General features: G+C 71.7%; 537 protein-coding genes, 1 tRNA gene and 23 pseudogenes. 263 read left to right on the forward strand and 298 right to left on the reverse strand.

What is annotated here, in order from left to right; translation table 11 throughout:
• Positions 1-385: 385 nt before the first annotated feature.
• A complete protein-coding gene (locus ACIPFH_RS17185) occupies positions 386-1,516 on the forward strand; it encodes a hypothetical protein (RefSeq protein ID WP_401827330.1) in 1,131 nt (376 codons plus the stop codon).
• A 204-nt stretch (positions 1,517-1,720) separates the two neighbouring features.
• The gene (locus tag ACIPFH_RS17190) at positions 1,721-3,895 is read left to right on the forward strand and encodes an FUSC family protein (protein ID WP_401827332.1); all 2,175 of its coding nucleotides are present in this window, start codon (positions 1,721-1,723) and stop codon (positions 3,893-3,895) included.
• Here ACIPFH_RS17190 and ACIPFH_RS17195 read toward each other — a convergent pair.
• The 3 genes from ACIPFH_RS17195 to ACIPFH_RS17205 form a co-directional block, all read right to left on the reverse strand.
• Positions 3,869-4,405, reverse strand: a complete 537-nt coding sequence (locus tag ACIPFH_RS17195; RefSeq protein WP_401827334.1) for a phosphate-starvation-inducible PsiE family protein — start codon at positions 4,403-4,405, stop codon at positions 3,869-3,871. The genes ACIPFH_RS17190 and ACIPFH_RS17195 overlap by 27 nt on opposite strands.
• A 67-nt stretch (positions 4,406-4,472) precedes the next feature.
• Positions 4,473-5,585, reverse strand: coding sequence for a Gfo/Idh/MocA family protein (locus ACIPFH_RS17200; RefSeq protein ID WP_401827335.1), 1,113 nt, complete (start codon positions 5,583-5,585; stop codon positions 4,473-4,475).
• The gene (locus ACIPFH_RS17205) at positions 5,570-6,250 is read right to left on the reverse strand and encodes a ThuA domain-containing protein (protein ID WP_401827336.1); all 681 of its coding nucleotides are present in this window, start codon (positions 6,248-6,250) and stop codon (positions 5,570-5,572) included. Before ACIPFH_RS17205 ends, ACIPFH_RS17200 begins: the two co-directional genes overlap by 16 nt.
• A 436-nt stretch (positions 6,251-6,686) precedes the next feature.
• On the opposite strand from ACIPFH_RS17205, the gene ACIPFH_RS17210 reads away from it, so the two are divergent.
• Both ACIPFH_RS17210 and ACIPFH_RS17215 read left to right on the forward strand, forming a co-directional pair.
• Complete coding sequence (locus tag ACIPFH_RS17210; protein WP_401827338.1) at positions 6,687-8,918, forward strand: tetratricopeptide repeat protein; 2,232 nt, start codon at positions 6,687-6,689, stop codon at positions 8,916-8,918.
• A 201-nt stretch (positions 8,919-9,119) separates the two neighbouring features.
• Positions 9,120-10,718: a phytoene desaturase family protein gene (locus tag ACIPFH_RS17215; protein WP_401827339.1), complete on the forward strand. Its 1,599-nt coding sequence runs from the start codon at positions 9,120-9,122 to the stop codon at positions 10,716-10,718.
• A 12-nt stretch (positions 10,719-10,730) separates the two neighbouring features.
• On the opposite strand, the gene ACIPFH_RS17220 is transcribed toward ACIPFH_RS17215, so the two are convergent.
• Complete coding sequence (locus ACIPFH_RS17220; RefSeq protein ID WP_401827340.1) at positions 10,731-11,570, reverse strand: SDR family NAD(P)-dependent oxidoreductase; 840 nt, start codon at positions 11,568-11,570, stop codon at positions 10,731-10,733.
• Between the two features lie 54 nt (positions 11,571-11,624).
• Between ACIPFH_RS17220 and ACIPFH_RS17225 the strand changes: the two genes are divergently transcribed.
• The 4 genes from ACIPFH_RS17225 (at position 11,625) to ACIPFH_RS17240 (ending at position 17,005) form a co-directional block, all read left to right on the forward strand.
• A complete protein-coding gene (locus ACIPFH_RS17225; RefSeq protein WP_401827341.1) occupies positions 11,625-12,476 on the forward strand; it encodes a helix-turn-helix transcriptional regulator in 852 nt (283 codons plus the stop codon).
• 102 nt (positions 12,477-12,578) lie between these two features.
• The gene (locus tag ACIPFH_RS17230; RefSeq protein WP_401827343.1) at positions 12,579-13,688 is read left to right on the forward strand and encodes an NAD(P)H-dependent flavin oxidoreductase; all 1,110 of its coding nucleotides are present in this window, start codon (positions 12,579-12,581) and stop codon (positions 13,686-13,688) included.
• Positions 13,685-15,238, forward strand: a complete 1,554-nt coding sequence (locus tag ACIPFH_RS17235) for an acyl-CoA synthetase (RefSeq protein ID WP_401827344.1) — start codon at positions 13,685-13,687, stop codon at positions 15,236-15,238. The genes ACIPFH_RS17230 and ACIPFH_RS17235 overlap by 4 nt, the downstream gene beginning before the upstream one ends.
• A 270-nt stretch (positions 15,239-15,508) precedes the next feature.
• Positions 15,509-17,005: an acyl-CoA synthetase gene (locus ACIPFH_RS17240; RefSeq protein WP_401827345.1), complete on the forward strand. Its 1,497-nt coding sequence runs from the start codon at positions 15,509-15,511 to the stop codon at positions 17,003-17,005.
• Here ACIPFH_RS17240 and paaK read toward each other — a convergent pair.
• A complete protein-coding gene (gene paaK, locus ACIPFH_RS17245) occupies positions 17,000-18,301 on the reverse strand; it encodes a phenylacetate--CoA ligase PaaK (protein ID WP_401827347.1) in 1,302 nt (433 codons plus the stop codon). The two genes, ACIPFH_RS17240 and paaK, sit on opposite strands and share 6 nt — an antisense overlap.
• Positions 18,302-18,478: 177 nt before the next feature.
• On the opposite strand from paaK, the gene ACIPFH_RS17250 reads away from it, so the two are divergent.
• The gene (locus ACIPFH_RS17250) at positions 18,479-19,348 is read left to right on the forward strand and encodes an alpha/beta fold hydrolase (RefSeq protein ID WP_401827348.1); all 870 of its coding nucleotides are present in this window, start codon (positions 18,479-18,481) and stop codon (positions 19,346-19,348) included.
• Between the two features lie 216 nt (positions 19,349-19,564).
• Here the strand turns inward: ACIPFH_RS17250 and ACIPFH_RS17255 are convergent, their stop codons facing one another.
• On the reverse strand, positions 19,565-21,169 hold the full coding sequence (locus ACIPFH_RS17255; protein ID WP_401827349.1) for an acyl-CoA synthetase: 1,605 nt from the start codon (positions 21,167-21,169) through the stop codon (positions 19,565-19,567).
• A gap of 197 nt (positions 21,170-21,366) precedes the next feature.
• Here ACIPFH_RS17255 and ACIPFH_RS17260 point away from each other — a divergent pair, with 197 nt between their 5' ends.
• The 6 genes from ACIPFH_RS17260 to ACIPFH_RS17285 all read left to right on the forward strand — a co-directional run bounded on the left by ACIPFH_RS17260 (position 21,367) and on the right by ACIPFH_RS17285 (position 26,613).
• Positions 21,367-22,167, forward strand: coding sequence for a crotonase/enoyl-CoA hydratase family protein (locus ACIPFH_RS17260; protein WP_401827351.1), 801 nt, complete (start codon positions 21,367-21,369; stop codon positions 22,165-22,167).
• Positions 22,168-22,322: 155 nt separating this feature from the next.
• The gene (locus ACIPFH_RS17265; RefSeq protein WP_401827352.1) at positions 22,323-23,267 is read left to right on the forward strand and encodes a Zn-ribbon domain-containing OB-fold protein; all 945 of its coding nucleotides are present in this window, start codon (positions 22,323-22,325) and stop codon (positions 23,265-23,267) included.
• Positions 23,264-24,334 (forward strand): thiolase domain-containing protein, encoded by a 1,071-nt coding sequence (locus ACIPFH_RS17270; RefSeq protein ID WP_401827354.1) that lies wholly within the window; start codon positions 23,264-23,266, stop codon positions 24,332-24,334. Before ACIPFH_RS17265 ends, ACIPFH_RS17270 begins: the two co-directional genes overlap by 4 nt.
• On the forward strand, positions 24,331-25,497 hold the full coding sequence (locus tag ACIPFH_RS17275) for a thiolase domain-containing protein (RefSeq protein ID WP_401827356.1): 1,167 nt from the start codon (positions 24,331-24,333) through the stop codon (positions 25,495-25,497). Before ACIPFH_RS17270 ends, ACIPFH_RS17275 begins: the two co-directional genes overlap by 4 nt.
• A gap of 83 nt (positions 25,498-25,580) precedes the next feature.
• Positions 25,581-25,823 (forward strand): DUF397 domain-containing protein, encoded by a 243-nt coding sequence (locus tag ACIPFH_RS17280; RefSeq protein ID WP_356261487.1) that lies wholly within the window; start codon positions 25,581-25,583, stop codon positions 25,821-25,823.
• Between the two features lie 292 nt (positions 25,824-26,115).
• Complete coding sequence (locus ACIPFH_RS17285) at positions 26,116-26,613, forward strand: hypothetical protein (RefSeq protein ID WP_062646030.1); 498 nt, start codon at positions 26,116-26,118, stop codon at positions 26,611-26,613.
• Positions 26,614-26,623: 10 nt separating this feature from the next.
• On the opposite strand, the gene ACIPFH_RS17290 is transcribed toward ACIPFH_RS17285, so the two are convergent.
• Both ACIPFH_RS17290 and ACIPFH_RS17295 read right to left on the reverse strand, forming a co-directional pair.
• A complete protein-coding gene (locus ACIPFH_RS17290; RefSeq protein WP_401827359.1) occupies positions 26,624-28,546 on the reverse strand; it encodes an N-acetylmuramoyl-L-alanine amidase in 1,923 nt (640 codons plus the stop codon).
• 243 nt (positions 28,547-28,789) lie between these two features.
• Entirely contained in the window at positions 28,790-29,929 is a 1,140-nt protein-coding gene (locus ACIPFH_RS17295; RefSeq protein ID WP_356248068.1) for an aminoglycoside phosphotransferase family protein, read from the reverse strand.
• Positions 29,930-30,161: 232 nt separating this feature from the next.
• Between ACIPFH_RS17295 and ACIPFH_RS17300 the strand changes: the two genes are divergently transcribed.
• Positions 30,162-31,673 (forward strand): hypothetical protein, encoded by a 1,512-nt coding sequence (locus ACIPFH_RS17300; protein ID WP_401827360.1) that lies wholly within the window; start codon positions 30,162-30,164, stop codon positions 31,671-31,673.
• A 25-nt stretch (positions 31,674-31,698) separates the two neighbouring features.
• Here the strand turns inward: ACIPFH_RS17300 and ACIPFH_RS17305 are convergent, their stop codons facing one another.
• The gene (locus tag ACIPFH_RS17305; protein WP_401827362.1) at positions 31,699-33,087 is read right to left on the reverse strand and encodes a PP2C family protein-serine/threonine phosphatase; all 1,389 of its coding nucleotides are present in this window, start codon (positions 33,085-33,087) and stop codon (positions 31,699-31,701) included.
• A gap of 349 nt (positions 33,088-33,436) precedes the next feature.
• Here ACIPFH_RS17305 and ACIPFH_RS17310 point away from each other — a divergent pair, with 349 nt between their 5' ends.
• A complete protein-coding gene (locus ACIPFH_RS17310) occupies positions 33,437-33,850 on the forward strand; it encodes an SsgA family sporulation/cell division regulator (RefSeq protein ID WP_356248062.1) in 414 nt (137 codons plus the stop codon).
• Positions 33,851-33,863: 13 nt separating this feature from the next.
• Here the strand turns inward: ACIPFH_RS17310 and ACIPFH_RS17315 are convergent, their stop codons facing one another.
• Positions 33,864-34,889 carry a Gfo/Idh/MocA family protein gene (locus tag ACIPFH_RS17315; RefSeq protein WP_401827364.1) on the reverse strand — a complete coding sequence of 342 codons (1,026 nt, stop codon included), beginning with the start codon at positions 34,887-34,889 and terminating at the stop codon, positions 33,864-33,866.
• Positions 34,890-35,018: 129 nt separating this feature from the next.
• Positions 35,019-36,113, reverse strand: coding sequence for a chemotaxis protein (locus ACIPFH_RS17320; RefSeq protein WP_356248058.1), 1,095 nt, complete (start codon positions 36,111-36,113; stop codon positions 35,019-35,021).
• Between the two features lie 352 nt (positions 36,114-36,465).
• On the opposite strand from ACIPFH_RS17320, the gene ACIPFH_RS17325 reads away from it, so the two are divergent.
• From ACIPFH_RS17325 to ACIPFH_RS17345, 5 genes are all read left to right on the forward strand, one after another.
• Positions 36,466-38,175, forward strand: a complete 1,710-nt coding sequence (locus ACIPFH_RS17325; protein WP_401827365.1) for a fatty acyl-AMP ligase — start codon at positions 36,466-36,468, stop codon at positions 38,173-38,175.
• 142 nt (positions 38,176-38,317) lie between these two features.
• Positions 38,318-52,201 carry an SDR family NAD(P)-dependent oxidoreductase gene (locus tag ACIPFH_RS17330; protein ID WP_401827367.1) on the forward strand — a complete coding sequence of 4,628 codons (13,884 nt, stop codon included), beginning with the start codon at positions 38,318-38,320 and terminating at the stop codon, positions 52,199-52,201.
• 432 nt (positions 52,202-52,633) lie between these two features.
• Complete coding sequence (locus ACIPFH_RS17335; RefSeq protein ID WP_401827368.1) at positions 52,634-55,024, forward strand: thioester reductase domain-containing protein; 2,391 nt, start codon at positions 52,634-52,636, stop codon at positions 55,022-55,024.
• Positions 55,021-56,250, forward strand: coding sequence for an alpha/beta hydrolase (locus ACIPFH_RS17340; RefSeq protein ID WP_401827370.1), 1,230 nt, complete (start codon positions 55,021-55,023; stop codon positions 56,248-56,250). Before ACIPFH_RS17335 ends, ACIPFH_RS17340 begins: the two co-directional genes overlap by 4 nt.
• Positions 56,217-56,999 (forward strand): alpha/beta fold hydrolase, encoded by a 783-nt coding sequence (locus ACIPFH_RS17345; RefSeq protein WP_356248048.1) that lies wholly within the window; start codon positions 56,217-56,219, stop codon positions 56,997-56,999. Before ACIPFH_RS17340 ends, ACIPFH_RS17345 begins: the two co-directional genes overlap by 34 nt.
• Here ACIPFH_RS17345 and ACIPFH_RS17350 read toward each other — a convergent pair.
• Positions 56,986-58,545 carry a glutamate synthase-related protein gene (locus ACIPFH_RS17350; RefSeq protein WP_401827372.1) on the reverse strand — a complete coding sequence of 520 codons (1,560 nt, stop codon included), beginning with the start codon at positions 58,543-58,545 and terminating at the stop codon, positions 56,986-56,988. The genes ACIPFH_RS17345 and ACIPFH_RS17350 overlap by 14 nt on opposite strands.
• Positions 58,546-60,165 carry an alpha/beta hydrolase gene (locus ACIPFH_RS17355; protein WP_401828045.1) on the reverse strand — a complete coding sequence of 540 codons (1,620 nt, stop codon included), beginning with the start codon at positions 60,163-60,165 and terminating at the stop codon, positions 58,546-58,548.
• Between the two features lie 320 nt (positions 60,166-60,485).
• Between ACIPFH_RS17355 and ACIPFH_RS17360 the strand changes: the two genes are divergently transcribed.
• On the forward strand, positions 60,486-61,181 hold the full coding sequence (locus tag ACIPFH_RS17360; RefSeq protein ID WP_401827374.1) for a chaplin: 696 nt from the start codon (positions 60,486-60,488) through the stop codon (positions 61,179-61,181).
• A gap of 206 nt (positions 61,182-61,387) precedes the next feature.
• Here ACIPFH_RS17360 and ACIPFH_RS17365 read toward each other — a convergent pair whose 3' ends face one another.
• Complete coding sequence (locus tag ACIPFH_RS17365) at positions 61,388-62,809, reverse strand: MFS transporter (protein WP_401827376.1); 1,422 nt, start codon at positions 62,807-62,809, stop codon at positions 61,388-61,390.
• A 106-nt stretch (positions 62,810-62,915) separates the two neighbouring features.
• On the opposite strand from ACIPFH_RS17365, the gene ACIPFH_RS17370 reads away from it, so the two are divergent.
• On the forward strand, positions 62,916-63,314 hold the full coding sequence (locus tag ACIPFH_RS17370) for a MerR family transcriptional regulator (RefSeq protein ID WP_401827377.1): 399 nt from the start codon (positions 62,916-62,918) through the stop codon (positions 63,312-63,314).
• A 40-nt stretch (positions 63,315-63,354) separates the two neighbouring features.
• Positions 63,355-64,131, forward strand: a complete 777-nt coding sequence (locus ACIPFH_RS17375) for a GNAT family N-acetyltransferase (protein ID WP_401827378.1) — start codon at positions 63,355-63,357, stop codon at positions 64,129-64,131.
• 172 nt (positions 64,132-64,303) lie between these two features.
• Here ACIPFH_RS17375 and ACIPFH_RS17380 read toward each other — a convergent pair whose 3' ends face one another.
• The gene (locus ACIPFH_RS17380) at positions 64,304-64,744 is read right to left on the reverse strand and encodes an SPW repeat protein (protein ID WP_401827379.1); all 441 of its coding nucleotides are present in this window, start codon (positions 64,742-64,744) and stop codon (positions 64,304-64,306) included.
• 265 nt (positions 64,745-65,009) lie between these two features.
• Positions 65,010-65,603 carry an RNA polymerase sigma factor gene (locus ACIPFH_RS17385; protein WP_401827381.1) on the reverse strand — a complete coding sequence of 198 codons (594 nt, stop codon included), beginning with the start codon at positions 65,601-65,603 and terminating at the stop codon, positions 65,010-65,012.
• Between the two features lie 138 nt (positions 65,604-65,741).
• Here ACIPFH_RS17385 and ACIPFH_RS17390 point away from each other — a divergent pair, with 138 nt between their 5' ends.
• Positions 65,742-66,707: a MerR family transcriptional regulator gene (locus ACIPFH_RS17390; RefSeq protein ID WP_401827382.1), complete on the forward strand. Its 966-nt coding sequence runs from the start codon at positions 65,742-65,744 to the stop codon at positions 66,705-66,707.
• 334 nt (positions 66,708-67,041) lie between these two features.
• Here ACIPFH_RS17390 and ACIPFH_RS17395 read toward each other — a convergent pair whose 3' ends face one another.
• Complete coding sequence (locus tag ACIPFH_RS17395) at positions 67,042-67,737, reverse strand: type 1 glutamine amidotransferase domain-containing protein (RefSeq protein ID WP_401827384.1); 696 nt, start codon at positions 67,735-67,737, stop codon at positions 67,042-67,044.
• Positions 67,738-67,900: 163 nt separating this feature from the next.
• Between ACIPFH_RS17395 and ACIPFH_RS17400 the strand changes: the two genes are divergently transcribed.
• Positions 67,901-68,821 carry a LysR family transcriptional regulator gene (locus tag ACIPFH_RS17400; protein ID WP_401827386.1) on the forward strand — a complete coding sequence of 307 codons (921 nt, stop codon included), beginning with the start codon at positions 67,901-67,903 and terminating at the stop codon, positions 68,819-68,821.
• Between the two features lie 7 nt (positions 68,822-68,828).
• Here ACIPFH_RS17400 and ACIPFH_RS17405 read toward each other — a convergent pair whose 3' ends face one another.
• Both ACIPFH_RS17405 and ACIPFH_RS17410 read right to left on the reverse strand, forming a co-directional pair.
• Complete coding sequence (locus ACIPFH_RS17405; RefSeq protein ID WP_401827387.1) at positions 68,829-70,202, reverse strand: cryptochrome/photolyase family protein; 1,374 nt, start codon at positions 70,200-70,202, stop codon at positions 68,829-68,831.
• 453 nt (positions 70,203-70,655) lie between these two features.
• The gene (locus tag ACIPFH_RS17410) at positions 70,656-72,179 is read right to left on the reverse strand and encodes an SDR family oxidoreductase (protein ID WP_401827389.1); all 1,524 of its coding nucleotides are present in this window, start codon (positions 72,177-72,179) and stop codon (positions 70,656-70,658) included.
• A 123-nt stretch (positions 72,180-72,302) separates the two neighbouring features.
• On the opposite strand from ACIPFH_RS17410, the gene ACIPFH_RS17415 reads away from it, so the two are divergent.
• The 8 genes and pseudogenes from ACIPFH_RS17415 (at position 72,303) to ACIPFH_RS17450 (ending at position 78,239) form a co-directional block, all read left to right on the forward strand.
• Complete coding sequence (locus ACIPFH_RS17415) at positions 72,303-72,851, forward strand: MarR family winged helix-turn-helix transcriptional regulator (protein ID WP_401827390.1); 549 nt, start codon at positions 72,303-72,305, stop codon at positions 72,849-72,851.
• A 73-nt stretch (positions 72,852-72,924) separates the two neighbouring features.
• Positions 72,925-73,092, forward strand: coding sequence for a hypothetical protein (locus tag ACIPFH_RS17420; RefSeq protein WP_356248023.1), 168 nt, complete (start codon positions 72,925-72,927; stop codon positions 73,090-73,092).
• A 441-nt stretch (positions 73,093-73,533) separates the two neighbouring features.
• A complete protein-coding gene (locus ACIPFH_RS17425) occupies positions 73,534-73,611 on the forward strand; it encodes a putative leader peptide (protein WP_350786652.1) in 78 nt (25 codons plus the stop codon).
• 289 nt (positions 73,612-73,900) lie between these two features.
• Complete coding sequence (gene ssuE, locus ACIPFH_RS17430) at positions 73,901-74,455, forward strand: NADPH-dependent FMN reductase (protein ID WP_356248021.1); 555 nt, start codon at positions 73,901-73,903, stop codon at positions 74,453-74,455.
• Positions 74,456-74,462: 7 nt separating this feature from the next.
• Positions 74,463-75,198 (forward strand): annotated as a pseudogene (locus ACIPFH_RS17435) (acyl-CoA dehydrogenase family protein); the annotation flags it as partial.
• 51 nt (positions 75,199-75,249) lie between these two features.
• Positions 75,250-76,392 (forward strand): LLM class flavin-dependent oxidoreductase, encoded by a 1,143-nt coding sequence (locus tag ACIPFH_RS17440; RefSeq protein WP_401828047.1) that lies wholly within the window; start codon positions 75,250-75,252, stop codon positions 76,390-76,392.
• A 142-nt stretch (positions 76,393-76,534) separates the two neighbouring features.
• Positions 76,535-76,975, forward strand: coding sequence for a peptidoglycan-binding protein (locus ACIPFH_RS17445; RefSeq protein WP_401827392.1), 441 nt, complete (start codon positions 76,535-76,537; stop codon positions 76,973-76,975).
• Between the two features lie 223 nt (positions 76,976-77,198).
• Positions 77,199-78,239 (forward strand): hypothetical protein, encoded by a 1,041-nt coding sequence (locus tag ACIPFH_RS17450; RefSeq protein ID WP_401827394.1) that lies wholly within the window; start codon positions 77,199-77,201, stop codon positions 78,237-78,239.
• On the opposite strand, the gene ACIPFH_RS17455 is transcribed toward ACIPFH_RS17450, so the two are convergent.
• On the reverse strand, positions 78,204-79,232 hold the full coding sequence (locus ACIPFH_RS17455) for an acyl-CoA dehydrogenase family protein (protein ID WP_401827396.1): 1,029 nt from the start codon (positions 79,230-79,232) through the stop codon (positions 78,204-78,206). The two genes, ACIPFH_RS17450 and ACIPFH_RS17455, sit on opposite strands and share 36 nt — an antisense overlap.
• Before the next feature lie 98 nt (positions 79,233-79,330).
• Between ACIPFH_RS17455 and ACIPFH_RS17460 the strand changes: the two genes are divergently transcribed.
• The 7 genes from ACIPFH_RS17460 (at position 79,331) to ACIPFH_RS17490 (ending at position 85,181) form a co-directional block, all read left to right on the forward strand.
• Positions 79,331-79,681 (forward strand): YciI family protein, encoded by a 351-nt coding sequence (locus tag ACIPFH_RS17460; protein WP_356248013.1) that lies wholly within the window; start codon positions 79,331-79,333, stop codon positions 79,679-79,681.
• Positions 79,681-80,880, forward strand: a complete 1,200-nt coding sequence (locus tag ACIPFH_RS17465) for an RNA polymerase sigma factor (RefSeq protein WP_401827398.1) — start codon at positions 79,681-79,683, stop codon at positions 80,878-80,880. The genes ACIPFH_RS17460 and ACIPFH_RS17465 overlap by 1 nt, the downstream gene beginning before the upstream one ends.
• A 132-nt stretch (positions 80,881-81,012) precedes the next feature.
• Positions 81,013-82,338: an aldehyde dehydrogenase family protein gene (locus ACIPFH_RS17470; RefSeq protein WP_401827400.1), complete on the forward strand. Its 1,326-nt coding sequence runs from the start codon at positions 81,013-81,015 to the stop codon at positions 82,336-82,338.
• A 267-nt stretch (positions 82,339-82,605) separates the two neighbouring features.
• Positions 82,606-82,770 (forward strand): hypothetical protein, encoded by a 165-nt coding sequence (locus tag ACIPFH_RS17475; RefSeq protein WP_356248007.1) that lies wholly within the window; start codon positions 82,606-82,608, stop codon positions 82,768-82,770.
• On the forward strand, positions 82,767-83,333 hold the full coding sequence (locus ACIPFH_RS17480) for a sigma-70 family RNA polymerase sigma factor (protein WP_356248005.1): 567 nt from the start codon (positions 82,767-82,769) through the stop codon (positions 83,331-83,333). The genes ACIPFH_RS17475 and ACIPFH_RS17480 overlap by 4 nt, the downstream gene beginning before the upstream one ends.
• A complete protein-coding gene (locus ACIPFH_RS17485) occupies positions 83,330-84,196 on the forward strand; it encodes a hypothetical protein (RefSeq protein ID WP_401827402.1) in 867 nt (288 codons plus the stop codon). The genes ACIPFH_RS17480 and ACIPFH_RS17485 overlap by 4 nt, the downstream gene beginning before the upstream one ends.
• A 55-nt stretch (positions 84,197-84,251) precedes the next feature.
• Positions 84,252-85,181: an aldo/keto reductase gene (locus ACIPFH_RS17490; RefSeq protein ID WP_401827403.1), complete on the forward strand. Its 930-nt coding sequence runs from the start codon at positions 84,252-84,254 to the stop codon at positions 85,179-85,181.
• Positions 85,182-85,467: 286 nt separating this feature from the next.
• Here the strand turns inward: ACIPFH_RS17490 and ACIPFH_RS17495 are convergent, their stop codons facing one another.
• The gene (locus ACIPFH_RS17495) at positions 85,468-85,926 is read right to left on the reverse strand and encodes a pyridoxamine 5'-phosphate oxidase family protein (protein WP_401827405.1); all 459 of its coding nucleotides are present in this window, start codon (positions 85,924-85,926) and stop codon (positions 85,468-85,470) included.
• 340 nt (positions 85,927-86,266) lie between these two features.
• On the opposite strand from ACIPFH_RS17495, the gene ACIPFH_RS17500 reads away from it, so the two are divergent.
• Together ACIPFH_RS17500 and ACIPFH_RS17505 are read left to right on the forward strand one after the other, a co-directional pair.
• On the forward strand, positions 86,267-86,662 hold the full coding sequence (locus ACIPFH_RS17500) for a VOC family protein (protein WP_401827406.1): 396 nt from the start codon (positions 86,267-86,269) through the stop codon (positions 86,660-86,662).
• A 27-nt stretch (positions 86,663-86,689) separates the two neighbouring features.
• Positions 86,690-87,760 carry an adenosine deaminase gene (locus ACIPFH_RS17505; RefSeq protein WP_401827408.1) on the forward strand — a complete coding sequence of 357 codons (1,071 nt, stop codon included), beginning with the start codon at positions 86,690-86,692 and terminating at the stop codon, positions 87,758-87,760.
• On the opposite strand, the gene ACIPFH_RS17510 is transcribed toward ACIPFH_RS17505, so the two are convergent.
• Together ACIPFH_RS17510 and ACIPFH_RS17515 are read right to left on the reverse strand one after the other, a co-directional pair.
• A complete protein-coding gene (locus ACIPFH_RS17510) occupies positions 87,742-88,257 on the reverse strand; it encodes a DUF664 domain-containing protein (RefSeq protein WP_401827409.1) in 516 nt (171 codons plus the stop codon). The genes ACIPFH_RS17505 and ACIPFH_RS17510 overlap by 19 nt on opposite strands.
• Before the next feature lie 25 nt (positions 88,258-88,282).
• Positions 88,283-89,167: a LysR substrate-binding domain-containing protein gene (locus tag ACIPFH_RS17515; protein WP_356247991.1), complete on the reverse strand. Its 885-nt coding sequence runs from the start codon at positions 89,165-89,167 to the stop codon at positions 88,283-88,285.
• Between the two features lie 123 nt (positions 89,168-89,290).
• Here ACIPFH_RS17515 and mgrA point away from each other — a divergent pair, with 123 nt between their 5' ends.
• The gene (mgrA, locus tag ACIPFH_RS17520; protein ID WP_401827411.1) at positions 89,291-90,283 is read left to right on the forward strand and encodes an L-glyceraldehyde 3-phosphate reductase; all 993 of its coding nucleotides are present in this window, start codon (positions 89,291-89,293) and stop codon (positions 90,281-90,283) included.
• Here mgrA and ACIPFH_RS17525 read toward each other — a convergent pair.
• Together ACIPFH_RS17525 and ACIPFH_RS17530 are read right to left on the reverse strand one after the other, a co-directional pair.
• Complete coding sequence (locus tag ACIPFH_RS17525; protein WP_401827413.1) at positions 90,273-90,560, reverse strand: DUF1905 domain-containing protein; 288 nt, start codon at positions 90,558-90,560, stop codon at positions 90,273-90,275. The genes mgrA and ACIPFH_RS17525 overlap by 11 nt on opposite strands.
• Before the next feature lie 87 nt (positions 90,561-90,647).
• Positions 90,648-91,046: a nuclear transport factor 2 family protein gene (locus ACIPFH_RS17530; protein ID WP_401827415.1), complete on the reverse strand. Its 399-nt coding sequence runs from the start codon at positions 91,044-91,046 to the stop codon at positions 90,648-90,650.
• Between the two features lie 307 nt (positions 91,047-91,353).
• On the opposite strand from ACIPFH_RS17530, the gene ACIPFH_RS17535 reads away from it, so the two are divergent.
• From ACIPFH_RS17535 to ACIPFH_RS17550, 4 genes are read left to right on the forward strand one after another with little or no spacing between them, the layout of a single operon-like run.
• A complete protein-coding gene (locus ACIPFH_RS17535; RefSeq protein WP_356247983.1) occupies positions 91,354-91,764 on the forward strand; it encodes a hypothetical protein in 411 nt (136 codons plus the stop codon).
• Between the two features lie 51 nt (positions 91,765-91,815).
• Positions 91,816-94,155, forward strand: a complete 2,340-nt coding sequence (locus tag ACIPFH_RS17540; protein ID WP_401827416.1) for an FHA domain-containing protein — start codon at positions 91,816-91,818, stop codon at positions 94,153-94,155.
• Between the two features lie 9 nt (positions 94,156-94,164).
• On the forward strand, positions 94,165-94,710 hold the full coding sequence (locus tag ACIPFH_RS17545) for a hypothetical protein (RefSeq protein WP_401827418.1): 546 nt from the start codon (positions 94,165-94,167) through the stop codon (positions 94,708-94,710).
• Complete coding sequence (locus ACIPFH_RS17550) at positions 94,710-95,681, forward strand: serine/threonine-protein kinase (protein ID WP_401827419.1); 972 nt, start codon at positions 94,710-94,712, stop codon at positions 95,679-95,681. Before ACIPFH_RS17545 ends, ACIPFH_RS17550 begins: the two co-directional genes overlap by 1 nt.
• A 62-nt stretch (positions 95,682-95,743) precedes the next feature.
• On the opposite strand, the gene ACIPFH_RS17555 is transcribed toward ACIPFH_RS17550, so the two are convergent.
• Positions 95,744-97,012, reverse strand: a complete 1,269-nt coding sequence (locus ACIPFH_RS17555; RefSeq protein ID WP_401827421.1) for a streptophobe family protein — start codon at positions 97,010-97,012, stop codon at positions 95,744-95,746.
• Positions 97,013-97,208: 196 nt separating this feature from the next.
• Between ACIPFH_RS17555 and ACIPFH_RS17560 the strand changes: the two are divergent.
• Positions 97,209-98,468: pseudogene (locus ACIPFH_RS17560) on the forward strand (DUF6777 domain-containing protein); the annotation flags it as partial.
• A 314-nt stretch (positions 98,469-98,782) separates the two neighbouring features.
• Positions 98,783-99,235, forward strand: a complete 453-nt coding sequence (locus ACIPFH_RS17565) for an ATP-binding protein (protein ID WP_356251390.1) — start codon at positions 98,783-98,785, stop codon at positions 99,233-99,235.
• 43 nt (positions 99,236-99,278) lie between these two features.
• On the opposite strand, the gene ACIPFH_RS17570 is transcribed toward ACIPFH_RS17565, so the two are convergent.
• Positions 99,279-100,166 carry an RNA polymerase sigma factor SigF gene (locus ACIPFH_RS17570; protein ID WP_401827423.1) on the reverse strand — a complete coding sequence of 296 codons (888 nt, stop codon included), beginning with the start codon at positions 100,164-100,166 and terminating at the stop codon, positions 99,279-99,281.
• A 207-nt stretch (positions 100,167-100,373) separates the two neighbouring features.
• Here ACIPFH_RS17570 and ACIPFH_RS17575 point away from each other — a divergent pair, with 207 nt between their 5' ends.
• On the forward strand, positions 100,374-100,796 hold the full coding sequence (locus tag ACIPFH_RS17575) for a helix-turn-helix domain-containing protein (protein ID WP_401827425.1): 423 nt from the start codon (positions 100,374-100,376) through the stop codon (positions 100,794-100,796).
• Positions 100,797-100,817: 21 nt separating this feature from the next.
• Here ACIPFH_RS17575 and ACIPFH_RS17580 read toward each other — a convergent pair whose 3' ends face one another.
• Both ACIPFH_RS17580 and ACIPFH_RS17585 read right to left on the reverse strand, forming a co-directional pair.
• On the reverse strand, positions 100,818-101,420 hold the full coding sequence (locus ACIPFH_RS17580; RefSeq protein WP_356251382.1) for an ATP-dependent Clp protease proteolytic subunit: 603 nt from the start codon (positions 101,418-101,420) through the stop codon (positions 100,818-100,820).
• 1 nt (position 101,421) lies between these two features.
• Positions 101,422-102,060 carry an ATP-dependent Clp protease proteolytic subunit gene (locus ACIPFH_RS17585; RefSeq protein ID WP_401827427.1) on the reverse strand — a complete coding sequence of 213 codons (639 nt, stop codon included), beginning with the start codon at positions 102,058-102,060 and terminating at the stop codon, positions 101,422-101,424.
• A gap of 368 nt (positions 102,061-102,428) precedes the next feature.
• Between ACIPFH_RS17585 and ACIPFH_RS17590 the strand changes: the two genes are divergently transcribed.
• Positions 102,429-102,911: a VOC family protein gene (locus ACIPFH_RS17590; protein ID WP_401827429.1), complete on the forward strand. Its 483-nt coding sequence runs from the start codon at positions 102,429-102,431 to the stop codon at positions 102,909-102,911.
• Here ACIPFH_RS17590 and ACIPFH_RS17595 read toward each other — a convergent pair.
• The 4 genes from ACIPFH_RS17595 to ACIPFH_RS17610 are packed head-to-tail and all read right to left on the reverse strand — an operon-like array spanning position 102,908 to position 107,313.
• On the reverse strand, positions 102,908-103,828 hold the full coding sequence (locus tag ACIPFH_RS17595; RefSeq protein ID WP_401827431.1) for an aminoglycoside phosphotransferase family protein: 921 nt from the start codon (positions 103,826-103,828) through the stop codon (positions 102,908-102,910). The two genes, ACIPFH_RS17590 and ACIPFH_RS17595, sit on opposite strands and share 4 nt — an antisense overlap.
• Before the next feature lie 44 nt (positions 103,829-103,872).
• A complete protein-coding gene (locus tag ACIPFH_RS17600; RefSeq protein ID WP_401827433.1) occupies positions 103,873-104,751 on the reverse strand; it encodes a geranyl diphosphate 2-C-methyltransferase in 879 nt (292 codons plus the stop codon).
• Between the two features lie 50 nt (positions 104,752-104,801).
• Positions 104,802-105,854 carry a family 2 encapsulin nanocompartment cargo protein terpene cyclase gene (locus tag ACIPFH_RS17605; protein WP_401827435.1) on the reverse strand — a complete coding sequence of 351 codons (1,053 nt, stop codon included), beginning with the start codon at positions 105,852-105,854 and terminating at the stop codon, positions 104,802-104,804.
• A 16-nt stretch (positions 105,855-105,870) separates the two neighbouring features.
• A complete protein-coding gene (locus ACIPFH_RS17610) occupies positions 105,871-107,313 on the reverse strand; it encodes a family 2B encapsulin nanocompartment shell protein (protein WP_401827436.1) in 1,443 nt (480 codons plus the stop codon).
• Between the two features lie 315 nt (positions 107,314-107,628).
• Here ACIPFH_RS17610 and ACIPFH_RS17615 point away from each other — a divergent pair, with 315 nt between their 5' ends.
• Both ACIPFH_RS17615 and ACIPFH_RS17620 read left to right on the forward strand, forming a co-directional pair.
• A complete protein-coding gene (locus tag ACIPFH_RS17615) occupies positions 107,629-108,429 on the forward strand; it encodes a VOC family protein (RefSeq protein ID WP_401827438.1) in 801 nt (266 codons plus the stop codon).
• A 59-nt stretch (positions 108,430-108,488) separates the two neighbouring features.
• Positions 108,489-109,208 (forward strand): ribonuclease H, encoded by a 720-nt coding sequence (locus tag ACIPFH_RS17620; protein ID WP_401828049.1) that lies wholly within the window; start codon positions 108,489-108,491, stop codon positions 109,206-109,208.
• A 15-nt stretch (positions 109,209-109,223) separates the two neighbouring features.
• Here the strand turns inward: ACIPFH_RS17620 and ACIPFH_RS17625 are convergent, their stop codons facing one another.
• From ACIPFH_RS17625 to ACIPFH_RS17635, 3 genes are all read right to left on the reverse strand, one after another.
• The gene (locus tag ACIPFH_RS17625) at positions 109,224-109,676 is read right to left on the reverse strand and encodes an SRPBCC family protein (RefSeq protein ID WP_356251360.1); all 453 of its coding nucleotides are present in this window, start codon (positions 109,674-109,676) and stop codon (positions 109,224-109,226) included.
• A gap of 88 nt (positions 109,677-109,764) precedes the next feature.
• On the reverse strand, positions 109,765-110,592 hold the full coding sequence (locus ACIPFH_RS17630) for a tyrosinase family protein (RefSeq protein WP_401827440.1): 828 nt from the start codon (positions 110,590-110,592) through the stop codon (positions 109,765-109,767).
• A 50-nt stretch (positions 110,593-110,642) separates the two neighbouring features.
• The gene (locus tag ACIPFH_RS17635) at positions 110,643-111,011 is read right to left on the reverse strand and encodes a tyrosinase cofactor (RefSeq protein ID WP_401827442.1); all 369 of its coding nucleotides are present in this window, start codon (positions 111,009-111,011) and stop codon (positions 110,643-110,645) included.
• A 355-nt stretch (positions 111,012-111,366) separates the two neighbouring features.
• On the opposite strand from ACIPFH_RS17635, the gene ACIPFH_RS17640 reads away from it, so the two are divergent.
• The 3 genes from ACIPFH_RS17640 (at position 111,367) to ACIPFH_RS17650 (ending at position 114,832) form a co-directional block, all read left to right on the forward strand.
• Positions 111,367-112,578, forward strand: a complete 1,212-nt coding sequence (locus ACIPFH_RS17640) for an FAD-dependent monooxygenase (RefSeq protein ID WP_401827443.1) — start codon at positions 111,367-111,369, stop codon at positions 112,576-112,578.
• 113 nt (positions 112,579-112,691) lie between these two features.
• Positions 112,692-114,176 carry an MFS transporter gene (locus ACIPFH_RS17645; protein WP_401827445.1) on the forward strand — a complete coding sequence of 495 codons (1,485 nt, stop codon included), beginning with the start codon at positions 112,692-112,694 and terminating at the stop codon, positions 114,174-114,176.
• Between the two features lie 86 nt (positions 114,177-114,262).
• Positions 114,263-114,832: a TetR family transcriptional regulator gene (locus ACIPFH_RS17650; RefSeq protein WP_401828051.1), complete on the forward strand. Its 570-nt coding sequence runs from the start codon at positions 114,263-114,265 to the stop codon at positions 114,830-114,832.
• Positions 114,833-114,923: 91 nt separating this feature from the next.
• Here the strand turns inward: ACIPFH_RS17650 and ACIPFH_RS17655 are convergent, their stop codons facing one another.
• The gene (locus ACIPFH_RS17655; protein WP_401827446.1) at positions 114,924-116,648 is read right to left on the reverse strand and encodes a cholesterol oxidase substrate-binding domain-containing protein; all 1,725 of its coding nucleotides are present in this window, start codon (positions 116,646-116,648) and stop codon (positions 114,924-114,926) included.
• Between the two features lie 136 nt (positions 116,649-116,784).
• On the opposite strand from ACIPFH_RS17655, the gene ACIPFH_RS17660 reads away from it, so the two are divergent.
• Positions 116,785-117,768, forward strand: a complete 984-nt coding sequence (locus ACIPFH_RS17660; RefSeq protein ID WP_401827448.1) for an aldo/keto reductase — start codon at positions 116,785-116,787, stop codon at positions 117,766-117,768.
• 168 nt (positions 117,769-117,936) lie between these two features.
• Positions 117,937-118,362, forward strand: coding sequence for a DUF6328 family protein (locus tag ACIPFH_RS17665; RefSeq protein ID WP_401828053.1), 426 nt, complete (start codon positions 117,937-117,939; stop codon positions 118,360-118,362).
• 6 nt (positions 118,363-118,368) lie between these two features.
• On the opposite strand, the gene ACIPFH_RS17670 is transcribed toward ACIPFH_RS17665, so the two are convergent.
• Entirely contained in the window at positions 118,369-119,433 is a 1,065-nt protein-coding gene (locus ACIPFH_RS17670) for a hypothetical protein (protein WP_401827449.1), read from the reverse strand.
• Between the two features lie 120 nt (positions 119,434-119,553).
• A complete protein-coding gene (locus ACIPFH_RS17675) occupies positions 119,554-120,525 on the reverse strand; it encodes an LLM class F420-dependent oxidoreductase (protein ID WP_401827450.1) in 972 nt (323 codons plus the stop codon).
• Between the two features lie 98 nt (positions 120,526-120,623).
• On the opposite strand from ACIPFH_RS17675, the gene ACIPFH_RS17680 reads away from it, so the two are divergent.
• Positions 120,624-122,090: a serine hydrolase domain-containing protein gene (locus ACIPFH_RS17680; RefSeq protein ID WP_401827451.1), complete on the forward strand. Its 1,467-nt coding sequence runs from the start codon at positions 120,624-120,626 to the stop codon at positions 122,088-122,090.
• On the opposite strand, the gene ACIPFH_RS17685 is transcribed toward ACIPFH_RS17680, so the two are convergent.
• The 10 genes and pseudogenes from ACIPFH_RS17685 to ACIPFH_RS17730 form a co-directional block, all read right to left on the reverse strand.
• Entirely contained in the window at positions 122,079-123,731 is a 1,653-nt protein-coding gene (locus tag ACIPFH_RS17685) for a serine/threonine protein kinase (protein WP_401827452.1), read from the reverse strand. The genes ACIPFH_RS17680 and ACIPFH_RS17685 overlap by 12 nt on opposite strands.
• A gap of 303 nt (positions 123,732-124,034) precedes the next feature.
• Positions 124,035-124,994: a threonine/serine dehydratase gene (locus tag ACIPFH_RS17690; protein ID WP_401828055.1), complete on the reverse strand. Its 960-nt coding sequence runs from the start codon at positions 124,992-124,994 to the stop codon at positions 124,035-124,037.
• A gap of 128 nt (positions 124,995-125,122) precedes the next feature.
• The gene (locus tag ACIPFH_RS17695) at positions 125,123-126,178 is read right to left on the reverse strand and encodes a polyprenyl synthetase family protein (RefSeq protein ID WP_401827453.1); all 1,056 of its coding nucleotides are present in this window, start codon (positions 126,176-126,178) and stop codon (positions 125,123-125,125) included.
• A gap of 410 nt (positions 126,179-126,588) precedes the next feature.
• Positions 126,589-127,608, reverse strand: a pseudogene (locus ACIPFH_RS17700) (tetratricopeptide repeat protein); the annotation flags it as partial.
• Positions 127,609-127,754: 146 nt separating this feature from the next.
• The gene (locus tag ACIPFH_RS17705) at positions 127,755-129,254 is read right to left on the reverse strand and encodes a CAP domain-containing protein (protein ID WP_401827455.1); all 1,500 of its coding nucleotides are present in this window, start codon (positions 129,252-129,254) and stop codon (positions 127,755-127,757) included.
• A gap of 457 nt (positions 129,255-129,711) precedes the next feature.
• On the reverse strand, positions 129,712-132,750 hold the full coding sequence (locus ACIPFH_RS17710; RefSeq protein ID WP_401828057.1) for a BREX system ATP-binding domain-containing protein: 3,039 nt from the start codon (positions 132,748-132,750) through the stop codon (positions 129,712-129,714).
• Positions 132,751-132,850: 100 nt separating this feature from the next.
• Positions 132,851-133,204, reverse strand: coding sequence for a UBP-type zinc finger domain-containing protein (locus ACIPFH_RS17715; RefSeq protein ID WP_401827456.1), 354 nt, complete (start codon positions 133,202-133,204; stop codon positions 132,851-132,853).
• The gene (locus tag ACIPFH_RS17720) at positions 133,201-134,676 is read right to left on the reverse strand and encodes an ATP-binding protein (protein WP_401827457.1); all 1,476 of its coding nucleotides are present in this window, start codon (positions 134,674-134,676) and stop codon (positions 133,201-133,203) included. Before ACIPFH_RS17720 ends, ACIPFH_RS17715 begins: the two co-directional genes overlap by 4 nt.
• Positions 134,673-136,349 (reverse strand): FAD-dependent oxidoreductase, encoded by a 1,677-nt coding sequence (locus ACIPFH_RS17725; RefSeq protein ID WP_401827459.1) that lies wholly within the window; start codon positions 136,347-136,349, stop codon positions 134,673-134,675. Before ACIPFH_RS17725 ends, ACIPFH_RS17720 begins: the two co-directional genes overlap by 4 nt.
• Positions 136,350-136,492: 143 nt before the next feature.
• Positions 136,493-136,849 (reverse strand): VOC family protein, encoded by a 357-nt coding sequence (locus ACIPFH_RS17730; RefSeq protein WP_356251312.1) that lies wholly within the window; start codon positions 136,847-136,849, stop codon positions 136,493-136,495.
• Positions 136,850-136,911: 62 nt separating this feature from the next.
• Here ACIPFH_RS17730 and ACIPFH_RS17735 point away from each other — a divergent pair, with 62 nt between their 5' ends.
• Positions 136,912-137,784, forward strand: a complete 873-nt coding sequence (locus tag ACIPFH_RS17735) for a universal stress protein (protein ID WP_401827462.1) — start codon at positions 136,912-136,914, stop codon at positions 137,782-137,784.
• A gap of 1 nt (position 137,785) precedes the next feature.
• Here the strand turns inward: ACIPFH_RS17735 and ACIPFH_RS17740 are convergent, their stop codons facing one another.
• The 3 genes from ACIPFH_RS17740 to ACIPFH_RS17750 all read right to left on the reverse strand — a co-directional run bounded on the left by ACIPFH_RS17740 (position 137,786) and on the right by ACIPFH_RS17750 (position 140,781).
• Entirely contained in the window at positions 137,786-139,021 is a 1,236-nt protein-coding gene (locus ACIPFH_RS17740; protein ID WP_401827464.1) for a DUF4032 domain-containing protein, read from the reverse strand.
• Positions 139,022-139,030: 9 nt separating this feature from the next.
• The gene (locus tag ACIPFH_RS17745; RefSeq protein ID WP_401827465.1) at positions 139,031-139,780 is read right to left on the reverse strand and encodes an MBL fold metallo-hydrolase; all 750 of its coding nucleotides are present in this window, start codon (positions 139,778-139,780) and stop codon (positions 139,031-139,033) included.
• A gap of 371 nt (positions 139,781-140,151) precedes the next feature.
• The gene (locus ACIPFH_RS17750; protein ID WP_401827467.1) at positions 140,152-140,781 is read right to left on the reverse strand and encodes an alpha-ketoglutarate-dependent dioxygenase AlkB; all 630 of its coding nucleotides are present in this window, start codon (positions 140,779-140,781) and stop codon (positions 140,152-140,154) included.
• Positions 140,782-140,922: 141 nt separating this feature from the next.
• Here ACIPFH_RS17750 and ACIPFH_RS17755 point away from each other — a divergent pair, with 141 nt between their 5' ends.
• Together ACIPFH_RS17755 and ACIPFH_RS17760 are read left to right on the forward strand one after the other, a co-directional pair.
• Positions 140,923-141,579: a TetR/AcrR family transcriptional regulator gene (locus ACIPFH_RS17755; protein ID WP_356251298.1), complete on the forward strand. Its 657-nt coding sequence runs from the start codon at positions 140,923-140,925 to the stop codon at positions 141,577-141,579.
• 28 nt (positions 141,580-141,607) lie between these two features.
• Positions 141,608-143,281, forward strand: a complete 1,674-nt coding sequence (locus ACIPFH_RS17760) for an FAD-binding dehydrogenase (RefSeq protein ID WP_401827468.1) — start codon at positions 141,608-141,610, stop codon at positions 143,279-143,281.
• A 12-nt stretch (positions 143,282-143,293) separates the two neighbouring features.
• Here ACIPFH_RS17760 and ACIPFH_RS17765 read toward each other — a convergent pair whose 3' ends face one another.
• A complete protein-coding gene (locus tag ACIPFH_RS17765) occupies positions 143,294-143,653 on the reverse strand; it encodes a DUF488 domain-containing protein (RefSeq protein ID WP_401827470.1) in 360 nt (119 codons plus the stop codon).
• A 151-nt stretch (positions 143,654-143,804) separates the two neighbouring features.
• Here ACIPFH_RS17765 and ACIPFH_RS17770 point away from each other — a divergent pair, with 151 nt between their 5' ends.
• The 3 genes from ACIPFH_RS17770 to ACIPFH_RS17780 all read left to right on the forward strand — a co-directional run bounded on the left by ACIPFH_RS17770 (position 143,805) and on the right by ACIPFH_RS17780 (position 147,990).
• Complete coding sequence (locus ACIPFH_RS17770) at positions 143,805-145,223, forward strand: M1 family metallopeptidase (protein WP_401827471.1); 1,419 nt, start codon at positions 143,805-143,807, stop codon at positions 145,221-145,223.
• Between the two features lie 194 nt (positions 145,224-145,417).
• On the forward strand, positions 145,418-146,116 hold the full coding sequence (locus tag ACIPFH_RS17775; RefSeq protein ID WP_401827472.1) for a response regulator: 699 nt from the start codon (positions 145,418-145,420) through the stop codon (positions 146,114-146,116).
• The gene (locus tag ACIPFH_RS17780) at positions 146,113-147,990 is read left to right on the forward strand and encodes a sensor histidine kinase (RefSeq protein ID WP_401827473.1); all 1,878 of its coding nucleotides are present in this window, start codon (positions 146,113-146,115) and stop codon (positions 147,988-147,990) included. The genes ACIPFH_RS17775 and ACIPFH_RS17780 overlap by 4 nt, the downstream gene beginning before the upstream one ends.
• A 141-nt stretch (positions 147,991-148,131) precedes the next feature.
• Here ACIPFH_RS17780 and ACIPFH_RS17785 read toward each other — a convergent pair whose 3' ends face one another.
• Both ACIPFH_RS17785 and ACIPFH_RS17790 read right to left on the reverse strand, forming a co-directional pair.
• The gene (locus ACIPFH_RS17785) at positions 148,132-148,380 is read right to left on the reverse strand and encodes a WhiB family transcriptional regulator (RefSeq protein WP_401827475.1); all 249 of its coding nucleotides are present in this window, start codon (positions 148,378-148,380) and stop codon (positions 148,132-148,134) included.
• 103 nt (positions 148,381-148,483) lie between these two features.
• Positions 148,484-149,701 carry a saccharopine dehydrogenase family protein gene (locus ACIPFH_RS17790; RefSeq protein ID WP_401827477.1) on the reverse strand — a complete coding sequence of 406 codons (1,218 nt, stop codon included), beginning with the start codon at positions 149,699-149,701 and terminating at the stop codon, positions 148,484-148,486.
• Between the two features lie 147 nt (positions 149,702-149,848).
• Here ACIPFH_RS17790 and ACIPFH_RS17795 point away from each other — a divergent pair, with 147 nt between their 5' ends.
• Positions 149,849-150,556: a TetR/AcrR family transcriptional regulator gene (locus ACIPFH_RS17795; protein WP_401827478.1), complete on the forward strand. Its 708-nt coding sequence runs from the start codon at positions 149,849-149,851 to the stop codon at positions 150,554-150,556.
• Here ACIPFH_RS17795 and ACIPFH_RS17800 read toward each other — a convergent pair.
• Positions 150,546-151,448: a LysR family transcriptional regulator ArgP gene (locus ACIPFH_RS17800; protein WP_401827480.1), complete on the reverse strand. Its 903-nt coding sequence runs from the start codon at positions 151,446-151,448 to the stop codon at positions 150,546-150,548. The two genes, ACIPFH_RS17795 and ACIPFH_RS17800, sit on opposite strands and share 11 nt — an antisense overlap.
• Positions 151,449-151,525: 77 nt before the next feature.
• On the opposite strand from ACIPFH_RS17800, the gene ACIPFH_RS17805 reads away from it, so the two are divergent.
• Both ACIPFH_RS17805 and ACIPFH_RS17810 read left to right on the forward strand, forming a co-directional pair.
• Positions 151,526-152,140 (forward strand): LysE/ArgO family amino acid transporter, encoded by a 615-nt coding sequence (locus ACIPFH_RS17805; RefSeq protein ID WP_356257545.1) that lies wholly within the window; start codon positions 151,526-151,528, stop codon positions 152,138-152,140.
• Positions 152,141-152,323: 183 nt separating this feature from the next.
• Complete coding sequence (locus ACIPFH_RS17810) at positions 152,324-153,652, forward strand: MFS transporter (RefSeq protein ID WP_401827481.1); 1,329 nt, start codon at positions 152,324-152,326, stop codon at positions 153,650-153,652.
• A 22-nt stretch (positions 153,653-153,674) separates the two neighbouring features.
• Here ACIPFH_RS17810 and ACIPFH_RS17815 read toward each other — a convergent pair whose 3' ends face one another.
• From ACIPFH_RS17815 to ACIPFH_RS17825, 3 genes are all read right to left on the reverse strand, one after another.
• On the reverse strand, positions 153,675-154,130 hold the full coding sequence (locus ACIPFH_RS17815; protein WP_401827482.1) for a cyclic nucleotide-binding domain-containing protein: 456 nt from the start codon (positions 154,128-154,130) through the stop codon (positions 153,675-153,677).
• A gap of 314 nt (positions 154,131-154,444) precedes the next feature.
• Entirely contained in the window at positions 154,445-155,923 is a 1,479-nt protein-coding gene (locus ACIPFH_RS17820; RefSeq protein WP_401827484.1) for an aminotransferase class I/II-fold pyridoxal phosphate-dependent enzyme, read from the reverse strand.
• A 59-nt stretch (positions 155,924-155,982) separates the two neighbouring features.
• Complete coding sequence (locus tag ACIPFH_RS17825; protein ID WP_401827485.1) at positions 155,983-156,243, reverse strand: hypothetical protein; 261 nt, start codon at positions 156,241-156,243, stop codon at positions 155,983-155,985.
• A gap of 502 nt (positions 156,244-156,745) precedes the next feature.
• Between ACIPFH_RS17825 and ACIPFH_RS17830 the strand changes: the two genes are divergently transcribed.
• The 5 genes from ACIPFH_RS17830 to ACIPFH_RS17850 all read left to right on the forward strand — a co-directional run bounded on the left by ACIPFH_RS17830 (position 156,746) and on the right by ACIPFH_RS17850 (position 159,944).
• Positions 156,746-157,162 carry an ATP-binding protein gene (locus tag ACIPFH_RS17830; protein ID WP_401828059.1) on the forward strand — a complete coding sequence of 139 codons (417 nt, stop codon included), beginning with the start codon at positions 156,746-156,748 and terminating at the stop codon, positions 157,160-157,162.
• Positions 157,163-157,385: 223 nt separating this feature from the next.
• Positions 157,386-158,204 carry a SigB/SigF/SigG family RNA polymerase sigma factor gene (locus ACIPFH_RS17835; protein ID WP_401827486.1) on the forward strand — a complete coding sequence of 273 codons (819 nt, stop codon included), beginning with the start codon at positions 157,386-157,388 and terminating at the stop codon, positions 158,202-158,204.
• A gap of 44 nt (positions 158,205-158,248) precedes the next feature.
• The gene (locus tag ACIPFH_RS17840; protein WP_401827487.1) at positions 158,249-158,494 is read left to right on the forward strand and encodes a DUF5133 domain-containing protein; all 246 of its coding nucleotides are present in this window, start codon (positions 158,249-158,251) and stop codon (positions 158,492-158,494) included.
• A 153-nt stretch (positions 158,495-158,647) separates the two neighbouring features.
• Complete coding sequence (locus tag ACIPFH_RS17845) at positions 158,648-159,484, forward strand: DUF1206 domain-containing protein (protein WP_401827488.1); 837 nt, start codon at positions 158,648-158,650, stop codon at positions 159,482-159,484.
• 28 nt (positions 159,485-159,512) lie between these two features.
• A complete protein-coding gene (locus ACIPFH_RS17850) occupies positions 159,513-159,944 on the forward strand; it encodes a hypothetical protein (RefSeq protein WP_356257521.1) in 432 nt (143 codons plus the stop codon).
• Between the two features lie 16 nt (positions 159,945-159,960).
• Here the strand turns inward: ACIPFH_RS17850 and ACIPFH_RS17855 are convergent, their stop codons facing one another.
• A complete protein-coding gene (locus ACIPFH_RS17855) occupies positions 159,961-162,198 on the reverse strand; it encodes an FUSC family protein (protein WP_401827489.1) in 2,238 nt (745 codons plus the stop codon).
• A 29-nt stretch (positions 162,199-162,227) separates the two neighbouring features.
• Complete coding sequence (locus tag ACIPFH_RS17860) at positions 162,228-163,604, reverse strand: NAD(P)/FAD-dependent oxidoreductase (RefSeq protein ID WP_401827490.1); 1,377 nt, start codon at positions 163,602-163,604, stop codon at positions 162,228-162,230.
• 234 nt (positions 163,605-163,838) lie between these two features.
• On the opposite strand from ACIPFH_RS17860, the gene ACIPFH_RS17865 reads away from it, so the two are divergent.
• Positions 163,839-164,327, forward strand: a complete 489-nt coding sequence (locus ACIPFH_RS17865) for a MarR family winged helix-turn-helix transcriptional regulator (RefSeq protein ID WP_401827491.1) — start codon at positions 163,839-163,841, stop codon at positions 164,325-164,327.
• A 6-nt stretch (positions 164,328-164,333) separates the two neighbouring features.
• Here ACIPFH_RS17865 and ACIPFH_RS17870 read toward each other — a convergent pair whose 3' ends face one another.
• From ACIPFH_RS17870 to ACIPFH_RS17895, 6 genes are read right to left on the reverse strand one after another with little or no spacing between them, the layout of a single operon-like run.
• Positions 164,334-166,070 (reverse strand): PP2C family protein-serine/threonine phosphatase, encoded by a 1,737-nt coding sequence (locus ACIPFH_RS17870; protein WP_401827493.1) that lies wholly within the window; start codon positions 166,068-166,070, stop codon positions 164,334-164,336.
• Complete coding sequence (locus ACIPFH_RS17875) at positions 166,067-167,173, reverse strand: SpoIIE family protein phosphatase (RefSeq protein ID WP_401827494.1); 1,107 nt, start codon at positions 167,171-167,173, stop codon at positions 166,067-166,069. Before ACIPFH_RS17875 ends, ACIPFH_RS17870 begins: the two co-directional genes overlap by 4 nt.
• Positions 167,173-167,619, reverse strand: coding sequence for an anti-sigma regulatory factor (locus tag ACIPFH_RS17880; protein ID WP_401827496.1), 447 nt, complete (start codon positions 167,617-167,619; stop codon positions 167,173-167,175). The genes ACIPFH_RS17875 and ACIPFH_RS17880 overlap by 1 nt, the downstream gene beginning before the upstream one ends.
• Entirely contained in the window at positions 167,616-168,020 is a 405-nt protein-coding gene (locus ACIPFH_RS17885) for an STAS domain-containing protein (RefSeq protein ID WP_401827498.1), read from the reverse strand. The genes ACIPFH_RS17880 and ACIPFH_RS17885 overlap by 4 nt, the downstream gene beginning before the upstream one ends.
• Complete coding sequence (locus ACIPFH_RS17890; protein WP_401827500.1) at positions 168,017-168,916, reverse strand: STAS domain-containing protein; 900 nt, start codon at positions 168,914-168,916, stop codon at positions 168,017-168,019. Before ACIPFH_RS17890 ends, ACIPFH_RS17885 begins: the two co-directional genes overlap by 4 nt.
• A 5-nt stretch (positions 168,917-168,921) precedes the next feature.
• The gene (locus tag ACIPFH_RS17895) at positions 168,922-170,199 is read right to left on the reverse strand and encodes a PP2C family protein-serine/threonine phosphatase (protein WP_401827501.1); all 1,278 of its coding nucleotides are present in this window, start codon (positions 170,197-170,199) and stop codon (positions 168,922-168,924) included.
• 105 nt (positions 170,200-170,304) lie between these two features.
• Between ACIPFH_RS17895 and ACIPFH_RS17900 the strand changes: the two genes are divergently transcribed.
• Entirely contained in the window at positions 170,305-170,778 is a 474-nt protein-coding gene (locus ACIPFH_RS17900) for a MarR family winged helix-turn-helix transcriptional regulator (RefSeq protein WP_401827503.1), read from the forward strand.
• A gap of 165 nt (positions 170,779-170,943) precedes the next feature.
• Here ACIPFH_RS17900 and ACIPFH_RS17905 read toward each other — a convergent pair whose 3' ends face one another.
• The 4 genes from ACIPFH_RS17905 to ACIPFH_RS17920 all read right to left on the reverse strand — a co-directional run bounded on the left by ACIPFH_RS17905 (position 170,944) and on the right by ACIPFH_RS17920 (position 179,605).
• Positions 170,944-171,333, reverse strand: coding sequence for an STAS domain-containing protein (locus ACIPFH_RS17905; protein WP_401827505.1), 390 nt, complete (start codon positions 171,331-171,333; stop codon positions 170,944-170,946).
• A 508-nt stretch (positions 171,334-171,841) separates the two neighbouring features.
• Complete coding sequence (locus tag ACIPFH_RS17910) at positions 171,842-174,349, reverse strand: SpoIIE family protein phosphatase (RefSeq protein WP_401827507.1); 2,508 nt, start codon at positions 174,347-174,349, stop codon at positions 171,842-171,844.
• A 55-nt stretch (positions 174,350-174,404) separates the two neighbouring features.
• Positions 174,405-178,415 (reverse strand): HAMP domain-containing protein, encoded by a 4,011-nt coding sequence (locus tag ACIPFH_RS17915; protein WP_401827508.1) that lies wholly within the window; start codon positions 178,413-178,415, stop codon positions 174,405-174,407.
• Between the two features lie 302 nt (positions 178,416-178,717).
• Positions 178,718-179,605, reverse strand: coding sequence for an RNA polymerase sigma factor SigF (locus tag ACIPFH_RS17920; protein ID WP_401827510.1), 888 nt, complete (start codon positions 179,603-179,605; stop codon positions 178,718-178,720).
• A 199-nt stretch (positions 179,606-179,804) separates the two neighbouring features.
• On the opposite strand from ACIPFH_RS17920, the gene ACIPFH_RS17925 reads away from it, so the two are divergent.
• The gene (locus ACIPFH_RS17925; protein ID WP_356259866.1) at positions 179,805-180,176 is read left to right on the forward strand and encodes a PRC-barrel domain containing protein; all 372 of its coding nucleotides are present in this window, start codon (positions 179,805-179,807) and stop codon (positions 180,174-180,176) included.
• 74 nt (positions 180,177-180,250) lie between these two features.
• Complete coding sequence (locus ACIPFH_RS17930; protein ID WP_401827511.1) at positions 180,251-180,658, forward strand: ATP-binding protein; 408 nt, start codon at positions 180,251-180,253, stop codon at positions 180,656-180,658.
• 69 nt (positions 180,659-180,727) lie between these two features.
• Here the strand turns inward: ACIPFH_RS17930 and ACIPFH_RS17935 are convergent, their stop codons facing one another.
• Together ACIPFH_RS17935 and ACIPFH_RS17940 are read right to left on the reverse strand one after the other, a co-directional pair.
• Positions 180,728-181,174 carry an ATP-binding protein gene (locus tag ACIPFH_RS17935; RefSeq protein WP_401827513.1) on the reverse strand — a complete coding sequence of 149 codons (447 nt, stop codon included), beginning with the start codon at positions 181,172-181,174 and terminating at the stop codon, positions 180,728-180,730.
• A gap of 185 nt (positions 181,175-181,359) precedes the next feature.
• Entirely contained in the window at positions 181,360-183,264 is a 1,905-nt protein-coding gene (locus ACIPFH_RS17940) for an AMP-dependent synthetase/ligase (RefSeq protein ID WP_401827515.1), read from the reverse strand.
• A gap of 198 nt (positions 183,265-183,462) precedes the next feature.
• Between ACIPFH_RS17940 and ACIPFH_RS17945 the strand changes: the two genes are divergently transcribed.
• A complete protein-coding gene (locus ACIPFH_RS17945) occupies positions 183,463-183,696 on the forward strand; it encodes a DUF6480 family protein (RefSeq protein ID WP_401827516.1) in 234 nt (77 codons plus the stop codon).
• Between the two features lie 29 nt (positions 183,697-183,725).
• Here the strand turns inward: ACIPFH_RS17945 and ACIPFH_RS17950 are convergent, their stop codons facing one another.
• From ACIPFH_RS17950 to ACIPFH_RS17975, 6 genes are all read right to left on the reverse strand, one after another.
• On the reverse strand, positions 183,726-184,814 hold the full coding sequence (locus tag ACIPFH_RS17950) for a glutamate--cysteine ligase (RefSeq protein WP_401827518.1): 1,089 nt from the start codon (positions 184,812-184,814) through the stop codon (positions 183,726-183,728).
• Between the two features lie 58 nt (positions 184,815-184,872).
• Entirely contained in the window at positions 184,873-187,077 is a 2,205-nt protein-coding gene (gene glgB / locus ACIPFH_RS17955; protein ID WP_401827520.1) for a 1,4-alpha-glucan branching enzyme, read from the reverse strand.
• A gap of 5 nt (positions 187,078-187,082) precedes the next feature.
• Positions 187,083-188,444: a maltokinase gene (locus ACIPFH_RS17960; protein WP_401827521.1), complete on the reverse strand. Its 1,362-nt coding sequence runs from the start codon at positions 188,442-188,444 to the stop codon at positions 187,083-187,085.
• Positions 188,445-188,472: 28 nt separating this feature from the next.
• Positions 188,473-190,209, reverse strand: coding sequence for a maltose alpha-D-glucosyltransferase (gene treS / locus ACIPFH_RS17965; RefSeq protein WP_401827523.1), 1,737 nt, complete (start codon positions 190,207-190,209; stop codon positions 188,473-188,475).
• 32 nt (positions 190,210-190,241) lie between these two features.
• Entirely contained in the window at positions 190,242-192,197 is a 1,956-nt protein-coding gene (locus tag ACIPFH_RS17970; RefSeq protein ID WP_401827525.1) for an alpha-1,4-glucan--maltose-1-phosphate maltosyltransferase, read from the reverse strand.
• Between the two features lie 74 nt (positions 192,198-192,271).
• Complete coding sequence (locus tag ACIPFH_RS17975) at positions 192,272-192,571, reverse strand: DUF5133 domain-containing protein (protein ID WP_356266188.1); 300 nt, start codon at positions 192,569-192,571, stop codon at positions 192,272-192,274.
• Between the two features lie 295 nt (positions 192,572-192,866).
• Here ACIPFH_RS17975 and ACIPFH_RS17980 point away from each other — a divergent pair, with 295 nt between their 5' ends.
• Together ACIPFH_RS17980 and glgX are read left to right on the forward strand one after the other, a co-directional pair.
• Positions 192,867-193,379, forward strand: a complete 513-nt coding sequence (locus ACIPFH_RS17980) for a pep a2 (RefSeq protein WP_401827526.1) — start codon at positions 192,867-192,869, stop codon at positions 193,377-193,379.
• 35 nt (positions 193,380-193,414) lie between these two features.
• The gene (gene glgX, locus ACIPFH_RS17985) at positions 193,415-195,550 is read left to right on the forward strand and encodes a glycogen debranching protein GlgX (protein WP_401827527.1); all 2,136 of its coding nucleotides are present in this window, start codon (positions 193,415-193,417) and stop codon (positions 195,548-195,550) included.
• 21 nt (positions 195,551-195,571) lie between these two features.
• Here the strand turns inward: glgX and ACIPFH_RS17990 are convergent, their stop codons facing one another.
• Positions 195,572-196,375 carry a VOC family protein gene (locus ACIPFH_RS17990; RefSeq protein ID WP_401827529.1) on the reverse strand — a complete coding sequence of 268 codons (804 nt, stop codon included), beginning with the start codon at positions 196,373-196,375 and terminating at the stop codon, positions 195,572-195,574.
• Positions 196,376-196,475: 100 nt separating this feature from the next.
• Between ACIPFH_RS17990 and ACIPFH_RS17995 the strand changes: the two genes are divergently transcribed.
• Positions 196,476-196,811 (forward strand): ANTAR domain-containing protein, encoded by a 336-nt coding sequence (locus tag ACIPFH_RS17995; protein WP_401827530.1) that lies wholly within the window; start codon positions 196,476-196,478, stop codon positions 196,809-196,811.
• A gap of 3 nt (positions 196,812-196,814) precedes the next feature.
• On the opposite strand, the gene ACIPFH_RS18000 is transcribed toward ACIPFH_RS17995, so the two are convergent.
• Positions 196,815-197,606, reverse strand: a complete 792-nt coding sequence (locus tag ACIPFH_RS18000; protein ID WP_401827532.1) for a SigB/SigF/SigG family RNA polymerase sigma factor — start codon at positions 197,604-197,606, stop codon at positions 196,815-196,817.
• Between the two features lie 255 nt (positions 197,607-197,861).
• Between ACIPFH_RS18000 and ACIPFH_RS18005 the strand changes: the two genes are divergently transcribed.
• The 3 genes and pseudogenes from ACIPFH_RS18005 (at position 197,862) to ACIPFH_RS18015 (ending at position 199,808) form a co-directional block, all read left to right on the forward strand.
• Complete coding sequence (locus tag ACIPFH_RS18005) at positions 197,862-198,317, forward strand: MarR family winged helix-turn-helix transcriptional regulator (RefSeq protein ID WP_401827534.1); 456 nt, start codon at positions 197,862-197,864, stop codon at positions 198,315-198,317.
• Positions 198,257-199,095 (forward strand): annotated as a pseudogene (locus tag ACIPFH_RS18010) (ATP-binding cassette domain-containing protein); the annotation flags it as partial. The gene ACIPFH_RS18005 and the pseudogene ACIPFH_RS18010, both read left to right, overlap by 61 nt.
• Before the next feature lie 191 nt (positions 199,096-199,286).
• The gene (locus ACIPFH_RS18015) at positions 199,287-199,808 is read left to right on the forward strand and encodes a hypothetical protein (protein ID WP_356258940.1); all 522 of its coding nucleotides are present in this window, start codon (positions 199,287-199,289) and stop codon (positions 199,806-199,808) included.
• 33 nt (positions 199,809-199,841) lie between these two features.
• Here ACIPFH_RS18015 and hemC read toward each other — a convergent pair whose 3' ends face one another.
• The 8 genes from hemC to ACIPFH_RS18055 form a co-directional block, all read right to left on the reverse strand.
• Positions 199,842-200,777: a hydroxymethylbilane synthase gene (hemC, locus tag ACIPFH_RS18020; RefSeq protein WP_401827535.1), complete on the reverse strand. Its 936-nt coding sequence runs from the start codon at positions 200,775-200,777 to the stop codon at positions 199,842-199,844.
• Between the two features lie 128 nt (positions 200,778-200,905).
• Entirely contained in the window at positions 200,906-201,373 is a 468-nt protein-coding gene (locus ACIPFH_RS18025) for a GNAT family N-acetyltransferase (protein WP_356258934.1), read from the reverse strand.
• Positions 201,370-201,888 (reverse strand): hypothetical protein, encoded by a 519-nt coding sequence (locus tag ACIPFH_RS18030; protein ID WP_401827537.1) that lies wholly within the window; start codon positions 201,886-201,888, stop codon positions 201,370-201,372. Before ACIPFH_RS18030 ends, ACIPFH_RS18025 begins: the two co-directional genes overlap by 4 nt.
• A 78-nt stretch (positions 201,889-201,966) precedes the next feature.
• The gene (locus tag ACIPFH_RS18035) at positions 201,967-202,743 is read right to left on the reverse strand and encodes an NPP1 family protein (RefSeq protein WP_401827539.1); all 777 of its coding nucleotides are present in this window, start codon (positions 202,741-202,743) and stop codon (positions 201,967-201,969) included.
• A 154-nt stretch (positions 202,744-202,897) separates the two neighbouring features.
• On the reverse strand, positions 202,898-203,857 hold the full coding sequence (locus ACIPFH_RS18040) for an ATP-dependent DNA ligase (protein WP_401828061.1): 960 nt from the start codon (positions 203,855-203,857) through the stop codon (positions 202,898-202,900).
• Between the two features lie 20 nt (positions 203,858-203,877).
• Complete coding sequence (locus tag ACIPFH_RS18045) at positions 203,878-204,360, reverse strand: LuxR C-terminal-related transcriptional regulator (protein WP_401827541.1); 483 nt, start codon at positions 204,358-204,360, stop codon at positions 203,878-203,880.
• A gap of 82 nt (positions 204,361-204,442) precedes the next feature.
• Complete coding sequence (locus ACIPFH_RS18050; protein ID WP_401827542.1) at positions 204,443-205,642, reverse strand: histidine kinase; 1,200 nt, start codon at positions 205,640-205,642, stop codon at positions 204,443-204,445.
• A gap of 236 nt (positions 205,643-205,878) precedes the next feature.
• Positions 205,879-206,919, reverse strand: a complete 1,041-nt coding sequence (locus ACIPFH_RS18055) for a zinc-binding dehydrogenase (RefSeq protein ID WP_401827544.1) — start codon at positions 206,917-206,919, stop codon at positions 205,879-205,881.
• Between the two features lie 725 nt (positions 206,920-207,644).
• On the opposite strand from ACIPFH_RS18055, the gene ACIPFH_RS18060 reads away from it, so the two are divergent.
• The 4 genes from ACIPFH_RS18060 (at position 207,645) to ACIPFH_RS18075 (ending at position 211,863) form a co-directional block, all read left to right on the forward strand.
• Positions 207,645-208,163, forward strand: a complete 519-nt coding sequence (locus ACIPFH_RS18060; protein ID WP_401827546.1) for a MarR family winged helix-turn-helix transcriptional regulator — start codon at positions 207,645-207,647, stop codon at positions 208,161-208,163.
• A 386-nt stretch (positions 208,164-208,549) separates the two neighbouring features.
• Positions 208,550-208,948: a hypothetical protein gene (locus ACIPFH_RS18065; protein WP_401827547.1), complete on the forward strand. Its 399-nt coding sequence runs from the start codon at positions 208,550-208,552 to the stop codon at positions 208,946-208,948.
• The gene (locus tag ACIPFH_RS18070; protein WP_356259711.1) at positions 208,945-209,412 is read left to right on the forward strand and encodes a peroxiredoxin; all 468 of its coding nucleotides are present in this window, start codon (positions 208,945-208,947) and stop codon (positions 209,410-209,412) included. The genes ACIPFH_RS18065 and ACIPFH_RS18070 overlap by 4 nt, the downstream gene beginning before the upstream one ends.
• A gap of 108 nt (positions 209,413-209,520) precedes the next feature.
• Positions 209,521-211,863: a SpoIIE family protein phosphatase gene (locus tag ACIPFH_RS18075; protein ID WP_401827549.1), complete on the forward strand. Its 2,343-nt coding sequence runs from the start codon at positions 209,521-209,523 to the stop codon at positions 211,861-211,863.
• Between the two features lie 328 nt (positions 211,864-212,191).
• On the opposite strand, the gene ACIPFH_RS18080 is transcribed toward ACIPFH_RS18075, so the two are convergent.
• Positions 212,192-213,022, reverse strand: coding sequence for an aldo/keto reductase (locus tag ACIPFH_RS18080; protein ID WP_401827551.1), 831 nt, complete (start codon positions 213,020-213,022; stop codon positions 212,192-212,194).
• A gap of 193 nt (positions 213,023-213,215) precedes the next feature.
• Here ACIPFH_RS18080 and ACIPFH_RS18085 point away from each other — a divergent pair, with 193 nt between their 5' ends.
• On the forward strand, positions 213,216-214,211 hold the full coding sequence (locus tag ACIPFH_RS18085; RefSeq protein ID WP_401827552.1) for a TauD/TfdA dioxygenase family protein: 996 nt from the start codon (positions 213,216-213,218) through the stop codon (positions 214,209-214,211).
• Positions 214,212-214,217: 6 nt separating this feature from the next.
• Here ACIPFH_RS18085 and ACIPFH_RS18090 read toward each other — a convergent pair whose 3' ends face one another.
• A complete protein-coding gene (locus ACIPFH_RS18090; protein WP_401827553.1) occupies positions 214,218-215,252 on the reverse strand; it encodes an LLM class flavin-dependent oxidoreductase in 1,035 nt (344 codons plus the stop codon).
• Between the two features lie 68 nt (positions 215,253-215,320).
• The gene (locus ACIPFH_RS18095; RefSeq protein WP_401827555.1) at positions 215,321-216,826 is read right to left on the reverse strand and encodes a metallophosphoesterase family protein; all 1,506 of its coding nucleotides are present in this window, start codon (positions 216,824-216,826) and stop codon (positions 215,321-215,323) included.
• A gap of 310 nt (positions 216,827-217,136) precedes the next feature.
• On the opposite strand from ACIPFH_RS18095, the gene ACIPFH_RS18100 reads away from it, so the two are divergent.
• Positions 217,137-218,246: an LLM class flavin-dependent oxidoreductase gene (locus ACIPFH_RS18100; protein ID WP_401827557.1), complete on the forward strand. Its 1,110-nt coding sequence runs from the start codon at positions 217,137-217,139 to the stop codon at positions 218,244-218,246.
• A complete protein-coding gene (locus ACIPFH_RS18105) occupies positions 218,243-219,643 on the forward strand; it encodes an NtaA/DmoA family FMN-dependent monooxygenase (protein ID WP_401827558.1) in 1,401 nt (466 codons plus the stop codon). Before ACIPFH_RS18100 ends, ACIPFH_RS18105 begins: the two co-directional genes overlap by 4 nt.
• On the opposite strand, the pseudogene ACIPFH_RS18110 reads toward ACIPFH_RS18105, so the two are convergent.
• Positions 219,603-219,991 (reverse strand): annotated as a pseudogene (locus ACIPFH_RS18110) (hypothetical protein); the annotation flags it as partial. The gene ACIPFH_RS18105 and the pseudogene ACIPFH_RS18110 sit on opposite strands and share 41 nt — an antisense overlap.
• Positions 219,992-220,287: 296 nt before the next feature.
• The gene (locus ACIPFH_RS18115) at positions 220,288-221,136 is read right to left on the reverse strand and encodes a class I SAM-dependent methyltransferase (RefSeq protein ID WP_401827560.1); all 849 of its coding nucleotides are present in this window, start codon (positions 221,134-221,136) and stop codon (positions 220,288-220,290) included.
• Positions 221,137-221,550: 414 nt separating this feature from the next.
• Between ACIPFH_RS18115 and ACIPFH_RS18120 the strand changes: the two genes are divergently transcribed.
• Complete coding sequence (locus tag ACIPFH_RS18120) at positions 221,551-223,956, forward strand: M4 family metallopeptidase (RefSeq protein WP_401827562.1); 2,406 nt, start codon at positions 221,551-221,553, stop codon at positions 223,954-223,956.
• A gap of 92 nt (positions 223,957-224,048) precedes the next feature.
• On the opposite strand, the gene ACIPFH_RS18125 is transcribed toward ACIPFH_RS18120, so the two are convergent.
• The 4 genes from ACIPFH_RS18125 to ACIPFH_RS18140 all read right to left on the reverse strand — a co-directional run bounded on the left by ACIPFH_RS18125 (position 224,049) and on the right by ACIPFH_RS18140 (position 227,600).
• A complete protein-coding gene (locus ACIPFH_RS18125; RefSeq protein ID WP_401827564.1) occupies positions 224,049-225,269 on the reverse strand; it encodes a glycoside hydrolase family 64 protein in 1,221 nt (406 codons plus the stop codon).
• Positions 225,270-225,426: 157 nt separating this feature from the next.
• Entirely contained in the window at positions 225,427-226,182 is a 756-nt protein-coding gene (locus ACIPFH_RS18130; RefSeq protein WP_401827566.1) for a dienelactone hydrolase family protein, read from the reverse strand.
• A gap of 140 nt (positions 226,183-226,322) precedes the next feature.
• On the reverse strand, positions 226,323-226,943 hold the full coding sequence (locus ACIPFH_RS18135) for an L-threonylcarbamoyladenylate synthase (protein WP_401827567.1): 621 nt from the start codon (positions 226,941-226,943) through the stop codon (positions 226,323-226,325).
• A 9-nt stretch (positions 226,944-226,952) separates the two neighbouring features.
• Positions 226,953-227,600 (reverse strand): TetR/AcrR family transcriptional regulator, encoded by a 648-nt coding sequence (locus ACIPFH_RS18140; RefSeq protein ID WP_401827569.1) that lies wholly within the window; start codon positions 227,598-227,600, stop codon positions 226,953-226,955.
• Positions 227,601-227,891: 291 nt separating this feature from the next.
• Between ACIPFH_RS18140 and ACIPFH_RS18145 the strand changes: the two genes are divergently transcribed.
• Positions 227,892-229,427: a helix-turn-helix domain-containing protein gene (locus ACIPFH_RS18145; protein ID WP_401827570.1), complete on the forward strand. Its 1,536-nt coding sequence runs from the start codon at positions 227,892-227,894 to the stop codon at positions 229,425-229,427.
• Positions 229,428-229,543: 116 nt separating this feature from the next.
• On the opposite strand, the gene ACIPFH_RS18150 is transcribed toward ACIPFH_RS18145, so the two are convergent.
• Genes ACIPFH_RS18150 through ACIPFH_RS18175 form a run of 6 tightly spaced genes read right to left on the reverse strand, consistent with a single transcriptional unit; the run spans position 229,544 to position 234,931 of the window.
• Entirely contained in the window at positions 229,544-230,767 is a 1,224-nt protein-coding gene (locus tag ACIPFH_RS18150) for a cytochrome P450 (protein ID WP_401827572.1), read from the reverse strand.
• Positions 230,764-232,008, reverse strand: coding sequence for a cytochrome P450 (locus ACIPFH_RS18155; protein ID WP_401827573.1), 1,245 nt, complete (start codon positions 232,006-232,008; stop codon positions 230,764-230,766). The genes ACIPFH_RS18150 and ACIPFH_RS18155 overlap by 4 nt, the downstream gene beginning before the upstream one ends.
• Entirely contained in the window at positions 232,005-232,631 is a 627-nt protein-coding gene (locus tag ACIPFH_RS18160; protein WP_401827575.1) for a GTP-binding protein, read from the reverse strand. Before ACIPFH_RS18160 ends, ACIPFH_RS18155 begins: the two co-directional genes overlap by 4 nt.
• Positions 232,600-232,965 (reverse strand): DUF742 domain-containing protein, encoded by a 366-nt coding sequence (locus ACIPFH_RS18165; RefSeq protein WP_356255968.1) that lies wholly within the window; start codon positions 232,963-232,965, stop codon positions 232,600-232,602. Before ACIPFH_RS18165 ends, ACIPFH_RS18160 begins: the two co-directional genes overlap by 32 nt.
• Positions 232,962-233,384 (reverse strand): roadblock/LC7 domain-containing protein, encoded by a 423-nt coding sequence (locus ACIPFH_RS18170; RefSeq protein ID WP_401827576.1) that lies wholly within the window; start codon positions 233,382-233,384, stop codon positions 232,962-232,964. The genes ACIPFH_RS18165 and ACIPFH_RS18170 overlap by 4 nt, the downstream gene beginning before the upstream one ends.
• Positions 233,381-234,931 carry a sensor histidine kinase gene (locus ACIPFH_RS18175; RefSeq protein ID WP_401827577.1) on the reverse strand — a complete coding sequence of 517 codons (1,551 nt, stop codon included), beginning with the start codon at positions 234,929-234,931 and terminating at the stop codon, positions 233,381-233,383. The genes ACIPFH_RS18170 and ACIPFH_RS18175 overlap by 4 nt, the downstream gene beginning before the upstream one ends.
• Positions 234,932-235,379: 448 nt before the next feature.
• Between ACIPFH_RS18175 and ACIPFH_RS18180 the strand changes: the two genes are divergently transcribed.
• Entirely contained in the window at positions 235,380-235,607 is a 228-nt protein-coding gene (locus ACIPFH_RS18180) for a hypothetical protein (protein WP_401827578.1), read from the forward strand.
• Positions 235,608-235,647: 40 nt separating this feature from the next.
• On the opposite strand, the gene ACIPFH_RS18185 is transcribed toward ACIPFH_RS18180, so the two are convergent.
• Entirely contained in the window at positions 235,648-236,115 is a 468-nt protein-coding gene (locus ACIPFH_RS18185) for a hypothetical protein (protein WP_401827579.1), read from the reverse strand.
• Between the two features lie 233 nt (positions 236,116-236,348).
• Here ACIPFH_RS18185 and ACIPFH_RS18190 point away from each other — a divergent pair, with 233 nt between their 5' ends.
• Positions 236,349-236,585, forward strand: coding sequence for a hypothetical protein (locus ACIPFH_RS18190; protein WP_401827580.1), 237 nt, complete (start codon positions 236,349-236,351; stop codon positions 236,583-236,585).
• A 295-nt stretch (positions 236,586-236,880) separates the two neighbouring features.
• Here the strand turns inward: ACIPFH_RS18190 and ACIPFH_RS18195 are convergent.
• The 3 genes and pseudogenes from ACIPFH_RS18195 to ACIPFH_RS18205 all read right to left on the reverse strand — a co-directional run.
• A pseudogene (locus ACIPFH_RS18195) lies at positions 236,881-237,051 on the reverse strand (DUF3500 domain-containing protein); the annotation flags it as partial.
• 82 nt (positions 237,052-237,133) lie between these two features.
• Complete coding sequence (locus ACIPFH_RS18200; RefSeq protein WP_401827581.1) at positions 237,134-237,547, reverse strand: ArsR/SmtB family transcription factor; 414 nt, start codon at positions 237,545-237,547, stop codon at positions 237,134-237,136.
• 156 nt (positions 237,548-237,703) lie between these two features.
• Positions 237,704-238,078, reverse strand: coding sequence for a hypothetical protein (locus ACIPFH_RS18205; RefSeq protein WP_189918668.1), 375 nt, complete (start codon positions 238,076-238,078; stop codon positions 237,704-237,706).
• Positions 238,079-238,439: 361 nt separating this feature from the next.
• On the opposite strand from ACIPFH_RS18205, the gene ACIPFH_RS18210 reads away from it, so the two are divergent.
• Positions 238,440-239,339, forward strand: a complete 900-nt coding sequence (locus tag ACIPFH_RS18210; RefSeq protein WP_401827582.1) for an alpha/beta hydrolase — start codon at positions 238,440-238,442, stop codon at positions 239,337-239,339.
• Positions 239,340-239,650: 311 nt separating this feature from the next.
• Here the strand turns inward: ACIPFH_RS18210 and ACIPFH_RS18215 are convergent, their stop codons facing one another.
• Positions 239,651-240,226, reverse strand: a complete 576-nt coding sequence (locus tag ACIPFH_RS18215) for a hypothetical protein (RefSeq protein ID WP_401827583.1) — start codon at positions 240,224-240,226, stop codon at positions 239,651-239,653.
• A gap of 290 nt (positions 240,227-240,516) precedes the next feature.
• On the opposite strand from ACIPFH_RS18215, the gene ACIPFH_RS18220 reads away from it, so the two are divergent.
• The 6 genes and pseudogenes from ACIPFH_RS18220 to ACIPFH_RS18245 all read left to right on the forward strand — a co-directional run bounded on the left by ACIPFH_RS18220 (position 240,517) and on the right by ACIPFH_RS18245 (position 247,568).
• A complete protein-coding gene (locus tag ACIPFH_RS18220) occupies positions 240,517-241,371 on the forward strand; it encodes an ABC transporter permease (RefSeq protein WP_401827585.1) in 855 nt (284 codons plus the stop codon).
• Complete coding sequence (locus ACIPFH_RS18225; RefSeq protein WP_401827587.1) at positions 241,368-242,255, forward strand: carbohydrate ABC transporter permease; 888 nt, start codon at positions 241,368-241,370, stop codon at positions 242,253-242,255. The genes ACIPFH_RS18220 and ACIPFH_RS18225 overlap by 4 nt, the downstream gene beginning before the upstream one ends.
• A gap of 36 nt (positions 242,256-242,291) precedes the next feature.
• On the forward strand, positions 242,292-243,941 hold the full coding sequence (locus ACIPFH_RS18230; RefSeq protein ID WP_401827589.1) for an extracellular solute-binding protein: 1,650 nt from the start codon (positions 242,292-242,294) through the stop codon (positions 243,939-243,941).
• A 52-nt stretch (positions 243,942-243,993) separates the two neighbouring features.
• Entirely contained in the window at positions 243,994-245,049 is a 1,056-nt protein-coding gene (locus ACIPFH_RS18235; RefSeq protein ID WP_401827591.1) for a LacI family DNA-binding transcriptional regulator, read from the forward strand.
• Between the two features lie 22 nt (positions 245,050-245,071).
• Positions 245,072-246,998 (forward strand): annotated as a pseudogene (locus tag ACIPFH_RS18240) (DUF2264 domain-containing protein).
• A gap of 117 nt (positions 246,999-247,115) precedes the next feature.
• Positions 247,116-247,568, forward strand: a complete 453-nt coding sequence (locus ACIPFH_RS18245) for a flavodoxin family protein (RefSeq protein ID WP_401827593.1) — start codon at positions 247,116-247,118, stop codon at positions 247,566-247,568.
• 21 nt (positions 247,569-247,589) lie between these two features.
• On the opposite strand, the gene ACIPFH_RS18250 is transcribed toward ACIPFH_RS18245, so the two are convergent.
• The 3 genes from ACIPFH_RS18250 to ACIPFH_RS18260 form a co-directional block, all read right to left on the reverse strand.
• Complete coding sequence (locus tag ACIPFH_RS18250) at positions 247,590-248,141, reverse strand: precorrin-3B C(17)-methyltransferase (protein ID WP_401827595.1); 552 nt, start codon at positions 248,139-248,141, stop codon at positions 247,590-247,592.
• A 60-nt stretch (positions 248,142-248,201) separates the two neighbouring features.
• Positions 248,202-248,669 carry a hypothetical protein gene (locus ACIPFH_RS18255; RefSeq protein ID WP_401827597.1) on the reverse strand — a complete coding sequence of 156 codons (468 nt, stop codon included), beginning with the start codon at positions 248,667-248,669 and terminating at the stop codon, positions 248,202-248,204.
• A 142-nt stretch (positions 248,670-248,811) separates the two neighbouring features.
• Positions 248,812-250,758, reverse strand: coding sequence for an NAD-binding lipoprotein (locus ACIPFH_RS18260; protein WP_401828063.1), 1,947 nt, complete (start codon positions 250,756-250,758; stop codon positions 248,812-248,814).
• Positions 250,759-251,202: 444 nt separating this feature from the next.
• Here ACIPFH_RS18260 and ACIPFH_RS18265 point away from each other — a divergent pair, with 444 nt between their 5' ends.
• Together ACIPFH_RS18265 and ACIPFH_RS18270 are read left to right on the forward strand one after the other, a co-directional pair.
• Complete coding sequence (locus tag ACIPFH_RS18265) at positions 251,203-253,473, forward strand: M4 family metallopeptidase (protein ID WP_401827598.1); 2,271 nt, start codon at positions 251,203-251,205, stop codon at positions 253,471-253,473.
• A 273-nt stretch (positions 253,474-253,746) separates the two neighbouring features.
• Positions 253,747-253,908: pseudogene (locus tag ACIPFH_RS18270) on the forward strand (cation/H(+) antiporter); the annotation flags it as partial.
• A gap of 262 nt (positions 253,909-254,170) precedes the next feature.
• Here the strand turns inward: ACIPFH_RS18270 and ACIPFH_RS18275 are convergent.
• A complete protein-coding gene (locus ACIPFH_RS18275) occupies positions 254,171-254,875 on the reverse strand; it encodes a hypothetical protein (protein WP_401827600.1) in 705 nt (234 codons plus the stop codon).
• A 153-nt stretch (positions 254,876-255,028) separates the two neighbouring features.
• On the opposite strand from ACIPFH_RS18275, the gene ACIPFH_RS18280 reads away from it, so the two are divergent.
• Entirely contained in the window at positions 255,029-255,301 is a 273-nt protein-coding gene (locus tag ACIPFH_RS18280) for a hypothetical protein (protein ID WP_401827601.1), read from the forward strand.
• 28 nt (positions 255,302-255,329) lie between these two features.
• On the opposite strand, the pseudogene ACIPFH_RS18285 reads toward ACIPFH_RS18280, so the two are convergent.
• Positions 255,330-256,089 (reverse strand): annotated as a pseudogene (locus ACIPFH_RS18285) (alpha-amylase); the annotation flags it as partial.
• A gap of 124 nt (positions 256,090-256,213) precedes the next feature.
• Between ACIPFH_RS18285 and ACIPFH_RS18290 the strand changes: the two are divergent.
• The 3 genes from ACIPFH_RS18290 (at position 256,214) to ACIPFH_RS18300 (ending at position 258,459) form a co-directional block, all read left to right on the forward strand.
• Positions 256,214-256,516, forward strand: a complete 303-nt coding sequence (locus ACIPFH_RS18290; RefSeq protein WP_401827603.1) for a hypothetical protein — start codon at positions 256,214-256,216, stop codon at positions 256,514-256,516.
• A gap of 191 nt (positions 256,517-256,707) precedes the next feature.
• Positions 256,708-257,544, forward strand: a complete 837-nt coding sequence (locus ACIPFH_RS18295; RefSeq protein WP_401827605.1) for a chitosanase — start codon at positions 256,708-256,710, stop codon at positions 257,542-257,544.
• A 465-nt stretch (positions 257,545-258,009) separates the two neighbouring features.
• Positions 258,010-258,459, forward strand: a complete 450-nt coding sequence (locus ACIPFH_RS18300; protein ID WP_401827606.1) for an ATP-binding protein — start codon at positions 258,010-258,012, stop codon at positions 258,457-258,459.
• A gap of 33 nt (positions 258,460-258,492) precedes the next feature.
• On the opposite strand, the gene ACIPFH_RS18305 is transcribed toward ACIPFH_RS18300, so the two are convergent.
• Entirely contained in the window at positions 258,493-259,002 is a 510-nt protein-coding gene (locus ACIPFH_RS18305; RefSeq protein WP_401827608.1) for a molybdenum cofactor biosysynthesis protein, read from the reverse strand.
• Positions 259,003-259,087: 85 nt separating this feature from the next.
• A complete protein-coding gene (locus ACIPFH_RS18310; RefSeq protein WP_401827610.1) occupies positions 259,088-260,413 on the reverse strand; it encodes an alpha/beta fold hydrolase in 1,326 nt (441 codons plus the stop codon).
• Positions 260,414-260,754: 341 nt separating this feature from the next.
• On the opposite strand from ACIPFH_RS18310, the gene ACIPFH_RS18315 reads away from it, so the two are divergent.
• The 3 genes from ACIPFH_RS18315 (at position 260,755) to ACIPFH_RS18325 (ending at position 264,291) form a co-directional block, all read left to right on the forward strand.
• Entirely contained in the window at positions 260,755-261,402 is a 648-nt protein-coding gene (locus ACIPFH_RS18315) for a hypothetical protein (protein ID WP_401827611.1), read from the forward strand.
• A 49-nt stretch (positions 261,403-261,451) separates the two neighbouring features.
• Positions 261,452-262,519, forward strand: coding sequence for a helix-turn-helix domain-containing protein (locus ACIPFH_RS18320; protein ID WP_401827613.1), 1,068 nt, complete (start codon positions 261,452-261,454; stop codon positions 262,517-262,519).
• Positions 262,520-262,809: 290 nt separating this feature from the next.
• Positions 262,810-264,291, forward strand: coding sequence for an MFS transporter (locus ACIPFH_RS18325; RefSeq protein WP_401827615.1), 1,482 nt, complete (start codon positions 262,810-262,812; stop codon positions 264,289-264,291).
• Positions 264,292-264,310: 19 nt separating this feature from the next.
• Here the strand turns inward: ACIPFH_RS18325 and ACIPFH_RS18330 are convergent, their stop codons facing one another.
• Entirely contained in the window at positions 264,311-265,009 is a 699-nt protein-coding gene (locus tag ACIPFH_RS18330) for a 2-phosphosulfolactate phosphatase (protein WP_401828065.1), read from the reverse strand.
• Positions 265,010-265,242: 233 nt separating this feature from the next.
• Here ACIPFH_RS18330 and ACIPFH_RS18335 point away from each other — a divergent pair, with 233 nt between their 5' ends.
• The 4 genes from ACIPFH_RS18335 to ACIPFH_RS18350 all read left to right on the forward strand — a co-directional run bounded on the left by ACIPFH_RS18335 (position 265,243) and on the right by ACIPFH_RS18350 (position 271,239).
• On the forward strand, positions 265,243-266,103 hold the full coding sequence (locus ACIPFH_RS18335; protein WP_401827616.1) for a DUF1932 domain-containing protein: 861 nt from the start codon (positions 265,243-265,245) through the stop codon (positions 266,101-266,103).
• A gap of 47 nt (positions 266,104-266,150) precedes the next feature.
• A complete protein-coding gene (locus tag ACIPFH_RS18340) occupies positions 266,151-266,591 on the forward strand; it encodes a hypothetical protein (RefSeq protein ID WP_401827617.1) in 441 nt (146 codons plus the stop codon).
• A 294-nt stretch (positions 266,592-266,885) separates the two neighbouring features.
• Positions 266,886-269,918, forward strand: a complete 3,033-nt coding sequence (locus ACIPFH_RS18345) for a glycosyl hydrolase (protein ID WP_401827619.1) — start codon at positions 266,886-266,888, stop codon at positions 269,916-269,918.
• Positions 269,919-270,198: 280 nt separating this feature from the next.
• Positions 270,199-271,239, forward strand: a complete 1,041-nt coding sequence (locus ACIPFH_RS18350) for a YihY/virulence factor BrkB family protein (protein ID WP_401827621.1) — start codon at positions 270,199-270,201, stop codon at positions 271,237-271,239.
• A gap of 8 nt (positions 271,240-271,247) precedes the next feature.
• Here the strand turns inward: ACIPFH_RS18350 and ACIPFH_RS18355 are convergent, their stop codons facing one another.
• The 3 genes from ACIPFH_RS18355 to ACIPFH_RS18365 all read right to left on the reverse strand — a co-directional run bounded on the left by ACIPFH_RS18355 (position 271,248) and on the right by ACIPFH_RS18365 (position 275,019).
• A complete protein-coding gene (locus ACIPFH_RS18355) occupies positions 271,248-272,027 on the reverse strand; it encodes a polysaccharide deacetylase family protein (protein ID WP_401827622.1) in 780 nt (259 codons plus the stop codon).
• Positions 272,028-272,216: 189 nt separating this feature from the next.
• On the reverse strand, positions 272,217-274,151 hold the full coding sequence (locus ACIPFH_RS18360) for a glycoside hydrolase family 5 protein (protein ID WP_401827624.1): 1,935 nt from the start codon (positions 274,149-274,151) through the stop codon (positions 272,217-272,219).
• 295 nt (positions 274,152-274,446) lie between these two features.
• On the reverse strand, positions 274,447-275,019 hold the full coding sequence (locus tag ACIPFH_RS18365; RefSeq protein ID WP_356252950.1) for a hypothetical protein: 573 nt from the start codon (positions 275,017-275,019) through the stop codon (positions 274,447-274,449).
• A 439-nt stretch (positions 275,020-275,458) separates the two neighbouring features.
• Between ACIPFH_RS18365 and ACIPFH_RS18370 the strand changes: the two genes are divergently transcribed.
• The gene (locus ACIPFH_RS18370; RefSeq protein ID WP_401827625.1) at positions 275,459-276,724 is read left to right on the forward strand and encodes a molybdopterin-dependent oxidoreductase; all 1,266 of its coding nucleotides are present in this window, start codon (positions 275,459-275,461) and stop codon (positions 276,722-276,724) included.
• 319 nt (positions 276,725-277,043) lie between these two features.
• On the opposite strand, the gene ACIPFH_RS18375 is transcribed toward ACIPFH_RS18370, so the two are convergent.
• Genes ACIPFH_RS18375 through ACIPFH_RS18385 form a run of 3 tightly spaced genes read right to left on the reverse strand, consistent with a single transcriptional unit; the run spans position 277,044 to position 278,835 of the window.
• The gene (locus ACIPFH_RS18375) at positions 277,044-277,997 is read right to left on the reverse strand and encodes a class I SAM-dependent methyltransferase (RefSeq protein ID WP_401827626.1); all 954 of its coding nucleotides are present in this window, start codon (positions 277,995-277,997) and stop codon (positions 277,044-277,046) included.
• Positions 277,994-278,611, reverse strand: a complete 618-nt coding sequence (locus ACIPFH_RS18380) for a DUF2064 domain-containing protein (RefSeq protein WP_401827628.1) — start codon at positions 278,609-278,611, stop codon at positions 277,994-277,996. The genes ACIPFH_RS18375 and ACIPFH_RS18380 overlap by 4 nt, the downstream gene beginning before the upstream one ends.
• Positions 278,608-278,835, reverse strand: coding sequence for a hypothetical protein (locus ACIPFH_RS18385; RefSeq protein WP_401827630.1), 228 nt, complete (start codon positions 278,833-278,835; stop codon positions 278,608-278,610). The genes ACIPFH_RS18380 and ACIPFH_RS18385 overlap by 4 nt, the downstream gene beginning before the upstream one ends.
• Positions 278,836-279,109: 274 nt before the next feature.
• Here ACIPFH_RS18385 and ACIPFH_RS18390 point away from each other — a divergent pair.
• From ACIPFH_RS18390 to ACIPFH_RS18405, 4 genes and pseudogenes are all read left to right on the forward strand, one after another.
• A pseudogene (locus tag ACIPFH_RS18390) lies at positions 279,110-279,438 on the forward strand (cytochrome P450); the annotation flags it as partial.
• A gap of 184 nt (positions 279,439-279,622) precedes the next feature.
• Positions 279,623-280,330 (forward strand): hypothetical protein, encoded by a 708-nt coding sequence (locus tag ACIPFH_RS18395; protein WP_401827632.1) that lies wholly within the window; start codon positions 279,623-279,625, stop codon positions 280,328-280,330.
• Positions 280,327-280,668 (forward strand): hypothetical protein, encoded by a 342-nt coding sequence (locus ACIPFH_RS18400; protein WP_401827634.1) that lies wholly within the window; start codon positions 280,327-280,329, stop codon positions 280,666-280,668. The genes ACIPFH_RS18395 and ACIPFH_RS18400 overlap by 4 nt, the downstream gene beginning before the upstream one ends.
• The gene (locus ACIPFH_RS18405) at positions 280,665-281,435 is read left to right on the forward strand and encodes a metallophosphoesterase (RefSeq protein ID WP_401827636.1); all 771 of its coding nucleotides are present in this window, start codon (positions 280,665-280,667) and stop codon (positions 281,433-281,435) included. Before ACIPFH_RS18400 ends, ACIPFH_RS18405 begins: the two co-directional genes overlap by 4 nt.
• Positions 281,436-281,608: 173 nt before the next feature.
• On the opposite strand, the gene ACIPFH_RS18410 is transcribed toward ACIPFH_RS18405, so the two are convergent.
• From ACIPFH_RS18410 to ACIPFH_RS18420, 3 genes are all read right to left on the reverse strand, one after another.
• A complete protein-coding gene (locus ACIPFH_RS18410; RefSeq protein WP_356252969.1) occupies positions 281,609-282,106 on the reverse strand; it encodes a peptidylprolyl isomerase in 498 nt (165 codons plus the stop codon).
• Between the two features lie 139 nt (positions 282,107-282,245).
• A complete protein-coding gene (locus tag ACIPFH_RS18415) occupies positions 282,246-283,724 on the reverse strand; it encodes a glutamate-cysteine ligase family protein (protein ID WP_401827637.1) in 1,479 nt (492 codons plus the stop codon).
• Between the two features lie 80 nt (positions 283,725-283,804).
• Positions 283,805-284,752 (reverse strand): hypothetical protein, encoded by a 948-nt coding sequence (locus tag ACIPFH_RS18420; protein ID WP_401827638.1) that lies wholly within the window; start codon positions 284,750-284,752, stop codon positions 283,805-283,807.
• 201 nt (positions 284,753-284,953) lie between these two features.
• Here ACIPFH_RS18420 and ACIPFH_RS18425 point away from each other — a divergent pair, with 201 nt between their 5' ends.
• On the forward strand, positions 284,954-286,573 hold the full coding sequence (locus ACIPFH_RS18425; protein ID WP_401828067.1) for an MFS transporter: 1,620 nt from the start codon (positions 284,954-284,956) through the stop codon (positions 286,571-286,573).
• A 329-nt stretch (positions 286,574-286,902) separates the two neighbouring features.
• Here ACIPFH_RS18425 and ACIPFH_RS18430 read toward each other — a convergent pair whose 3' ends face one another.
• Complete coding sequence (locus ACIPFH_RS18430) at positions 286,903-288,093, reverse strand: MFS transporter (protein WP_401827639.1); 1,191 nt, start codon at positions 288,091-288,093, stop codon at positions 286,903-286,905.
• A 368-nt stretch (positions 288,094-288,461) separates the two neighbouring features.
• Here ACIPFH_RS18430 and ACIPFH_RS18435 point away from each other — a divergent pair, with 368 nt between their 5' ends.
• Positions 288,462-289,967, forward strand: coding sequence for a glycoside hydrolase family 3 N-terminal domain-containing protein (locus ACIPFH_RS18435; RefSeq protein WP_401827640.1), 1,506 nt, complete (start codon positions 288,462-288,464; stop codon positions 289,965-289,967).
• Positions 289,968-290,207: 240 nt separating this feature from the next.
• On the opposite strand, the gene ACIPFH_RS18440 is transcribed toward ACIPFH_RS18435, so the two are convergent.
• Positions 290,208-291,239, reverse strand: a complete 1,032-nt coding sequence (locus ACIPFH_RS18440; RefSeq protein ID WP_401827641.1) for a glycosyl hydrolase — start codon at positions 291,237-291,239, stop codon at positions 290,208-290,210.
• 268 nt (positions 291,240-291,507) lie between these two features.
• On the opposite strand from ACIPFH_RS18440, the gene ACIPFH_RS18445 reads away from it, so the two are divergent.
• Both ACIPFH_RS18445 and ACIPFH_RS18450 read left to right on the forward strand, forming a co-directional pair.
• Entirely contained in the window at positions 291,508-292,536 is a 1,029-nt protein-coding gene (locus ACIPFH_RS18445; protein ID WP_401827642.1) for an N-acetylglucosamine kinase, read from the forward strand.
• Between the two features lie 23 nt (positions 292,537-292,559).
• Positions 292,560-294,953 (forward strand): glycoside hydrolase family 3 N-terminal domain-containing protein, encoded by a 2,394-nt coding sequence (locus ACIPFH_RS18450; RefSeq protein ID WP_401827643.1) that lies wholly within the window; start codon positions 292,560-292,562, stop codon positions 294,951-294,953.
• Here ACIPFH_RS18450 and ACIPFH_RS18455 read toward each other — a convergent pair.
• From ACIPFH_RS18455 to ACIPFH_RS18480, 6 genes are all read right to left on the reverse strand, one after another.
• Positions 294,917-295,795: a carbohydrate ABC transporter permease gene (locus tag ACIPFH_RS18455; protein ID WP_401827644.1), complete on the reverse strand. Its 879-nt coding sequence runs from the start codon at positions 295,793-295,795 to the stop codon at positions 294,917-294,919. The two genes, ACIPFH_RS18450 and ACIPFH_RS18455, sit on opposite strands and share 37 nt — an antisense overlap.
• Entirely contained in the window at positions 295,792-296,763 is a 972-nt protein-coding gene (locus ACIPFH_RS18460) for a carbohydrate ABC transporter permease (RefSeq protein ID WP_401828069.1), read from the reverse strand. The genes ACIPFH_RS18455 and ACIPFH_RS18460 overlap by 4 nt, the downstream gene beginning before the upstream one ends.
• Positions 296,764-296,822: 59 nt before the next feature.
• Positions 296,823-298,193: an extracellular solute-binding protein gene (locus ACIPFH_RS18465; RefSeq protein ID WP_401827646.1), complete on the reverse strand. Its 1,371-nt coding sequence runs from the start codon at positions 298,191-298,193 to the stop codon at positions 296,823-296,825.
• A 160-nt stretch (positions 298,194-298,353) separates the two neighbouring features.
• Positions 298,354-298,980, reverse strand: a complete 627-nt coding sequence (locus ACIPFH_RS18470) for a peptidyl-prolyl cis-trans isomerase (RefSeq protein ID WP_401828070.1) — start codon at positions 298,978-298,980, stop codon at positions 298,354-298,356.
• 131 nt (positions 298,981-299,111) lie between these two features.
• On the reverse strand, positions 299,112-303,377 hold the full coding sequence (locus ACIPFH_RS18475; protein WP_401827648.1) for an NEW3 domain-containing protein: 4,266 nt from the start codon (positions 303,375-303,377) through the stop codon (positions 299,112-299,114).
• Between the two features lie 106 nt (positions 303,378-303,483).
• Complete coding sequence (locus ACIPFH_RS18480) at positions 303,484-304,368, reverse strand: MurR/RpiR family transcriptional regulator (protein WP_356258699.1); 885 nt, start codon at positions 304,366-304,368, stop codon at positions 303,484-303,486.
• Between the two features lie 181 nt (positions 304,369-304,549).
• On the opposite strand from ACIPFH_RS18480, the gene ACIPFH_RS18485 reads away from it, so the two are divergent.
• Positions 304,550-305,338: a sugar isomerase domain-containing protein gene (locus ACIPFH_RS18485; RefSeq protein ID WP_401827649.1), complete on the forward strand. Its 789-nt coding sequence runs from the start codon at positions 304,550-304,552 to the stop codon at positions 305,336-305,338.
• 67 nt (positions 305,339-305,405) lie between these two features.
• Here the strand turns inward: ACIPFH_RS18485 and ACIPFH_RS18490 are convergent, their stop codons facing one another.
• Entirely contained in the window at positions 305,406-305,813 is a 408-nt protein-coding gene (locus tag ACIPFH_RS18490; protein WP_401827650.1) for a hypothetical protein, read from the reverse strand.
• 317 nt (positions 305,814-306,130) lie between these two features.
• Between ACIPFH_RS18490 and ACIPFH_RS18495 the strand changes: the two genes are divergently transcribed.
• Positions 306,131-307,777: a sigma-70 family RNA polymerase sigma factor gene (locus ACIPFH_RS18495; protein WP_401827651.1), complete on the forward strand. Its 1,647-nt coding sequence runs from the start codon at positions 306,131-306,133 to the stop codon at positions 307,775-307,777.
• Between the two features lie 33 nt (positions 307,778-307,810).
• Here ACIPFH_RS18495 and ACIPFH_RS18500 read toward each other — a convergent pair whose 3' ends face one another.
• Positions 307,811-308,707: a hypothetical protein gene (locus ACIPFH_RS18500; RefSeq protein WP_401827652.1), complete on the reverse strand. Its 897-nt coding sequence runs from the start codon at positions 308,705-308,707 to the stop codon at positions 307,811-307,813.
• A 70-nt stretch (positions 308,708-308,777) separates the two neighbouring features.
• Positions 308,778-309,590 (reverse strand): hypothetical protein, encoded by an 813-nt coding sequence (locus tag ACIPFH_RS18505; protein WP_401827653.1) that lies wholly within the window; start codon positions 309,588-309,590, stop codon positions 308,778-308,780.
• A 305-nt stretch (positions 309,591-309,895) separates the two neighbouring features.
• Between ACIPFH_RS18505 and ACIPFH_RS18510 the strand changes: the two genes are divergently transcribed.
• The 5 genes from ACIPFH_RS18510 to ACIPFH_RS18530 all read left to right on the forward strand — a co-directional run bounded on the left by ACIPFH_RS18510 (position 309,896) and on the right by ACIPFH_RS18530 (position 316,092).
• Positions 309,896-311,140: a hypothetical protein gene (locus ACIPFH_RS18510; RefSeq protein ID WP_401827654.1), complete on the forward strand. Its 1,245-nt coding sequence runs from the start codon at positions 309,896-309,898 to the stop codon at positions 311,138-311,140.
• A gap of 144 nt (positions 311,141-311,284) precedes the next feature.
• On the forward strand, positions 311,285-312,241 hold the full coding sequence (locus tag ACIPFH_RS18515; RefSeq protein WP_401827655.1) for a GlxA family transcriptional regulator: 957 nt from the start codon (positions 311,285-311,287) through the stop codon (positions 312,239-312,241).
• Between the two features lie 169 nt (positions 312,242-312,410).
• Positions 312,411-313,409 (forward strand): type I glyceraldehyde-3-phosphate dehydrogenase, encoded by a 999-nt coding sequence (gene gap, locus ACIPFH_RS18520; protein WP_401827656.1) that lies wholly within the window; start codon positions 312,411-312,413, stop codon positions 313,407-313,409.
• A gap of 228 nt (positions 313,410-313,637) precedes the next feature.
• Positions 313,638-314,432, forward strand: a complete 795-nt coding sequence (locus tag ACIPFH_RS18525) for a class I SAM-dependent methyltransferase (protein WP_401827658.1) — start codon at positions 313,638-313,640, stop codon at positions 314,430-314,432.
• Between the two features lie 337 nt (positions 314,433-314,769).
• Positions 314,770-316,092 carry a cytochrome P450 gene (locus ACIPFH_RS18530; RefSeq protein WP_401827660.1) on the forward strand — a complete coding sequence of 441 codons (1,323 nt, stop codon included), beginning with the start codon at positions 314,770-314,772 and terminating at the stop codon, positions 316,090-316,092.
• 226 nt (positions 316,093-316,318) lie between these two features.
• Here ACIPFH_RS18530 and ACIPFH_RS18535 read toward each other — a convergent pair whose 3' ends face one another.
• Positions 316,319-318,469, reverse strand: a complete 2,151-nt coding sequence (locus tag ACIPFH_RS18535) for an FUSC family protein (protein ID WP_401827661.1) — start codon at positions 318,467-318,469, stop codon at positions 316,319-316,321.
• A gap of 332 nt (positions 318,470-318,801) precedes the next feature.
• Between ACIPFH_RS18535 and ACIPFH_RS18540 the strand changes: the two genes are divergently transcribed.
• Entirely contained in the window at positions 318,802-319,119 is a 318-nt protein-coding gene (locus tag ACIPFH_RS18540; protein ID WP_356258669.1) for a hypothetical protein, read from the forward strand.
• A gap of 163 nt (positions 319,120-319,282) precedes the next feature.
• Here ACIPFH_RS18540 and ACIPFH_RS18545 read toward each other — a convergent pair whose 3' ends face one another.
• Positions 319,283-320,206 carry an SGNH/GDSL hydrolase family protein gene (locus ACIPFH_RS18545; RefSeq protein WP_401827662.1) on the reverse strand — a complete coding sequence of 308 codons (924 nt, stop codon included), beginning with the start codon at positions 320,204-320,206 and terminating at the stop codon, positions 319,283-319,285.
• A gap of 188 nt (positions 320,207-320,394) precedes the next feature.
• Entirely contained in the window at positions 320,395-321,009 is a 615-nt protein-coding gene (locus ACIPFH_RS18550; RefSeq protein WP_401827664.1) for a TetR/AcrR family transcriptional regulator, read from the reverse strand.
• A 111-nt stretch (positions 321,010-321,120) separates the two neighbouring features.
• Between ACIPFH_RS18550 and ACIPFH_RS18555 the strand changes: the two genes are divergently transcribed.
• From ACIPFH_RS18555 to ACIPFH_RS18570, 4 genes are all read left to right on the forward strand, one after another.
• Positions 321,121-321,855, forward strand: a complete 735-nt coding sequence (locus tag ACIPFH_RS18555; RefSeq protein WP_401827665.1) for an SDR family oxidoreductase — start codon at positions 321,121-321,123, stop codon at positions 321,853-321,855.
• A 389-nt stretch (positions 321,856-322,244) separates the two neighbouring features.
• Positions 322,245-323,936 (forward strand): cytochrome c oxidase subunit I, encoded by a 1,692-nt coding sequence (gene ctaD / locus ACIPFH_RS18560; protein WP_401827666.1) that lies wholly within the window; start codon positions 322,245-322,247, stop codon positions 323,934-323,936.
• Positions 323,937-323,955: 19 nt separating this feature from the next.
• Entirely contained in the window at positions 323,956-324,303 is a 348-nt protein-coding gene (locus ACIPFH_RS18565) for a cytochrome C oxidase subunit I (protein WP_401827667.1), read from the forward strand.
• Between the two features lie 443 nt (positions 324,304-324,746).
• On the forward strand, positions 324,747-325,802 hold the full coding sequence (locus ACIPFH_RS18570) for a LacI family DNA-binding transcriptional regulator (protein ID WP_401827668.1): 1,056 nt from the start codon (positions 324,747-324,749) through the stop codon (positions 325,800-325,802).
• A 69-nt stretch (positions 325,803-325,871) separates the two neighbouring features.
• Here ACIPFH_RS18570 and ACIPFH_RS18575 read toward each other — a convergent pair whose 3' ends face one another.
• From ACIPFH_RS18575 to ACIPFH_RS18595, 5 genes are all read right to left on the reverse strand, one after another.
• Complete coding sequence (locus ACIPFH_RS18575) at positions 325,872-326,345, reverse strand: hypothetical protein (protein ID WP_401827670.1); 474 nt, start codon at positions 326,343-326,345, stop codon at positions 325,872-325,874.
• Positions 326,346-326,534: 189 nt separating this feature from the next.
• On the reverse strand, positions 326,535-327,581 hold the full coding sequence (locus ACIPFH_RS18580) for a DUF5914 domain-containing protein (protein WP_401827672.1): 1,047 nt from the start codon (positions 327,579-327,581) through the stop codon (positions 326,535-326,537).
• Positions 327,578-328,606: a phytoene/squalene synthase family protein gene (locus tag ACIPFH_RS18585; protein ID WP_401827673.1), complete on the reverse strand. Its 1,029-nt coding sequence runs from the start codon at positions 328,604-328,606 to the stop codon at positions 327,578-327,580. The genes ACIPFH_RS18580 and ACIPFH_RS18585 overlap by 4 nt, the downstream gene beginning before the upstream one ends.
• Positions 328,603-330,144, reverse strand: coding sequence for a phytoene desaturase (locus tag ACIPFH_RS18590; RefSeq protein ID WP_401827674.1), 1,542 nt, complete (start codon positions 330,142-330,144; stop codon positions 328,603-328,605). Before ACIPFH_RS18590 ends, ACIPFH_RS18585 begins: the two co-directional genes overlap by 4 nt.
• A complete protein-coding gene (locus tag ACIPFH_RS18595; RefSeq protein ID WP_401827675.1) occupies positions 330,141-331,490 on the reverse strand; it encodes a polyprenyl synthetase family protein in 1,350 nt (449 codons plus the stop codon). Before ACIPFH_RS18595 ends, ACIPFH_RS18590 begins: the two co-directional genes overlap by 4 nt.
• A 639-nt stretch (positions 331,491-332,129) precedes the next feature.
• Between ACIPFH_RS18595 and ACIPFH_RS18600 the strand changes: the two genes are divergently transcribed.
• The 4 genes from ACIPFH_RS18600 to ACIPFH_RS18615 all read left to right on the forward strand — a co-directional run bounded on the left by ACIPFH_RS18600 (position 332,130) and on the right by ACIPFH_RS18615 (position 336,414).
• Positions 332,130-333,323: a lycopene cyclase family protein gene (locus ACIPFH_RS18600; protein ID WP_401827677.1), complete on the forward strand. Its 1,194-nt coding sequence runs from the start codon at positions 332,130-332,132 to the stop codon at positions 333,321-333,323.
• A 40-nt stretch (positions 333,324-333,363) separates the two neighbouring features.
• Complete coding sequence (locus tag ACIPFH_RS18605) at positions 333,364-334,095, forward strand: methyltransferase domain-containing protein (protein ID WP_401827679.1); 732 nt, start codon at positions 333,364-333,366, stop codon at positions 334,093-334,095.
• A gap of 158 nt (positions 334,096-334,253) precedes the next feature.
• Entirely contained in the window at positions 334,254-335,756 is a 1,503-nt protein-coding gene (locus tag ACIPFH_RS18610; protein ID WP_401828072.1) for an FAD-dependent oxidoreductase, read from the forward strand.
• Positions 335,757-335,913: 157 nt separating this feature from the next.
• The gene (locus ACIPFH_RS18615) at positions 335,914-336,414 is read left to right on the forward strand and encodes a VOC family protein (RefSeq protein WP_401827680.1); all 501 of its coding nucleotides are present in this window, start codon (positions 335,914-335,916) and stop codon (positions 336,412-336,414) included.
• A gap of 314 nt (positions 336,415-336,728) precedes the next feature.
• Here the strand turns inward: ACIPFH_RS18615 and ACIPFH_RS18620 are convergent, their stop codons facing one another.
• From ACIPFH_RS18620 to ACIPFH_RS18645, 6 genes and pseudogenes are all read right to left on the reverse strand, one after another.
• On the reverse strand, positions 336,729-338,255 hold the full coding sequence (locus tag ACIPFH_RS18620; protein WP_401827681.1) for a hypothetical protein: 1,527 nt from the start codon (positions 338,253-338,255) through the stop codon (positions 336,729-336,731).
• 170 nt (positions 338,256-338,425) lie between these two features.
• Entirely contained in the window at positions 338,426-339,628 is a 1,203-nt protein-coding gene (locus ACIPFH_RS18625; RefSeq protein WP_401827682.1) for a hypothetical protein, read from the reverse strand.
• A 123-nt stretch (positions 339,629-339,751) separates the two neighbouring features.
• Positions 339,752-340,263: pseudogene (locus ACIPFH_RS18630) on the reverse strand (SigE family RNA polymerase sigma factor).
• A 410-nt stretch (positions 340,264-340,673) separates the two neighbouring features.
• On the reverse strand, positions 340,674-341,168 hold the full coding sequence (locus ACIPFH_RS18635) for a MarR family winged helix-turn-helix transcriptional regulator (RefSeq protein ID WP_401827684.1): 495 nt from the start codon (positions 341,166-341,168) through the stop codon (positions 340,674-340,676).
• Between the two features lie 417 nt (positions 341,169-341,585).
• On the reverse strand, positions 341,586-342,701 hold the full coding sequence (locus ACIPFH_RS18640) for a LacI family DNA-binding transcriptional regulator (protein ID WP_401827685.1): 1,116 nt from the start codon (positions 342,699-342,701) through the stop codon (positions 341,586-341,588).
• Positions 342,702-342,815: 114 nt separating this feature from the next.
• Positions 342,816-343,829 carry a hydroxyacid dehydrogenase gene (locus ACIPFH_RS18645; protein WP_401827687.1) on the reverse strand — a complete coding sequence of 338 codons (1,014 nt, stop codon included), beginning with the start codon at positions 343,827-343,829 and terminating at the stop codon, positions 342,816-342,818.
• 450 nt (positions 343,830-344,279) lie between these two features.
• Between ACIPFH_RS18645 and ACIPFH_RS18650 the strand changes: the two genes are divergently transcribed.
• The 3 genes from ACIPFH_RS18650 to ACIPFH_RS18660 all read left to right on the forward strand — a co-directional run bounded on the left by ACIPFH_RS18650 (position 344,280) and on the right by ACIPFH_RS18660 (position 348,702).
• Positions 344,280-344,951 carry a LysE family translocator gene (locus tag ACIPFH_RS18650; RefSeq protein WP_401827689.1) on the forward strand — a complete coding sequence of 224 codons (672 nt, stop codon included), beginning with the start codon at positions 344,280-344,282 and terminating at the stop codon, positions 344,949-344,951.
• Between the two features lie 706 nt (positions 344,952-345,657).
• Positions 345,658-346,029 carry an amphi-Trp domain-containing protein gene (locus tag ACIPFH_RS18655; RefSeq protein ID WP_401827691.1) on the forward strand — a complete coding sequence of 124 codons (372 nt, stop codon included), beginning with the start codon at positions 345,658-345,660 and terminating at the stop codon, positions 346,027-346,029.
• A gap of 549 nt (positions 346,030-346,578) precedes the next feature.
• Entirely contained in the window at positions 346,579-348,702 is a 2,124-nt protein-coding gene (locus tag ACIPFH_RS18660; protein WP_401827693.1) for a SpoIIE family protein phosphatase, read from the forward strand.
• A 417-nt stretch (positions 348,703-349,119) separates the two neighbouring features.
• Here ACIPFH_RS18660 and ACIPFH_RS18665 read toward each other — a convergent pair whose 3' ends face one another.
• From ACIPFH_RS18665 to ACIPFH_RS18685, 5 genes are all read right to left on the reverse strand, one after another.
• Positions 349,120-350,298 carry a spore photoproduct lyase family protein gene (locus ACIPFH_RS18665; RefSeq protein ID WP_401827694.1) on the reverse strand — a complete coding sequence of 393 codons (1,179 nt, stop codon included), beginning with the start codon at positions 350,296-350,298 and terminating at the stop codon, positions 349,120-349,122.
• Positions 350,299-350,395: 97 nt separating this feature from the next.
• The gene (locus ACIPFH_RS18670; RefSeq protein WP_401827696.1) at positions 350,396-350,830 is read right to left on the reverse strand and encodes an ATP-binding protein; all 435 of its coding nucleotides are present in this window, start codon (positions 350,828-350,830) and stop codon (positions 350,396-350,398) included.
• Between the two features lie 99 nt (positions 350,831-350,929).
• A complete protein-coding gene (locus tag ACIPFH_RS18675) occupies positions 350,930-353,224 on the reverse strand; it encodes an FtsX-like permease family protein (RefSeq protein ID WP_401827698.1) in 2,295 nt (764 codons plus the stop codon).
• Between the two features lie 3 nt (positions 353,225-353,227).
• Positions 353,228-353,977, reverse strand: a complete 750-nt coding sequence (locus ACIPFH_RS18680; protein ID WP_401827700.1) for an ABC transporter ATP-binding protein — start codon at positions 353,975-353,977, stop codon at positions 353,228-353,230.
• On the reverse strand, positions 353,974-354,489 hold the full coding sequence (locus tag ACIPFH_RS18685) for a PadR family transcriptional regulator (RefSeq protein ID WP_356247813.1): 516 nt from the start codon (positions 354,487-354,489) through the stop codon (positions 353,974-353,976). Before ACIPFH_RS18685 ends, ACIPFH_RS18680 begins: the two co-directional genes overlap by 4 nt.
• Before the next feature lie 124 nt (positions 354,490-354,613).
• On the opposite strand from ACIPFH_RS18685, the gene ACIPFH_RS18690 reads away from it, so the two are divergent.
• The 5 genes from ACIPFH_RS18690 to ACIPFH_RS18710 all read left to right on the forward strand — a co-directional run bounded on the left by ACIPFH_RS18690 (position 354,614) and on the right by ACIPFH_RS18710 (position 361,313).
• Positions 354,614-355,882, forward strand: a complete 1,269-nt coding sequence (locus tag ACIPFH_RS18690; protein WP_401827701.1) for an ABC transporter substrate-binding protein — start codon at positions 354,614-354,616, stop codon at positions 355,880-355,882.
• Positions 355,883-356,042: 160 nt separating this feature from the next.
• The gene (locus ACIPFH_RS18695; RefSeq protein WP_401827703.1) at positions 356,043-357,725 is read left to right on the forward strand and encodes a glycoside hydrolase family 13 protein; all 1,683 of its coding nucleotides are present in this window, start codon (positions 356,043-356,045) and stop codon (positions 357,723-357,725) included.
• Between the two features lie 52 nt (positions 357,726-357,777).
• Positions 357,778-359,106 carry an ABC transporter substrate-binding protein gene (locus ACIPFH_RS18700; RefSeq protein ID WP_401827704.1) on the forward strand — a complete coding sequence of 443 codons (1,329 nt, stop codon included), beginning with the start codon at positions 357,778-357,780 and terminating at the stop codon, positions 359,104-359,106.
• Between the two features lie 6 nt (positions 359,107-359,112).
• Entirely contained in the window at positions 359,113-360,471 is a 1,359-nt protein-coding gene (locus ACIPFH_RS18705) for an ABC transporter permease subunit (RefSeq protein ID WP_401827706.1), read from the forward strand.
• Positions 360,468-361,313, forward strand: a complete 846-nt coding sequence (locus ACIPFH_RS18710) for a carbohydrate ABC transporter permease (protein WP_401827707.1) — start codon at positions 360,468-360,470, stop codon at positions 361,311-361,313. Before ACIPFH_RS18705 ends, ACIPFH_RS18710 begins: the two co-directional genes overlap by 4 nt.
• Before the next feature lie 556 nt (positions 361,314-361,869).
• Here the strand turns inward: ACIPFH_RS18710 and ACIPFH_RS18715 are convergent.
• The 6 genes from ACIPFH_RS18715 to ACIPFH_RS18740 all read right to left on the reverse strand — a co-directional run bounded on the left by ACIPFH_RS18715 (position 361,870) and on the right by ACIPFH_RS18740 (position 368,234).
• Complete coding sequence (locus ACIPFH_RS18715) at positions 361,870-363,687, reverse strand: protein kinase (protein ID WP_401827708.1); 1,818 nt, start codon at positions 363,685-363,687, stop codon at positions 361,870-361,872.
• A 335-nt stretch (positions 363,688-364,022) separates the two neighbouring features.
• The gene (locus ACIPFH_RS18720) at positions 364,023-364,376 is read right to left on the reverse strand and encodes a hypothetical protein (RefSeq protein ID WP_356247799.1); all 354 of its coding nucleotides are present in this window, start codon (positions 364,374-364,376) and stop codon (positions 364,023-364,025) included.
• 469 nt (positions 364,377-364,845) lie between these two features.
• On the reverse strand, positions 364,846-365,442 hold the full coding sequence (locus ACIPFH_RS18725; RefSeq protein ID WP_401827710.1) for a hypothetical protein: 597 nt from the start codon (positions 365,440-365,442) through the stop codon (positions 364,846-364,848).
• A 360-nt stretch (positions 365,443-365,802) separates the two neighbouring features.
• Positions 365,803-366,291: a carboxymuconolactone decarboxylase family protein gene (locus tag ACIPFH_RS18730; RefSeq protein WP_401827711.1), complete on the reverse strand. Its 489-nt coding sequence runs from the start codon at positions 366,289-366,291 to the stop codon at positions 365,803-365,805.
• Between the two features lie 239 nt (positions 366,292-366,530).
• On the reverse strand, positions 366,531-367,040 hold the full coding sequence (locus ACIPFH_RS18735; RefSeq protein WP_401827712.1) for a DinB family protein: 510 nt from the start codon (positions 367,038-367,040) through the stop codon (positions 366,531-366,533).
• A gap of 144 nt (positions 367,041-367,184) precedes the next feature.
• Positions 367,185-368,234 (reverse strand): LacI family DNA-binding transcriptional regulator, encoded by a 1,050-nt coding sequence (locus ACIPFH_RS18740; protein ID WP_401827713.1) that lies wholly within the window; start codon positions 368,232-368,234, stop codon positions 367,185-367,187.
• Between the two features lie 98 nt (positions 368,235-368,332).
• Here ACIPFH_RS18740 and ACIPFH_RS18745 point away from each other — a divergent pair, with 98 nt between their 5' ends.
• From ACIPFH_RS18745 to ACIPFH_RS18765, 5 genes are read left to right on the forward strand one after another with little or no spacing between them, the layout of a single operon-like run.
• Positions 368,333-369,628: an ABC transporter substrate-binding protein gene (locus ACIPFH_RS18745; protein WP_401827715.1), complete on the forward strand. Its 1,296-nt coding sequence runs from the start codon at positions 368,333-368,335 to the stop codon at positions 369,626-369,628.
• Positions 369,625-370,569 carry a carbohydrate ABC transporter permease gene (locus ACIPFH_RS18750; protein WP_401827717.1) on the forward strand — a complete coding sequence of 315 codons (945 nt, stop codon included), beginning with the start codon at positions 369,625-369,627 and terminating at the stop codon, positions 370,567-370,569. The genes ACIPFH_RS18745 and ACIPFH_RS18750 overlap by 4 nt, the downstream gene beginning before the upstream one ends.
• Before the next feature lie 8 nt (positions 370,570-370,577).
• Entirely contained in the window at positions 370,578-371,444 is an 867-nt protein-coding gene (locus ACIPFH_RS18755) for a carbohydrate ABC transporter permease (protein ID WP_401827718.1), read from the forward strand.
• Entirely contained in the window at positions 371,444-373,222 is a 1,779-nt protein-coding gene (locus ACIPFH_RS18760) for a DUF2264 domain-containing protein (RefSeq protein WP_401827720.1), read from the forward strand. The genes ACIPFH_RS18755 and ACIPFH_RS18760 overlap by 1 nt, the downstream gene beginning before the upstream one ends.
• Entirely contained in the window at positions 373,219-375,873 is a 2,655-nt protein-coding gene (locus ACIPFH_RS18765) for a discoidin domain-containing protein (protein ID WP_401827721.1), read from the forward strand. Before ACIPFH_RS18760 ends, ACIPFH_RS18765 begins: the two co-directional genes overlap by 4 nt.
• Positions 375,874-375,945: 72 nt before the next feature.
• Here ACIPFH_RS18765 and ACIPFH_RS18770 read toward each other — a convergent pair whose 3' ends face one another.
• The 4 genes from ACIPFH_RS18770 to icmF all read right to left on the reverse strand — a co-directional run bounded on the left by ACIPFH_RS18770 (position 375,946) and on the right by icmF (position 383,964).
• Entirely contained in the window at positions 375,946-377,220 is a 1,275-nt protein-coding gene (locus ACIPFH_RS18770; protein WP_401827722.1) for an alginate lyase family protein, read from the reverse strand.
• A gap of 186 nt (positions 377,221-377,406) precedes the next feature.
• Entirely contained in the window at positions 377,407-379,104 is a 1,698-nt protein-coding gene (locus ACIPFH_RS18775) for a glycosyl hydrolase family 28-related protein (protein WP_401827723.1), read from the reverse strand.
• 749 nt (positions 379,105-379,853) lie between these two features.
• Positions 379,854-380,714: a 3-hydroxybutyryl-CoA dehydrogenase gene (locus tag ACIPFH_RS18780; protein ID WP_401827725.1), complete on the reverse strand. Its 861-nt coding sequence runs from the start codon at positions 380,712-380,714 to the stop codon at positions 379,854-379,856.
• Between the two features lie 19 nt (positions 380,715-380,733).
• A complete protein-coding gene (gene icmF / locus ACIPFH_RS18785) occupies positions 380,734-383,964 on the reverse strand; it encodes a fused isobutyryl-CoA mutase/GTPase IcmF (RefSeq protein WP_401827727.1) in 3,231 nt (1,076 codons plus the stop codon).
• A 319-nt stretch (positions 383,965-384,283) separates the two neighbouring features.
• Here icmF and ACIPFH_RS18790 point away from each other — a divergent pair, with 319 nt between their 5' ends.
• Positions 384,284-385,372 carry an FAD-dependent oxidoreductase gene (locus ACIPFH_RS18790; protein WP_401827728.1) on the forward strand — a complete coding sequence of 363 codons (1,089 nt, stop codon included), beginning with the start codon at positions 384,284-384,286 and terminating at the stop codon, positions 385,370-385,372.
• A gap of 391 nt (positions 385,373-385,763) precedes the next feature.
• Here the strand turns inward: ACIPFH_RS18790 and ACIPFH_RS18795 are convergent, their stop codons facing one another.
• The 11 genes from ACIPFH_RS18795 to ACIPFH_RS18845 all read right to left on the reverse strand — a co-directional run bounded on the left by ACIPFH_RS18795 (position 385,764) and on the right by ACIPFH_RS18845 (position 409,299).
• On the reverse strand, positions 385,764-388,871 hold the full coding sequence (locus tag ACIPFH_RS18795; RefSeq protein ID WP_401827730.1) for an alpha-N-acetylglucosaminidase TIM-barrel domain-containing protein: 3,108 nt from the start codon (positions 388,869-388,871) through the stop codon (positions 385,764-385,766).
• A 21-nt stretch (positions 388,872-388,892) separates the two neighbouring features.
• Positions 388,893-389,798, reverse strand: a complete 906-nt coding sequence (locus ACIPFH_RS18800) for a beta-glucosidase (RefSeq protein WP_401827731.1) — start codon at positions 389,796-389,798, stop codon at positions 388,893-388,895.
• Positions 389,795-390,739: a hypothetical protein gene (locus tag ACIPFH_RS18805; RefSeq protein ID WP_401827733.1), complete on the reverse strand. Its 945-nt coding sequence runs from the start codon at positions 390,737-390,739 to the stop codon at positions 389,795-389,797. The genes ACIPFH_RS18800 and ACIPFH_RS18805 overlap by 4 nt, the downstream gene beginning before the upstream one ends.
• A gap of 5 nt (positions 390,740-390,744) precedes the next feature.
• Positions 390,745-392,196, reverse strand: coding sequence for an alpha-L-fucosidase (locus ACIPFH_RS18810; protein WP_401827734.1), 1,452 nt, complete (start codon positions 392,194-392,196; stop codon positions 390,745-390,747).
• 8 nt (positions 392,197-392,204) lie between these two features.
• Positions 392,205-394,352, reverse strand: a complete 2,148-nt coding sequence (locus tag ACIPFH_RS18815) for a GDSL-type esterase/lipase family protein (protein WP_401827736.1) — start codon at positions 394,350-394,352, stop codon at positions 392,205-392,207.
• Between the two features lie 9 nt (positions 394,353-394,361).
• Positions 394,362-395,642, reverse strand: coding sequence for an SGNH/GDSL hydrolase family protein (locus tag ACIPFH_RS18820; protein WP_401827737.1), 1,281 nt, complete (start codon positions 395,640-395,642; stop codon positions 394,362-394,364).
• Complete coding sequence (locus tag ACIPFH_RS18825) at positions 395,642-399,361, reverse strand: beta-galactosidase (protein WP_401827738.1); 3,720 nt, start codon at positions 399,359-399,361, stop codon at positions 395,642-395,644. The genes ACIPFH_RS18820 and ACIPFH_RS18825 overlap by 1 nt, the downstream gene beginning before the upstream one ends.
• Complete coding sequence (locus ACIPFH_RS18830) at positions 399,358-403,011, reverse strand: beta-galactosidase (RefSeq protein WP_401827739.1); 3,654 nt, start codon at positions 403,009-403,011, stop codon at positions 399,358-399,360. Before ACIPFH_RS18830 ends, ACIPFH_RS18825 begins: the two co-directional genes overlap by 4 nt.
• Positions 403,008-404,873, reverse strand: coding sequence for a glycoside hydrolase domain-containing protein (locus tag ACIPFH_RS18835; protein ID WP_401827740.1), 1,866 nt, complete (start codon positions 404,871-404,873; stop codon positions 403,008-403,010). The genes ACIPFH_RS18830 and ACIPFH_RS18835 overlap by 4 nt, the downstream gene beginning before the upstream one ends.
• A 127-nt stretch (positions 404,874-405,000) precedes the next feature.
• Positions 405,001-407,961 carry a TIM-barrel domain-containing protein gene (locus tag ACIPFH_RS18840; protein ID WP_401828074.1) on the reverse strand — a complete coding sequence of 987 codons (2,961 nt, stop codon included), beginning with the start codon at positions 407,959-407,961 and terminating at the stop codon, positions 405,001-405,003.
• Positions 407,962-408,399: 438 nt separating this feature from the next.
• Entirely contained in the window at positions 408,400-409,299 is a 900-nt protein-coding gene (locus tag ACIPFH_RS18845) for an SIS domain-containing protein (RefSeq protein ID WP_401827741.1), read from the reverse strand.
• Between the two features lie 195 nt (positions 409,300-409,494).
• Between ACIPFH_RS18845 and ACIPFH_RS18850 the strand changes: the two genes are divergently transcribed.
• From ACIPFH_RS18850 to ACIPFH_RS18860, 3 genes are read left to right on the forward strand one after another with little or no spacing between them, the layout of a single operon-like run.
• Positions 409,495-410,754 (forward strand): extracellular solute-binding protein, encoded by a 1,260-nt coding sequence (locus ACIPFH_RS18850; RefSeq protein ID WP_401827743.1) that lies wholly within the window; start codon positions 409,495-409,497, stop codon positions 410,752-410,754.
• A 26-nt stretch (positions 410,755-410,780) separates the two neighbouring features.
• Positions 410,781-411,725, forward strand: coding sequence for a carbohydrate ABC transporter permease (locus tag ACIPFH_RS18855; RefSeq protein WP_401827744.1), 945 nt, complete (start codon positions 410,781-410,783; stop codon positions 411,723-411,725).
• 56 nt (positions 411,726-411,781) lie between these two features.
• Positions 411,782-412,609, forward strand: coding sequence for a carbohydrate ABC transporter permease (locus ACIPFH_RS18860; protein ID WP_401827745.1), 828 nt, complete (start codon positions 411,782-411,784; stop codon positions 412,607-412,609).
• A gap of 80 nt (positions 412,610-412,689) precedes the next feature.
• Here ACIPFH_RS18860 and ACIPFH_RS18865 read toward each other — a convergent pair whose 3' ends face one another.
• On the reverse strand, positions 412,690-413,478 hold the full coding sequence (locus ACIPFH_RS18865; RefSeq protein WP_401827746.1) for a DeoR/GlpR family DNA-binding transcription regulator: 789 nt from the start codon (positions 413,476-413,478) through the stop codon (positions 412,690-412,692).
• Positions 413,479-413,675: 197 nt separating this feature from the next.
• On the opposite strand from ACIPFH_RS18865, the gene ACIPFH_RS18870 reads away from it, so the two are divergent.
• The 3 genes from ACIPFH_RS18870 to ACIPFH_RS18880 all read left to right on the forward strand — a co-directional run bounded on the left by ACIPFH_RS18870 (position 413,676) and on the right by ACIPFH_RS18880 (position 416,449).
• Positions 413,676-414,536, forward strand: a complete 861-nt coding sequence (locus ACIPFH_RS18870) for a ketose-bisphosphate aldolase (protein ID WP_401827748.1) — start codon at positions 413,676-413,678, stop codon at positions 414,534-414,536.
• 302 nt (positions 414,537-414,838) lie between these two features.
• On the forward strand, positions 414,839-415,708 hold the full coding sequence (locus tag ACIPFH_RS18875; protein WP_401827750.1) for a hypothetical protein: 870 nt from the start codon (positions 414,839-414,841) through the stop codon (positions 415,706-415,708).
• Positions 415,709-415,942: 234 nt separating this feature from the next.
• Positions 415,943-416,449: a DUF6584 family protein gene (locus ACIPFH_RS18880; RefSeq protein WP_401827752.1), complete on the forward strand. Its 507-nt coding sequence runs from the start codon at positions 415,943-415,945 to the stop codon at positions 416,447-416,449.
• Positions 416,450-416,692: 243 nt separating this feature from the next.
• Here the strand turns inward: ACIPFH_RS18880 and ppk2 are convergent, their stop codons facing one another.
• The 3 genes from ppk2 to ACIPFH_RS18895 form a co-directional block, all read right to left on the reverse strand.
• On the reverse strand, positions 416,693-417,496 hold the full coding sequence (gene ppk2, locus ACIPFH_RS18885; RefSeq protein WP_401827753.1) for a polyphosphate kinase 2: 804 nt from the start codon (positions 417,494-417,496) through the stop codon (positions 416,693-416,695).
• Between the two features lie 854 nt (positions 417,497-418,350).
• Positions 418,351-418,827 carry an FMN-binding protein gene (locus tag ACIPFH_RS18890; RefSeq protein WP_401827755.1) on the reverse strand — a complete coding sequence of 159 codons (477 nt, stop codon included), beginning with the start codon at positions 418,825-418,827 and terminating at the stop codon, positions 418,351-418,353.
• Positions 418,828-418,834: 7 nt separating this feature from the next.
• Positions 418,835-420,196 (reverse strand): ferric reductase-like transmembrane domain-containing protein, encoded by a 1,362-nt coding sequence (locus ACIPFH_RS18895; RefSeq protein WP_401827756.1) that lies wholly within the window; start codon positions 420,194-420,196, stop codon positions 418,835-418,837.
• 250 nt (positions 420,197-420,446) lie between these two features.
• On the opposite strand from ACIPFH_RS18895, the gene ACIPFH_RS18900 reads away from it, so the two are divergent.
• The 3 genes from ACIPFH_RS18900 (at position 420,447) to ACIPFH_RS18910 (ending at position 423,362) form a co-directional block, all read left to right on the forward strand.
• Entirely contained in the window at positions 420,447-421,196 is a 750-nt protein-coding gene (locus tag ACIPFH_RS18900; RefSeq protein WP_401827758.1) for a response regulator transcription factor, read from the forward strand.
• Positions 421,193-422,767, forward strand: a complete 1,575-nt coding sequence (locus ACIPFH_RS18905; protein ID WP_401827759.1) for a sensor histidine kinase — start codon at positions 421,193-421,195, stop codon at positions 422,765-422,767. Before ACIPFH_RS18900 ends, ACIPFH_RS18905 begins: the two co-directional genes overlap by 4 nt.
• A gap of 268 nt (positions 422,768-423,035) precedes the next feature.
• Positions 423,036-423,362, forward strand: coding sequence for a hypothetical protein (locus ACIPFH_RS18910; protein ID WP_401828076.1), 327 nt, complete (start codon positions 423,036-423,038; stop codon positions 423,360-423,362).
• Positions 423,363-423,578: 216 nt separating this feature from the next.
• On the opposite strand, the gene ACIPFH_RS18915 is transcribed toward ACIPFH_RS18910, so the two are convergent.
• The 5 genes and pseudogenes from ACIPFH_RS18915 to ACIPFH_RS18935 all read right to left on the reverse strand — a co-directional run bounded on the left by ACIPFH_RS18915 (position 423,579) and on the right by ACIPFH_RS18935 (position 427,002).
• Entirely contained in the window at positions 423,579-423,857 is a 279-nt protein-coding gene (locus tag ACIPFH_RS18915; protein ID WP_401827760.1) for a GlsB/YeaQ/YmgE family stress response membrane protein, read from the reverse strand.
• Positions 423,858-424,021: 164 nt separating this feature from the next.
• A pseudogene (locus ACIPFH_RS18920) lies at positions 424,022-424,265 on the reverse strand (AI-2E family transporter); the annotation flags it as partial.
• A 76-nt stretch (positions 424,266-424,341) separates the two neighbouring features.
• A complete protein-coding gene (locus ACIPFH_RS18925) occupies positions 424,342-424,695 on the reverse strand; it encodes a VOC family protein (protein ID WP_401827761.1) in 354 nt (117 codons plus the stop codon).
• Positions 424,696-424,876: 181 nt separating this feature from the next.
• Positions 424,877-425,791 (reverse strand): AAA family ATPase, encoded by a 915-nt coding sequence (locus ACIPFH_RS18930; RefSeq protein ID WP_401827763.1) that lies wholly within the window; start codon positions 425,789-425,791, stop codon positions 424,877-424,879.
• Between the two features lie 2 nt (positions 425,792-425,793).
• The gene (locus ACIPFH_RS18935) at positions 425,794-427,002 is read right to left on the reverse strand and encodes an RNA ligase (RefSeq protein WP_401827764.1); all 1,209 of its coding nucleotides are present in this window, start codon (positions 427,000-427,002) and stop codon (positions 425,794-425,796) included.
• A gap of 334 nt (positions 427,003-427,336) precedes the next feature.
• Here ACIPFH_RS18935 and ACIPFH_RS18940 point away from each other — a divergent pair, with 334 nt between their 5' ends.
• The 3 genes and pseudogenes from ACIPFH_RS18940 to ACIPFH_RS18950 all read left to right on the forward strand — a co-directional run.
• A complete protein-coding gene (locus ACIPFH_RS18940; RefSeq protein ID WP_401827765.1) occupies positions 427,337-428,869 on the forward strand; it encodes an MFS transporter in 1,533 nt (510 codons plus the stop codon).
• Positions 428,870-429,017: 148 nt separating this feature from the next.
• On the forward strand, positions 429,018-429,869 hold the full coding sequence (locus ACIPFH_RS18945; protein ID WP_401827767.1) for a hypothetical protein: 852 nt from the start codon (positions 429,018-429,020) through the stop codon (positions 429,867-429,869).
• Positions 429,870-429,873: 4 nt separating this feature from the next.
• Positions 429,874-429,936, forward strand: a pseudogene (locus ACIPFH_RS18950) (hypothetical protein); the annotation flags it as partial.
• Between the two features lie 336 nt (positions 429,937-430,272).
• Here ACIPFH_RS18950 and ACIPFH_RS18955 read toward each other — a convergent pair.
• Positions 430,273-430,719, reverse strand: a complete 447-nt coding sequence (locus ACIPFH_RS18955; RefSeq protein ID WP_401827768.1) for a hypothetical protein — start codon at positions 430,717-430,719, stop codon at positions 430,273-430,275.
• 601 nt (positions 430,720-431,320) lie between these two features.
• On the reverse strand, positions 431,321-432,259 hold the full coding sequence (locus ACIPFH_RS18960; protein ID WP_401827769.1) for a GNAT family N-acetyltransferase: 939 nt from the start codon (positions 432,257-432,259) through the stop codon (positions 431,321-431,323).
• A 227-nt stretch (positions 432,260-432,486) separates the two neighbouring features.
• Here ACIPFH_RS18960 and ACIPFH_RS18965 point away from each other — a divergent pair.
• A tRNA-Met gene (locus ACIPFH_RS18965) sits at positions 432,487-432,560 on the forward strand.
• A gap of 175 nt (positions 432,561-432,735) precedes the next feature.
• Here ACIPFH_RS18965 and ACIPFH_RS18970 read toward each other — a convergent pair.
• On the reverse strand, positions 432,736-433,554 hold the full coding sequence (locus ACIPFH_RS18970; protein ID WP_401827771.1) for an SDR family oxidoreductase: 819 nt from the start codon (positions 433,552-433,554) through the stop codon (positions 432,736-432,738).
• Positions 433,555-433,755: 201 nt separating this feature from the next.
• Positions 433,756-434,232 (reverse strand): MarR family winged helix-turn-helix transcriptional regulator, encoded by a 477-nt coding sequence (locus ACIPFH_RS18975; RefSeq protein WP_401827773.1) that lies wholly within the window; start codon positions 434,230-434,232, stop codon positions 433,756-433,758.
• 112 nt (positions 434,233-434,344) lie between these two features.
• On the opposite strand from ACIPFH_RS18975, the gene ACIPFH_RS18980 reads away from it, so the two are divergent.
• From ACIPFH_RS18980 to ACIPFH_RS18990, 3 genes are all read left to right on the forward strand, one after another.
• Positions 434,345-435,436 carry an epoxide hydrolase family protein gene (locus ACIPFH_RS18980; protein WP_401827775.1) on the forward strand — a complete coding sequence of 364 codons (1,092 nt, stop codon included), beginning with the start codon at positions 434,345-434,347 and terminating at the stop codon, positions 435,434-435,436.
• 188 nt (positions 435,437-435,624) lie between these two features.
• Positions 435,625-436,080, forward strand: coding sequence for a hypothetical protein (locus tag ACIPFH_RS18985; protein WP_401827776.1), 456 nt, complete (start codon positions 435,625-435,627; stop codon positions 436,078-436,080).
• A 273-nt stretch (positions 436,081-436,353) separates the two neighbouring features.
• Entirely contained in the window at positions 436,354-436,785 is a 432-nt protein-coding gene (locus ACIPFH_RS18990; protein WP_401827777.1) for a GNAT family N-acetyltransferase, read from the forward strand.
• A 196-nt stretch (positions 436,786-436,981) separates the two neighbouring features.
• Here ACIPFH_RS18990 and ACIPFH_RS18995 read toward each other — a convergent pair.
• From ACIPFH_RS18995 to ACIPFH_RS19005, 3 genes and pseudogenes are all read right to left on the reverse strand, one after another.
• A pseudogene (locus tag ACIPFH_RS18995) lies at positions 436,982-437,269 on the reverse strand (ABC transporter substrate-binding protein); the annotation flags it as partial.
• A 155-nt stretch (positions 437,270-437,424) separates the two neighbouring features.
• Complete coding sequence (locus ACIPFH_RS19000; RefSeq protein ID WP_401827778.1) at positions 437,425-437,829, reverse strand: cupin domain-containing protein; 405 nt, start codon at positions 437,827-437,829, stop codon at positions 437,425-437,427.
• Positions 437,830-437,905: 76 nt separating this feature from the next.
• Entirely contained in the window at positions 437,906-438,226 is a 321-nt protein-coding gene (locus ACIPFH_RS19005) for a carboxymuconolactone decarboxylase family protein (protein WP_401827779.1), read from the reverse strand.
• Between the two features lie 371 nt (positions 438,227-438,597).
• Between ACIPFH_RS19005 and ACIPFH_RS19010 the strand changes: the two genes are divergently transcribed.
• Positions 438,598-438,864 carry a contact-dependent growth inhibition system immunity protein gene (locus ACIPFH_RS19010; RefSeq protein ID WP_401827780.1) on the forward strand — a complete coding sequence of 89 codons (267 nt, stop codon included), beginning with the start codon at positions 438,598-438,600 and terminating at the stop codon, positions 438,862-438,864.
• Here the strand turns inward: ACIPFH_RS19010 and ACIPFH_RS19015 are convergent.
• The 8 genes from ACIPFH_RS19015 to ACIPFH_RS19050 all read right to left on the reverse strand — a co-directional run bounded on the left by ACIPFH_RS19015 (position 438,785) and on the right by ACIPFH_RS19050 (position 446,274).
• Positions 438,785-439,870: a serine hydrolase domain-containing protein gene (locus tag ACIPFH_RS19015; protein ID WP_401827782.1), complete on the reverse strand. Its 1,086-nt coding sequence runs from the start codon at positions 439,868-439,870 to the stop codon at positions 438,785-438,787. The genes ACIPFH_RS19010 and ACIPFH_RS19015 overlap by 80 nt on opposite strands.
• Positions 439,867-440,394 (reverse strand): ArsR/SmtB family transcription factor, encoded by a 528-nt coding sequence (locus ACIPFH_RS19020; RefSeq protein WP_401827784.1) that lies wholly within the window; start codon positions 440,392-440,394, stop codon positions 439,867-439,869. Before ACIPFH_RS19020 ends, ACIPFH_RS19015 begins: the two co-directional genes overlap by 4 nt.
• 138 nt (positions 440,395-440,532) lie before the next feature.
• Positions 440,533-441,225 carry a response regulator gene (locus ACIPFH_RS19025; protein WP_401827785.1) on the reverse strand — a complete coding sequence of 231 codons (693 nt, stop codon included), beginning with the start codon at positions 441,223-441,225 and terminating at the stop codon, positions 440,533-440,535.
• Positions 441,226-441,248: 23 nt separating this feature from the next.
• On the reverse strand, positions 441,249-442,448 hold the full coding sequence (locus tag ACIPFH_RS19030) for a sensor histidine kinase (RefSeq protein ID WP_401827787.1): 1,200 nt from the start codon (positions 442,446-442,448) through the stop codon (positions 441,249-441,251).
• Positions 442,449-442,586: 138 nt separating this feature from the next.
• Entirely contained in the window at positions 442,587-443,354 is a 768-nt protein-coding gene (locus ACIPFH_RS19035; RefSeq protein WP_401827789.1) for a DUF4232 domain-containing protein, read from the reverse strand.
• Positions 443,355-443,722: 368 nt separating this feature from the next.
• Positions 443,723-444,622 carry an NAD-dependent protein deacetylase gene (locus ACIPFH_RS19040; protein WP_401827791.1) on the reverse strand — a complete coding sequence of 300 codons (900 nt, stop codon included), beginning with the start codon at positions 444,620-444,622 and terminating at the stop codon, positions 443,723-443,725.
• Positions 444,623-445,087: 465 nt separating this feature from the next.
• Positions 445,088-445,663 carry a putative immunity protein gene (locus ACIPFH_RS19045; RefSeq protein ID WP_401827793.1) on the reverse strand — a complete coding sequence of 192 codons (576 nt, stop codon included), beginning with the start codon at positions 445,661-445,663 and terminating at the stop codon, positions 445,088-445,090.
• Complete coding sequence (locus ACIPFH_RS19050; RefSeq protein ID WP_401827794.1) at positions 445,660-446,274, reverse strand: putative immunity protein; 615 nt, start codon at positions 446,272-446,274, stop codon at positions 445,660-445,662. The genes ACIPFH_RS19045 and ACIPFH_RS19050 overlap by 4 nt, the downstream gene beginning before the upstream one ends.
• An 89-nt stretch (positions 446,275-446,363) precedes the next feature.
• Between ACIPFH_RS19050 and ACIPFH_RS19055 the strand changes: the two genes are divergently transcribed.
• On the forward strand, positions 446,364-447,104 hold the full coding sequence (locus ACIPFH_RS19055) for a MerR family transcriptional regulator (protein WP_401827796.1): 741 nt from the start codon (positions 446,364-446,366) through the stop codon (positions 447,102-447,104).
• A gap of 236 nt (positions 447,105-447,340) precedes the next feature.
• Here ACIPFH_RS19055 and glpK read toward each other — a convergent pair whose 3' ends face one another.
• Positions 447,341-448,858, reverse strand: a complete 1,518-nt coding sequence (gene glpK / locus ACIPFH_RS19060; RefSeq protein ID WP_401827797.1) for a glycerol kinase GlpK — start codon at positions 448,856-448,858, stop codon at positions 447,341-447,343.
• Between the two features lie 25 nt (positions 448,859-448,883).
• Positions 448,884-449,729 (reverse strand): MIP/aquaporin family protein, encoded by an 846-nt coding sequence (locus ACIPFH_RS19065; RefSeq protein ID WP_401827798.1) that lies wholly within the window; start codon positions 449,727-449,729, stop codon positions 448,884-448,886.
• A 515-nt stretch (positions 449,730-450,244) separates the two neighbouring features.
• On the opposite strand from ACIPFH_RS19065, the gene ACIPFH_RS19070 reads away from it, so the two are divergent.
• Complete coding sequence (locus ACIPFH_RS19070) at positions 450,245-450,793, forward strand: DUF1062 domain-containing protein (protein ID WP_401827800.1); 549 nt, start codon at positions 450,245-450,247, stop codon at positions 450,791-450,793.
• Between the two features lie 228 nt (positions 450,794-451,021).
• Here the strand turns inward: ACIPFH_RS19070 and ACIPFH_RS19075 are convergent, their stop codons facing one another.
• On the reverse strand, positions 451,022-451,801 hold the full coding sequence (locus ACIPFH_RS19075; protein ID WP_401827802.1) for an NPP1 family protein: 780 nt from the start codon (positions 451,799-451,801) through the stop codon (positions 451,022-451,024).
• 246 nt (positions 451,802-452,047) lie between these two features.
• Here ACIPFH_RS19075 and ACIPFH_RS19080 point away from each other — a divergent pair, with 246 nt between their 5' ends.
• Positions 452,048-455,827, forward strand: coding sequence for a hypothetical protein (locus tag ACIPFH_RS19080; protein WP_401827804.1), 3,780 nt, complete (start codon positions 452,048-452,050; stop codon positions 455,825-455,827).
• Between the two features lie 114 nt (positions 455,828-455,941).
• Here ACIPFH_RS19080 and ACIPFH_RS19085 read toward each other — a convergent pair whose 3' ends face one another.
• Together ACIPFH_RS19085 and ACIPFH_RS19090 are read right to left on the reverse strand one after the other, a co-directional pair.
• Positions 455,942-457,189, reverse strand: coding sequence for an MFS transporter (locus ACIPFH_RS19085; protein WP_401827806.1), 1,248 nt, complete (start codon positions 457,187-457,189; stop codon positions 455,942-455,944).
• Positions 457,186-457,575, reverse strand: a complete 390-nt coding sequence (locus ACIPFH_RS19090) for a hypothetical protein (protein ID WP_401827807.1) — start codon at positions 457,573-457,575, stop codon at positions 457,186-457,188. The genes ACIPFH_RS19085 and ACIPFH_RS19090 overlap by 4 nt, the downstream gene beginning before the upstream one ends.
• Before the next feature lie 206 nt (positions 457,576-457,781).
• On the opposite strand from ACIPFH_RS19090, the gene ACIPFH_RS19095 reads away from it, so the two are divergent.
• Positions 457,782-461,129 (forward strand): AfsR/SARP family transcriptional regulator, encoded by a 3,348-nt coding sequence (locus ACIPFH_RS19095; RefSeq protein ID WP_401827808.1) that lies wholly within the window; start codon positions 457,782-457,784, stop codon positions 461,127-461,129.
• 124 nt (positions 461,130-461,253) lie between these two features.
• Here ACIPFH_RS19095 and ACIPFH_RS19100 read toward each other — a convergent pair.
• A pseudogene (locus tag ACIPFH_RS19100) lies at positions 461,254-461,406 on the reverse strand (LysR family transcriptional regulator); the annotation flags it as partial.
• A 243-nt stretch (positions 461,407-461,649) separates the two neighbouring features.
• Between ACIPFH_RS19100 and ACIPFH_RS19105 the strand changes: the two are divergent.
• Positions 461,650-462,825, forward strand: coding sequence for a N(5)-(carboxyethyl)ornithine synthase (locus tag ACIPFH_RS19105; protein WP_401827810.1), 1,176 nt, complete (start codon positions 461,650-461,652; stop codon positions 462,823-462,825).
• 36 nt (positions 462,826-462,861) lie between these two features.
• Here ACIPFH_RS19105 and ACIPFH_RS19110 read toward each other — a convergent pair whose 3' ends face one another.
• The 3 genes from ACIPFH_RS19110 to ACIPFH_RS19120 all read right to left on the reverse strand — a co-directional run bounded on the left by ACIPFH_RS19110 (position 462,862) and on the right by ACIPFH_RS19120 (position 465,142).
• Positions 462,862-463,383 (reverse strand): ATP-binding protein, encoded by a 522-nt coding sequence (locus tag ACIPFH_RS19110; protein WP_401827811.1) that lies wholly within the window; start codon positions 463,381-463,383, stop codon positions 462,862-462,864.
• 216 nt (positions 463,384-463,599) lie between these two features.
• The gene (locus ACIPFH_RS19115; RefSeq protein WP_401827813.1) at positions 463,600-464,523 is read right to left on the reverse strand and encodes an RNA polymerase sigma-70 factor; all 924 of its coding nucleotides are present in this window, start codon (positions 464,521-464,523) and stop codon (positions 463,600-463,602) included.
• Positions 464,524-464,668: 145 nt separating this feature from the next.
• The gene (locus ACIPFH_RS19120; RefSeq protein ID WP_356261680.1) at positions 464,669-465,142 is read right to left on the reverse strand and encodes a carboxymuconolactone decarboxylase family protein; all 474 of its coding nucleotides are present in this window, start codon (positions 465,140-465,142) and stop codon (positions 464,669-464,671) included.
• A gap of 136 nt (positions 465,143-465,278) precedes the next feature.
• Here ACIPFH_RS19120 and ACIPFH_RS19125 point away from each other — a divergent pair.
• From ACIPFH_RS19125 to ACIPFH_RS19145, 5 genes and pseudogenes are all read left to right on the forward strand, one after another.
• A pseudogene (locus ACIPFH_RS19125) lies at positions 465,279-465,362 on the forward strand (hypothetical protein); the annotation flags it as partial.
• A 177-nt stretch (positions 465,363-465,539) separates the two neighbouring features.
• Complete coding sequence (locus tag ACIPFH_RS19130) at positions 465,540-466,229, forward strand: hypothetical protein (protein ID WP_401827814.1); 690 nt, start codon at positions 465,540-465,542, stop codon at positions 466,227-466,229.
• Between the two features lie 259 nt (positions 466,230-466,488).
• Positions 466,489-467,091, forward strand: coding sequence for a sigma-70 family RNA polymerase sigma factor (locus tag ACIPFH_RS19135; RefSeq protein ID WP_401828078.1), 603 nt, complete (start codon positions 466,489-466,491; stop codon positions 467,089-467,091).
• A 58-nt stretch (positions 467,092-467,149) separates the two neighbouring features.
• Positions 467,150-467,262: pseudogene (locus tag ACIPFH_RS19140) on the forward strand (iron ABC transporter permease); the annotation flags it as partial.
• A gap of 235 nt (positions 467,263-467,497) precedes the next feature.
• A complete protein-coding gene (locus tag ACIPFH_RS19145; protein WP_401827816.1) occupies positions 467,498-468,025 on the forward strand; it encodes an alpha/beta hydrolase in 528 nt (175 codons plus the stop codon).
• 202 nt (positions 468,026-468,227) lie between these two features.
• Here the strand turns inward: ACIPFH_RS19145 and ACIPFH_RS19150 are convergent, their stop codons facing one another.
• A complete protein-coding gene (locus ACIPFH_RS19150) occupies positions 468,228-469,175 on the reverse strand; it encodes a hypothetical protein (protein WP_401827818.1) in 948 nt (315 codons plus the stop codon).
• Positions 469,176-469,731: 556 nt separating this feature from the next.
• Between ACIPFH_RS19150 and ACIPFH_RS19155 the strand changes: the two genes are divergently transcribed.
• The 3 genes from ACIPFH_RS19155 (at position 469,732) to ACIPFH_RS19165 (ending at position 475,456) form a co-directional block, all read left to right on the forward strand.
• Positions 469,732-470,181 carry a spore-associated protein gene (locus tag ACIPFH_RS19155; protein ID WP_356258846.1) on the forward strand — a complete coding sequence of 150 codons (450 nt, stop codon included), beginning with the start codon at positions 469,732-469,734 and terminating at the stop codon, positions 470,179-470,181.
• An 803-nt stretch (positions 470,182-470,984) separates the two neighbouring features.
• Complete coding sequence (locus ACIPFH_RS19160; protein WP_356258850.1) at positions 470,985-471,353, forward strand: hypothetical protein; 369 nt, start codon at positions 470,985-470,987, stop codon at positions 471,351-471,353.
• 170 nt (positions 471,354-471,523) lie between these two features.
• Positions 471,524-475,456 (forward strand): helix-turn-helix domain-containing protein, encoded by a 3,933-nt coding sequence (locus tag ACIPFH_RS19165; RefSeq protein ID WP_401827820.1) that lies wholly within the window; start codon positions 471,524-471,526, stop codon positions 475,454-475,456.
• Between the two features lie 262 nt (positions 475,457-475,718).
• Here the strand turns inward: ACIPFH_RS19165 and ACIPFH_RS19170 are convergent, their stop codons facing one another.
• Complete coding sequence (locus ACIPFH_RS19170) at positions 475,719-476,729, reverse strand: NADP-dependent oxidoreductase (protein ID WP_401828079.1); 1,011 nt, start codon at positions 476,727-476,729, stop codon at positions 475,719-475,721.
• 111 nt (positions 476,730-476,840) lie between these two features.
• Here ACIPFH_RS19170 and ACIPFH_RS19175 point away from each other — a divergent pair, with 111 nt between their 5' ends.
• Positions 476,841-477,470, forward strand: coding sequence for a TetR/AcrR family transcriptional regulator (locus ACIPFH_RS19175; protein WP_401827822.1), 630 nt, complete (start codon positions 476,841-476,843; stop codon positions 477,468-477,470).
• 748 nt (positions 477,471-478,218) lie between these two features.
• Here the strand turns inward: ACIPFH_RS19175 and ACIPFH_RS19180 are convergent.
• Entirely contained in the window at positions 478,219-479,460 is a 1,242-nt protein-coding gene (locus tag ACIPFH_RS19180) for a GNAT family N-acetyltransferase (protein WP_401827824.1), read from the reverse strand.
• 196 nt (positions 479,461-479,656) lie between these two features.
• Positions 479,657-481,174 (reverse strand): hypothetical protein, encoded by a 1,518-nt coding sequence (locus tag ACIPFH_RS19185; RefSeq protein WP_401827825.1) that lies wholly within the window; start codon positions 481,172-481,174, stop codon positions 479,657-479,659.
• Between the two features lie 470 nt (positions 481,175-481,644).
• Here ACIPFH_RS19185 and ACIPFH_RS19190 point away from each other — a divergent pair, with 470 nt between their 5' ends.
• Positions 481,645-482,217, forward strand: coding sequence for a dihydrofolate reductase family protein (locus tag ACIPFH_RS19190; RefSeq protein WP_401827827.1), 573 nt, complete (start codon positions 481,645-481,647; stop codon positions 482,215-482,217).
• Positions 482,218-482,402: 185 nt separating this feature from the next.
• Here the strand turns inward: ACIPFH_RS19190 and sigJ are convergent, their stop codons facing one another.
• Positions 482,403-483,317 (reverse strand): RNA polymerase sigma factor SigJ, encoded by a 915-nt coding sequence (gene sigJ, locus ACIPFH_RS19195; protein WP_401827829.1) that lies wholly within the window; start codon positions 483,315-483,317, stop codon positions 482,403-482,405.
• A 102-nt stretch (positions 483,318-483,419) separates the two neighbouring features.
• Here sigJ and ACIPFH_RS19200 point away from each other — a divergent pair, with 102 nt between their 5' ends.
• Together ACIPFH_RS19200 and ACIPFH_RS19205 are read left to right on the forward strand one after the other, a co-directional pair.
• The gene (locus ACIPFH_RS19200) at positions 483,420-483,818 is read left to right on the forward strand and encodes a hypothetical protein (RefSeq protein WP_401827831.1); all 399 of its coding nucleotides are present in this window, start codon (positions 483,420-483,422) and stop codon (positions 483,816-483,818) included.
• 571 nt (positions 483,819-484,389) lie between these two features.
• Positions 484,390-485,583 (forward strand): PP2C family protein-serine/threonine phosphatase, encoded by a 1,194-nt coding sequence (locus tag ACIPFH_RS19205; RefSeq protein WP_401827832.1) that lies wholly within the window; start codon positions 484,390-484,392, stop codon positions 485,581-485,583.
• Positions 485,584-485,789: 206 nt separating this feature from the next.
• On the opposite strand, the gene ACIPFH_RS19210 is transcribed toward ACIPFH_RS19205, so the two are convergent.
• Positions 485,790-487,508, reverse strand: a complete 1,719-nt coding sequence (locus tag ACIPFH_RS19210) for a SpoIIE family protein phosphatase (protein WP_401827833.1) — start codon at positions 487,506-487,508, stop codon at positions 485,790-485,792.
• A 679-nt stretch (positions 487,509-488,187) separates the two neighbouring features.
• On the opposite strand from ACIPFH_RS19210, the gene ACIPFH_RS19215 reads away from it, so the two are divergent.
• Positions 488,188-489,033, forward strand: a complete 846-nt coding sequence (locus ACIPFH_RS19215; protein WP_401827834.1) for an RNA polymerase sigma factor SigF — start codon at positions 488,188-488,190, stop codon at positions 489,031-489,033.
• Positions 489,034-489,122: 89 nt separating this feature from the next.
• On the opposite strand, the gene ACIPFH_RS19220 is transcribed toward ACIPFH_RS19215, so the two are convergent.
• Together ACIPFH_RS19220 and ACIPFH_RS19225 are read right to left on the reverse strand one after the other, a co-directional pair.
• Complete coding sequence (locus ACIPFH_RS19220; protein WP_401827836.1) at positions 489,123-489,569, reverse strand: ATP-binding protein; 447 nt, start codon at positions 489,567-489,569, stop codon at positions 489,123-489,125.
• Positions 489,570-489,885: 316 nt separating this feature from the next.
• Positions 489,886-491,280, reverse strand: a complete 1,395-nt coding sequence (locus ACIPFH_RS19225; RefSeq protein ID WP_401827838.1) for a M1 family metallopeptidase — start codon at positions 491,278-491,280, stop codon at positions 489,886-489,888.
• Between the two features lie 509 nt (positions 491,281-491,789).
• On the opposite strand from ACIPFH_RS19225, the gene ACIPFH_RS19230 reads away from it, so the two are divergent.
• Positions 491,790-493,037, forward strand: coding sequence for an MFS transporter (locus tag ACIPFH_RS19230; protein WP_401827840.1), 1,248 nt, complete (start codon positions 491,790-491,792; stop codon positions 493,035-493,037).
• On the opposite strand, the gene ACIPFH_RS19235 is transcribed toward ACIPFH_RS19230, so the two are convergent.
• Complete coding sequence (locus ACIPFH_RS19235; protein ID WP_401827841.1) at positions 492,996-493,655, reverse strand: hypothetical protein; 660 nt, start codon at positions 493,653-493,655, stop codon at positions 492,996-492,998. The two genes, ACIPFH_RS19230 and ACIPFH_RS19235, sit on opposite strands and share 42 nt — an antisense overlap.
• 344 nt (positions 493,656-493,999) lie before the next feature.
• Between ACIPFH_RS19235 and ACIPFH_RS19240 the strand changes: the two genes are divergently transcribed.
• Together ACIPFH_RS19240 and ACIPFH_RS19245 are read left to right on the forward strand one after the other, a co-directional pair.
• The gene (locus ACIPFH_RS19240; protein WP_401827843.1) at positions 494,000-495,046 is read left to right on the forward strand and encodes a histidinol-phosphate transaminase; all 1,047 of its coding nucleotides are present in this window, start codon (positions 494,000-494,002) and stop codon (positions 495,044-495,046) included.
• Between the two features lie 5 nt (positions 495,047-495,051).
• A complete protein-coding gene (locus tag ACIPFH_RS19245; protein ID WP_401827845.1) occupies positions 495,052-496,758 on the forward strand; it encodes an aldehyde dehydrogenase family protein in 1,707 nt (568 codons plus the stop codon).
• 15 nt (positions 496,759-496,773) lie between these two features.
• Here ACIPFH_RS19245 and ACIPFH_RS19250 read toward each other — a convergent pair whose 3' ends face one another.
• Positions 496,774-497,274, reverse strand: a complete 501-nt coding sequence (locus ACIPFH_RS19250) for an Lrp/AsnC family transcriptional regulator (protein ID WP_401827847.1) — start codon at positions 497,272-497,274, stop codon at positions 496,774-496,776.
• A 120-nt stretch (positions 497,275-497,394) separates the two neighbouring features.
• Here ACIPFH_RS19250 and pdhA point away from each other — a divergent pair, with 120 nt between their 5' ends.
• From pdhA to ACIPFH_RS19325, 15 genes are all read left to right on the forward strand, one after another.
• Positions 497,395-498,531: a pyruvate dehydrogenase (acetyl-transferring) E1 component subunit alpha gene (pdhA, locus tag ACIPFH_RS19255; protein WP_401827848.1), complete on the forward strand. Its 1,137-nt coding sequence runs from the start codon at positions 497,395-497,397 to the stop codon at positions 498,529-498,531.
• Between the two features lie 5 nt (positions 498,532-498,536).
• Complete coding sequence (locus ACIPFH_RS19260; protein ID WP_401827850.1) at positions 498,537-499,556, forward strand: alpha-ketoacid dehydrogenase subunit beta; 1,020 nt, start codon at positions 498,537-498,539, stop codon at positions 499,554-499,556.
• The gene (locus ACIPFH_RS19265) at positions 499,553-500,980 is read left to right on the forward strand and encodes a dihydrolipoamide acetyltransferase family protein (RefSeq protein ID WP_401827852.1); all 1,428 of its coding nucleotides are present in this window, start codon (positions 499,553-499,555) and stop codon (positions 500,978-500,980) included. Before ACIPFH_RS19260 ends, ACIPFH_RS19265 begins: the two co-directional genes overlap by 4 nt.
• Positions 500,981-501,058: 78 nt before the next feature.
• Entirely contained in the window at positions 501,059-502,771 is a 1,713-nt protein-coding gene (gene paaN, locus ACIPFH_RS19270; protein ID WP_401827853.1) for a phenylacetic acid degradation protein PaaN, read from the forward strand.
• On the forward strand, positions 502,764-503,945 hold the full coding sequence (locus tag ACIPFH_RS19275) for a thiolase family protein (RefSeq protein ID WP_401827854.1): 1,182 nt from the start codon (positions 502,764-502,766) through the stop codon (positions 503,943-503,945). The genes paaN and ACIPFH_RS19275 overlap by 8 nt, the downstream gene beginning before the upstream one ends.
• Positions 503,942-504,703 (forward strand): enoyl-CoA hydratase/isomerase family protein, encoded by a 762-nt coding sequence (locus tag ACIPFH_RS19280; RefSeq protein WP_401827855.1) that lies wholly within the window; start codon positions 503,942-503,944, stop codon positions 504,701-504,703. The genes ACIPFH_RS19275 and ACIPFH_RS19280 overlap by 4 nt, the downstream gene beginning before the upstream one ends.
• On the forward strand, positions 504,700-505,566 hold the full coding sequence (locus ACIPFH_RS19285) for a 3-hydroxyacyl-CoA dehydrogenase family protein (protein ID WP_401827857.1): 867 nt from the start codon (positions 504,700-504,702) through the stop codon (positions 505,564-505,566). The genes ACIPFH_RS19280 and ACIPFH_RS19285 overlap by 4 nt, the downstream gene beginning before the upstream one ends.
• Complete coding sequence (locus tag ACIPFH_RS19290) at positions 505,557-506,408, forward strand: enoyl-CoA hydratase/isomerase family protein (RefSeq protein WP_401827859.1); 852 nt, start codon at positions 505,557-505,559, stop codon at positions 506,406-506,408. Before ACIPFH_RS19285 ends, ACIPFH_RS19290 begins: the two co-directional genes overlap by 10 nt.
• 37 nt (positions 506,409-506,445) lie before the next feature.
• On the forward strand, positions 506,446-507,420 hold the full coding sequence (gene paaA, locus ACIPFH_RS19295; RefSeq protein WP_401827860.1) for a 1,2-phenylacetyl-CoA epoxidase subunit PaaA: 975 nt from the start codon (positions 506,446-506,448) through the stop codon (positions 507,418-507,420).
• A complete protein-coding gene (paaB, locus tag ACIPFH_RS19300) occupies positions 507,417-507,743 on the forward strand; it encodes a 1,2-phenylacetyl-CoA epoxidase subunit PaaB (protein ID WP_401827862.1) in 327 nt (108 codons plus the stop codon). The genes paaA and paaB overlap by 4 nt, the downstream gene beginning before the upstream one ends.
• A gap of 10 nt (positions 507,744-507,753) precedes the next feature.
• Positions 507,754-508,620 carry a 1,2-phenylacetyl-CoA epoxidase subunit PaaC gene (paaC, locus tag ACIPFH_RS19305; protein ID WP_401827864.1) on the forward strand — a complete coding sequence of 289 codons (867 nt, stop codon included), beginning with the start codon at positions 507,754-507,756 and terminating at the stop codon, positions 508,618-508,620.
• Positions 508,614-509,156, forward strand: a complete 543-nt coding sequence (gene paaD / locus ACIPFH_RS19310; RefSeq protein ID WP_401827865.1) for a 1,2-phenylacetyl-CoA epoxidase subunit PaaD — start codon at positions 508,614-508,616, stop codon at positions 509,154-509,156. Before paaC ends, paaD begins: the two co-directional genes overlap by 7 nt.
• Positions 509,156-510,283: a 1,2-phenylacetyl-CoA epoxidase subunit PaaE gene (gene paaE / locus ACIPFH_RS19315; protein WP_401827867.1), complete on the forward strand. Its 1,128-nt coding sequence runs from the start codon at positions 509,156-509,158 to the stop codon at positions 510,281-510,283. Before paaD ends, paaE begins: the two co-directional genes overlap by 1 nt.
• Positions 510,284-510,477: 194 nt before the next feature.
• Complete coding sequence (locus ACIPFH_RS19320; protein WP_401827868.1) at positions 510,478-511,218, forward strand: VOC family protein; 741 nt, start codon at positions 510,478-510,480, stop codon at positions 511,216-511,218.
• A gap of 242 nt (positions 511,219-511,460) precedes the next feature.
• Positions 511,461-512,105, forward strand: coding sequence for a dihydrofolate reductase family protein (locus tag ACIPFH_RS19325; RefSeq protein WP_401827870.1), 645 nt, complete (start codon positions 511,461-511,463; stop codon positions 512,103-512,105).
• 369 nt (positions 512,106-512,474) lie between these two features.
• Here the strand turns inward: ACIPFH_RS19325 and ACIPFH_RS19330 are convergent, their stop codons facing one another.
• The 7 genes from ACIPFH_RS19330 to ACIPFH_RS19360 all read right to left on the reverse strand — a co-directional run bounded on the left by ACIPFH_RS19330 (position 512,475) and on the right by ACIPFH_RS19360 (position 520,786).
• Positions 512,475-512,897: an STAS domain-containing protein gene (locus ACIPFH_RS19330; protein WP_401827871.1), complete on the reverse strand. Its 423-nt coding sequence runs from the start codon at positions 512,895-512,897 to the stop codon at positions 512,475-512,477.
• A gap of 436 nt (positions 512,898-513,333) precedes the next feature.
• A complete protein-coding gene (locus tag ACIPFH_RS19335; protein WP_401827873.1) occupies positions 513,334-513,717 on the reverse strand; it encodes a hypothetical protein in 384 nt (127 codons plus the stop codon).
• A 288-nt stretch (positions 513,718-514,005) separates the two neighbouring features.
• Positions 514,006-515,169: a hypothetical protein gene (locus tag ACIPFH_RS19340; protein WP_401827874.1), complete on the reverse strand. Its 1,164-nt coding sequence runs from the start codon at positions 515,167-515,169 to the stop codon at positions 514,006-514,008.
• A 198-nt stretch (positions 515,170-515,367) separates the two neighbouring features.
• Positions 515,368-518,763, reverse strand: coding sequence for a hypothetical protein (locus ACIPFH_RS19345; protein ID WP_401827875.1), 3,396 nt, complete (start codon positions 518,761-518,763; stop codon positions 515,368-515,370).
• 307 nt (positions 518,764-519,070) lie between these two features.
• The gene (locus ACIPFH_RS19350; RefSeq protein WP_401827876.1) at positions 519,071-520,183 is read right to left on the reverse strand and encodes a PP2C family protein-serine/threonine phosphatase; all 1,113 of its coding nucleotides are present in this window, start codon (positions 520,181-520,183) and stop codon (positions 519,071-519,073) included.
• Positions 520,180-520,500, reverse strand: coding sequence for a hypothetical protein (locus ACIPFH_RS19355; protein WP_401827878.1), 321 nt, complete (start codon positions 520,498-520,500; stop codon positions 520,180-520,182). The genes ACIPFH_RS19350 and ACIPFH_RS19355 overlap by 4 nt, the downstream gene beginning before the upstream one ends.
• Complete coding sequence (locus ACIPFH_RS19360) at positions 520,484-520,786, reverse strand: hypothetical protein (RefSeq protein ID WP_401827879.1); 303 nt, start codon at positions 520,784-520,786, stop codon at positions 520,484-520,486. The genes ACIPFH_RS19355 and ACIPFH_RS19360 overlap by 17 nt, the downstream gene beginning before the upstream one ends.
• A gap of 1,287 nt (positions 520,787-522,073) precedes the next feature.
• Here ACIPFH_RS19360 and ACIPFH_RS19365 point away from each other — a divergent pair.
• The 3 genes from ACIPFH_RS19365 to ACIPFH_RS19375 all read left to right on the forward strand — a co-directional run bounded on the left by ACIPFH_RS19365 (position 522,074) and on the right by ACIPFH_RS19375 (position 524,406).
• A complete protein-coding gene (locus ACIPFH_RS19365; protein WP_356251434.1) occupies positions 522,074-522,370 on the forward strand; it encodes a hypothetical protein in 297 nt (98 codons plus the stop codon).
• A 564-nt stretch (positions 522,371-522,934) separates the two neighbouring features.
• Positions 522,935-523,447: a hypothetical protein gene (locus tag ACIPFH_RS19370; protein WP_401827880.1), complete on the forward strand. Its 513-nt coding sequence runs from the start codon at positions 522,935-522,937 to the stop codon at positions 523,445-523,447.
• A 302-nt stretch (positions 523,448-523,749) separates the two neighbouring features.
• Positions 523,750-524,406, forward strand: a complete 657-nt coding sequence (locus ACIPFH_RS19375) for a hypothetical protein (protein ID WP_401827882.1) — start codon at positions 523,750-523,752, stop codon at positions 524,404-524,406.
• 153 nt (positions 524,407-524,559) lie between these two features.
• Here ACIPFH_RS19375 and ACIPFH_RS19380 read toward each other — a convergent pair whose 3' ends face one another.
• On the reverse strand, positions 524,560-525,855 hold the full coding sequence (locus tag ACIPFH_RS19380) for an MFS transporter (protein ID WP_401827883.1): 1,296 nt from the start codon (positions 525,853-525,855) through the stop codon (positions 524,560-524,562).
• Positions 525,856-525,988: 133 nt separating this feature from the next.
• Between ACIPFH_RS19380 and ACIPFH_RS19385 the strand changes: the two genes are divergently transcribed.
• Together ACIPFH_RS19385 and ACIPFH_RS19390 are read left to right on the forward strand one after the other, a co-directional pair.
• The gene (locus ACIPFH_RS19385) at positions 525,989-526,924 is read left to right on the forward strand and encodes a LysR family transcriptional regulator (protein ID WP_401827884.1); all 936 of its coding nucleotides are present in this window, start codon (positions 525,989-525,991) and stop codon (positions 526,922-526,924) included.
• A 163-nt stretch (positions 526,925-527,087) separates the two neighbouring features.
• Positions 527,088-527,411, forward strand: a pseudogene (locus tag ACIPFH_RS19390) (response regulator transcription factor); the annotation flags it as partial.
• A 72-nt stretch (positions 527,412-527,483) separates the two neighbouring features.
• Here the strand turns inward: ACIPFH_RS19390 and ACIPFH_RS19395 are convergent.
• Positions 527,484-528,332, reverse strand: a complete 849-nt coding sequence (locus tag ACIPFH_RS19395; protein WP_401827885.1) for an SDR family oxidoreductase — start codon at positions 528,330-528,332, stop codon at positions 527,484-527,486.
• A 232-nt stretch (positions 528,333-528,564) separates the two neighbouring features.
• Between ACIPFH_RS19395 and lexA the strand changes: the two genes are divergently transcribed.
• A complete protein-coding gene (lexA, locus tag ACIPFH_RS19400; protein WP_401827887.1) occupies positions 528,565-529,236 on the forward strand; it encodes a transcriptional repressor LexA in 672 nt (223 codons plus the stop codon).
• 160 nt (positions 529,237-529,396) lie between these two features.
• Here the strand turns inward: lexA and ACIPFH_RS19405 are convergent, their stop codons facing one another.
• Positions 529,397-530,737, reverse strand: coding sequence for a hypothetical protein (locus tag ACIPFH_RS19405; RefSeq protein WP_401827889.1), 1,341 nt, complete (start codon positions 530,735-530,737; stop codon positions 529,397-529,399).
• Positions 530,738-531,006: 269 nt separating this feature from the next.
• Between ACIPFH_RS19405 and ACIPFH_RS19410 the strand changes: the two genes are divergently transcribed.
• On the forward strand, positions 531,007-531,399 hold the full coding sequence (locus ACIPFH_RS19410) for an SgcJ/EcaC family oxidoreductase (RefSeq protein ID WP_401827891.1): 393 nt from the start codon (positions 531,007-531,009) through the stop codon (positions 531,397-531,399).
• Positions 531,400-531,600: 201 nt separating this feature from the next.
• On the opposite strand, the gene ACIPFH_RS19415 is transcribed toward ACIPFH_RS19410, so the two are convergent.
• Together ACIPFH_RS19415 and ACIPFH_RS19420 are read right to left on the reverse strand one after the other, a co-directional pair.
• Positions 531,601-531,981, reverse strand: coding sequence for a VOC family protein (locus ACIPFH_RS19415; RefSeq protein WP_401828081.1), 381 nt, complete (start codon positions 531,979-531,981; stop codon positions 531,601-531,603).
• Positions 531,982-532,311: 330 nt separating this feature from the next.
• Positions 532,312-532,821: pseudogene (locus tag ACIPFH_RS19420) on the reverse strand (GNAT family N-acetyltransferase); the annotation flags it as partial.
• A gap of 26 nt (positions 532,822-532,847) precedes the next feature.
• Between ACIPFH_RS19420 and ACIPFH_RS19425 the strand changes: the two are divergent.
• Positions 532,848-532,904 (forward strand): hypothetical protein, encoded by a 57-nt coding sequence (locus tag ACIPFH_RS19425; protein WP_401828083.1) that lies wholly within the window; start codon positions 532,848-532,850, stop codon positions 532,902-532,904.
• A 282-nt stretch (positions 532,905-533,186) separates the two neighbouring features.
• On the opposite strand, the gene ACIPFH_RS19430 is transcribed toward ACIPFH_RS19425, so the two are convergent.
• The gene (locus ACIPFH_RS19430) at positions 533,187-534,044 is read right to left on the reverse strand and encodes a helix-turn-helix domain-containing protein (protein WP_401827892.1); all 858 of its coding nucleotides are present in this window, start codon (positions 534,042-534,044) and stop codon (positions 533,187-533,189) included.
• Positions 534,045-534,144: 100 nt separating this feature from the next.
• On the opposite strand from ACIPFH_RS19430, the gene ACIPFH_RS19435 reads away from it, so the two are divergent.
• Positions 534,145-534,717 (forward strand): YceI family protein, encoded by a 573-nt coding sequence (locus ACIPFH_RS19435; RefSeq protein WP_401827894.1) that lies wholly within the window; start codon positions 534,145-534,147, stop codon positions 534,715-534,717.
• Between the two features lie 56 nt (positions 534,718-534,773).
• On the opposite strand, the gene ACIPFH_RS19440 is transcribed toward ACIPFH_RS19435, so the two are convergent.
• The gene (locus tag ACIPFH_RS19440; RefSeq protein ID WP_401827895.1) at positions 534,774-535,418 is read right to left on the reverse strand and encodes a carboxymuconolactone decarboxylase family protein; all 645 of its coding nucleotides are present in this window, start codon (positions 535,416-535,418) and stop codon (positions 534,774-534,776) included.
• A gap of 208 nt (positions 535,419-535,626) precedes the next feature.
• Here ACIPFH_RS19440 and ACIPFH_RS19445 point away from each other — a divergent pair, with 208 nt between their 5' ends.
• Positions 535,627-537,261, forward strand: coding sequence for an alpha/beta hydrolase (locus ACIPFH_RS19445; protein WP_401827896.1), 1,635 nt, complete (start codon positions 535,627-535,629; stop codon positions 537,259-537,261).
• A 404-nt stretch (positions 537,262-537,665) separates the two neighbouring features.
• Positions 537,666-538,523: an endonuclease/exonuclease/phosphatase family protein gene (locus tag ACIPFH_RS19450; protein WP_401827897.1), complete on the forward strand. Its 858-nt coding sequence runs from the start codon at positions 537,666-537,668 to the stop codon at positions 538,521-538,523.
• Positions 538,524-538,701: 178 nt separating this feature from the next.
• Here the strand turns inward: ACIPFH_RS19450 and ACIPFH_RS19455 are convergent, their stop codons facing one another.
• Positions 538,702-539,298, reverse strand: a complete 597-nt coding sequence (locus ACIPFH_RS19455) for an NADPH-dependent FMN reductase (RefSeq protein ID WP_401827898.1) — start codon at positions 539,296-539,298, stop codon at positions 538,702-538,704.
• 112 nt (positions 539,299-539,410) lie between these two features.
• Here ACIPFH_RS19455 and ACIPFH_RS19460 point away from each other — a divergent pair, with 112 nt between their 5' ends.
• Complete coding sequence (locus tag ACIPFH_RS19460; RefSeq protein ID WP_401827899.1) at positions 539,411-540,247, forward strand: helix-turn-helix domain-containing protein; 837 nt, start codon at positions 539,411-539,413, stop codon at positions 540,245-540,247.
• An 89-nt stretch (positions 540,248-540,336) separates the two neighbouring features.
• Here ACIPFH_RS19460 and ACIPFH_RS19465 read toward each other — a convergent pair whose 3' ends face one another.
• Complete coding sequence (locus ACIPFH_RS19465) at positions 540,337-541,020, reverse strand: hypothetical protein (RefSeq protein WP_401827900.1); 684 nt, start codon at positions 541,018-541,020, stop codon at positions 540,337-540,339.
• A 383-nt stretch (positions 541,021-541,403) separates the two neighbouring features.
• Positions 541,404-542,285, reverse strand: coding sequence for a LysR substrate-binding domain-containing protein (locus ACIPFH_RS19470; RefSeq protein ID WP_401827901.1), 882 nt, complete (start codon positions 542,283-542,285; stop codon positions 541,404-541,406).
• Positions 542,286-542,356: 71 nt separating this feature from the next.
• Between ACIPFH_RS19470 and ACIPFH_RS19475 the strand changes: the two genes are divergently transcribed.
• The 4 genes from ACIPFH_RS19475 to ACIPFH_RS19490 all read left to right on the forward strand — a co-directional run bounded on the left by ACIPFH_RS19475 (position 542,357) and on the right by ACIPFH_RS19490 (position 545,910).
• Positions 542,357-543,562, forward strand: coding sequence for a thiolase family protein (locus tag ACIPFH_RS19475; RefSeq protein ID WP_401827902.1), 1,206 nt, complete (start codon positions 542,357-542,359; stop codon positions 543,560-543,562).
• A complete protein-coding gene (locus tag ACIPFH_RS19480) occupies positions 543,559-544,254 on the forward strand; it encodes a 3-oxoacid CoA-transferase subunit A (protein WP_401827903.1) in 696 nt (231 codons plus the stop codon). The genes ACIPFH_RS19475 and ACIPFH_RS19480 overlap by 4 nt, the downstream gene beginning before the upstream one ends.
• Positions 544,251-544,922, forward strand: coding sequence for a 3-oxoacid CoA-transferase subunit B (locus ACIPFH_RS19485; RefSeq protein ID WP_401827904.1), 672 nt, complete (start codon positions 544,251-544,253; stop codon positions 544,920-544,922). The genes ACIPFH_RS19480 and ACIPFH_RS19485 overlap by 4 nt, the downstream gene beginning before the upstream one ends.
• 106 nt (positions 544,923-545,028) lie before the next feature.
• A complete protein-coding gene (locus tag ACIPFH_RS19490) occupies positions 545,029-545,910 on the forward strand; it encodes a GNAT family N-acetyltransferase (RefSeq protein ID WP_401827905.1) in 882 nt (293 codons plus the stop codon).
• Between the two features lie 126 nt (positions 545,911-546,036).
• Here ACIPFH_RS19490 and ACIPFH_RS19495 read toward each other — a convergent pair whose 3' ends face one another.
• Positions 546,037-546,474, reverse strand: a complete 438-nt coding sequence (locus tag ACIPFH_RS19495; RefSeq protein WP_356256331.1) for an Lrp/AsnC family transcriptional regulator — start codon at positions 546,472-546,474, stop codon at positions 546,037-546,039.
• An 86-nt stretch (positions 546,475-546,560) separates the two neighbouring features.
• Between ACIPFH_RS19495 and ACIPFH_RS19500 the strand changes: the two genes are divergently transcribed.
• The 3 genes from ACIPFH_RS19500 (at position 546,561) to ACIPFH_RS19510 (ending at position 549,558) form a co-directional block, all read left to right on the forward strand.
• The gene (locus ACIPFH_RS19500) at positions 546,561-547,469 is read left to right on the forward strand and encodes an SMP-30/gluconolactonase/LRE family protein (RefSeq protein ID WP_401827907.1); all 909 of its coding nucleotides are present in this window, start codon (positions 546,561-546,563) and stop codon (positions 547,467-547,469) included.
• A 138-nt stretch (positions 547,470-547,607) separates the two neighbouring features.
• Entirely contained in the window at positions 547,608-548,438 is an 831-nt protein-coding gene (nadE, locus tag ACIPFH_RS19505; RefSeq protein ID WP_401827909.1) for an ammonia-dependent NAD(+) synthetase, read from the forward strand.
• A gap of 160 nt (positions 548,439-548,598) precedes the next feature.
• The gene (locus ACIPFH_RS19510; protein ID WP_401827910.1) at positions 548,599-549,558 is read left to right on the forward strand and encodes a DUF1152 domain-containing protein; all 960 of its coding nucleotides are present in this window, start codon (positions 548,599-548,601) and stop codon (positions 549,556-549,558) included.
• Positions 549,559-549,792: 234 nt separating this feature from the next.
• On the opposite strand, the gene ACIPFH_RS19515 is transcribed toward ACIPFH_RS19510, so the two are convergent.
• From ACIPFH_RS19515 to ACIPFH_RS19525, 3 genes and pseudogenes are all read right to left on the reverse strand, one after another.
• Positions 549,793-550,779 carry an Ig-like domain-containing protein gene (locus ACIPFH_RS19515; RefSeq protein ID WP_401827912.1) on the reverse strand — a complete coding sequence of 329 codons (987 nt, stop codon included), beginning with the start codon at positions 550,777-550,779 and terminating at the stop codon, positions 549,793-549,795.
• A gap of 241 nt (positions 550,780-551,020) precedes the next feature.
• On the reverse strand, positions 551,021-551,776 hold the full coding sequence (locus tag ACIPFH_RS19520; RefSeq protein WP_401827914.1) for a LysR family substrate-binding domain-containing protein: 756 nt from the start codon (positions 551,774-551,776) through the stop codon (positions 551,021-551,023).
• 25 nt (positions 551,777-551,801) lie between these two features.
• Positions 551,802-551,903: pseudogene (locus tag ACIPFH_RS19525) on the reverse strand (LysR family transcriptional regulator); the annotation flags it as partial.
• A 137-nt stretch (positions 551,904-552,040) separates the two neighbouring features.
• Here ACIPFH_RS19525 and dmpI point away from each other — a divergent pair.
• Positions 552,041-552,223 carry a 4-oxalocrotonate tautomerase DmpI gene (gene dmpI / locus ACIPFH_RS19530; RefSeq protein ID WP_401827916.1) on the forward strand — a complete coding sequence of 61 codons (183 nt, stop codon included), beginning with the start codon at positions 552,041-552,043 and terminating at the stop codon, positions 552,221-552,223.
• Positions 552,224-552,369: 146 nt separating this feature from the next.
• Here the strand turns inward: dmpI and ACIPFH_RS19535 are convergent, their stop codons facing one another.
• Complete coding sequence (locus ACIPFH_RS19535) at positions 552,370-552,741, reverse strand: MerR family transcriptional regulator (RefSeq protein WP_401827918.1); 372 nt, start codon at positions 552,739-552,741, stop codon at positions 552,370-552,372.
• Between the two features lie 53 nt (positions 552,742-552,794).
• Positions 552,795-553,829, reverse strand: a complete 1,035-nt coding sequence (locus ACIPFH_RS19540; protein ID WP_401827919.1) for an MDR family NADP-dependent oxidoreductase — start codon at positions 553,827-553,829, stop codon at positions 552,795-552,797.
• Positions 553,830-554,229: 400 nt separating this feature from the next.
• Here ACIPFH_RS19540 and ACIPFH_RS19545 point away from each other — a divergent pair, with 400 nt between their 5' ends.
• The 3 genes from ACIPFH_RS19545 to ACIPFH_RS19555 all read left to right on the forward strand — a co-directional run bounded on the left by ACIPFH_RS19545 (position 554,230) and on the right by ACIPFH_RS19555 (position 556,704).
• Entirely contained in the window at positions 554,230-554,823 is a 594-nt protein-coding gene (locus tag ACIPFH_RS19545; protein WP_401827920.1) for a VOC family protein, read from the forward strand.
• Between the two features lie 690 nt (positions 554,824-555,513).
• On the forward strand, positions 555,514-555,846 hold the full coding sequence (locus ACIPFH_RS19550) for a MerR family transcriptional regulator (RefSeq protein WP_401827922.1): 333 nt from the start codon (positions 555,514-555,516) through the stop codon (positions 555,844-555,846).
• A 60-nt stretch (positions 555,847-555,906) separates the two neighbouring features.
• Entirely contained in the window at positions 555,907-556,704 is a 798-nt protein-coding gene (locus ACIPFH_RS19555; protein ID WP_401827923.1) for a hemolysin III family protein, read from the forward strand.
• Positions 556,705-556,817: 113 nt separating this feature from the next.
• Here ACIPFH_RS19555 and ACIPFH_RS19560 read toward each other — a convergent pair whose 3' ends face one another.
• Entirely contained in the window at positions 556,818-557,204 is a 387-nt protein-coding gene (locus ACIPFH_RS19560) for a hypothetical protein (protein WP_401827924.1), read from the reverse strand.
• A 565-nt stretch (positions 557,205-557,769) separates the two neighbouring features.
• Here ACIPFH_RS19560 and ACIPFH_RS19565 point away from each other — a divergent pair.
• Together ACIPFH_RS19565 and ACIPFH_RS19570 are read left to right on the forward strand one after the other, a co-directional pair.
• Positions 557,770-560,094: a glycosyl hydrolase family 95 catalytic domain-containing protein gene (locus tag ACIPFH_RS19565; protein WP_401827925.1), complete on the forward strand. Its 2,325-nt coding sequence runs from the start codon at positions 557,770-557,772 to the stop codon at positions 560,092-560,094.
• A 204-nt stretch (positions 560,095-560,298) separates the two neighbouring features.
• Positions 560,299-560,589, forward strand: coding sequence for a hypothetical protein (locus tag ACIPFH_RS19570; protein ID WP_401827926.1), 291 nt, complete (start codon positions 560,299-560,301; stop codon positions 560,587-560,589).
• A 78-nt stretch (positions 560,590-560,667) separates the two neighbouring features.
• On the opposite strand, the gene ACIPFH_RS19575 is transcribed toward ACIPFH_RS19570, so the two are convergent.
• The 3 genes from ACIPFH_RS19575 to ACIPFH_RS19585 form a co-directional block, all read right to left on the reverse strand.
• On the reverse strand, positions 560,668-561,420 hold the full coding sequence (locus tag ACIPFH_RS19575) for a hypothetical protein (RefSeq protein WP_401827928.1): 753 nt from the start codon (positions 561,418-561,420) through the stop codon (positions 560,668-560,670).
• A gap of 234 nt (positions 561,421-561,654) precedes the next feature.
• Positions 561,655-562,056 (reverse strand): hypothetical protein, encoded by a 402-nt coding sequence (locus ACIPFH_RS19580; protein WP_401827930.1) that lies wholly within the window; start codon positions 562,054-562,056, stop codon positions 561,655-561,657.
• Between the two features lie 152 nt (positions 562,057-562,208).
• Entirely contained in the window at positions 562,209-562,916 is a 708-nt protein-coding gene (locus tag ACIPFH_RS19585) for a helix-turn-helix domain-containing protein (RefSeq protein WP_401827932.1), read from the reverse strand.
• Positions 562,917-563,145: 229 nt separating this feature from the next.
• Between ACIPFH_RS19585 and ACIPFH_RS19590 the strand changes: the two are divergent.
• Positions 563,146-563,451, forward strand: a pseudogene (locus ACIPFH_RS19590) (hypothetical protein); the annotation flags it as partial.
• Here ACIPFH_RS19590 and ACIPFH_RS19595 read toward each other — a convergent pair.
• Positions 563,447-564,829 (reverse strand): MFS transporter, encoded by a 1,383-nt coding sequence (locus ACIPFH_RS19595; protein WP_401827934.1) that lies wholly within the window; start codon positions 564,827-564,829, stop codon positions 563,447-563,449. The pseudogene ACIPFH_RS19590 and the gene ACIPFH_RS19595 sit on opposite strands and share 5 nt — an antisense overlap.
• A 240-nt stretch (positions 564,830-565,069) precedes the next feature.
• The gene (locus tag ACIPFH_RS19600; RefSeq protein WP_401827936.1) at positions 565,070-566,245 is read right to left on the reverse strand and encodes a cytochrome P450; all 1,176 of its coding nucleotides are present in this window, start codon (positions 566,243-566,245) and stop codon (positions 565,070-565,072) included.
• A gap of 230 nt (positions 566,246-566,475) precedes the next feature.
• Between ACIPFH_RS19600 and ACIPFH_RS19605 the strand changes: the two genes are divergently transcribed.
• The 10 genes from ACIPFH_RS19605 (at position 566,476) to ACIPFH_RS19650 (ending at position 580,011) form a co-directional block, all read left to right on the forward strand.
• Entirely contained in the window at positions 566,476-566,793 is a 318-nt protein-coding gene (locus ACIPFH_RS19605) for a hypothetical protein (RefSeq protein ID WP_401827937.1), read from the forward strand.
• A 279-nt stretch (positions 566,794-567,072) separates the two neighbouring features.
• Entirely contained in the window at positions 567,073-568,059 is a 987-nt protein-coding gene (locus ACIPFH_RS19610) for a hypothetical protein (RefSeq protein ID WP_401827939.1), read from the forward strand.
• A 63-nt stretch (positions 568,060-568,122) separates the two neighbouring features.
• The gene (locus ACIPFH_RS19615) at positions 568,123-569,970 is read left to right on the forward strand and encodes an HSP90 family protein (protein WP_401827940.1); all 1,848 of its coding nucleotides are present in this window, start codon (positions 568,123-568,125) and stop codon (positions 569,968-569,970) included.
• 2 nt (positions 569,971-569,972) lie between these two features.
• The gene (locus tag ACIPFH_RS19620; RefSeq protein WP_401827941.1) at positions 569,973-572,912 is read left to right on the forward strand and encodes a hypothetical protein; all 2,940 of its coding nucleotides are present in this window, start codon (positions 569,973-569,975) and stop codon (positions 572,910-572,912) included.
• A gap of 644 nt (positions 572,913-573,556) precedes the next feature.
• A complete protein-coding gene (locus tag ACIPFH_RS19625; protein ID WP_401827943.1) occupies positions 573,557-574,117 on the forward strand; it encodes an RNA polymerase sigma factor in 561 nt (186 codons plus the stop codon).
• The gene (locus ACIPFH_RS19630) at positions 574,114-574,932 is read left to right on the forward strand and encodes a zf-HC2 domain-containing protein (protein WP_401827945.1); all 819 of its coding nucleotides are present in this window, start codon (positions 574,114-574,116) and stop codon (positions 574,930-574,932) included. Before ACIPFH_RS19625 ends, ACIPFH_RS19630 begins: the two co-directional genes overlap by 4 nt.
• Positions 574,929-575,762, forward strand: coding sequence for an ABC transporter ATP-binding protein (locus ACIPFH_RS19635; RefSeq protein ID WP_401827946.1), 834 nt, complete (start codon positions 574,929-574,931; stop codon positions 575,760-575,762). Before ACIPFH_RS19630 ends, ACIPFH_RS19635 begins: the two co-directional genes overlap by 4 nt.
• Positions 575,759-577,153, forward strand: a complete 1,395-nt coding sequence (locus ACIPFH_RS19640) for a hypothetical protein (RefSeq protein WP_401827948.1) — start codon at positions 575,759-575,761, stop codon at positions 577,151-577,153. The genes ACIPFH_RS19635 and ACIPFH_RS19640 overlap by 4 nt, the downstream gene beginning before the upstream one ends.
• Positions 577,150-577,725, forward strand: a complete 576-nt coding sequence (locus ACIPFH_RS19645) for a hypothetical protein (protein ID WP_401827950.1) — start codon at positions 577,150-577,152, stop codon at positions 577,723-577,725. The genes ACIPFH_RS19640 and ACIPFH_RS19645 overlap by 4 nt, the downstream gene beginning before the upstream one ends.
• A 729-nt stretch (positions 577,726-578,454) precedes the next feature.
• Positions 578,455-580,011: a polysaccharide lyase family 1 protein gene (locus tag ACIPFH_RS19650; RefSeq protein WP_401827951.1), complete on the forward strand. Its 1,557-nt coding sequence runs from the start codon at positions 578,455-578,457 to the stop codon at positions 580,009-580,011.
• Between the two features lie 365 nt (positions 580,012-580,376).
• Here the strand turns inward: ACIPFH_RS19650 and ACIPFH_RS19655 are convergent.
• Positions 580,377-580,559, reverse strand: a pseudogene (locus ACIPFH_RS19655) (WhiB family transcriptional regulator); the annotation flags it as partial.
• Between the two features lie 449 nt (positions 580,560-581,008).
• Here ACIPFH_RS19655 and ACIPFH_RS19660 point away from each other — a divergent pair.
• Positions 581,009-581,998 carry an aldo/keto reductase gene (locus ACIPFH_RS19660; protein WP_401827952.1) on the forward strand — a complete coding sequence of 330 codons (990 nt, stop codon included), beginning with the start codon at positions 581,009-581,011 and terminating at the stop codon, positions 581,996-581,998.
• Positions 581,999-582,250: 252 nt separating this feature from the next.
• Here the strand turns inward: ACIPFH_RS19660 and ACIPFH_RS19665 are convergent, their stop codons facing one another.
• The 7 genes from ACIPFH_RS19665 to ACIPFH_RS19695 form a co-directional block, all read right to left on the reverse strand.
• A complete protein-coding gene (locus ACIPFH_RS19665; RefSeq protein ID WP_401827954.1) occupies positions 582,251-583,105 on the reverse strand; it encodes a family 16 glycosylhydrolase in 855 nt (284 codons plus the stop codon).
• Between the two features lie 412 nt (positions 583,106-583,517).
• Complete coding sequence (locus ACIPFH_RS19670; protein WP_401827955.1) at positions 583,518-583,871, reverse strand: DUF805 domain-containing protein; 354 nt, start codon at positions 583,869-583,871, stop codon at positions 583,518-583,520.
• 416 nt (positions 583,872-584,287) lie between these two features.
• Complete coding sequence (locus tag ACIPFH_RS19675) at positions 584,288-584,947, reverse strand: DUF5825 family protein (protein ID WP_401827956.1); 660 nt, start codon at positions 584,945-584,947, stop codon at positions 584,288-584,290.
• Positions 584,948-585,005: 58 nt separating this feature from the next.
• Positions 585,006-586,958, reverse strand: a complete 1,953-nt coding sequence (locus ACIPFH_RS19680) for a RiPP maturation radical SAM C-methyltransferase (RefSeq protein WP_401827958.1) — start codon at positions 586,956-586,958, stop codon at positions 585,006-585,008.
• 93 nt (positions 586,959-587,051) lie between these two features.
• Entirely contained in the window at positions 587,052-587,174 is a 123-nt protein-coding gene (locus ACIPFH_RS19685) for a hypothetical protein (protein ID WP_266720057.1), read from the reverse strand.
• Positions 587,175-587,251: 77 nt separating this feature from the next.
• Positions 587,252-589,081: an alpha/beta fold hydrolase gene (locus tag ACIPFH_RS19690; protein ID WP_401827960.1), complete on the reverse strand. Its 1,830-nt coding sequence runs from the start codon at positions 589,079-589,081 to the stop codon at positions 587,252-587,254.
• On the reverse strand, positions 589,074-590,501 hold the full coding sequence (locus ACIPFH_RS19695; protein ID WP_401827961.1) for an MFS transporter: 1,428 nt from the start codon (positions 590,499-590,501) through the stop codon (positions 589,074-589,076). Before ACIPFH_RS19695 ends, ACIPFH_RS19690 begins: the two co-directional genes overlap by 8 nt.
• Before the next feature lie 1,163 nt (positions 590,502-591,664).
• Between ACIPFH_RS19695 and ACIPFH_RS19700 the strand changes: the two genes are divergently transcribed.
• Entirely contained in the window at positions 591,665-592,726 is a 1,062-nt protein-coding gene (locus ACIPFH_RS19700; RefSeq protein ID WP_401827962.1) for an NAD(+)/NADH kinase, read from the forward strand.
• A gap of 637 nt (positions 592,727-593,363) precedes the next feature.
• Here ACIPFH_RS19700 and ACIPFH_RS19705 read toward each other — a convergent pair.
• The 3 genes from ACIPFH_RS19705 to ACIPFH_RS19715 all read right to left on the reverse strand — a co-directional run bounded on the left by ACIPFH_RS19705 (position 593,364) and on the right by ACIPFH_RS19715 (position 595,735).
• On the reverse strand, positions 593,364-594,488 hold the full coding sequence (locus ACIPFH_RS19705) for a S8 family peptidase (protein ID WP_401827964.1): 1,125 nt from the start codon (positions 594,486-594,488) through the stop codon (positions 593,364-593,366).
• Between the two features lie 91 nt (positions 594,489-594,579).
• Entirely contained in the window at positions 594,580-594,708 is a 129-nt protein-coding gene (locus ACIPFH_RS19710) for a hypothetical protein (protein ID WP_401827965.1), read from the reverse strand.
• 55 nt (positions 594,709-594,763) lie between these two features.
• Positions 594,764-595,735: a Clp protease N-terminal domain-containing protein gene (locus tag ACIPFH_RS19715; protein ID WP_401827966.1), complete on the reverse strand. Its 972-nt coding sequence runs from the start codon at positions 595,733-595,735 to the stop codon at positions 594,764-594,766.
• 68 nt (positions 595,736-595,803) lie between these two features.
• Between ACIPFH_RS19715 and ACIPFH_RS19720 the strand changes: the two genes are divergently transcribed.
• The gene (locus ACIPFH_RS19720; protein WP_401827967.1) at positions 595,804-596,163 is read left to right on the forward strand and encodes an excisionase; all 360 of its coding nucleotides are present in this window, start codon (positions 595,804-595,806) and stop codon (positions 596,161-596,163) included.
• A gap of 320 nt (positions 596,164-596,483) precedes the next feature.
• On the opposite strand, the gene ACIPFH_RS19725 is transcribed toward ACIPFH_RS19720, so the two are convergent.
• The gene (locus tag ACIPFH_RS19725; RefSeq protein WP_401827969.1) at positions 596,484-597,128 is read right to left on the reverse strand and encodes a dihydrofolate reductase family protein; all 645 of its coding nucleotides are present in this window, start codon (positions 597,126-597,128) and stop codon (positions 596,484-596,486) included.
• Between the two features lie 475 nt (positions 597,129-597,603).
• On the opposite strand from ACIPFH_RS19725, the gene ACIPFH_RS19730 reads away from it, so the two are divergent.
• Complete coding sequence (locus ACIPFH_RS19730) at positions 597,604-597,915, forward strand: NIPSNAP family protein (RefSeq protein ID WP_356254133.1); 312 nt, start codon at positions 597,604-597,606, stop codon at positions 597,913-597,915.
• A gap of 245 nt (positions 597,916-598,160) precedes the next feature.
• On the opposite strand, the gene ACIPFH_RS19735 is transcribed toward ACIPFH_RS19730, so the two are convergent.
• Entirely contained in the window at positions 598,161-599,849 is a 1,689-nt protein-coding gene (locus ACIPFH_RS19735; protein ID WP_401827971.1) for a DUF885 domain-containing protein, read from the reverse strand.
• A gap of 134 nt (positions 599,850-599,983) precedes the next feature.
• Here ACIPFH_RS19735 and ACIPFH_RS19740 point away from each other — a divergent pair.
• Positions 599,984-600,340: pseudogene (locus ACIPFH_RS19740) on the forward strand (PLP-dependent transferase); the annotation flags it as partial.
• 307 nt (positions 600,341-600,647) lie between these two features.
• On the opposite strand, the gene ACIPFH_RS19745 reads toward ACIPFH_RS19740, so the two are convergent.
• The 10 genes from ACIPFH_RS19745 to ACIPFH_RS19790 all read right to left on the reverse strand — a co-directional run bounded on the left by ACIPFH_RS19745 (position 600,648) and on the right by ACIPFH_RS19790 (position 609,417).
• Positions 600,648-601,319: a CoA transferase subunit B gene (locus ACIPFH_RS19745; RefSeq protein ID WP_401827973.1), complete on the reverse strand. Its 672-nt coding sequence runs from the start codon at positions 601,317-601,319 to the stop codon at positions 600,648-600,650.
• Positions 601,316-602,098: a CoA transferase subunit A gene (locus ACIPFH_RS19750; RefSeq protein WP_401827975.1), complete on the reverse strand. Its 783-nt coding sequence runs from the start codon at positions 602,096-602,098 to the stop codon at positions 601,316-601,318. The genes ACIPFH_RS19745 and ACIPFH_RS19750 overlap by 4 nt, the downstream gene beginning before the upstream one ends.
• Before the next feature lie 16 nt (positions 602,099-602,114).
• Complete coding sequence (locus tag ACIPFH_RS19755) at positions 602,115-602,423, reverse strand: SDR family NAD(P)-dependent oxidoreductase (protein WP_401827977.1); 309 nt, start codon at positions 602,421-602,423, stop codon at positions 602,115-602,117.
• Positions 602,424-602,532: 109 nt separating this feature from the next.
• A complete protein-coding gene (locus ACIPFH_RS19760) occupies positions 602,533-603,285 on the reverse strand; it encodes an SDR family NAD(P)-dependent oxidoreductase (protein ID WP_401827978.1) in 753 nt (250 codons plus the stop codon).
• Complete coding sequence (locus tag ACIPFH_RS19765) at positions 603,282-604,253, reverse strand: fumarylacetoacetate hydrolase family protein (protein WP_401827979.1); 972 nt, start codon at positions 604,251-604,253, stop codon at positions 603,282-603,284. Before ACIPFH_RS19765 ends, ACIPFH_RS19760 begins: the two co-directional genes overlap by 4 nt.
• Positions 604,254-604,348: 95 nt before the next feature.
• Entirely contained in the window at positions 604,349-605,287 is a 939-nt protein-coding gene (locus ACIPFH_RS19770; protein ID WP_401827981.1) for a VOC family protein, read from the reverse strand.
• 13 nt (positions 605,288-605,300) lie between these two features.
• Positions 605,301-606,305 carry an amidohydrolase family protein gene (locus ACIPFH_RS19775; protein ID WP_401827982.1) on the reverse strand — a complete coding sequence of 335 codons (1,005 nt, stop codon included), beginning with the start codon at positions 606,303-606,305 and terminating at the stop codon, positions 605,301-605,303.
• Positions 606,302-607,432, reverse strand: coding sequence for an FAD-dependent oxidoreductase (locus tag ACIPFH_RS19780; protein ID WP_401827984.1), 1,131 nt, complete (start codon positions 607,430-607,432; stop codon positions 606,302-606,304). The genes ACIPFH_RS19775 and ACIPFH_RS19780 overlap by 4 nt, the downstream gene beginning before the upstream one ends.
• A gap of 24 nt (positions 607,433-607,456) precedes the next feature.
• Positions 607,457-608,419, reverse strand: coding sequence for a cyclase family protein (locus ACIPFH_RS19785; RefSeq protein ID WP_401827986.1), 963 nt, complete (start codon positions 608,417-608,419; stop codon positions 607,457-607,459).
• Entirely contained in the window at positions 608,416-609,417 is a 1,002-nt protein-coding gene (locus tag ACIPFH_RS19790) for a fumarylacetoacetate hydrolase family protein (RefSeq protein WP_401827988.1), read from the reverse strand. The genes ACIPFH_RS19785 and ACIPFH_RS19790 overlap by 4 nt, the downstream gene beginning before the upstream one ends.
• A gap of 126 nt (positions 609,418-609,543) precedes the next feature.
• Here ACIPFH_RS19790 and ACIPFH_RS19795 point away from each other — a divergent pair, with 126 nt between their 5' ends.
• Together ACIPFH_RS19795 and ACIPFH_RS19800 are read left to right on the forward strand one after the other, a co-directional pair.
• Positions 609,544-610,539, forward strand: a complete 996-nt coding sequence (locus ACIPFH_RS19795; RefSeq protein WP_401827990.1) for a LysR family transcriptional regulator — start codon at positions 609,544-609,546, stop codon at positions 610,537-610,539.
• A gap of 303 nt (positions 610,540-610,842) precedes the next feature.
• Positions 610,843-611,712: an MBL fold metallo-hydrolase gene (locus ACIPFH_RS19800; protein ID WP_401827991.1), complete on the forward strand. Its 870-nt coding sequence runs from the start codon at positions 610,843-610,845 to the stop codon at positions 611,710-611,712.
• 28 nt (positions 611,713-611,740) lie between these two features.
• Here the strand turns inward: ACIPFH_RS19800 and ACIPFH_RS19805 are convergent, their stop codons facing one another.
• Together ACIPFH_RS19805 and ACIPFH_RS19810 are read right to left on the reverse strand one after the other, a co-directional pair.
• Entirely contained in the window at positions 611,741-611,959 is a 219-nt protein-coding gene (locus ACIPFH_RS19805) for a hypothetical protein (protein WP_401827993.1), read from the reverse strand.
• Positions 611,960-612,080: 121 nt separating this feature from the next.
• The gene (locus tag ACIPFH_RS19810; protein WP_401827994.1) at positions 612,081-612,758 is read right to left on the reverse strand and encodes an SDR family NAD(P)-dependent oxidoreductase; all 678 of its coding nucleotides are present in this window, start codon (positions 612,756-612,758) and stop codon (positions 612,081-612,083) included.
• Between the two features lie 148 nt (positions 612,759-612,906).
• On the opposite strand from ACIPFH_RS19810, the gene ACIPFH_RS19815 reads away from it, so the two are divergent.
• Positions 612,907-613,611, forward strand: coding sequence for a TetR/AcrR family transcriptional regulator (locus ACIPFH_RS19815; RefSeq protein WP_401827996.1), 705 nt, complete (start codon positions 612,907-612,909; stop codon positions 613,609-613,611).
• Between the two features lie 800 nt (positions 613,612-614,411).
• Here ACIPFH_RS19815 and ACIPFH_RS19820 read toward each other — a convergent pair.
• From ACIPFH_RS19820 to ACIPFH_RS19850, 7 genes are all read right to left on the reverse strand, one after another.
• Complete coding sequence (locus tag ACIPFH_RS19820; protein ID WP_401827998.1) at positions 614,412-615,620, reverse strand: serine hydrolase domain-containing protein; 1,209 nt, start codon at positions 615,618-615,620, stop codon at positions 614,412-614,414.
• 414 nt (positions 615,621-616,034) lie between these two features.
• A complete protein-coding gene (locus ACIPFH_RS19825; RefSeq protein ID WP_401827999.1) occupies positions 616,035-616,196 on the reverse strand; it encodes a hypothetical protein in 162 nt (53 codons plus the stop codon).
• A 643-nt stretch (positions 616,197-616,839) separates the two neighbouring features.
• A complete protein-coding gene (locus ACIPFH_RS19830) occupies positions 616,840-617,490 on the reverse strand; it encodes a disulfide bond formation protein DsbA (RefSeq protein WP_401828000.1) in 651 nt (216 codons plus the stop codon).
• A gap of 13 nt (positions 617,491-617,503) precedes the next feature.
• Positions 617,504-617,854 carry a DoxX family protein gene (locus ACIPFH_RS19835; protein WP_401828001.1) on the reverse strand — a complete coding sequence of 117 codons (351 nt, stop codon included), beginning with the start codon at positions 617,852-617,854 and terminating at the stop codon, positions 617,504-617,506.
• A 59-nt stretch (positions 617,855-617,913) separates the two neighbouring features.
• Positions 617,914-618,960, reverse strand: coding sequence for a methyltransferase (locus ACIPFH_RS19840; RefSeq protein WP_401828003.1), 1,047 nt, complete (start codon positions 618,958-618,960; stop codon positions 617,914-617,916).
• Positions 618,961-619,066: 106 nt separating this feature from the next.
• On the reverse strand, positions 619,067-619,996 hold the full coding sequence (locus tag ACIPFH_RS19845) for an NADP-dependent oxidoreductase (protein WP_401828004.1): 930 nt from the start codon (positions 619,994-619,996) through the stop codon (positions 619,067-619,069).
• Positions 619,997-620,063: 67 nt separating this feature from the next.
• Entirely contained in the window at positions 620,064-620,540 is a 477-nt protein-coding gene (locus tag ACIPFH_RS19850; RefSeq protein WP_356262955.1) for a luciferase family protein, read from the reverse strand.
• A 156-nt stretch (positions 620,541-620,696) separates the two neighbouring features.
• Here ACIPFH_RS19850 and ACIPFH_RS19855 point away from each other — a divergent pair, with 156 nt between their 5' ends.
• Positions 620,697-621,062 (forward strand): winged helix-turn-helix transcriptional regulator, encoded by a 366-nt coding sequence (locus ACIPFH_RS19855; RefSeq protein WP_401828005.1) that lies wholly within the window; start codon positions 620,697-620,699, stop codon positions 621,060-621,062.
• A 402-nt stretch (positions 621,063-621,464) separates the two neighbouring features.
• Here the strand turns inward: ACIPFH_RS19855 and ACIPFH_RS19860 are convergent, their stop codons facing one another.
• The 7 genes from ACIPFH_RS19860 to ACIPFH_RS19890 form a co-directional block, all read right to left on the reverse strand.
• Complete coding sequence (locus tag ACIPFH_RS19860) at positions 621,465-622,145, reverse strand: FMN-dependent NADH-azoreductase (protein ID WP_401828007.1); 681 nt, start codon at positions 622,143-622,145, stop codon at positions 621,465-621,467.
• A gap of 4 nt (positions 622,146-622,149) precedes the next feature.
• A complete protein-coding gene (gene pheA / locus ACIPFH_RS19865) occupies positions 622,150-623,067 on the reverse strand; it encodes a prephenate dehydratase (RefSeq protein ID WP_401828008.1) in 918 nt (305 codons plus the stop codon).
• A gap of 9 nt (positions 623,068-623,076) precedes the next feature.
• Positions 623,077-623,481 carry a nuclear transport factor 2 family protein gene (locus tag ACIPFH_RS19870; protein ID WP_359125260.1) on the reverse strand — a complete coding sequence of 135 codons (405 nt, stop codon included), beginning with the start codon at positions 623,479-623,481 and terminating at the stop codon, positions 623,077-623,079.
• 16 nt (positions 623,482-623,497) lie between these two features.
• Positions 623,498-624,418 (reverse strand): NAD-dependent epimerase/dehydratase family protein, encoded by a 921-nt coding sequence (locus ACIPFH_RS19875; RefSeq protein ID WP_401828010.1) that lies wholly within the window; start codon positions 624,416-624,418, stop codon positions 623,498-623,500.
• A gap of 29 nt (positions 624,419-624,447) precedes the next feature.
• Positions 624,448-627,195 carry an alpha/beta fold hydrolase gene (locus ACIPFH_RS19880; protein WP_401828084.1) on the reverse strand — a complete coding sequence of 916 codons (2,748 nt, stop codon included), beginning with the start codon at positions 627,193-627,195 and terminating at the stop codon, positions 624,448-624,450.
• A gap of 657 nt (positions 627,196-627,852) precedes the next feature.
• Positions 627,853-628,533: a response regulator transcription factor gene (locus ACIPFH_RS19885; RefSeq protein WP_401828086.1), complete on the reverse strand. Its 681-nt coding sequence runs from the start codon at positions 628,531-628,533 to the stop codon at positions 627,853-627,855.
• 971 nt (positions 628,534-629,504) lie between these two features.
• The gene (locus ACIPFH_RS19890) at positions 629,505-630,152 is read right to left on the reverse strand and encodes an HAD family hydrolase (protein WP_401828012.1); all 648 of its coding nucleotides are present in this window, start codon (positions 630,150-630,152) and stop codon (positions 629,505-629,507) included.
• 347 nt (positions 630,153-630,499) lie between these two features.
• Here ACIPFH_RS19890 and ACIPFH_RS19895 point away from each other — a divergent pair, with 347 nt between their 5' ends.
• A complete protein-coding gene (locus tag ACIPFH_RS19895; RefSeq protein ID WP_401828014.1) occupies positions 630,500-632,419 on the forward strand; it encodes an ABC transporter ATP-binding protein in 1,920 nt (639 codons plus the stop codon).
• 338 nt (positions 632,420-632,757) lie between these two features.
• Here ACIPFH_RS19895 and ACIPFH_RS19900 read toward each other — a convergent pair whose 3' ends face one another.
• From ACIPFH_RS19900 to ACIPFH_RS19910, 3 genes are all read right to left on the reverse strand, one after another.
• On the reverse strand, positions 632,758-635,091 hold the full coding sequence (locus ACIPFH_RS19900; protein WP_401828015.1) for a M4 family metallopeptidase: 2,334 nt from the start codon (positions 635,089-635,091) through the stop codon (positions 632,758-632,760).
• An 804-nt stretch (positions 635,092-635,895) separates the two neighbouring features.
• Positions 635,896-637,371 carry a LuxR C-terminal-related transcriptional regulator gene (locus tag ACIPFH_RS19905; protein ID WP_401828016.1) on the reverse strand — a complete coding sequence of 492 codons (1,476 nt, stop codon included), beginning with the start codon at positions 637,369-637,371 and terminating at the stop codon, positions 635,896-635,898.
• Positions 637,372-637,631: 260 nt separating this feature from the next.
• Positions 637,632-638,219 carry a TetR family transcriptional regulator gene (locus ACIPFH_RS19910; protein ID WP_401828018.1) on the reverse strand — a complete coding sequence of 196 codons (588 nt, stop codon included), beginning with the start codon at positions 638,217-638,219 and terminating at the stop codon, positions 637,632-637,634.
• A gap of 255 nt (positions 638,220-638,474) precedes the next feature.
• On the opposite strand from ACIPFH_RS19910, the gene ACIPFH_RS19915 reads away from it, so the two are divergent.
• Positions 638,475-639,677 (forward strand): IS701 family transposase, encoded by a 1,203-nt coding sequence (locus ACIPFH_RS19915; protein ID WP_401828019.1) that lies wholly within the window; start codon positions 638,475-638,477, stop codon positions 639,675-639,677.
• 70 nt (positions 639,678-639,747) lie between these two features.
• On the opposite strand, the gene ACIPFH_RS19920 is transcribed toward ACIPFH_RS19915, so the two are convergent.
• The 3 genes from ACIPFH_RS19920 to ACIPFH_RS19930 form a co-directional block, all read right to left on the reverse strand.
• On the reverse strand, positions 639,748-640,506 hold the full coding sequence (locus ACIPFH_RS19920; protein ID WP_401828020.1) for an SDR family NAD(P)-dependent oxidoreductase: 759 nt from the start codon (positions 640,504-640,506) through the stop codon (positions 639,748-639,750).
• A gap of 62 nt (positions 640,507-640,568) precedes the next feature.
• Positions 640,569-641,423 (reverse strand): NAD(P)H-binding protein, encoded by an 855-nt coding sequence (locus ACIPFH_RS19925; protein ID WP_401828021.1) that lies wholly within the window; start codon positions 641,421-641,423, stop codon positions 640,569-640,571.
• Positions 641,420-642,043: a ScbR family autoregulator-binding transcription factor gene (locus ACIPFH_RS19930; RefSeq protein WP_401828023.1), complete on the reverse strand. Its 624-nt coding sequence runs from the start codon at positions 642,041-642,043 to the stop codon at positions 641,420-641,422. The genes ACIPFH_RS19925 and ACIPFH_RS19930 overlap by 4 nt, the downstream gene beginning before the upstream one ends.
• Before the next feature lie 153 nt (positions 642,044-642,196).
• Between ACIPFH_RS19930 and ACIPFH_RS19935 the strand changes: the two genes are divergently transcribed.
• A complete protein-coding gene (locus ACIPFH_RS19935; protein WP_401828025.1) occupies positions 642,197-643,144 on the forward strand; it encodes a ScbA/BarX family gamma-butyrolactone biosynthesis protein in 948 nt (315 codons plus the stop codon).
• A gap of 80 nt (positions 643,145-643,224) precedes the next feature.
• Here the strand turns inward: ACIPFH_RS19935 and ACIPFH_RS19940 are convergent, their stop codons facing one another.
• The 4 genes from ACIPFH_RS19940 to ACIPFH_RS19955 all read right to left on the reverse strand — a co-directional run bounded on the left by ACIPFH_RS19940 (position 643,225) and on the right by ACIPFH_RS19955 (position 648,264).
• Positions 643,225-644,442: an MFS transporter gene (locus ACIPFH_RS19940; protein ID WP_401828027.1), complete on the reverse strand. Its 1,218-nt coding sequence runs from the start codon at positions 644,440-644,442 to the stop codon at positions 643,225-643,227.
• Positions 644,443-644,600: 158 nt separating this feature from the next.
• Positions 644,601-645,197: a TetR/AcrR family transcriptional regulator gene (locus ACIPFH_RS19945; RefSeq protein ID WP_401828028.1), complete on the reverse strand. Its 597-nt coding sequence runs from the start codon at positions 645,195-645,197 to the stop codon at positions 644,601-644,603.
• 51 nt (positions 645,198-645,248) lie between these two features.
• Positions 645,249-646,523, reverse strand: coding sequence for a GNAT family N-acetyltransferase (locus ACIPFH_RS19950; RefSeq protein WP_401828029.1), 1,275 nt, complete (start codon positions 646,521-646,523; stop codon positions 645,249-645,251).
• Positions 646,524-646,596: 73 nt separating this feature from the next.
• Complete coding sequence (locus ACIPFH_RS19955; protein WP_401828031.1) at positions 646,597-648,264, reverse strand: FAD-dependent oxidoreductase; 1,668 nt, start codon at positions 648,262-648,264, stop codon at positions 646,597-646,599.
• A gap of 315 nt (positions 648,265-648,579) precedes the next feature.
• On the opposite strand from ACIPFH_RS19955, the gene ACIPFH_RS19960 reads away from it, so the two are divergent.
• From ACIPFH_RS19960 to ACIPFH_RS19985, 6 genes are all read left to right on the forward strand, one after another.
• Positions 648,580-649,335: an SDR family NAD(P)-dependent oxidoreductase gene (locus ACIPFH_RS19960; protein ID WP_401828033.1), complete on the forward strand. Its 756-nt coding sequence runs from the start codon at positions 648,580-648,582 to the stop codon at positions 649,333-649,335.
• A 71-nt stretch (positions 649,336-649,406) separates the two neighbouring features.
• Entirely contained in the window at positions 649,407-650,318 is a 912-nt protein-coding gene (locus ACIPFH_RS19965) for a zinc-binding dehydrogenase (RefSeq protein WP_401828034.1), read from the forward strand.
• Between the two features lie 283 nt (positions 650,319-650,601).
• On the forward strand, positions 650,602-651,039 hold the full coding sequence (locus tag ACIPFH_RS19970; protein WP_401828035.1) for a flavin reductase family protein: 438 nt from the start codon (positions 650,602-650,604) through the stop codon (positions 651,037-651,039).
• An 8-nt stretch (positions 651,040-651,047) separates the two neighbouring features.
• Positions 651,048-652,484, forward strand: coding sequence for an FAD-binding oxidoreductase (locus ACIPFH_RS19975; protein ID WP_401828037.1), 1,437 nt, complete (start codon positions 651,048-651,050; stop codon positions 652,482-652,484).
• Between the two features lie 28 nt (positions 652,485-652,512).
• Positions 652,513-653,715: an acyl-CoA dehydrogenase family protein gene (locus ACIPFH_RS19980; protein ID WP_401828039.1), complete on the forward strand. Its 1,203-nt coding sequence runs from the start codon at positions 652,513-652,515 to the stop codon at positions 653,713-653,715.
• Between the two features lie 66 nt (positions 653,716-653,781).
• Positions 653,782-654,330, forward strand: coding sequence for a cupin domain-containing protein (locus ACIPFH_RS19985; protein ID WP_401828040.1), 549 nt, complete (start codon positions 653,782-653,784; stop codon positions 654,328-654,330).
• Positions 654,331-654,464 lie beyond the last annotated feature (134 nt).

The raw sequence follows: 654,464 nt of genomic DNA on the forward strand, positions 1-654,464 counted from the left end.
AGCCAGGGCCGGTTGACTCGGCCCATCCCGCCCATCCCGCCCACCAGCCGCCCCGACGCCGGGCAGGACGCAGCGTTGTGCCTCGCAGGCGTTCTGGATTTTCCCGCGTTGCAGGGCTCTGCCGGACTCCGACTCCCGGGCCGGACACCGAAGCGGGGTGGTCGGTGACGCGGCGTGCGTGCCGGGGTGATGCCAGAGCGGGTGTTCGCGGTGGCGGACGCGATCGTGGCCCGGTGGGAGCAGGCCCTGTGCTGGGAAGACGAGGAGATCTGGCCGTATTGCCTGCACTGCTGCCGGAGGCCGGCGTGTCACGCGGCGTCGACGTTACCTCGGCGGCGTCCGTGGGCACTTGGGATCGCGGGGCAGCCGACGAGAGGGTCCAGTCATGAGGGTGTCGTCTCAGGGCGTTACGGTCGTGGCTCTCCTGGCGGATCCGGACGCGCCGACGGAGATCGCGCAGCGCATGGCCCGGACACTTTCTGCTCGGCTCGCCGACAAGTCGGGCGAGGGACGACGGTTCGACGTCAAGGTGGTCAGTGAGCCCTTCACCGCAGGGACCGAGGACCCGCCCACCTTGATGCACCGGATCATGGACCGCGTGAGTGCGGAGAACTGGGACATCGTCGTGGCCCTCACCGACCTTCCGCTGCACTCACACGGGCGCAAGCTCGCTGTGAATCTGAATCACGAACACGGCTTGGCGCTGCTCTCTCTTCCTTCACTGGGGGGCCTGCGGCTGCAGACGAGGGCCCGGCGGGCCGTCGAAGAAGCCGTGCTTGGCTTGGCGGGTCCGCAAACCACTGAGGCTGAAGGACCTCCGCGAAGTCAGCCGCTTCTGGGGCCCTTCGTCAATCGTCTCGCACCTATTCATCCGGGCCCGATCGGTGAGGAGACCGACGATCTTCGGTACGTCGTCAGCGGGCCGCGCGGTTACCTGCGGGTGCTCGTCGGTATGGTCCGCGCCAACCGGCCGTGGCGGTTGGTGCCGGGCTTGTCGAAAGCCCTGGCGGCCGCACTCGCCACAGGAGCGGTCGCCACCGTGAACTCCACCGTCTGGAGCCTGGCTGAGACCCTGAGCGTGCCACGCCTCGTGATCGCCACGGTCGGATCTGTCGCGCTCATGATCGGCTGGCTGATCATAGACGCGGAGCTGTGGCATCGGTCAGCAGAGAGCTCGCCGGAGGCGAGGCAGAGGGCGCGGCTCTACAACGCCTCGACGGTCGTGACCGTGGCCATCGGGGTGCTCGTCTGCTACGTGGGTTTGATGGTCATCAACTGGGTGTGGGCGCTGTTCATCCTCAACGACCAAGTGTTCGCTTCCGTGACACGAACCCCACTGCACGCCGAGGAGTACTTGACGCTGTCCTGGTTCGTCGCTTCGGTCGCCACCGTGGGCGGCGCGCTGGGATCAGGCTTGGAGAGCGACGATGCGATCCGGGCGGCCGCCTACTCCAAGCGCGAACAGGAACGTCGTCACATGCTCCAGGACGACCACGTTGACCAGCCCTCGAAGTGAACCGATACCGGCACAACCAGCAGCGCGATGTGCGCCGGCGGGTTGATCATGGCGATGACGGGGCGGCTGTTGTCCCGGTAGGGCAGGGCCGTCACCCCTTATCGGTGGACGTCGGTCCGGGGCGCGCGTCCGAGCGCGGTGCCGTCAGGAGGCGGCGGAGCGGCCGACGCGCCCCGGCAGAGCGTTCCGACTAGGCTCACACCCGTGAGGTGGCTGCGGACCTTCGGGGAGGTCTTTCGATCCGGGCTCACGATCGAGGAGACGCGGCTGGAGCCCCTGCTCGCCCTGCGCGCGGCTGCTGGGGTGGCGATCGTCATCGGGCTGGCGCTGTGGCTGGTTTCCCCTGCGTACGCCGCGTCCGCCGCCCTCGGTGCCTACTCCGCGGGTGGGGCCACCTTCCAGCGCACCTGGCGTCCGCGCAAGGTGATCGCGCTCGGCGCGGGCGCGGGTCTGGCGCTCAGCACGTTCGTGGGCTACCTGGCGGCGGGGCGACTCGTGACGCTCCTCCCGCTGCTGGCCGTATGGGCTTTTGCCGCGGGGATGGCATGGGCCCTCGGGTCGACCGCTGGGATCGTCGCAGCGACGACGGTCGGCAGCATGCTGGTGACCATCACCCTGCCGACGAGCGTCGGGCGAGCCCTGGAACACGCCGGGGTCATCGCGCTCGGAGGCGTGGCGCAGGCCGTGCTGATCCTGCTGTTCCCGATCCGCCGTTGGGGGGCGCATCGTGACGCGCTCGCCGACGCCCTGGCCGCCGTGGCGGACTACGCCCGCCGGCTGCGGCACGACCCGGCCGCCCCGTTCGACCCGGTGCCTTTGACAACGGCCCGGGACGCGGCCGCCGTGACGCCGTCACAGGCCCGCACCCGTCCCCCGGTCCTCCACGGCCCCCGGGGCCTCGCCGAGCGCATTCTGCCGGTCGTCGCCGCGCTCGCCGACCCTGACGTCGGCGCCCCGGCGGAGGGACCCGGGCGGGACCGCGCACGGGAGCTGCTCGACACGGCCGCCGACGTCCTGGACGCGGCCGCCCGTTCGATCCGCCGCGGCACTCCCGCCGAGGTGCCGCCCGGGAGCGCGGACGTCCTGCGCGTCGACGAGGAACACGAGGTGCTGGAGGGGCCCGCCCGGCAGGCCGCCGAACGGCTCGTGGAACTGCTCGCCGAGGCGTCGGAGATCGCCGGGAGCGGCGTCGCGCGCGACAAGGCGCCTACGCCGTCCGGCCCCGCGAGCGCCCAGTTCCTGGTGCGCCCGACAATGTTCCAGCTGCTCCCGGTCGTCGTCCGGGCGGTCCGCCGTGAGCTCAGCCGGGACTCGCCCGTGTTCCGGCACGCCGTCCGCCTGGCGGCGGTGGCCACGCTCGGCTATCTCATCGCTTCCCGGCTACCCGTGGGCCACGGCTATTGGGCGCCCATCGCCTCGGTGATGGTGATGCGGCCCGATTTCCACCGGACGTACGCGCGTGCGGTGGGCCGTCTCGCCGGGACCCTGGCGGGGGTCGCGCTCGCCACCGGGATGGTGCGGGCTCTGGGCCCGGACGCCCATGTGTTCGGTGCGCTGGCGGTGGTCTCGGCGGCCCTGTCGTACACGCTGATCCGTACCGGCTACGCCTACTCCCAGTGCTTCACTGCCGCGTACGTCGTCTTCCTGCTCGGCATGGGGGGCCAGGCATGGGAGCAGACGGTCCCGGAGCGGGTGGTGCTCACCCTGCTCGGCGGGGCCCTGGCCATGCTGGCATACGTGGTGTTCCCCGCATGGGAGACCCCCCGGCTGCCGAGCCGGCTGGCGGACTGGCTCGCCGCCAACGGCCGTTACGCGGCCGCAGTGCTCCGCAGCTACGCCGAACCGACCCGGGAACATCGAGCCGACATGCGCAGGGCCCTGCTGGCCAGCAGGGAGGCACGCGCCGCCTGGCAGGAGGCCTACGACCAGGCAAGGCAGGAACCGGTCCGCCCCAGAGGTCTGACATCGCGCGAGGCGGAGGAGGCGCAGGAGGCGCTCAAGGGACTCGACCGGGCGGCGATGCTCATGGAGAGCCATGTCCCGCAGGCCGACATCCGTTTCGCCCCCGAGGCGGAGCGACTCGCCGAGGCTCTGGAGGCGGACACCGCGCAGGCGGCAGTCGACGTGCGCGAGCACAGGAATCCGGACTGGGGGCGCGTGGAAGAAGCGCTCCACGCGTGGGATGGAGCCGCCGCCGGGGACCGGAGCCCGGTGCTACGGCGCGGGGCGGAACTGCAGAAGCGGGCCCTGGAGGACCTCACGACAGCCGTAAACCGCACACCCCTGGAACGGGACGTCGGCTCCGCTCGCGAGGAGCAACGGGTGCGGGCGGCCGTGGCTGAAGGTGACGGATCAGGACCCGCGCACCGGAGTGGGTGACGGCTCCGGCGACGGGGAACGCCGAGCCTCCTGGAGCGGGAAGTAGTCTCCCGGCCGCGTCGAGCGCCGCCACACGTACACCGCTGTCGCCATCACGAGGATCAGCCCCGCCAGGATGAGCAGTTCGATCCCCTCGACGTTCCACCGGAAGGACTTCTCCGCCTCGGCCGTCACGATGAGCACCCTGCGGATGCCGGCAATCAGGCCGACGACGAGGAACGGCTCCGCGTCGAGGGTCCGGTTCCTGATGGTGAGGCGGACGGTGTGGAGCAGCTCGGCCACGATGAACAGCACCAGGCTGCTGTCCAGGGCGGAGAGAACGACCGTCTCCCCGCGGTACGGCCCCTGGACCGACCGGATGACGTCATGGACAACCTCGACGGTCAGGAGCCCCGCGAGCAGTACGAGGAGCGCCGCGACGACGAGGTGGATGCCGTCCTCGATGAGCTGCAGGAGGCCCTGTACCCGGCCGCCCTCGATCTTCGGGAGAATGGGTCGCACATTCAGCATGCTAAGGGTGCTCCGGCCCGCAGGCGCGGCGTGCTGCCGAACTACCGTCGAAGCCGCACGTACTGGATCAGGCGGCGGGAACGGTGTCCGGTGTCTGCGGGGTGAGCTCCACGCGGGCGGGTCGTTCGCAGGTCGAGGCCACCGGCAGGGAGGTGCCGGTCCGGGCGGCGTCCAGCAGGGTGAGCATCACGTCCAGCACATGAGCTGCGAGGTCGCCCGAGGCGCGGTGCGGGCGCCCAGCGCCGAGCGCGTCAGCGAGGTCGGCGAGGCCGATGCCGCGCCCCCCGAACCGGTGGCCGGCCGAGACCGGCAGAACCTCCCAGTCGCCGCCGCGGTGCAGTTCGACGTTGCCGCCGAAGCCGTTGGGGTCGGGTACGGACAGTGATCCGCCGGTGCCGTGGACTTCGATCGACGGCAGCCGGGCGGCCTGTATGTCAAAGCTCATGAGCAGGGTCGTCAGGGCGCCGTCGGCGTGTTCCAGCACGCCTGTGACATGTGTGGGGATCTCGACGGGGAAGCGCTGTCCGGCCCGTGGCCCGCTGCCGATCCGGCGTTGGGCGCGGGGGCGGGAGGCCGCTCCGGTGACGCGGACGACCGGGCCGAGCAGGTGGACCAGGGCGGACAGGTAGTACGGGCCCATGTCGAGCAACGGGCCGCCGCCGGGCTGGTAGTAGAACTCCGGGTCGGGGTGCCAGCGTTCGTGTCCTGGCGTGGTCATGCAGGCGGTGGCGGCGATCGGGCGGCCGATCAGCCCGTCGTCGACGGCCTGGCGGGCGGTCTGGAGCCCGGTGCCGAGAACCGTGTCCGGTGCGCAGGCTACCCGCAGCCCGCCGACCTGCGCCGCTGCGAGCACGTCCCGTGCCTCTTCGCGGGTGGCTGCCAAAGGCTTCTCGCCGTACACGTGCTTGCCCGCCGACAGCGCGAGCAGGGCGACCTCCGCGTGGGCGGCGGGAATGGTCAGGTTGAGCAGGACGTCGACGTCCTGTCGGTCCACCAGGTCGGTGATCGAGGCTGCCACGGCGACCTCGCCCGGGGCGAGGGCCGCCGCAGCCTCGGCCCGCTCCAGGTCGAGATCGGTGACGGCAGTGAGCCGCACACCGTCCAGGCGCGTCAGCGTGTCGAGGTAGGCGCCGCTGATCCGTCCCGCGCCCACCATGCCGATTCTCAGCGGCCGGCCCACAGCAGTCCCCTTTCGGTGATCGTCCTTACCTCAGGTACGTCGAAGTCGTCCGGTTTGTGGCCGATGGCCGAGACGAAGACCCGCCCCGCCCCCCAGGTCCGGGTCCACACCACGGGCATGTCCACGGGCCGTACCCGCTCGTCGCCGGCCGCGAAGACCGTGGTCGCGAGGATGTCGTTGAGCGGGTCGGTGGCCAGCCAGTACTGCTCGGTGCGCACCCGGAAGTCGCCAAGCCCGGTCGTCACCGGGTGGTTCGTGTGCTCCGGGGCCAACCGCACTTCATAGTCCCTGAATTCGGGCGGGTGCATCAGGAACTGGCCGCCGGTGAGCAGTTGGTAGCCGAGATCACCGCGGAACGAGTCGACGATGCCGCCGTGCCAGCCGGCCAGGCCGGTGCCCGCGCGTACGGCGGCGGACAGGCCCTCGCTCTGCTGGGGGGTGATCTCGCCCATCGTCCAGCACTGCACCACCAAATCGGTGGCGGCGAGCAGCGCGGCGTCCTCGTACACCTCCAGGGTCTCGGCGGTCTCGACGGCGAAACCCCTGCTGAGCAGGAAGGGCAGGAACAGGTCGGTGATCGTCACGGGCTGATGGCCCTGCCAGCCGCCGCGGACGACGAGCGCCCTCCGGGTCGGCCGTGGGCCGTCGACGCCGGGTGATGTCATGGACGTTGTCCTCAGGGTCGGGTTCGGGCACGGCGGTGGGGTGGTGGTCGAACCAGTCGAAGGCCGTGCGCTGCCTTCGGTGGCGTACATACCGATCACACGGCCGATGAAACCGGTGCCTTCCTGTGTCGGCGAAAAGTGGCCCACGAGTTGGTGCCCCGGCCGGTCGAGGGCCGGTCGCGGTCGGCGTCAGCCGTCCGGGGCGGTCGGCCGGCGACCAGGAGCCCCCGCCACCGGCGCCAGGGAGTTGCGTACCATGGGCGCGCTGCCGCGCCGCGTTCCCGCACGGGTGCGATGGCGACACCCGACCAGCTCTGTTCCGCGGGCATGGCGAGGCTCGGCCCCGAAGCTCGGCCGGCCCCGTTCAAAGTCGGGCCATAGACAGCCATACTGGACCGGCCAGGGGAGGGCCGGAAGGCAACGGGGGCGGCGCACTATGGCGGAGAGCAAGCTGATCCAGGGCCGGTACCGGCTGCTGGACCTGATCGGGCGCGGCGGCATGGGCGAGGTGTGGCGCGCCCGCGACGAGTCCCTCGGCCGACAGGTCGCCGTGAAGTGTCTCAAACCGATCGCCCCGCACCACGACCCGTCCACCGGGCGCGTCCTGCGTGAGCGGTTCCGGCGTGAGGGCCGGGTCGCCGCCGGGCTCCAGCACCGCGGGGTGACGGTCGTCCACGACTTCGGCGACAGTGACGGCGTCCTCTTCCTGGTCATGGAGCTCCTCGACGGCAGCAACCTGTGTCAGCTGCTCGACGACAACGAGCGCCGTCCGCTGTCCGTCCCCGAGGTCGTGGAGATCGCCGACCAGGTCGCCGCGGCCCTCGCCTACACGCACCGGCAGGGCATCGTGCACCGCGACCTGAAACCCGCGAACATCGTGCGGCTGGCCGACGGCACGGTGAAGATCTGCGACTTCGGAATCGCCCGCCTCGGCCACGACATCGGCTTCACCTCCCGCCTCACCGGCACCGGCATCGCCATGGGCACCCCGCACTACATGTCCCCGGAGCAGATCGGTGGGGAGGAGGTCGACCGGCGCAGCGACCTGTACTCGCTGGGGTGCGTGCTGTACGAGATCGCCACCGGGGCCCCGCCGTTCGACCTGGAGGACCCCTGGTCGATCCTCGTCGGCCACCGGGACACCCCGCCCGTGCCGCCCCGCGAACACCGCCCCGACCTGCCCGAACACCTCGACCGGATCATCCTGGACCTGCTGGCGAAACGACCCGAACAGCGCCCCCAGGACGCCCGTGACATCGTCCGGCGCATCGCGGCCGGCCGTACCGCGCCCGGGTACGTGCCGACCCTGGTGACACCCCGGCCCGAGCTGCGGCCGTCCGGCCCCGCCGGCCGCGAGGCGCGGCTGCCGTCCTGGACGCAGGGCATGACCACCGGTCACAAGGCCACCGGCGCCGGACTGCGGATCGTGCCCCCGGACGCGGGGGCGGCCCTGACCGGCGAGTGGATCCCCCGGCCGGCGCTCGGCGCGGTCCCCGCCCCGCCGGCGCCGGACACGCCGTCCCCGCAGGCGCTCACCGCGCTCGCCGCACGGCACGGCGCCGGGCTCAGCCTGGGCCGCCTCGGCCGCTGGGCGGAGGCCGGGGAGGTGCACCGCGCCGTAGCCGCCGAACGCGCGCATCTGCTCGGCGCCGACCACCCCGAGACCCTCGCCAGCCGCTACGAGGTCGCCTTCACCCTGAGCCGCACCGGCCGCGCCGCCGACGCGCTGCGCGAGTACCAGGAGATCGCCGCCGCCCGGACCCGGGTGCTCGGCGCCGACGACGCCGACACCCTCGCCACCCGCCAGGAGATGGCCTACGTACTCGGCCGGCTGGGCCGCCACTTCGACGCCCACCAGGTCTACACCTCGGTCCTCGCCGCCCGGGTCCGCACGGCGGGCGCCGACCACCCCGACACCCTGCGCTGCCGCCACAACCTCGCCTTCAACCTCAGCAGGCTCGGCCGTCTGGAGGAGTCGCACCGGATGGCGAGCGAGGTGGCCGTCGCCCGCGCCCGCGTGCTCGGCCCCGCCCATCCGGACACGCTGGTCACCCGTTACGAAGTCGCCTACGCACTGGGTCAGTTGGGGCGCTGGCCGGAGGCTCTCCAGACCTACCGCGAGGTCGCGTCGGCCCGCGCTCGGGCCCTCGGCCCGGACCACCCCGACACCCTCGCCGCCCGCTACGAGACCGGCATCAGCCTGGGCCGCCTAGGCCGCAGCGCGGAGGCGCTCCAGCTCTACCGCGACCTCGTGGAGGACCGCACCCGCATCCACGGCCCGGCGCACCCCGAGACCCTGCGGGCCCGCCACGGTCTCGGCGTCAACCTCGGACGGCTGGCCCGCTGGGAGGAGGCTCTCGCCGAGTCCCGGGACGTGTGCGCGATCCGTGAGCGCGTCCTGGGTGCCGACCACCCCGACACGCTCGTCAGTCGCCGCGAGGTCGCCGTCGGCCTGGGCTGGCTGGGCCGCTGGACCGATGCCCTGACCGAGTACCGGCGGGTGTCGGCGGCCCGCGAGCAGGTTCTGGGCGCCGACCATCCCGACACCCTCGCCAGCCGCAACGACGAGGCCCACTGCCTGGAACAGCTCGGCCGGGGCCAGGAGGCGGTCGAGCTGTACCGGAGGGTGGCGGTGCTACGGCAGCAGCGGGCGGCCGGCGGGGCGTAGGCGCGGGCGGCGCGCCGCGCGGCGGGGGAGCGCAGGTCTTGCGGTGAGATTGCGCAGCCGGTGGTGGGTGGGGCGGCACGGTCTGCCGGTGTCGGCCAGGCGCCGGTGAGCGCGTTGTGTCCATTGGTCCTGGATCACCATCCGCGTGAGCGGCCGTGACCACCTCTGGCCGACCTTGATCGGCTCGTGTTACGAAGAACCATGCCAGCTCACGAGGGACACCAGGGACACCAGGATCACCGGGGACGCGGCGCCTACGACGCCGTGATCGTCGGCGGCGGACACAACGGACTGGTCGCCGCCGCCTATCTGGCCCGGGCCGGCCGGTCCGTGCTGGTCCTGGAACGGCTCGACCACACCGGGGGCGCCGCCGTCTCCACCCGCCCGTTCACCGGCGTCGACGCCCGGCTCTCACGCTACTCGTACCTGGTCAGCCTGCTGCCGCGGAAGATCCTGCGGGACCTGGGGCTGGACTTCCGTCTCCAGGGCCGCACCATCTCCTCGTACACCCCCGTCGAACGCGGCGGACAGCCCACCGGACTGCTCGTGGGCGGCGGCGAGGAACGCACCCGCCGGGCGTTCGCCCGGCTGACCGGCGGCGAGCGCGAGTACGCGGCCTGGGAGCGCTTCTACGCCATGACCGGGCGCGTGGCGGGGCGGGTCTTCCCCACCCTCACCGAACCCCTGCCCACCCGGGACGAGCTGCGCCGCCGCGTCGACGACGAGGAGGCCTGGCGCACCCTGTTCGAGGAGCCCGTCGGCGTCGCCGTCGAGGAGCGCTTCGCGGACGACCTGGTGCGGGGGGTGGTCCTCACCGACGCCCTCATCGGGACCTTCGCCGACGCCCACGATCCCTCCCTGAAGCAGAACCGCTGCTTCCTCTACCACGTGATCGGCGGCGGCACCGGTGCCTGGGACGTCCCGGTCGGCGGAATGGGCGCCCTGACCGACGCCCTCGCCGCCGCAGCCCGGGACGCCGGCGCCGTCCTGGCCACCGGGCACGAGGCGGTACGCGTCGACACGGACGGCCGTACGGCGGAAGTCACGTACCGCACCGCCGACGGTGAGGGCGTCGCCGCCGCCCGGCACGTCCTGGTGAACGCCTCCCCGCAAGCGCTCGCGGCCCTGACCGGCGACGAGCCGCCCACCCCCGCCGAGGGCGCACAGCTCAAGGTGAACATGCTGCTCACCCGTCTGCCCAGGCTGCGGGACAGCTCCGTCGACCCGCGTGAGGCGTTCGCCGGGACCTTCCACATCGCCGAGGGCTACGAGCAGCTCGCCGCCGCCCACGCCCAGGCGGCCGCAGGTGAGCTGCCCGCCGCCCCGCCCTCCGAGATCTACTGCCACTCCCTGACCGATCCCACCATCCTCGGACCGGACCTCGTGGCGCGGGGCCACCAGACGCTGACCCTGTTCGGTCTGCACACGCCCGCCCGGCTCTTCGCACGGGACAACGACGCCGTGCGCGAGGAGCTTCTGAGGGCGACGCTCGCCCAGTTGGAGGCCCACCTCGCCGAACCGCTCGCCGACTGTCTGGCCACCGACGCCGACGGCCGCCCCTGCATCGAGGCGAGGACCCCGCTGGACCTGGAACGCGATCTCGGGCTGCCCGGCGGCAACATCTTCCACCGCGACCTGGCCTGGCCGTACGCCCAGGAGGGCACCGGCCGCTGGGGTGTGGAGACCCGGCACGCCAACGTGCTGCTGTGCGGAGCGGGCGCGGTGCGCGGGGGAGGGGTGAGCGGGGTGCCGGGCCACAACGCGGCGATGGCGGTGCTGGAGGCCCCGGCCGCCGGCTGAGGGGCCCGGGGCTCAGGCCCGCATGCCCCCGTCGACCCGCAGGACCGTGCCGGTGACGTACGAGGCCCGGTCGCTCAGCAGCCAGGCGGCGGCCTGGGCGACCTCCTCCGGGTCGGCGGGGCGGCCCAGCGGGGTGAGGGCGTTGAGCCGGTCGACGATCCCGGGGGTGTTCGTCTCCCAGGCGTCGATCATCTCGGTCAGCGTCGTACCGGGCGCGATGGCGTTGACCCGGATCCCCTCGGGGCCGTAGGTCGCGGCGGCCGACGCGGTCAGGCTGTTCAGCGCCCGCTTGGCCGCGCCGTACACGGGAAGCGCCGGGTTGGCCATCAGACTGCCGACGCTGGAGGTGTTCACGACGGCACCGGTCCGCGAGGTGGCACGGATCGCCGCGATCTGCGCCTTCATCGCGAGCCAGGGCCCCTTGAGGTTGACGGCGAGGACGTGGTCGAAGTCGCTCTCCGGCAGCTCGTCCATCGGACCGGGCGGCTGCATGGCCGCCGCGTTGTTGAAGGCGACGTCCAGCCTGCCGAACAGCTCCACGGTCCGGTCGACGGCGGCCCGGACGCTGGCCGGCTCGGCCAGGTCGCAAGGCACGTACTCCGCGGTGCCGCCGGCCGCCCGGATCTCCTCGGTCACCGCCTTGAGCTGGGTCTCCGTGCGGGCCGTGAGGAGCACTCGGGCGCCCTCCCGGGCGAACAGCCGTGCCGCGGCGGCGCCGATGCCGCGGCCGGCACCGCTGACGAAGGCGACCTTGCCGGCGAGCAGGCCCGGGGCCGGGTGGGAAGTGGGGGTGGTCGTGCCGGTCGTGGTGTGGGTCATGCCGACGAGCCTGCGCCGGGCCTCGGCGCGCATCCAGGCACCACCGGTACCTGGCTCGGCGCACGGCCTACCGCGCACACTCGGGACGTGGACCGACGAGAACTGGCCGACTTCCTGCGCGGCCGACGCGAACGCATCACCCCCGCCGACGCGGGGCTGCCCGCCGGGCCGCGTCGGCGCACCCCCGGACTGCGCCGCGAGGAGGTGGCCCAGCTGGCGTTCATCTCGACCGAGTACTACACCCGCCTGGAGCAGGCCCGCGCCCCGCACCCGTCCCGCGAGGTGCTGGCCCAGATCGCCCGCGCCCTGCGCCTGTCGGACGCCGAGCGCGACCACCTCCACCACCTGGCGGGCACACCGCCCGGGCCCGCGCCCGGTCCCTCGCGCGAGGTGCGGCAGAGCATCGTCGACCTGCTGCACCGGCTGCCGCAGGCCGCCGCGATCGTCCTGTCGGCGACCTACGAGGTCATCGCCTGGAACGCGCTGGCCGCCGCCCTGATGGAGGACTTCTCGGCTCTGCCGCGCCGGGACCGCAACCTCGTCCGGCGGGCCTTCCTGGAGCCCCGGCGCGGCGGTGCCCGGCTGTACGGCGTGTCCGACGTCGAGGAGTTCGCCCGGACGGCGGCCCAGCACCTGCGCGCCGCCGCCGCCCGCTACCCGGGGGATCCCGAACTGACCGCGCTGATCAGCGAACTGCTCACCGGCAGCGAGGAGTTCGCCGAGTTGTGGGCGGCCCACGAGGTGTCCGCGCGGCCCACCCTGTGCAAGACCTTCGACCACCCCCTGGTCGGTCCCGTCAGCGTCGACTGCGACGTCCTGGACATCACCGACCGGGACCAGCGGGTGGTCATCTACACGGCCGCCCCGGGCTCGCCGTCCGAGGAGGCGCTGCGGCTGCTGTCGGTCGTCGGCACCCAGCGGATGGACGTACCCGGCTGAGGCACCGGTCTGCCACCGCTGCCGGGACGGCCGTCCCAAGAAATCTGACGGAGTATCAGAAAGAGGCTTCCGTCGTCGCACCGGCTGCGGCATCCTGCGCCCATGCAGACGGAGCTGAGCAAGCAACTGGGCATCGAGCACGCCGTCTTCGGCTTCACGCCGTTCCCCGCCGTCGCCGCCGCCATCAGCCGCGCCGGCGGATTCGGTGTGCTCGGAGCGGTCCGCTACACCGCGCCCGACGACCTCAAACGCGACCTCGACTGGATCGAGGCGCATGTCGACGGCAAGCCGTACGGGCTCGACGTCGTCATGCCCGCGAAGAAGGTCGAAGGGGTCACGGAGGCGGACGTCGAGGCGATGATCCCCGAAACGCACCGGCAGTTCGTACGGGACACCCTCGCCAAGTACGGGGTGCCCGAGCTGGCCGAGGGCGAGGCGTCCGGCTGGCGCATCACCGGCTGGATGGAACAGGTCGCCCGCAGTCAGCTCGACGTCGCCTTCGACTACCCGATCCGGTTGCTGGCCAACGCCCTCGGCTCCCCGCCCGCCGACATCGTCGCCCGCGCCCACGAGCGGGACGTGCTCGTCGCCGCGCTCGCGGGCAGCGCGCGGCACGCGCTCAAGCACAAGGAGGCGGGCATCGACATCGTGGTGGCGCAGGGCTACGAGGCCGGCGGCCACACCGGTGAGATCGCGTCGATGGTGCTCACTCCGGAGGCCGTGGACGCCGTCGCCCCCCTCCCCGTCCTCGCCGCGGGCGGCATCGGCAGCGGCCGCCAGATCGCCGCCGCCTTCGCGCTCGGCGCCCAGGGCGTATGGCTCGGCTCCCTCTGGCTGACCACCGCCGAGGCCGACCTGCACTCGGCCGCCCTGACCCGCAAGCTCCTCGCGGCGGGCTCCGGCGACACGGTCCGCTCCCGCGCCCTCACCGGCAAGCCCGCACGCCAGCTGCGCACCGAATGGACCGACGCCTGGGACGCCGGCGACGGGCCGGGAACCCTTCCGATGCCGCTCCAGGGCCTGCTCGTCGCCGACGCCGTCTCGCGCATCCAGAAGTACGAGATCGACCCCCTGCTCGGCACGCCCGTCGGCCAGATCGTCGGCCGGATGAACGAGGTCCGCAGCGTCGGCGCCGTCTTCGACGACCTCACCCGCGGTTTCGAGCAGGCCGTGGACCGCGTCAACCGCATCGCCGGAAGGAGCGGCAAGTGACCAGCACACCCCCCGCGGGCTTCTGGGCCCAGGCGGCCCAGGACCCCGACCGTACGGTCCTGATCGCGCCCGACGGAGAGAAGTGGAGCGCCGGACGCCTGCACGCCGCCGCCAACCGGCTCGTGCACGGACTGCGCGCCGCCGGACTGGAACGCGGCGACGCCTTCGCCGTCGTCCTGCCCAACTCGGCGGAGTTCTTCGCCGCCCACCTCGCCGCCACCCAGGCCGGCTTCTACCTCGTCCCCGTCAACCACCACCTGGTGGGACCGGAGATCGCCTGGATCGTGTCCGACTCCGGCGCCAAGGTCCTCCTCGCCCACGAGCGGTTCGCCGACCAGGCACGCCGGGCCGCCGACGAGGCCGCCCTGCCCGCCACCCACCGGTACGCCGTGGGCGAGGTCGAGGGCTTCCGCCGGTACGCCGAACTCCTCGACGGACAACCGGAGTCGGCGCCCGCCGACCGCACCCTCGGCTGGGTCATGAACTACACCTCCGGCACGACGGGACGCCCGCGCGGCATCCGGCGCCCCCTGCCCGGCAAGCTGCCCGAGGAGGCCTATCTCGGCGGATTCCTCGGCATCTTCGGCGTCCGGCCGTTCGACGGCAACGTGCACCTCGTCTGCTCGCCGCTCTACCACACGGCCGTGCTCCAGTTCGCGGCCGCGTCCCTGCACATCGGCCACCCTCTGGTGCTGATGGACAAGTGGACGCCGCAGGAGATGCTCCGCCTCATCGACGCCCACCGGTGCACCCACACCCACATGGTCCCGACCCAGTTCCACCGCCTGCTGGCCCTCCCGGCGGACGTACGGGCGCGCTACGACGTGTCGTCCATGCGGCACGCCATCCACGGCGCCGCGCCCTGCCCGGACCATGTGAAGCGGGCGATGATCGACTGGTGGGGCACCTGCGTGGAGGAGTACTACGCGGCCAGCGAGGGCGGCGGCGCCTTCGCCACGGCCGAGGACTGGCTCAAGAAGCCCGGCACGGTCGGGAAGGCCTGGCCCATCAGCGAGCTGGCGATCTTCGACGACGAGGGCCACCGCCTGCCGCCCGGTGCACTCGGTACCGTGTACATGAAGATGACGACCGGAGGCTTCGCCTACCACAAGGACGAGGACAAGACGAAGAAGAACCGCATCGGCGACTTCTTCACCGTCGGCGACCTCGGCGTCCTCGACGAGGACGGTTACCTCTTCCTCCGCGACCGCAAGATCGACCTGATCATCTCGGGCGGCGTCAACATCTACCCCGCCGAGATCGAGTCCGCGCTGCTCGCCCACCCCGCCGTCGCCGACGCCGCCGCCTTCGGCATCCCCCACGACGACTGGGGCGAGGCGGTCAAGGCCGTGATCGAACCGGCCCCCGGCCACGAGCCGGGACCCGCTCTCGCCGCCGCCCTCCTCGACCACTGCGCCGACCGGCTGGCCGGTTACAAGCGCCCCAGGAGTATCGACTTCATCACCGAGATGCCCCGCGACCCCAACGGCAAGCTCTACAAGCGACGGCTGCGGGAGCCCTACTGGGAGGGTCGGACGCGGCCCGTGTGAGCGGGACCGAGGAGGCGTGGGGCCCGCCCCCGGGGGGAGGGGCGGGCCCCGGTGCCGTTGTGTGCCGCCCCGAACGGCCCCCCGGTGCGGACCGCGACATCGACCGAAGCCGGGTGAGGGCGCTCGCCGGCCCGGGGGTCAGTCATCCGCGAACAGACCATCGTCGGCATCGGCGTGTGCCCGACGGCCGCACGGGCGTGGCGGGAGCCGTGGCCCGAGGGGCCGCCGACGACTTGACCTGCCCGGGTCGCCGTCCGAGGATCATTGGTCATGACGCCCGGACATGGCAGCACCGTCGACGGGGTGCTGCGGCGCAGCGCCCGCCGCACCCCGGCGCGGGTCGCGGTGGAGTACCGCGACCGCACCTGGACCTACGAGGAACTCGACGAGGCCGTCTCGCGCGCGGCGGGCGTCCTGCTCGGCGAGGGCCTGGCCCCCGGCGACCGGGTCGGTGCCTACGGCCACAACTCCGACGCCTACCTCATCGCCTTCCTCGCCTGTGCCCGCGCCGGTCTGGTGCACGTGCCCGTCAACCAGAACCTGACCGGCGAGGACCTGGCGTACATCGTCCGTCAGTCGGGCAGCGCGCTGGTCCTCACCGACCCGGACCTGGCCGGGCGGCTCCCGGACGCCACGAGGGAGTTGGCGCTGCGCGACGCGGAGGACTCACTCCTCGCCCGACTGCCCGAGGCCCCCCTGTACGACGGTCCCGAGCCGCGCACCGAGGACCTGGTGCAGCTGCTCTACACCTCGGGCACCACGGCTCTGCCCAAGGGCGCCATGATGACCCACCGCGCCCTGGTGCACGAGTACCTGAGCGCGATCACCGCCCTCGACCTGAGCGCCGGCGACCGCCCCGCGCACTCGCTCCCGCTGTACCACTCGGCGCAACTGCACGTGTTCCTGCTGCCGTACCTCGCGGTCGGCGCCACGAACATCATTCTGGACGCCCCCGACGGCGACCGCCTCTTCGACCTGATCGAGGCGGACCGCGTCGACAGCCTCTTCGCCCCGCCCACCGTGTGGATCGGCCTCGCGAACCGCCCCGACTTCACGACCCGCGACCTGAGCGGGCTGCGCAAGGCGTACTACGGGGCGTCGATCATGCCGGTGCCCGTCCTGGAACGCCTGCGCGAACGCCTCCCCGGGCTGGGCTTCTACAACTGCTTCGGCCAGAGCGAGATCGGCCCGCTGGCCACCGTCCTCGCCCCCGACGAGCACAAGGGCAGGCTGGACTCCTGCGGGCGCACGGTCCTGTTCGTGGACGCCCGCGTCGTCGACGAGAGCGGCGAGGACGTCCCCGACGGCACCTCCGGCGAGATCGTCTACCGGTCCCCGCAGCTCTGCGAGGGCTACTGGGACAAACCCGAGGAGACCGCCGAGGCCTTCCGCGACGGCTGGTTCCACTCCGGCGACCTCGCCGTGCGCGACGCCCACGGCTACTTCACGATCGTCGACCGCGTGAAGGACGTCATCAACTCCGGTGGCGTCCTGGTCGCTTCCCGCCAGGTCGAGGACGCTCTGTACACCCACGAGGCGGTCGCCGAGGCCGCCGTGATCGGCCTGCCCGACGAGAAGTGGATCGAGGCGATCACGGCCGTGGTCGTCCCGCGCGGCGAGGTGACCGAGGAGGAACTCGTCACCCACGCCCGCGAGAACCTTCCTCACTTCAAGGCCCCGAAGCGGGTGCTGTTCGTGGACGAGCTGCCACGCAACGCCAGCGGCAAGATCCTGAAGCGGGAACTGCGCGAACGGTTCGGCTCATGAGTCCCGCGGCCGCAGATCCGCGATCCGCCTGATCTTGCCGACCGACCGCTCCAGCGACTCCGGGTCGACGATCTCGACGGCGACCGACACACCGATGCCGTCCTTCACGGCCGCCGCGATGGTGCGCGCGGCCGCGTCGCGGTCCTCGGGGGTGGCGTCGGGGCGGGCCTCCGCGCGGACCGTGAGGGCGTCGAGGCGGCCCTCGCGGGTCAGACGGAGCTGGAAGTGGGGCGCCACGCCCGGGGTGCGGAGCACGATCTCCTCGACCTGGGTCGGGAAGAGGTTCACTCCGCGCAGGATGACCAGGTCGTCGCTGCGGCCGGTCACCTTGCGCATGCGCCGGAAGACGCGTGCCGTGCCCGGCAGCAGACGGGTCAGGTCACGGGTGCGGTAGCGGACGACCGGCATCGCCTCCTTGGTGAGCGAGGTGAAGACCAGCTCGCCCTCCTCGCCCTCCGGGAGCACCTCGCCGGTGATCGGGTCGACGACCTCGGGATAGAAGTGGTCCTCCCAGATGTGCAGGCCGTCCTTCGTCTCCACGCACTCCTGTGCGACCCCGGGACCGATCACCTCCGACAGCCCGTATATGTCGACGGCGTCGATCGCGAACCGGTCCTCGATCTCCTGGCGCATCCGTTCCGTCCACGGCTCGGCGCCGAAGACGCCCACCCGCAGCGACGTGGAGCGCGGGTCGACGCCCTGGCGCTCGAACTCGTCGAGCAGCGTGAGCATGTAGGACGGGGTCACCATGATGATCCGGGGCTCGAGATCCAGGATCAGCCGCACCTGACGGGACGTCATGCCGCCGGACGCCGGGATCACCGTACAGCCGAGGCGTTCGGCGCCGTAGTGGGCGCCGAGGCCCCCGGTGAACAGGCCGTAGCCGTACGCCACATGGACCGTGTCGCCGGGTCGGCCGCCCGCGGCACGGAGCGAACGGGCCACCATGTCGGCCCAGATGGACAGGTCGGAGTCCGTGTAGCCGACGATGGTCGGGCGACCGGTCGTGCCGCTGGAGGCGTGAATGCGGCGGACGCGGTCCCGGGGCACGGCGAACATCCCGTACGGGTAGTGCTCGCGCAGGTCGGCCTTGGTGGTGAAGGGGAAGCGGGACAGGTCGCCGAGGTCGCGGCAGTCGTCGGGATGGACCCCGGCCTTGTCGAACGACTCCCGGTAGAAGGGCACGTTGGCGTACGCGTGGCGCAGTGAGGCCCGCAGCCGTTCCCGTTGCAGGGCGCGCAGGGCGTCCTCGTCGAGGCGCTCGCCCTCGTCCAGCGGGTTGCTCGCGTCCGTCATGGGGTCTTCTCCCTCGTCACCCTCGTCGAACCATGTCAATACGGGCGACCGATCATTCGGTCGATCTCGTTCACGATCAGTAATCCAGGCCCACGGGCCCCGGGCAAGAGGGCGGTGGTGAATTTCGCCCGGGAGAACTCCGTTGCGTGCGACGCGGCCGCCGTCGAGGATCGGGGCATGCCGACCTTCACCGCGCCGGACGGGACCGAACTCGCCTACCACCTGCGGGGCGAGGGCGAGCCGCTCGTCGTGCTGCCCGGTGGCCCCATGCGCGCCTCCGCCTACCTCGGCGACCTCGGCGGTCTCACCGCCCACCGCCGGCTGGTCCTCCTCGACCTGCGCGGCACCGGAGACTCCGCCGTCCCGGCCGACCCGGCGACGTACCGCTGCGACCGGCAGGTCGACGACGTCGAGGCGCTGCGCGCCCATCTCGGACAGGAGCGGATCGACGTGCTCGCCCACTCGGCGGGCGGCAGCCTCGCGCTGCTGTACGCGGCCCGGCACCCGAGGCGGGTCTCCCGGCTCGCGCTGATCACCGCGACGCCGTGGGCCCTGGGCCGGCCGGCCACGGCCGAGGACCGGCTGACGGCGGCGCGGCTGCGCGAGGACGAACCATGGTTCGCCGCCGCGTTCCCCGCGTTCGAGGCATGGCTCGCGGGCGAGGGCGATCCCGACTGGTCCGCCGTCGCGGCGTTCTTCCACGGCCGCTGGGACGCCACCGCCCGCGCCCTCGAGGCGGCCACGGACGAGCAGACCAACGCCGAGGCGGAGGAGCGCTTCTTCGGCCCGGGCGCCTTCGACCCTCCCGCCCTGCGCACCGCCCTCGCGGCGGTGACCGCCCCGGTGCTGGTGCTCGCCGGCGAGATGGACGGCGGGCCCCGGCCCGAACTCGCCCGGCTCGTCGCCGACGCCTTCCCGAACGCCGAGTTCGCCGTACAGCCCCGGGCCGGCCACTACCCGTGGCTGGACGACCCGCGGTGGTTCGCCGGACGCGCCCGCGCCTTCCTCGACGGGGTTCCGGTCGCCGCCGGGATGCCGCCCGCCTGAGCCGAAGGTGGTTCACCGGCGAACGGTCGCCCACCGCCGCGCGGTGACGAGGACCCGGGCAGCGGTGTCCGGCCGGCCCATTCCCCCTGCCCGCCACGGCGGCGCCGATCCCGGGGAGGGGGCGGGCGTCCGGCTGACGGTCACGCCCTGGAGCTGACGCCTTCGAACCGACGCCCCCGAACCGGAACCCGGGGACACGCGTCCGGACGGGTGGGGTCAACGGTCCTCGGCGACCGCCACCTCCCGTGCCCACCGGTAGTCCGCCTTCCCGCTCGGCGAACGGCGGATGGACTCCGTGACCACCAGCTGACGCGGGATCTTGTAGCCGGCGAGCCGGGAGCGGCAGTGGCCCTGGATGTCCTCCAACGAGGGCGGCGCGGCACCGTCGCGCACCTGCACGACCGCCGCCACATGGTTGCCCCACGTCGAGTCGGGAACCCCCGCCACCAGGGCGTCGTACACGTCCGGATGCGACTTCAGCGCCTGCTCGACCTCCTCGGGGTAGACCTTCTCGCCCCCGGTGTTGATGCACTGCGAGCCGCGCCCCAGGACGACGACCACGCCCTCCTCGTCGACGGTCGCCATGTCACCGAGCAGGACCCAGCGTTCGCCGTCCTTGAGGAAGAAGGTCTCGGCCGTCTTCGCCGGGTCGTTGTAGTAACCGAGGGGCACGTGACCGCGCTGGGCGACCCGTCCGACCTCGCCCGCGGCGACCGGTTCGTGGGTGGCCGGATCGACGACCCGGGTGCGGGAGTTGACACGGACACGGAAGCCGCGCTCGGGACCCGAGTCCTCCGTCGCCGTGCCGTTGAAACCCGACTCCGACGAACCGAAGTTGTTCAGCAGCATCGCGTTCGGCAGCAGCGCCCGGAACTGTCGGCGGACCGTGTCCGACATGATCGCCCCGGACGAGGACACGCTGAACACCGACGAGCAATCGGTGCCTCTCAGCGGACCTTCGAGCGCGTCGATCAACGGCCGCAGCATCGCGTCGCCCACCAGGGAGATGCTGGTGACCTTCTCCTTCTCGATCGTCCTCAGCACCTCCTCCGGCACGAACTTGCGGTGGATCACGACACGTTGACCGAAGTTGAAGCCGATGAACGCGGTGAGGGTGGAGGTGCCGTGCATCAGCGGCGGGGTGGGGAAGAAGGTGATTCCCGTACCGCCGGCGGCGACCCGCTCGGCGATCTCCTCCGGCTTCTTCACCGGTTCCCCGGTCGGCGAGCCGCCCCCCAGCCCGGAGAAGAACAGGTCCTCCTGACGCCACATCACACCCTTGGGCAGGCCGGTCGTGCCGCCGGTGTAGATGATGAACTGGTCGTCGCCCGAGCGGGCCGGGAAGCCGCGCGCGGGCGAGCCGCTCGCCTCGGCGTCGGTGAAGGAGGCGATGCCCTCGCCCGGCGGCCCGACCCGGATCAGATGCCGCAGCGCCGGCGTCTGCGGCAGCGCCGTCGCCACCCGGTCCGTGAACTCCGCGTCGAAGACGAGCGCCACCAGATCCGCGTCCCGGTAGAGGTAGACCAACTCCTCTTCCACATACCGGTAGTTGACGTTGACCGGCACGATCCGCGCCTTGAGGCAGCCCAGCACCGTCTGGAGGTACTCGACGCCGTTGTACAGGTGCAGACCGAGGTGCTCGCCGGGGCGGATGCCGCTGTCGAGAAGGTGGTGGCCGATCCGGTTGGCCGCGGCGTCCAGCTCCGCGTACGTCAGACGGCGTTCCGCGCCCGTGCCGGGGTGGTCGACGTACACGAGCGCCTCACGGTCCGCCGCCACGTCGACGACCGACTCGAACAGGTCGGCAATGTTGTACTCCACCGCTCCTCCTGACCGGGCACCTGGTTCCCTGACGGTTCGTCGGCCATCTGAGCAAAGGGCACGGCAACTGGGAAGAGCTCGCGCCAATAAATCTGACTGACTGTCAGAAAACCCTTGAACTGCCATCACGCCTCCTGCAACCTGTTCTCGTTCTGGACGCGGCACCAAGGGACAGGACCTACCGAGGGGAGACGCCGATGGGCGGTACGGAACACCTCACCGTGCAGCGCGAGGGCGCCACACTGGTGCTCACGCTCAACAGGCCCGAGGCCAGGAACGCGCTCTCGCTGGCCATGCTCGTCGGCCTGTACGACGGCTGGCTGGAGGCCGACGAGGACGACTCGATCCGCTCGATCGTGTTCACCGGCGCGGGCGGCTCCTTCTGCGCCGGCATGGACCTCAAGGCCCTGGCCGGCCAGGGCATGGAGGGCGAGCAGTACCGCGACCGGCTCAAAGCCGATCCCGACCTGCACTGGAAGGCGATGCTGCGCCACCACCGCCCCCGCAAGCCGGTGATCGCCGCCGTCGAGGGGTACTGCGTGGCGGGCGGCACCGAGATGCTCCAGGGCACCGACATCCGCGTCGCCGGCGAGTCCGCCACCTTCGGCCTCTTCGAGGTCAGACGCGGCCTCTTCCCGATCGGCGGCTCGACGGTCCGCCTGCCACGCCAGATCCCGCGCACCCACGCCCTGGAGATGCTGCTGACCGGCCGGCCCTACACCGCCCGGGAAGCCGCCGACATCGGCCTGGTCGGGCACGTCGTCCCCGACGGCGAGGCCCTGGAGAAGGCGTTGGAGATCGCCGAACGGGTCAACGCCTGCGGCCCACTTGCCGTGGAGGCCGTGAAGGCGTCCGTGTACGAGACCGCCGAGTTGACCGAGACCGACGGGCTCGCCGCCGAACTGGCCCGCGGATGGCCCGTGTTCGACACCGCCGACGCCAAGGAAGGCGCCCGCGCCTTCACGGAGAAGCGGCCGCCCGTCTACAAACGCGCGTAGCGCTCCGCGGTGGTACGTCGAACACCGTGGGCCGTCCGTGGCCGGTCGCGCCCGCGCGAGCCGCACATGCAGCCGCCCGCGCCCCCTTGGGCGGGTCGACTCACCCCCGCTCGGCAATCCCCTGTGCGCAGGTCCTCGAAGGAGGCAAGCACCCGATGCCCGAAGTCCTCAAAGCGCCCCTCGTCGTCGAGTTTCCCTTCACCCGGTCGCTCGGCCCCGTCCAGAGCGCCTTCCTCACCGGCCTGCGCGAGCGGGTCGTTCTCGGCGTGCGGACCTCCGACGGCCGAACCCTGGTCCCACCCGTCGAGTACGACCCCGTCACCGCCGACGAGATCCACGACCTGGTCGAGGTGGCACCCACCGGCACGGTCACCACCTGGGCCTGGAACCACGCGCCCCGCCGCGGCCAGCCCCTCGCCACCCCCTTCGCCTGGGCCCTGGTCCGCCTCGACGGCGCCGACACCGCCCTCCTGCACGCCCTCGACGCCCCCGGCGCCGACGCCGTCCGCACCGGAATGCGCGTCCGGGTCCGCTGGGCCGAGGAACGCACCGGCGCCATCACCGACATCGCCTGTTTCGAGCCGTACGACGGCGAACCCGGCCGGCCGACCGGCGCCTTGGCGGAGTCCGCAGGCGAACGGGTCACCGGCATCGTCGCCCCCGCCCGCCTCGACTACACCTACTCGCCCGGCCGCGCCCAGTCCGCCTACATCGCCGCGCTCTCCACCCGGCGCACGGTCGGCGAACGCTGCCCGTCCTGCCGCAAGGTGTACGTCCCGCCCCGCGGGGCCTGCCCCACCTGCGGCGTCCCGACCGCCGAGCAGGTCGAGGTCGGCCCGCGCGGGACCGTCACCACCTTCTGCATCGTCAACATCAAGGCGAAGAACCTCGACATCGAAGTGCCCTACGTCTACGCCCACATCGCCCTCGACGGCGCGGGCCTCGCGCTGCACGGACGCATCGGCGGCATCCCCTACGACCAGGTGCGCATGGGCCTGCGCGTCGAACCCGTGTGGACGGAAGGCGCCCGCTACCCCGACCACTACCGGCCGACCGGCGAGCCCGACGCGGACTACGACGTCTACAAGGAGCTGCTGTGACCCGCGACGAATCCTCAGGCGTCCGCGACATCGCGGTGGTGGCCTTCGCGCAGACCGACGTCCTGCCCACCACCGACGAGCTCTCCGAGGTCGAGATGCTCATGCCGGTCCTGCACAGCGTGCTGGAGCGGACCGGTCTGAAGACCGCGGACATAGGCTTCACGTGCTCCGGCTCCAGCGACTACCTCGCCGGCCGCGCCTTCTCCTTCACCCTCGCCCTCGACGGCGTCGGCGCCTGGCCCCCCATCTCCGAGTCCCATGTCGAGATGGACGGCGCCTGGGCCCTGTACGAGGCGTGGACCAAGCTGCTCGCCGGCGACGCGGACACCGCGCTCGTCTACGCCTACGGCAAGTCCTCCCCCGGCTCCCTGCGCGACGTGCTCACCCGGCAGCTGGACCCGTACTACGTCGCCCCGCTGTGGCCCGACTCCGTCGCCCTCGCCGCCCTCCAGGCGCAGGCGTTGATCGACGCGGGCGCCACCGACGAGAGCGCCCTCGCCGCGATCGGGGCCCGCAGCCGACAGGCCGCCACCGCCAACTCCCACGCACAGCTGGCGGGTTCGGTACGGCAGGGGGACTACGTGGTACGACCATTGCGCACCGGAGACTGCCCGCCGATCGGCGACGCCGCCGCCGCGGTGATCCTCGCGGCGGGGGAGCGGGCCCGGGAGCTCTGCGAGCGGCCCGCCTGGATCCGCGGCATCGACCACCGGATCGAGGCCCACGCCCTGGGCGTGCGCGACCTCACCGACTCGCCGTCCGCCCGGCTGGCGGCGGAGAAGGCCGGAGCGTTCGAACGGCCGGTCGACACCGCGGAGTTGCACGCGCCGTTCAGCGCACAGGAGGTCGTCCTGCGTACCGCGCTGAAGCTCGGCGACGACGTCCGCGTCAATCCGTCCGGCGGCGCCCTCGCCGCCAACCCGATGATGGCCGCCGGCCTGATCCGCATCGGCGAGGCCGCCGCCCGCATCCACCGGGGCGAGTCCGACCGCGCCCTCGCCCACGCCACCTCCGGCCCGTGTCTCCAGCAGAACCTGGTCGCCGTACTCGAAGGGGAACCGCGATGAGCAAGGAGCCCGTGGCCGTCGTCGGCATCGGCCAGACCAAGCACGTCGCGGCCCGCCGGGACGTCTCGATCGCCGGACTGGTCCGGGAGGCCGCCCGGAGTGCCCTGGCCGACGCGGAGCTGACCTGGGCCGACATCGACGCCGTCGTCATCGGCAAGGCCCCGGACTTCTTCGAGGGCGTCATGATGCCCGAGCTGTACCTCGCCGACGCGCTCGGCGCGGTGGGCAAACCGATGCTCCGGGTGCACACGGCAGGCTCCGTCGGCGGGTCCACGGCGCTCGTCGCCGCGAACCTCGTCGCGGCCCGCGTCCACGGCACCGTGCTGACCCTCGCCTTCGAGAAGCAGTCCGAGTCCAACGCCATGTGGGGACTGTCCCTGCCGATCCCCTTCCAGCAGCCGCTGCTCGCCGGGGCGGGCGGATTCTTCGCCCCGCACGTACGGGCGTACATGCGGCGCAGCGGCGCCCCCGACACCGTCGGGTCGCTGGTGGCGTACAAGGACCGGCGCAACGCGCTGAAGAACCCCTACGCCCACCTCCACGAGCACGACATCACGCTGGAGAAGGTCCAGGCCTCGCCCATGCTCTGGGACCCGATCCGCTACTCGGAGACCTGCCCCTCCTCCGACGGCGCCTGCGCGATGATCCTCACCGACCGGGCCGGCGCCGCCCGCGCGCCCCGGCCGCCCGCCTGGATGCTCGGCGGAGCGATGCGCAGCGAACCGACCCTGTTCGCCGGCAAGGACGCCGTGTCGCCGCAGGCCGGCAAGGACTGCGCCGCCGACGTCTACCGCCAGGCCGGCGTCACCGACCCCCGCCGGGACATCGACGCCGTCGAGATGTACGTCCCGTTCTCCTGGTACGAGCCCATGTGGCTGGAGAACCTCGGCTTCGCCGACGAGGGCGAGGGCTGGAAGCTGACCGAGGCCGGGGTGACGGAGCTCGACGGCGACCTGCCCGTCAACATGTCGGGAGGCGTCCTGTCCACCAACCCCATCGGCGCCTCCGGCATGATCCGCTTCGCGGAGGCGGCGCTCCAGGTACGCGGTCAGGCCGGGGAGCACCAGGTGGAGCGGGCCGGGAAGGTTCTCGGACACGCCTACGGCGGTGGCTCGCAGTTCTTCTCCATGTGGCTCGTGGGAGCGCGGCCACCGGAGTCCTGAAAGGTCCCCCTCACGTGCTCTGTCGGCGTCCCGAACCGATCGCTAGGCTGACCCGCGGACGACGAACCGGGAGGAGCACGGACGTGGCCGAGAGCACCATCCAGCAGCAGCCGCTCACGGGCTGGGACAAGCCGGAGCTGGACCTCAGCAACGCCGAGTGGCAGTCCACCAGCCGGGGGCGGGGGGATGTCCAGATCGCCTTCGTCGAGGGATTCATCGCGATGCGCAACAGCGGCCGCCCCCAGAGCCCTTCCCTGATCTTCACGCCCGCCGAGTGGGGCGTGTTCGTGTCGGGGGCGCGGGAGGGGGAGTTCGACCTGACCTGAGCCCGGTGCCGGCCGGACGGCCGGTGAGCGGAGCCGGGGTGTTCCGCGCCGCTTTCCGGACGTGACCTCGTACGCCGTGCCGGGGCCCGGACGGGGCCCCGGGCGGTCAGGGTGCGTCGGAGACCCCGCCGCCGACCGGGGCATGACGCCGCCCCGGGCGGCGCCGTGTCCGCGGTGGCGGGAGGGCCGGCCCTCGACAGCTGAGCCCCGGCCGATCGTGAAGCGTGCCCGGAGGGCGAACCGCGTCCCTCCCGGCGATCGCGGGAGGGCGCTGTCCACGTACCATGGCCGCATGTCGTTCCTCCGCCGCCGCAGCGCCACTCCCGCCGGGCCCGACTTCGACGTACTGGCCATGGATCCGGGCGACTGGCCCGGCAATCTGGGCGCCGGGCTGCTGCCCGCCCCCGACGGCAGCTGCCAGGGCGTCTTCCTGCGCTACGACCTCTTCGGCGGCCGCGGCCCCGCGATGATCATCGGCAACCTGCCCGAGGGCTCCCCGGCCCGTGAGGTGGAGGAGGGCGAGGTCCCGTTCGAGGTGGCCCAGCTGCTGCTCGCGCTGGAGAACGACGAGGAGGTGACCGTCGTCGGCACCGAGGACATGCCGGTGATGCAGGGCGACAACCTCCTCATCGTGCGCCGCCTCAAGCTCTCCGAGGGCCGGATCTCCTGCGTGCAGTTCGACCGCAGCGACAACGTCCTGGTGACCATCGCCGCCTGGGACCGCCCCATCACCGACGACCTGTACGCCCTGCTGAAACCGCTCCCGGCGGAGCTCTTCCAGCAGGGCTGAGGCGCGGCGGCTACGACGGCGACGACGTCAGCTGTACGTCGGCGGCCCGCACGAAGGCCACCCGGTGGCCGTACTGGATCTCGTAGTACAGATCCTTGCCGATGACGACCCGGTGCGAGCCGGTGGCGAACGTGACCGCGTAGTAGTACTCGCCCGGCACCTTGTCGCCGACCACGTACTTCTGGCCCTTCGGCAGCGTGTACGGGAGCGGTGAGACCGCCTGGGCCGGCACGCCCGCCGGGTAGGCGGACGCCTCCGGGTAGGCCCGGCCGTAGACCGGAACGCTGTCGCGGCCGTCCTTGGGCGTGACCACCTGGCCCCTCGCGGGTACCGCCGTCGGCTGCTCCTTCGGGTTCCTGAACCACGCCTTCTGCCCCAGGTACCAGATGGCCGTCCAGTCACCCCACTGGCCGGCCACCGCGTACTGCTGGCCGGTGGAGACCCGTGAGGAGAGGTCGTTCACGCCGGTGGTCGGGGCCGAGCCCTGGCCGACGTCCTTGATCAGGGCCGACTTCTCGTCGTGGTCGGAGTGCAGCCGCACCGCGCTGGAACCGTGGGCCGCGCACGGCTCGCCCTTCCCGACACAGCCGGTGTACACCGGCCGGTTGGCGTTGTAGTCCGGCCGGATCGTCACCAGGCCGCCGCCGCTCCTGCGGGCCGTCGCCGTGAGAGGCCGGTCCAGCAGCTCGAAGTAGTGCCGCCAGTCCCAGTACGGGCCCGGGTCGGTGTGCATCCCGGAGACGGTCGCGGTGGTCGGCCCGGGCACGGTGTCGTGGCCCAGGATGTGCTGCCGGTCCAGCGGAACGCCGTACCGCGCGGCCAGGTACTTCACCAGGCGCGCCGACGACCGGTACATGGCCTCGGTGTACCAGGCGTCCGGCTGGGCCAGGAAGCCCTCGTGCTCCAGGCCGATCGACTTGGCGTTGACGTACCAGTTGCCCGCGTGCCAGGCCACGTCCTTGGCCTTCACATGCTGGGCGACATGGCCGTCGGTGGAGCGCAGCGAGTAGTTCCAGGACACGTAGGTGGGGTCCTGGACCAGGTCCAGCACTCCCTGCCAGCCGCCCTCGGTGTCGTGCACGACGATGTACTTGATGCTCGGCGCGGCCGGCCGGTCGCCGAGGTCGTGGTTGCCGTAGTCGTTGTCGCCGAACTGCTCGTAGGGCGCCGGGATCCACTCGCAGGACACCGTCGCCGGGCACTCGGTGCCCGCCGCCGAGGCCCTGCGCAGGCCCGTCCTCCGCAGCTGGGCCGTTCGCGGTGCGAGGTCGGGCCGGGCGGCCAGGGTGATCGGCTCGCCGGTGTCCGTGGTGCGTTCCTCGCCGGTGCGCAGCACGGCGTAGACGTCGTTCGCGTAGGTGGCGGCCGTCGTGCTGTCGTCCGCGCCCGAGAACCGCGCCACCGCGCCGTACCAGTCGGCCGGGTCGGCGCTCAGGGGTTCGCCCAGGTTCTTCTGCGCGGCGGCGAGGAGCGCGGCACCACCCGCGATGTTGACCGCCGGGTCCGTACGCAGGTCCGCCGCGCTCAGCCCGGTCAGCTCCGCCGCCCGCGGCAGCGTCTTCAGCCGGGCCGGGAGCTCCTCGCGGGCCGGGAGCACCGCGTGCGAGACGCGGGCCGGACGGGCGGAGTCGCCGCGGGCGTCCTCCGTGCCCCCGCTGTGGTGCGGGGCCGCGGCGAGCGCCGTACGGGCGTCGGTGAGGTGCATCGGGCCGTAGCCGCCGGTCACGCTCGGCGCTCCGGGGTGCGCGTCCCAGCGGGACTGGAGGTAGGAGACGCCGAGCAGGAGGCTCTGCGGCACGTGGTACTCGGCGGCCGCGGCGGCGAAGGCCCGCCGAAGGGTGTGGGTGGTGGTGTTGCCGGTGGCGGGGGAACCGGTGGCGTCGGCAGGCGTTGCCGCGCCGAGCAGGGGGAGCAGCAGAGCCGCCGACGCCATGGCGCCTGCGGCTCTAGGGGTACGTCTGCCTGGTCCGGGGTGGGTGACGGGTTTTCGCAAGGCGGCCTCCTGGGACGGGCGAGCGTGGCGTGCGGGGCCGGACATGAGTCACCTGATACCGGCTTGCCGACAACCCGTCAATCATGCGCACACGGAGGAGATTCCCCTCGTCAAGACACCGCTGACGCACCCTCGGGGTCCGCGGCGCGCCCCCGTTCAGGCGCACCGCCGATCCCGGACCCCTCAGCGGGTGCCGACCGCGGCGCGTACGGCCCGGCGGGCCAGCTGGCAGTCGTCGTGCAGCCGTCGCAGCAGCAGGCGCTGTTCCTCGCCGGTCGGCACGCCACCCGGTCGGGGCGCCCCCGGGGCCGTCGGAGCGGCGTCGTGCATCGACCGCTGGACGGCCGTCTCGTAGGTACGGATCTCGCGGGTCAGGACCAGCATCAGGTTCACCAGGAAGGCGTCCCGCGAGGCCGGACCCGCCGACTGGGCGATCTGGCTGATCTGACGGCGCGCCACCGGCGCGTCGCCCAGCGCCGACCACAGCGTCGCCAGGTCGTAGCCCGGCAAGTACCATCCCGCGTGCTCCCAGTCCACCAGCACTGGACCGGCCGGTGAGAGAAGGATGTTCGACAGGAGGGCGTCGCCGTGACAGAACTGGCCCATGCCCTGCCGGCCCGCGGTGGCCGCGATGCCGTGCAGCAGCTTCTGGAGGTCGCCCATGTCCCGGTCGGTGAGCAGACCCAGCTCGTGGTAGCGGGAGATACGGGCGGCGTAGTCCAGCGGCGCGTCGAACGTCCCCGCCGGGGGCCGCCAGGCGTTGAGCCGGCAGATGGCGCCGAGCGCCGCGCGGATGTCCGCCCGCGGCGGGGCCTCGGTGGGATGCCGTTGCAGTGCCGCCACCCGGCCGGGCATCCGCTCGATCACCAGTGTGCAGTTGTCCGGATCCGCCGCGATCAGTCTCGGCGCCCGCACCGGGGGGCGGTGCCGGACGAACGTGCGGTATGCGGCTATTTCGTGCCGGATCCGCTCGGCCCATACGGGGGAGTGGTCGAGTAAGCACTTGGCGACCGCCGTGCTGCGCCCGGTGGTACCGACCAGAAGTACCGAGCGTCCGCTGCGGCGCAGCACCTGGACCGGGGCGAACTCCGGGCAGATCCGGTGCACGGACGCGATCGCCGTGCGCAGTTGGGCGCCCTGCGGGCCGGAAAGGTCGAGTCTTCCGCTGAGTGGTTGGGTGCCCAGCCCCGCGGGGCGTCGGGCCGGCCCCGCGCCGAGCGTGGGAGCCGCCGACCGCGCGGGGTCGAGGTAGGGGCCGCCGCCGCCCGGGCGGGTGTGCAGCGACCGGGGCGGGGCGGACACGGAGGACGATGCTGCGTACATGGGAGAAACAGATCCCTTCGTGTGCCGGACGTCAGAGCGCTGCCCCGACCGGTCCTTTCGGGTGCACCCTGGGGAATGTCCCTCGGTGACCGGGTCGGGGTGGCGCTTTCCTACCTGACACCCGTCGCCCAGTGGCACACCATCTGGCGGACCCTGGCGAACCCTGGCGAATAGTCGCCCGGCAACTTTCACGGGGCTACTGTCAACTCAGCCGAGAACCTGGGGGCTTGATGTGAGCGGACAACCCAACACCCGTCTCTCGGACCTGTTCGGCCTGGCCGGCTGGTCCAAGGGTGAACTCGCGAGGCTGGTCAACCGGCAGGCGGCGGCCATGGGCCACCCCCAGCTGTCGACCGACACCTCCCGGGTGCGGCGGTGGATCGACATGGGAGAGATCCCGCGCGATCCGGTGCCGCGGGTGCTGGCGGCCCTGTTCACCGAGCGTCTCGGCCGTGTCGTGACCATCGAGGACCTCGGTCTGGTCCGGCACGGGCGTACAGGGAAACGGCCCGGCGGCGGGAGTGTGGAACACCCCGACGGTGTGCCGTGGGCGCCCGAACGGACTGCTGCAGTCCTCACCGAATTCACGGGAATGGACCTCATGCTCAACCGACGCGGCTTGGTGGGCGCGGGTGCCGCGCTCGCAGCGGGATCAGCTCTCAGCAGTGCCATGTACGAGTGGCTGCACACCGACCCCACCCTCTCCACCGACGCTCCTGTCATCGACCACCCCCTCCTCCACCATGCCGACCCCGCCGGGTTCGACCGCTACGAGGCCGCCCCCATCGGAACGGAGGAGGTGGACGAACTCGAACGTTCGGTGGAGGTGTTCCGGGCCTGGGACGCCGCCCGCGGGGGCGGGTTGCAACGCAAGGCCGTGGTGGGCCAGCTCAACGAGGTGGGCGGCATCCTCGCCTACCATCACCCCTCCCATCTCCAGCGGCGCCTGTGGGGCGTCGCGGCGAACCTCGCCGTCCTCGCGGGCTGGATGTCGCACGACGTCGGTCTGGAGCCCACGGCCCAGAAGTACTTCATCATCGCCGCCCATGCCGCACGAGAGGGCGGTGACCGGCCGCGGGCGGGCGAGGCGCTCTCCCGGGCGGCCCGTCAGATGGTCCACCTCGGCCGGCCCGACGAGGCCCTCGACCTGATGAACCTCGCCCAGTCCGGTTCCGGCGACAACGCGCTGCCGCGCACCCGGGCGATGTTCCACACCATCGAGGCCTGGGCGCAGGCGTCGATGGGCAAGGGCCAGGCCATGCGCCGTACCCTCGGCCGCGCGGAGGACCTCTTCGTCTCCGACAAGGGCGACGTCACACCGCCGTCCTGGATGCAGACCTTCAAGGACGAGGATCTGTACGGCATGCAGGCGCTGGCCTACCGCACGCTGGCCGAGTTCGAGCCGCAGGCGGCCGCGCACGCCCAGTACTACGCGGAGAAGGCGCTCGCGCTGCGCGTCGACGGGCGGGAGCGGTCGAAGATCTTCGACCATCTGTCCATGGCGTCCGCCTGTTTCATCGCGGATGACCCCGAACAGGCGGACCGGTTCGCGCGGTTGGCCCTGATGTCGATGGGATCCAACTCGTCCCGGCGTACCTGGGACCGGCTGAGCCAGATGTACCGGCTCACCGCGGAGTACGCCAACTACCCGAGGATCAGCGAGCTGCGCGAGGAGATCAGGCTGGCGTTGCCGAGGCAGAAGGGAACCAAGGGAAGCAAGGGGGGCAACGGCGCTCAGGTATGAGGGGCCCGCAGCCGGTCGGGTCAGTTCACCGGGTGACCCGGGCGACGAGGACGCATGCGTCGTGCGCGCGTTCGCTCTCGCCGCACTCCTCCACGACCATCCGCACGCAGTCCCGGGCGGTGCGCGCCCTGTCCAGGCGGGGGGCCAGGCCGAGGAGACGGTCGGCGGGCGCCAGTCCGTCGGTGTGCAGCAGGAGCAGGTCGCCCTCTTCGAGGGTCTCCTCGGCCTGCCCGTACGCGGCGCGTGCGGTGGCGCCCAGGAGTACGCCCTCCGGTGCGTCCAGTCGGCGTCCCGTCCCGTCGCGGAACAGCAACGGGACGGGGTGGCCGGCCTGCGCCCACATCAGGGTGCGGGTGTCTGGACGATAGCGGCAGCAGACCGCGCTGCCCAGAGCCGGTTGGGCGGTGGCGTCCAGTAACTGGTTGAGCCAGGCCATCAGTTGGGCCGGCCGGGTGCCCGCCATGGCCATGCCGCGCAGAGCGCCCAGCATCATCGCGGTGTTCGAGGCGACGGTCGGGCCGTGTCCGGTGAGATCACCGACACTGAGCAGTGTCTGGCCGTCGGAGAGTTCGAGCGCGTCGTACCAGTCGCCGCCGATCTGTGAAGTCGTGGCGGCGGGCAGGTAGTGGGCGGCGAGGTCGAGTGAGCGTGGGCCCTGGTAGGGGAGGCACAGGGCGCCGCGCCACGGTGGCAGCACCGCCTCGTGCAGTTCCACGGCGAGCCGGTGTTCGGTCTGGGCCCGGTGCCGCTGGCGCTGGAGCGAGTCACGGCTCTCGCTCACCGCCCGCTGGCTGCGGCGGAGTTCGCTGACGTCCCGCAGTACGGCCCACATCGAGGCGGTGCCGCCCTCGGGGTCGAGCACGGGCTCGCCCATCATGTGCACGGTGCGGTTCTCGCCGTCCGGGCGCACGATGCGGAACTCGCCGTCGATGGGCCGGGCGTCGACCAGGCAGTCCGTGACCATCGCCGTGAGCTTCGGCCGGTCCTCGTCGTGGACGAGCGCGGGCAGTTCGTCGAGGGTGAGCGGGGGAGCGGCGGGGTCGCGGCCGAGGATCCCGTAGAGCTCCTCGGACCAGACGGCCTCGTCCGTCAGCAGGTTCCACTCGGCGCTGCCGACCCGGCTGAGCAACGACTCGTGCCGGGACGCCGTGGGTGCGGGCTCGGTGGCGGGCACGGGCGGCGGGCCGTCCCGCAACTGGGCCAAGTGCATGTCGAGGTCGTCGAGTTGATGCAGCGCCAGATCGTAGAGCGCGCGCTGCCAGCGCCCCTGTGGGTCCGCCGAGTCGCTCCGGGTGTCCTGTCGTACCGCGTCCATGTCGCCCTTGAGCCGACGTGTCTGCGTGATCAGCGCGTCGACCGAGCCGCGCCCCGGCGGCTGGGCGGCTGAGCGATCCGCGGAGACATGGGGCGGCATGACGCACTCCGATGCGGGACGGTACGGCGAAGGCTGACACAAGGGCCGTTACGACTGTTGCACAGCCCGCGACGGCGTGTAAGGGATTTGGCAACACACGATTCGGTGGTGCTTCTGGCATATGCCAGAGTCTTCGGGCGGGTGCGGCGAGAGGTGGTCGGCAGGTGCCGGAAGGGGGCCAAGTCGTAGGTGACGTAAGTGACTTGGGGGACACCTGAGGGGGTCGAGGTGACCATCGTTCGCGTGTTCGGTGGGCGGATGTTCCAGGCCTGGGGTCCTGTGATGCAGGTCACATGAATTGGAGACCACTTTCGCGTAATGCAAGGGGCCCCCGCGAAGTCGTACATGCATGGACATCACTCTTGAACAACCTGTCCGCGCCCGGCTGATCACCGCGGAGGACCAGGAGCTGCCCGTGCCCGCCACACTGCGCTACGACTCCGCCGACCCGTTCGCGGTGCACGTCGACTTCCCGCCGGAGGTGTCCCTCGCGGGCGAGGCGGTCACCTGGACCTTCGGCCGCGCCCTGCTGGAGCAGGGGGTGAGCGGTCCGGCCGGAAGCGGTGACGTGCACATCTGGCCCTGCGGGAGGGCCCGTACGGTGGTGGAGTTCCACTCCCCGCTCGGCCTGGCCCTGCTCCAGTTCGACACGGGAGCCCTGCGCCGGTTCCTGCTGCGCAGCTACGCCGTGGTCGCGGCGGGCCGGGAGGATGTCGGCGCCGCCGTCGACCAGGGCCTCGAAGCCCTGCTCGGCAACGTCTGAGCCCCGCCGGGTGTCAGTGACCGCCCACGGTGTACAGGCCGGGGCGCGGGGCGATTTCGACGGCGACACGGGTGCCGCTCTCCAGGGCCCGGATGCCGGCCTCGGCGACGGCGGAGGCCGCGTAGCCGTCCCAGACGGTCGGGCCGGCGACCCGGCCGCGCCGGGTGGCGTCCACCCATGCCTGCACCTCGCGGTCGTAGGCGTCCACGAACCGCACGAGGTAGTCCTGGGGCACGTCCGCACCGGCGGTGCCCCGTGCGGTGACGAGCATGCCCTGGTCGTCGCCGATGCGCGCGCTGCCCGCCTCGCACACGGCCTCGCAGCGCACCTGGTACCCGAAGCCGCAGTTGACGAAGACCTCCACGTCGACCAGGGCGCCCCCATCGGTCTCGAAGAGCGCGAACTGAGGGTCGAGGAGGCCCTGCGGGGCGCCGGACGAGGGGCGCGGGCGCAGCACGGTGACCGCGGTCAGCTCCTGGCCGAGCAACCAGCGGGCGGCGTCGATCTCGTGCGACACCGAACTGTCGATGAGCATCGCACTGGTGAAGCCGGGCGGAGAGGAGACGTTGCGGTGGACGCAGTGCAGCATCAGCGGCCGACCGAGCCGCCCGTCGTCCAGCAGGGCCTTGAGCCTGCGGTACTCGACGTCGTAGCGCCGCATGAACCCGATCTGCGCCAGCCGCCGGCCCAGTCGGGCCTCCTCCTCCAGTACCCGCAGTGCCCCGGCCGGGTCCGGCACCATGGGCTTCTCGCACAGCACCGGAAGCCCCCGGGCGAAGGCCGCGAGCAGCGCTTCCTGGTGCGCGGGGCCGGGCGAGGCGATCAGGACGGCCTCGACCCCGGGCGCGTCGAGCGCGGCCTCCGCCTCCGGGTGCACCGTCACCCCGTCGATCCCGGCCACGGCCTCCTTCGCGCGTGCGGCGTCGGGATCGGCCACGGCGACGACCCGCGCCCCGCTCACGACGCGATCGAGGCGGCGTATGTGGTCGGCCCCCATGTGTCCGGCACCCAGTACGGCCACGCCCAGCAGGTCACCCACGCGTACTCACCCTCCCGGTCGACGATCACGCCGAAGCGTACGCCGCCGGGCAAAGCCGCTGAACAGGGCCCTGACGAGGCCAACGACGTCGACCCCGAGAGGCCTGGACGGGCCGCCGCCGAGCGGGTCTCAGTACCGCAGCACCCCTGCCATCCCGTCCGCGTCGCCCAGCGTGCCGTCGGGCACGAAGCGCACCTCGGCGCCCGTCTCCAGGCACTGCTCGACGATCTCGTCGACGATGTCCTCGCGGGCGTCCAGATCGCCGCTCGCGGCCGGGACGAGATGGTCGCCGCCGTCGCGGACCGTGACGCGGTAGTTCTCCTCCACGGCCAGCAGCCGGACCCGGCCCTCCCGGGCGTTCTGCCAGAGCTCGTCGACGCCGGCCGCGAACGTCTTGTGCCCGCGGGCCGAGTCGAGCTCCCGGGCGACGGTCGCGGTGTCGCGGCGGGCCTCCGCGTCGTGCAGCGGGCGCACGGCCTGCCACACGGCGTCGGGCGTGCCGTGGGAGAGTCCGCCGTGCGGGACGGGTACCGCGTCCCGGGCCGCTCCGCCCAGCTCGTCGAGGAGCGACAGCGCCGCCTGCTCGCCCGTGACGTACAGCGGCCGCGGGTCCTCGCGCATCAGTGCGCCCAGGGCGGTGTCGGCGTCGCGCAGGAAGCGACGGGTGTCCTCGTCGCGGAAGGTGCTGGGCAGGTCGCCGGTCCGCTCCATGCGCTCGGCGTCGAAGTTCTGCTGACGCCTGACCAGCGGGAAGCCGCCGGCGTGTTCCTCGGTGACCCGGTCGGCGCCGCCGTTCCACAGCGTGACCCGGTCGGCGGAGACCGACAGCACCCAGAACGGCCGTTCGGCGGCCTGGGCGGAGACGAGGTTGCGGGTGAGGAAGGTGTCGGAGAGCACGACGCGCTCGGGGACGGCACGGCCCAGGGACCACACCTGGTGCTCGCCCGGAGCGGCGTAGATGACCAGCCCGTCCTCGCTGTGCGCCAGGTCGACCTCGGCCAGGGCCCGGTCCAGTTGGTCGGCGACGTCGGCGCGCCGCTCCCGGGTGACCGCCGGGTCGCTCTCCAGCTGCTTCTTCGCCTCGGCCACGACATTGCGCAACCGGACCCGGTCCTGGGCGTTCTCGGGTTCCCGTCGATGGGTCGGCGTCAGCACGGACACCGCGGGATAGGGCCGCGGGCGGCGCAGTTCCGAGAGGGTCGCGGGGCTGAGTGCGTGCTCCATATCAGCACCATAGGACTGATTCACCCCGAGGGCATTTGGGGGATCGCCGGGATCGCCGGGTGGCTGAAACGTGCCGCCTGCCGGTTTGAGTGCCGGGATTCGATCCGCAATGATCACGTAAAGTTCAAGTTCTGGCCTTGAAGGATCACTTGGGCTCAACTCTGTTGGATACGCAGGGTTTACATATGTTCGACGCGCTGTACGGGTGAGCTTGATAGGGTGTTACTCATCAGTAGCAAACCGGGTGGGGCAGCGGGGATTTTATGACGGACCATCATGAATGCCCACTCGGTGGCGAATTGCGAACTCCCGTGCCCGTGCCTCCACATCCAGACAGGTGAGACTCGTCAACATGGCTCGTTCCCTGGTCGATCTGCTGACCACGCACGCCACGCACCAGCCTGAGCGGACCGCCTATCGCTATCTCGCCACGGGGGACTGTGACGGTGAGGTCCAGGAGCTCTCCTACGCCCGCCTGGCCACTCGCTCCCGGGCCGTCGCCGCCTGGCTCCAGGAGCGCGGCCTCGCCGGCTCCCGCGCGATGCTGCTCTACCCCCCGGGCCCCGAGTTCATCTGCGGCTACCTCGGCTGCCTGTCGGCCGGAGTCGTCGCCGTACCCGGAGTGCCCCCGCAGGGCCGCTCGCAGAACCACCGCGCCCTGACCCGGACGAAGCGCCTCATCGCCGACTCGGACGCCAAGGTGATCCTGGGCGGCCGCGAGGTGATCGCCGCCCTCGGCCGCCTGGCGGAGCACCTGCCCGAGCTCGCCGGGATCACCTGCGTCGCCACGGAGGACATACCCGACGAGACGGCCGCCTCCTGGCGCGAACCGGATCTGACCGCCGACTCGGTCGCCTTCCTCCAGTACACCTCCGGCTCCACATCCGCCCCGCGCGGCGTCGTCGTCACCCACGGCAACCTGATGGACAACGAGCGCGTCATCACCGAGCGCATGGGCCACACCCCGGACGTCATCGCCCGGTACGGCCACGAGATGTTCGTCAGCTGGCTGCCCGTCTACCACGACATGGGGCTCATCGGCCCGGTCCTGAACACCCTGTACCTCGGCGTGACCGCCACCCTCTTCTCGCCCCTGCACTTCCTCCAGCGCCCCGAGCGCTGGCTCGCCGCGATCAGCCGCTACCGTCCGCACACCAGCGGCGGCCCCAACTTCGCCTACGAACTCGCGCTCAAGCACGCCACGCCCGAACTCCTCGACGGCCTCGACCTGAGCTCCTGGCAGGTCGCCTTCAACGGGGCCGAGCCGGTGCGCGCCGCCACCCTGCGCCGCTTCACGGAGACCTTCGCCCCGGCCGGCTTCCGCGGCGAGGCCCTGTACCCCTGCTACGGCCTGGCCGAAGCGACCCTCATGGTCACGGGCGGCACGGTCGGCACGCCCCCGGTCCTCCTGGAGACGGAGGCAGGCGCGGCCGACGCCGCCGCGGTCGGCTGCGGGCGGCCCGGTGACGGCGTCACCGTCGTCATCGCCGATCCCGAGGAGCGGCAGGAGCGGCCCGAGGGTCGGATCGGCGAGATCTGGGTGCGGAGCGCGAGCGTCGCCAAGGGGTACTGGCGCAACACCCTCGCCACCCGCGAGTCCTTCCGCGCCACACTGCCCGGCCACGAGGGGCGTTTCCTGCGCACCGGCGACCTGGGGTTCCTGCGGGACGGCGAGCTGTTCGTCACCGGCCGGCTCAAGGACCTCATGGTCATCGACGGACGCAACCACTACCCGCAGGACCTCGAACTCTCCGCCGAGATGACCCACCCCGCGCTGCGCCCCGGCTGCACCGCCGCGTTCTCCGTGGACAGCGGCGTCGAGGGCGAGCGGCCGGTCGTGATCGCCGAGTTGGCGCCGGAGGCGGTCGGCGAGTCGGAGCGGATCACCGATCTGATCCGGGCCGCCGTCGGCGACGCCCACGGCCTGTCCGTGCACGACGTCGTTCTCGTCCACCCGGGCACCATCCCCAAGACGTCCAGCGGCAAGATCCAGCGCCGGGCCTCGCGCACCGCCTACCTCGACGGCACCCTCTCGCCGGTCGGAGTCACCGCCGCCGTATGACAAGCCGCCGCCGGTCCGCTCGCCCGGGCCGGCGCCGGTCTTCGGACCCACGTCCCGTTCACGCCGTACGCCCGCGCGCAGTCGCGCGTCCCACGCCGTACGCAATCCGCCGCGCACCCAGTTCACGAGGACTCCTTTCCAGATGCCTGCGAACGCGTCTCATCACCCGAGCACCGAGCCGTCCTCGACGACGGCCGAAGCCGTCCGCGCCTGGCTGGCCGCGGCCGTGGCCGAGGCGGCCGGTCTCGACCCGCGACGTGTCGACCCGCACCGGCCGATCGCGGAATTCGGCCTCGGCTCACGCCAGTTGGTGACCCTCGGCAGTGAGCTCGCCGAGCGGATCGGCCGCCCCCTGGAACCCTCCCTCGTCTTCAACCACCCCACGATCGCGGCGATCACCGACGCCCTCTTCGAGAAGGAGCGGCCCGCCGCCGGACAGGCGCCCGAGCGGGACGGGTCCGCGCGCCCCGGCGGCGACATCGCCATCGTCTCCATGGCCTGCCGCTTCCCCGGCGGAGCCGACGACCCCGAGGCGCTGTGGCGGCTGCTCGACGCCGGCCAGGACGTCATCTCCGAAGTCCCCGCGGGCCGTTGGGACACCCAGGGGCTGCTCGACCCCGACCCCGAGGCCACCGGTAAGGCCTACACCCTGCGCGGCGGCTACCTCGACGGCATCGACCGCTTCGACGCGTCGTTCTTCGGGATCTCCCCGCGCGAGGCCGCCGCCATGGATCCCCAGCAGCGGCTCCTGCTCCAGACCACCTGGGAGACGTTCGAGCGCGCCGGGATCGTCCCCGACACGCTGAGCGGCAGCAACACGGGTGTCTACGTCGGCCTGTACGACAGCGGATACCTGGCCGCGGCCTCCCTCGGACAGCTCGACGGACACGTCGGCACCGGCTCGGCCGCCAGCGTGGCCTCCGGGCGCATCGCCTACACCCTCGGCCTCCAGGGGCCCGCGGTCACCGTCGACACCGCGTGCTCCTCCTCGCTGGTCGCGCTGCACCTGGCGGCCCGGGCGCTCGCGGCCGGCGAGTGCGACCTCGCCCTGGCGGGCGGCGCGACGCTGCTGGTGACTCCGCGCGGCCACGTCGAGTTCAGCAGGCTGCGCGGGCTGTCGCCGTCGGGTCGGTGCAGCCCGTTCTCCGTCGACGCGGACGGCGTGGTCTGGGCCGAGGGCTGCGGCCTGGTGCTGCTGAAGAGGCTCGACGACGCGCGCCGGGACGGCGATCGTGTCCTCGCCGTCGTCAAGGGCTCGGCCCTCAACCAGGACGGCCGCAGCCAGGGCCTGAGCGCCCCCAACGGACCTGCTCAGGAACGGGTGTTGAGGGCCGCTCTCGAGGCCGCCGGGCTCGGGCCGCACGACATCGACCACGTCGAGGCCCACGGCACCGGCACCCGGCTCGGCGACCCGATCGAGGGCAACGCGCTCGCCGCCGTCTTCGGTCCCGGCCGGCCCGCCGACCGCCCGCTGGGCGTCGGCTCGCTGAAGTCGAACATCGGACACACCCAGGCGGCGGCGGGCATCGGCGGTGTCATCAAGACGGTGCTGGCCCTCGGCCACGAGCGCATGCCGGCCTCCCTGCACGCACACCGGCCGACCGAGCACATCGCCTGGGACGGCGGCGGCCTGCGGGTCCAGGCCACGGGCGAGGCGTGGCCACGCCGCGCCGACCGGGTACGGCGGGCGGGCGTGAGCGCGTTCGGCATCAGCGGCACCAACGCGCACGTGGTGCTGGAGGAGGCACCCCAGGACGACGCCCTGCCGGTCGACGCCCTGCCCGCCGACGTCCCGTCGTCCCGCGTGCGGGCTGACGCCGAGGTGCCGGTCGTCTCCCTGCTCGACGCCGAGGTGCCGGTCGTCTCCCTGCTCGACGCCGAGGTGCTGGTCGGCGCCCTGCCCGGCGGTGAGTTGTCGGCCCGTGCCCTGCGCGACAGTGAGCCGCTCGCCGCCGCCCTGCCCGGCCGGGAGCAGTCGGGGCAGACCTGCTTCCCCCTCTCGGCCCGTAGCCTCCCCGCTCTGCGGGGACAGGCCGCGCGCCTCGCTCAAAGCCTCGGTGAGCGGCCGGAGTCGCCCCTTCCCGCCGTAGCGGCGACGCTCGCCCTCCACCGCACCCACTTCGAGCACCGGGCGGTCGTCCAGGCCGGGGATCGCGACGAACTCGTCGCCGCACTGGGTGCTTTGGCCGACGGCCGGCCCGACCCCGACCGTACCGTCGGGCCCGGACAGGCCCTCCCGGCCGGGAAGGTGGCCTTCGTCTTCCCCGGCCAGGGCGCCCAGTGGACCGGCATGGCCCGCGACCTGCTGGCCGCCGACCCGGTGTTCGCGGACGAACTCGACCGCTGCGACGGTGCGTTGCGCCCCTTCACCGACTGGTCGGTCGCGGCCGTGCTGCGCGGCGACGCGGGCAGCCCCTCCCTGGACCGCGTGGACGTCGTCCAGCCCGTCCTGTTCGCCGTGATGGTGTCCCTCGCGGCCGTGTGGCGGGCCCGCGGGATCCGCCCGGACGCGGTGATCGGGCACAGCCAGGGCGAGGTCGCCGCGGCCTGCGTCGCCGGGGCCCTCAGCCTCAGCGACGCCGCCGCCGTGGTCGCGCTGCGCAGCCGGGCGCTGACCGCGCTGTCCGGCGCCGGCACCATGGCCGTCGTCGCCCTGCCCCGGACCGAGGTCGAGGAGCGCCTCGCCGGTCTCGACGGACGGGTGTCCGTGGCCGCCGTCAACAGCGACCGCTCCACCGTCGTCGCGGGCGAGACACAGGCACTGCTCGGCCTGCTCGAGGACCTCGAGCGCGAGCAGGTGTTCGTTCGCCGCCTCGACGTCGACTACGCCTCCCACAGCAGCCAGGTCGAACCGGTGCGCACGGAGATACTCGACGAACTCGACGGCGTCACGACGTACCCCGCGTCCGTAGCCTGGTACTCCACGGTCACCGGCGGGCCCGTCACCGAGGAACTCGAAGCCGACTACTGGTACGCCAACCTGCGTGAGCCCGTGCGCTTCGCGCCCACCGTCGAGCGCATGGTGGCCGACGGTCACCGCTTCTTCGTCGAACTCAGTCCGCACCCCTCCCTGTTGACCGCCCTGCGCACGATCGACGAGGACCTGGTCGTCGTCGGCTCCCTGCGCCGGGACGTGGACGCTTCGGCCTGCCTGGACCGCGCGGCCGCCGAACTCCACGTCCACGGGCGCCGGATCGACTGGCGCCGCCTGGTCCCGGGCACGGATCCGGTGGAGTTGCCGACGTACGCCTGGGACACCCAGCGGTACTGGACCGAGCCCGAGTCGAGTGGCGGTGGCGCGGGGTTGTTCGACCGCGCGGCCCACCCGTTGCTCGGCATCCAGCTCCAGTCGGCCGACGCGTCCCGCTGGACCTTCCGCGGCGAGTGGTCCCCGGCGACCGCCGAGTGGCTGCCCGACCACGCCGTCTTCGGGCGGACCGTCGTCTCCGGCACGACCCTGCTCGAACTCTGCCGCGCGGCCCTCGCGACGGCCCGGCCCGACGAGCCCGGCGACCTGACCGGCCTGCTCCTTCTCGCTCCGCTCACGCTGCCCGCCGCGGGCACGGTCGAGGTCTCCGTCGAGGTCGTCGTCGAGGGACCCGGTGCGGAGGTCTCCGTGCACAGCCGGCCGCGCGGCCAGGAGGCCGCCGGCTGGACGCTGCACGCCACCGCCTCTGCCGCCCCGGCCGTCCCACAGCCGGCGGACCGGCCTCCGGTGTGGCCCAAGGGCGTCGACCCGGCCTGGACCCCGGAATCGTATGAGCGGCTGGCCGGTCTCGGCCTCGGCTACGGACCCGCCTTCCAGGGGGTACGGGAGGCTGTGCGCACCGGTGACGGCGAGCTGGTCGCCCGGCTGTCGCTGCCGACCACGGCGCGGGACGTCGCCGACCCGTACCCGGTCCACCCGGCACTACTGGACGCCGCGCTGCACGTGGCCGCCGCGCTCGACGCCACCGACGGACGGGTGCTGCTGCCCGTCGCGGTGGGCCGCTGCGTCCTGCCGCCCGGTGGCGCGACCGACCTGACCGTCACCGTCCGCCGGACCGGAGCCACGGCGACCGACCTCACCCTCGACGTCGCCCTGTGGGACACCGACGGCTTTCCGGCGGGCCGCCTGGAGGGCGTGCGGCTGCGCGCCGCCACCCCGGCGGACCTGAGCACCGGACCGGGGAACGCCCGGCATCTGTACGAGGTCGCGTGGACGGCCGTCGATCCGGTGGAAGCGGGCCACGGGCAGTGGACGGTGGTCGGCGCTCCCGAGGTCCTGCCCGGGTTGGCGGCGGCCGGGATCCGGGTGAGCGACTCGGGCGCCGACGTGGTCGTACGGTTCTGGCCGCGATCCGACGGCACCGCCGAACCCGCGTCGGTGGCACAGGAGTTGGCAGCCGTCGCGCTCGCCGAGCTTCAGGCGCTCATCGCCCTCCCGCCCGGCCGGGCACCCGCCCGGACCGTGTGGGTGACGCGGGGCGCGATCGCGGCCGGTGAGGGGGACGCCGTACCGGGCCTCGCACAGTCCGTGCTCTGGGGCCTGGCCCGCAGCGCCCGCACCGAGCATCCGGACCTCGCGCTGAGCCTGCTCGATCTCGACGGCCAGGAAGGCGCAGAGGACGCCCTGATCGCCGCCGCGGCGCACCCGGACGAGCCCGAACTGGCGCACCGTCGAGGTCTGTTGCTGGCCCCACGGTTGGTCCGGGCCCGCACCGTCGAGAGCGGGGCAGTGCCCGTCGACGGCACCGTTCTGATCACCGGCGGACTGGGCGCCGTCGGCCTGCACATCGCCCGGCTGCTCGCCGAACGGGGCGTACCCCGACTGCTGTTGACGTCCCGGCGGGGGGCCGACGACCCCCAGGCCGCTTCGGCCGTCGCCGAACTGGCCGGTCTCGGCACCGAGGTGGAGGTCGTGGCGTGCGACGTCACGGACCCGGTCGCTCTGGCCCACGTCGTCGCCGGCGTCGGTGCGCAGGTCCCGCTGCGCGGGGTCGTGCACTGCGCCGGGCTCCTCGACGACGGGGTGATCACCGAACTGACCCCCGAGCGCCTCGCCCGGGTGCTCGGTCCCAAGGCCGACGGCGCCGCCCACCTGCACCGGCTCACCGCGGAACTGCCCCTGGAGATGTTCCTGCTGGTCTCCTCGGCCGCCGGTGTCCTCGGCAACGCGGGCCAGGGCAACTACGCGGCCGCCAACGTCTTCCTCGACCAGCTCGCCCACCACCGGCGCGCCCAGGGCCTGCCCGGCGTCTCGGTCTCCTTCGGCGCCTGGGCCGGCGAAGGCCTCGCCGCCGAGCACGCCGACCTGGGGCGCATGGCCCGCCTCGGCCACCGCGCCCTCACCCCCGAACAGGGCCGGGACCTCGTCGAACTCGCCCTGGAACGCGGCACGCCCCACGTGGTGGCCTGGGTCATCGACCTGCCGCGCCTGCGCCAGGCCGTGGCCGGGGACGCTCTGTGGCGGGTCCTGCTGCCCGCACCCCGCACCGCCGCCGGACAGGGCGGTGGTCTCGCCGAACGGCTCGCCGCGCTGCCCGAGGCCGAACGCGCCGAACGCCTCCTGGCCCTGGTCCGCGAGGAGGCCTCCCGCGCCCTCGGGCTGCGCTCGGCGGAGGCCGCCCGCCCCGACCAGCCGCTGCGCGAACTCGGCATGGACTCGGTGACGGCGGTCGAGTTGCGCAACCGCATCAGCGTCCGGCTCGCCACCAAACTCCCCGCCACCCTGCTGTTCGACCACCCGACCCCGGCCCGGCTCACCGCCCACCTGCTCGACAGCGTGATCGGCGGAGCGCCCCGGAGAACGGCCGGCCCCCGTCCGGCCCGCACCGCGACCGCCGCGACGACCGACGAACCGATCGCGATCACGGCCATGGCCTGCCGCCTGCCCGGCGGGGTGGACGACCCCGACGCCCTGTGGCGACTGGTCGCGGACGGCCGGGACGCCGTCGGCCCCTTCCCCGCCGGACGCTGGGACGTGGAGTCCCTCTACGACCCCGACCCGGACGCCCCCGGCAAGTCGTACGCCCGGGACGGCGGCTTCCTCGACGACATCGAGTCCTTCGACGCGGGCTTCTTCGGCATCACCCCGAAGGAGGCCGCCGCCATGGACCCGCAGCAGCGGCTGCTCCTCGAGACGGCCTGGGAGGCCCTGGAGCGGGCAGGCATCGTGCCCGCCGCCCTCGCCGGCAGCACGACCGGCGTCTACGTCGGCATGTTCGGCAGTGACTACCTGTCGGGCTCGCGCCTGGACCAGCTCGACGGGTACGTCGGCACCGGCTCCGCGCTGAGCGTGGCCTCCGGACGGCTCGCCTACGCACTCGGCCTGCACGGACCCGCGCTCACCGTCGACACGGCCTGCTCGTCCTCGCTGGTCGCCACCCACCTCGCGGCCCAGGCGCTCAGGTCCGGGGAGTGCGACCTCGCGCTCGCCGGCGGTGTCACGCTGATGGTCACCCCGCAGACCTTCGTGGAGTTCAGCCGCCTGCGCGGCCTCTCCGCCACCGGACGCTGCCGCTCCTTCTCCGACGACGCCGACGGCGCGATCTGGGCAGAGGGCGCCGGCATGCTCGTACTGAAGCGGCTGAGCGACGCCCGACGCGACGGCGACGAGGTGCTCGCCGTGCTGCGCGGCACCGCCGTCAACCAGGACGGCCGCAGCCAGGGCCTGTCCGCGCCGAACGGACCCGCGCAGGAACTGGTGCTGCGCCGGGCCCTGGAGCTGTCCGGGCTCGCGCCCGCCGACATCGACTACGTCGAGGCGCACGGCACCGGCACCACCCTCGGCGACCCCATCGAGGCCAACGCGCTCTCCGAGGTCTTCGGCACCGGACGGCCGCAGGACCGGCCGCTGTACCTGGGATCGCTGAAGTCCAACATCGGCCACGCGCAGGCCGCTTCGGGCGTTGCCGGACTGATCAAGGTCGTCCAGTCGCTGCGCCATCGCACCCTCCCGGCCACCCTGCACGCGCAGACCCCCAGCCGGCACGTCGACTGGGACGACAGCGGACTGCGGCTGCTCCAGGAGGCGCGGCCCTGGACGGCGCCGGGGGAGCGGGTTCGGCGCGCGGGCGTCAGCGCCTTCGGCATCAGCGGGACCAACGCGCACGTCATCGTCGAGGAGGCACCGGCCGCGGAGCGCCCGGATTCTCGCCCCGAGGACGAAGTCGTGCCCGGTGCACAGCTGTTCGTGCTCTCCGGACGCACCGAGACCGCCCTGCGGGGACAGGCCGCGCGACTCGCCGCGTATGTCACCGAGGACACGGCCCTGCCCGACCTCGCCCACACCCTGGCCCGGCACCGCAGCCACTTCGAGCGGCGCACGGCCGTCGTCGCGGGCGACCCGCACGAACTGAGCGCCGTGCTGGGCGCGTTGGCGGCCGGCCGGGCGCCTCTGGTAGGGCCCCGCGAGGAGCGGACCGGAAAGGTCGCCTTCGTATTCGCCGGGCACGGCGGACAGTGGGCCGGTATGGGCCTGGAGGCGATGGCCGAATCGGCGGCGTTCCGCGAGGAGCTGACCCGCGTCGACGAGGCGGTCCGACGACACGTCGGCTGGTCCGTGCTCAACGTGCTGCGCGCGCCGGAGGAGTTCTCGCCGCTGGCACGCACCGAGTACCTCCAGCCCGTACTGTTCGCCGTCAACGCCTCCCTCGCCGCCGCGTGGCGCGCCCTCGGGGTGACCCCGGACGCCGTCGTCGGACACAGCCTCGGTGAGATCGCCGCGGCCTACAGCGCCGGCGCGCTCACCCTCGACGAGGCCGTGACCGTGGTGACGGGACGGGCCCACGCCGTCGTCCCCCTGGTCGGGCACGGCGGCATGATCGCCGTCGAACTTCCGCACCAGGAGGTCGGGGAACTGCTCGCGCCGTACGAGGGGCGGCTGTTCGTCGGAGCGCTCAACAGCGCCCGCTCCACCGCGGTCTCCGGAGCCGCCGACGCGCTCGCCGAGCTGCGCGCGCACCTGGAGGAGCGCGGGGTCACCGTCCGCACGCTGTCCACGCCGTTCGCCTCGCACACCCCGCTCATGGAACCGCTGCGCGAGGAACTGCTCGACCGGTTCTCCGGTGTCCGGGGCGCGCGGACGGACACCCCGCTGTACTCGGCCGCGCTGGCCGAACCCGTGCCCGGAGACCGGCTGGACGGCGCGTACTGGTACGCCAACCTCCGGGAGCCTGTCCGCTTCGCGGACACCATCGCCCGCATGCTGGACGACGGCTACCGCTACTTCGTCGAGCTCAGCCCGCACCCCTCACTCACCGGCGCCATCGAGGCGGTGGCGGCCGAGGCCGGCGTCGACGCCGTCGGCGTCTGCTCGCTCCGCCGCCAGCAGGGCGGACACGGCGTCCTGCTGCGCCGGGTCGGCGAGCTGTACGCGGCCGGTCACGAACCGGACTGGACGACGCTGTTCCCCCAGGGCCGCCGACTCGACCTGCCCACCTACGCCTTCACCCGTGAACGGCACTGGCTCGCCCCCGCACCGGCCGGCGCGACCGGCGCCTCCCCGCTGCTCGGCACCCACGTCGAGGCCAGCGACGAACCCGACCGGCACCTCTTCCAGAGCGAACTGGACCTGCGTGACAGCCGGTTCGCCTACCTCACCGACCACCGGGTCACCGGCGAGGTCTGGCTGCCCGGCGCCGCGTTCCTCGACATGGCCCTGGAGGCCGCGGCCGCGCTGTCGGACGGCGGCGAAGCACGACTGGCGGACGTGCGGTTCGTCAAGCCGCTGCGCCTCGCCGAGGACCGCCCCGTACGGCTGCAGCTCGCGCTGCGGCCCGCCGAGGACGGCGCCCGGGAGTTCACCATCGCCTCGACGGCCGCCGGTGACCGGCGCTGGGAGCAGCACGCCACGGGACGAGTCGTGGCGGACGCGCCCGTCGGCACGGCCACCCTGGACGAGATACGCGAGCGCTGCACGGAGGACGTCGAACTGTCGTCCGTATACGCCAAGTTGAGTGCTCTCGGCATCGACTACGGACCCGCCTTCCGCAACCTGGAATCCGGCCGACGCACCGGCGCCGCCGCGCTCGGCCGGCTCACCGGCCGGCCGGCCGCCGGACACCTCCTCCACCCCGCCGTCCTCGACGCGGCCTTCCACGCCGCCGCGCTGCCGGGCGACGCCCCTGAAGGGCGGGCGTTCGTGCCCGCCGGGTTCGGCCGGATCCGCCACACCGGTCGGCGCACCGCACCCGCGTGGGTGACCTGCGAACTGCGCTCGGTGGACGGGGACAGCGCCACCCTCGACCTGCGCGTGTGGGACGAGGACGAACAACTGGTCCTGGAGGCGGAGGAGTTCCGCCTGGCCGCTCTCTCACCGCTGGACAGAGCCCTCTTCGAGACCCGCTGGCAGCTCCGCCCCGATCCGCAGGACGCGCCGGTCGAGGAGGGCTGGCTGGTCCTCGCCGACGGGACGGGGGTCGGCAGTGACCTGGCCGCGCGCCTCGGCTCGTCCTCCGTCCCGTTCGTCGTCGCCCGCCGGGGCACGGAGTTCGCGGTGGAAGGCCCCGGCCGCTACGTTCTCGACCCCGCCGACCCGCGGCACCTGGCCCGACTGCTCGACGAGGCGTACCCCGACACCCTGCCCGCCCGGATCGTGCAGCTCACCGCACTCGACGCACCGGCGGTCATGGACGCGCACACCGCCGAAGAGGCCGCCCGGCTCGGCTGCCTGAGCACGCTGCACCTGGTGCGCGCGCTCGCCGAACGGCCGCGCGGCCGGGCCCCGCGCCTGTTCACCGTCGTCCGGGGCACACAGGCCGCCGGTGACAGCGAGCAGGTCGCACACCCGCAGCAGGCGCTCGCCTGGGGATTCGGTCTCGCGGTGGCACAGGAGCACCCCGAGCTGGCGGTCACGCTGGTGGACCTCCCGGCGGTGGGCGGCGCGGACGCGCTCTGGATCCAGCTGCGGCACGCCGACGACGAACGGCTCGTCGCCCTGCGGGAGTCGGGCCGGCTCGTACCGCGCCTCGCCCGCACCCGGCCGGACGACACGCATGACCTCACACTCGACGGAGTCCACCTGATCACCGGCGGTCTGGGCGGCCTCGGCCGGGTCGTCGCCGAACGGCTGGCCGGCCGCGGGGTCCGCCGCCTCGCGCTGCTGAGCCGCGGCACGCCCGACCCGGACACGGTTCGCTGGATACGAGGACTGGAGGAGCGCGGAGTCACCGTGCACCTGGCCCGCGCCGACGTCGCCGACCGCGACGGACTCGCCGCCGCCCTGGACGCCGTACGACGCGAAGCCGGGCCGCTCGCCGGGATCGTGCACGCGGCCGGTGTCCTGGACGACGCCACCGTGGCGAACCTGACCGACGAACGCGTCCTGCGCGTGCTCGCCCCCAAGGTGCTGGGCACCGCCCTGCTCACCGAACTGGCCCCCGAGGCGGAGAACCTGGTGCTGTTCGCCTCGGCGGCCGGACTGCTCGGCTCGGCCGGACAGAGCCCCTACTCGGCGGCCAACGCCTTCCTCGACGCCTGGGCCCACCACCTCTCCCGCACCGGCCGACGGGCACTGAGCCTCGACTGGGGCGCCTGGTCCGGCGTGGGCATGGTCGCCGGGTCCGGCACCCGGGCCGCCGAGACCGGCCGCTCCGGGCTGCTCGCCTTCTCCCCGCAGGAGGGCGGGGAGCTGTTCGACCGGGTCATGTCCACCTCGCGCCGACAGCTGGCCCCGCTCGCCCTGGACCGGGAGATGCTCGCCCTCGCCCCCGACGTGGCCCGCGCCCGCCCCCTCCTGGCCGACCTCGTCACCGCTCCCACGGGCCCCGGCGACGCGGACGGCCTGGTGAAGAAGGTCTTCGCGGCGACCACCGACGAGGAGCGCGTCACCTGGCTCGAAGCCTATGTGCGCGCCCGCGTCGGCGAGGTGTCCGGCGGCGTCGTGGACGACACCGCGAGCGCCGCGCTCAAGGAACTGGGCCTGGACTCCCTCATGCTGGTGCGCCTGCGCAACGCCTTCGCCCGCGAACTGGGCGTCGAACTGCCCACCGCCGAGATGTTCGCCGCGGCCGACATCCGGGGGCTGGCGAGCACACTGGCCGCGGCCCTGCCGGAACGACCGGTGCCGGAAGAGGCCGCGTCCCCCGTTCAGGAGGTGCCGGAGACCGAACTGCGGCCCGTCACCCGTGACGTCGTACGTCTTCTGCGCAGCGCCTCGCCGGGCATGCCGCAGGCGGCCCACGCCGTCGGCCTCGCCGTACGGCTCACCTCGCCCACCGACCGGGAGACACTGACCGGCATCGTCACCCGCCTCGTCGCGCGGCACGCGGCCCTGCGCACGGGCGTCGTCACCGGCTCCGACGGACGACAGCTGCGTGTCGTCCGGGAGTTGGCGGAGCCGCCGCTGCACTGGACGACCGTGAACGCCGAGCCGGACGCGGCGGAGCGGCTCCGGACGCTGCTGGAATCGCCGTTCGACCTGGCGACCGCACCTCTGTGGCGGTTCCAGCTGCTCGACGGCGCGGCAGGCGGCCAGATCCTGGTCTTCGGCGCCCATCACGCCGTCAGCGACCTCCAGTCCCTGCTGCTCGTCGCCGGGGAGATCGACGCCGAGCTGTCCGGCGCCGCGCTCGGCGGCGACGTCAGCAACCGGGACGTCCACCTCCTGATCGAGGCCCAGCGGACGGGCGCGAGCGGCGCGACGGCGGGCGGGGGCACAGCCACGGCCGAATGGCGCGAGGCCTTCGAAGGCAGCGAACGCCTCGACCTCGACCTCTCCGGCCCGCGCCCCGCCGAGCGGTCCTACCGGGCCGGCAGCGTCACCGTGGCCCTCCCCGACGGCCTCATGGACCGGGTGACGACATCCGCGAGCGGCCTCGCCGTCACCCCCGCCGCCTTCTGCCTCGGCACCCTGACCGTCCTGCTGGCCCGCAGGCGCGCGAAGGAGAGGTTCGTGCTCGCCGTGCCGGTGGACACCCGGATCCACGCCGACGCCTTCGACGCGGTGGGCTTCTTCGGCGTACCGGTGCCGTTCCCGGCCGAGGCGCGGCCGACCGAGCCGGTGGCGGACGTACTGCGCCGCACCGACGGGCGGCTGCGACGGCTCCTGGCGAAGGGCGCCATGTTCTCGGACGTCCTGCCCACGCTGGCCCGCCAGGACCTGCACCGGGCCAACGCCCCGCTGGTGGAGGTCTACTTCAACTACGTCCGCTACGGCAGCCGCCTCGACCGGCTCGAGGTGCTGCCAGCCGGGACGGGGTACACCGACCTCGACCTGATGATCACGATGACACCGGACGCGGGCCGGATCCGTCTCGACCACAACCTCGACATCCTGGACGCGGCGGACACGGCCGCACTGGGGGAGGAGTTCCTGAGGCTGCTGGACGAGGCGGTGGAGGACACGGCGGCCCCGGTACGGACGCCGCAGGATCCGACGACTGCCGCCGCTGCCACGACTGCCGTGGCGGTGACGGTCCCCGCGCCGACGGCTGCGACGGTCTCGGCGCCGACACCCGCGTCCGGCCCGACCCTCGCCCTCGCCGCCACCTTCGCCCTCGGCAACCTCCCGCTGATGTGCCGGGCGGCACTCGGGGACGGCGCTGCCGCGGTCGCCGAGGCCCCCTACCACCAGGTGCTCGCCGCCCTGCGTGACCCCTCCGGAGTCTTCGCCGACCCCGCCACGGCGGCGGGGGTCGTGCTGCTGCGGGCGCGGGACCTGGAACGGTTCGGCCCGGTGGACGACGCGCTCCTCGCCGCACTGCGGACGGAGTACCCGGCCGCGCTGCGAGCCGTCGTCGAGCGCACCCGCAAGCCACTGATCGTCGGGTTCCTGCCCTCCTCCGTCACCGGCGACGACGACGGACGGCTCGCGCAGTGGGAGCGCGAGATCGCCGCCGAGCTGACCGGCCTGCCCGGTGTCGCGGTGCTCGCCGCGGACCACTGGACCCGTCGGCACGCCGTGGGGGAACGCTTCGACGAGCGCACCGAACGGCTCGCCCACCTCCCCTTCACCCCGGAGTTCCAGGCGGCGGTGGCGCTGTCCCTCGCCGAGGTCGTACGGGCGGTGCTGCGGCCCGCGCCCAAGGTGATCGCGGTCGACGGCGACGAGACCCTGTGGAGCGGAGTGGCCGGGGAGAGCGGCCCCGACGCCGTGGACCTGTCCGGGCCCCGTGCCCTCCTCGCGCGCAGGCTGTTGCGGTGGCGCGAGGCGGGGGCGCTGCTGGCCCTGGTCAGCAACAACGACGAGGAGACCGTGCGGGCCGTTCTCGACCGCCCCGACAGCGTGCTGAAGCCCGAGCACTTCAGCGTCCTGTCCGCCGCCTGGGGGCCGAAGCCCGCCCGGCTGACGGAGGCCGCCCGCACACTCAACCTCGGCGTGGACAGCTTCCTGTTCCTCGACGACAACCCGGCCGAGATCGGCAGGATGCGCTCGGCGCTGCCCCAGGTCCTGGCGGTCACCTGCCCACCGGAGGCCGAACTGGAGCGGTTCCTCGACCGGTTGTGGCCGCTGGTCCCGGCCGCGGCGACCGCCGAGGACGTGTTGCGGGCCGGGTTCTACGACCAGGAACGGGAGCGGGACGCCGTCCGTGAACACGCGGGGTTCGAGGACTTCCTCGACCAGCTGCAACTCGAGGTCGGGATCCGGGCCCTCGGCGAGGACGACGTGCAGCGCGCCGAACAACTGGTGCGCCGCACGAACCAGTTCACCCTGCGCGCCCGCTCGTCCGACGGCGGTGACCTCGACCGGTGGCGACAGCTCGGCGAGGTGTGGACCGCGGCGGCCCGCGACCGCTTCGGCGACTACGGCCAGATCGGCCTGCTCGCGGTCCGCGTCGAGGGCGACCAACTCGACCTGCTGGCCTGGCTGATGAGCTGCCGGGCGCTCGGACGGGGCGTGGAGGAACGCCTGCTGGCGTGGCTCGCCGACCGCGCCGACGAACTCGGCTGCACGAAGGTCCGGTTGACGGCGGAGCGCACGGCGCGCAATGCGCCGGCCCGGCGGATCGTGGCCGCGCTCGGCGGCGGAGACCAGGACGACGAGTTCCTGGAGACGGTGGCCACGCCGGAACACCTGCGGGCCTTCCGGTCCTGGCAGCAGTGACGCGGCCCGGCGGCGTGGCCGGCACGGACGGCAGCAGTGGCAGTAGTGGCAGCAGTACCGAAAGGATCGTGCACACCGTGAAGGGCTCCCATGCGTGACATGAACGAGGACGCGGCGGCGAACGCCGGGCAGCGGGCGACCGCCGAGTCGATCGAGGGGGGCGACGAGGGGCTCAGCGTGACCGACCTGCTGGCCATGGTCGCGACCACCGCCCCGGCGGAGCCGGCGACTTCGGCCGCACCCGCGGCTTCGGAGGCATCCGCGGTTTCGGCTGCATCTGCGGTTCCGGAGGCACCCGCGGTTCCGGAGGCACCTGTGGATTCGGCTGTATCTGCGGCTTCGGAGGCCCCGGCCGCATGGTCCGTGCCGGCCGCCTCGGCCCCGGCGACTGGACCGGCCGCATCGTCCGTACCCGAGGCTCCGGCCACGGACGTGGCTCCCGTCCCGGACGTGGACGGGCTGGCCGCCGCCATCGCCACCGCGGCCGGGCGCTACCTGCCCGAGGGCCGGCTGTCCCCGGACGCCGACTTCTTCGACGCGGGGGGCAGCTCCGTGCACGCCGTGGAGCTCGCGGCGGAACTGGAGCGCGACCTGGGCGTGGAGCTGGACCTGGACGACGTGTTCGCCGACGCACGGCCGATCAGCCTGGCCCGACGCTGGCTGGAGGCCGCCGGCCTCCCGCCCGGCGTTACGCCCGGCCTCCCGACCGGCGTGGCGCCCGGCGTTACGTCCACCGTCGCCTCCGGCGTGGTGCCCGCTGCCCGGCCGGTCGGGAGCGCTGCCGCGCCCACCGCCGCAGGCGCCCTCCCGCCCTCCGGGGCAGCGGCCCTCCCGTCCTCCGGGCCGACGGCTCTCCCGCTCTCCGCGGCGGGCACCCGGCCGGCGCCCGCCCCGAGCGTGCTTCCGGTCCCGGCCCCCCGGACCTCCCAGCCGGTCACCACCCTCCCGCTGCCCGCATTCCCCGCCTTCGACGACGGCCCGCACTCCCGTGCCCGCCAGGAGGACCTCGACCGGATCCTGGCCGACCTGGCCCTCGCCGACCGGCTCCCGTTCACCCGCTCGCCCGAGCCGCTGCCGCCCCGCCGGATCCTGCTCACCGGCGCGACCGGCTTCCTCGGCGGCCACCTGCTGCTGGACCTGCTGCGGCACAGCGACGCGCACGTCTACTGCCTGGTGCGCGGGGCGGACGAGGAGGCGGCGACCACCCGGCTCGGCGAGCAGTTGCGGAGCTACCGGCTGCCCTGGAACTCCGAGATCCGCCGCCGGGTCACCGTCCTCCCCGGCGACCTGCGCCGGCCCCGTCTCGGCCTGTCCGACGAGCTGTGGCACACCCTCGCCCGGGAACTGGACAGCATCGTGGGCGTCGCGGCGGCGGTGGACTTCCTGCGCGGCTACCAGTCCCTGCGGACCGGCAACGTCCTCGGCACCCTCACCCTCGCCGAACTCGCCGCCACCGGACGCCCCAAGCCGCTGCACCACATCTCCTCGATCGCGGTGTTCAACGAGGTCGGCATCACCTCCATGGGCGAGGACGACCCCTTCGCCCACGTGGACCGGCTCATCGCTGGCTACGACCAGTCCAAATGGGCCGCCGAGGCCGCCCTGCGCCGCGCCCGCGACCATGGTCTGATCGTCTCCGCCCTGCGCCCCGGCGGCATCGGCGGCCACAGCAAGACCGGCGCCTACAACCCCCAGGACCTCAGCAGCGGCCTGATCTCGGCCTTCGGCCGCTTCCGCACCGTACCGGCGTTCCGCTACCTCAACGTGGCCCCGGTCGACTGGGTCAGCCGTGTCGCCGCCGCCGTCGTCTGCGAACCGGACGCCTGGGGCTTCGACTACAACCTCACCGGCGTCCCCAACACCCTCGATGACGTCGTCCGGGACATGGCGTTCGGCGGCATGCACGTCCGGGTGCAGGACTGGGACGAATGGCGCGCCGACACCCTGTCCCGTCTGGAGGCCGAGCCCGTCCCCGAACTCGGCTTCCTCGCCCGGGTGTTGCAGAGCCCCACTGCCCTGAAGCTGTGCGAGGCCACCCTCAAGGGTCCGGCCGCCGTCGCCGAACGCACCGACGCCCTGGTCGAGGCCCTGGGCCTGCCGCCCGCCGCGCGCTACGACGCCCAGGCCCAGCTGAAAACGTTCGAGAGGCTCGCCGACGACGGCCTCGGCCGCCTGCCCGACAGGGACGACCAGCCGTACCTGTGGTTCGCCGAGACCACCGAGGGCAGCGTCCGCGCGCTCGACGGCGGCACGGACGACACCCCCTGCTCGATGTCCCTCACCCTCTCCATCGCGAGCATGTACCAGCTGGTCAAGGAGCGCCGGGTGGATGTCACCGGCGAGGTCACCTGCCCGGCGATCCACGCCCGACCCCTCACCGTCGTCCACGGCGACGTCTGGGTCCGCCCCGACGAGGGCATCCCGCGGCAGCACGGCCTGAAACACCAACTCCTGCGTTATCGACTCCGGTTGCGGGACGAGGACGGCGAACTCTGGTGGCTGGAGGGCCGCAAGTACGCCCGCGCCCGCCGCGACCTCTGGCACCAGACCCGCGCGCTCACGGTCGAGGCCGGCCGCGAGGGAGAAGCCGCCACGCTGACCGGGGAGGTCGTCGTTCCGGCCGACTCCTACGTGCGTGACCAGATCGACGGCATCAAGGTCGCCCCGCACCTCACCAGCCAGGAGAAGCGCGCCGCCAAGCTGACCTGGCTCGCCTGGTTCGGCCTGGAGATGGGCCGCGGACTGCTCGGCCCCTTCGCCCGGGCCGCCGCGGATCTGCTCGACCTGCGCCGCACCCCGAACCTCACGGAGCAGCACCGATGATCTTCAGGACGACTCCCACCACCAGGCCGGCGCTCCGCAAGGTGAGGACGACCGCCGCCCTGCGCCCCTTGCGCCACCGCCTCGACCCGGCCCGCGTCGAGGAGATCCCGTTCCGCGCGCCCGACGGCGTCCGCCTCGGCCTGACCCGGATCGACCCCGGCGACACCGGCCGCCCCGCCGTGCTGCTCCTGCACGGCCATACCGCGTCCGCCGACATGTTCCTGCTCCCCGAGACCCGCAACCTCGTCGACTCGCTCCTCGACGACGGCTACGAGCCCTGGCTCCTGGACTGGCGCGGCAGCTGCCGGCTGCCCTACAACGAGACCGGGCACCGGTACACGTACGACGACGTGGCGCTGTACGACATCCCGGCCGCGGTCTCCCGCATCCGGGAAGCCATCGGCGACCGCCCCCTGTTCGTCGTGGCGCACTGCATCGGCTCCCTCACCCTCTCGCTGAGCATGACGGCCGGACTCGTGCCCGGGCTGGCCGGAGTGGTGTCCCAAGGCGTCTTCCTGACGCCGAAGTTGGCGGGACGGACCTCCCTGCGGATGTCCGTCGCAGGGGAGTTGCTGAAGACCCGGATCGACCACATCCCGGTCGACTTCCGCAAGGTCGGCCTGTGGTCCAAGTACACCCCTCTGTTCGCCCTGGCCTCGCGCAAGGCGAGCTGCCCCGACCCGACCTGCCAGATCCTGCACAACTCGGCCTGGGGGACCGGAGCTTCGCTGTTCGTCCACGAGAACATCGGCGCGGCCACCCATGACCGGCTCGCCGAGCTGCTCGGACCCGCGCCGCTGTGGATCCTGCCCCACCTGCGCCGCATCGAGCTCGCCCGCAGCGTGGTCCGGTGGCACGAGACCGACCAGCGCTACCGTGCCCTGCCGCCGAACGCCCTCGACGCGGCCGCCCGCATCGACACGCCCGTCCTGCTCCTGGCCGGCAGCGAGAACGGACTGTGGCTGGACTCCCAGCGGCTCTGCCGCGACGTCCTCGCCCACCGGCAGCCCCAGCTGGACGTGCGGTACACGGAGATTCCGGGTACGGCCACCTCGACACCTTCCTCGGCCGGGGCGCCGCCCTCGACGTCTTCGGACACATCCTCGAATTCCTGGGCGAACGACGGTGACGGCGCCCCCGGTCGCCGGTTACCGTACGCGTCAGTAACCAGGACCGCACCGCAGGAGGCACCATGCCGCAGCTCGAAGTCGCCGGCGCAGCACTGACGTACGACGACGAGGGCCCGCGCGACGGCGACGGCGTGCCCCTGGTGTTCGTGCACGGCTGGACGGCGAACCGGCACCGCTGGGACCACCAGGTGGCGCACTTCGCCGAGAAGCGCCGGGTGATCCGGTTCGACCTGCGCGGGCACGGCGAGAGCAGCGGGGCGGGCGTGAAGACGGTCGAGGAGCTGGCGGGGGATCTCCTCGCCCTCCTCGACCACCTGGAGATCGAGCGGTTCGTGCTGGTCGGCCACTCGATGGGCGGGATGATCTCGCAGACCATCGCCCTCTCCCACCCCGAGCGGGTGGAGCGCATGGTGCTGGTGAACTCCATCGGCCGCATGACCTACAGCCGGGGCAGGGGCCTGCTGATGGGCGTCTCCACCCTCGTCCCGTTCAAGCTGTTCGTCGCCGCCAACATCCAGCGCGCCTTCGCGCCCGGCTACCCCCGCGAGGAGATCCGCGCGTACGTCAAGGCCTCCGCGGACACCCCGCGCGAGGTCGTCATGACGCTGTACGGCGCCATGCGTGCCTTCGACGTCCTGGACCGGGTCGGGGAGATCCAGGCCCCGACCCTGATGATCCACGGCTACCACGACATCCAGCTCCCGGTGAAGCAGATGCTGCGCATGGCGAAGGCCTATCCGGACGCCACCGTCCGCATCCTCGACGCGGGCCACGAACTCCCCGTCGAGAAGCCGGCCGAGCTGACGGCGGCGATCGACGCCTTCGTCACCGTCAAGCCTTCGTAGCCCGGGCCGGCCCCGTAGCCCGTGGCCCTCCGGCCGGCTGGTCGAAGCTGTCCGGGTCCGCCGCCTTCCAGTCCGACTCCCAGGACCGCGGTGGTCCCGCGAGCAGTTCTCCCGGCGCGAGCCACTCGTACAGCTCCGCGTACGAGGACGTCGTGCCCGGGCCCGTCCGCCGGACCAGGTGGCCGGGTGTGAGCTCGGCCGGCGCGCGGACGCCCATGGCCGCCATGATCCGGACGGCGTCACGGACCGTCTCCCGCTGGTAGCGCCGCACCTGCCGGGCCTTGTCGGCCACGTCGAGGGCGCGTGCCCGCAGCGGATCCTGGGTCGCGACGCCGGCCGGGCAGGCGCCCGTGTGGCAGCGCCGGGCGCCCACGCAGCCGACGGCGCGCATCATCGCGCGGGCCGCGTTGGTGTAGTCGGCGCCCTGCACGAGGCGCTTGACGATGTCCGGACCGGTGGCCACCCGGCCGCTCGCCCCGATCCGGATCCGGTCCCGGAGCCCGACGCCGACCAGCGCGTTGTGCACGGTGATCAACCCCTGGGTGAGCGGCATGCCGAGATGCCCGGCGAACCCCGCCGGCCCGGCGCCGGAGCCGCCCTCCGCCCCGTCCACCACCACGAAGTCGGGTGTCAGACCCTCCGCCGCCATCGCCCTGCACACCGCGAGGAACTCCCGCCGCGACCCCACGCACAGCTTGAACCCGGTCGGCTTGCCGCCCGCCAGCTCACGCAGCCGGGCCAGGAACAGCACCAGTTCACGCGGTGTCGAGAACACCTGGTGGAAGGGCGGCGACACCACCGTCTCACCCACCGGGACCTTCCGCTCCGACGCGATCTCGGCGCTCACCTTCACGCCGGGCAGCACCGCGCCGCTGCCCGCGAACGCCCCCTGGGACAGCTTCACCGACACGCACTTCACCTCGGGCAGCGCCGCCTTGTCCGCGAACTCCCGCGCGTCGAAACCGCCGTCGGCGCCGCGGCAGCCGAAGTAACCCGTCCCGATCTCCCAGACGAGGTCGCCCCCGCCGCGCAGATGGTGCTCCGACAGCCCGCCCTCTCCGGTGTCGTGCGCGAAACGGCCCAGCGCGGCACCCCGGTTGAGGGCGAGGACCGCGCGCGACGACAGCGCCCCGAAGCTCATCGCGGACACGTTCAGCAGCGCCATGTCGTAGGGCTGGGTGCAGTGCGGCCCGCCCACGCGCACCAGCGGCGGTTCCGCGGCCGGCGCGACCGGCCGCAGCGACGGCACCAGATACTCGTACACGCCCCCGTCACTCCCGTCGCTCCCGTCGCCCCCGAACGGCTCCCGCGCGCCGGTGCCCGCGGAACGCAGGCGTACCTGCTCCGTCGGAAACAGCAGATGTCCGACCAGGGGGTAGCCGCGCAGCACGGAGCGACGGCGCTGGAGCAGGTCCCAGGCGCCCAGGCAGACCGCCGCCAGCAGCGGTCCGGCCGCGAGCCACCACCACGTGGACAGGGTGCGCGCGGCGACCGCAGCCGTGGCCGCGAGGACCCCGACGAGCAGCAGCGGCAGGAACCGGCGCACTCAGTCGTCGTCCTCGTCGGGCCCGCAGGAGCTGCCGCTCGGCGGGAGGGAGCCGTACAGCAGGAAGTCGTCGACCTTGCGGTGGACGCACTTGGACGACCCGTACCCGGTGTGGCCGTCGCCCTTGTTGTCCAGCACCACGGCCGGGGAACCGAGGCGCTTCGCCGTCTCCTCGGTCCACCGGTACGGCGTCGCCGGATCGCCACGCGTGCCGACCAGCAGCATCTTCGGGGCGCTCAGGTCCTTCACGTCGTCGCGTATGAAGTCGGTGCCCTTGGGACGGCCGTAGCACATCAGGACCTCGGTGAGTCGGTACTGGCCGAAGACCGGTGAGGCCTTGTCGTACGCCGCCCGCAGCCGTTTGAGGTCCGCGGTGACCTGCGCGGCCGTGGGGCGGTCCGGGTCGTCGGCGCAGTTGATCGCCATCAGCGCCGCCGGCAGGTTGTCGAGGGGCACGTCCTCCTCGTCGACGAGCGCCCCGGGGGAGGGGTCGGCACGGCCCGCGGCCCGGAGCGGCAGCGGAAGCGGGAGGGCGAATCCGCCGGTCGCGAACCCCAGGACCCCACTGGCGTCGCCGCTCTCGATGAGCTGGGCGAGCGCCCGCTCCAGCAGCGGCCACAGCTCCCGGCTGTACAACCCCTGCCCGAGGGCGCCGACGAGGTCCTGGCCGGAGAAGTCGTCACCGAAGTCCGTCGGCACCGGATCATCGTCGAGCGAGCGCACGAGCCGGACGACCTCCTCGCGGGCCACGCGCGGATCCTGGCCGAACGGGCACGCGATGTCCTTCGCGCACCAGCCGACGAAGTCGTCCAGCGCCACCTGCTGACCCCGGGCGCCCGCTATGCCCTGCTCCGTGAGCGGCTCGGTCAGCGTGTCGACGCCGTCGAGGACCACCCTGCCCACCTTGTCGGGGAACTGTGCGGCGTAGACCGCGCCGAGCCGGGTGCCGTAGGAGAATCCCAGGTAGTTGAGCTTCTTGTCGCCGAGCGCCTCGCGCATCACGTCCAGGTCCCGTGCCGCGTCGATGGTTCCGATGTGCGGCAGGACCGGTCCGGAGTGCTCGGCGCAGTCGGCGGCGACCTGCTTCAACCGGGTGAGCAGCGCGTGTGGGTCGGTGAGGGCCGAGTCGCCGTCCAGGGAGGCCAGACCGCTGTCCTCGCCGTCCCCGCAGCTGACGGGGGAGGAACGGCCGACGCCCCGGGGGTCGAAGGCGACCACGTCGTAGCCGTCGGTGAGGTCCATGAACTCCTTGCCGCCGTAGGCGAGTTCAGGAACGCCTGGACCTCCGGGACCGCCGAAGTTGAGGACCACCGAGCCGCGCTTCTCGCCGGTGGCCCGGTAGCGGGCGAGCGCGAGGTCGAGGGTGCCGGTTCCGGGGCGGTCGTAGTCGAGGGGGACGGTCAGTTCGGCGCACTGGAGGTCTTCGGGCATGCCGTCTCCCTCGCACGCCGACCACGCGACTTTCTGTCCGTAGAACCGGGACAGGTCGGGACGGTCGCCTCCGTCGGTGTTCCGGTCCGCGGTCGCCGTCGGCAGGCCCGCCCCCAGCAGGGTCAGTGCGGCGGTCGCGGCGAGCGCGCAGTGTCGCAGCCCGGGCCGCGTCGGCAGCTTGGCCAGCATCAGTGCCTCCAGGGACGCCCTCAGCGGTCCGGGAACGGCGCCCTCGCTCACGATAAGCGGCCTGCTGACGAGCCGCCTCCGGGCGGGCGGGGCCTCACCCGCGCCCCCTCACGGGTACCGACCCGGGTGGTGCGGTTCCCCGCGCGGGTTTGACACCCCTTCGACGAGAGCGCCCGAAGGAGGGACCCCCCCCAAGGGGGTGAAAAGACGGTCAGGCATAACCCCGACGGTTCACCGGCGTTCTATCGGATGCGGGCGAGTGCCCGCGATCCATGTCTGGAAGGCAGGGACCCATGAGACGGGTTACCCGAACCGGTGTGATGGCCGTCGCCGCAGTGTCCGGCGCGATGGCCGTGACACTGCCCGCACACGCCGACTCCTCGGCGAACGGCTACGCGGCCGGCTCGCCCGGACTGATCTCCGGCAACGGTGTCCAGCTGCCGGTGAACGTCCCCGTGAACCTGTGCGGGAACACGGTGAACGTGGTGGGCGTGCTGAACCCCGCCGCGGGCAACACCTGCGCCAACGAGGGAGGGGCCGCCGCTTCCGGGCCGCACGCCGACTCGTCCGGCGTCGGCGCGACCGCGCAGGGCGCCGCGCAGGACTCCCCGGGCGTCGTCTCCGGCAACGGCGTCCAGTTGCCGGTCCACCTCCCGGTGAACGTCAGCGGCAACGGCGTGAACGTCGTCGGCATCGCGAACCCGGTGTTCGGCAACGAGTCCGTCAACGGCTCCGGCGAGAAGCAGCCGGAGCGGCCGGAGCGGCCGGAGCGGCCCGCCGAGCCCGCGCCGCAGGCACCGACCCGGCACAACCCGCCCTCGGAGCCCCAGCACCAGGGCCCGCGGGCCGTCCCGCCGGCCCCCGCTCTCGCACTGCCGAACCCGGCGCCCGAGGCCGTGGGCTCGCTCGCCCACACGGGAGCCGACGCCACCCTGCCCGCCCTCGTCGGCAGCGCGGCCCTGCTGCTCGGCGGAGTGGCCCTCCAGCGCCGGTTCCGCCCACGCCCGGAGCGCTGAGTCGCCTCACGACGGACGACACGCAGGCCCCCTCGGCCGCAGAGGGCAGCGACGGGGGCCTGCGGTGACACCCGGCCCGGGGGCTCCGGTGGCAACGCCGGAACTGGCCTCAGGTCGGACGACATGCAGGCCCCCTCGGCCGCAGAGAGCAGCGACCGGGGCCTGCGGCAGTGGCGGTGCCGGACGGCATGCCTCGGTATCGAGGGTCAGGACGGCGTACGGCGGGGTCGGCCGGCAGGGGCCGCGGCGGTCCGGCCGGGGCCTGTGTCGGCCGCGCCGGGCGCAGTGCCCTCGGCGTCGAGGGTCGGGGCCGACGCAGTGCCCTCGGCGCCGAGGGCCGGGGCCGTGCCGGCGGGCTCGGCCGGGAGGAGTCTGCGTCTGCGTCGTACGGCTCCCCCGGACGGCCGAAATGATCTCCGATCGTCGGCCCGGGCTCGGCCCCGTGCCGCCGGAAAGGCGTGCCGACGGCCCAGCGCGACCGCGGTGAGGGCCAACGCGACCAGGGGCAGCGCCGTCCACGGCAGGGCCCCCGCGCCCAGCGCCTCCAGGACGACACCTCCGGTCAGCGAACCCCCGGCGATGCCCGCGTTGTACACCGTGGTCTGGAGGGAGGTCGCCACGTCCGAGGCGGCGGGCCCCGAGGCGTTCACCAGCGCGGTCTGGATCAGCGTCGGCGCCCCGCCGAAGGCCACCCCCCACAGGGCGACCGACACCAGCAGTACGGCGGGCGCCCCGGCGTACCGGCCGAGCGCGAACATGACCGCCGCGCAGAGGGCGAGCGCGCCGAGCAGCGTGGCGCGTGGGCGCCGGTCCACGAGCAGGCCCGTCCCCCAGATCCCGGCGACCGTGGACGCCCCGAACACCAGCAGCACCACATCCGTACGTCCGGACCCCGCGTGCGCGGTGAAGGGCGCGAGGTACGTGTACAGCACCTGGTGACCCAGCAGCAGGAACAGCGTGACGGACAGGATCACCGGGATTCCCGGCAGCAGGGCGACCCGGGTGAGCGGCACCCGCGCGCCCCGCGCCTCGCCCGGGAAGTCCGGGACCCGCCACCGCACCCAGCCCACCAGCAGCACCGCCAGCCCGGACAGCAGCCCGAACGCCGCACGCCAGCCCACCACCTCGGCCAGCGCCGTCCCGGCGGGCACCCCCAGCGACAGTGCGAGCGTGATGCCGGCGAGCACGACCGCGATCGCCCGGCCGCGTCGCCCGGCCGGCACCATCCGGGCCGCGTACCCGGCGAGCATCGCCCACAGGGTGCCGCCCATGACACCGGCCACCAGGCGCGCGGCGAAGGTGAGGCTGTAGGACGAGGACAGCGCGACCACCGCGTTGCTCAGCGCGAAGCCCAGCAGGGTGCCGACGAGGACCGGCCGGCGCGGCAGACCGCGCATCAGCGCCGTCACCGGGATCGCCGCCACGAACGACGCCACCGCGTACCCGGTGACCAGGAATCCCACCCGGGCCTCGGGGACGCCGAGCGCCGGCGCCATGCGCGGCAGCAGCCCGGCGGGCAGCAACTCGGTCACCACTGCGGTGAACGCGGCCGTGGACAGGGCGAGCAGCCCCGGCCAGGGCAGGGACGCGGGCACACCGGTGCCCTTGACCATGGATGTGGTGGACATGCGACCATGGTCGAACGTTCACATCAGTGTGAAGGCAAGCGCGGGCGTGCGAGCCGTCCCGGAGCGACGGTCCGGAGCGACAGGCGCGGCCATGATCGGAGCGGGCATGAAGATCGGCGACCTCTCCCGCCGAACCGGCGTCCCCACCCGGCTCCTGCGCTACTACGAGGAGCAGGACCTGCTCCACCCCGACCGCGGCGCCAACGGCTACCGCTTCTACGGGGAGGCGGCCGTCCGGGACGTCCAGCAGATCCGCGGACTGCTCGACTCCGGCCTCACCACCGAGATGATCCGCGCGATCCTGCCGTACCTGTCCGGCCCCGAAGAGATCATCCTGCCCGCCGAGCACCTCACCCCGCGGACCGCTGCCCTCCTCGAGAGCCACATCGACCGCATCCAGGCGCGGATCGACTGTCTGGCCCGCAACCGCGACCGGCTGAGCACGTACCTGGCGGCGGTGCGGCCGGACGGCGTGGGCGCGCCCCGCTCGTCGCCGCACCGGTAAATCCGTTGTGGGGGCCGAGCCGGGGTGCTGGAGTGAACGCATGGATCATGCCGCGGTACTCGCCCTGTACGACCGGGACATGCGCGAAGGCGCGCGCCCGGAGAGCTTCGACGCCCGCGTCGAACGGACCGGGAGCGTGGTCCGCCATGTCGGCGGTGAGGGCGGTTGGAGCGGTGTGCTCTGGTCGGACCTGGACTCCGCCGACGCCGACGCGGTGATCGCGGAACAGGTCGCCTACTTCACCGGCCTCGGCCACCAGTTCGAGTGGAAGCTGCATGGGCACGACCGTCCGGCCGACCTCGGCCGACGGCTCACGGCGGCCGGTTTCACGGCCGACCCGGAGGAGACCCTGATGATCGGCGAGACCAGCGACCAACTGGTGGACGCCGAACCGCCCGAGGGCGTCCGTATCGTCCCGGTCACCGACCGGGCGGGCATCGAGCTCATGGTCGAGGCGAACGAGAAGGCCTTCGGTCACGACGGCTCCTGGCTGCGGGACCTGCTGCTCGCCCGCCTCTCCGCCGACCCGGATGCGATCGTGGCCCTCCTCGCGATGGCCGGGGACGTGCCGGTGAGTTCGGCGCGGATGGAACTCATCCCGGGGACGAGGTTCGCGGGCCTGTGGGGCGGTGGCACCGTCGAGGCCTGGCGCGGCCGGGGCATCTACCGCGCCCTGATCGCCCATCGCGCCCGGATCGCCGCCGACCGCGGCTACCGCTACCTCCAGGTCGACGCCTCCGACCAGAGCCGCCCGATCCTCGAACGCCTGGGCTTCGCACCGCTGAGCACCACGACGCCGTACGTGTACGCGCGGTAGGGCCGACCCGGGGCGCGCGGTGGGGCCGACGACCGGGGTCGATGTCGCGGGCGAGGGGGCGAGGGGGCGAGGGGCTAAGGGGGCGTTGGGGCGTGTGGGGGGCACGGCACGACGGCCGGGTCGGTCCGCGTGGGCGGATCGACCCGGCCGTCGTCCGGGTGGAGAAGCGGCTCTACGGCTTCGGGGGGCTCTTCGCCGCCGTGGCGATGCACATCAGGCCCAGGACCAGGGCCAGGGCGCCGATGATGATGTTGTTGACCACGACACCGGCGTCCGGGCTGTCGCCGACGATCCACGGCGCGACGATCATCCAGATGCCCGCCGCGCACATGGCCCAGCTCAGGCCGTACATCCGCGCGGGAGCCGCGGTGAATCCGAGGCCCAGCAGTCCGATCGCGATCCCGACGATCAGATTGTGGGTCATGAGCGCCGGCTGGCTGGCGGTGTAGTGGAGTATCCACGGGGACACCGCGCAGTACAGGCCGAGCAGGAACACCGGCCCGTCGACGAGCGCCACATCACGGCCACCGAGCATGCGGGCGTACCGCGCCTGCATCTCGGAGACATCGGGGTGCGTCGACATGTCACCTCTGGTGGGCGAGACGTTGGCCATGATTCGTCTCCTTCGACTTTCGGGCCCGACCGCTTCGGAGCGGTGTGCGGTAGGTGCCGCGCCTCTCCATTCTGCTCTTATTCAGTCTTTATGTGTAGAGGTAGGAGCCACTGTCGGGATATGCGTATGTCCGTCCCGGACGGCAGGGTCGATACCTCCGTCACTCCGCTCCCGCCGCCAGAACCTTTCGAGGAGGGAACGCAAGTGCAGCGTTTGTGCGTCGAAATCTGGTCCGCCGTGGGAACGCGTGCGCGGAAGGGGTGGCTCAGCCCAGGGGCTCGGGCTCCAGGAGGCCGCGCAGCCGCCGCATACCGCGTCGGGCGTGGCTCTTGACCGTGCCCAGGGACCAGCCCGTGCGCTCGGCGATCTGTGTCTGCGTCAGATCCTCGTAGAACGCCAGTCGCAGCACTCGCTGCTGGGGGGCCGGGAGCCGGGCGAGCTCGCCGCGCACCAGCACGCGCTCGAGGATCTCCTCGGGACGTCCGTGGCCGGGGTCGCGCAGGGCCAGCCGGGAGCCGGCCGCGGTGACGAGTTCCTGGCGGCGGGTCCGGGCGGCCAGCGCGTCCGCGATCTTGCGCCGGGTGATGCCCACGATCCAGCCCCCGAGCGCGCCGCGTTCGGGCCGGTAGCCCGCGCGACCGCTCCACACCCCGAGGAACACCTGCTGTGTGACGTCCTCGGCCTCCCGGGCGTCGCCCAGGGAACGCCGGGCGAGCGAGTGCACCAGCGTGCGCCAGCGGCGGTACACGGCGGTCAGGGAGGCTTCGTCTCCCGACGCCAGGCCCCGGGCGAGTTCCTCGTCGGTGAGCGACTCCTCGGTGGGGGCGGGACAGGGCACGGCGGTCGGATGCGGGCTCATGACGTCGGCTCCTCACGTCGGTAGGCCTGCGCTCAGGCCGTTCCGGGGTGTCCTCGGGTCGGACCCCGTTGACGCCATCCTGTGAGCCGGGTACCGGGCGTCTCAACACGCATCGTTTCTGCGTCGTATCGTCGACCCATGAGCGCATTCCCGAGCCCTGACGACGCCGGACTGACCACCGGGGCCCTGGCCCGCCGACTGGGCGTGGCGCCCACCACCCTGCGTTCGTGGGACCGCCGCTACGGCATCGGGCCCGCCGTCCGCGCCGACGGGCGGCACCGGCGCTGGCGGCCGGACGACGTGGCCGTCCTGGAGACGATGTGCCGGCTCACCGCGTCCGGGGCGCCGCCCGCCGACGCGGCCCGAGCGGCGAAGGAAGCGGCGCTCCCGCCGGCCGCGGAACCGGTGGGTACGGTTGCCGTGCGGCCGGCCGGGGCCGGTGTCATCCCGTTCGGCGGCGACGTCCGCCAGGAGTGCCGGGGACTGGCCCGCGCCGCCGTGCGGCTCGACGCGTCGGCCGTGGCGGAGCAACTGGACACGGCCCTCGAACGGCACGGACTCACCGTGGCCTGGCAGGAGGTGATGGTCCCGACGCTGCACGCGGTGGGACGCAAGTGGGCCTCGTCCGGCGACCGGTACGTCGAGGTGGAGCACCTGCTGTCCTGGCACGTCTCCACGGCCCTGCGCCGCGCCACCCGCCCTGTGGTGACGGGCGACGCGGCGGGCGGGCCGGGCCCGGTGGTGCTGGCCTGTGCGCCGGGCGAGCAGCACAGTCTTCCACTGGAGGCGCTCAACGCGGGGCTCGCTCAACTCGGCGTCCCCACCAGGATGTTCGGGGCGGCCGTGCCCGTCGAGGCGCTGACCGCGGTGGTGCGGCGGCTGGGCCCGGCGGCCGTGGTGCTGTGGGCCCAGGCGCGCTCCACCGCGAGCCTGCCCCTGGCCCGGCACGTCGCGGAGACCCGCTGGGGCGTCACCGGAGCCCGACGCGCCCCGGCCGTGGTGCTCGGCGGCCCCGGCTGGGCCGGCCGCCCCACTCCCGGCCTGCCCCGCCCGACCGGCCTGGGCGACGCCCTGACGATGCTCGCGGGGGCGTACGGCGCCTGACGAGACGCAGACGCCCCGCCGGGCCCCGCGGGGCTCCGTCCGGCCTCGCCCCGCCCTGCCCGGTCTGCCGCGCCGCCCCGGGCCTCCCGACTCGCCTGACTCTGCCCAACTCACGGCGGCCCTTGAAACCTGCCCGGTCTGCCCGCGCCGCCCCGCAGCCACTGGACGACCGGCCTGCACCTCACCCTCCCGCAGGCCGGCACCCCGCCCGCAGGCCAACAGCGAAACCCGCAGGCAGGCACCGAACCCGCAGGCCGGCACCGAGCCCACGGCCGCAGCGAAGGCGCAGGTGCGCATCGGGCCGATCGGCGTACCCGTTCGAGTCGGCTCGGGTTCAGCTCAGCTTCTTCAGCAGTTCCGTGGCGAGCGGGGCCGACGAGGCGGGGTTCTGGCCGGTGACCAGATTGCGGTCCACCACCACGTACGGTGCCCACGGCTCGCTGACCTGTACATCCACGCCGGCCTCGGTCAGCCGGTCCTGGAGCAGCCACTTGGCCTTGTCGCCGAGACCGGCCTGGTGCTCCTCCGCGTTGGTGAACGCGGCGACCCGGTACCCCGCGAAGGCGTTGGAGCCGTCCTCGCTGACCGCGGCGAGCAGGGCCGCGGGGCCGTGGCAGACGACACCCAGGGGCTTGCCCGAGGCGAGGGCGTCGACCAGGAGCCGGCCGGAGACGGCGTCGACGGCCAGGTCTTCCATCGGGCCGTGTCCGCCCGGGTAGAAGACGGCCGCGTAGTCGCCGAGGGCCACGTCCTCCAGGCGCACGGGCCGGCGCAGCTCCGTCATGGCGTCGAGCGCGGCGGAGATCCGGTCGGCGGCCTCCTGACCGCCGTTGGCCTCCGCGGCCAGGCTGCCCTTGTCCACGGTGGGGACGACACCGCCGGGCGTGGCGACGACGACCTCGTGGCCGGCCGCCCGGAACGCCTCGTAGGGAGCGACGGCCTCCTCCGCCCAGAAGCCGGTGGGGTGCTGTGCGCCGTCGGCGAGCGTCCAGTGGTCGGCGCCGGTCAGCACGAAGAGGATCTTGGCCATGGGTGAACTCCGGGGGGTGTCGGTGCCGGCGGCCGGATCTCGGACCGCCGACGGGTAGGTGCCTGTCGAAGTCGAACCTAGGCGGTCGACGGATAGGGAGCCAATGAGGATTCCCATGTCAGGCATTGGGATTCCTATGGGTGAGGAAGGAATACTGGGGCCGGTGGAGCACACCGACGGCCGGCAGGCGGATCACCTGGATCTGAACCTGCTGCGCACCTTCCTCGCCGTGTACCGCTCGGGCTCGTTCACCGGTGCCGCTCAGTTGCTGGGTCTGTCCCAGCCGACCGTGACCACGCAGATGCGCGCACTGGAGCGGCAGGCCGGACGCGAGCTCTTCGAACGGCTTCCGCGGGGCGTCTCGCCGACCGCCGTCGCCGACGAGCTGGCGGCTCGCGTCTCCGCGCCGCTCGACGAGCTGGCCACCGTGGCCGGCCCGGACCCGGTGGCCGGGCGGACCGACCCGGTGCACCTCGCAGGCCCCGCCGAACTGCTGTGCACCCGTGCGCTCCCGGCGCTGGCGCCCCTGGTGGCCGGGGGAGTCCGGCTGCGGGTGGCCACCGGCCTGACCGACGCGCTGCTCGACGAACTGCGGGCGGGACGGCACGACCTGGTCATCGCGACCACCCGGCCGCGCGGCCGCACCCTCACCGCGGTCCCGCTGACGGACGAGGAGTTCGTCCTGGTCGCCGCACCGGGCTGGGCCGACCGGCTCCGAGAACCACTGGCCGCCGACGGGCCGGCGGCACTGCACTCCGTCCCGCTGGTCACGTACGCCGAGGACCTGCCCATCGCGCGCCGCTACTGGCGGCACGTCTTCGGCCGACGCCTGGCGGGCTCCGCCGCGGTGACCGTGCCGGACCTGCGCGGCGTGCTGGGCGCGGTCGTCGCGGGGGCGGGGATCACCGTCCTGCCCCGCTACCTCTGCCTGGGCGAACTGGCCTCCGGTGCCCTCGTCCCGCTGCACGAGCCGCCGGACCCGCCGATCAACACGACGTTCCTCGTCCGGCGGCCCGGGGCGGTGGAGAACCGGGACGTGGCCCGGGTCCGCGACCTCCTGCTGAGCACGGCGCCCGACTGGTGAGGCTCGCTCAGCTACGCTCCCGGGCCTGCCTGAAGCGAGCGAGTCCCGCGGCGAGCCCGACGATCGGATCCGGGTAGTCGAGCGCCGCCCGGTCCGCCTCCGGCAGCTTCCAGGGCTCGTGCACCGCGGACGCCGCCACGCCGTCGAGCGCCGGCAGCCAGCGCCGTACATAGGCCCCGTCGGGGTCGTACCGCTTGGCCTGGGTGACCGGGTTGAGGACCCGGTTGGGCCGCGAGTCGGTGCCGGTCCCGGCCATCCACTGCCAGTTGAGCTGGTTGTTGGCCACGTCCCCGTCGACCAGCAGGTCCAGGAAGTGCCGGGCGCCGACGCGCCAGTCGACGTACAGCGTCTTGGCGAGGAAGCTCGCGGTCAGCAGCCGGCCCCGGTTGTGCATCCACCCCTCGTGGCGCAGCTGCCGCATCGCCGCGTCCACCACCGGATAGCCGGTACGGCCCTCCCGCCACGCCTCGATGTCCTCGCGCGCCGTCCGCTCCGAACGCCAGCGGTCGCGTTTGGTGCGGTAGTCGGCGCTCGCCGCGTCGGGCCGGGCCGCCAGCACCTGGCGGTGGAAGTCGCGCCAGGCCAGCTGCCGCACGAACGCCTCGGCTCCCGGCCCGCCCGCCCGGCGGGCCCGGTGCACGAGCTCCACCGGGGACAGGGTGCCGAAGTGCAGATGGGGCGAGAGCCGGGACGTCGCGTCACCGGCCAGGTCGTCGTGCCGGTCCTCGTAGGCGCCGATGCCGTGCCGCAGCCAGGAGGCGACCCGCTCGCGGCCCTCCTCCTCGCCTCCCGCGGCCAGCCCCGGCGACAGCCCGGACAGCCCCGCGCGGGTGGGCAGCTCCTCCGAGCCGACGACGTCCGGGACCCGCACGGTCCGGGGCGCGGCGAGCGGCTCGCGCAGCCGCCACTGCGACCAGTGCCGGAAGTAGGGCGTGAAGACGGCGAAGTGGTTCGACGAGGCAGGGGTCACCACCCCGGGATCGACGGCGGTCGTCACAGCGTCGTGCACATGCAGCCGCACGCCTTCCGCCTCCAGGGCGCGCCGCAGCCGTTCCTCGCGGCGCCGGGCGTGCGCGCTCGCGTCGGCGGCCAGGTGGACCTCGTCCGCGTCCGCCTCACCGGCCACCCGGCACACCTGCTCCACCAGGTCACCGGAGCGCAGGACGAGGCGGCCGCCCCGTTCGCGCAGCCCCGCGTCGAGATCACGCAGACAGTCCGCGAGGAACGCCAGCCGGTTCGGCACGGCGAACCCGGCCTTGTCCACCGCCCGGTCGCGCACGAACAGCGGAACCACCTGCCGCGCCCCGTCGAGGGCCGCGCACAGCGGCGGGTGGTCGTGCAGACGCAGGTCCGCGGTGAACAGGACGAGGGAGACGTTCATGGACGGGCTCCGGGACAAGAGACGGGCTCCGGGCCAGGCTTCGGCACGGGAACAGGGGTACGCGGGGGCTTCGGAGCAGAGGTTCGGGACGGCGTTCGTGACCGCGGTTCGGACCGGATCCCTGTCGTGACGGCGGGGTTCGGACGATGCATTGCTTCCGGGAAGCGGCGCCCCGTGGATGCACGGGCGGCAAGTCGGACGGTGCCCGGCGGAAGCAGGGGCGGTCGGCCAAGCGGTGGCCGGTGGAATACGGGCGGTCGGCCGGACGGTGCCCGGTGGAAGCACGGGCGGTCGGCCGGAACGGTGTCCGCGTCCGTACCCAGCCGCAGCCGTACCCAGCCCCAGCCGTACCCAGCGCCAGGCGTATCCGCCCCAGGCGGGTCCGGCGGGTCCGGCAGGTCCGGCGGGTCCGTGCCGAGCGGGCGCGTCCCGGTCGTATGCGGCCGGTCATCCCTACGGGGCCCGCTCCCGTGGGCGGTCCGTCGCCTCCGCCGACGCCGCCCGGGCGATGTTGCGGGCCATGCCGCCGAAGACGAGGGCGTGGAACGGGGAGACGCTCCACCAGTAGGCGTGGCCGAGGAGCCCGTGCGGATGGAACAGCGCGCGCTGACGGAAGCGGGTGCGGCCGTCGGCGTCCGTCTCCGCGTACAGCTCCAGCCAGGCCAGACCCGGCAGCCGCATCTCGGCCCGCAGCCGGAGCAGATGCCCGGGTTCGATCTCCTCCACCCGCCAGAAATCCAGTGAGTCGCCCACCCGCAGCCGGGCGGCGTCCCGGCGGCCGCGGCGCAGCCCCACCCCGCCGGCCATCCGGTCGAGCCAACCCCGGACGGCCCAGGCGAGTGGGAAGGAGTACCAGCCGTTGTCGCCGCCGATGCCTTCGATCACCCGCCACAGAGAAGCGCGCGAGGCGTCGACGGGCAGTGCGCGCACGTCGGTGTAGAGGCTGCCGCCGGCCCAGCCGGGGTCGGTGGGCAGCGGGTCGCTGGGGGCGCCCGCGACCGACGCGGAGGACCACCGAGTGGCGACCCGCGCGTCCCGCACCCTGCGCAGGGCGAGCCGGACCGCCTCGTCGAAACCGAGCGGATGACCGGGCGGGTCCGGCACGTACCGCACGAGGTCGCGCTCGTGACAGACCACCTCGTGCCGCAGCGACTCGGTGAGCGGCCGGGCGATCGAGGCCGGTACGGGGGTCACAAGCCCGACCCAGTGGCTGGACAGACCGGGGGTGAGCATCGGCACGGACAGGATGAGCCGACGGGGCAGTTCGGCGACGGCGGCGTAGCGGAGCATCATCTCGCGGTACGTCAGGACGTCCGGTCCGCCGAGGTCGAAGGCCCGGCTGACGTCGTCCGGCATCCCGGCGGAGCCGACGAGGGCGCGCAGCACGTCGCGGACGGCCACGGGCTGGATCCGGGTGTGCACCCAGCTGGGCGTGACCATCACCGGCAGCCGCTCGGTCAGGTAGCGCAGCATCTCGAAGGAGGCCGAACCCGAGCCGATCACGACCGCGGCCCGCAGCACGGTGGCGGGGACGCCCGAGTCCAGCAGGATCCGCCCCACCTCGGCGCGTGAGCGCAGGTGCGGCGACAGGTCGCGCTCGGGTACACCGGCCGGTGTGAGGCCGCCGAGGTAGACGATGCGGCGCACTCCCGCCGCCCTGGCCTGTTCCCCGAAGATGTGTGCCGCCCGCCGGTCCGTCTCCTCGAAGTCCTCTCCGGTACCCAGCGCGTGCACCAGGTAGTACGCGACGTCGACGCCCCGCAGGGCGGCCGCGACCGACCTGGCGTCCGTGACGTCCCCGCGCGCGGTCTCGACGTCGCCGGCCCAGGGGTAGTCGCGCAGCCGGTCGGGGGAGCGGGCCAGGCAGCGCACCCGGTGACCCGCCGCCAGCAGCTCGGGCACCAGGCGGCCGCCGATGTACCCGGTGGCGCCGGTCACCAGGCAGAGCGTTCCGGTGCCGCGGCCGTCTCCGGTCATGTGCCTCGCTCCTTCACGTGGATGGCCCCCTCGCAGATCGCTTCCACGCGCGGCGGGGCCGCGGATGCGACAGGGGCTTGTGCGCACGAACGAGTGATCGCGGACGGCGACTACGCTGGCCCCGTGGCCACAGCGAACGACCGTGAGGGACGGGTGCCGGGACAGCCGTCCGAGGCGTCCGAGGCGCCGACCGACCTGCATGCCTTCGCCGTTCGGCTGCGGCGGATGAACGGCGAGATCAACCGGCTGGTGCACGGCTTCGCGGGCGACCAGGGACTGCACGCGACGGACGTCCAGGCGCTCGCCGCGATCCTGGACGCCGAAGATCCGATGACGCCGAAGCGGCTGCGTGAACACCTGGGGCTCACCTCCGGCGCCGTCACCGCGTGCGTGGACCGGCTGGAGCGCGCGGGGCACATCCGCCGGGTCCGGGAGAGCGCCGACCGCAGGGTGGTCCACCTGTACTACGCGGCCGACGCCCGGTCGGCGGCCCGCACCTACTTCCGCCCGCTGGCCGAGGCGACCCGGGCCGCGCGCTCCCGTTTCACCGAGGAGGAGCTGTCGGTGGTTCTGCGGTTCCTCACCGCGATGGGCGAGGGTCCGGCCTGGTGGCCCGGTCGGCTCAGTCGCGGGCGCGGCAAGGCGGATGACGATCCGTCGGCACGGCTCTGAACATGCCCGGGCCGATCCGGGGAAGCGGAGTACGGAGAGGTTGTCCGTTTCGCATCGGGAGGTGTCTGCCGCTATGGGCGCGAAGGTCTTGGAGCGTTTCCCCGCAGGATCCCCGCGAGGGTCGTGGCCGGCGGAGGAGTACGCGGCGCGGCGACGGGCCGAGGGGGAGCCCGCGACCGTGGTCATGGACCTGAAGTCGGATGCCTTCCTCGTCGTGGTCCCGTGGGGCGACGAGGACTGAGCCCCCGGAGGCGGGGCGGTGCGGGCGTGATGCGGACGGTCCTCAAACGGCCGGTCCTCCCGGGCTCCCGCCCGTCGCCGCCCGGCGCAGCCCCGCCACCCCTGAACCGCGCGCCTCGCGGCCGGACGGCCACCGCCTCGGTGGTCCGACGCCTGGGATCCACCCCGGGTTCACGCTCCAGGTTCCGCCCGGTCTCACTCGACGCGACGCGGGCTGGGAACGGCGTGGTGCCTCGGCGGCCCGACGGAGAGGACGAGCCGGGTGACCACCGCGGTGCATTCCAGCCGTTCCTTTCGCACGACGGAGCAATGCGGTCCCGTTCGAAGCGGGTTCAAGGGTTTCCCTGTCACAGCTTCGTGAATTCGATGGTCCGCGATACGAGACCGGTCGGGTTTGCCTTGACTGCCGTCGCCGACGGCTGCCACGATCGAGGACATGAAGATGCGACTGGACCTCACGCGGCGACGCCATGTCGACCTCGCGCGCGTCTCCAGCGCCTCCTGTTGCGCCGCGGCCTGATCCCTTCTTCGCGATCCGCCGCGCTTTTTTCTTTCCCGCCTGAATTCACCGCGCCTCCCCACCCCTTCGGGTCCGCACGCCCTTAGAGGCCAGTTGCGCCCCGTGAATTCGGTGTGCCCGAAAAGATTCCGCGCCCACACGCTCCACGACCCCGTCGCCCACGAACGCCACGAGGTCGGCCGCTGGGTACTCGAGGGCGAACTGCCCGAACTCACCTGGTACTCCTGACCACTCCCACCCGGGTGCCCTGCCAAGCCGAGGCTCCCCGGGCTCCTTCGAAAGAGGACCCATGGCCACCGTCCTGTCCGTCTCCGGCAGCCCTTCCGCCTCCTCCCGCACCGGCCGTCTGCTGCGCCACCTCGACGAGCGGCTCGCCGCCCAGGGGCACGAGGTGATTCCGCTCGACGTCCGTACGATCCCGGCCGAGGCCCTGCTCGGCGCGGACTTCCGCCACCCGGCGATCGTCGAGGCGACCGAACTGGTCGCGCGCGCCGACGGGGTCGTCGTGGGCACCCCGGTCTACAAGGCGTCCTACTCCGGCGTCCTCAAGGCGCTTCTCGATCTGCTCCCGCAGTACGCGCTCACCGGCAAGACGGTCCTGCCGCTGGCCACCGGGGGTTCGACCGCCCACGTCCTGGCCATCGACTACGCCCTGCGCCCGGTGCTCAACTCCATGGGCGCGGCCCATATCGTGCAGGGCTGGTTCACCCTCGACAAGGACATCACCGCCCACGAGGACGGATCCATCACCATCGCCCCGGCCGCCACCGAGGCGCTCGCCCAGGTCGTCGACCAGTTCTCGGCCGCGCTCGGGCGGACACCGTACCTGGCCGCGGCGAGCTGAGCGCACGATGTCCGCCCAGGTCGTCGCCGACGACGACGAGGTTCTCGCCGTGGCCGCTTCGCCGGTCACGGAGTTCCGCGCGGGAGCCGCCACGCGGGATTGCGAACGACGCCTGCCACGAGCCGAGTCGGACCGGTCGTCCGCCTCCGCGCTGCCCGACGTCACCGTCCCCGACGGCCACGGCGCGGCGGACGGGAGGGCCCGGACCCTCGCGGAGATCCTCCGCCTGCTCGGCACCGTCGACGCCGGCCTCGCCCAGTTGCCGCAGAGTCATCGCCGCGGGCGCGCTCGCCGAGGCGGCCGACTCCGGGCGGACGAAGAGCCGGCCGTGGTTCGAGAGCGGTGTCGAGACGGCCGCCGAGGATCCGCGGCCCCGGTCCACTCGGGATTCGTCCGCTGATCCAGCGCTTCGGTGAACTCGCCCTCCGGGTACGGGCGTCGGAGGCCCTGCTTGGCAGGTCGTCCGGGCGGCCGACATGGCACCCGCCGATCTCGCCGACGACACGGCCGAGGCGTCCCTCGCGGTCGCCGCCGCGAATGTGCGGTCGGCGCGGGCGGCCGTGGAGGTGTCGCGCGCCCCGGTCGAGGTGTCCGGCGCCCGGTCCGCCGTCAACTCACCCGATCCGCACCGGCACGGGCGTGACGCCCGCACGCACACCCCGCACGACCCGAGCTGCTGGAAGATCCAGCGCATCGGGCGGTTCGGGCCGAACGGCACCCGGCCGCCGTGCCACGGCCTGCTCCAGCCCGGCCGGCCCGCCCCGACAGACGGACATTCCCGATCGGAGACCCAAGTGTCCCTCGTGTTCCACTGGTTCCTTCCCACCAACGGTGACAGCCGCCATGTCGTCGGCGGCGGCCACGGCACCCCCGCCACCGCCTCCGGAAGGGACCGACCACCGACGGTCGCCTACCTGAGCCAGATCGCCCGCGCGGCGGAGGACCTCGGTTTCGTCGGTGCGCTCACCCCGACCGGGGCCTGGTGCGAGGATGCCTGGCTGACCACGGCGATGGTCAGCCAGCACACCGAGCGGCTCAAGTTCCTGGTCGCGTTCCGGCCCGGCTTCGTCTCGCCGACGCTCGCCGCGCAGATGGCGTCCACCTTCCAGCGGCAGACCGGCGGACGGCTCCTGCTCAATGTCGTCACCGGCGGCGAGAGCCACGAGCAGCGGGCCTACGGCGACTTCCTGGACAAGGCCGACCGCTATCGCCGTACCGGTGAATTCCTCCAGGTCGTCCGGGAGTTGTGGGAGGGCAAGACCGTCGACCTGAAGGGCGAGCACCTCCGGGTCGAGGACGCGAAAATGGCCCGGGTGCCGGATCCGGTGCCCGAGGTGTACTTCGGCGGGTCCTCTCCGATCGCCGGCGAGGTCGCCGCGAAGTACGTGGACGCCTACCTCACCTGGGGCGAGCCGCCGGCCAGGGTCGCGGAGAAGATCGCCTGGGTCAGGGGGCTCGCCGCGAAGGAGGGGCGGACGCTGCGGTTCGGCATCCGGCTGCATGTCATCACCCGGGACACCTCGGAAGAGGCCTGGGCGGTGGCGAACCGGCTGCTCGCCGGATTCGACCCGGAGACCGTGAGGTCCGTCCAGACCGGGCTGGCGCGCAGCGAGTCCGAGGGACAGCAGCGGATGCTCGCGTTGCACAGCGGCAGCCGGGACGGGCTGGAGATCCACCCCAACCTGTGGGCCGGGATCGGGCTGGTGCGCGGGGGAGCGGGGACCGCGCTGGTGGGCAGCCATGAGGAGGTAGCCGGGCTGATCAAGGAGTACGCGGCGCTGGGGATCGAGGAGTTCGTGCTCTCCGGGTATCCGCATCTGGAGGAGGCGTACTGGTTCGGTGAGGGTGTGCTGCCACGGCTGGCCGCGGAGGGACTGTGGAGGCATCCGTTCCGCGCGGACGTCGCCCACTCGGCGCAGGTGCCCTTCACGAGCTGAGGCGGCCTTTTCGTCCACACGGCGGCCGCACGGTAATTTCGTGGGCCATTCAATCGAATATTCAACTGGCGAATATTCAACTGGCCCTGCCCGATGGGCTGTCCTGTCGAATTCTTCTCGATTGTTCATTAGCATGGTCCGTATGAATGCGACACCGGAGTTCTATGTGGTAAGGGAGGGCGACACGCTCTCCGAAATCGCGGGCATGTTCCATGTGACACTGGCCCAGGTCAGGAAGTGGAACCCCCAGATCAAGAATGCCAACCTGATTCACCCGGGACAGCGGGTCCGCGTGACGGAGCCGACCGCGGTGCCGGTCGACGACGACGAGCCCTTCCCGGGCAAGGACTTCTTCCAGTCGTCCGTGAGCAGCCCGATCATCGAGGTCATGGGCTGGCGCCTCATCGATGAGGGCTGCTCCGCGTATCCCGACGAGCCCGACCTCCAGTGGAGCGAGGCCGACCGGAAGTCCTACGCCAAGTGGCAGCGGAAACTCGGCTTCATCGGCAGCGATGCCGATGGCATTCCGGGGCGGGCCTCGTGGGAGAAACTCCATGTACCCGCGCTCCACATGAGCGAATAGCCCGCCCGAGCGGCGACGGAGATCGGCAATGGATACCGCCGTGGCGGTCTCGGAGGACCTCCGGGCCCGTGCGCGCCGAGGGCTCGCGGCAAAGCTGCGTCCCCGACCGCCGCGGTCGCCCTGGCGGGCACGGGCCAAAGCCCGCCTCGCCTATCTCGAAGTGCAGTTGAAATGCGAAGAAGCCAGGCCTTGTCCCGACGGCCGCAAGGCCCTCATCGAGGGAATGAAAGGCCATCTCGAAAGGGCCCGGGCCGCGGCGGACGAGAGATTCGGATGGCGGCGGCCGTGGTCGGGTTCGACCGCCCGCGAAGGCGTCTGGTCGAATCTGCGCAGCGCCGATGTGCTGTTGCTCCAACTGGTGCCCGGCGCGGAGGCCGTCGGCCGCGCCGGCGAGGTCATGGCGTTGGTGAAACGCCATTTGGACAAGGACAACCCACAGCGCATCAGGCTCGCCCAGCGGATCCGGCACATCCTCTCCGGTGACCTGACGCCGAGCGACCGGGAACTCATGGTCCGGGCGCTCGACGGGGCGTACAGCAGCCTGGACGCCGAACTGGCCCGGGTCCGCAGCCTGCGCAACATCCTGTGGACCGCCACGTTCGTCGTCCTTCTCGGCGTGACGGGCCTCGCCCTCTACGGCTGGTTCTCGCCCAGCTCGCTGAGCCTGTGCTTCACGCCCAAGGCCGGTCCCGGTGACGTGAACGGGATGGATGTGGTGTGCCCCAGCATGGACTATCCGGACGTGAAGCCGGGCAAGCCTCCCAGCAGCCACGCCCTGCCGAGGGACATCCTCACCGTCGAGATCGCCGGGCTGGCCGGCGCGGCACTCACCGTCATCGCCTCACTGCGACACATCCGGGGCACCAGCGCCCCCTACATGCTGCCTCTGGCGTCGGCGGTGCTGAAGTTCCCCACCGGCGCCCTGTCGGCCTTCCTCGGCGTGCTGCTGATCAGGGGTGCCTTCGTCCCGGGGCTCAGCGACCTGGACAGCAGAGCCCAGGTCCTCGCCTGGGCGGCGGTCTTCGGCGCCGCCCAGCACCTGGTGACCCGTCTGGTCGACGACCGGGCGCAGATGACGCTGTCGGAGGTGGGCAAACCCTCCGGCGCGACCGTCGACCCGGAGGCTGTCGCGGTCGGGGCGGCCGACAGGGGCGAGGAGACCGGGACACCGCGGTCGCCGGCCGGGGACGCGGCCGACGAGGGTTCGCACGGCGAACCGGGCGAGACGTCAGGCGGCCAGCGCGCCGAGGTGGGCCGCGCGTGACTCCCGCGTCTGGCCCTGCACCAACAGGAACAGGGCCTCGCGCGCCAGGCGCTGGGCCCTGCCGGTCAGCAGCATCGAGCGGCCGCCTCCGGTCACCACCGCCGCCGTGGTGGCGGCCTGCATCACCTGGTATGCCTGGGTCCTGAGGACCAGCCGCTCCGCGTGGTGCTCGTGCGGGGCCGCATGGTCGGCCAAGCCGTAAGCCTCACCGCGGAGCTCGGCCAGGCGGGTGCGCAAGGGGGTCGCCGTGTCCTCGTCCAGCAGGGTGAGAGCCGCCTCCGTGAGACCGAAGACCGCCGGGTTGGCGTTCACCGTCTTCGCGCGGTCCGTCGCCGCCCACTGTTCGTACGGAGTGCGCAGCACGACCGCCTCCTCCGGGAGCCACAGGCCGTCCAGTTCCAGCGACACCGTCCGGGCCGCGGTGAGGGCGGCCAGGCGCATCGGAGCCGAGGCCCGCAGGCCCGGCTGCTCCCGCGCCTCGGCGAAGGCGAACAGCGCCTCGTCCGAGTCGGTGACTCCGGCGAGAAGCAGCACGTCGTTCAGGCCCCACCCCGTGTACCAGGGGACCGTGCCGTCGAAGCGCCAGCCGGTCCGCTCCCGGCCGACCCGGACGGGGATGCGCGGGTGCGCCCGCAGGTGCGCGTACGCCACCCCGGACAACACCTCTCCGGTCGCCAGCCGGCCCAGCAGGCGTTCGCGTACCGCGCCCTCGCTCCCGGCCAGCGTCAGCACCGGTGTGTGGTGCTGCGTCTGCACGAACCAGGTCGAACAGCACGCGCCGGCCAGGATCTCCGCCGTCTCGCGCACCACCGCGGCGGGTGCCGCGGCCCCGCCGTACTCCTTCGGCGCGTTCAGCCCCAGCAGGCCCGAGCGCCTGATCTCCGCGAGGTGGCTCATGGGGACCTCTCCCCGGTCGACCTGTTCGGCGTGCGGGACGAGGAGGTCGTCCGCGAGGCGGCGGGCGCGGGTGACGAGGGGGTGCGGTGCGGTCATGGGCGGGATTCTTCCGGTTCCCTCGGGTGGGGTGTCGATCCGGGGGACCGCCGTTCGTGTAGGAGGTGACACGACGGCACGACCGCATGGAGGACGTCATGAAGCACTACCTGCTCAGCGTGATCACGCCCAGCGAGGGCGAACCCCCCTCGGCCGAGGGGATGGCGGAGATCAGCCGCAACCTCGAGACGTTCCACCGGGAACTGCGCGAGGCCGGTGCCTGGGTGTTCGCCGGAGGACTGCACGGACCGGAGACGGCCACCGTGCTGCGGCCGGGCGGCGGTGAGGTCCTCGTCACCGACGGGCCGTACGCCGAGGGCAAGGAGTATCTCGGCGGGATCTGCCTGATCAAGGCGCCGGACCTCGACGCCGCCCTGCACTGGGGCCGGCGGGCGACGTGGGCGACCACCCTTCCCATCGAGGTGCGCCCCTTCATGGGCGAGGCCTGATGCCGCTCGACGTCGAGGCCGTGTTCCGAGCCGAGTACGGCCGCGCCGTCGCCGTCCTGGTCCGCCATCTGGGCGACATCGACCTCGCCGAGGAAGCGGTCCAGGACGCCTTCACCACGGCCGTGCGGCGCTGGCCGGAGACCGGTGTGCCGCCGAGCCCGGCCGGCTGGATCATCACGACCGCCCGCAACCGGGCCGTCGACCGGCTGCGCCGGGAGTCCACCCGCACCGCCCGGCACGCCGAGGCCGCTTTGCTGCACGCCGCCGACCCGCCCGCCGAGGAGGGCCCCGTGCGCGACGACCGGCTCCGTCTGATCTTCACCTGCTGCCATCCCGCACTGGCCCGGCAGGCCCAGGTCGCCCTCACCCTCCGCCTCCTCGGCGGGCTCACCACCGCCCGGCTCGCCCGCGCCTTCCTCGTCCCCGAGCCCACCATGGCCCAGCGCCTGGTCCGCGCCAAGGCGAAGATCCGGGACGCCCGCATCCCCTACCGCGTCCCTCGCGACGCCGACCTGCCCGACCGCCTGGAGGGCGTGCTCGCCGTCGTCTACCTGATCTTCAACGAGGGGTACGGGGGTGACCCGGACCTGTGTGCCGAGGCCCTGCGCCTCGGGCGGCTCCTCGCCGAGCTGATGCCGGACGAGCCCGAGGCCACCGGCCTGCTGGCGCTGATGCTGCTGGTCCAGTCCCGCCGGGCCGCGCGGGAGGACGCCGACGGCACGCTCGTACCGCTGCCCGAGCAGGACCGCGGCCGATGGGACCGGGACCAGGTCGCCGAGGGGCAGTCACTCGTCCGCCGCTGTCTGCGCCGCGACCGGCCGGGGCCGTACCAGGTCCAGGCCGCGATCCAGGCCGTCCACAGCGACGCGCCGACCGCCGCGGACACCGACTGGCGGCAGATCCTGCGCCTGTACGACCAGCTCATGGACCTCGCCCCGAGTCCGGTCGTGGCACTGAACCGTGCGGTCGTCGTGGCGGAGACACAGGGGCCGGGCCGTGCCCTCGACCTCGTCGACGGGCTGGACCTCGGCGGCTACCACGTGTGGCACGCGGTCCGCGCCGACCTGCTGCGCCGGCTGGGCCGGGTCGCCGAGGCCGTGGACGCCTACGGGGCCGCCCTCGCGCTGAGCGAGAGCCCGGCGGAACAGACCTTCCTCGACCGGCGCAGACGCGCACTCGTCGGAGGCGCCGACGAGTAGTCGCGTCCGGGAATGCATGCGGGACGCGAAAGGTTGGCATATACATCGAGCTTCCCGCTCGCACCGAGGACGAGCGGACCGCTCGCCACGACAACCCAGGGCCGCGAGGCCCGTGCACCCCAGCGAGGCACCGTGACCAGCGCCGCCACTCCCGAGCAGCCCGCCGACGTCGTAGCCCGACTGCGCGCCACGTTCCGCACCGGACGCACCAGGCCCGTCGCGTGGCGCACGGGGCAGCTGCGCCGCCTGCGCGAGCTGCTCACGGAGCAGGGCGCCGAACTGGCCGCCGCGCTCCACGCCGACCTGGGCAAGAGCTCCACCGAGGCGTACCGCACCGAGATCGACTTCACGGTCCGGGAGATCGACCACACCCTCGACCACCTGGACGCGTGGCTGCGCCCCGAGTCCGCCCCGGTCCCGGCCCATCTCGGCGCCGACGCGAGTGCCTGGACGCAGTACGACCCGCTCGGCGTCGTCCTCGTCATCGCGCCCTGGAACTACCCCGCCCAGCTGCTGCTCGCCCCGCTGGTCGGCGCCCTCGCCGCCGGCAACGCGGTGGTCGTCAAGCCCAGCGAGCTCGCCCCCGCCACCTCCGCCGCGCTGGCCCGACTGCTGCCGGCCCACCTCGACACCGACGCGGTCGCCGTCGTCGAGGGCGGGATCCCGGAGACCACGGCCCTGCTCGCCGAGCGCTTCGACCACATCTTCTACACCGGCAACGGCGCCGTCGGCCGCATCGTGCTGCGCGCCGCCGCCGAGCACCTCACCCCCGTGACCCTCGAACTCGGCGGCAAGTCGCCCGCGTTCGTCGACCGCGACGCCGATCTCACCGTCGTCGCCGACCGGTTGGCCCGCGGCAAGTTCCTGAACGCCGGCCAGACCTGTGTCGCCCCCGACTACGTCCTCACCGACCCGGAGACGGCCGTCGCCCTCGAACCCCTGCTGACGCGCGCGGTCGAGACCCTCTACGGCACAGACCCGCAGACCTCGGCCGCCTACGGCCGCATCATCAACGAACGCCACTTCGACCGGCTCACCGGTCTGCTCGACTCCGGCCGGATCGTGGTCGGCGGCGGCAACGACCGTACGGACAAGTACCTCGCGCCCACCGTCCTCGCCGACGTCGACCCCAAGTCGCCCGTGATGCGGGAGGAGATCTTCGGCCCGATCCTGCCGATCGTCACCGTGGGCGACCTGGACGAGGCGATCGCCTTCGTCAACGACCGCGACAAGCCACTCGCTCTGTACGTCTTCACCGAGTCCGACGACACCCGCGGCCGCATCGCCGCCGAGACCTCCTCCGGCGGCCTCGGCTACGGGCTGCCGCTGGCCCATCTCACCGTCTCCGACCTGCCGTTCGGCGGGGTGGGCGAGAGCGGCATGGGCAACTACCACGGGCGCTACTCCATCGAGACGTTCAGCCACCGCAAGGCGGTGCTGGAGAAGCCGCTGCACTGAGCGGAGCGGAGCGGAGGGGCGCGGGCGGCGGGGGTGCGCGTACGAAAGCGGGCGGGAGTGGGCGGAAGTAGCCCGCCAAGCGGCAGCCGGGGAACGGGTATTAGCCCGGAACGGCACGGTCCGTAGTCCGAAACGGCCAATTCCATCGGACTTTCGAATCCGGCATGCACGAAACGGCCCCGCCGCACGCCGTGGAGGCAGAAGGTGTGACCGATGCCTTCCGGGGTCCATGAGCCCCGCACCGCCAGCGGAAGGACCGAAGGGTCCGTGAACGACCAGTTCGAACAGCTCGCCCGCGACGTGGCGTTGTCCGTGCTAGCCCTCCGGGTCTTCGGGCCCGGCGTCCTCATCCTCGCGCGCCGGTTCGTCGCCGCACTCGTGCGGGTGGGCGTCCGGGAGATGGACCACCGGCTCCCGGGGGGCGATCGGTGACCCAGGAGGAGTTGCGTCCCGCGGGCAACCCGCGGGCGCCGGAGAAGCTGCCCCTGGACTTCAGCGCCTTCCACCGGATGCACCGCCCGCGCTACGTCCGTGAGGCCGAGCGCTGTCTGCGCAGCCGGGCGGACGCCGAGGAGGCCGTGGACGAGGCGTTCGTCCAGATCGCCGGGCAGTGGCCGCGGATACTGCGCGCCGAGAACCCCGCCGCCTACGCGTGGCGGGTGATGAAGAACCGCGTCGTCGACCACGCCCGGGCCCGTGGCCGGCGCGCCACCCTGATCGACACGGCCGTGTTCGAGACGGTCACCCTCCAGGGCGCCGAGGACGCCTTCGAGGTGATCGAGCAGAACCTGCGGCTGTTCCGCGCGATCTCCGCTCTCCCCGAGCGTCAGCGGGACGTCATCAGGCTGCGCTACTGCGAGTGCTACAGCACCGCCGACGTGGCGTTCCACCTGGGGATCACCGAGGCCGGAGTGCGTTCCACCGAGCGCTATGCCAAACGCCGGCTCCGGGAGATCTACACGGCGTGCGCCGAGGAGGAGGCGGAGCGGTCATGACCTTCGACACCGCGAGCGACATCGACACCCTGCTGGCCGGGGCGCGCCTCATGCCCACGGCCCCCTACAGGCGCTCGGACATCGACGCCGCCGAGGCCCGGATCGCCGCCCGGGTCGCGGCGGGCGGCCCCGACGGACCGTCGGCGAGGGTGTGCCCGCAGCGCGCCGCGGCGGCCCGCAGAACCCCGAGAACGCACCCCGCGGCCCGGGACCTGACCTCGCTGTGCGAGGCGCTGCTGACCCGCACCGGGGCCCTGAAAGGCATCGGCAACTTCCTCGGCAGCGCCCTGCCCGAGCCCTCCGGGGCACGCATCCTCGGCAGCCTCCTCTACCTGGCCGACTGCGAGGACAGCGCCCGCTTCTGGTGGCAGTACGGCGCCGGCGCCTCCGACACCGTCTCCTCGTACTGCCTCTACCTCCACCACCGCTCGATGGGCGAGGACGAGGAGGCCGACTGGTGGCTGCGCCACACGGAGATCACCCCCGCCACCCTGAGCCGGGAGGCCACCGAACTGGAGATCGCCACCGCGCTGCATGTGCTCAGCGGCCTGCGCCGCGGCGGGAGGGGACTGCCCGAGGCGTTGCGCGCCCTGGTGGAGTACGTGCCGGCCGTGGTCGGCTTCGTCGACGACGACCTCGAACTCCCCCTTCCAGACGGCGATCTGGCCGAGATCGTGGAGGAGGTCGCCGCCCACGGCGCGCCGCCCGTCAAGGAGCGTCGGCGAGCCAGGACCGGCGCGCTGCCCGAACGCCGGGAGCCGACTGTGCACACCGTGTCCTCGGCCACCCCCCGCACGGCTCGGCACTGGAGCAGCGACGTCCAGGAGGCGCTGCGCAAGTGCGAGGAGACCGTGGCCTGTTGAGGGTCCGCGTGGCCGGCCCGGACCGGCCACGCGCGGTGCGTGCGAAACTGCTCGGATGACCACCGGAACGATCACCGCGGATGCCGCGGGCACCTGGAACGTCGGCGGCCTGACGGTCGGCCGTATCGGCTTCGGCGCGATGCGGCTGACCGGCAGCGCGGCCTTCCACCTCGGCACGCCGAGCGACCGCGGCCGCTCGATCGCCGTGCTGCGACGAGCGATCGACCTCGGCGTCAACCACATCGACACCGCCGCCTTCTACTTCTCCGCCCTCCGCTCCGCCAACGAGCTCATCAACAGCGCGCTCGCCCCGTACCCGGACGACCTGCTCATCGCCACCAAGGTCGGCCCCTTCCGCGACTGGTCGGGGGAGTGGGGCGCCTCGGCCCGCCCCGAGGAACTGCGCGGCCACGTGGAGGAGAACCTGCGCCAGCTCGGCCGCGACCACCTCGACCTGGTGTACCTGCGCCGGATGCGCCAGGAGTCGATCACCGAGCACTTCGGCGCCCTCGCCGAACTGCGCGAAGCCGGACTGATCCGCCACCTCGGCATCTCCGACGTCGAAGCCCGTCACCTCGCCGAGGCGCAGGCCATCGCCCCCGTCGTCAGCGTGCAGAACCGCTACGGCCTCGGCCACCACGCCCCCGCAACCGAGGAACTCCTGCACGTCTGCGGCGAACAGGGCGTCGCCTTCGTGCCGTTCTTCGCCATCGCCGGTGACGGCGGAGCCCAGGGCGCGACCAGCGCCCACGACGAGGCGGTACTCGCCGTCGCCCGGGCCCATGGCACGTCCCCCGCCGGGGTCCGCCTCGCCTGGACCCTCGCCCAGGGTCCGCACGTACTGGCCATCCCGGGCACCGGAAACCCGGACCACCTCGGGCAGAACGTGGCGGCGGGCGCCCTGCGCCTCACGGCCGGGGAGCTGGACCTCCTGAACGCGGCCCACCGCGGCACCGGTGGGACGCCCGGGACGCCCGGAACCTGATCCGGCGACGGGCCGGGCGGGTCCGGCGCGTCGCCGCACCCCGGCGCCGTCCCCGGGCCCCGCTGCCGGCGGCCGCCGGGAACGGCTCGGCGGGACCCGGGTGGCGGCGTCTACACGACCCCCGTGCCCGTGGGACGCCCGGAACCTGATCCGGCGACGGGCCGGGCGGGCCCGACGGGTCCGGCGCGTCGCCGCACCCGACACCGTCCCCGGCCCCCGGCACCGTCCCCGGGCCCCGCTGCCCGCGGCCCCCGGGAACGGCTCGGCGGGACCCACGTGGCGGCGTCTACACGACCCACATCCCGTCCCGCATCAGATGCCGACGAGGCAGCTCGTGCTCCTCGCGCCATGCCTGCACCGCCACCGGCCGCACCCGGAAATAGGCGTACGACGCGCTGTCCCGGCCCGGATCCCAGCCCGTCTTCGCAAGAAACGCCGAGGCGGCCCCCGCCGGTACCTCCTCCCGCGTGTACGTCTCGACCTCGCCGTCGACGAGGACCACGTCCCGCGTGTCGCCGAGGGCCAGGCGGGCCCGGCCGCCCTCCCGGAGATTGCGGCCGGTGGGGTTGGTGAGGCGGGTGGACAGCCACAGGTGCTCGCCGTCCCAGGCGAACCACAGCGCGACGAGACAGGGCAGCCCCTCCCGGTCCGCCGTGGCGACCCAGATGTCGACTTCGTGCTCCAGCCGGTCCAGCAGTTCCCGTTTGCGCTGCCCGGGGGTGCGGGGCGGCTTCGTGATCTTCATGGCCCGGACGGTAGCGACGGAGAGGGGTCCTCCGCCTCGGACCACGGTCCCGACCGCGCCTCGGGCTCGCGACCTAGGGCTTCTCGTTCGGATCAGGCCGGCTCGCGAGCCCTGGCACCCACCTCGCCGCGTTGTCGTCGGTCGCCAGGGCTCCGCCCCGACGCCCTCCTCCGCCTTGCGAAGCACGGCACCGGACCCCGCTCCCAGATCCGCCCTGGCCCCGACGAAGACCCTCGGTCATCGCCACCGCGAAGGCGACTGGCGTGCGAAACGTTTTACGTATAACCTCTCCCGTCAATCGCACCTCCCGACAGCCCCCGCACATCCCCGAAAGGCCACGATGAGTCGCATCGCCCTGGTCACGCTTGTCGTCGACGACTACGACGAGGCGATCCGCTTCTACACCGAGGCGCTCGGGTTCCGGCTCGTCGAGGACGAAGCCCGCCCCGACGGCGCCCGCTGGGTCGTCGTGCGGCCGGGGGACCGCCAGGACGGCGTCGGGCTGCTGCTCGCCCGGGCCAAGGGCGACGCCCAGCGCGCCCGGATCGGCGACCAGACCGGCGGCCGCGTCGGGTTCTTCCTGCACACCGACGACTTCGCCGGCGACCACGCACGCATGCTCGCCGCCGGTGTGACCTTCCTGGAGGAGCCCCGCCACGAGGCCTACGGCTCCGTCGCCGTCTTCCAGGACCTGTACGGAAACCGCTGGGACCTGCTCCAGCCCGCCACCACCTGAGAACCACCTGCCGAGGAACAGACACCCATGACCGCGTCCCACATCGACACCGACACCCTCCGCCGACTCCCCAAAGCCGTTCTGCACGACCACCTCGACGGCGGCCTGCGCCCCGCCACCGTCGTGGAACTCGCGGCCGCGGTCGGCCACACCCTGCCCACCACCGACCCCGACGAACTAGCCGCCTGGTACTTCGAGGCCGCCAACTCGGGTGACCTGGTGCGCTACATAGCCACCTTCGAGCACACCCTCGCCGTCATGCAGACCCGCGAGGGCCTGCTGCGCACCGCGGAGGAGTACGTCCTCGACCTGGCGGCCGACGGGGTCGTCTACGGCGAGGTCCGCTACGCCCCCGAGCTGAACGTCAACGGCGGGCTGAGCCTCGCCGAGGTCGTGGAGACCGTCCAGGAGGGCCTCGCGGCCGGCATGGCGAAGGCGGCGGCGGCCGGGACGCCGGTCCGCGTCAACACGCTGCTCTGCGGCATGCGGATGTTCGACCGCGTGCGCGAGGCCGCCGACCTCGCGGTCGCCTTCCGGGACGCGGGCGTCGTCGGCTTCGACATCGCCGGCGCCGAGGACGGCTTCCCGCCCGCCGACCACCTCGAAGCCTTCGAGCACCTGCGCCGCGAGAACGTCCCCTTCACCATCCACGCGGGCGAGGCGCACGGCCTGCCCAGCATCCACCAGGCCCTGCAAATCTGCGGCGCCCAGCGCATCGGCCACGGCGTGCGCATCACGGACGACATCGTGGACGGGAAGCTCGGCCGGCTCGCGGGCTGGGTGCGCGACCGCCGTATCGCCCTGGAGATGTGCCCGACCTCCAACCTCCAGACCGGCGCCGCCGGCTCGATCGCCGAGCACCCGATCACCGCGCTGAAGGACCTCGGCTTCCGCGTCACCCTCAACACCGACAACCGTCTGGTCTCCGGCACCACGATGACCCGCGAGATGTCGCTGCTCGTCCAGGAGGCGGGCTGGACCGTCGAGGACCTGCGCACCGTCACGGTGAACGCCCTCAAGAGCGCGTTCGTGCCGTTCGACGAGCGCAATGCCCTCATCGAGAACGTCGTCCTTCCGGGTTACGCCGCCGCGCTCTGAAGGAGCCCGCGGACGTAGGCGGCCTGTCCGACGTGCTGGAGATCGTCGGACAGGACGCTGATCAGCCGTACGCCCAGAGTGACCGGCGGATCCCAGCGCTCGTCCACGACCCGCTCCAGGTCCGCCGCCGTCAGCGCGCGCAGCGCCGTCAGGCTCTGCGCGTGCACGGCGTCGTGGTACCCGGTCAGCAGGTCGCCGTCGGAGACCCGGACCTTCGCGACCTGTGCGGCGCTGTGCCCGTACCCGGTGTCGTGGCGCGGCAGGTCCAGGCCGAACCGCTTCTCCCAGTCCTGGGTCAGCCAGACCTGGTCGAGCCCGAAGGCGTCGGCGACATGGTCGTCCTGGACGCGGGTGAGATGCCAGACGAGCCAGGCGATCGAGTTGGCCCCGGCGGCGGGCCGGGCGGCAAGGTCGTCGGGGCCCAGGCCCTCGACGGCGGCGTGGACCTCTTCCTGGATGCGGTGGTACCCGTCGATGAGGATGTCTTTGGCATGCATACGTCCACCATCGCGCACCCCGCGCTCACCCGCTCCCTGTTTCCAGCAGCGCCATCAGCGCCCGGGCCGCCGGGCTGGTGGCCCGGGCGGGCGGCAGCAGCGCGACCGTCTCGTACACCGCCTCGCCCGTGCCCTTGAGGGGCAGCGCGGTGAGCGCCTCCCGCTTGTGCCGGAAGTGGCGCGGTACGACGGCGACGCCGAGGTTCTCGTCCACCAGGTCCAGGAGGCTGTGCACGTCGTTGACCTCCAGGGCGACCGTGCGCCGCACTCCCGCCTCGGCGAACGCGGCGTCGGTGGCCCGGCGTGGACCCCAGTCCGGATGGAAGTCCACGAACACCTCGCCCGCGACGTCCTCCGGCGTCAGCGCCGCCGACATCCCGGCGAGCCGGTGCTGGGGATGGCACAGCACGTACATCGGCTCGGTGGCCAGCGGCGCGCAGCGCAGTTGGTCGGTGTCCGTCTGGGTCCGGTAGGCGAAGGCGAGGTCGAGCCGGCCGGCCGCCACCTCCTCGCCGAGGGCACCCGAACCGGTCTGCCGCAGGCGGATCTCCACATCCGGATGGCGCCGCCGGAACGCCGCGAGGAGCCCCGCCACATGTACCCCGGCGATGCACTGCTCGGTGCCCACGGAGAGCGTGCCGCGCACCACCCCCTGGACGGCCGCCACCGCCTCGTGGGCCGCCCGCACCTGCGCCAGGATCCGCTCCGCCTCGGCCAGCAGCGCCCGGCCCGCCTCCGTCAGGGTCACCCGCCGGGTGGTCCGCACGAACAGCGGAGCGCGCAGCTCCCGCTCCAGTGCCCTGATCGACGCCGACAGGCCCGACTGGGAGACCATCAGGCGTTCGGCGGCCCGGGTGAAGTGCTGGTCCTCGGCGACCGCGACGAAGTGCTGGAGGTGGCGCAGTTCCATGATTGAGAAGCCTAGCCGCACAATTCCATCGGATTCTTCTGTTGGACCACTACCCGCAGGTCGGCCAGAGTGGGTGACGGTTCCCGAAACCGATCTTCCGTGCCAACCCTTCCTGGAGTCGCGTTGTACACCGCACATCCCGACCGCTACGCGGACATGCCCTACCGGCGCACCGGACGCAGCGGCCTGAAGCTCCCCGCGCTGTCGCTCGGACTGTGGCACAACTTCGGCCCGGACCGCCCGGTCGAGACCCAGCGGGCCATCCTGCGCCGCGCCTTCGACCTCGGCATCACCCACTTCGACCTGGCCAACAACTACGGGCCGCCGCCCGGCGCCGCCGAATCCGCGCTGGGCGAGGCGCTGAAGGCGGACTTCGCGCCCTACCGCGACGAGCTGGTCATCTCCACCAAGGCCGGCTATCTGATGTGGCCGGGCCCGTACGGCGAGTGGGGCTCGCGCAAGTACCTGCTGTCCTCGCTCGACCAGAGCCTGACCCGGATGGGCCTGGATTACGTCGACGTCTTCTACTCGCACCGCCCCGACCCGGAGACTCCCCTCGAGGAGACGATGGGCGCGCTGCACACCGCGGTCCAGCAGGGCAAGGCGCTCTACGTCGGCGTCTCCAACTACTCGGCCGAGCAGACCCGCGAGGCCGCCCGCATCCTCGGTGAGCTCGGCACCCCGCTGCTCATCCACCAGCCGCGCTACTCGATGCTCGACCGCCGCCCCGAGAGCGAGGGCCTGCTCGACGCCCTGGACGAGCTCCAGGTCGGCTCGATCGTGTTCTCGCCGCTGGAGCAGGGTCTGCTCACCGGCCGCTACCTGGACGGCATCCCGGAGGACTCACGGGCGGCGAGCGACAGCCCGTTCCTGAACTCCGACGCGCTGACCGAGGAGCTCGTGGGCAAGCTGCGCGCCCTCGACGACATCGCCAAGTCCCGCGGCCAGTCCCTGGCCCAGCTCGCCCTGGCCTGGGTGCTCCGCGGCGGCCGGGTGACCTCCGCGCTGGTGGGCGCGAGCAGCGCCCGGCAGATCGAGGACAGCGTCGGCGCCCTCGCCAACCTGGGCTTCGAGGCCGAGGAACTCGCCCGGATCGACGCGGTGATCAACGGCTGAGCCGTTCCGTCAGGAGTACGGTCACCGAGTCGCCCTCCTGTTTTCCGATCGCCTTGCGCACCTCGGCATCGACGGGAAGTTTGTGGGTGCCGTCCCCGAGGGCCATGAACGAACTCCGGAAAGGATGTCCGTCGACCGTCCCACGGATCTTGACCAGTCCGCGGGTGCCGAAAAACGCGGCGGACTCCGGCCAGACGACATAGGTCCAGCCGCCTTTCGCCGGGCTCTTGCGCAGAACGGCCGTGAATTCGGCGTTCAGTGTTCCGGTTGTGCTCATGATGTTCCTCCGCTCGCGGCGATCTCCTATGGGCAGACCGCCGCGAGCGGAGAAACTTATCGCCGGCCGACCGGCGATCTGCCGGCCTCAGAATCCGGCGGGCACCCGGTCGAGGAATCCGAGTACGGATGTGATCCGGTCCTGGCCGTCCAGGGTGACGACGTCGGATCCGGCCACCGGTGCCCGCTCTCCCCCGGAGGCGTCCCCGGCCTCACTCACCAGCTCCCAGGAGAAGCGGGCCGTGTCGTGGTGCCCGTCGACGGCGCCGGTGAGCCGGAAGGCGAAGCCCGGGAACTGCGCGTGCGCCGCCGCGATCACGGTCGCGATCCGCTCATGACCCCGGACATCGGCCAGAGGGTCGGTGTAGCTGCCCTCCACGGCCCACGCTGCGGTAATAGCCTTGGCCAAAGCCTCGGGCTCACGCGCGTTCCAGGCCTCGAAGTAGCGGGCGACGGCGTTCTCGTAGCGGTCGGTGTTCGCGGACATGGTAAATCGGCCCCCAATGAGGTCATCGATACTGGTCAGGGTCCGGATCGAGGTTTTGGCCGATCCGGTGTGACCAGCTTGCCCGCGCCCGCCGCCCGGGTCGATTACCTGTCGGGTAATGACGACGGCCCGCGGTGCTCGCCGCATTTCGGCCATGAACGGCACTGAATATGCCAAGAGACTGGCCGGAAAGTCATGGTGACAGTGTTTCAAGAGTGAACATACTCGAACGTCAGGGGCAGTTAACCCCGCAGAGCCGCACGGAAAGCGAGGCACAACCGGCAAGCGAGCACCGGGGGAGAGAGACGTGCACGACGAATTCCTGTGCCATGTCACCGCGTACGGCGTCTGCGACGGCCGGCGCATAGGCGTACCGCTCGGCACCTACCGCGCGCCGACGCTGGCGCTCGCTCTGTGGTGGCTGCGGGACCGGGCCTCCTGGATGGCCGAACGGCTGGATCCGCAGCCCGAGAGCGACCACATCCCGCCGGGCGCCCTGGTCCCGGTCGCCGACAACGTGCCGGACGTGCCCGCACTGCTGCGGGCCTGGTGCGCCGACATGAGCCGCCAGGAACTGGTGGCAGACGAGTTGGCGGGCGGGCGGCTGGTACGGATCGCGATCAGTGACGAGACCACCGAGTACGAACTGCTCGCCGAATCCGTCGACGCGCTCCGCATGCAGCGGACCGTCCCGGCGCTCGTCCTCCCCGTCGGCTGACGCCCCGCGGCCCGTTGGGCACACAAGCGAGCGAATCGATAGAATTCGGGCATGGTGGAGCGACCGGTCTCCTCGACCGCGCCCGAACTCGTGCTGGAGACCGAGACGGGCGCCGGCACGCTGGTCCCGGGCCACGACTACCGCATCGGACGGGACCCGCTGAGCGACATCGTCATCGACGACACCCGCGTCTCCTGGCACCACGCGGTGCTGCGACCCGACGGCGACCACTGGACCCTCGAGGACGAACACAGCACCAACGGGACCTACGCCGACGGCCGCCGCATCCGGGAGTGGGACGTGGTCCCCGGCAGCGTCATCCGCTTCGGCAGCCCGTCCGACGGCCCGTACCTCGTCCTGTCCGGCCCTGCGCCGCCCGTGGCGGAGCGACCGTCCGCCGTCTCCAGGCCCGCCCTGACCGGCACCTTCCGGCAGCCGACCACCGTCCGGCCGCTGCCCTCGCGGACCGTCCGCATCGGCCGCGCCGCCGACAGCGACCTCGTCGTCGACGATCTGGTCGTCTCGCGCCGGCACGCGGAACTGCGCGCGCTGCCCGACGGCGGCCACGAGATCGTCGACCTCGGCAGCCACAACGGGACCTACCTCAACGGCCTGCCCGTCACCCGCGCCCCGCTCGGCCCCGGTGACATCGTCGGCATCGGCCACTCGGACTTCTGCCTGGTCGGCGACCTGCTCCAGGAGTACGTCGACACCGGCGAGGTCTCCCTCGACGTACAGGACCTGACAGTCGCCGTCGACCGGGGCCGCAAGGTCCTCCTTGATCACGTGTCCTTCCCCGTGGGGGAGAAGTGCCTGCTGGCGGTCGTCGGACCCAGCGGCGCCGGCAAGTCCACCCTGCTCGGCGCGCTCACCGGCCAGCGCCCCGCCGATCACGGCACGGTCGTGTACGACGGCCGCGACCTCTACCGCGACTACGCCGAGCTGCGCCAGCGCATCGGACTGGTCCCTCAGGACGACATCCTGCACGCCCAGCTGACCGTGCGCAGCGCCCTCGTCTACGCCGCCGAGCTGCGCTTTCCGCAGGACACCGCCAAGGCCGAGCGTCGCGAGCGGGTCGAGGAGGTCATCCGTGAGCTGGGGCTCGAGCAGCGCGCCGGCCAGCCCGTGCACAGCCTCTCCGGCGGTCAGCGCAAGCGCGTCAGCGTGGCCCTGGAACTGCTGACCAAGCCCTCGCTGCTCTTCCTGGACGAACCGACGTCCGGCCTCGACCCCGGCATGGACCGCTCGGTGATGCACATGCTGCGCGGCCTCGCCGACGACGGCCGTACCGTCATCGTCGTCACGCACAGCGTCCTCAGCCTCGACGTCTGCGACCGGCTGCTGGTGCTCGCGCCGGGCGGCAGGGTCGCCTACTACGGTCCGCCCGGGGACGCCCTCGCCTTCTTCGGCTTCGAGCAGTGGCCCGAGGCCTTCGAGGCCTTCGAGCGCGACCAGGACCGGGACTGGGCGGGGGAGTACCACGACTCGCCGTTCCGGCGGCAGTACGTCGTCGACGACAGCGGGCAGCCCCGGCTGCCCCGCTCCGGCCCGGTGATCATGCTGCCGCCGCCCCGGCCCCGCAGCAGGGGCGCCCAGCTCGGCACCCTGGTCCGCCGCTACTCGGCCGCGCTCGCCGCGGACCGCACCTTTCTCGCGATCATGATCGCCCTGCCGTTCGTGATGGGAGGAATGGCCCGGGCCCTGGCCGGCGGCAAGCTCGACCAGGAGCATGTGATGGACGCGCTGCTGATCCTCTGCGTGGGCGGCGTCCTGACCGGCGCGGCCAACGCCGTGCGCGAGCTGGTCAAGGAACGCGTGATCTACCAGCGCGAACGCGCCGTCGGCCTGTCCAGATCGGCGTACCTGATGTCCAAGGTCGTCGTCCTCGGCACGGTGACCGTCGTACAGGCGGTGGTGCTGACCCTCGTCGCCCTGCTCGGCGTGGACCTGAACGCACCCGGCGGCGAGGGCGTGTTGATGCCGCCCCTGGTCGAGATCACCGTCGCCGTGGCGCTGTTGGCGTTCACGGCGATGATGCTCGGGCTGCTGGTCTCCGCGTTCGTGCGCAAGGAGGAGGTGACGATGCCGCTGCTGGTGCTGCTCGCCATCGTCCAAGTGGTGTTCTGCGGTGCGCTGCTGAAGCTGCACGGCGTCGCCGGCCTGGAGCAGCTGTCCTGGCTCGTGCCCTCGCGGTGGGCGTTCGGCGCGATGGCCGGCACCCTCGGCCTGTCCCGGACCGTGCCTGGGGAGAAGACGAGCGATCCGCTGTTCGAGCACTCGGCCGGGGTATGGCTGCTCGACATCGGGATGCTCGTCGTGCTGTCGGTGGCCTGCTGGATCGTCGTCTCCCGGCTGCTGCGTCGACACGAGCCCGCCGTGATGCGGAAGTAGGGGCGGCCCATGACGACTCCCGGATTCCGGCCCACGCACGTGGTCCCGCAGCACGGCATGCCCGCGTGGGAGGCCCCGGACCCGGCCCGCCCCACCGTGCCCCTCGATCCGCTGCTGCCCGTCCGGCTCACGGAACGGCGCGGCGACTGGGGGCGCGTGCTGTGCTCGAACGGCTGGTCGGCCTGGGTCGACGGCCGCCACCTGGTCGCCGTCCCCCAGGATCCGCCCCGCACCGACGGCCCCCTCGCGACCGCCGCAGACCCGGGCCCGCTCCTCGGCCGCGCCGAGGAGGCCCTCGCCCGCTACCGGGCGGCGGTGCGGGAGCTGGCCGACGGCGGCCTCGACGGCGAGTCCTTCCGCCGCCGCACCCACGGCCTGCGGATCGGCGTGGTCGTCGACGGCGAGGACGTGTGGCTGTACGACCCGGCGCGGGAGGGCTGGGTGTACGGCGACGGCACCAGCTTCAGCGCCTACGCGAGCGACCGTGCCCCGGACGCGGCCGAGGACCAGGGTCACACCGCCACCCGGATCGTGCAGCCCGGCCGGGGATCCTGATGGCCCGCGCATCGACCCCCTTCTCCGGCCGCCCCTCCGAACTGGCCGGCCGGAGAATCGCCGGCTACCGCATCGAGCACGAGATCGGACGCGGCGGCATGGCCGTCGTCTACCGCGCCCACGACCTGCGGCTGGACCGGACGGTCGCGCTCAAACTGCTCGCCCCGGAGCTGGCCCGCAACGACATGTTCCGCAAGCGCTTCACCCATGAGTCGCGGGTGGCCGCGGCCATCGACCACCCGCACATCGTGCCCGTCTTCGAGGCGGACGAGACCGACGGGGTCCTGTACATCGCCATGCGGTACGTCGAGGGGAGCGATCTGCGCCACCTCCTCGACCGCGAGGGCCCGCTGCCTCCGGCGACCGCCGTCCGCATCGCCGCGCAGGTCGCCTCCGCGCTGGACGCCGCTCACGAGCACGGGCTGGTCCACCGGGACGTCAAACCCGGCAACATCCTGGTCGCCCGGGGCACCGACAGCGACCACCCCGAGCACGTCTACCTCACCGACTTCGGCCTGACCAAGAAGTCGCTCTCCCTGACCGGCTTCACGACGGTCGGCCAGTTCGTCGGCACCCTCGACTACGTCGCCCCCGAGCAGATCTCCGGGCAGCCGGTCGACGGCCGCTGCGACGTCTACGGCCTGGCCTGTGTGGTCTACGAGTGCCTCGCGGGCCGCCCGCCCTTCCTCCGCGACGACGACATGGCCCTGCTCTGGGCCCACCAGAACGCCGATGCGCCCCCGCTGACGGCGGCCCGCCCCTCCCTCCCTCCGGACGTCGACGCGGTGTTCGCCCGGGCCCTCGCCAAGAGCCCCGAGGCCCGCCATCCCACCTGCGGCGCCTTCGTCGCCGAGCTGAGGCCCTCGGCCGCCGGCGAGCGCAGGGCCACCCACCCACCGACGGAACTGGTCGGCACGCCGGCGCCGCCACCCCCGCCCTGGGCACGCCCGGTCTTCCGCCCCCGGTCCTGAGCGACCGGGTCGGTGAGGTCGTACACGACCCGACCGGGGTCGGTGAGGCCGTACACGACGTCTCAACGGGGCTTCGTCCCGCCCCGGCGGCGTGCCGGGCCCGCCAGCAGTCCGCCCAGGAAGCCGGTGGCCAGCCCCCACAGCGCGGCGAGACCCAGCGCCGACCACAGCTCGGGGCGCAGGAAAAGCTCCCCGGACAGATCACCGCCCAGGTCACCGATGCCGAGCACCGACAGGCCGTACCGCGCCGAGACCCGGCCGACCAGACAGATCATCAGCACCGTGAGCACCAACGCCACCGCCATGTGCGCGGCGTGCCGCCAGGCGGGCGTCCGGGCGGGGGAGCGGGCCGCCATCACGAACGCGGCCGCCAGCAGCAGCACCGCGTCGACGGCGACGAGCCACCACACGCGGCCGTCGTACTCGGCGAGGGTGCCGAGGTTCAGCCGGGCGTCGTCCGAACCGCGCAGCACCTCGTCCAGCACATGGGGCATCGGCAACCCGAACGGACCCTCGACCCGGCCGTTCCAGGTGGCGCCCAGCCCGATCGTGAACGTCAGCCACACCAGGTTGGGCAGGCCGAGCAGGACCATCGCGACGGTCTCGGCGGCGTGTCCGCGGGTCGCCGCGACGACGAGCGCGACGACGAGTCCCAGGACGACGCAGCCGAGCAGCAGGAGGACCATCGCGTACGCGGCCGGCCGTACCGACCCGTGCAGGCGCAGCAGCCGGGCCGGCAACGGAGCCCCGGGCGAGACCAGCAGCGCCAGCACCAGCACACCGGCCAGCCACACCAGCCCGACCACGAGGGTGAGGGGGACGTCGGTGGTGAAGCCGGCCTCGGGGCTCACGCCGAACAGTTCGCCGAGGTCGCTCAGCGTGTCGTCGCCGAGGGAGATTTTGAAGGTCTGGCGGGCGGCGAGGGCCAGGCCGAGCAGGGCGAGCAGCCACACCACGGCGATCCTGGCCGCCCACCCGGCCAGCTCCGCGGCGCCCGCCACCGCCCGGTGCCGCAGCGGCCGCAGGAATCCGGCGCCCACCAAGAGCGCCCCGACGAGGGTCACGGACAGCGGAATCACGGTCAGAGCGGCCTGGGTGTCGGCGAGTCCACCGGCGTTCCCGGAGAGCTCGACCGTGCCGCCGACGGCCGTGACGACGGTCGCCGCGATCACCCGGGGGTAGGCCCCCTGAGGCAGGTCCGCGGCTCCGGCCGCCCACAGTCCCAGCGCCGCCACCACCCCCATGGCGATCAGCGCCGCCAGCGCCACGACGACCGCCCGCACCCAGCCGTGGCGGGAGGCTGCCTGGTCGTGCGGGGTGTGCGCGCTCACCCTGCCACGCTAAGCAGCACCGGGAGAGCGCGCCTGTCGGGAGGGCCGTCCGCGCCCCGCTTGCGAGCCGCACCCGACCGGCGCACACAATGGTGCGTTGTGGAAGAAAGCGGCGCACAGCGGATGATGCGGCCCCGCGGAGTCTTCTCGGGACCATCGGACGACGCGCCGCGGGAAACCCACGTCGGGAGTGCTCGTGAGCGTCGAACCGCCGTCTTCCGGCCGCCCCACGGGACCGCCCTCCGGTCCGTTGTCGGGCCCGCCCTCCCAGCCGCCTTCGGGGCCGCCTTCCCAGCCGCCCTCGGGTCCGGCCTCCCAACCCCCCTCGGGCCCGCCCTCCCGGCCGCCGGACGCCGACTCCCCGGGGGGCGGCGAAGGGGAGCCGCGCCGGCCGTGGTGGCGGTCCTGGCCCCGGATCGCGCTGATCACCACCGCGGTCGTGGCCGCGACAGCGATCGTCCTGGTGCTCGCGCTGTCGAACGGAGGCGGTTCCGACCAGGTCGGCGAGGTCTTCATGCAGCCGGCCGGCGAGCGGGGCCCGGAGCCCTACACGGAGCCCCCCACCACCGACGGCTCCTTTCCGCCGGCCTCCGTGGCCCCGTCGGGCTCCTCCCCGCCCACACGCACCGTTCCCGGTGTCGACGGCGGCGAGAAGGGTCTTTACGGCGGCACCCGCAACGTCTCCAGCTGTGACGTGGAGCAGCAGATCAAGGCCCTCGGGGCGGAACCCGCCAAGAACAGGGCCTTCGCCTCCGTGGCCGGCGTCGCCCCCTCCGGAGTCCCGGCCCATCTGCGCTCCCTCACTCCCGTGCAGTTGCGCCTGGACACCCGCGTCACCAACCACGGATACCGCGACGGCGCGGCCACCACCTACCAGGCCGTGCTTCAGGCCGGCACGGCCGTCCTGGTCGACCGGCACGGTGTCCCGCGGGTGCGCTGCGCCTGCGGCAACCCGTTGACCCCGCCGCTCGCCCAGCCGACCGGGTACAGGCGGACCGGCGTGTCGTGGCCGTCGTACAGCCCCGCGACCACCGTCATCGTCAAGCCGTCCGTGACCGTGATCGACGTGTTCGTGCTCTACGACCCCGGACACGACCACCACTGGTTCGCCCGTAAGCCGGGTGACAAGCCCCACGAGGACCGGCCCACCCGTCCTCCGGCGAGGCGTACGCCGTCCATCACCCTCAGCACACCGGCCATGCCGAGCCCGCCGCCGAGCCGAGGTTCAAGCACCTCCCCGGCGTGCGACCCGCCGCCCGCCGACAGGCCGCCGGGCTGCCCGCCGCCGTCCTCCGGGTCGTCGTCGGCACCCCCGTCCTCGGAAGAGCCGTCGTCGCGACCGCCCTCCTCGAAACCGCCGTCCTCGCAATCGCAGAGCGACGAGCCGCCGTCCTCCGGATCCGCGTCCTCCGGGTCCGCGTCCTCCGAGTCGTCGCCCTCCCGGTCCCCGTCTCCGAAGTCCCCGGGCTCCGAGTCGCAGCCGAGCTCACCGTCCGGACTCACGAGCGAGCCCGAGAGCTCCCTCTCCTCGCTCGCGCGGTCCCCGCTGCCGGGCGACAGCACGAGCAAGTCGCCGACCTCGGCCCCCTCCTCCGGCGGCACCCCTCTCGCCCCCCGTTCCCCGGCCGGCTCGACGACCGTGTGACGTACTCCATGGCGCTCGCGCGGACGGGGTGGAAACTGACGTGGACTGTGCGGCGCAACTCGGGGTACGAGGACAGATGCACAGCCAGCAGCGTCCGGCCAGTCCGGCCTCCGAGAGAGAAACGCATGATCGAGCACCTGGACGGGGCAGTGATACCTACTGGTTTCGACGTACCCGTGGAACCGCTGCGACGGGCGGCGCACTACACCGGTGAGCCCGGCTGCATAGCCGAGGCCCGAACCTTCGCCGGGCACTTCGTCGACCAGCTCAGGACGGAATGGTGCGCCACGATCGGCGACCGGGTGAGCGGTGAGGTGATGCTGGTGGTCAGCGAACTGGTCACCAATGCCGACCGGCACAGCAACGGACCGTACATCCTGGAGCTGGAGGGTACGGACTCCTCGGTCACGATCTGTGTCTACGACAGCAGCGACGCGCTGCCGCTGCGCTTTCCGAAGGACCCCGAGCGGGTCGGCAGGCACGGTCTGGAGATCGTGCACGCGGTGGCCGCGCAGGTCACCGCCGAGCGCGTGCCGGTCGGCAAGCGCGTCCGCGCCGTACTGAGCTTCGGGCCGTAGCCCCCGGGGGCGGCGCGCCCCCGCCGGTGCTCGACCGGGGCGGTCAGGCGCAGCCCAGCTCGCCCAGCATCCCGTTGCGCAAACGCGAGATGATCCGCTTGATCAGGCGCGACACGTGCATCTGGGAGCAGCCGAGCCGTTCGCCGATCTCGGCCTGGGTGGCCTCCTCCACGAACCGCAGGTGGATGATCTGCCGGTCGCGCTCGCTGAGCTCGGCCATCAACGGGGCGAGGGAGTGGAAGTCCTCGACGAGCCGCAGCCCGTACTCCTCCACGCCGATGAAGTCCGCCAGGACGGCCTCACCGTGCTCCGGGCCGTCGCCGGTGAGCGCCGCGTCGAGGGAGGAGGAGTTGTAGCCGTTGGCGGCGATCTGCGCCTCGACCACCTGGTTCTCCGCGAGGTTCATCAGCGTGGCCAGCTCGGACACGGTCGGCTCCCGGTCCAGTCGGCTGGAGAGCTCGTCACGGGCCTTGGCCAGTTCGACGCGCAGCTCCTGGAGCCGCCGCGGAACGTGCACCGCCCACGTCGTGTCCCGGAAGAAGCGCTTGATCTCACCGACGATGTACGGCAGCGCGAACGAGGTGAACTCCACCTCGCGTGAGATCTCGAACCGGTCGATGGCCTTGATCAGGCCGATCATCCCGGTCTGGACGATGTCCTCCATGTCGTCCCCGCGGCCGCGGAACCGGCCGGCCGCGAACCGCACCAGGGACATGTTCATCTCGATGAGGGTGTTGCGCGCGTACTGGAATTCCGGGGAGCCCTCTTCGAGGACGGCCAGCCGCTGGAAGAACTGACGGGAGAGCTCTCGTGCGTCGCGTGGAGCCACGCTCCGCGGGGCTTCGATTCCCGGGAGCGGTGCGCCGTCCGTGCTGGCGGCGGTGGTGTCCTCGACGACCTTGGCCTCTGACCGGATCACGGCGCTCTCCATTGCCTCTCCCAGGAAGGTCACGGTTCGACGTCTGCTGTTCTCGGTCCGTGAGCGAGCACGTGCAAGCCCTCTCCGGGAGCGGGTACCCGCTCCCGGACGAGCCATGCGTGCCCAACCCGACCGCCGTGACGCGGGATTCCGCCCGATTCCACCGAGGGCGAAACGCCGGGCCCTTCCGGTGACGGCCCGCTTTCCTAGGCTGGGGAGGTGAGCAACCAAGCGCCGAACCGAGCCCGCGTGATCCCGCTGCGCCCGCCTGCCGAGCGCCCGCGCATCGCCTCCGCCTCTCCCATCGCACCCACACCCGCTCCCCGCCCCGCGCCGCGTGAGCCCTTGTGGCGCGACCTGGTCGGAGACGTCCTGCGCCGTGAACGCCAGGCGCAGGAGCGCACGCTCAAGGACGTGGCCGACTCGGCCCGGATCTCCATGCCCTATCTCTCCGAGGTGGAACGCGGCCGCAAGGAAGCCTCCTCGGAGGTCCTCGCGGCCGCCGCGCACGCCCTCGGCCTGAGCCTGGGCGATCTGCTGGCCCGGGCCCAGGGAGAACTGGTCCGGCTCAGCAGTCGGCACCCCGTCCGCGGCCGTACGACCAGGCCCTCGTCGTACGACGGCCTCTGCCTGGCCGCCTGACGGGCCGCGCGGGCCGGCGTCTCACACCGTCACGGGACGCCGGCTCAGCACCTCGTCGGCCAGGCCGTACGCCACCGCCTCCTGTGCGGTGAACACCTTGTCGCGGTCCATGTCCGCGCGCAGGGTCGCGATGTCGTGCCGGGTGTGCCGCGCCAGCACCTCCTCCACCTGGGAGCGGATGCGTACCATCTCCTTGGCCTGGAGCGCGAGGTCCGAGACGGTGCCCTGCCGGCCGCCGCTGGCAGGCTGCCCGAGCAGCACGCGCGCGTGCTCCAGGACGAGCCGCCGGCCGGGATCCCCGCCCGCCAGCAGCACGGCCGCCGTCGACGCGGCCTGGCCGACGCAGAGCGTCGCGATCGGCGCCTGGACGAACGTCATCGTGTCGTAGATCGCCATCAGCGAAGTGAACGAGCCGCCGGGGGAGTTGAGGTAGATCGAGATCTCGCTCTCCGGGGACGCCGCCTCCAGATGCAGGAGTTGCGCGATGACGACGTTGGCGACGCCGTCGTCGATCTCGGTGCCCAGGAAGATGATCCGCTCGTTGAGCAGCCGGCTGAACACGTCGTAGGACCGCTCGCCCTGCGGGGTCCGCTCGACCACGTTCGGAATCGTGTAGGTCCCCATGTCACAGCCCCATCCGTCGCTTCTGCGCGGCCGGGCGGACGTCCGCGAGGGACTCCACGACCCGGTCCACCATGCCGTACTCCCTGGCCTCCTCGGCCGTGAACCAGCGGTCGCGGTCGCCGTCGCGCGAGATGGTCTCCGGGGACTGTCCGGTGTGCTCGGCGGTGATCCGTTCGATGGTCCGCTTGGTGTGCTCCAGGTTCTCCGCCTGGATCTCGATGTCCGCCGTGGTGCCGCCGATCCCGGCCGACGGCTGGTGCATCATGACGCGCGCGTTCGGCAGCGCGTACCGCTTGCCGGCCGCGCCGACGCTCAGCAGGAACTGGCCCATGCTGGCCGCGAAGCCCATGGCGAGCGTCGAGACGTCGTTGGGGATCAGCCGCATCGTGTCGTAGATGGCGAGGCCCGCGTGCACCGACCCGCCCGGGCTGTTGATGTAGAGGACGATATCGGTGCGCGGGTCCTCCGCCGACAGGATCAGCAGTTGCGCGCAGACCCGGTTCGCGGAGACCTCGTCGACCTGGGTGCCGAGCAACACGATCCGCTGGCCGAGCAGTTGGGCGGCGAGATGGTCGTCGAAGCGGGACCGTGGGGTGTCGCCCTCCTCGGCGCGGGGAGCGAGCGTGGTGAGTGGGGTCATCGGTTCTCCTCGTCATGGCGTCGATTCCGTCGACTCCACTCTTGACCTCGGAGGATGCCCGCACGCGGTTTCTCTGCCCGCGGCAGATTCGCCACGGGCAGAGCGGTCGCGCCCGTCCCGCGGACCCGGCCCTGCTCGCGCCACTGCCGGAAGAACGCCCGGTCCAGCGGATCGCGGGTCGTCGTGGTCGCGCTGCGGGATGCCGACGAAAGGGCCGGACGGGGCTGGAGGCGCCGGATGAGGTCGGGAGCGGATGCCGGCTGCGCCCGCGGCACCGGCCGTTCGGATTACCTCCCGGCCCGAGCGATGAGTTCCGGAGCGAGTGGGAGTCGACACTGATGACCGCGTCCCACGCCCAGGAGGTACTCATGACCACCGACGGATTCACCACGTGTCTCTGGTTCGACGGCCAGGCAGAGGAAGCCGCCCACCACTACGTCTCGGTCTTCAAGAACTCCAGCATCGGCAACATCGGCCGCTACAACGAGGCCGGCCCGGGCCCGGCCGGCTCCGTGCTGGCCGTGGAGTTCACGGCCAACGGGCAGAAGTTCGTCGGCATCAACGGCGGCCCGCAGTTCAAGTTCAGCGAGGCGGTCTCCTTCCAGATCTACTGCGCGGACCAGGAGGAGGTCGACTACTACTGGACCCGGCTCACCGAGAACGGCGGCGAGCCCGGCCCGTGCGGCTGGCTCAAGGACAAGTACGGCCTGTCCTGGCAGGTCATCCCCGACGGACTGATCGAGATGATCAGCGACCCCGACCCCGAGAAGGCCACCCGCACCACCAAGGCCATGTACGCCATGAGCAAGCTCGACGTCGCCGCTCTGAAGAAGGCCTACGACGGCGACTAGGAACCGGTCGCCGAGGGCGCGGCGGCGGGCCGGGCCTCGGCCAGGATCTCCTTGATCACATGCCGGGAGTTCTCCGCCAGCGGCGGATTGGTCTCCCAGTAGTACGGCAGCTGGATCAGCGAGATCGACAGGGCCCACCCCCGGCCGCGCGCCCACTCGGCGTCGTCCGCGCCCACCGCCTCCCGGAAGGTTCCGCGGGCGGAGGCGGGCAGCAGGTTCCAGGCGACGATCAGGTCGACGGCCGGGTCACCCACCCCGACACCGCCGAAGTCGATCACCGCCGTCAGCCGTCCGTCCTGGACCAGCACGTTGCCGGGCGACAGGTCTCCGTGGGCCCAGACGGGCGGCCCCGGGTGCCCCGGCGCCCGCAGGGCCTCCTCCCACAGGGCGGTGACCGCGGCGGTGTCGACCCGCCCCGCCAGCCGGGCGAGAGCGTCACGGGTGGGGGCGTCCCGCCCGGCCAGCGGGCCACCCCGGTCGCTCGGCGGCCCGCCCCGCGCCTCGATCCCGCGCAAGGCTGTGACGAACGCCGCCAGGTCCGCGGCCAGCGCCTGCGGCTCCGCGACGGCGCCGGCGTCCGGATTGCGTCCGTCCAGCCAGCGGTACACCGACCAGGGCCAGGCGAACCCCTCACCCGGCCCGCCCTGTTCCAGCGGAACGGGCGCGGAGACGGGCAGACCCGGACCCAGCCGGGTCAGCCAGTGCTGCTCGTGCGCCACGCTCTCGACGGCGCCGGGATGGCGGGGCAGCCGTACCACCTTGTCGGCGCCCAGCCGGAACATGGCGTTCTCCGTCCCGGAGGATGCCAGTCGTGTCACGGGCAGCCCGGCCCACCGCGGGAACTGGCCGGCGACGAGCCGACTCACCAGCGGGACATCGAGGTCGACCTCGTCCGTGTGCATCTTCACCGCGCTCATGCGCCCTATTGCAGAGGACCGACCTCGCCGCTGTCCAACGGAATTCAGACCCGGTCGGCGGCGATCAGCAGGTACTGGAAGCTGCCGTTGCGGTAGGCGTTCAGGAACGTCTCCTCGATGCCGGTGACCAGATGGTCGGCCTGACTGCGCAGCTCCCAGTACGGGATGGCCGCTTCGGTGAGGTCCTCCACATGGACCGGCACCAGCCGGTTGCGGGCCAGCGCCCGGAAGTACGCCGAGCGCGGGTGGATGTCGCAGATGTAGTGGGCGTTGATGAGCGACACCTCGCGCGAGGCCCGGCCGTAGGTGTCGTTGTAGCAGCCGGTGATGACCACGTAGCGTCCGCCGCGGCGCAGCAGCCGGGCGTGCTCGGCGAACAGCAGGTCCAGCTCGACGTACATGGTCGACTCGTTGTTCCACGAGGCCGCGTAGGCGCCGGTCCGCAGGCCGGTGTCGAGCATGTTGCGGTGGTGGTAGCGCACCTTGTCGTCGACGCCCCGCTTGCGGGCCTGCTCGTTGGCGAACTCGCACTGTTTGGCCGAGATGGTGACGCCGTCCGAATGGCAGCCGTGCCGCAGGTGGGCCACGACGCTGCCCCCGCCGCGGCCGCAGCCGGCGTCGAAGACGCGGTCGGCGGGGGTGAGTCGGCCGAGGTGCGCGGTCAGCAGTTCGGCCTGGGCGTGCTCCAGCCGGTGCAGTTCGGCGGTGAGCCGCTCACGGCGCAGCTCGGCGTCGGGCTCGTCGAGCACGGACCAGTCCGCTTCGCCGACGCCGTAGTGATGGTGGTAGAGGTCGTCGATCCTGCCGAGTTCGAGGTTGACCGGGTTCTCCTCGGCGTTCCAGTAGTCCGCGACGCGGTTCTGGTAGGTGGACTGGGTGGGCACCGGGACGGTCTTGGTGCCGGCGTCGTGGGCTGTGGTCAACAGTTGCTCCTCGTGGTGCTGTGGATGACGGGCGGTCGGGAAGTCGGCGATCACCAGTAGTCCGGCAGGTGGTAGCGGTGGGTGTTGGTCGCGTGCCACTCGTGGTTGCCGGCCACCCAGTCCGACAGCCCCTGGAGATAGCGCTCGAGAAGCGGTGAGGCGGCGGCGAGCACGGCCGACTCCTCCTCGAACGCCTCCATGAGCTGGTTGTGGATGTCGACCGACCGCAGATAGGCGGCCTTCAGCCCGCGCCGGTCGTTGGCGGCCACGACCTGCGGCAGATTGAGATGGGTGGGGTCGGCCGCCAGCTCCTTGGTGAAGGAGTACAGGTCGTTGACGATCGTGGTGGCGTTGCACGCCAGCGCGGTGACCCGCTGGATCTCCGGACGGGCGTAGAGCTGCTCGGGCAGTTCGTAGCCGTCCACCGCGTCGACGATCGACAGACACGGCCGGAAGTTGTTGAACTGCCGCATCACCAGGTACTCCCAGATCCGCGGCACGTACCGCGTCTCCCCCCAGGCCGCCTCGCCGAGGTAGCCCAGGTGCAGCCGCGCGATGTCGTGCACGAACCGGTCGGTCTGGCTGGGTGTGGCGAAGGCCGCGTAGTCCTTCAGCGCCCAGTGGTACGAACGCAACGGGCCGTCGGCCTGCACCCCGCCCGCCCACTCCTCCTGGAGGTCGGGCGGACCGTGATAAGGGTCGAGCGCCGACTGGGCGATGATCAGCCGGCCGCCCAGTCCGCTGCGCGAGCCGCCCTTGTCCTCGTCCTCCTCGCAGTAGCAGTTGTCGACGATGTTCTCGGCCAGCAGCAGCTTGCCCGCCACCGTGAGGCGCTCCAGGTCGAGCGCGCACGGGTGCTGGAGCACCACGGCGCGGCCGAACTGGAAACCCGTGAAGTCCCCGTTCCAGGCCGCCGGGAACAGGTCCAGGCCGCGGGCCCACGCCTCCAGTCTGCGGTCGATCTCCGCGGCCTTCTCCGGGTCGGCGGGATCGGCCTTCCGGTACCGCAGGCCGGGGATCGCGCCGCCGCGCCGGGCCCGCAGGCTGCGGGCGAGGCTCGGCGGGCCGGGCAGCGCACTCCCGGTGCCGGTGGGTGTGCTCATCGCGAACTCCCCGTGGTCACTCGGCCGTCCGGCCGACCTGGACGTTCTCCAGGACCCCGGCGGCGTCCGGGACGAGGACGGCCATGGAGTAGTAGGCGGTCACCAGGTAGCGGATGATCGAGTTGGCGTCGATCCCCATGAACCGTACGTTCAGGCCGGGTTGGAACTCCTCCGGGATCCCCGTCTGGTACAGGCCGACGACTCCCTGGTCGGCCTCGCCGGTGCGCAGCGCGAGGATGCTGCTGGTGTGCTGCGGGCTGATCGGGATCTTGTTGCAGGGGAAGATCGGCACCCCGCGCCAGGCCGGGATCTCGTGCCCCTCGACGGTGGCCGTGCCGGGCATCAGACCGCGCCGGTTGCACTGCCGGAAGAAGGCCGCGATCGCCTTGGGATGGGCGAGGAACAGCTTGGTCCTGCGCCGCATCGACAGCAGCTCGTCCATGTCGTCCGGGGTCGGCGGTCCGGTGAACGTACTGACGCGCTGCGAGTGATCGGCGTTGTGCAGCAGGCCGAACTGCCGGTTGTTGACCAGTTCCCACTCCTGCCGTTCGCGGATCTCCTCGACGGTCAGGCGGAGTTGCTGCTGGGTCTGGTCCATCGGGTTGTTGTAGAGGTCGGCGACCCGGGTGTGGACCTTCAGCACGGTCTGGGTCAGCGACAACTCGTACTCGCGGGGCGAGAGTTCGTAGTCGACGAAGCCCGCCGCCAGCGTCGGCTCCCCGCTGTGGCCGGCCTGGACCGGCAGGTCGGCCTCGCCCTTGCGGTTCATCGGCAGCCGCTGCCGGGCGGCGTAGGCCTCCAGATGGGCGGCGAGGGACGGCACCCGCCCCAGGAGCTCCCGCAATGCGTCCCAGGGCAGCGCCAGCAGCACGCCCGAGGTCTCCGCGCGCACCGAGCTCAGCCACAGCGGGTCGTCCTGGCCGACGGCCTCGTCGCCCAGCTGGTCGCCGCCCGAGACCACCCCGACGATCTCCTCGCCGCCGTACTTGCCGGCGGTGAAGCGGGTGAACCGGCCGTGCACCACCAGGTAGGCCTCCGTGACCGGCTGGCCGGCCTCGAAGACGACCTGGCCGGCCCGGACCTCCCGCACCTGGAAGCGGGAGGCGAGCTCCGCGAGGGTTCCGTTGTCGGAGTAGCCGCGCAGCACGGGCAGCTCGGTGAGGGTCTCCGGGATGACGCGCACGTCGTCCGCGCCGTTGTGCTCGAACTGCACCCGGCCCCGGCCGACGCGCAGCTGGAGACGCCGGTTGACACGGTAGGTGCCGCCCTTGACGTCCACCCAGGGCAGCATCCGCAGCAGCCAGCGCGAGCTGATGGCCTGCATCTGCGGTTCGGACTTGTGGGTCGTGGCGAGCTGGCGGGCCGCCCGGGTGCTGAGGCTGGTGAGCTGTCCGTCGGCCGGGGGTTCGGGGGCGGGTTCGTCCAGTGCGGGACCGGTGGCGCTGTCCGGTGTGGACACATGACCTCCAGAAAGGTGCGCGGAGAGGGGCGGAGCGTCCGCCACGTTCGGACCGGTACTCCGCGTAGATCAGCCAAACACCCTGAGTGACGTCCGGGTACGGCGTGCAGGGGGCGGTTTCGTGCGCTGCAGGGTGCAAACCTGCCAGGTGGGGCGGAAGGCGCCCCGTGAGTGCGACCGCTTCCTCCGTGTGCTCCCGCGCGCCGGAGCGCCCGTGGGTCACTCCCGGTCACCCGTGTGTTCGGCGCGCGGGCCGGCGGCCGGGTGACTAGCGTGAGCAAGCGGACAAAACCATTTCACCGGAGGGTTGCGGTCATGGCTGTACGACCAGAGGGAATCCCTTGCTGGGCCGACGCGATGTTCAGCGACGTGGAGGGCGCCAAGACGTTCTATGCCGAGGTACTGGGCTGGACCTTCGGCGAGTCGTCGTCCGAGTACGGGAACTACACACAGGCCTACGCCGACGGCAAGGCGGTCGCCGCCGTCGTCCCGCCGATGCCCGGCCAGGAGGGCCAGTCGCAGTGGTGCCTGTACTTCGCCTCCCCGGACGCCGCCGCGACCGCCGCCAGGATCCGCGAGAACGGCGGTGAGGTGCTGATGGAGCCGATGCAGGTCGGCGAATTCGGCACGATGTGCCTGGGGCGCGAGCCGAGCGGCGCCGTGTTCGGAGTGTGGCAGGCGGGCGTCCACGAGGGCTTCGAGGCGCCGCCCGAGCAGCCCGGCGCCTACTGCTGGGCAGAGGTCTTCACCCGCGAACCGGAGAAGACGGACGCGTTCCTCCCGGCTGTGTTCCCGTACACGGCGAAGCAGCTCCAGGACGACGCGGTCGACTTCCGGCTGTTCGAGGTCGACGGTGACATGGTCCTCGGCCGCATGAGGATGACGGACGAGTTCCCGCCCGAGGTGCCGTCGTACGTCAACGTGTACTTCACGGTCGACAACTGCGACGAGGCCGTGGCCAGGGCCACCAAACTCGGTGGCGTCCTGCGCTTCGGTCCCATGGACACCCCCTTCGGACGGTTCGCGGCGATCAGCGACCCGCAGGGCGCGAGTCTCTCGCTGATCGACGTCACCACCACCGCGGGTGACATGCCGCAGACGAAGGTCGTGTCCTAGCCGGGGCCGTGTCCGTGTCCGACCCGGCCGCCCGGCGGGACGCCTCGCCGGGCCGTGGCATGATCGTGCGCATGCGTGAACGAGTGGTGGCCGCGTGCGACGGGGCCTCGAAGGGGAATCCGGGACCGGCGGGCTGGGCTTGGGTGGTCGCGGACGACGCGGAGACGCCGGCCCGCTGGGAGGCGGGGCCGCTCGGCAGGGCGACCAACAACATCGCCGAACTCACCGCGCTGGAGCGCCTGCTGGCGTCGACGGACCCGGGTGTGCCGCTCGAGGTCCGGATGGACTCGCAGTACGCCATGAAGGCCGTCACGACCTGGCTCCCGGGCTGGAAGCGCAACGGCTGGAAGACGTCCGCAGGCAAGCCGGTGGCCAACCAGGAACTCGTCGTCCGCATCGACGAACTGCTCGACGGCCGCTCGGTCGACTTCCGCTACGTGCCCGCCCACCAGGTCGACGGCGACCCGCTCAACGACTTCGCCGACCGCGCCGCCAGTCAGGCGGCGATCGTCCAGCAGCCGGCCGGCAGTGACCAGGGCTCCCCGGAGCCGCCGGCCTCGCCGGACACCCCGAAGGCGAGGTCCGGCGCGAAGCCCGGCCGCTCCGCCGGAGACAAGTCCCCCCGGCGGAGCGGTGGTTCGGCGTCCCGCACGATCAAGGCCAAGTTCCCCGGCCGCTGTGTGTGCGGCCGCCCGTACGCGGCAGGCGAGCAGATCGCCAAGAACGCGCAGGGCTGGGGGCACCCGGAGTGCCGTACGGCGGACGCGGACGCGGGCTGACCCGCGGCGCGCCGGTCACACCACGGCGCCGCGCCAGCCCCCGGTCTCGAGACCGCGATCCTCGATGAACTCCTTGAAGCGCTCCAGGTCACCCTTGGTCTGGCGCTTCACGAAGCCCAGCTTGTCGCCGACGGTCTCGGCCACACCCTCCGGCTGGAACTCCATCTGGAGCATCACCTTGGTGTGGCTGTCGTCCAGCCGGTGGAAGGTCACCACGCCGGCCTGCCGGGCCTCGCCGGAGATCGTGGTCCAGGCGACCCGTTCGTCCGGGATCTGCTCCGTGATCTCCGCGTCGAACTCCCGGTGCACGCCGTTCACACTGGTCACCCAGTGGGTGAGCGTGTCGGTGCGCTGTTCGATGCGGTCGACCCCGCCCATGAACTCGGGGAACGTCTCGAACTGCGTCCACTGGTTGTAGGCGGTGTGCACGGGCACGCCGACCTCGATGGATTCCTCGACCTGCGACACGATCGTCTCCTCCTTCGTCCTCTTGATGCGTCTCGTCGCTGTTGTCCGTCGCGGGTACCCGTGACCTGCGGGGCAAACCGCCGGGCGGCTATCGGTCGGAGTCGAAGGTGTAGTGGGCGGTGTGATCGAGAAGGTCCGCCGGGGTGGTGTCGTTCCAGGGCTTCATCGTCTCGTGGAGGTCGACGACGTCCGGCGTCCCGCCGCCCGGCAGATAGGCGGACCCCGGGTGCCGGCGCTGCCACTGGGCCCACAGCTTGTCGATGTAGGCGTGGTGCAGCCAGAACACCGGGTCGTTGGGGGAGACCCCGGTCGCCATCTGCCCGCCGACCCAGACATGGACCCGGTTGTGCAGATTGACCCCGCGCCAGCCCTCGAGATGATTGCGGAAACCGTCGGAGGCGCTGTTCCAGGGGGCCATGTCGTATGTCGTCATCGCCAGCACCGAGTCGACCTCGGCCCGGGTCGGCAGTTCACGGACGCCCGACCCCAACGCGCGCCGCAGGTAGGTGCGGCCGTCCACGCGGACGTTGACCGCCCAGTTGCCCGCCGACGCGGCGAACGGCCCGTCCGTCACCTGGCCGTCCCGGCTGCGGCCGGTGCCGCCGAGGAAGTCCGGCGCCCACAGCGAGGAGCGCGGCGAACGGTCTGCGGACCAGTCCCAGTACGGCAGGGCCACCGTGGCGTCCACCGACTGGAGCGCGCGCTCGAACTCCAGCAGGAATCTGCGGTGCCACGGCAGGAAGGACGGCGAACGGTGGCCGGTGCGCTCGCCGTTGTCGGTGTCACCGAGGATGAACCCGTTGTGGGTGGTCACGAAGGCGTCGTAGCGGCCGCTGCGCTTGAGTTCGAGGACGGCGGCGACGAAGCGGCGCTTCTCGTCGGCGGTCAGGGCTGCCTGGTTCTTGCGGACGGTCATGTGTGGTGCTCCAAGTGTGCGCGGGAAGGGTGCGGTCGGCCGGCCGCCGGTCAGCCGGCGGGGAACGGCACGAGCCGGGCGCCCTGGAGCTCGTCGACCGCGGCACGGGCGGCGGCCCGCGGCGTCGGCACCGGGTCGTAGTGGCTGACGACGCTGATCCAGGAACCGTCGGCGTTGCGCATCACGTGCAGCTCGACCCCGTCGACGTACACCGCGTAGCCGCCACCGTGGTGATGACCGCTCCCGGCGGCGGTCCGCCCCTGTATCCGGCGGCCCCGGTAGACCTCGTCGAAGATGTCGGGGGAGTCGGGGGAGCCGTGGTGGTGGTCGGCGGCCCGGGCGGCGGGGACGGCGACCAGCGAGGCACCGGCGACGGCGGCCGCCGCGGTGAGGGCGCGACGACGGCTTATTTCCTGCATGCGGGGCTCCTGGGGTGTGTTCGGTTGACGACCCCGTATGCCTATCGAGCCGCAGGAGAAAGGGAGAAATCGCCCGAGGCGGGTTGGCTGCGATCAGGACAATCAATTACATGTCGTGCAATATTGAACGAAGATGATCTTCCCGGTCAGGGGTGCCCGCGCTGCGCGGAAGGGGCAATTCCTTTCCGTGCGTGCACCGCTTCCGGTGATCTTTCGCGTTCGGCTCGGCCGGTGGTGGCGTGGCCCACGTGGGGAAAGTGGCGTGATCGGGCGGATGGGGCCACTCCTGGCGGGTGCTCCCTCCTGCTACCCTGCGTCGTCAATCAACCACGTCTGGTAACTCCTGGGAGGGTGCGTGAAGGTCGCCTGTGTCGGCGGCGGGCCCGCCGGCCTGTATCTCTCGATCCTGCTCAAGCGGCAGAACCCGTCCCACGACGTCACCGTCCACGAGCGCAATCCCGAGGGCTCGACGTACGGCTGGGGCGTCACCTACTGGCAGGCTCTCCTCGACAGACTCCGCGCCTGCGACCCCGAGTCGGCGCGCGCCATCGAGGAGAACTCCGTCCGCTGGACCCAGGGCGTCGCCCACGTGGGGGACCTGGCCACCCGTCAGCCCGGCGACGAGGGGCACGGCATCGGACGTCACAAGCTGCTGGAGATCCTCGCCGCCCGCGCCCGCGCACTCGGCGTACGGCTGGAGTTCGAGAGCGGGATCACCGCCGAGGATCTGCCGGACGCCGATCTCGTCGTGGCCGGCGACGGCGTCCACAGCGTCCTGCGCACGCACCACGCGGACGACTTCGGCACCGCGCTCACGTCCGGGCGCAACTCCTACGTCTGGCTCGGTACCACCAAGGTCTTCGACTCCTTCACGTTCGCGTTCGTGGAGACCGGGCACGGCTGGATCTGGTGCTACGGCTACCCCTTCAGCTCCGAGCGGAGCACCTGCGTCATCGAGTGCGCCCCCGAGACCCTGGCCGGGCTCGGCCTCGACCGCGCGAGCGAGGGCGACCGACTGGCCCACCTCGAGAAGCTCTTCGCGCACGTCCTCGACGGCCACGCGCTGATCGGCCGTGCCGCCGCCGACGGCGGCACACAGTGGCTCACCTTCCGGACCCTCACCAACCGCACCTGGTACCGCGGCAATCTCGTCCTCCTCGGCGACGCCGCCCACACCACCCACTACTCGATCGGAGCCGGCACCACCCTGGCCCTGGAGGACGCCATCGCCCTCGCCGACGCCCTGCGCGAGAGCCCGGGCCTCCCGCAGGCCCTCGCCCGTTACGAACGCGAACGCAAGTCCGCCCTGCTGTCCCAGCAGAGCGCCGCCCGCTACAGCGCCCAGTGGTACGAGAACCTCACCCGCTACATCCACCTCCCGCCGGACCGGATGTTCGCCCTGCTCGGCCAGCGTCACTCACCCCTGCTGCCCTATGTCCCGCCCCAGCTGTACTACCGGCTCGACAGGGCGGCCGGGCAGTCGGAAGCCCTGCGCCGGCTCAAGCGCTGGCTGGGGCCGAAGCTGGCGCGCGGCGCGCACACCAGGGTGCTGACCTCCCGGAAGTAGACGGCAAGGGAGTCGCGGCGGCGACGGGCGGGCCGTTGGGTGAATGGGGATTCACTGCTACGGTGAATTTCCATTCACCCCTTTTTCATTTCCCGTCGGCCGCTGGAGTGCCCATGGCGTCGCCCGCTCCGATACCCGCCCCGGGCAGGGGAGCCGCCGGTCTGCGGGCCCGGCTCACCGTCCCGGTGCTGGCGTACTGCGGCATCCTCATGGCGGTCATGCAGACCGTCGTCGTCCCGCTGCTGCCCGACCTGCCCCGGCTGACCGGCGCCTCGGCGGGCGCGGTCTCCTGGATGGTGACCGCGTCGCTGCTGTCCGGCGCGGTCCTCACCCCCGTTCTCGGCCGCGCCGGGGACATGTACGGCAAACGGCGGGTGCTCCTCCTCTCGTTCGCCCTGATGGCCGCCGGTTCGGTGATCTGCGCCCTGACCTCCGACATCGGTGTGCTGATCGCGGCCCGGACCCTCCAGGGCGCCGCGTCCTCCGTCGTGCCGCTGTCCATCAGCATCCTGCGCGACGAACTGCCGCCGGAACGCCGGGGATCCGCCGTGGCGCTGATGAGCTCCACCGTCGGCATCGGCGCCGCGCTGGGACTGCCCGCGGCGGCCGTGGTCGTGCAGTACGCGAACTGGCACGTGATGTTCTGGGTGACGGCCGCGCTGGGCGCGACCGGTGTCGCGCTGGTCCGGTGGGCGGTGCCGGAGTCGCCCGTCCGCGAGCCGGGCCGCTTCGACGTGACGGGTGCGCTCGGGTTGGCCGCCGGGCTGATCAGCCTGCTCCTCGCCGTGTCCCAGGGCGGCCAGTGGGGGTGGGGGAGCGCCCGGGTCGTGGGCCTGTTCCTCGCCGCCGTGCTTGTCCTGGGCCTGTGGTGGTGGCACCAGCTGGGTGCCGAACAGCCGCTGGTGGACCTGCGGTTGGTGTCCCGGCCGAGGGTCGGCCTGTCCCATGTGGCGGCGCTCCTGACCGGCTTCGCCTTCTACGCCAACTCGCTGGTCACCGCCCAGTTGGTGCAGGCGCCCGAGGCGAGCGGGTACGGGCTCGGGCTGTCCATCGTCCAGACGGGCCTGTGCCTGCTGCCCGGGGGCGTCACCATGCTGCTGTTCTCGCCCCTCTCCGCCCGCATCTCCGAGGTGCGCGGGCCGCGGATCACCCTCGCCCTCGGCGCCGCCGTCATCGCCGCCGGGTACGCCCTGCGCGTCGTCGACAGCCGTGACCTGTGGATGATCATGGTGGGGGCGACGGTGGTGGCGACCGGCACCACCCTCGCGTACTCGGCACTGCCCTCGCTGATCCTGCGCGCGGTGCCGCCCGGGCAGACCGCCGCGGCGAACGGCTTCAACGTGCTGATGCGCACGATCGGCCAGGCCACCTCCAGTGCCGCCGTCGCCGCCGTCCTCGTGCATCACACCAGCCTCGTCGGCGGGGCCCCGGTGCCGACGCTGCACGGCTATCTGCTGGCGTTCGGCGTGGCGGGGGCGGTGGCGCTGGCCGCGTGCGCGGTGGCGCTCAGCATCCCCGGCGACCCCGGACCGGACGACACCCGGCGCGCCCGTGGCCGTACCCGCTCCGTGAGCGACACGGCGTTGGAGGGAGCATGACTCCTGTGAGCACTCCACCCGATGCCTCCGCCGTGAGCACTCCTTCCGACCCCTCCGCCGTGAGCACTCCTTCCGACCCCTCCGCCATGGGCGGTCCACCGACCCCGGCCCGGCGTGACGCCGAGGCGAGCAGGACGGCGATCCTGCGCGCCGCCCGGTATCTCCTGGCCCGCCACGCGCACGCCGACATCACGCTCAAGTCCGTCGCGGAACGGGCCGGGGTGAGCGCGCCGCTGGTCCTGAAGTACTTCGGGAACAAGGACGCGCTGTTCGCCCGGGTGATGTCCTTCGAGGAGGACGCCGACGCCGTCCTCGACGCCCCGCTGGAGGAGCTGGGCCGGCACATGGTCCGGCACGTGGTGGTCAGCCAGCGCGAGCGCGGTGCCGACCCCCTGCTGCGCATCGCGTTCGCGCCCCTGCACGGCGACCACGGTGACGTGCTGCGCGCCAACTTCCGCACCCAGGTCACCGAACGTCTGGCCGCCCGCCTCACCGGCCCCGACCGGGGACTCCGGGCCGAACTCGCCGTCGCCGCCGTGCTCGGACTCGGCGTGATGTACGGCATCGCCCGCGGGACCGAGCTCAGGGAGACGCCGGTCGAGCACATCGTCGACCGCTACGGGCCGACGGTGCAGGCCCACCTGGACCCGGCCTAGGGCCGGTCCGGCGGAGCAGGCCGCAGACGCCGGCAGGACGCGGCGGTGAGGTGCCGCTGCTTACCCCCCGACTTGATCCGCCGGACACGCCCTAAGGGAACAACCGCCCGTGCAGAGGCGCGCGAAACACCCGATGCGGGTCCAGCCGCTCCAGCACGTCCGCCGCCTCGTCCCACGCGCTGCCGAAGGACTGCGGCACCACCGTCCCCAGCACCTCCTCGTCGCTCCACGCGGCCTCATCCGTGTAGGCCCAGCCCTTCGACCACTCCACCCGGGTGCGGGCGTGCGTCCCGTCGTACGTCGAGAGCAGGAAGCGCTCCAGCTCCCGGTAGAACGCGTCGGCGTACGGCGTCCCCGGCAGCGTCAGCACGTCCAGCCACACGGCCGTGTCCCACTCGGGGTGGTCCGGGTCGGGCCGCAGCGCGGAGAGCGCCGGAGCCCGGGCGCCGGCGAGTCCGGCCTCCGCGGGATCGTCGAGACCGGTCACCCGGATCTCCACCGACCCGTTGACGGGGTAGCGCCCCAGAGCGGCGTACGCGGTCAGTCGCTCCCGGTAGAAGGCGGTGAACTCGTGGACGACCCGTTGCACCTGGTCCCGGCCGGTCAGTACCGCGTACCCGTTGGCGTGCACCCGCAGGGTGGTCGGCCTGATGTACAGCAGTGTGTTCTTCGACGGCCCCCAGACGTCGGCCGACAGGGTCGCCACGAGCCCGAGCGCGGCCACGTCGAGCTGCGCGTTGCCGAGCACCGGCGCCAGGTACCAGGCCGCGTCCGCGACCATCCGCCCGGCCAGGTCCGCCACCGGCTTCGGGACGTTGTCGGAGAAGGGGTAGGGGTACGGCGACGTCACGCGCCGCGAGGTGAGCGGCCTGGTCGGTTCGACGGACCACACCTTGAACCACGGGAACTCGGTGAACGCGAACCAGATGGCCTCGACCCGCCCCTCGGCCTCCAGAAAGCCCGACAGGCTGCGCCCGTCCGCCCCCGGCGCCCCGAACAGCTCCGTCGCCGGAATGTCCGTACGGCTCACGCAGCGCACATTGCTGTCGACCCCCACCCGCAGGACCACCTCGGTGACCAGCGAGCGCCCGAGATGCGTGAGCAGCGCGGCGCAGTCGGCCTCGTCGCGGCGGTACGTCCGCAGACCGTAGGCCCCGCTGTCCGCGTCCCACACCACGGCGGTCAGAGAGAGCACACGATTGCTGAGCGAGCCGTACGTCTGCCCGGGCAGCCGCTCCTCGCCCCGTGCCGGCACGGCGGTGCCGTGCGCGTCGACGGCGAGTGCGCCGCCCAGGGTGAGGTCGCCGGGGGCCGGTGCGGCGGTGACGCCGAGGCCGTGTCCTTCGAGGAAGGTGAGCAGGGCCTCCAGCGTGACCCCGGCCCCGACGCGCACCTCGTCGGCCGACTCCAGGGCGAGGCCGGTCAGATGCGGGGCGGTGTCGACGAGCAGGACCGGCGCGTCCGTCGGCGTGCCGTCCGGGACGGTCAGGGGGGACCAGCCGTGCGAGGCGCCCCGCGGCCGGACGGTCCAGCCGTGCCGCCACGCCCAGTTGACGACGTCCACCGCCAGGCCGGGGTCCTCGGGCGCGCAGGCCCACAGGTCGGTCACGGTGATCTCGCCGTCCCAGTTGCGGTACGCCGTGCGGGAGAGGGGCACGTCCGGGGGGAAGTCCGGCAGTTCCCGCGCCGCGACGGCCGGATCGGCGGCCACCAGGACGGTCGCGCCGGTCAGGGCGGCGGCCGCGGTGCCCAGGAAGCCACGGCGGGTCCAGGAGCGGTCCCCCGGCTGATGGTTGTTCACTGAACGATCGGTCACGCGTTCACGGTAGGGACCGGTCGGCTCGTGCGCCCGCCGCGTCGAACAGCGTCACTCCTGAGAGTGAACGATTCTCCGGTCGCGGCCCGGAGCGGTCGGTTCCGCACCAGGTCACGGCGAATGACAGACTGATCTCATGGACGAGCGCGAATTCGGTAGGTCTGGTCAGCACGCATCCGTCGTCGGTCTCGGCACCTGGCAACTGGGCGCCGACTGGGGAGACGTCGACGACAAGGAGGCCCTGACCGTTCTGGAGGCGGCGGCCGAGTCTGGAGTGACCTTCTTCGACACCGCCGACGTCTACGGCGACGGACGCAGCGAGCAGACCATCGCCGCGTTCCTGAGCGGCCGGCCCGATCTGCACGTCCTGGTCGCCACCAAGATGGGGCGCCGCGTCGAGCAGGTCCCCGAGAACTACGTCCTGGACAACTTCCGCGCCTGGAACGACCGCTCCCGCCGCAACCTCGGCGTCGACCGGATCGACCTGGTGCAGCTGCACTGCCCGCCCACCCCCGTCTACTCCCGCGACGAGGTCTTCGACGCCCTGGACACCCTCGTCGAGGAGGAGCGCATCGCGCACTACGGCGTCAGCGTGGAGACCTCCGCCGAGGCCCTCACCGCGATCGCCCGGCCGGGCGTGGCGAGCGTGCAGATCATCCTCAACCCGTTCCGTCTGAAGCCCCTCCACGAGGTGCTCCCGGCGGCCCGAGCGGCCGGCGTCGGCATCATCGCCCGCGTCCCGCTCGCCTCCGGCCTGCTCTCCGGCAAGTACACCAAGGACACCGTCTTCCCGGAGAACGACCACCGCACCTACAACCGGCACGGCGAGTCCTTCGACCAGGGCGAGACGTTCTCCGGCGTCGACTACGCCACCGGCGTCGAGGCCGCCGTCGAGTTCGCGGCCCTCGCGCCCGAGGGGTACACCCCGGCCCAGCTGGCGCTGCGCTGGATCATCCAGCAGCCCGGCGTGACCACCGTGATCCCGGGCGCCCGCTCGCCCGAGCAGGCCCGCGCCAACGCGGCCGCCGCCAGGCTCCCGGAACTGTCCGAGGAGACTCTCGCGGCCGTCCGCGACCTCTACGACCGGCGTATCAAGGAGCAGGTCGAGGGACGCTGGTAGCCAACCCGTGAACGGCGGGCTGCACAGTCCGCCGTCCACGGGGTACTCGCGGTGAGAGGGGACCGACGGACCACTCGAACCGGGAGGGCGGTACAGGTGACGGACACGGCGACGAGAGCCGAGCGGCGCACGGGGCGCAACGAGACCGAGGAGGAGAGAGCCGACCGGATGTGGGGGGAGCTCATCCAGGAGATCCGTGTCGCGCAGACGGGCGTGCAGATCCTCTTCGGCTTCCTGTTGACCGTCGTGTTCACCCCGCGCTACGCGGATTTGCAGAACATCGACCAGATCATCTACATCGTGACCGTGGTCCTGGGCGCCTGCGCCACGGGCGCCCTCATAGGTCCCGTCTCACTGCACCGCCTGGTCTCCGGGCGGCGGGTGAAGCCGCAGGCGGTGAAGGTGGCGTCCCGGCTGACCTTCGTAGGCCTGCTCCTGCTGCTCGCCACCATGACCGCCTCGCTGCTGCTGATCCTCCGTGTGGCCACCCACGACGCGTTCGTGCCCTGGCTCGTCGCGGGTGTGGTCTCGTGGTACGGGCTGTGCTGGTTCGTGCTGCCGTTGTGGACCCGGCGCCGCTACACGACGAACTGAGCCGGGCTACCCGGCCTCGGGCGCGGTGCCCCGAGCGCCCCGCAGTGCGGTGAGGCAGCTGCCGATCGCCTGCTGGAGCTCTTCCAGCTGCTGCACCATGTCGTCCTCGTAGAACTCCTGCGCGTCGGCGTCGTCGAAGGTCAGCTCCTCGAACACCTTCGTCACCCGCTGGAGGCTGCTGTAGAACTTCGTGCGCCGCTCCTGCACGCGCAGCTCGGGATCGGCCTCGACGGTCTCCACGACCAGGCTCTTCATCGTGTCGTAGGCCTCGCTCGCCCACTCGCCGGCGTCCTCGTCGTCGTCCAGCTCGTCGAGCAGCGAGAGGTGCCGCTCCGCCTCCTGGCGCAGCTCGGCCGGCGCGTCGACGGTCTGCCCGGCGGGGGTCTTGATCAGGCCGGACTCGGCGATCTGGCGCACGTACCCGATGCGGTCGGCCGAGCGGCTCTCGGTGGCGACGGCCTTCTTGAGGTCGTCGGTGCGGACCACGTCGCGGGCCAGCTCGATCTGGAGGTCCGGGTCCTCCTTGACGCGGTCCAGGAGGGCGGCGCGGGCCGCGCGGGCGGTCGAGGGATCGGCGAGGATCGCGGCGCGCAGGGCGGTGGGGTTCTCGGCGACCTCCAGCGCCTTCGTCGGACGGATGCCCTCGGCCTCGGCGGCCTCCGCGATCGCGGTGCCGCGCTCGGAGGTGGCGCTGGAGCGGGAGACGTAGTAGGTCAGCCACACCTCGGCGTCCGGCAGCTCGACCTCCTGCCCCGGCGCCAGCTCCTCGAGGTGCGGGACGAGACCGTCGTCGGCGGCCCTGTCCCAGGCCTTGTAGTAGCGCATGACGCGCTCGGGGGAGCAGCCGGCCAGTTCGGCGAACTCCTTCGCCGACACCTTCGGCGTCTCGTCCGCGCCCTGCCCGCCCGGCCGGACGCTGCGGGCCACCATCAGGCCGAAGGCCCATCCGCCGGTCCGCGCGTAGACGCCGAACTCGCGGGCGTCCCGCGCCACCAGGTCGGACAGGGGCGCGGGGGACGTCTCGGCGGATGTCTCGATGGCCGACTCGGGCAGGTCGATCGCCAGGGTCACGGATGACTCTCCTCTACAGGCTGCTGGACGCGGGATCGGCACCGCGAAAGTGCAGAACGGCAGCCTATACGCGCCCGTCGTCCCTGCTCGGGCAGACCCGCGCGGGGGCCGGGCGGCCCGTCAGGCGAAGGCGTTGCGCAGGGCGGGCAACAGGGCCTTCTCCGACCAGTCCAGGTACGCCGGCTGGGAGTCCCCGCCGATCTGCACCAGGGCGACCTCCGTGAACCCGGCCTCGACGTACGGACGTACGGCCTCGACGAAGTCCTCCGGGTCGTCGCCGCAGGGGATCGAGGAGGCGACGTCGTCGGGCGTCACGAACTGGGTCGCCGACTCGAAGGAGTCCGGGTGGGGCAGTTCGGAGTTCACCTTCCAGCCACTGCCGAACCAGCGGAACTGGGCGTGCGCCCGCTTCACCGCGGTGTCCCGGTCGGCGTCGTGGCAGACCGGCAACTGCCCCACGCGTGGCTTGCCCTCGCCGCCGTTGCGGTCGAACGCCTCCAGCAGGCCCGACTTGGGCTCGGTGGCGATCACGAGGTCGGCCAGCCGGCCCGCGAGCCGGCAGGAACGCTCACCCGAGACGGCGACGCCGATCGGCGGCGGCTCGTCGGGCAGGTCCCACAGCCGGGCCGAGTCCACGTCGTAGTGGGTGCCGTGCCGCGTCACGTGCCCGCCCTCGAACAGCGCGCGGATGATCCCCACGGCCTCCTCGAGCATCTCGTGCCGCACGTCCACGGAGGGCCAACCGCCGCCCACCACATGTTCGTTGAGGTTCTCGCCGGCGCCCAGCCCCAGCCGGAAGCGCCCCTCGGAGAGCAGCTGCATCGTGGCCGCCTTCTGCGCCACCACCGCCGGGTGGTAGCGGAACGTCGGGCACGTCACGTACGTCATCAGCGGAATGCGTGACGTGGCCTGGGCGGCGGCGCCGAGCACGCTCCACGCGTACGGCGAGTGGCCCTGCGAACGCAACCACGGAGAGTAGTGGTCCGAGGTCACCGAGAAGTCGAAGCCCGCCTCCTCGGCCCGCACCACATGGTCGACCAGGTCACGGGGGCCCGCCTGTTCGGTCATCATCGTGTATCCGATTTGCACCATGGGACCCGGGTCCCCGGTCTACGGGGGAAGGAAACGGGCCGCTCGTGAGGTGAGAAAAGCCGTCGATCGCCGTCCGCCGTCCGGGGGAGGATGCGGGCATGAGCGCCCGCCCGTTGCCTTCGAGCCCCCCGTCCGCCCAGGGAGTCGACGCCCTCGGCGTCCTCGCCTTCCTCGATGCCGTCGAGTCGGCCGAGATCATCGAGCCGCACAGCCTGATGATCCTGCGCCACGGCCGCCTCGTCGCGTCCGGCTGGTGGGAGCCGTACACCCCCGACCGGCCGCACCTGCTGTACTCGCTCAGCAAGAGCTTCACGGCCACGGCCGCCGGGTTCGCCGTCGCCGAGGGACTGATCGGCCTCGACGACCCGGTGCTCTCGTACTTCCCGGAGCTCGACGCGGACATCACCGACCCGCGCAGTCGTGCGATGCGGGTGCGGCACGTGGCCGCGATGGCGAGCGGGCACGAGCAGGAGACGTACGAACGGGCGCACGCGCTCGACCCCGACGACCTCGTGCGGGGCTTCCTGCTGCTGCCACCGGACCGCGACCCGGGAACCGTGTTCGCGTACAACCAGCCGGCCACGTACGCGCTCGCCGCGATCGTGGCGCGCGTCACCGGCGGCTCGGTCACCGACTATCTTCGGCCGCGTCTGCTGGACCCGCTCGGCATCGGCGAGGTCGCCTGGCTGACCGACCGGTCCGGCCGCGAACTCGGCTTCAGCGGACTGCACGCCACCACCGACGCGATCGCCCGGCTGGGGCAGCTGTATCTGGACGAGGGCGTGTGGGAGGGCGAGCGGCTGCTGTCACCGGAGTGGGTCGCCGAGGCGACGCGCGAGCACGTCGCGACAGCCGCCGGCGCACCGGCCGAGGCCGACCGCATGGACTGGGACCGCGGCTACTGCTTCCAGTTCTGGCGCTCCCGGCACGGGTACCGCGGCGACGGGGCCTACGGACAGTTCTGCGTCGTGCTGCCCGAGTACGACGCCGTGATCGCCGCGACGGCGGCGACGAACGACATGCAGGCCCTGCTCACCCTCGTCTGGGAGCACCTGCTGCCCGCGTTGCGGCCGCAACCGCTGACCGGGCGCGAGGAGGCCGACGCGGCCCTCGCGCGGCGCCTGGCGCACCTCGCGCTGCCGCCCGCCCCCGGCAAGCCCGCACCCCCAAAACGGGGCGAGGAGTGGTCGGGCGCCGAGTTCACCCCCTACGGCGGCGCCGACGCAGGCCTGCGGGAGCTGACCGGCGCCGTCGTCACCGTGGGCGCCGACGGCTGGACGCTGAGCCTTGTCGAGGGGCCGGACGGGCGGCGGCTGGAGCTGCCTCTGGGGGCCGGCGGCTGGCAGGTGAGCGACGAGCCGCTGCCCACCGCGGTCAGCGGCGGCTGGACCGACGGCGACACGCTCGCGGCGCACGTCGTGTTCCTCGAGACCCCGCACCGGCTGCGGGTGACCTGCTCCCTGGCCGACCGGACCTTCGACGCGCGCTGGGACACGCAGCCACTGCACGGCGGCCCGCTGCGCTCGATGCGCGCCCCACGCAGGTCGCCCCGGTCAGGCGGCTGAACCCGGCCGGAAGGTGCGCAGGAACGTGTCCAGGGCCTCGCGGTTGGCCCTCTTGTCCCAGTCCGCGGCGGGCGTCACCCAGCGCAGCGAGAAGCTGCGGTGGCCGCCGAGGAGGAAGCCGCGTCCGAACGTGCGCACCTGTGTGCCGTCGGCGTCGACGAGCCACTCCATGTCGGCGGCCTTGTACCCCTGGTAGGTCGTCGCCCTGATGTCGCCGAGCCGCCGGAAGCCCTCGTCCTTCTTCAGGTTGGGCTCGACGTCCTCGCGCCAGACGGTCACCGGGTCGGGCCCGGCATTCTCGCTGTAGGTCACCGCGAGGGTGCGCGGATCGCCGGCCGCCCCGAAGGTGACGCGATACGCCCGGTCGGCGTCGCGTGCGGTCTCCAGAGGCTTCCACCCCTGGGGAAGGGCGACCGAGAAACCCTCGGGCGCGCGGTAGACGCGGTAGCCCTCGGGGAGGGCGTCGGCGGTGGCGGGCGCCGAGGGGGAGGACTCCGGGGACCTGCTCGGCGACGGCGACGGCGACGGCGGCGGCGGGCTGCTGGGGGCGGTCGGGGCCGGCGCCGCGGAGTCTCTTTCGCCGGCGTCCTCGCCGGGCGTCGCGGCGGACGCGGAGGGCCGGGTCTGTGTGCCGCCCCCCGCCGTGTCGTCGGTGTCGGGCAGCTGGCGGGTCACGGCGAGAGCCGCGACCGCCACGGTGACGACGGCCAGGGCCGTCCCGGCCGCCATGGCCCGGCCGCTCCACCGCGGACCGACATAGCGGGCGGCGGCGCAGGCCCGCTTCAGCCTGGGGGCCTGCATGACGGCGTGCGGGTCCTCGTCCAGGACCCGGGTGAGGGACTGGCGTACGACCGTCCTGGTGAGCCGCTCCCGGGAGTCCTTGCGCAGCAGCCCCTGCACGGTCGGGGTGAGTGAACCGGCCCGCAGCGGCGTGCGCAACGGCAGCCGGTCCACGCCCTTCAGCGTGGCCTCGGGCCGGTCCCGGTCCCGGTACGGCGGCCGCCCCTCGACCAGCGTGTACAGGATGGCGCCGAGTGCCCACAGATCGGCCGCCGGACCGATCCGCTCGTCCCGGGCCTGCTCGGGGGAGGCGTAGGCCGGGGCTGCCACGCGCGGGGAGAGCGTGGCGCCCGCCAGCCCGAACCCGGTGAGGACGAGGGGACCCCGGGCCCGGATGAAGACCTGACCGGGGCTCAGCTCGCCGTGGGTGATGCCCTCGCCGTGCGCGACCTCCAGCACGTCGAGCAGCTGCAGCCCGATCGCCGCGACCTTGGCCGGACTGAACGCCCCCTTCTGCTCCAGGAGTTGTCCCAGAGGCAGACCGTCGATCCACTCGGTGACGGTCCACAGCGAACCCGCCTCCTCCACGGCGTCGACGACCGCGGCGATCCGGCCGGGGCACAGCCGCGCCATCGTCTCCGACATCCGCAGGACCCGGTCGGAGGCCTGCCGGGCCTTCTCCTCGCCCTGGTCGGCGGGCAGCCCGATTCTGGTGACCAGGCACGGCCGGGCCGCCCCGGTGTCCTCGACGTACTCGCCGTACCAGCTGACGCGGTTCGTCTCCCGGTGGACGACGTCGAGCAGCCGGTACCTCCCGGCGACCAACTCGTGCGTGGAGACGTGCGCCTTGACCATGGTCATCCTTCGCTGAACCGCTGGTACTCACCTTTCCCATGGGTACGACAGATGCGAGGGGGTCCGTTCAATGGGAGCGCAACTCCGGTGTGATTCCTGTCTTTCATTCAAAAGAGCGCCGGATGGACCGAGTGTTTGTGCGAGAAAAGCGAATTGACGGAACTCGTCCTGGGGCCGTCCGACGGTGTAACCAGCGGTAAACGGTCCGGGCGAAACACGTCGGGGTGCCCGGGAACGGGCTTCCCGGCCGCGACGCATTCCTGCTCGCAGGCCGTCCCGGCGGGATTTCCCAATCCCCGCCGAGTCGCCTCAGCGCAGTCCGAATCGCTCGGTCCAAGCCATCATGTCCGCGGTCGTCGCGTTGCCCCCGCAGACCACCAGCCCCAGCCGCGCGCCGTCCCCCACCCGCTCCACGACCTGCCGGGCCGCGGGCAGCAGGCAGCCGGCCGCCGGTTCGGTCCAGACCTTGGCGTGTTCGGCCAGGTCCAGGGAACCCCGCACCGCGTCCCGGTCGGGGACCACGAGTACCTCGGTGACCAGCGCGGACACATGGTCGTACGTCAGCCGCGAGACGCTGGGCGCGCTGAGGGTGGACACGATCGACGACAGTGCCACCGGCACCGGCCCGCCCGCCGCCAGCGCCTCCGACATCGCCTGCGCGCCCTCGGTCTCCACACCCCAGATCCGAACCTCCGGGCGACGGACGCGCAGGGCCGCCGCGACGCCCGCGATCAGGCCGCCGCCCCCGATGCTGACCAGCACGTCCGTGAGCTCACCGGCGTCGGCGGCGAACTCCAGGCCGACCGTGCCCTGCCCGGCGACGACCAGCGGATCGTCGAAGGGGTGCACCAGGGTCAAGCCCTCGTCCCGCAACCGCTCCACCAGCGCGAACGCCCCGTCCATGGTGTCGGTCAGCCGGACCGAGGCGCCGGCCGCCTCCGCCAGCTCGACGCTGCGCGCGGGCGCCGACCGCGGCATCACGACCGTGGCCTTCACGTCCAGCGCGGCGGCCATGACCGCGAGCGCGATCCCGTGGTTCCCGCCGCTCACCGCCACGGCCCCGGCCGCCCGCTCGCCCTCGGTCAGCGACAGCAGCTTCGCCGTCGCCCCGCGCGCCTTGAACGAGCCGGTGCGCTGGAGGAGTTCCAGCTTCGCCGTCACGGGGACACCGAGCAGCGCCGACAGCCCGGGGCTGGGCACGGTCGGGGTTCGGACGACGTGTCCGGCGATCCGCTGGGCAGCGGCTTCGATGTCCGAGATGCCGATCAAGGCGGTCAAGGCAGTCACCCTTCCGGCGCGGCGCCGGTGTGCGGGCCACGCCTTGGCTGTTCGTCTGCAGGCACCCTCACCCGGCGCCGCCGCGCAGGTCAACTCCCCGCGATCACGGCCGGGGCGGGTCAGAGGTCCCGGCGCACCGCGAAGCCGACCAGGGAAAGCAGGTCGCGGACGGCACCGGCGGCCAGCGGTGCCTCCGCCAGCGCCGACTCGGCGGCGGCGACCTGCCGGTCCGCCTCGGCGAGCGCCGCCGCCCGACCTCCGGCCGCCTCGGCCAGCGCGGCGGCCTCGCCCGGGTCTCCGCCCCCCTCCAGCAGCGCGGCCAGCCGGCGCGCGGCGGGGGTGGACGAGTCCAGCGCGGCCAGCACGGGGAACGTCTTCTTCCGCTCGCGCAGATCGCCGTGGACGGGCTTGCCGGTGACCGACGGGTCGCCCCAGATGCCCAGCACGTCGTCGACCACCTGGAACGCGACCCCCAGATGCCGGCCCGCCCGGTCCAGCGCGTCGGCCGCGGCCGGGGACGCGCCACCCAGGACGGCACCCAGAGCGGCCGCACAACCCAGCAGCGCACCGGTCTTGCCCTCGGCCATCGCCCGGTAGGCGTCCGGCCGTACCCGGTCCGGCCCCGACCAGGGCCGCGCGGCGAACAGCAGATCGTCGGCCTGTCCGCGGACGAGGTCCCCGAGGGCCGCTGACAGCAGCCGCACGGCGTCGGCGCCGGCCGGGGGCGGCTGGAGCGCGAGCGTCTCCACCGCCAGGGCGAACAGGGCGTCACCCGCCAGGACCGCGGGCCCCGTGCCGTACGCCTTCCACACCGCGGCACGCCCACGCCGGGTCGGATCGCCGTCCATGATGTCGTCGTGGAGCAGGGAGAAGGCGTGTACCAGTTCCACCGCCACCGCCGCGGGCACCCCGGCCCGCGCGGGCGCACCGGCCGCCTCGGCGCCGAGCACCGCGAGGGCCTGCCGTACGCCCTTGCCCTCGGAGCCGGCCGCGGGCACCCCGCCGACCCCGCACCAGCCGAAGGAGTAGCCGGCCATCTCGCCCACCCACGGGTGCGACCGTCCGACGGCCTCCTTGAGCGCGGGGCACACCAACGCCCGGCAGCGGGCAAGAACTTGAGGCGGGTACGGGTGTGTACCGGTGGCTTCCCGCACCGCTGCACCGAGAGCCGTCACCGGACGACCTTCACGTGCGCGTCGGGAGCAGCCACTGTCGCCGGGGCCGGGGCCGGGGCCGGGGCCGGGGCCGGGGCCGGGGCCCGGGTCGGGGCCGGAGTCGGGGTCGTCGCCGGAGTCGGGGTCGCCGTCGGGGCAGGAGCCGGGGGCGGGGTCGGAGCGGGGGTCGGAGATGGAGTCGGGGTAGGAGTCGAGGTCGCCGCCGGAGTCGGGGCCGGGGTCAGGGGCGGAGCGGGGGTCGGAGACGGAGTCGGGGTAGGAGTCGAGGTCGAGGTCGAGGTCGCCGTCAGGGTCGGAGCGGGGGTCGGAGTCGAGGTCGCCGTCAGGGTCGGAGCCGGGGTCGAGGTCGTCGTCGGGGTCGGGGCCGCGGTCGGTGGCGGAGCTGGTATCGCTGCCGACGGGGCCGGTTCGACTCCCAGTTCGTTCTGTGCACGGGCGACCATCTCCCGGGCGTGCCGCAGCCCGATGCGCTCCAAGGTACGGGCGAGCTCGGCCAGTTCGGCCGCCGTCTCCCTCCGGTCGCGGCCCAGGCGGGCCAGCGACTTCGCCAGACCGAGGCGGGAGAGCGCCTCGCCGCGCGGCTCGCCCATGGCGCGGAACTCGCCGAGCGCCTGCTCGTACAGACACCGGGCCTCGGAGTAACGCCCCGCGCGGTAGAGGACATTGCCGCGCATCTTGTGGTTGTAGGCCAGTGCGCCGGACAGATTCATGGCGCGGCAGGATTCCTCGGCCTCCGCCAGCAGGCCGAGGGCGCGTTCGGTGTCCCCGTCCCGCACGGAGACGATGTCGGCCAGTCCGCGCAGCGCCCAGGCGTGACCGCGCCTGTCCTCGGCGCCCGCGGCGATCCCGGCCGCCTCCTCGAAGAGGGCGTACGCGGTGTCGTGGTCACCGGAGTTGCGGTGCATCTGCGCGATGCCCTCCAGGGCCCACACCGTGTGCCGGGCCTCGCCGCGACGGCGGGCCTCCGCCAGCAACTGCTCGTGCAGTTCGCCCACGGCCTCGTAGTCGCCCTGGATGCGCCCGGTCTCCGCGAGCCCGGCCAGCGAGTAGCCGCGGACGACGATGTCGCCGCCCCGCTCGCCGAGGTCGGCCGCGAGCCGCAGCAGCCGCCGGGCCAGCGGGAAGGCGCCCCGCTGGCGGGCCAGGGTGCCACCGCTCCACAGGGCCCAGGCCATCGCGGCAACGTCCCCGGCGTCCCGGGCCGCCCGGTAACTCGCCTTCCAGGCCAGGTCGGCCTCTCGTACCTGCCCCAGCCGCCGGTGCGCCTCGGCGACCGCGAGCCCGGAGCGGGCCGCCTCGCCGTGCTCCCCGGCCTGTTCGGCCGCCCTCAAGCGCTCGGTGCCGACGGCCAGTACGTCGTCCAGCGAGGAGTTCACGGACAGGGTGGTGAGAGCGCCCTGGTACTCCGGGGCGAATGCCTTGCCGTACATCGGTTCCCTTCGGCAGACCACCGGTGTTCACGTATACACTCTGTGTATACACGGTGGGTATAGTGCGGTGTGCTGCCGGTCAAGACGCGGGCACGGTGAAGCGGGTTGCGTGTGAGGCGCAGATCACCTCGGCGGCCGAGGGGGCGTCAGGCGCCGAACAACTGGGTCCAGTAGGCGCCCGAAGGGCCGCCGCCCGCGAAGCCCACTCCGATGTGGGTGAAGGCGGGCTTGAGGATGTTGGCGCGATGGCCGGGGCTGTTCATCCAGCCCTCCACGACCTCGGCCGGGGAGCGCTGGCCGCAGGCGATGTTCTCGCCGATGGTCCGTCGCGCCGAGCCCGCCGCGGCGGCCCGGTCCCACGGCTCGCTCCCCTCCGGTGAAGTGTGGGAGTAGAAGGCGCGCGCCACCATGTCCCCGCTGTGCGCCTGCGCCGCAGCGGTGAGCAGGGGATCGACGGCCAGGGCGCGCAGACCGGCCCGCGTCCGCTCACGGTTGGTGAGGCCGACGACCTCGGCCGTGGTCCGGGCCAGGCCGTCCTGGGTGAGCGGGCTCGCCCACAGGGCGGTCCAGTAGGTGGTGCCGGTGTGCTCGTCGGTGGCCCTCGCCACCGCGGTGTGCGTGAAAGCCGGGTCGTGCAGGGTCTGCCGTGCCTGGTCCGTGCGCAGGCAGTACGCGACGAACTCGGCGGTCGTACGGGGCCCGGAGACCAGGTGCTCGCCGACGGTGAGATATCGGTATCCGGCGGCCGTGACCCGCTGGTGCACCGAGACGCCGTCGGCTCCTTCGGTGCCGAGCCGCCCGACCGCGGCCAGCGCGGCGGCATGCGCCCGGGCAGCCGAGGCGAGACGGGCGTCGAGGGTGACCGGCGGCGAACCGGTCGTGGCGCGGGCGGGGTTGACGAGGTCGAGGAACCCCTCGGGATCGTGGACGCCCGCCGCAGAGCGGTGCGGGCTGGAGGCGCCCTGCGGGGTTGACGGGCCGTGCGGGGTTGACGGGCCGTGTGGAGCGGAGGAGGAAGCAGGCGCGGGTCCGCGTGGCACGGTCCCGCGCGGTGGCAGCGCATGCGGTGCGACCGTCGGCCGTCGGCTCGCCGGAGTGGCGCGGCCCTGCGCGGAGTAGCCGCGCGGCGGCCCCGCTGCCGCCCGCCCGGGTGGCGGCGCGCCGTCCTCCGCCATGACGTCCACCCCGAAGTCCCGGGCCAGACCCGCCAGTCCGTCCGCGTACCCCTGGCCGAGCGCCCGCAGCTTCCAGCCATCTCCACGCCGGTAGAACTCCGCGAGCAGCAGTACGGTCTCGCCCTGCGCGGGCGGTGGTGTGAAGCGGGCCAGCACCCGGCCGGCCGGACCGGTGACCTGCAGTGCGGGATGGGGCAGCCGGGCCAGGGGAAGGCCCGGCTCGGCCGCGCCGACCACTACCGTGACGCGCGTGGCACCAGCCCGGAGTCTGCCGGGTTCCAGCGTCAGCGTGTCGCCCCGGAGCCGGGCGCCCGGCGCCGTCGGCTGGTTGTAGAACACGAAGTCCGCGTCGTCCCGGACCTTGCCGCTGTCGTCCGTGACGAGCGCGCAGACGTCGAAGGGGCCGGGTACCCGGACGGTCAGGACACCACCCGGGAGGGGCAGGTTGCCCCCGGGTACCAACACGCTCATCCTGCCGCCCCGATGGTCGTCGTACGGCCCCGCCGCGGGCCTGCCCCGACAACGGTCGGCGGCCTGCCAGGGTTCCGTGCCCCCGACCGGCCGCCCGCCGTCGCGGGCTCGGCATCACGCCGACAGAGACCGCGCCCACGCGACCGCCAGGCACACAATCAGCCACAGCCCCCGCCACAGCCACCGCGGGGCCGAGGTTACGGCGACCGACTGAGGCATGAGGGAACGCCCCGCGCGGATCAGTCGGGTGCGCCGATCACCCCGCGCGCCGGGTCCGGCTTCGAGGAATCGCTCGTGGTGGGCGGTTGGCATGGCCTCCGTGCGGCCAGCCGTGTGGGGTGGCGGGCCGGTTGGGGGTGTGGGGTTCACCCCCGCGCGCCGGGTCCGGTTTCGAGGAGTCGCTCGCGGTAGGCGATCGCCACGGCCTCCGTGCGGCCGGCTGTGTTGGGTGTGAGGATCACCCGGGCGCGCCGGGTCCGGTTTCGAGGAGTCGCTCGCGGTAGGCGATCGCCACGGCCTCCGTGCGGCTGGCCGCGCCCAGCTTGGCGAGGATGTTGGAGACGTGGACGCTCGCCGTCTTGCCGCTGATGAACAACTCCTCGCCGATCTGCCGGTTGCTGCGGCCGAGTGCGAGCAGTCGCAAAACGTCCTGTTCCCGGGCCGTCAGAGTGGCCGACCCGGCCCGGGCGTTGGGCGCCGCGTCCGCGAGGCGCCCTCGCCGGATCAGCGCGTCAGCCCGCTCCAGCAGGGGCGTGGCGCCCAGCCGCACGGCCGTCTCCCGGGCGGCGCGGGCCTCGGCGGCCGCGTCCTCGCGCCGGTCGGCCGCCAGCAGGGCGTGCGCGTACCGCAGTCGGCAGCGGGCGAGCTCGTAGACGTCGCCGTAGTCGAACGCCGCCACGGCCTTCTCCCAGGACTCCGGGTCCGGCCCGGTGGTGGCCCACGCCCACTCGGCCTCCAGGCGAGCCAGCCAGGCGCGGCCTTCGGGGCCCTGCGGCGCTCCAGCGGCGCCCCGCAGGGCGACTGCCCGCGCCGGCTCCAGCAGCTCCGTCGCGACGGCGGACCAGCGGCCGGCCGCCGCCTCGTCACCGTCACGTCGTGCCCCGGCGGCCGCGTCGGCGACCGCCGTGAGGGCGAGCGCGGTGAGCCGGACCGTGACGTCAGGGCGCGTCCCCACGTCGTCCGTGAGGGCCTCGACCGAGGAACGCAGCCGCGCGACCGCCGCCTCGGCGTCACCGCCCAGTACCGCGGCGTCGGTCAGCACGATGCCCGCGACGAGCGTCGCCATCCAGTCGAAGCGGCCCTCGAGCAGGGTCCGGGCCCGGTCGACGACGCCTTTCTCACCCCGCGCGAGGGCCACGTACAGGGCCGGACCCACCGCGAACCCTCCCGACGCCGGCAGCACCGCCCGATCGTTCGTCGCCGCGCGCAGACACTCGTCCCAGCGGCCCAGCGTGTAGAGCACCAGCAGTTGGAGATACCGCATCTCCAGCGGATACGGCGAGGACAGCAGTCCCGCCCGACGGGCGCGGTCCAGGCCCTCTGTCAGCCAGGGCAGGCACTCCTCCAGCTCCCCGGCCTCGTAGGCGCCGATGGCCAGGCTGAACAGGGCTCGCATCTCCACCGGCGCGTTGCCCCCGCGCCGGGCCAGTTCACGCGCCTCCTTCAGGCGCGCGCGACCCTCGACCGAGCCGCGGCCGTCGCCCTCCAGGTTGGCCAGCGAGACCAGGAGGTCGGCGCGCGCGTCCGTCAGATCGAGTTGCTCGGCGGCGCCCAGCGCCCGGTGGGCCACACGCAGGGCGGTCTCGAAGTCACCGACCTGACGCGCCGCGAGGACATGGGTGGCAGCGGCCCACACCCAGGTCGGCGACGGCGGTTCGGCGGGGATCATCGCCAACGCCTCGCTGCTGTAGGCGAACGCGGCCGTCAGGCTGTCGACGCCCATGAGGTTGCCGGCGAGCGTGTACCGCACGCGGGCGGCGAGTTCGGAGTCGGCGTCCTGGCCGACGCCCGCGAGCGCGGCTCGGGTCAGGGAGACCGCTCGGTGCGCCTCACCGGCGTGTGCGGCCGCCGCCGAGGCGCGCAGCATCAGCGTGACGCGGTCGGTCCTCCCACCCGGAGCGGGCGCCGGAGCGGGCACCGACTCCCACAGGTCGAGAACGGCTTCCAGATGGCGCAGTTCCTCGGCCGGCGCACCGACGCGCTGGGCGTGGTCGGCGGCCTCCAGCGAGGCGGCGAGGGCCTCGCCCAGGTCATGGCTCGCGCGGTAGTGGTGGGCGCGCTCCGCCGCGGTCTCCGCGCGGTGGCCCCGGCCGGCCAGGAGAGAGGCGAACGCGCCGTGCAGCCGGGAGCGTTCACCCGGCAGCAGGTCGGCGTACACCGCCTCGCGCGCGAGGGCGTGCCGGAAGGCGTACGCGCCGTCGTCGCCCGCGACCAGGAGCTGGCGGCCGACGGCCTCCCGCAGCGCCGACTCCAGCTCGTCCTCGGGCAGCCCGACCGCGTCCCGCAGCAGGTCGTGTTCCACACGGCGGCCGGCGACGGCGGCGGTGCGCAGCACCTGCTGGGCGGTGTCGGGGAGTTGCTCGACGCGGATGAGGAGGAGATCGGCCAGCCCGCTGGGCACTCCGCCGGAATCCGTGTCCGTGGCCGCCAGCAACTCCTCCGCGTAGAAGGCGTTGCCCTCCGCGCGCTCCACGATCCGGCGCACCGTGGCGTCCGGCAGCGGTCGGTTCTCCAGGGCGCGCAGCAGCCGGGCCACCTCGGCGTCCGCCAGCGGACGCAGCTCCAGCCGGTCCACGGCCGGCAGCCGCACCAGCTCGGCCAGCAGCGGGCGCAGCGGGTGACGTCGGTGCAGGTCGTCCGCCCGGTAGGAGGCCAGCACCGCCGGCCGGTGCCCCGACCCGCTGCCCGTGGGCCGTTGCAGGAAGCCCCGGCTGAGCAGGAAGCGCAGCAGATCCCGGGAGGACTGGTCGGCCCAGTGCAGGTCCTCCAGGACGAGGAGCACCGGGGTGACGTCCGACAGGTCGGCGAGCAGCGCAGCCATCCCCTCGAACAGCCTCAGCCGGCCTTCGCCGCTGCCGGAACGCGGGGCGGGGCCCTCGTCGTGCCGCCCCGCTTCCGGGCCCGCCCCCAGCAGCCGGTCCACCACGGGGTGCGCGGCGAGGACGGGCGCGAACCGCTCGTCGGCGGCGAGCAGGCCCAGGATCTCGGTGAACGGCAGATACGGCAGGCCCACGTCGCCGAGGTCGACGCAGTGCCCGGTGAGGACGGTCATGCCGGAACGGGCGGCCCGCGCGGCGACCTCGTCCAGTACCCGGGTCTTGCCCACGCCGGCGTCCCCGGCGATCAGCACCGCGCGCGCCTCACCGCCCCGGGCGCGCTCCAGCACGTCGGAGAGCCGGGTGAGCTCCTCTTCCCGGCCGATGAACGGAGTGGCGAACACGGTCTGCGGCACGACTCCATCCTGGCACGCGCCACCGACGGCACGGCCCCCGACCAGGAACCCTGCCCGGACGAACTCGACGGCGCGGTCGCAACGGCGTGGTCCCGACGGCGCGGTCGGCGGCGCGGTTCGAGGGTGCCGTCCCCAGGGCGCCGTCTCAACCGTGCAGCGACCGCGCCCAGTCCTCCGGCACCCGCCCGGCCGGTCCCGGCACGGGCTGGTCCTCGGGGTGGTGGGCCGGAGGCGCCAGCTCGGGTCCGGCTTCGTACAGCTCGTCGCTCGAGTAGTCCCAGAACCACTCCTCGCCCGGCTCGAAGCTGCGCACCAGGGGATGCCCGGTCGCCTTGTAGTGCGCGGTCGCGTGCTGGGCGGGGGAGGAGTCGCAGCAGCCGACGTGGCCGCAGGTCGCGCAGCGGCGCAGGTGGAACCACCAGCCGCCGGCCGCGTCGCAGTCGACGCAGCCCGCGCCGCTGGGCGGGACGCTCGGGTCGATGGCGTCTACGTCGGTCATACGGGCTCCTCGGTGGTCTCGGGGTCCTGGGCGTTCTCGGGGTCGGGGGCGGTCAGCGGCAGCAGCACCTGGAAGCGGGTGTCGCCCGGCACCGACTCGACGTGGAGGCTGCCGTGGTGCTTGTTGACGACGATCCGCCAGGAGATGTCCAGGCCGAGCCCGGTGCCCTCGCCGACCGGCTTGGTGGTGAAGAACGGGTCGAAGATGCGGCCCCGCACGTCCGGCGGGATACCGGGGCCCGTGTCACGGAACTCCACCAGCAGCCGGTCGCCCTCGCGTGCCGTCCGCACGGTCAACGTCCCTTCCCCGCCTGCGCTGTCGACGGCGAAGACGGCGTTGTCGACGAGGTTCGTCCAGACCTGGTTGAGCTCCGCCGGGTAGGCCGGGATCGACGGCAGCGCACGGTCGTAGTCCTTGACGACCTTGATGCGCTGCCCGATCTTGCCCGACAGCATCAGCAGCGTGCTGTCGAGGAGTTCGTGCACGTCGACGACCCGGTAGGGGGCGCGGTCCAACTGCGAGTACTGCTTGGCGGCGTCGACCAGATGGGAGATGCGGTTGGTGGAGTCGTCGATCTCGTCCATCAACAGCTCGGTCTCGACGGTGTAGTTGAGCCACCCCATCGCGCCCGGCAGGACCTCCTCGTCGACGGCGGCCGCGACCTGCTCCAGCCAGTCCACGTCGAGGCCGGCCTGCACGAAGGTCGGCGCGATACGCCAGCCCTCCTGGATGTCGTGGTCGTCGAGCCAGTCGGTGAGGGCGTCCTCCCGGTCGGAGGCCTCGATCGGGCTCAACGCCGGTGCCTTGGCGACCAGGTCGGCCGTCCGCTCCTGGATCTCGATCAGCCGGGTCAGCGCCTCGGGGTCGTACGCGCCGGAGGCGATGACGGCGAGCTTGTGCCGCATCTTCGCCACCCGCTCCCGCAGCGTCGCGGTGGCGCGTACGGCCGCCGCGGCCGGGTTGTTGAGTTCGTGGGTGAGGCCCGCCGACAACGAGCCCAGGGCCAGCAGCCGTTCACGCTGCCCGATGGCGCGCTGCTGGTTCTTCGACCCGAAGAACAGCCCCTCCAGCAGGTGGGCCGCCATCGGGAACCACTCCCGCATGATGTCCGAGAACGACTGCGCGGGCAGCACGAAGAACCGCGTCGGCTCGGTCACCCGCATGGAGTTGTTGTAGACCTGCGGCACCCGGTCCCCGAGATAGGCCTGCATGGCCCCCGCGTACACCCCGCGCTGGGAGGTACGGCTCACCTCGATGTCGTCCGCGCCGACCCGGCGGTACAGCACGACCGTGCCCTCGACCATCACGTAGAAGCAGGTCGCCGGATCGCCCTCGGTGTACACCGGACCGGGCTCGAACTTCTCCACCCGCCCCTCGCTGCACAGCCGTCCGAGCTGTTCGGGGGAGAGTTTCTCGAAGAGGAACAGTGAGCTGATCTCGGCCGGACTGCACGGCATCAGCTGCCCGCTCATGACTGCTCCAGATAACGGTGGACGAGCATCACGGCCATGGCTCCCTCTCCTACGGCGGACGCGACGCGCTTGGCTGACTCGGCGCGCGCGTCACCCGCCACGAACACGCCGGGAATGCTGGTCTCCAGGTGGTACGGCGGCCGGTCCAGCGCCCAGTCCGCCGGCGGCCGTCCGTCCGGCGTGAGGTCGGGCCCCGCGAGGATGAACCCGCGCTCGTCGCGCAGCACCGTGCCGTCCAGCCAGCCGGTCAACGGGGCCGCGCCGATGAACACGAACAGCCACTGCGCGTCGACCAGTTCGGTCCGACCCGTCGTCACGTCCCGGAGTGTGAGCTGCTCCAGGTGGCCGTCGCCGTGCGCGGCCTCGACGACCGTGCCGGGGCGCACGGAGATGTTGGAGGACTCGTCGATCTGCTGGATGAGGTAGTACGACATCGACGCCGCCAGCGACTCCCCGCGCACCAGCAGCGTGACGGACTTGGCGCCTCTCGCGAGGTACATGGCCGCCTGGCCGGCCGAGTTGGCGCCGCCCACGATGTAGACGTCCTGGCCCTGGCAGGAGGCCGCCTCGGTGAGCGCCGACCCGTAGAACACCCCGCAGCCGGTGAGGTCGTCGCAGCCCGGCGCCGCCAGCTGCCGGTACGAGACGCCCGTCGCGAGGATCACGCTGTGCGCGGCCACCGCCGAGCCGTCCGAGAACCGTACGACGCGCGCGGACCCGTTGACCTCGAGCCCGGTCACCTCGCGCGCGGTGAGGATCTCGGCGCCGAACTTGGTGGCCTGGCGCCGCGCACGATCGGTGAGCTGGGCCCCGGACACGCCGTCGGGGAAGCCCAGGTAGTTCTCGATACGGGAGCTCTGCCCGGCCTGCCCGCCGGTCGCCGAGCGTTCCACGAGCACCGTCCGCAGCCCCTCGGAGGCCCCGTACACCGCCGCGCCGAGCCCGGCCGGGCCGCCGCCGATCACCACGAGGTCGTAGAAGTCGGCCGTCGGTGTCGTCGCCAGGCCCACGTGGGCGGCCAGTTCGGGCGCGTCCGGCTCGACCAGGGGCGTGCCCTCCGCGGTGACCACCAGTGGCAGCCGCTGCCCGTCGGCCCCGGCCGCGGCGAGCAGCCGCTGCCCCTCCGGCTCGTCGGCGGAGTACCAGCGGTAGGGCACCTGGTTGCGGGCCAGGAACTCCCGCACCTCCGAGGACCGTGCCGACCAGCGGTGCCCGACCACCTTCGTGGCGGGCACGGGCCGGTAGTCGCTGGCGCGCCAGGCGTCCAGCAGGTCGTCCAGCACGGGATAGAGCTTTTCCTCGGGCGGGTCCCACGGCTTCAGCAGATAGTGGTCGAGGTCGACCACGTTGATCGCGTCGATCGCCGCGCTCGTGTCGGCGTACGCCGTCAGCAGCACCCGCCGGGCGCCCGGATACACGTCCAGGGCCTGTTCGAGGAACTCGATGCCGTTCATCTGCGGCATCCGGTAGTCGGCGAGGATCACGGCCACCAGGTCGCCGCGGAGTTTCAGCTCGCGCAGCGCCTCCAGCGCGGACTCCCCGGACTCGGCGCGCACGATCCGGTACGCGGCGCCGTAGCGGCGCCGCAGGTCACGGGCGACGGCACGGGATACCCCCGGGTCGTCGTCCACGGTCAGGATGACGGTCCGCGCCGAATCGGCGGCCTGTGCCATACGTCTCCCACCCCGAGAGGGTCGTCAGTCGCGGCGGCACGGCGAAGCCCGCGCCGGCTCCGCCCATCGTATGTTCGATCGCCCCGGTTCGCGTCGGGACGAGGCAGACCGTGCGCTCTCGGGACAGGGCCGGGCGCGCGCCGTCAAGACGGCTGCCGCGCCCCGAGCACGCAGAACTCGTTGCCCTCGGGGTCGGCCAGCGTGACCCACGGCTGCTCGCCCTGGCCGACGTCCGCGCGGCGGGCGCCCAGGGACAGCAGGCGGGTCACCTCGGCTTGCTGGTCGTCGGGGCGGAAGTCCAGGTGGAGCCGGTTCTTGACCGTCTTTCCCTCCGGCACCGGAACGAAGATCAGCCCCGGCAGCCGGTCCCGCTCCGGCTGGATCTCGTACTCGTCGGCCGCGTCGTTGATCACGACCCACCCGAGGGCCGCGGCCCACCAGCGCCCCTGCGCCACCGGGTCGGCCGCGTCGATGACCACTTGCTCCCACTCCAAAGTCATGACCGCAGCGTAGTGAAGACTGGGGCCCGACGGATGTGAGCACGACACAAGGAGGCGGCGGGATGACGGGCCCGATCACGGCAGGGGTCGACGGGACGGACGAGAGCCTCGCGGCGCTCGCCTGGGCGGCCCGCGAGGCCGTCCGGCGAGACCTGGGACTGCGGGTGGTGCACGCCTGGCGGTTCCAGCCGAACGCGGCGGTCGACGTGGCGGACCGGGACGCACAGGAGCGCTGGGTGCGGGACTCCGTGCGGCAGGCCGTCGCGACCGTCGCAGAACGGCACCCGGGACTGACCGTCTCCACCGACGTCCAGGAGGGCGGCCCGGTCGGGTCGCTGGTGGCCGCCGCGGCGGACGCGGAACTGCTGGTGCTCGGCTCGCGCGGGCACGGCCCGGTCGTCGGGTTCCTGCTGGGCTCGGTCGGCCAGCAGGTGATCGCCGAGGCCGCGCGCCCGGTCGTGCTGGTCCGGGCCGGTGACCGGCCCTCGTCCGAGGTGGCCGGTCATGAGATCGTCGTCGGCCAGCACGGGGAGCCCGAGGACAGCGCTCCCGCGCTGCGCTTCGCGTTCGAGACGGCGGCCGCCCGGGGTGCGGGCATCCGCGCGGTACGGGCCTGGACGCTCCCACCGGTGTTCGCCTACAGCCCCGGCTCGCTCAAGCTCCTCGACGACGCCGGCGGCCTGGAGCCGTACGAGAAGAAGGCGCTGACCGAGGCTCTGGAGCCGTGGCGGGAGCGGTTCCCCGACGTGCCGGTGGTGGAGCATGTGGAGATGGGCAGCGCGGGGCAGGTGCTGCTGTCGGTGGCCGGGCGGGCGCAGCTGATGGTGGTCGGCCGCCGCGCCCACCGCACGGCCGTGGGCGCCCGGATCGGCTCGGTGGCGCACGGCGTCCTGCACCACGCGGACTGCCCGGTCGCCGTGGTGCCCCAGGACTGACTCACTCCGGGATCGTCGGCTCCAGGGTCTCCCGGGCCTTGGGCAGGATCTTCCTGATGTAGTCCTCGACCGCCGTGCCGAGCCCGATGTCGTGCTGCGCGTGCTCCGAGAGGTACCAGCGGTGTTCGAGGAGCTCGTGGTAGATCTCCGCCGCGTCCATGGAGCCGCGCAGCTCGAGGGGGACCGCGCGCACGGTCGGGCGGAAGACGTCCCGCACCCAGCGGTGCGCCAGCACCTCGGGGCGAGCCGCGAGGGGGTCGCCGGGGGCGTAGTCGTCCTGGGTGGCCATCCAGCTCTCGAGGTCGTTCAGCAGCCGCCGGGCCTGGTTCTCCTCGGTGTCCAGGCCGGTCAGGCGCAGCAGCTGGCGCTGGTGGTGGCCCGCGTCGACGACCTTCGGCACGAAGGTGACCGTGTCGCCGTTGGAGGAGTGCTCGATCTGCATCTCGGCGACGTCGAAACCGAGCTCGTTGAGCCGGCGGATCCGGCGCTCGATGTACTGGTACTTGCCCGCCGGGTAGACCGAGGTGCGGGTCAGCTCCTGCCACAGTGCGCCATAGCGGGCGCAGATCTCGGTGCCGAACTCGATCGGGTCCACCGACGGGTGCAGCGCTCCGGACGCCTCCAGGTCGAGCAGCTCGCCGCTGATGTTGACGCGGGCGAGGTCGAGGTCGTAGTCGCGCTGGCCGATGCTCAGCTGAGGATGCAGGTCGCCGGTCTCGGCGTCGACGAGGTAGGCGGCGTAGGCGCCCGCGTCCCGGCGGAACAGGGTGTTGGACAGCGAGCAGTCGCCCCACGCGAACCCCGCCAGATGCAGGCGCACCAGCAGGACGGCGAGGGCGTCCATGAGCCGGTGCATGGTGGCCGGGCGCATGGTCGTCTCGAACATCGACCGGTACGGCATCGAGCCGCCCAGATGCCGGGTGACCAGCACCGACTCCAGCGGGGCGCCGCCGCCGTCGGCGCGCCCGGTGACCACGGCCAGCGGGTCGACGGCGGGGATGCCTAGCCGGTCCAGGTCGCGCAGCAGCTCGTACTCGCGCAGCGCGGGGCGTTCGGCGAGTTCCTTGACGGCGATCACCTCGTCGCCGGCCTGGGCGTAGCGCACCACGTGGCGGGAGATGCCGCGCGGCAGCGGGACGAGGACCTCCTCGGGCCACTCCTCCAGGGGCAGGTGCCAGGGCAGCTCCAGCAGGAGTGCCGGATGCTCCGGGTTGGTGGCGCTGATCTGCAAAGCCATGGCCTGACCTTAGACGGCGCGTTCGCGGGCCAGCTGGGCCGCCGCCTTCACGGACCCCTGGTGCAGCGGGCCGTGCCCGGGCAGCAGCAGGTCGGCCGGCAGCCCTTCGATCACGTCCAGCGACCTCACAGCGCGGGCGCGCTCGTGGTGGAACATGTCCGGCAGCAGCTGCGGCCCCTTCAGGCGCGAGGTCGGGTGGCCGCTGACCAGGGCGTCGCCGGAGATGACGACGCCCGCTCGCGGGAGGTGGAAGACGGCGTGCCCGTCGGTGTGGCCGGGAGTGTGCACCGGGACGGGCCGGCCGGGCAGGTCGAGCGGGCCGTCGCCGGCCGGGAACGCCTCGGGCGTGGTGACCGGGTGTTGTTCGGTGCCGCCGGAGCGCAGCGCGTGCGCCATCCAGGGCAGCACCCCGGGCCGCCAGGCGTTCTTCAGTATCTCGCCCACGGTCACCTGCTGGAGGAACTCCCGGCGGGCGTGCGGCACTTCGGCCTCGTGCAGATACACCGGGGTGCCGTACGCGGAGCGGAGGTGCTCGGCGGAGCCCAGGTGGTCGTTGTGGGCGTGGGTGATCAGTACGGCCGTGACGGCCTCCGGTGAACTGCCCACGGAGGCGAGGGAGTCGAGGACCAGCTGCCGGTCACCCGGGTAGCCGGTGTCGATCAGGGTGACGGCGTCCCCGTCGGTGAGGATCACCCAGTTGGTGTTGCTGCCGTGCACCAGGTAGGTGCCGTCCGCCACTTGCCGTACGTCTGCCCGCATGGCCGTCCCGTGTCCCGGAGGTTCGTGCTCGAGTTTCGTGCTCGACGGGGACAGCAAAGCAGATCATCGGGTGGATTCGGACGGCGGGGTTGTACCCATCCCGAAGAGGAACCTCGTCACCCGCGTCCGGCCCGCCCGGCACTCGTACACCAGCGGGATCACCGCCGACGAAGCGGCCGCGACCGCCGGCACTCGACGGTGATCGGCACCGGCCGGACCCGGCTGGCCGGTGGCGCGCGCCGGTACCGGCAGGCCCGGGACCGCCACGCCCGGCGCCGGCCCGCCGCGCCGGACAGCGCCCGGGTGAGCGGCGCGAGCGGTGTCCGGTCGGTGAACGGTTCGCCCGCGCCGCGGGTACCGGCGGCTCCGTTTCACCGCACTCCGTGCGGGCGGAACTGGATGCTGATGCGTGGCCCGGCGGCGCGGGTGGACTTGGGCACGCAGTGTTCCCAGGTCCGCTGGCAGGAGCCGCCCATCACGATCAGGTCGCCGTGTCCCAGCGGGCGACGGACCGTCTCGCCCCCGCGTACCGGGCGCAGCAGCAGGTCACGCGGGGAGCCCACGGAGAGGATCGCGACCATGGTGTCCTCCCTGGCGCCGCGGCCCACCCGGTCGCCGTGCCAGGCGACGCTGTCCCGGCCGTCGCGGTAGTGACAGAGGCCGGCGGTGACGAAGGGCTCGCCCAGCTCCTCGGCGTAGCGTGCGGACAGCGCCCGGCGCGCCTGCCCCAGCACCGGGTGGGGCAGCTCCTCACCGGCTCCGTAGAACGCCAGCAGGCGCGGGACGTCGATGACGTTGTCGTACATCTTCCGGCGCTCGGCCCGCCACGGAACCTCGGTCGCCAGCTCCTCGAACAGGGTGTCCGAACCGGTGAGCCAGCCCGGCAGCACGTCGATCCAGGCGTCCGCGCCGAGCGTGGTGCGGCGGATCCCGTCGAGGGAGCCGAGGCGCAGTTCGTCGGCCTGGTCGAAGAGGGATCCCTGGAGGTGGTGCGCGGTCATGGTTCCCAGCCTACGCCTTAATCGAAAATATGTTCCCTTGAGTCACCTCGCAGGTGTTGCGGAGGGTGCAGCGGCCTGCTTCCAGAGGCTTTCGATACAGCGGTGCATCGGATACATTCCCGTATCGAACGGAGGTCCGAGATGGCGACGGGGCAGACCGAGCAGTCGGCGGAGCAGACCGGGCGGACGACCGGGCGCGTCACCAGACGCCGGGTCCGCACACGGGCCAAGCTGCTCGACGCCGCCTTCGAGGTGTTCGCGGCCAAGGGCTTCGGACGGGTCTCCATCGAGGAGGTGTGCGAGGCCGCGGGCTACAGCAGGGGCGCCTTCTACTCCAACTTCGACAGTCTCGACGAGCTGTTCTTCGCCCTGTACCGACAACGGGCCGACCTGATCGCCGAACAGGTGTCCGGAGCCCTCGCCCTCGACGGACCCGACCTCGACGTGCCCGCCGCCGTCGACCGGGTCACCGAGGTGCTCCTGCTCGACCTGGACTGGCTCCTGGTGAAGACGGACTTCCTGGTGCACGCCGCGCGCGCCCCGGACGTCGCGCAGACACTGCTGGAGCACCGGACGAGGCTGCGGCGGGCGATCGCCGACCGGCTCGCCCGGGCCCGGGGGCTCGCCGCGCTGCCGGCCGTGCTCGGGGACGTCGACGGCGCGGCGCACGCCGTGGTCGCCGCCTACGACGGAGTCACCACCCAACTGCTGCTGGACAAGGACGTCGAGGGTGCTCGTGTCTGGCTGAAGCAACTGCTCACCGCGCTGCTGACCGACGGCGGCGGCACCCCGGAATGACATCCTCAGCAGAAAGGCAGCGGACGCCATGGACGCGGACGTCATCGTCGTCGGAGCCGGCCTCGCGGGCCTGGTCGCGGCGCACGAACTCACCAGCAGGGGCCGACGGGTCGCCCTGGTCGACCAGGAGAACGCCGCCAACCTCGGCGGCCAGGCGTTCTGGTCCTTCGGCGGGCTCTTCCTCGTCGACTCCCCGGAGCAGCGCCGCCTGGGCATCAAGGACTCCTTCGACCTCGCCTGGAACGACTGGCAGGGCAGCGCGCAGTTCGACCGCACCGACGACGAGGACTCCTGGGCGGTGCGCTGGGCGCGCGCCTACGTCGAGTTCGCGGCGGGGGAGAAGCGGACCTGGCTCGCCGGGCACGGGATCTCCTTCGTGCCGACCGTCGGCTGGGCCGAGCGCGGCGACCTGCGCGCGGACGGGCACGGCAACTCCGTGCCCCGCTTCCACGTCGCCTGGGGCACCGGCACCGGCGTCGTGGAGCCGTTCGTCCGCCATGCCAAGCAGGCGGCGAAGGACGGGCTGCTGACCTTCTACCACCGGCACCAGGTGGACGAGCTGGTCCTCGAGGACGGCGCCGCCCGCGGGGTGCGCGGCACGGTCCTCGCCCCCGACGACTCCGCGCGCGGCGTCGCCTCCAACCGCGACCGCATCGGCGACTTCGAGCTGACCGCCCAGGCCGTGGTCGTCACCAGCGGCGGCATCGGCGCCAACCACGACATCGTGCGGCGCTACTGGCCCGAGCGGCTGGGCACGCCTCCCGGCGAGATGGTCACCGGTGTCCCCGCCTACGTCGACGGCCGCATGCTCGACATCAGCGCCGGGGCCGGCGTCCGGCTGGTCAACCGCGACCGCATGTGGCACTACACCGAGGGCATCCAGAACTGGGACCCCATCTGGCCCGGCCACGGCATCCGCATCCTGCCCGGCCCGTCCTCCCTGTGGTTCGACGCCCTCGGCCGCCGACTGCCCGACCCCTGCCTGCCGGGTTACGACACCCTCAACACACTCAAGCACCTGCGGACGACGCAGGACATCGCCGACCACGACCACTCCTGGTTCATCCTCACCCGCAAGATCGTCGAGAAGGAGTTCGCGCTCTCCGGCTCCGAGCAGAACCCCGACATCACCGCCAAGGACCGCAAGGCCGTCCTGCGCGACCGGCTGCTCGGCAAGGGCGCCCCGGCGCCGGTGCAGGCGTTCCTCGACCGGGGCGCGGACTTCGTCATCGCCGACACGCTGGACAAGCTCGTCGAGAAGATGAACGGGCTCACCGAGAAGGCGCTGCTCGACGTCGACACCCTGCGCCGCCAGATCCAGGCCCGCGACCTCCAGATGGCCAACCCGTACAGCAAGGACGCCCAGGTCCAGGGCATCCGCAACGCCCGCCGCTACATCGGCGACCGGCTCGGCCGCGTGGCCACCCCGCACCGTGTCCTGGACCCCGAGGCGGGCCCGCTGATCGCCGTCAAGCTGCACGTCCTCACCCGCAAGACCCTCGGCGGCATCCAGACCGACCTGGACTCACGCGCCCTGGGCGCCGACGGGCAGCCGGTCGAAGGGCTGTACGCGGCGGGCGAGGTGGCGGGATTCGGCGGCGGCGGAGTCCACGGCTACAACGCCCTCGAAGGCACCTTCCTCGGCGGCTGTCTCTTCTCCGGACGAGCCGCCGGACGGGCGGCGGCCGAGCAGACGGGCTGACGTCCGCCGCCGTCAGCGCTGGTCCGCCTCCAGGAGGCGGACCAGCACCTCCGTGTGACTGTGCTCGGGCGACTTCGCGGACGTCAGCAAGGTCACCTGCCCCTCGCGCACCGACTCGCGTACGCGGTCGAGGAGTTCGGCCGCCTCCGGACCGGCCAGCTCCGCCTCGTAGCGCCGCGCGAACTCCTCGTACGACCCCTCGCCCGCGTGGTACCAGCGGCGCAGTTCGGTGGACGGGGTCAGGCCCTTGGGCCACTCGTCCACGCGCGCCGCTTCCTTGGACACACCGCGCGGCCACAGCCGGTCGACCAGGACCCGCAGACCGTCGTCGGGCTCGGGCGGGTCGTAGACGCGACGCACGCGGACACTCATGGGCGGGCCGTCCTCGGGTTGGCGGGTTCCGTCCGAGCGTAGGCCCCGGACACGCGTCGGCACCGCCGGTGCTGGCCCGAACGGGGAGAAAACGGGGTGCCCGGTCCTAGGCTGAGCACGTCTGACCACACGTCACCCCCCAGGAGCGCACGTGAGACACCCCCGCAGCCGCACCACCACCCCCCTGCGTCGCGAAGCCGTCGCCGCCACCGTCCCCCTCGCCCTGGCGGCGTTGCTCACGGCGGCCGGACCCGCCACCGCGGCCGGACAGACGGGCGCCGCCGGCGTCGGCGACCCCTACTTCCCGCTCGCCGGCAACGGCGGCTACCACGTGGCCCATTACGACCTGACCCTGCGCTACGACCCCGGCAGCCGCCACCTCGACGGCAAGGCGGTGCTGACGGCCCGCGCCACCCAACGGCTGACCCGCTTCGACCTCGACCTCCACGGGCTGAAGGTCACCGGCCTGACCGTCGACCACGTCAAGGCGGACCACCGCCGCGACGGCCAGGAACTCGTCGTCACCCCGAAGCACCCCCTGCGCAAGGGCGAGCGCTTCCAGGTCACCGTCACCTACAACGGCACCCCCGGCCCGGTCACCGACCCCGACGGCTCCCTCGACGGCTGGATCCCCACCGACGACGGGGCCTTCGTCGCCGGCGAACCCCAGGGCGCCATGACCTGGTTCCCGGCCAACAACCATCCCCTCGACAAGTCCTCCTACGACTTCACGATCACCGTTCCCGAGGGCCGCGCCGCCGTCGCCAACGGCGTCCTGCTCGGACAGCGCACCACGCACGGCAGGACCACTTTCCGCTGGCGGCAGGCCGAACCCATGGCGGCCTACCTCGCCACCGCGACCGTCGGAAAGTTCCAGGTCAAGCAGTACACGACGCGCGAGGGCCTCAAGGTGTACGACGCCGTCGACCCGCGCGAGGCCGCGGCCGCCGCGCCCGTCCTGAAGCAGCTGCCGTCCGTGCTGAAGTGGGAGAGCGGACTGTTCGGGCCCTATCCCTTCCGCGCCGCCGGCTCCGTCGTCGACCACGCCCCGGACGTCGGCTACGCCCTGGAGACCCAGTCGCGGCCGGTGTACGACCGGGCCCCCTCCCTGAGCACCCTCGTCCACGAGAGCGCCCACCAGTGGTTCGGCGACTCCGTCTCCCTCACCTCCTGGAAGGACATCTGGCTCAACGAGGGCTTCGCCACGTACGCCGAGTGGCTCTACGCCGAACAGCACGGCGGCGAGACCGCCCGGCAGAGCTTCGACGCCCTGTACGCCACGCCCGCGAACGACCCCCTGTGGGCGTTCCCTCCCGGCGACCCCGGCAGCGGCGCGAACATCTTCGGCGCTCCCGTCTACGCCCGCGGCGCCATGACCCTGCACGCCCTGCGCACCACCGTCGGGGACCGCGCCTTCTTCCGCGTCCTGCGCGCCTGGGCCACCGCGCACCGTCACGGCAACGGCACCACCGCCCAGTTCGAACGGCTCGCGGAACGGGAGTCCGGGGCCGACCTCGGCGCGCTGTTCCGGACCTGGCTGTACGGCCCGGGCAAGCCCGCCAGGCCGTAGAACCTCCCACGGGCTCCGGAACCTGACGAGTTCCACACACCTGTGGGCGAAGGTCGAACGGTGATCACGCCTCGTCCCCGGGCCACGCCGTCCGCCGCGTCCCACCCCGTCACGGGATGCGGCGGCGTCGCGGACGCCGTGGTCCGGGTGGGCGACCATGACTCTCTGGCCCGCCGAGAAAACGGAGTTGTCGCGTGTGCGCTCATGTACTGGTCGCCGAGGACGACGCGATGCAGGCCGAACTGATCCGTCGCTCGCTGCTCGCCGAGGGCCACACCGCCACCGTCGTGCATGACGGTGCGGCCGCGCTGGACGCGGTGCGACGAAGCCGGCCCGACCTCGTCGTCCTCGACCTCATGCTGCCGGTCATCGACGGCTTCGGGGTGTGCCGGGTACTGCGCCGGGACGGCGACCTGCCGGTACTGATGCTGACCGCCCGCGCCGCCGAGGACGACGTGCTGCTCGGCCTGGAACTGGGCGCCGACGACTACATGACCAAGCCCTACAGCCCGCGCGAGCTGATGGCCCGCATCCGCACCGTCCTGCGGCGCAGCGGGCGGGCCGGGGGCGACCGGCGGGACGACCCCGTCGTCCGGGCCGCGGGACTCGCCGTCGACCCCGAGCGGCACGAGGTGCGCTGTGCCGGCGAGCCGGTGGAGTGCACACCCGCCGAGTTCCAGATCCTGCTGGCCATGGCCGCCGAACCCGAACGGGTCTTCTCCCGGAGGCAGTTGCTCCAGTGCACCCGCGGGTTCGACCGCTCCTCGACCGAACGGGCCGTCGACGTGCACATCATGAACCTGCGCCGGAAGATCGAGGCCGACCCGCGCAGACCCGTGAGGCTGCTGACCGTGTTCGGCGTGGGCTACAAGCTCAGCGGCGGCCACACGTGAAGCGCGCCCGCACCCCTTCCCGCGCCCGCACCTCTGCCCGCATCCGCATACCGCTGCGCAAGCGCCTGCTGGTCCGCCTGCTGATCGCGTCCGTCCTGATCGCCGTGTGCTCTGTGGCCGCCACCGCATGGCTCGCCGTCACCACCACCACGCGCGCGCTGCGGGAGGAACAGGGCCAGGCCCTCGCCGACGACATGGACATCCTCGCGAAGCTCAGCGGCTACGCGGCCACCCACCCGGACTGGACGGGCGTCCGGGCCGTGGTCCGCGACCTGTCCGCGCGGACCGGCCGGCGCATCGCCCTGACCACCGCCGACCGCACGCCCCTGGCCGACTCCGCGCAGGGCGGCACCTCCCTGCCGCCGATCGCCGCCGCGACCGTCGACCCGCTGCGCACCGACACCTACAGCGAGCCGGGCGCCCAGCTGAGCGGCACCGACCCGCGCGTGGTGGGCCCTTACCGGCTCACCCCGCTCGAACGAACGAAACTCGACGCCGCGGCCGGCGCCCGGCAGCGCTGCCTCTCCCGCTACGGCATCGACACGACCGTCACACACACCCCGAGCGGCCGCCCGGTGGTCACCGCCACGGACGGTTCCACCACCTCCGGCTACGCCTCCGAAGGGTGCGGGGACGAGAAGTTCGACATGCCCATGCCCACGGAGGAGAGGGCGCTGACCGCGCTTCAGGCCCGGGCCGGCGGCTGTCTGACCCGCGCGGGCCTGGATCCCGAGGTGCCCCTGATGTTCGGCGCCGGCCTTTCCGGCACGTTCGACCGCAACCCGTCCCTGGCGCTCGCGGTCGTCAAGGCGGCGGGCGGCAGGGAGGAGGACGCCAAGGCGGCCGTGCGCGCGGCCCAGACCTGCCTGGAGACCGCGCGGCGCGACCAGCTCGACCCGTACGTCGCCCCGGTCGCCGAGTTGTTCCTCGGCGTGGGGGACAGCGGCGCGGCGCCCCGCTGGGTCATGTCCCCGGCCAACAAGGCGAAGCTCGTCGGCACGGCCGGGCTGGTGCTGGCCGTCACCGCCGTCGTCGCCACCCGCCTGGTACGGCCCCTGCGCGCCCTGACCGAGGCCGCGCAACAGCCCCCGGACCGGCACGCGCGCGTGCCCGTCACGACACGCGACGAAACCGGGATCCTCGCGGAGGCCTTCAACGACCTCGCCGAACGCCGGGAACGTCTGGAGGCCCAGCGCAAGGCCTTCATCAGCGACGTGGCCCACGAACTGCGCAGCCCGCTCACCAACATCCGGGGGTGGCTGGAGGTCACCCGCGACGGCCTGGTCGAACCCGACACCGCGCTGCTCGGCGCCCTGCACGAGGAGGCGCTGGTCCTCCAGCGGGTCATCGACGACCTGCGCGATCTCGCGGCCGCCGACGCCGGTACGCTGCGCCTGCATCGCGAACCGGTGCCCGCCGACGACCTGCTCGCCCAGGTCGCCGCCGCCCACCGCGTCGCCGCCGACACGGCCGGCGTGCGGCTGCGCACCGAGACCGAGGGCGCCCCCTGGCTGGACGCCGACCCGGTACGGCTGCGGCAGGCGCTCGGCAACCTCGTCACCAACGCCGTACGCCACACCCCGCCCGACGGCACGGTCACCCTGACCGCGCGGGGTGACGGCGAGCGGGTCGCGCTGGAGGTGGCCGACACCGGCACGGGCATCGGAGCCGACGACCTGCCGCACGTCTTCGAGCGCTTCTGGCGGGCGGAGAAGTCACGCAGCCGCCGCACCGGTGGCAGCGGCCTGGGGCTGCCGATCGTCCGCCAGCTGACGGTCGCGCACGGCGGCACGGCGGAAGCGGCGAGCACCCCGGGCACGGGCAGCGTCTTCACCCTGCGGCTGCCCGCCGCGAGGGCACCCGGAGACGGCTGAGCCGCGTCCGATCCGGGGAGCCGGCCGAGGGCCCTCCCGGTCTCCGTCGGCCCGGGCTCCCGGCACCCCGTTTCCCCGGCTCGTCCGGGTCGCCTTCGGGCCCCGACTCCCGGCGCGGTGGCCAGGTCCGTCCGACCCCGGTCACGAACTGCGTCGTGCCCTGATGCGCCGCTTGAGGGCACGACGTTCGGTCTCGCTCGTACCGCCCCAGACCCCGAGGCTCTGATCGGTTTCCATGGCCCAGTCCAGACAGGCCTCCCGCACCGGGCAGCGTCGGCAGACCGCCTTCGCCTGTTCCGTCTGCAGGAGTGCCGGACCGGAGGTACCGATCGGGAAGAAGAGGTCGGGGTCCTCGTCACGGCACAGGGCGTGCTGTCGCCAGTCGTCCATCGAAGTCACCTGCGATCACGTCGTATGTGCTTTTCCGGATGCGTTGTTCCCGGTCGGGTCACCGCAGGGGCGACGGTGAAACAGGGCGGGCCCGGAAAGACGTTCACTGTTCCCGTTGGCCCCACGGGGAGCCGTAGGCCGTCAGCAGGTCGAGGAACGGGCGGGGCGGGAACGCCTCGGGGCCCAGGACGCCCGCGCCGGACCACGCGCCCGTGGCGAGCAGTTCGAGGGCGACCACCGGGTTGACGGCGGTCTGCCACACCACGGCCTGGCTGCCGTACTCGGCCATGGACCACCGGTTGTCGACCACGTGGTACAGGTACACCTCGCGCGGTGCGCCGTCCTTCACGCCCCGCACCCAGGTGCCCGCGCACGTCTTGCCGTGCATCAGCTCGCCCAGCGTCGCCGGGTCGGGCAGACAGGCCGCCACCACGTCCCGGGGCGAGACGGGCACCGGCCCGCCCGCGCTCGGCACGGTCACGGGCGAGGTGCGGTCCAGCCCCAGGCGGTGCAGCGTCTTCAGGGTCTCGATGAACTCGCCGCCCAGCCCGTACTTGAAGGTGACCCGGCGCGCCTTCACCCAGCGCGGCACGAGCAGTACCTCCTCGTGCTCGACGTTCACGCACTCCACCGGCCCGATGCCCTCCGGGAAGTCGAAGACCTCCGGCTCGCTGAAGGGAGCGGTGGTGAACCAGCCCCGGTCGGCCTCGTAGACCACCGGAGGGTTCAGGCACTCCTCGATGGTGGTCCAGATGCTGAAGGAGGGAGCGAAGTCATGGCCCTCGACGGTGAGGTTCGCGCCGTCGCGGATGCCGATCTCCTCGATCTCGTCGAAGAGCTCGTCGGCGGCGTACCGGGCGAAGACGTCCGACAGACCCGGCTCGACCCCCATGCCGACCAGGGCCAGGGCGCCGGCCTCGGCCCAGTCCTCGGCCTCGGCGAACTGCGCGTCGCCGAGCCGGACCCCGCACTCCTCGTACGGCCGGTCCGGGTGCGGCCGCGACAGCGACATCGCCATGTCGACATAGGTGGCCCCGGCGGTCCGCGCCGCGTGGAACAGCGGCATCACGAACCGCGGGTCGGTGGCGTTGAGCAGCACGTCACATCGATGGCGGGCCAGCAGGTCGGCCACCGCCGCCTCGTCGCCGGCGTCGACGCGCTCGGCGTGGAAGCGGGTGTCGCCGTCGAGCGCGGCGACGGCGGCAGCGGCTCGGGCGGGATCGCGGTCGGCGACCACCATCGCATCGAAGAACGGGCGGCGGGCGGCGATCCGGGTGATGGCGGTGCCCACACCGCCGGCGCCCACGAGCAGGACACGCATGACGAGAACTCCCTCGGCTGAGACTGCGAACGAAGTGCGAAGCGGGGCCCTGACTCCGATCCAACGCCGCGGGTCCGCGTAAGGTCAATGGCGTTGGCATAAGGGCGCGGGCCGCGGGCGGCCGGGCGGAACGGAGGGTGAGGGCGGATGGCCAAACCGGTCGTACCCGAGGAGAAGCGGCGGCGGCGCCGGCCCACCAGGAGCGGCACCGTCCTGTCCGAGCGTCTGATCGTCGAGGCCGCGCTGCGCCTGCTGCGCGAGCACGGCAGCACCGGCCTGACGGCCCGCCGTCTCGGCCTCGCCCTCGACTGCGACCCCAGCACTCTGTACCGGTACTTCCGGGGGATGGACGAGTTGACCCTCGCCATCGGCGACGCGCTCGTCGGCGAGGCGCTGCGCGGCTGGCGGCCGACGGGGGAGTGGCGCACGGATCTGCACGCCGTCGGGCTGCGCATCCACGCCGCCTACGTCGCCCACCCGCAGGCCGCCCAGCTCACCGCGAGCCGGGTGACGGGCCGGGCCAACGAACTGGCCGCCGACGAGGCGGTCCTGGACGTGCTGCGCACCGCGGGGTTCCCGCTGCCGGACACCGTGCGGATCTACCACGCCTTCATCGACCAGACGCTCGCCTTCGCCGCCCTGGACGCCGCGTCCCTGGCCCTGCCCCGGGCCGCGCAGCGCGCCGACGACGCGATGTGGCGTTCCACGTACGCCCGCCTGCCTTCCGCGACCCACCCCCGGATCGCCGAGGCGGCCCCGCTGCTGTCGACCCGCATGGTGACCAGCGCCTATCCGACGGCGCTCGAGATGCTGCTGGACAGTGCGCAGGCGACGCTGGCCCAGCTCAGGTCCTGAGGGTCTCGGCCGCCGTCGCCGCCACCGCGTCCGCCACCGCCGCCAGCGCCGGGGAGTCGAGTTTCCACTGCTGCCAGTACAGCGGGACGTCCAGCGGGCGTTCGGGTGCGAGGGAGACCAGACGGCCGGAACGCAGCAGCGGGCCGGACTGCACGTCGGGCACCATGCCCCAGCCGAAACCGGCGGCCACGGACTCCACGAAACCCTCCGAGGTCGGTACGGCCAGCCGTACCGGACCCGCGCCTTCGGCGCCCCGGCGCAGTCCGCGCACGAACGCGTCCTGAAGGTCGTCGCTCCGGTCGAAGGTCATCACGGGTGCCCGGGCGAGGTTCTCGTGGAGCGGGCCGTCACCGAGGTGACGGGAGACGAAGTCGGGGCTGGCCGCGGCCTGGTAGCGCATCGTGCCCAGCGACCGTACGAAGCACCCGGTCACGGCCTCGGACGACGAGGTCACCGCGGCCATCACCAGCCCCTCCCGCAGGAGTTCCGCCGTGCGCGTCTCGTCCTCGCGGTGCAGTTCGAAGCAGATCTGCGGCTCCCGGGGAACCCGGGCCAGGGCCGGCAGGAACCAGGTGGCGAGCGAGTCCGCGTTCACCGCGACCGTCACCCGTGTCGGCTCGCCCTCGCCGCTCATGCCCAGCTCGGACCGCGTGTCGCGTTCGAGCCGGGCCAGCTGGCGGGCGAACCGGACGATGATCTCGCCGGACTCGGTGGGCCGGACCGGCTTGGTGCGCAGCAGCAGGACCCGGCCCGTGCGCTGTTCCAGGGCCTTGACGCGCTGGCTGACCGCGGACGGCGTCACGTACAGGGCGGCGGCGGCCGCGTCGAAGGTTCCCTCGTCCACCACCGCCAGCAGGGTCCGCACCTGGTCGAGAGGAAGGTCCGTCATCATCTCGTCATCACGAAAGCTAATGATACGTAAGAATCTTTAGCTGTACCCACGGTGATCGCTTCTCTAGCGTGGAGGCCATGTCGCCCACCCTCACCGCCGCGGCCGCCGGCTTCGGCACCGGTCTGTCGCTCATCGTCGCCATCGGCGCCCAGAACGCGTTCGTCCTGCGTCAGGGGATCCGCCGTGACGCCGTCCTCGCCGTCGTCGGGATCTGCGCCCTGTCCGACGCGGTGCTGATCGCCCTCGGCGTGGGCGGGGTGGGCGCGCTGGTGGTGGCCTGGCCCGGGGCGCTGACGGCGGTCGGCTGGATCGGCGGAATCTTCCTGCTCTGCTACGGGGCGCTGGCGGCCCGGCGGGTGTTCCGGCCCGCGGGCGCACTGGCGACGGAGGGGGAGAGCGCGGGCTCACTGCGCCGGGCGGTACTGACCTGTCTGGCGCTGACCTGGCTCAATCCGCACGTCTACCTCGACACGGTCTTCCTGCTCGGTTCCGTCGCGGCCGACCGCGGCCCGCTGCGCTGGACCTTCGGCCTCGGCGCCGCCTTCGCCAGCGTCTGCTGGTTCGTCGCGCTGGGTTTCGGCGCCCGGCTCCTCGGCCGCTTCCTGACCCGCCCGGCCGCCTGGCGCGTCCTGGACGGTCTGGTCGCGGCCACCATGATCGTCCTCGGCGTGACGCTCGTCGCGGGGGCTTGAGCGGCGGGGGCCTGAGCGCCAAGGGGCCGAGTCGGCGGTGCCCCGAGTGGCCGGGAGCCGTGCTCCGGGGAACCGGGACCGCCGAACAGCGGGACGCGTTCCGCGTCCGGAATCTGAGATCAAGCGTCCACTGGGCGGTGAAAGCACAGCAGGTGCTGGGATAGTGACCTCCGGACCCGAAAGATGTATCGAGCAACCAGGAAACGCGTGGACACGAGCGAGAGCGGTACCGCACCCGAGGCCGAGGAGGCCGGACCGAGACCGCGGGACCGGCCCCGGCGCGGCTGGCGCGGCTGGGCGATGGACACCCGTCCGCTGCGCAGGCCGGCCTACCGGCGGCTGTGGTCCTCGACCATCGTCACGGCCGTCGGCAGTCAGCTCACCGCCGTCGCCGTGCCCAAGCAGATCTACGACATCACCGGCTCCTCCGCCTGGGTCGGCTACGCCAGCCTGGCCGGGCTGGTGCCGATGGTGCTGTTCGCGCTCTGGGGCGGCGCGGTCGCCGACACCGTCGACCGGCGCAAGCTGCTGCTGATCACCAACAGCGGTATCGCCGTCACGTCGGTGCTGTTCTGGCTCCAGGCGGTCGCGGGACTGGACTCGGTGGCCGTGCTGATGGTGCTGCTCGCCACCCAGCAGGCCTTCTTCGGCCTGAACGCGCCGGCCCGCAACGCCTCCATCGCCCGTCTGGTCCCCGCGGACGAGCTCGCCGCGGCCAACGCCCTCGGCTCGACCGTCATGCAGACCGGTCTGGTCGCCGGCCCGCTGTTCGCGGGCGCGCTGATCCCCGTCATCGGCCTGCCCGAGCTGTATCTCCTCGACGCCGTCGCGCTGTCCGTGACGCTGTGGGCCGTGGTGCGTCTGCCGGCGCTGCCGCCGCTCGCGAGTGCGACCGCCCGGCGGGCCGGGCTCCGCGAGATCGTGGAGGGCTTCCGCTACATCTCCCGGCACAAGGTCCTGCTGCTGTCCTTCCTCGCCGACGTCATCGCCATGGTCTTCGGCATGCCCAGAGCCCTCTTCCCGCAGCTCGCCGCCGAGACGTACGCCCCCTACGGCGAAGGGCTCGCCCTCGGCCTGCTGTTCGCGGCGATCCCGATCGGCGCCGTGCTGGGCGGACTGTTCTCCGGCACGTTCTCCCGGGCCCGCCGGCACGGCTGGATGGTCATCGGCGCGGTCGTCGCGTGGGGCGCGGCGATCGCCGGCTTCGGGCTGAGCGGCAGCCTGTGGCTCGCCGTGGTGTTCCTGGCCTGTGCCGGCATCGCCGACATGGTGTCCATGGTCTTCCGCGGGGCGATCCTGCTGTCCGCCGCCACCGACGAGATGCGCGGTCGTATGCAGGGTGTGTTCACGGTCGTCGTCGCGGGCGGCCCCCGACTGGCCGACGCCCTGCACGGCACGGCCGGCGCCGCCTTCGGGCCCCGCACGGCGGTCGCCGGCGGCGGTCTGCTGGTCGTCGCGGTGATGCTGGGCCTGGCGGCGGCCGTGCCCGCGCTGCGCCGGTACCGCGTCTGACACCGGCGCGGGTACGGCGGTCCTACAGCGCCCCGTGCCGGCGCGACCCGTACTGCTCCATGAGCTTGCCGCGGGTCGTCTCCAGCCGGTGCGCGAGGATCTCGGCCACGATCCTCATCAGCGTCAACCCGAGCGCCGGATCCTCCTCGCACAGCTTGAGCACCGGCTGCGCCTCGAACTCGTAGGCGCGCACGGGGCTGAAGGCCTCCGCGCCGAAGTCCCACCGGTAGGGCGGAAACAGCCAGGACCAGCCCAGCAGGTCACCGGCGCCGAGGGTCGCGACGGTGACCCGCCGCAGGGACGTCACCTGCTGGACGAGCGAGACCGCACCGGAGCGGATGACCCAGAAGCGGTCGGCCGTGCCGCCCGCCTCGAAGATCCGGGTGTCCTCGGTGAAGGGCACCTCGCGGGCGAGCGTCATCAGGCGCTGGCGCTGAGGCGGGGGAAGGGCGGTCAGCAGTTTGGTCGCTTTGGTCATGGCCCGGGGCTCCTCGCCGAGGATCGGTGGGGGTGCTTCGCCTTCCATTTCAGCCGCTGCCGAGGTTCCGGGCACCTCGGAGGACCGCGTTTTCTGCCTTCGGGCATGGAAAAGCCCTGGCTGGACGGGGGAGGCCAGCCAGGGCAGTACAAGGCGGTGCACGGAGGAGGAGTTACGTCGACCCCGCCCACCTTCTATGAATGAACGGTAAACCACTCATGGAGATTTCGTGTACCCGTAACCCGGTCACGTGACCCGTTTCACTTTCCCTTCACCTCGTTGCCTCCCCGGCTTCCCTCGCCGTCTCTCCGTCGTCACTCCGCATCCCGCGCCACGACCCTGATCGTTTTCAGTTCCGCGTCGGCCGCGTCGGGGAGGTTCATGCCGGCCTCCAGACCGGTGCGCAGGTACCGCAGCACGGGCTCGGTGAGTCGCTCACCGGGCAGCACGGCCGGGATCCCCGGCGGGTACGGAGTGATCATCTCGGCGGCGATCCGTCCCGCGGCCTTGCCCAATGCCACGGTCTCGGCGGGCCCGAAGAACGCGTCCCGGGGCAGCAGGCCCTGGGCCATGCGCAGTTCGGCGGGGGACGGCACCTCGACCGGCGGGGCCGGGCGCAGTTCCGGCGCCGCGTGCGCGAGTTCCTTGAGGGCGGCGAGCAGTTCGCCGGTCGTCTCCCGGTCGTCGGCGTGGGTCAGCTGCGCGCCGATCCGCCGGTGGTCGGACAGGTGCATGTCCACGGCCTGGTGCTCACGCAGCCAGTCCGCGGCCTGGAAGCCGCTGACGCCGAGTCCCTGGAGGTCGATGACCACGGGCAGCGGATCGAAGTCGTCGGCGAGGCCCGGGCCGCAGAAGTCCTCCCGGCCCTCGACGTGCATCCCGTCGATCTCCTCGATCGCGGCCCGCACCTCCTTCGCGAGGCCGAGGGCCGCGCCGAGCAACTCCTCGCCGCGCAGCGCCATCTGCCGACGCCAGCCGTCGAGCCCGGCGTACAGCAGGACCGAGGGACTGGTCGTGCCCAGCAGATCCGCGCGCATATTCAGCAGTTCCGGTGTGACGAGCTCGCCCCGAAGGTGGAAGACGGAACCCTGTTCCAGCCCGCTGCCCATCTTGTGGATGCTGGTCACACAGATGTCGGCGCCCGCGTCCATCGCCCAGGACGGCAGATCCGGATGGAAGGGCAGATGCGCGCCCCAGGCCTCGTCCACGACGAGGGGCACCGACCGGCGATGACAGACGTCGGCGATCGCCCGCAGGTCGGCGCAGGCGCCGTACGGGGTCGGGCTGGTGACCAAGGCGCCCTTCGCGTCGGGATGGATCTCGAAGGCCTTCTCGAACTGCTCGGCGGACGGCGGATGCGCCAGGTGCCGGTCGGCGTCCCAGCGCGGCTCGACCCATACCGGCTCGATCCCGGACAGGATCAGGCCGGACACCACCGACTTGTGCGCGTCCCGCCCGATCAGCAGTTTCTCGTGCGGTCCCGCCACGGACAGCATGGCGGCCTTGACGGACAGGGAACTTCCGCACGTCGAGAAGAACGTGTGCTCGGCATGGACGGCGTCCGCCATCAGCTCCTCGGCGCGTTCCAGAACCCGCCCCCGGGTGAGCCGGTCGTCGAGTCCGCCGGACGCCAGCACGTCCCCGAGGAAGACCGCGTCCCCCAGCACCGCCCGCACCTCGGGATCGGCGCCGCGCGCCTGTTTGTGTCCCGGCGGGGTGAATGCCAACCGTCCCTGACGGTGGTAGTCGACGAGGGCTTCCAGAACGGGTGCTCGCGTGTGGTCCGCTGACATGCGGTGCGGGTGCCCGGGACGGCCGACACCAATCCGGGCCGCCGACACGGATCCCGAGGTCAGTGCGGCTCCCCGGGCCGGCCGGGCGTCAGGATCTCGTCCAGCACCCTCAGCACGGCTTCGTAGGCGAGACCCCGCACCCGGGCGTCCTGCGCGTTGTCCGGACCTGGGCCGGTGACGGGGCCCGTGCCTGTGTCGTCCGCGTCGGTCCGGGCAGCGTCGGCGCTCCGCGCCCGCCAGGTCAGTAGCTCCTCCTGGGCGCAGGCCCTCGCTCGTTGGATGCGCCGCAGCAGTTCGCCGGAGTCCACCACATCGGTCATCTGATTCGCGTACCCCGGTACGGCGGGACGATTGCTCCCTGGCCGGGAGGTTTGGCCGCGGCAGGGACGGCCAGCCGAAAAGAAGACGACCGCACCGTCCGGCGGACGAGCGCGGGTACGGAAGGGGCGTCGCGGCCACCGCGGCCCGGTCGGCGCGGACGGACGATCCCGCCGGGTGTCCGGACGGACGATCCCGCCGGGTGTCCCGGTGGACGATCCCGCAGGTGTCCGGGTGTCCGGGTGTTTGGGCGGACGATCCCGCCGCGGTGTCCGGACGGACGATCCCGCTGGGCATCCGTGCGGACCCGGAGCGGCGCCCCTCGCAGGCCGATCCAGGGTCGGTGGCCCGTGGGCGGGACGCCGCTTCGACGGGCCTGCCGCCGTTCGGGCCGGGCCGGTTTCTACCGGAGACCGGTCGAGAACAGCCACCGGCGGGGAACAGCCACCAGTCGCGAACAGTCAGGGGAGTGAAGGGATGCCGACGAACGACTCGACCGACCGTATGGACGCGCCGGACGGCCCGTTCGGGTGCACGGTACAGGAACGGTGCCGACCGGCCGACGTCCGCAGCGCGGTACGCCGGGCGGTGACCAGGTGTTGCGGGGCCACCGGCTGTCCGTACGACGAGGACGGCCTCTCGGACGCTCTGCTCGTCGCCTCGGAACTGACGTCCAACGCCATCCTGCACGGCGGCGGCGTCACCGGATTCGACGTCGACGTGGACGGGCGGGCCGTGCTCGTCTCCGTCAGCGACCGCAGCGACCGGTTCCCGGCCACCGCGGATCCGCTCGACGACGAGGGGCGGCGGCGCGTCGGTGGTCGCGGCTGGCCGATCGTCCGCCGGCTGGCCCGCGACATCAGGGTGTCCGACCTGCCCTCCGGCGGGAAGCGCATCACCGCCGTCGTTCCCGTGTTCTGACCCTGCCGTCGGCCGGGCCGAGGCGCTGACGGCAGGGTCCCTCGAACGCTTTCCCGCAGGCGGAGTTTGTTCCTCCAGGGGTAGGGCAGACGGAGGTTTCGTGCTTCGGACCGGAGGCGCGCCGACGGAAGCGGTATGGCCGCTCCGAGGCGCCGCACGCGCCCCGGGTGGCAGGAGCCCTCCGTCGTCAGTCCCTGAAAACACCGTTCAGGAGCGATACCGCATGCCTGCAGACATGTCGACAAGCCGTCCCGCCGCATCCGCCCCCACCACCGCGCAGTTGCGGCGCACACACGACGACGCGCCCGACACCGCCAGCCGGTTCGCCCGGCTGGTCACCCTGGAAGAGGGCCCCGAGCGGGACGCCGTACGCGACGAACTGGTCACCGCCTGGCTGCCCATGGCCCACCGCATCGCCGGCCGCTTCCGCGACCGCGGCGAGGCGATCGAGGACCTGCGCCAGGTCGCGGCCCTCGGGCTGGTGAAGGCCGTCGACCGTTTCGACCCCGAGCGCGGGGCCTTCGAGAGTTATGCCGTGCCCACCATCACCGGGGAGATCAAGCGGCACTTCCGGGACCGGATGTGGGCGCTGCGCGTGCCGCGCCGCGTCCAGGAACTGCGCAACAAGGTGCGCATCGCCCGCCGGGAGCTCACCCAGAACCCCGGGGCGAACGAGCCTTCCGTCACCGACATCGCCACCCACAGCGGGCTCACCGAGGAAGAGGTGAACGCCGGCCTGGAGGCGCTGGAGAGCTTCAGCACCCTCTCGCTGGACGCCGAGACCGCGGCCGGCGACGACGGGTACACCCTCGCCGACACCCTCGGCGACTCCGACTCCTCCTTCGACGTCGTGGTCGACCGGGAGTCCGCCAAGGAGGGGCTGCGCCGCCTGCCGGAACGCGAGCGCGCCATTCTCTACATGCGTTTCTTCGAGGACATGACCCAGAGCAGGATCGCCGATCAGCTGGGGATCTCCCAGATGCACGTCTCCCGGCTCATCAGCCGCAGCTGCGAGCGGGTGCGCCAGGAGGCGCTGCGCTGACGGCAAGGACATCCACGCGTTCCGAACGGAGGAGAAGCAGACCGATGCTGATGCCCCACCCCGCTGTTCTGCGCACACTCGTCGACGAGTACACGGCGCTCATGGAGAACGGATCCGCCGAGAACCAGGCACAGGCGCGCGACCTCGCCTACACGCTGTGCGTCTCCACCGGCACGCGCGACGTGCGCCACGCCCTGGAGACGGCACGGCAATGGCTCGAGGCGGCGGCGGTCACCGACGCCGCGCCGGATCCGTCGAGCGGCAAGAACGAGCCCCACGCATACGCCTGAACGACGGGGCGGGGTGGGCACGCCGGGGTCCGGCGTGCCCACCCCGTTGCTTCGCGGGGCCCGAGCCCGGTGCGGCGGCACGCCGGGGTGTGTCCGGCCTGAGCCGGGGCATCCGGACTCGGCAGGAATCGGGGAGTCTCAGGGGAGGACCGCATGAACACGAGTGCTCTGGCCCGCAACGGCCGGGTCGAGGCGAAACGGGCGGCGCGTGGCTCGATGACCAAGGGGGCGGCCAAGGCCGGGCTCGCCGCACGTGGCGTGATCTATCTGCTGGTCGGGTTGCTGGCTCTGCAGATCGCCTCCGGCGACGGCGGTAAGGAGGCCGACCGCCAGGGGGCGCTGGCCGAGATATCGGAGAAGCCCTTCGGCGCCGTGCTGCTGTGGGCGCTGGGCATCGGTCTGGTCGGCATGGCGCTGTGGCGGCTGTCCGAGGCCGTGTTCGGCGCCGCCGGCGCCGACGGGCGCAGTGCCAAGAAGCGGTTGCAATCGCTCGCCCGGTGCGCCTTCTACTCCTTCGTCGCCTACTCCGTGCTGGCCTTCGCGGCGGGATCGGGCAGCGGCGGCGGGTCCAGCGACGAGCAGTCCCGGGACGTCACCGCCCGGGTGCTCGACCTTCCCGGCGGGCGGTGGATCGTGGGCGTGGCCGGTGTGGGGATCGCCGTCGCGGGCGTCTGGATGGGCGCCCGGGCCGTCATGCGGTCCTACCGCAAGCACCTGCGGCTCGGGGAGATGTCCGCGCGTGTGCGGCGCCTGGTGGACATCACCGGGGTGGGCGGCGGTGCGGCCCGCGGCCTGGTGTTCGCCGCCGCGGGAGCCTTCGCCGTACGGGCCGCCGTCGACTACGAGCCGAACAGGGCCAAGGGGCTGGACGACACGCTGCGCTCGTTCGCCGGCACGCCCGCGGGTCCGGGCCTGCTGGCCTGCGTGGCCGCCGGGCTCGTGCTCTTCGGGTTGTTCTCGTTCGCCATGGCCCGCTGGCGGAAGGTCTGACGTCGGGCTGCGGGGGAACACGGACCAGATGAACGAACCAGAGTTTTCGCGCGACGGACGCCCCGTGGACATGTACCTCGACCTTTTGCGCGTCCGCATGGACAACGAGGACTACCAGCTTCTGCTGAAGGTCGTCGCACCCGCGCTGCGCGCCCTCGACGAACAGCCACCGGAGAGTCTCGACTTCGCCCTCGACCCGGAGGACACCCAGCACCTGCCCCAGGAGATCCGTGACGAGGCCGCCCTGGTGATCGCCACCGCGGTCACCGGCCGGCTGGACAACCAGCTGGTGGAGATACAGGTCGACGGGACCGGCCCGGTCCGGGTGGTCACCGACGCGGCCACCGCGTCGGACCCCACCCGCCTCGCCGAGATCGCCGGCTGCATCCGGCAGCGCCAGCAGGACACCGAGGAGCTGCGGGGCATCGCGGCGGCGAGCGGCATGCCCACGGACTTCTGAGCGTGAGCGGGCATCCTCATTTCGGCGGCGCCACCGGCGCCCCGAGCGGCCGGGCCAGACCGACCACCGCCTCGTCCAGGCGCTGAAGGTGCCGCAGCACCCGGTCGGTCACCCGGCCGTAGCGCGGCGTCCCCGGTCCGCCGGGCGTCAGCAGCGAGGCGATGCTCGGCCCGGCCAGCACCTCGGCGGTGCTCCGTTCGTCCGCCACGCGCGCGGCGATCGCCTCGATGTTGTGCCGGATGCGCTGCCCGGCCCGGCGCAGTTGCGGGTCCGCCGCGATCGACCGCGTCGGCAGCAGCTCGGCCGTGGCCGCCAGGGCCCGCGCGTGGTAGGCACAGGTCTCGAGCAGCGCGACGACATACCGGGCCGTGTCCCGCCGGGTCCGCAGCGGCGTCACGGGATGCGTCAGGGGCTGCGTCGCGGCCCGTAGATCGGCCAGTGCCTGGTCCAGGTCACGGGCCCGGTCCAGCAGATCGGCGGGTGGACCGCCGCTCAGCTGCTCCACGGCGGCCTCGGTGACATCCGTCAGCCGGTCCAGCACGGTCGTCAGCAGCTCGTTCGTGCGCCGGTCCGTGTGCACCGGAAGCACCAGCGCCGCCGCGACGATTCCGCAGGCCGCCCCCAGCGCCGTCTCCTCCACCCGCAGCACCAGCACCGACAGGCTGTAGGTGTGCAGCAGCGTGTACAGCACACCCAGCGCGGCCGTGACGAAGAACGACATCAGCGTGTAGGACAGCGGCGCCGAGTAGAACATCGCGAACACACACAGCAGCACCACGGCGAACGCCGTCCACGTATGGTGTCCTACCAGCCCCGCCAGCACGATGCCCGCGACCACACCGAGCACGGTGCCCAGCAGCCGCCGGTAGCCCTTGACCAGGATCTCCCCGGTGGAGGCGGTGTTGATGAAGACGATCCAGCAGGTCAGCACCGCCCAGTACCAGCGGTGCGAGGACAGGAGCTCGCCGCCCGCGATGGCCAGCGACGACCCGACGGCGACCTGTACGGCGGCCCGGGTGGTCGGCCGCCGCAGCCCCGTCTCCTTCCCGGGCGTCTCCTCGTCCTCCTCGCCCCCGCCGATCGCGGCGTCCTCCGCGTCCAGTTCCTCGCGCGAGCGAGCGGTCTCGGGGCTGTCGTCGGAGTCGTCCTGCGGCCCGTCGAGCGCGATCCGCAGCCCCATTACCGCGCGCGCCGCCTCACCGACGCCCCGGAAGACGTCCCTGACGGCAGGAGACGCCCGCGGCAGGTTCTCCTCCTCCCGGTATCCGAGCAGCCGGTTGCGTACGTGCGCCGTGGCCGAGCCCTCGGCCACGGGGAGCCGGACCAGCATCCGCAGCGCCCGCAGATCCCGGCGCAGCGTGTCCAGGGCCTCGTCCCGTACGGGGAGGTGACCGCCCTCCGGCAGCGGCGCGCCCGGCAGATGCAGGGTGAGGGTGTCGGCCCGCTCCGCGCTGCGGGCCGTCAGCAGGAGCAGCCCGAGCCGCTCGGCGGCGATCTCGGCGTCGGCGATCCGGCGCTGCACCAGCCGGGCCGTGGCCTCGTCCCGGGTGCCCTCCTCCAGCCGGCCCTGGATCATCATGGCCGTCTCGTGCAGCCGGGCGGTGCCCTCGCGCACCTGGGCCAGTGTCTTCTCGACCTCGTCCGGACCGGCGTCGAGCAGGTCGAGCTGAGTGTCGATCAGCTGTGCGAGCCTGGCACGGAAGGCCTCGCGCAGCCGCTGGAGGATCCCGGTCGGCGTCTGCGGCACCAGCGCGAAGCGCGCCACCGCGCTGCACGCGAAGGCAGCGGCGAGCGAACCGTAGAACCCGGGCAGGGTCGATCCCGTCACCCCGACGAACAGGGACAGGAAGTAGACCTGGAATCCGATCAGTCCGAGCGCCGTGCCCCGGTCGCCGAACCGGCGGCCGTAGACGGCGCAGAAGATCAGGGCGACGAAGAAGACGTCACCGGCCAGCACCCGGGAGCTGAGCAGCGCCGCCAGTGACATCGAGGCGAGCGCCACCGGCAGGCCCAGCGCCAGCGTGACGGCCTGCCGGTCGCGCTGCTTCTCCCGGATCGCGAACGTGGCGACCATCGCGGCGATGGCTCCCGCCACCAGATGCGAGACGTCCGCGCCCAGGAGGGAGAGCACGGCCAGCGTCAGGGCGATCGCACCGACCGTCCGCAGCCCGGCCGCAAGGCGCAACAGCCCGGGGTCGGACGCCGCGATCCGATCCCGCCACCGCGCACCGAGGGACCGTGCCGCCGTCCTCACGCCGCCGTACTCTCCCCTGCCGTCCGGACTCAGGCGGTCTCCGACCCGGGCCCTTCGATCTGCGCCCGCACCTGCTCGGGCGTCAGATAGCTGTCCGTGTACTCGAAGTCCTTCAGCTTCGCCGCCCGGCGCGCCTGGAAGCCGGTGCGCACGAAGTCGTCGCCCGCGACGGCGTTGAGCGTCCAGTTCGTCAGGACCCTGGCCTTGGCCACCCCCGTGCGCAACGCCGACCAGTGGTAGCCGCGGGCCACGGCCTGCGCGGGCAGCCCGCGCAGCTCGATGCCGAGCGGCTTGGAGACGGCGTCGGTGCCGCCGAGGTCGACGACCAGACCGAGGTCCTTGTGCACGTACGGCCGCATCGCCCGGCCCCGCAGGGTCGCGATGACGTTGTCGGCGACGACCTTGCCCTGCCGCATCGCGTGCTGCGCGGTCGGCGGGCAGATCGCGCCCTCCTCGCCCTTGGCCTCGTCGGGTACGGCGGCGGCGTCCCCGAGCGCGAACACCCCGTCGTTCCCGGGCAGTTTCATCTCCGCGTCGACGGCGAGCCGTCCGCGGACCGTCTCCGCGCCGAGCGTCGCGATCAGCGGGCTCGCCACGACTCCCGCCGTCCAGATCAGGGTCCGGGTCGGGATCACCCGCCCGTCGGTGAAGGTGACCTCCTCGGGGCCCGCCTTGGCGATGGACACCCCCAGCGAGATGTCGATGCCGCGCTTGCGCAGCACCTCCTGGGCGCTGCGGCCGAGCTTGTCGCCGAGCTCCGGCATCAGCTTCGGCGCGATGTCGATCAGATGCCACTTGATCAGACTCGGGTCCAGGTTCGGATAGCGCTTGACCGCGTTGTGGGTGAGCAACTGGAGACAGGCGGCGGTCTCGGTGCCGGCGTAGCCGCCGCCGACGACCACGAACTGGAGCCGCGAGACGCGCTCGGCGGGGTCGCGGCTGGCGTCGGCGAGGTCGAGCTGGCTGATGACGTGGTCGCGGATGTACGCGGCCTCGGCGAGGGTCTTCATCCCGAAGGCGTGCTCGGTCAGCCCCGGGATGTCGAAGGTGCGGGTCACGCTGCCGGGAGCCAGCACGATGTAGTCGTAGGGCTCGTTGACGATCTCGTCGGTGATGGTCCGGATGACGCAGACCTTCGACTTCAGGTCCACGCCGATGGCGCCGCCCGGGATGATCCGGGTGCGGTACTTCTTGCTGCGGCGCAGCGATACGGCGATCGACTGGGGCGTCAGCACCCCTGAGGCGACCTGTGGCAGCAGCGGCAGATAGAGCTGGTAGGCGAACGGCGTCACCAGGGTGACCTCGGCCTCCGCGGCGGAGAGTTCGCGTTCCAGACGCCGAACGCACCCCACTCCCGCGAAGCCCGCGCCCACCACCAGGATCCTGGGTCGTGTCACGATGTCCATCCCTTTCTGCGGCTCCAGGCGGTCTGCCCCGACGTCATGCGCGTGCCCCGCCCGCGGGCCCCTCGCACCTCATCGATCCCACCGCGCCCGGACTGGTTCCGCCAGCCGGGCGAGGCATGCAGACGAACGTTTCTCCTGAGGTCACCGTCGTACCCCCCGAAGGGCCTGTGTACGCCCGTCACCTTCGGGTAGGCCGACGTACATGACAATCGCGGAGGCCGGAGGATAGTGGCGGTGGGGTGCGCGGACGGCTCCGGCGACAGCCGGGGGGAGAGTCGTCGGACACAGGCCCGGCAGGTCGCCGAGGCGGTGGAGAGCCTGGTGGCCTGCTGGCTCATGGCGGCCGAGGAGAGCAGACCCCGGCTGCCCGCCCGGCAGTTGCACGCCCTTCGGACGGTCCGGCTCCGTCCGGAGCTCAATCTGACGGCCCTGGCCGAGCACCTGGGCGTCGGACTGCCCACCGCGAGCCGCCTCTGCGACCGCCTCGAGGCCGCGGGGCTGCTCGAGCGGACCGTGCAGCCCCGCAACCGGCGCGAGGTGCAGCTCGTGGTGACCGCCTACGGACAACGCCTCCTCACCGACGTCGCCGAGCGCCGCGTGCGGCGCCTCGCGACGGTGTTCGAGGCCATGACCCCGGCCCAGCGCACCGCCCTGCAACACGGGCTCTTCGGCTTCCACCAGGCGCACACGTCGAGCCGGGGACCCGAGGAGACGGAACGCTGACGGCCCTCAGGACCCGGCCCGCAGATGGCCGCCGATGTGCCGGTCGACGCGGCTGTCGATGTGGCACAGCAGCAGACAGACGTCGTCGTCGCGCTCCGAGTCGCTCAGCATCGGCTCCAGGATGCGCTCCGCCGAGCCGTCCAGGTCCGCGTCCAGCTCCTCGGCACGGAACGCGCCGAGCGCCGCCGCCAGCCGGTCGATGCCCGGGTCTATGCCCTGGGCCCGCCGCTCGACCAGCCCGTCCGTGTAGAGCGCCAGCGTCGACCCCGGCTCCAGCGGCACCGTGTGGTCGGAGATCTCCTGGTGCAGCGGGATGCCGAGCATCGCCCCCGGCTTGGCGTCGAGGGTGCGCACCCGCCCGTCGGGGCCGCGCAGCACCGGCGGCGGATGACCCGCGGCCGCCCAGGTCAGCACGGGCTCACCGGGCTGGAAGCGGGCGATCACGGCGGTCGCGTACAGGTCGGGCTGGAGATGGTGCAGGAACGTGTGCAGCCGGGTCAGCAGCACGCCCGGGCTGCCGCCGTCGACGGCGTACGCGCGCAGCGCGGTGCGCAGCTGGCTCATCATCACGGCCGCGTGCAACCCGTGCCCCGTCACGTCGCCGATGACGGTGATCAGACTGCCGTCGGGCTGCCGGAACGCGTCGTACCAGTCGCCGCCGATGTTCAGCCCGTACGTCGCCGGCAGATAGCGGGCGGCCAGACGCAGGCCGGGGGTGGCCGGCAGGTCGGTCAACAGGGCCCGCTGGAGGGTCTCGGCGATGTCCCGGTTGTGCTCGAAGCGGCGGGCGTTGTCGAGTGCCCCGCCGGCCCGCCGGGTGAGCTCCACGAGCATGACGGCGTCGTCGGGGTTCCAGCGCTCGCCCGGCGGGGTCAGCGTCAGGACGCCGAGGGGCGCGCGGCGCGTCGGCAGCGGCACGCACAGCAGGGGCCGGCCGGGATGCAGTGCCGACGGCGGCTGGTCCTCCACGCCGGGCAGGCCGCCGGGGTGCGCGGCCGCGTACTGCGGGCGTCCGGTACGGGCCGCGATCACGGCGGCCGCCGGACGCGGAACGGACGGCGCCGCCCGCTCGTCCTCCGCGTCGAAGAGCCAGACGTCGACCGTGCGGGCGTACTCGGGCACCAGCAGCCCGGGCAGCCGGCGCACGATCTCCTCGTGGTTCAGCGAGGCCGTCAGCGCCGCGCTGGCGTCGGCCAGGAACGTCAGCCTGCGCCGCGCGTCCTCCGCCTCCCGGCGCGCCTCGCGCTCCGCCGCGAAGGCCTCGCGCTGCGCCCGTCCGGCGGCGTCCAGCTCCGCGTGCAGTGCCAGTACACCCTGGTTGGTCTGGTGCAGCTCGTCCCGGTGGAAGGCGACCAGTTCCTCCTGCTCGGCCAGTCGCTCCAGCACCAGGGCGGTGTCCTCGTCGGCGCCGAGCAGGGCCTCCGAGAGGGCCGCGGCGTCCGCCGCCACGGCGTCGCCGACGGCTGCCGGGGCCGGCTCCGGGCAGGGCGCCGTGACGACCCACGGTGCTTCGCCGTCGGCGGGGGAGGCAGCGACCTCCACCCGCAGCGAACCCCGGGCCGCCGTCACGGTGAACTGCCAGGCGCCGCTCTTGGTCAGACACCGGCGCAGCCGCGCGCTGAGGGCGGCCGACAGCCGGGTGCGTTCGAGCGGCGGCACGCCGTACGCGGCGGCGATCCGCGCGGTGGTGATGCGCGCGCGAGCCGCGTCGGTGAAGGTGCTGATCGGCCAGGTGTGCTTCATCGGCGGTCCGGCGGGCTCGGGGACAGGACGGCCACGGCGGTGTCGTCGCGCACCGGCCGGGCGGAACTGCCGGCGTCGCGGATCGTCACTGCTGCCGCGACGGCGGGGTCGGCGGAGAGCATCCAGGGGCCGGCCGGCGGCGCCCAGCGGCTGGGCAGCCCGTCGCTGTGCAGGACGAGCACGCGGTCCGCGGCCCAGGCCACCTCGGTCTCGGGCAGCGTGGTGGGCCGATGGGTGCCCACTATGCCGGGCCGGGACAGCAGATGGCGCCAGGAGTCGCCCTGGCGCAGCCGCGCCCCGATGTTGCCGATGCCGGCGAACCGCAGCCGCCCGGCGGCTACGTCGAGCTGGGCCACCGCGACCGCGGCGCCCCTCGTGCCGCGCAGCGCCTCGTCGAGGCGGCGCAGCAGTTCGGCCGGGGCGAGGTGGGCCGAGCGATGTACCTCGCGCACCGCGGCGGTCGAGGCACGGGCGGCCTCGGGCCCGTGGCCCAGCCCGTCGGCCAGCATCAGGGTCAGCCGGTCACCGTCGCGGACGCAGGTCCAGGCGTCCCCGGAGTGCTCGGCGCCCCTGTAAGGGACGTTGACGCCACCGACCCGCACGGTGAAGGGGCCGGGCTCGCAGAAGGCTGCGCCCGGCGCCGAGGCCCCGGCCGGCCCGGGGCGCGGATCACGACGGGCGTGGGTTCTGGCCGTGCCGCCGATCCGGGCCAGCGCGACCGTCCCGCGGCCGAGGACGCTGTGCAGGTCGAAGTCGTCGGCCACCCGCCGACAGGTGCCCAGGCCGGCGCCGAGCGAGCCCGCCGTGGAGAACCCGTCGCCCAGGGCGGCGGGTACGTCGGACATACCGGGGCCGTGGTCGATGGCGGCGATCTGCACGACGAGTCCGCCCGCCCGTGCGCTCGACGGGACGACCGTCTCCACGAGGAGCTGTCCGCCGCGCGCGTGCTTGAGCAGGTTCGTCGCCAGCTCGGTCGCCACGAGGGCGGCGTCGGCGGTGCGTGGGCGGCCCAGGCCGGCCAGCGCCGCCGCGTCCTCCGCGGCCACCCGCGCGTCGCGCACCCGTGTCGAGTCGTGCACCGGAACGTCCCAGACACGCGTCATCAGTGCTCCTCGCGCTGCCGTGGTGGACGGGTCGCCCAGGAGGTCACCGTCACCGTGGTGCCGTCGCCGGGCGTGCTGTCGAGGGCGAACTCGTGCACCAGGCGACGCGCACCGCCCAGGCCCATGCCCAGCCCGTCGCCCGAGGTGTAGCCGTCGCTCAGGGCCCGCTCCAGGTCGGCGATGCCCGGTCCCCGGTCCGTGAACGTCAGCCGCAGCCCCTGCGCCCCGCGCCCGTCGGTCACGCGGCCCGCGGCCATCTCGCCACCACCGCCGTACACCAGCGTGTTGCGGGCCAGTTCGCTGGCCGCCGTGACCAGCTTGGTCTGTTCCACCAGGCCGAAGCCGAGCGCGGCGGCCGCCTGGCGCACGTGCTGCCGTAGCCACACCAGGTCCAAGTCCGAGCGGATCGGCAGGCGGGCCTCGACGCCCGCGGCCGTCCCGCTCACCGGGGCTCCCGGCGAGGGCCGCCCGGAGCCCCGGCGAGCAGCTCGAGGGCCGCCTCGGTGCTGAGCGCGGTCCGCAGTCCCGGCAGCGACAGTCCCAGTTCCACCAGCGTGATCGCCACCGCGGGGCGCATGCCGGCCACCACCGTCTGCGCGGCCAGCAGCCGCGCGCTCGCCGCGATCTCGGCCAGCACACGCCCCAGGAAGGAGTCGACGATCTCCACCCCCGAGATGTCGATGACCACGCCGGTCACCCGGCTGCGGACGATCTGCTCGGCGATGTCCTGCTGGAGCTGCTCCGCCGTACCGTCGTGCAGGTCGCCCTGGAGGGTGATCAGCAGGACGTCCCCGAGCCGGAGCACCGGTACGGGGGCCTGGCCCGCGAGGGAGAGGTCGTGGTTCACCGAGGACCCGCACCACCGGGCGTCGCGGGCACGATGTCGGCACCCAGCCGGTGCAGGGCGTACCCCAGGGCGTCGGCGAGACTCGATCTGGTGACCACGTTGCCCAGGTCCAGGCCGAGGTGCACGATGGTCTGCGCGATGGCGGGCCGGATGCCCGACACGACGCACTCCGCGCCCATCAGCCGGACGGCCGCGACGGTCTTCATCAGGTGCTGTGCCACCAGCGAGTCGACCATCGGCACACCGGTGATGTCGAGAATCGCGAAGCGCGCCTGCTGGTCGACGACCGACTCCAGCAGCGTCTCCATCACGACCTGGCTGCGGGCACTGTCGAGCGTCCCGATGAGCGGCACGGCGACGATGCCGTCCCACAGCCGGATGACCGGTGTCGCGGCCTCCAGCAGCTCCAACTGCTGCCGTTCGATGAGGGCCTGACCCTCGCTCAGCGAGGTCTCCAGGAACACCAGCCGCAGGGTGCCCATGAGCACGGTCAGGAGGATCGTGCACTCCCTGACGTGCTCGGGCGACGCCTCGGGCAGGTCGGCGACGAGCAGGTTCACGGCGGGCGTGCGCAGGCCGTCCACCTCGGTGGACACCTGGCCGGAGGTGAGCCCGAAGCGGGCGCGGGAGGCCACCATCCCGGCGAGCTGCTCGCGGACCGCGGTGAATCCGGCCGCGTCCGTGTCGGCCACCCGGCCGGTGTCGGCCACCTGGGCCAGCGCGTCGACGACGACCCGGCCCGCCTCCACCGCCTCGTCCCGAGAGACGGTGAACACCGTGCGGAACAGGGGTTCGTCGGCCCAGCGCTGGGCGATCTGTTCACGGCGGCGGTGCAGGAACCTCCCCACGTCGCCCGCCGGCGTTGTGTGGTCTGCGGCCGTTGCGTGCTCCGGCAACTGCTTCACTCCTGGTTCCTGTCGTCTTGTGTGTCGTCACCAAGGGCCCACCGGTGGCGATCGGTGGGGGCCGGGCCGTCCGTCCCGGCCGGCTCCGTCGACCCGGGCCGGTCCCCGGACCGGGTGGGCCGTTTCCCGAACCAGTCGAGACAGACGACGAGCGCGTCGTCGTCGGGGTCGGGCCGTCCCCGGTGCCCGGTCAGCTCGCGCAGCACCGCGGCCGGGACGTCCGCCGCCGGCAGCAGGGAGGCGTTGCCGACCGCCCGCGCCAGGGCGTGCTCGCCGTACGTCTCGCCACCCGGCGAGGCGACCCCGTGGACTCCGTCGCTGACGAACAGCAGCCGGTCGCCGGGCAGCAGGGTGAGCTCCTGGGCGACGTAGTCGGTCTCCTCGAACATGCCCAGCGGCAGCTGCGCGTCGAGGTCCACGAGGGACAGGGCCCGCTCGCGCAGCAACAGCAGCCGCGGTGAGCCCGCGTCGACGATCCGCATCCGCCCCGTCGACAGCTCGATGTCCACCAGCAGGACCGACAGATGCGCCTCGCCCCGGTAGTGGGCGTGGATGGCCTGGTCGGCCAGGGCCGCCTGGTCCTCGACCGGGACGCCGGCGCGGCGCGCGTTGCGCAGCGCGCTGATGCCGAGGCTGGTCAGCAGGGAGGCCTCGATGCCCTCACCCATCCCGTTGGTGACGTAGACCATCAGATGGTCGGCGGACGCCGCCCAGTCGAAGTTGTCTCCGAAGACGGCGTAGGCGGGCTCCAGCTGGGCACCCAGCGCGTACTCCTCCCGGGCGCAGGAGCGGGCCGGGAGCAACTGCCACTGGATCTCCGCCGCCAGCGTCAACCGGTCCTTGCGGCGGGCCTGTACGTACAGGTCGGTGTCGCGTTGGGCGACGACCACCTCGTGCCCCAGGAGCTCCGCCAGTTCGGCGAGTTCGGCGAGGGGCCCCGGGCTCCGCGCGGGCAGCGTCAGGGACAGCACGCCCAGCCGGTCGCCGCGCACGGTCACCGGCAGATGCGCCCGCACCCGTCCGGCGGCCGGCTCCTCGACGTACGGCTGCTGCGACCCGAAGGCCCGCCCGGGCGCGCTGCCCTGGGCGGGCACCGGCTCCGAGCCGCTCGGTGCGGGCGGCACGGGCAGCAGGACCGTCAGCCCGTAGTCGGCCAGCAGGAACTCCACCGCCTCCGCCGCGTAGTGGGTGCGCAGCACCCGGCGCAGGGCGTCGGGCAGCTGATGCGGTGCCGCGGAGCGCAGGGCGCGCCCGACGGCGACGAGTCTGTCCACGCGGTCGGTCACCTCGTTTCCCGGGACGCCGTGGCGCCGAGCCCGTGTCCCCGGAGACGGCTGTGGGCTGACAGCCGTCGGGAAGCCTGCGAGAGTGTGGGCGTGATGTCCTCCACCTCGCGTCCGCAGCCCCTCCAGGTGGCGCGTGTGACCTCAGAGGCGGCGGAGTTGCTGGAAGTCCTCTGGGGCCGTGCCTCGACGGCACCGGTCTCCGCCTCCCAGTTGCGCGTGCTGTTCATCCTCGAGCACCACGAGGGCATCAACCTGCGCACGCTCGCCGCCTTCCTGGGGTCCTCACCGCCGTCCACCAGCCGGCTGTGCGACCGGCTCCAGGCCGTCGGCTTCATCGAGCGCAGGGTCGCCGCCGAAAGCCGCCGGGAGCTCGAGCTGTTCCTGAGCCGCCGCGGGAGTGTCTTCCTCGCCGACCTCAGATCACGCCGCGAGGCCGCGCTGGAAGGGGTGCTGGAGCTGATGTCCGCCGCGCAGCGCACCGCGCTGCTGCGCGGGCTGGAGGCGTTCTGCTCGGCTGCGGCGGAGCAGATCCACGACGCGGACGCGACGGACGCCCGTACCGCCTGACGGTGTCCCCGGGTGATCGGGTTCGCCCACAGGCACATCCGCGTTCCCTCCCGCATGACTGTCCCGCTCACTCTGTTGCCTTACGTACACAGTTGTCAAATGACAAGTATTGGACGGCAGTCAGCCCTTTTCGCGCGTCCCCCGGACCCGGCCGACGATGGTTCGTCAGCCCTGCGGGCCCTCCGCCGGCTCCTGCCGGTCGATGAGCTCCAGAGCCTCGTCGACCTTCTCCGATATGGGCACGGTGAGGCTGACTCCGGTGAGCTCCAGGACCCGGCGCACGGCCGGCGTCGGATCGATCACGTGCACACTGCCCGGCAGAGCCCGGACCTCCTGGTAGACCCGCAGGATGATGTTCATGCCGGACGAGTCCATGAACGGCACCCCGGAAAGATCGATGAGGAAGTGCCGTCGGCCGTGGTGCAGTTGATTGGCCAGATGGGCCTGCAGGTCGGTCGCCGTGTCGAGGTCGAGATGGCCTTCGACCGTGACCAGGGCGACGTCCTCGCGAGGCAGGGTCACCTCGACGGACAGGGGGTTCTGGGCGATGGACACACGTACCTCCGAAAGCTGACGGTCGGGAGCGTCTACCCCGGCGGGCGACTTCGATGCGCGGTGACGGCGGACGAGGACGCGTGGGAGGCCTCGCGATTCGGTCTTCATGTTCCGAGCCCTGCCCTTTCCCTTTCCACCGTCCGCGGATCGCCGGCCCGGTGTCGCGCACAGGCGGATACCCCCGATCCCGGCCCCCATGCACGGCAGACCCACGCAGGGCGGACCGGCGACACCGGGGTCTTTCGTTCGGATCAGGGCGGCGAGGCGCGGCGCCAGGGCTCGCGAGCCCGGCCCCAGCCGGCCGCGTCGCCAACCTGTCCGGACCACACACCCAGGTCGGGTCCGCAAAGTCCCGCCTGACTCGCGACGCCCGGCACGCGCGCTCGCCGCGTTGTCGGGATCGCCCACGTACACCCGGTACGAGGGCGGCCGTCCGCCTTGAGACCGCACGCACCGGACGCCGCGAGCCCTGCCCTCCGGGCAGCCGGCGCTACTTCGCGGACACGGCCTAGTGCACGCGGATGCCCACGATGCAGGTGTCGTCGTCCGTGTCGGACCTGCTGTAGGTGAGCAGGCGGTCCAGCTGCCGGTCCAGCGTCGGCGGCACCGTGCGCGCCTGCACCAGCAACTGGGTCAGCGACTCCTCCACCGACCGGTCGCGCCGCTCGATCAGTCCGTCGGTGTACATCAGCAGGGTGTCCTCGGCGGCCAGCTGGACCTCCGCCTCCTCGTACACCGTCTCCGGTACGGCGCCCAGCAGCATCCCCCTCAGCAGGGGCAGCGGCGCCGCCTGGGCGTCCCGCACCAGCACCGGCGGCAGATGGCCCGCCCTGGCCCAGCGCAGGGTGTGCCGGGCGGGGTCGTACAGGCCGCACACCGCCGTGGCCGTGATGGAGCCCGTCAGATGGTGGGCGACGATGTTGAGCCAGGACAGCAGCTGGCCGGGCCCCGCGCCGGTCACGGCCAGGCCGCGCAGCGCGTTGCGCAGCACCACCATGCTGGTCGCCGCCTCGATGCCGTGCCCGGCCACGTCGCCCACACACAGCATCACCAGTCCGGAAGGCAGCACGACGGCGTCGTACCAGTCGCCTCCCACCAGGTGCTCCTCCTCGGCCGGCCGGTAGCGGACCGCCACCTGGAGGCCGGGGGCCTCCAGGGGCGCCCTGGTCGGCGGCATGATGGCGTGCTGGAGCTGAAGTGCCAGCCGGCTGCGCTCGCTGGCGTGCTGCTCGCTCTGCGCCAGCTGGTCGCGGGTGGCGGCGAGTGCCACCTCCGTCCAGTGCTGCGCGGAGATGTCCTGGTAGGCGCCGCGCACGGCGACCAGACGGTCGTCGGTGTCGAGCACCGGCTCGGCGACGATCCGCATGTGCCGGGTCACTCCGTCCGGCCGCTGCAGCCGGAAGGCGGCGGAGGCCGGACGGCGGCGGTGCAGCAGCGTGCGCAGCAGGCGACCGACGACGACCGCGTCGTCGGGATGGGTGTGCGCCGCCAGTTCCTCCAGCGGAACCGGAGGGCTGGACTCGGAGCGCCCGTACAGGGTGAACAGCTGGCCGTTCCAGGTCGTCTCGCCGGTGAGCAGGTCCTCCTCGAAGCCGCCGATACGGCCGAGGCGCTGGGCGTGCTGCAACAGGCTCGCCAGCCGCGCCGCCTCGTCCTCGATCCGCCAGATCAGCAGCACACAGCTGCCGTGCCGGCTGATGCTGACGTCCGCGACCGCGGCCAGCGGCACCTCGCCGACCAGCGCCGTCAGACTCATACGGCGGGCGCGGAACGGCTCGCCGGTGGCGTGCACGCGCTCGATCCGCTGGAAGAGGTCACCGCCTCCCGCGGCCATCGGATAGGCCTCGAGCAGCAGGGCCCCGTTGATCACGGCGCGCGGCCGGCCCGCCGGGTCGAGGAACCGGCTGTTGACGTGCTGGATGCGGAAGTCCACCAGCTTGCCCGCCGTGTCGACGTGCGGCACCAGGACGAGGGCCGGGTCGTGCAGCCCGTCCGTCAGGTCCCTCAGCTCCGACACGTCCGGCAGCAGCAGGGGTTCCTGCCCGGGGCCCCGGCCGTGGGCGTACGCCTGGAGCGTGTGGGCGCACAGATCGGCCAGGGCCTCCACCTGGCGCACCACCGCCGGCGGCTGCTGAACCAGCGGGGCCGGCCAGGCGATTTCCAGGACCCCGTGCACGCGCCCGGCGTTTCCGGCGGGCACGGCCGCCCGGCCACCGTCCGGGTGCGTCTGACGGCCGATGGTGGGCAGCCCGATCCGGGACAGCGACCCGAACCACTGGGTCGTGCCCTCGGTGAGGCCGCTGCGTGCCACCGTGGCCACGTCCGGCGGGACGTACCGCCAGCGCTCGGCCTCCACCGGGGAGAACCCCGCGCTGCCGGCGAGCGTCAGCGAACCGTCGGGGCCCGCCGCCCAGATGGCCACGGCGACCGCGCCCAGCGGGCCCAGCGCGTGCTGGAGCAGGGAGTCGGCGACCGCCTGGGTGTCGTGCGCCGCCGCCAGCGCCCCGCTCTCGGCGGCCCGCAGCCGCACGGCCGCCGACTGCTCCTCGGCATCGTCCGCCGTCGTGACGGCCGCCAGGAAGGCCGCCGTCACCTCGGAGACCCGGTCCTTGGCCGCCTGGTTGATGACGTCCACCGCGAACTCCAGCGGACTCAGGCCGGCCTGTTCGGCCAGCACGGAGAGCTGCTGTGCCGCCTCGGTCGGCCCACAGCCGAGGCGCTCCACCAGGATGCCCTTGGCGAGCTCGACCAGGGCGCGCCCGTCCGCCTCCGCCTGGGCCGTCATGACCTCCCGGCGCAGCCGGTCCACGGTGGCGGCCAGCCGCCCCACCGGCGAGGCCGCGGCGACGCCCTCCGGTTCCCGGGCGTTCACGCCCTCCTTGGGCGCGGGCCGCTCCCCGGCCGACGGGACCGGGCCCACCTCCACCGTCTTGGTGGTCGGCGCCGCGGCGGACGCGGCCGCCGGAGGCAGGGTCCGGTCGTCGCCGGGTTCCTTCGGCTGGGTGGGAATGGTCATGGTGTGCGGACTCCTCGTCGGGGGACGCCTGGGGGCTGCGGCGGGGCGGACGTCCTCAGACGGTCAGCCAGCGTCGGACGCAGGACATGAGGTCATGGGTGTCGACGGGCTTGGTGACGTAGTCGCTCGCGCCCGAGGCGAGGCTCTTCTCCCGGTCCCCGGGCATCGCCTTCGCGGTCACGGCGACGATGGGCAGGTCGGCGTACTCGGACATGCGGCGGATCTCGGCCGTGGCCGTGTACCCGTCCATCTCGGGCATCATCACGTCCATCAGGACCATCGCGATCTCCGGGTTGTTCCGCAGCGTCTCGATCCCCTCGCGGCCGTTCTCCGCGTGCAGGACCCGGATGCCGTGCAGTTCCAGGATCCCGCTGAGCGCGAACAGGTTGCGCGCGTCGTCGTCGACGACCAGGACCGTTCGGCCCACGACGGCGTCGTCCGCCGGGTGGGGAGCCACGGGGTGGGCGTGCTGGGGATCGTCCGCCCGGACCAGCGCGAGGACGTCCCCCGGCTGCTCGGCGGAGAGATGCAGGGTGATGCGCTCCCGCAGCTCGTCCAGGCTGGACAGGAACTCCATCGGCTTGCCCGCCGCCCGGGACTGGAGGCTCTCCTCCTGGGCGAGGTCCGCGCGGTGTCCGCTGTGCACGAGCACCGGCACGCCCGTCAGCACGGAGTCGTCGTGCAGGGCCTCCAGGAACCGGGAAGCCTCCGCGTCGGGCATGCCGAGCTCCAGGACGACGCAGTGGCAGGGCTCCGCGGCCAGCGCGCCCGCCGCCTCGTGCGCCCCGACGGCGGTGACGATGTCGACCGGCGCCGCCGTGCCGTCCTCCCGGCCGCGCGCCATGTCCGCCACGACGCTCTCGGCGACCAGGGTCAGCAGACCGCGCGGCCGTTCCTCCACCACCAGCAGCCGGCGCGGGCGCCGCCCGGCCGTGCCGCCGACGGTCACGGGCACCCCGGGGGAGCCGACGGGGAGCGCCGTGGGCGTGCCGCCGAGGACTCGCTCCACCGGGCGGCCGCCGTCGGCGACCTCCTGGAAGTCCCGCCGCGCGACCGGCAGGTAGAGGGTGAACGTGCTGCCGCGTCCCGGTGTGCTGTCCACGGTGACCGCGCCGCCGAGCAGATGCGCGATCTCACGGGTGATGGACAGTCCGAGGCCGGTGCCGCCGTACTTGCGGCTGGTGGTGCCGTCCGCCTGCTGGAAGGCGCCGAAGATGGTCTCCAGCTGCTGCTCCGGAATGCCGATGCCGGTGTCCTTCACCCGGAACGCCACCACGGTGCCGCCGCGGACCACTCCGCTGGGCACCTCCTCGTCGGAGGCCGACTCGATGCGCAGCTCGACACTGCCCTGCTCGGTGAACTTCACCGCGTTGGACAGCAGGTTGCGCAGCACCTGACGCAGCCGGGAGTCGTCGGTCAGCAGGTCGGCGGGGGCTCCGGCGGCCGTGTCGATCGTGAACTCGAGGCTCTTCTGCGACGTCATCGGCCGGAACGTGGCCTCGACGTACTCGATGAGCTGTCGCAGCGAGACCCGCTCCGGCGAGACGTCCATCTTGCCGGCCTCGACCTTCGACAGGTCCAGGATGTCGTTGATCAGCTGGAGCAGGTCCGATCCGGCCGAGTGGATGATGCCCGCGTACTCGACCTGCTTCGGCGTGAGGTTGCGCGAGGGGTTCTGGGCCAGCAACTGGGCCAGGATCAGCAGGCTGTTGAGCGGGGTGCGCAGCTCATGGCTCATGTTCGCCAGGAACTCCGACTTGTACTTCGACGCCAGGGACAGCTGCTGCGCCCGGGCCTCCAGTTCCTGCCGGGCCTGCTCGATCTGGAGGTTCTTCGCCTCGATGTCGCGGTTCTGCGCCACCAGCAGGGAGGCCTTCTCCTCCAGTTCGGCGTTGGAGTGCTGGAGTTCCTCCTGCTGGGACTGCAACTCGGCGGACCGGGCCTGGAGTTCGGCGGTCAGCCGCTGGGACTCGTCGAGCAGCTCGTCCGTGCGGGCGTTCGCCACGATGGTGTTGACGTTGACGCCGATCGTCACCCTCAGCTGTTCCAGGAAGTCCCGGTGGATCTGGGTGAACGCGCTGACGGACGCCAGCTCGATGACGCCGAGCACCTGCCCCTCGAAGACGATGGGCAGCAGCACCAGGGCGCTGGGCTCCACCTGCCCGAGGCCCGAGGAGATGGTGACGTATCCGGCCGGCAGCTCGTCGACGATGATCGTGCGGCGGCTGCGCGCGGCCTGGCCGACCAGGGAGCGGCCGAACGGGATGCGGGTGGGACGGTCGTCGTCGGCGGGGTAGCCGTAGGCGCCCACGAGCCGGAGCTCCGGTCCCTCCGGGCCGTCCTCGGCGAGGTGGAAGGCGCCGAACTGGGCCGACACCAGCGGTACCAGCTCGTCCATGATCAGCTCGGCGACCACGGGCAGGTCGCGGTGGCCCTGCATGAGGCCGGAGATGCGCGCCAGGTTGGTCTTGAGCCAGTCCTGCTCCTGGTTGGCCCGGGTGGTCTCGCGCAGGGACTCCACCATCGAGTTGATGTTGTCCTTGAGGTCGGCGACCTCGCCGGAGGCCACGACGGTGATCGACCGGGTGAGGTCGCCCTCCGCGACGGCGCTCGTGACCTCCGCGATCGCGCGGACCTGCCGGGTCAGGTTCCCGGCGAGCTCGTTGACGTTCTCGGTGAGGCGCTTCCAGGTGCCCGAGACGCCCTCCACCTCGGCCTGGCCGCCGAGGCGTCCCTCGGTGCCGACCTCACGGGCGACGCGGGTGACCTCGTCGGCGAAGGCGGAGAGCTGGTCGACCATGGTGTTGATGGTCGTCTTCAGCTCGAGGATCTCGCCGCGGGCGTCCACGTCGATCTTCTTCGACAGGTCGCCCTTGGCCACCGCGGTGGTGACCAGCGCGATGTTGCGGACCTGGCCCGTGAGGTTGTTCGCCATCGAGTTGACGTTGTCGGTGAGGTCCTTCCAGGTCCCGGCCACGTTCGGCACCTGGGCCTGGCCGCCGAGGCGTCCCTCGGTGCCGACCTCGCGGGCGACGCGGGTGACCTCGTCGGCGAACGCGGACAGCGTGTCCACCATCGTGTTGATGACGTCCGCCAGCGCGGCGACCTCGCCCTTGGCCTCGACGGTGATCTTCTGCGACAGATCGCCGCGGGCCACGGCGGTGGCGACCTGGGCGATGGAACGCACCTGGCCCGTCAGGTTCGACGCCATGACGTTGACGTTGTCGGTGAGGTCCTTCCAGGTGCCCGACACCCCGCGGACCGTGGCCTGCCCGCCCAGATTGCCCGCCGTGCCGACCTCGCGGGCGACGCGGGTGACCTCGTCGGCGAAGGCGGAGAGCTGGTCGACCATGGTGTTGATGGTGTTCTTCAGCTCGAGGATCTCGCCGCGGGCGTCGACGGTGATCTTCTGGGAGAGGTCGCCCTTGGCGACCGCGGTCGCCACCTGGGCGACGTTGCGGACCTGGTTGGTGAGGTTCCCGGCCATGAAGTTGACCGAATCGGTGAGGTCGCGCCACACACCGGCCACCCCGGGGACCTGGGCCTGGCCGCCGAGGCGTCCCTCGGTGCCGACCTCGCGGGCGACGCGGGTCACCTCGTCGGCGAAGGCGGACAGCTGGTCGACCATCGTGTTGACGGTCTCCTTCAGCTGAAGGATCTCGCCCCGGGCCGGCACGTCGATCTTCTGCGACAGGTCACCCTTGGCGACCGCGGTCGCCACCTGGGCGATGTCCCGCACCTGGGTCGTCAGGTTGCCCGCCATGGCGTTGACGGAGTCCGTCAGGTCGGCCCAGGTCCCCGAGACCCCGGGCACCTCCGCCTGGCCGCCCAGAGTGCCCTCGGTGCCCACCTCCCGGGCCACCCGGGTGACCTCGGAGGTGAAGACGGACAGCTGGTCGACCATGCCGTTGAAGACAGTGGCGATATCACCCAGCAGACCGTCGCCGTCGGTGGGCAGCCGGGTACCGAAGTCCCCGTCCCGTACGGCCGTCAGGCCGGCCAGGAGCTGCCTGAGCTCGTGGTCACCGGGAACCGAGTCCAAGGACTCGGTCGCGTTGCTGGTCATGCGAACCTCGTTCCGCTCCCCAGGAGCCCCCGGGCGGGGACTCGGAACCGGGCCGCCCACGCTGGACGGCACCGCATGTCGTGCGTGCATTTCCGCAGTTCACGGATGTGCGCGATGAGAGAAATCCGCCGCAGGCTAACCCACGGAAGGGCGGCGTAACAAAGCATCACGTCACTTTGCGCGCACAGGAAATACAGGGGGCGGACACCATGCATACACGAACGGAAGCGGGGTACCAGAACGGGTTTTGCCCGGAACGGCGCGGTCGCCGTCCCGGGCAGTTCATGACCGGATCCTGTGGGTCAGGCGACCTCGGATCCCAGCAGACCGGTCCGAAGACGCTGCACCATGCGGCTGATCAGACGGGACACATGCATCTGCGAGATGCCGAGCTCCTTGCCGATCTCCGCCTGCGTCCGCTCCTCCACGAAGCGCATATGGATGATCAGCTTCTCCCGCTCGTCGAGTTCGGCGATGAGCGGTGCCAGCGAGTTGAAGTCCTCGACCAGCTCGAGCGCCGGCTCCTCGGCGCCGATGAAGTCCGCCAGCACGGACTCGCCGTCCGCGCCGCCGTCGGAGGTCAGGGCCGCGTCGAGGGAGGCGGACGTGTAGCAGTTGGACGCCTTGCGCGCCTCGATGACCTCCTCCTCCGACAGTGACATCAGCTGTGACAGCTCGCGGGTGGTGGGCATACGGCCCAGCCGCGTCTGGAGCTCCTCCGTGGCCTTGGCCAGTTCGACCCGGGCCTCCTGGAGCCTGCGCGGAACGTGCACCGCCCAGCTCGTGTCCCGGAAGAAGCGCTTGATCTCGCCGACGATGTACGGCACGGCGAACGAGGTGAACTCGACCTCGCGGGTCAGCTCGAAACGGTCGATGGCCTTGATCAGACCGATCGTGCCGACCTGGACGATGTCCTCCATGGAGTCGCCCCGGCCGCGGAAGCGGGAGGCGGCGTACCGCACCAGAGAAAGGTTCATCTCGATCAGGGTGTTGCGCACGTACTGGTACTCGTGCGTGCCCTCCTCCACGACGGCGAGCCGGTCGAAGAAGCGGCGCGAGAGCTCCCGCGCGTCCTTCGGGCTCACCTGGGTGGGCATCTCGATGAACGGAACCCCTCCCCGCGGGTCCTCGATGCCCGCCCGTACTGCCGTGGCCGTGGCCGTCGGTGCCTGTGCCGTCACGGCATCCATGCCGTTCACTCCGTTCGTCGAGCCGGTCGCTGACGGAGTGCGCCTGCCCAGACTTCCGCGTCTCATGCGGGGCGATCCGCACGGGCTTTCCGCCCGGTGACATCTACCCACTCCTTTCGGTCGGGAACGGACAGACGCGCCCCGAATGCGGTCGCCACGGGAGGGTAATTGCAGCTGTGGAGCGCGAGAAGGGAGCAGTGTGACCATCGACGGAATCTGGTCGTACACGCCGGACAGCGGGTACGCCGAAGGGCACGATCTGACCGGCTACGCCGTCGTGACGGCGGACGGCACCCTCGGACACGTGGAGCGCGAGGCCGACCCCCACGGCATGCGGCACCTGGTCGTCGACACGGGCGTGTGGCTGTTCGGCAGGAGCGCCGTCGTCCCGGCGGGCGTCGTGACGGCTGTCGATCACCCGGGCCGCACGGTGTCCCTGATCTGCACCGGGGACCAGGTCAAGGACGCGCCCCGCTTCCGCACCGACAGCGAGACGACGGACCCGGCGTACCTCACCGCCGTCGGCGACCACTACCGTCGGCTGACCCGAAGGGGGACGGCATCGGCGTGACGGAGGAGGAACTCGCGCCCGCCCGGCCGGCGTCCGGGCCGGCATCGCCTGCGACACCGGCGCCTGCGACACCGGTGAGGACCGCCTCGGCGGCCCGGGCCCACGCCCGCGCGGTGGTGGACGCCCGGTGGAACCGGGCCGGCCGGCCGGCGCGGGAGGAGGACGTCGTCGACCTGCTGCTGGTCGTCTCGGAGCTGGTGACCAACGCGCTGCGGCACGGCGGCGGACTCGCGGGGTTCGAGACGACGCCGGTGCGTGACGGTGTCCGGGTGGCCGTGCGGGACCACAGCGATGAGGCGCCCGCCCCCTTGTGCGGAGCGCACTCCCCGCCGGCCGGACACCGCGTGGGCGGTTACGGCTGGCCGCTGGTCGTCCGGCTGGCGCGGGAGATCGTCATCGACAAGCGGCCCACGGCCGGGAACGCGTGCGGCAAGACGATCAACGTGTTCCTGCCGATCCGGACCGCCGGCCGACCGGCCTGACAGGACCGCCGGCGTCAGCGGATCGCCGGGTCCGCCCGGGGCGAGGTGTCTCCGTCAACGCCGGTACTTTCACCAGGGCAGGAAGACGTGTACGTCCTTGCCCTCGCCCTGCACGACCTCGTTCGGCACCACGCTGACCTGACTGCACAGGGTGTGCACCAGATACCAGCCGATGCCACCGCCCCCGCTGTCGGGGTGGAACGGCCGGGGAGTCGGCGGAGTGCTGTTGGTGTCGTGCAGCGTGACGTGCACGCCGTCGAAGGTGGGGCGCAGGTGCAGTTCGAAGGGGCCCGGCGCGTACTGGACCGCGTTGGCGGCGAGCTCCGTCACGATCAGCACGATGTCGTGCCAGCACTCGGGCGCCGTGGGCGGCACCGCACGGGCCAGTTCGTGGAGGAACTCCTCCGTGGTCAGTCGCGCGCCCGTCACGTCCTGTGGTTCACCCGCGAAGCGGGCCATGCGGCTGGGAATCGCCCAGGAGGACAGTGCGTCGTTACCACGTGGCTCGGTTCCCATGTCGTCAGTGCGGTCCCTCGGCGTCCGGGACCGTCATCCTTTCTCGTACGGCTCTCTGGCGTCGCCCCTTCAGGGTTCCCGAGCCGTCCCAGGCTACGCGTCCGGCCTCCGTCGGCATATGGCCGCGGGGCAACGCGATCGCCGCCCGCCCGACGCGCGGCGTCTCCGGCCCGGACGCCCACGACTCAGCGGAACACGTCGTCGGCGTCGTCCCAGCCGAGCACCTCCTCCGGTGCGCTCTGCCGGGGCAGACGCGCCCGCGCCTGGTACATCGCCTCGATCTCCGCCGCGTAGTGCGCCACGATCGAGTCGCGGCGCAGCTTCATCGAGGGCGTCAGCAGGCCGTTGTTCTGGTCGAACGGCTGCGGCAGGATGCGGAAGGCGCGGATCGACTCCGAGCGCGACACCGCGCTGTTGGCGGCGGCCACCGCCCGTCCGATCTCCTCGCGCAGGGCGTTCTCCTCGCGGGCCTCCCGGCTGTCGGTGTCGCCGTGCAGCAGCAGGTTCCCGCGCCAGTGCGCCAGGAAGTCGGGGTCCAGGGTGATCAGCGCGCCCACGCAGGGCCGGTTGTCGCCCACGACCACGGCCTGATGGACGAGCGGATGCATCCGCAACCGCTGCTCCAGGGAGGCCGGTGCCACACTTTTGCCGCTGCTGGTGATGATCACGTCCTTCTTGCGGCCGGTGATGGTGAGGTAGCCGTCGGAGTCCAGGAACCCGAGGTCACCCGTGGCCAGCCAGCCACCCCACAGCGCGGCCCGCGTCGCGGCTTCGTCGTTGACATAGCCCTGGAACACCGACGGGCCGCGCACCAGGATCTCCCCGTCGCCTGCCACCCGGATGTCCATGCCGGGCAGGGCCTGTCCGACGGTGCCCGACTTCTCCCGGCCGAGCGGCTGCATCGTGATCCCGCCGCTGGTCTCGGTCAGGCCGTACCCGTCGTGCACGTAGATGCCGATGCCCTCGTAGAACAGGGACAGGTCGCGGTGGAGCGGGGAGCCGCCCGAGGTGGCGCGGTGGACACGGCCGCCCAGCGCCGCCCGGAGGCGGCGGTACACCGTCCGTTCGAACAGGGCGTGCTGGAGCCGCAGGTCGAAGCCGGGCCCGGAGCCGCGGCCCAGCCGTTGCCGCTCGACGGCGGCCGCGAAGTCCCGGGCCGTCTCCGCCGCCCGCTCGAACAGCGCGCCGCGACCCGCTTCCTGGGCCGCCCGCAGGAAGTTCTTGTAGATCTTCTCGAACACCGACGGCACCGCGTGCAGATACGTCGGACGGAAGGTGCGCAGCGACTCCGCGAGCGCCTCCGCGCTGAGATCGGGTTCGTGGGCCATCAGGATGCCGCCGCGCAGACACAGCCCCTGGATCATCAGCCCGTACACGTGGGAGAACGGCAGGAAGGCGAGGACGCTCGCCGGGCGGCCGGCCGGCGCGGCCGTGTGTCCCCAGCCGGCCAGGAGCGTGTCGCAGGGGCTGGCCAGGCTGCGGTGGCTCAGCGCGCAGCCCAGGGGCCGGCCGGACGTTCCGGAGGTGTAGGCGATCACCGCGGTGGAGTCCGGCAGCACGATCCGGCGCAGCGAGTCCACCGTGGTGATCGGCACCAACTCGCCGCGCTGCGCCAGCTGTCCGAACGCCCCGGCGTCCAGCTGCCAGACGTGCCGCAGCGAGGGCAGGGCCGCGCACACCGAGCCGACGGTCATGACGCTCTGTTCGTCCTCGACGAGGACGCCCACACAGTTCGCGTCCCGCAGGATCCATTCGACCTGTTCGCGCGAGGACGTCGGATAGACCGGGACGACCTCGGCCCCTATGGACCACAGCGCGTGGCAGACCACCGTCCACTCGTACCGGGTCCGTGCCATGATCGCGACGCGGTGGCCGGGCGAGATCCCGCACGCCACGAACCCCTTCGCCAGGTCGACCACCTCGTCCCGCAGCTCGACGGCCGTCACCTCCTCCCAGTCGGCGGAAGCGGCTTCCGGACGGCGGGCGAGCACGGGGAGGGTGGGAGTGCGGGCGGCTGTCTCGAAGACGGTGTCGGCGAGCCCTCCGGTCAGGGGAGTGGTGGCCGGGGGAGCGAGGGCGAAGTCGCGCATGCGCTGCTCCTGAGGGGTACGGGCTGTGACTCCGCCGACGGGGACTGTTATCGACGGTGGTCGAATCTAGCCCAGGTGGGACCGGTTGTGGCCTGGAACGAATAAGTAATCCGCGTTGATGATCTGTGCCTGCCGACCGTCGGCACTCCCGGCCGGTCCACCGCTGATGAAGTCGGCGGTCCGGGGGACTCGGAGAGCATGAGCCACAACAATCCCGACCCCGAACCCGAACGCACCACCGGACTGGAACCGGGCGGCGGCGTCCCCCCGGGCGAGACCCCGCCCGCGGAGAGCAGCATGCCGGGCGCCGGCCCCCGGGAGACGCACAACCCGCCCAAGGGCTGGGCCAAGGGCCCGCTCACCCTGATCATCGTCCTCGTCGTGCTGTGCGCCGCCTTCTTCCTGGCGTACGCGATCGTTCTGATGCTCTGAGCGCGGGCGCGGCGGCGCGGGAGGCGGCCTCAGGCCTGGGTGTGTTTCACACAGGCGGTGACCACCTCGCGCAGACTGCCTGTGCGCTTCCACACCTCGCGCTGGATCTCGGTGCCGTTGCCGTGCCGCAGCAGGCCGGCGCAGGACGCGCGGGCCCGCTCCAGGTCGCCGCTGTCCGCCAGTGCGTCCTCCACGTGCTCCAGCAGGGCCCCGACGACCGTCTCGGCGGGCGCGGGCCGCATGGTCGCGGGGTGCAGCAGGTTCCCGTTGAGCCCTGAGCGGGCGGCCCGCCAGCCGGCCAGCCGGAGCAGACTCACGCTGTGGTCCACCGGTTCCCGGCCGGCCTGCCGGTCACGGGCGGCCGTCTCGACCAGTCCCCGCACCAGCGTGGCGATCAGCACGGCGGTGTCCGCGTGCAGACAGACGTCCGCGACCCGCACCTCCACGGTCGGATAGTGCGCCGACAGCCGGGCGTCGAAGTAGACCATGCCCTCGTCCAGGATCGTGCCCGTGGACACCATGTCCGCCACCCGCCGGTGGTACCGCTCCGCCGAACCGAACAGTTCGGTCGGACCGGCCGACGGCCAGCGCTGCCAGACCCGGCTGCGATAGCTGCTGTAGTCCGTCTCCCGGCCCTGCCAGAACGGCGAGTTGCCACTCAGCGCCGTCAGTACCGACAGCCAGGGCCGGATCCGGTCGACGACCGCGACGCCTTCGTCGTCCGAGTCCACGGACACATGCACATGGCAACCGCACACCAGCTGTTCACGCGTCGCGATGCCGTACTGCTCGGCCATCCACTGGTAGCGCCTGTTCGTGCCGACGGACGGGCGCACCGGCAGCGGAGACGTGGCGAGCGCGGCCACCGCGCACCCGGTCTCGCGCGCGTGCCGCGCCGCCTCACCCCGTATCCGCACGATCTCCGCCGCGAGCTCACCCATGCCCGACTGAGGGTGGGTGTTGAACTCGAGCATCTGGTTGTGCAGTTCCTTCTCGAAGACGTCGTCGTCGGCCCCGCGCCGTGAGGCGCGGGCGAGGACGGCGGCGGACAGGGCCTGGGGCTCCCCGGTCTCGGGGTCGACCAGGAGGAGTTCCTCCTCCACTCCGACGGTGCGCACGGGCTGCGACCTTTCTCTGGCGGGTGGGTACGCACCCGAATGCCCCGTCCGGTGTTGTTCACACGGACGACGGCGTCAGCCACACCGTGGCCAGGGGCGGCAGCGTGAGGCAGATCCCCCCGTCCCGCCATGCGACGGGAGCGGGATGGACGACACCGCTGCCGCCGTACCGCTCGGCGTCGGTGTTGAGCAGCTCGCGCCAGGCCGGCACGTCGTCGGGCACGGCGAGCCGGTGGTCGTGGCGTACGACGGGGGAGAAGTTGCTGACGGCGAGCAGCGGAGCGCCGTGGGCGTCATGGCGGAGGAACGCGAAGACGTTGTCCTCCGCGGCGTCGCCGACCACCCACCGGAACCCGGCCGGATCGGTGTCACGCTCCCAGAGGGCCGGGGTCGCCCGGTAGACCGTGTTGAGATCACGCACCAGGTCCCGCACTCCCCGGTGATCGCCCGCCGACGCGTACCCCGGGTCCAGCAGCCACCACTCGGGACCCTCCGCCTCGGACCACTCCGCGCCCTGGGCGAACTCCTGCCCCATGAAGAGGAGCTGCTTGCCGGGGTGGGCCCACATGAACCCCAGGTACGCGCGGTGGTTGGCACGCCGCTGCCACCAGTCGCCCGGCATCTTGGAGACCAGCGCCTGCTTGCCGTGGACGACCTCGTCGTGGGAGATGGGCAGCACGTAGTTCTCGCTGTAGGCGTAGACCATCGAGAAGGTCATCTCGTTGTGGTGGTACTTGCGGTGCACCGGCTCCTTGGCGATGTACTCCAGTGAGTCGTGCATCCAGCCCATGTTCCACTTCAGCCCGAACCCCAGGCCGCCGCTGTCGGTGGGCCGGGTCACCCCTTCCCACGCGGTGGACTCCTCCGCGATCGTCACGACGCCCGGGTTGCGGCGGTACACCGTGGCGTTCATCTCCTGGAGGAACGCCATCGCGTCCAGGTCCTCCCGGCCGCCGAACACGTTGGGGGACCACTGCCCGGAGTCGCGGGAGTAGTCGAGGTAGAGCATCGAGGCGACGGCGTCCACCCGCAGCCCGTCGACGTGGAACTCCTCGCACCAGTAGGTGGCGTTCGCCACCAGGAAGTTGCGCACCTCGACCCGGCCGAAGTCGAACTCGTACGTCCCCCAGTCCGGATGCTCGGCACGCCGCGAGTCACCGGGCTCGTAGAGCGGGTCCCCGTCGAAGCGGCCCAACGCCCAGTCGTCCTTGGGGAAATGCGCCGGCACCCAGTCCACGATCACGCCGATCCCGGCCCGGTGCAGGGCGTCCACCAGGAACTTGAGATCGTCGGGCGTGCCCAGGCGCGATGCCGGCGCGTAGAACCCGGTGACCTGGTAGCCCCAGGAACCCGAGAACGGATGCTGGGCCACCGGCATGAACTCCACATGCGTGAAGCCGAGATCGCTGACGTACCGCGGCAGCTCATCGGCCAACTGACGGTACGTCAGTCCGGGTCGCCAGGACGGGAGATGGACCTCGTACACGGAGAACGGCGCCACATGCACGGGCATGTCGCCCCGGTGCGCCATCCACTCCTCGTCCGCCCACTCGTAGCGCGAGGCGTGGACGATCGACGCGGTGTCCGGCGGCACCTCCGCGCGCCGGGCCATCGGGTCGGCCTTGAGGAAGCGGTGACCGTGACGGGAGGTGATCTCGAACTTGTACCGGGCGCCCTCGCCGATCCCGGGCAGGAACAGTTCCCACACCCCGGACGACCCGAGGGAACGCATCGGGAAGGCGGTCCCGTCCCAGAAACAGAAGTCCCCGGCGACGCGCACCCCCTGGGCGTTCGGCGCCCACACCGTGAACCGGGTGCCGGTCACACCCTGGTGGGCCATCGGCTCCGCGCCGAGCGCCTTCCACAGCTCCTCGTGCCGTCCCTCACGGATGAGATGCAGATCCAGGTCGCCCAGGGCCGGCAGGAAGCGGTAGGGGTCGTCCGCCTTGTGCTCGGTGCCCTCGTACGACACCAGCAGCGTGTACGCGGGCACCGCGTCGAGCGGCAGGACGACGGAGAAGAGGCCTTCGCCCTCCGAGACCAGCGGGGTGGGATCTCCGTCGATCACGACGCTCACGGCGTCCGCGAAGGGCCGCAGCGCGCGGAAGACGATCCCGCCCGGCACCGGGTGCGCGCCCAGCAGGGCATGCGGATCGTGGTGGGCGCCCGCGAGCAGGCGCCCACGGTCGGCCGGGTCGAGCGCGGGCGCCGTGCGAGGGCGGGGGCCGGCCGACTCGGGCGGAGAGGTGTCACGCAGGGCCACAGGGGTCAGCCTCCTCGGACGGCGAGTCGTTCGATCGCCGCCATGGGTACGGGCAGCCAGTCGGGGCGGTTACGGGCCTCGTACAGCACTTCGTACACGGCCCGGTCCGTCTCGTAGGCACGGAGCAGGGCATGCTTCTTGCGGGGGTCCCAGCCCGCGCGGGCGGCGTAGCCCGCGCAGTAGGCCTCACGGCAGCGACGCGCCCACTCCGGCCGCCACGGGCGGCGCTGGCGGGCGGCGTAGTCGAACGAGCGCAGCATCCCGGCGATGTCCCGGACCGGGGAGTGGGCGCTGCGCCGCTCGGCCAGGGGACGGGACGGTTCGCCCTCGAAGTCGATGACGAACCAGTCGCGTCCGGCGCGCAGGACCTGCCCGAGGTGCAGGTCCCCGTGGATGCGCTGGGCGGGCGGGCCGGCGTCGCACACGGAGAGCGCGCCGAAAGCGGTGGTGAGACCGGGTACGAACGGGCGCAGCGCCGGCACATGGTGAGCGGCCGCCTCCAGCCGCTCGGTCATGGCCGCCGCCGTCCGCCCGTCCTCGGCGTCCGGACCGGCCGGCAGTGCCGCGGCCAGCGCGAGGTGGACGTCGGCCGTGGCCCGCCCCAGTTCCTCGGCCTCCGCCGTGAAGTCCTCGCCGAGGGCGAGGGCCCGCAGCGCCAGTGTCCAGCCGTCCGAGGCGTCGGGCAGGAACGGCTGGAGCACGCCGAGTGTCGCCTCCTGCGGATGTGTCGTGCGGAACCAGGCCACGGGTGCGGGCACCCGCCCGCACCCCTGCCCGGCCAGCGCGACCGGCACCTCCAGATCGGGGTTCACCCCTGGCTGGATACGCCGGAAGATTTTCAGGATGAACGCGTCCCCGTACACCAGCGAGGTGTTGGACTGCTCGGCCTCGAGCAGCCGCGGCGCGAGCCCGGGGGGCAGCGACACGGTCGGATCGGACTCGAAGCACAGCGGGCCCAGCGTGCCGGGGTGCCGCATCCGCTCCAGGAGCAGATGTGCCGACCGGGGGTCCTGAAGGGCGTCGTGGACCGTCAGACCGGCCATCGGTCCTTCCTCCACCCTGCCGATCAGCGCCCGTCCCAGACGAGGGGACAGGTGTTCCTGCACGCCGAGGAGCAACTGGTAGCAGTCCCCGGCCGGTGGAGTGCCCCCGGGTGTCGGGACGCCCGACTGATCGGCGTGCACGAGCAGATGAAGGCAGCCCGGGTACAGCTCGGTCATCGACAGCATGCGCAGGTCGGTGAGGGGCCGGTCCTTGCCGGCGAACCAGCGCTGGCGCGGCAGCCACTCGCACAGGAGCGCGGCGAGCGGCCCGCCGGAGCGTACGCCGCTCGCGCTGCCCGGTCGCAGGGGTGCGGTCTTCGTCACGGTGACCCATCCTTTCCCCGGCGCTCGCTCACAGGCGGCGGCCGATCCGGGACGCGGCTCTGGTGAGCCGGAACCAATAGAAGCCGTGGCCCGCGAGGGTGAGCAGATAGGGCAGTTCGCCGATCGCCGGGAAGCGGACCCCGCCGAACAGCTCGACGGGGTGGCGGCCGTCGAACCGGCTGAGGTCGAGTTCGGTGGGCTGCGCGAACCGCGAGAAGTTGTGCACGCACAGCACCAGGTCGTCCCCTCCGTCGGCTGTGAGGGGGGCTTCGCGCAGGAAGGCGAGGACGGCCGGGTTGGAGGACTGGAGCTCGGTGTAGGTGCCGAGGCCGAAGGCGGGGTTCTGCTTGCGGATCTCGATCATCCGGCGGGTCCAGTGCAGCAGCGACGAGGGCGACGACATCGACGCCTCGACGTTGGTGACCTGGTACCCGTAGACGGGGTCCATGATCACGGGGAGCGACAGCCGGCCCGGGTCGCAGGACGAGAAGCCCGCGTTGCGATCGGGTGTCCACTGCATGGGGGTGCGGACGGCGTCGCGGTCGCCGAGCCAGATGTTGTCGCCCATGCCGATCTCGTCGCCGTAGTAGAGGATCGGCGAGCCGGGGAGGGAGAGCAGCAGGGCGGTGAAGAGCTCGATCTGGTTGCGGTCGTTGTCCAGGAGGGTTGCGAGGCGGCGGCGGATGCCGATGTTGGCGCGCATACGCGGGTCTTTCGCGTATTCCGCGTACATGTAGTCGCGTTCCTCGTCGGTGACCATTTCGAGGGTGAGCTCGTCGTGGTTGCGCAGGAAGATTCCCCATTGGCAGCGGGAGGGGATCGCGGGGGTCTTGGCGAGGATCTCGGAGACGGGATAGCGGGATTCCCGGCGGACGGCCATGAAGATGCGGGGCATGACGGGGAAGTGGAACGCCATGTGGCATTCGTCGCCGCCGGAGGCGTAGTCGCCGAAGTAGTCGACGACGTCCTCGGGCCACTGGTTGGCCTCGGCCAGGATCACCGTGTCCGGGTAATGCGCGTCGACGTCCCGCCGCACCCGCCTGAGGAACTCGTGCGTGGCAGGCAGGTTCTCGCAGTTGGTGCCCTCGGCCGCGTAGAGATAGGGCACGGCGTCGAGGCGGAAGCCGTCGATCCCGAGGTCCAGCCAGAACCGGAGTGCGGCCAGGATCTCCTCCTGCACGGCCGGGTTCTCGTAGTTGAGGTCCGGCTGGTGGGAGAAGAAGCGGTGGAAGAAGTACTGCTTGCGGACGGGGTCGAAGGTCCAGTTGGAGACTTCGGTGTCGACGAAGATGATGCGGGCGTCGGCGTACTGTTTGTCGTCGTCGGCCCACATGTAGTAGTCGCCGTAGGGTCCGTCGGGGTCTTTTCTCGATTCCTGGAACCACGGGTGCTGGTCGCTGGTGTGGTTCATCACGAAGTCGATGATGACGCGCATGCCGCGTTGGTGGGCGGCGTCGACGAATTCCACGAAGTCGGCGAGGTCGCCGAATTCCGGGAGGACGGCGGTGTAGTCGGACACGTCGTATCCGCCGTCGCGCAGGGGTGATTTGAAGAAGGGCGGCAGCCAGAGGCAGTCGACTCCGAGCCATTGCAGGTAGTCGAGTTTGGCGGTGATGCCCTTGAGGTCGCCGACGCCGTCGCCGTTGCTGTCCTGGAAGGAGCGGACGAGGACCTCGTAGAACACGGCGCGTTTGAACCACTCGGGGTCGCGGTCCTTGGCGGGAGTGTCCTCGAAGGTGTCCGGGACAGGGGAGTTGACGGTCATGGCGGGCTGGGGCCTCCGATCGACGGTGTGGGTCACCGGACGAGGAACACGTGGGCGGGTGTCCGGCCGGGCTCCAGGCGCACGTAGTTCGTCCTGCCCCAGGCGTACCTCTCGCCGGTCAGTTCGTCGTGCACGGACAGGGTCTCGCCGTCGTCCAGGCCGAGTTGCGGCATGTCCAACGACACCGTCGCCTCGTGGGTGCGGTGGGGGTCGAGGTTGACGACCACCAGAACCGTGTTCGAACCCGAGCGCTTGCTGTACGCGATGACGGAAGGGTTGTCCGTGCCGTGGAAACGGAGGTTGCGCAGCCAGTGCAGGGCCGGGTTCGCCCGCCGGATCTCGTTCAGCTTGGTGAGGAGGGGGGCGAGGCTGCGCCCCTCCCGTTCGGCGGCCTCCCAGTCACGGGGCCTGAGCTGGTACTTCTCCGAGTCGAGGTACTCCTCGCCGCCCTCCTTGAGCGCCGCGTTCTCGCAGAGTTCGTAGCCGCTGTAGACGCCCCAGGTGGGGGAGAGGGTCGCGGCGAGGACGGCGCGGATCTCGAAGGCGGGGCGGCCGCCGTGCTGCAGGAAGCCGGGCAGGATGTCGGGGGTGTTGGCGAAGAGGTTGGGCCGCATGTAGGAGGCGGCGTCCCCCGAGAGTTCGGTGAGGTAGTCGGTGAGCTCTTCCTTGGTGTTGCGCCAGGTGAAGTAGGTGTAGGACTGCTGGAAGCCGATCTGGCCGAGCGTGTGCATCATCGCGGGCCGGGTGAATGCCTCGGCGAGGAAGATCACGTCGGGGTCGGTGCGGTTGATCTCCGCGATGACCCGCTCCCAGAAGACGACCGGCTTGGTGTGCGGGTTGTCGACCCGGAAGATCCGCACCCCGTACGACATCCAGTGCCGCAGCACCCGCACCGTCTCCGCGACCAGACCCTTCAGGTCGGCGTCGAAGGCGATCGGATAGATGTCCTGGTACTTCTTCGGCGGGTTCTCGGCGTAGGCGATGGTGCCGTCGGGCCGGTGGTGGAACCACGCGGGGTGCTTGTGCACCCAGGGGTGGTCGGGGGAGCACTGGAGGGCGAGGTCGAGGGCGATCTCCAGGCCGAGTTCACCGGCCCGCTGCACGAACCGGGCGAAGTCCTCGATGGTCCCCAGGTCGGGGTGGACGGCGTCGTGGCCGCCTTCCGGCGAGCCGATCGCCCAGGGCACGCCGACGTCGTCGGGGCCGGGGTCGAGGGTGTTGTTGCGGCCCTTGCGGAAGGTCGTGCCGATGGGGTGGATCGGAGGGAGGTAGACGACGTCGAAGCCCATCCGGGCGATGGCGGGGAGTCTGCGCGCGGCGGTGCGGAACGTGCCGTGCGGGCGTTCGGCGGTGCCCTCGGAGCGGGGGAAGAACTCGTACCAGGCGCCGTACAGGGCACGTTCGCGCTCGACGAGCAGCGGCAGCGGTTCGGAGGCGGTGACCAGGTCCCGCAGCGGATACCGGCCGAGGACGGCGTCGACCTCCGGGGTCAGGGCCGCCGCGTAGCGCTCGGCCACCGGAGCCGAGTCGTCGAGCAGCTTCTTCGCCGCGTCCCGCAGCAGGGTGCGCTCCGGTCCGCGCGGGGCGCGGGCGGCGGCCCGCTGGTACAGCTGACCGCCTTCCTCCAGGACCAGGCCCGTGTCGATCCCCGCCGGGATCTTGACCTCGGCGTGGCGGCGCCAGGTGGCGACCGGGTCGCTCCAGGCCTCCACGGTGTAGGTCCAGCGGCCCATGGCGTCCAGGGTCACATCGGCTCCCCAGCGGTCGCTGCCGGGGGCGAGCTCGTGCATCGGTGTCCAGGGCCCACGACCGCCGTCCGGGTCCTTGAGGACCACGTTGGCGCCGATGGCGTCATGGCCCTCCCGGAACACCGTCGCGGAGATCCGCACCGTCTCCCCGGTCACGGCTTTCGCCGGGCGCCTGCCGCACTCGACGCGCGGTTCGACGTCTCGCACCGGGATTCGGCCGATCGCCCTGGTGGACTTCACCTTTGCACCTCCGTCAACTGAAAATGGCTTCGCTCGCCCGGTGTTGGGCGATCGGACCGCACCGAGGCGGAGTGCTACGTCTCCGCCGGCAGGCGGGGGAGGGACCGCGTCACGGAGAGCCGTGCGACGCCGCTCCTCAGGTTCGGTGCGCTGCGCTCCCGGTGGCGGGCGCCCGTGCCGGCCCGCAGATACTGCTCCGCGGCGTCCGCGGCCTCCCGGGCGCAGCGCTTGCCCATCAGCACGCACAACGTGTAGCCGCAGTCCTCGAAAGCGGCGCGCGCCGTGCGGTCGTCGGGACGCGCCAGCATGTCCCGCTCCCAGGCCCGGTAACTGCGCAGGGTTCTGGCGACTTCGGTCTTCGCTGGTTGCAGCATCGCGCTGGTCACCTTCCGGGAGTTCAAGAGGTACGTCGCTCGTGGCGAGCGGGTCGGCCCTACCCACAGAGGCGCGAAAAGCGTCCAACCTCCCGAGGCCTTCACTTATGGTGCACGGCGCATCACCCAACGTCCTGTTGGATCTTGGTTGTGGTGCGCTCGTGTTGCACGAATGGCGTAGCGGCCGCACTGTGGTTGTGACTCTGAAGCGATCAACGCTCACGCTTCGTAGTGGAAACTCTGGCCCGTCGGGCCGAGCAGGAGCGTAAGCCTCGCCGGTGAGGAGCGAACGACGATGAAGACAGCAGTCCCCTGCTACTACCACCTCGATGTGGACGTCAGTCCGGAACGGGTCGGACAGGTCAGGCGCATCCTGACCGCTCACCTCCAGTACTGGGACCTCGAGACGCACGTCGAGACCGTCTGCCGCGGCACCGAGATGCTGCTGACGGCCATCGACGAACACGCCACGGACAAGCACACCTCGATCGAGATGTGGTGGAACGGGCAGCACCTGATCACGGCCATCGGCGGCGCCGACCGTGAACTGCGTCCCGATCAGGACCTGCGAGCCTGTCTGGAGCGCATCGCCGCGATGAGCGACGGCTGGGGCTGCTGCGCGACCGACACCGGAAGCAAGGTCATCTGGTTCTCCCAGCGGGCCCGCTCCGGTGAACGCGTCCCGCTGGTGCCGACCACGCCCGCGCCGGACCTGCGTGAGGTGCTCCAAGTGCCCCGCGAACTGCCGGTGGCGGCCCTGGCCGCCCCGGTGGACGAGACGCGCGGGGTTCTGGAGGACGCCCGGTGACCTCACGGCCGAACCGGAAGGGCCGGAAGGACCCGATGGACCGGAGTACCGGGGTGCCCGCCTGGAGCGGGCACCCCTTCCCGTTGGGTGCCGACTTCGACGGACAGGGCACCAACTTCGCACTGTTCAGCGAGGTCGCCGAACGCGTCGTCCTCGTCCTCGTCGACGAGGACGGATCGGCCCGCGACGTCCCGCTGACGGAGGTCGACGGCTTCGTGTGGCATGCCTGTCTGCCCGGGATCGGCCCCGGGCAGCGCTACGGGTTCCGGGTGCACGGGCCGTGGGACCCGTCCTCCGGCCACCGGTGCAATCCGGCGAAGCTGCTCCTCGACCCCTACGCGCGCGCCGTCGACGGTCAGATCGACAACCACGCCTCCCTCTTCGAGCGGTCCGGCGACCGGCCCGACCCGGCGGACAGCGCCGGGCACACCCTGCTCGGTGTGGTCACCGATCCCGCCTTCGACTGGGGTGACGACGAGCCGCGTCGGCGTCCCTACGCCGACACGGTGATCTACGAGGCCCATGTACGAGGCCTGACCCGTACCCATCCCGACGTGCCGCCCGCGCTGCGGGGCACCTACGCCGGCCTGGCGCACCCCGCGGTGACCGAGCACCTCACCTCGCTGGGCGTGACGGCGATCGAGCTGATGCCCGTGCACCAGTACGTGCAGGACGGCGTGCTGACGGACCGGGGCCTGTCCAACTACTGGGGCTACAACACCATCGGCTTCTTCGCCCCGCACAACGCCTACGCCGCCCAGGGCACCCGCGGCGAGCAGGTCACCGAGTTCAAGTCCATGGTGAAGGCACTGCACGAGGCCGGGCTGGAAGTGATCCTCGACGTCGTCTACAACCACACCGCCGAGGGCAACGAGAAGGGTCCCACCCTCTCCTTCCGAGGCATCGACAACGCCTCCTACTACCGGCTCGTGGACGGCGACTGGTCGCACTACTACGACACCACCGGTACCGGCAACAGCCTGCTCATGCGGCACCCGCACGTCCTTCAGCTGATCATGGACTCGCTGCGGTACTGGGTGACCGAGATGCATGTCGACGGCTTCCGCTTCGACCTCGCGGCCACGCTCGCCCGCCAGTTCCACGAAGTGGACCGGCTGTCCGCGTTCTTCGACCTCATCCAGCAGGACCCCGTGATCAGCCGCGTCAAGCTGATCGCCGAGCCGTGGGACGTAGGCGAGGGCGGCTACCAGGTGGGCAACTTCCCGCCGCTGTGGTCGGAGTGGAACGGCCCCTACCGTGACGCCGTACGCGACTTCTGGCGGTCGGAGCCCGGCGCGCTGGGCGAGTTCGCCTCCCGGCTGACCGGTTCCTCGGACCTGTACGCCCGCAGCAGGCGCCGCCCCCGCGCCGGCGTCAACTTCGTCACCGCCCACGACGGGTTCACCCTGCGTGACCTCGTCTCGTACAACGACAAGCACAACGAGGCCAACGGCGAGGGCAACCGGGACGGCGAGAGCGCCAACCGCTCCTGGAACTGCGGGACCGAGGGTCCCACCGAGCGCTCGGCGGTACTCGAACTACGGGCCCGGCAGCAACGCAATCTGCTCGCCACGCTGCTCCTGTCGCAGGGCATCCCGATGCTCAGCCACGGCGACGAACTCGGCCGCACCCAGGGCGGCAACAACAACGCCTACTGCCAGGACAGCGAAGTCTCGTGGGTCGACTGGCGGTTGACCGACGAGCAGCAGAGCCTCAAGGACTTCTGCCGCCGCCTGGTCGCCCTGCGCGCCACCCATCCCGTGCTGCGCCGGCGCCGCTTCTTCCGGGGCGAGACCGTCCGGCACGCCGGGCAGCCGCTGCCCGATCTGGTCTGGCTGCGGCCGGACGCGGGCGAGATGACGGACCGCGACTGGCAACGCGACGACGCCCACAGCGTCGGTGTCTTCCTCAACGGCGACGCCATCGCCGAGCCCGACCCGCGCGGCCGGCCCGTCGTGGACGACTCGTTCCTGCTGCTGTTCAACAGCTACTGGGAACCAGTCGCCTTCCGGCTGCCGGGCGCCGCGTACGGCGAGCGCTGGACGGTGTGCGCCGACACCGCGCAGCCCGGCGGCGGTCCGGACGAGACGGAGTACAAGGCGGGCGCGGAAGTGACACTCGAGGCCCGCAGCCTGATCGTCCTGGCGCGGCCCCCGCGCCGTTCGAAGTGAGACCGGACGACCCGGACGAGTTCAGCGCTGCCGCCGCGAGGTCACGGTGAACTGGGCGCCGTCCGGGTCGCGCAGCACGGCCTCGTGGGCGGTGTCGACCAGCACGCTGCCGCCGTGTTTCTCGGCCGCCCTGGCGCAGGCCGTCACGTCCGCGACGGCGAAGTGGACCTGCCAGTGCGGACGGATGGTGGGGTCGGGCGCCGCCTCCAGCGCGCCCGACTCGATCCGGGCCACCACGTCGCCCCGGCTGCGCAGCACCACCTCGCCGCGCTCGTAGTGGACCTCGACGCAGCCGGGCCGGTCCGTGGCCCAGTCGAGGATCTCGCCGTAGAAGATGGCCGAGTCGAAGGCATCGCGGGTGTGGAGCCTGATGAAGGCGGGCGCCGCCTGCCGCCAGGTCTCCCAGTTGCCGATCAGCTCCCCCTCCCAGATTCCGAAGGTCGCGCCGTCCCGGTCGGCCAGCAGCGCCGCCCGGCCGGGCGGGAGCGAAATGGGGCCGACGGCCACGGTCCCGCCGCGCTCCCGGGCCCGGGACGCGGCCTCGTCCGCGCTCGGTACCGCGAAGTACGGCGTCCAGGCGACCGCCATCTGCCACATCGTGGCGACGGCGGCCACCCCGGCGACCGGGACGCTGCCGACCAGCGCCGTACGGAAGTGGTCGCCGAGCACGCCCCGGCGCCACTCCCAGCCCAGCACGGCCCGGTAGAAGTCCTGCGTGGCGTCCAGGTCGCGACTGGTCAGACTCACCCAGCAGGGCGCACCGAACACGGAGTCCGTGGAGACGGATCCGCGTGCACCGGGGGCGGATGTCGGGCGATGGTTCATGGCACTCGCGTTCCTGGTCTCGGCCGGCGGGGGCTACCACCAGTGTCCGGCCGGAACCGTCGCGGGCGCCTGCCGAGTCCCCCGGTGGCACGATGGAGCGGTGAGCCGAGTACCGCATGGATCGAGGGATGAAACGGCGCGGATCATCGCGCTCCAGGGCGAGGTCGACCAGTTGAAGGAGGCGGTCGCCTCCCATGCCGTGGTGGACCAGGCGATCGGAGTGGTGGTCGCCCTGGGGCGGATGACGCCCGACCAGGGCTGGCTCGTGCTGAAGGAGGTCTCGCAGCACACCAACATCAAGCTGCGCTACGTCGCCGAACTGATCCTCGTCTGGGGGCGCGTGGGGGAGATGCCGGAAGAGATCCGCGCGCAGCTGGAGGACCTCCTGGACCGGTACGGTCCCACCCAGATCCCCGGCGCGCCCCCGTTGGGGTGAAGGTCACCCCGCGTCGGCGGCTATCTCCTCGCGCAACCGCGCGAAGCAGCCGCTGAGCAGACGTGAGACATGCATCTGCGAGATGCCCAGTTCCTCCGCTATCCGGCTCTGCGTCATGCCCACGAAGAACCGCAGGTACAGGATCCTCCGTTCGCGCTCCGGCAGGGCCCGGAGACAGGGAGCCACGGCCACCCGGTCGACGACGGTGTCGTATCCCGGGTCGGGGTCGCCGAGGGCGTCCTCCAGGGCGTAGCCGTCGGTGCCGGGCAGTTCGGCCTCCAGCGACAGGGCGGAGAAGCACTCCAGTGCCTCCGACCCGGTGCGCACCTCGTCCTCGGTGAGCTCCGCGCAGGCGGCGATCTCGGCCACGGTCGGCGGCCGGCCCGGAGTCGTCTGCGACAGCTCCTTCACGGCGTTGCGGACCCGGTTGCGCAGGTCCTGCACCCGGCGCGGCACGTGCAGCGTCCACATGTGGTCGCGGAAGTGCCGCTTGATCTCACCGGTGATCGTCGGTACCGCGTACGCCTCGAAGGCGCGGCCGCGCTCCGGGTCGTAGTGGTCGACGGCCTTGACGAGTCCCAGGGCGGCGACCTGGTACAGGTCCTCGAGGTTCTCGCCTCGCCCCCGGAAACGGACGGCGATCCGCTCGGCCATGGGCAGCCAGAGGCGGACGAGCTCGTCCTTGAGCACCTGGCGCTCCGGTCCGTCGGGCAGCCCGACGAGCCGCGCGAAGGATTCGCCCGTGTCCGGGGCGTCGTCGTGGGGATGCTGTTTCGTTCTCACAGTGCTGCGCATCACGCGCGCCTCCCTCGGGAGGGTGCCGATGGATGGTCGGGCGCCGTGGGAGTCGCGCGCTGAGGCTGACGGGAGAACACCCGGGATCGGCCGTCGGCGGGATCCCACGGACGTGCCTCCTGTCCGAAGCACTTTTGTTCCGATTCCCGTCGTCAGTCACCTTGAAACAGTTTATACGGATTTGTCCCGCTGGCTCGTGCCGCTCTTGACGCCCCTTCGAGGGATTTACCTCTGACGCAGAGGTAAATTCGCCGCGTGGACCAGGAGACATTCCCGGAAGAACTGGCCGACGCGCTCGTCGGTGTCCAGCGGCTGCTCAGACGGCGGCTGCGGGCCGGTCTGACCGTGCCCCGGCTGCGCGGCGCCGAGGTCGAGCTGCTGCGCCTCATCGAGGCGCGGCCCGGCATCGGCGTCTCGGACGCGGCCAGGGAGCTGTATCTGGCGGGCAACTCCGTCTCGACCCTGGTCAACCAGCTGGTCAAGGACGGTTACCTGATCCGCGAGACCGATCCGGCCGACCGGCGCGCCGCCCGGCTGCTGCTCACCGAGGCGGCCGAGGCCCGGCTGCGGGCCTGGCAGGAGCGGCGCGCCGCGCTCGTCGGCCGGCAGGTCGCCCGTCTCGACGCCGCCGACCGGGAGGCTCTGCGCGCGGCGCTTCCCGCCCTGCGCGCGCTCGCCGTCACGCTGCACGAGGAGGCCGGGGAGCCATGACGAACGACAGCGCCGCGGACGCCGTCGCCTGCGCACAGCTCGCCTACGCCTTCGGTGACACCAAGGCGGTCGACGGGCTCGATCTGACCGTTCGGGAGGGCGAGGTCTTCGGCCTGCTCGGGCCCAACGGAGCCGGCAAGGCCACCGCCATCCGGTGCATCACCACCCTGCTGCCGGTCTCGCACAGGCCCTGGTCAGCGCGCCACGGCTGCTGATTCTCGACGAACCGACGATCGGTCTCGACCCGATCGCCCGAACGGGTGTCTGGGAGCACATCACCGCCGTACGCGAGGCCACCGGCATGACCGTGCTGGTGACCACGCACTACATGGACGAGGCCGACCAGTACTGCGACCGGGTCGGCCTGATGCACCGCGGCCGGATCCGCGCCCTCGGCACCCCCGTCGAGCTCCGGCAGGGTCTCGGTGAACGCCGACGGGCCGAGGGAGCGCCCGCCACGGCCCCGCTGCCGACCCTGGAGGACGTCTTCCGGGACGTCGCCGGCATCGTCCTGAGCCGCGACCGCCTCATGGGCTTCGGCCAGGCGATCACGATGCCGCTCTTCTTCGGCTCCAACGCCCTCTACCCGGTCGACATCATGCCGGGCTGGCTCCAGGCCGTCAGCAAGGTGAACCCGCTCAGCTACGAGGTGGACGCGCTGCGGGGGCTGCTCCTCGGCACCGCCGCGCACTTCGCCCTCGATTTCGGGGTGCTGTTCGTGGCCGCCGCGCTCGGCATCACCGCGGCCTCGGCGCTCCTGGGCCGGCTGGCCCGCTGATCTTGCCCGGGAACGTGATGTGCGGCACGCCTCCGGCAAGCCCTTTCGCGGCCCGCGGGCGGATTCTCCCTGCGCACGGCTTGATCAGCGATCAAAAGGGATGAATTCCCTGGCCACAGCGCATTCTGCTCATTTGACAGTGCGATCGGCGCACGGATAGGAAGCAGCCGGTAGAAGTCGAGAGGTGGACTGTGTACGAGCCGAACGTGGTCGGGGACTGGCACGAGTACGACGAGTATGCCGGTCTGCGCGTCCTCGTCCACCGTCTGGAGCAGAGCGAGCCGCCCAGAGGACGCGACGACGCAGCCGAGGGGCTGACGTACTTCTGTCTGCGCGTGACCGTCGAGAACCGGGGTGCCAAGCACTCCACGATCCACCTCGAGGACGGCCAGATCGACGTGCGGCTGGGCCCCGAGGGCGAGAGCGCGTTCATCGACTGGCGCAACTCGCAGTTCATCGAGGGCTTCGACGTCTACCCGCTGCGACGGGCCACCGCCGTCCTGTACGCGGCGGGACCCGAGGCGTCGCTCGGCCAGGTGGACGTCCAGATCCAGCTGCGGGTCGACGACGACTGGGCCGACCGCCGGCTGTGGACGGGCGGCATCGGGCTGGCCGAGGGATCCGGCGGCGCCCCGGCCGGCGCCGCACGCGACAGCCTGGCCCGCCAGGTGAGCAACTTCCTGCGCGACCAGGCCGAAGAGGGCAGCGCCTGACGGGTGCCGCGCCCCTCGGGGTGCGGCAGGCGGTCAGTGCGGGATGCCGTCGATGATCTCGCGCGCGCCCTGCCGCAGCAGCGCCACCGCCACCGACGTGCCGAGCGTCGCCGGGTCGAGCCGGCCCGCCCACTCGTGGGCGTTCAGCCTGGTCTTGCCGTCCGGGGTGAACACACAGGCACGCAGGGACAGTTCGCCGCCGCGGTCGACGTGCGCGAAGCCGGCGATCGGGCTGTTGCAGTGGCCCTGGAGTACGTGCAGGAACATGCGTTCCGCCGTGGCCTCCCGGTGGGTGGCCGGATCGCCCAGCCCGCTGACGGCGTCGATGACGTCGGTGTCGCCCTCGCGGCACTGGAGGGCGAGGACGCCCGCGCCGATCGGCGGCATCATCGTCTCCGGCGACAGCACCTCGCTGATGACGTCCCGCCGGTCGATGCGCTCCAGGCCGGACACGGCGAGCAGCAGCGCGTCCGCCTCACCCGCCGCCAGCTTCTCCAGCCGCCGGTTGGCGTTGCCGCGGAACGGCACGCACTCCAGGTGGGGATGGGTGGCGGCGAGCTGGGCGACCCGGCGCACGGAGGAGGTGCCGATGCGCGTCCCCGCAGGCAACTCGTCCAGGGTGCGGCCGCCCGGGTGCACGAGGGCGTCCCGGATGTCGTCCCGCTTCAGGAACGCGGCGAACACCGTGCCCGCGGGCAGCGGCCGGTCCGCCGGTACGTCCTTGACGCAGTGCACCGCGAGATCCGCGGCGCCGGCCAGCAGCGCGGCGTCGACCTCCTTGGTGAAGGCGCCCTTGCCCTCGACCTGGGACAGGTCCCCCATCCACTTGTCGCCGGTCGTCCTCACCGGCACGACCTCGGTGCGCACACCGGGGTGCAGGGCGGTCAACTCCGAGCGCACGCGCTCCACTTGGGCCAGTGCCATGGGCGAGTCGCGGGAGACGATACGGATCAGTTCCGGAACGGACATGCGGGACACGATAGACCCTCGCGGGGCGTGCGCCGTGCCGCTCCGCGGTTTCGGCCACGGTCGGACAGCCCGCCCGCGGCGGGTCACCGGGGCCCGCTGACGAGCGGCGGGCGCTCATCCGACGGCCGTCAGGGGGCCGCCTTGAAGGTGAAGCGCCTCTTGTCGGAGCCGAGGGCGCCGAGCCGGGCGTAGAACCGGATCGCCCCCTCGTTCCAGGCGGGGGTCTGCCACTGCACCTCGCTCAGGCCCAGATCCCGGGCCTGGGCCGCCACGGCGTCCATCAGCAGGACGCCCAGACCCAGACCGCGGTGGCCGGGGACGAGGAACAGGCAGTCCATGTGCAGGTATTCGCGGCACTCCCAGGTGGAGAGCTCGGGCGAGCAGGTCGCGTAGCCGACGACCTCGCCGTCGGGCAGTTCGGCGACCAGGCAGTACAGCCGGCGCACCGGGGCGTCGAAGAGGAGCGTGGCCAGCCGCTTCGCGAGGTCGGGCACGGGCGGGGCGGCGCGCTCGTACTCCGCGTGCTGCGCGGCGAGTTCGGCGACACGCGGCAGATCGGACCGCTCGGCGTGCCGGACGCGTGCGACGGCGGTCACCGGACGTCCCCCTCGACCGTGTCCGCGCCCCACGCGGCCAGCCGTTCCACGAGGGGGCCGGTGCCGTCGAGGACGTGCCGTGCGAAGGCGTCGCGTTCATGGGCCAGGACGGCCGCCTCCCACACGCAGGGCGCCAGCCCCACCCGCCCCGGACGCAGGTCCTTCGGCCGGCCCACCGGACCCGTGAACACCGCCAGGTCCGACATATGGCCCTCGATCCAGGTGTGCACCAGGAGGTAGTCCCCGTCGCCGCCCGCGTGCACCAGTACGACGGCCAGGCCGAGCGAGCCCCGCAGCGCCCCGAGTTCCAGGTGGCCGGCGGCGACCCGCAGCGCCTCCCGGGCGGCCGGCTCCGTCACCGTCCGCCCCGGCGCCTCGAGCGCGTACGCCTTGACGAGGTGCCCCGCGGCCTCCCGGGTGCCCAACGGCCGGGCGGCGCGGGCGTGATGCGCCTCGGCGAGGGCGAGCAGCTCCTTCGCCGACACGGCCGGCGGCAGTTCGTCGAGAAGATCCATCCGGACATCATGGGGCGTGTGTGCGCCGCCGTCCACGGTCGGGGAGCGCGCACCCCGGCGGTGGACGGCGGCCGCGGCTCACGCGGCGGGATCGAAGGCGATCCCGGACGGCTTCGCCGACGACAGGTGGTTGGTGAAGTTGGCGTCCTTCAGGCCGAAGTTGGCGCTGCCGAAGTCGTACGCGCTCAGCTTGTCGCGCAGGCCCGTCGGATAGCCGTTCCAGCCGACCAGCGGCGGGTACTGCCAGGTGCCCTTGTGGTTCTCCGGCGGCTCGTCGCCCGAGTTCGCCAGCCGGAAGCAGTGCGTGCGGATGCCGTCCTTGTGGTAGACGATCTTCGCGTGCGAGCCGTCGAACCGGACGCCGGAGGCCGCGGTCACGGTGAACGAGCCGTGGTTGGACGTCGAGACGTACTGGACCTGGCCGTTCTGCACCCAGATCACGACGTGCTCCCAGTCGTGCCGGTGCCCGCCGATGCTGCTGCCCGCCACCGCCTGGTCCTTCTCGAAGTACAGGCCGTACATGTACGCACACCAGCCGTTGTTGCACTTGTAGCGCGAGTAGCTGTTGGTGTTGTCCAGGTCGGAGGCGTCCCGGCAGCTGCCGTTGAGGGCGCCGGTGGGGTTCAGTCCGCCGTTTATCGTGCCGTCGGGGCCGATGGCGGGAGTGGAGTAGCAGCCGTCCGTGTCGTAGTCGAACGCGGGCTGATACGTCAGCTCGGCGGCTTCGGCATTGGACGGCAGGGCCGTCGGCGGGGCGGCGAAGGCCGCCGACGGGAAGGCGAGGACGAGTGCGGCGGCACCGGCGAACCCGGTGAGCCACCTCCTGCGGTGGGCCTTGAACTTCGGTGACGACACTGCGTCCTCCTCGGGGACCGGGCGCAGCCGAACGGCTGTGTGGGGAGAGGGAGTTGAAAAGCAGCTCAGCTTCCCCGGTTTTCCCTTCCGCGCCAAGAGGTCGCAGGCGTATCCGTGGTGAAGCACAGCCCAATACTTGGCTGCTGAGGTGAGGTCAGGCGGAAATGTCCGGGAGGTCCGCCGCCGACTCCTCGGGCGTCAGGTCCGGCCGCAGCCGGAGCCAGGACGGCTGGCGCAGCAGCCCCGCCCGGGTCCGTGTGCTGTAGCGGACCTCGCCGACCAGCCGGGGCACGACCCACCGCGCGTCGCCCGGCACCTGCGGCACGGCGTCGAAGGGGCACTCGTCGGTCGCGGCCGCCCGCAGGAGGGTCGCCAGTTCGACCCGCTCGGCCTCGCTCCAGCCGGTGCCCACACCGCCGACGTACCGCAGACCCGTCGCCGCCCGCTGCCCCACGAGGACGGCGCCGGGCAGCCCGGTCAGCCGCCCCTTGCCGGGCAGCCAGCCGCCGACCAGGACGTCCGCGACGCGCATGTTCCGGATCTTGATCCAGGCGCGGGAGCGCACCCCCGGTTCGTACACCGCGTCCAGCCGCTTGCAGACCAGCCCCTCCAGGCCGTGGGCGCGGGTCGCCTCCAGGGCTTCCCTTCCGTGTCCGACCACGGCGCCCGGCGTCGACCAGAACGGCCCGTCCAGCGCCAGCGTCTCGAGCCTGGCCCTGCGCCGCGTGTAGGACAGCGGGAGAAGGGAGCGCCCGCCGAGATGCATCACGTCGAACAGCACGAGGTGGACGGGTGCCGTCGCGGCAAGCCGTGCGGCCCTGGCCGGCGCCTGGACGAGGCCCATCCGGGACTGGAGCAGCTGGAAGTCGGCCCGGCCCTCGCTGTCCAGGGCGAGGATCTCGCCGTCCAGCACGGCCGACGTGGTGCCGAGCGCGCCGCCCAGCGACCGCAGCTCGGGATAGGCGCCGGTGATGTCCTCGCCCGAACGGGCGCGCAGGGTGATGCTCCCGTTCCCGGCGAGATAGACCACGGCCCGCTGCCCGTCCTGCTTGGTCTCGTAGGCCCAGCGAGCGTCCTGGGCGGCGGGCGGCAGCCGTCCCGGGGTGGCGAGCATGGGGGAGATGAGAGGGAGGGTCACGGGTGAGTTGTGGACGCGGCCGGACCGCCGCACGCGGAACGCGCCGCGGTTTCCCCTGAACGGAGCTGTGCCGGTCTCTGCCTCGGTGCTCGTCCGGCAGGGGGACGGGCACCCGGACCGGACCCGACCGGTAGGCCATGACGACCAGCTGCGCACGGCCCCGGGCGCCGAGTTCCGTCCTGGCGCGGTGGACGTGGGCGCCGGACCGTCAGCGGGCTGACGGTCGGCTTGTCGGCGATCTCCTCGTTGGAGCTTCCCTCGGCGACCCGGGCCGTCACCTCGCCCTCGCGGGCGGTGAGCCCGGCCAGGACGTCGGGGGAGCCGAGGCGGGCGCCCTCCGCGGGGGAGGCGAGGAAACGGACGGTCAGGGAGCGGACGCCGAGCGGGGAAAGAGCGATTCGCGGGCGGCGACGGTAAGGATCCCGTCGAGGAGGGCGTCGGCGGTGACGTCCGGCCGCGCAGAGCAGGACGGCCGTCATGGAGTCGACGGTGCGGGTGCGGTCGGCGCCTGCCGCCCGGGGACCGTCGTCGCACTCGGCGGCTGCGCGGCCGAGCCGGCGCTCACCACACGCACGGCAGCTCCACCTCGATCACCGTCGGACCGCCCACCGGGCTGGTCACCCGCACCGTCCCGTCGAGGGCGGCCACGCGGCGCCGCATGCCCAGCAGCCCCGATCCGGCGCTCTCGTCGACGCCGCCGCACCCCTCGTCGCGCACCCGCAGGCTCAGCCCGGTCCGGGAGCGGGCCAGCTCGACCTCGGCCCGGTAGGACCCGCTGTACTTGGCGGCGTTGGTCAACGCCTCGGCTATCACGAAGTACGCGGCCGCCTCCACCGCGGCCGGCGCCCGGGGGCCGGCCGGGAACCGGTCCGTCCGCACGGTCACCCGCAGCTCCGCAGCACTTTGGGCTTCGCTCTCGGCTCCGGTCGACCGGAGGGATCCGTACCTGGCCGCGAGTGCCCGTACGGCTCCCACGAGTCCCCGGTCGGTGAGGATCGGCGGATGGATGGCCCGGACCACGTGCCGCAGCTCCGTGAGCGCCTCCTCGGCCTGCGCCTGGGCGTCGGTGAGCAGCTTGCGCGCCGTCTCAGGGTCGGCCCCGTACGCCCTCTGGGCCAGTCCGATCCTCATCGACAGCGCGACCAGCCGCGCCTGGGTGCCGTCGTGCAGCTCCCGTTCGATGCGGCGCAGTTCGGCGCCGTGCGCGGCGACCGCGTCCGCCCTGGTCGCGGTGAGCTGCTCGACCCGACGGGCGAGCAGCGCCTTGGGAGAGGGCCGCAGCAGGGCCGCCGACCAGCTCGCCTCGAGGTCGGCGAGGCGGACGATCAGCGGCAGGACCACCGCCTCCCGGCGCAGCAGTCCCCGCCACACACCGTCGACGACGAGGCCCGACGGCCACAGCGGCAGCACGAGCACCGTCAGCCAGCCGTAGGCGTAGTAGGCCGCCAGCCAGCGCACGTCGGTGAGCGTCCCGGGATCCCGGACGGCCGTCCGCAGCCGCTCCCGCAGCGGGCCGGTGATCGGCTGGTACGCCTCCGGGATCTCCCGGCCGGTCCAGGACGCCGTCAGCCGCCGCTTGGCCCCGGCGATCCGGCGGATCAGCAGCACGGTCTCGGGAAGCAGCCAGATCCCGGCCACCGCGACCGCCCCCGTGGCGGCGATCAGCAGGACGGTGATGAAGAGGTACGCCCCGAAGGCCATGGCGGCGGCCAGGAAGAGGTGAACCGTGGCCCGCGCCGCCTGCCGCAGGGTCGCGCGCATGGAGTGCCGTTCCTCTCGAAGAGCAGCGAAGGGGGGACGGTGGGAAGGGTGGGAACCGGTGGGGAGAACGGCGTGGGCCACCGGCCGGCCGACACCTTCCCGGTCGGCGGACCGGCGCGCGGAGACCGCGCGCTGAGACCCGCGCGGACCCGCGCGCCGAGGACGAACCCGGTCGTAGAACTTGACCGGCCGTCCAGCGTGACCGGCCGTCCAGCGTGACCGGCCGTCCCGCGTGGCTAGTCGTCCAGCGTGACGACGACCTTCTCCGCCGCGCCCGGAGTCAGGGCCAGTTCGAAGGCGCGGCCGGCCTCGGAGAACGGGACGCGGTGGCTGATCAGCTTGGCGAACCGCTCCTGGTGCTCGACCAGTTCCGGGGTCACCTCGAAGATCTCGGTCGGGTAGCCCTGGGAGGCGACGAGGGTGAGCTCGCTGCGGAGCATGCCGCCGAGGTCGATCTCGCCCTTCTTCTGCACGGCCACCATGACCAGCTTCGCACCCCATTTCGCCGACAGGACCACGGTGTTGAAGACGGCCGGAGCGCCGGCCGCGTCGATGAAGACGTCGGTGCCCGGCCGAGGCTGGCCGAGGGCGTTGGCGCTCTGGCCGTGCAGTTCGGTCAGCCGCGCGGACACGTCCTCCTCGGCCGAGTTCACGACGGCGTCCGCCCCCACGGCCAGTGCCTTCTCCAGCCGTGAGGGGATCACGTCCGCGACCACCACGTGCTCCACACCGCGCAGCTTCAGCCAGATCGCCGCGCCCAGGCCGATCGGCCCGGCGCCGAACACGACGACCTTGTCGCCCGGCTTCGCCTCGGAGCGGTTGACGGCATGTCGGGACACGGCCATCGGCTCGTTGAGCGAGGCCACGTCGAAGGGGACGGTGTCGGGGAAGACGGCGACGCTCTTTCCGACCTCGGCGTTCTCGATCAGCAGGTACTCGCTCATCCCGCCGAACTTCCCGCCGCAGCCGATGATGCCGGTGGGCGCGTCCTGCGGATTGACGACCACGCGGTCGCCCGCCTTGAGACCGTCCACATCGGCGCCGACCTCCACGACCTCGCCGGCCGGCTCGTGGCCGAGCGCCACGGGAATCATCTCGCCGCCCAGGTGGGCACGGGCGGGCATGCCGCCCATGTGCAGGAAGGTGACGTCGGTGCCGCAGATGCCGCAGGCGCGGATCCGTACGAGCGCGTCCTTCGGGCCGGGCACCGGTCGTTCGACGTCCACGACGTCGATCTTGCCGGCCCCGCCGGTCCGGACGGACTTCATCGTGCTCATGAGGGAGCCTTTCTCGCTGTTCGAATTCGGTTGCCCGGGAGAGGTGCCACCGGGCTCGTGGAAGTCCTGACGCAGTCCGGGGGAGCGTGATCCTCCCGGGGAGTGGATGTCGGGAGGCCGTGCTGCGCTCGGCGGGGGAGAAGCGGCCGGGGCGGCGGCGCGTGCGTGGAGAGGTGAGCGTCCCGGGGCCCGGCGCCGGCCGGGGGTGTGCCGGCTGCCGGGCCCGGGGACCGCGCCGGTCCCCGTCCCCACGGGTTCGGCGGCCGGGAAGGCGCCTCCGCTCAGGCGGCTCCCGGATTGCTTGAGTTAGGCAAACACATGTGGATTACTTGAGTCAAGCAAACGATGTAATTACTTGAGTTAGGCAAGTAGAGGGCCAGGGTGGGTTCATTCGCGTGCCCCTCGCCGCCGGAGGCACCTCCCTCGCTGCCGGAGGCGCCTCCCCTCGCCGTCGGAGGCGCCGCCCGCCTTCCCGGTAGCGGTCGGGGCGGAGCGGCCCCTCACCTGGGCCGCCCACCTGGGGGGCGTGCCCGGCAGGGCGATCGGCCGACCGGCGCGGTGGGAGTGGCGTGCGACCAGCCATGGCGCACCGCCCGGGTATGGGCGTCCGCGTACCATCCGCGTGACGCGGCAGAGGTGTACGCGCGTCACCTGTCCGCGGGAGCCGCGGTACACGCGGGCAGTAACTTACTTGAGTTACGCAACAAGATGGTAAAGTGGGTCCCATGTCCACCGAACCGTCCCCGCTGCCCTCCGCCGCGACTCCGGAAGTGATCGAGATCGAGCGCGCGCTCACCCGCATCACGTATCTGAGCACTCGCGCCCGCCAGCACGACCGCTTGATGGCACTGGCCGGCGTGCCGCTGGACCGCGCCGCCGTGGCCCTGCTGCGACAGGTCGCCGACTCCGAGCCGCTGCGGCCCGGGGAGCTGGCACAGCGGCTGGGCGTCGAGGCCTCCCATGTGACCCGCACGGTGCAGCAGCTCCAGAAGTCCGGGTACGTCACCCGGGTCCCCGACCCCGACGACGGCCGGGCCCAGCGGATCCAGCTCACCGAGGCCGGTCGCGCGGCCATCGACCGGGTCCGCGACGCGGGCGCCCGCGGAATGCAGCTGGCCCTGGCCGACTGGTCCCCGCAGGAGCTGGGCCAGCTCGCCTCGCTGTTCCACCGCATGGTCGACGACTTCCTCTCGCACTCCATCGAGGAGGAGACAGAACAGTCCGCCCCGGCCCCCCGCGCCTGACCCTCAGGCGCGCGAGCCGGCCGCTGTCCCGGCCGGCGCCGTGGTCGCGGCGCCCGGCTCGCGCAGTCCGCGCAGCAGGAGCCAGGCCGCGATGGGGGTACCAGCAGGCGAGCAGACCCGTCCGCAGGGAGGTGGCGTCCGCGAGCGCGCCCAGGGCAGGAGCGGCGGCGCCCCCGACGCTGACCGTCAACCCCAGCGTGACGCCGCTCGCGGTGCCCATGTCCAGACGGACGGTCGTTCCCGCAGGCTGTGTCCGGCCCGCGGCAACCCCGGCACGTCATGGGCGAGTTGGGGAGCCCGGCCCCGGGACCTGCCTCGCGACCCCGCCTCCGGACCCCCGTCTACCCTCCAGTAATGTCGGCCGCCAGGTCATCAGAGGAGGAACCGTGCCCCGGTCCGAACGTTCACCCCTGCTGCTGGCGGGCCTGCTGGCCGGCATGGGCGCAGCCCACTTCGCCGTCCCGCGCCCGTTCGACGCGATCGTCCCGCGCGCTCTGCCGGGTTCGCCCAGGGCCTGGACGCACGCCAGCGGCGTCGCCGAGCTGGTGCTGGCGGCGGGAGTGGCCCTGCCCCGTACCCGCAAGGTGGCGGCACTGGCCTCGGCCGCGCTCTTCGTCGGCGTCTTCCCCGCCAACGTCAAGATGGCGTGGGACTGGCGTCACCGCCCCGCTCCGCTCAAGGCCGCCGCCGTGGCCCGGCTGCCCTTCCAGGTGCCCCTGGTGATGTGGGCACGCAGTGTCGCCGCCGGTGCGGGCGCCGCGAGCGGCACGGAGGGACGGTCGTGACCAAGGCCCCGGAGACCGGCGATCTCGTCGAGGACTTCTCGCTGCCGGACGAGACCGGCACGGTGCGCAGCCTGACGGACCTGCTCGCCGACGGGCCGGTGGTCCTCTTCTTCTACCCCGCCGCCCTGACCACGGGCTGCACCGCCGAGGCCTGCCACTTCCGGGACCTGGCGGCCGAGTTCGCCGCGGTGGGCGCCCGGCCCGTAGGCATCAGCGGGGACTCCGTCGACCGCCAGCAGGAGTTCGCGGGCCGGCACTCACTCGGCATGCCGCTGCTCTCGGACGCCGACGGAGCGGTACGGGAACGGTTCGGGGTCAAGCGCGGCTTCTCCCTGGCCCCGACCAAGCGGGTCACCTTCGTCATCGGGAAGGACCGCACCGTCCTGGAGGTCGTACGCAGCGAACTGCGGATGAACACCCACGCCGACCGCGCCCTCGACGCGCTGCGCGCCCACCGCGGCTGAGCGCCGGAGCGGGACGGCCGGGCGGGCCGGGCAGGCCGGACAGGCCGGGGAGCCCCGGTCGGCCCGTCGCGGTTGATGGGTCGGGGCAAAGGGACCATTCTGGACGACATGGAGCATGTCGTCGCTGCGGCGGTCACCGATGCTCACGGCATCGTGACGGGCTGGAGCGAGGGTGCCCGTCTGCTGACGGGCCATGCGGCCGAGGAGGCCGTTGGCCGGGCCGCGTCCGACCTGCTCGCCGAGGGGCTCCCGCGGCTTCCGGCGCGCGCGTGGACCCGGCCCGTCGTCGTACGCCACCGCGACGGCGGGGACGTCACCCTGACCGTCACCGCCTGCCCGGTGCTCGGCCTCGACGGGGAGCCCGCCGGCTGGACCCTCACCGCCGAACAGCCCTCTGCCCTGGAAACGACCCTCGCGGGGCGGGCCTTCCAGCAGGCGTCCATGTCGATGTCCGTCTTCGACCCCCACCAGCACTATCTGCGTCTCAACGAGGTCGCCTGCAAGGTCATGGGCGTCTCCGAGGACGCCCTGCTCGGCCGCCACTTCCCGGACACCGTCCAGGAGGCCGAGCACAGCCGTGGCTTCAACTGGCACCTCCGCCATGTCACCGAGACCGGCCGCCCGATCCGCTACGAGAGCTGGACCGGCGCCCCCTCCCTCAACCGGGAGCACGCGTGGACCACCGAGATGTGGCCCGTGCGGGAGTCGTCGGGCGAGGTCGTCGGGGTCGCCCTGGCCGCCTTCGACAGCACCGAGCAGTACCTGGCCCGCCAGCGGCTGGCCCTGCTGAACCAGGCCGCGGCCTCGATCGGCACCACCCTCGACATGGTGCGGACCACCGAGGAGGTGATCGAGCTCCTCGTGCCCCGGTTCGCCGACTTCGCCAGCGTCGACCTGCTGGACTGGGTCCTCGGCGCCGACGAGCCGCCGCCCGTCCCGGACGGCGAGGTCGTGCTGCGCCGGGTCGCCCACGGCTCCTCCCACGAGGGCACCCCCGAGGCGGCGGTCCGCCTCGGCGAGACCGACGCCCATCCGCCCTTCAGCCCGCCCGCGCGCGCCCTGCGGGAGGGGCGCGCCATCCGCCTCCAGGCGGGTGAGCCCGATTTCATGCGATGGCTGGCCGAACGCAACGCGCGCGGCCCCGAGGGCCGCCGTCACCGGACCGGCGTCCACTCGGTGATCGCGGTGCCTCTGCGGGCCCGTGGCACCACCCTCGGCGTCCTGGTCGGCGTCCGTATCGCCCATGTCGACGACTACGAGGCCGACGACGCCGTCTTCGCCGAGGAACTCGCCAGCCGGGCCGCCGTCTGCATCGACAACGCCCGCCGCTTCGCCCGCGAACGCACCACCGCCCTGACCCTCCAGCACAGCCTGCTGCCCCGGGGCCTGCCAGGTCAGGCGGCCGTCGAGGTCGCCCACCGCTATCTGCCCAGCGGCTCCACGGCCGGTATCGGCGGTGACTGGTTCGACGTCATCCCGCTCTCCGGCAGCCGGGTCGCCCTCGTCGTCGGTGACGTGGTCGGACACGGCATCCCGTCCACGGCGACCATGGGCCGGCTCTGCATGGCCGTGCGCACCCTCGCCGACGTGGACCTGCCGCCCGACGAGCTCCTCACCCACCTCGACGACCTCGTCACCCATCTGGCGGCCTACGACGACGCCGGCGAGGACGTCGCGGAGCTCGGCGCCACCTGTCTCTACGCCGTCTACGACCCGGTCAGCCGCTGCCTCACCCTCGCCGCCGCAGGACACCCGCCGCCCGCCCTCGTCCTGCCCGACGGCACCGCCCAGCTGGTCCGCATGACCCCCGGACCCCCGCTCGGGGTCGGCGGACTGCCCTTCGAGGCGGTCGAACTTCAGGTGCCCGAGGGCGCGGTCGTCGCCCTCTACACGGACGGCCTGATCGAGGACCGCGACCGCGACGTCGACCGCGCCACCGGTGAGCTGTGCAGCGCCCTGACCGCGCCTGCCGCCACGCTCGACGCCCTCTGCGACAGCGTGCTCAAGGCGGTGCTGCCGGAAGAGCCCAGCGACGACGTCGCCCTCCTGCTCGCCCGCACCCGCGCCCTCGGCGCGGACCGGGTCGCCACCTGGAACGTCGAGCCGGACCCCGCCCTCGTCGCCGTCACCCGCCAGGCGGCGACCGAGCAGCTGGCCGCGTGGGGCCTGGAGGAGGCCGCCTTCGTCACCGAACTCGTCGTCAGCGAACTCGTCACCAACGCCATCCGCTACGGCGCACCGCCCATCCAGCTGCGCCTGATCCGCGACCGCAACCTCATCTGCGAGGTGTCCGACGGCAGTTCCACCTCCCCCCACCTGCGCCGCGCCCACGCCTTCGACGAGGGCGGACGCGGCCTGCTGCTCGTCGCGCAGCTCACCCAGCGCTGGGGCAGCCGGCAGACGGACCGGGGCAAGACGATCTGGGCGGAGCAGACGCTGGAACCCGAGTGAGCACGCGAACGGACGACCCACCCGGGTCCGGCGCGCGAACGGACGACCCGGGTCCGGCGCGTCCTCGGAGAACGGCGCGCCGTGCGGCAGCACGCCGAGGACGACCGGCCTGTGTCCCGGGTCGCGACCGGCGTGCACGTTGCCGTACCGGCCCGCTCCCGGATGGCGCTGCCCCGGGGGCAGACGTCGTCGGAGGCACATGCCGAGGCGAGGCGACCGAAGGCGCGCCCCGTGCCGCCGCGTCGTGCCCAGCCGCGTCAGCGGACCCACCCGGCACTCCGCCCACGACGGCAGGCAGGCACCGGCGCGCCGGACCCCCTGGACCTGTTCAGAACTCCTCGTGCACCTCGGGGTCGCCGCCCAGCCGCCGGTGCGGCCGCTCCGCGATCGCCGCCAGCTGCGCCGGTCCGAGTTCGAAGCCGAAGACGTCCAGGTTGGCGCGCTGCCGCTCCGGGCTGGAGGACTTGGGGATGGGAACCGCGCCGAGCTGAAGGTGCCAGCGCAGGACGACCTGACCGGGCGTCACGCCCAGCGACTCGGCGACGGAGACGACGGCCGGGTCGTCCAGGAGCGCCGAACCGCGGCCCAGCGGGCTCCAGCTCTCCGTACGGATGCCCTTGGCCTCGTGGAAGGCGCGCAACTCGTCCTGCGGGAAGAGCGGGTGCAGCTCGATCTGGTTGACGGACGGCAGCACACCGGTCTCCTTCTCCAGCCGCTCGATGTGACCGGCGGTGAAGTTGGAGACGCCGATCGACCGGACCAGGCCGTCCTCGCGCAGCTTGATCATGGCCCGCCAGGAGTCGACGAACCTGTCGACCCGGGGGAGCGGCCAGTGGATCAGGTACAGGTCCACGTATGCGAGGCCGAGCCGCAGCCGGGACTCCTCGAACGAGGCGAGGGTCTCCTCGTAGCCGTGGTGGCGGCCGGGCAGTTTCGTGGTCACCACGAGCTCCTCGCGGGGCACCCCGCCCCGGGCCACGCCCCGCCCGACCCCGCTCTCGTTGCGGTAGTTCGTCGCCGTGTCGACGAGCCGGTAGCCCAGGCCGAGCGCCTCGGCCACGGCCCGCTCCGCCTCCGCGTCGTCCATCGGCCAGGTGCCGAGACCCACGGCCGGGAGCCTCGTACCGTCGTTGAGCGTGTGCTCCGGGATGTTGCTCACCAGGGGGACCTTTCCTCGACTGTGTCGTCCCCCCAGCCTCACCGATCAGGCGGCGCTCGATCAACCGGACGCCCCGGCCCGGCGCGTCCGTCGCCGGCGCGGCCGTACGACGCCCTGTCGCCAGGCCGCCGATTCACTGTCACGATCTTCGAGGAGCCGTGACGGACGACGAGTGAAGACGAGCGGAGCACGCATGACGACGGACAGCCGGGCGACCCCTTTCGACGACCCGACGGCCGAGAAGGCCGCGCGGGAAGCCGGAGTGCAGGTGAAACCGGTCGCCGGACACACAGGCGCCGAGATCGAGGGCGTCGACCTGGCCGCCGGACTCGACGACGCCCAGGTCGCCGTGGTCCGGGCGGCGGTGCTGCGCTGGAAGGTGGTGTTCTTCCGCGGGCAGCGTCTCGACCACGCGGGGCACGTGGCGTTCGCGCGCCGGTTCGGCGAACCCGTCGTCCTGCGCAAGCGGGGCAGCGCCTCGCCGCCGGAGTTCCCGGAGATCGAGACGACCGCCGACCGCCTCGAACTGGGCGGGAGGTTCGGCATGGAGCACGAGGAGTGGCTCCGGCGGCGCCGGCACACCCTCCTGCGCGGCTGGCACTGCGATCACGGCGCCCGCATCGACCCGCCGGCCGCGACGATCCTGCGCGCCGAGACCGTACCGCCCTACGGCGGCGACACGACGTGGTCCAACCTGGCGGCCGCCTACGCCGGACTCTCCGCGCCCGTGCGGGAGTTCCTCGCCGGGCTGCGCGCCGAGCACCGGCTGGGCGTCGGATACCAGCCCCGGCCCGGCGACGACGCGTACGTGCGCCACCTCCTCGATCACCAGGTGGCCTCGGTACACCCCCTGGTACGCGTCCACCCCGAGACGGGGGAACGCGTGCTGTACGTCAACGGCTACTACCTCGAGCAGATCACCGACCTGTCCCGCGCGGAGAGCCGGGCGATCCTGGACATGCTTCTGGAGGAGGCGACCCGCCCCGAGTACACGGTCCGCTTCCGCTGGGAACCGGGCAGCGTGGCCTTCTGGGACAACCGCGCCACCATTCATCTCGCCCCCGGTGACAACACGCACCTGGGCTTCCCGCGCACCATGCACAGGGTGATGCTCACGGGCGAGGTCCCCGTCGGGGTGGACGGCGAGCCGTCCGAGGCGGTGACGGGAACCGAGCCGGGCCGCTGGTAGGGGCCCTCAGACTCCGGCGCCGGGCTGCCACCCCAGCGCCGGACCGAGCTTCGTCGCCGTGTCGGTCAGGATCTGTACATAGTCCTCGTGCTCGAAGGTGAACGGCAGGGCGAAGGCGACCTCGTCGATCTCGCGGAACGCGGCGTGCGCGTGCAGGCGTTCGGCGATCTCGTCCGAGGTGCCGACCAGGTCCGGAGCGAAGAGCAGGCGGGCCGGGCCCTGCGGCGAGGTCGTACGGGGGAGGCGCTTGGCCGCGAACGCCTCGTACTTCGCGCGCTGTTCGGGTGAGGCGGAATCGGTGGGGATGACCACGAGCCCCTGGGAGACACGCGCCGAGTCGCCGTCGGGGTGGGCGGCCCGGAAGGCGTGGACGTGGGAGAGCTGGATCTCTGCGAAGTCCCTCGCGTCGTCCGGACCTTCCGCCTTGACGACACTGCTGGTGAGGAAGTTCATGCCGTGCTCCCCGGCCCACCGCGCCGAACTCAGGCTGCCGCCGCCGTACCACAGGCGGCGGCCCAGACCGGGGGAGTGCGGCTGCACCCGGTCGGAGAACACTTCGAACCCCTCGACCCCGCTGAAGTCGGTGGCCGACTTGCCGCGCACGAGGTCCAGCAGGCGTCGCACCCTCTCGTAGCCGAAGTCCTCGGCGTCCGACGTGTCCGGGTACAGGGCTTCTTTGACCTGCTCATAGTGCATCGGCGGGCCGACGCTCACCCCCGGGTTGAGCCGGCCCCCGGAGAGGATGTCGACGGTGGCCAGGTCCTCCGCGAGGCGCAGCGGGTTCTCCCAGCCCAGCGGGATGACCGCGGTGCCGAGCTCGATGCGGCGGGTGCGCTGGGAGGCGGCCGCCAGGACGGCGACGGGGGAGGAGATGCCGTACTGGAGGTGCCGGTGGCGCACCCACGCGCTGTCGAAGCCGAGCCGCTCACCCAGCTCGATGATCCCCAGCGTGGTCTCGTGCCCCCGGCCCGGGTCGTCCGCGTCGAACAGGCCGATGGTGAGGAAGCCCAGCCTGCGCAGCGGGCGAGAGGTCGGCGACACGGGTTCCTCCATCGTTCGACGGCGTCCACGGCCGTACAGCGGTTCTCCGGCGATTGTCGCAGGCGGCCTCAGGCCAGCGGGATCGTGACTTCGTCCTCGACCGGTGGGTTCAGTTCCTGGGCGCGGTTTCCGGTGGCCGCGAAGCAGCGCAGCCGGACCGACTCCGGTGTGACGTCCAGCCGCAGAAAGCACTTGAAGAACGGCGGGCTGTACGTCACCGAGCTGGGCGAGAAGAGCTGGGTGTAGATCTTGCGCACCGGCAGCCGGAACCGTCTGCGGCGCTCCGGGCGGCTCCCCGTGCCCAGCAGACCGGCCAGCAGACGGATCCGCCGCGTCACCCTGACCTCCGGACCCGGTGTGCGCGTCGGCGGGATGCCCAGCCGTTCGGCGACGACCGCCTGGGCCTCGGTCTCGGTGAGGGCGAAGAAGCGGCGCAGTCGCAGCCGGCGCCCGTAGAGCCGGCTGTAGAAGGCGAGGGAGTCACCGCGCAGTGGATAGCAGCGGAAGTCCCCTTCGGTGACGCCGGCGACGGAGACCCGGGGAATCGTGTGCGTGGCGTGCATGAACGCGCCCCCGCCGCCCGAGACCACGTACTGGAGCGTCCGCCCGTCCGCCAGACGTACCGGATAGCGCTGGTAGTTGTGGATGTCACCGCCTATCGCGGCCACGTAGTGGTGCTCGGGCGCGCCGACGATGTCGTCGACGGTGCCGCCCCCTTCGATGGGGCACGGGTGGTGTTCGCCGTCGACGTAGAGCGGGGAGCCGGTGATGAGGATCTTCGGGCGCGGCCCCCCGGACACCTCGCGCAGCCACGCGCCCTGTTCTGCGTCGAGCGTGCCCAGCAGCCCGGTGTCGATGCCTATGATCCGCACGGGGCCGGTGTCGATCGCCCAGTACGGCCCCGGCTGCGCGGCCTGTTGGCCCGCTGCGGACCTGAACGCCCGTGCCTCGGACAGCCGTTGACCGTCGTTCGCACGTGGCCGGTGCCACAGCAGGGAACGCAGCCTGGCGCGGCTGAGCAGGCGCGGCGCGGACTCGGCGGGCAGGGGCGGGGCGTCGCCGCAGAAGACCCGCATGAACGCGCCCAGGTCCTCGTACCAGTCGTGGTTGCCCGGTATCGCGTATATGGGGGCCGGGTAGTCGCGGTACGGGCGGAAGAACTTGGTGCCGTAGTCGTCGGCGCTGCCGACCGGATAGATGACGTCACTGGCGAGAACGGCGAACGACGTGCCCTGACTCGCCCTCAGAAACCCCGGCACGACGGCGTACTGGGGATCGTCGCCCTCACCCGTGTCGCCGATCACCATGAAGGAGAAGGTGTCCGGGTCGGTGCGCCGGATCACCTTGTCGGCCGGCGCGCCGGCCGCCGTCCGCTGCGCCACCAGACGGGCCCGGGTGCGGCCCGTCGGGTCCCCGAACCACGACGCCAGCACGCCGTTGCGGGCGGCCCACAGCATCCTGGGATCGAGCCACGAGATCTTCTCGGTCCTGTCCGGCATGAGCTGCTGGTAGGCGCCCCGGTCGGCGCCGACCCAGCCGGCGCCTTCGGCGGTATCGCGTGAGGAGTCAGACACCGGTGCACCGTAGCAATGATCCACAGCGCGGCAGGGGAGCCCCCGGGACGACTTCATGCACCGGCAACTCATGCCCTTGACACTTTCCGGTGCCGACCACGTAGGTTGAGGCGATCCGGAACCACGGGCGGAGGCCCCCATGCGCGCACCTGGCACGGCACCGCACGGTGCCGCCACGGGCACGCGGCTGATCACCCGAAGGCACGTCGACTACTGCCGCACCGCCTCCGCCGTCTGTCCTTCCGCACGCCGCTGACCCCCGCCGGCCCCTCGGGCCGGTCGACTCGTCGTGCCCCGGAAGGAACTCCCATTGTCCGGTCCCGCCCTGCGGCTCGCCGTCGAAATCGACGGTGACGGCGCCCACCCCGCGGCCTGGCGCCGCGCCGCCCACTCGCCCCAACACCTGCTTACCCCCCGCCGGGTGGCCCACGTCGCCGCCGCGGCGGAGAACTCCGGGTTCACCCTGATCACCCTGGAGGACGGTGTGCTGCCGCCCGGTGGCACACCCGACGCCGTCGGCCGCATCGGGGCGGTGGAGCGGGCCGCGTTCCTGGCCGCGTCGACCAGCGTCATCGGCATCGCGCCCGTGGTGCCGGTCACGTACGCCGAACCCTTCCACGTCTCCAGCCAGTTGGCGTCCCTCGACCACATCTCCGTCGGACGCGGCGGATGGGTGGTGAGTGAGGAGGAACGCCCCGAGGCGGCCCGGGTCTGGGGCCGTCCCCTCGTCGACGGCGAGTCCGCCAGGGTCCGCGAGTCCCGCGACGGAGTCGAAGTCGCCCGTGCTCTCTGGGACTCCTGGGAGGACGACGCGGTCATCCGCTCCGTCGCCACCAGCCGCTACCTCGACCGAGACCGGCTGCACTACGTCGACTTCACCGGCGACGCCTATGCCGTGAAGGGCCCGGCCATCGTGCCGCGCCCGCCCCAGGGACAGCTCGTCGTCCTCGGCCGGCCCGACCGCGTCCCCGCCGCGCACCTCGACGTCGCCCTCGTCGGGGGCCGTGACCTCACCGCGGTCGGCGCGGCGGCCGCCGGGGCCGGAACGCCCCGCACCTTCGCGGAGATCGAGATCGCCCTCGACACGGCCCACGCCACCGGCGAGGAACGCGTCGCCGACCTCGAACAGCACGCGCCCTGGACCGACCGGGGACGGCTGCGTCACATCGGCTCGGCCTCCGGACTCGCCGTCCTGCTCGGGCGGTTGAGGGGAGTCGTGGACGGCGTACGTCTGCACCCGCTCGTACTGGACGAGGATCTGCCGGAGCTGTCCCGGCTCGTGCTGCCCCACCTCTTCGAGCGGCGCCTCGCCGTGCGCCCGCTGCCCGGGGCGTCCCTGCGCGACCACCTGGGCCTGGAGCGCCCCGCCAACCGCTACGCCCACGGCCCGGACCTCGAGGTCCTTCAGGAGACCCGATGACCCGCACCGACCCCCTCGACGTCCCCCGGCCCGACGCACAGCTGCACTTCGGTGTCTTCTTCCAGGGCGTCAACCACTGGACCATCTGGTCCGACCCGGCCAGCGGCTCCCAGATCGACCCCGCGAACTTCCGCCGGGTCGCCCGAACCGCCGAACGGGGCCTGTTCGACGCGTTCTTCCTCGGCGAGGGGCTGCGGCTGCGCGAGGTCGACGGACTGATCCACGAACTCGACGTCGCCGGACGGCCCGACGCCATCACCCAGCTCGCCGCGCTGGCCGCCGTCACCGACCGGATCGGCCTGGTCAGCACCTCCAACACCACCTTCAACGAGCCCGCCGACCTCGCCCGCCGGCTCTCCGGCCTCGACCTGCTCTCGGAGGGCCGGGCCGGCTGGAACGTCGTGACCACCGACAACGCCTGGACAGGAGCCAACTTCCGGCGCGGCGGCTACCTCGACCACGCCGACCGCTACCGGCGCGCCGAGGAGTTCCTCACCGTGGCCCGCGCCCTCTGGGACGGCTGGGCGGACGGGGCCGTTTCCGGCGCCACGGGCGCCCCCGCCTGGGCGGCGCCGGGAGCGGTGCGCCGGGTCCGGCACCGGGGAGCGCAGTTCGACGTCGACCTCGCGCCCACCCTGCCCCGCAGCGGCCAGGGTCACCCGGTGATCTTCCAGGCCGGCGACTCCGGCGAGGGCCGCGACTTCGCCGCCCGCAACGCCGACGTCGTCTTCTCCGCGCACGGCAACGACTTCGACGACGCGCTCGCGTTCGCCGAGGACCTCAGGCGGCGACTGCTCGCCGTCGGCCGGCCCGAGGACGACCTGCGCATCCTGCCCGGCACGGAGATCATCATCGGGGCGACGGAGGCGGAGGCGCTGGAGAAGAAGCGCTGGATCCGTCTCCAGCAGGTCACACCGGCGACGGCGTTGGGCGTCGCCGGTCTGCTGTGGGGCCTCGACCTCGCGGGCCGGGACGCCGACGGCCCGCTGCCCAAGGAGGACCCGGTCGTCGCCGAGAACGACGGTTCCTTCGGCGCCCGGCGCGTCGCCGACCCGCGCGAGGTGGTCGCCGAGTGGCGCGAGAAGGCGGAGGCGCACGGCTGGTCGCTGCGCGAGACCGTGATCGCCCTGGGACCGCAGCGGGGGCACGTCGGCACCCCGGCGGCGCTGGCCGACAGGTTCGCCCGCTGGGTGCGGCACGGCGCCGTCGACGGCTTCAACGTGACGCCGTACCTCATTCCGGACGGCCTCGACGACATCGTCGACCTGCTGGTCCCGGAACTGCAGGAACGCGGTGTCTATCCCACCGAGTACACGGGCACGACGCTCCGTGAGCACCTCGGCCTGCGTGAGCCCCTCACCCACCGCTCCGCGAGCGACCGGCGGCAGGCGGGCTGACCCCCTCCGTTGCCGTACCGGCCCGCCCCGTCCGGGCGGGCCGGTTCCGGTCGCCCTCGCCGAGCACCAGCAGCGGATCGAACATCACCACGACGCCCGCCATCAACAGGAGGATCACCGGTCCGATCAGCATCGGCAGCAGCAACCAGGTGGGGCTGTCGCCGGCCACGACGACGTGGTGCCGTGCACATGGACGCTGACCGCGGCCATCGCCGTGTCGTGCATGCCGGACACGGCGACGCCCATCACCAGGCCGGCGCCCAGGCTCGTCAGGAAGCCGCGGATCGTGACGGCCGCCCACAGCGCGGCGGTCGCGGCGACCGTGGCGATCAGCACAGAGAGCGCCACCGATTCGGAAGCCGGGTATCAATTCCTCGTGGCGGGCGTCACCGTGGGTCAGGACGCCTTCCGGAGGGCCGGGCCCACGACGTGGCCGCGTGCCCGATGGTCGGGCGCGTTCTTCCGGGGGACGATGCCCCGATCCGGAGCATCGCCAGGTCGTTCTCGCCGGTGACGGTGCACAGCACCGTGCCCTCGGTCAGCTCCTGAACCTGGGCGGCCGCGCCGACGCCTGGCGCGTCGAGCCCGCCGGGACGCCCGTCCCGCCCGCCGTCGCGGGGCCCGCCCGGCGGATCTGGAAGCGGTCACGCCACGGAGGCGTCCTTCCCCCAGACGAAGACCTCGGTGCCCGGCTGGCGTTCGGAGAACAGATCCGACCCGGAGGCCTGCCGCAGCAGCCGACGCAGGTCGGCCTCGAAGTCGTCGCGGCGCGGCCCGAACAGGTGCGGAGCCGAGAACGACATCGAGAACACCCCGGCGACGACGTCGTCGGCGGAGCGTTCGAGCGGCTGCCCGCCGGGGACGACAAGGCGCCGCGGACCGGAGAACCCGGCCCGGGCCAGGATCGCGGCCTCACCGCCGGGTGTTCCTTGCGGCAGCACGCCCCGGCCGGCCCGTCGGACCGGCCCGAGGTAGTGCCGGATCAGTTCCCCGATGGCCGCGGCGGGCACCGCCGGATACGGAAGCCCGTCGACGGTCCGGGTGCCGCTCTTGAGGTCCGAGACGTGCACCAGCGCGCCGCCCGGCCGGAGCATCTCCATGGTGGTCGCCGCGACCAGCTCGCGGTCCATCCAGTGGAACGACTGCCCGAAGGTCGCGACGGCGAATCCGCCCAGACCCGCGGGCAGTTCCTCGGCCCGTGCCCGTACCCACCTGGCCTTCCGCGCGACTCCTCTTCTCTCGGCCTCACGCCCGGCTTCGGCGATCATCCCCCGGTCCGGGTCCACCCCGACGACCTCACAGAACAGGTGGGCCAGCTCCAGGGCGAGGATGCCCGGTCCGCATCCCACGTCGACGAGGCGCCCTCGCCCGTCCGGACGCAGCACCTCGGCGAGCACGTCCGCCAGCCCCGGGGCGTAGGGGAGCCTCCCGCGCCGGTAGTGGGTGGCAGTCCCCGCGAACAGCATGTCGTCCCACTCCCGCCCGGCCACCATGTCCGCCCACCGCCTTCACCGAGATCCACAGCCCTTCCGGCTGCCGGTCGATGATTCCACGACCCGGCGGACGACCGGATCCCGCCGGTCGCGCGCCGCCGGCCCGCAGGCGGGCGCCACGCGGCGTTTCCCGGCCGCTCCGCGGCGGGACAGCGAACGCACAGCTCACGCACAGCCGGGCCGGGGGTGGGGGTCCCGACCCCGGTCCGCACCGAGGGATAACCCTTGAAGCATTCGGCTTTGGCTGACATGCCACTGTCAAGCCTGCCATTCTCCCACCCAACTACCGCGCACCAGCGGCACGTTGTCGTCCCATGCTCACGGCCCCGCACCACTCAGCTCGTCCCGGACAGCACACCCGTCTGCCCGGTCTGTCACCGGCCGTTCCCCACGGCCGCCGCAGTAGGAGAACGAGTGAGACCCAACCCCCGCAAGCGGACCACGGTCGGAGCAGCCCTGCTCTCCACCGCCGCCCTGCTGGCCCTCGGCGTCCAGACGGTCCCGGCGACCGCGCTGCCCGCAGCCCCCCACCCCAGCCCCCTGCGCACCGGCGGTCAGCCCGCCGATCTCACGGCCGCCCAGCGCACGACCCTGATCAGGAGCGCCGAGGCGAAGACGACGGACACGGCCGACTCCCTCGGCCTCGGCGCCCAGGAGAAACTGGTCGTCAAGGACGTCGTGAAGGACAACGACGGCACCCTGCACACGCGTTACGAGCGCACCTACGCAGGTCTGCCCGTCCTCGGCGGCGACCTCGTCGTGCACACGCCTCCGGCCTCACTGGCGGCCGGCACGGTGAGCACGACCTTCAACAACAACCGCCGTACGGTCTCGGTCGGGTCGACCAAGGCGAAGTACAGCAAGGCTGCCGCCGAGACCAAGGCCCTGACGGCCGCCAAGGCGCTCGACGCCAAGGACCCCGCCGCCAAGAGCGCGCGCAAGGTGATCTGGGCCGGCGAGGGCACGCCCAAGCTCGCCTGGGAGACCGTGGTGAGCGGCCTCCAGGACGACGGCACGCCGAGCAAGCTGCACGTCATCACCGACGCGGCCACCGGCGCGAAGCTCTCGCAGTTCGAAGGCATCGAGACCGGCACCGGCAACAGCCAGTACAGCGGAACCGTCTCCATCGGCACCACGCTGTCCGGCTCGACGTACCAGCTGAACGACACCACGCGCGGCACGCACAAGACGTACAGCCTCAACAACGGAACGTCCGGCACCGGCACCCTGATGACGGACGCCGACGACACGTGGGGCACCGGCTCCGGCTCCAACACGCAGACCGCCGGCGTCGACGCCCACTACGGCGCCCAGGTGACGTGGGACTTCTACAAGAACACCTTCGGGCGCAGCGGCATCAAGAACGACGGCGTCGCCGCCTACTCCCGCGTCCACTACAGCACGGCGTACGTCAACGCCTTCTGGGACGACGACTGCTTCTGCATGACCTACGGCGACGGCACGAGCAGCACCCATGCCCTCACCTCGCTCGACGTGGCCGGCCACGAGATGAGCCACGGCGTCACCTCCAACACCGCGGGCCTGAACTACACGGGTGAGTCGGGCGGCCTGAACGAGGCGACCTCCGACATCTTCGGCACGGGTGTGGAGTTCTACGCCAGCAACTCCTCCGACGTGGGCGACTACCTCATCGGCGAGAAGATCGACATCAACGGTGACGGCACGCCGCTGCGGTACATGGACGAGCCCGACAAGGACGGCGGCTCCGCCGACAGCTGGTACTCCGGCGTCGGCAACCTCGACGTCCACTACTCCTCGGGCCCGGCGAACCACATGTTCTACCTGCTCTCCGAGGGCAGCGGCAGCAAGACCATCAACGGCGTCACCTACAACAGCCCGACCTCCGACGGCGTCGCCGTCGCGGGCATCGGCCGGGCCGCGGCCCTCCAGATCTGGTACAAGGCGCTGACGACGTACATGACGTCCAGCACCACGTACGCCCAGGCCCGCACCGCCGCGCTGAACGCCGCCTCGGCGCTCTACGGCAGCACCTCCGCCCAGTACGCCGGAGTCGGCAACGCCTTCGCCGGCATCAACGTCGGCAGCCACATCACGGTCCCGTCGACCGGCGTCACGGTGACGAACCCGGGAAGCCAGTCCGCCACGGTCGGCACCGCGGTGAGCCTCCAGGTCTCCGCGAGCAGCACCAACAGCGGTTCCCTGACCTACGCCGCGACCGGGCTGCCGGCCGGCCTGTCGATCAGCGGCTCGACCGGTCTGATCTCCGGTACGCCGACCACGGCCGGCTCCTCGAGCACCACCGTCACGGTGACCGACAACACCGGCGCGACCGGTACCGCGGCCTTCGGCTGGACGGTCAGCTCCTCCGGCGGCGGCGGCTCCTGCACCTCCACGCAGCTGCTGGGCAACGCGGGCTTCGAGTCGGGCAACACCACCTGGACGGCGTCCAGCGGTGTGATCACCAACTCCAGCAGCCAGGCGGCCCGCACCGGCTCCTACAAGGCCTGGCTCGACGGCTACGGGTCGACCCACACCGACACGCTGACGCAGTCGGTGACGGTCCCGAGCGGCTGCACCAACACCAAGTTCACCTTCTACCTGCACGTCGACACGGCCGAGACCAGCACCAGCACGCAGTACGACAAGCTGACGGTCACCGCCGGGTCCACCACCCTGGCCACCTACTCCAACCTCAACGCCGCGACCGGCTACGTCCAGAAGACCTTCAGCCTGGGGTCCTTCGCGGGCTCCACCGTGGCCCTGAAGTTCTCCGGCGTCGAGGACTCCTCGCTCCAGACCAGCTTCGTCGTGGACGACACCGCCGTGACGACCGGCTGAGCCGTTCCGCCCGTCCGATCCGCTCGATCCGATCCAGCTGACGACGTCCCGCACACGGGCTTCCTCCGTGTGCGGGACGTCGTCGCGTTCGCTCAGTTCAGCGGGTCGAGCGTCAGGTAGGCCTGGCGCGGCGAGCCGTCATGGACGAGGGACTCCTGCTGCCCGACGTCGTCGAAGGCGAAGGCGTACGCCTTGCCGTCCGCCATCTGCGCGTGGATCTTGCGGGCGTAGTGGTTGGTCACCGCGTCCTGGTAGAAGTTCGCCGTCGTCGTGTCGGGCTGGTTGGGGTTCACCAGGAGCGTGGAGCGGTTGAAGCCCGCGCACAGGGTGCGGGAGATCGGTCCGCGCACGGCGTCGTTCGGGGCGTCCAGCAGCCTGTGGCAGCCGAAGATGCTGGCCGCGTCCGGCTTCTGGAAGCTGGTCACGACCGCTCCGGAGGCGTTGGTGAAGTTCATGACCCCGCCGGAGACCCGGCCGTAGTACTTCGTGCCCGGCTGGTCGGCGAACGGGGATACGGTCAGCGTGGTCGTCGCGTACTTCTGCCAGACGCGATTGACGTAGTCGGCCATGACGTTCGCCGGGAGGGCGCCCGTCTCCACCCCGTACAGCGGGGCGAGAGCGCGCAGGACGGTGCCGTCGGACCGGGTCTGGACGAGGTTCGCCCAGCCGCCGGGCTGTCCGCGCAGCGCGTTGAAGAAGCCGTTGTAGCCGCCGGCCTTGAGGTGCCCGGTGCTGACGGTGGTTCCGTCGGCGCGCTGCACGCCGACCGCGTAGGGAGCGGAGAACATGTCGACCTGGGTGCTGTTCAGCCACAGCCCGGAGTCGTTCAGCGTGTACTCCGACCAGTTGAACAGGATGTTCCGGTTGGGGTCGCTCGGGTTCTGCACGGCCGGCTGGACCAGCCCGCCGGTGGTCAGTCGGAAGTCGAGTTTCTGCCCGTACGAGAAGTAGATCCGGCCCGAGAACTTGGGGATCCGGATGGTGGCGGACTGTCCGGCGGCCGGGCCCGCGATCGAGGCGTCGGGCGCCGGCGTGGGCGGGTTGCCGCCGCCGGGCCATGCGTGGAAGGTGCCGTTCGCGTCCGCCCAGCCCTGCTGGCCCGTTGTCAGAAGGGTGCCGAGGTTGTAGACGTAGAGGGCTTCGCCGCGCCCCGAGTTGTTGGCGATCTTCAGCGGGATGGTGTCGGGGACGGCCGCCTGGGCCGGTGGGCCGAGGGAGAGCAGGGCGCCGACCAGGGCGACGGCTCCGGCGAGTCCGAGTGCGCGTGTGCGTCCGCGTGTGCGTCCGCGTGTGAGCGTGATCTTCGAGAGCACTCTCCACCTCCGTGCGGGGTAGGCCTGTGGGGTTGGTCCGTACCATGTTGAGAGCGCTCTCAAAGTCGCATCGGGGTGTGCCCATGTCAACAATGTGAACAAAAAAGGACGCCCGCGGCACCAGCCGTGACACGGGCGTCCCTCAGGCGTCCTGAGCTCAGAAGGTGCGCTTCAGCAGGTCCAGCAGCGCGGCCCAGTGCCGCTCCGCGCCCTTCTCGTCGTACGCGGAGGTGTCGGCCTGCGTGTAACCGTGCTCGGATCCGGCGTAGACCTCGCAGGTGTGACGGACCCCCGCCGCGGTGAGGGCCTCCGCGAAGCGCTCGATCTGCTCGGGCGGCAGGCCCGGGTCGTTGTCGGCGTGGCCGAAGTACACCTCGGCCGTGATGTGCTCGGCGGCCAGATGAGGGCTGTCCGGCGCGTCGGTCACGAGACGGCTGCCGTGGAAACCGGCCACCGCCGCGACCCGGTCCGGATGGGCGCCCGCGGTCGGCAGGGTGAGCCGGGCGCCCATGCAGTATCCGGTCACCGCCACGGGGCCGTCCGCGACCAGCGCGCTCTGCTCCATCCACCGCAGGTACGCGTCGGCGTCCCGGACGATCAGCTCCGGGGTGAGCGCCAGCACGAGCGGGTACAGGGTCTCGAAGATCTCCGGGCGGGCGGCGGGGTCGATGAACTCCGGCAACTCCATCACGGGGGCCCGTCCGTGACGGTAGAACAAGTTGGGAACCAGCACCGTGTAGCCGGCCTCGGCGAGCCGGTCGGCCATCGCCCGCAGATGCGGACGGAGTCCGAAGGCGTCCTGGTAGAGCAGCACGCCCGGCCGGGGTGTCCCGTCACCGGGGTGCGCGAGATAGGCGTCGGCGACGCCGTCCTCGGTGGGGATGTCCACGGCTGTTCCCTGTACGGAGGTCATGGGGGTGCCTCTCTGCGCGGTGCACGACGGCGGGCGAGCGATCGACCGGCCCGGCGGGGCCGGGCGGCGACCATCGTTGCACGCACCATCGACCCGCCCTCCGGGACCCCCCGGCCCGTCACGTCCCGCTCCCGGAGGCCCTACTCGAACCGGGAGGTGTCACCCGCCCCGTGCCGCACGATCTCCGCCTCGCCCTCGGAGAAGTCGATGACCGTGGTCGGCTCGGTGCCGCAGTCCCCGGAGTCGAGCACGACGTCCACCACGTGGTCGAGCTGGTCCTTGATCTCCCAGCCCTGGGTCATCGGCTCGTCCTCGCCGGGCAGCAACAGGGTGCTGGACAGCAGCGGTTCACCGAGTTCGGCGAGCAGGGCCTGGGTGACGACGTGGTCCGGGATGCGCACGCCCACCGTCTTCTTCTTCGGGTGCTGGAGCATGCGCGGCACCTCCTTCGTCGCCGGGAGGATGAAGGTGTAGCTGCCCGGCGTCGACGCCTTGATCGCGCGGAACACGTCCTTGTCCACCCGTACGAACTGGCCGAGCTGAGCGAAGTCCTGGCACACGAGGGTGAAGTGGTGCCGGTCGTCCAGGTTGCGGATGGCCCGGATCCGGTCGATGCCGTCCTTGCTGCCCAGCCGGCAGCCCAGCGCGTAGCAGGAGTCCGTCGGGTACGCGATCAGGGCGTCCGCCCGGATGGCGGCCGCGACCTGGGAGATGGTGCGCGGCTGGGGGTTGTCGGGGTGCACGTCGTAGTACTTGGCCATTGGACGAGCTTATGCCGTGCCGTCGGGCGCGGGCTCCACAGGAGCGCCGCCCGCGCCGAGGAGGAAGTCCCAGCTGTCGGCCAGCAGCCCCAGTGCCGTATCGGGATCGGTCTCCCAGCCGTGGCGCATCCAGCGCCGGGCGAGCTGGTCGAGCTGGGTCAGCGCCAGGAAGCCGCGCAGGTGCCGGGAGGCCGGGTCGAATCGTCCGGCCCGCTCGAGACCCGCCTCGATGGCGGAGGCGACCTCCTCGAACCACCGGTCGACCAGCTCGCGCACCTCCGGGTCGACCGCCGCCGCCTCGTGCGCGGCCAGCACATAGGGGCGGATCCGCGGCCACCGGCGGGCGGCGTCGCGCAGCCAGGTCTCGAATCCGGCCCGCTCGCCCGCGCGTACGACGGTGACGAGATCCGGCGTCGCCGCCCCCGGCTCCGCCGCACTCCCGCGCTCCAGCAGCTCGTCGAGCTCCGCGACGAGAGCTTTCATGAGCGCCGCCCGCGACGGGAAATAGGCGTAGAACGTCACCCGCGTGGTGCCCGCGGCCTTCGCGATGTCGTCGACCGTCGTGCCCGCGTAGCCCCGCGCCTCGAACAGCTCCAACGCCGTCGACAGCAGCAGCCGACGGGTCATCTCCTTCTGGGCGGCACGCAGACCGGCCATGTCGGGACTGCCTCCCCGATCGACTCCGAAGGGGTCGCCGACCTGCGGGGCCGCGCCCGCCGTCGGACGCTCACATCGTACGTCACCAGCCGTTTTCGGCCAGGTGGGCGGGTGACGGCGCCTGACGGCAGGCAGTGCACCGTGCGGCCGCCGCCCGCGGCTCCGCCCGCGGCTCCGCCCGCGGCGCCCCGGTCCCGCGGGCGGACGTTCCGGCCGGCGTGAGGTAACGTCCCTGACCGATATGACTGGTTCGGCCCCCCGTGGGCCGCGAGGGACGAGGAGAGCGCCGACATGGCCGGCCGGGACGACGGGAACCCCCACACCGAGGCGGCGGACGGCGCCGGCTCGGCGTGGGCGCAGGAACTCCTCGGACAGCTGCGCCCCACCGGCGGCGACCTCCGCAGAGTCCTCGACTGGCTGGCGGACACCCTCGACGCGACCGTCTCCCTGCGCGACGACACCGGCGCCCCGCTCGCCGGACCCCTGACCCCGCTGGACGAGGACCTGGTCGCCGCCGTCACCGCCGGCCGGCTCGCCTCCGCCGCCTGGGAGGGCGAGGGCAGCTTCGTGCGCCTGCTCAGGGTCGAACTCCCGCGCCCCGCCAAGGCCGGCGCGCTCGCCGTGACCCGGACGAACGCTTTCGACCGGCGCGCCGCCGCCATCGTGACGCACACCGTCGGCGTCCTCGAACTCCTCCTGCGGGCGCAGGAGACCGCGGCGACCGGACACCGGCTGGCCCGCGCCACGGCCGACCTGCGGCTGGCCATCCTCCAGCTGCTCATGGTCGAGGACACCGTCGCCGCGCGCCGCGTCGCCGCGGGCCTGTGGCCGGGCCTGCTCGACACCGACACCGCCTGCGTCTACGTCGTCGAGAGCAGCCCCGAGGAACGCGACCGGCTCGCGGAGGCCTGTCTGGCGGCCACCCACGACGACGCCCTCGTCGTGCGCTGCCCCGCCATGGACGGCCACGTCATCGTCGTCGTCCCCGACGACGAGACTGGCCGTGAGCTGCGCGCCCTGTGCGACCGTCACCCCGGCGCCTTCCTCGGCGGCAGCGCCCGCCAGAGCCTCGCCCACACCGCCACCGCCTACGGACAGGCCGTCAGCGCCCTCGCCGTCGCCCGCTTCCGCCCCGACAAGGCGGCCGTCTACGCCGAACGCACCCACCCCGAACGCCTGATGGACCCCGAGATCCTGCACAGCTGGACGACCCGCCTGCTGCGCCCCCTCGACACCCTCCCGCACCACACCCGCGCCGAACTCCTCGCCACCACCCGGCTCGGCCTGGAGTTCACGGCCGTCAGCGCGGCGAAGGTGCTCGGCGTCAGCCGCAACACCGTCCGCGCCCGTATGGAACGCGTCGAGAACCTGCTGCGCACCGACTTCTCCGACCTCACCGTCCGGGCCGCCGTCCACCTCGCACTCAACACCCAGGTCGGCACCCCCGGCCACCTCACGGGCACCGCGGCGGACCCCGCCCGGCTCGGCGAGCTGCTCACCGGGCCCGCCCTGCGCGTCTGGGCACGGGAACTGCTGGCCCGCCTCGACTCCGACGGCCGGGACCTGCGCGGCACGCTGCGCGCCTGGATCAGCGCCGGCGGCAACGCCGAACGCGCCGCCCAGCTGCTCGGTGTGCACGCGCAGACCGTCCGCGAACACGTCCGCAGTGCCGAGCCGGTCCTCGAACGTCAGCTGCTGGCCTCCGGCAGCGACCTGTACGAGGTCGTCCTGGCCCATGTGGCGTCGGGCGACCTCGACCAGCCCGACCTGCACGGACCCGCCCACCGGGCGGAATCGGGCCATCCGGACTCACCTGTGCACAGGTGAGTCCTCCGGCGTCGTGAGCGGGCATCGGCACGATTCCCAAGCCGCTCGCCAGGCACGTAGTTTCGAGGAGCCGCGGGGGTTCGACCGGAACGGGGGACCGGTCGCACCCCCGGGTCTCAGCCCCGCAGCCGGACCGGGATCTCCTGCCAGCCGCTCGCGATGAACGACGGCACCTGACGCAGCTCCCCGGCCGCGGTGTCCAGCCGCAGCGCGGGGAACCGGTCGAACAGCGCCGGCAGCGCCGTCAGCGCCTCCATCCGGGCCAGGGGAGCCCCGATGCACCGGTGCACACCGATCCCGAACGCCAGATGATCGTCCGCCGCGCGCGCCGCGTCGAACACCTCCGCGGCCGCCCCGTAGTGCGCCGGGTCCACGTTCGCGGCCGCGTACGTCGTGATGATGGCGTCCCCGGCCGGGATCGTCACGTCACCCACCGTGACGTCGCCGACGGCGAACCGCAGCGGCAGGGTGGAGATCGGCGGGTGCAGCCGCAGCGTCTCGTCGACCACCGCGTCCCAGCCGATCTCGCCCCGACGGACGGCCGCCAGCTGCTCGGGCCGGCGCAGCAGCGCCACCGCCGCGTTCCCGATGAGGTTCACGGTCGTCTCGAAACCGGCGCCGATGACCAGCAGCAGGGTGTACAGCAGCTCCTCTCCGCTGAGCCGGTCACCCTCCTCGTCACGCACGCGGATCAGCTCGGTCGTCATGTCGTCACCGGGATGCTCGCTCTTGTACGCGATGAGCCCGCCCAGCACCGAGCCGATCTGCTCCTGCACGCGCGTGGCGTGCTCCGGGGACGGGTCGGTGGTGTCCATGATGTCCGCGACGAGCCGGACCTGCGCCTCCCGCATGTCCTCCGGCACGCCGAACAGCTCGCAGACGATCCGCATCGGCAGCGGGTGGGCGAACGTGGCCTTGAGGTCGACGGTGTCGCCGCCCTTCTCGAGCGCGTCCAGCAGCTCAGCGGTGATCGCCTCCACCTGGGTGCGCATCGCCTCCGTGCGCCGGTGGGTGAAGCTCGGCGCCACCAGTTTGCGCAGCCGGGCGTGGTCGGTGCCGTACGTCGACAGCATGTTGATCACGCCGACCCAGCCCAGGACCCAGCCCCAGGAGGGGTGCTCGCCGAGTTCCGGCCACTGCCGCCAGTGCCGCCGCGGGTCCTTGCTGACCTGAGGATCCAGGATCAGCGCCTTGAGGGTCTCGTACCCGGTGGGCGCCCAGGCCGGGATGCCGCCGGGCAGCTCCACCGGCACGATCGGGCCGAGGGCGCGCAGCCGGGCGCTCTCGGCGTGCAGATCGGCGCCGAACGGGTCGAGGACGATGCGGTCGGTCACGGTCACGAACGGACTCCTGAGGGTTCGGAAGCGGGGGAGCGGGGGCTGAAGCGGACGGGCAGCGCGGTCAGCGAGCGGTGGAAAGGGCCCGGCCGCCAGGTCAGCCGATCGCGGGACACGACGGGTTCGAGGTCGGGCAGCCACTGGGTGAGCCGTTCGATGGCCTCGGTGACGAGCAGCAGCGTGTGCTGCTTCGCCGGGCAGGCGTGCGCTCCCGCCCCCCACGACAGATGCGAGGCGTCGTTCGGGTGACGGCCGCCGGTGACCTCCCGCTCGGCGAGGATCCCGAGGGCCCCGTACGACACCACCACCGGCACCGCCGCGCGCAGCCACACCCCGTGGAAGGCCACGGGCCTGCGGACGTAGTAGATGCCGTAGTTCGCCAGCGGCGTCTCGTGGTGCAGCACCTCCACCACCGCGTCCATCACGGGCCGGGCGCCGTCGGTCAGGGTGGAGTAGTAGAGGGGGTTGCCCAGGATCCTCGACAACGTGTTGGACAGCAGGTTCGCGGTCGGCCCGTATCCGGCGCCGAGGGTGAGGAACACCTGCCAGGTGACCTCCTCCCGGGTCAGCCCGGCCGGATGGTCCAGCAGCCGGCTCGGCAGGTCGTCGCCCCGCCGTTCGGCCTTGGCGGCGATGAGATCCAGCACGTACTGCGCGTACTCCGCCTCGCCCACGGCCGCCTGGGCGCCGCCCTCCATCATCTTGCCCACGCCCGAGTGCAGCCGGTCGCCCTGGCTCTCCGGCAGGCCGAACAGGTCGTTGAACACCAGCGCCATCAGCGGCTCGGCGAACTCGCCGACCAGGTCGGCCTCCCCCCTCGGCCCGATCCGGCCCACCAGCAGCCGAACCGCCCGGTGCACCCGCCCCCGCAGGTCGTGCGGTTCCACCAGGTCGAAGACGTCGATGAGGGTGGCGCGGTAGCGGACGTGCGCGGCCCCGTCGGAGAACAGGGCGTTGGGCCGCCACCGCATCATGCCGAGCACCGGCGAGTCGGCGGGGACGGTCGCCTCCCACGCGCGCGGGTCGTGCGAGAACGTCTCCTCGTCGTGCAGCACATCCAGCGCGGCGCGCCGGTCGGTGATCACGTACGCCGGTACCCCGGGCGCCAACTCGCCCCACCCGACCGGTCCTTGGGCACGCAGCGCCTGGTAGTAGCGGTGCGGATCGGCTGCGAAGCCCTCGTCCCACAGCCGTACCGGCACGGAGCGCGTGAAGTCACGCCGGTCCGGGGGATGGATGGTCACCGGGCCTCCACGGCGTCGCGTCCGATCAGGTGGTCGACGAGCGCGAGCAGCGCGTCGACCGAGGAGTCGGGGTCCCGCGCGTCGCACGTCACCATCGGCGTCCCGGGCTCCAGATCCAGCGCCCGGCGCAGCCGCTCCTCACCGTAGTGGCGGGGCGCGTCGGGAAAGGCGTTGAAGGCCACCGCGTACGGCAGCCCGCTCTCCTCCACCAGGCCCAGCACGTCGAACGACGCGTCGAGGCGGCGGCTGTCGACGAGCACGAGCGCGCCCAGCGCCCCGTAGGCGATGTCGTCCCACAGCGCGCGGAAGCGCTCCTGTCCGGGTGTGCCGAACAGGTACAGCACGAGGTCCCCGGCCAGGCTGATCCGGCCGAAGTCGATGGCGACGGTCGTCGTCGACTTGTCCCGCACCCCGGCCAGGTCGTCCACCTCGGCGGACGCCTCGGAGAGATGCTCCTCGGTGTGCAGCGGCCGGATCTCGGACACCGAGTCGATCAGGGTCGTCTTGCCCACGCCGAACGGTCCCGCGATCAGGATCTTCACCAGGTCGCGGGCGGTGTCCGGCCGGTGGACGGCGCCGGACGCGCCGGCGCTAGGTGCGGTGTTTGAGGGCGCGGAGGCCATCGGCCACTCTCTTCAGCAGGTCGGGGTCGAACCGTTCGGCGGGCGGGATCGGCGCACGGGAGAGAACCAGGTCCCGGTCGACGAGGTCGGCCGCCAGCACCCGCACCGCGGAGACCGGCAGCCTGAGCAGCGCGGCCGCCTCCACCACCGCGAGCGAGCCGCCCTCCAGGGTGTCGAGCAGGGCGAGTTCGGCGGCGGGGAGGCCGACCGGCAGCGGCTCCTCGCTGCGGGCGAGCACCGACAGCCGCTCCAGCTGCGGCCGACTGGGCCGGGCCACCCCGCCGGTCGACAGATACGCGGGGACGAGGGGGCGGCCGGCCGGGCGACGGGTCATTGCGGCGCGGTGTCGTCGGCTCCTCGGGACGCGGCCGCCATGGCCTTCTCGCCCAGTCGCGCCACCTGGGAGTGCACCCGGTGCGCCAGCAGGTCCAGCCGTGTCTCGGCGTCGCCGTACGCGGCCACGCAGGTGCCGTGGTCGGTCGGCACGATCAGTACGTAGCCGAGGTCGGACTCGATGACGATCTGGCGTACGTCGGCCCGCTCCCGGTCGGCGAACGCGGCCGCCGCCGTCCGGCAGGCTCCCTGCACGGTGCTGGTGATGGCGGCCACCCGCTCGGCCGACGGCTGCGACAGGGCGTCGGTGTAGCCCGTCACGAGTCCGTCCCGGGTCAGCATGACGGCGGCCAGCACGTGCGGCACCTGCAGGATCGGTTCCAGCACCCATGCTGTGTCGCCCGTGTTGCGGCTGGTCATCTGGCCGCTCCCCCTTCGTCGTCGGTCTGGCCGGTTCGGTCGGCCGGTTCGGTGTGGTCGGTCCGGCCGGTGTACTCGGCCGGGTCGGTCCGGTCGGTCCGGCCATTGCGGTCGGCCGGGTCGGTCCGGTCGGCCGGGAGGTTCCCCTGGTCGCCGTATCCGGTGTTCGCGGTGGCGGCGCGGGCTGCCGCCGTGCCGGACTGGAGCGCGCCGAGGGCGGCCGCGGCCTCCTCCGGGCGGCGCGCCGGACGCCGGGCCGGACGCCCCGCGGGGCGCTCCGCTGGCGCGGGCGCGGGTGCGGCGGCCCGGCTGCGGCGGCGACGCTGCGGCAGGCCGTCGGTGTCCTGGGGCTCGTGGTGCCCCGGTGGTTCCTCGGCTGAGTCCGCCCGCGTCCCGTACGCGTGGGAGGGCGCGGGCCGGTCGGCCACGGTCGTGCGCGGCGCGCTCGCGGCCGGCGAAGGGTCGGCCACGGTCTTGCGTGTCGTGCGCGGCGCGCTCGCGGCCGGCGGCCGGTCGGCCGGGTCCAGGCGGCTGAGCAGATGGCTGTCGACCCGCAGCACCGCGCGCACCCCGCCGTACGGCGAGGTGGAGGAGACGTCGACGCTCAGGTCGAACTGCCTGGTGAGGCGGCCGATGGCGGCCAGTCCCATCCGCGGCGGGTCGCCCAGGTCGGTGAGCAGGATGAGGTCGTCGCCGGCTACCAGGCGCTGGGCACGGTCACGTTCGTCCCGTGTCATGCCGAGGCCCGCGTCGTCGATGGTGACGCACACGCCGTGGTGGACGTGCTCCAGGCTCACCACGACGTCGGTGTCCGGGGCGGAGTGCCTGAGCGCGTTGTCGAGCAGCTCGGCGACGATGATGGCCACCGGCTCGACCGCGTGCGAGACCAGCGCCGTACCGGCCTCGAGGTGGTTGTGGACCTGGACCCGGTGGTAGCCCGCGAGCCGGGCCTGGCCGCCGGTCACCGCGTCGACCAGGTGGGACTCCTCGCGCGCCAGCCCGACCCACGCCCCGCACACCACGGCGGTGACCTGCGCGCGGCGCAGCGACTGTTCGTTCTCGTGGTCCAGCCGGAACAGGGTCTGGGCCAACTCCGGTTCGTCGTAACGCTGCTGGAGCCCGCGCAGGGCGTCCTGGAGCCGGTACAGGGCCGCCTGGATCTCCCGGGTCGCGCCCCGCATCCCGGCCTGCGCGGCCGCGTCGACCCGGGTGCGCTGGTCGGCGACCTCGGACTGAAGCGCCAGCACCACGTTCTCCAGGGCGGTGCCCAGGGGGGTGCCGGCCGTCAGCGGCTGGAGCGGGCCCGGTTCGGGCAGGTGCGGGTGCGCCACCTGGCGGGCGGCGGCGGGCACGCGCCGGTCGGCCAGGTGCTCGACCTCCGCCGTGAACGCTCTCAGGGATCCGTCGAGTTGGGTGCGCAACGCGGCGATCTCGGCTCGCTGCCGGGTGTGTTGTCGGCGTAATCGCAGCAAGCCGCCGCCGAGGGCGAGCGCGGACAGTGTGCCGGCGGCCAGGCCGCCGGCCACCAGGTCCGGTAGTTCCATCATCGATTCGGTTCCAGGGAGGGTCGGGCGTCGTCTCGGTGCTCGGAGCGGGTGGGCCCGAGGGGTTCGGACCGGGCACTCGTTGCACAGTACACACCGTCATTGATCGATCCCGCACGGTTGAGCGAGACTTGTCTCCCGAAGTGCCCGGTATCTGTTCGCTTCTGCGTCGACTGTCTGAATTGCCGTGCACGGCAAGGGAGTCGGACTGCCGTGCCACCGCCTCCGACTCGTGTCCCCCGGGACCTGAAGGCCGCGGACGGCCGGTCCCGGTCCCGGTCCCGTTCCCGTTCCTACGATCCGGTGGGAGTGGGAGTGGGAGTGGGAGTGGGAGTGGGAGTGGGAGTGGGAGTGGGCCGGGCCTCCTCCGGACGGGGCCTGCGCTCACCCGGGCCGGTGAGCGCACGGCGGCCGCGCGTACCACCAGTGTGCCCCTCCCGTTTGCCCCGGCATGGACCGACCCTCGCCCGTACAGCCCCGCGACGACTGCCCGTCCGGCCTCCTCTACGCCGTCCGACGGACCGACGGCCCCCGGTGCCGCGCGCCGATCTACGCCCGGCTCGTCGCGGAGTGGCGCGCCCGCGGCCGGACCGTGCCGGCTCGCCCGGACGTGCGGGCGGCGCCCCCGGCCTCGACCCGCCGCACCGGCCGCGACGAGGACGGTACGTCCGGCCCGTGACGCGCTGAGGGCCGGGGCCGTACGTCCGGCCCGTGACGCGTCAACGGCCGCACATCGGGGTCAGTACCGCCAGGGTGCCGTTGGCCTGGCGCAGCGCCAGTTCCAGCGTGACGGGCGCGTGCAGCGCTCCGGTCCCGTCCGGCGGAACCAGCCACTCCAGGGACCGCGCGGCGCGGTAGGGCGGCGGCACGGCCACCCAGGAACCCCGGCCCGCGCGTCGCAGCCCCGCGCCGATCCACCGGCTGCCGGGATCGGGCGGGAGGAAGAAGCCGACCCGGTGCGCCGCGGTGTCCACGAGCGTGGGCCCCGGGAAGGGGCACGGCGCCTGCCACAGCAGGTCCAGCGTGAGCAGGCCCAGCCGGTCGGGCACGCTGAGCACGTCCCAGTAACGGCCCGCCTCCAAAAGGACGATCCCGTCACCCTGGTCCCACTCCCTTTTGCACAGCCGCGGGTCCGTCGCGGCGGCGGCGAGCCACTCCACGCCGCGCATCCACATCGCATCGCTCATGTCGGCTCCGTGTGACTCCCGTCCCGGTCGCAGGCCGACCGGGCATATGCATGCTGGTGGATATTTCTACATGGCGGAAGGGGTGGCGAACCCTGGCGTTTTAGTGTGTTTCGTTCGACCCCCGAGCCGGCGTTCGGATCCGGTCCGGTGCGCCTGCGCGCGTGGTGTGCCCCGCAGGGCGAGGGGTACCCGGCCCGCGAGGATCACCGAGAGCACGCTGGGAGGAGGCCCGCATGGCCACTGGCACCGAGACCGGCCACGTGACCGGCACACGGGACAAGGACTACAACCTGATCTGGTACGTGGAAGCGTGCCTGGAGAACGCGCTGCGCCTGGAGACCTACATCCAGGACGCCGAGAGGGTCAAGGACACCGAGGTCGCGGACCTGTTCCGCAAGGCGCAGGCCGACAGCCGCAAGGGCGCCGAACTCGGCAAGGCGCTGCTGCGCAGCCGGCTGGACGGCGGCTGACACCGCCCGCTCAGGGGCCCGGGCGACGTGGGACGGTCACTTCGCCCGGGCTTGCCGCATGTTCCGCCGGCGCTGCGGGGCCGCGCTGCCGGCCGGAGCCGAGTGGGTCGTTCTCCCGGTGCGGCTTGAGCAGGTCCACGCCGTAGTCGCCGCCGCTGGGAGTGCGGATGACGGTGTGGATGTGCTGCTGGGTCGGGGTCCCGCGGCGGCCCGCCCGTCCCGCCCCCACCGCTGCTGTCCTTGCGCGCTGCGCGGCCGTGAGCGACCGCAGCAGGGTGAGCCCGGCCGTCGTCTCCTACTCGAAGAGGGTGATCTTCTCGCCCTCGTAGGCGGCGGAGGTGGGCTCGGAGCCCATGAAGGTGCGCGTCATGACCACCTGGTCGCCGAGCACGAAGTAGTTGATGGCGACGTGGTGGCCCTCGTACTGGGAGCCCCGCGGCTGGGTGGTCGACGGGGTGCCCATGAAGGTGAAGAAGGAGGCGCCCTCGGTGAGGGTGTCCCGGTTGTTGCCGCTGTCGTCGCCGAGGAAGGCGCATGCGTCCCAGGCTTCAGGACGTACCTGAAGGAAACCTGAATCCGGTCATGCTGTTCCTGTCACGGCCGTCCGGTGCCGTCCGCGCCACCGGCAGCGGTGGATCGGCCTGACGCAGTTCCGCCAGCAACTCGTTCTGGCCGGCGAGGAGTTCGGTGAGGATACGGCGGGCGGCCCGCAGCAGCTCGGCCACGTCGCCGCCCGCGAGCGCGTAGCTGACCGTCGAGCCCTCCCGGATCGACACCACGATCCCGGAGCGGCGCAACACCGCCAGTTGCTGGGACAGGCTGGACGGTTCGATCTCGATCTCCGCGAGCAGGTCCCGTACGGCGACGGGGCCGCCCTGGAGCAGTTCGAGGACCCTGATGCGTACCGGGTGCCCGAGCATGCGGAAGAACTCGGCCTTGGCCTGGTAGAGGGGAACCTGCATGGTCGATCGCTCGCTCCCTGCCGCGTACGGTGCGTGCTGCGTCACGATCCTGGTGGTTGCGGGCTCCGCACACCCGTGTGATGCGCTGATCTGGATGTGTCGAGATGAAGAAATCTTCAATTCGAGGGTGTGCGAAGCCATGCGCCGTCCGGTCGCCTACACCTCGAGCTCGGCCTCGATCCGCTTGAGCTGGTGACGGGCCATGGCCAGATTGGACCGGCCGCGATCCAGGACGAGGTAGATGAACAGCCCGCTGCCGCCCCTTCCCTTGAGCAGCCGGATGAGGTGGTACTGGCTCGCGAGCGTGATCAGGATGTCCTCGATCTCGCCCTTCAGCCCCAGGTGCTCCATGGTGCGGACCTTGGCGCGGATCACATCGGTGTTGCCGGCCGCGGCGACGTTCAGATCGAGGTCCTTGCCCCCGCCGAGCGTGCCGAGCGCCATGCCACTGGTGTAATCCACGACGGCGACACCCACCGCCCCCTCGATCGCGGTCATCGTCTCCTTCATCGAGATCTCCAGATTCGCCACGGCACTTCTCCTGCCGGTTGCGCGGGCCCGGGCTCCTCCGGCCCCGCTGGTCCCCCGAACGTACGGAGCCCGTCCCCCCGGGGGGTGACGCGCTTCGGGACTGGCCCGAGAATCTTCGGAACAGCAAGATCCCTGCCCGCTTTTGTGCGTGTGGGTAAGGGAGTTGAGCGGATCGATGCCGGACAGGGGAACGTGTGATCCCGTCTCCTCGCCCGTCCCCCTGCCCGCCTTCGCTCCCGCGGTCCGCGATCCGCGCGGTGAGGTGCTGCACAGGGAGTGGCGCACTCGGCCCATCGCGGTGCAGGATGACTCCCACTATCAGGAATCCTGTTGATTCCGCGTTGTGAGGACGGGACGGACCATGCCCCTCAGCCCCAGATTCCAGGCCAGGGCCATTCAGCTGCTGCTCGGCGGCATGATGGCCCGCGTGCACAAGGACCTACGGTTCACCGACGTCCCCAAGCACGTCGAAACCCTCCAGGTGGAGACCGGTGCCGGTCCGGTGACCTGCACCGTCTACCGCCCGTCCGCCACCGCGGCCGCCGGCCCGCCTGCCCCGGTCTACGTCAACTTCCACGGCGGAGGGTTCATCGTCGGGCGCCCCGAGCAGGACGACCACCTGTGCCGCCGCATAGCCGCCACGGCCGGCTGTGTCGTGGTCAACGTGGACTACGCCGTCGCCCCGCAGCGACCGTTCCCCGCCGCCGTCACCCAGGCCTACGACGTCACCGCGTGGGTCGCCGCGAACGGCGAAACGGGCGGCTGGGACGGCTCCCGGCTCGCCGTGGGCGGACACAGCGCGGGCGCCAACCTGACCGCCGCGGTGTGCCGCACGGCCCGGGACCGCGGCACCTTCTCGCCGCGCCTGCAGATCATCGACTCCGCCCCGCTCGACATGGTCACCGACCCCGCCGCCAAGCTGTCCCGCACGGCCAAACCGCTGCTCACCCCCTACCTCATGCGCATCTTCACCGAGGCCTACGTGGCGGATCCGACCGGGCGCGCCGATCCGCTCGTCTCGCCCGGGCTGGCCGACGACCTCGCCGGGCTGCCGCCCGCCCTGGTCATCACCGCCGAGAACGACCGCCTGCGCGACGAGGGCGACGCCTACGCCAAGGCCCTGGAAGCAGCGGGGGTCCCGGTCACGCACCGTGTCTTCGAGGGCGTCGACCACTACTTCACCCACGCCGGCCCGGTGGCCGCGGGAAAGGAGGCCATCGCCCTGATGGCCTCCACCCTGCGCACCGCGCTCGACGCCTGACACCACCCGCGCCCGCCTGACACCACATGTGCCCATGAGCGCCGACGAGTGCCCATGGGCGCGCGGGGAAGCCGGAGCCCACCGGCTCCCAGCGGACGAGCTTGCAGTACCGGCCAGGTGATCGGCACCGGCAACAGGACCAACGACGCGAACCTCGGCAACGCGGACGTGCCGGACGTGTCCTGGATGAAGTGAGCCGTCGCGTGACTGCGCAGTCATGTCTGCGCTGGCATGTCCACGCAGTCCTAAGGCGGCCGTCAAGGGGTGGGATCGCATCTGTCGCACACGGGAGGCCGGGCCCGCTCGCGGGGTCAGCTCGTCGGCAGCCACTTCTCCAGGGCGCCGATGAGGCGGTCGAGCGCGGGCACTTCGGTGGAACGGTCCGTCGTCACCGTACGGCCGCCGAACTGAAGCGTGTACTGGAACATGTCGGCCGCCCCCATGTTCATGGAGAAGGCCGGGACATCGGCCAGTGCCGGGTCTCCGAGCAGTGTCCGCAGTGTCGTGAACTGCTCCGTGGTGGTGCGGCGCACCGCGGACTCGCCGCTGTCGGTGGTCCGGACCGTGCCGTCGCCCCGGAGGACCACCTGCCGGTTCACCCCGGCGAAGCCGCCGCTGACCGTCATGGTCACCAGCTTCTGGTCCGGGCCGGTGACGGGCACCGGCGACGGACCCGCCGACGCGGGAACCGATACGGAGGGGGAGGCGGCGGGTGAGGAGGAGGGGGCGGGTGAGGCGGCTGACGGCGGGGTGTCGGACACGGAGACCGTGACGACGGTCTCGTCCGTCGGCTCCGTCGCCTTCCTGTCGTCCCCGTCCCCGGAAGAGCAGCCGGCCAGCGCCAGCGCCGCGGCCGCGCACAACATCGCCGAGCTACGAGTGAGCACCTCGTCCTCCCTGTCTCGCGTGTGTCCCTGAGTACCCGTCATGTCAGGGTGCCATGCCGCGAGTTCCCGCGCCGGGCTCCGCACGGTCTGTGTCAGAAGTGTTGACCCGACTTCTGAAAACGTTTTAACTTCACTCCACTCGACCCTTGAGGGGAGGAGACTCTGTGGCGACGTTGCTGCGTGAGAACCCCAGTAAGACGGAAGAGAGTCAACTGTCCCGTCGTCCTTTCCGGAGCCGGAGCGAGCGAAAACGTTTTCAGAACAGGCGCAGTCGGACGCTGTTCCTGCTCATGCTGCCGGGGCTCGCCTACTTCCTCGTGTTCCACTACGGCGCCCTCGTCGGCAACGTCATCGCCTTCAAGGAGTACGTGCCGTTCGACGGCATCTGGGGCAGCCCGTGGGTCGGCCTCGGCAACTTCCGGCGGATGTTCGAGGACGCCGAGTTCTGGGACGCGGTCCTCAACACGCTCTGGATCGCGGTCCTCCAACTCGTCTTCTACTTCCCCGTCCCGCTCGGTCTCGCGCTGCTCCTGCACAGCCTCACCTGGACCACGGTCCGACGCTTCGTGCAGTCCGTGGCCTATCTGCCGCACTTCATCTCGTGGGTGATCGTCGTCGCCCTCTTCCAGCAGGTGCTGGGCGACACGGGCATGGTCAACGGCTACCTCGGCGACGCGGGACTGCACACCGTCGACATCATCGGCAACCCCGACGCCTTCCGCCCGCTCGTCGTCGCGCAGGTGATCTGGAAGGACGCCGGCTGGGGCACGATCATCTTCCTCGCCGCGCTCTCCCAGGTCGACGAGCAGCAGTACGAGGCCGCCGCGATCGACGGCGCCGGGCCCTGGCGGCGGTTCTGGCACATCACCCTGCCCGCGATCCGGCCGGTGCTCGTGCTGCTGCTCGTCATGCGGCTCGGCGAGATCCTCTCCGTCGGCTTCGAGCAGATGCTGCTCCAGCGCGACGCCGTCGGTCCGCAGACCGCCGAGGTCATCGACACCTTCGTCTACTACCAGGGCATCGTCGGCGGCGACTACGGATTCGCCGCCGCCGCGGGCCTGTTCAAGGGCCTGGTCGGCGCCCTGCTCGTGTACGCGGCCAACAAGGTCGCCCACCGCCTCGGCGAACAGGGGGTCTACAGGTGAGTGCCCACGTCCGGCCCGGCTGGATGGAGAAGCCACGGCCCGCGACCCAGGCCGCGAAGGCCCTCGCCCTCACCGTGGTCGTCCTCCTGGTCTGTGTGCCCTTCCTCGTCATCGTGTCGACCTCACTGGCCGCCCCGCGCGAGGTCGTGGCGAACGGCGGCTGGGTGCTGTGGCCCGAGCACCCCACCCTGGAGGCGTACCGGGACATCCTCGACGGCGGCATCGTCACCCACGCCCTCGCCGTCAGTGCCGGCGTCACCCTCGCCGGCACCGCGCTCAGCCTGGCGTGCACCGTCACCCTGGCCTACGCGCTCTCCCGCCCCGACGTCTTCGGCGCCCGACCGGTGCTGCTGCTGATCCTGTTCACCTTCCTCTTCCCACCGGGCATGATCCCGGGCTTCCTGCTGGTCAAAGAGCTCGATCTGCTGAACAGCTACGGATCGCTGGTCCTCCCGGTGCTGGTCAACGTCTTCAACCTGGTCGTGCTGCGCGGCTTCTTCCAGGGCATCCCCGAGGAGCTGTACGAGGCGGCCCGCCTCGACGGCGCGGGGGACTGGCGGGTCCTGTGGTCCGTCGTGCTGCCGCTGTCCAAGGCGGCGCTCGCCGTGGTCGGACTGTTCTACGCGGTGGCGTACTGGAACTCCTGGTTCTACGCCTCGCTCTACCTCGAGAGCGACCGCTGGCCACTGCAACAGGTGCTGCGCACCTATGTCGTGGCCGGCTCCGGCCTCACCGACACCACCACCGGCGAGGCCACGGTCAACGCGCCGCAGACGATCCAGATGGCCGTGCTGGTGATCGCCACCGTGCCGATCCTGCTCGTCTACCCCTTCCTCCAGAAGTACTTCACCAAGGGCGTGCTCACCGGCGCCGTCAAGAGCTGAACACTCCAAGAGCCGCACGCAGAAAGGTCATTCGTCATGCCCAGCATGTCCCGACGCACGCTGCTGCGATCCGTGGCCGCGGGAGGCGCCGCCGTCACCGTCCCCGGCCTGCTCACCGCCTGCTCCACGGGTTCGGACGACAAGGACGTCTCCAACGCGGGCAAGGACCTCGCCCCCTGGCCCGCCTACGCGGTCGGCGCCGGGCCCCGGCCCGACCTCGCGCCCACCGACACGGGCGTCCAGGCCGGTTACACGTCCTACCCCTCCTCGCTCGCCACCTCGGTAGCGCGGACGCCGGGCGACGGCTCGACCGTGAAGGTCCTGACCGTCACCTTCGGCACCCCGCCCAAGGGAGCAGCCCAGAACCAGTACTGGCGGGCCGTCGAGAAGGCCCTCGGCGTGAAGATCGAGTTCACGGTGGTCCCGCAGGCCGACTACCAGAAGAAGATGGCCACCGTCATGGCGGGCGACCCCGACTCGCTGCCCGACGTCATCAACGTCTTCGGCGGGTTCACCCTGCCGCGCGAGGCCCAGTTCGTGCAGCGCAGGGCCGAGGACCTGACGCCCCACCTCTCCGGCGAGGCGGTCAAGGACTACCCCAACCTGGCCGGCGTCCCCGCCCACGCCTGGCGCGACATGGGGCGCATCGGCGGGCGGCTCTACGGCATCCCCCTCGAACGTCCGCTGCCCGGCTCGACCCTCTGGCTCAACCAGGGTCTGTTCACCGAGGCCGGCATGGAGTCCGGGTGGACCTCCGAGGACTTCGCGGCCGTCGCCCGCAGGGCCACCCACGACAAGCGGTACGCGCTCGGCGCCTCCGTCGGTTCCCTCTTCGGCAACGCCGTCCACGCCGCCGCCCACAACGCCCCGAACGCCTGGGCTGTCGACAAGAACGGCACCTTCCATCCCCACTACGGCGACGACCGCCACCGGGCCGCCGTCGCCTTCCAGGCCCAGCTGCGCAAGAACGGGTCCTACCACCCCGACGCCACCTCGATGTCCCAGGTGGACCTCGGCACCCTCTACCTCAACGGCACCGTCGCCGCCCTCCAGGACGGCTTCGGCGCCTACCAGACCCGCTACCCCGACGCCGAGGGGCTGCTCACCCCGGCGCCCGCCCTGCCGTACAGCGTCGACGGCGCCCCCGGCGGCATCGTCGCCGCCCGCCGCTCCTTCGGCTACACGATCATCAAGAAGGCGGGGAAGGAACGCGTCCAGATGCTGCTGCGCCTCCTCGACCACCTCGCCGCCCCCTTCGGCACCAAGGAGTGGGAACTGGTCCACTACGGCCTGGAGGGGGTCCACTTCACCCGCGGCAAGGACGGCGCCCCGCGGCAGACGAAGCTCGGCGAGGTGGAGAACGTCTCCAACCTGCCGTTCCGCTATCTGGCCGAGGGCCCTCAGGTGCTGTTCCTGCCGGGGCTGCCCGATGCCGTACGAGCCCTGCACACCTGGCAGCAAACAGTGGTCCCGGTCGCGATCCGCAACGCCTCCTTCGGTCTCAAGTCCGCCACCGAGACCTCCCAGGGCGCCACCCTCAAGGCCCTGATGGACGACACGGTCACCGCCGTCATCGCCGGCCGTGCCCCGATGTCGGAGTACGACGAGGCGGTGCGGAAATGGCGCTCGCGCGGCGGCGACAGAATGGCCGGGGAGTTCGCCGAGGAGTACGACGCCAACACCTGAGTCGGCGGCGGCAGCGGCGGAACGGACACGGGCGAGGGGAACGGGGTACGACATGACGGCACAGGGACGGGTGACCATCCGCGAGGTGGCCGAACGGGCGGGCGTGTCCGTGGCCACGGTCTCACGCGTGCTCAGCGGCAACTACCCGGTACCGCCCGCCACCCGCACCCGGGTGCTGCGCGCCGCCCGGGCCCTGGACTACGTCGCCAACGCCCACGCCCGCGCCCTCGTCGGCGGCGGACGCAAGACGGTCGCCGTCGTCGTGCGCCAGGTCACCAGCCCGTTCTACGCCCAGGTCGCCGAGGGCGTCGAGGCGGAGGCCGCCGGCCACGGATGGCTCTGCCTGGTCGGGACCACCGGCGGGGACCCGCAGCGCGAGCTGGAGTTCGTGCAGCTCATGCGGGAGGAGGGTGCCCGGCTGGTGATCCTCGTCGGCGGGGTCGTCGAGGACGACGCCTACCGTGAACGCGTCGCGCACTACGCGCAGGCCCTCGCCTCCGCCGGGGCCCGCCTGGTGCTGTGCGGACGTCCGGCCCCCGACCCCGACATCCCCGCGCTCGTCGTCGAGTTCGACAACGAGGCCGGGGCCCGCGCCATCACCGGGCACCTGCTCTCGGCCGGCCACCGCAGGATCGTCTTCCTCGGCGGACTGCCCGGCAACACCGCCCTGGACGCCCGGGTACACGGCTACCGGGCCGCCCTCGCCGAGCACGGCCTCCCGCCTACGGCCGCCCACGTCGTCGACTGTGGTCTGGGCCGGGCCGCAGGACTGCGCGCGATGACCGAACTCCTCAAGGAACGACCGGAGTTCACGGCTGTCTTCGCCGGCGACGACATGGTCGCGGCCGGTGCGCTGCGCGCCATCGCCGAGGCCGGACTGCGCGTCCCCGACGACATGTCGGTCGTCGGCTACAACGACATCCCGCTCGCCGAGGACTTCAGCCCGCCCCTCACCACCGTGCGCACGCCCGCCGAGGAACTCGGCCGCGCCGCCGTGCGGATCGCCCTGCGCGACCCCGAACAGGCCGCGGCCACCCACCATCTGCTCGGCACCCACATCGTCGTACGCGACAGCGTCGCCGCGCCCCCACCCGGGCGCGTCCACTGACCGACGGAGGAACCGTCCCCGTATGACCGCGCCGCACCTGTCGGCCGACGCCGGCCAACTGCCGTCCCCCGACCCCGACCTGTCCCCGCACACCGGCTACACCCGCGCCCACTGGGAGGCCACCGCCGACCGGCTGCTGGCCGCGATCCGGCCGTACGCCACCCCCGGCCTCGCCCAGTACCGCCTGCCCGGCCGCACCAGCCACTCCGGCGCCCGGTCGGACGGCCTGGAGGGGTACGCCCGCTCGTTCCTGCTCGCCGCCTTCCGGATCGCGGGCTCGGGCGGAGCCGTCGGCCCCGCACTGATCGAGCGCTACGCCACCGGACTCGCCGCCGGTGTCGACCCCCGTCATCCGGAGCACTGGCCGCCCATCACCGACCGCGGCCAGCCCATGGTGGAGGCCGCGTCCATCGCCGTCGCCCTGCACGAGACCCGCCCCTGGCTCTGGGACCGACTGTCCGACCGGACAAGGGAGATGACGCTCGTCTGGCTGGGCGGGTTCGTCGGCGCCACCGCCAACGACTCCAACTGGCGGCTGTTCCAGGTCATCACCGAGGAGTTCCTCGCCTCCGTCGGCGGTCCCTGCGACCGCGCCGAGATCGACGCGGGACTGGACCGCCTCGACGACTGGTACCGGGGCGACGGCTGGTACACCGACGGCGAAGGCCGCAAGTTCGACTACTACAACGCCTGGGCCCTGCACCTCTACCCCGTCCTCTGGGCCCGCATCGCCGGCGCCCGCGCGGACCCCGCCCGCGTCGCCGGCCACCGTGCCCGCCTGCGCGAGTTCCTCGGCGTCCACCAGTACTTCTTCGGCTCCGACGGCGCCCCCGTCCACCAGGGACGCTCCCTCACCTACCGCTACGCCACCGCCGCCCCGCTGTGGGCGGGCGCCCTCGCCGACGCCCACCCCGCTGCCACCCGGCCGCACCCGCCGCCTCGCCTCGGGCGCCCTGAAGCACTTCACCGACCATCAGGTGCCCGACGCCCAGGGCTTGTTGCGCCTCGGCTGGTACCGGCCCTACCTGCCCGTCACCCAGCCGTACTCGGGACCGGCCTCCCCGTACTGGGCGAGCAAGGCCTTCCTCGGTCTGCTGCTGCCCGCCGACCACCCGGTGTGGACGGCGCCCGAGGAAGCGGGCCCCGTCGACACGGCCGACCGGCACCTGACCCTGCCCGCGCCGGGATGGCTGCTGCACTCCACGGCCGCCGACGGGATCGTCCGCCTGGTCAACCACGGCACCGACCGGCTTCCGCCCCCGCCCGCCCCGTCCGACGACAGCCCGCACTACACGGCCTTCGCGTATTCCACCGCGACGGCCCCCGAGACCCCGCCCCCCGGCGAACCGCCCGGCCCCGACAACCGCATCGCCCTCTTGACCCCCGCCGGCCCCTCCCGTCGCGGCCGGATCCACCCGCTGTACGCGGACGGCCGGCGCGCGGCGTCCTGGCACACCCCGCTCGTCCCGGACGGCGACGCACGCACGCGCATCACCACCGCGAGCGTGGTGCGCGGGCCGTGGGAGATCCGCGTCCACCGCGTCGAGGCCCCCGCCGGCACGCCCGTCCGGGAAGGCGGCTGGGCGGTGGCCTGCGACGACGCCCCGCCGCTCGCGCGGACGGGCGGGTCCTGGGCGGCGGTCCACCGCACCGACGGTCTGACCTCGGCCCTCGTCGGCCTCTCCGGCTGGGACGACGCCACCGCCGAGGTGAGCCGGGCCCGCGGCCACAACGCCTACGGCGACCACTCGGCCGTCCCGGTCCTCACCGTGCCGCACCCGGGCGGCACGCTGTCGCTGGCCACGCTGGTCGTCCTCACCGCGGACCCACTGGTGTCGGCGGACGTCCGGACGGGAGCGGGCGCGGTCCCCCTCTCCGACGGCACCCTGGAGGTCCGGTTCCCGGACGGCACGACCGAGACGGTGGCTCCCGCGCCCGATCGGGAGTGACGGGGCCGGGTCCGCTGCCGGGTCCCGTGCCGCGCGGAGCAACCGGCGACCCCGGTCCCCGGCCCGGCCGCGTCGTCACTTGCGGCCGGGCCGGGGGAGCGGGCAGGGTTCCGTGCCGTGCCCACTTTGCTGATCGTCCATCACACCCCCTCGCCCCACTGCCAGGCGCTGTTCGAAGCGGTCGTCTCGGGCGCGACGGCGCCGGAGATCGAGGGCGTCCGCGTCGAACGGCGGGCCGCCCTCGCCGCGACCGCGTCCGACGTCCTGGCAGCCGACGCCTACCTGCTGGGCACCCCGGCCAATCTCGGCTACATGTCCGGCGCGCTCAAGCATTTCTTCGACCAGATCTACTACCCGTGCCTCGACGCCACTCGCGGCCGGCCCTTCGGCTACTACGTGCACGGCGGCAACGACGTCACCGGCGCGGTCCGCGCCGTCGAGACCGTCACCACGGGTCTGGGCTGGCGGCGCGCGGCCGAGCCGGTCACGGTCACCGGGGAACCCGACAAGGCGGACGTGGCGGCCTGTTGGGAGCTGGGGGCGACGGTCGCGGCCGGGCTGATGGACTGACGGGCCGGGGACCGTCGTACGTCAGTGGCCGCCCAGCCCGGGCAGACACGCCCCGTCGAGGGTGCGCCCGACGACCTCCGCCGTCGCGTGACCGCTGCTGTCGATGGTCCCGTTGACGCACACCGGGCCCTCCCCGCCGCCGACGAGCATGTCGTGCAGGGGCACCCGGACTTCACCCTGCACCTCGATCTGGCGCGCTTCCAGACCGAGCGCTTCGGCGGCGGCCGTCCGCAGACCGTCCGGCGTGGTTCCCTTGGCCACGAGCCGCCGCAGGACCTCGGCCAGCGCCGTCGCCCGCGGCTGGGCCACCTCCCGTTGCTCGGCGGTGAGGGACCGGGCCTGGCGGTAGGCGTGGTTCTCGGCGACCCGCTGGTCCCAGTCGGAGGTGATGCACGGCGACGGCGAAGCCAGGGTGTCCTCCGGCGGCGGGCACAAGCCCTTCGCCCGGGCGGAGGCCGTCGCCGCACCGGCGGTCCGGGGGTCGCTCGACGGGTCGGCGCAGCCGGCCGCGAGGACGAGCAGGGCGAGCAGGACCGGGGCGCCGAGCCGCCGCCGTAGCCGAGTTTGTGTCATGCATCGATCATGGCAGGCGGGTATGACACGGCGGTCGGGAACAGGGGAGCGGGAACCGGCTCAGTTCCAGAGCGGGTACGTCACCACACGCGCGAACTGCTCCGGCCTGTCTCCGAGATAGGTGAGGGTGATCCGGCTGTAGTGCTGCACCTGCGGGTGCTTCTTCCACGGCTGCGGCCGGTCCAGCTTCACGACGACGGCGTACGGGTGGAAGTGTCCCGCCGCGCAGTAGGGATCGCAGTCGTTGACGACGTTCACCCCCGTGGCTCGCGCCGAGCCCGGGCCCCACCTGTCCCAGTGCAGCGAGACCAGTCGGCTGTTGCCGTCGCCGCACGCCAGTACGAAGTCGCCGGGCCGCACCTGAGGGTGCCAGAAGCAGTCGACCAGCACCGGCGCCGTGGCCTGCCGTACCGCGGCCGTGCGCGCCGCCGGCGGCGACGTGGCCGGCGCGGCCGAGGCCGAGCCGACGGCCGCCGTGAGGCCCAGCGCCGCACAGAGCATGACCGCTGTTCTCGTTGTGTGTCGCATGTCCGCTCCCGCCCGACCGAACCGGGGGCCGTCTGGGTGCCGCGCCCCGGTGAGATTCCCTACCGACGCTACGACGACAAGCGGAAGGGGACCACTCGAACGGCTCATGCCGCGATGCGCGACGGAGACCACGTCGTCCGCGCTAGGAGATGTCCGCCCGCGCCCCCTTGTGCGCGCCCGCGGCGCCTGCCGAGCCCGCCCCGTCGGTGCCGCCCTGCGCCGGGCCGTCCGTGACGATCACGACGATGTCGTCCGCGCGGCTCCAGACCCGTATGCCGGCCTTGGCCGGATTGAGCCGGACGCCGTGTCCCGCCGACGTCCCGGTGGGGTCGTGACAGCGGTAGCCGATCGCGCACTCGCGCCGGTCGCGCGCCGCCGCCACGACCGTGGCGAAGGACGCGGGACGGTCCGGAAGAACATAGTGATGTGCCGGACGCAGCCGCAGCGCGCTGCCGCCGGCGGCGAACAGTGCCTCGAACACTCCGGCGAGGAGTCCGTTCTGCGCGACCTGCGCCATGAGGAGCCCCGTCAGCTGCCCGCCGACGACCGCCTCGGAGCCCGGTCCGAGCGGGGCCAGGGCCCGGTTGCGCTCGTCGGCGAGTTCCGCGACCACCGACACCGTCCGCCCCGCCTCCTGCGCCAGCGACCGCAGGATCAGCAGGACGACCAGGGTGCGGTCGTCCGGCCGGTCGGCGTCGTCCCCGGTGTCCGGCGCGAGCACGATGATCCGGTCGTAGGAGTTCGGGTCGAGACCGCGCAGGGACGACGGGTCGGTGGGATCGGCGGTCCCGAAGGTCACGGTGAACCCGGTGGCGAGCGCTGCATCCCGGCGCGGTTCCGGCAGCGTCGGCGGCACGTGCTCCGTCGGGTCCGTGACGACGTGGAGGACCGAGCCCGGCCGTGCGCTGTGGCGCAGCCGGTCGATCAGGTGCGGCGCCCGACGGCTCCAGCCCAGCAGCAGGAAACGCGACGGCTCGTCCGGGCCCGCACCGTGCGCGGCGCGCGTCGACGGCGCCACGAGATGCCGGGCGTCCTCCCACCGCGGCGTGTCGCCGTCCGGTGCCACGACCACGAGGCGGTCTCCGGGAGCGATGACGGTCTCCGGCGGCGGGTTGAGCAGGGGAGTGCCGTCGGCCTGCATCAATCCGGCCACGGCGGCCGTGGCGCAGTCGAGCAGGACGTCGCCGAAGCGACGTCCCGCGAGCTCGGGAGCGGCGGTGATGTAGAACTCGTCGCCGTCGAAGTCGAGGAGCTCCCGCAGCACGGGCGTCAGGCCCGGGTGGAGCGCGGAGTGCGCGATGAGCCCGGCCGCCGTCCGGTCCGACTCCAGCACGATGCCCCGCGGTCCCGCGGCCAGGCCGGCGGCGGTGCGGTACCGCTCGTGCCGAACGCAGGCGACGACCGGTGGGCCCGCGTGCTCGCCGAGGACCGCGCGCAGGGCCAGCAGGGTCCGTACCGTTTCGGCGTCCCCGGTGGCATGCGCGCCCGGCAGGACCAGCACCGCGTGTGCCGACCCCGGACTCACCAGCCCGAGCGCGTCGGGATCGGCCGTGGAACCGCTGCGGCAGATCAGCCGCGTGGTGCCGGTGGGTCCGAGCGCGGCCGCGAGCGCCTCCTCCATCTCCGTCTTGTCGCGGTCGGCGAGCACCACGACGGCGCTCCAGCGCTGCTCGGCGCGCGCCGCGACCAGCTCGCCGACCACCGTGAACACCTGCTCCGACCAGCCGAGCACCACCGAGTGGCCCGTCTCCACCACCGTGGAGCGCCCTCGGCGCAGTTCGGTGAGCCGGTCGGTCAGGCCGGTGGTGACCAGCCCGATCAGGGTCGACACGTACAGCAGGGCCACCAGGCCCAGCAGCACGGACAGCAGCATCCGCAGCGGGGCGCCGGTCGCCGCGCCCAGCCGCAGGGTCTCCGCGCTCACCCGCCACACCGCGGCCAGCCGACCCGACAGCGAACGGGGTGAGGAGGGGTCCGTCCACACCATCAGGGCGCTCGCCGGAATCACGATGCCCAGGCAGGTCACGGCCAGCCAGCCGACGAGTCTGCCGGTGCTGCGGGCCAGTGTGTTGTCGAACCGGTAGCGCATCCGGTCCCGCAACGAAACCGGCTCCCGCCGCTGTCCTTCCACCGAGCCCCCCGTGTCCTGCCGCCGACTCCTGTCGCCCCTTGAACTCGCAGGTTGCTGTGCGTCGTGCCGCGACACGCCGTGAGGGTGCCCGCTTTCACCCTTTCGGGGAGGAGGGCCGTCCCCACGGCTGAAAACGTGCGCCCAGCAGGACGGATCCCCAGTCAGGCATGGTCATTTCAAGCCGTTGTTTTGGCATTCCCATGACAAAACGAGGCACGCAGTGCCACGCTGCTGCCGAAGTTCACCATTCCTTCACGCCCGCATCATGCGGGGCATCCCCCACTCACCCCCCACCTCCTTCCACCCGCCTGCCGTGCAGCGCTCCGGACCGGCCCCATCCCGTCGGTCCGCCCCCACCTCGGTCCCCACCACGGGCCGACCGTCGCACAGAAGGAGAACCCGTTGCCCCGGCGACACCGCCCCACCCTCCGGCGCAGACGCGCCACCGCCCTCGCGCTGACCACCATCGGGACCCTGCTCGCCCTCGGAGCCCCCGCCGGCACCGCGGGCGCGGCCCCGGCCGCCCCGGGCCCGGCCAAGATCACCGCCGTGCCTCGCGCAGGAGCCGCCGCGGCGCCCCTGTCGGCGGCCCGCCGCGCCTCACTGATCAAGAGCGCGCAGACCGCGGCCGGCACCACGGCCCGTCAACTCGCCCTCGGTGCGCGGGAGAAGCTCGTTGTCAAGGACGTCGTCCAGGACGCCGACGGCACCACCCACACCCGCTACGAGCGCACCTACGCCGGGCTGCCCGTCCTCGGCGGAGACCTGGTCGTCCACCTCAAGAGCAACCGCACGACCGTCTCCAGGGCGAGCGGAGCGACCCTCACGCTGCCGTCCCTCACCCCGAAGCTCTCCGCGTCCAACGCCACCGGCAAGGCTCTCGCGGCCGCCAAGAGCGCCGACGTCACCGGCACCGAGACCGAGCGCGCGCCCCGCCTCGTGGTCTGGGCCGGCGCCACCAAGCCCGTCCTGGCCTGGGAGACGGTGGTCGAGGGCGTCCAGCAGGACGGCACGCCCAGCGAACTCCAGGTCGTCACCGACGCGAGCACGGGCAAGCAGATCCTCGCCGCCGAGAAGGTGCACACCGGCACCGGCACCGGCCAGTACGTCGGTACGGTTCCCGTCGGCAGCACCCTCTCGGGATCGACGTACCAGCTCACCGACGGCGACCGCGCCGGGCACAAGACGTACGACCTGAACCAGGGCACCTCCGGCACCGGCACCCTCTTCACGGACGACAACGATGTCTGGGGCAACGGTCTGCCGTCCAACCGCCAGACCGCGGGCGTCGACGTGGCCTTCGGCGCCTCCGCCACCTGGGACTACTACAAGGACGTGTACGGCCGCAACGGCATCCGCAACGACGGTGTCGCCGCCTACAGCCGGGCCCACTACGGGAGCAGCTACGTCAACGCCTTCTGGCAGGACAGCTGCTTCTGCATGACCTACGGCGACGGCTCGGGCAACACGCACCCGCTGACCTCCCTCGACGTGGCCGCCCACGAGATGAGCCACGGCGTCACCGCCGCCACCGCGAACCTGACCTACTCGGGCGAGTCCGGCGGCCTCAACGAGGCGACCTCCGACATCTTCGCCGCCGCCGTCGAGTTCCACTCGAACCTCGCCGCCGACCCCGGCGACTACCTCGTCGGCGAGAAGATAGACATCAACGGCAACGGCACCCCGCTGCGTTACATGGACAAGCCCTCCAAGGACGGCTCCTCCCGCGACAGCTGGAGCTCCACCCTGGGCAGCGTCGACGTCCACTACTCCTCGGGCCCCGCGAACCACTTCTTCTACCTGCTCTCCGAGGGCAGCGGCGCCAAGACCGTCAACGGCGTCGCCTACGACAGTCCGACCTACGACGGGCAGGCCGTCACCGGCATCGGCATCGAGAACGCTGCCGCCGTCTGGTACCGGGCACTGACGACCTACATGACCTCGTCGACCAACTACGCGGGCGCCCGCACCGCCACCCTCCAGGCGGCGGGTGACCTGTTCGGCGCCTACAGCCCCACCTACCTCGCCGTCGCCGACGCCTGGGCCGCCATCAACGTCGGCAGCCGGATAGCCCTCGGTGTCAACGTCGCCCCGATCGCCGACCAGACCAGCGGCGTCGGCCAGGCGGTCAGCCTGCAGGTGGACGCCTACACCACCAATTCCGGTGCGGGCCTGACCTACGAGGCCACCGGTCTTCCCGACGGTCTGACCCTCAGCGCGAGCGGTCTGATCTCCGGGACGCCGACGACCCTCGGCAACAGCGACGTCGCCGTCACGGTCACCGACGGCACGGGCGCGTCCGTCACGGACACCTTCACCTGGCGGATCGCGTACATCTACGCCACCGCCACCCGCGTCGACATCCCCGACAACGGTGCCGCCGTGGAGTCCCCGATCACCATCGAGGGCCGCGACGGCAACGCCTCCGCCACCACCTCGGTCTACGTCAACATCGTCCACACCTACCGCGGTGACCTGACCGTGGACCTGGTCGGCCCCGACGGCACCGTCTACTCGCTCCTCAACCGCAGCGGCGGCTCGGCGGACAACGTCGACCAGACCTTCACGATCGACGCCTCGGCCCAGCCGCTGACCGGCACCTGGAAGCTGCGCGTCCAGGACCGCGCGTCGATCGACGTCGGGTACATCCAGCGCTGGCAGCTCACTCCCTGACCGCACCCCCCCCACGCCGCCGCCCGGGTCTTTCGAGACCCGGGCGGCGGTGCGTCGGGGGGAAGCAAGCCCTCCGGAACAAATGGGTGTCGACATCGATGGCGCGGACCCCCGTCGGCACGTGATCGTGGAGGAGGCCCGGAACGCCGGGCGACGCCGAGGCCGGCCGACCGCGGCCCGCGGCGTATCCGTCCACGTTCGAAGGAGAACCGCCCATCCACTCTCGCGCAGCGCGACGAACCCGACTCGGCCTCCCGTGAAGGGAGGTGACGCATGGGACACGCTGACACCCTGCTGGCCATGGGCGGCGCCTTCCTCGCCGCGGCCTTCCTCGCCCGCCTCGGCCTGCCGACCATCCCTCTGTTCACCCTCGCCGGCACGCTGCTCGGCCCGCACACCCCGGGCCTCGTCCTGGTGCGGGACGCCCACGACTTCGCAACGGCCGCACGGACACCTCGCGCGGCATCGAGCCGCGCTCGACGCCCTCTACGCCGACCTGACCAACCCCGGCAGGCTCTTCCTCCTGTCCTGCGCCCCGGTGCGCGGCGTCTCGGCCGTCAGGAACCGCCGGATCGTCGGCCTCGACCACGTGGCCCTGGTGGACGGTCCCCGCAACGGCGGCCGTCGCCCGCCTCGGCGCCTACCTGCGGAGGGTCGGGCAGGAGGGTCGGGCAGGACGGCTGAAATAGGGCGGGCCTCAGCCACGCCCGGCCGGGGCGGCGGTCCCGCCCGCGAGCTGGGCCAACGGCGTCCCACGCGCCCACAGCCGCAGCCGGGGGCCGTCGATCAGGAACGTGCGGCCCTCGCGCGAGGCCCACACCTCGTCCCGATGCGTGAACGTGCCCCGGTGCACGACGAGCCGCAGCGGGGGACCGGCCCGCGCGCGGGCCCGCGTCCGAGCCCGGCAGGAACAGGCCGACTCCTCGTCGGGCAGCGGCTCGGCCACAGGGCGGAACGCCACGTCGAGCAGTCGGCCGCGGCCGTCGCGGGCGGCGAGATGAAGGGTGTCGTGCCGGGGAGGCGGCAGCACCCGCCAGCCGTCCCGCCGGAGCATCCGGGCCACGGCGAGCACCAGCTCGGGCATGTCCAGCTCCGCCAGCTCCTGGGCGCTGTAGTACCCGCCCCGCCGCCGGGCGGGGCGGCGGGACCGGCGGCGCAGGACGCAGGCGGCCACCACGAGCGGCACGAGGAACAGCGCGCAGGCCGGCCCGCCGGCCGCGCGGTACACCAGCGCCAGTCCCCCGAGTGCCCCGCACGCGACGACGACCGAGGCGGCGAGGGCCGGCAGGACCTCGCGCAGCCGGGGCCCGTAGCGGCCGGACGCGCGCAGCTCACGCACCGCCCGCCGGCGCCGGGAACGCGCCGACTCGCCGGACGGCGTCCGCTCCCGCCTGCGTGCCATCAGGGTCGGCCCCCCCACCCCATACACAACGATGCGTAAGGGGTTGATACCCGTCGAGTCGGAGATCGCGCCCGTATGCTGCTTTTCCGCCATCGGCTTGGCCGAAGACCGCCGGGCGGGCCGTTGTCAGTGGCGGGTGACAAGCTGCTGGTCATGGACGAGGCTGAGTTCTTGCGGGGCCGGGTGTACGGCGCCGATCACGACGACGCGAGCCCCCGCCCCGAGCGCGCCTACGCGCAACTGGTGGGGGGCCCGCTGGACGGTCTGCTGCTGGACGTCACGGACCGGTCCGATCACGAACTGCGCGAGGTCGCGCTGACCACGGAGATAGGCCGTTACGGACCCGGCGGCCGCGCCCTGTACGGACGACGCGGTGACGACGACCGCCGTTTCGACTGGCGGGGCGACGCACCGGGCGCCCCTTGACCCAGCCCTGGTCCTGTATGCGGTGCCACTTGAGGCACGGCCCGTCGGCGCCGACCTTGCCGGGTCCGTTCAGCACGTACACCCGCGGGTTGCCCTCGCCGGGGGCCGCCACCGACAGGGAGCCGTTGGAGACGCTCTTCACGTCACCCGTGACGGCGTCCGTGTACGTGCCGTTCGGGATACCCGTGAAGCTCGCCCCGCCGGTGACCGTGACCAGCGCGAAGCTGTCCGTGCTCCCGCTGGTGTAGCGGCGTTTGAAGGCCATCCCGCCGGTGATCCCGTCGGTCGAGTACTGGCCCGTCTGGAGGGCCGGTACCGCACGGCGGATCCGGTTCAGCGCTGGAGGTGCTCGACCAGCGGCTGGCCAGGGTGGTGGCGACCGTGCCGCTCGCGCTCGTCACCGTGCCGAAGTCCGAGGCGGTGACGGAACCGGCCAGGTGGTCGCCGAAGTATGCGCGCCCGGTGGACGCCAGCGGACAGCTCGGCCCGCAGTCGATCTGCTTGCCCTTCTGGAACTCGATCTCCGACCCGTAGTAGAGCGTCGGGATACCGCGGAAGGTCCACATGAGCGCCATGTTCTCGGCCCAGGCGTCGGTGCCGCCGCTGTAGCGCGTGTTCGACTTGTTGGGGCCGTAGTCGTGGCTGTCCACGTACACCACGTTGTAGGTGGCGTCGTTGACGCTGTCGTCGGAGTCCTTGCCGTTGCTGAAGGCGTTCTGCGCGTCACCGAAGTTCATGTGCATCCGCATGTCGATGATGTCCATGCCGGAGAACAGGCTGCGGTCGGGCGTGATCCGGCGCAGGGGTGGGGGTTCGGGGTCGCCGTTGCCCGGGGCGACCGGAACGATGGCTTCCATCGCGGGAGGGTGGTCAAATGTGCGAATGTCTACAAGATCCACTCCGACTGGTCGCGTGACGGTGGCCACGCCGGCGGTCCGCCACGGCTGGCACAAGCTGCTTTTCGGCCTTTTCCTGCTCGGGCGCGTGACCCGCATCCCGGCCGCGATGGCCGGCACGACGGAGTCGACCCCCTCGGGCTGGTGGAACGTGCTGTGGGAGGTGCTCCTCCTGGTGCTGGCCGCGTTCGCCGTGAGCGAGTGGGAAATCCTCCATGCGACGTCATGGCGCATGTCCGTGCCGCAGTGGGTCTGCATGGTCATCTTTCACATCGGACTCGTCGGGTTCCTGATGACCCTCATGGCTCGACTGCTCTAGCCCCGGCGTCGCATGACGAACCGTCCGTGACGAGGGCTCGCCGGTACTGGATCGGTGACGAGGCGTCTGTTTGTTCGATCGCACGAACATGGCTTCGATGGGTTACTTCTGTCGCCCGAGCTTGATAGGAAACTTTCCTGTCAGTTGCAGTGCAGAGTCATCCCACCCCCCACTCCTCACCTGGAGCCACTGTGGTGCACATATCCCGGCCGGTCGACGGCCCCGTCCCCACCTCCCGTCGCCTCTTCCTCGCCCTCGCCGGCGCCCTGGCGGCCGCGCCGCTCCTCGACGCCCGCCGGGCGACCGCCGCGCCCGCGGCGAAGGACCTCGACGACCCGGCGAAGAAGGAGATCGCCATGAAGCTGGTGTCGAGCGCGGAGAACTCCTCGCTCGACTGGAAGGCCCAGTACCGGTACATCGAGGACATCGGCGACGGCCGCGGCTACACGGCCGGCATCATCGGGTTCTGCTCCGGGACCCACGACATGCTCGACCTGGTGCAGCTCTACAGCGACCGCAAGCCCGGCAACGTCCTCGCCAAGTACCTGCCCGCCCTGCGCGCGGTCGACGGCAGCGACTCGCACGCCGGTCTCGACCCGAACTACCCGAAGGACTGGCGCAAGGCCGCCCAGGACACGGCGTTCCAGCAGGCGCAGAACGACGAGCGCGACCGCGTCTACTTCAACCCCGCCGTCCGGCAGGGCAAGACGGACGGCCTGCGCGCTCTCGGCCAGTTCGCCTACTACGACGCCATCGTCATGCACGGCGACGGAACCGACTCCACCAGCTTCCGCAACATCCGCAAGCGCGCGCTGACCAAGGCGAAGCCGCCAGCCCAGGGCGGCGACGAGACGACGTATCTGAACGCCTTCCTCGACGCCCGGGTCTGGGCCATGAAGCAGGAGGAGGCGCACAGCGACACCAGCCGCGTAGACACCGGCCAGCGGGTGTTCCTGCGCAAGGGCAACCTCGACCTCGACCCACCCCTGGACTGGAAGGTGTACGGCGACAGCTACCACATCGGCTGAGCGCCCCTCGGTGATCCCGCGCCGGACGCGGCGTGCGGGCCTGCGGCGCGTGGCCGGCCCGGTCCGCCACGTCCGGCGCGGGACCGTCGGGTCGCCACGGGCCGGCCGTACCGTCGGTCACGCGCCGGCAGCACGGATGCGCCGGGTGGCCCGAGTGGCTCACCCTTCCCGGTGCGGACGGCGGTCGCGTCGGCCGCACACCGGCCGACCGCACACCGGCCGACCGCACACCGGCTGGCCGCACCCGGCCCGCCGCACCGGCCGGCCGCACCCGGCCCGCCGCACGGCCGTTCCGGGCCGTACCACGGCGAGAACCACCATGCGCCGACGCGGGGGACCGTGCGGGCTTCGGGTGGCGGCCTCGTCCACCGGCGGGGATAACTGAGTGAGTGGGGCGGCTGGGGCGTACGAGGTCGGTTCGTGGGTAGTCGCGCCGATATGAACGGGGTACTGAAGGCGGTCCGGATGGAACGTGTCCCGCCCGACCAGGGTTCTTCCGTCCCCGACGGGGGCCCTGCGGAGACGACGGTGGCACTGGACGGCCGGGACGGCTGTATCGCCCGGGCGCGCCGGCTCACCGGCGACTTCCTGAGCCGCGTCCGCAGCCGGGAGGGCCTGGCCGTGTCGGCCCGGGCCATGGACCTGTCGCAGCTCGTGGTGAGCGAGCTGGTCACCAACGCGCTGAGATACGCGCCCGGGCCGGTCCTGCTCCAGCTGCGTATCGCCGGCGCCGCGGTGGAGATCATCGTCTGGGACAGCGATCCGGTGCTGCCGGTGCCACGCGCACCGGATCCGACGCGCGTGGGCCAGCACGGCCTGGAGATCGTGCGGGCCGTCGCGGACGACTTCCATGTCGCACAGGAGCCGGTCGGCAAACGGATCCTCGCCCGCCTGGCCCTGTCCGAGGAAGCCTGAAACGGCCCGCCGTTCCGTGACCGCTGAGCGCTCTCAGTCGCCGACGGGGGCCTCGTCGGCGACACGGAACGTGGCCCTGCCCAGGACGAGCACACCGTCGGACAAGGGTGTGCAGCGCACGCCGCCCTTGCCGCGCAGCGCGCGCTGCGCTCCGGGACCGACGGTGACGTCCATCCACGCGCAGGGCCGTGCCGGCCGGTGCACGGCGAAGGCCACGGGGCCGGCGCCGGAGTCCAGCACGATCGTCGAGCCGACGCAGGAGTCGATGTCGACGCCGCGCAGCAGGATGTTGCGGCGCGTCTGGGGGAGGCCGACGGCCGGGTCGATGTGCCGGGGCAGGTTCTCCGCGGACATGATGGTCACCGACGCGTCCCTGTGGGCCGGGCGGCCGTAGTAGCGGTCGCCGACCAGTCCGAGACCGCGGCGGACCTGGACCTGAGGCACGAGTTCGTCGGCCGGGCCGTCCGACGGTCCGGCCGCGGGCCGCCCGGCGAACCGGTGCGACGCCGACACCAGCAGCTCCATCACCTCGACCTCTGTCATGGACCCACCCTAGGCCGGAGGCCGGGGCACGGCGGCGGCCGGTACGTCGCGACTGCGCGTACCGGTCGCCGCCGGCTGACTCGTGTCAGGGCTTGAGAGGAAGGCTTGCGCAGTTGGACGTGGCGGGCCTGCCGTCGAGCCGGTCGGTCAGCCAGGAGATCGCCTCGCCCTGGTCGACGAGCAACGGGGTGAAGTGGTTGATCAGGGAGTTGCCGAGACCGGGCAGGACCAGCGGCTTGTAGGTGACGTCGGCGCCCTTGGCGCACCACGCGACGGCGAGGGCGCGCGCCTGGGCGTGCGGGACCAGGTTGTCGGCGGTGCCGGTCGCCACCCGTACCGGAGACGCCGGCTCGAGGGTGCCGATGCGCTGGTCGGCGAGGAAGGACTTGAGGGCCGGCTCGGACTGGATGATGTCGCTGAGGGAACGCCCGTCCGTGGTCCAGGTGGTGCTGCTCGCCGAGTTGTAGGAGAGGAGCGCATCGCCCACGCACATCGTCGAGAGGTCCTTGAGCGCGGCACGGCCCGCCGCGTTCAGGTGCGCTTCGGCGATCGGCACGAGGGCGGGATCGGACTCCAGGAAACCGTTCACCGACCAGCCGAGCGCGCCGGCCAGATCGCTTCCGTCGATGGCCTTGGTGACGGCGACCAGGTCGGCCGGCGGAGCCCCGGCATAGGTCCCGGCGAGGGTGACGTCGGGGGCGTACGAAGGCTGGAGTTCGGCGGCGGCCGCGGTGGCTCCGCCGCCCTGGCTGTAGCCGTACAGCGCCACCCGGGAGGCGGCCGTCAGCGACGCGGCGTCGAGGGATCGGGCCGCGCGGACGGCGTCCAGGACGGCGTGGGCCTCGTCCACCCGGTTGACGTAGGTGTGCAGCCGGTCGGTCGTGCCCAGTCCGGTGTAGTCGGTGACCACGACGGCGATGCCCCGGGCGAGGAGCCGGTAGATGGCCAGGTCCTCGTAACCGACGGACAGCGTCCGGCCGTTGACGAGGAGTGGGTGTTCGAGGCCGAGGGAGGCGGCACACTGGTCGCCCTGGCCCATCGTGCCGGGGGCCACGGCGACCAGCGGCCGCGGTCCGGCGCCCGCCCAGCGGGCCGTCGGTTCGATGTAGGCGCCGGTGACCGCCATGGGCCGGCCGGCCGAGTCGGTGGACTTGTACATCAGGCGGGTCGCCGTGCCGGGCAGCGGCCCTTCGATACCCGGCAGGCTCAATGCCAGGGGGAGCGGTTCGGAGCGGATCAGGGCGCCGTCGGCCGCCGGAAGGGTGGCCGGCGGGTTGTAGAACGTGGGGATGGTGACGCCGCGCGAGACCACGGCGTCCGGCTGCGGGGTCGCTTCGGCGGGTACTGCGGTGACGCCGAGGCAGGCGGCAGCGGTGACGGCTGCGGCCAGCAGGCGGGTGGGGGCGGGCATGGCGGACCTCCGGAAAGGTGGGAGGCCGAGCCTTCGTCTGCGGCTCGGGTGGCGGACGGCCCGGTGGGGTACGGACCGTGACGACCGAGCGGCGCGAGGCCTCGGTCGCCCACCGCTGCCCGCACCGCTCTTAGACGAACTGTCAGGACCGTAGCGAGGGATTGGTTACCTCGGGTAGCGGTCGGTAGGTTACGGTTCAGTAATATGACTGCCCGGTAGCAAGTCCGAAGCCTTCACATCGCCGATCACACACATCACGGCGAACGCCCATAAGCGGTCCATTGGCGACAATCACTGACATGGCAGGACCGCGGGGTCGGGTGTCGCTAGCGTCCCGAGCCATGAACCCCGACCGCACGCGCGGCGCGCAACTCGGCGACCACGGCTCCCGCGACGACGCCTTCGTGCCGGCCCCGCCCGGCACCCACCACTCCTCGACGCAGACGGCGACCGCGAGCGGCAGCGCCAGGATCACGCAGAAGAACACACAGTTGAAGTTCTCGATCCCGGTGATCGGACCCCTGCTCAGCCTGGCGTTCGCACATCCGCTGATCGCCGGACTCACCGCCGTGGCGGTCGTCGGGGGAGGAGGCGCGGCGCTCACGGCCGGCCTGCCCGACTCGGGCTCCTCGCCGTCGACCGCGTTGGTGCGCGGCTTCGTCATGGAGCAGTCGGACAGTCAGAAGGCGCCGACCGGTTACGACTTCACGCACACACCGCCCGTGGTCGCCGACGCCGGCACGGACGCCCTCTACATCCAGGGCGGCTCCCTGATGTCCACCAGCGGCGAACTGGCCTCCTGGGGCTCGTCCCAGGTGCCCACGGCGGAGAGCTGCCGGAAGGCCGTCGCCGAGAACCCGGTACGGCAGACGGCCGTCTCCATCGGGTACGCGATGTGCTACCTCGACCGCAACGGCGACCCCGGCTACCTCACCGTCACCGCCTCCGACACCGACTCGGTCACCGTCGACACCGCCCACCTGGGCTGACCCGACCGCCGCCAACCGGTCCGCTCGATCGGTGTGGTTGACTGAGTTCGTGTTGCACGAGTCGGTCTTCCGCACCACGGACCTGCCGGTGGGCGACCGGTTCGAGGCGTGGGCGGAGCGTATGGGCCGTACCCACGCGCCCATGCAGCTCACCAGCGACCACACCGCGGACTACCGCGGCCACCAACGCGTGATCGGCCTGGGCGACGTGACGGTGTGGCCGGCGACCTTCGACCCGATGGTCTTCCGCCGCACGCCGAGGCTCGTCCGTCAGTCCGATCCCGAGACCTACCATCTGTCCCTCCTGCTGAAGGGCGAGGGAGCGGCCGACTGGGGCAGACAGCAGGCCGCCTACCGGATGAACGACTTCCACATCAACTCCTCCTCGCGGTCGTGGGAGGTGCTCACCGGCTCCGAGCCCGTCACCGTCGTCGGTGTCGAGGTACCGCGCGCTCTGGTGGCCGTGCCCGGTGACCGAGCGGATCAGGTCCTGGGCAGCCTCCTGTCGGGCCGCGAGGGGATCGGCGCGCTGCTCTCGCAGTTGCTGCGTCAACTGGTGGCGGACACCTCGTCCTACGAGCCCTCGGACGCCCCGCGGCTGGGCACGGTCGTCGCGGACCTGGTCACGGCCCTCTTCGCGCACACCGTGGACGCCGACCTCCGGCTCCCGCCCGAGACCCGGGACCGTACCCTCACCCTCCACATCAAGACGTTCGTCCGGCGGCACCTGGGCGACCCGGACCTCACCCCCGCCGGGATCGCCGCCGCACACCACGTCTCCCGCAGCTACCTGTACCGGCTCTTCCAGGACGAAGGCCTCACCGTCGCCTCCTACATCCGGCACCAGCGGCTGGAGAACGCCCGCCGCGACCTCGCCGACCCCCGGCTGCGCGACCTGCCCGTCCACGCGGTCGGCGCCCGCTGGGGCTTCCCCCGCGCCGCCGAGTTCACGCGGGCGTTCCGCACCGCCTACGGCCTTCCGCCCAGCGCGCTGCGCGAACAGGCGCTGACCCGGGCGCGGGAGCTCTCCCCCTCGGCGCCGGCGGTGGACGCTGTGCCAAGCGGTTGTGGACCGTCCGCCAACGACACACCGTCCGTGCCTCCCGCATCCTGGTGATCACCGCGGCGCACAGCCGCGACCTCCGGGGCCGTGCCAGGACGACGGGGGAGTCCTGGCACGGCACGGGCACGCCCGTCGACGCGCCCGCACACCGCCCCCGGATGATCGAGTGGTGACGGTCCGGCCACGGGCGTAGCGTCTAACGATGGACCCGGCAGTGGACGCCTTTTCGTCCACCACCCCCCTCCCCGGGCCCGCCCCCGAGCAGGCGACACGTCATGAGCAGTGTTCCGCAGCCGACCTCAGCACCCCGAACCTCCGCCCGACAGGACGGCGGAGGCAACGCGATGGCGCTGTTGGTCATCGCGTCGTGCCAGCTGATGGTGGTCCTCGACATCACCATCGTGAACATCGCCCTGCCCGACATCCAGCGCTCCCTGGACTTCTCCACCACCAGCCTGGCGTGGGTGGTCAACGCGTACACCCTGACCTTCGGCGGCCTGCTGCTGCTCGGCGGACGGGTCGGCGACATCCTCGGCAGACGGCGGGTGTTCGTCTTCGGAGTGCTGCTCTTCGTGCTGGCCTCCCTGCTCGGCGGACTCGCCCAGAACGAGGCCCAACTCCTCGCCGCACGCGCCCTGCAGGGCGTCGGCGGCGCCATCGCGTCCCCGACCGCCCTCTCCCTGGTCAGCACGACGTTCCGGGAAGGACCCGAGCGCAACCGGGCGTTCGGCGTCTTCGCCGCCGTCTCGGCGGGCGGCGGCGCGATCGGCCTGCTCGCCGGCGGAATCCTCGTCGAGTATCTGAACTGGCGGTGGGTGCTGTTCGTCAACGTTCCCATCGGACTGCTCATCGCCCTCGCCACGCCCCGCTACATCAGGGAGTCCGAACGGCACCCCGGGCACTTCGACATCGCCGGTGCGCTGACCTCGACCGTGGGCATGGTCCTGCTGGTGTACGGGTTCATCAGAGCGGCGCAGGAAGGGTGGAGGGACACGCTCACGATCGCCTCGTTCGTCGCGGCCGTCGTCGTCCTCGCGGTGTTCGTCCTGGTCGAGCGGCGTTCCCGGCAGCCGATCACGCCGCTGCACATGTTCGCCGACCGCAACCGGGCGGGCACGTACGGCATCATGCTGTGCCTCGCCGCCGCGATCTTCGGCATGTTCTTCTTCCTCACGCTCTTCGTGCAGAACGTGCTCGGCTTCAGCCCGCTCGCGGCCGGATTCGCCTTCCTCCCGGTCAGCGCGGTCATCGCGGTCGGCGCCGGCCTAGCCTCACGGTTCCTGCCCACGTACGGTCCCAAGCCGTTCATGGTGGTGGGCGCGCTCCTCGCGGCCGCGGGTCTGTCCTGGCTGACCCTGACCGACGTGAACTCCACGTACGCGGGCAGTGTCCTCGGCCCGATGCTCGTCTTCAGCCTGGGCATGGGCATGGAGTTCGTCTCCCTCACCTTGATGGCGCTCTCCAACGTGTCCCCGCTGGAGACCGGTGCGGCCTCCGGACTCCTCAACGCCACCCAGCAGGTGGGCGGTTCGCTCGGGCTGTCCATCCTGGTCACGATGTACGGCACGGCCAGCCGCAACGAGGCGGAGAAACAGATCCCCGACTTCCTCGCCCAGGCGACCCCGGCGGAACGCCTGCGCTTCCACCGCACCGGCCAACTGCCCGCTCCCTGGTCCGACGAGGTTCTGACCGCGGGCGTCTCGGCCTCGTTCGTCATGGCGGCGATCTTCACGGTCCTGGCCGCCCTGATCGCGATCGTGGTGATCCAGGTCCGCCCCTCGGACCTGGAACGACTCAAGGGCGGCTCGGTCCCGGGCGGCGTCTGACGCCCGTCCGAGCGGATCGTCACACGTGATGCGGCCGGAGGGTCATGTGCGCGGGCTCCCCGTCGGCCGGGGCCGTCGGGACGGCTCTCATGGCGAACGGGAACCGGTCGGCTTCCAGGCAGAGCGGGACGTCGTCCGGATGGATGCCCGGGTAACCGTGCCGCAGGCCCTCGGCGATCTCGGCGGCACGGAACGAACGGGACGCGCGCCGGAGACAGAGCTCGGCGTCGGGTGCCGAACCGGCGGCCAGGCCGGCGATGTACTGGGCGCAGGCGAGGTCCTCCTCGGCCAGTCCGTCGTCACCGGTGATCACGAAGGTCGTTCGCCGCACTCGGTGGACCGCGAGCGCGCGGGCGGTCGCCGCGGCCACGGTGAAGCCGGCGCACAGCACCAGCGGGGCGTTCCGGGCGGCCAGGGCGCCGGCCGTGCCGTTCGTCGTCTTCAGCACCAGGGTGCGGCCGGTGAGGTCGAGTGAGCGCAGGTGGCCGGGGGAGTTGACCGTGTCGAAGCCGGGCGCGGGCGGCCCGTCCTTCACCGACACCCAGTCGGGGTGACGGGTCTTCAGGGCGAGGGCGTCCGCCAACGACCCGGCCAGCAGGATCTGTTCGGCTCCCCCGGCGAAAGCCCAGGCAGTCGTGGTGAAAGCCCGCAGCACGTCGATCACGACGACGGCGGAGGAAACCTCCGACAGCCCGGCCGGTCCGCCCGGATCGTTCAGTTCGGCCGGTTCGGCCAGTTCGGCCGGTTCGGCCAGTTCGGCCGGTTCGGCCAGTTCGGCTATGCCGACGAAGCGAGATTCCACCCCGACATGATCGCGCATCCGCCGCGCGGGCGGCGGGGGCCGTCCGCTGTCGTGCTGTCCGGCCGGCCACGGGCGGTACGGGCAGGGGGCGGCCGCCCCGGGCCGGGCTCCCGTGGTCCGAGGGGCGAGCAGCCGGTTAGGGTCCGCACATGGGGCATCGAGACGTGGGCATTCTGCATCCGGGAGCCATGGGCGTTCGCGTGGCGGCGCAGGCGATGACGGCGGGTGCCGAGGTCTGGTGGCTGCCGCAAGGGCGGTCGGCGGCGAGTCGGGACCGGGCCGCCGGGCTCGGGCTGCGGTCCGCCGCGAGCGTCGAGGAACTGACCGCGGCCTGTGAGGTCGTCCTCAGCGTGTGTCCCCCCGCCGCCGCGCTCGACGTGGCCGGACAGGTGGCCGCGGCCGGTTTCCGGGGCGTCTACGTCGACGCCAACGCGGTGAGTCCCGAGCGGATGGCCGACATCACCGGTGTGTTCGAGGGCAGTGCCGTGACCGTGGTGGACGGCGGGATCACCGGGCCGCCCCCGCGTGAGAAGGGGCGGACCCGGCTGTATCTCTCGGGCGACGACTCGGCCGTGGCACGGGTCTCGGCCCTGTTCGACGCGACCGCGCTCACCCCGGTCACGCTGGCGGGGCCGGTCGGGCGGGCGTCGGCGCTCAAGTTGGCCTTCGCCGCGTACAACAAGATCTCGTACGCCCTGGCCGCCCAGGCCTGCGCGCTGGCCGACGGTCACGGAGTGCTGGACGACCTGATCGACCTGGCGAAGCGGATGCTGCCGGACACCCCGCTGGCCGCGACGGAACACCTCGCCGCCGCTGGGCCGCGGGCATGGCGCTGGGAGCCGGAGATGCGTGAGATCGCCCGGGCCTGCCGGGGAGTGGGCGTACCCTCGGACTTCGCCGAGGCGGCCGCGGAGACGTTCGGACGGTGGGATGCGCACAAGGACGACCCGACCGTGACCGGTGGGCAGTTGATCGCCGATCTCGTCCGAGGGACTCGGCCGTCCACGTAGCGCGACCGGACGGGTTTGCCGTTGCGGTGAGCGGCAACGCGATGTCCATGAGTGAACCGAACAGGAAGACGAATGAAGAGTCCGCAGCCGCGCGGGTGACCGCGTCCAAGGCCCGGCGCACCGCGGACAAGGCGACCGCTCCGGCGGCCCGGGCCGCGAAGAACGCCGCGACGAAGACGGACGACGCCGCCTCGTCCGCCAGGGCCGGGGTCCAGCGTTCCGCCGAGGTGACGACCGGCGCCGTGCAGAGCGCCGCGCACAGTGCCTCGCGGGGCGTCGAGGCGGGCCGCCAGGCGATCGTCGCGACGTCGGGCCACGTCGCCGCGAGCGCCAGGACGGCCTGGACGGTCATCGCGAACCGGAAGGTGATCGCCGCCGGTGTCGGCGCCGGCCTCTCCGCGCTGACCGCCGCCTCGTACGCCGTGGGGCGTCGTTCCGCCCGCCACTCGCACGGTCCCCTCACCCGGCTCACGGGCGGCCGGATCTGACCTTTCACGGTCGCGGTCGGCAGGTCGGCCCCCGGTGTGGACAGCGCACCGGGGGCCGGGCCGTTTCCGGGGCGTTCGCCGTACGGAGGGGGTTCGGCGCCGCTCAACTCGTGCGCCGGGCAAGCACGGTGAGCGGCGCGGTCCGGCCTCGGCCCGAGCCGGCCCCATGACCCGCGTTCTTTCCGTGACGTGATCCGTCCGACATCTTGACCTTGCTCCGGCCCGAGGCTTAGCGTTCCCGCGTCGAGAGACATTGAAACGATTCAAATCACGAACGATCATCTGGGGGCGCTCATGCGGGAACCGGTCGAGCAGGGCGACGGAATGTCACGACGAGCGGTCCTCGCCGCCGGTGCGACGGCGGGCATCGCAGCCGGGTACGCCGCGGCTCTCGGATCCGGGACCCCCGCCGCGGCGGCGCCGTCCGCCTCCGGCGCGCCCGGGGCCGCCGCCGACTGGTTCGCCGCTCCCGGCCGCCCGGTGCGCCCCAGGTTCCGCTGGTGGTGGCCGGACGGTCTGGTGAGCACCGACGAGATCGCCCGCGAGATCGACCAGATCGCGGACGCGGGTTTCGGCGGCGCGGAGATCGCCGCCGTCCACCACAGCGTGCAGGACAAGTCGGTCCTGGACACCGCGCACCACGGCTGGGGCAGCAGACCATGGCGCGACGGAGTCGAGGCCGCGCTGCGCCGCGCCGCGAGACGGGGCCTCACGATCGACCTCACCCTCGGCCCGAGCTGGCCCGTCGCGGTCCCCGGCGTCACCGCGGACGACGCGGCGGCCGCCAAGGAACTCGTCCACGGCCGGGCCTCGTTGACCGGCGGCGCCACCTTCCGGGGACCGGTGCCGCCGCCCGTGCACGCCCCCGCCGCCGGTGTGACCCGACAGCGGCTCCTCGCCGTACAGGCCGCACTCGTCAACCCCGCTCACTCCACCCGCAAGGAGACCGGACTCGACGTCTCCAGCGTCCGCGACCTGACCGCCTCCGTCGACGAGGACGGTGCCCTGACCTGGACGGCACCCGAGACCGGCGAGTGGGTACTGATCTCCTACTGGACGCGCGGCAGTGGTCAACAGCCCGAGTCCGGCCCGCACTCGGCGCCCGCCGCCCACGTCGTCGACCACCTGGACCCGGCCGGCACCGCGGCGGTCACCGGCTTCTGGGAGCGGCAGCTGCTGACCCCCACCCTGCGGACCCTGCTGAAGGCGGCGGGCGGCGCCTTCTTCGAGGACTCCGTGGAACTGGAGACGGACGGCCTGACCTGGACTCCCTCGCTGCCGAACGCCTTCGCGAAGCACACCGGCCGGCCACTGCTGCCCTACCTGCCCGCCCTCGTCCTGAGCGACAGCAACCAGGTGTTCGCCTTCGAGGCGCAGCTGACCCGGCAGATCAGACACGACTTCTGGGAGACCGTCTCGGAACTGTTCAACCGGCACCACGTCCGCGCGCTGCGGGACTGGGCCCACTCCCTCGGCATGACCCTGCGCGCCCAGCCCTACGGCCTGCAGACCGACGCGATCGAGTCCGCGGCGCTCCTCGACATCCCCGAGGGCGAATCCCTCGGCTTCAAGAACCTCGACGACTACCGCTGCCTCGCCGGCGGCCGGGACATGGCCGGCCACACCGTGCTCTCCTGCGAGGCGGGCGCCTACAACGGCACCGCGTACAGCACCACCTGGGACCGTTTCCTGCGCACCATGGGCGGCGCCTACGCGGCGGGCGTCAACCAGACCGTCGTCCACGGCTTCTCCTACGCCACCGCACCCGGGGCGAGCTGGCCCGGCTTCGCCGCCTTCAGCCCCTACAACGGCGGCCCCGGGTACGGCGAGTCATGGGGACCCCGGCAGCCCGCCTGGCACCACATGGCCGACATCGCCGCTTACCTCGGCCGCGTGCACGGGGTCCTCCAGTCCGGCACCGCCCGCGCCGACGTCGCCGTCTTCCGGCAGACCGGCTACGCCGCCACCGGGATCGGCGCGTCCTGGTTCACCGCGACCGGTGTGCCGCTCGGCTGGACCCACCAGTTCCTCAGCGGTCCGCTGCTCGACCTGCCGAGCGCCACCGTCTCGGGCGGCCGGCTCGCCCCGAACGGACCCGCCTACAAGGCCCTCTTCGTCGAAGGCGACTTCTTCTACTCCTCCACCCCCACCCTCGCCACGGCCGATGCCCGCCGCCTGCTGACCCTGGCCGAGGCCGGGCTGCCGATCGTCCTCCTGGGCGCCTTCGACCAGCCGCTCACGCCGGGCGTTCCCGACGACGGCGAGAGCGACCGGCTGCGTGAGCTCCTCGCCCGTCTGCTCGCACGGCCCAACGTCGCCCGGATCACCGACAAGGCCGCCGTGGGCGATGCCCTCACCGGGCTCGGGGTCACCCCGGACGTGCGCCACGCCACCGCCTCCACGCTCCTGAACGCCCACCGCGTCACGCGGGACGCCGACTTCTACTACCTCTGCAACGGCAAGCACGCGGAGACGGTCAAACCGGCCGTGGCCGCCGTCGACCACGAGGTGACGCTGCGCCACACCCGCCGGACCCGTGGCGGGACGACGATCCCCTACCTGCTGGACCCCTGGACGGGCGAGGTCACGCGGATAGCCCGGTACACCGAGGACGACGGTGACGTCACCGTGCGGGTCGCTCTCCAGCCCGGCCAGGTGATGATCGTCGCACTGGGACGCCCGGGCCTCTTCGGCGACCGGAACGGCGCACGGCCGCACGTCCTGGCCACGGACGCGTCCGAAGCGCTGTTCAGCGGACGGAAACTGACGATCCGTTCGTACGAGGCGGGTACCCGCACGACACGACTGTCCTCGGGCCGTACGGTCAGCACGACCATCCCGTCCGTACCCGTCCCCATCACCCCGGACCGATGGCAGTTGGACGTCGACGACTGGTATCCCGGCTCCACCCCGACCCGCACCGAACACGTGCACCGCACACTGACCCTCGACGCGCTGCTGCCCTGGTCCCGGATCCCCGAACTGGCCGACTCCGCGGGCATCGGCCGCTACCGGACGACGATCGACCTGCCGCCCGACTGGACCTCGTCGCACGGCGCCCACCTGGAACTCGGTCAGGTCTCCGACACCGCTCGCGTCACGGTCAACGGCGCCGGCGCCCCGCCCCTCGACCGTCTCCACCAGGTCGTCGACGTGGGTTCCCTGCTGCGACGCGGCCGCAACGTGATCGAGGTGGAGGTGGCGATCCCGCTCCTCAACCGGCTCCGGGTCGCCCAGCCGGCGGTCTTCGGCGCCGTCGCCCGACAGGACCACGGCCTGGTGGGCCCCGTACGACTGGTGCCGTACGCGCAGGCCGCGGTCGGCTGAGTCGGTGGGGGCCGCAGCGGTGTGGGCCCGGGCGGGGCGTACGCGGCGCGAGGTCCTTCGGACGCGTCCCCGCCGCCGAAACGACCAGACGCCCGGCCCCTTTCGCCGGCCTTGGTCGCGCGGATCCAGACCATCGGCCGACTGCGCCCGTCGCCACCCTGGCGGCACCGTCGGGACCGAACGGCGAATGAGTCGCGCGACGTGCCCGGGCTCGGCAGTCGCGGTGCGGTTGCCGCCCTGCTCGACGCATGGAGCGGCCCTTCGCGGTTACTCCGGTGTCATGGCAGGGACATCGACATCCGGCCCCGACGACGTCACGTCGTCGGCGTCCGGGCGGGAGCAGACCGTGGGGCCGGACGAGCAGGTGGAGCGGCGAGCGCCGGACGGGCCGGGCAAGTTGCCGAAGCGGTCGTGGTCGGCCGTGCTGAAGGGCACGCTGCGGGAGTTCAATGACGACGAGCTGACGGACCGGGCCGCGGCGCTGACGTACTACGGCGTGCTGTCGCTGTTCCCGGCTCTGCTGGTGCTGGTGTCGTTCCTGGGGCTGGCCGGGAAGTCGGCTACCGACGAGGTGCTGGACAACCTGAGGAAGGTGGCGCCGGGATCGGCCCGGGACATCATCAGCGACGCGGTGCAGCAGTTGCAGGGCAGGGGCGGCATCGGCTCCCTCATGGCGATCGTCGGTCTCGTGCTGGCGCTGTGGTCGGCGTCCGGCTACACGGCCGCCTTCATCCGCTGCGCCAACGCGGTGTACGACATACCCGAGGGGCGGCCGGTGTGGAAGGTGTTGCCGCTGCGGGTGGGCGTGACGGTGGTGCTTCTGGTGCTCGCGGTCGCCAGCGCGCTGATCGTGGTGTTCACCGGCGGCCTGGCCCGTCAGGCCGGCGCGGCGCTGGGCATCGGGGACACGGCGCTGACCGTGTGGTCCATCGCGAAGTGGCCCCTGCTGGTGGTCCTGGTCACGATCATGATCGCCCTGCTGTACTGGGCCACACCGAACGTCCGGGGCCGCGGCTTGCGGTGGATCACGCCGGGGAGCGTGCTGGCGCTGCTGATCTGGTTCATCGCCTCCGCCGGCTTCGCCTTCTACGTGGCCAACTTCGGCTCGTACAACAAGACCTACGGCACGCTCGCCGGAGTCATCGTCTTCCTGGTGTGGCTGTGGATCAGCAACATCGCGATCCTGCTCGGCCTGGAGTTCGACGCCGAGCTGGCCCGTCAGCGTGCCGTCGCCGGCGGGCTGCCCCAGGACGACGAACCCTACGTCCAGCCCCGGGACACCCGGGCCTGGAGCGAAGAGGACAAGCGGCGCGTGGAATGAGCCGGTGCTCAGCGCACCGGGAAGCCGAAGGAGTATCCCTGCTGCCGCAGCCACGGCAGGACCTCGCGCAGGGCCGCCACGGTCTGTGCGCGGTCCCCGCCCGCGTCGTGGAAGAGGATCGTCGGGCCGTTGGCCACCTCGTTCTTGACGGTGGCGACGATGGCCTCGGCGCCCGGCCGCTCGAAGTCCTTGGTGTCGACGTTCCAACCCAGCGGCCGCATCCCGCGGGAGGCGGCGAGGTCGCGGCTGTAGGGGGTGAAGGCACCGCCGGGCGCCCGGTAGTACAGCGGCCGGACGCCCCCGGAGGCTTCGGTGATCATCCGCTCGGCGTCCAGGATCTGCTGCGACTGGTAGGAGTCCGGCTTGGTGTCCATGGTCGTGTCGTGCGAAACGGTGTGGTCGCACAGCCGGTGCCCGTCCGCCACCACGGCCTTGACCAGGTCGGGGTGGGCCTTGGCCTGCGTGCCCACCATGCAGAAGGTCGCCTTCACCCCGTTCTCCCGCAGCACCTGGAGAACCTGCGGCGTCCAGGCGGGGTCCGGGCCGTCGTCGATGGTGATGTTGACGCCGCGGGCGCCGTGGTCCGAGGCGTGGGCGATGTCCACCGACACCCGGGCGGGGGCGGAATCCGCGGCGGAGGGGTGCGCCGAGGCGCCCGCTCCCGCCTGACCTCCGTCGACAGGCCCGGCCTGCGCTGTCCATACCGAGGTGACGGCGGCCACCGCCGTGACCCCGACCGCTGCCGCGAGTACCCGGCCGTACCATCCCCGCCCGCCATGCCGCGCCATGTCTGCCCTGTTCTCGTCGTGTCCGTGGATCTCGTGCGTGGGTGGATCCCATGCAGCTTTGAGGACGGGGAAAAGGCGCTGTGGGATCCGCCTGTTACCGATCGCGGACACTTTCGCGGAAGTTCCGGGACGTAAGAGCGTCCGCGCCGGCAACCGGGGGGCGGGGACGACCGGTTGAGGGGGCGGTGCTCAGGGCCGCAGTGCGACGCACAGCAGGGCGGCGGGGCCCGGCGTGCCGCCGATCCGCGTGGTGAAGGCGATGCCCGTGGCGTACTCGTCGGCGGCGCACTGGCCCTTGTAGTGGCCGGCGGCGAAGTCGCCGCCGACGTCGACGGGTCGGTTGTCGGACCGGTCGAACCAGACGGTCCGTCCGACGCGGCCCGGCGCGCTGCGCGCGGGGACGCACAGGGCCGCCGACACGCGTTCACCGCGGCGGCTGTACCCGATGAGGAACTGCCCGGCGGGGCACTGGAGTTTGGTGTAGCCGCCGGCCCAGTCGCCGCCTGCCGGGACGTTCCGTTCGTCCGTGACGACCGTCTGCGCGGCGCCCGGGGCCCGCAGGTCGCCGCCGGACGTGTCGGTGCACAGGCCCCGGCCGCCGGAGTGGCTGAGGCCGATCAGCCGGAGACCGTCCGGGCAGGCGGCCTTGGAAGCCCCCGGGTCCCAGTCCCCGCCGGCCCGTACCCGCCGGGACTGCACGGCGTCGCCGTGGTCGGTGGTGAGCATGCGCCGGACGGGCACCTGCGGGACGGGCCCGGTGCGGGTCGCGGACGTCATGAGGTGATCCCAGGCGGCGCCGCGCCAGTCGGCCTGGTCGAGGAGGCCGTACCGTCGCCCGGCGGTGTCGTAGCGCAGCAGCGCCCAGTCGTCGTGGCCCTCCCAGCCGATCAGGGGCCAGTAGGCGAAGTCGGCGTCGTGGTCGGCGAAGTAGTCGGTGAGGTTGCCGAACCAGGCGCGGGCGGCGGCGCCGGTCTCCTGGGCGCCGATGCCGAACTCGCTGATCCAGACGGGCGCGGTGTAGTGCTGTCCCTCCGCGGTCACGAAGAAGGCCTGGTCGGTCAGTACCTGGAACAGCTGGTCGCGGGTCAGGTCCTGGTAGCGCGCGTCGTGGGTCTCGCCGATGCCGGTGGCACCGCTGTGCCGGGGGCCGGTGTAGCCGTAGAAGTGGGCGGAGTAGACCAGCTTGTGCGCGTCCAGGAGGGTGTGCGAGAGGGTGCGGACGGGCGCGAGAGTGGGGCGCTCGTGCGGCAGCCCGTCGACGGGCACGCCGGTCCAGTTGATGCCCTCGACGACGATGAGGAGGTCGGGGTTGCCCTCGGTCAGGATGCGGTCGGCGGCGAGTTGAGCGGCGGCGTACCAGTCATGGCCGTCGCCGAGGCCCCAGTTGGGGTCGTCCAGCACGTCACGGCGTACCTCGTTGTAGAGATCCGCGCCCACGACACGGGCGTTGGCGGCGTAACGGCGGGCCATGAAGACCCAGTCGTCCGCCCACTGTCCGGTGGACTGTCCGCTGTTCCAGCGTTCGTTGCCGTCCACGCCGCAGCACCAGCGGGAGGTGTTGGTGTGGTTGTTGAGGACGACCGCGAACCCGTCCTGCGTGAGGGCGGCCACGACGGCGTCGTAGATCTGGAGGGGCGTCCTGCCGCGCAGCTGTGGGTTGGCCGCGACCGCGGTGTCCGGCACCGGGGCCGTCGCGCGGATCATCTCGTTGGAGAACGGCAGCCGGATGCTGTTGATGCCGAGCCGGTGGAAGTCGGCGAGCAGCGCGGGCAGCGGGGCGCGGTCCAGGCCCAGGGGTATGCCGGAGGAGTTCTGGCCGGCGTGGTGGTTGGCGGGATCCGCGGTGCTGCCGCGTCCCGACCACGAGCCCTGAGCGCCGTCCCAGTTGGCCGACTTCAGGCGGAAGCGGTTCCCCTGGGCGTCGACGACGTAGCGTCCGCGGGTGGACAGCGGGGGCTGCCAGCTGTCGGCCTCCGGGGCGACGGCCCCGGTGGAGGCCTCGGAGGCGGCGGTTCCCGGGGCGGTGCTGCCCGGGTCGGCGGCGACCGCGGTGGGCGCCGGGGCCAGCAGCGTGAGAACCACGGCAGCTGATGTCAGGTACTTGACAAGTCTGGGAGTCTGCATCCGGTCCTCTGCGGGGCGCGGTGGGGGTGGCGAGCGGCGACCGACAGCCTACGAAATCCCGGCCGAGATGTCCCGAGGGCTGCGCGGATACACGCTTGCGGCGGAGGGCGGAGGGCGGAGGGCGGAGGGCGGAGGGCGGAGGGCGGAGGGCGGAGGGCGAATGCGGCGGACGCGGCTTGCCGGAACGGGCAGCCGCTCGCCGCACCGGCGCCCGGGCCCTGTGCGCACGCCTCCCAGGGCCCGGCGTCGGCTCCAGGAGGGGCGGCGCCGGGGCTCGTCCGGGAGGCGGGCGGTGTCACCAGGTGTGCGCGACATCCACGACGAGGTGGTCGGCCAGGCGCTGCACCCGGAACGGCAGGCGTGCGCGTACACCGAGCCCGAACTGCGTCACCCCCTCGAAGCTTCCGGCGTACCGGGTGTCCCGGAAGGTGCGGTAGCCGGTGAGGCTGACGCCCGGCAGCGGCTGCGCGACCCGCCCCGGGTAGGTGGACGCACCCGTCTCCGGGTTGTAGGCGGGCGCGTTCACCCGCACCTCCAGGATGGCGCCGCCGCCGACGGGGATCGGGCGGCCCGATGCGTCCTGGTAGAGCTGGGCGACGTACCCGACCGAGAAGCCGAGTTCGCTGCCGCTCGCGCCCGGGACGTCGATGACGAACCGGTCGTAACAGTCGTGGCTGCCGGTCCTGACGTTCGTCAGCGGCTTCGGCGTGCCGGCGAAGTACGTCTTGCCCAGGCTGCCCCAGCCGGTGGGGCAGGCGGCGGCGGCCCGTGCGGCCGGGGCGGCGGTGGCGGTGGCCGGGACCGCGGCCACGCCCAGTGTGGCGGTCAGAAGGGCGGCGGTGGCCCAGACGGTTCTGCTTCGCACCATGATCTCCCCCGAAGGGTGTGGGTGTGCTGTGAGTGTCGGACATGAACTGAGACACCCTGATTGCCCCATAGGTTGCACTCGACCGACAAGGAGTCGTCACGCCCTGAGCGGAATGCGGGGCCCGCCGCCGCGCGCCGAGTCACCGGCTGGTCGGCGGCGGGTGGTTCGGCGGGTGGTTCAGGACCGCCTGGGCGGTGAGCCGGGCCCGGGCGCGGTGAGGAACGTGCGGGCCGGAAGGAGCCGTATGGCGAAGGGGCGCCGGATGCGACCGGCAGGCGGAACGCCTCCCACCGGTCGAACCCGGCGAGGGTGAGCGCCGACGGCACGACGGCACGACGGCCGCGGTCGGCGGGCCGCGGCCGTCGTCCGGGCGGGACGTCAGCGTTTCGTCATGGGTCGCGCACCCATTCCCAGGGGTGCCGCGGCCTACCGTCGGGGCATGCGAGACGACCCTCGGCTCCCCACCTCTCCCCGCTTCTGGCGCAGCCCGCTGCGCGGCCTCTGGTTCACCTCGGTGCTCGGCCTGGTCCTGCTCATCGGCATCACGGTGCTGTTCGTGACGGGCCTGGTCTCGTACGCCGCCTACAACCCGGGCCTGTCGCCGGTGAACGACAAGACCCCGGACAAGGGGATCCTCGGCTTCTACCTCTTCGCCTGGCCGACGGACCCGCACTGGCTCTACCGGCTGAACCAGGGCGTACATGTCACCCTCGGCATCACGTTGATCCCGGTCCTGCTGGCCAAGCTGTGGTCGGTGGTGCCGAAGCTGTTCGCACTGCCGCCGGCCCGCTCGCTCGCCCACGCGCTCGAGCGGATCTCCCTGCTGCTACTGGTCGGGGGCGCGCTGTTCGAGTTCACGACCGGCGTCCTCAACGTCCAGCTCGACTACGTCTTCCCCGGCTCCTTCTACCCCCTGCACTTCTACGGCGCCTGGGTCTTCTTCGCCGCGTTCGTCGCCCACGCCGTCCTGAAGGTCCCGGCAGCCGTACGCAACCTGCGCCGCCTGCGGGAGGAAGGGGAACCGGTCTCGTCGCCGGAGCCCGCGGCCGCGCGGGAGCTGCTCTCCCCGCGCCCGGCTTCCCCGACCGTCTCCCGGCGCGGGGCGCTGTGGTTCGTCGGAGGCGGCTCGCTGCTGCTGTTCGCCACGACGGTCGGCCAGAACTTCGACGGGCTGCGCCGCACGGCCCTGCTCGCTCCGCACGGCGGACCCGACCCGGGCAGCGGCCCGAACGGCTTCCAGATCAACAAGACGGCCGCGTACGCGGGCATCGACGCGGCGGAGACCGACGAGGACGCCTGGCGCCTCGTCGTCGCGGGGCGCACGGGCACCCTCCGCCTCAGCCGTGCCCAGCTCGGCCGGCTCCCCCTGCACAGCTCGGCGTTGCCCATCGCGTGCGTCGAGGGCTGGTCGACCTCGGACCAGTGGTGGCGGGGCGTACGGCTACGGGACCTGGCCGCGCTCGTCGGCTACGACGACGACCCGCCGGACGTGTTCGTCGAGTCCCTCCAGCGGCACGGAGCCTTCCGCCACGCAGCCCTGCGCGCCAACCAGGTCGCCGACCCGCGCTCCCTGCTCGCCCTGTACGTCAACGGCGAGCCCCTGACCCCCGACCACGGCTACCCGGCGCGCGTCATCGTGCCCGCCGCGCCCGGCGTGCTCAACACCAAGTGGGTCACCCGGATCACCTTCGGAGAGGTGCGATGACGCCCGTGCGACGACGACCCGTGATCGGCAGTCCCTTCCAACTCCTCCTGCTCGCCGGCTCGTTCGCGCTCGCCGCCTACGCGGGCGTACGTCTCCTCGCCGACGACTGGTTCGGCGTGGCGCTGTGGTTCGTGGGGGCGGCGCTGCTGCACGACCTCGTGCTGCTGCCCCTGTACTCCGTCGTCGACCGGGCGGTCGTACAGGGGCTCGGAGTGACCGGCAACCGGCGGTGGACGATGTACGTCCGGGTGCCGGCCGCCCTCTCCGGTCTGCTGCTGCTCGTATGGTTCCCGCTGATCAGCGGGCAGGTGGACCGTCGCTACCGGTCGGTCACCGGCCGCTCCGCGGACGGTTTCCTCGCCCACTGGCTGCTGATCACCGCCGTGCTCTTCGGCGGCTCGGCGCTGCTCCTCGCGCTGCGACTGCGCAGGGCGACGAAGCGGCGGCCGCCCGCCGTCCACTGACCGGCCGCCCGCCAGTCCTCGCGGCCGGCGCGGCGCAGTAGAGCCGGCGTGCCGAGCCTCGCCCAGGGGAACGCCGGGCCGGTGCCGTGCGGGTCGGTCAGGTCGACGACCTCGACCTCGGCGCGCTCGTCCACGTCCACCGGTGCGGTCTCGGCGATCAGCAGACCACCGGGCACCAGCAGGGCGGCCGCCCGGCGCAGAAGAGCGAGTGGATCACCGCCGATGCCGACGTTGCCGTCCATGAGCAGGGCGGTCCCCCAACGTCCCTCGCCGGGCAGGGGGTCGAAGACGGACCGCCGGAGCGCCGGCCCGCCCAGCGCGAGGGTGTGGGCGACGGCGGCTTCGCTGACGTCGATGCCCAGGACGGTCCGGCCCCGGCCGGCGAGTTCGGCCACCAGGCGACCGGGTCCGCAGCCCACGTCGAGCACGGCCCCCTCGCACCGGTCGAGGATCGCCAGATCGGCCGGGTCGGCGCGGGCACACCAGCGTTCCACCTCCAGGGGCAGGAGCCAGCCGTCGGCGCGGCGCAGGAACAGCAGACCCCGGCCGGTGCGCAGGGCGGCGCTGTACGGGTCGGCGGCGGCCCAGTCGGTGGCGACACCCGCGACACCCGCGGTACCTGCGACACCCGCGGTACCTGCGACACCCGCGGTACCTGCGACACCCGCGGTGCCTGCGACACCCGCGGTACCTGCGACACCCGCGGTGCCTGCGACACCCGCGGTACCTGCGACACCCGCGACACCCGCGGCACCCGCGGCGCCGCCGTCTGCGGCGCCGGCGCCGGTGAGGTCGTACGCGGTGCTCATCGGCCCGCCGCCGCCGTGAACCCGGCCAGTCGCGCGGCGAACCGGCCGTGCGGGGCCAGTGCGGCGACGGCCGCCGCGTCCGGGGCGGTGTCCACGTCCCGCAGCCGCGGCAGGTCACGCACCCGCAGTCCCGCGCCGACGAGCCGCGCCCGCTGCACCGCCCCCGTCAAAGGCGTCGACATGGGCACGCCCCGCAGCAGGCCGGGATCGGGCTCCGCAAGACCCAGGGCCCAGAAGCCGCCGTCCTGCGCCGGGCCGAAGTACGCGTCGCAGCCGTCGAAGTCGGCCGTCAAGAGGGCCGGCGTCACCTGTGGAGTGTCCATCCCGATGAGGAGGGCCGGGCCGTCGCACCGAGCGAAGGCGTCGGCGAGCCGATCGTCGAGGCCGCCCGCGCACTGCGGTACGACGTCGAAGCCGGACGGCAGCCAGGGGCCCGGAGCGCCGTCCAGCACCAGGACGCGGCGGGCGGCGGGCGTGGCCGCCACGGCCCGCAGGGTGTCGGACAGCGCCGCCTCCGCGAGCGCCGCCGCCTCCCGTGGGGTGAACGGCGGGGTGAGACGGGTCTTGACGCGCCCCGGCAGCGGCTCCTTGGCGATGACGAGCAGCGTGGTCACCGAGCGATCCCTTCGCGCGCCGGAACGCCGTCGAGGACACGGCTCAGGTCCCGGACCACCTGCCACGTGCCGCGCCAGGCGCCCGTCGCCTTCGGGACGCCGGTACGGGGTTCGTCGACGACGAGTGCCCGCCGACCGTCCGGAACTCCGGCGAGCACCCGGGGGAGTGCCTCGGCCTCGTGCAGGCAGGGGAGTACGACATCTACTTCTACGTCCGTGGTCACGGTCTCACCCTACGAACGCGAATCGGGCAAACCGGTCCTCGGCTCCTTACGAAACGCGGACGCCCGGGCGCCCGCCCGTCGGCGGGGCACGGACGCGGCGCGTCGCGAGCCCGGGCGCCTGCGGCAGCCGTACGAGTCCGCGCACCCCGAGCCGGGGATCGGCCCGGGTCCTGGTCGTCGCCGACGATCCCACGGTCCCGGAGACCCGTCGGCGGCCCTCGGGCGCGTCGGCGTCAGGTGCGGCCACGTCGGCGGCGGCCACGTGCCGTACGGGCGCGACGTTCCGCGGCGGCTCCCCGGCATCAAGACCCCGACGAACACTTCCGGTGTCATGTGGTTCGCCTCCTCAACCGGGACGAGGAGGTCTTCCGCAACCCGTACGACCTCGACGTCGCCCGGCGGAACAACGACCGCGTCATCTTCGGCACGGGCAGCAGCCCGTACCTGTGCCTGGGCAACCTGCCGGCCCGCACCGAGATCCGCATCCTGTTCGAGGAGCTGATCCCGCGTCTGGCGGGCATCCGTCTGGCCGGCGAGGTCCCGCGCGTGCGGTCCGACGTCGTCAACGGCATCAAGAAGCTGCCGGTCGAGGTGACCCTGGCCCGACCGCGTCCGGCCCCGCTCCCCGTTCCGCCGGCCCCACACCCCTTCCGTGCCGCCCGGCTCCCTGTCCGCAGGCCAGGCACCGGGCGGCCTCGCCCGACCCCTGTGTGACGGGAGTCGTGCGGGGTACGCGGTGCGCGTCACCGATGTGAGCGAGGCCGCGCCTGAGAACGGAGCAGCAGGGATGCAGAGGGTGAATGACGCCGCTGGGGACGAGCCCCAGCCCGGTGCCGCTTCCGGGCTCTACCTGGCGGCGCGTCCGGCCGAGCCGGAGGGCGCCACGGCCTCGGGGATCTCCCCCGACCCGCCGACGGCGGCTCCGGCGCACGACCGGCACCAGGCGATCCTGGAGGCGGCGAAGCAGGTCGGTTCCCTGCTCAAGCGGGACGGCCACGGTTTCGCCCTCGCCGGGAGCGTGGCCGTCTACGCCCACGGTGGTGCGGGCCATCTCCAGCACGACGCCGACTTCTGCGTCAGACGCGAGGACGCCGACGCGGTCGCCGCCACCCTGAGCGAGGCCGGGCTGCTCGTCTTCGAGCCGCCGGAGGACTGGCTGTGGAAGGCGAAGTGCCTCGGCCAGGACATCGACCTCCTCTTCGAGCTGGCCCACGAACCGGTGACGTCCGAGGTCCTGGACCGGGCGGAACAGCTGCCCGTGGACTCGGTGGTCATGCCGGTGCTGTCCGCCACCGATCTGCTGCGGAGCCTGCTCGCCGCCTTCTCGGAGCACCACTGCGACTTCGGCGCCGTACTGCCCATCGCGCGAGCGCTGCGGGAGAAGGTCGACTGGCAGCGCGTGCGCCAGGACTGCGAGGACGCACCGATGGCGGCGGCCTTCCTGTATCTGCTGGAACGCCTGCGGGTGATCGCACCGGCGAAGGGACGACCATGAGCGACCACGACGGAGACGAGGGGCGGACGGTGACCGACGCCGGCGGGAGCGCACATTCCGGCTCCTCACCCGACACCACCCTCGCACCGGACCACACGAACATCGAATACCGGATCGCCTACCTGGAAGAACGCCTCGCCGCCCGGGGACTGGGCGAACTGGGCATGCGCGTCGAGGCGCACGGAGCGACCGTGACGGTCCAGGGAACCGTGCCCACCGCCCAGTGCCGCGAGGAACTGCTGAGCGCGGTGCACGAGGAACTGGCGGGGCTGGCCGTCCACACCGACATCCTGATCGCCGAGGTCACCCCTCCCGGCTCTCCGGAGGAACTGTCATGATCCGCGTCGCGGCCGTCGGCGACATCCACATGGGACCGGACAGCCAGGGACTGCTCAGGCCCGCCTTCGACACCCTGTCCGACTGCGCCGACCTCCTGCTCCTGGCCGGTGATCTCACCCGGCACGGCACTCCCGAGGAGGCACGGGTGGTCGCCGCGGAACTGGCCGGTCTGCCCGTCCCGGTCGTCGCCGTGCTCGGCAACCACGACCATCACGACGAGAGGCCGGAAGAGGTCACCGCCATCCTCCGGGACGCAGGCACACGGGTTCTGGAAGGCCAGGGAACCGTCGTCGAGGTCGACGGCACCCGGGTCGGCGTCGCCGGTACCAAGGGGTTCGGCGGAGGGTTCGCCGGGCGCTGCGGCAGCGAGTTCGGCGAGCCCCTGATGAAGGAGTTCATCCGGTACACACGCCGCTGCGCGGACGGCCTGCGCACCAGTCTCGAAACCCTGGCGGAGGAGGGCTGCGCGGTACGGATCGCCCTCACGCACTTCTCCCCGGTACCCGACACCCTGGCGGGCGAGCCCCCGGAGATCTATCCGTTCCTCGGCAGCTATCTGCTGGCCGAGGCGATGGACACCGCGGGCGCCGACCTCGCCGTCCACGGGCACGCGCACGCCGGCACGGAACACGGGATGACCAGCGGAGGCGTCCGCGTGCGCAATGTCGCGCAGCCGGTCATCCGCCGGGCTTTCAACGTCTACCACCTGCATGCCGGGGACACCGCCGAGCCGGTGCACGCCACCGCCGCCCACCGGGCGGACTGAGCCGTGGCCCGCCCCGGCCCGCCTGCTGCCGGGAGCTCTGCGGGCGGCGCGCCGCCCACCGCGTGATCGCCCGGGGCGGCGGCCGGATCGCCCCCGGCCCGGGGCGAGCGGTCCGGCGGGCACCGCTCCACGTCGGCCGGGCGCGGCCCGGCCGACGGGCGGTCACAGGCCGGTCAGAGCTGGCCGGACTCCGCGATGGTGATCTTCGCCGAGGTCGCGCCGTTGCGCGAACCGTAGGACTCGATCTTCTTGACGAGGGCCATGCTGTCCTCGTCGGCGACCTCGCCGAACACGACGTGCTTGCCGTCGAGCCAGTCGGTGACGATCGTGGTGACGAAGAACTGCGAGCCGTTGGTGTTGCGGCCCGCGTTGGCCATGGAGAGCAGGCCCGGCCGGTCGTGCTTGAGGGTGAAGTTCTCGTCGGCGAACTTCTCGCCGTAGATGCTCTTGCCGCCCGTGCCGTCTCCGCGGGTGAAGTCGCCGCCCTGGAGCATGAACTGGGGGATGACACGGTGGAAGGAGGAGCCGGCGAAGCCGAAGCCCTTCTCGCCGGTGGCCAGCGCGCGGAAGTTCTCGGCCGTCTTCGGGACGACGTCGTCGAACAGGTTGAAGTTGATCCGCCCGGCGGGCTCGTCGTTGATGGTGATGTCGAAGTAGATCTTGGTGGTCATGGTTCTATCCTGCACGCTCCCGGCAGCGCAGCCGAATCGAGGGGGTCGTGTCGGCCCTCACAGTCCCCTGCCGGCGCCCGGAACGCGCTGATCGGGGCCACCGCGTCGGGTCGGGATCCGGACCGCTGACCTGGGTCGGTCAGTCGACCGGCCAGGTGTGGGCGGGGGCGTTGAGATGCATGTAGTCGATGTAGAGCTGCGTCATCCGCCGCAGCGCCTCATGGCGGCCCGCATGGGTGGAGGCGCTGATGCGGTGCAGCATCTCCTTCTGCCAGACGGCGCCGTTACGGCCGGTGACACATCGCTGCTCGATGATGCCGAGCAGCGGCTCCCGCCAGGCGGCGTCCATGCCGGAGTGCTCCAACCCCTGGTGGGCCAGCGGCAGCAGACGCCGCAGAACGAGCTCGGGCACCGGCACCTCACCCATGCCGGGCCAGTACAGCCGGGCGTCGATACCGTGGCGCGCCGCTGTGTGCAGGTTGTCCTCGGCGGCCCGGAAGGACATCCGCGACCACACCGGCCGTTCGTCCTCCACCAGGGCCCGGGTGAGGCCGTAGTAGAAGGCGCCGTTGGCGAGGGTGTCGGCGACGGTCGGACCGGCCGGCAGACAGCGGTTCTCCACCCTCACGTGCGGCTGGTCGCCCGCGACGGCGTAGACCGGGCGGTTCCAGCGGTAGACGGTGCCGTTGTGCAGGGTCAACTCGCCCAGTTCCGGAACGTCCCCTTCGGCCAGCGTCTCGCGGGGGTCCTGCTCGTCGCACAGGGGCAGAAGCGCCGGGAAGTAGCGCAGGTTCTCCTCGAAGAGGTCGAAGACGCTGGTGATCCACCGCTCCCCGAACCACACCCGAGGCCGCACCCCCTGCACCTTGATCTCCTGCGGGCGGGTGTCGGTGGCCTGCTCGAACAGGGGGATACGGGTCTCGTGCCAGAGCTCTTGGCCGAACAGGAACGGCGAGTTGGCCGCCAGCGCCACCTGGACGCCGGCGACGGCCTGCGCCGCGTTCCAGTAGGGGGCGAACTCCTCGGGGGAGACCTGGAGATGGAACTGCGTGCTGGTGCACGCGGCCTCCGGAGTGATCGTGTCCGCGTAGGTCCGCAGCCGGTCGACGCCGTCCATCTCGATGTGCAGATCCTCGCCCCGCGCGGCGAACACCTGGTCGTTGAGCAGCCGGTAGCGGGCGTTCTCCGAGAGCGCCGACTCACCGACGTCCTCCTGCCGCAGGGTGGGGAGAATGCCGATCATGATCAGATGGGAGCCGACCGACCTGGCACGCTCCTCGGCGTGATTGAGCGCGGCGCGGATCTCGGCTTCCCAGGCGTCGGGGCCGCCCTGCGTCAGACGGCGCGGCGGCACGTTGATCTCGAGGTTGAAGCGGCCGAGCTCGGTGGACCAGGCCGGGTCCGCGATCGCCTCCAGGACGTCGCTGTTGCGCATCGTCGGCTCGGCCTCGTCGTCGACCAGGTTCAGCTCGATCTCGAGGCCCACCTGGGGCCGCTCCGCCTCGAACCGCGACTCGCGCAGCATCTGCGCGAACACGTCGAGGCACTCCTGCATCTTGATCCGGTACCGGCGGCGGTCCTCGCGGGTGAAGACCAGTGCCGGGACGTCACGTCCCATCGGCCCTCCCGGCTTCTCCTCGGTCGGACGCCCTGTGCCTCCAGCGTCGCACCACCGGACGCCCGACACCATACGGAGAGCTACTCGTCGGGCCCGGTGAGGCGGGCCACCTCCTGCGCGGCGTCCCGGGCCGCCCGCTCGGCCCCGGCCACCGCCGCGGCGGCCGTCCGCCGCCGTTCCTCGGCCTCCCGTTGTTCCCGCTCGGCTCGCTCGAGCTCCTGACGTGCCTGCCGCAGCCGCTGCCCGGCCTCGGACGCGCCCCGACGGGCCTGGTCATGCCGGTCACGGGCCCGCTCGAGCACCGCGTCGGCGTCGGCTCGCTCCGCGCTCAGCGCACGGAGCCGGCGATCGGCCTCCCCGGCAGTCCGGCGGGCCCGACCGAGCTGCTCCTGCCGTCGGCGGCGCCGCTCGGCCAGTTCGTCCTTCGCCCGGCGCGGCGGGGCCGGCGGCGCGGGCGCCGTCCGGACCGGCTCGCTCGGTGCGCCGGCCGTGGCGGCGTCTGCCGCGTCGGCCGCGTCGACGGACGGAAAGTCGGCCGGCGGGGTGAGGACGCCTTCCAGCCGGCCGGTCGCCCAGCGGTCCGCCGCGTCCTGATCGGCGAGCACGGCGCGCAGGGTGGACTCGACGTCCTGCCGAGCCGCGTCCGACAGCCGGTGCCCGGCCTCACGAGCCAGCTCGGCAGCCTGCCGGGACAGTGCGGAGACGATGCTCCGGCGCTGCTCGGACAGCTCCTTGATCCCGTCGGCGTCCAGGTTCCGGTAAGCCTCGCGCAGCGCCTGCCCCAGCTCCAGGAACCGCCCGCTCTCCTGCGGCTGCGAGCGCAGCAGCAGGTTCGCCGCCCAGGCGGCGAGCGTGGGGCGCCGGGCGGCATGGATCCTACGGGCGTCGTCCGCGCGTCCGTCCCGCTTGGCGGCGGCGGCCAGCTGCTCACGCCGGGAGACGAAGTCGGACGGCGGGGTGGCGTAGAGCTCGTCGAGCACCCGCTCCACGTCGTGCTCCGCACCGGGACGCACACTCTTTCGCGCCATGATCATCAGATTCCACCCGGCCGGGTTCTCACGCATCTCGGGGCAGCGGGAGTGGCTCTCCTCGGGCGGCGACCGGCAGTGCTGCGGCCATGCCGGGCGCGCGCCACCGGGGCCGAGCCGGGCGGCGCCTGCCTCGCCCGTCGTGCATCCGCACCGGATGCATCGTCAGCTGAGCGGGAGCAGACTGAACGCGTGACTGGCATGTACACCAAGCGGCAGGCGGAGGTGCCCGCGGGCGGGCGCATGCCTTCGCAGTCGGTGGCGCTCGCGGCCATGATGTTCGCGGTGTCGATGACGTTCATCGACCAGACCATCGTGGCGATCGCGACACCGGACATCGTCGACGAACTCGGCCTGTCCGCCTCCGGTATGCAGTGGGTGGTCAACGCCTATCTGCTGGCACTGGCCGCGTTCTTCGCGCTCGGCGGCCGCCTGGCGGACCTGCTCGGTCCCAGACGCGTCGTCGTGGCGGGCACCCTGGTGTTCGTCGTGTCGTCGGTCCTGTGCGGATGCGTACCCCGCGGCGACTACGCGCTGACCTGGCTCATCGTGTTCCGGTCGACCCAGGGGCTGGGCGCGGCCCTGCTCTTCCCCGCGGCGCTCGCGGTGGTCGTGGCGGTCTTCCCGGTGGAGCGGCGCGGTCGCGCCCTGGCCCTGTTCTTCGGGGTCACCGGCGCTCTGACGGCCATCGGGCCGCTCCTCGGCGGCTGGCTCACCGCGTGGACCTGGCGGGCGATCTTCTGGGTCAACGTGCCCGTGGCCGTCGTCGCGTTGATCCTGACGGCGCTCGCCCACGTGTCCGACCGCCGCCGCGACGAGCCCCTGGACGTGCGGGGCGCGGTGCTGATCGCGATCGGCATGGGCGTGAGTGTGCTCGGCTTCCAGCAGGCGTCGGCGTGGGGTTGGGACAGCGTGCTCACCTGGGTCTGCGTCGTGGGCGGTCTCGCCGTGCTGTGGCTGTTCTGCCGCTACGAACTGCGCACGGCCCATCCGTTGGTCAGGCTCGCGGTCTTCCAGGACCGTGCCTTCGTGGCCGACGGACTCGTGCTGTTCTTCGCCATGTTCGCGTTCGTCCCGCTGTTCTTCTTCGCCTCCGTCTACGCGCAGGTGTCCTTGAGCGCCTCGCCCACCCAGGCGGCCCTGTACCTGCTGTACTTCTTCGCCGGTTTCGCGCTGGCCTCGCAGTGGGGCGGCCGGATCCTGGACAAGCGGGGCGCGCGGCCCGCCATGAAGCTCGGTTGCGTGGTCGGAGCGGTGGGCTTCGCGCTCTGGGCGGGAAAGCTGACCGATCTGTCCATGCACGACCAGTGGCCCTACGCGGCCCTCGCGGGCGCCGGAATCGGCTTCATCCTCGCTCCGGCCTCCACCGATGCCGTGAACCGGGCGATCGACGCCTCGTACGGGGAGGTCACCGGCATCACGCAGACGATCCGCAACTACGCCGCGAGCGTGGGCCTGGCACTGTTCGGCACGATGCTGACCCACTCCATGACCGACAATGTCCGCAACACGCTCGAGTCGCGCGGAGTGCCGTCCGGGGCCGCGGACGGCGCGGCGAGAAACGTCGCGGAGGCGATCACCGGCAACGCCGACGACCGGCAGCTCAGCGGTGACGGTCCGGTCGCGCGGACGGTACGGGAGTCGATGTCCGCGATCAGGATGGACTTCGCCGAGGCCAACCAGTGGGTGTTCTACGGGATGGCCGTCGCCCTGGGCATCGGCTACCTCTGCGCGCTGCGGCACCCGGGCGGCGGGAGCGGCACGGAAACGGCGGACGAGGCATCGGGCGACCGCTCGCACACCGCTGACCGGACGTCCTGACGGCGGCCGGAAGCCGGGGAAGCCGGAAGGCTCCACCGGCTTCCCGGTGTCAGCGGCTGCGAAAGGCGCTGGTGGTGAAGAATCCCGTGGCCGCGGCGCTGAGCAGGGCGCAGACGGCGAGGAAGGCGGTACGTCGCATCGAGGGGCCTTTCCGGTGATGACGGATGGGCTCTGCACAACGCCGGTCGGCCCCATGTCGCTTCGCCGCCGGGCCGACCCCACCCGTACGGATGCGGCCAAGCGTGTGCGCGTGCCGCCGCTTCCCGGACGGTCAAGACATGGTCCGGCCGGTCCGGTCGGCGATGTGCCGCGTCCACCGGACCGGCTGTTCACGCTTGCACGCGTACCGGTCGCCGGAGCAGATAGGCGCCGGCGGTCGAGACGAGGACGGCCATGCACGCGATGAACACCAGCCCGGCGCCCTCCAGGCCGAGGGGGCCCACCAGCACGCCGACACCGATCACCGGCACCGAGATGCCCGCGTAGGCCACCACGAACAGCGTCGAGATCACCGCCGCGCGCCGGTCCTCGGGAGACGCCCGGGCCACGGCGGACAACGCCCCGCGGAACGCCAGTCCCTGCCCGACCCCGCCGACGACCGCGCTCAGCACGACCAGCGTCAGCGAATCCCACCGCAACGCGCCCGCGAGCAGCGCCAGTCCGGTCAGGAGCGCGGCGCAGCCCAGCGGCAGCGACCGGCCGACCCCGACCCGGCCGACGAGCAACTGCCCGGCGGTCGAGGCGAAGAAGGCCAGCGCGACGACGAGACCGCTCACGGCGTGGTTGCGTACGTCGAGGGACTCGGCGAGGAAGGCGGGGCTGACCGAGGTGAACACGCCGAACAGCGCGAACCCCACGAACGAGGCGATCGCCGCCGGTCCGAACACCGGCCGTACCTCTGGCGGCAGGCTGGGCCGCTGTGGCCGTACGGCGCTCAGCGAGGACCGGTTGCGCACGGTCTCCGGGAGCCGCGCCACGACGGCGACCGAGCAGGCCACCAGGGCGAGGTGAACGGCGAACGGCAGGTACAGCGGCCAGGCGGCGTACTGCGCGAGCACTCCGGCGAGCAGCGGACCGCAGCCAAGGCCGCCCATGTTGGCGGCGGTCGCGACGAACGTGGCCCGGGAGGCGCCACCGGACGGCGCCAGATCCATCACGTACGCCGTGGCGGCCCCGGTGAACAGACCGGCGGACAGGCCCGACAGCAGCCGCCCCGCGTACAGCCAGCCGAGCCCGGTGGCGGACAGGAAGCAGACGGCGCTCGCCGCCGCGCATGCCAGGCCCGCCAGCAGCACCGGGCGTCTGCCCACGGTGTCCGAGGCGTTGCCCGCCAGCAGCAGCACGCCGATGACTCCGAAGGCGTACACGGCGTACACGACGGTGACCGTCAGCTCGGAGAAGCCGAACTTCTCCTGGTAGAGGCCGTAGAGGGGCGTCGGCAGGGTGGTGCCGGCCATGCACACGGCGAAGACGGCTCCGCCGAGCAGACAGGGGAGCCATCCTCGGTGATCACGGTCCATGCGGGCGACAGTAGCCCCGCGCCCGGCCCGGCTGCGGCCCGACGTGCCCGCCACCCCACGAGCCGCCGCGTCGCCGTGTCGCCGTGTCGTGCCGCGCCGTTCCTGGCGGGGACGATCGGGCAACGGGCCGGTCGCGCGGTCGGCGGGCGATCCGTGCGACGCCGAGTGGCCCGGCGGCGGCGCGCACGAGGGCGACCACGGGCGACGACGGTCCTGGACGGATAGTGGAGGCCGCGGGGGTCGGGGGATCGGACAGGCCTCGGCGGCTGCCGCGCGAGATCCTCGCTCCTGCGGGCGTATGGTCAAAGATGAATCATTCATCCATCGAAATATTGACTTTCGGCTTGACGAGCCAGAGGATTCCGGGGGTGACGCACTCCGCCCCCGGGCCGGCCGGCCCGGCACTTCCCACCGCCCTGGACGAGGCGGCCCACCGTTGCCTCGTCGCGGGCTTCGACGGTACGACCACCGTCCCCGACACCTTGAAACGGCTCATCGACCGCGGGCTCGGCGGGGTCATCCTGTTCACCCGCAACGTCCGCGACGCCGGCCGGCTGCGCGAACTCACCGGCACACTGCGGACGTTGCGCCCCGACCTGCTGATCGCCATCGACAACGAGGGCGGCGGCATCGGCCACCTGGTGACCGCGGGAGCCCCCGAGGTGCCCGGCTCCTGGGCGCTCGGCGTCGCCGACGACCCGCTGCTCACCGCCGCCTGCGCCGACGCCCTGGCCGGACATCTGCTCTCGCTCGGCATCACCGCCTCCTACGCCCCCGTCGCCGACGTCCAGAGCCGGTCCGAGAATCCGATCGTGCGCACCCGGGCCTTCGGCTCCGACCCCGAGCTGGTCTCCCGGCATGTGCGCGCCTGGATCGCGGCCACCGAGGCGCGGGGCGTGGCCTCCTGCGCCAAGCACTTCCCCGGCCACGGCGGGACCGTCACCGACAGCCATCACGAGCTCGCGGTGGACCCGCGGCCGTACGACCGGCTCGACCTCGCGCCCTTCCGGGCGGCCGTCGAGGCGGGCGTGCCCATGCTGATGAGCGCCCATGTCGTGTTCCCGGCTCTCGACCCGGACCGGCCCGCCACCCTCAGCCCGCGCATCCTGTCCGACCTGCTGCGCGGCGAACTCGGCTTCGACGGCGTGCTGGTGAGCGACGCGCTGGAGATGAAGGCCATCGCCGACCGGTACGGCGAGGCGGCCGGCGCGCGTCTCGCGCTCGCCGCCGGAGCGGACCAGGTCATCGTCGCCGTACCGGATCCGGAGGTCACCCTGGCCTGCCGGGACGCCGTGCTCGACGCCCTGCGGTCGGGTGAGCTGGCCGAGGAGCGGGTGGCCGAGGCGGCGCAGCGGGTACGGCGGCTCGCGCTGCGGTACGCGGTGCCGTACCGGCCGGGTGCGGTGGCCGCGTGGGACGCCGAGGCCGGGCTGACCGCGGCGCGGCGGGCCGTGCGGAGCGGGGCGCCCTTGCCGCGACCGGTGCCGGGCGCCCATGTCGTCGACCTGTTCCCGGCCCCGCACCGCGCCCTCAACTGGGGCGGCGAGGACCTCCTGACGGCCTGGCACACCCTCGACCCGACAGCCACCGGCACGGCGGTCGCCGGGGAGCCGGAGGATGCCGACGGCATTGTCGAGGTCGTCGTCGGGGAGGTGCTGCGGGCGGCCGAGGGGCGGCCGCTGGTCGTCGCCGTGTGCGATGCCGGGCTGTACCCCTGGCAGGGGCGCCTGCGGGACGCGCTGCTGGCCGCGAGGCCGGACGCCCTGCCGGTCTCCACCGGGTTGCCCGAGCCGGGCAGCGTGGTGTGCGCGCACGGCAGGGGGCGGGTGAATCTGCGGGCGGTGGCCGAGGTCCTGACGGGTCGCACGTCCTGACCGGGGCGGAGTCTCCGGGGCCGGAGTTCCGGCCGGCCCCGGTCTTCGCCCCTCCCGGTCTTCGCCCCTCCCGGCCATCGCCCCCCGCTCTTCGCCCCCGCTGTCTTCTCCGCGGTCCTGTTATAGGGCCGCCGGCCTCCGGGCCCGGCGTGCTTGTTCCCCCTGTTGCAGACCGCCCCCGGGTCCGGGCGCCGGTTTTCGCCTTCGGGCCTTCGCTCTCCGCCTTCGCCCCCGGGCGTCTCACTTCCCGTCGATCAGTTCCGTGATCCCCCGCGACGCGAGGTGCGCCGCGTCCTGTGCCCGCTGGGCCAGGACCACCGCCGGTCGGACGCCCTCCTCGCGCAGGCGCATCCAGGCCTCGAAGAAGGCGCCGCCCGGGCCCGAGACCGAGCGCGTGGAAGGGGTGCAGTCCAGGACCAGGGCCGTGCCGCCGGGTGCGGGCGGGGCGGGGGTGGCGCGGAGTTCGGCCACCGTCGCGGACAGGGCCTCCGCTATCGGCTTGGGGCGGCCCGTGGAGTCGAACAGGCCCAGGGTGTACTCCAGTTCCGGAAAGTCGGCCAGTGAGCGGTCGACGTCGTGGGAGCACCACCAGGTGACGCCCCACAGTCGAGCACAGCCGGCCGCGTTGCGGAGCGTCGCTCGGGCGAAGTCGGGTGCGTCGGCCGCCGGGATGTGCGGTTCGGGCGCCCCGGTCTCCTGGACCCAGACCGGGCGGGCCGGATCGGTGGCGTAGGCCGACGCCAGTTCCGTGCCGTACTCCGCGAGACGGCGCGCCTGCGGTGAGCGCGGGCCGTAGCGGCGGGCGCAGTCGGCGGAGAACACCCAGGGATGCACGGTGGTCAGGTCGCCCTTGCGGGCCGAGGCCTCCGGGGTGAAGGGGTGGTCGTCGCCGTACCAGGCGGCGTCGTACGCCGAGTGGGTGACCAGGCCGCCGCCCTCACCCAGCCCGTCCCGGGCGGCGGTCAGCAGCGTGTCGAGGTAGTGATCCACCTCGGCCACCGACACCGGGTTGTGCTCGACCAGGTTGTTGAGCTCGTTGCCGAGCTGGAGGCCGAGGAGACGGGGGTGGCCGGACAGGGCGCGGCCCAGCGTGCGCAGCAGCAGCGCCTGGGCCTCGATCGCCTCGGCGTCGGTGAACACGTTGCGGTGATGCCAGCTGCGCGTCCACGCCGGGTAGAAGTCGAAGCTCGACAGGTGGCCCTGGACGCCGTCCACCAGGACGTCCAGGCCGTACTCCGCCGCCAGGTCCACCAGGCGGACGAGCTGGTCCACGGCCGAGGGGCGGACCAGGGTGCGGTTGGGCTGGAGCAGCGGCCAGAGGTGGAAGACCCGGATGTGATCCAGGCCCAGCCCGGCGATCTGTGCCAGGTCCTCGCGTACGAGCCCGGGGTCGAAGTCGTGCCAGGCGTGGAACCAGCCCCGGCGTGGGGTGTAGTTGACACCGAAGCGGAGCTCCGGCGCGGGCTGGGGCGTGTTGATGGCGTCCTCCTCGCGAGACGGACCTTGTCTCGGGCGAATGTATCAACCACCATGGGGCGCGATGAATAGTGATTTGAACCAAGACCTCGACCTGGTGGTCGGCCTGGACGCCGGCGGCACCCGTACCCGTGCCGTCCTGGCCGGCCTCGGCGACGGCCGCCCCCGGGGCGAGGGCACGGCAGGACCGGGCAACGCGCTCACCGTGCCCGGCCCCGAACTCGCCGACCACCTCACCGAGGCGCTCGCGCGGGCCGTGCCCCAAGCGCTGCGCGGGCGGGTGGCCGCGGTGGCGGGCGGGTTCGCCGGCGCCGGTCACCAGGGGCAGGGCGCCGACGAGCCCGGCCGGGTGCGGGCCCGCACGGCCCTGTCCGGCGCGCTGGCCCGGCTGGGCATCTCCGCCGCCACGGTCGAGGTCCACAGCGACATCGAGACCACGTTCGCCACCGGCCCCGGCCACCCCGCCGACGGCCTGGTCCTGGTGGCCGGCACCGGCGCGGTCGCGGCCCGGATCGCCGCCCGGGTGCCGACCGCGACCTCCGGCGGCGACGGCTGGCTGCTCGGCGACGACGGCAGCGGCTTCTGGATCGGCCGCGCGGCCGTACGCGCGGCCCTGCGGGCGGCCGACGGCCGGGGCACGCCCACCGTCCTCGCCCGTGCGGTCGGCCGGGAGCTCGGGCTGCCGCCGGGCGTGCTGCCCCCGCAGGCCTACGGGGTCGCCGACGCCGTCGCCTGGAGCGCGGTCCCGCGCACCGCCTACCGCGCGCACCTGCTGCCCGCGGTCATGGACCGGCCGCCGGTCCGGCTGGCCGACCACGCGCCGCTGGTCGTCCGGGCCGCCGAGGAGAAGGACGCCGTCGCCGTGGAGATCCTGCGCGAGGCCGCGCGCAGGCTGACGGAGACCGTGACGGCCCTGGCACCGCGTCCGGGTGAACCCCTGGTCGTCACGGGCGGCCTGCTGGCCTCGCACGGCCCCCTGCTCGCCCCGCTCACCGAAGGCCTCGCGCACCTCGGGCTCACGCTCACCCCCGTGTCGGACGGCTCCCCGGGCGCCGTGGCCCTGGCCCGCCTCGCCCACCGCACCACCCGCTGACGCGCCCCGCGCAAGGAGGCCCCATGCCCCTCCAGGACCACCCGGCCACCCCTGACCTCCGCCCGGTCGTCCCCTACCTGGACCCGGCCGCCCCGTCGGCCACCCGCGTCGCCGACCTCATCTCCCGGATGACGCTGCGCGAGAAGGCGGGCCAGCTCAACCAGCGGATGTACGGGTGGGACGCCTACCGCCGCACCCCGGCCGGCGACTTCGAGGTCACCGAGGCCCTGCACGCCGAGACCGAGCGCTTCGAAGGCCTCGGCGCCCTCTACGGGCTGATGCGCGCCGACGCCTGGTCCGGCGTCGACCACGGCGAGGGACCGGGCGTGGAGGACAGCGCCGACCTCGCCGACCTGGTCCAGCGCCATGTGCTGGAGCGCAGCCGGCTGGGTATCCCCGCCCTGTTCGTCGAGGAGGTGCCGCACGGCCACATGGCCCTCGACGGCACCGTCCTCCCCGTCGCTCTGGCTGTCGGCGCCACCTGGGACCCCGACCTGTACGAGCGGGCCGCCGCCCACGCCGCAGCCGAACTGCGCGCCCGGGGCGGCCACTTGGCCCTCGTCTCCGCGCTGGACATCGCCCGTGACCCGCGCTGGGGCCGCACCGAGGAGTGCTTCGGCGAGGACCCGTACCTCGCGGCCCGGATGACGGAGGCACTGGTCAGGGGGATGCAGGGCACGGGGATTCCCAGAGCGCGGGGCACGGGAACACGGGTCACGGGGGTTCCGGGAGCGCGGGGCGCAGGGGAGTTCTTCGCCGCGGACAAGGCGCCCGTCGTCCTCAAGCACTTCGCCGGCCAGGGCGCCACGGTCGGCGGACGCAACTCCGCCGAGTCCGAGCTGGGCCCGCGCGAACTGCACGAGATCCACCTTCCCGCGGCCCGCGCCGGGATCCGTGCCGGGGCCGCCGCCGTCATGGCCGCCTACAACGAGGTGGACGGTCTGCCGTGCTCCGGCAACCGTGCCCTGCTCACCGGACTCCTCCGCGACCGCTGGGGTTTCGAGGGCCTGGTCATGGCCGACGGCCTCGCCGTGGACCGGCTGGCCCGCCTCACCGGTGACAAGGTCTCCGCGGGCGCTCTGGCCCTCGACGCAGGGGTCGACCTCAGCCTCTGGGACGAGGGGTTCACGCACCTGCCGGAGGCCGTCGAACGGGGTCTGGTGAGCGAGGCCGCCCTGGACGCCGCCGTCGGCCGCGTCCTGCGCCTGAAGTTCCGCCTCGGTCTGTTCGAACAGCCGTACACGCGCCGCGCGACGATCTCCGAGGACGCCGGACGGGAGGTGAGCACCGACCTCGCGCGGGCCTGCGTCACCCTCCTCCACAACACCGGCGCAGCCCTCCCGGTCGGGCCCTCGGTGCGACGCGTCGCCGTGCTCGGGCCGCACGCCGCCACCACCGCCCACCAGCTCGGCGACTACACCGCCCCGCAGCGCCCGGGCACCGGCACCAGCATCCTCGACGCCTTGCGCCGCCTCGCCCCGCGCGGCACCGACGTCCGCCACGCCCGGGGCGCGGCCCTCACCGGCACCGACCTCACCGCCGTTCCCGAGGCGGTCGCGACGGCCGCCGACAGCGACCTGGCCGTGCTGGTGCTGGGCGGCAGCAGCGCCCGGACCCCCGACACGGAGTTCGACGCCAACGGGGCCGCGCGGACGGTCGTGTCCGAGATGACCTGCGGCGAGGGCGTCGACCTCGCCGGGCTCCGGCTGGGGCGGGCCCAGCACGTGCTTCTGGACGCGGTCGCGGCCACCGGCACGCCCACCGTCGTCGTCCTCGTCCAGGGCCGCCCGCACGCCGTCCCGGAGGCGGCCGACCGGGCCGCCGCGCTGCTCACCGCCTGGTACCCGGGCCCGTGGGGCGGCGAGGCGGTCGCCGAGGTGCTCCTCGGGCTCACCGAACCCGTCGGCCGCCTGCCCGTCTCCGTGCCGCGCTCGGCCGACCGGCTGCCCGTGTACTACAACCACAAGGACACCGAGTACGGCTCCTACGCCGACGGCGACGCCGGGCCCCTCTACTCCTTCGGGCACGGACTGTCGTACACGACGTTCCAGCACGGCCCGCCCCGGCTGAGCGGGCACGCGGTCGAGGTGGACGTCACCAACACCGGCACCCGGCCCGGTCGCAGTGTCGTCCAGCTCTACGTCCGCCGGCTGCGCACGCCCGTCTGGCCGCGCACGCTCGAACTACGGGCGTTCCGCGGCGTACGGCTCGTGCCGGGGGAGCGCCGTACGGTCGCGATACCCCTCGGCGCCGGCCAACTGGAGCTGGTCGGCGCCGATCTGGAGACGGTCGTACCGCACCAGGCGGTGGAGATCCGGGTCGCGGCCTCGGCGCGGGAGGCGCTCACCTCCGTCCCCCTGCTGCTCGAGGTCGGGCCCGGTCAGAGTTTGACGGCCCCCGACGACACGCCCTTGTAGAACCACCGCTGCGTGATCACGAACAGCACCAGCACCGGGACCACGGAGATCACCGAGCCGGCCATCACCACCCGCTGGTCGTAGCCGAAGGACGAGCTCTGCAACCGGGAAAGACCCAGCGTGAGCGTCATGTGGTCCTCGGAGCGCAGCACGATCAGCGGCCAGAGGAAGTCGTCCCAGGCGCTGATGAAGGTGTTGATCGTGACCACCAGCATCGCGCCCCAGGCGGACGGCAGGTACAGGTACCGGAAGCGCTGCCACTCGTTCGCGCCGTCGAGCATCGCCGAGTCCTCGATCTCACGCGGCACCGCCAGGAACGCACCGCGCATCAGCAGGACGTTGATGGCGCCGACGAACCCGGGCAGCCACACGCCCACCAGGTTGTCGACCAGACCCAGGTCCCGGATGCTCAGGAACAGCGACACCATGATCGACTCGAAGGGGAACATCATGGAGGCGATCAGCACCACCCAGACCGCCTTGCGGCCCTTCCAGCCGGGCTTGGAGAGGATGTAGCCGGCCGTGGTGGAGAACAGCAGCTGGCTGGTGACCGACAGGGCGACCACGATCACGCTGTTCCCGATGTACGTGGCCACCGGCACCTGGTCGAACACCTGCCGGTAGGCCCGCAGCGTCGGGTGGTGCGGCAACAGCGAGGCGTCCGCCCCGAACACGTCCTCGCTCGTGCTCTTCAGGGAGGCCAGGAACTGCCAGACCAGCGGGCCGACGGTGATGCCGAGCACGAAGAGCAGCAGCAGGTAGCGGACGACCAGTTCACGGGGACGGCCGTGGTCCCGTCGGCGCGGCACCGGCCGCCGGGGCTTCTCCACCGCCGTCGTCATGACTCGTCCTCCTTCGTCAGGCGCTGCGCCAGCAGGGTCAGCCCCAGCGTCAGCACGAACAGGGCCACACTGACCGCCGAGCCGTAACCGGCGTTGCCGGTGAGCGGGTCCAGGCCGACGTCGCGGATGTAGAAGGGCAGGGTGCGGTCGGCGCCGCCGGGACCGCCGGTGGAGCTGCCCAGCATGTAGATCTCCGTGAACACCCGCAGCGAGCCGATGCCGGTGAGGGTGCCGACCAGCATCATGGCCTGCCGCACACCCGGCACGGTGATGTGCCAGAAACGGCGGACCGCGCCGGCGCCGTCCATGGACGCCGCCTCGTGCAGTTCCTTCGGCACGTTCCCCAGCGCCGCCAGGTAGAAGATCATGTACCAGCCGAGCCCCTTCCACAGGGTCAGGCCCATCGCGGAGAAGAGGATCAGCCAGGAGTCGGACAGGAACGGGATGGCGTCCTTGATCAGATGCGCCTTCTCCAGCCAGGTGTTGATCAGTCCGTCGTCGGCCAGCAGCCACTGCCAGCTGAGCCCCACGACCACGCTGGAGGCGAGCACCGGCGTGTAGAAGGCCGAGCGGAAGAAGCCGATGCCGGGCAGGTCCTTCTCCACCAGGACGGCCAGCAGCAGCGGCAGCAGCACCATCAGCGGCACCACGATCACCGCGTACAGGACGCTGTTGCGGGTCGCGAGCCAGAAGTCGGAGTCGTCGAGCATCCGGGTGTAGTTGGACAGCCCGACGAACTCCGCGGCGCCGCCCAGCGGCTTGGCGTCGGTGAACGACAGCAGGACGGTGTTGAGGAACGGGAACACGCCGAAGACCACCGCGCAGAGGACGGCGGGCGCGGTCCACAGCCAGGGAAGCCACCAACGGCGGTACAGCGCGGCGCCGTTGGCACCGGCGGAGGGGCCGGGCAGCAGCGCCCGGCCGAGTCGGCGAAGACGGCGAAGACGGGCCGGGGCCGGGCCCGGCACGGAGACCGTTCGCTCCGTACCGGGCACGGACACCGGGTTCGTGGTCTGGGTCGCCACGCTCAGCCCGCCTGCTTCAGCAGCTCGTCGGCCTTCGACTGGGCGTCCTTCACTGCCTGTTCGGGGCTCTTCTTGCCCTGCATCGCGAGCTGTACCTGCGCCACGATCGCGTTCTGCACGGCCGGGGAGAGGTTGGTCTGGAACGCGGTGGTGGTCTTGAGCTGTTCGGCGACGAGCTTACGGGCCTCGGAGAAGGGGTCGCTGCCGGTCACCTTCTGGAAGAACGGGTCGTCCAGCGAGACGGTGGTCGTCGGGAAGATCACCACGTTCGGGTCCTTGCACCAGGCCGTCTGGTTCTCGGCGTCGGTCAGGAACTTCGCGAAGGCGAGGGCCGCGGGCGCGTGCTTGCTGGTGGCCGCGACCCCGACGTACTGCGGGGCCGCCGTGGTGTGGCCGAGCTTGTCGAAGGGCTGCTGGCCGACGCCGGTCCTGGCGTAGACCGACGGGCTGTTCTGCTTCACGAACCGCACGAAACTCGGGTTGGTCGAGCCGTAGGCGACCTTGCCCTGGCTGTAGAGCGTGGAGGGGTCGTTGCTGGAGGACAGCGAGTCCTTCGGCATGGCCCCTTCCTTGTACAGCTTCGCCATCCAGGCCACCCACTCCGTGGTCCTCGGATCATCCGCGAAGAGGGCGGACTTGCCGTCGTCGGAGAGCACCTTGATGTTCATCTGGTCGAAGTCGGCCGGGATGCGCCAGATCGGGTTGGCCATCGTCGCGTAGTACTTGCCCTGGCCCGCCTTGGCGACTTTCTCGTAGTCGGCGAACAGCCCGAACAGGGTGGTCGGAGGTTTCGCCGGATCGACCCCCGCCCTCTCCAGCAGCTCGGTGTTGTACGTCAGGACGATGCCGCCGGTGTACCAGGGGAGCACGGTGTGCTGCGGCATGCCCGAGGCGTCCTTCATGGTGCTGGAGTTCCAGAACGCCGGGACGAACGGCTCCTTGGCGTCCGGGTCCTTGACGCCGAGGTTGAGCAGATAGCCGGCCTTGGTGAGGGCGGTGCCCGTCTCGGAGTTGAGGTTGAGGACGTCCGGCAACGTACAGGCCTGGGCGTCGGCGACGGTGCGCTGGGTGAAGGTGTTGTCGCCGGGGTCGTCGATCCACTTGACCGACGCGCCGGGGTGGGCCTTCTCGAACGCCTTGATCACTCCGTTGAAGAAGTCGCCGAAGTCCTTCTTCAGGTTGGTCGTCTGGAAGGTGATCTGCCCCTCGACGTCCCCGGTGAGCTTCCCGGAACCGACGTTGTCCTGGTCGACCTTGCAGCCGCCGGCCGTGGACTCCCCGCTGTCGGAGCCGCCCGACAGGCCGCAGCCGGCCGCCGTCAGAGCCAGGGCTATGACGCCTGCCACGGTTCCCGTGAGTCTTCCCGCACGCATGTTGCCTCCTGCGATCCGTCAGCCGCCGATGCGGGCTGCTGGGCCATCTGCTGGTTCAAATCACCAACTTGGACTCTGATTGATGAAAAGGTGGACCAGAATTCATCGGAGGTCAATGGCTGCCGTGTTGCTTTTCGGTTCCGGGTGGTTACCGGCGTGTTCAGTGCCGGTGCTCGTGGTCGGGGTGCGACGGATCGCCCGGGTGCTCGTGCCCGGGGGCGTACGCCACCTCGGCCCGGGCCCCGTCCAGCCAGTCGAAGAACGCCCGCCGGCCCACCGCCCGCCGCAACTCCCGCACCACCTCGTCCCGGACCGCCTCGAACGGCACGAAGTCCCCGGCCCGGGCCACTCCGTACGGGTCGACGCCGCGCCGCAGCGCCTCCGCGGTGAGGAACCGGTCCGGATTGCGGTCGTAGTAGGCCCGTGCGGCCCGCTCCGGCACCTTCTGCTCGGCCTCCAGAGCCGCCAGCAGGGCGCGCACGGCGGGGGAGTGGGCGAGTGCCACGGCGACGATGCTCCCCAGGTCGGCGACCTCGGTCCCGGACACCGCGAGCACCCGTGCCGGGGGCACCTCGGGCGGCGGCGCGAGACCGCGCTCGGCACAGGCGCGGCGGGCGAGCTCGTCGACGACCACGACCTGCGTGGCCCACCGTCTGCGCTGGCGCTGCGCGCGTGCCGGCGGCTCCGGGCGGGTCTCCCGGTGTCGCGCGGGCACCGCGTCCAGCACGGCTTCCACCCGTTCCGCCGGCACGGCCTCACCACCCACCAGCGCCGCGTGCCCGCTCACGGTGTGAGGTGCGTGGGGCACCACCGCGCCGCGCGCCGGCCCGTCCGGCAACGGCGCGTCCGCGCTCACGGCATGGCGTGCGGCCGACGGCTCCTGACCGTGTGCGGGCTCGTCTCCCACCACCGCGTGGCTCATGACCTCACCTCCAGCACGACCGCCTCCGTGTAGGCCACGCAGCCGTGCCAGCCGGCCTTCGCCATCAGCCAGTACGAGCCCGGCGGCACCGCGGAGCCGTCCACCTCCACCTCGCACAGCGCGCTCTCCCCGGCGGACAGCGTGAACCCCTGACAGCCCGGCCCCACGCCGGCCCAGGTGCCCCAGGACGACAGTGCCCACAGCGTTCCGCTCACCGGACCGCGCGTCGTGTTGCGCACGCTCACCGGGACCCGCACCCGCTGCCCCCGGCGCACGTCGATCCGTTCGACGCCCAACTCCGTCACCAGACCCGGCCCGGTACGTCCGTCCGGTTCGCCCCGCGTGGCCTTCCCGGGCACATCGAGGGCGACCACGTCCTCGTACGTCTGCCCGCCGTACACCAGCCGAGCGGCGAGCCGGTACCGGCCGGGCACCGGGTGCGGCGGCGGTGTGACGGTGACCTCGGTGAGCGTGAAGCCGCCCGGGCCGAGCGCGTACGGCAGTGCGGCGGGTTCGGCGCTCCAGCCGGGCGGCACATCGAAGCCCACCGTGCCCGACACCGGCGCGTCGGTGAGCTCCGAGGAGACGCGGACCACCGCGACGACCGGCCCGTCGGCGGTGAGCGCGGCCGGGGAGAGATGAACGGCCACCGGCAGGTTGCCCCGGGGCGCGGGCCCGGAGTTGTGCAGCCAGTAGCGGGTGTACACCGGCTGGGCGGGTTCGTACGCGGCGACACCGGGCCCCTCGGCCCGCGGACCGGCCGACGGCGAAGCCAGCACGGTGGCCACCTCGAAGCCGGTCAGGTCCAGCTCCAACGCGCCGTCCGCGCCCGCGTCCAGGGACCTGCCGGGCCGCTCCAGCACGTCCGCCCGGCTTCCCCGCGTCCATGGCGAGGGGCCCGTCAGCCGCGCCCGCACCGGTCGTCCGTCCACCTCGTGCGCCCGTACGACGACCCCCCGCGCGGGGTCCGGTGGTGCCGTGCCGCCCCGGGCCAGCGGGGAGCCGGCCGGTTTCAGCGCGTCCAGCAGCACCCGGCCCTCGGGCTGGAGCCGCAGCAGGGCCGCGTTCCTCGGCAGGCCGGCCGGCGTCCCGCCGGGCTCCCGCAGCCGCGCGGTGAACGAATGGTTGAAGGCATGCCCGGCGCGCGGCCAGCCCAGCTCGCGCCAGTCGCCCTCGCCCGCGACGACCGCGTACTCGAAGGTGTGCGACCAGCGCTGGAGCTGGAAGGCGGAACCGTCCGGCGCGGTCCGCCGGGGCGGGTCGACCCAGATCCCGGAGGGCCAGCCCGTGCACGAGCGCATGAGGGACATGTAAAGGTCGCCGGAGGAGGTGACCACACAGCCCGGGGTGCCTCGGTTGAGGACGGCGAAGCCCCGCCCGTCCCAGGCGTCGCCGGGCGGGAGCGCCTCCCCGCCGCCGGCCGCCGTGGCCCGCACGGTCGCGTCGTCCAGGTCGGCGACCAGCGCGTCGACCGCCTTGGTGTCGTCCTCGGCGCCGGCGCCCGCCACCACGAGCAGCGGCAGCCGCTCCAGGTCGCGCAGGTCGGCGCCGGGCACCCACTCCTCGCGCAGCGAGGCGCGGGGCGCCACCCACACGGCGGCCAGGCCCTCCTCGGCCAGTTGGCGGCGCAGCTCGCGGGCGGCCGCCGGGTCCCAGCCCAGAGCCTCGGCGACCACGGGGTTGCGCTCCGGGCCGCCGACGGCGATCCGGATGTCGGGCAGGTTGGAGTCGACCTCCAGGTCGCCGTAGCGCGGGCCGTCCCCGATCGTCGAGGTGGCCGTGACACCCACCCGCACCAGGGCCGCGGCGAGGGGGGTGCCCAGTTCGCCGGCGGCGTCCCAGTCCGCGAACACCAGCTCGGCGACGCCGATCGACCGGTGTCCCAGCAGGTGGCCCGCGCCGTCGTGGACGGCGACGCGGGCCGTCGAGCCGAGACCGAACCAGGAGTTCGCGGGGTTGTCCAGGGTCCACGGGAAGCGCTCGCTGTCCACCTCCACGAACCCGAAGCCGCGCCCGATCACCGCGTCCGCGACCTCGTGCACCGGCAGCCCCCCGCGCACGTCCGAGGGCCAGCGCACCCGGATCAGCCGGTCCGCGCCGTCGTAGCCGTCGACGGTCGTCGTCACGTCCAGCCGGTCCACGCCCGCCCACAGCGTCAGCCGCTGGGTGTAGCGGAACGGGCCGAGATCGGCGCGGACGGTGACGCGCGAGCCGGCCGGCGAGTGCTCGACCTCGATCTCAGCGCTCACGTCACGGCTCCGGGCCGCGGTGGTGCCGGTCGGGGTGAGGTGCCAGGGGCCCTCACCGAAGCGGGGGTGCCTCGGATACTCCTCCTGCACCACCAGCTCGTTGCCGATGTCCCCGGGCCGCAGCAGTTCCCGGCCGCCCTCGGCGAGGGCGCGCAGGCTGCTGACGCCACCGCCGCGCACGGGGTCGACCGTCACCTCGTAGAACGCGTTGCGGATCGTCGTGCCCTCGCCGGCCGTCCAGCCGGGCACCCGGCCCTCGGCGAGAGAGAGCGCCTTGAGGCCCATGCCCGGCACCTCCGGTACGACGACGCGCAGTTCGCCGTCCTCGCGCACCGCGGGCAGCGGCATGCCGTCGAGGTCCAGCGGGACCAGACCGGGGTCGGCGACGGCCAGCACGTCCCGGCGGAGCCAGGTCGCGGAGTTGAAGACGACCAGGTCGGGCGTGCCGCCGGGGAGCGCGACCACCTTGCGGGCCAGCGCGTCGGTCGCGTCGGCGTGCACCGCCCCGGCGAGGTCGTACAGCTCACGCCAGCCGGTGAGCAGGTCGACGTAGACCTGGTCCGACTCCGAGCCGGTGATCGCGTCGTGGTGAGCGCCGTAGACCAGCTGCCGCCAGGCCTTGTCCAGCGCCGCGTCCGGGAAGGGGTGTCCGGCGACGAGGGCGGCGAGGGTCGCCCAGGCCTCGGCGTCGGCGAGCAGCGTCTCGCCGTACCGCTGGGCCTGCTTGGTGTCGATGTAGGAGACGTCCTTGCCGGTGTAGACGGGATTCATGTCCCGGGTCTGCGGGGACGCCGTCCGCCCCTCCCGTTCCAACTCCGCGCGCACGGCGGCGAAGAAGTCCCGGGGAACGCCGCTGACGAACCGGGGCCAGACGTAACGGGCGTTCCAGTCCCGGTGGATGCCCATCACCCAGCGGCACGGAGGGGCGTAGTCGCCGCCGACGGGCAGGAGGACGTTGCGGGTGAGCGCGACCTTCTTCAGTCCCCGGAAGAGCTTGAGTGCGGCCGCCTCCGCCTCGGGCAGCGTGGGCGCGTTGTCGATGGCCCAGCCGGCGCCGTAGTGGTTGACCATGTAGGCGGTCAGCAGTCCGCGTCCGGAGGGGGCGATCCAGCCGAACTCGGAGGGGAACTGCATACGTTGCGGGTCGCGGGGCTCCTCGCCGAACACCGACAGGGCCGGGCCCCACTGGTGGAAGGGGCCGCGCGCCCAGGAACTGGACGTGATCCCCGCGTCCGCCATCAGTCCCGGGAACTGCGGATCGTGACCGAACGCGTCCAGTTGCCAGGCGGTCTGCGGAGCGGCCCCCATGATCCCGCGCTGGAAGCCGTCGCCGTACAGGGCGTTGCGGACGGTCGCCTCGGCGCCGGTGAGGTTGGTGTTGGGCTCGTTGTAGGTGCCGCCCATGATCTCGACCCGGCCGGTGCGGATCAGCTGGCGCAGGAAGGCCCGCTCCTCGGGGAAGGCGTCCCAGTAGGGCTTGAGGTAGTCCACCTCGGCGAGCACGAAGGTGTAGGCCGGGTCGCGCCGGGCCAGGTCGCAGTGCGCCCGCACCAGGCTCATCCCGGACTGGCCGCGCGAGTCGAACGTCCGGGCGGGCAGCCCGGTGACGGCCGGGTCGTCGGCGACGTCCCAGGTCTCGGTGTAGGCGGCCTGGGTGTTCCACCAGACGGGGTCGTAGTGGAAGTGGCTGACCAGGAACATCGTCCAGCCGGGTTCGGCGGCGGTGAACCCGGCCGTGAACCGGGTCCGTCGGGATCCGTCGACAGCGGTGACCGTGATCTCGCGGCGGTCGCCGGGGGCCGGACCGTCGACCGCCACGGGTATCTCGGCGCGCGCGGTGCCGTCCTCGCCGACGGTGACGGTGTTCTCGCCGACGCTGCGGACGCCCGGTCCTGCCACGCTCAGCCGGACCGATCGGCCGGGGTCGTGCCCGATGTCGACGGCGACCACCTGGTGCGGCTCGTCCTCCGTGCCGGTGAAGAGCTCGGTCGACTCGACGGAGATGACACGCATGGGGCTCCTAGGAGTGCGCGGGGGAGCCCCATCCTGGCATCGCGGGGTGGTTCAATCAACCATCTTTTGTCATATTGGTTGGCTCATCCATGCAGAATCGGTCGGCTCAGCGGGTCCGCCGGGACTTCACCGCGTGCGCCCCGGCGATGTGGTCGGTCAGTGCCAGGGAGGCGCTCGCCCGCTGATAGGAGAGCTGGCCGACCCGCACGTACAGGCAGTCGATGAGCATCAGCACCGAGTGCCGCGCGCCGATGCTCCCGGTGCGGAAGCTGGTCTCCGACGAGGAGGAGATCAGCCGCACGTCGGCGGTCCGGGCCAGTGGCGAACGGGAGTCGGCGGTGAGGGCGACCGTGGTGGCGCCGCGCTCCTTGGCCAGCTCGAACGGCTCGATCGTCTCCCGCGTGGCCCCGGAGTGGGAGATGCCGATCGCCACGTCCGCCGGGGTCAGCAGGGCGGCCGAGGTGGTGGCCGCGTGCACCTCGGTCCAGCCGCGCACGGCGCAGCCGATGCGGAACAGCCGTGTCTCGGTCTCCTGGGCGACCGCGCCGCTGCCGCCGACGCCGTAGACGTCGATGCGCCGGGCGCGGGCCACGGCCTGGGCCGCGCGCTCGATCGCGTCCAGATCGATCCGGTCGATGGTCTGCTGGACGGCCCGCAGGTCGGCGGTGCCCACGACCTGGACGACCCGCTCGAGACTGTCGTCGGGGGAGATGTCCGGACCGATCTCGGCGCTGCCCCAGTCGGAGGACTCGCCGCGACCGCGCTCCTGGGCCAGTTCGATCAGCAGATGCTGGTAGGAGTCGAGGCCGATGGCCCGACAGAAGCGGGTGACGGTGGCCTGGGAGGTGCCGGTGCGGCGGCCCAGGTCGGCGGCCGAGCAGTGGGTGACGGCGGCCGGATCCTCCAGGATCAGCTCGCCGACCTTCCGCAACGAGCCGGCCAGCCGGGGCAACTCGGTGCGGATCAGGGTGGTGACATCGGTCGAGGGCATGCAGAGAAGGTACCAGCCACCCGTTGGAGCGCCCGTTGAATACCACGACCAGCGTGCCCCGCGCTGGCGGTACTCCCTCGCCGAACGTGGCGGGGCATTGCTCGCTCCGCCAGGCCTGTGATTTATTGATTCATTGGAAGTGGCGTTAGGGGTGGTTCAAGCCACCAGTGGGGAGTTTCGGGTGCCCGTCGAGTCCGCCAACGAGTCCGCGACCGAGCCGGTGAGTGCAGACCGCTTCGCGCGCGAGAGCCTGGCCGTCCTGAACCGTCTCGCCGAGTCCGCGCGCGCCGACGTCACCGCCGCCGCCACGCTGATCGCCGACTGCATCCGCGACGACGGCGTCGTCCACGCGTTCGGTACCGGCCACTCCCAGGCCCTCGTCCTCGAACTCGCCGGCCGCGCCGGGGGACTGGTGCCCACCAACCGCCTCAGCATGGCCGATCTCGTCCTCTACGGCGGCGACCACCCCGACGTCCTCGACGACCCGCTCCTGGAACGGCGGCCCGGCATCGCGATCCGCCTCTACGACCTCGCCGCTCCCCGTCCCCAGGACCTGTTCGTCGTCATCTCCAACTCCGGCGTCAACAACGTCATCGTCGAGATGGCCCTGCACGCCAAGGAACGCGGCCACCGCCTGCTGGCCATCACCTCCCTCGGCCACACCCGGTCCGTGCCGGCCGCCCACCCCAGCGGCAGGAAGCTCGCCGACCTCGCCGACGTCGTGCTGGACAACGCGGCCCCGCGTGGCGACGCACTCCTCGAACTCCCCGGCGGCGGCGCGGTCTGCGCCCTGTCCACGCTGACCGGCGTGCTGCTGGTGCAGATGACGGTCGCCGAGGCGGCAGCCCAACTCCTCGCCTCCGGCGACCGCCCACCGGCCTACGTCTCCGCCAACGTGCCCGGCGGATTCGAGAGCAACCTGGAACTGGAGAAGCGGTACGCCGGACGGATCCGACGCACCGCCAGCTGAGGCCGACGCGCGAGGATCCGGGAGCCGCGGCGCGGGGCGGGGCAGGTGCGGCGGTGGCCGCCCGAGGTCAGGCGGGGGACGGCAGGCGCCCGCGGTCGAACCACTCCTTGGTCGACTCCCCGCTCGAGAGGGTCACCAGCAAGGCGCCCAGGGCGATACCGGCGCCCCAGGCGAAGTGGTGGGCCAGGCCTGCGACCAGGCTGCCCAGGGCGATCACCCAGCCGACGGCGACAGCGCCCCTGCGCACCGCGTGACCGCCGTCGGCGAACCGGGCCGAGACGACCAGCGCCGTCACCGCCGGCACCGCGCACCCGGCCGCCGCCGACACCAGCATGCCGAGGGCCAACCCGCCCAGAGCGCCGGACTCGAGGGCGGCGGCGGCCGCGGCCAGCCGTACCGCGCAGGCGATGCCCGACAGGCCCAGGACGACGAGCAGGGCGCGGGCGTACCTGGCCGGGGCGGGCATTCGGGTCATACGGGATCCTCGGGCCGTGCGGACGTCGGTCGCCGACGGCGTGAGACACGACGGGCCGGCCGGGCCACCGTAGCCGTCCGGGCCGTCAGGAAGACACCCTTTCGACGAAGGCGACAACGGCCCGTCACGAACCGCACGAAAGCGCGACATCGCGGCCGACGCCTCCAAGCGTGATGTGACGGCTCCCATTGCACTCGGGCACCGAAGCGGCGAACCTCTCCTCGCACGAATTTCCGAGGAACTGTTATCCGGCGCACCCGCAGGGATCCCCCATGTGACGGACAACAGCGTTCGGCGTCGAGGACAGGGAAGTCGCAATGAGTACACGGCACACGGCGGAGGCTGCGGCGCTGGTCACCGCTGCCCGAGCGGGCGACCAGGCGGCCCAGGACGCGCTCGTCGGCGCGTACCTTCCGCTCGTCTACAACATCGTGGGCCGGGCGTTGAACGGCTCGGTGGACGTGGACGACGTCGTGCAGGACACCATGCTGCGCGTCCTCGACTCGCTGGACACGCTGCGGGATCCCGCGAGTTTCCGCTCCTGGCTGGTGGCCATCGCGATGAACCAGGTCCGGGCGCACTGGCACCGCCAGCAGTCCGCCCAGGGCGCCGTGGAGGAGGCCGACGACGTCGCCGACCCGGGTGCCGACTTCGTCGACCTGACCATCGTGCAGCTGCAACTGTCCGGTCAGCGGCAGGAGACCGCGCGGGCGACCCGCTGGCTGGAGCCCGACGACCGGGGGCTGCTGTCCCTGTGGTGGCTGGAGTGCGCCGGCGAACTGACCAGGGCGGAGATCGCCGAGGCCCTGGCACTGTCGCCGCAGCACACAGCCGTCCGCGTGCAGCGGATGAAGGCGCAGCTGGAGGCGGCGCGCGTCGTCGTGCGGGCACTGGACGCAAGCCCGCAGTGCCGGGAACTGCGCGGCGAACTCGCGGGCTGGGACGGCCGGCCCTCGGCGCTGTGGCGCAAACGCACGGCCCGGCACGCGCGCGGCTGCGCACAGTGCTCGGGCCTGTGGAGCGGACTGATGCCCGCGGAAGGCCTGCTGGCCGGCCTGGCGCTGGTCGCGGTGTCGTCCGCGCTCCTGGCGAGGACGAACTCCGCCGCCGACACCGCCGTCGTGGTCGGCTCCGCGTCCCCGCTCACCGGGGGCGAGGAGCACGGCGGGCTCGTCCGGTCGGTGAACCACCGGGCCTCGGGGGGACGGACCGCTTCCCGTACCGATGCACGGCGCAGGCGGCGCACCCGCCGCAGGGCGGTCGGCGGTGCGGTCGTGGCCGCCTGTGTGGCCGGCGGTGGCTTCTACTACTTCGGTACGCAGCCGGACGGCGGGACGGGGGAGAGCGCCGCCGTGCGGCCCGCGAACGACGCGCCCGTCTCTGACGACCCCACACCCGACAGCGCGCGCGCCGGCTCGCCGTCACCTTCCCCCTCCCCGTCGGCGTCCGCGTCGAAGTCACCGGGTGCGAGCGCTTCGCCGACGCCCCGCGCCGTCCGGACCACGTCCGCCGCGGCCCCGGCGAAGTCGCCCCGGGTCAAGCCGTCCGCCTCCAGGACCCAGGCGGTCGAGGCCGCATCGTCCGACCGGTCGAGCCAGGTGATCGCGCTGGTCAACGAGGAACGGGCGAAGGCGGGCTGCGGACCGCTCACGGAGGATCCTCAGCTGCGCGATGCCGCCCAGGGGCACTCCGACGACATGGCCGCCCGCGACTTCTTCGACCACACCAACCCCGACGGCGCCGACCCCGGCCGGCGCATCACGGCCGCCGGATACCGCTGGTCCACGTACGGCGAGAACATAGCCAAGGGGCAGCAGACGGCCTCGTCGGTGATGACGTCCTGGATGAACAGCGACGGCCACCGGGCGAACATCCTGAACTGCTCCTTCAAGAACATCGGCGTGGGTATCCACGACGGGTCCGGCGGCCCGTGGTGGACCCAGAACTTCGGCGCCAAGCTGTGAGTTCCGCGCGGGGTGAGCGGTTACCCGCGGCGGTCACCCCTCGCTCGGCGGGACGGCCGGTGTCAGGTGGCGCCCCGGATCCCGCAGGAGCTCGGCGTTCGCCCCGTCGGCCAGCATGCGCCGCACCGCGGGCGCGGGCATCCGGACGACCACCGGCTCCGGCAGGGTGACCTCCTGCCCGGCCGTCGAACGGCGGCCCGGACGCACCCGGTCGCTCACCTCCGCCACCACCCGCACGTCCAGCGTGAACTGCGCCGGCACCGACTCGGACTTGGGCTTGTGCAGCGGAATCGACCCGGCCGCGTCGGCGGCGGTCGCGGTGGAGCTGCCGGAGCCGTCCACGGCGCCGAGGAACTGGTTCATCCGGAACTCGTCCGCGTTCAGCACCCCCGCGCCGAACAGCCCGCGCGCCGACCGGCCGTGCTCGTTCGCCTGCTGACCGTCCGAACCCGCCGGGCGCGGCGCGTCCAGCCCGCTCTGCGCGACCGTCTCGAAGGTCATCCTGTCGCCCACGCCCAGCACCCGGCCGCCGCGCAGCCGGGCGTGCAGCGAGGTGCGCAGGTCCTGGCCCGACGCGCCGGTCGCGTGGACCGGCGGCAGGTCCACACCCGCCGCGGTCAGCAGCGGCAGCGCCGCGATCAGCCACTCCGTGGAGACGGCCTCGCGCAGCAGGTGGTGGGCCGCCTCGCCACCGGTGCGGAACCGCGCGCCGCCGCCCACCCGCTGGACGGCGTCGTCGACCGCCTGCTGAACCCTGGGCGTTCCCCGGAACCCGTTGACCTGGGCCTCCATCGGCGGCCGGGCCCCGGAGTCACGCCAGGGACCGAGCCGGTCGGCAGCCGCGTCCTCGGCGGCCACCGCGGGCGCACCGACCTGCTGGGGCGGTACCGGGGCGAGTCGCGACAGCGCGCGCAGATCCGCGGCCGGCACCCGGTGGGTCAGGCTCAGGCCCTTCAGCGGAGCGCCCAGCCGGCCGAGACGGCCTGCCGCAGCGCCGCGGTCACCGCCTGCTGTAGCGGATCCTGCGCGGTATCTCGACCGGCCCCTGGTCGCTGCGCAGGACTCGCGGCTCCGCCGTGTTCCGCTGGGCGTGGGAGTCCCGGGACGACTGAAAGGGCTGGGCACTGATGGTGGCCGCCCCGCCGAGCCAGACGCCGGGTACGACCGGGGCCGGCCCGAACGCGGTGAACGCCGCGCCCTTCGACGCGGACGCGCCCGTACTCCGCGCGACGGTGGCGGCCGAGTTGTGCTGCACATCGACCTTGGTGGCCGCGCCCTCGCTGTCGAGGCCCGCGGGGGAGAGGACGCCGGGACGGTCGTCGTCGGCGGGGCAGACGCTCACCGTGACGTCGTAACGGACCGTGCCCCGCACCCCGGTGACGGCGAAGGCACGGCCGCGCCCGTAGAAGGATTCGGGCCGCCCGGCGATCTCCGCGGCGATCTCCGCGACCACGCCGTCGCGACGCCCGACGACGTCGGCCAGGGTGGTGGTGACGAATTCGTGGCCGACGAGCCCGTACGCCGTGGAAAGGCCCGCCGCCTCCATGTCCCGCAGATACGGTGGGAGTTCGAGTGCGTCGTCTTCGACCTCCGCGATGGCGGGCGGTACCCGCGGGGGCCGGCGGCGGGCGGCGGACGGGCCGGCCGCGTTCAGGGCGGCGACGGTCGCCGCGTTGCCCGCGGTCTGCTGAAGCGCCAGCAGGGGGTTGTGGGCACCGCTCCGACCTGCCGCCCGGGATGCCGTGGCCGCCCGTCGGGACCGCTCGCGGGCACTGCCGTGACGGTCGTCGTCCGCCTGTCGCTGTTCTCGCACGCGCGTCAGCGTAGGGACGCCACGACAGCCCGCGGGCAGCACGCGAAGTGTTCAACTGCCGTACGCCCAGAAGTCGTCAGCCCCTCCGCGCCGACGGATCCCACAAAGCCGCGGCCGAGCCGCGCACCAACTGACCGGATGGGTGGGAGGACGGGGTCCCAGGGGTTATGACACACCCATCATGACAGGTCAGAGGCTGTTTTCGTAGGACGAACGGCATAGCTCTGCGGGGTTGTTCGGCATTCTCGGTGGCGCCCACAATTCCCGTCATGAATCACCCGGTGAAAATCGATCAGGAAGACATCGTGCGAGCGCGGAATGTGCTGCTCGCGTCGGGACGCCGCACTCCACGCGAGGAAGTCGGCGCCTACCGGGTACTCGCGCGGGTCAGCCCTGCCGCCTACCTGCCCCGCCTGTCCAAGGCGCTGCAACAGCTGAGCTACGACGCCTGTTTCGACGACCGGCCCGAGGGATGTCTGGCTCTGCGGGAGGAGGCGGTGGCCGCCGCGCGGGCCGTCGATCCGGCCGAGCCCGCACGGGCCGATCTTCTGTACGGGGCACTCGACACCTGCCAGAGGGCGCTGTACGAACTCGGCCGACGGGCCGAAGGGCTCGGCGTGCGTGCGGAGATGCTCGCCATCGGCCGTGCGCAGGCCGAGCTGTCCGGGGACCCCGCGGTGAAGGGGCTGAGCACCTGGGCCGCCGGGCTGTCGGAAGAGGGCCGCTTCGACGAGGCCGCCGACGCACTCACCGAGTTGGTCACGGCGATCCTGCCCGACGGGCCCGACCACGGCGCTCTCGCCTGGTCCATGGTGGAGTGGATCGCCGCTCTCCGTGACGCCGGCCGAACCGACGAAGCGCTCGCCGCTTTCGCGACACTCGTCGACATGGAAGCGGCCGACGCCGCGAACGACCGCGGCCCGATGGCCTGCCATCTCTACTCGGTGATCGGCTACGCGCAGCTGCTCGACGACTGCGACCGGGGAAAGCAGGCGGCGGCCGCCCGGCAGGAGGCGCTCGCTCTGCTGACGGAGTTGGCCGCCACCGGTGAGCGCAAGTCCTGGAGTGGCTATCAGGCCGCCTACTGGGCGGTGCTGCTGGCCTTCTCCGGTGCCGATGGCGACCGGCCGGCACCCGGAGAGCCCGGTCCGCCCTCGGGGTTCGCGCCCATGCAGTGGTCGCCCGATGTCAGGCGGCGCCACTTCGACAGTCGCGATGGGCTCCGCGAGGAGGTGGACACCCTCGCGCTGCGGGCCGTCGAGGATCCGGGGCACCTGGCCGAACTGGTCCGGCTGCAGAGGGTCCTCACCATCCGTTCCTCCGTCCACGGGGAGTCCCGCACCCATCTCTTCGCGGAACGCGTGCGCCCCATGTTCGACGAAGGTGTGGACCTGGCCCGCCGGCTGTCCGAGCATCGCCCGGCGGACGGAACCCGGACGCTGGTCAGGTCACTGATGGACCGTTCGACATTCCGTGCCGCCACTCACGAGTTCGGGCCTGCCCTCGACGACTTCCGCCGAGCCCTGCGCCATCTGGGGGAGGCCGGCTAGCGCGCGCCGACCGCCACCGTCGCATCCCCTGACGACCGGCCGACGCGCGCGTGCGGGCGCGTCGGCCCGCCGGACCGGCCGGGCGTCGGGGCGCTGCGCGTCGTGCGGGCGAAGGCGCGCTCAGCGCCCCGTACCCTGTTCCGGATGTCGTCCTCCCGCCTGCAACGCGTCGCCGTCCTAGTGCTCGAGGGGGCCAAGCCGCTCGATGTGGGCATCCCCGCGCAGGTGTTCACGACCCGCGCGAGCATGCCGTACGAGGTACGGGTGTGCGGGGCGGCACCCGGTCTGGTGACCGGCGGCGACGGTCTGTCGTACCACGTGGCCCACGGCCTCGACACGCTCGACTGGGCGGACGTCGTCTTCCTTCCCGGCTACCGCTTCCCGGACCGCGACGAACCGCCGCAGGCGGTCCTGAGCGCGCTGCTGGCCGCCCACGCCCGGGGCGCCCGGCTGGCCGCGATCTCGACGGGAGCCTTCGCGCTCGCCGCCACGGGCCTGCTCGACGGCAGACGCGCCACGACCCACTGGCACTACACCCGGGCGCTGGCCGCGAAGCACCCGCTCGTCCAGGTCGACGAGAACGTGCTGTTCGTCGACGAGGGCAGCGTGCTGACGTCGGCCGGCGCGGCCTCCGGTATCGACCTGTGCCTCCACATCCTGCGCCGCGACCTCGGTGTGGCCGCCTCGAACCACGCGGCCCGGCGGCTGGTCGCCGCGCCCTACCGCAGCGGAGGCCAGGCGCAGTACGTGCCGCGCAGCGTGCCGGAGCCGCTGGGCGAGCGGTTCGCCGCCACCCGCGAGTGGGCGCTGCACCGGCTCGACGAGCCCCTCACCCTCGAGACGCTGGCCCGGCATGCCGCGGTCTCGGACCGCACCTTCTCGCGGCGCTTCGTGGAGGACACGGGGTACACGCCCATGCAGTGGGTCATGCGCGCCCGCATCGACATGGCCCGCGAGCTGCTCGAACGCTCCGGGCGCAGCGTCGAGCAGATCGCGGGCGACGTCGGACTCGGTACGGGGGCGAATCTGCGGACCCACTTCCAGCAGATCCTCGGCACCACACCGAGCGAATACCGGCGCACCTTCACGAAGGGCGAATAGCCGGAGCCACCGCAGACGCGAGGACCCGGAGCGACGCCGAAGACACCGGAGGCCGCGACGGCGTCGGGTGCGCCGCTCCTGGCGAGATCCTTTCGAACCATGGCGCTCACGCCCCGGTCATGAGCGGACGCCGCACGCGAGGCTGGTGGCGAACCGAAGGGACACACTCATGACTCGCATCGCCGTCAACGGATTCGGCCGCATCGGACGCAACGTGCTGCGCGCGCTCCTCCAGCGCGACAGCGACCTCGAGATCGTCGCCGTCAACGACCTCACGGAGCCCGCCGCCCTCGCGCAACTGCTCGCCTTCGACTCGACGGCCGGCCGGCTGGGCCGCCCGGTCACCGTCGACGGCGACGTCCTCGTCGTCGACGGCCGACGCATCAAGGTGCTCGCCGAGCGCGAGCCGGCGCGCCTGCCGTGGGCCGAGCTCGGCGTCGACCTCGTGCTGGAGGCGACCGGCCGGTTCACCTCGGCCAAGGCCGCCCGCGCCCACCTCGACGCGGGCGCCAGGAAGGTACTGGTCAGCGCGCCCTCCGACGGCGCCGACGTCACGCTCGCGTACGGCGTCAACACCGACGCCTACGACCCGGAGCTGCACACGATCGTCTCGAACGCCTCGTGCACGACCAACGCGCTCGCCCCGCTGGCCGCGGTGCTCGACGACCTGGCCGGCATCGAGCACGGCTTCATGACGACGGTGCACGCCTACACGCAGGAGCAGAATCTCCAGGACGGCCCGCACCGCGACCCCCGCCGCGCCCGTGCCGCCGGCGTCAACATCGTGCCGACCACGACGGGTGCTGCCAAGGCGATCGGCCATGTGCTGCCGAACCTCGACGGCAAGCTGTCGGGGGACTCGATCCGGGTGCCGGTTCCGGTGGGCTCGATCGTCGAGCTCAACACGACCGTCGCCCGCGAGGTGACGCGCGAGGACGTGCTGGCAGCGTACCGAACCGCGGCCGAGGGCCCGCTCGCCGGCGTCCTCGAGTACTCGGAGGACCCGCTCGTGTCGTCCGACATCACCGGCAATCCGGCCTCGTCGATCTTCGACTCGGCCCTCACCCGCGTCGACGGCCGCCACGTCAAGGTGGTCGCCTGGTACGACAACGAGTGGGGCTTCTCCCACCGGGTGATCGACACCCTCGAACTCCTCGCCGCCCGCTGACCGCACGCCGCCCGCTGACCGCACGCCGGCACTGCCCCGCCGGCCGTTCACGGAGCGATCCGCGAACGGCCGGCGCGCACGCCACCGCCGTCCCGGGCGCGCGGCGACCCCGTCGAGAAACCGACTTGTCCACTCGCCCCGACCGGTGAGCCGTCCATCCCGACCGCGACCGCGACGGCCGGTACGCATGGAGCGCGGACGGCCGACCGCATGGGGGATCGTGGTGACATGTGGGAGCGACGTGAGACATGGGCGGTCGCGGACGCCTACGAGCGGTACATGGGCCGGTGGAGCCGACCGGCCGCGAAGCAGTTCGTGTCCTGGCTCGGCTGCGCGGACGGGTTGCGATGGCTGGACGTGGGGTGCGGGACGGGCGCCCTGACGGCCGCGATCGCCGCCCGGTGCCGCCCCACGGCCGTGCTCGCGCTGGACCGGTCCGCCGGATTCGTGGCCTCGGCCCGGGGCACCGCTGACGCACGGGTCCGCCGGGTGACGGCAGACGCACTGTCGCTGCCGTTGAGAGACGGCGGGTGCGACGTCGCCGTCAGCGGACTGGTGCTCAACTTCTTCTCCTCTCCGGGCGCGGCGGTGACCGAGGCGGCTCGGGTGGTACGGCCGGGCGGACTGGTCGCGGCGTACGTCTGGGACTACGCCGAGGGCATGACGCTCCTGCGGCGCTTCTGGGACGCCGCGATCACGGTCGACGCCTCCGCCGCCGCACTGGACGAGGGCCGCAGGTTCCCGGTGTGCCGGCCGGGGCCGCTGCGCACGCTGTGGACGCAGGCGGGATTGTCCGATGTGAAGACCGCCCCGGTCGAGGTGCCCACCGTCTTCGTCGGCTTCGAGGATCTGTGGGAGCCGTTCCTGGGCGGTCAGGGCCCCGCCCCCGGCTACGTCACGGCCCTCGCCCCGCCCGCCCGGAACCGGTTGCGTGACGCGCTGCGCAGGGCCCTTCCCCCGCGCCCGGACGGATCGATCGCGCTCACCGCTCGCGCGTGGGCGGTCCAGGGCCGCCGTCCGTAGGCGTCAGACGTCCCACGCCCGTCGGGGCCGGCCTGCGCGCGGCGCGTGTCACGCTCGCCGCGGCGGCCGGCCCCGTCGACCGTGCCGGTGCACCGGCACGGGTCGTCGAGCGGCGCGACGGCCCTCCCCGTTCGGGTTCGGTCCTCCTCCAACTGGTCGGCACTGGGCAGCATTTGGGGGACATGCCGGTCGCTGATCGCAACGGCTGATCGGCGACGGGTGATCGGCGACGGGTGATCGGGTGGGCGAGCTGTCACCACCTGTGTCCGATCCCGTACAGTCCGCGGTGTCAGTGCTCCGGCACAGCCGGGCGCAGCGGTTGACCAGGAGAGGAACCATGGGCCCCGAAGCCGGTCTCAGCTCTGTCTCGCACGTACCCGCAGGGCGGCGGCCGGTCCCCGAAGCCGAGCCCGCACTCGTGCGGCGGTGGCGTTCGGAGGGAGGCGAGCTGGTCGAGCTGCTGTCCCAGGTGCGCGAGGAGGTCGGCGGCGTAGCCGCGTTCCGTCTCGGGCCGTCCCCCACGGTGCTCGTCACCGACCCGCAGGCGGTCCAGCACGTACTCGCCCGGCGCCCCGAGCGGTACGTCAAGCGCTCCCACCGCGCCCGTCTGCTGATCGGCGACGGAGTCCTCGCCGCCACCGGTGCGCAGTGGAAGCGCCAACGCCGCCTGCTCCAGTCCCAGTTCACCGGTACCGGGATGCGCCGCTACGAACAGCGGATCACCGCGGCCGCCCGGACCACCGCCGAGCGCTGGACCGGGTACGCACGAACCGGGCAGAGCCTGGACGTCGGGCGGGAGATGCGCCGCTTCGCCCTGGACGCCATCTGGCGCTCCCTCACCGGGCACCCCCTCGATGACGGGACCGAGCGCGAGCTGGACGCCGTGGCAGCCGTGGCGACCGCCCTGCCGACGCTGCCCGCCGATGCCGCCGAGGCCCAGGGCGCCGTAGCCGCCGATCTAGCCCGGATCGACGCGGTCGCCCGGCATGCCATCGAGGCCGCACGAAACGGGGTGGCCGGCCCGCACGGCCCAGGCCTGCTGCGCGTCCTGACCGACGCCGCCACCGAGCACCCGGAGTACACCGACAAGTTGATCCGCGACGAGCTGGTCACGTTGCTCGCGGCCGGGCACGAGACCACCGCGACCACCCTGACCTGGCTCTATCTGCTCCTCGACCGACACCCCGCCGCCCGTGAACAGGCTCTCGCCGCCGGTGGCGAAGGCTCGCCGCAACGCCGTCAGGCCATCCAGGCGCTGATCCACGAGACGCTACGGCTCTACCCGTCCGCCTGGATCCTGCCCCGTCACGCCACCGAGGACGACACCCTCGCCGGGTACGCCGTCGAGGCCGGCACCGACATCCTGGTCTGCCCGTACCTCACGCACCGTGATCCCGGACTGTGGCCGGACCCCGAGCACTTCGATCCCCGGCGCTTCCTCACCCCGGAAGGCCGACCCGCCCAACCGGGTGCCTACTTCCCCTTCGGCATCGGTCCCCGCGCCTGCCTCGGTCTGCAGTTCGCGCTCCGCGAATCGACCGTCCTGCTCGAACACCTGCTGCCGGTGCACACTCCCGCCTTCTCCTCGGCGCCCACGAAGACGGCGTACGGCATCACCGTCCGCCCCGACGGCCCCACCGTCGCGACCTTGGAGAACTAGCGCCTCTCGTTTGGATCAGGCCCGGCTCGCGAACCCTGGCACCGCACCTCGCCGCGTTGCGTCGGTCGCCAGGGCTTTGCCCCGACTCCCCCTCCGCCTCGCGATGCACGGCACCGGGCCCCGCTCACTCCCTGATCGGCCCGGATCCAGACGGAAGGACCCAGCGCACTCGGATCCACCGCCGGGTCCTTGGCCGCGGAGAGGCCCGGCCCGGCGGCCGTTCGGGTCAGGACGTGGTCGTCCGGGTCGGCCGACTCGTCCGCAGGCCGGTGCTGGTGCCCAGGTCCGCTGCGAGCGCGTCCAGCCACACCTCGATGTCGGTCAGTAGCGACAGGACCCGCGGTGGGACCTCGGACGTCAGAGAGGGCGGCGGCGTCAGCCGGACCGAGGCGCCGCCCGGAGGGAAGTCCGCCGCCCGGACGATGGCCGCTTCCGCTTCGGCGGTGACCTTCCGGGCCCAGCGCAGGGCGGCGGGAGGCAGTTCGGGGGGCCGGTCCGTCCGGGGCAGCCAGTACGCCCCGACCAGCACGCGGGAGCCGACGTTGAGGGCGGCGAGGTAGTCGTGTTCGGTCTCCTGGGCGGGGTCGGTCTCGTGAGCGTGGACGCGCGGGTGAGCCGAGGGCTCTGTGCGGTACTGCGCGTACGAGCCTTCCGCGATGCGCAGCCGGTGTCGGGTCAGCCGGAGGGCCTGGTCCGCGGTGCGGGTGTGTCCTGCCACGCCGTCGCCGGTCGCGGCGGCCGTCGTGGCCCGCACCACCGGTGCGGCGGCCCGGAGCAGATCGGTCATGCTGCGCCGCGTCTCCGCGCGCGCCCCGAAGGGCCAGGCGAGCACCCCGCACAGCAGCCCGACGGCGCTCCCGGTCAGCACGTCCACGACGCGCATCTCGGCGAGCCGCCACGTCACGGGGGCGATCTGGGCGAACGCCGTGGAGACGACCAGGGTGAACAGTCCCTGCGCCCAGGCCGGCCCCTCCAGGGGCCCGACCGCGAAGGCGATCAGCATCATCGGCACGAGCAGGCACGCGTACACCTCGGTGGCCTCGCCCGCCCCGATGAGGAGCAGGCCGGCGGCGAGCGCACCGGCCAGTGTGCCCACGACGGCCGCGCGGACGGCGGACCAGGTGGCGACCGCTGTGGTCCGCCCCAGGGTCAGTACGGTCAGCAGTACCCAGAAGCCGTGCGACAGGTCGAGTGAACCCGCCACGAGGCGGGCGAGTGCGAGCCCGCACGCGCTGCGCATCGCGTTCTGGAAGATGACGGAGCGCCGCGTCAGGTTGCCGGTGAGCCGGATCGCGAAGAGACGGACGGTCGGCGTCCGCGCGTACCAGAACTGTTCCCGGGGCAGGCCGTACACCGCCCGACGACCGCCGAACGCCAGGGCGACGGCCGTGCCCACGGTCACGGCCGAGACCGCGATCGTCAGCACCGTAGACTGCCGCACCAGAACCTGGTGCGGGCGAGGTGCGCGCCCGGTGGGACCGCCGTCGCGTGCCGCCAGGAACTGGGCGATCATCTCCTCGATCGGATCAGGCCCGGCTCCGGGGCGCGCCCGGCGCAGCGCGTCGGCCGAACCGGCACACGTCGCCGCGATGCCGCGCAGGAGGCTCTGCGAGGCCAGGTCCGCAGGCGCGGGCCGCGTCTCGCTGAGGGCGGCCAGCTGGTCCACGAGCCGCCGGGTCGCGGAGCCCGCCTGGGCCAGCGCCCGGTCCTTCCTGCCCGCTCCCGTCGGCCGCGCGCCGACCGGCTGCTGGGAGAAGCGCAGGCCCCGGCCGGCCTCCCTCAGCCGTCCGGCCAGGCCGGGCTCGGGGGTCCCGGTACGCGTCAGGGAGCGGGCGGCCCGGGCCGCGAGATCCAGGGTGTCGGCGATCCGGTCGCGGTACGACGGATCCGGCGGATCGGGGAACACCGCCACCTCGCACAGGAGGAGCGACGCCCCGCCGAGGGCGACCCCGGTCAACCGCTCAGGCAGCGTGTCCGGGGCGAAAGGCGGGAAACAGGCGAGAATGTAGAACAGCTGAAGTCCGGGGACGGTGCCGGCCAGACGCGGTCCGCACATCGCGCCGAACGTCAGCACGAACCCGACGAGCATCATCCCCGCCACGGCCGACCAGGTGTCCACGGCGAGGACCGTGCCGGCGGTGGTGAGGGCGGCGGCGGCCGGCCAGGCGCGCAGCACGGTCCCGGCGCGTCGGCGCCCGGATCCCGGCACCGGCGAGAGGACGCCGAACGCGATCGGCGTGAACAGGGCGTAGATCGCGGTCACAGGCTGGTCGAGGAGGTATGCCGCCGGATAGAACCCGGCCGTCGCGGCGAGCGTGACACGCGCCGCGCGCCGGCAGGCCCCGACGGATTCGGCGAGCGACGGCCGCTTGGGCATCAGCGCTCCTCTCCGCGCGCCTCCCGAGCATCATCCGCGGCTTTCAGTGTCGCGCGCGTCGGGTGATCACGCAGGCGGGCGCCGTGGTGATCCGTGCGCGGGAGTGGCGGCCGCTCGCGAGATCGGATCACCGTCTCCCGGGAGCTGGGCCGGGCTGGGCCGTGCCGCTGTCTGGCACGCGCACGCGGACGCGGGGGAACACCCGGGGCGCCGGCCGTGCCCGGCCGCCCGGGTGGGGGCAGGGCACGGGCTGACGGGCCTGTGCGGAGAGCGCGGAGATCAACCGCCCCGCTCCGGGGTAGGCGAGGAGGGAACCCGAGGAGAGGAAGACCATGACGACGTACGTGATCACCGTGCCCGGCACCTTCACCGCCGAGGTCGGGGAGGCGACGCGAGCGCGACTGAGCCAGGCCCTGCGCCCGGCCGATCCGCACCACACGCGGATGGGCAAGGCGGAGGACCTCGACCCCTTGACCGTGAACGAGGACGACACGTTCACCATCCGGCTCGCCGTCGAGGCTGACAGCGTTCCGCACGCCGAGGAGGACGCCCGCCGGCTCGCGGACACCGCCCTGCACGCCGCGGGGCTCGACGACACGAGCGCGCCCCTGGGGCCTGCGGTGATCACCGGCATCGACTCCGACATGTGAGTCGGCCACACGGGGCAGGGCCGCGGCGAGCGGCACGCGATCGAGGGAACCGGCGCGGCCCCCGACCGCGTGAGCGCCTGCCTGCCGCCTGCCGCCTGCCGCCTGCCGCCTGCCGCCTGCCGCCTGCCGCCTGCCGCCTGCCTTCCGCCGGCTGTCCCGTCGGTCAGTGGCCGCCCCGTCCGTGCGTGAGGCGCTGCCACACCGCCCCCGCCATGGCTGCCTCGCCCTTGGCGTTGGGGTGCGCGGGAGCCGCCGGGGACGTGGGCTGCAACGGCTCGATCCACCGGTCCGCCGGGGACTTGCACATGTCGTGGCCGACGGTCGGACCGTAGGTGTCGACGTACTCCGCGTGGTTCCAGCGTGCCACCAGACGGAGCATCAGGTTGAGGTGCTTGCCGGTGTCCCGGAGGTAGGGGAAGTCGCGGGTCGCGAACGGGACCGCAGGCGCACAGCCGCTGCCGTCGTCGGGCAACAGGTCCGGGTAGCCGACGACGAGGATGCGGGCGTGCGGGGCCCGGGCGTGCACGGCCTGGAGAACCTGGGCCACCTTGGGGCCGGTCCTGGCGATCGCGACCGTGAGCCGGTCGACGCCCGAGGCGCTGTAATGGCGTTGGCACGGGTTGCCCGTCGGGTCCTGTGGGGCCAGTTGGGCGCAGGTGCCGATGATGGAGCCGAAGCCGATGTCGTTGCCGCCGATCTGGACGGTCACGAGGTCGCTGTTGCGCCCCACCGCGTCGAGTTGGGCGCCGTTGGTGCCCTGGGGTTTCCACATGTGCTCGGTCGTCGCCCCGGCGCAGCTGACGTCCTCGAACGTGGCCGACCGCAGCCGCCCGGCCACGATCGACGGGTAGTTGTGGTCGGAGCGGGCGCAGTTGGCATCCACCTGCCGGGGGATGAGGGGGCCGGAGGTGTACGAGTCGCCGAGAGCCACGTACCGGTTGCCGCCACCGCCACCACTGCCTCCGCCGTGAGCCGCCGCGGGAACCGCGGAAGCGGCCATCAGGGCGCAACTCCCCAGTGCAGCGAGCAAAGTGACGCTCTTTCTGCCCCGACCGGCCGGTCCTCCCGTGCGAACGTCGCGCTGCATCGAGTTCCTCCCCCTAGAAGCCCACGTCCCGCCGGCGACGCCGTCCATACGGTCGGCATACCGTTCGACTGGGCTTGTATACCGCCCGGTAGGTCACCGGGGCCAGAGTCGGGAGCGAACGGGTTGCGGAGGAAGCGAGGCGCCCGCGCTCCAGCCCGGTGGCGGCGCCGAAGATTGCTGACCCTCCGTCAGGTCCTTACGCCACGCAGCAGGTTGGCGATCAGGCTCGTCGCGAACTCCTCGGTGACGGGGAGACCGGGCATCAGCAGGCGGTGGTAGCACGCGCCCCACAGTTGGTCCACCAGCACCTCGGGATCGACGTCGGGGCGCAGCTGGCCGTCCGCCTGTGCCCGCCGCATCCGCTGGACCGCCAGCTCCCGCCGCGGGCCCGAGTAACGTTCCAGCAGTGCGGCGGACAGCTCGGGGTCGGTCTGTGCCTGGCCGATCAGCTCGGCGATCACGCGTCCGGCAGGCGTCCCGGTGAGCACCCGCACGAACGCGCGGAGCTGCGCCGTCAGGTCGGCCTCGAGGTCGTGGCTGTCCGGGAAGGCGAGCGCGGGCTCCACGGCGTGGAAGTAGCCGTCGAGGGCGAGCGCGCCCTTGGAGGGCCACCATTTGTAGATCGTCGTCTTGCTGACCCCCGCCCGCTCGGCGACGGCCTCGATGGTGAAAGCGCCCATGCCGCCGTCGAGGAGCAGGCCGCCGGCCGCCTCCACGACGTCCGCGCGTACCTCGCCTATGGGGCGTCGGCCCCGGCCGCGCCGTGGCCTGGGGGCGGGTTCGGGTTCCGGCCGTTCCTGCATCGTGCCGCCTTCCGGGCATCTTCGACTGGTCCCCAGCCTGGCATATGGACGCAGCGTTCACAACGTGGTTATATGGACTTAGCGTTCATAAATGAGAGTGGAGGCAGAATCATGTCCGAGACCACACGCGTCGCACTCGTCACCGGTGCTTCCGGAGGGATCGGCCGGGCCGTGGCCCGGCGGCTCGCGGCCGACGGCATGGCTGTCGGCGTGCACTACGCGGGCAACAGGGCGGCGGCGCAGGAGACCGTCGCCGCCGTCGAGGCGGCCGGCGGCAGGGCGATCGCGGTCACCGGTGACGTCGCCGACGAGGGCGCCATGGCCGACGCCTTCTCCGCGGTGGAGCGGGCGTTCGGCGGGATCGACGTCGTGGTCCACACCGCTGGGGTGATGACCCTGGGGCCGATCGCCGCGTTCGATCTCGACGCGTTCGACCGGCTGATGCGGACCAACGTCCGTGGCGCCTTCGTCGTGGCTCAGCAGGCGGCCCGCCGCATTCGTGACGGCGGAGCGGTGGTCACCTTCTCCACCTCGGTGACCCGGCTGGCCTTTCCCGGTTACGCGCCCTACGCGGCGAGCAAAGGGGCCGTCGAGGCCATGACACTGGTGCTGGCCCGCGAGCTGCGGGGCCGTGACGTCACCGTCAACGCCGTCGCGCCCGGCCCCACCGCCACCCCGCTCTTCCTCGAGGGCAAGGATCAGGAGGCGATCGACCGCCTCGCCGCGCAGCCCCCGCTGGAGCGTCTCGGCACGCCGGAGGACATCGCCGAAAACGTGGCCTTCCTGGCCGGCCCGGGGCGTTGGGTCAACGGACAGGTCCTCTTCGTGAACGGCGGCATCGCCTGAACCCGTCGCCCGAGGCGTCTGCCGATGACACGGGTTCTGCACCGAGCGGCGTCGGGACGTGCGGGTGCCCGCGCCTCGGGCATTCAGGCGCGTCGAGACCGTCGTCGCCCCTGCGAGCCGGGTTCTTCCCGAGTGCCGGTCGGACACGACCGGGGCGGGGGGTCCCGGTGGCTCCGAGTGCGGCCGGCGCAGGGCTCACGCGGCGGCCGGACCGGCACCGCGGCCTCCTGACCCGGCCTGGTCCGACGATTACTCCACTCGTGGGTGGCAACCGCCCGATCGGCCGTATGCCGACCGCTCCGGGCTTCCCTCCCCAGGCCGAGCCGCGAGGATGACGGTGACTCACGCCATGGCGAGAGTGAACCGCGAGCATCAGGAGAAACACACCTGTGACCATCCTCAACGGCCCGGAGCAGTCGGCCGCCGCCCCCTACGACAGCGAAGTGCCGGTACGAGGCAGGCAGCCCGGCAACGTCGTGGTGAAGTGGCTCACGACCACCGACCACAAAACGATCGGCACCCTCTACCTGAGCACGTCCTTCGGGTTCTTCCTGATCGGTGGCGTCATGGCGTTGCTCATCCGCGCCGAACTGGCCCGGCCGGGCCTGCAGATGGTTTCGCCCGAGCAGTACAACCAGGCCTTCACGATGCACGGCACCGTGATGCTCCTGATGTTCGCCACGCCCCTGTTCGCCGGCTTCACCAACTGGATCATGCCGCTCCAGATCGGCGCGCCGGACGTCGCCTTTCCCCGGCTGAACATGTTCGCCTACTGGCTCTATCTCTTCGGCTCGTCGATCGCCGTCGGCGGCTTCCTCACTCCGCAGGGCGCGGCCGACTTCGGCTGGTTCGCCTACACCCCGCTGTCGGACGCGATCCGGACGCCGGGTCTCGGCGCCGACCTGTGGATCATGGGCCTGGCCTTCTCCGGCTTCGGCACGATCCTCGGTGCGGTCAACTTCATCACCACGATCATCTGCCTGCGCGCCCCCGGCATGACGATGTTCCGCATGCCGATCTTCACCTGGAACGTCCTGCTGACCGCTGTCCTGGTCCTGTTCGCCTTCCCGGTCCTGGCGGCCGCGCTGTTCGCCCTGGAGGCGGACCGCAAGTTCGGCGCCCACATCTTCGACGCGGCCAACGGCGGCGCGCTGCTGTGGCAACACCTCTTCTGGTTCTTCGGCCATCCAGAGGTGTACATCATCGCGTTGCCCTTCTTCGGCATCGTCACCGAGATCATCCCGGTCTTCTCGCGCAAGCCGATCTTCGGCTACATGGGTCTGGTCGCCGCGACCATCTCGATCGCCGGTCTGTCCGTGACGGTGTGGGCGCACCACATGTACGTCACGGGTGGCGTGCTGCTGCCGTTCTTCTCCTTCATGACGTTCCTCATCGCCGTCCCGACCGGCGTGAAGTTCTTCAACTGGATCGGCACCATGTGGAAGGGCTCGATCTCCTTCGAGACACCGATGCTGTGGGCGACGGGCTTTCTCGTCACGTTCCTCTTCGGTGGTCTGACGGGCGTCATCCTGGCCTCGCCGCCGATGGACTTCCACGTGTCCGACTCGTACTTCGTGGTGGCCCACTTCCACTACGTCGTCTTCGGCACCGTCGTCTTCGCGATGTTCGCCGGCTTCCACTTCTGGTGGCCGAAGTTCACCGGCAAGATGCTCGACGAGCGGCTCGGCAAGATCACCTTCTGGACGCTGTTCGTCGGCTTCCACGGCACCTTCCTGGTCCAGCACTGGCTGGGCGCCGAGGGCATGCCGCGCCGGTACGCCGACTACCTGGCGGCAGACGGCTTCACCGCCCTGAACACGATCTCCACGATCAGCTCGTTCGTCCTCGGCCTGTCGATGCTGCCCTTCCTCTACAACGTGTGGAGGACCGCCAGGTACGGCAAGCACGTCGGCGTCGACGACCCCTGGGGCTACGGCCGCTCGCTGGAGTGGGCCACCTCCTGCCCGCCGCCGCGCCACAACTTCCTCACCCTGCCCCGGATCCGCAGTGAGTCCCCGGCGTTCGACCTGCACCACCCCGAGATCGCCATGGCCGAGGCCGAGGCCCATGGGATCCGCTGAGGACCAGCCGGAAACCGGCATGAGCGAGATGTCGAGACAGGGCGCCGTGGGAGCCCGCCTCGGGAACGAGGCGGAGGGGTATCTCCTGTGGCAGGCCACGATCGCGGTGGCGGAGGAGCGGGCGCGCGAGTTCGTCCGGCCCATGGACTGGCTGACGACGTCCCAACGCGTGGAGATCGAGAGCCACTACGTCACCGACAGCCTCCACCGCGCCCGCCAGGACCTTGAACGGATCGCCGCCCGTTGTCTGTCCCTGCGAGGAGAGTACGAGCTGCGCTACCGAAAGCTCCGTCTGCGCTGTATGGCATGGGCGCTGGCCGGCTGCGCGGCCCTCTCCTTCGCGACGGTCGTCTCCCTGACCCGCTGAGGACGACACCATGTCGGACGGCCGTCGGCACCTCGGCGACGGCCGCCCTCGCCACCTGGGCCGCCGCCGTCTCGGCGAGCGACCCCCGTCGCCCCGGCCGACGCGGGAGCCCGACCCGCGCCCCCACTCCGCGAGGCCTGCCGGAATCCGGCCGCCGGGCCGGGGCCCGAGCCTTCGACGCGAGTGCGGTCCGCCTCGTCTTCCCGCGGTTGTCCCCCGTCAGCGGTGTGACGGCGATCCGGTCGATCACCGGGGCGTCGGAACCACGCGGAGGTGACGAAAGTCCGGTCCGAGGTGTTGACACCTCGTCGGGCCGTTCCTACCGTCACTTCAGGCGAACCGGTTCGATGACCGGCGATCGTCCCGCCCTCGGGTTCGAGCCCGGGTGACGGGTGCGTCGTTGTTCGCGGAGGAGTCGAACCGCTTCGAGCAAGGAGTCGTCCGTGAACATCGGTGAGATCGCGCGGCGGGCCGGTGTCTCGCGGAGCACCGTGTCGTACGCGCTGAGCGGCAAACGCCCCGTGTCGGAGGACACGCGGCGCAGGATCCAGCAGGTCGTCGACGAACTGGGCTACCGGCCCAGCGCCAGTGCGCGGGCCCTGGCCAACGGGCGGACCAGCACCATCGGTCTGGTCTTCCCGCCGGCCGGCAACCACTACACCGGCATGCAACTGGACTTCATCGGCAGTGTGGTGGAGGCCGCCGCGTCCTACGACTACGACGTGCTGCTGTCTCCGAGCGGTGCGGACAGCGACCGGTCCTTCCAGCGGCTGCTGGGGGAGCGGCGGGTGGACGGCGCGATCCTGATGGAGATCAGGCTGGAGGACGACCGGGTCGATCACCTCGCCGAGCTGGACTTTCCCTCGGTCGCCATCGGCCGCACCGCGCACCCGGAGGGCGGCTGGTGGGTGGGTCTGGACCACACCGCACTGGTGGAGGCGTGCGTCCACCATCTCGCCGACCTGGGCCACCGCCGGGTCGCGTTCGTCAACCGGCCCGAGCAGCTGGTGCGGGCCGGGTACGAGTCGGCCCACCGCGGCCTGGAGGGGTTCGCCAAGGCCGCGGCCGAGCGCGGGCTGACGGTCCGGACGTACTGCTGCGGGGACGACGCCGCCTCCGGGCAGGCATGTCTGGAGCGGATCCTGTACGACGAGCCGGCCACCACGGCGCTGGTCACGCTCAACGAGGCCGCGCTGGGCGGGCTGTACCGCGGGCTGGCCCGGGCCGGCCGTCAGGTGCCGCGCGACTTCTCCGTCACCGGGGTCGTCGCCGGCCGGTGGGCGGAAACGGTGACTCCGCAGCTCACCGCTGCGGACGTACCGGCGGAGGAGATGGGGCGTCGCGCCGTCGACCTGTTGGTGGAGCGGCTCGACCATCCCGACGCGCCCGCTCGTCACCACCTTCTCGCGCCGCCCATCTCCCTGCGGGCGAGCACCGGGCCCGCAACAGCCGCGTCCACCACCCGGGCCGCGGATCCCAACTCCGACACGACGACCTGACGCGTCCTGCTCCGACCGCAGGCGCACGGTCGCCCCGCCTGCCCGCCCCATACCGCGTTCCCCGCTCGCTCACCGCAGTTCGTACGGCTGGGACGGTTGCGCTGCGGCCGTCCGTCGCTTCGTGTCCGGGCAGACGAAGCGGTAGAGACGCGCCCTGAGGCGGGTTCGCACGGTGAACGCCGGGGGGCGCGGCGAGGCCGCCGCACAGCACACCCGCGTCCTCGCCCGGGCCTGTGACAGCGTGCGCGTGACCCGGAGGATGCGCTCCAGACCCGCGTCGCGCAGCGCATCGGCGACCTGCTGGTGCCCGGCGGTGACGCACAGGAAGACGCGGTACCGCTCCGCGAACCGGCGCAGGCGTACCAGCAGGTTCATGAGCGAGGCCGACAGCTCCGGGGAGTCCACGACCACGATGGCGGCAGGCGTGTCGCAACGCCGCAGCAGCGTGCGCACCTGCCGCTCGGCGGCCGACGCGTCATCGGGGCCGGTGATCCCGTGCAGTTCGATGACCCGGTGGGTGCGGTCGAGACGGTAGCTCTTCACATGCAAGGCGCATCCCCCAGCGGAAACGGGAAGTTCGGTGTGGCCGCGTCCTGACCAGCCTTGCGCCTGCCCCCATCGGCAGCCGTCACACGTACCGACGACCACGAACCGGTGACCGGCGGCGCCGTCGGCGTCGGGAGCGGCGACCGTGGCCCGCGGTGCGCTCCGGAGGCGGACGGGGGAGCGGTTTCAGCCGGGGAAGCGGCCCGTTGAGCGCAGCTGCCAGCGCCGCTCGGCGTAGGCCAGATCGTCGCGCCACAGCCGTGCGGCGGCGGCCCGCATGAGCGGCCGCAGCGCCGGGGCCACCGTGCGCGCCGCGGCGAACCCGCGTCGGTCGGAGGCCGCCACGATCGCCTCGACGACGGCCGTCCGCGGCCTGCCCCGGTCGTCGGGACCGAGCGGAGTGGCATGCGTCTCGACGACGGAGCCCTGCCCCTCGCCCTCCGTGATGCGCATGACGACCGTACGCGGGTCGGGGGCGGTGAAGACGGCCCGCACCGGCACGACGAGCCGCCCGGCCAGCTTGAAGGAGACGTCGACGGCGAACCCGTCCTCGTCCTCCGCGTCCGCGTCCTCGGGGTCGGTCCCGGGCGCGTCGACGACGGTGAGGTCGACGAAGGAGTACGGGTGGAACCAGGCGCCGTGCCAGGGATCCAGCCGGTTGGCGACGACGTCCTCGGGCTCGCAGGCCCCCACGCCCACGTAGACGGCCGACAGCGCGTCCGGCAGCGCGGGCCGTACCGGCACCACCGGCGCGTCCAGCGGCGGCTCACCGCCCACGTCGTCCAGCCGCACCCAGACCAGCACCCCGTCGTCGTGCACGGGCAGCGGATCCCAGCCCGCGAAGGGCGTGCCCCTCAGGGCGAGTCCGTGCCAGTGGCAGACGAGCGTGCCGCAGTGCACGGGGCTGTCCCGCAGCGGCGCGCCCAGGTGCGGGCAGACACCGGGCCCGGCGACGAGCCTGCCCTCGGCGTCGCGCCAGACGACGACCTCCTGTCCGGCGACGGTCCGAGCGAGCGGGCGGTCGGCACGGAGGTCACCGGTGGCGCCCACGACGTACCAGTTGCCGGAAGGACGTGCCTGCGCCCGCTTCAACGCCTGGGCGATCACGGCGGGGCGGGCCTCCCGCCAGGTCGGACGCTGGCGCTCCCAACGCACCGGACGCCTGCGCAGGGACAGCGGGAAACGTCCGCGCGGGCCGGAACGCCCAATAGCCCGGGACCGGTCGGGATTCACGCGACCTCCTCATGGACCTGCTGGGGCGAGGACCCGGACAGCCCGGCCGGCAGCCGCTCCGGCACACGCGGCGCGGCCCGCCGGGCGTCTGCCCGCGACCCCGCCCGGGCCGCGGCCACGCGCACCAGACCGTCCAGGGCCACCACGGCGCGGCGCCGACGGGGGACCGCGGCACGCCGGTGCACCACCGCGTACCCGTCGTCGGCGACGGCCTTCAGGATTCCTCCGTACAGCACGAAGGCCGTCCGGATGGCCGGGCGGGACACCGGGTCGAGCATCCGCAGTCCCGGCGCCGCCTCCCGGTAGACCCCGCGCGTGAGGTCCTCGACGGCCCTCAGCGCCTCGATGATGCGCCGGTCGCGGTGGCCGGTGCTCCTGCTCCAGTACAGCAGCTCCCGGTCGACGCCATGGGCCCCCAGCAGGTCGGCGGGGAGGTACACGCGGCCGCGGTCGAGGTCCTCGCCCACGTCCCGCAGGAAGTTGGTCAGCTGGAAGGCGATGCCCAGGGCGGCCGCGTGCGGCGCGGCCTCCTCACGCGGGACCACCGTGCCGAGGACCGGCAGCATCTGCAGCCCGATCACCGCGGCGGAGCCGTGCATGTACTCCCGCAGGTCGGCGTAGGTCGGGTAGTCGGTGACGTCGAGGTCACTGCGCATGGAGGCCATGAAGTCGCCGAAGTGGCGGTGGTCGATGCCGTACCGCCTGGCCGTGTCGGCGACCGCCACAACGACCGGGTCGGTGCTGTCGGCACCCCGCAGTCCCCGTTCCAGGCCCGTCCGGAGGCGGGCGAGGTCCGCCGAGCGCCCGTCGGCCGTGACGGCGGTGTCCAGGGAGTCGACGATGTCGTCCGCCCAGCGGGCGAAGCCGTACAGGGCGTGCACGGCCGGCCGGCGCTCGACCGGCAGCAGCCGGGTGGCGAGGAAGTACGTCTTGCCGTGCCGGGCGTTGAGCCGCCGGCAGCGCGTGTAGGCGTCACGCAGCGCCGGCTCCGTGATGCCCGCCGCGTCGAGCTCGCGGTCGGTCATGAAGGCGTTCCTTCCGGGGTGGCCCGCGCCCTGAGCGTCGGGCGGGGCGTGCGGGTGAGGCGTCCGGTGACCCGGGCCGCGGCGAGCTTGCCCGACATCAGTACCGTCGGCACGCCCACGCCCGGCGTGGTGCCACAGCCGGCGAGCACGGCGTTCTCGGTGCCCCGGACCAGGTTGCGCGGGCGGAACGGGCCGGTCTGGGCGAAGGTGTGGGCCGCCGAGAAGGGCGTGCCCGCCGCATGCCCCTGCGCCTGCCAGTCGGCCGGTGTGACCAGGCACTCCTCCTCGATCGCCGAGCCGATGCCGTCCAGGCCGCGCTGTTCCAGTTCCTTCAGGACGCTGTCTCGGTAGCGCGGCGCCAGGTCGCCCCACTCGGTGGCGCCCGGGCCGATGTCGGTGTTGGGGCAGGGCGCGAGGATGTAGTGCAGGTGGTGACCGGGAGGGGCCAGAGCGGGGTCCGTGGCCGTCGGGCGGGTGATGAGCAGGGACGGATCGCTCATCAGCTCGCCGGTGCGGGTGAGTTCGTCGAAGGTGCGACGCCATGCCGCGCCGAACGACAGCGTGTGGTGGGCCAGTTGCGGCCAGGTCCGGTCGGTGCCGGCGTGCAGGACGACGGCCGACGGCGAGTGTCTGACCCGCATGGGCCGGTGCGGGACACGGCCGAGAAGGCGGTAGGCGACGGGCAGGTCCGGCGTGAGGACGACCGCGTCGCACGGGATGCGGTCCTCGGTGGTCACGACGGCGGTGACGCGGTCGCCGGAGCGTTCCAGCCGGGTGACGTCCTGTCCCAAGCGCAGGTCTGCGCCCGCCTCCTCGGCGGCGTCCGCCATGGCCTGCGGCACGGCGTGCATGCCGCCGCGGGGGAAGTACACGCCGGCCACGGTGTCCATGTAGGCGATGACGGCGTAGGCGGCCAGTGCCCGGGCCGGTGGCACGCCCGCGTACAGGGCCTGGAAGGAGAAGACGCGGCGCAGGCGCTCGTCCTTGAGGTGACGGCCGATGCCCGCGTCCAGCCGGCCGAAGCCGCCGAGTGCCGCGAGCCGGGCCAGGTCGGGCGTCAGCAGCTGCCAGGGCGAGTCGAAGTTGGCGTCGATGAAGTGGCGCATCTGGGCCCGGTACAGCCGCTCGAGCCAGTCGCGCAGCCGCCGGTAGCCCGCGGCCTCCCCGGCGCCCGCGAACCGCCGGACCTCCGCCTCCATGGCTTCGGCGCCGGTGTGCACGTCGATGCTGCTGCCGTCGGCGAAGCGGGCCCGGTAGGCGGGATGGAGGGGGATGAGGTCGACGCGGTCGTACAGACTCTCGCCGACCGCGGCGAACGCCTCGTCGGCGAGGTCGGGCATGGTCAGCACGGTGGGGCCGGTGTCGATGCGGTAGCCGCCGCGCACGAGGCGTCCGGCGCGGCCGCCGGGCAGCGCGTCGCGCTCGACGACGGTGACGCGTCGTCCGGCGCCGAGCAGGTGCAGCGCGGCGGACAGCCCGGACAGTCCGGCGCCGACGACCACGACATGGTCCGTGCGCCCCGGGATCGTCCTGGTCATCGGGCGGCTCCCTGGGCGCAGGCGGTGAACAGCAGTGACCCGGGCAGGCCGCCCTCGGTGCGGGGCGCGCCGCACGACGTCCGCCCGGCCGGGGGCGCTTCGGCGGCCGAGTGCAGCAGGTCACGCAGGCGCCGAAGGCCGTCCGTCCGCAGGGCCGCCGCGTCCAGATGGCGCATGCCCTGGGCGACCAGCCGTTCGATCCTGGCCTCGACCGTGGCCCGCGCGCCGGTGGCGACGAGGACGCCCCGCACCTCGGCGAGGCCGGTCTCGGACAGATCGGCGCGGCCGAGCGAGCGCCGTAGCACCGCGAGGGCGTGACGGTCGCCGGCCGTCTCGGCCCGGGCCTGCGCCACGGCGACGAGGTAGGTGGGCTTGCCCGAGCGGATGTCGCAGCCCGACGGCTTGCCGGCCCCTCGTGGGCTGCCGAAGACGTCGTGGAGGTCGTCGCGGAGCTGGAAGGCGATGCCCACGCAGCGGCCGGCCGAGCACAGCGCCGTGGTCGTCGCGGCGTCCGCGCCCGCCAGGGCGGCACCGAGCGCCAGCGGCCGTTCCACCGAGTACAGGGCGCTCTTGAGACAGGCGGCCCGGATCGCTCGGGCCGACGAGCGCGAGGACGTGGCCTGCCCCTGGACGTCCAGATACTGCCCGGCCACCATCTCCATGCGCATGGCGCTCCACACACCGCGCACCCGGCGCGCGGTGTCCGGCGGGAGTTCGGTGTCGGCGAGCACGTCGTCCGCCCACACCAGTGCCAGGTCCCCGGCGAGGATCGCCGCCGCCTCGCCGAAGCGCGTGCCCTGGGAGGAGGGGGCCGCGCCGGCGTACTGGGCTGCGACGTCCGCGTGCAGGGAGGGCCGTCCGCGGCGCAGTCGTGAGCCGTCCATCACGTCGTCGTGGACCAGCGCACAGGTCTGGATGAGTTCGAGGGCCGCGCCGATGCGCAGGGCGGCCGCCGCCGCACGGCCCTCCCCGCCGCAGGCGCGCAGCGCCCACCACACGAACTGCGACCGGGTGCGCTTGCCGCCGTCCAGGGTGAAGCGGGCGACCCGCTCGGCGAGGTCGTGGGCGAACACCGGATCGAGAGCCGCGGCCTGTGCGGCGCGCTCGGCCAGGAGCTGCTCGAGAAGGCGTCCGACGGCTGCGGGGACGTCCGCGTCCAGGGCGCGGAGGTCACTCACGTCCGGGAAGAACGGGCCGGGCGCCTCACCTTCGGGTCCGCCGCCGGGTGACGCGGCGGAGCCCGCGGGGCGCGGATGGGCCCCAGGGGCGGAGGTCCGCCTGGACGCGGGGGGCGGGCCGGGCGGCGATCCGGCCGCATGGTGGTCCTTCGCCTTGCTGGGGCGCATCCCGGTTCCTCTCGTCAGCTCGAAAGCTCGCCATGTGTAAACGCATTCCGCGTCGACGGCCCGCTCGGATGCGCCATGCGGTGGAAAGTGCGGGGCCCGTCCCGGGCAGGGGCGGTCGCACGACGCGGTGGACGGGTGCCACGGCAACCGGATCACTCACCTCACGAGTCGCGCGCTTGCGTGAGGCGGATCGCTTCCCCGGAGACGGGGCAGCCTCGAGGGACCGGCGTCTCGCGTGGCGCGGCGGCGGCGCACGCGGCCTGGGCGACCGGCGGCCCGCAATCTGTGAAGGCCGGTCGGCCACACGACGGCCCGACCGTCCGGAGGCCCGCCCGCCGCCTGCCGCCTGCCGCGGCGGAAGCGGAGGCCTCGGGCGCCGACGGGCGCAGCGTGGCCTCCGCACCCGCCGAAGACGGCTGTCACCCGCCACCCCCGGCTGTCACCTGCCGCCCGCTGCCGTCGCCTGCCGTCCGTCGTCCGTGTCGGCCGGCAGTCGCCATGACCGCGCGTCGGCCGGTCGGTCGACGATGCGAATCCGCCGCGCGGCCCAGTGCCCCGCGTGGCCTGCATCCGCAGGGGCACCCGAGCGGGAATGCTTCCGACCACGCGCACGGGGATGCGCGGAAGGAGGGAAGGCTCATGCTCGACGCGGACGTCGCCATCGTGGGCGCGGGAGCCGCGGGACTGTCTCTGGCCCACCGGCTGTCGCACCGCGCGCCCGGGACACGTCGGCTGTCGGTGCTCCTGGTGGAGGCCCCGCCGGGCCCCCTGCGGCCGCTCAGACGCACCTGGTGCTTCTGGGAGCGCGGCCGTGGACGCTACGACGCGGCGGTCACCGCGACCTGGCAGCGCCTGCGCGTGCACACCCCGGGCGGCCGGGCCGTCGAGGACGACATCGCGCCGCTGCGCTACAAGATGATCCGCTCGGACGACTTCGAGGGCCTGATCGCCCACGACCTCGCGCAGAGCGAGCAGGTCCGGCGCATCGAGGCGACCGCCGAGACGGTGGAGGGCGTCCCCGGCGGCGCCCAGGTCCTCGTCCGCACCGCCGACGGGCGTCCGCTTACCGTCCGCGCCCGCTGGGTCTTCGACTCGCGCCCGCTCGGCAGCCTCCCGGCGGCCCGCACCACGCTGCTGCAACACTTCCACGGCTGGTTCGTCCGCGCCGACCGGCCGGTCTTCGACCTCGGTACGGTCGACCTGATGGACTTCCGCACGCCACAGCCCTCGCGGGGCCTGTCGTTCGGCTACGTCCTGCCCACCGGCGACCGGCAGGCGCTCGTGGAGTACACCGAGTTCTCCCCCGAGGTCCTGTCCGCGCAGGGCTACGACGCCGCGCTGCGCCACTACACCGAGGACGTCCTCGGCCTCACCGGACTCGAGGTCGTCTCGACCGAGACGGGCGTGATCCCGATGACCGACGCGCCGTTCGCCCGGCAGACCGCCCCCTCGGTCTTCCGCATCGGCGCGGCGGGAGGCGCGACCCGCCCGTCGACGGGCTACACCTTCGCCGCCGTGCAGCGCCAGACGCGAGCCGTCGCCGGCGCCCTGGCGGCGGGGCGCCGCCCGCTGCCGCCGCCCGCCCACTCGGCGCGCTCGCGCGCCATGGACGCGGTGCTGCTGCGCGCCCTGGACAGCGGCCGGGTCGGCGGCGCCGACTTCTTCGCGCACCTCTTCACGCGGGTGCCCATGGAACGGCTGCTGCGCTTCCTCGACGGCCGCACCCGTCTCCACGAGGACCTGTCCGTGGGGATCCGCACCCCCGTGCTGCCGATGCTCCGCTCCGCCGCGGAGCTCCCGTACCTGCCCCGCCGCCCCTTTCCCGGACCGTGACCGTCCCGCGGACGCGGCCCGCGACCCCCGAGGAGACCGCATGAACCTGCTGCGCGACGCGGACCTGGCCGCCGCGTTCGACCACGCCGCCCGCAGCTACGACACGCTGGTGGCCGCCAACCCTGGCTACCACGCCCACCTGCGCCGCTCGGCGCGCCGCCTCGGTCTGCCGGACGGCGGGCGCGGCATGCGGGTGCTGGACCTCGGCTGTGGCACCGGCGCCTCGACCGCCGCCCTCGCAGCCGTGCTGCCCGCTGCCGAGATCACGGCGGTCGACGCCTCCGCAGGCATGCTGGAGCGGGCGGCCGCCAAGCCCTGGCCGGACAACGTGACCTTCGTGCACGCTCCGGCGGAACACCTGGCGCGGGCGGGCGTCGGGGGCCCGTTCGACGCGGTGTTCGCCGCCTACCTCTTCCGTAACGCGGCCGACCCGGACGGCGTGCTCGCGACCGTGCGCGACCTCCTGGGGCCCCACGGGCGGCTGGCGGTGCACGAGTACACCCTCAGCGGACGGCCCGCTCACCGCGCGGTGTGGACCGCGGTGTGCGTCGGCATCGTGCTGCCCGTGGCCACCGCCCTCGGGGACGGAAGGCTGTACCGCCATCTGTGGCGCAGCGTCGTCGAGTTCGACACCGCCGACGAGTTCGCCGACCGCGTCCGCTCGGCCGGGTTCGACCGGGTGCGGGTGCTGCCCCTGCCGGGGTGGCAGACCGGCGTCACCCACACGTTCGTCGCCAGGCGCGAGGTCCTCGACGCGGCCGGTGACCGGTGAAAACCCCCGACCGGCCCGAGGCGGCCCGGCCCGAGGCGGCCCGGACCGAGGCGGCCCGGACCGAGGCGGCCCGGACCGAGGCGGCCCGGACCGAGGCGGCCCGGACCGAGGCGGCCCGGACCGAGGCGGCCCGGCGCGGCAGGGACCGGCGCGCCCGGATGCTCGCCCCCCGGCCCGGGGCGCCCCGGGTCGGCGGCGACCGCCCGCCGACGACCGCCGTCGTGGGCGGCGGCATCGCCGGACTGGCGGCCGCGACCGCCCTGGCCGAACGGGGAGTGCGCGTCACGCTCCTCGAGCGCGGGCCGGCCCTCGGCGGGCGCCTGGCCGGCTGGCCGGCGCATCTGCGCGACGGCTCCACGGTGACCATGAGCCGCGGCTTCCACGCCTTCTTCCGTCAGTACTACAACCTGCGCGGACTGCTGCGGCGGACCGACCCGGGGCTCGAGCGTCTGAAGGGCCTCGCCGACTACCCGCTGCGCCACAGCGGGGGACTGCAGGACAGCTTCCGCCGGGTCCCGCGCACGCCGCCCTGGAGCGCCCTCGGATTCGTCGCCCTGAGCCCGACCTTCGGCCTGCGCGACCTGGTCCGCATGAACCCGGTCGCCGCCCTGCCCCTGCTCGACGTCCGGGTCCCCGGCGTGTACGAGCGCCTCGACACCGTCAGCGCCCATGACTTCCTGGAATCGGTCCGCTTCCCGCAGGCCGCGCACCATCTCGCGTTCGAGGTCTTCTCCCGCAGCTTCTTCTCGGATCCACGGGAGCTGTCGGCGGCCGAAATGGTGCTGATGTTCCACATCTACTTCCTCGGTTCCGCCGAGGGACTTCTCTTCGACGTGCCCGACGAGCCCTTCCCCGACGCGCTCTGGGAGCCCCTCACCGACTACCTCCGGGGCCACGGCGTCGACGTACGCACCTCCACGGCCGTCGAGAACATCGCGCCCACCGCGGACGGCGGCCAGGTCGTGGCCACCCAGGACGGGGAGCGGCGGTACGACACGACCGTGCTGGCCATGGACACGGCGGGCCTGCGATCCGTGGTCGGTCGCTCCCCGAGGCTGGGGGACGCCCTCTGGCGCGAGCGGGTGGCCCGGCTGCGCACCGCGCCGCCGTTCCTGGTCTCGCGCCTCTGGCTGGACCGGCCCGTCGCCCCCGACCGCCCCGGCTTCCTGGGCACCAGCGGCTACGGGACCCTCGACAACGTCAGTGTGCTGGAGCGCTGGGAGGGCCAGGCGGCCCGCTGGTCGGCCCGCACAGGCGGCTCCGTGGTCGAACTGCACGCCTACGCGCTGCCGGAGGACGCGTCCCGTGACGTGGAGCAGAAGCACCTGGTCGAGCAGTTGCACGCCGTGTACCCGGAGACGCGTGCGGCGACCGTGGTCGACGAGCGGCACGAGTGGCGTGCCGACTGCCCGCTGTTCCCGGTCGGCGGCTATGCCGACCGTCCCACCGTTCGCACCGCCGACCCGGCCCTGGTGGTGGCCGGCGACCTGGTCCGTACGGAGCTGCCCGTCGCGTTGATGGAACGCGCGGCGACGAGCGGCTTCATGGCCGCCAACGCCCTGCTGGAACGCTGGGGGGTCCGGGGGCAGACCCTGTGGACCGTACCCGACCGGGGCTACAGCGCCGCCCTTCGCGCACTGGCGAGATGGGGGAGGCACTGATGACACGCATCCCGAGGGCCGCGGCAGGGCCGACAAGCCCTCTTCGGCGAGCACTCGAAGGGCCGCATCCGACAGTTGACCTCAACCGGACTTCAGTTTCTACGCTCCCTGCGGAGCCGCAGGAACCGACCGGCGGCGCCCTTCCAGGAGGTTCGCCGTGACCGAGCGCACAGCCCGCATCGAGGTTCCCGACCGCTACCGCCATGCCGTGATCCCGCACATCATGGTCGACGACGCCGCCGCGGCGATCGACTTCTACCAGCGTGCGTTCGGCGCCCGTGAGGACTTCAGGATCGACGCTCCTGACGGCGGGATTCTGCACGCCGAGATCACCGTCGGACGCTCGGTCCTGATGCTGGGCGACGCCGGCGCGGATGACGCGGAGGCCGCCTCCTTCGCCGCGCCGACCTCGCTCGGCGGAGGTACGTCCGTCACGCTGCATGTCTTCGTGCCGGACGTCGACAGCCTGGCGGAGCGCGCGGAAGCCGCCGGCGCCGAGATCCTCCAGCCCCCGAAGGACATGTTCCACGGTGACCGCACCGTCATCCTCAAGGACCCGTCGGGTCACATCTGGGTCTTCCTCACCCACATCGAGGAGGTCTCGCAGGAGGAGCTCCGGCGCCGCCTGGCCACCGCCGGACGACCGGACCTCGTGTGAACCCGTAACCGGGCCTGTTCCGCCGCGTGTTCGCCCCGATGCCGTGACGCCGGCCCGACCACCTTCGGCGCCGGCACGGCAAGGGACGCCGTCGCATGCGCGTCAGCGGCTTCTCGGCGCGGGGCGCCCTCGGCCAGGCGGCCTGTTGTCAGTGGGTCGGGATACGGTGCTGTCTCATCGGCCGGACGGAGATCGTGAGGGACTCGCGGCTATGGGGGGTGGGTCGGACTGGCCCCGGCATCAAGCTCGGGCTTGGAGATGGTTTGCCATGTCCCACCCCCCACCTTCGTGGCGGTGATCCACCGTTTACGCTCTCAGGGTCTGGCGACCCGCACGGTGAGCGGGTTGTTGAAGTAGCCGGAGGCAGACTGCTGTTCGTGGAAGCTCTCCCCCGGGCCGCCGCCGTAGACGCGGAAGAACCACGCCCGACCGGTGTGGTCCTCGAAGTCCTCCTGAAGCCTCCGCCGCGGCAGTCCCTGGACCTCCTTGATGGCCGGGTCCGTGCACAGCTTGCGCATCACCTCGTCGAACTTGCTCTTGAACGCCTGCTGGTCGTCGGTCTCCTGCAGCGCGCTGACGCTGCTGAACCAACCCCCGGACTTCTTGGCCCGCTGGTAGAGCCTGTCGTACAGCTCCTCGCGCGCGACCCTGTCGAAGTCGTTGCGCGCGTAGTTCTCCAGCGTCACCCGGCAGGTGCCGTCCAGGGACGAGGCGACCACGGCCGCGAAGTGATATCCCCAGACGTTGTCGCCGCGGGCCGCCGGCGGCTGCACGGAGTGGTCGCGCTCGTCCTCGGCGGCCATGCTGAATATCGCGAACCCCTCACCCACCTGGGGCGAAGCATGCTGATTGACACCCAGCTGCGCGGCGGTCCCGTCCCGGCCACCGTTTCTGACGGCCTCGCCGTACACCCTTCCGTTGTCCGGCACCGCCCCGTTCCTGGACCCGGCCGCGTCGACCGCCCCGGGCACATCGAGACCGCCGTCGGGGGTGGAGGCCATCCGCCCGGCGAGACTGCTGATCCTGGGATCGCTGTCGGATCCGGGAGTGATGTCGAATCCTCCGGCGCCGCCGCCGAGCACCACACGGCTCGTCTTGTCCCGGCTGGAGCCCATCAGTTTGCAGGCCACCGTGATGCAGGTGCTGCGCACCAGCGAGACGAACTCCTCGCTCACCGGCTGGTCCTGCGCCCGCTGCGCCAGCACGGGCTGCACCCGGGTGAGCCGCCGGCCGCCGACGGTGATGCTCCTGCCCTGCAGAGCGAGGCGCACGATGCTCCCCGAAGCGTCCAGCGAGGCGTTGGCGTTGTCGACGACCTGCTGGACGGCGTAGAACTCCTTCGGCTCGTCCTTGTCGAGTACCGCGAGCGTGCCGTCGTCCGCGACCCGCAGCCCCGCTTCGGCCGGTTTGACCTCACGGGCGGGGTAGCGGATGCGCTCGGGGACGCCACGGGGGCCGAGGGCCGCACCGCTGCCGGTCACCACCCGTGCTTCCTGCTCCTGCTCCATGAAGTGGGGGCCCCGGTCCTCCGGTTCACGGTGTGTCGCATAGCTGCCGCCGGGAACGGTGCCGATCCGCTGGACGACGTGGCAGGCGGACCCGGCCGGGCCGGCGCTCCGTGCGCCGTCCACCGCGCCCACCGTCCGGCTCAGTGCGGCGTTGCCCGCGCTCCGCTGGAGTGCGGCGATGGTGTCCACACCGGCTCGGGTGGCGAGTCCTCGTCCGGAGAGGTCGGCCCACAGCCGAGCGGCCGCGCCGGGCGCAGCGGGCGCCGCCGTACGCCGGGCCGACTGCTGCCCCGCGTACGCGGACATCGGGTCCTGTTCTGCTCTGCGCACCATGTCCGTCTGTTTCCTCATGGGCCGCCCGCCATGTGACGGGCCCGCGTCGTGGGTGACTTGTCGGCGTCGTACCGATCAGCGTGGACCGGCCCGTAAGGGCGCCTCAAGGGCCGTGGGGGCAGCGGACGGGGAAGACTTCTGCGGACTTTCGAGCAGCCGGGCCGTTCCTTCTACCGGGCGAGGAGCCAAGCGCGGCTGATGACGATGGCCTTGAGTTCCTCGGTCGTGACCAAGGGGGCGTCGCCGCTCTTCTTGGACGTCGGACTCGGTGCGTTGTAGGCGGACACCGACATCCACAGCCCGTTCACCCGGAGTGCGTCGGCCCGGAGTTGCACGACTCCCGGCTGCCGGCCGGGCAGTTGACGGGTACCCACCTTGGTGCCGTCGGCCAGCGTCTCGTTCCACACCTCCTTGTCGGCGGCGATCCGCGAAGCCTCGATATAGGTGCGCTTCCCGCTCTTCCCGTCATACACCACGACATGGGCGTCCCCTGCCGTGCCACCCTCCGAGTAGATGTGGAGGCGTGCGGGCAGCAGTTCCTTCAGCAGGGGCAGGATGTCGCCCGGCTCGGCCTCGGAACCCGGCTCGAGCCCCCCGAGGGGGCCGGTCTCCCCGTCGGGTCCGAACGAGCCGTCGACGAACAGCGCCAGGTTCCGCAGCTTTCCCGGGTTCATACGGGGAGCGCGGGTCACTGGCGCCGTCTCGGAGCTCTCCGTGGTCGGCACGTTGTTGGTGGCGACGTCGATGAGGTACCCGTTGGACGAGAGCAGCGTGACCGCCCACTTCATGACCCCGCCCGCCTTGCCCGCCTCGGTGTATCCCTTCACGGCCCGGCTGTCGGGCAGCGTCGTGCACTCCTCGAACGGGGAACTCTCTCCGGGCGCGCAGGTGATCAGCTTCTTCACGTCCTGGTCGGCCGGGTCCACGCGGCGCACCGCGAGGGTGACCTCGGCCGCGCCGAAGCCGTCCCCGAAGTCGATCGAGGCCGTCGCGGGCCGGGACGCCTCGGAGCTGCCGGCTCCCCGCACCTTGGGGTGCCCGACGGCGATCCCCGAAGCGTTGGTCATGCCGTTCTTGAGGATGTTCTCCATTCCTTCCGCGGTGACCGCGAAGTGGCCGTAGTCACCCGACGGTCGGGGGGTCGCGGCCAGGCCGCCGGACTTGCCGTCACCGTCCTGGTCCCCGCTGAGTCGGACACCGGCCGTCGCGACGGGGACGACGGCCAGCGCACTTCCGGCGATCACGGACGCATGGCGGCGTGCCAGCCTGCGGCGGCCGCGCGCCAGGCTGCCTTCCGCGAGGGAACGCCGGTCGGTGGTGAAGGAACCCGCTGTGTCGCGGAGGACCCCCCCGAGCTCGTCTTCAAAAGGCATGTGGAACCACCAGTACGTGTCGGTGCGGACGGGAAAGCGGATCGACGAACGGGGACGGGCCCTGGTCGGCCCGGCTGTTCGTGGCGGAGGAAGAACGAACCGCAGGAGGCCAGGTCGGGGTGATCAGCTCGGCGAGGCTGCCCCGAGCCGTTCGCGGAGCTTCGCCAGCGCCCGGGTCGAGCGGGTGCGCACGGCCGCGGAGCTGACGTCCAACGCGTCGGCCGTCTGCTCCACGCTGCGGTCCTCCCAGTACCGCAGCACCACCACCGCCCGGTCCTTGGGCGGCAGCTCCCGCAGGGCCTGCAGCAGCGCGAGCCGCAGAGCCGGATCGTCCGAGCCCCGGGGGACCGGGGCGTCCGGCAGGCTCGCCAGGGGACGCTCGGCCGCGGAGTACCTCCGCCGCTGGGTCAGGAAGGTACGGACGAAACGGTCTGGGCGTACGCCGCAGGGTTGTCGATCCGGGACACACGTCCCCACAGCGTGTACATCCGGCTGAGCGTCTCCTGCACCAGGTCCTCGGCCAGGTGAGTGTCTCCGCTGGTGAGCAGGCACGCGGAGCGGTGCAGATGCCCCGCACGCCCTGTCGCGAACTCCATGAACTCATCTGTCCTGGACCCTGTCCGGGACCTTCTCATGCCCACCCCTTGGCACCCTTCCGTCGGCCTACACCTCACAGACGCGGTGGACCACTGAAAATGTTTCAGATGACTTTGCCGACGGTCCGGCGCAGTAGGCGGGCGGCGGGCGGCGGGCGACGTGGGCCCGTGCGGCCAGGCGGGAGTGTGGGGTCGGACGTTCGCCCGGGAAGCAACTCGTACGCGGGCGGGGTCGGCTCAGCTCGGGAGGTGCCGCACGGCATGCGCCACGAACTCGCCGACGAGCACGGCGGTGGCGGCCGGCCTGCGCGGGGGTGTCGTCGGCAAGGTCGGCCTCGGGTGGTCCCGGCGGCGCGACGGGCTGAGCGCAGGCCGCGGGCGGAGCCCTGAGACCGGCCACAGGCGTCCGCCCACGGGTGGTGCGCGCGGCGCTGACAGCCGGCCGCGGGTCAGGGCAGGCGCGGCAGCGTGTCCCGGGCCGAGTGGCTGAGGATGCGAAGATCCTCGGCGAACCGCTCACGGTCCGCGGCGGGCAGCGGCTCCACGAAGTGGCGCCTGATGTTCTCGACGTGCACCCGGGAAGCCCGCACGGCGGTTTCCTCGCCCCGCACGGTGAGCGTCACGAGCTTCCCGCGCCGGTCGTCCGGGGACTCGGTCCGGGCCACCAGCCCGGCCGCCTCCATGCGGTCCACCAGGCGGGTGGCGCCTCCGGTGGTCAGCACCTGCTCCTGGGCGATGGCCCGCATCGGCAGGCCCGGATCGCCCGCGCGCCCCAGGATCAGCAGCACCTCGAACGTCAGATGGCTGATCCCGCACTCCACCTCCAGCGCCCGTCCGAGGAGGTACTCCAGCCGGTTGGCCGCTCCCTGCAAGCGCCCGAAGGCAAGGATCAACTCGTGGTCCGCGGCTTCCTTCGCCGTCGTGATCCCCGCTTGCTCGTTCACAGCCCGCAACCCCTCTCGTAGCCCGACCCGACAACCGTACCGATCATGCCGTGCCGGGAGCGGTTCGGTGACCGGTGGACGGCTTCGGCGCAGCGGCGTGGGCGCGGCCGACGGCGCAGACCCGGTTCGACGTGTACGACGAGGGGGGGCGATGCGCCGGCCCGCACCGGCCGGGGCGAGCGCGTCGACCTGGCCCTGGGCAGCCCACTGGACCTGCGCGTCCGCACCCTCACCACCGAGGGTGAAGGAGTGGTGCTCAGGATCCCGGCCCCCACCCGGCCGCGAACCCGAGCAGGACGCCGGGCCCGAGTCGGGGGCGGGGCAGCAGAGCCTGTTCGACGCTATCGAGGCATCGAGGCATCGAGGCATCTGAGTAGCGAGGTATCGATGTGTCGACGTGTCACGAGATCCTCGCGGTCACCGCGGCCTGCGTACAGACCGGCGGATCACCAGCTGGGTGCTCAGGACCACGTGAGCGTCACTGGTGACGCCATCGGTGCGCTCCATGGCCATGCGCACGGCGGTTCGGCCCAGGTCCTCGTACGGAACCCGGACGGAGGTGAGTGACGGGGTGAGGTCCGCGGCGAAGGGGACGTCGTCGAAGCCCACCAGTGAGACGTCCCCGGGGACGTCGAGTCCCTCCTCGCGGAGCGCGGCCAGTACGCCGAGAGCCACCATGTCCGTGCCCGCGACGACACCCGTGAAGGACAGTCCGGCCGCCAGCGCCTCCCGGGTGCGCTGGTAGCCCGAGGCGCGGGTGTAGTCACCGGGAACGTCGAGTTCCTCCGCGTACGGAACATTCTGTGCGCGCAGCGCGTGCAGGTGGCCCTCCCGCCGTTGCACCGCGGTGCTCAGCCGGGGTTCGCCGCCCAGGAAGAGGAGGCGCCGGTGCCCCTGTGCGAACAGATGGTCGGCGGCCTGGAAGGCACCTCCGCGATTGTCGTAGTCCACGACGGTCACCGGCAGATCCCCGGGCAGTGGTGGGCGGCCCACCAGCACCAGACGGGACCCGACGGCGTCCAGGCCTCGGGCGTAGTCCGCCATCCGCCGGAAGTACGCCTCGTCCTGCACGGCCCCGCCGACGAGCACGACGGCGGCGGCGTGTTGCTCCCGCATCAGCCGGACCAGCTCGTTCTCCCGTTCCGGGTCCCCGTGCGTGGCACAGACCAGGCTCAGCCGACCCCGTACGGCCGCCTCCTGCTCGACGCCGGCGGCGACATGGGCCAGCGACGGCCCGGTGATGTCCCTGAGGACCAGGGCGATGGGGCCCGCGACCCGTCCGGAGAGTGCTCTGGCATGGACGTTCACCACGTAATGCAGTGACTTCACCGCTTCCATGACGCGATCCCGGGTGGCGGCGGAGACGGGGTAGTTGCCGGCCAGGGTCCGGGAAACGGTTGCTACCGACACGCCTGCTCGTTCGGCGACATCACGGATCGTGCGCGGACGGCCTCCGTCGGCGGAACTCCCCTGCCGGCGTTTCGCGCCCTTGTGGCCGGGACTCAGGCTGGAGGCGTTGTCGTTCACCGTCACATCACGACGTTAATGCATCCGAGCGGGCTCACGGATACGCGGATGTCCGCAGATGCCCTCCTTCGCGCCGATGGAGGGCGCCGATGGAGGGTAACCGTTTACCGCTTCAGCGGATCAGGCGCTGTTCGCCAGCCCCGCCCGGTGAACCGCGTGGGCCAGTGGCAGACCGGTGGTGACGCGCTCCAGTTCCTCCACGACCGTGCCGCCGAGCCGGGCCAGTTCGTTGCCGAGGGACCCCGCGATGTGCGGGGTGAGGAACACGTTCGGGAGGCTGAACAGGGGGGAGTGCGCCGGCAGCGGCTCCGGGTCGGTGACGTCCAGCACCGCGCTGATCCGGCCGCGGGTCAGTTCCTCGACGAGCGCGGGCTGGTCGACGAGTGCGCCGCGCGAGGTGTTGATCAGCACGCCGCCGTCGGGGATGAGGGCCAGCCGTTCGCGGCTGAGCATGTGACGGGTCTGCGGGATGTCGGGGGCGTGCACGCTGACGATGTCGCTGGTGCGCAGCAACTCGTCGAGCGGCAGTGGGACGACACCGAGGTCCGCTGCCTCGTCGGCGTCCACATAGGGGTCGTACAGGCTCACCGAAAGGTCGAAGGGGCGCAGCAGTTCCAGTACCCGGCGGCCCACCCGGGAGGCGCCGATCAGGCCGACCCGGCGGCCGAGATTGCCCACGGCCGCGTACTCCGTCGGGCCGGGATGCGCACGCTCGGTGCGGAAGCGCTCCCTCAGCCCGAAGGCGTCCTTCCCGGCCAACAGGATCGCGGCGAGCGTGTACTCCGCGACCGGAAGCGCGTTGGCCTGTACAGCGCTGGAAAGGGTGAGCCCTCGCTCCCAGAAGGGGTCTCCCACCAGGTGCCGGACGCTGCCGGCCGCGTGCAGCACGGTCCGCAGCCGAGGTGCCGCCTCCAGCACCTGCGCGCCGATGTGCGGGCAGCCCCAGCCCGTGATGAGCACGTCCGCCCGGCTCAGTGCCGCGGTTGCGGCGGGATCGGAGAAGTCCTGGACGACGAGCGCCGGGTCGACGTCCGCCAACCGACGGAGCCGCGCCATCACCGGAGGCGGGAAGAGTCCCTGCAGATGCACGGCATCCATGGCGAAGAGGGCAGCGGGGGGCGAGGACGTCAACATGATGCTCCTGCTCAGACGCGTGACGGGTGGTCGTGACGCCGAAGAGCGCCGTCAGTAAACGTATTCCACGCTAGAAGTCCCGTCGGTGCTGGTCAATGGGGCCGCCTTGCAGCGCCTTTTGCGGCGGCCGCTGCGCGATCGTGGCGCGATCGATTAAACATGCAGCTCAGACGGGTAGACGAGTAACACCCCTGAACGTCGGCGGAGCCATCCATCACCTGCCGTGTTCTGCCGATCAGGCGAACCCGGCCGCTCGGCAACAGCAAACGATTACTTTCCAGCGAGGTCGATTCCGACCCCGCGCCGCGCCCTGCGTCAGACGTCCTGGCGCGACGGACCCCACGGGCTCGCGCGGGACGCCCGCCCCTCTTGTGCATGACGTGCCGCCGCTGTGGAACACGTCAGGCCGGACGTGGGCCCGACGACGGGCGCGAAGAACGGAGTGGGCCGATGCCGGTCGATCTCGCAGGGTTCCTCGGTGTGGTGCTGCTGGCCTACGTCATTCCGGGGCCGGACTTCCTGGTGATCGTCAGGGCGGCCGCACGGCGTCCCGCACTGGGCAGGGCAGCGGCCCTCGGAGCCCAGACCGGGCTGTGCGTCCACATGAGCGCCTCGGCCTTCGGCCTGTCGGTGATCGCCGCCGGATCGGCGGTCGCCTTCACCGTCGTCAAACTCGCGGGCGCCTGCTATCTGACGTACCTGGGTGTACGAGTCCTGTTGGACGTGCGTCGCGGCACCGGCGACCGGCAGACGCAGACCACCGAGACCGACCCACGGACACCACGCGGCGACGCCGGCCATCCAATCCCCGCAGCCGCCGGAACCAGCCGCCGCGACAGCTTCGTCCAGGGTTTCCTGACGAACGTCCTCAACCCCAAGGCGGCCCTGTTCTTCCTCAGCGTCCTGCCGCAGTTCACCCACCACGGCGGCTCGTCGACCGGACAGATCTTCTTCCTCGGCGCACTCGACATCGCGATCGGTGTCGTCTACTGGTCGATCCTCGTGGGCTTCGCCGCACAGTTGCGTTCCCTGCTCGGCCGCCCGGGCTACCGCCGTCGTTGGGAGCGGACGACGGGATGGCTGTTCATCGGCATCGGCGTCGGTGTCGCGGCAGCCGAGTGATGCGGTGTGTCGTCTAGTACCGGCTCCTGAACAGCGCCCGGTCGCCGGCGAACTGGCCCGTCATGGCAGCTGCCGCGAGCCGGTCGGCGAATCGTTCGTAGGCCGCGTACTCCGGCCCGGACAGGTTGACGCGGCGGGTCTCCGCGTCGACGTGATCGGGGCCAGGGCGGTGGCCGGCAGGTCGACGTCCTCGTCCGGAGGCAGGGTGAGGACCGCCGTGGTCCGGTCGACCGTGCCGCGATGGTCCCCGGGGCTCGCCACGCCTTCGATGTCCGCCGAGCCGTCGGCACGATGGGTCGCCAGGAGTGAGGGACCGGCCTTCGCGGCGGCACGGATCGCACGCCGCACGCGGGTGAGCGCCCGCAGGTCGGCCCCGTCGACCACGACGGGGGGAGCGGGACGAGGGGTCTGCCGTCCGGGGCGCGCAGCACGCCGCGTCGGGCGGGACGGTCGTGTGTGGCGTGCGGGATCCTGCCCTCTGGACGCATGTCGAAGGAGGGCGGTGGATGTCGGGGAGCCGATGGACGCCGCGCGGCGTGCCGTTTGGGCGCCGGCGGGTTCGAGGACTTCGCCGATCCGGCCGCGTCCGGCGACAGCCCCGATGTCGTCAGACCGACGATTTTCCTGCCCGGCCGTGAGGATGTCCGATCCCGTACATGGCCGCAGACTTGCGCTATGTGCTGTTCGTTCCGGATCGGAGACACGCATGAAGGACCTGAAGTTCGAGCAGAAGCGCTCGCTGACACGCTTCGAGGCGGCCGACCAGCTCACGGCACTCGCGGCCGCGCTGAGAGAAGGCGGCGAGGCCGAACTGGAACTCGGCCCCGGGACGCTGAGCCTGCGGGTCCCCGACGACCTTCGCGGCGAGATCGAGGTCGAGATCGGTGACGGGGAGATCGAGCTGGAGATCGAGTTCAAGTGGCCGACCGCATCGAGCGAGGCGGCGCCGTCGCGGGAGCCCGAGGGCGCGGAGGAGGCCACGAGCCGGAAGAGCGTGCCCGCCAAGCCGCGCCGGAGCGGCGCGGGCGCCAGCGGCGGGAGTAAAAGCGCGAAGCGGGCCGCCGCGCGAACGCCCTGAGACGCTGCGACGAGGATGGTTCGGGCGATCGCGGTGCCGGGCGAGGAACCGATGGTGGACGCGCGACGTTGCAGCCCTCGTTCGGGAAGCGTCGCGTCCTGGCCGCAGCGGGTGACAGGGGTCGGGCGTATTGTCCGTATATGGACGATGGTCGGAGCTGTGGAAGCGAAGCCCCGTTGCCACGGTCGTCCGGCCGCGGGCCCCGGCATCGCGGTCCGCCGCGTCAGCAGGTGGGTTCGCGCGATCGGCGACGACGGCCGGCGGTGGAGGGGCGGCGGGTGGCGGAGGGGCGGCGGGTGGTCGCGTCTGCCACGGTGGAGCTGTTCGGCCACCCACGGTTCCCGGTACAGCGGCGGAGCAGTGATCTGCCCGGCGCACGGGCCCCACGAGAACGCCACCTCGCTGCTGTGAGGCGGGTGTCCGGACCGGCCGGACGGGCGGCACGTTCGGCGGTGTCGGCAAACCCCGGCCGGTGGGCCGGGGTTCGTCCGGGACAGATCGGCGTTGGCCCGGAATCGCCACCCGGCGCTCGCAGAGGAAGGTGAGCGCGTGTCCGACGCCGCGTCCGCCGATCACTCCGCGGGCTTCGGCCCGGAGGCACTGGAACCGGTTCTGCTCCGTTTCGCGCGGGAGAGCGGCGCCAGCGTGTGCGCGGTCTACCTCCTGCCGCCGGACGAGCCGGCCCTGCGACTGGCGCTGCTGAGCGGAGTCTCGTGGCGGATCGCCGTTCCGTGGGCGCGGGTGACGCTGGAGGCCGCGACCCCGGTGGCCGACGCCGTACGGGAGCGCCTCCTGGTGTGGGTCGGCAGCGAGGAGGAGAGGGCGCGCCGCTACCCGAAGATGGCCCTCGTCCTGCCCCACCCCTTCGCCCTGGCCGCCGCCCCGATCATGACCGGCGCGACGGTGTGGGGCGGCCTGGTGGTGCACTGGCCCGCCTCGCACTCCCCGGTGTTGAGCTCGCGAGAGCGTGATGCGATCCGGGGCCTCTGCGACCGTCTGGGCGCGATCCTGTGGCAGGCCGCCGACAGCGGCCACCGCGTGTTGCCCGGGCCCGAACCGCGGATCCTGCCTCCGCTGCGGACCCGTATCGCCGGGCGGCACGAGGCGCAGGCCGCGGTCGACTTCGCCGAGCGCCTTCCCGACGGCTGCTGCTCGCTGGACGTGGACGGCCGGATCACCTTCATCACCACCGCGGCGGCAGGCCTGCTCGGCGTCGGTGTCTCCGACCTGCTGGGAGCACGGCCCTGGGAGGTCCTGCCGTGGCTGGACACACCGGTCGCCGAGGACCGCTACCGGTCCGTGGCGCTCAGTCGGCGACCCACGTCCTTCACCACGCTGCGCCCGCCGGACCACTGGCTGTCCTTCCATCTGTACCCGGACGCCACCGGCATCAGCGTGCGCATCGTCCGCGCCTCGCCGGTCCACTCTGCGGATCCTCCGCTGCTGGTCAGCCCCGCGCCGCCCGCTGAACCGGGCCGGGCCACCGCCCTCTACGCCCTCACGCACCTCGCTGTCGCCCTCACCGAAGCGGTCGGTGTGTCCGACGTGGTGGACAGGGTCGCCGACCAGGTCCTGGCCGCCTTCGGCGTCCGGGCCTTCGCCCTGATGACCGCGGAGGAGGGACGGCTGCGGATCATCGGCCACCGCGGCTACTCCGCCGACCTCATGGACCGCTTCGACGCCATTCCCCTGACGTCCGACACCCCCGCCGTGCGTGTGCTGACCACTGGTATCCCCTGCTTCTTCGGCAGCTTCGCGGAGCTGAAACGGGAATATGCCGCGGCCGTCCTCCAGGACGGCATGGCCTCGTGGACCTTCCTGCCGCTGATCACGACCGGCCGCCCCGTCGGCTCGATGGTCCTCGCCTACGACCGGCCTCATCTCTTCACCCCGCAGGAACGCGCCGTCCTCACCGCCCTCGCCGGACTGATCGCGCAGGCCCTGGACCGCGCCCGTCTGTACGACGCCGAACACCAGCTCGCCCGCAACCTGCAGGCCGGCCTGCTGCCGCGCACGCTGCCGGGCGTCCCCGGGCTCGAAGTGGCCGCCCGCTACCTCCCCGCCGGCCACGGCATGGGCATCGGCGGCGACTTCTACGATTTCATCCGCCTCGACGAGACGACCGCGGCCGCAGCCATCGGCGACGTCCAGGGCCACAACGTGCAGGCCGCCACCCTCATGGGACAGGTCCGCACCGCCGTCCACGCCGGCGCGGGCGCACCGCCCGGCGAAGTCCTCGCCCGCACCAACCGCCTGCTCACCGACCTCGACCCCGGCCTGTTCACCAGCTGCACCTACGTCGACCTCGACGTGGCTCATCACCACGCCTGTCTGGCCACCGCCGGCCACCCGCCCCCGATCCTGCGCCACCCGGACGGCCACACCGAAGTCCTCCCCCTCCAGCCCGGTCTCCTGCTCGGCATCGACCCCACCGCCGACTACCCCACCACCGAGATCTCCCTGCCACCCGGCGCCGTGCTCGCGCTGTACACCGACGGACTCGTCGAAGCACCGGGCGTCGACATCGAGGACGCCCTCCACAGCCTCGCCGAGCAGCTGGCCAGAGCCCGCACCCGCAGCATGGAAGCCCTCGCCGACACCCTGGTCGACCACGCCCGGCAGTCCGCGCCCCGCAGCGACGACATCGCGTTGCTTCTCATCCACTCACGCTGAACGCGGAGCACGCACCGGCCGCGGACACCGAGCGCAACCGGGTCCTGGACATCGCCCGCCGTTCGTCGGCCGTCGAAGGACACCGCACGCACCCCCGGCCACCACCTCCTCGACGGGCGGCGGGGCCGGGAGGACGAGCTCGCGGCCACCCGCATGCCCAGCGGGCGTACCAGCACGCCGTGACGCGAGGCGAGAACCCCGCCCTGCCGCCGTGGGCCGGCGAAGGCGTCGACCTCATCGACGACGTGCGGTCCGCGGCCGATCTGGTCGGGACGCCGGCCCCGCTCGGGCCAGGGACGCGCCGGCCCGGATCGGCAGACGCCGAGCGTCCACCGTGCCCCGAGGGAGCAGTGATCGTTGCCGGACCGCCGCCGCTCACGGTCGGCCCCCCGGGCCGCGGGCCTGATCGGCGCCCGCTCAGAACGCGTACCGGATCCGCAGCCACGGAGCTCGGTCGGCGACCAGCGCACTCAGGCGGTCCACTGCCCGCGCCTTGGTGGGGCTCGCGTAGCGGACGTTCAGTGCGCCGTTCTCGGAGCGTTTGGTCTCCTGCAGGTCCGGCCGCCACAGGACGTCCTCGGCACGGGGGTGCCAGCCGAGGTTGACCTCGTGCAGCTCCCGGTTGTGCGTCAGCATGATCACCTCGGCGGCGGCCTGCCGCTTCACCCGGTCGGGCAGGACGTCGTCCAGATGATCGAGGAGTTCCGTCCAAGCCTCCTCCCAGCCGGGGCGGACGACGACGGGGGAGAGGTTGAAGTGCACCTCGTAGCCCGCGTCCAGGAAGTCCGCCGCAGCGGCGATCCGCTCGGCGACGGGCGAGGTGCGCACGTCCAGCAGCCGGGAGTCCTCCGGCGGCATCACCGAGAAGCGGACCCGGGTCCGGCCACGCGGGTCCAGCGTCAGCAGGTCCGGGTTGACGAACTTGGTCGCGAAGGACGCCTTGGCCGTCGGCCACTGCCGGAAGGCGTGTACGAGATCCGCGGTGTTGTCGCAGATCAGAGCGTCCACCGCACAGTCGCCGTTCTCGCCGATGTCGTACACCCAGGCCTCGGCGTCGCACTGGTTCGGCTCGGGCTTCGGGCCCTGCCGGGCGATGTGCCGGCCGAGGTGAGCGACGATCCGGTCGATGTTGGTGAAGACGGTGACGGGGTTGGCGTATCCCTTGCGGCGCGGCACGTAGCAGTAGGCGCAGGCCATGGCGCAGCCGTTGGAGGCGCCAGGGGCGATCCAGTCGGCGGACCGGCCGTTGGGGCGTGTCCTCGGCGCCTTGCGTTCGCCGAGGACGAGCGTCTCGCCCTTGACGCGCACCCAGCGCGCGATGTTGCCCTCGTTGCCGTGCAGTCCTGGGATGCGCCAGTGGGACTCGACCTCGACCACCCGCGCCTCGGGGAACCGGGCGATGATCTGCCGGCCGCGCGGGGAGGCGGCGGCCGCCGGTTCGGCGTGAATCTCCCTTACGGGCAGCAGGCGCCGCGCGGTGTCGGAGTCGCGGAAGGACGGCCGGCCGGTAACCGGAGCCACGGGCTCGGAGCCGAGGGCGTCGAGCCCGAACAGGGCGTCGGAGTCGTCGCCCGAGGCGGTGGACGGGTGGTGCATGAGGGTTCCGGTCGGATCGAAGTGGAGCTGTACGTGCCGAAAGCGGAGGAATCGGCGCAGTCAACTCTACGGGCGGTCCCGGATGCGTGGGACGTGCTCAGGTGGCCATGCCCCGCAGGTCCGGGTCGGTGCCTGCTTGGAAGCAGACGGTGACCTTCTTGCCGCGGGGGCAGCGGTAGGCCTCCCAGCGGTCGGCGAGGGCGTCCACCAGCAGCAGACCGCGCCCGCCCAGGGCGCCGTCGCCCGGGTCGCGCTGTTCGGGGAGCCGGGGCGAGGTGTCGTGCACGGTCACGTGCAGGCACTCCTCGTCCCAGGTGAGGATCAGTTGTGCCGCGCTGTGGGCGTGCACATGGGCGTTGGTGACCAGCTCGGACACGGCGAGCAGCACCGCATCCACCAGCTCCGGGTCCTCCTGCGCCCAGCTGACCGTAGCCAGATGCCCACGTGTCCAGTCCCTGGCGGCCTTCACCCCGCTGCTCACCGGCAGCGAACGCGCCCACCCCACAGCCCTCAGCGATGAGTCCTTCGCCACTGTTCTGTCTCCTTAGGCCGACCAGCCGGGTTCGTGTCCCGTCTGCCCAGAAATGGCAGGCCCAAGGCCGACGCAAGGGTGTCTCGCGAAACCGGGGTGCTACGCCACCGCGCTCAGCGTGTCCGCGAGCCGGCGCCGGGAGGCGCGGGCCGCGGGCAGTGCCGCGAGCGCCAGGGCGCCCAGCAGAGCCGCGGCGCCGAACGCGGACAGGGCGACGGGGGACGGCGCCTGTGCGATTCCGGCTCCGATACCGCTCGAGCGGCCCTGGGCGTCGATCAGCCAGTGGGAGAGGGGCAGGCCCAGGGCCAGGGCGGCGGCGAGTGCGGCCAGTACCGTGCAACCGGTGGCCGTGACGGTGATCGCGGTGATCTGCCGTGGCGACAGACCGATCGCCTTGAAGGCGAGCAGATCCCGTTCGCTCTCGCGCACGGCGCCGCCGATGGCGGTCAGCAGGTCGACGAGCCCGATGAGCGCGAGAACGCCGAGCAGGCCCGCCACGACACTGCGCAGCGGCGACAGACCGTCGGCGGGGTTCGTCACGGTGTGCACGTCAAGCCGGCCACGGCCGGCCGCGGCGCTCAGCCGGGTGGCGACGCGGTGCGGATCCGCGCCGTCCCGCAGCCGGACCTGGTACAGCGTCGGCCGCAGTTGCGGGTCGTTCTCCCGCAGGGTGTCGAGCGACGTGGAGATGACCCGGCCGGCGTTCTCCGGCTCGATGCTGCGGCCCACGAGGTGGAGGATCTGGGGCCGGCCGCTCACCGTCGTACGCACCCAGTCGCCGATCCGGACGTCCAGGAGGTCCAGCAGTCCGTGCCCGGCCACCGCCTCGTCGGGACCACGGGCCGCACGGCCCTCGGCCAGCGTGTAGGGGTAGGGGTCCGTACGGGAACCGAGACCGCGCAGGGCGATCGTCGCCGTCTGGCCCGGCACCAGGGCCGCCACCTCGACGCCCGGATAGGCCGCGGCCACTTCGGGACTGCGCGCCAGCAGCGCCCGGGTCGCGGTGTCGCTCAGGCCGTCGTCCGCGCGGACGGTGAGCGCGGCGGCGAGCCCCATCTCCTCCGGTCTGCTGTGGAAGCGGTCGATGGTCGTCCACGCGCTCATCGCCACCACGATCAGTGTCAGCGGCAGCGCGAGACGGGCGATCGTCGCCAGTGAGCGCGGGCGACGACCGAACGTCCTGTGCCAGCCGAGAACCAGCGCGGGCGGCAGCCGCAGGCCGAGAGCGCGGCGCGCCACGCCCGAAAGACGTCCGCCGGAAGGGGCGGCGGTCCGTGGTACCGGAACCGGGGGTACCCGCCCCGCCCGCCAGGCCGCGAGCCCCGTGGTCGCGCCGATGAACAGCACTGCCCCCACCGGTACACCGACCAGGGTCGCCGCGTGTCCCGGCAGCCCCTGCCATACCCCGACCGCGTCCCCCAGCCGGCCCGGCAGCCGGCTGCCCAGCGCCTGCGTGAACGCCGCGGCGGCCACGGCGCCCAGCAGTGCGTACGCGAGATGCTGCAGCAGGAAGACACGCATGACCTGGCCCGGCGTGAAACCGATCGCCTTGAGGATCGAGATGTCCCGCAGATGACCTCGGATGCGGGTGCCGATGGCTCCGTGCACGGCGAGTCCGGCGGCGACGAGCGCGCCGAGACCGAACAGGCCCAGTATCTGGCCGAGCAGCCGGTCGTCGCCCTGCGCCTCGGCCCGCGCCTGCTGCCAGGTGGAGACCTCGCGCACGGCGCCGGCGCCGAGCACGGTGACCGCGCGCTGGACGGCGTAGTCGGTGTCACCGGGGTCCGTCAGGCGCAGCCCGATCACCTGACCACCGTCGGCGCCGGCCCGCGGTACGGTGGACGGCAGTGCCCAGGCCAGGCCCGGCTGCTCGCCCTGGCGGAAGCGCGGCTCGGGACTGTCGGCGACGCCGAGCACGCTCAGCGGCGCGGCTCCGCCGGGCAGGGTGAGCACGTCTCCGGGCTCGGCCAGCAGCGCCCGGGCGAGGCTGCTCTCCAGCACCACACCGTCGGGCGCCGCCGGGTCCAGCCAGCGGCCGGAGACGAGCAGGGGTCGCCCCACGGCGGGTGGGGCGGCGGTGCCGCGCAGTTCGACGGAGGCGCGGGCGCCGCGGGAGGCGACCGTGGTGGAAGCGGTGGGGTAGGGGCCGGCGACGGACTCGACGCCGTCCAGCCCGGCGATCTTGGCCGTTCGCGCCGAGGGACCGGTGTGGATCCACACGTGCGCGCCCCGGGACTGCGTGAAGACCCGTTCCCAAGGGTTCGTCGCGTAGCCGAAGAGCGCCGTCGCCAGCAGCAGGGAGGCGACGACGCCGACGGTGGCGAGCACCAGGAACAGCGCCTCACCGCGGTGCGTCCGCAGGTCCGAGTGCGCCCAGCGCAACGTGGCTCGCACAGGTCAGTCCTTCAGCTCGAGCACCGCGGATATCCCCATGCCGGGCGACGGCGTGCCGTCCAGTTCCGCGTCGTCTGCGATCCGGCCGTCGAAGAAGCTGATCACCCGGTCAGCGGTGCTGGCCATCCGCGCGTCATGGGTGACCAGGAGGATGGTCTGGCCGCGCTGGTGGAAACGGGACAGCAGCCGCGTCACCTCACGGGTGCCCTTGCTGTCCAGGCTGCCGGCGGGCTCGTCCGCCAGCAGCAGCGGAGGATGGTTGACCAGGGCCCGGGCCAGCGCCACCCGCTGCTGCTCGCCGCCGGACAACTCGCCGGGCATGCTCCGCTCCTTGCCCGCCAGGCCGAGCTCGGCCAGCAGGTCCTCCCGCTCCGCCCGCGCCCGCTTGGGGGAGACCCCGGCCAGCAGGGCGGGCAGTTCGACGTTGTCGGCTACGGACAGGTTGGAGACCAGGTTGAAGAACTGGAAGACGACGCCGATACGGCGCCGGCGCGCCACGGCCCACTGCGCCTCGCTGTAGTCGTCCGTGCACGTGCCGTCCAGCCAGATGCTGCCGCTGTCCGGCCGCTGGAGGCCGCCGAGCAGATGCAGCAGCGTCGACTTCCCGGCGCCGGACGGACCGGTGACGGCCACGAACTCACCCTGCCGTACGCACAGGTCCACCCCGCGTACGGCATGGGCGGGCGCGCCCTCGCCGTGGTGGGTCTTCACGAGGTTCTCGGCCCGCAGCGCAGGAGTGGGGGCGTCTTTCACTCCGGCTCCTCCAGTTCCTCCTGGCAGCGCTCCAACCAGTCGAGGTCGGCCTGCAGGTGCAGCATGGCGCCCTCGACGAGCAGCCGGGCCGTCCGGTTGTCCCGGTGCTCGCCCGTGACGAGCTTCGACAAGGTGCGCATGGTGTTCAGGTAGTGGCGTCGTTGCTTGTTGATCAGGGCGATCTGGTCGGCGAGACCGGTCTGCGGGGCGAGCGCGAGCTTCATGAAGAACTCGTCCCGCAACCGCGGTTCGTCCGCCGTCTCCTCGTACCAGACGCGCAGCGCTTCCTGCCCGGCGTCGGTGAGGTGGTAGATCTTCTTGTTGGGCCGACTCGACTGCTCGACCTCCTCGCCCTCGATCAGCCCCGTCTTCTCGAGGCGGCTCAGAGTCACGTAGATCTGGCCGATGTTCGGCTGAGGGTACGCGGCGCCCAGGAGTCGCTCAAGGTCCTGCTTGAGCTCGTAGCCGTGGGCCGGGCCGCGCGCCAGCAGGGCCAGGAGGGGCAGGCGCACTCGTGCTGTCCTCCTCGCAGCCTCGTATTGTGTTCCAGGCCCTAGTATCGCCCATACCTAACGGGTATACATAGCCTCTGACTCCGGGCGAGGGTGCCTGGCGCCGGTGTACAGGGAGGAACCTATGCGGTGGATACGCGCCGCCGGTAGGGGTCTCCTCGTCCTCGCTGTGGTGCTTGCCGGTTACGGAGCGTCCGGCGCCCGCGCGGTCGGCGGTCCGGAGGGCCGCGGTCCGCTCACCCTCGCCACCGCGGGCGATCTCACCGGCTACCTCGGCCCCCTCCTGGAGGGCTGGAACCGCGCCCACCCCGGCGAGAAGGTCACGCTCGTCGAACTGCCGGACTCCGCGGACGAGACGCGCGCCCAGATGATCACCGATCTGCGCGGCGGCGCCCGCAGCCGCTTCGACGTCCTCAACATCGACGTCGCCTGGACCTCGGAGTTCGCCGCCGCCGGCTGGATCCGCCCGCTGCCACGGGATCGCTTCCCGCTGAGCAGCTTCCTCCGGCCGGTCGTGGACACGGCGACGTACGACAGGCGGCTGTACGCCGTCCCGTACGTCACCAACGCCGGGCTGCTGCTCTACCGCAAGGACGTCCTCGCCGCGGAGGGCGTGCCACCGCCCCGCACCTGGGCCGAACTGGAGCGTGCCGCGAAGACCATCGCGCCCCGGTACGGCCTCGACGGCTACGCGGGTCAGTTCCTGCCCTACGAGGGCCTCACCGTCAACGCGGCCGAGGCCGTGTATTCGGCGGGCGGCACGATCCTCGGCGACGAGGGCGACCGCGTCACCGTCGACTCGGCCGCCCGCGAGGGCATCGGCTTCCTCGCGCGCGGTGTCCGCGACGGATGGGTGCCGAAGAAGGCCCTGACGTACACCGAGGAGGAGTCCCGGCAGGCCTTCCAGGACGGGCGTCTCCTCTTCCTGCGCAACTGGCCCTACGCCTACGTCAGCGCCTCCGGCGCGGGATCCGCGGTCGCCGGCAAGGTCGGTGCCGTACCGCTGCCGGGGCGCGACGGGCCGGGAACCAGCGTGCTCGGCGGCTCCAACCTCGCCGTCAGCAGTCATGCCGAGCACGCCGACACCGCCGCGCGTCTGATCGCCTACCTCACCAGCGAGGGCGTCCAGCGGCAGGTGCTCACCAGGGGCGCGCTGCCCCCCGTGCGCGCGGATCTGTACGAGGACCCGGAACTGGTGCGCCGGTTCCCGTACCTGCCGACCCTGCGCGCGAGCATCCGGACGGCCGAACCGCGTCCCAAGAGCCCCCGTTACGACCAGGTCAGCATGGTGGTGCAGGCGGTCGTGCACGACGCGATGGCCGGGCACTCGACGCCCGAGGCCGCGGTGCGGCGGCTGGCCCTGGAACTGGCGGACATCTCCCGCCGCGGCTGACGTCCGTCAGCCGGCACCGGTACTTCCTACTTACATGTTAGGTAACGCCGACGTATCAACCGGGTGCGAGATGCCCGGATAAATCCCTCTCTGTGGCCCGTGCTGGCAGATTCCTGCTGTCTCTTCGTTGACACCCCCGTGAAACGCCTACATAACATGCATGCATAACAGTCAGCCCGCACAGACAGGCCAACGGGTGAGCTCCAAGCACATCGACACGCACCGCTGGTGGCGTGAGGCAGTGATCTACCAGGTGTACGTCCGCAGCTTCCTGGACAGCACCGGCGACGGCGTCGGCGATCTCGCCGGAGTCCGCGCCGGACTGCCGTACCTGAAGAAGCTGGGCGTCGACGGGATCTGGCTGAGCCCCTTCTACCCCTCCCCGCAGCACGACCACGGCTACGACGTCGCCGACTACTGCGACGTCGACCCGCTCTTCGGCGACCTCGACGAGTTCGACCGGCTGGTGGCGGCCGCCCGACGGCTGGGCGTCAGGGTGCTGCTCGACATCGTCCCCAACCACTGCTCCAGCGAGCACCCCTGGTTTCGCGAGGCGCTGGCCTCGGCGCCGGGCAGCGCCGCCCGGGCCCGTTTCCACTTCGCCGACGGGCGGGGAGCGGACGGCGCCGAGCCGCCCAACAACTGGCACGCCATGTTCGGCGGCCCGGCCTGGAGCCGGGTGACCGAGGCGGACGGCCGCCCGGGCCAGTGGTACCTGCACATGTTCACGCCCGAACAGCCCGACTGGAACTGGCGCGACCTCGAGGTCGGCGGGTACTTCGAGCGGGTACTGCGCTTCTGGCTGGACCGCGGCGTCGACGGCTTCCGCATCGATGTCGCCGCAGGCCTCTACAAGCACCCCGAACTGCCCGACTCGCCGGATCCCGAGGCGGACGCCCGCACCCGCGACTCCGTCAACCCGCTCGCCTGGAACCAGCCCGAGGTGCACGACGTGTGGCGCCGGTGGCGCGCGGTGTGCGAGCAGTACACGGCACACGACGGCCGCGAGCGGCTCCTGGTCGGCGAGGTCTCGGTGCCCACGGCCCGCGAACACGCGATGTACGTCCGCCCCGACGAGCTGCACCAGGCCTTCTTCTTCGACCTGCTGAGCGCCTCCTGGGACGCCGATGCCTTCCGCAAGGTCATCGCCGAGGCCATGCAGGACATCGCGGGAACGGGGTCCACCGTCACCTGGGTCCTCAACAACCACGACCAGGTCCGCACGGTCACCCGCTATGGCGAGCCGGCCGTCGAGGGCAGCGGCCTCGGCGCCGCCCGTGCCCGCGCCGCCGCCCTGTTGCTGCTGGCGCTGCCCGGAGCCGCGTACATCTACCAGGGCGAGGAGTTGGGCCTGCCCGAGGTCGTCGACCTGCCCGACGACGTGCTCACCGACCCGATCTTCCGCCGCACCGGCAGCCGCGCCCGCATCCGGGACGGCTGCCGGGTGCCGCTGCCGTGGTCCGGGCAGGCCTCACCGTTCGGCTTCACCTCCGGCGTCGACGGCACCAAACCCTGGCTGCCGCAGCCCGAGTACTTCGCCGAGTACGCCACCGACCGCGCCCTCGCCGACACCCGCTCCTTCTGGCACCTGTATCGCGACGGCCTCCAACTGCGCGCCACCCTGCCCCAGTTGGGCGAGGGCACGCTGCGCTGGCTGGACACCCAGCCAGGCGTCCTCGCCTTCGCCCGCGGCGACGGCCTGGTCTGCGCCGTCAACTTCGGTACGGCGCCCGCGCCGGCGCCCGTCCCGGGCGTCCCCCTGCTGTCCAGCGGCCCCTGCCGGGCCGGGGCGCTCCCCGGCTCCACGGCCGCCTGGTGGATCGGCGACGACACCGATTCCTGAGCACCTCCGCTCCCCATCCCGTCAACTCCCCACTCCCGAAGGGACATCAACGATGATGCGACGACGTACCCCCCTGCTCACCGGCTGCACCGCCCTGGCCCTCGCACTCGGCGCGACCGCCTGCGGAGGCGGCGGCCCCGTCTCCGCGGGCGGCGGCGACCAGGCCCTGAGCGGCCAGACGGTCGCCGTGGCCGGCGTCTGGTCCGGTGCCGAGCAGAAGAACTTCCAGAAGGTGCTGGACGCCTTCACCGAGAAGACCGGCGCCAAGACCCAGTTCGTCTCCACCGGCGACAACGTCTCCACCGTCGTCGGCAGCAAGATCGAAGGCGGCAACGCCCCCGACGTCGTCATGGTCCCGCAGGTCGGAGTCCTCCAGCAGTTCGCCGGAAACGGCTGGCTCGCGCCGTTGTCGTCAGCCACCCAGAAGTCCGTCGCCGCCAACTACGCACCCGTCTGGAAGAACTACGGCAGCGTCAAGGGCACCCTCTACGGCCTCTACTTCAAGGCCGCCCACAAGTCGACCGTCTGGTACAGCCCCGACGCCCTCGACCAGGCCGGCGTCCAGCCGCCGAAGACCTACGACGAGCTGCTGAAGGCCGGGCACGCCGTCTCCGACTCGGGCCTCGCCGCCTTCTCCGTCGCGGGCCAGGACGGCTGGACGCTCACCGACTGGTTCGAGAACGTCTACCTCTCCCAGGCGGGACCCGAGAAGTACGACGCCCTCGCCGCCCACGAACTGAAGTGGACCGACCGGAGCGTGGTCGACGCCCTCACCACACTCGGCAAGCTCTTCGAGGACAAGCAGCTCCTGGCGGGTGGTCAGAAGGGCGCCCTCAACACCGACTTCCCCGGCTCCGTCGAGAAGGTCTTCGGGCCCGAGCCCGAGGCGGGCATGGTCTACGAGGGCGACTTCGTCGCCGGCGTCGCCAAGGACCAGTTCGGCCGGAAGATCGGCGAGGACGCGGACTTCTTCCCCTTCCCGCCCGTCGGCACCGGCGAGGCACCCGTGGTCAGTGGCGGCGACGCGGCCGTCGTACTCAAGGACGGCAAGAACAGCGAGGCCGGCATGGCCCTCCTGGAGTACCTGGCCACCCCGGAAGCCGCCGCCGTCTGGGCCGAGGCCGGTGGCTTCCTCTCCCCGAACAAGAAGCTCGACCTCGTCTCCTACGGCGACGACGTCACCCGGACCACGGCCAAGTCGCTCATAGCCGCCGGGGACACCGTCCGCTTCGACATGTCCGACCAGGCCCCGGCCGCGTTCGGCGGGACCAAGGGCGCCGGCGAGTGGAAGATCCTCCAGGACTTCCTGCGCGACCCCTCCGACCCGAAGGCCACCGCCGCGCAGCTGGAGACCGCCGCCGCCAAGGCCTACAAGGGCTGACCGCCGATGACCGCCACGCTCACGAAGACGGCCGCACCACCCGCCGTCCAGGCCGTCGCCCGCAAGCGGCGCGCCCGGCGGCGGGGCAGGACCGTCGCCCTGCTCTTCGTCCTCCCCGCGCTGCTCCTGCTCGGCGCCCTGGTCGTCTACCCCGTGCTGTTCTCGGTCGGCCGCAGCTTCTTCGACGCCTCCGGGACACGGTTCGTGGGCGGCGACAACTACACCGAGATGTTCCGCGACCCGGCCACCCTCAACGCCGTACGCAACACCGCCGTCTGGGTCGTCGTGGCCCCGACCCTGCTGACCGGCCTCGGCCTGATCCTCGCCGTGCTCGTCGAGAAGGTCCGCTGGGCCACGGCGTTCAAACTGCTGCTCTTCATGCCCATGGCCGTCTCCTTCCTGGCCGCGGGCATCATCTTCCGGCTCGCCTACGACGAGGACCCGGACAAGGGGGTCCTGAACGCGGCGGCCGTCGGCGTCCACGACGCCTTCCAGGACACCTCCTCGTACCCGACCGCCCGCGCCCGTGACGGTCAGGGCCTGATCGCGGGCGCCGACGGCTCGTACCGCACGGGCACGAGCGTGTCACCGGGCGACACGGTCGCACTCGGCCTGGTCGGCGTCCCGCCCAAGGATCTTCCGGCGGGGGCGGAACCGGCCTACACGGCGGCCGCCCGCGAAGCGGGCCCCGGCGAACTGCGCGGAGTCGTCTACCTGGACTTCACCCCCGGCGGGGGAGGGAAACAGGGTGCGGTGGACCGCGGGGAGAGCGGGCTGCCGAAGATGAGCGTCGTGGCGGTGCGCGACGGGAAGACCGTCGCGAGCACCACCACCGCGGCCGACGGCTCCTTCCGCTTCCCGGGCCTGGAGGCGGGCTCGTACACCGTCGACCTCCCCGGCTCGAACTTCGCCCCGCCCTACGACGGCATCTCCTGGCTCGGCCCGACCCTGGTCACCCCCGCGATCATCGGCGCCTACCTGTGGATCTGGACCGGCTTCGCGATGGTGCTCATCGGCGCCGGCCTGTCCACGCTGCCGCGCGACTCGCTCGAGGCGGCGCGGATGGACGGCGCCAACGAGTGGCAGGTGTTCCGCCGGATCACCGTGCCGCTGCTCGCGCCCGTGCTGACGGTGGTCTTCGTGACCCTCGTCATCAACGTGATGAAGGTGTTCGACCTCGTCTACGTCATCGCGCCCGGACCGGTGCAGCAGGACGCCACCGTGCTGGCCACCCAGATGTGGCTGGTGTCCTTCGGCGGCGGCAACGACCAGGGACTGGGCAGCGCCCTCGGCGTGCTGCTCCTGCTGCTGGTGATCCCCGCCATGGTCTTCAACGTCCGTCGTTTCCGAGGGAGTCAGCGATGAACCTCAGTGCGCTTCGGCGCGGGCTCGGCAACAGTGCGGTGCAGGCCGTCCTCGTGGTCATCGGACTGCTCTGGCTCACCCCGCTCGCCGGACTGCTCGTGTCGTCCCTGCGATCGGCGCAGGACACCGCCAAGGGCGGCTGGTGGACGGCGCTCACCAGCCCGGGGCAGCTGTCCTTCGACAACTACACCGCGCTGCTGGGCAACGCCGGGATGACACAGGCGTTCTGGAACACCGTGCTGATCTCGGTGCCGGCGACGCTGCTCGTGGTGGTGATCGCCGCTCTCGCGGGGTACGCCTTCGCCTGGCTGGACTTCCCCGGCCGCGACGCCGTCTTCCTGCTCGTGGTGGCGCTCCTGGTGGTGCCCGTCCAGATCGGCCTGCTGCCGGTGGCCAAACTCTTCGGCCGACTGGGGCTGTTCGGCACCATTCCCGGCGTCGTCCTCTTCCACGTCTCCTACGGACTCCCCTTCGCGATCTTCCTGCTGCGGAACTACTTCGCCGAGATACCGAGGGAGATGCTGGAGGCGGCCCGTATGGACGGGGGCAGCGAGTGGCGTATCTTCACCCGGCTCGTGGTGCCGGTGGGGCGGCCCGCCCTCGCCAGCCTGGCCATCTTCCAGTTCCTCTGGGTCTGGAACGACATGCTGGTGGCGTTGCTGTTCGCCGACAGCTCGTCACAGCCTCTGACCGTGGAACTGCAGTCGCAGATACGGCAGTTCGGCAGCAACATCGACGTGCTCGCGCCGGGCGCGTTCCTGTCCCTGATCGTGCCGGTGGCCGTGTTCTTCACCTTCCAACGGCACTTCGTGCAGGGGGTCATGGCGGGTTCGGTGAAGTAGTTCCTGAGAACGTCCTCGCCGAACGGGGCAGCCAGTGCCCGGGCGATCGGGCGGAGCTGCCCGGCCGGCGCGTCGTCCGCGGCCCGGCTCCCCAGTGCGGTGTGCATGACGGCCGGACAGGCACTGGCCGCCGCGTGGACCCGGAAAGCGGTGTCGGGATCGGGGGCGTCGCTTCCTAGGGCGCTACGCGTCGGCCGTGTCACGCAGGCCGTGGCCGAAGGGGTAGCGGGGGCCGGTGCTCGGCGGCCCGTGCGGCCGACGCGACCGCCGGGCCACCCGCGCGCGCCAAGGCCGACTCCGAAGCGGGTCCCCAGAGACTCCGGCCACCGGGGTCGGACTCACGTGCTCCGAGGGCGAGATGCTGTTCCGCGTTCACCTACGGCGGCGCGGACGAACCGCAGGCACCGGACGGCCGGTGCCCATCGACTCGACCGAGTCGGCGCGTCCGCCCCCTCATTCCTTCGAGCGTCGAGCCCTCGGTGAAGCCGTCACTGTGACAACGACCTGGCGCCGTCCGGCGGTTCGAGCGTTTCGGGCCCTTCGTAGGGCTGGCCCGCTACTCGGCCGTGACGAACCGCAGACGGCGGCGGGCACGTGGCGGGGTGTTCCTGCGGGCACGGATCTCCTGCACGACGGCGACGACGACGACCACGCCCCAGGCCACCGAGAACACCCCGGCCTGCTCGTCCGGACCGAACGCCAGCCAGCCGATCCCCAGACCGCCCAGGGTCAGGCCGCAGGCCGCCGCGAGAGGCGAGAGGTGCCGACGGCTCAACGCGCGGACGAGGCAGAGTGCGGCGAGCACGAGCAGCGGAGTGGCCAGGACCTCGACGTCGTCGTGCGCGGTGTAGTCGTGGGTGACCTCGGCCCGCGCGGGAGAGTAACCGCCGCTGTAGTCGCTCTCGAAGAGCCGGTAGCCCGAGGAGTCGGCCGGGAGTGGGTAGTAGCCCTGGTAGGCGGTGTCGTAGTAGTAGAGGGTGCTGAAGTCGGTCTCCGTGACGGAGCTGTAGTCGTAGTCGTCGACCGCGCCGCCGATCGCGACACTCGCGATGACCAGGGCCCCGGCCCCCCACCACAGAAGGGTGGAGGTGAGGGGAAGCCAGCGGAACAGGACAAGACCGAGCACGACGGCGGCCATCAACACGCCGACGAATTCGTCGGAGGAGTCCTCGTAGGAGTCCAGGTAGCCGAAACAGACGACACCGGAGACGACGATGCCCAGCAGGGCGATGATCCGGCCGGCGGGCAGGGTGAACCGCCGCTCGCCCGGCGTGGACGACACGCCGCCTCTCGTCGGCGCGGTGCCGGACGGCGTCCGGGCGTCGCCCGAGGAGGAGCGGACGGCCGAGTCGACCGGCCCACCCGGGGGCGGGACAGCGGGCCGGGGCGGCGTCAGCGCCGTGCGGGTGTCCTGCTGGGCCAGTGCCGTGTGCCCGGGACCCGCCTCGGAGTCGGCCTTGGCGCGCGAGGGCGGCCGGGCGGGCGCGGGCGGCACGCCCGGAGCCGAGGCGGCGGCCGGTGGGGCCGACGCGACCGCCGGGCCGCTCAGCAGGGTGAGGGTCGCCGCCAGCGCGTCCCGCAGCTCCGCCGCGCTGCCCAGGCGCTGCTCGCGGTCCTTCGCCAGGGTCCGGAGCACGAGGTCGTCCACCACGGCCGGGATCTGCGGGCGCAGCCGGGAAGGTGCGACCGGTTCCTGGCTGATGTGCTGGTGCATGACCGCGAAGGGGGAGTCGCCGACGAACGGGGGGCGGCCGGTCAGCAGTTCGTACAGCAGACAGCCCGTGGAGTACTGGTCGGAGCGGCCGTCCACCGGCTCGCCGGTGAGCTGCTCGGGGGAGAGGTAGGCGGGGGTGCCCACCGTCATGCCCGTCGCGGTGAGGCGGGTGGTGGTCTCCGCGACGACCTTCGCGATCCCGAAGTCCAGGACCTTGACGCCGCCTTCGGACGTCAGCATGACGTTGGACGGCTTGATGTCGCGGTGGATGAGCCCCTGGGCGTGGCTGTGTGCCAGGGCGTCGGCGATGTCCCTGCCGACCGCCAGGGCGCGCTCGACCGTGAACGCGCCGTCGGCCAGCACGTCGGTCAGAGTGCGCCCTTCGATGAACTCCATGACCAGGAACGGAGTCGTCTCGCCGTCGGTGGTGTCCTCGCCGACGTCGTGCAGCACGGCGACGTTCCGGTGGTTGAGCGAGGCCACCGTGCGCGCCTCCCGGCGGAACCGGACTCGGAACTCCTCGTGCCGGGTGAGTTCCGGCGGCAACACCTTCACCGCGACGGTGCGCCCGAGCTCCCGGTCGGTGGCCCGCCAGACCTCCCCCATTCCACCGCGTCCGACCGCCTCGGCCAGTTCGTATCTCGCCGCCAGCACCCGCATGGTCCTGCCCCCTGGTGACATGAGGCAGCCCGACAACAGCTCGGCCGCCCGTGGTTCTGGAACCGCGGCAGACGAAGGGGCGGCACACCCGGAACCCCCGGCGCCGGTGTGCCTCTCGCCCAACCGCCCGCCCACCATACTGGCGGAAATTCGCTCATGGGATATTCGCCGCCTAGTAGTACAAATGTGCGCCAGACGCAGGACTTTGGCCAGGAATGGCCTGCCTCACCGCACAGGGCCCCGGAGCCGCCTCCGCGGCCGCGGAGGCGCCGTTCCGCCATGCGGGCACGGGCCCGGATCCGGGCGGTACGGCAAGAGCTGACCCTGACGGGCCATCAGGCGTCGTCGTCCCGCCGCGCGAACCGGAGGGACAGGGACCGCAGGACTTCAGCGGTCGAAGTGTCGGTGCGGCCCTCGTCGTGCACCTCGGCCAGGTGCACGAAAGCGTAGGAGAAGCAGTTGGAGAGACTCATGATGGCCGGGCCCAGCGCCTCCGCGATGATGGCCTTGGATTCCTGGGCGCTCGCGTCGGCGGGCAGCTTGATCTCGGGCAAGGTCTCCGCGAGCAGCGCGGAGATGGATCCCGTCAGCGCCACTTCGGCGTCCGGGTTCTCGCGGACCTGCCGCCGCATCTCGATCGCTTCGGTGAGGATGCCGACGACTCGCTGCATGATCTCTGATTGCCGCATGGGTGAAGCCTAAGAGCGGGCGCGAGTCGACGGTCTGCGCCGACGCCGCCACGCGCCCCGCTCGTGCTCCGGCAGCCCCCGCAACGAGACCGGAAACGTGGGTTCGAGCAGCTCCCCGACGTGGGTAGGGTTCTCGCAGCCTGCGCGGCCGCCGGGAGCACGGTCTCCGTGACAAAGCCGACCACCGTGCGGCTGGTGACCCGCGGGGGGCGTGGGCCCGAGCGCCGCCCACCGACGATCACCGAAAGGCCCGAGGCGCCGATACGCGTCTGGCTGTCCGCCCGGTTCTTCCTCTTCTTGCTGACCTGGAGTTCGTACCTCTCCTACTGGGGCGTCCGGCTGCTGGCGTCGGGCTTTCGGACCACGCAGGTCACGATGGTGGTGACGGCGGGACTGGGCGCACGGTCGTTCTCCATCCCTGATCGCGAACTCGGCACGCGACTCTCCTGGACCGTCGCGTGCCCCTTGTTCAGCCTGCTGACGGGGGTTGAGAAGGGGGCGGAGGCTGACTCGGCGGGTACTGCTGGGAGTTGGTGGCGGTCTGCCAGGGCTGCGGCGGCTGGGGCGGGTACTGGTACGGCTGAGCGGGCGGGCCGGCGGGGCGACGGGTGCCGAGGACGGAGAGCACGGTCGCGGCGAGTGCGGCCAGACAGGCGAGAGTCAGCAGGTAGAAGCCGGGGCCGAGGGTCGTGGACCGGGTGTCCGTGTCCCACTGCGTGTCGTTGAACGCGGCCGTCGCCACCGTCAGCGTCACGCCGAACAGCAGTGTCGCGGCGCTCACGCCGAGCACCCGGGTCAGCGGAAGCCTCCGGCCGAACCCGGCCAACAGGAGTACGGCCGCGACAATGGCCACGAGGCTGGAGACGAGCAGCGGCACGCCGTGGAACTGCCTGACCGAGATCGTCTTCTGCCCTGGTATCGAGTTGGAGTAGGACCACGCCTTCGCGACGGTTCTGTACAGCGCCTCCTTGCTGTTGCCGCCCGCGTGCTCGGCCGACTCGTCCAGCGTGGTGAACGAACCGCCGACGGCGAGGGCGGCGCCGAGGATCAGCAGCGCTCCGGACACCCGGTCGGAGACGGCGGCCGGGTCTGTCGACGGACCGGGCGGTCTGCCGTAGGGCGCCGGCGGCGGGTACGCGGCGGGGTGATGACCAGCGGGTTGAGGGGGAGGCGCCGGCCGGCCGGGCGTGGATGCGGCGGGCTGGAACGGAGGGGGCGGCGGGCCTGTGGACGGGTTGGGTTGCGCTGGTTCTGTCATCTTCTGATGATAGTGAGTGGAGTTCGTGCGGATAAGGCGAACTGACGCGCAGTATGGGTGAGTTGAATGCGTCATGCGTCATGCGTGGCGAGCAATCACGGGTTGGAGCGGGGAGTCGCCTCGACGGGCTTCACCGCGGCCTCGTCCCTTCCGGACCGCCACGGCGGGTCAGTCCCACTGCTTGTCCGCGAGGGAATCGACCGGCTGCGGCTTGCCGATGACGGCCAGGGCGATGAAGAAGTTGATCTGGCCGATCGCGATGGTGAGGGTGGCCAACGCCTTCTCGTCGTAGTGCTTCGCCACCTCGGCGTACAACTCGTCGCAGACACGCTCCCCGCCGTGCGGGGCGGGCTGGAGGGTGGCCTCCACCAAGGCGAGGGCGGCGCGCTCGGCGTCCGTGAAGTACGGGGCGTCCATCCAGGAGGAGACGGCGGTGATGCGCTCCTCGGACTCCCCGGCCTTACGCAGGAAGCCGGTGTTCAGGATGGTCAGGTAGGTGTTGCCCACGATCTGCCCGGCGCGCAGGTGGACGAGGTTCATCGTGGTGCGCGGCACCGAGCGGTTGCCGGTGGCCCGGAAGAGGGCGGTGCTGATGTCGTTCAGCTCGGGCACGAACGCGGCGGGGTCGGGCATCCGGGAGATGGGGGTGTGCGTCATGGCTGCTCTCCTTCACATCGGCCTGGTCGGCGTCTTCACAGCACTGACGGATGGGCGCGTGCAGATGTGACAGGAACGTGGAAGGTTTTCTCGACGTGCCCGGGTCCGGTGGCGACCGTGCCCTCGACCGGACGGCGCACGGACCGGGCCGCCGGCCGCGAGCGGCGCGGCGACCTCGTCGTCCCCCCTGCGAAGTCGGGTCGTCGGCCTTCATCCCGGGGCGGCGGCAGCCCGCGGACTCAGGCGCCCACGGTCCCGTCGACACCCTCACGCAGAAAGTCCGCGTGACCGTTGTGACGGCCGTACTCCAGGAGCACGTGCACCATCACCATCCTCAGCGACACCTTCTCGTCCCAACGCGGCTGATAGCCGGCCTGGTCCAGGGACTCGGCCTCCCGCTCGACACGGCGGGAGTTCTCCACTTCGGCCTCCCAGGCCGAGAACGCCTCGGCCCTGGTGGACGCGCTAGCGTCGTACGCCGCCTGGAAGTCGATCCTGTCGGACCAGACCATGGGCGCGTCGTTGTCCTCGAACACCCGCCGGAACCAGGCGCGTTCCACCTCGGCCATGTGCCGCACCAGACCGAGCAGCGAGAGCGTGGACGGCGGCATCGACTGCCGCCGCAGCTCCTCGTCGGTGAGCCCCTCGCACTTCATGGCGAGAGTCGCACGGTGGAAGTCGAGGAAAGCCCTCAGTGTGTCGCGTTCGCTGCCGAGGCTGGGTGGTCCTGTGCGGTCGTCGGTGGTCACCGGCTGTGCTCCTCGTCCGTGTCTGTGTCGAGGGCCAGTATGGGCCTACGAGATGAGGGCGAGTCCTCGCCCGACCTCCCTCGGGCAGCCGGGCGGGCCGGATCCCGGAGATCGGCCGCCTCGCCCCTCTGCCCCGAGTCGGGCTCACCGTGCGGGAGGCTGTCCGCTGCTCTCCCGTACCACCAGTTCCGTCGCCACCTCCACCCGTGTCGTCTCCGGCTGCTCCCCGGACAGCAGCCGCAGCACCATCCGGGCCGCGAGCGCGGTCATGTCGGCCAGCGGGGTGCGGACCGTCGTCAGGCGTGGGGTGACCCAGTCGGCGAACGGCAGGTCGTCGAAGCCGACCACGCTGACGTCGGCCGGGATGCGCAGGCCCAGTTCGGCGGCGGCCCGGTAGGTGCCCAGTGCCTGGTGGTCGCTGCCTGCGAAGATCGCCGTCGGACGGTCGGACAACGACAGGATTTCCAGGGCGTGTCGGTGCGCCAGGCCGTGGGTGAAGTCGCCGTAGCGCACCAGCTCGGGGTCGAAGGGCAGACCGGCCTCCGCGAGGGCTGAGCGGTAGCCGTCGACGCGTGCCCGGGAGGTGAGCCGGCGCTCCGGGCCGCTGATGATCGCGATGCGCCGGTGCCCCAGCTCGACGAGGTGGCGGGTCGCGGCCAGTCCGCCGGGCCAGTTGGTCGCGCCCACCCACGGTGTGCCCGGCGCGGGTTCGTCGATCGGCATCACCAGCGCGTAGGGGATGCCGAGCCGGTTCAGCTCCTCGTGCTGCCCGGGGGTCAGTTCGGGCACCACGAGAATCGCGCCGCGCGTGGAGCGGGTGGCCAGCGAGTCCAGCCACTGACGGGCGCGCCGGGTCCGGCCGTGGGTGGAGGAGACCACCAGCCCCATGCCCGCGTCGTGCAGCACGTCCTCCGCCCCCCGGATCAGTTCGACCGCCCAGGGGCTGTCCAGTTCGTTGATGACGAAGTCGATCAGCCCGCCGGCCGGCGCCGTGGTGGCCGCCGGGTGGTGTTTCGCCAGATAGCCGTGCTGTTCCAGCAGCCGCTGCACCTTGGCCCGCGTCTCCGCCGATACATCGGACCTGTTGTGCAGCACCTTGGAGACCGTGGACACCGAAACGCCTGCCTGGTCGGCAATTGCGGCCAGCGTGCGCCGTCTTTCCTGACCGGATCCCGTCCGAACCGTTGACGTCATCGGATGAATCTCCTACGTTGCCGGGCGATCGAGTTTTGCGAAAACTATCGCAATCCTCGTTCGCGACGTAAGGCTCCTCGGCGAAAAGGTGGTCCCCCATGAAGAGATGGCGCGCGGCTTCGCTGGCCGCGGCCGCGGCTCTGGTGCTCTCCGGATGCGGAGGAACCGGTGGTGGCGGCGGTTCGGGCGACGGGAAGGGCGAGTTACTGGTCTGGGTGGACAACACCCGCATGCCCGCGGCCCAGCAGTACGAGAAGGCCCACCCCGACCTGAAGATGCGCATCGTCACCATCCCGCCCGACGCCGGTTACGTGCCCACCAAGGTCTCGCTCGCCAACCGCACCAAGAGCGGCTGGCCCGATGTCGTCTTCCTGGCCAACCCGGCCGAGGCGGCGACGCTCGCGAGCGAGAAGTTCGGTTACGCGGCCCCGCTCGACGACCTCGTCCCGAAGACCGTCCGGGACGGTTTCACCCCCGGCTCCCTCGAGACCTGCACCTTCGGCGGCAAGGTGTACTGCCTGCGCAACGACATCGCCCCCACGGTCCTTTGGTACGACGCCAAGCTGATGAAGCGATACGGCTACCAGGTCCCCAAGACCTGGGCGGAGTACCAGCGGACCGGTCTGAAGGCCGCCGAGGAGCACCCCGGCACTATCGTCGGGGCCGTCAACGGCAAGTACGGCGCCGGCATCTACTTCGGCAGCAGCGGCTGCCCCACCCGCGACACCCGCAGCCTCACCGAGGTCCACATCGACCTCGGCGGACCGAACTGCACCCGGGTGGCCGACCTGCTCCAGCCGCTCGCCCGTGAGAAGGCCGTCACCACCGTCCTGCCCATCGACCCGGGCTTCGCCAAGTTCGGCAAGGGCGACAAGATCCTGATGCTGCCGGCCCCGGCCTGGTTCGGCGACTTCATGTTCGGCCCCGCCTTCAAGGTGCCGGGGGGCCGGGTCGCCGCCGCCCCCATGCCCACCTGGCCCGGCGAGAGCAAGCCGTACGCGGGACAGGTCGGCGGCGGCGCCTTCCTCGTCTCCGCGCACGCCGGCACGCGCACCGAGCAGGCCGCGGACCTGGTGCGCTGGATGACCACCGACGTGAACCTCCAGTCGAAGCAGCCCACTTACCCCGCCTTCACGGCAGCGGCGAAGAAGTGGGGCGAGGCCAAGTCGAAGGACCCGTACTACGCCTCGGACCCGATGCCCGCCCTCACCGCGGCGGCGAACGCGCTGCGCCCCGGCTTCGGCGCGGTCCGCTTCGAGGCCGACTGGCAGAGCAGCTTCAACGACACGTTCGTCAAGGCGGTCGACTCCGACGGCAACCTCCGGGACACCTTGGGGAGTTGGCAGGACAAGCTGGAGGCGGCGGCCGGGACCAGCGGGTACACGGTCGGATGAGGACGCTCACGACACCCCGCCCGCACCCGGTCGCGGCGGCCGCACCGGCGGCCCCCCGCCGCCGGCGCCGCCCCGCCCGTACCGCCGCCGTCTGGATCCTCGTCGGCCCCTACACGGTGTTCCTCGCCGTCTTCGGGCTCGCGCCCGCCGGGTACGCCCTGTGGACCTCGTTCGTCGACGACGGCTCCTTCTCCGGCGGGCGCGACTGGGCGGCCGTCTTCCACGACTACCGGCTCGGCGACGCGGCCGCCCACGTGGCGACGTATCTGCTGCTGTGGCTGCCGATCCTGCTGCTGGCCGTCCTGTCCCTCGCCTTCACCCTGCACGCCCGCCCCGGCCGCACGACGAGCGCGCTCCAACTCGTCTACTACCTGCCCGGCGCGGTCACCGGCTCGGCCGCGGCGCTGCTGTGGCTGTTCATGGTCAGCCCGGACAGCAGCCCGTTCTCCCCCCTGCTCAGGCTGATGGACGTCACGAGCGCCACGGACGCGCTGTCCGGCGGCAGCCTCATCGCCGTCCTCACCGTGATGGGCGTCGCGGTGCACGCCGGCGGCTGGATCGTGGTCCTGTACGGAGCGCTCAACGCGCTCCCCAAGGACGTACTGGAGGCGGCGCAGGTCGACGGCGCCTCGGCCTGGCGGACCATGTGGCACGTCAAACTGCCGATGGTCCGCACCTACGTCGCCTTCGTGCTGATCTCCAGCTTCGCCTCCGGCAGCCAGGTGTTCGTCGAGCCCACCGTGCTGTCCACCGGCGCCCCCGGCCAGATCAGCCCCACCTGGTCCGTCAACCAGCTCGCCTACGTCTACGCCACCCAGGACGGCGACTTCGGCAAGGCCGCCGCGCTGTCGCTGGCCATGCTCGCGGTCGGCGTACTGGCCGCCTGGATCGTGATCACCCGTACGCGCATGTACGCCACCGACTCCTCCGACTCCCGGTGAGTGAGGCGATGACCGCTCTGTCACGCGGCGCCCGCGTCCTGTTCCTGCTCGGCGCGGCCGTCTTCTTCGGACTGCCCCTGCTCTGGCTGCTGCTGGCACCCACCCGCACGGCCGACGACCTGACCACCGGCTCACCGCTCGGCTTCGGTTCGCTGGGCAACGTGGGTGACGCCTGGTCGCACCTGACGTCGTACAACGACGGCGAGATCACCCTGTGGATCGGCAACTCGATCGTCTACGCGGCGGCCAGCGTGGCCCTCGCCCTGCTGCTGTGCGTGCCGGCGGGCTACGCGCTCGCCAAGCACGACTTCGCCGGCCGCCGGGCGCTGCTCACCCTGTCGGTGGTGACGATGATCCTGCCCCCGGCCGCGCTGGTGCTCCCGCTGTACCTGGAGATGTCGGCGCTCGACCTCACCGGCACCGTCTGGTCGGTGATCCTGCCGTTGTCCTTCTACCCCTTCGGCGTCTACCTGGCCTTCCTGCACTTCCAGGCCAATCTGCCCGACAGCCTGCTGGACGCCGGACGCGTCGACGGGGCGAGCGAACTGCGGCTGTTCTGGTCGGTCGCGGTGCCACTGGCCCGGCCCGTCATCGCGCTGATCGCCTTCTTCGGCTTCGTCCGCTGCTGGACCGACTTCTTCCTGCCCTTCGTGATGCTCTCCGACGACCGCACCTTCACCCTCCAGCTCGGCCTGATGTCCCTGCTGCAGTCCACCGGCGCGGTCAACAACTCCAGCGGCTTCGCCGACCTCGACATCCACCAGCCGGAGGCGGCCCTGGCCGGACTCGTGGCCTGCGCGCCACTGCTGATCGGTTTCGTCCTCGCCCAGCGCTTCCTGCGCACCGGGCTGCTGGCCGGGGCGGAGAAGGGCTGATGGACGGAGAAGCGCTGATGGACGACCCGCGTACCGAACTCGCCTCCGAAGTAAGGGAATTGGTCGAGCCCCTCGCATCCCGCTTCAGCGCGGGCCGGGCCCGCGTACGGCTCGGCGTGAACACCGCGATCCACGACGACACGGCCGCCGAACTGGAGGCGTTCGCCCGCCCGTTGTGGGGACTCGCGCCCCTGGCGGCGGGCGGGCAGGCCGTGCCCCACGCCGAGTCGTGGGTCCGGGGACTCGCGAACGGCAGCGACCCCGCGCACCCCGAGTACTGGGGCGAACCCGTCGACCACGACCAGCGCATCGTCGAGATGGCCGCCATCGGCTTCGCGCTCGCCCTCGCCCCCCAGCAGTGGTGGGACCCGTTGAGCGGCCCCGAACGCGACCGGCTCGCCCGCTGGCTGCTCAGTGCGCTGCACCGGGAGACCTCCGACAACAACTGGCTCTTCTTCCCGGTGCTGGTCGGCCTCGGCCTCGACCGGGTGGGGGTGTCCTACGACCGCTCGCTGATCACCGCCCGCCTCGACCGGCTGGAGACCTTCTGGCTCGGCGACGGCTGGTACGCGGACGGCCCCACCGAACGGCGCGACTACTACGTCCCGTGGGCGATGCACTTCTACGGGCTGCTGTACGACACGCTCACGGGCGGCGACCGCTTCAAGGACCGGGCGGCCCGGTTCGCCGGGGACTTCCGCCACTGGTTCGCCGACGACGGCGCCGCCGTCCCGTACGGCCGCAGCCTCACCTACCGCTGGGCGCAGGCCGCGTTCTGGGGCGCGCTGCCGTTCGCGGGCGTCGACGTACTGCCGTGGGGCGAGGTCAAGGGCTATCTGCTGCGGCATCTGCGCTGGTGGCGCGGGCGGCCGGTGACCGGTCCCGACGGGCTGTTGTCCGTCGGGTACGGCTATCCGCAGCCCGCGCTGGCCGAGCAGTACAACGCGCCGGGCTCGCCCTACTGGTCGCTCAAGGCGTATCTGCCGCTCGCGCTGCCGGCCCGGCACGCGTTCTGGACCGCGAAGGAGGAGCCTCCTCCCACCCTGCCCGCCGTCAGCGCCCAGCCGCACGCCGGGGCGGTGCTGATGCGCGCGTCCGGAGACGTCACCCTGCTCGCCGGGCGCCAGCACCACCCTTGGGTGCGCCACGGAGCGGAGAAGTACGCGAAGTTCGCCTACTCGACCCGCTTCGGCTTCAGCCTCCCGAACGGCACACTCGGACTCGAACAGGGCGCCCACGACTCGATGCTGGCGCTGAGCGACGACGGCGGGGCGCACTACCGGGTGCGCGAGGAGCCGGCCGCGTCCTACGTCACCGCCGACTCGGTCCTCAGCACCTGGCATCCGTGGCCCGACGTGGAGATCACCACCTGGCTGACGGCCGCCGTGCCCTGGCACGTGCGCACCCATCGCATCCGCACCGCGCGCGCCCTGCACACCGCCGAGGCCGGCTTCGCCGTCGACCGGGACGCGGGCACGGACCGCGAGAGCGGACCCGGGCGCGCGCGGGTGTCGGCGCCCGCGGGATTCACCGGGCTGCGCGACCTCGACGGCCGGCGCGAGGGCGAGGTCCTCGACTGCCTGCCCGGCACGAACGTCCTCGCACGACGCACCGCACTGCCCGTACTCCTGGGCCGACTGCCGCCCGGCGAGCACTGGTTGAGGTGTGCCGTGCTCGGCGCCCCGGGCGGACCCGAGGCCGGGGCGGCCTGGCAGAGACCCCCGACCACGGCACACCCACCGACCACCGCACATCCGACGACTGGAGACAGGACATGAGACTCAGGCATCTGTCCGTACTGGCCGCCGTGACGGCGCTGCTGACCTTCCCGGTCCAGGTGCACGCGGCGCAGTCCGGCCACACGTACCACGTCGCCCCCCGGGGCGGCGACCACGCACAGGGCACGCAGGCAAGCCCACTGCGCACCATCGGCGCCTGCCTCGACCGCGTCCGCCCCGGCGACACCTGCCTGGTCCACCGGGGCACCTACCGCGAACAGCTCACCCCTCCCTCCGGCGCCGAGGGTGCTCCGATCACGATCGCCGCGTACGGCGACGGTCCGGTGACCGTCGACGGGACGGAACGGGTGACCGGCTGGAAGGACGCCGGCGACGGACTGGTCGTCGCCGACACCGACCTGCCGCCGGACCCGGACTTCAACGCCGTGTTCATGGACGACGCCCGTGCCGCCGAGGGCCGTTGGCCCAACTCCGGCTCCGATCCGCTGAACACCACCTGGGCCGAGGCCGACACCACCTCCACCGACCAGCACATCGACGACTCCGACCTGCCCGACGCAGACTGGACCGGCGCCACCGTGCACGTGTGGGCGGGTTCCAACCCCTGGGCCCAGCAGACCGGAACGGTCACCGCCACTGCACCGGGCAAGCTGGACTTCAAGGGCGGCAACTACCGTTGCCCGCCGCTGTGCATGGGCAACCAGACCTACCGCAACTACTACCTCGTCGGGTCGAAGGCAGCCCTCGACCGGCCGGGCGAGTGGTACTACGACAAGACCGCGCACCGCCTGTACCTCGTCCCCCCGAAGGGCGGCATCGCCGGACACACGGTGACCGCCAAGCACCGGCTGTGGGGCGTCGACCTGAGCGACAGCTCGTACGTCACCGTCCGCGGACTGAACCTGTGGGGCACCTCCCTGCGAACGGGCAAGTCCAGCACGGGTGTCGTGGTCGACCGACTGCACGCCACGTACGTCTCCGAGTACTCCACCCTGCCCATGCCGCCGGACAGCGACCTCGCGATCCCGCCGGCCGAGGGGCACATCGTCGCCTCCCGCATCCTCGACTCCGGGGTGCAGATCCTCGGCACCGGCAACACCCTGAGGAACAGTGAGATCGCGCAGTCGGCCGGCGACGGCGTCCTGGTCCGCGGTACCGGCAACACCGTCACCAACAACTACATCCACGACGTCGGCTGGATGGGCAGCTACACCCCCGGCATCGAGATCAACGGCAACGGCCACACCGTCACCCACAACACCGTCCGGCGCACCGGACGGGCGGCCATCGACACCGCCTACCAGATCAACGGCACCGAGTACCACGACAACCGCATCGCCTACAACGACATCTCCGAGGCCATGCGCACCTCCCGCGACGGCTCACCCTTCTACGTCTGCTGCTACCTCAACGGCACCGGCACCTCCATCGACCACAACACCGCGCACGACGCCGACGGCCAGAACGGCTACTACGTCGACAACTACTCCGGCCACTTCCGGCTGCACCACAACGTCGCCTGGAACACCGGTGCCCGGGGCGTCTACTTCAACGGTCACACCGGACCCAGCATCGCCAACGAGGACCACAACTCCAGCTACGGTGTGGGCATCAACGTCGCCTCCTCCGCCCTCGGCGGCGCGACGGACGCGTCCGGCTCGTACTTCAGCAACATCGTCGGACCCAAGCCGGTCACCGCGACGCAGACAGGCAACCCGCTGCCCGTCGTCCGCTCCAACCTGATCAGCGACAAGCCCGGCTACACGGACGCCGTCAACGGCGAGCTGTGGCTGACGCCCGGTTCACCCGCCATCGACGCGGGCGAGGTGGTCGACGGCGTCACCACAGACGTCCTGGGCACGGCTCCCGACCAGGGCGCCTACGAGTACGGGGCGCCCGTCTGGTCGACCGGCTGCGATCTGCCCGGCTGCCTGCAGAGGGTGCGCCACGGCGACTGGACCGCGACCGCGAGCGATGGCACCAGCGCCTCCGCCACCGTCGACGGCGACATCAACACCCGCTGGACGGGCGCCGCCCCGCAGGCCGTCGGCCAGTCCCTGACCGTCGACCTCGGCGAGAGCAAGACCTTCCGGCGGCTCTCCCTCGACGCGGGCCGGGACACCAGCGGCCAGCCGTACGGCTTCACCGTCTCCGTCAGCGGTGACGGCACGCACTGGGGTGAACCCCTCGCCCGGGTCTCCGGCCGCTCCTTCACCCAGGACGCGGTGTTCCCCCGGCAGACCACCGCCCGCTACGTGCGGATGGCACTCACCGCGAACGGGCCGGCGCCCTGGGTCGTCAACGACATCCGGCTGTACGGCGACGGGCCCGACGCCGCCTCGACGCTCCAGGCCGAACAGGCCACGACCGTGCGGGGCGTGGAGCGCGGGACGGCGTCCACCGGCGTCCTCGGGTCCGGCGACCGGGTGGCCTTCCGCAAGGTGAACATCCGCGGGAAGCGCCTCATCGTGCGGCTCGACTCCGTCTGCGCACGAGGCTGCTCGCTCCAACTGCGCCTGGACGCTCCGGACGGTCCGGTGGCCGCCGTGGTGCCCGTCGGGGGCGCCGACGGGTGGCAGGAGCGGTCCGTGCCCCTGAAGCGGGAGGTCACCGGCACGCACGATCTCTACCTGGTGCCGAAGGGTCCGGGCCGGGTCGCCGCTCTCGACTGGCTGACGATCAGGCCCTGACACGCGGGGGCCGGGCCGCGGGACGGAAATCCCGCGGCCCGGCCCGGGAGCGGTCCCCGCCGCGTTGCGGTGTCAGCCCGCGATGGAGTCGAGTTGCTCCGCTGCCGGGCGCAAGGCCCACAGGTCGCCGCCCGGTGGCTCCTCCAGAGAGGGGACGGCCCGCTGTGCCTGCCGGTCGCCCGCATCGGCCGCGGCGTGCACCACGTCGGTGGCCGCGTACCGGTAGAACTCGAGCTCCGGATGCGGCCAGACGGCGGCTGCGGTCGCGGCGGGCAACAGGTAGTCCACCGCTTTGAACAGACTCTGTCCCTCGGGGCCCCGGTACTTCCACAGGTCCACGCCGACGTGCCGGCCGATGGCCGCGAGCCGTGTGTAGGCGACCAGGTCGAAGGTCGAGTAGTGCCAACTGCGCGTGCGGGCCACCTCCTGGGGCTGGCTGCCGTCGGCGGCGATCTGCGGGGCGATACGGGCGCTCCCCGCGCCCAGGACCGTTCGGCGGGCCAGGTTCGTGTCGCCGGTCGCATGGGCGAGGGCGGCGACCTGCATGTCGTAGAAGGTGCCGTGGTTGTTCGCGGCGGCGCCTTCCTGCTTGCCGAAGTCGCTGTTCCTGAGCCAGCCGAGAAAGTCGGCGTTCCACTGCGCCATGCCGGCGCGGTCCGTCCTGGTCCAGCCGGCGGCGCCGGTGTCCAGGACGGCGAGCGCGTCGAGGACGCTGGTGTACGACTGTGAGAAGTCGATGATGCCGATGGCGCGGCCGTCGTATTTGCAGGGGATGAACTGCGCGTGGTTCAGGTTCGGGTTCATCTTCGTGGCCGGATCGAGGAACCAGGTGCGCAGGATCTGTCCGGCCTTGACGGCGTACCGCTTCTGGCCGGTGTAGTACCAGGCCAGGGACAGGTCGTAAGCGGAGTCGAAGACCCTCTCGACGTCCTGGCGGTCGGTGCCGGTGTCGACCTCGGGGTTGCGCTGTCCGTCGCGCTGCACATAGGGGCAGCCCCACGGGTTGTCGGTGGTCGGCGGCCCGGAGGGCCACCAGTACGGGGCCTGGCTGAGGTAGTCGTGGATGTCGCCACCGGGCGCCGGCCGGGGTTTGTCGACGACCGTCCAGGGGCCCTGGTCGAGCCACCTGTCGGCGCGGGCCGTCAACGCCTGGGCGGCTGCCCGCAGTTGCCGGTCACCGCGGTCCAGTCGGATCTTCGCCTGTTGCAGTCGGGCGCCGTCGAGGACGGTCGTGTGGGGGGCTCTGGGCACGGGATGCGCGACTTTCGCCGACGCGGCGGGTACAGCGCCGGCGGTGAACGCGACCAGCGCCGCCAGGAGGACACCCAGGCGGGGGCGAGCGCTCATAGGCCAACTCCAATCATGTATGTGAACGCTGGATCGGTTCGTCCGAGCGACGAGAGGCGGCACGGAGACGTCGCTCCGCCAGGGGAGGCGTCGGCGACCCGAGGTGGGCACGGCTGTCGGCCGGGGGCGTCCCGCGGACCGCACGGGTGTAAGCCGGCCGCCTCGTTCGTCACCCTCTGTCGCGACCTACAGCCCGCGCTGGGCCTCGTACAGGTTGCGTGGCCGTACCGCGCCGGGGGCGCCGTACAACTCCAGGCGCGTGTGCAGATCACCCGTGAAGTCGGGGACGTCGATCTGGTCGGACTCCGTGACCTCGTCGACGCCGACGGTGGCGGAGTACGGGGCCAGACCGTCGATCTTCATCAGGCCCGCCCGTCCGTTGGTGACCCGGATGTTCCAGTGCGCGAAGCGGGCGCCGAACAGGGGACCGGCGCTCGCGTCACCACCGTGACGGCCGTTGTTGTTCACGGTGATGTCGGTGCGGACGTTGGCGAAGGGCATGCCGCGGTGGCTGTCGAACGTACCCATCCGCATGTCGCCCCGCGACCACACGTTGTACGAGGACAGCCCCTCGACGTTGATGCCGTGCAGCTGGGTGTTGGGCTGCCCGGGGGTGGTGCGCTCCTCGATGGCGAAGTCCTCGATGAGGTTGTCGTGCGACCCTTCGCGGCAGAAGTAGGGATGATGGGAGCCGCGGCCCGCGACCCTCGTCCGGCGCAGGGTGCAGGCGGAGGCGGCGACCAGGCCGAAGCCGTTGTCGACGTGGCGGGCCGTCACGTCGTCCACCCAGCAGTCGTACGCGCACTGCAGGACGACGCCGTTGTACCCCTTGTCGAGAAGGTGCGGCTGCTGAGGCGACTCCACCGCCTCCAGGGTCAGGCCCTCGACGCCCGCGCCCGTCAGCTCGGGGACGTGGGTGGTGAGCTGCGGGTCCCATTCCCGGCGTACGTCGAGCGGGAGCGGACGTTCCAGAGTGACCCTGCGGCCGTGGACACGGGCGATGCGCACCGGCCACTCGTAGGGGACGTAGGAGGTCAGCTTCGTCTTGTCGTCCCAGTAGTACGCCTCGGGGCCGGGGCCCCCGCCCGCCATGTGCTCCAGCAGCGTGTGCCCGGGGTCGTCGGCGAGCCGGAGGAGGACGAGCGCGCCCGGACGCAGTCCGGTGGGATCGGTGACCGTCACCGTCCAGGAGCCCTGGCGGGCCGGGGCCACGCCGGTGAGCGGTCGCCATTCGTCGCGCCGGTTGCCGGTCCAGCCCTCGAACGGCCATGTCCTCGCCCGGATCGCCGCGACCAGGGAGTTCCAACGGGCCTGGGGCGCGAGCCAGATGAGGCCGCCGGCCCAGGACCAGGACGACTTGTCGCCGCCGTACCGGGAGCCGTACACGCCGATCAGCTCGGTGAGGCTGCGCGTCGCGTACAGCGTCGTGCGGCCGCTGCCGGCGCCGCGCAGGACGACGCCGGAGTGTCCGACGCGTATGACGTCGTCGATCCGGAAGGTCCCGGCCGGGACGGAGACCGTGCCACCGCCGGCCCTGCCGGCGGCGGCGATGGCACGGTTGATCGCGGGGGCGGAGTCGGTGGCGCCGTCCGCCCTGGCCCCGAAGGCGCGTACGTCGAACACCGGGGGACGGCGTGGAAAACGCGTCGCGCCCCCGCGGTAGCCCGCCCGGCCCACATACGGGATCTGCGGGTGGGTGTAGGGATGATGGCTGAACTCGCGCCACAGGCGCGGAACCTGACCCTGGTCGCTGGGTGCGGCAGCGGCCGTTCCGCCACCACCTGTCACCACGCCGGCCGCCACGGCCGCGGCGCTGCCGAGCAGACCTCGTCTCGTGAAGCCGGCGAACCGATCTCCGCTCTTGCTGTCGTGTACCTCGCTCATGTCCGCTCGCCCCTCCACAGAAATTCATGTAGATGAACAACGTTCATAGCCATGTCGGCCGTGAGCATGCCACGCCGGACTTGGAGCGGGAAAGAGGTGTGCATGACCAAACTCGACGCGCGCATCCGGCCCGGCGCGCTCGGGGGCGTCGGTCGAACCGTGCCGACCGGGAGGTCGGCGCCGACGTCCACGCCGTGCACGGCCGGGAGGCCTGGAGGCGTCAGACGAACCACGCCGTGCACGGCCGGGCTGCCTGGAGGCGTCAGATGAAACCGCGAGCTCCCCGCCTCGGGCCGCTCACCGTGACCGTGCTCGTCTTCCCAGGGGTGCGGCTCCTCGACGCGACCGGCCCGCTCGAGTTGTTCGCGGCGGCGAACGAGGTCGGCGGGCGCTGTCGGGTGCGGCTGGCCTCCGACGGCGGGGCGGAGGTGATCACCTCCGCTCGGAGGTGCTCGCCTGCGCCGGTACGCGCCTCGGCGCCGACCGGGGCGTCGATGAAGTGCGCGAGCCGAGCGTCGCCACCGGCGGCGCGCCGAAGAGCTGGGCCATCACGGGATCAGCCGCGTGCAACCGCAGCGCCCCTTGCCCGAGATGACCGGCGGTCGGCACGAGGAGGCGGGCGCGGCGCCCACCAGCCTCCACGGCCGACGGTCCGCAGGCCGTGGAAAGTCCCCTGGCCGCGTGACCGCCGCGTTCGCGATGACGCCGGTGCCCGTCACGGCCGCGAATCAACCGTTCCGGGCGGCCGCTCAGGCGTCGTAGGTGTAGAAGCCTCGGCCGCTCTTCCGGCCGAGGTGACCCGCGGCGACCATACGACGCAGGAGCGCGGGCGGCGCGTGGAGCGGTTCCTTGAACTCCTCGTACATCGACTCCGCGACGGACTGGGCGGTGTCGAGGCCGATGAGGTCGAGGAGACGCAGTGGGCCCATGGGATGGGCGCAGCCGAGTTCCATGCCGCGGTCGATGTCGTCCGGCCGCGCGGAACCCGCTTCCAGCATGCGGACCGCGCTGAGCAGGTAGGGCACCAGGAGGGCGTTGACGACGAAGCCGGAACGGTCGGGGGCCTCGATGGGCTCCTTGCGCAGCTGCTCCGCGAAGCCGCGGGTGCGCTGCACCGTCTCGGGGCTGGTGGTGAGGGCCGGGATGAGCTCGACCAGTCGCTGGACGGGCACGGGGTTGAAGAAGTGCATGCCGATGACCTGACCGGGCCGCTCGGTGGCGACGGCGAGGTCGACGATGGGGATGGAGGAGGTGTTCGTGGCCAGGATCGCCTCGGGGTCCTCGACCGTCTTGTCCAGGGCGCGCAGCACGTCGGTCTTGATGTCACGGTTCTCGGCGACCGCCTCGACGACGAACTGACGGTCGGCCAGCTCGGCGAGGTCGCTGGTGAAGGACAGCCGTGCGAGCGCCTGGTCGCGCTGCTCCTCGCTGAGTTTGCCGCGCCGTACACCTCGGTCGAGCGAGGCGGTGAGACGGCGGCGGCCGGCTTCGACGGCGTCGAGGGTGGCTTCGGCGACGCGGACGTCGATGCCGCTGCGCACGGCGATCTCGGCGATGCCGGAGCCCATGAGGCCGCAGCCGACGACTCCGAGGCGGGTGACGGGATCCATGTGTGGTCCTTACGTGGTGTCAGACGTTGCGGCGGTACTGCCCGCCGACCTCGAAGAAGGCGTCGGTGATCTGCTGGAGGGAGCAGACCCGGGCGGCGTCCATGAGGACGGCGAAGACGTTGTGACCCTCCAGCGCCGCGTCCCTGAGGGCGGTCAGCGCCGCGTGCGCCGCGTCGCGGTGACCCGCCTGGAAGTCCCGCACACGTTCCAGCTGCGAAACCTTCTCGTCCTCGGTGGCGCGGGCGAGCTCGATGACGCCGGGCTCGACGGTGTCGGCGCGCGGGTTGCGGAAGGTGTTGACGCCGATGATGGGCAGGGTGCCGTCGTGCTTGCGCTGCTCGTAGAGCATCGACTCGTCCTGGATGCGGCCACGCTGGTAGCCGGTCTCCATGGCGCCGAGGACCCCGCCGCGCTCGCTGATGCGCTCGAACTCCTGAAGGACGGCCTCCTCGACCAGGTCGGTGAGTTCGTCGATGACGAACGATCCCTGGAGGGGGTTCTCGTTCATCGCCAGGCCCCACTCCCGGTTGATGATCAGCTGGATGGCGAGGGCGCGGCGGACGGAGTCCTCGGTGGGGGTCGTGACCGCCTCGTCGTAGGCGTTGGTGTGGAGGCTGTTGCAGTTGTCGTAGATGGCGATGAGCGCCTGGAGCGTGGTGCGGATGTCGTTGAAGTCCATCTCCTGGGCGTGCAGGGAGCGTCCGGAGGTCTGGACGTGGTACTTCAGCTTCTGGCTGCGCTCGTTCGCGCCGTACTTCTCCTTCATCGCGACGGCCCAGATGCGACGGGCCACCCTGCCGAGTACGGAGTACTCCGGGTCCATGCCGTTGGAGAAGAAGAACGACAGGTTGGGGGCGAAGTCGTCGATGTGCATGCCCCGGGCGAGGTACGCCTCGACATAGGTGAAGCCGTTGGCCAGGGTGAAGGCGAGCTGGCTGACGGGGTTCGCGCCGGCTTCGGCGATGTGGTAGCCGGAGATCGACACCGAGTAGAAGTTGCGGACCTTCTGCGCGATGAACCACTCCTGGATGTCGGCCATCATCCGCAGGCTGAACTCAGTGGAGAACAGACAGGTGTTCTGCCCCTGGTCCTCCTTGAGGATGTCGGCCTGCACTGTTCCCCGCACGCTCGCCAGCGCGTGGGCCCGCAGCTCGGCCGTCTCCTCGGGCGACGGCGCGCGGCCCTCGGCGGCGCGGAAGGCGTCGATCCGCTGGTCGACGGCGGTGTTGAGGAAGAACGCCAGGACGGTCGGGGCGGGTCCGTTGATGGTCATGGAGACGGAGGTCGTCGGCGCGACGAGGTCGAAGCCGTCGTAGAGCGCCTTCATGTCGTCCAGGGTGGCCACCGAGACGCCGGAGGTGCCGACCTTGCCGTAGATGTCGGGGCGCTCGTCGGGGTCGCGGCCGTAGAGGGTGACCGAGTCGAACGCGGTGGACAGACGGGTGGCCGGCTGGCCCTCGGAGAGCAGCTTGAAGCGCCGGTTGGTGCGGAACGGGTCGCCCTCGCCGGCGAACATGCGCGCCGGGTCCTCACCGTCCCGCTTGAAGGGGAACACTCCGGCGGTGAAGGGGAAGTGGCCGGGCAGGTTCTCCCGGCGCCAGAACCTGACCAGTTCTCCGTGGTCGGTGAAGCGGGGGAGCGCGACGCGCGCGATCTTGTTCCCGGACAGGGACTCGCGGGTCAGTTTGGTGCGGATCTCCTTGTCCCGGACCTTCACCACCTGCTCGTCGCCGGAGTAGGAGGCGACGACGGCGGGCCAGTTCGCGAGCTGCTCGGCGATGTCGTGCGGCAGCCGGCCACGGGCGGTGTCGAGGAGCGACCGCACGTTCGCGGCGTCCGAGCCGGCCTCGACGAGTTCGCCGCTGACCGTCTCCAGGCGTTGCACTCGCTGTGCCGCCTCGGCCAGCCGGCCGGTCTCGGCGTGATAGGCGCGGACGGTGTCGGTGATCTCGGTCAGGTAGCGCACCCGGTCCGCCGGGACCACCTGCCGGATACCGGAGGAGTGACGCACGTCGACCTGCGCCAGCGTGCTCTCGGACAGGGGCAGGCCCTTGTCCGCCAGGGTGGTCCTGAGGTGCTGGTACAACGCGGTGACCCCGTCGTCGTTGAACGTGGCCGCCGAGGTGCCGTACACCGGCATGTCCTCCGGCCGCATACCGAACGCCTCGCGGTTGCGCACCAGTTGGCGGCCGACGTCGCGCATCGCGTCCTTGGCGCCGCGCCGTTCGAACTTGTTGATGGCCACGACGTCGGCGAAGTCGAGCATGTCGATCTTCTCCAGCTGTGAGGCGGCGCCGAACTCCGGCGTCATCACGTACAGCGAGGCGTCGACGAAGGGCACGATCGCGGCGTCACCCTGCCCGATGCCCGGCGTCTCCACGATCACCAGGTCGAACCCGGCCGCCTTGACCACGTCGATCACGTCGGACAGGTGCTCCGGCAGCTCACGGCTGCCGCGGGTGGCCAGGCTCCGGAAGAACACCCGGTTGCCGTCCAGGGAGTTCATCCGGATCCGGTCGCCGAGCAGCGCACCCCCGCCCCGGCGGCGGGTCGGGTCGACCGCGATCACCGCGATCCGCAGCTTGTCCTGCTGATCGACCCGGAAGCGGCGCACCAGTTCGTCCGTCAGTGACGACTTTCCCGAGCCGCCGGTGCCCGTGATGCCGAGCACCGGCACCGGGCGCGCCGTGTCCGTGGCCCGTACCCGCTCCAGGAACTCCGCGGGCAGCTTGCCCAGTTCCGCCCCCGTGACGGCGCGGGCGATCGCGAACCGGTCGCCCGCCAGCACGGCGGACGCGTCGGCCGGTCTGCCGTCCCACAGGTCGAAGTCGCATGCCTTCACGACCGAGTTGACCATCCCGGCCAGGCCCATCCGCTGCCCGTCCTCCGGGGAGAAGATGGTCACCCCGCTCGCCCGCAGCCGGGTGATCTCCTCGGGCACGATGACACCGCCCCCGCCGCCCACCACGCGAACGTGCTCCGCGCCCTGCGCGCGCAGCGACTCGACCAGGTACTCGAAGTACTCCACGTGGCCGCCCTGGTAGGACGAGACGGCCACGCCGTGGGCGTCCTCCTCCAGGGCCGCGTCCACGACCTCCTGCACCGACCGGTTGTGGCCGAGGTGGATCACCTCGGCGCCCTGGGACTGGAAGATGCGCCGCATGATGTTGATCGACGCGTCGTGCCCGTCGAACAGGGCCGAAGCGGTGACCAGGCGGACGGGGTGCACGGGACGGTGCAGGTCGCTCATGGGGCCTTCCCAGACAGATCACGGTAGCTCTGACTGAGGAGATAGTAGGACGTCCTAGTAAATGACAGAAGGTGAGTCCACTGTGACCAGCAGCACAAGGTGCCGTCACCGGGTTGCGGACAGCGTCGTCCGCGTCCGGCCGGGCGGACGCGGAACAGCGGACCGCCGCTCCTGACGAGCTGATCCCCTCGCCCCGCGGGGGTGGCGGGGCTCACCCCTTCCAGCTGGTCCCGGGGACCAGGTCGCCTCTACGATCAGGTCCGCCGCCATGGCCCGCGTTCCGCTCGCGGGTACGAACCGGATGCCCCGGGGAGGGTCTGTGATCGCCGTCGTGGGTGCCGGGCTGATGGGTGCGGCCACCGCCTGGCAACTCGCCCGCAGAGGTCACGAGGTCACACTCGTCGAGGCCTACGGCATCGGCCACCGGCGCGGCAGTTCGCACGGCAGTTCGCGGATCTTCCGACGGGTGTACGCCGACCCCTTCTACGTACGGCTGACCGGCCAGGCGCACGAGCAGTGGCGGGCACTGGAGGACGACAGCGAAACACCTCTGCTGACTACGACCGGCGGGCTCGACGTGGGTGAGGGCTACGACCCGAAGGCGCCGGCGGCGCTCCTCGCCGCCGAGGGGGTGCCCCACGAACTCCTCGACCCGGCAGCCGCCGCGGAGCGCTGGCCGTACATCCGCTTCACGGCCCCGGTGCTGTACCACCCGGACGCGGGTGTCGTCGACGCCGACCGGACCGTCGCCGCCTGCGTACGGCGGGCGATCGAACACGGCGCGGAAGCCCTCATCGGGGTGCGCGTCACCGGGGTCGACCTCCAGGGCGACGGGAAGGTGCTGCTCCGTACCGATCACGGCCGCGAGATCGTCGCCGACACGGTCGTCATCGCCGCCGGTGCCTGGCTGCCCGGGCTGCGACTCCCCTTCGCCCTGCCGCCGTTGCGTGTGACCCAGCAACAGGTCTTCCACTTCCGGCAGCGTGACCCGTCCGTCCGCTGGCCGACCCTGATCTGGGACGGCGCGCTGCACCTCTACGGCCTGCCGTCGGGAAGTGACGGCGGTCCGCTCCCCGCGGTCAAGGTGGCCGAGCACGACCGCGGCACCCCCACCACCGCAGACACCCGCGACGGCGTCGTCGACCCGTCGTCACGCACCCGGGTGAGCGACTTCGTCCGCGACCGGCTCCCGGGCCTCGAGCCCGCGCCCTCGGCCGAAGCGACCTGTCTCTACACCACCACTCCCGACGAGGACTTCGTCCTCGACCGCCACGGCCCCTTCGTCGTCGTCTCCCCGTGCTCGGGTCACGGCGCCAAGTTCGCCCCGCTCATCGGCGCCATGGCCGCCGACCTCGCCACCGGCCGCACCGGGGCCCACCCCCGCTTCCGCCTGAAACGCCCCGCGTAGGACGCGCCGGTCGACCGAGCACCCGTGCCCCGGGCGTGACTGCGGCAGGGGAAATCGTGTCGCCCTCCGGATGGGGTGGTCGTACCGTCGCCGCAACGCGAGCGGCACTGACGCGTTGGTGAACCTGGACAAAAGAGGTTGATGCCGCCTCGATTGCGCCTGGGCTGCCGGGGCAGCGGCCGGGTGAACGATTCTGCCGCACCGCCCAGCCGGATGCTCCCGGCCGGATGCGCCGGGGAACACGGCCCGTGACAGGCCCGCGAGGAGGGGGAGCGGGTCCGTCACCTCGACGACCTCATGACCGCCTTGGAGGAGGAGGGCGTCGACGGTGGCCGGACCCGCCCGGCGAAGGCCGGCGGAAGCCGGACCGCGGGCTACGCGATCACGGAGATCAGGTCACCGTGAAGCCGTCGAACGTGGCGATGCCCCTTCCGCCGGTCCAGCCGTTGGCCGCGGTCATGAAGACCCCGACGTCCTGCGCGGTGGCCGGGCCTCCCGGCGTGGCCGTGCCCACGGTCGTCCAGGTGACGCCGTCCGTGCTGGCCTGACCGGTGTACGAGGCGCCGGACCTGGTCAGCCGCAGCCGCACCGGCGCGGTGAAGGAGCCCGACAGCGCGATCGAGTCGAAACGGCCGTCACCGTCGGCGTCCCAGCTCAGCGCGCAGCCGTTGGACGGTGTGACCGCCAGGTTCACATAGCCCGCGCTTCCCTGAGCGCCCAGGTCGTCGCGGACGACCAGGCCCGCCCGTGCCCAGCCCCCGGTCGCGTCCTGGGACGTGACCGTCACCTCGGCCACGGTTCCGTCGCCGTACGCGCCCGCCCGGTACACCGCCCCGAACTCGTTGGTGGCACCCCACAGGTCGGCCCCGGCGCCCTCGACGGCGATGCCGTCGCCGGCCTGGCCGAACACGGCGTCGTTGTAGGACACCGTGCGGTACGGGTCGCCGACTCCGGCCGCGGCCACCAGCCGTACCGGCGCAACCGCCTTCCCGCCGCCCGCGTAGGCCGCCGCCGCGACGACCTGGCCGACCAGTTGCGTCGGTTCACCCGCCAGGGAGACCTCGAAGCGAGCGGTGAAGGTTTCGCCGGACGCCACCGACGCCGTACGCCCCGGATCGAGAGGCTTCACCGCCATGCCCTCGGGGGCGGCGGCGGACAGCGTCACACCGCGTGCCGTCGCGAAGCCGTTCCTGTTGGTGAAGGTGACCGTCACCGTCACGGGCGCGCCCTCGGCCACCGCTCCATGGTCGGTCCCGGCGGTGAGAACCGCCTGATGGGGAGTGGCGGCGAGCAGGTCGCGCACGCGGCGGGCCAAAGCGTACGGGGAGCCGTGCGGCTCGGTCGGATGCGTCTCGTGCGCGTGGGCCCAACGGTCCTCCAGGGCGAACCAGTCGATCGTCGCCGGGTCCTTGCCCGCGGCGAGCGCGTCGAAGTACGTCTTCCAGCGGCTGCGGTACAGGCCACCGACCAGCCCCGCCCACTCCCGGTTCGCGTAGTCGTGCAGGCCTTCCTCGCTGCTGGCGCGTCCGCCCCAGGTGGTGATGAGGGAGCGGACGTCGTACTCCAGGCGGTCCTTCTCGGCCCGGTCGACGCCCCAGGAGCGGGCGTCGGCGAGCCACCGCCCGAGCAGGTGCGGGCCGGAAGCCGCCAGCAGGTCGTCGAGGAGGTTCATCCAGGTCAGCCAGGTTTTGGTCAACGTGCCGAACAGGGCCTTGTCCCCGGCCTCGTGCGCGGCCCTGATCTGCGGGAGCAGCACCCGGCTGCGGTTGGACAGGACCTGCCGGGCCACGTCGACGACGTCGTACCGGTAGGCCGAGCTGTCCCTCAACTCCACTCGCACCGCGAGGAGTTCGGTGAGCGCGGCATCGAAGGCCGTGGTGTCGTAGCGGTCCTTCTCCGGCCCCCAGGCGGCCGCCTTGTTCGCGGCCAGGCTCGGACGGGCGCCGAACAGGCCGTCGGGTGCCTCGCTCCAGGAGTCCGCGCGGGACATGTTGTACGCGGTGTCGCGGATGGTCTGCCAGGCCGCGGCGGCATGCCGGTCGGGACCCCCGTAGCGGGAGAGGGCGTAGGCGGCGAACCAGTCGTCCAGGTCGATGGTGCCGGGCGTCCAGGCGAGGTCGGTGAGGAGGGCGAGGGCAGGCGCGTTGTTGTCCGCGGCCTCGGGCATCGCCGCGATACCGGCGAGCGAACTGCCTTTCTTGTCACGCCACTTGGGGTACTGCTCCACCCAGTCCGGGGCGTTGGCACCCATCGGGGTGTGGCCGCCGAAGTTCCAGATGCTGCCGAAGGCGTACGGGGTGCCGCCCCAGTCGCTCTCCCGGTCGGTGACGGTGGTGTAGCGGTCCGACAGACCGTCCACGATCAGCATCCGGCTCTTGTCGACGCCGTCGAGGAGCTCCTTGGACGGGTTGTTCTGCCAGCCGAGGATCGCCCAGACGGCCCCCGGGTGGGCCTTCTGCAGCGCCGCCTCGACGGCCTTGGCGGCCTCGCCCACCGGCACGTCACCGGGGTTGCCGCCCTCGTGCAGCAGGTCCATCTTGTACATGGTGCTGTCACCGAACCGCTGCGTCTGGGCACGGTAGAAGGCGGCGGCCACGTCGTCGAAGGCCGTGGTGCGCGGGTCCAGCCAGTCGGGGCGTTCGAAGGCGCCCCAGGTGCCCTGCGCCACCACCGCCGCGTCCCCGCCGTGCTTGGCGGGGAAGTCGTCCGGGACGCTGCCGTAGTAGCCCGGCAGGACCGGCGTCATGCCCAGTTCCCGTATGCGGTCGACGACCTTCTCGGCGAGCGCGGCACGCTTCTCGATGAGCTGCCGGGAGACCGGTCCGCCGAAGCCCGACATGTTCTGCAGCAGCCACCAGGGCTGGTGCGCGGGGGCCGGGATCCAGGCGCGCAGCTCGGCGTCGGAGTAGCCGAAGCGGCGGAAGGTGTCGTAGTACACCGCGTCCCCGCCGAGGTAGACGAGGACCCGGTTGACGCCGTGCACGGCCAGCACGTCCAGCTCGTGCTGCCAGGCGTCCCAGTCGCGATAGGCGTTGGTGTAGCCCTCGTTGGTGTCGTTGAAGGCGAAGCGGTGCGGCACGTTGGCCGTTCCCGTGATCTCCCCGGCGGGCGCGGGGAGGGTGCGCGGCAGGTTCAACTGCTCGCCGGTCCAGGAGACGGAGGCGTGCGCGGTCCGCCGCAGGTAGGTGTGCAGGCCGGCGAGCAGCACGGCGGGGCTGGTGCCCTCCACCGTGATCTGCCCGGCCCGGCCGGAGACCCGGAAGCGGTCGCTGTCGCCGTCGACGGGCCGCAGGGCGATCTGCCGATGGTGGCCGGGCAGCAGACGCTTCAGCGCGGCTGCGGCGGGAGCGGTGTCGAACAGGGCGCCGCCGGCCGCGTACGCGTCCTGCGGGCGGGCCAGCAGCGCCGCGCCGCCCAGCGCGACCGCGCCCGTGAGGACCCGTCTGCGGGTGACTCCTGTGAAGCCTGTGATGCCGAGGTCGCCTCGGTTGTCGTGCATGGAACGTCCTTCCGGCAGAGCTCAGTCGATCGTCGTGATCGTCATGGCGAAGATGTGCAGGGCGGCGGCGCCCGACTGGATGCCGTCGCTGACCTTGGGCAGGACCACGGAACGCAGTTCCTTCCCGGCCGTCAGATCGACGCCGAAGGTGAACAGGCTGACGGGGTTGTCGTCCCGGCCGGTACTGGTGTGGCGGTAGGGGAGCACCACCGCGGCGGAGGAGTTCGCCCCGTACCAGTCGGGGACGGCGACCGAGAACGCCTGCTCGGTGCCGTCGGCGTAGACGACCTTGCCGTCGCCCTTGCCCTCGCCCCAGGTACTGGTGCCGAGGAAGGACAACCGGGAACCGGCGCCTGACAGCAGCACGGTCTGGCCATGGGAGATGACGTTGTCCTGGCTCCCGGGCCGGGTGTCCGGCCAGGTGAAGGGCGCCCCGTCGTAGGTGACCGTGGCCCCCGGAGTCAGCCCCACCGATGCCAGCGCCTCGGCGGACAGGCTGGAGTTCGAACCGTCGATGTTCGCGACGGTGACGGCGTCCTCGGTGGAGATCCCCGCGTTGTCGAACGCCTTGGACAGCGAGCGGTACGGCAGCAGGGCGGAGGAGGTGGCGCGGGTGCAGTCGGAGCCGTGGCGGTGCACGTCGAAGAGGGCGTGCGCGGTGAACACGGTCCGGCCCTCGGCGTCGTCGGCGAGACGGGTCCGCCAGGTGCGGGTCACCGACCGTCCGGGCGCGAGGTCGCCCAGGCAGTCCTGTTCGGCGGTGTCGTCCACGGCGAGATAGAGCACGGTGCCGCGCAGCGCGACCGTGGCGGTGTTGGTGAGGGTGGCCGTCAGGGTCACGGTCTTGCCGGCCTCGAGTGCGGACGGGGTGACGGTGAGCGAGACGGGCGGCGAGAGGAAGTCCTCCTCGGGACGGTAGGCGGTCACGACGCCTCCACGGTGAAGTGGTCGAACACGGCCTGGACCGTCGTGCCGGGGTAGTTGAGGTTCACGGCGCTCGCCACCACGCCCGCGTCCAGGGCCCCGCTCGCGGAGGGCACGGTCGCGCTCGCGATCTCGTTCCAGGAAAGGCCGTTGTCGGTACTGGTGTACGCGGTGTAGGTGGTGCCGGAGCGAACTAGGCGCAGCAAGGCGGGATGGGTGGAGACACCGCCGCCGGCCCAGGTGTCGAGGTGCCCGTTGCCGTCGCTGTCGGTCATGAACTCCACGCCGTACGACTTCGACATGGTGAGTACGGCGTAGCCGCCCTTCTCCGGCGCGGTCAGATCGTTGGCGACGGCGATCCCGTACTTGGCGGTGGGGTTGTCGCTGCCGGTGAGGCCGACCGTCTCGACCTGCACCACGCTCGACTCGGCGGCGGAGCCGGGAAGGAGGATGCCTCCCTTCTCGTCGGTGCCGCCGGAGAAGTCGCGGCCGCCCGCCCAGATCACCAACTGGCTGCCGTACTGGCCGAACTTCGCGTCGTCGGTGGTGGCGAACGTCCGGTACGGGTCCCGCACCCCATTGGGCTCGTAGGGCACGGTGAACGTCTTCGCGGACCGCGCGCAGTCGCTGCTGTGCTCGTCGACGTCGAAGACCACGTGCGCGGTGAACGACACGTCCCCGGCCATGTCGGCCGGGATCGCCGTCTCCCAGCGCCGGGTTGTCTTCGTGCCGGGGCGAAGGTCGCCGAGCGGGATGGTCTTCGCCGCCGTGGTGGTTCGGGGGTTGATCAGATGGAGCACGGCGTTGAGGAGGGGGAAGGGGCAGTCGTTGGTGAGGACCGCGGTGGCGGTGACCGTGTCACCGCCGGCCGGCTCGGCCGGCTGCGTGGTGACGGTGAGGGTGGGTCCGAGGGCGTCGAACCGGGTGCCGTTACTGATTCCCATGCCTTTCACCGGGCCCAGTCGACGGTGAAGACGTTGGCGATGTCGCTGGGCAGGGAGGACGGGACGGTGATGTTGATCTTTCCGTCACGGCGGTTCCACCTCAGACTGCCGCTCTTGCCGAGCAGCCGGACCCGGGACGTGGCGCTGATGGGGATGTCGCCGGGCACCGAGAGGGTGCCGGTGGGCTTGCCCAGCACGATGATGTTGAACTTGCCCGGGGAGACGGTGTAGCGGATGCCGAGCGGGCTGCCCTCCTCCTCCGCCCGCACCCAGGGCGTCGACCCGTAGATCGCGGGGCCGTTGACCTGCAGCCAGGCGCCGATGTCCTTCAACCGCTCCTGCATGATCTCGGGGATCGTGCCGTCCGGCCTTGGACCGATGTTGAGGAGCAGGTTGCCGTTCTTGCTGACCACGTCGGCGAGCAGCTGGATGAGGAACTCGGAGGTCTTGTAGTCCTCGTCCGGCTCGTGCTTGTTGTAGCCCCAGGAATAGCCGATGGTCATGCAGCACTCCCACTTCTGGGGGTCCATCGTGGGGTTGGTGCGCTGCTCGTACGTCGCGAAGTCGAAGTGGGTGTCGAACCGGTCGTTGATCACGACACCCTTGGGGTGCTTACGGTTCTTGGCCTGGTTGTAGTAGTGGGCCATGGGTTCTTCGCTGCGCCACGGCGGGTTGTCGGTGGGCCGGAACCACTGTCCGTCGGCCCAGAGCAGCTCCGGGTCGTATCGGTCGATGATCTCGTACAGCTGCTTGAGCTCGTAGTCGCCGACGTAGTCCTGGACCGGCCTGTAGCCGGTCATCGGGATTTCCTTGTCCGTGTAGAAGTTGCGCATCGGCCGGCCGATCGCCGGGTTGAAGAACTCGCCGAGCGAGTAGTACAGCCCGGGCCGGACGGTGCCTCGTCTGCGGGCCGCGGTCATCAGCTCGCCGACCAGGTCACGCTTCGGGCCGTACGCCACGGAGTGACGGTCCGTCACCTTGCTCGGATAGAGGGCGAATCCGTCGTGGTGCTTGCTGGTCAGCGCGAAGTACTCGGCGCCGGCCTGCTCGAACAGTCGCACCCAGGCGTCGGGATCGTACTTCTCGGCCTTGAACTGCGGGATGAGGTCGTCGTAGGTGACGTTCTCGCCGTAGGTGTCGCGGTGGAACTTCCACTCGGCGGTGTCCTTGGTGCTCTGGTACCACAGGTACCACTCGGAGGCGCTTTTCGGTGTCGCGCCGCCGATCACCGAGTAGATGCCCCAGTGGACGAAGATGCCGAACTTGGCGTCCTTGTACCAGCGCGGCACCGGGTGGGTGTCGAGGGATGCCTCGGTGGGCTGGTAGTCGGGGATGCCCGCGGCTCCGGACGTGGCACCCGAGGTGAGCGCCTGGGCGGTGCCGGGCGGGGCGAGCAGCACCGCGCCGCCGAGGGCGGCAGCGGTCGTCATGAAGTGTCTGCGGTTGACTGCCATCATTGTGCCTCTTACTCGTGGGTGGAGAAGGAGTCGAAAAGCGCGGTCGTGATCTGGCCGGGGTAGTTGAGGTTGACCGCGCTCGCCACCAGCCCGGCGTCGCCGGTGCCGCTCGCGGAGGGAACGGTGGCGGTGGCCACCTGCCGCCAGACGGCGCCGTCGGAACTGGCGTACGCGGTATAGGCGGTGCCGTCGCGGACGACCTTCAGCCAGGCGGGGTGGTACGAACTCCCGCCCCCGGCCCAGGTGTCGAGCTTTCCGTCACCGTCGCTGTCGGTCAGGAACTCCAGGCCGTACTGCGCGGACATGGTGAGCACCGCGTAGCCGCCGGCCTCGGGCGCGGTGAGGTCGTTGGCCACGGCGATCCCCGCTTTGGCGGACGGGCCGCTGCCGGTCTGACCGACGACCCGGGCGGTGACGGTGCCGGACGACGGCGCGGCGTCGGCGAGGTAGACCGCCGCCTTCTCGTCCTTCCAGCCCGACAGGTCCTGGCCGCCCGCCCAGATGGCGAACTGGTCGCCGTTCTGGGCGTATTGGGCCTTCTCGGTCGTGGTGGCGGTCGTCATGTACGGCGCCCGCACCCTGGACGGAGCGGGGGTCACCGTGGCGTCCACACTGTCCGAGTCGTGCCGTCTCCGGCCGTCCTGGACGAAGGAGGTGCGTACGCCGAGCTGGTGGGTGCCCCAGGCCGCGTCGGCCGCGGGGGTCACCGTCCAGGTGACGGTGGCGCTGTCGCCCGGAGCGAGGAAGCGTGTCCGTGTGCTGCCTGCCGGTTCGGCGGACCAGCCGTCGGGGAGGTCGAGGCGCGTGCTGATCTCGGTGACCGCTTCGGCACCGGTGTTGGTGACGGTCGACGTGATCTTCGTGCCGTCGCCGCCGGCCTGCAGGGTCGGCCGGTACGGGGTGAGCCGCACGCGGGCCGACGGGCAGTCGCGGGCCGCCCCGAGCGTGGTGAGGTCGACGGCGTCGGCGAAGGCCTTCATCCCGACGTCGTTGGGGTGCAGATGGTCACCGGAGTCGAACGCGGCCGCGTAGCGGGTGGGGTCGTCCGGGTCCCGTACGGCCTTGTCGAAGTCGGCGTAGCCGTCGAAGACGCCGCCGTCGCGCACGAACGTGTTGACCTTCTGCCGGTCGGCCTCCTTGGCCTCGGTCCACCAGTCGCCCCAGCCGCGGTACGGCACGACCGTCGCGCCGATCACGCGCAGTCCGCGGGCGTGGGCGCGGCGCACGATCTCCTTCATGCCGTCGATCACCTGATCACCGGTGGCGCCGCCCCAGCTGAGATCGTTGACGCCCTCGAACAGGACCACCGTCCGGGCGCCCGGCTGCGACAGCACATCGCGCTCCAGCCGGTCCAGCGCCGACGGGTTGCCGTCCACGCCGGCCGTGATCCGGTTGCCGCTGATGCCCTCGTTCAGCACTCCGGCGGTGGACGAACAGGCCGACAGCCGGCCCGCCAGATAGTCGGGCCAGCGCCGGTCGGCGTTCGAGGTGGAGGCCGCGCCGTCGGTGATGGAGTCGCCGAGTGCCACCACGGCGCCCGCCGCGTTGCCGCCCCGCACGTCGACGCCGGTCAGGAACGGGAAGGTGGAATCGGTCTGGGTGAAGGCGTCCCCGTCGGCGTCCGAGGCGTGGTCGCCGCCGCCGTCGGGCGTCCAGTAGACGGTCTGGAGGCCCATCCAGTGCTGGCTGACGTGGGTGAGCCGGCCGGGGAAGTACAGGCTGACGACCAGGTCGCTGCGGGCCGGCACAGTGAGCCGGACCTCATCGCCGGCCGCCTGCTCACCGGCCGCGATCGTCACCTCGCTCTTCCCGCCGAACCGCAGCTGCTGCGGCTTCCTGACGGCGGAACCGCCCCCACGAAGTCCGACGGTCGCGCGTCCGATCGTCACCGGCTCGGTGGTGAAGTCGTTGGTCAGGCGGATGCGTACGCTCGACCCACCGGCGCTCACCCGCACCGGTATCCGCACCGTCACCTCCGAGGTGCCCGGGTCGTACGCGGCGTGCTGCGCAGCAGCCCAAGTCCCCGTCCACCCCCGCTGTGTGGTCTCGGCCGCGGCCGGCGCCACCGGAAGCAGGGCTGCCACGGTGGCCGCCAACGCCGTGGCCAGGACCGCGAATCCTCTGCCCCCGCGCAGGTGCTCAAGCCGTCTGGACACGGTCCCTCCTCAGGAACAGCCGCGGCCGAGGCCGAGCGACGTCAGGTCGATGGAGTCGGCGAATGCCCTCATCCCGGCGTCATTGGGATGCAGATGGTCTCCGGAGTCGTACGCGGCGCCCAGCCGCTGGGGATCCGCCGAGTCCCGGACGGCCCGGTCGAAGTCGGCGTAGTCGTCGAAGACCCCGCGGGAGTCGCGGACGAACGCGTTGACCTGCCGCCGCCGCGCCTCCGTCTCCTCGGTCCAACCGCCCCAGGTGAAGTCCTTGTACGGGGTGATCGTGGCGCCGACGACCCGCATCCCACGCTGGTGCGCCCGGTCGGCGATCTCCGTCATGCCGGCGATGATCTGCTCGGCGCTCGCGCCGCCGAGGTCGTTGATGCCCTCGAAGAGAATCAGCGTCCTGGCGCCCGGCTGGGAGAGAACGTCCCGGCCGAGCCGGTCCAGGGCCGAGGGATTCGTCGCGGTCCCGGCGGTGATCCGGTTGCTGGTGATGCCCGCGTTGAGCACCCCCGCTCCGGGCAGGCAGGCGTTCAGCCGGGCGGACAGCAGGTCGGGCCAGCGCTGGTCGGTGTCGGCCGTCGAGTAGGACCCGTCGGTGATCGAGTCGCCGAGCGCCACCACCGCCCCGGTCCTCGGCGCGGTCACGTCGACACCGCTGAGGAACGGCCAGCTCGTGGTGGTCCAGGTGTAGGCGTCGCCGGAGGCGTCGGCGGCGTGGTCGCCCGCCCCGTAGTCCGTCCAGTACACGGTCTGCTGCGCCCACCAGTGATCGGTGATGTGCGTGACCTGGCCGGGCAGATGGAGACTGACGACCAGGTCGGCCAGGGCCGGCACGGCGAGTCCGACCGGGTCGCTCACAGCCTGGCCGCCCGCCGGGACGGTGACCGCGCGCTTCCCGCCGAACCGCAGGTCGTACGGGCGGGCCACGGCGGAACCGCCGTCGCGCAGGCCCACGGTCGCGTGCCCGATCGTCACCGGGTCGGTGGCGTAGGCGTTGGTCAGCCGGATGCGTACGGATGCGCCGCCGACGCTGGTGTGCACCGGCATCCGTACCGTCACCTCGGACATCCCCGAGACCTCGTAGTGCTCACTGGCCGCCGTCGCCCAGGTCCCCGTCCAGCCGCGCCGACCGTCCTGCCGACCGGCCTCGGCAGACGCCACCGGCCCGGTCACGACGGCCGGGACCGGCCCTGGGCCGGCGGCCGCCGGCGCCGTGCCGAGCAGCGGCGCGGCCAGCACCAGCGCCGCCGAGCCGCAGCGGACGATTCGTCTCGCCGTAGGCAGCATCAGGCACCGCCGCCGCAGGTCAGCCTGGCGTCGGCCCAGTCGGCGTGGTCGAGGGCGTTGCCGTCCCCGGCGTCCGAGACGACGAGTTCGAGCCGTCGGGCGCCTGCCACGTCGACCTCGATCTTCTTCGTCGCGGTGTCCCGGTCGACGGTGCCGCTCTCGTAGACGGGCGTTCCGTCGGCGAGGACGGTGTAGGCGACGGTGGCCGGGCCGTCGGACCGGCCGTAGGTCTCCTGGTCGAGGCCGAGCGCTGCGTGGAAGGTGGTGCAGGTGCCGCCGAGCCACACCTGCACGCTGCTGGCGGCGTGCGTGCCGAGGCCCTTCTCATAGACGGTGTCGTGGAGAGTGAGCGGCAGGCCGTCGCCCTCGGCGTTCTCACCGACGGACTGGTCGCGTTCGACCGGGCCCCAGCCGTTGCTGCTGGAGGCGAACGGCAGATCGCTGACGTAGTGTTCGCCGGCTGTGAGCGGCGGTGGCTGCGCCGCCACCACCTGTTCTGCGGTCACCGAACCGGGCTTGCCGGCGCGGGTGAAGCCGGCGGTGGCGCGGAGGACGGCGACGGTGCCGGTCTTCTGGTGGGCGGGCACGGTGACGGTCCACTGCGCTTGCGCCGAGCCACCCGGTTCGAGGGTGCCGAGTTTCACCGGATCACCCGGGGTCGCGGTCCAGCCGTCGGGCAGCTTCGGGCTCAGGGTGAGGCCGCTGAGCGTCTTGCCGTTGCCGGGAACGGAGGCCGTCGCCGTGACCTGGTAGGTGTTGCCCGGCTCGACGGTGTCGGGGGCGTCGACCGTCACCCGCGCCGGGGTGGCCGGGTTCGTGTAGGCGGCGGCGTCGTAGGCAGGGGCGGCCACATCGGCGACCCGCAGCGAGGAGGTGACATTGCCGAGCGTCGTCAGGCCGACCCTTCCGAGGCCGCCGCTCTTGGCGTCCTCGCTCCAGGAGGCGATGGCGATGGTGTTCTTGCCGTCGGCGCGCAGGATGCCGTTGGGGAGGGGGAAGGTGTGCTGGGGGCCGGTGTCGTTGACGTAGTTGCCCATCAGCCAGCCGTTGACGTAGATGAGGGCGCGGTAGTCGCGGTCTGGGTTGTCGGTGATGGTGACGCCGACCGACACGTCCTGGCCCTTGGGCAGCTCGGGGTCGAAGGTGGTGCGGTACCAGGCGATTCCGGGGGTGGTGTCAGTGGTCGGCAGCGTGGCGTTGTCCCAGGACCGGTCGGGGAATCCGGGCAGTGTCCAGCCCGAACGCTCCCCGTACAGGCCGCCGTTGTTCATGTGCCCGCGTACGGTGTCGACGGGCTGCTCGCCGCCCCGGGCACCCTGGACGCGCCAGGTGATCTGCGCGTCGGAGCCGGCGAGATACGCGGTGGTCAGGCCGCGCGGTTGCTTGTGGTCGTCGCTGTTCCAGGTGAAGTCCTCGTTGTGGCCCATGGTGCCGACCAGGACGGAGATCACGTTCTCCTTGCCCTTGTGCAGCAGACCGCCGGCGAGGGGGAGGGTCTTGCGGCCGGTCCGACTCGTCCCGGCGAACTTCCCGTTGATCCACACCGAGTACGCGCCCACCGCGGCCGAGCCGGTGTCCGGGTTGGTGGCGTAGGCGGTCAGGGAGAGGGACTTCTCGGTGCCCGTGGCCTTGAAGCGGCCCCGGTACCAGACGTAGCCGTAGTGGTAGCCGTACTCGTCCTGGTAGAGCACCGGAAGAGTCCCCGGCTTGGTCGGGTTGTCGGTGGTCAGCTTGTCGGCGTACGTCCAGGACGAGTCGTCGAAGCCGGGGGCGGCCTCGGGGGTTTCGGCGGACGTCTTCCAACCGGTCAGCTCGGGGAGCTTGACGTCCTTCGGACCCGGCACGCTGCCCGACAAGCTGCCGGAGGAGGTCGGTTTGACGCTCAGGGGTGCGCCGTTCCAGGTGACGTTCCGTACGCCGGACGGGGCGAAGACCTCCAGCGGGCCCGCCTTCCTCGCATCGCCGGTGAGGGCGAGCGTCCGGCCGGTGACGGACGCCGTGCGGACCAGTTCGGTGCCGCGTTCCAGGACCGGACCGGCTGCCGTGTCCTGCCGCCAGAAGCCGGCGGCCTCGGCGTCGGTGCCGATGAGCAGCAGCAGATCGGGTCGGCCGCCGCCCTGGACGAGAACCCGGGTGACACCGGAGTGGGTGTAGTCCAGCTTCAGGTCGCCGCGCTCGGCGTCCCAGGTCGCGTCCGCCTTGCCGTCCAGCACGGTGACCTTGGGCTTGGCGGAGTAACGGAGCATCGTCTGCCCGGGATCTCCGTCACCGCCGTACAGCACGGCCTGCGTGCGGTCACCGGTCCGCGCGCCGGTCAGCAGCTCGCTGGTGGAGTAGACGAGGCGCTGCCCGCCGCCGAGGTCGTGGCCGGCGACGAGGATCTTGCCGGTCTTGCCGTTCAGTCGTGCCGTGACCGGATAGGTGCCGTCCGGGGTCTTCCAGTCGAAGGTGGTGGTGGCGTCGGCGTCGGACATCGGGTCGCTGTGTCGGAGGTAGAGGAACTGCGTTCCGGTGTCCGGGTTGGCGCGGGCCTCGATGTGCACGGCGTCGTCGGAGGAGGCGGGGGCGTCGGCCGGATCGGTGGCCGTGAGCGGGGCCGTGGTCGTGTAGAAGAGGCCCTGCCGCTTCATCTCGTCGTAGTCGGCACCGGTCTGGCGAGGCTCGCTGATCGGTGCGCCGTAGTCGTAGGAGGTGTAGACCTGGCGCGGGTCGGCGAGCCAGCCCCAGTTGGTGCCGCCGTAGGTCATGTACAGGTTCTCGATCGTCGTGCCCTGCATGACCTCGTGCTTGTTGACGATCTTCTGGTAGGCGGGGCCCATCTTCTCGGGGCACTTCTCGTAGCCGGTGTCGCCCCAGGTCTGGAACCAGCCGGTGCCCGCCTCGAAGATCGACAGCGGAGCGTCGTCCTGCTGCCGCTTGAGGGTGGGCAGCCACCACTCGCCCTTGCAGAAGGAGTTGTACTGGTCCAGCTCGCCGACGAAGTCCAGGCCCTCGCCGCCCGCGTATTGCGGCATCGGCTCGTTGCCGACCAGGGGCACGGTGATGCCGTCGGCCCGTACCTGCTGGGAGAGCTCGACGATGTAGTCGCGGCCCTGCGGGTCGTACAGCTCGTTCTCGACCTGGTAGAGCAGCACCGGTCCGGTGCCGTTCGTGACCTGGCGGCGGGCGAGGATCTTGTCGATCTCCTTGAGCCACTCGCGGGCGGCGTCGAGGTATTCGGGGTCGGTGGAGCGGGCCTGTCCCCTCTGCGTCATCAGCCGGCCGGGGAAACCTCCGCCGTCCGTCTCGGCGTTGATGTACGGGCCGGGCCGGGCGATGACATAGAGCCCGGCCTCCTCGGCCATGTCGAGGAGCTTGTCGACGTCACGGATCCCGGTGAAGTCGTAACGGCCCTGCGCGGGGGAGTGGTAGCCCCAGTCGAAGTAGATCGAGACGGCGTTCATGCCGCTCGCCTTGATCTTCTGGAGCACGTCGCGCCACAGGTCGGGACTGGGGAGCCGCCAGTAGTGGAACTCCCCGGACCAGACGAAGAGCCGCTTGCCGTCGACCTTGACGGAGTACTTGTCGTAACTGACGGTGTGGGACGTGGGCTTGGCGACTGCGGGGTCGGCCGGGACCGTGGCGTGTGCGGGCACCGCGGCGGCGAGGACCGCGAGCAGTACGGACACGAGCGCCGCGGACAGCAGGGCTCTCGGCCTTCCGACTCGGGCGAGGTTCACGAGGCGCCTCCCGCGCAGGTCAGCTTGGCGTCGGCCCAGTCGGCATGGTCCGAGGAGACATCGCCGTCCCCGTCGACGAGCAGGTCCAGCCAGCGGGCGCCGGTCACCTGCACGTCGATGTCGGTGCCGCCGTCGGAGCCCCGCACCACCGGGGTCGTGGCGAGCGAGCGGCCGTCGGCGATCACCTGGAAGGAGACGCTGCCGCCGTCGCCGACCTCGTCGTCCACCCCGGCGGTCGCGGAGAACCGGGTGCAGCCGCCGCCGAGATAGATCCGGATCTGGCTGTTCGCGTGCACGCCGAGGCCCTTGGTGTACGTGGTGCCGCCGATGCTCAGGGGACGACCGTCACCCGCCGCCTCCTCCCCGTTGGAGGCGTCCTTCTCGACCGCCCCCCAGCCGTTGACCGCCTTGACCGGGGTCAGGTCGCTCACCTGGGCGTCGGCGGACAGTCCCGGCGGTGGCACCTGTACGGCGCGTACACCGGTGACGGTGCCCGGACGGCCGGGCTGGGTGAGCTTGGCTGTCGCGGACAGGACGGCGTAGGGGAGCGGGTCACCCGGCGGGGTGACGGTGTAGTCGACGGTCACGGTGTCGCTGGGCCGGACCCGGTCGAAACGGGTGGTGCCGCCGGTGGTCGCGGTCCAGCCGTCCGGGACCTTCAGCGCCAGGTCGACGTTCCGGGCGGCCGACGCGTCCTTCGGCACACTGAGGGTGACGGGGACCTTGGCGGCGGTGCCGGCGCCCAGGAACGGCTCGGCGTCGACGGTGACGTGAGCGCCCGCGGCCGGCATGGCGTAGGTCTTGGCGTCGTACGAGGGCGCCGCCACCGCGGCGACCTTGATCCCGCCCGCCGAGGCGCCGAGGTCGACGAGCTTCACCGCACCCGGGCCCGCGCCGGCCTCGGTGGACCACACGGCCAGGGCGACGGTGTTGCTGCCCTGCTCACGCAGGAGCCCCTTGGGGATGACGAACCGTGTCTGCGGTCCGGTGTCCGGCAGGTAGCGGCCGATCAGCCAGCCGTTGACGAAGATCTGCGCGCGGTAGCCGCGCTTGCCCCCGTCGGCTTCGGCGAGATCGAGTGCGAGCGCGTTGTCCTGGCCCTGCGGCAGGTCGAGCCGGGCGGAGGTGCGGTACCAGCGCACCCCGGGCCCGGTCTTCCCGGTCTGCCGGGAGAGGGTGGTGCTCTTCCAGCTGCCGTCGGAGTATCCCGGCAGCGACCATCCGGCCCGCTCCCCGTACAGCCCGCCGTTGTTGTACGGCCCCCGGGCGGTGTCGACCGGGTTCTCGCCGCCTCGGTTGCCCTGGATCTTCCAGGTGAGGGTGGAGGCCCCGCCGATCATCTCGGCGGAGAGCAGACCGCGCGGCTCCTTGGAGTAGTCGTGGCCCCATTCCTCGTTGTGGCCCGCGTTCTCCACGAGGACGGACAGGACGTTGTCCGCGCTGCCTCCGCCCGCCTTCAGCGTGCCCGCCGGGATGTCGAAGGTGTGCGCGCCGTCGCCGGAGCCGCCGAGGTAGCGGCCGTTGAGCCAGACCGCGTACTGACCGGTGTTGCCGGTTTTGGCGTCGAGTGCGACCGCGGTCGCGGCACCGGTGGTCCTGAACCGGCCGCGGTACCACACGTTGCCGTGGTGGAAGCCGTACTCGTCCATCGCCAGGACCGGCAGCGACCCGTCGAGCGCCGCGTTGTGGGCGGTGAGGTGGTCGGCGGTGGTCCAGGTGGAGTCGTCGAAGCCGGGAGCGGCCTCAGGGGCCTCCTCCTTGTACTTCCACGTCGTCAGCGCGGGCAGTTCGACGGGGCGCGGCGCCCGGGTGACGGCGACACCGCGGCCGTTCCAGGTCACCTTCTCGGCGTCCGCGATGACCTCGATCTTCGCGGCCCCGGTGGAGTCTCCGGTCAACTTCAATGTGCCGCGCGCCTGTTCGGCGGTACGGACCAGGGACGGTCCGCGTACGAGGACCGGGCCCGCGGCGGTGTCCTGCCGCCACCAGTGAGCGGTCTCGGCGGTGTCGGCGATCAGCAGTTCCATGCCGTTCACCAGCACGCGGGCCAGGCCCTTGTGCGTGTAGTTCAGCCGCAGGTCACCGCGTTCGGCGTCCCAGGTGGTGGTGACCTCGCCGTCGAGGACCCTGACCTCGGGCCGCTCGGCGTATCGCAGCACGGTCTCGCCGGCCTCGCCCGCACGCCCGTACAGCAACGCCACGTCCCGGTCGCCGATCCGGGCCTGAGTCATGATCTCCGAGGTGGAGTAGACGAGCCGCGTCCTGCCCAGGTCGTAGCCCGCGACGAGGAGTTTGGCGTCCCGGCCGTTGACGGTGATCTCGCCCTGCTGGGGTACGCGCGGGTAGTCGCCGTCCCTGCCCGAGAGGGACAGGGTGGTCGCGTCCTTGTCCTTCACGCGGGTGTCGGCGTGCCGCACGGTGAAGAACTGGGTGCCGTCGTCGGGGTTGACGCGCCGGTCGACGCGCAGGGCGTCGTCGGACGGGGGCGGGGCCTCGGCCTTGTCGGTGCGCGCCAGCGAGGCGACCGAGTTGACCATGTACCCGAGACGCTTGAACTCCTGGTATTTGTCCGTCAGCTGACGGGACTCGTTGATCGGGGCCCCGTAGTCGTACGACGTGTAGACCGCGTTGGGATCGGCCAGCCAGCCCCAGTTGGTGCCGCCGTACGTCATGTAGAAGGACTGGCCGCTCACCCCGGCGGCGATGTTCATCTTGCTGAACACCCGGGTGAAGTCGGTGCCGGTGAGCTTCGCGCAGTCCTGGTATCCGGTGCCGCCCCAGGGGTCGAACGCGCCGCCCTGCGCCTCCGGGATGATCAGCGGGGACTCGGGCTTCCACTCGTTGACGTACGAGTAGTCGGGCAGGTTCTTCCAGGTGTCGGGATCCTTGCAGTCGAAGCCCTGCGGGTAGGCGTCGAAGCCGTAGATGTCGGGGGCGCCCTTGCCGCTCACCCAGTTCCGGTTGGCGCCACCGTCGTTGACGAAGGTGGGCACCTCGATGCCGTCTTCCTTCGCCCAGTCGATGAGGGTCTGCATGTAGTCGGCGTCGTGCCGGCCGCCCTGGTACTCGTTCTCGACCTGATAAAGGATCACCGATCCGGTTCCACGGGTGAGTTGGTGGCGCGCGATGATCGGGTTGATCCGGCTCATCCACTCCCGGGCCGCCTTCGTGTACTCCGGCTCGGAGGTACGGTTCACGCCGGCCTGCGCCGACCGCCAGGCGGGCATGCCGCCGCCGGAGACCTCCGCGTTGATGTACGGGCCCGGGCGGGCGATCACATACAGGCCCGCGCGCTCGGCCTCGTCGAGCAGCCGCTCCACGTCACGGATGCCGGTGAAATCGTACGAGCCCGGCTTGGAGGAGTGGTAACCCCAGTCGAAATAGAGCGAGACCGCGTTGAATCCGCCCGCCTTGATCTTCTGCAGGACGTCACGCCATGCGTCGGGGCTGGGCAGCCGGAAGTAGTGGAACTCGGCGCCCCAGAGGTACAGGGGTTTTCCGTCGACCCGCACGGAGTACTGGTCGTAGGTGACGGTGTGCCGCGCCTTGGTCCGCTGCTCCGCCTGGGCCGGTGTCACGACACCCGCGCCGGTCAGGGGCACAGCGGTCAGCGCTCCGGCAAGCAGCAGCGATCTCCACCTGCCTCTCATGACGTCAGCCCCTTCACGACCGCCGCCCGCGCGGTCTCGATGTCGTTGACATCCTTCGTCCGGCCGTCGAGGTTCCGGGTCGCGGTGGTGAGAGCCTCGGTCAGGGCGTCGCTGTCGGTGCCGCCGTCCTTCTTCCGCAGCTGGGCGACGAGTTCGTAGTCCTCGATGCCCTCCTTCAGCTGCTCCCAGCGGATGCTGGACATCGGGCCGTCCTTGCCCGGGTAGACCAGGTACTCGTCGCCCTGCGTGAAGATGTGCACCGGCTGCTTGAAGGGATCGCTGGTCCAGCTGTTGTACGACCAGCGCAGGAAGCCGTCCAGATTCCGCTGGGCGGAGATCCACGGAAGCATCCGCGACTCGACGGCGGGGGAGTAGGACAGCGTGTTGGGGTGGGCCGGCGAGCCGTACACGTAGAAGGTCGTGATCTTGCCGGCCTTGCGCCGCTCCGCCACCTTCTCCTTCGTGATCGCGTCGATGCCGCCCCAGTCGACGGACAGGTTGGACGCGACGCCTTCGGTGTTGATCGAACCTGCCACGGAGATGCGGTCGTCGAAGGCCGGCGCCACCTCGTGGACGAAGTTCTTGACGACCGTCATGGTGTCGATGGGCCGCTCGTCGAAGGACAGCCAGGTATTGTTCAGCCGGCCCTTCGCCTTCAGGTGCTTCTCGAAGGCCGGAAGGAACGTTCCCCACGCCTTCCGCCAGCGGTCGCCGCCCAGACCGACGTTCTCGTAGACGGTCTTGCCGGTGCTGGTGTCGGTGTAGGTGAGGTGCTCCTGGTCCTGGAAGGCCAGCATGGAGAAGGCGCCGATGTCGGGCCCGAGACCGGCGCGTCTGGCGGTCTGGACGTACTTGTCCCAGCGGCTGAAGTCGAAGGAGAACGTCTTTCCGTTCCAGTTCCAGCCCACCATGCTGGTGTACGGCGTGGCCGTCTGCGACTCCCGGGTGCCGAGCGACCACTGATGGTGCCACGGGTTGTCGACGATGGTGGTGTTGATGACCTTCTGGCCGCGCGAGGCCAGGTCGCGGTTGTACTTGTCGATCAGCTTCCAGTGCTCGTCGGACCAGAACTCGACGCCGTGGTTCTTGGCGATCGTCTCCGGCTGCGCCCACACGTCGAGGAAGAAGTCGTAGTCCTTCGGGTCGGGCACGCTCGCGTCGGCGACCTCGATGGTCAGCGGGTACGTGCTCTGGGTACGGCCGTCGGCGTTGACCTTCACCGTGCCGGTGTAGGTGCCGGGCCTGGCCGCCTTGGGGATGTGGAAGGTGAACCACAGCGGCTGCGCCGCGTAGGCGGGCACGTCCACGGAGTTGCGCTCCTCAAGCGGGTCGCCGACCACGTCGGGGTTGCGGTCGCCGGAGACCTCCTTGCCGGAGCTGACCTGGTCGATGGTGGCGGACCAGTCGACCTCGCTCTTGGAGCGCTGCACGGGCACGTACTTGACGAACCGGACCTGGGTGTCGGCACCGGACAGCTTCGCTCCGCCGGGACCGGTGAGGTCGCCGACCACGGCCTTGACGTCGTCGAGGTTGTGGCCGGAGGCGATCGCCAGCTGCGCCGAGACCTGCTCGTTGCGGACGGCGGAGAGCTCGAGCTCCTTGGTGTCCTTGCCCTGGATGGCGGTCATCGGGTAGCGCGGGACCCGTTCCTCCGCGGAGCCGGCGAAGGAGCCGGTGGGAACCCAGGTGATGGTGTCCCTGGTGCCCATGGCGTCGGCGACCTTGACGGTCAGCCAGGTGGTGGTGGCCTTGGAGTTGGGGTCGGTGCCGGTCGTCGTACCGGTGACGGCGATCGCGGTGGTGCCGGCGGCCACGACCACGCCGGCGAGGAAGCCGGCGACAGCTGAGGATGTACGTGCCATGGGGGTGGGTTCCCTCTCTCACGGCTGTGCGGGGAGTGGTCCCCGGCAGGCCCCACGGGGGAGGCGGCCTGCCGGGGAGCGGGGTGATATCCGTGGTGCGTGGTGGTGCGTAGTGGTGCCTGTGGTGTCAGGAGGTGACGGAGAACCCGCTGAAGACGGCTTCGATGTTCTCGCCGGGGTAGTTGACGTTGGCCGCGCTGGCGACCATCCCGGCGTCACCGGTGCCGGTGGCCGACGGCACCTGGGCGGTGCCGACCTGCGACCAGGTCTCGCCGTCCTTGCCGGCGTACGCGGTGTAGGTGGCGCCGTCCCTGGTCAGCTTGAGATACGCCGGGTGGTAGGTGGAGCCGCCGCCCGCCCAGGTGTCGAGCTTCCCGTCGCCGTCGCTGTCGGTCATGAACTCCAGGCCGTAACGCTGGGTCATGACCAGCACCGCGTAACCGCCCTTCTCGGGTGCGGTCAGGTCGTTGGCGAGGGCGATGCCTGCCTTGCCGACCGGTGAGGCGCTGTTCTGGGAGACCAACCGGGCCTGCACGGTGGCCTTCTCGCCTGCCACGTCGTCGCGGTAGATGACGCCCTTCTCGTCCTTCCAGCCGGACAGGTCCTGGCCGCCCGCCCAGATGGCGAACTGGTCGCCGGCCTGGGCGTATTGCGCGTCCCCAGAGGTGGTGTCGGTCGTCAGGTAGGGCCCCTGCACGCTGCCCGGTGCGGCCTTCACCTGGGCCTGCACGGTGTCGGAGACCTTCGTCGAGCCGTTGTAGACGGCGGTGCCGGTGAGGCCATGACTGCCCCATCGGGCGTCGTCGGCCGGGGTCACCGTCCAGGTGGTGGTGAGGGTGGCGCCGTTCTTGAGGGACTTGGCGGTGGTCGGGCCGGCCGCCTCGGCGCTCCAGCCGTCGGGCAGGTCCAGGTCCGCCTTGATGCTCTTGACGGTGCCGGTGCTCCAGTTGGTCACCGCGGTGGTCACCTCGAACGGCTTTCCGGCGTCGGTGGCCGGGGCGTCCGGGGTGATCAGGACGGAGGCGGCCGGAGCGTCGTCGCGCTTGAGGGCCCTGACGGCCTTGGCGGCGCCCTTGGCCTTGAGGTTGACGAAGGCGGGCGTGACGCCGAGTGGCGCCGAGTATCCCTTGAGGGTCCTGGGGCCGCGGATCACGGTGCCCTGATTGACGTCGTACCAGGTGCCCGGCGGGAGATGGACGGAGCGGGTGGCGCCGGTGCTCAGCTTGGGCGCGGCCAGCACGGCCGGGCCGAGCATCCACTCGTCGGAGACGGTGTAACTCGCCTCGTCCTTCGGGAAGTCGAAGAACAGCGGCCGCATGATCGGATCGCCGGTCTTCAGGGTGTTCCGCACCTGGTCCCAGATGTAGGGGGCGAGCTTCTCGTGCGTCTTGATGGCCTGCCGGTAGAGGTCGACCGTCTCCTGGTCGTAGTCCACCTTCTGCCCCGTGGTGGTGTCGTTGGTGTCGACCGGGGACGTCGAGGCGTACATCAGCGGCATCAGCGAGGCGGATTGCGCCCACCGCACCAGCACGTCCTTCGCCGGGGCCGGCTGGCCGCCGGAGCCGCCGATCATGTCGGACTCGACGAACGGGTAGCCGATGGTGGAGATGGCCAGGTTCTGGGAGGCGGAGGCGCGCAGGGAGTCCCAGCCGGTGCCCTTGTCGACCTGGCGGGTGACGAAGCCGGCTTCGTGGGCCGTCTTGTTCCAGTGCACCCGGATGCCGGCGCCCTGGAGGTCGAACTCGTCGGCGAGCTGCGTGCCGAGCTTCTGGTAGTCCGTGGCCTGGTGGCCCTCGCGCGGCGCGCACTTCTCGTCGAAGAAGCGGGTGTCGAACTTCAGCCCGTCGATGTCGTACGTGTCCATCAGGGTCTTGAGGTTGCCCTCGTACCAGGCCTTGGCGTCGGGGTCGGCCAGGTCGATGATCCCCGCCTGACCGTTCCACCAGGTCACTTCACACGGCTTGGTCGTGTCCTTGGCGTCCATGAGCAGATAGCCGTGGTCGACCGCGTACTGGTAGTTGGCGGAGTCCAGGTTGATCCACAGGGTGACCCAGACGCCGAAGTCGAACCCCATGTCGTGGATCTTCTCGGAGAGGCCCTTGGGGTCGGGGAAGGTCTTGGGATCCCAGGTCAGATTGCCGTAGTTCGACTCCCACTTGTCGTCGAGCTGGATGGTGTGTCCGTCCAGGCCGTTGTCGTGGAGGTCGGTGGCGTAGTCGAGCAGTTTGTCCTGGTCGACCTTGGTGTAGAACTGCGCCCAGGAATTCCACAGCGGCTTGGCGTACTGCTCGTACGGGGCGTCGGACTTGGTGGGCTTGCCGACGATGCCGATGTAGTCACGGTAGACGTCGAGCGGGGTCGACTCGACGAACACGGTGGCCTTGTAGGTGTCCGGCGACTCGACGACGAAGGTGCCGAGGCCGTCCTTGCCCTTGTTGAGCGCCACGTCCATGACGTTCCCGGTGTCCACGCGCAGACCGGTCGACCTGGAGGTGTACCAGAACGGGTCGATCATGTGGTACGACGCCGGGCCGAAGGTCTTGTGGTCGACCTCGCCGGCGTCGAGCGGCCAGGGCTGGTCGACGCCGGGGCCGCCCTGCGGGGTCTCCGCCTCGCCGTGGCCGTACCAGTGGCCGGCCGACGACAGGTCGTAGGTGAGGGCCAGTTGCGTCGGTCCGCCGCCGTGGACCTCCCAGTCGAGCTGGTAGCGGTCGGCGCCCGGGGTGATCCGGGCCTCCACCGTGGCGCCGTCGAGCGTGCTGTCGGCGGTGACGGTCAGTACGCCGCTCTTCCACTTCCAGTCGGTGAGGCCGGTCGCTTGCTGCCAGGTGCCGTCGGCCGCGGCGAAGCGCAGGGCGCCGGTGTCGTCGGAAGCGGTGGCGAGCACGGTCTTCCCGGCGCGGCGCGTGGTCAGGGCGAGTTCGTCGGTGGCCACGTCCAGGGTGTAACCGGGGGCGCCGGTGGAGGCCGGCACGGAGACCGTGACGGCGTGCGCGGTGCGGACCACCTTCGGCCCGGCGGTTGCGGTGGTGGTGGGGCGGGCGGCGGCCGTTGCCGCGGCGGAGCCGGTGACGGGCGCCGTCAGCATGGCGGCGGTCAGCGCGGCAGTGAGCAACAGGCCGCCGGGACTGCTCAGTCGGGCGTGCACTCGTGTCCTCCTGTCGGACAGGACGGTGACTCGGGAGCGGCGGTACGTGGAGCCGGTGGCGTGCGGAGTGCACGTTCACGAGGAAGCGCGGTGCTTGGCGGGACTCGCCGTCTGCTCAGTGAGGCCTACGGTCTGCGTGAGGCTGCGTGCAGATGCAAGATTCCAAGCGATTTCGCTCATGCTCTTGCGGTAACCGCCACCTGTCAACAGGTGGGGCGCATGGCCTCCGCAGTGCCTCGGGGGCTCTCGTGGAACTGCTGTCGCCCCTGGTGGCGGTCGGTCCCGGAACCCGCTGAGTCGCCTCGACGGGCCCGGAATCCGCTCGTAACAGACGGGTAAATTCTGCGACCTACCCGAGATCCGCCCCGGGGCGCACGGTCAGGCCAGGATCACGGAACGGGTCAGATGGCGCGGATTGTCCGGGTCCAGCCCGCGGGCCGAGGCGAGGGCGGCGGCCAGCCGGTGCACCACGACGAGGTCGGCCAGCGGGTCCCGGCCCAGTGCCACCAACTGCCCGCCCGTGTCGGCGATGTCGTCGGCGAGACCGGCCGGCAGGGCCGCCGGGTCCCCGAACCACCACGCCACCCGGCCGGGACCGGTGACGCTGATCGGGCCGTGCCGGTACTCCATCACCGGATAGGCCTCCGTCCAGGCGCCCGCCGCCTCGCGCATCTTCAGCGCCGCCTCCTGGGCGATCCCGTAGGCCCAGCCGCGCCCCAGGAAGGTGAACTGCTCGGCCTCGAGCACCCCGGCCGGCAGCCCCTCGTCCAGCGCGGAGTGCCCCTGCTCCGGCAGACGCCCGAGGTCCTCGCCCAAGTGGGCCCGCAGGAGCACGAGTTCGGTGCTCGCGAACCGGGTCTGGACGACCGAGGTCTCGTCGGCGAAGTCGAGCAGGACGACGGCGTCCGCGGCCTCCGTCACCGGTGACCGCGGTACCGCGGTCACCGCGGTCGTGGGAGTGCGACCCCGTAGCCGGCGGAGCAGCTCCAGCACCTCGGTCGTGGTTCCGGACCGGGTCAGCGCCACCACCCGGTCGTAGGCGCGGCCCGCCGGCATCTCCGACGCGGGGAAGGCGTCGGTCTCTCCGTGGCCGCCCGACTCCCGCAGCGCCGCGTACGCCTGGGCGATGAACCAGGACGTCCCGCAGCCGACGACGGCCACCCGCTCGCCGGGCCGGGGCAGCGAGGCGTGGGCCGGGCCGTCGGGCCGCCGGGCAAGCGCCTCGGCCTGCCGCCAGCAGTCGGGCTGGGTGGCGATCTCGATCTCGGTCTGACTCATCGGGAGGTCTCCCCTCTCGGCGCGCGGTGTGACCGATGCGTGATGTGGCGGCCCTTGACACCGTGCGCGATTCATTGAGCATCATGTCGCTTGATGATTGATAGCACTAAGAATCGAGCATAAACAAGCAAGCGGGCACGCAATCAGGCGAGCACGCGCTTCACCCAGCACGCGATGCGTGCGGAGAGGCACTCCGTGAAACGGCACCTCGCAGGCCTCGCCGGGGGACTGTCCCTGGCACTGGCTCTCACCGGATGCGGCAAGGGCAGCTCCTCGGACAGCGGCGGATCCGACGGCAGCACGATCAAATTCGTCGCGGCGAAGTACGACGACGACACCCAGGCCTACTGGACAGCGCTGATCAAGGACTTCGAAGCCGCGAACCCCGGCTACCGGGTGAATCTCGAAGTCGTCGACTGGGAGCAGATGGACTCCAAGGTCAAGACGTACGTCCAGACCAAGCAGGAACCCGACCTCCTCAACTACAACAAGTTCTCCGACTTCGCCCGGGACGGCCTGGTCCACCAGGCACGGGACGTGGTCTCCCCCCAGGTGCTGAGCGACTTCCTCCCGCTGTTCCGGCAGAAGGCGCAGTACGAGGGAGCCCAGTACGGACTGCCCTTCATCTCCAGCGCCCGCCTGTTCTTCTACAACAAGGACATCTTCGCCAAGGCCGGCATCACCCGGCCGCCTTCCACGTGGGCCGAGGTGGAGGCCGACGCCAAGAAGATCAAGCAGGCCGGCTACATAGGCCTCGGACTGCCCCTGGGGGCCGAGGAGGCCCAGGCCGAGTTCCAGATCTGGGCGATGAACAACGGCGGCGGCTGGACCGACGCCGCGGGCAAGTGGGCGATCGACCAGCAGGCCAACGTCGACACGCTCACCTATCTGCGGAAACTGACGAAGGAGAAGGTCACCCAGCCCAACCCCGAGACCACCAACCGCAAGGACGTCTTCAACCAGTTCGCCCAGGGCAAGATCGGCATGCTGAACGGGGCGGTCTTCATGCGGAAGGGCTTCATCGACCCGGTCGACGCGAAACTGAACTACGGTGTCGCGGCGCTGCCGAGCAAGGACGGCAGCACCCACAAGACGCTCGGCGTGCAGGACTACCTCGTCGCCTTCAAGAAGAACGGCGGGTCGAACAAGACGGCGGTGAAGAAGTTCCTCGACTTCTTCTACCAGAAGGAGCACGCCGCCGAGTTCGTCTCCACCGAGGGGTTCCTGTCGGTCACCAGGTCGTCCGGTGAGCTGCTCAGCTCCGACAGCAAGAACGCCGCCTACTACAAGCCGTTCGTCGACGCCCTCTCCAGCGCGGAGTTCGCGCCCACCGACGACCCCGCATGGGCAGCCGTCGACGGCGCCGTGAAACAGCGCATCGGCACCGCGGTGGCGGGCGGCGACCCGGCGAAGGTCCTGGGCGAGATCCAGAAGACCGCGCAGAAGGGCGACTGACCTCGGTGGCCGTACACGATGTCACCGTGAGCGCCACCGGGGCCGAACACCAGGCCCCGCCGGCGCCGGCGCCGCCCACGCCGCGCCGCCCACGTAGGACCTGGCGCGCGCTGGAGCCTCTGCTGTGGCTCGGTCCCGCTGTCCTCCTCATCCTGACCATGGTCGTCTGGCCGATCGTCGAGATGGTCCGTACGTCCCTGACGCGGGTGAGCTCGACCGGGCTGTCCCAGGGGTTCGCCGGCGTCCGCAACTACACCGACCTGTTCGCCGAGGGCGACCTGCCCGGAGTGCTGCTGCGCACCCTCGTGTGGGTCGTCGGGGTCGTCACCGTGACGATCCTGGTCTCCCTCGGCCTGGCCCAACTGCTGAACTCCCGTTTCCCCGGGCGCCGGTTGGTGCGCTGGGCGATGATCGTGCCCTGGGCCTCGTCCGTGCTGATGACGGCGCTCATCTGGCGCTGGATGCTCAACAACTTCTACGGCGTGGTCAACCGGCTGCTCATGGACCTCGGCGTGCTGGACGCGCCCGTCAACTGGCTGGCCGACCCGGAGCAGGCCCTGGTCGCGATGATGGGCGTGGCGGTGTTCGTCTCGCTGCCGTTCACCTCGTTCGTCCTGCTGGCCGGTCTGCAGAGCATCCCCGCCGAGGTGTACGAGGCGGCGCGGGTGGACGGCGCCGGCCCGGTCCGTGGCTACCTCGCCATCACCCTGCCGCTGCTGCGGCCCTCGTTGGTCGTCGCCGCGATCATCAACGTCATCAACGTGTTCAACTCGTTCCCCATCATCTGGGCCATGACGCGCGGCGGCCCCGGCTTCGCCACCGACACGACCACCACCTACCTGTACAAACTCGCCTTCGACAACCAAGCGGTGGGGGAGTCGGCCGCCATGGCCGTCGTCAACTTCGGGCTGGTCCTGGCCGTGGTGCTGGTCTATCTGCGCGTCGTCCGCCGACAGGAGGACACCACGTGAGCAGGACCGCCGTCATCCCCCGCAAAACCGCGCCGCGCCGCAGGCGGCCGCTACCGATGAGACTTCGCACCGTCCTGCTCACCGCGGCCGGATGGCTGGTGGCGCTGGCGTTTCTCGCGCCCTACGCGCACATGCTGCTGACGGCCCTCAGACCGACACCCGAACTGATGGAGTCCCCGCCGTCCTATCTGCCCTCCCACTGGCAGTGGTCGAACTTCACGCGCATCTGGTCGCTCCCCGACCCGCGCGTCGGGGACGCACTGCTGTTCTCGCTGTACATCGCCGGGGCCGCGACGCTGCTCACCCTGGCCGTCGGGCTGCCCGCCGCCTACTACACCGCCCGGCACCGCTTCCGCGGACGCGGCGCGTTCCTGCTGCTCGTCCTCGTCACACAGATGTTCGCGCCGACCGCGCTGCTGGTCGGCATCTACCGGGAGATGGTCAGCCTCGACCTGACCGACACCGCCGAGGGCCTCATCCTGGTGAACGCCGCGTTCAACCTGCCGTTCTGCGTGTGGATCCTCAACGCGTACTTCGCGAGCATCCCCAAGGAACTGGAGGAGGCTGCCTGGCTCGACGGCACCGGACGCTTCGGCGCCCTCACCCGGATCGTCCTGCCGCTCGCGATGCCCGGTGTGGTGACCGCGCTCGTCTACACCTTCATCGGCGCGTGGAACGAGTACGTGGTGGCGCTCACCATCACCTCGTCCAGCAACCGGATGACCCTGACCAAGGCGATTCCCGGCTTCGTCACCTCGTATCACGAGCAGTGGCAGTACCTGTTCGCCACTTCGATCGTCGCGATCATTCCCGTGGTGGCGCTGTTCGCCTTCGTCGAGCGCTACCTCGTCGCCGGCCTGACCGCGGGCGGCGTCCGAGGATGACACCGACGTGCGCGTCCCGGCCGGGACCGGGGCGGGGGCCTGGAGCGGGGCCGGGGCCGGGGTGGAAGCGGCGTGCGGTGTCAGGCGCGGATGACTTCCACACCGGCCGCCGTGAACGACTCGGTCAGCTGGTCGGAGGCGGCCTTGTCGGTCACGAGGACGTCGATGTCCTCCACCGGGCAGATACGGGCGAAGGCCCGCCGGTCCAGTTTGGTGGAGTCGGCGACCGCGACGACCTGCTGCGCGCGGCGGGCCAGCGCCCGGTTGATGCTGGCCTCGCCCTCGTGGTGGGCGGTCGCCCCGTTGGCCACGTCGATGGCATCCACCCCGATGAAGACCACGTCCAGGGCGATCTCCGCGAGCAGTTCGGTGGCCAGCGGACCGATCAGCTCATAGGACGCCGGCCGGGCCACTCCGCCGGTCACCACGAGCTTGACGTGACGGCGTACGACCAGCTCGTTGGCGATGTTGAGGGCGTTGGTCACCACGGTGACCGCCGTCTCCGCACCGCCGGAACTCAGGTCGGCGCGGGTGGCCAGCGCCCGCGCCACCTCGGTGGTCGTGGTGCCGCCGTTCAACCCCACCACGGCGCCGGCCTTCACCAGCCCGGCAGCCGCGTGCGCGATCCGCTCCTTCTCCGGAGCGTTTCGCGCGGCCTTGTAGCGCAGGGGCAGGTCGTAGGCGATCGCGTTGATCACCGCGCCACCGTGCGTACGGGTGACCATCTGCTGGCGGGCCAGCTCGTCGAGGTCGCGCCTGATCGTCGCGGCGGAGACCTTCAACTCCTCGGCGGCCGGCTCGACTTCGATCCGCCCGTCACGCGTCAGCATCTCCAGCAGTGCGCTCCACCGGGCCTGCGGTGCCGCCATCTCTCACAACTCCCTGTCGGTGGTGTGCGCCACGAGGTGCGCAGCACCATGAAACCACAGCGCTTGATTGGGTGTTTTATGGTCGCCAAACGAGCAAAACCCTGCACATCCCGCACATCCCGTATGTTCCTGCCGCTGTCGACGCCGATGCCGCTGCTCCTGTCACGGGCCTCGCTCGCCGCGATCGGAGGCCGTCCGTGCCGCTGACACCCACCGCCGACGTGGTGAGCTCCGCATACCGCGACGGGCGGGCCGTCGGCGCGTTCAACGTGATCACCCTGGAGCACGCCGAGGCCGTGGTCGCGGGAGCGGAAGCCGTCGGCTGCCCGGTCATCTGCCAGATCAGCGAGAACGCCGTGCGCTTCCACGGCGGACGGCTCGCCCCGATAGCCCGCGCCACCGCCGCGCTCGCCGAGGCGGCCGCCGTCCCCGTGGCGCTGCACCTCGACCACGTCACCGACGAAGTGCTGCTGCGCCGCGCAGCGGACTGCGGCTTCGGCTCCGTCATGTTCGACGCGTCCGCGCTGCCGCACGCCGAGAACGTGATCGCCACGCGCGCCGCCGCCCAGTGGGCGCACGCCCGGGGTCTGTGGCTGGAGGCGGAACTCGGTGAGATCGGCGGCAAGGACGGAGTGCACGCACCCTCGGCGCGTACGGACCCCGATCAGGCGCGCGACTTCGTCGCCGCCACCGGGGTCGACGCACTCGCCGTCGCGGTGGGCAGCTCCCACGCGATGACCACGCGCACCGCCCGCCTGGACCACGGCCTCATCGCCCGCCTCGCCCGGGTGGTCCCCGTGCCGCTGGTGCTGCACGGCTCGACGGGCGTGCCCGACGCGGAACTACGGCAGGCGGTGGCCGCCGGCATGGTCAAGGTGAACATCGGTACGGCACTGAACGCCGCGTTCACCGGCTCGGTACGCGACACCCTTGCCGCGGCGCCCGCGGCCGTCGACCCCCGCGCGGCCCTCACCGCGGCGCGCCGTGCGATGACCGACGCGGTGACCTCGGCCCTGCGCACCCTGTCGGTCGGCGGGCGCGGGACGGGACGACCGTGATCGGCGCCGTGGACGATCGCAGTCGGCAACCCGGCCCGCCCGCTTCGTGATCGTCGCGGGCACGGCGGATCGCGCCGCCAGGTGGGCGCGGCCGTCGGAGCGGTGGCGGGGACGATGGCGATCCTCTACCACCGGTTACCGGCGTCAACCTGGCGAACAGCTTGCGGAACCCCTGGCGGAGGCGGTGGTACTGCCGGGCGGAGGAGGTCCTGCCTCTCGCCGGCGGGCTGCGCCGGCTCCCGGGAGAGGAGGGAAGCGGGCCCGGGGCCACGGGCATAATGACCAGTCGGTAACCTGCTGGCATGACTACTGCCGCCCTCGAGCCGCGCGCCGGTCGACGCTGTCACCACCCGCTCAATTCGCTGCACGCGACGCACTACTTCTCGCCCGATCTGGGACAGGAGCTGGGGTCTCTCGGGATCACCCATCCCAAGGCCGTGAACTTCGCCGTGCGGGCGGCGGCGCTGGGGCCGGTCGGAGCCGGCGCGGTGACGGCGACCTTCTACAACTACAAGCACGATCTCGTGGCCCGCCACGTGCCCGCGGTCTGGTCCGTCGCCACCCCCGCGGACGTGCTGGCGGCACGAACGCGTGCCGTCGACGCGACGCTGCGGCGGCTGCTGGGCGAGGAGGCCGTGACGTCCGCCGAGATGACGGAGGCCGCGCGGCTGGCGTTGCGCGCCGCCGAGGCCTGCGGGCGCGGCGCCCGGCCGCTGTACTCCGCGCACGCCGACCTGCCGGTCCCCGAAGAGCCGCACCTCGCGTACTGGCACGGGGCGACCCTGCTGCGCGAGCACCGGGGGGACGGGCACGTCGCCGTGCTGATGTCGGCGGGCCTCGACGGGCTGGAGGCGATGGTGACCCACACCGCCACGGGCAAGGGCATGACACCGAAGTGGGTGGCGGCCACCCGGGGCTGGACCCAGGACGACTGGAACGCGGCGACGGGCCGCCTCCGGGACCGCGGGCTGCTGGACGACGTCGGCGAACTCACCGAGCGAGGCGTCGCGCTCCGCGCGGACATCGAGGAGGAGACCGACCGCCTGGACCGGGCCCCGTACGAGCACCTCGGCGCCGAGGGCGTGGCCCGCCTGACGGTCCTCGGGTCGACGTTCGCCCGGGCCGCGGCGGTCGCGGGGGCGTTTCCGGCGGACTTGATCGGCAAGGGCTGACATCATCGGCAAGGGTTGACGCAGCTGGTCGGCGCCACCGTCGGCCGATGTCGCGCAGGTTGATCCTCTGCGGCCGGGGGCCTCTTGACCAGGTGGTCACCCACCACCGCGACAGCGGCTCCGCCCACGGGAGCCGCCGTCTTCGGCAACGCGATCCCGCCTGAGACCGGACGGCGCGTACTGCGGGCGAAAACCGGTTCGACGTCGGATACCGCGGTACCCGATCATGCGCTCATGCCACTGAGAGACACTCTTGCCCGAGCCGACGCCGACCTGGCCGCCGGCCGCGTTCCCGTAGCGCGCCAGCGCCTGCGCGGGCTGGTGTCGTCCTTTCCCGACGACCTGACGCTGCGCCGCCGCCTGGCCGAGGTGTACCGACTGTACGGAGAGCCGGCGGAGGCGGGCCGATGGATGTACCTCGAACAGGACCGGGACCCGGCTGAGACCTCCGCCTTCGAGGCGAGATACGGCACGGCTCCGCAGCGCATGCGGGCACTCGCCTGGCACGGCCCCGAGTCGCTTGCCCCATCGCCCTTCGCAAGAGAGCAACTGGCAGCGGTACGAACAGCGTGCTCCGACGCAATGGGGCACCCGGTCGACTGGGAAACGAAGCCGTCCGACGGGAGCGCAGACGTCAGGCGCAGGGCCCTCACCGACTTCCTGGCCGGGGCCGGATGCCTGGTGGCGGCCCTCGCGTTCCTCGCCATCTGGGTGAACGGGCTCGTCGCCCTCTTCGACTGACCGCATCGCCGGGGACTTCGCCGGTTCCGCCCCCTGTGAGAGGGGCCGGCCACTTCTCACCTGCTCCGGTGCGCGCCCGCCTCCGGCCGCTCCAGGTGCGAGGCGAGCACGGCAGCCTGGACCCGGCGCTGCGTCGCAGGGGGTGCCGGTCGCGGGCTGGAGGTGCCCGCGGGCGTGCACGACGCAGCTTGTGCCGACAGGCCGGAGATGCGGTTCTTGACCGTCTTCTCCGTGGTCGGCTGCTCAGAGGCTCGCCGTGTGGTCGGGGACGTAGGTCTGCAGATCCCGCGGCGGGCGCTGGTAGCCGGTCGACGGCGGCCGATCCGGGAGCTCCAGCACGGGCGGCGGCACCTCGTGGTAGGGCACGGACGACAACAGGTGGGCGATCATGTTCAGCCGCGCCCGGCGCTTGTCGTCGCTCTCGACGACGTACCAGGGCGCCTCGGAGATGTCGGTGTGCACCATCATCTCGTCCTTGGCCCGGGAGTACGCCTCCCAGTGGGTGATCGACTCCAGGTCCATCGGCGAGAGCTTCCAGCGCCGCAGTGGATCCTCCAGCCGGCGCCGGAAGCGCTCCTGCTGCTCGGTGTCACTCACCGAGAACCAGTACTTGCGCAGCAGGACCCCGGCCTCGACCAGCATGCGTTCGAAGACCGGGCACTGGCGGAGGAAGAGCTGGTGCTCCTCCTTCGTGCAGAAGCCCATCACATGCTCGACCCCGGCCCGGTTGTACCAGGACCGGTCGAACAGCACGATCTCCCCGGCCGCCGGCAGATGCTCCACGTACCGCTGGAAGTACCACTGGGTGCGTTCGCGCTCGGTCGGCTTCGGGAGTGCGGCGATCTGCGCCACGCGTGGATTGAGGTGCTCGGCGACCCGCTTGATCGTCCCGCCCTTGCCCGCCGCGTCCCGTCCCTCGAAGACGACCACCAGTCGGGTGCCCGACGCCCGCACCCACTCCTGAAGCTTCACCAACTCCGTCTGCAGCCGCAGCAGTTCCTTCTCGTACTCCTTGCGCGGCAGCCTCGCCGCCCTCTTGCCGGCCATGCCGCCTCCACCGCCCGATGAGCTCTACGCCGACCGATCCCCGGAGTCCACCATGTCCAGGGTCGAACACCAGGACGCCACCGTACTGACAGACGGAGAGCTGCGCACCCTGGACGCGCACCGGCGTGCCGCCGGCCATCCGGGGGGATCACGGCGTGGGGGGATCGACGCGGTGTGCGTGTGGGGTCCGGGCCACGGCGGTCCCTGGATCCCGCCCGACTCTCACAGGCGTACGGCGCGCCGTGGACCGGGGGCCGGCGCGAGGGGTGGGTGCGAACCGTATGCCGTCACGGGGACGCCGCATGTGCCACCTTGTGCCCGGACCGCGACGGCGCGGCGAACTGGTCACCGGACGCGAACTCGCCGGCGGCCGCGGTACGGCGTGCACCGTCCGACCCGAACCTCGTGGAACGGAGCGACACCGCGGGGGATCGGTGCCGCTCCTGCACCCATTCTCTCTCGGAGCACGCTGTTCCCACAGGTGCCGACGGTCCCCGCCATGGGCCGGACGGCCCTTTCGCTACCGCCCCCTGCGGGCCGCCACTACCGTGGGAGCCGGATCTGGAGCAGGCCCTGCACAGCATCGTGGAGGCAGCCGCGGCACTGGTCGACGCGGAGTACGCGGACACTCGGCGTGATCGGCCCGGACGGCGGGCGCCTGTCCGCGTTTCACACCGTGGGGGCCGGCACGGACAACGGTGTGGGCATCCCCGCCGACGGCCGCCGCAGCGGACCGCGCCACATGGCGGGGCGCCGAGCAGTTGGACGGCCGGCTGGACCTGGAAAAGCCCGAAGGCGGCGGCACAGGCAGGTGTGGCGAGTGCCGACGCGGAAACCGTAGGGCCGGGCGGACGTCAGCGGCTCGCGGAGTCAAGGGCCGACTGGAGTGACTGGCGGTAGCCGTCGCTGGTGTACGTGGCGCCGGAGACCGTGTCGATGTCGGCACTCTGGGCGGTGAGCGCCTCTCTGGTCAGCTGCGGGATGGCATACGCGTTGATCTGCTGGTCCCTCGGATTCTCCTGGGGGTAGGCGACCGCGGTGACGTCGGTGAGCTTTCCGTTCTTCAGCGTGACGCGGACCTGGACGGGGCCCCAGCGGGTCTGGACGGAGTCCCCGGTGAGCGTCTGCGTTCCCGTGGCCGCGGATCCGCCCGATCCGGTCGCTCCGCTCGACGCGCTGGAACTGCTGGACGGCGCGGGGGAGGAGGCCGACCCGGCCACGGCCGGAGCCGTGTGCGGTTTGAGCGACAGCAGCAGCACCATCCCGGAGACGGTCGCGGCGCTCGCCAGCACGATACGGCGCAGCGGACGGTTCTTCTTCAACGTGTGCAAGACGGCCTCACAGCTCGAAGGACTCGTGGTGGATACGGCTGTCCGGGACCCCGGCGGCGCGCAGCGCCTCGTACAGGTCCTGCGCGAACCCGTGTGGGCCGCACAGGTATACGTCATGGGCGTCCAGGTCGGGCACGGCCGCCCGCAGGGACCGGGCAGTGAGGTCGGGGCGCCGGCCGTGCGGACCGTTGAGCGCGTAGTGCAGCTTCGCCCCGCGCCATCGCGCGACGGTCTCCAGTTCGCCCCCCAGGGCCAGGTCCTCGGCCGAGCGGGCGCGGTAGACCAGCGTGACGTCTCCGGGCAGCGTCTCGAACAGGGCCCGCAGCGGGGTGATGCCGACGCCGCCCGCGATCAGCAGGGACTTGTGCGCGCCCTGCCGGTCCGCGGTCAGTGCCCCGTACGGTCCCTCCGCCCACACGCGGGTGCCCGGCCGCAGCAGGGGGACGGCGGCGCTGTGGTCGCCGAGCGCCTTGACGGTGATGCGCAGCAGGTCCGGGCGCGGCGGCGCCGACAGCGAGTACGGCGTGGAGGTCCAGCGCATGCCCTCGGTGAGGAACCGCCACCGCAGGAACTGGCCCGGCCGCGCGCCCATCTCGTCGAGTCGTCGGCCGCGGACGACGACGGAGTACACGCCCGGCGCCTCCCGGTGCACGGAGTCCACCCGCAGCCGGTGACGCAGGTTCAGCCGTACCGGAGCGAGGATCCGGAACCACACCACCAGGGCCGCGACGCCCAGGTACAGCGTGTACCAGGCGGCCTGAGCCGGACGGCTGCCGACGAGGTCGGAGCCCAGGGCGAGCTGATGGCCGAAGGCGAGGAAGACCGCCGCGTACGTCAACAGATGCGTATAGAACCAGAACTCGTGGCTGACCCGGTGGCGCACCGCGCGGGCCGAGACGATCCCGACGGCGAACAGGATGACGGTGCCGGCGGTGGCCTTGAGCATCTCCGGGTAGTCGAGGACCACGGTGAGCGTCTCGGCGAGGATCGAGGAACCGTCCTGTACGGCGTACCCGAGAAGGATCAGCACGACGTGCGCCACCAGCAGACAGACCGTGTAGCGGCCCGCCATAGCGTGCCAGCGCGTCACCCGGTCCGCCCCGATCCGTCGCTCCAGAAGCGGGACACGGGCCATCAGACCGACGAGGACGGCGCACGCGTACCCGCACAGCAGGCCCGCGATCCGCCCGGCCCCCGTCAGCCGGCCGGCGGCGCCGACGACCGACCCCGTGTCGAGCCACCACAGGGCGATCACGGCAGCGGCCCCGCCCCACAGGACGGCGAGCACGGGGCCCACGGGGGAACGCCTCGGCGCGGGAGGCGCGGGAGGCGCGGGAGCGACCCCGGGTCGTGAGTACACCGTCGTCATCCGTGTGTCCCTTCGGCTGCCGGTACGCCCCTTCGGACGTCCGGGACGACACTGTGCCGACGCAACCTCTGAGCCGGCTCTCAGCCCACGGCGGGCGGCGCGGCCCGCCGCAGGTGGAACGCAGGTGGGAAGGGCCGCGCCGACGATCGACGCCGACCCGGGACACGGCGGACTCAGAGCGGACTCAGAGCGAACTCAGAGGTCGGGAAGACCGCTCAGGACGTGGAGAGGCCGCATCCTGGTACCTGAGATGAACGATCCCCGCCCCCGCGGCTTCGGCCGCCCCGCACTGACCCGGACCGACGGCGCCCCGCTCCGGGTCCTCGTCGTCGACGACGACCCCGATCTCGCGGAGGTCCTCTCCGGCGCCCTGCGCTACGAGGGGTGGCAGGTACGTACGGCGGCCGACGGTGTCTCGGCCGTCACCGAGGCACGCGAGCTGCTGCCCGACGCCATCGTCCTCGACGTGATGCTCCCGGACACCGACGGCTTCGCCCTGCTGCGCTCGCTGCGGGCCGTGCGCCCCGACGTGTGTGTGCTCTTCCTGACCGCACGCGACGGGGTCGAGGACCGCATCGCGGGCATCACGGCGGGCGGCGACGACTACGTCACGAAACCGTTCAGCCTGGAGGAGGTCGTCGCCCGCCTGCGGGGCCTGCTGCGCCGGGCCGGCATGGCCCGGCAGCTCGAGGACGGGCCGCGGCTGACCGTCGGCGACCTCGTCATGGACGAGGAGGCCCGCGAGGTCACCCGCGGCGGCGAACTCGTCGAACTGTCCCCGACCGAGTTCGAACTGCTGCGCCTGCTCATGCGCAACCCGCGACGCGTCCTCAGCAAGGCGCAGATCCTCGACCGGGTGTGGTCCTACGACTTCGGCGGGCAGGCCCACGTCGTCGAGTTGTACATCTCCTACCTGCGCAAGAAGGTGGACGCCGGCCGCCCACCCATGATCCACACGGTGCGCGGAGCCGGATACGTGCTCAAGCCGGTCGTCCGATGAGGACGTTGAGGCAGCGGCTCGCGCGACGTCCGCTGCGGCGCGGGGAGCGGTCGTCGCCGTCACGGTTCCCCCGGCCGCACACCCTGCGGGCGCGACTCACCGCCGGCCTCGTCGTGCTGCTCGCGGTCAGCTGCGCGGCCGTCGGGGTGGCGGCGGTGGTGGAGCTGAACGGCTTTCTCACCGGGCGTCTCGACCAGCAGTTGCGCGAGACGGGCGTACGGTTCCCGGCGAGTCTGGAGCACGGTGGGACACTGCCGTCCGACCTCCCCCGGTCCCGAAAGGACTCGACCGGGGAGACCCCCATCGGCGACGAGGACGGGGACGGGGACGGCGACACCCGCCGGCAGACCGTCGGCACCTTCGGAGCCCGGCTCGTCGGCGACACGGTCACCAACGCCGCGGTGGTGGGCTCCAGCACGGGCGCGGGCGCACAGAACGTTCCGCTCGGAGCCGCGGACAGGAGAACGCTCGCCGAGGTTCCCGCCGACGGCGAAGGGCACACGATCGATCTCTCCACGCTCGACGACTACCGCGTGATGGCGGTCCAGGGCCGGGACGGCGACGTCCTGATCACCGGACTGCCCACGGAGCCCGTCGAGGCCACCGTCCACCGGCTGGAACTGGTCGCCGCAGTCGTCTTCGGCGCCGCGCTCGCCGTGGCCGGCTTCGCGGGAGCCCTCTGGGTGCGCTGGTCGCTACGACCGCTCAGCAGGGTCGCCGCGACCGCCACGAGTGTCAGTCGGCTACCGCTGTCCAGCGGCGAGGTGGAACTGTGGCCGCGCGCGCCCGAGGCCGACCCGCGCAGCGAGGTCGGACGGGTCGCCGGTGCTTTCAACACGATGCTCGGCCACGTCGAGGACGCGCTGACCAAACGCCACGCGAGCGAGGAACGGCTGCGCAGTTTCGCCGCCGACGCCAGCCACGAGCTGCGCACACCCGTGGCGTCGGTTCGCGGCCACGCGGAACTGGCGCTGCTGCACCCCGGGCCGGTACCGCACAAGGTGGTGCGGGCCCTGGAACGCATCGAGGCCGAATCGGCCCGCATGGGCGAGATGGTCGACGACCTGCTGCTCCTCGCCCGCCTGGACGCGGGCCGCCCGCTGGAACGTCTGCCGGTCGACCTGACCCGCCTGGTCCTGGACGCCGTGACGGACGCGCAGGCCGCGGGCCCCGGACACCGCTGGACGCTGGAGCTGTCCGAGGAGCCGGTGACGGTACCGGGCGACGAGCACCGGCTCCATCAGGTGCTGGCCAACCTGCTGGCCAACGCCCGCCTGCACACACCCGTCGGCAGCACGATCACCATCTCGCTGGAGACCCGGGACGGCACGGCGGTTCTGAAGGTCCACGACGACGGCCCCGGCGTCCCGCCGGACATCCAGCCCAGGGTTTTCGAGCGCTTCACACACGGGGAGCGTCGACGCACGGAGGGCGCGGACACCGGCACCGGCACCGGCCTCGGCCTGTCGATCGTGGCGGCGGTGGCAGAGGCCCACGGCGGAAGCGTCATCCTCCAAAGCGGCCCGGGCTCGACCACCTTCACGGTACGGATCCCCGCCGACAACGGGTGATCGGATCCCGTCGTCCTCCGGGAAGGCCCCGAGCCCCCCTGACATACGCGTCCACGCGGATGGCCGGCTCGCCGGAGCGACGGCCGCGACGGTGAGGCCCACACGGGCACACCCTCGAACCGTCGGCTGTTTCCAAACGGTCAGGTGCTCAACGCGGCGACGGCGGTAAGTCCGCTGCCCCAATATCGCGTTGTGGGGCCAAGGGCACCGCCATAGGGTCACCGGCATGTCTCTACGACTTCGTATGCGTCAAGCACTGCCGGAAGCGATGCGGGCCCGTGACAAGGCCGCGGTGAGTGCCCTTCGCACGACACTCGCTGCGCTGGACAACGCCGAGGCGGTACCCGTCGAGGAAGCCGAGCTCTGCGGTTCGGCCCTTGAGTATTCGCCGATCGGTGCCGGAGCCACCGAGGCGGCGCGGCGTGAACTGAGCGAGAGCAGTGTGGTGCAGGTCGTGCGCGCCGAGGCCGCCGAGCGACTGGAGGTCGCGGCGCAGTTGACCGCGCTCGCGCACGCTGACCGCGCCGCACGGCTGCGGGCCGAGGCGGCCGTGCTCCTCCGCTTCCTCGACGGCCCCGGCACCGCACAGGACTAGGGCCTCTCGTTCGGAGCAGGCCGGGCTCGCGAGCCCTGGCACCGCACCGCACCTCGCCGCGTTGTCGTCGGTCGCCAGGGCTTGGCGCTGACTCCCTCGGGCGGGCCTGCCCCGCTCACCCGGCGGCGGGTGGGGAGGCGCGCACATGCCGACGGCTCCCACCCTGCGTACAGGGGGGAGCCGTTCACGCGTCAGGACGCGCACGCCGTCAGCGGGTCAGGCGTGCCGGTGCGAATGCCGGTTGCCGGTGACGAGGCGGTAGAGGGCGAGCAGGATGAAGGAGCCGACGATCGCGGCGATCCAGGTGGAGATGTCGAAGAACCCGTCGATGGAGTCGACTCCGAAGATCACCTTGCCGAGCCAGCCGCCGAGCAGACCGCCGACTATGCCGATGAGCATGGTGATGATGATGCCGCCGGGGTCTTTGCCCGGCATCAGGGCCTTGGCGATAGCGCCGGCGAGCAGGCCGATGATGATCCACGCAATGATGCCCATGATGCGTCTCCGCTTCGTCGTGTAAAGACAGTGTTAGCTTCTCGTGTGCACCGTCAGCGCATGAACAAACGTCTCGATGTCGAGTCCTTGACGGCGCAGGGGAAACGGCGCGCCGCCGCTCGCGCGAGGGACGGCCGTCACTCCGAGCGGCGTTCCCTCGGCCTTACGGCGCGGCCTGCCAGGGCGATCGGCCAGCCGATCAGGGGGACGAAAGCGGCCAGAAACTCCAGCAGTGCCAACGGCACCGCGAGTGGCACCCCGGAGCGAACAGCGCGAGGCACACGAGGACCGAGTTGGTCGCCGCCGCCGGCAGGATGCCGTGCGTGCATCCGGTGAAGGTCCGCCAGGCGGCCTGACGGGTGACCATGAAACGGCGCCGTGCCCCTCGGGAAGCCGGTCGCACAACCAATCCCGCCGGACCGCGACGCCTGACCGTACCGAACCGGTGGCGCACCGGCACGTCACCGCTGATGTGAAGACGCCGTCAGGCGGGCTGCCACAGTTCGACGCGATTGCCCTCGGGATCGGTGACCCAGCCGAATCGACCGACACCCTCCATGTCCTGCGTCTCTTCGGCCACGTCCGCTCCCTGGGCGCGCAGTTGCGCGAGCATCGCATCCAGGTCGCCGACCCGGAAGTTGAGCATGGTCTGCTGGGCGCGGGACCCGAAGTAGTCGGTGTCGGACTCGAACGTCGCGAACACCGTCGGCCCGGGTCCCTGACTCCACAGGCCGTTCTCATCGGAGGCCAGGCCCAGGCAATCGCGATACCACGCGCTCAGAGCCGTCGGGTCGGCAGCTCGCAGGAAGTACCCACCGATTCCAAGCACACGTTCCATGCGGCCATCTTGCCAGGACGACGATCAGGCGGGCCGGCACCACACACCGCACCACCACACACGGCACCACCACGGAGGGAGCCCGGACGTCCGCCGGCCCGGTCGGGCCGTGCCCCGGGCCGCCGGGCCCCGGCCGCCTCGCGGTACGGCAGGCGCCCGGGCGGCACCGGCGAGCCGTCGGTCAGAAGCTGCCGTAGTTGACCTGCCAGGTCGGCAGGCCCATACGGCGCCACACGGCGACGACGCGGTCGCGGTCGTCGAGGGAGACCCGTACCGCGAAACGGTGGCGCACATGCCGGTCGAAGAGCTCGGCCTTCACCACATCGTCGCGACGGCCGTCACCGGCGGCACGCATCCACAGCTCGTCGTACGGGATCTCGTGCGCGCGAAGCCATGCCTCAGTCCGCCCGCGGTGCTCCTCACCGCGGCCCGAGAGCAGCACGATGACATCGCCGTCGGCGCTGCGGAAGGAGCGCAGGGCCCCCCGCACCGACACGTTGAGCAGGTCTTCCTCGCAGCGCGTGAAGTCGTAGGCACCCCGGTCGCCCCTGATGGCCAGCGTGCCGTCGATGTCGCACATGACCGCTGAGGGAAGCGCCGGGTCGGCGGTGTACTCCTCGACGGCAGGCTCGTCGTTCAGCCACTCCGCGGTGAGCCGCCAGCCGCCCCTCAGGGACTTCGCGTGCTTGTCGGCCAGGATCCGGATGATCTCCTCGCCGACCGACCTGTCCCGCTCGGCGTCGCGCCGTATGCACTCCTCCACCGGTACGCCGGTGAAGTCGTGCACGACGAACGTGGCTTGTCCCGCCACCGCCGCCTTCAGACGCTTGGGTATGTGCGGCGTCATGTGCGTGTTGTCCACCACGACGTCGAAACCGCCGTCGACCGCCGCCCGCACCGCCGCGTCCTGGATCGCCAGTACGGTCTGCTCGTGCGCGTGCGACCGGCCGCGCTCGGGCACCGGGACGTCCAGCATCGTTCGCAGATCGTCGAGGTTGACACGGCGCATCCGGCCCTCGGACTCCGCCTGCAGCCCGCGCGCGGCGGTCGTCTTCCCCGAGGCCGGAAGCCCCGTCATGACATGTACTACGGGCACGGTCAGTTCTCCTCGTCGGTCTTGAACGGGTCGGATGCCTCCGGCCGGGCGGAACGGTATGTCACGAGCTCGGTCGGGCGCCCGTCCAGGCGCAGGAACATGGCGGGGCGCAGGGTCGCGTCGGGCAGGGCCCCCGCGGCGCGGGCGAAGCCTCCCCGGTCGCCGACGAGATGGGCCAGCGACCGGAACGCCTCGTCGATCGCATGCTCACGGTCGCCTACCTGCTTCTCGATTCCCGCGATGACGCCGCGCACCCAGGCGTCGAACTCGTCGGGCACCTGCTCCAGCAGCGCGTCCAGAGGCCTGCCCCCGGACGCTTCGATGTCCTCGGCCGAGCAGCCGAGCGCCTGGGCCACCTGCTTCGGGGGCAGGCCCGCGAACCGCTGGATGCCGTGACCGCGCCAGATGTCCCGTTCGGTCACGCCGGTGACGACCTTGTGGAGCCGGACGTACTCGGCGAGCTTGGCCTTTGCCCGTACACCCGAGGCGAAGCGCAGCACGAAGCCCTCGGCCTCGGTGCCCGTGGCCGCCCGGCCGCCGGGCAGCCGGTTGGCTTCGGCCAGGGACAGGAGTTCGGCGAGCGGCATGGCGGGCCACACCGTGACGACCGATCCGATGTCATGCCAGTGGGACGCCGCCTCGGCCAGGGCGACCTCGATGCCGTCCTTGGCGAACGCGGCCAGCAGCACCAGGTCGCGACGCTCGCCGTAGTCGACGACGATCCGGTTCTGCGGGTACAGGATCTCCGCAAGGTAGGTCACCCCGGGAACGAGGCCGGAGGTGTCCTTCCCGTCGAGCAGCCGCTGCGCCCAGGTGGCCTGGGTGCTGATGAACGAGCCCTTGGACGCGACTCGCCAGCACCCGGCGTAGTGGAATACCACAGCCAGGCTGCCGTCGACCTTGTCGTACACCTCGAACGGCTCGTCCGGGAGGGCGGGCGCGTACGGCTGACCGGCCTCGTGCTCACCGACGTTGAAGAACTTCGGCAGCGGAAGCGCGACGATCTCACCGGTGCCGTCGTCGGCGACGAGGCCGCGGCAACTGGTGGTCACCCGGTTCCAGACGCGCTCGTACTGGCATGTCCTCGTGTACGTGTAGATGGACAGCGGCAGTTCCGGGTGCGGCTTGCGCGTGACGTGCCCCGCTTCGAGCGCTGCCGCCAACTCCTGCGGCGGCAGCAGCTCCTGAAGAGTCAGGTAGGCCTGGCTCATGTGTTCCTCCCCTTGCTGGTCCCTGATTGTCACGTGGGGGAGGGCCGTTGAACACCGATTTTGCTCGGTGGCCCCTCCGGGACGCGCAGGTCGCGGGGCGTCCTCCGGCAAGACCGCGTACCGCGCACGCGTGTCCCGCAGGACCGCGAGCCGGGTCAGGAGCCGGGCGCCCCCGACAACTCGGCCCGCTCCCCGGCGGACTCGGGAGCCTGGGCGTGTCAACAGTCACGCGTGAGCGATGCGAAAGCGGGCAGCAGCATCGATACGCACCGAAAGCACCTGGCGCCTCACTGAGCGCGAAAGGTCACCTCACGCAAGACGGTAAGGAACTGCAGTGTCTGACGCACTGACCGACGGGCAGCCCGAACCAGCCCGGTCCGGGCCGACCGGATCGGCCGGTCTGCCCGCACAAGTCCGACAGGACCTGACGCGCAGGCTGAAGCGGAACAAGCGCCCCTTCCGCGACGAGGACGTCCAGGTCGTCGAACCACCGCTGCTCCGGCGCGCGGTCGGCGCCTCGGCGCTCGGCAACTGCATGGAGTGGTTCGACTTCGGCGTCTACAGCTACCTCGCCGCCACGATCGGAAAGGTCTTCTTCCCCGGAGCGTCTCCCGCCGCGCAGGTGGTCTCGTCCTTCGCCACCTTCGCGGCGGCGTTCGTCGTACGCCCGCTCGGCGGCCTCGTCTTCGGGCCGCTCGGGGACCGCCTCGGCCGGCAGAAGGTACTCGCCACCACCATGATCATGATGGCGGTCGGCACGTTCGCCATCGGTCTCATCCCCAGTTACGCCACGATCGGCATCGCCGCACCGATCCTGCTGTTGCTCGCCCGCATGCTGCAGGGCTTCTCCACCGGTGGTGAGTACGGGGGCGCGACCACCTTCGTCGCCGAGTACTCGCCCGACCGTCGCCGAGGCTTCCTCTCCAGCTGGCTCGACTTCGGCACCTTCGTCGGCTACGCGCTGGGCTCCGCCCTGGTCACCGCGCTGAATCTCGCCCTCAGCGACGCGCAGATGCTCTCGTGGGGCTGGCGGATCCCGTTCCTGATCGCGGGCCCGCTCGGGGTGATCGGCCTCTACATGCGTCTCAAGCTCGAAGAGTCGCCCGCCTTCCAGCAGCAGCTCGACGAACACGAACAGAGCCTTGCCAAGGAATCGGCGGGCACCGAGTTCAAGACCATCGTCAAGAACCACTGGCGTGCCCTGCTCATCTGCATGGGACTGGTGCTGCTCTACAACGTCACCAACTACATGGTCACGGGATTCCTGCCCACCTATCAGACGGAGACCCTCGGCCGTTCCAGCAGTTCCGCGGACGTCCTCGTGCTCGTGGGCATGCTGTGGATCGTCCTGCTCATCACCTTCCTCGGCAGGCTCAGCGACCACGTCGGCCGCCGCCCCCTCTATGGCTACGCGGCGGCGGGCATGATTTTGCTCGCCGTCCCCTCCTTCATGTTGATCAGGATGGACGGAACCTGGCCGCCGGTCTTCGGAGTGCTGATCCTCTCCACCCTGCTGGCGTGCTTCGCCGCGCCGAGCGCCGCGACGCTGCCCGCGCTGTTCCCGACGGCCGTCCGCTACGCCGCCATGGGCATCGGCTTCAACTTCGCGGTGGCCGCGTTCGGAGGTACCACCCCGCTGGTCACGGAGGCACTGGTGAGCCTCACCGGAAACGACATGATGCCCGCGTTCTATCTCATGGCGGCCGGCGCCATCGGATTGCTCACGGTCCGTTTCCTGCCGGAGAGCGCCCAGGTGTCTCTTCGCGGCTCCCAGCCCATGGTGGGATCGAGGAAGGAGCGACGGGAACTGATCGCCACCTCGCAGGAGCTGTACGAGGTCGGTCGGGAGACGTCCGGCCGCCGCTGACCCTCGTCCCCGAGCCGGTGTCCGTCACCGCGACGCGCGGGACACGGCCGTCCGTCCGCTGCTCTCGCGCGTCTCATGATTTCACCACCCTCATCTCCCTATGTCCGTATGCTGAGCCCCTTACGCCAGGCAGGCAGCGGGGGGCGCCATGACGGAAGCCGGCAAAGGCCAAGAGACGCCTGCGAAGGAAACAGGGCGCCGCGTTTCCTTGAAGGCCCTTGTGGGCGTGGCGGTTTTCTCGTACCTCGTCTCCCGGACACTCATGGGCGGCGCGTGGTATCTGCCCGTCCTGTTCCTGGCTGTGGTCGCGGTCGTCTTCGTCGTACGGAACGTGCGTCAGGCGCCCATGGCGGGCATGGCGGAGGTCCGGCGCGAGGCCGTGCAACTGCTGCCCCTGACCAGGAGGTTGGAGAGGGCGCAAACACTGGGCGAGGCCGGTGACCTCGCCGCCGCCGTGGAGCTGATCGACTCCGTCGCCGCCGATTCGGCCACCGCGCGGCTGCCCTTGCTGGCGGCCAACGTGGCCATGATGCGCAGCGACATCGCGGCCGCGCAGGGCGACCTGCCCACCGCCGAACGGGAAGCGCTCATCGCGGTCCACCACCAGGAGCAGGGCGAGAACCGCTCCACCCGGTCGGAGGCGTTGGAGAAACTCGGCAAGATCCAGCTGGTGCTGGGCCGGAACCAGGAGGCCTACGACACCATCACACGGGCGGTGGAAGTCGGGGCGGATACATGTACCGGCTCAGCCGGGTGCGTGCGGAGCTCTACCTCGCCAACCTCGCCCTCGACGCCGACGACTTCCGCCGGGCGACAGAACACGCCACGGCTGCACGGAAGTTCGCCGCCAAATGGCGCTGCCGGCCGCAACACGCCATCGCCTGCGACATACTCGCCCTGCTGGCGCTCGCGGAGGACCGCGTCGACGATGCCGCCCGGTGGACCGCCGAGGCCGCACGGTGCGCTACGTGTCGACCGATCCGGATCCGGCCCGCCGTGATCTCGTGCTCCAGCGCCCGATCGCCTGGACGGGGCCGGGTGACGTGCCGCGCACCCCGTCACCGGCCGTCTGCGTCTTCGTGCCCGGAGCACTGGTGCGCGTAGTGCACATCAGCTACCCGCCGCCATCACCACCGTCACCACCACCGTCACCGCCACCGCCGCCGCCACCACCCTCACCGCCGCCCGGCACCGCGCCTGCCCCTTCCCAGGCGCCATGTTCGGCATCCACTGCGACACCGGTACTCCACGGTTTTCGGAGTCTTTGCCGCCCCAGTCTTTCCTGCTGCGGTCCTTTCGGCGGCCGACCGCTGATGTGTGACTGGACGACCGTCGGCCGCCGGCGGCGTCGACCGCCCTGACGCCGCTGCGACCACCCCGTCATTCCCCGTCTTCGGCCGCGGTCAGCAGGCGTCGTACTTCCAGGCGTCGCCCTCCAACGCCCACGGCTGCTTCGTCCGGTCGAATTTGGGCAGGCCCTCCACCTTGTAGGTGGCCGTGCCGACGTCGCCCGACACGTCGGCCTGTACGTCAGCGGCCGGGTGGTCGGGCCCGTAGTCCGTCTTCGCCTGCGTCACGACACCGGCGTACGCGTCCTTGGTGATCTTCTTCGCGCAGCGCGCGGACAGCATGGCGTACGCGGTGTCGGTGTCGGCGGCGAAGTAGGCGGAAGTGTAGACGGCGACGGCGGCCTTGAGGTCGTCGCCCTCGTGCTCGGCGGGAACACTGATGGTGGGCTCGGCGGCGGGTGTTCCGCTGTCGCTCGCGGCCGGGGCGTCGTCGGACGAGGAGCAGGCGGTGAGCGCGGCGAGGAGCAGAGCTGTCGTGGCGATGGTTGCGCGGGTGCGCATGGTTGTCCCCCCTGGACGGTGATGCTTGAGGGGGCATGGTGTCATGGCGGGGACGAGTGAGGGCCCGGCCGACGGGATGTCGGCGAGGCACTGTGACCAGGCTGCCACGGGGATGTGACAGTCGGGCGCGTGAGCCGTTCAGCTCGCGCACCCCGGCACTCGTTCGTCCCTCGGATCACGTACGTCAGCGAAGGTCAGTGGCCCACCATAGGTGTGTCCGAGTGCCGGGGTCCCGGCCTGCTGAACCGGGTGTGGCCGCAGGTGCTGAAGCGGGTGTGGCCGCAGGTGCGCCCACTGCGTGTGAGCCGGCGGGCCCACCGGCCCGAACGATCGGGCGATCATCGAGGAAGCGGCTGTGCGCCGGCAGTGCCATCCGCCGGGCCGGCAGATGTCCACCAGGCCATCACTCGGGCCGCCATCGCGTCGGGCCGCAGGCCCACAGGATCGAGGCCGAAGAGCTCCTGCAGCTCGTGCCGCAAAAACTCACCGACTTCCGTCTGTCGAACGTCATGACGGTGCCGCAACGGGCTCGGGCGGCCGCCACGGTATCGGCGCGCCGGGCTGCCGAGGAGGCGTCGATCGAGTGCGCCGACCATGTCGATCACGACTGACAGCGCCCCGGAGGATCCTCCTGCCAGCGGGGAAGGACGATCGAACGGCTTTCCTCAAGGACTTGGTAGCCGGCGCTCGTGTACAGGTTCATCGCCACCCGGTTGCCGCCCCACACGGTGAACATCAGAGCCGAGTCGCCGGCTTCGAGCGTCGCCTGTTCGCCGGCCGCCATCGCGGCCCGACCGTAGCCTTTGCCGCGGTGCTCCTCCTGGATGTACAGCGAGTAGCCGTAGGAGACTTCCGGGAGGTACCCGTGCTTCAACCAGCCGGTGCCGATCCGTTCGCCCGCTGCCTCGAGCACCAGGAAGGTGTTGCCGGGCGTCGCCAGGCCCTCGGGGATCAGCTGCGCGAAGTCGCGGTCGGACTTGCGTACGGCCTCCTCGGGGCTCAGAGCCCCCGCCCGGACGATGTCGCCGACGTAGGCGACCTTCTCGGCGGCGAGCCACTCGGGATATTCGGCCGGTGCCATCGGCCGTGAGGTGACGCCGTCGACCGGTTCCGGCGGGGGACCGACCCGCCGCGTTCGAAGCTGGCCGCGGACGTGGTACCCGCCGAACAGCTCGCCGGCAGGCTCGGTGAGCCGTACGTCCAGCCGGCGGGCGCCGTGCTCCGCGCACCATTCCTCGGCCCAGTCCCGGGCGGCCTGCTCGTGACCCTGGCCGGCGTGGGGCGCGTCGATGCGGAGATCTCCGATACGGCCCGCGAGCGTGCCGTTGTCGTCGGCCACGGCCACGGCGACGTACCCCACGCGGGTCCCGGCTTCTGTGATCTCGGCGACGACCCAGGCTCCGATGCCGGCGTGTATTTCCTCGACCTTCCGCTCCGTCGCATCGGCACCGAGCCCGGCCGCCGTGTACGAGGCGCGTAGCCGCCGTTCGAAGTCCTTCTGCCATTCCGCGCTGTCACCAAGGATGCTGAATTCAGTCACCTGATCACACTAATCGCGTTGTCAGCGACCTGAGTTGGTGATTTTCGGTATGGACGCCCCTCGCGCTCGCGCACTCGCCGCAGTGCTACCGGCAACCGGCGCACTCGCCCCATCCGATGAGTCGGGCACCACAGCGAGCGCCTTGGAGGCCGGCTGCTCCCGGACGCGTGGTCGACGCCGCCCCGGGCATCGACACCGAGAACGCCGTGTAGAGTGGGGATTACCGACGCGGGGTGGAGCAGCTCGGTAGCTCGCTGGGCTCATAACCCAGAGGTCGCAGGTTCAAATCCTGTCCCCGCTACGAGAAGAAGGGGCCCGGCATCGCCGGGCCCCTTCGCTTTTTGCAGGCTGGTGGCGACGGGCCGGCTGGGCACCCCGGCGATAACCGGCCGGGAACGTCCGGAAGCCCGCGGTGAGCGCCCCGGACGCAATGGTGATCGGACGCTCTTGCTCGGAGATCGCTGGTCATCGCGGGCTCAGCGAAGGAACTCGCGGGCGCCGCGGAGCCTGGTCCGCAACCGCTCCTGAGTCGCGCCGCTGTCCAGGCGTACGTCGAGGCCCCCGGGGAAGGGGGACTCGGCCCGGCGCCCGGCCGGCAGCCGCGTGCCGTCGAGGCCATCGCGCCGGGCGATCAGTACACCGAGTTCGTGGCGGCTCAGGGCGTCGGGCCCGGCGAGGTGGAACATCCCGGCCGCGTCGGACAGCGCGAGCTCCCACAGGGCGGAGGCCAGGTCTTCGACATGGACCGGACAGCGGATGTCGTCGGTGAACAGGACGCCGTCGCGGGTGCCCTCGGCCAGGGCGTGCACCATGCGCTCGTGCGCGGACCGGCCGTGTCCGATGATCAGTGAAGTGCGGGCGACGACGGCCGTCGGCACGAGGAGCCGCACCGCCGTCTCGGCAGCGGCCTTCGCGGCGCCGTACGGGCCGAGCGGATCGGGCAGGCAGCTCTCGTCGTAACGCACGCGCGCACCCGAGAACACCGCGTCGCTGGAGACATGGACCAGGCGGCAGCCCTGTTCGGCAGCGGCCAGCGCCACGCGGACCGCGCCGTCGGCGGTGACCGCCCAGTCGGCCGCGCCGCTCGACGCGTTGACCACGACTGACGGGGCCACCTCGGCGATCATCCTGCCGATACCCGCAGGATCACGGATGTCGAGTGGATGCCAAACCACACCGTCGGCCCCGCCGGGCCGGGAGGCGAACGTCGCCGACGTCGCCCGCCCCGCCGCGATGGACTGCCGGATCAGTTCGGCGCCCAGGAATCCGCTGCCCCCGATGATCAGGACCGTCATGGACCGACACGATATCCAACGCGGCACCGAGATACCGGCGAGTGACGAGGCCCCTTCGCATGGACGCCCGTCGTCCAAGATCTGCGCCGGAACCGCTCCCCGCCGAAGCAATCACTGCGGGGAGGCCGGTCGGGCGCGTCGCCGGTATGAGCGCCGGAGGCTTCCGCCGCCGCCGGGCCGCCGCAGGGGGGGGCAGATGGGCTATCGCGCGTCGTGCGGGCGTGGATGCGGGGGGTGGTGGTGCTCGGTCAGGATGGTGAGCAGGCTGGTGAGTTCGTCCTGTTGGACGGGGGTGAGGGGGGCGAGGAGTTCACGCTGGGCGTCGGCGATGAGCGTGTCGAGTCGCTCCAGGCGGCGGCGGCCGGTGGGGGTGAGGGTGATGACGTTGCGGCGGCGGTCGGCGGGGTCGGGTGCGCGGCGGATGTACCCGGCGCCGCCGAGTTCGTTGAGGACGGCGACCATGTCGCTGCGGTAGATGCCGGTGCGGCGGCTGAGTTCGGCCTGGCTGGCGGGGCCGGCCTCGGCGAGCGCGACCAGCACGGCGAAGTGCCACTTGCGAGCGTCCTCGGCGGCCAGGCGCTCGCTGACGAGCCGGTCGGCGACGACCGCGGCCCCGGCGAGCAGGCGACTGGGGATGGCGCGCAGCCGGGCCGGTGTGGGTTCGGGGGTCGGGCTCATGAGGGAATCCTACCTCTTGCGTTAGTGTCACTAACGGTCTACTTTCGTTAGTGGCACAAACGTTCACCTTGCGAACGTTTAGGTGACAAACGAATACTCTGGAGTGAAGACCATGATCAAGCGATTCCGCATCGACATCCCCCAGGCCGACCTCGACGACCTGAACGACCGGCTCTCCCGCACTCGTTGGCCCAACGAGGTGGATGACGCCGGGTGGGACTACGGCTTCCCGCTGGCGCGGCTCAAGGAGCTCGCCGAGTACTGGCGCACCGACTACGACTGGCGTGCGCATGAGGCCGAGCTCAACGAGCTTCCGCACTTCACCACCGAGATCGACGGCCAGAACATCCACTTCGTCCACGTCCGGTCCGCCAAGCCGGACGCACTCGCGCTGATCCTCACCCATGGCTGGCCCGGTTCGTTCCTGGAGTTCCTCGAGGTGATCGAGCCGCTGTCGCGCGACTTCCACCTGGTGATTCCGTCCATCCCGGGTTACGGCTTCTCGGGACCGACCCACGATCGGGGCTGGGACGCCGTCCGGATCGCGCAGGCCTGGGCGGAGCTGATGCGCCGCCTCGGGTACGAGCGCTACGGCGCACAGGGCGGCGACTTCGGCTCGGGCATCTCCGCGGCGCTGGGCGCCGTGGCGCCCGAGCAGGTCGTCGGGGTCCACGTCAACTATTTGCCGGTCCGGCCGGACCCGGACGCCGGCATCGAACTGTCCGAAACGGACGAAGCCCGGCTGGACAAGATCCGGCGGCTGATGGCCGATCGTCCGCCGTTCCAGGCGCTGCAGGCCCTGACCCCGCAGACGATCGGATACGCGCTCACCGACTCGCCGGTCGGCCAACTGGCATGGATAGCCGAGCGCTTCGCCCAGTGGACCGACCCCCGGGCGCCGATCAGTGACGAGCGCATGCTGACCGACATCTCGCTCTACTGGCTGACCGCCACCGCGGCCTCCTCCGCGCGGCTGCACCACGATGCGCCGCGCGGAAAGAGCGTGCCGTGCCCGGTGCCCATGGGCGTGGCGGTGTTCGCGCACGACATCACGCAGTCGGTGAGACCGCTGGCCGAGCGGCTGTACGACATCCAGCACTGGTCGGAGTTCGACCGCGGTGGCCACTTCGCCGCGATGGAGGTGCCGGAGCTGCTCGCCGAGGACGTCCGGGACTTCTTCCTCGCGCGCGTTCGGCAGGACTAGGGGATGTCCGGGCGGTCACCGCGGGAACACTGGCCGACATGCCTGAAAGAGCCGGAGCTCGACACCCGCCGACCCAGCGACAGTTGGACGTACAGCTGCGCGAACTCGTCTCCGCGGGTCGGTTCGGCCCTGATGTGGAGGGAACCGTTCCGGCGTGGTGCCGTATCTGGCCCGGAGTGAGTCTCGTGATGTTTTTCCTCGGACTGTTCTTCATGGCCGGATGGGCGCCGGCCATCGCTGCGCTGGTGTACGCCGTTGTCGCGCTGGTGCGTATCTGGCCGCAGGACTGGGTGCGGCGCGGCGGGCACCCGGCGGTACGGTTGCTGGTGCCCACGCCCGCGTACCTGCGCCTCGACGTGGCGCTCACCGTGTTGGCCCTCCTGGTCGACCTGTGGCTCGTGTCGGCGGCCGTCGTGTTCGGCTCGGACGGTGTCTTCACCGAGGACTGGATGGGGTACCCCGGCATGACGGATCCCAGCGGGCAGGGCTATCAGGCCGCGGTGGTGAGCATGCTGCGTACGACGGCGTGGTGGACGTTCGGGATCGCGGTCCTGTGCCGGTGCTGGAAGACGGCCGGCGTGCAGGTGTGCGTCCTGCCGTTGGCGGCTTGGTGGATCGGATCGTTCGACACCTACTACACCTGACGTGGGCCGCCGGCCACGGACCCACGACCCGCACTCCCGAGCCGAGCCCAGCGGCCGTCGGCGGGACGGTGGTTCGGAGAAGGCCGCGGCACCGCCTCTCCTCCCATCCGCAGCGCCCGCCTACCGATGTCGTTGATCAGCGAAACTGCGGGACCCCCACTCGTCTCCCCGCCACGGCCACCGCCACGGCGCGGACCGGGGAACGGGACTGTGCGTGTGAGGCCCCCGGTTGGGGGCAGGCGCGGTGGAATGCAGGGAAACCAGATGCATGCCATGAGCAACGTAGGCGGTCGGCCTGTGTACGAAGGCGCCTCGCAGCGGCGGGCCGAGGGAAGGCATCGACGCCCTCGACGCCGAGCGGGCCGGTGGCATCGCAGGCTTCTGGCCTACCGGGGCGTCGAGCTGCTGCCCTCCTCCGCTCCGGAGGGTGCGGGTGAGGAGTGTCTGCTGCTGGTGCACATCCGCAAGGTGGTCGGGCGGGTGAGCTATCGAGCGTGCGATGAGTGCGCCGAGGGTGTGATCACCGAGGTCGTCCTGGACGAACCGTTCCGCGGTTGCGGGCTGGGCACGAGGGCGCTGTCGCATCTGCGGGCCCAGTACCCCGATGTCACCTGGCGCACCACGCTCGAAACCCGCTTCACGCGCGATCTGCTGCGCCGGATGCGCATCCCCAGGACGGCCGCGGGAGGGAACTGTTCCCATTAGGGACACGGGTCCTGCCCGCCCGTCGGCCGCAGCAACCCGACCGGTTCCACGAACGCACCCCGGTGCTCCGTCTGTCCGGACCGAGCACCCCGGTGCTCCGTCTGTCCGGACCAGCGATGCGAAACGCGCCACTCCCGGACCTCGCGGCAAGGGATGACCTGCCCGGCGTCGTGCGCCGGACAGGTCGTGATCACCGTTACGCCCCCGGGTGCAGCCCGAGCCGGCCGGGCGTCGGGTCGCCCTTGACCTCGCCGAAGTACAGGGCGAAGGTCTGCTTCCAGCGCTCGACCTCGGCGCGGTCGGACATGAAGCGGGGGAATCCGTCCACGTTGGCGTTGGGGTACTCCCAGATCGGCTTCAAGCCCGCCGGGGGAGTGACATCGGTGCGGACGGACCAGCCGTCGAAGGATCCGTTCTGCATCTCCGTCGAGAGCTGCCAGGCGAGGAAGAGCTTGGCAGCCGTGGAGTTCTTGGCCTGCTTCTCGACGGGAAAGAGACGGCCAACGCCCCTATCGAGGACCGCCTCGAGGTCCGTGTCCGGCGACCAGGGGGCCGTCGGCCGGCGGGGTTCGGAGGAGAGGTGGGGGGCACCCCGCCCGGGAACAGCCCCGCGGGAGGCGTGGGTGGGCGGTGAGTGGGTCAGGCGGCGCGAGTACTGCGGCGCGGGCCCCCGTACTCGCCGTCGGTGACGTGGTCGAGCCACTCGACGTCGTCCGTCTCCCACAGGGCGATGTGGATCATGAAGTGGTCGGCGGCGGCGCCGTGCCAGTGCTCCTCGCCCGGCGGGGTCCAGATGACGTCCCCGGGATGCGCCTCGAGGATGCCGCCGCCGCGGGACTGGATCAGGGCGATGCCCTCGACGATGTAGAGGGTCTGCCCCAGGCCGTGGGAGTGCCAGGCGGTACGGGCGCCCGGAGCGAAGCGCACCGCGTTGGCTCGCGCCCTGGAGGGATCCTCGCCCCGGTAGATCACATCGGCCCACGCGTCCCCGGTGAACCACTTCTCCGGCAGCTTCATCGTCGGCTGCTTCTTCAACAGTTCCATGATCTTCTTCTCCGTACTCGTGCGGGTCCGACGGTGGCGGGGAAACGAGGGCTTCCCGGCGCGCGTGTGACGCGGCTCAGACGCCGCGTTCCTCGGCGATCCTCTTCAGCTGGGTGATCGCGGTCATGGCGTTGGGCCAGCCCGCGTAGAAGGCCAGCTGGGTGATCGCCTCGGAAAGCTCTTCGACGGTCAGCCCGTTGTCGAGGGCGACCCCGAGGTGGTAGCCGAGCTGCTCGCCGCGGTAGAGCGCGGCCAGCACGCTCACGGTCACCAGGCTGCGGTCGCGCGGGGACAGGCCGGGGCGCTCCCATACGTCGCCGAAAAGGACCTCGTCGGTGACCTCGACCAGCTTGGGCGCGATGGCGGCCAGTTCCTGGGGAGCGGACTGCTTCGGCATGGGGGGACTCCTTGTTCGCGAAGCGGTGATGCGTCCGAGACCACTGGGTGGCAGGGACGGCTTCCGGCAGCCGCCGCCCGTTGCCCCGGCGGGGCTGCGGGAGCGGACCGCTGCCGGGTACCCAGCAAAACGCGGGGCACGGAACTGAAGAAGGGCGTGCCGTTACCGGTACTGACAGAACCCCCCACGCAGGCCGGACGGCACCGGTATCGCGGTGACCTGCGCGGGTGACCCGCTCACGGACGCGGCGGGTCACGACGCAGCCATCAAGCAGCTCCGTGGGGATGACGCTCGCTCGTGCCGTGTCCGGGCGCACACGCGCCTCGGAGCCGGCGGGTCGGAGAGCTGACCGTCGAGGACACGCGCTTGCGATGCGGCAGAACGTCGGGCTGCCGTGTCTCCTGCCGGTGGCACCGGAGGTACTGCGGGACGATCCGATGGCGGAAGGGCGTACGGAGGCGGGGGACCTGCTGGGCGCGGTCATCAGCGGCGACCCCGCACCATGCGGTACTACCGCTGAACTCGGCCATGAGCTGCGCCGGAGGGAAAGGCGCCTGCTCAGGCCTCGTCGAGTTCGGAGAGCAGTGCGAAGGTCAGCGCGTCGACCGGGCGGGGCTCGCCCTCGGACTCCTCGCTGAAGGTGTTCACCATCATCACCACCGCGGTCATGCTCTTTCTGCTGAACGCCGCACAGGTGCTGAATCCGCCGGTGCCTCCGTTGTGCCAGGTGACAGTACGGCCGCCGGGCAGCGCGCTGATGTGCCAGCCGAGCCCGAGCCGCAGGTTCTCGTCGACGGTGAAGTGAGGACGCTGGGCCAGTTCGATCGCGTCCCGCAACGCAGAGCGCTCCGGGCGCAGTTGTACGCCGAGATAGCGGAGCATGTCGTCGGCGGTGCTGTACACAGAGGTACCCGCGCCGGTCAGAACGTGATCGTGCCAGTCGGGAACAGGGTCCCCGGCGAGATGACCTGTGGCCTTGCGGGAGGCCATGTCCGCCCTCAGGGTCGTCGTCGTGTCGGGCAGACGCAGCGGCGCTGTCACGGCGCGCCGCAGCATCCCGTCCACGTCGTCGAAGGCCAGCGACTGCCCGAGCAGTCCGAACGCGAGGTTCGAGTAGTGGTAGGCGCTGCCGGGCTCGGTGCTCAGCGTCGTCTCGGCCAGGCCGACGGCCAGGTCGTCCAGCGTGTAGTGCGCGTACGGGTCGTAGGGATCCGCTTCCGCCAGGAGGTTCGGAGGCAGCGAGGGCAGACCGGAGGTGTGGGTCGCCAGATCGGTCAGGGTGATCCGCCGGCCCTTGAACGGGATGCGGAACGCGGGGGGCAGCACGAGCGGCGCGTCGAGGCGGGCCGTGCCCGAACACACAGCGCGCGCGAGAGCGGTGGCGGTCAGGGTCTTACCGATGGAGCCGAGCTGGAACACCGTCCTGCCGTCCGGTGCGGGGCCGTCCTGGGACGCGCCCGCCACGTATCCGCGTCCGTCGTGGATGACTCCGCACACCACACTCGGGCTGTCGGCGGCCAGCGCACGGTCCAGGTGACGCCGCACCCGCGCGGCCAGGTCGCTCGCGGCCGCCGTGGCGTTCCCGGGTAACAGGGACACACCGACCCCCGCCGTCACCGAGCCCAGTAAACTCCGTCGCTTCATGTACCGTTCCTTGCCGTCGAGTTCGATGCCGGCACCACCGCGGACAACAGCACGAGCAGCGGCACCACCCTGCCTGCGGGCACCTCGTAGTGCCCACGTCCCACGGTCTGGAGCCAGCCGGCGGCGGTGAGCTGTTTCAGGTGGTGGTAGAGCTGCCCGGTGGTGTTCAGTGCGGCTGACTCCTGCAATCCGGCCGCGGACCGGGTTCCTCGCAGCACCGCGCGCAGGAGGGTGAGCCGCACCGGGTGACCCAGGGCGGCGTACGGCGTGGCGTGATCCGCCCAGTTCGCTTCGAGCAGTTCCGCCACCGCCGCGCCTTGCTGCCATTCGTAGTGTTCGCCTGTGGGCAGGTCCAGTGCGCCGGTGAACAGCACCTGCCCATCCCCGGTGAGCCGCCGGCGCAGCCCTTCCAGTGCCCACAAAGCGTCGGTCCGGGCGTTCCGGGGCGTCTTCGGTTCCCCTTCCAGCCGCGACACTCGTTCTTCGAGCGCGGCGACTCGCTCCAGTAGGGGGTCATCAGGCATGAGCCAGAATTTACGTTGTTCCGGAATAACAGAGCAAGCCCCGTAGCCCTTGTCCGGTCGTGAACCCGTGTCCGAACTCGCCCGGCTCCGAAGGGCGTTGACGGTGGGATCACGCCACAGGGCGCCTCGCGGCAACCGTCATGCGCCGGAGGTGTCGGGTCGCACCGGTGGGCGGCCGACCTGCGCGATGCCCGTTTCGTAGGCGAACACCACCGCCTGGGCGCGGCTGTGGAGATTCAGCTTGGTCATCACCCGGTGCAGGTGTGTCTTGACGGTGGACTCGCTGACGCACATGTGCTCGGCGATCTCCTCGTTGGCGAGACCCCTGGCGACGAACCCGAGGACTTCGACCTCGCGGCCCGTGAGCATGCCCGTCGAGTCGGTCTCGGTCCAGGACTGCTGTTGGTGGACGACGTGACGCTCGACCAGCCGCCGGACGCGGGCCGGAGCCACCAGGAGATCGGCCGAGAGGGTCGCCGTGACGGCGCTGAGAAGCTGTTGCGGCGGCATGTCCTTCAGCAGGAAGCCGCTGCACCCGGCGCGCAGGGCCGCGTAGACGAACTCGTCGTCGTCGAAGGTGGTGAGGACGACGATGCGCGGTGCCGGGTCGAGACCGAGGGCGAGGATGCGCTCTGCGGCTGCGAGGCCGCTCAGCCGGGGCATCTTGATGTCCATCAGGATCAGATCCGGGTGGTGCTCGCGGGCCGCGGCGACGGCCTCCACGCCGTCCGATGCCTCGACGACGGGGCCGAGCCCTTCCACCGTACGCAGAAGCGTGACGATGCCGGAGCGGATGAGGTGCTGATCGTCCACAACCAGGATGCGGGCCACAGCGCTCCTCGGAGATGCTCACGTCACGGATCAGCCGCCGTCCGGTCCCGCCCCAGGGGAAGACTGAGTTGCACCTGGAATCCACCCCCCGGGCGCGCACGGGCACTCAGCGAGCCGTGCCAAATCTTGGCGCGTTCCCGCATTCCGATCAAGCCGTGCCCGGACCCACCGGTGGATGTGGCCGAAAGCGGACCACCCTGGTCGGAAACAGTCACTCGTAGTTCGTCGTCCAGGTATCGGACGGCCACTTCGGCAGCGGCCGACCCGGAGTGCTTCACGACGTTGGTGAGGGCTTCCTGGACGACCCGGTAGACGCACAGTTCCACTCCCGGATGCAGCGGCCTGCGCGTTCCCACGAACCGGACCTCGACGTGCACGCCGACCGCCTCCAGCCGCTCGGCGAGCGCGGGAATGCGGTCGATGTCGGCCAGCAGGTCGTCGGGGACCGGGTCGGCCGGATGCCCGGGACCGGATGTGCCGCCGAGGTCGTGCGTGCGTAGCACGACCAGCAGACGGCGAAGCTCCTCCAACGACTCCCGCCCGGCTGTGGCAGCGGTGCCGAGCGCCTTTCGGGCGGCGGGAGGATCGGTGAGGAACACGTACTCGGCCAGCCCGGTCTGCAGGGTGACGATCGTCATGTGCTGCGAGATCGTGTCGTGCAGCTCGCGCGCGATGCGGAAGCGCTCGTCGAGGACGGCCCGGCGGGCCTCCTGGCGCTGCTGCTCGTCGAGCAGGGCGGTCAGCCGACGCAACTCGGCGTTGCGTGCGGCGAGTCGGCGCTGGGTGAGCCCGACGGCGAAGGCCACGGTCGGCACGATCAGGGCCTGCACGGCCACGACGGGCCGGGGCAGCCGGCCACTCACCCCGCTGAGGGCGATGACCGCCGCGAGCAGCGCGCTACCGCACACGATGCGGCCGCGTCCCTCCCGGGCGGCGACGGAGACGAACGCGACTGCCGGGACCCAGAAGTTGAGAGAGGGCTGATATCCGAGCAGCAGATATCCGGCGAAGCCGGCCGCGGTGATCACGAGTACGCCGAAGGGCCGGTTCTCCCGCAGGGCGAGTGACAGAGAGATCACCGAAGTGAGCAGATGCGCCCACAGGTCGAACGGCCGCCAGGGCGCCGGATGGTAGAAGGCGCCGGCCAGGCTGCCTGCGAGGGCGAAACCGACGGCGAGGACGACGTTGGCCGGGCGCGGGCGGAGGCCTTCCGTCGCGGGCATCCGGACATGGTAGGCGACGGTCCTCAACTGATCCGCCTCCCGCCGAGAGTCGCAGATGATCGTCTGCCCTGCCGGGACGTCCCCGGCAGGGCGGGCGGAGGTCACTGACAGGGAGGAGATCCCGGTCGGCGCGGTCCGTCAGGAGGACATGATGAAGTCCAGGGCATAACCGGAAGCGGTCGTCCAGTAGGTGACGCGGGCACCGTCGTCGAACGCCACGGTGCGGGGCAGGTCGACGCCGATCGGCTTGCTCCCGTCGCTGCCGAGCTCGCGGCCATGGAGGAGGAGGGTGATGGACTTCGTCTCGTACTGGTCCATGGGGACACCGGAGGCGAGCAGAGCGGCGTACGCCTCGTCACCCGGAGCGAGAGTGACGGGCCCCGACTTCGGGTCACTGTCCTCGTACACGTCGACCGGATACCGGGCCTCGGCGTAGTCACCGAGAAAGATGTGCGGGTAGTGGTAGACGTTGCACTTCTTGTCGCCGGAGTTGGTGACGGTGATGAGGAGATGCTTGGGGACCTCGCCCTTCCCGTCCTCGAGCGTGGTTGCGAACGAGAGGTCCTTCGCGGCGCAGGCGGGGACGGCACCGCCTGCGCTGTCGGTCCCGCCCCCGCTCCCGCCCCCGGTGGTGCCCCCCGTGGTCTTGCCGCCCGCAGCCCCCGAACCGCCGCTGGGAGTGGCCGAAGCCGTCGCGGCGGGCGTGGCCGAAGCCGTGTCACCCGGCTTCGCCGGGCTCGTCGCGCTCGGCCGGTCCGAGGCGGTGGAGTCCTCGTGGTCGGGCGTACTCGGCTCGCATGCCGTGGACACGAGCATCGCGCCGACGGCCGCGGCCCCGACGGCACAGGACTTCCAGCCCTTGGAACTCTTGAACGTGTCGCGGTTCTTGCGTACAGCGGTCTTCATGGTGTTCCCCCGTGGTCGGCCGTGCCCGGCCGCTCTCGACTTGCGATTCCTGGCTTTTCCCCGACCAGGCCAGTCCGAAAGTCACGTCGTGACTCTCCTCGTCGGGCTGGTACGCCGAAACGTCCTTCCGGCGATGCCGACACTAGGAGAGTGAGGGTGTCGACGGCGTCCGGCAGAGGGACGGAAACTCCGTCAACTTCCGGCGTGGAACGGCTCCTCGACGTCAACCCAGAGCTGACGGAAAGGGTCAACCTCCGGTTGATTCGCCGACCGGAGGCCTGGGTGACGAGGCCGCCGTACGACAGGCGGCTGTACGGGAGCCGAGCCCCTGACGCGGACGATCGCGGCGCAGTCCCCTCGCCGTCGTCTCACTGAGCCGCCTGGCCGTCGAGGCGGATGCCCAGCCGGTCGGCGACGGTGGTGAGGGCTGTTCCCAGCGGGAGCGCGACCCGGGCCAGGGCGTGTCGGTCGCCCCGGGTCGGGTCCCGGTTGACGATCAGCACCGGCTTCCCGGCCTGGGCTGCCTGGCGGACGAACCGGAGTCCTGACATCACCGTCAGCGAGGATCCCAGGACCAGGAGCGAAGTGGCCTCGCGGACCAGCGTGCGGCAGTGCTCGACCCGCGGGGGCGGTACGGCCTCGCCGAAGAACACCACGTCCGGCTTGAGGATGCCGCCGCACACCGTGCAGGGCACCACGCCGAAGTCCCCGATCTGGTCGTCGGTGAGGTCGGCGTCACCGTCCGGGTTGATTCCCGCGGCCACCGGCTCGAAGCCCGCATTGGCCTCCTCCAAGCGCCGGGCGAGCTCGCGGCGTGGGCTGAACGCGCCGCAGGAAAGACAGACGACCCGGTCCAGGCTCCCGTGGAGTTCCACGACGCCCTCACTGCCGGCTGCCTGGTGCAGGCCGTCGACGTTCTGGGTGATGACCCCCGAGAGCAGACCGTGCCGCTCGAACGCGGCCACGGCCCGGTGCCCGGCGTTGGGGCGGGCGTGGCCGAAGGTGCGCCAGCCGAGGTGGCTGCGCGCCCAGTACCGGCGCCGGGCCCGGGCGTCGGCGATGAAGTCCTGGTAGGTCATCGGGGTGTGCCGACTCAGGCTCCCGCCCTCGCCCCGGTAGTCGGGGATGCCCGACTCGGTGGAGATGCCCGCCCCCGTGAGCACCAGCAGGCCACCGCTGCCCAGTGCGTCGGTGACCTGCTCCAGATCCGTGGTGCCCGGCAGCGGGTCTCCGGTGGGGGTCCAGCTCAATGTGGGGCGCATGCGCATGCGGCCAGGGTACGAAACGGGCCGGCCCACGGCGGCTGTGCGGCACGTCGGCTGCCCCCAGGTTGCCGAGTCGGACCGTCCGCCGCTGCGACGGACGCGACGACGACCCCGTCGGAGCGAGGGTGCTCATCGCGTCACCGCACGCGTGAGGATCATCCTGCGAGTGGAGGCGCCGCTTCGGGGCGTCGTTCGTCATAGAGGGCCCCGCACCCGGAACGGCTGCGGCCTGCCTTGCCCTGGTCGGCAGGCCGTGCAGGGCTGGGAGAGCGCCACCGTCCCCTGGGTGATCCCAACGCGAGGACCTGGCCGCGCGGCGCTTCGACCGTGCGTTCACCGACGTCCTCTGGAACCCCTGATCGGTGCCTGGGCAGCCTCCGCGACCGCTTGTGGGAACGCCTGGTCGGCGTTCACCCGGTCACGTGAGCGCAGCTGCACGCGTTCCCGAGCAGACGTGCCGAAGGGTGATCATCGCGCGTCGACTCGACGACGTTGTTCAGCGGATTGCCGTGAAGGGGCAGCCCCCGAGGCCTGACCGAACACCGACCAGCAGATGTCGTCGCGCAGCCGCTGGTCGTCGAGTACGAGCTCGCGGATCGCTTCCGGGAGCTGATCGCGCTGCCACTGGCACTCGAGTCTCCCCGCGGTCTCGCTCTCGCCTTCCGGTACCGCCGCACGCGCGGCCTTGATGGCGTAGGCCGCCGCGCCGAGCTCGTGCGCGGCGACGTGGGCGACGGCCCCGGCCTGGCCGGCGGCGTACGCGGCGTGCCGTGCCGCACCGCGCAGGGCTCTGGCCGCCCCCATCGCGTGGCCGCCCGCCGCGCGAGCCTCCATCATCCTGACCTCGCCACGCGTCCAGGCCCGGGCCTGCTCGATCGCGCGGCGCGGTCGAGGGTCCCCGGGCCGGGCCGACTCGAAGAGGCGGAGAACGTGCTCCGCACAGGAGGCAGCCCACAGAGCGAGGAGACGGTGATCCGCGTCGGTGAGAGTCCCACCACGGCGGACCGTCACGAAGCGAGGGTCCCGGACCTTGGGAAGGATCACGACGTGCTCTCCCTCCTGTGCACATCGGCGCCACTGCCCGGCGCGTGTCCCGGCGACCGTACGGTCGTCCGGCGCAGGGAATGGTCCAGGGTGCTCGTCAGCCGGGCGACACGACTGCCGCCGCTCGGCACGGGCGGGTAGCGGCGGAGTACGTCGATGAGCACGGGGTCCGCACGCAGCCGCGACCGTTCCAGCAGGGCATCGCCGACCGCCGGGTCACCGCCCGCCGCTATCTCCCCGATGCGCGCAGCGCTCGCGGAGGCTCGCAGGATGTGGCCGACCTGGCCGGACTGGGCGATGGGGTGCAGGTATGCGGCCGAGGCGGCGTCACCGGCCGATCGCGCGGCCAGTCGCGCGGCTTCACAGGGTGCGGACCGGGCCGCTCGATGAGCGTCGAAGGAAGTGACGCGCTGCAATGCCGTCCGGTGGGCACCCTCGACGAACGCCCGGGCCGCGTCGATCGCCGCCCGGGGGCGCGGGTCATGGGGAACAGCCCGCTCGAAGGCGGAGAGGACGTCCTCTGCGTGCCGAACCACATAACGCGCCACGACGCGCAACTCGTCCATGGTCAGCTCGAAGTCACCGGACACGGTGTGCGTGCTCTGTGTCATGTTCCTGAATCGTATCCTTGAACACTCGGTGGAGACTTCGCGACCGATCCTGCGCTCGTCCGCGTGGGAAACCCTCAACGGGAGGTCACATGCGGCCGGTGGATCTGGCTCGTCGGCATGGCCTCTCCACGCAGGCGGTCCGCAACTACGAGGACGCCGGCATCATCCCGCCTGCTCGCCGTAGCCGGACGGGATATCGGGACTACACCGCCACCCATGCCGCCGCCCTGGCGGCCTACCTGGCGCTCGTCCCCGCGTTCGGCTACTCGACGAGCCGACGCATCATGTGCGCCGTCACCGATGGCCGGCTCGACGACGCACTGGAGTACGTGGACGACGGACACGGGCTCCTGGCTCGCGACCGCAACACGCTACGAACCGTCGAAGCGGCGCTGTCACACCTGGGACCCGCCGCCCCGGATGCGGAGGCCGGCGCTCGGGCGCCGTACGGCATCGGTGAACTCGCCTGCCACCTCGGGCTCAACCCGGCCACCCTGCGCGCCTGGGAACGCGCTGGAGTCCTCACCCCACCACGTGATCCGCGCACCGGGCACCGTCAGTACCTCGCGCTGGACGTCCGCGACGCCGAACTGGCGCACCTGCTGCGCCGGGGCGGCCGACCCCTGGGTGCCGTCGCCACCGTCCTCGGGGAGCTCCGCGACGCCGGCGGTCTCGAAGCGCTGGCCCGGACGCTGGAAGGGTGGCGGCGTGACCTCACGTCCCGCGGGACGGCCCAGCTGTACGCCGCCGGCCGGCTCTCCACCTACCTCGAAGCCTTGGGGCGACCGGACCTCTCGCCAGGTGAGGTCGGAAGACCCGACGCTCCTTAGGGGCGGGCGCAGGGCATTCCCGCCGTCGGCGGGCCGGATGCGTCCACGCAGGGTGCTGTGGGTCCGTGGGCGGTGCTGGGCCATCTCGTGCTGCGGGTCGTGGACGGTACTGGGCCATCGCGTGCAGCAGGGCCGCCCGGAGTGCCCCGCGCGACCACCGGCCGGGGCAGTTCTGCTGACGCCCGACGCGGGCAGGCGCCGCCCGTTGCTCACGGGCGGCGCCTGCCGTCGTCGGGCTACTCGACCTTGGCCCAGTCGAGCGTGCGCTCCACCGCCTTCTTCCAGCCCGCGTAGCCCTCCGTCCGCTGGTCGTCGGACCACTGCGGCTCCCAGCGCTTGGACTCCTGCCAGTGGGTGCGCAGTTCGTCGGTGTCGCGCCAGAAACCGGTGGCCAGACCCGCCGCGTAGGCGGCGCCGAGCGCGGTGGTCTCGGCGACGACCGGACGGCTGACCGGTACGCCGAGGACGTCGGCCTGGATCTGCATGCACAGGTCGTTGGCCGTGACGCCGCCGTCGACCTTGAGCACGTCCAGGTGGACTCCGGAGTCCTGCTCCATGGCCTCGACCACGTCGCGGCTCTGGTAGCAGATGGACTCGAGGGTCGCCCGGGCCAGGTGGCCGTTGTCGTTGTAGCGGGCCAGGCCGACGATCGCGCCGCGGGCGTCGGAGCGCCAGTACGGAGCGAACAGGCCCGAGAAGGCGGGAACGAAGTACATCCCGCCGTTGTCCTCGACGGTGCGTGCCAGTGTCTCGCTCTCCGCCGCATCCTTGATGATCTTCATCTGGTCGCGCAGCCACTGGACCGCGGAACCGGTGACGGCGATGGAGCCCTCCAGGGCGTAGATCGCCGGGCTGTCGCCGAACTGGTACGCCACGGTGGTGAGCAGACCGTGCTGCGAACGGACCAGCTCCGTACCGGTGTTGAGGACCAGGAAGTTGCCCGTGCCGTAGGTGTTCTTGGCCTCGCCCGGCGCGTAGCAGACCTGTCCCACCGTGGCCGCCTGCTGGTCGCCGAGCACCCCGGTGATGGGGATGGCGGCGCGCAGCGGCCGGGAGGTGCGGGTCACGCCGAACGCCTCGCGGTGGGAGGACGGGCTGATGGTGGGCAGCATCTGCCGGGGGATGTCGAAGAAGCCCAGCAGCTCGTCGTCCCAGTCGAGGGTCTCCAGGTCCATCAGCATGGTGCGGCTGGCGTTGGTCACGTCGGTGGCGTGGACACCGCCGTCGGGACCGCCGGTCAGGTTCCACAGCACCCAGGCGTCCGTGTTGCCGAAGAGGGCGTGGCCCTGTTCCGCCGCCTCGCGTACGCCGTCGACGTTCTCCAGGATCCACTGGATCTTGCCGCCGGAGAAGTAGGTCGCCGGAGGCAGCCCCGCCTTGCGGCGGATGACGTCGCCCTGGCCCGAGCGTTCCAGGGCCGCCGCGATGGAGTCGGTGCGGGTGTCCTGCCAGACGATGGCGTTGTAGTAGGGACGTCCGTTGCGCGGGTCCCACACCACGGTGGTCTCCCGCTGATTGGTGATGCCGATCGCGGCCAGATCCTCGGGGGAGAGGTTGCCGTGCCGCAGCGCGTTCTGCATCACCGAGTTGGTGCGCTCCCAGATCTCCACCGGGTCGTGCTCGACCCAGCCCGAGCGCGGAAGGATCTGGGCGTGTTCCAGCTGGTGCTTCGCCACCTCGTTGCCGGAGTGGTCGAAGATCATGAATCGGGTGCTGGTGGTGCCTTGGTCCACCGCGCCCACGAAGTCCGCCATGGGTTGCCGCCTCTGCTGTGGGGGATCATTCCTCGGGGGACGGAACTCGGCCGGGGGGCTCCGGCTCCGCCGTCGGCAGGAACCGACCGACGAAGGCCTTGTAGAGGCCGGCGCCGAGCAGACCGCCGATCAGGGGTCCGACGATCGGCACCCAGAAATAGAGATTCCCGTACTGATCTCGCCACGCTGTGCCGTAGCCCGTGAAGAAGCTGGCCAGTCGGGGTCCGAAGTCACGTGCCGGGTTGATCGCGTAACCCGCGTTGGTGCCCCACGCCATACCGATGGCCACGACGATCAGACCGACGATGAACGGGGCCAGGTTGGCGCCCGGCGGTGTGTTCAGCAGGTCCGTGACGGCCAGGATCAGCAGAAGCAGGATGGCGGTGCCGATGATCTGGTCACGGAACGCGCCCCACTCGTGGACCGGCAGGTTCGGATTGCCGTTGGCGGGGAGCGTGGAGAAAACGCCCTGCGTCTTGATGGTGTGTCCGGGGTCGGCCTTCGCCAGTGCTTCGGTGTAGTTCCAGCGCACGATGAGGGCCGCCACGAAGGCACCGGCGGTCTGTGCCACCGCGTAGGGCGCCACCTTGCTCCACGGGAAGCCCTTGAACGTGGCCAGGGCGACCGTCACCGCCGGATTGAGATGGGCGCCGCTCAGCCGCGCTGCGACGTAGACACCCAGGGTGACGCCCAGGCCCCAGGCCCAGGCGATGCTGTCGTGGTTTCCGAGTCCTCCCGGTGGCGTCGTGAGCGCTCCGCCGGCGACCACCTGGGCCACCACGCCACAGCCGAAGAGGATCAGAATCATGGTGCCGGCGAACTCGGCCGACAGTTCGCCGACCAATCCGGACCTTTTGAATCGCTCAGCCATGGAAGCCCGCTTCCCGCCGGCGCGAGGCCGGCACGTCGACTGCTCGAGCTCTCCCGTACAACAGGATAGAGCGATCATGGACGAAGCGCACAAATCGGGATATTTCCCGGTCGGACCCTCGTCCAGCGTCCGCTGTTCGTGGCTGCCCTGAGTCCGGCGCGACCGGTTAAACGGCACGCCCCGGGCGGCACGCCCCGGGGGGCGAGCGCCGGTTGTCCGCCAATACTTTCCTTTGGGTACCTGCTATACGCAGCACAGTAAGCACGTCCGCAGGCGTTCGGGGCTGGGTCTGACTTCGCCGTTCATCCGCCGAACGGAGCGGACGGGGAGGTGTCCGAAAACCAGTGGAGCGGCACCGCTGTGCGCCACTACCGTGCTGCCCGACCAAGTCGTCTGGGCAAGGACGTGCCGTTGTACACCGTGTGAGACCTCCCGAGTGCTGATTCGTCGCGCGTCGCGCATGTGCGCCGCGCTGCTTTTTGCTGCGGACTTCTCACTGGAACCGGTGTACTTCTGTGCTCGAAAACTGGGTGGTCGTGCCCACCTGCCTGCCTCTCGTTCTCCGCCGTTGCCACGCGTGCGCGGCCGAGCGATTCCGGGCAAGCGGAAAATTTCGCGTCAACGCAAACCACAAGCTCATCGATGCCTGGCTCCTCGTGCTCTGCACCGCTTGCGGGGAGACCTCGAAGCTCACCGTCCTGGAGCGGATGAACGTGCGCTCCGTACGACCTGAGCTGCTGGACCGGCTGCATGCCAACGACTCCGGCCTGACAGCTGAGTTGCTCCAGGATCCGGTCGTGCGGCGTCGGAATCGCATCGCCCTCGACTGGGACAACGCCTGGCGCCTCGACACGGGCGCATCGGATCACCTGCACCGCGAGGTGATCGACGTCTCGGTCCGCTTTGCGGCGCGGATCCCCGTGCGGCCGGTGCGACTGATCGCTGAGGGCTGCGGTCTCGCGCGGGCCGAGGTCGAGAGACTGATCACGGAAGGGAAACTCGTTTCGGCAGTCCGGCTGAGCGGCAAGCTCTCCGGCGACTTCACCTTCACGCTCAAGCGCTGAGCTTCCCCGGGATCAGGGGAGCAACGGGGAGTCCCCGTTATGGCGACCTCGTGCACGGCTGCGGACAGCCGGTGCGGGCACCCGCCTGTCAGCCGTGTACTGCCGACAGGTGAGCGGAACAGGTGAGCGGTACACATGAGTTGGTGCCGCCGGTGGGAAGTGCGGGGGAGCTGGTCCCACCGGCGGCGGCTCAGGAAGGCCTGCGCGTCAGCCCGGTCGGCCCGTGTGTCAGAACGCGGGGACCGCCGACGGGCGGGCCTTGTTGATGTTGCTGATGAGGTTGCCGGTCAGCGGGAAGTTGGCGTCGCCCCACTTGGAGTTCCACAGCTGGTCGCGGGGCGTCTTGTCCATGTTCTCCATGGTGACCAGGGCCGGGTGGTCCCAGCCCCCGTCGCCCCAGGCCACCGCCGTCTCGCCCCACTTGGCGAAGCGGAAGGCGTGCGTACTCGCGCCGTCCTTGTGATAGACGATCTTGACGCGGTTGCCGTCCATCGGCACCTCGCTGATCGGGTGCGTGCTGTAGCCGCCGTGCCGGGAGGCGGAGAGGTAGCTGGGCCGTTCGTCGCCCTGCTTCTGGAAGACCACGACCGACTCCCAGTCGTGGCGGTGGCCGAAGGCGTCGGCGCCGTTCAGTGTCTGGTCCTTCTCGAAGTAGAGCCCGTAGACGTACGCGCACCAGCCGTTCTTGCACGAGGACTGCGAGTACGTGTTGGCCTTGCCGAGGTGGTCGGTCCGGCAACCGCCGGTGATCGAACCGCTGTTGTTGAGGCCGCCGTTGAGCTTTCCGCTCGCGTCGACGGCCGCCGCGGGGAAGCAGCTGTCCGAGTCGTAGTCGAAGAGCGGCATGTACTTCTTCTGGAAGGTGCTCGCGTTCTCCGGCAGGGGGTTCAGGATCGCGGCGGACGCGCTCGTCGAGATGCCGACGGTCAGTGCGCCGGCGCTGAGCGCGACGAGCGCCGCCCGGCCGAGACGGGACGCTCTGCTGCTGTGCGTGGGTGCCTTGAACATTGCGGGTGCTCTCCACTTGGTCGTGCCGGGAATACGGCTCGGTCGTGCCGTGCGTCCGGCGTGGCGGGACCGAGACTGGCAGCCGAAAAGTTGACTGGCACCCCTTTCATCAGGCCGTTCAATTCCGTCGTCGGGAGTTCGTCTTCACCGCCCCGACCGTTTTCGTTGTGAACGGATATGGCTCCCGGACCGTTTTTCCCTGTGATGTGACTCCCGTGCCGTACGGGGATGGGGAGGGTGGAGCTCATGGGGCGTCCCGAGAGACCTGTGGACCCGCAGGCCGGTCCCGTGCAGCTGTTCGCCCATGAGCTGCGGGAACTGCGGCGGACGGCGGGCGGACCCTCGTACCGCCGGATGGCCGAGACGGCCGGGTTCTCCGCGGCGACGCTGTCCGAGGCGGCGCGTGGAGAGCGGCTGCCGTCGCTCGCGGTGGTCCAGGGATACGTACGGGCGTGCGGGGGCGACCCGGGGGAGTGGGAGCCGCGCTGGAAGGACGCCGAGGCGGAGGCCGCGTCCGGCGCCCGTGACGGCGACGGGGACACCGCGGCGCCGTACCGGGGGCTGGCGCCCTTCGAGCAGGACGACCGGGAGTTGTTCTTCGGGCGGGACGAACTGGTCGGTGAACTCCTGCGGCTGGTGCGGGAGCACAGGTTCGCGGTGGTGTTCGGGGCGTCGGGGAGCGGGAAGTCGTCACTGCTGCGCGCCGGACTGATACCCCGCCTCCAGCAGGAGAACGCCGACCAGGGGCGGCCCGGCCCCGCCGAGGTGCCGGTGTTCACGCCCGGGGAGCGGCCTGCCGAGACGTACGGGCATCTGCTGGCCCCGACGGACGGGGATCCGGAGAGCTGGGTGGTGGTCGACCAGTTCGAGGAGGTCTTCACCCTGTGCCACGACCGAGCCGAGCGGGCCCGGTTCGTCGAACTCCTGCTGGCGGCCCGCGCCCCGGACAGCAGGCTGCGCGTGCTGGTGTCGGTACGGGCCGACTTCTACGCCCGCTGCGCCGAGCACCGGGAACTGGCGGACGCGCTCGGCGGGGCCGGGTTGCTGGTCGGGGCGATGACGGCGGACGAGCTGCGGGAGGCGGTGACCAGGCCGGCGGCGTCCGTCGGGCTGCTGGTCGAACGGGAGCTGACCGCGCGGATCGTCGAGGAGGTCCTCGACCGGCCGGGCGCGCTGCCGATGCTGTCGCACGTGCTGCTGGAGACCTGGCGGCGGCGGCGGGGCCGGCTGCTGACGCTGGCCGCGTACGAGGCGGCGGGCGGGGTGCGGGGGGCGATCGCGGCGAGCGCGGAGGAGGTGTACGGGCAGCTGACCCCCGCACAGGCGCGCGGCGCCCGCCAGTTGTTGCTGCGGATGGTCGAGCCGGGGCAGGGGAGCGCCGACACCCGGCGCCCGCTGACCCGGGACGAACTGGCCGAGTCGACGACCGACCCGGACGTGCCCGTGGTCGTGGAACGGCTGGCCCGCGCACGGCTGCTGACGGTCGACGAGGAGGGTGTCCAGCTCGCGCACGAGGCGCTGATCACCTGCTGGCCGAGGCTGCGCGACTGGATCGAGGCGGACCGGGAGTGGCTGCGCCACCATCGGCGGCTGGCCGAGGAGGTGCGGTTCTGGCTGGAGCACGACCGCGATCCGGGGGCGCTGGTCCGGGGCAGCAGACTGGCCCGCGCCGAGGAACTCTTCACCGGGAAGCCGGCCGGGGAACGCGGCCGGCTCACCCCGCCCGAGCGGGAGTTCCTCGACGCCGCGCTGGCGGCCCGCGCGGCGGAGTCCCGGGCCGCCGTCCGCGCCACCCGGCGCTCCCGTGTCCTCGTCGCCGCGCTGTCCGCCGTCCTGGCTGTGGCCCTGATGGGTGGACTGGCCGCCTGGCACCTGAGCGTCGACAACGCGCGCCATCACACCGACACCGCCGCACGCCGGGTCGCGGACATCGCCGACGCGATGCGGACGACGGACCCGCGGACCGCGATGCTGCTCAGCGTCGCCGCCTGGCGGATCTCGCCGCTGCCCGAGGCCCGCCGGGCGCTGCTCGGCTCCCTCGCCCAGGCGGAACACGCCGTCTTCACCGACCCCGCACCGGGCGACGGTCCGGCGCGTTTCCTCGCCGACTCCGGCCGTACGCTGCTCAGCGTCGACGACCGTACCTGGCGGACCTGGGACGTGGTCAAGGGCCGCCGCATCGCCTCCGGACGGCTACCGGCCGGCCAGGTGCTCGCGGCCGGCCCCGACGCCCGGGTTCTCGCGGTCGCCGGTGACGACGGCATCCGTCTGTGGGACACGGTCACCGGCCGCTGGACCGGCGACCCGCGCACCCTTCCCTTCACCTCCGTCACCGACATCGCGGCGGGCGGATATGTGGTGAGCGACGTCGACGACGCCCGGGTGCGCATGCGGTCCGTCACGCACGGCGCCGTGCTGTTCGAGGGCCGGGCGGCGGGCCTGGTGACCCCGGCCGTCAGCGCAGACGGCAGCCTGGTCGCCGTCTGCCCGGAAGACCGGTCCCCGCAGGTCTGGGACATCACCCGTCACCGCATCCGCCCCGGCCCGTGGGAACGGGCCCGCGGCCTGTGCGACGAGAGGGAAGCGACGGCTTTGGTGTTCGGCGCCGCCGGTGACCGGCTCGCCGCGCTCTCGGAGTCCGGCGTGCGGGTCTGGGACACCGCGTCGGCCCGCGAGGTGGCCCACATCGACGAATTCGGCGCGGAACGGGCCGCGTTCACCCCGGACGGCACGTTCCTCGCGACCGCCGACGGCGCGGAGATCCGGGTGTGGCGGCTGTCGGACCCGGCGGCCCCCGTGTTCCGGCACCCTCTCAACAACCAGCATCTGTACGGCCTTTCCTGGGACCCCGGCCGCCGGACCACCCTGCGCTACCTCGAAGGCGGCGCCGTCCACTGCCTGGAACTGGGGATGGCGGTCACGCCCGCCTGGCGCGAGGCCCCGCTGACAGCGGTACGGGTGAGCCCGGACGCCCGGACATACGCCACTGCCCAACTCGTCGACGACCGCTATCGTTTCGAGCTCCGCGCCACCTCCGACGGCCGCCTGCTGCGCACCCTCCCCGCCCCGCCCCCGCCCGTGTCGGCAGACCCCGCCGTTCCGGTGGTCCCGGAACAGACGATGGCCCTCCTGGCGTTCAGCCCCGACGGCAAGGCGCTCTCGTACGGCGTCTCGGCTCCCGGCAGGGAGGCGGCGCCGCAACGTTTCACGGTCTGGGACACGGGCCAGGACCGAGCCCGGGCCACCCTGGAACTCGCGACCCCCGAGTCGGCCGCCCCGGTGGTCGCCCTCGCCCTGGGTCCGGGCGGAGGCACTCTCTACGCGGCCCGCCTACCTGTGCCGGGCGTGGCGGTCGACGAGGCGTGGAACACGGGGACCGGCCGCAGGACGACCGTCCTCACCGGCCTGACGAGCACCCACCTGGCCGTCCATCCCGACGGCGGCCTCCTCGTCGGCGACAACCGCACCGCAGGCCTGCCCACCGGGAGCAGCACCGGCAGGAGCACGCTGCAGGTCACCGCGAAGGGCCTCGTCCAGGGCGAACAGATCAGCGCCCTGGCCTTCAGCGCGGACGGTTCGCGCCTCGCGGCGGGCGACCTGACCGGCCGAGTCGCCCTGTGGAACGGGGAGTTGAGCGACCGTAAGGGCATCCTGCGCAACGTCTTCCCCGCCCCGCCGGGCGGGGAACCGGAAGCGGTCAGCGCGTTGGCGGTCAGTCCCGACGGCGCCACCCTGGCCGTCGGGGGCGGCGCGGGCGCCCTCCAGCTCTGGGACATCGCCACCCAGCGGCCCCTGGGCGGCCCGCTGACCACGCCGGGCGAGCTGATCGACACCCTCGCCTTCAGCCCCGACAGCGGCACGCTGTACGCGGGGAGCGCGCATGTGCCCCTCCAGCAATACGTGGTGCACCCGGACCGGGCGGTCGCCCAGGTGTGCGCGCGGGCCGGCACGGGGGCCGACCTCTCGCGGGAGCAGTGGCGGACGTACGTTCCGGAGGTGGCGTACCGCAGGGTGTGCGTCGGCTGAACGGGCCGAGCGTGAAGTACGCCGCCCGCGGGGGGACGCCGGTCGATCGACGACTCGTGGTCGCCGATCCCGAACTCCACCGCGCCGAGGGGGAGTTCGAGGCCGTACGACGTCCTACGCGTCGCCGGGTCGCTTCGCGGGGAAACCGTGGCCGCGGGCGAGGACGACGACCGCGACCACCGGCAGCAGGAGCAGCAGCATGGCCCAGGGGAAGGAGCCGCTGCCGATCCGGTCGAGGAGGATGCCGCCGATGACACCGCCGGCGGCCATGGCGACGTTCCACAGCGTGACCAGCATCGCCTGGGCCGCGTCGGCGGAGTCACCGCCGGCGTCACCCGCGGCGGTCTGCAGCAGGGTGGGCACCCCGCCCCAGCCAAGACCCCACAGGAGGGCCGCGACATACACCACGGCGGCGTCGTCGGCGAGCACGGCCAGCAACGCCGCGGACACGGCGACCAGAAGGGCGCCGGCGATGGTCAGCACGCGCAGCCGACGGTGGATCCGGGCGCCCACGATCCAGATGCTCACCAGCGAGGCGCCGCCGAACGCGAGCAGCACCACGTCGGTGTCGTCCCCCATGCCCAGGTCCTCCACGAATGTGGCGACGTAGGCGTACAGGATGGTGTGGGCCAGGACGAAGACCAGCGTGACGAACAGGACGGGAGCCACACCCGGGACGCGCAGCGCGCCCCGCATCTTCGGGCGCTCACCGCGCTCCTGGCCGGGATGGTCCGGCACGGCCACGAAGATCCACAGCAGCAGCACCACCGTGAGCGCCGTCATCGCCAGGAACGCCGTGCGCCAGCCCAGCGTCTCGCCGAGGAAGGTGCCGGCCGGCACACCGAGGGAGAGCGCCACCGGAATGCCCGCCATCGCGACGGCGATCGCCTTGCCCTGCAACGGTACGGGCGCCAAGCGCCGTGCGTACCCGGCGAGCAGGGCCCAGGCCAGACCGGCGGCGACGCCCGCGACGAACCGCGCCACCATCGTCACGCCGTAGACCGACGACACGGCCGTGACGGTGTTGGCGGCGGCGAAGCCCGCCATGGCCGTCAGCAGCAGTGTCCGGCGCCGCCAGGCCGAGGTGGCCGCGGTCAGCGGGATGGCGGTCAGGGCCGTGCCGATCGCGTAGATCGTCACCGTCTGGCCGGTCGCGGACTCGCTCACATCGAGGTCGTCGCTCATCGCGGGGAGCAGGCCCGCCGGGAGGGTCTCGGTGAGGCTGGTGATGAAGACGGCGGTGGTGAGGGCCAGCAGGGCGAAAAGCGGGAGCTTCTGCCGCTCCTCGCCCCCGCCCCTGGCGTCGGGGGCGGCGCGGGTGTCCTTACCGGGCGCGGTCGTGATGTCTGGTGAGGTGCTCATGCGGTGGTCTCCGGATCATCTGGGGACGGGGTGCGTGCGGGGTTCCTTGTCTCCGCGGGTCGCACCGGGACGTGGGGGCTACCGGTGGCCGAGCCCGCCGCCGGCCTCTCGGCGCAGGCCGGCACGGACCCCATGGGCCCTCCGGGGAGCCGCGCGCCGGTCGTGAAGGTCGAGTCGGTGGCGAGGAACAGCACCTCGCGGGCGACCTTCCCCTCGGCCGAGCCCAGGCGACCCAGGGGCGGAAGGCCCGCGTGCGCCCGCTCCGGGGAGGGGCCGGCGGTCGGCAGTTCCTCCGCGCCGCCCTCCACGAGCCGCTTCGCCATCGCGGGCCCGAACCCGGCGTCCTGGCCTACGACCACGGCTCTTCGGCCCGCGTACCTGGTCATGCCCACGGCTCCTTCCTGATGGCCCCGCCGCCGGGCAGGCCACGTCAGCCGGTGGGAACGACTGTGCGCGGCCGCGCTTCGGAAGGACTGCGGATCCGCTGACGGTCCGCTGACGGCCGGCCACCCCGGGCTGGCCCCGGGCTGACGAGTGCGGGCGCCGTACGCTCCTCGCGGGCCGCCGCCCGGACGCATGTACGGTGGCTCGCATGCGGTTTGGGGTGCTCGGGACACTCGTGGTGTGGGACGACGAGGGGGAGACGGTCAGGGTCCCCGAGCTCAAGGTCCGGGCACTGCTCGCGGATCTGCTCGCGCACGACGCGAAACCGGTCTCCGCCGACCGCCTCGTCCACGACCTGTGGGGCGACGACCTGCCGGGCAAACCGACCGGCGCCCTCCAGTCCAAGGTCTCCCAACTGCGCCGGGCCCTCGGCCGGGACCGCGTCGTACGGCAGCCCCCCGGTTACCGCCTCCGCCTCGACCCCGCGACCGACGAGGTGGACGCCGACCGGTTCCACGCCCTCGTGGCCCAGGCCCGTCCCGTCGGGGACCCGCGGGTACGGGCCGCCCTGCTCACCGAGGCGCTCGACCTGTGGCGGGGGCCCGCATACGCCGACTTCGCGGACGAGGAGTTCGCGCGGGGCGCCGCGCGGCGCTTGGCCGAGCAGCGACTGTCCGTGCTGGAGGAGCAGGCCGAGGCCCGTCTGGAGACCGGAGAGCATGTCCTCCTGGCCGGCGAACTGACCGACCTGGTGACCCGGCACCCCCTGCGGGAACGGCTGCGCGCCCTCCAGATCCGGGCGCTCTACCGAGCCGGCCGCCAGAGCGAGGCCCTCGACTCCTACCAGGCCCTGCGCTCCCACCTGGCCGAACACCTCGGCATCGACCCGAGCCCCGCACTCAGCGCCCTCCACCAGGCAGTGCTGCGCCAGGACCTGGCGCTCGGCCAGACCTTCACCACCACTCTGCCGGAACCCGCGCCTGCCCCGACGGGGGCCCGTACGGCTGCCACCCCACCCGACAAGGCCACGACCGCCCCCGGTACCCCCGCGACGACCCCCGCACTCGCCCCACAGCCGCCGAAGCCCTCCACCCGGACCCCCCACTCGAACCTCCCCGCCCCCCTGACCCCTCTCGTCGGACGAGCCGAAGCCCTGACCCGCCTCTCCCAACTCCTCGCCGGCGCGCGCCTGGTGACCCTCACGGGCCCCGGTGGCGTGGGCAAGACCCGGCTCGCGGGGGCGGCGGCCGGAACGGCGAAGGCGGACGAACTTCCCGACGGGGTCTGGCTCGCGGAGTTCTCCGGTGTCCGGGCCGGCACCGCCGCCGACCTCGCGCAGGTCGTGGCCTCCTCCCTCGGAATCCGGGACGACATCCCGGTCGCGCTGCCGGGCGCCGGGGCCGGAGTTCCCGCGCGGTCCCCGGCGCATCGCCTGGCCGCCGTCCTGCGCGACCGCCGTACGCTGCTCGTCCTGGACAACTGCGAGCACGTCGTCGACGCCGCCGCCGAACTCGCCGCACTGCTGCTGCGCACCGCACCCGGGCTGCGTGTCCTGGCGACCAGCCAGGAACCGCTGGGCCTGGCGGGCGAGGCCGTGTTCCTCGTGGAGCCGCTGCGAAACGACGACGCCGTACAGCTGTTCACGGAGCGGGCCGCCGCAGCCGCCCCCGGCTTCTCGCTCGACTCGGAGACGTCCGGCCCGGCCGAACATGCCGCCGTCACCGAGATCTGCCGTCGTCTCGACGGCATCCCGCTCGCCCTGGAGCTGGCCGCCACCCGCGTACGCGCCTTGGGTGTAAGGGAGTTGGCGGCCCGGCTCGGCGACCGGTTCGGGATCCTCACCACCGGACAGCGCGGCGCGCCCGCTCGTCAGCAGACCCTGCGGGCGACGATCGACTGGAGCTGGGAGCTGCTCGGCGCGTCCGAGCGCGTGGTGCTGCGCCGCCTCGCCGTGTACGGCGACGGATGCGACCTGGTCGCCGCCGAAGCGGTGTGCGCGGGCGACGGCGTGGCCCGCGAGGAGGTGCTCGACCTGGTGACGCGGCTCGTCGACCGGTCGTTCGTGGTGGTCGTGGAGGGCCCGACCGGGCCTCGCTACCGGCTTCTGGAGTCCATCGCCGCGTACGCCATGGAGCGGTTGCACGAGGTGCGGGAGCTCACGGCCGTGCGCGACCGCCATCTGCGCCACTACCTCGCGCTCGCCGAGCTCGCCGAGTCCCGGTTGCGCTGCGCGGGCCAGCGGTCCTGGCTGTCCCGGCTGGACGCGGAAGCCGGAAATCTGCGTGCCGCGCTCGACGAGGCGTTGCGCCGCGCCGCCGCCGGGCACGCCGACGAGGCCGTCCGACTGGCCACCGCCCTGTCCTGGTGGTGGCTGCTGCGCGGCCGGCTCACCGAGGCGCGCCGCACCCTGTCGACCGTCCTCGCCGCCGCCCCCGAAGCGCCCGAACTGGCCCTGCTGCAAGCGGCTTTCACGCTCCTCACCGGCGGCCGGACGGATGCGGCGGTCACCGCGGCGGCGGACGCCGTCCCTGACCTCGTACGTCGGGCCCGCGCTCTCTGGCTGTGCGCGTACGGCCTGTTCAGCGTGGGCGAGGTGACCGCGAGCGCGGAGCTGAACGCCCGGGCCCTCGCCCTCTTCGACACCGCGGGCGAGCAGTGGGGCACCGCCGTCGCGCTCGGCCTGCGGGCCACGCTCGCCCTGGTCCGTGGTGACCTCGACGCACTCGGCAGGGACGGGCGGCGCAGTGCCGAACTCCTCGGCGAACTGGGTGAGCGCTGGGGTGAGTTGCAGACTGTGTCACCGCTCGCCGCGCTCGCCGAGATCAAGGGCGACTACGACGAGGCGGCTCGGCTCCAGCGCGAAGGGCTGCGCATGGCCCGGGAGTTGGGCCTGGAGGCTGAGGTGTCGGCGCGGCTGTCCGGCCTCGGTCGCCTCGCGTTGCTCGCCCAGGACTGGGACCGGGGCCGCACCCTGCACGAGCAGGCGCGTCGTATCGCCGCCGAACAGGGCTACAAGTACGGCGAGATCCATTCCGAGATGGGCCTCGCCCTCGGTGCCCGCCGCTCCGGGGACCTCGGCGCGGCCGAGGCGCACCTGATGGACATCCGCGACGGCCACGCCGACGCCTCCTCGGAGGCGGGCGACCATCTGCTCCTCGCCGAACTCGGCTTCATCGCCGAACTCCGCGGCGACGCCGCCCGGTCCGTCCGCCATCACCTGCACGGCCTGGACATCGCCCGCTCCCTCGCCGAGCCGCGCGCGCTCGCCCTGTCCCTGGAGGGCCTCGCGGGCGCGGCGTCCCTGAGCGGGCCGGGGACGCCGGCCGAGTGCGCCGCGCTGCTGCTCGGGGCGGCGCACGCGGCCCGCCGTGGGGTGGGTGCCCCGCTGCCGTCCGCCGAGCGCGGCGACGTCGACCGGGTCACGGCGACGGCACGGGCGGCCCTGGGCGGACGGGCGTTCACGGAGATCTTCGAGCACGGTACGCGGCTGACCGCGGAGGAGGCGGTGGCCCACGCCTGTTCAGCACTCGACTGGCAGGCATTTCCGGCCGGTTGACGACCAGGCCCGCGGTTCGGCGCCCGAAGCCTCGACATCCGTGTGGCGCGGGCGCACACACCACGCGATGTCCTCCTCGGCCGACGAAATGATCGTCCGCACCGGATGGCGGCCGTGGAGGACATCAGGGGGTCATCGCGGTGGCCGTGCGGATCAGCCCGGCGAGGGCGACGGAGCGGCTGTGCGCGGGCCAGGCGATGTGGGTGACGACGGGGGGTGCGTCGGTCAGCGGGACGGCGGTGTGCTCGGCCCACAGCCAGGCGCGGGCGGTCGGAGGCGCCGAGGACGGTCATGACCGAGGCGTGCGGGCGCCTGTCCCGCTGTGCGGTTCACCGCTGCCGCCGGGGGCCGGGCCCGCACATCCTTCGAGCTCAAACGAGCGGCGGACGATCCGAGGCGGGGACGGGAGTACGGTGGTGGTACCGAGCGCACCTCGCACGCCGTCATCCATTTCGGCGTCGCCCTCGGGGAACGGCAATCCCGGAACGCATCGCGTCCGGTCGGAAATGAGCCGCCCCACATGAGCCTGATGAGCCTCGGAGTACTCGCCTCCTCGCACAAGGAGAACGAGTTCCGGCTGCCGCTGCACCCCGGCCACCTCGGACGGATCGCCCCGGACGTACGCGAGAGGATCTTCCTCGAACAGGGCTACGGCCGACGGTTCGGCGTCGCCGACGACGCGCTGCGACCGCTCGTGGCCGGCCTGCGCTCCCGTGCGGAACTCCTCGCCGAGTGCGACGTCCTGCTGCTGCCCAAACCGATGCACGACGACGTCGCCGAGCTGCGCGAGGGCCAGGTGCTGTGGGGATGGCCGCACTGTGTGCAGGACGAGAAGATGACTCAGCTCGCCATCGACCGACGGCTGACCCTGATCGCCTGGGAGGCAATGAACCACTGGACCTCCACGGGCGCCTTCAGTGTCCATGTTTTCCACAAGAACAACGAGCTCGCCGGTTACTGCTCGGTGCTGCACGCCCTGCAGCTCGGCGGGCTGACCGGGAGCTACGGGCGCCGCATGCGCGCGGCGGTCATCAGCTTCGGCGCCACGGCGCGCGGCGCGGTCACGGGCCTGGGCGCCATGGGGGTTTCCGACGTCACGGTGCTCACCCAGCGCGCCGCCGCGGCGGTGGCCTCGCCGATGCCCTCGGTCGTGATGGGCCACTTCGAGGAACAGGAGGACGACCCGTCACGGCTGCAGGCGGTCACCGCGGCCGGTGCCGTGCCGCTGGCGGAGTACCTGGCCGGGTTCGACATCATCGTCAACTGCGTCCTGCAGGACACCGACGCGCCGCTGATGTTCGTCAACGACGAGGAACTCGGCCTGTTCCGGCCGGGGACGTTCTTCATCGATGTCGCCTGCGACGAGGGCATGGGCTTCGGATGGGCTCGCCCCACCACCTTCGGCGAGCCCATGCTCGCGGTGGGGCCGGGTTGCCACTACTACGCGGTGGATCACAGCCCGTCCCACCTGTGGAACTCCGCCACCTGGGAAATCAGCGAGGCGCTGCTTCCCTATCTGCGCAAGGTCATGAGCGGACCCGTGGCATGGGACCGCGACGTCACGGTCCGAAAGGCCATCGAGATCCGCGACGGCGTCGTCCAGAACCCGAAGATCCTCTCCTTCCAGCACCGGTCGTCGGCCTACCCCCATGCTCCCGAGGCTCCGGCCACGTGGCCTGGAGGGCGGTCGACATGACGTGTGGCCCGGGGAGGTGGCTTCGCGTGGCGGGCCTCAACTCTTGAGGGCCTCCGTGATCCGCAGGGCGGCCTGGGCGGGCGTGAGGTGCGTGGTGTCGACGACCTCGGCCTCGCCGTGCAGCCACGTGCGGGCCGCCTCGGCATAGGGCTCGAGATATTTGAGGCGGAACGTGGAGGGACCGAGAAGTGTGTCCCCCTCGATGCGCCCGCGGAGGGTGTCCTGGTCGGCGTGGAGGACGAAGTGCCGTACCGGGATCGCATGTTGGGCGAGGCCGGTGCTGATCTCGCGCCAGTACCGCTCGACCAGGACGGTCATCGGCATCACCAGTGTGCCTCCGGTGTAGTCGAGTACGTGGCGGGCGGTCTCGACGACGAGTGGCCGCCACGGGGGCCAGTGCTGGAAGTTGTCCGTCCGGGGCAGCCCCGGCGTGATGTCCATGAGTGTCTCGCCGACCTTTTCGGCATCGAACACCCGTGAATCCGGGATCAGTTGCTGCACGAGCGCACTGGTCGTCGTCTTGCCTGCGCCGTGCGTGCCATTGAGCCATACGATCATGGGACCGACACTAAGGGCTGTCCCGGGATCCCCGGCGGGCGCACGACGACAGTTACGGCACCTCGCCGCGTTGTCGGAACACCCGAACACCTCCAGTATGCGGACGGGCCTCCGCCTTGCGATGCACCGCATATGACGCCGCGCGCTGATCCACCAGGGAATACGGGACCACCCTCGGCGCCGTGCGGGCGACGGGTCGGGCACGGCGGGAAGAGGTCATTCCGCCTGCCGGCGGACCTCCTTCACCTCGCGATCGACAGCCCAGGCGTCAGCGACCGGCCCGAGGTGGCCGAGCTTGTCGGGGTTGATCACCGAGCGGATGGTCTGGACCTGACCGTCGAGCACCTCCAGGACCAGGATGTGGAGCACCTTGCCGTCCCGGTCGCGGAAGACCGCTCCGGGCTGGCCGTTGACGTCCTGCGGCTCGAAGGTCACGTCGACCCGGGCCATCAGCGGGAAGACGGAGGCGAGCAGCCGGGCCACGTTCTCGGCGCCGATGACGGCCCTGGCCAGCTGCGGAGCCTTGCCGCCGCCGTCCCCGACCATCGACACATCGGCGGCGAGCAGATCCCGCAGGCCGACCACATCGCCTTCGCGGAGGGCGCCGAAGAATCGCGTCGCCAGCTCCTGCCGCTCCTGACGGTCCGCCTCGAACCGCGGCCGTCCGGCCTGCATGTGCCGCCGCGCCCGTACCAGCAGTTGCCGGCACGCCGCCTCCGACCGCTCCACCGCCGCGGCGACCTCGTCGAAGCCGAAGCCGAACACCTCCCGCAGTACGAACACCGACCGCTCCAGCGGGCTGAGCCGCTCCAGGAGCAGCAGCGCCGCCATCGACACCGAGTCGGCCAGTTCCGCCGAGCGCGCCGGATCCTGATAGGGATCGGTGAGCAGCGGCTCGGGGAACCACGGCCCCACGTACTCCTCCCGCCTCACCCGTGCGGAGCGCAGCACGTCGATCGAGATCCGCGTCACCGTGGCGGACAAGAAGGCCTTGGTCGACGTGGGCCGGGTCGTCGAGCCGTCGAAGCGCAGCCAGGTCTCCTGCACCGCGTCCTCGGCCTCACCCACGCTGCCCAGAATCCGGTAGGCGATCGAGAACAGCAGCGGCCGCAGCTCCTCGAATTCCTCGACCTTGCTCACGCCGACTCCCCCCGTGCGTCCTCGTGCCCGGCCGTACGCGTCGGCCCGGGCACCTTCTGATGATCATCCGGTCCACCGGCGGCGCCGAGCAAGGCCACCGGGCCGGGACGCCCGCAGTGGGCCCGGGCCGGTTGTCGACGACCGTTCAGTGGAACTGCCCGACCTCGTAGTCGCCGGCCGGCTGCTGGGTGATGATGTTCAGCCGGTTCACCGTGTTCATGAAGGACACCAGGATCACCAGGGCGGTGAGCTGCTCCTCGTCGTAGTGCTCGGCGGCACGCGCCCAGACCTCGTCGCTGACCCCGGCGGCCGCGTCCGCGACCCGGGTCCCCTGCTCCGCCAGCTCCAGCGCGACGCGTTCGGCCTCGGTGAAGACCGTGGCCTCCCGCCACGCCGCCACCAGGTTCAGCCGCACCGAGGACTCCCCGGCGGCGGCGGCCTCCTTGGTGTGCATGTCGATGCACACGGCGCAGCCGTTGATCTGGCTCACGCGGAGCGCCACCAACTCCTGCGTCGCGGCCGGCAGCGGGGTTTCCTTGAGCGCCTTGCCCGCCGACATGATGTACCTGAGGGCCTTGCTGGGGTTCGGGCCGGCGAAGTAGTTCAGTCGCGCGTCCATCGGGTGCTCCTTCGTGGTCGTCGGTGGCTACACCCTTGAGACGAGACAGCCCGACGCCCTGTGACACGCACGCGGACGGCAACCTGTACGCCGTGGACGCCGACACCGGCGAACCGCGGGGGAATTCCGCACCGGCAGCCCCGTGTACTCGACGCCGGCCTTCGCCGACGGAGTGGTCCGCGTCAGCAGCGTGAACGGCGTCCTGTACGCGGTGACGTAGCAACCGACCGACGTGAGCCGCGTCGGCCCGACCATCCGTGGGGATCGGCCGGACCGCCTTTCGAGTTCCGGTGGAGCGCTGTGTCCTGTATCACTCTCTTCGGGGTGAGTGACGGGCCGGGGCTCTGCGCGTACCCACCCGTGACGAGCGGAGCCCGGATGCGAGGATGAGGCCGTCATGACTGCTGGGTGGGGTGCGCGCACGATACGAGCCGCGGTGTTCGCGGCCGTCTGCGTGCTGCTCGCTGCCCTGGGCCACGTACTCATGTCGGGCTCCACCGTGCCGTGGTGGACGATGTCCGTCGGCTTCGCGGCCACGAGCGGTGTCGGCTGGACTCTGGCGGGCCGGGAGCGCGGACTCCCGCTGGTGGTGTCCGTCGTGGTCGTCGCACAGGGGGCGCTCCACTCGGTCTTCTCCTGGGGCCGGTCGGCGGCGCCGGGGTCCGGCCGGGGCTCCGTGGCGCAGGACATGAGCGGCATGCTCATGGGCTCGATGCCCATGGACGCGATGGACACGGGCTCCACGGGGGCCATGTCCATGGGCCACGCGGCGCATGCCGAGCACCTCGGCCATCTGGCCCACGACACCGGCGGTATGTCGTCGCTCGGCATGCTCGCCGCCCACACGCTGGCCGCTCTGCTGACCGGTGTGTGGCTGGCGTACGGCGAGCGGGCCGCGTTCCGGCTCCTGCGGGCCGTCGCCGGATGGCTGGCCGCGCCGCTGCGGCTGCCCCTCGCCGCCCTGCCCGTTCCACCGCGCCGGCCCTGCCTGCGGCCGAGGAGCGGGCGTGCGGAGCGGCTCCCGCGGCTGACGCTCACGCACACGATCATCTCTCGGGGACCTCCGGCCGGGACCGCTGTCGTCTGAGACAGCCGGCTTCCCGAGGCCGTCCCGTCGGTGCCGCTTCCGTCGGCTCCGAGGCCTCGGGCACGGGGCGTACACGCGTACGTCCTCTCCCAATCCCCTCCCCGGGACCTTCCGCGGCGGCGGACCTCACGGCCGTCGTGCCCTGCCCGCGCCTGTGCGCGTGCTGCGCCGCGCCGATGGGTCCCGGACCACCCGAGAAGGACATCAGGTGATCACTCCTGTCCTCCCCCTGCCGGCCAAGAAGCGCGACGCGGGGCGCATGGCGTTCGGCCGGTCCGCCGCTACGACGACGCCCGACGACCCGGCCACTGTCTGGGCCCTGGCCGCCCGCGCCGGCGATCCCGACGCCGTCGACCGTTTCGTGCGTGCCCTGCGTCCGGACGTCGTCCGCTATGTCACGTACCTCTCCGCCGACCGCCAGCTGGCCGATGACCTCGCGCAGGACACGTTCCTGCGGGCGCTCGGCAGCCTGCACCGGTTCGAGGGGCGCTCGTCGGCGCGTACCTGGCTGCTGTCCATCGCGCGCCGCACGGTCGTCGACAGCCTGCGGTACGCCGCCGCCCGGCCGCGCGCGGCCGACGTGGACGACTGGACGATCTGGGCCGAGCGGGCCCAGCCCAGCGGTCTGCCGGGGTTCGACGACGGCGTGGCCCTGCTCGACCTGCTGGACGCGCTGCCCGCCGAGCGGCGTGAGGCGTTCGTCCTGACCCAACTGGCGGGGCTGCCCTACGAGGAGGCCGCCGAGGCCGGCGGCTGCCCGGTCGGGACCGTCCGCTCCCGGGTGGCCCGGGCCCGCGCGACCCTCGTCGAGCTTCTCGACGAAGCCGAGGGATCCGGGGCCTCGATCGCCGTCGCCGCGTGAGCCGAGGGGCGCCGGGGCCCACTGAAGTCGGGGTACACCGGCACCCTTCCCGGCCTCCGCCGGGGTCGCGGTCGGCCACGTCCTGCTGCCGATGACCGGTTTCGTCCAGCTGCGGCGACGCCGACCGAGCTGCGCACGGTGATGTTCTGGCTGGTGGGCAGTGTGGTCGGCGTGTGTGGGAACCCTCCACCCGCACCGCCGTCCGGCGGCAGCGCGCCCGGTTCCTTTCGGCGCCGGGCGCGCGACGGAAGGGACCTGTGACGATCAACCGGCGCCATGCAGCGCGTCGCCGTTCCTGTCCGGTGAGGCGCGTGGAGGGTTGAGCCCATCGCCTCATCAGGGCGCTACGAGGGTGCGCAGGACGATTGGCATGGGGAGGGTCGGCATGACAGGGATTCGGCAGGTCTTGTTCATCCAGGGCGGTGGCGCGGGCGCGCACGACGAGTGGGTCGACAGCATGAGGCGAGAGCTCGGGGACGCGTACGAGGTCCGCTACCCGCGGATGCCCGACGAGGACGATCCGAGTTACGCCCGGTGGAGCCCTGCGATCCGGCGCGAGATGGCGGATCTGGCGGACGGCGCGGTCGTGGCCGGCCATTCGGTGGGAGGGACGATGCTCATCCACGCACTCGCCGAGCAGTGGCCGGACCGCAGGCTTGCGGCGATCGTGCTGATCGCCGCCCCGTTCGTGGGCCGGGGCGGCTGGCCGGGCGACGAGTTCGAGCTGCCCGGGGACCTGGGCGCGAAGCTGCCGCACGGCGCTCGGGTGCATGTGTTCCACGGGCTCGATGACGAGACGGCCCTACCGTCACACGCAGACCTCTATGCCCGGGCGATTCCGCAGGCGAAGGTGCACCGGCTGCCCGGGCGCGATCACCAGCTCAACAATGATCTGAGCGAAGTGGCCAAGGCGATCAGCCCCGGCAGAGCCTGATCAGCGACCCGGTGTTCTCCAGCTCGTACCGCGGCTCTTGTCGTGAAGAAGGCTGACCGTCAGGAGACGACCGACCAGGCCGGTGATCGACTTGCGCCCGCCCTCGTAGGCCGCCTCGCGACCGACCGACGGGCGTCGACGGGCGTGGACGGGCACATCGGATCTAGGCCTCACCTCTTCGACCGTGCACGTCGAGCCCGTCTCAGTTGGGCAGTTCGACGTTCCACGTGCGGTTGCCCGCCGGCCTGGCGGTGACCTGCGCGGTCGCTTCCGGGTTCTGGGGGTCGAACGTCGATTCCACCCGGTGGACCATTTCGTCACTGGTCCAGAACGGTTCGTTCTTGGTGAACCGGCCGCCCAGCTTGCGGCGGACCTTCCAGCGGAACTTGACCTCGTAGGAACTGAGCCAGTAGCCGTTGGTCATCTTCATGCCGCCCGAGAATCCGGGACTGTCGTGAAAGGTGATGTGATCGGCTTCGTTGGTGATCGTTCCGTCTTCGGTGTTGTAGGACGGACGGAAGGGGCCGTCCACAACCCACGCGCGCTTGGACTTCTTGGGGCGGTAGTTGACCGCGGCCGGTGAGATCTGTGAGTTCTCGTCGGTGACCTCCTGCCAGAAGTCGTACGCGTCCGCCGCCCGCGTCGTCATCCCGTTCGCCCGCTGCAGCGTCGCCTCTTGTTCGAAGCCGATCTCATGGCTGCCGGTGAGCGACTGCGTTGCGGCTCCGACGTAACGGGAGGTGAAGCGGAGGGTGGGATTGCCGATCTCCTCCGGCTCCTCCGCCTTCTCCTTGCCCTTCACCGCTGTCCCGGCCCGTCCGCTGCGCGTGGACCGGGTCGCCTGCTGATCCTGCTCGACGCGCTGCTGTTGCTGCGGCGGGCTTTCGCCCCGCTCTATGCCGGCGTCGTCCTGGGTCCGTTTGGAGCGCGTCCCCGGCGCGGCCCAGGGAGTCTTCGGTCCCGCTCCCCGGGTCTCGCCGACCGTCCGGCTCACCGCCGCGTTGCCCGCGGCGCGCTGGAGGGCGATCGCCTGGGCGGGTGTCATCGCGCTGTGGTCGGGGGAGAAACGGTGCTCCGGCGTGCTGTTCCCGGGCGGCCGGATCACGTGTCCAGGGGCCTCGGCGTTCTCCCGTTCCTGGCGCACACGCACAGCGGGCGTTCCTCTCGTAGCGGCGGCGTACCGCTCACCCGGCGGCCCAGCAGCTCACCTGGACACCGGGACACGGTCCGCACGACAGTAGGCGGCGGGCGATCGGCGCTTCAAGAGCATCCGTGCACGCGTCGGGGCAGCGGGAGTAGCCCCCGAGGGCAACCGCGCTGATCAGCTGCGTCATCGAAGGCGCCACGCTCGCGTCGCTCAGGGCAGCCGCGACAGGCGGCCCCTGACTGGCGGAACACAGCGGACACGCATCTCGGCCGGGTTCGCCCCGCTCGGCTACCGCGAGCCGCGCCCCCACGACCTGGGTGTCGGAACAGCGAAAGGCGCCTGGGGCAGGGGCAGATGACCGGCAGGCGCGGGCGCGGCCGGAGCACCTGGGCATGGTCCGGAGCGTCGCGGACGCGCTCTCCCAGAGCGCTCCCTCAACTCGCCCTGTCGCGAAGCCAATTATGGCTGAAAACGCCTGTAAGTCCGGCACAACCATCCGGATGCCCCGCGGGTCACACAACACGGGAGCAACCGACTCCTAAGATCACAAGGGGGAAATATGCGTTTCACTCACTCCATGCTGGGAGCCGCCGCGCTGGCGGCTCTGGCGGTGGGAGCCACGACCGCCCTGGCGACGCCCGCCTCCGCCGCACCCAACACCACACCGCAGAAGGTGTGCGGCAGTAGCTACAAGACGGTGAACTCGGCTCCCGTCGGTTCACTGGGCACCGTCTACCTGACGTACAACTCCTCCAACGGCAGGAACTGCGTCACGACCATCCGCACCAACCCCGGCACCGTCAAGGACATGTCCGCGTGGATCTACGTCCCCGCCACCGACGCGAACGACGCGGACTACGGGCAGTACACGTCCTTCGCGGGTCCGACGTACATCTACGGCAAGGGCCAGTGCGTCGACTGGGGCGGCCACATCGCCAACGTGTACGTGCAGGTGTCGGGCTCCAACTGCGGGTCCCTGAAGGAGCAGCGGGTCACCTACACCCGCTGACCCGCTCCTCCCGCTCGGCCATCACGTCCGGCGCGCCGCCGGCTCCCGTCTTCCCGCAGCCGGGGAACGCCCGCTGACGCTCGCCGGGACGGCGCCGCGCCGCACAGGGGGCGGGAGGCCGCAGTGGTCAGGCTCGCCCTGGTGGAACCCGCTCGGTTCCGCCAGGGCGACACCCGTGTTCTGGAGGCGGGATCTCGCACAAGTTTGCACGCGCTGCTCTCCAGGTCGCGGCGCCCGTGCGGTGTCGCGCAGCCTGTCGCCGCCGCACCGGTTCCACCGCAGGACAGAACGGGCGGCCGCCCGGTACGGACTCCGCGGGGGGAGCGTGAGCGTCAGCGGGTGCGGCGGATGCGGATCGGACCGCGGGCCTGTGCCGGCCGCCGCCCCGGTCCACTCGGAGTCGATTTCCGGCGGAGCCGGCCGTCGACGGCGACTGCTGTGCCGGAAAGGTCGGTCACCGGCCCGGACGACGGGGTGCGGTTCGTGTCGGAGCTCACGCCGGCCGCTCACGCCGGCCGCTCACGCCGGCCGCTCACGCCGGCCGCTCACGCCGGCCGCTCACGCCGGCCGCTCACGCCGGCCGCTCACGCCGGCCGCACGGCCGGCCGGTCGGACTCCGTCGGGCGTCGCGCTGTCAGGGGTTGCCCTCTTCGCGCCGACCGTGCTGATCGCGGCCGGTTTCCCGCCTTGCCGTGATGACGGGAAACAGGAAACCCGTCGACCTCTCGGGACCCGGCCGCCAATCTGATGCCGAGAGACCGAGCACGACCTGCGACCAGGCAGGACGACCGCAAGGGGGAAACATGCGCAAGTTGTTCAGTGGGGCAGTCGCACTGGCCACCGCCGCCACCGCGATGGTGGCGCTGACCGGCACGGCCGAAGCCAAGCCGGCCGCCGACTGGGCCGGGTGCCCGTCCGGCGCCGTCTGTATCTACCCGCAGAACCAGAACCCCGCCCAGAGCCCGAGCCACATCTACTGGAGCTACGGGGCCCACAACCTGAGCAACCAGGTGGGCATGCACTGGGTCCTCAACAACCAGACCGGTGGCGCCTCGGCGGAACTGTGCCTGAACTACGGCGGCACGAACTGCAACTACACCATCGCGGCTCCTCCGAGGGGGGTGTGGGCCGACCTCACGCCGGTCAACTCGATCAAGCTGAACCGGCCGTAAGGCCTTTCTCACGGGGGAACGTCCGGAATCGCGTCCGCGGTTCCGGACGTCCGTGTTTCCGCCACACCTTCGCGCCATACCGGTGAAAGGCTTGATCAGTCGTCATATTGCGGCAGTACTCTGGATGTCGGCCGTTTCACGGCTCATGCGCGCGACACCCGGGGGATGTGGTGGGGGAGCAGCAGCACACCGGCGACCGATGTGAACCGCCACCGCCCGACGCCGCCGTTCCGGACTTCCCCGCCCAGCTGAGACGACTGCGCCGACAGCGTGGGCTCTCGCTGGCCGACATGGCACGGCAGACGCACTACAGCAAGGGCTACCTCAGCAAGATCGAGACGGGGGCGAAGCGGGCCACCCTCGACGTCGCGCGGCGTTGCGACCAGATCCTGCGGGCTGAGGGCGGACTGCTGCGGCTGCTGCCGCAGAACCCCGAAAATGTCGAGAACGCCGGCGATGCGGAGAGGACCGGGCGAACGGCGAAACCGGAGAACGCGGACGACACGCGGGCTGGGCGGGACGAAGGTGCCGTGCCCGGGCGTGGGGAGTTCGACGGTGTCTGTCCCTACCGGGGGCTGTCGGCGTTCACCGCGCAGGACGTGGGATGGTTCTTCGGCCGCGAGCGGGCCACCGCCGCGCTGGTCGAGAGGGTCTTCGAACGGATCGGCAGCGGGCCCCTGATGGTCGTCGCCCCCTCGGGTGCGGGCAAGTCGTCCCTGTTCAACGCCGGTCTCGTACCTGCCTTCCGAAACCCCGGCGGCTTCCCCATGCCGGGCGCCGAGCGGTGGCCGGTGGTGGAGTTCACGCCCACCGCGCATCCGCTGGAGGAGCTGCTGACCGGCGTCGCCAAGGCGCTGGACGGCGACCTCGGCGTCACCGTGCGACAGTTACGGGACAGGCCCGAGGCACTGTTGGAAGCCGTGCGGCGCACCGTGGACGACAGCGCCCGCGCCGACGGGGACAGACAGCCACCGCCGGTGCGTCCGGTGCTCATCGTCGACCAGTTCGAGGAGCTGTTCACGCTCTGCTCGGACGAGGACGAGCGACGGGCTTTCGTCCGGGTGCTGTGCGCCCTGTCGACGTCCCGCCGCCCGTCGAATCCGGCGGACGGATCCGGCCGTGATCCGGCTGTGGTGGTCCTGGGCGTACGGGCCGACCTGTCCGGCAGGTGTATTGAACTCCCCGAGCTGGCCCCGGTGTTCACCGATGGCTTGTTCGTACTGCCCCCGATGTCCGTCGCCGGATTGCGGGAGGCGATCACCCGCCCCGCCGACCTCGCCGGACTCACCCTGGAGTCGGGTCTCGTCCCGCTGTTGCTGCGCGACGCCGGTCTGCGCGACGAACCGGGAGGACTGCCCGGCGACGGATCGGATCTCGGGCGCGACCTGCCGGACGTCACCCCCTCCGGTGCGCTGCCGCTGATCTCCCACGCGCTGCTGACCACCTGGCAGCGACGCGAGGGCGCCACCCTCACCGTCGCAGGGTACGAACGCACCGGCGGGATCCGGGGGGCGGTCGCGCGGACCGCCGAGGACGTGTTCGCGGGCCTGTACCCGAGCGAGCAGCAGACGATCCGCAGGATTCTGGTGCGCCTGGTCCACGTGGCCGACGGCACCGGACCCGCCCGGTGCCGGATGAGCCGGGCCGCGCTGATGGAGCGGCCGGCCGACACGGACGGCGCCACGGCCGCCCTCGACGCCTTTGTGCGGGCCCGTCTGATCACCGCAGACCGCGACACGGTCGAGATCGCCCACGAGGCCCTGCTGCACGCCTGGCCCCGGCTGCGCGGCTGGATCAACGCCGACCGGGACGGACTGCTGATCCACCAGCAACTCGCGCACGCTGCCGACGAGTGGGAGCGCGAGGGAGGCGATCCGTCCGCCCTCTACCGTGGCACCCGGCTGGACACCGTCCGCGTATGGGCCGAGGAACTGGACGGCCGGAGCCGGCTCAGCGCGCAGGAGGAGGCGTTCCTGCGCGCGAGCCAGGCCGAGGAGGCCGACCGGCAGCGGCAGGCCCGACGGCAGATCCGGCGCAGACAGGGCACGCTGGCCACGCTGGTCGTGCTGCTGACCCTCGCCGTCGTCGCCGGAGCCCTGGCGTACCAGCAGCGCTCGGACGCGCTGCATCAGGAGCGGGTCGCCCGTTCCCGGGCACTGGCCGCGCAGTCCGCCTCCCTGGCCGCCGGCCAGCCCGAGGCTTCGATGCGGCTCGCCGAGCAGGCCTACCGTTCCCAGGCGACACCCGAGGCGCGCGGCGCTCTCCTCAGCACGCAGGCGCAGCCCTTCTCGGCCCGGCTCGGTGGGCACCGAGGGCCGGTCAACTCGGTGGCCTTCGCTCCCGACGGGCGCACGCTGGCGACGGCCAGTTCGGACGGCACGGTGACGCTGCGACGGCTTGCGGACCGCCGTACGACGGCCACGTTCAAGATGTCCGGGCAGGTACGGTCGGTCGCCTTCAGCCCTGACGGCCGTACGCTCGCGGCGGGTGCCACGAACGCGCCGGTGCGGCTGTGGGGCGCGGCCGACCACCGTACGAAGGTGGTGTTGCCTGCCGGCACCGGGGGCGCCCGGGCCGTGGCCTTCGATCCGCGGGGCCGCAGACTGGCCGTCGCGGCGGGCGATGGCACGATTCAGGTGTGGGACACGGTCCGCGGGCGCCGAGTCGTGTCCTTCACCGGTCACGTCGGGCAGGTCGACGCGGTGGCGTACGCCCCGGACGGCCGGACGCTCGCGTCGGCCGGCGCAGACCGGACCGTCCGGCTGTGGGACACGGTGCGCGGCCGGCCGTCGGGCGTGCTGGAAGGGCACAACGACGAGGTGTACGGCGTGGCGTTCGCGCCGGACGGACGGAGCCTGGCCAGCGGGGGAGCCGACCGGACCGTACGGCTGTGGGACCTGGCACGGCACCGGACGACCTCGGTCCTGACCGGGCACAGTGACGACGTCAACGCGGTCGCCTACACCCCGGACGGCGCCACGGTCGTCAGCGCGGGAGGGGACGGCACGACCCGTTTGTGGGACGTGCACAGCGGAATGCAGACGCTGACGCTCACCGGCCACACCGACTACACGATGGGCGTGGCCGTGAACGCCGACGGGACCATGCTCGCCACCGCCGGGTTCGACCAGTCGGTGGTGCTGTGGGGCCTGGGTGGGCCGGTGCTGACGGCCCGTCCGTACACCGAGATCTGGCAGTCCGCCTACAGCCCGGACGGGGGACTGCTGGCGACCGCCGACACCGATCACACGGTGCGGTTGTGGGACGTGACGCGGCACCGGACCGTCGCGACCCTGCGGGGACATCGCTCGGCCGTGTTCTCGGTGGCCTTCGCCCCGGACGGGCGGACGCTGGCCTCGGCCGGTTCCGACGGTACGGTCCGGCTGTGGGACGTGGCCGCCCACCGCCTCCGCGCCACGCTCCGCGGGCATCACGGGGACGTCTTCTCGGTGGCGTTCGCCCCGGACGGCGTGTTGCTGGCATCGGCGGGCGCCGACCGTACGGTGCGGCTGTGGGACGTCGCCACCCGCCGTCCCCTGGCCACGCTCACCGGCCACACCGACTTCGTCAACGGTGTCACCTTCAGTCCCGACGGGCGCACCCTCGCCAGCGCCGGTGACGATCTGACCGTACGGCTGTGGGACGTCGCGCGGCGCGGGCCGCTGCGCACGCTCACCGGGCACACGGGCGCGGTACGGGGCGTGGCGTTCGGCCCGGACGGTCGGACACTGGCGAGCAGCGGCAACGACGGAACCGTACGCCTGTGGGACGTCCGCAGGAAACGTCCGGAGGCGGTGTTGCGGGGCCACACCGGCTCGGTGCGCGGCATCGCGTTCTCCCCCGACGGCCGTCTGCTGGCCAGCAGCGGCAGCGACCGTACGGTGCGGCTGTGGGACGTGGCCGAGCGGCGGCCGTGGGCCACACTGACCGGGCACACGAACGCGGTGTGGGGCACTGTGTTCGCCCCGGACGGGCGGACGGTCGCCAGCAGCAGCAACGACGGGACCGTACGGCTGTGGAACCTGGACGTGCCGGCCCGGTTCGCCGCGATCTGCCGGCTGCGGCTGACCGGGGCGGCTGCTCCGGCGTGCTTGCCCACCTGACCGCGACCACAGCCCCCGTCGCGCCCGACCACATCTGGCCCGTTCTCAGGAACCCCTGGTGAGAAGGGGTTTCCCAGACGTTTCCCACTGCCTGTTCGGAGTCCGACGGTCCGGGCCGGACCGTGCCGGGCCGCTCCCGGACCCTCGGCATCACCGCCTCGGTCGGCCTTGACGCCGTCGAGCCGGTCCTTCGACCGCACGCACCGGGTCGCCTCGCGCGGCCGGCGGCGCACCAACTCCACGGGTTGCCGCGGTCGGAGCTCTAAGCGACCGTGAGCACGATCTTGCCCTGGATGTGGCCCCGGGCGGCGCGTTCGTGCGCTGCTCGGGCATCCGCGAGTGCGAACGTGCTGTCGATCGCGACACGGACCGTGCCCGCGTCGAGCAGGCGTCCCAGTTCAGCGAGCTGCGCGCCGTTCGACCGCACCTGGGCGCTCGAGACCGTGACGCCCAGTTTCGCGATCTCCTCTTCGTCGAATTCCCCGGGGAGTACGGGGAACTGGGCGCCGCCGCGCTTGAGTGTGCGCAGGAAGCGCCTGCTGCCGGGGCCACCGACGGTGTCGAGTACGAGATCGACGTCGTGCACGAGTTCCTCAGGACGACTCCTGGTGTAGTCGAGGAACCGGTCGGCGCCGAGCTCGGTCAGGAACGATTCGTGCGCGCCCGATGCCACCGCGATGACGCGAGCGCCCTTCCCCTTCGCCAGTTGTAGCGCGAAGTGCCCCACGCCGCCCGCGGCGCCGTTGATGAGCACCGCCGTGCCGGCGTCGAGTGTCGTCGGGCGATGCCGTGCCTTCTGGAACGGCGAGGGGTGATCATGCCCGGCCTCGATCAGGAACTGCCACGCCGTCAGCCCGGCCATGGGCGCTCCGGCGGCGTGCACGTGGTCGATGCCGGTCGGCTTGCGCGCGAGGTGTGAGGCGGGCGCGGCCACGTACTCGGCGTATGCGCTGCCGTCGAAGCTGGGGAAACGCAGAAGACCGAAGACTTCGTCACCCACGGCGAGCCCGTCCACGTCCGCGGCGACGGCCACGACGACGCCCGACACGTCCGTTCCCGGGATCACCGGCAGGCTGACCGTCGATTCCGTCTCCCCGGGCATGGTGGTATAGCCGCCGCGCAGGTACCAGTCCGGAGGATTGACGCCGACCGCGTGCACGCGGACGAGCACCTCACCCGGCCCCGGCTCGGGAATCGGCACGTCGTCATGACGCAGAACCTCGGGGCCGCCGTGCTCATGGAGCCGGATCGCCTTCATCGTATGTGTCGGCATCGTTTTCTCCTGCCCGCGCCGCGGGATAGACTTATTCGGATCAGTGCTCCACATAAGTGGATCACTGATCCGAATATATGGACCACTGATCCGGACAGTCAAGAGGGACAGATGCGGGCCGACGCCAGGAAGAACCGCGACCACGTGCTCGCAGTCGCGGGCACCGCCATCACCGAGCAGGGCGTCGACGTGTCACTGCGCGACATCGCGCGCAGGGCCGACGTCGGGCTCGCGACACTGTTGCGTCATTTCCCGACGCGTGAGGCGCTCCTCGAAGCCTTGCTCCGCACGAGCTTCGACGAGCTGACGGCAACGGCAGGCGAGTTCGAGACATCGAGTTCGCCCGAGGACGCTCTCGTTTCGTGGCTGCGCGACTGCGTCGCGTGGACTACCGAGTATCGGGGCGTGACCGTGCTGATGGCGGCCGCCATCGAGGACGCCGACTCCGCGCTCCACGCTTCGTGTGTCACCCTGCGCGCGGCCGGTGCGCGGCTCCTCGCCCGTGCCCAGGCCGTAGGCGCGGCGCGGGGCGACATCGACGGCACCGATCTGTTCGCCCTGATAGCCGCGCTCGCGTGGCTCAGCGATCAACCCTCGCTCGCCCCACGCGCCGATCACCTCTTCGAGGTTGTCGCGAGCGCGATCATGACGAATCCGGCGAGCACCGACACCGGGCGAACGCCGCCCCGGCCCGCGGCTGAAATCGTCGCGCACGCGGGGGCGTCGAACTCGCGGGGCTGACGAGTTCGGGTCGCCCGGTGGGCTTGACGGCGTGTCCGGTGACAGTGATCCCGAACCCCAGGATCGACAGCACGATCTGCAGCCACAGGTGTTTGCCCAGGCAGGTGTTGACACGTTCCACGGTTGCGGGCCCCTTCCGCGCGGATTCGCACGTCCGCGAACCCAGGCCCCGTTGGGGCGGTCCGCCAAGTCCACTTGTATGAACGGAAGTTGACGGCCCAGAAGTGCAACGGTCGCGTAGGCCGTGTCGGGCTGGGGCGGGCTCTCGTACCGAACGGTGTTTTGGCCTACCCGCGGTACCGGACGTACCAGACCTCACATCACGTCAGGCCCCGCACCGCAGGCGCCGACGTTACATTGCCAAGCACGCCGCCCGGCTCCAGGCCGCCGGGTTCACGCCGCTGACGGACGGGAGCGGGAGAGTGCGGTATGTGCCGCCCGGTGGGCAGCTTCCCGGACACGGCAATCCGTTCGCCGGAGGGGCGTAGTCGTCCGACGGTGGCACCCGGGTCGGCGTGAACACCGGGGAACCTGCAGCCAGGCCACCCTTGCCGAGCGCGCACCGGACTCCGAACCGCATTGACTCACCCGCACGGGTGAGCAGCGAGTGCACCCGGGACACCCGCCCGCGCCAGGCGCACCGTCCCGCCGAGCCGCCAAGGCGCGCCGGCCCACGCGGGCGGGCTCAGCGCGGGCGGGGTGAACGAGACGGCTCCTGAGGGAGGTTGCGGGTTCGGCGGGCGCGTGGTCAGAACCAGTGCAGGCAGTGTGGGGGACGCTCGGCGCGGAAGAGGGCGTCCGCGAGCGTGGCCACGCCCGGGCGGTGGGCTCGGATGTGTCCGGCCCGCACGAGTGTGCTCGGGGCGGTGCCGCCGAGGTAGACCGAGCCCAGGTCGCTCACGTCGAGGGAAAGGTCGGGGTCCCGGTCCGTGGGGACGCAGTCGGCCTTGCCGTCCCGGACGGTCAGCAGGTAGCGGCCGTGCTCGCCGAGGAACGGATCGTCGACGTCGAGGACGAGCTCGCCGTCCGTGAACCAGCCGCGCGCGGTCAGCGCACGCGGGATGTCCAGCAGTCGCACCCACAGCCAGTCCGTGTCACCGCTCACCTGGCCGGCGCGGAAGTCCGCGAACTGCCAGCGCAGTGGGTGCCCGGGCGGGAAGTGCTTGAACACGACCTGAGCGACCAGGTCATGTCCGAGCACGAACCGGGCCAGGGTCGTGAAGACGGCGTCGTCGGTCGCGATCGTCTCGTCGACCGTCAAGATGTCGGCCTCGAGCGAGTAGCCGGCGTACCCGTCCGGGACGCCGTCGGCGTCCCGGTGGAGGGCGACGTAGCGCGGCGTCGCGGAGACGGGGGGTTGCCCCGCGCCCAGGGTCCACCAGCGGTGCGGTCGCGACAGCGCGCCGGGCTGTGCGCGGCGGTACCGGTCGTAGACCTCTTCCAGGATCTCGCCGCACTCGGCACGCCGCAGCAGCTCGACCGAGCCGGTGTCCGGGCCGGCCCCCGAGTCGGCCGCCGGGGTGCCGGTCGTCGCGTGCGCCCGGGGGAGGGCGAGGGCGCCTCGGTGGCGCGGGACTGTGAGCCGCTGCGTGTAGGTCGCCGGTCCGTAGCCGAACCGGCGGTAGATCACGGCCTCGGAGGCCAGCAGGACGGAGAGGAACTCCCCTCTGGCCCGCAGCTCGGTCAGTTGATGCCGCATCAGCGCGCGGCCCACGCCCTGGCGCCGGTGCGAGGGCAGAACGCCGACGGCGCTCACTCCGGCGGCCGGGGCGAGGGTCTCACCGGGCAGGGTGAGCTCGAAGGTGTACGCGCCCGCGGTACCGACGGGCCGCCCGTCCGCCGTCGTGGCGAGCAGGCCGCGGTCCATTTCGAGCGCCGACCACCACAGTCCGCCGCCATCGGTCGGGGTTTCCGGGAAGAGCCCGAACGCGGCATGCAGTGTGTCGACGAAGACGTCGAGGTCCTGCTCGGTCGTGGGACGGATCTCCATCGCTGCCGCTGCCTTCCCGGTATACCGGACGCCACGGTTCGTGGTGTCCCGCCACAGTGCAGCGTCGCCCCGTGACCAGGTCAAGCCAATTACGGCCGGGCCCGCGGCCGGCCACAGAGCCCGGCCCCGGCCCGGACCCGAGAAGTGGGGGCGGTGGCCGGGGGTGGGATGCGGTGGTCGGGCTCGGCGCCGGAGTTCACCGTCGGTGCACCAGATCCGCCATCACGGCGGGCGGCAGGGACGGGTTGGCGGCTGCTGCTTCCACCACCTCGTCGTCCGCGTCGGCGAGCAGCTCCAGGATGACCTCCGGGGGCAGTGCCGGGTGGCCGGCGGCGAGGGGGCCGGCCCGTCTGTCCGCCAGGCAGACGAGCAGTGCCGGGGCCGTCGCCCCGGGATGCCGGGCGACCTCACGGAACACCTTCCGCACCGTCGGCTCGTGGCGGACCAGGTCCTCCAGCAGTGCGGGGGGCGCGTCCGGGTTGGTCGCCACCTTGGCCAGGACCCGGGCGCCGTGCCGGTCGACCATGGCGCGCAACTGTGCTTCGGTGAGGCCGGGGTGCGGGGCGAGGGCCTTGACCACCTTCGCGTCGGGGTCGTCGGCCAGCCGGTCGCGTACGGCGGGCGGCAGATCGCGTCGCTGGGCCACGAGCATGCGGGCGGCCGGCTGCGCCGATGTGGCCAGCTCTTCGACCTCGGTGGGGGAGGCGGCGGCGATACGGGGCAGCAGGGTGGCGCCGATCCTGGCAGCGCCGGCCAGGTCCGTCAGCACGTCGAGCGGTACGCGGGGGTGGCGTGCAAGACCGCGGCGCACGTCGGGATCGGCGTCGCCGGCCAGCGCACGGATCAGGGCATCGTCGATCGCCGGGTTCTCGGCGAGGTCGGCGCGGATACCGGGAGTGGGATCCGCGGCGAGCCGTACGCACACCTTCCGGGGCAGGTCGTGGCGGGCGGCGAGGGCCCGGCGCAGCTGCGTCGACGGATGGTCCACGTAGCCGACGACGGCTTCGACAGGGGTGGCGGGATTGCGCAGCGCCGCATCTCGCATGTCGTGGACGGTGGACTCGTGGGAGCCGTCGCAGGAGGCGCCCGGCGGCAGATCGCAGTCACGCCGTGGGCACCGCGGATCGTGGACGAAGGGGACTTCCTCGCGGTCGCAGACCAGACAGTGTCGCGCCGCGGGCATCCCCTGCCCGGTCACCAACGCTGCCAACGTGCCCGGGGGCGTCGCCTCGTTGGCCGCCACCGCGCTGCGGACCTCGGCGTGCGGGTGCGCCGCCAGCCTTGCGGCCACCTCCGGCGTGGTCCACAACGCGAGCTCGGCGACGACACGTACGTCGGGGTCGGTCGCGAGCGTGTCCACCACGTCGGACGGCAGGCCGGGGCAGGCCGCCAGTTTCTCCCGCCGCTCACGGGCCGGGTCCGCCGCGAGGAGACGCGCCCACTCCGGGCTGCCGGCACCCTGGTCGAGCAGAGCGAGCGCGGCATCCGGCCAGACAGCGGGATCGATGTCCGCGGCGCTCAGCCGACCCTCGTACGCGAGCGGCACCGCGCTCTCGCCGACGCGCTCGGCCAGCGCGACCGCCTGTGCGCGACTGAGGTCCGCGCGACGGTCGAGGCCCAGGGCGATGTCCTCGTCCGCGAGGGAGATGAGCCGGTCGACCAGCTCGGACGGCAGGGCCGGATTGGCGGCGAGCCCGCACAGTATGGGATGCACACACGCATCCTGCCTCGGGCGTGGATGACGAGCTCGGGATTTTCGATGCCGGCGAGCCGATGGCTGGCGGCGGGACGCCTGGACGAATCCATCCCTGCCCGCGGTGGCCGCGGAGCAGCCGCAGCTTGCCCCCTGTTGGCGGGTCACTCGAAAGGCGTGGTCGGTGACCGGCAGCGCGGCTGCTGCTCGGCGGACACCGTCGCCGCGGGCACGGGACCTGGCACGGGGCAGGGGCCGTGCCAGGTCCGCGGCCGGGCATGAGCGGCTCCCCAAGACGGCGGGTCTTCAGGGGCTCGCACCGGCCGGACGGCCCGGGCCGCTGGGCGGGACGGGCGAGGCCGATGAGTTTCCCCGTGATCCGCGGTCAGAGATGATGATGGGCGCGCCGGAGCCGCGAGTGTGGTCGAAGCGTGCACCGATCGCATCTGCTGAGAACCGGACACCGGACACCAGACACCGAGGAACCTCACATGCGCACCCTGATCAGCACCGCCTTCATCTCGCTCGACGGCGTCGTGGAGGCCCCGGGCGGCGAGCCCGGTTACCGCAACGCCGGGTGGACCTTCAAGGACATCGAGTTCCTCCCCGAGGCCTTCGACATCAAGGGCCGGGAACAGAAGGAAGCCGCCGCGATGCTGATGGGCCGCATCAGCTACGAGGCGTTCAGCCCTGTGTGGCCCGCCATGGAGGACTTCTCCGACTACAAGGTGATGCCCAAGTACGTCGTCTCCACCACCCTCACCGAGGACGATCTGGTGTCGAACTGGGGTGAGACCACGATCCTGCGCTCACTCGACGACGTGGCCGCGCTGAAGGACACCGAGGGCGGCCCGATCATCGTCCACGGCAGCGCCTCCCTCAACCAGGCGCTGTCGGACGCCGGCCTGATCGACCGTTACCACCTGCTCGTCTTCCCGCTCCTGCTCGGGGCGGGCAAGCGGCTCTTCAGTGGCACCGACAAGGACACCCAGAAGCTGAAGCTCGTCGAGCACGAGGCCTACGCCAACGGTCTGCAGAAGAACGTCTTCGACGTCGTCCGCTGACGAGTCAGTCCGGGCCTGCGGAGGCGGTCCAGCGGCCGCCGTCCACCGGTTACGCCGACGAAGTGGGGCGTGACGGCGGTGATGCGGGCACGCGGGAGCACTCGAAGGGCTGTCGTGCCTCCGGCCGCACTGCGGCCGGAGACGAGTGCCACCACGGTGTGCGGCTGTGCATTCCCGCGGGCCGGTCAGCCCTCGCGCGCCCACAAACGCAGTTTCTCCGGGTTGCGGACCGCCCAGATCGAGGCGATGCGTCCGTCGCGGACATCGAACGAGGCTACGGTCATCACGACGCCGGCCCGCTGGGCGACCAGGCCCGGCGCGCCGTTGACCGACCGCTCCAGGAGTTCGAGCCCGGGAGCCCTGTCGGCGATGGCGGCCATGTAGCGGGCGATGCGGTGGCCGCCCTCGATCGGGACCAGGGCGGTGGACGCCATGCCGCCGCCGTCGGCGGTCATCACGGCGGCCGGGTTGAGGAGATCGACGAGGGCTGCGATGTCCTTCGCCTGCCATGCCTCTTTGACGTGCCTCACCAGGTCGGCCTGGCCGTTCGCCGACACCGGAGTGCGCGTGAGGCTCACCCGCCGCCGGGCGGAGGCCGCCAGTTGCTTGCACGCCGCGGGAGTCCGGCCGAGGACGCCGGCGATCTCGGCGAACGGGTACCGGAAGACGTCGTGCAGGACGAACGCCACCCGCTCGGCGGGCGTCATCGACTCCAGGACGACGAGGAAGGCCATGGCCACCGACTCGTCCAGGAGGATCTGATCGGCGGGGTCCGCCGGGCCGGTGGGGCCGGCGCCGCCCGCGTGGTCCCACTCGGTGCGGTCGGGCAGCGGCTCGGGCAGCCACGCGCCGACATAGCGTTCACGACGGGCCCGCGCCGAGCCGAGCAGGTCCAGGCAGATGCGGCTGGTCACCGTCGTCAGCCAGGCGCCGGGGGACAGGATTTCCTCCTGTCGGCTTCGCGGCAGCGCGTACCAGCGTGCGTAGGCGTCCTGTACGGCATCCTCGGCCTCGGTCACCGAACCGAGCAACCGGTAGGCGACGTTGATGAGTTGGCGTCGCTCGCCGGCCGTCTCATCGGCGCTCCCGACGATGCCCATGTCTGTGGCCGTCCCCTCGCCTTACCTTTCGCGGGCCCGTGTCGTCGGGCTGGTGAGACCTTATCGATCTACCGCCCGAGGGCGGAAAAGGGGGACTGCGACATGGCCACTGAGGCGACGGAGACGGCGACGGGGACGGGCAACGCGAACGCGAAGGCACCGCGCGGCTCCTCGTTCCTGCAGATCGCGATCGTCCTGCAGACCCTGACCATCTTCCTTCAGGCGGTCTCCGCCGGACTGCTGCTGACCTCGTCCTACGGGGAGACGCTGCACGGTGTCGGAGCCCGTGTGATGTACGGGGCGTCGATGCTGTACGTGCTCGCGGCGGTGCTGGCGTGGAAGCCGGGCGGCGGCTCGCCCCGGCCGGTCTGGCACGCGTCGGGTTTCCTCGTCCTTGCCTCGGTCCAGGTCGTGCTCGGCATCGCGCACGTTCCGTCGGTCCATCTGCCCCTGGGGGTGCTGATGTTCGGTCTGAGTGTGCTGGCGCTCGCCCGGCGCTGAACTCCGGCACGAGGCCCGCCCGGCACCAGCCGGCCTGCCGTCTTGCGCATGGCCCGACCCGCTGCTCCGGGAGGTCACTCGCCGGTCCGGGCGATCACCCGAGACAGGTGGACCGCGCCTTCTCCGGCGGGCCCTGACGCGGCTCCCCCTGGTCGGTCACTGCTCGGTGTCCGTCATCCCGAACGTGTTCCCGAGGCCGGTGAGGAACCCCGGGGTCGTCGTGCAGCAGCCGCACCGCCCGCGCGAGTTGCCCCTGTGCGCAGGGACACAGGGCCGGCGAGCGCAGTGGGGGCGCCGCACCGTGGCGGTCGGCGGCGGCGAGCGCGTGCGGCCCGGGCTCCTCCGCCAGCTGACCCTCCCGTCCGGGCCACAGCCCGTCGGCCCTGGCATCCGGGGGCGGTGCCCGGACGCCGCCGGACGCCGCTGCCGGGCACGGCCGCGGCGAACGCCGAGGCCTGATGACCGCCCGGCCCGCTGCTGTGACCCGCCGCTCTGACCAGGCAAAATAGGCAGAACAGGTGATGTTGCGAAGACTCGGGGAAGAAGTTGCGGCAACAGACAGGAGGTTGCTGTGGAGGGTGGAGATCTTGAACTGGGCGAGTTGCTGGCCGCTGCGGAAGCGGCCCCGCCCGGTGAGTCCATTGACGTCGTGGCACACGACCTGCAAAAGCGGTTCGGTGCCGAACGCGTGTCCTTCCTGTTCGTCGACCTCATCGGCCAGCGGCTGGTACGCCTCGCCGCGGCCGGGAGCGAGGCCGCCGACCGCGCCGAGCCGATCGACCTGCAGGGAAGCGTCTACGACAGCGTTCTGCAGAACCAGCGCCAGCATGTGGAACCGGACGGCCAGGGCGGACGGCGCGTCATCACGCCGGTCACCAACCGCGGCGACTGCATCGGCGTCCTGGAGGTGACCCTGCAGTCCGCCGACGACACCGTGCTGCGCCAAGTCCGCGACGCGGCACACGCGTTGGCCTACATCATCGTCACGGACCGCCGCTTCACGGATCTGTACCACCTGGGTCGGCGCACCACCGAGACCAGCCTGGCCGCGGAGATCCAGCACCAGCTGCTTCCCTCCGCCCCCTGCTGCGAGGCGGCGCAGTTCACTCTCGCCGCCGGGCTGGTCCCGGCCGACGACATCGGTGGCGACACCTACGACTACACCCTCGACCGCGACACCCTGCACCTGTCCATCACCGACGCCATGGGCCACGACACCAACTCCGCGCTGCTGGCCACCCTGCTGGTCGGCGCACTGCGCCGGGCACGCCGCAGCGGCTGCGACGCTCTGAAGCAGGCGAACCACGCCCACCAGGCCCTGCTGAGCCACAGCCGCGGCCTGGCCACCGGTCAGCTGCTGTGCGTCGACCTCGCCACAGGCCTGTGCGAACTGGTCAACGCCGGCCACCCCCGGCCGCTGCGGCTGCGCGACAACGCCGTCGAAGAGGTCAGACTCGCCGCCAACCTGCCCTTCGGCGTGGCGGCGCCCACCTCCTACCGCGTACAGGAGCTGCAGTTGCGTCCCGGAGACCGCCTGGTCCTGCTCACCGACGGAATGCAGGAACGCGGTGCCGCGGCAGTGGACCTGGCCTCGGTCGTTCACGACACCCGCATGCTGCATCCGAGGGAAGCCGTCCGGAGCCTGACCGCCGCGGTGCTCGACGCCTGCCACGGCAACCTCAAGGACGACGCCACGGTCCTGATACTGGACTGGCACGGCGACCGCGGCCGGCCGGCCGAATCCAGACCGGACCCGCGGCGATGAGCCGCAGGTCCTGTCCGGTCACCGCCGGGACGGGCGACGGGCGGCCGGCAAGCGGGCCGACAGGGCGGTGGCCCGGGGCTGACGGGTCAGCCGGCCGCGACCGGCCTCACCGTGACAGCTGGGGCCGGCCGCGACCGGACCCAGCTGTGACGGTGCGCCCGGGCCGAGGCCGTCAGCCCGTCGTCCCGCGACCGCGGCGCCGGGGGTCACGGCCGGGTGGGTACCCGTAGGGCGAGGAGGGCGACGTCGTCGTCGTTGGCGGCGGGGCGGACCCGGCGCAGCAGCTGGTCGGTGAAGGAGGCCAGTGGACGGTGGGCGAGGGCTGCGGCATGCCGGCGCAGCTGGTGCAGCCCGTCGTCGAGGGTGTGGCCGGGTTCTTCGATCAGGCCGTCGGTGTACAGCAGGAGGGTGGAGCCGGGCGGCAGCAGGGCGGTGGCGTCGGTACGGGGTTTGCGGGCTCCGGTGCCCAGGAGGATGCCGTGGCCGTCGGTGAGGTAGTCGGTCAGACCGTCATGGCTGATCAACAGGGGCGGTGGGTGGCCGGCGTTGGTCCAGGACAGTTTCCATTGGCCGGCATCGGACTCTTCGACCCGGGCGAGGATCATGGTGGCCATGGCGACGTCGGTGATGTGCATGACCGCCTCGTCGAGGCGTTCGACGATCCGGCTGGGCGGCTCCCGCAGGGCCCAGGCGTAGGCGCGGAGCATGTTGCGCACCTGCGCCATGCCGGCCGCGGCCTCCAGGTCGTGGCCGACGACATCGCCGACGGCCAGCGCCGTGGCCCCGTCGGACAGTGAGAAGGCGTCGTACCAGTCGCCCCCCACCTGCGAGGCGTCGGGCGCGGGCAGGTAGCGGACCGTCATCTGCAGCCCGGGCACGCGCGGCATCTGGGGCAGCAGGTGGTTCTGCATGGTCTCGGCGACCTTGCGCTGGCGCTGGTAGAGACGCGCGTTGTCCAGAGCCAGGCCCGCGCGGCGGGCGATGTCCTCGATCAGGGGGAGATCGACGGTGGCGAAGTCCCCCGGTTGCTTGGCGCGTCCCAGGGTCAGCGCACCGAGGACGGCGCGGGTGCTGCGGATGGGCGCGATGGCCGCGGAGTGAATGCCCGTGGCGTCGAACAGGCGGCGCTGTTCGACCGCGATTCCGGAATCCGGCGGGCCCTGGTAGGTCTTCGGTCCGGCCACAGTCGACACGACCCCCCGCAGGGCCCTGGACAACGGCATCGGGGACTCCTCGGGGACCGGTGGCATCGGCCCCTGGAGTCCCTCGTGGCGCACCAGGGCGTCACCGTCCGCCTCGGCCACGACGGTGCGCCACACCTCGTCGCGCTCGGTGATCAGATCGATGATGGCCCAGTCCGCCAGCCGGGGCACCACCAACGTCACCAGCCGCCGCAGTGCCTCGTCGACATCAAGGGTGGAGGTCAGCTGGGTGGTGGTGGCAGCCAGCAGGGCGAGCCGTTCGAGCTCGGGCAGCAACGCGGCCGCGGGCGCCTGCCGCGCGTCGGTTTCCCCCGGACGGCGGGCATGGAAGACGACGAGCGTGCAGTGTTCGGGGCCGTCGAGGCCGAACGGGGTTATCAGCCACGAGATGGGCAGCACAGAGCCGTCGCCGTGCGCGAAGTAGTCCTCCTCGCCCTGAGCGGTGCGTCCGGCGTGAAAGGCCTGCCGCATACGGCACTGGGTCCTCGGCAAGGGGTGGCCGTGGGCGTCCCGGTGCAGCAGGTCGTGCGCGTCATGGCCGATGAGATCTTCGGCGGGCCGGTCCAGGAACCGTTCGGTGCGGGAGTTGACGGCGATGATGCGGCCTTCCTCGTCCACCAGGTAGGCCCCGGTCCCGATGGCTTCCAGTGCCTTGACGAGCGCCGCGGCAGGTGTCACCAGGGGCCGCTTCCCGTGGGTCTGCGCATGTTCCGGTCCTGCCATGCCTTGATCTCCTTGTTCGACTGGTGGCACGCCCCTCGACGGTAAGCGCCTTTCCCGACTGCCCCGACACCCGATGCACCGAGCCTCGCCCTCACCGGGCGGCCCCGCAGCCGGGCCGCCAGGGCCCGGACATCGGCCAAGAAGGTGCCGTCCGAGAACAGAGTCCTTCTGGCAGCTCCGGCATCTTCTGGCAGCTCCGGCATCGAACCGGATCTGAGCCGCGCCGGCTGCCGGCAGCGAGATGCCCGCTGCGGGTCGGCAGGGCCGAGGTCGCAGGCACCGAGGCCGGCGGTCCGGCAGGCGCCGAGCCGGCGCCTGCGGACGGAACACCGGCCGGGCCCGGCAGGCCGCCTTGTGCTTCCGCCTACCCCGGGTGAAGGCGACCAGACCACCGGGTACGACGGGGCCGGTTCCGTCCGCCCGAGCTCGAAACCGGCGCGCACCGGCTCCGCACGCCGTGGCCCAGGCATACCTGCCCGGTGAGCGTCTCTCCGACCGACCGGTCCCTCGGTCCCTCGGTCCCTTCGCCTACCGGATACCGGGCCGGTTCAGCCGTGTGATCCCTCCTCCTTTCGAATGGGTGGGGGCATGGATGCAAAATGAGGGGGTAATCGCGCGGCTGTGCCGGTTGTATCCAGCCGGCTGCGGTGGTCGGTTTCGATGGTGGGAGGGGTACGTCATGGCGCTCATGAGCGCGACGGCTACGGACACGCAGATGCGCGAGTTGCCGGAGGTCGCTGATCCCTCTCACGTCGCGCCGAGGGATGCCCGCGAGCTGTCCAGGCAGTTCTTCGACCAGCTTGCGCTGCTGGAGGAAGGCACGCCGGAGCACCAGTACGCGCGCAACACGCTGATCGAGATGAACATGTCCCTGGTCCGCTTCGCGGCCGGCCGCTTCCGCAGCCGGGGGCCGGAGGAGATGGAGGACATCGTCCAGGTCGGCATGATCGGCCTGATCAAGGCGATCGACCGGTTCGACCTGTCCCGTGAGGCGGAGTTCACCTCCTTCGCCATTCCCTACATCGTGGGCGAGATCAAGCGGTTCTTCCGCGACACCACCTGGGCCGTGCACGTGCCCCGCCGGCTGCAGGAAGCCCGCGTCCAACTGGCCCGCGCCACGGAGGAGCTGCGCAGCCGCCTGGGCCGCACCCCGACGGTGAGGGAGCTGTCGGAGCTGATGAGCCTTCCCGAGGAAGAGGTGTGCGAGGCCCGCCTGGCCGCGAACGGCTACAACTCCTCCTCCCTGGACGCCACCCTCAACGGCAGCGAGGACGGCGAGGCGGCGCTGCAGGACTTCATCGGCGCCGAGGACCAGGCTCTCGAACTGGTGGAGGACTTCCACGCCCTGGCCCCGCTGATCGCCGAACTCGGCGATCGGGACCGGCAGATCATCCACATGCGGTTCGTGGAGGAACTCACCCAGGCCCAGATCGGCGAACGGCTGGGCGTCTCGCAGATGCATGTCTCCCGCCTGCTGTCGCGCACCCTGGCCCGGTTGCGCGACGGCATGCTCACCTCTCACTGAGAGGGCACCCGGGCGCGGCGTGCACACAGGCCCGTCGGCGGACGGCGACTTCCCCGGCCGGCATGCGCGGCCGTCGCCGAAGACGCCGGCTACCCGGCGGGCCTGCGCAGACGCAGGTGGGCGACAATCTGTTTGCCCCGCTCCAGGGCGATCGTGTGCAGGTGGTCGCACAGCCTGGTCACCAGCAGCAGGCCGTGCCCGCCGATACGGCGGGCGTCGGGTGCGCGCAATTCGGGCGGCCGAGGGGAGCTGTCACGCACCGTGATGCGCAGCAGGGCGGCGTCAGGCGTCACCTCCAGCGCCAGGCCGCCCGGACCGGGCGCGTGGCGCAGCGCATTGGTGACCAGCTCACTGACGACGAGCTGGGCGTCCTGGCTGGGCCGGTGGTCAGGGTGGTGGCCGACATCGGCCAGCAGGGCGCGTACGGCCGCTCGGGCGTCCGCGATCGATGCGTCTGTCGTCTCCCAGGCGGCGCTGAATCGCAGGGCCGCGGGTTCCTGTTCATCAGATGCCCGGTTTTTAAGCGGGGTGACCATAGAACTCTTCCCGTGGGTCGTCCTTGTTCTTCATCCAGGTTGTCGTTGTCGCGTAAATCCGCATACCCACTGTCGCCTCGTTCATGAGGCACGTACCCCTGCCCGGCTGACCGGCGCGGGGCCGGAGGCGACGACCGGTGAGCACCCGAGCGCACCGCTGACCGCCACAGGACGGCCGACGGCCGGCTGCACGAGCAGAGATCACTGAACACGGCGGACCGGGGTAGTCGGACGGTCGACGACGTGCGCCGTATCGTCCGGTCCTGACAGCCGTTCCTGGCCTACGCGGCCGTGGCGGGCGACAGTCCCGTCCGCCTCACCGGATGCGGTGGGTCTCCCAGAAGGGGCCGAGGTCCTCGTCCGTCATGGACTGGGCGGCCTTCTTGAAGTCGGCGGTGGTGGAGACGCCGTACCAGTGGTCCTTGGCGTACCGCTCGAGGAGTCGCGCCATGGTGTCGCGGCCGAGGACGCGTTCCAGGTCGGCCAGGGCGCAGGGCCCGGCCGTGTAGAGGAGGTGGTACTCGCCGCGGTGCTGCGACCAGTAGGTCATGGAGGCGGTCAGCGCGGTGCTGTCGTCGGGCCAGTAGACGTCCGACCAGCAGTCGCGCGTGTCCCAGCCGTAGAAGCGGTAGTTGGCGTACTGGGCGAAGCTCTCGTCCAGCCACGGCGAGGTGTATTCGTCGTTGCCGACGATGCCGTACCACCACTGGTGCGCCACTTCGTGGACGACGGCACTGCCCTCCTCAGTGGTGCCGAGGAGGACGAGGCCGGGGTATTCCATGCCGCCGCCGAACCGGCTGGTCATCACGAGGTCGATCTCGCCGTAGGGATAGCGGCCGAACTCCCGCCCGAACCGGTCGATCGCGGCGACGGCGTCCGTGCGGGTCAGGCGCACGCCCGTGGCAGGGGTCCCGGGCGCCCAGTACGACTTCACGCGCACGCCCCCGGGCGTGGTCTGCGTCGCCGTACGGAACGGGCCCGCGGCCCACGCGAAGTCCCGCACCCGGTCCGCGACGCTGAGGGTGACGGTGCGGCCGGGGCGGCCGGACAGCGTCCGGGTGAGACCGGTCGCGGGCACTTTGAGGGCCGACGGGTGGTCGAGACGGACCCGGAAGTCGCTCGTCAGGGTGTGAAAGCTCTCACCGAGCGCCACGTACGGGTCGAGGTGCCACCCCTTCGCGTCGTGCACGGCGAGCACCGGCAGCGCGTTGCCGAGGAAGCGGTAGGCGCCTTCACGGCCGAAGCGGGCATTGCGGCCGGGCACGGTGATGGAGACATCGAAAGCGACGGACGTCCGCTCGCCGCGCGCGAGCGGCTTCGGCAGGGCGATGCGCAAGGCCGTGCAATCCACCGCCGAAGGCCCCGGTGCACCACCGCTGACCCTCGACACGACGACGGGGGAGGGTGCACCGGGCGTGCCGCACTTGTCCTCGCCGTTGCCCCACAGCCGCAGGTACACCTCACGCAGGGACCGATCGGAGGCGTTGCGGAACGACACCCGCTGCCGTCCGCTCCAGTGGCCGCCGTCAGCGTCGGAGCGCAGAGTCACCTCGTAGCGAGCGCGATCGGGTGTCGCCGCGGCCCCGGACGCCGCCGGCCCCGCTGCCGCGCCGGCGTCACCCACACCGGCGCCGACCGCCAAGAGCAGCACGAGCAGCACGACGAACAGACGACGACCGGGCACGGGCGACCACATGGCTGACGGCGACATGCCGGCCGATACTGCCACAACACACCGGCCATAGAAACGACTTGGGCGGACTGCCTTCGAGAACGTCCCGGTCGAGGACGCGGTGGCGCGACGGCCCGCGAGGGCGGCGAAGGCAAAGCGGAAGCGGACCCGGCGACCACCGACCGCGGGAGGAGGAGCCGCACCTCCCGAAGAACCCTGTTCTCCCTCAAAGGGAGTAAAGCCACAGGCAGAGCCCCAGGAACGTGACGCCGCCCACCGCGTTCAGTGCGACGACCTCGGGCCTCGGCGACGCATTCGTGTCATACCGACCGGAATGCCGTCAGGGTGTGATGCAGACCATACTTCCTGTCGGCCGATCTTGGAATGCGGGGGCTCCTACCGAGGCTGCACTCCTTGTGGGCTCTCCCTGTCCTGGGGAGCGCACCGGGCAATGGTGGCCGGCGCGACCGGCCACAGGAGCGGCACATACCTTGATCTGCCTGCTCCGCCGCATTCGGATCGCTGCCCGCGAAAGGTACTCCCGCTCCATGCCACTGGCCCTGCTGGCCCTCGCACTCGTCGCGTTCGGTATCGGTACGACCGAGTTCGCCACGATGGGGCTGCTGCCTCAGATCGCCGACGGGGTCGGTGTGTCCGTGCCACATGCCGGCAACATCGTCTCCGCCTACGCGCTCGGCGTCGTCGTCGGCGCCCCCGTCCTCACGGGCCTGGGCGCGCGCATCGCCCACAAGCGACTCCTGATCCTGCTGTCCGGGCTGTTCGTGGTCGGCAACGTCGCGTCCGCCCTCGCTCCGAACTTCGGCCTGCTGTTCGCCGCACGATTCCTGGCAGGCCTGCCTCACGGAGCGCTGTTCGGCGTAGGTGCCGTCGTGGCCTCCCGGCTGGTCGCCCCCGAACGAGCCGGGCGGGCCGTGTCGAGGATGTTCCTCGGGCTCACCATCGCCAACATCGTCGGCGTCCCGGCCGGCACGGCTCTGGGGCAGCAACTGGGCTGGCGGTACGCCTACTGCGCGGTCGCCGTCATCGGCATCGTCGCTCTTGCCGCGCTGGTTGCCTTCGTCCCCCACCAGCCTCGCGGTCACCAGGCGGGCATCCGGCACGAGCTGAGGGCGATGGGCAACAGACAGGTCGCCCTCGGCCTGGCCACCGCCGTCGTGGGATTCGGCGGCTTCTTCGCCGTCTACAGCTACCTGGTGCCGATCCTGACGCACCTCACAGGCTTCTCCGATTCCTCGACCACATGGGTCCTCGCTCTCTACGGCGTCGGAATGACGCTGGGCACGCTGATCGCGGGCCCGCTGACGGACCGTGCCCTGCGTCCGACGCTGTACGGGGGGCTCGCCCTGCTCGGCGCGTCGCTCGTGACGTTCTACTTCACGGTCCACAGCGCGGTTCCCGCCCTGGTGACACTCGCCTTCATGGGCGCGATGGGTGCCCTGGTCACGACACCCGTGCAGATGCTGCTCATGGCCAAGGCGAAGAACGCCCCGACGATGGCGGCGGCCTCCAATCACTCCGCCTTCAACCTGGCCAATGCGGGCGGCGCCTGGCTCGGCGGCCTGGCCATCTCGGCCGGCTGGGGCTGGGCCTCGCCTGCCCTGGTCGGCGCGGCCCTCGCCGCCGCAGGCCTCGGCCTCGCCTTCCTCGGGGGCCTCATGGACCGTGGGAACGGAGGATCCGAGGTGATCACCTCCTCGTCGGAGGCCGAAGCCCCGGTCAGCGCCGTGACCGCGTCACGGATGATAGATGTCCCAGGCCGTCGACCCGGTGGGTGAGGGGCTCGGCGTCGCGCGGTCCGCGTCGCACCGGGCGGGGTCCTGCGCCGGGAACAGCCGGTACGCACCGATCCGCTCCGTCCCGAAGCGCACCTCGGTGTCCCCGGTGGCGGCCAAGTCCGCTGGGGTCGACGGCAGTTCCCCGTCCGTCAGGGGCGGTCCCGAGTACGCTGCCACAAGGACCCGGGTGCAGGTGATGTCCTGACTGGTGGGAAGGCCCGCGGGGAAGCCGACGGTACGGGTCGTGCTGCCGTCCGTGGACAACTGGTGGCGCATGACGGACGACATCTCGGTTCCCGCCGCCGTGGCGGTGAGGGCCCAGAACTCGACCTGCACGGCCAGCGGTTGGCACAACGGCCGGACATCGCCCGTGAGCTGTGCGCGAACGACGACCGACGCCCCTTCGTGCGGCGGATCGGTTCCGTCGGCCGTCCCGCGGAAGTCCACCGCGGTGCGCAGCCACGCGGCCTGTTCCTTCGGCGACCAGTGGCCGTCGGCACGGCAGCCGCCGGCCTGGGCGCCCGCGGACGCCTCCGAGCAGCCGGCCGCGAGCAGCGCGAGGACCGCGGCGCCCGCCGTCAGGGCTCCGTGGCGGAGGCGGGTCGGGGTGCTGTGCATGGTCTCCCTCGATCGGAACGGGACGGTCCGCGGACATCGCCCGGTTCGGGCGGCGAGCAGTCTGCCGGTGCCCCGCCCGCGGGCGGGGGCCTCCACGGCGCCCTGTGTCCGTCCCGTGATCAAGGACGCGGCCCGGTGCACGACGGAGGGTGCGCTGTCCGTCTCGTACCAGGGGTCCGGCGGGCCTCACCGGAAGACGGTTTGCCGATGAGCTGTCCTGCTTTCGGCGATTCGTAGCCGAATTCGTCAAACAGTTGAGTGCTCCTCGTCCTTTCTTCACCATTCCCCTGTCAAGCGCCCGACGGCCAGGCCTCGGGTCCCAGCGCTGCAGAAGCGAGACCAGCATGGTGCGTGTCCGTGCGTCCCTGTCCCAGCTGCCCGCCTACGTCCCGGGCCGAAAACTGCCCGGGGCCATCGTGCTGGCCAGCAACGAATCCCCGCACGGGCTGCTGCCGGGCGTGGCCGCGACCCTCGCGGAGGCCGCCGGCGGTGTGTCGCGCTACCCCGATCTGCACGCCGTCTCGCTCGTCGAGGCCCTGGCCGCGCACCATGGGGTCGAGCCGGACCGGATCGCGGTGGGCGCCGGATCCTCCGAAGTCTGCGGGCAGCTGCTGCACACGGTCGTCGGGCCCGGCGACGAGGTCGTCTTCGGCTGGCGGTCCTTCGAGGCCTACCCGATCCTCACCTCGGTGGCGGGCGGTACGGCGGTACGAGTGCCCCTGCGCGACCACGCCCTCGACCTGGACGCCATGGCCGCGGCGATCACCGCCCGGACCCGGCTGGTCTTCGTGTGCAACCCCAACAATCCGACCTCCACGGCGGTCGGCGCGCGGGCCCTGACCGACTTCGCGGACCGGGTGCCGCGGGACGTGCTGATCGTCGTCGACGAGGCCTACCGGGAGTACGCCGATCCGGACCGGGTCCCCGACGGCCTCGCCCTGCTCGGTGACCGGCCGAATGTGGCCGTGCTGCGAACCTTCTCGAAGGCGTACGGACTGGCGGGGCTGCGCGTGGGCTACTGCGTCGCGCCGCCCGGGATCGCCACGCACGTGCGCCGCACGCAGGTGCCGTTCAGCGTCAGCGCGCTCGCCCAGCGGGCCGCCGTCGTCGCCATCGGCGAGGGCGCGGAGGTCACCCGGCGGGCCGCCCTCACGATCGCCGAACGTGGCCGTGTCACCGCACGGTTGCGGACGCTGGGCCACGATGTGCCCGACTCCCAGTCCAACTTCGTCTGGTTGCCGCTCGGCGAGCACAGCGCGGACTTCGCCAGGCACTGCGCCGACGGGAAGGTCGTGGTCCGCCCGTTTCCCGGCGAGGGCGTCCGGGTGACGATCGGGCTGCCGGAGGAGAACGACGCCCTGCTCGCGCTCGCGGCGAGCTGGAGAGGCTGACGGCCATGGGCCCCGGCCCCTACGAGCGGCACCGCGAGCTGCTGCAGAGCGTCGTTCGCGCGATCGCCGCCGGAGAGTGCCGTCGCCCCTTCACCGAGGCGACGGGACAGGACGCGGCCGACGCGGGCATGAGGTCGACCCGCACCGCGGGGAAGGTGTTCCGCTCGCTGCTGGGGAGGCCGTTCGACCTCGGGCAGCCCGGCGAACTCGGACGCGTGCGCACGGAGTCGTCGCCGTACGGCGTCGATCTCGCCATCGACTATCCGCGCTGTGATCCCACGGAGCTGGTCGAGGCGGCGGGGCGGACGGCGGCCGGGTGGCGGGCGGCCGGGCCCTACCAGCGTGCCGGGCTCGCCGTGGAGATCCTGCGCCGGCTCAACACCCGCAGCCACGAACTGGCCCTCGCGGTGCACCACACCACCGGTCAACCTCTCCGGGCAGCCTTCCGCGCCGCCGGGCCGCCCGCCCAGGACCGAGCCCTGGAGGCCGTGGCCCAGGCCTTCGCCGAGTCGGAACGCGTCCCGACCGACCTGCACTGGGCGAGCGCCGAACGCAGCGGGCAACCGCTGCGGGGCACCTCCACCCTGGCGCCCCGCGGGGTGTCGCTGCTCGTCGGCTGCCCGGACTTCCCGCTCTGGAACGGCCTTCCGGGCCTGTTCGCCAGCCTGGTGACCGGCAACCCGGTCGTCGTGGCTCCGCACCCACGCTCGGTGCTGCCGCTGGCGATCACCGTGCGGGTCGCCCGGCAGGTGCTCGCGGAGGCCGGTCACTCCCAGGATCTCGTCACGCTGGCCGTGGCTGAACCGGAACGGCAGGTGCACCGGTGGCTGGCCACCCACCCGGCAGTGCGCATCGTCGACTTCACGGGTTCCGCGCGCTTCGCCGACTGGCTGGAGCAACATGCCCGCCAGGCCGTCGTGTTCGCCCACCGGACCGGGCTGAACACGGTGGTCGTGGACTCGACCGACGACTACCGGGCTCTGGTGCGGGGCCTCGCCCTCTCCTCATGCCGGTGCAACGGCACGGTGCGCACCACGCCGCAGAACATCCTGGTGCCGGAGCGCGGCTTCAGCACCGACGAAGGGCACAAGACGCTGCGGGACCTCGGCACCGATCTCGGCGACGCCGTGGACCGGCTGCTCGCGCATCCCGCACGTGCGGCGAGGGTGTTGGGCGCGATCACCGCCGACGAGGTGCTCGCCGCCCTGGCGGACGCCACCCGGTACGGCCCGGTCCTGCACGCCTCCGGCCCCGTGGCCCACCCCGACCACGCGCGCGCCGACCTGCGCAGCCCGCTGCTGGTGCGGCTGCGCGCCTCGGAGGAGCGGGTCTACACGCGCGAATGGCCTGGACCCATCTCCTTCCTGGTGGGCACCGACTCGACCTCACACAGCCTGGCGGTCCTGCGCCGTACGATGGCGCGGCACGGCGCGCTCCACGCCTCGGTGCACTCCACCGACCCGCTGGTGCTGGCGGCGGCCGAGACGGCGGCGCTGGACGCCGGTGTGCACCTGGTGGAGAACCTCGACGACCTGCCCGCCGACCCGTCCTCGGCTCGCGCCGAACTGCCGGACACGGGCGCCCACTTCATCACCGGACGGTTCCGGGTGGTGGGCTCCCGGCGGCACGCACCGCCGGCCGCTGCGATCCCGGACCCGTCCGTGGTTCCCCTCCCGGACTCCGGCCTCGCCGCCACGCTGATCGACGTATGACCGGGGCGGCCGCGTTCAGTCGGTCCAGGTGGGCCCGCGGCCCCGCACCTCGTCGAAGACGAGCCAGGTGCGGGTGGAGCGCACCCCGGGGATCGCCTGGATCCTCTCCAGGACGACCTGGCGCAGCACCAGGTTGTCCGGCGCGCGCACCAGCACCAGGACGTCGAAATCACCGGTGACGAGGGTGATGTGCTCCACATACGCGATCTTGCACAGCTCGCGTGAGATGTCGCGCCAGGCGTTCTGCTCGACGCTCAGCGTGACGTAGGCGCTCGTGCCGAGGCCCGCCCGCTGGGCGTTGAGCTGCGCGGTGAAGCCCGTGATGACGTCCTCGGCCACGAGCCGGCCGATACGGGTGTAGGCGTTCGCCCGGGAGATGTGCACCTGCTCGGCGAGCGCCCGGACCGAGATCCGGCCGTCCTCGACGAGCCGGCTCAGGATCTGCCGGTCGATGTCGTCGAGAGGGACGGCAGTTCGTCCGGCCACTGCCGCCGGCAGCGAGTTTTCCTCGGACACATTGTCCTCCCAGAACCTGATCTCCGGCAGTTCATCGCCGGTTCGGCCGAGCTATTGAACACATATTCCGTAGTGGCCACCATTCTCCTGTCAAGTGTCCAGAGAAAGTGAGTGCCCTCCATGTCCGTGAAGAGCCTCCGCCAGACGGTCCAGGGCCTCTTGCCGTCCCTCATGCCGGTGCGGTTCGTGGCCGAGGACGGCACGCCGGTCGCCAGGCAGCCGGCCGACTACGCCGAGCCCCCGGTTCAGGCCCTGGTCGAGGCCTGGCGGCAGATGGTCCTGGGCCGCCGGTTCGACACCCAGGCGACCGCCCTCACCAAGCAGGGCCGCCTCGCCGTCTACCCCTCCAGCCGGGGCCAGGAGGCCTGCCAGATCGGGGCCGTGCTCGCACTGCGCCCCGAAGACTGGCTGTTCCCGACCTACCGCGATTCCGTCGCCCTGGTGACCCGCGGCATCGACCCGCTCGAGGTGCTGACGCTGCTGCGCGGCGACTGGCACTGCGGTTACGATCCCGCCGCCACCCGTGTCGCACCCCAGTGCACCCCGCTGGCGACCCAGGTGCTGCACGCGACCGGCGTGGCCGAGTCCCTGCGCCGTGCGGGCGGGGACGGCGTGGCCATGGCCCTCGTGGGCGACGGCGCGACCAGCGAGGGGGACTTCCACGAGGCGCTGAACTTCGCCGCCGTCTTCCGCGCCCCGGTCGTGTTCTTCGTGCAGAACAACAAGTACGCGATCTCCGTGCCGCTGGCCCGGCAGACCGCGGCGCCCTCGCTCGCGTACAAGGGCATCGGCTACGGGGTGCGCTCCGAGCAGGTGGACGGCAACGACCTGGTGGCGGTGCTGGCGGTGCTGACCGCGGCCGTGGAGCACGCCCGGGCGGGCCACGGTCCGGTACTCGTCGAGGCGCACACCTACCGCATGGACGCGCACACCAACGCCGACGACGCCACCCGCTACCGCGAGGACGACGAGGTCGACCGGTGGCGGGCCGCCGACCCGGTCGACCGACTGGAGACGTACCTGCGCGGCCGCGGCGCCCTCACCGACGAGGACGTCGCGGCGGTGACGGTGGAGGCGGAGGCCCGGGCCGCCGAGCTGCGGGCGGGCATGAACACGGAGTCGGTCGCCGACCCGCTGGAACTCTTCGACCACGTCTACGCCGAGCCGACTCCTCAACTGCGCGAGCAGCGCGCCCTGTTGGCGGCCGAGCTGGCCGACGAACCCGCTTCCCCCGCACTTCCCACCCAGGAGAACTGAGAGCCATGGCCAAGGTCACGATGGCGCAGGCGCTGAACACCGCACTGCGTGACGCGCTGCGCGAGGACGAGCGCGTGCTCGTCTTCGGCGAGGACGTCGGTCCGCTCGGCGGCGTCTTCCGGATCACCGACGGGCTGACCCGCGACTTCGGCGAGCAACGGTGCTTCGACACCCCGCTGGCCGAGGCCGGCATCGTCGGACTGGCCGTCGGCATGGCCATGGGCGGCTTGCGGCCCGTGGTGGAGATGCAGTTCGACGCCTTCGCGTACCCGGCCTTCGAGCAGATCGCCTCGCATGTCGCCAAGCTGCGCAACCGGACCCGAGGGCGGCTCACGCTGCCCATGGTGATCCGCATCCCGTACGCGGGCGGGATCGGCGGCGTCGAGCACCACTGCGACTCCAGCGAGGCGTACTACGCACACACCCCGGGTCTGAAGGTCGTCACCCCGGCCACGCCCGAGGACGCGTACTGGCTGCTGCGCGACGCCGTGGCCGACCCCGACCCGGTCATCTTCCTGGAGCCGAAGAAGCTGTACTGGTCCAAGGAGGACACCGATCTGGAGCAGCGCGCCGCGCAGCCGTTCGGACGGGCGGCGATCCGGCGGGAGGGCCGCGACGCCACGGTCGTCGCGTACGGTCCGTCGGTTCCGGTGGCCCTGGCCGCCGCGGAAGCCGCGGCGGCCGAGGGCATCGAACTCGAGGTCGTGGACCTGCGGACGGTGGTGCCCTTCGACGACGAGACGGTGACGGCATCCGTGCGGCGGACCGGGCGCTGCCTGGTCGTGCAGGAGGCCCAGGGTTTCGCCGGGGTCGGGGCGGAGATCGCCGCGCGCGTACAGGAGCGCTGCTTCCACTCGCTGGCCGGGCCCGTCCTGAGGGTCGCCGGCTTCGACATCCCGTATCCGCCGCCCAAGCTCGAGCACGCGCACCTGCCCAGTGTCGACCGGATCCTCGACGCCGTCGACCGCCTCCAGCTCGACGGCGAGCCGGACACCCGGCACCTGCTGAAGGGAGCGGTCGCATGACCACCGCAACGCTCCGGGAGCAGCTGTTCCGGCTGCCCGACCTCGGCGAGGGCCTGACCGAGGCCGAGATCGTCGAGTGGAAGGTCGCGGTCGGCGACACGGTGACGATCGACCAGATCGTGATCGAGGTCGAGACCGCCAAGGCCGCGGTCGAGGTGCCGGTCCCGTACGCGGGCACGGTGCTGCGACTGCACGCGGAGGCGGGTACGGCGTTGGCGGTGGGGGAGCCGCTGATCACGGTGGGTGCCGAAGCCCCGGACGAGGGTGAGGGCGCGGGTGGGTGCGCGGGGGAGCCGCCGCCGGGCGGGTCCGCCGCCGGATCCGAGTCGGCGGACCCCGCCGCGGAGCGATACCGCGAGGAGGAGCAGGCCGGGTCAGGCAACGTTCTGATCGGCTACGGCACCGGCCACGGTCCGGCGCCGCGTCGCCGCCGTCGACGCGCGGGTGCCGCGACGGGAGGCGGCACGGGCACCGAGGCGGCGCAGTCCTTCGGGCCGCACGCTCCCCGGGTCGTCTCGCCCCTCGTACGGCGGATGGCACGGGAGCACGGGATCGATCTCGCCGGGCTGGCGCCCTCCGGTCCCGCGGGCATCGTTCTCAGACGAGACGTGGAGCAGGCCGTCGCGCGGGTCCGGCAGACGGCGACGGACCCCGGGGCCACACCGGTCGCTCCGGCTCGGCAGCCGTCGGCGGACCTCACCCCCGCACCACACGGGCGGCCGGCGGCGGACGGCCCGCAACGCATCCCGCTGCGCGGAGTGCGCCGCGCCGTGGCGGACAAGCTCTCCCGCAGCCGGACCGAGATTCCCGACGCCACCACCTGGGTCGATGTGGACGCGACCGGACTGCTCCAGGCCAAGAGGGCGCTGGAGGCCGCCGAACCCGGCCGCCGCATCGGACTGCTGGCCTTGCTGGCGCGCATCTGCGTGGCCGGGCTGAAGCGCTTCCCGGAGCTCAACTCCACGGTGGACACCGAACGACGGGAGATCCTCCGCTTCAACGAGGTGCATCTCGGCTTCGCCGCCCAGACCGAGCGCGGCCTGGTGGTCCCCGTCGTCCGCGATGCCCATCTCATGACGACCGTACAACTGGCCGTTGAACTGGCCCGGTTGACCGAGCTCGCCCGCGACGGAGGCCTGCCGCCGGACCGTCTGACGGGCGGGACCTTCACCCTCAACAACTACGGCGTGTTCGGCGTCGACGGATCCACGCCCATCATCAACCACCCCGAGGCCGCGCTGCTCGGAGCGGGCCGCATCGTGGACAAGCCGTGGGTGGTGGACGGTGGGCTGGCCGTCCGCAAGGTCATGCAGCTCTCCTTCAGCTTCGACCACCGGGTCTGCGACGGCGGTGTGGCCGGCGGGTTCCTGCGCTACGTGGCCGACTGCGTGGAACGCCCGGCGATCCTGCTCGCCGACGCCTGAGCCGATCCGGTTTCCCCGCACGTCAGCGAGGGCGCCCCCAACCCATCCACCTACCGAACGTTCGGCCTGGAGCTCCTGGTGACCCTGACCACCGACCAACACCCCGACTTCTTCGTCCGCCACGCGGAACTGCTCGACCAGGCGGTGGCGAGTGCCGTCGACCGCGGCTACTGGACGCCGTACCCCGAGACCCCCAGCGCCTCCGCGTACGGAGCCGAGGCACCCGACCTGGGCGAGGCCGCCTTCCGCGGCCTCCTCGACCACCCCTTCCACCTCGAAGGGCACCCCACCACCGGCACGGTTCCCGCCGCCGAGGTCTCGCCCTACGGCTTCCCGCTCGGCGTCAGCTACCCGGCCCTGGTCCCCGAGGTGGCCGTCGCGACGGCCAAGGCCGCCGCCGCGGCATGGCGCCGCGCAAGCCCCGACACCCGGGCCGGCGTCGCGGCCGAGATCCTCGCACGGCTCAACGCGGCGAGCTTCGAGATCGCGCACGCCGTCCAGCACACCACCGGCCAGCCCTTCATGATGGCGTTTCAGGCCGGCGGTCCGCACGCCCAGGACCGAGGCCTCGAAGCGGTCGCGTACGCATGGAACGAGCAGAAGCGCCATCCGGTCGCGGCCCGCTGGAGCAAGCCGCAGCGCAAGGGCGGCCCGCTCGTCATGGACAAGACCTTCACCCCGGTGGGGCGAGGTGTGGCCGTGCTGGTCGCCTGCAACACCTTCCCCACCTGGAACGGATATCCGGGATTCTTCGCGAGCCTGGTCACCGGCAACCCGGTGGTCGTCAAGCCGCACCGACGCGCCGTGCTTCCCCTGGCGATCACCGTGCGGATCGCCCGCGAGGTGCTGGCGGAGGCCGGCTTCGACCCCGACGTGGTACTGCTCGCCGCCGAAAAGCCCGAGGAGCGCACCGCTCCCGCCCTGGCCACCCACCCCGATGTGCGCATCGTGGACTTCACCGGCTCCAGCGAGTTCGGCGACTGGCTGGAGGCCAACGCCCGCCAGGCCGTCGTCCATACCGAGAAGGCGGGGCTCAACACCGTCGTCGTGGACTCGACGGAGGACTACGCCGGGCTGCTGCGCAACCTGGCGTTCTCCCTGTCGCTCTACAGCGGCCAGATGTGCACCACCCCGCAGAACATCCTCGTTCCCCGCGACGGCTTCCCGACCGACCAGGGGCGGCGTACGGCCGACGAGTTCGCCGCCGACCTGGGCGCCGCCCTGGACAAACTGCTCGGCGACCCGGCCCGTGCGGCCGCCACGCTCGGCGCGATCGTGAACGACGGCGTGCTCAAGCGTGTGGAGGAGGCGGCCGCGCTCGGCCGCACCGCCCATGCGTCGAGGGAACTCGCCCACCCGGACCTCCCGGACGCTGTCGTCCGTTCCCCGCTGGTGGTCCGGCTCGAGGCCGAGGCCGACCAGGACACCTACACCAGTGAGTGGTTCGGGCCGGTCTGCTTCGTCATCGGCACCGACTCCACCACTCACGGTCTGCGGCTGTTCCACGACTGCGTACGGCATCACGGCGCGCTGACCGCTTCCGTGTACGCGACCGACGAGGACGTGCTGAAGCAGGCGCGGACCACCGCCCTGGAAGCGGGCGTGCACCTGTCGGAGAACCTGACCGGCGGAGTGTTCGTCAACCAGTCCGCCGCGTTCAGCGACTTCCACGGCACAGCGGCCAACCCCGCCGCGAACGCCGCCCTCACCGACCCTGCGTTCGTCACCGGACGCTTCTCGGTCCTCCAGTCCCGCCGTCACGCCACCGCCGAGGAGCAGATCGATGCCTGACGAGGTCTATCTGATCGACGGGGCCCGCACCCCGCAGGGCCGCCACCGCGGTGCCCTGGCCTCCGTACGCCCCGACGACCTGGCCGCTCTCGTCGTCGGCGAGGCGGTACGCCGCGCCGGTATCCCGGCCGACGCCGTCGACGAGGTGATCCTCGGCGCAGCCAACCAGGCCGGCGAGGACAACCGGGACGTGGCCCGGATGGCGGTGCTGCTGGCAGGTCTGCCCCACACCGTGCCCGGCTACACCGTCAACCGGCTGTGCGCCTCCGGGCTGACAGCCGTCGCGTCAGCCGCCCAGACGATACGGGCGGGTGAGGCCGACCTGGTCGTGGCGGGCGGAGTGGAGTCGATGACCCGCGCCCCTTGGGTGACGGCCAAGCCCGGCACGCCCTGGGGCCCGCCCGGCGAGACGTACGACACCCCGCTCGGCTGGCGGTTCACCAACCCGCGCTTCCCCGCCGCGACCACCCTGTCGATGGGCGAAACCGCCGAGGAACTCGCCGCCCTGGACGGCATCACGCGCCTGGAAGCGGACGCCTTCGCACTGCGCAGCCACCGGCGCGCGGAGGCCGCCCAGAAAGCAGGCCGCTTCGACGAGGAGATCGTCCCGGTGCCGGTGAAGGACGGCGAGGTGACCCGGGACGAGGGACCTCGGCCGGCCACCTCGCTGGAGAAACTGGGCGGGCTGCGGACCTCCTTCCGCAGGGACGGGATCGTCACCGCGGGCAACTCCTCACCACTGTCCGACGGGGCCGCGGCCCTCGTGGTGGCGAGCGGGGCCGCGGTCGAACGGTACGGGCTCACCCCCCGGGCCCGCGTCGTCACCGCCGCCTCGGCCGGGGTCGACCCCCGCCTGATGGGACTCGGGCCCGTGCCGGCCACCGCGAGGGTGCTTGACCGGGCGGGCTGGAAGGCCGACGACCTGGACGCGGTCGAGGTGAACGAGGCGTTCGCCTCCCAGGTGCTGGCGGTCGTCCGCCGGCTGAGGCTCGACGAGGACCGCGTCAACGCCGACGGCGGCGCCATCGCCCTCGGCCACCCGCTGGGCTGCTCCGGCGCCCGCATCGTGCTCACCCTGCTCGGCCGCATGGAACGCGAGGACGCCCGCCGGGGCCTGGCGACCATGTGCGTGGGCGTCGGGCAGGGCGTCTCGATGCTCCTGGAGCGCGTATGAGCACGCGGGAGGACATGACGTTCGAGACCCTGCTGGTGGAACAGCGCGCCGACCGGGTCGTCGTCACCCTGCACCGGCCCGAGGCCCGCAACGCGATCAGCGGTCGCATGATCGCCGAACTGCACCGCGTGTGCGATGACTTGGAGCGCGAGCCGAAGCTGATGCTGCTCACCGGCCACGGCGGCGTGTTCGCCGGCGGCGCCGACATCGCCGAACTGCGTCGGCGTGGCCGGGACGACGCGCTGCGGGGGATCAACAGTCGGTTGTTCGAGCGGATACGCAGGCTGCCCCTGCCCACCGTGGCCGCCGTGGACGGTTGGGCGCTGGGCGGCGGTGCCGAACTGGCGTACGCCTGCGACATACGGATCGCCGGACCGGACGCGGTCTTCGGCAACCCCGAACCGGGCCTGGGCATTCTCGCCGCCGCCGGTGCGTGCTGGCGGCTCAAGGAGTTGGTCGGTGAGTCGGTGGCCAAACACATCCTGCTCGCCGGGCGGAACCTCGACGCGGCTGCCGCGCTCACCCGCGGGCTGGTCATGGACGTCGTACCGGCGGACCGGCTGATCACCGAGGCGAACGCCCTGCTCGACCGGATGGCGCTTTCCTCGGCGCTCGCCCTGCGGCTCACCAAGCTCGTCACGGACGCCCCGAGCGCCCATCCGGCGGCCGACGACCTCGCCCAGGCCGTGCTGTTCGAAAGCCGGGACAAGGCGGAGCGCATGACGCGCTTCCTGGAGAAGAACGGAGGCCGGGCATGACCTCGGCATCAGCACCACCCGCGGTCGTGGGGGTGATCGGCGGCGGCCGGATGGGCGCCGGTATCGCCCAGACCTTCGCGGCCGCCGGGTCCACCGTGGTCGTCGTGGAGCACGACGACGCGGCCGCGGCCGTCGCCCTGGACCGGATCGCCGCCGGGCTGCAGCGGGCCGCCGAGCGCGGGGGGCTCGGCGAACTCGCGGCCCGCGATGTGCCCGGCCGGGTCACCGCCGTGTCCTCGACAGCACAACTGCCCCACCACGCCGATCTGGTCGTCGAGGCCGTACCGGAGGACGCCGCGCTCAAGGCCCGGCTGCTCGCCGCCGCCGAACAAGCCGTGGGAGAAAGGTGCGTGCTCGCCACCAACACCAGTTCCCTTCCGGTCACCGAACTCGCGGCGGCACTGACACGACCGGGACGCTTCCTGGGGATGCACTTCTTCAACCCCGTGCCCGTCTCCGCTCTGGTCGAGCTCGTCCTCGCTCCCGAGACCACCAGGGAGACCCTTGACGCGGCGGTCGGCTGGACGCACACCCTCGGGAAGCAGGAGGTCGTCGTCCAGGACTCGCCGGGGTTCGCCAGCAGCCGCCTCGGCCTAGCCCTCGGTCTGGAGGCGATCCGGATGGTCGAGGAGGGGGTCGCCGGCCCGGAGGCCATCGACACGGCCATGCGCCTGGGCTACCGACACCCGATGGGCCCGCTGCGCCTGACCGACCTGGTGGGGCTCGACGTACGGCTGGCCATCGCCGAACACCTGCACGCCACGCTCGGGGAGCGGTTCGCGCCGCCCCCACTGCTGCGGGAGAAGGTCGCCCGCGGTGAGCTGGGCCGCAAGACCGGTCAGGGGTTCCACCGATGGCAGTGAACGGCCACCAGGCCCTCCCGGCTCAGGAGAACGGTTCGGGGCACCCCGCTCCCTACGGGGTGTCCTACGAGGTCACCGACGCCGTAGCCGTCATCGAGCTGCGCGGACCCGCCGGCGGCAACGCGCTCGACGCGCACATGCGCGGCGCGCTCCTCATGGCGGCACGGCGCCTCACGACGGACACCGCACGCGGGGTACGGGCGGCCCTGATCACGGGGCGTGGCAAGCACTTCTGTGTCGGCCAGGACCTCAAGGAGCACGCCCGGTTGCTGAGGACGGGACCGGCCACGGCCTTCGCGAACCTTCCCAACGACTACAACCCGCTGGTCAAAGAGCTGCACGCCCTGCAGATCCCGATCGTCGTGGCCGTCGAGGGCGCCTGCGTCGGGGCCGGGCTCGGCATCGCGCTCTGCGCCGACGTGCGCGTCGCCGCCGAGGGAGCCCGCTTCGCGACCGCGTTCACCGGCCTCGGCCTGGCCTCCGACTCCGGGGTCGTCCGCGCCCTCGCCCGCCAGCTCGGGCCCTCGCGGACCGCCGGACTCATGCTCCTCGGAGAACACTTCACCGGGCAGGACGCCGAACGCTGGGGCCTGGTCCACCGCGTCGTACCGGATGGTTCCGCCGCCGCCGAAGGGCTGGCTCTGGCCCACTCCCTGGCCGCGGGACCCACCGCCGCCTACCGGGAGATCAAGGCACTGCTCCGGTCGGCGGCCTCCATTCCCCTGCCCGCGGCGCTTGAGCGCGAGGCCGTCATCCAGCGCCGGCTCGGCGCCACCGACGACCACCACGAGGCCGTCACGGCCTTCCTCGAACGCCGCGGTCCGGCCTTCCACGGCCGCTGATCCACCCACCCACCGAGCACACCGGGACACGCACACCATGAACATCCCGACCGGCACGTCATCCGGGCCCCAGAGCCCGGAGTCCGCCTTCGAGAACACCATCGCCCGCGACCAGCGCATCGAACCCCGGGACTGGATGCCCGACGGCTACCGCGCCACGCTGATCCGGCAGATCGCCCAGCACGCCCACTCGGAGATCATCGGCATGCAGCCGGAAGGCGACTGGATCACCAGAGCGCCCTCGCTGCGCCGCAAGGCCATCCTCTTCGCGAAGGTGCAGGACGAGGCCGGACACGGGCTCTACCTCTATTCGGCGGCCGAGACCCTCGGCGCGGACCGCACGGAACTGACCGAGCGCCTGATCGACGGCCGCCAGAAGTACTCCTCCATCTTCAACTACCCGACGCCGACCTTCGCCGACGTCGGAGTGATCGGCTGGTTCGTGGACGGTGCGGCCATCTGCAACCAGGTGCCCCTGTGCCGCACGTCGTACGGCCCGTACGGGCGCGCGATGGTGCGCGTCTGCAAGGAGGAGTCCTTCCACCAGCGCCAGGGCTACGAACTGCTGCTCACCATGATGCGCGGGACCGACGCACAGCGGGACATGGTGCAGGACGCAGTCGACCGCTGGTGGTGGCCCTCGCTGATGATGTTCGGCCCACCCGACGACGACTCTCCGAATTCCGTCCGTTCCATGGCCTGGAAGATCAAGCGGCACTCCAACGACGAACTGCGCCGGCGCTTCGTCGACATGACCGTCCCGCAGGCCGAGAAGCTCGGCGTCACCCTGCCCGACCCGGAACTGCGGTGGAACGAGGAGCGCGGACACCACGACTTCGGCACCCCCGACTGGGAGGAGCTGAAGCACGTGATCTCCGGCGACGGACCGTGCAACGCCGAACGCGTCGCCCGGCGCCGTGCCGCGCACGAGGAAGGCGCCTGGGTGAGGGAAGCCGCGGCCGCGCACGCCCGCAAGCAGGCCGCCCCGGTGCGGGAAGGAGAGGCGGCATGAGCGGCACCGACGGAGTCTGCGCGGAAGCCGCTGTTCGTACGCAGGCGCAATGGCCGCTGTACGAGGTGTTCGTCCGGGGCAAGCGCGGCCTCAACCACGTCCACGTCGGCTCCCTTCGCGCGGCCGACGACCACATGGCCCTCACCCATGCCCGGGACCTGTACACCCGGCGCAACGAGGGCGTCAGCATCTGGGCCGTGCGCTCGGACAGCATCGCCGCGTCCACCCCCGGCGAGAAGGACCCCTTCTTCGCGCCGAGCGGCGACAAGATCTACCGGCATCCGACCTTTTACACCATTCCCGACGACGTCCCCCACATCTAGGAGCAAGCGCATGAGTGACGAGGACCTGTACGTCGACGCCGACAACGCTCGATGGGCATTCGGTACGGGCTTCACCGACCCGCTGCACGGAGTCGACCAGGCGGTACCCGACGGTGTCGACGCCGCGGACATGGTCGCCTGTTGTCTGGCGCTGGGCGACGACGCCCTGGTGTCCGCCCAGCGGCTCGCCGAGTGGTGTACCCGCGCCCCGGAGCTGGAGGAGGAGCTGGCCCTGGCCAACATCGGACTGGACCTGCTCGGCCAGGCCCGTCTGCTGTACGCCAGAGCCGGCCAGGCCGACGGCACCGGCCGAGGCGAGGACGCGTACGCCTACTTCCGCGACCCGGACGACTTCCGCAACGTACGACTTGCCGAACTGCCGTGCGGTGACTTCGCGTTCACCGTCACCCGCCTGCTGGTGATGTCCGCCTGGAGGCTGGCCCTGTGCGAGGCACTGACCGCCGCGCCCGACCCGGTGCTGGCCGCCATCGCCGCGAAGAGCGTCAAGGAACTGGCCTACCACGGCCATTACGCCGCCGGGTGGACCGTGCGTCTCGGTGACGGCACCAGCGAGTCGCGGGCCCGCCTCGAAGCCGCCCTGGGCGACATCGCCCCCTGGCTGGACGAACTGATGACCGACCGCACCGCGGTACGCCTCGGCGCGGACCCGGCCACCGTCGCCGACCGGACCCGACGCGAACTGTCCGACGTGCTCGCCCGGGCCGGACTGCACCGGTCCGGCGCGGTGCCGCGCGACGACATGTTCGCGTCCCGCGTCCCGGGCTCCGGCCGGGACGGAGACCACACCGAGCATCTGGCGCCCCTGCTCACCGAACTGCAGAGCGTCGCCCGCGCCCACCCGGACGCGACATGGTGACCGCGTCGGAGCGAGCGGAGCAGCGCGGGGGACGGGCGGAACACGCCCGGGACATCGCCGCCGGCGTCCCGGATCCCGAACTGCCGATGCTGACGCTCTCCGACCTCGGGGTGCTCCGCGGCATCGAGGCGGAACAGGACGGAACCGTCGTCGTGCGGCTCACCCCGACGTACTCGGGCTGCCCCGCCATGGCGGAGATGCGCGCCGAGGTCGCCACCAGGCTGCGCGCCGCCGGTTTTCCCGACGTGCGGGTGGTCACGGTGCTCGACCCGCCCTGGACCACCGACTGGATCACCGCCGAGGGCCGCCGCAAGCTGGTGGAACACGGCATCGCGCCGCCCGGTGCGCGGCGACCCGGCGACTCCGCGCCGGGCCGGATCTGGCTGTCCCTGACCCCTGGCGCGGCCGCCGTGCCCTGCCCGCGCTGCGCGTCCCTCGACACCGAGGAGCTCTCGCGCTTCGCCGCCACCACCTGCACCGCTCTTCGGCGCTGCCGTGCCTGCCTGGAACCCTTCCCGCACGTCAAGGACCTCTGATGACCGACCATGCGCCCCCCGCTGCCCCACGGGCCCGCCGCCGTCCGGCTTTCCACGCTCTGCGCGTGGCTGCCGTGGAGCCGCTGTGCCCCGACGCCGCCGCCGTCACCCTCGACATTCCCGACCGCCTGGCCGACGAGTTCGCCTTCCTCCCCGGCCAATGCCTCACCCTTCGCCGGGAGATCGACGGCCGTGACGAGCGCCGTTCGTACTCGATCTGCTCACCGTCCGGCACACCGCCCCGCATCGGCGTGCGCGTCGTGCCGGGCGGGTTGTTCTCCTCCTGGCTCGTCCACGGTGTGCGCCCCGGCGACACCCTTCAGGTCATGGGCCCGGTCGGCGCCTTCACTCCCGATCTCAGCGATGCCGGTCACCTCGGCCACCATGTGCTCATCGCCGCCGGATCCGGCATCACGCCCATGCTGTCCATAGCCGCCTCCGTACTCGGCGCGGACGCGGCCTCACGCATCACGCTGCTGTACGGCAACCGGCGCACCGGAACCGTGATGTTCGCGGACGAACTCGCCGACCTCAAGGACCAATACCCGGCCCGCCTCCAGCTCGCCCACGTGCTGTCCCGCGAGCCGCGCGAATCCCAACTGCTCTCCGGCCGCCTCGACGCCGACCGGGTCACCACGCTGCTCGGCGCCCTCGTCGACATCCGTGAGGTCGACCACTGGTGGCTGTGCGGTCCGCACGGCATGGTTCGCGACGCCTGCGCGCTCCTCTCCGGCCTCGGCGTCCCGGCCGACCGTGTCCACCAGGAACTGTTCCACGCGGACGAGGAGCCGCCCGCCCCGCCGTCGGCAGTTGATCGTGACGGCGCGGACGGCGCGGACGGCGGCGGCCCGGAGAGCGAGATCACCGTGGTCCTCGACGGCCGGGCCACCGCCTTCTCCGCCCCGCGCGACCGCACCGTCCTCGACAGTGCTCAGCAGGCCCGCCCAGACCTGCCGTTCGCGTGCAAGGGCGGTGTCTGCGGCACCTGCCGCGCCCTGGTCACCCATGGCCAGGCCGACATGCGCCGCAACTACGCGCTGGAACCCGCCGAGGTGTCCGCCGGATACGTCCTCACCTGCCAGACCTTCGCGGCCTCCGACACACTCACCGTCGACTTCGACAGCTGAGGTGCGACGGCGGACGGGCCGGAGCGCCGGCCGGACGCCGCGCCGGTGCGTCGCGAGCCCGCGGGCCGGTTCCAGGTGGCCGGCGCTCTTCCCCAGCAGAGGTGGACGGCGTGGTGGAGCCGGTCGTTCCTCACCCATGTTCGGCGCCGGCGCCTGCGGATGTCGGTGCAGAGCCGGCGCCTAAAATCGCCGGTATGGCACTGCGACCTGTTCAGGTGAACATCAAGGCTCTTGATGACTCGGCGGTCGGCCGGTTCTGGGCGGAGGCGCTCGGCTGGAGCGCTTACAGCCCCGGAGTGACCACCTACGTCGGACCCGTCGGCGGCCTCGTCTGGCCGGACCCGGTCGCCGTCTGCGTCGACGTCGTCGGAGTTCCGGAACCCAAGACGACGGCCAAGAACCGTGTGCACCTCGATCTCGCCACCACCTCAACGGCCCATCAGGCGCAGTTGGTCGCGCGCCTCCGGGCTCTCGGCGCGACGCGCGCCCACGTGGGCCAGGGCGAAGTGCCGTGGACGGTCCTCGCCGACCCCGAGGGCAACGAGTTCTGCGTGCTGGAGCCTCGGGAGATCTACCGGGACACCGGGCCGATCGCCGCGGTGGTGGTCGACTGCGCGGATCCGCGGGCCATGGCCCGGTTCTGGGGTGAGGCGACGGACTGGACCCTGCATGAGGTCACTGACGATCAGGCGGTGTTGCGCTCCGCCAAGGGTGTCGGCCCGTATCTCGAGTTCATCCGCACCTCCGGCGTGAAGACCGTGCCGGACCGCGTCCATCTTGACCTGCTGCCGTACCCCGGTGACGACAAGGCAGCGGAGGTGGCCCGGCTGCGGGCTCTCGGCGCCACCGACCTCGACCTCGGCCAGGGCGACGTCCCGTGGACGTGCCTGGCCGACCCGGAGGGCCACGAGTTCTGCGTCCTCGCCCCGTCCTGACGCGGAGTCCTCGTGGGCCCGGCGCACCGGCCACGCTCGCTCGGCTTCGCGCGGCGGACATCGCCGAGCTCGACGACGTCGCCGCACCGAACCGCTTGGCCGCCGAACGACGGGGCGACGAACTACTGTCGGTCCTCATCGCCTCCAGGCAGCCCATTGTCCGACCGTCCACGCACGCGGCGATGAGTTTTCCCGGCCGGGCGAGTCTCACCACCGTTGTCGCCCCAGCACAGGAGGAACACGTGGCTCAGCTACTGAGAGTCCAGAACTTCAGCGTCTCGAGTGACGGAATCGGCGCCGGTGAGGACCAGACCCTCGAGAGGCCGTTCGGTCATGTCGACCCCGGCAGGCTGTTCGCGTGGGCCGGCGCCACGGCGAGTTGGCCCATGCGCACCGGCCCCGGGGGGAGCCGGGGCCTGGACGACTACCTCACGCGGGACTACGCACGGAACATCGGCGCCGAGATCATGGGCCGCAACAAGTTCGGACCCCAGCGCGGACCCTGGCCCGACCACGAGTGGCAGGGCTGGTGGGGTGACGAACCCCCGTTCCACACCCCGGTATTCGTCCTGACCCACCACAAGCGTCCTTCCCTCACGCTTTCCGACACCACGTTCCACTTCGTCGACGGCGACCCTGCCACCGTCCTCGAGCAGGCCCGGGAGGCGGCCCGGGGCAAGGACGTCCGGCTCGGCGGCGGGGTCACCACCATCCGGCAGTTTCTCGACGCCGACCTCGTCGACACCATGCATGTGGCGGTCTCGCCGGTGAGGCTCGGATCCGGTCTACGGCTCTGGGATTCCCCCGATGAGCTGCTCGACCGGTTCCACCTGGACGTCGTTCCCAGCCCGAGCGGGGTGACGCACCACCTGTTCTGGCGGAAGTGACCGCTTGCGAAGTGGTTCGTGTTCCCTGGTGATCATGTTCCGTGGGGCGTGCCGATCAGGCGTCGGAGCGCGTGAGCCGGAGGGCCGCGACGGTGTACGCGGCGACCACCGGTGTACCGATGTACACGCCCTGCACATCCGAGAGGATCATGGAGACGCAGGCGACCCCCGTGGTGGCGGCCAGTACCACGGCAGGCCAACGCGGCGCAGGCCAGTGCCGCCAGCACCGCAACGGTGACGGTCGGCGGCACCCGCTCCGGGGGATCGCCGGGGACGAACGGCGCCAACAGGCTCGACGGTCTCCTGGGGGTGGCCGAGATGAGCGGGGGAGGGGACCGCTCCCGCTGCGGGGGTGCGGCGTGCCTCCGCCTACAGCGGCAGTGCCGGATGCCGTTGTTCGGCCTTCGCGGCGAGGTCGCGTTGGCGTTCGGCACGCTGCTCGATCAGGTGGCGGAAGCCCGTCAGCGCGAAGCGTTCGCCCGCTGCTGAGCCGGGGCCGGGGATCCCGGCGATCGCGGCCATCAGGCGCTTGGGCTGTGGCTGCCAGCCGACGACCAGGACGCGCAGGCCCATGCATTCCGCGCGACGGTGCAGGTCGAGGAGAAGCAGAAGGCCGCTGGAGTCCATGAACGCCACTTCGTGCAAGTCGATCAGTGCCACTGACGTATCGGGGGTGACGCCGTCCAGCGCCTGCCGGAGGGTGCAGACGGCACTGGCGTCGAGGTCGCCGTGCGCACTGATCAGGATGGTGCTGCCCGTGCGCTCGATGACCGTCTCGAAAGGAACTCTCATCTGGCGCCCGCCTCCGTCAATGCCCTGTTGCCGGCGCCCGCTGCGGCACCGCTGGCAGCATTTTGACGCCGCGGACGGCGGGCAGTCGGCAGCGGCGCGCCAAGGGTTCTCACGGTAGGACGTGGAGGTCTTCGTGGCCGGAGCCGCAGGGCGCCGGCCGGCGCGCCGGTGACCGCGGTCAGCGGCGCGAGCAGGACGCCGCACAGCATGCTGCGGCGCAGCGCAGCGTGCGCGTCACGCGCCTGTCGGAGATGCCTCGCATCCTCACCACACGGCGTCCGCCCTCGCCTTGCCCGGCGCGGAGCACCGGCCGTCCAAGTCGGCGACGACGCGAGAGCAACGAGCGGTGGGCCGTTCGCCTCGGCCGGCGGAGGACTCGACGACGACGTACTCGCCCTCGCCCAGCCCGTAGCCCCTGACGACGTCCTGGACTTGCTCACCGTTTCGCGGAGAGCAGCCACTGCCAGCGTCGGCGCTCGGTGACGAGGGTGACGGCAGCCAGCAGGCTCACGGCGATCGCCGCCCACGCGGGCCAGGCCAGCCAGGAGGAAGCCACGGCTGCGGCGAGCTGGAGCAGCACCAGAAGGATCGTGGCCCAGCCCGGCACCGCGATGATCACGCCGGCTTTGTCACCCGGGGTGGAGAAGCACGTCGGAAGGCCGATCAGGAGCACCACGGACAGGGCCGCAAGCAACCACGAGTGGCCGGCCAGCGCCCAGGGGGTCGCCACCCAGGCGATGAGTTCCACTGCGAAGCGCAGGACGGAGGCGTTGCGGTCGTCAGGTCGAACAGAGATCGTTTCCCGAGTTGCACCAGTCACCCGCGTGACCTTCTCACGCCGTGTGGTCCGCCGCCAGGGACTTGCGCGCCAAGCCGGAACCGCTGCGCGGGAAGCCGGTCAGCGTGCTCGAACGCGGCGGGAACCACATGAGGTTCCGCGGCACGCCGTCCCGTTGAGGGCGGCGTGCCGCGTCGTGCGGCGTGTCGACGTTCTTCAAGTGTTCAGCCGGTCGGCCGATGGGCTGATCGACCGACTCGGCCCGTCTGGCAAGGGCCGCTCGCGCACCGAGCGCGACTACCGCACGACTCCCAGGTACTCGAGGCCGTTCTACCTGGTCAGGATGGCCCCGCTCGCGAAGGAGTCGCCCTGGTCGCTGGACAGGTAATGCCAGCCGCCAACGGTCAGGTGCGTGCCGGAGGACACCACAGAGCTGACGCCGAGGGGAAGTTGCGGATCGTTCTCGGGCAGGCCGAGCGACCGCCAGCCCGTGGCGGGCGTCCAGGTCATGCCGACAGCCGCGTCGTCGTTGCCGCCCACGACGGCGAGTCCGCCGTGCGGCCGCAGGGCCACGGCCTGAAGCGAGAAGGTGCCCGCGGGCAGGGGCACCTGGTTCCACGAAATGCCGTCCCAGTGCAGGGCCAGCCCCGCCGGGCGCTGCTTGTCGGTGTCGCGGGACCATCCCACCGCCCACACGTCCGTCGGGGTGCGGGCCGCGACGTCGAAGAGGACCGCCGAGTCCGGGAACGCCGGAGTGGGCGTCCGCGTCCACCGGTGCCCGTCCCAGTGCACGGCGACGGACTGACCGGTGTCGTAGTCCACGCCGACCACCCAGACGTCGTTCGGCGCCACCTCCTTGACCTGGTTCAGGCCCCAGTTGGCAGATCCCGGGATCCGCACGGACCGCCACCGTCGGCCGTCCCAGTGCTGTACGACCGGGATCTGGGTGAACGTGTCCTGCGTGTAGCCCTGGCCTACCGCCCAGGCGTCCCGGCCGGAGGCCGAACTCACCGACAGCAGACTGGCTTCGACCGTTCCGGCAGGCAGACCCGTATCGGGGGTCAGTTGCCAACTGCCCGCCACATACCGCCCTGTCAGGACGCCTTCGCCGTCCGATCCCTGATCACCGACGAAGAACGCCGAGCCGTCGGCCGCGGTGGCGATGTCGTTGATTCTGCTGTTCCACGCATCGGCACCCGGAATCACCGTCTGCTTCCACATCCCGCCCCGGGCGAGGTCGCGCTCGTACATCGCGGGCGTGAACCGGATCGTGCCGTCCTGGGCGTTCTCGACAGTCGCGCCACCGGCCCAGGTCTTTGACGGGCTCGGCTGAGCCACGCTCATCACCGAGACCTTCCCCGTGGACGTCTCAGCCCAGGCCCCGCCACCTGTCGTCCCGGCCGTGGCGGGTCCGCTGATCAGGATCGTGATCGCCCCGACCCCTGCCAACTGCCCGGCGATCCTGCGTTTGACCGTCACCGTGGTCTCTCCCATCCCGGAGGAACCGCTCCCCCCAATGTATTAATGCGATGGCGGGTGCGTCTTGTTGCACACACCTTCCGCGGAGACAGGGGACGATGTCCGCCGACGGCGATGGGGCAGGGCCGGACGAGACCAGGTATCCGACGGTCGGAGCCTTGGCTGGAGACCCGATCATTGTGTGGGTGCGCACAGCCCCCCGACGGGGAGCGGTCATTCGTTCTCCGTCACGGTCCTGTGCGCCTCGTGGCGTACATCGGCGTCCTTGTGGCCGCGCAGCAGACGCAGCAGCGACCGCCACTCCTCGGGCCAGCCCAGTGCGCCGCCCGTTCCCTTCACGAGAGCGGCCGCCAGCAGGCCCGTCGCGGTGCCGCCGTCGCGGGCGAACCGGTCGGCCGCGGTCAGCAGGGCCTCGGCGCGCCCCGGAGCAGCGTGATACGCCGAGGACGTCCGCAACCGGCCGGACGTGTGCACCGCGACGGTCGCCCCGGCGCCCTCGAGAGTGTCCGCGAGGTTCCGCAGCCGTTCGAGCAAGGCGTCCGGCTCCACGGTGTGATCCACCAACTGGCCGAGCAAAAGGGCGCGTTCGGCTACCACCAGGGGTTCCGACGCCAACTGTTCCGCGACCGTTTCGAGCAACTCGGGTCGTACTCCTTCGGCGTAGCCGAACGATGTCAGGTCCCGGAGCCGCTGCAGTGCCGGCAGGTCCCGGCCCTCCAGCGCGTCATGGCCGCCCTCCGGCGTGTGCATCGCGGCGAGCAACTGGGCCACCGCGCCGTGGAACACGCTGCCCGGCGCGGCACCGCCCACGGGGTGCGGCAGCTCGGACACGGCCAGATCGCGCAGCACCCACCCCGCGAACCGCCAATGTGTACGCTCGCCGAGGTCGCAGACGGTACGAGAGATACGGGCGGCCAGTTCGGGTGAGTAGCGGCACCACACCCCCATGGTGAGCAGCAGGAAATTGCCGCCTCCGAATCCCTCCGTGAGCGCGAGGGACGTGTCGTACGCCGCGACGACGACCGCGGCGTAGGAGCGGCGGTGCGTTTCGGCCAACTCCCAGGGGGTGACGGCCAGGAGGGCTTCGTGTACGGGCCGGGCTTCGTCGCGTACGACGTCGTCGAGCAGGTGCCAGGCCTCCGGTTCACCGAGCAGCGGCGGCAGCGCGCGCACGACGGCGGCCCGCACGTCCGGGTGGCGGTCGGGAGCGTGGAACGTGCCCCCCAGCAGGGACACCGCCCGCCGGGGCGGCAGGAAGCAGGCGGCGAGTCGTACGGCCTCCTTGCGGGAGGTCACCTTCGCGGGCCGCTCCCCGGTCAGCAACGCGCCCAGAGCGACGGCCAGTTCGGACGGAGCGGTGAAGCGGGCGGCGCGGGACGCCGCGTACACGGCAACCCGGGCCCGGTCGCTGCCCGCCTGCTCCAGCAGCGCCGGCAGGGTGTCGTGGGGCCGGTCGGTCCAGGGCAGCGCGCCGAGCGCGGCCTCGGCGACGACCACCTCCGTGTCGTCCTTGTGCGCGAGCGCCAGAGCCCGCCCGAACTCGGGCACCGGGGCCGCGGCCCGGATCAGGGCGGCCCGGTCGTCGAGGGGGAGAGAACCGTCCGCGACCGCCTCTCCGGCCAGCCGGACCGCCGTCCGCTGCTGACGCGGCAGCCAGCGGTCGCTGTCACCGAGGTCCGGCAGCGGGCGGCGGGACCCGTCCACCAGGAAGCGGCCGTACGGCAACGACGCGTCGAGCAGGGTGTCCAGCAGATCCGTGCGCCGACGGGTCAGCACCCGCCGTACGGACGGGAGGACGACCGACGACGGTTCGAGCGCGACGATCCTGGCCACCCGTTCGTCGCGGGTCGCCGGAGCGGCCAGCCACAGTTGGGCCGCAGCCCGGAACGTCTCGTCGTCGCCGCGTTCCAGGGCCGTGGCCAGCCTCTCCTGCAGCTCGGGCAGCCGCCGGGCGCGCGGTCCCAGTGCGGCGGCCAGGCCCAGCAGCAGCCGGAAGTCCGCTCGCCCGGCCCCGGCGTCGAGCCAGGGGCGGAGGGCTTCGAGCACCTGGTGTTCCTGGCCCCGTCGCAGGACGCGGTGCAGCGGGCCGAAGTCGGGTACGCCGACGCGGTACGTGATGCGCTCCAGGGTGCGCAGCGCCCAACTCCGCAGGTCTGTGGCCTCGTTGGTGGCGTGCTCGACGAGCAGACGTACGGCGAGGATGCGCAGCGCCGTCAGCGTGTCGGCAGAACTGTCCCGTGCCTCCAGCGCGTCGGCGGCGAGCGCGTCCAGCAGCGGGGCGTCGTCGGAGCCGAAGACCCGCGGGTGCGTCTGGGCGAGTGCGCCGAGCGCCTCGGCGCGGACCGGGTCCCGCTCGTTGCGCAGCCGGCGGCACGCCGTGGTCAGCAAGTCGGTGATCGCCTCCCGGCTGCCGTCGCGGGCGGCGCAGGCCACGAACAGCGGCCAGGCGTTGGCCCGGTCGTCGGCGTCGGACCGCCCGATGGCGGCGAGCAGCGCGGGACGTGCCTCGTCGATCGGGCCGTGGGCGAGGGTGTCCAGGTCGTCCCACCAGTAGTCGGTGCCGTCGAACTCGGCGGCGGCACGCCGGACTTCCGCCCAGCGGCGCTCGCGCGGCAGCAGGCCGAGGACGCTCAGCGCCGGGTCCGAGCGCGTCCCTCCGTCGGCGACCGCGTCCACGAACGCGGGGCGCCGGCCGGGCGCGAGGGCCTTCACCAGTGCCGTGAAGTGACCGCCGCGGTTCAGCCAGTGACGGCCCAGCGCGGTCAGTGACGTGGGTTCGGCCCGCACGAGCCTGTGCAGTACTCCGGGCGGCGGTATCGGCGCGTGGCGTTCTTCCCGGCGATCGGGGGAGGTGATCCAGCGGATCACGCGTTCGGCGTCGGCGGTGACCAGGGGGCCGAGTCCGTTGCTCAGCGCGGGAGGCAGACTGCCGGGGCCGTGCCGCTCCAGCAGGGTGAGCACCCGCTCGGGGCGCAGCGGCGCGAGTGCCGCGAGCGTGGTGGCGTTGAGGCGCCACCAGTCGTCCCGCTGCTGTCCGCCGGCCCGGTCGGCCAGGGTCTGCTCGGCGTGGTCCAGCACCGGGTCGGGATGCCGGCACGCCAGCCGCGTCCAGCCGTCGACGGCGTGTGCCAGCTCCGGCAACTCCCGTGCCACGAAGGTGGGGGAGCAGGCCGGCAGCAGTCGCGCGGCCTCGGCGTCGCCCCACTCCGAGCGCAGTCGCGCCACCAGCCGCTCGGCGAGTGCGGTACGGCCTCCCGTGGCGAGCAGACGGGCCAGCCGCTGCCGCAGCACGGCCGGTGCGTCGTCGTAGGCCGCCGCTATCGCCCGGTCCGGTACCGGCAGATCACGTGCGGCGCGCCGCGCGTACCCGGCGACGACCGGGTCCAAGTCGGCCAGCCGCTCGGCGAGGTACCCCGCGTCCCGTCCCACGAGGGCCGCCAACGCCGCGAGCCGCCGCTCGTACGGCCCACGCCCGTCCAGGTCGGTCAGGAGCGGGGCGAGCATTCCGTCATCCGCGAGCCGGCGTGCGGTCCGCGCCGTCAGCGTCAGGCGGGCGGGGAACGGCAGCGGTTCGAGGGCGGAGAGCAGTTGCTCCGCGTTGATCGGCATGGGCCGATTGTGCCCGGCGGGATTTGTTCATGCGATCGAATATGGCGGCGTCTCATCCGGTGGGTTCCGGATCGGTTTCCGACACGATCCGGGCCGGCCGACGCCGGCGCTGAGAGCAGCGCCGGTCGTCTGCTTCGTCGAGCAACGGCGGTAACTGGTCCGAGCCTGTGACGCAGTCGCGCAGGATCCGCAGGCGCGCTCTGTCGAGAGCGCCGCCGTTGTTCCGCCATCTGTTCCGGGTTCACCACGGCAAGCCCGTCGAGTACGGGGACGTCATCCAGCAGGCCCCGGCGACGTCGGCCAACGGCTAGGGCTTCTGGGCCGAGATGTGCCGGCAGCGTACGGCGAGGGCCGCGATGTCGTCGTCGAGCCGTCCGCCGCCGTAGCGGAGCAAGTCCTTGTGAAGCTGGTCCAGCAGCTCACGGGGCGGGGCCGCGCGGTGCCGGCGCATCCAGTCCGGCAGCGGGAAGAAGTCGCCGTTGCGGTCGCGGGTTTCCGTTACGCCGTCGGTGTAGACCAGCATCTGATCGCCGGGGACGAAGGCGACCGTGTCCACGTGGTAGTGGTCTCCGAGAAGCGCCGAGAGATTGAGGGGTGTGGAGGGGAGGGTGGGCTCAAGAACGCGGATCTCGCCGCTCTGTACGAACACCGGTGGCGGATGCCCGCAGTTGAGGACCTTGACCTGCCCGCTGTCGTAGGGAATCTCGGTGATCAGGGCGGTGGCGAAGTGCTCTTGCTGATCGTCGGCGGGGATCGCGGCGCTGTAGCGGGTCATGGTGATCTGCAGGCGCTGGATGAGGCCCTTCAGGTCGGGCTGGTCGTATGCGTTCTCTCTGAAGCAGTTGATCACCGCCGCGGCCGCCCCCACCGCTGACAGGCCCTTGCCGCGTACGTCGCCGATGAGCAGGCGGACTCCGTACGGGGTGTCGGCCGCCTCGTAGAAGTCGCCACCGATCCGGGCCTGCTCCTGGGCCGCCCGGTACAGCGACTCGATCTCGATGCCCTGGATACGGTGCGGCAGCGGGCGCAGCAGGACCGTTTGGGCTGCGTCGGCGACGAGTCGGACCTGGAAGAGCGTCTCCTCGCGCTGGAGTCGGAGATGGCTCGCATAGGCGGCCGCGAGGGTGACCGCGGCGATCGCGGCAGCCGTGTACGGCGTTCCCAGATCGGAGTGGACGAAGCTGATGCCGATCATGATCAGGAAGCAGCATGCGCCCAGCAGGATCGTCGGGAGCACGGGCCACAGGGCGGCTGCGAGGGCGGGTGCCGCGGGCAGGAGGCGGCTGAAGGCGATCTCTCTCGGCGTGGCGAAGGCCAGGCCGGCGATGAGGACGGTGACGAGCACCGGTGACAGCAGTACGGCCTGCCGATGACCGCCGTGGGGACGGTGGCGATGCCGGAGCCGTGCTGACCTGATCACAATTTATAGCTTATCGGTATGAAGCAGGTGACGAATGGGTGCGCCACTCGCCGATCACCGGTGCTGCTGCGGGCGGCCTCGTGGTGCAGATCCTCGGCGAACTGGGTGCGCCCGCCTTCGTAACGCTCGGCGAAGTAGGTGTGGACGGGATGATCCGGCCGTGCGGCCGCGGCGGCGAGCTCGATCCACAGGCGCATCAGCTCCGGCGCCTTCTGGTGGTGGCGCATGAGCCCGCCGAGGTAGGGGGCGAGCTGGTCCGGGCCTTCCACTTCTTCCAGGCCCTGCTGCCATTCCGTCGCGTCACGGTGGGCGAGCACCTCGGCGAGGAGCTCGTCCTTGTGGGACGATGACCGCCGCGTCGGCGAGATGATCAGCGGCCATCCGGGCCGTCACCTTTGTGCACCGGTCCACGTTCAACGACGACGACAGCGCGCTGGAGATCTGCGCCAGCAGGGCGGCTCGCTCGCGTTCGCTGTGCAGCGCCTTCTCGGCCCGGCGGAGGTCGGTGTTCTCCACCAGCCACCACACCACGTCCCCGCTACCGGTGGACGAGGGGTGGGCTTCGAAGTCGCCGTCGACGACGAGCACAGGGCAGGGGGTCATCGCTCCACGCCGTGCCGACACCGACGCCGCTGTCGCGCGAACCGCCAGAAGGGTCCGGAGTAGGAGTCAGAGGCGGGTGAACGCGTCGCGCGTACCCGATCACCTTCCTGCCGCTCGGAAAGGGTGCCGTCCGGCAACCGTCTCGCATCCGTCAGCCCTGTTCACCTCCCCGCTCGATCGCGCACAACCTCAGGCCGGGCTGGTCCGCAGCGGCACCAGCCCGGCCCGGCGAGAAGCCCCGGCTTCAGCCGGGGGAGGAGTCACCGGCGACTACCACCACGGGGTGCAGTGGAAAACGCCGCTCACCTGGACACATGCGCGGGCGACGAGGTTCCGGTCGTTGAACGTCCCGGTGTAGGCCGAGCTCGCATTGTTCGACAGTCCGAGCGGGCCGTTCCAACTCCGACCGCCGTTGGGACTGATGTCCAGATAGACGCGTGACCTGTCGGCCCCGTTCCAGAGCCCCCACACGCAGCGCGATGGACGGTTGTACCGGAGTTCCACCTTGTTGCGGTATCGCTTCTTGATGAGGCCGCCTCCAGGTGCGGACACCCACAGGGAGGTGTACCACTCCTTTGTGCCGCGGGTTTCGAACTGCCCGCTCGCAGCCCAGGATCGCGCTTCGTCGCGGTTGTTGTCACAGTGTCGGGCAGGCAACGCAGATGCCGGCGTTGCCGACGCCCCGACAAGTGCGCCCGCCAGCAGAACAGATGCCCCCATGATCCCTGTCAGCGTGCTCCGCACCCTGGCCATATGGCTCATCACCATCCCCCTCGCATTGGTGAAGTCTGGACGCTAGCGACGGCGACAGTGCCTGGGGAGAGCGTGCGGGGCCTCCGCTGAGGCGCCAAGGCGTGTCCCCGTGAATGCTCAGAGGCGCGCACGCCGGAGCGGGGGTCGACTCGCGCGCCGCCGTCGAGACGCGTTCCCGAACAGTTGCGAGTCCCGGGCCGGTGGTGACTGGGCGATTCAGTAGGCGAATGAGCGGCTAGGTTGTCCGTGAACTCCGCTGACCAGTCCTGGAGCAGGCATGACCTCGTTGGATGAGTTGCAGGCCCTGCTGGGCGAACCCACCGGTCGGCAACCGAACGCAGATGACTGGGACGAAGTCGAGCGGTAGCGGACAGCGATTTTCGCACCCGACGCGACGGGCGCGCGTGGGCGGGGGGCGCCGCCGCTGTTCCGACTGCTCTGTGTGCTCTGTCTGGCTCAGGCGCGGGTGCGGGCGGCTGGACAGGCTGATCAACTGGCCAGAAGTCTCTGTACCTCTTCGCAAGGGAACTCAGTATGGCCATCGTCGTGGTTCTCGAGATGCCGGGGATGACCCAGGCCCAGTACGAGCAGAGTGCGGACAAGGTGGCCGGCCGGCCCGGGCCGGTCAAGAGCCCCGCCGACTGGCCGGTGGACGGTCTCATCTCGCACACCTCCGCCCCCACCGAAGACGGCTGGCTCGTCGTGGACGTCTGGGAGTCCGAGGAGGCGTTCCGGCAGTTCGGCGAGACCCTGATCCCCATCCTGCGGGAACTCGGCCTCTCGGACGTACAACCGCGGACCTACCCGGTGTTCAACGTGGTCACCCGGTAGCGCCAGTCGACCCCGCCATGCTCTGAGACAGCGACGGACGCCCCTCACGGCGGCTCGCCGAGGAGTCAGGCAGTGGAGCAGCCGAAGGAGCGCGGGCGGCCTTCCGGGCTTGGGTACCCTCTCGCATGCGGTGCGCTGTCACAGCAGGACACAGCAGCCGCATGGGGACGTGAGTCAGGTTGCGACCGGAATGGATCAGGGCCCATGGCTGAGCGTGCTGTCCGGCACCGGATCGGCACTGCCGTCGTGTGCCTTGCCGCGCTCGGAGCGACGGTGGGGCAGGTGTGGGCACAGCCCCAGCCGGCGGCGGGGGATCCGACCGCCTTGCATGCCGAGGTTTCCACGACGTCCGTCAAGGGCGGCACCCGGAGGGAGACCGGCGGACCGCTGCCCGACGGCCTGCCGGGCCGGCCGCCGCAACGGCCCGGGACAGCCCTCGTGTCGGCTGCCACCGCGGTCCACGGGGCCGACTTGGCGCACCCTGACGCGTCCCTCCTCGCCGGTGCGTCCCGGTCGTCTCCGCGGACGGACTTCGCTCCTGTCACCGAAACGGTCAGGGCCAGGGTGGGGGACACCGTCGTGGTCCGGCTCGGTGTGACGAACCGAGGCCCCGGTTCCCCCGACGACGGAGGCCCCGGATCCTTCGCGGTGGTACCGCCACCCGGGACCACGATCACGTCCATTCCCCACGAGGGGGACGACGACGACCGGAGATACTCCTGCCAGCCGCCGCAGGACAAGGACAACTACTTCTTCCTGTGCGACTTTTCGGCATCGGCGGGGTCTTCGACGACGCTCGGTTTCCACATGCGCATCGACGAGCGGATCCCCGGCGCCGAGGGCTCCGTCACCGTGTACGGTCCGAACGACGCCGTGCCCGGCAACGACCGCGCAGTGATCCCCGTCGACGCCGCTTCCGCGCCGCTGTGGCGGTGGCAGAATCCGCTCTGGCACTGGCACCACTGGCCGCTGGCGGCGGGGACGCTGGCCGTCTTGGCCCCGGCGGGCAGATGGTTCGTCAGGAGGTGGAGGCGGAGGCGGTGCGGGCCCGAGTGCCCTGACCCGCAGGTTCGTTGAACAGGTCCGACGTGGTGTCGGCGCGGGAGTGCTGATGGCGGGGTGAGTGCCATGTGCGCGAACTGATACCGCAGTGCCGCTCCAGAGCCGTCCAGGCCGCGGGCTCACGCGCCTGGGGTGGCCTTCCCCGTGACGTCTCCTCGGCGAACCCGCCCGCTCGGCGCTGGTGCAGCCGTCGCCGGGCCGCCGCACAGCAGCTGAACCGGCTCCGGGACGGAGCGGGATTCGCTAGGGTCAGCAGTGCGCCACCGTGCGTAGTCGGGCCGATCGTGACGGGCGGGGGCCGACGGGAAGGAACCACGTTGAGCGGTGAGCGGAGAAGTCTCGCGGAGCATCCGATCGTCGTGATCTTCGGCGTTCTCGCCGCTGTGATCGGCGTGCTTGCCGGGATCAAGGATCTGGCTGCTTCCGACCCCGCTCCGCCGTCGGCCTCGGGGCCGGCCTCCGCGACCCCGAGCCCCACGGAATGGCCCAGCAGTGACCCCGCGGAGACACCGGTCCCGTCCGAACCGGTTGCACAGTCTCTGGACGAGGAGCCAACGGCGCCGGACCCGGCGCCGGATCCTGCCACCTCGGCGGCTGAGGACTCCGCTCCCGATGATTCCAAGGCGGAAACTCCGCAGCACACGGAGGCTTTGACCGTCCGAATCAAGATGGGGTCCTCCGGAAAGGTCGGTCCGGATACGTTTCGCGCGGGAGCCAGGCCGGGCGCCGACACCGAGGTCTATGACGACACCGGCCAACTGGACAGGAAGTGTTACGTCAAGTGGACACTCAAGCGTGGCTCCGAGGTGGTGCGGCGCGTCACCAGTGAGCGATGCCGCCCGCCGAGCATCACGCTGTTCAACTTCGAGGACAGCCTGGACGAGCCCGGCTCCTACACCCTGACAGCGGACGTCACCACCGACTGGCATCAGGCGGGGAACGAGACTGTGAGCTTCGATGTCGTCTCGGGCTGAGGGTGCGGCCGAGCAGGTGGTGGCTGACGCCCCGCGGCCCGGTACCGGCCACGGCATCGGCGGCCGTCGCGCTGATCTCCGAGCTGTGAGAGGGGTGAGCCGATCGGCGGAAGAGCGGCACGGCACGGTCGGAACGACAGTCGTGACGGACCGTCAAGAAATGCGGTGCGGTGCCGACTTCGGCTCCGACTTCGGCTCCGACTTCGGCTCGGAGGGAAGTACCGTCGCGCGGCGGGGGAGCAGGAGAGGGGTCGCCAGCAGCAGCACGCCGGCCAGACCGATGGCCGTACGCGGGCCGAGCAGAGCGCCCGACACGCCCCAGACGGCCGTCAGGAGCGCCGTAGAGACCTTGGTCGTCACGGCCCAGGCGGACAGCGTGCGGGCGACCCGGTCGCTCGCGGTGCGCTCGAGGCGATAGGTGGCGTAGACGGGGTTGAAGACCCCGCAGCAGAAGATGAGGCCGAGCTCGACGCCCATCACCAGCAGCAGCCCTCCGGTGCCCGCCCCCAGGAAGGCCAGGCCGACGGGCCAGATCGCGCGCAGCGTCCCGAACACGATCAGGACCTTGTGCTGCCCGAACCGGGTGACGAGCGGCCGGGCCAGCCGCGAACCGAGCAGCCCGCCGATCGAGGGTGCGGCGAAGGCGAGGCCGTACTGCCACGGTGCGAACCCGAGTCGGCCGAGCATCAGGACGGCCAGCAGCGGTTGGGCGGCCATCACCAGGCCGTTGAACAAGGCCGTGTTGAAGAACAGCGGGCGCAGCGTCGCGTCGGAGAGGATGTACCGCCAACCGTCGAGCAGGTCCCCGGCCCGCATGCGCGCGGCCTCCCGGGGCTCGGGCAGCGGCTCGTGCCCGCCCATCGCGCGGATACCGAGGGCGGAGAGAAGGTAGCTGACCGCGTCGGCCACCACGGTCGCCACCGGGCCCAGGAGCCCGATCGCCGCCCCGCCCAGCGGCGGTCCGATGATCGTGGTCGTCCAGGCCGTCGACTCGAACCGGGCGTTGGCGACGAGCAGGTCCTCGGCCGGCAGCAGTGTCTTCAGGTACGCGCCGGAGGCGGCGCGGAACGTGATGTCGGCCGCCGCGACGACGACCGAGACCAGCAGGAGCTGAAGGAAGGTGAGCACGCCGAGCGCGAAAGCGGTGGGGATCGTCAGCAGCGCCGTGAACCGCGCCAGGTCCATCGCGATCAGCACCGGCCGCTTGCGGCGGAATTCGACCCACGGGCCGAGCGGAACCGCCACGGCCGCGCCCACCGCAGCTCCCACGGAGGCGAGCGCGGCGACTTCGGCCGGTCCGGAGTGCAGCACCTGGATGGCGATCAGCGGGAACGCGCCGAAGGCGAGCCACGTGCCGAGCGCGCTGGTCCCGTACGCTCCCCAGAGCCACCCGAACCGCCGCCCCAGCCGATGTCCGAGCAGATGTCCCAGCCGGTTCCCGCTCCCCATGCCCGATGCCCCTCATCACTCATCCGTACAACCGATCCGCGATCGGAAGCATCAAAGCGAGCGCGATCCCCGGGAATCAAACAACGGCAGCGCCATCGGCCACAACCAACGGTTGTGTCCCTAGACTGCCGGCATGGACCTCGACACTGTCCGGACCTTCGTCGCCGCCGCCGACGCGGGCCAGTTCCAGGAGGCCGCCGCCGAGCTCGCGGTCACCCAGCAGGCCGTCTCCAAGCGCATCGCCGCGCTCGAGCGCAATCTCGGGGTGCGGCTGTTCACCCGCACCCCGCGCGGCGCCGAACTCACCATCGACGGGCAGGCGTTCCTGCCCCACGCGCGCGAGCTGCTGCACGTCGCCGAGCGCGCGGTCGCGTCCGTGCGCACCGGCCGCCGTCCGCTGCGCGTCGACGTGATCGCCTCGCGCAGCGCGCAGTCGGGCCTGATGCGTGGCTTCCACCGGGCACACCCCGACATCGAGCTCGACGTGGTGATGCTGTTCGAGATCGAGACGGCCGTCGCCGCCATTCGGTCCGGTGCTGTCGACGCGTCCTTCCGCGCCGTCGCCGTGCCCGGCCGGCCACTACCCGAGGACATCGAGTCCGTCCGGGTGCTCGACGAGCCGCTCGAGCTCCTCACCGGCCCGGCCCACGCGCTGGCCGGCGCCCGGTCGGTGACCGTCGCCCAGCTCGCCGGGCATCGGATCTGGATGCCCGGGATCGTCCCCGGTACCGAGTGGGCCGCCTACTACGAGGACCTCGTTGCCGAGTTCGGCCTCACCATCGAGGCGACCGGCCCCAACTTCGGCTCCGACGCGCTCCTCGACACCATCGCCGACACCCCTGCCCTGGCCACGTTCATGGGCGGGCAGACCCGCCTCGTATGGCCCGCCGGCCACGGCCTGCGCCGCATCCCGGTGACCGATCCGACGCCCGTCTACCCGCACTCGCTCCTCTGGCACCGCGACAACCCCCACCCGGCGCTGGCCGCCCTCCGCGCCCACCTCACCGCCGCAGCGGCCGACCACGACGCCGCCGGGACCTGGGCGCCGAGCTGGGTCATTCCGCGCTGAGCGCCGCGGCGGTTCCGATGGCCCGCGACGGGGGTCGTCCGCACGGTCGGCCAGGCGGCTCGGAGTGCTGCAGGAGGCTCGAAGTCGCTGTCCTGCGACGGGCGTTCGTGACCCAGCCGTGGGCCCTTCGACGCGCAGGCGGCGCTGGAGGACGACCGATCCCCTGGCCCCTTGGGGGCGTGCCGCTCGCCCGAGCCCTGTGGTCGCCGAGGCGGGTGACGGCGAGGAAGCCGTCGCGGCGGTCCGGCGTACCCGGCCCGACGTCGTCCTGATGGACATCCGCATGCCGCAGCTGGACGGCCTCGAAGCCACCCGTCGCATCCTCAGCGGCGCCTCCGGCGAACCGAGGGTGATCATCCTGACCACCTTCGACCTCGACCAGGTCGTCTACGACGCCCTGGCCGCCGGCGCGGCTGTCGTCCTCGCGTACGAGCCCGGGCTGCTGAGTGCGACGGTGCCGCCGAGCCGAATGCGGGGCGCGGAAAGGCCGTAGCAACGAACCAGTCCGTGTCGACTGTCGCTGGACCACGGAACACGACCGCCGGCTCTCAGCGCACGGTCACCTGTCGGCGGATCGGAGACCCGCTGTCGACCCCGACCTGCGTACTCCTCTGACCCTTCGGTCGAACTCACGGTTGAGCAACGGCAGGAGAACGCTGCCGAACCGAGCCAAGGCCCGGGTGCCCGCGTCCGGACAGATCGTGAAAAGCCGCCGCTCGATGCCGTCCAGGACAGCCGCCGCGACCTTGTCCGCCGTGAGCGGCTTGATCGTCCCGCCGACCACGCGGGTCTCCTCGGGCTTCCACCGGTTCTCCTCAGCGAGCTGCGACGTGTCCACGTCCGGCGGAAAGACGACACCGACGTGCACTCCGTGCGGCGTGAGCTCGGCCCGCACCGACTCCATCAGTCCGCGTACAGCGAACTTGGCCGGACCGTACGCGCTGTAACCGAATATCCCGATCAGTCCGGCTGCGGACGAGACCGCGACCACGCTGCCGTGCCCGCGCTCCACCATGCCGGGGGCCACGGCCCGGATCGCGTACAGCGTGCCGAAGTAGTCGACCTCCATCATCTGCCGGAAAACCTCGTCCGGCAGTTCCAGGAAATGCCCGGGGCGAGCGAGGCCCGCCGAGGCGATCAGAATGTCGCCGGGCCGGCCCCGTTCTTTCTCCAGTTCGGCGATGGCGCGCGTGAGCGCTGCCTGGTCGGAGACGTCGGCCACCCGCGCGGTGGCCGACAGCTCCCGCGCGGCCTCCTCAAGGCGCTCCCGTCCGCGCGCGATCAGCGACACCTTCGCCCCGCGCCCGGCGAACAGCCGGGCCGTGGCCAGGCCGATGCCGCTCGACCCGCCCGTGACGATCACGTGTGACGAACTGACGTCCAGTGGGCGGGAGTTCCGCAGTCTCATGCCCGGGAGCGTATAGCGCCGTCCGACCGTTGGCAGGGCGCTGCACGGAAGCCGGTCCAGAACTCGAATTCACCTCTCGAAACGGAGTACGCCGGTGGCGCCAGGCCGCGTTCCCCGTTCGGGGGCGAGTCCAGCCGGCCTCTTGCACTCGAGATATTCGACAAGGTGTTCCATTTAGGGGTCATGGCGGGTTAGGGTCATTCCGAACGATCTTGTATGGAGGTGCCCCGGAATGGAAAGCAACGCGTCCCCGCGCCGGGGCCGTCCCCCAGGTCCTCGGGCTGCGGTCGGGGAACTGACGAGCCGCCAGTCGGCCATCGTCCGCTTCATCACGGAGTCGGTCGACCGGCAGGGTTACCCGCCGTCGATGCGGGAGATCGGTCAGGCCGTGCAGCTCGCCAGCACGTCCTCGGTCGCCCACCAGCTGATGGCCCTCGAGCGCAAGGGCGTTCTCTACCGTGACCCGCATCGTCCTCGCGCCTACCGGGTCCGGCCCCCATGGGCACCCGACGGAGCCGACAGGAGCGAGATGCGGGTGGACGTGCCGCTCGTCGGGCGGATCGCCGCCGGTGCCCCGCTGCTCGCCGAGGAGATGGTCGAGGACGTCTACTCCCTGCCCCGCCAGGTCGTGGGCGATGGCGATCTGTTCGCTTTGACGGTATCCGGCGATTCCATGATCGACGCAGCGATCTGCGACGGCGACATCGTGACCGTGCGGCGTCAGGACAGCGCAGACCACGGCGATGTCGTCGCCGCGCTCCTGGGCGACGAGGCCACCGTCAAGGTGTTGCGCCGGCAGGACGGGCAGGTGTGGCTCATGCCCCGCAACCCGGCCTACGAGCCGATCCGCGGCGACCAGGCGCAGATCCTCGGGAAGGTCGTCGGCGTCCTGCGCCTGCTCTAGGCGCCACGACTGACCGCAGGAAGACGCACGACGCCACCCGGCTGCCCGCGAGCTGCTCGACCGGTGCGCCGACGGGAAGCCGCTGCCCCTCGCAAGAACTCGGCCACCGGTCCCGCCGGGGCGACGAGCCGGAGCTTCTGGTTGATCTCGCCAAAGGTCATCAGCTGCGGCAGCCATGGGCTGATGGTCGCGGAGAGGGGTCCGTGAGGATCGCGCGGCGGGCGTCGAGCGCTGCTGCCAGCAGGCGCTCGTCAATCATCGTCTCGGCATCCTGGGTGGAATCGTTGACCGGAAGGCGGGTGGGTCGGTCGATCAGGGCTGTCACGGCAGGCAGCGCCGGCAACGCCTGACGGCCCATCCGTGCGAGGCCCTCCAGGTAGTGCTCACCGACCGTGTACTCACCCAGGTGCGGGGTCATGAGAGCGAGGAGCCGGGGGAGGGCGGCAGGGCCCGCGTGTCGGAGCCACAGTTGCGCGCACACGGCCTGCGTGCGACCAGGCCTCCGGAAGGTGAGGTTGTACAACTGGGCGGCCTGTCGGAAGGTCAGCGGGCCCGCGTCCAGCAGGGCCCCGAAGATCTCCGGGGCGTGCGAGAGCCGTCCGATGCCCAAGGGCAGGGCCGCGAGGAGCGCGGCGGCGGAGGGGCTGTCGTACGCCGGCGGCGGGCTGCCGCAAGCCCGATGGGACTTGGGATACGCAGGGAAGGGGACCGTGGCGGCCAGAGCGCCGTGCGCTCGCATGGCCGCCTCCGAGATCGAGGCTGTGGTGAGAGCCTTCGCCACGGCCGGACTGACCGCTTGCCCGCAGTGACGGACGAGCGGGGGCAAGAGCTCGACCGCGGCTGCCCTCCAGTGGTGACAGGCCTCGCGGGCGACCTCGGCGCCGATGTCGCGCGTGGCGGGATCGGCGAGGAGGCGCGTTGCGAGGGTGTAGGTGTGGCGCTCGCGCTCCAGCCGGTACAGCACCCACCCCCAGCGTCGTCCGGCTCTTTCCAGGTGACGTGCGGCCTCCCGGCCGTCTGCGAGCAGCGCCTCGTCGAGGGCGGGCCAGTCCAGGGGAGGGGCGGCCCGCAGGGTCTCGAGGTGGGCGAGGAAGCGGACGGACGCCAATGGGTCGGTTCGCAGGTGCGCTACGGAGGCCCCGAGCGAGTCGGCGAGGACGGTACGCACCACGGGGTCGGTGAGTTCCTGGAGGGACCGGATCGCGACATCCCGGCCCCCCGCATGGACGAGGAGCCGCGCGGCTCGGCGGCGCACCTGCTCGTCGGCGTCACTGAGCCGGGCCAGGGCCGCCTCTGCGGCCGCGGGCCAGGACCCGTCCGAGGAGAGGCTCCGGAGGAGGGCCATGACCTCACGACGCACGAACGGATCGTCGGAGTGGGCGAGTCGCAGCAACCGGACGGCGACCGGACCGGTGCGGTCGGCGCCTACCGCGTCGAATATCGCGGTACGGGAACGATGGGCCGGCGTGGTGGCGGTGCCGAGGGCCACGGCCTCGTCCAACCACCTCACCGGACGGGGCGGTGGCCGCCCTTCCACACGGAGAACTCAGTCATGCGGCCGATCCTGTCATGTGTCCTGCAGCCTCGGCCACGGCATTACGGCCGACGAGCGACACCGATCCGATCTCGCACGCGCCCGTATGGCCACGCTTCGAGTGGGAACCGGACGACTTGATGCGCCGGCCGGTATGGCTCACCCCCACATGATCCGCACGATCTCCCAGGCTGAGCCTTGACCTGAAGTTTGCTTGAGGTCCCAGAGTGATCTGTATGGACACCGAAGCCGCAGATATCAAGGCCATCGAACAGATCGTCATCGCTGTCGAGCGCGCTCAACGCGCCAAGGACGTCGAAGGTTTCCTCGCACTCTTCCATCCCGACGCCCTCTGGACGACCGGCCACGGCAAGGTCCTCATCGGCTTCGACGCGATCGCCGAGTTCACCCGGGCCGTGCTGCCGGCGGCAGACCTCGACGGTGAGGTCACCTACGAAGCGGTGCACACGCAATTCCTGCGGCCCGACGTGGCGGCCGTCAAGGTTCGGCAGATCTACCACTCGCCGGAAGGCGACACAGAAGGCACTCCGCTCTACGTCATGACGAAGCAGGATGACGGAAGGTGGCTGCTGCATACAGGCCAGAACACCGAAGTGCGGGTCGAATAGACCCAACGCGCCCACTGTTCATCGGTCAGGTCAGCCCGCGTCGTCACCGCCGGGGCGGCCGCGAGGTCTCCGGTGTCAGGTTCCTCTGCTCGATGAACCCTCGACCGGAGACCGCACCGACTTCACGGTCACGCCACGCCCGTCACGACGGACTTCGAGGCGAACCCTGGATACGAGGTGTCGAGGCGGGACCCATGAACATCAGAGTGGGTTGAGGCGGGCCTTGAGCAGGCAGAACTCGTTGCCTTCGGGGTCGACCAGGACATGCCACTGCTCCTCCCCCGTCTGACCGATGTCGGCCGGGCGCGCACCGAGCTTCAGAAGGCGTTCGAGCTCGGCGTCCTGGTCACGGTCAGTCGCGTTGACATCGATGTGCAGCCGGGACTTCCCCTTCTCCGGCTCCTCCCTGCGACTGAGGATGATCGTCGGCTGCGGACCGCCGAACCCTTCGCGCGGCCCGATCTCCAACGTGCCGTCGTCCTCGCGATCGAGCACGACGAAGTCCAGGACCTCGCACCAGAACCGCGCCAGCACCTCGGGGTCGCGGCAACCGAGGACGAGCTCACTGATACGACATGCCATGAACGAAACCCACTCTCGGTCCGGGGGACTGCCGGGGAAGCACACGCGAACCTCACGTGCTCCCAGCAGTGAAAACAACCCCGCGACCGTATCGGACGAGGCGAGCACGGGTGAAATGATTTCAGGACCGAACCTGTCCGGGGCGGCCCGTCAGCCCGCCAGCCACGCAGGGCTGTTGGCCATACAGACCGGGCCGGGCTGTTGGCCATGACGGGCAGGGCGAGCCGTGACGACGCCTCCGCCGGCGAGGGCAGGAGGATCTGGGCGCGCAGGACCGCCGGCGGCGGATACCCCGGCGCCCAGGTGCGACAGCCGATGAGGAATCCGGTGCTACGCGTCCCGGCATATGTCCCGGATCTCGGGGAGTTCCTGGAAGCCGGCGGTCTGGTAGGTGGCGACGGCGCCGACGTTGGAGCTCGGCGTGCAGACGATCGCGCTCGACGAGCCCAGCTCCTGGAGTGTGGCCGCTGCGGCGACGGTGATCGCCTTGCCATAGCCGTGGCGACGATGTTCCCGGTGCACGCCCATCGGTTCGAGCAAGCCCGGCCTGCCCGAGCCGGCCGACCACACCGTCACCGCTGCCACGGCGTCGCCCTGGTCGTCGTACGCGACCAGACACCGGGCGTCGGCGTACGGCACTCCGGCCGCCATCGCGTGCCAACGCTCGTCCGAGAACGCCGACGCGTCGAACGACGCCCGTTGTACGGCCGTCCGCACATGCGCCCGTTCCGGCCCGCTCACGTCGATGCGTACGCCTGGGTCCGGCACCGGCTTCGTGAGGTCGCGGCGCAACGGGGTCCACGGCTCGGCGGCGTTCCAGCCGGCCTCGAACAGCAGATCTTGTCACCGGGCTCGGGGTCGCGGCCATGCACTACCTCGGCATGGCCGCCATCCACACCAACGGCGGCTCCACTACGACATGAGTTCCTGGTGACAGGCCGTCTTCGGCATCGAAAACGATCACCCGACGGGCCCGCGGGCCGACCCGACTTCCCACCCCTGGGTGCACTGCCCGTCCAAGGCCCACTGCATGGTCCAACAGCAGTCAGGGCAGGGCCAGATGGACTCCTACCCCCCCCGAACTCGACCAGCGGCACATGAACCCGTTCCGGGGGTGCACCAGCGGCCGCCCATGGAGATCCCGCAAGCGCGGGGTGGCGCGGCCGGGACGAGTGCATGGCGTCCTCTCCGCGAGGGTGCGAAGGTCAGCCGCTCACCGCTCGCAGCGCCCCCGGCCTGCGGCCGTTGAGCCGGTCGAGCGCGGTGGCGGTGGCCTCGTCGGTCGGCATGTGCACCACCAGGCGCTGGCCCTCGTCCGGAAGCACGAGTGTCTCGAACGACAGACGCAACCGACCGGCCTCGGGGTGCTCGACGACCTCGGTCCCGAAGCGTGAGGGCAGAGTCGGCGCAGCGGCGAGCCGGTCTCTGAAGGGCGCCCCCGCCACCGTCGTCAGCTCGTTGGCCAGGGCGGTGACATGAGGATCGTGCACCGAGGCCTCGTTGCGCAGATGGGCGATCTGCTCGTCGGCCAGCCGGTCCCACCCGGGAAACACGGTGCGAGCCCGGTCGTCGGTGAACACGTACCGCACCATGTTGGGCGGGTCGCCGTCGAGCAGGCCGAGCGGGCGTGCGTACCGCTCGTAACCCTCGGTGCAGGCCACGATGTCCCCCATCCAGTTGAGCAGGACGGCAGGGGCGGGCTCCAGACTGTCGAGGAGTGCCCTGAAGGTGGCGCGCACCGTGCGCACCGGCGGTGCGGTGATCGAATGGCACAGCTCCTTGCCTTCGCCGTTTTCCTTGGCCAGCCGATGCAACAGCAGACGGTCCGCCGTCGACAGCCGGAGGATGTCGGCGAGGGCCGTGAGGACCTTGGACGAGGGATTGCGGTCGCGTCCCTGTTCGAGCCGGGTGAGGTACTCGACGCTGATGCCGGCGAGGGTGGCCAGCTCGGCGCGGCGCAGCCCCGGCGTGCGACGGCGCAAGCCCGCGGGCAGGCCCACCTCGGCCGGGGTGACGGCTTCGCGGCGGGTGCGCAGAAAGCTGCCCAACTCGTTGTCGTTCACCTCTCGAACGTACAACGTGTCCCGGCGCGGAGGGTGCCCCTGCCACTACTACCCTTCGCCCGGACTCCCTCCGTCGCCGCGGGGCCCGCACGATGGAGCCATGAGCAATGACACCTCTTCGAACACCGCTGTCGCGTCCTCGCTGCCCCTCACTCCCGGAGAGTGGGAACTCGACCCCCATCACGCGGCCGTCAACTTCACCATCCGCCACCTGGGGATCAGCAAGGTGCGGGGCCGGTTCACCGAGTTCACGGCCGGGCTGTACGTCGGTGAGACCCTCGACGACGTGCGGGTGACCGCCGAGATCGCTCTTGCCTCCATCGACACCGGGAACGCCGACCGGGACGCGCACACCCGCTCGGCCGAACTGCTCGACGTGGAGAAGCGGCCGACGATGACGTTCCGCTCGACGCGGATCTCCGGGGAGGGCGAGGACTGGACGATGGCGGGGGACCTGACCATCGGGGATGTCACCCGTCCGGTCACGCTCGCCGTCGAGTTCGGCGGGGTGGTGGACTCTCCTCTGGACCAGAAGGCGCACGCCGGGTTCGAGGCGACGGGCGAGATCCGGCGCGGCGACTTCGGGCTGGACTTCGCGCCCGGGCTGCTCGGTGACGTCATCAAGCTCCACCTCGACATGCCGTTCATCGCACCGCAGGGCCAGCCCGCCTGATCGAGGACGTGCGGTGCCCCGCGGAGAGTTCCCCGCGGGGCACCGCAGCCGCAGTCCTACGGCTGGTCATCGCGCCGCGCACGTACCGCCGTGACGGTCGCGGCCGGCAGGGGACGCTCGGGACGCCAGGCGTCCAGCGCGGCGCCGGAAGTACTGAGCACGGTCGCCAGGAGCCGGTACACGCCGACGAGCGCCAGCACTTCCAGCACCTGCGCGTCGTCGTACGTGAGCCGCAACTGCCTCCAGGCGACGGCTCCGATGACGGCTGCGTCGCAGATCTCGTCGACCGCGGTGATCAGCGCCGCCTCGTGCGGGCTCCAGCCGACGGTCGCCGGATCGTCGGCGATGCGGAGCACCTCCGCCTCCGTGAGGCCGACGGCCTGCGCGGTCTCGTAGTGGTGGGACCACAGGTACCCGGACGCGCTGCGCAAAGCGGTGCGCACAGTCATCAGTTCGCGGTCCCGAGGTGGCAGCAGGCCGGCGTTGAGCAGGGTGGAGAGCGGGTAGACGGCGACGGCCAGGTCGGGATGGTGAGCGAGGATCCGTGTCAGGTTGAGCGTGTCCGGCAGATCCGTGAGATGAGCGGGCAGCCGGCTCTTCCTGCTCTTCAGGCTGTCCGCCGTCCAGACGGCACTGACCTCGGGGGCCCACTTGTCGACCGGCAGCGGTTCGATCCGGGGCGGTGCGCCGTCTGATGCCATGTGATGTCTCCATACGGAGTAGGTGGTGGTGGGTCGGGACCGGTGCGCGGGTCCGTGGAACAGCCGGGCTCCACCCGCAGACCGAGATCGGCGGTGGAAAGACGGCCGCGACGGCACCGCTCTCGCTCTTTTTCCCTCTGTTCAGTTAGCCGAACTCACCCAGCGGAGTGAGCACTTGGCGATACATCGGCCCAGGGGGAAGAAGAACATGACCACTCCACATCGCATACCGAGACACTTCGGACGGCTCGCGACCGTCGGAGTCGCGCTGACAGCGCTCATGGCAGCCGTGACGGGGACGGCGACCCAGTCGGCGGCCACGCCGAAGACGCCCGACAAGCCGCCCGTGCCGTCGCTCGCCTGGACCGACTGCCAGGGCGGCTTCGAGTGCGCGAACGCCGACGTTCCACTCGACTACCGCAAGCCGCACGGCAAGACCTTCACCCTCGCGGTGATCCGGAAGAAGGCCGCGGATCGGACGAAGCGCAAGGGCACGCTCTTCCTGCAGCCGGGAGGGCCCGGCAACTCCGGCGTGGACTTCGTGCGGAACAACTACGCGGATCTGCCGACCGCACTCCGTGACTCGTTCGACGTCTTCGGCTACGACGTCCGCGGCGTCGGCCGCAGTTCGCCGCTGACCTGCTTCGACGACGCGCGGTACACGCGGGCCGTCACGGAGGCGAAGGGCGTGCCCGGTCCGGACACCTTCGAGCCGGCACTGCGTGAGGCCGCCGAGTTCGACCAGGCCTGCGTGGACAACGCGGGCGAGCTGCTGCCCTACATCGGCACCGAATACGTCGCCCGGGACATCGACCTGCTGCGGGAGGCGCTCGGGGAGAAGCAACTCACCTACTACGGGCGGTCGTTCGGCTCGTACATCGGGACCGTCTACGCCGCCATGTTCCCGAAGCGGGTGCGGGCCCTGGCCCTCGACGGCGCGTACGACCCGGTGCACTACGCCAACCGCCCGTACGCCTACGACCGACCGCAGTACCTGGCGCTGGACGGCGCGATGAGCCGCTTTCTGGACTGGTGCGCCGGGGATCAGGCCACTTGCGGGTTCGGCGACGGCAACCCACGCGCGGCGTTCGAGAAACTGAAGGCCGACCTGGACGCCAGCCCCGTGCCGACCGCGAACGGCGGCCGGGCCAACGGCTACACGCTGGTCTACCGGCTGATGTTCAACATCAACGAGGGCAAGGTCATCTGGCCCTCGTTCGGCGCGGCACTGCGCAAGGCCCAGTTGCGGGACAACACCTCCTTCCTGCTGCGGCCGCCGTCCCCCGCCAGCTTCGACTTCCTGGGCCCGAACGTGGCCGTCGAGTGCGTCGACCGGGACTACCCGCGCGACCTGCGCCGGCTGAAGCGGAACGTCACGGCCAACGCGAAGGCGGCGCCGCTGCTCGGTCCGGCGATGGCGTACGGTCCTCCCACGTACGACCACCAGCACGCCACCGCCTGCGTCCAGTGGCCCGGCGAGCACGTCAGCCGCTACGACGGCTCCTACCGGGCCAAGGGCTCGGCGCCGATTCTCGTCCTCGGCACCACCGGCGACCCGGACACCCCCTACCAGGACGCGGTGGCGCTGTCCCGGCGGCTCGACAACGCCTCGCTGCTCACCTTCCAGGCCGAGGGGCACACCGCGTTCGGCCGCAGCGCCTGCGCGACGGACGCGGTCATCGGTTACCTGGTGGACCTCGAGGTCCCGGCCTCGGGCACGACCTGCGCGGACGAGACGCAGCCGCCTTCCTCCACGCCGAAGACGGCCCCGCCCGGCACCACGCTCAGCGAACTCCGCAACGGCGTCAACGAGCGCGTCGAGCGCATCGGCACCGTGAGCTGACGTTCCCGCACGCCCCCGAGGCGCCTGCCTTCCAGGGCCGGCGCCTCGGGCACCGGGCGGCGTCCGAAGACGTGGTCGGCGAGCGTCAGCCGGTCGAGAAGAGCCTTCAGCTCGACGAATTCGGCATATCCGCCCAGGAAGTGGGCGTGTACCCGCCGTGACCGCAAAGGTACGCCGGCTCTCCCAGCCGGTCGGCCGAGGGTCCGGCGGTGTCCGGTGGGCGGGCCGTGGGCTGGACCGCCGGCCCGGACCGCCCGGATCCACCGAGGCGGAAGGGAGCGTGGCAGGTGAGCCACGGTCGCCGCGTGCGGAAGTGCGGCAAGGAACCTGGTGAACGGCGAAACACGTGGAGCTGACAACCTCGTCCCTTAACCTCGTGCATGGAGACGTCGGATGCCAGGTGTATGGAGATCGAGGAGGCGACGGTGCTCGGAAAGGGCATGTGGTTGCTCGCGGGTGCCGTGGGCGTGGCCTGCATGGTGCTCATCGGCCCCAGTGCACCAAGCGATGCCCTCTCCGCCGGGCCACTGCCCGTCGACGCCGTCAGACAGGTCGTACCGAACCGGGTCATGACGTGGAACATCTGCAACCCCTGCGAGGAAAGCAACGTCGACCGGGCGGCGGAGATCGCCACGTACGCACCCCAGGTCATCGGCCTGCAAGAAGCGTGCGTGCGTGACGTCGAGAGGATCCGGGACGATCTGGAGAGCCGTTACGGGCTGGTCTACCACGTCGAGTACGGGGCGGTCCTCCAGAACTGGGGCCGGTGCGGGGGAGTGCCGTGGAGTCCGGGAGGCTACGGTCAGGCGCTCCTGTCGGCGGCACCGATGACAGACCGCGTCAAGGTGGAATATCCCGACGGCGGATCCGAGGACCGTGGGTACATGGCAGTCACCACCATGGTGGGCGGCCGGCCCGTCCGGGTCTTCAACACACACCTCGCCGAACGACGCCAAGAGGCAGTCCGAGCGGAGCAGGCCGTCGTACTCGCCACAGACGTCGCCCGGTACGACCGCGTGATCGTTCTCGGTGACTTCAACGCGGTGCCGGATGCTCCGGAACTCACCCGGATGTGGGCACTGGCCGCGGATGCCGACCCCCAGTGCCATCCTTCGCCCGCCGACGGCTGCGAGACGACCACCGACTGGCACAGCAAGTTCGACTACATCTTCCTGCGAGGCATCACCCCGCTCGAGCACCGTGTGCGACCCTCCCCGTACTCGGACCACCATCTGGTGTACAGCGACCTGGGACCCACGTGAGGGTCGTCTCGGCAGACGGATGGTTCGTCGGAGCGGCCTACCGAGCCGAGTCCCCGGCCTTCGGTCTCTGCCCGGCCGCCCGGCGTTTTGGACTGGCGTGGCAGCAGCGGTTCAAGGGCGACGCCCGCGGGACAGGCCGCCCGGGACGCTGCCCCAACCGAATGACATGTCGTCACGCTCACGCCGGGTAGGGAGCGGCGTCGCGTGCCGACCGGAGCGCGTCCGCCCACCAGGCCAGCTGTTCGAGCAGCGTCTTGGCGAAGCCGGAGGTCTCGGGGTCGAGGGGACGGCCGTCCTGCCATGCGGTGAAGTAGTTCGGGAAGGCGAGACCATCGCGAATCGTCACCGCGTGCAACTCGGTCAGCACGTTCTCCAGGTGCAGTACCGCGTGCCGGCCACCTGCCGCTCCGCCGTAGCTGACGAAGGCGACCGGCTTGGCCGTCCACTGGGTGAAGTGCCAGTCGATGGCCGCCTTCAACGACGCGGGGTAGCTGTGGTTGTACTCCGGCGTGACCACGATGAACGCGTCAGCGCCCTCCAGCGCCGACGTCAGTGCCGCCATCCCGGCCGGACGGGGGTAATCGTCACCGGCGTACTTGGGTGATGCCGCAGGAAGCGCCAACGGGATGTCGATTTCGGCCAGATCGACCACTTCGACATCGAAAGCACCGTGAAGGGCGGCCTGTTCGGCGACCCACGAAGCCACAATCGGGCCGAACCGTCCTTCCCGGACGCTTCCGACGATGATCACCAGCTTGTGCTTGGTCTTCTCCATGCCCACCACGATCAGGCCCCGCCGTGGCTCCAACCAGACCGTGCTCAGGCTGGCCCCCACAGGGCCAGGCTGAGCACTCGGCGGTCAGTGGGGACCGCCGTATGCTCCCATCATGGGTACGCCGTTGGGGGACTTCATCCGGGCCAAGCGCGACAGCACCCAGCCGGAATCGCTGGGACTGCCGGATCACGGCCGTCGCCGGTCACCGGGTCTGCGGCGCTTGGATCTCGCCGCGCGGGCGGGCATCAGCGTCGAATACCTGACCCGCATGGAGCAGGGCCGTGACCGCAATCCCTCGGTGGCGGTGGTGAACGCCCTTGCCGATGCGCTCAGCCTCGACGCCTCGGAGCGCACCCACCTGCGCTACCTCGCGAAAATCACTGGCGGGGTGTGTTCCGCCCACGCGCGGCCCGCGCCACCGCGCCGCAACGTCCGGCCGTCGGTCCTGGAAACGCTCCGCCTGCTCGAACCGGGGATCGCCATGGTGACCAACCGGCTGGGCGACGTCCTCGCCCACACCAGCGGCTTCGAGTCGGTGACGAGCGGAACCGGACTGCTCGATACCGACACCCCGAACCTCACCCGCTACGTTTTCACCGACCCCCGCGCCCGGACGTTCTTCGCCGACTGGGACGACGTCGCGGACGAGCAGGTCTTCGACCTGTGGTTCGCGCCGTCCGTCGAGAACTCCGAGTGGTTCACGGCGGAGCTCGCCCCCACAGCCGGCCCCGACTTCACGCGCCGCCTGAACCGTCACGTGGTTCCGCGCCGTGGCGACCTTCGCCTCAGTCACCCTTCCGGAGGCGCACTCCGGCTGCTGCGCGAGACGCTCGAACTCTCCTCGGACGCCCAGCAAGTGGTCGTCTTCCTCCCCGCGGACGAGGAAACGGCCCGGGCCGTCGACCGACTCGGCCGTCGTCCCCACGGCGGACTCCGGGCCATATCCTGACCCACCCTTACCGTGCGAACCCGAAGGGCCCGGCCCATGTCGAGGAGCTCCCGACTCGGGTGGGGTCACGCGTGGCTGACGGGGTCCTGTCAGGGGGTGAAGACCTCCTCGAGGTGGTCGATGGCCCCGCTGCTGTCGAGGTGGTAGGTGAAGACCAGCCCGGAGTTCGGATGTGCCTCCAACCAGTCGAGGAACTCCTGGACGCCGATGTGCTGGTTCTCGGTGCTTTCCACGATGGGGTTGGTCACTGTGACGTATGCGGCCTGGTCCATCGGGATGTAGGTCTCCTTGCCGACCGTCTCGAAGGGCGCGCCGTCCGAGTCCGGCGAGCCGCAGCCCCAGTTGCCGTACTTGACGATCAGGCTCAGGGTGCCCCCCTCGGGCGTGTAGCGGTAGACCGCGATCTCGTCGGGGGAAATGGGCATCTTGTGGTCGCAGTCCTCAGCCTCGCCTTCAGTGCCCGCCGAGCCGGTCGCCGTAGGGGCCGGCGGTTTGGAGGCGACCGGAACGACGCTGGGGGACTTGACGCCGCTGCCTGCGCCCGTGGAAGCCTCCGCGGAGGGCTTCGTGCCGATCGCGTCGGCGGCCGTCCCCGTCTTGTCGGCGGTGGCGGACGCCTCCGTCTCGCTCGGTTTCGCCTTACTGCCGGCACTCGCCGGGCCGTCGTCACCGGAGCAGCCTGTGAGGCCGAGCGCCCCTACGGCGCACAGGCCCAGCACGACCGCTCGGATGGCGCCCGGTCTGCGGCGGCTCTCGCGCGGCGTCAGGTTCATGGTTCGTCCCCCATCTTGCTGGTTCGAGATCTCCATAAGCCTTGTCGGCTCGGGAGGAAGGGACGAGTTTCAGCCGTCGGCAGTTGCGTCCTGGCCGGATTTTATCTGCCGACGGCTACGGCACGCACCGAACGGGCTCGCTGCGACCGGCGTCACGCCCATGGGGATGCCCAGCTCCCGCAGCGAGTCCCGCTCACCGTCCTGCCGGCGCCGACACCACGAGGCCGCGCCAGGGAGCGGCCACTACCGACGACGAACCCCCCGCGCGGCCTGGACCCCGCATGGCATCGCCGAGCAATCGCTTACCGAGAGGCTGGCGGTGGCGCGGAGGCGGACACCACCCGTCAGCCGTGGGGCGGCCTCGTCCGGCGTCGGTGGGTGGCTCAGAACATCGCCCGGATGATCCCGACGGTGCGTGCCAGGTGCGGCTCGGAGCGGTCGGCGCGGTGGGCGACGGCCAGTTCCACCCGTGCGTCGGCCCCGGCCAGTGGTAGGTAGGCGACGCCGTCGAGGGCCAGCGCGGTCACGGGCTCAGGCACGACCGCGAGGCCGAGGCCCCCGGCCACGAGCGTGACCAGCGTCGAGGTCTCACCCACCTCGTGGCGGATGTGCGGCTCGACGCCGGCGTCGCGCAGCAGGCCCAGTACGACGTCGTACATCACCGACCGGCGGTCGGCGGAGTGCACGATCAGGTCGGCACCGGCCAGGTCCGCTGCCCGCAGCCGTTTCCGGCGGGCTAGCGGATGGTCGACCGGTACGGCGACGACGAGCCGGTCCCGGCGCAGCGTGTGCACGGTGAGCGAGAGGTCGGCCGCCACGGGACGCAGCAGCGCGACGTCGATCGCGCCGGCGCGCAGCGCCTCGACCTGGTCGGGCGCGAGCATCTCACCGCGGAAGGAGAAGTCGACGCCGGGAAGCTCCTCCGTGAGCCGGCGCGAGAGCGCGGGCAGGAGGCTGTACGTCGCCGAGCCCACGCACCCGATCGCGAGGCGGCCCACCGAGCCGGCGGCGACGAGCCGTGCGTGCTGGACGGCCTCGTCGACGTCGGCGAGGATCCCGCGCGCCCGCTCCAGGTAGGCCCGGCCGGCCTCGGTGAGGTCGACGCGGCGCGTGGTGCGGTGGAGCAGCTCGACGCCGAGTTCGGCTTCGAGCTGGCGGATCTGCTGGGACAGCGGCGGCTGGGCCATGTGGAGCCGCTCGGCGGCGCGCCCGAAGTGCCGCTCCTCGGCCACCGCCACGAAGTACCGCAGGTGACGCAGATCCATATGTTGTCCATATCAATAAGCTAGGATTTGAGTACTTCAGAATATCGTGACCGGGGTCTACCGTCACTCTCATGAGTGCTTTCATCTACGCCGCGACGCGGACTCCGTTCGGTCGCTTCAACGGCGCGCTGGCCGGAGTCCGCCCGGACGACCTCGCCGCTGCCGCGATCACCTCGACGCTCGCCAAGGTGCCGGGCTTCGACCCCGCCGCGATCGACGACGTGATCTGGGGCAACGCCAACGGCGCCGGCGAGGAGAACCGCAACGTCGGCCGCATGGCGGCGCTGCTCGCCGGGCTCCCGGTGAGCGTGCCCGGCACCACGGTCAACCGGCTGTGCGGGTCGAGCCTCGACGCGGCGATGACGGCCAGCCGCACCATCGAGTCCGGCGACGCCGAGGTGGTGCTGACCGGCGGCGTGGAGTCCATGACGCGTGCGCCGTGGGTGCTGCCGAAGTCGGCGAAGCCGTTCCCGGTCGGCGATGTCACCGCGGTCTCGACCACGCTCGGCTGGCGGCTGGTCAACCCGCGGATGCCGAAGGAGTGGACGGTCAGCCTCGGCGAGGCCAACGAGCAGCTCCGGGAGCGCTTCGGGATCTCCCGCGAGCGGCAGGACGAGTTCGCCGCCCGCTCCCATCAACTCGCCCATGAGTCGTGGGAGTCGGGCTTCTACGACGACCTGGTGGCGCCGGTCGAAGGCGTCGACCTGGCCCGCGACGAGGGCATCCGGGCCGGATCCACGCCGGAGGTCCTGGCCGGACTCAAGCCGGTCTTCCGTACGGCGGAGCAGGGCGGCACCATCACCGCGGGCAACGCCAGCCCGCTCAACGACGGTGCCTCCGCGGTGCTGCTGGGCAGCGAGAGGGCCGCGGCCGTGATCGGGGCCGACCCGATCGCCCGTATCGCGGGCCGCGGCGTGATGGCGCTGGAGCCGCAGGCCTTCGGATACGCCCCGGTCGAGGCCGCCAACCGCGCACTGGTCCGGGCCGGGATCGGCTGGGACCAGGTGGGAGCCGTCGAGCTCAACGAGGCCTTCGCCGTGCAGTCGCTCGCCTGCGTCGACGCGTGGAAGGTCGACCCGGGCATCGTCAACCAGAAGGGCGGCGCCATCGCGATCGGGCACCCGCTGGGCGCCTCGGGCGGCCGCGTCCTCGCCACGCTGGCCAAGGTGCTGCGCGAGACGAGGCAGCGCTACGGCGTCGCCGCGATCTGTATCGGGGTCGGTCAGGGCCTGGCCGTCGTGCTCGAGAACTGCGACCTCGCGGAGTCGGCCCGGTGAGCCGGGCGCAGATCTTCGAAAGCGCCGACGCCGCGGTCGCCGGGATCGAGGACGAGTCGACGATCCTCGTCGGCGGTTTCGGCCTGGCCGGGATGCCGTTCGATCTGATCGACGCGCTCATCCGGCAGGGCGCGAAGGACCTCACGATCGTGTCCAACAACGCCGGCAACGGCGACGTCGGGCTGGCCGCGCTGCTGGCCGCCCGCCGGGTGCGCAAGGTGCTCTGCTCCTTCCCGCGCCAGGCCGACTCCTATGTCTTCGACGGCCTCTACCGCGAGGGGAAGATCGAACTCGAGGTGGTGCCGCAGGGTAATCTCGCCGAGCGGATGCGCGCGGCGGGCGCCGGTATCGGCGCGTTCTACTGCCCGACCGCCGTCGGCACACCGCTGGCCGAGGGCAAGGAGGAGCGCGAGATCGACGGCCGGAAGTACCTGCTGGAATACCCCATCAAGGGGGACTACGCGCTGATCGGCGCGCACACCGCGGATGCGATGGGCAACCTCGTCTACCGAAAGACCGCCCGCAACTTCGGACCGGTCATGGCCACGGCCGCGACGACGACCATCGTCCAGGTCGACGAGGTCGTCGAGCCCGGCAAGCTGGACCCCGAGGCCGTCGTCACCCCGTCCATCTATGTCGACCGGGTCGTCCAGGTCGAGGCCCGTCACTACACCGTGCAGGGGGCACGATGACCATCACGCCAAGCCATCAGGTGCGCGCCGACCACCGGCTCTCGATGGACGAGCTGGCCGCCGTCATCGCACGCGACATCCCCGCCGGTTCCTTCGTCAACCTCGGCATCGGCCAGCCCACCAAGATCGCCGACCACCTGCCCGCCGACTCCGGGGTGGTGCTGCACACCGAGAACGGCATGCTCAACATGGGTCCGAAGGCGGAGGGTGACGCGGTCGACCCCGACCTGACCAACGCCGGCAAGGTCCCGGTGACCGAGCTGCCGGGAGCGGCGTACTTCCACCACGCCGACTCCTTCGCGATGATGCGCGGCGGGCACCTCGATGTCTGCGTCCTGGGGGCCTACCAGGTCGCCTTCAACGGCGACCTCGCCAACTGGACCACCGGCGGGCCCGAGGACATCCCGGCCGTCGGCGGCGCCATGGACCTCGCCATCGGCGCCAAGGACGTCTACGTGATGATGACGCTCTTCACCCGCTCCGGTGAGCCGAAGCTCGTCCCGCGGTGCGCCTACCCGCTCACCGGCGTCGGCTGCGTCAGCCGCGTCTACACGGACTGCGGCGTCTTCGACGTCGGCCCCGACGGCATACGGATCCGGGAGACGTACGGCGTCAGTGCCCACGAACTCGCGGATCGACTGGGCATCACGCCGTCCCACGACGACTGACGCACCGCGGAAGCATGTTCCCCAACGGGTGTCGGTCGGCGTGGTCCGGTTCTTCGCGCCGGCGGAGAACCGTTGGCCGCTTCCGCAGTGTGGGCAATCATGAAGCATGCGACCGGACGACTGGCATCTCACCGAAGACGTCGACGACTTTCTCGCCCGAGCGGGAGACTTCCTTCGCTCGCGGCCCGGCCCGCACGTCATGCAGCTGACGTGGGCCGAGAGAGTGCGAAAGCGCGGGGCGGACGCGTTCGGCACCGGAACCCGCGTCTTCGGTGTGCTGGAGCGAGCGGGCGAGGTCAGCGCCACCTTCTACCGCCTCCCGCCCCGTGCGCTGGGCCTCTCCCCGCTCACGCCCGAGCAGGCCGACTCCCTCGCCGTCCGCTTGGCCGCGCTCGGGCACTCCCTCAACTCCGTAAGCGCGGGCCACAGCACGGCCACCGCTTTCGCCGAGGCCTGGCAGCGGCACACCGGGGCAACGCCGACACTTCGCGACACGCGGCTCCGTCTGTACGGCCTCGGCACGCTCACTCCACCGAAGCCGCTGCCGGCGGGCCGGGGCCGCGTCCTGGGCGAGCAGGACCTTGAGCAAGTCATGTTCTGGTGCGGAGAGTTCGCCAAGGCCGTCGGTGAGGTGGTCTCCATGGACGCCGGCTCCTGGGCCGGCACGCGCTTCGCCGACAAGCGCTATACGCTCTGGGAGACCCCGGACGGCACTCCCGTCTCCATCGCGGGCATGAACCCGATGATCGGCGGTCAGATCCAGGTCGACATCGTCTACACGCCGGCCCACCTGCGCGGTCGCGGTTACGCGGGCGCCGTGACGGCGGACGTGAGCCGAGCCGCGCTGGCCGCGGGCGCGAGGGACGTCGTCCTGTTCGCTGACCTGTCCAACCCCACGAGCAACGCTCTCTATCAGCGCCTCGGCTACCGCACGCTGACCGACTGGGCGGTGTACGACCTCTCGTCCGCAGCGCCGGAAGCCGGCTGAGCTGTCCGGCTCGCGGCGCAGGGCACCCGCAGCGAGATCGAACGACGTCCCGACCGGAATCCCGAGCAGCCGCGGTGACGGATTGCCGACCGCCGCTTTGGCAGTCACCGCGGGCGCGAATCTCCCCTACCCGGCATCCAGTGGCCGTTCGAAGAACGTCTCCAGGACCACGGTCGCCTGCGTCCCGCTGACCCCGTCGATCGCGTACAGACGGCGCAGCACGTCCTGGAGTTGCGCGGTGTTGGCCGTGCGCACCTTCACCAGGACCGCCGCGCTGCCCGCGATGACATGGGCTTCCTGAATCTCCGGTACGCCGGCGAAGTCCTCGGCCCGGTCGCCCATCCAGGCCGTCGAGTCGATGAGCACGAAGGCAAGGACACCGCGATCGAGGGCTGCGGGGTCCACGTCGATCGTCGTGGCCCTGATGACCCCGTGCTCCCGCAGCCTGCGCACCCGCTCGTGGGCGGCGCCCGCCGACAGACCGACACCCTTGCCCAGATCGGCGTAGGACCGGGTCGCGTCCTTCTGGAGGAGTGCGATCAAGCCGCGGTCGATGTCATCTATCGTCTTCATGCTTTTACAATATCCCGTTCGGTGATCTACGTGCTACGTTGAATTGCATTCTGAACAGCGTATGTGAGGGGACCCCTATGCCCGCCGATGGCCTGTACGAGATCCTGGACGACCGCTTCCGTACCGGACGCTGTACGAGCGGCGACGGAAGGCTGGAGGTGCTGCACGGCGACTGCCGTTGGGCAGAGGGCCCGCTCTACCTGCCCGCCTGGCGCCAGCTGATCTGGAGCGACATCCCCAACGACCGCATCCTGCGCTGGGACGAGGCCACGGGGACGGTCGGCGTCTTCCGCGACCCGGCCGGACACAGCAACGGCAACACCCTCGACCGGCAGGGCCGCCTGGTCACCTGCGAGCAGGGCAACCGCCGGGTCACCCGCACCGAGCCGGACGGCACCGTGACGGTCCTGGCCGAGCGTTTTGAGGGCAAGCGGCTCAACAGCCCCAATGACTCCGTCGTGCGATCCGACGGCACCGTCTGGTTCTCCGACCCGGACTTCGGTATCACCAGCGACTACGAGGGTCATCGGGCCGAGTCCGAGATCGGCGCCTGCAACCTCTATCGGATCGACCCGGCGACGGGCCGGGTCCGCCTCGCCGCCGACGGTTTCGACGGGCCCAACGGCGTCATCCTGTCACCGGACGAGAAGCGGCTGTACGTCTCCGACTCACGAGCCGCCCGCATCCACGCCTTCGACGTCCAGGACGACGGCACGCTCTCCGGCCAGGAGGTCTTCGCCGAAGCACGAGCGGGCGTCCACTTCGACAACATCCGCCTGGACGACCAGGGCCGCCTGTGGGCCGCCGCCCTGGAGGACGGCGTCCACTGCTACGACCCCGACGGCACCCTCATCGGACGGCTCCGGGTGCCCGAATCGGTCTCCAACATCACCTTCGGCGGGCCGAGGAACAACCGCCTGTTCCTCACCGCCTCCACCTCGCTGTACTCACTGGTGATGTCGGTGACAGGAGCGCCCCGCGTCTGAAACGCATAGCCGACCGGGGTCCGGGGAACTCCGTCCTGCGCGCCCCGGTGCCGGACCGTCGAGGCTGTCCGAAGCCGATCCCGGCCCGTCCCCAGAGGTCCGGCGCCGGCGCAACGTGAACCGGGACAAGGAGCAGATGTGAACGAGCCGTCCTTCCTCACCCTTCAGCGCGAGATCGCCCGAGAACTCGAGGTAGCCGAGACCTTCGAGGCCGAGGCGCAGATCGAGCGCCGGGTGGCCTTCCTCGCGGAGCGGCTGACCTCCACCGGTCTGTCCTGCCTCGTACTCGGCATCAGCGGTGGCGTCGACTCCACCACCGCCGGCCGCCTGTGCCAGCTCGCGGTAGAGCGAGCCCGCGACGCCGGACACGAGGCACGGTTCTACGCGATGCGGCTTCCCTACGGCGTCCAGGCCGACGAGCACGATGCACGGCTCGCGCTCTCCTTCATCCAGCCCGATCACGTGCTGACCGTGGACATCAAGCCCGCGTGTGACGCCGCGCTCGCGGCTGTTGTGGGTGCCGACGTGAGCTTCCGCGACGCCCACCACCAGGACTTCGTGCTCGGCAACATCAAGGCCCGACAACGCATGATCGCCCAGTACGCCGTAGCCGGGGGCCACCACGGACTGGTCGTCGGCACCGACCACGCCGCCGAGGCGGTCTCCGGCTTCTTCACCAAGTTCGGTGACGGCGCGGCGGACCTCGTCCCGCTGTACGGCCTGACCAAACGCCGGGTGCGAGCGGTGGCGGACGTGCTGGGGGCGCCGGCCGACCTGGTGCGCAAGGTCCCTACGGCCGACTTGGAGACCCTCGCCCCGGGCAGGTCCGACGAGGACGCGCTCGGGGTCGCCTACGACGACATCGACGACTTCCTGGAAGGCAAGCCCGTCGACGAGGACGTCTTCCAGACGATCGTCGATCGCTACCGGCTCACGGACCACAAGCGCCGACTGCCCATCGCCCCCTGAGAGTCGACCCGCCGGAGCCGCCGTCATTCGACGCCGGGGGCGAAGGCGGGTCCCCTTGCCCTGCCAAGCCTGCTCTGTCCGCCGAGGACCTGCGTGAGCCGGGGGATCGCGGTGCCGCATCCGGGAGTGCTCGGCGGCGGGATCTCGGACAATGATCGTCATGATGCCCCTTCACACCAACCCGCTCTTCACGCGGCTCGCCGATGCCGAACGGATCCTCGTCGCGGGCGCGGGCGGCGGGTTCGACATCTACTCAGGCCTGCCGTTGGCCCTCTCACTCCTGCATCAGGGCAAGGAGGTGTATCTCGCCAATCTTTCCTTCAGCGCACTCGCCGGTCTTCCCCTCGACGACTGGGCTGCTCGCGACCTCGCTGTCGTCACTCCCGACTCAGCTCCGCACCAAAGCTACTTCCCGGAGCGGACCCTGGCCCAGTGGCTGGGCGGGCATGGCTACCCAGCCACCGTGTACGCCTTCCCCCAGACCGGCGTGCGCCCCCTGCGCACCGCATACCAAGCACTGATCGAACTGCACGATGTCGACGCCGTGGTGCTGGTCGACGGCGGCACGGACATCCTGTTGCGGGGTGACGAAGCCGGCCTCGGCACGCCGGAGGAGGACCTGGCCAGCGTGGCGGCGCTCGCCGGGTTGGAGGGCATACCGAACCGGCTCGTGGTGTCGGTCGGCTTCGGCGTGGACGCCTACCACGGCGTCAACCACGTGCAGGTTCTGGAGAACATCGCCGCGTTGGAACGCGACGGCGCGTACCTCGGCGCGTTCTCGATACCGCGCGCCACCCGGGAAGGCGCGCTCTACCTGGACGCGGTGGCGCACGCGCAGCACCACACCCCCGAGCACCCCAGCATCGTGAACGGCTCCATCGCGGCCGCCGTGCGCGGCTCGTTCGGCGACGTGCAGTTCACCGACCGTACGCAGGGCAGCGAGTTGTTCGTGAATCCGCTGATGGCCCTGTACTTCACCTTCGACCTTCCGGGCCTGGCAGCCCGATGCCTCTACCTGGACCGGATCGAAGACACCCATCTGATGCGCCAAGTCCACTCCCGCATAGCCGAGTTCCGCGAAACCACGGTGACCCGTCCACCCCGCCGGTTCCCGCACTAGTCGGCCGGAAGGCGCGCTCGGCGGTCTCGGCCCGGCGTTGGGGCGGGCGTGGCCACGCGAGGCGGCCGCGCTCCTGCGAAAGTTGAGCGCCTGCTCGCCGACCTCGACAGCGGGCGGGCGAGTGGGCGAGTGCCCGCAAAGTCGGCCGTTGCCGATCAGCCCGAAGGGCGAGTACGACGGCGGCCCCCGCGATCGACGTCGTCGCGGGCTGACCGGCGCCCCCATCGCAGCGCGTCACACCGTCGCGGTCGTCCCCTCCCCGGAGGCGCTGCCCGCGAGCCACTGGTCCCATGCCAGGTTGAAGTCGGCGTAGCCGTTGTCGGCCGGGGCCTTGGCCCGGGGCGAGCCGGTGATCGTGACGGGATCGCCCTGCTTGACCTGGTCGTAGAACCACTTGGCGTCCGACATGGACAGGTGGACGCAGCCGTGCGAGCCGCGGGCGCTGCCACTGCCTGGATTCGGGTCGCCGGTCGAGTAGTGCACGTATGTGCCGGACTGGGTCAGGTGGACGTCCCAGGGCAGCGTCAGGTCGTAGTAGTTGGGGCTGCCCTTGTCGCAGCTGATGCCGACGCTGCAGGAGGTCATGTGGACCTTCTCCTCCTTGTCGATGACGGCCATCGTGCCGTTCCACGTCGGATACTCGGCGCTGCCCGCGTTGATCGACAGGGTGCGCAGGCTGGTGCCGTTCCGGGTCACCTTCATGGTGTGGCCGGTCACCGAGACATCCGCGCGCACGTCGTCGCCGATCTTGAAGGTGTGCGTGTAACCGTGCACGCCGAAGCGCCCGTTGCCGTTGCTGACGCCCGTCATGTCGGCGTCGATCTTCACGGTCGTGCCGGAGGGCCAGTACGTCTTCGGACGCCAGTCGGCGCGCTTGTCACCGAACCAGTGCCAGGCGCCGGCCACCGGCTGCGAGGCGCTCACCTTCATGTGCTTCTCGACCGCGGCCCGCGCCTTGGCCGCGACCGGGTTCGTGAAGACCACCGAGATGGGCATGGCCACGCCGACCGTGGTTCCCGTCTGCGGGGTGATCGTCTCCAGCAGCATCGGCGGGCCCGCCGGCTTCGTCGGCGACGGCGAGGAGCTCGCACCCGGTTTTCCCGACGCCTTGGCGTCGTCGCCGCTAGCCCGGTCACTACCGCCCCCGCCGCAGGCGCTCGCGCCCACCAGCATCATGCCTGTGACGAGTGCGATCCCTATGCCGCCCTTGCGCCGTCCCACGGAGTGCCCCGCTCTCTCGCTCTTCGCCCTGACGGGCCCGACTCACTGTCAGACATCGACCGTGTGGGCCGCAGTTGCGGGTGCCGCGTAAAACGTGTCTCAAAACTCGGTGAGCCGCCGGATCGGCGGCTGGGGGAGACTGGCACCACGTGCTGCTCCCCGGCCGGGATGTGCGTGGGTTCCGCCCTGGCCATCACCGCGGAGGGCGAACGCCGGCACCGGTCCGAAGAAGCCCTCCTGGTCAGGATTCCTGAGAGCGGCAAGCGTCCAGAAGGGGAGCCAGGCTGCGCGCGGAAGCGGTCCGACGGACGGCGAGGTAGGTCTGCAGGGCGGGTGCGGGCGGGGCGAAAGGCCGGAAAGCGGTGCGGGCGGTGGGCAGCATCACGGCTTTCGAGGAATAGAAGACGGTCCAGGTGGGCCTGCCGCTGCCGATGGCCGCGAGGGTGTCCTGGTCGGTGGTGAAGGCGGGGCCCATGACGGGCTCGAAGCCCGCGGCCCGGCAGGCGCCCGTGACCAGATCCACCAGATGCGGGTTGGTGCGTCGAGGCGCGATGCGCAGCGGCATGGCGGCCAGGTCGGCGATCTCGACGCGTTCGTGTGCGGCCTGCGGATGCGAGGCGGGCAACGCCGCGACCAGTTCGTCCCGCCACACCGGGATCAGGTCGAGTCCCGGGCTCTGGTGGACGCCGCGTACGAAGGCGGCGTCCAGCTCGCCGTCCCGTACCCGCTGCAGCCGAGCGGCGGGTGGGGCGCTGTGCAGTTCCACGGTGATCTCTGGCGCATGTTGTGCCATGTCCGCCAACAGCCGCTCCAGCCGTGTGCCGAGACCGGCGCTGGTGCCGACGCGCAACGTCGTGAGCTGGTCGGCGCGGAACGCGGCCATCGTCTCCAGTGCCGCTTCCGCGGCCGCCGCGATGGCCCTGGCGCGTGGCAGGAACGCCTGTCCCGCGGTGGTCAGTGTGACGTTGCGGGGTCCTGTCGAACAGTTCCAGGCCAAGCTCGCGTTCCAGCCGGCGGACTTGCTGGCTGACGGTCGGCTGGACGACGCGCAGCCGCCCGGCGGCGCGTCCGAAGTGCAGTTCCTCGGCGACCGCGAGGAAGTATCCGACCTGACGCAGCTCCATGCCCCGCCTCCTTCACTCATCACGATCGATGATGAGTGTATGAGTCAAGTGCGCCTTGATCGCCACGGCCCGGGGCGGTGAACTGGTCCCACAGCACGGCACAAGCCGTACGGCACCAAGAAGACCCGGAGGCAGCCATGCCCGCAGTGACCATCCAGCAGGGCCCCCGTGACGTCGAGCTCAAGCGGGAGCTGATCAGGAAGATCACCGATGCTTTCGTCGACACCTACCGCATCCCGGCCGAGTCGGTGATGGTCTTCATCGAGGAGACCCCCACCGACAGCTTCGGCGTCGGCGGTAGGCTCGCCGCCGACAAGTGACACCACGGCGCGCCGGGAGCAGTCGCGCAGTCTCCCGCCTTTGCCGAGTCCGGTTTCGGGCCGCCCGCCCGCTCGGACAACCGTTCCCGGGCCCAGCAGGGTGAGCGGGCCGACGATCGGCCGGTTCCCCTGCCGCTGACGTGCCGTCACGGCCGTCCGTAGGTGCGCAGGGCGAGGAGGGCGCGCAGACGGCTCAGGCGGGCGATCTCGGCGTCGAGTGCTGCGAGCCTGCGCTCGACCACCGCGGAGCCGGGAACGTCGGAGTCGGGGTGCCCGCACCGCCTTTGAGGGTTGTCCACCAGCAGGCCGATGCGGTCGGCGATACTGCGCAGGTCCTCGATGGTGAGCCCGAGCGCCAGCAGGTCGCGGACGACGCGGACTCTGGCGACCTCCTCGGGCCCGTACTCACGTTGCCCGGTGGCGGTGCGCCGAGGTGGTGGCAGCAGGCCCCGTTCCTCATAGAACCGCAGTGCCCGCGGGGTGGTGCCCGCAGCCGCCGCCGCATCTCCGATCCGCATTTCCCACCCCGTGCCTCAGCCTCGGTCGCCGCCACCGCGCGACGACGGGCGCCTCACGCCGACGGCAACTCCACGACGACGGTGCCGAAGTGCCGCCCCGCGAACAGTTCCTGCAACGCTCGCGCCGCGCGTTCCATGCCCGGGATCCGCACATGCGGAAAGGTGATCTCGCCGGAGCGCAGCCAGTCCCCGAAGCGCTTGGCCCATTCCTCCGTCACCTCGGGATGGTCCTGGCCGCTGTAGCCGCGCACGGAGACGCCTTGGTTGACGAGCCGGAAGGTGTCGATCTCCGCGGGTGCGCTGCCACCGTCCCGGCGCGGCGACAACTGTCCTGACAACGCGCCGACCAGTGCGAAGCGGGCACCCCGGCGCGCGGCGCGCACCGCCGCGGTCAGCTGGTCACCGCCGACGGTGTCCACCAGCACGTCGATGCCGTCCGGTGCCGCGGAGGCCAGTTGCTCGTCGATCGGCCGGGATCCCGGGACCACTACCGCGTCGTAGCCCAGTTCGGCCCGCAGCCGCTCGGCCTTGTCCGGCGACCGGGTGCTCCCGATGACCCGCCTGGCGCCCAGTAGACGCGCGACGGGGCCCGCCAGTGTGCCCACGGCTCCTGCCGCGCCCGTGATGAACACCGTGTCGCCGGAGCGGACTTCGGCGAGCCGGGTCAGTGCTCCGTAGGCGGCAGACCCGGACGACAGGTGGGCCACCGGGTCGGGCAGCACATCGCCCAGCAGTGCGCAGTCGGCCGCCGCCACCAGCGCGTGCTCTCGCCATCCGAGCAGATGGGTGACCGTGTCCCCCGGGCGCAACGGACCGCCGGGCGCGGCCGCGACGACCTCACCGACCGCAGGACCGAACATCACGTCACCGGCGTGGATACGGGGCAGCGGTACGCCGTCGGCTTGTCCGCCGATCAACGTGCGCAGGCCGGGAAACACGAGGAAGTACCGGTTCCGGACGACTACTTGTCCCGGACCCGGGACGGGTACCGACTTCTGCGCGATCGTGAAGTGGTCGGGCCGGGGCAGCCCCTCGGGCAGGTCGGCCAGGCGGATCTCGCGGGTCGTCGAGGGCAGGACGGCGGTCATGTCGGGGCTCCTGAACGGGTTCGAGGGTGAGGCGCGGCCTGTGACGGCCGGTCCGATCCGGACCGGACCGGACCGGCCGTCGGCGCGCAGAAGGTAACCCCTGACGCGCGCGTCAGGGGCAAACCAGTCGTGTCCTCGCGCAAGGAGCAACTCCACTACAGGAGCTGAGCGTTGGACCGGCGCAGTGCGGTGTCCTGCTGACGTGCTGCCGTCGGAGGAGGTCATCGACGGCGCACCGCCGCGGCTTCCCAGGGTGACCACCGACGGACTCGTAAAGCCGCCGCCGGGCGGCTGCCTGTTCGTTCGGCCACTCGGCCCGGTGCGACCGCCGCGGACTCCGCGTGCCGAGAGCCAGGCAGGATCAGGCACAGCACGGCCACGACGGGCTTGGGGGAACAGGATGCTGACCGGGATCGTGATCGACGCGCTGGATGTCACGCGCACGGAGCGCTTCTGGCTGGACGCGACGCGGGGCCTGACGGGCGGCCTGCGGTTGCGGTTCGTGCCGACCGCGAAGCCGAAAGCGGAGCTCAAGAACCGGCTCCACCTCGACCTGGCCGGGGGATCGGACTGGGAGGCCGAGGTGGCGCGCCTGCTCATACTCGGTGCGACGCGGGTCGACATCGGCCAGGGAGATGTTCCGTGGGACGTGCTGGCCGATCCGGAGGGCAACGAGTTCTGCGTGCTGCGTCCCGGACACCCCGGCGTGCTCGCCGACACCGGCCTCGTCGCCATCTGCCTTGACGTCGCCGAGGTGGACCGTTGCGCGCAGTGGGCCTGCTGGCAGTCCCAGGCCGACTGGCAGGTGGCCGAGTCCCACGACTGGGGTGTCCGGCTGCGCCGGAGGCCCACCAGCACGGTCTCGCTGGTGATGGGGCCGCCTGCGGCGCAGAAGACGGCGCGGAACAGGCTGCGGCTGGAAGTCACCCGCCCCGACCGGGAATCCGGCGAGTTCCTCGACGCCGGCGGAAACGAGTTCCACGTCACGCGCTGATTCCACCTGCCATGGACCGTTGTGCTGGTCGTCTCGGAGCGGGCCGAGCTGCGGGTCCCGGGCTCGGCGATCTTGGTCGTTCACCGGGCAGTAGCCGGCCGGCAAGCCCCCTCACCGCTCGACGCCACCACACCTCACCGCCCAACACGCGAAAATCTGTCTTTGCGAGAGTAGACATTGGTCAGTGATGTGGCTATGGTTTCTCTTGTAGCCCAGACAGACAACAGGCCTGGCAGACACGAACTGCCGGGAGCAGTAACGCAATTGGAGTTCGCAGAACGGTGCGGTCGTGGAGTTTCGAAGCCAGAGCAATTGCAGGACGGCGACGGGACTGACGACCGGACCGGGTGGCCCGCAGTGATCAGGGGCCGCCGTGAGCAGTTCCCATCACCAGCAGTACGCAGCACCCGTTTGGCAGGCAGATTGATCACCGAGGGAAGAACGGAGGAGCCGAGCGCCATCAGGATCGCCCGGGCGGAAGCCTTGAGCCCGGGTACCGCAGGACATCGATAGCGAGGTGGTCTCCGGTCGAGCAACCGCGATCCCAGCACACCCGACAGCATCACGGTCGGGTGTGCGGAGACAGAAGGCCGGCGCAGTATCAGGGTCGGCAGATGGTGTAGCAGTTCCTTCGGGCCCTGGTGCCGTACGGTGCCAGGGCCCCTCTACGCGTTCGGCAGAGAGGTGCGAGTGACAGCGGACGACTCCTACGGCCGTCTCGACGACGACAACTATCCCGCCTACACCATGGGCCGGGCCGCCGAGATGGTCGGCACCACGCAGGGCTTCCTGCGCGCGCTCGGCGACGCCCGCCTCATCACCCCGCTCCGCTCCGAGGGCGGCCATCGCCGCTACTCCCGCTACCAGCTGCGGATCGCCGCCCGCGCCCGGGAACTCGTCGACCAGGGGACGCCGATCGAGGCCGCCTGCCGCATCGTCATCCTCGAAGACCAGCTCGAAGAAGCCCAGCGCATCAACGCCGAACACCGCCGCACCGCTTCCCGACACGTGACCGGTGGCTGACCCGCAGCCCGCGGCGACGCGCCGGACCGCACGCTTCCACCGATTCCAGAATATGAGCGCATGATCGCCGAAGATGCTCAGCCGCCGGCTCACGGACGACCGTCCCAGCCCGGGCCCACGCCAGACACTCTGTGCACGCCGCCAGTCGATACGCCTGCGGGCACAACAGACCGGCTGCCCGCCGGGCAGGCAGCCGTCGGCCCGGAAAGCGGGGCGGAGCGCGCGGCGGCGGCGCTGAAGCCGAGGATGCGCGGCTGGCTGCACGCGGGCGTGTTCCCCCTGGCGCTGGCCGGCGGCGTCGTCCTGATCGCCGTCTCGCGCACGGCTGCGGCCGTGGCGGCCTGCTCGGTGTACGCGTTCTCCGCCTGTCTGCTGTTCGCCACCAGCGCGGTCTACCACCGTGGAACGTGGGGGCCGCGCGGGGAGGCGGTCCTGCGGCGGCTGGACCACGCGAACATCTTCCTCATCATCGCCGGCACCTACACCCCGCTGGCGGTACTGCTGCTGCCCGGTGACCAGCAGTTGGTGCTGCTGGCCCTGGTGTGGGCAGGCGCCCTGGCCGGCATCACCTTCCGCATCCTGTGGATCGGGGCTCCCCGCTGGCTGTACACCCCGTGCTACATCGTCCTGGGCTGGGTGGCCGTCTTCTACCTGCCCGACTTCGCGCGCACCGGCGGCACGGCGGTCGTCGTACTCGTCATCGCCGGCGGTCTGCTCTACACCGCGGGCGCCGTCGTCTACGGACTCAAGCGCCCCGACCCCTCACCGGCCTGGTTCGGATTCCACGAGGTCTTCCACGCCCTCACCATCGCCGCCTTCACCGCGCATTACACAGCCATCCTTCTGGCGGCCACGTGAGTGTGTCGACTTCCGGTGGGGGCACTCGTGGCTGTCGAGAGCGGCGCTGACGGGCCGAGACCCCCGACGCCTGCGCGTCGGGGGTCTCGGCCGACCGGTCATCCGTCCGTCCGTCAGTTGCGGGTCCAACCCCCAGGGCCGATCCAGACGGTCTGCCCATTGCGCGTCGGGACGACGTCATAGCGGGCCACGGCCTGGTAGTAGCCACCGTTGGACCGCTTGCAGAAGAGGTTGCCGATGATGGTGTTCCGCTGCCCGAAAGCCACCTTGCCGTACACCAGGTCATCGCCCATGTCCCAGTTGGTGCTCCAGTGGTCCGTGTACGCCTGGATCCCCTTGACGGTGGCGTTCGGGCAGTTCCCGAGCCACTTCGGGAAGGAGATGTACACCCAGCCGTAGCCCGCTGCCTGGGCAGTCCCCTCAGTGGCGGCCACACCGCTGAAGGCCAGACCGATCACCGACAGGGCTACGGAGAATTTCTTGAGCCTCGATTTGAACATGCACCCGCCCCAACTTGCCGTTGTTCGTCATCTCTGAGCCGCGAGCAGAACAGATCACGACCCTGGGAACCGATCATGTAGGCATATGAGCTCGGCGCGAGAGGTGCGGATCATTCCATGCATATCCATGATGATCAGTTCTATTTATCCTCATACGGCCATGCTTTTGTCGTACCTGCGTTCGCGAGGGGTTCGAAACCATCGCGAACGGGACTTGAGCGCGGTGACGAGGGGTGCCCGGTAGCCCAGATGGACTGACGGCCCGCCGGGCGGAGTCCCGCACCGAACGCAGGGCTGTTCGCGCCGCCGGAGGGACTGTGCCGATCCGGGCGGAGTCTGAAGCGCGTCGAGGAAGAAGCTGTAGCTGTCGTGGCCGTCGCTGTCGGCAGACATCGGTGTAGACATCGGTGTACTCACGCCTCCGTCCAGGGAGGTGGCCTCAGCGCGTCTCGCTCACCTGGTCATTTCGGTCCCCTCTGATTTCAATACGTCGGAGGTCTTCCCTTGTTGCTCAGGTGGCTTGCACTATGCCAGGAGTTCACAAACGGAGATGGGAGGCACCTACGTGACCGCGCCCACAGGGAACGGCATCTCTCGAAGAGGTGTGATCGGCACGGCAGTCGCAGTCGCCGCCGGTGGCTGGTCCGCCGGATCCGGCACCGCCTGGGCGGCGTCCCGGCCGCCCGGAGGCGCGGAGGACGTGTACGAAAGGATGGCCGGAGCCGCCGCTCTGCGCTGGCGGCAGATGCCGAGCGACTGGAAGGACGGCCCATTCCTCGGCAACGGTCTGTTCGGGGTGCAGGTCTACCGAGGTGCGACGGCCAACTCCGTGAAAGTGATGGTCAGTCACAGCCAGGTGCAGGACCAGCGACCTCAGTGGCGTGCTCCCTATGGATTCTCCCGGTTACCCATAGGGCATTTCGACCTCACGCTCGCCGGTGAGGTGACCGGCGTCGACTGGACGTTGGATCTCTGGGAGGCCGAGCTGCGCGGTGTCGTCACCACCACCCGGGGCAGCGTCCGCTTCTCGATGCTGGTGCACAACGCCCGTACCGCGCTGCTGATCTCCACCCGGCCCAGTACGGGCGAGGAGACCGCCGCCTGGTCGTTCACGTGGCTGCCCGCCATTTCGCCTCGCGAAAAGGACAAGCCGACGGACTACACGGGCAATCCAGACCCCCGCACCGGATCCGCCGACGCCACCCACTACGTCGAGCAGCCGCTGACAGCGGGCGGCGGATGGACCACGGCCTGGCGTGAACGACGCGTCGGCAGCGGCCGATTGCTGGCCGCGCACATCGTCTACCGCTTCCCCGGGGACCTGTCGCGCACCACGCAGCTGGCCGTCGCCGAAGTGGCCCGCACCCTGTCCGTGGACCCGGACGAGCTGGTGCGGGGCCACCGCGACTGGTGGCACCGCTTCTACCGGCGCAGCCTGTTGTCCGTACCGGACAAACGCATTCAGCACTTCTACTGGATCCAGCTCTACAAAGCGGCCTGCGCCACCCGGGCCGGCGGGCCCTCGATGTCCGAGTGGGGGCCGTGGTACCCGGAAACCGGCGGCAGCTGGAGCGCCGTCTGGTGGAACCTCAACGTGCAGATCGCCACCTGGCTGATCCAGGGCGCCGGTCACCCCGAGCTCGACTCCGTCACTTCCACCTTCGAGAACTTCGAGAAGTACCTGCCGCTCTCCGTCCCGCCGGAGTACCGGGACGGCAACACCTACGCCCTGGCCCATCCCTCGGACTGGATGCTGCGTCCCGGCGCCAAGACCGTCGGTGTCCCCGGCACCTCCACCAAGACCGACAACAACGGCAACCTCATCTGGGCCATGCACAACGTCTGGCTCAGCTACCGCCACACCATGGACACGTCGATCGTGCGTGACGTCCTCTACCCGATCCTCGTCAAGGCGGTGAACTTCTACGACCACTTCCTGTACGAGGGCAGTGACGGAAAACTGCACCTGCCGCTCACCCGGTCGCCCGAGTGGGCGGACGCCACCGACTGTACCTACGACCTGTCCTTGATCCGCTGGGGCTGCGCCACCCTCCTGGACTGCCTGCGCGTTCTCCGCACGGACCACCCACGCGCCGGACGCTGGCGCGAGATCCTCCAGCGCCTGGTGGACTACCCGCGTGACGCGACCGGCGTCAACATCGGGGCCGGTAAGCCCCTCACCGAGTCCCACCGGCACTTCTCGCACATGTTGTGGCTCTTCCCGCTGCACGAGTTGAACTGGGACCGGCCGGCCGACCGGGACATCATGCGGACGACCTTCGACCACTGGGTCAAGGACCGCAGCCTGTGGGCCGGTTACAGCTATGCCGCCGCCTCCTCGATGGCCTCCTTGCTTGAACGGCCCGAGGACGCCCTCGACTTCCTCACCTTCTTCACCGAGGGCAACCTCATCAAGAACGCGTGGATGACCGCGAACACCATGTACGTGGAGGGCGGGAACCTGGCCGTCGAGAGCCCGCTGACGGCGGCCCAGTCGGTCCTCGACATGGCCGTGCAGAGTCACGGCGGCGTCGTACGGGTCTTCCCCTCCGTATCAGGGCGATGGCCCGACTTCTCGGTTCAAGGTCTGCGCACCCAGGGCGCGTTCCTCATCGACGCGAACCGGTCGGACGGCCGGACCCGATGGGTGCGCGTCCACAGCGAGGCAGGCGTCCCGCTCGTACTGCAGCACGGCATCGACGGCGCCATCGACGTACGGGACCAGCGTGGGCGGCGGCTGCGATACCGGGAGACGGGACCCCACCGTATCCAGATCCCGCTCGGCCGGGGCGAAACAGCCGTCGTCCTCCCACGCGGCACCGACCCGGACCTGGATCCGCGTGACGTGCCGGCCATCGGAGAAGCGAAGCCGTGGGGGCTGCCGGACTGAGCTGTCGTGAGGTCCCGGCCCGTCACCATCGCCACCCGCAGCCGGCACCTCGGGTTCGCCCACCACTGGCCCTGACCGATGTGACGACCGAGGCGATCGGCGATCCGCGACTCCTCCGGCGTTCCTCCTTCGAGCCCTCAACCCCTCCAGCGCAGACGAGTCGCCGATTTCTGGGCGCGCACGCGACTGACTATGATCTTGGTCATGTCTGTGCAGAGCCTCGACAAGGCCCTTTCCCGTAAACAGAGACTGCAGGAGAAGCAGCGTCGCCAGTTGGCGGTGGTCGACACGGTGGACAAGGCCGAGGCCAAAGTCCGCAAGGCGGAGGTCGAACTGGCGCTGGCTGTCACCGAGGCAGCGCAGGTGTTCGGTGACGAGCAGTCCGCGTCCGAGGGGCTCGACATGCCGGTGGAAGCGATTCGGCGCTTTCTCGGCATGGCGCGGGACGAAGCGGTCAGCGCCGACGGGGTCGCCGAGGCCGTCGGCACGTCCTAGCCTCGGTGTCGTGGCAGGCCGTGGCGCCGCTGGTCGTGGACCGGCTCGACGTCGAGCATGTCGGTGATCTGCGCACCGTCAGAGAGTGGGGAAGGAAATGCGGACCCCGTGGCGCTTCTCCAGCTCTCGCACGGCCGGCCCCAACCCTGAGCGGAGGGCCGCGATCTCGCGACTGTTCTCCGCCACGAACCGTTCGCGCAGCTCCTTGCGCAGGGGCTCGCGGACGGCCTCCACCGGCCGCATGCAGTCGGCGTAGGCATCAGCCAACTCGAGGTCTTGCCGTACGAAAGCGGTGGCGTCGTCGGCATACTCCGCGAGTCGGCTGTCGACCAGGGCGAAGAAGTCCTCCTCGCTGTTCACCCGCAGATCGTGCCGGTTCTCCAGGCATTCCGGCACCTCGGCCAGTACGCGCCTTACCTGCGGCCGGCTGCGCAGTGCGTCGAGCTCGTTCCACCACTTGCTCTGCAGGGGCGACGAGAGCGCATCGAGGCTGCGGACGGCAGAGGTCCCGGCCGAGGCGCAGCGGCGGACGACTCCGTCGGAATCGCCCCCCGAGCCCTCGGCGGAGGCGGAGCCGGGGCCCGCGGGGTTCGCGGCGGTATGCAGGACGCTCGGCAGATCAGGGGCGGGGCCGCTGTTGAAGCCGTCGCGCTCCAGGAGATCAAGGTCCGGCAGCGCACCGAGCCGGACGAACATGGGAGGCGGGCCCTGCGGCCTCGGACGCCCGGCGTCGTGGGCGCAACGGGCGGCCACCGTGGCACTGACGGTCTGGCCGAAGGTGCCCAGACCCACGGTCAGCCGGGTGTCGGCACCGGTCGCCGGAAGCACCATGGGGATCGGATCCTGGGGTAGTGCGTGGGACAACCGGGCCGCTGCCGTGGTCCGACGGGCCGGGTCGGGCCGGTCGGGTGCGGGACTCGCGGACGCGGAGCATCCGCCGACCGCCGCAACCATCAGGAGCACGGCCGGCACCGACTGCGCCGGGCGGAGACGGTGGGGCACCAGGAAGCCTCTCTGTGACGGGAGTGGGGCCCGCGGCGGGCGCGGGCCCCGGGTTCCGCTTGGTCAGTGCGCGACGTCGGCGATGTCGTTGCCCGCGTTGTAGCTGCCGACGCTCATCGGCACACCGTTGTTGACGTCGGACAGCAGGACGATCCACGGGCTGTGCGCGCCGTCGTAGGCGCGGATGTAGCCGCGCGAGCCCCGGATCCAGGTGCCGGAGGAATTGCGGTAGAAGCCCGCGTACAGGTCACTGGTCGCCGAGCTGTTCTCGTACGAGGCAGTGAGGTTGAGGTCGTTGCAGGTGCTCGTGGACGACTTGTTCACGACGGTGCCAGGACCCCGGTAGCCGGTGCGGATCTCGGCCGTGGCGCACGCCTGAGGCGCGGCCTCGGCGGCCGGGGCCAGCACGACCAGCGATGTCGCGACGACAGCTGAGGCCGCCAGCGCGGACCAGGTCTTCTTCATTGGATGGTTCCCCCTTCGGGCTGCGGACGGACTGGTTGGTGTCCGCCCGTCGCCCTGCACACTGGCAGTGGTGCGGCGGCGCGGTCTTGAACAAATGCGCACTGTCAGCCGGATCCTGAGCGTGCCCTTCAGCCAGATCCCGAGCCGGGTCCTCACTGCTCGAGCAGCACGCTCGTCAGGTGTCCGGGGATGCGCTCGACGACGCGGTGTTCGGCGATCGCCTGAACGAACTGGCGCGGCCTGAGCGACGTCATCGCCTTGAACTCCCGGCTCAGATGTGCCTGGTCGGAGAAGCCGACGGCCGCCGCGGTCTCGCACGGACTGCGGCCCGCGGCCAGTGCGCGCAGGGTGTTGTTGAGGCGCACGATCCGTCCGGCGATCTTCGGGGACACGCCGATCTGTTCGCGGAAGCGCTTCTCCAGCTGCCTGCGGCCCCAGCCCACCGAATCGGCCCGCGCTTCGGTGGTGACGATGCCCCGTCGTGCGCCCACTTCGTCCCAGGCCTGTGCGACGCGTGGCGAACAGGGCCGGCCGGCGGCGCCCCACGCGGTGAGGGCCGCGTCCACCAGAGTGAAGCGCCGCGACCAGTCCGGTGCCGAGGCCAGCGAGTCCGCGAGCGTGCCGAGCCGGCGCCCCAGCACGTGCTCGGCCGCCAGATGACGGCCGGCCAGCTCGTGCATCGCCGTACCGAGCAACCAGTATGCGGCCCAGGGCGTCATCGCGATCTCCATGCCGGACAGCCGGCCCCGGTGCCCACCGGTACCGGCGGATGCCTGCACGCCGGTGAGGACCGCGTCGTACAGGGCGGCGCCGTGGCCCTGCGCGTTGTCCAATGACAGTTTCTCGTCGAATCCGACCACGAGGGTCACTGTTCCGCTGGGCAGTTCCAGCCGCCGCCGCGGACGGCTGAAGCGGGCGCGAAAACCGTGGTAGGACAGCACGCCGGGTCTCAGACACTCCGCCGGGCGGCCGGGCACACTTTCCCAAGTCCCTTGCGGGCACGGTAAATCGGGCATGATCGTCCCTCTGTGGTCGGTGGGTCGGTGGGTCGGTGGGTCGGTCCGACGGGCCGCCGGGCGGCCCATCGGCATGCTGGCACCCGGCGGGACGGGAGAAGCAGGGCCCGAACGGAACCGGACAGACCACCGGGGCGCTACTGAACCGGACGGCTTCCTGAACAGGGCGGGTCACGCGTCGAGCTTCCTGCCCTGTGCCGACTCCTGTGACCGCTGTGGCAGATGGGGCTGCGCAGGGGGAAGTTCCGGCCAGCGTACGGATGTCCGGGACGCCTTCGATGCGAAGCGGTCCTGCGGCCGGCGCCGAACGGGTCCTCCGTCGAGCGGAGGGAAGAAGGCCGGTCTGGCCGACACCCTCGACAACACTCAGAACATCACCGTCGTCGCCCCGGCCAACGATGCCTTCGCGAAGACCTCCAAGACGGGTCGTTGCTGGACTCGTGGACCTCGGAGCGGCCGGCCGTCGGCGGCGCGATCGGCGTGGCTGGAAGCGTCCGTCCAAGGCGTGCGAGCGGGGACAGAGCCATCACCACCGGGGACAGCATCATGCCTGCGGCCGTCGCCATGAGACTGGTGCGCAACCCCCATTCCGCCGCGAGGAAACCGCCGAGCAGGGAGCCGAGTGGGGACAGCCCCATGCCGACAAACGTGATCGTCGCGGCCGCGCGCCCTTGCATCCCGTCCGGGGTGACCGTCTGTCGGACCGCCATGACCGCCACGTTCACCAGCTGGCCGCCGGCCCCGAAGACGAAGTTGACCGCAAGGAGCGCGGGAACGGTCACCGGGGAGGAGTCGTGCAGCGCGGGTACACACAGGAAAACGCCGTCGCCGAGTGCCGCCGCGGCCACGAGTACGGGTCCGTACCCGAACCGGTTCGGCAGGCGGGCGGCAAGCATGGAACCCACGAGCGCGCCTGGTCCCGTCGCCGCGAGTGCCAGCCCGACGGCGGTGCCGGACAGGTGCAGTTCCCGCAGCAGGAAGAGCAGATAGACGGTCATCACGGCCGCGAAGAAGAACTGGAAGGCGGCCGAGGCCAGACACACGGTCCGCAGCGCGGTATCGCTGACGACGAAGCGGAGACCCTCGTGGATCCTCCGCCAGACCCAGGAGGGACGTTCCAGGCGCTCCGGGGCCGATTCGACCCGACGGATCCGCCGGATCGACAGGAACGACAGCGCGAAGAACAGGGCGCTGGAGGCGGCGGCGATCGGCGCCGACAGCAGGGACACCAGCGCACCGCCGAGGGCGGGACCGCCGATCTGAGCCGCGGACCGGCTGCCCTCGAGCGCGCTGTTTCCCCGCACCAGCTGATCGCGTCGCACCAGCCGTACGAGAGAAACCTGGTAGGCCACGTCGAAGAACACGGAGAGGACCCCGACGGCGAAGGCGATCAGAAAGAGCGCGGGCAGGCCGAGCAGGCCGAACAGGCCGGCCACGGCGACGGCACCCAGGGCGAGGGTCCGGCCGATGTCGGTCAGCACCATGACCGCGCGAGTGCGCCACCTGTCCACCCACGCGCCGACGAAGAGCGCCAGCAACAGGATCGGCGCCTGGCCCACGGCGCGCAGGATGCCCAGCTGGTCGGCACTGGCATGGAGCGTCAGGACGGCGAAGAGCGGAAGAACGACCAGGCTTGTGTGTTCCCCGAGTTGGGAGGCGGCCTGCCCCAGCCAGAGTCTGCGGAAGTCGCTGTCACGCCACAGGCTTGACGGAACGGGTCGACCGGAATCGGGTACGGCGGAGGAAGCGGACGGCACAGGGATCCCTCGGAGTTGCCGACAACGACGCCCGCACCGGGCACATGACAGGTGCGCCGACGGTTCAGGCAGGAGAAGGCTCGCTGTGCCACAACATCAAGGGCAGCACGCGATGACAGGCCGATCGGCCTACCAGGTCAACGCGCGCTCGGGCGACCGGGCATGTCTTCCACTCCTCGTGGGTCAACTCGCTGCCCCGGACACTAGCGCCCGGCGGCTCCATGCGAAAGGCAATACCGGTCAGGCCGCCCGGTCCCAACGCACATGCAGGGTGGCGGGTTTGCGGAAGACCAGGCCGTACGGCGCCGTGGGGTGGTCGCGGTCGAGGCGCAGAGCGGGGAGGCGTGCGAGCAGGTGCTGGAGGGCGATGCGGGTTTCCAGGCGGGCGAGGTGTGCGGCGAGACAGTAGTGCGGGCCGTGTGCGAAGGCCAGTTGGAGACGAGCGTTCTCGCGTCGGACGTCGAACTGATCGGGGTCGGGGAAGACGGCCGGGTCGCGGTTGGCCGCGGTCAGGGAGACGGTGACGAGGTCGCCGCGGTGGATGGCGGCCGGGCCGAGGACGGTGTCACGGGTGGCGTAGCGGTCCACGACCGCCGCGCCGGGTTCGAGGCGCAGTGACTCCTCGATCGCACCGTCCAGCAGATCCGCGTCGGCCCGGACAAGAGCGAGTTGGCCCGGGTGGCGCAGCAGGTGCAACACGGCGTTGGTGATCATCGCTTCGGTGGTCTCGATGCCGCCGAACAACATCACCGCCGTATTGGAGGCCACCTCGGGCACTGTCAGCCGCCCGGCAGCCGAGACGAGAAGGGAGGAAGCGTTCCGGTCGGCGACGGTGACTTCCACGGCGGTGCGCAACTGCGTGTACGCCGCGAGGCCGGCGGGTCCCGCCTCCTGGCCGGCGGTGATGTCCGAGACCGACCGCACGATGGAGTCGTACCAGGCGAGCACCGTGTCGGCGGTGGTGCCGACCAGCCCCAGCGCCTCGGTCACGACCGCGACCGCGAGGGGTCCGGCGAAGGCGCGTCGCAGTTCGACGGTGCCCGTCGGCTCCAGCGCGGTGATGAGCCGGTCGGTCTCCCGCTCGATGAACGCGGCGAAACCGTCACGCACGGCCCGGGGGCGGAAGGGGGCGGTGAAGGGCTCGCGATGCCGGGTGTGTCGGTCGCCGTCGAGGGACAGCATGCTGGGGCCGACGACCTGTGCGGTGGAGAACCGGGGGTCGTCGACGGTGAACGTCTCGGCGTCCCGCATCACGCTGAGCGCGAGATCACGACGGGTCACCAGCCAGCCGTCCAGCTCGGGGACCCAGGACACGGGCTCCTGCGAACGGAGCAGCGCCAGTCGCGGATGCGGATCCCGGGCGAGTTCGGCGAGCGTGGTCGCGGCGCCGAGTGGGCAGGAGCCGACGACGCTCATGACGCGCCTCGGGCCTGGCGAGGAGGAACCGTTCACACTGCTGGAGGCTAACAAGTCCACGACGCGCTGGAGCCCAGGGGCGCCGGCCTCGCCGCCCCGTCCGCTGGTCGGACCAGACGATGAGCCGTCAATGACGCCGACGGCGTGACATTCGGCCGCAGCCGCAACCGCCGAGGGCCTGGCGCGACTCCTGACCACCAGAACCGCAAGCTGCTGGTGAGGAGACCGACATGACCACCGTCGCTTTCGAGTACAGCGCACCCGGCGCATTCGTCGACCCCTACGCCGTCGACACGGCCGAAGTCCTTTGGCCTGCCCCCGCGGGCCAGGACACGGACACCGACTATCTGCTGGCGCCGCCCAACCCTGCCGAGCGTGTCAGCTTCACCATCGACCCACGCGACAGGCGACGCCTCGACCTGCACGCAGCACTGACCGCGGCAGGCATCCCGCCGCGCCCCGAAGACCGCGACGCCATCGATCAGCTCAGCGCCCTGTCCGGCAGCGTCAACGCCGCCCTCCACCGCTGGCTGCACCACACCGCGTGAGACCGTCGGACGCCAGTCGGCGTCGTGAGAGGGCACCGGGCTTCTGTAAGACCTTGTCGCAGGCACTCCGCAGGCCTGGAAGGCGTCGGCGAACTCGTCGCCGACCTCCGAAACGGCCCTTGAGCGGCCACCGTAGGGAGTGACGTGTCGGCCGGGACCAGGAGCGGCGAGGCCGGGACCGGGTCCGTGAAGCGCCGGTGAAAACTCTGTGGAAGTGGTGTCGGTGGGGCCGTTTATGCTGCCTCGGACGATCACGCGGGACCATGGGGAGGGCGCGGCATGTTCGGCAAGCTGTTCGGCAGGGGGGCGGAGAGACCGGTGTCGGATCCGCACGCCCTCCCCGCCCCGCGCAGACAGAAGAACGGGATGTACACGCTGCGCGCTCTCGGCGACGCACGGGTGCTCGCACTCGTGGAGGCCGCCGAGGCGGGCGACTGGGGAGCGGTCAGGGCCGCGCTGGCCCCCTTCGATCTCGGCCGCGACCACCAGGTCCTCGGTGAGCTGGCCGACGTGGACGGTGTGCAGAACTGGATCGGCCGGGCCGTCGAGGAGGACAAGGAGCACCGGGCGACCGCCCTGCTGATATCCGGGGCGCGCCACATCACCTGGGGCTGGGAGGCCCGCACCTCCGCGCGCGCCGCCAACGTCACGCAGGAGCAGTGGCGGATCTTCCACGAGCGGCTCCGCATCGCCGAGGAGCAGCTGCTCGAGGCCGCCGAGCTGCGGCCGGACTGGGTCACGCCCTGGCGCCGTCTCCTCACCTCCGGTCGTGGCATGTCGCTGGGCCACGCCGTCAACGAGACCCGGCTCGACGCCGCCCTGCGCCGTGACCCACTCGACCCGGAGACCCACATCGAGTGGGTGTCGCAGTTGCAGCCGCGCTGGAGCGGCAAGCCCGGGCAGGCCCTGGCGTTCGCCCAGGACGCGTTCTCCCGCGCCCCGCACGGGCACCGCCTCGGCTGTCTGATCGCCATGGCGTACATCGAGGAGTGGGTCGAGTCGGATCGTGGGGACTATCTCGAAACCGCCGAGATCCAGGCGCAGTTGCGGGAAGCGGCCGACCACAGCATCCTGCACCCCGCCTACCTGTGGCGTCCGGGCTGGCAGGAGGACTTCAACACGTTCGCCATGGCCCTGTCGCTGGCCGGTGAACGCCACACGGTCCGGCGCGTCTTCCGAACGCTGGACGGCGCCTACACCCCCTGGCCCTGGAAGTACTTCGGGGAGCCGGAGAAGCAGTTCGCCCGCTACCACCGCCGTGCCTGAGCACCCGCCGACCCCGGTGCCGCCTGCCCGCCGCCCCTCGCCCCTCCCACCCCGGACTGCCCGATGACTCTGCCCGACACCGCCGTCGACCCGGCCGGCCCCGACCGCACCTTCCAGGTGGATCTGCGCGGCCTCGTCGACCTCCTCTCCCACCACCTCTACTCCAGCCCTCGCGTCTACCTGCGCGAACTGATGCAGAACGCCGTGGACGCGTTGACCGCCCGGCACGGCCTCGAACCGGCCGCAACGGCCGACGCCTTCGGCATCCGCCTGTACGCCGACGGTTCGGTGGTCCGGGTCGAGGACGACGGCGTCGGTCTCACCGAGGCCGACGTGCACACCTTCCTCGCCACGATCGGCCGCAGCAGCAAGCGCGCCGACGGCATCGCCGAGCAACGCGGCGACTACATCGGCCAGTTCGGAATCGGCCTGCTCTCCTGCTTCCTGGTCGCGGACGAGATCCACGTCCTGAGCCGCTCCGCCCGCACCCCCGACGCTCCCGCCGTGGAGTGGCGAGGCCGCGGCGACGGCAGCTACACCGTCCGCACCCTGCCCGCCTCCGCCCGCCCCCGGCCCGGCACCACCGTCACGCTGACGCCGCGCGCCGACGCCGCCGAGTGGACCCGTCCGGCACAGGTCCACGCGCTGGCCCGGCACTTCGGCTCCCTGCTGCGCCACCCGGTGACCTTCGACGACGGCACGGGCGGCGCGGGCGCGTCCGTCAACCCCGAGCCCGCACCCTGGGCCCGTACGTATCCCACGCCGGGATCCCGTGCCCGTGCGCTGGCCGCGTACGGCGCGGACGTCTTCGGATTCACGCCGCTGGACACCATCGAGCTGGACCTGCCGGCCGTCGGCCTCAAGGGCATCGCGTGCGTGCTGCCGGAGACGGTGCCGGCCGGGCGCCGTCACGGTCACCGCGTGCACGTCAAGGGGATGCTGCTGTCCGAGCAGGCCGAGGAGATCCTGCCCGAGTGGGCCTTCTTCGTCCGCTGCGTCGTCGACGCGGAGAGCCTGCGCCCGACGGCGTCCCGCGAGTCCCTGTACGAGGACGACACGCTCGCCGCCGTACGCGACGCCCTCGCCGAGCGGCTGCGCGCGTGGATAGCCCGGGCCGCCGCCAGCGACCCGGACCTGCTCGCCCGCTTCCTCCAGGCCCACCACCTGGCCGTGAAGTCGCTCGCGGTGCACGACGACGAGATCCTGCGGATGCTGCTGCCCTGGCTGCCGTTCGAGACCACGGACGGGCACACCACCCTCGACGAGTTCGCGCGCACCCACCGCACCGTGCTCGTGACGTCGAGCGTGGAGGAGTTCCGGCAGGTCGCGGCGATCGCCTCGGCCGCCGGGCTCGGCGTCGTCAACGGCGGCTACACCTACGACCGTGAACTGGTCCACCGACTGCCCGAGATCAGGCCCGAGGCCAGCGTCGCCGACCTCGACCCGGCGACCCTCACCGCCCACCTCGATCCCGTCGACCGGGAGACGGAACTCGCCGCCGCTTCCTACCTCGCCCTGGCCCGCGACGCCCTCGCCGTCTTCGACTGCGACGTCGCGCTGCGCACCTTCCAACCCGCCTCCGCCCCCGCCCTCCTCGTCGACAGCCGCGAGGCCCGGCACGAGCGCACCCGCTCCCAGCTCGCCCGTGAGCAGGAGGGCGGCCTGTGGGGCGACATCCTCGGCCATCTGCGCCAGGAGGCACCGAGGGCCCAGCTGATCCTCAACCAGCTCAATCCGCTGGTGCGCACCGCCGTCACCATCGACGAGCCGGAGCTGGCCCGCACCAGCGCCGAGGCTCTCTACGGGCAGGCCGCGATGCTCTCCCGACGCCCGCTGAGGCCCGCCGAATCGAGCCTCATCAACCGCTCCTTCCTCGACCTGCTCGCCCACGCCCTGCGCAAGGACAGCTGACGATGCCGACCGCACCCGCTCCACGGACCACCGACGAGCTGTTCCAGGCGCTCCAGGAGAACGACCGGCGCCCCTACGGGCGTACCCGCACCGTCACCGCCGAGGAACTCGTCGACGCCGCCGAGCAGTTCGCGGAGCCCGTCCCCCTCGTCCACGCGCTCCTCGAACTTCAGGAGGCGTACACCTACGGCTCCGAACCCCGGAAGTCGCCCGTCGTCTTCGCCCGGCTGCTGACCCTGTTCGACGAGCAGCCCGACGTCTTCGACGAGCGCCTGCGACACCTGCTGTTCTGGCGGTTCAAGTGGGTGGCCGGCGCGCTGCGCGCGCTGCCCGAGATACCGCTGGCGAGCCTGCGCCAGTGGCTGACGGAGATGCGCGACCGGTACGAGAAGGCCGGTCTCGACCTCCAGCCCTACTACGGACAGGCGTACCTGCTGGCCGGCCACGTCGGCGAAGACACCACCCTCGCCTACGAGTTGTGGGCGGGGCGCACCCGCACCCGGCTCAGCGACTGCGAGGCCTGCGAGATCTGCGAGCGCGCCCTGCACCACCTCGGCGCGGGCGACGACGAGCGGGCGCTGCGCACCTGGGAGCCCGTGCTGGCCGGGAAGGAATCCTGCCAGGAGGAGCCCGCCCGCTCGGTCTCGCACGCGCTGCTGCCCCTGCTGCGCACCGGCCACACCGACCGGGCCCGTGAACTGCACCTCGCCGGCTACCGCGGCTGCCGCCGCAACCCCTCGATGTCCCAGGAGGTCGGCCGGCACCTGGAGTTCTGTGCTCTCACCGGCAACGAGGCCCGCGGTCTGGAACTGCTCGCCGAGAACCGGAACCTGTTCGACGAGGTCGACTCGCCACTGGACCTGCTCGGCTTCCTCACCGGCGTGGAGGTCCTCCTCCAGCGGGTCGAGGCCCTGGGCCACGGCGAACTGCCCGCCGTCGGATACGCGGGCCGTACCTGGACGGTGGCCGGCCTGCGTGCCGAGGTACGCGGCCGCGCGGACGGCCTCGCCGCCCGCTTCGACGCCCGCAACGGAACCACGGCCCACACCGACCGCCGCAGGGCCCGCCTCGACCGTGCCCCGCTCCTGGACACACTGGAGCTGACCCTGCGCACCCGCAGCCTCGACGACGTGGCCCCGGTGGCACCGGTTGCCGCGCCCGCCACCCGTGCGGCCGCCGCCGTCCCCGACTCGCTGCCTGAACTCATTCTCCGGGCGCGGGACTTGGACGAGCAGGGGCACCCGGACGAACACGCCTGCTGGGCGCGGCTGCGCACCCTCGTCGCCGCCCGCGACTACACCCACCCCGACGACCCGGCCGTGGGCCCGCTCGTACGACTGCGCGCGGACCTGCTCGCCGACGAGGCGAGTCGGGCGGGCGAGAAGGACGAGTTCGCCGACGCCGCCGCCCTCCACGAGGAGGCCGCGGCCCTGTACGACGACGCCGGACTGCCGGGGCACGCGGCGGTCGCCCGCGCCTGCGCCCTGCTCGCCGCCGCCGAGACCCCGGCGCAGGGCGCCGACCGAGCCGAGGCCAAGGCCGCCGCGCTGACCGCCGCCCACGCGTCCACGGTCCGCCTGCACGAGGAGACGCCCGGCCTCGCGCCGTTCCTGGAGGGGCGTCTGCTGAGGCTGCGGGCGACCGCGCTCGGTCTGCGCCTGCAGGCGTCGGGGAGCGAGGCGCACGTCGCGCCGGTTCTCGCCGAGGTGGAGGTGCTGTACGCGTTCGCCACCCGGCACGACCTCGCCGGGCAGATCTCCGGTGCCCTGCTGCTGCGGGCCAGCACATACGCGATCTCCGGCGATCTGCCCGCCGCGGTCACCGAGATCGACACCGTCCTCGACCGGCTGAAGACGCACGGCCCCGCCTGGCACCTGCCCCGCACGCTCGGCCTGCGCGGCCGGCTCCAGCTCGCCCTCCAGGACGCGCAGGCCGCGCACGCGGACCTGACCGAAGGCCTGCGACTGGCCGCCGACTGGCCGGCCGACGCGGTGGGCACCTCCCGCCTGCACAGCGATCTGGCCCAGGCCTGTCTGCACCTGGGCCGCCCCGACGAGGCCCTGCGGCACCTGACGCGCTGCGCGGAGCTGGAGCTTCGCCGCGGTAGCCGGACGGACGCGTTCCGCACGTACAGCGACGTGGCTCGGCTCAGCCTCGATCTGGGCCGCGTCGAGGACTGCATCGCTCTGCTCGACTCGCTGCTCGCGGAACCGGACGTCGGCGCCGGAGAGTTGGGCGACCGGCTCGTCGCCCAACTGCGGCTGACCCGCGCCCGCGCCCTGCACGTGGGGGAGGACCTCAAGTCCGCCACGGCGGAGTTCGTCGCCCTCGCGGCCGAGTCGGCCGACTGGGACGACGACCCGGGAAGCCACGCCATGATCGCTGCGGAGACGGCCGTCCTCCTGGGGGAGTCCGGCGAGTTCGGCCGGGCCCGCGAGGCCGCCGACCGGGCACTCGCAGCCCACGCCGAGGCCCCGAGCTACGACCAGGTCAGCAACTGCCTGCGCGAACTCGCCCGCCTCCAGGCTCAGCAGCACGGCTCCGACGGCCTGGCCGACGCGCTCGCCCTCCTCGCGGACGCCGGCCGGATCGCCGACGAGGCCCGCGCCGCCGGACACGAGGCCCACGGCCGCTCTCTGGACACCGCTCTGGCGTACGAACACGGACGGGTCAACGCCCACGCCGGGGAGTACGAGGCGGCCCTGGCCGCCCTCGAGAAGGCCCTCGCATTGCTCGGCCAGCCGGGGGAGCACGACGACCGCGCCGGCGAGTGGGCCGAGTGCGTCCGCCTCGCGGGCGCCGTGGAGGGCCTCTACCTGGAACGCCCCGCCCCCGCCCTGGCCCGCCTCGACGCGGCGGTCTCCCGCCTGACCGCCCTGGGCCACACCGAGGAGCGCGAGCAGCTGCTCTCCCTGGCGGCGCGGCTGCGCGACGAGGAGTGACGCGCCGGTGCCGGGGCGACAGCCCACCCCGGCACCGGCCCGCCTCCCTGGGCCATCGACGACGATCAGCCCAGGAGCAGGCACGGCCGGGCCGTAGTCCATCCCGGTGACCCGCCGGCGCCCGCGACGGCCACCCGCCCGGGGCGACCGTCGTTCCGAGAACGCGGGCCCGGCCGCGATGCGGGCGCGAATGGGCGAGGAAGGCGACCGCGCCAGCGACAGGCCGCCGCGTCCTGGAACGGCGACCGCACCCACGGGAAGAGCGGCCGGACGGCTACCGGGCACTACGACGGCAGGGCGCCGCTGCCGGTTACACCCCGGGTCATGCACGGCGAGCAGGTGCATCCGGAGCGCGCGGATCCACGCGGTCACACATCGGTGAGGTGGCGGGCGGCCGGCGAGCCCGGACGTGGTCCGCTCGATGAGTCAACGGTGACGGCCCCATGGTTGCGAGATCTCGCACGCCTTGAGCGCGATGCGGTGAAGGCACGCCGCCCTGTCCCATGAGACCGGCACCGTCCAGACCGGCGAAGCCACTTCGGCGTGACGGCGAAATCAGTTGCGTGGAACCCACGGTTCTCCCGCATGTGGCGGGGATCACGTCGGGGGGAAAACCTGCGGACCGGCTCGGGCGTCTAGCGGGTGTGAGGTCAGTCAGAGCAGCGCTGCACGAGTTGGACGAGGAGCGTCTCGTCGGGCTGGTGGCAAAAGGCGACCGTGCCGCGTTCGAGGAGTTGTACCGGCGTACTTCGCCGTGGATGGCGGTGCGGCTGCGCCGCCGGTGTGGGGACGAGCAGCTCGTCGCGGAGGTCATGCAGGAGACCTACTTGGCGGTGTGGCGCGCGGCGGGTGCGTTCGCCGGAGCCGCGGTCGGAGGGACGGCCACTGGTTGGCTGTGGACGATCGCGGCGCGCCGCCTGGTCGACGCGTTCCGGCGCAGGGCCCACCACGCCGAGCCGCCGCCGGCCGTCGCTGTTCCCGACGCGGCGCCCGCCGCCGAGGAGGAGGCGCTCGCGGCGACCGTCGGCGGTGATGTCGGGGACGCGCTGCGTCGCCTCGCGCCGGAGTTGAGACAGGTACTGCAGGCCATGGTGCTCGACGGGCTTTCCGTCCGGGAGACCGCGGTCCTGCTCGGGCTGCCCGAGGGCACGGTCAAGACCCGTGCCCGCCGGGCCCGTATCGCGATGCGGAGGGCGCTGGCGTGAGTGTGGAACACGCGTCGATGCGGATCATCGAGGGTTACGCGCGCGGCGGCACGGAACTCGCCGCCGACGAGGTGTGGGCCGTGGAGGCCCATCTGGAGGCGTGCCGGGTGTGCCGTGACCGGCTGTCCGCCGCTGTGGCCGCGGGGGTGCCCGCCGTGGCCTCGCTGGTCGACACCGTCTGGTCAGCCCTCGAACCCCGGTTGGCGGTCACCGTCACGATGCCGCGCGGCCGGCGCTGGTCGGCGCGGGTGGCGAGGTGGATGACGCCCACGATGGTGCCGTGGCTGGCCATGGTCGTGGGCGTGACGCTGCTGGCCCTGCTGCTCGACCGGGTCGACATCGGTTCCGGCGAAGTGTCGCTGGTGCTGCTGTTCGCGCCGGTCCTGCCCGTGCTCGGCGTCGCGGCGTCCTGGGCGCGCGGTCTTGACCCGGCGTACGAACTGACGGCCTCGGTGCCCAGGGCCGGGCTGTATCTCGTGCTGCGGCGTACCGCGTCCGTGCTCGGCGTGGTCCTTCCCGCGCTGCTGGTGGGCGGATGGGTGACGGGGGTGATGGTGGCTCAGTGGCTGCTGCCCTGTCTGGCTTTCACAGCGGCGACGCTGGCGCTCGGCGGTGTCGTCGGAGTGACCCGCGCCGCCGTGGTCCTGGCCGCCGTGTGGGCCGCCGTCGTCGTGGCGCCGACCCTGGCCACCAGCCGTACGGCCTTCGCCCTGCAGTCGGGCGGTCTGCCCGCGTGGGGGCTGATCCTCGCACTCGGCGTCGGCGTCGTGATCGCCCGCAGAGGTGCGTACTCCGTGCTGGGAGCGCATCGATGACCATCGGAAAGGAACACCACATGACGTCCGCGGTGAGCGCGGCCGACATCGCACCGACGGCCTACGCCTGGGAGATCCAGGCGACCGGGCTGAAGGTCAGGGTCGGCACGAAACGCATGGCTGTCGACGGGCTCGACCTGTCGCTGGGCATCGGCGTACACGGTCTCCTCGGCCCCAACGGGGCGGGCAAGACCACCCTCATCCGGACACTGGCCACCGTACTGCGCCCCACCGCGGGCACCCTGGAGATGCTCGGCGAGTCCACGGGGGGCAGGGGTGAGCACCGTGCGCTGCGTCGCCGGATCGGCTACCTGCCGCAGGAGTTCGGCTACTACAAGCGCTTCACCGTGCGCGAGTTCGTCGAGTACATGGCGTGGCTGAAGGAGGTGCCGAAGGCCGAGATCCCCGGGGCGGTGCAGCGCGCCGTGGAACGGGTGGGTCTGGCGGACCGCGCGGACGACAGGATGAAGGCTCTGTCCGGCGGAATGGTGCGCAGGGTCGGCATCGCCCAGGCCATCGTCAACGACCCGACGATCCTGCTGCTGGACGAGCCGACGGTCGGTCTGGACCCGGCGCAGCGGCTGCGATTCCGACAGCTGCTGCAGGAGCTGGGCACGGACACCTGCGTGCTCGTCTCGACCCACCTGGTGGAGGACGTCGCGGCCGCCTGCACCGACGTGGTGCTCTTCGCCGAGGGGCGACTGGTCTTCCAGGGCACCCCGGACGACCTGGCGGCGGCGGGCGGCCCGGAGCATGTGGGCGACAGCCCGCTGGAGCGCGGCTACTCGGCGCTGCTCCAGGGCCCCGGTCAGGGAAGGGGCGCCTGGTGAGCAGTCGCGTCATGCGCATCGAACTGAAGTGCTCCGTGGCACCGTGGGCCGGCGCCCTGGTCCTGACGACGGCGCTGGCGTTCCTGTACCTGTTGGACGCCGCGTGGTGGAGGGGCACCACGGCTTGGACGGCCCAGTGGACGTCCATGGCGATGTGGACCCGCTCCCTGCTGTTCTACCTGTGGCCGCTCGCCGTGGGACTCGGGGCGCTGCAGGGCCTGCGCGACCACCGCTCGAAGACGTCCGAGCTGCTGACGAGCACGCCGCGGCCCGCCTGGCACCGCGCGGCCACGCTGGCGGGCACGACGGCGATCACGCTGGCCTCGGCCTTCGCGCTTCTCGTCCTCGTCGGCGCGGTCCAGGTGTTCGCCCACACCGGGTACACGCATCTGAGGTGGCTGCCGATCTCGCTGGTGGGGGCACTCTTCCTCGTCGCGGGGGCCGTGCTGGGCATGGGGGCCGGGCGGGCCCTGCCGTCTGCGCTGACCCCGCCCGCGCTGGCCATGAGCGCCTTCGTGTTCACGGTTCTCATGCACATGTCGTTGGGCCGGACAAAGACGGAGACGGCGCCGGGGATGCCCGGCACGGAGCCCAACCGGGTCTCGCTGCTGTCACCGACGGTGCAGGAGGTGCGCGATGTGCTCGTCACGCTCTCCGCCTCCGTGCACGTCGGTCAGACGATCTGGCTGCTCGGCATGGCCGCGACCGGCTTCGCGCTGCTGGTCGCCGCGACCCCGCGCGCCCGGCTGACCGCCCTCACTCCCGTCCTGGCGGGCGCGGTGATCGCCCTGCTCGTTCTCCCCTCCGACCCGCGCCGGATGTACGTCGTCGACGAGGCCGCCGCGGAGCTGGTGTGCGACGGCCCGGTGTGCGTGGCCAGAACACACCAGGCGCGGCTCGCCGACCTGGCGGGTCCCGGTAAGGAGGCGCTGCGCCTGCTGCACGGCGCCCTGGGTGGACAGGCGCCGGTCTCGGTCCGGGAGAACACCGCCGTGCTGCCGGAAGGCTCCACACCGCAGTGGTCCCGCACGACCGTGGTCTTCGACTTCGACGACGACATCATCGCCGCCGCGAAGGGCCGTGAGCTGACGTCGGCTCTGATCGCCAAAGGCATGGTGCCAGGGTGCGTCCCCGTCGGCTGGAGCGGCGCGGGAGACGGCGTCGCGCAGACCGTCGCGGCGAGCTGGGTCCTCGGGGACCTCACCTCGCTGCCCGGCACACAGTCGGCACATCTGGGCAGCGAGGCCGACGCCGAGGCTCGCCCGATGTGGACGAAACTCAAGGCGCTGCCGCGGGCCGAACAGCTCTCGCGGATCAACGCGATGCGCGCCGCCGCGCTCTCCTGCGAGGGCGACGTGTACGACGCCCTGAAAGGCGGTGCGTCCCGGTGAGATGGCTGACGCTGTACGCGCGCTCGCGACACGTGCCCGCCTCGATCGTCGCGGTGGTGATCGGCGCGGTCGCGTTGTGGGCACTCGCCCGGGACGGGGGCGAGGGGTCCGGTGATCCGCGGCCTGCCGTGCTCGTCCTCGCCGCGGGGGCGATGGCAGCCTCGATCGGGCTCGGCGGGCAGGACCTCGCGCTGGACCGGACGGCCGCGATCCGCTGGGTGCCTCGCAGAGCGGCGCACGTGCTGCTCGCCGGCGCGGTCGTCGCCGCGGTGTCGCTGACAGCGCAGACGATGGGCGAGGACCTGGCCACCACCGCGTTCGTCGTCCGGGACAGCGCGGGCCTGATGGGACTGGCCGCTCTGGGCGCTGCTCTCGCGGGCGGTCAGTACGCATGGACGCTGCCGTTCGCCTGGCTCTCGTTCTCGTTCTTCGCCCCGCCCCTGACGAGCGCGCCGATGCAGGTGGCGACCTGGATGCTGCTGCCACCCGGCACGGCAGTGGGCACCTGGACGGCCCTGGTCCTCACGGTCGTCGGCACCGCGGCCTACGCCGTCGCGGGACCGAGGCGGTAACCGGAGGTGGTCCGTGTTCATGTACGTGAACTCAGTCGGTGGCGTGCGGGGCTGCACGTAAAGGTTCATGGCTCTGCATAGCAAGCCGGGCCTCGGACGAGCAGGGGACAAGGTCCACCAGTCGATCAGTGTTCACATACTTGTCAGCCCCCGGCGCTCGCCCTATTCTCGCGTGGAGAAAGCGCTTTCCCGGTTGCTTCGTTGACCCAGCCGGGGAAGCGGTCCGCGGTATCAGCCGCGGGCGGCCCGCTCGCCGCAACCGATCCGGCGCGGGGCCGACCCGGGCTGACCGCATTGAGGTGCCGACGCGCCAGGACTCCGGCATGCGCTCCGGGGCGCGGACGCATCGCGCTCGTCGCCGTGGCCACGGTGGCGGGCATCAGTGGCAGGGGTCGGCCCGGACCGCTGCGGCCCCGTTCCCCCGGGGCGTCCCGCTCTCGGCAGCGTCACCACCTGAGCCGCCTTGGCATGCGTGTGCCCCGGCCTGGCACTCGGCCGCGTCGCCCGCATGGGGGTCGCACCGCCGGCAGTACCAGCTGCCGCCCGCACTGCATCAACACCACCGCCCCTTCCGGCTCGCGAGAACGGCATCCGCACCGGGCCGGCAGGGGCCTGCTACGACTCGTGCATGGCATGGACATGGCATGGGTGCGCGACCGTGACGGCCCCTCGATCCGGGCACGGACGTGCGCGGCACCCCGTTACGCGATGACGAAAGACGAGGCGAGGATGAGAAAGCCAGTCGCTCTGCGACTCTCAGCGGCACTCGGCACGCTGGCCCTGGCGGCGACGGCAGGTGTGGTCCTGTCCATGCCCACCGCGTCGGCGGCCGGCACCGGCGCGACCGGGTTCGCCACTCAGAATGGCGGCACCACCGGCGGCGCCGGCGGGACGACGGTCAAGGCCACCACAGGCACCCAGATCCACCAGGCCCTGTGCAGCCGGGCCGGCACCAGCACCCCGATCATCATCCAGGTCGAGGGGACCATCACCGTCGGCAACACCGCGAAGGTGTCGGGCGCCGGCTGCAACACCGCCGCCGGTGTGATCGAGCTGAAAGGCATCAGCAACGTCACCCTCGTCGGCGTCGGCGGCGGAGCCGTGTTCGACCAGATCGGCATCCACATCCGCCAGTCCAGCAACATCATCGTCCAGAACGTGACCGTCCAGAACGTGAAGAAGTCGGGTTCACCCACATCCAACGGCGGTGACGCCATCGGCATGGAGGCCGACGTACACAACGTCTGGGTCGATCACGCCACGCTGATCGCCTCGGGCGGCGAGTCGGAGGGCTTCGACGCCCTGTTCGACATGAAGGACAACACCCGGTACGTGACCCTGTCCTACAGCACCCTGCGCAATTCCGGCCGCGGCGGTCTCGTCGGCTCCAGCGACAGCGACCTCGCCAACGGGCCGGTCACCTTCCACCACAACCGGTACGAGAACATCGACTCCCGTACGCCCTTGCTGCGGGGCGCCACCGCCCACGTCTACAACAACTACTACGTCAGCCTGAACGAATCGGGCATCAACCCCAGGGCCGGCGGAAAGGCCAAGGTCGACAACAACTACTTCAAGGACTCCAAGGACGTCCTCGGCACCTTCTACACCGACATGCCGGGATACTGGCAGGTCAGCGGAAACATCTTCGACAACGTGACCTGGTCGCAGCCGGGCGAGGAGAACAACCCCGCGGGGCCCAACCCGACGTCGAACACGACGGTCAGCATCCCCTACTCCTACAGTCTCGACGCCGCCTCCTGCGTGCCGTCGATCGTGACCGCGACGGCCGGGGCCAACAACGGCCTGAAGGTGTCGGACGGCAACTGCACGGCGACGACACCCACCGCGACCGCCACTTCGGCTCCCTCGCCGACGACGACCACCACGCCGACGGCCACCGCGACGCCGACCCCGCCCGCCGGGACCAACCTGAGCGTCGGCGCCGACTCCGACGGTTCCAGCAAGGCGGCCGGCACCAGTTACGGCAACGTCCGCGACGCCGACGTGGGCACCTACTGGTCGCCGACCGGCTCGACCGGCTCCATCTCGATCAAGTGGGGCTCGGCGACCACCATCTCCAAGATCAACCTCCGGGAGGCCTCCGGCGCCACCGGCAACATCGGCTCCTGGCGGGTGCTCAACGGCGACACCGGGGCGGTGCTGACCTCGGGCAGCGGAGCGGGCGCCGTCTCATTCGCGTCCACCTCGCTGAAAAAGGTCACCTTCGAGATCACGGGCTCGAGCGCCACACCGAAGGTGGCCGAGTTCGAGACCTACGCCTGACCGGAACGGCGGTGCCCCGGGCCGGCCGCGCGAGCGGCCGGCCGGTTCACGATTCCGCCGGGCCGGCCGGAGGTCTCCGCCGACGAGGCAGGGCACTTCACCGCGGTGGGTGACGCCGGAGGTCAGGATGCTTCGGGCACCCGCTGACGCGGCGACGGGGCGTTCGGCGGCGGACGGGGAGGCGGGCGTCGGCGAGTGGCGTAGACACATGGAGTGACCAAGGGCTCGCCGACCTACCCCACGTCGTTGCTGTGGCGCCTGATCGGACGCACCGGCTCTGTCGTCGCCCGCCTCGCCCGCCGTATGGTCCGGCGCTGAGCAGCCGTTGTGTCGCCCCAGATCCCGTCGTCCTCGCCGTGCTCGATCGCCCAGTCGCGGCAGTCGACGAGTACGGCGCAGCGGCGGCACACCGCTCGGGCCAGCGAGGCCTCTGTGCCAGGAGCTGCGATGTCCGAGAGAGGGAAGAAGATCTCGGGGTCTTCTCCGACGCAGGCAGCTTGATCGCGCCAGTCGGAAGTTGCCGGGTGTCCGCAACATGAGCTGGTCATGGTGCACCTCTCAAGGCCGCCTGAAGGCAGGGCGAGCGATGGCTACGGCGCATGACTGTGCCGAGGCTCCGGCAGAGGTTCCGAGCATCTTAGACTTATATGTCGTATTTGCGATAGAGGATCGACGGTGTGAGCGATAAGGGCCGGTCGGTGTGATCCGCGGGGAGCGCGTCCGGACTTTCGGCGAGCTGCCACAGCGGCCCGCGCCGGAGCTGCGCACCAGCCGGTGGTCACGCAGAACGACATGCGCAGTGCCGGCTCGCCCGAAGGGTCGGCTTGCGCTGGAGTGCGCTCCAGGTCGTAGCGTCGCAGACACCGAGGTGCACGAAGCCTTTGTCGTCCGGCGCCTCTCACGGGATGCCGGACGCGGGAACTCGTCGCTGGATGGACGAGGGGCTTCGTGCGGTCCGAACGATGAACGAGTGTGCAGGGAAAGGCTGGGATAGGGCATGCAGAAGCGCAATGTGCGGGACCTCCAGGTGTCGGCCATCGGTCTGGGGTGCATGGGAATGTCCGCCTTCTACGGATCCACCGATCAGGAGGAGGGGATCGCGACGATCCGGCGTGCCCTCGACCTCGGGGTGAACTTCCTCGACACCGCGCAGATGTACGGGCCGCTCACCAACGAGTCGCTCGTCGGCGAGGCGATCCGGGGGCATCGCGAGGAGTACGTGATCGCGACGAAGTTCAACTACCGGATGGACAACGCCGTACCCGGCGAGATCAGCACGGTCGGCCCGCAGGACGGCTCGGCCGAGCATGTCCGGAGCTCGGTCCACGGCTCCCTGGAGCGTCTGGGCACCGACCACATCGACCTGTACTACCAGCACCGGGTCGACCCGGACGTCCCCATCGAGGAGACGGTCGGCGCGCTGGGCGAGCTGGTCGCCGAGGGCAAGGTGCGCTGCATCGGCCTGAGCGAAGCCGGCGCGGAGACCATTCGGCGCGCCCACGCCGTGCACCCGATCACCGCGGTGCAGAGCGAGTACTCGCTGTGGTCACGGGACGTGGAGGCAGAGGTGCTGCCCGCCTGCCGTGAGCTGGGCATCGGCTTCGTGCCGTACTCGCCGCTCGGCCGCGGCTTCCTTGCCGGCCGGTTCACCTCGCCGGACGAGCTGGACGTGAACGACTGGCGCCGCGAGAACCCGCGCTTCCAGGACGCCAACCTGGAGGCGAACCGGCGGCTGGCGGCAAAGGTGAAGGAGATCGCCGCCGAGAAGGACGTGGCCCCGGCCCAGCTGGCCATCGCCTGGGTGCTGGCCCAGGGCGAGGACCTCGTGCCGATCCCGGGCACCAAGCGCCGCACCTACCTGGAACAGAACGCCGCCGCGGTCGACATCGCCCTGACCAAGGACGACTTGGCCCGCATCGACGCGGAGCTGCCCGAGGCGGCGGGCGAGCGGTATGACGAGGCAGGGATGCGATCCGTCAACCGCTGACGGACCGGTGAGTGGGCGCTCGCGGCCGACCAGGCAGGGGAGCTTGGTTGGCGGAAGGCGGCCACTCGATGGCGATCCAGTGCAGGAAAGCACCCGAAGTCGGCGAAGGGGTTCACCTGGGGCCGCCCATGAGGAGCGTCCAGGCACCAGGCAAGGTGGATCTCTCGCCGACGCGGGAGCCGAGGCCGAGCAGGAGGCAGTCTCGCGTGTCACCCGAGGGGTGGCGGGCCGACGTGGTGGCGTCGCGGACCGTCATGCGCGGCCCTCGCCGTAGAAGCGCACGTAGTCGACCGTCATCGTGGCGGGGGAGGGCGTCGAGGCGTCGGGAGGGCCGGGCCAGTCGCCTCCGACGGCGACGTTGAGCAGCAGGTGCATGTCCTGCTCGAAGACCCAGTCGCGTGGTGCGGGCAGCTTTGACGGCGTCAAGGTGAAGTACGGCTTTCCGTCGACGGACCAGGTGATGCGTCTCGGCTGCTTGTCGACGGCGTACGTGTGGAAGGCCTTCGACGCGTCGGCCGGGAGGGCGAGGGAGCCGCCGATCCCGTTCTCGTTGAAGTACGTGGGCCCGTGCGCGGTGCCGTACACCGTGCGCGGTTCTGCGCCGACCACCTCGCAGATGTCGATCTCCCCTTGTTCGGGCCATTCGGCTCCGTTGTCGCCCAGCATCCAGATCGCCGGCAGCAGTCCCGTGCCGGTGGGTACCTTCGCGCGGATCTCCGCGCGTCCGTGGGTGAGCGCGACCTTTGCCTCGGTGGTCAGACGGGCCGACGTCCAGGCGCAGAACTCCTGCGTGTGGCACGGCAGCTCGGCCCCGGCGGGAGCCGGCCGCGCCGAGATCAGGAGATGACCCGCGCCGTCGAGGCTGGAGTTGGCCGGATCGTCCGTGTAGTACTGCAGTTCATTGTTGCCCCACCCCTCGGCGTCCCGGTTCCCGGTTTCGGTGTTCCAGGACTTCTCCGACGGGCGGGTGGCCGCCACGCCGTCGAACTCCGCCCGCCAGAAAGGCTCTTGCCCGGCCGGAGAAGAGTGCGTGTCCGGAGCGGAGCCACATCCGCCCAGCAGTCCGCTCAACGCCAGCACGAGCGCCAGGAGGGTGGGTCGGTTCATCGCGCTGCTCCTGAAGGGTCGTACGGAAAACGGTGAGCAGGATCTGCTTCCCTGCCCACGTGAGGGTGTGCCGAACTGTCGGGCGCAGTTTGCGGCATGACCTGCGCGCGACGGTGTGGATCGAGCCCTGGTGGACTCCTGTCGGCTTGAACGGGTGTGTGGTCCACGCGGCTGGTGAACCGGCTCCCCGAGTGCCGGACAGAGACGAGTGCCGGACAGAGACGAGTGCCGGACAGAGACGAGTGCCGACGAGGTCGGTGAAGGTGCCGACGGCCCGATGGGCAACACCGCATTCGGCGATCCCGACCACCTCTCCCGCACCAGTAGAGCCGCTGCTCGCGACGGACTGCCCGGCAGCGGGCACGGCGAAGGCCCGCCGGAACGCTCCGGCGGGCCTTCGGCGCTGCGGGCCTCAGTAGGCCGGGGCCAGCTTGGGGTTGGGGCCGTACTGGTTGGGCTCCTGCTTGCCCTCGCTGGCGAGGAAAACGAGCAGGACGATCGCGCCGACCAGCGGGATGAGGGCGATGAGGATCCACCAGCCGGACCTGCTGGTGTCGTGCAGACGCCGGACCGCGACCCCCAGAGAGGGCAGCAGAACGGCGAGGGAGTAGACGATGCCGAGGATGCTCGAACCGATTACGGCGTCGATGATCGCCAACACGATGCTGATGATGACGCTGAACAGGGTGAACATCCAGTATTCCTGCCGACGGGCGCGCCCGCCGAACACCGCGTACTTCTTCAGCACGTCTAGGTACCAGTGCATATTTCTCGTCCCCCCAGGGATGTTGTTTGCTTGTCTCCATCAGATCAGGCCAGGTGGTTGGATCCAAGCTTTTGTCCTGCGGGAAGCAACCTGTTATGAGGCCGCAGCCCTACGGTGACCAGGCAGGACGCTCCCTGGCAGGCGTACTGCCGGCTGAACCCGCTGAGGAACCGCCCGCCGGGGTGCGAAATTCCGTGCCGAGCGGATCCGGCGCCGAATGTAGGACCGCCGTCAGCCGTCCGCCGGGCGGTGACCGATGCGCGGAGGGAAGTGGTCACCGATGACGGTGCGTGGGAGGAACGGCGCACTGGAGGACGGGGGATGATCACATGCAGGAGGAGAGACAGGACCTTGCCCGGCCCATGGGCCCCCGGTCTTGAGCGAGTTGGTGTCAAGGAGGGGTCGTCCTTCGCGGCTCACACGGCCATGGCCTCCTGGAGCCAGCGGGAGACCCGGTAGGGCAGCCACCACGCGAGCTCACCGACGCGCAGGACCAAATGCTCGGCCGTGAACTCGTCCAGTACGTCGGAGGGTACGCCGGCGTGATGCGTTCCCTGGTCGAGATGGGTGATGGCCTCTCGGTACCGGGGTTCGTCGGCGGTGAAGCGGCGCAGGTCCCCCCAGCGGCGGTCGCGGATCTGGATGAAGCCCGGGCCCTGGCGCCAGACCAGCTTGCACAGGTAGTGCCGGGTCCGCCATGCGTGCAGCGCCTCGTCGGCACCCTCGAGGCCGGTGAGGGTGCGGGGTGGTTGCAGGTGGGACAGCACCTTCCACTGGTGGGCGGCCTCCTGCGGTGACAGCCGAAGGTCCCAGTCGACGGAGACGGCCCGTGCGGTGAGATCGCGGACCAGGCACAGCCGGTCCACGAGGCTGCGATGGGTCGCGGGATCGTCGGTGGAAAGGTCGACGGTGGTGTCCAGCTCGGCGTGCCGCACGCCCAGGTCCCACAGGCGGTCGGCCTGCTGAGGCTGCGGAGTCACCGGGAGGGATCCCAGCGACATGCCCGGCAGGCCACGGGCTTGGGCGTCGAGGTCACGCCAGGCTCGTATCGTGAGGTTCGGTGCGCTGGCTGTCATGTGCGGTCCTTCGTCCAGGTCGGGGAGCCGGGAGGCCGGAAGGTGAGGTGACCGGCGCTCACGACGAGACGGGCGCGGGCGTGGCATCGGCCTCGGCCCCGGTCGTGGTCCGGCTCCGGGCGTGGGCGTGGCGCATGTAGTCCAGACGCAGCAGGTCCTGGTTCACGGCGGCGGGGGCGATGTGCACGTACTGGCCCGCGTCGGTGAACACGAGGCCGTGCGCGACCCACTCCTTGAGAAGGGCCTCGAGATCGTGCGGTGTGCACGGCGCGCCGCCGCGGGAGTCGGCGGCCGACGTCAGTTTGCGGTGCAGCGCCACGACGGTGTGCGGTTGGTCCAGGAGGCGGAAGAGCGCGGTTTCCAACGGATCGGTGAGCTGCATGGTCCGCCAGGCGAAGGACGGCCGCCTGCTGACCAGCACGATGCGCTCACCCAGGTCGGTGTGGGTGAGTCGGGCGTCGGCGTGGTGCTTCTTCCACGCCGCGATGCCGTCGTTGAGGAGGGTGACCGTCGGCTCGGTGATGCCGCGCTCCGGGGCCTGGAAGACGTAGGCCAGGTCGTGCAGTTCCGCCTCGGGCAGGTCGTACGTGAACAGGTAGTGCTCCTCGGGCCGCAGTCCGGTGAAGCCCAGTTCGGGGCGTTTGAAGTACGGGCTGAAACGCTCGATGGCGATGCGGGCGGACAGGTCGACCGGTGGGTTGAGGTGTTCCAGGGCGGGGAGTTGGCGGATGACGGGTTCATAGTCGTCCGCGGTCTCTCCGGGGAAGCCGTGCAGGTAGTTCCATGACACCGACAGTCCGGTCTCCGCCGCGTCGCGGAGCATGCGTACGTTCTGGCAGCCGCTGACTCCCTTGTCCATGAGGTCGAGGACGCGGCTGTTGAGGCTTTCGATGCCCGGCTGGACGTAGATGAGCCCGGCGTCCGCCAGTACCTGCAACTGGGGGCGCCGCATGTTGGCCTTGATCTCGATGTGCATGCGCAGGTCGTAGCCGCTGTCGATGATGCGGGGCAGGACGGTGGACAGGTAGCGCATGTCCAGGATGTTGTCGACCACATACATGTCGAGCACGTGGTGGCGCTCCGCCAGGTCCATGATCTCCTGGTAGAAGGTGTCGGGGCTCTTGCTGCGGAACTCCATGAAGGAGCCGTTCAGGCCGCAGAAGGTGCAGTGGTGCTTCTCTCCCCACCAGCAGCCGCGTGCTCCCTCGACGACCAGCTTCGGCTCCACCCAACTGCGTGCCACGGACGCGGCGAGACGTTCGAAGTAGCCGCTGTAGTCGGGAGGCAGGATCGCCGAGGGCGGCAACGGGCCGGTCGGCATGGGATTGGCGATGTGCGCCGACTCGGGCGTGCGGTGGCACAGTCCCGGGATCGAGGCCGTAGCCGCGGGGTCGCCGTTTCGCAGCGCGGTCAGCAGCCGGGGAAAGGCGTCCTCGCCCTCGCCGCGGACCACGAAGTCCATGAAGGGGAAGTTCCGGTGGACGGCGGCGCCCTGCTCGGCATCGCAGTTGGCCCCGCCCATGACGGTCACGATGCGAGGGTCGAGGCGTTTGATCCGGCGGGCCGCCGCCAGCGCGGCGGTGTTCTGCTGGAAGGTGGAGGTGAACCCGACCACGTCGGGCTCCAGATCCACGACGCGCTGGGCCACCTCGTTGACGAACTCGGGTACCAGGCGGTGCAGTTCCCGGGTCATCCGCATCCGCGACCTGCGCAGTTTCGGCGTCATCACGTCGACGAACTCCGACTCCCTCCACTCCGGGTCGTCGTAGAGCGCCGAGGAGAACACCCAGTCACCGCAGCCGAGGAAGTAGGAGGACAGGGCGTAGTAGTCGTAGTCCTCGGCCGTGAACTCGGTGCGGCTGGTGATCCAGTCGGTGAACTCCAGGTTGGCGTGCAGCACCTCGCACGTCGCGTCCTGGACGTGTTCGTCGACGCTTCGTTTCAGGATGCCGAGCGCCAGTGAGGGCAGGTCGATCGGGGACCAGGGCATGTTGACGAGAAGAACGCGCACGGTGGGCTCCTTGCGCACGAGCGGCTGGCGGGACGGGAGGCGCCGGAGGGAGCCCGGCCGGCCCTTGTCGGGCCGGGCCGGCCGGGCCGTGGGTCACTCCTCGTCGTCGCTCTCGGCGGCGTTGCGGAACGGGATGGTGATGGTGATGCCGATGCCCGGCTTCCGGTTCTCCTCGTCGCCGGCGAGCGGGTCGTTGTGGATGATGTCCTTCTGCATGGTCGTCCTCCTTCTCGGGTTCATGGCGTGTTCTTCGGGCGGGTGGTGCTGTGCACGACCCGGTTCCGCTGTGGCCATCAGCGGGACCGGGGTCCTCCCGGCTGTGCCGGGGGACGTGAGGGGGCGGTTGGCGCCGGTGCGGGCAGGTGCGTACGCAGGAAGGCCAGGGAGCGCCGCAGGACGGCGACGTGTGCCGCGCCGTCGTAGCCGTCGTGTCCGGTGTCGAGCCACATCTGCTCGTGGGCCACGCCCGCGGCGGTCAGTGCGCCGAGGTAGCTGCGAATCTGCTCGGGCGGGCACTTGACGTCCTTGTCCGCGCCGACCAGGAGCAGTGGCGCCCTCACCTCCGCCGCGAAGGTGAGGGGGGAGCTGTGGGCGTAGCGTTCCGGCACCTGCTCCGGAGTACCGCCGAACCAGCGGATGTCCAGGGCCCGCAGCGCAGGGGTGGTCATCCGGTGGGCGGTCACCCAGTCGGCGACGGGTTTCACTGCGACACCGGCCTGCCACACCCGAGGGCGGGTCCCGAGGGCGAGGAGAACCAGATACGCCCCCCAGGACACCCCCCACAGGGCGGTGGTCCTGGCGTCGACGAGACCGCGCCGGACGAGATCGGCCCGTACGGCGACCAGGTCGTCCACCTGGGGGTGGCCGACATCTGTCCCGAAGGCCCGCCGCCAGCGGGGACCGTAGCCGGTCGACCCGCGGTAGTTGACCCGCGCCACGGCATAGCCGGAGGCCACCAGCGAGTGCACCGTGGCGTCGTAGGCGTCCCGGTCGTGGTCGGCGGGTCCGCCGTGCACCAGGAACACGGTCGGTGGCAGGACGGCACGGGTAGCGGCACCTGCGTCGCCGAGCCGGCTGTCGTCCGGGCGCGGCAGGCTGAGCAGGGTGTGGACCGGGCCGTGGGGCGTCGGGGTCCACAGCTCCGTGTGACACCCGGGTACGCGTGGCAGGAGGCCGGGTGTTGGCAGGGCGATTTCGTCGGTCGAGCGCAGGACGGGCGGGTGGGCGGTGTCGGTCCACAGGTAGTGCAGCCCCCCGCCCGCACGCGGGGCCGCGTCGAGGAGGCTGCCGGCGGGAGTGGGGACGACGCGGCGGGTACGGTCGCGCAGGGACACCCGGTGCAGCAGCGACCGGCCGTGGCGCTCCTGGCGCACCAGTACCTCGTCGGTGTCGGGATACCAGCGTGCGGTGATCTCCGTGTCGAAACGGCACCAGGAGTGTGTGATCAGACCATGGCGCGCCGTCCACGTCGCCAACTGGTAGCCGTCCTCGAGCTCGTGCACCAGCAGCAGTTCGGAGCGGCCTGGCCGCGGCGAGAAGCCCCGGCACCAGAATCTGCCGTCGGGGCCGCCGGGGTGGGGCAGGGCGGCGACGACCCGGCCCGAAGGGGTGACGACGATGACGGTCGCGTCGCCGTCGGAAACCGTCGCGAGAGCCACCAGGTCGCCTTCCGGCGTGATGCCGCACAGTCGGCCCTGCCCGGCGATGCCGAGCACCTCCCGCGGGGCCCGCCCCCGCCGTCCCACCAACAGACTCGTACCGCCTTGGCGGGGCGCGAGCGCCGCCGCGACCGTCCCGTCGGCCGTCACCGCCAGACCGCGCGGCAACCCGGCCGGCGCCCCCGGCAGACCGGGCAGCCGGCAGCCACCGTCGAACGGCTGGAACCACCAGTGCCCTCGGCCCTCGGCGTCCTCGTCGAACCACCACACGTACGCGTCGGCGTCGATGGCGTGGTGCGCCGTGCCTTCGGGACGGTCGGTGACCTGCCGGGCGCTGCGGGTGGCCGCATCCCAGGTGAACACCTCGCAGCGGCCGTCGGCGTCAGCCGTCAGCACCATGCGGCGCGCGTCGCGCGGGCACACTTCCGGCAGGGCGCCGAGGAAGACCTTGAAGGTGTCACCCATGACCGTCTCCCGTTCCGGTGGCGGTCGCGGCACCCGCGCGCAGTACGCCAGGTGCCCTCATCTGCGTGTACACGGCCAGCGCACCGAACAGCACGGTGCACAGCAGCACGGGCGTGTGCAGGGTCCATGAGGTCACCAGGACCGCGGCAAGCGCCGGCGCACCGGCCGCGGCAAGCGCGGACACCGAGCCGAGCACACCGGCGGTCCGCGACTGGAGGGCCGCCGGTGTGCACGCGACGGCAACGCTGGACAGGACCACGGTGATCAGCGGCACCAGCACGGACAGCCCGGCGAATGCCACTCCCCAGCCGACCGCACCGTCCGCCCAGAGCAGTGAGCCGCACGGCACTGGCAACAGCCAGGCGGCCAGGGTCAGCAACCGCGCCGCACCGAGCCGCCGTACCAGGGGAGCCGCGGCCAGCGAGCCCAGCAGTCCGGCCGCTCCGGAGGCGGCGAGCACCGTACCGACCGCCGCGCTGTGCTCGTCGGCGCCCAGCCGGAACAGCGCGGTGTAGAACAGCAGCGTCAGTGTGCCCCCGGCTGTGGACGTCCAGACCAGGACGAGTCGCAGGACCGGGGATCCGGCCACCGTGACCACGCCGGCTTTCGCGGCACCGAGCCGCTCGGTCCACGTACTGCGCCGCCCGGCACCGGAGCCGGCCGGTGCGCCCTGCGCGCGGGCGGGCGGGTCGAGGGGGGTACGGATGGACCGTACGCCCAGCGCGGCCGCGGTGTAGGAAAGGGCGTCGGCCAGGAAGGGCAGGGGCCGGGCGAGCTGGAAGAGGGCCCCGCCGAGCACCGGACCCACGATCAGTGAGATCTGGTCGCCCACCTGTAACCCGGCGGCCGCCCGGGGCAGTTCGTCGGTGGCGGTCACGTGGACGAGAGCTCCGCGCGACGCGGCCTCGTAGGCCACCGCGCACAGCCGCTCCGACAGGGCCAGCGTCACCACGACCCATAATGCGGGGCGGCCCAGACAGGTCAGGGCCAGCACGCCTGTGCCCAGGGCCGCGAGTGCCGCCGACCCCGTCATCAGGCGCCGCCGCCGTCCCTGGTCCGCCGGTACCGCGACGAGTGGCCCGAGGACGACCCCGCTCAACGCGGCGACACTGGCCAGCGAACCGGCGGTAGTGGGGCTGTGGCCGAGTTGCAGAAGCAGCAACGGCAGTACCAGCCCGGAGGCCTGGCTGCCGAGTCCGTCGACGGCGTTGACCCACCACAGGATCCTGAGGTCTCGGTGTGCCCGAGCGGGCGGACCGGTCCGCGGGTCCGGCCGTTTCGCGCGGCGCGGCCGCTTGGTGGTGGGGTGCTCGTCATGCGGTGGGACGGGCCGGCCCGGAGGTCGGCGAACCGGTGACCCGTCGACGTTCCCCACCCCCCCCGTACGCTCGGGAGGCCGTGCCGCAGGGCCGGTCTCCATGTGCCATACGTCGAAAATGTGCGTGAAACGTGAAAGTGAGCGGGAGCCTAGCCAGCGCGCATTGCCGGCGACAAGTGCCGAACAGTGCGGAAATCGCTGCCTGACCAAGGGGACATGGCCGAGGAACGACTGGTCAGGAACCTGGGCCCGTGTACCCGGGTCGGGCACGGCGGCCGGGACGGCTCCGCGCTGCCGAGGAGCGTTTCACTTCACATCCGCATATCGAGGCCGGTGCAGTTCGCACCTCGGGTGGCAGTGGGGGAGCGGTGTTCACGGCACGGCACGCGCTGCTGTGCACCCCGCCCGGTGCGGTGGCCCGGGCGCGGCCCACGGCCCGAGCAACGGTTGCGCATCCGAAGCTGTCCCTCGCGAGCGACCATGACGGAGCGCCACAGCCCACCGACCCGAGCATGAAGCGTCGCTCGCTGATCTCCCGCGCCCGCGGGCGGCGGGCCGAGGTATTGGCCGACATTCCACTTTTCGGGCCGGTAAATATCGGTCAAAAGGCCGGTGGTGGCTCGCAGCTGTCGCCGGACACGCCGTCCCCGCGTCGAGCCCACCGGCGACAACCGACGCGACCGCGTCCGGTTCCTGTCCATGTACTGAGCGGCGACAAAGGCGTCCGGCGGTCCCCGAACCCACCGACATCACGAGTCGACTTCAGCATTCTCCCGGCTGCGAGCCAAGGCACCGTCGTACAGCGGCAGTTGGGGCCGCCTGTCAGGCTGCCACTGTCTCCTGCCGAGGTCCGGACAACGGGCGCTCAGGAGCACGCGGCCGCCCGCACGATAGGGCCGCCACTACGCAGCCCGAAAACCCGTCTCGTACCCGTACCGGATGGGTCTGGCGCTCATCTCGGCTGCCGGGAGGGTGGTCGTCAGGCGCGCCGGGCGCGTCAAACCCCTGTCGTAGGGTAAGCAGGAACCTCCCGGCTTCGGCCGGGAGAGCACTTCGACACACCATCGACGAGAAGAGCACGATCCTCGAGCTCGGCGGCGACACGGCCCGCCCGGTCGTCCCCACCGTCGCGAACGCGACCGTGTACGGCAGCCGGGCGAACCGGCCGCCGCACCCGGCCTCCGACCACGTCCGCGAGGATGGGCCCTGGGTCGTGCCGCGCACCGAGGCCACCGCTTGGTGACCGAGATCGTCCGGAGGCGGATGTGACAGTGAACCGGCTGGGACTGGTCGTGCACGGCGGACGCCCGGAGGCAGTGACAGCGGCCGACCTTGTCCGCACGTGGTGCGACGAACACGACGTGCGGTGCACGGACATCGATGTGTGGCACGACGGCGGGCGGCGCAGCGCCCGTGAGGAGGTCGAGGCCGCGGGTCACCCCGACCTCGTGGTGACCCTGGGCGGCGACGGCACATTCCTGCGCGGCGCCCGACTGGCCGCCGCGAGCGACGCGCTGGTCCTGGGAGTCGACCTGGGCCGGGTCGGCTTTCTGACGGAGGTGCAGGCCTCCTCGGTGCGTTCGGCACTGGACGCGGTACGGCAGGACCGATTCGACATCGACAGCCGCATGCTGCTCGCCCTGCGCGCCTCGCGCCGTCTGGAAGTGCCTTCGGGCATGGAGTCCCTCATCGCATACGGCCGGGGGCCGCTGTTGCCGCCCCCGCAGGTGCGGCCCGACTGCGAGGTCGACAAGGACTGGGGCATCCCCTTGGATGTCACCGCGCTCAACGACATCGTCCTGGAGAAGCTGGTCCGGGACCGGCAGGTGTCGGTCGGGGTCTACGTCTCCGGCAGGCTCCTGGCCTCCTACTCGGCCGACGCGCTGCTGGTCGCCACGCCGACGGGCTCCACGGCCTACAGCTTCGCCGCGGGCGGGCCGGTCGTCTCGCCCCGGGCAGAGGCCCTCGTCTTCACGCCGGTCGCCCCGCACATGGCCTTCGACCGGTCGGTGGTCACAGCCCCGGACGAGCCCGTCGGACTACGCCTCTTGGAGCGCTCCGGCCCGGCCGCGGTCAGCATCGACGGTCAGCTACGGGGCGTGCTCGAACCGGGGGACTGGATCGGGGTGTACGCCTCCCCGCGCCGACTGCGGGCCGTACGGCTGGGCCCGATGGACTTCTACGGCCGGCTGCGCGAGCGGATGAACCTGACCGACGCCCCGGCCGCCATCGCCGACGGTTCCCCCGCACCGCTGTGGTCGGTCACGACACCCCCACCCGGAGACCTCGCCCATCTGGCCCTGCTGACGTCCCCGGACGGCTCCTGACCTTTCGAGGTGACCCGGATGTCGGCGAACCGCTGACGGCGGACAACGGTGCCGGCGCTCAGCAGCCTGCCGTCCGTCCTCCAGATCGACGGCTTCGCGCGGCGCCCACCGGCGTCACAGCCGTCGCTTGCCCCTGAGGTAGGGACCACCAGGAAACGGGGCCTGTTGAACATCCCGACAAGGATGATCAGCAGCCAGCAGAGCACCGTCCCACCCATTGCCGCAGCCGAGATACCCAGCCAGGGCTCGGCCGGTTCCGGGCTCTTCGTCACGGCGAGTCCCACGGCCGGCGCGATCACCATGACGGCGATGAAAACGAAGTTGGCCGCAACAACCACGACGCCACGGCTGAAGGATTGCGCGGTATCGCGAGCGCGCTCAGGATTCCCCCAGAGCCGGACGGCCACCACGACATGGTGGACAGCCAACGCGACCGACAGAGCTGGCGCAATCAGGCCAACGACCACTTGCCGACTCCACTCATCTGTCGCCCGAACACAGCCGGTTCAGGTTGGAACCCGCCCTCATCGGCGCGACAGCCATGCGCACCGGTTGTCGCCGCCGAGAGCAACCACCTGTCCGGAGTCGTCGAAGGCCACGTCAACCGGCATCGTGCGGCCGGGGAGGCCGGGGCAGGTCAGAGGCCGCCGGTGTCGAGCAGCCGGTTGGGAGTGTCGGAGCGGACGCCGCGCACGACACCGCCGGTGGCCGTGTGGTCGAGCCAGACGTGCACCTCGCGAGCCGTGGCGTGCGGGTGAGCCGACAGGTACAGCGCGATCACGCCGGTCGCATGCGGCGCGGCCCAGGACGTCGCACCGATGTTCTCCGTGACCGTGCCGCCGCCCGCGAGGGCGGCGGTCACCTTCTGGCCGGGCGCGTACAGGTCCACGCACCGTCCGTACCCCGATCCGTAGGAGCTGCTGTCGTTCCACACGCGGTCGTTCGAGGTGGAGGCCGCCACGACGATCGTGCCGGGGACTCCGGCCGGGGAGTGCTTGCAGGCGTCGTCATGGAAGTTGCCGGCCGACACCACCGTCAGGATTCCCGCGTCGACCATCTTCTTCACGGCGGACTCCACGGCCGCCGACCGGTGGTCGAAGTTGAGCGACATGTTCACCACCGCAGGTTTCTGCGCGTGCGCGGTGACCCACTTGACCGACTTCACCACGGCCGCCTCGGCCGCCGTCGAGGAGCCGCCGCCCTGGCTCTCGCACAAGATGCCCTGGACCCGTACGAGTTCCGCCTTGGGCGCCACCCCGTATTTGGCCCCGCCGATAATGCCCGCGACGAACGTGCCGTGGCCGACGCCCTCCTCGCTGAAGCAGTCGCCGGAGTCCTTCGCGCCCACGAAGTCGGCACCCAGGCGGGCGCGTCCGCCGAACTCCTTGTGAGCGATGTCCATCCCGGTGTCGATCACATAGACGTGCACGCCCTTGCCCGTGGCGGTGGTGGTGAACTTCCCGTTCAGCGGCCGCGACCGCTGGTCCAGGATGTCCAGGTTCCACGGCACGTGCCGGGTGAGGGGCGACGCCGCGGTCTGCGCGCTCCCGGACAACTTCCCCACGGGACCGGGAGACGTCGGCGTCGAGCCGGACGAAGCCCCGTCCCCGGAGGGCGCCACGGGCGCCTCCTTCCCGTGCGAGGGGAGCGTCCCACCGGTCCCCCCGGCCGCCGCCCCGGCCTCCCCGCCGCAGGCCGAGGCCGCGAGCACCGTCGCCATGGCCACCACCAGGAGACCGGCCTTCGTTACGTTCCGCGTCACAACGTCCCCCACATCCCTGCTCCGTACGCAGTCAGCGCACAAGACGACCACAGGGGGTGGGCGGTTCCGGCGGGGGGTGGGGAGGAGTCGGTCACCAGCGCGTGCCGACCGGCGGGGCGGTCTGCCAGGCGCCGCGCCGCGCCTCGGTCGGTGCGGCGAACGCACCCGTGAACGACGCCCTGGTCGCCGACGAGAACGGCGCTCGCGCATCGTCGCTCACGACGCCCCGTCCTCGCCTGCCCCGACGGCAGTTTCCGGCCCGCAGGTCAGTCGGCTCACCGGCGGAGCCGGGGCGCGAGGACCGTGCGCACGACCTTGGCCACGTTGCTCGCCGCGGATCCGTCCTCTTCTCCGGGTTCCGGTTCCAGCACACGCTGGATCCGCAGCAGCAGCTGGTTGGTCGACCGCCAGAGCGGGACGAACAGGCCGGCCACCGGCCCGACGCCCTGGATCGGGCCCTCGGACAGTTCCGCGACCTTCTTGGCGAGCGTGACCGTTGCCGGGTCCCGCAGGATCAGGTGCACCTCATCGTCGACCAGCCGGATCTCCATCTTGCGCGCGGCGGCCTCCTCCGGGTTCGCGTCCGTGGTCGTCTCGGGATCCAGTTCGTCGATCTTGGCGGCGACCGCGTCCGGGTCGACCCCGAGTTCGCGCAGCACCTTGGCCGCCATGCTGTTCTCCGCCCGCAGCATCGCCTCCAGCAGGTGATGGCTGCCGACCGGTGCGCCCCCGGCCAGGGCGCTGGCGGCGGACACGGTGTCCTCGGTGGCAGATGTGCCGGCCGGCCATGGGCCGGCCGCTACGTCCTGCGATCCCTCCGAGGACGCCAGCACCGCGGCACGGATCCTGCTGACCGGATTGATCCGCTCGGCAAGCACCTTCGCGCCGACACCCTCACCCTCCCTGACCAGAGCGAGCAGGATGTGTTCCGTACCGATGTGGTTGTGGTGCAGCTGCTGCGCCTCGCGCAGGGCGAGTTCCAGCGTGTTCTTCGCGCGCGGCGCGAACGGGATATGGCCGCTCAGCTCCTGCGTCCCGGGCTTGACCACGGCCGCGATATCGGCCTGCGCCGTGTCCTTGTCGTACCCGAGTCGGTGCAGAACCCTCGCCGCCATGCTGTCCGGCGCGTCGAGCAGCCCCAACAGGATGTGCTCCGTGCCGATGTGGTGGTGCTTGAGCAGCCTCGCCTCCTCCTGAGCCGCGACGACGACCTTGCGGGCTTCTGCCGTGAACCTTTCAAATGACATGCTTCCATGGTCTCAACCCTGTCAATACACTGTTAATGACAGGGTCACCATGCTGAAGGGAGGGTGCGATGGAGACACCGTCGGACTGGGAGGACCGGCTCGCGCGCTGGCAGAACGAGCTGGAGCTGTTCGAGCAACTGGACGAGACACCCTGGGTCACACTGGCCAAGGCGGAAGCCGAGACCGGCGTTTCCCGCTCGGCCCTGCGGTCCTGGTACCGCAACGGCGAGATCCGCTCCCGGCTGGTGGACGGCCCGAACGGTCCGCAGCGCCTGGTCCAGCTGGCCGCGGTGATCGAGCGCGCCGCCGCGTCACCGCGCATTCAGCGCAGGGCGGAGCGGGAAGTCAGCCTGGAGGCGCAGGTCACCCTGCTTCGGCACCGGGTTGACCAGCTTGAGCTGCGGCTGGCCGCGCTGGAGCGGAAGTGACAGGGGCGAGCAGCACCCCGGTTTCATGCTGCCGCCCTGCCAGACCGCGTCCGGTGTGCGCGCGACGGTTCGGCCGATCCGCGTCCTGGCGGATGCGCTGAGCCGTCCTCTGAGCAGTGAACGGCAATCGCGGTGGCGGTCACATGCACGCCGGGCCGATGCCTTGAGCCGTCCGGGCGTTCAGCCCATGGAGCGACGACGCCGACCCTGCGGCGAGAGTCCGTCACGGCGTCGGCAGTTCGAGGTGCCGACGCCGTGACGGAATGCCGACGTGGCGGATCCACGGCCGACGACATGGTTCCCACGGGCGCGGGGCGGCTTCACTCGTCGCGCCCGACACCTCGACCGGGTGCGGTCATGTCCCCCGTCTCGGGCGTACCATCGGCGAGCCCGTAGCGCAGGTACACGGTGCCCTTCGGACCGGCTGTCGGCGGTTCGAGGAGTGTGACGTTCGTGGGCACCGCGCCGCCGTCGAACACCTTCTTCCCGACGCCGAGCACAATCGGGTGCACCCAGAGGTCGAGACGGTCGAAGAGCTTCTCGCGCAGAAGGGTCTGCACCAGGTTCAGGCTCCCGACGACCTTCACGTGCTCGTGCCGGTCACGGATCTCGCGCACCGCCGCGGCCAGATCCGGGCCGAGCTGCGTGGACCCGGCCCACGAGAGGTCGGGCCTGCCGCGGGAGGCCACGTACTTCGGGACGCTGTTGAAGAGCCGGGCGATTTCGTTGTCCTCGCCGCCCTCCTGATGCGGCCAGTAGGCGGCGAAGACGTCATAGGTTCGCCGGCCGAGCAGGAGGGCGTCCGTGCCCTCGTACGCGGCAGCGATCTGCGCCCCGGTGGCCTCGTCCAGCATGGGCGCCTGCCAGCCGCCGAACGGGAACCCCTCGGGGTCCTCGTCGGGGCCGCCGGGCGACTGCCCGACGAGGTCCAGGGTCGTGAACAGCTCGATGTCGATGAGGCCCATGCCTTACTCCCGATGAGTAGGTTCTGTCAGTCGGGAGGTAGACCTGTGGACACCGGCAGACTCATCGCTGCGACGGCGCCCGGCTTCGTACCCGTCGGCCGCCTCGCTGGTTGACCGGTCGCCACGCCGCCCCGCGATCGACGTCCTGGCGATGCTCGGCAGCAGGCCCGGCGGGTCTGCCGTGTGCCGTGATCCAGGCTCGCACCGATGCAATCTCCTGAGGCGACGTGGACACTGCCCGGCATGGCGACCCACTCCTCGCCGCCACGGACCGGCCACATCCGCACGCCACCACCGATCTCACCCATGACGATGCCGATACGACCGGTGGCGCTCTTTCGGCTGGTGAAGACCAGGGCGGGCCTCTACCCGTCGATGATCGCGAGGCGAAGTGGAGGGTCGTCCCGCCCGGCAGGGACGGCAGCGGCACACGGGCGTCCTTCGAGCAAGCCTCGTCCCGCTGCATCATGTAGGCATGATCACCATTCATCTGACGTACGAGATCGACGCCGACAAGCTGGAGGACTTCGAGGAGTACGGCCGCCGCTGGGTTGGGCTCGTCAACCGTTTCGGCGGGACGCACCACGGCTACTTCCTGCCGAGTGAGGGCGACAGCGACATCGCATACGCGCTCTTCTCGTTTCCCGGTTTCGCCGCGTACGAGCAGTACCGCACGGACAGCGCGTCTGATCCGGAGTGCCAGGACGCGCTCGAACTGGCTCGTCGCACGCGTTGCATCAAGCGGTATGAACGCCGCTTTCTCCGGCCGCTCGGCGGCGTGTCCTAGGCCGCCGGTAGGGCCGGGTCTTGTGGGACAGGGCTCCGGCGGACGAGAACAGTGACCGCGCGGCTGCCGCGATGGAGCCCGCACGACGACGGTCTCGCGCATGTACAGACGGCGGACACGACGACGGTCTCGCGCATGCACAGACGGCGGATGATCGGCTGACGCAAGTCGGCCGATTCCAGGAGGGCGCGGTGCGACGTACCGCGCCGCGCGTCGCACCGCGCCTAGCCCGGCCGCCCTACGGGTCAGAGCCGTGACAGCTCGTTCACCAGGTCGTCCAGGCCCAGCGAGCCCTGGGAGAGGGCCGCCATGTGCCACGCCTTCGGGTCGAAGGCGTCGCCGTGCCGCTTGCGGGCGTTCTCCCGGCCCAGTAGCCAGGCCCGCTCGCCGAGCTTGTAGCCGATCGCCTGGCCGGGCATGGTCAGATACCGGGTCAGCTCGCTCTCCACATAGTGCGCCGGACGGCTGGTGTGCGCGCCGAAGAACTCCTGCGCCAGTTCCGGTGTCCACCGCTCGCCCGGGTGGAAGGGGGAGTCCGCCGGTATCTCCAGCTCCAGGTGCATGCCGATGTCCACGATGACCCGGACGGCCCGCATCATCTGCGCGCCCAGGTAGCCGAGCCGCTGCTCCGCGTCCTTGAGGAAGCCCAGCTCGTCCATGAGCCGCTCCGCGTACAGCGCCCAGCCCTCGGCGTTGGCGCTGACCATGCCGATCGTGGCCTGGTAGCGGGAGAGGTCGTCCGCGACGTGCGCCCACTGGGCGAGCTGGAGATGGTGGCCCGGGACGCCTTCGTGGTACCAGGTGGAGACCAGGTCGTAGACCGGGAAGCGGGTCTTGCCCTTCGTCGGCAGCCAGGTGCGACCCGGGCGGGAGAAGTCCTCCGACGGCGACGTGTAGTAGGGCGACGGAGCGGTGCCGGGCGGGGCGATGCACGCCTCCACCCGCCGTACCCGCTCGGCGAGTTCGAAGTGCGTGCCGTCCAACTGCTCGATCGCCTCGTCCATCAGGCCCTGCAGCCAGTCGCGGACCTCGTCGACGCCGTCGATGTGCGTGCCGTGTTCGTCGAGATGGGCCAGCGCCACCCACGGCGTCTCGGCGCCGGGCAGGACCTTCTCGGCCTCCGCCTTCATCTCGGCGAGCAGCCGGTGGTACTCGGACCAGCCGTACGCGTACGCCTCGTCCAGGTCCAGGTCCGTGCCGTTGTAGAAGCGCGACCAGCGGGCGTAGCGCTCGCGGCCCACCGGGTTCGGGGCGCCCTCGATCGCAGGCGCGTAGACGTCGCGCATCCAGTCCCGCAGCTCCACCACGGCGGCGGTAGCGCCCCCGGCGGCCTCGTCCAGCTCCGGACGCAGCGCCTCGGGGCCGTCGGCGGCGAAGTCCTCGAACCAGCCGCGTCCCTCGCCCGTGTCCGCCCATTCGCCGAGCTGTTCGACGAAAGCGGCCGTCGGACGCGGAGCCGCGTGCAGTTCGCGCTCCAGCCCCAGGGCCAGGGACGCGCGGTAGCCCGCGAACGCCGCGGGCACCGCGCGCAGCCGCTCGGCGATCCGCGCCCAGTCCTCGTCCGTCTGCGTCGGCGTCATGGTGAAGATCTGGCGAACCCAGTGCGCGACGGTGGCCATGTTGCCGACCGAGCGCAGGCCCTCCTCGGCCTCGTGCACGGCGAGTTCGGCGGTGAGGCGCTCGCGCAGCAGCCGGGCGCAGCGCCGCTCCACGTCGCTGTCCCCGCCGGGTCGGCGCTCCGCCTCGTCCAGCCGGACGAGCGTGGCCCGCGCGAGCGCCGTGAGAGCCTCCTGCCCCGCGGGTGACAGATCGGGCAGGCGGCTGGAGCTCTCCTGCACGCCGAGCACGGTACCGGTGACCGGGTCGAGGGCGATGAGCTCGTCGACGTAGGCGTCGGCGACCTCGCGGGGCAGCGGGCTCTTGGTCTCGGACATGCGGACATCCTCATACGGGTGCCGTTGCCACGTCAGTCGGTTTGGCGGGGCCGCTGCCGAGGGCGGCCTGATTCGGTCAGGGCGTGGCCGCGGACGCGGCGGGCGGCAGCGGGGACCCGCAGTCCCACCGCTGCGGACTGCCGGGTTGCGAGGCCACCCGGACCGGCCCGGCGGGCATCGCGGACGCACCGCGCCCGGACACCGGCCTGCGGCTCGTGGAGTCACCCGCCCCGACCCCCGCCGGCCGATGTGGTCCTGGGGAGGGCGCCACACCTGCGTACCCGTACCGCTGCGCGTGTGACAACACGTTCGCCACAGCCCGCCCTCCGGCGGCCCGGCGAACAGGGCGCCCTGCTGGTGCTGCGCAACGCCACCAGGTACTCGGCGGGCACGGAGACATGTCGGCCGGTCCGGTTGCCTGCGATGGGGAGTTCGCGGGCGGGCTGCGTCAGGTCCGCTTCGCCATCGGCGGCGTACCACCCCCGCTGTCTGCGGCTGTCGGTGGGTCTGGGGGACGTGGAAAATCTTTGGCGGGATCTGGACGGGGAGTTGGCGACGGTGACGCCGCTCGGCCCGTAGGCCGGGTAGAAGGCCACCTCGTTGGGGCTTACAGGTCCTCGTCGAAGAGGTGACGGAGACCGAGGAGGCGAAGGCGGTCGGCGCACGGCTCTCCGACACGTGATCCGTACACCGAACGTTGGTGTACGGATCACGTGTCGGAGAGCCGAACCCCGGTGGTGATGACCTGTCCGCAGCAGCGAGGATCTGTGCTTCGGGGAGGGGCTGGGAAAGTGCGGGTCAGGAGGCGGCCGCCAGGGCGTCCAGACGTACAGGGGCGTCCGTGCGGGCCGTGATGTCCGCCGCGGTGACGCCGGGGGCTGTCTCGACCAGCGCGAGGCCGTCGTCGGTGATGTCGAGGACGCCGAGGTCGGTGATGATGCGGTGGACGCAGTGCTGGCCGGTGAGCGGCAGGGTGCACTCCGCGAGGATCTTCGGACTGCCGTCCTTGGCGGTGTGGTCCATGAGGACGATGACGCGGCGGGCGCCGTGGACCAGGTCCATAGCACCGCCCATGCCCTTGACCATCTTGCCGGGGATCATCCAGTTGGCCAGGTCACCGCGTTCGGAGACCTGCATGGCGCCGAGGACGGCGGTGTCGATGTGGCCGCCGCGGATCATGCCGAAGGACAGGGCGGAGTCGAAGAAGCTGGCTCCGGGCAGGACGGTGACGGTCTCCTTGCCCGCGTTGATCAGGTCGGGGTCGACCTCGTCCTCGTAGGGGTAGGGACCGGTGCCGAGGATGCCGTTCTCGGAGTGGAGGACGACGTGCACGCCGGGCGGGAGGTGGCCGGGGATCAGGGTGGGCAGGCCGATGCCGAGGTTGACGTAACTGCCGTCGGTGAGTTCGGCGGCGGCGCGGGCGGCCATCTGGTCGCGGGTCCAGCCCGTGGATGTGCTGGGCGTGCTCATGCGCGTACGGTCCTCTTCTCGATCTGCTTGTCGGCGGCCTCCGCAGCCGTCAGTTGCACCACCCGCTGGACGAAGACCCCCGGCAGATGCACGTCACCGGGGCGCAACTCACCCGGTTCCACCAGCTCTTCGACCTCCGCGATGGTGATGCGGCCGGCCATGGCGGCCAGCGGGTTGAAGTTGGCGGCCGCGCGGCGGAAGCAGAGGTTGCCGTGCCGATCGCCGCGCCAGGCGCGGACGAGTGCGTAGTCGGTGGTGATGCCGTGCTCCAGGACGTACGGGCGGCTCGCGAAGTCGCGGGTCTCCTTCGGCTGGGAGGCGACGGCGACCGAGCCTCCCCCAGCCTCCGGCCGGGAGGTGCCCCCAGGGGCATAGCGCCAGGGCAGGCCGCCCTGCGCGACCTGGGTGCCGACGCCGGCCGGGGTGTAGAAGGCGGGGATGCCCGCCCCGCCCGCCCGCAGGCGTTCGGCGAGCGTGCCCTGCGGAACGAGTTCCACCTCCAGCTCGCCGGACAGGTACTGCCGGGCGAACTCCTTGTTCTCGCCGACGTAGGAGCCTGTGACCCGGGCAATGCGCCCGTCGGCGAGCAGGACACCGAGGCCGCGGCCGTCGACCCCGCAGTTGTTGGAGACGACTCGTAGACCGCCGGTGCCCTGGGCGTGCAGGGCACCGATCAGAACGTCGGGTACGCCGCTGAGGCCGAAGCCTCCGACGGCGAGCGAGGCTCCGTCGGGGATGTCGGCGACCGCCTCGGTGGCGCTGCCGATGACTTTGTCCACGGTGTGGGTGTTCCTTTCAGTGTGCCGCGCCGGGCAGGACGGTGGGCCAGCCGCCGTCGACGACCAGGTTGGTGCCGGTGATGTACGACGCCTCGTCGGAGGGGAGGAAGACGGCGGCGTTGACGACGTCGTCGGGCGTACCGACCCGGCTGAGCGGGATGTGGTGGGCGATGTCGCGCATCGGGCGGTCCTCGGCGAGGAGACCGGCGCGGGAGCCGTCCGTGTCGATCGTGCCGGGGCTTACGCAGTTGGCGCGGATCCCGTACGGGGCTCCCTCTGCGGCTAGTTGTCGGGTCAGCGCGATCACGCCGCCCTTGGACGCCATGGAGGTACCCCCTGCTCGAGCGCAGCCGAGAGCTTGGGGGAGCAGCGCGGCGGCCCGGCCTGGCCGCGGGCGGTGCCGGAGATCAGGGCGACCTTGCCGTCGAGCCGCTTCACGACGTCCCCTCACGCAGGGCGTCGGACACGGACTTGACGCCGCCGTGCGCGGTCAGGCCGCCGTCGACCGGGATCTCCGCGCCGGTGATGAACGACGACTCGTCCGACAGCAGGAACACGACCAGGGGCGCGACCTCGCCGACGGTTCCGGTGCGTCCCAGAGGGGTCTCCCGGATGTTGGCCTCGTGGAAGGCCGGTGCGGCGGAGGCGGTCATCTCGGTCTGGATGTAGCCGGGGTGGATGATGTTGACGCGGATTCCGCGCGGCCCGAGTTCCAGTGCGGCCACTCTGGAAAGGCCGCGCAGTCCCCACTTGCTGGCGGTGTAGGCGACCGGATAGTGAGCGGTGAGTGCGGCGGACGAGCCGACGTTGACGATCGAGGAGCCGGGTGGCATGAGCGGGGCGAGGTGCTGGATGCCGAGGAGCGGGCCGGTGACGTTGACGGCGTGGACCCGGTCGAAGTCCTCGGCCCGTACGTCGCCGAGGCGGGCGCGCCAGGTGATGCCGGCATTGTTCACCAGGCCGTGCACCTGCCCGTAAGTCTCCCTCAGGTCGGCGGCGAGTTCGGCCCAGTCCTTCTCGCTGGTGACGTCGAGGCGGCGGCAGTGGCCCTCCGGCCGTACGTCGGTGGCGATCACCCGCGCGCCCTCCCGGGTGAGCGCCTCCGCCTCGGCAGCGCCCTGGCCGCGCGCCGCGCCGGTGACGACGACGATCCGTCCCAGGAGCCTCTTGCGGTACAGGTCGTTCACGGCCGCTCCCGGGACCGGCGTCGGCCGACGGGAAGAGGCACCGGATCGGCGCCTGGGACGACGGTGTTGGACACGGTGCCGATGCCTTCCACGATGAGGGTGACGGTGTCGCCCGGCTCGAGCGGCGGCGGGGTCTGCTCGCCGCGTACGCCCCACAGCTCGGCGAGGCAGCCGCCGTTGCCGCACGTGCCGGAGCCCAGGACATCGCCGGGCATCACCTGGGTACCACGCGAGGCGTAGGCGACCATCTCCTCGAACGTCCAGCTCATGTTGGACAGCAGGTCCTGGCCGACGACCTCGCCGTTGACCTCGGCGGTGAGCGTCAGCCGCAGGAAGCCTTCGTCGTCGCGGTAGCGCTCCAGTTCGTCGGCGGTCACCAGGTAGGGGCCGAGGGTGGTGGCGGTGTCCTTTCCCTTGCAGGGGCCGAGGCCGACCTTCATTTCGGCGGACTGCAGGTCGCGGGCGGACCAGTCGTTGAAGACGGTGTAGCCGATGATGTGGTCGCGGGCCTGCTCGGGCGTGAGGTCGCGGCCCTCGCGGCCGATGACGGCGGCCACTTCCAGCTCGAAGTCCAGCACCGTGGAGCCGGGTGGCACCGGAATGCTGTCATGGGGGCCGTACACGGCGTGCGGGTTGGTGAAGTAGAAGGTCGGAGCGGCGTACCACTGCTCAGGTACGCCGACGGCGCTCTGCACGGACCGGCGTACGCCTTCCACGTGCTCCTCGAAGGTGACGAAGTCCCGTACCGACGCGGGTTGGAGGGGAGGCAGCAGCCGGACCTGGGAGACGTGGGGGCCGGGCGGTACGTCCAGCGCCGCCGCGCCCGTGGCCAGCAACCCTGGCAGACCGCCGGCTTCCGACAGCAGGGCGGTCAACGACGTGACGCCGGGCAGCGGGAGGAGTGTGCCGTCGTCCTCCACGACGGCCACGCGGCGGCGATGCTGGTGTTCGTAGGCGGCGAAACGCATGGTGCGGCTCCTGGCAGGCTGGGCCCGGGGGCAGCGGCGCTGGTGCAGTCAGGGCAGTTGACAGGGCCACCGCGCCCCCGGGAGTCGGGGTGGGCTCAGACCGGCGGGGCGACGAAGACACCGCGGTCGGGGTCGTTGAACGACTCCTTGGCGACCAGTTCGTTCATCGGGTTCGCGGTGCCCCACTGGTCGGTGACCTCAGGCTCGGAGAAGTCGTAGACGTGCGGGTGCCAGGTGTCCTCGTCCAGCAGCTCCAGCTCCGTCGTGTACTCGACGGTGTTGCCGTGCGGGTCGAGGAAGTAGGTGAAGGTGTTGTCGCCCGCCATGTGCCGGCCGGGGCCCCAGACCTTCTGGTGACCGGCCCGGATGACACGGCCCGAGCCGCGCATGTACTCGTCGAGGCCGCGCATCTCGAAGGAGACGTGGTGCAGGGCGGTGTGCGGACCCTGGGCGATGGCCATGGAGTGGTGCTGGTTGGAGATCCGCATGAAGTGCATGACCTCGCCCATGTGCGGCGAGCTGAGTGTGTCGGAGAGGCGGAAGCCGAGGTGACGCTCGTACCACTCCCGAGTCCGGTTGAGATCAGGGGAGTTGAGGACGACGTGGGACAGCTTTACCGGGATGGACTCCTTTTCCTCGATCTTGCGGTGCCGGCGGACCTCGACGTCGGCCGAGACCTCGACGGTGCGTCCGTCGACGTCGAAGAAGCGGAAGCCGTAGCCGCCGCCGGGGGTGTCGACCTTGCCCGGATGGGAGATCAACTGCACACCCCTCGCGAGGAGTCGCTCGGCGAGCGTGTCGACGTCCTCGTGGGAGGCGGCTCCGTAGGACACCAGGTCCAGGCGCTTTTCGTCGGCCTTGCGCAGCCGGACGACGTAACTCTCGGGGGAGCCCTCGGCGGCGAGGAAGGAGATGCCGGAGTCCTCGGCCACCTTGGTCAGGCCCCAGACCCCGGAGTAGAAGTCGAGCTGCTTGTCGTAGTCGGGCACGGCGAGATCGACGTGCCGCAGGTGGGTGAGCAGACGTGCGCTCATGACGGGATCCTCCTCAGTCGAGGGTGAGATTGAGCAGTGCCGCGGCATTGCCGCCGCGTACGGCGTCGAAGTCGGCCTCGGACAGCCGGCCGGCGCGCAGTGCGCCGACGGGGTCCTCGGTTCCCATGTCGAACGGGAAGTCCGATCCGAGGCAGACACGGTCGGGACCGGCCACGCGGACCAGTTCCCCAAGGACGTGCGGGTCGTGGACGAGGGAGTCGAAGTAGAGGCGTTTCAGATAGCTGCTGGGCAGGTGGGCGCAGCCCGCGCCGGCGTCGGAACGGGTGGACCAGGCGTGGTCGGAGCGGCCGATGTGGGTGGGCAGATAGCCACCGCCGTGTGCGGCGATCACCTTCAGACCTGGGTGGCGGTCCAGGACGCCGGAGAAGATCAGGTGGGAGAGAGCGACGGCGTTCTCCGTCGGCTGTCCCACAGTGTTGGACAGATACCACTGGTCGAGCCGCTCGTCGAGCGTGCAGCCGAAGGGGTGCAGAAAGAGGACCGCGCCGCTCTCCTCGGCCCGCGACCAGAGGGGTTCGTAGGCCGGGTCGGACAGCTCACGGCTTGGGGCGTGGCTGGAGATCTCCACTCCGCTCAGTCCCTGTTCCAGGGCGTGGTCGAGGGCACGCACCGCGAGCCGCGGGTGCTGGAGAGGTACGAGGCCGAGTCCGCGCAACCGGTCGGGGGCGGCCGAACAATGCGCCGCCGTCGCCTCGTTCGCGAGCCGGTACATCTTCTCGCCCGTCTCCTCGTCCGCCCAGTAGTGGTAGTGCGAGGGGGACGGACTGACGAGCTGGACGTCCACGCCCTGCCCGTCCATCGAGGCCAGCCGCACGGCGGGGTCGGTCAGCCTCGTCACACGCTCGCGCACCATGGGCCCGTTGACGGCCAGGGCCGCCGGGCCGTTGCGCCGGGCGTCCAGTGCCCTTGCCCGAGTCAGCCCCGGCAGGCCTTCCACCAGTGCTTCGACCTCGGGCAGCAGGACGTGGGCGTGCACGTCGACGGTGAGAGCGGTCACGGCAGCTCCCGCAGCATCGTCATGGTCCGGGCCATCAGACCGGGAACGTCCGCGTCCCGGACGCCGTCGAGCTGCCACTGCCCGAGTTGCACGGACGCCTCCACCACCGGACGGACCCGGGCGATACGCCGCTCGTAGTACGCCTGGAACAGCGCGTCGTCCCAGCTCTCCGTGGCTGTCAGCAACTGGGCGAGCACCCACGCGTCCTCCAGGGACAGGGCAGCGCCCTGAGCGAGGGTGGGCGGACAGCAGTGCGCGGCGTCACCGATCAGCACCACGCGGCCGCGGTGCCAGGAGCCCTCGACCAGCAGCCGGTCGAACCACGTGTGGTTGACCTTCGCCGGGTCGGTGATGTGCTTCGTGATCTCCGGCCAGAAGCCGCCGTATGCCGAGGCGAGGCGGCGCATCTCGTCGGCATACGTCTGCGGCGGGATCGAGGCACGGTCGCGGTTGTCCTCGACGACGTACGCGTACAAGGTGCTGTCGCTCGTGGGGCTGTAGCCCGCGATGTAGGCAGGGCCGCCGTAGGCGAGGTCGGTGCGGGTGACACCGGCCGGACGCGGGGCGGCGATGCGCCAGATGGCCATGCCGGTGGGTTCCGGCTTGTCGGTGATGCCGATCGCCGCGCGGGTCGAGGAACCGAGTCCGTCGGCGGCGATCACCAGGTCGTAACGGCCCTCGGTACCGTCGGAGAAGCGTATGGAGACCCCTTTCGCGTCCTGGTCGAGGATCTGCGCGGTCGTGCCGAGGCGCACCGAGGCGCCGCTCGCGCGCACGGCGTCGATGAGGATCTGCTGGAGCCGGGGACGCTGCATGCCGAGCGTGGCGGGCAGGTCGTCACCGCCGGTGCGGATGTCCCGGGCGACGTGCAGCACGGTGCCGTCGGGGGCGGTGATGCCGACCGATCCGTAACCGAAGCCGGACGCCTGGACCTGCTCCCACACCCCGAGTTCACGCAGGACGCGCAGGGCGTTGCCCTGGAGGGTGATGCCGGAGCCTGCGGTGGCGTTCCAGTCATCCATGGCCTCGATCAGATCCACGGCGAATCCGCCGCGACGCAGAAGGACTGTGACGGCGTTGCCGGCTGCACCACCGCCGATCACCAGGACCGTACGGGCTTTGCTCATAGGGGAACTCCCTTGTTCCGCCGGTTACTTGACGGCGATCGGGTTGACCGGGGAGCCGACGGCTCCGGTGATGGGCAGGGGGGCGGCGGTGAGCCAGAAGTCGTGCACGCCGTCCGCGGCGCAGTCATCGGCGAGCGCGTCCAGATCCCACATCTCGCCGATGAGCAGGCCGATGTGCGGGATGGCGACCTGGTGCAGCGGCTGGAAGGCGGGCTCGAACTCGTTCGGCCTGACCTCGAAGCCCCAGGTGTCGGTGGCGAGCGCGGCGATCTCGCTGCCGTGCAGCCAGCCGGCCGTGGTGAAGGACAGTCCGGGCGAATCGCCGCCCGCGTAGTCACCCCAGCCGTCACGCCGGACCCGGGTCAGCTGGCCGGTGCGCACGAGCACGATGTCGCCGCGGCCCACTGCCACTCGGTGAGCCTCGGCCGTCGCCCTCAGGTGCTCCTCGGTGATGGCGAAGCCGTCGGGCAGCTCGCCGCTGTCACCGATGACACGGCCCACGTCCAGTAGCACACCGCGCCCGGCGACGTGAGGAGCCATGTGCTCGATGCCGGTGACCAGGTCGCCCTCGGAGGTGACGACCTTCTCAGCGGGGCGCCCGTTCCACGCCTTGCCGTGGTCGAAGATGTGGCCGAGCCCGTCCCACTGCGTGGAGCACTGCAGCGGCATCGCGATCACGTCGTCGGCGCCGCCCATGCCGTGCGGGAAGGGCTGGTGGCCCAGGGCCGCGTCCATGCCGGTGTCCAGCATCGTGTGCACCGGGTTGGTGCGTCGACGCCAGCCCCGCTGCGGGCCGTTCGTGTCGAAGGACTGGGCGAGCGAGAAACTGACACCCCGCCGGATGAGAGCCGCACCCTCGCGGCGCTTGGCCTCGTCGAGGAAGTTGAGCGTGCCGAGCACGTCGTCCTCGCCCCAACGCCCCCAGTTGGAAAAGGCCTTGGCCGCCTCCGCGATGGCGGCCTCGGGGTTGTGGCGGTCCAGGGTCACGGCGCGACCTCCGCCACACAGCGGGTGCGCTGCACGCCGAGCCCGGTGACCGAGCCTTCCATGACGTCGCCGTCGCGCAGCAGGCGGCCCCAGTGCATGCCGTTGCCGGCCGGGCTTCCGGTGAGCACCAGGTCGCCGGGCAGGAGCTGGGCGGTCTGCGAGGCGTACGCCACCATGCGCGCGACCTTGAAGATCATGTCCTTGGTGGACTCGTCCTGCATGGTCTCGCCGTTGAGCTTGAGGGTGACCCGCAGGTCGTCGGGGTGCGCGATCGACTCGGCCGGGACGATCCAGGGGCCGAGCGGGGTGAATCCCGGGGCGTTCTTGCTGCGCAGCCAGTCCGTGCCGATCTGCGGCATGTCCCGGCGGAAGACGGTGGCCCGGTCGGTCACATCATTGGCGATGGTGTAGCCGGCGATGTGATTCGGTGCCTCCTCCACCGACACCTGATAGGTGGCCCGGCCGATGACGACCGCCAACTCCAGCTCCCAGTCGGGCTGTTCGGCCCAGGCAGGCAGGACGACGTCGTCGTGGGGCCCGGTGATCGCGCTCGGCAGCCCGATGAAGACGTATGGCAAGTCCTCGGCGGCTCGCCGATCCATGAGCTCCGCCGCCTCCGCGCGGCGCTCCGCCTCGGGCCGCTCGTCGCCGGGGGCGCGATGGGCCACGTGGAGGTCGATCACGTGCTGGCGGTAGTTCGCGCCCGACTGGAACACCTGGCGCGGCGCGATGGGCGCGTGCACGCGAAGGCCCGCAAGGGGTGTGCGGGGCAGGGCGGGGTCGGCCGCCAGTGCGCGCAGTCGCGGCAGGGCCGTCTCCCAGCGGTCCAGTACGTCCAGCGCGGTCAGTCGCTCGTCGCCGAAGGCCTGCCGCAGGTCGAGTGTCCGGCCGTCGGGCGTCACCAGGGAGGGAAAGGCGGGCCCGTCCGGGGCCGAGAGCGTGGCGAGGGCGAAAGGTCCGGCGAAGAGTGCGGACGCGGGTTCAGGTTTCACGGACATGTCCTCCCGATTGCGGTGTGACCAATCTGGACCCCGCACCCGCAATCAGGGAAATAGATCCTATGGATGACGGTATCCATACCGTTTATTGTGGCTGGTCGTCGCCGTATCGCTTAGGGGAAGTCCGTGAATCTGGCCCGTCTCGACCTCAACCTCGTCGTCGCGCTGCGCGCGCTGCTCGAAGAGCGCAACGTCACCCGAGCCGGCCAGCGGGTCGGGCTGAGCCAGCCCGCCATGAGCGCGGCCCTGGCCCGGCTGCGCCGCCACTTCGACGACGACCTGCTCGCCCGTGTCGGCGGCCACTACGAACTCACCGCCCTCGGTCAGGTCCTGCTCGACCGCACTTCGACGGCCTATGACGTGCTGGAACGCCTCTTCGCCAGCCAGGCCTCCTTCGACCCGGCCAAGGAGATCCGCGAGTTCAAACTGATCGCGTCGGACTACGCCGTCGCCGTCTTCGGCACCGAACTCGCCCGCGTCGTGCACGAGGAGGCGCCCGGCATCCGGCTGCGCTTCTCCCAGACCCCGCCCACCGTGGTCGACGACACCGCCACGCTGCTCAGTGCCACCGACGGCCTGCTCATGCCGCACGGGATCATCAGCGACTTCCCCGCCACCGACCTCTACGACGACCGCTGGGTGTTTCTCGTCGCCGACAATCACCCGAGCGTCGGGGACCGCCTCACGGCGGAGGACCTGTCCCGGTTGCCCTGGGTCACCTACCAACGCACGTACGACGCCCCCGCGGTGCGCCAGCTCGGCATGCTCGGCATCGAACCGCGCGTGGAGGTCTCCGTCGACGGCTTCCAGTTGCTGCCTCTCCTGGTGGCAGGCACGCGGCGGATCGCTCTGGTGCAGGCCCGCCTCGCCCGTCTGATGGCGCCGCTCGCCGCCGTGCGGGTGGTGGAGCCGCCGTACGAGGCCATTCCGCTGAGGGAGGCACTGTGGTGGCACCCGGTGCACACGCACGACGCCGCCCACATCTGGCTGCGTGAGACGGCCGCGCGGGCCGCATTGAGGCTGCTCGACAGGGAGACCCAGGAGCCGGCGGCGGCGACGGCGTCGACCGGGCTCGACCGAGGACGCGGCCACCCGGACCCGGAGATCCCGGGCCCGGGCTAGAGCATGGGGCATGGCCGAGATACCGGTCGGAGGGGCGATGAGATGATCTTGAAGCCCTGAGTGGCCCACCAACGGCTTTCGGCGAAGCCGAGCGCGCAGCGGGCGCCGGTGATGTCGAGGCGGTCGGCGATCAGGCGGCTGTAGGCGCCTTCGACATACCGACGGCCCACCCCACAGCGCAACAGGCAGCGACGATCCCAGCATGGCCCACTGTTCATCTGGGAGATCACCTCGCCCACATCGAGATCATCACGGTATGGGGCCAGTCACCACCCGCGTGGAAGGCATGGAAGGATCGCGGCCATGTCCCTGAGCGTTCCCCGCCTCCGGATCGGCTCGACCGAGATCATCGCCCTCGCCGACGGCGAGGGCCCGTTCTTCTCCCCGCGCGCCGAGGCCTTCCCCGAGGCCACGGCCGCTCAGTGGGCAGAGGCCGACCGCTACGACCCGGGCGCGGTCGACGCCGAGGGCCGCTGGCGGCTCCAGTTCCGCGCGTACGCGATTCGCGGCGACAAGGGCCTCACCGTCGTGGACGCCGGGATCGGTCCGGCGGACAGCCCGGCCGGCTCGTGGGCGCCCGTGCCCGGTGCGCTCCCCGAGTCGCTCGCCGCCGCGGGCATCGACCCGGCCGAAGTCGACACCGTGGTGCTCACACATCTGCACACCGACCATGTCGGGTGGGCGGTCGTGACCGAGGCGGCCGTCCCATCAGCGGGCGCCGCTTCGACCGGCGGCGCTTCGACCGGCGGCGCGACCAGCGGCCGCCGCCCTTATTTCCCGAACGCCGAGTACCTGCTTCAGCGGGCCGAGTTCGACGCCCTCGACGCGCTCAACCCGCAGCTTCGCGAGACCCTCACCGACCCGCTCGCGGCCGCCGGTCGGCTCCGGCTCCTCGACGGGGACACGCGGCTGCGCGTCGGGCGCGCGGTCGCCACGCCCGGTCATACGCCCGGACACCAGAGCGTGCTGGTCGCCGACGGGCGCGAGCTGCTGCTCGTCACCGGCGATCTCCTGGTGCACGCGCTCCAACTGCTCCACCCCGAGCTCGCCTACGCGCACGAGACCGACCCTGAGGCGGCCAGGCACTCGAGGGAGCGCATGCTCGGCCGCGAAACCGCCACCAGGCTGCACCTGGCGACGCCGCATTTGACGGAGCCGTTCCTCTCGGCGTGATCGCGGCCGTTCCCTGGGAAGGCGCGGGTCAGGCCACGAGGGACGGCATGACTGTCGCCGCCAGGGAGGTGTCGGTGGTCGCCTGCACCGACTGCAGCAGTTCGTCGGCCACGTCGAGGTCCTCGATGGTCAGTTCCTCTCCGCCGCGCATGCGGACCAGAGCGTCCCTGAACGCCGCGACGAGACGTGCCGCGTGGGGGCCGAGTGGTATCGGGGAGAGGTATGACGGGTCGTTGGTCGCGGTCATGGCGCTCATCTCCTCGAGAGAGTGAGGGACCACTGAGGGCGGACATCCTCCTTGATCGCGCCGCGGTGCGGCATGCCGCACCGCGGCGCGATCGAAGATCGGCGTGGGAGCCGACGCGGCGTCAGCCGCGGTAGACGATCTCGGCCTGGTCGCGCTTGGTGGTGTGCAGGTCCCAGTAGACGGAGGAGACGGCCTCGGGCGTGGCCGTCCGCAGCGTGGGGTCGATCGAGACGCCGCCGAGCGCCACGTCGATGGCGACGTGAGCGACCTGGATACCGGTGCCGTCCAGCTCCTTGTGCAGGTTGACCACCCAGTTGCGCAGCGCTGCGGCGGCGGCGTTGACGTTTCCGACCATCGGCAGCGGGTCGAGGGAGCCGGCGCCGGTGGTGTAGAGCAGGGTGCCCGTGCCGGCCTCGCGCATCGCGGGCAGTACCGCCTTGGTGGCGGCCATGGCCCCGTACAGCTGGACCTCGATCTCGTGCTGGATGTCGGAGGGGTCGCTCTCGGCCGGAGTGGCCAGCACGGTGGATTCCATGGCGAGCGGGGAGTACTCGAGGACGTCGATGCCGTCGAACCGGGTGGCGGCGTCCTTGAGCGCCTGGGTGAGCGCGTCATGGTCGAGTACGTCCGCGGGGAACGCGGCGGCGGTGATGCCCTCGGCGGTAAGTGTGTCGACGAGACCGTCCAGCTTCTCGCGGTTGCGGGAAATCAGGGCCACGTCGAGGCCCTGGGCGCCGAAGGTGCGGGCGATGGCCAGACCCATTTGCGGGCCGGCTCCGATGATGGCGATGCTGGTCACAGCGATCCTTTCGTAAGGCGCGACAGGGAAGCGGGCAAGATTCGGATAGGCCTATCCGATTTACGAACCGGATAGCCCTTTCCGGCTCGCTGGGGGTCAGGCTAACAGGAAAAGTGGATAGGTCAATCCAGTTGCTGGACTGGCGGGTATGACCCCTGGCTCCCAGCGCCCCGACGACACCGGCGCCCAGCCGCTGCGCAGCGACCCCGAGCGAAACCGGGGGCGGATCATCGCTGCCGCACGCAGGGTGTTCGCCCGCGACGGACTGAACGCCTCCATGGCCTCCGTTGCCCGCGAGGCAGGCGTCGGCATCGCCACCATGTTCCGCCGCTTCCCCGCCAAGGAAGAGCTGGTCGCCGCCGTCTTCGCCGACCGCATGGACGCCTACGCCTACGCCGACGCGGTCGCCACCGCCCTCGACGACCCCGAGCCCTGGCACGGTTTCGTCGGCTATATCGAGACCGCCTGCGCGATGCAGGCCGCCGACTACGGTTTCGCCGACGTGCTGACCACGTCCTTCCCCACCGCCAAGGCCATGGAAGGGCGCCGCAACGAGGCACTTGAGGGCATGTTGCGGCTCATCGACCGGGCCAAGGCCGCGGGCAGGCTGCGCGAGGACTTCGACTCCTCGGACATCGTGCTGCTCCACACGGCCAACGCCGGTGTCGTCAGCGCCACCGGCAGCGCCGCCCCCGACGCCTGGCGGCGCGTCGTCGCGCTGTTCATCCAGTCCTCGGAGGCACCGGCCCGCGGCCCCCTGCCCGCCTCGCCCCCGCACGACGACCTCCACAAGGCCATGCTCCGTGCCGGCCCGGCCGTCCTCACCACGCCGGACCCGGACACGACCAGCTGACCCGAGGTCCATCCCGCCGTGCCTGGGTGAAGCGCGGCGGCAGCATGCCCGGAAAGGCTGCCCAGGGCGGCACGTCGCGCAGGAAGGGGAGGGGCGGCGGGAGCGAGAAACCTCCCTTCGCGTCAGCGGGCAGCAGTTCCCGCGCCGGCCCCGCAGGCGATGCCCCGTGGGCCACACCACCCGCAGATCACGGGCCGACGCGACGGCCGCCTCCACCGGCGGCGCGGCGACCACATGGCCGAGGGCGAACACGACGAGCGCCGCTGGCCCGGGCCTTGCGCGCACCGATGTTCGACAGTCACACCACCGCCGAGGACGGGCGCCCCGACTTCGGCCGCTACCTCTTCCTCGGCCCCGGCTTCCCAGCACTTCTTCGTCGACTGGGAAGCCGGCGCGATCGCCACCGCCGCACTGCTGCGCGCCGAAGCCGGGCAGGAGAGCTGGACGCAATCCAGGACGCCCACCGCGCCACCGAAACCGGCCACGCCCGCGGCAAGCGCGTCATCCGACTTGTTCAGCGCGCAGGGGTGTCTGAGCCCTGTGGCACCGAGATCACGCTCGTGCTGGGATGGTCCCTTTCAGAAGTCGTGTCATCCGCGGATGAGAGCTCCGTAGAGGGAACGGGCCACAACGGGCTCGCCCGTCGTCGTGGCCAACGGACGACATCAAGCCTGGTCAACGACTTCGGCCCGCCCGCCCCGACCGGCTCGACGGGCGGGCGGCGGGCTCGACAGCCGGTCGCCGCCGGACTCCGTGTCAGGGATGCTGCGTCGTCAGCGGTGTCGGCGACTCGGACGCGGTCACCGGCGACCGCGAACGACGTCCGGGGCGATGTCCTCACGGAATCCCTCGTCCACCGTTGCCGCGGACCTCAGGGAGGTCGTTGTTGGGGCGGTGCCGCAGAATGCCGCTTCCAGCGTTCCGCCCAACGTGGTGTTGACAGCCCCGTTATTGGAGGTGTTGGCCATGGAGGTCACGGTGCGGCTGCCGTCAGGAGTACCGAACACCCAGGTGTAGTACCCCTGCACGGTGCCGGTGTGCCCGTAGACCGTCACACCACAGGACAGCTTCCTGGCGCGCAGACCCAGACCGTAGGACTGGCTGCCGTCCGCGTTGACGGGGACCAGGGTCATCATCTGCCGCAGCGCACTCTCCGGGAGCAAAGCGCCGGAGAGCAGGGCGCTGAAGAACGTGTCCAGGTCCTCCGCATTGGAGATGATCGCACCGGCGGACTGCGCCCAGGAGACCGTCTGCTCCGTGGAATCCACCAGGGGAAGCGTGGTGTCGTCCGGTCGCAGATAGCCGCGCGAGGCGGACCCGGCGATGTCGGTAAGGGGGTGAACATAAGAGGTGTTGCCGAGTTTGAGCGGCTCGAAGATGCGCTGCCGATACTGCTCTGCGACCGGCTTCCCCGTGAGGTGCTCGATTATCTGGCCGATCACCACGAAGTTGGTGTTGGAGTAGCTGTAACCGGATCCGGGCGTGAGGGTCAGTGGGCGTGCCGTGGACTTGTTGATCAGTTCCTGGAAGCTGAATGTCTTGTTCCGCACCGCCTCGAAGCCCGGAACGGTGTAGTAGAACATATCGTTGGTGTAGTCGTAGAGCCCACTGCGGTGACTGAGCAGGTGCCGCACGGTAATGGAGCTGCTCGGCAGAGGAGTGGGCAGGTACGTGTTGGCCGGCGCGTCCAGGTTGACGAGGCCCTCGGAAACCAGTTGCATCAGGACGACTGTGCTGAAGGTCTTGGTGACGCTTCCGATCCGGAACCGTCGGCCGGTGTCCATCCTGGCCCCTGTGGCCGTGTTCGCCTTGCCGCTCGCGACGCCGTAGTAGGTGGCCTGGTCGTCGATGAGGGTCAGTGCCCCCGGTGCGCCCTGCGCCATGGCCTGTCGCTGCACGGCGCGGACGGCCTCGATGTTCGGCGCCGCTAATGCAGCGGCGTGTGAGGGCGTCGCGAGGGTGGTGAGCGTGAGACCTGCGAGGACGACGCCAATTGCTCGAATGCGCATACAAAACCTTCTCTGGGAAAGGCCGGCGAGTGCCGAGCCGAAGCTGGAGGGGTTTCGGTGCTGTTCTTCGTCATTCGTTCTTGTGGCAGCGGGCAGCGGCGACAGCGGTGCGGTGGTGGGGCTGACCCCGTGCTCCGTGTGCAGCCCGTCGAACCTTGATCGGCGTGATGGATCATTGACACCCTAACGGCCTTTTATTCTCCCAGAGTTGACCCTCGAAAATTTCGGAAGGCCGGGGCTCGTAGAAGGCGCCGTCGCGGAGCATCCCGAACAGCACGCTCATGCGCCGACGGACGCGTGGCTCGAGGTGTGACCTCTGCGCCTGGGGCAGCCAACTGGATCTGCCCCGCCGTCACCGCCCATGGCCGTTCGCGGGCGCCGGGCCTGTGTGCGGCACCGCCCGCTGAGCGGTCGTCACGGCAGGGCGAGGACGTCGTCGATCGCAGACCGGATCTCCTTCGTCCTGCAGGTCGCCCTGGTGTCGACGACGGGTGCCGACGTCGCCTCCTCGATCGGGGTGCGGATCGCCGTCGACGGCAGCGCCGCCACGCAGCCGGTCCCCGACATGTTCCTCATGCCAGGCGGAGTGGTGTATCCCAGAGCCCGAACTGGCCGCGCGTCTCGACACCGTACGCGTCACCTCACGAGGCTGTTCCAGGAGGAGCTGGGCACCACGCCGGCCCGGTACGTCGAGACGATCCGATTCGACATCGCCAAGTCACTGCTCGACCAGGGGCACACCGCGACGCAGACGGCGCCCTTGGGTTGGGTTTCCCGAGTTACGAGAGTCTTCGCCGAGTCTTCGCGCGGGAGATGTCCATCAGCCCCGCCGCCTACCCGCGCCGGTTCACCACCGCGCGCCGCCCCGAGTAGCGGCCTGCAGGGCCGCGGGGCACGTTCGTAGTCGCGTGGGGTGCCTCGACAGGACCGACGCAGAGGGGCGCGGAACCGTGACCTGGGTGGGGCACTGGATGCGCGGACCGCCGGCTCGGGGAGGCGGGACGTCGTCTCCGGCCCGGTCCCGCGCCCACGGGCGAAGACCGGTCCCGGCCGAAGACCGGTCCCCGGCGCGTCCGTTCTCCGGGCCGAAGGCTGGGCCTCGCCCTGGCCGTTTGCTGGGCCGGAGGCGGGGCCCGGTGCGTCCGATCTCTGGGCCGGAGGCAGGGCCCGGCGCGTCCGTCCTCTCGGTCGAAGTCCAGGCCCCGGTTCGGCCACCTCCTCAGTCGAAGACCGGGCCCCCCGACCGTGCCCGCTTCAACTCCGCGAAGGCCGGGACCGAGGCCGCGAGCAGGAGCGCGTCCCAGAGACGGGCGGCTTCCTCCCCCTTGGGAAGGGGCGTGAGGATGGGGCCGAAGAAGGCGCGCCGTTCTCCCGTCCCGTCGGGGACCTCGATCACCGGGCTGCCCGACTCCTCGCCCACCGCGGCCTGGGACCGCTCGTGGGAGGCGCGGACCTCGGCGTCGTAGGTGTCCGTGTCGGCGTACCGGATCAGGTCCGCCGGGAGCCCCGCCGCCGTCAGCGCGGCCTCGATGGCCTCGAGGGTGGGGCTGGGAACCTCGCCCGTCTTGTGGAAGCGGGTGCCCAGTTCCGTGTAGAGCCGGGCGATCGCGTCGGCGTCGTAGTGCTGCTGGGCCGCGACGATCACCCGGACCGGGCGCAGGCCCTTGGGGCCCACCAGGTCGTGGAACTGTTCCGGGATCCCGTCGAGCCGGCCCTCGTTGAGGATGGCCAGGCTCATGACATGCCAGCGTATGTCGAGGTCGCGCGAGCGCGCCGCCTCCAGCAGCCAGCGGGAAGTCATCCAGGTCCACGCGCACAGCGGGTCGAACCAGAAGTCGACCGGAATCGGGGACTTCGACGTGTCGGACATGAGCTCTCCCTCGTCAGACCGTCGCGATGCCGAACAGCAGCGGAGCCGCCGCGACCACCATCAGGACGGTCGGCATCGGCAGGCCCTTGGTGTCCTTGGCGCGGAGGTGGGTAATGATCGCGCCGATGAAGTAGCCGATGATCCCGACGCTGGCGGCGATGCCCAGCGGCCGGTAGAAGATGCCGACGATCAGGCCGAGCGCGCCGGCGATCTCCAGGGCGGACAGCCGCGGGAACCAGCTGTCCGGCACACCGATCTTGTGCATCCCCTCGGTGATCTTCTCATCCCGGACGAGCTTGGCTCTGCCGGAGGCGATGAGCGTGAGGGCGAGCAGGCTCGCGAAGACGACATAGGCGATGAACACGGGGAACTCCTGGAGCGGTTCGAAAATAAACGGGGACGTGACAAATGAGTGACGGAACGTCAGGCGATGGGTGCGGGGACGGCCTCCACCACGCTGCTCGGGGAGCGGGTGGGCAGGATGCGGGTCAAAGTGAAGCCCGCCGCCGAGAGGAGCCGACGGAACTCGTCGGCGGTGCGTTCCTGACCGCCGCTGAGCACCATCATGTTGAGGTCGATGATCTTGCTGGGTGAGAAGCCGTCGCCGTCCGGGACGACCGTGTCCACGACGAGCAGACGCGCGTTCTCGCCCATGACCCGTCGGCAGGACCTGAGGATCTCGACGGCGGCGTCGTCGTCCCAGTCGTGCAGGACCCATTTCATGGTGTAGAGGTCGCCGCCCTCGGGGACCTTCTCGAAGAAGTCGCCGCCCACGAGTTCGCACCGGTCCGCGAGGCCCGCGGCCTCGATCCGCTCGCGGCCGTGCGCCACGACGTGCGGCAGGTCGAGGACGACGCCGTGTGCCCGGGGGTGGGCGGTGAGGATGGAGGCGAGGAAGCCTCCCTCGCCGCCGCCGACGTCCACGATCCGCTCGTGGGGGCCGAAGTCGTAGACGTTGAGCACGGCGTCGGCGACCATCGCGGTGAGTCCCGTCATCGCCTTGCCGAGGTGGGCGCTCATGGCGGGGGTGTCCTCGAAGAACTGCCAGATCTTCTTGCCCACCGCCCGCTCGAAGACCGGTTCGCCCGACCGCACGGAGTCCACCAGCATCCCCCAGGTGGCGTGGTGGGCCTCGCCCAGCTCCATCTGGACGAAGGACGTGAGGGAACCGGGGACGTCCGAGCGCAGGGTGTCGCCGAGAAGGGTCGTCGTGTACCTGCCTTCGGAGTCCGAGCGCAGCACGCCCACACCGGCCAGGGCGCGCAGCAGCCGGGTCAGGGAGCGGGGGTCGGTGCCGGTCGCGGCGGCAAGCTCGGCGGCGGTCCGGGGCTCGTCCGCGAGGTGGTCGGGCAGGCCCAGTTCGGCGGCGGCGTGGACCGTCCGTGCCACCCAGAAGCTGGTGACGATCTGGAACATCCCGTCGAAGTCGGGGTGGGTACCGGGTTCCTCGGGGCGGGCGGTGGCATCCATGGCAGTCTCCGGGCGGCTCGAGGGTGAGGGCAGCGAGAGGATGGGCAGGGACCGGCCGTTGCGGCCGTGCGCGGCGACGGTGCCGCGCACGGCCGTCGGCGTCGGGTCAGGCGACGGAGATGGCGATCTTGCCGACGGTGCCCGCGCCGAACGCGCCCACCGCCTGGGCCACCGAGTCGAGCGGGTACGTCTGGCCGATCGGCACCTGGAGGGCGCCCGAGGCGGCGGCGTCGGCGAGCCGGTCCAGCGTGGCCGTGTCGGGGTTGGCCATCACCGAGGTGACCGTGATATCACCGCGTCCGGCCTGCTCGGGGCCGAAGCCCAGGGTGGAGGCGAGCCGGCCGCCGTCGGCCAGCAGCTCCACGAGCTGCGTCGGGTCACCGGCCAGGTGCACGACGGCCGTCACGCCCTTCGGTGCGATCGCACGGACCTGCGCGGCGAGGTCGCCGGTGTGGTCCACCACGTGCGCCGCGCCGAGGCCACTGACGAACTCCGTCTCGGCACCGGGCTTCGCGGTGGCGACGACCGTCGCGCCGGCCGCCACGGCCAACTGGACGGCGTAAGCGCCCACCCCGCCTGTGGCGCCGATGACGAGAACCGTGTCTCCCGCCTTCGGCGCGATCGCGTCGACGGCGTTGGCGGCGGCGGTGCCCGCCAGGCCCAGCGCTCCGGCCCGTTCGAGGTCCAGGCCCTCCGGAACGGCGGCGATGCCGTACCCCTCGGCGACCACGACGTACTCGGCGAAGGCGCCCTCGGAGACGACCGGCTTCATCACCACGCCGAACACCCGGTCGCCGGCGGCGCGTGCCACGCCCTCGCCGACCGCCTCGACCGTGCCCGCGAAGTCCTTGCCGAGCGTGACCGGGAACTTGTGCTCCAGCATGTCCTTGAACACGCCGTAGATCACCGCGCCGTCGAAGCCGTTCAGCGAAGAGGCGTGCACCTTGACCAGGATCTCACCCGGCCCCGGCTCCGGCTTGGCCACCTCGGTCACCGCGGGATTGGTGCCGAAACCTTCGATGGTTGCTGCGCGCATGGAGAATCTCACTCACTTTCTGATAAATGGTCAGAAACATCGTCCGGGCCGTGGGCTGCCGTGTCGGCTAGCGCACGGCCTGTTCGTACGACGCCTGCATCACCGTCGCGACGACCTCCAGCTCGTCGGCGTCGCGCGGGGCGTAGAGCATGACGATGCTGCTGGGGAACTCCGGCCGCCGGGAGATCGGATGCGGCTCGACCCAGCCCAGCTCGGTCAGCGGGCCGAGCGACTCCATCGGCACCGTGAGGTGCATGAACCCGGAACGGTGGATGTGCCCGAACTCGTCGACCGACGGGTGCAGGAACGCTTCGAAGGCCCGGTCCTGCTTGTTCAGGCGCAGCGCCAGGGAGGACGGCTCCGAGACCTGGCTCTGAGTCATGAACACGCCCGGCAGGTCCTCCGCACGGGTGATCAGCGCGGCCCGGATCTCCGGCGGGGAGAAGTCCTCGAGCTGGTCGTGCGGGATCTCCCGGCCGGTCGTGGCGGGCCGGGGCCCCTTGCGGGGAGGCAGAGCGCTCAGCGCGCTCGGTTCGACGGCCATGATTCTCCTCGGGTCCTCGACTCGGCTTCGCGGCAGCGCTCCACGGCGTGCCGGAGTCACGCACATACAGTGCGCTGGTTACTTCTTGTTCTCGTCGGCATTCTGGGCGATCCTGCTGGGGTGGCAGAAGACGGCACCTCAAAAAGCGCTACGCACATGGATGTTCCCAACCAGGTCAGCGAGGATCTGACGACCTGTCGACTGCGGGACGTGCTGGACCGGGTGGGTGACAAGTGGAGCGTTCTGATCATGGCGCTGCTCGGCGGCGGACCACGGCGCTACTCGGATCTGCGGCGCTCCATCGACGGCATCTCGCAACGGATGCTCACACTCACGCTGCGCAGCCTGGAGCGTGACGGCCTGGTCATCCGTACCGTCACCCCGAGCACGCCGCCCCGGGTGGACTACGAGCTGACCCCGGTCGGGCATACGCTCTCCAAGGAGGTGAGTTCGCTCATCCAGTGGTCCGAGCGCCACCGGGAGTACATCGGCATGTCGCGCCGCAGTTACGACGCCCGGTAGCCGCCAGGCCCCGGCCGTTCCCGCCGCCGATCCGGTCACCGGTCCGCGGATTCGGCGATGTGCCGCAGCCGGGCGATCGCGGGACGGGGCGACAGGCGGCAGCCGGTGGGCCGCCTCGCCCACCCGCCGGGTGCACGCGAGGCGTTCGGCGATCATGTGCACCACGGCGGCGTGGAAGCGGTCGTTGCCGGCCGGCCGGGAGAGCGCGCCGGGTGTCGCCCGGCACGGGTCCGACGCGGGCCCCGGCCCGCGGGCCGCCGGCACCGACGTGCCCGCCGCTTCTGTTGTGCTCAGGGCAGAACCTCAGGATTCGGAGTGGGTGCGAGCGGAGTGCGGTGCCCGCAGCGGGGATGACGGTGGTGAGGGCGCGGAGGGAACGACGGCGCCGCCGGGGACGGACCGTCAGACCCGGACGCGCTGAGCGTGGAGGCGTGCCCCTGCGAGGGCCTGGTTCAGAGAGGTGGCGGCCCTGTCCTGGAACCCGGCGAGCCGGGGCACATGGCCGGACTTGGTCATCTCGGCGTGCAGGAAGGTGAGGTCGTCGGCGAGGGCGACCATGCTGAACGCGGCCTTGAGGTAGGGCTCCTGGAAGTCGTACCCGTACCGGGGCGTGCCCGGTCCGTAGGCGCCGCCGCGGGCCGTGACCACCACCACCTGCTTGCCGGAGAGGGGGCCGGTGCCCGTCGCCGGGTCGACCACCAGCGGGGGAATCACGAGCCGGTCGAACCACGCCTTGAAGGTGGCGGGCAGCTGGAAGTTGTGCATGGGCAGCCCGAGGACGAGTGTGTCGGCGGCCCGCACCTCCTCGACGAGCTCCCAGGTGAGCGCCCAACTCGCCTTCTCCTCGGGCGTGACGGCGGCGTCACGGGCCTCGTCGAGGTCGCGCACCTCACCGCTCTCCAGCCGGTCCATCACCGCGATCTGCTCGGCGTCGACATGCGCCACGGGCAACGCCGCCAGGTCCCGGTAGAGGTGTGTCCCCTCCGGGTTGGCCGCCCGCCAGGACGCGGCGAACTCGGCGGTGACCCGCCGCGTGGTCGACCCGATCCGCGGGCTGGTGTCGAGGTGCATAAGGGTGGGCACGAGGTCACACTCCTGGGTTGGGTGGTCGGTCGAGGGACGGGAGGTGGGGACGTGGGCGGATGCCGGGCGGTCCCGTTCGGACCGGCTCCTCCTGCCGCCGCTCCCAGCGCGGATAGCTGCCGAGGAAGCGGGCCCCCGCGCCCAGCCCGGCGATCGCGGACATCGCCTCGCGGACGGGTGGGTTCTCGATGTGGCCGTCGACGTCGATGAAGTAGCGGTAGCTGCCGAGGCGTTCGCCGGTGGGCCAGGAGTGGAGCCGACTGACCTCGATGTCCCGGGAGGAGAACTCGCTGAGGATGTCGATCAGCCGACCGGGACCGTCGCCGGGGTTCACCATCAGGGAGGTGCGGTCCAGCCAGGTTCGCGTCGGCGGGAACCACGCCGGGGCGACCGAGACGAACCGGGTGACCGCGCCGGCCCGCTGACCGATGCCGGTGGCGAGGGTCGTGAGGCCGTACAGGTCCGCCGCCAGTGGGGCCGCGACGGCGGCGACCCCCGCCTCTGACGCTGTCTCGGCCACCTCGCGCGCGGCCGCAGCCGTGGAGTCCGCGGGCCGCACGCGCGCCTCGGGCAGGTGTTCCGCCAACCAGCGCGCGCACTGGGCGAGTGCGTGCGGATGGCTCAACACCTCGGTCACGGCGGGGAGTTCGATGCCGGTCCGAGCCATCAGCGCGAATGTCACCGGCACCTCCACCTCCGCCGTGATGTGCAGCTCCGCCGAGACCAGCTGGTCCATGGTGACGGGCACCACGCCCTTCACCGAGTTCTCCAGGGGCACCACGGCCGCCGCGCAGTCCCCGCGGCGCACCGCGTCCAGCGCCGCGGGGACCGTGGGGAAGGGGCGGTCCCGCCCGGCGGGCACGACCCGGCGTAGCGCCGCCTGGGTGAACGTGCCCTCCGGGCCCAGATAGGCGTACGTCATGACGGGCCGTCAGCTCTCTATCAGGCGGTGGAAGAGAACCGTGTCGAAGATGTCTTCCATACGGACGGCCCTGCCGTCCTGGAGGGTCCAGGAGTGCACGAAGTCCAGGGTTTCGGTATGCCCGGAGTGCGAGGTGACGTCCCGTACGCCGAAGACCACGATCCGGTCGCCGGACTGGACGAACTCCATCGGGTGCAGGCGCATGCCGCCCAGCACGGTGGGGACATGGGCCAGGAACTCCTTGACGCCGGCGTGGCCCACCTTGGTGCCGCCGAGGCCGTACTCGCGCATCCCCTCGGGATGGATCCACTCCACGTCCTCGGAGAGGACGGCCAGCAACGCGTCCACGTCCCGGGCGTGGAACGCCTGGTACGCCGCGTGGATCAGGTGGAGGTTGCTCTCCTGCGTCTTCACGGGCTGTGTCTCCTCGTCACTTCGCGTACTCGGGATACATGGACTCCACGGTGCGGCGGATGCCCTCGCGCCAGCCGACCTTGCACGGGCCCGTCAGCCGCCTGCGGACCGTCGGGTCGAACTGGTACGTCTCCCGGGTGATCTCGCTCGGCACCAGCTTCGCCTCGACCCCGGTCAGCTCCTCCAGATAGCGGACACAGTCGGTCATGCCGACCGGCTCGTCACCGCCCCAGTTGGTGAGGGTGGCCGGCACCGACGCCGCCTCCCACAGCCGGGGCACCTGGTCGACCAGGTCGTCGGTGTACAGCAGAGAGCACCAGTTCTGGCCCTCGACGGGCACCGGGATGGGCTCGCCGGCCAGCATCCGCTTGAAGTAGAGCATCGGCACACCGCCGTAACCGCCGGGCCCGTAAGCGATGTTGAGACGGGCGATGACGGCCGGCAGGCGCAGGGTGCGGGCGTACGCGCGGACCGCGCCCTCGGTCGCGATCTTGGCGACAGGGTAGACGGGCAGCCAGTCGGCGACCCCGTCGACCGGGTCGTCCTCGGTGTACGCGTGCTCCAGGGTCTGGCGCGCGTACAGAGCACCGGTGGAGACGTACAGGAACGCCTCGGCGGTGCGGCAGTGGGTCATCAGCCTGCCGGTGGCCACCGTGTTGACCTCGATCGCGGTGTTGAAGTCGCCGTCCTCGCCGCGCCGTACGGCGGAGTGGATGACGTGGGTGAAGTCCTCGGGCAGGCCCTTGAGGCCGTCGTCGCCGCTGTCGTCCATGTCCCAGCGGAACGTGGTGATGCCGTGCTCGGTGAGCGCCTTCTCGGAGCCGGGGGTTCCGAACCGGCCGAGCGCCCAGACCTCGTTGTCCTGTGCGAGGGACTTGGCCACCGGTCCGGCCACCTGTCCGGTGCCTCCGGTGACCAGGATCTTCTTGCCGTGCATCGTGCTCTCCTCCGTTGTGGGGTCGGGTGTCAGCCGGCGTCGCCGAGCGCGCGGTCGAGTTCCTTGCGGAGGATCGACTGGAAGACGGCCACATGGTTCGGGCCCATCAGGGTGTAGTGCTCGCCGGGCACGTCCAGGTAGCGGACGTCGGGGCAGTGCTCGTCCCACCGGCTCAGCTCGTTGTTCAGCCAGTCCTCCTTGGTGCCGCGCAGCGGGATCGCGTAGAAGACGGACATCGAACGGACCGAGCCGCTCGGCGCGTAGGTGCGGCCCAGGTCGGTGAGCCCGTCGGCGAGGGTGGCCCACGCGGTGAACTTCTCAAGGGTCAGGTCGAGTTCGGCGAGCCGGGCCTTGGGTGCGATGTCGATGAAGTGCGCGAGCTGCTCCTCGCGGGAGAGGTGGCGCAACTGCCCCGGCAGGTCGAGGGATTGCCTCTTGTCGATGAGCGCGAGGAAGAACGCCAGGTTGGCGGCGGTTTCGACGAAGTCCAGTTCTTGCATCCGGTACTTGATGTGCGGGGGCAGGTTGAAGCTGCCGACGAAGTCGACGCGCTCGCCCTGCGCCTCAAGGACCTTGGCCACCTCGAAGGCGACGGCGGCGCCGTAGGAGTACCCGGCGACGGCGTACGGGCCGTGCGGCTGCTTGGCGCGGATCGCGTCGACGTAGGTGGCGACCATCTCCTCGAAGCTCTCGAAGGGCTTCTCGCCCGAGTTGAAGCCGCGCGCCCGCAGTGCGTAGAACGGCCTGTCGCCCACGAAGTACTTGGCGAGGTTGACGAAGACGAGGACCTCGCCGACGCCCGGGTGGACGCAGAACAGTGGTGTCTTGTCGCCGACGACCTGCATCGGGACGATCGGGTCGTACGGCCGTACGGTTGCCTCGTCCTGGCCCAGCCGGGCGGCCAGCTCACGGACGGTGGGGGCCATCAGCACGGTGATGATCTGGAGGTCGTGCGCGCTGAGCCGCTGGGCGACCATGCTGCGCAGCCGAAGGATGTCCAGCGAGGTGCCGCCCAGATCGAAGAAGTTGGCACTGGCGCTGAGCTTCTCGGGGTCGGTGTCGAACATCTCGGCGTAGATCCCGGCGAGGATCCGCTCGGTCTCGCCCTCGGGCGCGGTGTATCCGCCGAGACGGCGCAGGACGAGGTCGGCGACGGACCGGGTGACCTGCTCGTAGGCGCCGGCCTCCAGCTTCCTGCGCATCAGGGAGCGCTGGATCTTGCCCAGACTGGTCTTGGGGAAGGCATCCTTGGGCAGCGGCAGGATCAGTGCGGGGCGGAAGCCCCAGTGCATGACGACACCGGAGCGTATCGCCGACAGCACCCGGTAGAGGCCGAGTTCGTCGCCGTCCTCGGTCTCCGGGTGGAAGGCGAGGACGAGTTGCTCGGTGTCGCTGCCCGGGGCGCGGGTCGGGAACGCGGCGACGTAGGAGCGGGCGACGCCGTCCAGTTGCTCCAACACGGTCTCGATGTCGTGGCTGAAGTAGTTGACGCCATTGACGATGATGCTGTCCTTGCTGCGGCCGACGAGCGTGAGCCGGCCGTCGTCGAGCCGGCCGAGGTCGCCGCTGCGGAACCAGCCGTCCGTGGTGAAGGCATCCCGGGTGGCCTGCGCGTTGTTGTAGTAGCCCGGGGTGATCATGGGCCCGGCGAGCTGGAGTTCACCGGTCTCGCCCTCGCCCAGCTCCTGGTCGTGCTCGTCGACGACGCGCAGCAGCAGGCCCTCGACGGCGGTGCCCAGGTTGGCGAACTCCTTGCCCTGGTCGGAGGCCGGGAACGCCTGGGAGTAGACGGAGCCGGCGCAGGTCTCCGTCATCCCGAAGGCGGGCCATAGGGCGTCGGGGCGCAGTCCGTGGGGCGCGAAGTGGCGCAGGAAGGTCTCGCCGGTGGTGCGGACCACGGCCTCGCCGCCGCTGATGATGTGGCGCAGCCGGGACAGGTCGACGGGCCCGGTCTCCTCGAGCCGGTCCGCGGACGCGTTCAGCAGTCCCAGCAGGAAGTTGGGGGTGAAGGTCATGGTGACGCCGTGCCGGGAGATCAGCCGCAGGAACTCCAGCGGCTCCCCGAGGACCAGGGCGGCCTCGACGTGCAGCTGGGTGGCGCCCGCGTAGAGGGGCAGCAGGTGGCACTCCAGGAGGGCGGCCACGTGGTCGAAGGAGACCCAGTTGAGGGAGACGTCGTCGGGTCCGAGCCGGTGGTAGCCGTTCTTGCCGGCCATGGACGCGAGCAGGTTGGCGTGTGTGAGCCGGACGGCCTTGGAGTTGCCGGTGGAGCCCGAGGTCAGTACCAGGAGCGCGGTGTCCTCCGGCGCGGCCTGGTGGAGCAGGTCGGCGGGGTCGTTGGCGTACAGGCTCGACAGCGGGGTGACGCCGAGGCCCTCCACGTGCGGCAGCTCGGCCGCGAGGGTCTCGGTGGTGACGACCAGAGGCTGGTCGAGGAGGGTGTTCACATGGCCGAGCTGGGCGGCCCAGCGCTCGGGGTCGCCGCCGAGGGGTGCCATCGGGACGGGGACGAAGCCGCCGAGCAGGCAGGCCCAGAAGGCGGGTACGAACTCCTGCGGGCGCTCCAGGAGCAGGACGACCTTGTCCTGTGGGGCGAGCCCCCGGTCGCGTAGGCCGGTGAGCAGCCGCCGCGCCTCGTCGACGAGTTCGGGATAGCGCTGGAGCCATGAGCCGTCGGGTCCGGTGACGCCCTGTTGGTAGAGGAGGCCGGACCCGGGGTGGTGCTCGGCGGCCCGCAGGAGGAGGTCCGCGATGTTCCGGGTCGAGGAAATGGCCATGGTCATGTCGATGCCCTCTCTTCTCGCTCGCGAGGAAACACGCGCCACGGGGCGGTGGTCGGGGACGTCACCGGGTGACGCCTGCGGCCGCGGTGGCGGGCGGCCGCGCACCTGTGGTCGGGAAGGATCCGTCAGTGCGGCGTGGGCTCTGGGCCGTGCGGCGGACCGGCGGCAGGACACGGCCGGCGGCGTTTCGCGAAGGCGGAACCCGGAATGGACGGACAGCGCAACACGCGGCTCCCTGGTTCCCGGCAGCTGATTACTGAGTGGTCGACCGAGCCCCCATTGCACGAAGAAAGTCGACGCACAGGGCCATGACACCCAGCCTCCGGGGGGCGGGTACCTGTTGCAACAGACCTGGGTGCAAGGGCTTCGTCAGGTTTCACAAATCGCGTGCGAGTGTGTGGGCTCCGGCTCAGATCCGTGTCAGAGAAATGTCAGATGCCCAGGTCGCGCGAGAGTGGTCGGCGAAAGGTCGGACCGGACCACCGGACGGGGAGTGGGGCGCGGGCGTCGCGGACAGCACTCGGGGCGGGGCGGCGCTCCGCCCCGCCCCGCCAATATTTTCTGTTCCTTTTCTGTTGGTCAGGCGTCAGTTATTGTCCTCGACAACCGATGAACGCAAATGATTAAGGTCTCGGGTGGCTGATTCGGAACTCACCCGTTGCCGAGCCTGAACCCGACTCCCCGGATGGTGATGATCCAGTCACTGGCACCCAGTTTGTTTCGCAGACTGCTGACATGTGTGTCGACGGTCCGCCGAGACCAGGAATCGCCCCACACCTGTTGCATGAGGCGATTTCGTGGAATCACACTGCCCGGATGGGAGGCCAGCAGATGCAGGAGATCGAATTCCTTCCGGGTGACGAGGACGGGTCTTCCGTACAGGCTCACCTCGCGGGAGCCGACGTCGATCCTGAGCGGCCCGTGCGAAATGACGTCGACGGGCCGCGGCGCGGGCCGGGCCCGCCGCATCACCGCCTGCATCCGGGCCATCAGCTCCCGGAACCCGTACGGCTTCACCATGTAGTCGTCCGCCCCGGCCTGGAGGCCGAGGACCCGGTCCAGTTCCGTGCCCCGGGCGGTCAGGGCGATGATGGGAATGTCGGACACGGTCCTGATGGCCCTGCAGACCTCCAGCCCGTCCAGGTCGGGCAGTTCCAGGTCGATCAGGACGAGATCGGCGTGCCCGTACACCTGGAGCGCCATCCCGCCCCGCTCGACCACGTTCACTTCATGTCCATGGCGGCGCAAACCATGGACCAAGGAATCCGAGTACTGCACATCGCTTTCCACCACGAGGACCCCCCAGGCCTCGGTCGCCATCGCCGGCGGCATGACGGCCGTTCCGGCTCCCGCGGCGAACCCGGTATTCGCCAGAACTGGCAGTTCCGGTGCACGCTGACTCATCCTCTCCCCCAAGGCTCGTCTGGCTCTCAAGACCCCCGACCGGGCAGGGCCACAGAACTCGCCGAGTCTAAAAACCCCTTCTTCCGACTGTCAAAGATCCATGGCGTAAACGAGCTATGTCGAACGAGTCAATGGGAATGGCACACTCCGGTTGCGAACCCTTGGAGAATACCGGACGAACGGGAACGCCGCCCTGAGCGGATCAAGCCATTCTAAATGCCCGCAACCAGCGATTCGTTCCCTCCCGACCGCTCGTACCGCAGCATGGGACGGATACCCGGACGATCGCCGTGCACCCTATGCATGTACACGACCGAACGGAACGGCATCGCACCCGTAGCGCTGGCTGGAACCCAATGGTCAACGGCGTTCACGGCACTCCCGCACTGCTGTCTGCGATGACCTTGCGGCCATCGGTCCGATGCCCAGGAAGAGGCGGATTCCGACCCCAGGAAGGCCGAAAAGAGGCGCGAACACCCGTGTTCCCAGCGAACGCGGGAGTTCCCTCGTACAGGAATGACCGAGTGCTCGCCAATTCAAGCGTGCAGCGGAATATTGCAATTCTTTTACCGGCCACCTGGAATACCGGCCCTCATTGCCATGTGAACAGCACGGACGGGCGGTTTTGCCTCGGTCGGTTGCCGACGGGCCGTCCCGGCACCGGAGTCGCCGAGCGGTCTGTGGCAGGCGTGGCCCGTGTGCCGAGCATGGCCTGGGCATGCATCCACGGGATGCGGACGTCCAGCTGTCCTGGTGGTGCGCGGGAGAACGGTTGCGTCGCGGCCCGGCCCGTACCGTTGCGGCCGTGGGCGCGCTCGACACGCTTCGTCCGCCCACGTCACCCCGATCGCAAGGGTTCCTCGGGTTCGGCCTGGCGGAGTCGCCGAAGGAGTCGTGCCCTATCTCGCCGCGATGACGCAGTCGATTGCGGTGGCGACGTCCTCGGTGACATGGGTGGGTTGGTAGGAGCCCTGGAGCCACGGCTGCCCGTTCGACACCCACACGCTGCGAAGCCCGAGCGCGTTGGCGCCGGCGATGTCGGCATGCGCGGAGTCGCCGATGACCCATGCGCCGGTGAGGGGCACTCCGACGGCTGCTGCGGCAGCCTGGAAGATCTCCGGGTCGGGCTTCTTGCGGCCAACTGCCTCGGAGATCACCCAGCCCTGGACGAGCTGGTCCAGTCCGGTACGGCGGATCTTGGCTTCCTGTTGGGCAGTGCGGCCGTTGGTGACGATCACGCAGGTCCAGCCGTAGGCCTGCGCTTTGTCCAAGGCTTTGCGTGAGGGGGCGGTCAGCACGACGCGATCGGCGGTGCCATGGTCAAGCAGTGCCTGGATGGCCGTGGCAGGCACCATGTCCCGGTACCGGTCGGTCATGGCAGTGGCGACATCGTGTCGGGCGGTATAGCCACTGGCGTCGACGGTTACCACCCACGTGAGGTCGGTGTCGGGCAGGCGGTGCTCGGCGAGGAATGCGGTGACGGCGTCAGAGAAGGCGGCGTCGCGGTCGACCAGGGTGTTGTCGAGGTCCAGCATCAGCAACGGCATGATCGGCAGTAGAACACGGCCGGTGACCTCGGAGCAGGGGGTTTCCGGTCCAGGGTCGACACGGCCTCCGAGCCCCGCTCCCCACCCACGACCCGGCTGTGCCGGACTGGGTAGTGGAGGCCGCCGAACCTCTGCTCGAAGCCCTCGCAGCAGCAGCCGGGCGGCGGCTGCGCGATTTCGTCGGGGTCGGCCGAGCGGCGCAGCGTACTGCGCAAGCTCACCACTGGACACGTCCGTCGGGCCCGTTGCACGCAGCGGTGTCCGGTTATCGCCGGTCCGCGGTAAATGCCTGGACTGAGAACCTCCTTCGACGGGACACTTCCGACTTCCGAACCTCCGGGAGTGTGATGGGGACAACAGACACGCGAGGGCCGACGCCGGGCAGGAGCGCGGTCGTTCTGGCGCTGCGCCGCTACGGCCGGGAACTGCTGCGACTACGACGACTGGCCCTGCCCGCGCTGCTGCTGCCGGCCGTGGGCAACATCGGCATCCGCTACGTCGCCCCCCTGCTGATCGCCAAACTGGCAGGGCAGGCAGCCGCCGACGGCGGTCTCACCCTCGGCTCGGCGCTGCCGTACGTGCTGGGATTCGGCGTGACGCTGCTGCTCGCCGAGGCTGTGTGGCGGGTGGGGCAGCACTGCCTGAATCGCGTGGACGCCCTCGGTATGGAAAACCTGTACGTGAGCGGCATGGACGAACTCCTCGCCAAGGACGCGGCGTTCTTCCATGACAACTTCGCCGGCTCCCTGACCAAACGGGTGCTCAGTTTCGGCAAGCGTTTCGAGGACTTCGTCGACACGGTGACGTACCGGATCGTGGGCAGCCTCGTCCCCCTGGTGTTCGGTGCCGTGGTCCTGTGGAGCTACGAACCGATGCTCGTCGGCGGCCTTCTTGTGATGATCGCGCTGACCGTGGTGGCCGCGACACCGCTCATCCGTCGTCGGCAGAGGCTCGTCCACGACCGTGAGGCGGCGATCGCCCGGGTCTCCGGTCATGTCGCCGACAGCCTGATGAACATGGAGACCATCCGCGCGTTCGCGGCCGAGCGGCGGGAGGCCGACGAACACCGCATCCGTGTCGCGGACTCCCGGCGGCTGACGCTGAGGTCGTGGGACTACGGCAATCTGCGCGTCGACACCCTGATCGCCCCCCTGTCCGTGCTGACCAACGTGCTGGGCCTGTTGGTCGCCATCGCCTTCGGCGGCCCGGGGCAGGGAGTGGAGGAGGTCGTCGTCGCTTTCACCTACTACTCCAACGCGACCCAGATCATGTTCGAGTTCAACCAGATCTACCGGCGTCTGGAAAACTCGATGACCGAGGCCGCGCAGTTCACGGAGCTGCTGCTGGATCCGCCCACCGTGCTCGACCCGACGGATCCCGAACCGCTCGCACCGCGGGACACGGGCATCCGCTTCGAGGCGGTGACCTTCGCCCACACGGGCGCGAAGCCGATCTTCCGGGGACTCGAGCTGGACGCGCCCGCAGGCGCACGGATCGGTCTGGTCGGCAGGTCCGGCGGCGGCAAGACCACGCTCACCCGGCTCCTGCTGCGGATGTCGGACATCGACGACGGACGCATCCTGATCGGTGGCCAGGACATCAGCCGGCTGCGTCAGACCGACCTGCGCTCACTGATCGCCTACGTCCCGCAGGAACCCGCCATGTTCCACCGCAGCCTGCGGGACAACATCGCCTTCGCCCGGCCCGGTGCCACCGACGAGGAGATCCGCGCGGCGGCCGCGGCCGCGCATGTCACGGAGTTCGCCGACCAACTTCCCGACGGCTTCGGCACTCTGGTGGGGGAGCGGGGAGTGAAGCTCTCGGGCGGCCAGCGCCAGCGCGTCGCCCTCGCGAGGGCCATCCTGCGCGACGCCCCGGTCCTGCTGCTCGACGAGGCGACCAGCGCGCTGGACTCGGAGAGTGAGCTCCTTGTCCAGGACGCCCTGTGGCGGTTGATGGACGGGCGTACGGCCCTCGTGGTCGCCCACCGTCTGAGCACCGTCGCCGGCATGGACCGTCTCGTCGTCCTCGATCGCGGAAGCGTCGTCGAGCAGGGCACCCACGAGGAGCTGCTCGCGGCGAACGGTGCCTACGCGAAGCTGTGGAAGCACCAGTCGGGTGGCTTCCTCGGCGAAAGCAGTGAGTCGGCCCTCGGACGCCTGCTCCCAGGAGCCGGTTCCAGCGGGCTGTCCGGACCGGCCGACCCGGCGACGGACGGGGACCGCAGGACGTCGTCGCACGTTCGTACGAGCACCGGGTCCACATGACCGAGTCGGTTCCCGGACATCCTCGACGGCAGGCGGCGTCACGCTGATACGTCCGTCGCACACGGCGAACCGGAAGCGCCGGGGGGAAGACCACCGCTGCTCCCGGACCGGCTGACGCGGTCCGGGAGCACACGGGAGGAAGGCTGATCCTTCTCAGTCGATCACGAGGTCGCTGTCGACGATGACGCGAGTGCCCACTGATCCGAAACGCTCGCCCCCGTCTGTCGCTCCCACGCGTTTCAGGAACGCTTCGTGGAGGTCGGCTCGATGCCCGGGGTGGGCAGGCGGACCCGGTGATGTGCGGGCCGGTCCCGGGTCCCCCTGGCGGCGGCGCAGAATCAGAAGGTCATGCTCCAGCGGTCCAGGTAGCCCGGGTCGACGGTGAAGATCCCCGGGGTGTTGTCGGTGACGCGCAGCTTCCACACGCCGTCCGCGGGCAGCGCGGAGGCGTCGACCGTGAAAGTGGCGTGCAGCTCGGTGCCGGTGTCCCAGACGAAGTCCTTGACCAGGAGCACGGTGCCGTCCTCGGCGACGAGTTCGATGATCTGGCCCCCGATGAAGTCGTGGACCAGGTCGACGGTGACCCTGAGGTCCGAGGGGGCGGCGCCGGGGCGGCCGGTGACGCGCAGCGGCGATTCGATCGTCTGCCAGTTGGGGATGTCGTGGCGGTCGGGGTTGACGAAGTGGTCGCCACCGGAGGCCAGGACCGTCCAGGTGTAGGGCAGGTCGAGCTTCTCCGCCGCGGAGTTGGTGACGGTGACAGCGACCGTGAAGGTCCCGGCGCGGGTGGGTGTGCCGGTGATACGGCCGTCGGCCGCCCCGAGGGTCACGCCTTCGGGCAGTCCGGTGGCCGCGTAGGTGAGCGCGCCGGGCCGGGTGGACGTGGCGGTGATCCGCCGGCTGACGGGCTGGCCGACGGCAGCGTCGCGGGTGGAGGGGGCGTCGGCCGCGATGTGGTTGACGTAGCGGGGACCGACGTTGACCGCCGCCCACGCGTTGCCGACCGCCTCATAGGCGTCGCTGGTGGTGCCGAAGAGGTCTGCGGCCGCCTGCAGGGTGGCCGTGCGGGCGCCGGCGTAGTCGGTGGTGCTGGTCATGTAGCGGGTCAGCGCCCGGTACCAGACGTTGGTGGCGTTCGCCAGGCCCAGGGCGGCGACGGGCTTGCCGTCGTAGGTGGGGCTGTCGTAGGCCACTCCGTTGACGGTCGTGCGGCCGCTGCCCTCGGCCAGCAGGTAGAAGAAGTGGTTGGCCGGCCCAGAGCTGAAGTGCGGGTCCAGCTTCTTCGTCCCGGCGGTCCAGTAGTCCTGTGACGTTCCCTTCGCGGAGGCGTCCTTGGAGGGCTGGTCCATGTAGCGCAGGGGCTTGCCGGTGCCGCGGACGTCCGCGAGCTCCCCGAGCAGGAAGTCGGGCGTGTCCTGAGCGTTGCCCGCGAAGAACTCCACCGCGGTGCCCATGATGTCGCTGGTGGCCTCGTTGAGCCCGCCGGATTCGCCGGTGTAGATCAGGCCGGCGGTGGCGGAGGTGACGCCGTGGGTCATCTCGTGTGCGGCGATGTCCAGTTCGGTCAGTGGGCGCTGGCCGTCAAGGCCGTCGCCGTACGTCATGCAGAAGCACAGGTCGTCCCAGAACGCGTTGGCGTACTTGGTGCCGTAGTGCACGTTGGAGACGGCGCCGACACCGTCGTCGGCTATGCCGTTGCGACCGAAACGGTCGTGGTAGAAGTCCCAGGTCCGCTGGGCTCCGTAGGCGGCGTCGACCGCTGCCGTCTGCGCCGTGGCCGGACTGCCGTCGCCCCACACGTCGTCGGCGTCCGTCACCAGTGTGCGGACGCCTCCGGTGACGTCGTAGGTGCGGTGGTTGCCGCGCTGGAGGTCGGCCAGCTGGAAGACGTCCGCGTCGCGCTTCGACGCCAGCGGGACCTTTCCGCTGTACTGGCTGTGGCCCTCGCCGGCCTGGATGTCGTCGTAGGAGGCGAGACGCGCGCCGGTGACGGCATCGGTGATCACATGGACACGGCTCGGTGTGCGATCCTCACGAACACTCGTGACAACGTTGTCCCACGCGAGTCGGGGGGAGTTGTCCGCCGCCCAGACGACCTGCCGCGCCGAGTCCGCACGCTCGGATGCGAGCGATCCCTGCTCGTCGGCTGCCGCCGGCGCGGCCTTCTTCGCCGCGGCCGAGGAGACCACGGCCTTGGTCGTCGGCACCGAGAGCGCCTGGGGCGTCGTGCGTGTCACGCTCTGCGCACCTGCGCGCTCGTGGACGATCACGTCGGCGCCGATCACCGGGAGGCCGGCGTAGGTGCGGGAGTAGCGCGTGTGCACGGTGCCGTCGGCGTCCTTCGCGACGTCCTCGGCGACCAGCGCTTCCTTGCTGCCCATACGGAGATCGCGGGCCGTGTCGTGAGCGGACTCGGCGGCGTGGTCGAGCAGTTGGTCGCGCTGCGCGCGGGACAGGGTCACGCCGCGCGCCCCGGGTCTGGGCTCGGCGTCGATGTGCCGGGACGCCGATGTTCTGGAGCCGTTCTCCAGAGCCGAGGCGGGCTGGGCTGTCGGAGCGGTGATCGCGAGCACCGCCATACCGGCGGCGAACGAGGTCGCCAGCCGGCCGCGCTGTTGTGCTGTGCGCGGAAGCGCGGATGAACGGCGAACTCCCAAGCGTGAGTTGGTCATGCGGGCAGCTCCTTTCGCCGGCTGTCGGCGGACAGCGGCGGGAAACGGGGGAAGCCGCGGGCTGTGGGCCTGCGGTGGAGACAAGGCGGGTGCCGCTCGAGTGCGGACAGATCGTTTCAGGGCGTTCGGATGGTGTCACCACTGCGGAGATCGATGTCCGAAAATCGGTCAACCGGCTGCCGCTGGACGTTGATTGGCAAGGGCACCCCCACGTGTGGCTTTACGAAGCGGCAATACGGCGCTAACCAGCAAGGTTGGCCGTATCCGAGCGGCCCTGATCCGTCCTGCCCGCCCTGCGGCACGGCATCCGCGGGCGGAGTGCGCTGCGACCCGGGACGCGGCCCGGGTGCACGCGTCTCCCTTCGGCCGTGGCCGTGTTCCGGCCTGGAATCACGACGACGGTCGGCTCGCCGCTCAGCGAGGTGGCATCCGACGGGTGCCGCGGGTGTCGGACCCGACGGGCCGGCCGGGGAAACGCTCGCGACCGCATGCAACGGCCCGGTCCGGTGGATCGAACGCGGGCCTCGCACCGCCGACCTGTCGGGCGACTCAACCACCGTGTGTTCGCAGGCTGTTGCGAAAGCGAGTGTTTGTCGTCCGTACCGCAGTCACATGTCCGACGCCCGCCGGGCCGTGATCGAACCGGTCTTCACCGCCTGGCGGGCGAGGCGGACCGGACCGGACCGGGCACGGCGGTCCGGGTGCAAGACCTGCGCGAGACCGTCGACGCCATTCGGCCTCAGCTGACCTTCACTCCGGCAAGGTCAAGAGACTTCGCAACAGACGCGGTCGCACCGTTGATTCTCACGCAGCTCCTCTCCTGCGGAGCAGCTCGTCATGACGCAGGCCGGTATCCGGAAGAGGGTTCGCCGGCGGAGGAGGCTCGTGGATGATTCGTATCAGTTCGTTTCGCGAGCGGACCGACATCGCTTGGAAGATCTTACGCAGGTGATAGTTGACCGTGTGAGGTGACAGGAAAAGGCGCTCGGCTATTTCCTTGTTAGTGAGTCCGTCCGCCGCGAATGCGGCTATGCGCATCTGTCGTTCCGTCAGCCGGTCCCATCCCTGGGACGCGGTCGCGGCTTTCACCGGGGCGCCGGGGAACTCCGGCCACGTGGCGGGGGCGTCCTCCTCGTCTTCGGACGCGTCATGCCCTGCTGGAGATGGTGCGTGGCCAGAGGGGCAGGCATGCCGGTCGCTCAGGCATGTGACGGAATTCGAGGCGTGGCCCGGTTCGGAGACAGCGGTGTTGACGCTCGGCCGATGCGCTGCGACAAGCCCTCGCACGGGCTTGGCCATGACGTAGGCCGCCGGGTGACGGCCGGGTGAGGAAGGTACTTCCGGTGTCGCCGCGAACCGCTTTCCCCTGTACTGATCTATCTGGTCGCGCACCGCCGCTCGCGCCGTCGTGGGAACCGAATCCAGAATGACGCGCCGGAACAGTTCGTTCGTGAACCGTACGTCGTCCTCATCCTCACAGAGGAGGCCCGACAACACGGCCTCTTGGAGATCCGGCAGTAGATGCGATGGCCTCGCCCCCAGGATCTCGGCGAGTTCCGCGAACGTCAGGCGTGTGCCAGGAACGGCTGCGACGGAGAGCATGTGAGCGCCCGATCGTGAGCAGTCCTGTAGATATCGCCGCACCAGCCCGGCGAACTTCTCAGGCAAGGCGGGATGTACCAGGCGCGCGACCGCGCCGACTTCCAGCTTTCCCTCGTCCAGGAGTCCTTCGACGAGTACTTCCAGGGCCTTCGGGTGGCCGGACACCGAAGCCACCATGCGGGTGAGCGCGGCATCCGGTGGCACACCGAGCAGATCGTGGGCCATCTCCTGGGCCGCCCGGTCGTCCAGTGCACCCAGCCGGAACATCCGATGTGCTCCCGCAGCGGAAGCCAGGGCGACGTCCAGTGGGCTGTTGGGTCTGCCCCATCGTCGGCTGGTGCACCACACGGTCGGCACGCTTGAGGCCTTCATGCGTATGTCCGCGAGCAGTCTCACGTCGGACGTGTCCGAGCAGTGGGTGTCGTCCAGGAGAACGACGAGAGGGCCGTTGAACTCTTCGGGGTCCTCGTACAGGCTGCGGACCACCGTGGCCCCGGATGCCTCCGCCATGGCTCCGGCTTCGGCGAGCAGCCGGGACCTGCCCATGCCGGGTGTCCCTTCGAACGAGACGTGCAGGTTTCCCGCTGGGTGCCGGGCGCGGATCGCCGTACGAAGCGCGGAGATCTCGGCCGGTCGACCGTGCAAGGGGCGGGTCCCGGCCTCCAGCACTGCTTTCACGTGTTGGTCACCTTCTGTCGAGAGGGGGCTGGACGGCGAAGTGAGGAGCGCTGGGTCATGGAGCCAGTGCTCTGATCAGCCAAGGAGCGCCAGGACGGGCGTCGCCTGCGACGACGGTGGCGGTCATCCGAACGGCCGTTCGACGGCATCGTTGCCGAATAAACTGTCACCCGTGGTGCGAGGTGGCACAAGCGCGGCGATGGACGTCGTGCCTACTAGTCCAAGTCGTGCCTACTAGTCCAAGTCGCCTGTCGGCCGGCTCAGTTTGAAGGCAGTGCGCCGTGCAGAAGCAGGTCCCATGTCCTCGCTGCACGGCGGACCGCCGTCGAGTCGCCGTTCGAGCCGGGGGCGGTGCAGCGGACGTACTCCTCGATGCCCGTGATGAGGAACTGAACCGACTCGGCGAAAGCCGCCGGGACGACCTCGCTGCGCAACCGCTCCTCCTCGTGTGCCCTGCTGAGCAGCTCGGTCATGTAGGTGAGCCAGGCGTTCGTCCACGCATTCTGGTTCGAGCGTTCTCGGGTCAGCCGCGCGGCTGCCCGAACCATGGTGCACTCCTCCAGGAGCCGCGCGACCGACAGAGCCAGTGAACGCGCCTTGGCCAAGGGGGAGACCGTGAGTTCGGCGACGCATCCCGCGACGTGCCGGGTGAGTTGGATGCCCGACGACTCGACGGCGTCCGCCAGATCCGGCTTGGTGGGGAAGTGGAAAGTCAGGGCTCCCATGGAGATGTCGGCGGACTTCGTGACGCACGCCAGGGGGGTGCCGGCGTACCCGTGGCGGTCGAACTCGCCGGCGGCGGCCTCGAGGATCAGGCGTCGTGTCCTTACCGCTCTTACCTGCTTCACTCCGACCTTCTCCTGCGATGGATGTCTGCGCGGGTCCAGCCCCGGGCCGCCGGCGCTGCGGCACGTGCGTGTGGCGACCGCGTGGCGAAATTCCGAATACTGAGACAAAACCTTCCATCTCCTTATCGTCATAGCAAGGCCGGACCTGCTGTGGCGGGAGCGGCGCGGCCGAAACTCGTCGCAAAAGAAAGAGAACGTTTGCTATGTTTCTCGGGTCGCGGATCTCAGGAACGCTTCAAGGGGGACAGGTACACCATGCTCACTCAGTGCATCGCAGGCTCATCGTTGACGGGCAGCAGGCCGCTGGCGGAGTTCGTTGAGACGGTCTTCGGCAGCCTGCCTCGTGTCGATCAGCGACGCTGGGCCGACGCGTATCTGCGCGGCCTGCTGAGCACACCGGGCCGGAAGACGATGAAGCGGCTCGCCCGGCAGGTCTCGTGTGAGACGAGCGCCGCGCAGGCGCTGCAACAGTTCATCACCTCGAGTCCGTGGGCCTGGAGCGAACCGCGGGCCGCTCTCGCCCGCGTGGCGGCCCGCAGGCTGCCGGAGCGCGCCTGGGTCACCGGGACGATCGTGTCCGAAAAGCGCGGACACCGGTCGGTGGGCGTCCACCGGCGTTTCGTACCGGAGCTGGGTGCCACGGTCAACTGCCAGGTCGGAGTGGGCATGTTCCTCGCCTCGGAGAGCGAGGCGATCCCCGTGGACTGGCGCCTCGTGCTGGACACGGCATGGAGTGGTGACGCTTCGCTGCGGCGCCAGGCGAGGATTCCCGACGCGGTCGGGTCCGGCTCGGCATGGGAACAGGCTCTGGAGATGGCGGAGACCGCGGACGCGCTGCCGTGCTTGGAGCGAGTGCCGCTCGTGGCTGACCTTACGGCCACCGGGGACGTCGCCCGTTTCACCGGCTCCCTGGCCCGTGGCGGGAGGGAGTTCCTCGTTCGGGTGCGTCCCGACCAGCCCGTGCTGGAGGGCGCCCGTAGCGTGGCGCCGTCCAGGGAGGTCTCGTCACCGTCCTCGCTCTATTCGATCTCAACGGCCGAGCGGCTCATCGAGGAGGGCGGGGCGGGACAACGCCAGGTCTCCGAGGCGCAGTTCGCCGATGGCGCGGGACAGATGCGACTGCGTTCCGCGCTGGTTCACCTGCCCGGTGCGGAGGACGGGGCTCACGCTGCCGGGAGCCCCGTCCACCGGCTGCTCGCCCTGAACTCCGCCGACGGGCGGACCCCGCCCCAGTACTGGATCAGCGCGTTGCGCCGACGGAGCGTGGACGATGTGCTGTCCCTGGTGCGTCGGCAGCAGGTGGTGCAGTCCACCGTTCGGCTCCTGCGTGACGACTTCGGGCTGACGGACTTCGAGGGACGCTCCTTCCCTGGTTGGCACCATCACATGACGATGGTGTCCGCTGCGTACACGTACAGCCTGCTGTCGCGGCGGACGGCGGTGCGCCTCAGCGCGTGAGGGAAGATCCGCGCGCACGGAAACGGCGTGCTGGGGCGGGCCTTGCCGGCCGATGGGGCGGAGCCGGGATTCAGGCGGCAGTCCAGCCTCCGTCCACCGCCATGGCGGTGCCGGTGACGAACGAGGCCCGTCCGCTGCACAGCCAGGCCGCGGCTTCGGCCACCTCGTTCGGCACCGCCATCCGCTTCTGGACCGAGCGGTGGACGAAGCGATGCTCCAACTCGGGTGCCTTGTCGAGGACCTCCTCCATGAGCTCGGTTCTGACGCTGCCCACGACCAGAGCGTTCACCCTGATGCCCCGTTCCCCGTACTCGGCCGCCGCGGCACGGGTGAGCCCCAGCACCGCGTGCTTGGCGGCGACGTACGGGGCCCCGGAGCCGGGGGCCTGAACCCCCGCCACGCTGGAGGTGTTCACGATCGAGCCACCGAGCCCGTCGGCCAGCATCGCCGGTATCTGGCGATGCAGGCAGTTCCACACGCCCCGGACGTTCACGTCCATGACACGGTCGAAATCGGCCGGGTCCGTCTCGTGCAGCAGGCGCCCGACCGAGGCCCACCCCGCGTTGTTGAAAGCCCCGTCCAGCCGTCCGAACCGCTCCACCGCCGTGGCCACGGTGTGTGCGACGTCGTCCTCTCGCACCACGTCGCCGGGCACGGCCACCGCGGTTCCTCCGCTCTTGGTGATCTCCTCCGCCAGGCGCCGCAGGCGCTCCTCCCGCCGGGCCATCAGCACCACGTTGGCACCTTCCGCGGCGAAGAGCCGGGCAGCGGCGGCGCCGATGCCGCTGGAGCACCCCGTGATCATGATGGTCTTGCCGTGCAGAGTCATGCGTCCGTCCTTCTTTCCCTTGATGTGCCTGCGAACCCCGTCGGTCGCCCCGTGCCGTGCCTTCAGCGGAACGCGGAGAGATGCCTGCGGGCCCAGGTCTCGAACGTGGCCGGCGGACGGCCGGTCACGTGCAACACGTCCTGCGTCACGGACGCCTTCGCACCGGCGGCCTGGCGGCCGGCGCTCTCCAGCAACGCCTCGGCGACGGGTCGCGGATACCGTGCGTTCCACCGTTCCAGCGCCTGTTGGGCAGTCGACTCCTCATGTTTCAAGGGACGTTGAAGAAGGCCGGCGAGCTGAGCCAGTTGCTCCCGTGCCGAGACGGCTCTGGGCCCGGTCGGTGCGTACACGCGTCCGGCGTGCCCGGTGCCGATGAGGGCACGGGCGGCGACCTCGGCCACGTCCGCCGGATCGACGCAGGCGTTCGGGGCGTCGCCGTACAGGGTCGCCACGGGCTCACCGGTGCGCACGGCGCCCGCCCACGACAGACAGTTGGACATGAAGGCCCGCGCTCGCAGCAACGTCCACGTCATCCCCGATGCCTGCCAGAGCTGTTCACACTCCCGTTGCCAGCGGGTGACGAGGTCCTGTGCGCCGGGATCGGCGACCGCGAGGGCCGACAGCTTCACCACATGGCGTACCCCGGCCGCCGTTGCCGCGGACAGGAGGTGCTCGTCGTGGCGCGGGTCCGCGGGATCGAAGGTGGCGACGAAAAGGGCATCGGCCCCCTCCAGGGCACGGGCCAACCTGTCGCGCTCGTCGAAATCCGCACGGACCAGACGGCCGTGCAACCCCTGGCGGGCGGCCCGCTCGGGAGACCTCGTCAGGGACAGGACGTCATGGTCGGCCGCCAGGAGGGCGGTGAGGCGGCGGCCGACGGATCCGCCGGCGCCGGCGACCGCGACGCACCGGCTCACGTCGGCTCACCCCTTCCGGGATCGAGGTCGATGTGTGCGATCGTCCCGGGCCGGGCGATCCCGGGAAGGAGGATCCGCCACATGAGTACGGTGCGCTCCGGCAAGTCCCGCCGGTTGCTGACCAGTTGGGAGTACAGCTGGATGCCGGTGCATGCGCCGACCAGGAACTCGGCGATGTCCCCGGAGCGGTCTGCCGACAGCAACTCACCCTTCTTCGCGGCGTCCGCGAGGCACTGGACCATTATGTTCTTCCAGCCCAGATAGGAAGTGGGGTCCTGGACGCCGAAGCTCCCCTGTTCCACCGAGAGACGCACCCCCGCTCGCAGGAGTGGGTTCACCTGGAGTTCGCAGGCCCACACGAGGGTGATGTCGACCAGGCGTTGCAACCCCTGGGAAGCCAACTTCGGTTGGATCTGCTGCGGTTGGGCGCCCATGATGGCGAGGGCCAAGCCCTCCTTCGACTTGAAGTGAAAGTAGAGGGCGCCGGCGGTGACTCCGGCCCGCTCCAGAATGCGGGTGATGCCCGCACCCGCGTAGCCGTACTCGTCGAAGACCTCGGCTCCCGCACGCAGCAGCGCCTCGCGGGTGCGCAGGGCGCGCTCCTGGGGCAGGCGCGTCATCGGTGCGCTCCGGTACATCGGGTCATCGCCACTCCTTGATGCGTACTCGACAGGAAAAAGAACGTCCTTTATGTTTGCATGCAACTGATCACACCGTCCAGCGACAGTCGCCGTGTCCCTCGCACCGGCCGTTCTGTCGCGGATCTCGCTTGCATGGGAGTGGCGTTGTCCAAGTCCTGCACCCTCGTTCCCGCTGTTCAGGCCCCACCCAGAGTCGCGCAGCAGTTGGTTCACAAACTCAATGCCGCGGAGGTGCTTCTGACGGGATGGCGGCGCACCGCCGACGACCGGTTCGTCGTCACCGCCCGGTGGCCGCCCGACCACGACTTCTATGCCGTACGACATGACCGCCACGACCCGCTGTTACTCAGTGAGACCATTCGTCAGACCTTCCCGTTGTTGGCCCACGAGGCGTACGGCGTACCTTTCGGCCACCATCTGGTGTGGGACAGCTACACCTGGTTCCTGAATCCCGACTTGCTGCACGCCGACGGCTCGGCCGTGGACCTCGAACTCCGCGTCGTCGAACGGGAGGCGGTGCGCCGCAGGGGAAGCGTCGCGATGCTCTCGCTCGCCTACGACGTCGTGCGTGACGGGATGTCCCTGGCAACGGCCACCAGCTGCTTCACGATCCAGGTCCCGGCCGTGTACCGGCGGTTGCGTGGCGACCACGGGGACCCGGCTGCCGTACAGCCGATACCCGTGCCACCCGCGGTCCGTGCCCAGAGCGTCGGGAAAGACGATGTCGGTGATGTCGTCCTGGCGCCTGCCGACGCTCCGCAGCGCTGGCAGTTGAGGGTCGACGCGGACCACTCGGTGCTTTTCGACCACCCCGTCGACCACGCACCGGGGATGCTGTTGCTGGAAGCGGTGAAGCAGGTGGCGCACGGTGTCTCGGGCCGGACGCCGGTGTGCGTGATCGCGATGGACGTCCGGTTCCAGCGGTATGCGGAACTGGACGCCCCCAGTTGGCTGGAGGCGCGGAGGATCCCGAGCGACGCCACGGGACGTCCTCGGTTGGTCGTCACCTGCACCCAGGAGGGCGCTGAGCTGTTCTCCTGCACGGTCACACTGGACGAGGCGTCCCAGCAGCACGACTAGTCGGCGTCGAAGGGGCGCCTCCGCAGTACGTACACGAAACGGGCGGCCGGCAGGATGTCGGCCGCCCGTTTCGTGTGTGCTCAGACCTGCTCGGTCTGCTTGGCGGGTGTGCTGTCGCCGGCCAGGGCGGAGGCTTCCGCCGGGTCCGGGACGGCCGCCGGCGTGGAGCGGCGGGCGAGGTCGGGCAGGACGGTGGCCAGGCCGGCCAGCGCCATGATCGCGCCGAGCCAGAGGGGGGCCCGCAGACCCCAGGTGTCGATCGCGACGGCGCCGATGGAGGAGCCGAGGATGATGCCGAGGGTGATGAAGGAGGAGTGGACGGTGTTGACCAGCGGTCCGGCGTTTCCGGTTCGCTGGACGCGGGTGGCCATGGCCGGGTTCATGGTGACGCCGACCAGGCCGATGCCCATCATGCAGATGATGGCCGGTGCGGGCAGGTCGGCGAGCAGGGCGAAGCCGGCCAGGAACACGGTGTTGAGCACGAGACCGATGGCGAGGACGGGGACGGTGTGGCGGTCGGCGAAGCGGCCGACGATGTTGTTGCCGACCACGGTGGCGGCGCCGTAGGCGATCAGCAGGAAGGGGACGGTGCCGGTGGAGAAGCCGACGAGATCGGTGAGGATGGGGTTGAAGTAGCTGAAGGCGGAAAACGTTGCGCCGATGATGAGCGTGCTGGTGGACAGCACGAGCCACAGCTTGGGCTTCTTGAAGACGCCGATCTCCTGTCGGAGGCCGCCGCCGCCTTCGGCGCGTTCGATGCGGGGCACGCCGAACCAGGTGGCCACGGCGGCGATCACGGTGATCGCGGCGATGGCCCAGAACGCGGCGCGCCAGCCGAAGCGCTCCCCGACCAGGGTGGAGATGGGCAGTCCGAGCAGGGTGCCGAGCATCAGGCCGTTCATCGCGACCGCGATCGCCCGGCCGCGGACCTCGGGGCGGGTGATCTGGGCGCACATCGAGATGCCCACACCGAAGAAGGCCTGGGAGGCGATACCGGTGATGATCCGCGCGGCCATCATGGTGGAGTAGCCCGACGCGGTGGCGGCCAGGGCGTTGCCCGCCAGGAAGATGACGAACAGCACCATCAGTGCCGTCCGCGGCGGGAGCTTCATGAGTGCCACGGTGAGGAACGGCCCGCCCGCCGCCATGGCCACCGCGAACGCGGTGATGAGGTATCCGATCTGCGGGATGGTGGCGTTCAGGCCGTCGGCCATCTGCGGCATCAGTCCGGCGACCACGAACTCGCTGGTCACCATGGCAAAGATGCCGAGCGCCAGGACGTATACGGCACGAGGCACGATTGAGTCTCCTTAGGGGGTCGACGCCGACCGGCGTGGGGGCCGGGTGACGGCGGTGAGGGTTATGGATCGGTCAGTTCAAAACGATGGCATGGGCAGGCCTCGTCCGGCGGTGGAGCGTGGGTCGGCGAGTCAGCGTGTCAGTGCGTCACAGCGGGTCAATGGGTCAGTGCGTCGAGGGTGACTTCGGCGATCGACTCCAGCGCGGTCCGGTCGGCGCCTCCCTGACTCGAGATGCGCATGCCGCCGATCGCCGCGTTGATGAAACGGGCCAGCGCTCCGGCGTCCCGCTGGGAAGTGATACTGCCGTCCCGGCGACCCTCCTCGATCACCGCGCGCAACACCGCGAGCCTGCGGGCTGTGTCGCGCTCCAGCATTCCCGCCGCCCGACTGTCGCGAGCGGCCAGTTCGACCGTGGTGTTCACGGTCAGGCAGCCGAGGCTGCGGCCGCCGGCCCGATGCTCGGTCTCGCCGTCGACGACCATGGCGAACAGGGCGCGGATGCGGTCGACGGCACTGTGCCGAGTGTCCTCCAGGACGGCAAGCTGGGTGGTGGTCATGGTGTCGATGTAGTGGGCCAGTGCACGCTCGAACAAGTCGTGCTTGCTCTTGAACGTGTTGTAGATGCTGCTGCGCCCCAGCCCGGTGGCTTCGCAGAGGTCCTGGGTGGAAGTGGCCTCGTAGCCTTTCTCCCAGAACGTGTGCATCGCCGCGTCCAGGGCCTGCTCCTCGTTGAACATCCTCGGGCGGGCCATGAGTTGAACGTATCACGTTTTGAATCGACCAGTCCAATAGTCCGGGTGTCGTCACGGAGCTCCCGCCTGGTAACGCGCTCCCAGTACGGCGCGCGGCGACCACGGGCGGCGTCCGGTGCGGAACATCGCGTCCGCCCGCGCGAGCGCACCGGGCCGCAGTTCCTCGGTGCCGCCGAGGACCGACAGCCGCGTGGCCGAGTCGTCCCCCAGATACAGGGCGCTCAGGTCCCGTACGTCGATTCTGAGATCCGGAGTACGCGTGGTCCGAGTGCAGGAGGCGCCGTCCCGTGCGCCCTCCAGCAGCCAGGTGCCTGCCGCGTACCCGGCCGCGTCGGCCACCTCGAGCACCAGAGCCGCCTCGATGCCGTAGGTGCGGGCGGACAGAGCGCGAGGTGTGTCGAGGACGCGCAGCCACATGTAGTCGCTCAGTGCGCTGACTCTCGCCGCCCGTGGGTCGCCCAGCCACAGCGGGAGCAGCGTGTCGGGGGAGCGATAGGGCAGGTGGACCGTGGTCACCCAGTCGACCGTCACGGCGTAGCGCAGCAGCGCCGCCTCCGCCCGCGGGGACACGGCGATCAAATCGCGTATCCACAGGGGCGACTGGGGCATCATGGCGCCCCACGTCTCCTCGGCGTGGAAACACAGCAGGCCGTCCGCCTCGCCCGAGTCCGGGTCGAAATGCAGGGCGAAGAAGGGCTCGGACCGGCGGTCCGCGGACCCTGTGCGGTGCCCCGTGGCCTCCTGCCACCATGGCTCGTCGCGGCGCAGCGCCCCGGGCTGGCCGGCGCGTACCCTCTCGTACACCCCCGGCGCGGCCTTGAGGTATTCGCGGGCGTCGACGAGCAGCACACCGGAGGTGTCGGCGGTCCGCAGGGGATCCATACGGGCCCGGTGCACATCGATCTCGAACCAGGCCATCACCGTCGCGGGACCGAAGCCGTAGCGGCCATAGAGGGGGTACTGCGCGGCGTCCAGGACGGCGATCGGCTCTCCGCGCTCGAAGGCGCCCCTGAGGTCCATCGCCACCATCCTGCTCAGCAGCCCGCGGCGACGGTGCGTGCCCGCGACGCTGACCTTCGAAATCGCCGACGCGGGGAGAAAGGCGCCGCCCGGAACGGTGAGTTCCTGGGCGGAGCTTCGATAGGTGCCGACACACCGGTCCATGTCGAAGGCTCCGATGAGCCGGTCCCGCGCTGTCGTCGACCGGACGGTCTCGACGCTGCTGTCGGTGTACGGGCGCAGGTATCCGTTGCCCCAGGTACGGGTCCACGCGGGGAGGTCGTCCTCGGTGACGGGGCGTATGTCGATCACGGCTGTATCGGTCATGGCTGCTCAACCTCCGGTCGGCTCGGTGAGGCGGCATGGCTGTCGGAGGCCGTGCCGCCTCACCGGTGCCGCGTCAACGACTTGTTGTGATGGACAGCGAGTGGCGGAAGTAGTCGCTCGGATCCCAGCGGCGCTTGATCTCCTGCAACCTGCGGTAGTTGCCTTTGTAGAACAGCGCGTGCCACGGGAGACCGGACCGGTTGTGGCGGGGGTCTGCCATGTCCGTGTCCGGATAGTTGATGTAGCAGCCGTCGGTCACGCCGTCGGTCTCCGGAACGCCTTCGGTCTCGGCGAAGACGTCCTGGTACCACTCCCTGATCCACCGCAGGTAACGTTCGTCGCGCTTCTCGTCGGACCAGATGTTCTGGAAGATCACCTTGAAGACGGAGTCGCGCTGGGCGCTGGCGGTCGCGTGCGGTTCGACGCCGTTGATCAGGCCGCCGAAGGACAGGAGGACCAACGTGGTGTCCGGGTTGTCCAACTCGGGGTCGGACAGGAAGCGATAGAGGGACGCGACCTGATGGTCCGTGAAGTTCTCGCGGAAGTAGGCCGACTTCAGTCCCACGCGCGCGATCGGATTGGCGCCCACAGGGTCGGGGGCGCCCAGCATCCGTGCCGCCGCGAGCCACGGCAGCTCGGCCGGGTGGAAGTAGTGGGGCATGGCGGCCAGTTCGCCGCTGGGCCGATCCATCGGTACCGGATCGATGCCCGTTCCGTCGAGCAACTCCGACAGATACGAGTCGAGCAGGGCACGGGAGTTGGGTATGGTCGCGTCGATCTGGGTGTAGAGGCTGAGCCGACCGAACGCCTTGGAGTTGACGTTGAACAGGCTGCTCAGGTGGCGGTACTCGTCGTCCGGACCGCTGTGCCGCTGGTGCCAGGAACCGAAGTTCTTCAGCAGACGGCCGAACGAGGCCTCGTCGAGCTGCTCCCAGCGGAAGTCGACGGCGCTGATCCACACCCGGGACGGCGGATTGACCAGCTGGTCACCCGGCCGGCTGCCGACGGCCTCCGGCGAGCGGAACCAATAGCGGGTGGCCAGGCCGAAGTTGCCGCCGCCACCGCCGGTGTGCGCCCACCACAGGTCGCGGTTCGGGTCGTTCTCCTCCCGCGTGGCGATGACCGTGCGCACCTTGCCGTTGGCGTCGACGGTGACGACCTGCACCGCGTAGAGGTGGTCGACCACCAGGCCGTAGGCCCTGGAGAGCATTCCGTAGCCGCCGCCCGACACGTGCCCGCCGGCCCCCACGCTGTGGCAGACACCGCCGGGGATGGTGACACCCCAGCCCTTGTAGAGGGCCTCGTAGACGTTGTAGAGCCGGGCGCCTGCCTCCACGTAGAACGCGCGGAACCTCGGGTCGTAGCCGACGCCGGTCATCTCGGAGAAGTCCAGGATGACTTCCACATCGGGATTGCAGGTGAAGTCCGCGACGCAGTGCCCGCCGCTGCGCACCGACACGCGCTTGCCGGAGCGGTACGCGTCGCGCAGCGCTCTCTCGGCATCCGCCGCCGAGCGGATCATCCTGATGTACTCGGGGCGGGCGACGAACCGCTTGTTGATGCCGGTGGTCAGCAGCTCGTAGCGGGGGTCCCGCGGGGACACCTTCGCGCCCACGTCGGTGCGTGCACCGGAGTCGGCTGCCGCGGCGGTGGCCGGCGGCGCGACGGTCAGTGCCGCGGTGCCGACCGCTGCCGCACCGCCCGCCAGGACGGACCTGCGGCCGAGATGTGCTGATGACATGGTTCCACCTCTTGGGCTGTGGCGAGGGCGAGCGGATTGGTTTCCCGGCTCGTTTCCGTGCCTTTGCGTCGGCCGTCGACCGGCCTTTTACTCACGCTTTTCGCGTCAAGGACCCGCATGTCCGGAACAGCACGACACGGGGCAAGAGCCACGGCCGGACGGGGTATGGGAAGAGGTTAGGACGCACCCGGCCGCAAATCGACTAGTGACGTGAGTAGTTTATTGACTACTCGCCTCTACCGGGTCGGGTAGAAAACGTCGGAACAGTGGATTCCCCTTGATGGGTGTTCTGTGCCGACCCTAAAGTCTGGGCGCATGGACAACGTCAGGAATCTCGTAGGGAAAACGGCCCTGGTCACCGGAGGAAACCGGGGCATCGGAGCGGCGATATCGCGTCGGCTCGCCGCGCAGGGCGCCGATGTCGCTCTGACCTTCGCTCGGAACAAGGATCAGGCGGAAACCGTCGCCGAGCAGATCCGCGCGGAAGGAGGCCGCAGCCTGGCGGTCGCCGCCGACGCCGCCGACGCGGCGGGCCTGCGGACGGCTGTGGACGAGGTGGCCCGCGAGTTCGGACGCATCGACATCCTGGTCAACAACGCCGGCTACATGGACATGTCGATGCCGGCCCTGGAGGAGGTCTCGCTGGAAGACCTGGACCGCACGCTCGACGTGAACACGCGTGGCGCCTTCCTCACCGCCCAGGCTGCCGCGCGGCACATGGGCGAAGGCGGGCGGATCGTCAACATCAGCAGTTGCCTCGCCACGCACGTGCCCGGGCCCGGCATGACGGCGTACGCCATGAGCAAGGCCGCCATCTCGGGCCTCACCCTCGGGCTGGCGCGTGACCTGGGACCACGCGGGATCACCGTCAACCAGGTCGCACCGGGTTCCATCGACACCGACATGAACCCGGCCGACGGCCCTTCGGCCGACTTCCAGCGCTCGCACAACGTCTTCGGCCGGTACGGCGCGGCCGACGAGATCGCCCACACGGTGGCGTACCTCGTGTCACCCGAGGCGGCGTTCGTCACCGGAGCATCGGTGGCGGTGGACGGGGGATCAAACCTCTGACCGGCGCTCCGAGTCGTCCGTACCAGCGGGCGCTCGTCCCGCGCATCCGCCTTACAGAAGTGGGTTGAGCCATGCGAGCTCTTGTCATCGATCACTCCCTACCCGGCGGGCTGCGTCTCGCCGACGTGCCCGACCCGATGCCGGGGCCGGACGAGGTCCTGGTCAGGATCGCCGCGACCTCCCTCAACTACGGGGAACTGCCCCGGGCCGGCAACGCCGCCGCGGCCGAGGGCACCGTCCCGGGCTGGGACGCCGCGGGCACGGTGGAGCGGGCCGCCGCCTCGGGAGCCGGACCTCGCGAGGGTGACCGTGTCGTCACCTGGGGATGGGCCGGTGGCTGGGCGGAGCTGCGCGCCGTGCACGTCGGCGAACTCGCCGTGCTGCCGGACGAGGTCGACTTCGTCCGGGCGGCGGCGTTGCCCGTCGCGGGGCTCACCGCCCTGCGCGCGCTGCGCCGGGCCGGTGTCCGGCCCGGTCACCGGGTCGCCGTCACCGGCGCGTCGGGCGGCGTGGGGCATTTCGCCGTGCAACTCGCCCGGCTTCAGGGAGCGCAGGTGGTCGCCGTCGTGGGCGACCCGGCCCGGGGAGCGGGACTCGCGGAACTCGGGGCGGACCGTGTGGTGACGAAAGCTACGGAGATCGAGGATCCGGTCGACGTCCTGCTGGACAACGTCGGAGGCCCGCTGCTCGGCGCGCTCCTCGGGTCCATGGCCGAGGGCGGCACAGTGATCTCCATCGGAGCGGCGTCCGGGCAGGACACCTTGCTGGCGCCCTACCAGTTGGTGGGCAAGCGGCTCACCCTCGTCGGCCACCAGGACGGTGGCCGCAGCGCCGCCGACCTGGCCCACCTGGCAGGTCTGGTCGCCGACGGACGACTGAAGGTGAGCGTGGGCCGGGTGGCAGACTGGCGGGCGGCCGGCGAGGTGGCGGACGACATCGTCGACCGCCGCGTCCGGGGCAAGGCGGTGCTGACCCTGGCCTAAGGCCTTCTCCTGTTCCCCCAAGCGCGCTGCCGGATCCTCGGCGGCGCGCTTTCCTTGCGTTCCGGATTCCCCGTTCCGCCGGCGGTCTACTCGGATGAGTAGGGCAAGTAGCCGGACGGATTACCCGAGTTATCAGTGGTCATTCCTGCTGTGGATTAACTAGCGTATTTCCCGGAGCGTCGAGAGAATGAATCGAGGGCCTGTGTCCACGACGGCTTACAGTAATCCGCACCGAATAGATGTCCGTGATCCGGTATCCGAAGACGCGGATCTGCGCTCGGCCATGCGCCTGTTCCCGACCGGCGTCGCCCTGCTGTGCACCGGCACCGGCGACAAGGCCGTGGGGATGACCATCAACGCGCTCATGTCCGTGTCGCTGACTCCGCCGCGCATCCTGGTCAGCGTGCTGAACACGGCACGCGCCCACCCCGTCCTGTCCGTCAGCCGGTCCTTCACGGTCCATCTCCTCAGCGACCGACAGACCACGACCGCCGGGCAGTTCGCCTCGCGGGAGAAGCCGGCCGGCACGGCTCTCGAGGACCTGGTGGAACGGGACGTCCTGCCGGGCGCCCTGGCCACGCTGTGGTGCTCCGTGGAAGAGGTCTTCCAGGGCGGGGACCACAGCCTGTTCCTGAGCCGGGTCGAGTCGATCGGACACGGCGAAGAAAACGGCGAGCCCCTCATATTCCACCGCGGAGCTCTCGGAACCAAGCAACAGTGAGGTGTCCCATGTCTGTTCTCCCTGCCGGAATCCCGGCCGACGCGGTACAGGCGGCCGGTGAGAAGTCGAGGCCCCTGCCGCCCGGCGCGAACGTCAGCATGTTCACCCCCCGCGACATCTACGGCATCGTGCGGCCGCGCACGGTCGACGAAGTACGCGACACCGTGAGGGCCTTCGCCCGTGCCGAGGGCGGTCCCCGGCTGCAGGCCCTGAGTACCGGCCGCAACTGGGGCCTGGGCTCCCGGGAACCGGCCCGGGACTCGGTGGTGACCCTGGAGCTCCAGGAGCTCGACGCGGTCCGTGACCTGGACGTCGAAGGCGGCTGGGCCATCGTGGAACCGGGAGTCACCCAACTGCGCCTGGCCGAGCTGCTGGCCGACACCGGCCGGATCCTGAACGTGACCGCTTCCTCCGGGCACACCAGCGTGCTCGGCAACATCATCGACCGAGGCGTGGGCTTGCGCCGGCAGCGCACCCTGGACCTGGCCGGCCTCGAAGTGGTCCTGCCCGACGGCGAGTTGATCCGCGTCGGTTGGTGGCCGGACGGCGAACACCCGAGCGCGGTCAACCCGCAGGGCCTCGGTCCGTCGCCGCTCGCCCTGTTCACCCAGTCCGACCTCGGCATCGTCACGGCCGGTGTCGTACGGCTGCTGCCCCGCCCGGAGGACCAGCGCGTACTGCGCCTCGGATTCGCCGGCGACAAGCTGGTGGAGGCCATCGACGAACTGCGACGCTGGACGGCCCAGGGACTCGTGTCCGGCGTTCTGAAGGTCTACGACACCGTATCCACCCAGTCGTACGGCGGAGTCGCCGACGAGTACCTGACCCATCTGTGTGTGAGCGGCACGGAGCGGTCGGTGGGCGCGGTCACCCGCGTCATCCAGGAAGAGGCCGGACGCAGCGGGCTGTTCACCCGCGTCCTGCGCTCGGACGAGGATCCCCCCGCGTCGGACGACCTGGTGGCACGCGCGGTGGAGAGGCTCTACGCCGGCGACCCCACGCAGAACGAGGCCATGCTCAGGTCCGCCGTCGGCCAGGACGCGGACCGGGTCGACGCCGAGGGCGGCGGATGGCTCTTCTTCCTCCCGCTGGTCCCCTTCACGGGCCGAGCGATCGCCCACGCCCAGGAGCTCCTGGCTCAGGTCCACGAAGAGACGGGAGTGCGGGCCGGCTCCACCATCAACGCCCTGGACCCGGACGTGGTCGACCTGGTGGTCTCCTTCCGCTTCCCCCGCACCGAACACGACGCCGAGCGGGCACACCGGGCGCTCGACCGGACGTACGAACTGTTCGCCGAGGCCGGCTTCCACCCCTACCGCCTCGACTCCGATCACCACGGGTGGGTGGACCGGCTCTCCGCCGACCCCGCCGCGCGGGACTTCGTCCGCCGACTGAAGCAGACCCTCGACCCCCGCCAGGTGATCGCACCCGGCCGCTACGCCTGACCCGTCCCACACCACCGGAGGAAACGCCGTGACCATCGCATGGACGCACAGCGCGGACAAGTCCGCCCAGACTCCCAACACCGCGGAGGACATCCTCCGCCGCGCCCGCGAGGCGGTGCCGTTCCTGCGGGAGCGGGCCGCCGACACAGAGGCGGCCCGCCGACTGCCCGAGGACGTCGTCGACCTGCTCCGGCGCAACGGGGTGTTCCGCGCCGCCGCGCCCAAGGACCGCGGCGGACCGGAGCTGACGTCCGTACAACAGACCGAACTCATTGAGACGTTGGCCACCGGCGACGTCTCCACCGCTTGGTGCGCCATGATCGGAATGGACTCCGGCATCTACGCGGGCTACCTCGAGGAGGACGCCGTCCAGGAGTTCTACGGCGACCTCGACACCCCCAACTCCGGCTGGATCCACCCGCAAGGGCGAGCCGAACGCGTGCCCGGCGGTTACCGGGTGTCCGGACACTGGCGGTTCGGCAGCGGCTCCACCCACTGCGAGGTACTCGTCGCGGGCTGCCAGGTGTTCAAGGACGGCCAACCCGAAACCGACCCGGTCACCGGCGACCCGGTGCATTGGCGTGTCATGGTGGCCCGTCCTGAGCAGTACGAGATCGTGGACACCTGGTTCACGACGGGGCTGGCCGGCAGCGGTAGCCGCGACTACAAGGTGACCGACCTGTTCGTGCCGGAGGAGCACTCCTTCTCGTTCCATGTGCCGCGGCGCACGGGCCCGTTGCACGCCACGCCCGACGCGATCCTGCGCAAGATGTCCGGCGTCCCCCTGGGGCTGGCACGCGCCGCCGTCGACCATGTGCGGGAGCTCGCCCAGAGCCGGGTGGACCGGGAGACCGGGACGCCGTGGACGCAGAACCCGCGGGTGCAGTCGACCCTCGCCCGGGCGGAGATGGAGCTGGCCGCAGCGCGCGCCGCCGTCTACTCCGGCCTGGAGGAACAGTGGGCGGCCCTGGAACGGGGCGACGAGACCACCGCACAGCAGCGCACCGCCACGGCGCTGGCCCGCTACCACGCCTTCCGCACCGCGCGAAACATCGTCACGGACCTCTTCGACCTGGTGGGAGGCTCGTCCATCTACCGCCAGAAGTCTCCGCTGGACCGCTGGCTGCGCGACGCCAACACCATGTGCCAGCACGCCGTGGCGCAGGAGTCGATCCTCGAACTCACCGGACAGGTCCTGCTGGGCGGCGAGTCCCGCAGCCCCTTCCTCTGACAGGTGCCCGACTCCCCACCCCCCCCAGCACATCAAAGGCTGCCAAGAACCTCTAAGGACAGGACTGTGTCGCAGAGCACCACCTCCCAGCCGAAGAGCCACGAAGAACACGGCCGCCACGAGCACGCGCAGCAGCCGGTCCGGGACATCGTCCACGTCCGGGCGGGCGAAGGCCGGTCCGTGTGGCTGAGCGGCGACGTCTACACCGTAAAGCTGACCCACGAGGAATCCGGCGGTTCCCTGACGTTCCTGGAGGCCTCCGTCCCGCCCGGCGGAGGACCGCCGCTGCACATCCACGCGGACGCGGATGAGGCGTTCTACCTGCTCTCGGGCGAGCTGGACATCACGGCCGGGGCGCACACCTACGCCGTGCGGCCCGGAGACTTCGTCTTCATTCCCAAGGGCACCGCCCACCGGTTCCGCAACAACGGGATCCACACCGCGCGCCAACTGCTGTTGTTCAGCCCCTCGGGAGTCGACCGCTTCTTCCTGGAGGCCGGTTCGACTCCGGTGCCGGGCACCCCGCCCCCGTCTCCCGAGGCCGAGGACCTGCCGCAGGTCATCGCGATCGGAGAGCGCCATCACCTCTTCCAGGCCGCGGAGGAACCCCGGTGACCGCCCCGTTGCTCTTTAGTGCTCCGGTACCTGAGAACTCCTGGCGAGACCTGCCCGCGGCGCAGCAGCCCGAGTACCCCGACACCGAGGCTCTGCGCGCAGTGATCGCGGACCTCGAGTCGTATCCGCCGCTC

It is taken from the genome of Streptomyces sp. NPDC088157, assembly GCF_044741545.1.
Lineage (GTDB): Bacteria > Actinomycetota > Actinomycetes > Streptomycetales > Streptomycetaceae > Streptomyces.

Excerpts from the sequence above, each read along its gene's own strand:
- ACIPFH_RS17185 (WP_401827330.1), top strand. The coding sequence starts at position 386 with ATGAGGGTGTCGTCTCAGGGCGTTACGGTCGTGGCTCTCCTGGCGGAT.
- ACIPFH_RS17195 (WP_401827334.1), bottom strand. The coding sequence starts at position 4,405 with ATGCTGAATGTGCGACCCATTCTCCCGAAGATCGAGGGCGGCCGGGTA.
- ACIPFH_RS17205 (WP_401827336.1), bottom strand. The coding sequence starts at position 6,250 with ATGACATCACCCGGCGTCGACGGCCCACGGCCGACCCGGAGGGCGCTC.
- ACIPFH_RS17210 (WP_401827338.1), top strand. The coding sequence starts at position 6,687 with ATGGCGGAGAGCAAGCTGATCCAGGGCCGGTACCGGCTGCTGGACCTG.
- ACIPFH_RS17215 (WP_401827339.1), top strand. The coding sequence starts at position 9,120 with ATGCCAGCTCACGAGGGACACCAGGGACACCAGGATCACCGGGGACGC.
- ACIPFH_RS17220 (WP_401827340.1), bottom strand. The coding sequence starts at position 11,570 with ATGCGCGCCGAGGCCCGGCGCAGGCTCGTCGGCATGACCCACACCACG.
- ACIPFH_RS17230 (WP_401827343.1), top strand. The coding sequence starts at position 12,579 with ATGCAGACGGAGCTGAGCAAGCAACTGGGCATCGAGCACGCCGTCTTC.
- ACIPFH_RS17240 (WP_401827345.1), top strand. The coding sequence starts at position 15,509 with ATGACGCCCGGACATGGCAGCACCGTCGACGGGGTGCTGCGGCGCAGC.
- paaK (WP_401827347.1), bottom strand. The coding sequence starts at position 18,301 with ATGACGGACGCGAGCAACCCGCTGGACGAGGGCGAGCGCCTCGACGAG.
- ACIPFH_RS17250 (WP_401827348.1), top strand. The coding sequence starts at position 18,479 with ATGCCGACCTTCACCGCGCCGGACGGGACCGAACTCGCCTACCACCTG.
- ACIPFH_RS17260 (WP_401827351.1), top strand. The coding sequence starts at position 21,367 with ATGGGCGGTACGGAACACCTCACCGTGCAGCGCGAGGGCGCCACACTG.
- ACIPFH_RS17265 (WP_401827352.1), top strand. The coding sequence starts at position 22,323 with ATGCCCGAAGTCCTCAAAGCGCCCCTCGTCGTCGAGTTTCCCTTCACC.
- ACIPFH_RS17275 (WP_401827356.1), top strand. The coding sequence starts at position 24,331 with ATGAGCAAGGAGCCCGTGGCCGTCGTCGGCATCGGCCAGACCAAGCAC.
- ACIPFH_RS17285 (WP_062646030.1), top strand. The coding sequence starts at position 26,116 with ATGTCGTTCCTCCGCCGCCGCAGCGCCACTCCCGCCGGGCCCGACTTC.
- ACIPFH_RS17290 (WP_401827359.1), bottom strand. The coding sequence starts at position 28,546 with ATGGCGTCGGCGGCTCTGCTGCTCCCCCTGCTCGGCGCGGCAACGCCT.
- ACIPFH_RS17295 (WP_356248068.1), bottom strand. The coding sequence starts at position 29,929 with ATGTACGCAGCATCGTCCTCCGTGTCCGCCCCGCCCCGGTCGCTGCAC.
- ACIPFH_RS17305 (WP_401827362.1), bottom strand. The coding sequence starts at position 33,087 with ATGCCGCCCCATGTCTCCGCGGATCGCTCAGCCGCCCAGCCGCCGGGG.
- ACIPFH_RS17310 (WP_356248062.1), top strand. The coding sequence starts at position 33,437 with ATGGACATCACTCTTGAACAACCTGTCCGCGCCCGGCTGATCACCGCG.
- ACIPFH_RS17320 (WP_356248058.1), bottom strand. The coding sequence starts at position 36,113 with ATGGAGCACGCACTCAGCCCCGCGACCCTCTCGGAACTGCGCCGCCCG.
- ACIPFH_RS17325 (WP_401827365.1), top strand. The coding sequence starts at position 36,466 with ATGGCTCGTTCCCTGGTCGATCTGCTGACCACGCACGCCACGCACCAG.
- ACIPFH_RS17330 (WP_401827367.1), top strand. The coding sequence starts at position 38,318 with ATGCCTGCGAACGCGTCTCATCACCCGAGCACCGAGCCGTCCTCGACG.
- ACIPFH_RS17340 (WP_401827370.1), top strand. The coding sequence starts at position 55,021 with ATGATCTTCAGGACGACTCCCACCACCAGGCCGGCGCTCCGCAAGGTG.
- ACIPFH_RS17345 (WP_356248048.1), top strand. The coding sequence starts at position 56,217 with ATGCCGCAGCTCGAAGTCGCCGGCGCAGCACTGACGTACGACGACGAG.
- ACIPFH_RS17355 (WP_401828045.1), bottom strand. The coding sequence starts at position 60,165 with ATGCTGGCCAAGCTGCCGACGCGGCCCGGGCTGCGACACTGCGCGCTC.
- ACIPFH_RS17360 (WP_401827374.1), top strand. The coding sequence starts at position 60,486 with ATGGCCGTCGCCGCAGTGTCCGGCGCGATGGCCGTGACACTGCCCGCA.
- ACIPFH_RS17365 (WP_401827376.1), bottom strand. The coding sequence starts at position 62,809 with ATGTCCACCACATCCATGGTCAAGGGCACCGGTGTGCCCGCGTCCCTG.
- ACIPFH_RS17370 (WP_401827377.1), top strand. The coding sequence starts at position 62,916 with ATGAAGATCGGCGACCTCTCCCGCCGAACCGGCGTCCCCACCCGGCTC.
- ACIPFH_RS17375 (WP_401827378.1), top strand. The coding sequence starts at position 63,355 with ATGGATCATGCCGCGGTACTCGCCCTGTACGACCGGGACATGCGCGAA.
- ACIPFH_RS17380 (WP_401827379.1), bottom strand. The coding sequence starts at position 64,744 with ATGGCCAACGTCTCGCCCACCAGAGGTGACATGTCGACGCACCCCGAT.
- ACIPFH_RS17385 (WP_401827381.1), bottom strand. The coding sequence starts at position 65,603 with ATGAGCCCGCATCCGACCGCCGTGCCCTGTCCCGCCCCCACCGAGGAG.
- ACIPFH_RS17390 (WP_401827382.1), top strand. The coding sequence starts at position 65,742 with ATGAGCGCATTCCCGAGCCCTGACGACGCCGGACTGACCACCGGGGCC.
- ACIPFH_RS17395 (WP_401827384.1), bottom strand. The coding sequence starts at position 67,737 with ATGGCCAAGATCCTCTTCGTGCTGACCGGCGCCGACCACTGGACGCTC.
- ACIPFH_RS17405 (WP_401827387.1), bottom strand. The coding sequence starts at position 70,202 with ATGAACGTCTCCCTCGTCCTGTTCACCGCGGACCTGCGTCTGCACGAC.
- ACIPFH_RS17410 (WP_401827389.1), bottom strand. The coding sequence starts at position 72,179 with ATGACCGGAGACGGCCGCGGCACCGGAACGCTCTGCCTGGTGACCGGC.
- ACIPFH_RS17420 (WP_356248023.1), top strand. The coding sequence starts at position 72,925 with ATGGGCGCGAAGGTCTTGGAGCGTTTCCCCGCAGGATCCCCGCGAGGG.
- ACIPFH_RS17425 (WP_350786652.1), top strand. The coding sequence starts at position 73,534 with ATGCGACTGGACCTCACGCGGCGACGCCATGTCGACCTCGCGCGCGTC.
- ssuE (WP_356248021.1), top strand. The coding sequence starts at position 73,901 with ATGGCCACCGTCCTGTCCGTCTCCGGCAGCCCTTCCGCCTCCTCCCGC.
- ACIPFH_RS17445 (WP_401827392.1), top strand. The coding sequence starts at position 76,535 with ATGAATGCGACACCGGAGTTCTATGTGGTAAGGGAGGGCGACACGCTC.
- ACIPFH_RS17450 (WP_401827394.1), top strand. The coding sequence starts at position 77,199 with ATGAAAGGCCATCTCGAAAGGGCCCGGGCCGCGGCGGACGAGAGATTC.
- ACIPFH_RS17455 (WP_401827396.1), bottom strand. The coding sequence starts at position 79,232 with ATGACCGCACCGCACCCCCTCGTCACCCGCGCCCGCCGCCTCGCGGAC.
- ACIPFH_RS17460 (WP_356248013.1), top strand. The coding sequence starts at position 79,331 with ATGAAGCACTACCTGCTCAGCGTGATCACGCCCAGCGAGGGCGAACCC.
- ACIPFH_RS17465 (WP_401827398.1), top strand. The coding sequence starts at position 79,681 with ATGCCGCTCGACGTCGAGGCCGTGTTCCGAGCCGAGTACGGCCGCGCC.
- ACIPFH_RS17485 (WP_401827402.1), top strand. The coding sequence starts at position 83,330 with ATGACCTTCGACACCGCGAGCGACATCGACACCCTGCTGGCCGGGGCG.
- ACIPFH_RS17490 (WP_401827403.1), top strand. The coding sequence starts at position 84,252 with ATGACCACCGGAACGATCACCGCGGATGCCGCGGGCACCTGGAACGTC.
- ACIPFH_RS17495 (WP_401827405.1), bottom strand. The coding sequence starts at position 85,926 with ATGAAGATCACGAAGCCGCCCCGCACCCCCGGGCAGCGCAAACGGGAA.
- ACIPFH_RS17500 (WP_401827406.1), top strand. The coding sequence starts at position 86,267 with ATGAGTCGCATCGCCCTGGTCACGCTTGTCGTCGACGACTACGACGAG.
- ACIPFH_RS17505 (WP_401827408.1), top strand. The coding sequence starts at position 86,690 with ATGACCGCGTCCCACATCGACACCGACACCCTCCGCCGACTCCCCAAA.
- ACIPFH_RS17510 (WP_401827409.1), bottom strand. The coding sequence starts at position 88,257 with ATGCATGCCAAAGACATCCTCATCGACGGGTACCACCGCATCCAGGAA.
- ACIPFH_RS17515 (WP_356247991.1), bottom strand. The coding sequence starts at position 89,167 with ATGGAACTGCGCCACCTCCAGCACTTCGTCGCGGTCGCCGAGGACCAG.
- ACIPFH_RS17525 (WP_401827413.1), bottom strand. The coding sequence starts at position 90,560 with ATGAGCACAACCGGAACACTGAACGCCGAATTCACGGCCGTTCTGCGC.
- ACIPFH_RS17530 (WP_401827415.1), bottom strand. The coding sequence starts at position 91,046 with ATGTCCGCGAACACCGACCGCTACGAGAACGCCGTCGCCCGCTACTTC.
- ACIPFH_RS17540 (WP_401827416.1), top strand. The coding sequence starts at position 91,816 with ATGGTGGAGCGACCGGTCTCCTCGACCGCGCCCGAACTCGTGCTGGAG.
- ACIPFH_RS17545 (WP_401827418.1), top strand. The coding sequence starts at position 94,165 with ATGACGACTCCCGGATTCCGGCCCACGCACGTGGTCCCGCAGCACGGC.
- ACIPFH_RS17550 (WP_401827419.1), top strand. The coding sequence starts at position 94,710 with ATGGCCCGCGCATCGACCCCCTTCTCCGGCCGCCCCTCCGAACTGGCC.
- ACIPFH_RS17565 (WP_356251390.1), top strand. The coding sequence starts at position 98,783 with ATGATCGAGCACCTGGACGGGGCAGTGATACCTACTGGTTTCGACGTA.
- ACIPFH_RS17570 (WP_401827423.1), bottom strand. The coding sequence starts at position 100,166 with ATGGAGAGCGCCGTGATCCGGTCAGAGGCCAAGGTCGTCGAGGACACC.
- ACIPFH_RS17580 (WP_356251382.1), bottom strand. The coding sequence starts at position 101,420 with ATGGGGACCTACACGATTCCGAACGTGGTCGAGCGGACCCCGCAGGGC.
- ACIPFH_RS17585 (WP_401827427.1), bottom strand. The coding sequence starts at position 102,060 with ATGACCCCACTCACCACGCTCGCTCCCCGCGCCGAGGAGGGCGACACC.
- ACIPFH_RS17590 (WP_401827429.1), top strand. The coding sequence starts at position 102,429 with ATGACCACCGACGGATTCACCACGTGTCTCTGGTTCGACGGCCAGGCA.
- ACIPFH_RS17595 (WP_401827431.1), bottom strand. The coding sequence starts at position 103,828 with ATGAGCGCGGTGAAGATGCACACGGACGAGGTCGACCTCGATGTCCCG.
- ACIPFH_RS17605 (WP_401827435.1), bottom strand. The coding sequence starts at position 105,854 with ATGAGCACACCCACCGGCACCGGGAGTGCGCTGCCCGGCCCGCCGAGC.
- ACIPFH_RS17615 (WP_401827438.1), top strand. The coding sequence starts at position 107,629 with ATGGCTGTACGACCAGAGGGAATCCCTTGCTGGGCCGACGCGATGTTC.
- ACIPFH_RS17620 (WP_401828049.1), top strand. The coding sequence starts at position 108,489 with ATGATCGTGCGCATGCGTGAACGAGTGGTGGCCGCGTGCGACGGGGCC.
- ACIPFH_RS17630 (WP_401827440.1), bottom strand. The coding sequence starts at position 110,592 with ATGACCGTCCGCAAGAACCAGGCAGCCCTGACCGCCGACGAGAAGCGC.
- ACIPFH_RS17635 (WP_401827442.1), bottom strand. The coding sequence starts at position 111,011 with ATGCAGGAAATAAGCCGTCGTCGCGCCCTCACCGCGGCGGCCGCCGTC.
- ACIPFH_RS17645 (WP_401827445.1), top strand. The coding sequence starts at position 112,692 with ATGGCGTCGCCCGCTCCGATACCCGCCCCGGGCAGGGGAGCCGCCGGT.
- ACIPFH_RS17650 (WP_401828051.1), top strand. The coding sequence starts at position 114,263 with ATGGGCGGTCCACCGACCCCGGCCCGGCGTGACGCCGAGGCGAGCAGG.
- ACIPFH_RS17660 (WP_401827448.1), top strand. The coding sequence starts at position 116,785 with ATGGACGAGCGCGAATTCGGTAGGTCTGGTCAGCACGCATCCGTCGTC.
- ACIPFH_RS17665 (WP_401828053.1), top strand. The coding sequence starts at position 117,937 with ATGTGGGGGGAGCTCATCCAGGAGATCCGTGTCGCGCAGACGGGCGTG.
- ACIPFH_RS17675 (WP_401827450.1), bottom strand. The coding sequence starts at position 120,525 with ATGGTGCAAATCGGATACACGATGATGACCGAACAGGCGGGCCCCCGT.
- ACIPFH_RS17680 (WP_401827451.1), top strand. The coding sequence starts at position 120,624 with ATGAGCGCCCGCCCGTTGCCTTCGAGCCCCCCGTCCGCCCAGGGAGTC.
- ACIPFH_RS17685 (WP_401827452.1), bottom strand. The coding sequence starts at position 123,731 with ATGACCATGGTCAAGGCGCACGTCTCCACGCACGAGTTGGTCGCCGGG.
- ACIPFH_RS17705 (WP_401827455.1), bottom strand. The coding sequence starts at position 129,254 with ATGAGCGTGTTGGTACCCGGGGGCAACCTGCCCCTCCCGGGTGGTGTC.
- ACIPFH_RS17715 (WP_401827456.1), bottom strand. The coding sequence starts at position 133,204 with ATGACCGACGTAGACGCCATCGACCCGAGCGTCCCGCCCAGCGGCGCG.
- ACIPFH_RS17720 (WP_401827457.1), bottom strand. The coding sequence starts at position 134,676 with ATGAGCGGGCAGCTGATGCCGTGCAGTCCGGCCGAGATCAGCTCACTG.
- ACIPFH_RS17725 (WP_401827459.1), bottom strand. The coding sequence starts at position 136,349 with ATGGCACAGGCCGCCGATTCGGCGCGGACCGTCATCCTGACCGTGGAC.
- ACIPFH_RS17730 (WP_356251312.1), bottom strand. The coding sequence starts at position 136,849 with ATGACTTTGGAGTGGGAGCAAGTGGTCATCGACGCGGCCGACCCGGTG.
- ACIPFH_RS17735 (WP_401827462.1), top strand. The coding sequence starts at position 136,912 with ATGACGGGCCCGATCACGGCAGGGGTCGACGGGACGGACGAGAGCCTC.
- ACIPFH_RS17740 (WP_401827464.1), bottom strand. The coding sequence starts at position 139,021 with ATGGCTTTGCAGATCAGCGCCACCAACCCGGAGCATCCGGCACTCCTG.
- ACIPFH_RS17745 (WP_401827465.1), bottom strand. The coding sequence starts at position 139,780 with ATGCGGGCAGACGTACGGCAAGTGGCGGACGGCACCTACCTGGTGCAC.
- ACIPFH_RS17750 (WP_401827467.1), bottom strand. The coding sequence starts at position 140,781 with ATGACCGCGCACCACCTCCAGGGATCCCTCTTCGACCAGGCCGACGAA.
- ACIPFH_RS17755 (WP_356251298.1), top strand. The coding sequence starts at position 140,923 with ATGGCGACGGGGCAGACCGAGCAGTCGGCGGAGCAGACCGGGCGGACG.
- ACIPFH_RS17760 (WP_401827468.1), top strand. The coding sequence starts at position 141,608 with ATGGACGCGGACGTCATCGTCGTCGGAGCCGGCCTCGCGGGCCTGGTC.
- ACIPFH_RS17765 (WP_401827470.1), bottom strand. The coding sequence starts at position 143,653 with ATGAGTGTCCGCGTGCGTCGCGTCTACGACCCGCCCGAGCCCGACGAC.
- ACIPFH_RS17785 (WP_401827475.1), bottom strand. The coding sequence starts at position 148,380 with ATGGACGACTGGCGACAGCACGCCCTGTGCCGTGACGAGGACCCCGAC.
- ACIPFH_RS17790 (WP_401827477.1), bottom strand. The coding sequence starts at position 149,701 with ATGCGTGTCCTGCTCGTGGGCGCCGGCGGTGTGGGCACCGCCATCACC.
- ACIPFH_RS17795 (WP_401827478.1), top strand. The coding sequence starts at position 149,849 with ATGGCCAAACCGGTCGTACCCGAGGAGAAGCGGCGGCGGCGCCGGCCC.
- ACIPFH_RS17800 (WP_401827480.1), bottom strand. The coding sequence starts at position 151,448 with ATGATGACGGACCTTCCTCTCGACCAGGTGCGGACCCTGCTGGCGGTG.
- ACIPFH_RS17805 (WP_356257545.1), top strand. The coding sequence starts at position 151,526 with ATGTCGCCCACCCTCACCGCCGCGGCCGCCGGCTTCGGCACCGGTCTG.
- ACIPFH_RS17810 (WP_401827481.1), top strand. The coding sequence starts at position 152,324 with ATGTATCGAGCAACCAGGAAACGCGTGGACACGAGCGAGAGCGGTACC.
- ACIPFH_RS17815 (WP_401827482.1), bottom strand. The coding sequence starts at position 154,130 with ATGACCAAAGCGACCAAACTGCTGACCGCCCTTCCCCCGCCTCAGCGC.
- ACIPFH_RS17820 (WP_401827484.1), bottom strand. The coding sequence starts at position 155,923 with ATGTCAGCGGACCACACGCGAGCACCCGTTCTGGAAGCCCTCGTCGAC.
- ACIPFH_RS17825 (WP_401827485.1), bottom strand. The coding sequence starts at position 156,243 with ATGACCGATGTGGTGGACTCCGGCGAACTGCTGCGGCGCATCCAACGA.
- ACIPFH_RS17830 (WP_401828059.1), top strand. The coding sequence starts at position 156,746 with ATGGACGCGCCGGACGGCCCGTTCGGGTGCACGGTACAGGAACGGTGC.
- ACIPFH_RS17835 (WP_401827486.1), top strand. The coding sequence starts at position 157,386 with ATGCCTGCAGACATGTCGACAAGCCGTCCCGCCGCATCCGCCCCCACC.
- ACIPFH_RS17840 (WP_401827487.1), top strand. The coding sequence starts at position 158,249 with ATGCTGATGCCCCACCCCGCTGTTCTGCGCACACTCGTCGACGAGTAC.
- ACIPFH_RS17845 (WP_401827488.1), top strand. The coding sequence starts at position 158,648 with ATGAACACGAGTGCTCTGGCCCGCAACGGCCGGGTCGAGGCGAAACGG.
- ACIPFH_RS17850 (WP_356257521.1), top strand. The coding sequence starts at position 159,513 with ATGAACGAACCAGAGTTTTCGCGCGACGGACGCCCCGTGGACATGTAC.
- ACIPFH_RS17860 (WP_401827490.1), bottom strand. The coding sequence starts at position 163,604 with ATGGACATCGTGACACGACCCAGGATCCTGGTGGTGGGCGCGGGCTTC.
- ACIPFH_RS17870 (WP_401827493.1), bottom strand. The coding sequence starts at position 166,070 with ATGAAGCACACCTGGCCGATCAGCACCTTCACCGACGCGGCTCGCGCG.
- ACIPFH_RS17875 (WP_401827494.1), bottom strand. The coding sequence starts at position 167,173 with ATGACGCGTGTCTGGGACGTTCCGGTGCACGACTCGACACGGGTGCGC.
- ACIPFH_RS17900 (WP_401827503.1), top strand. The coding sequence starts at position 170,305 with ATGTCCTCCACCTCGCGTCCGCAGCCCCTCCAGGTGGCGCGTGTGACC.
- ACIPFH_RS17910 (WP_401827507.1), bottom strand. The coding sequence starts at position 174,349 with ATGACCATTCCCACCCAGCCGAAGGAACCCGGCGACGACCGGACCCTG.
- ACIPFH_RS17915 (WP_401827508.1), bottom strand. The coding sequence starts at position 178,415 with ATGACCAGCAACGCGACCGAGTCCTTGGACTCGGTTCCCGGTGACCAC.
- ACIPFH_RS17920 (WP_401827510.1), bottom strand. The coding sequence starts at position 179,605 with ATGGATGCCGTGACGGCACAGGCACCGACGGCCACGGCCACGGCAGTA.
- ACIPFH_RS17935 (WP_401827513.1), bottom strand. The coding sequence starts at position 181,174 with ATGGGAACCGAGCCACGTGGTAACGACGCACTGTCCTCCTGGGCGATT.
- ACIPFH_RS17940 (WP_401827515.1), bottom strand. The coding sequence starts at position 183,264 with ATGCGCGACTTCGCCCTCGCTCCCCCGGCCACCACTCCCCTGACCGGA.
- ACIPFH_RS17945 (WP_401827516.1), top strand. The coding sequence starts at position 183,463 with ATGAGCCACAACAATCCCGACCCCGAACCCGAACGCACCACCGGACTG.
- treS (WP_401827523.1), bottom strand. The coding sequence starts at position 190,209 with ATGACCGTCAACTCCCCTGTCCCGGACACCTTCGAGGACACTCCCGCC.
- ACIPFH_RS17975 (WP_356266188.1), bottom strand. The coding sequence starts at position 192,571 with ATGCTGCAACCAGCGAAGACCGAAGTCGCCAGAACCCTGCGCAGTTAC.
- ACIPFH_RS17980 (WP_401827526.1), top strand. The coding sequence starts at position 192,867 with ATGAAGACAGCAGTCCCCTGCTACTACCACCTCGATGTGGACGTCAGT.
- glgX (WP_401827527.1), top strand. The coding sequence starts at position 193,415 with ATGGACCGGAGTACCGGGGTGCCCGCCTGGAGCGGGCACCCCTTCCCG.
- ACIPFH_RS17990 (WP_401827529.1), bottom strand. The coding sequence starts at position 196,375 with ATGAACCATCGCCCGACATCCGCCCCCGGTGCACGCGGATCCGTCTCC.
- ACIPFH_RS18000 (WP_401827532.1), bottom strand. The coding sequence starts at position 197,606 with ATGCGCAGCACTGTGAGAACGAAACAGCATCCCCACGACGACGCCCCG.
- hemC (WP_401827535.1), bottom strand. The coding sequence starts at position 200,777 with ATGTCCGTTCCGGAACTGATCCGTATCGTCTCCCGCGACTCGCCCATG.
- ACIPFH_RS18030 (WP_401827537.1), bottom strand. The coding sequence starts at position 201,888 with ATGGATCTTCTCGACGAACTGCCGCCGGCCGTGTCGGCGAAGGAGCTG.
- ACIPFH_RS18040 (WP_401828061.1), bottom strand. The coding sequence starts at position 203,857 with ATGCTCGCCACCCCGGGACGGCTGCCGCCCGCCGCCCAGGACGCTCGC.
- ACIPFH_RS18045 (WP_401827541.1), bottom strand. The coding sequence starts at position 204,360 with ATGACGGCCGTCCTGCTCTGCGCGGCCGGACGTCACCGCCGACGCCCT.
- ACIPFH_RS18050 (WP_401827542.1), bottom strand. The coding sequence starts at position 205,642 with ATGCGCGCGACCCTGCGGCAGGCGGCGCGGGCCACGGTTCACCTCTTC.
- ACIPFH_RS18055 (WP_401827544.1), bottom strand. The coding sequence starts at position 206,919 with ATGAGCACGATGAAGTCCGTCCGGACCGGCGGGGCCGGCAAGATCGAC.
- ACIPFH_RS18060 (WP_401827546.1), top strand. The coding sequence starts at position 207,645 with ATGTCCACCGAACCGTCCCCGCTGCCCTCCGCCGCGACTCCGGAAGTG.
- ACIPFH_RS18075 (WP_401827549.1), top strand. The coding sequence starts at position 209,521 with ATGGAGCATGTCGTCGCTGCGGCGGTCACCGATGCTCACGGCATCGTG.
- ACIPFH_RS18085 (WP_401827552.1), top strand. The coding sequence starts at position 213,216 with ATGACGACGGACAGCCGGGCGACCCCTTTCGACGACCCGACGGCCGAG.
- ACIPFH_RS18105 (WP_401827558.1), top strand. The coding sequence starts at position 218,243 with ATGACCCGCACCGACCCCCTCGACGTCCCCCGGCCCGACGCACAGCTG.
- ACIPFH_RS18115 (WP_401827560.1), bottom strand. The coding sequence starts at position 221,136 with ATGGTGGCCGGGCGGGAGTGGGACGACATGCTGTTCGCGGGGACTGCC.
- ACIPFH_RS18130 (WP_401827566.1), bottom strand. The coding sequence starts at position 226,182 with ATGACCTCCGTACAGGGAACAGCCGTGGACATCCCCACCGAGGACGGC.
- ACIPFH_RS18135 (WP_401827567.1), bottom strand. The coding sequence starts at position 226,943 with ATGGCCAAGTACTACGACGTGCACCCCGACAACCCCCAGCCGCGCACC.
- ACIPFH_RS18140 (WP_401827569.1), bottom strand. The coding sequence starts at position 227,600 with ATGGCCGGTCTGCGTGCCGCCCAGAAGGAGATGACCCGTCGGCTGCTG.
- ACIPFH_RS18145 (WP_401827570.1), top strand. The coding sequence starts at position 227,892 with ATGGCCGGCCGGGACGACGGGAACCCCCACACCGAGGCGGCGGACGGC.
- ACIPFH_RS18160 (WP_401827575.1), bottom strand. The coding sequence starts at position 232,631 with ATGGCCTCCGCGCCCTCAAACACCGCACCTAGCGCCGGCGCGTCCGGC.
- ACIPFH_RS18165 (WP_356255968.1), bottom strand. The coding sequence starts at position 232,965 with ATGACCCGTCGCCCGGCCGGCCGCCCCCTCGTCCCCGCGTATCTGTCG.
- ACIPFH_RS18170 (WP_401827576.1), bottom strand. The coding sequence starts at position 233,384 with ATGACCAGCCGCAACACGGGCGACACAGCATGGGTGCTGGAACCGATC.
- ACIPFH_RS18175 (WP_401827577.1), bottom strand. The coding sequence starts at position 234,931 with ATGATGGAACTACCGGACCTGGTGGCCGGCGGCCTGGCCGCCGGCACA.
- ACIPFH_RS18180 (WP_401827578.1), top strand. The coding sequence starts at position 235,380 with ATGGACCGACCCTCGCCCGTACAGCCCCGCGACGACTGCCCGTCCGGC.
- ACIPFH_RS18185 (WP_401827579.1), bottom strand. The coding sequence starts at position 236,115 with ATGAGCGATGCGATGTGGATGCGCGGCGTGGAGTGGCTCGCCGCCGCC.
- ACIPFH_RS18190 (WP_401827580.1), top strand. The coding sequence starts at position 236,349 with ATGGCCACTGGCACCGAGACCGGCCACGTGACCGGCACACGGGACAAG.
- ACIPFH_RS18200 (WP_401827581.1), bottom strand. The coding sequence starts at position 237,547 with ATGCAGGTTCCCCTCTACCAGGCCAAGGCCGAGTTCTTCCGCATGCTC.
- ACIPFH_RS18210 (WP_401827582.1), top strand. The coding sequence starts at position 238,440 with ATGCCCCTCAGCCCCAGATTCCAGGCCAGGGCCATTCAGCTGCTGCTC.
- ACIPFH_RS18220 (WP_401827585.1), top strand. The coding sequence starts at position 240,517 with ATGCTGCCGGGGCTCGCCTACTTCCTCGTGTTCCACTACGGCGCCCTC.
- ACIPFH_RS18230 (WP_401827589.1), top strand. The coding sequence starts at position 242,292 with ATGCCCAGCATGTCCCGACGCACGCTGCTGCGATCCGTGGCCGCGGGA.
- ACIPFH_RS18235 (WP_401827591.1), top strand. The coding sequence starts at position 243,994 with ATGACGGCACAGGGACGGGTGACCATCCGCGAGGTGGCCGAACGGGCG.
- ACIPFH_RS18250 (WP_401827595.1), bottom strand. The coding sequence starts at position 248,141 with ATGACACAAACTCGGCTACGGCGGCGGCTCGGCGCCCCGGTCCTGCTC.
- ACIPFH_RS18255 (WP_401827597.1), bottom strand. The coding sequence starts at position 248,669 with ATGCGACACACAACGAGAACAGCGGTCATGCTCTGTGCGGCGCTGGGC.
- ACIPFH_RS18260 (WP_401828063.1), bottom strand. The coding sequence starts at position 250,758 with ATGCGCTACCGGTTCGACAACACACTGGCCCGCAGCACCGGCAGACTC.
- ACIPFH_RS18275 (WP_401827600.1), bottom strand. The coding sequence starts at position 254,875 with ATGGCACGCAGGCGGGAGCGGACGCCGTCCGGCGAGTCGGCGCGTTCC.
- ACIPFH_RS18280 (WP_401827601.1), top strand. The coding sequence starts at position 255,029 with ATGGACGAGGCTGAGTTCTTGCGGGGCCGGGTGTACGGCGCCGATCAC.
- ACIPFH_RS18300 (WP_401827606.1), top strand. The coding sequence starts at position 258,010 with ATGGAACGTGTCCCGCCCGACCAGGGTTCTTCCGTCCCCGACGGGGGC.
- ACIPFH_RS18305 (WP_401827608.1), bottom strand. The coding sequence starts at position 259,002 with ATGACAGAGGTCGAGGTGATGGAGCTGCTGGTGTCGGCGTCGCACCGG.
- ACIPFH_RS18310 (WP_401827610.1), bottom strand. The coding sequence starts at position 260,413 with ATGCCCGCCCCCACCCGCCTGCTGGCCGCAGCCGTCACCGCTGCCGCC.
- ACIPFH_RS18315 (WP_401827611.1), top strand. The coding sequence starts at position 260,755 with ATGAACCCCGACCGCACGCGCGGCGCGCAACTCGGCGACCACGGCTCC.
- ACIPFH_RS18325 (WP_401827615.1), top strand. The coding sequence starts at position 262,810 with ATGGCGCTGTTGGTCATCGCGTCGTGCCAGCTGATGGTGGTCCTCGAC.
- ACIPFH_RS18335 (WP_401827616.1), top strand. The coding sequence starts at position 265,243 with ATGGGGCATCGAGACGTGGGCATTCTGCATCCGGGAGCCATGGGCGTT.
- ACIPFH_RS18340 (WP_401827617.1), top strand. The coding sequence starts at position 266,151 with ATGAGTGAACCGAACAGGAAGACGAATGAAGAGTCCGCAGCCGCGCGG.
- ACIPFH_RS18345 (WP_401827619.1), top strand. The coding sequence starts at position 266,886 with ATGCGGGAACCGGTCGAGCAGGGCGACGGAATGTCACGACGAGCGGTC.
- ACIPFH_RS18350 (WP_401827621.1), top strand. The coding sequence starts at position 270,199 with ATGGCAGGGACATCGACATCCGGCCCCGACGACGTCACGTCGTCGGCG.
- ACIPFH_RS18355 (WP_401827622.1), bottom strand. The coding sequence starts at position 272,027 with ATGGCGCGGCATGGCGGGCGGGGATGGTACGGCCGGGTACTCGCGGCA.
- ACIPFH_RS18360 (WP_401827624.1), bottom strand. The coding sequence starts at position 274,151 with ATGCAGACTCCCAGACTTGTCAAGTACCTGACATCAGCTGCCGTGGTT.
- ACIPFH_RS18365 (WP_356252950.1), bottom strand. The coding sequence starts at position 275,019 with ATGGTGCGAAGCAGAACCGTCTGGGCCACCGCCGCCCTTCTGACCGCC.
- ACIPFH_RS18370 (WP_401827625.1), top strand. The coding sequence starts at position 275,459 with ATGCGAGACGACCCTCGGCTCCCCACCTCTCCCCGCTTCTGGCGCAGC.
- ACIPFH_RS18375 (WP_401827626.1), bottom strand. The coding sequence starts at position 277,997 with ATGAGCACCGCGTACGACCTCACCGGCGCCGGCGCCGCAGACGGCGGC.
- ACIPFH_RS18395 (WP_401827632.1), top strand. The coding sequence starts at position 279,623 with ATGCAGAGGGTGAATGACGCCGCTGGGGACGAGCCCCAGCCCGGTGCC.
- ACIPFH_RS18400 (WP_401827634.1), top strand. The coding sequence starts at position 280,327 with ATGAGCGACCACGACGGAGACGAGGGGCGGACGGTGACCGACGCCGGC.
- ACIPFH_RS18405 (WP_401827636.1), top strand. The coding sequence starts at position 280,665 with ATGATCCGCGTCGCGGCCGTCGGCGACATCCACATGGGACCGGACAGC.
- ACIPFH_RS18410 (WP_356252969.1), bottom strand. The coding sequence starts at position 282,106 with ATGACCACCAAGATCTACTTCGACATCACCATCAACGACGAGCCCGCC.
- ACIPFH_RS18415 (WP_401827637.1), bottom strand. The coding sequence starts at position 283,724 with ATGGGACGTGACGTCCCGGCACTGGTCTTCACCCGCGAGGACCGCCGC.
- ACIPFH_RS18420 (WP_401827638.1), bottom strand. The coding sequence starts at position 284,752 with ATGGCGCGAAAGAGTGTGCGTCCCGGTGCGGAGCACGACGTGGAGCGG.
- ACIPFH_RS18425 (WP_401828067.1), top strand. The coding sequence starts at position 284,954 with ATGTACACCAAGCGGCAGGCGGAGGTGCCCGCGGGCGGGCGCATGCCT.
- ACIPFH_RS18430 (WP_401827639.1), bottom strand. The coding sequence starts at position 288,093 with ATGGACCGTGATCACCGAGGATGGCTCCCCTGTCTGCTCGGCGGAGCC.
- ACIPFH_RS18445 (WP_401827642.1), top strand. The coding sequence starts at position 291,508 with ATGAATAGTGATTTGAACCAAGACCTCGACCTGGTGGTCGGCCTGGAC.
- ACIPFH_RS18450 (WP_401827643.1), top strand. The coding sequence starts at position 292,560 with ATGCCCCTCCAGGACCACCCGGCCACCCCTGACCTCCGCCCGGTCGTC.
- ACIPFH_RS18455 (WP_401827644.1), bottom strand. The coding sequence starts at position 295,795 with ATGACGACGGCGGTGGAGAAGCCCCGGCGGCCGGTGCCGCGCCGACGG.
- ACIPFH_RS18465 (WP_401827646.1), bottom strand. The coding sequence starts at position 298,193 with ATGCGTGCGGGAAGACTCACGGGAACCGTGGCAGGCGTCATAGCCCTG.
- ACIPFH_RS18475 (WP_401827648.1), bottom strand. The coding sequence starts at position 303,377 with ATGCGTGTCATCTCCGTCGAGTCGACCGAGCTCTTCACCGGCACGGAG.
- ACIPFH_RS18480 (WP_356258699.1), bottom strand. The coding sequence starts at position 304,368 with ATGCCCTCGACCGATGTCACCACCCTGATCCGCACCGAGTTGCCCCGG.
- ACIPFH_RS18490 (WP_401827650.1), bottom strand. The coding sequence starts at position 305,813 with ATGACCCGAATGCCCGCCCCGGCCAGGTACGCCCGCGCCCTGCTCGTC.
- ACIPFH_RS18495 (WP_401827651.1), top strand. The coding sequence starts at position 306,131 with ATGAGTACACGGCACACGGCGGAGGCTGCGGCGCTGGTCACCGCTGCC.
- ACIPFH_RS18515 (WP_401827655.1), top strand. The coding sequence starts at position 311,285 with ATGTCGTCCTCCCGCCTGCAACGCGTCGCCGTCCTAGTGCTCGAGGGG.
- gap (WP_401827656.1), top strand. The coding sequence starts at position 312,411 with ATGACTCGCATCGCCGTCAACGGATTCGGCCGCATCGGACGCAACGTG.
- ACIPFH_RS18525 (WP_401827658.1), top strand. The coding sequence starts at position 313,638 with ATGTGGGAGCGACGTGAGACATGGGCGGTCGCGGACGCCTACGAGCGG.
- ACIPFH_RS18530 (WP_401827660.1), top strand. The coding sequence starts at position 314,770 with ATGGGCCCCGAAGCCGGTCTCAGCTCTGTCTCGCACGTACCCGCAGGG.
- ACIPFH_RS18535 (WP_401827661.1), bottom strand. The coding sequence starts at position 318,469 with ATGCCCAAGCGGCCGTCGCTCGCCGAATCCGTCGGGGCCTGCCGGCGC.
- ACIPFH_RS18540 (WP_356258669.1), top strand. The coding sequence starts at position 318,802 with ATGACGACGTACGTGATCACCGTGCCCGGCACCTTCACCGCCGAGGTC.
- ACIPFH_RS18545 (WP_401827662.1), bottom strand. The coding sequence starts at position 320,206 with ATGCAGCGCGACGTTCGCACGGGAGGACCGGCCGGTCGGGGCAGAAAG.
- ACIPFH_RS18550 (WP_401827664.1), bottom strand. The coding sequence starts at position 321,009 with ATGCAGGAACGGCCGGAACCCGAACCCGCCCCCAGGCCACGGCGCGGC.
- ACIPFH_RS18555 (WP_401827665.1), top strand. The coding sequence starts at position 321,121 with ATGTCCGAGACCACACGCGTCGCACTCGTCACCGGTGCTTCCGGAGGG.
- ACIPFH_RS18565 (WP_401827667.1), top strand. The coding sequence starts at position 323,956 with ATGAGCGAGATGTCGAGACAGGGCGCCGTGGGAGCCCGCCTCGGGAAC.
- ACIPFH_RS18585 (WP_401827673.1), bottom strand. The coding sequence starts at position 328,606 with ATGACCGACCGCGAGCTCGACGCGGCGGGCATCACGGAGCCGGCGCTG.
- ACIPFH_RS18590 (WP_401827674.1), bottom strand. The coding sequence starts at position 330,144 with ATGACCAGGACGATCCCGGGGCGCACGGACCATGTCGTGGTCGTCGGC.
- ACIPFH_RS18595 (WP_401827675.1), bottom strand. The coding sequence starts at position 331,490 with ATGCGCCCCAGCAAGGCGAAGGACCACCATGCGGCCGGATCGCCGCCC.
- ACIPFH_RS18600 (WP_401827677.1), top strand. The coding sequence starts at position 332,130 with ATGCTCGACGCGGACGTCGCCATCGTGGGCGCGGGAGCCGCGGGACTG.
- ACIPFH_RS18605 (WP_401827679.1), top strand. The coding sequence starts at position 333,364 with ATGAACCTGCTGCGCGACGCGGACCTGGCCGCCGCGTTCGACCACGCC.
- ACIPFH_RS18610 (WP_401828072.1), top strand. The coding sequence starts at position 334,254 with ATGCTCGCCCCCCGGCCCGGGGCGCCCCGGGTCGGCGGCGACCGCCCG.
- ACIPFH_RS18620 (WP_401827681.1), bottom strand. The coding sequence starts at position 338,255 with ATGGTGCGCAGAGCAGAACAGGACCCGATGTCCGCGTACGCGGGGCAG.
- ACIPFH_RS18625 (WP_401827682.1), bottom strand. The coding sequence starts at position 339,628 with ATGCCTTTTGAAGACGAGCTCGGGGGGGTCCTCCGCGACACAGCGGGT.
- ACIPFH_RS18645 (WP_401827687.1), bottom strand. The coding sequence starts at position 343,829 with ATGTTGACGTCCTCGCCCCCCGCTGCCCTCTTCGCCATGGATGCCGTG.
- ACIPFH_RS18650 (WP_401827689.1), top strand. The coding sequence starts at position 344,280 with ATGCCGGTCGATCTCGCAGGGTTCCTCGGTGTGGTGCTGCTGGCCTAC.
- ACIPFH_RS18655 (WP_401827691.1), top strand. The coding sequence starts at position 345,658 with ATGAAGGACCTGAAGTTCGAGCAGAAGCGCTCGCTGACACGCTTCGAG.
- ACIPFH_RS18665 (WP_401827694.1), bottom strand. The coding sequence starts at position 350,298 with ATGCACCACCCGTCCACCGCCTCGGGCGACGACTCCGACGCCCTGTTC.
- ACIPFH_RS18690 (WP_401827701.1), top strand. The coding sequence starts at position 354,614 with ATGCGGTGGATACGCGCCGCCGGTAGGGGTCTCCTCGTCCTCGCTGTG.
- ACIPFH_RS18695 (WP_401827703.1), top strand. The coding sequence starts at position 356,043 with ATGCATAACAGTCAGCCCGCACAGACAGGCCAACGGGTGAGCTCCAAG.
- ACIPFH_RS18700 (WP_401827704.1), top strand. The coding sequence starts at position 357,778 with ATGATGCGACGACGTACCCCCCTGCTCACCGGCTGCACCGCCCTGGCC.
- ACIPFH_RS18705 (WP_401827706.1), top strand. The coding sequence starts at position 359,113 with ATGACCGCCACGCTCACGAAGACGGCCGCACCACCCGCCGTCCAGGCC.
- ACIPFH_RS18710 (WP_401827707.1), top strand. The coding sequence starts at position 360,468 with ATGAACCTCAGTGCGCTTCGGCGCGGGCTCGGCAACAGTGCGGTGCAG.
- ACIPFH_RS18715 (WP_401827708.1), bottom strand. The coding sequence starts at position 363,687 with ATGCGGGTGCTGGCGGCGAGATACGAACTGGCCGAGGCGGTCGGACGC.
- ACIPFH_RS18720 (WP_356247799.1), bottom strand. The coding sequence starts at position 364,376 with ATGCGGCAATCAGAGATCATGCAGCGAGTCGTCGGCATCCTCACCGAA.
- ACIPFH_RS18730 (WP_401827711.1), bottom strand. The coding sequence starts at position 366,291 with ATGACGCACACCCCCATCTCCCGGATGCCCGACCCCGCCGCGTTCGTG.
- ACIPFH_RS18740 (WP_401827713.1), bottom strand. The coding sequence starts at position 368,234 with ATGACGTCAACGGTTCGGACGGGATCCGGTCAGGAAAGACGGCGCACG.
- ACIPFH_RS18745 (WP_401827715.1), top strand. The coding sequence starts at position 368,333 with ATGAAGAGATGGCGCGCGGCTTCGCTGGCCGCGGCCGCGGCTCTGGTG.
- ACIPFH_RS18750 (WP_401827717.1), top strand. The coding sequence starts at position 369,625 with ATGAGGACGCTCACGACACCCCGCCCGCACCCGGTCGCGGCGGCCGCA.
- ACIPFH_RS18755 (WP_401827718.1), top strand. The coding sequence starts at position 370,578 with ATGACCGCTCTGTCACGCGGCGCCCGCGTCCTGTTCCTGCTCGGCGCG.
- ACIPFH_RS18760 (WP_401827720.1), top strand. The coding sequence starts at position 371,444 with ATGGACGGAGAAGCGCTGATGGACGACCCGCGTACCGAACTCGCCTCC.
- ACIPFH_RS18765 (WP_401827721.1), top strand. The coding sequence starts at position 373,219 with ATGAGACTCAGGCATCTGTCCGTACTGGCCGCCGTGACGGCGCTGCTG.
- ACIPFH_RS18770 (WP_401827722.1), bottom strand. The coding sequence starts at position 377,220 with ATGAGCGCTCGCCCCCGCCTGGGTGTCCTCCTGGCGGCGCTGGTCGCG.
- ACIPFH_RS18775 (WP_401827723.1), bottom strand. The coding sequence starts at position 379,104 with ATGAGCGAGGTACACGACAGCAAGAGCGGAGATCGGTTCGCCGGCTTC.
- ACIPFH_RS18780 (WP_401827725.1), bottom strand. The coding sequence starts at position 380,714 with ATGGATCCCGTCACCCGCCTCGGAGTCGTCGGCTGCGGCCTCATGGGC.
- icmF (WP_401827727.1), bottom strand. The coding sequence starts at position 383,964 with ATGAGCGACCTGCACCGTCCCGTGCACCCCGTCCGCCTGGTCACCGCT.
- ACIPFH_RS18795 (WP_401827730.1), bottom strand. The coding sequence starts at position 388,871 with ATGCACGACAACCGAGGCGACCTCGGCATCACAGGCTTCACAGGAGTC.
- ACIPFH_RS18805 (WP_401827733.1), bottom strand. The coding sequence starts at position 390,739 with ATGGGAATCAGTAACGGCACCCGGTTCGACGCCCTCGGACCCACCCTC.
- ACIPFH_RS18810 (WP_401827734.1), bottom strand. The coding sequence starts at position 392,196 with ATGATGGCAGTCAACCGCAGACACTTCATGACGACCGCTGCCGCCCTC.
- ACIPFH_RS18820 (WP_401827737.1), bottom strand. The coding sequence starts at position 395,642 with ATGCTGCCTACGGCGAGACGAATCGTCCGCTGCGGCTCGGCGGCGCTG.
- ACIPFH_RS18830 (WP_401827739.1), bottom strand. The coding sequence starts at position 403,011 with ATGAGAGGCAGGTGGAGATCGCTGCTGCTTGCCGGAGCGCTGACCGCT.
- ACIPFH_RS18835 (WP_401827740.1), bottom strand. The coding sequence starts at position 404,873 with ATGGCACGTACATCCTCAGCTGTCGCCGGCTTCCTCGCCGGCGTGGTC.
- ACIPFH_RS18840 (WP_401828074.1), bottom strand. The coding sequence starts at position 407,961 with ATGCTGACGGCGCCCGTCACCGGCTCCGCCGCGGCAACGGCCGCCGCC.
- ACIPFH_RS18845 (WP_401827741.1), bottom strand. The coding sequence starts at position 409,299 with ATGAGTCAGACCGAGATCGAGATCGCCACCCAGCCCGACTGCTGGCGG.
- ACIPFH_RS18860 (WP_401827745.1), top strand. The coding sequence starts at position 411,782 with ATGAGACTTCGCACCGTCCTGCTCACCGCGGCCGGATGGCTGGTGGCG.
- ACIPFH_RS18865 (WP_401827746.1), bottom strand. The coding sequence starts at position 413,478 with ATGGCGGCACCGCAGGCCCGGTGGAGCGCACTGCTGGAGATGCTGACG.
- ACIPFH_RS18875 (WP_401827750.1), top strand. The coding sequence starts at position 414,839 with ATGACTACTGCCGCCCTCGAGCCGCGCGCCGGTCGACGCTGTCACCAC.
- ACIPFH_RS18880 (WP_401827752.1), top strand. The coding sequence starts at position 415,943 with ATGCCACTGAGAGACACTCTTGCCCGAGCCGACGCCGACCTGGCCGCC.
- ppk2 (WP_401827753.1), bottom strand. The coding sequence starts at position 417,496 with ATGGCCGGCAAGAGGGCGGCGAGGCTGCCGCGCAAGGAGTACGAGAAG.
- ACIPFH_RS18895 (WP_401827756.1), bottom strand. The coding sequence starts at position 420,196 with ATGACGACGGTGTACTCACGACCCGGGGTCGCTCCCGCGCCTCCCGCG.
- ACIPFH_RS18900 (WP_401827758.1), top strand. The coding sequence starts at position 420,447 with ATGAACGATCCCCGCCCCCGCGGCTTCGGCCGCCCCGCACTGACCCGG.
- ACIPFH_RS18905 (WP_401827759.1), top strand. The coding sequence starts at position 421,193 with ATGAGGACGTTGAGGCAGCGGCTCGCGCGACGTCCGCTGCGGCGCGGG.
- ACIPFH_RS18910 (WP_401828076.1), top strand. The coding sequence starts at position 423,036 with ATGCGGGCCCGTGACAAGGCCGCGGTGAGTGCCCTTCGCACGACACTC.
- ACIPFH_RS18915 (WP_401827760.1), bottom strand. The coding sequence starts at position 423,857 with ATGGGCATCATTGCGTGGATCATCATCGGCCTGCTCGCCGGCGCTATC.
- ACIPFH_RS18925 (WP_401827761.1), bottom strand. The coding sequence starts at position 424,695 with ATGGAACGTGTGCTTGGAATCGGTGGGTACTTCCTGCGAGCTGCCGAC.
- ACIPFH_RS18935 (WP_401827764.1), bottom strand. The coding sequence starts at position 427,002 with ATGAGCCAGGCCTACCTGACTCTTCAGGAGCTGCTGCCGCCGCAGGAG.
- ACIPFH_RS18945 (WP_401827767.1), top strand. The coding sequence starts at position 429,018 with ATGACGGAAGCCGGCAAAGGCCAAGAGACGCCTGCGAAGGAAACAGGG.
- ACIPFH_RS18955 (WP_401827768.1), bottom strand. The coding sequence starts at position 430,719 with ATGCGCACCCGCGCAACCATCGCCACGACAGCTCTGCTCCTCGCCGCG.
- ACIPFH_RS18970 (WP_401827771.1), bottom strand. The coding sequence starts at position 433,554 with ATGACGGTCCTGATCATCGGGGGCAGCGGATTCCTGGGCGCCGAACTG.
- ACIPFH_RS18975 (WP_401827773.1), bottom strand. The coding sequence starts at position 434,232 with ATGAGCCCGACCCCCGAACCCACACCGGCCCGGCTGCGCGCCATCCCC.
- ACIPFH_RS18980 (WP_401827775.1), top strand. The coding sequence starts at position 434,345 with ATGATCAAGCGATTCCGCATCGACATCCCCCAGGCCGACCTCGACGAC.
- ACIPFH_RS18985 (WP_401827776.1), top strand. The coding sequence starts at position 435,625 with ATGTTTTTCCTCGGACTGTTCTTCATGGCCGGATGGGCGCCGGCCATC.
- ACIPFH_RS18990 (WP_401827777.1), top strand. The coding sequence starts at position 436,354 with ATGAGCAACGTAGGCGGTCGGCCTGTGTACGAAGGCGCCTCGCAGCGG.
- ACIPFH_RS19000 (WP_401827778.1), bottom strand. The coding sequence starts at position 437,829 with ATGGAACTGTTGAAGAAGCAGCCGACGATGAAGCTGCCGGAGAAGTGG.
- ACIPFH_RS19005 (WP_401827779.1), bottom strand. The coding sequence starts at position 438,226 with ATGCCGAAGCAGTCCGCTCCCCAGGAACTGGCCGCCATCGCGCCCAAG.
- ACIPFH_RS19010 (WP_401827780.1), top strand. The coding sequence starts at position 438,598 with ATGCGGCAGAACGTCGGGCTGCCGTGTCTCCTGCCGGTGGCACCGGAG.
- ACIPFH_RS19015 (WP_401827782.1), bottom strand. The coding sequence starts at position 439,870 with ATGAAGCGACGGAGTTTACTGGGCTCGGTGACGGCGGGGGTCGGTGTG.
- ACIPFH_RS19020 (WP_401827784.1), bottom strand. The coding sequence starts at position 440,394 with ATGCCTGATGACCCCCTACTGGAGCGAGTCGCCGCGCTCGAAGAACGA.
- ACIPFH_RS19030 (WP_401827787.1), bottom strand. The coding sequence starts at position 442,448 with ATGCCCGCGACGGAAGGCCTCCGCCCGCGCCCGGCCAACGTCGTCCTC.
- ACIPFH_RS19035 (WP_401827789.1), bottom strand. The coding sequence starts at position 443,354 with ATGAAGACCGCTGTACGCAAGAACCGCGACACGTTCAAGAGTTCCAAG.
- ACIPFH_RS19040 (WP_401827791.1), bottom strand. The coding sequence starts at position 444,622 with ATGCGCATGCGCCCCACATTGAGCTGGACCCCCACCGGAGACCCGCTG.
- ACIPFH_RS19050 (WP_401827794.1), bottom strand. The coding sequence starts at position 446,274 with ATGACACAGAGCACGCACACCGTGTCCGGTGACTTCGAGCTGACCATG.
- ACIPFH_RS19055 (WP_401827796.1), top strand. The coding sequence starts at position 446,364 with ATGCGGCCGGTGGATCTGGCTCGTCGGCATGGCCTCTCCACGCAGGCG.
- glpK (WP_401827797.1), bottom strand. The coding sequence starts at position 448,858 with ATGGCGGACTTCGTGGGCGCGGTGGACCAAGGCACCACCAGCACCCGA.
- ACIPFH_RS19065 (WP_401827798.1), bottom strand. The coding sequence starts at position 449,729 with ATGGCTGAGCGATTCAAAAGGTCCGGATTGGTCGGCGAACTGTCGGCC.
- ACIPFH_RS19075 (WP_401827802.1), bottom strand. The coding sequence starts at position 451,801 with ATGTTCAAGGCACCCACGCACAGCAGCAGAGCGTCCCGTCTCGGCCGG.
- ACIPFH_RS19080 (WP_401827804.1), top strand. The coding sequence starts at position 452,048 with ATGGGGCGTCCCGAGAGACCTGTGGACCCGCAGGCCGGTCCCGTGCAG.
- ACIPFH_RS19085 (WP_401827806.1), bottom strand. The coding sequence starts at position 457,189 with ATGAGCACCTCACCAGACATCACGACCGCGCCCGGTAAGGACACCCGC.
- ACIPFH_RS19090 (WP_401827807.1), bottom strand. The coding sequence starts at position 457,575 with ATGACCAGGTACGCGGGCCGAAGAGCCGTGGTCGTAGGCCAGGACGCC.
- ACIPFH_RS19095 (WP_401827808.1), top strand. The coding sequence starts at position 457,782 with ATGCGGTTTGGGGTGCTCGGGACACTCGTGGTGTGGGACGACGAGGGG.
- ACIPFH_RS19105 (WP_401827810.1), top strand. The coding sequence starts at position 461,650 with ATGAGCCTGATGAGCCTCGGAGTACTCGCCTCCTCGCACAAGGAGAAC.
- ACIPFH_RS19110 (WP_401827811.1), bottom strand. The coding sequence starts at position 463,383 with ATGATCGTATGGCTCAATGGCACGCACGGCGCAGGCAAGACGACGACC.
- ACIPFH_RS19120 (WP_356261680.1), bottom strand. The coding sequence starts at position 465,142 with ATGGACGCGCGACTGAACTACTTCGCCGGCCCGAACCCCAGCAAGGCC.
- ACIPFH_RS19130 (WP_401827814.1), top strand. The coding sequence starts at position 465,540 with ATGACTGCTGGGTGGGGTGCGCGCACGATACGAGCCGCGGTGTTCGCG.
- ACIPFH_RS19135 (WP_401828078.1), top strand. The coding sequence starts at position 466,489 with ATGGCGTTCGGCCGGTCCGCCGCTACGACGACGCCCGACGACCCGGCC.
- ACIPFH_RS19155 (WP_356258846.1), top strand. The coding sequence starts at position 469,732 with ATGCGTTTCACTCACTCCATGCTGGGAGCCGCCGCGCTGGCGGCTCTG.
- ACIPFH_RS19160 (WP_356258850.1), top strand. The coding sequence starts at position 470,985 with ATGCGCAAGTTGTTCAGTGGGGCAGTCGCACTGGCCACCGCCGCCACC.
- ACIPFH_RS19170 (WP_401828079.1), bottom strand. The coding sequence starts at position 476,729 with ATGCCGACACATACGATGAAGGCGATCCGGCTCCATGAGCACGGCGGC.
- ACIPFH_RS19175 (WP_401827822.1), top strand. The coding sequence starts at position 476,841 with ATGCGGGCCGACGCCAGGAAGAACCGCGACCACGTGCTCGCAGTCGCG.
- ACIPFH_RS19180 (WP_401827824.1), bottom strand. The coding sequence starts at position 479,460 with ATGGAGATCCGTCCCACGACCGAGCAGGACCTCGACGTCTTCGTCGAC.
- ACIPFH_RS19190 (WP_401827827.1), top strand. The coding sequence starts at position 481,645 with ATGCGCACCCTGATCAGCACCGCCTTCATCTCGCTCGACGGCGTCGTG.
- sigJ (WP_401827829.1), bottom strand. The coding sequence starts at position 483,317 with ATGGGCATCGTCGGGAGCGCCGATGAGACGGCCGGCGAGCGACGCCAA.
- ACIPFH_RS19200 (WP_401827831.1), top strand. The coding sequence starts at position 483,420 with ATGGCCACTGAGGCGACGGAGACGGCGACGGGGACGGGCAACGCGAAC.
- ACIPFH_RS19210 (WP_401827833.1), bottom strand. The coding sequence starts at position 487,508 with ATGGCAGGACCGGAACATGCGCAGACCCACGGGAAGCGGCCCCTGGTG.
- ACIPFH_RS19215 (WP_401827834.1), top strand. The coding sequence starts at position 488,188 with ATGGCGCTCATGAGCGCGACGGCTACGGACACGCAGATGCGCGAGTTG.
- ACIPFH_RS19220 (WP_401827836.1), bottom strand. The coding sequence starts at position 489,569 with ATGGTCACCCCGCTTAAAAACCGGGCATCTGATGAACAGGAACCCGCG.
- ACIPFH_RS19225 (WP_401827838.1), bottom strand. The coding sequence starts at position 491,280 with ATGTCGCCGTCAGCCATGTGGTCGCCCGTGCCCGGTCGTCGTCTGTTC.
- ACIPFH_RS19230 (WP_401827840.1), top strand. The coding sequence starts at position 491,790 with ATGCCACTGGCCCTGCTGGCCCTCGCACTCGTCGCGTTCGGTATCGGT.
- ACIPFH_RS19235 (WP_401827841.1), bottom strand. The coding sequence starts at position 493,655 with ATGCACAGCACCCCGACCCGCCTCCGCCACGGAGCCCTGACGGCGGGC.
- ACIPFH_RS19240 (WP_401827843.1), top strand. The coding sequence starts at position 494,000 with ATGGTGCGTGTCCGTGCGTCCCTGTCCCAGCTGCCCGCCTACGTCCCG.
- ACIPFH_RS19245 (WP_401827845.1), top strand. The coding sequence starts at position 495,052 with ATGGGCCCCGGCCCCTACGAGCGGCACCGCGAGCTGCTGCAGAGCGTC.
- pdhA (WP_401827848.1), top strand. The coding sequence starts at position 497,395 with ATGTCCGTGAAGAGCCTCCGCCAGACGGTCCAGGGCCTCTTGCCGTCC.
- ACIPFH_RS19260 (WP_401827850.1), top strand. The coding sequence starts at position 498,537 with ATGGCCAAGGTCACGATGGCGCAGGCGCTGAACACCGCACTGCGTGAC.
- ACIPFH_RS19265 (WP_401827852.1), top strand. The coding sequence starts at position 499,553 with ATGACCACCGCAACGCTCCGGGAGCAGCTGTTCCGGCTGCCCGACCTC.
- ACIPFH_RS19275 (WP_401827854.1), top strand. The coding sequence starts at position 502,764 with ATGCCTGACGAGGTCTATCTGATCGACGGGGCCCGCACCCCGCAGGGC.
- ACIPFH_RS19280 (WP_401827855.1), top strand. The coding sequence starts at position 503,942 with ATGAGCACGCGGGAGGACATGACGTTCGAGACCCTGCTGGTGGAACAG.
- ACIPFH_RS19285 (WP_401827857.1), top strand. The coding sequence starts at position 504,700 with ATGACCTCGGCATCAGCACCACCCGCGGTCGTGGGGGTGATCGGCGGC.
- ACIPFH_RS19290 (WP_401827859.1), top strand. The coding sequence starts at position 505,557 with ATGGCAGTGAACGGCCACCAGGCCCTCCCGGCTCAGGAGAACGGTTCG.
- paaA (WP_401827860.1), top strand. The coding sequence starts at position 506,446 with ATGAACATCCCGACCGGCACGTCATCCGGGCCCCAGAGCCCGGAGTCC.
- paaB (WP_401827862.1), top strand. The coding sequence starts at position 507,417 with ATGAGCGGCACCGACGGAGTCTGCGCGGAAGCCGCTGTTCGTACGCAG.
- paaC (WP_401827864.1), top strand. The coding sequence starts at position 507,754 with ATGAGTGACGAGGACCTGTACGTCGACGCCGACAACGCTCGATGGGCA.
- paaD (WP_401827865.1), top strand. The coding sequence starts at position 508,614 with ATGGTGACCGCGTCGGAGCGAGCGGAGCAGCGCGGGGGACGGGCGGAA.
- paaE (WP_401827867.1), top strand. The coding sequence starts at position 509,156 with ATGACCGACCATGCGCCCCCCGCTGCCCCACGGGCCCGCCGCCGTCCG.
- ACIPFH_RS19320 (WP_401827868.1), top strand. The coding sequence starts at position 510,478 with ATGGCACTGCGACCTGTTCAGGTGAACATCAAGGCTCTTGATGACTCG.
- ACIPFH_RS19330 (WP_401827871.1), bottom strand. The coding sequence starts at position 512,897 with ATGAGAGTTCCTTTCGAGACGGTCATCGAGCGCACGGGCAGCACCATC.
- ACIPFH_RS19340 (WP_401827874.1), bottom strand. The coding sequence starts at position 515,169 with ATGGGAGAGACCACGGTGACGGTCAAACGCAGGATCGCCGGGCAGTTG.
- ACIPFH_RS19345 (WP_401827875.1), bottom strand. The coding sequence starts at position 518,763 with ATGCCGATCAACGCGGAGCAACTGCTCTCCGCCCTCGAACCGCTGCCG.
- ACIPFH_RS19360 (WP_401827879.1), bottom strand. The coding sequence starts at position 520,786 with ATGACCCCCTGCCCTGTGCTCGTCGTCGACGGCGACTTCGAAGCCCAC.
- ACIPFH_RS19365 (WP_356251434.1), top strand. The coding sequence starts at position 522,074 with ATGGCCATCGTCGTGGTTCTCGAGATGCCGGGGATGACCCAGGCCCAG.
- ACIPFH_RS19380 (WP_401827883.1), bottom strand. The coding sequence starts at position 525,855 with ATGGGGAGCGGGAACCGGCTGGGACATCTGCTCGGACATCGGCTGGGG.
- ACIPFH_RS19385 (WP_401827884.1), top strand. The coding sequence starts at position 525,989 with ATGGACCTCGACACTGTCCGGACCTTCGTCGCCGCCGCCGACGCGGGC.
- ACIPFH_RS19395 (WP_401827885.1), bottom strand. The coding sequence starts at position 528,332 with ATGAGACTGCGGAACTCCCGCCCACTGGACGTCAGTTCGTCACACGTG.
- lexA (WP_401827887.1), top strand. The coding sequence starts at position 528,565 with ATGGAAAGCAACGCGTCCCCGCGCCGGGGCCGTCCCCCAGGTCCTCGG.
- ACIPFH_RS19410 (WP_401827891.1), top strand. The coding sequence starts at position 531,007 with ATGGACACCGAAGCCGCAGATATCAAGGCCATCGAACAGATCGTCATC.
- ACIPFH_RS19415 (WP_401828081.1), bottom strand. The coding sequence starts at position 531,981 with ATGGCATGTCGTATCAGTGAGCTCGTCCTCGGTTGCCGCGACCCCGAG.
- ACIPFH_RS19435 (WP_401827894.1), top strand. The coding sequence starts at position 534,145 with ATGAGCAATGACACCTCTTCGAACACCGCTGTCGCGTCCTCGCTGCCC.
- ACIPFH_RS19440 (WP_401827895.1), bottom strand. The coding sequence starts at position 535,418 with ATGGCATCAGACGGCGCACCGCCCCGGATCGAACCGCTGCCGGTCGAC.
- ACIPFH_RS19445 (WP_401827896.1), top strand. The coding sequence starts at position 535,627 with ATGACCACTCCACATCGCATACCGAGACACTTCGGACGGCTCGCGACC.
- ACIPFH_RS19450 (WP_401827897.1), top strand. The coding sequence starts at position 537,666 with ATGGAGATCGAGGAGGCGACGGTGCTCGGAAAGGGCATGTGGTTGCTC.
- ACIPFH_RS19455 (WP_401827898.1), bottom strand. The coding sequence starts at position 539,298 with ATGGAGAAGACCAAGCACAAGCTGGTGATCATCGTCGGAAGCGTCCGG.
- ACIPFH_RS19460 (WP_401827899.1), top strand. The coding sequence starts at position 539,411 with ATGGGTACGCCGTTGGGGGACTTCATCCGGGCCAAGCGCGACAGCACC.
- ACIPFH_RS19465 (WP_401827900.1), bottom strand. The coding sequence starts at position 541,020 with ATGAACCTGACGCCGCGCGAGAGCCGCCGCAGACCGGGCGCCATCCGA.
- ACIPFH_RS19470 (WP_401827901.1), bottom strand. The coding sequence starts at position 542,285 with ATGGATCTGCGTCACCTGCGGTACTTCGTGGCGGTGGCCGAGGAGCGG.
- ACIPFH_RS19475 (WP_401827902.1), top strand. The coding sequence starts at position 542,357 with ATGAGTGCTTTCATCTACGCCGCGACGCGGACTCCGTTCGGTCGCTTC.
- ACIPFH_RS19485 (WP_401827904.1), top strand. The coding sequence starts at position 544,251 with ATGACCATCACGCCAAGCCATCAGGTGCGCGCCGACCACCGGCTCTCG.
- ACIPFH_RS19490 (WP_401827905.1), top strand. The coding sequence starts at position 545,029 with ATGCGACCGGACGACTGGCATCTCACCGAAGACGTCGACGACTTTCTC.
- ACIPFH_RS19500 (WP_401827907.1), top strand. The coding sequence starts at position 546,561 with ATGCCCGCCGATGGCCTGTACGAGATCCTGGACGACCGCTTCCGTACC.
- ACIPFH_RS19510 (WP_401827910.1), top strand. The coding sequence starts at position 548,599 with ATGATGCCCCTTCACACCAACCCGCTCTTCACGCGGCTCGCCGATGCC.
- dmpI (WP_401827916.1), top strand. The coding sequence starts at position 552,041 with ATGCCCGCAGTGACCATCCAGCAGGGCCCCCGTGACGTCGAGCTCAAG.
- ACIPFH_RS19535 (WP_401827918.1), bottom strand. The coding sequence starts at position 552,741 with ATGCGGATCGGAGATGCGGCGGCGGCTGCGGGCACCACCCCGCGGGCA.
- ACIPFH_RS19540 (WP_401827919.1), bottom strand. The coding sequence starts at position 553,829 with ATGACCGCCGTCCTGCCCTCGACGACCCGCGAGATCCGCCTGGCCGAC.
- ACIPFH_RS19545 (WP_401827920.1), top strand. The coding sequence starts at position 554,230 with ATGCTGACCGGGATCGTGATCGACGCGCTGGATGTCACGCGCACGGAG.
- ACIPFH_RS19555 (WP_401827923.1), top strand. The coding sequence starts at position 555,907 with ATGATCGCCGAAGATGCTCAGCCGCCGGCTCACGGACGACCGTCCCAG.
- ACIPFH_RS19560 (WP_401827924.1), bottom strand. The coding sequence starts at position 557,204 with ATGTTCAAATCGAGGCTCAAGAAATTCTCCGTAGCCCTGTCGGTGATC.
- ACIPFH_RS19570 (WP_401827926.1), top strand. The coding sequence starts at position 560,299 with ATGTCTGTGCAGAGCCTCGACAAGGCCCTTTCCCGTAAACAGAGACTG.
- ACIPFH_RS19575 (WP_401827928.1), bottom strand. The coding sequence starts at position 561,420 with ATGGTGCTTCCGGCGACCGGTGCCGACACCCGGCTGACCGTGGGTCTG.
- ACIPFH_RS19580 (WP_401827930.1), bottom strand. The coding sequence starts at position 562,056 with ATGAAGAAGACCTGGTCCGCGCTGGCGGCCTCAGCTGTCGTCGCGACA.
- ACIPFH_RS19600 (WP_401827936.1), bottom strand. The coding sequence starts at position 566,245 with ATGAGCGTCGTCGGCTCCTGCCCACTCGGCGCCGCGACCACGCTCGCC.
- ACIPFH_RS19605 (WP_401827937.1), top strand. The coding sequence starts at position 566,476 with ATGACCACCGTCGCTTTCGAGTACAGCGCACCCGGCGCATTCGTCGAC.
- ACIPFH_RS19610 (WP_401827939.1), top strand. The coding sequence starts at position 567,073 with ATGTTCGGCAAGCTGTTCGGCAGGGGGGCGGAGAGACCGGTGTCGGAT.
- ACIPFH_RS19615 (WP_401827940.1), top strand. The coding sequence starts at position 568,123 with ATGACTCTGCCCGACACCGCCGTCGACCCGGCCGGCCCCGACCGCACC.
- ACIPFH_RS19620 (WP_401827941.1), top strand. The coding sequence starts at position 569,973 with ATGCCGACCGCACCCGCTCCACGGACCACCGACGAGCTGTTCCAGGCG.
- ACIPFH_RS19635 (WP_401827946.1), top strand. The coding sequence starts at position 574,929 with ATGACCATCGGAAAGGAACACCACATGACGTCCGCGGTGAGCGCGGCC.
- ACIPFH_RS19650 (WP_401827951.1), top strand. The coding sequence starts at position 578,455 with ATGAGAAAGCCAGTCGCTCTGCGACTCTCAGCGGCACTCGGCACGCTG.
- ACIPFH_RS19660 (WP_401827952.1), top strand. The coding sequence starts at position 581,009 with ATGCAGAAGCGCAATGTGCGGGACCTCCAGGTGTCGGCCATCGGTCTG.
- ACIPFH_RS19665 (WP_401827954.1), bottom strand. The coding sequence starts at position 583,105 with ATGAACCGACCCACCCTCCTGGCGCTCGTGCTGGCGTTGAGCGGACTG.
- ACIPFH_RS19670 (WP_401827955.1), bottom strand. The coding sequence starts at position 583,871 with ATGCACTGGTACCTAGACGTGCTGAAGAAGTACGCGGTGTTCGGCGGG.
- ACIPFH_RS19675 (WP_401827956.1), bottom strand. The coding sequence starts at position 584,947 with ATGACAGCCAGCGCACCGAACCTCACGATACGAGCCTGGCGTGACCTC.
- ACIPFH_RS19685 (WP_266720057.1), bottom strand. The coding sequence starts at position 587,174 with ATGCAGAAGGACATCATCCACAACGACCCGCTCGCCGGCGACGAGGAG.
- ACIPFH_RS19690 (WP_401827960.1), bottom strand. The coding sequence starts at position 589,081 with ATGGGTGACACCTTCAAGGTCTTCCTCGGCGCCCTGCCGGAAGTGTGC.
- ACIPFH_RS19695 (WP_401827961.1), bottom strand. The coding sequence starts at position 590,501 with ATGGAGACCGGCCCTGCGGCACGGCCTCCCGAGCGTACGGGGGGGGTG.
- ACIPFH_RS19715 (WP_401827966.1), bottom strand. The coding sequence starts at position 595,735 with ATGTCATTTGAAAGGTTCACGGCAGAAGCCCGCAAGGTCGTCGTCGCG.
- ACIPFH_RS19720 (WP_401827967.1), top strand. The coding sequence starts at position 595,804 with ATGGAGACACCGTCGGACTGGGAGGACCGGCTCGCGCGCTGGCAGAAC.
- ACIPFH_RS19725 (WP_401827969.1), bottom strand. The coding sequence starts at position 597,128 with ATGGGCCTCATCGACATCGAGCTGTTCACGACCCTGGACCTCGTCGGG.
- ACIPFH_RS19730 (WP_356254133.1), top strand. The coding sequence starts at position 597,604 with ATGATCACCATTCATCTGACGTACGAGATCGACGCCGACAAGCTGGAG.
- ACIPFH_RS19735 (WP_401827971.1), bottom strand. The coding sequence starts at position 599,849 with ATGTCCGAGACCAAGAGCCCGCTGCCCCGCGAGGTCGCCGACGCCTAC.
- ACIPFH_RS19745 (WP_401827973.1), bottom strand. The coding sequence starts at position 601,319 with ATGAGCACGCCCAGCACATCCACGGGCTGGACCCGCGACCAGATGGCC.
- ACIPFH_RS19755 (WP_401827977.1), bottom strand. The coding sequence starts at position 602,423 with ATGGCGTCCAAGGGCGGCGTGATCGCGCTGACCCGACAACTAGCCGCA.
- ACIPFH_RS19765 (WP_401827979.1), bottom strand. The coding sequence starts at position 604,253 with ATGCGTTTCGCCGCCTACGAACACCAGCATCGCCGCCGCGTGGCCGTC.
- ACIPFH_RS19770 (WP_401827981.1), bottom strand. The coding sequence starts at position 605,287 with ATGAGCGCACGTCTGCTCACCCACCTGCGGCACGTCGATCTCGCCGTG.
- ACIPFH_RS19780 (WP_401827984.1), bottom strand. The coding sequence starts at position 607,432 with ATGAGCAAAGCCCGTACGGTCCTGGTGATCGGCGGTGGTGCAGCCGGC.
- ACIPFH_RS19790 (WP_401827988.1), bottom strand. The coding sequence starts at position 609,417 with ATGTCCGTGAAACCTGAACCCGCGTCCGCACTCTTCGCCGGACCTTTC.
- ACIPFH_RS19800 (WP_401827991.1), top strand. The coding sequence starts at position 610,843 with ATGTCCCTGAGCGTTCCCCGCCTCCGGATCGGCTCGACCGAGATCATC.
- ACIPFH_RS19805 (WP_401827993.1), bottom strand. The coding sequence starts at position 611,959 with ATGACCGCGACCAACGACCCGTCATACCTCTCCCCGATACCACTCGGC.
- ACIPFH_RS19815 (WP_401827996.1), top strand. The coding sequence starts at position 612,907 with ATGACCCCTGGCTCCCAGCGCCCCGACGACACCGGCGCCCAGCCGCTG.
- ACIPFH_RS19820 (WP_401827998.1), bottom strand. The coding sequence starts at position 615,620 with ATGCGCATTCGAGCAATTGGCGTCGTCCTCGCAGGTCTCACGCTCACC.
- ACIPFH_RS19825 (WP_401827999.1), bottom strand. The coding sequence starts at position 616,196 with ATGAGGAACATGTCGGGGACCGGCTGCGTGGCGGCGCTGCCGTCGACG.
- ACIPFH_RS19830 (WP_401828000.1), bottom strand. The coding sequence starts at position 617,490 with ATGTCCGACACGTCGAAGTCCCCGATTCCGGTCGACTTCTGGTTCGAC.
- ACIPFH_RS19840 (WP_401828003.1), bottom strand. The coding sequence starts at position 618,960 with ATGGATGCCACCGCCCGCCCCGAGGAACCCGGTACCCACCCCGACTTC.
- ACIPFH_RS19845 (WP_401828004.1), bottom strand. The coding sequence starts at position 619,996 with ATGCGCGCAGCAACCATCGAAGGTTTCGGCACCAATCCCGCGGTGACC.
- ACIPFH_RS19850 (WP_356262955.1), bottom strand. The coding sequence starts at position 620,540 with ATGGCCGTCGAACCGAGCGCGCTGAGCGCTCTGCCTCCCCGCAAGGGG.
- ACIPFH_RS19855 (WP_401828005.1), top strand. The coding sequence starts at position 620,697 with ATGGATGTTCCCAACCAGGTCAGCGAGGATCTGACGACCTGTCGACTG.
- pheA (WP_401828008.1), bottom strand. The coding sequence starts at position 623,067 with ATGACGTACGCCTATCTGGGCCCGGAGGGCACGTTCACCCAGGCGGCG.
- ACIPFH_RS19875 (WP_401828010.1), bottom strand. The coding sequence starts at position 624,418 with ATGCACGGCAAGAAGATCCTGGTCACCGGAGGCACCGGACAGGTGGCC.
- ACIPFH_RS19880 (WP_401828084.1), bottom strand. The coding sequence starts at position 627,195 with ATGGCCATTTCCTCGACCCGGAACATCGCGGACCTCCTCCTGCGGGCC.
- ACIPFH_RS19885 (WP_401828086.1), bottom strand. The coding sequence starts at position 628,533 with ATGCCGCCGGCGATGGCGACCGAGGCCTGGGGGGTCCTCGTGGTGGAA.
- ACIPFH_RS19890 (WP_401828012.1), bottom strand. The coding sequence starts at position 630,152 with ATGCCGTTGCTGATGCTGGACCTCGACAACACCCTGGTCGACCGCGAC.
- ACIPFH_RS19895 (WP_401828014.1), top strand. The coding sequence starts at position 630,500 with ATGGGGACAACAGACACGCGAGGGCCGACGCCGGGCAGGAGCGCGGTC.
- ACIPFH_RS19900 (WP_401828015.1), bottom strand. The coding sequence starts at position 635,091 with ATGACCAACTCACGCTTGGGAGTTCGCCGTTCATCCGCGCTTCCGCGC.
- ACIPFH_RS19915 (WP_401828019.1), top strand. The coding sequence starts at position 638,475 with ATGCTCACTCAGTGCATCGCAGGCTCATCGTTGACGGGCAGCAGGCCG.
- ACIPFH_RS19920 (WP_401828020.1), bottom strand. The coding sequence starts at position 640,506 with ATGACTCTGCACGGCAAGACCATCATGATCACGGGGTGCTCCAGCGGC.
- ACIPFH_RS19930 (WP_401828023.1), bottom strand. The coding sequence starts at position 642,043 with ATGACGCGCCTGCCCCAGGAGCGCGCCCTGCGCACCCGCGAGGCGCTG.
- ACIPFH_RS19935 (WP_401828025.1), top strand. The coding sequence starts at position 642,197 with ATGGGAGTGGCGTTGTCCAAGTCCTGCACCCTCGTTCCCGCTGTTCAG.
- ACIPFH_RS19945 (WP_401828028.1), bottom strand. The coding sequence starts at position 645,197 with ATGGCCCGCCCGAGGATGTTCAACGAGGAGCAGGCCCTGGACGCGGCG.
- ACIPFH_RS19950 (WP_401828029.1), bottom strand. The coding sequence starts at position 646,523 with ATGACCGATACAGCCGTGATCGACATACGCCCCGTCACCGAGGACGAC.
- ACIPFH_RS19955 (WP_401828031.1), bottom strand. The coding sequence starts at position 648,264 with ATGTCATCAGCACATCTCGGCCGCAGGTCCGTCCTGGCGGGCGGTGCG.
- ACIPFH_RS19960 (WP_401828033.1), top strand. The coding sequence starts at position 648,580 with ATGGACAACGTCAGGAATCTCGTAGGGAAAACGGCCCTGGTCACCGGA.
- ACIPFH_RS19965 (WP_401828034.1), top strand. The coding sequence starts at position 649,407 with ATGCGAGCTCTTGTCATCGATCACTCCCTACCCGGCGGGCTGCGTCTC.
- ACIPFH_RS19970 (WP_401828035.1), top strand. The coding sequence starts at position 650,602 with ATGCGCCTGTTCCCGACCGGCGTCGCCCTGCTGTGCACCGGCACCGGC.
- ACIPFH_RS19975 (WP_401828037.1), top strand. The coding sequence starts at position 651,048 with ATGTCTGTTCTCCCTGCCGGAATCCCGGCCGACGCGGTACAGGCGGCC.